Source organism: Rhodopseudomonas boonkerdii (genome assembly GCF_021184025.1).
In the GTDB taxonomy this organism is placed as follows: Bacteria; Pseudomonadota; Alphaproteobacteria; order Rhizobiales; family Xanthobacteraceae; genus Tardiphaga; species Tardiphaga boonkerdii.
Map to the genome: position 1 here is coordinate 3,598,304 of NZ_CP036537.1, position 922,746 is coordinate 4,521,049.

Annotated in this window: 838 protein-coding genes, 9 tRNA genes, 6 pseudogenes and 2 riboswitches (2 of these 855 only partly in view); of the genes and pseudogenes, 345 read left to right on the plus strand and 508 right to left on the minus strand. The window is 62.2% G+C overall.

Annotated features, from left to right (window positions below):
* The 7 genes from E0H22_RS16505 to rpmG form a co-directional block, all read left to right on the plus strand.
* Positions 1-426: the 3' portion of a winged helix-turn-helix transcriptional regulator gene (locus E0H22_RS16505; protein ID WP_233022091.1), read on the plus strand. It extends 24 nt beyond the left edge of the window; 426 of the gene's 450 nt are visible here — the last part of the coding sequence; the start codon falls outside the window, past its left edge; the stop codon is at positions 424-426.
* Between the two features lie 250 nt (positions 427-676).
* A complete protein-coding gene (topA, locus tag E0H22_RS16510; RefSeq protein ID WP_233022092.1) occupies positions 677-3,427 on the plus strand; it encodes a type I DNA topoisomerase in 2,751 nt (916 codons plus the stop codon).
* A gap of 2 nt (positions 3,428-3,429) precedes the next feature.
* A complete protein-coding gene (gene rnr / locus E0H22_RS16515; protein ID WP_233022093.1) occupies positions 3,430-5,808 on the plus strand; it encodes a ribonuclease R in 2,379 nt (792 codons plus the stop codon).
* Between the two features lie 26 nt (positions 5,809-5,834).
* Positions 5,835-6,269 carry a DUF983 domain-containing protein gene (locus tag E0H22_RS16520; protein ID WP_233022094.1) on the plus strand — a complete coding sequence of 145 codons (435 nt, stop codon included), beginning with the start codon at positions 5,835-5,837 and terminating at the stop codon, positions 6,267-6,269.
* Positions 6,270-6,318: 49 nt separating this feature from the next.
* Positions 6,319-7,050, plus strand: coding sequence for an NUDIX hydrolase (locus tag E0H22_RS16525; protein WP_233022095.1), 732 nt, complete (start codon positions 6,319-6,321; stop codon positions 7,048-7,050).
* A gap of 400 nt (positions 7,051-7,450) precedes the next feature.
* A complete protein-coding gene (locus E0H22_RS16530; RefSeq protein WP_233022096.1) occupies positions 7,451-8,779 on the plus strand; it encodes an LLM class flavin-dependent oxidoreductase in 1,329 nt (442 codons plus the stop codon).
* Between the two features lie 126 nt (positions 8,780-8,905).
* Entirely contained in the window at positions 8,906-9,073 is a 168-nt protein-coding gene (gene rpmG / locus E0H22_RS16535) for a 50S ribosomal protein L33 (RefSeq protein ID WP_233022097.1), read from the plus strand.
* 231 nt (positions 9,074-9,304) lie between these two features.
* Here the strand turns inward: rpmG and E0H22_RS16540 are convergent, their stop codons facing one another.
* On the minus strand, positions 9,305-10,678 hold the full coding sequence (locus tag E0H22_RS16540; protein WP_233022098.1) for a PleD family two-component system response regulator: 1,374 nt from the start codon (positions 10,676-10,678) through the stop codon (positions 9,305-9,307).
* A 10-nt stretch (positions 10,679-10,688) separates the two neighbouring features.
* Complete coding sequence (locus tag E0H22_RS16545) at positions 10,689-11,054, minus strand: response regulator (RefSeq protein WP_233022099.1); 366 nt, start codon at positions 11,052-11,054, stop codon at positions 10,689-10,691.
* 183 nt (positions 11,055-11,237) lie between these two features.
* On the opposite strand from E0H22_RS16545, the gene E0H22_RS16550 reads away from it, so the two are divergent.
* Both E0H22_RS16550 and E0H22_RS16555 read left to right on the plus strand, forming a co-directional pair.
* A complete protein-coding gene (locus E0H22_RS16550; RefSeq protein WP_233022100.1) occupies positions 11,238-11,537 on the plus strand; it encodes a DUF3572 domain-containing protein in 300 nt (99 codons plus the stop codon).
* Positions 11,534-12,829 (plus strand): DNA polymerase IV, encoded by a 1,296-nt coding sequence (locus E0H22_RS16555; protein ID WP_233022101.1) that lies wholly within the window; start codon positions 11,534-11,536, stop codon positions 12,827-12,829. Before E0H22_RS16550 ends, E0H22_RS16555 begins: the two co-directional genes overlap by 4 nt.
* Before the next feature lie 8 nt (positions 12,830-12,837).
* On the opposite strand, the gene E0H22_RS16560 is transcribed toward E0H22_RS16555, so the two are convergent.
* Entirely contained in the window at positions 12,838-13,545 is a 708-nt protein-coding gene (locus E0H22_RS16560) for an acyl carrier protein (RefSeq protein ID WP_233022102.1), read from the minus strand.
* Positions 13,546-13,681: 136 nt separating this feature from the next.
* Positions 13,682-14,728 (minus strand): 2,5-dihydroxypyridine 5,6-dioxygenase NicX family protein, encoded by a 1,047-nt coding sequence (locus E0H22_RS16565; protein WP_233022103.1) that lies wholly within the window; start codon positions 14,726-14,728, stop codon positions 13,682-13,684.
* Positions 14,729-14,869: 141 nt separating this feature from the next.
* Between E0H22_RS16565 and E0H22_RS16570 the strand changes: the two genes are divergently transcribed.
* Positions 14,870-15,865, plus strand: coding sequence for a flavin reductase (locus E0H22_RS16570; RefSeq protein ID WP_233022104.1), 996 nt, complete (start codon positions 14,870-14,872; stop codon positions 15,863-15,865).
* Between the two features lie 197 nt (positions 15,866-16,062).
* Here the strand turns inward: E0H22_RS16570 and E0H22_RS16575 are convergent, their stop codons facing one another.
* Positions 16,063-17,049 (minus strand): ABC transporter substrate-binding protein, encoded by a 987-nt coding sequence (locus E0H22_RS16575; RefSeq protein WP_233022105.1) that lies wholly within the window; start codon positions 17,047-17,049, stop codon positions 16,063-16,065.
* 168 nt (positions 17,050-17,217) lie between these two features.
* Here E0H22_RS16575 and E0H22_RS16580 point away from each other — a divergent pair, with 168 nt between their 5' ends.
* Positions 17,218-18,591 (plus strand): malonyl-CoA decarboxylase, encoded by a 1,374-nt coding sequence (locus E0H22_RS16580; protein WP_233022106.1) that lies wholly within the window; start codon positions 17,218-17,220, stop codon positions 18,589-18,591.
* Between the two features lie 232 nt (positions 18,592-18,823).
* On the opposite strand, the gene E0H22_RS16585 is transcribed toward E0H22_RS16580, so the two are convergent.
* A complete protein-coding gene (locus E0H22_RS16585; RefSeq protein WP_233022107.1) occupies positions 18,824-19,696 on the minus strand; it encodes a cell envelope integrity EipB family protein in 873 nt (290 codons plus the stop codon).
* A 257-nt stretch (positions 19,697-19,953) separates the two neighbouring features.
* On the opposite strand from E0H22_RS16585, the gene E0H22_RS16590 reads away from it, so the two are divergent.
* The 4 genes from E0H22_RS16590 (at position 19,954) to E0H22_RS16605 (ending at position 23,152) form a co-directional block, all read left to right on the plus strand.
* Positions 19,954-20,421 carry a RidA family protein gene (locus E0H22_RS16590; protein WP_233022108.1) on the plus strand — a complete coding sequence of 156 codons (468 nt, stop codon included), beginning with the start codon at positions 19,954-19,956 and terminating at the stop codon, positions 20,419-20,421.
* 15 nt (positions 20,422-20,436) lie between these two features.
* Entirely contained in the window at positions 20,437-21,183 is a 747-nt protein-coding gene (locus tag E0H22_RS16595) for a glycerophosphodiester phosphodiesterase (protein WP_233022109.1), read from the plus strand.
* A gap of 239 nt (positions 21,184-21,422) precedes the next feature.
* Positions 21,423-22,670 (plus strand): GNAT family N-acetyltransferase, encoded by a 1,248-nt coding sequence (locus E0H22_RS16600; RefSeq protein ID WP_233022110.1) that lies wholly within the window; start codon positions 21,423-21,425, stop codon positions 22,668-22,670.
* 50 nt (positions 22,671-22,720) lie between these two features.
* A complete protein-coding gene (locus tag E0H22_RS16605; protein WP_233022111.1) occupies positions 22,721-23,152 on the plus strand; it encodes an HIT domain-containing protein in 432 nt (143 codons plus the stop codon).
* 129 nt (positions 23,153-23,281) lie between these two features.
* Here E0H22_RS16605 and tsaA read toward each other — a convergent pair whose 3' ends face one another.
* From tsaA to E0H22_RS16630, 5 genes are all read right to left on the minus strand, one after another.
* Entirely contained in the window at positions 23,282-23,773 is a 492-nt protein-coding gene (gene tsaA / locus E0H22_RS16610; protein WP_233022112.1) for a tRNA (N6-threonylcarbamoyladenosine(37)-N6)-methyltransferase TrmO, read from the minus strand.
* Between the two features lie 14 nt (positions 23,774-23,787).
* Positions 23,788-24,774, minus strand: a complete 987-nt coding sequence (locus E0H22_RS16615) for a Bug family tripartite tricarboxylate transporter substrate binding protein (RefSeq protein WP_233022113.1) — start codon at positions 24,772-24,774, stop codon at positions 23,788-23,790.
* Positions 24,775-24,942: 168 nt separating this feature from the next.
* Positions 24,943-25,287: an AzlD domain-containing protein gene (locus E0H22_RS16620; RefSeq protein WP_233026397.1), complete on the minus strand. Its 345-nt coding sequence runs from the start codon at positions 25,285-25,287 to the stop codon at positions 24,943-24,945.
* A gap of 5 nt (positions 25,288-25,292) precedes the next feature.
* Positions 25,293-26,027, minus strand: a complete 735-nt coding sequence (locus tag E0H22_RS16625; RefSeq protein ID WP_233022114.1) for an AzlC family ABC transporter permease — start codon at positions 26,025-26,027, stop codon at positions 25,293-25,295.
* Between the two features lie 84 nt (positions 26,028-26,111).
* Positions 26,112-27,068 carry a lytic transglycosylase domain-containing protein gene (locus tag E0H22_RS16630; protein ID WP_233022115.1) on the minus strand — a complete coding sequence of 319 codons (957 nt, stop codon included), beginning with the start codon at positions 27,066-27,068 and terminating at the stop codon, positions 26,112-26,114.
* Positions 27,069-27,156: 88 nt separating this feature from the next.
* On the opposite strand from E0H22_RS16630, the gene E0H22_RS16635 reads away from it, so the two are divergent.
* Positions 27,157-28,092, plus strand: a complete 936-nt coding sequence (locus E0H22_RS16635; RefSeq protein WP_233022116.1) for a glycine/sarcosine/betaine reductase selenoprotein B family protein — start codon at positions 27,157-27,159, stop codon at positions 28,090-28,092.
* A gap of 128 nt (positions 28,093-28,220) precedes the next feature.
* Entirely contained in the window at positions 28,221-28,571 is a 351-nt protein-coding gene (locus E0H22_RS16640) for a PilZ domain-containing protein (protein WP_233022117.1), read from the plus strand.
* A 485-nt stretch (positions 28,572-29,056) separates the two neighbouring features.
* Here E0H22_RS16640 and clpA read toward each other — a convergent pair whose 3' ends face one another.
* Together clpA and clpS are read right to left on the minus strand one after the other, a co-directional pair.
* On the minus strand, positions 29,057-31,453 hold the full coding sequence (clpA, locus tag E0H22_RS16645) for an ATP-dependent Clp protease ATP-binding subunit ClpA (protein ID WP_233022118.1): 2,397 nt from the start codon (positions 31,451-31,453) through the stop codon (positions 29,057-29,059).
* A 245-nt stretch (positions 31,454-31,698) separates the two neighbouring features.
* A complete protein-coding gene (gene clpS, locus E0H22_RS16650) occupies positions 31,699-32,031 on the minus strand; it encodes an ATP-dependent Clp protease adapter ClpS (RefSeq protein WP_233026399.1) in 333 nt (110 codons plus the stop codon).
* A gap of 309 nt (positions 32,032-32,340) precedes the next feature.
* Between clpS and E0H22_RS16655 the strand changes: the two genes are divergently transcribed.
* The gene (locus E0H22_RS16655) at positions 32,341-33,960 is read left to right on the plus strand and encodes a pilus assembly protein TadG-related protein (RefSeq protein ID WP_347340796.1); all 1,620 of its coding nucleotides are present in this window, start codon (positions 32,341-32,343) and stop codon (positions 33,958-33,960) included.
* Between the two features lie 74 nt (positions 33,961-34,034).
* Here E0H22_RS16655 and E0H22_RS16660 read toward each other — a convergent pair whose 3' ends face one another.
* Entirely contained in the window at positions 34,035-34,370 is a 336-nt protein-coding gene (locus E0H22_RS16660) for a phasin family protein (RefSeq protein ID WP_233022119.1), read from the minus strand.
* 389 nt (positions 34,371-34,759) lie between these two features.
* On the opposite strand from E0H22_RS16660, the gene E0H22_RS16665 reads away from it, so the two are divergent.
* The gene (locus E0H22_RS16665; protein ID WP_233022120.1) at positions 34,760-36,586 is read left to right on the plus strand and encodes a D-alanyl-D-alanine carboxypeptidase; all 1,827 of its coding nucleotides are present in this window, start codon (positions 34,760-34,762) and stop codon (positions 36,584-36,586) included.
* 219 nt (positions 36,587-36,805) lie between these two features.
* Here the strand turns inward: E0H22_RS16665 and E0H22_RS16670 are convergent, their stop codons facing one another.
* From E0H22_RS16670 to E0H22_RS16680, 3 genes are all read right to left on the minus strand, one after another.
* The gene (locus E0H22_RS16670; RefSeq protein WP_233022121.1) at positions 36,806-37,312 is read right to left on the minus strand and encodes a DnaJ domain-containing protein; all 507 of its coding nucleotides are present in this window, start codon (positions 37,310-37,312) and stop codon (positions 36,806-36,808) included.
* A 95-nt stretch (positions 37,313-37,407) separates the two neighbouring features.
* On the minus strand, positions 37,408-38,298 hold the full coding sequence (locus tag E0H22_RS16675) for an alpha/beta fold hydrolase (protein WP_233022122.1): 891 nt from the start codon (positions 38,296-38,298) through the stop codon (positions 37,408-37,410).
* A 377-nt stretch (positions 38,299-38,675) separates the two neighbouring features.
* The gene (locus E0H22_RS16680) at positions 38,676-39,596 is read right to left on the minus strand and encodes a division plane positioning ATPase MipZ (RefSeq protein WP_233022123.1); all 921 of its coding nucleotides are present in this window, start codon (positions 39,594-39,596) and stop codon (positions 38,676-38,678) included.
* 238 nt (positions 39,597-39,834) lie between these two features.
* Here E0H22_RS16680 and panC point away from each other — a divergent pair, with 238 nt between their 5' ends.
* Positions 39,835-40,689: a pantoate--beta-alanine ligase gene (gene panC / locus E0H22_RS16685; protein ID WP_233022124.1), complete on the plus strand. Its 855-nt coding sequence runs from the start codon at positions 39,835-39,837 to the stop codon at positions 40,687-40,689.
* A 104-nt stretch (positions 40,690-40,793) separates the two neighbouring features.
* Here the strand turns inward: panC and E0H22_RS16690 are convergent, their stop codons facing one another.
* The 3 genes from E0H22_RS16690 to E0H22_RS16700 all read right to left on the minus strand — a co-directional run bounded on the left by E0H22_RS16690 (position 40,794) and on the right by E0H22_RS16700 (position 46,434).
* Entirely contained in the window at positions 40,794-44,282 is a 3,489-nt protein-coding gene (locus E0H22_RS16690; RefSeq protein WP_233022125.1) for an indolepyruvate ferredoxin oxidoreductase family protein, read from the minus strand.
* A 311-nt stretch (positions 44,283-44,593) separates the two neighbouring features.
* A complete protein-coding gene (locus tag E0H22_RS16695) occupies positions 44,594-44,953 on the minus strand; it encodes a response regulator (RefSeq protein WP_233022126.1) in 360 nt (119 codons plus the stop codon).
* Positions 44,954-44,955: 2 nt separating this feature from the next.
* Complete coding sequence (locus tag E0H22_RS16700) at positions 44,956-46,434, minus strand: RAD55 family ATPase (protein WP_233022127.1); 1,479 nt, start codon at positions 46,432-46,434, stop codon at positions 44,956-44,958.
* A 177-nt stretch (positions 46,435-46,611) separates the two neighbouring features.
* On the opposite strand from E0H22_RS16700, the gene E0H22_RS16705 reads away from it, so the two are divergent.
* Positions 46,612-46,845, plus strand: coding sequence for a hypothetical protein (locus E0H22_RS16705; protein ID WP_233022128.1), 234 nt, complete (start codon positions 46,612-46,614; stop codon positions 46,843-46,845).
* 9 nt (positions 46,846-46,854) lie between these two features.
* Here E0H22_RS16705 and E0H22_RS16710 read toward each other — a convergent pair whose 3' ends face one another.
* Positions 46,855-47,562: a formyltransferase family protein gene (locus E0H22_RS16710; RefSeq protein WP_233022129.1), complete on the minus strand. Its 708-nt coding sequence runs from the start codon at positions 47,560-47,562 to the stop codon at positions 46,855-46,857.
* Between the two features lie 176 nt (positions 47,563-47,738).
* Between E0H22_RS16710 and E0H22_RS16715 the strand changes: the two genes are divergently transcribed.
* Positions 47,739-48,203: a hypothetical protein gene (locus tag E0H22_RS16715; RefSeq protein WP_233022130.1), complete on the plus strand. Its 465-nt coding sequence runs from the start codon at positions 47,739-47,741 to the stop codon at positions 48,201-48,203.
* 157 nt (positions 48,204-48,360) lie between these two features.
* Positions 48,361-49,368 (plus strand): alpha/beta fold hydrolase, encoded by a 1,008-nt coding sequence (locus E0H22_RS16720; RefSeq protein WP_233022131.1) that lies wholly within the window; start codon positions 48,361-48,363, stop codon positions 49,366-49,368.
* A 98-nt stretch (positions 49,369-49,466) separates the two neighbouring features.
* On the opposite strand, the gene E0H22_RS16725 is transcribed toward E0H22_RS16720, so the two are convergent.
* Complete coding sequence (locus E0H22_RS16725; RefSeq protein ID WP_233022132.1) at positions 49,467-50,099, minus strand: trimeric intracellular cation channel family protein; 633 nt, start codon at positions 50,097-50,099, stop codon at positions 49,467-49,469.
* An 852-nt stretch (positions 50,100-50,951) separates the two neighbouring features.
* Positions 50,952-52,484, minus strand: a complete 1,533-nt coding sequence (locus tag E0H22_RS16730; protein WP_233022133.1) for an acyl-CoA carboxylase subunit beta — start codon at positions 52,482-52,484, stop codon at positions 50,952-50,954.
* 175 nt (positions 52,485-52,659) lie between these two features.
* Here E0H22_RS16730 and E0H22_RS16735 point away from each other — a divergent pair, with 175 nt between their 5' ends.
* Complete coding sequence (locus tag E0H22_RS16735; RefSeq protein WP_233022134.1) at positions 52,660-53,121, plus strand: DUF4260 domain-containing protein; 462 nt, start codon at positions 52,660-52,662, stop codon at positions 53,119-53,121.
* Here E0H22_RS16735 and E0H22_RS16740 read toward each other — a convergent pair.
* From E0H22_RS16740 to E0H22_RS16780, 9 genes are all read right to left on the minus strand, one after another.
* On the minus strand, positions 53,118-53,384 hold the full coding sequence (locus tag E0H22_RS16740; protein ID WP_233022135.1) for an EscU/YscU/HrcU family type III secretion system export apparatus switch protein: 267 nt from the start codon (positions 53,382-53,384) through the stop codon (positions 53,118-53,120). The two genes, E0H22_RS16735 and E0H22_RS16740, sit on opposite strands and share 4 nt — an antisense overlap.
* The gene (gene fliK, locus E0H22_RS16745; protein ID WP_233022136.1) at positions 53,381-55,036 is read right to left on the minus strand and encodes a flagellar hook-length control protein FliK; all 1,656 of its coding nucleotides are present in this window, start codon (positions 55,034-55,036) and stop codon (positions 53,381-53,383) included. Before fliK ends, E0H22_RS16740 begins: the two co-directional genes overlap by 4 nt.
* A 53-nt stretch (positions 55,037-55,089) precedes the next feature.
* Positions 55,090-55,875 carry an ATP12 family chaperone protein gene (locus E0H22_RS16750; protein ID WP_233022137.1) on the minus strand — a complete coding sequence of 262 codons (786 nt, stop codon included), beginning with the start codon at positions 55,873-55,875 and terminating at the stop codon, positions 55,090-55,092.
* Between the two features lie 63 nt (positions 55,876-55,938).
* A complete protein-coding gene (locus E0H22_RS16755) occupies positions 55,939-56,253 on the minus strand; it encodes a hypothetical protein (RefSeq protein ID WP_347340797.1) in 315 nt (104 codons plus the stop codon).
* 37 nt (positions 56,254-56,290) lie between these two features.
* Complete coding sequence (gene bluB / locus E0H22_RS16760) at positions 56,291-56,923, minus strand: 5,6-dimethylbenzimidazole synthase (protein WP_233022138.1); 633 nt, start codon at positions 56,921-56,923, stop codon at positions 56,291-56,293.
* Between the two features lie 4 nt (positions 56,924-56,927).
* The gene (locus E0H22_RS16765) at positions 56,928-58,406 is read right to left on the minus strand and encodes an RluA family pseudouridine synthase (protein ID WP_233022139.1); all 1,479 of its coding nucleotides are present in this window, start codon (positions 58,404-58,406) and stop codon (positions 56,928-56,930) included.
* A 109-nt stretch (positions 58,407-58,515) separates the two neighbouring features.
* On the minus strand, positions 58,516-59,130 hold the full coding sequence (locus E0H22_RS16770) for a hypothetical protein (RefSeq protein ID WP_233022140.1): 615 nt from the start codon (positions 59,128-59,130) through the stop codon (positions 58,516-58,518).
* A gap of 44 nt (positions 59,131-59,174) precedes the next feature.
* On the minus strand, positions 59,175-60,506 hold the full coding sequence (locus E0H22_RS16775; RefSeq protein ID WP_233022141.1) for a replication-associated recombination protein A: 1,332 nt from the start codon (positions 60,504-60,506) through the stop codon (positions 59,175-59,177).
* Positions 60,503-61,915 carry a DegQ family serine endoprotease gene (locus tag E0H22_RS16780; protein WP_233022142.1) on the minus strand — a complete coding sequence of 471 codons (1,413 nt, stop codon included), beginning with the start codon at positions 61,913-61,915 and terminating at the stop codon, positions 60,503-60,505. Before E0H22_RS16780 ends, E0H22_RS16775 begins: the two co-directional genes overlap by 4 nt.
* A gap of 189 nt (positions 61,916-62,104) precedes the next feature.
* Here E0H22_RS16780 and E0H22_RS16785 point away from each other — a divergent pair, with 189 nt between their 5' ends.
* The gene (locus tag E0H22_RS16785; protein WP_233022143.1) at positions 62,105-63,118 is read left to right on the plus strand and encodes a zinc-binding alcohol dehydrogenase family protein; all 1,014 of its coding nucleotides are present in this window, start codon (positions 62,105-62,107) and stop codon (positions 63,116-63,118) included.
* A gap of 362 nt (positions 63,119-63,480) precedes the next feature.
* Positions 63,481-64,920: an OprO/OprP family phosphate-selective porin gene (locus E0H22_RS16790; RefSeq protein ID WP_233022144.1), complete on the plus strand. Its 1,440-nt coding sequence runs from the start codon at positions 63,481-63,483 to the stop codon at positions 64,918-64,920.
* A 110-nt stretch (positions 64,921-65,030) separates the two neighbouring features.
* On the opposite strand, the gene E0H22_RS16795 is transcribed toward E0H22_RS16790, so the two are convergent.
* The 33 genes from E0H22_RS16795 to E0H22_RS16955 all read right to left on the minus strand — a co-directional run bounded on the left by E0H22_RS16795 (position 65,031) and on the right by E0H22_RS16955 (position 86,079).
* Positions 65,031-65,825 carry an SDR family NAD(P)-dependent oxidoreductase gene (locus tag E0H22_RS16795; RefSeq protein WP_233022145.1) on the minus strand — a complete coding sequence of 265 codons (795 nt, stop codon included), beginning with the start codon at positions 65,823-65,825 and terminating at the stop codon, positions 65,031-65,033.
* A 137-nt stretch (positions 65,826-65,962) separates the two neighbouring features.
* Positions 65,963-66,379 carry a 50S ribosomal protein L17 gene (gene rplQ, locus E0H22_RS16800; RefSeq protein WP_233022146.1) on the minus strand — a complete coding sequence of 139 codons (417 nt, stop codon included), beginning with the start codon at positions 66,377-66,379 and terminating at the stop codon, positions 65,963-65,965.
* 119 nt (positions 66,380-66,498) lie between these two features.
* Complete coding sequence (locus E0H22_RS16805) at positions 66,499-67,530, minus strand: DNA-directed RNA polymerase subunit alpha (RefSeq protein WP_233026404.1); 1,032 nt, start codon at positions 67,528-67,530, stop codon at positions 66,499-66,501.
* 105 nt (positions 67,531-67,635) lie between these two features.
* The gene (gene rpsK / locus E0H22_RS16810) at positions 67,636-68,025 is read right to left on the minus strand and encodes a 30S ribosomal protein S11 (protein ID WP_233022147.1); all 390 of its coding nucleotides are present in this window, start codon (positions 68,023-68,025) and stop codon (positions 67,636-67,638) included.
* 122 nt (positions 68,026-68,147) lie between these two features.
* On the minus strand, positions 68,148-68,516 hold the full coding sequence (rpsM, locus tag E0H22_RS16815) for a 30S ribosomal protein S13 (protein ID WP_211909008.1): 369 nt from the start codon (positions 68,514-68,516) through the stop codon (positions 68,148-68,150).
* A 180-nt stretch (positions 68,517-68,696) separates the two neighbouring features.
* Positions 68,697-69,665, minus strand: a complete 969-nt coding sequence (locus E0H22_RS16820) for an adenylate kinase (protein WP_233022148.1) — start codon at positions 69,663-69,665, stop codon at positions 68,697-68,699.
* On the minus strand, positions 69,662-70,993 hold the full coding sequence (secY, locus tag E0H22_RS16825) for a preprotein translocase subunit SecY (protein ID WP_233022149.1): 1,332 nt from the start codon (positions 70,991-70,993) through the stop codon (positions 69,662-69,664). The genes E0H22_RS16820 and secY overlap by 4 nt, the downstream gene beginning before the upstream one ends.
* A 147-nt stretch (positions 70,994-71,140) precedes the next feature.
* A complete protein-coding gene (rplO, locus tag E0H22_RS16830; RefSeq protein ID WP_233022150.1) occupies positions 71,141-71,629 on the minus strand; it encodes a 50S ribosomal protein L15 in 489 nt (162 codons plus the stop codon).
* 117 nt (positions 71,630-71,746) lie between these two features.
* Entirely contained in the window at positions 71,747-71,938 is a 192-nt protein-coding gene (gene rpmD, locus E0H22_RS16835; protein WP_211909012.1) for a 50S ribosomal protein L30, read from the minus strand.
* Between the two features lie 22 nt (positions 71,939-71,960).
* A complete protein-coding gene (gene rpsE / locus E0H22_RS16840; RefSeq protein ID WP_233022151.1) occupies positions 71,961-72,533 on the minus strand; it encodes a 30S ribosomal protein S5 in 573 nt (190 codons plus the stop codon).
* Between the two features lie 65 nt (positions 72,534-72,598).
* Positions 72,599-72,961: a 50S ribosomal protein L18 gene (gene rplR / locus E0H22_RS16845; protein ID WP_233022152.1), complete on the minus strand. Its 363-nt coding sequence runs from the start codon at positions 72,959-72,961 to the stop codon at positions 72,599-72,601.
* A gap of 11 nt (positions 72,962-72,972) precedes the next feature.
* A complete protein-coding gene (gene rplF, locus E0H22_RS16850; protein WP_233022153.1) occupies positions 72,973-73,506 on the minus strand; it encodes a 50S ribosomal protein L6 in 534 nt (177 codons plus the stop codon).
* A 13-nt stretch (positions 73,507-73,519) separates the two neighbouring features.
* Positions 73,520-73,918, minus strand: coding sequence for a 30S ribosomal protein S8 (gene rpsH / locus E0H22_RS16855; RefSeq protein ID WP_233022154.1), 399 nt, complete (start codon positions 73,916-73,918; stop codon positions 73,520-73,522).
* Positions 73,919-73,932: 14 nt separating this feature from the next.
* Complete coding sequence (gene rpsN / locus E0H22_RS16860; RefSeq protein WP_233022155.1) at positions 73,933-74,238, minus strand: 30S ribosomal protein S14; 306 nt, start codon at positions 74,236-74,238, stop codon at positions 73,933-73,935.
* Positions 74,239-74,281: 43 nt separating this feature from the next.
* Positions 74,282-74,842 carry a 50S ribosomal protein L5 gene (rplE, locus tag E0H22_RS16865; RefSeq protein ID WP_233022156.1) on the minus strand — a complete coding sequence of 187 codons (561 nt, stop codon included), beginning with the start codon at positions 74,840-74,842 and terminating at the stop codon, positions 74,282-74,284.
* Positions 74,842-75,150, minus strand: a complete 309-nt coding sequence (gene rplX / locus E0H22_RS16870; RefSeq protein WP_233022157.1) for a 50S ribosomal protein L24 — start codon at positions 75,148-75,150, stop codon at positions 74,842-74,844. The genes rplE and rplX overlap by 1 nt, the downstream gene beginning before the upstream one ends.
* The gene (gene rplN, locus E0H22_RS16875; RefSeq protein ID WP_211909020.1) at positions 75,150-75,518 is read right to left on the minus strand and encodes a 50S ribosomal protein L14; all 369 of its coding nucleotides are present in this window, start codon (positions 75,516-75,518) and stop codon (positions 75,150-75,152) included. Before rplN ends, rplX begins: the two co-directional genes overlap by 1 nt.
* 39 nt (positions 75,519-75,557) lie before the next feature.
* Positions 75,558-75,806 (minus strand): 30S ribosomal protein S17, encoded by a 249-nt coding sequence (rpsQ, locus tag E0H22_RS16880; RefSeq protein ID WP_211909021.1) that lies wholly within the window; start codon positions 75,804-75,806, stop codon positions 75,558-75,560.
* 10 nt (positions 75,807-75,816) lie between these two features.
* Positions 75,817-76,026, minus strand: coding sequence for a 50S ribosomal protein L29 (rpmC, locus tag E0H22_RS16885; protein WP_211909022.1), 210 nt, complete (start codon positions 76,024-76,026; stop codon positions 75,817-75,819).
* A 10-nt stretch (positions 76,027-76,036) separates the two neighbouring features.
* Positions 76,037-76,450 (minus strand): 50S ribosomal protein L16, encoded by a 414-nt coding sequence (rplP, locus tag E0H22_RS16890; protein ID WP_211909023.1) that lies wholly within the window; start codon positions 76,448-76,450, stop codon positions 76,037-76,039.
* Between the two features lie 32 nt (positions 76,451-76,482).
* Positions 76,483-77,181, minus strand: a complete 699-nt coding sequence (rpsC, locus tag E0H22_RS16895) for a 30S ribosomal protein S3 (RefSeq protein ID WP_233022158.1) — start codon at positions 77,179-77,181, stop codon at positions 76,483-76,485.
* Positions 77,182-77,196: 15 nt separating this feature from the next.
* Positions 77,197-77,580 (minus strand): 50S ribosomal protein L22, encoded by a 384-nt coding sequence (gene rplV / locus E0H22_RS16900; protein WP_233022159.1) that lies wholly within the window; start codon positions 77,578-77,580, stop codon positions 77,197-77,199.
* 11 nt (positions 77,581-77,591) lie between these two features.
* Positions 77,592-77,867 (minus strand): 30S ribosomal protein S19, encoded by a 276-nt coding sequence (rpsS, locus tag E0H22_RS16905; RefSeq protein ID WP_233022160.1) that lies wholly within the window; start codon positions 77,865-77,867, stop codon positions 77,592-77,594.
* A 12-nt stretch (positions 77,868-77,879) separates the two neighbouring features.
* Positions 77,880-78,713: a 50S ribosomal protein L2 gene (gene rplB / locus E0H22_RS16910; protein ID WP_233022161.1), complete on the minus strand. Its 834-nt coding sequence runs from the start codon at positions 78,711-78,713 to the stop codon at positions 77,880-77,882.
* Positions 78,714-78,725: 12 nt separating this feature from the next.
* On the minus strand, positions 78,726-79,028 hold the full coding sequence (locus E0H22_RS16915) for a 50S ribosomal protein L23 (RefSeq protein ID WP_233022162.1): 303 nt from the start codon (positions 79,026-79,028) through the stop codon (positions 78,726-78,728).
* Entirely contained in the window at positions 79,025-79,645 is a 621-nt protein-coding gene (rplD, locus tag E0H22_RS16920) for a 50S ribosomal protein L4 (RefSeq protein WP_233022163.1), read from the minus strand. Before rplD ends, E0H22_RS16915 begins: the two co-directional genes overlap by 4 nt.
* Position 79,646: 1 nt before the next feature.
* Complete coding sequence (gene rplC / locus E0H22_RS16925; RefSeq protein WP_233022164.1) at positions 79,647-80,369, minus strand: 50S ribosomal protein L3; 723 nt, start codon at positions 80,367-80,369, stop codon at positions 79,647-79,649.
* A gap of 52 nt (positions 80,370-80,421) precedes the next feature.
* Positions 80,422-80,730: a 30S ribosomal protein S10 gene (rpsJ, locus tag E0H22_RS16930; RefSeq protein ID WP_013166261.1), complete on the minus strand. Its 309-nt coding sequence runs from the start codon at positions 80,728-80,730 to the stop codon at positions 80,422-80,424.
* An 86-nt stretch (positions 80,731-80,816) separates the two neighbouring features.
* Complete coding sequence (tuf, locus tag E0H22_RS16935; RefSeq protein WP_233022165.1) at positions 80,817-82,007, minus strand: elongation factor Tu; 1,191 nt, start codon at positions 82,005-82,007, stop codon at positions 80,817-80,819.
* Between the two features lie 39 nt (positions 82,008-82,046).
* Positions 82,047-84,119, minus strand: a complete 2,073-nt coding sequence (gene fusA / locus E0H22_RS16940; protein ID WP_233022166.1) for an elongation factor G — start codon at positions 84,117-84,119, stop codon at positions 82,047-82,049.
* A 34-nt stretch (positions 84,120-84,153) separates the two neighbouring features.
* Positions 84,154-84,624: a 30S ribosomal protein S7 gene (gene rpsG, locus E0H22_RS16945; protein ID WP_233022167.1), complete on the minus strand. Its 471-nt coding sequence runs from the start codon at positions 84,622-84,624 to the stop codon at positions 84,154-84,156.
* A 14-nt stretch (positions 84,625-84,638) separates the two neighbouring features.
* Entirely contained in the window at positions 84,639-85,010 is a 372-nt protein-coding gene (rpsL, locus tag E0H22_RS16950) for a 30S ribosomal protein S12 (RefSeq protein ID WP_211909034.1), read from the minus strand.
* 679 nt (positions 85,011-85,689) lie between these two features.
* Complete coding sequence (locus tag E0H22_RS16955) at positions 85,690-86,079, minus strand: RidA family protein (protein ID WP_233022168.1); 390 nt, start codon at positions 86,077-86,079, stop codon at positions 85,690-85,692.
* A gap of 145 nt (positions 86,080-86,224) precedes the next feature.
* Here E0H22_RS16955 and E0H22_RS16960 point away from each other — a divergent pair, with 145 nt between their 5' ends.
* Entirely contained in the window at positions 86,225-86,797 is a 573-nt protein-coding gene (locus E0H22_RS16960; RefSeq protein ID WP_430715282.1) for a TetR/AcrR family transcriptional regulator, read from the plus strand.
* A gap of 151 nt (positions 86,798-86,948) precedes the next feature.
* Here E0H22_RS16960 and E0H22_RS16965 read toward each other — a convergent pair whose 3' ends face one another.
* From E0H22_RS16965 to E0H22_RS17010, 10 genes are all read right to left on the minus strand, one after another.
* The gene (locus E0H22_RS16965) at positions 86,949-88,982 is read right to left on the minus strand and encodes an ABC transporter ATP-binding protein (RefSeq protein WP_233022170.1); all 2,034 of its coding nucleotides are present in this window, start codon (positions 88,980-88,982) and stop codon (positions 86,949-86,951) included.
* Between the two features lie 205 nt (positions 88,983-89,187).
* Positions 89,188-91,245, minus strand: a complete 2,058-nt coding sequence (locus tag E0H22_RS16970; RefSeq protein WP_233022171.1) for an FAD-dependent oxidoreductase — start codon at positions 91,243-91,245, stop codon at positions 89,188-89,190.
* A gap of 270 nt (positions 91,246-91,515) precedes the next feature.
* The gene (gene rpoC / locus E0H22_RS16975) at positions 91,516-95,715 is read right to left on the minus strand and encodes a DNA-directed RNA polymerase subunit beta' (protein ID WP_233022172.1); all 4,200 of its coding nucleotides are present in this window, start codon (positions 95,713-95,715) and stop codon (positions 91,516-91,518) included.
* A gap of 124 nt (positions 95,716-95,839) precedes the next feature.
* Positions 95,840-99,958, minus strand: a complete 4,119-nt coding sequence (gene rpoB / locus E0H22_RS16980; protein ID WP_233022173.1) for a DNA-directed RNA polymerase subunit beta — start codon at positions 99,956-99,958, stop codon at positions 95,840-95,842.
* Positions 99,959-100,430: 472 nt separating this feature from the next.
* Positions 100,431-100,811, minus strand: a complete 381-nt coding sequence (gene rplL / locus E0H22_RS16985) for a 50S ribosomal protein L7/L12 (protein WP_233022174.1) — start codon at positions 100,809-100,811, stop codon at positions 100,431-100,433.
* Between the two features lie 52 nt (positions 100,812-100,863).
* Positions 100,864-101,382, minus strand: coding sequence for a 50S ribosomal protein L10 (gene rplJ, locus E0H22_RS16990; protein ID WP_233022175.1), 519 nt, complete (start codon positions 101,380-101,382; stop codon positions 100,864-100,866).
* A gap of 606 nt (positions 101,383-101,988) precedes the next feature.
* A complete protein-coding gene (locus E0H22_RS16995; RefSeq protein WP_430715283.1) occupies positions 101,989-102,585 on the minus strand; it encodes an Isoquinoline 1-oxidoreductase subunit in 597 nt (198 codons plus the stop codon).
* 44 nt (positions 102,586-102,629) lie between these two features.
* A complete protein-coding gene (locus E0H22_RS17000) occupies positions 102,630-104,795 on the minus strand; it encodes a xanthine dehydrogenase family protein molybdopterin-binding subunit (protein ID WP_233022177.1) in 2,166 nt (721 codons plus the stop codon).
* Between the two features lie 3 nt (positions 104,796-104,798).
* The gene (locus E0H22_RS17005) at positions 104,799-105,263 is read right to left on the minus strand and encodes a (2Fe-2S)-binding protein (protein WP_233022178.1); all 465 of its coding nucleotides are present in this window, start codon (positions 105,261-105,263) and stop codon (positions 104,799-104,801) included.
* Positions 105,264-105,450: 187 nt separating this feature from the next.
* A complete protein-coding gene (locus E0H22_RS17010; RefSeq protein WP_233022179.1) occupies positions 105,451-106,665 on the minus strand; it encodes an ABC transporter substrate-binding protein in 1,215 nt (404 codons plus the stop codon).
* A gap of 263 nt (positions 106,666-106,928) precedes the next feature.
* Here E0H22_RS17010 and E0H22_RS17015 point away from each other — a divergent pair, with 263 nt between their 5' ends.
* Positions 106,929-107,795 carry a helix-turn-helix transcriptional regulator gene (locus E0H22_RS17015; RefSeq protein WP_233022180.1) on the plus strand — a complete coding sequence of 289 codons (867 nt, stop codon included), beginning with the start codon at positions 106,929-106,931 and terminating at the stop codon, positions 107,793-107,795.
* Between the two features lie 49 nt (positions 107,796-107,844).
* Here E0H22_RS17015 and E0H22_RS17020 read toward each other — a convergent pair whose 3' ends face one another.
* The 7 genes from E0H22_RS17020 to E0H22_RS17050 all read right to left on the minus strand — a co-directional run bounded on the left by E0H22_RS17020 (position 107,845) and on the right by E0H22_RS17050 (position 115,311).
* Positions 107,845-109,437, minus strand: coding sequence for a UGSC family (seleno)protein (locus tag E0H22_RS17020; protein WP_233022181.1), 1,593 nt, complete (start codon positions 109,435-109,437; stop codon positions 107,845-107,847).
* 295 nt (positions 109,438-109,732) lie between these two features.
* Positions 109,733-110,686 carry a 2-hydroxyacid dehydrogenase gene (locus E0H22_RS17025; RefSeq protein WP_233022182.1) on the minus strand — a complete coding sequence of 318 codons (954 nt, stop codon included), beginning with the start codon at positions 110,684-110,686 and terminating at the stop codon, positions 109,733-109,735.
* A 96-nt stretch (positions 110,687-110,782) separates the two neighbouring features.
* Positions 110,783-111,475 (minus strand): 50S ribosomal protein L1, encoded by a 693-nt coding sequence (gene rplA / locus E0H22_RS17030; protein ID WP_233022183.1) that lies wholly within the window; start codon positions 111,473-111,475, stop codon positions 110,783-110,785.
* 6 nt (positions 111,476-111,481) lie between these two features.
* Entirely contained in the window at positions 111,482-111,910 is a 429-nt protein-coding gene (gene rplK, locus E0H22_RS17035; protein WP_233022184.1) for a 50S ribosomal protein L11, read from the minus strand.
* Positions 111,911-112,121: 211 nt separating this feature from the next.
* Positions 112,122-112,652 carry a transcription termination/antitermination protein NusG gene (gene nusG / locus E0H22_RS17040; RefSeq protein WP_233022185.1) on the minus strand — a complete coding sequence of 177 codons (531 nt, stop codon included), beginning with the start codon at positions 112,650-112,652 and terminating at the stop codon, positions 112,122-112,124.
* A gap of 14 nt (positions 112,653-112,666) precedes the next feature.
* Positions 112,667-112,858: a preprotein translocase subunit SecE gene (gene secE / locus E0H22_RS17045; RefSeq protein WP_233022186.1), complete on the minus strand. Its 192-nt coding sequence runs from the start codon at positions 112,856-112,858 to the stop codon at positions 112,667-112,669.
* 332 nt (positions 112,859-113,190) lie between these two features.
* Positions 113,191-115,311: a hypothetical protein gene (locus E0H22_RS17050; RefSeq protein WP_233022187.1), complete on the minus strand. Its 2,121-nt coding sequence runs from the start codon at positions 115,309-115,311 to the stop codon at positions 113,191-113,193.
* A gap of 329 nt (positions 115,312-115,640) precedes the next feature.
* Between E0H22_RS17050 and E0H22_RS17055 the strand changes: the two genes are divergently transcribed.
* The gene (locus E0H22_RS17055) at positions 115,641-116,834 is read left to right on the plus strand and encodes a GGDEF domain-containing protein (protein ID WP_233022188.1); all 1,194 of its coding nucleotides are present in this window, start codon (positions 115,641-115,643) and stop codon (positions 116,832-116,834) included.
* Between the two features lie 172 nt (positions 116,835-117,006).
* Here the strand turns inward: E0H22_RS17055 and E0H22_RS17060 are convergent.
* Together E0H22_RS17060 and tuf (E0H22_RS17065) are read right to left on the minus strand one after the other, a co-directional pair.
* Positions 117,007-117,082, minus strand: a tRNA-Trp gene (locus E0H22_RS17060).
* 168 nt (positions 117,083-117,250) lie between these two features.
* Positions 117,251-118,441 (minus strand): elongation factor Tu, encoded by a 1,191-nt coding sequence (tuf, locus tag E0H22_RS17065; RefSeq protein WP_233022165.1) that lies wholly within the window; start codon positions 118,439-118,441, stop codon positions 117,251-117,253.
* 177 nt (positions 118,442-118,618) lie between these two features.
* Between tuf (E0H22_RS17065) and E0H22_RS17070 the strand changes: the two genes are divergently transcribed.
* A complete protein-coding gene (locus E0H22_RS17070; RefSeq protein ID WP_233022189.1) occupies positions 118,619-119,842 on the plus strand; it encodes a serine hydrolase domain-containing protein in 1,224 nt (407 codons plus the stop codon).
* A gap of 155 nt (positions 119,843-119,997) precedes the next feature.
* Here E0H22_RS17070 and E0H22_RS17075 read toward each other — a convergent pair whose 3' ends face one another.
* A complete protein-coding gene (locus tag E0H22_RS17075; RefSeq protein ID WP_233022190.1) occupies positions 119,998-120,765 on the minus strand; it encodes an SDR family NAD(P)-dependent oxidoreductase in 768 nt (255 codons plus the stop codon).
* Positions 120,766-120,872: 107 nt separating this feature from the next.
* Positions 120,873-121,607, minus strand: a complete 735-nt coding sequence (locus E0H22_RS17080) for a histidine phosphatase family protein (RefSeq protein WP_233022191.1) — start codon at positions 121,605-121,607, stop codon at positions 120,873-120,875.
* Between the two features lie 184 nt (positions 121,608-121,791).
* Here E0H22_RS17080 and E0H22_RS17085 point away from each other — a divergent pair, with 184 nt between their 5' ends.
* A complete protein-coding gene (locus E0H22_RS17085; protein WP_233022192.1) occupies positions 121,792-122,577 on the plus strand; it encodes an SDR family NAD(P)-dependent oxidoreductase in 786 nt (261 codons plus the stop codon).
* Between the two features lie 114 nt (positions 122,578-122,691).
* On the opposite strand, the gene E0H22_RS17090 is transcribed toward E0H22_RS17085, so the two are convergent.
* The 5 genes from E0H22_RS17090 to E0H22_RS17110 all read right to left on the minus strand — a co-directional run bounded on the left by E0H22_RS17090 (position 122,692) and on the right by E0H22_RS17110 (position 128,427).
* A complete protein-coding gene (locus tag E0H22_RS17090) occupies positions 122,692-123,603 on the minus strand; it encodes a DMT family transporter (protein WP_233022193.1) in 912 nt (303 codons plus the stop codon).
* Positions 123,604-123,785: 182 nt separating this feature from the next.
* Positions 123,786-124,670 (minus strand): DMT family transporter, encoded by an 885-nt coding sequence (locus tag E0H22_RS17095; RefSeq protein WP_233022194.1) that lies wholly within the window; start codon positions 124,668-124,670, stop codon positions 123,786-123,788.
* Between the two features lie 178 nt (positions 124,671-124,848).
* Positions 124,849-125,859 carry a DMT family transporter gene (locus tag E0H22_RS17100; protein ID WP_233022195.1) on the minus strand — a complete coding sequence of 337 codons (1,011 nt, stop codon included), beginning with the start codon at positions 125,857-125,859 and terminating at the stop codon, positions 124,849-124,851.
* Positions 125,860-125,893: 34 nt separating this feature from the next.
* Complete coding sequence (locus tag E0H22_RS17105) at positions 125,894-126,961, minus strand: phosphotransferase family protein (RefSeq protein ID WP_233022196.1); 1,068 nt, start codon at positions 126,959-126,961, stop codon at positions 125,894-125,896.
* Between the two features lie 203 nt (positions 126,962-127,164).
* Positions 127,165-128,427 (minus strand): acyl-CoA dehydrogenase family protein, encoded by a 1,263-nt coding sequence (locus tag E0H22_RS17110; RefSeq protein ID WP_233022197.1) that lies wholly within the window; start codon positions 128,425-128,427, stop codon positions 127,165-127,167.
* 312 nt (positions 128,428-128,739) lie between these two features.
* Here E0H22_RS17110 and E0H22_RS17115 point away from each other — a divergent pair, with 312 nt between their 5' ends.
* The 3 genes from E0H22_RS17115 (at position 128,740) to E0H22_RS17125 (ending at position 130,997) form a co-directional block, all read left to right on the plus strand.
* On the plus strand, positions 128,740-129,387 hold the full coding sequence (locus tag E0H22_RS17115) for a TetR/AcrR family transcriptional regulator (RefSeq protein ID WP_233022198.1): 648 nt from the start codon (positions 128,740-128,742) through the stop codon (positions 129,385-129,387).
* A 160-nt stretch (positions 129,388-129,547) separates the two neighbouring features.
* Positions 129,548-130,237 (plus strand): YkgJ family cysteine cluster protein, encoded by a 690-nt coding sequence (locus tag E0H22_RS17120; protein ID WP_233022199.1) that lies wholly within the window; start codon positions 129,548-129,550, stop codon positions 130,235-130,237.
* Between the two features lie 235 nt (positions 130,238-130,472).
* A complete protein-coding gene (locus E0H22_RS17125) occupies positions 130,473-130,997 on the plus strand; it encodes an OsmC family protein (protein WP_233022200.1) in 525 nt (174 codons plus the stop codon).
* An 18-nt stretch (positions 130,998-131,015) separates the two neighbouring features.
* On the opposite strand, the gene E0H22_RS17130 is transcribed toward E0H22_RS17125, so the two are convergent.
* Complete coding sequence (locus tag E0H22_RS17130; RefSeq protein WP_233022201.1) at positions 131,016-131,564, minus strand: cupin domain-containing protein; 549 nt, start codon at positions 131,562-131,564, stop codon at positions 131,016-131,018.
* 160 nt (positions 131,565-131,724) lie between these two features.
* Between E0H22_RS17130 and aptA the strand changes: the two genes are divergently transcribed.
* Positions 131,725-133,056, plus strand: coding sequence for an omega-aminotransferase AptA (aptA, locus tag E0H22_RS17135; protein ID WP_430715161.1), 1,332 nt, complete (start codon positions 131,725-131,727; stop codon positions 133,054-133,056).
* 216 nt (positions 133,057-133,272) lie between these two features.
* Here the strand turns inward: aptA and E0H22_RS17140 are convergent, their stop codons facing one another.
* The 4 genes from E0H22_RS17140 to E0H22_RS17155 form a co-directional block, all read right to left on the minus strand.
* A complete protein-coding gene (locus E0H22_RS17140) occupies positions 133,273-134,403 on the minus strand; it encodes a serine hydrolase domain-containing protein (RefSeq protein WP_233022203.1) in 1,131 nt (376 codons plus the stop codon).
* Between the two features lie 272 nt (positions 134,404-134,675).
* Positions 134,676-134,834, minus strand: coding sequence for a hypothetical protein (locus tag E0H22_RS26065; protein ID WP_430715162.1), 159 nt, complete (start codon positions 134,832-134,834; stop codon positions 134,676-134,678).
* Between the two features lie 41 nt (positions 134,835-134,875).
* Positions 134,876-135,019: a hypothetical protein gene (locus tag E0H22_RS17150; RefSeq protein WP_233022204.1), complete on the minus strand. Its 144-nt coding sequence runs from the start codon at positions 135,017-135,019 to the stop codon at positions 134,876-134,878.
* 211 nt (positions 135,020-135,230) lie between these two features.
* Positions 135,231-138,734 (minus strand): autotransporter outer membrane beta-barrel domain-containing protein, encoded by a 3,504-nt coding sequence (locus E0H22_RS17155; RefSeq protein WP_233022205.1) that lies wholly within the window; start codon positions 138,732-138,734, stop codon positions 135,231-135,233.
* Between the two features lie 313 nt (positions 138,735-139,047).
* Here E0H22_RS17155 and E0H22_RS17160 point away from each other — a divergent pair, with 313 nt between their 5' ends.
* From E0H22_RS17160 to E0H22_RS17190, 7 genes are all read left to right on the plus strand, one after another.
* Positions 139,048-140,043 carry a MarR family transcriptional regulator gene (locus tag E0H22_RS17160; protein ID WP_233022206.1) on the plus strand — a complete coding sequence of 332 codons (996 nt, stop codon included), beginning with the start codon at positions 139,048-139,050 and terminating at the stop codon, positions 140,041-140,043.
* A 259-nt stretch (positions 140,044-140,302) separates the two neighbouring features.
* Positions 140,303-141,850 (plus strand): ABC transporter substrate-binding protein, encoded by a 1,548-nt coding sequence (locus tag E0H22_RS17165; protein ID WP_233022207.1) that lies wholly within the window; start codon positions 140,303-140,305, stop codon positions 141,848-141,850.
* A gap of 36 nt (positions 141,851-141,886) precedes the next feature.
* A complete protein-coding gene (locus tag E0H22_RS17170) occupies positions 141,887-142,828 on the plus strand; it encodes an ABC transporter permease (RefSeq protein WP_233022208.1) in 942 nt (313 codons plus the stop codon).
* Positions 142,825-143,712 (plus strand): ABC transporter permease, encoded by an 888-nt coding sequence (locus E0H22_RS17175; RefSeq protein ID WP_233022209.1) that lies wholly within the window; start codon positions 142,825-142,827, stop codon positions 143,710-143,712. The genes E0H22_RS17170 and E0H22_RS17175 overlap by 4 nt, the downstream gene beginning before the upstream one ends.
* Positions 143,709-144,716, plus strand: a complete 1,008-nt coding sequence (locus E0H22_RS17180; protein ID WP_430715163.1) for an ABC transporter ATP-binding protein — start codon at positions 143,709-143,711, stop codon at positions 144,714-144,716. The genes E0H22_RS17175 and E0H22_RS17180 overlap by 4 nt, the downstream gene beginning before the upstream one ends.
* Positions 144,713-145,687, plus strand: a complete 975-nt coding sequence (locus E0H22_RS17185; RefSeq protein ID WP_233022211.1) for an ABC transporter ATP-binding protein — start codon at positions 144,713-144,715, stop codon at positions 145,685-145,687. Before E0H22_RS17180 ends, E0H22_RS17185 begins: the two co-directional genes overlap by 4 nt.
* Before the next feature lie 197 nt (positions 145,688-145,884).
* On the plus strand, positions 145,885-146,160 hold the full coding sequence (locus tag E0H22_RS17190; protein WP_233022212.1) for a hypothetical protein: 276 nt from the start codon (positions 145,885-145,887) through the stop codon (positions 146,158-146,160).
* Between the two features lie 314 nt (positions 146,161-146,474).
* Here the strand turns inward: E0H22_RS17190 and E0H22_RS17195 are convergent, their stop codons facing one another.
* The 7 genes from E0H22_RS17195 to E0H22_RS17225 all read right to left on the minus strand — a co-directional run bounded on the left by E0H22_RS17195 (position 146,475) and on the right by E0H22_RS17225 (position 152,535).
* Positions 146,475-147,083, minus strand: a complete 609-nt coding sequence (locus E0H22_RS17195) for an RES family NAD+ phosphorylase (RefSeq protein ID WP_233026405.1) — start codon at positions 147,081-147,083, stop codon at positions 146,475-146,477.
* An 84-nt stretch (positions 147,084-147,167) separates the two neighbouring features.
* Positions 147,168-147,557 (minus strand): antitoxin Xre-like helix-turn-helix domain-containing protein, encoded by a 390-nt coding sequence (locus tag E0H22_RS17200; protein ID WP_233022213.1) that lies wholly within the window; start codon positions 147,555-147,557, stop codon positions 147,168-147,170.
* 224 nt (positions 147,558-147,781) lie between these two features.
* Positions 147,782-147,855: transfer RNA gene (locus tag E0H22_RS17205), tRNA-Gly, on the minus strand.
* Positions 147,856-148,758: 903 nt separating this feature from the next.
* Complete coding sequence (locus E0H22_RS17210; protein WP_233022214.1) at positions 148,759-149,553, minus strand: MetQ/NlpA family ABC transporter substrate-binding protein; 795 nt, start codon at positions 149,551-149,553, stop codon at positions 148,759-148,761.
* 39 nt (positions 149,554-149,592) lie between these two features.
* Positions 149,593-150,258: a methionine ABC transporter permease gene (locus tag E0H22_RS17215; RefSeq protein WP_233022215.1), complete on the minus strand. Its 666-nt coding sequence runs from the start codon at positions 150,256-150,258 to the stop codon at positions 149,593-149,595.
* Positions 150,248-151,369, minus strand: a complete 1,122-nt coding sequence (locus tag E0H22_RS17220; protein ID WP_430715164.1) for a methionine ABC transporter ATP-binding protein — start codon at positions 151,367-151,369, stop codon at positions 150,248-150,250. The genes E0H22_RS17215 and E0H22_RS17220 overlap by 11 nt, the downstream gene beginning before the upstream one ends.
* 206 nt (positions 151,370-151,575) lie before the next feature.
* Positions 151,576-152,535 carry an aliphatic sulfonate ABC transporter substrate-binding protein gene (locus tag E0H22_RS17225; RefSeq protein WP_233022216.1) on the minus strand — a complete coding sequence of 320 codons (960 nt, stop codon included), beginning with the start codon at positions 152,533-152,535 and terminating at the stop codon, positions 151,576-151,578.
* Between the two features lie 341 nt (positions 152,536-152,876).
* On the opposite strand from E0H22_RS17225, the gene E0H22_RS17230 reads away from it, so the two are divergent.
* From E0H22_RS17230 to E0H22_RS17240, 3 genes are all read left to right on the plus strand, one after another.
* Positions 152,877-153,869, plus strand: a complete 993-nt coding sequence (locus E0H22_RS17230; RefSeq protein WP_430715165.1) for an aliphatic sulfonate ABC transporter substrate-binding protein — start codon at positions 152,877-152,879, stop codon at positions 153,867-153,869.
* A gap of 24 nt (positions 153,870-153,893) precedes the next feature.
* The gene (locus E0H22_RS17235; RefSeq protein WP_233022217.1) at positions 153,894-154,706 is read left to right on the plus strand and encodes a MetQ/NlpA family ABC transporter substrate-binding protein; all 813 of its coding nucleotides are present in this window, start codon (positions 153,894-153,896) and stop codon (positions 154,704-154,706) included.
* Positions 154,707-154,925: 219 nt separating this feature from the next.
* Complete coding sequence (locus tag E0H22_RS17240; RefSeq protein WP_233022218.1) at positions 154,926-155,597, plus strand: peptidoglycan recognition protein family protein; 672 nt, start codon at positions 154,926-154,928, stop codon at positions 155,595-155,597.
* Positions 155,598-155,745: 148 nt separating this feature from the next.
* Here the strand turns inward: E0H22_RS17240 and E0H22_RS17245 are convergent, their stop codons facing one another.
* A complete protein-coding gene (locus tag E0H22_RS17245; protein WP_233022219.1) occupies positions 155,746-156,567 on the minus strand; it encodes an aspartate dehydrogenase in 822 nt (273 codons plus the stop codon).
* Positions 156,568-156,726: 159 nt separating this feature from the next.
* On the opposite strand from E0H22_RS17245, the gene E0H22_RS17250 reads away from it, so the two are divergent.
* Positions 156,727-158,196, plus strand: a complete 1,470-nt coding sequence (locus E0H22_RS17250) for a GH1 family beta-glucosidase (protein ID WP_233022220.1) — start codon at positions 156,727-156,729, stop codon at positions 158,194-158,196.
* Positions 158,197-158,246: 50 nt separating this feature from the next.
* On the opposite strand, the gene E0H22_RS17255 is transcribed toward E0H22_RS17250, so the two are convergent.
* The 5 genes from E0H22_RS17255 to E0H22_RS17275 form a co-directional block, all read right to left on the minus strand.
* Positions 158,247-159,086, minus strand: a complete 840-nt coding sequence (locus tag E0H22_RS17255; protein ID WP_233022221.1) for a phosphodiesterase — start codon at positions 159,084-159,086, stop codon at positions 158,247-158,249.
* Complete coding sequence (locus E0H22_RS17260) at positions 159,083-160,144, minus strand: ABC transporter ATP-binding protein (protein WP_233022222.1); 1,062 nt, start codon at positions 160,142-160,144, stop codon at positions 159,083-159,085. The genes E0H22_RS17255 and E0H22_RS17260 overlap by 4 nt, the downstream gene beginning before the upstream one ends.
* Complete coding sequence (locus tag E0H22_RS17265; protein WP_233022223.1) at positions 160,141-160,926, minus strand: ABC transporter permease; 786 nt, start codon at positions 160,924-160,926, stop codon at positions 160,141-160,143. Before E0H22_RS17265 ends, E0H22_RS17260 begins: the two co-directional genes overlap by 4 nt.
* 4 nt (positions 160,927-160,930) lie before the next feature.
* Positions 160,931-161,746: an ABC transporter permease gene (locus E0H22_RS17270; protein ID WP_233022224.1), complete on the minus strand. Its 816-nt coding sequence runs from the start codon at positions 161,744-161,746 to the stop codon at positions 160,931-160,933.
* Positions 161,747-161,910: 164 nt separating this feature from the next.
* Entirely contained in the window at positions 161,911-162,918 is a 1,008-nt protein-coding gene (locus E0H22_RS17275) for an ABC transporter substrate-binding protein (RefSeq protein ID WP_233022225.1), read from the minus strand.
* A 224-nt stretch (positions 162,919-163,142) separates the two neighbouring features.
* Here E0H22_RS17275 and E0H22_RS17280 point away from each other — a divergent pair, with 224 nt between their 5' ends.
* On the plus strand, positions 163,143-163,574 hold the full coding sequence (locus tag E0H22_RS17280) for a hypothetical protein (protein WP_233022226.1): 432 nt from the start codon (positions 163,143-163,145) through the stop codon (positions 163,572-163,574).
* A gap of 20 nt (positions 163,575-163,594) precedes the next feature.
* On the opposite strand, the gene E0H22_RS17285 is transcribed toward E0H22_RS17280, so the two are convergent.
* Positions 163,595-163,888, minus strand: coding sequence for a hypothetical protein (locus E0H22_RS17285; protein WP_233022227.1), 294 nt, complete (start codon positions 163,886-163,888; stop codon positions 163,595-163,597).
* 100 nt (positions 163,889-163,988) lie between these two features.
* Entirely contained in the window at positions 163,989-164,930 is a 942-nt protein-coding gene (locus E0H22_RS17290; protein WP_233022228.1) for a hypothetical protein, read from the minus strand.
* Between the two features lie 317 nt (positions 164,931-165,247).
* On the opposite strand from E0H22_RS17290, the gene E0H22_RS17295 reads away from it, so the two are divergent.
* Entirely contained in the window at positions 165,248-166,405 is a 1,158-nt protein-coding gene (locus E0H22_RS17295) for a GGDEF domain-containing protein (RefSeq protein ID WP_233022229.1), read from the plus strand.
* Positions 166,406-166,462: 57 nt separating this feature from the next.
* Here E0H22_RS17295 and paoC read toward each other — a convergent pair whose 3' ends face one another.
* From paoC to E0H22_RS17320, 5 genes are all read right to left on the minus strand, one after another.
* On the minus strand, positions 166,463-168,670 hold the full coding sequence (gene paoC / locus E0H22_RS17300) for an aldehyde oxidoreductase molybdenum-binding subunit PaoC (RefSeq protein WP_233022230.1): 2,208 nt from the start codon (positions 168,668-168,670) through the stop codon (positions 166,463-166,465).
* 3 nt (positions 168,671-168,673) lie between these two features.
* Complete coding sequence (locus tag E0H22_RS17305) at positions 168,674-169,624, minus strand: FAD binding domain-containing protein (RefSeq protein WP_233022231.1); 951 nt, start codon at positions 169,622-169,624, stop codon at positions 168,674-168,676.
* Positions 169,621-170,283 carry an aldehyde dehydrogenase iron-sulfur subunit PaoA gene (gene paoA, locus E0H22_RS17310; RefSeq protein WP_233022232.1) on the minus strand — a complete coding sequence of 221 codons (663 nt, stop codon included), beginning with the start codon at positions 170,281-170,283 and terminating at the stop codon, positions 169,621-169,623. Before paoA ends, E0H22_RS17305 begins: the two co-directional genes overlap by 4 nt.
* Before the next feature lie 235 nt (positions 170,284-170,518).
* Positions 170,519-170,983, minus strand: a complete 465-nt coding sequence (locus tag E0H22_RS17315; RefSeq protein WP_233022233.1) for a (R)-mandelonitrile lyase — start codon at positions 170,981-170,983, stop codon at positions 170,519-170,521.
* A 16-nt stretch (positions 170,984-170,999) separates the two neighbouring features.
* Positions 171,000-171,773, minus strand: a complete 774-nt coding sequence (locus E0H22_RS17320) for a carboxymuconolactone decarboxylase family protein (RefSeq protein WP_233022234.1) — start codon at positions 171,771-171,773, stop codon at positions 171,000-171,002.
* A gap of 104 nt (positions 171,774-171,877) precedes the next feature.
* Here E0H22_RS17320 and E0H22_RS17325 point away from each other — a divergent pair, with 104 nt between their 5' ends.
* Positions 171,878-172,789 carry a LysR family transcriptional regulator gene (locus tag E0H22_RS17325; protein WP_233022235.1) on the plus strand — a complete coding sequence of 304 codons (912 nt, stop codon included), beginning with the start codon at positions 171,878-171,880 and terminating at the stop codon, positions 172,787-172,789.
* Between the two features lie 237 nt (positions 172,790-173,026).
* Here the strand turns inward: E0H22_RS17325 and E0H22_RS17330 are convergent, their stop codons facing one another.
* The 6 genes and pseudogenes from E0H22_RS17330 to E0H22_RS26075 form a co-directional block, all read right to left on the minus strand.
* A complete protein-coding gene (locus E0H22_RS17330) occupies positions 173,027-185,086 on the minus strand; it encodes a filamentous hemagglutinin family protein (RefSeq protein WP_233022236.1) in 12,060 nt (4,019 codons plus the stop codon).
* Between the two features lie 252 nt (positions 185,087-185,338).
* On the minus strand, positions 185,339-186,331 hold the full coding sequence (locus E0H22_RS17335; protein WP_233022237.1) for a FecR family protein: 993 nt from the start codon (positions 186,329-186,331) through the stop codon (positions 185,339-185,341).
* Positions 186,332-186,421: 90 nt separating this feature from the next.
* Positions 186,422-186,931 carry an RNA polymerase sigma factor gene (locus tag E0H22_RS17340; RefSeq protein ID WP_233022238.1) on the minus strand — a complete coding sequence of 170 codons (510 nt, stop codon included), beginning with the start codon at positions 186,929-186,931 and terminating at the stop codon, positions 186,422-186,424.
* 138 nt (positions 186,932-187,069) lie between these two features.
* Positions 187,070-187,729, minus strand: a complete 660-nt coding sequence (locus E0H22_RS17345; protein ID WP_233022239.1) for a secretin and TonB N-terminal domain-containing protein — start codon at positions 187,727-187,729, stop codon at positions 187,070-187,072.
* 309 nt (positions 187,730-188,038) lie between these two features.
* A pseudogene (locus E0H22_RS26070) lies at positions 188,039-189,604 on the minus strand (autotransporter family protein); the annotation flags it as partial.
* Positions 189,605-189,931: 327 nt separating this feature from the next.
* Positions 189,932-190,969 (minus strand): annotated as a pseudogene (locus tag E0H22_RS26075) (hypothetical protein); the annotation flags it as partial.
* 1,192 nt (positions 190,970-192,161) lie between these two features.
* Between E0H22_RS26075 and E0H22_RS17355 the strand changes: the two are divergent.
* Positions 192,162-192,353, plus strand: coding sequence for a hypothetical protein (locus E0H22_RS17355; protein WP_233022241.1), 192 nt, complete (start codon positions 192,162-192,164; stop codon positions 192,351-192,353).
* Here E0H22_RS17355 and rnk read toward each other — a convergent pair.
* Positions 192,350-192,670 (minus strand): nucleoside diphosphate kinase regulator, encoded by a 321-nt coding sequence (rnk, locus tag E0H22_RS17360; RefSeq protein WP_233022242.1) that lies wholly within the window; start codon positions 192,668-192,670, stop codon positions 192,350-192,352. The two genes, E0H22_RS17355 and rnk, sit on opposite strands and share 4 nt — an antisense overlap.
* 437 nt (positions 192,671-193,107) lie before the next feature.
* On the opposite strand from rnk, the gene E0H22_RS17365 reads away from it, so the two are divergent.
* The 3 genes from E0H22_RS17365 to E0H22_RS17370 all read left to right on the plus strand — a co-directional run bounded on the left by E0H22_RS17365 (position 193,108) and on the right by E0H22_RS17370 (position 195,315).
* Positions 193,108-193,584, plus strand: coding sequence for a TspO/MBR family protein (locus E0H22_RS17365; protein ID WP_233022243.1), 477 nt, complete (start codon positions 193,108-193,110; stop codon positions 193,582-193,584).
* 557 nt (positions 193,585-194,141) lie between these two features.
* Complete coding sequence (locus E0H22_RS25950) at positions 194,142-194,273, plus strand: hypothetical protein (RefSeq protein WP_283818735.1); 132 nt, start codon at positions 194,142-194,144, stop codon at positions 194,271-194,273.
* An 826-nt stretch (positions 194,274-195,099) separates the two neighbouring features.
* Complete coding sequence (locus tag E0H22_RS17370; protein WP_233022244.1) at positions 195,100-195,315, plus strand: site-specific integrase; 216 nt, start codon at positions 195,100-195,102, stop codon at positions 195,313-195,315.
* Between the two features lie 322 nt (positions 195,316-195,637).
* On the opposite strand, the gene E0H22_RS17375 is transcribed toward E0H22_RS17370, so the two are convergent.
* A tRNA-Tyr gene (locus E0H22_RS17375) sits at positions 195,638-195,723 on the minus strand.
* 228 nt (positions 195,724-195,951) lie between these two features.
* Here E0H22_RS17375 and rlmB point away from each other — a divergent pair.
* Entirely contained in the window at positions 195,952-196,815 is an 864-nt protein-coding gene (gene rlmB / locus E0H22_RS17380; RefSeq protein ID WP_233022245.1) for a 23S rRNA (guanosine(2251)-2'-O)-methyltransferase RlmB, read from the plus strand.
* A gap of 177 nt (positions 196,816-196,992) precedes the next feature.
* On the opposite strand, the gene E0H22_RS17385 is transcribed toward rlmB, so the two are convergent.
* Complete coding sequence (locus tag E0H22_RS17385; RefSeq protein ID WP_233022246.1) at positions 196,993-197,565, minus strand: hypothetical protein; 573 nt, start codon at positions 197,563-197,565, stop codon at positions 196,993-196,995.
* Between the two features lie 46 nt (positions 197,566-197,611).
* Positions 197,612-198,034, minus strand: coding sequence for a hypothetical protein (locus E0H22_RS17390; protein ID WP_233022247.1), 423 nt, complete (start codon positions 198,032-198,034; stop codon positions 197,612-197,614).
* 289 nt (positions 198,035-198,323) lie between these two features.
* On the opposite strand from E0H22_RS17390, the gene E0H22_RS17395 reads away from it, so the two are divergent.
* On the plus strand, positions 198,324-198,599 hold the full coding sequence (locus tag E0H22_RS17395) for a hypothetical protein (RefSeq protein WP_233022248.1): 276 nt from the start codon (positions 198,324-198,326) through the stop codon (positions 198,597-198,599).
* A gap of 18 nt (positions 198,600-198,617) precedes the next feature.
* Here E0H22_RS17395 and E0H22_RS17400 read toward each other — a convergent pair whose 3' ends face one another.
* From E0H22_RS17400 to E0H22_RS17420, 5 genes are all read right to left on the minus strand, one after another.
* A complete protein-coding gene (locus E0H22_RS17400) occupies positions 198,618-199,679 on the minus strand; it encodes an acyltransferase family protein (RefSeq protein WP_233022249.1) in 1,062 nt (353 codons plus the stop codon).
* A gap of 266 nt (positions 199,680-199,945) precedes the next feature.
* Positions 199,946-200,020 (minus strand) — tRNA-Thr (locus E0H22_RS17405).
* Positions 200,021-200,499: 479 nt separating this feature from the next.
* Positions 200,500-201,219 carry an outer membrane protein gene (locus E0H22_RS17410; protein ID WP_233022250.1) on the minus strand — a complete coding sequence of 240 codons (720 nt, stop codon included), beginning with the start codon at positions 201,217-201,219 and terminating at the stop codon, positions 200,500-200,502.
* Positions 201,220-201,523: 304 nt separating this feature from the next.
* Positions 201,524-201,946, minus strand: a complete 423-nt coding sequence (locus tag E0H22_RS17415; RefSeq protein ID WP_233022251.1) for a hypothetical protein — start codon at positions 201,944-201,946, stop codon at positions 201,524-201,526.
* Positions 201,947-202,144: 198 nt separating this feature from the next.
* Positions 202,145-202,408, minus strand: coding sequence for a hypothetical protein (locus E0H22_RS17420; protein WP_233022252.1), 264 nt, complete (start codon positions 202,406-202,408; stop codon positions 202,145-202,147).
* A gap of 273 nt (positions 202,409-202,681) precedes the next feature.
* On the opposite strand from E0H22_RS17420, the gene E0H22_RS17425 reads away from it, so the two are divergent.
* The 5 genes from E0H22_RS17425 to E0H22_RS17445 all read left to right on the plus strand — a co-directional run bounded on the left by E0H22_RS17425 (position 202,682) and on the right by E0H22_RS17445 (position 206,880).
* On the plus strand, positions 202,682-203,245 hold the full coding sequence (locus E0H22_RS17425) for a tetratricopeptide repeat protein (protein WP_233022253.1): 564 nt from the start codon (positions 202,682-202,684) through the stop codon (positions 203,243-203,245).
* A gap of 112 nt (positions 203,246-203,357) precedes the next feature.
* Positions 203,358-204,746, plus strand: a complete 1,389-nt coding sequence (locus E0H22_RS17430) for a serine hydrolase domain-containing protein (RefSeq protein WP_233022254.1) — start codon at positions 203,358-203,360, stop codon at positions 204,744-204,746.
* 124 nt (positions 204,747-204,870) lie between these two features.
* On the plus strand, positions 204,871-205,650 hold the full coding sequence (locus tag E0H22_RS17435; RefSeq protein ID WP_233022255.1) for an NAD kinase: 780 nt from the start codon (positions 204,871-204,873) through the stop codon (positions 205,648-205,650).
* Positions 205,651-205,738: 88 nt separating this feature from the next.
* Positions 205,739-206,284: a response regulator gene (locus tag E0H22_RS17440; protein ID WP_233022256.1), complete on the plus strand. Its 546-nt coding sequence runs from the start codon at positions 205,739-205,741 to the stop codon at positions 206,282-206,284.
* Positions 206,285-206,301: 17 nt separating this feature from the next.
* Positions 206,302-206,880 carry an Hpt domain-containing protein gene (locus tag E0H22_RS17445; protein WP_233022257.1) on the plus strand — a complete coding sequence of 193 codons (579 nt, stop codon included), beginning with the start codon at positions 206,302-206,304 and terminating at the stop codon, positions 206,878-206,880.
* A gap of 554 nt (positions 206,881-207,434) precedes the next feature.
* Here the strand turns inward: E0H22_RS17445 and E0H22_RS17450 are convergent.
* Together E0H22_RS17450 and E0H22_RS17455 are read right to left on the minus strand one after the other, a co-directional pair.
* Positions 207,435-208,619 (minus strand): DUF2336 domain-containing protein, encoded by a 1,185-nt coding sequence (locus E0H22_RS17450; RefSeq protein ID WP_233022258.1) that lies wholly within the window; start codon positions 208,617-208,619, stop codon positions 207,435-207,437.
* A gap of 623 nt (positions 208,620-209,242) precedes the next feature.
* Positions 209,243-210,268 carry a transglycosylase SLT domain-containing protein gene (locus E0H22_RS17455; RefSeq protein WP_233026408.1) on the minus strand — a complete coding sequence of 342 codons (1,026 nt, stop codon included), beginning with the start codon at positions 210,266-210,268 and terminating at the stop codon, positions 209,243-209,245.
* 304 nt (positions 210,269-210,572) lie between these two features.
* On the opposite strand from E0H22_RS17455, the gene E0H22_RS17460 reads away from it, so the two are divergent.
* Positions 210,573-211,127, plus strand: coding sequence for a hypothetical protein (locus tag E0H22_RS17460; protein WP_233022259.1), 555 nt, complete (start codon positions 210,573-210,575; stop codon positions 211,125-211,127).
* Between the two features lie 30 nt (positions 211,128-211,157).
* Here E0H22_RS17460 and hisI read toward each other — a convergent pair whose 3' ends face one another.
* Both hisI and folE read right to left on the minus strand, forming a co-directional pair.
* Positions 211,158-211,580 carry a phosphoribosyl-AMP cyclohydrolase gene (gene hisI / locus E0H22_RS17465; RefSeq protein ID WP_233022260.1) on the minus strand — a complete coding sequence of 141 codons (423 nt, stop codon included), beginning with the start codon at positions 211,578-211,580 and terminating at the stop codon, positions 211,158-211,160.
* 181 nt (positions 211,581-211,761) lie between these two features.
* On the minus strand, positions 211,762-212,463 hold the full coding sequence (folE, locus tag E0H22_RS17470) for a GTP cyclohydrolase I FolE (RefSeq protein ID WP_233022261.1): 702 nt from the start codon (positions 212,461-212,463) through the stop codon (positions 211,762-211,764).
* Positions 212,464-212,721: 258 nt separating this feature from the next.
* On the opposite strand from folE, the gene E0H22_RS17475 reads away from it, so the two are divergent.
* Positions 212,722-213,180: an iron-sulfur cluster assembly scaffold protein gene (locus E0H22_RS17475; protein WP_233022262.1), complete on the plus strand. Its 459-nt coding sequence runs from the start codon at positions 212,722-212,724 to the stop codon at positions 213,178-213,180.
* Between the two features lie 12 nt (positions 213,181-213,192).
* On the opposite strand, the gene E0H22_RS17480 is transcribed toward E0H22_RS17475, so the two are convergent.
* Entirely contained in the window at positions 213,193-214,104 is a 912-nt protein-coding gene (locus E0H22_RS17480) for a COG3904 family protein (protein WP_233022263.1), read from the minus strand.
* Positions 214,105-214,347: 243 nt separating this feature from the next.
* On the opposite strand from E0H22_RS17480, the gene yidD reads away from it, so the two are divergent.
* On the plus strand, positions 214,348-214,686 hold the full coding sequence (gene yidD / locus E0H22_RS17485) for a membrane protein insertion efficiency factor YidD (RefSeq protein ID WP_233022264.1): 339 nt from the start codon (positions 214,348-214,350) through the stop codon (positions 214,684-214,686).
* 5 nt (positions 214,687-214,691) lie between these two features.
* Here yidD and E0H22_RS17490 read toward each other — a convergent pair whose 3' ends face one another.
* Positions 214,692-215,819 carry an MFS transporter gene (locus tag E0H22_RS17490; protein WP_233026409.1) on the minus strand — a complete coding sequence of 376 codons (1,128 nt, stop codon included), beginning with the start codon at positions 215,817-215,819 and terminating at the stop codon, positions 214,692-214,694.
* Between the two features lie 183 nt (positions 215,820-216,002).
* Between E0H22_RS17490 and thrS the strand changes: the two genes are divergently transcribed.
* From thrS to E0H22_RS17505, 3 genes are all read left to right on the plus strand, one after another.
* Complete coding sequence (thrS, locus tag E0H22_RS17495; protein ID WP_233022265.1) at positions 216,003-218,039, plus strand: threonine--tRNA ligase; 2,037 nt, start codon at positions 216,003-216,005, stop codon at positions 218,037-218,039.
* A 135-nt stretch (positions 218,040-218,174) separates the two neighbouring features.
* Complete coding sequence (locus tag E0H22_RS17500) at positions 218,175-218,384, plus strand: hypothetical protein (RefSeq protein ID WP_233022266.1); 210 nt, start codon at positions 218,175-218,177, stop codon at positions 218,382-218,384.
* 120 nt (positions 218,385-218,504) lie between these two features.
* Positions 218,505-219,071: a nitroreductase family protein gene (locus E0H22_RS17505; protein WP_233022267.1), complete on the plus strand. Its 567-nt coding sequence runs from the start codon at positions 218,505-218,507 to the stop codon at positions 219,069-219,071.
* A 106-nt stretch (positions 219,072-219,177) separates the two neighbouring features.
* On the opposite strand, the gene E0H22_RS17510 is transcribed toward E0H22_RS17505, so the two are convergent.
* Together E0H22_RS17510 and E0H22_RS17515 are read right to left on the minus strand one after the other, a co-directional pair.
* Positions 219,178-221,664, minus strand: coding sequence for a putative bifunctional diguanylate cyclase/phosphodiesterase (locus E0H22_RS17510; RefSeq protein WP_233022268.1), 2,487 nt, complete (start codon positions 221,662-221,664; stop codon positions 219,178-219,180).
* 454 nt (positions 221,665-222,118) lie between these two features.
* On the minus strand, positions 222,119-223,093 hold the full coding sequence (locus tag E0H22_RS17515; protein WP_233022269.1) for a hypothetical protein: 975 nt from the start codon (positions 223,091-223,093) through the stop codon (positions 222,119-222,121).
* Positions 223,094-223,417: 324 nt separating this feature from the next.
* On the opposite strand from E0H22_RS17515, the gene E0H22_RS17520 reads away from it, so the two are divergent.
* A complete protein-coding gene (locus E0H22_RS17520) occupies positions 223,418-224,485 on the plus strand; it encodes a patatin-like phospholipase family protein (RefSeq protein ID WP_233022270.1) in 1,068 nt (355 codons plus the stop codon).
* Between the two features lie 16 nt (positions 224,486-224,501).
* On the opposite strand, the gene E0H22_RS17525 is transcribed toward E0H22_RS17520, so the two are convergent.
* From E0H22_RS17525 to E0H22_RS17535, 3 genes are all read right to left on the minus strand, one after another.
* The gene (locus tag E0H22_RS17525; RefSeq protein ID WP_233022271.1) at positions 224,502-224,930 is read right to left on the minus strand and encodes a CBS domain-containing protein; all 429 of its coding nucleotides are present in this window, start codon (positions 224,928-224,930) and stop codon (positions 224,502-224,504) included.
* A gap of 233 nt (positions 224,931-225,163) precedes the next feature.
* Complete coding sequence (locus E0H22_RS17530; RefSeq protein ID WP_233022272.1) at positions 225,164-225,940, minus strand: rhomboid family intramembrane serine protease; 777 nt, start codon at positions 225,938-225,940, stop codon at positions 225,164-225,166.
* A gap of 114 nt (positions 225,941-226,054) precedes the next feature.
* Entirely contained in the window at positions 226,055-226,351 is a 297-nt protein-coding gene (locus tag E0H22_RS17535) for a PepSY domain-containing protein (RefSeq protein ID WP_233022273.1), read from the minus strand.
* 134 nt (positions 226,352-226,485) lie between these two features.
* On the opposite strand from E0H22_RS17535, the gene E0H22_RS17540 reads away from it, so the two are divergent.
* From E0H22_RS17540 to E0H22_RS17575, 8 genes are all read left to right on the plus strand, one after another.
* Complete coding sequence (locus tag E0H22_RS17540) at positions 226,486-226,740, plus strand: hypothetical protein (RefSeq protein WP_233022274.1); 255 nt, start codon at positions 226,486-226,488, stop codon at positions 226,738-226,740.
* Between the two features lie 25 nt (positions 226,741-226,765).
* Positions 226,766-227,116 carry a PepSY domain-containing protein gene (locus E0H22_RS17545; RefSeq protein WP_233022275.1) on the plus strand — a complete coding sequence of 117 codons (351 nt, stop codon included), beginning with the start codon at positions 226,766-226,768 and terminating at the stop codon, positions 227,114-227,116.
* A gap of 3 nt (positions 227,117-227,119) precedes the next feature.
* Positions 227,120-227,785, plus strand: coding sequence for a response regulator transcription factor (locus E0H22_RS17550; RefSeq protein ID WP_233022276.1), 666 nt, complete (start codon positions 227,120-227,122; stop codon positions 227,783-227,785).
* Entirely contained in the window at positions 227,782-229,134 is a 1,353-nt protein-coding gene (locus E0H22_RS17555) for an ATP-binding protein (RefSeq protein WP_233022277.1), read from the plus strand. The genes E0H22_RS17550 and E0H22_RS17555 overlap by 4 nt, the downstream gene beginning before the upstream one ends.
* Positions 229,135-229,542: 408 nt before the next feature.
* Positions 229,543-230,100 (plus strand): PAS domain-containing protein, encoded by a 558-nt coding sequence (locus E0H22_RS17560; protein WP_233022278.1) that lies wholly within the window; start codon positions 229,543-229,545, stop codon positions 230,098-230,100.
* Between the two features lie 130 nt (positions 230,101-230,230).
* Entirely contained in the window at positions 230,231-230,845 is a 615-nt protein-coding gene (locus E0H22_RS17565; protein WP_233022279.1) for a PilZ domain-containing protein, read from the plus strand.
* 304 nt (positions 230,846-231,149) lie between these two features.
* Positions 231,150-231,767, plus strand: a complete 618-nt coding sequence (locus E0H22_RS17570; RefSeq protein ID WP_233022280.1) for a transglutaminase-like cysteine peptidase — start codon at positions 231,150-231,152, stop codon at positions 231,765-231,767.
* A 283-nt stretch (positions 231,768-232,050) separates the two neighbouring features.
* Positions 232,051-232,416 (plus strand): hypothetical protein, encoded by a 366-nt coding sequence (locus E0H22_RS17575; protein WP_233022281.1) that lies wholly within the window; start codon positions 232,051-232,053, stop codon positions 232,414-232,416.
* A 66-nt stretch (positions 232,417-232,482) separates the two neighbouring features.
* Here E0H22_RS17575 and E0H22_RS17580 read toward each other — a convergent pair whose 3' ends face one another.
* The 3 genes from E0H22_RS17580 to E0H22_RS17590 form a co-directional block, all read right to left on the minus strand.
* Positions 232,483-232,674 carry a hypothetical protein gene (locus tag E0H22_RS17580; protein ID WP_233022282.1) on the minus strand — a complete coding sequence of 64 codons (192 nt, stop codon included), beginning with the start codon at positions 232,672-232,674 and terminating at the stop codon, positions 232,483-232,485.
* A gap of 234 nt (positions 232,675-232,908) precedes the next feature.
* Entirely contained in the window at positions 232,909-233,223 is a 315-nt protein-coding gene (locus tag E0H22_RS17585) for a hypothetical protein (protein ID WP_233022283.1), read from the minus strand.
* A gap of 109 nt (positions 233,224-233,332) precedes the next feature.
* The gene (locus E0H22_RS17590; protein WP_233022284.1) at positions 233,333-233,641 is read right to left on the minus strand and encodes a hypothetical protein; all 309 of its coding nucleotides are present in this window, start codon (positions 233,639-233,641) and stop codon (positions 233,333-233,335) included.
* Between the two features lie 183 nt (positions 233,642-233,824).
* Here E0H22_RS17590 and E0H22_RS17595 point away from each other — a divergent pair, with 183 nt between their 5' ends.
* On the plus strand, positions 233,825-233,998 hold the full coding sequence (locus E0H22_RS17595; RefSeq protein WP_233022285.1) for a hypothetical protein: 174 nt from the start codon (positions 233,825-233,827) through the stop codon (positions 233,996-233,998).
* Between the two features lie 19 nt (positions 233,999-234,017).
* On the opposite strand, the gene E0H22_RS17600 is transcribed toward E0H22_RS17595, so the two are convergent.
* Together E0H22_RS17600 and E0H22_RS17605 are read right to left on the minus strand one after the other, a co-directional pair.
* On the minus strand, positions 234,018-234,548 hold the full coding sequence (locus E0H22_RS17600; RefSeq protein WP_233022286.1) for a gamma carbonic anhydrase family protein: 531 nt from the start codon (positions 234,546-234,548) through the stop codon (positions 234,018-234,020).
* Between the two features lie 74 nt (positions 234,549-234,622).
* A complete protein-coding gene (locus E0H22_RS17605; protein WP_233022287.1) occupies positions 234,623-234,958 on the minus strand; it encodes a DUF6949 family protein in 336 nt (111 codons plus the stop codon).
* Positions 234,959-235,194: 236 nt separating this feature from the next.
* Here E0H22_RS17605 and E0H22_RS17610 point away from each other — a divergent pair, with 236 nt between their 5' ends.
* The gene (locus E0H22_RS17610) at positions 235,195-235,902 is read left to right on the plus strand and encodes a hypothetical protein (RefSeq protein WP_233022288.1); all 708 of its coding nucleotides are present in this window, start codon (positions 235,195-235,197) and stop codon (positions 235,900-235,902) included.
* Positions 235,903-235,908: 6 nt separating this feature from the next.
* Here the strand turns inward: E0H22_RS17610 and E0H22_RS17615 are convergent, their stop codons facing one another.
* From E0H22_RS17615 to E0H22_RS17630, 4 genes are all read right to left on the minus strand, one after another.
* Positions 235,909-236,127: a DUF3126 family protein gene (locus E0H22_RS17615; protein WP_233022289.1), complete on the minus strand. Its 219-nt coding sequence runs from the start codon at positions 236,125-236,127 to the stop codon at positions 235,909-235,911.
* Positions 236,128-236,304: 177 nt separating this feature from the next.
* Positions 236,305-237,132: a serine O-acetyltransferase gene (cysE, locus tag E0H22_RS17620; protein ID WP_233022290.1), complete on the minus strand. Its 828-nt coding sequence runs from the start codon at positions 237,130-237,132 to the stop codon at positions 236,305-236,307.
* Between the two features lie 235 nt (positions 237,133-237,367).
* Entirely contained in the window at positions 237,368-238,120 is a 753-nt protein-coding gene (locus tag E0H22_RS17625; RefSeq protein ID WP_233022291.1) for an alpha/beta fold hydrolase, read from the minus strand.
* A 50-nt stretch (positions 238,121-238,170) separates the two neighbouring features.
* A complete protein-coding gene (locus E0H22_RS17630) occupies positions 238,171-239,349 on the minus strand; it encodes a hypothetical protein (RefSeq protein ID WP_233022292.1) in 1,179 nt (392 codons plus the stop codon).
* Between the two features lie 226 nt (positions 239,350-239,575).
* On the opposite strand from E0H22_RS17630, the gene E0H22_RS17635 reads away from it, so the two are divergent.
* Both E0H22_RS17635 and E0H22_RS17640 read left to right on the plus strand, forming a co-directional pair.
* Positions 239,576-239,821, plus strand: coding sequence for a zinc-finger domain-containing protein (locus E0H22_RS17635; protein WP_233022293.1), 246 nt, complete (start codon positions 239,576-239,578; stop codon positions 239,819-239,821).
* Positions 239,822-239,830: 9 nt separating this feature from the next.
* On the plus strand, positions 239,831-240,994 hold the full coding sequence (locus E0H22_RS17640; RefSeq protein WP_233022294.1) for an FAD-dependent monooxygenase: 1,164 nt from the start codon (positions 239,831-239,833) through the stop codon (positions 240,992-240,994).
* A 7-nt stretch (positions 240,995-241,001) separates the two neighbouring features.
* On the opposite strand, the gene E0H22_RS17645 is transcribed toward E0H22_RS17640, so the two are convergent.
* Positions 241,002-241,358, minus strand: coding sequence for a twin-arginine translocation pathway signal (locus E0H22_RS17645; RefSeq protein WP_347340800.1), 357 nt, complete (start codon positions 241,356-241,358; stop codon positions 241,002-241,004).
* A gap of 276 nt (positions 241,359-241,634) precedes the next feature.
* Here E0H22_RS17645 and E0H22_RS17650 point away from each other — a divergent pair.
* Positions 241,635-241,720, plus strand: a tRNA-Leu gene (locus E0H22_RS17650).
* A 59-nt stretch (positions 241,721-241,779) separates the two neighbouring features.
* Positions 241,780-242,034, plus strand: coding sequence for a hypothetical protein (locus E0H22_RS17655; RefSeq protein ID WP_233022296.1), 255 nt, complete (start codon positions 241,780-241,782; stop codon positions 242,032-242,034).
* A gap of 45 nt (positions 242,035-242,079) precedes the next feature.
* Here E0H22_RS17655 and E0H22_RS17660 read toward each other — a convergent pair whose 3' ends face one another.
* From E0H22_RS17660 to E0H22_RS17675, 4 genes are all read right to left on the minus strand, one after another.
* Positions 242,080-243,303 (minus strand): ABC transporter substrate-binding protein, encoded by a 1,224-nt coding sequence (locus E0H22_RS17660; protein ID WP_233022297.1) that lies wholly within the window; start codon positions 243,301-243,303, stop codon positions 242,080-242,082.
* 153 nt (positions 243,304-243,456) lie between these two features.
* Positions 243,457-244,413 carry a PDR/VanB family oxidoreductase gene (locus tag E0H22_RS17665; RefSeq protein WP_233022298.1) on the minus strand — a complete coding sequence of 319 codons (957 nt, stop codon included), beginning with the start codon at positions 244,411-244,413 and terminating at the stop codon, positions 243,457-243,459.
* Positions 244,410-244,925, minus strand: a complete 516-nt coding sequence (locus tag E0H22_RS17670) for an MOSC domain-containing protein (RefSeq protein WP_233022299.1) — start codon at positions 244,923-244,925, stop codon at positions 244,410-244,412. Before E0H22_RS17670 ends, E0H22_RS17665 begins: the two co-directional genes overlap by 4 nt.
* 82 nt (positions 244,926-245,007) lie before the next feature.
* Entirely contained in the window at positions 245,008-246,327 is a 1,320-nt protein-coding gene (locus E0H22_RS17675; protein ID WP_233022300.1) for an MFS transporter, read from the minus strand.
* Between the two features lie 492 nt (positions 246,328-246,819).
* On the opposite strand from E0H22_RS17675, the gene E0H22_RS17680 reads away from it, so the two are divergent.
* The gene (locus E0H22_RS17680) at positions 246,820-247,383 is read left to right on the plus strand and encodes a helix-turn-helix domain-containing protein (RefSeq protein ID WP_233022301.1); all 564 of its coding nucleotides are present in this window, start codon (positions 246,820-246,822) and stop codon (positions 247,381-247,383) included.
* Between the two features lie 9 nt (positions 247,384-247,392).
* Here E0H22_RS17680 and E0H22_RS17685 read toward each other — a convergent pair whose 3' ends face one another.
* From E0H22_RS17685 to E0H22_RS17705, 5 genes are all read right to left on the minus strand, one after another.
* Positions 247,393-248,154 carry a DeoR/GlpR family DNA-binding transcription regulator gene (locus E0H22_RS17685; RefSeq protein ID WP_233022302.1) on the minus strand — a complete coding sequence of 254 codons (762 nt, stop codon included), beginning with the start codon at positions 248,152-248,154 and terminating at the stop codon, positions 247,393-247,395.
* Between the two features lie 168 nt (positions 248,155-248,322).
* Complete coding sequence (gene pdxA / locus E0H22_RS17690) at positions 248,323-249,324, minus strand: 4-hydroxythreonine-4-phosphate dehydrogenase PdxA (protein WP_233022303.1); 1,002 nt, start codon at positions 249,322-249,324, stop codon at positions 248,323-248,325.
* Positions 249,321-250,574 (minus strand): four-carbon acid sugar kinase family protein, encoded by a 1,254-nt coding sequence (locus E0H22_RS17695; RefSeq protein WP_233022304.1) that lies wholly within the window; start codon positions 250,572-250,574, stop codon positions 249,321-249,323. Before E0H22_RS17695 ends, pdxA begins: the two co-directional genes overlap by 4 nt.
* Position 250,575: 1 nt before the next feature.
* Positions 250,576-251,607 (minus strand): 2-keto-3-deoxygluconate permease, encoded by a 1,032-nt coding sequence (locus tag E0H22_RS17700; RefSeq protein WP_283818737.1) that lies wholly within the window; start codon positions 251,605-251,607, stop codon positions 250,576-250,578.
* Positions 251,608-252,003: 396 nt separating this feature from the next.
* Complete coding sequence (locus E0H22_RS17705) at positions 252,004-253,635, minus strand: ABC transporter substrate-binding protein (protein ID WP_430715284.1); 1,632 nt, start codon at positions 253,633-253,635, stop codon at positions 252,004-252,006.
* Between the two features lie 581 nt (positions 253,636-254,216).
* Here E0H22_RS17705 and E0H22_RS17710 point away from each other — a divergent pair.
* Positions 254,217-254,525 carry a GIY-YIG nuclease family protein gene (locus tag E0H22_RS17710; protein ID WP_233022305.1) on the plus strand — a complete coding sequence of 103 codons (309 nt, stop codon included), beginning with the start codon at positions 254,217-254,219 and terminating at the stop codon, positions 254,523-254,525.
* A gap of 705 nt (positions 254,526-255,230) precedes the next feature.
* On the opposite strand, the gene E0H22_RS17715 is transcribed toward E0H22_RS17710, so the two are convergent.
* Positions 255,231-256,853 (minus strand): ABC transporter substrate-binding protein, encoded by a 1,623-nt coding sequence (locus E0H22_RS17715; protein ID WP_233026412.1) that lies wholly within the window; start codon positions 256,851-256,853, stop codon positions 255,231-255,233.
* 356 nt (positions 256,854-257,209) lie between these two features.
* Between E0H22_RS17715 and E0H22_RS17720 the strand changes: the two genes are divergently transcribed.
* The 9 genes from E0H22_RS17720 to E0H22_RS17760 all read left to right on the plus strand — a co-directional run bounded on the left by E0H22_RS17720 (position 257,210) and on the right by E0H22_RS17760 (position 268,407).
* Entirely contained in the window at positions 257,210-258,343 is a 1,134-nt protein-coding gene (locus E0H22_RS17720; protein WP_233022306.1) for a M20/M25/M40 family metallo-hydrolase, read from the plus strand.
* Between the two features lie 207 nt (positions 258,344-258,550).
* The gene (locus tag E0H22_RS17725; RefSeq protein ID WP_233022307.1) at positions 258,551-259,492 is read left to right on the plus strand and encodes an ABC transporter permease; all 942 of its coding nucleotides are present in this window, start codon (positions 258,551-258,553) and stop codon (positions 259,490-259,492) included.
* A gap of 13 nt (positions 259,493-259,505) precedes the next feature.
* On the plus strand, positions 259,506-260,390 hold the full coding sequence (locus tag E0H22_RS17730) for an ABC transporter permease (protein WP_233022308.1): 885 nt from the start codon (positions 259,506-259,508) through the stop codon (positions 260,388-260,390).
* A gap of 38 nt (positions 260,391-260,428) precedes the next feature.
* Positions 260,429-262,090, plus strand: coding sequence for an ABC transporter ATP-binding protein (locus tag E0H22_RS17735; protein ID WP_233022309.1), 1,662 nt, complete (start codon positions 260,429-260,431; stop codon positions 262,088-262,090).
* Between the two features lie 280 nt (positions 262,091-262,370).
* Positions 262,371-263,894 (plus strand): M81 family metallopeptidase, encoded by a 1,524-nt coding sequence (locus E0H22_RS17740; protein WP_233022310.1) that lies wholly within the window; start codon positions 262,371-262,373, stop codon positions 263,892-263,894.
* A 172-nt stretch (positions 263,895-264,066) separates the two neighbouring features.
* Positions 264,067-265,227 carry a M20 aminoacylase family protein gene (locus E0H22_RS17745; RefSeq protein ID WP_233022311.1) on the plus strand — a complete coding sequence of 387 codons (1,161 nt, stop codon included), beginning with the start codon at positions 264,067-264,069 and terminating at the stop codon, positions 265,225-265,227.
* Between the two features lie 5 nt (positions 265,228-265,232).
* Complete coding sequence (locus tag E0H22_RS17750; protein ID WP_233022312.1) at positions 265,233-266,648, plus strand: amidase; 1,416 nt, start codon at positions 265,233-265,235, stop codon at positions 266,646-266,648.
* A 157-nt stretch (positions 266,649-266,805) separates the two neighbouring features.
* Positions 266,806-267,696, plus strand: coding sequence for a crotonase/enoyl-CoA hydratase family protein (locus tag E0H22_RS17755; RefSeq protein WP_233022313.1), 891 nt, complete (start codon positions 266,806-266,808; stop codon positions 267,694-267,696).
* A gap of 18 nt (positions 267,697-267,714) precedes the next feature.
* Positions 267,715-268,407: an alpha/beta fold hydrolase gene (locus E0H22_RS17760; protein ID WP_233022314.1), complete on the plus strand. Its 693-nt coding sequence runs from the start codon at positions 267,715-267,717 to the stop codon at positions 268,405-268,407.
* Between the two features lie 18 nt (positions 268,408-268,425).
* Here E0H22_RS17760 and E0H22_RS17765 read toward each other — a convergent pair whose 3' ends face one another.
* The 4 genes from E0H22_RS17765 to E0H22_RS17780 form a co-directional block, all read right to left on the minus strand.
* Positions 268,426-270,471 carry a methyl-accepting chemotaxis protein gene (locus E0H22_RS17765; RefSeq protein ID WP_233022315.1) on the minus strand — a complete coding sequence of 682 codons (2,046 nt, stop codon included), beginning with the start codon at positions 270,469-270,471 and terminating at the stop codon, positions 268,426-268,428.
* Between the two features lie 77 nt (positions 270,472-270,548).
* Positions 270,549-271,526 (minus strand): NADPH:quinone oxidoreductase family protein, encoded by a 978-nt coding sequence (locus tag E0H22_RS17770; RefSeq protein WP_233022316.1) that lies wholly within the window; start codon positions 271,524-271,526, stop codon positions 270,549-270,551.
* The gene (locus E0H22_RS17775; protein ID WP_233022317.1) at positions 271,526-272,146 is read right to left on the minus strand and encodes a 2-hydroxychromene-2-carboxylate isomerase; all 621 of its coding nucleotides are present in this window, start codon (positions 272,144-272,146) and stop codon (positions 271,526-271,528) included. Before E0H22_RS17775 ends, E0H22_RS17770 begins: the two co-directional genes overlap by 1 nt.
* 153 nt (positions 272,147-272,299) lie before the next feature.
* A complete protein-coding gene (locus E0H22_RS17780; protein ID WP_233022318.1) occupies positions 272,300-273,007 on the minus strand; it encodes a glutathione S-transferase N-terminal domain-containing protein in 708 nt (235 codons plus the stop codon).
* Positions 273,008-273,171: 164 nt separating this feature from the next.
* On the opposite strand from E0H22_RS17780, the gene E0H22_RS17785 reads away from it, so the two are divergent.
* Positions 273,172-274,194, plus strand: a complete 1,023-nt coding sequence (locus E0H22_RS17785; protein WP_233022319.1) for a methionine synthase — start codon at positions 273,172-273,174, stop codon at positions 274,192-274,194.
* A 98-nt stretch (positions 274,195-274,292) separates the two neighbouring features.
* Here the strand turns inward: E0H22_RS17785 and E0H22_RS17790 are convergent, their stop codons facing one another.
* From E0H22_RS17790 to E0H22_RS17800, 3 genes are all read right to left on the minus strand, one after another.
* Entirely contained in the window at positions 274,293-274,928 is a 636-nt protein-coding gene (locus E0H22_RS17790) for a hypothetical protein (RefSeq protein WP_233022320.1), read from the minus strand.
* A 150-nt stretch (positions 274,929-275,078) separates the two neighbouring features.
* Positions 275,079-275,603 carry a xanthine phosphoribosyltransferase gene (gene gpt, locus E0H22_RS17795; protein ID WP_233022321.1) on the minus strand — a complete coding sequence of 175 codons (525 nt, stop codon included), beginning with the start codon at positions 275,601-275,603 and terminating at the stop codon, positions 275,079-275,081.
* A gap of 29 nt (positions 275,604-275,632) precedes the next feature.
* Positions 275,633-276,367 carry a competence/damage-inducible protein A gene (locus E0H22_RS17800; RefSeq protein WP_233022322.1) on the minus strand — a complete coding sequence of 245 codons (735 nt, stop codon included), beginning with the start codon at positions 276,365-276,367 and terminating at the stop codon, positions 275,633-275,635.
* Between the two features lie 221 nt (positions 276,368-276,588).
* On the opposite strand from E0H22_RS17800, the gene E0H22_RS17805 reads away from it, so the two are divergent.
* From E0H22_RS17805 to E0H22_RS17865, 13 genes are all read left to right on the plus strand, one after another.
* Complete coding sequence (locus E0H22_RS17805) at positions 276,589-278,007, plus strand: circularly permuted type 2 ATP-grasp protein (protein ID WP_233022323.1); 1,419 nt, start codon at positions 276,589-276,591, stop codon at positions 278,005-278,007.
* 170 nt (positions 278,008-278,177) lie between these two features.
* Positions 278,178-279,122, plus strand: a complete 945-nt coding sequence (locus E0H22_RS17810; RefSeq protein ID WP_233022324.1) for an alpha-E domain-containing protein — start codon at positions 278,178-278,180, stop codon at positions 279,120-279,122.
* 17 nt (positions 279,123-279,139) lie between these two features.
* Complete coding sequence (locus tag E0H22_RS17815) at positions 279,140-279,976, plus strand: transglutaminase family protein (protein ID WP_233022325.1); 837 nt, start codon at positions 279,140-279,142, stop codon at positions 279,974-279,976.
* A gap of 145 nt (positions 279,977-280,121) precedes the next feature.
* Positions 280,122-280,862, plus strand: coding sequence for a proteasome-type protease (locus E0H22_RS17820; protein WP_233022326.1), 741 nt, complete (start codon positions 280,122-280,124; stop codon positions 280,860-280,862).
* Positions 280,863-280,935: 73 nt separating this feature from the next.
* Positions 280,936-281,454, plus strand: coding sequence for a GNAT family N-acetyltransferase (locus tag E0H22_RS17825; protein WP_233022327.1), 519 nt, complete (start codon positions 280,936-280,938; stop codon positions 281,452-281,454).
* 35 nt (positions 281,455-281,489) lie between these two features.
* A complete protein-coding gene (locus tag E0H22_RS17830) occupies positions 281,490-282,248 on the plus strand; it encodes an SDR family oxidoreductase (RefSeq protein ID WP_233022328.1) in 759 nt (252 codons plus the stop codon).
* 81 nt (positions 282,249-282,329) lie between these two features.
* Positions 282,330-283,580 (plus strand): NupC/NupG family nucleoside CNT transporter, encoded by a 1,251-nt coding sequence (locus tag E0H22_RS17835; RefSeq protein ID WP_233022329.1) that lies wholly within the window; start codon positions 282,330-282,332, stop codon positions 283,578-283,580.
* Positions 283,581-283,778: 198 nt separating this feature from the next.
* A complete protein-coding gene (locus E0H22_RS17840; protein ID WP_233022330.1) occupies positions 283,779-284,933 on the plus strand; it encodes an ABC transporter ATP-binding protein in 1,155 nt (384 codons plus the stop codon).
* Complete coding sequence (locus E0H22_RS17845; protein ID WP_233022331.1) at positions 284,926-285,867, plus strand: carbohydrate ABC transporter permease; 942 nt, start codon at positions 284,926-284,928, stop codon at positions 285,865-285,867. Before E0H22_RS17840 ends, E0H22_RS17845 begins: the two co-directional genes overlap by 8 nt.
* Positions 285,864-286,697 (plus strand): carbohydrate ABC transporter permease, encoded by an 834-nt coding sequence (locus E0H22_RS17850; RefSeq protein WP_233022332.1) that lies wholly within the window; start codon positions 285,864-285,866, stop codon positions 286,695-286,697. Before E0H22_RS17845 ends, E0H22_RS17850 begins: the two co-directional genes overlap by 4 nt.
* Before the next feature lie 40 nt (positions 286,698-286,737).
* Positions 286,738-288,021: an ABC transporter substrate-binding protein gene (locus E0H22_RS17855; RefSeq protein ID WP_233022333.1), complete on the plus strand. Its 1,284-nt coding sequence runs from the start codon at positions 286,738-286,740 to the stop codon at positions 288,019-288,021.
* Positions 288,022-288,090: 69 nt separating this feature from the next.
* Complete coding sequence (locus E0H22_RS17860) at positions 288,091-288,912, plus strand: phosphodiesterase (RefSeq protein WP_233022334.1); 822 nt, start codon at positions 288,091-288,093, stop codon at positions 288,910-288,912.
* Positions 288,909-289,757, plus strand: a complete 849-nt coding sequence (locus E0H22_RS17865) for a phosphodiesterase (protein WP_233022335.1) — start codon at positions 288,909-288,911, stop codon at positions 289,755-289,757. Before E0H22_RS17860 ends, E0H22_RS17865 begins: the two co-directional genes overlap by 4 nt.
* A 60-nt stretch (positions 289,758-289,817) precedes the next feature.
* Here E0H22_RS17865 and E0H22_RS17870 read toward each other — a convergent pair whose 3' ends face one another.
* Complete coding sequence (locus E0H22_RS17870; protein WP_233022336.1) at positions 289,818-290,351, minus strand: cupin domain-containing protein; 534 nt, start codon at positions 290,349-290,351, stop codon at positions 289,818-289,820.
* A gap of 102 nt (positions 290,352-290,453) precedes the next feature.
* Positions 290,454-290,753, minus strand: coding sequence for an usg protein (locus E0H22_RS17875; RefSeq protein ID WP_233022337.1), 300 nt, complete (start codon positions 290,751-290,753; stop codon positions 290,454-290,456).
* A gap of 438 nt (positions 290,754-291,191) precedes the next feature.
* Between E0H22_RS17875 and E0H22_RS17880 the strand changes: the two genes are divergently transcribed.
* Both E0H22_RS17880 and groL read left to right on the plus strand, forming a co-directional pair.
* Positions 291,192-291,503, plus strand: a complete 312-nt coding sequence (locus tag E0H22_RS17880; protein WP_233022338.1) for a co-chaperone GroES — start codon at positions 291,192-291,194, stop codon at positions 291,501-291,503.
* A gap of 42 nt (positions 291,504-291,545) precedes the next feature.
* Positions 291,546-293,186: a chaperonin GroEL gene (groL, locus tag E0H22_RS17885; protein WP_233022339.1), complete on the plus strand. Its 1,641-nt coding sequence runs from the start codon at positions 291,546-291,548 to the stop codon at positions 293,184-293,186.
* Between the two features lie 104 nt (positions 293,187-293,290).
* On the opposite strand, the gene E0H22_RS17890 is transcribed toward groL, so the two are convergent.
* Both E0H22_RS17890 and E0H22_RS17895 read right to left on the minus strand, forming a co-directional pair.
* Positions 293,291-293,872, minus strand: a complete 582-nt coding sequence (locus E0H22_RS17890) for a DUF4145 domain-containing protein (RefSeq protein WP_233022340.1) — start codon at positions 293,870-293,872, stop codon at positions 293,291-293,293.
* A 451-nt stretch (positions 293,873-294,323) separates the two neighbouring features.
* Complete coding sequence (locus E0H22_RS17895; protein ID WP_233022341.1) at positions 294,324-294,665, minus strand: ArsR/SmtB family transcription factor; 342 nt, start codon at positions 294,663-294,665, stop codon at positions 294,324-294,326.
* Between the two features lie 82 nt (positions 294,666-294,747).
* Here E0H22_RS17895 and E0H22_RS17900 point away from each other — a divergent pair, with 82 nt between their 5' ends.
* The gene (locus tag E0H22_RS17900; protein ID WP_233022342.1) at positions 294,748-295,500 is read left to right on the plus strand and encodes an SDR family NAD(P)-dependent oxidoreductase; all 753 of its coding nucleotides are present in this window, start codon (positions 294,748-294,750) and stop codon (positions 295,498-295,500) included.
* A 101-nt stretch (positions 295,501-295,601) separates the two neighbouring features.
* Here E0H22_RS17900 and E0H22_RS17905 read toward each other — a convergent pair whose 3' ends face one another.
* A complete protein-coding gene (locus tag E0H22_RS17905) occupies positions 295,602-296,198 on the minus strand; it encodes a DUF4142 domain-containing protein (RefSeq protein WP_233022343.1) in 597 nt (198 codons plus the stop codon).
* A gap of 231 nt (positions 296,199-296,429) precedes the next feature.
* On the opposite strand from E0H22_RS17905, the gene E0H22_RS17910 reads away from it, so the two are divergent.
* A complete protein-coding gene (locus tag E0H22_RS17910) occupies positions 296,430-296,705 on the plus strand; it encodes a hypothetical protein (RefSeq protein WP_233022344.1) in 276 nt (91 codons plus the stop codon).
* Positions 296,706-296,768: 63 nt separating this feature from the next.
* Here the strand turns inward: E0H22_RS17910 and E0H22_RS17915 are convergent, their stop codons facing one another.
* From E0H22_RS17915 to E0H22_RS17925, 3 genes are all read right to left on the minus strand, one after another.
* Positions 296,769-297,152, minus strand: coding sequence for a hypothetical protein (locus E0H22_RS17915; RefSeq protein ID WP_430715166.1), 384 nt, complete (start codon positions 297,150-297,152; stop codon positions 296,769-296,771).
* 133 nt (positions 297,153-297,285) lie between these two features.
* On the minus strand, positions 297,286-298,428 hold the full coding sequence (locus E0H22_RS17920; protein ID WP_233022345.1) for a DUF2778 domain-containing protein: 1,143 nt from the start codon (positions 298,426-298,428) through the stop codon (positions 297,286-297,288).
* A gap of 461 nt (positions 298,429-298,889) precedes the next feature.
* A complete protein-coding gene (locus E0H22_RS17925) occupies positions 298,890-299,588 on the minus strand; it encodes a DUF899 family protein (protein ID WP_233022346.1) in 699 nt (232 codons plus the stop codon).
* A gap of 127 nt (positions 299,589-299,715) precedes the next feature.
* On the opposite strand from E0H22_RS17925, the gene E0H22_RS17930 reads away from it, so the two are divergent.
* From E0H22_RS17930 to E0H22_RS17940, 3 genes are all read left to right on the plus strand, one after another.
* The gene (locus tag E0H22_RS17930; RefSeq protein WP_233022347.1) at positions 299,716-300,273 is read left to right on the plus strand and encodes a DUF6886 family protein; all 558 of its coding nucleotides are present in this window, start codon (positions 299,716-299,718) and stop codon (positions 300,271-300,273) included.
* An 874-nt stretch (positions 300,274-301,147) separates the two neighbouring features.
* The gene (locus E0H22_RS17935; RefSeq protein ID WP_233022348.1) at positions 301,148-301,651 is read left to right on the plus strand and encodes an RrF2 family transcriptional regulator; all 504 of its coding nucleotides are present in this window, start codon (positions 301,148-301,150) and stop codon (positions 301,649-301,651) included.
* 28 nt (positions 301,652-301,679) lie between these two features.
* Positions 301,680-302,141 (plus strand): carboxymuconolactone decarboxylase family protein, encoded by a 462-nt coding sequence (locus tag E0H22_RS17940; RefSeq protein WP_233022349.1) that lies wholly within the window; start codon positions 301,680-301,682, stop codon positions 302,139-302,141.
* A gap of 147 nt (positions 302,142-302,288) precedes the next feature.
* On the opposite strand, the gene E0H22_RS17945 is transcribed toward E0H22_RS17940, so the two are convergent.
* Both E0H22_RS17945 and E0H22_RS17950 read right to left on the minus strand, forming a co-directional pair.
* Entirely contained in the window at positions 302,289-302,567 is a 279-nt protein-coding gene (locus tag E0H22_RS17945; RefSeq protein WP_233022350.1) for a hypothetical protein, read from the minus strand.
* The gene (locus tag E0H22_RS17950; RefSeq protein ID WP_233022351.1) at positions 302,564-302,866 is read right to left on the minus strand and encodes a hypothetical protein; all 303 of its coding nucleotides are present in this window, start codon (positions 302,864-302,866) and stop codon (positions 302,564-302,566) included. Before E0H22_RS17950 ends, E0H22_RS17945 begins: the two co-directional genes overlap by 4 nt.
* A gap of 161 nt (positions 302,867-303,027) precedes the next feature.
* Between E0H22_RS17950 and E0H22_RS17955 the strand changes: the two genes are divergently transcribed.
* Together E0H22_RS17955 and E0H22_RS17960 are read left to right on the plus strand one after the other, a co-directional pair.
* The gene (locus tag E0H22_RS17955) at positions 303,028-303,426 is read left to right on the plus strand and encodes a PRC-barrel domain-containing protein (RefSeq protein ID WP_233022352.1); all 399 of its coding nucleotides are present in this window, start codon (positions 303,028-303,030) and stop codon (positions 303,424-303,426) included.
* Positions 303,427-303,599: 173 nt separating this feature from the next.
* On the plus strand, positions 303,600-303,788 hold the full coding sequence (locus tag E0H22_RS17960) for a hypothetical protein (RefSeq protein WP_233022353.1): 189 nt from the start codon (positions 303,600-303,602) through the stop codon (positions 303,786-303,788).
* A 103-nt stretch (positions 303,789-303,891) separates the two neighbouring features.
* Here the strand turns inward: E0H22_RS17960 and E0H22_RS17965 are convergent, their stop codons facing one another.
* Entirely contained in the window at positions 303,892-304,143 is a 252-nt protein-coding gene (locus E0H22_RS17965; RefSeq protein WP_233026415.1) for a GlsB/YeaQ/YmgE family stress response membrane protein, read from the minus strand.
* A 615-nt stretch (positions 304,144-304,758) separates the two neighbouring features.
* Here E0H22_RS17965 and E0H22_RS17970 point away from each other — a divergent pair.
* Complete coding sequence (locus E0H22_RS17970; protein WP_233022354.1) at positions 304,759-305,718, plus strand: DUF2336 domain-containing protein; 960 nt, start codon at positions 304,759-304,761, stop codon at positions 305,716-305,718.
* A 192-nt stretch (positions 305,719-305,910) separates the two neighbouring features.
* Here E0H22_RS17970 and E0H22_RS17975 read toward each other — a convergent pair whose 3' ends face one another.
* Genes E0H22_RS17975 through E0H22_RS17985 form a run of 3 tightly spaced genes read right to left on the minus strand, consistent with a single transcriptional unit; the run spans position 305,911 to position 308,836 of the window.
* Complete coding sequence (locus E0H22_RS17975) at positions 305,911-306,258, minus strand: DUF1491 family protein (protein ID WP_233022355.1); 348 nt, start codon at positions 306,256-306,258, stop codon at positions 305,911-305,913.
* Positions 306,259-306,291: 33 nt separating this feature from the next.
* Positions 306,292-307,008, minus strand: coding sequence for a peptidoglycan-binding domain-containing protein (locus tag E0H22_RS17980; RefSeq protein ID WP_233022356.1), 717 nt, complete (start codon positions 307,006-307,008; stop codon positions 306,292-306,294).
* Positions 307,001-308,836: a PAS domain-containing sensor histidine kinase gene (locus tag E0H22_RS17985; RefSeq protein ID WP_233022357.1), complete on the minus strand. Its 1,836-nt coding sequence runs from the start codon at positions 308,834-308,836 to the stop codon at positions 307,001-307,003. The genes E0H22_RS17980 and E0H22_RS17985 overlap by 8 nt, the downstream gene beginning before the upstream one ends.
* A gap of 527 nt (positions 308,837-309,363) precedes the next feature.
* On the opposite strand from E0H22_RS17985, the gene E0H22_RS17990 reads away from it, so the two are divergent.
* Both E0H22_RS17990 and E0H22_RS17995 read left to right on the plus strand, forming a co-directional pair.
* The gene (locus E0H22_RS17990) at positions 309,364-309,765 is read left to right on the plus strand and encodes a DUF5330 domain-containing protein (RefSeq protein WP_233022358.1); all 402 of its coding nucleotides are present in this window, start codon (positions 309,364-309,366) and stop codon (positions 309,763-309,765) included.
* Positions 309,766-309,855: 90 nt separating this feature from the next.
* On the plus strand, positions 309,856-310,290 hold the full coding sequence (locus E0H22_RS17995) for a SufE family protein (RefSeq protein WP_233022359.1): 435 nt from the start codon (positions 309,856-309,858) through the stop codon (positions 310,288-310,290).
* 25 nt (positions 310,291-310,315) lie between these two features.
* Here the strand turns inward: E0H22_RS17995 and E0H22_RS18000 are convergent, their stop codons facing one another.
* The 3 genes from E0H22_RS18000 to E0H22_RS18010 all read right to left on the minus strand — a co-directional run bounded on the left by E0H22_RS18000 (position 310,316) and on the right by E0H22_RS18010 (position 312,525).
* Positions 310,316-310,912, minus strand: a complete 597-nt coding sequence (locus E0H22_RS18000; RefSeq protein WP_233022360.1) for a DUF6456 domain-containing protein — start codon at positions 310,910-310,912, stop codon at positions 310,316-310,318.
* Positions 310,913-311,129: 217 nt separating this feature from the next.
* Positions 311,130-311,552 carry a Ros/MucR family transcriptional regulator gene (locus E0H22_RS18005; RefSeq protein ID WP_233022361.1) on the minus strand — a complete coding sequence of 141 codons (423 nt, stop codon included), beginning with the start codon at positions 311,550-311,552 and terminating at the stop codon, positions 311,130-311,132.
* A gap of 28 nt (positions 311,553-311,580) precedes the next feature.
* A complete protein-coding gene (locus tag E0H22_RS18010) occupies positions 311,581-312,525 on the minus strand; it encodes a hypothetical protein (RefSeq protein WP_233022362.1) in 945 nt (314 codons plus the stop codon).
* Positions 312,526-312,883: 358 nt separating this feature from the next.
* Here E0H22_RS18010 and E0H22_RS18015 point away from each other — a divergent pair, with 358 nt between their 5' ends.
* Together E0H22_RS18015 and bla are read left to right on the plus strand one after the other, a co-directional pair.
* Complete coding sequence (locus E0H22_RS18015) at positions 312,884-314,533, plus strand: glycosyltransferase family 39 protein (RefSeq protein WP_233022363.1); 1,650 nt, start codon at positions 312,884-312,886, stop codon at positions 314,531-314,533.
* Positions 314,534-314,593: 60 nt separating this feature from the next.
* Positions 314,594-315,451, plus strand: coding sequence for a class A beta-lactamase (gene bla, locus E0H22_RS18020; protein ID WP_233022364.1), 858 nt, complete (start codon positions 314,594-314,596; stop codon positions 315,449-315,451).
* On the opposite strand, the gene E0H22_RS18025 is transcribed toward bla, so the two are convergent.
* The gene (locus tag E0H22_RS18025) at positions 315,411-316,367 is read right to left on the minus strand and encodes a DMT family transporter (protein WP_233022365.1); all 957 of its coding nucleotides are present in this window, start codon (positions 316,365-316,367) and stop codon (positions 315,411-315,413) included. The genes bla and E0H22_RS18025 overlap by 41 nt on opposite strands.
* 108 nt (positions 316,368-316,475) lie before the next feature.
* Here E0H22_RS18025 and pdxR point away from each other — a divergent pair, with 108 nt between their 5' ends.
* Positions 316,476-317,993 (plus strand): MocR-like pyridoxine biosynthesis transcription factor PdxR, encoded by a 1,518-nt coding sequence (gene pdxR, locus E0H22_RS18030; RefSeq protein WP_233022366.1) that lies wholly within the window; start codon positions 316,476-316,478, stop codon positions 317,991-317,993.
* Between the two features lie 99 nt (positions 317,994-318,092).
* Positions 318,093-318,875, plus strand: a complete 783-nt coding sequence (locus E0H22_RS18035) for a class II aldolase/adducin family protein (RefSeq protein ID WP_233022367.1) — start codon at positions 318,093-318,095, stop codon at positions 318,873-318,875.
* A gap of 232 nt (positions 318,876-319,107) precedes the next feature.
* On the opposite strand, the gene E0H22_RS18040 is transcribed toward E0H22_RS18035, so the two are convergent.
* Both E0H22_RS18040 and E0H22_RS18045 read right to left on the minus strand, forming a co-directional pair.
* Positions 319,108-320,514: a M20/M25/M40 family metallo-hydrolase gene (locus tag E0H22_RS18040; RefSeq protein WP_233022368.1), complete on the minus strand. Its 1,407-nt coding sequence runs from the start codon at positions 320,512-320,514 to the stop codon at positions 319,108-319,110.
* A 62-nt stretch (positions 320,515-320,576) separates the two neighbouring features.
* Complete coding sequence (locus E0H22_RS18045) at positions 320,577-322,202, minus strand: helicase HerA-like domain-containing protein (RefSeq protein ID WP_233022369.1); 1,626 nt, start codon at positions 322,200-322,202, stop codon at positions 320,577-320,579.
* Between the two features lie 359 nt (positions 322,203-322,561).
* Between E0H22_RS18045 and E0H22_RS18050 the strand changes: the two genes are divergently transcribed.
* The 16 genes from E0H22_RS18050 (at position 322,562) to E0H22_RS18125 (ending at position 335,207) form a co-directional block, all read left to right on the plus strand.
* Entirely contained in the window at positions 322,562-322,921 is a 360-nt protein-coding gene (locus E0H22_RS18050; protein ID WP_233026416.1) for a DUF2267 domain-containing protein, read from the plus strand.
* Positions 322,922-322,983: 62 nt separating this feature from the next.
* A complete protein-coding gene (locus E0H22_RS18055; protein ID WP_233022370.1) occupies positions 322,984-323,391 on the plus strand; it encodes a DUF4332 domain-containing protein in 408 nt (135 codons plus the stop codon).
* 111 nt (positions 323,392-323,502) lie between these two features.
* Positions 323,503-324,336, plus strand: coding sequence for a dihydropteroate synthase (gene folP / locus E0H22_RS18060; RefSeq protein WP_233022371.1), 834 nt, complete (start codon positions 323,503-323,505; stop codon positions 324,334-324,336).
* 29 nt (positions 324,337-324,365) lie between these two features.
* Positions 324,366-324,731, plus strand: a complete 366-nt coding sequence (gene folB / locus E0H22_RS18065; RefSeq protein WP_233022372.1) for a dihydroneopterin aldolase — start codon at positions 324,366-324,368, stop codon at positions 324,729-324,731.
* Between the two features lie 18 nt (positions 324,732-324,749).
* A complete protein-coding gene (folK, locus tag E0H22_RS18070) occupies positions 324,750-325,241 on the plus strand; it encodes a 2-amino-4-hydroxy-6-hydroxymethyldihydropteridine diphosphokinase (protein WP_233022373.1) in 492 nt (163 codons plus the stop codon).
* Positions 325,242-325,402: 161 nt separating this feature from the next.
* Positions 325,403-327,268 (plus strand): methylmalonyl-CoA mutase family protein, encoded by a 1,866-nt coding sequence (locus tag E0H22_RS18075; RefSeq protein ID WP_233022374.1) that lies wholly within the window; start codon positions 325,403-325,405, stop codon positions 327,266-327,268.
* 3 nt (positions 327,269-327,271) lie between these two features.
* Positions 327,272-327,739 (plus strand): GFA family protein, encoded by a 468-nt coding sequence (locus E0H22_RS18080; RefSeq protein WP_233022375.1) that lies wholly within the window; start codon positions 327,272-327,274, stop codon positions 327,737-327,739.
* 18 nt (positions 327,740-327,757) lie between these two features.
* The gene (locus E0H22_RS18085) at positions 327,758-328,159 is read left to right on the plus strand and encodes a hypothetical protein (protein WP_233022376.1); all 402 of its coding nucleotides are present in this window, start codon (positions 327,758-327,760) and stop codon (positions 328,157-328,159) included.
* A complete protein-coding gene (gene scpA / locus E0H22_RS18090; protein ID WP_233022377.1) occupies positions 328,156-330,312 on the plus strand; it encodes a methylmalonyl-CoA mutase in 2,157 nt (718 codons plus the stop codon). Before E0H22_RS18085 ends, scpA begins: the two co-directional genes overlap by 4 nt.
* A 35-nt stretch (positions 330,313-330,347) precedes the next feature.
* The gene (locus E0H22_RS18095) at positions 330,348-330,665 is read left to right on the plus strand and encodes a nucleotidyltransferase family protein (RefSeq protein WP_233022378.1); all 318 of its coding nucleotides are present in this window, start codon (positions 330,348-330,350) and stop codon (positions 330,663-330,665) included.
* Positions 330,665-331,000, plus strand: coding sequence for a HepT-like ribonuclease domain-containing protein (locus E0H22_RS18100; protein ID WP_233022379.1), 336 nt, complete (start codon positions 330,665-330,667; stop codon positions 330,998-331,000). Before E0H22_RS18095 ends, E0H22_RS18100 begins: the two co-directional genes overlap by 1 nt.
* Positions 330,997-331,785, plus strand: coding sequence for a DUF3298 and DUF4163 domain-containing protein (locus tag E0H22_RS18105; RefSeq protein WP_233022380.1), 789 nt, complete (start codon positions 330,997-330,999; stop codon positions 331,783-331,785). The genes E0H22_RS18100 and E0H22_RS18105 overlap by 4 nt, the downstream gene beginning before the upstream one ends.
* The gene (meaB, locus tag E0H22_RS18110; RefSeq protein ID WP_233022381.1) at positions 331,782-332,771 is read left to right on the plus strand and encodes a methylmalonyl Co-A mutase-associated GTPase MeaB; all 990 of its coding nucleotides are present in this window, start codon (positions 331,782-331,784) and stop codon (positions 332,769-332,771) included. Before E0H22_RS18105 ends, meaB begins: the two co-directional genes overlap by 4 nt.
* Positions 332,772-332,781: 10 nt before the next feature.
* Positions 332,782-333,441 carry a pyroglutamyl-peptidase I gene (locus E0H22_RS18115; protein WP_233022382.1) on the plus strand — a complete coding sequence of 220 codons (660 nt, stop codon included), beginning with the start codon at positions 332,782-332,784 and terminating at the stop codon, positions 333,439-333,441.
* Between the two features lie 125 nt (positions 333,442-333,566).
* Entirely contained in the window at positions 333,567-334,817 is a 1,251-nt protein-coding gene (locus E0H22_RS18120; RefSeq protein WP_233022383.1) for a multidrug effflux MFS transporter, read from the plus strand.
* Between the two features lie 126 nt (positions 334,818-334,943).
* A complete protein-coding gene (locus E0H22_RS18125; RefSeq protein WP_233022384.1) occupies positions 334,944-335,207 on the plus strand; it encodes a hypothetical protein in 264 nt (87 codons plus the stop codon).
* An 831-nt stretch (positions 335,208-336,038) separates the two neighbouring features.
* Here the strand turns inward: E0H22_RS18125 and E0H22_RS18130 are convergent.
* The 9 genes from E0H22_RS18130 to E0H22_RS18170 form a co-directional block, all read right to left on the minus strand.
* Positions 336,039-336,407 carry a hypothetical protein gene (locus tag E0H22_RS18130; RefSeq protein WP_233022385.1) on the minus strand — a complete coding sequence of 123 codons (369 nt, stop codon included), beginning with the start codon at positions 336,405-336,407 and terminating at the stop codon, positions 336,039-336,041.
* A 90-nt stretch (positions 336,408-336,497) separates the two neighbouring features.
* Entirely contained in the window at positions 336,498-339,698 is a 3,201-nt protein-coding gene (locus E0H22_RS18135) for an efflux RND transporter permease subunit (RefSeq protein WP_233022386.1), read from the minus strand.
* Positions 339,695-339,889, minus strand: a complete 195-nt coding sequence (locus tag E0H22_RS18140; protein WP_233022387.1) for a hypothetical protein — start codon at positions 339,887-339,889, stop codon at positions 339,695-339,697. Before E0H22_RS18140 ends, E0H22_RS18135 begins: the two co-directional genes overlap by 4 nt.
* On the minus strand, positions 339,879-340,844 hold the full coding sequence (gene ihpB / locus E0H22_RS18145) for a divalent metal ion exporter adaptor subunit IhpB (RefSeq protein WP_233022388.1): 966 nt from the start codon (positions 340,842-340,844) through the stop codon (positions 339,879-339,881). The genes E0H22_RS18140 and ihpB overlap by 11 nt, the downstream gene beginning before the upstream one ends.
* Positions 340,841-342,112 (minus strand): divalent metal ion exporter subunit IhpA, encoded by a 1,272-nt coding sequence (gene ihpA, locus E0H22_RS18150; RefSeq protein ID WP_233022389.1) that lies wholly within the window; start codon positions 342,110-342,112, stop codon positions 340,841-340,843. Before ihpA ends, ihpB begins: the two co-directional genes overlap by 4 nt.
* A gap of 48 nt (positions 342,113-342,160) precedes the next feature.
* Positions 342,161-342,526 carry a hypothetical protein gene (locus E0H22_RS18155; RefSeq protein WP_233022390.1) on the minus strand — a complete coding sequence of 122 codons (366 nt, stop codon included), beginning with the start codon at positions 342,524-342,526 and terminating at the stop codon, positions 342,161-342,163.
* Between the two features lie 221 nt (positions 342,527-342,747).
* Positions 342,748-343,743: a Bug family tripartite tricarboxylate transporter substrate binding protein gene (locus tag E0H22_RS18160; protein WP_233022391.1), complete on the minus strand. Its 996-nt coding sequence runs from the start codon at positions 343,741-343,743 to the stop codon at positions 342,748-342,750.
* A gap of 278 nt (positions 343,744-344,021) precedes the next feature.
* A complete protein-coding gene (locus E0H22_RS18165; RefSeq protein WP_233022392.1) occupies positions 344,022-344,972 on the minus strand; it encodes an allantoinase PuuE in 951 nt (316 codons plus the stop codon).
* Positions 344,951-346,111 (minus strand): FAD-dependent oxidoreductase, encoded by a 1,161-nt coding sequence (locus tag E0H22_RS18170; RefSeq protein ID WP_233022393.1) that lies wholly within the window; start codon positions 346,109-346,111, stop codon positions 344,951-344,953. Before E0H22_RS18170 ends, E0H22_RS18165 begins: the two co-directional genes overlap by 22 nt.
* Before the next feature lie 290 nt (positions 346,112-346,401).
* Here E0H22_RS18170 and E0H22_RS18175 point away from each other — a divergent pair, with 290 nt between their 5' ends.
* The 5 genes from E0H22_RS18175 (at position 346,402) to E0H22_RS18195 (ending at position 350,619) form a co-directional block, all read left to right on the plus strand.
* Positions 346,402-347,370, plus strand: coding sequence for an ABC transporter substrate-binding protein (locus E0H22_RS18175; protein WP_233022394.1), 969 nt, complete (start codon positions 346,402-346,404; stop codon positions 347,368-347,370).
* Complete coding sequence (locus tag E0H22_RS18180) at positions 347,370-348,191, plus strand: ABC transporter ATP-binding protein (protein ID WP_233022395.1); 822 nt, start codon at positions 347,370-347,372, stop codon at positions 348,189-348,191. The genes E0H22_RS18175 and E0H22_RS18180 overlap by 1 nt, the downstream gene beginning before the upstream one ends.
* A 1-nt stretch (position 348,192) precedes the next feature.
* A complete protein-coding gene (locus E0H22_RS18185) occupies positions 348,193-348,942 on the plus strand; it encodes an ABC transporter permease (RefSeq protein ID WP_233022396.1) in 750 nt (249 codons plus the stop codon).
* 4 nt (positions 348,943-348,946) lie between these two features.
* On the plus strand, positions 348,947-349,546 hold the full coding sequence (locus E0H22_RS18190) for a MarR family winged helix-turn-helix transcriptional regulator (RefSeq protein WP_233022397.1): 600 nt from the start codon (positions 348,947-348,949) through the stop codon (positions 349,544-349,546).
* Positions 349,547-349,788: 242 nt separating this feature from the next.
* Positions 349,789-350,619 carry a DUF4118 domain-containing protein gene (locus E0H22_RS18195; RefSeq protein ID WP_233022398.1) on the plus strand — a complete coding sequence of 277 codons (831 nt, stop codon included), beginning with the start codon at positions 349,789-349,791 and terminating at the stop codon, positions 350,617-350,619.
* Positions 350,620-350,693: 74 nt separating this feature from the next.
* Here the strand turns inward: E0H22_RS18195 and E0H22_RS18200 are convergent, their stop codons facing one another.
* The 7 genes from E0H22_RS18200 to hpaR all read right to left on the minus strand — a co-directional run bounded on the left by E0H22_RS18200 (position 350,694) and on the right by hpaR (position 358,298).
* The gene (locus tag E0H22_RS18200) at positions 350,694-351,470 is read right to left on the minus strand and encodes an HpcH/HpaI aldolase family protein (RefSeq protein WP_233022399.1); all 777 of its coding nucleotides are present in this window, start codon (positions 351,468-351,470) and stop codon (positions 350,694-350,696) included.
* Positions 351,471-351,624: 154 nt separating this feature from the next.
* Positions 351,625-352,707: a malate/lactate/ureidoglycolate dehydrogenase gene (locus tag E0H22_RS18205; RefSeq protein ID WP_233022400.1), complete on the minus strand. Its 1,083-nt coding sequence runs from the start codon at positions 352,705-352,707 to the stop codon at positions 351,625-351,627.
* Between the two features lie 207 nt (positions 352,708-352,914).
* Positions 352,915-353,658: an ABC transporter ATP-binding protein gene (locus tag E0H22_RS18210; RefSeq protein ID WP_233022401.1), complete on the minus strand. Its 744-nt coding sequence runs from the start codon at positions 353,656-353,658 to the stop codon at positions 352,915-352,917.
* A complete protein-coding gene (locus E0H22_RS18215; protein ID WP_233022402.1) occupies positions 353,658-355,436 on the minus strand; it encodes a branched-chain amino acid ABC transporter ATP-binding protein/permease in 1,779 nt (592 codons plus the stop codon). The genes E0H22_RS18210 and E0H22_RS18215 overlap by 1 nt, the downstream gene beginning before the upstream one ends.
* Positions 355,433-356,308, minus strand: a complete 876-nt coding sequence (locus E0H22_RS18220) for a branched-chain amino acid ABC transporter permease (protein ID WP_233022403.1) — start codon at positions 356,306-356,308, stop codon at positions 355,433-355,435. Before E0H22_RS18220 ends, E0H22_RS18215 begins: the two co-directional genes overlap by 4 nt.
* 168 nt (positions 356,309-356,476) lie before the next feature.
* Positions 356,477-357,625, minus strand: coding sequence for an ABC transporter substrate-binding protein (locus tag E0H22_RS18225; RefSeq protein ID WP_233022404.1), 1,149 nt, complete (start codon positions 357,623-357,625; stop codon positions 356,477-356,479).
* Positions 357,626-357,776: 151 nt separating this feature from the next.
* Positions 357,777-358,298: a homoprotocatechuate degradation operon regulator HpaR gene (gene hpaR, locus E0H22_RS18230; RefSeq protein ID WP_233022405.1), complete on the minus strand. Its 522-nt coding sequence runs from the start codon at positions 358,296-358,298 to the stop codon at positions 357,777-357,779.
* 131 nt (positions 358,299-358,429) lie between these two features.
* Between hpaR and E0H22_RS18235 the strand changes: the two genes are divergently transcribed.
* The 5 genes from E0H22_RS18235 (at position 358,430) to E0H22_RS18255 (ending at position 364,124) form a co-directional block, all read left to right on the plus strand.
* Positions 358,430-358,828, plus strand: a complete 399-nt coding sequence (locus E0H22_RS18235; RefSeq protein ID WP_233022406.1) for a 5-carboxymethyl-2-hydroxymuconate Delta-isomerase — start codon at positions 358,430-358,432, stop codon at positions 358,826-358,828.
* The gene (gene hpaE, locus E0H22_RS18240) at positions 358,821-360,371 is read left to right on the plus strand and encodes a 5-carboxymethyl-2-hydroxymuconate semialdehyde dehydrogenase (RefSeq protein ID WP_233022407.1); all 1,551 of its coding nucleotides are present in this window, start codon (positions 358,821-358,823) and stop codon (positions 360,369-360,371) included. Before E0H22_RS18235 ends, hpaE begins: the two co-directional genes overlap by 8 nt.
* A 130-nt stretch (positions 360,372-360,501) precedes the next feature.
* Positions 360,502-361,485, plus strand: coding sequence for a 3,4-dihydroxyphenylacetate 2,3-dioxygenase (gene hpaD, locus E0H22_RS18245; protein WP_233022408.1), 984 nt, complete (start codon positions 360,502-360,504; stop codon positions 361,483-361,485).
* Between the two features lie 125 nt (positions 361,486-361,610).
* The gene (locus tag E0H22_RS18250) at positions 361,611-362,483 is read left to right on the plus strand and encodes a fumarylacetoacetate hydrolase family protein (RefSeq protein WP_233022409.1); all 873 of its coding nucleotides are present in this window, start codon (positions 361,611-361,613) and stop codon (positions 362,481-362,483) included.
* A 15-nt stretch (positions 362,484-362,498) separates the two neighbouring features.
* Positions 362,499-364,124: a thiamine pyrophosphate-dependent enzyme gene (locus tag E0H22_RS18255; RefSeq protein WP_233022410.1), complete on the plus strand. Its 1,626-nt coding sequence runs from the start codon at positions 362,499-362,501 to the stop codon at positions 364,122-364,124.
* Positions 364,125-364,165: 41 nt separating this feature from the next.
* Here E0H22_RS18255 and E0H22_RS18260 read toward each other — a convergent pair whose 3' ends face one another.
* From E0H22_RS18260 to E0H22_RS18290, 7 genes are all read right to left on the minus strand, one after another.
* Positions 364,166-365,380 carry an ABC transporter substrate-binding protein gene (locus tag E0H22_RS18260; RefSeq protein WP_233022411.1) on the minus strand — a complete coding sequence of 405 codons (1,215 nt, stop codon included), beginning with the start codon at positions 365,378-365,380 and terminating at the stop codon, positions 364,166-364,168.
* A gap of 152 nt (positions 365,381-365,532) precedes the next feature.
* On the minus strand, positions 365,533-366,183 hold the full coding sequence (gene alkB, locus E0H22_RS18265) for a DNA oxidative demethylase AlkB (protein WP_233022412.1): 651 nt from the start codon (positions 366,181-366,183) through the stop codon (positions 365,533-365,535).
* 4 nt (positions 366,184-366,187) lie between these two features.
* Positions 366,188-366,928 (minus strand): 2OG-Fe(II) oxygenase, encoded by a 741-nt coding sequence (locus E0H22_RS18270; protein WP_233022413.1) that lies wholly within the window; start codon positions 366,926-366,928, stop codon positions 366,188-366,190.
* Positions 366,929-367,067: 139 nt separating this feature from the next.
* A complete protein-coding gene (locus E0H22_RS18275) occupies positions 367,068-367,754 on the minus strand; it encodes a DUF2848 domain-containing protein (protein WP_233022414.1) in 687 nt (228 codons plus the stop codon).
* Between the two features lie 151 nt (positions 367,755-367,905).
* Positions 367,906-369,252, minus strand: a complete 1,347-nt coding sequence (locus tag E0H22_RS18280; RefSeq protein ID WP_233022415.1) for an amidase — start codon at positions 369,250-369,252, stop codon at positions 367,906-367,908.
* Between the two features lie 37 nt (positions 369,253-369,289).
* On the minus strand, positions 369,290-369,622 hold the full coding sequence (locus tag E0H22_RS18285) for an AtuA-related protein (protein WP_233022416.1): 333 nt from the start codon (positions 369,620-369,622) through the stop codon (positions 369,290-369,292).
* A gap of 1 nt (position 369,623) precedes the next feature.
* Entirely contained in the window at positions 369,624-370,961 is a 1,338-nt protein-coding gene (locus E0H22_RS18290; RefSeq protein WP_233022417.1) for an acyclic terpene utilization AtuA family protein, read from the minus strand.
* Positions 370,962-371,180: 219 nt separating this feature from the next.
* Here E0H22_RS18290 and E0H22_RS18295 point away from each other — a divergent pair, with 219 nt between their 5' ends.
* From E0H22_RS18295 to E0H22_RS18315, 5 genes are all read left to right on the plus strand, one after another.
* On the plus strand, positions 371,181-371,594 hold the full coding sequence (locus E0H22_RS18295; protein ID WP_233022418.1) for a Zn-ribbon domain-containing OB-fold protein: 414 nt from the start codon (positions 371,181-371,183) through the stop codon (positions 371,592-371,594).
* Positions 371,595-371,598: 4 nt separating this feature from the next.
* Positions 371,599-372,738: a thiolase C-terminal domain-containing protein gene (locus tag E0H22_RS18300; RefSeq protein ID WP_233022419.1), complete on the plus strand. Its 1,140-nt coding sequence runs from the start codon at positions 371,599-371,601 to the stop codon at positions 372,736-372,738.
* Between the two features lie 172 nt (positions 372,739-372,910).
* Positions 372,911-373,831: an SDR family NAD(P)-dependent oxidoreductase gene (locus E0H22_RS18305; RefSeq protein ID WP_233022420.1), complete on the plus strand. Its 921-nt coding sequence runs from the start codon at positions 372,911-372,913 to the stop codon at positions 373,829-373,831.
* Between the two features lie 350 nt (positions 373,832-374,181).
* Positions 374,182-375,483, plus strand: coding sequence for an MFS transporter (locus E0H22_RS18310; RefSeq protein ID WP_233022421.1), 1,302 nt, complete (start codon positions 374,182-374,184; stop codon positions 375,481-375,483).
* A gap of 175 nt (positions 375,484-375,658) precedes the next feature.
* On the plus strand, positions 375,659-376,768 hold the full coding sequence (locus E0H22_RS18315; RefSeq protein ID WP_233022422.1) for an SMP-30/gluconolactonase/LRE family protein: 1,110 nt from the start codon (positions 375,659-375,661) through the stop codon (positions 376,766-376,768).
* A gap of 38 nt (positions 376,769-376,806) precedes the next feature.
* On the opposite strand, the gene ppc is transcribed toward E0H22_RS18315, so the two are convergent.
* From ppc to E0H22_RS18330, 3 genes are all read right to left on the minus strand, one after another.
* Positions 376,807-379,587, minus strand: a complete 2,781-nt coding sequence (ppc, locus tag E0H22_RS18320) for a phosphoenolpyruvate carboxylase (protein WP_233026417.1) — start codon at positions 379,585-379,587, stop codon at positions 376,807-376,809.
* Between the two features lie 313 nt (positions 379,588-379,900).
* Positions 379,901-381,445: an acyl-CoA synthetase gene (locus E0H22_RS18325; RefSeq protein WP_233022423.1), complete on the minus strand. Its 1,545-nt coding sequence runs from the start codon at positions 381,443-381,445 to the stop codon at positions 379,901-379,903.
* Between the two features lie 164 nt (positions 381,446-381,609).
* A complete protein-coding gene (locus tag E0H22_RS18330; protein WP_233022424.1) occupies positions 381,610-382,419 on the minus strand; it encodes a crotonase/enoyl-CoA hydratase family protein in 810 nt (269 codons plus the stop codon).
* 132 nt (positions 382,420-382,551) lie between these two features.
* Between E0H22_RS18330 and E0H22_RS18335 the strand changes: the two genes are divergently transcribed.
* Positions 382,552-383,424 carry an SDR family oxidoreductase gene (locus E0H22_RS18335; RefSeq protein WP_233022425.1) on the plus strand — a complete coding sequence of 291 codons (873 nt, stop codon included), beginning with the start codon at positions 382,552-382,554 and terminating at the stop codon, positions 383,422-383,424.
* Positions 383,425-383,676: 252 nt separating this feature from the next.
* On the opposite strand, the gene E0H22_RS18340 is transcribed toward E0H22_RS18335, so the two are convergent.
* Positions 383,677-384,093, minus strand: coding sequence for a hypothetical protein (locus E0H22_RS18340; RefSeq protein ID WP_233022426.1), 417 nt, complete (start codon positions 384,091-384,093; stop codon positions 383,677-383,679).
* 129 nt (positions 384,094-384,222) lie between these two features.
* Here E0H22_RS18340 and E0H22_RS18345 point away from each other — a divergent pair, with 129 nt between their 5' ends.
* The 4 genes from E0H22_RS18345 to E0H22_RS18360 all read left to right on the plus strand — a co-directional run bounded on the left by E0H22_RS18345 (position 384,223) and on the right by E0H22_RS18360 (position 389,357).
* Entirely contained in the window at positions 384,223-385,029 is an 807-nt protein-coding gene (locus E0H22_RS18345) for an AraC family transcriptional regulator (protein ID WP_233022427.1), read from the plus strand.
* A 141-nt stretch (positions 385,030-385,170) separates the two neighbouring features.
* Positions 385,171-386,748 carry a fatty acid--CoA ligase gene (locus E0H22_RS18350; RefSeq protein ID WP_233022428.1) on the plus strand — a complete coding sequence of 526 codons (1,578 nt, stop codon included), beginning with the start codon at positions 385,171-385,173 and terminating at the stop codon, positions 386,746-386,748.
* Positions 386,749-386,884: 136 nt separating this feature from the next.
* Complete coding sequence (locus tag E0H22_RS18355; protein ID WP_233026418.1) at positions 386,885-387,892, plus strand: alpha/beta fold hydrolase; 1,008 nt, start codon at positions 386,885-386,887, stop codon at positions 387,890-387,892.
* 469 nt (positions 387,893-388,361) lie between these two features.
* On the plus strand, positions 388,362-389,357 hold the full coding sequence (locus E0H22_RS18360; RefSeq protein ID WP_233022429.1) for an alpha/beta fold hydrolase: 996 nt from the start codon (positions 388,362-388,364) through the stop codon (positions 389,355-389,357).
* Positions 389,358-389,362: 5 nt separating this feature from the next.
* Here the strand turns inward: E0H22_RS18360 and E0H22_RS18365 are convergent, their stop codons facing one another.
* The 3 genes from E0H22_RS18365 to E0H22_RS18375 form a co-directional block, all read right to left on the minus strand.
* Positions 389,363-389,614, minus strand: coding sequence for a DUF6489 family protein (locus E0H22_RS18365; RefSeq protein WP_233022430.1), 252 nt, complete (start codon positions 389,612-389,614; stop codon positions 389,363-389,365).
* 285 nt (positions 389,615-389,899) lie between these two features.
* Complete coding sequence (gene recA, locus E0H22_RS18370; RefSeq protein ID WP_233022431.1) at positions 389,900-390,997, minus strand: recombinase RecA; 1,098 nt, start codon at positions 390,995-390,997, stop codon at positions 389,900-389,902.
* Between the two features lie 181 nt (positions 390,998-391,178).
* Positions 391,179-391,370: a hypothetical protein gene (locus E0H22_RS18375; RefSeq protein ID WP_233022432.1), complete on the minus strand. Its 192-nt coding sequence runs from the start codon at positions 391,368-391,370 to the stop codon at positions 391,179-391,181.
* Positions 391,371-391,596: 226 nt separating this feature from the next.
* On the opposite strand from E0H22_RS18375, the gene E0H22_RS18380 reads away from it, so the two are divergent.
* Positions 391,597-392,028 (plus strand): PaaI family thioesterase, encoded by a 432-nt coding sequence (locus E0H22_RS18380; RefSeq protein WP_233022433.1) that lies wholly within the window; start codon positions 391,597-391,599, stop codon positions 392,026-392,028.
* Positions 392,029-392,045: 17 nt separating this feature from the next.
* Here the strand turns inward: E0H22_RS18380 and E0H22_RS18385 are convergent, their stop codons facing one another.
* The 3 genes from E0H22_RS18385 to E0H22_RS18395 form a co-directional block, all read right to left on the minus strand.
* Positions 392,046-392,360 (minus strand): hypothetical protein, encoded by a 315-nt coding sequence (locus E0H22_RS18385; protein ID WP_233022434.1) that lies wholly within the window; start codon positions 392,358-392,360, stop codon positions 392,046-392,048.
* Between the two features lie 75 nt (positions 392,361-392,435).
* A complete protein-coding gene (locus E0H22_RS18390; RefSeq protein ID WP_233026419.1) occupies positions 392,436-392,756 on the minus strand; it encodes a YnfA family protein in 321 nt (106 codons plus the stop codon).
* A gap of 75 nt (positions 392,757-392,831) precedes the next feature.
* Complete coding sequence (locus E0H22_RS18395; protein WP_233022435.1) at positions 392,832-393,110, minus strand: hypothetical protein; 279 nt, start codon at positions 393,108-393,110, stop codon at positions 392,832-392,834.
* A 272-nt stretch (positions 393,111-393,382) separates the two neighbouring features.
* Between E0H22_RS18395 and E0H22_RS18400 the strand changes: the two genes are divergently transcribed.
* Complete coding sequence (locus E0H22_RS18400) at positions 393,383-393,595, plus strand: DUF6894 family protein (protein WP_233022436.1); 213 nt, start codon at positions 393,383-393,385, stop codon at positions 393,593-393,595.
* Between the two features lie 58 nt (positions 393,596-393,653).
* Here the strand turns inward: E0H22_RS18400 and E0H22_RS18405 are convergent, their stop codons facing one another.
* Positions 393,654-393,923 carry a hypothetical protein gene (locus tag E0H22_RS18405; RefSeq protein ID WP_233022437.1) on the minus strand — a complete coding sequence of 90 codons (270 nt, stop codon included), beginning with the start codon at positions 393,921-393,923 and terminating at the stop codon, positions 393,654-393,656.
* Positions 393,924-394,069: 146 nt separating this feature from the next.
* Positions 394,070-394,360: an HdeA/HdeB family chaperone gene (locus E0H22_RS18410; RefSeq protein WP_233022438.1), complete on the minus strand. Its 291-nt coding sequence runs from the start codon at positions 394,358-394,360 to the stop codon at positions 394,070-394,072.
* A gap of 251 nt (positions 394,361-394,611) precedes the next feature.
* Here E0H22_RS18410 and E0H22_RS18415 point away from each other — a divergent pair, with 251 nt between their 5' ends.
* Positions 394,612-394,854: a PilZ domain-containing protein gene (locus E0H22_RS18415; protein WP_233022439.1), complete on the plus strand. Its 243-nt coding sequence runs from the start codon at positions 394,612-394,614 to the stop codon at positions 394,852-394,854.
* 59 nt (positions 394,855-394,913) lie between these two features.
* Here the strand turns inward: E0H22_RS18415 and E0H22_RS18420 are convergent, their stop codons facing one another.
* Both E0H22_RS18420 and E0H22_RS18425 read right to left on the minus strand, forming a co-directional pair.
* Positions 394,914-396,413 carry a caspase family protein gene (locus E0H22_RS18420; RefSeq protein WP_233022440.1) on the minus strand — a complete coding sequence of 500 codons (1,500 nt, stop codon included), beginning with the start codon at positions 396,411-396,413 and terminating at the stop codon, positions 394,914-394,916.
* Positions 396,414-396,575: 162 nt separating this feature from the next.
* A complete protein-coding gene (locus E0H22_RS18425) occupies positions 396,576-396,833 on the minus strand; it encodes a hypothetical protein (RefSeq protein ID WP_233022441.1) in 258 nt (85 codons plus the stop codon).
* Between the two features lie 252 nt (positions 396,834-397,085).
* On the opposite strand from E0H22_RS18425, the gene E0H22_RS18430 reads away from it, so the two are divergent.
* Entirely contained in the window at positions 397,086-398,246 is a 1,161-nt protein-coding gene (locus E0H22_RS18430; protein WP_430715285.1) for a GNAT family N-acetyltransferase, read from the plus strand.
* A 3-nt stretch (positions 398,247-398,249) separates the two neighbouring features.
* Here E0H22_RS18430 and E0H22_RS18435 read toward each other — a convergent pair whose 3' ends face one another.
* Both E0H22_RS18435 and E0H22_RS18440 read right to left on the minus strand, forming a co-directional pair.
* Positions 398,250-398,915, minus strand: coding sequence for a DsbA family oxidoreductase (locus E0H22_RS18435; RefSeq protein WP_233022443.1), 666 nt, complete (start codon positions 398,913-398,915; stop codon positions 398,250-398,252).
* A 75-nt stretch (positions 398,916-398,990) separates the two neighbouring features.
* Complete coding sequence (locus E0H22_RS18440) at positions 398,991-399,803, minus strand: helix-turn-helix domain-containing protein (RefSeq protein ID WP_233022444.1); 813 nt, start codon at positions 399,801-399,803, stop codon at positions 398,991-398,993.
* Positions 399,804-399,918: 115 nt separating this feature from the next.
* Here E0H22_RS18440 and E0H22_RS18445 point away from each other — a divergent pair, with 115 nt between their 5' ends.
* A complete protein-coding gene (locus E0H22_RS18445) occupies positions 399,919-400,317 on the plus strand; it encodes a hypothetical protein (protein WP_233022445.1) in 399 nt (132 codons plus the stop codon).
* 62 nt (positions 400,318-400,379) lie between these two features.
* Here the strand turns inward: E0H22_RS18445 and E0H22_RS18450 are convergent, their stop codons facing one another.
* The 3 genes from E0H22_RS18450 to E0H22_RS18460 all read right to left on the minus strand — a co-directional run bounded on the left by E0H22_RS18450 (position 400,380) and on the right by E0H22_RS18460 (position 402,633).
* Positions 400,380-400,958 (minus strand): hypothetical protein, encoded by a 579-nt coding sequence (locus E0H22_RS18450; protein ID WP_233022446.1) that lies wholly within the window; start codon positions 400,956-400,958, stop codon positions 400,380-400,382.
* 160 nt (positions 400,959-401,118) lie between these two features.
* Entirely contained in the window at positions 401,119-401,766 is a 648-nt protein-coding gene (locus tag E0H22_RS18455; protein WP_233022447.1) for an SET domain-containing protein, read from the minus strand.
* A gap of 144 nt (positions 401,767-401,910) precedes the next feature.
* Positions 401,911-402,633 (minus strand): TetR/AcrR family transcriptional regulator, encoded by a 723-nt coding sequence (locus E0H22_RS18460; protein WP_233022448.1) that lies wholly within the window; start codon positions 402,631-402,633, stop codon positions 401,911-401,913.
* A gap of 120 nt (positions 402,634-402,753) precedes the next feature.
* Here E0H22_RS18460 and E0H22_RS18465 point away from each other — a divergent pair, with 120 nt between their 5' ends.
* Both E0H22_RS18465 and E0H22_RS18470 read left to right on the plus strand, forming a co-directional pair.
* Complete coding sequence (locus E0H22_RS18465; RefSeq protein WP_233022449.1) at positions 402,754-403,326, plus strand: hypothetical protein; 573 nt, start codon at positions 402,754-402,756, stop codon at positions 403,324-403,326.
* The gene (locus E0H22_RS18470; RefSeq protein WP_233022450.1) at positions 403,323-403,877 is read left to right on the plus strand and encodes an inner membrane-spanning protein YciB; all 555 of its coding nucleotides are present in this window, start codon (positions 403,323-403,325) and stop codon (positions 403,875-403,877) included. Before E0H22_RS18465 ends, E0H22_RS18470 begins: the two co-directional genes overlap by 4 nt.
* A 4-nt stretch (positions 403,878-403,881) precedes the next feature.
* Here the strand turns inward: E0H22_RS18470 and E0H22_RS18475 are convergent, their stop codons facing one another.
* The 3 genes from E0H22_RS18475 to E0H22_RS18485 form a co-directional block, all read right to left on the minus strand.
* On the minus strand, positions 403,882-404,178 hold the full coding sequence (locus E0H22_RS18475) for a hypothetical protein (RefSeq protein ID WP_233022451.1): 297 nt from the start codon (positions 404,176-404,178) through the stop codon (positions 403,882-403,884).
* 43 nt (positions 404,179-404,221) lie between these two features.
* A complete protein-coding gene (locus E0H22_RS18480; protein WP_233022452.1) occupies positions 404,222-405,889 on the minus strand; it encodes a DNA recombination protein RmuC in 1,668 nt (555 codons plus the stop codon).
* 291 nt (positions 405,890-406,180) lie between these two features.
* Positions 406,181-407,836 carry a fumarate hydratase gene (locus tag E0H22_RS18485; protein WP_233022453.1) on the minus strand — a complete coding sequence of 552 codons (1,656 nt, stop codon included), beginning with the start codon at positions 407,834-407,836 and terminating at the stop codon, positions 406,181-406,183.
* A 196-nt stretch (positions 407,837-408,032) separates the two neighbouring features.
* On the opposite strand from E0H22_RS18485, the gene E0H22_RS18490 reads away from it, so the two are divergent.
* Together E0H22_RS18490 and E0H22_RS18495 are read left to right on the plus strand one after the other, a co-directional pair.
* On the plus strand, positions 408,033-408,503 hold the full coding sequence (locus E0H22_RS18490; RefSeq protein ID WP_233022454.1) for a hypothetical protein: 471 nt from the start codon (positions 408,033-408,035) through the stop codon (positions 408,501-408,503).
* A 152-nt stretch (positions 408,504-408,655) separates the two neighbouring features.
* Positions 408,656-408,826 (plus strand): hypothetical protein, encoded by a 171-nt coding sequence (locus E0H22_RS18495; RefSeq protein ID WP_233022455.1) that lies wholly within the window; start codon positions 408,656-408,658, stop codon positions 408,824-408,826.
* A gap of 42 nt (positions 408,827-408,868) precedes the next feature.
* Here E0H22_RS18495 and E0H22_RS18500 read toward each other — a convergent pair whose 3' ends face one another.
* From E0H22_RS18500 to flgB, 9 genes are all read right to left on the minus strand, one after another.
* The gene (locus tag E0H22_RS18500; protein ID WP_233022456.1) at positions 408,869-409,576 is read right to left on the minus strand and encodes a glutathione S-transferase; all 708 of its coding nucleotides are present in this window, start codon (positions 409,574-409,576) and stop codon (positions 408,869-408,871) included.
* A 132-nt stretch (positions 409,577-409,708) separates the two neighbouring features.
* Positions 409,709-410,767, minus strand: coding sequence for a Tim44 domain-containing protein (locus E0H22_RS18505; protein WP_233022457.1), 1,059 nt, complete (start codon positions 410,765-410,767; stop codon positions 409,709-409,711).
* A 193-nt stretch (positions 410,768-410,960) separates the two neighbouring features.
* Complete coding sequence (gene cckA, locus E0H22_RS18510; protein WP_233022458.1) at positions 410,961-413,525, minus strand: cell cycle histidine kinase CckA; 2,565 nt, start codon at positions 413,523-413,525, stop codon at positions 410,961-410,963.
* Positions 413,526-413,673: 148 nt separating this feature from the next.
* Positions 413,674-414,750: a flagellar biosynthesis protein FlhB gene (flhB, locus tag E0H22_RS18515; RefSeq protein WP_233022459.1), complete on the minus strand. Its 1,077-nt coding sequence runs from the start codon at positions 414,748-414,750 to the stop codon at positions 413,674-413,676.
* A 10-nt stretch (positions 414,751-414,760) separates the two neighbouring features.
* The gene (gene fliR, locus E0H22_RS18520; protein ID WP_233022460.1) at positions 414,761-415,531 is read right to left on the minus strand and encodes a flagellar biosynthetic protein FliR; all 771 of its coding nucleotides are present in this window, start codon (positions 415,529-415,531) and stop codon (positions 414,761-414,763) included.
* Positions 415,532-415,543: 12 nt separating this feature from the next.
* Positions 415,544-415,807, minus strand: coding sequence for a flagellar biosynthesis protein FliQ (gene fliQ / locus E0H22_RS18525; RefSeq protein ID WP_233022461.1), 264 nt, complete (start codon positions 415,805-415,807; stop codon positions 415,544-415,546).
* Positions 415,808-415,949: 142 nt separating this feature from the next.
* Positions 415,950-416,273, minus strand: a complete 324-nt coding sequence (fliE, locus tag E0H22_RS18530; protein ID WP_233022462.1) for a flagellar hook-basal body complex protein FliE — start codon at positions 416,271-416,273, stop codon at positions 415,950-415,952.
* Between the two features lie 14 nt (positions 416,274-416,287).
* Positions 416,288-416,713, minus strand: a complete 426-nt coding sequence (gene flgC / locus E0H22_RS18535; RefSeq protein WP_233022463.1) for a flagellar basal body rod protein FlgC — start codon at positions 416,711-416,713, stop codon at positions 416,288-416,290.
* Between the two features lie 25 nt (positions 416,714-416,738).
* Complete coding sequence (flgB, locus tag E0H22_RS18540; protein WP_233022464.1) at positions 416,739-417,149, minus strand: flagellar basal body rod protein FlgB; 411 nt, start codon at positions 417,147-417,149, stop codon at positions 416,739-416,741.
* A gap of 384 nt (positions 417,150-417,533) precedes the next feature.
* On the opposite strand from flgB, the gene E0H22_RS18545 reads away from it, so the two are divergent.
* On the plus strand, positions 417,534-418,598 hold the full coding sequence (locus tag E0H22_RS18545; RefSeq protein ID WP_233022465.1) for a flagellar biosynthetic protein FliO: 1,065 nt from the start codon (positions 417,534-417,536) through the stop codon (positions 418,596-418,598).
* Complete coding sequence (gene fliP / locus E0H22_RS18550) at positions 418,595-419,347, plus strand: flagellar type III secretion system pore protein FliP (protein ID WP_233022466.1); 753 nt, start codon at positions 418,595-418,597, stop codon at positions 419,345-419,347. Before E0H22_RS18545 ends, fliP begins: the two co-directional genes overlap by 4 nt.
* Positions 419,348-419,496: 149 nt before the next feature.
* Here fliP and E0H22_RS18555 read toward each other — a convergent pair whose 3' ends face one another.
* The 5 genes from E0H22_RS18555 to fliL form a co-directional block, all read right to left on the minus strand.
* Positions 419,497-423,078: a tetratricopeptide repeat protein gene (locus E0H22_RS18555; protein WP_233022467.1), complete on the minus strand. Its 3,582-nt coding sequence runs from the start codon at positions 423,076-423,078 to the stop codon at positions 419,497-419,499.
* A 96-nt stretch (positions 423,079-423,174) separates the two neighbouring features.
* Complete coding sequence (locus E0H22_RS18560; RefSeq protein ID WP_233022468.1) at positions 423,175-423,945, minus strand: MotE family protein; 771 nt, start codon at positions 423,943-423,945, stop codon at positions 423,175-423,177.
* Positions 423,942-424,403: a DUF6468 domain-containing protein gene (locus E0H22_RS18565; protein ID WP_233022469.1), complete on the minus strand. Its 462-nt coding sequence runs from the start codon at positions 424,401-424,403 to the stop codon at positions 423,942-423,944. The genes E0H22_RS18560 and E0H22_RS18565 overlap by 4 nt, the downstream gene beginning before the upstream one ends.
* Positions 424,400-425,599 carry a flagellar motor switch protein FliM gene (fliM, locus tag E0H22_RS18570; RefSeq protein WP_233022470.1) on the minus strand — a complete coding sequence of 400 codons (1,200 nt, stop codon included), beginning with the start codon at positions 425,597-425,599 and terminating at the stop codon, positions 424,400-424,402. The genes E0H22_RS18565 and fliM overlap by 4 nt, the downstream gene beginning before the upstream one ends.
* 18 nt (positions 425,600-425,617) lie before the next feature.
* The gene (gene fliL, locus E0H22_RS18575; protein ID WP_233022471.1) at positions 425,618-426,106 is read right to left on the minus strand and encodes a flagellar basal body-associated protein FliL; all 489 of its coding nucleotides are present in this window, start codon (positions 426,104-426,106) and stop codon (positions 425,618-425,620) included.
* A gap of 369 nt (positions 426,107-426,475) precedes the next feature.
* Here fliL and flgF point away from each other — a divergent pair, with 369 nt between their 5' ends.
* The 4 genes from flgF to flgH are packed head-to-tail and all read left to right on the plus strand — an operon-like array spanning position 426,476 to position 429,917.
* Positions 426,476-427,240, plus strand: coding sequence for a flagellar basal-body rod protein FlgF (gene flgF, locus E0H22_RS18580; RefSeq protein ID WP_233022472.1), 765 nt, complete (start codon positions 426,476-426,478; stop codon positions 427,238-427,240).
* A gap of 12 nt (positions 427,241-427,252) precedes the next feature.
* A complete protein-coding gene (gene flgG, locus E0H22_RS18585) occupies positions 427,253-428,041 on the plus strand; it encodes a flagellar basal-body rod protein FlgG (protein ID WP_233022473.1) in 789 nt (262 codons plus the stop codon).
* Positions 428,042-428,046: 5 nt separating this feature from the next.
* Positions 428,047-429,168 (plus strand): flagellar basal body P-ring formation chaperone FlgA, encoded by a 1,122-nt coding sequence (gene flgA / locus E0H22_RS18590; RefSeq protein WP_430715167.1) that lies wholly within the window; start codon positions 428,047-428,049, stop codon positions 429,166-429,168.
* Positions 429,169-429,173: 5 nt separating this feature from the next.
* A complete protein-coding gene (gene flgH, locus E0H22_RS18595; protein WP_233022475.1) occupies positions 429,174-429,917 on the plus strand; it encodes a flagellar basal body L-ring protein FlgH in 744 nt (247 codons plus the stop codon).
* Between the two features lie 161 nt (positions 429,918-430,078).
* Here the strand turns inward: flgH and E0H22_RS18600 are convergent, their stop codons facing one another.
* From E0H22_RS18600 to E0H22_RS18610, 3 genes are all read right to left on the minus strand, one after another.
* Positions 430,079-430,867 carry a 2-keto-4-pentenoate hydratase gene (locus tag E0H22_RS18600; RefSeq protein ID WP_233022476.1) on the minus strand — a complete coding sequence of 263 codons (789 nt, stop codon included), beginning with the start codon at positions 430,865-430,867 and terminating at the stop codon, positions 430,079-430,081.
* Positions 430,868-430,925: 58 nt separating this feature from the next.
* Entirely contained in the window at positions 430,926-431,291 is a 366-nt protein-coding gene (gene dksA, locus E0H22_RS18605) for an RNA polymerase-binding protein DksA (RefSeq protein WP_233022477.1), read from the minus strand.
* A gap of 193 nt (positions 431,292-431,484) precedes the next feature.
* A complete protein-coding gene (locus E0H22_RS18610) occupies positions 431,485-431,895 on the minus strand; it encodes a flagellar assembly protein FliX (RefSeq protein WP_233026420.1) in 411 nt (136 codons plus the stop codon).
* A gap of 320 nt (positions 431,896-432,215) precedes the next feature.
* On the opposite strand from E0H22_RS18610, the gene E0H22_RS18615 reads away from it, so the two are divergent.
* From E0H22_RS18615 to E0H22_RS18630, 4 genes are all read left to right on the plus strand, one after another.
* Complete coding sequence (locus E0H22_RS18615; protein WP_233022478.1) at positions 432,216-433,340, plus strand: flagellar basal body P-ring protein FlgI; 1,125 nt, start codon at positions 432,216-432,218, stop codon at positions 433,338-433,340.
* Complete coding sequence (gene flgJ / locus E0H22_RS18620; RefSeq protein WP_233022479.1) at positions 433,340-433,687, plus strand: flagellar assembly peptidoglycan hydrolase FlgJ; 348 nt, start codon at positions 433,340-433,342, stop codon at positions 433,685-433,687. Before E0H22_RS18615 ends, flgJ begins: the two co-directional genes overlap by 1 nt.
* Positions 433,688-433,732: 45 nt before the next feature.
* A complete protein-coding gene (locus E0H22_RS18625; protein WP_233022480.1) occupies positions 433,733-434,224 on the plus strand; it encodes a hypothetical protein in 492 nt (163 codons plus the stop codon).
* Positions 434,225-434,555: 331 nt separating this feature from the next.
* On the plus strand, positions 434,556-434,942 hold the full coding sequence (locus E0H22_RS18630) for a hypothetical protein (protein WP_233022481.1): 387 nt from the start codon (positions 434,556-434,558) through the stop codon (positions 434,940-434,942).
* Positions 434,943-434,945: 3 nt separating this feature from the next.
* Here E0H22_RS18630 and E0H22_RS18635 read toward each other — a convergent pair whose 3' ends face one another.
* The 10 genes from E0H22_RS18635 to E0H22_RS18680 form a co-directional block, all read right to left on the minus strand.
* Positions 434,946-435,305 carry a hypothetical protein gene (locus E0H22_RS18635; protein ID WP_233022482.1) on the minus strand — a complete coding sequence of 120 codons (360 nt, stop codon included), beginning with the start codon at positions 435,303-435,305 and terminating at the stop codon, positions 434,946-434,948.
* 70 nt (positions 435,306-435,375) lie between these two features.
* Positions 435,376-435,741 carry a flagellar biosynthesis regulator FlaF gene (gene flaF, locus E0H22_RS18640; protein ID WP_233022483.1) on the minus strand — a complete coding sequence of 122 codons (366 nt, stop codon included), beginning with the start codon at positions 435,739-435,741 and terminating at the stop codon, positions 435,376-435,378.
* Positions 435,742-435,744: 3 nt separating this feature from the next.
* On the minus strand, positions 435,745-436,122 hold the full coding sequence (gene flbT, locus E0H22_RS18645) for a flagellar biosynthesis repressor FlbT (RefSeq protein WP_233022484.1): 378 nt from the start codon (positions 436,120-436,122) through the stop codon (positions 435,745-435,747).
* Between the two features lie 174 nt (positions 436,123-436,296).
* Entirely contained in the window at positions 436,297-437,895 is a 1,599-nt protein-coding gene (locus E0H22_RS18650) for a flagellin N-terminal helical domain-containing protein (RefSeq protein WP_233022485.1), read from the minus strand.
* A 520-nt stretch (positions 437,896-438,415) separates the two neighbouring features.
* Positions 438,416-439,990, minus strand: a complete 1,575-nt coding sequence (locus E0H22_RS18655; RefSeq protein ID WP_233022486.1) for a flagellin N-terminal helical domain-containing protein — start codon at positions 439,988-439,990, stop codon at positions 438,416-438,418.
* A gap of 280 nt (positions 439,991-440,270) precedes the next feature.
* On the minus strand, positions 440,271-441,836 hold the full coding sequence (locus E0H22_RS18660) for a flagellin family protein (RefSeq protein WP_233022487.1): 1,566 nt from the start codon (positions 441,834-441,836) through the stop codon (positions 440,271-440,273).
* Between the two features lie 7 nt (positions 441,837-441,843).
* Positions 441,844-443,715 carry a flagellar hook-associated protein FlgK gene (gene flgK, locus E0H22_RS18665; RefSeq protein ID WP_233022488.1) on the minus strand — a complete coding sequence of 624 codons (1,872 nt, stop codon included), beginning with the start codon at positions 443,713-443,715 and terminating at the stop codon, positions 441,844-441,846.
* A 55-nt stretch (positions 443,716-443,770) separates the two neighbouring features.
* Positions 443,771-445,633 carry a flagellar hook-basal body complex protein gene (locus E0H22_RS18670; RefSeq protein ID WP_233022489.1) on the minus strand — a complete coding sequence of 621 codons (1,863 nt, stop codon included), beginning with the start codon at positions 445,631-445,633 and terminating at the stop codon, positions 443,771-443,773.
* Between the two features lie 303 nt (positions 445,634-445,936).
* Positions 445,937-446,443 carry a peptide-methionine (R)-S-oxide reductase MsrB gene (gene msrB, locus E0H22_RS18675; protein ID WP_233022490.1) on the minus strand — a complete coding sequence of 169 codons (507 nt, stop codon included), beginning with the start codon at positions 446,441-446,443 and terminating at the stop codon, positions 445,937-445,939.
* A 108-nt stretch (positions 446,444-446,551) separates the two neighbouring features.
* Positions 446,552-447,922 (minus strand): NAD(P)/FAD-dependent oxidoreductase, encoded by a 1,371-nt coding sequence (locus E0H22_RS18680; protein WP_233022491.1) that lies wholly within the window; start codon positions 447,920-447,922, stop codon positions 446,552-446,554.
* A 98-nt stretch (positions 447,923-448,020) separates the two neighbouring features.
* On the opposite strand from E0H22_RS18680, the gene E0H22_RS18685 reads away from it, so the two are divergent.
* Positions 448,021-448,566: a SixA phosphatase family protein gene (locus E0H22_RS18685; RefSeq protein ID WP_233022492.1), complete on the plus strand. Its 546-nt coding sequence runs from the start codon at positions 448,021-448,023 to the stop codon at positions 448,564-448,566.
* Positions 448,567-448,623: 57 nt separating this feature from the next.
* Complete coding sequence (locus E0H22_RS18690; protein WP_233022493.1) at positions 448,624-449,064, plus strand: universal stress protein; 441 nt, start codon at positions 448,624-448,626, stop codon at positions 449,062-449,064.
* A 9-nt stretch (positions 449,065-449,073) separates the two neighbouring features.
* On the opposite strand, the gene E0H22_RS18695 is transcribed toward E0H22_RS18690, so the two are convergent.
* Positions 449,074-449,676: a hypothetical protein gene (locus E0H22_RS18695; RefSeq protein WP_233022494.1), complete on the minus strand. Its 603-nt coding sequence runs from the start codon at positions 449,674-449,676 to the stop codon at positions 449,074-449,076.
* 58 nt (positions 449,677-449,734) lie between these two features.
* On the opposite strand from E0H22_RS18695, the gene E0H22_RS18700 reads away from it, so the two are divergent.
* Positions 449,735-450,169 (plus strand): hypothetical protein, encoded by a 435-nt coding sequence (locus E0H22_RS18700; protein WP_233022495.1) that lies wholly within the window; start codon positions 449,735-449,737, stop codon positions 450,167-450,169.
* 53 nt (positions 450,170-450,222) lie between these two features.
* On the opposite strand, the gene E0H22_RS18705 is transcribed toward E0H22_RS18700, so the two are convergent.
* Positions 450,223-450,729 (minus strand): YciE/YciF ferroxidase family protein, encoded by a 507-nt coding sequence (locus E0H22_RS18705; protein WP_233022496.1) that lies wholly within the window; start codon positions 450,727-450,729, stop codon positions 450,223-450,225.
* Between the two features lie 439 nt (positions 450,730-451,168).
* Here E0H22_RS18705 and E0H22_RS18710 point away from each other — a divergent pair, with 439 nt between their 5' ends.
* Together E0H22_RS18710 and E0H22_RS18715 are read left to right on the plus strand one after the other, a co-directional pair.
* A complete protein-coding gene (locus tag E0H22_RS18710; protein ID WP_233022497.1) occupies positions 451,169-452,248 on the plus strand; it encodes a lysylphosphatidylglycerol synthase transmembrane domain-containing protein in 1,080 nt (359 codons plus the stop codon).
* A gap of 181 nt (positions 452,249-452,429) precedes the next feature.
* Positions 452,430-454,367, plus strand: a complete 1,938-nt coding sequence (locus E0H22_RS18715) for an SGNH/GDSL hydrolase family protein (RefSeq protein ID WP_233022498.1) — start codon at positions 452,430-452,432, stop codon at positions 454,365-454,367.
* 126 nt (positions 454,368-454,493) lie between these two features.
* On the opposite strand, the gene E0H22_RS18720 is transcribed toward E0H22_RS18715, so the two are convergent.
* Positions 454,494-456,023 (minus strand): MFS transporter, encoded by a 1,530-nt coding sequence (locus E0H22_RS18720; RefSeq protein WP_233022499.1) that lies wholly within the window; start codon positions 456,021-456,023, stop codon positions 454,494-454,496.
* A 103-nt stretch (positions 456,024-456,126) separates the two neighbouring features.
* Here E0H22_RS18720 and E0H22_RS18725 point away from each other — a divergent pair, with 103 nt between their 5' ends.
* Positions 456,127-456,984, plus strand: coding sequence for a LysR family transcriptional regulator (locus tag E0H22_RS18725; protein WP_233022500.1), 858 nt, complete (start codon positions 456,127-456,129; stop codon positions 456,982-456,984).
* A gap of 58 nt (positions 456,985-457,042) precedes the next feature.
* On the opposite strand, the gene E0H22_RS18730 is transcribed toward E0H22_RS18725, so the two are convergent.
* Complete coding sequence (locus tag E0H22_RS18730) at positions 457,043-457,672, minus strand: DUF2147 domain-containing protein (RefSeq protein WP_233022501.1); 630 nt, start codon at positions 457,670-457,672, stop codon at positions 457,043-457,045.
* Between the two features lie 364 nt (positions 457,673-458,036).
* Between E0H22_RS18730 and E0H22_RS18735 the strand changes: the two genes are divergently transcribed.
* Positions 458,037-458,489, plus strand: a complete 453-nt coding sequence (locus E0H22_RS18735; protein ID WP_233022502.1) for an acyl-CoA thioesterase — start codon at positions 458,037-458,039, stop codon at positions 458,487-458,489.
* A 14-nt stretch (positions 458,490-458,503) separates the two neighbouring features.
* Here E0H22_RS18735 and E0H22_RS18740 read toward each other — a convergent pair whose 3' ends face one another.
* Positions 458,504-458,824, minus strand: a complete 321-nt coding sequence (locus E0H22_RS18740) for a 2Fe-2S iron-sulfur cluster-binding protein (RefSeq protein WP_233022503.1) — start codon at positions 458,822-458,824, stop codon at positions 458,504-458,506.
* A 126-nt stretch (positions 458,825-458,950) separates the two neighbouring features.
* A complete protein-coding gene (locus tag E0H22_RS18745) occupies positions 458,951-459,298 on the minus strand; it encodes an Hpt domain-containing protein (protein WP_347340801.1) in 348 nt (115 codons plus the stop codon).
* Positions 459,299-459,738: 440 nt separating this feature from the next.
* On the opposite strand from E0H22_RS18745, the gene E0H22_RS18750 reads away from it, so the two are divergent.
* Entirely contained in the window at positions 459,739-465,120 is a 5,382-nt protein-coding gene (locus E0H22_RS18750; protein WP_233022505.1) for an apolipoprotein A1/A4/E family protein, read from the plus strand.
* Positions 465,121-465,331: 211 nt separating this feature from the next.
* Here E0H22_RS18750 and E0H22_RS18755 read toward each other — a convergent pair whose 3' ends face one another.
* The 4 genes from E0H22_RS18755 to E0H22_RS18770 all read right to left on the minus strand — a co-directional run bounded on the left by E0H22_RS18755 (position 465,332) and on the right by E0H22_RS18770 (position 469,157).
* On the minus strand, positions 465,332-466,207 hold the full coding sequence (locus tag E0H22_RS18755; protein ID WP_233022506.1) for an aldose 1-epimerase family protein: 876 nt from the start codon (positions 466,205-466,207) through the stop codon (positions 465,332-465,334).
* Between the two features lie 108 nt (positions 466,208-466,315).
* On the minus strand, positions 466,316-467,224 hold the full coding sequence (locus E0H22_RS18760; protein ID WP_233022507.1) for an MlaD family protein: 909 nt from the start codon (positions 467,222-467,224) through the stop codon (positions 466,316-466,318).
* A 3-nt stretch (positions 467,225-467,227) separates the two neighbouring features.
* Positions 467,228-468,028 carry an ABC transporter ATP-binding protein gene (locus E0H22_RS18765; RefSeq protein ID WP_233022508.1) on the minus strand — a complete coding sequence of 267 codons (801 nt, stop codon included), beginning with the start codon at positions 468,026-468,028 and terminating at the stop codon, positions 467,228-467,230.
* Between the two features lies 1 nt (position 468,029).
* On the minus strand, positions 468,030-469,157 hold the full coding sequence (locus E0H22_RS18770) for an ABC transporter permease (protein ID WP_233022509.1): 1,128 nt from the start codon (positions 469,155-469,157) through the stop codon (positions 468,030-468,032).
* Between the two features lie 233 nt (positions 469,158-469,390).
* On the opposite strand from E0H22_RS18770, the gene dgcA reads away from it, so the two are divergent.
* Entirely contained in the window at positions 469,391-470,392 is a 1,002-nt protein-coding gene (gene dgcA, locus E0H22_RS18775; RefSeq protein ID WP_233022510.1) for an N-acetyl-D-Glu racemase DgcA, read from the plus strand.
* A 97-nt stretch (positions 470,393-470,489) separates the two neighbouring features.
* Here dgcA and E0H22_RS18780 read toward each other — a convergent pair whose 3' ends face one another.
* Positions 470,490-471,677: an MFS transporter gene (locus E0H22_RS18780; protein ID WP_233022511.1), complete on the minus strand. Its 1,188-nt coding sequence runs from the start codon at positions 471,675-471,677 to the stop codon at positions 470,490-470,492.
* Positions 471,678-471,753: 76 nt separating this feature from the next.
* Here E0H22_RS18780 and E0H22_RS18785 point away from each other — a divergent pair, with 76 nt between their 5' ends.
* Complete coding sequence (locus tag E0H22_RS18785; protein WP_233022512.1) at positions 471,754-472,920, plus strand: hypothetical protein; 1,167 nt, start codon at positions 471,754-471,756, stop codon at positions 472,918-472,920.
* A gap of 119 nt (positions 472,921-473,039) precedes the next feature.
* Here E0H22_RS18785 and E0H22_RS18790 read toward each other — a convergent pair whose 3' ends face one another.
* The 5 genes from E0H22_RS18790 to thiD all read right to left on the minus strand — a co-directional run bounded on the left by E0H22_RS18790 (position 473,040) and on the right by thiD (position 477,682).
* Entirely contained in the window at positions 473,040-474,026 is a 987-nt protein-coding gene (locus E0H22_RS18790) for a threonine ammonia-lyase (RefSeq protein ID WP_233022513.1), read from the minus strand.
* Positions 474,027-474,074: 48 nt separating this feature from the next.
* A complete protein-coding gene (locus tag E0H22_RS18795) occupies positions 474,075-475,124 on the minus strand; it encodes a glycosyltransferase family 4 protein (RefSeq protein ID WP_233022514.1) in 1,050 nt (349 codons plus the stop codon).
* On the minus strand, positions 475,124-475,936 hold the full coding sequence (locus E0H22_RS18800; RefSeq protein ID WP_430715168.1) for a UDP-2,3-diacylglucosamine diphosphatase: 813 nt from the start codon (positions 475,934-475,936) through the stop codon (positions 475,124-475,126). Before E0H22_RS18800 ends, E0H22_RS18795 begins: the two co-directional genes overlap by 1 nt.
* Positions 475,937-475,975: 39 nt before the next feature.
* Positions 475,976-476,635: a class I SAM-dependent methyltransferase gene (locus E0H22_RS18805; protein ID WP_233022516.1), complete on the minus strand. Its 660-nt coding sequence runs from the start codon at positions 476,633-476,635 to the stop codon at positions 475,976-475,978.
* A 246-nt stretch (positions 476,636-476,881) separates the two neighbouring features.
* Complete coding sequence (gene thiD, locus E0H22_RS18810; RefSeq protein WP_233022517.1) at positions 476,882-477,682, minus strand: bifunctional hydroxymethylpyrimidine kinase/phosphomethylpyrimidine kinase; 801 nt, start codon at positions 477,680-477,682, stop codon at positions 476,882-476,884.
* 192 nt (positions 477,683-477,874) lie between these two features.
* On the opposite strand from thiD, the gene E0H22_RS18815 reads away from it, so the two are divergent.
* A complete protein-coding gene (locus tag E0H22_RS18815; RefSeq protein ID WP_233022518.1) occupies positions 477,875-478,864 on the plus strand; it encodes a Bug family tripartite tricarboxylate transporter substrate binding protein in 990 nt (329 codons plus the stop codon).
* A 227-nt stretch (positions 478,865-479,091) separates the two neighbouring features.
* Entirely contained in the window at positions 479,092-479,328 is a 237-nt protein-coding gene (locus E0H22_RS18820; protein ID WP_233022519.1) for an Lrp/AsnC ligand binding domain-containing protein, read from the plus strand.
* Between the two features lie 39 nt (positions 479,329-479,367).
* Here the strand turns inward: E0H22_RS18820 and E0H22_RS18825 are convergent, their stop codons facing one another.
* Positions 479,368-481,731 (minus strand): transketolase, encoded by a 2,364-nt coding sequence (locus tag E0H22_RS18825; RefSeq protein WP_233022520.1) that lies wholly within the window; start codon positions 481,729-481,731, stop codon positions 479,368-479,370.
* Positions 481,732-481,881: 150 nt separating this feature from the next.
* Here E0H22_RS18825 and E0H22_RS18830 point away from each other — a divergent pair, with 150 nt between their 5' ends.
* Positions 481,882-482,343, plus strand: coding sequence for an Lrp/AsnC family transcriptional regulator (locus E0H22_RS18830; protein ID WP_233022521.1), 462 nt, complete (start codon positions 481,882-481,884; stop codon positions 482,341-482,343).
* Positions 482,344-482,400: 57 nt separating this feature from the next.
* On the opposite strand, the gene E0H22_RS18835 is transcribed toward E0H22_RS18830, so the two are convergent.
* From E0H22_RS18835 to urtA, 10 genes are all read right to left on the minus strand, one after another.
* Positions 482,401-484,818: a bifunctional diguanylate cyclase/phosphodiesterase gene (locus tag E0H22_RS18835; protein ID WP_233022522.1), complete on the minus strand. Its 2,418-nt coding sequence runs from the start codon at positions 484,816-484,818 to the stop codon at positions 482,401-482,403.
* Between the two features lie 214 nt (positions 484,819-485,032).
* Entirely contained in the window at positions 485,033-486,004 is a 972-nt protein-coding gene (locus tag E0H22_RS18840; protein ID WP_430715169.1) for a DMT family transporter, read from the minus strand.
* A gap of 171 nt (positions 486,005-486,175) precedes the next feature.
* Positions 486,176-487,015 (minus strand): aldo/keto reductase, encoded by an 840-nt coding sequence (locus E0H22_RS18845; RefSeq protein ID WP_233022523.1) that lies wholly within the window; start codon positions 487,013-487,015, stop codon positions 486,176-486,178.
* A 66-nt stretch (positions 487,016-487,081) separates the two neighbouring features.
* On the minus strand, positions 487,082-487,423 hold the full coding sequence (locus E0H22_RS18850; RefSeq protein WP_233022524.1) for an FmdB family zinc ribbon protein: 342 nt from the start codon (positions 487,421-487,423) through the stop codon (positions 487,082-487,084).
* 73 nt (positions 487,424-487,496) lie between these two features.
* A complete protein-coding gene (gene fmdA / locus E0H22_RS18855; protein WP_233022525.1) occupies positions 487,497-488,726 on the minus strand; it encodes a formamidase in 1,230 nt (409 codons plus the stop codon).
* A gap of 44 nt (positions 488,727-488,770) precedes the next feature.
* On the minus strand, positions 488,771-489,460 hold the full coding sequence (urtE, locus tag E0H22_RS18860) for an urea ABC transporter ATP-binding subunit UrtE (RefSeq protein ID WP_233022526.1): 690 nt from the start codon (positions 489,458-489,460) through the stop codon (positions 488,771-488,773).
* Between the two features lie 196 nt (positions 489,461-489,656).
* Positions 489,657-490,412, minus strand: coding sequence for an urea ABC transporter ATP-binding protein UrtD (urtD, locus tag E0H22_RS18865; protein ID WP_233022527.1), 756 nt, complete (start codon positions 490,410-490,412; stop codon positions 489,657-489,659).
* A gap of 11 nt (positions 490,413-490,423) precedes the next feature.
* Entirely contained in the window at positions 490,424-491,572 is a 1,149-nt protein-coding gene (gene urtC, locus E0H22_RS18870; protein WP_233022528.1) for an urea ABC transporter permease subunit UrtC, read from the minus strand.
* A 33-nt stretch (positions 491,573-491,605) separates the two neighbouring features.
* A complete protein-coding gene (gene urtB / locus E0H22_RS18875; RefSeq protein ID WP_233022529.1) occupies positions 491,606-492,532 on the minus strand; it encodes an urea ABC transporter permease subunit UrtB in 927 nt (308 codons plus the stop codon).
* Positions 492,533-492,774: 242 nt separating this feature from the next.
* Positions 492,775-494,034: an urea ABC transporter substrate-binding protein gene (gene urtA / locus E0H22_RS18880; RefSeq protein ID WP_233022530.1), complete on the minus strand. Its 1,260-nt coding sequence runs from the start codon at positions 494,032-494,034 to the stop codon at positions 492,775-492,777.
* Between the two features lie 177 nt (positions 494,035-494,211).
* Here urtA and E0H22_RS18885 point away from each other — a divergent pair, with 177 nt between their 5' ends.
* The 5 genes from E0H22_RS18885 (at position 494,212) to E0H22_RS18905 (ending at position 501,747) form a co-directional block, all read left to right on the plus strand.
* The gene (locus tag E0H22_RS18885) at positions 494,212-497,583 is read left to right on the plus strand and encodes a hybrid sensor histidine kinase/response regulator (protein ID WP_233022531.1); all 3,372 of its coding nucleotides are present in this window, start codon (positions 494,212-494,214) and stop codon (positions 497,581-497,583) included.
* Positions 497,573-498,493: a response regulator transcription factor gene (locus E0H22_RS18890; RefSeq protein ID WP_233022532.1), complete on the plus strand. Its 921-nt coding sequence runs from the start codon at positions 497,573-497,575 to the stop codon at positions 498,491-498,493. Before E0H22_RS18885 ends, E0H22_RS18890 begins: the two co-directional genes overlap by 11 nt.
* A gap of 169 nt (positions 498,494-498,662) precedes the next feature.
* Positions 498,663-500,000, plus strand: a complete 1,338-nt coding sequence (locus tag E0H22_RS18895; RefSeq protein WP_233022533.1) for an ABC transporter substrate-binding protein — start codon at positions 498,663-498,665, stop codon at positions 499,998-500,000.
* A 98-nt stretch (positions 500,001-500,098) separates the two neighbouring features.
* Positions 500,099-500,935: a carbohydrate ABC transporter permease gene (locus E0H22_RS18900; protein WP_233026422.1), complete on the plus strand. Its 837-nt coding sequence runs from the start codon at positions 500,099-500,101 to the stop codon at positions 500,933-500,935.
* On the plus strand, positions 500,935-501,747 hold the full coding sequence (locus tag E0H22_RS18905) for a carbohydrate ABC transporter permease (RefSeq protein ID WP_233022534.1): 813 nt from the start codon (positions 500,935-500,937) through the stop codon (positions 501,745-501,747). Before E0H22_RS18900 ends, E0H22_RS18905 begins: the two co-directional genes overlap by 1 nt.
* A gap of 7 nt (positions 501,748-501,754) precedes the next feature.
* Here E0H22_RS18905 and E0H22_RS18910 read toward each other — a convergent pair whose 3' ends face one another.
* Both E0H22_RS18910 and E0H22_RS18915 read right to left on the minus strand, forming a co-directional pair.
* Positions 501,755-502,267, minus strand: a complete 513-nt coding sequence (locus tag E0H22_RS18910; RefSeq protein WP_233022535.1) for a nuclear transport factor 2 family protein — start codon at positions 502,265-502,267, stop codon at positions 501,755-501,757.
* An 11-nt stretch (positions 502,268-502,278) separates the two neighbouring features.
* A complete protein-coding gene (locus E0H22_RS18915; RefSeq protein WP_233022536.1) occupies positions 502,279-503,352 on the minus strand; it encodes an aldo/keto reductase in 1,074 nt (357 codons plus the stop codon).
* Positions 503,353-503,451: 99 nt separating this feature from the next.
* On the opposite strand from E0H22_RS18915, the gene E0H22_RS18920 reads away from it, so the two are divergent.
* Entirely contained in the window at positions 503,452-504,348 is an 897-nt protein-coding gene (locus tag E0H22_RS18920; protein ID WP_233022537.1) for a LysR family transcriptional regulator, read from the plus strand.
* 134 nt (positions 504,349-504,482) lie between these two features.
* Here E0H22_RS18920 and E0H22_RS18925 read toward each other — a convergent pair whose 3' ends face one another.
* The 6 genes from E0H22_RS18925 to E0H22_RS18950 all read right to left on the minus strand — a co-directional run bounded on the left by E0H22_RS18925 (position 504,483) and on the right by E0H22_RS18950 (position 512,068).
* Positions 504,483-507,188: a nitrate reductase gene (locus E0H22_RS18925; protein ID WP_233022538.1), complete on the minus strand. Its 2,706-nt coding sequence runs from the start codon at positions 507,186-507,188 to the stop codon at positions 504,483-504,485.
* Entirely contained in the window at positions 507,188-508,396 is a 1,209-nt protein-coding gene (locus E0H22_RS18930; RefSeq protein WP_233022539.1) for an NAD(P)/FAD-dependent oxidoreductase, read from the minus strand. Before E0H22_RS18930 ends, E0H22_RS18925 begins: the two co-directional genes overlap by 1 nt.
* 8 nt (positions 508,397-508,404) lie before the next feature.
* Positions 508,405-508,830, minus strand: a complete 426-nt coding sequence (locus E0H22_RS18935) for a globin family protein (RefSeq protein WP_233022540.1) — start codon at positions 508,828-508,830, stop codon at positions 508,405-508,407.
* 177 nt (positions 508,831-509,007) lie between these two features.
* A complete protein-coding gene (locus E0H22_RS18940; protein ID WP_233022541.1) occupies positions 509,008-509,802 on the minus strand; it encodes an ABC transporter ATP-binding protein in 795 nt (264 codons plus the stop codon).
* Between the two features lie 27 nt (positions 509,803-509,829).
* A complete protein-coding gene (gene ntrB / locus E0H22_RS18945) occupies positions 509,830-510,723 on the minus strand; it encodes a nitrate ABC transporter permease (protein WP_233026423.1) in 894 nt (297 codons plus the stop codon).
* Between the two features lie 37 nt (positions 510,724-510,760).
* On the minus strand, positions 510,761-512,068 hold the full coding sequence (locus E0H22_RS18950) for a CmpA/NrtA family ABC transporter substrate-binding protein (RefSeq protein ID WP_233022542.1): 1,308 nt from the start codon (positions 512,066-512,068) through the stop codon (positions 510,761-510,763).
* A 458-nt stretch (positions 512,069-512,526) separates the two neighbouring features.
* Here E0H22_RS18950 and E0H22_RS18955 point away from each other — a divergent pair, with 458 nt between their 5' ends.
* The 3 genes from E0H22_RS18955 to E0H22_RS18965 all read left to right on the plus strand — a co-directional run bounded on the left by E0H22_RS18955 (position 512,527) and on the right by E0H22_RS18965 (position 516,234).
* A complete protein-coding gene (locus tag E0H22_RS18955; RefSeq protein WP_233026424.1) occupies positions 512,527-513,765 on the plus strand; it encodes a serine hydrolase domain-containing protein in 1,239 nt (412 codons plus the stop codon).
* A 605-nt stretch (positions 513,766-514,370) separates the two neighbouring features.
* Positions 514,371-514,745 carry a helix-turn-helix domain-containing protein gene (locus E0H22_RS18960; RefSeq protein WP_233022543.1) on the plus strand — a complete coding sequence of 125 codons (375 nt, stop codon included), beginning with the start codon at positions 514,371-514,373 and terminating at the stop codon, positions 514,743-514,745.
* Positions 514,746-514,914: 169 nt separating this feature from the next.
* Positions 514,915-516,234 (plus strand): dicarboxylate/amino acid:cation symporter, encoded by a 1,320-nt coding sequence (locus E0H22_RS18965; RefSeq protein ID WP_233022544.1) that lies wholly within the window; start codon positions 514,915-514,917, stop codon positions 516,232-516,234.
* 205 nt (positions 516,235-516,439) lie between these two features.
* Here the strand turns inward: E0H22_RS18965 and E0H22_RS18970 are convergent, their stop codons facing one another.
* The 11 genes from E0H22_RS18970 to E0H22_RS19020 form a co-directional block, all read right to left on the minus strand.
* Entirely contained in the window at positions 516,440-517,501 is a 1,062-nt protein-coding gene (locus E0H22_RS18970) for an alcohol dehydrogenase (RefSeq protein ID WP_233022545.1), read from the minus strand.
* A gap of 41 nt (positions 517,502-517,542) precedes the next feature.
* Positions 517,543-519,864 (minus strand): xanthine dehydrogenase family protein molybdopterin-binding subunit, encoded by a 2,322-nt coding sequence (locus E0H22_RS18975; protein ID WP_233022546.1) that lies wholly within the window; start codon positions 519,862-519,864, stop codon positions 517,543-517,545.
* Between the two features lie 147 nt (positions 519,865-520,011).
* A complete protein-coding gene (locus E0H22_RS18980) occupies positions 520,012-520,887 on the minus strand; it encodes a dihydrodipicolinate synthase family protein (RefSeq protein ID WP_233022547.1) in 876 nt (291 codons plus the stop codon).
* A 4-nt stretch (positions 520,888-520,891) separates the two neighbouring features.
* Complete coding sequence (locus E0H22_RS18985) at positions 520,892-522,145, minus strand: allantoate amidohydrolase (protein ID WP_233022548.1); 1,254 nt, start codon at positions 522,143-522,145, stop codon at positions 520,892-520,894.
* Between the two features lie 131 nt (positions 522,146-522,276).
* Positions 522,277-523,116, minus strand: coding sequence for a factor-independent urate hydroxylase (pucL, locus tag E0H22_RS18990; protein WP_233022549.1), 840 nt, complete (start codon positions 523,114-523,116; stop codon positions 522,277-522,279).
* A 149-nt stretch (positions 523,117-523,265) separates the two neighbouring features.
* The gene (locus E0H22_RS18995) at positions 523,266-524,036 is read right to left on the minus strand and encodes a substrate-binding domain-containing protein (RefSeq protein WP_233022550.1); all 771 of its coding nucleotides are present in this window, start codon (positions 524,034-524,036) and stop codon (positions 523,266-523,268) included.
* A gap of 35 nt (positions 524,037-524,071) precedes the next feature.
* Positions 524,072-524,959, minus strand: coding sequence for a 2-oxo-4-hydroxy-4-carboxy-5-ureidoimidazoline decarboxylase (uraD, locus tag E0H22_RS19000; RefSeq protein ID WP_233022551.1), 888 nt, complete (start codon positions 524,957-524,959; stop codon positions 524,072-524,074).
* 184 nt (positions 524,960-525,143) lie between these two features.
* Complete coding sequence (gene puuE / locus E0H22_RS19005) at positions 525,144-526,076, minus strand: allantoinase PuuE (RefSeq protein ID WP_233022552.1); 933 nt, start codon at positions 526,074-526,076, stop codon at positions 525,144-525,146.
* An 11-nt stretch (positions 526,077-526,087) separates the two neighbouring features.
* Entirely contained in the window at positions 526,088-526,501 is a 414-nt protein-coding gene (locus E0H22_RS19010; protein WP_233022553.1) for a DUF3830 family protein, read from the minus strand.
* A gap of 858 nt (positions 526,502-527,359) precedes the next feature.
* A complete protein-coding gene (locus E0H22_RS19015; protein WP_233022554.1) occupies positions 527,360-527,530 on the minus strand; it encodes a hypothetical protein in 171 nt (56 codons plus the stop codon).
* A gap of 218 nt (positions 527,531-527,748) precedes the next feature.
* On the minus strand, positions 527,749-527,991 hold the full coding sequence (locus tag E0H22_RS19020) for a hypothetical protein (RefSeq protein WP_233026425.1): 243 nt from the start codon (positions 527,989-527,991) through the stop codon (positions 527,749-527,751).
* Between the two features lie 136 nt (positions 527,992-528,127).
* Here E0H22_RS19020 and E0H22_RS19025 point away from each other — a divergent pair, with 136 nt between their 5' ends.
* From E0H22_RS19025 to E0H22_RS19045, 5 genes are all read left to right on the plus strand, one after another.
* Entirely contained in the window at positions 528,128-529,423 is a 1,296-nt protein-coding gene (locus E0H22_RS19025; RefSeq protein ID WP_233022555.1) for an O-acetylhomoserine aminocarboxypropyltransferase, read from the plus strand.
* Positions 529,424-529,427: 4 nt separating this feature from the next.
* Positions 529,428-530,210, plus strand: a complete 783-nt coding sequence (locus E0H22_RS19030; protein WP_233022556.1) for an alpha/beta fold hydrolase — start codon at positions 529,428-529,430, stop codon at positions 530,208-530,210.
* Between the two features lie 39 nt (positions 530,211-530,249).
* Positions 530,250-530,460, plus strand: a riboswitch (cobalamin riboswitch).
* Positions 530,461-530,540: 80 nt separating this feature from the next.
* Positions 530,541-532,445: a TonB-dependent receptor plug domain-containing protein gene (locus tag E0H22_RS19035; protein ID WP_233022557.1), complete on the plus strand. Its 1,905-nt coding sequence runs from the start codon at positions 530,541-530,543 to the stop codon at positions 532,443-532,445.
* Positions 532,439-533,464: a FecCD family ABC transporter permease gene (locus E0H22_RS19040; RefSeq protein WP_233022558.1), complete on the plus strand. Its 1,026-nt coding sequence runs from the start codon at positions 532,439-532,441 to the stop codon at positions 533,462-533,464. Before E0H22_RS19035 ends, E0H22_RS19040 begins: the two co-directional genes overlap by 7 nt.
* Positions 533,461-534,243, plus strand: coding sequence for an ABC transporter ATP-binding protein (locus tag E0H22_RS19045; RefSeq protein WP_233022559.1), 783 nt, complete (start codon positions 533,461-533,463; stop codon positions 534,241-534,243). Before E0H22_RS19040 ends, E0H22_RS19045 begins: the two co-directional genes overlap by 4 nt.
* Before the next feature lie 9 nt (positions 534,244-534,252).
* Here the strand turns inward: E0H22_RS19045 and cobD are convergent, their stop codons facing one another.
* Entirely contained in the window at positions 534,253-535,236 is a 984-nt protein-coding gene (gene cobD, locus E0H22_RS19050) for a threonine-phosphate decarboxylase CobD (RefSeq protein WP_233022560.1), read from the minus strand.
* A gap of 9 nt (positions 535,237-535,245) precedes the next feature.
* Here cobD and E0H22_RS19055 point away from each other — a divergent pair, with 9 nt between their 5' ends.
* Positions 535,246-536,103 (plus strand): ABC transporter substrate-binding protein, encoded by an 858-nt coding sequence (locus E0H22_RS19055; protein WP_233022561.1) that lies wholly within the window; start codon positions 535,246-535,248, stop codon positions 536,101-536,103.
* Complete coding sequence (gene cbiB, locus E0H22_RS19060; RefSeq protein ID WP_233022562.1) at positions 536,103-537,071, plus strand: adenosylcobinamide-phosphate synthase CbiB; 969 nt, start codon at positions 536,103-536,105, stop codon at positions 537,069-537,071. Before E0H22_RS19055 ends, cbiB begins: the two co-directional genes overlap by 1 nt.
* On the opposite strand, the gene E0H22_RS19065 is transcribed toward cbiB, so the two are convergent.
* The 6 genes from E0H22_RS19065 to E0H22_RS19090 all read right to left on the minus strand — a co-directional run bounded on the left by E0H22_RS19065 (position 537,044) and on the right by E0H22_RS19090 (position 545,039).
* Positions 537,044-538,531 (minus strand): cobyric acid synthase, encoded by a 1,488-nt coding sequence (locus tag E0H22_RS19065; RefSeq protein ID WP_233022563.1) that lies wholly within the window; start codon positions 538,529-538,531, stop codon positions 537,044-537,046. The genes cbiB and E0H22_RS19065 overlap by 28 nt on opposite strands.
* A complete protein-coding gene (cobO, locus tag E0H22_RS19070) occupies positions 538,531-539,160 on the minus strand; it encodes a cob(I)yrinic acid a,c-diamide adenosyltransferase (RefSeq protein WP_233022564.1) in 630 nt (209 codons plus the stop codon). Before cobO ends, E0H22_RS19065 begins: the two co-directional genes overlap by 1 nt.
* The gene (cobN, locus tag E0H22_RS19075; RefSeq protein WP_233022565.1) at positions 539,157-542,873 is read right to left on the minus strand and encodes a cobaltochelatase subunit CobN; all 3,717 of its coding nucleotides are present in this window, start codon (positions 542,871-542,873) and stop codon (positions 539,157-539,159) included. Before cobN ends, cobO begins: the two co-directional genes overlap by 4 nt.
* A gap of 178 nt (positions 542,874-543,051) precedes the next feature.
* A complete protein-coding gene (gene cobW, locus E0H22_RS19080; RefSeq protein ID WP_233022566.1) occupies positions 543,052-544,065 on the minus strand; it encodes a cobalamin biosynthesis protein CobW in 1,014 nt (337 codons plus the stop codon).
* Positions 544,066-544,596 carry a bifunctional adenosylcobinamide kinase/adenosylcobinamide-phosphate guanylyltransferase gene (gene cobU, locus E0H22_RS19085; protein WP_233022567.1) on the minus strand — a complete coding sequence of 177 codons (531 nt, stop codon included), beginning with the start codon at positions 544,594-544,596 and terminating at the stop codon, positions 544,066-544,068.
* A complete protein-coding gene (locus E0H22_RS19090) occupies positions 544,593-545,039 on the minus strand; it encodes a DUF1636 family protein (protein WP_233022568.1) in 447 nt (148 codons plus the stop codon). Before E0H22_RS19090 ends, cobU begins: the two co-directional genes overlap by 4 nt.
* A gap of 92 nt (positions 545,040-545,131) precedes the next feature.
* Positions 545,132-545,327, minus strand: a riboswitch (cobalamin riboswitch).
* A gap of 65 nt (positions 545,328-545,392) precedes the next feature.
* Between E0H22_RS19090 and cobT the strand changes: the two genes are divergently transcribed.
* Together cobT and E0H22_RS19100 are read left to right on the plus strand one after the other, a co-directional pair.
* Positions 545,393-546,478, plus strand: coding sequence for a nicotinate-nucleotide--dimethylbenzimidazole phosphoribosyltransferase (gene cobT / locus E0H22_RS19095; protein WP_233022569.1), 1,086 nt, complete (start codon positions 545,393-545,395; stop codon positions 546,476-546,478).
* The gene (locus tag E0H22_RS19100) at positions 546,479-547,243 is read left to right on the plus strand and encodes an adenosylcobinamide-GDP ribazoletransferase (RefSeq protein ID WP_233022570.1); all 765 of its coding nucleotides are present in this window, start codon (positions 546,479-546,481) and stop codon (positions 547,241-547,243) included. It abuts the gene before it with no gap.
* On the opposite strand, the gene E0H22_RS19105 is transcribed toward E0H22_RS19100, so the two are convergent.
* The gene (locus E0H22_RS19105) at positions 547,236-547,748 is read right to left on the minus strand and encodes a tyrosine phosphatase family protein (protein ID WP_233022571.1); all 513 of its coding nucleotides are present in this window, start codon (positions 547,746-547,748) and stop codon (positions 547,236-547,238) included. The two genes, E0H22_RS19100 and E0H22_RS19105, sit on opposite strands and share 8 nt — an antisense overlap.
* Before the next feature lie 10 nt (positions 547,749-547,758).
* On the minus strand, positions 547,759-549,027 hold the full coding sequence (ertE, locus tag E0H22_RS19110; protein ID WP_233022572.1) for an N-carbamyl-l-glutamate amidohydrolase ErtE: 1,269 nt from the start codon (positions 549,025-549,027) through the stop codon (positions 547,759-547,761).
* 146 nt (positions 549,028-549,173) lie between these two features.
* Here ertE and E0H22_RS19115 point away from each other — a divergent pair, with 146 nt between their 5' ends.
* Positions 549,174-549,911: an SDR family oxidoreductase gene (locus E0H22_RS19115; protein ID WP_233022573.1), complete on the plus strand. Its 738-nt coding sequence runs from the start codon at positions 549,174-549,176 to the stop codon at positions 549,909-549,911.
* Between the two features lie 248 nt (positions 549,912-550,159).
* Here the strand turns inward: E0H22_RS19115 and E0H22_RS19120 are convergent, their stop codons facing one another.
* The gene (locus tag E0H22_RS19120; protein ID WP_233022574.1) at positions 550,160-550,744 is read right to left on the minus strand and encodes a MarR family winged helix-turn-helix transcriptional regulator; all 585 of its coding nucleotides are present in this window, start codon (positions 550,742-550,744) and stop codon (positions 550,160-550,162) included.
* A gap of 239 nt (positions 550,745-550,983) precedes the next feature.
* Here E0H22_RS19120 and E0H22_RS19125 point away from each other — a divergent pair, with 239 nt between their 5' ends.
* From E0H22_RS19125 to E0H22_RS19150, 6 genes are all read left to right on the plus strand, one after another.
* Positions 550,984-551,661 (plus strand): MarR family winged helix-turn-helix transcriptional regulator, encoded by a 678-nt coding sequence (locus tag E0H22_RS19125; protein WP_233022575.1) that lies wholly within the window; start codon positions 550,984-550,986, stop codon positions 551,659-551,661.
* 409 nt (positions 551,662-552,070) lie between these two features.
* Positions 552,071-553,321, plus strand: a complete 1,251-nt coding sequence (locus E0H22_RS19130; protein WP_233022576.1) for an ABC transporter substrate-binding protein — start codon at positions 552,071-552,073, stop codon at positions 553,319-553,321.
* 175 nt (positions 553,322-553,496) lie between these two features.
* Entirely contained in the window at positions 553,497-554,369 is an 873-nt protein-coding gene (locus E0H22_RS19135) for a branched-chain amino acid ABC transporter permease (RefSeq protein WP_233022577.1), read from the plus strand.
* Positions 554,369-555,205: a branched-chain amino acid ABC transporter permease gene (locus E0H22_RS19140; protein WP_233022578.1), complete on the plus strand. Its 837-nt coding sequence runs from the start codon at positions 554,369-554,371 to the stop codon at positions 555,203-555,205. The genes E0H22_RS19135 and E0H22_RS19140 overlap by 1 nt, the downstream gene beginning before the upstream one ends.
* Entirely contained in the window at positions 555,202-555,954 is a 753-nt protein-coding gene (locus E0H22_RS19145; RefSeq protein ID WP_233022579.1) for an ABC transporter ATP-binding protein, read from the plus strand. Before E0H22_RS19140 ends, E0H22_RS19145 begins: the two co-directional genes overlap by 4 nt.
* Positions 555,954-556,661 (plus strand): ABC transporter ATP-binding protein, encoded by a 708-nt coding sequence (locus E0H22_RS19150; protein WP_233022580.1) that lies wholly within the window; start codon positions 555,954-555,956, stop codon positions 556,659-556,661. Before E0H22_RS19145 ends, E0H22_RS19150 begins: the two co-directional genes overlap by 1 nt.
* 132 nt (positions 556,662-556,793) lie before the next feature.
* Here the strand turns inward: E0H22_RS19150 and E0H22_RS19155 are convergent, their stop codons facing one another.
* The gene (locus E0H22_RS19155) at positions 556,794-557,909 is read right to left on the minus strand and encodes a DSD1 family PLP-dependent enzyme (RefSeq protein ID WP_233022581.1); all 1,116 of its coding nucleotides are present in this window, start codon (positions 557,907-557,909) and stop codon (positions 556,794-556,796) included.
* A 282-nt stretch (positions 557,910-558,191) separates the two neighbouring features.
* Here E0H22_RS19155 and E0H22_RS19160 point away from each other — a divergent pair, with 282 nt between their 5' ends.
* The 4 genes from E0H22_RS19160 (at position 558,192) to E0H22_RS19175 (ending at position 563,367) form a co-directional block, all read left to right on the plus strand.
* The gene (locus E0H22_RS19160) at positions 558,192-559,805 is read left to right on the plus strand and encodes an ABC transporter substrate-binding protein (protein WP_233022582.1); all 1,614 of its coding nucleotides are present in this window, start codon (positions 558,192-558,194) and stop codon (positions 559,803-559,805) included.
* 129 nt (positions 559,806-559,934) lie between these two features.
* Positions 559,935-560,912, plus strand: coding sequence for an ABC transporter permease (locus tag E0H22_RS19165; protein WP_233022583.1), 978 nt, complete (start codon positions 559,935-559,937; stop codon positions 560,910-560,912).
* A 2-nt stretch (positions 560,913-560,914) separates the two neighbouring features.
* Positions 560,915-561,745, plus strand: coding sequence for an ABC transporter permease (locus E0H22_RS19170; protein ID WP_233022584.1), 831 nt, complete (start codon positions 560,915-560,917; stop codon positions 561,743-561,745).
* On the plus strand, positions 561,742-563,367 hold the full coding sequence (locus E0H22_RS19175) for an ABC transporter ATP-binding protein (RefSeq protein ID WP_233022585.1): 1,626 nt from the start codon (positions 561,742-561,744) through the stop codon (positions 563,365-563,367). Before E0H22_RS19170 ends, E0H22_RS19175 begins: the two co-directional genes overlap by 4 nt.
* A gap of 137 nt (positions 563,368-563,504) precedes the next feature.
* On the opposite strand, the gene E0H22_RS19180 is transcribed toward E0H22_RS19175, so the two are convergent.
* Positions 563,505-564,809 carry an NAD(P)/FAD-dependent oxidoreductase gene (locus tag E0H22_RS19180; protein WP_233022586.1) on the minus strand — a complete coding sequence of 435 codons (1,305 nt, stop codon included), beginning with the start codon at positions 564,807-564,809 and terminating at the stop codon, positions 563,505-563,507.
* A gap of 136 nt (positions 564,810-564,945) precedes the next feature.
* Here E0H22_RS19180 and E0H22_RS19185 point away from each other — a divergent pair, with 136 nt between their 5' ends.
* Positions 564,946-565,803 carry a VOC family protein gene (locus tag E0H22_RS19185; RefSeq protein WP_233022587.1) on the plus strand — a complete coding sequence of 286 codons (858 nt, stop codon included), beginning with the start codon at positions 564,946-564,948 and terminating at the stop codon, positions 565,801-565,803.
* Between the two features lie 167 nt (positions 565,804-565,970).
* On the opposite strand, the gene E0H22_RS19190 is transcribed toward E0H22_RS19185, so the two are convergent.
* The 5 genes from E0H22_RS19190 to E0H22_RS19210 all read right to left on the minus strand — a co-directional run bounded on the left by E0H22_RS19190 (position 565,971) and on the right by E0H22_RS19210 (position 570,786).
* Positions 565,971-567,356 carry a M20 family metallopeptidase gene (locus E0H22_RS19190; RefSeq protein WP_233022588.1) on the minus strand — a complete coding sequence of 462 codons (1,386 nt, stop codon included), beginning with the start codon at positions 567,354-567,356 and terminating at the stop codon, positions 565,971-565,973.
* Positions 567,356-568,696: an aspartate aminotransferase family protein gene (locus E0H22_RS19195; protein WP_430715170.1), complete on the minus strand. Its 1,341-nt coding sequence runs from the start codon at positions 568,694-568,696 to the stop codon at positions 567,356-567,358. The genes E0H22_RS19190 and E0H22_RS19195 overlap by 1 nt, the downstream gene beginning before the upstream one ends.
* A gap of 26 nt (positions 568,697-568,722) precedes the next feature.
* On the minus strand, positions 568,723-569,784 hold the full coding sequence (locus E0H22_RS19200) for a phosphotransferase (RefSeq protein ID WP_233022589.1): 1,062 nt from the start codon (positions 569,782-569,784) through the stop codon (positions 568,723-568,725).
* A gap of 183 nt (positions 569,785-569,967) precedes the next feature.
* On the minus strand, positions 569,968-570,123 hold the full coding sequence (locus E0H22_RS19205) for a DUF6719 family protein (protein ID WP_233022590.1): 156 nt from the start codon (positions 570,121-570,123) through the stop codon (positions 569,968-569,970).
* Between the two features lie 402 nt (positions 570,124-570,525).
* Positions 570,526-570,786 (minus strand): hypothetical protein, encoded by a 261-nt coding sequence (locus tag E0H22_RS19210; RefSeq protein ID WP_233022591.1) that lies wholly within the window; start codon positions 570,784-570,786, stop codon positions 570,526-570,528.
* Positions 570,787-571,057: 271 nt separating this feature from the next.
* Here E0H22_RS19210 and E0H22_RS19215 point away from each other — a divergent pair, with 271 nt between their 5' ends.
* Positions 571,058-571,480 carry a hypothetical protein gene (locus tag E0H22_RS19215; protein ID WP_233022592.1) on the plus strand — a complete coding sequence of 141 codons (423 nt, stop codon included), beginning with the start codon at positions 571,058-571,060 and terminating at the stop codon, positions 571,478-571,480.
* 24 nt (positions 571,481-571,504) lie between these two features.
* Here the strand turns inward: E0H22_RS19215 and E0H22_RS19220 are convergent, their stop codons facing one another.
* The 3 genes from E0H22_RS19220 to E0H22_RS19230 all read right to left on the minus strand — a co-directional run bounded on the left by E0H22_RS19220 (position 571,505) and on the right by E0H22_RS19230 (position 574,669).
* Positions 571,505-572,824: a UDP-glucose dehydrogenase family protein gene (locus E0H22_RS19220; protein WP_233022593.1), complete on the minus strand. Its 1,320-nt coding sequence runs from the start codon at positions 572,822-572,824 to the stop codon at positions 571,505-571,507.
* 125 nt (positions 572,825-572,949) lie between these two features.
* Positions 572,950-573,741 carry an FkbM family methyltransferase gene (locus tag E0H22_RS19225; RefSeq protein WP_233022594.1) on the minus strand — a complete coding sequence of 264 codons (792 nt, stop codon included), beginning with the start codon at positions 573,739-573,741 and terminating at the stop codon, positions 572,950-572,952.
* 121 nt (positions 573,742-573,862) lie between these two features.
* The gene (locus E0H22_RS19230) at positions 573,863-574,669 is read right to left on the minus strand and encodes a sugar transferase (protein WP_233022595.1); all 807 of its coding nucleotides are present in this window, start codon (positions 574,667-574,669) and stop codon (positions 573,863-573,865) included.
* Positions 574,670-575,517: 848 nt separating this feature from the next.
* On the opposite strand from E0H22_RS19230, the gene E0H22_RS19235 reads away from it, so the two are divergent.
* From E0H22_RS19235 to E0H22_RS19275, 9 genes are all read left to right on the plus strand, one after another.
* The gene (locus E0H22_RS19235) at positions 575,518-576,249 is read left to right on the plus strand and encodes a metallophosphoesterase (protein WP_233022596.1); all 732 of its coding nucleotides are present in this window, start codon (positions 575,518-575,520) and stop codon (positions 576,247-576,249) included.
* Between the two features lie 111 nt (positions 576,250-576,360).
* Entirely contained in the window at positions 576,361-576,978 is a 618-nt protein-coding gene (locus E0H22_RS19240; protein ID WP_233022597.1) for a polysaccharide biosynthesis/export family protein, read from the plus strand.
* Between the two features lie 396 nt (positions 576,979-577,374).
* A complete protein-coding gene (locus E0H22_RS19245; RefSeq protein ID WP_233022598.1) occupies positions 577,375-578,736 on the plus strand; it encodes an outer membrane beta-barrel protein in 1,362 nt (453 codons plus the stop codon).
* On the plus strand, positions 578,717-581,023 hold the full coding sequence (locus tag E0H22_RS19250) for a polysaccharide biosynthesis tyrosine autokinase (protein WP_233022599.1): 2,307 nt from the start codon (positions 578,717-578,719) through the stop codon (positions 581,021-581,023). Before E0H22_RS19245 ends, E0H22_RS19250 begins: the two co-directional genes overlap by 20 nt.
* The gene (locus E0H22_RS19255) at positions 581,020-582,414 is read left to right on the plus strand and encodes a VpsF family polysaccharide biosynthesis protein (RefSeq protein ID WP_233022600.1); all 1,395 of its coding nucleotides are present in this window, start codon (positions 581,020-581,022) and stop codon (positions 582,412-582,414) included. The genes E0H22_RS19250 and E0H22_RS19255 overlap by 4 nt, the downstream gene beginning before the upstream one ends.
* Entirely contained in the window at positions 582,411-583,493 is a 1,083-nt protein-coding gene (locus E0H22_RS19260) for a glycosyltransferase (RefSeq protein WP_233022601.1), read from the plus strand. Before E0H22_RS19255 ends, E0H22_RS19260 begins: the two co-directional genes overlap by 4 nt.
* A gap of 41 nt (positions 583,494-583,534) precedes the next feature.
* Positions 583,535-584,641, plus strand: a complete 1,107-nt coding sequence (locus tag E0H22_RS19265; RefSeq protein WP_233022602.1) for an acyltransferase family protein — start codon at positions 583,535-583,537, stop codon at positions 584,639-584,641.
* 3 nt (positions 584,642-584,644) lie between these two features.
* The gene (locus E0H22_RS19270) at positions 584,645-585,697 is read left to right on the plus strand and encodes an acyltransferase family protein (RefSeq protein WP_233022603.1); all 1,053 of its coding nucleotides are present in this window, start codon (positions 584,645-584,647) and stop codon (positions 585,695-585,697) included.
* Positions 585,698-585,700: 3 nt separating this feature from the next.
* A complete protein-coding gene (locus E0H22_RS19275) occupies positions 585,701-587,134 on the plus strand; it encodes an oligosaccharide flippase family protein (protein ID WP_233022604.1) in 1,434 nt (477 codons plus the stop codon).
* Positions 587,135-587,136: 2 nt separating this feature from the next.
* Here E0H22_RS19275 and E0H22_RS19280 read toward each other — a convergent pair whose 3' ends face one another.
* Positions 587,137-588,246 carry an endo-1,4-beta-xylanase gene (locus E0H22_RS19280; protein WP_233026427.1) on the minus strand — a complete coding sequence of 370 codons (1,110 nt, stop codon included), beginning with the start codon at positions 588,244-588,246 and terminating at the stop codon, positions 587,137-587,139.
* Between the two features lie 252 nt (positions 588,247-588,498).
* Here E0H22_RS19280 and E0H22_RS19285 point away from each other — a divergent pair, with 252 nt between their 5' ends.
* From E0H22_RS19285 to E0H22_RS19300, 4 genes are read left to right on the plus strand one after another with little or no spacing between them, the layout of a single operon-like run.
* Positions 588,499-589,302 (plus strand): WecB/TagA/CpsF family glycosyltransferase, encoded by an 804-nt coding sequence (locus tag E0H22_RS19285; protein WP_233022605.1) that lies wholly within the window; start codon positions 588,499-588,501, stop codon positions 589,300-589,302.
* A complete protein-coding gene (locus E0H22_RS19290) occupies positions 589,299-590,585 on the plus strand; it encodes a glycosyltransferase (RefSeq protein WP_233022606.1) in 1,287 nt (428 codons plus the stop codon). The genes E0H22_RS19285 and E0H22_RS19290 overlap by 4 nt, the downstream gene beginning before the upstream one ends.
* A gap of 17 nt (positions 590,586-590,602) precedes the next feature.
* The gene (locus tag E0H22_RS19295) at positions 590,603-591,778 is read left to right on the plus strand and encodes a glycosyltransferase family 4 protein (RefSeq protein WP_233022607.1); all 1,176 of its coding nucleotides are present in this window, start codon (positions 590,603-590,605) and stop codon (positions 591,776-591,778) included.
* Positions 591,775-592,179, plus strand: coding sequence for a hypothetical protein (locus E0H22_RS19300; RefSeq protein ID WP_233022608.1), 405 nt, complete (start codon positions 591,775-591,777; stop codon positions 592,177-592,179). The genes E0H22_RS19295 and E0H22_RS19300 overlap by 4 nt, the downstream gene beginning before the upstream one ends.
* Before the next feature lie 27 nt (positions 592,180-592,206).
* Here E0H22_RS19300 and E0H22_RS19305 read toward each other — a convergent pair whose 3' ends face one another.
* The 4 genes from E0H22_RS19305 to E0H22_RS19320 form a co-directional block, all read right to left on the minus strand.
* Positions 592,207-595,344 carry a glycoside hydrolase family 113 gene (locus E0H22_RS19305; protein ID WP_233022609.1) on the minus strand — a complete coding sequence of 1,046 codons (3,138 nt, stop codon included), beginning with the start codon at positions 595,342-595,344 and terminating at the stop codon, positions 592,207-592,209.
* A 193-nt stretch (positions 595,345-595,537) separates the two neighbouring features.
* Positions 595,538-596,470 carry a 3,5-dioxohexanoate:acetyl-CoA acetone transferase gene (kce, locus tag E0H22_RS19310; RefSeq protein ID WP_233022610.1) on the minus strand — a complete coding sequence of 311 codons (933 nt, stop codon included), beginning with the start codon at positions 596,468-596,470 and terminating at the stop codon, positions 595,538-595,540.
* Positions 596,471-596,479: 9 nt separating this feature from the next.
* Positions 596,480-597,418, minus strand: coding sequence for a 3-hydroxyacyl-CoA dehydrogenase NAD-binding domain-containing protein (locus tag E0H22_RS19315; protein ID WP_233022611.1), 939 nt, complete (start codon positions 597,416-597,418; stop codon positions 596,480-596,482).
* Between the two features lie 122 nt (positions 597,419-597,540).
* The gene (locus E0H22_RS19320; RefSeq protein ID WP_233026428.1) at positions 597,541-597,789 is read right to left on the minus strand and encodes a DUF1272 domain-containing protein; all 249 of its coding nucleotides are present in this window, start codon (positions 597,787-597,789) and stop codon (positions 597,541-597,543) included.
* A gap of 271 nt (positions 597,790-598,060) precedes the next feature.
* On the opposite strand from E0H22_RS19320, the gene E0H22_RS19330 reads away from it, so the two are divergent.
* A tRNA-Glu gene (locus tag E0H22_RS19330) sits at positions 598,061-598,135 on the plus strand.
* A gap of 161 nt (positions 598,136-598,296) precedes the next feature.
* Here the strand turns inward: E0H22_RS19330 and E0H22_RS19335 are convergent.
* The 13 genes and pseudogenes from E0H22_RS19335 to E0H22_RS19390 all read right to left on the minus strand — a co-directional run bounded on the left by E0H22_RS19335 (position 598,297) and on the right by E0H22_RS19390 (position 609,085).
* Positions 598,297-599,055, minus strand: a complete 759-nt coding sequence (locus E0H22_RS19335; RefSeq protein WP_283818837.1) for an amino acid ABC transporter ATP-binding protein — start codon at positions 599,053-599,055, stop codon at positions 598,297-598,299.
* A gap of 23 nt (positions 599,056-599,078) precedes the next feature.
* Positions 599,079-599,483: an SDR family NAD(P)-dependent oxidoreductase gene (locus E0H22_RS25955; protein WP_283818838.1), complete on the minus strand. Its 405-nt coding sequence runs from the start codon at positions 599,481-599,483 to the stop codon at positions 599,079-599,081.
* 112 nt (positions 599,484-599,595) lie between these two features.
* Positions 599,596-599,856: pseudogene (locus tag E0H22_RS25960) on the minus strand (SDR family NAD(P)-dependent oxidoreductase); the annotation flags it as partial.
* Complete coding sequence (locus E0H22_RS19345) at positions 599,853-600,836, minus strand: NAD-dependent epimerase/dehydratase family protein (protein ID WP_233022612.1); 984 nt, start codon at positions 600,834-600,836, stop codon at positions 599,853-599,855. The pseudogene E0H22_RS25960 and the gene E0H22_RS19345, both read right to left, overlap by 4 nt.
* Position 600,837: 1 nt before the next feature.
* Positions 600,838-601,509: an amino acid ABC transporter permease gene (locus E0H22_RS19350; protein WP_233022613.1), complete on the minus strand. Its 672-nt coding sequence runs from the start codon at positions 601,507-601,509 to the stop codon at positions 600,838-600,840.
* A gap of 9 nt (positions 601,510-601,518) precedes the next feature.
* The gene (locus E0H22_RS19355) at positions 601,519-602,190 is read right to left on the minus strand and encodes an amino acid ABC transporter permease (protein ID WP_233022614.1); all 672 of its coding nucleotides are present in this window, start codon (positions 602,188-602,190) and stop codon (positions 601,519-601,521) included.
* 74 nt (positions 602,191-602,264) lie between these two features.
* Positions 602,265-603,131 (minus strand): substrate-binding periplasmic protein, encoded by an 867-nt coding sequence (locus tag E0H22_RS19360; protein WP_233022615.1) that lies wholly within the window; start codon positions 603,129-603,131, stop codon positions 602,265-602,267.
* 30 nt (positions 603,132-603,161) lie between these two features.
* A complete protein-coding gene (locus E0H22_RS19365) occupies positions 603,162-604,073 on the minus strand; it encodes an allantoinase PuuE (RefSeq protein WP_233022616.1) in 912 nt (303 codons plus the stop codon).
* A gap of 12 nt (positions 604,074-604,085) precedes the next feature.
* A complete protein-coding gene (locus E0H22_RS19370; RefSeq protein WP_233022617.1) occupies positions 604,086-604,595 on the minus strand; it encodes an ureidoglycolate lyase in 510 nt (169 codons plus the stop codon).
* Positions 604,596-604,776: 181 nt separating this feature from the next.
* A complete protein-coding gene (locus E0H22_RS19375; protein ID WP_233022618.1) occupies positions 604,777-605,526 on the minus strand; it encodes a GntR family transcriptional regulator in 750 nt (249 codons plus the stop codon).
* Positions 605,527-605,640: 114 nt separating this feature from the next.
* Positions 605,641-606,810 carry a muconate/chloromuconate family cycloisomerase gene (locus E0H22_RS19380; RefSeq protein WP_233022619.1) on the minus strand — a complete coding sequence of 390 codons (1,170 nt, stop codon included), beginning with the start codon at positions 606,808-606,810 and terminating at the stop codon, positions 605,641-605,643.
* Positions 606,811-606,886: 76 nt separating this feature from the next.
* Positions 606,887-608,092, minus strand: coding sequence for an ABC transporter substrate-binding protein (locus tag E0H22_RS19385; RefSeq protein WP_233022620.1), 1,206 nt, complete (start codon positions 608,090-608,092; stop codon positions 606,887-606,889).
* A gap of 78 nt (positions 608,093-608,170) precedes the next feature.
* Complete coding sequence (locus tag E0H22_RS19390; protein WP_233022621.1) at positions 608,171-609,085, minus strand: Bug family tripartite tricarboxylate transporter substrate binding protein; 915 nt, start codon at positions 609,083-609,085, stop codon at positions 608,171-608,173.
* 277 nt (positions 609,086-609,362) lie between these two features.
* Here E0H22_RS19390 and E0H22_RS19395 point away from each other — a divergent pair, with 277 nt between their 5' ends.
* Entirely contained in the window at positions 609,363-610,223 is an 861-nt protein-coding gene (locus E0H22_RS19395) for a LysR substrate-binding domain-containing protein (RefSeq protein ID WP_233022622.1), read from the plus strand.
* Between the two features lie 29 nt (positions 610,224-610,252).
* Here E0H22_RS19395 and E0H22_RS19400 read toward each other — a convergent pair whose 3' ends face one another.
* The gene (locus E0H22_RS19400; protein ID WP_233022623.1) at positions 610,253-610,603 is read right to left on the minus strand and encodes a hypothetical protein; all 351 of its coding nucleotides are present in this window, start codon (positions 610,601-610,603) and stop codon (positions 610,253-610,255) included.
* 31 nt (positions 610,604-610,634) lie between these two features.
* On the opposite strand from E0H22_RS19400, the gene E0H22_RS19405 reads away from it, so the two are divergent.
* Together E0H22_RS19405 and rpoH are read left to right on the plus strand one after the other, a co-directional pair.
* Entirely contained in the window at positions 610,635-611,645 is a 1,011-nt protein-coding gene (locus E0H22_RS19405; protein ID WP_233022624.1) for an RluA family pseudouridine synthase, read from the plus strand.
* A 213-nt stretch (positions 611,646-611,858) separates the two neighbouring features.
* Entirely contained in the window at positions 611,859-612,758 is a 900-nt protein-coding gene (gene rpoH / locus E0H22_RS19410; protein WP_233022625.1) for an RNA polymerase sigma factor RpoH, read from the plus strand.
* Between the two features lie 156 nt (positions 612,759-612,914).
* Here the strand turns inward: rpoH and E0H22_RS19415 are convergent, their stop codons facing one another.
* The gene (locus E0H22_RS19415) at positions 612,915-613,322 is read right to left on the minus strand and encodes a hypothetical protein (protein ID WP_233022626.1); all 408 of its coding nucleotides are present in this window, start codon (positions 613,320-613,322) and stop codon (positions 612,915-612,917) included.
* Positions 613,323-613,932: 610 nt separating this feature from the next.
* Here E0H22_RS19415 and E0H22_RS19420 point away from each other — a divergent pair.
* From E0H22_RS19420 to greA, 6 genes are all read left to right on the plus strand, one after another.
* On the plus strand, positions 613,933-614,460 hold the full coding sequence (locus E0H22_RS19420) for an REP-associated tyrosine transposase (protein WP_233022627.1): 528 nt from the start codon (positions 613,933-613,935) through the stop codon (positions 614,458-614,460).
* Between the two features lie 125 nt (positions 614,461-614,585).
* Positions 614,586-615,014, plus strand: a complete 429-nt coding sequence (locus E0H22_RS19425) for a lipid-binding SYLF domain-containing protein (RefSeq protein ID WP_233022628.1) — start codon at positions 614,586-614,588, stop codon at positions 615,012-615,014.
* A gap of 186 nt (positions 615,015-615,200) precedes the next feature.
* Positions 615,201-616,700, plus strand: coding sequence for a helicase HerA domain-containing protein (locus E0H22_RS19430; protein ID WP_233022629.1), 1,500 nt, complete (start codon positions 615,201-615,203; stop codon positions 616,698-616,700).
* A gap of 112 nt (positions 616,701-616,812) precedes the next feature.
* On the plus strand, positions 616,813-617,709 hold the full coding sequence (locus tag E0H22_RS19435) for a 3'-5' exonuclease (protein ID WP_233022630.1): 897 nt from the start codon (positions 616,813-616,815) through the stop codon (positions 617,707-617,709).
* A gap of 250 nt (positions 617,710-617,959) precedes the next feature.
* Complete coding sequence (locus E0H22_RS19440; protein ID WP_233022631.1) at positions 617,960-619,828, plus strand: dihydroxy-acid dehydratase domain-containing protein; 1,869 nt, start codon at positions 617,960-617,962, stop codon at positions 619,826-619,828.
* Between the two features lie 152 nt (positions 619,829-619,980).
* Entirely contained in the window at positions 619,981-620,463 is a 483-nt protein-coding gene (greA, locus tag E0H22_RS19445) for a transcription elongation factor GreA (RefSeq protein ID WP_233022632.1), read from the plus strand.
* A 146-nt stretch (positions 620,464-620,609) separates the two neighbouring features.
* Here the strand turns inward: greA and E0H22_RS19450 are convergent, their stop codons facing one another.
* The 12 genes from E0H22_RS19450 to E0H22_RS19505 all read right to left on the minus strand — a co-directional run bounded on the left by E0H22_RS19450 (position 620,610) and on the right by E0H22_RS19505 (position 633,815).
* Entirely contained in the window at positions 620,610-621,176 is a 567-nt protein-coding gene (locus tag E0H22_RS19450) for an Isoquinoline 1-oxidoreductase subunit (RefSeq protein ID WP_430715286.1), read from the minus strand.
* A gap of 47 nt (positions 621,177-621,223) precedes the next feature.
* Positions 621,224-621,754 carry a (2Fe-2S)-binding protein gene (locus tag E0H22_RS19455; RefSeq protein ID WP_233022634.1) on the minus strand — a complete coding sequence of 177 codons (531 nt, stop codon included), beginning with the start codon at positions 621,752-621,754 and terminating at the stop codon, positions 621,224-621,226.
* On the minus strand, positions 621,751-624,525 hold the full coding sequence (locus tag E0H22_RS19460; RefSeq protein WP_233022635.1) for a xanthine dehydrogenase family protein molybdopterin-binding subunit: 2,775 nt from the start codon (positions 624,523-624,525) through the stop codon (positions 621,751-621,753). Before E0H22_RS19460 ends, E0H22_RS19455 begins: the two co-directional genes overlap by 4 nt.
* Positions 624,526-624,567: 42 nt before the next feature.
* Complete coding sequence (locus E0H22_RS19465; protein WP_233022636.1) at positions 624,568-625,656, minus strand: hypothetical protein; 1,089 nt, start codon at positions 625,654-625,656, stop codon at positions 624,568-624,570.
* A gap of 121 nt (positions 625,657-625,777) precedes the next feature.
* Positions 625,778-626,986, minus strand: coding sequence for a tricarballylate utilization 4Fe-4S protein TcuB (gene tcuB / locus E0H22_RS19470; protein WP_283818741.1), 1,209 nt, complete (start codon positions 626,984-626,986; stop codon positions 625,778-625,780).
* Positions 626,970-628,400, minus strand: a complete 1,431-nt coding sequence (gene tcuA / locus E0H22_RS19475) for an FAD-dependent tricarballylate dehydrogenase TcuA (RefSeq protein ID WP_233022637.1) — start codon at positions 628,398-628,400, stop codon at positions 626,970-626,972. The genes tcuB and tcuA overlap by 17 nt, the downstream gene beginning before the upstream one ends.
* Positions 628,401-628,435: 35 nt before the next feature.
* Positions 628,436-629,185 (minus strand): IclR family transcriptional regulator, encoded by a 750-nt coding sequence (locus tag E0H22_RS19480; protein ID WP_233022638.1) that lies wholly within the window; start codon positions 629,183-629,185, stop codon positions 628,436-628,438.
* Between the two features lie 10 nt (positions 629,186-629,195).
* Positions 629,196-630,080, minus strand: a complete 885-nt coding sequence (locus E0H22_RS19485) for an NAD(P)-dependent oxidoreductase (RefSeq protein ID WP_233022639.1) — start codon at positions 630,078-630,080, stop codon at positions 629,196-629,198.
* Between the two features lie 284 nt (positions 630,081-630,364).
* The gene (locus tag E0H22_RS19490; RefSeq protein WP_233022640.1) at positions 630,365-631,570 is read right to left on the minus strand and encodes an ABC transporter substrate-binding protein; all 1,206 of its coding nucleotides are present in this window, start codon (positions 631,568-631,570) and stop codon (positions 630,365-630,367) included.
* A gap of 13 nt (positions 631,571-631,583) precedes the next feature.
* Positions 631,584-632,441, minus strand: a complete 858-nt coding sequence (locus tag E0H22_RS19495; RefSeq protein ID WP_233022641.1) for an alpha/beta fold hydrolase — start codon at positions 632,439-632,441, stop codon at positions 631,584-631,586.
* Positions 632,438-632,833: a hypothetical protein gene (locus E0H22_RS19500; RefSeq protein ID WP_233022642.1), complete on the minus strand. Its 396-nt coding sequence runs from the start codon at positions 632,831-632,833 to the stop codon at positions 632,438-632,440. Before E0H22_RS19500 ends, E0H22_RS19495 begins: the two co-directional genes overlap by 4 nt.
* Positions 632,820-633,815, minus strand: a complete 996-nt coding sequence (locus E0H22_RS19505) for a Bug family tripartite tricarboxylate transporter substrate binding protein (protein ID WP_233022643.1) — start codon at positions 633,813-633,815, stop codon at positions 632,820-632,822. The genes E0H22_RS19500 and E0H22_RS19505 overlap by 14 nt, the downstream gene beginning before the upstream one ends.
* 269 nt (positions 633,816-634,084) lie before the next feature.
* Here E0H22_RS19505 and E0H22_RS19510 point away from each other — a divergent pair, with 269 nt between their 5' ends.
* Positions 634,085-635,509, plus strand: coding sequence for an NAD-dependent succinate-semialdehyde dehydrogenase (locus E0H22_RS19510; protein WP_233022644.1), 1,425 nt, complete (start codon positions 634,085-634,087; stop codon positions 635,507-635,509).
* Positions 635,510-635,613: 104 nt separating this feature from the next.
* Here E0H22_RS19510 and E0H22_RS19515 read toward each other — a convergent pair whose 3' ends face one another.
* Entirely contained in the window at positions 635,614-635,871 is a 258-nt protein-coding gene (locus E0H22_RS19515) for a hypothetical protein (protein ID WP_233022645.1), read from the minus strand.
* 153 nt (positions 635,872-636,024) lie between these two features.
* Here E0H22_RS19515 and E0H22_RS19520 point away from each other — a divergent pair, with 153 nt between their 5' ends.
* Complete coding sequence (locus E0H22_RS19520) at positions 636,025-636,912, plus strand: LysR family transcriptional regulator (protein WP_233022646.1); 888 nt, start codon at positions 636,025-636,027, stop codon at positions 636,910-636,912.
* A gap of 60 nt (positions 636,913-636,972) precedes the next feature.
* Here the strand turns inward: E0H22_RS19520 and E0H22_RS19525 are convergent, their stop codons facing one another.
* The 9 genes from E0H22_RS19525 to E0H22_RS19565 all read right to left on the minus strand — a co-directional run bounded on the left by E0H22_RS19525 (position 636,973) and on the right by E0H22_RS19565 (position 645,811).
* Positions 636,973-637,422, minus strand: coding sequence for an SRPBCC family protein (locus E0H22_RS19525; protein ID WP_233022647.1), 450 nt, complete (start codon positions 637,420-637,422; stop codon positions 636,973-636,975).
* Positions 637,423-637,449: 27 nt separating this feature from the next.
* Positions 637,450-638,154 carry an ABC transporter ATP-binding protein gene (locus E0H22_RS19530; protein WP_233026431.1) on the minus strand — a complete coding sequence of 235 codons (705 nt, stop codon included), beginning with the start codon at positions 638,152-638,154 and terminating at the stop codon, positions 637,450-637,452.
* Positions 638,147-638,902: an ABC transporter ATP-binding protein gene (locus E0H22_RS19535; RefSeq protein WP_233022648.1), complete on the minus strand. Its 756-nt coding sequence runs from the start codon at positions 638,900-638,902 to the stop codon at positions 638,147-638,149. Before E0H22_RS19535 ends, E0H22_RS19530 begins: the two co-directional genes overlap by 8 nt.
* Positions 638,899-639,825 (minus strand): branched-chain amino acid ABC transporter permease, encoded by a 927-nt coding sequence (locus E0H22_RS19540; protein ID WP_233026432.1) that lies wholly within the window; start codon positions 639,823-639,825, stop codon positions 638,899-638,901. The genes E0H22_RS19535 and E0H22_RS19540 overlap by 4 nt, the downstream gene beginning before the upstream one ends.
* A 79-nt stretch (positions 639,826-639,904) precedes the next feature.
* Positions 639,905-640,771, minus strand: coding sequence for a branched-chain amino acid ABC transporter permease (locus E0H22_RS19545; protein ID WP_233022649.1), 867 nt, complete (start codon positions 640,769-640,771; stop codon positions 639,905-639,907).
* A 20-nt stretch (positions 640,772-640,791) separates the two neighbouring features.
* A complete protein-coding gene (locus tag E0H22_RS19550; RefSeq protein WP_233022650.1) occupies positions 640,792-642,042 on the minus strand; it encodes an ABC transporter substrate-binding protein in 1,251 nt (416 codons plus the stop codon).
* A gap of 30 nt (positions 642,043-642,072) precedes the next feature.
* Positions 642,073-644,445 carry a xanthine dehydrogenase family protein molybdopterin-binding subunit gene (locus E0H22_RS19555; RefSeq protein ID WP_233022651.1) on the minus strand — a complete coding sequence of 791 codons (2,373 nt, stop codon included), beginning with the start codon at positions 644,443-644,445 and terminating at the stop codon, positions 642,073-642,075.
* Positions 644,442-644,951, minus strand: a complete 510-nt coding sequence (locus E0H22_RS19560; RefSeq protein WP_233022652.1) for a (2Fe-2S)-binding protein — start codon at positions 644,949-644,951, stop codon at positions 644,442-644,444. The genes E0H22_RS19555 and E0H22_RS19560 overlap by 4 nt, the downstream gene beginning before the upstream one ends.
* Positions 644,948-645,811 (minus strand): FAD binding domain-containing protein, encoded by an 864-nt coding sequence (locus E0H22_RS19565; RefSeq protein WP_233022653.1) that lies wholly within the window; start codon positions 645,809-645,811, stop codon positions 644,948-644,950. The genes E0H22_RS19560 and E0H22_RS19565 overlap by 4 nt, the downstream gene beginning before the upstream one ends.
* A gap of 197 nt (positions 645,812-646,008) precedes the next feature.
* Between E0H22_RS19565 and E0H22_RS19570 the strand changes: the two genes are divergently transcribed.
* The gene (locus E0H22_RS19570; protein WP_233026434.1) at positions 646,009-646,629 is read left to right on the plus strand and encodes a TetR/AcrR family transcriptional regulator; all 621 of its coding nucleotides are present in this window, start codon (positions 646,009-646,011) and stop codon (positions 646,627-646,629) included.
* 12 nt (positions 646,630-646,641) lie between these two features.
* Here E0H22_RS19570 and E0H22_RS19575 read toward each other — a convergent pair whose 3' ends face one another.
* From E0H22_RS19575 to E0H22_RS19610, 8 genes are all read right to left on the minus strand, one after another.
* Complete coding sequence (locus E0H22_RS19575) at positions 646,642-647,604, minus strand: hypothetical protein (RefSeq protein WP_233022654.1); 963 nt, start codon at positions 647,602-647,604, stop codon at positions 646,642-646,644.
* Positions 647,605-647,618: 14 nt separating this feature from the next.
* Positions 647,619-650,927, minus strand: coding sequence for a carboxyl transferase domain-containing protein (locus tag E0H22_RS19580; protein ID WP_233022655.1), 3,309 nt, complete (start codon positions 650,925-650,927; stop codon positions 647,619-647,621).
* Positions 650,928-650,997: 70 nt separating this feature from the next.
* Entirely contained in the window at positions 650,998-652,725 is a 1,728-nt protein-coding gene (locus E0H22_RS19585) for an AMP-binding protein (protein WP_233022656.1), read from the minus strand.
* A gap of 20 nt (positions 652,726-652,745) precedes the next feature.
* On the minus strand, positions 652,746-653,621 hold the full coding sequence (locus tag E0H22_RS19590) for an ABC transporter permease (RefSeq protein WP_233022657.1): 876 nt from the start codon (positions 653,619-653,621) through the stop codon (positions 652,746-652,748).
* Positions 653,618-654,574, minus strand: a complete 957-nt coding sequence (locus E0H22_RS19595) for an ABC transporter permease (protein ID WP_233022658.1) — start codon at positions 654,572-654,574, stop codon at positions 653,618-653,620. The genes E0H22_RS19590 and E0H22_RS19595 overlap by 4 nt, the downstream gene beginning before the upstream one ends.
* Before the next feature lie 53 nt (positions 654,575-654,627).
* Positions 654,628-656,181, minus strand: a complete 1,554-nt coding sequence (locus tag E0H22_RS19600; protein WP_233022659.1) for an ABC transporter substrate-binding protein — start codon at positions 656,179-656,181, stop codon at positions 654,628-654,630.
* Between the two features lie 19 nt (positions 656,182-656,200).
* Entirely contained in the window at positions 656,201-657,223 is a 1,023-nt protein-coding gene (locus E0H22_RS19605; protein WP_233022660.1) for an ABC transporter ATP-binding protein, read from the minus strand.
* Positions 657,223-658,245, minus strand: coding sequence for an ABC transporter ATP-binding protein (locus E0H22_RS19610; RefSeq protein WP_233026436.1), 1,023 nt, complete (start codon positions 658,243-658,245; stop codon positions 657,223-657,225). Before E0H22_RS19610 ends, E0H22_RS19605 begins: the two co-directional genes overlap by 1 nt.
* A gap of 384 nt (positions 658,246-658,629) precedes the next feature.
* Here E0H22_RS19610 and E0H22_RS19615 point away from each other — a divergent pair, with 384 nt between their 5' ends.
* A complete protein-coding gene (locus tag E0H22_RS19615) occupies positions 658,630-659,445 on the plus strand; it encodes a GntR family transcriptional regulator (protein WP_233022661.1) in 816 nt (271 codons plus the stop codon).
* 11 nt (positions 659,446-659,456) lie between these two features.
* On the opposite strand, the gene E0H22_RS19620 is transcribed toward E0H22_RS19615, so the two are convergent.
* The 8 genes from E0H22_RS19620 to E0H22_RS19655 are packed head-to-tail and all read right to left on the minus strand — an operon-like array spanning position 659,457 to position 667,502.
* Positions 659,457-660,173, minus strand: a complete 717-nt coding sequence (locus E0H22_RS19620; protein ID WP_430715171.1) for a GntR family transcriptional regulator — start codon at positions 660,171-660,173, stop codon at positions 659,457-659,459.
* Positions 660,174-660,187: 14 nt separating this feature from the next.
* Positions 660,188-660,583, minus strand: a complete 396-nt coding sequence (hpxZ, locus tag E0H22_RS19625; protein WP_233022662.1) for an oxalurate catabolism protein HpxZ — start codon at positions 660,581-660,583, stop codon at positions 660,188-660,190.
* Between the two features lie 12 nt (positions 660,584-660,595).
* Positions 660,596-662,014, minus strand: a complete 1,419-nt coding sequence (locus E0H22_RS19630; RefSeq protein ID WP_233022663.1) for an AtzE family amidohydrolase — start codon at positions 662,012-662,014, stop codon at positions 660,596-660,598.
* A complete protein-coding gene (locus E0H22_RS19635) occupies positions 662,004-662,183 on the minus strand; it encodes a DUF4089 domain-containing protein (RefSeq protein ID WP_233022664.1) in 180 nt (59 codons plus the stop codon). The genes E0H22_RS19630 and E0H22_RS19635 overlap by 11 nt, the downstream gene beginning before the upstream one ends.
* 14 nt (positions 662,184-662,197) lie before the next feature.
* Positions 662,198-663,931, minus strand: a complete 1,734-nt coding sequence (locus E0H22_RS19640; protein ID WP_233022665.1) for a dipeptide ABC transporter ATP-binding protein — start codon at positions 663,929-663,931, stop codon at positions 662,198-662,200.
* A gap of 7 nt (positions 663,932-663,938) precedes the next feature.
* A complete protein-coding gene (locus E0H22_RS19645) occupies positions 663,939-664,844 on the minus strand; it encodes an ABC transporter permease (protein WP_233022666.1) in 906 nt (301 codons plus the stop codon).
* A gap of 9 nt (positions 664,845-664,853) precedes the next feature.
* Positions 664,854-665,867, minus strand: coding sequence for an ABC transporter permease (locus E0H22_RS19650; protein WP_233022667.1), 1,014 nt, complete (start codon positions 665,865-665,867; stop codon positions 664,854-664,856).
* A gap of 15 nt (positions 665,868-665,882) precedes the next feature.
* Entirely contained in the window at positions 665,883-667,502 is a 1,620-nt protein-coding gene (locus tag E0H22_RS19655; protein WP_233022668.1) for an ABC transporter substrate-binding protein, read from the minus strand.
* 240 nt (positions 667,503-667,742) lie between these two features.
* On the opposite strand from E0H22_RS19655, the gene atzF reads away from it, so the two are divergent.
* A complete protein-coding gene (gene atzF / locus E0H22_RS19660; protein WP_233022669.1) occupies positions 667,743-669,557 on the plus strand; it encodes an allophanate hydrolase in 1,815 nt (604 codons plus the stop codon).
* Between the two features lie 533 nt (positions 669,558-670,090).
* On the opposite strand, the gene E0H22_RS19665 is transcribed toward atzF, so the two are convergent.
* The 7 genes and pseudogenes from E0H22_RS19665 to E0H22_RS19695 all read right to left on the minus strand — a co-directional run bounded on the left by E0H22_RS19665 (position 670,091) and on the right by E0H22_RS19695 (position 688,188).
* Complete coding sequence (locus E0H22_RS19665) at positions 670,091-682,882, minus strand: filamentous hemagglutinin family protein (RefSeq protein ID WP_233022670.1); 12,792 nt, start codon at positions 682,880-682,882, stop codon at positions 670,091-670,093.
* Between the two features lie 231 nt (positions 682,883-683,113).
* Positions 683,114-684,079, minus strand: coding sequence for a FecR family protein (locus tag E0H22_RS19670; protein ID WP_233022671.1), 966 nt, complete (start codon positions 684,077-684,079; stop codon positions 683,114-683,116).
* A 20-nt stretch (positions 684,080-684,099) separates the two neighbouring features.
* Positions 684,100-684,654, minus strand: a complete 555-nt coding sequence (locus tag E0H22_RS19675; RefSeq protein WP_233022672.1) for an RNA polymerase sigma factor — start codon at positions 684,652-684,654, stop codon at positions 684,100-684,102.
* Complete coding sequence (locus E0H22_RS19680; protein ID WP_233022673.1) at positions 684,651-685,325, minus strand: STN domain-containing protein; 675 nt, start codon at positions 685,323-685,325, stop codon at positions 684,651-684,653. Before E0H22_RS19680 ends, E0H22_RS19675 begins: the two co-directional genes overlap by 4 nt.
* Before the next feature lie 1,370 nt (positions 685,326-686,695).
* Positions 686,696-687,238 (minus strand): flavodoxin family protein, encoded by a 543-nt coding sequence (locus tag E0H22_RS19685; protein WP_233022674.1) that lies wholly within the window; start codon positions 687,236-687,238, stop codon positions 686,696-686,698.
* 49 nt (positions 687,239-687,287) lie between these two features.
* Positions 687,288-687,524, minus strand: a complete 237-nt coding sequence (locus E0H22_RS19690) for a hypothetical protein (protein WP_233022675.1) — start codon at positions 687,522-687,524, stop codon at positions 687,288-687,290.
* 68 nt (positions 687,525-687,592) lie between these two features.
* Positions 687,593-688,188, minus strand: a pseudogene (locus E0H22_RS19695) (superoxide dismutase).
* A 511-nt stretch (positions 688,189-688,699) separates the two neighbouring features.
* Here E0H22_RS19695 and E0H22_RS19700 point away from each other — a divergent pair.
* The 5 genes from E0H22_RS19700 (at position 688,700) to E0H22_RS19720 (ending at position 691,745) form a co-directional block, all read left to right on the plus strand.
* A complete protein-coding gene (locus E0H22_RS19700) occupies positions 688,700-689,686 on the plus strand; it encodes a cation diffusion facilitator family transporter (protein ID WP_233022676.1) in 987 nt (328 codons plus the stop codon).
* A gap of 164 nt (positions 689,687-689,850) precedes the next feature.
* Positions 689,851-690,474: an HdeD family acid-resistance protein gene (locus E0H22_RS19705; protein ID WP_233022677.1), complete on the plus strand. Its 624-nt coding sequence runs from the start codon at positions 689,851-689,853 to the stop codon at positions 690,472-690,474.
* Between the two features lie 240 nt (positions 690,475-690,714).
* Complete coding sequence (gene grpE, locus E0H22_RS19710) at positions 690,715-691,170, plus strand: nucleotide exchange factor GrpE (RefSeq protein WP_233026439.1); 456 nt, start codon at positions 690,715-690,717, stop codon at positions 691,168-691,170.
* A gap of 78 nt (positions 691,171-691,248) precedes the next feature.
* Positions 691,249-691,413, plus strand: a complete 165-nt coding sequence (locus E0H22_RS19715; protein ID WP_233022678.1) for a hypothetical protein — start codon at positions 691,249-691,251, stop codon at positions 691,411-691,413.
* A gap of 59 nt (positions 691,414-691,472) precedes the next feature.
* Positions 691,473-691,745, plus strand: coding sequence for a hypothetical protein (locus tag E0H22_RS19720; RefSeq protein ID WP_233022679.1), 273 nt, complete (start codon positions 691,473-691,475; stop codon positions 691,743-691,745).
* Positions 691,746-692,696: 951 nt separating this feature from the next.
* Here the strand turns inward: E0H22_RS19720 and E0H22_RS19725 are convergent.
* On the minus strand, positions 692,697-693,974 hold the full coding sequence (locus E0H22_RS19725) for an NAD(P)/FAD-dependent oxidoreductase (RefSeq protein ID WP_233022680.1): 1,278 nt from the start codon (positions 693,972-693,974) through the stop codon (positions 692,697-692,699).
* A 124-nt stretch (positions 693,975-694,098) separates the two neighbouring features.
* Positions 694,099-694,305, minus strand: coding sequence for an encapsulin (locus E0H22_RS19730; RefSeq protein WP_347340803.1), 207 nt, complete (start codon positions 694,303-694,305; stop codon positions 694,099-694,101).
* Positions 694,306-694,325: 20 nt separating this feature from the next.
* Between E0H22_RS19730 and E0H22_RS19735 the strand changes: the two genes are divergently transcribed.
* Together E0H22_RS19735 and E0H22_RS19740 are read left to right on the plus strand one after the other, a co-directional pair.
* Positions 694,326-695,677 (plus strand): IS3 family transposase gene (locus tag E0H22_RS19735; RefSeq protein WP_151612149.1). Its coding sequence is split into 2 segments (ribosomal slippage): positions 694,326-694,662 and positions 694,662-695,677, totalling 1,353 coding nucleotides; the frame shifts between segments, so codons are not numbered across the junction.
* A 102-nt stretch (positions 695,678-695,779) separates the two neighbouring features.
* Entirely contained in the window at positions 695,780-696,409 is a 630-nt protein-coding gene (locus tag E0H22_RS19740; RefSeq protein WP_233022681.1) for a bestrophin family protein, read from the plus strand.
* A 426-nt stretch (positions 696,410-696,835) separates the two neighbouring features.
* Here E0H22_RS19740 and E0H22_RS19745 read toward each other — a convergent pair.
* Positions 696,836-698,199 (minus strand): annotated as a pseudogene (locus E0H22_RS19745) (IS1182 family transposase).
* Positions 698,200-698,646: 447 nt separating this feature from the next.
* Between E0H22_RS19745 and E0H22_RS19750 the strand changes: the two are divergent.
* Both E0H22_RS19750 and E0H22_RS19755 read left to right on the plus strand, forming a co-directional pair.
* On the plus strand, positions 698,647-699,282 hold the full coding sequence (locus E0H22_RS19750; protein ID WP_233022682.1) for a hypothetical protein: 636 nt from the start codon (positions 698,647-698,649) through the stop codon (positions 699,280-699,282).
* A 74-nt stretch (positions 699,283-699,356) separates the two neighbouring features.
* A complete protein-coding gene (locus tag E0H22_RS19755) occupies positions 699,357-701,537 on the plus strand; it encodes a DNA methyltransferase (protein WP_233022683.1) in 2,181 nt (726 codons plus the stop codon).
* Between the two features lie 587 nt (positions 701,538-702,124).
* Here E0H22_RS19755 and E0H22_RS19760 read toward each other — a convergent pair.
* Positions 702,125-702,199, minus strand: a tRNA-Gln gene (locus E0H22_RS19760).
* A gap of 241 nt (positions 702,200-702,440) precedes the next feature.
* On the opposite strand from E0H22_RS19760, the gene E0H22_RS19765 reads away from it, so the two are divergent.
* The 3 genes from E0H22_RS19765 (at position 702,441) to E0H22_RS19775 (ending at position 706,782) form a co-directional block, all read left to right on the plus strand.
* The gene (locus E0H22_RS19765) at positions 702,441-704,216 is read left to right on the plus strand and encodes an acyl-CoA dehydrogenase family protein (RefSeq protein ID WP_233022684.1); all 1,776 of its coding nucleotides are present in this window, start codon (positions 702,441-702,443) and stop codon (positions 704,214-704,216) included.
* Positions 704,217-704,331: 115 nt separating this feature from the next.
* Entirely contained in the window at positions 704,332-705,096 is a 765-nt protein-coding gene (locus E0H22_RS19770; protein ID WP_233022685.1) for a crotonase/enoyl-CoA hydratase family protein, read from the plus strand.
* A 24-nt stretch (positions 705,097-705,120) separates the two neighbouring features.
* Complete coding sequence (locus E0H22_RS19775; protein WP_233022686.1) at positions 705,121-706,782, plus strand: bifunctional metallophosphatase/5'-nucleotidase; 1,662 nt, start codon at positions 705,121-705,123, stop codon at positions 706,780-706,782.
* A gap of 113 nt (positions 706,783-706,895) precedes the next feature.
* On the opposite strand, the gene araD is transcribed toward E0H22_RS19775, so the two are convergent.
* Positions 706,896-708,635, minus strand: a complete 1,740-nt coding sequence (gene araD / locus E0H22_RS19780) for an L-arabinonate dehydratase (RefSeq protein ID WP_233022687.1) — start codon at positions 708,633-708,635, stop codon at positions 706,896-706,898.
* A 97-nt stretch (positions 708,636-708,732) separates the two neighbouring features.
* On the minus strand, positions 708,733-709,218 hold the full coding sequence (locus tag E0H22_RS19785) for a MarR family winged helix-turn-helix transcriptional regulator (protein ID WP_233022688.1): 486 nt from the start codon (positions 709,216-709,218) through the stop codon (positions 708,733-708,735).
* Between the two features lie 91 nt (positions 709,219-709,309).
* Between E0H22_RS19785 and E0H22_RS19790 the strand changes: the two genes are divergently transcribed.
* Complete coding sequence (locus tag E0H22_RS19790; RefSeq protein WP_233022689.1) at positions 709,310-710,095, plus strand: SDR family NAD(P)-dependent oxidoreductase; 786 nt, start codon at positions 709,310-709,312, stop codon at positions 710,093-710,095.
* A 19-nt stretch (positions 710,096-710,114) separates the two neighbouring features.
* Here E0H22_RS19790 and pgm read toward each other — a convergent pair whose 3' ends face one another.
* Positions 710,115-711,767 (minus strand): phosphoglucomutase (alpha-D-glucose-1,6-bisphosphate-dependent), encoded by a 1,653-nt coding sequence (pgm, locus tag E0H22_RS19795; RefSeq protein ID WP_233022690.1) that lies wholly within the window; start codon positions 711,765-711,767, stop codon positions 710,115-710,117.
* Between the two features lie 334 nt (positions 711,768-712,101).
* Here pgm and E0H22_RS19800 point away from each other — a divergent pair, with 334 nt between their 5' ends.
* On the plus strand, positions 712,102-713,160 hold the full coding sequence (locus E0H22_RS19800) for a ketopantoate reductase family protein (RefSeq protein WP_233022691.1): 1,059 nt from the start codon (positions 712,102-712,104) through the stop codon (positions 713,158-713,160).
* 6 nt (positions 713,161-713,166) lie between these two features.
* Here the strand turns inward: E0H22_RS19800 and E0H22_RS19805 are convergent, their stop codons facing one another.
* The 4 genes from E0H22_RS19805 to E0H22_RS19820 form a co-directional block, all read right to left on the minus strand.
* Positions 713,167-714,279 carry an HPP family protein gene (locus E0H22_RS19805; protein ID WP_233022692.1) on the minus strand — a complete coding sequence of 371 codons (1,113 nt, stop codon included), beginning with the start codon at positions 714,277-714,279 and terminating at the stop codon, positions 713,167-713,169.
* Positions 714,280-714,429: 150 nt separating this feature from the next.
* Positions 714,430-715,938 (minus strand): tripartite tricarboxylate transporter permease, encoded by a 1,509-nt coding sequence (locus E0H22_RS19810; RefSeq protein ID WP_233022693.1) that lies wholly within the window; start codon positions 715,936-715,938, stop codon positions 714,430-714,432.
* Positions 715,939-715,951: 13 nt separating this feature from the next.
* Positions 715,952-716,434 (minus strand): tripartite tricarboxylate transporter TctB family protein, encoded by a 483-nt coding sequence (locus E0H22_RS19815; RefSeq protein ID WP_233022694.1) that lies wholly within the window; start codon positions 716,432-716,434, stop codon positions 715,952-715,954.
* Between the two features lie 165 nt (positions 716,435-716,599).
* Positions 716,600-717,592: a tripartite tricarboxylate transporter substrate binding protein gene (locus tag E0H22_RS19820; protein ID WP_233022695.1), complete on the minus strand. Its 993-nt coding sequence runs from the start codon at positions 717,590-717,592 to the stop codon at positions 716,600-716,602.
* A 320-nt stretch (positions 717,593-717,912) separates the two neighbouring features.
* On the opposite strand from E0H22_RS19820, the gene E0H22_RS19825 reads away from it, so the two are divergent.
* The 4 genes from E0H22_RS19825 (at position 717,913) to E0H22_RS19840 (ending at position 721,136) form a co-directional block, all read left to right on the plus strand.
* Positions 717,913-718,332 (plus strand): VOC family protein, encoded by a 420-nt coding sequence (locus E0H22_RS19825; protein ID WP_233022696.1) that lies wholly within the window; start codon positions 717,913-717,915, stop codon positions 718,330-718,332.
* 15 nt (positions 718,333-718,347) lie between these two features.
* Entirely contained in the window at positions 718,348-718,827 is a 480-nt protein-coding gene (locus E0H22_RS19830; RefSeq protein ID WP_233022697.1) for a VOC family protein, read from the plus strand.
* A gap of 207 nt (positions 718,828-719,034) precedes the next feature.
* Positions 719,035-719,111 (plus strand) — tRNA-Met (locus E0H22_RS19835).
* Positions 719,112-719,594: 483 nt separating this feature from the next.
* A complete protein-coding gene (locus tag E0H22_RS19840) occupies positions 719,595-721,136 on the plus strand; it encodes a hypothetical protein (protein WP_233022698.1) in 1,542 nt (513 codons plus the stop codon).
* A gap of 214 nt (positions 721,137-721,350) precedes the next feature.
* On the opposite strand, the gene E0H22_RS19845 is transcribed toward E0H22_RS19840, so the two are convergent.
* Entirely contained in the window at positions 721,351-723,105 is a 1,755-nt protein-coding gene (locus tag E0H22_RS19845; RefSeq protein ID WP_233022699.1) for an acyl-CoA dehydrogenase family protein, read from the minus strand.
* Between the two features lie 91 nt (positions 723,106-723,196).
* Between E0H22_RS19845 and E0H22_RS19850 the strand changes: the two genes are divergently transcribed.
* The gene (locus E0H22_RS19850; RefSeq protein ID WP_233022700.1) at positions 723,197-723,898 is read left to right on the plus strand and encodes an SDR family NAD(P)-dependent oxidoreductase; all 702 of its coding nucleotides are present in this window, start codon (positions 723,197-723,199) and stop codon (positions 723,896-723,898) included.
* A 21-nt stretch (positions 723,899-723,919) separates the two neighbouring features.
* The gene (locus E0H22_RS19855) at positions 723,920-724,753 is read left to right on the plus strand and encodes an enoyl-CoA hydratase (protein ID WP_233022701.1); all 834 of its coding nucleotides are present in this window, start codon (positions 723,920-723,922) and stop codon (positions 724,751-724,753) included.
* 29 nt (positions 724,754-724,782) lie between these two features.
* Here E0H22_RS19855 and E0H22_RS19860 read toward each other — a convergent pair whose 3' ends face one another.
* Both E0H22_RS19860 and E0H22_RS19865 read right to left on the minus strand, forming a co-directional pair.
* Positions 724,783-725,394 carry a GNAT family N-acetyltransferase gene (locus E0H22_RS19860; RefSeq protein ID WP_233022702.1) on the minus strand — a complete coding sequence of 204 codons (612 nt, stop codon included), beginning with the start codon at positions 725,392-725,394 and terminating at the stop codon, positions 724,783-724,785.
* A gap of 28 nt (positions 725,395-725,422) precedes the next feature.
* Positions 725,423-725,626 (minus strand): DUF1127 domain-containing protein, encoded by a 204-nt coding sequence (locus tag E0H22_RS19865; RefSeq protein WP_233022703.1) that lies wholly within the window; start codon positions 725,624-725,626, stop codon positions 725,423-725,425.
* Between the two features lie 126 nt (positions 725,627-725,752).
* Between E0H22_RS19865 and E0H22_RS19870 the strand changes: the two genes are divergently transcribed.
* From E0H22_RS19870 to E0H22_RS19885, 4 genes are all read left to right on the plus strand, one after another.
* On the plus strand, positions 725,753-726,652 hold the full coding sequence (locus E0H22_RS19870) for a transcriptional regulator GcvA (protein WP_233022704.1): 900 nt from the start codon (positions 725,753-725,755) through the stop codon (positions 726,650-726,652).
* Positions 726,653-726,765: 113 nt separating this feature from the next.
* Complete coding sequence (gene tcuC, locus E0H22_RS19875) at positions 726,766-728,091, plus strand: MFS transporter (protein WP_233022705.1); 1,326 nt, start codon at positions 726,766-726,768, stop codon at positions 728,089-728,091.
* An 83-nt stretch (positions 728,092-728,174) separates the two neighbouring features.
* Positions 728,175-729,116, plus strand: a complete 942-nt coding sequence (locus E0H22_RS19880) for an MBL fold metallo-hydrolase (RefSeq protein ID WP_233022706.1) — start codon at positions 728,175-728,177, stop codon at positions 729,114-729,116.
* Positions 729,113-729,601 carry a CinA family protein gene (locus tag E0H22_RS19885; RefSeq protein WP_233022707.1) on the plus strand — a complete coding sequence of 163 codons (489 nt, stop codon included), beginning with the start codon at positions 729,113-729,115 and terminating at the stop codon, positions 729,599-729,601. The genes E0H22_RS19880 and E0H22_RS19885 overlap by 4 nt, the downstream gene beginning before the upstream one ends.
* 67 nt (positions 729,602-729,668) lie before the next feature.
* Here E0H22_RS19885 and E0H22_RS19890 read toward each other — a convergent pair whose 3' ends face one another.
* From E0H22_RS19890 to E0H22_RS19920, 7 genes are all read right to left on the minus strand, one after another.
* Positions 729,669-730,640 carry an ABC transporter ATP-binding protein gene (locus tag E0H22_RS19890; RefSeq protein WP_233022708.1) on the minus strand — a complete coding sequence of 324 codons (972 nt, stop codon included), beginning with the start codon at positions 730,638-730,640 and terminating at the stop codon, positions 729,669-729,671.
* Complete coding sequence (locus E0H22_RS19895) at positions 730,637-732,052, minus strand: amidase (RefSeq protein ID WP_233022709.1); 1,416 nt, start codon at positions 732,050-732,052, stop codon at positions 730,637-730,639. Before E0H22_RS19895 ends, E0H22_RS19890 begins: the two co-directional genes overlap by 4 nt.
* Positions 732,049-732,246, minus strand: coding sequence for a hypothetical protein (locus E0H22_RS19900; RefSeq protein WP_233022710.1), 198 nt, complete (start codon positions 732,244-732,246; stop codon positions 732,049-732,051). The genes E0H22_RS19895 and E0H22_RS19900 overlap by 4 nt, the downstream gene beginning before the upstream one ends.
* A 1-nt stretch (position 732,247) precedes the next feature.
* Positions 732,248-733,312, minus strand: a complete 1,065-nt coding sequence (locus E0H22_RS19905) for an ABC transporter ATP-binding protein (protein WP_233022711.1) — start codon at positions 733,310-733,312, stop codon at positions 732,248-732,250.
* A gap of 4 nt (positions 733,313-733,316) precedes the next feature.
* A complete protein-coding gene (locus E0H22_RS19910; protein ID WP_233022712.1) occupies positions 733,317-734,204 on the minus strand; it encodes an ABC transporter permease in 888 nt (295 codons plus the stop codon).
* Positions 734,205-734,208: 4 nt separating this feature from the next.
* A complete protein-coding gene (locus E0H22_RS19915) occupies positions 734,209-735,162 on the minus strand; it encodes an ABC transporter permease (RefSeq protein WP_233022713.1) in 954 nt (317 codons plus the stop codon).
* Between the two features lie 211 nt (positions 735,163-735,373).
* Positions 735,374-737,041, minus strand: coding sequence for an ABC transporter substrate-binding protein (locus tag E0H22_RS19920; RefSeq protein ID WP_233022714.1), 1,668 nt, complete (start codon positions 737,039-737,041; stop codon positions 735,374-735,376).
* A gap of 210 nt (positions 737,042-737,251) precedes the next feature.
* Between E0H22_RS19920 and E0H22_RS19925 the strand changes: the two genes are divergently transcribed.
* The gene (locus E0H22_RS19925; protein ID WP_233022715.1) at positions 737,252-738,850 is read left to right on the plus strand and encodes an ABC transporter substrate-binding protein; all 1,599 of its coding nucleotides are present in this window, start codon (positions 737,252-737,254) and stop codon (positions 738,848-738,850) included.
* A 131-nt stretch (positions 738,851-738,981) separates the two neighbouring features.
* On the opposite strand, the gene E0H22_RS19930 is transcribed toward E0H22_RS19925, so the two are convergent.
* From E0H22_RS19930 to rocF, 3 genes are all read right to left on the minus strand, one after another.
* Positions 738,982-740,583, minus strand: coding sequence for an alpha-amylase family glycosyl hydrolase (locus E0H22_RS19930; RefSeq protein ID WP_233022716.1), 1,602 nt, complete (start codon positions 740,581-740,583; stop codon positions 738,982-738,984).
* A gap of 90 nt (positions 740,584-740,673) precedes the next feature.
* The gene (locus tag E0H22_RS19935) at positions 740,674-740,955 is read right to left on the minus strand and encodes a hypothetical protein (protein ID WP_233022717.1); all 282 of its coding nucleotides are present in this window, start codon (positions 740,953-740,955) and stop codon (positions 740,674-740,676) included.
* Between the two features lie 134 nt (positions 740,956-741,089).
* The gene (rocF, locus tag E0H22_RS19940; RefSeq protein WP_233022718.1) at positions 741,090-742,052 is read right to left on the minus strand and encodes an arginase; all 963 of its coding nucleotides are present in this window, start codon (positions 742,050-742,052) and stop codon (positions 741,090-741,092) included.
* A 150-nt stretch (positions 742,053-742,202) separates the two neighbouring features.
* Here rocF and glgX point away from each other — a divergent pair, with 150 nt between their 5' ends.
* Positions 742,203-744,308 carry a glycogen debranching protein GlgX gene (gene glgX / locus E0H22_RS19945; RefSeq protein ID WP_430715287.1) on the plus strand — a complete coding sequence of 702 codons (2,106 nt, stop codon included), beginning with the start codon at positions 742,203-742,205 and terminating at the stop codon, positions 744,306-744,308.
* Here glgX and E0H22_RS19950 read toward each other — a convergent pair whose 3' ends face one another.
* Positions 744,309-745,832, minus strand: a complete 1,524-nt coding sequence (locus E0H22_RS19950) for a permease (protein WP_233022720.1) — start codon at positions 745,830-745,832, stop codon at positions 744,309-744,311.
* On the minus strand, positions 745,829-746,581 hold the full coding sequence (locus E0H22_RS19955) for an ABC transporter ATP-binding protein (protein ID WP_233022721.1): 753 nt from the start codon (positions 746,579-746,581) through the stop codon (positions 745,829-745,831). The genes E0H22_RS19950 and E0H22_RS19955 overlap by 4 nt, the downstream gene beginning before the upstream one ends.
* A 249-nt stretch (positions 746,582-746,830) precedes the next feature.
* Between E0H22_RS19955 and E0H22_RS19960 the strand changes: the two genes are divergently transcribed.
* Entirely contained in the window at positions 746,831-747,523 is a 693-nt protein-coding gene (locus tag E0H22_RS19960; RefSeq protein WP_430715172.1) for a Crp/Fnr family transcriptional regulator, read from the plus strand.
* Here E0H22_RS19960 and E0H22_RS19965 read toward each other — a convergent pair.
* On the minus strand, positions 747,520-748,428 hold the full coding sequence (locus tag E0H22_RS19965; protein WP_233022722.1) for a LysR family transcriptional regulator: 909 nt from the start codon (positions 748,426-748,428) through the stop codon (positions 747,520-747,522). The two genes, E0H22_RS19960 and E0H22_RS19965, sit on opposite strands and share 4 nt — an antisense overlap.
* A 129-nt stretch (positions 748,429-748,557) precedes the next feature.
* Between E0H22_RS19965 and E0H22_RS19970 the strand changes: the two genes are divergently transcribed.
* Together E0H22_RS19970 and E0H22_RS19975 are read left to right on the plus strand one after the other, a co-directional pair.
* Positions 748,558-749,499 carry a ring-cleaving dioxygenase gene (locus E0H22_RS19970; protein WP_233022723.1) on the plus strand — a complete coding sequence of 314 codons (942 nt, stop codon included), beginning with the start codon at positions 748,558-748,560 and terminating at the stop codon, positions 749,497-749,499.
* A complete protein-coding gene (locus E0H22_RS19975; RefSeq protein ID WP_233022724.1) occupies positions 749,496-750,131 on the plus strand; it encodes an alpha/beta hydrolase in 636 nt (211 codons plus the stop codon). The genes E0H22_RS19970 and E0H22_RS19975 overlap by 4 nt, the downstream gene beginning before the upstream one ends.
* 33 nt (positions 750,132-750,164) lie before the next feature.
* Here E0H22_RS19975 and E0H22_RS19980 read toward each other — a convergent pair whose 3' ends face one another.
* From E0H22_RS19980 to E0H22_RS19990, 3 genes are all read right to left on the minus strand, one after another.
* Positions 750,165-751,877, minus strand: coding sequence for a thiamine pyrophosphate-binding protein (locus tag E0H22_RS19980; protein ID WP_233022725.1), 1,713 nt, complete (start codon positions 751,875-751,877; stop codon positions 750,165-750,167).
* A gap of 189 nt (positions 751,878-752,066) precedes the next feature.
* Positions 752,067-752,390, minus strand: coding sequence for a hypothetical protein (locus E0H22_RS19985; RefSeq protein WP_233022726.1), 324 nt, complete (start codon positions 752,388-752,390; stop codon positions 752,067-752,069).
* Between the two features lie 217 nt (positions 752,391-752,607).
* The gene (locus tag E0H22_RS19990) at positions 752,608-753,612 is read right to left on the minus strand and encodes a class 1 fructose-bisphosphatase (protein WP_233022727.1); all 1,005 of its coding nucleotides are present in this window, start codon (positions 753,610-753,612) and stop codon (positions 752,608-752,610) included.
* 154 nt (positions 753,613-753,766) lie between these two features.
* On the opposite strand from E0H22_RS19990, the gene E0H22_RS19995 reads away from it, so the two are divergent.
* Positions 753,767-754,435, plus strand: coding sequence for a biliverdin-producing heme oxygenase (locus E0H22_RS19995; protein WP_233022728.1), 669 nt, complete (start codon positions 753,767-753,769; stop codon positions 754,433-754,435).
* A gap of 277 nt (positions 754,436-754,712) precedes the next feature.
* On the opposite strand, the gene hemF is transcribed toward E0H22_RS19995, so the two are convergent.
* On the minus strand, positions 754,713-755,594 hold the full coding sequence (gene hemF / locus E0H22_RS20000; protein WP_233022729.1) for an oxygen-dependent coproporphyrinogen oxidase: 882 nt from the start codon (positions 755,592-755,594) through the stop codon (positions 754,713-754,715).
* 263 nt (positions 755,595-755,857) lie between these two features.
* On the opposite strand from hemF, the gene hemE reads away from it, so the two are divergent.
* From hemE to E0H22_RS20025, 5 genes are all read left to right on the plus strand, one after another.
* Positions 755,858-756,829, plus strand: coding sequence for a uroporphyrinogen decarboxylase (hemE, locus tag E0H22_RS20005; RefSeq protein ID WP_233026443.1), 972 nt, complete (start codon positions 755,858-755,860; stop codon positions 756,827-756,829).
* Between the two features lie 299 nt (positions 756,830-757,128).
* On the plus strand, positions 757,129-758,082 hold the full coding sequence (locus tag E0H22_RS20010; RefSeq protein ID WP_233022730.1) for an alpha/beta hydrolase: 954 nt from the start codon (positions 757,129-757,131) through the stop codon (positions 758,080-758,082).
* Positions 758,083-758,841: 759 nt separating this feature from the next.
* Positions 758,842-759,078 (plus strand): hypothetical protein, encoded by a 237-nt coding sequence (locus E0H22_RS20015; protein ID WP_233022731.1) that lies wholly within the window; start codon positions 758,842-758,844, stop codon positions 759,076-759,078.
* Positions 759,079-759,182: 104 nt separating this feature from the next.
* Entirely contained in the window at positions 759,183-760,169 is a 987-nt protein-coding gene (locus E0H22_RS20020) for a HamA C-terminal domain-containing protein (RefSeq protein WP_233022732.1), read from the plus strand.
* Complete coding sequence (locus E0H22_RS20025; protein ID WP_233022733.1) at positions 760,150-762,684, plus strand: DEAD/DEAH box helicase; 2,535 nt, start codon at positions 760,150-760,152, stop codon at positions 762,682-762,684. Before E0H22_RS20020 ends, E0H22_RS20025 begins: the two co-directional genes overlap by 20 nt.
* Before the next feature lie 55 nt (positions 762,685-762,739).
* Here E0H22_RS20025 and E0H22_RS20030 read toward each other — a convergent pair.
* The 8 genes and pseudogenes from E0H22_RS20030 to dnaG form a co-directional block, all read right to left on the minus strand.
* Positions 762,740-762,950, minus strand: a pseudogene (locus E0H22_RS20030) (DJ-1/PfpI family protein); the annotation flags it as partial.
* Between the two features lie 80 nt (positions 762,951-763,030).
* Positions 763,031-764,143, minus strand: a complete 1,113-nt coding sequence (locus E0H22_RS20035; RefSeq protein WP_233022734.1) for a hypothetical protein — start codon at positions 764,141-764,143, stop codon at positions 763,031-763,033.
* Positions 764,144-764,155: 12 nt separating this feature from the next.
* Positions 764,156-764,677, minus strand: coding sequence for a hypothetical protein (locus tag E0H22_RS20040; RefSeq protein ID WP_233022735.1), 522 nt, complete (start codon positions 764,675-764,677; stop codon positions 764,156-764,158).
* Between the two features lie 155 nt (positions 764,678-764,832).
* Entirely contained in the window at positions 764,833-765,393 is a 561-nt protein-coding gene (locus E0H22_RS20045) for a type 1 glutamine amidotransferase domain-containing protein (RefSeq protein ID WP_233022736.1), read from the minus strand.
* Between the two features lie 151 nt (positions 765,394-765,544).
* Complete coding sequence (locus E0H22_RS20050; protein ID WP_233022737.1) at positions 765,545-765,766, minus strand: hypothetical protein; 222 nt, start codon at positions 765,764-765,766, stop codon at positions 765,545-765,547.
* A 180-nt stretch (positions 765,767-765,946) separates the two neighbouring features.
* A complete protein-coding gene (locus tag E0H22_RS20055; protein WP_233022738.1) occupies positions 765,947-766,183 on the minus strand; it encodes a hypothetical protein in 237 nt (78 codons plus the stop codon).
* Positions 766,184-766,615: 432 nt separating this feature from the next.
* A complete protein-coding gene (gene rpoD, locus E0H22_RS20060; RefSeq protein WP_233022739.1) occupies positions 766,616-768,733 on the minus strand; it encodes an RNA polymerase sigma factor RpoD in 2,118 nt (705 codons plus the stop codon).
* A gap of 303 nt (positions 768,734-769,036) precedes the next feature.
* Positions 769,037-771,016: a DNA primase gene (gene dnaG / locus E0H22_RS20065; RefSeq protein WP_233022740.1), complete on the minus strand. Its 1,980-nt coding sequence runs from the start codon at positions 771,014-771,016 to the stop codon at positions 769,037-769,039.
* 302 nt (positions 771,017-771,318) lie between these two features.
* Between dnaG and E0H22_RS20070 the strand changes: the two genes are divergently transcribed.
* The 4 genes from E0H22_RS20070 to E0H22_RS20080 all read left to right on the plus strand — a co-directional run bounded on the left by E0H22_RS20070 (position 771,319) and on the right by E0H22_RS20080 (position 773,897).
* A complete protein-coding gene (locus tag E0H22_RS20070) occupies positions 771,319-771,873 on the plus strand; it encodes a chlorite dismutase family protein (protein ID WP_233022741.1) in 555 nt (184 codons plus the stop codon).
* A gap of 103 nt (positions 771,874-771,976) precedes the next feature.
* The gene (locus E0H22_RS26080; RefSeq protein ID WP_430715173.1) at positions 771,977-772,276 is read left to right on the plus strand and encodes a BrnT family toxin; all 300 of its coding nucleotides are present in this window, start codon (positions 771,977-771,979) and stop codon (positions 772,274-772,276) included.
* Positions 772,164-772,559 carry a BrnA antitoxin family protein gene (locus tag E0H22_RS20075; protein ID WP_430715174.1) on the plus strand — a complete coding sequence of 132 codons (396 nt, stop codon included), beginning with the start codon at positions 772,164-772,166 and terminating at the stop codon, positions 772,557-772,559. Before E0H22_RS26080 ends, E0H22_RS20075 begins: the two co-directional genes overlap by 113 nt.
* Positions 772,560-772,676: 117 nt before the next feature.
* Complete coding sequence (locus E0H22_RS20080; protein WP_233022743.1) at positions 772,677-773,897, plus strand: MFS transporter; 1,221 nt, start codon at positions 772,677-772,679, stop codon at positions 773,895-773,897.
* Between the two features lie 68 nt (positions 773,898-773,965).
* On the opposite strand, the gene E0H22_RS20085 is transcribed toward E0H22_RS20080, so the two are convergent.
* Positions 773,966-774,355: a gamma-glutamylcyclotransferase family protein gene (locus E0H22_RS20085; RefSeq protein ID WP_233022744.1), complete on the minus strand. Its 390-nt coding sequence runs from the start codon at positions 774,353-774,355 to the stop codon at positions 773,966-773,968.
* Positions 774,356-774,512: 157 nt separating this feature from the next.
* On the opposite strand from E0H22_RS20085, the gene E0H22_RS20090 reads away from it, so the two are divergent.
* Positions 774,513-775,316, plus strand: a complete 804-nt coding sequence (locus E0H22_RS20090; protein WP_233022745.1) for an N-formylglutamate amidohydrolase — start codon at positions 774,513-774,515, stop codon at positions 775,314-775,316.
* A 16-nt stretch (positions 775,317-775,332) separates the two neighbouring features.
* Here the strand turns inward: E0H22_RS20090 and E0H22_RS20095 are convergent, their stop codons facing one another.
* Positions 775,333-775,950, minus strand: a complete 618-nt coding sequence (locus E0H22_RS20095; protein ID WP_233022746.1) for a LysE family translocator — start codon at positions 775,948-775,950, stop codon at positions 775,333-775,335.
* An 11-nt stretch (positions 775,951-775,961) separates the two neighbouring features.
* Entirely contained in the window at positions 775,962-777,593 is a 1,632-nt protein-coding gene (locus E0H22_RS20100) for an acyl-CoA synthetase (protein ID WP_233022747.1), read from the minus strand.
* 265 nt (positions 777,594-777,858) lie between these two features.
* On the opposite strand from E0H22_RS20100, the gene E0H22_RS20105 reads away from it, so the two are divergent.
* Positions 777,859-778,698 carry a DUF1499 domain-containing protein gene (locus E0H22_RS20105; RefSeq protein ID WP_233022748.1) on the plus strand — a complete coding sequence of 280 codons (840 nt, stop codon included), beginning with the start codon at positions 777,859-777,861 and terminating at the stop codon, positions 778,696-778,698.
* A gap of 496 nt (positions 778,699-779,194) precedes the next feature.
* Here the strand turns inward: E0H22_RS20105 and E0H22_RS20110 are convergent, their stop codons facing one another.
* From E0H22_RS20110 to E0H22_RS20135, 6 genes are all read right to left on the minus strand, one after another.
* Positions 779,195-780,112, minus strand: coding sequence for an MBL fold metallo-hydrolase (locus tag E0H22_RS20110; protein WP_233022749.1), 918 nt, complete (start codon positions 780,110-780,112; stop codon positions 779,195-779,197).
* Positions 780,113-780,467: 355 nt separating this feature from the next.
* Positions 780,468-781,679: an acyl-CoA dehydrogenase gene (locus E0H22_RS20115; protein WP_233022750.1), complete on the minus strand. Its 1,212-nt coding sequence runs from the start codon at positions 781,677-781,679 to the stop codon at positions 780,468-780,470.
* Between the two features lie 138 nt (positions 781,680-781,817).
* Positions 781,818-782,894, minus strand: a complete 1,077-nt coding sequence (gene ribB / locus E0H22_RS20120) for a 3,4-dihydroxy-2-butanone-4-phosphate synthase (RefSeq protein WP_233022751.1) — start codon at positions 782,892-782,894, stop codon at positions 781,818-781,820.
* A gap of 158 nt (positions 782,895-783,052) precedes the next feature.
* A complete protein-coding gene (locus E0H22_RS20125) occupies positions 783,053-784,780 on the minus strand; it encodes a cation:proton antiporter (RefSeq protein WP_233022752.1) in 1,728 nt (575 codons plus the stop codon).
* 277 nt (positions 784,781-785,057) lie between these two features.
* On the minus strand, positions 785,058-786,116 hold the full coding sequence (locus tag E0H22_RS20130) for a lactonase family protein (RefSeq protein ID WP_233022753.1): 1,059 nt from the start codon (positions 786,114-786,116) through the stop codon (positions 785,058-785,060).
* 124 nt (positions 786,117-786,240) lie between these two features.
* Complete coding sequence (locus E0H22_RS20135; protein WP_233022754.1) at positions 786,241-788,535, minus strand: TonB-dependent receptor; 2,295 nt, start codon at positions 788,533-788,535, stop codon at positions 786,241-786,243.
* Between the two features lie 148 nt (positions 788,536-788,683).
* Between E0H22_RS20135 and nikR the strand changes: the two genes are divergently transcribed.
* Entirely contained in the window at positions 788,684-789,124 is a 441-nt protein-coding gene (gene nikR / locus E0H22_RS20140; RefSeq protein ID WP_233022755.1) for a nickel-responsive transcriptional regulator NikR, read from the plus strand.
* A gap of 49 nt (positions 789,125-789,173) precedes the next feature.
* On the opposite strand, the gene E0H22_RS20145 is transcribed toward nikR, so the two are convergent.
* From E0H22_RS20145 to E0H22_RS20170, 6 genes are all read right to left on the minus strand, one after another.
* Positions 789,174-790,154 (minus strand): phosphoglycerate dehydrogenase, encoded by a 981-nt coding sequence (locus E0H22_RS20145; protein WP_233022756.1) that lies wholly within the window; start codon positions 790,152-790,154, stop codon positions 789,174-789,176.
* A gap of 41 nt (positions 790,155-790,195) precedes the next feature.
* Positions 790,196-791,506: an MFS transporter gene (locus tag E0H22_RS20150; protein WP_233022757.1), complete on the minus strand. Its 1,311-nt coding sequence runs from the start codon at positions 791,504-791,506 to the stop codon at positions 790,196-790,198.
* A gap of 154 nt (positions 791,507-791,660) precedes the next feature.
* Positions 791,661-792,284 carry an RraA family protein gene (locus E0H22_RS20155; RefSeq protein ID WP_233022758.1) on the minus strand — a complete coding sequence of 208 codons (624 nt, stop codon included), beginning with the start codon at positions 792,282-792,284 and terminating at the stop codon, positions 791,661-791,663.
* Positions 792,285-792,405: 121 nt separating this feature from the next.
* Positions 792,406-793,383, minus strand: coding sequence for a tripartite tricarboxylate transporter substrate binding protein (locus E0H22_RS20160; protein ID WP_233022759.1), 978 nt, complete (start codon positions 793,381-793,383; stop codon positions 792,406-792,408).
* A gap of 112 nt (positions 793,384-793,495) precedes the next feature.
* Positions 793,496-794,422 (minus strand): LysR family transcriptional regulator, encoded by a 927-nt coding sequence (locus E0H22_RS20165; RefSeq protein WP_233022760.1) that lies wholly within the window; start codon positions 794,420-794,422, stop codon positions 793,496-793,498.
* A gap of 230 nt (positions 794,423-794,652) precedes the next feature.
* Positions 794,653-795,471 (minus strand): aldo/keto reductase, encoded by an 819-nt coding sequence (locus tag E0H22_RS20170; protein WP_233026444.1) that lies wholly within the window; start codon positions 795,469-795,471, stop codon positions 794,653-794,655.
* A gap of 176 nt (positions 795,472-795,647) precedes the next feature.
* Here E0H22_RS20170 and E0H22_RS25965 point away from each other — a divergent pair, with 176 nt between their 5' ends.
* Positions 795,648-795,773: a hypothetical protein gene (locus E0H22_RS25965; RefSeq protein WP_283818743.1), complete on the plus strand. Its 126-nt coding sequence runs from the start codon at positions 795,648-795,650 to the stop codon at positions 795,771-795,773.
* 89 nt (positions 795,774-795,862) lie between these two features.
* Here E0H22_RS25965 and E0H22_RS20175 read toward each other — a convergent pair whose 3' ends face one another.
* The 6 genes from E0H22_RS20175 to E0H22_RS20200 all read right to left on the minus strand — a co-directional run bounded on the left by E0H22_RS20175 (position 795,863) and on the right by E0H22_RS20200 (position 802,713).
* Positions 795,863-796,813 carry a 2-hydroxyacid dehydrogenase gene (locus tag E0H22_RS20175; RefSeq protein ID WP_233022761.1) on the minus strand — a complete coding sequence of 317 codons (951 nt, stop codon included), beginning with the start codon at positions 796,811-796,813 and terminating at the stop codon, positions 795,863-795,865.
* A gap of 6 nt (positions 796,814-796,819) precedes the next feature.
* The gene (locus E0H22_RS20180; RefSeq protein WP_233022762.1) at positions 796,820-798,439 is read right to left on the minus strand and encodes an ABC transporter ATP-binding protein; all 1,620 of its coding nucleotides are present in this window, start codon (positions 798,437-798,439) and stop codon (positions 796,820-796,822) included.
* Positions 798,439-799,278 (minus strand): ABC transporter permease, encoded by an 840-nt coding sequence (locus E0H22_RS20185; protein ID WP_233022763.1) that lies wholly within the window; start codon positions 799,276-799,278, stop codon positions 798,439-798,441. The genes E0H22_RS20180 and E0H22_RS20185 overlap by 1 nt, the downstream gene beginning before the upstream one ends.
* The gene (locus tag E0H22_RS20190; protein ID WP_233022764.1) at positions 799,275-800,246 is read right to left on the minus strand and encodes an ABC transporter permease; all 972 of its coding nucleotides are present in this window, start codon (positions 800,244-800,246) and stop codon (positions 799,275-799,277) included. Before E0H22_RS20190 ends, E0H22_RS20185 begins: the two co-directional genes overlap by 4 nt.
* An 84-nt stretch (positions 800,247-800,330) precedes the next feature.
* Complete coding sequence (locus tag E0H22_RS20195; RefSeq protein WP_233022765.1) at positions 800,331-801,878, minus strand: ABC transporter substrate-binding protein; 1,548 nt, start codon at positions 801,876-801,878, stop codon at positions 800,331-800,333.
* A 67-nt stretch (positions 801,879-801,945) separates the two neighbouring features.
* Positions 801,946-802,713: a class II aldolase/adducin family protein gene (locus E0H22_RS20200; protein WP_430715288.1), complete on the minus strand. Its 768-nt coding sequence runs from the start codon at positions 802,711-802,713 to the stop codon at positions 801,946-801,948.
* Between the two features lie 126 nt (positions 802,714-802,839).
* On the opposite strand from E0H22_RS20200, the gene E0H22_RS20205 reads away from it, so the two are divergent.
* The 4 genes from E0H22_RS20205 to E0H22_RS20220 all read left to right on the plus strand — a co-directional run bounded on the left by E0H22_RS20205 (position 802,840) and on the right by E0H22_RS20220 (position 807,415).
* Complete coding sequence (locus tag E0H22_RS20205; RefSeq protein ID WP_233022767.1) at positions 802,840-803,547, plus strand: GntR family transcriptional regulator; 708 nt, start codon at positions 802,840-802,842, stop codon at positions 803,545-803,547.
* Positions 803,544-804,569: a histone deacetylase family protein gene (locus E0H22_RS20210; RefSeq protein ID WP_233022768.1), complete on the plus strand. Its 1,026-nt coding sequence runs from the start codon at positions 803,544-803,546 to the stop codon at positions 804,567-804,569. Before E0H22_RS20205 ends, E0H22_RS20210 begins: the two co-directional genes overlap by 4 nt.
* Before the next feature lie 161 nt (positions 804,570-804,730).
* Complete coding sequence (gene gabT / locus E0H22_RS20215; protein WP_233022769.1) at positions 804,731-806,008, plus strand: 4-aminobutyrate--2-oxoglutarate transaminase; 1,278 nt, start codon at positions 804,731-804,733, stop codon at positions 806,006-806,008.
* A 117-nt stretch (positions 806,009-806,125) separates the two neighbouring features.
* Positions 806,126-807,415 (plus strand): ArgE/DapE family deacylase, encoded by a 1,290-nt coding sequence (locus E0H22_RS20220; RefSeq protein ID WP_233022770.1) that lies wholly within the window; start codon positions 806,126-806,128, stop codon positions 807,413-807,415.
* 75 nt (positions 807,416-807,490) lie between these two features.
* On the opposite strand, the gene E0H22_RS20225 is transcribed toward E0H22_RS20220, so the two are convergent.
* Positions 807,491-807,904 carry a hypothetical protein gene (locus tag E0H22_RS20225; RefSeq protein WP_233022771.1) on the minus strand — a complete coding sequence of 138 codons (414 nt, stop codon included), beginning with the start codon at positions 807,902-807,904 and terminating at the stop codon, positions 807,491-807,493.
* 784 nt (positions 807,905-808,688) lie between these two features.
* Here E0H22_RS20225 and E0H22_RS20230 point away from each other — a divergent pair.
* The 5 genes from E0H22_RS20230 to E0H22_RS20250 all read left to right on the plus strand — a co-directional run bounded on the left by E0H22_RS20230 (position 808,689) and on the right by E0H22_RS20250 (position 813,298).
* Positions 808,689-809,909: an ABC transporter substrate-binding protein gene (locus E0H22_RS20230; protein WP_233022772.1), complete on the plus strand. Its 1,221-nt coding sequence runs from the start codon at positions 808,689-808,691 to the stop codon at positions 809,907-809,909.
* Between the two features lie 169 nt (positions 809,910-810,078).
* On the plus strand, positions 810,079-810,933 hold the full coding sequence (locus tag E0H22_RS20235) for a branched-chain amino acid ABC transporter permease (RefSeq protein WP_233022773.1): 855 nt from the start codon (positions 810,079-810,081) through the stop codon (positions 810,931-810,933).
* Between the two features lies 1 nt (position 810,934).
* Positions 810,935-811,864, plus strand: coding sequence for a branched-chain amino acid ABC transporter permease (locus E0H22_RS20240; RefSeq protein WP_233022774.1), 930 nt, complete (start codon positions 810,935-810,937; stop codon positions 811,862-811,864).
* Positions 811,861-812,604 carry an ABC transporter ATP-binding protein gene (locus tag E0H22_RS20245; RefSeq protein WP_233022775.1) on the plus strand — a complete coding sequence of 248 codons (744 nt, stop codon included), beginning with the start codon at positions 811,861-811,863 and terminating at the stop codon, positions 812,602-812,604. The genes E0H22_RS20240 and E0H22_RS20245 overlap by 4 nt, the downstream gene beginning before the upstream one ends.
* Positions 812,591-813,298: an ABC transporter ATP-binding protein gene (locus E0H22_RS20250; RefSeq protein ID WP_233022776.1), complete on the plus strand. Its 708-nt coding sequence runs from the start codon at positions 812,591-812,593 to the stop codon at positions 813,296-813,298. Before E0H22_RS20245 ends, E0H22_RS20250 begins: the two co-directional genes overlap by 14 nt.
* 38 nt (positions 813,299-813,336) lie before the next feature.
* Here the strand turns inward: E0H22_RS20250 and E0H22_RS20255 are convergent, their stop codons facing one another.
* A complete protein-coding gene (locus tag E0H22_RS20255; protein ID WP_233022777.1) occupies positions 813,337-814,551 on the minus strand; it encodes a BtaA family protein in 1,215 nt (404 codons plus the stop codon).
* 253 nt (positions 814,552-814,804) lie between these two features.
* Between E0H22_RS20255 and E0H22_RS20260 the strand changes: the two genes are divergently transcribed.
* The gene (locus E0H22_RS20260; protein WP_233026445.1) at positions 814,805-815,428 is read left to right on the plus strand and encodes a class I SAM-dependent methyltransferase; all 624 of its coding nucleotides are present in this window, start codon (positions 814,805-814,807) and stop codon (positions 815,426-815,428) included.
* Positions 815,429-815,536: 108 nt separating this feature from the next.
* Here E0H22_RS20260 and E0H22_RS20265 read toward each other — a convergent pair whose 3' ends face one another.
* On the minus strand, positions 815,537-816,511 hold the full coding sequence (locus E0H22_RS20265) for a putative bifunctional lysylphosphatidylglycerol flippase/synthetase (protein WP_233022778.1): 975 nt from the start codon (positions 816,509-816,511) through the stop codon (positions 815,537-815,539).
* Positions 816,512-816,759: 248 nt separating this feature from the next.
* Here E0H22_RS20265 and E0H22_RS20270 point away from each other — a divergent pair, with 248 nt between their 5' ends.
* Complete coding sequence (locus E0H22_RS20270) at positions 816,760-816,981, plus strand: hypothetical protein (RefSeq protein WP_233022779.1); 222 nt, start codon at positions 816,760-816,762, stop codon at positions 816,979-816,981.
* A 30-nt stretch (positions 816,982-817,011) separates the two neighbouring features.
* Here E0H22_RS20270 and E0H22_RS20275 read toward each other — a convergent pair whose 3' ends face one another.
* The 8 genes from E0H22_RS20275 to E0H22_RS20310 form a co-directional block, all read right to left on the minus strand.
* Complete coding sequence (locus E0H22_RS20275; protein ID WP_233022780.1) at positions 817,012-817,725, minus strand: ABC transporter ATP-binding protein; 714 nt, start codon at positions 817,723-817,725, stop codon at positions 817,012-817,014.
* Entirely contained in the window at positions 817,706-818,470 is a 765-nt protein-coding gene (locus E0H22_RS20280) for an ABC transporter ATP-binding protein (RefSeq protein WP_233022781.1), read from the minus strand. The genes E0H22_RS20275 and E0H22_RS20280 overlap by 20 nt, the downstream gene beginning before the upstream one ends.
* Positions 818,467-819,459, minus strand: coding sequence for a branched-chain amino acid ABC transporter permease (locus tag E0H22_RS20285; RefSeq protein WP_233026446.1), 993 nt, complete (start codon positions 819,457-819,459; stop codon positions 818,467-818,469). Before E0H22_RS20285 ends, E0H22_RS20280 begins: the two co-directional genes overlap by 4 nt.
* Before the next feature lie 5 nt (positions 819,460-819,464).
* Positions 819,465-820,334, minus strand: coding sequence for a branched-chain amino acid ABC transporter permease (locus E0H22_RS20290; RefSeq protein WP_233022782.1), 870 nt, complete (start codon positions 820,332-820,334; stop codon positions 819,465-819,467).
* Positions 820,335-820,342: 8 nt separating this feature from the next.
* Positions 820,343-821,962 (minus strand): amidohydrolase, encoded by a 1,620-nt coding sequence (locus E0H22_RS20295; protein ID WP_233022783.1) that lies wholly within the window; start codon positions 821,960-821,962, stop codon positions 820,343-820,345.
* Between the two features lie 84 nt (positions 821,963-822,046).
* Entirely contained in the window at positions 822,047-823,213 is a 1,167-nt protein-coding gene (locus E0H22_RS20300) for an ABC transporter substrate-binding protein (protein WP_233022784.1), read from the minus strand.
* A gap of 115 nt (positions 823,214-823,328) precedes the next feature.
* A complete protein-coding gene (locus E0H22_RS20305; protein WP_233022785.1) occupies positions 823,329-824,765 on the minus strand; it encodes a glutamine synthetase family protein in 1,437 nt (478 codons plus the stop codon).
* 65 nt (positions 824,766-824,830) lie between these two features.
* Positions 824,831-826,198, minus strand: a complete 1,368-nt coding sequence (locus tag E0H22_RS20310; RefSeq protein ID WP_233022786.1) for an aromatic ring-hydroxylating dioxygenase subunit alpha — start codon at positions 826,196-826,198, stop codon at positions 824,831-824,833.
* Between the two features lie 304 nt (positions 826,199-826,502).
* Between E0H22_RS20310 and E0H22_RS20315 the strand changes: the two genes are divergently transcribed.
* The 3 genes from E0H22_RS20315 to E0H22_RS20325 all read left to right on the plus strand — a co-directional run bounded on the left by E0H22_RS20315 (position 826,503) and on the right by E0H22_RS20325 (position 829,020).
* Positions 826,503-827,726 carry an NAD(P)/FAD-dependent oxidoreductase gene (locus tag E0H22_RS20315; RefSeq protein WP_233022787.1) on the plus strand — a complete coding sequence of 408 codons (1,224 nt, stop codon included), beginning with the start codon at positions 826,503-826,505 and terminating at the stop codon, positions 827,724-827,726.
* Between the two features lie 11 nt (positions 827,727-827,737).
* Positions 827,738-828,523 (plus strand): IclR family transcriptional regulator domain-containing protein, encoded by a 786-nt coding sequence (locus E0H22_RS20320; protein ID WP_233022788.1) that lies wholly within the window; start codon positions 827,738-827,740, stop codon positions 828,521-828,523.
* 122 nt (positions 828,524-828,645) lie between these two features.
* Positions 828,646-829,020, plus strand: coding sequence for a 5-carboxymethyl-2-hydroxymuconate Delta-isomerase (locus E0H22_RS20325; RefSeq protein ID WP_347340804.1), 375 nt, complete (start codon positions 828,646-828,648; stop codon positions 829,018-829,020).
* 672 nt (positions 829,021-829,692) lie between these two features.
* On the opposite strand, the gene E0H22_RS20330 is transcribed toward E0H22_RS20325, so the two are convergent.
* A tRNA-Pro gene (locus tag E0H22_RS20330) sits at positions 829,693-829,769 on the minus strand.
* An 85-nt stretch (positions 829,770-829,854) separates the two neighbouring features.
* On the opposite strand from E0H22_RS20330, the gene E0H22_RS20335 reads away from it, so the two are divergent.
* Genes E0H22_RS20335 through E0H22_RS20345 form a run of 3 tightly spaced genes read left to right on the plus strand, consistent with a single transcriptional unit; the run spans position 829,855 to position 832,762 of the window.
* Positions 829,855-830,844, plus strand: coding sequence for an L-threonylcarbamoyladenylate synthase (locus E0H22_RS20335; protein WP_233022789.1), 990 nt, complete (start codon positions 829,855-829,857; stop codon positions 830,842-830,844).
* A 35-nt stretch (positions 830,845-830,879) separates the two neighbouring features.
* Positions 830,880-832,337 carry an FAD-binding oxidoreductase gene (locus E0H22_RS20340; RefSeq protein WP_233022790.1) on the plus strand — a complete coding sequence of 486 codons (1,458 nt, stop codon included), beginning with the start codon at positions 830,880-830,882 and terminating at the stop codon, positions 832,335-832,337.
* Positions 832,334-832,762 (plus strand): GNAT family acetyltransferase, encoded by a 429-nt coding sequence (locus E0H22_RS20345; protein ID WP_233022791.1) that lies wholly within the window; start codon positions 832,334-832,336, stop codon positions 832,760-832,762. Before E0H22_RS20340 ends, E0H22_RS20345 begins: the two co-directional genes overlap by 4 nt.
* Before the next feature lie 159 nt (positions 832,763-832,921).
* On the opposite strand, the gene E0H22_RS20350 is transcribed toward E0H22_RS20345, so the two are convergent.
* Complete coding sequence (locus E0H22_RS20350; RefSeq protein WP_233026448.1) at positions 832,922-833,680, minus strand: SOS response-associated peptidase; 759 nt, start codon at positions 833,678-833,680, stop codon at positions 832,922-832,924.
* 61 nt (positions 833,681-833,741) lie between these two features.
* Here E0H22_RS20350 and E0H22_RS20355 point away from each other — a divergent pair, with 61 nt between their 5' ends.
* The 4 genes from E0H22_RS20355 to E0H22_RS20370 all read left to right on the plus strand — a co-directional run bounded on the left by E0H22_RS20355 (position 833,742) and on the right by E0H22_RS20370 (position 835,781).
* A complete protein-coding gene (locus E0H22_RS20355) occupies positions 833,742-834,257 on the plus strand; it encodes a hypothetical protein (protein ID WP_233022792.1) in 516 nt (171 codons plus the stop codon).
* A 10-nt stretch (positions 834,258-834,267) separates the two neighbouring features.
* Positions 834,268-834,681: an NUDIX hydrolase gene (locus E0H22_RS20360; protein WP_233022793.1), complete on the plus strand. Its 414-nt coding sequence runs from the start codon at positions 834,268-834,270 to the stop codon at positions 834,679-834,681.
* A 78-nt stretch (positions 834,682-834,759) separates the two neighbouring features.
* The gene (locus E0H22_RS20365; protein WP_233022794.1) at positions 834,760-835,137 is read left to right on the plus strand and encodes a TIGR02301 family protein; all 378 of its coding nucleotides are present in this window, start codon (positions 834,760-834,762) and stop codon (positions 835,135-835,137) included.
* An 8-nt stretch (positions 835,138-835,145) separates the two neighbouring features.
* Positions 835,146-835,781, plus strand: coding sequence for an HAD family hydrolase (locus E0H22_RS20370; protein ID WP_233026449.1), 636 nt, complete (start codon positions 835,146-835,148; stop codon positions 835,779-835,781).
* Positions 835,782-835,922: 141 nt separating this feature from the next.
* Here the strand turns inward: E0H22_RS20370 and E0H22_RS20375 are convergent, their stop codons facing one another.
* Positions 835,923-837,197 carry an acyl-CoA dehydrogenase family protein gene (locus E0H22_RS20375; RefSeq protein ID WP_233022795.1) on the minus strand — a complete coding sequence of 425 codons (1,275 nt, stop codon included), beginning with the start codon at positions 837,195-837,197 and terminating at the stop codon, positions 835,923-835,925.
* Between the two features lie 137 nt (positions 837,198-837,334).
* Between E0H22_RS20375 and E0H22_RS20380 the strand changes: the two genes are divergently transcribed.
* Positions 837,335-838,114, plus strand: coding sequence for an enoyl-CoA hydratase-related protein (locus tag E0H22_RS20380; RefSeq protein WP_233022796.1), 780 nt, complete (start codon positions 837,335-837,337; stop codon positions 838,112-838,114).
* Between the two features lie 6 nt (positions 838,115-838,120).
* Here E0H22_RS20380 and E0H22_RS20385 read toward each other — a convergent pair whose 3' ends face one another.
* The 3 genes from E0H22_RS20385 to E0H22_RS20395 are packed head-to-tail and all read right to left on the minus strand — an operon-like array spanning position 838,121 to position 840,285.
* A complete protein-coding gene (locus tag E0H22_RS20385) occupies positions 838,121-838,483 on the minus strand; it encodes a DUF6285 domain-containing protein (protein WP_233022797.1) in 363 nt (120 codons plus the stop codon).
* Between the two features lies 1 nt (position 838,484).
* Positions 838,485-839,486 carry a phosphotransferase family protein gene (locus E0H22_RS20390; RefSeq protein ID WP_233022798.1) on the minus strand — a complete coding sequence of 334 codons (1,002 nt, stop codon included), beginning with the start codon at positions 839,484-839,486 and terminating at the stop codon, positions 838,485-838,487.
* Positions 839,487-839,490: 4 nt separating this feature from the next.
* Entirely contained in the window at positions 839,491-840,285 is a 795-nt protein-coding gene (locus E0H22_RS20395; protein ID WP_233022799.1) for an enoyl-CoA hydratase/isomerase, read from the minus strand.
* Between the two features lie 214 nt (positions 840,286-840,499).
* Here E0H22_RS20395 and E0H22_RS20400 point away from each other — a divergent pair, with 214 nt between their 5' ends.
* Entirely contained in the window at positions 840,500-841,282 is a 783-nt protein-coding gene (locus E0H22_RS20400; protein ID WP_233022800.1) for an SDR family NAD(P)-dependent oxidoreductase, read from the plus strand.
* Positions 841,283-841,402: 120 nt separating this feature from the next.
* Here E0H22_RS20400 and E0H22_RS20405 read toward each other — a convergent pair whose 3' ends face one another.
* Positions 841,403-843,073, minus strand: coding sequence for a flavin-containing monooxygenase (locus E0H22_RS20405; protein ID WP_233022801.1), 1,671 nt, complete (start codon positions 843,071-843,073; stop codon positions 841,403-841,405).
* Between the two features lie 414 nt (positions 843,074-843,487).
* Between E0H22_RS20405 and E0H22_RS20410 the strand changes: the two genes are divergently transcribed.
* Positions 843,488-844,621, plus strand: coding sequence for a nitronate monooxygenase (locus E0H22_RS20410; RefSeq protein WP_233022802.1), 1,134 nt, complete (start codon positions 843,488-843,490; stop codon positions 844,619-844,621).
* 119 nt (positions 844,622-844,740) lie between these two features.
* On the plus strand, positions 844,741-846,252 hold the full coding sequence (locus E0H22_RS20415; protein ID WP_233022803.1) for an acetyl-CoA acetyltransferase: 1,512 nt from the start codon (positions 844,741-844,743) through the stop codon (positions 846,250-846,252).
* Between the two features lie 90 nt (positions 846,253-846,342).
* Here E0H22_RS20415 and E0H22_RS20420 read toward each other — a convergent pair whose 3' ends face one another.
* The 5 genes from E0H22_RS20420 to ltnD form a co-directional block, all read right to left on the minus strand.
* Positions 846,343-847,563, minus strand: a complete 1,221-nt coding sequence (locus tag E0H22_RS20420; protein WP_233022804.1) for an efflux RND transporter periplasmic adaptor subunit — start codon at positions 847,561-847,563, stop codon at positions 846,343-846,345.
* Positions 847,553-850,747: an efflux RND transporter permease subunit gene (locus E0H22_RS20425; protein ID WP_233022805.1), complete on the minus strand. Its 3,195-nt coding sequence runs from the start codon at positions 850,745-850,747 to the stop codon at positions 847,553-847,555. The genes E0H22_RS20420 and E0H22_RS20425 overlap by 11 nt, the downstream gene beginning before the upstream one ends.
* A 425-nt stretch (positions 850,748-851,172) precedes the next feature.
* Entirely contained in the window at positions 851,173-852,450 is a 1,278-nt protein-coding gene (gene otnK / locus E0H22_RS20430) for a 3-oxo-tetronate kinase (RefSeq protein WP_233022806.1), read from the minus strand.
* Positions 852,447-853,229, minus strand: a complete 783-nt coding sequence (gene otnI / locus E0H22_RS20435; protein ID WP_233022807.1) for a 2-oxo-tetronate isomerase — start codon at positions 853,227-853,229, stop codon at positions 852,447-852,449. The genes otnK and otnI overlap by 4 nt, the downstream gene beginning before the upstream one ends.
* Before the next feature lie 14 nt (positions 853,230-853,243).
* Positions 853,244-854,161, minus strand: coding sequence for an L-threonate dehydrogenase (gene ltnD / locus E0H22_RS20440; RefSeq protein ID WP_233022808.1), 918 nt, complete (start codon positions 854,159-854,161; stop codon positions 853,244-853,246).
* 111 nt (positions 854,162-854,272) lie between these two features.
* Between ltnD and otnC the strand changes: the two genes are divergently transcribed.
* Positions 854,273-854,935 carry a 3-oxo-tetronate 4-phosphate decarboxylase gene (gene otnC / locus E0H22_RS20445; protein WP_233022809.1) on the plus strand — a complete coding sequence of 221 codons (663 nt, stop codon included), beginning with the start codon at positions 854,273-854,275 and terminating at the stop codon, positions 854,933-854,935.
* A gap of 13 nt (positions 854,936-854,948) precedes the next feature.
* On the opposite strand, the gene E0H22_RS20450 is transcribed toward otnC, so the two are convergent.
* The 6 genes from E0H22_RS20450 to E0H22_RS20475 form a co-directional block, all read right to left on the minus strand.
* Entirely contained in the window at positions 854,949-855,653 is a 705-nt protein-coding gene (locus E0H22_RS20450) for an ABC transporter ATP-binding protein (RefSeq protein ID WP_233026450.1), read from the minus strand.
* Positions 855,637-856,371 (minus strand): ABC transporter ATP-binding protein, encoded by a 735-nt coding sequence (locus E0H22_RS20455; protein ID WP_233022810.1) that lies wholly within the window; start codon positions 856,369-856,371, stop codon positions 855,637-855,639. The genes E0H22_RS20450 and E0H22_RS20455 overlap by 17 nt, the downstream gene beginning before the upstream one ends.
* A complete protein-coding gene (locus E0H22_RS20460; RefSeq protein WP_233022811.1) occupies positions 856,368-857,351 on the minus strand; it encodes a branched-chain amino acid ABC transporter permease in 984 nt (327 codons plus the stop codon). The genes E0H22_RS20455 and E0H22_RS20460 overlap by 4 nt, the downstream gene beginning before the upstream one ends.
* Positions 857,351-858,184 (minus strand): branched-chain amino acid ABC transporter permease, encoded by an 834-nt coding sequence (locus tag E0H22_RS20465; RefSeq protein WP_233026452.1) that lies wholly within the window; start codon positions 858,182-858,184, stop codon positions 857,351-857,353. Before E0H22_RS20465 ends, E0H22_RS20460 begins: the two co-directional genes overlap by 1 nt.
* 262 nt (positions 858,185-858,446) lie before the next feature.
* The gene (locus tag E0H22_RS20470) at positions 858,447-859,697 is read right to left on the minus strand and encodes an ABC transporter substrate-binding protein (protein ID WP_233022812.1); all 1,251 of its coding nucleotides are present in this window, start codon (positions 859,695-859,697) and stop codon (positions 858,447-858,449) included.
* 82 nt (positions 859,698-859,779) lie between these two features.
* The gene (locus tag E0H22_RS20475) at positions 859,780-860,598 is read right to left on the minus strand and encodes a putative hydro-lyase (RefSeq protein WP_233022813.1); all 819 of its coding nucleotides are present in this window, start codon (positions 860,596-860,598) and stop codon (positions 859,780-859,782) included.
* Between the two features lie 135 nt (positions 860,599-860,733).
* Here E0H22_RS20475 and E0H22_RS20480 point away from each other — a divergent pair, with 135 nt between their 5' ends.
* The 3 genes from E0H22_RS20480 to E0H22_RS20490 are packed head-to-tail and all read left to right on the plus strand — an operon-like array spanning position 860,734 to position 863,895.
* Complete coding sequence (locus E0H22_RS20480) at positions 860,734-861,681, plus strand: LysR family transcriptional regulator (RefSeq protein ID WP_233022814.1); 948 nt, start codon at positions 860,734-860,736, stop codon at positions 861,679-861,681.
* A 43-nt stretch (positions 861,682-861,724) separates the two neighbouring features.
* Positions 861,725-862,972 (plus strand): Zn-dependent hydrolase, encoded by a 1,248-nt coding sequence (locus tag E0H22_RS20485; RefSeq protein ID WP_233022815.1) that lies wholly within the window; start codon positions 861,725-861,727, stop codon positions 862,970-862,972.
* A 14-nt stretch (positions 862,973-862,986) separates the two neighbouring features.
* Positions 862,987-863,895, plus strand: a complete 909-nt coding sequence (locus E0H22_RS20490; RefSeq protein WP_233022816.1) for an NAD(P)-dependent oxidoreductase — start codon at positions 862,987-862,989, stop codon at positions 863,893-863,895.
* A 128-nt stretch (positions 863,896-864,023) separates the two neighbouring features.
* On the opposite strand, the gene E0H22_RS20495 is transcribed toward E0H22_RS20490, so the two are convergent.
* Entirely contained in the window at positions 864,024-865,037 is a 1,014-nt protein-coding gene (locus tag E0H22_RS20495; protein WP_430715289.1) for a tartrate dehydrogenase, read from the minus strand.
* Positions 865,038-865,228: 191 nt separating this feature from the next.
* On the opposite strand from E0H22_RS20495, the gene E0H22_RS20500 reads away from it, so the two are divergent.
* Positions 865,229-866,002 carry an SDR family oxidoreductase gene (locus tag E0H22_RS20500; RefSeq protein WP_233022818.1) on the plus strand — a complete coding sequence of 258 codons (774 nt, stop codon included), beginning with the start codon at positions 865,229-865,231 and terminating at the stop codon, positions 866,000-866,002.
* Positions 866,003-866,043: 41 nt separating this feature from the next.
* On the opposite strand, the gene E0H22_RS20505 is transcribed toward E0H22_RS20500, so the two are convergent.
* From E0H22_RS20505 to E0H22_RS20515, 3 genes are all read right to left on the minus strand, one after another.
* Positions 866,044-866,973 carry a 4-(cytidine 5'-diphospho)-2-C-methyl-D-erythritol kinase gene (locus tag E0H22_RS20505; RefSeq protein WP_233022819.1) on the minus strand — a complete coding sequence of 310 codons (930 nt, stop codon included), beginning with the start codon at positions 866,971-866,973 and terminating at the stop codon, positions 866,044-866,046.
* A gap of 4 nt (positions 866,974-866,977) precedes the next feature.
* Positions 866,978-868,804 (minus strand): tetratricopeptide repeat protein, encoded by a 1,827-nt coding sequence (locus tag E0H22_RS20510; protein ID WP_233022820.1) that lies wholly within the window; start codon positions 868,802-868,804, stop codon positions 866,978-866,980.
* Positions 868,805-869,125: 321 nt separating this feature from the next.
* On the minus strand, positions 869,126-870,784 hold the full coding sequence (locus E0H22_RS20515) for an electron transfer flavoprotein-ubiquinone oxidoreductase (protein WP_233022821.1): 1,659 nt from the start codon (positions 870,782-870,784) through the stop codon (positions 869,126-869,128).
* Between the two features lie 153 nt (positions 870,785-870,937).
* On the opposite strand from E0H22_RS20515, the gene E0H22_RS20520 reads away from it, so the two are divergent.
* The gene (locus E0H22_RS20520) at positions 870,938-871,759 is read left to right on the plus strand and encodes a uracil-DNA glycosylase (protein ID WP_233022822.1); all 822 of its coding nucleotides are present in this window, start codon (positions 870,938-870,940) and stop codon (positions 871,757-871,759) included.
* A 124-nt stretch (positions 871,760-871,883) separates the two neighbouring features.
* Here E0H22_RS20520 and E0H22_RS20525 read toward each other — a convergent pair whose 3' ends face one another.
* From E0H22_RS20525 to E0H22_RS20540, 4 genes are all read right to left on the minus strand, one after another.
* On the minus strand, positions 871,884-873,386 hold the full coding sequence (locus E0H22_RS20525; protein WP_233022823.1) for a glycosyltransferase family 39 protein: 1,503 nt from the start codon (positions 873,384-873,386) through the stop codon (positions 871,884-871,886).
* 78 nt (positions 873,387-873,464) lie between these two features.
* Positions 873,465-874,238, minus strand: a complete 774-nt coding sequence (rnhB, locus tag E0H22_RS20530; RefSeq protein WP_233022824.1) for a ribonuclease HII — start codon at positions 874,236-874,238, stop codon at positions 873,465-873,467.
* Between the two features lie 71 nt (positions 874,239-874,309).
* Positions 874,310-874,768 carry a VOC family protein gene (locus E0H22_RS20535; RefSeq protein WP_233022825.1) on the minus strand — a complete coding sequence of 153 codons (459 nt, stop codon included), beginning with the start codon at positions 874,766-874,768 and terminating at the stop codon, positions 874,310-874,312.
* Between the two features lie 256 nt (positions 874,769-875,024).
* Positions 875,025-876,185, minus strand: coding sequence for a PA0069 family radical SAM protein (locus E0H22_RS20540; RefSeq protein WP_233022826.1), 1,161 nt, complete (start codon positions 876,183-876,185; stop codon positions 875,025-875,027).
* 161 nt (positions 876,186-876,346) lie between these two features.
* On the opposite strand from E0H22_RS20540, the gene E0H22_RS20545 reads away from it, so the two are divergent.
* Both E0H22_RS20545 and E0H22_RS20550 read left to right on the plus strand, forming a co-directional pair.
* The gene (locus E0H22_RS20545; RefSeq protein WP_233022827.1) at positions 876,347-876,913 is read left to right on the plus strand and encodes a glycosyltransferase family protein; all 567 of its coding nucleotides are present in this window, start codon (positions 876,347-876,349) and stop codon (positions 876,911-876,913) included.
* Positions 876,914-877,095: 182 nt separating this feature from the next.
* Complete coding sequence (locus E0H22_RS20550; protein WP_233022828.1) at positions 877,096-878,022, plus strand: bifunctional helix-turn-helix transcriptional regulator/GNAT family N-acetyltransferase; 927 nt, start codon at positions 877,096-877,098, stop codon at positions 878,020-878,022.
* Positions 878,023-878,071: 49 nt separating this feature from the next.
* Here E0H22_RS20550 and moaB read toward each other — a convergent pair whose 3' ends face one another.
* A complete protein-coding gene (gene moaB, locus E0H22_RS20555; protein WP_233022829.1) occupies positions 878,072-878,632 on the minus strand; it encodes a molybdenum cofactor biosynthesis protein B in 561 nt (186 codons plus the stop codon).
* A 147-nt stretch (positions 878,633-878,779) separates the two neighbouring features.
* On the minus strand, positions 878,780-879,715 hold the full coding sequence (gene ypfJ, locus E0H22_RS20560) for a KPN_02809 family neutral zinc metallopeptidase (protein ID WP_233022830.1): 936 nt from the start codon (positions 879,713-879,715) through the stop codon (positions 878,780-878,782).
* A 263-nt stretch (positions 879,716-879,978) separates the two neighbouring features.
* Here ypfJ and E0H22_RS20565 point away from each other — a divergent pair, with 263 nt between their 5' ends.
* Complete coding sequence (locus E0H22_RS20565; RefSeq protein WP_233022831.1) at positions 879,979-881,112, plus strand: site-specific DNA-methyltransferase; 1,134 nt, start codon at positions 879,979-879,981, stop codon at positions 881,110-881,112.
* A gap of 66 nt (positions 881,113-881,178) precedes the next feature.
* On the opposite strand, the gene E0H22_RS20570 is transcribed toward E0H22_RS20565, so the two are convergent.
* Positions 881,179-881,607: a nuclear transport factor 2 family protein gene (locus E0H22_RS20570; RefSeq protein WP_233022832.1), complete on the minus strand. Its 429-nt coding sequence runs from the start codon at positions 881,605-881,607 to the stop codon at positions 881,179-881,181.
* A gap of 92 nt (positions 881,608-881,699) precedes the next feature.
* Here E0H22_RS20570 and E0H22_RS20575 point away from each other — a divergent pair, with 92 nt between their 5' ends.
* Positions 881,700-882,617 (plus strand): LysR family transcriptional regulator, encoded by a 918-nt coding sequence (locus E0H22_RS20575; RefSeq protein WP_233022833.1) that lies wholly within the window; start codon positions 881,700-881,702, stop codon positions 882,615-882,617.
* A gap of 151 nt (positions 882,618-882,768) precedes the next feature.
* Positions 882,769-883,101 (plus strand): hypothetical protein, encoded by a 333-nt coding sequence (locus E0H22_RS20580; protein WP_233022834.1) that lies wholly within the window; start codon positions 882,769-882,771, stop codon positions 883,099-883,101.
* Between the two features lie 69 nt (positions 883,102-883,170).
* Here E0H22_RS20580 and E0H22_RS20585 read toward each other — a convergent pair whose 3' ends face one another.
* Both E0H22_RS20585 and E0H22_RS20590 read right to left on the minus strand, forming a co-directional pair.
* Positions 883,171-884,496 carry a methyl-accepting chemotaxis protein gene (locus E0H22_RS20585; protein WP_233022835.1) on the minus strand — a complete coding sequence of 442 codons (1,326 nt, stop codon included), beginning with the start codon at positions 884,494-884,496 and terminating at the stop codon, positions 883,171-883,173.
* Positions 884,459-884,995 carry a PAS domain-containing protein gene (locus E0H22_RS20590; RefSeq protein ID WP_233022836.1) on the minus strand — a complete coding sequence of 179 codons (537 nt, stop codon included), beginning with the start codon at positions 884,993-884,995 and terminating at the stop codon, positions 884,459-884,461. Before E0H22_RS20590 ends, E0H22_RS20585 begins: the two co-directional genes overlap by 38 nt.
* A 209-nt stretch (positions 884,996-885,204) precedes the next feature.
* Between E0H22_RS20590 and E0H22_RS20595 the strand changes: the two genes are divergently transcribed.
* A complete protein-coding gene (locus tag E0H22_RS20595; RefSeq protein ID WP_233022837.1) occupies positions 885,205-886,494 on the plus strand; it encodes a flavin-dependent oxidoreductase in 1,290 nt (429 codons plus the stop codon).
* Between the two features lie 55 nt (positions 886,495-886,549).
* On the opposite strand, the gene mutY is transcribed toward E0H22_RS20595, so the two are convergent.
* Entirely contained in the window at positions 886,550-887,674 is a 1,125-nt protein-coding gene (gene mutY / locus E0H22_RS20600) for an A/G-specific adenine glycosylase (RefSeq protein WP_233022838.1), read from the minus strand.
* A gap of 28 nt (positions 887,675-887,702) precedes the next feature.
* Between mutY and E0H22_RS20605 the strand changes: the two genes are divergently transcribed.
* The 3 genes from E0H22_RS20605 to E0H22_RS20615 all read left to right on the plus strand — a co-directional run bounded on the left by E0H22_RS20605 (position 887,703) and on the right by E0H22_RS20615 (position 889,496).
* The gene (locus tag E0H22_RS20605) at positions 887,703-888,182 is read left to right on the plus strand and encodes a DUF721 domain-containing protein (RefSeq protein WP_233026454.1); all 480 of its coding nucleotides are present in this window, start codon (positions 887,703-887,705) and stop codon (positions 888,180-888,182) included.
* Positions 888,183-888,275: 93 nt separating this feature from the next.
* Complete coding sequence (locus tag E0H22_RS20610) at positions 888,276-888,932, plus strand: DsbA family protein (RefSeq protein WP_233022839.1); 657 nt, start codon at positions 888,276-888,278, stop codon at positions 888,930-888,932.
* 312 nt (positions 888,933-889,244) lie between these two features.
* Positions 889,245-889,496 (plus strand): hypothetical protein, encoded by a 252-nt coding sequence (locus tag E0H22_RS20615; protein ID WP_233022840.1) that lies wholly within the window; start codon positions 889,245-889,247, stop codon positions 889,494-889,496.
* A gap of 225 nt (positions 889,497-889,721) precedes the next feature.
* Here the strand turns inward: E0H22_RS20615 and E0H22_RS20620 are convergent, their stop codons facing one another.
* Positions 889,722-890,432: a TetR/AcrR family transcriptional regulator gene (locus tag E0H22_RS20620; protein WP_233022841.1), complete on the minus strand. Its 711-nt coding sequence runs from the start codon at positions 890,430-890,432 to the stop codon at positions 889,722-889,724.
* 103 nt (positions 890,433-890,535) lie between these two features.
* Here E0H22_RS20620 and E0H22_RS20625 point away from each other — a divergent pair, with 103 nt between their 5' ends.
* The gene (locus tag E0H22_RS20625) at positions 890,536-891,669 is read left to right on the plus strand and encodes an FAD-dependent oxidoreductase (RefSeq protein ID WP_233022842.1); all 1,134 of its coding nucleotides are present in this window, start codon (positions 890,536-890,538) and stop codon (positions 891,667-891,669) included.
* Between the two features lie 144 nt (positions 891,670-891,813).
* Positions 891,814-892,221, plus strand: coding sequence for a GFA family protein (locus tag E0H22_RS20630; RefSeq protein WP_233022843.1), 408 nt, complete (start codon positions 891,814-891,816; stop codon positions 892,219-892,221).
* Between the two features lie 145 nt (positions 892,222-892,366).
* On the opposite strand, the gene map is transcribed toward E0H22_RS20630, so the two are convergent.
* The gene (gene map / locus E0H22_RS20635) at positions 892,367-893,128 is read right to left on the minus strand and encodes a type I methionyl aminopeptidase (protein WP_233022844.1); all 762 of its coding nucleotides are present in this window, start codon (positions 893,126-893,128) and stop codon (positions 892,367-892,369) included.
* On the minus strand, positions 893,125-893,337 hold the full coding sequence (locus tag E0H22_RS20640) for a ParD-like family protein (RefSeq protein ID WP_233022845.1): 213 nt from the start codon (positions 893,335-893,337) through the stop codon (positions 893,125-893,127). The genes map and E0H22_RS20640 overlap by 4 nt, the downstream gene beginning before the upstream one ends.
* Positions 893,338-893,543: 206 nt before the next feature.
* Here E0H22_RS20640 and E0H22_RS20645 point away from each other — a divergent pair, with 206 nt between their 5' ends.
* From E0H22_RS20645 to E0H22_RS20660, 4 genes are all read left to right on the plus strand, one after another.
* Complete coding sequence (locus E0H22_RS20645; RefSeq protein WP_233022846.1) at positions 893,544-894,671, plus strand: hypothetical protein; 1,128 nt, start codon at positions 893,544-893,546, stop codon at positions 894,669-894,671.
* A 673-nt stretch (positions 894,672-895,344) separates the two neighbouring features.
* A complete protein-coding gene (gene smc, locus E0H22_RS20650; protein ID WP_233022847.1) occupies positions 895,345-898,809 on the plus strand; it encodes a chromosome segregation protein SMC in 3,465 nt (1,154 codons plus the stop codon).
* A gap of 213 nt (positions 898,810-899,022) precedes the next feature.
* A complete protein-coding gene (locus E0H22_RS20655; protein WP_233022848.1) occupies positions 899,023-900,003 on the plus strand; it encodes a small ribosomal subunit Rsm22 family protein in 981 nt (326 codons plus the stop codon).
* A 67-nt stretch (positions 900,004-900,070) separates the two neighbouring features.
* Complete coding sequence (locus tag E0H22_RS20660) at positions 900,071-900,451, plus strand: COG4315 family predicted lipoprotein (protein ID WP_233022849.1); 381 nt, start codon at positions 900,071-900,073, stop codon at positions 900,449-900,451.
* Between the two features lie 150 nt (positions 900,452-900,601).
* Here E0H22_RS20660 and E0H22_RS20665 read toward each other — a convergent pair whose 3' ends face one another.
* Positions 900,602-903,880: an autotransporter family protein gene (locus E0H22_RS20665; protein ID WP_233022850.1), complete on the minus strand. Its 3,279-nt coding sequence runs from the start codon at positions 903,878-903,880 to the stop codon at positions 900,602-900,604.
* Between the two features lie 338 nt (positions 903,881-904,218).
* Here E0H22_RS20665 and E0H22_RS20670 point away from each other — a divergent pair, with 338 nt between their 5' ends.
* The 4 genes from E0H22_RS20670 (at position 904,219) to E0H22_RS20685 (ending at position 907,755) form a co-directional block, all read left to right on the plus strand.
* A complete protein-coding gene (locus E0H22_RS20670; RefSeq protein ID WP_233022851.1) occupies positions 904,219-904,779 on the plus strand; it encodes a LemA family protein in 561 nt (186 codons plus the stop codon).
* 25 nt (positions 904,780-904,804) lie between these two features.
* On the plus strand, positions 904,805-905,953 hold the full coding sequence (locus E0H22_RS20675) for a M48 family metallopeptidase (protein WP_233022852.1): 1,149 nt from the start codon (positions 904,805-904,807) through the stop codon (positions 905,951-905,953).
* A 173-nt stretch (positions 905,954-906,126) separates the two neighbouring features.
* Positions 906,127-906,882, plus strand: a complete 756-nt coding sequence (locus tag E0H22_RS20680) for a P-loop NTPase family protein (protein WP_233022853.1) — start codon at positions 906,127-906,129, stop codon at positions 906,880-906,882.
* A 210-nt stretch (positions 906,883-907,092) separates the two neighbouring features.
* Complete coding sequence (locus E0H22_RS20685; protein ID WP_233022854.1) at positions 907,093-907,755, plus strand: hypothetical protein; 663 nt, start codon at positions 907,093-907,095, stop codon at positions 907,753-907,755.
* A gap of 127 nt (positions 907,756-907,882) precedes the next feature.
* On the opposite strand, the gene E0H22_RS20690 is transcribed toward E0H22_RS20685, so the two are convergent.
* The 7 genes from E0H22_RS20690 to petA form a co-directional block, all read right to left on the minus strand.
* Positions 907,883-908,428 carry an adenine phosphoribosyltransferase gene (locus E0H22_RS20690; protein WP_233022855.1) on the minus strand — a complete coding sequence of 182 codons (546 nt, stop codon included), beginning with the start codon at positions 908,426-908,428 and terminating at the stop codon, positions 907,883-907,885.
* A gap of 123 nt (positions 908,429-908,551) precedes the next feature.
* Positions 908,552-910,714 (minus strand): anthranilate synthase component I, encoded by a 2,163-nt coding sequence (locus tag E0H22_RS20695; protein ID WP_233022856.1) that lies wholly within the window; start codon positions 910,712-910,714, stop codon positions 908,552-908,554.
* A gap of 205 nt (positions 910,715-910,919) precedes the next feature.
* Positions 910,920-911,399: a GNAT family N-acetyltransferase gene (locus E0H22_RS20700; protein WP_233022857.1), complete on the minus strand. Its 480-nt coding sequence runs from the start codon at positions 911,397-911,399 to the stop codon at positions 910,920-910,922.
* Positions 911,400-911,454: 55 nt separating this feature from the next.
* Positions 911,455-911,940, minus strand: coding sequence for a GNAT family N-acetyltransferase (locus tag E0H22_RS20705; protein ID WP_233022858.1), 486 nt, complete (start codon positions 911,938-911,940; stop codon positions 911,455-911,457).
* 14 nt (positions 911,941-911,954) lie between these two features.
* Complete coding sequence (locus E0H22_RS20710; protein WP_233022859.1) at positions 911,955-912,644, minus strand: dienelactone hydrolase family protein; 690 nt, start codon at positions 912,642-912,644, stop codon at positions 911,955-911,957.
* 175 nt (positions 912,645-912,819) lie between these two features.
* Positions 912,820-914,889 (minus strand): cytochrome c1, encoded by a 2,070-nt coding sequence (locus E0H22_RS20715; protein WP_233022860.1) that lies wholly within the window; start codon positions 914,887-914,889, stop codon positions 912,820-912,822.
* A 64-nt stretch (positions 914,890-914,953) separates the two neighbouring features.
* Positions 914,954-915,481, minus strand: a complete 528-nt coding sequence (petA, locus tag E0H22_RS20720; protein ID WP_233022861.1) for a ubiquinol-cytochrome c reductase iron-sulfur subunit — start codon at positions 915,479-915,481, stop codon at positions 914,954-914,956.
* A 572-nt stretch (positions 915,482-916,053) separates the two neighbouring features.
* On the opposite strand from petA, the gene E0H22_RS20725 reads away from it, so the two are divergent.
* From E0H22_RS20725 to E0H22_RS20735, 3 genes are all read left to right on the plus strand, one after another.
* The gene (locus E0H22_RS20725) at positions 916,054-918,333 is read left to right on the plus strand and encodes a TonB-dependent siderophore receptor (RefSeq protein WP_430715175.1); all 2,280 of its coding nucleotides are present in this window, start codon (positions 916,054-916,056) and stop codon (positions 918,331-918,333) included.
* A 107-nt stretch (positions 918,334-918,440) separates the two neighbouring features.
* On the plus strand, positions 918,441-919,730 hold the full coding sequence (gene fsrB / locus E0H22_RS20730; RefSeq protein WP_233022862.1) for a siderophore utilization protein FsrB: 1,290 nt from the start codon (positions 918,441-918,443) through the stop codon (positions 919,728-919,730).
* Between the two features lie 100 nt (positions 919,731-919,830).
* The gene (locus tag E0H22_RS20735; RefSeq protein ID WP_233022863.1) at positions 919,831-920,289 is read left to right on the plus strand and encodes a tRNA (cytidine(34)-2'-O)-methyltransferase; all 459 of its coding nucleotides are present in this window, start codon (positions 919,831-919,833) and stop codon (positions 920,287-920,289) included.
* Positions 920,290-920,447: 158 nt separating this feature from the next.
* Here the strand turns inward: E0H22_RS20735 and pimD are convergent, their stop codons facing one another.
* Positions 920,448-921,590 (minus strand): pimeloyl-CoA dehydrogenase small subunit, encoded by a 1,143-nt coding sequence (gene pimD / locus E0H22_RS20740; RefSeq protein WP_233022864.1) that lies wholly within the window; start codon positions 921,588-921,590, stop codon positions 920,448-920,450.
* A gap of 182 nt (positions 921,591-921,772) precedes the next feature.
* Positions 921,773-922,746, minus strand: partial view of a pimeloyl-CoA dehydrogenase large subunit gene (gene pimC, locus E0H22_RS20745; RefSeq protein WP_233022865.1) — the 3' portion only. Its footprint extends 214 nt past the window's final position; 974 of the gene's 1,188 nt are visible here — the last part of the coding sequence; its start codon lies beyond the right edge, outside the window; it ends in the stop codon at positions 921,773-921,775.

Sequence of the window (922,746 nt, forward strand, 5' to 3'; positions counted from 1 at the left end):
GAAAATGCCTGCCCGGTGGCCCGCTCGATGGAAGCGATCGGCGACTGCTGGTCGATGCTGATCATTCGCGACGCCATGCTGGGCAAAAAGCGGTTCGGCGAGTTTCAGAAGAGCCTCGGCGTCGCCAAGAACATCCTGACCATGCGGCTGCGTGCGCTGGTCGATGACGGCCTCCTCAGACTAGAGCCTGCTGCGGATGGCAGCGCCTATCAGGACTACGTACTGACCGAGAAAGGGCGCGACGTCTTTCCGATCATGGTGGCGCTGCGGCAATGGGCGGAGGAGTACGCCTTCACGCCCGGCGAAGAGACCAACATCATGGTGGACCGTGAAACCGGCCAGCGCATCCGCAAACTCGAATTGCACGCTGCGAACGGCCGCCTGCTCGGCCTCGGCGATGTCACGCTCAAGCCCGCAGTGGCGTGAAAACACCCGTCCCCCCTTCGATGCGGCAGGCTCCGCCCATGGGCCTGGATTCAACCATAATGAGAGATTGCAAACGACACTCATAGGTTGAAAAACACAACCAAAAGTCATTATCGGCATGCATTCCCGGGTAGCTTGTCACAATCCCCGATTTGACACGGGCCCCCTTCGCACCCATGTTCGCCGCGAAACGGCGGGCGCGACTCTGGCGCGGAACTGCCGGTTCCCCCCGCTAAACTATTGGAAAGTCATGAATCTCGTCATCGTGGAGTCGCCTTCCAAGGCCAAGACGATCAACAAGTATCTGGGCAAGGACTATGAGGTCCTGGCGTCCTTCGGCCATGTCCGCGACCTCCCGGCGAAGAATGGCTCGGTAGATCCCGATGCCAATTTCCAGATGATCTGGGAAGTGGACCCCAAGGCGAACAGCCGGCTCAACGACATCGCCAAGGCGGTCAAGGGCGCCGACAAGCTCATTCTGGCGACCGACCCTGATCGCGAGGGCGAAGCGATCTCCTGGCACGTGCTCGAAGTCTTGAAGCAGAAGCGCGCGCTGAAGGATCAGAAGATCGAGCGCGTGGTGTTCAATGCGATCACCAAGCAGGCCGTCTCCGACGCGATGAAGAACCCGCGCGAGATCGATGGCGCGCTGGTGGACGCCTATATGGCTCGCCGCGCCCTCGATTATCTCGTCGGCTTCACCCTCTCCCCCGTTCTATGGCGCAAGCTGCCCGGTGCCCGCTCGGCCGGCCGCGTGCAATCGGTGGCGCTGCGCCTCGTCTGTGACCGCGAGCAGGAAATAGAAAAATTCGTGCCGCGCGAATACTGGTCGCTGGTGACCACGCTGGCGACGCCGCGCGGCGACAGTTTTGAAGCGCGCCTGGTCGGCGCCGATGGCAAGAAGATCCAGCGTCTCGACATCGGCACCGGCGCCGAAGCCGAAGATTTCAAGAAGGCGCTCGACGCGGCGGCGTTTTCGGTCGCGACCGTCGATGCAAAACCGGCACGCCGCAATCCGCAAGCGCCGTTCACCACCTCGACGCTGCAGCAGGAGGCCAGCCGCAAGCTCGGCTTCGCGCCGGCCCATACGATGCGCATCGCGCAGCGGCTGTATGAAGGCATCGATATCGGCGGCGAGACCACCGGCCTCATCACCTATATGCGAACCGACGGCGTGACCATCGATCCATCGGCGATCGCGCAGGCGCGTACGGTGATCGGCGAGGATTACGGCAAGCAATACGTGCCGGACACCGCGCGCCAATATACGAGCAAGGCGAAGAACGCGCAGGAAGCGCACGAAGCCATCCGCCCAACTGACATGTCGCGCCGCCCGGCCAGCCTGAAGGCGCGGCTCGATAGCGACCAGTATCGTCTTTATGAGCTGATCTGGATCCGCACCGTCGCCAGCCAGATGGAGTCGGCCGAACTCGAACGCACCACCGTGGACATCACCGCGAAGGCTGGGTCGCGCGTGCTCGAACTGCGCGCCACCGGCCAGGTGGTGAAATTCGACGGCTTCCTTGCCGTCTATCAGGAAGGCCGTGACGACGACAGCGACGACGAAGACTCCCGCCGCCTGCCCGCCATGAGCGTGGGCGAAGCGCTGAAGAAAGAGAATCTCGCGGTCACCCAGCACTTCACCGAGCCGCCGCCGCGCTTCTCGGAAGCGTCGCTGGTGAAGCGCATGGAAGAACTCGGAATCGGCCGGCCCTCGACCTATGCGTCCATTCTGGACGTGCTGAAGGCGCGCGGCTATGTGCGCCTCGAGAAGAAGCGTCTCTATGGCGAGGACAAGGGCCGCGTCGTGGTCGCCTTCCTCGAAAACTTCTTCGCGCGCTATGTGGAATACGATTTCACGGCATCGCTGGAAGAAGACCTCGACAAGATTTCCAACAACGAGGTCGCGTGGAAGGATGTCCTGAAGGAATTCTGGACCGGCTTCATCGGCGCCGTCGATGACATCAAGGAGCTGCGCGTCGCGCAGGTGCTGGATGTACTCGACGACATGCTCAGCCCGCACATCTATCCCGCACGCGAGGATGGCGGCGATCCGCGCCAGTGCCCGACCTGCGGCACCGGCCGGCTCAACCTGAAAGCCGGCAAATTCGGCGCTTTCGTCGGTTGCTCCAACTATCCGGAATGCCGCTATACGCGCCCCCTCGCCGCCGACAGCGCGGCGACTGCGGATCGTGTGCTCGGCGAAGATCCGGATACAGGCCTCGAAGTCGCTGTCAAAGCCGGCCGCTTCGGCCCTTATATCCAGCTCGGCGATGTCAAGGATTATGGCGAAGGCGAGAAACCGAAGCGCGCGGGGATTCCGCGCAATACGTCGCCGTCCGATGTCGATCTCGATCTGGCGCTCAAACTGCTCTCGCTGCCGCGTGAAATCGGCAAGCATCCGGAAACGGGTGAGCCGATCACGGCGGGCCTCGGCCGCTTCGGCCCGTTCGTGAAGCATGAAAAGACCTATGCCAGCCTGGAGGCAGGCGACGAGGTGTTCGATATCGGCCTCAACCGTGCTGTGACGCTGATTGCCGAGAAGATCGCCAAGGGCCCGTCGGGCCGCCGCTTCGGCGCCGATCCCGGCAAGTCGCTTGGCGAACATCCCGCCCTCGGCGGCATCGCCGTGAAGAACGGCCGCTATGGCGCCTATGTCACCGCCGGCGGCGTCAACGCGACGATCCCGAACGACAAGACGCCGGACACCATCACCGTGGCCGAAGCCATCGCGCTGCTCGACGAGCGCGCGGCCAAGGGAGGCGGCAAGGTGAAGAAGGTCGCCAAGAAGGCGGCGCCAAAGAAGGCTGCGAAGACAACCGACACGGCGGATGGCGATGACAAGCCTGCGAAGAAGGCACCACCCAAGAAGGCCGCCAAGCCTAAGGCCGAAACTGCCGCAGCCAGCAAGGCGCGCGCGCCGGTGACCAAGAAGACCGTGGCAAAGAAAACCACGGCCAAGAAGGCGGTCGCCAAGAAGAGCGCGAGCAAGAACGGGTAGTCGTGGCAAAAAAACGCGACACTGCATTTCCGACCCGGGATGAGATCGTCGCGTTCATTCGCGCCTATCCCGGCAAGATCGGCACCCGCGAGATCGCGCGGGAATTCGGCCTGAAAAACGCGGCACGCGTCGAGCTGAAGCGCGTGCTGCGCGAACTCGTCGCCGACGGCTCCATCGCCAGGAAGGGCAAGGAAGTCCGCGAGCCCAAGGGCCTGCCACCCACGGTGCTGGTCGATATCGCCACCCGCGATGCCGACGGCGAACTGATCGCCACGCCGGTGGAATGGGACGATGCCGACGGCAATCCGCCGCGCATCCGTATCCATATCCCGCGCCGCCCCCTCCCCGGCACCGCGGCCGGCGTCGGCGACCGCGTCCTGCTGCGCCTCGAGAAGATCGAGGACGACGGCGAAGCGTTCGGCTATCGCGGCCGCATCATCAAGGTGCTCGACAGCGCGCGCACGCGCCTGCTCGGCATCTATCGCGCGCTGCCGAATGGCGGCGGCCGCATGATCCCGGTCGACAAGAAGCAGGCCGGGCGCGAACTCAACATCGCCGCATCCGATGCCAACGGCGCCGAGGATGGCGATTTGATCAGCGTCGACCTGATCCGCACCCGTGGTTACGGCCTCGCCTCGGGCAAGGTGAAGGAACGCCTCGGTTCACTGTCGTCGGAAAAGGCGATCAGCCTGATCGCGATCCATTCGCACGACATTCCGCAGGCGTTTTCACGTGGCGCGCTGAAAGAGGCTGAGGCCGCGAAGCCGGCCGCCCTGAAGGGCCGCGAGGACTGGCGCGAGGTGCCGCTCGTCACCATTGACCCGCCGGATGCGAAGGATCACGACGACGCCGTCTATGCGGAAGTCGATCCCGACAATGACGGCGGCATGATCGTTACCGTCGCCATCGCCGATGTCGCCTTCTATGTGCGGCCCGGATCCGCACTCGATCACGACGCGCTCCAGCGCGGCAATTCCGTCTACTTCCCCGATCGCGTCGTGCCGATGCTCCCCGAGCGCATCTCCAACGATCTGTGCTCGCTGGTGCCGGGCGAACCACGCGGCGCGCTCGCGGTGCGCATGGTGATCGACGAGGACGGGCGGAAGGTCTCGCATTCGTTTCATCGCGTGCTGATGCGCTCGGCGGCGAAGCTTTCCTACGCGCAGGCGCAGGCGGCGATCGACGGCAGGCCGGATGACGTCACCGGCCCCATTCTCGACCCGATCCTGAAACCGCTGTGGGCTGCATACAGGCTCGTGAAGCGTGCCCGCGACGAACGCGATCCGCTCGAGCTCGAACTGCCCGAGCGAAAAATCCTGCTCAAGAAGGACGGCACCGTCGATCGCGTCATCGTGCCGGAACGGCTCGATGCCCATAAGCTGATCGAAGAGTTCATGATCCTCGCCAATGTCGCGGCGGCGGAAATGCTTGAAAAGAAGGGCCTGCCGCTTATCTATCGTGTGCATGACGAGCCCACCGTCGAGAAGGTTCACAATCTCGCGGAATTTCTCAAGACCCTCGATATGCCCTTCGCAAAGGCGGGTGCGCTGCGGCCGGCGGTATTCAACCGCGTGCTGTCCCAGGTGAAGGGTCACGATTCCGAACCGCTGGTGAATGAAGTGGTCCTGCGCTCGCAGGCCCAGGCGGAATATGCCGCCGAGAATTACGGGCACTTCGGCCTGAACCTGCGGCGCTACGCACATTTCACCTCGCCGATCAGGCGATACGCAGATCTGATCGTGCACCGCGCGCTGATCCGCGCGCTCGGCCTCGGCGAAGGCGCCCTGCCCGAAACCGAGACGCCGGAGACGCTGGCGGAAGTCTCCGCGCAGATCTCCGCCACCGAGCGCCGCGCCATGAAGGCGGAGCGCGAGACGTCCGACCGGCTGATCGCGCACTTTCTGGCCGACAAGATCGGTGCGAGTTTCCAGGGCCGGATTTCCGGGGTCACCAAGGTTGGACTCTTTGTCAAATTGACCGAGACCGGGGCAGATGGCTTGGTTCCGATCAGGACGTTGGGCTCGGAATATTTCAATTATGACGAAGCCCGGCATGCCCTGATCGGCACGCGCTCGGGAGCGATGTACCGTTTGGGCGATGTCGTCGACGTCCGTCTGGTCGAGGCTGCGCCGGTCGCCGGCGCGTTGCGATTTGAAATGCTGTCCGAGGGCAATGAAGCGCCTCGGAGCCGACGGCGTGAGCACGGCAGCAGCAAGGGTGCTGACGACCGCGATGCGCATCCCAACACGACGAAGTACAAATCGTCGAAGAAATCGAAACCGGGCCGCAATGTCCGGGTGAAGAGCAAGGCAAAGAAGATCATTGCCAAGGCGCGCGCGTCCCGCAGCAAGGGCGGCAAGCCGAAGCGAGGCAAATCGTAACAACGCTGTTCCGAGCGAGACAGGCCATGATGACGCTGACCACGCCGAAGACCTTGACCAAGACCTGGACAAACGCGGCCGATCCCGCCGCGAGGCGCGATCTGTGGACCGCGATGAGGCGCGGCTTCTTCTGCCGCTGCCCGAACTGCGGTGAAGGCAAGATATTTCGCGCCTTCCTGAAGACCGCCGATCACTGCGATCGCTGCGGCCAGGAATTATCCGGCCATCGCGCCGACGATCTGCCAGCCTATCTCGTGATCGTCATCGTCGGCCATATCGTGGTGCCGATCGCTTTGTGGATCGAGACCAACTATTCGCCTTCGGTCGCGCTGCAGCTCGCGATCTATTTGCCGATCACGCTGATCGCCTCGCTCTTGCTGCTGCAACCGATCAAGGGAGCTGTCGTCGGATTGCAGTGGGCTCTGCGCATGCACGGGTTTGGCGACGGCCACGAGCACTGATACATTCTCCGTCTCTTTAATATCGAAGAAGAAAATTTTAGGAGACGGAATGAGCGAGACGGTTGAAGTCGGCAAGGAAGCCGATCACCACCCCTACAAGCGCCCGCGCGATGCAGCGACGCTGATGCTGGTCGATCGCTCCGGCCCGGTGCCGAAAGTGCTGGTCGGCAAGCGCCACGACAAGGTGGTGTTCATGCCGGGCAAGTTCGTCTTCCCGGGCGGCAGTGTCGACAAGACCGATAATCGCGTGCCGGTGGCCGCGCCAATGCCGGCCGCGCTCGAAGCCAATCTGATGAAGGGCAGCCCGAAGACGCTGCCCTCGCGCGCCCGCTCGCTCGCCATCGCCGCCATCCGCGAAGCCTGCGAAGAGACCGGCCTCTGTCTCGGCCGCAAGGTCGACGGCACGACGAAAAAGCTCAACGGGCCGTGGCAGGCCTTCAGCGATGCCGGCCTGCTGCCGGACCCTTCGGGCCTGTTCCTGATCGCCCGCGCCATCACCCCGCCCGGCCGCATCAAGCGTTTCGACACCCGCTTCTTCACCGCCGATGCCTCGTCGATCGCCCACCGCGTGGAAGGTGTGGTTCATGCGGATGCCGAACTGGTGGAGCTGGTGTGGGTCGAACTCGGTTCGCCGCATCTCGCCGACGCGCATGCGATGACCAAGAATGTGCTCAACCAGCTGCAGAAACGCCTGGCACTCGGGCCTCTCCACCACAACGCGCCGCTGCCGTTCTTTCATTGGTACGACGGTAAGATGCAGATGGATCTGATACCCGCCTGACGCGCAAGCGCCGCTACTGCGGCGTTTCGCGATTTCAACGCGCGATAGCGCTCGCGAAGAAAGCGGGTGTATCGAGCGGCTTCGCGGAAGTCGCGATCTGCCGATCTCGCCAAATCGTGGCTGCCGCTTGCAGATGAAGAGCCGAGGGCAAGCGAAGCGCGCAGCATGTCTGCGCGCTTTTGACTCTGCCTCATATGACGACGAAGCCAGTCCGGCCCTCCGGCTTTTGGCTTTCCGGATCGCTTCGCTCAAACGAATTGCAACGCAGTTCGCCAAGGCTCGCAATGACGGTGTTCTACGGGCGCATCCCAATTCGCAATAATCTTCTTGCGGACACCTCCTGTTCCATCGCCCACCGCATGACTATGTGCTCCCGACCAACATCACGGGGATCATTTGGATGGCAAAGCGTCAGTTGAAGCTCGGGGCCTTCATGCGACCGGTCTCAATCCACACCGGCGCCTGGCGCTATCCTGGCGCGGTGCCGGATGCCAATTTCAATTTTCCGCTGATGAAGCAGATGATCCGCAAGCTGGAGGCCGGCAAGTTCGACGCCTTCTTCATGGCCGATCATCTCGCGGTGCTGAACATGCCGGTGGAAGCGCTGAAGCGCAGCCACACGGTGACGTCGTTCGAACCCTTCACGCTGCTGTCCGCGCTCGCGGCCGTGACCGAGAATATCGGCCTCGTCGCCACCGGCTCGACGACTTTCGACGCCCCCTATCACGTGGCCCGCCGCTTCGCTTCGCTGGATCACATTTCGGGCGGTCGTGCCGGCTGGAACATCGTCACCACCTCCAATCCCGATGCGGCGCTCAATTTCGGCCTCGACGACCACATGGAGCATGCAGAGCGCTACAAGCGTGCGCGCGAGTTCTACGATGTGGTGACCGGCCTGTGGGATTCATTCGCGGACGACGCCTTTCCGCGCGACGCCGAAAGCGGGATCTATATGGACCCCGAAAAGATGCATGTGCTCGATCACAAGGGCGCCTATCTCAAGGTCCGCGGCCCTCTGAACATCGCTCGCCCCGTGCAGGGGTGGCCGGTGATCGTGCAGGCCGGCGCGTCCGAAGACGGCAAACAGCTCGCTGCAGAGACGGCGGAGGCCGTGTTCACCGGCGGCGGCCCGATCGGCGATGCGCAAAAGCTCTATGCCGACATCAAGGGCCAGATGGCGAAGCTCGGCCGCGATCCCGATCACCTCAAGATCCTGCCCGGCGCCTTCGTGGTGGTCGGCGACAGTATCGAGGAAGCGAGGGAGAAGCGCGCGCTGCTCGACAGCAAGGTGCATTACGCCAACGCCATCGCCTCGCTGTCGATCAACCTCGGCACCGATGCCTCCGGCTTCGATCCCGACGCCCCGCTGCCCGACGACATCCCCGAGAGCAATGCCAGCAAGAGCGGGCGCGAACGCGTCATCGCCCTCGCCCGGCGGGAAAATCTCACCGTGCGCCAGCTCGCCCAGCGGCTCGGGGGCTATGCCGGCTCCGCATTTGTGGGGACACCCCAGACCATCGCCGACGAGATGCAGGAATGGCTGGAAACCGAGGCCTCCGACGGTTTCAACGTCATGTTCCCTTATCTGCCAGAGGGCCTGAACGAGTTCGTGGACCGTGTCGTCCCGGAACTGCAGCGGCGCGGTATCTTCCGGACCGCCTATGAAGGCCGCACGCTGCGCGAGAATCTGGGGCTTCCGCGCCCCGAAAACCGCTTCTTTCGGCGGTAATGGCAGGAAATCCCCGGATTTACCGCTGCGGAAAACCTTGACTTTGGGGCGTTCGCGGCTAGTTTGCGCGCCAACGCGGCCAGTGCTCTGGCTGTCACCCGATTCCCGACATTCAGAGGTTTCACCATGGCCAAGGCGGTCACCATCAAGGTCAAGCTCGTTTCCACCGCGGATACCGGCTTCTACTACGTCGCCAAGAAGAACTCGCGCACCATGACCGACAAGATGGTCAAGAAGAAGTACGACCCGGTCGCGCGCAAGCATGTCGAGTTCAAGGAAGCCAAGATCAAGTAAGCGCGCTCGCCGCTGCTGACGATCTGGACGGGGCCGAAAGGCCCCGTTTTTTGTTGAGCAAGTGCACGAGCCGCACCCCTCTCTGCCCTCATCCTGAGGAGCATGCCAACGGCATGCGTCTCGAAGGATGACTGCACGCTCGGAGCCAGACCAACTCATGGTTCGAGACGGCGCTGTCAGCGGCGCAATTGCGCCGCTAGGCCTCCTCACCATGAGGGAACGGATTCGATCTTACGCCGCTGCGGCGACCACGCGGTTGCGCCCGTCATGTTTGGCGCGATACAGCGCGACATCCGCGCGCTTGAGCACGTCGGCGATCGACTCGCTCTTCTTCTCCAGCGTCGCGAGACCAATGGAGATGGTAACTTCGATCCGCTTGTTGCCGCGGTCGATCGAGAACGACTCGCCGGCGATCGAGCGGCGCAGACGCTCCGCCACCATGCCGGCAACATGCATGTCGGTCTCCGGCATCACGATGACAAATTCCTCGCCGCCATAGCGACAAGCCAGATCGATGCCGCGGATCGACTTGCGAATGCGCACCGCGAATTCACGCAGCACGTCGTCGCCGCAGTCGTGGCCATGCGTATCGTTGATCGACTTGAAGTAGTCGATATCGAGGATCATCAGCGCCAGCGGCTTGCTGCGCGTCACCGCCTGCTCGGCCAGCGTCTGGAGATGGCTTTCCATGTAACGGCGATTGTGCAGGCCGGTGAGACCGTCGGTAATTGCAGCCTCGATGGAATGCTGGACGTTGTCGCGCAGATGATCGGTGTAGCGGCGGCGGCGCACCTGGGTGCGCGCACGCGCCAGCAGCTCGTTCTTGTCGACCGGCCGCGTGAGATAGTCGTTCACGCCGATCTCGAGCCCGCGCAGCAGGCGCGTGTTATTGTCGATGTCTGCGATGGCAAGGATCGGAATCTGCCGCGTACGCTCCAGCGAGCGCGCCTGGCTGCACAGTCGCAGGCCGTCGAAATTCGTGAGGCTGAGGGAAACAATCAGGAGATCGTAATTACCCTCGGCCGCATGAAACAGGGCTTCGGTGGGGTTGGGCTCGACATCCACGGTATGCTCGGCTGCGAGCAACGGTGCGAGACGCTCATATGACGCCGGGCGGTCATCGACGAGAAGGATACGGCCGCCAACACCCTCGTCGGCCACGGCGCTGCGCTCCGGCGCCTGGATGCCGATCTCCAGCGAGGTGAGCGCGCGCATGCGCAGCTCGTCGGTCATCATCTTCAGGCGCGTCAGCGAGCGGACGCGCGCCACCAGCACGGCATCCGCAACGGGCTTGGTGAGGAAATCGTCGGCGCCGGCCTCCAGGCCGCGCACGCGATCGGATGGCGAATCCAGGGCGGTGACCATCACGACCGGAATGAAGTGCGTCTTCGGATCAGCCTTGAGGCGACGGCAGACCTCGAAGCCGTCCATGTCCGGCATCATGACATCGAGCAGGATCAGGTCGCATTCCGAGCGCGCGCAGATTTCCAGCGCCTGAGTGCCGCTCGACGCGGTAATCACGTCGAAATATTCGGCGGACAGGCGGGCTTCCAGCAACTTCACATTGGCGGGTATGTCATCGACGACGAGAATACGCGCTGACATGAAAAACTCCCTAACCGATAAATCGTCGGACCGTCTCGATGAACTTCCCGACGGAAATAGGCTTTGACAAATATGCTTCGCAGCCGCCTTCGCGGATGCGTTCCTCGTCGCCCTTCATGGCAAAGGCTGTGACGGCGACGACGGGGATCATGCTGATGGCAGGATCCTTCTTGATCCAACCGGTGACATCGAGGCCGGAAACCTGCGGCAACTGGATGTCCATGAGGATCAGATCGGGGCGCAGCGAGCGGACAAGATCGAGCGCTTCGTAGCCGTTGCTCGTGCCCACCGTCTGGTAGCCATGGGCTTCCAGAAGGTCACGGAACAGCTTCATATTGAGCTCGTTGTCCTCCACGATCAGGACGGTTTTGGCCATCCCGTCCTCCAATCCCGACATAAACGGTTTCCCTGCGCAACGCCCTCGGCGCGGCGCCGGCGGATCAATGCCGCCGAACCTCCCGGCTTGAACCAAAAATCCCAATTACTGGAATCACTTGGATGACTCGGGCATGATAATTCAAACTAGAGACGATAGGTTACGGAAAGGCAAACACGCGTGATGAAAAAGCAAGCCCGGCACCCCGGCGAAGTGGCTGAAATCGTTGCGATTCAGGCGCTCTCCTTCGTGGCGGGAGAGCCCGAGCGGCTGGGTCTCTTCCTGTCCGAAAGCGGGATCGGCCCGGAAACGCTGCGTTCGGCTGCGAAGGATCCGCAATTTCTCGTCAGCGTGCTGGATTTCGTGCTGCGTGACGACGAAACCGTGCAGGCGTTCGCCAGCGCCTCGCAACTGCCGCCTACCACCATCGCCGCCGCCCGCCAGGCCCTGGGAGGCCCCCAGACGGGCAGCGATTTCTCGTGACCCAAATCCCGTCAGATGTGAGCGGACCGCGCTGCTTCTGCCGGGATTGCCTTGCCGACCTCGACCTGCGTCTGAAGCGTTGCACCGCCTGCGGCTCGCCGCGGCTGGTGCGCCATCGCGCCCTGCCCGCGCTCACCCTCGCCCATATCGATTGTGACGCCTTCTACGCAACGGTGGAGAAGCGCGACAATCCCGCGCTCAACGACTATCCGGTCATCATCGGCGGCGGCAAGCGCGGCGTGGTGTCCGCCGCCTGCTATATCGCGCGCACCTATGGCGTGCGCTCGGCCATGCCCATGTTCAAGGCGCTGGACCTTTGCCCCGAGGCGAAGGTCATCAAGCCGGACATGGCAAAGTATGTCCGCGTCGGCCGCGAGGTCCGGCACGCCATGCAAGCGCTGACGCCGCTCGTGGAGCCGCTCTCCATCGACGAGGCGTTTCTCGATCTCGCGGGCACCCAGCGCGTGCACGGGATGATCCCGGCCAAGGTGCTGGCAAAATTCGCGGCAGATGTGGAGCGGGAGATCGGCATCACCGTGTCGGTGGGCCTCTCGGTCAACAAGTTTCTCGCCAAGATCGCCAGCGATCTCGACAAGCCGCGCGGCTTTGCGACGCTCGATCAGGAAGATGCGATGGCCCTCCTCTCCGAAAAGCCTGTCGGCTTCATCTATGGCGTCGGACCGGCGACGCAGGAGCGGCTGTCACAACGCGGTTTCCGCAAGGTCGGCGATCTGCAGCGCGCCGAAGAAACGGAGCTGATGAAACAGTTCGGCGGCGAAGGGCGCCGGCTGTGGCGTCTTGCGCGGGGGATCGACGACCGTCTCGTCGTTGCCGATCGCGGCGCCAAGACGATTTCCAACGAAACGACATTCAACGAGGACATCCGCGACCTCGCCACGCTGGAGAAGATCCTGTGGCGCCTGTCGGAAAAGGTGTCCGGGCGCCTAAAGAGCAGCGAACTCTCAGGGACCACCATCACGCTGAAACTGAAGACCGCAGACTTCCGCCAGCGCACGCGCTCGCAATCGATCCAGTCGCCGACGCAGCTCGCAAAACGCATCTTCGACATCAGTCGCGAAATGCTGGCGAAGGAGATCGACGGCACGGCGTTTCGCCTGATCGGCACCGGCGTCAGCGCATTGCGGCCTGGCTCCGAAGCCGGGGACGAGAATATGCTCGATCGCCGCTCCGCCCACGCCGAGCGCGCGATGGATGCGCTGAAGAAGAAATTCGGCAATGCCGCCGTGATCAAGGGCATTGCGTATGATGGGCCGGAAAAGCCGCGGTCTTGATTTCTGAACTAGCTCGCCGTTTTCCGCTCTGGGAAGAAGCGGGTATCTCGTTGCATGATACCGGTAAAGTCAGTGCCAGAGCTCTCGCGGACAACCGTCGTAAGCGTGTTCCAAAAATCACGGAGCCTGACACCGGATTGTTTGGATAGCATTCCGTAGTTCCATATCCCGCAATGGACAGCATAGTTCCCCAGCATCGCAACATCTCGAGGGATTATCTTGGGCAGCAGGCGGCAGGCCCCCATCATCAACGCCACGCCCGGCAATAGAGACAGCCAAGATCCCGTCAGAAAGGCAAAGACGACAGCAGCGAGCAAGATGAACGCCAAAATCGCGATGCTTGCCGCACTGAATTGCAAAGCGGGAAGAGCAAAGCCCACCTCTCGCGAGAGAATGAAATGAAAATGCCGGGCTCCTTCTGCGTGAAATATTGGACGCAAGTCGGTCAACGGCGTCATGCGCTGCGTATATCCAAGACGTCGGAGCGCGGCGCGCAATCGAAAAAATGCTAATGCTGTCGGGCACCCCGCAAGCTGAGAGTGTGAGGGCGGCAGCTTGGTCGCCACAAGATCGAAGAGATCGCCAACTGTCTCACAGTTCTTTGCCTCGTCATCAGAAATCTTGACCGCAAAGGCACGCTCGACGGAAACGAGGACATCGACATCGTCCCCGTCACCCACCAGATTCAAGCAGTTTGCAGCCTTTTTCTGGAACATAAGTACTCCACCGCAGCTCGATTGGGGCAGTAGGATACAGCTACGCGACGATAGCAACAAGGCGTCGAGCCAAACTCCCATGGTTCGAGACGCGCGCAAGAGCGCGCTCCTCACCATGAGGGCGGAGCTTGTGATCCTACCCAAACACGTCCTGCACCACGCCGTCCTTGATCACGTCGACACCGTCCAGCGTGATCGTCGTGTTGAAGATCGGCAGATCGAAATGTCCGGCCGTATAGCGGCCGGCGAATTCATTGGCGCCCGTCGAGAACAGGAAATTGCCCGCCACGGCGCGAATCTCCGTGCCATTGGTGTCGCGCTGGTCGTACATCTGCAGCGCTTCATAGCGCGCATTCGGATTCATGCCCCAGCCGACATGCGACACCGCATAAGCCTCGCGGTCTCCCCAGGCGGCGAGATAGCGCTTCATCATCTCGGCATCGGCTCCCTCGCCGGTCAGTTCGGTGAGATAGTCATCCTTGAACAGCATCTTCACCGGCGACGTCAGGTAGCGCTTGAAGGTGAGATTGATATCGCCGGCATCCATCACCACCGTGCCATTGATGGTCTTGCTCTTCGGGAACGAGACAACGATACCGCCGGGCCAATGGGCGAGCGTGCCGGGCTTGTCGGTCCAGCCCCAGACGCCGACTGTCGCCGCGCCTTCCATGTTCACGTCGAGATCGGTGCCGGCCTTCGACGTCACCTTCATGTGCTTCGTGCCGCGCAGCATCTTCGCCGCCGCACGCACACGCTTCTCCAGCGCGCTGTCCGGCACCATGCGCTCCAGCGCTTCCGGATGTTCGTTGGAGATCACGAGAATACGCGCGCCGGCCTTCAGGATGTCCGGCGTCTCCTTCGCATGCATCAGGCCCTCGATGGTGCAATCCACCACGAAACCTGTCTGCTGCAGCGCCGAGACCACCGGGCCAAGCTGCTGGATCGCTTCCGATGCGCCGGTGGAACGGACCGGCACCACCTGCCTGTTGCGCGCGGTCGGGATCACGACATGGAACGGCTTCGCCCCCATGCGGAGCAATGCCAATTCGGCAAGATGGACATTCAGCGCACGCGATTGCGTCTCGGAGAGGATTGCAGCAGTGTCGCCGGGCTTGACCGCGCAGCGTTCGAAAATCTCGCAGAATGCGTCGATCCATTTCGCCTCGATGCGATCCGCCAGCATGTTGCCTCTCCATGTTTTATAGCGATTATCGTTGGATGATAGGCGCGGCCATGTTATATGAAAAGGAATATTTTTAGGATTAAAGGACAGCGCAACGCTGCTTTTCAAGGCATCGGGACGCGCTCCGGAGCGGCGAACTTCATGGCGACAGACAAGCCGGCTCAGAACATCCCGACAAACAGCCACTCTGCTGACGCTGCGCAGCCGATCAATCCCGCGACCTTCCGGCAAGCCCTCGGCCAGTTTCCGACCGGTGTCACCGTCGTCACCGCACATGCCGGCGATCATCCGGTCGGCATGACCGCGAATTCGTTTTCCTCGGTCTCACTCGATCCGCCGCTGGTGCTGTGGAGCGTGGCCAAGTCGTCGCCCAGCCACGACCCCTTCGTCGCAGCCGACGCCTTCGCCATCCACTTTCTCGGCGCCGATCATGGTGAGCTGGCGATGCGCTTCGGCCGCCGTGGCTCCGACAAATTCGTCGATATCGAGCACCGACCCGGCATCACCGGTGCGCCACTGATCGATGGTCTCGCGCCGATTTTCGAATGCAAGACCTGGGCGCGCTATCCCGGTGGCGACCATACGATCCTGGTCGGCGAAGTCGTGCGCTTCGTCGAGCACAACCACGATCCGCTGGTGTTTCACTCCGGCCAGCTCCGCCGCATCGACAAGGGACAGCGACAAGCGCCCGCACTCGCCAGCGACAGTTTTGTCCGCAACTACCTGCCCTATCTGCTGGCGCGCGCGAGCTTCAACGTCTCCAGCGAATTTCATGCACGACTGAAGCAGTGGGATCTGACGGTGCCGGAATGGCGTGTGCTCGCCTGCCTCATCGATGTCGAGGGCCTTTCGGTGGGTGAACTCGCCGCGATGGCGCTGATGAAGCAGCCGGGGTTGACCAAGACGCTCGATCGCATGGAGCGCGACGAGCTGCTCAAGCGGAAGAGCGTGCCGGACGATCGACGTCGCGTCACGCTTTACCTCACGGCGAAAGGCCGCGCGCGCGTCAAGCCGGCGTTGAGGGCGGCACTGGAACACGAAGAGGCCGTGCTCAACCGCTTCAGCGACGATGAGCGCGCGACCATCAAATATGCACTGGATCTGCTGATCGATAACGACACAAGCGAAGAAGCGTAGGATGGGTAGAGCGCGGGCGCGTAGCGCTGGAGCGAAACCCATCACCATACACACCAAGCTTGTTGTGATGGGTTTCGCTAGGCTCAACCCATCCTACGCTCCTGCGAAAATGGCCGGGACAAAACCCGGCCATCCGTCTTCATCGCACGTGAAGTAAAGATGGATCCCCGGGTCAAGCCCGGGAATGACAAGTAGTGTTACTTGATCGGCGCCACCACGCCCGGATTCTTCCACGCCGACACGTCCACCTTCTTAGACAACATCCCCGTCTCGACATAGACATCGAGCATCTTCTGGATCGCATCGAAGTTCGGCGCAGCGCCCGGGTCGCGGGCAAAATCGTTTTCCTTCAGCAGATACGTCTCCAGCACCGGGATCGGCGCCTTCATCACCTCATTGACGACCTTCAGCGTTTCCTCGCGATTGGCGAGTGCCTTCTGCATACCCAGCGTCAGGTCACGCACATAGGCCTTGGCGAGATCCGGATTCTTGTCGACGAAATCGGCACGGCAGGCTTCGAGGATATGCACGATGCCTTCCTGCTGTTGCGACAGCGAGAACAGTTTTCGCGTGCCGCCCTTGGCTTCCATGCGCGCGGCGAAAGGCTGGTTCATCACGGCCGAGTCGACGCGGCCCGAACGCAGCGCTTCTTCCGAGAGCGCGAAGCCGACCTCAACCAGCTTGATATCCTTCGACGCGTCGAGGCCGGCCTGTTTCAGCAGGATCGCCATCGGGCCGTAGATGCCCGAACCGAGCGTGTTGATGGAGAGCGTCTTGCCCTTGAGGTCCGCGATCGTCTTGATCGGCGAGTCATCCTTGACCGCCCAGTAGACAGAGAAGCTGCCGGGCTTCTCGAACACATGCTGGGCGACCACATAGGCCTTCAGATTGCCGCCCACCACGCCCTGCGCCAGCGCCAGCGGCGACTGCGTTGCGCAATCCAGCGCGCCGGCCGCAAGCGCTTGGGTCATCGGCGCGGTGCCCTGAAACTGCACCCATTCGATGTTGTACTTTTTGCCAAGATCCGCGAATTCCTGCGGGCGCTTCATCATCCAGTATTTGGATTCCTCGGCGGGGATGGTCCAGCCCACCTTGATCGTTTGCTGGGCAAATGCCGCTCCGCTGCTCAGCAACGCACCCAACGTCAAAGCCGCAACAACGCCACGCTTAAAAGTCCGCTTCATCGTGTATCCCCTTGTGATGCCGATCGAGCTTTTCCATCAAATGCAAAACTCTTGCCGGAACTCTGCCCTTCACGATTGTTTCATGCTTCAAATGACCGCGCAATACGCCTCGCAAAGGGCTATATTGTCGCGTGAGTGGTGAGGCTTCCAGCCGGGAACTGATTCAGCATGAGCAACGACTTCTTCTCCGACCTCCTCGCCTCGATCTCCGAGCGTGGCCGCAACCTGTTGCGGCTTGGCCCCGCCTCGGTCGATCCCAAACAGAATGCGATCGACCTGATCGACCTGTGCGGCGAGTTGCTCTCCGGCCGCGGCGAAGCCTCGGGCACCGCCATCGCGCGCGGCGTGCTCGATCGCTATCAATCGCTCGACGAAGCCGGCCGCACGATGTTCTTCGAGACGCTGGCGCATAAATACGGCCCCGATCGCGACAAGCTTGAAAAGGCCATCGAAGCCTGGCGCGCGAAACCCACCGGCGAAGGCGCCGGCGCGCTGCATGTCGCCTCCGAGCCGCAACGGCAGGAACTGTTCCGCCGGCTCAACCGTGCGCCCGGCGGCACCAGCGAACTCGTCAAGATGCGCGAGGATCTGCTCGATCTGAAGAACGGCAACAAGGAGCTCAACGCGGTCGACAACGACATCGTTCATCTGTTCGCATCGTGGTTCAACAGGGGTTTTCTCGTGCTGCGCAGGATCGACTGGTCGACGCCCGCAAACATCCTCGAAAAGGTCATCAAATACGAGGCGGTGCACGAAATTCACGACTGGGACGATCTGCGCCGCCGCATCGATCCGGTCGATCGCCGTTGCTATGCCTTCTTCCATCCCGCCTTGGTCGACGAGCCGCTGATCTTCGTCGAAGTCGCGCTGACGGAAACCATTCCCGGCGCCATCGCACCGCTGCTCGCCAAGGATCGCCAGCCCGTGCCGATCGAGCGCGCGCGCACCGCCGTGTTCTATTCGATCTCGAACTGCCAGCGCGGCCTCGGCGGCATTTCGTTCGGCAATTTCCTGATCAAGCAGGTGGTCGAGGAGCTGCGCCGCGAGCTGCCGAAGCTCGACACCTTTGTCACCCTGTCGCCGGTCCCCGGTTTCATGAAGTGGCTGAAGAAGGCGGACGATCTCAACCTGTCGGACGAAGACCGCGCCCTGGTCGCGATGCTGGACGATCCGCTCTGGGTAAACGATGTCGCGCTGCGCGAGCAACTCAAGCCTGTCATGGAAGGCCTTGCCGCGCATTACTTCCTGAAGGCGAAGAACGCGCGCGGCGGTCCGGTGGATTCCGTCGCCCGCTTCCATCTCGGCAATGGTGCACGGCTGGAGCGCATCGACTGGCTCGGCGACACCTCGGCAAAGGGGCTGCGCGAGTCCGCCAGCCTGATGGTGAACTATCTGTATCGTCTCGACGATATCGAGAAGAACCACGAAGCCTATGCCGACCACTACGAGATCGCGGCATCCGGCGCGGTGAAGAAACTGCTGAAAACCGAAGGCGGCGGATTGAAGCTGCTGGATAGCATGCGGTTTTCAAGGGCGGAGTGATCGCCCTTGACCTCTCCCCGTTTGCGGCAGAGCTATCGCATACGGAGGAGGATAGTGTTCGGTCTGCATGGTTCGAGACGCCCGCTTCGCGGGCTCCTCACCATGAGGGTCTTCTATGGCGCCATACTCCTTCCTCATCCTGAGGAGCGGCCGCTTTCGGCCGCGTCTCGAAGGATGGCCACGAGCTGCTTCGGCGACCAAGTGGAACCGCCGGCCGCAACCGGAGAAGGAATTACTTACAAGCCTTGGTCTCTTTCACCATCAGCTTGCTCATCGCGCCCGCGATGACGAAATCGTTGTAGTCCAGCGCCAGCGCGCGGGACACGCCGTTCTCGTAGAGTTCGAACGACATGGCATAGACCGGTGTCTGCTCGCCGCCATCGCTCGCCTTTGCAGATTTGTCATAGTAGCTCACCGTCACCGGCCAGCGCACCAGCGCCTTCATCTTGTCGTCGCTTGTCGACGGATCGGGTTGCGCGACCTTGCGATCGCCCGGGATCGCCTGCCCGATCACCGTCAGGGTGCTGTAGACCTTCTCGCCAGTGTCGGAGCCGTCGAACACGTTAAGTTCGAGAACCGACTTGCCCTCTTTCGCAGCGGCGATAATGCGATGGATCTGTTCGGTCGGAAATACGATGTCACCATCGAGCTTGATGGTTTTCTTCGCCGGCAGCGTCAGCTTGACATTGATATGATCGCCTTCGCGCTCGGCGATGCCGTCGATCTTGTTGGGATCGCCGTCGTTCATCTGGGTGTCGATCTTGAAGCGATAGCTCTTGCCGTCGCCGGACTCCCAGCTGGTGGAGCGCAGATCGCTCAGCGTCGTCTTGTCCTCGCCGCTGTTGAGCTCCGAGACCTGACGGAAATCGGAGGAATAGCCCTCGCAGCTGCTGCCGGTGAAGCTGTACAGGATGCGGCCGGTGGCGGCGTTCACATTGGCATTGCCGCGCGATTTGCTGAGCTTCAGTTCATACAGCGCCTGATGCGCAAGGAACGGCACCGTCGATCCCGGCGCCGCTGCATGGCTTGCGGGCGCCAGCAATGCAGCGGCGCTGAGCGCCAAAGCGGCAGCCGAGGAACGCAAGAGCGGGGCGGAGCGGCGCATGGATTCGTCCCTTGTGTTGAAACCATCACAATAGAGAGCGCCCTATTGCGCCGCAACTGGGGCCGTCTGCGGCACGTCCGGCCACGACCCGCGGAATGCCATATTTCGCAAGGATTGTGGCGGAAGCCGGATCAGGGGATGCGCGTTAGCCGTCGTCCGAACGTCACTTGCATGGGCGGACACGATGGGGGAAACAGACTTGCCTGTCCGCCGGCAACGCCGTTCAGGCTCAACATCGAACTTTGGGGATTTTTTGCATGCCAGGTGCAGTCGAGCAGAAACTCGCGGAATTGGGTGTCACCCTTCATGAACCGGTCAGCCCGGTAGCCAATTACGTGGGCTTCGTGCGCACCGGCAATCTGCTGTTCGTCTCCGGCCAGATCTGCCTCGGCGCCGATGGCAAGCTGATCGCCAAGGGTAAGCTCGGCGCCAATGTCAGCCTCGAGGATGGCGTCGCCGCCGCCCGCGGCTGCGCCATCAACATTCTCGCCCAGGTCAAGGCCGCCCTCGGCGATCTCGACAAGGTCGCCCGTGTGGTGCGTCTCGGCGGCTTCGTGAATTCGACGCCCGACTTCGTCGATGCACCGAAGATCATCAACGGCGCCTCGGACCTGATGGTCGCCGCGTTCGGCGACAAGGGTCGTCACTCCCGCGCCGCTGTCGGCGTCGCCTCGCTGCCGGCCGATTGCGCCGTCGAGGTCGATGCGGTGTTCGAAGTCGCCTGATTCAGGACACTCGCGATGCGCGCACCCGACTGGCTGATCGCCCGCCCGGTCGCGCATCGCGGCCTGCACGACCGCGCCCGCGGCATCGTCGAGAACATGCCCGGCGCCATGAACGCGGCCATCGCGGGCAATTTTTCCATCGAAGTGGACATCCAGCTCACCGCCGATGGCGAGGCGATGGTCCATCACGATGACGAGCTCGGCCGCCTGACCGAAGGCTCTGGCCCCCTCCTCGCCAAGACCGCCGCCGAACTGAAGGCCGTCGCCTTCAAGGATACGCCCGAGCGCATGATGTCGCTCGGCGATCTCCTCGCGCTGGTGGATGGCCGTGTCGGCCTCGTCATTGAGGTCAAGAGCCACTTTGACCGCGACCGTCGACTGGTCCGCCGCGCCACCGAATTGCTCCGCGCCTATCGCGGCCCGGCGGCCATGATGTCGTTCGATCCCGATCAGGTGCTCGCCATGCGCGAGATCGCGCCGCAGGTCCCGCGCGGCATCACCGCCCAGCGCACTTATAACGACGGCGAATGGCTGACGCTGACACAGGCCCAGCGTGACGGCATGCTGCATCTCCGCCACGCGTTCCGCACCCGACCGCATTTCGTCTCCTACTGGGTCAAGCAGCTCCCCGCCCCGGCTCCCTGGATCGCTCGCAACATTTTTGGCTGCGCACTTATCACCTGGACCGTGCGCACGCCGGAGCAGCGCGCGATCACGGAGCGATGGGCCGACCAGATGACGTTCGAGGGTTTTGTCCCTTAACCCAAAAGGACAACCATCCCCACACGCTCCCCTCATGGTGAGGAGCGCGCCCTTGCGCGCGTCTCGAACCATGACTGGCTTGGCTCCGGAGTCTCGCAGCCATCCTTCGAGACGGCGCTTCGCGCCTCCTCAGGATGAGGGCGGAGTAGCTCGGCTTCGGGTCTTGAAGTGCGACACGAAGTGCCCACTTGAAACGCGAGGTCGCCGCGCTGATCGCACATGACCGGTTCAAGTGATTGATGACGTCATCGGATATTACCCTCGAAGCAGTCGGATCGATCAGCCAGGTGCCGCAAGCGGAATGGGACGCCTGCGCGACCGGGCGCGCCGTTGCGGGGCAGACTCTGGCGGGCGATCTGGCTGACCTCGACACGCTCTCAAGCACTGTCAACTCAAGTTCAACGTCGCCTTATAACCCATTCGTTTCCCACGCTTTTCTAAGCGCCGTTGAGAAATCGAATTCAGCCTGCGCGCGCACCGGCTGGGGGCCGCGGCACCTGCTCGCCAGGCAGGACGGTGCCATTGTCGGCATCGTACCGTGCTATCTGAAATCGCATTCCCAAGGCGAATATGTCTTCGACCGCGGCTGGGCCGACGCCTATGAGCGCGCCGGCGGCGACTATTATCCGAAGTTGCAGGTCTCGGTGCCCTTCACCCCGGCCACCGGCCCCCGCCTCCTGATCCGCGACGGCGTGGACGCCGGACGCGTCAGCGAGGCACTGGCCGGCGGCCTCGTCGGGCTTTGCGAGGCCACCGATGCCTCATCGGTGCATGTGACCTTCGCCCGCGAGGACGAATGGAAGTTTCTCGCCGAGCGCGGCTTTCTCCAGCGCACCGACCAGCAGTTTCACTTCCACAATCCCGGCTACGGGAGTTTCGACGACTTCCTCGCCACGCTGAACTCCCGCCACCGCAAGGCCATCAAACGCGAGCGCCGCGATGCCGTCGCCGCCGGGATCACCATCGAAACACTGACAGGGGCCGACATCACCGAGGAGGCCTGGGACGCCTTCTTCGATTTCTACATGGAGACGGGCTCGCGTAAATGGGGCCGCCCCTATCTCACCCGCGAATTCTACGCCCTGATCGGCGAGACCATGGCGGATGACGTGGCGCTGATCATGGCGAAGCGCAACGGCCGCTTCATCGCCGGCGCCATCAATTTCATCGGATCAAGCACGCTGTTCGGCCGCCACTGGGGCGCCATCGAACACCATCCGTTCCTGCATTTCGAGGTCTGCTATTATCAGGCCATCGACTTTGCGATCCGCCGCAGGCTCAGGACGGTGGAGGCCGGCGCCCAGGGCGAGCACAAGATCGCCCGCGGTTATCTCCCCCAGACCACCTATTCCGCCCATTACATCAGGGATCGCGGGTTTCGCGCCGCGGTGGCGGATTATCTCAAGCGCGAACGCGCTTATGTCGCCGAGGCCGGCCGCGAACTGGCCGAGCTCGGCCCGTTCCGCAGGGGCGATCCGGCCGCTTGACCGCAGCGGCGGCTGCGGCGACATTCCCGGCGCAATGTCGGGAGGATTCCATGGTCGCGTATGACAACAACAATATCTTCGCCAAGATTCTGCGCGGCGAGCTGCCCTGTGTGAAAGTCTACGAGAACGATCACGTTCTCGCCTTCCTCGACATCATGCCGCGCTCGCCCGGCCATACGCTGGTGATCCCCAAGGCTGCTGCGCGAAACATCTTCGACATCCTGCCGGAGGACTACGCCCATGTGGTCCGCGCCGCGCAGAAGATCGCCATCGCGGCGAAGCAGGCTTTCAATGCCGACGGCATGACCGTCGCGCAATATTCGGAGACAGCCGGCGGCCAGGTGGTGTTTCACCTGCACATGCACGTGATGCCGCGCTTCGAGGGCACGGCCCTGCTGCCGGCAGCAAGCGTCAAGGAAGACCCGAAGGTGCTGGAAGAGAATGCCGCGAAGCTCATCGCCGCGTTGAAGGCGCTGGGATAACACGCCGCCCCTCATGGTGAGGAGCGCGCTTTGCGCGCGTCTCGAACCATGAGCCGACTTGGCTCGGAGCCCGTCGCCATCCTTCGAGACGCGGCCTACGGCCGCTCCTCAGGATGAGGGCGGAGGTTGTTACTCCGTCTGAAAATCCCCGGGCTGCGGCGGCGCCAGCGGCGTGAACTCGCAGCGGTCGGGCTTGATGTCCAGCAGCGGCGTCTCGTCGAGACAATCGAGCCCGCGCACCAGCACCGTCGCCCCCTCGATCGCCACCAGCTTCACCATGGACGTGCCGATCGGGTTCGGCCGCACCGGCGTACGCAGCGAAAAGATGCCGCGCGCGGCGCCGTCATTCTTCGGGCTTTGCAGCACGAGGTCGCGGCGCGACAGATGCAGCCAGTAAAGCACCTCGAGCGTCTTGTAGAGTTCGAGATCTTTCAGCCCCGCCACCCATGGCTCGAAGACTTCGAGGCGGCACACCGGCCCGTCATGTCGGCCCTGCCGCGGCGTTTCCAGCCGCGACGTCCAGGGCGTGCGGATTCGGCCGATATAGACGAGCCCCGCATGGTTCGGTTTCGGTGCATCGACGACGACCTCGCCGGCACGGATTTCACTTTCACGAACCATGCTGCATCCCTTGATCAATCCAGCGAGATGTTCATCGCCTTGATGACTTTCGACCACCGCGCGCGGTCCTCGTCAACGAATTGATTGATTTCGGCGACCGTCTTCGGCTTCAGCACGGGAAAGCCGATCTTCTCCAGCGAGGCACGGAAGGCAGCATCGTTCAGCGCCCGATCCATGCTGGCCATGACTTTCGTCACCACCGCGTCCGGCAGCCTGGACGATCCGGCGAGACCGAACCAGACGCCGACCTGATAATCGGGATAGCCGCTCTCGATGACGGTCGGCACGTCGGGCAGATCGGGGCTGCGCTCCTTCGAGGATACGCCGAGCGGACGCAGCAGACCTGACTTCACCGGCGGCAGCGCCGTGGACAGCGTATCGAACATCACCTGGATATTGCCCGAGAGCAGATCGGTCAGCGCCGGACCCGCGCCCTTATAGGGCACATGGGTCATCTCAACGCCGGCGATCTGCTTGAACATCTCGCCCGCCAGATGAATCGTGCCGCCTGTCCCCGCCGAGCCGAAATTGAGCTTGCCGGGATTGGCCTTCGCATAGGCGACGAATTCCTTGACCGTCTTCGCCGGCACAGACGGATGCACCTCCATCACGACCGGCAGATCGGTGACCACCGTCAGCATGCGCAGATCCTTCTGCGGATCGTAGGGCAGCTTCTTGTAGAGCAGCGGATTGAGCACCATGATGGATGCCGCGGTTACAAACAGCGTGTAGCCGTCAGGATCTGCACGCGACACCATTTCGGCGGCGATGGCACCCTGCGCGCCCGGCTTGTTCTCGACCACTGTGGTTTGCTTGAGGTCGCGACCGAGATAATCGGCGACGAGCCGCGCCAGCACATCGGTCGGTCCCCCCGCGGCATAAGGTACGACGAGTTTGATGGCACGCACCGGATATTCCGCTGCGCGGGCCAGCGGCGCAACGATGGCTGTTGCCGCGATGATGACTGTCGATAGCAGAGCGGAGCGCAGGCGCGAGGTCATTGTCTCTCCCGGGGCATTGTTGTTTTGCTTGCGGGAGACACTATCGCGTTTATGTAGTGAGACAAGTGCGACAGCCGTAGGTCGGATGAGCGCAGCGTAATCCGACGGCCGACTGTGTGTGGCGAAGAACGGCGGATTACGCTGCACTCATCCGCTCTACGGAAAACATCATCCCAACCAATATTTGCCGCCGACCATCATCAGCTCGCCGCACAACACACCCGCGAAGATCGAGCGTTTCACACCGAGAAAGACCAGCAACCCGAACAACACCGAACCATAGCGCAGCGGCGCCGGCACGGTCGCGAGCGCACCGGGCGGAAACACCAGGATCTGCGCGATCACGCCGGCGAGAATCGCGGTCGCCACCGCTCTCACCCACACGAGGACGTCCGCCTCCTCGTCAATGCCACCTCCGAGCCAGAGGCCGAGCATGCGCCAGACCTCGTTGGGCAGGAAGCCGGCGAGCACGAGGATGACGAGCGCATGCCAGTTGCCGATGAAGGTCTGCAGCTCGCTCATCGCCGCCTCCAGCGATGCACGCCATAGGCAATGGTGCCGGCGGAAATACCGGAGATCAGGATGTCGACGCCGGTGTTGAACCACGACACGACGGGAAACAGCGCGAGGCCGAGCGCCAACGCGATCACATCCGGCAACTTCTTGCAGTTGCGTGCCGTCGACAGAAGGAATGCCAGCGGCGTCAGCAGCAGGATCGCAGCACCAAACAACGGCGGCAGATTGGCGGCGAGATGATAACCGATCCATGTGGCGATCAGGCATGTCGCGACGAGGCCGCAGCCGAGCCCGTTGACGAAAGCGATGCGCCGCTCGCGCGGCACCAGCGGCATCAGGCGAAAGCACTCGACCCAAAGCGTCACTGCGATGAAATGCGAGGGCAGGATGAGCTGCCGCTTCCTGGTATCCGGCATCCGCAGCATCGGCAGCACCGAAACCACCATTGGAAACAGGCGAATGCCGCTGACGCCAACGGCGATCGCCGCCTGAATGACGGTCGCGCCGGAGCCGAGCGCCGCCAGCAGGATGATCTGCGCGGGGCCGGCCCAGATCAGCGCCGTGCTCAACAGCGCCCAGAACAGGCTGAAATGCGTATCATGCGCCAGCGCGCCGATACCGAGATAAGTCGCAAACAACACTGCGGTGAGGATCGTGGCGGCCACTGACCGCAGGCCATAAAGAAACGCCGATGCCGTCCCCTGCCATCGCCGTGAGTCCAGAGCAGGTAGCGCCACGACAGTCCGCTTCCATTCGAATGATCCGCTGCTCATTGGCTACCGAATGCAGCGGCGGTCAAGTGCGCGCCACGCATGGCCGCTTTACGCGCCCCTGTTGCGCAGCACGAGACAGGCCTCCCCGGCTTTGTGGATCTGGCTGCACAGGCCGTTCGCCTGCTCACGTGTGTCGGCGCCGATCCGGACCTGATAGAACGGCCGCGTGCCGCGGCTGCGGAAGATCGAACGCAAGAGGTTCGGATCGTGATCGCCGACCACCGAGCGCAGGCGGACCATGGCGCGAGCATATTGCATCAGCGCGCGGTCGCGGTTGAAGCCGGCCGACAGCTGGACGCCCCAGGGCTTGGATTCGCCGAGTTTTACGCGAGCCTCAAGCTGCGCCACGAACGGATTGGGCGCCCGCTGCAGCAGCGCCATCAGGTCGCGACAGCTCGAGGTCTGCGGGCGTGGCAGCGCCTTGCCGTTCCGGCCGGCAGCCTGCCAGTCCTCCACCGTCGCGCCGGTGATCGCCGAGACATAGTTGCGGGTCTCGCCGGGCATATAACCTTTGCCGTCGAGCCATTCCTGCACGCGGCGCGGACCGGCATTGTAGGCCGCCGCCGCGAGGCCGAGATTGCCGAACTGGTCGCGGAGTTCGCGCAAAAACTCCGCCGACTTCGGCAACGCCTGCACCGGATCGAACGGATCCAGCAATCGCCGTTCGGCAGCCGTGCCCGGCATGAATTGCGCAATACCTTGCGCGCGCTGGCCGCTGCGCGTCATCGGTCCCACGGCGTCGGGCTGAAAGCGGCTCTCCTGCCAGATCACGCGGGCGAAGAACTCCAGCGGCAGGTCGTTGGCGCGCGCGGCCGACTCGATCATCAGACACATCGCCTCGCGCGCGCTGCTGTCGCGGCCGGTGTCCGGCACGGCCGGGCGCATGGGCATCATGCGATCAGCACCCGGCTTGGCCCGTTCGCTGAGCGGCAGATCGTCGGCGCACGCCTGCCCGGCCAGGAGCATCGCGATGCCCGTCATCGCTGCGGTGGTCCATCGCGTCATGCAAGGCCCTGCGCGAGTTCCGCGCCTTGATCGGTGATTTGCAACGGGCTAGCTATGAAACAAATAAGGCGGATACGGGAAGGAAATCATGAGCGACCTCCAGCACGAGACCCCGGACCGCGCCGCGCAGGACGATGTGCCGATCCAGTACATGGCCCGTACCCGCGCCTATTACCGCGCCCTCGGCTACGATGCTCCCTATCGCTGGGCGCACAATGTGGATGCGCCCTTCCAATCGCTGAAGAAGCCGCTGGCACATTCGCGCGTCGCCATTATCACGACAGCGGCGCCCTACGATCCCGACAAGGGCGACCAGGGGCCAGGTGCGCTCTACAATGGCGGCGCCAAATTCTATCAGGTCTATGATGGCGACACGTCGCAGACCCACGACCTGCGCATCTCCCACATCGCCTATGACCGCGTCCACACCACAGCCGATGACAGCGGCACCTGGTTTCCGCTCGCAACGCTGAAACAGGCCGCGGCGCAAGGCCGCATCGGCGAAGTCGCGCCACGCTTCTTCGGCGCACCGACCAATCGCAGCCACCGCGTCACCATCGAGATCGACGCGCCGGACATCCTCGCCCGCGCGCAGGCTGACGGCATCGATGCCGCCGTGCTGGTGCCGAACTGTCCGGTCTGCCACCAGACCGTCAGCATCGTCGCGCGGCATCTGGAAACAAATGGCATCCCCACCGTGGTGATGGGCTGCGCCAAGGACATCGTCGAACATGTGGGCGTGCCGCGCTTTCTGTTCAGCGACTTCCCGCTCGGCAATTCCGCAGGCAAGCCCCACGACAAGGCTTCGCAGGCGCTGACGCTAGAACTGGCGCTGCGGCTGCTGGAGTCCGCAGCCGGACCACAGACGACCATGCAGTCCCCACTGCGCTGGGCGCAGGATCCGGCATGGAAGAACGACTACAACAATGTCGCTTTGCTCAGCGAGGAGGAGCTGGCCCGCCGCCGCGCCGAATTCGACAAGCAGAAGGAAATCGCCAGGGGGCTGCGGGATACCGCTGCGTGAATTGTGGCCGGTTTTCGGCGACCGGTCTTAAGTTTGATTTACGTTAACTTCGTTCAGACATCGCCGGAGCCTTCCCCGTGAGAGGGAACCGCGTAGAGTCCGCCCGTTTCAAACGGGGATTTCGGGACATGGACGATCGTCGCAAACATCCGCGCGACAAGGTGATCATCAGCGCCGTCGCATCGAAGGATCAGAAGGCCAAGGAATGCGTCGTCCGTGACATTTCCGAGGATGGCGCCCGCGTCCAGTTCCCGCTCGGCCACCGCCCGATCAAGGATCAGATGTCCCTGACCATCGAACGCGACGGTCGCCCGGTGTCGGCCGACATCATCTGGTCGCGCGGCAACGTCGTCGGCGTGTCCTTCAACGAAGCGCGGGCCGATGAAGCCCCCGCTTCGGATCTCGACGCGCGCGTCCGCAAGAGCGAGGCGAAGAAGCGCGAACTGCAGATGGAAATCCAGCGGCTGTTGGGGAAGTAACACTCTCGACCCACTGCGCTCCGTCCCTCATCCTGAGAGTCTGACTGGAAATGCAGTCCGTAGTTTGGCGCTGCTGGTCGCCCAGACCGAGCGCAACAGACGCTATCCCTCATGGTGAGGAGGCGCGAAGCGCCGTCTCGAACCATGAGATGGCTGGTCTCCGAGCTTGTCGCCATCCTTCGAGACGCGGCCAAATGGCCGCTCCTCAGGATGAGGGACGGAGAAGTGAGATACTGAGTTGAACGCGGCATTGTCCCGAGCAAAAGCAGTCAAAAGCGCCCCAGACCGCTTTTGAGTCAGACTCTGAGGAGTGCGCAAAGCGGGCGTCTCGAAGGATGGCCGCGAGCGCGGAGCCAAGCCAGCTCACGGTTCGAGACGGCGCTGTCAGCGGCGCAATTGCGCCGCTAGGCCTCCTCACCATGAGGGACAAACAAAAAGGCCGGTGATCGCTCACCGGCCTTTTTCGTTTCAACCCAGCAAAAGCCTTACGCCTTCACCAGTCCCTTCGCCGAACCCGAGCCCTTGCCGGGCTTCGGCTTCTTCGCGGCGCCGCGCTTGGCCGGCAGCTTTTCCGGCTTCGGCGTCACCGGGCCATCGACGAATTCGAAACCGATGGTCTCCTGCTCGACGCCGAGCACCGCCTCGCCCTTCTTGAGGACCACGCGGACATGGCCGCCATTCTTGAGTTCGCCGAATAGCAGCTCTTCGGCGAGCGGCTTCTTGATGTATTCCTGGATCACGCGGCCCATCGGGCGCGCACCCATCTGCTCGTCGTAACCGTGCTGGATCAGCCAGTTCTTCGCCGGCTCGGACAGTTCGATGGTGACGTCGCGGTCCGCCAGCTGGGCTTCCAGCTGCAGCACGAACTTCTCCACCACCATGCCGATGACGTCGGAATTCAGATGGCCGAACGACACGATGGCGTCGAGACGGTTGCGGAATTCCGGTGCGAACTGACGGTTGATCGCCTCGTGGTCGTCGCCTTCCCGCTTGCTGCGGGTGAAGCCGAAGGCCTGACGCGCGAGATCGGCCGCGCCCGCATTGGTCGTCATGATCAGGATGACGTTGCGGAAATTCACCTGCTTGCCGTTGTTGTCGGTCAGCCGGCCGTGATCCATCACCTGCAGCAGCACGTTGTAGAGATCCGGATGCGCCTTCTCGATTTCGTCGAGCAGCACCACGCAATGCGGATGCTGATCCACGCCATCGGTGAGCAGGCCGCCCTGGTCGAAGCCGACATAGCCGGGAGGTGCACCGATCAGGCGCGACACCGTGTGCCGCTCCATATATTCGGACATGTCGAAGCGCAGCAGTTCGACGCCGAGCGTCGCCGCCAGCTGCTTCGCCACCTCGGTCTTGCCGACGCCCGTCGGGCCCGAGAACAGGTAGGAGCCGATCGGCTTCTCCGGTTCGCGCAGGCCGGCGCGCGCCAGCTTGATCGATGCGGACAGCGCCTCGATGGCCTTGTCCTGGCCGAACACCACGCGCTTGAGGGTGGCTTCGAGATGCTTCAGCGTCTCGGCGTCGTCCTTCGACACGCTCTTCGGCGGGATGCGCGCCATCGTCGCGATGGTGGTCTCGATCTCCTTGATGCCGATGGTCTTCTTGCGCTTGCTCTCGGTCACCAGCATCTGCGCCGCGCCGGATTCGTCGATCACATCGATCGCCTTGTCCGGCAGCTTGCGGTCGTGGATGTAGCGCGACGACAGCTGCACCGCGGCCTCGATGGCCTCGTTGGTATATTTCAGCTTGTGGTAATCCTCGAAGTAAGGCTTCAGCCCCTTCAGGATCAGGATCGCGTCATCGACCGTCGGCTCGTTGACGTCGATCTTCTGGAAGCGCCGCACCAGTGCGCGGTCCTTCTCGAAGTGCTGGCGATATTCTTTGTAGGTAGTCGAGCCCATGCAGCGTATCGCCCCCGAAGCCAGCGCTGGCTTGAGCAGATTCGATGCATCCATGGCGCCGCCCGAGGTGGCGCCGGCGCCGATCACCGTATGGATTTCGTCGATGAACAGGATCGCATTCGGATGCGCTTCCAGTTCCTTCAACACCTGCTTGAGGCGTTCCTCGAAATCGCCGCGATAGCGCGTGCCGGCGAGCAGCGTGCCCATGTCGAGCGAGAACACGGTGGCGGCCGACAGCACTTCCGGCACATCGCTGTCGACGATGCGCTTGGCGAGGCCTTCGGCGATCGCCGTCTTGCCGACGCCAGCTTCGCCGACAAACAGCGGGTTGTTCTTCTGGCGGCGGCACAGCACCTGGATCGCGCGGTTGATTTCGGAATTGCGTCCGATTACCGGGTCGATCTTACCGTCCTTGGCCTTCTTGTTGAGGTTGACGCAATAGGTCTCGAGCGCCTCGCCCTTCTTCTTGGCTTCGTCGCCGCCCTTGTTCTCGGTCTCCTCGTCGACGCCGCGCACCGGCCGCGCCTCGGAGACGCCCGGCCGCTTGGCGATGCCATGGCTGATGTAATTCACCGCGTCATAGCGCGTCATGTCCTGCTCCTGCAGGAAATAGGCGGCATGGCTTTCGCGCTCGGCGAAGATCGCGATCAGCACGTTGGCGCCGGTCACTTCCTCGCGACCGGACGACTGCACGTGAATGACGGCGCGCTGAATCACGCGCTGGAAACCCGCGGTCGGCTTGGCGTCGTCGCTGCCGTCCGTCACCAGGTTTTCGAATTCGGTTTCGAGATAATTGACGAGACTGCCGCGCAGCTTGTCGAGATCGACGCTGCAGGCCCGCATCACCGCCGCCGCATCGCTGTCGTCCACCAGCGACAAAAGGAGATGTTCCAGCGTTGCATACTGGTGATGGCGCTCATTGGCGATCGAGAGCGCCCGGTGCAGCGATTGTTCTAGGCTTTGAGAAAAAGTTGGCATTCCGCGTCCTCTTTGGCCCCCACCATCATGGCCATCGTTACCCTCGCAGGCAACAAGAACCTTTCTGCATATAGTGCTGAACGATCGTGGCGAAAGGCCGGTTCCGATACCGATCGCCCGGTGCCGTCATGCGTGGTCCCCGCACGATCTATGACATGCGGCGGCTCACACCTGTGCAGCTTGCCGCACCACGCGGCCTGGAATCGATGCAAAACCCATTCCCGTTTCCGGGGCGCTGCGCGGCGTTATTTCTTTTCCATGACGCATTGGAGGGGATGCTGGTGCTTGCGCGCAAAATCCATCACCTGCGTCACTTTGGTTTCGGCGATCTCATAGGTGTAGACACCGCACTCGCCGATGCCGTGATGATGGACATGCAGCATGATCTGCGTCGCCGCTTCCACATCCTTCTGGAAAAATTTCTCCAGCACGTGAACGACGAATTCCATCGGCGTGTAATCGTCGTTGAGGATCAGCACGCGATAAAGGTTCGGCCGCTTCGTCTTCGGCTTGGTCTTGGTGATGACCGAGGTGGATGGCCCGCCGGGTCCGCCGGACTGATTGTCGTCCTCCGCCATGGCGCGCGGCGCATGGATGTCGGACGGCTGCGTCCGCAGACTGCCTTCGGGCTCGGATATCAAAACTGCCTGGACCATGGTCTCTGTATAAAAGTCCCCGCCGGGAATTGACCAGCCCTGCACGGGCTGCGTCCCCCGGAATTACTCCCTGCCCGCCGCGCAAGACGACCACCGAAGCGACCGCCGGCCGGCCACGCTGTCGCCGCAAGAATGCGGTCGCAAACGGCCCCGCGGGCATCCGCCGAAACAGGACCGGGCACCGCCAATATGGGTCCCACAACAGCCCCTCGCAAGCGCATCGAGGATGGTGTGGCGAGCGGTGACCGTTCCGCGCGCCGGGCAAAGGTTAACGAAACCTGCGCAATTACGCCCGATCCCCGGCTTTTCGGTTTAGCCGCTGTTGAGGATGATACCCGGCAGTCGCGCCCCTGGCTACCGATACGCAGCCTTTTACCGATTTTCTGCGGACACTTTTACCGCCCGTTTAGCCACGTTCCGCGAAATGGCCGCCATCAAACCATTGTGGCAGTCACCATGTTCATCCGTCCGATTTCAGCCCAGACGCTTCGTGCCGCCCGGCGCTTCATCCGCGGCGAGCGTGGCAATGTCGCGACGATCTTTGCCGTCTCGCTGGTGCCCCTGCTCGGCTTCGTCGGCGCCGCCGTCGACTATTCGCGAACCACAGCGGCGCGTTCCTCCATGAAGGTCGCACTGGATTCGGCTGCGCTCATGGTCTCGAAGGATCTCGGTTCCAACCCATCGATGTCCACAGCCGAAATCTCGGCCAAGGCCACCAACTACTTCAACGCGCTCTACACCAACAATTCATCGAGCCCCATCACGGTGACCGCGAGCTACACGTCCAACACCAAGGATGGCTCGACCGTCACCTTGACCGGCTCCGGCACCGTCACCACGGACTTCATGAAGATGGTCGGCTTCCCGCAGATGAGCATCAACGGCTCATCGACGACGACCTGGGGCTCGACGCGCATGCGTGTCGCCATGGCGCTCGACGTGACTGGATCGATGAACGACGATGGCAAACTGGCGGCCATGAAGACCGCAGCACAGAACCTCATCGATACATTAAGCTCAGCATCGCGGATGACGGAGGACGTTTATATTTCGATCATTCCGTTCGCGCAGATGGTGAATGTCGGCGTCTCGAACAAGAATGCAAGCTGGCTCCGTTGGGACCAACTCGGCACCTGCAACAACAACAACTTTTCAATGTCGCCGGAGACCTGCCAAGCCTACGCTAAGAAATATCCTTATCTTGGTACCAAGTGGACATACGCAACCAACAAGAATTCCTGGAAAGGTTGCGTTGAAGATCGTGACGAGCCCTATGACACGACGAAGGATGCGCCCACCGGCACTGCAACGAGTTACCCGGCTATGTTTTACGTGCAGCAGGGCAACGATAGCTGCCCGCCAGCGCTGCTGCCGATGACGTCCGCTTATGGCAGCAGCAACGTCCAGACCATCAAAACTATGATCGATGGGCTGAAGGCATCCGGTGGCACCAACCAGATGATCGGTATGGCCTGGGCCTGGACGACGCTACAGGTGGGCACGGATCCCTTCCCTGCTCCTGCAAAAGATGCCGACTACAAGTACACTGACGCAATCATTCTGCTGTCCGACGGGCTGAACACCGGCAGTCGCAAGTATGGTGATGGCACTTCTGCCAGTGCTCCGGAACCAAATATTGACGCGCGCCAGCAGATCCTTTGCGATAACATCAAAAGCTCAGGCGCAATGATCTACACGATCCAGGTCAATACCGACGGTGATCCAGACTCCGCAGTCCTGAAATATTGCGCCAGCACGGGCAACTTCTTCGCCACGACCACAGCATCCGGCATTGCGACCGCCTTCACGGCGATCGGTAACTCGCTCAACAAGCTGCGCGTCTCTCGCTAACACATGAAGCTCGCACCAAACAAAAACGCCCGGCCGTTCGGCCGGGCGTTTTTGTTTGGTCATGATGCGCGCGCTCAGGCAGCCGAGGTCATCTTCGCGATAAAGCCTTCGAACGGCTTGCAGGCCTGCTTGGCGAGGTCGGCATAGAGGCCGCCGATCTTCTGCCCTTCGGTGACGAAATTCTCATAGGCCATCCGGGCATAGTCGCCCTGGATCTCGAACGCCTTCTCCATCGACTTGACGGTCGCCAGTTCGGTCACCATCGCATTGCCGTCTTCCATCGACTTCTTCGCATAGTCACCGACCGCCGTCGCGATTGCCTGCGCATTGCTGCCCATCTCCGCCGCCGAAGCCACGGCGCTGGCAAACTGCTCCTGGCCATATTGCTGCAGATCTTCAAACTTGATCATGGACATCCTTTCCCGGATTGCATGGGCGGGCGGAACCGGGTTCCAGCCCGTGAAAGTCAGCCCGCATCTATCCCGCAATGCACAATCCGGTCAAGAAAGGCGTGCAACGCACAATTACCGGCATTTGCCTCGAATTCCGGTATGCGGCGCAAGATTTGCTTAACTGTTTGGCAACCCGGGCGACCTACCTTGATTCCCTGCATTGTTGCGTAATGGCCGCGAGGCCAAAAAACTGCGTGAGCACATGCTCTTAGCCAGAATGGCGAGATCAAATTGCCTTCCGTCGAGAGCGCGCTCAGGCCGACCACAAACTGAGACGAACCTCCGGGGTGCCGGGCATAATTTAGCCTCACCGGCGGGGGAATGAGACCGATCTGACGGGGAAGTCCATGCTTCGCACAACGTTTGCTTCGTCGCGCACCCTTCGTGTGTGCGTACTGGGGCTTGTCACCATCGGCATTGCCGTCGCCTTCACGGTCGATACGGCGGATGCCCGCCGGCGGCACAAGGGCAAGGCGAAGAGCCACGTCACCCGCGTCTCCAGCTACAACCCCGCTTTCGCTTCCATCATCGTCGATGGCAATTCCGGCGCCGTCCTGCAATCGACCAATCCGGACGCGCTGCGCCATCCGGCCTCGCTCACCAAGATCATGACGCTGTACATGCTGTTCGAGAAGCTCGAACAGGGCAAGATTTCGCTCGATAGCCAGATGCCGGTCTCGCAGCACGCTTCGGAGCAATCGCCAACCAAGCTTGGCCTGCGGCCCGGCCAGACGCTTCGCGTCGAGGACGCCATCAAGGGTCTCGTCACCCGTTCGGCCAATGACGCCGCCGTCGTGATCGCCGAAGCGATCGCCGGCGATGAAGACGATTTCGCCAAGCTGATGACCCGCAAGGCCCGCGCGCTCGGCATGAGCCGCACCGTCTATCGCAACGCCTCAGGCCTGCCCGACGATGCGCAGGTCACCACCGCCCGCGACCAGTCGGTGCTCGGCCGCGCCATTCAGGATCGCTTCCCGCGCTACTATCGCTACTTCGCCACGGCCTCGTTCAATTTCCGTGGCCGCAACATCCGCAACCACAATCGCCTGATCGGCTCGGTAGAAGGCGTGGACGGTATCAAGACCGGCTATACCCGCGCCTCCGGCTTCAACCTCGTCTCCTCGATGAAGCGCGGCAACCGCCACCTTGTCGGCGTGGTGCTCGGCGGCCGCAGCGGCGGCTCGCGCGACGCCGCCATGCGCACGTTGCTCGCCGACAATCTCGAAAAGGGCGCCACCCGCCGTACCGTCGCGGCCATCACCGAGCGCAGTCCGGCGGAAGCTGCCACCGAGGTCGCCGAAGTCGAGGCAAAATCGCGCCCCACCGAAACGAAGCAGGTCAATGGTGCTATCCAGGTCGCCACCGCCACTCCACCTTCAGCGGAGCCTGTTGCCACGCCTGAACCCGCCCCTCGCCCTGCTGCCGCCGCAGCCGTCCCCAGCCGCTCTTTCCTGACCGCCGCAACCGCCGCCGTTCCGCCCGCCGCCGCGCCGATACCGCAGGCCCGCAGGCCCGATACCGGCTCGCTCAATAGCGGCGTGATCCAGTCCGAACCGATTGCGACCATTCCGGGATCCGCCGAGCCGATGAAGCCGGTCCGCGTCCGCACCGTTCAGGTGAAGTCGGGTCAGTACCGTGTCGCCTCGGCGAGCACCGAAACGTCGGCTCCGGCAGCGACCAACACCGTCGCAACCTCGAACGAGCCTCCGGCCCGCTCTCCCGAGACCACCAATTCGCTCTATGCCCGCTCGGAGATGCCGCGCCAGCCGGCCGGCCACGGCACCGGCAACGGTATCCTCGGCGTGCTGCCGGCCTCCAGCGTCCAGCATGGCGGCATGGCCATGGCCTATGCCGCTCCGCCGGCAGCAGCTCCGGCCCCTGCCCCACAGGCCGTGCAGCAGGCCGGCTCGATCAAGCCCGCCACGGCGCATTCCGGCTGGATCATTCAGGTCGGCGCGCTCAGCAGCGAGAGCGAAGCCCAGACCCGGCTCGACGCCGCCCGCGACAGTGCGCGCGGCGCGCTCGGCAAGGCCGATCCTTTCACCGAGACCGTCGGTAACGGCTCGCGCAAGCTCTACCGCGCCCGCTTCGCCGGCCTGGACCGCGATCAGGCGGAGGCCGCGTGCAAGACGCTGAAGCGCTCGGACATTCCCTGCATCACCATCAGGAACTGATCGCCGCCAACGTCTGCGCGACACACAAACGGCCGGGACGATGTCCCGGCCGTTTTTCGTTTCACGGTAAATAAATCCTGCCGCGGGCAACCTCTCGTCAAGAAATCCGCACTACAAAAACAGACGGGAAATGATCGATCACGCCGAACAACGGCGGACGACGGGGCGTCCCACAGAGAACGGAAGCACTCGCAGTCAGTGGCGTAAAGCGTTCTGGAGTTAGCTGCGATGCGTGCGAAGCAGAGTATCCTTGGCCTCGTTGACCCGAGCCGCCAGATACGTCGAGCCCCCTTGGTCGGGATGCAATTTCTTCATCAGGGATCGATGCGCCCGGCTGATCTCATCGCGCCCCGCCCCCGGCTTCACGCCAAGGATCTGATAGGCCTCCTCGTCCGACATTTTGCCCGGCGCCGCGCGCCCGCCATTCCGCCCTGCCGCATTGCCCTGCGCGTGCTGACGCCAGCCGGGAAACCGGCGGTCAAGCTCAGCTTCGGCCAGCCCGCCGCCGAACGGCGCCCAGCCCAGCAGGCCAGCGCCAAATAATCCGATCGGAATGGCGACCCACAACTCGCCTCGCAACCCGGTGAAGGCTGCCGCCGCCAGGCACAGCACGCCGCCTGCAACTTTCACAGCCCGAGCCAACAGCGCCGGGTTTGCCGTCCGCAGCAGCTGCAGCAGCATGTAAAGAACGAAAACGGCGACGGCGCCGGCAATCAGTGTGGCCATGCCGCGATCATTAGTCGGTTGTGGACGGGCTTGGAAGCGCGTGTAGGACCAGCTGACGTCGCATGCCGCCGCAGCGGATTACGCGGCAGCGCCGCTCAGTTCACGCTGGGCGTGTACTGGGCGAGCTTGCCGGGATCGGTCACCATGCTCTGCTGGGCGGGAGCCGGCCTGCCGGGCTTGTCCAGGATCTGAGGCTTCCCTTTCACAGGCGACAGCTTGCTGTCATCGTCGAGGAACTTCGACAGCAGCCCCTGGATCTTCTCCTTCAGCGCTTCCGGACCGCGATCGCTCATATCCGTATGCTGCGCGCCTGTGTTGACGACGGTGATGCCGGCCTTCTCGCACACATCGTCATCGGGCACGACACCGGGATCGGGCTTGAACACCGCGTCGTGCGACCGGAACGACAGGATCTTGAACTTGCCGTCGGTCATGAACGGCACACGCAGGTTATCCAGCGTCACGACCTTCTTGACCTCGTCCGGATACTCCCGGGCGAAGAACATGGAAATGTCGCCGCCGTTGGAATGACCGACAAGGGTCAGGTGGTCGTAGTCGGAATTGGGCTGAATCTTCTTCAGCTCCTTGACCGCGAATTTGATGTTCTCGACACCGCGCTCATAGACCGGCAGACGGCCCACATACAATTCGCCCACATTGGTGACGAGCGGCGCATCGGTCGCCAGATCGTGCTGAATGCTCACGGCCATGTAGCCGCGTGCAGCAAACACGTTTGCGAGGAACGAGTACTCCGTGAACTTGACGGTGTTGCCGTGATTGAGGATCGCGACCGGCAACGTGATCATGCCGGCATTCGCCTGCATTTCCTTGTCGCGGCGAACGGCGATATCCACCTGCACGGGACGATTACGTTCCTTGTCCATGAACGTCAGCGTCTCATGACGGATCGCCCACTTGCTCGCGGTGAAATACGCGACAGTGGTCAGTACGCAAACCGAAAGCAGGATCAGTAATCCGCGTTTCATGTTCGGTCCCTCGGCGGGCTTCGCCGGTCCAGGCTGCGATGATTGTGATCGGTGGATGACAATGACCGCTGCTTGAACAGCATATATGTCACAGCGCTGTGACAGGAAGGCTAAATGTTGTGACTCACGCGCCGTAACATTGTGCGCCGCATCCTTTTCTTGTGCAGTTGCGAATAAATCCACGGCTGAATTCAGCGAACTTGAGCCGTTTCCGCAAGGGAACGAGGTTTCAAATGCGCCGGGAATACGACGACAAATCAACTGTCGAAGGCACCGCGCGTTCCGCGCTTCCTCCTTATGTTACCGGTGAAATCGGCGTAACAAGTCGCTTCGCTCGAAGGCGAACAATAATTTCAATGACTTGCGGTACGGGCCGATCAATTGTCGACGATGTCGTGAAGCTCCAGGGCCTTGTCGGCCTGCGCGGCCCATTCAGCCCGATTGGCGGCACGGCGGCGCCCCCGCTCGTCGAGCGGCAGTTTGAGCTTGCGGAGCAACTCCACCACCTCTTCGCGCGCGGTAACATGACCCATGCTCGGACGACGACCGAGAGTCGCCTCATTGAGATCATCGAGGGCGGTCAGGCCACGCGGGAAGAACTCGCGATACATCACGCGCTCGGCCAGCCCGTCCACCGGGCGAAAGCCGAGTCGAAAGGCGAGCTCATCGAGCACACCCGCGACCAGCATCTTGTTGTGCGAACCGATCATGGAGAGGCGATTGCGTACCACGATCCAGTCGGTGGTGGAGCCGTCATGCTGGCGGCGCTTGCGCCTGGAATCGCGCGCCATCTCGGCGTAATGGCTTTCGCCGGTGACTGTGTAGTTCGTGGGATCGATCGTACCGAGCACATCGAAATCGAGAAAACTGTCATTGATCGGCGTGACCAGCGTGTCCGCCATCGAATGCGCCAGCCGCATCAGGAAAGTGTCGCTGCCCGGCGTATCGATGACAATGAAGTCATGACTGCGTTCCACTGCGGCCATCGCCTGCGCAAACTGTTCGAGCTCGAAGGACTCGTTGTCCGCAATCTGCATGCTCTCGCCGAGTTGCAGGCAATGATGCTCCGGCACTTCGAGCGCCAGGTTCGCACGCTCTGCCCAGGCGCAGCGGTTGGTGATGTAGCGGGTAAAACTCTGCTGGCGACAATCGAGATCGATGGTGGCGACGCGTTGGCCCGCCTTGAGCAGGGCCACGGCGATATGCAGCGCGGTCGTGGACTTGCCCGACCCGCCCTTCTCGTTGCCGAGCACGATGACATGCGCCGTACCGGACTGCTGTGCGCTCCGCATCAACATCGTTCGCGATCCCTCGGGACCGTTTCCGATCCCTGCGATCATCTTCAAAGGCACGGTCGGACAACGGTCAAGAAAAATACGAACCTTGCGCGAGCCAGGTCCCTCGCCAACGCTTTTAATGATGAATCCGCCGCGGGATCGTAGCATCGGAGCACCACAGCGAAGGCTTGGCGCACCTATGCGCGCTTTGCTAAGCAGGCGCGCACGCATTCCACGCCGCCAACGACAACGAGCCAACATGCCCCGCCGCGCCCCCCAAATCGCCCGCACCCTCCCTGCCCTTCGCCGCGCCACGGACGGCCTGCGCGCACGCAAGGCGACCATCGGCATGGTGCCCACCATGGGCGCATTGCATGACGGTCATATCTCGCTGGTGCGCCTCGCCCAGCGCCGCTGCGACAAGGTTGTGGTGTCGATCTTCGTGAACCCGACCCAGTTCGCCCCCACCGAGGACTTCGGCGCCTATCCGCGTACCTGGAAGAGCGACCTTGCGAAACTGACCGAGGCCGGCGCCGATCTGGTTTGGAATCCCGACGCCAAGGTCATGTATCCCGAGGGTTTTGCGACCAGGATCGTCACCGAGGGACCGGCCACCGCAGGTCTCGAAGATCGCTTCCGCCCGCATTTCTTCGGCGGCGTCGCCACCGTGGTCGGCAAGCTGTTCACCCAGGTGCGGCCCGACATGGCGTTCTTCGGCGAGAAGGATTTCCAGCAATTGAAGGTGGTGACGCGGATGGCGCGGGATCTCGATCTCGGCGTCAAGGTGATCGGTGCCACCACCGTGCGCGAACGCGACGGTCTCGCGATGTCGTCGCGCAATGTCTACCTGTCCCCCGACGATCGCGCGACCGCGCCGGTGCTGTACAAGGCCATGAAGGAAACCGCGAAGCGGTTGAAGGCCGGCGATGACGTCGCGAGCGCGCTTGCCGGTGGCGCCGCAATGATCGCCGATGCCGGCTTCGTGCTGGACTATTTCGAAGCGCGGCATGCGGAAACGCTGGCACCGGTCGCGTCCATGAAAGACGGCCCGGTACGGCTGCTTGTCGCCGCGAAACTCGGCAAGACGCGGCTGATCGATAATATCGGAGTGTAGCACGAGAACGTAGGGCGGATGAGCGAAGCGTAATCCGCCGCGGAGTTTCAGCTATGCACTCGGCCGGCGGATTACGGCTTCGCCTCATCCGCCCTACGGCAAAGTTACTCCGCCGCGATCTGCCGGGGCACCGGCGGCGGGTTGACCAGATCCTTTGCTAGCGCTGCATAACGCGTCTGCGCGGCCTCCACTGCAGCTTCCTTCACCGGGCCATAGCCGCGGATCGTATCGGGGAGCGACAGCAGCTCCACCGCGATCTCGACATTCGCCGGCGACAGCAGACCCAGCACCGTCGCGATATCCTTCTCGTAGCCGGCGATCAGATCGCGCTCCATCTTGCGGTCGGCGCTGTAGCCGAACACATCGAGCGCCGTGCCGCGAAGGCCGCGTGCGCTTGCCAGCAGCTTGAACAACGGCATCATCCATGCGCCGAAGGCACGCTTCTTCGGTCGACCCGAGGCATCGACGCCGGGCAGGATCGGCGGCGCGAGATTGAAGTTGATCTTGAAATCGCCCTCGAACTGCTCGCGGAGCTGCTTCTCGAAGCGGCCGTCGGTATAGAGCCGCGCCACTTCGTATTCGTCCTTGTATGCGAGCAGTTTTGCGTAGTTGATCGCCACCGCGCGCGGTAGCGCGTCGTCATAGCCACCATGCGAGGCCGCGTTGCGGACACGGTCCACCGTGGCGCGATAACGCTCGGCGAGCTTCACGTTCTGATAGTCGGTCAGCATGGCGGTGCGATGGGCGATGATCTCGTCCAGCGTCATCTCGTCCTGCGTCTTCGGCGCAGTGACCCCATCGCTGCCCTTGAGCATCGATGCCAGGCGCTCCGGATCGGCGGCGGCCAGACGCCCGAGCTGGAAGGCCAGCATGTTCATCTTGATCGAGACGCCATTGAGTTCGATCGCCTGTTCGATGGAGGCGCGCTGCACCGGCAGCAGGCCTTGCTGATAAGCATAGCCCATCATCATCATATTGGTGGCGATGCTGTCGCCGAGCAGACCTTCCGCGGCCTTGGTGAAATCGAGGAACGTCGATGTCTTGCGCAGCGCCATCGACAGCACGTCATTGACGCGGCCGCGCTGGAAATTGAAATCGCGATTGCGAACGAAATCGGCGATCGGAATGAGATGCGTGTTGACGATGCCGGTGGTGCGCTCGCCCTCGCAGAGCGAGATGGTTTCCTTGGCGATGGCCACCACCTCATCGGCCGCGATCAGGAGGTCCGCCGTCCCGGTGACGATGCGCGAGCATGTCACCTCCGCGGTGTCATTCGACAGCCGCACATGGCTGAGCACCGCGCCACCCTTCTGCGCGAGGCCGGACATGTCGAGGATCATCGAGGCCTTGCCCTCGATATGCGCGGCCATGCCGAGCAGCGCGCCGATCGTCAGCACGCCGGTGCCGCCGACGCCGCCCACCGCGATGTTGTAGGGACGGTCCAGCGTCGGCCGTGAGGCCGGTTCAGGGATTTCGCCGATATTGCCGAGCTCCACCGGCGCCTTGCGCTTCAGCTTGCCGCCATCGACCGTGACGAAGGACGGGCAAAAGCCCTTGAGGCAGGAATAATCCTTGTTGCAGCTCGACTGATTGATGGTGCGCTTGCGGCCGAGTTCGGTTTCCAGCGGCTCCACCGAGATGCAGTTCGACTGCACCGAACAGTCGCCGCAGCCTTCGCAGACCGCGGGATTGATGATCACGCGGCGCTGCGGGTCTTCCAGAATACCCTTCTTGCGGCGGCGACGCTTCTCGGCGGCGCAGGTCTGCACGAAGACGATGGCCGAGCAGCCCGCGATCTCGCGGCATTCCTTCATCACGCGATCGAGCTCGTCGCGATGCGCGAGCCTGGTGCCGGGCGCGATGCTGCTCGCCGGATAGGCGTCCGGATTCTCCGACACGAGATAGATCGCGCGGATGCCTTCGGAGTGCAGCTGGAAGGTGATCTGCTGCGGCGAGAGTTCGCCGTCATGCTTCTGGCCTCCAGTCATGGCGACGGCGTCGTTATAGAGGATCTTGTAGGTGATGTTCGCCTTCGAGGCGATCGACTGCCGGATCGCCAGCGAACCGGAGTGGAAGTAAGTGCCGTCGCCGAGATTGGCGAAGATATGCTTTTCCTTGGTGAAGGGCGCGATACCGGTCCACGGCACGCCCTCGCCGCCCATATGGGTGAAGGTCTCGGTCGAGCGGTCCATCCACAACGACATGAAGTGACAGCCGATGCCGGCCATGGCGCGCGAGCCTTCCGGCACCTTGGTCGACGTATTGTGCGGGCAGCCCGAGCAGAAGTACGGCGTGCGCGTGATCGGCACGACGTTCTGCACCTGCGAGGCTTCGCGGCCGTGAAACCAGTCCGCCTTGGCGCGCAGCAATGCGGCGATCTCGGGATCGATCTCCATCGCCAACAGCCGATCGACCATCGAGGTCGCCAGCTTGGCGACACTCAGCTCCTCCGCGAAAGGCAGGAAGCGCTGGTCATGGGAGTCCATCTTGCCGACGATGCGCGGACGCACGTCGTCACGCCAGTTGAACAGCTCCTGCTTGACCTGGTTCTCGACGATCTCGCGGCGTTCCTCGACGATGAAAATCTCCTCGAGACCCACCGCGAATTTGCGCACGCCTTCCGGCTCCAGCGGCCACGGCATGCCGATCTTGTACAGCCGCAGCCCGATCTTCGCGGCGACCTGTTCGGTGATCCCCAGCTCGCGTAGCGCCTGCCGCACGTCCTCGTAGCTCTTGCCCGAGGCCATGATGCCGAAGCGCGCATTCGGGCTATCGATGGTGACGCGGTTGATATTGTTGGCGCGCGCAAAGGCGATCGCAGCAAAGCCCTTGTAGTCCTGCAGGCGGCGGTCCTGCGCATAACGGTCGTCGGGCCAGCGCAGATTGAGACCACCGGGCGGCATCTCGAAATCCGTCGGAATCTTGAAAGGCGTCATCTCATCGTTGAGGTTAATCTCCGCGGTGGTCTCCACCGTCTCGGTGATCACCTTCATGCCGACCCAGCAGCCGGAATAGCGCGACATGGCGATGCCCAAGAGGCCCATGTCGATGATCTCGTGGATCGACGACGGATAGAGATAGGGCATCAGCGCCGAGATGAAGGCGTGGTCGGACTGATGCGGCACCGTCGATGATTTCGCGCCGTGATCGTCGCCGGCAAGACAGAGAACGCCGCCATGTTTGGCGGAGCCCGCCGCATTGCCATGGCGGAACACGTCGCCGCAGCGATCGACACCGGGGCCCTTGCCGTACCAGATGCCGGTGATGCCGTCATAACTGGCGCCGGGCGAGAGATTGAGCTGCTGCGTGCCCCAGATCGCGGTGGCGGCGAGATCCTCGTTCACGCCGGGCTGAAACTTGATGCCGTACTGGTCGAGATGTTTTCGCGCAGCCATCAGTTGCTGGTCGTAGCCGCCGAGCGGCGAGCCACGATAGCCGGTGACGAAAGCCGAGGTATTGAGCCCCGCCGCACGGTCCCTGCGGACCTGCGCCATGGGCAGCCGGACCAGCGCCTGGATGCCGGTGAGGAAGATATGACCGGAGCCTTGGGTGTATTTCTGATCGAGACTGATCGGGCCTTGATTGATTCCCATTCCACCCTCATTCGTCGCCCGCATCGTTCCGGCAGGCGTGCTCGCGCAGTTTTATGTGGGGTCGTTCGACTCCCTTAGAAATAGTCTACGTTGAATTGAAAACCGGGCGCACCACAAATGTGCGGAGCGCACGACCGCCATCCAAAAACGCAACTTCATGATGTGAAGGAGCTATTTACCCGTCACGTTATGTCGCGCAGGATGGCTGCGGCGAAACGAGATGGCGCGGACTGTGCACTGCAGCAAGAGCATCCGCGTAGGATGGGAAGAGCAGAGCCGCCATCGCGCCGGAGCGAAACCCATCGGCAATTCTATTCCGGAAAAATCTCGCCGATGACCTTGATGAGATCGGCCTCGCGGAACGGCTTGCGCAAATAGGCCCGGAAACGCCCGGCGCGATCGCGGACGACGTTCTCGAGCAGCGAGGTCATCACCACGACCGGGATCTGCCTCAGCCGCTCATCCTGGCGCATGGCCGCGATCAGCCCCGCCCCGTCGATGAACGGCATCATGAAATCCGTGAGTACGAGGTCAGGTGTCTCGCGATGCAGGATGTCGAGTGCCTCGCGGCCGTTGCCTGCGACCAGCACATTGAAAGCGCTCTCGCTCAACAGAACTTCGAGCCAGTCGGCGATCGCCCATTCGTCCTCGACAATCAGGACCGTACGCACCTCTAGTCTCCGGTCAATTTGAGGTCTGCCGCCGGCGTCGGCTGCGGCCCCTGACTGGAGATATCGCGAAGGATGCGTTCGGCTCTTTCATAGTTGTCGTCCAGCACGATGCCGCTCTCGTGGATTTCAAAACGGCGCATCCGCATGTCTGTCCGGCGGTCGCGCGACTTGAGGATCGTCATCAGACGATGATTTTCCGAACGCAGCGCTGCAAGATGCAGCGCGATGATGTTCTCGGCCACCGCGGAGAGACCGGTCTGATTGACGCCCTTGAGCGGTTGCCCGGGAGTCATGCCCGCGTGATCGGTCTCGGCCGTTGCCAGTGTGGTAACACCGAGGGCGCGCAACTCGTTGCACAGCGCTGACAAAAAAGAGCCCATGCGGTGCTTTTCGTCGGTCAGTTTCGAGAACCCCTCGATGCCGTCGATCACTAGACGGCGCACGCCGTTCTCACGGATGTTCCCGAGCAGTTCGGTGGCGACCTCGTCGAGCACGGCTTCCGTCTGCGGACGCCACATCAGGCTGATATGATCTGAAAGCGCGACCTTGAGGCTCTTCGCCTTCACCCGCAGCGCCATGGGATTTTCATGGAAGCCGAAAAACAGCGCCGGCTCGCCTGCGGGGCCGCCAGTGAGGAACTGCAAGCCCGCCGTGGTCTTACCGGAGCCGGACGGCCCCAGCACCACCGTCACCGAATGCGTATCGATCCCGCCACCGAACATCTTGTCGAGGCCGGGAATTCCGATCGGAACGATCGGCCCGTCAGCGCTGTCCCAGACACTCGGCGTCTCCAGCAGCGCCTCGATGCGAGGATAGATCGCATGGCCGGCATCGGTGATCCGATAGGCGTGCTTGCCGCCCATGAACCAGCCACCGCGCAGCTTGTGGACCTGGATCGAACGCTCGGCCCGCCGGCCATGCAGCGAGGACTGCAGTTCGATCAGCCCGTCCACCATCGTGTGCTCAGGCGGATGCGCATCGGCGTCGAAGGCGCTGGTGAGCAGGAACATGGTGCAATTGCTGAATCCCGCCTGCGTCTGCAACTCATGGATGAACTTCTTCAGCTCGAGTTCAGTCCGCGCCTTCTCATGCACCGTGATCAGGCCGTCGAGCACGAGGAAGCTGGCATTTCGCGTCCGGACCTCGCGGCGGACGACGTCGAGCAGTCCACGCAGCCCGCCATCCTCCAGCGTCTTGAAGGCCCCGACATAGGACATCCGGTCCGGAATCGCATTTTCGTCGAAGAACTTCATGCGCCGCATATGCCCGATCATGCGGGCATGGCTTTCTGCAAGCAGCGTAATGTACAGCGCGCTACGGCCCTGAGCCGCCTGCGCGAAGCAGATCTGGTTGCCGAGAATCGTCTTTCCGGCGCCGGGTGCGCCCTGAATGATGTAGATTCCGCCGTCGAAAACACCCCCACCCAGAATCGTATCCAGACCGGCAATGCCGGTCGCGACCCGGCCGTTATCAGCACTCATCCCGTCACTGCCCCTGAGTTCTCACCGAAAACGGTGAGATGCTAAAACGCGGACGGATGCAATCGGTTCCAACGCTTTTGCAGAAATGTTTGAGGAGAGAGCAACTCACTCCCCCTGCAACCGGAACATCCGGCGGGATCGGCCATTGGAATTACGGCACCCGGAGAGGAGGATGGAATGACCCAGCTTTCCAATGTCCAGATGGAGCCTGCCGGCTTTGCGAACCGCACAGCGGCGCCGCATCCGGAGAAATATCATCCGCGCTGCGGGGAAGAGCATCGGCACAAGCCAGGCAAGGCCATCATCGGGATTGCCCTGCTGATCGTGCTGAGTGTCTTGCTCTACGCATTCACAGGCCACGCGACCGAACTGCCGGCGAACAACGGCCTGCAGACCATCTCTGACAAGTGATAAAAGCCGTCAGGCCTCGACAGTGGCGGGATCGGACACGTCGGCCGCGAGGTCGGATGAGACGAGCCGAAGCTGCCGCCCGTGCGGGACCATCGACGGCACGATTCCGAAATGATCCGTCAGCGGCCTGTCGATCCGCCGAACCGCGGAACCACGCGACATCACCGGAGCGCTTCTGCGGACTTCCCGATTCTCGGAACGAGAACCACGCACGTCGTTCCAGCGCACGGCACGTTCGATCAGCGGCGCAGGATGGCTCGCCAAAGGACGCGCCAGGCGCCAGAACATTTGCACCAGCGCTGCATAGGTCATCTCTTCCAGTTGACCGACGCTGGCGCCCGACGGAACAGCGAACACATCGACCTCGACGATCGGTCCAGTCTCGGCGCGCTCGGTCACGCGATGCAGCGTGCATCCGAAATCGGGCGCCCCGTCATCGATCGCGTCTTGCACCGGCGCGTCGCCGGGATAGTGCGGCGAGCCCGGATGAAAATTGTAGGCGCCATAACCCAGCTGAGCCACGACTGCAGCCGGCACTTTCACGCTCCCCGCGAAAGAAACCAGTCGCGCGCCGGGTAGCCATTCTGCTTCGATCGCAGCGAGATCTGCAGCGGTGAACACCGGCAGCACGTTCAGCGATGGATTGTAGCTACGAAGGAGTGTGGCAAAGACTGAATGTTCGGCAGGGCCTGAGAGAAGAATGAGAGTATCGAACATGTCAGGCGCCAGTCTGCGAATCGGAGTTCCCGAAGATTCGCAGTCAGGTCTTAACAACTGATGATCGTACCGCGCCGCTGCGAAGGAGTGCGACGCAACAGCGCTGACATCGTGGCCGACCGCCGGAACATGCGCCGTTCCGAGCGGTTGTCCTCGCTGCAAAAGGAGGAATCGACATGGCAAATTTGCATGATCCGACCGATCCCCGGCACACCGGACAAATCCATGAAGATCCACGTGACAACGCCCGCCTCGACAGCGAGTTGCAGGCTGATCCGGAATTGCAGGAAGGCCGTGCCTCCGGCGGACGGGTGCTCGCTTACGGCGCTGCCGTGCTGGTGTTGCTGGGCATCGTCTTCTACGGCTTGAACAACAATTCGATGAATCCGAACGAGGCAGCGAAAACGGCCTCGCAATCGACGCCGGCCACGCAGGATAACGCAGCGAAGGCGCCCGCTCCGACTAACAATATCGCCGACTCCAACACCAGGCCGCCGGTGGCGCCGGGTGTTCGCGACGTGACGCCGACCAAAGAGAACCAGGGTGTGACGACCGGCTCCGCGCCGGCTCGCTCGCAGGGACCGCAATCCGGCCCGACCGGGACCGAGGTCGATAGCTCCAAGGGCGGCGCAGCGAAATAACGCTGCGCATGGGCAGGCAAGGCAGCGGCCACCGTTCGCGTCCGCCGCTTTGCCGCGCCTGTATTCCGCAGATCGGCAAATCGTGATGTCGATGTGATTTTACTTCGAACGCCACTTCGCCGAGACCGGGACCCTCGTCGCCAAACAGGACCCGTTCATGAAACCCCTGCTGCTTCTCGCATCGCTCGCCGTTTTATCCCTTGCACCGAACGATGCGAGCTATGCGGCGGAGCGCGAACCTTATGGCATCGGCCTCGAAGGCTTCCAGTATCCCTACCCCGTCCAGATGCTGCCGCTGACAAACGACGGCGAGCAGCTGCGCATGGCCTATATGGATGTGCCGTCGCAAAAACCTAACGGCCGTACGGTGGTCCTGCTGCACGGCCGCAATTTTCCATCGAGCTATTGGGCGCCGGTGATCCGTACGCTGACCGATGCCGGCTACCGCGTCGTGGTGCCGGATCAGATCGGCTTCGGCAAATCCTCGAAACCGTCCGGCGAATTGCACTTCGACACCCTCGCCCGCAACACCATCACCCTGATGGATCATCTCGGCATCGCCAAATTCGATGTCGTCGCCCATTCGCTCGGCGGCATGTTGAGCGTCCGCATCGCCCGTGCCTATCCCGACCGCATCGATCATCTGGTGCTGGCCGCGCCCATCGGCCTCGAGGACTATCGCCTCTATGTGCCGCCGACGCCGACCGAAAAGATCGTCGAGACCGAGGACAAGCTCACGGCCGAAGGTTATCGCAAGCAGCTCGAGACGAATTATGCGCTCAAGCTTCCGCCCGAGCAGGTGACGCCGTTCATCGACGCCCGCTTCAACATCAAGGGCTCATCCGATTATCCGCGCTGGCTGCGCGCCTTCGTCAGCTCGGCGCAGATGATCTATCGGGAGCCGGTGGCGCATGAGATTCCGCTGATCGGTCTGCCGACGCTGTTCATCATGGGCGCCGACGATCACAACGCGCCAGGCAAACCCAATGCACCGGAAGCATTGCGGCCGAAAATGGGACAGAACGCCGATCTGGCGAAGGCACTGGCCGCGAAGATGCCGAATGCGAAGGCGGAAGTGCTGCCCAATGCCGGGCATCTGGTTTTCCTGGACGCTCCCGCCAAATTCGACGAGCTGATGCTGGGCTTCCTCGCCACGAAGCCGTGACACCCTCGCGGCTTCACGTTGATTTCGACACAGCATCCGTTCCGGCCGTTACCGGATGATACACGAACCCCGCCTCCCCGGCGGGTTCGGTTTGTGCATCAATGATCGTCGCGCTCGAACACGAATTTCGGCATTTCCCATTTCAACCGGATCGCAAGCAGGCGGAACACGAAGCCGACCACAACGGCCGCGGCGATCACCACGTCGGGGCTGAGACCGTATTTGATGCCGCCGATATAGAGCAGCCCGGTGACGATGGAGACACTGGCATAGAGCTCGGCGCGAAACAGCAGCGGCACGTCGTTGCAAAGCACGTCGCGGATCACGCCGCCGACGCAGCCGGTGATCATTCCCGCCACGACCACAATGAGGAACGGCTGATCCATGCTCATGGCGACATTGCAGCCCATGATGGTGAACACCACGAGGCCGATGGCGTCGAGCACCAGGAAGATGCCGTGGAAGCGATGCACGAACTGCGCAAGCCCGATGGTCGCGAGCGCCGCGCCACCGGTGAGCAGCAACAGATACGGGCTCTTCACCCACCACAGCGGATAGTGCCCGAGCAGCACGTCGCGCACCGAACCGCCGCCGAGAGCGGTGACACAGCCGAGCATGGCGACGCCGAGCCAGTCCATCTTGCGGCGGCCGGCCGCGAGCGCCGCCGTCATCGCTTCGGCAACCAGCGCAATCATTGCAAGGGGAAACAGCAGGGCTTCGGTATGGGGCATGAATCAGCAGCGTTCGAGGACACTGCTGTCTAAAGCATTTCATGCTTTGATTGAAATGTGTCCCGGACGCGGTGCAGCGCGCTTTGCGCTGCTCCGCAGAGCCGGGACCGTTCCAAACGCCGGAGTTCGCAACGGTCCCGGCTCTGCGAAGCGGCACTTGCGGCGAAGCTTCGCTCACCCTCTTGACATAATTCCTAAAGGATAATATACCTCTCCCCGTCCTGTTCACGAGGGGCGCTTCTCGAGGGCGTCTTGAGCGGTGGAGCAGGATACGGTGCCCGCGGCCTTGCCTCGCAAGCAGGACTCGGGAGGCCGGGGGTCACCGTCCCTCCCCAATACGAGGGGGAGCCGATAGGTCGGCTGCGACGGCACAGGCGAACGGCGGAGAAATCCGTCGGGATAAGCGGCTCGGAAACTTGCTGCGGCAAGGAGTAAGGGACGTGCCGGTGTGCGACAGAGCGGTCCTCCAGCCAAAAATCCCGTGATGACGCGCCGAGAGGCGTTGCGCGGTGGGTCGAGGCTGACGTTTCAGCCAAGGCACATCGCGAGGACTACCCGACTTGCGTCTTTCGGCGCGTCATCCCCCTCACCTCTCGAGGGGGAAACCAGGCAAGCCCACCTCGCGCCGCGAACGCGACAAGGACGGCGCGTGCGCGCAAGAATTTTCCGGACGTGGCTGTTTGACATGGTGGACAAGACGCCGATCCATCGGCGCGTGATCAACCGTAGGGCGGATGAGGCGAAGCCGTCATCCGCCGGCCGAGTTCATGGTGGAGACTCCACGGCGGATGACGCGGAGTTTATTATTGGACGCGCTTCGCGCGACCCGTTGGCTCATCCGCCCTCCGTTCCTTACAACGGCATATTGTCGTGCTTCTTCATCGGCACTTCGACATGCTTGTCCTTCAGCATCGCCAGCGCGCGGGCGATGCGCTTGCGGGTGGAGTGCGGCATGATCACGTCGTCGATATAGCCACGCTCGGCTGCGACGAACGGCGACAGGAAGCGGTCTTCGTATTCCTTGGTGCGCGCGGCGATCTTCTCGGCATCGCCGATGTCCTGGCGGAAGATGATTTCCACTGCGCCCTTGGCGCCCATCACGGCGATCTGGGCGGTCGGCCAGGCATAGTTCAGATCGGCGCCGATTTCCTTCGACGCCATCACGTCGAACGCACCGCCATAGGCCTTGCGGGTGATGATCGTAACCAGCGGCACGGTGCACTGGCTGTAGGCGAACAGCAGTTTTGCGCCGTGCTTGATGAGACCGCCGTATTCCTGCGCGGTGCCCGGCAGGAAGCCCGGCACGTCGACGAAGGTGACGATCGGGATATTGAAGGCATCGCAGAAGCGCACGAAGCGCGCCGCCTTGCGGGAGGCATCGCTGTCGAGCACGCCGGCCAGCACCATCGGCTGGTTGGCAACGAAGCCTACGGTTTTGCCGGCGATGCGGCCGAAGCCGGTGACGATGTTCTTCGCAAACGTATCAGCGAGTTCGAAGAAGTCGCCCTCGTCCACGACTTTCAGGATCAGTTCCTTGATGTCGTAGGGCTTGTTCGGATTATCGGGGATCAGCGTATCGAGCGAGTCGTCGGTGCGTTCGATATCGTCGAAGCTCGGCCATTCCGGCACGCCTGCGGTGTTGTTCGACGGCAGGAAGTCGATCAGCCGCCGCATCTGCAGCAGCGTCTCGACATCGTTCTCGAAGGCTCCGTCGGCGATCGAGGATTTCGTCGCATGCACGCTGGCGCCGCCGAGTTCTTCGGCGGTGACCACCTCGTTGGTGACGGTCTTCACCACGTCGGGACCGGTGACGAACATGTAGCTGGTGTTCTTCACCATGAAGATGAAGTCGGTCATGGCGGGCGAATAGACGTCGCCACCGGCGCAAGGCCCCATGATGACGGAAATCTGCGGGATCACGCCCGAGGCCTGCACATTGCGGCGGAAGACGTAGGAATAGCCCGCGAGCGCCGCGACGCCTTCCTGGATGCGCGCGCCACCGGCGTCGTAGAGGCCAATGATCGGCGCCCGCGCCTTCATCGCCATGTCCTGAATCTTGGTGATCTTCAGCGCATGGGTTTCGGACAGCGAGCCGCCGAACACCGTAAAATCCTTGGCGAAGACGAAGATCTTGCGGCCATTGACGGTGCCCCAGCCGGTGACGACGCCGTCGCCGGGCACCTTGGTCTTCTCCATGCCAAATTCCACGGAGCGGTGTTCGACGAACATGTCGAATTCCTCGAAGGATCCCTTGTCCAGCAGAAGCTCGATGCGCTCGCGGGCGGTCAGCTTGCCGCGCTTGTGCTGCGCCTCGATACGCTTTTCGCCGCCACCGAGCTTGGCACCGGCACGGCGCGCTTCGAGGGTATCCAGGATCTCTTTCATGTGCTCCAGCCCGTCAATTCACGTGTTTTCGCCCGCCCTTGCGGCGGGGTTTGGGGGTCGTTCTAGCATGCGGTTTTCGGCCGTGGAAACGCCCATCCGCATGACTGGAAACCTTTGAAAATGCATGGCAACGCCGCCAAACCTGCCTATATCGGGATCAGTCAGGGAGGCCGGCATGGCGAATGTCACGATCGATGAAAACAGCGGTGCTGCCACAGGCGGCGTGCGGGACTTGCTGCGCTGGGAGGGCGTCACTCTCTTTGTCGGCATGACGCTGTTCTACTGGATTTCCGGTGCGCCCTGGCTGCACTATGCGCTGGCCTTCTTCGTGCCGGATCTTGCGTTTCTGGCCTATCTGGCCGGTCCGCGTATCGGTGCCGGGGTTTACAACGCAACCCACGCCACCATCGGACCGTTGCTGCTGGTATTGTTCGGTCTCCTGACGGCCGAGCCTCTGCCGGGGTCGCTCGCCATGATCTGGCTCGCCCATATCGGCTTCGACCGGATGCTCGGCTATGGCCTGAAATACGAAGCCGGCTTCCGCTTCACCCATCTCGGCCGCATCGGCAAGGATGCGGCGGCTGCAACGCCCTCCCCAACCGATCCGGCAACCGGCGATCCGATCAAGACGGCCTAGCGACCGCGCCCCGACAGCCGGAGCACGAAGACCAACACCTCGGCCACCGCTTTATAAAGTTCTTCCGGGATCTCGTCGCCCAGCTCGATATTGGAGAGCGCACCGGCCAGCACCTCGTTCTCCTCGATCGGAATGTCGTGCGCCTTGGCGACTTCGATGATCTTCTCGCCGATGGCGCCGCGCCCCTTGGCAGTGACGCGCGGTGCACCGGTCTTGTCGTAGTGGAGCGCGACGGCGAGCGCGCGTTTGGGCTGCACGGTCATAGCGCCATGTCCAGGAAATGACCGGCCGAAGCAGGCGCGGCCGGCTGCGGAGCGCCCTCGCGCACGACGATATCGCCGGGCTGAAGCTTGGCGCGGATCAACGCCTGGCTCAGTTGCCCGGCCTCCGCCTGCAATTGTTTCGCCGTCGATGGCCGCTCCGCCCACATGCGGACGGAGGTCTTCTCGCCCGTCAGCGACACCACCGCATGAATGGGACCTGTGGGCTCGACATCGAGCGAGAAGCGCGCGCACCAGACTTTTTTGGCAGCCTCCGCCTCGCTGCCCTGGCCGCCGTCGCGCGAAATCTCGAACTGCGCAACAGCCGTGCCGTGCGGCGTGGCGAAAGGGATTTCAAAACTCCAGCGCGGCGTGCCCTGATCCATGCGCTGCGCCACCGCCGCATCGGCACGTTCGGGCAGTGACGCGACCTGATGCAGGGTCTGCCGGGCAATGGCAGCCTCGGTGTCGGCGAGCAAATGATGGACCGTCTCGCCCAGCGGCGCATTCGGTGCGAGCGTCGGCTGCATCACCGGTTGAGGCGTCGGCAATCCGCCGCGCAATGGCGGTGGCGGCACTTGCGAACGCGGCGGCTGCGCATCGACGTAAGGCGCACCCGGTTGCCCTTTCGCAGCCGATGCCTGTAGCAACGCGCTCTCGTCAGGCAGGAGCTTTGCGATGATATCCGAGATTTTGACTCCGGATTGCTGCATGCCACCGCTCGCCATCGCACTTGCCGGCTTTGCGGTGGCCGCCACGACTTGCGGACGGATATCGACCTCGACAGCTTCGTCGGGCGGCGGCGATGTCGGCGACTGCGCGGTATCGCCCTTCACGGCAGCCTTCGGCAGCATCGCCGGCACCAGCGTGGCTGCGGCGGCCTGCGCTTGCGCAGCGGCCGTCATCGGCACCGCCGCGGTCTGCGGTTGCGCCGGGGCAGTCTGTGGCGTGGTCTGCGTCAATGTAGCGGACTTGACACCTGTATCGGGGCTTAGCGCCATCGTCAGCGCCTGTTTGAGTACAACCAATGCCGCCTTCATGTCCGGCATTGCACCCGAGGCCGGAGCGCCCTTCGCAAGCGATGCTTCGAGAAACAGTCCGGAATTCTGAAACGCCGTCTTCAACCCGCCACCTGCGAGTTGCGTATCGAGGGAGGGTCGCTGTGCCAACACCTGCGCAATCGCCTGCTGCAATTTGGGCGGCAGATTCTCCAGTGATGCCGCTGCGCCGAGATTGGCGAACAGCGTCGAGAGACTCGCCTGTTTGGTGACGGCCCCCAATGCGGCCTGCGAGACGGCCACGGCCTCAGGCGCAGTCAATTGCGCCTTGGACGCCGCCAGCGTCGTCATCAGCGTAGCAGAAAGATCGGCTGTCGATGCCAATCCGGCGCCATTCGCAGCCACCTGCTGCGGCAGCACCGCGAGGCGCAGTCCATCGGCGGTCTGCGACACCGCAAGCTGCAATGTCTGTCCAGCCTGTAGGGGCACCTGGGTCTGCACATCGATGGCCTGACCGGCGATGGAGATGCGCGCCTGGTTGCCGGACGAGACTTCGAGCACCCGCGCGGCAACCACGCTGCCAGGCTGAAATGCGATATCGCGCGCCACGCCTTGCGCGGCGACGAGGGACGGAATCGCATTGACGGTAACCGACATGGCTGCACCCGAGTCTGGTGCAGCAACCTAGGTTAAGCGGCGTTAACTTCCGATTAAGCGGTGCCCAGCGCCCGCAGAACGGCGACAGCGCCCTCGAAATCGACCTTACGGGCGGCTCGACGTGCCGCGGCTTCCTCGTCGAGGCCCCATTTCTCCGCGTTCCAGTCTTCGTCCACGAAGGCCGCGGCCCAGACTTCATCGGCGGTGAGCCGGCCGCGCAGAAGGGCCAGCGCAAGCAGGGCCGAGCCGGTGATCGTGGTCACCATATGCAGCGCGGCGACCCGCCATGGATCGCTCGGGAGCGCAGCACGCGCGGCAGCGAGCGCCTGCTCCGGCTGGCTGACATGCATCACACCTTCGGCGAGAATGAAGTGCGCACCAAGCTCTTGGGCTGCCCAGAACAACACCGGGTCCCACGCAGCCGCCTCACGCGCGATCAGCCCATCCGGATGCGACGCGCGGTAGAACAGCAGATCCGAGCCGAAATATTTTGCGATGTCGTCGCGCACCGATGCGACCTGCTCTTCGGTCGAGATCGCATCGAGCACGCTGTTGGCCAGCCGTGTCACCGGCATGCTCAAGGGATCGATGAAGTCCTGCTGCGCATTCCATTCCGCAGCCATCGCGTCAGCGATTGCGCGCGACGGCACAGCGAGCGCATTGCGCGACGGCGTGCGCACTGTCTTGTCGTCGAGCGTGATGGCATGACCGTCATCGCCCGCGCTGACACCGACCTTGGTATAGAAACGCTTGCGACGCGCCGCGCCCGCGGTCTTCTCCCGCGATTCCTGCACGGTGAAGCCGGGCTTGCCATAGACGTCGTCGAACAATTCACGCATCGGTCATCTCGATCCAGTTACCGGGCCGTAGTTTACGCGATGCCGACGCGATGCGCGAGACCGTCAGCGATTGGCGCAGGCCCGTGAATACGCCGCCCGATCATTCGGACCGAGCCCTGCGGCTGCACCATCCTGCAGGCAGGTTGTGATGCGGTCGCTGAAGGATGGCCGCGACTGCGGCACGTAATTTTGCCGCGGCAGATCGTCCATCTTCGGCACGACGGGCACCTCGATCTTCGGCGGCGGCGGCGCGGGTGGCGGCGGCACCGTCAGCGCGCTGCTGCCGGGCGGGAGCAGCTGCGCGAACACAGGCGCAGCGCCCAGCGTCAGGAGCGCAATCAGGGCCAAACATGTATGTAGTCGAAACATGCGGTTCATATCGTCACGGTCTCCAGCGCGCTCAAGGGGGTCTGAATCAACGCCGCAGGATGTGATCCGTTGCAACGCGCCGGTGCTCCCAGCCCTCGCGCTCTAGCTCGGGGCGGTCGTCCTCGGTCTCGGGATAGCCGATGCAGAAATAGCCGATCAGCCGCCAGTCGCGGGGAACGTCGAGCGCTTCGGCAACGGCAGCGGGATCGAGGATCGACACCCAGCCCATGCCGATGCCTTCCGCCCGCGCTGCCAGCCACATGGTGGTCACCGCGGTCACCACCGAATACTCGGCCATCTCCGGCATGGTGCGTCGCCCGACCCCGTGCCCGACCTCGGTACCGCGATCCGCGAACACCGCGAGATGTCCCGGCGCTTCACGCAGACCCGCAAGCTTCAGCCGCGCATAGAGCTGCGCGCGTTCGCCGTGATAGGCACCCAGTGCTTCGGCATTGCAGGTCGAAAAGTTTTTCTGCACGGCCTGGCGCCGCACGGGATCATCGACGATGACAAAGCGCCATGGTTGGCTGAGCCCCACCGATGGTGCCAGACATGCCGTTTCGATCAGCCGCTCCAACGCGCCCTCGGGCAACGGCTCGCTGCGAAACCGCCGGACGTCGCGGCGCCACGCAAAAAGGTCGTGCAAGTGGGCGCGAAACTGATCGTCGAAGGCCGGCAATGCCCTAGTCTTCCGGCGCGTTTTCGATCGGGTCGAACCGATCGTGATCGAGCGCGAGGAGATTCCATGATTGCAGCATATGCGGCGGCAGCGGCGCGGTCGCATCGATCACCCCGCCACGCGGATGCGGGATGACGATACGACGTGCGAGCAGATGCAGGCGGTTCTGCAGACCGCCGGGCAACTGCCAGTTCTCGATATTGAAATATTTGGGATCGCCGACGATAGCGTGGCCAATATGCGCCATGTGCGCACGGAGTTGATGGGTCCGTCCGGTCACTGGCTTCAGCGACACCCAGGAAAGCTTCTGGCCGGACGTTTCGACCACCGCATAATACGTGACCGCGTGGCTCGCGCCCTCGTCGCCATGTTTGGCGACGCGCATGATCGTATCTTCCTCATTCTCTTCCTTGGCGAGATAGGTCGAGATACGTCCCTGCTTCGGTTTCGGCACTCCCGCCACCAGTGCCCAATACATCTTTCGCGCCGAACGCTCACGAAAAGCGCCGGTGAGGAAGGACGCGGCGAAGCGCGTCTTGGCAATCAGCAAACAGCCCGACGTTTCCCTGTCGAGACGGTGAACGAGGCGCGGCTTCTGTCCCTTGGAGTCGCGCATCACCTCCAGCATCATGTCCACGTGGCGCGTCATGCCCGAACCGCCCTGCACGGCAAGGCCGGCCGGCTTGTTCAGCACCAGCACGTCGGGATCTTCGTAGATCGTCATCTCCTTGAGCGCGTCGAGCGTTTTTTGCGCGGCTTCTGAGAGAACCCCGCCGACCTTCGGCGCATCGAGCTTGAGCGGCGGAATGCGGACAGTCTGGCCGGTCTTGAGACGATCCTTGCTGTCGGCGCGCTTGCCGTTCACACGCAGCTCCCCCTTACGGACGATGCGCTGGATATGAGAGAATGACAGGCCGGGAAACCGCGCTTCGAGGAAGCGATCGACACGCATGTCGTTCTCGTCGGGCGTGACAGTCACGGTCTGCACGCCGGTCGGCATCGAGGCAGGCTCGGCCTTTGCCTTGGCAGGCTTCTCGACCACGGGTTCGGGCTTTCGTGAACGCGACGGACCGCCTGCGAAGCGCGTCGGCGCCTTGCTTCCGGTGCGTGCAGCGGATGACCGCTCGCTCCGTTCCGGGCGTTCGGATCGCTCAAAGCGTTGCGGGCGCTCAGATCGTTCGAAACGTTCCGGGCGCTCAGAACGCTCAAACCGCTCCGGTCGCTCAGACCGTTCAAAGCGCTCGCCCCGCTCAGCCACACGTGCGCGCGGCGGGCGTGCACTGGTGGGTCGTTCCGTATCGCCGCGCTCGGTCCGGAAGCGTTCGCCCTTCGCCATGGCGCCCTTCGGAGGCGTTCTGGCAGGCCCCTTGGCCGCCTTCTTCGCCGCCGCCTTGGCCATCGTGGCGCCCGGTTTGGCGCGTCCCGAACGGCCACCGCCTCCGGTGCCGCGTTTGGCGGGGGATTTCGTATCGCGACGGCTCATCTGTAACTCCAGGGGGAAAGTCCGTCCGTAGCGCATCTACCGACCGGGGTCACGGTCAAATCGCCCGTTCGTACAAACCTTCAGGTTCCGCCCGCCGGATTTGCCGGCGTCAGCGGCGAAAACCACCATACGGGGACTGGCCGGACAGCAGGCGCTGCGTCGGAGAGCCATCGTCCAATTGATGTTGGGTGAAGCTGCCCTCGAGCGACAAAGTGAGATTCGGAATCGGCTGAAACGCGATGCCTGCGCGCGCCCTGTATCCGGCCGCGATGCTGGTATCGGAACTGAATGGCGCCAGCGCGGTGCCGATGCCCGGGCGGTAGTTCAGGGTGTCGAAGCCGGCAAAGACGGTGACCGGCAGATCTCCGGCGCCCTTGAACGCGTAGCCTGCCAGCGTGCTCTGAGCGGTGAGCCCGCCGAAATCGCTGGAGGCGCCAGCCCAGCCGAGGCCCATGCGATCAAAACTCGCGGCCTCGCTGCGCACATATGCACCGGTCCGAAAATTGGACTTCCAGTCGCCGTCATACGCAGCCCCGGCATCGAAACCAGGGAAATTGCGGTAGCTCGTGATGCCGGCATCGGACCAGCCGCCGAGACCAAACGGCCCGTTAGGTACCCAGTACTGCACCGGCGCCGCCTGCTGAGCCGAAGCCACCTGGGCGATCAGGCAACACGTTGCACCGATAACGGCGGCGCGCAGCGATTGAGATGTAACAATCGACATCAGACCTTGTCCAACTGACGGGCGCATTTGCGCCGTAACATACTCTACGCTTCTGTCCTTTTGGCGGCGCGCAGCTTCGCCCAGTAATCCAGCCGCTTGCGAATCTCGCGTTCGAAACCGCGCTCGGGCGGATCATAGAAGGTCTGGCGCCCCAAGGCTTCCGGGAAATAGTCCTGACCGGAAAAGGCCTCAGGCGTGTCATGGTCGTATTGATATCCTTCGCCGTAGCCTTCGGACTTCATCAGCTTGGTCGGCGAATTCAGGATGTGTTTTGGCGGCAGCAGGGAGCCGGCCTCCTTCGCCGTTCGCATCGCGGCCTTGTAGGCCATGTAGGCAGCATTCGATTTCGGCGCGGTCGCTATGTAGATCACCGCCTGCGCGATGGCGAGCTCGCCTTCGGGGTGACCAAGGAAATCATAGGCGTCCTTGGCGGCATTGCAGATGACCAGCGCCTGCGGATCGGCGAGTCCGATATCTTCGACGGCCATGCGCACGACACGACGCGCAAGGAACAGCGGGTCTTCACCCGCGTCGAGCATGCGTGCGAGATAGTACAGCGCCGCATCCGGATCGCTGCCGCGCACGGATTTGTGCAATGCCGAAATCAGATTGTAATGCCCGTCCGCCGACTTGTCGTAGATCGGCGCGCGGCGCTGCAGGATGTCCTGAAGCTGCGCGGCATTGAAAACTTCGTCGGCTCGCGCCGCGCGCCAGACCTCTTCGGCCAGCGTCAACGCGGCGCGTCCATCGCCATCGGCCATGCGTATCAGCACGGCGCGCGCTTCCGCATCGAGCGGCAGCTTGCGGCCTTCGATCTTCTCAGCGTTGGCGAACAGCTTTTCGATCGCCTCGGCATCATGCGATTGAAACACGAGGACGCGCGCACGCGAGAGAAGCGCCGCATTAAGCTCGAAAGACGGGTTCTCAGTGGTAGCGCCGACGAGCACGACAGTGCCATCTTCCATGACGGGCAGAAACGAGTCCTGCTGCGCCTTGTTGAAACGATGCACCTCGTCGACGAACAGCAGCGTGCCCTTGCCGATCTGGCGGCGGGCACGCGCGGCATCGAACACCTTTTTCAAATCCGCGACGCCGGAGAACACGGCGGAAATCTGCTCGAACTGCAGTTCCGTTGCATCCGCAAGCAGCCGCGCCACCGTGGTCTTGCCTGTGCCGGGCGGCCCCCAGAAGATAAGCGAGCCGAGTGTGCGCGTTTCCAGCATACGCGTCAGCGCGCCGTCCGGACCGAGAATGTGATCCTGCCCGACGACATCGGCGAGCACGCGCGGCCGCAACCGTTCCGGCAGCGGACGCGGCGCATCCCGCTCGAGACCGGCTGCGGCGAACAGATTGGCCGATGGTTGCTTGGGACTCATCCGCCGAGCGTGACGTTGATCTGCTGGCCACCGCGCACGACGACGATGCGCCACAGCCGTGCGCCATCGCGCGTGACCTTTTCGAGGTCGCTGGTCTTGACGATCTTGACACCGTTGACCGCGAGAATGAGGTCGCCTTTCTGAAAGCCGACATTCGCTGCCGTCGCCGTATCGGTGAGATCGGTGATCACAACGCCCTCGACACCGGCATCCAGCCGCAGCTCGTCTGCCAGCGCGGGCGAGATGTTGGCGACCTTTGCGCCCTGGAAAGGCGAGCGCCCCTTCAGAACGATTTCATCGCGGCCGGTGTCGGGCGCCGCCTCGAGCGCGACGGTGAGCTTCACCGGCTTGCCGCCACGCTGCACATCGAGCTGCGTGGTGCCGCCGAGCGGGCGCGTCGCGAAACGATATTCGAACGCGTTGGGGTCGTCGATCGGCTGGGCGTCGATGGCGGTGACGAGATCGGAAACCTTCAGGCCCGCCTTCGCCGCGGGACTGTTCGACGTCACATTGACGACCAATGCGCCCGACGGGGTCTTGAGGCCCAGCGTCTCGGCGATATCCGGGGTCACATTCTGCAAGCGCGCGCCGAGCCATGGACGCTTCACGGCCGTGCCGCCGCTCTTTGCCGAGGCGACGACGACGCGAACCATATTGGCCGGAATGGCAAAGCCGATGCCCTGCGATCCGCCCGAGCGCGAGAAGATCGCCGTGTTCACACCGACCAGCTTGCCGGCCATGTCCACCAACGCGCCGCCGGAATTGCCGGGATTGATCGCCGCGTCGGTCTGGATGAAGAACTGATAGTCGGTGATGCCGACCTGGGTACGCGCCAGTGCCGAAATGATGCCGTGGGTCACGGTCTGGCCGACGCCGAACGGATTGCCGATGGCAAGCACGACGTCGCCGACGAGCAAATCATCGGAGTTCGCGAAATCGAGCGTCGCGAATTTCTCCTTGCTGTCCTTGATACGGAGTACCGCCAGATCGGTGCGACTGTCCTTCAGCACGATCTCGGCTTCGAACTCACGTTTGTCGGCGAGCGAGACCTTGACCTGATCGGCCCCTTCGATGACGTGATTGTTGGTGACCACGAGACCGGATGCATCGACCATCACACCCGAGCCGAGCGAGCGCTGCATCTGCTCCGGTTGCATGCCCTGACCACCAAAGAAGCGCCGGAACAGAGGATCGTCGAGCAGCGGATTGCGGTTCTGCACCGTCTTGGCCGCATAGACATTGACGACCGCCGGCTGCACCCGTTGCACGATCGGCGCATAGGACAGCTTCAGTTCGGCAGCCGAAGACGGCACCTGCCGGGTTTGCGCCGAGACCGGGCTCAGACCGGCAGAAAGGACAATGGCGCAAAAAACCGAAACGGTCGCAGCACGGCGAAAGAATGGAATCATCGGGGCCTCTTTGGCAGAAATCGTCGGGAATATAGGCCCGCCAGCGGGGCAATAGAAGGGCAGGAGCCGACCGGCGATGCACGCCAGAGGGTCCGGCCTCGCCGATATCTGTGGGAACCGGCAGCCTTGCAATTCGTCCCTGTCCACGACAGCTAGAACTGGCGTCATGCCCATCCCAAGGAGTGCCCTATGAAGGCCGTCGGCTACACCAAGTCCCTTTCCATCGACGATGCACAGGCCCTGTTCGACTTCGAGGTCGACAAGCCGGAGCCGACCGGCCGCGACATCCGCGTGGCGGTGAGGGCGATCTCCGCCAACCCGGTCGATTTCAAGGTCCGCAAGCGTGCCCAGCCGCCCGCAGGCGAGACCAAAATCCTTGGCTATGACGCCGCCGGCGTGGTCGATGCGATCGGCCCCGAAGTCACCATGTTCAAGCCCGGCGATGCCGTGTTCTACGCCGGCTCGATCCAGCGTCAGGGCACCAATGCGGAGTTCCATCTCGTCGATGAGCGCATCGTCGGGCGCAAGCCGTCTTCCCTCTCCTTTGCGGAATCTGCAGCCTTGCCGCTCACAGCCATCACCGCCTGGGAACTGTTGTTCGATCGTCTCGGCGTCGCACCCGGCAAAAGCCTCGATCCGCGTACGCTGCTGATCATGGGCGGCGCCGGCGGCGTCGGTTCGATCCTGATCCAGCTCGCGCGCCGCCTCACCGGGCTCACCGTTGTCGCAACCGCGTCACGGCCGGAGACGGTCAAATGGTGTGAAGACCTCGGCGCTCATGCGGTGATCGATCACGGCAAGGCGCTCAAGCCACAGATCGACGCGCTGAAACTGCCGCCCGTCGCGCTTGTGGCGAGCCTCACCGGCACCGAGCAGCACTACAAGGCCCTCGCCGACATCATCGCGCCGCAAGGCAAGTTCGGCCTGATCGACGATCCCACAGAGTTCAACATGGCCGCCTTCAAGGGCAAGGCGATCTCGGTACACTGGGAGTCGATGTTCACGCGTTCGTCCTTCCAGACGCCCGACATGATCGCGCAACATCATCTTCTCGACGATGTCGCCGACCTCATCGACAAGGGCGTCCTGCGCACGACACTCGACAAGACCTTCGGCACCATCAATGCGGCGAATCTCAAACGTGCGCATGCACTGCTCGAATCCGGAAAGTCGCATGGCAAGATCGTGCTCGAAGGCTGGTGAGCGCGGAAAGCGCAACGACGACCACGCACAGGATCACGTCCAAAACGGCAGTACACCTGCAGGTGCACTGCCATTTTCATTTAGCTAACTTAAATAGCCATTTCGATCAACAAACTGTGGTCACGGTGCGACACATGCGCGCTCCTCCCGCTGCGGGTTAGCAATTTTGCAGAACCGTCACAGACCGCGCCTAGTTATGCGGCGAGTTCTCCAGGACTCGCTTGCACGGAACGGGATTCTCGCTGGCACGCCCGGCGGACATGCTCGTTCCGCAAGTTCATAAAACACAGCCTGAACGCATCACCACCTGCGCAGCAATTCGCGGGGCGTGACGGGTTTTGCCTTCTATAATGGGGATATCTATGTCTTTCACGACAAACAAATTCTTGGGCACCGTCGCCGTGCTCGGCGCGCTTGCCATGTCGGGCCAAGCGCACGCACAAACCACCAACGATGACGTCGCCGCGCTGAAGGCGCAGCTCCGCGCACTCGAGAAGAAGCTCGACAGCGTCCAAAGGCAGGCCAATGCCACGCAGAAGCAGCAGGCGAGCTTCGCCAATGCCAACGCCGCCATGCACAAGAAGGCCGTGCCGTTCGTCGATGCCACACTGACCATGCCGGGCAACCGTCCGACCTTCTGCACCGGCGATGGCATGAACTGCGTCGCGATCACGGGCCGTCTCCACTTCGACGCCGGCGCATACTCGTTCTCGCCGAAGTCCGGAGCGACTTCGCCGCAGAGCGTGAATGACGGTATCAATGCGCGCCGCGCCCGCCTCGGCCTGATCGGCACATACAACAAGGACTGGGAATACGGCCTCATCATCGACGCCGGCGGCACCACCGACGGCCAGGCCGTGCTGAACAATGCCTGGGTCGCCTATAAGGGCATCAAGGGCATGGTCATCCAGGGCGGCTATATCGACGTACCGTATACGCTGGATGAATCTATCAGCTCGAATAACTCCATGTTCATGGAGCGCGCGGCTTCGCAGGTGCTGGCCGTCAACCTCGCCGCCGGCGACTTCCGCTCGGCCTTCGGTGGTCAGGTGTTCGACAAGCACTACTGGGTCGGCGCCTACGTCACCGGTCCGACGACCGGTGCTGGCGTGAACCACTCGATCCCGCAGCCGCTCGGCGCCACCTTCCGCGCGGTCGGCGTGCCGGTGAACACTGACAGCACCACTGTCCTGCTCGGTTTCGACGCCCTTTATCTCGCCCAGACCGGCGGTGCGACCAACAACACGCTGCGCATGAACGACCGCATCGAAGTGCGTATCGATCCCGCCACCAACGCGCTGCTCGACACCGGCACCATGAACTTCGTCAACAGCGCTCATGTGCTGAGCGGTGAAGGCGCCATCCGTTACGGCGGCTTCCTGGCGACCGGCGAATACTTCAACTACAGCGTCCAGCGCACCAACGGCCTCGGCGACCTCAACTTCGAGGGCGGCTACGGTCAGGCCAGCTATGTGCTGACCGGCGAGTCCCGCAAGTACTCGTCGTCGGCCGGCGCGTTCGGCGGCGTCTCCCCTGCCCGTCCGGTCAATTTCGCGACCGGCGATCTCGGCGCGTGGGAACTGGCCGTGCGCTACAGCTATGCCAGCCTCAATGACTATGCTGGCGGCGTACGCGGCGGTGAACTGAAAAACACCACGGTCGGCCTGAATTGGTACGTCAACAACAACACCCGTTTCATGTTCAACTGGATCCACGGCACCGTCGACAAGTTCAACACGGCTGGCGTGAATACCGGCGCGGACTACGACGTGTTCGCGATGCGCACACAGGTCGCCTGGTAAATATCAGCTCCGGCGATCTTCAGGCTGCGAGGCTGAATGCCCTCGGCCGCTCCATGAATAAAGGCGGCGCTCCGGCGCCGCCTTTTGCCTTGGCAATTCTTCTCTCAAGATCACGCGATCGTCTGGACGATGCCGCCTTCGGCGCGCAGCGCCGCGCCATTGGTCACCGACGCCTGCTTCGAGCTCACGAACACCACCATATTGGCAATCTCCTCGACGCTGGCAAAGCGCTGGATCAGCGACGTCGAGCGGTGCTGCTTGACGAAGTTCGAGGCGGCTTCATCGAGCGACTGACCGTTCTGCCTGGCGAGATCTTTGACGAAGGTCTCGACACCTTCGGACATGGTCGGCCCCGGCAGCACGGAGTTCACCGTCACCGCCGTTCCCTTGGTGAGTTCGGCGAGGCCACGCGAGATGGCGAGCTGTGCCGTTTTCGACATGCCGTAATGGATCATCTCACTCGGGATATTGAGGCCGGATTCCGAGGAGATGAAAACAATGCGGCCCCAGTTTCGCTTCAGCATGCCCTGCATGTAAGCGCGCGACAGACGCACACCCGACATGACATTGACGTCGAAGAAGCGCTCCCAGTCTTCATCCGGAATGTCGAAGAAGTCCTTGGGTTCAAAAATGCCGGCATTGTTGATCAGGATGTCGACGTCAGGCAGCGCAGAGACGAGAGCCTTGCAGCCGTCGGCGGTCGAGACATCGGCTGCGACGCCCTTCACTTTGGCACCCGGGACGGCCTTGCCGATAGCGGCGATCGCCGCGTCCACCTTGGTTTGGCTGCGGCCGTTGACCACGACCTCGGCGCCGGTGCCGGCGAGGCCTTTGGCGATCGCAAGGCCGATACCTGCGGTGGAGCCCGTGACGAGTGCTGTCTTACCGGTGAGATCGATCTGCATTGGATGCTCCATCAGTGAGGATGGAACTGATATCGGAACTGCCCCATCGCGCCGCAATGATGCTCACGCGGCGGTGAGCGCCTAAATAAAAAGCGGCGCCCGCTGGCGCCGCTTTCCGAACTCAATACTTCTACAGCTTACGCTGCGTCGGCCTCGCCGCCCTGCACCGGACCGGAATCCTTGCCCTTGGCGTCTTCGTCGCGATCGACGAACTCGATCACCGCCATCGGGGCGTTGTCGCCATAGCGGAAGCCGGCCTTGATGATGCGGGTGTAGCCGCCCTGACGATCAGCGTAGCGCTTGGCCAGCACGTCGAACAGTTTACGGACCTGATCCTGGTCCTTCATTTCGCTGATGGCCTGACGACGCTTGTCGAGACCACCCTTCTTGCCGAGGGTGACGAGCTTCTCGACGATCGGGCGGAGCTCCTTGGCCTTCGGAAGCGTGGTGACGATCTGCTCGTGCTTGATCAGCGACGCGCACATGTTGGCGAACATCGCCTTGCGGTGTTCAGCGGTGCGGTTGAGTTTGCGATGAACCTTGCCGTGACGCATTGAAGTAGTCCTCTATTCAGTTTGCCGCGACGGTTCGTCGGGACATCATGTTGCAGGTGGGCCGCCTGCGTTCGCCCAGAACGATGACCGGGCAAACCCGGCCACGTTCAATCGTTTGCTCAGTAGTGGTCTTCGAAGCGCTTCGCCAGCTCGTCGATATTCTCCGGCGGCCAACCGGGCACTTCCATGCCGAGATGCAGGCCCATCTGGGCCAGCACTTCCTTGATTTCGTTCAGCGACTTGCGGCCGAAGTTCGGGGTACGGAGCATTTCCGCTTCCGACTTCTGCACGAGGTCGCCGATGTAAACGATGTTGTCGTTCTTCAGGCAGTTCGCCGAACGCACCGAAAGCTCGAGCTCGTCCACCTTCTTGAGGAAGGCGGGGTTGAAGGCGAGATCCGGGATAACTTCCTGAGCGACTTCCTTGCGGGGCTCTTCGAAGTTCACGAACACGTTGAGCTGGTCCTGCAGGATGCGCGCGGCGTAAGCCACAGCGTCCTCGGGCGTCAGCGCGCCGTTGGTCTCGATGGTCATGGTGAGCTTGTCGTAGTCGAGGATCTGGCCCTCACGGGTGTTCTCGACCTTGTAGCTGACCTTGCGAACCGGCGAATACAGGCTGTCGACCGGGATCAGGCCGATCGGCGCATCTTCCGGACGGTTGTGTTCGGCTGCGACATAGCCCTTGCCACCCGACACGGTGAACTCCATGCGGATCTCGGCGCCATCGTCGAGAGTGCAGAGCTGCAGTTCAGGGTTGAGAACGGTGATGTCGCCAACGGTCTGGATATCGCCGGCGGTGACAACGCCCGGCCCCTGCTTCTTCACGACCATGCGCTTCGGGCCTTCGCCGAGCATCTTGATCGAGATGTCCTTGACGTTCAGCACGATGTCGGTGACGTCTTCACGCACGCCGGCGATCGAGGAGAACTCGTGCAGCACGCCATCGATGTGCACCGACTGCACGGCAGCGCCCTGCAACGACGACAGCAGGATGCGGCGCAGCGCGTTGCCGAGGGTTTGACCGAAACCACGCTCGAGCGGCTCGGCGACGAGAGTCGCGAAACGCGAGGGATCGCTGCCCGGAGTCACCTGCAGCTTGTTGGGGCGGATAAGCTCTTGCCAATTTTTCTGGATCGTCACTGGGTCACCCATGGCCATCGAATTCTCTGGCTTGGAGATCGCGGAGAAAGTCCGCGTAAAACTACGTCGAACGCGATTGCGGGCGGCCACGCCCCCCGCAATCCAGATAGATAATGATTAAACGCGGCGGCGCTTGCGCGGCCGGCAGCCGTTATGCGGGATCGAAGTCACGTCGCGGATCGAGGTGACGGTGAAGCCTGCGGCCTGCAGCGCGCGGAGAGCCGATTCGCGACCCGAACCCGGACCGCCGACTTCGACTTCCAGGGTCCGCATGCCGTGTTCCTGCGCCTTCTTGGACGCGTCTTCAGCAGCGACTTGCGCGGCATACGGGGTCGACTTGCGCGAGCCCTTGAAGCCCATCGTGCCGGCCGAAGACCAGGCAATCGTGTTGCCCTGGGCATCGGTGATGGTGATGGTGGTGTTGTTGAAGGACGAGTTCACATGCGCGATGCCCGAAGCGATGTTCTTACGTTCGCGACGACGGACGCGGGCGGCTTCCTTTGCCATTGTAGACCTTTCTAGAGATATCAACGCCGCCGTAGTGCCAGCGGCTACACCGGGAAAATGCAAACGACGAACAGGGAGTAGCGAAAATGCTTCGCCACTCCCTGCCCGCCCTGAGCGCTAAATTACTTCTTCTTGCCTGCGATGGCCTTGGCCGGACCCTTGCGGGTGCGCGCATTGGTATGCGTGCGCTGGCCACGAACCGGCAGACCGCGACGATGACGCAGGCCGCGATAGCAGCCGAGGTCCATCAGACGCTTGATGTTCATGCCCGTCTCACGACGGAGGTCGCCCTCGACCAGATAATCGCGGTCGATGACTTCACGGATCTGGAGCACCTCGGCGTCGCTCAGCTGATTGACGCGGCGCTCCGGGGTGATCTTCACCTTCTCGATGATATCGGCAGCATTCTTCTGGCCGATGCCATGGATATACTGCAGCGCGATCAGAACGCGCTTGTTGGTCGGGATGTTTACACCGGCGATACGGGCCACAACTTCTCTCCTGTCACCAGCCGATCATGAACTGGCATTATCTTCAATCTGTCGGGCGGGCATTCACAAAACGCGAATACGACGCCCGTCCCTCAACTCAGTGGGGCCCGGCATCGTCTGGAATCTTCCGACTGGATGAGGGCCGTATTTAGAGACTCGACTCTGGTACGTCAACCGCCCCTAGCGCTTGGCCCGCTTTTTCGCGAGCTTTCGCACGGACTTGCCTGACTTCTTGGCGGTTGTTTTGGCGGCCTTCTTGACCGCCTTTTTCACCGTTTTGGCCGCCTTTTTGACGGATTTCTTGGTGGATTTCGTGCTTTTCGCCTTGGAGGCGACCTTGGAACCCGACTTGGCGGCCTTTTTCGGCGCCTTCACCGCCTTCTTGGCCGCAGCCTTTTTCGCGACTTTGGCCTTCTTGGCCGGAGCCTTTGCAGCCTTCTTCGCTGCCTTTTCGGCCGGAGCCTTCTTGGCGGGCTTGGCCTTCCCAGCCGTCTTCGGCGTGGCGGTTTTCTTGGCCGATGCCTTCTTGGCGGCCTTACGGGGCGACTTTGCTGCAGCGTCATCGAGAATCGCCGCGAGCACGCGGTCGATCTCGAGCGTCACTTCATCAATGGTCATCATGCCATTGACGGTCACGAGCTTGCGCTTCTCGGAATAGTAGTCGATCAGCGGCTCGGTGGACGCACGGTAGGCAGCCAGACGCTTGGACAGCACTTCCGGCGTATCGTCCGCACGTACGGCCTCGCCGCGCGCCGTCATCTCGGCGACGCGGGTTTCCACGCGTTCGAGCAGCGCGCCCTCATTGACGCGCAGTTCGACGGCGGCGTCGAGATTGAGGCCCTTGGACTTCAACAGCACGTCCAGCGCCTGAGCCTGCGGCACGGTGCGCGGGAAGCCGTCGAGGATAAAGCCGTTGGCGGCATCCGGCTGCTCGATGCGATCGGAAATGATCCCGATGACCACCTCGTCAGGCACCAGACCGCCGGCGGCCATGATGTCCTTGGCCTTGAGACCGATCTCGGTCTCGGCAGCCACGGCGGCACGGAGCATGTCTCCCGTGGAAAGTTGCACGATCCCGTGACGCGCCACGAGACGCTGTGCCTGTGTTCCCTTGCCCGCCCCCGGCGGCCCGAGAAGAATAAGTCTCATTTACGCCGGCCCCTCAGCTTCGACTTGCGGATCAAACCTTCATACTGGTGCGCCAGCAAATAGCCCTGCACCTGAGCAACCGTATCCATGGTCACGCTGACCACGATCAGCAGCGAGGTGCCGCCGAAATAGAACGGCACGGCCGCATAGGAGATCATGATCTCGGGGATCAAGCAGACGACGGCGAGATAGGCGGCGCCGACCACGGTAATGCGCGACAGCACATAGTCGATATACTCGGCAGTCCGCTCGCCCGGACGGATGCCCGGAATGAAGCCGCCATGCTTCTTCAGATTGTCAGCGGTCTCGGTCGGATTGAACACGATCGCCGTATAGAAGAACGCGAAGAACACGATCAACGAGACATACATCACCAGAAACAGCGGGCGGCCGTGGCTGAGCTGGGTCGTCAGCATCTGGAACCACTCGGGGCCCTTGCCGGCATTGAAGCTGGCAATAGTCGCCGGCAGCAGCAACAGGGACGACGCGAAGATCGGCGGAATAACGCCCGACGTGTTCAGCTTCAGCGGCAGATGCGAGGACTGGCCCTCGAACATCTTGTTGCCGACCTGACGCTTCGGATACTGGATCAGGAGGCGACGTTGGGCGCGCTCCATGAACACGATGAAGGCGATCACGACGACGGCCATCACGATCACGACCAGGATCAGACCGGTGGACAGCGCGCCCTGCCGGCCAAGTTCGAGCATATTGGCGATCGCCGCCGGGAGCTCGGCCACGATACCGGCCAGAATGATCAGCGAGATGCCGTTGCCGATGCCGCGCGAGGTAATCTGCTCGCCGAGCCACATCAGGAACATGGTGCCGCCGGTAAGCGTCACTGACGCCGAGATCAGGAAGAACAGGCCGGGTTCGCTGACCACATTGCCGGCGCTCTGCAGACCTGCCGCGATGGCGTAGGACTGGAAGGCAGCCAGGATGACGGTCAGATAACGGGTGTACTGATTCAGCGTCTTGCGGCCCGCTTCGCCCTCTTTCTTGAGCGCTTCGAGCTGCGGCGACACCGTGGTCAAAAGCTGGATGATGATCGATGCCGAAATATACGGCATGATGTTCAGCGCAAAAATCGCCATGCGATTGATGCCGCCGCCCGCGAACATGTTGAACATGCCGAGGATGCCGCCGGCCTGCTGGCGGAACACCTGCTCCCATGCCGACGGATCGATACCGGGCAGCGGGATATAGGTGCCGAGCCGATAAACAAGCAGCGCACCCAGTGTGAACCAGATGCGCTTCTTCAGTTCATCGGCTTTGCCGAGCGCGGCGAAATTGAGATTGGAGGCGAGTTGCTCTGCTGCAGAGACCATGTCGGACTTTCTCCCGCACCTCTCGAACCTGGGTGTCTGCGCAATCGAGACACCCGGCGAGGCCGGACGTTATTTGGTGCTCGGCATTACTAAAATCTACCCGAGTGCCGTGCAAGGCCGCCCGCGGACGCAGGCGGCGCGCAGGTCTCAGGCCGCCTCGCCGTCTTCGGCCTTGGCGGGCGCAAGGATGGTCACCTTGCCGCCAGCTTTCTCGATCGCCTCAACGGCCGACTTCGACGCACCGGCGACTTCGAGATTCAGCTTGGCCTTGATCTCGCCACGACCGAGCACGCGGATGCCGTCCTTGGCGCGGCGGATCACGCCGGCTTCGACCAGCGAGGCCGCGGTGATGGTGGCCGACGCATCGAGCTTCTTGCTGTCGATCGCGTCCTGGAGGCGATCCAGGTTGATCTCGGCGAAGTCGAGACGGAAGATATTGTTGAAGCCACGCTTCGGCAGACGGCGATGCAGAGGCATCTGACCGCCTTCGAAGCCCTTGATGCGCACGCCCGAACGTGCGGTCTGGCCCTTGCCGCCGCGGCCGCCGGTCTTGCCCTTGCCAGAGCCAATGCCGCGGCCGATGCGCATACGCTTCTTACGGGAGCCGGCGTTATCGGCGATATCGCTGAGCTTCATCGTTCTGTTTCCTGTTTCGTCCTGCCCGTTCGGAGCGGCAAATGGCCGTTTGAACCCGAAAGAGCAGTGTCATCCTTGCGGCAACCGTGTGGCCGACTTGAGACGACGTGAAAGTCCTTAGTCCTCGACCACGCGGACGAGGTGCTGCACCTTGGCGATCATGCCGCGAACTTCAGGGGTGTCCTGAAGCTCGGTCACGCGGCCGATCTTGTTGAGCTTCAGGCCGACCAGGGTCGAGCGCTGCGAGTGGTGACGGCGGATCGCACTGGCGATCTGCTCCACCTTGAGGGTCTTTGCGGCCTTGGCCATCGTGATTACTCCGAAGTCAGGCTTACTCGGCGACCACTTCCGCATCGGCGCCAACGCGGCGCGACTGCAGAGTGGAAACCTTGAGGTTACGACGAGCGGCGACCGAGCGCGGCGAATCCTGATGCTTCAGCGCGTCGAATGTCGCACGGACCATGTTGTACGGATTCGACGAGCCCACCGACTTGGCGACCACGTCCTGGATACCCAGCGTTTCAAACACCGCGCGCATCGGACCGCCGGCGATGATTCCGGTACCCGCCGGAGCTGCACGCAGATAGACGCGGCCCGCACCATGGCGGCCAGCGATATCGTGATGCAGCGTACGGCCTTCGCGCAGAGCGACGCGCGTCAGGTTGCGCTTGGCGCTGTCGGTTGCCTTGCGGATCGCTTCCGGCACTTCACGGGCCTTACCGTGACCGAAACCGACCCTGCCCTTCTGATCGCCGATGACGACCAGCGCGGCGAAGCCGAAACGCTTACCGCCCTTAACGACCTTCGCCACACGGTTGATGTGGACGAGCTTGTCGACGAATTCGCTATCACGCTCTTCCCGGGGGCCCCGGTCGCGTCCGCCGCGTTCGCGTTCACCTGCCATGGTGTTTTCCAATCTTTGCGAAGCTTGCGCTTCTGTGTCCGTTCAAATCGATGAATGCCAAACGCTTAGAAGCTCAGCCCGCCTTCGCGAGCGGCATCTGCCAGCGCTTTGACGCGGCCGTGGTATAGATACTGACCACGGTCGAAGATCACTTCCTTGACGCCATTCTTGACGGCGCGCTCCGCGAGGAGCTTGCCGACGACCTGCGCCGCATCGATGTCCGCACCGGTCTTGCCGCCGTCGCGGAGACCCTTCTCCAGCGACGAGGCAGAAGCGAGCGTCTCGCCCTTCAGGTCGTCGATGACCTGCGCGTAGATGTGCTTCGACGAACGGAACACCGACAGACGCGGACGACCGTTGGCGTTGCGGCGAATGGCCAGACGAACGCGCTGCTTGCGCCGGGCATTCGTAATCTTGAGTTTCGACATGACCCGCTCCGTTACTTCTTCTTGCCTTCCTTGCGGAAGATAAATTCGTCGGAATAACGAACGCCCTTGCCCTTATAGGGCTCCGGCGGGCGATAGCTGCGGATCTCAGCCGCAACCTGACCGACGCGCTGCGAGTCGATACCGGCGACGTTGATCTCGGTCGGCTTCGGCACGGTGATCGTGATGCCTTCCGGGATCGTGTAGATCACGTCGTGGCTGTAACCGAGCGCGAGCTGCAGGTTCTTGCCCTGCAGCGCGGCGCGGTAACCGACGCCGGTGATCTCGAGCTTCTTCTCGAAGCCCTTGGTGACGCCTTCGACCAGATTGTTGATCTGGGCGCGAGCGGTACCGTACAGCGAACGCGCGCGCTTGGTTTCCGAGCGCGGAGCGACGGTGATCTTGCCGTCCTTCATCTCGACCGAGACATCGTCGTGAACAACGAACTGAAGAGCGCCCTTGGGGCCCTTCATCTTGACGGTCTGCCCTTCGACATTCGCGGTAACGCCAGCGGCGATCGCGACGGGCTTCTTGCCTACACGGGACATGTTCTATCCTTCCTCAGAACACCGTGAAGAGGACTTCGCCGCCCACATTCGCGTCACGCGCGGCGTGGTCGGCCATGATCCCCTTCGGCGTCGACAGAACCGAGATACCGAGGCCATTGCGGACGCGCGGCAGGTTCTTCACCGAGACATAAACGCGACGACCAGGCTTGGACACGCGCTCGATTTCGCGAATGACCGGCTCGCCGTCGAAATACTTCAGCTCGATCTCGAGCTCGGAGCGGCCATTTGCATGCTCGATCGAGGCGAAGTCACGGATGTAACCTTCGCTCTTGAGAACTTCGAGCACGTTGGCGCGCATCTTCGAGCCCGGGGTCGAAACCTTGGACTTGGTGCGCATCTGCGCGTTGCGGATGCGGGTGATGAGATCGCTGATCGGATCGTGCGTGGACATCTGCGACCCTCCCCTTACCAGCTCGACTTCACGAGCCCGGGAACCAGGCCCTTCGAGCCGAGTTCACGCAGCGCGATACGGCTGAGCTTGTTGAGACGATAAACCGAGTGCGGACGGCCAGTCACTTCGCAGCGATTCTGGACACGAACAGCCGACGAATTGCGCGGCATCTCGGCGAGCTTCAGGGTGGCGGCGAACCGCTCTTCCATCGGCTTGTCCTTGTCGGCGATGATGGCCTTGAGGCGCGCGCGCTTCGGCGCGGCGTTGGCGGCCATCTTCTTCCGACGGTTGTTCTTTTCGATTGAACTCTTCTTTGCCATGCTTGGCTCCTGGGTTACCGCGTTTGAGAAGCTCGAAAGCTGCTCACTGCCGGAACGGGAAATTGAAAGCGGTCAACAAAGCGCGGGCTTCGTCATCCGTGCGTGCGGTCGTGCACACCGTGATGTCCATGCCCAGCGGCGAATCCCCGGCCTTATCGAAATCGATTTCCGGGAAAATGATGTGCTCCTTGAGGCCGAGCGAGTAGTTGCCGCGGCCGTCGAAGCTCTTGCCGTTGAGACCGCGGAAGTCGCGGACGCGCGGCAATGCGACGTTCACCAGACGATCGATGAACTCGTACATCTTGGTCTTGCGCAAGGTCACCTTGGCGCCGATCGGCTGGTTTTCACGCAGCTTGAAGGTCGCGATGGCCATGCGGGAATAAGTCACCATCGCCTTCTGACCGGCAATCAGCGACAGATCAGCTGCGGCAGTCTCGGCCTTCTTGCGGTCGTTGACTGCTTCGCCAACGCCCATGTTGAGGACGACCTTGTCCAGGCGCGGCACCTGCATGACGTTCCCGTAGCCGAACTGTTCGATCAGCTTGGCACGAATGCTTTCATCATACTGCGCACGCAGACGCGGAATGTAAGCGGTCTCAGACATCAGATCTCTGCTCCCGAACGCTTGGCGACACGCACCTTGGTGCCGTCTGCCTGAATCTTGAAACCAACGCGGGTCGCCTTGCCGTCCTTATCGACGATGGCAATGTTGGACAGCTGGATCGGCGCCTCTTTCGAGATGATCCCACCTTCCTGGTTCTGCGTCTGCTTCTGGTGACGCTTGACCAGGTTGACGCCGCGAACCAGCGCCTTGCCCTCGGTCGGGCGCACTTCGAACACTTCGCCGGTGCGACCCTTGTCGCGGCCGGTCAGCACGATGACCTTGTCACCCTTGCGGATCTTGGCAGCCATTACAGCACCTCCGGCGCGAGCGAAATGATCTTCATGTGGTTCTTGGCACGCAGTTCACGCGGCACGGGCCCGAAGATACGGGTACCGACCGGCTCCGACTGGTTGTTGATCAGCACGGCGGCGTTGCGATCGAAGCGGATGACGGATCCGTCCGGACGGCGGATGTCCTTGCGGACACGCACCACGACGGCCTTCATGACGTCGCCCTTCTTCACCTTCCCGCGCGGGATGGCTTCCTTGATCGAAACGACAATAACGTCGCCAACGGAGGCATAACGGCGCTTGGATCCACCAATCACCTTGATGCACATGACACGGCGTGCGCCTGAATTATCGGCCACGTCGAGGTTGGTCTGCATCTGAATCATTGATGCACCTCGTCCTCTTTCTGATGCGCTGAGCGCGTTTTAAGCGGTAGTCTTCTGTTCGCCCCGGACCACGGTCCAGCGCTTCAACTTCGAGATCGGCTTGCTCTCTTCGATCCACACGGTGTCGCCCGGCTTGAACTGGTTGTTCTCGTCGTGCGCGTGATAGTTCTTCGAGCGGCGAATGGTCTTCTTGTAGATCGGGTGGGTAAAGCGACGGTCAACGCGGACCACGATGGTCTTCGCCTGCTTGTCGCTGACGACCACGCCCTGCAGAGTACGTTTCGGCATGTGCGGCCCCTTACTTCGACTTGCCGTCGCGCTTCTGCGCGGCGATGGTCTTGATACGTGCGATATCGCGGCGAGCTTCACGCAGGCGCGAGGTGTTCTCCAGCTGCCCGGTGGCACGCTGGAAACGCAGGTTGAAGCGCTCTTTCTTCAGGTTGAGGACGGCGTCGTCCATCTGATCCTGGCTCATCGCGCGGATATCGCTGGTCTTCATTTCAGCCATGGCTCAATCCTTACTCGGCAATACGCGACACGAAGCGCGTCTTGATCGGCAGCTTGGCGGCGGCGAGCGTCATCGCTTCCTTCGCGATCTGCGGCGTCACGCCGTCGATCTCGAAAATCAGCTTGCCCGGCTTCACGCGAGCCACCCACAATTCCGGCGAACCCTTGCCCGAGCCCATGCGGACTTCGGCAGGCTTCTTCGACACCGGAAGATCCGGGAAAATACGGATCCACACGCGGCCGGCGCGCTTCATGTGACGGGTCAGTGCACGGCGGGCAGCTTCGATCTGACGGGCAGTGATCCGCTCAGGGGCCATCGCCTTCAGGCCGAACTGGCCGTAAGCCAGTGTCGCGCCAGACGACGCAACGCCGTGGATACGGCCCTTGTGCGCCTTGCGGAACTTGGTCTTCTTTGGTTGCATCATGGCTTAACGCCTCAATCCCTATAATTTAACGCTCAGGCAGCGTCGCGGCGCGGACGACCGGAGTCGCCTTCAGCCATACGCTTGTCCTGGGCCATCGGATCGTGCTCGAGGATCTCACCCTTGAAGATCCAGACCTTGACGCCGCAGGTGCCGAAGGTCGTGAACGCGGTACCCACACCGTAATCGATGTCGGCGCGCAGCGTGTGCAATGGCACGCGACCTTCGCGGTACCATTCCATACGTGCGATTTCAGCACCGCCCAGACGACCCGAGCAGTTGATACGAATGCCCTCGGCGCCGAGACGCATCGCGGACTGAACGGCGCGCTTCATGGCGCGGCGGAACGCAACGCGGCGCTCGAGCTGCTGCGCGATCGATTCGGCGACCAGGGTCGCGTCGAGCTCCGGCTTGCGGATTTCGACGATGTTGATCACGACGTCCGACGAGGTGATGTCGGCAACCTTCTTGCGAAGCTTGTCGATGTCAGCGCCCTTCTTGCCGATCACGACACCCGGACGCGCCGACTGGATCGTCACGCGGCACTTCTTGTGCGGACGCTCGATGATGATCTTGGCGACGGCCGCCTGCTTGAGCTCCTTGTGCAGGATCTCGCGGATCTTGATGTCTTCGTGCAGCAGCTTGCCGTACTCGTTCTTGCCCGCATACCAGCGAGAATCCCAGGTACGGTTGATGCCGAGGCGCAGACCGATTGGATTGATCTTCTGACCCATCTTACTCTCCTGCCCTTACGCGGCTTCAGCTTCGACCTGACGAACAACGATCGTCAGCTGCGCGAACGGCTTAAAGATACGCCCCGAACGGCCACGACCGCGCGGCGAAAAACGCTTCATGACAATGCCCTTGCCAACATGAGCCTCGGAGACGATCAGCGCGTCAACGTCGAGGTCGTGATTGTTCTCGGCGTTTGCGATCGCCGATTCGAGGCACTTCTTTACATCAACTGCGATCCGCTTGCGCGAAAATTGCAGGTCAGCGAGGGCTGCCGAGGCCTTTCGACCACGGATCATCTGCGCCACCAAGTTCAACTTTTGCGGGCTGACGCGCAGCATGCGGGCGATTGCCTTGGCTTCGTTATCCGGGAGAACCCGTTCGCGCTTTGGTTTGCTCATAGCTGTGCGCCTTACTTCTTGGACTTCTTGTCGCCGGCGTGGCCATGGAAGGTACGGGTCGGCGAGAACTCGCCGAACTTGTGACCCACCATTTCCTCGCTGACAGCGACAGGAACGTGCTTCTGACCATTGTAGACGCCGAAGGTCAGTCCGACGAACTGCGGCAGGATCGTCGAGCGACGGCTCCAGATCTTGATCACTTCATGACGGCCAGACGAACGCGCGGCATCTGCCTTCTTGAGCAGAGAACCCTCAACGAACGGGCCTTTCCAGACTGAACGAACCATGTCCGGCGATCCTTACTTCTTCCGCTTGTGGCGGCTGATGAGAATGAACTTGTCAGTCGACTTGTTCGAACGTGTCTTCTTGCCCTTGGTCGGCTTGCCCCACGGGGTCACCGGATGGCGACCACCCGAGGTACGACCTTCACCACCACCATGCGGATGGTCGATCGGGTTCATGACGACGCCGCGGTTATGCGGACGCCAGCCAAGCCAACGGGTACGACCGGCCTTGCCGATCGAGGTGTTCATGTGATCCGGATTCGACACAGCGCCGATGGTGGCGGTGCAACGACCGTGAACCAGGCGCTGTTCGCCCGAGTTCAGACGGATGATCACGTAGTCATGGTCACGGCCGACCAGCTGGGCGTAGGTGCCAGCCGAACGGGCGATCTGACCGCCCTTGCCGATCTTCATCTCGACGTTATGCACGATCGTGCCGATCGGCATGTTGCCCAGCGGCATGACATTGCCCGGCTTCACGTCGACATAGTTGCCGGCCACCACGGTGTCGCCGACCGCCAGACGCTGCGGCGCCAGGATGTAGGACAGCTCGCCGTCCTCATACTTGATCAGCGCGATGAACGCGGTGCGGTTCGGATCGTATTCCAGACGCTCGACCTTCGCCGGAACGTCCAGCTTGGTGCGCTTGAAATCGACCAGACGATACGACTTCTTGTGGCCGCCGCCACGAAAGCGCACGGTGATCCGGCCGGTGTTGTTACGACCGCCGTTCGAGTTCTTGCCTTCGGTCAGGGTCTTGACCGGCTTGCCCTTGTAGAGGGCCGAACGATCGACCATGACCAGCTGGCGCTGGCCCGGCGTCGTGGGATTGAATGTCTTAAGTGCCATCTTCGTTTGCCCTTACAGACCGGTCGTGACGTCGATGCGGTGGCCCTCTTCGAGGGTGACGACCGCACGCTTGACATCAGACTGCGAACCGAAGGTGCCGCGGAAGGCCTTGACCTTGCCCTTGCGCACCAGCGTGTTCACGCTCTTCACCTTGACGTCGAACAGCTTTTCGACGGCTTCCTTGATCTGCGGCTTGGTGGCCTTGCCGTCGACCTTGAACACGACCTTGTTGAACTCGGACGCGGTGGTCGCCTTTTCGGTAATCACCGGGGCCACGATCACGTCATAATGGCGCGGATCGATATTCTTCGTCATTTGAAGCGCGCCTCCAACGCATCGAGCGCTGCCTTGGTCAGAACAAGCTTCTGACGACGCAGGATGTCATAGACGTTGATACCCTGGATCGGCAGCACGTCGATGTTCGGGATGTTGCGCGCAGCGATCGCAAACCCGTTGTTCAGCTCGGCGCCGTCGATGATCAGCGCATTGGTCAGGCCGAGGCCTGAGAAGTGACCGAGCAGTGCCTTGGTCTTGGCGGCTTCCAGCACGGCCTGATCGAGAACGATCAGCGAGCCGTCCTTGGCCTTGGCCGACAGGGCATGCTTGAGCGCGAGGGCGCGAACCTTCTTCGGCAGATCGAACGCATGCGAGCGCACGACCGGACCGAAGGCGCGGCCACCGCCACGGAACTGCGGCACGCGGGCCGAGCCGTGACGAGCACCGCCGGTGCCCTTCTGCTTGTACATTTTCTTGCCGGTGCGCGCGATTTCGGCGCGGCCCTTGGCCTTGTGCGTACCGGCCTGGCGCTTGGCCAGCTGCCAGTTGACGCAGCGCTGGATCAGATCGGCGCGGACGTCGAGGCCGAAAATGGCTTCCGACAGCTCGACAGAACCGGCGTCCTTGCCCTCAAGCGTGGTGACGTTCAGCTTCATCTCACGCTCCTTCCTGCTCGGCGGCAGGTGCTTCAGCAGCGCCCTCACCGGCCAGCTTGAACTTGCCGGGCTTCGGCGCGTCCTTCGGCAGTTCCTTCTTGACGGCGTCGCGCACCGAGATCCAGCCGCCCTTGGCGCCGGGAACGGCACCCTCGACGAGGATCAGGCCACGCTCCACGTCGGTCGAAACGACGCGCAGGTTCAGCGTGGTGATACGATCGACACCCATGTGGCCGGGCATCTTCTTGTTCTTGAAGGTCTTGCCCGGGTCCTGACGGCCACCGGTCGAACCGATCGAACGGTGCGACACCGACACGCCGTGCGTGGCGCGCAAACCGCCGAAGTTCCAGCGCTTCATACCGCCGGCGAACCCCTTACCGACCGAGGTGCCGGTGACGTCGACGAACTGGCCGGCGACGAAGTGGTCGGCCTGGATCTCGGCGCCGACCGGGAGCAGCGCGTCCTCGGACACGCGGAACTCGGCGACCTTGCGCTTCGGTTCGACCTTGGCAGCGGCGAACTGGCCGCGCTCGGCCTTGGGCATATAGACGGTCTTACGCGAGCCCGAACCGAGCTGCAGAGCGACATAGCCGTTCTTCTCGGTGGTGCGATGACCCAGCACCTGGCAATTGCCAAGCTTCAGAACGGTCACGGGGATATGCTCGCCGGCCTCTGTAAAGACCCGCGTCATTCCGACCTTCTGTGCGATCACTCCGGAGCGCATCGGCGTGCTTCCTGTTCTTTCTGTCCGTTTGACCGGACGGGACTAAAAAATCTTAGAGCTTGATTTCGACGTCGACACCGGCGGCCAGGTCGAGCTTCATCAAAGCATCGACGGTCTGCGGGGTCGGATCGACGATATCGAGAAGGCGCTTGTGGGTGCGCATCTCGAACTGTTCGCGGCTCTTCTTGTCGACGTGCGGCGAACGGTTGACCGTGAACTTCTCGATGCGCGTGGGCAGCGGGATCGGTCCGCGGACCTGCGCACCCGTGCGCTTCGCAGTGCTCACGATCTCGCGGGTCGACGCATCGAGGATGCGATGGTCGAACGCCTTGAGTCGAATGCGGATATTCTGGCCGTTCATTGCCGTGTGTCTTTCTCTGAAAGCGAATGGTCGGTAGCGAGCAGCGAGTAGCGATCGCCGCTACTCACCACGTCCTGTTCGCGTCCTTACTCGATGATGCTAGCGACGACGCCTGCACCGACGGTGCGGCCGCCTTCGCGGATGGCGAAGCGCAGCTTCTCTTCCATCGCGATCGGCACGATCAGGTGCACTTCCATGGCGATGTTGTCGCCCGGCATCACCATCTCGGTGCCTTCCGGCAGATGCACCACACCGGTCACGTCGGTGGTGCGGAAGTAGAACTGCGGACGATAGTTGGTGAAGAACGGCGTGTGACGGCCACCCTCTTCCTTCGTCAGAATGTAGGCCTCGGCCTTGAACTTGGTGTGCGGCTTCACCGAACCCGGCTTGCACAGCACCTGGCCGCGCTCCACGTCTTCACGCTTGGTGCCGCGCAGCAGCGCGCCGATGTTGTCGCCCGCCTGGCCCTGATCGAGCAGCTTGCGGAACATTTCCACGCCCGTGACCGTGGTCTTCTGCGTCGCCTTCAGGCCGACGATCTCGATTTCCTCGCCCACCTTGACGATGCCGCGTTCGACACGGCCGGTCACCACGGTGCCGCGGCCCGAGATCGAGAACACGTCTTCCACCGGCATCAGGAACGGCTGGTCCACCGGACGCTCCGGCTGCGGGATGTAGGCGTCGACGTTCTTCATCAGCTCGAGGATCGCGTCGTGGCCGAGCGCCTTGTTCGAGTCTTCGAGCGCGGCCAGCGCCGAACCCTTGACGATCGGAATGTCGTCGCCCGGGAAGTCGTACTTCGACAGCAGTTCGCGGACTTCCATTTCCACGAGCTCGAGCAGTTCCGGATCGTCGACCATGTCGCACTTGTTCAGGAACACCACCAGCGCCGGCACGCCGACCTGGCGGGCCAGCAGGATGTGCTCGCGGGTCTGCGGCATCGGGCCGTCGGCCGCCGACACCACCAGGATCGCGCCGTCCATCTGCGCCGCGCCCGTGATCATGTTCTTCACATAGTCCGCGTGGCCGGGGCAGTCGACGTGGGCGTAGTGGCGGTTCGCGGTCTCGTATTCCACATGCGCCGTCGAAATGGTGATGCCGCGCGCCTTCTCTTCCGGCGCCTTGTCGATCTGGTCGTAAGCGGTGAACGACGCACCGCCCGTCTCCGCGAGCACCTTCGTGATCGCTGCCGTCAACGACGTCTTGCCGTGGTCAACGTGACCGATCGTCCCGATGTTGCAGTGCGGTTTCGTACGTTCAAATTTTGCTTTGGCCATGATTCTCTCCTTTGGGTCGTCAGCTTGCGCCTACGACGATCAGGCAAACTTCTTCTGGACTTCGGCCGACACGTTTGCCGGCGCTTCAGCGTAGTGATCGAATGACATCGAGAACGTTGCACGACCCTGGCTCATGGAGCGCAGCGTGTTCACGTAACCGAACATGTTCATGAGCGGCACCATCGCGTTGATGACGTTGGCGTTGCCGCGCATGTCCTGGCCCTGGATCTGGCCACGGCGGGAATTCAGATCGCCGATGACCGAACCGGTGTAGTCTTCCGGCGTCACGCATTCGACCTTCATGATCGGCTCGAGCAGAACGGACTTGCCCTTCTGCAGAGCGTCACGGAGAGCCGCACGCGATGCGATTTCGAACGCCAGCGCCGACGAGTCGACGTCGTGGTAAGCGCCGTCCACCAGCTGGACGTGAACGTCGACCACGGGGAAGCCCGCGACCACGCCCGACGACATCACGCTGTTGAGGCCCTTTTCGACGCCCGGGATGTATTCCTTCGGAACCGCACCACCGACGATCTTCGACTCGAATACGAAACCCGAACCCGGCTCGCCCGGCTCGACCACGAACTTGACGCGGGCGAACTGGCCGGTACCACCGGTCTGCTTCTTGTGGGTGTAGTCGACTTCGGCGCGCTTCGTGATCTTCTCACGGAACGCCACCTGCGGAGCGCCGATGTTGGCATCGACCTTGTAGGTACGCTTCAGGATGTCGACCTTGATGTCGAGATGGAGTTCGCCCATGCCCTTCAGGATGGTCTGGCCGGACTCGTGGTCGGTCGACACGCGGAACGACGGATCTTCCGCAGCGAGCTTGGCGAGAGCCACGCCCAGCTTTTCCTGGTCGGCCTTCGACTTCGGCTCGATGGCGATTTCGATCACCGGCTCCGGAAATTCCATGCGCTCGAGGATGACCGGGTTTTCCGGATCGCACAGCGTGTCACCGGTACGGGCTTCCTTGAGGCCGGCCAGCGCGACGATGTCGCCGGCATAGGCTTCCTTGATGTCTTCACGGTTGTTCGCATGCATCAGCAGCATGCGGCCGATACGCTCTTTCTTCTCACGGGTCGAGTTCACGACGCCGGTGCCCGACTGCAGAACACCCGAATAGATGCGGCAGAAGGTGATGGTGCCGACGAACGGGTCGTCCATGATCTTGAACGCGAGCAGAGCCAGCGGCTCCTTGTCGTCAGCCTTGCGGACGACCTCGTTGCCATCTTCGTCCTGGCCCTTGATGGCCGGAACGTCGAGCGGCGACGGCAGATAATCGACGACGGCGTCGAGCAGCGGCTGTACGCCCTTGTTCTTGAAGGCCGAGCCGCAGAGCACGGGATAGAAAGCGCCGGTCAGCACGGCCTTGCGGAGCAGACGCTTGAGCGTCGCTTCATCCGGCTCGTTGCCGTCGAGGTAAGCTGCCATGGCGTCGTCATCGAGCTCGACGGCGGCTTCCAGCATCTTCTCGCGATATTCCTTGGCCTTCTCGACCATGTCTTCCGGAATATCGACATAGTCGAACTTCGCACCGAGGGATTCATCGTTCCAGACGATGCCCTTCATGGTGACGAGATCGACGAGGCCCTTGAAGTTGTTCTCGGCGCCGATCGGCAGCTGGATCGCAACCGGCTTCGCACCGAGACGATCAATGATGTCCTGCAGGCACTTGTAGAAGTCAGCGCCGGTCTTATCCATCTTGTTGGCGAAGACGATCCGCGGAACCTTGTACTTGTCGCCCTGGCGCCAGACGGTTTCGGTCTGCGGCTCGACGCCCTGGTTGGAGTCGAGAACGCACACGGCGCCGTCGAGCACGCGCAGCGAACGCTCGACTTCGATGGTGAAGTCGACGTGGCCGGGGGTGTCGATGATATTCAGGCGCTTGCCGTTCCAATAGGCGGTGGTCGCAGCCGAGGTGATCGTGATGCCACGCTCCTGCTCCTGCTCCATCCAGTCCATCGTCGCGGCACCTTCGTGCACTTCGCCGATCTTGTGGCTCTTGCCGGTGTAATAGAGGATGCGCTCGGTCGTCGTGGTCTTGCCAGCGTCGATGTGCGCCATGATACCGAAATTACGGTAGTCCTCGATGGCATTTTGGCGGGGCATGTGCGTGTCCTTCAGCTGTCCGTTCGAGACGCCGTTACCAGCGATAGTGCGAGAACGCGCGGTTGGCTTCCGCCATCTTGTGCACGTCTTCACGCTTCTTCACGGCGTTGCCGCGGTTGTTGGAGGCGTCGAGCAGCTCTGCAGAGAGACGCTCGGTCATGGTCTTTTCGTTGCGGGCGCGCGCGGCGGTGATCAGCCAGCGAATGCCGAGCGCCTGACGACGCACGCTACGCACTTCGACCGGCACCTGATAGGTCGCACCACCCACGCGGCGCGAACGCACTTCGATGGTCGGCATGACGTTTTCGAGCGCCTGCTCGAACACGGTGAGCGGCCCCTGCTTGGTCTTGGCCTCGATGATATCGAAGGCACCGTAGACGATCTGTTCGGCGGCAGACTTCTTGCCGTCATACATGATCGAATTCATGAACTTGGTCACGATGATGTTCCCGAACTTCGGATCCGGGTTCACAACGCGCTTTTCAGCGGAATGGCGACGAGACATCGATAAACCCCGACTTACTTCGGACGCTTCGCGCCGTACTTCGAACGACGCTGCTTACGGTTCTTGACGCCCTGGGTATCCAGCACGCCGCGGAGAATGTGGTAGCGAACGCCCGGCAAGTCCTTGACGCGGCCGCCGCGGATCATGACCACCGAGTGCTCCTGGAGGTTATGACCTTCACCCGGGATGTAACCGATGACTTCGAAGCCATTGGTCAGACGCACCTTTGCGACCTTACGAAGCGCCGAGTTCGGCTTCTTCGGGGTCGTGGTGTAGACGCGCGTGCAAACGCCGCGCTTCTGCGGCGACTGCTGCAGCGCCGGCACCTTCTTGCGCGCCTTCTGAATGACCCGCGGATTTGCGATCAGCTGGTTGATCGTCGGCATGTCAGCCTTCACCCTCTATTCGCGCGAAGCCTCATGGCTTCGCAAAAATTGTTCGGAGCTTCCCGCTCCATCGGTCTCGCATCACGCGAAAGAACTTCACGCAAAACGAAATAACGCCAACCATTCATCGCTGAATGGAAAGCGCTAACGCCGCAGAGGACCACGATGGTGACGTCAGGCTGTCGCCCTCGGTCGATATCGAGATCATGCACTGAATTCGATCTCTCGAGATGATCTCAAGAGACCAAACGTCGTATCGGCATTGCCTAGATTTTAGCGACAGCGTCTGAGCGTCTGGGTCGAGGTTGGTGCCCGAAGCGACCGAGAAGGCTCTCCGGGTGATCCGTACCGACACTGGCGAAGCTCACCGCCTGTCGTTAAGTGGCCGGGTTGTATCCGCAGGGGATAGGCAAGTCAACACCTATCCGCGTGCAAAATACGCTTGTGGCGCAGGGTTTTTAGCATGCGAAGCCCCTAGAAAACACGAGGAATCCGCAAGAATTCAACGCCATCCACCACGCAGTTCGCGATGTCGGAAACTGCAGTTTGATGACGCCTGGATGGAAGTCTGATGAGAATCCGGGACCGTCACACGGGCGATTCCGGCCCACTGCTCCCGATTCTAGGGTATCAGGCGGCCAGAATCGGGAGAATCGCCGTTCAGGGTATTGCCGAGTCGTTAAGGCATGCGGGCAATGACCTTGATCTCGAAATCGAAACCCGCGAGCCAGTTCACGCCCACCGCCGTCCAGTTCGGATAAGGGTGGTCCGGGAAGATCTCCGCACGGATGGCGTTCACCGTCCCGAACTGGGCCTCCGGATCGGTATGGAAGGTCGTGACGTCGACGATGTCGTCCAAACCGGCTCCAGCCGCCTTCAGAACGTTCCCGAGGTTATCGAAGGCCAACTGGACCTGCTTGGCGAAATCCGGTTCCGGGGAGCCGTCCGCCCTGCTCCCGACCTGGCCGGAGACGAAAAGAAGATCCCCGGAGCGGATCGCTGCGGAATAGCGGTTGATCTCGTAAAGGGCCTGCCGGCCGGCGGGGAAAATTGCATCGCGTTTGGTCATGATGTCTCTCCGGTTCCCAATCGGCGCTTGAGTTGATATACGCGCCGTATGAGAATATCTGAAAGCATACGGCCCGTATGTCAATATGACATACGCGACGTATGTAATTTGGAGAACATCCGTGTCGACGGGCAAGCGCGCGCAAATGGTGGAGGAAACCCGGGGCAAGCTGATCCAGGCCGCCCGCAAGGCCTTCGCGATCAAAGGCTATGCGGCAGCCTCGATGGACGACCTCACCAGGGACGCCGGCCTGACGCGCGGCGCGCTCTATCACAACTTTGGTGACAAAAAGGGACTTCTGCAGGCGGTCATCGACCAGATCGATGCCGAGATGCTGGCGCGGATGCGGGAGACGTCAAGTCAGGCGGCAACGCCCTGGCTCGCATTCCTCACCGAAGGGATCGCCTATATCGAGATGGCGCTCGAGCCGGAAATCCAGCGCATCATGCTGCTGGACGGCCCCGCAGTGCTCGGCGATCCCTCGCAATGGCCTAACCAGACGGCGTGCCTGCGCACGACGACGCAGGCGATCGAGCAGCTGATCGCGGATGGTGTCGTGAAGGACGTGGATGCGGAGGCCGCGGCTCGGCTGATCAATGGCGCCGCGCTGAACGCCGCGCTGTGGGTAGCGGCGGCGAAAGAGCCCGCCGCGGTGCTGCCGAAGGCGGTAACGGCGTTCCGGGAATTGGCGTCGGGATTGTTGCGGACGGAGAGCTGATACAGCCCCGTCTGTCATCCCCGCCCAGCACGCCGAAGGCGCACGCGGAGCGGGGATCCAGTCAACGCAATCGGCACAGCTTGATTACTAAAGCCAGTATTTACTGGATCGCCCGGTCAAGCCGGGCGACGACAAAACGAGAAGACGCCGACTATTCCTCGTCGTCTTCATCCTCCTCGTCGTCGTCTTCATCCTCATGCTCGTCGGCGGTGTGACGCCCCTGATTGTCCCACAGCTCGCGATAGGTGCCGCCGAGCGCCAGCAGCTGGGCATGCGAGCCGCGCTCGATCACCCTGCCCCCGCTGATGACGATGATCTCGTCCATATCGACGACCGAGGTCAGCCGGTGGGTCGAGGAGATCATGGTGCGGCCTTCGGCGAGCTTGAACAGAGTGGCGTTCAATGCCGCTTCCGTCGTCTGGTCGAGCGCCGATGTCGCCTCGTCGAGCAGCAGCACCGACGGATTGCGCACGATGGCTCGCGCGATAGCGATGCGCTGGCGCTGGCCACCGGACAGCGTGTCGCCGCGCTCGCCGACCTGGGTGTCGTACTTGTCCGGCAGCGTCATGATGTAGCGATGGATTTCGGCCTTCTTGGCCGCCTCTACCACCTCCTCGTCCGTAGCGCCCTCCTTGCCGAGCCGGATGTTCTCGCGGATCGACATGTTGAACAGCATGTTCTCCTGGAACACGACGGCCATGTGGCTGCGCAGGGACTCGCGCGTCACCTTGCGGATGTCGACGCCGTCGATGGTCACCTTGCCCTCGTCGGGCATATAGAGCCGCAGAATCAGATTCAGCAGCGTGCTCTTGCCCGAGCCGGACGGGCCGACGATGGCGATCTTCTTGCCGACATCAAGCTTCAGGCTGAGATTGTCGAGCACCGGCGCGCGGCTGTTCTCGTACTGGAAGGTGACGCGGTCGAAAGCGATGTCGTGCACGACACGGGGCAGCTCCGGCGCATTCGGCTTGTCCGCGCCTCGGGTCGGCTCGTCCAGCATCTCGTTCATATGACGCACCGCAGCCGCGGTCTGGATCGAGACCGGGATGAAGTGCATCACATGGGCGATGTTGTAGGACACCTCCCAGAACGCGCTCTCGAATGTGACGAAGGTGCCGACGGTGATCTGCCCCTTGGTGGCGAGATAGGCGCCGATCGCCAGCACCACGAGATGCAACAGCAGCACGGAGACGGTGACCGAGCGCTCCACCATGGTGGAGAGAAAGGTCGCCGCTGCGATCTTCTTGCTGGTATCGTCGTTGCGCAGCCGGAACCAGCCCATGGTGCGGCGCTGCAGGCTGAAGGCCTTGATCACCGCCTGCGCGGCGATGTTTTCCTGGATGGTGCCCAGGATCGACGCTTCGCTCTGCTTCTGCTCGTAATTGGCCTGCACCGCCTTTGGCGTGAGAATGCGGGGGCCGATCAGCGTGATCGGAAAGATCAGCAGCGCGACCATTGCGAGCTGCCAGTTCAGATAGATCATCAGCAGGATGCCGGCGATCAGTTCCAGGAACGGCAACAACGCGCTGTTGGCAAATGTCTTGATGCAGGTCTCATAGGACGCCATGTCGACGGAGAAGCGCGACAGCGTTTCGCCGCGCTTGGTCCGCGCAAAATAAGCCGATGGCAGTTCCTGCACATGGCCAAACAGACGCTCGCGCGCGCTCGCGATGATCGAGGCCGCGAGCCGCGCATCCCAGCGCTCGTACCAGATCGCCACGATCGACGTGACGACGCCGGCCACGGCCAGGACCGAGAGGATTTTGATCAGCGCCTCGAAATCTTCCTCGCCGAGCGCATCGTCGATGAGGAATTTGAGGCTGAGCGGCATGATGACGTTGAACAACGTCTCGACGAGAACGCCGAAGCCAACGAAGGCCAGCATCTTGCGCCGGTTGGCGAGAAACGGCCGTGTAAACGCGTAGACCGTGCCGAAGGCGCCCGCGGCCTCGCGCGCGGTGAAGACGACGAGCTCCTCGTCGTCATCATCATCGTCCTCGTCTTCATCCTCGTCGTCATCGACGGGCCTGGCCTTGGCGCCCTTGTCAGTAACGAGCTTTTCCGGCGCCGGCGGCTTCGTGCTCGGCACCGCTGCAGCGGCTGCGCCGACTGGCAGCGCAAACTTCTCGTCGAGCGGATCGGTGGCGTCGTCGGATGGGGGCTTCTGAGGAGGCTTCGACGCCATGAACCGGACCAATGCTGGGGCCCGACAAGGGCCGAAAGAATCATGCCGTGGCGTCTTACAGCCACCGCATGAAGTCTATGCGATCAGGATTGGTTCCGCAAAAGACGATCAATCGTAGGGCGGATTAGCCGAAAGCGTAATCCGCCGGCCTATTGCGTGGGGCGAAGAATGGCGGATTACGGCTACGCCTCATCCGCCCTACGCCTCAGTCCTCCTCCGCCTCGACCTTGTCGAAGAAGGAATAACGCAGGCTGTCCGCGTCGGCGTACCAGTGGCCGGGCCCCTTCCCCGCCGCCAGCGTCGCTTCCCACACGGCTTCGGTGCAGTCGCGACGATGCATGGAGAGATCGAAGCCGTTGCCGAAGAACAGCTCCGACCACTCCCACCAGGTGCCGAGCTTCTTGACGCCGCGCAGGAGGTCGTAGCGGTCGATCACCGCCGGCGCCATGTCTGACGTCACCGAACCGAAAATCAGACCGGTCTTGATGACGCGGTTGAGCTCCCCGATCGCAGTCACGATCTGCTTGTCCGCGACGTGGCAGAGGCTGGTCTCGAATACGAAATCGAACTGCTCGTCCTTGAACGGCAGGTCGGTGATGGAGCCGAGCTTGTTGAATTTCAACAGTGCCTTCGGCGTCTTGGCGTGGATCGCTTTGTTGTTCTCGACGCCCCAGGCATCGATCCCCCTGGCGCGCAGCGCGCCGACCAGCTCGCCCGACGCCGAGCCCGCGACCAGCAACTTGTAGCCCTTGGCGCGGCCCCAGACGATCTTGATGAGGTTCATCAGATAGGCGGGGTCGGTGAACTGGCTCCAAACCTCGCTGTAGGGCCCGACGCCGCGATAGTTCTTGAAATAATCGTTATCGATCTTGTCGGGGGCAACGATGCCGTTCACGCCACGCGCACGCCGCAGCTTCATCATCTCGGTGACGATGATGTCGGTGGCGGCATCCGAGGAGTCCAAGAGACCGTTCAGCGTGGAGTCGAACAGATAGTCACCGACCACCACGATCCCCGGATGGTCTTTCGGCTCCGGCCGGTGATTGGTCATGACGTCGCGCACCGGCATGCCGCCGGGGATGGCATTGACGGACGACAGCCAGCGGTGAATCTTGCCTTCGACGAGATGCGAACGCGCGTCGCCGAACGAAGCCGGCAGCGACTTGATCGCCGCGTCGATCAGTTCCTCGTCCGAGAGATTGGCAAAGGCCAGCGCATCCGAACCCGCGATCAGCCAGTTCAGCACGCCGTGCTTGCCGACATCGTGGCGTGCGCCTTCGTTATAGACGCAGCAGCCGCCGAATGCTTCCGACATGAACCAGGCGCCGGGAATCTGCTCGCCCCAGAACGGAGTGTCGAACAGCAGCGAAATCCGAAGGTAGTGCGCTGGACGGTCGAAGTAAGCGACATGCTTGACCATCGACTTGCGCAGCTCTTCCCCGTCCCAGCGCATGGTGGCCAGCCAGGAATGCGGCAGGCACATCACCACCAGATCGAAGTCGCGCGTCTCCGGTCCCTTGCCGTTCATCATATCGAGGCGATAGCGCCCCTCCCCGGTCTTGCCGACCCTGAGGACGCGGTGATTGAGCAGGATGTCAGCCGCGACCTCCGAGCGCAGGCAGGAGATCAGCTGCTCATTGCCGTTCTGGATCGAATACAGGCCGATATAGCCGTCGATATCCATCACGAAGTTCTTCAGCGCATTGAGGCCGTTGGTGTTGTGCGCTTCGGTTGCGATATCCGAGCGCGCCATCGCCTTGAAGAAGCGTTTGGCGGTGGGATCGCTCACTTCCTTGTCGAGCAATTCCTCCGCAGTCATCCACGCCCACGGATTCTCGTTGTCGTGCGCGCCGACGCCTTCGTAATATTCCAGCGGCGTGATCATCTTCGCGCACTTCTTGCGGAACGCCTCGATGGCGGCCGCAGTCTTGGCGCCGTATTTCCTGCGCATGCCCGGAACATCGTCGAGCAGCTCGCCATCGAGCATCACCTGCTCGGCATCCATCGGGATTGTCTGCAGCCCGAAATGCTGGATCAGCTCGCGCAGCGGATCGGGGCCGATCATCGAGTAATCGTAGATTTCGGCGACGCCAGCTTCATACATGGCGGGCGAGCTGTCGAACTTGCGGGTGACGATCTTGCCGCCGAGACGATCGGATGCCTCATAGATGGTGACACGGCAGAGGTCGCCGAGCTTCTTCTTCAGATACCAGGCGCTCATCAAGCCGCCCGGGCCGCCACCAACAATCGCAAGATCCAGCATCTAAATTCTTTCACGCCTCGAATGCCTGCCGGCCGCCCCCGGCGAAAATCGATTTAGCGCATTCACCGCCACGGCGGAATCCAAGCCGCTGCAGGCCTGCCGCCTTCCCGCGTCGGATCACACTAAACCATTCCAACTAAGACCATTTTCGGTCTGAAGGAAAGATGAACGAAGGCCGCAAGCGCCTTGCGTCGCGGCAAAATACGTTAACCCGAAATAAAAAGGGCCGGCTGAGAGCCGGCCCTTTGATTCCTGTCAGTCGCGATCGGCTTATTCGGCCGGCGGCAGCGCCAGCGGCTCTGCCTCCGGAGCCGACGGCACAACGGCCGCCTGCTTCTCGCGCTCGTCCTGGATCATCGCGTCGCGCTTCATGGCGACCTCGCGGATCTTGGCCATGGAGGCGCCCGTACCGGCCGGGATCAGGCGGCCGACAATGACGTTCTCCTTGAGACCTTCGAGGGGATCGATCTTGCCGTTGACCGCCGCCTCCGTGAGGACGCGGGTGGTCTCCTGGAACGACGCCGCCGAGAAGAACGAGCGAGTCTGCAGCGAGGCCTTGGTGATGCCGAGCAGCACCGGATTGCCCGTCGCAGGCTTCTTGCCCTCTTCTTCCGCCTTGGCGTTGAGCGCGTTGAACTCGATCTTGTCGACCTGTTCGCCCGCGATCATGTCGGTGTCGCCCTGATCGGTGACCTCGATCTTCTGCAGCATCTGACGGACAATCACTTCGATGTGCTTGTCGTTGATGAGCACGCCCTGCAACCGGTAGACTTCCTGGATCTCGTTGACCAGATAGGCAGCGAGTTCCTCGATGCCCTTGATCGCCAGAATGTCGTGCGGCGCCGGATTGCCTTCGACGATGAAATCGCCCTTTTCAACGATATCGCCGTCCTGCAGATGGATGTGCTTGCCCTTCGGAATGAGGTACTCGCGAGTCTCCTCGGTCTTGTCGAGCGGCTCGATCGAGATGCGACGCTTGTTCTTGTAGTCGCGTCCGAAGCGGATGGTGCCGCCGATCTCCGCGATGATCGCCGCGTCCTTCGGCTTGCGGGCCTCGAACAGTTCGGCAACGCGCGGCAGACCGCCGGTGATGTCACGCGTCTTCGCGCTTTCGGTCGAGACACGGGCGAGAATGTCGCCGGCCTGAACCTTGGCGCCGACGTCCACCGAGAGGATCGCATCAGGCGAGAGCATGTAGCGGGCGTCGCCACCGCGCGCCAGCTTCAGCACCTTGCCGTCAGCGCCCTTCACGACGACGGCCGGGCGCAGGTCTGCACCTGCACGCGACGTGCGCCAGTCGATGACGACGCGCTTCGCGATACCGGTCGATTCGTCGAGGGTTTCGGTGACGGACTGGCCGTCCACGAGATCCTCGAAGCCGATAGTGCCGTCGACTTCCGTCAACAACGGGCGGGAATACGGATCCCACTCGGTGATGCGCTGGCCACGCTTAACGGTATCGCCGTTGGCCACGTGCACGCGCGCGCCGTACTGAATACGGTAGGTCGCACGTTCGGTGCCGTCGGCATCGCTGATCGCGATCACCATGTTGCGCACCATCGCCACGGTGTGGCCTTCGCCGTTCTTGGCGAGACCTTCGTTGCGGATGGTGACCTTACCGTCGAAGTTCGACTCGATCACCGACTGCTCGTTGAGCTGCGCCGCGCCGCCGATGTGGAACGTGCGCATCGTCAGCTGCGTGCCGGGCTCACCGATCGACTGCGCGGCGATGACGCCGACAGCTTCACCGTGGTTGACCGGCGTACCGCGTGCAAGGTCGCGGCCATAGCAGGTGCCGCAGATGCCGTTGACCAGTTCGCAGGTCAGCGCCGAGCGGATCTTCACTTCCTGGATGCCGGCCTTCTGCAGACGATCGACGTCCTTCTCCTCCATCAGCGTGTTGCGCTTGATCAGCACTTCACCGCTGTTGGGATCGACGATGTCTTCGCAAGCCGAGCGGCCGAGGATACGCGACGCCAACGACGCGACCACCGAGCCCGCATCGACGATGGCACGCATCTTGATGCCGAGATTGGTGCCGCAGTCGGTCTGCGTGATGATGCAGTCCTGCGCTACGTCGACGAGACGACGGGTCAGGTAACCGGAGTTCGCGGTCTTCAACGCGGTGTCCGCGAGGCCCTTACGGGCGCCGTGGGTCGAGTTGAAGTATTCGAGAACCGACAGGCCTTCCTTGAAGTTCGAGATGATCGGCGTTTCGATGATCTCACCCGACGGCTTGGCCATCAGGCCGCGCATGCCACCGAGCTGACGCATCTGAGCCGGCGAACCACGAGCACCCGAGTGCGCCATCATGTAGATCGAGTTGATCTGCGCCTCTTCGCCCTTGTCGTTCTTCTTCACCGAGGAGATTTCCTTCATCATCTCCTTGGCGACTTCTTCGGATGCCTTCGACCAGGCGTCGACGACCTTGTTGTACTTCTCGCCGTGGGTGATCAGGCCGTCATTGTACTGCTGCTCGAAGTCCTTCGCGTAGGCGCGGGTCGAGTCGACGATCTTCCACTTCGAACCCGGCACCACCATGTCGTCCTTGCCGAACGAGATGCCCGCCTTGAACGCATTGTAGAAGCCGAGCGCCATGATGCGATCGCAGAAGATCACCGTCTCCTTCTGGCCGCAGTGGCGGTAGACCTGATCGATGACGCCTGAGATTTCCTTCTTCGTCATCAGCTTGTTGATGGTCTCGAACGGCACCTTCGGATGCTTCGGCAGCACCTGGCCGAGCATGGCGCGGCCCGGGGTCGTTTCGATCAGACGCGTGACGGTCTTGCCGTCGGCGTCGAGACCGGTCCAGCTGTACTTGATCTTGGTATGGAGGTGGATGACCTTCGCATGCAGCGCATGCTCGATCTCCGACATCTCGCGATACACCTTGCCCTCGCCCGGCAGGCCGGCGCGCATGGTGGACAGGTAGTACAGACCAAGCACGATGTCCTGCGACGGCACGATGATCGGCTGGCCGTTCGCCGGGTGCAGGATGTTGTTGGTCGACATCATGAGCACGCGCGCTTCCAGCTGCGCTTCGAGCGACAGCGGAACGTGCACGGCCATCTGGTCACCGTCGAAGTCGGCATTGAAGGCCGAGCAGACCAGCGGATGCAGCTGGATCGCCTTGCCTTCGATCAGCACCGGCTCGAACGCCTGAATGCCGAGACGATGCAGCGTCGGCGCGCGGTTCAGCAGCACGGGATGCTCGCGAATGACCTCGTCGAGGATATCCCAGACCTCGGGACGCTCCTTCTCCACGAGCTTCTTAGCCTGCTTCACCGTGGTGGACAGGCCCTTGGCGTCGAGGCGCGAATAGATGAACGGCTTGAACAGTTCGAGCGCCATCTTCTTCGGCAGGCCGCACTGATGCAGGCGCAGTTCGGGACCGACCACGATGACCGAACGGCCGGAGTAGTCGACGCGCTTGCCGAGCAGGTTCTGACGGAAGCGGCCCTGCTTGCCCTTCAGCATGTCGGCGAGCGACTTCAGCGGACGCTTGTTGGCGCCGGTGATGACGCGGCCGCGGCGGCCGTTGTCGAACAGCGCGTCAACGGCTTCCTGCAACATACGCTTTTCGTTGCGGATGATGATGTCCGGCGCGCGGAGCTCCATCAGACGCTTCAAGCGGTTGTTACGGTTGATGACGCGGCGATACAGGTCGTTGAGGTCCGACGTCGCGAAGCGGCCGCCATCGAGCGGCACCAGCGGACGCAGATCCGGCGGGATCACCGGCACGACGGTGAGAATCATCCATTCCGGCTTGTTGCCGGAGAAGCGGAACGCTTCGACGATCTTCAGGCGCTTGGCGAGCTTCTTGTGCTTGATGTCGGAGTCGGTCTCCTTCATCTCGGCGCGCAGCTCGACATCGAGCTTTTCGAGGTCGAGGCCGCGCAGCAGCTCGCGGATCGCTTCCGCACCGATCATGGCGGTGAACGAATCCTGGCCGTATTCGTCCTGAGCCTTCAGATACTCGTCTTCAGACAGCAGCTGACGGTCCTTGAGCGCGGTGAGACCCGGCTCAAGAACGACGTAGTATTCGAAGTACAGGATGCGCTCGAGATCCTTGAGCGTCATGTCCAGCAGCTGGCCGATGCGCGAGGGCAGCGACTTCAGGAACCAGATGTGAGCGACCGGCGCAGCCAGCTCGATGTGGCCCATGCGCTCGCGACGGACGCGCGACAGGGTCACTTCGACCGAGCACTTCTCGCAGATGATGCCCTTGTACTTCATGCGCTTGTACTTGCCGCACAAGCACTCGTAATCCTTGATGGGCCCGAAGATGCGGGCGCAGAACAGGCCGTCGCGCTCGGGCTTGAAGGTACGATAGTTGATGGTTTCCGGCTTCTTGATCTCGCCGTAGGACCAGGACAGAATCTTCTCCGGAGACGCAATCGAGATCCGGATCTGGTCGAAGACCTGAGCCGGCGTCGTCGGATTGAAGAGATTCATAATTTCTTGGTTCATGGTCTTCTCCTCGCGTGCCGATCGCCATCAGCAGCAAATTCGAAATTCTGTAGTCACGCGCGCTGCCATACGTCCGGGCTGCGGCGCAGACGCCCGGCCACGAGGCCGGGCGTGACGCATTGAATTACTCGGCGGCCTCGGAGGTCGGCCCCGGCAGCTTGGAATTGTGCAGGTCGACGTTGAGGCCGAGCGAGCGCATTTCCTTCACGAGCACGTTGAACGATTCCGGGATACCGGCCTCGAACGTGTCGTCGCCGCGCACGATCGCCTCGTAGACCTTGGTACGGCCCGCGACGTCGTCCGACTTCACCGTCAGCATTTCCTGCAGCGTATAAGCCGCGCCGTATGCTTCCAGTGCCCACACTTCCATTTCGCCGAAGCGCTGGCCGCCGAACTGCGCCTTGCCACCCAGCGGCTGCTGCGTGACGAGCGAGTACGGACCGATCGAACGCGCGTGGATCTTGTCGTCCACGAGATGGTGAAGCTTGAGCATGTAGATGTAGCCCACGGTCACCTTGCGGTCGAACTGGTCGCCGGTGCGGCCGTCATAGACGGTCGACTGACCCGATGCGTCGAAGCCTGCCATCTTAAGCATGTCTTCGATATCGGCTTCCTTCGCACCGTCGAACACCGGCGTTGCGATCGGCACGCCAGGCTTGAGGTTGCGCGCAAGCTCGATCAGTTCGTCATCGTTCAGCGACTTGATGACTTCATCTTCGCCATAGACCTTCTTCAGGGTCTCGCGCAGCGGCTTGAGATCCTGCCTCTGGTAGAACGCGTCGATGGTCTCGCCGATCTTCTTGCCCATGCCGGCGCAGGCCCAGCCGAGATGCGTCTCGAGGATCTGACCGACATTCATGCGCGACGGCACGCCCAGCGGGTTGAGCACGATGTCCGCATGGGTACCGTCCTCGAGGAACGGCATGTCTTCGATCGGAACGATCTTCGACACCACGCCCTTGTTGCCGTGACGGCCGGCCATCTTGTCGCCTGGCTGGATCTTGCGCTTCACCGCGACGAAGACCTTGACCATCTTCATCACGCCCGGAGGCAGCTCGTCGCCGCGCTGCAACTTCTCGACCTTGTCGAGGAAGCGCTGTTCAAGGCCTTTCTTCGACTCGTCGTACTGCTTCCGCATCGCTTCGATTTCGGTCATCAGCTTGTCGTTCGCGGTGGCAAACATCCACCACTGCGACCGCGGATTCTCGTCGAGAACGGCGCGCGTGATCTTGCTGTCCTTCTTGAAGCCCTTCGGACCGGCGATGCCGACCTTGTTCTCCAGGAGGTCTGCCAGACGGCCATACACGTTACGATCCAGGATGGCCTGTTCGTCGTCACGGTCCTTGGCGAGACGTTCGATCTCTTCGCGCTCGATCGCCAGCGCACGCTCGTCCTTGTCGACGCCGTGACGGTTGAACACGCGGACTTCCACGATGGTGCCCTGCACGCCCGGAGGCACGCGGAGCGAGGTGTCGCGAACGTCTGACGCCTTTTCACCGAAAATGGCGCGCAGCAGCTTTTCTTCCGGCGTCATCGGGCTTTCGCCCTTCGGCGTGATCTTGCCGACCAGGATGTCGCCGGCGCGAACTTCGGCGCCGATGTAGACGATACCGGCTTCGTCGAGGTTCTTCAGCGCTTCTTCCGACACGTTCGGAATGTCACGGGTGATTTCCTCAGGACCGAGCTTGGTGTCGCGGGCCATCACTTCGAATTCCTCGATATGAATCGAGGTGAAGACGTCTTCCTTCACGATCCGCTCGGAGAGCAGGATCGAGTCTTCGAAGTTGTAGCCGTTCCACGGCATAAACGCGACGAGCACGTTGCGGCCGAGCGCGAGCTCACCGAGATCGGTCGACGGACCGTCGGCAATGATGTCGCCCTTGCGCACGACGTCACCGACCTTCACCAGCGGACGCTGGTTGATGCAGGTCGACTGGTTCGAGCGCTGATACTTCATCAAACGATAGATATCGACGCCCGACTTGGTCGGATCGAGATCTTCGGTCGCGCGGATAACCACGCGGGTCGCGTCGATCTGGTCGATCACGCCGGCACGGCGAGCCGCGATCGCGGCGCCGGAGTCGCGCGCCACGACGGCCTCCATGCCGGTGCCGACGAACGGCGCTTCGGCACGCACCAGCGGCACGGCCTGACGCTGCATGTTCGAGCCCATCAGCGCGCGGTTGGCGTCGTCATTCTCAAGGAACGGGATCAGCGCCGCGGCGACCGAAACGAGCTGCTTCGGCGACACGTCCATATAGTCGACCTTGTCGGCCGGCAGCGGCATCACGTCGCCGGCGTGACGGCAGATCACCATTTCGTCGGCGAACTTGCCCTTGGCGTCGAGCTGCACGTTGGCCTGCGCCACCGAGTAACGGCCTTCTTCCATCGCCGAGAGATACACAACCTCATCGGTGACGCGGCCGTCCTTCACCTTGCGATACGGCGTCTCGACGAAGCCGTACTTGTTCACACGCGCGAACGTAGCGAGCGAGTTGATCAGACCGATGTTCGGACCTTCCGGCGTTTCGATCGGGCAGATACGGCCATAGTGGGTCGGATGCACGTCGCGGACTTCGAAGCCGGCGCGCTCGCGGGTCAGACCGCCCGGTCCAAGCGCCGAGAGACGACGCTTGTGGGTGATTTCCGACAGCGGGTTGGTCTGGTCCATGAACTGCGACAGCTGCGACGAGCCGAAGAACTCGCGCACCGCTGCGGCGGCAGGCTTCGCGTTGATCAGGTCCTGCGGCATCACGGTGTCGATATCCACCGACGACATGCGCTCCTTGATGGCGCGCTCCATGCGCAGCAGGCCGACGCGATACTGATTTTCCATCAGCTCGCCGACCGAACGCACACGGCGGTTGCCGAGATGATCGATGTCGTCGATCTCGCCCTTGCCGTCGCGCAGATCCACCAGGGTCTTGATGACCGAGAGGATGTCTTCCTTGCGCAACGTGCGATGGGTGTCCGGCGCATCGAGTTCGAGGCGCATGTTCATCTTCACGCGACCCACGGCCGAGAGGTCGTAGCGCTCGGCGTCGAAGAACAGCGACTGGAACATGTTCTGTGCGGACTCGAGCGTCGGGGGCTCGCCCGGACGCATCACGCGGTAGATGTCGAACAGCGCATCTTCACGCGTCATGTTCTTGTCGGCCGCGAGCGTGTTGCGGATATAGGCGCCGATATTGACGTGGTCGATGTCGAGCAGCGGCAGCTCCTTGTAGCCCTCCTCGTCCAGCGCCTTGAGCGACTTCTCGGTGATCTCTTCGCCAGCTTCGGCATAGATTTCGCCGGTCTTCGCGTTCACCAGGTCGTCGGCGAGATAGCTGCCGATCAAATCCTCATCGGTGAGCTGCAGTGCCTTGAGGCCCTTCTCGGCGAGCTGGCGGGCGCCGCGCACGGTGAGCTTCTTGCCGGCTTCAAGCACCACCTTGCCGGTGTCGGCATCAATGAGGTCGTTGACAGTCGAATAGCCGCGGAAGCGCGACGGATCGAACGGCACGCGCCAGCCGCCGTCCTTGATCTTCTTGTAGATGATCTTCTGGTAGAAGGTCGACAGAATCTCTTCGCCGTCGAGACCCAGGGCATACATCAGCGACGTCACCGGAATCTTGCGGCGACGGTCGATACGCGCATAGACGATGTCCTTGGCGTCGAATTCGATATCGAGCCAGGAGCCGCGATACGGGATCACGCGGGCCGCGAACAGCAGCTTGCCCGACGAGTGGGTCTTGCCCTTGTCGTGATCGAAGAACACGCCCGGCGAACGGTGCATCTGCGAGACGATGACGCGCTCGGTACCGTTGACGACGAAGGTGCCGTTCATGGTCATGAGCGGGATGTCGCCCATGTAGACGTCCTGCTCCTTGATGTCCTTGACGGACTTGGCGCCGGTTTCCTCGTCGATATCGAACACGATCAGGCGCAGCGTCACCTTCAGCGGCGCCGCATAGGTCATGCCGCGCTGGCGGCACTCGTCCACGTCATATTTGGGCGGCTCGAATTCGTAGCGGACGAATTCGAGCATCGAGGTGCCGGCGAAATCCGAGATCGGAAACACCGAACGGAAAACAGCCTGGAGGCCTTCGTCGAGCCGACCGCCCGCAGGCTCGTCGACCATCAGGAACTGGTCGTAGGACGCCTTCTGAACCTCGATGAGGTTCGGCATCTCGGCGACTTCCTTGATGTGACCGAAGAACTTGCGAACGCGCTTGCGACCGGTGAACGTCTGCTGACCCATCGTGGCCTCTCATTGCGTCGCCCGGGACGGGCGAACCTTCCAGAGCACGGCTGCCGCCGCCTCCGGGTTGAATTCTGTGTCGAACGCGCTCTGGAAATCCGGCACTCGATCAGGAACAAATTCCCCAAATCGAACATTCAGACCACCGAACGCAAAACAACGCGCGTGATGCCCTGCTGCATCTCGCCCGTCTGAAACCCGTCTATGATACGGACCAAAAGCCCGAAATTGCCCTGTCTCCCAACGGCTTAGGATAGAACGTCGCCGTTCTCGCCGTCAAACCGCGCTTTCGTGCTGCCGTCCCGATATGGGGCGACGATCATGGAGATTCGAGGGTCGTACCACCGCATCCCCACACTTTCTTGTGTACGGCCTGGTGGCCGCACCCGGTTCCCGGTCCAGAGGACGGCCGCGTGGTCGCCCTCCGTCCGAAGAACGGCCTTCGGCCGCTCTTCGGGGGAACCCTAAGGTCTTACTTGAGTTCGACCTTGGCGCCAGCCTTCTCGAGCTGAGCCTTGATCTTCTCGGCTTCGTCCTTGGCAACGCCTTCCTTGAGGGGCTTCGGCGCGCCTTCGACCAGGTCCTTGGCTTCCTTGAGGCCGAGACCGGTGATCGCACGGACTTCCTTGATGACTTCGATCTTCTTGTCGCCGGCCGAAGCCAGGACGATCGTGAAGTCGGTCTTTTCTTCAGCTGCGGCAGCACCGCCACCACCAGCGCCCGGAGCAGCGGCAACAGCCACGGCAGCGGCAGCCGACACGCCCCACTTCTCTTCGAGCAGCTTGGCGAGTTCGGCGGCTTCGAGCACGGTGAGGCTCGAGAGGTCGTCAACGATCTTATTGAGGTCAGCCATTGTCTATATCCTTAAGCGTATTTGGTTCGAACCAGTTTGATTGCGAAGGGCGTCAGGCCGCTTCGCTCTTTGAGGCATAAGCCTGAACGACGCGCGCGACCTTGGCCGCGGGCGCAGTCGACAGCTGAGCGATCTTGGTCGCCGGCGCCACGAGGAGGCCAACGAGTTTGCCGCGCAGTTCGTCGAGGGACGGCAGCGAGGCGAGAGCCTTGACGCTGTCGACATTCAGGACGGTCTTACCCATCGAGCCGCCAAGAATGACGAACTTATCGTTCGCCTTGGCAAATTCGACGGCAACCTTCGGTGCAGCTACCGGATCGTCCGAAGTGGCGATCACGGTCGGGCCCTTCAGCAGGGAACCGATGGCAACAACATCCGTGCCTTCAAGAGCAATTTTGGCGAGACGGTTTTTCGAGACCTTCACCGAGGCACCCGCCTGCTTCATCTGCTTACGCAGGGTCTGCATCTGGGCAACGGTGAGGCCGGAATAATGGGCAACGATCGCAACGCCGGTGGTCTTGAAGACCCCATTCAGCGATTCGACCGCGTCCTTCTTTGCCGCTCTTTCCACAGCAAGCTCTCTCCGGTTGGCGGCCTCTAGCTTGATGAAGCCGCCGGTTGATATCCAACCGCCCCACCTGAGATGACCTTGAGACTTGAGTCTCCAGACACGCCGGGCGAGACGATCATGATAGCCTGCCCTCCCGAACCTGAGCTGCGAGCAGCCAAAGCGCGGGGTGTCGAGGTTCGAACCAAATACGCTGTCAGCCGCATGGCGGCGTTAAGCGGAGTCAGTCTTCACCCATCTATGCTGGCTTGAGGATTAAGCCGTTGATCAAACGAATGTTTGTCGCTGGCGCCAGCAGTCTCGGACAGGATTCGAGATCATTGATCGGCCACGATCAGCCGGTCATTGACCCCTGTCCGCTTTCGTCAAAACCGGGCCGCGGCTCCCGTGCCCTTCGAGCGATCCGTGCGGATGGCCTGAAAGGAATGGTCTCCTAGATACCGGTTTGTCGGAATGCGAACACGGACGCGCCAGCGCAAGCCAGCCCATCCGGAAGCGGCTGTTTAACGAGTCTTTCCCGGCTTGCCAAGGGGGAAGTGCCGGACTGGCATCATTTTTGCCGGGGAACCTGCGGCAGCGCAGCCAGGCGCTGCCGCAGTCGCTTCCGCCCTACCCCTTCGGGCAAGCCGCGCCCGCGTCCACCCACGCCTTGATCAATTCGCCGAACTGCTTCTGCGTACCCGGCGCCGGGGTGCGGTTGCCACCGGGTTTCCAGCCCCAGCCGACCAGCTCGTCCTCCGCCATGTGATGAACCAACGCCGCAAGGTCCTTGCCGCCGTTGCGCTCCTTGTCCTTGATCTGCACGCAGATCTGACCGAGCGTCTTACCCTGCCAGGCCATCTCGGCCGGCGCCAGCGACCACTTCGCGTTGCCGGGGACATTGGCGGCGTCGAAGTTGTTTTCATGGTGGCAGGTCGTGCAAGCGAGACCGCTGGCCGCGCCCATGCCGCCCTCGCCGCGCACCACCAGCGGAATGTGCGGACGCATGCGGTCGGTCTGCGTCGGACGATCGCCGGCCGGGTGGCAATTGAGGCAGCGCGGCGACTGGATCACCTTGCCGGCCTCGTTGAAGAGCGCCACGGCGCGCTCGTTCTTGTTCTTGATCCTGGCGAAGGCCGAGACTGGCTGCAGCGTTTTCGGATTGCTGACCGCTGCATCGGCCTCGTTCGTGCCAAACTGCGCGACGGAAAGAATCCCAGCAGACATTCCGCCGGCGACCAGCGCCAGCAGTGCGTATTTCACGATCTGCTTCATGCCGCGGCTCCCGGCACGATTGGCAGTTGCCGTGGACGTCCCACACCGAGCTTCGCCATCGCATTGGCGACAGCGGGCCCGAGCGGCGGCACACCGGGCTCACCGACGCCCGTCGGCTTCTCGGTGGACTTCACGATCACCACCTCGACCTCCGGCATCTCGTTGATGCGCAGTGAGCGATAGGTGTCGAAATTGCCGGCTACCGGCGCACCGGCATCGAGTGTCTGCTCGGCATAGAGGATGTGGCCGAGCGCAAAGCCGATGCCACCTTCCATCTGCGCGCGGATGATGTCGGGATTGACGGCCACGCCGCAGTCCACCGCACACCAGACCTTGTGCACCTTCGGCCCTTCTTCGGTCATCGACAGTTCGACCACCTGCGCGACGAAGCTGTTGAAGCTCTCGACCACGGCGACGCCGCGGGCGCGGCCTGCCGGGACCTTGTAATTCTTCCAGTCGGCGAGTTCGGCCACAGCCTTCAGCACGCCGGCATGACGCGGCTTCTTGCCGAGCAGTTCGAGCCGGCCTTCGACAGGGTCCTTGCCTGCGGCTTCAAGCAGTTCATCGACAAACGCTTCGACCGCATAGCCGGTGTGAGTGTGCCCCACCGAGCGCCACCACAGCACGGGGACGCCGACATCGACCTGATGCATGTCGCAGCGGAAGTTGGCGACCTCATAGGGAATGTCGTTGGAGCCTTCGTAGGATGTCGGATCGAGCCCGTCCTTGAACATCACGGCCTCAAAAAACGAGCCCTTCATGATCGACTGCGAAACGATCGTATCGCTCCACGCCTCGATCTTGCCGTCGCGCACGGCGCCGCGCATGCGATGGACACTGTAAGGCCGATAGTAACCACCGCGCATATCGTCCTCGCGGGTCCAGACCAGCTTGATCGGCTTGCCCGGCCCGATCGCCTTGGCGACTTCGGCCATCTCGATCGCCTGATGCGTGGATTGCTGCGCGCGGCGCCCAAAACTGCCGCCAGCCAGAACCACGTCGATCTTGATCTTGTCCACCGGCAAGCCGAACGCCTTCGAGAAAGCCATGTGGTCGGGCGTCGGGAACTGGCAGCCATAGCGCGCATAGACGCTTTGACCGTCCCACTTCAGATAGCCGTTGAGCGGCTCCATGGCGGCATGGGCGAGATAGGGAAAGACATATTCGGTTTCGATCACGCGGCCGCCTTTGGCAATCGCCTCCTCGAACTTGCCTTCGGCACGCACCAGCTTGCCCGGCGTTTTCGACAACGTGCGAAACTGCTGCAGCAATTCGGCGCTGCCGCGCTTCTCGGCCTTGCTGTCGTCCCACACGATCTTCAGCGCCTCGCGCCCCATCTTCGCCGGCCAGAAACCTTTGGCATAGACGGCAACGCCGGTCGGCACCTGCTTCACATCGACCACGCCCGGCACGGCTTTCGCCGCCGTCGCATCGAACGATTTCACCGTGCCGCCGAATTTCGGCGAGCGCGCCACGACAACCGTCAGCATGTCGGGTTCGTTGATATCGAGCGTATAGAACGCCTTGCCGTCACTCTTGTCAGCGCTGTCGAGGCGCTTCACTACGCCTTCCTTACCGATGAACTTGAAGTTCGCGGGATCTTTCAGCTTGGGATCCGCCGGCACCGGCATGGTCATCGCCTTGTCGGCGAATTCACCGAACCGGCCTTCCTTGCCGGACGCATGCTTGAGCACGCCGTTCTCGACAGTGATTTCACCGGCCGGCACCTGCCAGATATCAGCCGCCGCCGCGATCAGCATCTGCCGCGCAGCAGCGCCGACCTGCCGCATCTGCAGGTAGGCATTGGCGATGGCGGTGGAGCCGCCGGTCCCCTGCAAACCGAATGCAAGGTTCTTGTAGAGCTCCGGATTGGACGGCGCATGATCGGCGCGCATCTGCGACCAGTCGGCATCGAGCTCTTCGGCAACGAGTGTCGCAAAGCCGGTAAACGGCCCCTGCCCGAACTCGATCTGTTTGCACAACACGGTCACCGTGCTGTCCGGCTTGATGATCAGAAACGTATTCGGCGCGATATTGACCTTCGGCTGCGCCGCAGCCTGGGCGAACAACTTGTCGGCGCGTGCTACATAGGCGCCAATGACGAGGCCGGCACCAGCCTTCAGCAGCGTGCGGCGCGACAGTTTGGTGTCGTGAACGGTCATGGCTCAGCCCTCCAGCGATTTCGCGGCACTATGGATCGCAGCGCGGATGCGGACATAGGTGGCGCAACGGCAGATGTTGCCGTTCATCGCCAGATCGATGTCTTCATCGGATGGCTTCGGATTGAGACTGAGCAGGGCAGCCGCACTCATGACCTGACCGGACTGACAATAGCCGCACTGCGGCACGTCATGGGCGCCCCATGCCGCCTGCACTGCCTTGCCCTCCTTGCTGTTCAGGCCTTCGATGGTGGTGACTTCACCCGAGCCCACGGCCGAGACGGGCATCGAGCAGGAACGGATCGGCTGGCCGTCGAGATAGACGGTACAGGCACCGCATTGCGCAACGCCGCAGCCATATTTGGTCCCGGTCAGCCCGGCGCCGTCACGAATTGCCCATAGGAGTGGGGTGTCGGGGGCGACGTCGATCTGACGCGACTCCCCGTTGATCTTGAGGGTGAACGCAGCCATCGCTGTTGTCCTGTGTCGTCGAATGTACGCCTACATTCGAGTGGTTCTAATTCGAACCCGACACATACAACCGCATTACGGAAGCCAGAACTCAATTATTTTTGTACCGCCCGGGAACGAAAGTCTCTTGCGCGCGTTCCCGCGGCCCTTTTGGCGCAACGGGGAAGCGCCGCCCGTTGCGTTGCGCTTACTTCAGCAGAGGACATTCGCTTTGAGCCGCCGGCCTGAAAGCGTCCTCACCGGGGACAGATGACAGATATTTGTAATAGTCCCACGGCGCTCGGGACTCCGATGGCGATTTAACCTGAAACAAGTGCATGTCGCGCAACACGCGGCCGTCCTTCCGGATTTTGACGTCCTTGCTCATGAAGTCATTGACCGGCATCGAACGCATGGCGTCGGCCACGGCCGGTCCGGCGATTGATCCGGCCGCCTTCACCGACTTCAGATAGTGCGTCACCGCGCTGTAGACGCCGGCCTGATTCATGTTCGGCTTTTTCTTCGCCGCAGCCTCGAATCGCCGCGAAAAATCGCGGGTCGCATCATCCATGTCCCAATAAAATGCCTCGGCGATGATAATCCCCTGAGATGCCTTGAGGCCCAGGCCATGAACGGTATTGATGAGAAGAAGCAGACCTCCGATACGCTGCCCCCCCTCGACGATCCCGAATTCGCCCGCCTGCTTGATCGTGTTCAAGGCGTCGTCGCCGGAATTGGCGAGCCCGATGATCTTCGCTCCGGATCCCTGCGCCTGCAGAAGGAACGAGGAGAAGTCCGCTGTCCCGAGCGGATGCCTCACGCGGCCCAGCACCTTTCCGCCCAATGCCTCAATCGCCGTCGATGCGTCCCGCTCGAGCGCATGGCCGAACGCATAATTGCTGGTGATGAAGAACCAGGTATCCGCTCCCGATTTCGCCATCGCCCGCGGCAGCGTATTGGCAAGCGCATAAGTGTCGTAGGTCCAGTGAAAGCCGAACGGTGAACAGGCTTTCCCCGTCAGATCCGACGTCGCCGGGCCGGAAAACATCGCGATCTTCTGCTTGTCCTTCACAATGTCCTGAATGACCAATGCAGCGGCGGATGTCCCGCCATCGACGATTGCGCTGACGTCGTCCACGTCGATCCATCGGCGCGTCACAGCTGCTGCGATGTCGGTCTTGTTCTGGTGATCGGCGGAGAGAAGCTCGATACGGCGCCCGAGAACGCTGCCGCCGAAGTCCTCGATCGCAAGGCGCGCAGCGATCACAGATCCCAACCCGGTTACGTCCGCCGTACTTCCCGACTGATCGTTCAGGACAGCGATGCGAAGGGGCGCCTCTTCGGCATGAATGCCACCCGACATCTCGAGCAGCAACAGAAGCGGAAGCGCAAATCGCAGCAACGGAGACCTTGACCTCAGCATTCCATCATTCCCTCGATGAACATCGTTGTTCTGCCCTCGCCTGTCGATCGCCGGGCGATGCGCGTGGCGCATCGATCGAGCGGCTTCCACCTGCGAGGACGTGAGACGGGTGACCGCACGACGAGCGGCCGGATGCATAGGTGACAAAACAGATGTCCAGAAGCTTGAACGTTATTGGATAATTCTGCACAGTTGGACGCCATGCCATTCAAAGCGGCACGCTGCGCTTGCATCCGCTGCGACCGAGGTCTTAAGCTCCGCGCATGCCAATCCAGGACTCCATCCCTCGCGGTTTGAAGCTGAACGATCTCGGTGGCATTGAAGTGGTCGCCGGACGCTATCGCGACCATGTTCTGCCCCGCCACAGCCACGACGGGCTGATGCTATCGCTCTTGGGAGACGGCGTGCAGAGACTGCACTATCGCGGCGTAACGCATGCGGCCGATGCGGGAAAGATCGTTGCCGTCCCGCCGAACGAAGTGCACGCGGCAGAGCCCGGGATCGAAGATGGGTGGTACTACCACACAATCACCATTCCGTCGATCTTGCTCGAACAACACCACCCCGGCGGATCGCGCTTTCTCTGCGATACGATCATCTCGGACGAGCGCACGAGGCAAACGCTTCAGCTTCTGTTTCGCAGCTTCAACGGGCCATCCGCGCTGCGACAGGAGGAAGCCCTGCTGGCCGTGCTGGACGACTTTCTGACACGCCACGCGCGTCTTCCGCAGCAATCGTCGTATAAGCCGACCGAACTGCGCGCAGTCGAGATATGCAAGGCCTATCTCGCTGCGCATCTCGACCGCAATGTGACACTGAACGATCTTGTGGAAGCCGCGCGCATCGACCGTTTTCTGCTTGTTCGCTGCTTCACGCATATCGTCGGCATCCCTCCGCATGCGTGGCATATGCAAAGACGCCTTCATAAGAGCCTCGAGCTGCTCTCCAAGGGGCAATGCGTCGCGGATGTCGCCTCCGCCACCGGTTTCGCCGATCAAGCGCATCTGACACGCGCATTCAAGCGCGTGACCGGGATCACTCCCGGTCGATACCGGAAGGATCACATCGGCCTTCAGTCACAGCGGGCGACCAACCAGTCGCACTTTGCTTGGCCGCTCTACGGACTGTGAGACATCGGCTATGGCAGAAGCGCCGTATCGATGACGCCGAACGGCCCCGTCATGCAATCCGGATCGCGCGGCTGGTCGGAAATCCGTGGAGACCATTGCTTCCAAATGCCATCGCATTCGACCGATAGGGATCGCCCGATACGACGATGAGGATGTCCTCGGCCCGCGCGACGATCGGCACCAGACGGTTGGGATCGTCGCTTTCGGCAAAATGAGCAGCCGCGAGACCGTCCTCATGGAGCTGCACAAGGCTCCTGCGTCCCGGAACAGTGTTGGACCACTTGCCGATATAGGTTTCGAACTTCCACGCCGGAATCCGGGCGTGTCGATAGAGCCGTTCCCGAAGATCCTCGATGGAGCTGCCGGCCTTCGCCAGGGTTTTTGCGACCATGGGGCTTATTGCCAGCAGCGGACGAGAGGTGCCGGGCGCAAGACCGGCGGTAAAGCAGAGCTCCCAACAACTCTGGCGGATCAGACCGTCAGCGAGATAGAGCGAAATGTCCTCGGGATCACGGCCATAGATCGATCCCACCACCGTATCTCCGGTAAACCGGCCGACGGTCACCGCATTGGTGCCTTTCACAAAACCCTGGCGTTCGGCGAATGTCGTCCACCCCAGTTTTTCGACTTCGGCCTCGTGCTCGGCCAGCACCACGCGCGCGGAATGTCCGAATGTGCACTTGTCGCCTTCGCCCGGACGTAGGCCGACCACGTTACGAAGAAACAGCCGCAAGAAACGCCCGACGGTAGTGTTGGCCCGCGTCCCCTCGCGCATGGCGCCGTTCGCACAGTTGAAGCCGAGGGAGCCGATGAGCAGTCCGCTGAGCACGATCAAGGGATCGCCCCCCGTGGTGTCGCCACTATGTTCGACGCCATATGCGGGGCTGGCCATGACTTCGGCGATCGCCACCAGGACCGGCATGTAAGCCGGGGCGCATCCGGCCATGACCCCATTCACCGCCACGTTCCGGACGGTGACGGCGGCCCCCGATGGCTGCACGCAACCGATGATGCGATCCGGCGGATCCGCCGCACAAGCCAGGAACTGGTCCACCGCTTCCCTGGTCGGCGGGACGATCGGCAAACCGTCGGACCATCCCCTGTCGTGATAGATCTCGTTGATCTCGAAGAAGTCGCCGGTCGCCACGATGGCCGATGGCGCGTACACTTTGGCTGCGCGCCCTTGCGGCGCTGGCGGCCTTGTCAGGCACGCAGTCACCGCCTGCGCGGTGTGTGTCATCACCATGTCGTGCAGCTCGTCGTCGCTCAGACTGTCGACATATCCCGGCATTTCCACCACCGGGAGCCAGGCACAGCCGAGCCCCGGCGACACCGCGCGCGCCTGCCCCGCAAATCCCTCGCATACGAGCGATGCCGTCGGGATACCTGCCCTTTCGATCGCCGCGCTGGCTCTGATGACTGCGGGCGTGCAGGCGCCGCAGCAGCCGATCCCCGAGATGACGACATCCACACCATGTTCAGCAAGCCTGGCCGGCAATTCGGCAAGCACCTGGTGATCGTGAGCACCAAGTGTGTTGCCGAACTTCTCGAAGCCGACGAACGTCGCGTCGGGAAAAGTCTTGCCGAGAGATTCCTGAAGCAGCGCAAAGATCTCATCGCCGCGAAACAGATAGTCCCACACGAATCCGATACGACATCCTGCAAGACTTGCGGGTCGCTCGGCCGGCGAGAACGTCGGGACACACGGTTCGCCGCCTGGCCATACGGTGTGATAAAGCACAGTTGTCGCCATCCGATGTTTTTCCTTGCTCGACAGAACTTGCAAGGATCATGGGGGCGAACGTCGCCTGCGTATTGAACGATCTTGGATAATCCGGCCCGGAATCGGACCTTGGGGTGGCAGGAGCGAGGCCGACCGACGCATACGAATGGGAACGAGATGACGGGACCGCGCGACGCGTAATCCGGATGACGCGTCAGACGCCGACCTTGTACGGCAGCCCCTTCCCTGCATAAAAAGCATCGAGATTCGCGATCACGCAGTCCTGCATCGCCGCGTGTGAATCCTGTGTGTGGCCGCCGATATGCGGCGTCAGCACGACATTCGGGAATGCGGTGAGTGCGTCGGGCGCATGCGGCTCCTTCTCGAACACGTCGAGGCCGGCACCGGCGATGGTCTTGTCGGTCAGCGCCTGCACCAGCGCCGCCTGATCGATCACCGAACCGCGCGAGATATTTACCACATAGCCATTCGGACCGAGCTTCTTCAGCATATCGGCATCGATGATATGCTGCGTCTCCTTGCCGGCGCGCACCGCGATCATCAGCACGTCGCACCATTCGACCAGCGCGGCGAGGTCCGGCTCGTAGCGATACGGCAGCTCGTCATACTTCGTGCGGTTGGTATAGGCGACGTCGCATTCGAACGCCGCGACGCGCGAAGCGATCTTGCGGCCGATCTCGCCCATGCCATAGACGCCGACCTTGCGGCCGGGATTGCCCGGCTGCGGCGCCATCAGCGGCGACGGCTTGCGATCCGACCAGCCGCCCGCGCGCACATACTGATCCGCTGGGATGACGCGCCGCGTCACCGCCAGCATCAGCGTCAGCGCGAGATCGGCGACGGACGCCGCATTGGCGCCGGGGCTGTTGCCGACCACGATCTTGCGCGCGGCAGCCGCATTGAAGTCCACGCCGTCATAGCCGGTGCCGTAACAGATGATGGCGCCCAGCGCCGGCATCATGTCCATCACTTCGCCCGGCAAAAGCTGTCCGCCGGCGGTGATCATCGCGCGCACATCTTTCAGCTCATCTGCCGAGAATACGTCCAGCGGTGGCTTGCCGCCGGCATCGAGAAGATCGAAACGCTGGCCGATGCGCACCATCTGGGCCTTGGGAAAACGCGAATAGATCAGGACCTTCTCGACCATTTGCTTATTCCTGTGCAGACAAAACACGAAAGACAAAAGAAAGGGCGGGATCGGTTGCCCGATCCCGCCCTGGTTCCATGCAAGCCTCGTTCCGGCTTAGCTGAGCACGGTGTTCGGCTCAACCTTGATGCCGACGCCCATGGTCGAGGACACGGCCACGCGCTGCACATAGGTGCCCTTGGCGCCAGCCGGCTTCGCCTTCACGACAGCGTCGGCGAGAGCCTTGATGTTCTCGACCAGCTTCTCGGCACCGAACGAGGCCTTGCCGACGCCCGCCTGGATGATGCCAGCCTTTTCGACGCGGAACTCGACCGAACCGCCCTTGGCGCCCTTGACGGCGCCGGTGACGTCCATGGTCACGGTGCCGATCTTCGGGTTCGGCATCATGCCGCGCGGACCGAGCACCTTACCGAGACGGCCGACCAGCGGCATCATGTCGGGGGTGGCGATACAACGGTCGAAATTGATTTCGCCGTTCTGCACCTTCTCGGCCAGGTCTTCCGCACCGACCACGTCGGCGCCGGCAGCCTTGGCTTCCTCGGCCTTGGGACCGCGAGCGAACACGCCGACGCGGAGCGTACGGCCGGTGCCGTTCGGCAGGGTGACGACGCCGCGGACCATCTGGTCGGCGTGGCGCGGATCGACGCCGAGATTCATCGAGACCTCGATGGTCTCGTCGAACTTCGCCTTGGCGCGTTCCTTCACCATCTTGATCGCTTCGTCGATCGTGTAGAGCTTCTCGCGATCAACGCCTTCGCGAATAGCCTTCAAACGCTTTCCGATTGCCATGACCGCTTACCCCTGAACCTGCAGACCCATCGAACGGGCAGAGCCCTCGACCATGCGCATGGCCGATTCGACGGAATCACAATTGAGATCCTTCATCTTCTTCTCGGCGATCTCGCGCACCTGGGCGGAGGTCACCTTGCCGGCAACGTCACGGCCCGGCGCCTTCGAGCCGGACTGGATCTTCGCTGCCTGCTTGAGGAAGTAGGACATCGGAGGGGTCTTCATCTCGAAGGTGAACGAACGATCCGCATAGATCGTGATCACCACCGGAATCGGGGTGTTCTTTTCTTCCTTCTGCGTCTGCGCGTTGAACGCCTTGCAGAATTCCATGATGTTGAGGCCGCGCTGACCAAGCGCGGGACCGATCGGTGGCGACGGGTTGGCCGCACCGGCCGGCACCTGAAGCTTCAGGTATCCGGTCACTTTCTTTGCCATTGTACACTCCTGTTGTGCCGGCGGATGCCGGCGGTTTCAGGTTTCGTGGTGCGGTTCAAGTGCGGTTGGCGACCGCCCTCTCCTCCCACGACCTATTCTGTTCTTGTCCCGGGCGCGATGCAGCGCAGAACCGGGACCGTCCCAGTCTCTTAAGGTCCCGGCTCAGCGAAGCAGCACTCCGTGCTGCATCGCATCCGGGACACCTAAACGATCAGACCTTCTCGACCTGACCGAATTCCAGTTCGACCGGCGTTGCGCGGCCGAAGATCGACACCGCGACCTTCACACGCGAACGCGCATCGTCGACTTCTTCCACCACGCCGGAGAACGACGCGAACGGACCGTCGGCGACCTTGACGTTCTCGCCGACTTCGAACGACACCGAGGTTTTCGGACGCTCCACGCCTTCCTGCACCTGATGCAGGATGCGCATCGCTTCCGCCTCCGAGATAGGCATCGGCTTGTTTTCTGCGCCGAGGAAACCCGTCACCTTCGGCGTATTCTTGATGAGGTGGAAGGCCTCGTCGGTGAGCTGCATCTTCACCAGGACATAGCCGGGGAAGAATTTGCGCTCGGCTTCCATCTTGCGGCCGCGGCGCACTTCCGTGACCTTCTCGGTCGGGACCAGCACCTGCTCAAACAGGTCTTCCACGCCACGCTGCTTCGCCTGCTCCTTGATGGATTCGGCGACCTTCTTCTCGAAGTTCGAATAGGCGTGAACGATGTACCAGCGCATGCTCATAATTCAGGTCCGATTTAGCGAATGCCGAGCAAGAAAGTCACAAGCAGGCGAATGATCTGATCTGCCGCGAAGAAGAACACCGACGCGAGCGCCACCATGATGAACACCATGATGGTGGTGATGGTCGTCTCGCGACGCGAAGGCCACGTGACCTTGTTGGTCTCGGTGCGCACTTCCTGCAGGAATTTGAACGGGCTCATCGCCATCGTTATGTGATCCGCATCCGTCGTCAGACGATTGAATAGGTTTCAGGAATCCGAACAGCCCTCTTGCGCCCGATCCATTGTCAAAGCGAACTTTGCCAAGGATGAGCCGCCAAGCGAGCTCGTTTGTCTGGAGATCGAAGCCGCGTCGGAAGTCCGTCAACCGGGCCGACAGCGAGTGGCGCTTTGTAGGGCGGCGGCAGGAAAAGGTCAAGAACTCCAATGGGCCCGAAGGAAACCGGGCGGCCCTCGTCCACCGTCATGGCCGGGTTTGTCCCGACCATACAAGTCTTTGATTTAATTTGGAAAAGACATGGACACGTGGGACATGTGCGCTAGCGGCGATTGGTCACCAGTGCCCGGACATGACGGACCACGTGATCGGCTACGATGGCATGCCCTTCCGCGGTTGGGTGCACCGCCCCGCTATACATGGCCGCATAGACCGGCTGCAGGATGTCGAACTGGGTGAAGCCGGTCGCATGGACGTTGGCGGTCAGGAACGCGTCATTGGGGGTCCGGAACAGGCGCCAGCGCGACGCATAGGGCAGATAGGCTGCCGGCGAGTAGGGCGTGAATTCTTCCTTGCCGAACCAGCGCCGCGGCATCGCCATGGCCTCGCCATCCGCCTGCGGCCGTTTCGGATCCCGGGCGCAAAGGCCGCGCCGGGTGAATTCCGGCTGGTGGTCGGTGATCAGCCGGAAGCCGGTCCCTGCCCCCGTTGCCAGCACCGGACAACTGCCCGACCGTGCATTGGTGATGCAAGCGGTGCGCGCGAAGAAATCGTTCAGGAAACTCACCGTCTCGGCCAGCCGCTCGCGTGACAGCGCCAGCTTCTTGTGGACGTCGAGGCCGAGCGTCGGCAGCGCGCCGCACATGGCGCCGGTCTCGTCGAACTGGATCGGCTCATAGGCGGTCTGCAGCACGTTCGCAGGCTGCACGCCGAACCCGTCGCGCAACGCATCGCGCAGCGCCACCATGCGCTCGTCAAGCTGCTCCATATAGGCGCGCGACACCTGCGGCGAAAACCGGATCTGCTTGCCGAGCAGACTTGCGATCGGCGCGAGGTCGCCCGCGGTTTCGGTCATCGCATAGACCATCAGCGGCGAGAAGCCGACATCGTTGCCGCCGATTGACAGCAGCAGCGTATCGATCGGCCGCTTGCGCTCCGAAGGCGCGCACCAGGCCTTGGAAACCGGCGTATTCGCCACCTGCACGCTGCCGCTCGCATAGGTCGGCAGGTTATAGGTTGCGCGCTGGGTGCGGCCTTGCGGACTCCTGCAGATCAGGTCGGCGAGCTGATCGAGCTGCGAGCGCACCATGGGGTTGCCCGCGCCCTCGCGCGACTTCTTCTCGAGAAAGAGTCCTTCGGTGATTTCGGCGCCCGTGCAGGCCAGGCTGACCAGCGTCACCGAGCGATGCGGATTTTCCATCGCCATCTGCAGGCCGACGCGGAACGGATAGCCGTATTGCGAGCGATGGCAGTCGGGGCTGAGCCAGCGTGGATTGGCGGCATTGAACGCCTTTTCGAATTGCGCCGAAGCCAGCGGGAAATACAGCTCCTGCTCTTCGTCGGACAGTTTCCGCCGCGGCAGGTTCTTGTAGTCGAAGCTTCCGGCCGGAGCAGCGGGCGTCAGTTTCTGCTGGGATTTGGCCGTGCTGCGCGTCGCCATTTCCTCGCGCAGCAGGGTCGGATCGTAGACCATCTCGCGCACGGCGCTGAATGTCACCGGAACGTCCGGATTGCTCTCGCCCGAAGCGAAGGAATCGCCGAGCGCGACGATGAACAGATCCTCCACGGCGACGAGTTCGTTCAGCATCCGCCCGCCGGGCAATGCCACCTGCACCGTCGCGCCGGAGAGATTGCGATCGACCGAGAACGGCAGACGATTGATCTTCAGCGGCGAGGCGCAGGATTGCGTGCGGGTTTCGGCCTTGCTGCCGGGGCGGCGCGGCGTCCAGCTCCAGGCGCAATCGCCCGCGCCGGCTTCGGCGATCCGGTCGGGGGTCAAACGGATCACCACCGTATGCGCATCCGGCAACACATAGTCTTCCTTCGCGGTGCCCCACGAATAGCGGCGATCGCAGGACGAAAGATAACGTCCCTGCCGGCTGTCATAACAGACGGCATCGATGGTCTGTGCCGCCCAGCCGAGACGCGAACGATGATAGCCCGCGCGCGCAGTGTCGGCGCAACTGGTCGGACTGGTCTTGTCGGTGCAATCGGGATCGTTCAGCCGTCGTTCGGTGCGCCACACCACATCGGCAGGCGGCAGCACCGCTCCGTTGCGGGCGGCGGGATAGCCGCGCTCATACATGGCGAAGGAGGCAGCGTTCTTGAAAAAGCGGAACGGGCTCTCGACCTGCCACAGCAGATCGGAGGCGCGCGCATGATGGCCGAAGGACGACACCAGCAACGTCGTGGCCCCCACGACGAACGTTACAAGCAATTTCATTTTCAATTTCCGGATTGGCAGCATCGGGTTTGTCGTGCTGACGGCCAATCGGGTTCACCGCCGCGGCGGCCCGCCGCAGGCAACGATCGCGCAGTCCTTCCGCGGCACAGCGGCATGCGTAATCCATCTTCCTTCGCCAGATCAGCCCGCGCGTTTCGGCTGCCAGAGCACGGTCGATCCCGGAAACCGGCCCCTTTTCGGGATCATGCTCTATTGAAACGAATTGCGGACCGCGCAACGCACGAACGTTAACCAGCCAGCAAATCATGCGCCATTCAGCGCAGCATCACACCACCTGTCATCGACGAAAACATCGCCTTGAGCGGTTTATGTGGGAGAGTAGTCGCAAGATCAGCACGGTGGTGACCATGCAGCCTGCCGCTACTATCGGAACGGTTTCGAACCAGACGGCGATCCGCGGCAACACGCCGCTTCAGCCGGCGCGGCGCGTCTCCCAGCGTCGGCCGGCCTACATCGCCCAAGCCGTCAGCCACGTCCTCGATGGCGCCATCCTGTTCGCCTATGCCGGCCTCGGCGTCACGACGGTCACCACCGGCCTCGTCTATCTCACGCTGCGGCTCGCCGTGATCGGCGTCACCTTCTTCCTGTCCGAAGCGCGCGTCAGCGATCGGCTGAGGGATCACTATCTGTTCGTGCCGCTCAGTCTGGTCAGCATCACCATCCAGATCGGCGCGATCTATCTCGTGCCGCAGATCGGCTTCTACTTTATCGCCATGATCTTCGTCGTGCTCGGTTTCGGCGCGCTGCGCTTGAACGTCCGGCAGATCGGCATCGTCTGGGCTTACGCCACGTTCGGCCTCGCCGTGCTTTTCCTCATGACCGACAAGCCCATCGGCCTTCCCATGGAGGATGCCGCAGACCGCGCGCTCGCGCTGGCCTGTTTCGTCAGCACGCTTGCCCGTTGCGTCGGCGCCAGCCTCTACGGCTCGTCGATGCGCGAAACCCTCTATCGCCGCAGCAACGACCTCGCCGCTGCCAATGCGCGGATCGAGGAACTGGCGCAGCTCGACGAACTCACCGGCGCCTATAACCGCCGATACGTCATGAAGTGCCTCGTCGATGAGATCGCCAAGGTCCAGCGCGGCGCGCGCGGTTGCGTGGCGCTGATCGATCTCGATCACTTCAAGCGCATCAATGACCGTTTCGGCCACCCCGCCGGCGACGACGTGCTGCGCCGCTTCGCGAGCTCGCTTCTCGCCAATATCCGCATGGTCGACAAGCTCGGCCGTTATGGCGGTGAGGAATTCCTGCTGGTCCTGCCGGATACGAATCTCGATCAGGCCGTGCAGATCGTCGAGCGGCAGCGTGGCATCATTGCCGCGATCGACTGGCCGTCGCTCTCTTCCGATCTCGCCCTCACTCTGTCCGCCGGCGTCAGCGAGATCGGCCCCTACGACACGCCGGAAGAACTGCTCGCCCGTGCCGACCGCGCGCTTTATCGCGCCAAGGATGCCGGCCGCAATCGCGTGCTCGCCGCCGCGCAGCGGCGCCGGTTTGGCTGAGGTCATAGGCGAACAGAAGCACCCGCCCCCGCAAGGCAGGCGCGACGGCCCCGAGACGACCGGACCGCGAATTCGGCGTGATCCGGAACAGGCCGCGGATGTCGCCAGCCGAACGCCCGCGTAACGGCAGCGCGGGCGGGCCAAAAGTCGATTATTTTCAGACGGTTGAAAATGGCAGGGGCGGTAGGGCTCGAACCTACGACAACCGGTTTTGGAGACCGGTACTCTACCAACTGAGCTACACCCCTACAGGAACGACGCAGCGGTCATTTCGCGCCGTTTGAAGCACATCGCCCGCCTGATTTGCAAGAGCCGAAGTGCACAGTTCAGGAACAAAACGTCACAAGAACAAAAACGTCTCAGGAATCGAAACGGCGGGCAAGGGGAACTCCCCTGCCCGCCGTCTCTAATCGATATTACTCGATGATGCTAGCGACGACGCCTGCACCGACGGTGCGGCCGCCTTCGCGGATGGCGAAGCGCAGCTTCTCTTCCATCGCGATCGGCACGATCAGGTGCACTTCCATGGCGATGTTGTCGCCCGGCATCACCATCTCGGTGCCTTCCGGCAGATGCACCACACCGGTCACGTCGGTGGTGCGGAAGTAGAACTGCGGACGGTAGTTGGTGAAGAACGGCGTGTGACGGCCACCCTCTTCCTTCGTCAGAATGTAGGCCTCGGCCTTGAACTTGGTGTGCGGCTTCACCGAACCCGGCTTGCACAGCACCTGGCCGCGCTCCACGTCTTCACGCTTGGTGCCGCGCAGCAGCGCGCCGATGTTGTCGCCCGCCTGGCCCTGATCGAGCAGCTTGCGGAACATTTCCACGCCCGTGACCGTGGTCTTCTGCGTCGCCTTCAGGCCGACGATCTCGATTTCCTCGCCCACCTTGACGATGCCGCGTTCGACACGGCCGGTCACCACGGTGCCGCGGCCCGAGATCGAGAACACGTCTTCCACCGGCATCAGGAACGGCTGGTCCACCGGACGCTCCGGCTGCGGGATGTAGGCGTCGACGTTCTTCATCAGCTCGAGGATCGCGTCGTGGCCGAGCGCCTTGTTCGAGTCTTCGAGCGCGGCCAGCGCCGAACCCTTCACGATCGGAATGTCGTCACCCGGGAAGTCGTACTTCGACAGCAGTTCGCGGACTTCCATTTCCACGAGCTCGAGCAGTTCCGGATCGTCGACCATGTCGCACTTGTTCAGGAACACCACCAGCGCCGGCACGCCGACCTGGCGGGCCAGCAGGATGTGCTCGCGGGTCTGCGGCATCGGGCCGTCGGCCGCCGACACCACCAGGATCGCGCCGTCCATCTGCGCCGCGCCCGTGATCATGTTCTTCACATAGTCCGCGTGGCCGGGGCAGTCGACGTGGGCGTAGTGGCGGTTCGCGGTCTCGTATTCCACATGTGCCGTCGAAATGGTGATGCCGCGCGCCTTCTCTTCCGGCGCCTTGTCGATCTGGTCGTAAGCGGTGAACGACGCACCGCCCGTCTCCGCGAGCACCTTCGTGATCGCTGCCGTCAACGACGTCTTGCCGTGGTCAACGTGACCGATCGTCCCGATGTTGCAGTGCGGTTTCGTACGTTCAAATTTTGCTTTGGCCATTGATCCACCTGTTCTGCCGGCGCCCTCGCGCGGCACACCAAACCGGCGGCTGGTTACAGCGGAAAACGGCCCTGTTCAAGCCTGAACTTCTGGGTCACTCTCCCCAGCCCATGCCGGATAAGCCCCTTATGTGGGTTGGCAAAAGACAAGATCAATCGGAGCCCCCAAGGAGCCTCTATGAACGCCCAGCCCGCCGCAAAACCCGCCACTTTACCCCAGACACCCGCCCTGCCCGAGGCCCGGCCGGAATCGCTGGGATTGTCATCAAGCCGTCTTCAAAAGATTTCCGACGCCTTCCGCCGCGAGATCGACAAGGGCACCACCCCCGGCGTCACCACCCTGATCGCCCGCCGGGGCCAGATCGGCTATTTCGAGGCCTTCGGCCGCCAGGCGCCGGACAGTCCGGCCCCGATGGCGAGGGACAGCCTGTTCCGCATCTTCTCCATGACCAAGCCGATCGTCTCGCTCGGGATCATGCAGCTGGTCGAGGACGGGCACATCCTGCTACTGGACCCGCTCTCCAAATTCATCCCGGAATTTGCCGACACGAAGGTCGGCGTCGAGCGCAACGGCCAGCTGGAACTCGCGCTACCCCTCCGTCCCATCACGATCCAGGACCTGCTTCGCCACACCTCGGGCATCTCCTACGAGATCACTGGCAACGGCATGGTGCAGCGGATGTACCAGAAATCGAACTTGCGCAGCCGCGACCTCACCAACGAAGAACATGCGAAGATCGTCGCAAAACTGCCGCTGATCTGCCAGCCGGGCAGCGAATGGAATTACAGCCGCTCGACGGACATCCTCGGCCGGGTCATCGAGGTAGTGTCCGGCAAGTCGCTCGGCAGCTACCTCACCGAGAACATCCTCGCTCCGCTGCAGATGGCCGAGACCGGCTTTCACACCTCGGCAGAGAACAAGGGTCGTATCGCAAACCCCTTCCCCACCGATCCCTGGACCGGCGACAAGGTGTCACTCTTCGATCCGCTGGAGATTCCAAAGATGGAATCCGGCGGAGGGGGCCTGGTCTCCACGACCATGGACTATGCGCGCTTCTGCCAGATGCTGCTCAACGGCGGCACGCTGGATGGGGTGCGCGTGATCGGCAGCCGCACGCTGCATCTCATGGCGTCGAACCACCTGTCCCCGGACGTGAAACTGGAAACGCATCTCGTCCCGCCCGGTCACGGCTTTGGCCTCGGCTTCGCCGTGCGTACCGATGACGGGCTTGCGCCCTATGCGGGATCGACTGGCCAGTTCTTCTGGAGCGGCGTCGCCGGCACGTTCTTCTGGATCGATCCGAAGGAAGAGCTGTTCACGGTGTTCATGTCGCAGGGCCCCGGCCAGCGCGAATATTTCAGGACGCTGATCAGGAGTCTCGTGTATGCGGCGCTGGAGTAACGCCCCATCGCGGCTCCCCTCTGTTTGTCATGCCTCGCGAAAGCGGGGCATCCAGTAACCGACGTCGTCCATGCGTCTCGCGAAGCCTGCGTGTACTGGATCACCCGCTTTCGCGGGTGACGACAGGAAGAGTGCAGCGGCAGTCGATCGTCTCCTCAGCTAATCGTCGCGCCACCGTCGATCACGACCGTCTGTCCGGTCATGAAATTTCCGGCCGCCGAGCCCATGAACACCGCTGCCCCGGCGATCTCGTCGGGGATGCCGATGCGCAGCAGCGGCGAGCGCGCCGTGGATTTCTTCAGCGTATCCGGATCGTCCCACAGCGCCTTGGCGAAATCGGTCTTGATCAGGCCCGGCGCGATGCAGTTCACGCGGATATTGTGCGGGCCGTATTCGCAGGCGAGATTGCGCGCGAGCTGCATGTCCGCCGCCTTCGACACGCAATAGGCGCCGATCGTGGTCGAGCCCTTGAGGCCGCCGATGGAGGACACGATGATGATCGAGCCGTCCTTGCGCGCGATCATCTCCGGCACCACCATCGAGATCAGCCAGTTATTGGCGACGATGTTGTTGCTGAGGATCTTGTTGAACTGATCGTCGGAGATACCGGCCAGTGGCCCGTAATACGGATTCGACGCGGCGTTGCAGACCAGCACGTCGATCCTGCCGAACGCCTTGCGGCTTTCATCGACGAGATTCTGCAGGTTTTCCTTGCTGGAGATGTTCGCTGCGATGGCGACGGCGGTGCCCTTGCCGAACTTCTCGTTCACCTCCTTGGCGACTTCGTCGCACACATCCTGCTTGCGCGAGGAGATCACCACCTTGGCGCCATGTTCCGCCATCCGCTCCGCAATGGCGCGGCCGATACCGCGCGTCGATCCGGTGATGACGGCGACTTTGCCTTTCATGTCGAAAAGGGTCATGTGGTTTCTCCCTGATGGTTGTTTGTGAGTGTTGTCGTTTCAATAAGATCGTTGCAGCACCGCTGCCGTCGTCCCCTCGCCCCGCTTTTGCGGGGAGAGGGGACACATCATGCGAGCTTGGTCGCCACCTCCGGCCCCGCCGGCTGATGCATCGCTGCATGCGACGGATCGGCGATCCAGGGCTGCTGGTTGACCATCGGAATGCGCCAGCCGCTATGGCCGTCGCTGCCGAGATGATCGAGCCGCGTGATCGAGCAGTTATCGATGGTGAAAGCCAGTCCCCGCTCCGGCTGGTCGTTCAGGGCGACGCCGATGGCCGACTTGATGGTGCCGCCATGGGCGACCACCACCACGTCCCTGCCCGCATGGTCGCGATTGATGCGCTCAATGCCGCGGCGGGTGCGATTGTAGAGATCCATAAAACTCTCGCCGTTCGGCGAGCGCTCGTCGATCGGCGCGAACCAGTAGCTGCCGACAGCGATGGGACGGCTGGCGAAAAACGCCGCGCGATTCATGCCCTGCCAGTCGCCGAGATGCTGCTCGTTGAAATCCGCATCCTGTGTCATCTCGGCCGGCTTCGGAAACCCGGCAGCCCAGATCGCATCCGCGGTCTGATGCGTACGTTTCAGCTTGCTGGCAAACCACACCGCGTTGCGCGGCAGAACCTTGCCGACCGCGGCGAACACCACGCGATCGCTGCAATCGCAATCCATGTCCTTCTGGCCATAGATGTTGCCGCCGTCGCCGCGCACCGGCGCGTGTCGCACCCACCACCACCGCGTCGCCGTCACACCTTGCGGAACACTGTGCTGCGCCACGAACGGCTTTTCGGTGTTGGACATCGGACCCACCCTTCAATATCGTTTCATGTGTCGTACGTCACAGCGCACAATGCCTCAAGCATCTTCGCGTCGATGAAACCGTGACGCACGATGATGAACTCTAATTTTGAACTCCATATCTTGAATTCCATGTGGCGGCAGTCCGCTCAAGAAATAGTCATCCAACAACACAAGGGAGAGAAACATGGGCCGCCTCGCAGGCAAATCCATCGTCATCACCGGCGCAGGCAGCGGCATCGGCCGCGCCGCAGCGCAACTGTTTGCCAAAGAAGGCGGCAATCTGATCATCGTCGATCGCAGCGACAGCATTCATGAGACGGCGAAGCTCGTCAGCGACGCCGGCGGCACGGTGCAGGCCGTCACCGCCGATGCGGGGTCGGAGGACGACGTGAAGGCCTTCATCGACAAGGCCGTCGCCGCCTATGGCAAGCTCGATGCGATCTGGGCCAATGCCGGCATCTCCGGCGGCCTCGTGCCGCTGCTGGAGCAGACCGTCGATCAATGGCAGGAAATCCTGCGCATCAACCTGATCGGCCCCTTCCTCGCCATCAAGCATTCCATGCCGCATATGATCAAACAGGGCCATGGCTCGATCATCTGCACGGCATCCGTCGCAGGTCTGAAGTCCGGCGCGTCCGGCCACCCCTATGCGTCGAGCAAAGCCGGCGTCATCAGCCTCGTGCAGACGACGGCTTATTCCCTCTCAGGCACCGGCGTGCGCATCAATGCGGTGTGTCCCGGCCTGATCGAAACCGGCATGACCAAACCGATCTTCGACAACGCCAAGGAGCGCGGCACCGCGGGCAAGATCGGCCAGCTCAATCCGCTGAAGCGCGCCGGCCAGCCGCACGAACTCGCCGCCATGGGCCTGTTCCTGGCGAGCGACGAAGCGTCCTATGTGAACGGCCAGGCAATCCCCGTGGACGGCGGTCTCACGGCATCGATGCCCTATGCGGGGAAGCCGATCTAAACTCTCGATGTCATTGCCCGCGAAAGCGGGCAATCCAGTCAACGCCGCAAGTATTTGGAAGCGCGGAAATCGGTGCAAGTCGCCCGGTCAGGCCGGGCGACGACCATCCGCGGCCTACACTCCATCCGGCGGCGATAGAGACGCATTGGCCGCCAACGGACGGTTGCGCACGCGCTCGCGATGGAACGTATAGATGCCCGACACCACGATCACGCTGGCGCCGACGATCATCGCGATATCGGGCATGTCACCGAAGATCGCATAACCCAGCAGCATCGCATACAGCATCTGCGAATAACGCACCGGCGCCACGGCGGAGACATCGCCGACCCGCAGCGCCAGAATCCCGCACTGGAATCCGATCAGCGTCATCACCGCTGCCAATGCGACGAGACCGAGCACGGACGGCGACGGCACGATCCAGTCGCCATGCAGCAAGGTCAGAGTCGCGCCTGCCAGCGCCACTGCGATGGCGGTGAGAAAGGTGACGAACAGCGTCGGAATCTGCGCCGGGATCTGCTTGGTGACGAGATCGCGCATGGCGTAGAAACCGACCGACAGCAGCGCCACCAGCGTGAACTGGCTGAAGCCGTCCGCCCCCGGCCGCACGATGATCAGCACGCCGATGAAGCCGGCCGCGATCGCCAGCCAGCGCCGCCAGCCGACCGGCTCGCCGAGGATCAGCACGGCGCCGCAGGTCATCACCAGCGGCAACGACTGCACGATGGCGGTGACATTGGCGAGCGGCAGCGACGAGACCGCCACCAGAAACAGCGCGGAACCGCCGATCTCGCCGCAGATACGCAGCGACACCGGCGCCGCCAGCAGCACGCGCAGCGACCGCAAGGCGCCCTGATGCAACACCAGCATTCCGATCAGAACGCTGGCAAAAGCCCCGCGCAACATCATCACCTGGCTGAAATGCATCTGCGTTGTCAGGAATTTGGCGAGCGCGTCATTGACGCTGAAACTGGCCATGGACACAGCCATGAACAGGCTGCCGCGCAGATTGGGAGAGAGAGGCAAGATGGGGTCCGGGCATAGCGATATTCCGCAACAAGGAACGCTGCGGCGCAGCGTGCTGTGTGCGGCAGGCCGCAAGCAAGGTCAAGCCGGTGGCTTGCGCATGCCACGCCCATCGTCCGGGCATAGGTCGCGCATGACGATAATAGCCAGACACCCGAACGGGCGGATGCGGGACATGCCCGTTACACGCCCTCGGTCGGCGGCGCGGACGCCTTGGCTTCCACCAGCACGTCGCGGTTGCGGACTCGCTCGCGATGGAAGGCATACAGCCCGGAGCCGACGATGACGGTGGCGCCGAGGATCATCCAGCCATCGGGCACATCGCCGAAGATGAGAAAACCGAGCCCCATCGCCCACAGCAGCTGCGTGTAGCGGAAGGGCGCGACGGCCGAGATGTCCCCTGCCCGCAGCGCGATGATCACACATTGATAGCCGATCAAAACCAGCACCCCGGCGAGCAACAGGAAACTCATCGAGCGGCCGGACATCGGCGCCCAGCCGCCGAGCGGCACGATGAGAAAGCCGCCGACGATCGTGACGACGAAAGTCGTAAGCAGCGTCACGAACACCGAAGGAACGTCCTTCGGAATGCGGCTGGTGGCGAGATCGCGGACCACACAGAACGCCACCGAGATCAAGGCCAGCACGGTGAACTGATTGAACCCCTCCGCGCCAGGTCGCACCACGATCAGCACGCCGATGAAGCCCGCGACGATCGCCAGCCAGCGCCGCCACCCCACCGGCTCGCCAAAGATGAGCGCCGCGCCAAGCGTAATCGCCAGCGACAGCGACTGGAAAATCGCCGAAACATTGGCGAGCGGCAGATGGGTGATCGCAGCGAGGAATGTCGCGGTGCCGCCGATCTCGCCGCACACGCGCAGGGCCACCGGCAGTTTGAACAGCACGCTGACCGGCCGCAGCGCCTGCTGATACCAGGCGAGTGCAAACACCAGCACGATGGAAATGGAGCCGCGCACGAGCATCACCTGGCCGAAATTCATCTCGGCGGTGAGATATTTCGTGGTGGCGTCGTTCATGCTGAAGGCAGCCATCGCCACGGCCATCATCAGGCTTCCGCGCATATTGGGAGAAAGAGGCAAGACAACCGCCGGGATATTCTGGGAAGGGCTGCCGGAGGAGATCCGGAGCAGCATGCGTGATGCAATTTCATCTGCACCAAAACGGCGATGCGAACCAGACGGAGCTTGCGCCGGTGACCTCAGCATATCTGCATGACGCGTGCGGCTACGGCCCGTCCGCGGGCACGCTGCCTGCCTTGGCCGTCATCAGCATCTCGCGATTGCGAAGATGCTCGCGATGGAACGTGTAGAGGCCGGAGGCGACGATGATGGTTGCGCCGACGATCATGGCGCCATCGGGCACATCGCCAAAAATGAGGTAACCCAGCAGCATCGCCCACAGCAGCTGCGTATAGCGAAATGGCGCGACGGCGGAAATATCGCCGACACGCAGCGCCATGATCACGCATTGATAGCCTGCCAGCACCAGCACCGCGGCCACCGTCAACAGCGCAAGCGCGGGGACTGATGGCGTGGTCCAGCCACCGAGCGGCATCACCATCAGGCCGCCGACAGCCGTCATGGATATCGTTGTCAGCAGCGTCACGAACAGCGCCGGAATATCCGCCGGGACCTGCTTGGTGGCGAGATCGCGCAGCGCGTAGAACGCGACCGAACCCAGCGCCAGCAAGGTGAACTGGTTAAAGCCGGCAGCGCCGGGCCTGACGATGATCAATACGCCGACGAACCCCGCCGCGATCGCCAGCCAGCGCCGCCAGCCGACGCGTTCGCCGAACATCAGTACCGCGCCGAGCGTAATCGCCAGCGGCAGAGACAGGATGATCGCCGCCACATTGGCGAGCGGCAGATGGGTGATCGCCAGCAGAAACAGGATCGTCCCGCCGACCTCGCCGACGATGCGCATCGCGACCTGCGGCACGAACAGAATGCGCAGCGGCCGCAACGCGCCGCGATGGGCGGCCAGCGTCGTGATCAGCACGATTGCCACGACGCCACGCAGCAGCACGAGCTGCCCGAAATTCATCTGCGGCAGCAGGAATTTCGAGATCGCATCGGTCACGCTGAAGCTCGCCATGGCCCCGACCATGAACAGGCTTCCGGTAAAATTGGGAGACAGCGCCAAGATGTCCGCCGGGAAAAATGGAGGCGGGCAAAGGCGCTTCTGCGCCGGGCCCACCGCGACCGTCACGACACGGGTGGTTGAAATGATGGGCACGGCGCTGCGCGCCTTTGCCCACCCTGCAGGCCGCCTATTTCGCGCCGGCGAGCTGCGCGTATTTCCACGACGCCTGCGCCAGCGGCACCGTGCGCTTGATGGATTCCTTCGCCTTCGCCGACGACGCGGTGCCGTCGCGGACGCGGCCGGCGATGCCCTGCAGAATGCCGGTCAGCCGGAACAGGTTGTAGCAATAGTACCAGTTGAGATCGGGCACGTCCTTGCGGCCGGCATAGTCGCAATAGATCCGCGCCGCCTCGTCCATGGTCGGGATATCGAGCGCCTTGAAATCGAGCCCGTCGAGACCGGGCATGATCCACTGCATCAGAAGATAGGTGAAGTCGGCCATGGGATCGCCGAGGGTCGAGAGCTCCCAGTCGAGCACCGCCTGCACCTTCGGCTGTGTGGCGTGGAACACCATGTTGTCGATGCGATAGTCGCCATGCACCACCGACACGCGCTCCTGCTCGGGCACCGAGGTCGGCAGCCATTCGATCAGCCGCTCCATCTCGGGAATGAGCTGGGTCTCCGAGGCGCGATACTGCTTGGTCCAGCGATCGACCTGGCGCGCAAAGTAATTGCCGGGGCGACCGAAGTCGCCGAGCCCGATCTTTTCGGGATCGTAGCTGTGCAGCTGCGCCAGTGTCTCGATCTTCGATGTGAAGATCGCGCGGCGCTCGCTCTTGTCGACCGCCGGCAGCGCGGGGTCCCAGAAGATCCGCCCCTCCTCCATCGACATCACATAGAAGGCCGAGCCGATCACCGCATCGTCGGTGCAGAGCGCATAGGCGCGCGCCACCGGAAAGCCCTGCTTGCCGAGCGCGGCGATCACCTTGAATTCACGATCGACGGCATGCGCCGATGGCAGCAGCTTGCCGAACGGCTTGCGCCGCATCACGTAGGAACGCTTCGGGGTGTTCAGCCGGTAGGTGGGGTTCGACTGCCCGCCCTTGAACTGCAGGACCGTCAGCGGCCCCTCGAAGTCTTCGACATGCTGGCGCATCCAGGCTTCGAGCGACGCCTCGTCGAAGCGGTGCCGGTCTTCCACCGGTCGTGTGCCGTTATATTCGTCGTCGCGCTTCACACCATCGGTATCGGTCACGTCGTATCCTCACGTTTCTTTTCTTGTCGGCCGCCTCTCGGTTGTCATCGCACGGCCGTGCGCGCAATTGCGCGCTAGGACCGGGCGAACCAGTAAACACCGCCGTCTCAATTTACCACTGACGTCGGCGTGTACTGGATCCCCGCTCTACGCACGCCTTCGGCGTGCTGGGCGGGGATGACAAGTGAGCGCGGTTACGTTTTCTAGTGCCTTCCCGCCAATGCCTCCACCGACGTATCCGGCGCATTGGCGTATTTCTTCAACTCGAGCCGCGCGATGGCGCGATTATGCACTTCATCGGGGCCGTCGGCCAGACGCATCGTGCGCATGGACGCATAGTCGCGGGCGAGACCCGCATCGTCCGACACGCCGGCGGCGCCGAAGGCCTGGATCGCGTTGTCGATGATCTTCAGCGCCATGTTCGGGCCGGAGACCTTGATCATCGCGATTTCGAGCTGGGCGGTCTTGTTGCCGACCTTGTCCATCATGTCGGCCGCCTTGAGGCAGAGCAGACGGTTCATCTCGATATCGGTGCGAGCCTCGGCGATCCGCTGCTCCCAGATCGAATATTCAATGATCTTCTTGCCGAAAGCCGTGCGCGACTGCAGGCGGCGCACCATCTTCTTCAGCGCTTCCTCGGCCTTGCCGATGGTGCGCATGCAGTGATGGATGCGGCCCGGACCGAGACGGCCCTGGGCGATCTCGAAGCCGCGGCCCTCGCCGAGCAGGATGTTCTCCTTCGGCACGCGCACGTTTTCGAGCAGCACCTGGGCATGACCGTGCGGTGCGTCGTCGAAGCCGAACACCGGCAGCAGCTTCTCGACGGTGATGCCCGGAGTGTCGAGCGGCACCAGGATCTGCGACTGCTGCTGATGCTTGGCGGCGGACGGATCGGTCTTGCCCATCAGGATGGCGATCTTGCAGCGGGGATCGCCGACGCCCGACGACCACCACTTGCGGCCGTTGATCACATAGTGATCGCCGTCACGCTCGATCCGCGTTTCGATATTGGTCGCGTCCGACGACGCCACTGCCGGCTCGGTCATCAGGAAGGCCGAACGAATCTCGCCGTTCATCAGCGGCTTCAGCCACTTCTGCTTCTGCTCCTTCGAGCCGTAGCGCATGAACACTTCCATATTGCCGGTGTCCGGCGCGGAGCAGTTGAACACTTCAGACGCCCAGCCGATATGGCCCATCTGCTCGGCCAGCAGCGCATATTCGAGATTGCTCAGTCCCGCGCCGTGGAATTCGTCATCCTCATGCGACGACGGCGGCATGAACATGTTCCACAGGCCTTCGGCCTTGGCCTTCTTCTTCAGTTCCTCGACGATGGGGATGACCTTCCAGCGTTCGCCCGTCTCGTCCTGCTGGCGATAGATCGGCACGGCGGGGCGGACATGCTTGGTCATGAAGGAGGACACGCGCTCGAGCCATTCGCGCTGGCGGTCCGACATCGTGAAATCCATGGGACGTTCCTCTTTGTTCTTCGCAATCTTTGGCGGCACTGTTGTCCCGCGAACAGCTGTCCGCAAGCGAAAAATGCGCGCGAAACGTCGCTCGCCTTTCAGGCCTGCGCACATCGCGGGGGCGATGGCATGAGACGGAATGTCCCGGCGCTGCGATTACCCGTCGATAGGGGCGCGCATTGACATTCCGCTCACTCAAACGATAGTTTCATACAAGTGTTTGAAAAGCAATCGCCGGGATCGGCGCCTGTCGCATGGCGCCATGTTCCGCCGGATCGGTTGCACGAAAAGGAATTTGGCGGGGATCAAGGCATGGCAGCAGACCGCACCCGCACCGCCATCATCACCGCAGCCGAGCGGCTCTATGCCGAGCGCGGCTTTGCGGATGTGACGATGCGCGACATCGTGGCCGCGGCCGACGTCAATCTCGCAGCGGTGAATTATCACTTCGGCTCGAAGGACGAGCTGATCGCCGAATTGTTCGTGACGCGAAGTATCGCCACCAATCGCGAACGCCTGCACGAATTGAAGAGGCTTGAAGAAGCCGGCGGCGGCCGCGCCACGCCGAAGGACATCTTCACCGCCCTCGTCGGCCCGACCATGCGCGGCTGCCTCGGGCCCGAAAAACAGCGCTCCGATGCCGCGCGCTTCATGATCCGCGCCTCGATTGAGAGTGTCCCGCCGATCCGCAAGATCAAGAACCGCGAGGTCGATCACCTCAAGCGTTTCGCTGCCGCATTGCGCCGTGCCCTCCCCGATCACGATCCAGCCGACATCTTCTGGACATTGCATTTCGCGCTCGCCATGGCCCACCAGACCATCCGCGACACCGAACGCCTGACCCGCATGTCGGACGGCCTGTGCGATCTCGACGATGTGCAGGCGATCATCGACCGCGTGGTGAATGTCGCGGTCACGGCGCTGACGGGGAAACCGGCACGGGTCAAGGCAAGGGCCTAGTCCCGCTCTTCTGTCGTTACCCGCGAAAGCGGGTAACCCAGTAGACATCAGCGGTCATGCTTGAGCATCGCCGCCAGTGTCTACTGGGTTGCCCGGTCAAGCCGGGCAACGACAGAACTCCCCTCTACCGCTGCCGCGATTCGCAGCGTATGCCGCTGACATGAGCGCGCAGGACGCCATCGATTTCGTATCGGACGACATCGCCGAGGTCGGCGCGTTGATGCGTTCGCTGTCCGGCCGCTATGAAGCCATTTTCGGCAATTTCCGTTCGGCCTGCGGCGTCGTCTGCGAGCGCGCTGCGAGCCTGCAAGACGCAGCGCGCGACGTCGTCGATCTCGCCGGCGCCGCCAGCGCCAGCGTCTATGCGCACATCCCCAATCAACCGCCGCTCGCCTGCGCCAGCGGCTGCGCTGCCTGCTGTCATCTCTATGTCCAGATTCCGCCCGGCATCGCCCGCTTGATGGCCGATCACGTCGAGACCCACTTCTCGCCTGCCGAGCGCGATGCGCTGTATGGCCGGCTGCAGATCGCAGCCGCGGCCGTCCGCAACGCCGCGGACCCGACAAAACTCCGTCACCGCTGTCCCCTGCTCGGCGAGGACAATTGCTGCACGGTCTACGATGTCCGCCCGCTGTCCTGCCGCGCCTTCACCTCGCGTTCGGTGGCACGCTGCAACGATGTCGTGTTCGGCGACATCGCAGACGGCACGGGCGTCGAACAGAACGCCGCGCATTACCGCATCCACATGGAAGCGACCTTCGCGCTCGAACAGGCGGCCCGGGATCGCGGACTGCCCGCAGACCAGCAGGGTCTCGCGGAGGCGTTGCTGGCCGAAATGGGCGCCCGCTAAAACCCCGTCAGAACGACGGCGGCGGACAAGCACTCGCCACCGTATTCACTGCTCGCGTGAGCCGCGAGCTACGCAAACTCATTCAGCTCCCGCAGCCTGCATCGTTGAAAGAACTTGCTGCCAAATCACCGTTCGAGACGATGCCCGTCGTTTTCGCGTTGGCCCGATTGTTAAAGACTTTCGGTTTCGTCAACATCCCTCCTCCGCCCATGCCAACACATAGCCGGAGCAGACGATGAGCTACAAATTCAAGGACGTGTTTACAGGAACACAAACCGCGTTGAGCACCGATCCCGCGCAGGCGCAAGCGGTGTTTCATGCACAGTCCCGTCTTGGCGACGGCGTCAACAGCGCAGTCGCGATCCGGCAGTTCAACATCGGCGTCGATGAGCCGCCGGGACTCGGCGGGCAAGACACCGCGCCCAATCCGGTGGAGTACATTCTGGCGGCGCTCGGATCTTGTCAGGAAATCACCTATCGGCTGCACGCCGACGCACTTGGTATTCCCTTGAACGGCGTTTCAGTTCGACTCACCGGCGCCATCGATCTGCGGGGCTTCTTCAACGTCGCGCAAGACGTGCGGCCTGGCTTTCAAACGATCGAAGCCGACGTGACCTTGGACAGTCCGGCGTCGCAGGAAGACCTTGCGCGCCTGAAGGATATCGTCGATCGCCACTGTCCCGTGCTGGATATCCTGCGCAACTCCACGCCGGTGACGCTGTCTCTCCGCACCGAGCCGCTGAACGCCGCGGCCGGGTGACGCGCGGCGCGGAGCCCTTCAAAACGTCGGCGGGGTGCAGGCGCTGATCACTTCGCACGGCTTCGCGCCGACACAGCGAAAGCGATGCGGACGCCGGCTTTCGAAATAATAGGCGTCGCCGGGGTCGAGGATGCGGCGCTCGTCGTCGACGATGACCTCGAGCCGTCCCGAAATCACGATGCCGCCCTCCTCGCCGTCATGCACCAGCGGCACCCGCCCGGTGTCGCTGCCCGGCTCGTAACGTTCCTTCAGGATCTGCAGGGCACGGCCGAACAGGTTGTCGCCGACCTGGCGATAGGAGATCGGCGACTTGCCGATCTCGGTCAGCTCGTCGGCGCGATAGAACGCCTTGCGCGGCCGGTCCGGCTCGATGGCGAAGAATTCGGCGAGCCCCATCGGGATGCCGTCCAGAATCCGTTTCAGCGCGCCGACCGACGGGTTCATCTGGCCGGATTCGATCAGCGAGATCGTCGAATTGGTGACGCCCGCGCGCTTGGCCAGCTCACGCTGCGACAGCTTGTGACGGCCGCGCACGAAGCGCAGCCGTTCGCCGAGATCGATGCTCACGCCATCATCCTGTTGCGAGTGTTTCGGATCGAACAAATATCGTCTAGACAGCCAAGCAAAATCAATAGCTTGATCAGTCCAAGAAAAGGACTTGTTGCAATGTCACGAACATGATCCAGATGCGAAAATCAGCCCGATGATCAGCCCTGGGAGGCGTGCCGTGACCGTCCATCAGATTCCGAACAGCTTGCAACTCGACACCTTCTGGATGCCGTTTACGGCCAACCGTCAGTTCAAGGCGGCGCCGCGCATGTTCGCGTCGGCCAAGGGTATGTATTACACCACCGAAGACGGCCGCCAGGTGATCGACGGCTCCGCCGGCCTATGGTGCACCAATGCCGGCCACGGCCGTCGCGAGATTGCCAGCGCCGTGGAGAAACAGCTCTCCACTCTCGATTTCGCCCCGGCCTTCCAGATGGGCCATCCGCTGGCCTTCGAATTCGCCAACCGCCTCGCCGAGATCGCCCCCGCCGGCCTCGACCGCATCTTCTTCACCAATTCCGGTTCTGAATCCGGCGACACCGCGCTGAAGATCGCCATCGCCTATCAGCGCGCCATCGGTCAGGCCACGCGCACACGCCTGATCGGCCGCGAGCGCGGCTATCACGGCGTCGGCTTCGGCGGCACCTCGGTGGGCGGCATGGTCAACAACCGCCGCGCCTTTGTATCGGCGCAGCTGCCGGGTATCGACCACATCCGCCACACGCACGATCTCGCGCGCAATGCCTTCTCGAAGGACCTGCCGGAATACGGCGCCGAATTCGCCGACGATGTCGAGCGTCTGGTCGCGCTGCATGGCGCCGACACTATCGCCGCCGTGATCATCGAGCCGGTGCCGGGCTCGACCGGCGTGCTGCCGCCGCCGAAGGGCTATCTCGAGCGCCTGCGCGAACTCTGCACCAAACACGGCATCCTTTTGATCTTCGACGAAGTCATCACCGGCTTCGGCCGCCTCGGCGCTCCGTTCGCCGCGCAGTATTTCGGCGTCACGCCGGATATCATGACCACCGCCAAGGGCATCACCAACGGCACCGTGCCCTGCGGCGCTGTGTTCGCCAGCCGCAAGATCTATGATGGTCTGATGACCGGCCCGGAAAGTCAGATCGAGCTGTTCCACGGCTACACCTATTCGGCGCATCCGGTCGCCTGCGCCGCCGGCATCGCAACCCTCGACATCTACAAGAACGAAGGCCTGCTCACCCGCGGCGCGTCGATGGCCGAATACTGGCGCGACAGCCTGCATGCGCTGAAGGGCCTGCCGAACGTCATCGACATCCGCAATTGCGGCCTGATGGGCGCCGTCGAACTCGCGCCGCGCAAGGACGCGCCGGGCGCGCGCGGCTATGAGGTGATGGTGGATTGCTTCAACACCGGTCTCTATCTGCGCCAGAGCAGCGACGCCTTTGCGATGTCGCCCCCGCTCACCGTAGAGAAGAACCATATCGACGACATGATGACGATCCTCAGCGCCGCCATCAAACGCGTCGCGTAACGACAGACGCCTTCGCGTCAGAAGCTAAAACCCCGACGGTGCGAAGGCGCCGTCGGGGTTTTCTTTTGGCCCTTACCCCGTGTCCCGGACGCGATGCGGCATTCTTCATGCCGCTTCGCAGAGCCGGGACCGTATCAAACGCCGGAATTCGTGACGGTTCCGGCTCAGCAATACAACACGCGAAGGCGCGTGCTGCATCGCGTCCGGGACACGAGTCTATATTCCCCGCGCTGCGATCAGTTGCCGGATGAATTCCGGCGCTTTCGCGCTCGGCAGCCAGCGCGTCACGGCGATCATGTCGGCGTCGCGATCGATCCAGATCATGTTGCCGCCGGCCCCGAGCGCATAGACCGCCGTCTCCGGCGCGCTTTTGTTGGCATGTGGTCCGCGATTCAGCCACCACAGGAAACCGTAATTCGGCTGCAGCGCCGACGGTGCCCACATCGCATCGATCCAGCTCTGCGACAGCAGCTGCTTGCCATTCCATGCGCCGCCCCGCGCCATCAAGAGGCCGAAGCGCGCATGGTCGTCGGCACCGATGAACATGCCGCCGCCCCAATGGCCGCCGCCCGGCACCGACTGCACCCGCTGGCCGCCGATCTCCACCCATGAATTGTCGTAGCCGAGCCAGCTCCAGTCGTTCGACGCGCCGATGGGGGCCATGATGCGCTCGCGCAGCACATCCGGCAGCGGCCGCTTGAACAGATTGAGCAGGCTCAGCGACAGCAGGTTCACGCGCACATCGTTGTATTCGTAAAACGCGCCCGGCGCGTGCAGCGCGCGCAGTTCGCCCTTGCGGCTGTTGTCGGCATTCGGCGCGACCAGGCGGTTGTGATCGATCTGATCCGGCTTGCCGAACAGCTCGCCGCGCCATTCGCTGGTCTGTTGCAGCAGATGCCGCCAGGTGACCCTGCCGTTATGGGCATCAGCGAACAGCGGCCCCGGCACGCGCCGGCCCACGGGCTCGTCGAGATCGCCGATCAGCCCGTCATCCACGGCGAGCCCCGTCAACACCGCGAGATAGCTCTTGGCGATGGAGAAGGTCATGTCGGGCCGCGCGACATCGCCCCACGACGCCAGCACGCGCCCGCTCTGCAGCACCATGCCCGCCGATCCGCCGCGTTCGCGCACCGGCCCCAGCACCGCGCTCCATGGTCCGGTTTCATTCCAGTCCACATTCGGCGCATAGCGGCCGTCATCGTAATAGAAACCGCGCGGCCACGGCGTCTCATTCGCCTCTGCAAAGGCCACGGCGGATGCGAGCCTGTCCGGCGCATAGCCGGCGGCATGTGGATCGATCTTGTCCCAGGCGTTTCCGCTGGCCGGGAAATAAGGTTGGTCGGTCATGGGCGGATCAAGCTCGCTTTGGACAACACATCCCGCTTATCGACCGGATCGGAACCGGCGACAACCGACAGCAGCGCGAGCGCTCTCGCGCGATTTGCATGGATCGCTGCAGCCTGCTCTCACCTCCAAAGGCAGGAGCGACATGCATGCAGTTCTCGATGGCATGGCAGCGTCGCAATCAACGCGGCAAGTTCGAGAAGTTCTAATACCCACCTATTGCTGAGCTAACTGAAGCTGATGCAGATACGGCCTCGTACCTCGGACTCAGGCGATCAATTCCGGCGTGTGCAGGCATGACACGCGGGGTGCGAAAGACGTGCGCCCTTCACTGTATCCGCTGCAGGACGACCTGCATCGCCAGCCTTGTCCGGCAGCAGCGGCGAAATCCTCACCCACTGCGCCTCGTTCAATTCGTAGCGCTTCGTCGCCATCACATGCTCCGTGCAAATCACGGAACCCTATGAATCAGCGATTAAGCCTCTAGGGAATCCTGAATATCGATCCGTCCCAGCCCTTGCTCCGCAGCCTGTCCGGTGCCGGCCTTTCGCGGAATGATCTCACCCGTCGTCTCGTCGATCACGACCTCCACATAGGAGGCCGGTTGACCTGTCCGCACGAATTGCGATCATTCGACGATAGCGCGATCGCCATCACCCACCGCCGGCGTTGCCAACCAGTAATTGCCGGCATTGCAGTGGATCGCTCGTTCCGGCGCGTTACGCAATCGATCATATGGGGCGCGTCATGACCGTCGATCCGGCCGTGACAACACGAAAGCCCCAGAAGCAAAGCTGGCAGCGCGCTGCTTTAGTATACCAAACAGACGTTCAGAAGCTGACCCTGATCTGCGCTGATCCGCCGATGCGGTTGGCGTTGGCGGAAAGCTCTCCGTCAAGGTTGAGGCCGAGTGTGACGCATTCGCTGAGGCGGGCGCTGATGCCGGAGGCGATAAGCACGCTGTTGCGATCGGTTGCGGCACCCGTGGCCCTGAAGGCGGCGGCGGACAGCCCCACCAGGCTCGCTGTGAGGTCGTTCTCGCGCTGGAATTGATGCGCCCAGGCCGCACGGATATAGCCGATTACGGAAACGCCGCCGAAGAGGCCGTCAGCGCCGAGTTGCAGGCCGAACTCGCTGCGCGAGGTGATCTCGCTACGCTTGTTTAAGGCGAGCGCCCCTGCGCTGACACCGGCCCCGTTGGTCTCGACCACCGCTGGATTGCGAACGTGCGTCGCCTGCAGTGCAGCCAGGGGCGAGAGGCTGAGTCCGTTCCCGGTGAAGGCGGCCACGCTCGCCTGCAAGCGCCCGCTCCAGGCTGTGGTCTCGTAGGACGAGGACAGGCTCGAGCCCAGCGCCGGAATGCCGCGGCTGACGTCGTTATTGAGCTTCGCGTATCCCGCCGCGGCGCCGAGCTCGAGCGGGCCGAGCTGGGTCATGCCGTAAATGCCGGCCTGGAAGACATCGGCATCGACCTTGCCGATGAGCCCCGGCAGCGAGACGCGCGCCCTGCCGCCAGCGACGGCGAGGCCCGCGACGGTGCCCTGCGTCAGTCGCATATCGATGCCCGTAGCCAAATGAGTATCGGCGGTGGTGCGTGGGGCGGAACCAATCGCCGCGGCACCGTCGGTGCGGCCATGAGAACCGAACACCGAGCCCCACACCGAATAACCGGACGGATCGCGCCGCGACGCGGCGCTCGTTTTCTCGGCGCTTACCAGCCCCGGGGAGGCCGCAGATCCCCTGCCCGTGGCGCCGGCATCCAGTCGCCCGGCAGCCATCGGATCAAGCATCGCGCGGAGGAACTGGTCGGCTGCCACATTGGCCATCGCGGGAACGGCGATGTGAATCTCGCCGGAAAGCTGGTTGATCGCTGCCGGGATTGCCGCAGCCGGCAGGTTGTAGATCGCGAACAGCGGCGAAGGATCGCCGCCAGCCGCGACGGCCCTGTCAATCGCCGTCGCCACCGAATAGACATTGGCTAGCGCGACGCCTGCGGGATTGAGCGCACCTACGGTTGGCGCCAGCTGCTGGGGCGTCAGTGTCAGTTGAACGTCGGTCGGGGTATAGGCCATCGCCATCGCGACGCCGCCGCCGAAGGTGCCGGTCAGATCGACGGGGCTGAAAGTGCCGGTGCGGCCGCCAGCCGCCGAAAGTAGCGTATAGGGCGTGTTGAAAACGTAGGGGCCGCCGAGCGGAATGATCTTGAGCGTACCGGCGAGCGCGGCCGCGCCGGTGACGTTGATCCGATCCGAAACCGCGCCCTGTATCTCCGCCTCGTAGACGGAGCCTGCACCGAGCGTCAGATTGCCGTTCACGGTCAACGTTCCCGGCGAATTGCCTGGAGCCAAGATGCCGCCATTGACGACTGTCGTAGGGAGCACACCGGAGCCGCCAAGCCGAGCCCCTGCTGCCACCATCACGCCTGACGACGACGCGATCGACCCGTTCACGACCAGCTTCCCTTCATTGACGAGGGTCGAGCCGGTATAGGCGCTATTGCCTTCCAATGTCAGGGTGCCCGAAGTCTCCTTGACCAGAGACAGACGGCCAACCCCATCCTCCAGATATCCCTTGAAAGAGCCGGACCCCACACTGAGCGCTGCGGAACTAGCGACATTGTTGCTGATACGGCCTGCGCTCCCTTGGAGATAATGCAACCGTAAATCGAACCCGCCGACATTCAGTGTTCCGCCGGCCATGGACAGGCCGCCCGTGCCGAGCGCATCTGCGGCCGCTAGCGTGACCGAACCGTCTGCGATAGTCGTGCCGCCAGAATAGGAGTTCGTCGCGCTCAACAGCAGCGATCCCGGGCCCGCCTTGGTGAGCGCGCCAGTCCCGCTTATCACGCCGGACTGGAGCAATGTGTGTGCCGAATCCGCGACATCGATCGTACCACCTCCCGGACCCAATGTGATTGTGCGCGCGAGGACCGGAAGTCCCGTTCCAGTCACGCGGAGGGCTCCGCCATCGAAGCTCAGGCCCACAGCACCAGCACCCAGACTGCCATTCGATGCAACCGACAAGGTACCGCCGTTGATGAACCACGGCGTAGCGTTCGAGTTGGTGCCAATCAGGGTCCAGGTTGCGCCCCCCAGCTTTTCGAACGACGTGAAGCCGCGATATTGCCCAGATGCGCTGACCTGGGAGATGTCGAATGAAGCGTCATTCGTCCCGCCGAGGGCGAGCGTTCCGCTGGCGCCCGCGCTGGTATCCACCACAACATTGCCGGTGATTGCGGAATAGGTCCCGCCAGCATTCGCGGCTTGCAGTTCAAGCCGGTTCACACCGCCGCTGAACAATATCGCATTGGCTCGCGGACCAGTGCCCCCATCCGCCAAACCGCCACTGATCGACCCGGCATTGGTGACCGACAGATCCGAACCTGAAATGCCGACCCCGCCCAAGCCAGCGGCGCCCGTCGTCGTAGTGTTATAAACGGATCCGCCTGCACCGCCGTTGCCGCCCGAGATAGTCCCGCTGTTGAAGATGATGTTGCCCGATCCGCGGATGGCATCTCCGCCCGCCCCTCCGGAACTGGCGGGCGCGTCGTATGAGCTGCCACCCCTTCCGCCCGCACCGCCAATAATGGTGCCCGCCGAATTGATGACCTGGCCGGCCCCCAGCACCCCGGCTCCCCCTGCTCCTCCATCCCCTCCTGCGATCGTGGATCCCTGTCGAGCTCCTCCCCAACCACCGCCGAACCCTCCCGCTCCACCCGCGAGGGTGCCAGACAACAGATCGAGACGAGAGCCCGCGGCGGTGAAGCCGATGCCTGCGCCTCCGCCGCCTCCAAACCCGCCACCGATATTCGTAACCGCGTTGAGAGAGCCAGGACCATGCCCGTTTCCGCCGACCCCACCGCTGATCCGACCCGATGTTCCGACATCGACCACGATCGCGCCTGCTCCGGTAGAGAGAATGCCGTAACCGCCGGCACCGCCACCGCCGCCACCGCCCTCCAATGCCAATCCGCCGTTGCCACCGGCACCTCCACCGAAGGAGTTGTTGACATTCACAGACCCGCCGGAAGCGACTAGGCCGCTTCCGCCGCCGCCACCGCCGCTGCCGCTCTGGCCCGGGCCCGCCGAACTGTTGCCGTCTCCCCCTTTGCCACCGTCGCTGAAATGCCCGTCTACGCCAGCCGCACCGCCGGCCGAGCCGGAGGATGAGACGCCACCTGCTTGACCGGCCCCGCCTCCGCCGCCGCCGCCGCCTCCGGTACCGCCTGTGCCTGGACTTCCAGCGATAAAGGGCGCACCGCCTGCGCCGCCCGGTTCGGCGCCGCTGCCAAATCCTCCATCGCCCCCGGACTGAGCGGCAGCGAGGCGAGGCATAATTAGAGCGAGGATGGCGACGGCCCGGGCAATTCCGCGCAGATGCGAACGTCGCACGTTCCTTGTAATGAAGCCGGAGCTCTGCACGAGCGGAGATTTGTCAGCGATCCTCATCGGGCACCATTCTGACCCGGCGCCAGCCGAAGAGGCGGTCATGTTGATTAGGTCAACGTTCATGGGGCCTGGTGAAGTCGGGAGCATGGAAAGCCTGAGGAGTTCGACTCGCGTAAACTCGAGAGAAGCCGCGTTGGATTAACCGGTTCTCGTACAGACGCCGGAAACGGCGAAGTCCAAACTTTGCAGGTATCGCACGATGAACCACGGTTTCGAGCCAGCTTGTAACGCCGGGCGCCTTCATCCCGCAGTGGCTGCCTATGCGGAATGGCCGGTCTGGCGCCGCGCGGGAGATCTGCTCCGCTTGGCATCGTTCCGCCCCGCTTTGCATGCCTACTGCAAGGCGATGATGCAGCCGCCGAAGATGGCTTGGCCGGCGGATAAGTTCTTCGGGCAGAAGCTGCGCTATCTCGTTTCCTATGCCTTGATCGGTCAAGATGCGCGTTGGCGAAGGAGCGGTGGAGAGCTGCCGACGCTCTCCTCACTTCAACGGGCGGCGCATGCGAGCGCCCGGCAGGTATCTAATCTGGTCGCATCGCTGAAGCTGGGCGGGTATGTCGTCTCAGTCCGCTCTTCTGACGATCGGCGCGTTGTGCGGCTGCAGCCTACGATGACGCTCAGCCTGGAAATTGCTCGCTCCCCACTGACGTTTCTGGAAGCCTCCGAGCTCATTGATCCCCCGCCACGACCGCTCGCCAAACAGTTGCGCGCCGAAGGCGACATGTTGGGCGACTGGCTGGGCTGCTCCTACGATCTGTTCCTCCAGCAAGATCTCTACTTTACGCCTTTCGTGAATATTGTTCGGCTGACTGAACAAGATTGCGGCTATCCGGTTCTCTCGGCCGTGCTGAGCGCGCATTATGGCGGCGGCATAGATAAGGCTGAACCGGTGCTGCTTTCCTACGGAGCGCTAGCAGAGCGCTTCCGTCTCTCCCGCCAGCACATCGGCAATATCTTCAATGAGGCTGAAAGACGTGGCTGCTTTGCGGTTGATCCCGGCGGCCGCACAGTGACGGTCTTGCCCGACTTTCTGTGGGAGTTCGAAACCTGGGCTGCAGGTCAAATCGCCTTGTATCGCTTAATCGCAGAGCAAGTCACCCGAGATCGATGCGATCAGGTGATTGATGTTGTATACCATAGTGCGCCACAAGCTGACCTTGGTGCTGGGCCACGAGGATGTGGTAGTAAGACATAGTGATCGCTGGATGAAGGTCAAACCGGAGGAAACGCACGACGTCGCAATCATCGGATTTGGCGAAGACCGTGACAAACACGTCGGACGGATTGGCTTCTCCAAGAACGCTTTACGTGAGATGCGGCAAGCGTCGGTATCAGGTCGAGCTTTCCGACTTTGGTAGCACGCGATTGTCGGCCGAAGCCGTGCTTTCGCCTTGCCTACCACGAAATCGGCAGTAGGCTTGTCACCCATAAGATCAAAAGAACAGGGAGCCGAAATGCCCCGCTCGCACCAAGTCTCTGGTCTGATCGTCGGAGCGTTTGTGTTCGCGTTGACCGGATTGGAACCGGGCGGCGCGGCTGAACCCACACCGAAAAATGGTGGCTTGGTCACTATGGCGACAGGCGCGCAGGTTCAGGGCTTTGACCCTCTCACCATACGTGCGGCCAATCGCGAGACGATTATGGCCGGTGCGCTCGTGTTCTCGAACTTCTTCACGCTCAACGAAAAAGGCGAACGCGTCCCGGACCTCGCCACCTCGCTTGAGGGCTCGCCTGACGGTTTGACGTGGCTGTTGAAGCTGCGGCCGGGACTTAAGTTTTCCAACGGGTCCCCTTACACCGCGCACGACGTGATACGTCACTTTCAACGCATCCTTGATCCCTCAAAAAATCAAGCGTTCGCGGCGGCTATCGGCGAATTGAAGGAGGCCATTGCGATCGACGATACCACCGTAGAATTCCGCTTGACGTATCCCCGGACCGCATTCTCGAGCATCTTCTCCACCGATAACCATCTTATCTGGGCCATGCCCGCTGAATATCAAAACAGCGCTGGTCTCGACCTCAACCGCCGTCCGATCGGAGCCGGCCCCTACGTGATGACAGACTGGAAACAGGACGACAGCATCACCTTTGAGAAGAACCCCAACTACTGGAATCCGGGAGCCCAGCACCTCGACAAAATTGTGATCCGCTTTCTGCCCGAACCGGCCGCACGTTTTACGGCGGTAAAGACCGGTGACATTGACATCTTCTACGAGCCACTCGGCAAGCAGGTGAACGAAGCACGTAACAGCAAGAGCTTGAAGGTCGTAGAGTACATCGGCACCGGCGCCTCCACCCTTAATATCAATACATCATCGCCCCCACTCGACGACGTCAGGGTACGGCAAGCGCTGGCCTATGCGCTGGATCGCAATGTCGAGCTCAAGGTCGCCTACGACGGTGTCGGTCAGCTCGCCACCAGTTTCTGGGGACCTAGTTCGCTGTGGCATTGCCCAGACGTTGGCTATCCTGAATACAATCCAGAGAAAGCCCGGGCCCTGCTCAAGGACTACGGTAAACCGGTCAAGGTCGTGCTCCAGTCGGAGCCCACATCGACAAGAGCGATCTCTGCGCAGCTCTACCAGAGCTTCTGGCAGAAGGTCGGCATCGAAGTAGAGATCAACAACATTCAGGGGGGACCATCTTATATCAACGCGGTACTGCGCGGCGACTACCAGATCGCATTCTGGGAGGTAGTCGATGTGCCTGACCCCGACTTTCAAGTCTACCAAGCGTTCTTTTCGAAGAGCGGAGGCAACATCACCAGGATCAGTGATCCAAAGCTCGACGAGGCCATCGACGCCGGGCGCCGCAGTCCCGATATCGGCGTCCGGAAGAGAGCGTATTGCGATTTCAGCAAGCAGATGGCGAAACTGATGCCTATCATGTTACGCACCCAGTCGAACTATTCCGCCATCACGCAGCCGCGGGTTCATAATATTCCACCGCTGCGCCGCGGCCTGCTTCGCCTTAACGAAGTCTGGGTGGATCCGAAATAATTTCGATCTTTGAGATAGCGATGCAAAGTGTAGGCGATGATGCAGTACTTCATGTACAAGCTAATGCGCCTGATCCTGGTATTGCTTTTGGTCACCACGGCCACTTTCTTGCTCTTGGATATGCTGCCGGGTGACGTCGCGCTCACCCTGCTTGGCAACGAGGCGACGCCAGAGGCAATAGCGCAGGTGCGGGCTGAACTCGGCCTCGATCGGCCGGTGGTCATGCGCTATTTGCATTGGCTGGTCAGTTTCATGCTCGGTGACCTCGGCCGCTCGTACATTACTCAAGTGCCGGTCATGGAAGCGATCATCGATCGGCTTCCAGTGACGATTGAGCTGATACTACTGAGTCAGGGATTTGCGCTGCTCCTCGCCGTGCCATCTGGCGTGTTGTGCGCCTACAAGGCAGGCAGCCGGATCGACCGGCTAATCAACTCCGCAGCGCTTTTATTGCTTGCCGCGCCGGTGTTCGTCACTGCCATCCTGTTGATGTTCCTGTTTGCGCTCAAGCTGCGCTGGCTGCCGTCCACCGGCTACGTACCGTTCATGACCGATCCGATAGGCAATCTTGCGCGTCTTACCTTGCCTGCGCTCGCGATCGGATTGTCGGAATGGCCGCCGCTGTTCGCCGTGCTGCGCGCCGACATGATCAAGACATTACAGCAGGACTATATCGCGCTCGCCAAAGCCAAGGGACTTACACCCGCTTCCATCCTGCTGCGGCACGCGCTGCGGCCGTCATCGTTCACACTGGTAACGATCACAGGCCTGCAAATCGCCACGGCGATCACGGGCGCCTTGGTGGTGGAGACAATTTTCGGTCTGCCGGGAGTCGGCCGCATGCTGACAGGTGCCGTATATAACCGTGACATGATGCTGGTCCAGGGCTGCGTCGCGTTGATCTCCGTCGGCTATGTCTTGATCAATTTTGGTGTCGACCTGATCTACGCGCTGCTCGATCCGAGGATCCGCCAATGACTGCGGCCATTGACGATCAAGCCCAGACAACGGTGCCGGCGAGTGAGGGGTTGAACCACCCGCTCACACGCCACCGGCCGGGCCTCCTCTTCTGGATTCCGATGTCCTGGATCACGTTGGTCGTCGTCCTGGCAGCGACCGCGCCCCTGCTGCCACTGCGCAGCCCGACTGAAACTGATTTCACCGTCATCTCTAATTGGCCAGATGCAACCTACTGGTTCGGCACCGACCAGCTCGGTCGCGACATCTTCTCGCGCTCTGTGTTCGGCGCGAGAATTTCCCTTGTCGTCGGACTGCTTGCGCCTGCTATCGGCCTTGGATTTGGCATGGTCCTTGGCATCGCCGCTGGCTATTTCCGGGGCCGCACCGAATCCGCCATCACCACCTCCATGGACGCCATCATGGCGTTTCCCGGTATCCTTATCGTTCTTGCGGTGACCGCCTATGTCGGCGCCAACACCGCTGTTCTCATCTTCCTGCTCGGCTTTCTTACGATCCCGGCGTTCATGCGGGTAGCGCGCGCCAACACGCTGGTGTTCGCCAAGCGTGAATTCGTGCTGGCAGCGCGTGCTATGGGTGCGTCCCATGGGCGGGTGCTGACGCTCGAAATCTTGCCGAACGTCGGCATCCCGATGCTGATTTACGCGTGTCTCGTGGTCTCGCGCATCATCGTGATCGAAGGCGTGCTGTCCTTCCTGGGCTTGAGCGTGCCCCCACCGCAGCCGACGTGGGGCAACATGATCGCGGACGGGCAGACCGATCTGGCGACATCGCCCTACATTGCCTTCATCCCCTCTGCGCTGATGTTCCTCACGGTGCTGTCCATCAACCTGATCGGCGAGCGTCTGCGTGCCCAGACAGATTTCCGCGGCACTGCCCTATGACAGGAAGATGTACGGCCCTCCTGGAGGTCACCGATCTTGTGACACACCTCCATACGCCTCGTGGCATTGTGCGGGCGGTGGATGGCATGTCGTTTTCAGTTCAGCGGGGTGAGACGGTCGGTATCGTCGGCGAGTCCGGTTCCGGCAAGAGCGTGCTTGCGCGAACTATTATGAGAATTCTGGCGAACGACGGTTCGGCCACCACGAACGGCCGCATTGCATTCGAGGGCCGCGACCTCCTCACGCTCTCGGAACGAGAGATGCGCGATGTTCGCGGCAAGGACATCGCCATGGTCTTTCAGGATCCGACGTCGTCGCTCAATCCGGTCAAACGCATCGGATCTCAGATCGAGGAGGTGATCACACGCCATCTCGGTTTACGCGGCCGTGCTGCCAAAACCCGCGCGGTCGAGCTGCTCACCTCCGTCGGAATTCCCCTGCCGGCCGAGCGGCTGCACCAGTATCCGCACCAGCTATCCGGCGGCATGCGCCAGCGGATTGCCATTGCCATCGCGCTCGCGTGTGAGCCGAAGCTGTTGATCGCCGACGAGCCGACCACTGCGCTCGATGTTACTATCCAGGCGCAAATCCTCGATCTTCTGCAGCGTCAACAGCGCGCTCACAACATGGCAATGATTCTGATCTCGCACGACCTCGGCGTGGTGGCGCAGTACACCGACAAAGTTGCGGTGATGTACGCCGGGCAGATGGTTGAGCGCGCATCGACGCGGTCGCTGTTCCACGATTATCGCATGCGCTACACTCAAGCGCTGATCCGCTCCGCACCAAACCTTTCCGATCCGCCGCACACCCGGCAGCGCGCGATTTCGGGACGGCCGCCGGACATGCTGACGCCCCCGACCGGATGCCGCTTCAACCCACGCTGCGATTACGCGAGCGATCTGTGTAGGATCGATCATCCAGAGTTATCGATGACCGATGCGGACCCCATGCATCTCTACGCCTGCTGGCATCCTGTCCGCGCGCGCGGAGTATTGCCATGAAGTCAGACGAACTCCTGATCCTCGACAACCTGTCGGCGACATACAAGCTGCCGCGCGGCCTGCAGCTTACAGCCGTCGCAAACGTCAGTTTCGTTGTCTATAAGGGCGAAACTCTCGGGCTTGTCGGCGAGTCGGGCTGTGGCAAGTCGACGGTCGGACGCTCGATCATGCAGCTCCCACCGCCGACTGGCGGGACGGTGATTTTCCAGGGACACGACCTTGCTAGCCTGAATGCCGGAACGCTGCGCCGTATCCAGACGCGGCTGCACATGATCTTCCAGTATCCGAATTCCTCACTCAATCCCCGCCGCAAGGTGCGCGATATTGTGGCCGAGCCGATGGCGATCGCTGGCGTGGGCACCGCTCAGGAACGCGTGCGCCGTGTGCGCATTGCGCTCGAAGCGGTAGGTCTTGATCCGGATCTGGTTATGAACCGCCGCCCACACGAATTTTCCGGAGGCCAATGCCAGCGTATCGCAATCGCCCGTGCGCTCATCATGGAGCCCTGTCTCATCATCTGCGACGAACCTGTCTCGGCGCTCGACGTCTCGGTGCGCGCGCAAATCCTTAACCTGCTGGAGGATATGAAAGCGCGCTATGGCCTGACGTTGCTGTTTATCAGTCATGACCTTGCCGTCGTGAAGAACATCAGCGACCGGGTCGCGGTCATGTATCTTGGTCGCCTTTGCGAACTAGCCTCGTCAGAGCGGCTCTACGAAGCGCCCCTCCATCCCTACACCGCGGCGCTGATGGCTGCCATTCCTGTCATGGACCCCGACAGAGGCAGCGCCCCCTTGCGGTTGCTCGTCGGTGAACTGCCCTCGCCCATCAATCCGCCGAGCGGCTGCCGCTTTCGGACACGATGTCCGCGCGCGGCGACGCGTTGTGCGGAGCTCGAGCCGAAATGGCGGGAAGCAGAACCAGACCACTTCGTCGCTTGTCACTTTCCTCTCGACCACCCTAGTGAATAAGGCGATGTTCCGAGGTCTGCGCTTCGCCGGATGAAGCATGGTTCCTTCGGTTCGATCCGCAAGTCAGCCGCCAGGATTCGTCTCCTCCATTTGACGATGATCTGCTGGTTGACGTCGTAGCTTCTGACAAGCGCCACAGCTCGCTTGACCTAGCCCGCGGTGCCTCGGGTCTTACGGAGCACGATCGAATCTGGTGAATGCCAGAGCAGATCCGGCCATCAGAGATGATGATGTCTGAGGAACTCGTCCCGATCGACCATCCCGAAATACCCGGCGATTGCGAAATCTTTGAAATCCTCATCGATGGCAAATCTGCTGGCTTCGTGCTGATCGGACCGGATGGCACGAACACCCTGCAGCGTCCTGAACAAGCGCTCGGGATTGCTACCAGGATCACTCAGCAGGGACCAAAGCCTGGTATTTGGCTCCATTGCGATATCGACGAGCGTTTTCGAGTTCTTCGGTGCCTTTAATTGCGATTGCGGCGTGTTGTAAAATGAGCGGGTGATCCAGGTCGCGTCGGCTGACTGGCCGCTCCTCGGCCTCAAGCTTTATCCAAGCCTCTCTGATCGAGCTCAATCGACCGAGCTCCGCTTGGACCGTTAAATCAGTTGAGCGTGCCACGCGTTGATAATGCTGCAGACACCGATCCAGCCCTCGCGTGTCTCCCATGGCTTCCGCCAGCTGCATGGCGCCCAAGAAGTGCCCGCCCTCGATCGCCCGATGTCCTTCCTGACGGAGGACCTCATTGATCAGCGACTAAATCACCGGCGAAAAGAGACCGCTTTCATTCCGCGACCAAACTGATTGTTGGTTCTGGCTGGCCGCTCCATGTCATCCGGTAGACGTTGCCTTGCGCGACCGACTGGACCGCGTGCGGAAAAAGCGCGACCAGACAGGTCCCGCCGGGCTTCCGGACGGATGGATAGATGATCCCGTTCAGGCCGCGTGCCCTGGCGGCGTCCGCCAGCGCATTGCCAACCGGATACCCGATAGTCTTTTCCGGGTTCAAGGATTGGTGGTTCGGATGGGCCCGGAGGTCTACGAACTCGCCAGCGAAGCTCGCGAACATCTCGGCGTATTCGACCGTAGCGTTGAAATCGCCAGCCGCCGCCAGAAACTCAGTCAGGTGGAATTTGACCTCCGCCAGGCTGGTCGCGACATCAAACCCGGCATACCAGGCACCACGGCCGGCCCCATTGAAGCGGTTCGGTTCGCGCGGTTTGGCATAGGCGAAGGAGGCGTTGATGAAGTGCGCATGCGGGACGCCGTAAACGAGTTCGTGCGATTGCACCTCACCTGCCCCGCGGGCCTGCGCAATTCGTCTGTTACTCGTGGTGCCTTCGATCTCGCTCAACGCGTCCAGTTCGGATTCATCGACGAGATCGAGCAACACGGACTCGCGAAGCCGAGCGGTCGCTACAAGGCGAACGGTCCGCTCGATCGCTTCGCGACCGATCTTCAACCCATCAAGCATTGATCAGAGGCCGCCGCGAATCGCATCCACGTAGCGGCGTGTCTCGAGCATGAGCGGAATGCCGCCTTCGATCATGGCATCGACCGGGGACCGACGCTGGAAGATCGGACCGCTGTTTACGAGCTTCGGCCAGCGGACGGACATGTCGTCGGCAAAAAGAAGCCGGAGACCTTTGTGAATACCAATTGCGGCCGACGCTCGTGTGAGCTGATCCTGCGAGAGCGGTTGGTCCCAAGAGCCACGCTTGATGCGGTCCCAGGTGCTTTCGGACACGCCGAGGAGCATGGCGGCCTCGGCATTAGTCAGCTTCCAATGCTCGACGATCTTCCGGAATGCCTTGATGGCGATTGGGGAGAGTCGCTCGCGATCAGGCGCCGTCGTGAACGTCTGCACATCGACAGGCGTTGCCGCGCCTGGTGCTCCGAATGTTGCAGCTTGAGCCATGATCACCTTCCTCGATACCAGACAGAAGTATCGTCAAATGGTGCGACGTCAAGCGTCATTTGACGACTAAAGAGTCGTTGGTACCCAGGTCGGACATTTCCGCGCTCGCGGGCCTGCAGGCTGCGGAGCAGGATAATCGATTTATTTCATTTAAAACAATGTCTTAGGGGAGCTGGAGCGGGTAGAGGGAATCGAACCCTCGTATTCAGCTTGGAAGGCTGCTGCTCTACCATTGAGCTATACCCGCATGCCGCGTCAGGTAACACGTTGTGCCGGGGGTCTCAACCTCTCCGCGGGGGACAATCCCCAAGCCTTACCGCCTTGTCGTTGCCCGGCTTGACCGGGCAATCCAGTAAACTCTGGCCGCGCGGATGAAAACGCTGCGCTGGTGCTTACTCCCGCTTTCGCGGGGATGAAAAATGGTGTGCGCGGCGAAAAAATTCCTATTTTGTTCTTGACGAATTTCCGCAAAGGATTATTGTCTCTGTCGTCCGGCCTCGATGAGAGGGGCGAGCGCGATCGTCACGTTCGCGGGGCTGGATGCGGTGGACGCCAAGGTTTGGGCGTTGCGCGGTGCTCTGAAGACGTTCGCCTGCGGGCGGGACGGACCCTTGCCGACATGTTGTTGGCGCGGAGACGTCTCACTTTTGGACGAACCGATGAGGAGCTCCCGTGACGAGACGACCCTTGCGGCGGCGTCCGGCGAGGTTGTTTTGCGGCCCGGCCCCCATGGGGCCATGCCAACACCGCATGCGGAACGTCGGACACTTTGCTCGATCATTCCGAAAGTCCTGATGCATTCCCCTTGCGGACGACCGCATCGGCATCAGGCACCAAGGGTGCATCGGGCACCCGGCGTTCCGCACGCCCTCTTTCCAGAGGGGGCGAAGGGAATGCTCACAACTCGGGCGCGTCAGCGCCGCGAGAACGCGATCGCATGATTGAAGATATGACGGGGCTGTTTGACATGTGGATCAGGCAACGACGCGCTGGGGCGTGTGATCTCCCTCCCCCAAGCGGCGCAGCCGCGCAGTGGGGAAAGCACCCCACCCGTCTCGAAGCTCGCTGAACGCTCGCTTCTCACCACCCTCCCCGTCGCTGCGCTCCGAGGAGGGAAACCAGGAACGCCGCTCCCGAGGGGAAAAGAAAATCACCAGGTCGCGAGAACCGAGCCCTTGAACTTCTCGTCGATGAAGGCCTTCACCTCGGGCGACTGATAGCTCTCCACCAGCGTCTTCACCCACGGCTTGTCCTTGTCGGCCGCGCGCACCGCGATAACGTTCGCGTATGGGCCCTTCGGATCCTCGCGCAGGATCGCATCCTTCACCGGATCGAGGCCGGCCTGCGAAGCATAATTGGTGTTGATCCCTGCGACATCCACATCCGGCAGCGTTCGCGGCAGCTGCGCGGCGTCGACTTCGACGATCTTCAGCTTCTTCGGATTGTCGGTGATGTCGAGCAAGGTCGGCTTGAAGCCGACGCCGTCCTTCAGCTTGATAACGCCCTTGTCGCGCAGCAGGATCAGCACGCGGCCGCCATTGGTCGGATCGTTCGGGATCGCCAGGGTGGCGCCGGACTTCACCTCGTCCCAGCTCTTCACCTTCTTCGAATAGATGCCCATCGGGAAGTTGATGGTGTTGGCCACCGAGACGATCTTGAACTTGCGATCGGCCACCTGGTTGTCGAGATAGGGCTGATGCTGGAACGAATTGGCCTGCAGGTCGCCGGCTTCCAGCGCCGCGTTCGGCACCACGTAATCGGAGAATTCGACGATCTGGATGTCGAGGCCCTTCTTGGCGGCGACGGCCTTGGCGGCTTCCAGCACCTGCGCATGCGGGCCCGGCGTGACGCCGACCTTGATGGTCTCGGCCGACGCGGCGGAGGTGAAGGCAGCAAGAGCGACGGCCGAGAGAAGGAGACGACGGAGTGACATACTGTTTTCCATTGTGAAGAAACGAATGAGCAGGCGCGTATCCGCAGCTGCTCAGGATTTTCGCGTACGCTTGTCGAGGCGGCGCGAGATGAAATCGCCCAGGCTCTGCACGCCCTGCACGAGGCAGATCAGCACGGCGACCACCGTCGCCATCACCTCCGGCATGAAGCGCTGATAGCCGTAGCGGATGCCGAGATCGCCGAGCCCGCCGCCGCCGACGGCGCCGACCATGGCGGAGTAGCCGATCAGGCTGACGGTCGCGAGCGTCAGCGCCAGCGTCACTGCCGGCATGGCTTCGGGCAACAGCACCTTCCACACGATCTGCAGCGGCGAGGCGCCGAAGGCACGCGCGGCCTCGACCAGCCCCTGGTCGACTTCGCGGATCGCGCCTTCGATGACGCGGGCGATGAACGGCGTCGCTGCAATGGTCAGCGGCACCACGGCGGCGCTGGTGCCGATGGAAGTGCCGGCGATCAGCCGCGTCAGCGGCACGATGGCAACGACGAGAATGATGAAGGGCGTCGAACGCGTGGCATTGACGACGAGGCCGATGAGACGATTGACGTTCGGCGCCGGGAACAGCTCACCGGTACGGCTGGTCGCCAGGAAGATGCCGAGCGGCAGGCCGGCCAGCGTGCCGAAAATGCCGGCCAGCGCCACCATCACCAGCGTGTCGAGCGTCGACGACGCGATCATGTTGATGAGTTCAGGCGACATAGCCGAGATGCTCCACAGTGTTGCGGGTCGACGTGAGATCGGCGATCAGCTTCGCCTGCAGCTCCGGCTCGGCGGCGACGGACGCGATCAGCGTGCCGAACGGATGATCGGCGACATATTCGATCTGGCCGTGCATGATGTTGAAGTCGACGCCGTAAGCACGCGTGAGCCGCGACAGCACGGGCTCGTCGGCATCGGCGCCGGTGAAGGCGATGCGGATGACGGCCTGACGGCCGGGCGCATAATCGGCGAGCAGCTTAGCCTGCAGCCATTCCGGCACATTGCCGCCGGTGACTTCGCCGACGAAGCGTTTTGTCGTGGCATGCTGCGGCTTGGAGAAGATCTCGTAGGTCGTCCCCTGCTCGATGATCCGGCCGCCCTCCATTACGGCGACACGCTGGGCCAGTTTCTTCACCACGGACATTTCATGGGTGATGAAGAGAATGGTGAGATTGAGCTCCGCATTGATCTGCTTGAGCAGCGCGATGATCTGCGCGGTGGTCTCCGGATCGAGCGCCGAGGTCGCCTCGTCCGACAGCAGCACTTTCGGCTTGGTGGCGAGCGCACGCGCGATGCCGACGCGCTGCTTCTGGCCGCCGGAGAGTTCGGCTGGATAGCGGTCGCGCTTGTCGGCAAGGCCGACCATGTCCAGCAGCGGCGTGACGATGCCGGGAATGTCCTTGCGCGGCGTGCCTGCAATTTCGAGCGGGAGCGCGATGTTGTCGAAGGCGGTGCGCGACGACAGCAGGTTGAAATGCTGGAAGATCATGCCGATGGAGCGACGTGCCTGACGCAGCGCCTTCTCATCCAGCGCGCCGATATCGAGACCGTCGACCGTGACCTTGCCCTTGGTCGGCTGTTCGAGCCCGTTGATGAGACGGATGAGCGTCGACTTGCCGGCGCCGCTCTTGCCGATGACGCCGACAATGGCGCCTTCAGGCACCACGAGATCGATGTCGTCGACCGCCTTCACCTCGGCGGAGTCTTTTCTGGGCGGGAAAATCTTGCTGACGCCATCGAAGGAAATGATGGCACGCCCCTTTTGCTCAAGATCTGGCTGATCGAGAACTGGCACGGGCACTCCAGTCGGCTTGGACACGGGAGCGTTCATTAGAATGACGTTTCTGTGCAGATGTGAAGATCGGGGCCGGCCTGAAAGGCACTGGCGCCGTGGCGGCAACCTACTGATTTTCGAGCGCAATTCAACCGCACCGCACAAAAAGTGAATTTTTCACCCGAATTTCGGCGGTATGGAGAATAAAATTCCCAAACTGGCGCACTTTCCAGTGCGCCAGCCTTTTGGAGGACAGTTGCGGGTCAGGACCCCTGCTTCCATTCCCACACGATGTCCTTCACCTGCACCGGCTTGGGGATGAGGCCGAGCTTGAAGAACCGGTCCGCGGTTTGCTGCTGGGTGGCGATGATCTTCTCGTTGATCGGGACCACATTGTATTCGGAGCGCTCCACCGCCTTCGTCGTCGCCGCTTTGTCGACACCGGTCGCCTCCTGCAAGCGCACCGCGATTTCAGCACGATTGGCGCCGCCCCACTTGCCTTCCTCGGCAAATGTCTTGTTGAGCAGCGCGACGATGTCGCCGTGCTTGCCGGCAAAATCCTTGTTGGCCAGGAAGAAGGAATTGGATTCCTGCACATCCTTCGAGAAGGCGACGACCCGGGCTCCCTTGATTTCCGCGAGCGACAGATAGGGATCCCAGATCGACCACGCATCGATATTGCCACCGGCAAAGGCGGCGACCGCATCGGCCGGGCCGAGATAGACCGGCGTGATGTCGGCATAGATCAGGCCCGCCTTCTCCAGCGCGGCGATGATCGTGTTATGCGCGCTCGATCCCTTGCCGAAACCGACTTTCTTGCCCTTCAGATCGGCCAGCGTCTTGATCGGTGAACTGTCGGGAACGACGATACCCTGATTGAATCCGACCGACGGCACGGCCGCCACATAAAGCAGGTTCGCGCGGGCCGCCTGCGCGAAGATCGGCGGTGCATCACCGGTATAGCCGAAATCCACATTGCCGGTGTTGATGGCCTCCAGGATCGGCGGCCCGAACTGGAACTCAACCCATCTGACGTCGATCCCCCTCGCCTTGAACACCTTCTCCAGCGTGCCGCGCTGCTTCACCGCGGGGAAGATGCCAGCCTTCTGGAAGCCGATGCGGATTTCCTTCGGCTGCTCCGCCGCCGGCGCCTTGCTGGTGAATTGCGATAGCAGCAGCGTGACGGCGATGGTGGCCAGCACGACACGTCTCGACTTCGACATGGACATTTTGCTCCGTTGGCGTCCGCACCCAATGCGCTGACGTGATAGCGAAACGCTACGCGCGATCGCGAAGATTGTGCTTTCAAAGGTGAGCGGCGCTCGGCAAGATTTGCGATCCGGTGCCCCGCATGGAGAGCAGCTTTCATCTCCGCGTGCAGAAAATTATTCCGTTGCAAAGGACGGCTGCGCGCCGCTCAGAGAAGGTTCGGCTCCGCGCCCGGCCCTCCGCAGAATACCTGTATCGCCGCGCCGATAACTACAGTTTGCCATTTCATTGACTGGAACCGGCCGCTCTCCCACCTTTGCACATCGCAATTTGATACTTGCAAAGCGGCATCACCATGCTCCCGATCCTTCTCTCACATTTCCTCAATCGCTATCTGCGCCGCCGTACCCGCGCACTGCAGATGGCCGCGCTCGCGACCATGCTGTCGACCTCCTTCGCTTGCGCGCAGACCTCGGACACGGTGCGTATCGGCTATCAGAAATCTTCGACGCTGATCGCCGTGCTGAAAACGAATGGCGAGCTGGAGAAAGCGCTGGCGCCGCTCGACGTGAAAATCGCCTGGCACGAATTCACCAGCGGCTTGCCGCTGCTCGAGGCCATCAACACCGGCAATGTCGATTTCGGCGCCGATGTCGCCGACACCGTTCCGCTGTTCGCGCAGGCCGCCGGGGCCAAGCTCGCTTATGTCGCCGAGGAAGCCGCCTCGCCCGCGGCACAGGCGATCGTGGTTCCGGCGGAATCGCCGCTCAAGACGCTCGCCGATCTCAAGGGCAAGAAGGTCGCAGTCACCAAGGGCGCCGGCAGTCATTTCCTGCTGCTCGCTGCGCTCAGCAAGGCCGGGCTGAATTTCAAGGACATCACGCCGGCCTATCTGCCCCCCGCCGATGGCCGCATCGCTTTCGTCGGCGGCAATGTCGATGCCTGGGTGGCGTGGGACCCGTTCCTCACCAGCGTGCAGCGCCAGAGCAATGCGCGCGTGCTCGCCGACGGCTCGGGCGGGCTCGCCAGCTACAAGCGCTATTATCTCTCATCGGCTGCCTATGCGGATAAGCGCGGCGACGTGCTGAACGCCATCTACAAGAAGCTCGAAGAGACCGGAAAATGGGTGAAGGCCGAGCCGAAGGAAGCCGCAAAGCTGCTCTCCGGTCTGTGGGGCATCGACACCGCCACCGTCGAGGAAGCCAACAGCCATCGCTCCTACAAGGTCGGTACGGTCACCAAAGCCGGCCTGTCCGAACAGCAGACCATCGCCGACGCCTTCTTCAACGAAAAGCTGATCCCCGTGAAGGTCGATGCAGCCGACGTGAAGATCTGGTCGCCGAAATAATCCTCCCTACCGAAAGCTGACACGATGAAGTCCCTCCTCTCGGCGATCGCCGCCGCTGCCATCACGCTTGCTCCTTTCTCCGGCGCGCTCGCTCAATCGCCTGCCAAGACCGAGATCAAGGTCGGATTCGTCCCCGGGCCCTATATCGACGGCTTCAAGGCCGGCGTGGAACCGGAACTGAAGAAGAAGGGCTACACGGTCAAATACTACGAATTCTCCACCGGCCTCGAAGCCAACACGGCGGTGTTCAAGAACGACATCGACGCCAATGTGATGCAGCACACGGTGTTCCTGAATTCCTACAACGACCGCCAGAAAACCGACCTGACCGGCATCATCACCGTGCCGACCCCGCCGATGGGCCTGTACTCGACCAAGCACAAGAAGGCCGAAGACGTGAAGGCCGGCGCCACCGTCGTGGTGCCGAACGACCCGGTGAACCTGCAGCGCGCGCTGTGGATCCTGCGCGATCTTGGCTGGATCGAGATCAAGGACAATAACCCGGTCGATGTCACCGAGCTCGACGTGGTGAAGAACAACAAGGGCATCAAGATCGTGCCGCTGGAAAACGCCCAGGCCCCGCGCGCGCTCGGCGACGCCGACTTCGCCGCCGTGCAGGGCAACTTTGCCATCTATAGCGGGCTGAAGCTGACCGAGGCCTTTGCGCTCGAAAAGATGACCAAGCCCTATACCAACGTGGTCGCCGTCCGCCGCGGCAATGCGGAGGCGCCGTGGGCCAAGGACATCGTCGCAGCCTATCAGTCCGACACGTTCAAGAACGCGATCCGCAACGACAAGTTCTATGCGGGATTCACGCTACCGGAATACTTTAACTAGCGCTCTCCCGCAGGGCGGATGAGCCAACGGGTCGCGCGAAGCGCGCCCGATGATAAACTCAGCGTAGTCCGCTGCGGAGTTCGTTGGACACTCGGCGGCGGATTACGGCTTCGCCTCATTCGCCCTGCGGTCGATGTTCGCCCTGGCCTGATTTGACTCTCGGCGCCGCTCGGCTACGCTTTCCCGCGGACATCACGAGATGTTCGTGGAAGCGAGGATATGAGCACGCGGATCGCAATCGCATTGCTGGGTTTGTGCGCGTTAACCACATCGGCGACCGCCCAGACTGCCTCAACATCTGCGTCGTCAGGCTTCGAGATCGCTGCCCGCTCCCGTGGTACACCGGACATTCCCGGCCTCAACATGATCTGGTTACGGCCATGGACGGATCTCCGGCTCGCCCGCGACTGGCGCTACATCGTGGTACATCAGTCGGAAGGTGCGGTCGGCTCGGCCTGGCGGAACGCCGTCGCGCAAATGCAGAAGCCCGATCGCCGCGGCGTCGCCATCTGGGTCGAAACCGACGGCACGGTCTATTGGTCGACGCCGGAATGGGCGGTGCCGAACCATCTCAACCGTGGCAACCGCAACGACAACAAGTATATCGACAATTCATCGACCTATCAGCAGATCGACAACGAAAGCACGATCGGCGTCGAATTCGTCGGCAACTATCCCAATGTCCGCAAGCCGCCGACCGAGGCACAGATCGCTGCATGGCGCGTGCTCGTCCGCGTGCTGCAGGCGCGCTACGACATTCCGAGCGAACGCGTCTTCGCGCATAACTGGATCGACTACAAGGACCGCCGTTATTGCGAAGGTTGCGAGCTCGCGCGGATTGCAAGAACGCAGGGCGTCGAAACCGCGCAGCAGGTGGAGAAGAGACAGTAGCTAACAGCCCTCACCACCCCTCATCCTGAGGAGCCGCGCAAAGCGCGGCGTCTCGAAGGATGGCCGCGCACGCAAAAGCCAGGCCCTTCATGGTTCGAGACGCGCGCCGCGTGGCGCGCTCCTCGCCATGAAGGTGGAGCGGGGACGATTAAGTCCCTACCCTCAGCGCCGCACCCTGCTTGCGCAGCAGCGCGATCACCGACAGCGCGGTAATACGGCCCGTCTTCGGATTCTCCGACGGAATGTTCTCGATCTGCATCGAGAAGCGCGCGGAATCGGAATCCACCTCGACACGGTGAACGTTGCGGGTCAGGGCCGGATCGGCCCAGATCTGCAACGTGGTCGCATCCGGCCCGACGCCCGCCAGCGACAATGCCACGGCGACATTGAGATTGGCCGGAAAGCCCTTCGCAGCCTCGCGTGCAGTACCTTCGAAAATCTTCAGCGGCTCACTGATGCTGTCGATGTCGATCTTGTTCTCGACGATATAGGGCGCACCTGCGAGCCCCTTCACCGGCTTGCGCGTCACCATCTTTACCGAATTGATCTTGCCCTCGGCTGCGGCGGTGACGGCATCGAGGCCGATCAAAGCGCCGGTCGGCACGACGATCTGCCCGCCATGGGCCTTGGCGAGTCCGATGAGATCGTCATTGAACAGCAGCGCCCCGGCGCTCAGCACGATGGCGGTCTTGCCCTTGGTCACGAACGGGCGAACGATGTCAGGCAGCAAGCTGGCCGGCGCGCATTCGATCACGATATCGGCCACCGCCTCGAGGTCCGCGATGGGCAATACCGGCGGTACCTTGCTGAGCTTCGACAAAAAGGCCGCGTGTTTGTCCGGATTCTGCACGGCGATGGCCGCAAGCGACAGGCCAGCAATGCCCTGGTCGAGCGCTTCGACCACCTTCTGCCCGATCCCGCCCAGACCAACCACGGCGACGCGCGCCCTTGATGCCGTTTCCATGCCCATCACTGCCATCCCGCTTCACGCTGACGTTATCGCCTCTCACGTTCCTTTTGTCGCAGCTGCAGCCGAATGTCCAATGCAGCCATGCTGAGGCCTCATGTCCCCTGTCATTGCGGCGAGCCCGCCGCTATCTCTCGGCCAGCCGCTACCACAGGAGTTGCAGTGTCCCATCGTTTCACGCGCCGTCATCTCGTCGGAGGCGCCGGCGCCCTCGCCGCAGGCCTCGCCATCCCAACAGCCGAGGCGCAAGAGGCGGCAAATGCACAACCGGGCGGCAATCTGCGTTCCTTCCCGCAAGGCTTCGTCTGGGGCACCGCGACTTCCGCCTATCAGATCGAAGGCGCCATCGATGCCGAAGGCCGCGGCCGTTCGATCTGGGACACCTATACGCGCCTGCCGAACAAGATCCGCGATCGCAGCAATGGCGACCGTGCCGTTGAGCATTTCCAGCGCTACAAGGAAGACGTCGCACTGATGAAGGAGCTGGGCACCACGGCCTATCGCTTCTCCATCGCCTGGCCGCGCGTGTTTCCCGATGGCACCGGCTCCCCCAATCCGAAAGGCCTCGATTTCTACAATCGCCTGATAGACGAACTGCTCGGTAGCGGCATCACGCCCTATGCGACGCTTTATCACTGGGACATGCCTCAGGCGCTGCAGGATCGCCGCGGAGGCTGGGCCTCGCGCGAGACATCGAAGGCATTCGGCGACTATGCGGGCTATGTCGCCCAACGCATCACCGATCGCGTGAAGCACATCTTCACCATCAATGAATGCGCGACCTTCGTGGATTTCGGCTACGGCATCGGCCCGATCGAACTCGCGCCAGGCATCAAGTCGACACAGAAGGAGCTCAACCAGATCCGCCATCACGTCGCGCTCGGCCACGGTCTTGCCGTGCAGGCGATCCGCGCACAGGGCCGCGCCGGCACCGAAGTGGGACCAGCCGAAAATCTCGCTTCCTGCATCCCGGTCGTCGAGACGCCCGAACATATCCGCGCCTCGGAAATCGCCACGCGCGAGATGAATGGCGGCTATCTCACGCCCATCATGGAAGGCCGCTACACCGATGCCTTCCTCACTTATGCCGGCGCCAACGCGCCTACCTTTACCGACGAAGACCTGAAGATCATCGGCTCTCCCGTCGATTTTCTCGGCCTCAACATCTACATGCCGCAGCACTACGTCGCGGCGCCCGCGGATGCCTCCGGTTTTGCGCTGGTGCCGACGTCGGCCTCGTTCCCGCGGATGGACTCCGACTGGCTGCGAGTCGGGCCGGAGGCGATGTATTGGGCGCCGCGGAATGTGGCCAAGCTCTGGAACGTGAAGAAGATCTTCATCACGGAAAACGGTGCGTCATGCGCCGACAAGCCGGCGCCCGATGGTCGCATCTTCGATCTCGACCGCATCATGTATCTGCGCGCCTATCTCACGCAGCTGCAGCGCGCGACCTCCGAAGGTGTGCCCGTGCAGGGCTACTTTCACTGGAGCCTGATGGACAACTTCGAATGGATCGACGGATATGAAAAGCGGTTTGGCCTGTATCACGTCGACTTCAACACGCAGAAGCGCACACCGAAGCTGAGTGCGGAGTTCTATCGCAAGCTGATCGCGGGGAATGCGCTGGTCTGACTCGTCGTTCCGGGGCGCGCGAAGCGCGAACCCGGAATGACAGGTTGGGGCTACAGCAGCTTTCCATCCGCCCCGAAGAACGGATGCGGGCCGGCGAACTCGCCGATCGGCACCTGATGGGTAACGAGGTGGCCGCCCTCGCCGTCCGGAAACCAGACATGCAGATGAAACGCCGGCGGCTCGACGCGGAACGACGGCGGACGGAGTTCAGCGAGATCGAGATCCACTGCATGGTTCGGCGCCGGACAGATCGTCGCCGCGGTTCCGGCGAAGATCGTCAGCGTCGCGCGGTGGACATGGCCGGCGGCGACGATGCGCACGCGCGGATGCTTGCGGACGATATCGGCGAGATCGTCCGCGTTATGCAGGTCCTGCACATCCATGTGCGCGATGCCGGTACGGAACGGCGGGTGATGCAGGAACAGCAGCGCGGGCCGATCCCTCGACGAGCCCAGCGTGGCATCGAGCCAGTCGAGCGTCGCCGGCTCCAGCGTGCCATAGGGCTTGCCGGGTACATGAGAATCCAGCAGCAGCACATCCAGCGGCCCGACGGTGCGCGCCTGATCGAGCGGACCCGATGCGTGCGCGTACGCGAAGTCGGGAAACGCCGCGCGCATCATGTCGCGCGCGTCATGATTACCGGGCACGCCGATGAACGGAATTTTCAGCGGCGCCAAGAGCCGCCACAGATGTTCGTATTCGCCCGGCGTCGGCGTGTCGACGAGATCGCCGGAGATGACGACCAGATCAGGCCGCGGATCGAGCGCGTTGAGTTCGGCGACGCAGCGCTCCAGCGCCTTGGCGGTATCGACCTTGTTATAGGCGAGCTCGCCCGGCGCCTTGATGTGAAGGTCGGACATCTGGGCAATGAGGATCGGCTTCGACATCAATCTTCTTTCGGCAACACGCGCACGGCATCCGGCGCGATCTGCAGGCCGACGCGGTCCCCTGCCCGCACATTGATCCTGTTCGGCGCGTCCACCGTCAATGGCCGGTTCGCCGCACCGGTCACGATGACACGCTGGCGGTCGCCGATGAAGCTGACGCTCTCGACATTGCCGCGCAGAAACGCGTCGCCTTCGGAGACGATACCGATGGTTTCCGGGCGGATCACCGCCACCGCTGCGGCCGTGTCGACCACATCGTTGAGCGCGAGCCAGCCGCCGGGCAACGCCAGCCGCCCGCCCGCGACCGGCCCCTCGATAATGTTGGCAGCGCCGACGAATTCGGCGACGAAGCGATTCTGCGGCTCGAAATAGACTTCGCGCGGCGTGCCTATCTGGGCGATGGCGCCCTTGCGCATCACCACGATGCGGTCGCCAAGCTCCATGGCCTCGGCCTGATCGTGGGTCACATAGATCGCGGTGATGCCAAGCTCACGCAGCAATCGGTTGAGCTCGCTGCGCAGGCGGTCGCGCAGCGAGGCATCGAGCGCAGTCAGCGGCTCGTCGAGCAGCAGCACGCGCGGACGGACCGCGACCGCACGTGCGAGCGCCACGCGCTGACGCTGGCCGCCGGACAACTGGTCGATGCGGCGGTTTTCAAGCCCGCCGATATTGGTGAGCGCCACCATCTCGGCGACGCGCGCTTCGCGCTCCGCCTTGCCGACGCCGCGGATCTTGAGGCCATAGCCGATATTGTCGGCCACGGTCATGTTAGGAAACAGCGCATAGGACTGGAACACCATGCCTACATGACGCTGCTCGATGGGCGTCGTCGTCACGTCGTTCTTGTCGAACAGGATGCGACCGCCCGCGTCGGGCGTCTCGAGGCCGGCGATGATGCGCAGCATCGTGGTCTTGCCGCAGCCGGAGGGGCCGAGCAGCACCAGCGTCTCGCCGGCGACGATATCGAGCGAGGCCGGCGACAGCGCTTGCGTGCCGTCCGGAAAAGTCTTGCCGCAATTGACGACATGCACGGCGGCGCCGTGCGAGATGGTGCTATTCATCGGCTCTGGCTCTTGTCGGCAAACATCTGCATCGCCACCAGCAAGGGCACGATCATGATCAAGAAGATCAGTGTGTAGGCGGAGGCGACTTCCAGCCGCATGGACGCATAGCTGTCGGCGAGACCGACGGGCAGCGTCTTGGTCAGCGGCGTGTGCAGCATCCAGGTCAGGTTGAACTCGCCGAGCGACAGCGTGATCACCATCAGCGATCCCGCGAGAATGCCGGGCATCGCGTTGAGTACGATCACATTGCGGAAGCGCGTCCACGGCGATGCACCGAGCGAGGCCGCGCCCTCGTCCAGCGTCTTTATGTCCACCGAGGCGAACACGGCCATCACCGAGCGCACCATGAAGGGCATGGTGAAGACCACATGGCCGGCGAGGATGAACAGCCACGATTGCCGGAAGGCGCCGAAGCTTCCATAGGTTAGCAGCAGCGCCAGCGCGATGGCCAGGCCGGGGATCGCCAGCGGGAGCGTGATGATCTCCTCGATCACCCGCGACAGCCGCCCGCCCCGCACATGAAGCGCATAAGCGGCGGGCACCCCGACGACCAGCGTCACGATCAGCGTCGCGAAGGCGATCAGGAATGACAGGCCGATTTCGCCCTTGTAGAGACCCCAGACCTGCGCCACCCATTGCAGCGTAACACCGGACTGGATGCCGCGGAAGTAATTGACCGTGACGCCGGCCGAGATCGACAGGATCACAGGTACGACGAGGAAGGCCGCGACCAGCAATGTGAAGCCGAGTTGTCCCGCAAAGATCAGGCGATCGCGCATGTCCTCACCCCGCCGCGGCGACGGCGCCGCCGGTCATGCTGCGCGCCAGCGCGAGGATCGCCCAGGCGACGACGCCAAGGCCGATGGAGAGCGCCGCCGAGATCGCGAAATTCGCAGCCAGCGTGAACTCGGTATAGATCAGCATCGGAAGTACATCGATATTCGTGGCAAGCGTGAAAGCCGTTCCGAACGCACCCATTGCGGTCGCAAAGGCGATCGCACCGGACGCGACGAAGGCCGGGACCAGCGCCGGCAGCACCACATCGCGCTGCACCTCCCACGGACTGGCGCCCAGCGAGCGCGCGGCCTCCTCCAAGCCCATATCGAGCTTCTGCACCGCCGCCATGATGGTGAGGATCACCCGCGGGATCGAAAAATAGAGATAGCCGAGAAACAGGCCGAAAATCGAATAGGCGAACACCACCTTCTCGCCGGACAGCACCAGTGTGATCGCGCCGACAATCCCCTGGCGACCGGCGAGCAGAATAATGAGGAAGCCGACAACGACACCCGGAAAAGCGAGCGGAAAGGTCAGCATCGCGATCAGCACGGTACGGCCGGGGAAGCGATGGCGCTGCAGGAACAGGCCGGCGATGGTGGCAATGACGAGCGTGGCAATCGTCGTCGCCGCGGCGAGCACCACCGTATTGATCAGCGTGGCGCGATAGCGTGGCTCGGTCAGGATCGCGAGATAGGCACCGACGCCGCGCGGTCCATCGGCGCCGACGGCGACCAGTTGCGCCATCGGCAGAACGAAGAAGGCTGCCGTCACCACCACGAGCGGCAGCAGGCAGAGGGAGATGAAATTACGGTGTGACATCGAGAGGAAACCTGCGGCCATCCTTCGAGATGCCCGCTACGCGGGCTCCTCAGGATGAGGGCGGAGTATAGCGCTATGGAAGACCCTCATGGTGAGGAGCCCGCGCAGCGGGCGTCTCGAACCATGCAGGCCGAGCGCTATCCTCATCCATGCGCTTCCCTGCATCAACGGACTTCGGCGAGATAGCGGTCGCTGAACGCCTTCTGGGCCAGCTCCATCTTGCCCCAGTCCACGCTCCTTGCGCGGGCATATTCGCTGTCGGGCAGGAATTTGGCTTTCACCGCGTCCGGCAGATCGATCTTGCGGGCCGGACGAAGGTAAGCATTGGTCCAGATCGCCTGGCCCTTGTCGGACAGCAGGTAGTCCATCACCTTCTTGGCCTTGTCCTTGTGCGGCGCGTTCTTCACGAGACCGACCACATAGGGAAAGACGACGGTGCCCTCGCAGGGAATCACGAATTCGAAATTGCCCTTCTCGGAATACTTGGCGCGATAGGCGTTGAAGTCATAATCGAGCAGGACCGGCATCTCGCCGGAAACGACACGGGCGTAAGACGTCTGCTTCGGCACCATGGCGTCGTTCTTCTTCAGCTCCTTGAAAAAGGCGATGGCCGGATCGAAGTTGGTGTCCGAACCACCGAGCGCCAGATTGGCAGCGACGGCACCGACATAGCCGACCGCAGCCGAAGTCGGATCGAGATATCCGACCATGCCCCGGTAGTCGGGCTTGGCGAGATCCTTCCAGCACTTCGGCACCGGCTTGCCGCCGAGTGCGTCCTTGTTGACGAAGAAGCCGAGCGTACCCGAATGGATCGTGGTCCAGTAGCCTTCGGCATCCTTCAGGCCGGCATCGACCTGATCCCAGCCGACAGGCTTGTAGGGCTCAAGCGCATCCTGGGTCTTGGCCTTCATGCCGAAGGTCACGCCGAAATAGCCGATATCGCCGACCGGATTGGCCTTTTCCGCCAGGATCTGCGCGAGCGCCTGCCCGGAATTCTTGTTGTCATGCGGCATGTCGATATCGAGGTCGGCCTTGACAGCCTTGATCATCGACGCCCAGTCCGCCCATTCCGGCGGGCAGTTGTAGCAGATCACATCGGCCGCGCGGGCCGGCTGCGTCACGGCAACGACTGCCAGCGCGGAAAGGGCAAACAATAGGCGGGCGGGTTTCACGGCGATCGTCTCCATCCTGGCGCGGGCATCGTGCCGGCGCGGCTAAGGCGTGAGGGGAATGCGTGCCGCCCCACTATAGGCCGCTCATGAAACTTTTGCGACAAAGCTAACCCGCAGCGCGTTTGTGCACGGCCATGTTCACTCGGCCGTTCAGCGATACCTTCGCTATCGACATCGCCGGTTGCGGATGATCAGATTGTCTATCTGAATCAGGGTGCTTCAGCTTGACCGAGACGACCGAACGCGACCGCGGGCTGCTGAGCCTGATCGATCGGCTGGTGAAACGGCCAAACACCGGCTCGGCAACGAAGCCGTTGGACGCCGCCACCGACGACGGAGCGCGCGAAGGGCTCGATCCTGTCGTTCCCGAAGCGAAGGCACCGGTTTCGCTCGAACCGCAAATCGCCGTCGAAAGCACGCGCGATGTGACCCGCATCGAACTCGCCGATCTCATCGTCAAGGCACTGAAGGCCAGCGAAGGATATCCGGACAGCGGCTTCGAGATCACCGTCTATGGCGCGCATCCCTGGAATGCCATGCTACGCATCACCCCTGCCGCCGGCGCCGTGAATGCCGAGACGTGGCGCGACCGCCTGCAGGCGGTCGTGTTGCTGTTCCGCGACCGGTACGAAATCAAGGAAGACACCGACGCCTGAGGCGTCTGTCCCACCCGAGGCTATTTGCCGCCGCCGATATTGCCGCCTTCGATATGGCCGAGCGAGTTATTGCCGAAGGCCGAATTGCCGTTGTTGCCCTGCATGGAAGCGCCATAGCCGGGATAATACCGCGTCCCGCGCATCATACCGTAAGAGCCATAGGCGGGCCCGCGCTGATAACCGTAACCACCGCCGTAGTGGTGGCCGTAGTGATACGAATGGTAGCCCCGCTTGATTTTTTTCGCGGACGCCGCCGTTGTGACGAAACTGGCGGCCAACAGGACAGCCGTTGTGATTGCCAATACTCTCTTCATGGTGCTTCACCTTCCCTGATTGAGGGAAAACGCCGCACACGCCTTCCCGTTCCGGAACGGCCGGTGCGGCAACGAGGATCACCACCCCTGTCCGGCCGCGTCAGACCGTCGCCTCACGCTCGACCGCGCGCAGCCGAACAAAGGCGGCCCAAGCCGCGCGGAAATCCGGCCCTGCGGCATCGATGGTCAACAAGGCCCGCTCGGCGTTGCGGATGTCGTCCACCGAGGGACGCGTCTTCGCGGCATCGGCCTTGTGCAGCGCCCAGCGTTGCTCGACATCCCTTGCCAACGCCAGGGCATCGGCATTGCTGAGCTTCGGTCCCGGCCTGGACAGTTCGTGGTCCGGCGGGAACGCCGGCCATGCTGCCGGCGGCTTGTCCTGCCGCCTTTCGGTCTCGTCGGGGATCGTCGGTTTGGCCGCAGCCGTTTTGAATGGTCCCCCCGCCTGACCGACCGCGGGCGCAGTCTGCTGCCCCGAAAAATGCTGTAGTTGCTGCTGCATGGTGCCGCCGACGCCGCCCGTACTCGCATGGGACGAACCACCCGCGAGACTCGACAGCACCGTCGTATCGGCGCCCGGCAAAGCTTTCTGGATGGTCTTTACGGCCGCGATCGCACCCGGCGAAACGGTGCCCCGCTTCTGAGCGATCTTCTCTTCCTCGTCCGTCACCGGACAGACGCGATAGGCATCGTGCCGCTGCGCGATGGAGCCGTCGTCATCGATCCGGGCGAAGTCGATCGCCACGGTGTAGACGAAGGCCCGGGGGTCGGCATAAGCGCCGGTGCGGTCCTTGGCCCGCACGCTGCCGCAGACATATTTCTTGCCGTCGGCCTCGACCGAGCGCAACCCGTCGAATTCCGCCGACGATGGATTGAGCAGCAGCCGCGACACGGCGGTGCGGGCCTTGGACTGATTGGTGGTCAGCACCGCGTCGATCACCTTTTCCGGCTTGATGAAAGACGGTTGATAATAAAATACCGACGCGGTGGCGAAAAAGATGGTGCCTATGCCGCCTGCGATCGTGGCTGCTGCCAAATTCATCTGCGCCCCGCCCTGTCCCTCGGAGCGTCATGCCCCGACCACGGCCTTTTGTCCGGGGTCATCGAGAAATCCCCGCCACGGTCATAGCTGACGGGTCTCTAGAGTTGGTTACCGCGATGACGACAATTGCGGGTTGGCCTTCGGTAAGACGCCACGCGAGCGTAAGGTCCGAAGGGATCTCAACGACATGCGGCGCCTCATCGCGCCGGACCGGCGATCCCGGTAACAATTTCCTCACCATAGAATTCGAATGGCAGCGCGGTTGTCCAGTGCTAAGAGGTGTTGGGCGTATTACGGGTCAACTCCAGATCATTTCATTGCCTCGTGTCATGTTTCTCGATCAGCACTCCCTTTTCATTGCCATCGGCGTATCCTGCACCGCGCTCGCATTTACCTTGCTTGCGACCTGGATAGTTGCACGCTCGGAGACCTATCTGCTGACCTGGTCCACGGGGCTGACGCTGACCGTTCTGGCACTGTTGTTCTATCTCGGCATCGAACGCTACGACCCGATCTACCAACTCGTGTCCTTCCTTCTGCTGATCCTCGGCTTCAGCCTGATCTATCGGGGCACCATCCAGTTCTGCACAAATCGATCGAGCTGGACGTTGACGATCGCCGCGACGATGCTTGGGCTGGTGCCGACGACCCTGGCTTTCACAACGGGCTACACCGGCGTCGGCACCGCCTCCGCCAACTTCGCGATCGCCCTGCTGACAACGCTTGCGGCACATCAATACTGGAGCGCGCGTGCGGAAGCGCCGCTGCTGATGATCACCAATGCGCTGCTTTACCTGGTCACAGCCCTATCCTTTGCCGCATGCGGTTATGTGTTGCTTGACCAGGGTCAGTATGTGCTCACCGCGCGCCCCTCGAACTGGGCAGAGGAATTCAACTCGCTCATGGTGATTGTCGGCCTCACCGGCATCGGCGCCCTGTCGCTCACCATCAATCAGATTCGCACAGCCAACCGACACAAGTCGGATGCCATGACCGATCCGCTGACCGGTCTGCTCAATCGCCGCGCCTTGTTCGACGACCGCACGCATGAAGTGCCGCCGAACACGGCCATCCTGTTGATGGATCTCGATCACTTCAAGGCGATCAACGACAAGTTCGGCCATGCCGCCGGCGACCGCGTCCTGCGCGTTTTCGCCGAAGTGATTTTCTCCAATATCCGCGCGCACGACGTCGCGGCCCGCCTCGGCGGCGAGGAGTTCTGCATCCTTCTGCAGTCCTCAAGCCCGAAATCAGCATCGTCGGTCGCCGAACGCATTCGCGCCACGTTCGAAGGACTCGCATTCCAGACCCCGGACGGCACCATCAACGCGACGGTGAGCGTAGGAGTCGCGATCCTCTCATCCGAACCGGAAACATTGCAAAGTTTGCTCGATCGCGCCGACGCCGCGCTCTACCGCGCCAAGGCCGATGGCCGCAACCGCGTCCATATTTCGGATTTTCACCTGGCGGCGTAATGGGCGTCGAGGATCGGCGGCAGCACGCCGGTCTGTGCGGCATTTTGCCGGCGCCTGTCAGCCGACAGCTGGCAGGCGATCGATCAACTTGTCGAGCGTGATCGGATAGTCGCGAACACGAATGCCCGTCGCATTGTATATGGCATTCGCAACCGCCGCGCCGACGCCGCAGATGCCAAGTTCTGCAATGCCCTTGGCTTTCATCGGCGACGACATCGGATCGGTTTCGTCGAGAAAAATAACATCCTGATGCGGGATGTCAGCATGCACCGGAACTTCGTAACCGGCAAGGTCGTGATTGATGAACAGGCCGAAGCGCTTGTCCACGGCGAGCTCTTCCATCAAGGCGGCGCCAACACCCATGGTCATTGCACCGATGACCTGACTGCGCGCAGATTTGGGATTGAGAATACGACCGGCTGCGCAGACAGCCAGCATGCGGCGCACGCGGATCTCCGCCGTCGCGATATCGACGCCCAGTTCGACAAAATGAGCACCGAAGGTGGATTGCTGGTGCGTCTTGGCAAGATCGCCGTACTCGATCGCGTCTTCCGCCACGATCTCCCGGTCCTCTGCCGCCTGCGCGAGCGGCGCTCTACGATTGCCCGACGTGACCTGCCCATCGGCAAACGAGATGTCGGCCGAATTGAAGCCGAGCTTCTGCGCTACGGCGTCACGCAGTTTAACGCAGGCAGCATAGACGCCGGCCGTGGAATTGTTGGCTCCCCACTGTCCGCCCGATCCCGCCGATACCGGAAATGACGAGTCCCCCAGCTTGACGTCGATCCTGTCCAACGGAAGGCCCATCATCTCCGCTGCAGTCTGCGCGATGATGGTGTAGCTTCCCGTTCCGATGTCGGTCATGTCGGTTTCGACCGTCACCCGCCCGTCCTGGCCCAGACGTACTCGCGCAGCGGATTTCATGAGCAGATTGTTGCGGAATGCAGCGGCGACGCCCATGCCGACCAGCCAACGTCCTTCCCTACGCGATGCAGGCACGGCCTTCCGCCGATCCCAGCCAAATTTCTCAGCACCCAAACGCATGCATTCGATCAACTGGCGCTGCGAGTAGGGTCGCTGCGGGTTTTCCGGATCGACCTGCGTATCGTTCAGATTGCGGAAAGCGACGGGATCAAGATTAAGGCGCTCCGCCATTTCGTCGATGGCGACCTCAAGCGCCATCATGCCTGGCGCCTCGCCGGGCGCGCGCATGGCGTTGCCTTCCGGAAGATCGAGACTGGAGAGGCGAAGGGCCGTCATGCGGTTCTCGCCCGCGTAGAGAAGCCGCGTCTGCTGCACGGCCGTCTCCGGTCCGCCGCCAGCCAGGTTTCCCGACAGGCTCTCATGGGCGATGGCGGTGATCTTGCCCTCGCGCGTCGCACCGATGCGGATGCGCTGGATCGTCGCCGGACGATGGGTGGTGTTGTTGAAGACGAGCGGCCGCGTCAGCGCCACCTTGACGGCGCGATTTGCGGCCCTGGCGCCCAGCGCGGCGAGCACGGCATCCGAGCGCAAGAACAGCTTGCCGCCGAAACCTCCGCCAATATATGGCGAGATCAGCCGAACGTTCTTGCGGTCGATCCCGAGCGTGGTCGCCACGTCAGCGGCGCCCCATGCGATCATCTGGCTGGAGGTCCAGAGCGTCAGTTGATCGCCATCCCACGCCGCGATCGTGGCATGCGGCTCCATCATCGCATGCGCCTGATCCGGTGTCGTATATGTCGCATCGAGTTGCACCTGGGCCTGCGCGAATGCGCCGGCAAAGTCACCGACCTTTGTCTCCGGTTCGCCCCCGACGTCGCTCGCTTTCGGTTTGACCGCCTTGTCCCGACTCGCGGCCAGATCGAAATTTCCTTGCTCTTGCACATAGTCGATACGCACGAGCTGCCCGGCCGCGCGTGCCTGCTCGAACGTCTCGGCAATCACGACAGCGACGGCTTGATGATAGTGCTCGATCTCCGGACCTCCGAGCAGCTTGGCAGCATTGCGCCCGCCCTTGCCGAGCTTTCCGGCAGTCTCGGAAGTGACGATTGCCAGGACTCCCGGAGCGGTTTTGGCCTGCACAAGATCGATCGAGGCGATCCGTCCTTTCGCGATCGCGGAGCCGACGATGTAGCCATAGGCCGTGTTGGCGATGTCATGGTGCTCATAGGCATAGACGGCTGTGCCGGTCGTCTTGCGCGGTCCGTCGATGCGATCTGTTGCGCGACCGATTACCTTGAGCTGATCGATCGGATTGGTGGTGGCGGGGGTGTCGAATTTCATCGTTCAACCTTTCGCCTCGTTGAGGACGGCAGCCAGTGTGCGCTCCGCAAGAGCCAGCTTGAATCTGTTATCGGAGGTCGGTCTGGCGCCATCAAGCAACCGATCCATCGTCGGCTTGGCGCCACGCGCCAGTTCCCGTTCCGCGGCCTCGATCCGCCATGGTTTGTGTGCAACGCCGCCGAGCGCCACGCTACCGCTGCCATCGCGCTGGATGACTGCCGCGACGGACACCAGCGCAAACGCGTATGACGCGCGATCGCGAACCTTGCGATAGACATGCACGCCCCCTGCCGGCTTGGGCAATGTCACCGCAGTGATCAACTCGCCACGCTCGAGCGCCGTCTCGCGCTCGGGCGCGCTGCCCGGCAGGCGATGGAAATCGGCGACGGGGATACTCCGCGTCTTGCCATCCGGCTTCACCGTCTCGACCTTCGCATCAAGCACGCGCATGGCCACCGCCATGTCGCTCGGATGCGTGGCAATACACGCTTCGCTGGCCCCGATCACGGCAAGCGATCGGGTGACGCCGCCGATCGCGGAGCAACCGGAGCCGGGCTTGCGTTTGTTGCACGCCATATTTGTGTCGTAGAAATACGGACACCGTGTCCGCTGCAACAGGTTGCCTGCCGTCGTAGCCTTGTTTCGCAGCTGCCCCGAAGCGCCGGCGAGTAGAGCCCGCGACAGCACGCCGTAGTCGCGGCGAACACGTGCATCAGCTGCCAGCTCCGTATTGCGAACCATCGCGCCGATACGGAGCCCTCCGTCTGCGGTCGGCTCGATCTTGTCGAAAGCCAACCCGTTCACATCGATCAGATGTGTCGGTGTTTCGATCTCAAGCTTCATGAGATCGAGCAGGTTCGTTCCGCCCGCGATGAACTTCACGTCCTCACTTTTCGCCGCTGCAGCAGCGGCGGCTGCCGGAGATGCGGCGCGTTCATATGTAAAAGGTTTCATGCGCGACTCCCGGCAACTTCGGTCATGGCGTCGGCGATGTTGGAATAGGCTCCGCAGCGACAGATATTGCCGCTCATGCGTTCGCGCATTTCCAGGACCGTCGCCTGCGGTTCGGCATTGAGATCGCCAGTGACATGGCTCGGAATGCCGGACTTGATCTCCTCAAGCACGGCCACGGCCGAACAAATCTGGCCCGGCGTGCAATATCCGCACTGATAGCCGTCGTGCTTGACGAAGGCCGCCTGCATCGGGTGCAGGTTTTCGGGCGTCCCCAAGCCCTCGATCGTCGTGACCTTGGCCCCCTCATGCATCACCGCAAGGGTCAGACAGGAATTGATCCGCTGACCATCGACCATCACCGTGCAGGCACCGCATTGGCCGTGATCGCAGCCCTTCTTCGTGCCCGTCAGATGAAGGTGCTCACGCAATGCATCGAGCAGCGTGGTCCGGGTATCCAGCGTCAGATCGCGCGCCGAGCCGTTGATTTGCAGGGAAACTTTCGCCGTATGAACCGGAGATGGCGTGGAAGGAACGACCGGTGTTGCGACTGGCGCCGCAACCGCCTCGTCGCGAAAAGCGGAAGTCCCGATGGCTGCAGAGGCTCCCGCGACGATCAGGAGATGGCGCCGCGAAATGTCGGTTATGTCTGTTCTTGTCATCCGTCATCACTCCATATGCAGTATCGATAGACAGGTGCCGAAAGACCTCCGGCCGGGTGCTTACGGCAGCCCGCACACCTGGTGTGCTCCTGCGATTTCGAGACGGGTTGATATCGGTACGGGCTGTGCCGCCCCATTAGATCGGTTCAACGGCATTCTGTCGGATCGGTTTCACCGACTGTTGCCGTTCCGAGAGCCCTCTTGGAGGATCACGGACAAGTGAATCTCCGCCACGTCACGGTTCCCCGTATTGCTTGTCGGCAACCTGCTCCATCCAGTCGACATTCTTGTCTCCGGCAAAGTAGGTCGTGGCATAGTGCCTCATCGGACTCGTCGCTGTCGCTCCGTGCCAGTGTTTCACCCCGGCCGGAATCCACACGACGTCGCCGGCATTGATGGTGCGCCGCGCCTGTCCTTCCTGCTGGAACCATCCCTGCCCGGTCGATACGATCAGCAGTTGCCCCGCCGGATGCGTGTGCCAGGCGGTTCTCGCTCCTGGCGAAAAGGTCACCAGGCCCAGACTCGCTTTGGTCGTCTCGTTCGGTGACAGCAATGGCGTGACGACGGCATGGCCGCCAAAATACTGCGACGGTCCCGACGCCGACTTCGGCGATCCATTGGCGACAATCTCGATCGTCTGCGCGCCGGCGGGAGTGGCGCTGAGAACACCCAGCGTTGCGGACACAATCTTCTTGTTCATCAGGTCCTCATCGGTGTCATTTGTCAGCGCGCTTCGTCAGCACATCCTTCACGACCGGCAGCGCGGAGAATGCCTTCGGCCACCCGGCATAGAACGCGAGATGAGTGAGCAATTCGCCGGCCTCAGCGTGCGTCAGCCCGTTATCCATCGCACGGTTGAGATGATAGGCGATCTGCGCGACCTGGCCCGAAGAGACCAGCGCGCTGACCGTGACCAGGCTCCGATCTCGCGGAGCCAATCCGGGTCTCAGCCACAGATCCCGGAACAGAAGGTCGGTCGTGTATTTCAAAAGTCCGGGAGCGATCGTGCCGAACATATCCTCGTTGCGTTTCGCACGTTCTGCTTCCGCATCGTCGTTCAGCAGCAATGGATTGGCGTTCGACCGCAACGCGGCTGCGGCGACTCCTCGCGTCTTGAACACCTCGGCTGCGACTGCGGCGGCGCCCATCGCATTGCCGGATCCTGAATAGAACGCGAGCTGGGTGATGATTTCGGAGATTTCCGATGGCTTCACGCCGTTGTCGAGCGCCATCTCCATGTAGCGCCGCAACTCGATTATCTGGTCGCGGGCGATCAGTGCCGACACCGTAACGATGCTGCGATCACGCGGCGATAGATGCGGACGTTTCCACAAATCGCCGAAAACGATGTCGTCGCGGTGTCGCGCCAGATCCGGAGCGACTGCTTGCAAATCCATCGGCCTTGATCCTTCGTCATGCGCCAAAGCACCGGTCCCGACGGCGGCCGCGGTCAGGCAGAGAGACACCAATGCTCTTGCAGTGGCTCGCATGGTGGGCTCCTCCGGCACCGTCATCGATGCTCGAAAGACTAGTCACTCCCCGTCTTTGCCATTAGATGGAATAAACGGGATAGATTATTGCGGGACATTCACGAATGGAAAGACAGGACGCCGGCGATCTCGTTGCATTCCTAGCCGTCGCGCGTGCAGCTAGTTTCACTGCCGCCTCGGTCAAGCTCGGCATTTCGTCTTCCGCTCTCAGCCACCTCATCCGATCGTTGGAAGAGCGGCTCGGCGTGCGCCTGTTGAATCGGACGACACGCAGCGTTTCGCCAACGGAGGCCGGGCAAAAGCTTCTCGCAACCATCGGAAGCAGGTTCGACGAAATCGATCTCGCGATGGAGGCGCTCGGGGAATTGCGCGACAAGCCTGCAGGCAATCTCCGGATCACCGCGACCGAATACGCGTCGCAAGCCATTCTGCTGCCGGCTCTCAAGAAATTCCTGCCGAAATATCCCGATATCAAGGTCGAGGTCATCGTGGACTACGGCCTGTCCAACATCGTGGCGGAGCAGTACGACGCAGGCATCCGTCCCGGCGAACTCGTGGACAAGGACATGGTCGCCGTCAGGATCAGTCCGGATCTGCGCATGGCGATCGTGGGATCGCCGGAATACTTCGCCGACAGGAAGAAGCCAAAGACGCCGCGAGACCTGACCCAGCACAACTGCCTCAATCTCCGCCTGCCGACGCATGGAGGTATCTATGCGTGGGAATTCGAGAAGGCCGGCCGCCCTCTGAACGTCAGGGTGGACGGCCAATTGACCTTCAACAGTGGAAGCGCGCTGCTCACTGGAGCGCTTCAGGGCTTCGGCCTCGCCTATCTGCAGGAAGGTCAGGTCCGCCCGTATCTGGCCGACGGCCGTCTCATCCGGGTGCTCGCCGACTGGTGCGAGCCATATGCCGGCTATCACCTTTATTATCCCAGCAGGCGTCAGCTATCCCCGGCATTCGGATTGCTCGTCGATGCGCTACGGTATCGATCGAGGTCTGCTCCGGCAGCGTAAAACGCATCGGTGCTGGGCGACACAGCACGGCCTCGACGAAGTATCGCTGGATGAAATCCGCCAAACACCGGCGTTCGCTGGCGGTCTTGATGTATGAGAGGCAGGTGTCTCGTATCGAAGCTTTGCGCGCTATTGCGCGGTTGCACCCGCAACGCTTCAACCTGTTGATCGATCAAACAGGTTGAAGCGTACGTTCATTTTACGCGTCGCCCAAATTGCGGTTACGATTGGGTATGGTTACAGCGCGCCGTGCTCGATCAAACGGCGCCGCTGTTCGTCGCTCATGGTGCCGGCGCCAACGATCTGCACGGCACTGTCTGTGTTGTAGGTCTGCTGACCCGAAGGGCCACGCCGACGGTTATTTTCGTCTTTTTCAACATCGCCTCCGCCATATCCGAGCACTTCGACGATGATCACCGACGGCTGGGCGTTGCCGCTGCCCTGACTTGGCAGCGCCTGTTGGGTCGCCGCTGTCGCATTCGACGTCGAGAGCGCGGCACTGATACTCGGGGCCTGCACGGTCGGAACACCGGTCGTATTGCCTTGCGCCTGGATGTTGGCCGCGTTGATGATCTGCAGCGCCGCAAGGTTGACGTTGCCGGAAGAGCGCACGCCCGCCTCGCCTGCGTCGATCGTGCCGAGCGGCGCGATCAGATCGACATTGCTGGGCGGGGTACCGGGGACCGGGCTGAGCGCAGCAATACCGGCGCCGGCCGACGGCACGTTCGGCGACAGCTCTACATTGCCGTACAGATCGTACTGCCGTTTCGGCGGCGTATAGACGACCGTTGTCTTGGAGCCGCGGCCCGCATTGATGTCGCCTTCCGCCGACCACGCCAGGATATTGCCGCCGAATGTCGTCATGATGCGGCTCTGTCCAAGCAGAATGCTGCCGAGCGCATAGATGTCGATATCGCTGTCGCGGCCGAGTGTGATCAAGCCGGCATCGGCACCCGGCGAGAGTCCTTCGCTGCCGATGAGAACCTTGCCCGCCGGCGCCAGCATTTGAATGGCGCCGCCGGAATTGGTGTGCACGTAACCGCTGTTCACCCGGTAATTGACCCCCGCACCGGCGCCTGCGGTAAACAACGTGATGTCGCCGCCGAAGGATCGCCCATCCGGGAACAGTGCGGCGATCGCCTCGCGACCGCGCAGATAGCTGTTGTGGCGGCTGCTGTCCGGGTCGTTGTATTCGCGACCGCTGGCCGTCAACTCAGGGTAATAGACTTTGTCACGCAGGAAGATCCGCTGCTGTTCGCCGGGCAACGTACGGAAGAAGCCGAGTGCGGCATCTCTCGGTCCGGTGTAGCCGAAGCGCTGTTGCAGCCAGTCGTATAGCTCCTGTTCGTAGGTATTGGCGACCTTGCCCGGCTGGTCGGCCAGAGGCCCTTTCCCAGCCAGATTGCGCGGATCGAGATAGAGGTTCGCGAACCCGGTCCAGTCCACCTGGCCGATGCCAGGCGCACCGGTCCCGACGCCCGCCTGCAATACGACGCTCGCCCCCGGTCTGTTGTCGCCTTGAACAAGCGGGCCAATACTGTCGATGCCAGCGCTCGATCCTTGATAGATCGACTTGCCGGCTGTGATCTCCAGCGTGCCGGGTCCTGCGATCTGCAGGCCGGTATAGACGATCTGACCTGGGATATAGTTCAGGCCCGCATAGACGATGTTGCCCGATGCCGCGATGACCGAGACGTCGGTAGGATCATTGTGGAGAATGACGCCCTTCAGGCTGACGATGTCGCCGCCGGCAAGAACTCTGACCGGCTTTGCCGCGCGATAATAAGTGGACTGGACCCCGGCGTTGTCCGTGCCAACGAAAGCTTCACCGTAACGAAGAGCCATCACGTCGCCGTTGACGGCATACACGCGGGAGGCGACGTCGCCCAATGCGCTGCTGTCAGTCACCGTGTTCGGCCCGAAAACGAAGAGCGTTCCGCCTTGCCCTTCGTGCGCTGTGCCATTGTAGCCGCTCTCGTCGAAGCTGTAGGCCTTTGTACCGTTGGTGCCGGGAAGACTCGTAGGATCGGCCCAAGCATTCGACGCGATGATCGACCACGAGAAGCCTGTAAACTGACGCAGTTCCCAGCCGGGATTGAACGGTGTCGCTAGGCTCGCGAGCGACGTCGAGAGCGGACCGAAGGCGGCGCCGGCATCGTATTGCTGGACGATCATGTCTTTCGCGAGCAGTTCGAGTGCGCCGTTCGGCGACGGCATCATGAAGCTCGCCCCGCTCTGCCCCGGGGTCAGGAAAATGCTGCCGCCGGCAGCGACCGCGCGCAAAACGGACGGAAGATATTGCGTGACCTGCCCCGATGAATCCGATCCCTGGTCAGGCGATAGAGGCGAGAGGTCACCACCCGCGGCGAATAGATTGAGCGAAGTCCTTCCCGTCCACAGTGTGAACCAGCTCACGCCTTGTTCGCCGCCCGCGGCGGTCAACTGATTACCGCCGACGCGGCCCGGATCGATGATCGTGCCCATGGCGAGATCGCCGCGCGCCTGAACATTAATCGCACCGTCGCCGATCGCAAACGAGCCTCCCGCAACGCGCGTTCTGCCGTACGGCGTCAACGGATCAAGCGCTCGCGGATCGTCGCCGTTATAGCCGAAATTCAGCGAGCTCAAGCTACCAAAGGCGCCGGCGCCGACATTGATTTCACCGCGCACATTGACGAACTGGTTGCCACCGCCGCCGATGTTGCCGCCCGCTGTCACCGACAGCGTGCCGCCGCCGGTCTGCACGAGTTGACCGCCGGCCTGAACCCAGCCACTGCCCGCAACCGCCGCGACGATGCCGCGACCGGCATCGCCGATGTTACGCCCTGCGTTGAGCGTCACATCGCCGCCGCCGAGGGCACCGATGCCGGAGAAGGCGCTCAAGCCGATGTAAGGGCTGCCAAACCAGAGATCGGCGGTATAGGTGCCGAAATTGATGCCCCAGGCGGCCATTTGCCCAAGGTCCGCACCGCCCTGACGCCACAACCAGCCGCCGACCAACGCCGAGTTGGACGTGAGCGTGCCTTTGATGTCGCCTTGCGCCATCAGCAGAACGTCACCGCCATTCTGTGTGTAGTACATACGTTGCGGATTGAGTGTTGCTTCGTAGGCTCCATTGGCAGCACCGAGCACAGTGCCGTCCGACGTCGTACCGCGGCCCAGGTTGAACGGCGCGCTGTCGGTTCCAGCCGCAGCTGTCCCCGCTGTGTAGATGCCGTAGGGGGACGCCTGGTCGAAGTCGCCACCGGCGAGGATCTCAAGGTCTCCCGTGCCCGTGCGCACCACGCTGACACCCGTGCCCGGCTTGCCGGTGCCACGCAAATTGATCTGGAACGGATCGTTCAGCGTGACATTGCCGCCACTGGCCAATGCAGCGGCCGACTGCAGCGCACGGCTGTCCGCGCTGTTAAGATCCGCACCCGCGACGAAGCGCATCGACCATGATTGGCTCCCGGGCGTCAGCATGGGCGATATGGCCCAGATTTGACGATTGGACGGCGCCGTCAGGCTGACCGACCCCATACCTTGAGGCAGCACGGTGCCAAGCTGCAGGATCGTATCTTGCGCAAAAGTATATCCCTCGAACACCTCCAAACTCGTGTTCGGCCTCAGTGTCACCGCCTCGATGACCCATGGGAAACTATTGTTGATCAATAGACGACTGAAGTAGGTACCTTGAGCGATCCTGGTACCGGCTGGCCAAGTGACCGCCGTCGAAATCACGGCGCCCGTCGCGTAAAGAACAGAGCCATCCGGATTGTAGATCGTTCCGGTCACCACCACGTTTCTTGCCCCTGCTGCAGGCTTGAACGGGCTTGACAGAACAACGTCCACCGGGAGACCGCCGTTCGCTGCGGTTGGCGTCGTTGTAATTTCGGTATCGGCGGGGAGCGTCAGCTCCATGTTTATCGTAGCGTCGCTCGGGATGACCGCCCCAGCCGCGAGCATCGCGTTGGAAACCGTAACCGTGTAAGACGAGGACAACCACCCCGACGCCAGAACCTCGAGCGCATCGGGCGTTGCCACCAGCGGCGCAAAGCCGTCGTTGATGCTGCCTTTGATGTTCAGGTTGTTGCCGGCGCGCAGAACGAACGACCCCGGCTCACCCGATCCGCGCACCGTTGAATCGGCGTTCGGCCCGTACCGGTAGCTCGAGAGATCGACGTCGCCGGAAACCGTGAGATTTCCGTCGGCCGTCGCGCTCTTGATCTCGACGCCGGGCCGCAGATGGAAAGCATTGCCATAAGCGGTCAGGCCGGCGAGCTTGCCTGCGAGCCCAGAGGCGAGCGCACCGCCGGCAACGTTGCCGCCGTAAGCCGCATTGATGAAGGCCTTGCTGTCCTGATTGACGAGATCGAGCCAGGCCTGATCGATGATCTGCCCCTTCGGATCATCGGGATCGGCCGGTGCATTGGTGTAGCTGGCAAAGGCATAGACCGCGATGCTCGCCGCGCCCTGAATGTTGAGTGGACCGGACGCCGAAACCGCAACGTCGCCTCCTGTGGCGTTGGCCGGTGCACCGGCGCCCGTGGCGCTATCGCCGGTCGATCCCAGGCGCGGGGCATTGATCGCCAACCGTCCACGCGCGACGCCATCAGGCGAACGCATGTCGATGGTGGCGCCGGACGCCAGCGTGACGGTGCCGTGCGTCGAGGTCAGTTCGACATGCGCGGTGTTGTCGGCATCGATCGCCTGGCCGTAGCTATCGGCCTGCAACCGCGTGCCGTGCGCATCGAGCACACTGCTGCCACCAAGCGTGAGATTGTCGCGTGCCGACAAACGGATGGTGCCCGGCTTCGCACCCGAGGCAGCGATCGTACCGAGAACAGTGAGCGAGCCCGCGTCGATGGCAATGGTGACGTTGTTCGCCTTGACTTCATGATCGACGACCAGATCGCCCTGCTTGATGTTGAACGAGCGCGATCCGAACACGCTGCCCGCATTCAGCATGGCATTGACCTCCGCGAAATCGCCGAGTGTCTGCGCCGACACCGCGAACGATCCGTCTCGATGATCTCCCGTGCTGCCGCCAACCACGCGTCCGTTGAAGAGCGCGGCGCCGTTGGTCGCGCTGGCGCTCACCCCGCCCGCATTATTATTGACAGCGGAAACATCGACGACGGAGCCAGCGGCCTGAAGGACATGACCGTTCGCGCTGGTCATGACCAACGTGCCGCCCCAGCTAAATTGAGTCGCATCGAAGAAGGAGATCGTCCGACCGGCCAGATCGACCGTGGCATGACCACCGAGGTCGATGTCGTTGGTGGCCGTCAGCGTGAGTTTTCCGCTCGGCAGCGCGACCGCGGTGTCGAGCAGGATGCTGTCGCCGTTGAACGATACGGTGCCGCCGAGGCCGGTCACGGTGGCCGTAGCTGCGGGCGTGTCCGCCGGCGCCGTCACACGGATGGCACCGCCGGACTTGTAGCTGAGCGATGCACCCTTGCTGGCGGTCATCAACGGCGTGGTGAGATTAAGGTCGCCGCCGACAAGCGTTCCCGACGCATCACGGCTTTGGCCGATCGACAACGTACCGTCACTGTTCGCCGTGATCAGACGGCTGGCGTTGAGATTGACTGCCGAGAAACCGAGCGTGAGACGATCAAGCGTCGCTCCGTCCGTCGGACGTACATGTGCGTCGTAGCCGAAGAGGATCTCACCGGCCTCAATATTGAGCTGACCCAATCCAGTACCCGCCCCGGCCGGCAGGACGGGCGCCGGTGCCTTGCTGCCATACGGGACCGTGGATCCGTTGCCGGTACGGATACCGTTCCAGACCAACTTATCGGTGATAATGGTCGCTTTATCGCCGGTACCGCCGAGGCCGTAGATCGCAGGCGTATTGATCACGAGTTGCAGGCCCTGTCCGCTCGACGCGCCCGTGGTATCGAGCGAGACGGTGCCGAAGAAATTCATGCCGCCCGCGGTGAACGTCAATTGCTCGAGCCGCGGCACGCCAGCCGCGACCGACGGACGCAGCAGCTTGTCGAGTGCGGCCTGCGTCAATGTCCAACCCGACGGCAGCACGCCGGCCGCCTGCGCGGCGGCAAGCGCGGCCGCGTCGCCGACATTGATCTGATCCTGCGTCACCGTCAGATACCGGGCACCGAAGTTCACGGCGCCGATGGTAAGGTTGCCAGGCGCCGCAAGCACGACGCTTCCGTCGGTGAGCAACGATGCATTGTCGCCGATCGAGATGCTGCCGTTGCCGACAACCGGCAGGAAGTTCAGCCAACCATTGGCGACGGCGAGCACAGCCGGCCCAGCGATTGCCGAGGTCTCGTTGCGGACGTTGCCGAACAGATAGCCGAGAGAGGAGTCGGGCACCCTGCCGCCGATGCCGCGCGTGTCGATCACGGCGTTGGTGGCGATGTCGATGCTGCTGCCCACAACATAAACTTGCCCAGCCCGTAACATTGCACCATCGAGAACATTGACGGTTGAGATGCCTGAGAATGCAACACGAGGACCCGCGCCAGTGTCATTGTAGTAAGTCGGTGCGCCGCCAATGAACAACCCACCCGCGTTGAACGCATTGAGATCGGCGCTCGAGATCGAGGTATGACCGGCAACCGGCGTTGCGCCGGGAGCCGTGACGTCGATGACGTTCGTCAGCGCCGACGACGTGACGACCAAGCTGCCCGTGTAGCCATCCCCTGTGGCGTTGAACAACGCCGTACCTGCGAAACGCAATGTCGGATCGTCCCCGGTCGCAGCCCCGAGATTCAGCCACAGCACCTTGCCATCTTCAGGCAAACGCGGACGCACGTTGCCGAACACCGCCGCCCGGTTCACTAGGAAATCGCTGTAACTCGTCTCATTGTACTGCGCGTAGCTGCGGATCACGCGACCGGGCGTGACGATCAGTTGTGAGTTGAGCGCGTTGCGGATCGTTGTATTGGCGATCCCGAGCATGCCGCCGGTCACGTAGGAGCCGTTGGCGAGACTGGCCATGCCGGTGAGTGCCGGGTTCGTGCCTCCGACTTCGACACGATATGCGCCGGGAAGCAGTGCATAACTGGAGGGCAGCAAAGTATAGGTGCCTGCCGGCAAGCCGGGCACGCCACCGCTGATCGTCACTTGCTGGCCAACACCGGGATCGCCTGCGCCATTGCTGGCAATCACCGGCGCGTAAGCCGAAGCATAGCCCGGCAGGATGGCATAAGTTTTGTTGCCGGAGGACGAATAGTCGTAAGCGGGATTGGCGTTGATCAGCGCTGTCTTCAGAACGTCGACCGAGCCGCCACGACCCGAGATAAAGCCGGCGCCAGCAAGATGACCTCCACCGGAGAGGTCGAGCACAGCGCCGGGTTCGCCGACCAGCGACGTGGCGGTAATCGCAACGCCGACCGGAAGCTCATAGGATCCTCTGCCGCGATCGGCCAGGACCGAGGCAAGATCGAGTAACGTGCCGTCGGCCCCCTGGTAGGTGATGCCGTCCGTGGTGCCGCCGAACGGAATCGCAAGACCATTCGCGCTGGCCGACGTGACGCTGCCGCTTCGCAGAATGACTTTCCAGTCGGTCCAGCGCGGATCGGCGCTTCCCTCAACCATGTTGAAGGAGATGATGCCAAGCGGCGCCCGAACAACGCCGCCCTGATCGATGGTCGGCGCGACCAGCGAAAGCTGACCAAACACCGACGCCGGCACCTGTGGCAGCGCGCCGTCGTTGCCGCGGATCGTCAGAACCGCATCGGGGTCATATGTCGGACTGTCAATTCCGCCGAATACACTGAGCGGCAGAACGACACCGGCCGAGACCACCGCGTTGGCGCCGCTGAACGGATAGACCTGCGCCGCCTTGATCGTCAGACTGCCGCGTGTGGTCAGCGTGCCGGTACCAAAGCGGACATCGCCGCGGCTCTGGAGAGTCACCTGGCCGAACCCGGCCGCGTCAACGATGTCCGGTGCACTGATATGATCGAAGTCGCTGGTTGACGGTGCCGCGGGACCCGTACCACCGTCATAGAACAAAAAGCCGGCGCCCTTGTGCCCATGAACGCCGAAACGGAGCCCGCCGCTGACGTCGACCAGGTCCGCCGTAACAACCAGGCTGCTATCGCTGCTGTAGATGCTCGGCCCCTTGATGTTGTTGAGCCCGGCATAATACCCACCGTTCGACATTTCACGCTCGACCCAGCCGTCGAGACGGACATAGGGGGCCGCCAACGTCACCGTGCTCGTTCGCGCAGCATCGGAGGAGCTGAACATACCGCCTGAGAACAAGAGGCTCCGGCCCAGAGACAAATTGACGTCGCCCTGAAACACGAACAGGTCCGATGTGCGCAGCGACAGCGTATCGAAACCGCCCGCCTTCACCTGATCGGCGCTGATCACTGCCGTACCGAACTGCAAAGCCGCATCCGCTCCGCGCGGCGTGAGATCGGCCGCAAGACCGCTCCCCTGCCGATGCTGGACGATGGTGATGTTACGCAGTCTTTGAATCTCGTCGGGAACGAGGCCGATGCCATCGGGCGCATTGGGGCCGGGCGTATTCGGGCTATAGGCCGGACTAACGAGATTGAGACTGAGTGTGCCGCCCGACGCTCCCGCGCCGCCGGCGGCTGCGCGCACCTCGCCATCGATATAGATGCCGTTGTTAGAGAACAGGCCAATCGTCCCGCCATTGCCGGCGATGAAAGTAGGACGCGATGGCGCTGACGATGACAGGCCCGCGGAGAGATCGAATGTTGCCGCCGCGCCGGAGGCATCAAGCAACGCGCCAGGTCGGATGACGATGAAGGCATGGCTCGCCTGATCGTTGACGCCGCTGCCGCCGATCAAAATCGAGCCGCCATCCATGACCTTGCCGTAATTGCGGCCGAACAGGTCCTGCATCACCACTGCGCGGCCGGCGACGTCGAGCAGCGCATTTTCGCCGATCCACACCGATCGCGTCAGCGAGAATGTACCGCTGCCGCCCGCGACCTGTGCTTGTCCCGGCAGGTCAATGATGCTGTTGACGCTGATCGTGCCGCCAGGCGCCGTGATGCGGCCGTCGATCGTCGTCTGGCCGTTGGCGAGAATGGTGACCGTACGGCCGGGGTCGACGCTGATCGAGGCGCCCTGTTGGAGCCCAAAGTCCTTGAGGCTCGCCAATGTCAGATCGGCGCCGGCGCGCTGCGTGAGCTTGGCGTGCACCGGATCGGCAATGAACTCTGGTGGCGTCCACAACGTGGCTGCCCCAGCCAGTTCGCTGCCCTCGAACATCGCGTAACCACTGGCCGCAAACTGATAGACCGGCACCACCGGAGCAATGGTGGCTCTCTCGGCAACGGTCATCCCTGTGACGCTGGTGATGCTGTAGTTGCTGAAACCCGAAGAGAACAGGTCCGGAGCAATCCTCAGCGTATCAGCTTGCACGGCATCGCCACCGATGACGACAGCTTGACCGGCATTGAGCGTCAGCGAACCACCGCCGTTGAAGCCGTAACCGCGGATCACGCCATCGAGAATGAGCGGGGCAGACCGATCGATGGCGAAATAGTCGGTGCCGCCAAGATGCGAGTAGTCGTTGGTTACCAGGCTGACATCGCCACCCTTGCCGCCCTTGAGCTTGCCGCTCGGCAGGATCGCAACCCCGGACGATACGTCGATGACGGCCTTCTCCGTCAGGACGATGCTGCCCGTGGTCGAGACCGTCAGCTTGCCGCCGTCGACAACAGCCTGCGCGGAAACATCGTTCGGATTGGCGAGGCCGTTGGACCATAGCCCGGTCAGATCGACCGTCGATGCGAGCGTGACGCGGGGATCGCTGCCGCTCAGTGAGACCCATTGCTCATTTTGCCCCGGCAACGGAGCGATGCGCATGATATTGCCAAGCGTGACATTGCCGCCATGCGCTGTGATCGGCGCATTGACATCGATGGTTGACGCTACAAACGTCAACTTGGCTCCGTTGGCCAAGACGAGCGGCGCATCGACCGAGATATTCCCGCGCGTCGCCACATCGACGCCGCCGAGACCAACCTTGTTGAGCGAGGACGCATCGAACCACGCAGTATTGGTGCGCTCCGCCGGCAGCGTCGCCGCACCGTCGAGGCCCACCGTCATCGCTGCTACGTTACCAAACTTGACGTCGGTCACGTAGGCATCGGTCAGACCCAGCGCGTTGTATTGTCCGAGCGCAAGCGTACCGGCTCGCGCGACAGTGTTTTGTCCAAGCTTGTATCCATCGGAAACGCCGTCGGCGCGTTTGTTGGTCTGCCGCTTGTCGGTGATGGTATCGGCCACGATATCGGCCTCGAAGATACTGGTCGGCGTCGACAGAACGAGCCGGCCCGCATCGCGGCCAACGGTATAGCCGTCTTCCCAGCGTAGACCGGTTCGGCCCCGGTCGAATATGCTGGTCCACGTCTCGGTCAACCGCTCGTCGACCCTGCCCTGGATGTTATGGGTGCGAGAGAAACCGCCAGCGAATCCTGTGAAGGTCATGTCGGCGGGCGCATTGTCGACACTGTATCGACGCCCGTCGCTGCCGATCAGGTTGGTCGAGCGGATCCAGCCACCGGCATAGTCCAGCGAACCGCCGGAGATATCGAAGACGGCGCCGCGCTGCGCGACGACTTCCGGCGCCGAGAGTGTGATGCTGCCGCCCAGCGCCGCCCATTCACCGATCGTGTGCGCCGAGGTGCCGAGATAACCACCGACCTCGAGCAGTCCGCCCGCGGTATAGTAGCGGTCGCTGGCATAACCTCCGGTACCCGCCGGCACAAAAATGAGATCGCGGGCATCGATCCAGACATCATTGTTCTTCAGCACACCGGAATCGCGGTTCTGCGGGCTATCGCGCAGCTCGTTGCCCTGCACGTTGACCTTGATGTTGTTCGACGCCATCGCCAGCGCGACGTTGCGTACGCCGGATACATCGAGTGCGGCACCGTCTTCCGCGAAGATCCGCTTGCCGGAGGACACCGCGATCTGACCGCCCTGCGCCGCGGTGCTTGACCCATTCTTGAAGGTGACAAAGCCGCCACTGACGATTTCGATGCGCGACTGGTCCCGCCGATCCGAGAGTGTCGAAAGGTTGTCGAACTGCCCGAACACCGCCAGCGAACGCGCCGCGTCCTGCGTCACCGAGGCCGCGATCAGCCCGTCGCGCTGTCCGTTCAGCGCGGTCTCGCTGCTGCCGAGTTCCGGCAGCACGACGGTCAAGCTGCCAGCGGCAAGAGTGACGCCGCCTGCACTGTCACTCGCGGAATTGAGCAGATGAATGGTGCCCCGCGTGTTCACCGAAGTGGTCGAGATGAGCGTGCCGCTCTGCATCAGCGTCCGTCCGGCGAGCGTGACGTCGCCCTGCTGGGCGAAGATCAGGCCACTGTTGGTAACAGCTCCGTTCGGACTGCCTGCTGCAATCACAGGCGCGACCTCGGTACCGCGCGTCGTCGAGTACGTGTTGACGTCGGTGCCGTAACCGGGCCTTAAGATGAAGTCGTCGCCAGCCGCCAGCAGTGCCTGGCCCCTCGGCGTCTGGATCGTGCCCTCATTCGTCACCGACGAGCCGAGCAACGCGATGAAGCCGCCGCCGGAGGTTACTTGTGCCGGCGCACGGGCCGCGATCAGCGCGCCGGCCTCGACCGTGATCTTGCCGCCCGCGCCGGTAAAGCTCGCCGCATAGCCCGAACCACTCTGGGTCGAATAGATGCCATTGGTGAGAAACTGACTCTCTGTGATGTTAGCACTCGACGCAATCAATGACCCAACATTGATCTGGCTGTTGCCGCCGAAGATGATGCCACTCTGGTTGATGACATACACCTGACCGTCGGCCTTGATCTGGCCGAGGATCTGGCTCGGACCGGCATTGCGGTCCACGCGATTGAGCGCGACCCAATTGCTGTTGCCCTGCTGATCGAAGGTCAGTGTGGTGCGCGCGCCGACGTTGAAGCTCTGCCAGTTGAGGATCGCCTGCGGTGTGGTCTGGCGGACATTGACCTGGCTCTGCCCCGTCCCGTCGACACTCTGGGTCGGCTCATAGGCGCCGGTCCAGCCCGCCGGCATGTTCGGCAGCAGGCCGCCGGCGCCGAGGCCATTCGGCACCACGACCGGCACCGTCACCGATGTCTGTTGCGCGGCTGCCGCGGCACGCGCGGCGGCCTGGACCGCCTGGATATTCTGCACGGCCCGCGCCGCCCGCGCCAACGAATCCTGTGTCTGTCGTGCAGCCGCCGCGGCCTGTTGCGCCGCCTGCGTCGCTGCATCCGAAGCGAGGTTCGGCGCCGAGACCGCGCCTCCTGCACTGCCGCCGTTGATCGAACGTGCCTGCGTATCGTTCCCGGCAATAAGCGTGAGAGCGATCACGCTCGCCCCAGTCAAAAAAGCTGCGTGGCGATGGATACCGGACTTTGAAGAACGAGAATTGCGCATTGCAGGCTTTCTGATCGGACATACCGGCGCGGCAACCGCCCGCCGGTCCGTCACGGGTGCTTTGGACCGGCCATACGACGTTTCAGAACCGTGAGGTGTGCAACGATTTCGAAAGATTCTTTTTGCAGATCGATTTGTCGGGAACATGAACACGATCGCACCGCGTTCAAACCGATGTCACATAGCTCAGCTAATAATGAGAATTGCGCCTGGAAGTTTGGTCACGCGCGCGCCGAACGCCGCCTCCAGCTGCGTAACGACGCTTTCCAGCCGATCGAGCTTGAAACGCGCGGTGTAGCGACGGCGACCAAGGCTTTCATTCATCAGGAAGATATGTCCGACGCGATACCGGTTGACCTCGTCGATCACACGCGACAGCGGCTCGTCCTTGAAATATAGCTCGCCTTCCCGCCATCCGGTCACCATGGCAGCTTCAACCGAAACCAGCGGTCCCAATCTGCCGGCTGCATAGGCGACCTGCTGGTTTTTTCGCAAAGTCATCGCCGCCCCCTGCAGGGTCACCGAAACGTCGCCTTCCACGCATGTAACCGTGACGTTCGGCGCCTCACATCGCACGGTGAAATTGGCCGCATCCGCGGTCGTGCGGCCATGTCCCGCCGTGACAGCAACGCCCTTGGCGCGCGTCGCGAACGCCGCCTCTCCTGTAATCAGATCGATCCGATCGATTCCCGCGGGATCGGCACTGAGGTTCAAGCTCGTCCGTGTATTCATCTCGACGGCGCCGGTATCGGCCAGTGCGATACGACGTTGCTCACCGGTGGCCGTCCGATAGTCTGCGGCCATGTCGGTGACGGAGGGCCATAATCCAAGCGGTGGACGTGCGACCACGAATGCCGCTCCAGCCACCGATGTCGCCAACGCGCCGCCGAGAAACGCGCGCCGCCGCATCGAAGGGACTGCGGGCTTGATCGCCGTCAGCACAGCCAAGCTTTGCCCGACCGGCTGCCGTGCCATGTTCTCGAGTGCAGGACCGAACGACTGCCATCGATCGTTAGCCTCGACAAAGGCGCCGGAATGCAACGGGCTACGCGCGCACCAGCGCTCGAGATCAACCAATTCGGCCTTGCTTGCGTCACCGGAGGTGAGGCGTAAAACCCAATCCCAAGCCTCCTGCCGCACCATATCGACGTCGTCCTGTCTGCTCTCAGATCGTGCCATCGTCAAAGACTTCCCGTCGTCGCGATGCAAGCCGGCCAAGATCCAGCCTGACAAGCGGTCAGAAGCCACACGACAATTCTATGACGTTTCTCAGTCGCCATCAGTGCAATCCAAATCCGAATTATTTTCGAGCCGGGCGTCGAGAAAAACGACCGCCTGTTTCAATTCATACAGAACCGTGCGTTTGGAGATCCCGAGCTTGTCTGCAATGGCTTGATGGGTCATGCCATTCAGCCGCGACGCCATCAGGATGGCCTGCGTGCGCTTTGGCAATTGCGCGATCGCCGCCTCGACCTTTTGGAGATCGAGCCTGGCTTCGACCGTTCTCTCCGGATCCGGTGCGGGGTCGGCAACATCCGGAACCTCGTCCAGTTCATGCCGCTTCGTCCTGCGACGCTCCGCGCGCTGCTGATCCTTCGCGATATTGGCGGCCACCCGCATCAGGAATGCCGGCGGACTACGCACTTGGCCGGCATCGCCGGGACGATCCAGGCGCAACCACGTCTCATGCAGCGTTTCGCTCGCAATGTCCTCAGATCCGAACTGTCGGATCAGACGCTTCCGAAAATCGTCATAACGAAGGGTCAGCAAATCCCGCAATGCCGTCCATGTCGTTCCCGTCATAGACCGACAGATCCTCAAGCCATCCGGCAAAATACACGGGCAGCCGGCGCCGCCCGCAACAAGAAGCCGCGCTCGACTATCACTCTTTTATGACAGATCGACTAAACTGCTGACCTAGCCGCTGCAGTCACCGGTGCGATCCGGCGACCGCGCACCGATGCTCAGGATGAATGGCTGGGGGCTGTCGGACGGCGGCGCCATCCGTAGAGAGACGCCACTTAGTGCTGCGACCACGGCGCGATCCCTTTCCGCGTCTCCGGTCGAACCGACCAGGGATGTTCGCTGAAACACGCCCGATGGCGCGATCCAGATCTCGACGGCTACCTTGTACGATCCGGGTCGCGTCAGCTCACCGCGGCACAGCGCATCGACGACCCCTCTTTGAAGCGCCGTCATGAACGGGAGCCCGCGCGCTGCGGCCGGACCGGTCAACGCCGCTTTCTGTTGCGGCGCCGGCACGATGATGAAGGCGTCGGAATCGGTGCGGCGGGCGATCAATCCGGTTGCGGTCAGGAGTTGAGCCAATGCGGAAGCGGGCGTGAAACGACCGGTGACAGACTTCGCAGTCAAGCCCGCCGTCAGCGCAGTCTCATAGAAGACCTGTGTCCCGCTGGTCCTGATGTAAACGTCGAGAGCCGCATCAAGTGGCTGCGCCGCGATATCATAGACGCGAGACGGCGCTGTCTCCTCAGCGCCGGAGTGACCCGCTGCGGAAACCAGCGCGAGAACCAGCATCACAACGAAACACGCGGCTCGCCGGTCAATCCAGGTCAACTCAGGCCTCACATCCCGACTTGTTTAAAACTGCCAGAAGTCAGTTCATATAGAAGCCGACATCGCGAGGTCAAACACGGTCTACGGTTGCCCATATGGGACGCATATCGAAATTTGTGTCCAGGGCCGCCCCTATCCTTCTACTGGAGATGCGAAGAGAGTCGGGGTTTCGCCACCGTTTTCTGACAATAGAATCCAGCCTGTCGGCGAGATATGTCACGATACGAAGCAAGCGCGCATGCGAAACATGTCGAACGACACCGACATCTCGAAAATTCTCTTATAGAGTGACGGCTGTTACCCTTGCGATCAAAATTGCAGGCGGAGACCGGCGCTGGCCTTGAGGATGTAGCTGTTGCCGAAGTCACGGAACGGTGTGTTGCCGGAGAGCTCGCCATAGAACGTGAGATTCTTGCGCCAGGTCACGCTCGCACCCAGGCCGAGTTCACCCCACAAACGTTCGTCGGCATTGATGATGGGTGTTCCCACGACCAGAGTGCGCATGCCGTCGAGCCATTCATAGCTGACATTGGCGATTCCATAGATGCGGCTGCGGCCGCCGTCCCATGCCCCCTGATGATCGAACGCAATGCCCCAGCGTGTTTTCAGGCTGTCGTTCTTATCGGTCGCCACGTCGGCACCCGACGGATCAATGAAGCGGTCGAACCGGACATTGGAATAGACCATCTGGAATTGCGGCGTGATGCCAAACCTCTCGCCGAACGAGATCCGCTTGCCTGCTTCAATGCTGAGCGCCTCGCCGTTGCCGCCATTGTCGTGGGTGAGCGAGCCGAGAAGTCCGGAAGTGAGGTTGCTGCTATACCGGTTGACCTGCGCCTGACCGTCGACATAGAAGCCCGTGACACCGTACCAGGTCAATGTTGCGCCAAGGCCGTAGCCGTTAGTCTTCAGCGCGCCGTTGCCGAACACCGAGTTGATCCGGCTGTTGGCCTCGCCATAGGAGACGTTGACGCCTGCCACCAGGCGCCCACTTGTGTCGCTATCGACAAGCACCCGATCAGCCCCCGCCTGCATCTTCCAGGTATCGATGTTCTGGTCCAAACCGGCCGTCGACATCGCGGAATTATTGAAGCGCCCCTGAGTGCCTTCCGTTCGGCCCCAAATTCCGTTGCCGTCGCCATTGGCGCCGGGCCCCCAGATGCGGTTACCAACGCGTTGCTGCAGCGTCGGCAGAGTGTTGAGCGACTGCAGATTGGAGCCGTAGGCCTCATAGACAGGCACACCGGGCTGATAGAGCGGCATCGCGGCGGAGCCGCCCGGTTCGCTCGGCCTGCCCGGATCTGTCAGGGCGGAACGTAGATACCAGTCGCCATCCGTGGGAGTGGAGACGCCGCCTTGATAGAGACGATAGGCATAAGCACCGGCAATCACCGCCGGAGCGCCCTGGAAGACATAGTTACCGTTGAGCACAAAAGTGCCGTTGGATGCACCTACGACATCGATGATCCTGATGCCGTTCACGGTTTGCGCACCAAGGCCGCCACGGTTGATGATGCTGACCTGCGTAGCGCCTGAGGTCGTGCCGTTCACCACAAGGCGGCTGGTCTGCGAATTGTCGTCGCCCAGAACAGTCGCTATTTCAAGGCGTCCGCCATTGCTGGCATAGTTGCCCTGGACAGTGAGCGTGCCCATGGCATTGCCATAGCCCGGCGCGATGACGCCGGTATTGACGACGCTCCCGACGCTGCCCGTGCCCACGAGCCGTCCGGAGGTATCCACCAGCATGTTGCCGCCCAGCACGCCGTTCACCGCCAGCGTGCCGGCCGAGACGGTTGATGCGCCGGTAAAGCCAGAGCTGTCCCCGGTCAGCGTCAGCTGACCGAGGCCGAGCTTATTGAAGTTCGATGAGCCAGAAAAATTTGTACCGATGGCAATATCATGCGCGTTGGTATCGAACCACGCGCCTCCGGCTCCCACCGTCAGTGCCCCGAACCCGTTCAGGAAGTTGGCTTCATCTCGCGTCGCCCGCAGAATACCGCCGTTGAGGTCGAGGATAGCAATGGCACCAGCTCCTCTGATCACCGAGCCGGTTTCGACAATGCCGCGTCCGGTAGCGTCGCCGTTGAGATGAAGCGTTCCACTGCTCGTGAAGCCATTGGCGATATGAACATCTTGGCCCACGCTCACGAAGCCTCCCTTACCAACGGTCATCGCGCCGATGCCATCGCGACCAACATCAATGCGGTCGGTCGCAGTTAAGCTTGAGACGTCCCCTGTGCTGCTTGAGACGTTGACCGTGCCCGTGCCGCCGTTCATGTAGCCGATATAGATAGAAGCAGCGCCGCCTCCGGCTGTACTCGTAGCCACCGCGGCGCCGTCCACGACGTTGAGTGTGCCGGTGCCCGAGAAACCCACGTAAATATTGTTGGCAGCGTTCCAGGTCGAGACGTTGCCGTTGGTGTCGCGGCCTGAGACGGTGGCCGTGCCTTCGCTACCGCCTCCGTAGCCGATAAGAGCCTGCCCACTGTTCACTAGCCCGCCATTCAGGATGTCGAGCGTGTTGTTTCTGCCGTCTATGCCAACATAAATCTGGTTGGTAACGTTCAAGATCGAAGCATGTTGGTTGATGTCGCGGCCCGTGACCGTAACTGCACCAGTACCACTGCTATTGTTGCCGATAATGACCAGTGTACTGTTGACCATCCCACCGTCTTGGATGGCGAGCGAGCCTTGGCCGCTGTCACCAACATAAAGCGTGCCAGTATTGGTCCAGGTCGAGGCACGACCGCTACCGTCATGGCCCGAGACAGTGACATTGCTTTGGCTGCTGGCCCCGGCGCCGATATAGCCGTCGGCATTGCTCACCTGGCCACCATTTTGGATGATAAGCGTGCCGTTGCCGTCCTGCCCCACAACGAGGTCACCGTTATTGGTCCAGGTCGAGGCATTACCGCTACCGTCGGTGCCCGAGACGGTGACCGTTCCCTGGCCGAGAGCGCCGTTGCCGATCAAGCCGGCGCCATTGGTCACGGTGCCGCCGTCTGTGATATTCAGCGTGCCCGTTGCCGTATTGCCGACAAGGAGATCGGTGCCGACCATCCAATTCGGCGTTTGAATGGTGCTTACGTCTGGCGATAAATTGCCGGTGCCTGACACCGATTGCGCAGCTGCCGGTCGCATGCCGGCAATGGCAGCGACGAGCGTAACAATCGCTGTGGTGAGAAACAGGGATCGGCGGAAGCTGACGACACCGGTGCCGCCCTTTGTCGTGCGTCTCATCGCTTTTGCGACGCTCCCCCGCCAAGCGTTCGCCGATTGGCGGAGAGCAGCTGCCTGCCTAACTAACTCCACCACCGAGACGCGACGCGCATCTGGTAAAGCCCGAGTGAATGACAACTCGAATCATTGCCATAGGCCCCATTCGAGTTGGTCAAGATTAATCCCGGGTTACTGGTTGGAGCATACGGTTAGGCTCTGGCTATGCCGCGATAAGACTCCGTCGGGGCTGTTGAAGCGCTAGCGTGATCATGGGCCTCTGCGAGCGGGATTTCAGTCATCAGATCGTTGTGGACGCGTCGTTTCTCCTGCAAGAATAAAACGAGCATGGAAGGACAATTTACTGACGAGCTTGTGTCCTGTCAGGGTCGGGACGGGATCGGGCTCGGACGCGTCCGCCCCCTCCGGACGCTCGACTGGCACCGGAACGGCTGGCCCCTCCCGCATGACGCCACCGGGAAAACGCAAGCGCGTGTACTCGCACGCGCTCGGGTCCTTACACTCGTCGATAATTACAATTAGCTGGGCGATGGAGTCGACCGAATAGATCCCGACCAGATCACGGGGCTCGATCAAACGAACAACGTGGGCGGGCGTGCATCTCACCGGCCCCGACAGGTCTCCCGCTTGGACTATATCAGAAACCGTCGGGAAATCACCAATGCAAATTGGGACTTACGCGCTTCTGAAAGGACAGCGAATGATGGATAAACGCCAAAGTGCCGCTGTGCGCCCATCAGCAAAAGCCAAGCCCGACTCTAAGCGCCGAAATTCCGCTAAAGGCTGGTTGCCCTTCCCGTCTAGTTGCGGTTGGATAACGACGGGCTCGGGGATTGCGCGTATGGGTCACCTACAGACCGCGAGGAACCTATGAAACCGTTACTCTGCATTCTGTCAGCGTCCGTCCTCCTAAGCCTAAGCGCTTCGGCCCAAGCCGCCGGCACACCTCAACAGCGGCGCGCATGCCGAGAGGATGCGATGCGGTACTGTCGCGAGTTCGTTCCCCGCGTTTCAGCCATCACTCGCTGCATGGAGAAGAATATCGGCCGCCTCAGTCCTGCCTGTCGAGCGCAGTTCAAGTAGGCGCTGGACATCTCAGTCTCAGTTCTGCTTTATGCAAAGGGCTGAGGCTTACCGCGAATTGGTAGTTGGCTTCTTTTTGACAGAAGCCGTGAGGCCATCGTGGAGAACTGCCATGCGCGATATCAAGCAGAGACTGGAAAAGCTTCGCACCGACGCCGAAGAATGCATCCTGATCAGTAGACTCGCCACCAATCCGACAAAACGACAGACATTTGAAGCCTTGGCCGCCGAATATCAAACGATGGCCCGTCATCTGGAAACGATCTTCGCTTCCGGCGAAATTCCAGGTGACCTGGGCGTCTAAGAGACGCGCTCCACCGTAAGCTCGTGCGAGCTGCCATCGCGCGCGGCCCACTGGATCGACTGACCGACTTTCAGGCCGATCAGAGCGACGCCAACAGGCGTGAGAATCGAAATCCTGTTCGCAGCAATGTCAGCGTCGCCAGGGAACACCAGCGTGAGCGTGCGCCGCTCGCCCGTCTCCGACCGAAACTCGACGGTTGATCCCATCTGGACAACATCCATCGGCACCGAATTGGCAGCGACTATTTCTGCTCGTTCCATCTCGGCATGCAGCGTCTCGCCTACGTCGGCGAACGGTCCGGTTGCCGCATCGGCCATTTCTGTAAGACGTCGGTGATCGACATCGCTAACGACAATATGCGGTTTGTTGAAGTGAGCAGAGGATTCCATCATGACGCGAGCCTTTAACGGCATCAGCGCACGATGCGCTGGCCGAATGTCAAATCGAGAAGAAGGGATGCGCCTGGAAGTAGAAGTTGCCAGTTACAGCTGGTCGTCCCCGTCAGCTTGGGGCGCTCCAAGCTTTAGGGCAAAAATTCCGCGATGGGAAAGATCCGGAATACGAATGAATTTCGCTCGTTCATCCCACCACCCTGAGCACTCTGAAAAATTTGTCAAGAGATCGCGATGTCGCGCCGCCACCGATTAGCGTCGCTGACGTTTAAAAGATATCAGACGTAGCGATCAACGGACCGACAGGGATCGAATCCCTTGCCGGCAAGTTTCAGGTCTATTCGGCTATTCCGGAGGACCAGGTGCCAATCAGCAAATCTCTCATCGCGCTCGCCGTCGCTCTTGCCGTTTGTTTTGTCGTCGCGACGCTAGGTGCGAAGGTCACAGCGCCTCAAATACCGACATGGTACGCAGGCCTTCAGAAGCCATCTTGGACGCCACCACGCATCGCGTTTCCGATCGTTTGGCCGATCCTATATTTTATGATGGCAATCGCCGCCTGGCGGTTTTGGGAGGCACCTGCCTCGAGCCTACGTACGACGGCACTCGTGCTATTCGCCGTTCAGCTTGCACTCAATGCCGCGTGGTCGCCGATTTTCTTTGGCTGGCATGGAATTCTCAGCGGACTGATAGTCATCATTCTGCTGGATGTGGTCTTGGCCGCGACAATCATCGCGGGCTTTCAGGTGGACAGGATCGCAGCCATCCTTCTCCTGCCCTACATCGCTTGGACTCTGTTCGCGACGGCCCTCAATGGCCGAATATGGACATTGAACTGAAAGGTGCCGGCCTGTTTCCGGCAACAGTGGCCTAGTTTGAAAAAAGTGATGGCCTCATTTGAAAAAAGTACTCCCAACACTACATCGTCAGCACTCGGCATCAGAGCCGAGCGAAAGGCGGTGCCATGCTTAAGATGGTTCTCCAAATGCCGGGAACAACACTGTAAGTGTCCCAGTTAAGGGTCCTCCGGCTTAAGTGCAGCGGCCAAATGAGCCTGACCGGACGGTCAGCGTGCTGTTAAACCTTGCGCAGGTTTCTCATTAGGGGCGCGAGGAACGTGCTGGAATTGGCTACTCCAGCGCGGCAAATGATAAATCTACAAAACATATAAGCCAGAGGCCGCCTCAGTGGGCGGCCTCTTTCATAGTTGGGTGAACCTGACCAAGGAGCGTTGATCTCGTCATCGGAAGCTCGTTCGTTAAAAACTTTCGTAATTCGCCAAGGCCCAAATTTTAAACTCGTCCATCTTAGGTGTCCAAACATCGAGTTTAGTCACCGACCTTATAATCATGCATGCGGCGGCACCACGAGTGACAGTCATTTCCGGCGCGCCTCCATGCTTGATCCAATCGCGCTCAAGATTCAGGATGCTTATCCAATCTTTCCTATCAAACTTCGCCAGGGCGCGCGGCTCGTCTCGCAGCCATTGAAACAAATGGGCGATGCGGCGCTGGCGGCATTAGTCTGACGCGTCGCGGCCTGAACGAGCGTTACATGTAATACACGATCCGGAATTTCCATCAGGCCGCCCCGCCCGGCTCAGGTCATCCTGAGAAGTAAGCAGAAGCAAGAGAGGCCGCTCGGCATCCAAGCGACCTCCTCTTTTTATTCTAGGGGCCGATCGTCGTCTGTCGACGGATCGGACTTCGGCGTGCAGATGTCGCCATCATCGTCCGGCTCTTGCTCCTTCGCACTGTCTTTTGTTTCTGGCTCGGGCTTGAGGTCATCGACAATCAGTGACTGAGTTTTGCGTAAGATCACCTTTGAGCCTCCAACTGCGTTCTTAGAAGTCGAACGCCGGGGCATAGCGAGCGTTCCGACTTACGAAGTCCCGCGGCACATCGCCGCGACAGTCATCCCATCTGCCTGGCTCCCTTTGGCCCGACAAGGAACTCAGAAACAACATTGCACGTCTCGCAGATGAACTGCCGAATGTCGGCCTTTCGATCCTCGGGGTGTGGGCGGATTGAAACCAACCTCCGGCGCCCACCACACGTTGGGCAAATGACTAGATCCTGCCGCGTCCATTCCTCCTCCAAACCAGACTCCCCCGCTTACTTACGGGGATACCTCTAATGCGCGAATGTTCATTTTTTCCTAATGGCCACAAGCGGTCGCCGGCGACCGAATGCCCGCCTCGCTCGAAGTCCCGCGGCACGTCGCCGAACCGACCCAGGATGACGGGTTCGTCGAACTCGCCCCAGCTAAGATCTCCAGTGCGACTGAAGGCAATGGCGCCTCCCCTCGACGAACGGTAGCTGCGGTCCGAACAGCGGGATGTTGACCCGGCTATCGTGCTCAGCGAGCTTGCGGTTTGCTACACCGGACTGCGCCGCGACGATGCAGCCGTACTCAGCACGCAGCACATCAAGAATGGCGTTATCTCGATCGACGCAAAGAAGACCGGAACGCGCGTGGCGATCCTCGTGCTCGATCTGCTGCAGAAAACACTGGACGCTGGTCCGACCGGTGACCTGACCTTCATCGCGACGAAGGACGGAATGGCATGACCAACGAAAGCGTCGGTAACACGTTGCGTGACGCCTGCCGCGCCGCCGGCATCAAGAAGTCGGCGCACGGACTTCGCAAAGCGGCGGGGACCAGGGCAGCCAATAACGGTGCTGCCGAAGCGCAGCTCGAGGCGATCTTCGGATGGGGAGGGCGGCAAAATGGCAGCGCTGTATACACGCACAGCCAATCGCCAGAAGTTGGCAACGGGAGCGACGACCGCGCTAGACAGAACCGAACAGGAAGCTTCTATTCCCTCACCTCATGGGAAGGTACGGGCGTCACGCGAAAAATAATAACGATTTCAATTCCGTTTTCTGGAAATGGTGGGGGAGGCAGGACTCGAACCTGCGAAGCCATAAGGCGGCTGATTTACAGTCAGCTCCCTTTGCCACTCGGGACACTCCCCCGCTCGACGCCATCGCACCATCCGCCCAAAAGGGCATGCACCCGAACGGGTGCTGGACGGCCTTGGATGACGTGGAAACGCGCACCCGCTCAGCGGGCTCCCGGCGGCGCTGGTTATCGGGAAGCCGACGCCCAAAGTCAACCGATCATGACGGATTTATCCGCCCCTCCCCGCTTCATTGTTCCCAAACGCAAATTGCCATTCCCTGGCCCCCATGAGACAAGCCCCCATGAGCGATCGAGACCGCAAGCAACGATTCCAGCAGGGCCCGCAGAAGGGCCGCGATTCCGGCCGGAATCAGGACCGATGGCAGGACAAGGGGCAAGGCCGCGCCGACCGTGGCCGACGCCCGCCCCGCCACGGCCGCGATGGCGGCGACGGGCCTGCGATCCTCTACGGCTGGCATCCCGTGACCCTCGCACTGGCCAATCCGAACCGGACGATTCGCAAATTGTGGCTGACCGAGAACGCTGCCCGCCGTCTCGCCGAGGAGCACATCGCCACCAGGGTCACGCCGGAACTGGTGCGCCCGGAGATCATCGACCGCCGTCTCGGCCCGGATGCCGTGCATCAGGGCATGCTGGCCGAAGTCGATCCACTGGAGGCCCCGGATCTCGACGACCTGCCCCACGACGGCATGGTGCTGGTGCTCGACCAGATCACCGATCCGCACAATGTGGGCGCCATCCTGCGCTCGGCTGCCGCCTTCAAGGTGAATGCCGTGATCACCACCAACAGGCACAGTCCGGAAGCCACCGGCGTGCTGGCGAAATCGGCATCCGGTGCGCTGGAGCTGGTGCCGATCATCGCCGTGCCCAACCTCGCCCGTGCGCTGAACCAGCTCAATGATCAGGGCTTCATGACCGTCGGTCTCGACAGCGAGGGCAGCGAGAATATCAGCGCGGTGCCGCTGAGCGCGCCCCTCGCCCTCGTGCTCGGTGCCGAAGGCAAGGGCTTGCGCCAGCTGACGCGCGACACCTGCAGCGCGGTGGCGCGGCTCGACATGCCCGGTGAGATCAAGAGCCTCAACGTGTCCAATGCCGCCGTGCTCGCACTCTATATCGGCGCCAGCAAGCTCGGCCTGATGAGCTAGGCTCACGCTGTCATGCATAATGGATCGGAAAGCCGATCCACACCTTGCGGACTCATGCGGAAAACAGAATGCCCGCCTGCATCGCTGCAAGCGGGCATCGATCCATTCCTTATTGGCGCATGATTTCGTCCGGCAATCGGTCTCTGATTGTCGGGTTACGCTCTTGCCACGACCGGATCAGTAAGCGCGGCGCAGCGGGCGCTGATACTGATGGTGATAGCCGTGACGCGATCCGTAAATCACGCGCGGCTTGGCGTATCGCTGCGCATAATAGCTGCGATGGCCGTAGCCGTAACGCGCGCGCGGACGCATGTTGTAACCATAGCGATAGCTCGAACGGCCATAATATGGCAGGCGCGGCGTGAACACGACCGGACCGCGCACGGCTGGCGCGTAACCATAGCCGTAGCTGTAGTGATCGTACGGATTGGCATAGGGGCCGCCATCATAGCGTGGATAGCCGCGCCAGCCGATGGCGGTTTCCTGATAGGTCGGGACCGGTGCGAACTGGCCGGGACCGCCATAGGTCGGCCCCTGATTGGCGTAGTAGTACTGCCGCGTCACCGGCACCGGATCCGGCAGCGGCACATAGCCGGCATAACCATAGCCCGTGCCGTAATAATTATAGGTGCCGCCGCAGGGCGAGCAGCCGCCCGCATAGTAGCCACCGCCGGCCATTGCAGGCGATGCTGCCGCACTGACGGCAGCGACGGCAAACGCCGCAGCCCATTTTGAAATCGTGATACGCATGACGCACTCCTGTCGGTGTTTTCTTGTTTGGTGATGGAAATTCGCCTCAGCGCTGCTCCAGCGGCGGCGCCACGATGACCGGTGGCGGCGTCATCGGAACATCGTTGTGCCCCATCGGGGCCGATTGCGCCGACCAATGTTCGGAGAAGCTCGGCGCCGGCTCTGGCAGCTTGCGATTGGCCGGTGGCTCGATTTCGAGCCGCCCATAGCCGGGCGTGCGGCCGAGGCTCGGATAATAGTGACCGACATTCGGCACCGGATCGACCGGCCGGCCGCCATAGATGGTCGGCTGCACATGGACACGGCGCTGCAGCCCCCAGTCTCCCTCGATCACGCGATAGGACGCATCGACGCCGTTGATGATCACAGGCACGCCCGGCCGTCCGGGAATGACGATATTGAATCCATCGGCCGCCGCAGCCGGCAGCGTGGTGGCGATGGTGAGCAGCAGTGCCGGAATGACCCGCATGATGGTGTCCTGCATTGATGGCGGTAGGATAATCGAAGCCCCGGCAGGATGGGTTAAAGGCGGGCTCTAAACTGCCGGTAAGCCTAACGCGCTAGCGTGCAATCGAGTTCAAATGCCTGGAATCGTAAGGCGTTTCCGTTAACGCATGCGCCGTGGCGATGGCCTTTGCCAAGCGGGGACCGCACTGGGCCGGAACGATGTCGCATCTTGCGGATTGCAGCCCCCGCATGGTCTGATCCACGCGCACCGAAAGTCCGTTCCGCCATCCCATCACTTCCGGAGAGCTCCCATGAAGATTCTCAGCGCCGCCATCATCCTCTCGACGCTGGTCGTCACACCCGCTTTCGCCGGGCACGGGAAGCATCATCGGCATCACCACCACCACGCCGAAACCTTCGTCTTCGCAATGCCCGGCCAGCCCTACCGGATCAGCTATCTGCACAATTACGGTCCCGGCCTGACGCCCGGCACCTTCGCCTATTACGATGGTCCGCTGTCGCGCCGCTGCAAACAGTCCGCCGCCGCCTATCGCGGCCAGGATGGCCGCGCGCATCCCTGCTTCTGAGGCACGGAACGAAAGCGCCTAGGAAGCCCGCCTCTGGCCTGCGTTCGAGTTGGAGTTCGCACCCTTGGCCTCCAACGTGGCCGCCGCCTGCTTGACCGGCCGCGCCTTGGCCTGCGGTTTGAAACTGATTTTCTCGAACAGGATCGCCAGCAGCAGCGTCGCAAGGCCAAACACAATCAGGTTGGCCGGGAACGACATCGCTTTCATCGCTTCCTGTCGAAGCACGAAGTCATGCAGGAGATAGATCTGCAGCGCCGTCGCGGCGAGCAATGTGACGAGGCCGCTCAGATGATTGGCGATGAACTGCTCTAGCGGCTGGTAGCGCGCGAAGCGAAATGCGAAGACGAGGAAAGCCAGTGCCGGGATGCGATCGATGATCTGCACCTCGAATGGCATGATCCGTCCGAGCGAGCCGACGAACAGATAGAAGCCGGCGATCGAGACCATGAGCCATAGCAGGTCGGACAGCTTGCCCTTGATATCGGCATGGAACTTTGCGGCATAGACACCCATCACCATGGTGCCGAAATAGAAGATCATGCGCAGTGGCAGGGTGACTTCGGTCTGCACGCTGTAGTCCTCGGTCAGCCAGACCGTCTTCTGCGCGAAGATCGCAAACAGCAGGATGTAAGCGAGCGCCAGCCCGCCGAACAGATACGCATAGGCCCGCTTCGTCTCCATCTTCGCCATGATGACATAGATCGGAACGTAGCAAGCGACGATGGCCGGCAGAAACCAGAACTGCAGCGGGATGATGTAGAGGAAGAAGAAATCCGAGAAGGTGCGGATATGCGCATCGCCGACCAGCACGAGGAAGGTCGCGACGATGACAAGCGGCTCGTAGACGCGTGTCAGCCGCCGCTTCAACCAGCTCCCCATCGCCTCGCGGCTCGCCTGATAACCCAGATAGAGACCGTAACCGGAGATGAAGAAGAACAGCTCGTTGCCGAACACCCCGCCGGTGCCGAGCTGCGGGATCGGATAGAGGCTGTCGAGATGCGAATTGACCACAAGCACGATGGCGACGGCGCGCAGCAGATCCAGATAGGCGGTCGGATGGACGGGCTTGTTTGCGGTCATGCTCTGCCGGATTTCTGATTGGACGCTCTGGCGGTCTGGGTCCCGGTATTCTGGGACGCGCGGCTTACCAATTATTTGTCCAATATGAAGCGTATCGCGGCCTCGACGTTCACCGATCATTAGGCATCAGGCCGCGCCCTGCCGGGAACCTACGGTACGTCGATGCACTGACCAAGCCGAAGCTGGCCGCATGATTAATCGCGGGATGACGCGCTCTGTTGTCTGCAAAGACAACAGAGCCTGAAGACGACTGGAAGGGTTGGAAATGGTGCCGGCGGAGAGGATTGAACTCCCGACCTTCGGTTTACAAAACCGCTGCACTACCGCTGTGCTACGCCGGCTGCAGAATCAATGGGTTACAGCCAGTTCAATCCCTTTGCGGGAGCATCGCCGGCAGGCCGATCCTGTGTTGCGCCGTCCAATACCAGAGTTGCCAGCGCAGGGCTACAGGCCAACGACACGTTCTCGATTTTCCACGACGGCTTCGGAACCGCCGCGCACGCTTACAACCGCCCGCAGAGGAGCAGCACATTGACCGCGCAAGCGGCCAGCAGGGCGACGGCGAGCGCCGTCTGAACCCCGTTACACCAGATATGGTCGATCATTCTCATCGCCCGAAGACCATCGGGCGATTCTAGGCAAGGAGTCTCGCGGCTTATTTTTTCAAGGATTCAGAACTCGTTTACCTTCGATTCCACCCTGCCCTGGTCTGCGCGAGGCGAGCAATCCGCCCGAACAATCCGTCCAAGGCAAACAAAAAGGCCGGCGTGGCGCCGGCCTTTCGCTGAATCGGGAGCCCCGATTCGCATTCACTTTTCGCTCAGTACTTGGCGACCACCGGACCACCCCAGCCGAAGCGATAATTCAGACCGGCCTTGATGGTGTGCTCGTCATTGTTGAAGCTGGTCGACCCGGCCGGGAATGCAGTCGAGGTCAGCGTGGTGTTGCCGAAGTTGTAGTACTGATACTCGATCTTGCCCGACCAGTTCGGCGTGAACATGTATTCGAGACCGCCGCCGACGGTGTAGCCGCTCTTGCTGTTGCCATCGACGCCGACCGGGGTCGACGGTACGAGGCTGGTCACCGTCAGATCGTTGTTGCCGCGCCAGGCGTAACCGCCCTTGGCGTAAAGCAGCGCCGGCCCCCAGGTGTAGCCGAGACGGCCGGTGACCGAGCCCAGCTCATTGCTGTTGCCGGTGACGGTGGTCCCGTTCGGATACAAGAAGCCGGTATTGTTGCTGCCCATCCAGCTGTAATTGGCCTCGATGCCGAGCACCCAGTTGGTGGCGAACTGATAGTCGAAACCGCCCTGCACGCCGCCCATGAATCGGCCGCTGTCGCCGACCAGGCTGTTGCTGTCGCCGAAGGCGCCACCGACGTGACCGCCGATATAGAAGCCGGTCCAGTTATAGACCACTGCCGGCGCGGTATAGGCCGGTGCCTTGGTATAGGTCCGCGCCGGAAGATCAGCAGCGAAAGCCGTGGTGGAAGCGGCGGCGACAGCGACGATCGCCGACGCGCTCAGCAGAAACTTTTTCATGTGAAGTCCCCTGTGTTGCGTTGTGACGGTCTGAAAACAACGTGGCGGGAGTTTGGTTGCTTCACGGCGTTCCCTGCCACAGTGATCTTTCTTGAGTGCGACATAATAGCAACATCCGGCCTGTTCATTTTTAGACTGGAGACAAGCCGATCCGGTTCAAGCTTCACGCGAAATTGAGGCAGGGACCGCCGCGATATCACCGCAAGAAAGCCGCAGGGCTCTCCGGCTGGACCGTTGGAAAACGATGTAATCGGGGAAAGAATCCTGCGGCAAACTTGCGGCAAAACGGACCGCTTTGGAGCGGTTACCGCGTCATCTTTTCCATTTCCGGAAACGGCTGATAGTTCGCGCCGGCGCAGAATTCGGCGCTGTTCTCGACCACGCGATCGAGCCGGCCGTCGACGAAGGCGACGCCACGTTCCTGCACCGGGGTGTAGCGGTTATTGAAATCCTTCGCCGAGTAACGGACGCAAGCGATGTAACGCATATTGCCGCCGACAGTGCGCTGCACCGGCTCGGCGACGGCCGCGCCGCGCACGCCGACGGGATCGTTGAGATAGGTGCGCATGAAGGCGAGCAGATCGGTGCGATAATTGGTTGGAAACGGCTGCGGTCCGCTGGCGCTTTCAGTAAAGGCAATGCTGCCGCTCGGGCCGGCGCAGGCGCTCAAACCGAAAGACAACAGCACCCCGGCTACGCGCATCGCCTTCTGCAGATTCAATGTCATTCCCGCCTGCTTCCGAACTCTGCCTTGTCCTAGACGGTTCGCGCGCCGAAGGGAATTCGCAACTCGGTGACGATGACGCCGGAGTGATCGACGGACACGGGTCCACCCCGCCATTCCCGGGGACGCGGGAATGACGGGGCGACCTTCAAACTCCCCGGCCGCAGCAGGGCAATGAGAATGCTGCGACCACGGAGCCCCTTAACCGTGTTTATGCACGGTTTTAGCTGTGATGCCGGAATGCCTGAAGGTCTTGTGGTGACCCAACTTCTTGTGAAGATTGAAGTGCGGATGCCCATGCAGACGCATGTGGCGGTGATGCGTCATGTGACCGCGATGCATCTGCGCTTTCGCATCGAGCGCATTGGAACGATGTGCGCGATTGGCATGGTCCAGGCTGCCGGCAAATGCCGGTGCGGCGAGCATGGAGACGGCGATCAGCGCGGCAGAAACAGTCTTCAACATGGTCTTCTCCTGTCGGTTCTCGATCAAGAAGGTGACCGGTCGGGATGGCCGGGCTTATCGATCATGCAGCGATCCTAGTTCGCCCGCTCTGAACCCATGCTGACGCGCCCGTGCAGACGGCGTTCATCTCGATGACATCCTCGTCATGCGGATAGAACATCGGAACGGCTGCACATCGCTGCGGGAATGAACAGCCATCGGCGGTGTTCATTCCGTGTTCCCAACCGCTGGCTTCCGTGCCAGACTGATCCGGCTGCAAACAGGAGCGCCGCCATGACAAAGTCTTCGAGGACTTCTTCTCTGACCCGGCTGACGACATTTGCACTGCTTTCGGCAGTCATCGCCGTCACGCCGTCCGTCACCGCATTCGCTGCCGGCAGCGACACACCGTCCCCGCCGCCGTCCTCCGACCAGAAGAAGGGCGCCAAGGACAAGAAGCACCACGCCGACAAACCCGACGAACGCGCTTTCCTCGATGGCTATCGCGCCGCTTATGCCACGATCTATGACAAACACGACTATGCCGCCGCCATCGGACAGCTGAAGGCCCTGAAGCAGGATGATCGCGCCGACGTCGCCAACCTGATCGGCTATTCCTACCGCAAGCTCGGCGACTACAAGGTCTCGCAGGCTTATTACGAGCGCGCGCTGAAAGCCGATCCGAACCATGCGCGCACCTGGCAATATTACGGCCTGTGGCAGGTCGAACAGGGCAACCGCGATCAGGCCCAGTATCACCTGAACAAACTCGCCGCGCTCACCGGCAAGAATTCGATCGAATACAAATCGCTGTCGGACGCGCTCGCTCAGGCGCCGGGCACCGGCCTCACCTACTGATCCCGTTCGCGGATCGGTTCAAGCCGGCGTGGCCCAGCGGGCTGCGCCGGCTTTGTGTTGCCTGCCACGTTGCTGACTGCCTTTCCGATATCGCTCGCACGGAGAGCCTGAGATGGACGCCTGGCTGAATCCCGCACTCGACTACATCCACGACTGGCTGGAATTCCAAATGCGTGCTTCGCAGCAGCCAGGCTGCCTCGTCGCCGTCGCCTATCGCGGCAAGATCGTTACCGAATATGCATTCGGCCATGCCGATCTCGCCACCGGGGAAAAACTAACGCCCCGGCACAGGTTTCGGATCGCATCGCATTCAAAGAGTTTCACCGCCGCCGGCGTCATGAAACTGCGTGAACAGCGCAAGCTGCGCCTCGACGATCCCGTGGGGCAATATGTGAAGAGCCTCCATCCGCAAGTCGCGGACACCACCATCGCGCAGATTCTCTCCCATAGCGCCGGCCTCACCCGCGACGGCACTGCAAGCGAACAGTACTCCGATAACCGGCCTTTCCTCAGCGCCGAAGAATTGATGGCTGATCTCCGGTCGCCGCTCACCATCGAGCCAAACTCCCGCTTCAAATACTCCAATCACGGCTTCGGCTTGCTCGGCCTTGTGATCGAAGCCATCACCAATGAAAGTTATGGCGTCTGGATCGAGCGCGAGATCGTCGAGGCCGTCGGCTTGCGCGAGACACAATCCGACATGCCTCTTGCCAAAGGTACACCATTCGCGCGCGGTCACACTCCCCGGCTTCCTGTCGGCCATCGCCTCGTAGTCCCTGGAGACTATCGCGAAAACGCGATCAGACCTGCCGGCGGCTTCATCAGCACGGCGGCAGACGTCGCCCGCTACTTCGCTCAACTGGCACCGAACGCAAAGCGCAGCGTGCTCTCCATAGGCAGCCGGCGAGAGATGACCCGGAAGCACTGGCGCAATCCGCATTCGAGCCTGGAGCAATACTACGGCTTCGGAATCATGAGCGGCAATGTGGGCGGCTGGGATTGGTTCGGGCACAGCGGAGGGCTGCAGGGCTATATCTCACGGACCTGCGTCATCCCAGCCTGCGAGATAACCATTAGCATCTTGACCAATGCCACCGATGGCTGGGCCGGTTTCTGGGTCGATGGCGCCATGCATATCCTGCGGGCCTTTGCCAATCGCGGCGTACCGAAGCGGAAAGTCCGCAACTGGACCGGCCGCTGGTGGACATCATGGGGCGCGTTCGATCTCGTTCCCATGGGGAACGTCGTTCTGGTCGGCAACCCGCACAGCTTCAATCCATTTCTGGATACGACGGAAATCGAGATCACCGGTCGCGACAAGGGCCGGATTTCACTCGCCGCCGGCTATGCCAGCCATGGTGAAGCCGTGCGCCGCATCCGCAACAAGGCCGGCAAAGTGAGCGAAGTCTGGTTCGCGGGCGGCAAAGGGAGATCGGAGAAGGCGGTTGCCGCGGAGATGGGACGGAAATACAGAGCCGCGAGGCGCCAGTTCTCGCGTTAACGATACGGCGTACCGCAACGCCAGCCGACTTCAAAAAACCTGCTAAGCTTACGCTCGACAACCCCGGCCCAGGTCGGTTAGACGACCCCGCGCAATCACGCAGCACGAGCCCGCGATCTCCGCCATGACCACGTCCAAGCGCCTCGACCGGATCGCCTTCGTTGCAAGCAACAGCGCCGAAGCGCAGGTTGCCTATGAGCAGCTGGTGCAGATCTACGGGAATGACGATCCTCACAAGGCCGACGTCATTGTCGCGCTCGGCGGCGATGGCCTGATGCTGAAGACGCTGCACGACCATATGCGCACCGGCAAGCCGATCTACGGCATGCATCGCGGCACCGTCGGCTTCCTGATGAACGAGTTCTCGACGCACGACCTGCACGCACGCCTTGCCGCGGCGCGCGAAACCCTGATCAATCCCCTGCTGATGCGTGCGACCGACGTGCATGGCAAAGTGCACATCCATCACGCCATCAACGAGGTCTCGCTGTTCCGCCAGACTCATCAGGCGGCGCGGCTGCGCATCCTGATCGACGAGCAGGAACGCATGGCTGAGCTGATCGCCGACGGCATCCTCGTCGCCACGCCTGCGGGCTCGACCGCCTATAATCTGTCGGCGCAGGGCCCGATCCTGCCCATCAACGCCGCCCTGCTCGCGCTGACGCCGATCAGTGCGTTTCGCCCGCGCCGCTGGCGTGGCGCGCTGCTGCCGAACAAGGCGTTCGTCGTCATCGAAGTGCTGGAAGGCGACAAGCGCCCGGTGGCGGCCGTTGCCGATCACGACGAGGCCCGCGATGTCCGCCGGGTCGAGGTGATCGCCGACCGGACGATCTCGATGCGCATGCTGTTCGATCCCGGCCACAGCCTGGAAGAACGCATCATCAGCGAGCAGTTCAGTTACTAGGATCAGCCGTACGGCTCGGCCCTCAACCCTTCGTTAACCGCCGCCCCGCTATGGTTAACACGAGGTAACCGCCCGGCCGAGCGCGTCCATGTACCGTATCGACTTCAACAAGCTTCGCTTCCTGATCTGCGACGACAATCCGCACATGCGGCGCATTCTGCGTACGCTGCTGCATTCGTTCGGCGCACGCGAAGTCTATGAGGCCGAGGACGGCGCCACCGCACTGGAAATGTACAGCCACTATGTGCCGGACATCGTGATCGCCGACTGGGCGATGCCGATCTTCGACGGTCTCGAATTGACGCAGATGATCCGGCAACCGGATTCCAAGGGCAATCCCTACGCACCGATCATCATGCTGACGGCGCATTCCGAAAAGCGCCGCGTCACCATGGCGCGCGATGCCGGGGTGACCGAATTTCTCGCCAAACCGATCTCGGCGAAGGCCCTGTATCAGCGCATCATGAGCGTGGTGGCCCATCCCCGCCCCTTCATCAAGACGCGCAACTATTTCGGCCCCGATCGCCGCCGCAACACCACCGTCGCCTATATCGGACCGGAGCGTCGCAATGGCGGTGAAGCGGAGATCCTGCAGCAGCCGTCGCTGCTCGATAAAGCCCGCGTCAGCAGCTAGTCGTTGGAGAATTCTCGATGGTCAGGGACAAGCAGCAAGCGGCGATGATCCAGACCTTCGCCGATCATGCGGTGATCACGCCGCAGAACACGCTGAAGCATGCGATCCGCACGCCGCGGGAGCGCGAGTTTGACGATCCCGTGGCGCGTGCCGAAGCGGCGCTGGCCAATCTCTCCGGCGAGTTCAAGAGCTGGATGCGCACCGAATGCGATCGTCTCGCAGCGGCCCATGCGGCGGTGATCGCCAAGGGCTTTACCGACGCCACGCGGGGCGAATTGTTTCGTGCGGCGCATGACATCAAGGGCGATGCGCCGACCTTCGGTTTCCCCGCTGCCGGCGCGGCAGCCGAGAGCCTGTGCCGCATCATCGAACATGCGCCCGATCTCGACGCGCTGCCGTCAGACCTGATTCAGCATCATATCGATGCGGTTCATGCCATCGTGCGTGAGCACAACACCATCGAGAAGGCCGGTGTCGCCGATGAGCTGTCCCGCCGCCTGCGCGCGGTGGCCGATGATTATCTGAAAGCGGCGAACAAGGACCGGCCGGAGCACCTCGATGCACTGGTGGTGCCAAGCATCGCGCCGACGATCTAGCTGCTGGCGCGCTGAAGACTCCTACCCTCATCCTGAGAGCCTGACTCATAAAGCGGTCTGGGGCGCTTTTCGACTGCTTTTGCTCGGGACAATGCCGCGTGCAACTCAGTATCTCGCTTCTCAGTCCCTCATCCGGAGGAGCCGCGCAGCGGCGTCTTGAAGGATGGCAGCACACTCCGAGCCAGGCCATCTCATGGTTCGAGACGCGACCAAGTGGCCGCTCCTCACCATGAGGGTTCTTCTTCTATAACTCGGCCCTCATCCTGAGGAGCCGCGCAGCGGCGTCTCGAAGGATGGCAGCACACTCCGAGCCAGGCCATCTCATGGTTCGAGACGCGGCCAAGTGGCCGCTCCTCACCATGAGGGTTCTTCTTCTATAACTCGGCCCTCATCCTGAGGAGCCGCGCAGCGGCGTCTCGAAGGATGGCGAAAAAGCTCCGAGCCGAGCCATCTCATGGTTCGAGACGGCGCTGTCAGCGGCGCAATTGCGCCGCGAGGCCTCCTCACCTCAGCCTGAACGCAATTGCGTTCAGGCTGGAGGGACAAGGCGGAGGTTAAGCCGCGATCGCTTCGTATGTGTAGTCATCCTCGTCGGCATACATGCCCTGTTCCGCGAGCTCGTCGCAGAACAGGCGCGCTTCCTCGCGGGCAGACTCGGTCGCGAAGCGGCGCAGCAGGATCAACAGCGGCTCCGACGCAGCAGGGTCGGTCTCGCAGGTGGTGAGCACGCGCTCGACCATGCGGCGGCGCAGACGCACCGCGCCTCCCACGGAGCCCACGAAGCCGATCTCGCCCCGCGCCGCAAGGGCTGCGCGGAAGGCAGGGAATGTCGATTGCGGCAGGCCTGCACGACTCAGCAGCGCGTTGACGCCGTTCTCCGCGCCATCGTCGACCAGCGCCGCCACACGACTTTCCGGCAGACCGGAGAGAACCACGAGCGCCTGCTCGAAAAGTTCGTGATTGCCCGACAGCAACGCGCGCAGAATGAGACCGGCCGTAAGCAGGCCTGCTTCGCGCAGGTGACGGATGAGATCGCGCATCTCCTCGCCGCGCGATCGCGAAGCGATGTTCACGGTGGAGCGCACCATGGCTTCGTCGGCCATGCGTTCGGCGCGATCCTGCGACAGCCAGTTGCGGGCGACGACAAAACGCGCCAGCGTGTCGGAGAGTTTGACGACCAGCGCGTGGCGGGTTTTCGCCGGCAGGTCATCGAGGGCGAGCATCGCCTCGCGGATCGCGGCGAGATGACCATGCCGCGCGACAATGCGGTCCCACGAGAATGACGCGAGTTCGGCATAGGGATTCTCGATCAGCTCGAGCGCGGCCGCCGCGGAGCCGACTTCGGCGATGGCCGCGCAGACGGAAGTCGGCAGCGTGACGCGGCGGGCCACCGCGCATTGTCGTTCGCTGTCGCCGGTGGCGACGATGTCGACGAGGTCCGCATCGACCAGCAGCGGCGAATATTCGAGCACCGGCAGCGCGACGCAAGCCTGATCGACTGCCAGCGCCTGCACGATGGCGGGCGGCGCCATCGGTGCCCGCGCGAAGACCTGCGCCATTGCCTGCCGCACAAGAGGCGAGACGTCGTCGAGCAGCATCAGCAGCGCGCCTTCGGCCGCGGCACGATCGTCGTCGGACAAATCGGAGAAGATGAAGGCCCGCGCCAGCGCGCGCGTCGCCTCTGCACGTTCGCTCGCTGGAGCGGTACGAACCCAACTGATGAACTGCCGAACGATCATGTTACTGCCGGCCTACGCAACACGACACCGGAACGCGATGCCACAGTCAGGAAAAATAAACCATGGCACTTAACAAAGGGTTCACCATAACTGGCTGGTGTTGTTGAGGTTTTGTTAAGAGAACAGAGATGGCAGCTGGAGCTTGCGTCCGCCTGCTCCCCCTCATCCTGAGAGTCTGATTGGAAATGCAGTCCGTAGTTTGGCGCTGCTGGTTGCCCGGACGGAGCGCAACAGACTCTGTCCCTCATGGTGAGGAGGCCTAGCGGCGCAATTGCGCCGCTGAGAGCGCCGTCTCGAACCATGAGATGTAGAGCTCCGCGGCCATCCTTCGAGACGCCGCTGCGCGGCTCCTCAGGATGAGGGACGGAGAATCGAGATCCTGAGCTGAACCGGCATTATTCCGAGCAAAAGCTGTCGAAAACCACCTCGACCGCTTTATGAGTCAGACTCTGAGGAGCGCGCCCCACGGCGCGCGTCTCCCAGCGAATGACACAGCCATTCGCAAGGGATGGCGGCACACTCCGAGCCGGCAAACTCATGGTTTCAGACGGCGCTACGCGCCTTCTCACCTCCGCCTGAACGCAACTGCGTTCAGGCGGGAGGAACAGAGTGCGTGCGCGCGCCTAACTGCTGAAGGTTCCGAACCGGTCGCTGAACAGATCAAGCGGCCTCGGCGTGCCGACCTCCGGCGTCTTCGGCAAAGCATTCGACGTCAGCGACGACCTGTTGCCCCACAGTTCCTGGACTGCCGGGGAAATCGGCTGGCTGCGTTCGCCGCCCTGAAAGAGCGAACGGAACATCGGCGGCTCAGGCATCGTTGATGCCGACATCGTCGACGAGCTGCCATCGGCGAAGCTTGCCACCTGCGCGGTGGCGAGATCGGGGAAGCGCGACAGGAACGTGGCATTGGATGACGTCGATGCAGTCACAGGCGCAACGGCCTGGGCCATGGTGACACCGGACACCGCGAGCGGGCCGCCCGCAGCGACGATGGCGTTGCGCGTGGCGCTCGAGCCGGCCGCGGCGTCATAGCGCGACGACAGCACCGAATAGACTTGCGACACGCTGCGCGCAGCGCCGTTCTGATCGTAAAAGATCGAGCGATTGGCAGCGGCGGCATTGGGAAAGAGCGCCGCGCCCGAAACGTTCGGATTGTTGGTGGCGTTGTTGATCAGCTTCGATGCGCCGGCGACGCCCATGAAATGCGCCATGTACAGCTCGGCATCGTTCGGACGCCGGCCGATCTCGCCGGTGAGCTTGAAGCCGTTGGATTGCGTGAGCACGCCGGCCATGGCCGAACTCGCGACAGGGTCGTCGCGCAACTTCAGGATCGCCGCCCTGGCCTGCGGATCACTCACGGAGTAAGTGCCTGACGGGGATTTGGTGATCGCATCGGCATAGGCGCCGTAGCCGAGCTTGCTGCCGGCTTCCTTCACCGTTCCGAGCCAGGTCTGCTCGATGAACTGGAACAGGCCCTTGGCGGAGGACGTCGTCGCGGTCGCCTTGGGATCGAAATTCGATTCCATCTTGGCGGTGGCGAGCAGATATTCGAAGCTGGTACCGGTGATGCCGGCAGCATTCCGGATCGCGCCCGCCACCTGACTGCGCGTCGAATTCACTGCGAAGAGATTGGTCGCCTCGACCGCCATGCCCTGCCCCGCTTCCGCGCAGGCGGCTCCCGACATCCGGACGCCGTCAGCCACACCGAAGCTACGGACACAGTGCAGCAATCATGGTTAATTGAATGTTAAACCTAGAAGGCTGCATTAACTCCCGAATGTTTCTATCTGTGTCGACACCCACCGATTCGGAGACAGCCATGGTCGCGATCAGCAATGGGATGAGCGGCGCCCTTGCGCGTGATGCCGGTGGCAAGGATAAGGACGGCGCTGCAACCAGAGGCATGCCGAACCCGCCACCCCCTTCCTCATCGGCCGGCCCACGTCGGCAACGGTGATCGAACTCTCCGATCGTGCGAAATCGATCATCGCCAAGGCGCAGGCAGACCAGGACGCGACTCGCAACCTGACGAAGTCGTTCGACGAAATCCTGACCGAGCGCACCGACGCGCTGGGCAAGCGACTGTCCGAGATATTGTCCCGCCTCAATGTGCCGCCGGAATTTGCCACACACCTCAAGGTCGACACATTCGGCAACGTGACCGCCGAGGGACCGTGGAAGGCGAAGATCGAAAAGATGTTCAGCGAGAATCCCGATCTCGCCAAGGAGCTCAAGGAGGTCTCCGGCCTTAGCGCGCTGAAGGCCGCGCAGGCGTCGCTGGATCTCTATAACGAGCAGAAGAAATCAACGAACGACGAGAAGAAGCAGGCCGAGGCGTGGAAGAACTACAATATCCGCGGGCTCAACATTCAAACGCTGTCCGGCGTGATGACCGTGAAGGACGGCAAACTCCGGTCCGCGGCAATCGACTATGTGGACATGATTGCCGACCCGACCGGGATCAATTCCGGCAAGTCGCGGCAGGACGTGGCGGACCGGCTGGTTTAGCGCCCGGAACGCCACCAGCCGGGCTACGGACTATTTATAGACCGCAGCCGGATCGAACACTTTCTCCGCATCCACGAACGACACCTTGGCCGCGCCGTCCTCGCCCTTGGTGATGGCGCGGTAAAAGCACGAGCGGCGGCCGGTGTGGCAGGCGGCGCCGCCGATCTGCTCGACCTTGATCCAGACGGCGTCCTGATCGCAGTCCATCCGCATCTCGGCGACGCGCTGGGTCTTGCCGGAGCTCTCCCCTTTGCGCCACAGCGCCTTGCGCGAGCGGCTGTAATACCAGGCGTCGCCGGTCTCGATGGTCTTGCGCAGCGCCTCGTCGTTCATGTGCGCGACCATCAGCACGTCGCCATTGGCGACGTCGGTCACGACGGCGGTGACGAGGCCGTTGGCGTCGAATGTCGGAGTGAGCGCGAGGGATTCTTCGAGGGCGTGATCGTGGGACACGGGAGTCTCTCGGGGTCGGAGCGGCGCTTCTGCCTTCTTCCCGCAAGCGGGGAGAAGGTGACCGCGCGTAGCGCGGGCGGATGAGGGGGACTCTCCGCGAGCGGCGGAGCCAATGGAGAGCCCCCTCACCCGCCGCGAAGGCGCGGCGACCTCTCCCCGCAAGCGGGGAGAGGTTAGAACATCAGCGCGACATCGCCTGGATCATCGACATGAACCGCGCCTGTTCGGCGGGATTGTCGCGGAAATTGCCGGTGAAGCGCGTGGTGAAGGTGCGCGAGCCTTCCTTGCGGATGCCGCGGGCGGACATGCAGGTATGCTCGGCTTCCACCATCACGGCGACGCCGCGCGGCTTCAGCACCTCGTCCACCGCAGCAGCGAGCTGTGCGGTGAGATGTTCCTGGGTCTGCAGACGATGGCCGAAGATATCGACCAGACGCGCCAGCTTGGACAGACCGACGACGCGCTCGACCGGCGTGTAGGCGATATGCGCCTTGCCGTAGAACGGCATCATGTGATGTTCGCAATGGGAGACGAAGCCCATGTCGCGGATCAGCACGAAATCGTCATAGCCCGCAGTCTCGCCAAAAGTCTTGTTCAGCACCTCGGCGGGCGACTGGTGATAGCCCTGAAACACTTCGTCATAAGCCTCGACGACCCGGCGTGGCGTGTCGAGCAGACCTTCGCGCTGCGGATTCTCCCCGATATAGGCCAGCAGCGTCTGCACGGCCTTTTCGGCTTCGGCGCGCGAGGGGCGGTTCTGTTCGGGATCGACTGCGGCGGCGAGAAATTCGGCGGGGTCGAGCTGGGCTGGCCGGAATTCCTTTTTGCCGTCAGCTTTGGCGCCGTCAGCAGCGTTGCGAATGGGTTTGATCACAGCGTCCATCTTCTCTCCGTTCGACCGGCCAAAATTGTGAGGCCGGAGGTGTCACCGGGCAGACGGGGCGGTAACCCGCCGGACGCCTGAAACCGTCAAAACATAACGTCGCCGGCGCCGGATGGAATTCTCAAATTCCGGCGATCCAGCGACCTGCCAGCGTTCTTTCGCCGGGCCGCATCCCTATATAAGGTTCCTCGCCATCCCCGCCAAGGGCAGCGCCCGGCAGCGACATTTGGAAACGGTGGCAGAGTTAAGGTCCATGAGATGCTGAACGACATCTATAACAAGCGCATCATCGAGCTGGCCGGTAATATTCCGCGCCTCGGCCGCCTGCCCTCGCCCGACGCCAGCGCCACTGCGCATTCCAAATTGTGCGGTTCCACGGTGAAGATCGACCTCGCCATGGATGGCGATGTGGTCACCGATTTCGCCCATGACGTGAAGGCCTGCGCGCTCGGCCAGGCGTCCTCCTCGATCATGGCGCGACACGTGGTCGGCTCCACGGCCGGCGAGCTCCGCGCGCTGCGTGAGACCGTCCGGAAAATGCTGAAGGAAAACGGAGCGCCGCCGACCGATGGGAAATGGGCCGATATCGCCGCCCTGGAACCCGTGCGCGACTACAAGGCGCGGCACGCCTCGACACTGCTGACCTTCGACGCGGTGGTCGATGCCATCGGGCAGATCGAGGCAAAATCCGGCAAGACGGAAAACGCGCCGGCCTGATCTACACCGATATTATCTGGACGGCGCCGTAACCGCGCCTCCGGTAGGGGTCTGGATTTCCGCGGTCTTGGTCGTCGAGACCGTCGATGCCACCGGCTGCTTCTGGTGCTCCTCGCCGCTGATGAAGCGATCCTGGATCATCTTCGGCGCCAGCGAGGCCACAGGGGTCGCTTCCGGCGCGCGCTCCTGCGGCAGCACGTCATCGACCTGATAGGTCGTGACAAGGTTGGAAAGCTTCAGCTCATCCGTCGTCAGGCGGTGCAGATCTTCCCACGGCGGAACACTGAGCGAGAGCGAGAGCAGGTCTCCGGAGCCCCCCATTTCCACCGTATATTTGGCGAGACGGCCAACATCGCGCTGCACGATCATCAGGTCCTGCGCCGTATAGTTCGCCGCCTTCGGATCGTCGGCGCGGTCGCCCATCCAGATCTGGTGCACGCGGACATGCGCCTCGTCGGGCACATAGCGTGTCTTGCCTGACAGCAGCAGGAAGACGCACATGGATTCGCAATAGGCCTGCGGCAGCACCGCCGGCTTCATCACGCCCGACGACGACTGCAACTCGATCGAGGACCCCACCGTGGTGCGCAGACCCAGCTTGCGCCAGCGGCGGCCGATCGCGATGGCGTCATTGACGGAGCCACCGGAGGAATCCAGCACGACGGTGGCGCCACCGAGATCGTGGCTGCTGGCGAATTCGTCGAAATCCTTCGGTGTATCGCCGGTCACGATGCCGACGGCGGTGAACCAGCCACGGCAATTCGGCTCGCAGGCCACCCACGTGAAGCGCATCGGCAGTTTGCGTTCTTCGAGGACGGCGGCGGAAGCGACGGTAGCCGAGAATGCGCCCGCGAAGCCCGGCAGTGCGATGCAAACGGCAATCGCGCGCAGCAGCGCCGACCCATTCGAACGAAACGACCGCATCGAGCTCAACCCGGTTCCTTTCCCGCGCTCACATGGGAGCTGGCAACTGAGCAATGGCTACATCGAACGCTCATGATTCCGTCACATGCGCGTTGTCAAAACCTATCCTGCGCGCGCCCCACGTCCAGTTACTTTTGCTGCACCGCATGCGATAAACTGGCAGGTGTGACCCCAGTGCATAAGCGCTACGGTTCCCTGCACTGAAACCCGGCAAACCCTGACCGATCCGATAGCAAGCAGATCATGGACCACCCATCCGCGTGCCCGCAGTGCATCGGTATCATCCGACGGAGCCCACGGAACCTTGGCCGCGGTGCAATCTGGCTCTACCGCCACACCTTTTCGCCTCTGGTCGGCTTCAACTGCCGTCACATTCCGTCATGTTCGGTCTATGGCGACGAGGCGATCGAGCGCTATGGCCTCTGGGCCGGCGGCTGGATGACATTGGCCCGTCTGCTGCGCTGCCAGCCCTGGGGAACCTCGGGGATCGACAATGTGACGGCAACGGCGCCTCCCCACGCGCGCTGGTATCTGCCCTGGCGGTATGCGCGCTGGCGCGGCGTCAATGACGCAAGCGGCTGAGGCCGTCAGACCGCTGCGGATTTGGCAAAACGCCGGCTCCACAAAATTGCCGACAGGGCGGCGGCGAGAAACGCCATCGCGGCAAAGCCCGACGCATGGAAGAAACCGCCGGCGAACAGCAGTCCGCCGATGCCCGATCCGACGGCCTGACCGACATAGAGCATCGAGGTGTTGAGCGACACGGCCGCGGCTCCCGCAGCCGGCGCAGCCATGATCAGACGCACCTGCTGCATCGACGTGATGGCGCCGAAGCCGAGACCCCAGATCGCGACGCCAAACGCCATCACGGCGAGATGGCCGGCACCGAAGGTCCACACCGACATCCCCGCCAGCACGAGTGAGGTCGAGAGGATGGAGGTTCGCAGCGGCCCCCAATGATCGACGATGCGCGTCGCCGTCATGATGCCGAGGAAGCCGCACACGCCGTAGATCGCGAACACGGAAGCCGCCGCGTCATGCCCCGCTCCGGCGAGACGTTCGAGCAGCGGCGCCATGAAGGTGAAGATCGAGAACTGCCCGGCTATCTGCAGGGTGGTGATCGAGAGCAGCAGCAACACGAGCCGGTTGCGCGCCAGCGCCGACCATGTGGACAGATCGACCGGCGCGCCGAACAAGCCGCGTGGAATCCGCCACACCAGCAGCGCAAGGCTGATACAGCTCATCACGCCGACGACCCCATACACTTCGCGCCAGCCAAACCGGCTCGCGATGAAGGTCACGAGCGGCAGACCGACGGCCGCGGCGAGCGTCCAGCCGAGAAAAACGTAAGCGACGCTGCTCGCGCGCTTTTCGGGTGGCATCAGCATGCCGACAACCCCGGCCGCCTGCGGCGTATAAGGCGCGGCAGCGATGCACATCACGAGGCGTATCGCCAGCAGGACGGCGTAATTCGGCGCAAAGGCCGAGGCGAGATTGCACGCCGCGACCACCACGATCACGCCGATCAGCATGTGCCGGCGCTCGACGCGGCTGGTCAGCCAGGACATCAGCGGCGAGCAGATGCACAGCATCACCGCGCCGAACGTGATGAGAAGTCCCGCTTCCCGGATCGTGACGCCAAGCCCGGCCGACAACTCGCCAAGCATCGCCGTCGGCCCCAGCAATCCGATGCCGGTGACGAAATTGCCGATCATGAGTGCGGTGGGGGCGAAGGGGCGAGGTTGGGACAAGGTGCGGTATTTTAGTGATGCAACGGTGACCGCGTCAAACCATGCCAGCCCCCTGCCGTCGCGGTGTTGCATCACCCGAATCGCCTGCTATACCGCTGTTCCCGCTTACCTGCGCCCGTGTGCAGGAGTGAGCCACAGGAGAACGATATGTCCGAGAAAGATACGCCTGCGTCCGGATTCAAATTCGGCCTCGCCAACCTTACCCCCGCCGACCAGAACAATGTGAACCTCACCTTCCCGGACGGCGCCGTGCGCCAGTATCCGAAGGGCACAACCGGCTTCGACATCGCCAAGGGCATCTCGCCCTCGCTCGCCAAGCGCACCGTCGCCATGGCGCTGGACGGCGTGGTAAGCGACCTCAACGATCCCATCACCGCCGATGCCAAGCTCGAGCTGATCAACCGCGAGGATCCCCGCGCGCTGGAGCTGATCCGGCACGATTGCGCGCATGTGCTCGCCGAAGCCGTGCAGACGCTGTGGCCCTCGACCCAGGTGACCATCGGTCCCGTGATCGAGAACGGTTTCTACTACGACTTCTACCGCGAGGAGCCGTTCACGCCGGAGGACTTCGCCGCCATCGAGAAGAAGATGCGCGAGCTGATCCAGCGCGACAAACCCTTCACCAAGGAAGTATGGGACCGCGAAAAGACCAAGCAGGTGTTCCGCGACAAGGGCGAGGCCTTCAAGGTCGAGCTGGTCGATGCCATTCCCGGCAACGAGCCGATCAAGATCTATTACCAGGGCGACTGGTTCGACTTGTGCCGCGGTCCGCACATGACCTCGACGGGCAAGATCGGCAACGCCTTCAAGCTGATGAAGGTTGCCGGTGCCTATTGGCGCGGCGACAGCAACAATCCGATGCTGACGCGCATCTACGGCACCGCCTTCGCCAAGCAGGAAGGCCTCGACGCCTATCTCAAACAGATCGAGGAAGCGGAGAAGCGCGACCACCGCAAGCTCGGCCGCGAGCTCGACCTCTTCCACTTCCAGGAGGAAGGCCCGGGCGTCGTGTTCTGGCATCCGAAGGGCTGGACCATCTTCCAGGCGCTGATCGCCTATATGCGCCGCCGCCTCGCCGGCGACTATGACGAGGTGAACGCGCCGCAGATCCTCGACAAGGGACTGTGGGAGACCTCGGGCCATTGGGGCTGGTATCGCGAAAACATGTTCGCGGCACAGTCCGCCGGCGACGAGGCCGAGGACAAGCGCTGGTTCGCGCTGAAGCCGATGAACTGTCCCGGCCATGTGCAGATCTTCAAGCACGGGCTGAAGAGCTATCGCGACCTGCCGCTGCGTCTCGCCGAATTCGGTGTGGTGCATCGCTATGAAGCGTCGGGCGCCATGCACGGTCTGATGCGCGTGCGCGGCTTCACCCAGGACGACGCCCATGTGTTCTGCACCGAGCAACAGCTCGCCGAGGAATGCCTGAAGATCAACGACCTGATCCTGTCGACCTATACCGACTTCGACTTCGGCGACATCGTGGTGAAGCTCTCCACCCGTCCGGAGAAGCGCGTCGGCACCGACGAGATGTGGGATCACGCCGAGCGCGTGATGGCCACGGTGCTCTCGACCATCGAGGCGCAGTCGGGCGGTCGCATCAAGACCGAGATATCGCCGGGCGAAGGCGCGTTCTACGGGCCGAAGTTCGAATATGTGCTGCGCGACGCCATCGGCCGCGACTGGCAATGCGGCACCACGCAGGTGGACTTCAACCTGCCGGAACGCTTTGGCGCGTTCTATATCGATGCCGACGGATCGAAGAAGGCGCCTGTCATGGTGCATCGTGCGATCTGCGGCTCGATGGAGCGCTTCATCGGCATCCTGATCGAGCACTATGCCGGCAACTTCCCGCTCTGGCTGGCGCCGACGCAGGTGATGGTCACCACCATCACCTCGGAAGGCGACGAATACGCCAAGGTGGTCGCCGCCGCGGCCCGCAAGGCCGGCCTCCGCGTCGAGATCGACCTCCGCAACGAGAAGATCAACTACAAGGTCCGTGAGCACTCGCTGGCCAAGATCCCCGCGCTTCTCGTGGTCGGCAAGAAGGAAGCCGAGACCCACTCGGTCTCGGTCCGCCGCCTCGGCAGCGAGGGCCAGAAGGTGATGTCCACCGAGGAAGCCATCGCTGCATTGGTGGATGAAGCCACCCCGCCGGACGTGAAGCGCGCAAGAGCGAGCTAATAACGACCTCGTCATGGCGAGCCCCGACGAATTACGTAGCAGTTCGTTCGGGCGAAGCAGTCCAGTTCTTCCTTGTAAGTTGCTGGATTGCTTCGTCGCTATGTTCCTCGCAGGGACGACTGATGGAGCCGAGCCATGAGTGACGATGATGAGATCGAGATCGAAGCCTATCCGCTGCGGTCTTATCAGCTGATTCCGGACCCCAATCGTCCGGACGTGGTGGCGCTGGCTTTGGAGACCGAGCAAGGCCACAGCCTGTATCTCGCGTCGCGCGAGGTGCTGGAGGATCTCGGGCGCGATCTGCTGGATCGCGCCGCGAAGATGCCCGAACGAAAGAGGACCTGATTTGCGGGCGCCAGATCACGCAATTGCGCGCTCACAATCGGTCTAAAAGCCGACCGCACGCCTCGTGAGATGCGGTTGCGTGTGCTAAGCGGCCCTGATCGCTTCATGTGAGACTTTGCCGTGGCCGACACCATCGAATTTCTGAAGACCCGCCGTTCCGTCAAGCCGCGCGAGATGCAGGGCAAGGGCCCCTCTCCCTCCGAGCTCGACACCATCCTGACCATCGGCGCACGGGTGCCGGATCATGGCAAACTGGCGCCCTGGCGCTTCATCGTGTTCGAGGGCGATGCCCGCAAACGCGCAGGAAATGTGATCGCCGCCGTGTTCGCCCGCAAGAATCCGGATGCGCCACATGAGACGGTTGAAGCGGAGAAACAGCGTCTCACCGAGGCGCCGCTGGTGATTGCGGTGGTGTCCTCGCTCAAGCAGCACCCGAAAGTGCCTGCCTGGGAGCAGGAACTGTCTGCCGGCGCGAGCTGCATGAACATCGTCGCCGCCGCAACCGCGCTCGGCTATGGCGCCAACTGGCTCACGGGCTGGTACGCTTTCGATCGCGATGTGCTGGCGGGCCTCGGTCTCGCCGCCGAGGAGAAACTGGCCGGCTTCATCCATATCGGCGGCAAGCCGGATCGCGTGATCGAGGACCGGCCGCGGCCGGAGCTGAAGGATCTGGTGACGCGGTTTTGATGCGCAGCCGTAGGGCGGATGAGCGCAGCGTAATCCGCCGCGGAGTTTCAGCAATGACCTCGGCGGGCGGATTACGCTTCGCTCATCCGCCCTACAGATACGACTCTCACGCTGCCTGTGTCGCGCAGGAGCCGAACTTCTCGAGCAGTGCGCCAAGTTCGGCCGCCGGCTTCGCGGCGCTGAACAGATAGCCCTGCACTTCGTTGCAGCCCTCGGCGCGCAGCCGTTCGAGCTGCTCCATCGTCTCGACGCCTTCGGCCGTCGTGGTGATGTTCAGGCTGCGGCCAAGACCCGAGATCGCGCGCACGATCGCCATGCAGTCCGGCCGCTCGACCAGATCCTTCACGAAAGAACGGTCGATCTTGATCTTGTCGAACGGGAAGCTACGGAGATAGCTCAGCGACGAATAGCCGGTGCCGAAATCGTCCATCGAGATGCGAACGCCGAGCGCACGAAGCTGATGCAGCGTGGCAATATTGGTTTCGGTCTCGGCAAGGAACACCGACTCTGTGATTTCCAGTTCCAGCCGATGCGGCGAGAGACCCGAATAGGCCAGCGCCGCAACGACGACCTGGACGAGATTGCGGCTGCGGAACTGCACCGGCGAGAGATTGACGGCAATCTTCACATCGTCTGGCCATTTGGCAGCTTCGGCGCAGGCACTGCGCAGCACCCATTCGCCGAGCGTCACGATCAGGCCGATATCCTCGGCGACGGGAATGAAGTCGGCTGGCGAGATCATGCCCTTATCGGGATGCTTCCAGCGCAGCAGGGCTTCGAAGCCGACAATGCGATCGGCGTCGATGTCCACCAATGGCTGATAGTGTAGTTCGAAGTCGCCGTCCGCGTAAGCGCTGCGCAGGTCGAGTTCCATGTCGCGGCGCTTCTGCGCCTGACGATCCATCTCGCGCTCGAAGAAATGATGCACATTGCCGCCTTCGGCCTTGGCGCGATACAGCGCCATATCGGCATTGCGCATCAGCTCCTCGCTCGTCGTGCCGTCGCCCGGCGACAGCGCGATGCCGATGCTGGCGCCGATGACAACTTCGAGATCGTCGCCCATATCGTACGGAGCGCTAACCGCCTGAATCAACCGAGCTGCAAATTCATTGACCTCGTTCAAGGTCACATCGGACGTCAGCACGACGGCAAATTCGTCGCCGCCAAGGCGGGCAACGAGATTGTTGCCACGGACTTCGCCGCGCATGCGTTCGGCGACCTGCTTGAGGAGGCGATCGCCGGTCGGATGACCGAAGGAGTCATTGACGTTCTTGAACAGGTCGAGATCGATACACAGCACCGCGACATGGCGATCGGGATCGTGATGATCCAACGCCTGCGCGAGACGTTCCTGATAGAAGACACGGTTGGGAAGATCGGTGAGCGCATCGTGATGCGCCATATGTGCGACTCGCGCTTCGGCCTTGCGTCGCTCGGTGATGTCCACGATCGCGACGAGAAAGCCCTCGCGATCGTCGAACACGACACGGCGGCCATAGGTCAGAACCTGAATCTCGGTTCCGTCGGCCTTGATGTGGCGCCAGTTCCGATCGGATTGATAGCTGTCGCCATGCTGCGTCAGCGCACGCGTATGTGCCTCCCATTCGTCGCGGGGCCAGATCTCCCTCAACCCCATGCGCAGGAAAGCTTCCCGTTCATAGCCGTAATGCGCGATAGCAGCATCGTTGACGCTGAGAAAGCGCATGGTCTCGGCCTCGAACACCCACATGGGCATCGGATTTCCGTCGAACAGCAATCTGAACGAAGCATCGCGCCGCTTGATTTCCGTGATGTCGGAAACGGTCAGCGACACCAGATCGCCGAAGGCGGTGGCGGTGAGACGCAGATTGCGTTCGTCGCTATCGATCTCGAGACGGCCGCTGGCTTCCGAGCCGTTCGTCTTCTCGGCGATCATCGACAGCAACCAGCGCGTGACATCGGGCAGACACAGCGCGTGGCCGCCCTCGCTCAGCCTGCGCCATTGCAGATCGGGTGCCGCGACTTTCAGGAGACGGGCTGCGCCTTGATTATGATGCACAATCTGGAAATCGAAGGCGCGGTTGGCCGAATTCCGGATTGCCGCGAGCGAGACGATGCCCTCGTCGGTGGAAGAGAAGATCGCATCCACCAGATTGTAGCGCGGCCCCTGTTCGTTGATATAGGCGCCCACAAGCCTGATGCCCCAACGCGACGCGGTCGGCAGCGCCAGAATGTCGTAGGTCTGGACGAGGCCATCGCGCACGCAATGCGTCGAAGCGAGATGCGGCCGTCCCGTCTGCAGCGCGCAATTGGCCGCCTCGGTCAATGCCCTTGCGCAATCCGGCGGCACGACATCGAGCGGAATGTCCCAACGCTCGTCGCCCAGCCATTGCTGGACATAGCGCCCGCTGCGGGAGATTTCGTAGCCGTCGCCCCGGGATTTCAGCAGCACGATGTGATCCGCCATACGGCCGAGGCTGCCGAGCATCACCTCTTCGTAGCCGGGAAGCATCTGGCCCGGCCGCACGGCCGCCTGCCACTTGCGTTGCAACGCTGGGATATCGTCGAAAACTTTGACGTCCGTACTGGCAGACAACTTCTCGGCCGCGATCACGACACATCCTTGCGAAACTTGTAGCGGTATCCGCTATTCAAGGGCTGCTGCTTAATGCCGTGTAAATGTTTCGCGGTTGGAGGCTGCGACGCAGTCATGCCACGACGGAAACTCGCGCGATGGTTAGTCCGCGATTCACAACAATGACAGTGGAATGACAGTTCACTCGCATTCGATGCGAATGCGCGGATATCGCAGCAACCAGGACATAGACTCACCGGAGGAGCCGCGCAGCGGCGTCTCGAAGGATGGCCGCGCACTCTGAGCCAAGCTAGCTCATGGTTCGAGATGGCGCTGTCAGCGGCGTAATTGCGCCGCTAGGCCTCCTCAGACTGAACGCAACTGCGTTCAGGCTGAAGGGCCTCACGCCTTACGAATACACCTGCAAATGCAGGACGTCCCGGCTATAACGATTCAGGCTCAATCCGCTCCAGCAAATGCCGGGACTAAACAGCTAGCGCGCGATCACTTCGATTTCACCATCGACGCCGTTGACGACGTTGAACGGCTTCTCGAATACCTTGCCCTCGTTCTTGGCGATGGCACGATACTCGCCTTCAGCCAGCGTCACCTTTGGAAAGGCGCCGATGGATTCCTTGATGACATCGCCGGCCGGTGTGATCACGGACCATGCGGTATTGGCGAGCGCCTCGCCTCCCTTGTCGCTCACCAGCTTCATGGTGATGACAGCGGCGCGGTGCGTGACGGTGACATCGGTAAGCTTGCTCGCCTGCACGCGGATGTCCGAACGCACCACCGAATTGGCATCGCCGTAATTGGAGACGATATAGTAGGTCCCTTCCGGCATCATCACGACGTCGCCGGCAGCGACATTCGGCAGCAGCGGTGAGCGCTCGCCACCGTCGAACTGGCTGCCTTTGTAGATCGCAAAAGAGATCTGGTTAGATGGGATCTTGCTGGAGCCGACGCGTCCTTCGATACGCAGTCCGCCGGCCGGAAGCAGAAAGGCCTCGCGATCGACATCGGACTTGATGGTGACGGGCCTGACAGCACTGACGAGGCCAAGCGCCACATGCACCACGTAGCTGCCGGGCGGCAACGGGATGTTCGGGGTTGCGGTGCGGTCTTCCCGCAGCAGTTTGAAGGACCCCGTCTCGTCCGGGCGATCCGAGTAAACACGCCAGACCAGTCCGCCATTGATGGACGGCAGATCCTTGCCGTAGCGCGCGCTGAGGGCCAGCGTGCCTTGAGGAGGCGCGACCGGCGTCTGCACGGGCGACGGCGCCGGGGGCGCGACATTGGCGACGGGGGGCTGCAGCAGAGGAGCGGGCAGCGCAGGCGCCGCCGCGGGCCCGGAAGGCGGGGCCAGACTGATGGCCGGGCCCGAAGGTATGTCCGGAATATTCGCGGGTGGAATCGGGGCCGGACGGTCGCTGAAAAACTGCGCGGCGGCGGGACTGAAAAACATGACTCCATGCGTCAGCACGAGCGCTAGCGCCAAAGCCAGCCGCCCGCCCCGGCCGGATATGTGCAAATCAGGACCCCACGTCGTCATTGACATGCTTTTCAACGAAAACACGGCAAATTCAAGCCTTGACGAAGATACCGCGACGTTCGGGCCAAACCGCCCACGGCCCGCGGCAGCCTCCATGCGAATAGTCCTCCGGGCGTCGATATGCAGTCATATTCGGGGCCTAAGTGTCGGATACATCGCGTAAATGATGAACGGTCGATCGTCTGGCATGATGGCGTCGTTACGCCTAGAATGGCTGGGAACGTTGGGAGTTTTCGTGTGCTGGAGTTACTGATGGGGCGCAGCCAGAACGGCGCGAGCGGCCGCGACAAACCGGGTCTCGGCAGCGTTCGCCGACCGGTGGTCGGGCTGGCGCTCGGCGGCGGCGCTGCCCGCGGATTCGCCCATATCGGCGTGCTGCGCACGCTTCTCGCGCATGGCATCGTTCCCAACGTCGTGGTCGGCACGTCTATCGGCGCCGTGGTCGGCGGCTGCTATGCCACCGGCCACCTCGATACGCTCGAAGAATGGGCGCGCGGACTGCAGCCACGTAACATTTTCGGCTATCTCGATATCCGTCTGAACGGATCCGGCCTGATCGGCGGCAACAAGCTGGCCGCCCAGCTCGAAGCCTCCATCGGCGCGCAGCTGATCGAGGATCTGCCGGTGAAATTCGCCACCGTAGCCACGGAAGTGCGCACGGGGCATGAAATCTGGCTTACACACGGTCGTGTGGTGGACGCCATGCGCGCCTCATACGCCCTGCCCGGTATTTTCTCCCCCATCCTGGTCGGCGATCGCTGGCTGGTGGACGGTGCCCTGGTCAATCCGGTTCCCGTCTCCGCGGCCCGTGCGCTCGGCGCCGAAATCGTCATCGCCGTCAATCTCAGCAACGACGTGTTCGGCCATTCGATCACGATCTTCGACCATGGCAGCAGCGCCGAGCCGGCTGAGCCAGCGGTCGAACCGGAAGTGCCGGTGAAGCCGAAGCGCAGCTTCACCAGCTTCTTCTCGGCCGAACGCACCGTGAAACGTGAATTCTTCGGCAGCAGCGAGCGCCCTGGCATCTCCACCGTGATGATCGATGCCTTCAACATCATGCAGGATCGGATCACCCGCGCCCGGCTTGCGGGCGATCCGCCCGACATGCATATCGCGCCGCGCGTCGGCCAGTTCGGCCTGTTCGATTTTCATCGCGCCGACGACATGATCAAACATGGCTCCCGCGCGACCGAGCGGGCCATCGAAGGCATCCAGGAAGCCATCGAGATGCTGGTCCCCGAAGCAGCCAGATCGCCTGCGCCGCCCGTGGCGCAGAAAAAACCGGCTGCTTCGCAGGAGCAGTGATCCCGAACGCGACGGCTCAAGCCGTCCCGATATATTCGCGCAGCGCCTCCTGCTCGTGCTCGTATTCGCTGACGCGCGACTTGACGACGTCGCCGATCGAGATCAGCCCGACCACACGGCCACCATCGAGCACCGGCAGATGGCGGAACTTGCCGTTGGTCATCCGCTCCATGATCCAACCTACCGTATCGGACGGCGAACAGGTCACGACCTTGCGTGTCATCACGGTCCCGACGTCCTCCTCCAGCGCACCGGCACCGCGCTCTGCGATGACGCGCACGATGTCGCGCTCGGAAAAGATGCCTTCGATCTGTTGCTTCGTCATCACCAGAACGACGCCAATCTTCCGCTCGGCGAGCAGCTTGACCACCGAGGATACTTTTTCGCTCGGCGCGACGCTGACGATGTGATGACCTTTACCGTCGAGAATTGCACTAACCAGCATTTGTTTGCCTCCTCACTGACCAGGCGCTTCAAATGAGCACGGTCTTTCGTTCTTGTTCCCAACAAGCGGGTACGGAGGTGGAGCTCGATGGTCGTGCAGATAGGTGATCGAGCCGAACCACCGCTCACGCAGAACGGATTCGGCCTCGGGAGCCGAACCAGCCGGCATGAGTCACCTGTCTAATTTGTAATGATGGGGGAAGTGCACCGCACCCGCAAGATGCGAGGGCGCGTCTAGCGCAAATCCGGCATGTCCGTCGGGGATGGCTCGCGATCGGCGCGTTGCACCCGCGCGATGGGATCGAACAGCGAGAACAGCAGCAGACCGGCGAAAAAGCCGCCGATATGCGCCTGCCATGCAACGGTCGCGCCCTCGCTGCCGACCGCAATCGAACCCATCCCGAAAATAATGTTAACGCCGAACCATACGGCGAGAAAGCCGATCACGCGTGGATCGCGCAGAGCTTGGAAGAGCGGCAGCGCCGGTACGCGCGCCGCCTGGTCGGCATCACCGCGGTTGAACGACAGGAAGCTGCCGCGCACGAACGCAAAGCGGATCGCCGCCGCCATCGCACCGGAGACCGAGGCCGAGGCGCCGATCATGGGCGCAAGTTCGTGCTCGTGGGTGACCAGATGCGCAGCCGCGCCGGCTATCGCCGTCATCGCCATGAACAGGAAGAACCGCACCGCGCCGAAGCGTCGTGCCAGTGCGCTGCCGAACGGCAGCAGCCACAAAATGTTGAAGCCGATATGGCTGAGATTGGCGTGCAGCAGCGAATAGGTGACGAACGTCCAGATCTCCGCCCCGGTCCCGCCCGGGAACGGCATCGACAGCAATGTCTGGTCGTAACGCTTGGGGATGAAGCCGAACAGCTCGATGGTCCAGTATTCCAGATCCACCGGCAGCAGGGCGCGAACGATATGGATGGCCGCGAGCAACCCGATATAGGCCGTCAGCGCGCCCGGCAGGGTCAGGATCGGTTCGCGCGGGGGATTGTCCGATGGGTCCAAGGCGGCAACGGTGGGTAACGGCTCTCGCGAGCGACGCTCCAGATAGGCGGGTTTTGTGCCGCGATGCAAGATGGGGGCATCAACATCCGCCGCCCCATCCGGGCCGCGTCGCGATCAGTTCGAGAACCTGTCATTTCGCCATTTCGACGATTTGACAATTTCGCCAGACCCCGGATCCACCCGCACCTCAACTTCGGCGCCGTTGCGGTCGAAGCCCTCGATCTCCCAGCAGCCCTTGCTGCGCTTGGCCTTCTTGACCGAATAACCCAAGGCTTCGGCCTTTTCGATCGCCCTCTCGATCGAAAAGCCTTGTCCAGCTGCAGCCGACTTGCAGGCGACGTCATCGGCGTGGGCGATGTCTACAGCGAGGCCAAGCGAGGCGGCGATCAAAGCGACGGCAGCGTATTTCATGACAATTCCCTTGTGATGTGTTGTGGCACCGTGATGCCACATGGCGGCCGACGGCTTCCTGACACGACCTGTCAGGGAGCCGTCAGCGAGCCATCGGTAGGATCGGGCCACGTTCAACCCATCGGAGGTGTCCCATGTTGCCTGCCATGTTCCTGATTGCCATCACCCTGCCATTGATGGCTGCGGTGGAATTGCGTCTCGACACTTTCGTGATCCTGATGATTCTGGTCTGCGCGGCAGCCGGCTTGACGGCACCGGCCGGCAGAGGTCACGTTGCAGCCAACGCACGCCGGCCAATGGATGCGTCAAACGATCTTGCCAGCGAGACCGATGACACACCACTCAAGAAAACGGCAACGCACATCCGCGAGTCCGCGCTGGCTAGATGAACCACGAGCTTCCCCGGAGCACGCGATGACGATGCGCGCCAGCGTAATCACCCGCAACGGCATATTGATCGGCACCGTACTCGGCGCTCTGATCGCCGGCAGCGTCACGATGCCAAGTGCAATTGCCAAAGATGACAAGTCCGATTGCAAGCGCGCGCAGGACTGTGCCTTGCAGGCACTGAGGAGCGGTGAGATTCGCCCGTTGAACGACGTGCTGGCAATAGCCCGCGACAAACTGCCGGGCGAGATCATCAAGATCGAACTCGATCGCGACGATGGAATCTGGGTCTATGAGATCAAGGTGCTCACCGAATCCGGCAAACGCCGCGAGATCGAAATCAATGCGCAGACCCTCGCGGTCATCAAGATCGACTGAACCATGCGCATTCTGGTGGTAGAGGACGAGCCACGCATCGCAGCAGACATTCGCGGCGGACTGGAAGCTGCGAATTATGTAGTGGAAACGGTCGCCGACGGCAACGAAGCCTGGTTCAAGGGCGAGACGGAAGATTACGATGCCATCGTACTCGATCTCGGCTTGCCCAAACTCGATGGGCTCACCGTACTGCGCCGGCTGCGCGAGGCTGGGATCGCGACACCGGTGCTGGTGCTCACCGCACGCGACGGCTGGCGCGACAAGGTGGAAGGCATCGATGCCGGCGCCGACGACTATCTGGCAAAGCCGTTCCAGATGGAAGAACTGCTGGCAAGGTTGCGCGCGATCACCCGTCGTGCGGCCGGACAAGCTTCGTCCTTGATCAAGGCCGGCCTGCTCGAACTCGACACACGCTCACAAACCGCGACCATCGATGGCCGTTCGCTCGCACTCACGGCGATGGAATATCGCCTGCTCGCTTATCTGCTTCTGCATCGCGGACGCACGATGTCGCAAGGCGAATTGCTCGAACACATTCATGCCGGAGATACCGATCGGGACATCAACGCCGTCGAAGCCATCGTCGCGCGGCTGCGCAAAAAGCTGGGCATTCCCCTGATCGAAACCCATCGCGGTCGCGGCTATTGTATTCCGGCGGAGCCATCGTGAACCCGCGCTCGCTTCTGTTCCGGCTGAGCTGCGCGGCTGCGCTTGCGATCGCCATCGCACTCAGCCTCGCCGCATTCGGGCTTCGAACCATCTTCAATCAGGAGATCGAACGCCGCGCCGCGGCGGAACTCGGTCAGATCGTCGTGGCGCTTGCAGCACAGGTGAAGGTCGACGCGAGCGGGGTGCCCTCGCTGGAAGCGCCGATGTCCGATCCACGTTTCGAGAAGCCCTATGGCGGCCTCTATTGGCAGATCAGTCATGGTGAAAACCGCGCGCGCTCACGCTCGCTCTGGGACTACTCGCTCACCGTCCCGGAAGCGCAGCACGTGGATGCGCGCTGGACCACCGATCTCGCCGGCCCCGATCATGCCAGGCTGCTGGCCGTCGTGCAGACCATCACGGTGACATCCCCATCCGGACCGGATGCCCGCCTGCAGATCGTCGCCGCATTGGACAGAACTGATCTCGCTGCCTCCCAGCAATATCTGTTCAGACTGCTGGCATTGTCTCTGAGCGCGCTTGGCTTCATCCTCATCGTCGCGATGTCGATCTTCATCCGCCTCGCTTTGCGTCCGTTCGACGAACTGCGGAGCGGACTACGGCGCATTCATGCCGGCAGCAGCCGCACGCTCGGTGGCCGTTTCCCGGAAGAAGTGCAGCCGGTGGTCAACGATCTCAACCGGCTGATCGACTTTCAGGATGCCGCATTGGAGCGCGCAAGAACGCACGCAGCCGATCTTGCCCATGGATTGAAAACGCCGTTGGCGGTTCTTGGCGCTGTTGCCAGGCAGGCGCGACACGACGATCGCAGCGAGCTTGCAGATCCCATCGACGAGCAGATCTTGCTGATGGGCAAGCAAGTCGATCGCGTGCTGGCACGGGCGCGAGCCGGTGTCTCGGCCGCATTGAGTCGCGGCGCCATCCCGGTCGGGCCCGTCGCCGACAAGATCGTTCGTGCGTTGCGGCGCCTGCCCGACGATCGCGGTCTGCAATGGGATTGCGCCATCGCTGGCGAAGCCCACTTTCCCGGCGACGAAGGCGACCTCACCGAAATTCTGGCTAATCTGCTCGACAACGCCCGCAAATGGGCAGCGACACGCGTACAGCTCACCGTGACGCAGAACAGCAATCATACCGTACTGCGAGTGGACGACGATGGCCCCGGTCTGCGTGCCGAACAAATGAAACAGATCGGGCGCGGACTGCGTTGGGACGAGAGCCTCCCCGGCACCGGCTTCGGTCTCGCCATCACGCGCGATCTTGCCGAGGCCTATGGCGGACGGATGGAACTGGAACGATCGCCGCTCGGCGGGCTGAGTGTCGCCGTGATCGTGCCTCAGCCGGCCTGACAGCGATCATGTGAAACAAAAAGGGAGAGCCTCTGAGAAAGGCCCTCCCTGGTCTGATCGATCTTCCCGCGCCGGGCGACGTACCATCAGCCAAAAGGCCGACACCCCCACCCCTCCCCGCGCGGTGACCGTCTTGTTTGACGACAACCCTGTGCAAGCGCACGGATCGGACTGCTGGAGACAACCCGCTCCGCTCTGGAGTGAGAGCAGGATACCCGTTGTCCCCCGGCGCGCAAGAATATGGTGAAGATAACGTTAACACCGCAAAGCCGAACCGACTCAGTGGAAAACGCGGTTTCGGCATGGACGCTGCAATGACCTGTCTGCACAACATATAGCGGTCAGCAATGGATGGATTCGGGACAGATTTGTCCCTGATCGCCAGCTTACCGGTCAGGATCAGCGCGCATGAAACATCCTTCGAACCGGAAGTTTTTCGCCTATTGGGACGAAAAGCGCGGTTATGCGCGTGCACCCGATCGCAGCGAGATCGAGCCCGGCCCGATGCGCGAGCTGCTCGGTGACATTTTCGTGCTCGGCTACGACAAGGCCGCCGATTTTCCGTTCCGGGTCGCCGGTACCAGAGTTTGTGCCCTGCTCGGCCGCGATCTGAAGAACAAGCCGTTTCCGGAGCTCTTCACCCTTGCCGGCCGCGGCGAGATCGAGGAGATCATCACCGTCGTCTCCGAGGAATTGCTGGTTGCCGTAGCGGGCATCGCGGCCCATACTGAATTCGGCGACAAGGCTCATCTGGAATTGCTGTTACTGCCCTTTGCGGCACGCGCTCATACGCCCATCAGCCTCACCGGCCTCCTGGCGCCCATGACGCCGTTCAACGGACGCCTCGGGCCGATGCAAGTCACGTCCTATCGTTATCTCGCGCATCAGCCGCAGCGCTTTGTACCGCGCGTGATGCGCAAGCTGCAGGCTGCCCGCGGCCTGATGGTGTATGAAGGCGTCAGCTGACGATATCCGCGCGCGACTTCAGTCCGGCTCTGTCCCAAACGGTCGCGCAAAAGGGGTATATGTAACGCCGCGTTAACCTTGAACGCCTTACGGTCGGTACGAACTTCTCCGCAGGACCGGCCTGACACTGATGGCGCTCGCCCAGACCAAATCGATTCTTCCTTCCGCAGAAGAACGGCGACGTTTCCAGCGCGTAAAGGTCCATTTGCTCGGCCGCTACATGCTGCCGGATCGCCGCGAATTCCCATGCCAGGTTATCAATATGTCCCCCGGCGGCCTGGCCCTGCTCGGCCCAGGCATCGGTCAGGTCGGCGACCGTGTCATTGCCTATCTCGACCATATCGGTCGCGTCGAAGGTAAAATCACACGCATTATCGACAATGGTTTTGCGATGACCGTGGGTGCTACGCCGCGCAAGCGCGACAAGCTGGCCGCGCAGCTCACCTGGCTCGCCAACCGCGACATCCTCAATCTACCAGAAGACCGTCGCCACGATCGTATCGTACCGCGCAATCCGATTGCAGTTCTCACTCTCGAGGATGGCATCCAGATGAATGGCCGCATCATCGACCTGTCGCTGTCAGGCGCGGCCATCGCGGCGGAGAAGCGTCCGCCGGTCAATGCGCAGGTGATGCTCGGTCGCATCCCCTCGCGCGTGGTTCGTCACCTTGACGACGGCTTTGCGCTGGAATTCGCGCATGAGCAGTCGCCGGAGACGTTGGAAGACAGCGTCAACGCACGGTAAACGCGACCGTGTGCAAGTCGCGATTTTGAAGCGTTGCGAGTGCGCTATTTGCAGCAACAGATACCACGTGAGCTGCGACAGGTTAATCCGTGCGGTTAACGCGCAAGATGCTGTACGCAAGCAGCTCCTGATCTTTCAGGACTTCGACGATTAACGCACAAAATTCGATTCAAACCGGATTGCATCGAATTTGAATCAATCTCGCCGCGCATTTGAATTTTAGTCGTCTCAATTGCACTTCGCCGACTTAGCGGCGACGAAAATCCTTCCTGCCAAGGTGGTCCCAACAAAAACGGGGGCCATAATGGCTGGTAACAAGGGGCGTATCACGGGCTTTGTCGTTGCGACAATCCTGTGCGGACTGACTGCATCGGCGTATGCCGCCGGCGAAAGACTCTATGCAAGCATCGGCGACACCACGCGTGCGCCGATTGGTTGGGTTGAATTCTGCTCGGAGAATCCGGGCGAGTGCCGCGGCGGCGCCACGCAGCCCCGCGACATCGTCATCACGCAGACAGCGTGGAAGGATCTTGTGCGCGTCAATCGTTGGGTCAACGAGACGATCAAGCCGATGACCGACATGGATCATTGGGGCGTGATCGAGAAGTGGTCGCTGCCCGATGACGGCTACGGCGATTGCGAAGACTACGTGCTGCTGAAGCGCAAGATGCTGATCGAGGCCGGCTGGCCACGTGAAGCGCTGCTGATCACCGTGGTGCGCGACAAGAAGGGCGACGGCCACGCCGTGCTCACCGTGAAGACCGACAAGGGTGAATACATTCTCGATAATCAGAACGAGAACGTACTGGCCTGGACCGAGACCGGCTACCGTTTCGTCAAGCGTCAGTCGCAAAGCGATCCGAATGTGTGGGTCTCGCTCGGCGACAATCGCCCGGCCGTTGCGACCGCCAGCGCTCGCTGATCACAAGAGAACTTGGAGATACGCGACCCGGTCACATCCCCACCCCTCCCCGTCCCAGACCGGATCGCGCGCGGCCGAACCTCCCCCAAGGTTCGGCCGCAACTTTTATGCGGCCAGTAGATGCCGGTTTTGTGGGTCGCTATCGCGCGGCAATCATTGGCCGGACAGCGGCCGATCCCGCCACCGTGACCCTTCCAAAAAAATGTCGAAGACGCCTTGACGAAAACCGCGCTCGATCTAAATCGATATCCGCCTTTAAACGAAAGGAGTTAGGAGGCCCAACATGACAAATCCTGCCATGTCGATTGATCAGATCCACGCAAATTCCCTCCTCGCCAGCACCTTTAACCATCCGCGGGAGGTCCTCGCGAGCCCCTTCCTGGACGTCGTCCAAAAGCGCTGCGTTTTGGCCACTTGGGCATCCGATGCATTCGCTGTCGAGGGCAAGCCTTGGCTGCGGCGGATTCCCGGATCGAGTCGCGAAATCAGCATCGGTGACATCCTGACCGCACTCCGAGCGCTAGATGGGGACGACGAACCGCCGACAAAGTCTCGGCGAATGCCGCGCCCAGCAAGTACGATGCGCACGCGCGCTATCGGTCAAACAACCTACGAAATAAAACGATTGCGCAGCGATATCCACGTCTAAGCGGTGGCGTGCGGAGCCTGTCTCAACGGCGGGCTTCGCGTTGCCCGAGGGTCAAAGCCCTATGCGCTAGTCTTTGAAATGATGTCGGCTCTGGCTGGCGCTGTCCTGATGCTGCATGCCGACGAGGGTATGCGCCATCGCAACAACGCGCTTCCCGAAGCGTCGCTCCAGCTCGCAGAACATCCAGACGAAAGCCACGGCCAAAGCGCAGACGGTGGCCATGAAGAAGAGCGTAAGATGGGAGATGTCGAGGGTCATGAACACATGCTCGGGCTTGCAAATCGAAACTCGCAACTGACAAACCAGCCGCCCTGACGTCCCCCTCGCGCTTGTCGGCTGCGCTGGCCCCGAACGATGCACAGCTTGGATTGCCGCCACACTGCCCGATTACGACTTTAGTAGCATATTGTTTCCCGATACGTAAGCCCTTGCGCGAAGCGCTCCTCTACCTAGAACACATGGATACCGCCGCGCATGTGCGGTGCCGGAGAATTATTCGCAGACTTCAACCCGACGAACGCGCCAACCTTTCGCGGTACGCACGCGCTGATTGGCCAAGCGGCAGCCACCCAGATCTTCATACCGGTAGATCGAGGGGTAGCCATACCCGTATCCATAATAGGGGCCGTAGTAGCCGGGATACCCCAAACCAAAACCGAAACCGACGCCGCGATAAAAGCCGCCGTGTCGGAAGCCACCGCCGTAAAATCCGCCATGAAAGCCACTGCCATGGGCTGGGGCTGCGGTTGGGGCTGCAAGCGCGAGAAGCGCGATCGCCATGATCCCGAACATCGTCTTGCGTAACATTGCCGTTCTCCGTCCGACGGCCATGCACCGTCACGGAGACCTATGTAGCTATCGCGCGCGGATTGCGGAATTCGCCAAGCCTCAATTGTTCGCGACCGTTTCCCCGAAATCAGCAGCCCTTGCAGATATTCTTCACCCTGCGATCGACTTCGCGATCCTGCTTGTCGACCTGATCGTTCCCGGTGGTCGGCTTGCCCTCATAGGACTGCTGGCCCGTGCTGGCACCGGTCGTGATAGCGGCCGGCGGACGGCCCCCGGTCGCATTGGCAGTGCCTGCGCTGTTCGTGCCGGCAGTGCCGCCTGTCGCACCACCACCCGCGCCGCTGGTCTGCGCCAATGTTGCGGACGGTGACAGCAGCCAAACGGCTGCGGCACTTGCGATGAATGTCCTCACCAGGGATTTCGAGATGTGAGCCATGAGCGTTTCCCTTTCCGAAAGGCAACGACAGTTGGCCGCACCGGTTCCTGGATCCGGAACGAAAGCCTGTCGGACCGCTTGTCCCGGCGTCAGCTGGATGCAGCTTGGCAGATCGCTGGACGAAATTCCACGCACGTGCCGATCCAGCGAATAAGCCTGCATCGGCAACAAGGAGGCGCCCTGATGCCAAACGAGTCCCACAGAGATCCGTTCGTCGAGGGCGAACGTGCCGCGCGGAAGAACATCCCCGCCGAAGGCAATCCGTATCAGGACGGAACGGAGGATTTCGCACTCTGGAGCGCAGGCCACGAGCGCGTGGCGAGTGCGATGGAAGCTCGGGAGTCGGAAGGCACCTGACCTGCCGGCTCCGTCTGCCTCAGCCGATCTTCTTCATGCCCTGCTTGAAGCGCGGACCGTTTGCCGCATAGAAGCGCGCTGCACTGCCCATGGCCGTCACCTGCTCGGGCGACAGAGTGCGAATGACGCGCGCAGGCGAACCGATGATCAGCGAATTCTCCGGATATTCCTTACCCTCGGTGATCACGGAGCCGGCGCCGACAATGCTGTTTTTGCCGATGCGCGCGCCGTTCATCACGATCGAGCCCATGCCGATCAGTGCGCCATCCTCGATGATGCAGCCGTGCAGGATCACATTATGACCGATGGTGCAGTTCTTGCCGATGGTAAGCGGAAAGCCCTTGTCGGTGTGGCACGTGCAGTTGTCCTGAACGTTCGAGCCCTCGCCGATCTCAATCCATTCATTATCGCCGCGCAGCACGGCGCCGAACCAGACGCTGGCTTGCGATTTGAGACGAATCTTGCCGATCACGTCGGCGGTATCGGCGATGAAGTAATTTCCGTCCGCCGGAAGATCCGGGCCCTGTCCGTCAAGTTCGTAGATTGCCATGAGTGCGTTGTCTCCCTGTGCGGATCACACTGCACGAAGCGGTAGACGGAGACCAGTGCGCGCGCAAGCGAGCCTCATGCGCCGGCGATAATACCGAGTGCCTGCAGCGTCAGCACGATAAAGGTGCCGGACATCAAGCTCCAGAAACCGGCAATGACGGTGGCGATCATCACGAACTGGAAGCGATGCGGCTCCGGGACGCCGGAACGCAACGTGTTCCGCATGATGATGAAGGGCGCCGTGAAGACCAGCAACGGGACGGCGGCAAAGCTTTCCGGCGTCGGCCCCTGTTGCAGCAGGGCAAAGCTCGGCGGCCTGCTGGCCAATGTCTGATAGGCGCTGGCGACCGCGCCGGCGATGGCAAAGCCAATGGCGATCTGAATGAAACAGTTCAGGGCGATCGGAGACATAAGCGGGTCTTTTTGGGGCAACTGGATCTAGTTGCCTCTACTGTACCCGTATTGCGCCCTAACGTCCCAGTAACCTTAAGACATCGTTAACACGAGGCCTGTCCTCGCGCGCGTACACGGCAGGTGGAGGCTTCATCCAGGGGCAGCGAGCCGTTAACCATTCAAGGGCATGGTCGACCAGTTGATTCGCCTGCGGAGAACCGTGGGCTTGTTGAGTGGTAGTTGCTTACGCGCGCATGTCCCTGCTGTTCCCGACCCACCCGACGACGCGGCCACGCCGCCGCCAGCGCCGTCACAATCATCTTATGCCGTTTCTGTTTGGTCTTGGCCTCGCTGCCCCTGCTGTCGCGGTGGTTGCCTATCTCCTGTGGCCGACATGGCAAAGCGAAAAACCTGACGATCCCGACCGCATCCCGGTGAGTGTCGGCTCCACGTTGTTCAACGTTCCGACCCATGCCTTCCGTCGCAAAGTACAAAAGCATTCCGGCCCACAGGAGCGCGTCGATCTCAGCTATGTCTATCCGTCGCTGGAGGCCAGCGAGACGCCCCGTCATGTCACGAGGGAAAATTTCGACGAGCACGTGCAACCGGTCGATCGCATCTTCCTGTCGATCTCGGCGCATCACAATGCGACATCACCGGATGCACGCCTGCGCACGATCTATCCGCTCTATGCGGCTCAGGCATCGCGCAATGCAGACGGGCTGACCATTCAGCCCTTCCACGACTATACGCCCTATGCGAGCGAGGACCTTTTTCTCGGCAGCGCGCCCGCATTGGTCGCGCGCTGCACGCGGGATGCCGCGACGCCCGGCATGTGCATGAGCGAACGCCGCATCGGCGGCGCCGATCTCATTTTTCGCTTTCCGCGCGCTTGGCTCGACGACTGGCGCACGGTCGCTGACGCAATGGACCGCCTGTCGGCCCAGCTTGGCGGAACGTAATCCGACTTACTCGCTGTCAGCGAGATCTTCTTCCAGAATCGCCATTTGAAACTGGAAGGAGCGATCGTCATCCTCGTCGTCGACGAACAGCACACCGACGAATTCCTCGCCGATATAGACTTCCGCAGAGTCGTCCTTCTTCGGGCGCGGCACGACGCGAATCTTCGGATTGCCGAATACGCGCTTGAGATAGGCGTCGAGCTTTCTGACTTCCTGAACGTCCACAGGCGTCTCCAATGCAGGTGATGTGGGATGAGCTGATGGAGAACGTTTAATCCCAGATGACGCGCGCGGCTAGGCCATCGTACGAAAATTCACGTCATCCACTGCGCACAATCAATTCAGGCGCAACAAGCTAAAATATCATAACCCGCGAAAGCGGGTGCTCCGATGGCACGCTGCTTACAAACCAAGCGCGTTCAGCATCTGGTTCATCGTACGCGAGGGCTCCGAACAGCCGGCCTCCCCGACGATTTTCGCCGGCACACCTGCCACGGTGACGTTATGCGGCACTGGCTTCACGACGACCGAGCCCGCGGCGATACGCGCGCAATGGCCAACCTCGATATTGCCCAGAATCTTGGCGCCGGCGCCGATGAGAACGCCGCGGCGAATCTTCGGATGACGATCCTCATTTTCCTTCCCGGTGCCGCCGAGCGTCACCCCATGCAGGATCGAGACATCGTCCTCGATGACAGCGGTTTCACCCACGACAAAGCCGGTGGCGTGATCGAGGAAAATACCGCGGCCGATTTTCGCGGCCGGATTAATATCGGTCTGGAAAGCGCCGGAAGCGCGACTCTGCAGATACCACGCAAAATCTTTTCGGCCCTTGTTGTAGAGCCAATGCGCGAGGCGATGCGCCTGGATCGCGTGAAAGCCCTTGAAATAGAGCAACGGGTCGATGAAGCGCGACGTTGCGGGATCGCGGTCGAACACGGCGACCAGATCCGCGCGGAAAGCGTTGCCGATATCGGGATCGTCGCGCAGCGCTTCGTTATAGGTCTGACGGATCAGATCGCCGGACAGCGCCGCGTGATCGAGACGCTCGGCGACACGATGCACCACCGAATCTTCGAGACGGTTGTGATGCAGCACCGTCGAATATATGAAAGACGCAAGCTCGGGCTCGCGATGGACGATGTCCTCGGCCTCGTTGCGAATGCGGTCCCAGATTGGATCCAGGGTTGCGAGTTTCGCGGTGGTAGGATTGGTGCTCTGCACGGCCATGGCGGACTCGCAAATTCATCAACTGGGCGACGATTATAGCACAGCCCCCGCCGCTGCGGCGGAGAGCTTCATGCCATCGTGAATCCCGACTCCCTTAGCATCTGCGCGTTAACTTCTTGAATCAATGCACATTCTGCCAACGAAGCCGGTCCGCCCAATAACCGGGCGTGCGGAAGAAGTGGGCGATCCTGCGGTGAAAACAAGGCCCCTTCCATAACTACCCGCGATGACGTGATCAGCTCTGCCGCGACAGGAAATCGAGCACGCCTTCCTTGTAGACGCGATCGCCGACCGCGCGCATATGGTCGCGATTGGGGATATCGAGCACTTCCGAGCCCGGAATCACCTTTTCGAGATCATGCGCGGAGCCAGCGACATCGTCGGTGGTGCCGACGGCGATCAGCACCGGTATCTTGATGGCGCCAGCTTCTTCATAGGTCATCAACCGGCGCGAGCCGCGCAGGCACGCCGCAAGCGCACGACGATCCGAGCGCGTCTGGTCGGCGAAGGCACGGAAGGTCTTGCCCATGGGATCGGTCACGTCGTCTATCGATGCAGCTTCGAGGGCCGTGGCGACATTCTCGCCGGGACCGCCGCCCTTGATAAGGCCGATGCCGATGCCGCCGAGGATCGCGCAGCGCAGCACTTCCGGATGGCTGTAGGCGATATAGGCAGTGATGCGCCCGCCCATGGAATAACCCATCATGTCGGTACGCTCGATGTTCAAGTGCTTCAGCAGCGCGCGTACATCCGCAGCCATCGTGCCGATGCCGTATTGTTCGGAATCGTAGAGCTTGGTGGAATCGCCATGACCGCGATTGTCGAGAGCGATGACGCGACGGCCATGCTTCTTCAGCTCGGACACCCAGGTCGGATACACCCAGTTGACGTTCTTGCTCGATGCGAAGCCATGCACGAGCACGATGGGCTCGCCCTCGCCTTCATCGAGATAAGAGATTTCGACTGCGCCGTTGTGAAAGCTCGGCATCCAGGATTCCGTCTGATTGTGAGATGCGATGTGGGTGGGGAAAGGCCAATTTAGCCCTGTGCGAAGGCCGGCGCCAGTGCGGGAGGTGACCCGCTTGAGCGTGCGGCCATGTTCTGAAGTAATATGTCCTGGCGCTCCGCGAGTTCGCGCGTGATCCGGCGCGCCTTCGATCGCTGCAAGAGAGACCAGGTGAGGCGCTCAGTGGTCGCCTTGATGGAGATGACGAGGCCGATCAGCATCCACAGCCCCCAGAACAGCCACATGCCGAGCTGGAAGGCTCCGGTAGCGAGAACCACCGCGCCGCGGCCGAACAATTTGATGATTGCCCGTGTCTGCCCGCCTTTCGCAGCGGCCAGTTTCGACACACGCGCCACATCCTTCGGCCCCTGCGCGATGCGCAGCGTATCGAGCGCGCCGCGGGTGCCGGCCTTCTCGCCGACGCGACCGACATCTTTCGCAAGGCGAACAATATCGCCGGCTTTCTCGGTACGGAATGCGGTCTTGATGGCCGCCACGGTCTGGCCCGGCCGGAACACCGAGGCGTTCGCCATCGCCTCCTTCAGCACCGGCCCATCCACCATGCCGCGCGCCGAACGCGCTGTCCAAGCGGTCAGTCCCTCGCCGATCCGCCCGGCCTTGCGCGCATCCTTCACAAGCGTCAGCCCGGCGCGCACGGGAGCCGCGCCGCCTGCGCTGACATAGGTGGCTGCCGTCACCGCTAGGCCTGCTGCCGCAAGGCCTAGAATCAGATGATCGGTTTCTTCGCCGGATACGAGATGCTTGCCTTCGCGCACGGCATCCCGGATATCCCCGAACACGAACAGATCGCCAGCCACCGTGCCCGACAGCGTGGCGAGATCGTCGGCATTGCCGGTAACAAAACCGGTCGCGAAACGTTTGGCAACATTGGACGCCGAGGCGTCGGCAGCAACGGCATCGTTCACACGCTGTGCGAGATCGTCTGGCAGTTTCACGCCCCTCGCCTCCGCGAGGTCGACAAAGCTCCTTGCGAGATCGGCATCCTGATCCGTCAACGCCGCCTCGGTCTGTTTCGCCAGCATATCCGGATCATGACGCAGCGCGGCGCTCACCCGCGCGTCCGCCAGCGCCACCGGATCGTCCTGCGCCAGCAACATCGCGCCCGCGTCACGCGCCTGCGGCCACAGCAGCAAACCGACGGTTGCGCAAACCGCCATTCCCGTCAGGGCCGTATCGAGCCGAAACCGCATGCCAATCCTTATCCTTGCACCTCTTACCAAAGTGGTACGTCACGTTTCGGACACAACCGCCCCGACGAAAGAAGGGCTATCCCGAAACGCCCAAACTGTGTCGAATTTGCAGGACTGAATGCCAGTTCCGCAGTCTAGGAATCAGCGTCCGGGGTCAGTATGGTGCAGCGCACTGAACGGCCGCGATACGCAAAGCGCGCGACTGTTGCAAGCAAAGGTAGATACGATGTCCGACCACGTGGTTCCGCACTTTCACAATGACGCCGGCGTTCCGATCATCGAGATCGGCTCGAAGGAGTTCATGTGCGTGGGCGCGAACCCGCCGTTCGACCATCCGCATGTCTTCCTCGATCTCGGCGACGACAACGAAATCATTTGCCCCTATTGCTCGACCCTGTATCGCTATGCCGCCGATCTCGGCGCAGGTCAGGCCCGGCCGCCTGAATGCGTGGTGAAGGACAAGGCCGCATGATCGACTGACATGAGGTCGTCGCGCACCATCGTCATTGCTGGTGCGGGTATCGGCGGGCTGACATGTGCTCTGGCGCTGGCCGCCAGAGGCTTTCATGTTACTCTTCTCGAAAAGGCGGAGCTGCTTGAAGAAGTCGGCGCCGGCCTGCAGCTATCGCCCAACGCCAGCCGCGTCCTGATCGATCTCGGTCTCGCGCCGATGCTCGCGACCAAGGCGGTCACGCCTGAAACAGTGAGCATCATGACCGCCCGCAGCGGCGGCGAGGTGATGCGCCTGCCGCTGGCGTCGCGCGCCCATCCCGACGCCCCTTACTGGCTGGTACACCGCGCCGACCTGCAGGGTGCCCTTTTGGCAGCCGTACAAAGCCATCCGGACATCGATCTCCGCCTCGCCGCGCCCGTGCAGGACATCGTGGCAACCGACATTGTCCGTGTGGGCGATCTCGAAGCCTCCGCCCTGGTCGGCGCAGACGGCGCCTGGTCCGCGGTACGTGCAAAAACCTTCCCATCCATCCAGCCGCAATTTTCCGGTCTGATGGCATGGCGTGGCACCTGTGATGCCGCCAACCTGCCCGCCGACCTGCGCCCGACCGGCATTCAACTATGGATGGGCCCACGCGCTCATCTCGTCGTCTATCCAATGTCGGCGGGCACACGCATCAATATGGTCGCCATCATCCCCGGCGAGCCGCTCGCCCCCGGCTGGAATGCGCCCGGCGCGCGCGATGACATCGATCTGCATTTCAGCAGGGCGCGCTGGCCCGCCAATGCGCGCGCCATGATCGCCGCCATCGACAATTGGGGCCGTTGGCCGCTGTATACGATGCCCGATGGCGGCGCCTGGCACAGCGGCCGCATCGCGCTAATCGGCGACGCCGCCCATGCTATGCTGCCCTTTGCCGCGCAAGGCGCCGGCATGGCGATCGAAGATGCCACCACACTGGCGCAGTGTCTCGGCGAGACAGAGAGCAACGACGAACTTCCGGCGGCGCTGGCGCGCTATACCGCGCTCAGACGACCGCGCGTCACCCGCGTCCAGCGCACGGCCAGGCAGCAAGGGCAAATCTATCATCTGCAGGGGCCGATGGCCTTCGCCCGAGATACGGTCATGCGCCTGCTCGGCCCGCGGCGGCTGCAGGCACGGCAGGACTGGATCTATCACTGGCGGCTGTAGAACGCGATCAATGCCCGCGAGACCGCTTGGCAGGTGCCGCGGGCGCTGGTGCTGGCGGCGCCGGGGAGGCTACGCATTTGTTCTTCTGCCATTGCTCATCGGCGAGCTTGGCCTGGGCGCGGGTCGAGATGTAATCGTTGCGATAGGCGAGTTCGCCGACCACGCTCCCGGCAGCGCCAGTCTGCGCCTTGTCGATCAGTCCTTGCAACTCGGCGGTCCGCGTCTGCAGCCGCTTGCGTTCGGCTTCCAGCTGCGGGCAGTCTGTCAGATCGTAGATCGACGGATCGACGAACGCCCCGGACAACGCGCCGTCCCCCATGCTAGCGCAGCCGCCAAGCTGGACGGCGAGCAACAGCGAAGCCACTGCAACGATGCGGGATGGCACAAGAGAGCAAGAGGGGCGAGTCAGCATCGGAACTTTCTAAAGCATGATCCCGAAAAGTGGATACTGGTTTTCGGACAAGATCATGCTCTAACACCAGGAAAACGAGAGGTCTGCTTCGCCGAGGATAAATCGGCCCCCGGGCGGGCAATGTTGAGGTTGCGTAAAGCAGCGCCGGGTGGCCGGATTGAGGCCGAAGCGCTTTGGCAAATATCCGATTTGGCGCGGCGGCCATTTGCGGCTATGGAGACGCGGCCTGCCCCCTTGATGGAATTGGTAGACATACAAGACTTAAAATCTTGAGTCCTCTGGGCGTGCCGGTTCGAGTCCGGCAGGGGGCACCATCTCGCCAGCGCCGTAATCCGCCATGGACGAAACGCCTCTCATTGCCTAAATCATGCTTATGAAGAACCAGGCACCCTGGGCCCAAAAGGTTTTCGACGAGCCGCGCGTCGGTTTCGTCGCCGAATATGGCTCACAACTGCATCCGCTGGTGAAGCCACCGGAGCCACTGCTCACGCCTGGGCCATCGCCGCTCGACAAGATCATCGACGAAGACCGCCTCGGCTTTGCCGAAGCGCAGCGCGCCGACAGCGCGCGGCGTGCTGCCCTTGTCGCAAAACTGCGCAGGCGGGGCCGCAAACCGCAGACCGCCTAGGACGGTCGGGCTCGGGCGAGCCCAACCGCTTCCGTTGACGCTTTCCTACTTCTTCGCCGTCACCATCGGGCATACGCTTGCCGACAACGGCGGGAAGGCTTCCTCGCTCTTCACGGTCGCGAGGATCTTCAGCACGTCATAGGGATCGCTGACCTCGTTCTGCTTCCTCACCTCGGCCAGATACATGTCATGGACCATCAGATTGTCCGGACGCAGCTTGCCGTTGCGCAGGAATGCATCGTCAAAGGTGCGGCCCTGCAGGTCCTTCACCACCGCCGCGGGATCCTTGGTGTTGGCCGCTTCCACCGACTTGATGTAGTTCAGCGTCGATGAATAGACGCCGGCCTGCATCATGCTCGGCGGCTTGCCCATCTTGGCCGCATAGCGCTTGGAGAATTCGCGCGTCCGATCGTCCATGTTCCAGTAGAAGCCCGACGTCACCAGCAGTCCCTGCGCGCTCTTCAGGCCGACGCTGCGGATGTCGTTCACATCAAGCAGCAGCGCGATCATCTTCTGATCGCCGCCCATCAGGCCGAACTCCTCGGCCTGTTTGATGACGTTCTGGGTATCGCTGCCGGCATTGGCAACGGCGATTACCTTGGCGCCCGATGATTTCGCCGTCAGAATCTGCGAGGAGAAATCCGCCGTATTGATCGGATGCGGCGCGCGGCCGAGCGACTTGCCGCCACCCCTCACGGCGACTTCGGTGACGTCGCGTTCCAGCGCCTGGCCGAACGCATAGTCGGCGACGATAAAGAACCAGCTGTCGCCGCCGCGCTGAAGCATCGCCTTCCCCGCGACATTGGCGAGCGCATAGGTCGTGTAGGTCCACTGGATGAAATTCGGCGAACAGAATTTTCCGCTCAGATCCGCGGAGCCGCCGGCAGATGTGATAAACATCTTGTTGCGTTCCTTGGCGAAAGTCTGCACCGCAATACAGACCGACGACACCGGCACATCGAGAATGACGTCGACGCCCTCCTGATCGTACCACTGGCGCGCGATATTGCCGCCGACATCGGGTTTGTTGAGATGATCCGCGGAGATCAGCTGGATCGGCTTGCCGAGCGCCTTGCCGCCGCATTCGTCGATGGCAAGCTGAGCTGCAGCAACGGAGCCTGCGCCGCCATTGTCGGCGAACAGACCCGTCATGTCGGTGAGCACGCCGAATTTCAGCGGGGTATCGCTCGCTGCGCGGACCATGGCCGGCGATGCGATGCCCGCGAGGCTGGTAGCCCCGAGACCAGCCAAGAACGTACGACGCTTCATGTTTGTTTTCTCCCTGTTTTGATTTTTATTGGCGGGAGATTGCGTGGTGACGCGCGGTGACGCAAGCCATCGTCGTATGTTTTAGATCAAAGAGTCGCGAATTCACATATATGAATGGATGGATAGATGAGGCGCGCGACTCATCCGCACACTTTAGAGATCGAGCACCAATCGCTCGCTGGCTGAGCCTGCGACACAAACCAGCAAACTGCGCGTGCGTTCTGCTGGAGATAACGCCCGATCGCGATGAACCGGCTCGCCTTCGAGCCAACCGACCCTGCAAGCGCCGCAGATGCCGCCACAGCAGGAGGTCGGCACGTCAACACCGAGCGTCGTCAGCGCCTGCAACATGCTCTCGCCGGCACCGACGGCAATGTCACGCCCCGAACGCGCAAGCACCAGCGTGTAGGGACGCGCCTGCGGATCGACCGGCAGCGGCGGGGCGACGAAGCGCTCGACATGAACATGCTCCGCAGACCAGCCGCATGCCGCCTGTTCGAAATCGCTGATCATGGTTTCCGGGCCACAGCAACCGATGCCTGTATCCGTTGCCGCAAGGCCGACCAATGCGGCGATGTCGGGCCGCCCGGTGACCGCCGTATCGTGGACAACTGCATGGCCGCTGTCGATCATCAACGCGAGCAGATCGGCCAGCGGCGGCGGACCACGGGTGATCATATGCAGCGTAAAGGCATCGCGCCCGGTTCGGCGGAGTTGCGCCGCGGCCGATAGAAACGGCGTGACGCCGATGCCTCCGGCCACGAAGACGAAGCGCGACAGATGCGGCGCGAGTTGCAATCCACCACGCGGCAGGGACACGCCGATGGCGTCGCCCTCCCTCACCTCATCATGCAAATGGACCGAGCCTCCGCGTCCATTCGCCTCGCGCTTCACGGCAAAGATATAGCGCGCGTTGTCGGCAGGATCATTGCACAGCGAATAAGTACGGATCATCCCGTTTGCCAGATGCAGATCGATATGCGCACCGGGCTTGAACGGCGGCAGCTCCCAGCGATCCGGATCCACCAGCGTGAACAGCTTGATGCCCGCACCGCCATCCGCGATGCGGTCCACCACCGTCTTGACCGTGATGACCGGCACTGCCGTCATTGCAGGCTCCGCACGAGATCGCCGACACGCACCGTGCCGCCCTGCAGGATCTTGCAGTTCAGACCCGAGCGGTTGATCAACGGATCGAAGATCGCCTTGCCGGTGATTTCCTCGATATGCCGGCACGGAATCGACAGCCGCGTCGCCTCGAGCAGCGTTTCGCCGAGCCAGAACTGCTTTCCGACTAGATGCGTGAGCGGCACGCCGACGGTCGTCACATTGCGGCGATGCTCCTCCACACCGAGCTCGATATTATGATCGCGCTTCAGCGCGATCAGCGTTTCATACTCGAACAGCGTGACCTGCCGTCCCTCCTCCGGCTTCTGCGAGTAAAACCCCTCTTCCCGGCCGATCATATAACGATCGCCTTCGATGCCCTTGCCGGCGATCAAGGTCAGTTCGGGCATTTCACGCATCGGCAGGAAGGCCCGTGGCGTGATGTGGAGATGACGCACGACGCCGGTCCACGAGAAAGCTGCAGCGTCAGTTTTTGGGCTCACGATATCAAGCATGCTTATGTTCCTTTCGCGCTCATACAGCGCGGCAAGTGGCAAGGATGCGGAGCGGCATTACGTGTCGCTCCGCATGGGATGATCAGGTCAGCTCCTTGTTCGCCATCTCCGGCGCGAACCAGGTGGCCGTTGCGGTGACGCACGCACAGAAGATCAGGAACAGTGACACCGGCCAGGTGGCACCAGCCCAGGCCATCAGCGATGCCGCGATCAACGGGCTGAAGCCACCGCTGATGGCTGCTCCCACCTGGAAGCCGAGCGAGGCCCCACTATAGCGCAGCTTTGCGGTGAACAGTTCCGAATACCAGGGCGCACCGATGCCGAACATCACCATCTGGCCGAACGAGATCGCCACCACGATGGTGAGGATCACGATCGCGGGATCGCGGGTGTCGAGCAACCAGAACATCGGGAACGCGAAAGCGGCCGAGAACAGGCAGCTCGCATAGAACATTGTCTTGCGGCCGACCTTGTCCGACAGCCAGCCGAAGAACGGAATCGAAAACAGCGCAACGAAGGAAGCAATGAAGACGCCATTCAGGACCAGCGTACGCGACAAGCCGAGTTTGGTGGTCGCATAGGACATGATGAACACGCCGGCGATGGAGGCATAGGCGATTTCCGAGATCTTCAGGCCGACCGCGGTGAAAAACGGCTTGCGGTGATATTTGAAGATGTCGACGATCGGCATCTTCGCGACTTCATTCTTGGCCTTGAGCGCGCGGAAGGCCGGGGTCTCCTCCATGCTCATGCGGATCCACAGGCCGACACCGACCAGCAGGATCGAGAGCAGGAACGGAATGCGCCAGCCATAGCTCATGAACTGTTCCTCCGGCAGCTGCGAGACCAGCGCGAACATGCCGATGGCCGCGAGATTGCCGACGGGATTGCCCACCTGAACCATGCTGCCGAGAAAACCGCGTTTATGGGTCGGGCAATTCTCCACCACCATCAGCACCGCACCGCCCCATTCGCCGCCAAGACCGATGCCCTGCATGAAACGCAAAACGATCAAAAGGATCGGCGCCGCGATGCCGATCTGCGCATAGGTCGGCAGCAGGCCGATGGCGAATGTGCCGATACCCATCACCATGATCGTGATAGCAAGCATCGCCTTGCGGCCGACACGGTCGCCGTAGTGACCGAAAATCGCCGCACCAAGCGGACGCGCGAGAAAGCCGACCGCATAGGTGCCGAAGGCTGCGATGACAGCCGACGCTGCATCGCCCGTCGCGAAGAAGATTTTGTTGAAGACCAGCGCGGTTGCCGCGCCATAGATCAGGAAGTCATACCACTCGACGGCGGTGCCGATGACGCTCGACCAGACGATCTTGCGCATGGCCGCGGCATCGTCGGGCCCCTTAATTGTTGTGGCTGCGTGAAAATCTTCAGCGACGGTCATGTTCACTCCTTCAAAAGACATGTTCAGTTTCAGGCGCGCACTCTTTCGTTCCGCATCGCGACATCTCGCGGTGCAGTCCGGTCGTCTCGTAAACTCTCGTGTTGGTGGTCGTGCAGATTGGTGCGACGACCGCTCTTCAGCCTCTCAGCAATGGTGGGGAAACGTCCCGCTTGACGGATGGCAATGTCCCGTCATTCCCTCATGCTCTTCGATCCCCTGTCACAAAGCGAGCATGTTTACTGTGAGAAATCAACGGCACTAAAATCGGCAGATGCCACCGAATGCAGCAGAGCGTGTGTTTTGCCTTTGCTAGACGCAAGATTCGACGGATTCCGGTCCGCTCTGCCTAAATTATCCTTGCCCTTGCCGGAAATATCTGCAGCTATGTTTTCCATTGGAAACACCTCGACACTGCGACGGCCGTGTCGTCACGGGCATGCGCGGCGGCGCCTGTTGGCAGATCCTGAATGGTCGCTCAAAGGGAGATCGAGGTTGCTTGACGTCAGTAAGAATGCGGTCGGTTTCAATCTGAAGCAGTTGCGCACGGCCAAGGGCCTGACCCTCGATCAGCTCGCGAGCCAGAGCGAGTTGACGCGCGGTTATATTTCGCTGGTCGAACGCGGACTGAAAACGCCGTCGGTGAACGCCCTGCTCCGCCTTGCCGCCGCGCTCGAGGTCAACGTCACCTATCTGTTCGATCCCAATCCCACACCGGCGCCGCGCTACACGTTATTCCGCCAGAGCGAACAGCACTCGCCGGTTCAGGACGACGGTTTCGATCTGGTCGCGCTCGCCGCCAGTCGAACACGGAAGATGATGGAGCCCTTTCTCATCCGTCCGCCACTCAAATTGGCGCCCCGCGCCTCTCACGCCGGCGAGGAATTCCTGTTCGTCATCTCAGGCAAGATGGCAATCAGATTCGAAGACGAAGAGATCATTCTGGCCAAAGGCGACTGCCTGTATTTCGCAGGCGAAACACCACACTGGATCCGCAGCATCGGCAAGACGAAGGCCGATGTGCTGCTCATCGTGTCGGCCACATCGCCGCCGCGCTGACGCCGAGCTTTATCCTGCCACCACGACTCTTGCGCCACTGGCAGCGAACATCGCCCGTTGATTGTTCGGCGCGTCGCCATCGGTCACCAGCGTCCAGTGCGGCGGCAGCGGTGCCCAGGCGTCCTGCTCGGCGCGGCCGAGCTTACCGGCATCGGCCAGCACGATCACATCCTTCGCCTGCTGCATCATCAGTGATTTCAGCGCGACCTGTTCGAGATCGGCCTCGCACAGGCCGCGTCCGTTGACGACACCGTCGGCGCTCATGATGGCGCGATCCGCCGTCATGCGGCGCAGCGCTTCGGCCGCAAGCGGCCCCATGGTGCTCATGCTGGTGGCACGGATCGCGCCGCCGAGCACGATCAGTTCGATGCCCGGCGCTTTGGCGAGGAAAGGCAGCAGCGCGAGATTGTTGGTGATGATACGCAGCTTGCGCTGCAGCAGCAGCCGGCCGAAGGCGGCCACCGTGGAGCCGGCATCGAGGATCAGCGTCTCTCCGTCCTTGACGAGATCGGCTGCTGCCTGAGCGATCGCCTGCTTGGCCTTGCCCTGCACGGCAATCCGCTGATCGAGCGTCGCCTCGGCGACATGCCCGGCCAAGATGGCGCCGCCATAGGTGCGACGCACATGATTGTTCCTGGAAAGAAACTGCAGGTCGCGGCGAACGGTAGAGGCAGAGACGTCGAAGCGACGGGCGAGATCATCGACGTCGATCTCGCCCGCATTCAACGCATCGAGCAGGCGCGCTCGCCGTTCTTTGCTCCGCATCGACATGCCTAGCCGCCCCACTCCCTGTGCCCCGGACGCAATGCGATACGCAGTATCGCTTCGCAGAGCCGGGGCCGTCACGAATACCGGCGCCTTGTGCGGTCCCGGTTCTGCTAGGCAGCGTTGCACGCCGCATCGCGCCCGGGACACGGATGGGTCATTGCACGGATCGCGTCAAGCCGGCTTGGCGCCCGGCGCCAGATCCACCGCCTGACGCAGCGCCTCGATCAGGCTGCGCTCGTCGGCAATGCCCTTGCCGGCGATATCGAAAGCAGTGCCGTGATCCACCGAGGTGCGGATCACCGGCAAACCAACCGTGATGTTCACGCCGGATTCGAGGCCGAGCACCTTGATCGGCCCGTGACCCTGATCGTGATACATGGCGACCACCATGTCGTAGTCGCCGCGGCCGGCGAGGAAGAACAGCGTATCGGCTGGCAGCGGGCCGCGCACGTCCCACCCCTTTTTCTGGCAGGCCTCCACGGCGGGCGTGATCTTCTCCGCCTCCTCACCATAGCCGAACAGGCCGTTCTCACCGGCATGCGGATTGATGGCGCAGACGCCGATCTTCGGGGTCTTGATCCCTGCCTTCACCAGTACATCGTGGCCGCGCGTGATCACGCGCTCGACCAGCCCCGGCTCGATCTTCCGGATGGCGTCGATCAGCCCGATATGCGTGGTCACGTGAATGACGCGCAATTTCGGCGAGACCAGCATCATGGACACTTCCGGCGTGCCGGTGAGGTGCGCGAGCAGCTCGGTGTGACCGGGATATTTGTGGCCGGCCGCATGCAGCGCTTCCTTCGACAGCGGCGCGGTGCAGATGCCCTGGGCAAGCCCGGCCTGCACCACCTGCACGGCCCTTTCGATGTAGCGATAGGCGGCTTCACCAGCCACCGGCGACATCTGACCGAACGGCAGGTCTTCGGGCACGATCTTCAGATCGACGCACTGCACGTTCTTCGACGTGAAATTCGCATCCTTCGCGTCGACCAGAGAATCGACGTCGAGCGACGTGCCGACGATCTTGCCAGCCTGACGCAGGCGGCCGGCATCGCCGATCACCAGCATGTTGCACAGCGCCTGCGCTTCCGGCTGCGCCAACGCCTTCATGATCACTTCGGGGCCGATGCCGGCCGGATCGCCCATGGTGATCGCAATGGTCGGACGGGTCATGAGAAGCTTCCTTTGGTTCGGACGGCGCGAAGGCGTTCGCTAATACGGATAAGACTCATCTCGTCACCAAAGGCACCGGCCTTGGTGGCGATCGGCACAGAGAGTTGCCCGAGGGTTTGACCGAGCGAAACGCCCGGCTCGATCTCATCGGCAAGGCGTATGCCATTGACGCCAAAGCGCGACAGCAGCGCGGCGGCGGTCTCGCCGCCTGTGGCAGCGAAGGCGCCGATGGCAGGCGCGATGCTTTCCAGTGTCACGGCAAGGCCATCGGCGAGCTTGGGACCGAGCGCCATGTTCGGACGATCGTCCATCATGATCTCGACCAGCGCATCGCCGCCGGACGTCAGATGCTTGGACACATCAGCGGCAAGCCTTGCGCGCTCGGGCGCGGAAGCATCGAGCAGGGTTTCGGGCGCCACCGGAAAATGTTTGACGGTACCGGTTTCATCAAGTTTTTTCGCAGCCGAGCGCGATGCGCCGGCGAGTGAGCCGACGACGATCAACGTGCCCTTCTCGCTGACAGGAATGCGCAGCGGTGCGACCGCCGTGCCGGCGCCGAGACCGGCAAGCGCATGCGCAAGGCCTGCGCTGCCGATGAAGAACGTCGCCTTCGAGGCATGGGGGCTTGCTTCAGCGATCAAATGCAGATCGTTATCGGTCTCAGCATCGCAGCACGCGACGACATCGCCTTCAGCCGCGAGCTTCGTGAGAACAGCTTTCAGATTGCCGCCGCGAATGGTGGCGAGCGTCACTTTCGCGCCGCGGATGCCGGCAGTGGCCAGCACATCGACAAGATCGGCATTCGGATAGGTATGGTCGCGCTGCCAGACTTCGGCCTCCTCGAGCGGGCTTCCCTTGACAAGAATGCGTCCGTCGACGGTGGTGCGGCCGGTGGCCGGAAAGGCCGGCGCAAACACGCCGAAGCCAGCCCCAAGATTGGCCTTGAGAAAGTCGAGCGCGGCCTTGGTCTCGGCGGCGGGCTGTCCCCGCAACGTCGAATCGATTTTCTTGAACAGCTTGCGGCCGGGTTCGCACAGGCGTGTGAGGATATCCGCATGCCGCTGCGCAGCGTCCACGGCACTCATGCCGCGGCTCGCTGCATCATAGGCCAGCACCGGAAGCTGGTGATCCGACGCATCGGATACTTCGCCCCATGTCACCGCGGCAATGCTTCCCCGCCGCCCGAAGGCGATGGCGCAGTCCGCAGCACCGGTGAGATCGTCCGCGAGGATCAGCCAGCGATCCGTCATGTCAGTGTCCGGTTGCCGGAGCCGAGGATGCCGGCGCCTGCGCGGGCGTGGTCGTTTCTTCTTCCACCGGCTCCACGTCGCGGCCGACGATCTTTGCAGTCCATGCGGTGGCGATCGGCACCAGGATGGCGGTGACGACGACACAGGCCGCAACGAGGATGGTCGCAGGCGCAGCGGCTTCTGCATAGGCCGGATTGGCGGCAGCGACGATGGCAGGCACGGCGGCGGCGTTACCGGCCGTCGAAGCCGCGGCAACACCGGCGACGCCGTTACCGCCGATCAGACGATCAGCGAAGAACAGTGGAATGCCCGTGAACACGACGACGGCGACACCCATGCCGAGACCGAGCAGACCGGCTTGCCAGACCTTGCTGAGATCGAGGCCAGCACCGAGCGCGAAGGCAAAGAACGGGATCATCACCGGAATCGCCGCGCTGAGAAAAGCGCGCATGTCGCGATCGAGATTGCCGATCAGCATGCCAACGGCCAGCGGCAGGATGGCGCCGACCAGCGTCTGCACCGGGAAAGCCGAGAGGCCGGCCACGCCGAGCGTGATCATGGTGAGAAACGGACCGCTTTCCAGCGACATGATTGTGTAAGCGCCAACGTCGCGCGGACGGCCGTACTGGCCCATCAGCGCCATGTAGAGACCGCCATTGGTGTCATTCATGGACGCGACGATGGCGAGGGTCGAGAGACCGGCGAACATGCCGGCGGAAACCGGAGCTTCAGCGAAGCCGAGGACGCGGCCGAAGATCAGGCCGAGCACCATGGCGGTGCCGACCTTCACCAGCAGCAGCGTGCCGCCCTTCTTGACGATATAGGGGGTCGCCTTGAAGTCGATGCTGGCGCCCATGCAAACGTAGAAAACGGCCAAAATGGTCAAAGCACCGGAAAACAGCGCGCCGGTGAACGAGCCGAAATATTTCGGGGTGCCGGGAAAAAAGGTCGCGATCAGGGCGCCGGCCAGAAGCGGGACCACCATCATACCGCCGGGGACCTTTTCAATCGCCCGCTTGATTGGAATCTGCATGTTGAACTCCCGGTCTGCGCGTTTTGCGCATCAATCCATTATTCATTCCGCGCAATTCGCCCGTATGGCCTCAGCGCGGGCGGCGGTTTATGCGCGTGACGCGCAAATGACAACCCCGATTTGCGCAATTCGCGCATCTCTTAAAAGCGTCTTAATCCGGCAGTGTTCCGGGGGCATTGCCGCAAGGATGCCGCAAGACGGCGGGACGCCGCGTCGAAAGGGCCTCAAATAGCGGTATAAAGAGACCGTTTGCTGCAAGGAAGCCGCAGCCCTGCCCCTGCTTTGCCGCAGCCGCCGCCGGTTTGCCGCAAGAAAAAGCGCCGGCCTGAGGGGTCCAGGCCGGCGCTTCGGTCTTTTGGTGTGTCAGCAGCGAGGCAGCAAATGCCCCGGCGCCGATCAGTCCTTCTTGTCGATGTTCCAGAACACCGGGGTCGCGGCGCCCGGCAGCACGCCGGTCAGGGAGGTGCGCCACACGCTCGGAATCTGGTATTCGCCGAGCGGCAGATAGGCGACCTGCTCGAGCGCACGCGCCTGGACTTCCGCAGCGATCTTCTTCTGCTCATCCGGCGACGAGGCACGCGCATATTTGTCACGCAGCTCTTCGATCTTCGCGTCCTCGAACCAGCCGAACCAGCCGCCCTTCGTGCCGCGGCCCGAGACCGAGACGTTGGAGACCGGGTTGAGGATGTCCGCACCGACCCAGTTGGTGAAGAACATGTTCCAGCCGCCTTCCTTCACCGGCTTCTGGCTGGCGCGACGGGTCACGACGGTCTGCCAGTCGGTGGCCTGCACTTCGACCTTGAAGCCGGCATCGCGCAGCAGCTGCGCCGCCACGATCGGCTGCGCCTTCAGCGACGACACATCGGTCGGCGCCATGATCACCACGGGCGTGCCGTCATAACCGGATTCCGCGAGTGCCTTCTTGGCTTCCGCCATGCCGCTGCCCTTGACCAGGGTCTCGGAGCCGACATCGGCGGCATTCGGCGTATCGCAGCCGAACATGGCGCCGCAGATCTTCATGTACTTCGCATCGCCGACCAGTGCGTCGAGCACCGGCTTCTGGTTCATCGCCAGGAAAGCCGCGCGGCGAACCTTGACGTTATCGAACGGCGGCAACAGGAAGTTCATGCGGCCGAGCGTCTGGTAGCCGAGCTTGTTCAGGATCTCGATCTTGAGCTCCTTGTCCTTGGCAAGAATCGGCAGCAGATCGTAGGGACCGTTCTCCATGAAATCGATGTCGCCGGACTGCAGCGCGTTCACCGCAGTCTGCGCATCGGGCATGGTGATCCATTCAACGCGATCGACCTTCACCACCTTGCCGCCCGAGGCCCAATCCGGCGGCTCCGAACGCGGCACGTAGTCCTTGTTCTTCTCGTAGACGGCCTTCACGCCCGGCTGGAATTCAGCCTGCACGAACTTGAACGGACCCGAACCGATCTGCTCGGGGATCGCCTTGCCCGCCGGCGTTTCAGCGAGTCGCTTCGGCATCATGAACGGCACCAGCGACGACGGCTTGGCGATGGAGTCGAGCACGAGGCCGTAGGGCTCCTTCAGCGTCAGCACGATGGTCTTGGCGTCGGGCGCCTCGATGCTCTTGGTGAAGTCCATGAGCTTCTGGCCCATGCCGTCATTGCGGCCCCAGCGCTGCAGCGATGCGACGCAGTCTTCCGCCGTCACCGGCTTGCCGTCATGCCACTTCAGGCCATCGCGCAACGTGAAAGTGTAGACGAGCTTGTCGTCCGACACCTTGAACTCCGCCATCTGCGGCTTGATCTCGAATTTCGAATTGATCGCCAGCAGCGTGTCGTAAACCATGTAGCCGTGATCGCGCACGATATAGGCGGTGGTGATGCCGGGATCGAGCACGCGCAGATCGGAATGCATCACTGCGGTGATGGTCTTGCCGGCCGCCTCGGCGGGCGAGGACATCATCGGCAGCGCAACTATCGGAAGTGCAAGTGCCATCGCAAGCGCGATGCCCGGCAGCGTCGTTTTCGTAAAGGCTGCAGAGTGCCGCCAACGTGACATGATAGACATTCGATCTCTCCTGACTGGATTCTGATCACAGGCCGATGATTGCTTATGCAACGCGATCTATTTTTGAGCGCTTCGCAAACTGTCTTTATCATTTAGACTTCAAAGACTTGCATCAAGCTCGTTGCGCGTCAATCGCGATTTCGATGTCGTGCAGAGATGCGATGCGGCCTGCGACGAAATGCGGAGTGTGAACCGCGAAAGAAGTTTGAGAGCAGCTTCCCGTTCACTCCGTCCTCATCCTGAGGAGCGCGTTCCTGCGCGCGTCTCGAAGGATGGCCGTACGTTCGAGCCAAGCCAGCTCATGGTTCGAGACGGCGCGCTGCGCCTCCTCACCATAAGGGCAGCGAGTGAGACTGACATGGACAAAGCGGGCGCGCATTCACTCAGCCCCTCATCCTGAGGAGCGGCCGCAGGCCGCGTCTCGAAGGATGGCCGCACGCTCCGAGCCAAGCCAGCTCATGGTTCGAGACGGCGCGCCGCGCCTCCTCACCATGAGGGCACGGTGGCGAGGCGCTTGACTCTATAACGGCAAGCGCGATCCTCGCATCGGCTGACAGCGGGGCGAGACGCGCATGCTGGACGGGGCTTATGTCTACATCCTGCGATGCGCGGACCGCAGTTACTATGTCGGCGTCACCCGCCGCGATCCCGAACTGCGACTGGCACAGCACAATGCCGGGAGCTTTCCCGGCTATACGCTTACCCGCCGTCCCGTTGAAATGGTCTTCGTCGAATGGTTCGAGCAGATCACCGATGCCATTGAAAGCGAGCGCCAAATCAAACGCTGGAGCCGCGCCAAGAAGGAAGCTCTGATCCGCGGCGATTTTGCCGCGCTGCGGGTGCTGGCGTCGCGGAAGGGACGGAACAAGCCGACGGAGTGACTGACGGCGGAGTTTTGCTGCACATGGTTCGAGACGGGCGCTCCGCGCCTCCTCATCATGAGGGTGGTGTGTGGGGCTGATATGGACAAAGCGGCGGCGCACTCTGCTCCTCATCACACTCCGTCCCTCATCCTGAGGAGCGCGCAAAGCGCGCGTCTCGAAGGATGGCGGCACGCTCGGAGGGCCTGCAGCTCATGGTTCGAGACGCGCGCGTTGCGCGCTCCTCACCATGAGGGGAGCGTGCGGGGCTGATATGGACAAAGCAGCGGCGCACCCTGCTCCTCATCACACTCCGTCCCTCATCCTGAGGAGCGCGCAAAGCGCGCGTCTCGAAGGATGGCGGCACGCTCGGAGGGCCTGCAGCTCATGGTTCGAGACGGCGCTCCGCGCCTCCTCACCATGAGGGACGGTGTGTGGGGCTGATATGGACAAAGCGGCGGTGCACTCTGCTCCTCATCACACTCCGTCCCTCATCCTGAGGAGCGCGCAAAGCGCGCGTCTCGAAGGATGGCGGCACGCTCGGGGCCTGCAGCTCATGGTTCGAGACGGCGCTCCGCGCCTCCTCACCATGAGGGACGGTGGGTGTGCGCTGAAAACAAAAAACGCCGGCCTGATCGCTCAGGCCGGCGTTGATGAGTCCAAACGGATCACAATTCAGAACCGTAAAGCGAATGAGCGCAGCCTCATCCGCCTTGCGGATTTCGATCAGTCTTCCTTCTTGTCGATGTTCCAGAACATCGGAATGGCGGCACCCTTGGTGACACCGGTCAGCGACTTGCGCCAGATGCTCGGAACCTTGTATTCGCCGAGGGGGATGTAGATCACCTTGTCGTAGATCTCCTTCTGCACTTCTGCAGCGAGCTTCTTCTGCTCTTCCGGCGTGGTCGCACGCGCATATTTGTCGCGCAGCACTTCCAGCTCGGCATCTTCGCTCCAGCCGAACCAGCCGCCATTGCTCTTGCCACGGCCGGAGGTCGCGACATTGCTGATCGGATTGAGAATGTCCGCGCCAACCCAGTTCGAGAAGAACATGTTCCAGCCGCCTTCCTTCACGGGCTTCTGGCTCGGACGACGGCTGAGCACCGTCTGCCAGTCGGTCGCCTGCACCTCGACCTTGAAGCCGGCATTGCGGAGCAACTGCGCGGCAACGATCGGCTGAGCCTTGAGCGTGGTCACATCGGTCGGCGCCATGATCACGACGGGCGTGCCGTCATAACCCGCCTCGGCGAGCAGCTTCTTGGCTTCCTCGACGCCATTGCCCTTCACAAGGGTTTCCGAACCGACATCCGTCGCATTCGGCGTATCGCAGCCGAACACCGCGCCGCAGACCTTGTAATATTGGGGATCGCCGACCAGCGCATCCAGCACCGGCTTCTGGCTCATCGCCAGAAAGGCGGCACGGCGAATCTTCGGATTGTCGAAGGGCGGGTTGAGGAAGTTCATGCGGCCGAAGGTCTGGAAGCCCAGCGGGTTCAGCACTTCGATCTGAAGCTCCGGATCCTTCGACAGAACCGGCAGCAGATCGTAGGGACCGTTTTCCATGAAGTCGATGTCACCCGATTGCAGCGCATTCACCGCGGTCTGCGCATCGGGCATGGTGATCCACTCGACGCGATCGACCTTCACCACCTTGCCGCCAGCCTGCCAGTCGGTCGGCTCGGAGCGCGGCTTGTACTCCTTGAACTTCTCGTAGACGGCCTTCACGCCCGGCTGAAATTCGGACTGCACGAATTTGAAGGGACCCGAGCCGATCTGCTCGGAAATCGCCTTGCCTGCCGGTGTTTCGGCGAGACGCTTCGGCATCATGAACGGCACCAGCGACGACGGCTTGGCGATCGAATCCAGAACGAGACCGTAGGGCTCCTTCAGCGTCAGCACGATGGTCTTGGCGTCGGGCGCCTCGATGCTCTTGGTGAAATCCATGAGCTTCTGGCCCATGCCGTCATTGCGGCCCCAGCGCTGCAGCGAGGCGACGCAGTCTTCCGCCGTCACCGGCTTGCCGTCATGCCACAACAGGCCGTCGCGCAGCGTGAATGTATAGACAAGCTTGTCGTCGGAGACCTTCCAGTCGGCCATCTGCGGCTTGATCTCGTATTTCGAGTTCATGCCGAGCAGCGTGTCGTAAACCATATAGCCGTGATCGCGGACGATATAGCCGGTCGTGATACCGGGATCGAGCACGCGCAGGTCGGAATGCATCACGGCGGTGATGGTCTTGCCGGCCGCATGCACAGGCGACGACAGCACCGGCAACGCGAGGGCAGCCGCAACCGCCAAACCCGGCAGCGCAAATTTCGTGATGGCCGCGGAACGCAGCCAACGTGACATATCAAACACTCAATCTCTCCTGACTGGAATCTCATCATCGATCGATGATCGATTGTGCAATGCGATGGAATTTTGAGCCCCTTCGCATATTGCCTTTATCAATTAGGCATCAAAGCCTTGCATCAAGCGCGATGCGGGTCAATCGTGTTTTCAACGCGGTGCATCGACTCGTTCCAAAGTCTGCTCGACAGAACATCTCCGCAACGATCTGTGGCGATGTGCATCGTTAATTTGCAAAGGCAATCACGCTGCTGCAATGTCGCGCATGAGCGCTCAAGACATGATCACCCGGTGGTCACCTCATGTCGCGAGCGTTCATTGACGACCAAAAGTTCTCACCCAAGAGGAATGACTTGATGAATCCCGCCGAACTCCCCTTCGATCTCGAAGACATGTTGAAAGGCCTGCGCGTCTGGGTCGAATGCGAAAGCCCCACCTGGGACGCGAACGCCGTCAACAGCATGCTCGACCTCGCCGCCCGCGACATGCAGATCATGGGTGCGACCATCGAGCGCATCGCGGGACGTCAGGGTTTCGGCGGCTGCATCCGCGCGCGTTTTCCACATCCGAAATTCGGCGAGCCCGGCATTCTGATCGCCGGCCACATGGATACCGTGCATCCGATCGGGACCATCGAGAAGCTGAAATGGCGACGTGACGGCGAACGCTGCTACGGTCCCGCGATCTGCGACATGAAGGGCGGCAACTATCTGTCGCTCGAAGCGATCCGCCAGCTCATGCGCATCTCCTACACCACGCCGCTGCCGATTACCGTGCTGTTCACGCCGGATGAGGAAGTCGGCACGCCCTCCACCCGCGACATCATCGAAGCCGAAGCCGCGCGCAACAAATATGTGCTGGTGCCCGAGCCGGGCAGCGCCAATAACGGCGTGACATCGGGGCGCTATGCCATTGCCCGCTTCAATCTCGAAACCATCGGCCGCCCCAGCCATTCCGGCGCCACGCTGTCGAACGGCCGCTCGGCGATCCGCGAAATGGCCAAGAAGATCGTGCAGATCGACGAGATGACCGGCCCGGATTGCACCTTCAGCGTCGGCATCGTGCATGGCGGACAATGGGTCAATTGCGTCGCCTCCTCCTGCACCGGCGAAGCGCTCAGCATGGCCAAACGCCAGGAAGATCTCGACAAGGGTGTCGAGCGCATGCTCGCTCTCTCGGGTACCGAGAATGACGTGCAGTTCAAGGTCACCCGCGGCGTGACGCGACCGGTGTGGGAACCCTCCGCGGCCACCATGGCGCTGTTCGAGAAGGCCAAGGCCATCAATGCCGGCCTGGGCCTGCCCGAACTGACCCATGGCAGCAAGGGTGGCGGTTCCGACGGCAATTTTACCGGCGCCATGGGTATCCCGACACTTGACGGCCTCGGCGTGCATGGCGCCGACATGCACACGCTCAACGAATATATCATCGCGCAAAGCCTGGTGGATCGCGGCCGCCTGATGGCGGGATTGCTGGCGACACTGGATTAATGCAGCCTCGCCCGGTTCGCGCCGTGCATACCGCGACGCGAACCGAAGCTGGCACGGGTCTTGCTCTTTTGAATGCTAATGAATTTCGGGTTGAGGTGCACCGCGACTGTCGGACTGATGAAGATCAATTACTGTGCGCCCGTGACGTTTCCGGTTGACCGATATGGTCCAGTTACGTTCGATCAACACGACCAATAGGACAACGTTATGCTCGGATATCTCATTCGCCGTATTCTGGCGGCCATTCCCGTCATGGGCGTGGTGGCGCTGTTTGTATTCCTGCTGTTGCGCCTGACGCCGGGCGATCCCGCCGCGATCATCGCCGGCGACAATGCGACACCGGAACAGCTCGAGCGCATCCGCACCTCGCTCGGTCTCAACGAGCCGCTCTATACGCAGTTCTTCAGCTGGGTCTGGCGCCTGCTGCATGGCGACTTCGGCACCTCGCTGATCTCCAACGTGCCGGTGCTGCAGATGGTCAATCAGCGCATCGAGCCGTCCTTGAGCGTCGCGCTCAGCGTGATGCTGGTTTCGATCTGCGTGGCGATCCCGCTCGGGGTCATCGCCGCATGGAAGCATGGCACCTGGATCGATCGTCTCGTCATGGCGCTGTCGGTGATCGGCTTCTCCGTTCCTGTTTTCGTCATCGGCTATGTGCTGGTGCAGATCTTTGCGATCGAGCTGCGCTGGGTGCCGGTGCAGGGCTTCCGCAGCATCACCCGTGGTTTCGGTCCGTTCTTCGAACGCATGGTGCTCCCCACCGTCGCGCTCTCATTCGTCTATGTGGCGCTGATCGCGCGCATGACGCGCGCGGCGATGCTCAACGTGCTTGGCGAGGACTTCGTCCGCACCGCGCGTGCCAAGGGCATCAATGAAGGCTCGGTGCTGTTCCGCCACGCGCTGCGCAATGCGGCCGTCCCCGTCATCACCGTGATCGGCACCGGCTTCGCGCTGCTGATCTCCGGCGTCGTCGTCACCGAGAGCGTGTTCAACCTGCCCGGCATCGGACGCCTCACCGTCGACGCCGTGCTGGCGCGCGACTTCCCGGTGATCCAGGCCATGATCCTGCTCACCTCAGGCGTCTATGTCTGTGTCAATTTGCTGATCGACCTTGCCTACGCATTGCTCGATCCCAGAATTCGTTACTAGGAAGTCGTATCCGATGGCGATCGAGTCTCTCCCCAATCCCGCCCTTCCCTCGCGCCGCGGTCCGTCGCTCGGCTTTCTCACGGCAACACCGATCATCGCGATCGCGACGATCTGTCTGACGCTGGTGATCCTGTCCGCGATCTTCGCTCCGTGGCTGACCTCGCACGACCCGCAATTGCTGGCGCCCGCGATGCGCCTGAAGCCGGCCAGCGCGGAATATCTGCTCGGCACCGACGCCTATGGGCGCGACGTGCTGGCGCGTATTCTCTATGGCGGCCGCATCTCGCTGCTGATCGGTCTCGGCGCTGCCGTCACCAGCATCGTGATCGGCCTGTGCATCGGCCTGTTCTCCGGCTTCTTCAAGTGGATGGACGCCATCCTGATGCGCGTCATGGACGGCCTGATGGCGATGCCAGGCGTGCTGCTGGCGATCGCGGTCGTGTCGCTCTCCGGCGCCACGCTGACCACCGTGCTGATCGCGATCACCATTCCGGAGATTCCGCGCGTGGCGCGTCTGGTCCGCTCGGTGGTGCTGTCGGCACGTGAAGAGCCCTATGTGGAAGCGGCGATCTCGCTCGGCACCAGCATGCCGAAGATCATGTGGAAGCATCTGGTGCCGAACACCGTGGCGCCGCTGATCGTGCAAGGCACCTTCATCGCGGCTTCCGCCATTCTCACCGAGGCGATCCTGAGCTTCCTCGGCGCCGGCATCTCGCCGGAAACGCCGACCTGGGGCAACATCATGGCCGAGGGCCGCGCCTTCTTCCAGGTCAAGCCCTCGCTGATCTTCTGGCCCGGACTTCTCCTGTCCGTCGCCATTCTGTCGGTCAACCTGATCGGCGACGCCGCGCGCGACGCCCTCGATCCCCGCATGCAGCAGCGGGAGGCCGGCAAGTGAACGACATCGTGAAACCTGTACTCAACGAGAGCACCCCCTTGAACGAACGTCCCATCGCTCTCGATATCGAGAACCTCGTCGTCGCCGTCGGCAAGGACGGTAAAGGCAAGCGCATCCTCGACGGCGTATCGCTGCAGGTGCGCCAGGGCGAAACGCTTTGCGTGGTCGGCGAAAGCGGCTCCGGCAAGTCGGTGACCTCGCTGGCCACCATGGGCCTGTTGCCAAAGGACTCGCTGAAGGCGACCTCCGGCAGCATCAAGCTGGTCGGCGAGGACGTGCTGAAGGCGAATGATCGCCGCCTGCGCGACCTCCGCGCCACCACCATGGCGATGATCTTCCAGGAGCCGATGACGGCACTCAATCCGGTCGTCACCGTGGGCAAGCAGATCGACGAGGTGCTGCGCACCCACACGAACCTCTCGGCCTCCGCGCGTCGTGCCAAAATTCTCGACATGATGGAGCAGGTGCGCCTGCCCGACGTGAAGCGCATTTTCGCGTCCTATCCGCACCGCCTCTCCGGCGGTCAGCGCCAGCGCATCATGATCGCCATGGCGCTGGTGCTGGAGCCGAAACTGCTGATCGCCGACGAGCCGACCACCGCGCTCGACGTCACCACCCAGGCGCAAATCCTGAAACTGATCCGCGACCTGCAGAAGGATCACGGCACCGCCGTGCTGTTCATCACCCATGACATGGGCGTGGTGGCCGACATCGCCGACCGCGTCGCGGTGATGCGTCAGGGCCGGCTGGTGGAAACCGGACCGCTGAAGCAGATCCTCAGCGCGCCGACCATGGACTATACGCGCAACCTGCTCTCCGCCGTGCCGAGCCTCGTGCCGCGCCCGCCGCGTGTCGAGGAAGGCTTCAATCCGGTGGTGCTGGAAGCCAATGAGCTCGGCAAGGTCTATCGCGAACGTTCGATGTTCGGAAAGCCGCGCGAAGTGCATGCAGCCAAGGATGTGACGCTGACGCTGCGCAAGGGCCGCACCCTCGGCATCGTCGGCGAAAGCGGTTCGGGCAAGTCCACCGTCGCCCGCTGCATCGTCCGCCTGATCGATCCGACCTCGGGCGGCGTTCGCCTCGCCGGCCGCGAGATCTCGGACCTGTCGCGCCATGCGCTGCAGCCGCATCGCAAGAAGATCCAGATCGTGTTCCAGGACCCGTATCGCTCGCTCAATCCGCGCATCACCGTCGGTGAATCCATCATCGAAGGGCCGATCAATTTCGGCGTGAAGCGCCCGGCAGCGATGGCGCGCGCGCGCGAGCTGCTCGAACTCGTCGGTCTGCCGCCGGATGCGGTGTCGCGCTATCCGCATCAGTTCTCCGGCGGCCAGCGCCAGCGCATCGCCATTGCGCGCGCGCTTGCGCTGGAGCCGGAAGTCCTGGTGGCGGACGAAGCCGTCTCCGCACTCGACGTTTCGGTGCAGGCGCAGGTGCTGAAGCTGCTGGACGACATCCAGACCCGCCTCGGCATCGCCATCCTGTTCATCACCCACGACCTTCGCGTCGCCGCGCAGATTTGCGATGACGTGGCCGTGATGCAGCACGGCAAAGTGGTGGAACAGGGTCCGGCGGCGGATGTCCTTGCAAATCCGCAGCAGGCCTATACGCGCCAGCTGCTTGACGCCGCGCCCGGACGAGGATGGGATTTCGCGAACTTCCGTCCGGTCGATGGCGCTGTGGTGGCGTCGGCCGTTTAACCCATTCCGTCGTTCCGCAGGGTTATCGCATATGAAACTTACGGCATCCCGTTGCCATCCTTCGAGACGCGGCCAAGCGGCCGCTCCTCAGGATGAGGGTTGAGCATATCGCTGTAGAAGACCCTCATGGTGAGGAGCCCGCAAAGCGGGCGTCTCGAACCATGCAGGCCAAGAACTATCGCCATCGCTTGAACTCTATGTGCGATCCCTCTGCGCCATTACGGGTCTGCGCCTTCGGCCCAGCCCGGAATGACGATAACTTTGCGAACCGAGTGCCATCATGACCCGTATCGCCGTCGGCGGCTTCCTGCACGAGACCAACACCTTCGCGCCCACCAAGGCCACCTATGAGGCCTTCGTGCATGGCGGCGGATGGCCGTCGATGACACACGGCGCCGATGTGCTCAAGGTAATGCGCGGCATCAATGTCGGCCTTGCCGGCTTCAATGAGGAAGCGACCGCGCGCGGCTGGGAACTGGTCCCGACGATCGCCGCGGCAGCCAGCCCCTCGGCGCATGTGACGAAGGACGCGTTCGAGCGCATCGTCGGCGAAATGATCGACGGCATCAGGAAAGCGCTGCCGGTGGACGCCGTCTATCTCGACCTGCACGGCGCGATGGTGGCCGAACATTTCGACGATGGCGAGCGCGAGATCACGCGCCGCGTGCGCGAGGTGATCGGACCGGACATTCCGTTCGTGGTCAGCCTCGACCTGCACGGCAACATCTCGCCTGAGACGGTCGAATACACCGACGCGCTCATTGCCTATCGCACCTATCCGCATGTGGACATGGCCGACACCGGCCGCGCCTGCGCCCGCCATCTGGCACTGCTGCTGGCCGGCAATCGCTTTGCCAAGGCGTTCCGGCAATTGCCGTTCCTGATCCCGATCAGCTGGCAATGCACCAACGACGAGCCCACGAAAAGCATCTATCAGAAGCTCGCGGCGCTGGAAGACGATCAGGTGCCGACGCTGTCGTTCTGCCCGGGCTTTCCGGCGGCGGATTTCAAGGATTGCTGCCCGAGCGTGTTTGCCTATGGCGTGACGCAGGCCGATGCCGAAGCGGCGGCGGAGACGGTTGTGAAGCTGGTGATGGGCCACGAGAACGATTTCGACGGCAAGATCTATCAGCCGGATGAAGGCGTGCTGCATGCGATGGAGCTGGCAAAGACGCTGACCAAACCTGTCGTAATTGCGGATACGCAGGACAATCCCGGTGCCGGCGGCGACAGCGACACCACCGGCATGCTCCGCGCGCTGGTGAGGAACAAAGCTGTCAAGGCCGCCCATGGCGTGATCTACGATCCCGCCGCCGCCGCTGCGGCCCATGCGGCCGGCGAAGGCGCCACGATGAAACTCGCCATCGGCGGCAAGTCGGGCATTCCCGGCGATGCGCCTTATGAGAACACATTCGTTGTCGAGAAGCTTTCAGACGGCAAGTTCGTCGCGCCCGGCCCCTATTACGGCGGCCGCGATATGGATATGGGCCCCTCGGCCTGCCTGCGCATCGACGATGTCCGCGTGGTGATCTCCTCATACAAGGCGCAGCTCGCCGATCAGTCGATGTATCGCTATGTCGGCATCGAGCCGACCGAACAGAACATCCTCGTCAACAAGAGCTCCGTGCATTTCCGCGCCGACTTCGAGCCGATCGCCGGCGCGCTTCTGATCTGCGCCGCACCCGGCGCGATGCCGGCGGATACGTCGGTGCTCCCCTGGAAGCACCTGCGGCCAGGCCTCAAGCTGAAGCCGAACGGCGTGCCGTTCACGCCTGACACGACGTCGCCAGGTCTCGCGCCGTAACTCTTCGTGCCCCGACGCGATACGATACGCAGTATCGCTTCGCAGAGCCGGGACCTTACCAAACGCCGGAGCCTGCTACGGTCCCGGCTCTGCGAAGCGGCATGAAGACATGCCGCATCGCGTCCGGGACAAGTAAGAAAGTCGTTTCATCTACTCATCCGAGGAACCCATCATGCCCACACTCGAACGCATCGACGCCTTCGCTGACGAACTCACCGCCATCCGCCGCGATCTTCACGCACATCCGGAAATCGGCTTCGAGGAAGTCCGCACCTCCGGCATCGTCGCCGACAAGCTCGCCAGCTGGGGCGTCGAGGTGCATCGCGGTCTCGGCGGCACCGGCGTGGTCGGCACGCTGAAGGGCAAGGGCAACGGTACCAAGCGCATCGGCCTGCGCGCCGACATGGACGCGCTGCCGATGGAGGAGAACACCAATCTCGCCTGGCGCTCGACCATTCCCGGCCGCTTCCACGGCTGCGGCCATGACGGCCACACCACCATGCTGCTCGGCACCGCGCGCTATCTCGCCGAGACCCGTAATTTCGACGGCACCGTGCATTTCATCTTCCAGCCCGCCGAAGAAGGCCTCGGCGGCGCCCGCGCGATGATCAAGGACGGGCTGTTCAAGCAGTTTCCCTGCGACGAAATCTACGGCCTGCACAATGCGCCCGACATGAATCACGGCGAGGTCGGCATCTTCCCCGGCCCCGCGATGGCGGCGGCGGATTTCTTCGATATCCACATCAAGGGCTATGGCGCCCATGGCGCGATGCCGGAACGCTCGAAGGACCCCGTGGTGATCGCCATGACGCTCGGCCAGGCGATGCAGTCTATCGTTAGCCGTAATATCGACCCATTCCAGTCGGCGGTGTTGTCGATCACCCAGATCCATTCGGGTTCGGCCTATAACGTCATTCCCGACGACGCGAAACTGTGCGGCACCGTGCGCTGCTTCTCGGAAACCGTGCGCCAGCAGATCCGTGATCGCATGCATGCTCTCGCCAAAGGTATCGCGACGGCCTTCGGCGTCGAGATCACCGTCGACATCCGCGACGGCTTCAGCGTGCTGGTCAATCAGGAAGAGCACAGCAAGGCCGTGGAAGAAGTCGCGCGTACCATCGTGGGCGACGCCAATGTGATCACGCGTTCGAAGCCGAAGATGGGCTCGGAAGATTTCGCCGACATGCTGCATGCGGTGCCCGGCGCTTACTTCTGGGTCGGCCATGACGGCTCGGTGCCGGTGCACAATCCCGGCTACTATCTGGATGACAAGATCCTCCCCATCGGAGCCAGCATGTTCGCCCGCATCGTCGAAACCCGGCTGCCGGTGTAAGCGCCATGAGTGACGGGATCAGCAAGGCCACCGCGCTCCACGAAATGTCGGCGACCGAGCTGATCGCCGGCTACAAGGCGAAAACATTCTCGCCGAGCGAAGCGTTTGAGGATGTGCTCTCCCATATCGCAACGTGGGAGCCGCATCTTCACGCGCTCTATGCTTTCGACCCCGATACCGGCCGCGCCGTCGCGAAGGAATCGACGGCACGCTGGGCGAAGGGGGCACCGGTCGGCCCGCTCGACGGCGTGCCGACCACGGTGAAGGAGAACATCGCCACCAAGGGGCACGCGATTCCGCTCGGCACGGCAGCGATGCCGCTGGTGCCCTCGCCGGTCGATGCGCCGCCGGCGGCGCGGCTGCGCGAAGCCGGTGCCGTGATCTTCTCCAAGACCACCATGCCCGATTACGGCATGCTGTCGTCGGGCGTCTCCAGCTTCCACGCCTTGACGCGCAATCCGTGGGACCTTTCGCAAAATCCCGGCGGCTCCTCGGCCGGCGCCGGTGCGGCTGCCGCAGCAGGCTATGGCCCGCTGCATCTCGGCACGGATATCGGCGGCTCCGTGCGCCTGCCCGCCGGCTGGTGTGGCCTCGCCACGTTGAAGCCGAGCCTCGGCCGCGTACCGATCGATCCGCCCTTTGTCGGCCGCTGCGCCGGCCCGATGACGCGCAGCATCGACGACACCGCCTTGATGATGAGCGTGCTGTCGCTGCCAGACGCGCGCGATGGCATGAGCCTGCCGCCGGCAGACATTGCATGGACCTCACTGGACGGATTCGCGCCGAAAGGCGTTCGCATCGGTCTTACGCTCGATGTGGATTTCGGCCTGCCGCTCGACAACGAGGTGCGCGAGACCGTGCGCGCCGCGGCGAAAGCATTTGAAGCAGCCGGCGCGACCGTCGTCGAGGTGCCCTGGGTGATGAATGGCGATCATCTCAGGGGCCTCGACGCGTTCTGGCGTGCCCGCGCATGGGATGACATCTCGAAACTATCGCCGGAAGCACAGGCAAAGATCCTGCCCTTCATCTTCGAGTGGGCGAAAGGCGGTTCGCAGCTCTCCGGCGGCGATGTGGTGCGCGGTTTCAACTGCACGATGGCGATCCGCGCCAATGCAGCGAAGGCCTTTGCCGATCTCGACTACATGCTGTCACCGGTGGCGCCGATCGTGAGCTACGCGGCGGAGCTCCCCGCGCCGACCAATGACAGCAAGCATCCGCTCGACCATATCGGCTATACCGTGCCATGGAACATGGCGGAAAATCCGGCCGCGTCGATCAATGCCGGTTACAGCGCCAAAGGCTTTCCCATCGGTCTGCAGATCGCAGGACGCCGCTTCGACGATCACGGCGTGCTGAAGATGGCGAAATTCTTCGAGAGCATCCGCGGGCCGCAGAAGCCGTGGCCGAAAGTGCCGACGTAATTTCGGCCGTTGTAATTCCGTAGGATGGGTAGAGCGAAGCGAAACCCATCACCGCACACGCCTGCGGTGAAGGGTTTCGCTTCGCTCTACCCATCCTACACGCTACAATCGACGGCGAACCACCGCCCAACAAAACAAAAACGGGAGAGAAACCGACATGGCCTATGAGACCATCCTTTACAGCGTCGAGGACCAGATCCTCACCATCACGCTGAACCGCCCCGACAAGCTCAACGCCTATAACGCCACCATGCAGGCGGAGCTGATCGACGCTTTCGACAAGGCCGACGCCGACGACAATGTGCGCGCCATCATCATCACCGGCGCCGGCCGCGGTTTTTGCGCAGGTGCAGACCTTTCCTCCGGCGCCGACACCTTCGACCGCGATGCGCGACGCGGCCCGGTGAAGCGCAACGCCGACGGCAAGGTCGATTACAGCGATCCGATGGTGCGCGACGGCGGCGGCCAGGTGACGCTGCGCATGTTCAAATGCCTCAAGCCTGTCATCGGCGCCATCAATGGCCCGGCAGTCGGCATCGGCGCCACCATGCAGCTCGCCATGGACATCCGCATCGCCTCGGAAAACGCGCGCTTCGGCTTCGTGTTCTCCCAGCGCGGCATCGTGCCGGAGGCGGCATCGAGCTGGTTCCTGCCGCGCATCGTCGGCATCTCGCAGGCGCTGGAATGGTGCTATTCCGGCCGCGTGTTCCCGGCGCAGGAAGCACTGGCCGGACGGCTCGTCAGCAAGGTCGTGGCGCATGACGACTTGCTGCCCACCGCCCGCGCGCTGGCGAAAACCTTCATGGAGAAGACCGCACCGGTCTCGGTCGCGCTGATCCGCCAGATGATGTGGCGCCTTTCCGCTATGGACGATCCGATGGAAGCCCACAAGATCGACAGCCGCGGCATCTATGCGCGCGGGCGCTCGGAAGATGTCAAGGAAGGCGTCGTCGCCTTCCTTGAAAAACGCCCCGCCGAGTTTAAGAACAAGGTCAGCGCCGACATGCCCGATTACTTCCCATGGTGGGACGAGCGCGAATACAAATAGGACCTTGCAAGCGAGATCATGACTTATTCGACGCCCTCCGATCGTCCATCCGAGGGCGTCGTTTTCCTGCACGGCATCAGCCGTTCGTTCCGCTCCCTGATCAAGCTGCAGCAGGCGGTGGACAAAGCCGGCTTCGCCACAAGGAACATCGGCTATCCCAGCCGGCACAAGGCACTGTCCGACCTGGCGGATGATATCCATCCCGCCATAGCTCCCTTCACCGCAGCGAATGAAGGCTGCACGCATTTCGTCTGCCATTCGATGGGCGGCCTGCTGGCGCGCGTTTATATCGCGCGGCACCGCCCCGCGCGCCTCGGCCGCGTGGTGATGCTGGGCACGCCGAACGGAGGCAGCGAGATCGCCGATGCTCTCAGAACGCGGCTACTGTACCGGCTGTATTTCGGCCCGGCCGGCCAGCAACTGGTGACGGCACGCGACGCCACCACCGAATCCCTGCTGCCTGCGGTGGACTATCCGGTCGGCGTCATCGCCGGCAATCGCTCGCTCGATCCCATCGCTTCACGTTTCATGCTGCCGGGTGCCAATGATGGCCGCGTCACCGTCGCGCGCACGCGGCTGGAAGGCATGGCCGATCACATCGTGATCCCCGCCTCGCACGCGTTCATGATGAAGAACAAGGAGGCGATCGCGCAGACCATCGCGTTTTTGACAGATGGGCGCTTCCGTCGGGCGGATGAGCCGAAAGCATAATCCGGCCGACGGCGACGCTTACGCGGCCTTGATCGCAGCGAGAAAACGCTCGACCTGATCGCGCATCTGGCCCGACTGCCGGGCGAGATCGTCGGAGGCCGACAGCACTTCGCCCGCCGATGAGCCGGTATCGCCGGCCATGTCGGTGACGCCGCTGATGGTGCGTGAAATCTCGTTGGCGCCCTGGGCGGCATGCTGGACATTCCGCGCGATTTCCTGCGTCGCCGCGCTCTGCTCTTCCACCGCGCTGGCGATGGAGGATGCGATCTCGTTGATGCTGCCGATGGTGCCCGTGATGGCGCGGATGGCATCGACGGCATCGCCGGACGACGACTGGATCGCCGCGATCTGGGCACGGATTTCCTCGGTGGCCTTCGCCGTCTGGCCGGCAAGGCTCTTCACCTCTGACGCCACCACCGAGAAGCCGCGGCCGGCATCGCCGGCACGCGCGGCCTCGATGGTCGCGTTGAGCGCGAGCAGGTTGGTCTGGCTGGCGATCTCGGTGATGAGATTGACGACATCGCCGATGCGCTCGGCCGCGGACGACAGCGCCATGACGGTGTCATTGGTGCGGCCGGCTTCCTCCACTGCCTTCTGGGCGATGGCGGCGGAATGCGAGACCTGACGGCCGATCTCGACCACGGAGCTCGACAGCTCCTCCGCAGCCGCGGCGACGGTCTGCACATTGGTCGAGGTCTCCGTCGACGCGGCGGTCACGACGGTCGCCTGACGGATGGTTTCGCCCGCCGTGGAGCTCAGCGACTCCGCCGTACCCTGAAGCTGCGACGATGCCGTCGTCAACGACGACAGCAAGGCACCGATCTCCTCGTCGAAGCGACCGGTCAGTTCCGTCACGCGCGCCGTGCGCGCGCTGCGGCGATTGATCTCCTCGGCCTCGCGTGCGCTCAGCTCGTTGGTCTTGATCATGTTGTCCTTGAAGACGGCGACTGCGCGCGCCATGCCGCCGATCTCATCGCGACGATCGGTGCCGACGATGTCGGTGGTCACATCGCCATTGGCGAGATCGGTCATCGAAGCCGACAGCACGCCGATCGGACGCGTGATGCTGCGCGCCATGGCGAGCACCGCGGCGCCGCTGATCAGCAATGCCAACAGCATCAGCACGGAGGCCATGGTCAGCGTGCGGGCCGCATCTGCCTTCTTGCTCGCGACCGTTTTAGCGAGCTGATCGGCGAGACCGTCTTCGACGGCCTTCAAGAGATCGATGCGGGCGGTGCTGGCGTCGAACCATGTCTTGCTGTCCAGCGACTTGAAATCCCCGGTGAGGCCACCCTGCTCGATGGTCTTGCGCATGGCATCGACGCGCTCAATCACCGGGCCCGACATGGTGCGCGTGAACAGCTCCAGCGCCTGCGGCGTCGCCGAGGCGCGGAAGGCGGCGAAGAAACCTTCCTGACCGGCAGCCAGACCAATGCCGCGCGAAAAGGCGGGCAGTTCGAACTTGCCGGCGGCGATGCCGCCGGCATTGAGGGCGCGCTCCTGCCCTGCCCGCTCCTTGCCCTCGATCAGATTGGCATAGGCGGAGATCGCCTTGGAGATATCGTCATCGGTGCTGAGCTTGGCGATGCCGGTAATGACGGCGATCTGCCTTGCGATGGTCTCGGTCATGCGACCAACCGCGGCGGACGGCGCGATGGCAAGGCTGTCCACCTCGCTGCGCAGCCCGTCGAGCTTGCCGATGATATCGGCGGCACGATCGGCGGCCGACGCGAGGTCGGTCGCTGTCGCGCGCTTCAGTTCGCCAAGCGCGGAGACGGCAACCGCGCGCTCCGCATCGGTGCGTTTGCGCTGCTCCGGCAGCTCGCCGCGCATCTGCGCGCCCTTGCTGCTGACGAAAGCGGAGGTCATGCCGCGCTCCTTCTGCAATTCATGCACGAGGCGGCTGAGCTTGGTGACACCTGCGGCGACCGGCTCGAGCCGGTCCATCTCGGCGTAAACGTTCGCCTTGCTGGCGATTTCATACGCCGCCATGGCGGCAACGATGATCAAAGGAAGAATAGCGGACAGAGCAATACGATAGAGAATTTTTGTGTGCTTCAACATGGTCATCCTCACCTGTGACACACGTTGTACGGGCATAATCGTAAAGGAACATCGTGTTCGAAATGACCAAACTTTGATCACTCCATCAGCAGCGCCACGCGCCCAATTGCCTTTCGATCGGTCAGCAAGCGCATTGCTTGTGCAACATTGGCGAGTGGCAGACGATGCGAGACATTGGGGCGAATCTTGCCGGCTTCGGCCCATGCGAGCAGCGCCGCGATGCGCGCCTCGCCGATCGCGGGATCGCGTCGCGCGGCCTCACCGGCGCGGACGCCGAGCACGCTGGCGCCCTTGATCAGCACGAGATTCGTCTTCGCGACTCCGATGCCGCCGGTGAAACCGATCACCAACAGTCGCGCGCCCCAGGCGATGCAGCGCAAGCTCTGTTCGAAGATATCGCCGCCGACCGGATCGAACACCACATCGGCGCCCTTCCCCTCGGTGATGCGCTTCACCGCGTCCCTGAACGGCTCGGCACCGTAGACAATGCAGTGCTCGGCGCCGCGCGCTTTGGCCACCGCCAGCTTCTCTTCCGACGACGCCGCAGCGATGACGGTGGCGCCGAGCAGCTTGCCGATCTCGACGGCCGCGAGGCCGACGCCGCCGCCGCCGCCATGCACCAGCAGCACCTCGCCGGACTTCAGTTGTCCGCGATCCACCAGCGCGTGATGCGCGGTGCCGTGGGCGGCGAGGAAGGTGGCGCCTTCCGCATAGTCGAAGGTCGAGGGCAGTGGCGTGAGCTGCGATGGAGACACCACGACCTCCTCCGCATAACCGCCGAAGCGCAGCTTGACGATGACGCGGTCGCCAAGCTTGAAACCTTTCAAGTCATCGGCGATCTCGCTGATGTCGCCGGCGGCTTCCATGCCGGGCGTGAACGGCAGTTCGGGCTTGAGCTGATATTCGCCGGCGGCCATCAGGATATCCGGGAAATTGATGCCGGCGGCACGGATGCGGATACGGATCTGTCCGGGCTTCAAGGGCTGTGCTGCAAATTCCTCGAGGCGCAGCGTTTCGGGCGGACCGAGTTCACGGCAGACAATGGCTCTGGGCATCAGACGGCGCTCGCTTTGCGACGCTGCAGCGCCTCGCGAATCAGCGGCAAGCGGTCATTGCCGAAATACATGTCGGTTTTGTCGAGATAGATGGTGGGCGAGCCGAAGCCGCCGCGCGCCATCACCTCATCGGTGTTGATCTTGAGCTGATCCTTGATGGCCTGCTCATTGATGCCGGCGAACAAGCGCGCGGGATCGACGCCGCTGCGCGTGCAGACCTCGGTCAGCACCTCGTCCTTCGAGATGTCCCGGTCCTCCCCCCAATAGATTTCGAACACCGCGCGAGCGAACGGCACCATCCTGCCCGGCTGCTCGCGCTGCAGCCAGATGCAGCCGCGCATGGCCTTGACGCTGTTCACGGGAAACACGCTGGGCGGCATCTTGATGGTGAGGCCGGCGGAGCGCGCCCAATCCCCGAGATCTTTCTTCATGTAGCGCGCTTTGGCCGGCACCGGCGTTTCGCGCGAGGCATAGACCGAGGGATTGATCGTGTTGAAAATGCCGCCGACCAGGATCGGCCGCCAGGCGATTTCGGCGTCAAACTCCTTCGCCAGCGGCTGGATGTTATGAAAGGCGAGATAAGTCCAGGGACTGGAGCAATCGAAGAAGAATTCGATCATGGGTGTTTCCTCATTTTGTTGTTACGTAGCCGTCATCCTGAGGTGCCGGAGCGTAGCGGAGGCCTCGAAGGACGACGGCGAGCACGCCGGAGTTCGCTGCTATCCTTCGACGCTCGCAAGGGCTCGCACCTCAGGATGAGGGCAGAGTTTGTTTCATTGCTGCTGCGCCTGCGCATGCGACGGCTGATCCACGCCGAACATGATCTTCCGCGCCTGCTCGTCCATCGGTTTGCGCTCGGCCTTGCCGACCGCGAGGCCGGCCTGTACCTGCGGACGGGCGCGAAGCAGCGCGTACCAGCGTTTCACATTCGGGAAATCATCGAGCGTCAAGCCTTGCGCCTTGTGGGTCATGATCCACGGAAAGCAGGCGATGTCGGCGATAGAGTAGTCGCCCGCGATATAATCGCGGCCATCCGCGAGATGCGCGTCAAGCACGCCATAGAGGCGCTTGGCCTCGCGCGTGTAGCGGTCGATGGCATAAGGAATCTTCTCGGGCGCATAGAGCAGGAAATGGCCGTTCTGGCCGAGCATGGGCCCGAGCCCGCCCATCTGCCACATCACCCATTGCACCACATCGAAACGGCCGCGCTGCTCGGACGGCATGAAGCGGCCGGATTTCTCGGCGAGATAGATCAGGATCGCGCCACTCTCGAACATCGTGATGGGGGCACCGCCATCAGCAGGCGCGTGATCGACGATGGCGGGCATACGGCCGTTCGGCGACAGCTTCAGGAATTCCGGCCTATGCTGATCGCCGCGTCCGAGCTGCATCGGCACCACCCGATAAGGCAGGCCGCATTCCTCCAGCATGATGGTGATCTTCCAGCCGTTCGGTGTCGGCGCGTAATGCAGGTCGATCATGGGGGGTTCTCCCTCTCTTCGTCATTGCGAGCGTAGCGAAGCAATCCAGAAAGCCAAGAAGAAAGAGCTGGATTGCTTCGCTACGCTCGCAATGACGGAGCATGTACACAGCCCCTGGAACATGGCAGACAGGCGCCAGAACGGACAATTCCGGGGAGCGAACAATGCTGTTTCCAACCACCATCGCCGGCTCGCTGCCGAAGCCCGAATGGCTCGCCGAGCCCAACAAGCTCTGGCCGACCTGGCGCTCACAGGGCGAGGAGCTGCAGCGCGCCAAGCGCGACGCCACGCTACTGGCGGTGAAGGTACAGGAAGACGCCGGCGTCGACATCGTCACCGACGGCGAGCTGGCGCGACAGCATTTCGTCCACGGCTTCCTGGAAAAGGTCGAGGGCATCGATTTCAGAAACAAGGTCGAGATGGGCATACGCAACGATCGCTACAAGGCGATGGTTCCGCAAGTGATCGCGCCCCTGAAACTGTCTGGCCGCGTGCATGATTTCGAAGCGCAGATCGTGCGGGCGCATACGACGCGCAAATTCAAGTTCACCCTGCCCGGCCCGATGACCATCATCGACACGCTCTCGAACAGTCATTACAGCGATCGCATCGAGATGGCATTCGCCTTCGCCGAACTGCTCAATCAGGAAGCGCGCGCCTTGCAGGCCGACGGCGTCGACATGATCCAGTTCGACGAGCCGGCTTTCAACGTGTTCATGAAGGACGCGGCTGACTGGGGCGTGAAAGCGCTCGCGCGGGCGGCACAAGGGCTGACATGTGCCACCGCCGTTCACATCTGTTACGGATATGGCATCAAGGCCAATACGGACTGGAAGGAAACGCTCGGCGGCGAATGGCGGCAATATGAGGAGATCTTCCCGGCCATCGATGCTTCTGACATCCAGCAGGTCGCCATCGAATGCCGCAACTCCCGCGTACCGCTGGAATTGCTCGGGCTGCTGAAGAACAAGGTGGTGCAGGCCGGTGTGATCGATGTCGCGAGCGACGTCGTGGAGACGCCGGAGGATGTGGTCGCCACCATCGAGGCCGTGATGAAGCATGTGCCGAAAGAACGCATCGTGCCGACCACCAATTGCGGCATGGCGCCGACGCAGCGGGATATCTCGGAAGCGAAACTGCGGGCGCTCGGTGCGGGGGCGAAGCAGGCGCGGGAGAGGCTGGGGTAGCCACTCCGCTCCTCATGGTGAGGAGGCGCGAAGTGCCGTCTCGAACCATGAGCTAGCTGAGCCTCACGGCCATCCTTCGAGACGCGGCCTGCCGCTCCTCAGGATGAGGGTGGGGTGTGTGGGGACGCGCTTGGATGCAGCACCGGCCTGTATCCGGCGCGTAACGCCCGCATCGTTGATGGTGGCGTCAGCAATTGCGCATCGTGCAGAGCACCGTCGTGCTCCGCGTAGCCCGCAAATGACCATCGCCACACACCCCCATGTGCGATCAGATAGCTCTCGCCATCCGCCTCGACCATCGCACCTTCCGGCAGCGCCTCGATCGCCCCGTCGATCGAATGCAATCGCTTTCCTCGCCCATCCAGCCGCTCCGCATGCAGCACGCGATCGATCTCGGTCGCCTTCACGCCGGTGACGCCGTTGCCCAGCTCCCATGCAGTGCGAAACCGGTTGGCGTCGTCGCGGCGACAATAGAAGCAGGGGCGATGGCCGGCGGCGAAGGATGTGGCCTCATCCAGGAAAAACAGTTCGGTCCAGCTTTGCCGCGCCATCACATCGCGGCGGCGGCCACGGAATTCACAGACGCAGGTGATCCAGGCCGGGTTGGACCAGCGGCGATTCAGCAGAGTCTTTGTGTTAGGGTCATGGATAATGCCGCGATTGCCGGTGAACATGCCGCGGGCGGGCACGGCGACGATGTCGCCGAACGGGGTGACGCGGTTTTGAAGGGGCATATGGCGCGTCTCCCTTGCTCTATCTGTCATCGCCCGGCTCGACCGGGCGATCCAGTAAACGCCGGCCTATCGATCAAGCCGCTCCGCCTGTGTTTACTGGATCACCCGCTTTCGCGGGTGATGACATTGGGCGCGTATGACAGTTGGAGCTTACGCCGCCCCATCCCGCATCGGCGGCTGGAACGACAGGCCGAGATCCCACGGGAAGAAGATCCACGTATCCTGTGAGACTTCGGTGATGAACGTATCCACCAGCGGACGCCCCATCGGCTTCGCATAGACCGTCGCGAAATGCGCGTCGGGCAGCATCTCGCGCACCATGCGCGCGGTCTTGCCGGTGTCGACGAGATCGTCGACGATCAAGATCCCCTTGCCGGTGCCATTGCCGAGTTTCGCCGTGGCATCGGAAATGCCCTTCAGTATCTGCAACTCACCCTGCTTGTTATGTGCGTAGCTGGCGATACAAACCGTATCGATCACGCGCACGCCGAGTTCGCGCGCCACGATCGCCGCCGGCACGAGACCGCCGCGGGTGATCGCGACGATGGCTTCAAATGGCCCCACGCTGTTGAGCCGCCAGGTCAGTGCGCGGCAGTCGCGATGGAACTGATCCCACGACACTGGAAAGGCCTTGCCGGCACGCTCCTGCGCGCTCAGCTCCGGATGCTCAGCCATATCTTACTCCTTGAAAAACGGCTCGCCTGTTACTTCGCGGCGGCGAGCCCCGCAAGCATCTCCTTCACCGCATTCATGGCGGCGTCGAGCTTGGCTTGGTCGCGCGAACGCACCACGAGATTGGTGTTCGGCTTGCCCTGCTCGTCCATGAACGGATAGCTGCCGATAATCGTATCAGGATGTGCTGCGGCGATTTCGCGCAGCGGGCCGCCGACATCGCCTTCCCTGGCATTGGCCTTCACGGTGTCCGACAGCATGCGCAGGCCCGACCGCAGCTTCGGTGCCACGATGTCCATCATCGCCTGCATGATGCTGGGCACACCGGCCATCACGATCACGTTCTCGATCTTGAAACCCGGCGCCAGAATCGTCGCGCTCTGGATCAGATCCGCGCCGTCCGGAATGCGCGCCATGCGCAAGCGGGCTTCGTTGAGGTCCGCGCCAAAACGCTCCTGGAAACGTGCCACGACGTCCGGGTGGTGATCGATGCTGACACCAAAGGCTTTGGCGACGGAATCCGCCGTGATGTCGTCATGGGTCGGCCCGATGCCGCCCGTGGTAAAAACGTAGTCATAGCGTTGGCGCAGCGCGTTGAGCGCCGCAACGATGTCGGCCTCGTCGTCGGAGACGACGCGGACTTCCTTGAGGTCGATGCCGATATTGGTGAGGTATTCGGCGATATAGCCGATGTTCTTGTCCTTGGTCCGGCCGGACAGAATTTCGTCGCCGATCACCAGAATGGACGCTGTCACGATCTCGGTCATGTCTCACTTCCTCGCCTGATCAGGCACCATGCGCAGGCACAGCCCCGATGTCATCCGGTTATGCCGCCTAAACGTGCAGCGTCCAGCCGTTTTTTAGGGCAGCTTTTCCGCGCCCCCTACGAATTGCTCGTCCAGAATGCATATCGCGCTGGCCCGCCCCTTGCTACCGTCTCCTTTAGTCGTGCAATCTTGGACACGGCCTCGAACACAGTCAGGGGTATATGGCAGTCGCGTTCGACGAAATGAATGGGCTCGATGGCGCGCTCCGACCCGCCTATGAGGAGCTCTCACGCTGGCTCGAAGAGACGCCGCCGGACGCACTCGAACATCGCCGGCAAGAAGCCGAGTTGCTGTTTCGCCGCATCGGCATCACCTTCGCCGTCTATGGCGAGGCGGAATCCACCGAACGACTGATCCCCTTCGATGTCATCCCGCGCATCATCTCCGGCCGGGAATGGACGCGGCTGGAAACGGGATTGAAGCAGCGCACCCGCGCCATCAACATGTTCCTTAAGGATATCTATCACGGCCGCGACATTCTTCGCGCGGGCGTGGTGCCGGACGATCTGATCTTTCAGAATCCGGTGTTCCGGCCGGAGATGAACGGCCAGGACGTGCCGCACGATGTCTATGTGCATATTGCGGGGATCGACATCGTCCGCACCGACCCCAACGAATTTTACGTGCTCGAGGACAATGCGCGCACGCCCTCCGGGGTCTCCTACATGCTGGAGAACCGCGAGATCATGATGCGGCTGTTTCCCGACCTGTTCGCGCGACATCGCGTTGCGCCGGTGGAGAAATATCCGGACGAGTTGCTGTCCTGCCTGCGTTCGGTGGCGCCGCGCTCGGCCTCCACCGAACCGACTGTCGCGCTGCTGACGCCGGGCGTCTACAACTCGGCCTTCTACGAGCATTCGTTTCTGGCCGACAAGCTCGGTGTCGAACTGGTCGAAGGCCGCGACCTCATCGTGAAGAGCGACGAGGTGTTCATGCGCACCACCGAAGGGCTGAAGCGTGTGGACGTGCTGTATCGCCGGCTCGACGACGACTTCATCGATCCCCTCACCTTCCGTCCGGATTCCGCGCTCGGTGTCCCCGGTCTGATGTCGGCCTATATGGCGGGCAATATCACACTGGCCAACGCTGTCGGCACCGGGATCGCCGATGACAAGGCGATGTATAGCTACATGCCGGACATCGTGAAATTCTATCTCGGCGAAGAACCGATCCTGAAGAACGTGCCGACCTGGCGCTGCCGCGAGGCTGGCGATCTCGCTTACGTGCTCGACAATCTCGGCGACCTCGTCGTCAAGGAAGTGCATGGCTCCGGCGGCTACGGCATGCTGATCGGCCCCGCCGCGACGAAGGCGACCATCGAAGCTTTCCGCGACAAGCTGAAGCGCGAACCGGAAGGCTTTATCGCCCAGCCGACGCTGGCGCTCTCCACCTGCCCAACCTGCACCGCGACCGGCCTTGCGCCGCGCCATGTGGATCTGCGCCCCTTCGTGCTCACCGGCGCCAGGGAAAGCCGGATCGTGCCCGGCGGCCTCACCCGCGTGGCGTTGCAGGAGGGTTCGCTGGTGGTGAACTCGAGCCAGGGCGGCGGAACGAAGGATACGTGGATTCTGGATGAGTGAGATGATGGCCGCTCCCCGTGTCCCGGGCGCAATGCAGCGCAAGCGAAGCGCGGCGATGCTTTGCAAAACCGGGACCGCCACAAACACCTTACATTCGTGCGGTTCCGGTTCTGCGCAGCGGCATAAACATGCCGCTGCGCGCCCAGGACACGAGGCCATCGAGTAACACCATGCTGTCGCGCACCGCTGAAAATCTCTACTGGCTGGCCCGCTATATCGAGCGCGCCGAATATCTCGCACGCACCATAGAGGCGACGCTGCGCGTCACCGCGCTGCCGAGCGCGTATGTCGGCCAGACCAACGAATGGGACTCGGCGCTGCAGACCGCAGGCATCAGCGCCGGATTCTACAATTGTCACGCGGTCGCCGATGAAGAGAGCGTGGTCGAATATATCGCTTTCGCGCCGGGCAATCCGTCATCGATCCGCAACTGCATCGAGGCCGCGCGCCTCAATGCGCGCTCGGTGCGCACCGCATTGACCGGCGAGATGTGGGACACCATCAACGGCGCCTGGCTGGAATTGCAGTCGGTGTGGAACAACGGCACCAAATCGCGCGAGCAGCTCGCGCGCTTCCTGCGCTTCGTGCAGGAGACGTCGCTGCGCTTCGACGGTTCGGCCTATCGCACCATGCTGCGCAACGACGCCTATTGGTTCTCGCGGCTCGGCCTGCATCTGGAACGCGCCGACAACACCGCGCGCATTCTCGATGTGAAATATCACTTGCTGCTGCCGCAGGACGAGCATGTCGGCGGCCCCCTCGATTACTATCAGTGGACCTCGATCCTGCGCTCGGTCTCGGCGCTGACGGCCTATCACTGGGTCTATCGCGAGACGCTGAAGCCATGGCTCATCGCGGACCTCCTGATCCTCAACGACACGCTGCCGCGGTCGCTGGCGAGCTGCTACGGTAATCTCGTCCGCAACCTCGACCAGATCGGCGTCGCCTATGGCCGCCAAGGTGCGGCCCAGCGCCATGCGCGCGGCATCCGCAACCGGCTTGAACATAGCCATATCGACGATATCTTCCAGCGCGGCCTGCATGAATTCATTCAGGAATTCATTGCCGACAACAATCGGCTGGGCGAAATCATCGGCAAGCAATATCTGATCTGACACAACTCGATTTAAACATGCGCCTCCGCATCGCCCATTCCACCACCTATCGCTACGAGCCGCCGGCTTCCGGCGTCATCCAGATTCTGCGCATGACTCCCGGCAGCCATGACAGTCAGTATGTGGCGGACTGGCAGATCGACGTCTCCACCGACTCGCGCCTCGACAGGCATGAGGATGCGTTTGGCAACGTCACCCATGTGCTGACCCATGGGCCGCTGTCGGACCTTACCATCACCGTGGAGGGCCTCATCGAGACCCAGGACACCGGCGGCGTGCTGCGCGGCACTGACGAGCGCTTTCCGCCCAGCCTGTTCCTGCGCCCCACAAATCTCACCGACGTCACGCCGGCGATGGAGACGTTCGCGCGTGAACTGACGCCTTCGCCCGAGCATGACCCGCTTGGCTATCTGCATGCGCTGATGCTCGGCATCAACGCGCATATGATCTTCGACACCGATCCCACCAGCAGCGGCACCACCGCCAGCGAGGCCTTTTCGCTGAAGCGCGGCGTGTGCCAGGACTACGCGCATATCTTCATTGCCTGCGCCCGGGTCGGCGGCATCCCCGCCCGCTTCGTCTCCGGCCATTTCTGGCGGGCCGATGGGGCGAATCAGCAGGAGGCCGGCCATGCCTGGGCAGAAGCCCATGTGCCTGGGCTCGGCTGGATCGGCTTCGATCCGGCCAATGCCATCTGCACCACTGACGCCCACGCCCGCATCGCCATTGGCCTTGATTACCTCGGCGCTGCGCCGGTGCGCGGCACCCGCTATGGTGGCGGCATGGAAACGCTGACCGTGGCAGTGCGCGTTGACAAAGTCTCGGATCGCGGCCAGTCGCAGTTCCAGAGTTGATCTGTAGGGTGGGCAAAGCGCAGCGTGCGTGCCCACCACTTTGGGCCGGGTGGACAAGGGGGCACCGCTTTGCCCACCCTACAGGACGAGGTTGCCCGCCCCGCCGCCTGAGCGTAAGACGCTTTTCAGGTTCGAGAGGCTGGCGATGACTTACTGCTGCGGAATTCTGGTGAAGGACGGCCTGGTGATGATCGCGGACACGCGCACCAATGCCGGGCTCGACAACGTTTCCACCTTCCGCAAGCTGCACATCTTCAACCAACCAGGCGAACGTATCATGGCGATCGCCTCCGCCGGCAATCTCGCCATCAGCCAGTCGGTGCTCTCAACCCTGAGCGAGGGGCTGGAGAATCCCGACACTGGCGAGATCGAGACGCTGATGAACGCGCCGACCATGTTCCAGGCAGCGAAGCGCATCGGTCGCGCGATCCGGCATGTCAGTTCCACCGAAGGCAAGGCGCTACAGGCGGAAGACATCAGCTTCGACGTCTCCTTCCTGTTCGGCGGCCAGATCGCCGGCGCGAAGATGCGGATGTTCATGATCTATCCGGCGGGCAACTTCATCGAATGTACCGTGGACACGCCCTATCTGCAGATCGGCGAGCACAAATACGGCAAGCCGGTGCTCGACCGTGCCATGCATTACGATGTCGAACTTTATGACGCGCTGAAAACCGGCCTGATCTCGATGGATTCGACCATGCGCTCGAATATCGGCGTCGGCCTGCCCATCGATGTGCTGGTGGTGCGCACCGATGTCTGTGACGCCGATCTCAACCACCGCATCGAGGCTGGCGAACCCTATTTCCACGATCTGCGCTCGCGCTGGTCGGCCGCCCTACGCGCGGCGCATCAGAGCATCCCGCGCCCGCCGTATAAGAGCTGAGACCGTAGGATGGGTAGAGCGCGGACGCGTGGCGTCGGAGCGAACCCATCATCGCATGCTCCGGAGGATGTGAGTGTTGGGCTTCGCTTCGCTTTCCCCATCCTACGCATGGCGTCCGATGACGGCCGCGGATATCATCGCCGTCAAATCACTTGCCGACGTCATTCATCCCGCCTTCCCCGAAAGCGATTCGGTCTTCGCCAATCGCCTCACGCTGCATCCGGTTGGCTGCGAAGTGCTGGATGGCGATGACGGACTCAAGGGCTATGTGCTCAGCCATCCCTGGCTCGACCGTTCGCCGCCGCCACTCGATACGGTGCTCGCACCGATTACGATGGCCACGACCTATTACATTCACGATCTCGCATTGCTGCCCGAGACCCGCGGCAGCGGCGCCGGCACCGCCATTGTCAGCCTCCTCGCGACCCGCGCACGCGCGCTGCAGTTGCCCAACATGACCCTTGTTGCCGTCAACAATTCGGTTCATTTTTGGCAGCGTCAGGGCTTTACCGTCACCGACGATCCCGTGCTGGAGTCCAAACTTGCGAGCTACGGCGATCAGGCGCGTTTCATGACGCGAGACCTCACCTAAAACACTTTGTTCAAGAACCCAGGGAAGAAACCAAAATGACCGCCAAGATCGCCATCGTCACCGGGGCCGGCACCGGCGTCGGCCGCGCCGCCTCGCTCGCGCTGATGGGCGCCGGCTTCACCGTCGTGCTCGCCGGCCGCCGGCTGGAGCTGCTGCAGGAAACGCAGAAGCTCGGCGCCGAAAAGGGCGGCAAGAGCCTGCCCGTGACCGCCGACATGCAGGACCCCGCCTCGATCGCGGCGCTGTTTGCCAAGACCGTGCAGGAATTCGGCCGGCTCGACGTGCTGTTCAACAATGCCGGCATGGGCGCTCCGGCGATCCCGTTCGAGGATCTCGGTTATGAGCAGTGGAAAGCGGTAGTGGATACCAATCTCACCGCGCCGTTCCTGTGCACCCAGCACGCCTTCCGCATCATGAAGGACCAGACCCCGCGCGGGGGGCGCATCATCAACAACGGCTCGATCTCCGCGCATGCGCCGCGTCCGTTCTCGGCGGCCTATACCTCGACCAAGCACGCCATCACCGGCCTCACCAAGGCGAGCAATCTCGACGGCCGCGCCTACGACATCGCCGTCGGCCAGATCGATATCGGCAATGCCGCAACCCCGATGACCGACCGCATGGTCAACGGCCCCGGCGTGCTGCAACCCGATGGCACCTCGAAGCAGGAGCCGCGCATGGACGCCAAGGCCGTGGGTGATGCTGTCGTCTATATGGCCAGCCTGCCGCTGGATGCGAATGTGCTGACCATGACTGTCATGGCGACCAAGATGCCGTTTGTCGGACGGGGCTGACCTCTCTCACGACGACCTCGCGGCACCGACATTGCATGACATCCGCCGCCGCGGCATCATTGCCGCGGCTTCGGGGGGGTCATGCTTCAGCTTCAGTCGGCGTTCGGCGTCATCGCACTGCTCGGCCTTGCGTGGCTGTGCGGCGAGCATCGCAACAAGGTGTCGTTGCGCAAGGCCGCAATCGGACTGACCGTGACGGTTGCAACCGCTGTCATCCTCCTGAAGCTACCGATCGTGACGCGCGCCTTCGGAGCGATCAACGATGCGGTCTCCACGATCTCGGCTGCGTCACGCGCCGGAACATCCTTCGTGTTCGGCTATCTCGGTGGCGGCGCACTCCCCTTCGATCTCAACTCGCCCGGCGCCGATTTCGTGCTCGCGCTGCAGGCGCTGCCGGTGGTCCTCGTCATCAGCGTGCTGACGACGCTGCTGTTCTACTGGCGCATCCTGCCGCCGATCATACGCGGCATGGCGTGGCTGCTGGAGCGCAGCCTGGGCATCGGCGGCGCCGTGGGCCTCTCCACCGCCGCCAATATCTTTCTCGGCATGGTCGAGGCTCCGCTGTTCATCCGCCCCTATATCGCGCAGCTCACGCGCAGCGAATTGTTCCTGGTGATGACGGGAGGCATGGCGGGCATCGCCGGCACCGTGCTGGTGCTTTATGCCACCTTCATGGCGCCCCTGATTCCGGATGCCTCCGCGCATTTCGTCATCGCCTCGGTTCTGTCAGCTCCCGCCGCGATACTCGTCAGCCTGATCATGGTGCCGGAGACAGAAGAGCGCCGCACCGGCGGCTTGCCGGTCAATCCGGGCTCACCCGCCAACAGCACCATGGACGCCATCGTCAAGGGCACCACCGCCGGCATTGAACTGCTCGTCAATATCGTGGCGCTGCTGCTGGTATTCGTCGCCTTGATGTATCTGATGAACGCTATCCTGATGCTGCTCCCTTCCGCGGGCGGCACACCGCTCACCGGGCAGCGGATCGTCGGCTATGCGATGGCGCCTGTCTGCTGGCTGATGGGCCTGCCATGGGATAAGGCGCTCACGGCAGGATCGCTGATGGGCGTGAAGACGATCCTCAACGAACTGATTGCCTATGTGCAGCTGTCGAAGCTCGGTCCCGATGCACTCGACCAGCGCTCCCGTCTCATCATGCTTTACGCGCTGTGCGGCTTCGCCAATTTCGCCAGCCTCGGCATCATGATCGGCGGGCTCGGCACCATGGCGCCGGAACGACGCGACGAAATCAATGCGCTGGGCCTGAAGTCCATCCTGTCGGGCACGCTGACGACCTGCCTGATGGGTGCGATCGTTGGTGTGCTCAACTAACAGGTATCGCGCCCGTCGGCTGGATACGCCAAAAAACCCACTGCATCCGAGTTGTCGGTTTCATGCGACAACTTTTCGCTGCAGAAAACGGCGATTTCCGCCGGTTTTTTGCATCCTCCATCAAACTGTAATCTCACTGTCAAATCTCTCGCCTATCGGTGCCGCCATCGACGCACGCGATGTTGATGGAGGTGCACGATGGCGAAGATCGAACTCAATGGCATTCGCAAGACGTTTGAAGGCAACGAAATCCTCAAGGGGATCGACCTCGCCATCGACGATGGCGAGTTCATCGCGCTGATCGGGCCAAGTGGCTGCGGCAAGTCCACTCTGCTGCGCATCATCGCCGGCCTCGAAACGCAGAATGCCGGCAATGTTCGCATCGATGGCGCCGTCGTCGATGGCATCAGGCCGAACGCGCGCAATCTCGCGATGGTGTTTCAATCCTACGCGCTCTATCCGCATCTCACCGTCTACGACAATATCGCCGTGCCGCTGCGCATGCGCCGGCTGACATCACTGCAACGTTTTCCGTTGCTCGGCCAGCTGTTTCCCGAGCGTCACCGGATCGAGCGCAGCATTCGCGACGACGTCGAACGCGTTGCCGCACAGCTGGAAATCACGACACTGTTGAAGCGCAAGCCGGGGCAGCTCTCCGGCGGCCAGCGCCAGCGTGTCGCCGTCGGTCGCTCCATTGTCCGTGATCCCGTCGGCTTTCTTTTCGACGAACCACTGTCCAATCTCGACGCCAAGCTGCGCGTGCATATGCGTGCGGAGATCGCGCAGCTGCATCGGCAGATGCAGAGCACATTCATCTACGTGACACATGATCAGGCCGAGGCCATGACCATGTCGAACCGCATCGCGGTCATGATCGCCGGTCATATCGTGCAGATCGGTGCGCCCGCCGATGTTTACGAGAATCCGCGCGACCTGCGCGTCGCTGAATTCGTCGGCAGCCCGAAGATCAATGTGCTGCCCGGCTCGGTGGGCAGCGACGGCGCGCTCGATGCGCTTGGCCAACGGCTCGGCCTCACCACATCCGCGCCAACCGGCCGTTGCAGCATCGGCGTGCGCCCCGAGCGCATCCGCCTCGGCGATGGCAGCTTTGTCGGCGATGTCGTGCATATCGAAAATCTCGGCGCCGAGGCTTTCGTCCACATCAAGCACGAGGCGATCGATCTGCCCGTGGTCGCGCGCATCGATCACAATCGCCTGCTGCCGGCCATCGGCAGCAAGATTGCCTTCTCCTTCACTCCCGACGCCGTACTTGCCTTCGACGCGCAGGGCCGCCGCATTGACACGCGCCAGCAGGCACAGCGGGAAAAGATGCTAGAGGTGGCCCTTGGTTGATCTCACCGCATCCTCCGCGACGATCCCCGACGCCCGCTCCGAGGTAGCGCCAAAGGCGCGGCGCGTGAACCGCTCGGGTGCGGCGCTCGCGATGTCCATGCCGGCCATCGTGCTGATGTTCCTGATGCTGATCGGCCCGCTTGGCGCCGTCATCGCATTGTCCTTCACCGACTATCAGTTAGGTGCCCCCTCGCTTAGCTGGATCGGCCTCGCCAACTATCAGGAGATGTTGGACGACCGCGTGTTCTGGATCGCGCTCACCAACACCGTCGTCTATGTCGCCATCGTCGTACCGCTCGCCGTCGCGCTCGGCCTCGGCGTGGCGCTCCTGATCGAGAGCGGCAGCAGCCTGCGCAGCTGGTATCGCACCATCTACTTCCTGCCGGTCATGGCCACGCTGATCGCCATGTCGATCGTGTGGGAGTTCATGCTCCATCCCCAGTTCGGCTTGATCAACGCCCTGCTCGCGAGCGTCGGCCTCGAAGGGTATAGCTGGCTGCAGGATCGCCGCACCGCGCTCTATGCGCTGTGTGCCATCGGTATCTGGCAGGCCCTCGGCTTCAACATGGTGCTGTTCCTTGCCGGCCTGATGTCGATCCCGCGGCACCTTTATGATGCCGCAGAGATCGATGGTATGCGATCCGGCTGGGACAAATTCCGCCTCGTCACCTGGCCGATGCTCGGGCCGACCACGCTGTTCGTGGTCATCATCACCAGCATCCGCGGCTTCCAGGTATTCGACACCGTGCACGTGCTCACCAAGGGCGGTCCGTCCAAGTCCACCGAGGTACTGATCCATCGCATGTATGTCGAGGGCTTCGAGTTCTTCCGCTCTGGCTATGGCGCGGCGCTGACCATCGTGTTCCTCGCTTTCGTGCTGCTGCTTACCCTGATCAAGGCGCAGCTTGCCAGCCGCCGGGTGCATTACTCATGACGAAGCCCCGCTCGCTCGCCTGGCCCATCATCCGCCACAGCCTGCTGCTGCTCGGCGCCGTGGTGATGCTGCTGCCCTTCATCTGGATGATCTCGACGGCGTCGAAGCCGCAGACTGAGATCTACACCACCGACATCCACCTGATCCCCCACACTTTCGCGCTGTGGGACAATCTGCAGACCGCTTTCGCCAAGGCCGATCTCGTCCGCTTCCTCATCAATGGCGTGATCGTCACCGTCGCGATCTTAGTGTTGCAGGTTTTGGTGGCGCTGCCAGCCGCCTATGCACTGGCCAAGCTGCGCTTTGTCGGCCGCGACGTGCTGTTCGCGCTGGTGCTGTTCTGCATCCTGATCCCACCACAGGCCACCGCGATCCCGGTGTTCCTTCTGCTGCATCATCTCGGCATCCTCGACACCTATGCGGCGCTGGTGGTGCCGTTCACCATCTCTGCATTCGGCATCTTCCTGATGCGGCAGTTCTTCAAGACCGTGCCCGACGATCTCATCGACGCCGCGCGTATGGATGGTATCAGCGAATTCGGCATCGTCTGGCGCGTGATGCTGCCGACCGCCGTTCCGGCCCTCACCGCCTTCGGCATCTTCTCGGTGGTGGCGCACTGGAACGATTATTTCTGGCCGCTGATCGTGCTCACCAGCGAACATCTGCGCACCCCGCCGCTCGGCGTCGCCGCCTTCCGCAACGAGGAAGCCGGCACCAATTACGGGCCGCTCATGGCGGCGGCCATCGTCATCATCGCGCCGCTCGTCGTCGCGTTCCTGCTTGCCCAGCGCCGCTTCATCGAAGGCATCACGATGACCGGCATCAAGTAGTTTGCCTCGCCTCACTGCCCAGCCCTGACAGGAGACTTCCATGCTGATGAGATCGACCCTCGCGGCCCTCGCACTGCTGACCGGCGTTGCCGGCGCTCAGGCGCAGACCAAGACCGAAGTCGTGATCCAATATCCTTTCCCCGAACTGTTCACGGAAACGCACAAGCAGATCGCCGAGGAATTCGCCAAGGTGCGCCCGGACATCAAGGTGACCATGCGCGCGCCTTATGAATCCTATGAAGACGCCACCCAGCGCGTGCTGCGCGAGGCCGTCACCAATCAGGTGCCGGACGTCACCTTCCAGGGCCTGAACCGCATCCGCGTGCTGGTTGACAAGAACATCCCTGCGCCGCTCGACGAATACATCGCTGCGGAAAAGGATTTCGACAAGCAGGGCTTCCATCAGGCGATGTATGACATCGGCACCACGAGCGGCAAGGTCTATGCCCTGCCTTTCGCGATCTCGTTGCCGGTTGTCTACGTCAACACCGATCTCGCCAAGAAGGCCGGCGCCGATATCGACAACCTGCCGACCACCTGGGACGGCCTGTTCGACCTCGCCAAGAAGATCCGCGCCACGACGCCGGGCGCCAACGGCATGACCTATGCCTGGGACATCACCGGCAACTGGCTGTGGCAGGCGCCGGTGTTCGCCCGCGGCGGCACCATGCTGAATGCGGACGAGACAAAGGTCGCTTTCAATGGCCCCGAAGGCCAGGCCGCGATCCGCACCATCGCCCGCGTCGTCACCGATGGCGGCATGCCGAATTTCGACCAACCCGCCAGCCGCGCCGCCTTCGCCGCCGGCAAGACCGGCATCCACATCACCTCGACGTCCGACCTGAACAAGATCACCCAGATGATCGGCGACAAGTTTGTGCTGAAGACGCACACTTTCCCCGACGTGATCGCGCCGAATGGCCGCCTGCCTGCCGGCGGCAATGTGGTGATGATCACCGCGAAGGACAAAGCCAAGCGCGACGCGTCCTGGGAAGTCGTCAAGTTCTGGACCGGTCCGAAGGGCGCGGCGATCATGGCCGAGACCACCGGTTACATGCCGCCGAACAAGGTCGCCAACGACACCTATCTCAAGGATTTCTACGTCAAGAACCCGAACAACTACACCGCCGTGAAGCAGCTGCCGCTGCTCACCAAGTGGTACGCCTTCCCCGGCGACAACGGCCTGAAGATCACCGACGTGCTGAAAGATCACCTCAACAGCATCATTTCCGGCGCCCGCACCAAGGAGCCTGAAGCCGTGCTCGCCGACATGACGTCGGACGTGCAGAAGCTGCTGCCGAAGTCGATCGGCGCTGCGAAGTAAGCCTCGTCACGATCCCGGCTGCGGAGCGATACGCGCTCCGCAGCCGCCTTTTCCTCCACGGGCGCCGTCATGAAACTGATCCATCTGAGCGACATCCACCTCACCACGCCGGGCAACACCATCGGCGGCCGCGATCCCCGTGCCAATTTCGAGCGCGCGCTGTCGCACGTCCTTCGCGATCACGCCGATGCCGAACTGATGGTGATCACCGGCGATCTCTCGGACTGGGCCGACCGCGCCGACTATGAATGGTTGAAAGCACGCCTGCAGACCTATCCGATCCCGGTGCGCCTGTGCATCGGCAATCACGACGACCGCGCGGCATTTCTGAGCGTTTTCCCCGAATGCAACGAGGACGGTTTTGCGCAAGGCATGAAGGACATCGCAGCTGGCCGCTGCCTGTTCCTCGACACCTGGGGACCGGAAAGCCACGCCGGTTTCTATTGCGAGGCGCGGCAGGAATGGCTGGAGCAGAAGTTGTCGGAGAGCGACGGCCCGTTCTTCCTGTTCATGCACCACAATCCGATCCCGACCTATCTGCCGCCAATGGACAAGATCGGCCTGACCGATGATGACGCCTTCCGCCGCATCGTCGCGCGTCACCGCTACAAGATCCGTCACATCTTCTTCGGCCACCGCCACATCCCCATGGCCGGTTCGACCGCTGGCGTGCCGACCACCTCGCTGCGCGGCACCAACCATGCGAGCTATGTGAACTTTGCCGAGACCCAAATACTGCTCGGCTCGGACCTGCCGGAATCCTACGGCGTGGCCTTCATCGGCCCCGACTATGTCACCGTCCACATGGTCGAGTTCGGCTATCAGGGTACGGTCCGCTCCGGTGGCTCGCCGGACTACAAGGCCTGGGACCGGGAGACGATGCAGCGATGAAATTCGTCATTCTCACCGACACGCATTTCGTCCCCGCCGGCCGCAAACTGTATGGGCTCGATCCGGCCGCGCGCCTTGCGATCGCCGTGGACACCATCAATGCAACGCACCGAGACATCGCTTTCGTCATCGTCACCGGCGATCTCGCCCATTGGGGTGAGCAAGGCGCTTATGAAAGCCTCGCGGCGCAGCTCGGCCGTCTCGATGCGCCTGTCATCCTGATGCTGGGCAACCACGACAAGCGCGATGCTTTTCGCGCTGTCTTCCCGCAAGCAGATCGCGACGACCACGGCTTCGTGCAGAAGATGCGCGTCACCGATGCTGCCACGATCGTCACAATGGACACGCTGAACGAGGACACACCGGATCATGCCGGTATCCTCTGCGGCGCGCGGCTGAAGTTCCTGGAAAACGCCCTCACCTCGGCGCCGACCGACCGGCCGCTGCTGCTATTCCAGCATCATCCGCCCTTCGACAGCGGCCTACGCTACATGGATACGATCAAGCTCGCCAATGGCGAGGACGAATGGAAGGTCATCGCGCGCACGCGCAAGCCGGATTATCTGTTCATGGGGCATCTGCATCGCCCCATTGCTGGCACCTGGCGCGGCATCCCGTTTCATATCCAGCGCGCGCTGACTCATCAGGTGGCGTTTGACTTCGAGGCGCAAGGCCACATCCCCGGCACCCATGAGGCGCCGGACTATAGCTTCGTTTCGGTGGCTGACGGCAATGTTGTCATCCACCATTGTTCTTTCCTTTACGACGGGCCAAACTTCTCGCTGCATGATGCAGAGGCGCAGGCGGCGCAATCATTGGAAGAACTCAGCCGTAGAACAGATTAGCGAAGCGTAATCCGCCAACCAAATACAAACGCTGAAACGCTGCGGTGGATTAAGGCCGTGTCAGCCCTTAACTTCCACGGTCTTGAACTGCGCCGGCAGGATCACTTCGAGCAATTCGCAATTGTCGGAATAGTCGCGGATCAGGTGCTTGATACGCGGCGGCTGGGTCCAGCACGACCCCTGTCGCATGGTCTGCTCGCCGACGCCGTCCATATACGTCTTCACCCAGCCATTCAGCACATAGACGAGCTGAAATTCGGCATCGTGATAATGCAGTTTTGATACTTCTTTCGGATCGCACGGTCCGATCAGCCGAATCACATGGGCCTGCGCGAGCCCGTCGGTCGCCGCGGCAACGCCAAGATCGCGATACTTCGCATAAGCGCGCAGGCCCGACTCGAAATCTTCCTCACGATAGTGGCTGACCGCAGCGCGCTGCTTGCGCCGCTTGGCGGGTACCGGCTCGGCCGTCGTCTTTTTCCCCGTTACCTTGGTAGCCCTTGCGGCACCGACCTTCCGGATCGTTTTCTTGACCAGTGTCCGGTTCGCGACTTTCCTCGCGGTGCCATTTGACGCTCGCTTTTGCTTCGCCATGACGTGCTTCCCAGGCGCCAACCGAACAGCGGTTAGCGCGCGCCGCGCAAACTATCTGTAGTTCACCGGAGCGGCAATTTATCAGGACTGTTGAGTCATCAACTAGTGCAACCGGAAGACGCCGTCGACTGCGCGAATTTCAGCAGGCTTGATCAACTTTGAATGTGCGACGGTAACCGAGAATAGCGGTCCGTCGAGCGAGCGCTGCCAGAAATCGAGAAAATCGTTCAGCGCCGGAAATTTCGGGAAAACATCGTAGCTCTGCCAGAGATAACTCTGCAGCAGCGCCGGATGATCGGGCATCCGATACAGGATCTGCGCCGTCGTCAGTCCGTAACCCAGCACCTGCTTCCGGAAGTCCTCGGAAGCCTTACTCCCCGCAACCAGATCGATCGCTGCCATGATGGTCTCCATGGACAGAGCGCAGTCGGCCAAGTGGTTTTCCGGTCGTGCTGTCGAACCTCGCTCTGCTCTCTCCAAAAGAACCGCACCATCCCGCCCACTATCGGGCCGCGAACCGGATCCCACTTCACTTGAGACGGCGCGATGCATGAATCGTGACGCAAGCACTGTGCCGATCCCATGCCTAAAAGTTTAACGATCTGTAAAAATCCAATTTCGGCAGTGGGTTAGCCACAGCGGTTCACAGGTTGCAGCCGTGCCTTTGATACCGTTTAACCAAATTGGCACCCGTCACATTTGAGTGCCAAAAAATTTGATAGACACCCTTGCCCGTCGGGAACGATCGGCCTATCTCCGCACAAGTCGCGCTGGCACTTGAGGCCCGCGATTGCCAATCTCTGGAATTGGTAAGTAATCGCAGAAACTTAGGAGGACTGCATGAAATTCCGTCCGCTTCACGACCGCGTCGTGGTCAAGCGCATCGACGCCGAAGAGAAGTCTGCTGGCGGCATCATCATCCCGGACAGCGCCAAGGAGAAGCCCTCTCAGGGCGAGATCGTCTCCGTCGGTCCCGGCGGCCGCGATGAGGCCGGCAAGCTGGTCCCGCTCGACGTCAAGGTCGGCGAGCGCGTGCTGTTCGGCAAGTGGTCTGGCACGGAAGTGAAGATCGATGGTCAGGATCTCCTGATCATGAAGGAAAGCGACATCATGGGCGTCCTCGAAGGCGCCGCCGCCAAGAAGAAGGCCTGAGCCCTCTTCCCCCTCTCCTGATCATCTGAAGGAAAACCCAACATGGCATCGAAAGAAGTCAAATTCGGCGTAGACGCCCGCGACAAGATGCTGCGCGGCGTGGATATCCTCGCCAACGCAGTGAAGGTTACCCTCGGTCCGAAGGGCCGCAACGTCGTCATCGAGAAGTCGTTCGGCGCGCCGCGCATCACCAAGGACGGCGTCACCGTCGCCAAGGAAATCGAGCTCGACGACAAGTTCGAGAACATGGGCGCCCAGATGGTGCGCGAAGTGGCTTCGAAGTCGGCCGACGCGGCCGGCGACGGCACCACCACCGCCACCGTGCTGGCCCAGGCCATCGTGAAGGAAGGCGCCAAGTCGGTCGCCGCCGGCATGAACCCGATGGACCTGAAGCGCGGCATCGACCTGGCTGTGGAAGCCGTGGTCGCCGATCTGCAGAAGAACTCCAAGAAGGTCACTTCGAACGACGAAATCGCCCAGGTCGGTACGATCTCGGCCAATGGCGACAACGAAATCGGCAAGTTCCTCGCCGACGCCATGAAGAAGGTCGGTAACGAAGGCGTCATCACGGTTGAAGAAGCCAAGTCGCTCGAGACCGAACTCGACGTCGTCGAGGGCATGCAGTTCGATCGCGGCTATATCTCTCCCTACTTCGTCACCAATGCCGACAAGATGCGCGTCGAATTCGACGATGCCTACATCCTGATCAACGAGAAGAAGCTCTCCTCGCTGAACGAGATGCTGCCGCTGCTCGAAGCCGTCGTGCAGACCGGCAAGCCGCTCGTCATCGTCGCTGAAGACGTCGAAGGCGAAGCTCTCGCCACCCTCGTGGTCAACCGTCTGCGTGGCGGCCTCAAGGTTGCTGCCGTCAAGGCTCCGGGCTTCGGCGATCGCCGCAAGGCCATGCTGCAGGACATCGCGATCCTGACCGGCGGCCAGGCGATCTCGGAAGATCTCGGCATCAAGCTCGAAAACGTGACCCTGAACATGCTGGGCCGCGCCAAGAAGGTGATGATCGACAAGGAAAACTCCACCATCGTCAACGGCGCCGGCAAGAAGGCCGACATCGATGCCCGCGTGGCGCAGATCAAGGCGCAGATCGAAGAGACCACTTCGGACTACGACCGTGAGAAGCTGCAGGAGCGTCTCGCCAAGCTGGCTGGCGGCGTTGCCGTCATCCGCGTCGGCGGCGCGACCGAAGTCGAAGTGAAGGAGCGCAAGGACCGCGTTGATGACGCGATGCATGCGACCCGCGCTGCGGTTGAAGAAGGCATCGTCCCCGGCGGCGGCGTCGCTCTGCTCCGCGCTTCCGAACAGCTGAAGAACATCAAGACCAAGAACGACGACCAGAAGACCGGCGTCGAGATCGTCCGCAAGGCCCTGTCGGCTCCGGCCCGCCAGATCGCCGTCAACGCAGGCGAAGATGGTTCTGTGATCGTCGGCAAGGTGCTCGAAAACGCAGCTTACGCCCACGGCTTCGACTCGCAGACCGGCACTTATGGCGACATGCTCAAGAAGGGCATTATCGACCCGACCAAGGTGGTCCGTACCGCGATCCAGAACGCCGCGTCGGTGGCTTCGCTCCTCATCACCACCGAGGCGATGGTTGCCGAACTGCCGAAGAAGAACGCAGCCGGCCCCGCAATGCCTCCGGGCGGCGGCATGGGCGGCATGGACTTCTAAGTCCACGGTACTCAAGCGAACTACGAATGCGAAAACCCCGGCAGCGATGCCGGGGTTTTTGTTTTAATGAGATCAAGGCGGGCGGCGCCTATCCTGAGGGCAAGTTATATCCTTTGGCTTTTCCGCGGCAATTTCTCCAAAACGGCTTCCAACAATTCCTGAAGGTTCGTGATTTGGTTTATCAGTTCGATGGCCTCGCCAGGAGTTAGCTTTCCACTTTCCTCTCCGTGAGCTGCTGTATTTCTAGCTTGGCGCAATCTTTGGAAGAGCGTGATCGCGCTTTGCGAGATCTGATTGTCATCCGCCAATGCCTTGAGCACTTCATTCAGATTTCGATGAGGTTTATCGTCGGGAAGTCTTTGTCTAATTCGAAGAATTACAGCTTCGAGTGATTTAAAGGATTGAAGCACTGCGGCCTCGGGAAAGTTTTTAGCTAGATTGATTAGGCCAGGATCAAGCGCAACCTCGGGAACATCCTCACGCTGATCGAGCTTCACGGCCTCACCTGCCTGCCGAACTTGTTCTACTTGATCAGATATTTCTACACTGACGCTTCCAGCTCCAACCTTCTTGATAAGAAGCAAAAGCCTCTTTAGCTCTGATTTAAAGTTCAAGACAATTGCTGTAGCCGCTATCGGCCAAGCAACGCTTGCAACAATCGATGATATAAATTGCAACCAGTCCAAATCGTATCCCCCACTACTCAATCTCGTTAAACGAGCATTTTTTATTTGCAATGTCCACAGATTGCATTTCGATTGCGGTGTAGATTGGCGATTACTAATTTCCGAAGGCCCGCTTGAAGAAATTTGCTTTTGGATTTGCCGTAGCCGCTGTCATTGGCATGGCTTCGCTCACTGGCCCGCCCTCGGCTTCCCCCACCGCGAAAACCACCACGACGGCCGCGCCCATCACCGATTTTTCGTCGCAGCGTTAGTTCTCCCGCCGCACCGTGATCCGCCGCGGAGCGGTCTGTACGATGCGCACTGTCGTGCGCTGCGGCCCTATGGGCCGACGCGTCATCAGCAAGACTCGCGTCTGTCGTTGAGATCCAACCGACGTCCGCGGCCTGAGAAATTCGGATTGCTCGTCGCATGCAGAAGCCCGGCCATCATGGCGGGCTTCTTCTGGCCTATTTCAGGCAACCGCCACCGGGGAAGCGTCGTCACTCATCGAATGCGCCAGAATCGCCATCAACAGCCCAGGAAACCGCTCCTCGATATCGGCTGCCCGCACCGTGTTCTGATGCTCGACGCCCTTTTTGCTGGTCTGGATCAGGCCGGCCTCGCGCAGCACGCGGAAATGGTTGGACAGGGTCGATTTGGCGATGGTCGGACATGGCGATGCCGCCGTGCAGGACAGGCAGCCGCTTTCCTGCAGCAGGCCGCGGACGATCTGCAGCCGGATGGGATCAGCCAGCGCCGAAAGCACGCCGGACAGCGTGATGTCCCTGGTCGCGGGGTGAACAAACTGAACCATAAAAAAGATATAAGTCCCCCCTTGCGATGGTTCAATAGTTCCATATTTCCGAACTACTGAAACATCCTATGGAATCGCAACCATGACCAAGACATTCGAAGGCAAAGTGGCGCTGGTAACCGGCGCCTCGAAGGGCATCGGCGCCGAGATCGCCATTCAGCTTGCCGCTGCCGGAGCCGCAGTAGGCGTCAACTATGCGTCGAGCAAAGCGGGCGCCGACAAAGTCGTCGGCACCATCACCGCCAACGGCGGCAAGGCGATCGCAGTCCACGGGGATCTCGCGTCTCCCGGCGCGGCCACAGCGGTGGTGGCCGAAACGGTCAAGGCATTTGGGCCGATCGACATCCTCGTGAACAATGCCGGCGTCTACGAATTCGCTCCGCTCGATGGCATCACGGCGGAGCACTTTCACCGCCAATTCGATCTCAACGTTCTTGGGCTTCTACTGACGTCGCAGGAGGCTGCTCGGCATTTCAATCCGAATGGCGGCAGCATCATCAATATCTCGTCCGGGGTCTCGACCATCGCGCCACCGAACTGCGCCGTCTACACCGCCACTAAAGCCTCGGTGGACGCCATCACATCCGTTCTGTCGAAAGAGCTCGCGCCAAGGAAGATCCGCGTCAACGCCGTCAATCCCGGCATGATCGTCACCGAAGGCGTGGTGTCGGCGGGCTTCCACGAGGGCGACATGCGGAACTGGGTCGAGAGCGTGACACCGCTGGGCCGCGTCGGCAAGGTCGAGGAGATCGCCTCCGTGGTCGCCTTCCTCGCATCCGACGGAGCCTCCTATGTCACCGGCGAAACCCTCCATGTCACAGGCGGAGCACGATAGACAGAGCACGACGCCACGATACGTAGCGCGCATCGATACGCGATCAACGACAAAGCCCCGGAGCGGTACCGGGGCTTTGTTTGCAAACTCGAGCCGTCGCTTTACTTCGCGCCATAGGGCGCGGGGGTTGCACGGTTCGGCACAGCGCCAACCGTCGCGCCGCGCCGCTTGTTTTCAAGCTGCTGGGCCATTTCGAGATGATGGCGGAGAGCCGGAAGCGTCTTGCCGGCCCAGTCCTTCAGCTTGGCATTGTCCCCGCCTTTCGAATATCGCTCAAATAGCGACACGGCATCTTCGTGAGCTGCCACTTGCATCGGATCATAGGTCGCGGCGAACTCGTCCGGCTTGGCGTTGTTCAGCTTGTCGAGCTTCGATTGCGACGATGAATTGAGCGCTGTGGGCAATTCAGCCTTCACTGCGCCGCTATCGATCAACTGCTTGATCTCGGCAGACGTCTTCGTGTGGTCCGTAATCATCTGCGTGGCAAAATTTTTCTCGTCAGCATTGCCCTTTTGCCGAGCGATCTTGGCGGCTGCGATTTCCAGCATGTCGCTGTTCGCGGCTTCGGTAACGAAGTCCTGCGTCTTCGGTGCAATGCCGAGCGTGGAATTCACGCCGGTTTTTTCACCGACGGATTGTGCGATCACGGGTCCGGAAAGGATCGTGGTCGCAGCGAGAATGATGACGAGTTTCTTCATGGCCGTTGTCCTTGGCGTGTGTCCCGCGAAGCGCTTCGCGATATGGGCTTTGCTCGGACACAACTTGAAGACTCCTGCGACGTTCCATCGCACCGCGCCGCCTCTCATCAAGCGGCCCACTGCCGGCCGCCCCCTTGCCGCCGCATTTTCTTCAGTTTCGGTTCACCCTCGGCACGTAATTCTCTCATGTTGGTCGATGACACACATTGGCCTCGAGCTAGGAGAACGCCCGTGAACAAATTTGCTTTTGCCATTGCCGCTGCTGCCACGATTGGTCTGGCTGCGCTGGCCTCGCCCGCTTCGGCGACGACGATCGCCATCGACAAGGCCAATGTAGCTGCGCCGATCACGGACTTCTCTTCGCAGCATCGTCACTATCACGGCCGCCCTCATCACGCTGGCCGCCCGACCGTCATTCGTCGCGGTCCGGTCTGTACCGTGCGCACCGTGGTGAAGCGTGGCCATCACGGCCGCCGCATCGTCGAGAAGGTTCGCATCTGCCGCTAAGCGCCGGATAGCGACAGACACCAAGGGCGGCGCAATCATGCGTCGCCTTTTTCAATCAGTCGCTCACTCGTCGTTCTGCTCCGGCCCAGGCGTCATGTGCGGCATCGAGTGACTTTGCAGGCGCTCCGGCTCCGATGGCTGCATGCGGTCACGTGTCAGTGCCTGGCCGCGGGTGACCTGGTTCGGAGCTATGGCTTCGGGCGGAAAGAACACATTGTAGCAGGCCCGGCTCAGCTGCGGCCCAGCGTCCCGCAGACAATTTTCGACACGCTTTTCGTCAGGCATCGCCATCGCGCAGAGGCGGAACGCATCTGGCGTACAGGCTTCGCGCTGCGCCTCGGTGCCGGCGGCGAAAACAACTGACGGTATCCAAATCATCGAGGCCAGTGACGCAATCGTGCCGACTGTGTGCGGAAAGATCCGGCGAGGTATGGGCGAGAGAGCCATCTTGCGATCCCATGTTGCGACAACATGACAGATCAAGCAGCGGACCGCCCTGCGGTTCCGCACAGCAACAAAACGGGTTGAGGAAAGTTCAGGCAACCATCATCTGCATCGCAGACGATCGGATGCAATGCACTCAGTCGAGCTTGGCGACGACGACAATGCGCTTCACTTCACCGCGGCGATAGGCCTGGATGAACTTGTCGTATTCCTTGAACGAAATGCAGCCGTTGGAGTCGCCGTTCGGACCGAGCAGATAGCTGTGGGTCAAAAGACCGTTGCGGCCGTAAATCGCGCTCTCGCCGCCAAGCGGCGTCATGCGCAGGGCGGGAACGCCGTGAAACAGGGCTTCGCGCGGCTTGAGATCGTAGATGTGCGGAGGGGTGACGCCGCGCATGCGCTCATGGGCATAGGCTGGATTGTCCATGCGCGAGCCCAGGCCGGAATGCGCCTCGAGCTTGGTGCCATCCGGCATGTAAACGCGCTTGGCAGTGATATCATAGACCGCGGTCAGACGGTCCATCTCGCCCGGTTGATCGGCTGCCGGCTCGGCATCCTGGCCGTTCGGCAGTACGCCCCCATCATGACCGGCATAAGCAAGCATGGGGCCGCTCTTCGGCTTATCGCCGCCGAACAGCTTTTCGAAAATGTTGAGATTGGCGTTCTTCGGCTGTGAGGCCAGCGCCATGCGGGCGCGCTGCACCAGCGCATCATGGCTGTAGGGCCCGCCCTTCGGCGTCGGGGCCTGCGCCACACGCGAGGACTGGCCCTGCTCGTTCTGTGCCGTTGCCGGCGCATCCTGCGGACGCACGGCCGGCATCGGGATGCTGGCAATCAGCTGCTTCACCGTCGGCGACGGCTGCATCAGGGCGACTTCCTGCGGCTTCACCGCAGGCGCCGGCACGGTCGGCTCGTCGGCCACGCGGCGGGCGAAGCGATCAGGCGCAGCGCCCATCGAATTCGGCGCGAACCAGGCGACCTCACGATCCTGCTTGGGCGCAGCCATCGGCGCGGAGCCGGCGAGCGGAGCGCGGCGTGCGGGCTCGAAGCGGTCGGAGAAATTAGCGTTGGGCTCGGCGCGAGCGATACGCTGGTTGAAGCGTTCGGCGAAGGTCGAGGAGGACACGCCGGCATCAGGCGTCAGGCTTGCGGTGACCATCGACGGCTCGATGTCGCTGCCGTGGAAGAGTTTACCGGCGAGCGTCCATCCGCCGGTGAGTGCGACGGCAGCCAATGCGGCGCCGGCCCAGAAGAACGTACGAGAATTCGAGTGCGACATCGTGTTCGACACTGCTCGGCCTTGGCGAGAGGGCGCTTGAGAATTCAACGCACGTCTACGGTTACTCATACGCCTGGCGTCCACACAAAATGACTGCGCGTCCTGCGAGCGATGCGCCGGCGGATTACAAAATCCACGGCAGCAATCCCGCAGGAATGCGGAGCGCCATTAAGGCGAGTTTTAGTTAAATGCGGATTAATCGGATCGTCCCCACCAAGTCCCCATTGCGCTCTAAGAGCCTGCCAATCATGGCCTTTTTGCGTGCCCGTTGGCAAGATTTCACCTCTTGATGACAGCTTTTTTTGCCGTCCCTTTTCGGGACGATAGGCGGCGGCCCGAGCGGTCCACCGACCGTTCTTGGGGGAAGATTAGGACCGCCAGCTTGCCGGGGACTGGTCTGCCGCGGCGCCCGCGCGGGCGCCATCGCGGCGCCCGCCGGCCGTCTTAAACTTCGGTAATCATTAATATTTCAGCTTCGGATACCAGTCGGTTCCACGGCCTTCCGGGGTGCAATCGAGGACGGTCCAGATCGGCATCAGATCGGGGGCGCCGCGCGGATCCTGACCGGGATCGGCGGTCGCGCCGCTCATTTCACCGGCCCAGAAATGCCGGATCCGACCATCCCGGCGGGTGAAAATATTGAAGGCGGCATCGTCCCCGCCGTCCTTGGTCAGCCCGAAATAGTCGCGACTGAAGTTGCCGGAGATGTCCGAGAACAACGGCAGGTGGTGCCAGCCGCGCTCGCGCTTGAAGGCCGTGAGTCGTTCGATGGGCGAACGCGCGATCACGGCCAGCGCGACCCGCTGGAGAATGTCGGGCACCTCGCCGTCCCAGGCAGACAGCAGTGACGTGCACATCGGACAGGGCCGCTCTCGCTGCGGACCGAACATGTAGGAGTAAGTGACAAGAGTCTGCTTGTCGCCGAACAAGCCTTCGAACGACACCGGCCCGCTCTCGCCGATGAACTGATAGTTCGCAGTCACCTCGCCGCCATCAGGCAAAGCGCGACGAAGCGCGGCGACCCGCTCGATATGACGGCGCAGCTCGATCTCCTCGATCAGCAATGCGTTGCGGGCGGAGCGGTAATCCGCGCTCTCGTTGGGGAAACGGTAGGTGTTCGATTTCACGAGTTCGGCAGCGGGGATCAGGGAACCGGTCATGACGTATCCTCCGTGAGTTTGATGAAGCGCGCGTGAGTACAAGACGCTCCGGAACCGGCGATGCCGACAGGGTCCCAGAAGATTCAAGAGATTGACGGCTCCGCGCACGCTCCTGCATGAATGACGCATGCGCCTGTTTCACTTCAGCGACCGCAACGACATCGAAGTCTTCATGCCGCTCCCGGTCGAAACGCCGGTGCAGCGGCCGCATGAGCAAGAATGGCTCAACGGACCGCTGGTCTGGGCGATCGATGACTGGCATCAAGCAATGTATCTGTTTCCGCGCGACTGCCCGCGCGTGCTCGTCTGGCCCGTGGAAACGACAACGCCAGAATATCTGGCGGCCTACAAGAAGATGACCTCCTGCCGGATGGTCGCGCATATCGAACTTGGATGGCTGGACCGCCTGTCTCACGCCACCATCTATCGCTACGAGTTCGCGGCCGATGGATTTAAATCGTTGGACGATGCGGGCATGTGGGTGTCGCCATCGCCAATGATGCCTGTGAATGTCGAGCGCATCGACAATATGGAAAAAGCCTTGAGCGACGCCGGCGTGGAGCTCCGCGTATTGCCGTCGCTGACGACTCTGGAGCCGCTGTGGGAAACATCGCTCCATGTCAGCGGCATCGGTCTCAGCCGTGCGAAGGACCGACCAATCACACTGCCGCGCCCTGTAAATTAGCGCTGCGCTTTCTTCTCCCTCCCCCAAGCGTGGCGCAGCCACGCGCCGTGGGGAGGGTGGCGCGAGCCTGACGAAGCGAAGCTTCGTTGGGGCGAGTGACGGGTGGGGTCTCTCACCAAGATAGGACGTCACATGGGCGCCCCACCCCGGCCCTCCCCACTGCGCGGCTTCGCCGCTTGAGAGGGAGAACTACTCTCGGCGCGTCGCTGCTATGCGAATGTCAAACAGCCCCGTGATGTCCTGAACCCATGCGATCCCGTTCTCGCGGCGCTTGCGCGCCCGAGGTGTGAGCATTCCTTTCACCCTCTCCTTAAAAGAGGGCGCACGGAACGCCGGGTGCCCAAAGCACCCATGGCCTGTGCGCTTGATGCGGTCGTCCGCATGGAATGCGCCCAGGACTTCCGGAGACCCCAGGCAAGTGCCCAGCGTTCCGCGCGCGATGGTGCTTCCGGTTGCTTCGTGCTCTCCCGGGTGCTGACTGGTCACCCTCGGTTGAGTGTGTTTCTCAAGGCCGGTTGACCTGAGAACCCTCCACCTTCGTGCCTCTGAGGCACGGGACGGCACGACTTGGCCGGCGCTCGCGGCGTCGTCATCAGCGCTTCCGGATCGCAACTCACAGCACCTCTCGGCACCGCCCTGTCACGCCCTTCCCCGCCTGACGCCTAAGAGCGTCACCGCATCCCACCTCGCAGATCGTGACGATCGCGAACCACCCCTCTCAGTGAGGCGGGACGGGATGGATAATAATCCTTTACGGAAAATCGTCAAGCACAAATCGTGAACATTTTCCCATGGCTGCTTGCGGCATCACCCGCGTTGACTCCCGAACTAATCATGGATACTAGATATCCATGATTAGTTCGGAGCTGCCTCGGTGAAGATGAGCGATGGTGTCGAGCAGGCCATTCACAGCGTGGCCATGATGGCCGGGCTGACGGCTGACGGCGTGCTCTCCGCAGCGGCGCTCGCGGAATATCACGGCGTCTCCACCAGCTATCTGCTGAAGCATCTGCAGGCCTTGTCGGGCGCCGGCATCGTGGTCACCAAGCCGGGTCCGACCGGCGGCTATCGTCTCGCCCGTGCGCCCAGGGAGATCACGCTGCTCGATGTGGTGCTGGCGATCGAGGGACCCGCTCCAGCCTTCCGGTGCGCCGAGATCCGCCAGCGCGGCCCCAATCCGCTGCCGGGCAAGCCGAAGATGCCGTGCTCGATCAATGCCGCGATGCTGCGCGCCGAGCGCATCTATCGCAGCGAACTCGCGAAGGTCACCCTCGCCGACGTGCTCGGCGACCTCCGCATCAAGGACGAGGACGGCGCCATCGCCGCACGTGGCTGCGCCTTTCTCGAACTCAACGAACGGCGCCGCAGCGCCAACTGATTTCCCCGCCAACTTGAGAGAGACCGTCATGCAACCGCGCATCAACTTCGCCAAGGCTTCCCCCGACTCTTACAAGGCTGTCGCAGCACTCGATCGCTATGTGGTGAAAGAGAGCGGCCTCGACGCTGCAATCATTCACCTCATCAAGCTGCGCGCATCGATCATCAATGGCTGCGCCTATTGCGTCGACATGCATGTGAAAGAGTCGCGTCACGACGGACTCAGCGAGCAATGGATCAATCTGATGTCGGTATGGCGGGAATCGACCGTCTATACGCCGCGCGAACGCGCGCTGCTCGGCTGGGTCGATGCGGTGACACTGATCGCCCAGACCCAGGCGCCGGACGACGCCTATGACGAACTCCGCAAACACTTCTCGGAAGACGAAAGCGTGAAGATCACCACCGCCATCGGCGCCATCAATGTGTGGAACAGAATCGCCGTTGCCTTCCGCATCCCGCATCCAGTCGATGCGAAAGCCGCAGCTTGATCACATCTTTGTAGGGTGGGCAAAGGCGCAAAGCGCCGTGCCCACCATCAAGTGATGTGCATGCGATGGTAGATCCGTTATTTCTCACGCGCCCTTGGCGCCGGCGACAGTCTCGCGGCTGGCGACGCTGCCGTTCTTCTGGCTGCGTTATTTCGATCGCCTGGCCGTCTCGCCGATGATCTCGGTGATCTGTTCGGCCGTCCAATGACCGTAGTTGCGCACCATGTTTCCGGTCGCGGCGCCGTTTTTGTGCAGAGGATCGAAGACCACCAGGTCGAAATCCTCGCCGATGTTCGCCGGCAGCGCGCGGCTATCGGCCACGATGTCGGGTTGGACTTCCGGCCGGATGTCGATGTAGGTGGCGCACGGATGCGCCTTGTTGAACCAGACAGCCCGGTTGCCGGCGGACAGGTCGAGCACCTTCATGCCGCGCCTCCCGTGCCGTCCTTGGAGCGAAGTGCGGGAGCCCAATCCTGCAACGCCTGTCGGCCGGATGGGGTCAGGTACCATCGCTTCTCCCGACGCGAGTAATTAGGGCTGTAGCCTGTCAGGCCAGCGATAAGACCGAGCTTGCGCAACCGATCTCGCGTTGAAGTGCCCGGCAACGAGACGCCGATATGCTCGCGTTCAAGCTTTGTGAGGATATCGATATCGGCTGGCCGCAGCCTGTAATCGGTATCGGGCTGGGCAGCGCCGCGGTCCTGGGAAGAAGCCGCCGCACTCATCGCGATCCTCCCGAGGACTAGGGCACCGTCGCGTCGAGCCCTCTGCCTCGGCCGGGTAGACAGCGTTTAAGGCCTTTCGGATTTTCGGTCGGCGCTCCGAAAGCTTTGGAACCAAGCTTGTGTTGGTACGTTGCTCGGTCCCTACCAACAAGGAGACTATCGTGAAAAAGCTTGCTCTTGTGACTGTCGCTCTCGCTGCACTCGCCACCCCGGCCCTCGCTCAGACCGCAGCGACCACTACAGGCAGTGCGCCGGCGGAAGCGAAGTTCTCCACGGTCGGCAAGGACGAAATGTTTTCGTCCAAGCTGAAGGGTTTGAACATCACCAATCAGGCGAACGAGACTGTCGGCGAGATCACTGACATCGCCATCAAGAACGAGAAGATCGATGCACTGATCCTGTCCGTCGGCGGCTTCCTGGGGGTGGGCGAGCGCTATGTCGCGGTGTCGCCGGCATCGGTTGCGATCACCCACGATGTGAAGAACGACAAATGGGTCGCAAAGATGAACACCACGAAGGATGCGCTGAAGGCGGCGCCGGAATTCAAGTATCCTAAGTAAGAGCGGAGCGCGCAGCTCGCAGCAGCCTTTCTGCGAGGTGTGAGTAACTAACAAAGCGCTTGCTTTGGGGTCGTTCCCTTGACATAGTGGGGACAATCCAAATTCGTCTGAAAGTGTTGACCCGCCCGGCGCCCGCCGCGGCGGGTTTTCGCTTCCATGGGCACAGCTATGTAATGTCGCTGCACACCAATTATCCGACCCGAGCTATCGGTCGTTCCGTCGATCATCACGCCATCAAGGTTCATGCATTCAACGATCAAGGGATCGTTGTGGCGAGCGTCGATGATCCGCGTCTCGATGCGTTTGAGCGTCAGTTCCTGAAGAACGTTGGTTCAAAGCTCTATGGTCCGAAGGCAAGTTGATCCGCTACAACATGCGATGCGCTTCGGCTCAAGGTCATTAGCGCCAGGCCCTGCGAACGAAGCGCAAACGAGTGAGGCGCCGTGGTGAAACGGCGCCTTCTGATTAAGCTCGGATAGCCCGAGCGCCCCAAATCAAAATGCAGGCTCCAATAAATCCTGCAATGAGGTAGCCAATCCAGCCGCCGAACCCAATGCCGACCAAGCCCAATAGAAAGCTGGCGACCGCTGCGCCGACGATGCCGAGAAGAATATTTGTGAAGATGCCGGTATCGCTCTTCATGAAGTTTGACGCGATCCAGCCCGCTAGCCCACCGATGATAATAGCTGCAATCCAGCCAACGCCGGCATCGCTCATGGTGCAGTCTCCTTGTGAGGTTTTGATTCCGTGTATTGGTTCCAGCGCGGGAACTAACGAAAGCGCCGCACTTCGGTTCCCACGGTAAAGCGTACGCTCATCGCGCAGATCGTTGTAGAGGTCGCCCATGTCACCCATGGTCAGCCTCGTCCGTCCTGCGGGTTCATGGAAAGAGCCGGGTGCCGCGCTCTCAGGCGGATTGAAGCAATCAACCCGGCGCAGCATCACCCACGACGTGCCTTTCTGCTGGTGCGACACACCGTGACCGAACAGTGGCTCCCAATAGGGCGCGAGCAGCGCAAGGACGGTGCCCAGCCGGCGCGTATGCTCGTTCCACTTGAAGGCCATCAGGCCATTGTCTTTGACGATCCGGTGAGCTTCCTTGGGCAAATCCCGCGCGGGCCGATGCCGCAGGTGGCGTCTATTTCTTGGGACGCCGCACCGAACGGGCGATCCGCGCCGGGCAGCATGCCCCTACGAAGGCCAGCACTGACGGTATTTGGCGGCCGGATGACATAACCTGCCATGGAACCGTCCCGGCACCTCCATGGTTAAGAGGCTCTTAATCGGTCGGTCGTAATTTGAGGCAAAGCAGCCTCAGTCAGCGTTCCGACCATGACCACTCCGCCCATGATTCCAGGCTTCGACGGCCTGATGACGCTATCGCGCCGCGAAGGTGTCGATATTCGTCCGACCTTGCTGCGGGTGCTGACCGATCTTTATGTCCAGGCGCCGAGCCACACCGCGGACGAAGAGAAGCAGTTCGTCGAACTGGCCTCACGGCTGCTCGACCAGGTGGATGATGCCACGCGCGCTGCGGTGCGCGCCCGGTTGTCGATCTATCCAAACAGCCCGCGCGTGATCCTCGATCAGCTCGCGCTGCAACCGGTGCCTGCCTCACCGTCCCCTGCGCCAGACGTATCTGTGCCGACCTTGTCGCAGCCCGCTCCGCCGCCATCACGCATCGTCAACCGGACGATGCAGCCGAACGATGCCGCCGAAATCAGCAATCTGTTCTTCGCCGCCAATGCCTCCGAGCGCGCAAAGATGCTGCATAATCTCGCGGATACGCCACTGCAGCCGTCCGCACGCATTCCACTAGCGCGCGCCGAGCGCGCGATGCATATTCTGGAAATGGCAGCTTTCGCCGAGGACCGCGAAAACTTCGCGCGCGAAATCGGCGAAGCGCTCATATTGCCGATGGCGATCGCCGATCAGGTGGTCAACGATCCCGGCGGCGAGCCGCTCGCCTGCTGCGCCAAGGCACTCGGCATGCATGGCGCGATCTTCCAGCGCGTGCTGCTGTTCCTCAATCCGGAATTCGGCGCCTCGGTGAACAATGTGTACCGGCTATCGCGGATGTACGACGTGCTGACCGAGCGTGCGGCGCTGATCATGGTCGCCGCCTGGCGCGGCGCGCATCTCGCAGCTACCCGCGCGAAATTCCGCCCGACCCTGTATGACGACGAACGTCAGCGCGTCCGTGCGGCGACACCGACGGCGCGTCCGAGCATCCAGCCCAGCGCGCAGCCGGGTGCGGACATCACGCGGACGCGGAACAATTCGGGCAACTAGAGTATTTCTGACCATGATAAAATCGTGTCCCGGGCGCGCTGCGGCGTCAGGCGATGCGCCGCATCGCCAACGCTGCTGCGCAGAACCGGGACCGTGCAAAGCTCGGCGTTTGTTGCGGTCCCGGCTCTGCGAAGCGGCATAAAGAATGCCGCATCGCGTCCGGGACACGATTCCATCAAAGCAGGAACTGCTCTAGCCTTTGGCCAGATCGAGGAAATGCCGCCCGGCCTTGTCCTCGATCTCGACGATCCAGAGATCCGGATCGAAGCCGATCTCCTTCTGCAGCCGTTCTTCGATTTTCAGCTCCTCCACCGGCTGCGGCGGCGATGGCGCGAAAACCCGATCGATCGGACGGCTGTCGTCATATGCGGTCTGTGGCGCAGGCGTATAGAGGATGGCGCTGCCATCGAGCAGCGCGAGCTTGACGAAAATCGCTCCCGCTTCCTCTGCTCCGCGCCGGCGCACGGCACCGAACACGCCTTCGGTCTGGCAGCGGCGCAGATAGGCAGCCACCCATATTGCTGATTTCAAACGGCTCATGTTGATGACGATACGCCAGCCGTCGCGCAATCGCTAGTTAATCACCCGGCCGGTCACGGTGCCGAGCTCCTGGACCAGACGGTCGGACATCTGGCCAGTCACCGGCAGCTTGCGTTCGCGCTCGAAGCGCTGGATGGCGGCAGATGTATCCGAACCGACATTGCCTGTCGGCTTCAGCTGGCCATAGCCGTATTCGGTGAGCGCGCGCTGGACGGCGGCGATGCGACGGGTGTTGGTGATGAGATCGCCGAGCGGATCGGACTTGCCGGCATTTGGAATGGCAACCGGCGGACGCTGAACCGATTGGGTCGTCGCCGGTGCAGCGGTCGCCTTGACCAAATTGCCCATGGCATCGCCGCCACGCGGCTCGGCAGGCCTGGCGACCACCGACGGCTTCGCATCACTCACCGGATTGACCGGCCTGGCGTCGATCATGCGGGAATCGAGTTTCGCATCCGACGAGGTCAATGTCGCATCGCTCGGCCGCGGCTTCGGCAACGGGTTTGCAGCCGGTGCGGGCAACGCGACCACAGTGCTGGAGCCGAACATCGGCGACGGATGATGACCTTTCTGCAGAAAGATCGCGTTCGCGATAATCGCACTGACGGCGGAGAAGGCGATCAGGCCGGCGATCATGTCCTTCGGGCTGTGCAGCACCATGCGCATCAGCAGCCCGCGCTCGGCCGGCTCTTCGATGGCAACGGCACGCGCACGCTTCGACTTGGCGGATTTCGGACTCGCTTTAGGCACTCTTCTTCACCTGATGGATCGTCTCGGAAGATGCACTGCGCGAGGCAGCGCTGACAATATTGAGGGACGTGATGTTGCTTGGCGCAGCTTGCGGCGCCGCATAATCCAGCGGCAGCGCGACAGTGACGCTGGTCCCCTCTCCGACGCGGCTCTGCACCTGCATGTCACCGCCATGCATGCCGACAAGGCTCTTGACGATCGACAGGCCGAGGCCGGTGCCCTCATGGCGGCGCTGGTGATAGGTCTCGCCAGCCTGGAAGAACGGATCGCCAATGCGTGCGAGATCGTCTGCGGCGATGCCGACACCGGTGTCGCGCACGCGTACGACCAGACGTGCCCCCTCGACCCCTGCGGTGACGGTAACGCTGCCGCCGCGCTCGGTGAACTTGATGGCGTTAGAGACGAGATTGAGCAGGATCTGACGGAAGGCACGCGGATCGCCGTTGATCTCCGGAAGATCCTTCGGCGCATCGGTGATCAGATCGACGCCGTTATCGCTCGCCTTCAGCGCCAGCAGATTGCAGCAATTGATCAGCGCGGAACGCGGGGCGAACGGCTCGGGCGCCAGCTCGAAGCTGCCGGATTCAAGCTTCGACATATCGAGAATGCCGTTGACGACCGACAGCAGATGCTGGCCGGAATCGTTAATCAACCGTGCATATTCCTGACGCTTGGCTGCATCCAGCATCAGGATATCTTCCTGCGCGATCATTTCGGAGAAACCGATAATGGCGTTCAGCGGCGTACGCAGTTCGTGGCTCATGGTAGCCAGGAAGCGTGTCTTCGACGCATCGGCGCGCTCGGCCGCGATCCTTGCCTCTTCCAGCGCCTGCTGCTGTAGCTTGCGGTCGGTGACGTCGCGCAGCACAGCGACGACTTCGGTCTCGGCGTTGGCCGGCGCCGGACGATCGCTTGTGCCCTCCAGCGGCCGGCAGCGCATCTCAACCCAGATAAAGGCGCCGGCTTCGCCGCGCGCACCATCACGGCGCAGGCGGAATTCGACGCTGCGCGCCTCGCCGCCGCGCGCCGCATCGGACAATGCGGTGAGATAGGCCGGCCGATCGACGACATGAACGCGGTCGAACAGGCCGTGGCCGAGCAATCGCTGCGGCTGCACACCCACCAGCGTTTCTGCAGCAGGCGAAATGAACTGCACTGTGCCATTGGGACGATGGCGCGAGATCACATCGCTCATATGGGTGGCCAGCAGACGATAGCGGCCTTCCTCGACATTGAGGAGCGACACGCTGGTGCGTGCCAGCGACTCCGCACCGAAAGCGAGGCCGGCGGCGTAAAGCGTCGCCGAAGCAATGCCGAAAGTCATAAAGACGGCGTGGCTGGTGCCCGCTTCCGCGGCCGGCAGCCAATCGAGCGCGGTCAGGATCACCAGCGCCGCGACGCAAGAGATGGCGATGCCCGATGCAACGGCGACAATCCGGCGCGATGCCGACAGCGCCGCCTCGATCGGCAGGACGACGAGCCAGATCGCGGCGAAACTCGCGATACCGCCGGTAAAGATCGCCACCATCATCACGAGACCGGCGACGGCGATCGAAGACATGATCTGCGCGCTCTCGTAACGGCCGGTTCGCGACAGGAAATAGGACAGCAGGATCGGTGCGATCAGCCACGCGAAGACAATGACTTCAAGCGCCGCAGGCGCACCGCGCATGGCGAGATAGACAGGGAATGCCGCGAGGGCGACGAGGCTGCCAAGCAGCCGCGGTGCCATGAAGGCGCGATGACGCGCGCTCGTCAGTGCATCGTAGCGCACGGACGGGTGCAGCATCGCATCAAGACAGTCTCTGATGATGTTCAACACTGTCACTCGTTTCGCTTCGACATACTCGTCTGCATCGACGCGTCGAAACGCCTCCTTCAACACCGGGCCAACCTGTCAGAGCGACATTAAACGAACGCTAAGACGATCGAGGACCTGACGATGCCTAACGCGCAAGTCTCGATTTGAAGGGAGTTTTCGCGTTTTCGTTCGCGCATTGTGGTGAACGGAAACTTTCACCGCAGCAGGTATGGTTTCGAAAGTGTGGACGCGCGCTCCCGTCATTTCGCGTGGTGATATCTCAGCCGTCATCCCGGCGAACGCCGGGATCCATAGACACTGGAAAATAACAAGAGCGCGAGGCCGATGAAGTGCTTCAACGCAGCTTTCGAGGTTATGGGTCCCGGCTTTCGCTGGGACGACACACGCCATCAATCAAAAATTTACGCCATCTCCAATCGCATCGATTTTCGTCGAATTAATCGCTTTGCAAATACTCGAAGTTTATCGACAGCGCCTAGCTTCGATATCGACGGTAATCACTCGCAACGACTGGACGAGACGACGGGGTTTTCATGTTCTTCCTGCTGCGCATGGCATTCTGGATCGGGCTCGTGCTCGTGCTGCTGCCGCGGGACCACACGCCGGAGGCCGACAAGGCGATGCCACAGGTCGGCGCCTCCGACGCGATCTCGGCGGCAACGGCAGCCGCGTCCGATATGAGTCAGTTCTGCAAGCGCCAACCGGCCGCGTGCGAAGTCGGCGGCAATGCTGCGGCCTATATCGGGGAACGCGCGAAAGAAGGCGCGCGAAAGGTCTATCAGATCATCACCGAGAAGAAGCCAGATCATACCGGCTCGATCGGCGAAGGCGGGAATCAAGACCACAACATGGCGGTGACCGCGAAGCCGGATACGCTGACGCAGGACGATCTCGTCGTGGACTGGCAGTCGCCAGACGCGCCGCCGGCGCCGTAAGCGCCGGTTCCCATCGACAAATGCCGGAACCCCGGTCGCATTCGATGCAAATCGCCCCTATATAGGGCTGACATTCGCATCAAGGCTGCCATGACCACGACCATCGACGACATCCGCGCCAATTTTGAACTGCTTGACGACTGGGACGATCGTTATCGCTATGTGATCGAGCTCGGCCGGACGCTGGCGCCGATGCCCGAGAACGAGCACTCCGCCGCCAACAAGGTCAATGGCTGCGCCAGCCAGGTCTGGCTGGCACGCAAGGTGGCAACCAACGACAAGGGCACGCCGGTACTGAGCTATCTCGGCGACAGCGACGCGCATATCGTCCGCGGTCTCATCGCGATCCTGCTCGCGCTGTATTCCGATCGCACACCGAACGACATTCTCGAAACCGATGCGATCGGGGTGTTCGACGAACTCGGCTTTCGCGAGCATTTGACCCCGCAGCGCTCCAACGGCCTGCGCTCGATGGTCGAGCGCATCCGGAACGACGCGCGCGAGGCGCTGGAAACGGCGGGCTGAGACGATCTCGTAGCAGAATGCCGCCTCACACTTCGAACGCCACTCCTTCTGCCAGCCACGTCCGCAGCTTCGCCGGGCCGCCCTTCGCCTCGCCTGCAAAACCATAGTGCCGCGCCAGCCGATCAAGGCCGAGTTGCAGCACCACCTTGGCCGATCGCGCCGGCCAGTTCCGTTCGCGCTCGACATCCTCGAGGCCGCGCAGGAAGCAGCAGACATCGATCAAGATCCCGGCGAATTCCGGACCGCAGGCATCGAGCGCATGCCCGACACGCTGTCGTGAGGCCAACATCACATCCGTCGTCTCGCCGGGGCTCAGACCTGAGCCGCGCGGACGGCCGCCGGTCGGTGCGGTCCAGCTGGCGGTGACGCGCGGGGCCATATTGGCGCGGGTGAAATCGGCGCGCAGCTTCTCCCCGGCGATGAACTGATGCGGGGCAATCAGGCTGCGCCCGTCCCGCCCCTTGCGGCGGGCGAGCCAGGCCAAGGGGCTCTCGCTGTCATTCACCAGCACGCTGGCAATGCCGTCCTCAGTGAGAATCTGCCGCGTCTCCAGCGACATATGGCGGGCCCGGTGCGGGTCGATCTGTTCGGGACGCTCGCGGCGATCTTTTGATGTTCTCATTTTGTTCTCCATACGAAAACATAAACTCATGAGTCATCGTGTTTCGCAAGCGAAATATTGGATCAACTTCCTATTTGTGGATTAAGTCCGCAGTCCGGCACTGCCGGTACGGGCCCAAGCCGGAGCGTTGCATACCGCGCTGCCGGCTCGGGATTGCTCGGTCAAGTTTTCGTCCCGATTTGTTCGCCAAAAATTCTCACGAGATGGAACCCTGTACCTACTTGCGGCGCTTGCGCTGCTGGCCGAGGCCCATCTGCTTGGCGAGCTGCGAGCGCGCCACCGCGTAGTTCGGTGCCACCATCGGATAATCGGCCGGCAGTCCCCATTTTTCGCGGTACTGCTCGGGGGTCATCCCGTATTGGGTGCGCAGGTGGCGCTTCAGTGATTTGAAGCGTTTGCCGTCCTCAAGACAGACGAGATATTCGGCCGTCACCGACTTTTTCACCGGCACGGCCGGCTTGGCCGGCGCCTGTTCAGCCAGCACGGGGGCCGCGCCATTGCCGGACACCCGTGTCAGGGCGCCGTGGACCTGATTGATCAGCGCCGGCAGTTCCGCCGCAGGCACGGGATTGTTGCCGACATAGGCGGAGACGATGGTCGCCGTCAGCTCGATGAAGCTCTTCGCAGGAGTATCGCTCATGGCGCCATCTTTCGAGGGGAAGGTCGCGTCAGCTGCGATTTTCGAGATGTTCGCGCAATTCGTCGATGGAGGCGAAGCGCATCAAGCCTTCCGGCATTTGTGCCTCGATGGAACCGTCGGAATAGAGCGAATAGGCCATACCGTCGACCACGCCGGATTTCAGCACGGTAACGCCGGGAGCGCGGGCTGGAGCAGCGGGTAGCGGTTCGTCACGATCCGGGATCTCGCTTGGATCGGGCACCCGGTCGCCGAACCGATCCGCATGAGTGGCAGAAGCGCGCGCGGCCTGGCGGATCGCATCGGAAAAACGGGGACGGTCGGGCTGCGGCGAAGGACGCCCCCCTCGCGGCCACGCATCCTCGAAGCTCGATGCCTCATCCACCTGCTGAGAATCGTCGGGGCGGCGCGTTTCCTCGCGTGGCGGCGAAGGTGGCGGTGCCGACAGATCGAGCTCCAGCGCTTGCGCGACGGCGTCGGTGCGATCCTTCTCGCGGTCACGGCGGGTCGAGGTGAACAACAGATTGCGCCGCTTCGGCTCTTCGGCCGGACTGTTCGTAGCAACAAGACGCTCGCGATCGCGCAACACCTCGTCCTGCCACGGCGGCACGCCCGGTTCCGGGCCCGCCGGCACCGGCGGTGCGGATGGCGGAAGCGTTTCGCGGCTGAAAAACGGCGGAACGGGTGCCTCCTCGCTTTCGTCGTCGGTTTCTCGAGGAGTCGGTGGCAGCTTCAGTTCCCGGCGGGGCAACGGCGCTGCGGCGGACGGAGCGGTTTCTGCGAGCGACGCGGCCAGCCTGCGCATCTCGCGCACCACCAAGCCGAGGCTGATCATGATCAGGCCAGTACAGACCCCGACCGAACCGGTGAGGATCAGTGTGTTGCCGAACCCGAATTCCTTGACCGGAATACCAAATCCGATCGCGGCAAGGCCCGCCAGGATCACCCCTATCCCGGCTATCAGCAGCACTATCATGGTCTTCAAACTCCTGGACGGACACCCCGCGAGTCTCGTCACATGCACACGATAGCGTCATATGACACAGTTCGCCAAACGCCAATTTTGCGTTCAGTGTTTGCGGTAAATTACAACGGCTGAACAACTTTCAGGCGCCGCTTCCCATCCCAGCCACCGCACCCACCCGTCGTTCCATTCGCGGAACGGCTAAAAAACAAAGCTTTTGTTGTTGCGCTGCACGTAATTTAAGAGAATTTCAGCCACAATTCTCAATTACTCCAAAGTACAAACGCGCTATACCGATGCCGGGGAATGAGGCTCAAAAAGCGCAATGCCGAGCCATTGTTTGGGTTGGGACACCGGATCGTCTATAGCCATGTCATCGATTACGACTGCGGCCATCGAAACGCCCGCGCGGCGCTCGGTGGAGAAGACGTGTGACGACCTCGCCATCCTGGCGCTGGTCGTGATCAGCATCATCGCGAGCTTCACATTCCGGGATTACGGTCTCGGCTGGGACGATTATACCCATGCCGAATATGCCGATCTCCTGCTGAAGATGTATGGCAGCGGTTTCCGCGACACCGGCGCCCTTTCCTTCGCCAATCTGTATATGTATGGCGGCGGCTTCGATATGGCGGCCGCGCTGCTGCACAAGGTGATCCCGCTCGAACTGTTCGAGACGCGCCGCCTGCTCGGCGCCATCGTCGGCATCATCGGCATCGCCGTGACGTGGCGCGTCAGCCGGCGGATCGCAGGTCCCATTGCCGGCCTTGTCACGCTGCTGCTGCTCGCGCTGTGCCCGACTTTCTATGGCCACATGTTCATGAACCCGAAGGACGCTCCCTTCGCAGTAGCCATGATCGTCCTGATGCTCGGCCTCGTGCGTCTCGTCCAGGAATATCCGGCCCCGTCCACACGCACGGTGTTGATCCTCGGCATCGGCGCCGGCTGCGCGATCGGCTGCCGCATCCTCGCCGGCCTGACGCTGATCTATGCGCTGATCGGCTTCGCACCGCTGTTCCTTGAGGAATGGCGCACCCAAGGCGGGCGCGAAGCGATCCGCCGGCTGCTCCATGTTGTCTATCTGCTGCTGCCGGGCCTCGCCTTCGGCTACCTGATCATGGGCCTGATCTGGCCGTGGTCAATCCTGGAGCCGGCCAATCCGCTGCGCGCCCTCACCTATTTCTCGCACTTCTTCGAGAAGCCGTGGAAGGAAATGTTCGACGGCGCCATGATCTCGGTGCCGGACATGCCGTGGTCCTATCTCCCCACGCTGTTCGCGCTGCAGCTGCCGGAAGTGCTGATCACGCTGCTGGCCGGCGGCATCGCGCTGACGATCGTTGCGACCTCGCGCAAGAATGTGCCGGCGCGCCGCAAGACGATCCTGCTGATGCTCACCGCCGCAGCGATGCTGCCGCTGATCATCGCCATGGTGAAACGTCCGGCGCTCTACAACGGCATCCGCCATTTCGTCTTCGTCATTCCGCCGATGACCGTGCTCGCCGGCATCGCTTTCGCCTCACTGATGGATTGGCTGCGCGTCAATCATCGTGGCGCACAGGCGGCCGCAGTCGCTGCACTGTCTTTCGGTCTGATGCTGCCGATGGCGGAGATGATCCGCCTGCATCCGTATCAATACACGCACTTCAACTATGTTGCCGGCACCGTACGACACGCCGACGCGCTATACATGCTCGATTACTGGGGTCTCGCGCTGAAGCAGGCATCGGACGCGTTAAAGGAGCAGATCGACGAGCGGCAGGAACATCCACCGGCCGGTCGCAAATGGAAGGTCGCGGTATGCGGGCCGCAGCGTCCGGCCCAGGTCGCACTCGGTCCCGATTTCACCATCGGCTGGGACAGCCACGCTGCCGACTTCGCCATGACGCTCGGCGAGTTCTACTGCAAGGGCCTCACCGCGCCCGTGGTCGCCGAGATCAAGCGCGACGACGTCGTCTTTGCCCGCGTATACGACATTCGCGGCAGCAGCATTTCCAGCCTGCTGGCGATCCCGGCGCCATAAGCGCCGGGCATCGGCATCCGTCGCCATCATTTCTCCGTCTTCGGCTGCGAGCGAGACGAGATGATGATCGATCGCCGCACGTTCCTGCTCACCGCATCCGCATTCGCCGCCACGCCTGCCTTTGCGAAAGACGTCCATCCAGCGCTGCTCGCCTATGAACGGGACAGCGGCGGACGGATCGGGCTCTATGCCAGAAATCTGGTGAGCGGTGCCGAACTCGCCTGGCGCGACGTCGAACGCTTCGTCATGTGCAGCACCTTCAAGGCGTCGCTCGCTGCCTGCGTGCTTGCGCGCGTGGACCATGGCAAAGATCGCCTCGATGCGATGATCGCCTATACGGAGAAAGATCTGCTCGCCTATGCGCCGGTCGCCAAGGAAAATCTCGCAAAGGGCGCGCTGTCGGTCGGCGACATGGCTAAGGCGATCGTCGAACTGAGCGACAACACCTGCGCCAATCTGCTGCTCGCACGGATCGGCGGACCCAAGGCCCTCACCCGGTTCTGGCGCGACAATGGCGACGTCACCTCGCGCCTCGACCACAACGAGCCCGCGCTCAATCGCACGCCGCCCGGCCGCGTCGAAGACACCACAACACCGCGCGCGATGGCCCTGACTCTCGAGCATCTCGCCCTCGGCGATGCACTGCAGCCGCGATCGCGGGCGCAATTCGTCGACTGGATGGTGAACTGCAAAACCGGCGCCAATCGCCTGCGCGCCGGCCTCCCCTCATCCTGGAAAATCGGCGACAAGACCGGCAATAACGGCAAGGACGCCGCCGGCGATATCGCTGTGGTCTGGCCTGCGCCGGATCGCCCCGTGATCATCGCCGCCTATACGCGCGGCGGCGCACCGACCGCTTCGCAACTGGAGACCGTGTTCAAGGCGATTGGCGAGATGGTCGGGCGGGAGCTGGGATAGGCGCCTCAACCGGCTCACCATCCGGTTTCCTGCGTGACATCGTCCCGATCACAATTCCCCCGAGGATCGTGGCCATCGCAACGATCAGCGACAGCTCGATCGCCTCGCCTAGCACCAGCGCGGAAATCGCAACGCCCATCACCGGCGTTGCCAGCAGGCCGAGGGATGTGATGGTGGCCGGCAGGCTGCGATTGATGATCACCATCGCCCAATGCGCCAGCGCCGTGCCAAAGATCCCGCCGAACAGCAATGCGCCGACAAGTTCGCGTGTCCATGCGATATCGGGGACACCTTCGCGGATCAGCGCCAGCGTCGTCAGCAACACACTCGCGAGCAACGCCTGCCAGACCACCAGCTGAAACGGCTCGGAGACCCAGCGGTGGCCACGCACATAAACGATGTTCGCCGCCCAGCACACGGCCGCAAGCAATAGCAGACCGCTGCCGATCAGCGCATTGCCGTTGCTCCAGTCGAAGGCCGACGGGTTGAACATCACGGCGATGCCGGCCAGCCCGAGCACGATGCCCGCCAGACGCTCCCTCGGAACAGGCTCACGCAATAGCAACCACGCGGCGGGCGCGACCCATAGCGGCGTGGTGTAGCCGAGCACGATGGAGCGCCCCACCGGCACGAATTGCAGGCCGAAAGCGACCAGCGCCGAGAACGCGCCCATATGCAGCAATGCGACGCTGGCAATCACCGGCAGATCGCCGCGCCGCGGCACGACGAATTGCCGGCGCACGAGCACAATGGCCGCCAGAGCGAGCGCCGCAACGATCGCCCGGAGCGCCACCGACCACAGCGGCGGAATGTGCTGCACCAGAAATTTCGTCAGCGTCCAGTTCAGCCCCCACATGGTGACGACGACGGCAAACAGCAGCAATGCCACGCGGCGTGACAGGGGATGGTCGGTCATGTCTTCATCTCGCAACTTCGGTGCGTGACGCACTCGACAGAGGGAGGACACTAGGTTTTACTGGCCCTAAATAAAGATCCATTTTTCTAAAAATAATTGAGCCAGTTGATGGATGACATTCTCGCGGGGCTGATCGATATCGAGCGCGGAGCCGCGAGCAACGAGACGTTGACGCGGCAGCTCTACGATCAGCTCCGCGCGGCAGTCCTGAGCGGCGCACTGCCGCCAGGTCAGCGCCTTCCATCAAGCCGCGAATGCGCACGGCAACTCGGCATCGCACGCAACACCGTCTCTGTAGTCGTCGATCAACTCGCGATGGAGGGCTATCTCACCGTGGCGCGGGGACGGCGCCCGATAGTGGCCGCCGCCGGTGACAAGCCGCTGCAGACCGGACGAAAAATTGCGCGCACCAAGCCCAAACCGGTGGCGGTGTCGCACTGGGCCGAGCGCGTGCGAAAATCGGCCTGGCCGTTCATTCATAACGGTCCGCCGCGGCCGCTGGCCACGGTGCTGGCCGATAGCCGGCTGTTTCCCCATGACATCTGGGCGCGGTGTCTGCGACGCGCGGCACGACGCGCGCCAACCGGCGATCCCGCGATCAATCGTGCATCGCTGCGCGCAGCCCTGCTCCGCCATCTCACCGAGCATCGCGGCGTCCGGGCCGAGGCGCGGCAGATCATTCTCATGCCATCGGCGCAGGCTGCACTCGAGCTGATCGCTCGCGTGCTGCTCGATGCCGGCGATCTCGCCTGGGTTGAAAGCCCCGGTTATGGCGGTGCACGCGCCGCACTCGATGCCGCCGGCGCCACGGTGCGCGGCATTTCGCTGGACCGCAATGGCCTGGCCTTCAGGGGCCGTAAAGACCGCCCGCGCCTGATTTTCGTGACGCCGTCGCATCAGCATCCCACCGGGCGGCTGATGCCGGTCAGCCGTCGGCAACAGCTGCTCGGCTTCGCGAACGAGGTCGGCGCAGCGATCATCGAGGACGATTATGACAGCGAATTCCACTATGACGGCCGGCCCGTCGCTGCGTTGCAAGGCCTCGATGACAGCGGCCGCGTGTTCTATGTCGGCACCTTCTCGAAATCGATGTTCTCGGAGGTCCGCAGCGGCTACGCCATCGTGCCGCCAGACCTAGCCAATCTGTTCGAAAAGGCGCAGCGTCACGGCAGCCACATCGTGCCTGCCCCAGTGCAGGACGCGTTGGCCGAATTCATCGACGACGGCCACTTCGCCGCGCATATCCGCAAGATGACGCGCGTCTATCGCAGCCGTCGCGATCACCTCCTGCAAGCGCTGGGTGCTGCTGCGGGCGAGCACCTGACGATCGAGCCGCCGGCCGGCGGAATGCAACTGCTGGCACATCTCGCGCCGCATTGGGACGATGGCGATGTCGTTGCATACCTGGCACAGGAAGGCGTCACCGGGCGTGCCCTGTCGCAACATTTCACCGGACCGGTGACCGGCAAAGGGTTGTTCCTCGGTTTCGCTGCCTGGAACGAGACGGAGATCGACAACGCCGCCGCCGTCATCGGCGACGTGCTGCGTCGCATGAGCGTATCCCGGCGTCCGCGCGCTTCGGTCAATCGCAGGCCGCCGCAATCGCTCTCGCACCCGAAAGCATGACTGGCCCGCGGACCGCCCGGCTTGCTGCCTCGTCGGGGCAGGACTAGGCTCACGCTAGCAAACGCCTGGATACTGCCAGGCAATCCGGGAGCACCCATCATGTCACCAGCCGAAGCCGCCCATCTCAAAGCCGTGCCATCGAACATGACCGAGGCCGAATGGGCGCAGCGCGTCAACCTCGCCGCGGCCTATCGCCTCGTCGCACTCTATGGCTGGGACGATCTCATCGACACCCACATCTCCGCGCGCGTGCCGGGTCCCGAGCACCACTTCCTGATCAATCCCTATGGCCTGATCTTCGAGGAGATCACCGCATCGAGCCTGGTGAAGGTCGATCTCGACGGCAACCTGCTCAGCGAAACCGACTACCACATCAATCCGGCCGGCTTCACCATCCACTCCGCGATCCATGAAGTGCGCGAGGATGCCGGCTGCGTGATGCATCTGCACACGCCGGACGGAACCGCGGTCGCTTCCTGCATGGACGGCCTGCTGCCGCTGAACCAGACAGCCCAGCTCGTGATCCCGGACCTCGCTTATCACGACTATGAAGGCGTCGCCCTCGATCACGACGAACGCCCGCGCCTGCAGAAGGATCTCGGCACCAAGAACGCCATGCTGCTGCGCAATCACGGCACGCTCACTGTCGGGCGCTCGGTCGCCTCGGCGTTCGAGCGCATGTATTATCTGGAACGCGCCTGCACCATGCAGGTCCGCACCCGCATTCTCGGTGATACTGCCTATCCGGTCGATCAAGCCGTGATCGACAAGAATGCCGAGCTGGTGTCGAACCCCGACCGCGCCGAACTGCGCTCGACCCAGCTCGTCTGGCCGCCGATGCTGCGCAAGCTCGACCGCCGCGATCCGTCTTACCGGACGTGAGATTCGTGCTATAAGGAGGTTACAGACCTCTACACCGACGACAAAACGCTGCCCAATCCCGGGCGGCGTTTTTTACGTTGGCGGGATCGCGCGCGGACGCCCCGTCCAGCTCAGCCCTCATCCTGAGGAGCGCGCCGCTTGGCGTGCATCTCGAAGGATGGCCGCAAGCGCGAGCCCCGCCAGTTCATGGTTCGAGACGGCGCGTTGCGCCTCCTCACCATGAGGGACAGCGCTATTTCTTCACTTCCGCCAGCGCCGCGATGATGCGGACCCAGGAGCGGATACCTTTCTGGAAGCTCCTCACATCGTATTTTTCATTCGGCGAATGGATGTTGTCGTCATCCAGCCCGAAGCCGATCATCAGGGAGTCTAGCCCGAGCGTGCGTTTGAAATCCGCCACGATGGGAATGGACGCTCCGGAGCCGATCAGGACGGCCTGTTTGCCCCATTCCTCGCTCAGGGCATCGCGTGCGGCGGCCAGCGGCTTCATGTTCCAGTCGAGTGCAATGGCCGGCGCGTTCGAGTGATCGAGGAATTCAGCCGTGCAGTCTCCCGGAAGCCGGTCGGTCACGAACTTCCGGAACGCATCGCGGATCTTGCCGGGGTCCTGACCTTCGACGATGCGGAACGAGACCTTCGCCGAGGCATGCGAGGCGATGACGGTCTTCGACCCTTCGCCGGTATAGCCGCCGACAATGCCATTGATGTCGCAGGTCGGACGGGAGGTGATCTGCTCGATCAGTTCGCGATCCTTCTCGCCAGCCGGAATCGAAAGGCCGATCGGCTTCAGGAAGGTTTCCGGCGTCAGGCCGAGCCCCTTCCACTGCTTCAGGATGTCCGGCGGCAGGTCCTTTACGCCGTCATAGAAGCCGGGAATGGTGATACGGCCATCATCGTCATGCAGCTTGCCGAGAATATTGGTCAGGACGCGGATCGGATTACGCGCGCCGCCGCCATAGATGCCGGAATGCAGATCGCGGTCGGCGGCGGTAATCTTCACCTCTTCATAGACGAGACCGCGCAGCGCCGTGGTGATTGCGGGCGTCGAGGGGTCCCACATGCCGGTGTCGCAGACCACAGCGAAATCCGCCGCGAGTTCCTTTTTGTGCGCTTCGAGGAACGGTACGAAATTCTTCGAGCCGACTTCCTCCTCGCCTTCGATGCAGATGGTGAGATCGATCGGCAGCGCACCCGTCACCTTGACCCAGGCGCGGCAGGCCTCGACGAAAGTGGAGAGCTGACCTTTGTCGTCTTGTGCGCCGCGGGCGACGATGATGTCGCGACCATCGGCATGCTTGGTCACCACCGGTTCGAAGGGCGGGCGGTGCCAGAGCTCGAGCGGATCGACGGGCTGCACATCGTAATGTCCGTAAAACAGCACATGCGGGCGGTTGCCGGTATTGCCCTTGGCCGTGGCGACGATGGCCGGATGGCCCGCGGTCGGCCGCACCTCGGCCTTGAAACCAAGCGCCTCGATCTCACCGGCGAGATGCTGCGCAGCCTTTTTGCAATCGTCCGCAAAGGCGGGATCGGCGGAGATCGATTTAATCCGCAACAGAGCAAACAAACGTTCCAGTGCTTTGTCGAAATCGCCATCGACATGCGCGAGGACGGAGTTCAGTTGCGACGATACCGACATGGCGAATTCCTTCAAACCTGTTCCATCGAGAACCGGTCGCACAAGCGCAACCGGCAAAACTGTCAGCGCTTCATGATCCCGCCCAGCGCGCCGCGTACGATCTCGCGGCCGATGGAGCTGCCGAGCGAACCGCCGACCTGCTTGCCCACATTGGCAACGATACCGCCGACCACCTTGTTGGTAACGGAGCGCGTGACGCTGCGTGCGATCACCTGTCCGGTGGTGAGCCGGCCGCGCGACGTATTGGTACCGAAGATGCTGCCGACGATGCCGCCGAGCGTGCCAAGGAAACCGCCGCCGTCGGGCCCTGCCGTTCCGGCCTCGGCCGGCGTCGCCGCATTGCCCGCGACACGCCGTTGCAGCATCTCGTAGGCAGAATCCGAATCCACCGCGGTGTCGTATTTGCCCTTCACCGGGCTGGCATTGAGGATCGCCTTACGCTCCTCCGGCGTAATCGGCCCGATGCGCGCCGTGGGCGGCCGGACCATCACGCGCTGGACCATCGCCGGCGTACCATTCCCTTCAAGGAAAGATACCAGCGCTTCGCCCTTGCCGAGTTCGGTGATGGCCGTTGCCGTATCCAGCTTCGGATTGGCACGGAAGGTGTCCGCAGCAGCAGCCACCGCTTTCTGGTCGCGCGGCGTGAAGGCGCGTAAGGCATGCTGTACGCGGTTGCCGAGCTGCGCGAGTACGCGATCGGGCACATCGATCGGATTCTGGGTGACAAAATACACACCGACGCCCTTCGAACGGATGAGACGAACCACCTGCTCGATCTTGTCCATGAGGGCTTTCGGCGCATCGTTGAACAGCAGGTGCGCCTCGTCGAAGAAGAACACCAGCTTCGGCTTCGGCAGGTCGCCGACTTCCGGCAACTCCTCGAACAGTTCCGACAGCAGCCACAACAGGAAGGTCGCGTAGAGGCGGGGGCTGGCCATCAGCTTGTCGGCGACAAGGATGTTGACCATGCCGCGGCCGTCGCGATCGGTCCTGAGAAAATCTTTCAGCTCCAGCGCGGGCTCGCCGAAGAATTTATCGCCCCCCTGGTTCTCCAGCACAAGCAATTGCCGCTGGATGGTGCCGACTGTCGCCTTGGAGACATTGCCGAAGCTGGATGCGGAGGCGCGGATCTCGGCGAGCGGATCGACCTCATCCTTCTTGACGGGCTTCGGCACGATCGCATCGAGCAGCGAACGCAGGTCCTTCATGTCGAGCAGCGTCAGGCCATTCTCGTCGGCGACGCGAAACGCGACATTGAGCACGCCTTCCTGCACATCGTTGAGATCGAGCAGCCGCGCCAAAAGCAGTGGCCCCATCTCCGAAACCGTAGCGCGAACCGGATGGCCCTGCTCGCCAAACACGTCCCAGAAAATCGTCGAGAACTGATCGGGCTGAAAAGTCAGCCCCATCTCCTTCGCACGCTGCAAGATGAAGTCCTTGCCCTCGCCCACTTCGGCGATGCCGGACAGATCGCCTTTGATATCCGCTGCGAAAACCGGAACACCTGCGCGGGCAAAGCCTTCGGCCATCACCTGAAGCGATACTGTCTTACCGGTTCCCGTCGCGCCGGTGACCAGGCCGTGGCGATTTCCGAGCGCCAGTGTCAGCCAGGCTTCGTGGTCACCCTTGCCGATGAAAATCTGCTTGTCGGTATCGCCCGCTGTCGAACTTGCCGTGCTCGGTGCCATCTGATCGCCTCCGGATCGCCTATCGCGCATCAAAAAGATTCAAAGAATATTCGCGGCGCTTCATCATCTTACCGCATGTTGCAGAGCGAAGGCCAGCGACGCATGTCGCGATATCCTGTCGCCTAGAAGCGCTTGCACGCACCAGACGGCATACGAATTTTTCCAAACCAGCGCGCTCTTGTGAACGCACACCATTGACCGAAATTTCACACTTGCGATTGCATTGCTGCAACACCCGGCGCGCGATCACATTGAATCGACCGCCGAACCAACGCGTGTGCTTGAAATTCGAATCACACCGGCTCAAGATGATTTTTCAAACGAAGGACACCGGTTCAACCGGTGTGAGGCGGGGCATCATGGATGAATTGATCAAAGCGCTGACCGCAAAGGTCGGTATCGATGAGGCTGTGGCCGAGAAAGCCGTCGGCAGCATTCTCGAGTTCCTCAAACGGGAAGCCCCTTCCGAACCGTTCAACGCACTGGTGGCACAGATTCCCGGTGCGGAAGCTGCGATTGCAGCCAATGAAGGCGGCGGCTTCAGCATGCTGGGCGGCGGCCTGATGGCGCTTGGCAGCAAGCTGATGGGTATGGGCCTCGGCATGGGCGAGATCCAGAGCGTCGCCCGGGAACTGTTCAAATTTGGACGTGAGAAGATCGGCTCTGATGCGATTGACCAGATCATTGCGGGCACCCCCGGCCTCAGTCAGTTCGCCTGACGACGCAGCCGCCGCGATCATCTTCCGAGCGCCAGGCGCCTTTCTTCGAACATTCGAGTATCATGGCTTATTCTATTTCCGAGATTGACGGTCTGACGGCTTTCGCCGCGACCCGGCTGAAAAAAGCAGGCATCCGCACCATGGAAGGCCTGCTGGAAGCCGCTCATTCCGCCAAGTGCCGGAAAGATCTTTCCGCCCGGACAGGCTTCACCGAGCAACAATTGCTGGAATGGGCCAATCTCGCCGACTATCTCCGCATCCCCGGCATGGGCAAAGCCAAGGCCGAACTGCTGCGCGCGTCCGGCGTTTCCACGGTGCGTGAACTGAAGTATCGCAACCCCGCCCGCCTCGCCCAGGCGATGCGCGAGGCCAATGAGAAGCGCAAGCTGGTGCGCGTGCTGCCATCGGAAAAATCCGTCGGCGAGCTGATCGAAAAAGCCCGCCAGTTGCCACTGAAGATCTCGTATTGAGGCGCCGAAGGGCGGATTGGGCGAAGCCTTAATCCGCCCTTACTTCGCCACGCCCGCCCAACGATCCAGCTTCACCTTGACTCCCTCGCCGCCCGCGCGCAAACGGGCCGCATGATCGCAACGTCCGTCCAGGCACCGCCCGACCTCGCCGCCCTGCTGGCGCGACCAGCGCCGGCCGTGATGGGAATCCTCAATCTCACGCCGGATTCCTTCTCCGACGGCGGGCGCTTCAATGTGCCGGGGCGCGCGCTCGCCCACGCCCGTGCGATGATCGCCGCCGGCGCCGACATCATCGATGTCGGTGCGGAGTCCACCCGCCCTTACGGATCGCAGCCGGTTTCTGCGGACGACGAATGGCAGCGGCTCGCACCGATCCTTCCCGATATCGTGGCGCTCGGCGTTCCGCTATCCATCGACAGCATGAAGGCCTCGGTCACCGCGCGCGCGCTCGAGGCCGGCGTCGCCATCGCCAACGACGTCTGGGGTCTGCAGCGCGATCCCGACATGGCGCGTGTGGTCGCCGAACATGGCGTACCGGTTGTCGTGATGCACAACCGCGATGATGTCGATCCATCGCTCGACATCATGGCCGACATCGCAGCCTTCTTCGCACGCACGCTGGATATCGCCGCCAAGGCCGGCATCGCCGAGCGCCACATCATTCTTGATCCCGGCATCGGCTTCGGCAAGACGCCTGAGCAAAGCATGACCGCGCTCGCGCGGGGAGACGAGCTGGCTCGCTTCGGCCTGCCGGTTCTGGTCGGCGCCAGCAGAAAGAAATTTATCTCCACCATCGTGCCGTCCGAGCCGCAACAGCGATTGGGCGGATCGCTCGCCGCCCACTTGCTCGCAGCGCAACGCGGCGCGAAGATCATCCGCGCCCATGACGTCGCCGAGACGGTACAGGCGCTGCGCGTTGCAGCTGCCATCGAGGACAAGCGCTGAGCCTCCGCGAAGCCACCAGGAAACATGCGATGACCGACATGATCTTCATCAAGGGTGTCTCGGTGCATGCCCATCACGGCGTGCTCGACTATGAGGGCGTCGTCGGCCAGCGCTTCATCATCGACCTCGAACTCGACACCGATATCGACCTCGCCTCGCGTAGCGATCGCCTCGCCGATACCGTGTCCTATGCGAATGTGGTCGCCACCGCCGTCGCCGCGTTCAAGGATACCAATTACAAACTGCTGGAACGCGCCGCCGGCGCCGTCGCCGACGCCATCCTCGCCGAGTTCTCGAAGATCAGCGCCGTCAAGATCACGGTGCACAAGCCGCATGCACCTATCGCCGCCATCTTCGACGATGTCGGCGTCGTGCTGCGCCGGGCGCGGACCTGATCCATGAGGTCTTAAGCAATGGCAAGCGTTCTGATCGCGCTCGGCGGCAATGTCGGCGATGTCCGCGCCACGTTTCGCAAGGCCATCGGCAACATTTGCGGCATGGCCCAGGCTGGCCTCGTCGCGCGTTCTTCAGATTACCAGACGCCGCCGGTCGGCGACATCCCGCAGGCCAATTTCATCAATGCGGTGATCGAGATCGATACCGATCTCGATCCGCACGCTTTGCTGTTCACCCTGCACAAGATCGAGCACAAATTCGGCCGCAACCGCGCCAGCGAAGTCCGCTGGGGTCCGCGCCCGCTCGATCTCGACATGATCGCCTATGACGACGTGGTGATGATCAAGCCCGAACTGGTGCTTCCCCACCCCGCCGCCACCCAGCGTGCCTTCGTGCTGGTCCCGCTGGCCGAGATCGCACCGGCGCGGAAGATCGCGGGGAAGACAGTCGCCGAGCATCTGGCGAAACTCTCGATCCAAGGCATTGTGAAGTTGCCGGCGCTGGACTGATCCGAAGTTCCGGCATGTGCCGGGACGCGCGGTCGGCCCAATCTGGTCGCGGGCCTGCGCCCAAATCCGCGCATCCCCATGCCTGAACAGGCATTGGCAACCCCTTCGTCCCATGGCATTTTCCGGCCAAATACGAATTGTCCGGGAGTAAACTGTTCCACATGTCGACTGCGACTGATGACATCAGGCTGGCCGCCGATTTCGCGCCCGCAAATTATGAAAACTGGCGCAAGCTGGTCGATGGCGTGCTGAAAGGCGCGCCGTTCGAGAAGCTGATCAGCAAAACCTATGACGGCATCGCCATCCAGCCGATCTATGCCCGCACGCCGGATGCCATGCCGATCAGCGGCCGTGCTGCTGCGGCACCATGGCAGGTCATGCAGCGCATCGATCATCCCGACGCTGCGAAGTCGAACCGTCAGGCACTGCACGATCTCGAAAACGGCGCCACCGGCCTGACGCTGGTGTTCGAAGGCGCCAATGGGGCGCGCGGTTTCGGCCTCGCCGCCTCGCAAGAAGCCGTCGCAACGCTCCTCGATGGTATCTATCTCGACGCCGGCATCGGCATCGAACTGCAGGCCGGTCCGCAATCGCGCATGGCCGTCACCTGGCTCGCCGACGTCATCAAGACGCAGGGCATCGATCCTGCCAAATGCGATATCCGCTTCGGTCTCGACCCAATCGGCGCCTGCGCGGTCTGGGGCACCAGCGCCCATGGCTGGGACGAGATCGCTCCCGTCGTCACCGATACGGTCAAGAAGCTCGACGATGACGGCTTCAAAGGTCCGTTCATGGTTGCCGACGGCCGCATCATTCACGATGCCGGCGGCTCCGAAGTGCAGGAGCTGGCCTATACACTCTCGGTGCTGCTCTCTTATCTGCGCGCGCTCGACGATGCAGGCTTCTCGCTGGAGAGTGCGCGCAGCATGCTCTATGCACGCCTCACTTCCGATGCCGACCAGTTCCTCACCATGGCGAAGTTTCGCGCGCTGCGCCTGCTCTGGGCGCGCATCGAGGAGAGCTGTGGGCTGAAACCGAAGCCGCTGTTCATCGCCGCCGAAACCGCGTGGCGCATGATGACCCAACGCGATTCCGCGGTGAACATGCTGCGCGCCACCATGGCGACGTTCTCCGCCGGCCTTGCCGGCGCCAATTCCATCTGCGTGCTGCCGCATACGCTGGCGCTCGGCATGCCCGACTCCGGCGCGCGCCGCATCGCACGCAATACCCAGCTTATCCTGCTTGAAGAGTCCAATCTCGCCAGGGTCACCGATCCTGCCGCCGGCGCCGGCGGCATCGAGACGCTGACCCGCGAACTTTGCGATGCCGCGTGGGCTATGTTCCAGGACATCGAAAAGGCCGGCGGCGCATTTGCTGCATTGGTGTCGAACACGATCCAGCCGAAGGTCGCCGCTACCCGCGCCGCGCGGCAGGCCGCCGTTGCCAAACGCCGTGACGTGCTGACCGGCGCCAGCGAGTTTCCCAATCTGCAGGAGACCCGCGCTTCGGTGCTGAAGGTGAAGCCGATCCCCGCCAAGCCCTATGGCAAGGACAAGATCAAATTCCCCGCACTGGAGCCGCTTCGCCTCGCCGAGCCGTTCGAGGCGTTGCGCGACAAGTCCGACCACATGCTCGCCCGCAAAGGCGCGCGGCCGAAGGTGTTTTTGGCCAATCTGGGCACGCCTGCCGATTTCACGGCGCGCGCGACCTTCGCCAAGAGCTTCTTCGAGACCGGCGGCATCGAGGCCATCGACGCCGACGGCTTCACCGATCCGGCCACGCTCGCTGACGCCTTCAAGGCGTCAGGTGCCACGCTCGCCTGCCTGTGTTCCTCGGACAAGCAGTATCCGGCGCACGCGGCAGCCGCAGCCAGGGCCCTGCAATCGGCCGGTGCCAGGCATATCTATCTGGCAGGGCGTCCCGGCGACCTCGAAGCCGATCTGCGGGCGGCCGGCGTGCAGGATTTCGTGTTTGCCGGCGGCGATGCACTGGCGATGCTGGTGCAAGCCTACGCCCTGGTGGAGTGAGCGATGACGGATGCGGCGCGCAAACCCATGCTGACCGGCGGCTGCCAATGCGGCGCGATCCGCTTTGCCGTGACCGCCGCGCCGACGCGGGTGAGCATCTGCCATTGCCGCATGTGCCAGAAGGCCACCGGCGCGCCTTTCGCCTCGCTCGCCGATATTCCGAACGAGCAGTTCGCATGGACACGCGGCACGCCATCGGCCTTCAAGTCATCGTCGATCGCCGAACGTGACTTCTGTGCGAAGTGCGGCACGCCGCTGAGCTATCGCCGCATCGGCGGCCCGAATATCGAGATCATGACCGGCGCCTTCGACCGGCCGGACCGCGTGGTGCCGACCAAGCAATTCGGCAGCGAGTCACGCCTCGGCTGGGTCGGCAATGTGTCGAACCTGCCGAGCAAGACGACGGCACAGAATTACGGACCGGAGCAGATGGCCAGCGTGTTCAGCTATCAGCATCCGGATCATGATTGAGATGGTGGGAATTGACACATGTCTCAACAAAGCGAACTGAACCAACTCGAGGAAGAGCGAATTCGCTTGCAGTCGATGATCGACTATCACAATCCACCGAGATTTGTTCCGCTATGGGTATGGGCCTGCGCACTGTTGGCGGGCTTCGCGATACTTCTCGGCCGTGTTCTCATATCCGGACTGATGGCGGGCGAATACACATTGTCGAGTGTCGCAGCGTGGTCCGCAATCTTGGGACTGCTGGTCTACCTTATGACGCGCCCTATTACTTTTTTGGGCGTTGAAACGACGTTTTTTGAAGTCGTTCTTGGTCTTTTAAGCGGCTTCCCAAGCGGCCGGCCGGCCGGCGAGCCGCAGATACGTCAGCGGCTCGCTGATTGCGAAACAAGAATCAAGAAATTGAAGGAACGCCACTCGTGAGCAAGATTCCCAACTTCGCCGACATCGCCTTCGCGCCAATCTCTCCGGCCGCGCCCAAAGGCAGCGCCGAGCCGTGGCTGACGCCGGAAGGCATTCTGGTCAACCCGGCCTATAGCGAAGCTGATGTCAAAGGCATCGATTTTCTGAACACCTGGCCGGGCGCGGCGCCCTTCCTGCGCGGGCCCTACCCGACCATGTATGTCAACCAGCCCTGGACGATCCGGCAATATGCCGGCTTCTCCACCGCGGAAGATTCAAACGCCTTCTATCGCCGCAATCTCGCCGCCGGACAGAAGGGCCTCTCGGTGGCTTTCGATCTCGCCACCCATCGCGGCTATGACAGCGATCATCCGCGCGTGGCCGGCGACGTCGGCATGGCCGGCGTCGCCATCGACAGCATCTACGACATGCGCACGCTTTTCGCCGGCATCCCGCTCGACCAGATGAGCGTGTCGATGACCATGAACGGCGCGGTGCTGCCGATCCTCGCGCTTTATGTGGCCGCGGCGGAAGAGCAAGGCGTGCCACCGGAGAAACTCACCGGAACTATTCAGAATGACATTCTGAAAGAGTTCATGGTGCGCAACACCTATATCTATCCGCCGGCCCCCTCGATGCGGATCATCTCCGACATCTTCGCCTACACCTCGCAGCGGATGCCAAAATACAATTCGATCTCCATCTCCGGCTATCACATGCAGGAAGCCGGAGCGACGCAGGACCTAGAACTCGCTTATACGCTGGCAGACGGTGTCGAATATCTACGCGCCGGCATGGCCGCGGGCATCGATGTCGACAAATTCGCACCGCGCCTGTCGTTCTTCTGGGCGATCGGCATGAACTTCTTCATGGAAGTCGCCAAGATGCGCGCCGCGCGGCTGCTGTGGGCCAAGCTCCTGACGCAGTTCAATCCGAAGGATCCGAAGTCGCTGAGCCTGCGCACCCACAGCCAGACCTCTGGCTGGTCGTTGACGGCGCAAGACGTTTTCAACAATGTCATGCGCACCACCGTCGAGGCGATGGCTGCAACGCAGGGACACACCCAGTCGCTGCACACCAATGCGCTCGATGAAGCACTGGCACTGCCCACCGATTTCTCGGCCCGCATCGCACGTAACACCCAGCTGTTCATCCAGCAGGAGACCGGCACCACCCGCATCATCGATCCGTGGGGCGGCTCCTATTATGTCGAGCGCCTGACGCACGATCTCGCCGTGAAGGCATGGGGGCACATTCAGGAAGTCGAAGCGCTCGGCGGGATGGCGAAGGCCATCGAGGCCGGCGTGCCCAAGCTGCGCATCGAGGAAGCCTCGGCGAAGACCCAGGCGCGCATCGACGCCGGCCGTCAGGCGGTGATCGGCGTCAACAAGTACAAGCCCGAGAGCGAGACGCCCATCGACGTGCTCAAGGTCGACAACTCCAATGTCCGCCGGCTGCAGATCGACAAGCTGAAGCGCCTGCGCGGCGAACGCAATCAGGCCGATGTCGACGCCGCCATCCATGCGCTGACGCGCAGCGCGCAGGACGGCACCGGCAATCTCCTCGCCCTCGCAATCGACGCGGCGCGAGCCAAGGCCACCGTCGGCGAAATCTCCGACGCGATGGAAAAGGTGTTCGGCCGTCACCGCGCCGAGATCAAGTCCATCACCGGCGTCTACAAGCGGGAAGCATCGAGCATGAGCAACAAGGTCGCCGAAGTGCAGGCATTGATCGACGCCTTCGAGGACGCCGAAGGCCGCCGTCCGCGCATCCTCGTCGCCAAGATCGGTCAGGACGGCCACGACCGCGGGCAGAAGGTGATCGCGTCGGCCTTCGCCGATATCGGCTTCGATGTCGACATCGGGCCACTCTTCGCCACCGCCGATGAGGCCGCGCGTCAGGCCGTCGAGAACGACGTGCATATCCTCGGCCTCTCCTCCCTCGCCGCCGCGCATCTCACTGCGGTGCCCGAACTCAAGGCCGCGCTGAAGAAGCAGGGCCGCGAGGACATCATGATCATCATCGGCGGCGTCGTGCCGCCACAGGATTACGACGAACTGTACAAAGCCGGCGCAGAGGCGATCTATCCGCCGGGGACGGTGATCTCGGAAGCGGCCGAGGAACTGATCCACAAGCTGAATGCGCGACTGGGGCACAGCGAGGCTGCGGAGTAGCTGCGGCGTCACGACCAATGTGATAGGATCACGGAATGACGGACGTGATCGACATCCCCTTGGAGACCATCCTCGCAAAACTGCGAGCGATTGCGCCTGCCATCGAGGCAGAGGGTGTGACACGGCTCGCGGTGTTCGGTTCGCGTGCTCGAGGCGATGCACGACCGGATAGCGATCTGGATATTCTGATCGAGACGAAGCCGTACGTTTCCGGTCAGCGCGCTTTCGACTATTTCAAGGTTCTACATTTGATCGAAGATACCGTGGGGCTGAAGCCGCACATGTCGTCTCCCGAAGAACTCACGCCGCGTATCATGGAACGTATGGCCGACGATCTGATCGAGGTTCTGTGATGCCGCCTTCCACGGAAGATCGACTAGCAGACATTCTGGATTTCGCGGCCGAGATCGAAGATATCCTCAAGGACGTCGACTACGAGACATTCAGAGCCAAGCGCCGCGTTCGTCATCTCGTCGAGCGATACCTGGAAATGACATGTGAAGCAGCTCTCAAATTGCCAGATCGGATGAAAACTGAAGCGACAGCCATAGATTGGCGCAAGATGAACAATTTCGCCAATGTGCTGCGCCACGCTTATCACACCACGCGAATCGATCTTCTCTGGGACATCGTTCACGACCAACTGCCATCTCTCAAAGCGTTCGCTGAAAGCCGCATCCGCGAATGATCCGCTTCTCCCCCTCCCGCTTGCTTGCGCCCGCACTACTGCTCGCTGTCTCCTGCGCAGCCGCCGCCGAGCAGAAGCCTGATATCCTGCTCAAGGCCAAATACACCGAGGTCGCCGTCTCCTTCGACAATGAGATCAAGACCGATGCGCCGCTGCTGAAACATCTCACAGCGGCCGGCAAGACTTGGGCCTCCAAGACGCTCAAAGAGTTGGTCGAACAGCGCAAGGACATGAACGACTTGCCCGCCGATATCCGCAATCGGCCCTGGTCGTCCGAGCGCGGCTATGTGCAGAGCGCACTGATCGCAAATCGCTATGCCAGCATCGTCCGTAGCGAGTTCAGCTACACCGGTGGCGCACACCCCAACCACGGCAGCGACACGCTGCTGTGGGACAAGCAGGCCGGCAAGATGATCAGCATCCGCCCGTTCTTCACCGAGCTTGCCGACGGCGGCCCGGCGATGGCGGCGATCCGCAATGCCGTGGTTGCTGATCTCAAGGTCGAGAAGAAAAAGCGCGACAGCGACAATCCCGATATGAGCCTCGTCGATGCGCTGGAGCCCAAACTGCTGAAGATCGGCCCGGTATCGCTGACGCCATCGACCTCGGCAGGCAAGAGTTCCGGCCTCACCTTCCATTACAATCCCTACGCGGTCGGCGCCTATGCCGAGGGCGACTATACGGCTTTCGTGCCGTGGCAGACGCTGAAGCCATATCTTTCGGCGGAGGGCACTGCCATCTTCGGCGGTGCCAGACCACCTGACGAGAGCGACAAGCCGAAGTGACACCCGCAAAGCCCATCGACATCGACACGCTCGCCCGCGACCTCCGCGCCGGCAGCCGCGCGGCACTGGCGCGGGCCATCACGCTGGTTGAAAGCCGCCGTGCCGATCATCAGTCGGCCGCACGCGATCTCGTCCAGAAACTGCTGCCGCATACCGGCAGCGCCTTCCGCATCGGCATTACAGGTGCCCCCGGCGTCGGCAAGTCGACGACCATCGACGTCCTCGGCATGTATCTGATCCAGCAAGGCCACAAGGTGGCCGTGCTCGCCGTCGATCCCTCCTCGGCCCGCACCGGCGGGTCGATCCTCGGCGACAAGACACGAATGAGCGACCTGTCGGCGCATCCCGATGCCTTCATCCGGCCCTCGCCGTCTTCAGGCACCCTCGGCGGCGTCGCCGCCAAAACACGCGAGGCAATGCTGCTGGGTGAAGCAGCCGGCTTCGATGTCGTGCTGGTGGAGACGGTCGGCATCGGCCAGTCAGAGACAGCGGTCTGCGACATGACCGATTTCTTCCTTGCCCTGATGCTGCCCGGCGGCGGCGACGAGTTGCAGGGGATCAAGAAGGGCCTGATCGAACTCGCGGACATGATCGCCATCAACAAGGCCGATGGCGACAATCTCAAGCGCGCCAACATCACCGCTGCGGATTATCGCGGCGCATTGCACATCCTCGCGCCGCGCTCCGAACACTGGCATCCGCCCGTCGTGACCTATTCGGCGCTCGCCAAGACCGGCATCGCTGAATTGTGGGAGAAGGTCGTCGCGCATCGCACCGCGATGAATGCGTCCGGCGATTTCGCCGCGCGCCGGCGCGACCAGCAGGTGAAGTGGATGTGGACCATGCTGGAGGATCGCCTGAAGGCGCGGCTGCGCGGCGATCCGCTCATTCGCGGCAAGCTCAAGCAGGCCGAACGCGATGTCGCCGACGGCAAGATGACGCCCGCCGTCGCGGCCGAGGCCATCGCGGATCTGCTGAAGGATTGAGGACCCGTCGATGAGCGAGGCACCGCGCATCCTCATCACCGGCTTCGGCCCCTTTCCCGGCGCTCCCGTCAATCCGACCATGCCGCTGGTGCGGAAGCTCGCGACACTGCGCCGCCCTGCTCTCGCCGACGTCACTCGCATCGCTCACATCTTCGACGTCACCTATGCCGCCGTCGATCGCGATTTGCCGGAGCTGATTGCGCATCATCGTCCCGATGCGCTCGTCATGTTCGGGCTCGCCGCGCGCACGCCGGACATCCGCATCGAGACGCGGGCCCGCAATGCCGTCTCCATGCTGTGGCCCGATGCGGACGGCACGCCGGTGCGCCGCGGCTTCATCGTGCGCGGCGCCCGTGCGCAGATGTTCGGCCAGCATACTGCGCTTCTCTTGCAGGCTGCCCGTCGCGCCGGCGCCCGTGTCCGCATCTCACGCGATGCCGGGCGCTATCTCTGCAATTACCTGTCCTGGCGAGCCATCGAGGCAACCCGGGCGCCAGGCGGCCCCGCCCTCGCAGCCTTCGTCCATGTGCCGCTCACCGCCACCGATACGGCTTCGCGGCGAATGACCGTGAACGAACTCACCGACGCCGGCGAGGCGCTTCTGCGGGAAATGGTCCGCCTTGTCCGCGCCGGCCGAACTGCGCCCGGGATCGCAGCGGATATCGCCTGAACTTCGGCCATCCGCAGGAAAATACCGCCTGCCATGCGGCCGGACGCGATGCAGCCATGCTGAAACCTGTCTTGTGCAGCGCAGCATCCACGATCAAATGGCGACCATTTTCCAAGGACCGTTTCGTGACCGATATCAACGCCGACGCCCCGGTGGCCTCGCCGGCCCACCGTCCCATGACATTCGCCGAATTCGTCGCTGTGATCGCCTCCATCATGGCGCTGAATCCCATGGCGATGGACATCATGCTGCCGGCGCTGCCGCATCTGGGCGCAGCCTTCAAGATTGCCGATGCCAATCACCTGCAGACGGTGCTGTCGGTGTTCCTCCTCGGCTTCGGCGTCGCGCAATTCGCCATCGGCCCGCTGTCGGATCGCTATGGCCGTCGTCCGGTCCTGCTCGGCGGTATCGCCGTTTATTGCGTCGCCAGCGTATTGGCGCTGCTCGCGCCGTCATTCGAAATGCTGCTGCTCGCCCGCCTGTTGCAGGGGCTCGGGACTGCGGCGACCCGCGTGATCGCGGTCTCCATCGTGCGCGACTGTTACTCCGGCGGCCGCATGGCCGGGGTGATGTCGCTGACCATGATGGTGTTCATCTCCGTGCCCGTGGTCGCGCCCTCGTTCGGACAGGCCCTGATGCTGCTCACCGAATGGCGCGGCATCTTCGTCGTGCTGATGGTCTACGGCCTGCTGGCGCTGGCCTGGACCGCCCTGCGCCTGCCGGAGACGCTGCCGGTGTCGAAGCGCCGTTCGCTGGCGATCCGCGACGTGCTGTTTGCCTATCGGCAAACCGTCAGCCACCGGCAGACCATCGGCTACGGCATCGCCGCCGGCACCCTGCAGGGCGCGCTGTTCGCCTTCGTCTTCACCTCTCAGCAGGTGTTCACCGAGATCTTCCATCTCGGAGCATATTTCCCGCTCGCCTTCGCTTCCATTGCTTTCGGCATCGCCATCGCCGGATTTTTCAACGCCCGCGTCGTCCATCGTTTCGGCATGCGAGCGCTCTCGCATGCCGCGCTGGTGGGCTTCGTCGCGGTTGGCGCCCTGATGCTGCTTGCGGCAGCGACCGGCTTCCTGCCGCTCTGGCTGTTCATCGCGCTGTCGATGCTGATGATGTTCGCCTTCGGCCTGATGTTCTCGAATTTCACGGCATTGGCGATGGAGCCGCAAGGCCATATCGCCGGTACCGCCTCTTCGCTCTACGGCACGCTGACCACGCTGCTTGGCATCGCCATCGGCGCGTTCATCGGCCAGCACTATGACGGCACTCTGTTGCCGTTCGCGACCGGCCTGTTCGCCTGCACGCTCGCCGCTCTGGCGGTCGTCGTGCTGATCGAAAAGGGCCGCCTGTTCAGACCCCACCAAGCGATGGGCTGAACGCCCGCGCGTGCTGCCTCGGGCGGCCGCGCGACATTGCAATGCCCGTTGAAATGCCAGCGGCGCGCGGGGAGAACCCGGCGCCGCGATGAACGTTATTCAACCGCCATGTTACGGAGCAATCCGATGCCCTATGCACTGTTCTGCGACGACGCCAAATTGAGCAAGGCCTATCCGACCGAAGCCGACGTCTGGAAACTCGCGGCCGAGAGCGGCCTCGTCACCGATGTGGCAAGCAAAGACGGCCAGCCGACGCCGCGCCGCGTGCTCGACAACGATTACGAAATCCGGCCATGTCAGGCGGAAGCCGGCGAGTGCCCCGAGAAGAACGAGCGCGATGCGCAACAGCAGAAGGATTTTCATCTGCAGCTGACGGGACGGAGTGTGTGAGGCTTCGCGCTGCTCGCAGTGTCCTCGCAGAGTGGATGAGCAAAGCGTCATCCGCCGCGGTCTTCGCCACACGCAATCGGCGGATTACGGCTTCGCCTCATCCGCCCTACGGATGATGCGGTCGTTTCCCGATCGACCTGTCAAACAGCCCCGTCCATTCCATCACCCGCGCGATCGCGTTCTCGCGGCGCGTTTGCGCCCGAGTTTTGCGCATTCCCACCTCACCCCCTCGAAAGAGGGCGTGCGGAACGCCGGGTGCCCGATGCACCCTTGGTGCCTGATGCCGATGCGGTACTCCGCAAGGGTATGCATCAGGACTTTCGGAATGATCGAGCAAGCTCGACGTTCCGCACGCGGTGTTCGGCTTGCTCGTGTCGCCGGGGTCGTCGACCCGTCTTGACCCGTTCCGCCCAAGGCGATGGGCCGGGACAGAGCACTTTGGCCGGACGCCGCCGCGAGGGTCGTCCGTCGTGCGTGACCCCAAATCGGTCCATCCGAAGGTGAGACATCTCCACGCCAGTGGCAGGTCTGGCACGGGTCCGTCCCGCCCGCAGGCGAACGTCTTCAAGGCACCGCGCGACGCCCAAGCCTTGGCGTCCACCGCATCCAGCCCCGCGAACGTGACGATCGCGCTCGCCCCTCTCACCGGGGCCGGACAACGCGGAACATAGTCCTTTACGGAATTCAGTCAAGAACAAAATAGGAATATTTTACACGAGCGGCAGGGCGCATGAGCGGAGCGTCATACGCCGTTCTTCGCCGCATGCCTTCGGCCGGCGGACTAAGCCTACGGCTCATCCGCCCTACGGCCTATGCCGAGCTTTCTCATCCTCAATGCCTGAACTTGGCCTGCCCCGATTTTCCGTCCGCCGTCTTCAGCGTGATGCTCACCGACGCGCCCTTGGCGATGTCGGCTTTGGCTTCACCCTTGAGCGCATTGCCGGAGGCTGTGAGCTGCAGGGTTTCGCGTTTGCTGCCGGCGCTCAGCAAGGCCGAACCGGAATAGCCCGCGGTTGGCAGCGGCTTGTTGGCTTCGTCGAGAATGTTGAAGGTCAGCGTCTTGCCGGATGCAACCATCTCCACATGGACGCCGGCGACATCCTCCATCGGTCCGCCATTCGGCCCCTTCTGATGGACGTGTTGCGCCATCGTCGGCGTCGCGAACAGCAATGCGGACGCAACGAGCAGAAACTTCTTCATCAGTGGTCTCCTTATGAGTGAGGTGATCGTAGGGCGGATGAGTGAAACGTAATCCGCCGGCCGAGGTCATTGTTGAAACTCCGCGGCGGATTACGCCTTCGGCTCATCCGCCCTACGAACATGCGTCCCTTCGCGGCGGAAGATGATGTAGAGCGCCGGCAAAACCAGCAGCGTGAGGATGGTGGACGAGACGATGCCGCCGATGACGACGGTGGCCAGAGGCCGCTGCACTTCGGCGCCGGGGCCGGTGGCGATCGCCATCGGCACGAAGCCGAGCGAAGCCACCAGGGCCGTCATCATCACCGGACGCAGACGCGTGAGCGCGCCCTCGCGGACGGCCTCGACGATCTTCATGCCTTCGGCGCGCAGCCGCTCGATGAAAGTGATGATCACGAGACCGTTCAGCACGGCGACGCCGGATAGCGCGATGAAGCCGATGCCGGCGCTGATCGACAATGGAATGTCGCGCAGCAGCAGCGCGGCGACGCCGCCGGTGAGCGCCAGCGGCACGCCGCTGAACACCAGCGCCGCATCCGCCGCAGACCCCAGCGAGATGAACAGCAGCAGGAAGATCAACGCCAGAGCAACCGGGACCACGATGCTGAGACGCTTTGTGGCGGAGACCAGTTGCTCGAACTGGCCGCCCCAGCCGATCCAGTACCCCACCGGCAACTTCACCTTCTCGGCGACCTGAGCCTGTGCGTCGCTGACGAAAGAGCCGAGATCGCGGCCGCGCACATTGGCGGACACCACGATGCGGCGCTTGCCGTTCTCGCGGCTGATCTGGTTCGGTCCCGGCGCCACCTCGATGGACGCCACAGCCGAGAGCGGCGTGTAGCGCATCTGCGACAGCGGCGAGTTGCTGTTCAGGGACGCACGGGTTGCCGTGACAGTTGGCGTCTCGACGGCCGGCAACGGGATCGGCAGGTTCTTCATCGCCTCCACATCCGAGCGCATATGCTCGGGCAGACGCACCAGCAGATCGAAGCGACGATCGCCCTCGAAGACGAGGCCTGCCTTCTTGCCGCCGACGGCGGTCTCGACGATGCTCTGGACATCCTGCACGCTGAGGCCGAGCCGCGACAATGCCGGACGGTCGAGCTTCACGGTCAATACCGGCAGACCGCTGACCTGCTCGGTCTTCACGTCGGCTGCACCGGGCACCGCGCGGAGCACGGTTTCGACCTTGCCTGCCGTTTCCATCAGCTTGTCGAGATCGTCGCCAAAAATCTTGACGCCGACATCGCTCCGCACGCCGGAGATGAGCTCGTTGAAACGCATCTGGATCGGCTGGGTGAGCTCATAGACGTTCCCCGGCAGCAATTCGCCCTGCTTCTCGATGGCGGCGACGAGATCGGCCTTGCTGCGCTTCGGATCCGGCCACTGGTCGCGCGGCTTCAGCATCAGGATGGTGTCGGCCACGTTGGGGGGCATGGGATCAGTGGCGACCTCCGACGTGCCGAGCTTGGAGAACACCTCCTTCACTTCCGGCATTTGCAGCAGCGCCTTTTCGAGACGCAGCTGCATGTCGACGCCTTGGGTCAGGCTGGTGCCAGGGATACGCATCGCATGCATGGCGACATCGCCTTCATCAAGGCTCGGGATGAATTCGCCGCCCATACGCGACGCCGCGAAGCCGGTGGCGACGAGCAGCACGACGGCCGCAACGGCGACTGCGCCGCGGAAACGGATCGCGAGCGCGAGCAGCGGCAGGTAAACGCGGCGCGCGCCGCGCATGAAGACATTTTCCTTCTCGGTCACCTTGCCCGTCACCAGCAGCGCCACGGCGGCCGGCACGAACGTCATCGACAGGATCGATGCACCGGCGAGCGCCATCAGCACCGTGAGCGCCATCGGCGTGAACATCTTGCCTTCGACGCCGGTGAGCGTGAGCACGGGGAGATAAACCACGGCGATGATCAGTGTGCCAAGCAGGCTCGGCTTGATGACCTCTTTCGAGCCGGCAAGGATCGTGGCGAAACGCTCATCGCGTGTGAGCAGTCGCCCCTGCTTCTGCTGCTCGTGCGCGAGCAGACGCAGACAATTCTCCACGATAATGACGGCGCCGTCGATGATGATACCGAAATCGATGGCCCCCAAGCTCATGAGATTGGCGCTGACCTTGCTCTCCACCATGCCGCTGATGGTGATCAGCATGGACAGCGGAATGACCAGCGCCGTTGCCACCGCGGCTTTGAAATTGCCGAGGATGAGAAACAGGATGACGATGACCAGCAACGCGCCTTCGAGCAGGTTCTTCTCGACGGTGGCAATGGTGGCTTCAACCAACCTGGTGCGGTCGTAGAGCACGCGGGCGACGATCCCTTCGGGCAGCGACTTCGCGATCTCGTCGAGTTTGGCCGATACGCGTTGCGACACCGTGCGGCTGTTTTCGCCCATCAGCAGCATGGCCGTGCCGAGCACGGTCTCCCTGCCATCGAGCGTTGCGGCGCCGGTGCGCAGGTCGGTGCCGATCTGCACGTCGGCGACGTCGCCGATGCGCACCGGCACGCCGCTCCGCGAACCGATCACCACATTGCGGATGTCCTCGATATTGGCGACCTGTCCCGGCGTGCGGACCAGATATTGCTCGCCATTGCGCTCGATATAACCGGCGCCGACATTGGCGTTATTGGCGGCGAGCGCCGTCATCACGTCGCGAAAACTGAGGCGATAGGCCATCAGCTTGCTGGGATCGGGCAGGACGTGGAACTGCTTCTCGTAGCCGCCGATGGTGTTGACCTCGACGACCCCCGGCACCATCCTGAGCTGTGGCTTGACGATCCAATCCTGCACGGTGCGCAGATCGATGGGCGTGACCGGCGACCCGTCGGCGTTCCTCGCACCGGGCCTGGCATCGAGGGCGAAAGTATAGATTTCGCCGAGGCCGGTGGAGATCGGCCCCATGGCGATATCGATGCCGGTGGGGAGCTGTTCCTTCACCTGCTGCAGGCGTTCGCTGACCTGCTGGCGGGCGAAATAGATGTTGGTGCCCTCATTGAAGACGATGGTGGCCTGGCTGAGCCCATAACGCGACAACGACCGCGTATAGTGCAGGTTCGGAATGCCGCTCATATTGGTTTCGACGGGGAAGGTGATGCGCTGTTCCACCTCGAGCGGCGAATAGCCGGGCGCCTCGACATTCACCTGCACCTGCACATTGGTGATGTCGGGCACGGCGTCGATCGGCAGGCGCGTGAAATTCCAGGCGCCGAGAGCGACGACGGCGAGCACGCCGATCATCACGAACCAGCGCTGGCGGATCGAGAATGCGAGGATCGCGTCGATCATTGCGTCACCTCGCCCCTCATGGTGAGGAGCGCGCCCTTGCGCGCGTCTCGAACCATGAGATGGTAGGCTCTGGAGTGCGCGGCCATCCTTCGGGACGCCGCTTCCGCCTTCGCTTTTCGAGCTTCGGCGGACATGTCGCGGCTCCTCAGGATGAAGGGCGGAGAATGTTCGGGAACGCGCTCAATGGTCATGCGAGGCCTCCGACTTGCCGAGCTCGGCCTTGACCACGAAGCTGTTTTTGGCGGCATAGCGATCGCCATCCATCAGGCCGAACACGATCTCCACATTCTCGAAATCGCGGTCGCCGATCTCGACCTCGCGGGCCTCGAACTTCTCGCCGTTGCGGACGAACACCACGTTGCGATTCTCGACTGTCTGCAGCGCCGTGCCCTTCACCGCCACGGAGACCTGCTTGGCGGAGAGGACCAGCCGCGCCGACACGAACAGGCCGGTGCGCAGACGCATGCCTTCGTTGGCGACCACGGCGCGGACCAGCGCGCTTTGCGTGTCGCTGCTGCCGACTGGCGAGACATAGGACAGCTGCGCCTCGATGGGCGCACCGCCGTCGCCGACATCGATCTGCACGGTGTCGCCGATCCGCACGCGCGGCAAATCGCGGCGATAAACGGAGAGATCCACCCACACCGTCGAGATATCGGCGACAATGAAGGCCGGCTTCTGCTCCGACGCATATTCGCCGAGCGATATCTGGCGATCGATCACCGTGCCGGAGATCGGCGCGCGCATCTCGTAGACCGTGAGGCTCTGATTGCTCTCGATCCTCGCGAGCAGGTCGCCCTTCTCCACGGTATCGCCGATGCGCTTCCTGATTTCGCGCACGACGCCGGGGAACCGCGGCGTGACCTGCACCAGCGCCTCCTGGTTCGGCTGCAGGATTCCGTTGAGGATGATCGAGTTGCGCAGCGTGCCCGCAGCGGCGGTCAGTATCTCGATGCCGGCGGCGGCGACCTTGGAATCGGACATCTGGACGACGCCCTCCTCCGCATGCGCATGGTCTTTCTCGCCATGGCCCTTGTCGGCCGTCTTGTCGGTCGGCGCAGCGTTGCTGACCGGCGCGCTGACATAGACACCGGCGCCGACGGCGATCGCCGCGGCGGCCAGCAGCATCATGAGTGGCTTGTTCATCGTGCGCTCCCCCGCGCCAGTGCAAACGGATTGCCGACCAGCCCCTCGATGGTGGCGACGGCGACGTGGAAATTCTGCTGGGCCTCCTGCTCGCGCAGACGCGCCTGGGCGAGGCTGGCTTGCGCATCGAGAACTTCGAGCAGCGAATAGCGGCCCTGCCCGTAACCTTCGGAAATCGCCGCGGCCGCATCGCGCGCTTTCGGAATGCCGGACTCGCGCAGGATCGCGAGTTCGCGCAGCGAGCCCTGCAGCGTGTCATAGGCGCGGCCCGCGACGACGATCAGCGTGTTGCGATTGGCCTGTCGTTCGGCCGCGGTCTTGGCGAGACTCTCCTGCGCAGAAAGGATGTTGCCCTGGTTCTGGTCGAAGATCGGGATCGGCACGGACACCGCGAGGCGCACCGCATTGTCGCCGCTGTCGTTGAAGCGGCGATAGCCCGCGGACACGGTGACGTCGGGATAGGGCTTCAGCCGCGCCAGCAGCAACTGCGCATTGCGCTGCGCGAAGATCGCCTTCCAGCGCACGAGCTGCGGATTGGCGTCGATGGCCGTGACCACGGCCTGAAAAGCCGGCGGGCGGCCGGTGACATCGAGGCGCCCGGACACGGCCGGGAACTTTGGCGCGGTGTCGCCCATCAGGATCGCCAGTTCGCGGCGCGCGGACGCGAGTGTCGCCTTGGTGCGCTCGCGGTCGGCCTTCACCAGCGCGGACGCGACATCGGCACGCCCGGTCTCGGCGACCGAGGAGGCCCCGGCCTCGACCCGGCGCTGCAGCAGCGGCGAGATCCGATCGATGGCCTCGACCTGTTCGTTGAGGATCTCGATCCGGCGCTGCAGGCCGAGCACGTTGAGAAACGCGATCGCCGTTTCCGACAGCACCTCGAGTCTGACGGCCTGCCGTTCGATGCCCGCCGCGTCCAGGCCCGCCTGCCCGGCCGCGATTCGCGCGTCGCGCTTGCCCCAGAGTTCGAACATCTGGCTGATCTGCAGCGTGGAGTCCGCCGAGCGCGTGCCACGATAGGCACCGGAGCCGAGGGCGCCGTCGATCTCATAGGAAATTTCCGGATTGATCAGCGCACCGGACTGGATGCGCTGGCCGCGCGCGATGCCGATGTCACGCTCGGCGGCGGTGAGACGCGGACTTGCGGCGAGCGCGCGCTGCAGCGCGGTCCCCATGGTGAGGGTTTGCGAATGGGCTACCCCTGCAGGCAATGATACCGCGAGCAGCGCAACCGCGCACGCGAGGCGCGTGGCGTATGTCGAGAACATGATGGAGACCTGACGAACGACGGAGTCTGGGCGTGAAACGCCCGGCGATTACGTTCTGGTCAGGATTTTGGGCGGACGCGGATCGATCGCACGCGGCAGCCCGCGATGCTCGGTGTCATAAGACGCCACCGTGCGAACCGCGACGACGACCGGCCTGGCGGTCATGACCATCGGCTCGGCCATCGTGAAGAAACAACCGTGACAGTGATGGTCAGCCACCGTTCCCGTGTCGGCATGACCGATGCCGTTGTCAGCGACCGACGCGATCGTCGCGAGCGACGGATTGGTGACATCGAGACCGCACAGGCCATGCATCGCGCCGGTGATCAGATAAGTCGCCAGCACGAACGCAACCAGCACCCTGCGCGGAAGGCGCAGAATGCGAGAGCGGAACATGCGAGCGAACAGCGTCACGAAAGCCTCATGGACTGATGCAAGCGAGGTATCATGGCCGGCGAAGACTGTCGATCTGCAATAGAGTTACATTCCGAAGGCCAGAATGTCGCATGAACGGGAACCGTGGATCTCCGCAGCTGTAGGGCGGATGAGCCGAAGGCGTCATCCGCCGACCAAAGTGATGGTTGTAACTTCGCGGCGGATGACGCTTCGCTCATCCGCCCTACGCTTCTTGATCATTACGGCTGCGGCCCCAGTGCAGCGGCGAGTTCCGCCCAGACGGGCGCCTCGTCTTTGTACAGTGCGTTGCTGGCCTCCAGCGTCATCGCGCCTTCATCGACACCCTGGCTCCTGAGCACTTCGCGCACCCGATCGCTCTTGCTGGCGGCAACGAACAGCGCGTTGAGCTTCGCCACGATCTCCGGCGGCGTCTTGGCGGGCGCCATGCATCCCTGAAAGGTGAGCAGCGAATGCGCGCGCGAAGTTGCCCCCTGTTCCTTGAAGGTCGCCACATCGGGCAGCACATCGAGGCGGCGGCGAGACACGGCGACTGCGCGACCCTTGCCGGTCTGCAACACCGGCAGCGCCGCAGTATAGCTGCCGATACCGGCTTCGATCGAGCCACCGGCGAGGTCGCTCCACATCGGCGCCTCGCCGCGGTAATGCACGGCCTCCATCTTCAACCCGTATTGCTTGTTAAGTTCGACGATGACCATGTGCGCGAACGAGCCCGCGGCATAGGTGCCGACATTCACCTTGTCGGTCTTTTTCGCATAGGCGATGAAGTCGTTCAGCGTCTTCGCGCCGACCTTCTCGCTCACCACCAACGGCAGGCTGCCGCCCGGCATCACCGCCACCCAGGTGAAATCCTGCGCAACATTGTACTTGATGTCCTTGATGAGCACGGGATTAAGCATATAGGCGGTGGTGTTGCAGATCATCAGCGTATGACCGTCGGGATCGGAGCGCTTCAGCTCCATGGCCGCAACGGCACCGCCGGCGCCGGCCTTGTTCTCGACGACAATGGTCTGCCCGAGCTCGCGCTGCAGATATTCGCCATAAAGGCGTGCGAACTGATCGGTCTGGCCGCCGGGGGCGGAGCCTGCGAGAATCTTGATGGGTTTTGTGGGCCATGTATTGGCACGGCCGAGCGACGGCGCGCTCAACAATGCGGTAGCACCCGCTCCTGCAGCGACGAACTGGCGACGGCTCAGCAGACGCGACTTGTTTTGCACGATCATCCTCCCGATGTGATCCTGTCGCTTGCGGACAGGTGCATCGAGTATGAACTGCTTCGGCGCGAGAAAGCAAAGAGCGCAGGAGTTGAATGACGATGCGCGATGATGCCGCGCGGTAGTGTTATTCCGCGTGGTGAACCTCGAATGTAGGGCGGATGAGTCGAAGGCGTCATCCGCCGTTCTTCGTCACATAACTTCGGCCGGCGGATTACGCGGAGTTTATCGTCGGGCGCGCTTCGCGCGACCCGTTGGCTAATCCACCCTACGGTAGAGCATCACGGCTGCGGCGGAAAATGCGTGCGCCAATGCTGCGCCACATCGATGCCACGGCAGAACCACACGCCATCATGCGCACACATATGTTCGAGCATCCGGATCAACCCGCCAGCACGACCGGGGCGACCGATCAGGCGATCATGCAGACCGATGGACAGCAGCTTCGGCGCACCGGCGACACCCTCTGCATAGAGGATATCGAAAGCATCGCGTATATAGGTGAAGAACTGCTCCCCGGTCGAGAAACCTGAGTTTTCGTTGAAGCGATTGTCGTTGGCCTCGTAGGAGTAAGGCACGACGAGGAACGGGCCGGGTTCGGTCTGCACCCAATAGGGAAGCTCGTCCGCCAGCGAGTCGCGGTCGTAGAGGAAACCGCCCTCTTCCGCGAGCAGACGCCGTGTGTTGGGGCCGGGACGCCCCGTCATCCAGCCACGCGGGCGTTCGCCGGTGATGCCTTGCAGGATCTCGATTGCCTTGCGGATATGCGCGCGCTCGGTCGCTTCATCGACATCGCAATAATCGATCCAGCGGTAGCCGTGGCTGACCATCTCATGGCCGCGCGCCACGCACGCTCTCGCCAGTTCGGGATTCTGCTCCATCGCCCGCGCAACCCCGAGAATACTGACCGGCACCTTGAAGCGATCGAGGATATCGAGAATGCGCCAGGCGCCGCGGCGACTGCCATATTCGAACACGGATTCCACCAGCGGCACGCGCACGCCTTGTTTGGTCGGCACGCCGATGTCGTTGAGCATGCCCTCGGAGACCGCATCGCCATTGGCAAGTGTCGCTTCGCCGCCGCCCTCAATGTTGAGGCTGATGCTGACGGCAATCTTCGCGCCATCAGGCCATTTGGGATCGGGCGAGGTCGCGCCATAGCCGACGAGATCGCGCGCGGTCATCGCATCGGGGCGAATGTCGCCAAGCTTCATCGCTGCAAATTCGGACATAGGGCCTCCGGAATGGCGCGGTCGAGGGGAACGGTGCAGGCATCGTAGCCGAAGAACCAATCGGTTGCGGTCGGGCCATGCATCCACGAATTGGCGATGGAAATCTGCTGGATATCGGCGACACGCGGGATGCGGATCATGGTGTAATGCGCGAAGGCCGTGGCGGGATCGCCGAACTCGGCAATGCAGCGGCTGAGGATGGCGGCATCCTCGATCGCCGCCGAGCCGCCGGCGGCCATGAACGGACGCACCGCGTGGCAGGCATCGCCCATCAGCACCACGCGGCCCTTGTACCAGGTGTCGTTGCGGGGCCGGTCATAGATCGGCCAGACGGTGACGTCGGCGGCGGCTTCCGCCGCGCGCTTCAGATCGGGATGTGCATCATCGAAGGCGGCGACGAATTCGTCGCGGTCGCCCTTCACGGGCGATCCGTCGCCGTCCCAGCGCTCCTTCGGCAGCGCCGCCATGACATAGACTTCCTGACGGTCCGGCGTCATGTAGTAGGCCAGCGTATGGCGATCGGGCGCCCACCACTTGGTGCAGTCGTCGATGGGATCACCCTTGATGCGGCTGGCCGGGAACACCGCGCGCGGTGCAGAACGCCCGATGAAGCGCGGCTCTTCCGCGCCAAGGATGAATTCGCGGGTGATGGAACGGATACCGTCGGCGCCGATGGCGATATCGGCCTCAACGCTCACGCCATTCTCGAAGCACAGCGTCAGCGTATCGCCGCGTTCCTCGATGCCGGCGAGCTTATGCGAGAAGCGGATCGTGCCCGGCTGGAGCGGCCGCTGCAGCAATTGATGCAGATCGGCGCGGTGAATGTTGACGAAGGGGCCGCCGAAACGCGCTTCGCACTCGGCATCGAAATCGAGCTTGTAGAGCTGCTCACCCGTCTCCCAGGCGCGGCTGAGGAACGCATCCGGCCGGATGCCGGTGGAGGCGAAGGCCTCTTCGAGATCGAGGCGGCGCAGCACTTTCGAGACATTGGCGCCGAGAATGATGCCGGCGCCGATGCGCGAAAAGCTCGGCGACTGCTCATAGACTGCCACCGCAAACCCCGCACGCTGCAGCAGCCCCGCTGCCGTCAATCCGGCGAGACCCGCGCCAAGAACGGCGATCCGTGTTCCGCGATCCATCTGTCACCTCGTCGCAAGCGGCGGCGCCGTCGTGGGCGTCACATTGTTCGCTATCTAATGATTTCGCATAGGACGAGCGATTGACAACTGTCAAGTTTGCCCGCTCTGCGCCTGCGGAAAGAGCTGAATGCGTTTAATTTACGCGATAAACGGCAGTTTTTGGCGTGACTTTAGGCAACAATCTCGTTGATCTGGATCGAGGCAGAATCTAACTTTCATTCGATTGTGAATAATTGGAGCATGAACCCGCTCCGAAATCGGCCTCCTCTCCACCCATCGAAGGTCAGACCATGAAATTCCGCGCTCGCCTCACCGCCGCCCTGCTCGCGACCCTGGCCACGGCCGGCGTCTCCACCGCCCAGGCGGCCGAGATCAATTTCATCACCGATTTCGGCTTCAACGGCCGCCACGCCTATTTTTACGTCGCCCGCGAGAAGGGCTACTACAAGGCCGAAGGCTTTGAAGTGAACTTCGTGCGCGGCCAGGGCTCGGCCGACGCCATCAAGAAGGTCGCCGCAGGCGTCGCGAGTTTCGGTTTCGCCGATGCCGGCTCGCTGGTGCTGGCGCGTGGCAATGACGGCGTGCCGGTTAAGCTGGTCTCGGTGGTCTATGCCAAGCCGCCGCAGGCGATCTTCGCCATAAAGGGCAGCGGCATCACCTCGCCGAAGGATCTCGAAGGCAAAACCATCGCCGATACCGCATCGAGTTCGGTGCGCCTGCTCTTCCCCGCTTTCGCCAAGGCGGCCGGCATCGATGCCAGCAAGGTGAAATGGGTGGTGGCCGAAGGCTCCGCGCTGCCGTCGCTGCTCGCCAATGGCCGCGCCGATGCGATCTGCCAGTTCTCGGTGGGAGAGCCGCTGATCGCCGCCGCCGTAGCGCCGAAAGAGGTGGTGCGCATCAACTACGCCGACAGCAAACTCGACTATTACGGCAACGGCCTGATCGCCTCGGAAGAGATGATCGCCAAGAACCCGGACCAGGTGAAGGCTTTTGTGCGCGCGACGATCAAAGGCATGAAGGACGCTTTCGCCGATCCGGCGGAAGCGGCGACCATCATGGCGAAATACGAGAAGTCACTTTCGCCCGCAGTCATCGAAGGCGAGACCAAGCTCGTCAAGGAACTCGCCGAAGTGAAAGGCTCCCTCGGCCATATCGAGCCGAAGAGCATCGCCAACACGGTGGATGTGATGTCGACCAACTTCTCGCTGAAGACTCCCGTGAAAACGGAAGATCTGTTCGCACCTGGCTTCGTCGACTGATGACCGCGAGCATCGAGCTCAAGCCTGTATCGTCGCGGCCTGCCGCGGCGATGGTCCCGGCCATCGACCTCAAGAACGTGACCAAGACCTATCCCGGCCGGAACGGCAACGCGACCCATGCGCTGGGGCCGGTGGACCTGCGCATCGATCCCGGCAGCTTCGTGTCGGTGGTGGGGCCGTCAGGCTGCGGCAAGTCAACGCTGCTGCGCCTCGTCGCGGGGCTGGAAATGCCGGACAGCGGCACCATGCAGCGCTATGGCACTGACCTCGCCGGTCCTTCTCATGAAGTGGGCATCGTGTTTCAGGAACACGTGCTGTTTCCATGGGCCACCATTCTCGACAACGTGCTGCTCCCCGCCGACGTACTGGCGTTGCCGAAGGCCGCCGCGCGCGAGCGTGCGCTCAAACTGCTTGAGCTCACCGGCCTCAAGGATTTCGCCCATCAGCGCCCGCAGGCTCTCTCCGGCGGCATGAAACAGCGCGCCGCCTTCTGCCGCGCGATGATTTCCGATCCGCGCCTGCTGTTGCTCGACGAGCCTTTCGGTGCGCTCGATGCGCTGACGCGGGAAGAACTGTCGCTCGAATTGTCGCGCCTGTGGCAGGAGCTCGGGCGTGCGGCGCTGCTGATCACCCATGACATCGAGGAAGCGATCCTGTTGGGCGACCGCGTGCTGATCATGTCGGAACGCCCCGGCACCATTCGCGCCGACATCACCATCGACCTGCCGCGCCCGCGCAATGCCGACACGGTGAAGCTGCCGCGCTTCCAGGAGATCAAGAACCAGATCCGCGACATCATCTTCAACCGGACTGAGACCTGATATGACCTCGCGCTTCATCGACCGTGCGGCCACGCCGCTGATCTATCTCGGATTGCTGGTCGGCTGGGAGCTGATCTGCGACACCATGAAGATCCCGACATGGATTTTGCCGGCGCCATCCGAGATCTATGCGTCCGCCGTGAAATGGGCGCCGGAGCTGGCTTCTAACACGATCGTGACCCTGCGCGAGACCGTGCTCGGCTTCGTCTTCGCCATCCTGCTCTCGCTGCCGCTGGCGATCATCATCAGCCTCAATCCGCTGGCGCGCAAGATCATCTATCCGATCCTGCTCGGCCTGCAGTCGGTGCCGAAGGTCGCCGTGGCGCCGCTGATCATCCTGTGGTTCGGCCTCGCCGAATGGCCGAAGATCATCGTGGTGGTGCTGGTGTGCTTCTTCCCGATCCTGGTCAACATGGTGGCCGGCTTCGAAGCTGCACCGAAGACGATGCTCGACCTGATGCGCTCCCTCGGCGCCGGGCCGCATGTGGTGTTCCGGCGGCTGCGGCTGCCGGTGGCGCTGCCGCATTTCTTCACGGGCTGCAAGGTGGCGGTGACCTTTGCCGTCATCGGCGCGGTCATCAGCGAATTCGTCGCGGCGCAGGACGGGCTCGGCTATCTCATCCTCACCTCCACCGCGCAGTCACAGACGCCACTCGCATTCGCGGCCATCGCATTGCTCACCGTGCTGAGTATTGCGCTCTTTCACGGCATCGAGTTTATCGAACGCCGTGTGATCGACTGGACGCCGTAACGCCATGACTGACGCAACATCAGGATCGAAACCGCCCTCGCGCCGCCCGACGCGCGCGCGGGCCGCCATGCGCGAGCAGGTCGACGCGATCTTTGCGCAGTGGCAGGCGGAACGACCGGATATCGATCCCAGTCCGGTACACATCTTCGGCCTGATCGGCCGGATCCAGATGCAATGTACCGCCCTGATCGACGAAGCGCTGGCGCCGTTCGCCCTGACCCGCGGCACCTATGACGTGCTCACCGCGCTGCGCCGCGCCGGCGTGCCCTACAGCCTGTCGCCGAAGCAGATCGCACAATCGCTGCTGCTCTCGGGCGCCGGGCTGACCAGCCGCCTCAACAAACTCGAAGCACAGAACTACCTGGCCCGGTTGCCGGAGCCGAACGATCGTCGCACGCTGCGTGTTCAGCTCACGTCCGCCGGCGAAGCCGTCATCAACGAAGCAATCCCGCGCGTGTTCGACGTGCAGCGCGAACTGCTGCGGCCGCTCGGGCCGGATGGCGAACAGCGGCTTGTCCGCGAGCTGGCCCGATTTGCCGATGAGATCGACGGCCGGCAGGGCACGAAGACCGGCGCCATCGATCCGGCCGGAAGCGATCTTTAGATTTTTCCTATTTCTTTCCGCTCGGCAACACCTCGCATTCCTATGCCGGCAGCGCCAAATAATCGGCCGGATGCAGCGGAGCCTTGCGCGGCCGCGCGGCGGCCATAGGTCGATGACGGCAGCCGCCAAAGTATAAAAATCTCATAAGGATACGCAGCATCGACGATTCACTCATAGGCGAACGGAACGAGACGCAAAGGGTTGTCAGCCGGAGTTTCGCCGCAGCGACGTGGAGAACGAAGATGGCCCATGCAGAACTTATCGGGACCCGCAAGATCGAACCGGCATTCGGATCGGCGACATCCGCGATCATGCAATATGGCGCCGCTTTCATCCTGATCGTGTTCGCCTCCTCCATCGCGGTCGGCGTCGACAGCCGGATTGCCATTCCGAACGTGTCGCTGGTGTATGTGGTCCCCGTCGTCATCGCCGGCGCCGCCTTCGGCGTCGGGCCGTCGCTCTTTGCGGCCGTGCTCGGCGCGCTGTCCTACAACTTCTTTCTCACCGAACCGCGCTACACGCTGTCCGTGGACGACCCCGCCAACATCTGGGCCATCGTCCTGCTCTTTCTCGTCGGGCTGATCGTCAGCGGCGTGGCCTTTGTTTCCAGCCGCAAGGCGAGCGAAGCCGCCGAATTGCAGCGGCATGCGGAAATCCTGCAAGGCTTGAGCAGCGACATCGCCGCGGCCGACAGTCTCAAAGCAATGACGTCACGTGCGGCCGGCGCGCTCGCCGCTTTGTTCGGAGCGCCGGTCGCCATCATGATGGTGCGGGACGGAGGTCTCGATCTCGTCGAACAAACCGGCGCGCTCGACATCGGGAGAGCCGAATACGACGCGGCGACTGCCGCGCTCGCGGCGCACGGCGCGGTTCGCGGCGGCGTCTACCCCGATGACCAGTCGCGCCTCGACTTCTGGCCGGTCCGCGTGGCCGACCGATCGGTTGCCGTCATCGGCATCGCCTTGCCGAGCGACGAGCGCCCGCCATTGCCGGATCAGTCGGTGGATGTCGTGCGAAATCTGCTGGCGCTGGCGATCGACAGGATTGGCATGAGGACGGATCAACAAAGCTGATCCGCACTCACGCTGTGTGTCACACGAGTTCGGCCGGCGGGTACGGCTTCGCCTAACCCGCCTTACGTTCGGACTTACGCCTTGCCGCCGGAGTTCTTGCGGGTCTCGGCGACCCAATTCTTGGCGCCCGTCGCCAGGATGCCGCTGTCGTTGAGCAGCGTCACCAGCTTGAAGCCCATGGCGATGTTCTTCGCCGCACCAACCGGGCCCGAGCAATGAATGCCGGGATAGATGCCGCGCTTGTCGCATTCCTTGAGCAGCTTGTCGTAGATCTTCAGGATCTCTGGCTCCTCGCGGTCGAGCTTCGGCACGAGGCCGTAGGAATAGCCGAGGTCGCTCGGTCCGACATAAACGCCGGCAATGCCTTCGACATCAAGAATGGCTTCCATGTTATCGATGGCGGTGCGCGTTTCCAGCATCGGAATGCACAGCGTCTCGTCATTGGCGGTTTCCTGATAGGTGCCGCCTGCGCCATACATGCCGGCGCGGATCGGGCCGTTCGAGCGCGTGCCGCGCGGCGGATACTTGCAGTACTGGACGAAGTTCTCGGCTTCTTCCTTGGTGTTGACCATCGGGCAGATCACGCCATAGGCGCCGCCGTCGAGCACCTTGCCGATGATGCCGGGCTCGTTCCACGGCACGCGAACCATCGGCGTGACCGGGTGGCCGTTCATGGCCTGGAAGCAGGTGACCATGGACTGATAGTCCTGCACGCCGTGCTGGATATCGACGGTGACGCTGTCGAAGCCGCATTGCGCCATCACCTCGGCGGAAAACCCCGACGGGATCGCCAGCCAGGCATTGACGACAGCCTTGCCCGACTTCCAAATTTCCTTGACTCGATTTGCCATTGTTCGTTTCCTTCTATCTTCGCTCGAAATGATGCGTCACTGCGAGGTCATACAAAGTTGGCTTGCCAACTTTGTACTGTGCGTAGCGACGAAGCAATCCAGTCCATGTTTCTGGCCTGCTGGATTGCTTCGCTGCGCTCGCAATGACGGAGTGTTAGCTGGTCGCGTGCTTCACCGCTTCTTCGCTGACGCCGACGTCGCGTGCGGTCTGCACGATGGCCGCCCAGGTCTCGTCGGGCAGCGGCACGCCGTTGGCGGTGCGCTCGGCCCGCGTCCTGGCTTCGTTATCACCAGGGATCATCACAGCATCGACACCTGCGGCCGGCTTCGCGCTCTTGAAGAAGTCCACATAGCGGGCGACCTCGCCGTCGAAGAAATTGGCGGGGTCGATCTTCTTCGGATCGATATAGATCGAGAACATACCGTTGGCGAACGGACGGTCGTATTTGGTGGCGCCGTTGCCGGTCAGCGCGCCGCCAAGCAATTCGCAGATCAACGCCAGTCCCGATCCCTTGTGATCGCCGAAAGCGCGGATAGCGCCCTGCCCCTTGGAGTGATCGCGGGTGCCGTCGACATTCGGCCCGTAAAGCAGGAACGGATCCTCACTGAGATCGCCATTCGGCGCGATCAACGCGCCCTTGGGCAGCTTCTTGCCGCCGCGCGACGCAACCAGCACCTTGCCTTCGGCCACCACCGAGGTCGCGAAATCCAGCACCACCGGCTGCTGGCCGGGACGCGGAATGCCAACGCAATAAGGCGCCGTGGAGAGACGACGTTCGACGCCGCCATAGGGCGCGACCAGCACCGAGCCTGCAGCCGTGACAAAATGGATAGAGACGAGACCTTCTGCCGCAGCCATTTCGGCCCAGTCGCCGATACGGCCGATGTGACCGGAATTCTTGGTGGCGATGGCCGAAAGGCCCGCGGCCTTGCACTTGTCGATGCCGAGCTTCACCGCCTGCGGACCGACGGTCTGGCCATAGCCGAAGCGGCCATCGACGACGGCGAGCGAGGGCGTATCGACCGGAATCTCGATGGTCTGGTTGGGGACAATCATCCCGTTATTGCGCCAGCGGATATAGACGGGCACGCGGATGACGCCGTGGCTGTCATGGCCGGTGAGATTCGCCGTCGTGAGATAGGTGGCGATGCGCCGGGCTTCCTCCTTGGAGGACGAGGCACGCTCGAAAACTTCGGCGACGAAGGCGATCAGTTTATCGACTTGAACTGTAACCATGGCGGGACATTCGTCCTTGTTGTTGCGATCGATGTCACTCTAGCCGTGTCCCGGGCGCGATGCAGCACAAAGTGCTGTTTCGCAGAACCGGGACCGTATCAAGCGACGGCGTCTGTGGCGGTCCCGGCTCTGCGAAGCAGCATGCCTGCGAAGCTCCGCTTCGCCGGGATGCCGCATCGCGTCCGGGACAAGTATCAAGCATTGTCCTCAATGCGCAGGCAAGCCCGCAGCGGGTCTGCCGTGGCCACCGAGATAGGCGGCTGCAATGGCCTCGTTGGCCCAGAGATCCTCCGGTTTGCCGTCGAGCACGATACGGCCGGTTTCCAGCACGTAGCCATGATCGGCGACAGAAAGTCCCATGCGCGCATTTTGCTCCACAAGCAAGACCGTCGTGGACTGGCGGATCTCGGTGATGATGCGGAACACCGCCTGCACGATGACCGGCGCAAGGCCGAGCGACGGCTCATCGAGCAGCAACAGCCGCGGCCGAGCCATCAATCCGCGCGCAACCGCCACCATCTGCAACTGGCCGCCAGACAGCGTCCAGCCGAGCGCGTCGGAGAATTTGCGAATGTCCGGAAAGAGATCGAACATCGCATCCGCCTCGCGCGACAGCTCGGCCTTGCCGACCTTCCGGTTGGAGGCGCCGAGCATGATGTTCTCTTTCACCGTGAGGCCGGGGAAGACACGCCTGCCCTCCGGCACATGGGAGATGCCCATGCGCACGATGGCTTCCGGGCCGAGGCCGGCGATCGACTTGCCATCGAAAAGGATGTCACCGGAGGCCGGCTTGGCGAGGCCGGAAATGGCGCGCAGCGTGGTGGACTTGCCGGCACCGTTGGCACCCAGCAGCGTCACCACCTGCCCTTCCTCGACCTTGAAGCTGATGCCCTGCAGCGCGACGATTTCGCCGTAGCGGACGTGGAGGTCCTTGATTTCGAGCAGCGCCATTACGCAGTTCCCAGATAGGCGGAGACAACGTCGGGGTGGCGCAGCACGGCCATGGACTCGCCATCCGCGATGCGACGTCCGAAATTGAGCACAGTAATGTGCTGGGCGGCTTCCGACACCAGCGTCATGTCGTGATCGATGATCAGAATCGTGAGCCCTTGCGCGGCGATGCGCTTGAGCAGTTCGTGCAGTTCAAGCTTCTCCGACGAATTCAGACCGGCAGCGGGTTCGTCGAGCAACAGCAGAGTCGGATTGCCGGCGAGCGCACGGGCGATCTCGATCAGACGCTGATGGCCGTAGGAGAAACTGGAAATCAACTCATTGGCGCGGCTGCCGAGGCCGACGAAGGTCAGCGCCGCGAGCGCGCGTTCGGCAAGAGCCGCATGATCGCCCTTGCCGACCAACGTGTTGCCCGGCCTCTCGGCACCGATGATGACGTTCTCCAACGCCGTCATGGAACGGAACAGACGAATGTTCTGGAAAGTGCGGCCGAGGCCGGCAGCGGCACGGACATGCGGCGGCATGGCCGTGACATCGGTGCCGTCGAGCACGACCTTGCCCGCGGTCGCCTCGTAGAGACCCGAGAGCACATTGAGGGTCGTCGTCTTGCCCGAGCCGTTAGGCCCGATCAACGCATGGACGCCGCCGCGATGCACGGCGATATCCACTTCGTCGACGGCCTTGAGGCCACCGAAATGCTTGGACAAGCCGGTGACCCGCAGCACCATGTCGTCGCCGATGGCCGCAGGCTTGAGAACCAGCGGCGCGGTGGACGGCGCCACCGTCTTCGGCGGACGCAGGCGATCATAGGCCGCAGCGACAAAACCCCAGATGCCATCGGGCATGAAACGGATGATCAGGATCACCGACAGGCCGTAGATGGCGAGGTAGAGGCCCGGCACGCTCTTCAGGAAGCGCAGCCATTCCGGGATCAAGATGAGGAGACCCGTGCCGATGGCCGAACCGATCGGCGACGCCACGCCGCCGAGCAGCGACATCGTGAGGAACACAATGGATTCCGCGAAGGAAAACTGATCCGGCGAAATGTAGGCGAAACCGCCCGCGAACAGGCCGCCGCCGAGACCACCGAGCAACGCACAGATGGCGAAGGCGTAGATCTTGGTACGGAAGACATCGATGCCGTTGACGCCTGCTGCCAGCTCATTGTCACGCACGGCCCGCATGGCGCGGCCGAGCCGCGTATCGGGCAGATGCCAGACGAGATAACCGACGATGGCGAGCACCGCGACGCAGAAAGCGAGATAGGCCTGCGACGACAGAAAGATCGATGGGCGCCCGATCTTCGATACGCCGTCGGGCCCCTTGGTGAGCCAGATGGCGTTGATCATGATCAGCGTGACGATCTGCTGGAACGAGATGGTCACCATGGCAAGGTAATGCCCGCCGAGCCGCAGCGTGGACAGACCAAGGAGAGCGCCGGCGGCCAGCGCCATGGCGCAGCCACCGAGCAGACAGATCCAGTAATTGAGCTGAAAATCGGTTGTGCCGAGACCGACGGCATAGGCGCCAAAGCCGAAGAAGGCCGCCTGCGCCAGATTGATCTGCCCGCACAGCCCGAGCACGACCGACAGGCCGAACACGGCGATGGCGAAAGTGGTGGCCTGCATCAGGATATTGAGGATGTAGCCATCGAACCGCATCGATGCCGCGAGGAAGACGACGATCGCCGCACCGATGAAATAGGGCGCGTGGCGGATCAGCACCGGTTTCGGGCGCGCGATGTCGGCGACCGACTGGATGTTTTCGGTGGTGCTCATGCTTTCTCCGCGACACGCTCGCCGAAGATGCCCTGCGGACGAAAGATCAGGAACAGCACCAGCACCAGGAAGGCGAAGCCATCCTTGTAGGGAACGGAGATATAGGCGGCGCCGAAGGTCTCGATGATCCCCAGCGCAATGCCGCCGATGATGGCGCCGGCGACGTCACCGAAGCCACCGATGATGGTGGCGGCAAAGGCCTTCAGCGCGATGGTGGCGCCCATCTGGATCGAGACGAACAGAATCGGCGCCACCAGAATGCCGGCAAGGCCGCCGAGCACCGCCGAATAGATGAAGGTGATCATGATCATGGTGGACACGGAGATACCGAGCAACGAGGCCATCTCCTTGTCCTGCGAGGTCGCCTGCAGCTTCTTGCCGATCATAGTGTGTTCGAAGAACCACCAGTTGAATACGACCAGCGCCAGCGTGACGGCGATGATGAGCAGATACTGGTTGTCGAGGTAGACCGGACCGAGCTGGATACCCGGCGTGTCGAACCATCCCTGCAGCACCTGCGGCTGCGGGCCATACAGCGCGAGCACGCCGTTGGCCATCAGAATGGAGGCGCCGATGGTGGCGATGATGACCGGCAAATAGGTGCGATGACGCAGCGGATAATAGACGCCGAGATTGAAGACGACGCCGAGGATCGCCATGCCGGCCAGCGCGATGATGAAGGACAGCCAGTAAGGCAGCGACAGATCGACTGCGCAGACCACCATCAGATAGGCGGCGACCATGGAGAATTCGCCCTGCGCGAAATTCACGACATTGGTGGCACGAAAGATCAGCACGAAGCCGAGCGCAACCAGCGCGTAGACGGCGCCAATGCCGATGCCGGTGAAGAGAAGTTGAAGGACGAGATCCATTCGCGGGTGCTCGGTTGTTTTCCTGTCATTCCGGGGCACGCGCGTTCGCGCGTGAACCCGGAATCTCGACATGGCGTGTGTGGCAACAGGCGCTGAACATTGCGAGTCCCCGGTTCACGCGCGAACGCGCGTGCCCCGGGATCGACGATTAAGGCCGCTTGCGCGGCCTCAATCGTCGAACTCGATATGCTTGTCGAAGACAATGTTGCCCTTGTCGTTCTTCACGATGTTGTATCCGTGCAGGCCGTCGCCGTTCTTGTCGAAGTTATATTCACCTTCAGCGCCCGGATATTTCTTGATGGCGACGATCGCCTCCCGGATCTTCTGCGGATCGGTGGAGCCGGCATTCTTGATCGCCAGTGCCAGCACATTGATGGCGTCATACGGCCACGAACTCTGATTGTCCGGCGCCACCTTGTAGGCATCGCGGTAGGCCTTGCCGAAGGCCTTGGCCGCCTCCGACGACTCCTCGGCGTAATCGGCCACCCCATAGGTGCCGTATAGTGCCGGGCCGGCGAGCTTCAGCGCAGTGACATTGACGATCGAGGGCGAGCCGACCCACGGGATATTGACGCCAAGCTGGCGCAGCTGGCGGGCGAAGATGCCGAGATCGTTCTCGAAGGTGAAATAGGAGCCGAGAATGTCGGCGCCGGACTGCTTGATGGCGAGCACGACCGGCGTGAAATCCTGACTCTGATTGGCATAGCCCTGGTCGATCGCCACGGTGGCGTCCAGCTTGCCGAGCGCTTCGGTGAGCGCCTTGCCGCCAGCGGTGCCGAAGGCGTCGGTGGAGTGCAGCACCGCCCATTTCTTCTTGCCCAGCGTCTTCACGCCATATTCGGCGATGACACGGCCGGAATAGCTGTCATTGGGCCGGAAGCGGAACAGCCAGGGATTGCCGAGCTTGGTGAGGTTCGGATCGGTGCCGCCGAACATCACGGGCTTGCCGAGCTTGAGCACATCCGGCGCCATCGCATGCACCTGGGTGGAGCGGATCGAGCCGAGGAAACCCACGATCTCGGGATTGGCGGCGAGCTTGGAGAAGGCCAGCACGATGCCGGGATTCGTGGTCTGGTCGTCCTCGATGATCAGCTCGATCTGCTTGCCGAGAATGCCGCCGGCCTTGTTGATGGCCTCAACCGCGAGCTTGGCGCCGCCGGTCGCATATTTGCCGGCTTCGGCCGCCGGACCTGTAATCGGCGCGCACATGCCGATCTTGATGGTCCCGCCACCTTGGGCGCGCGCGCTTCCGATGATGTAGGGGGCAGCAAAACCGGCGGCCATGCCGGCCGTGAATCCACGTCGGGTCAGCGTCATCAAATCCTCCCACAGAGGCCGGACTTGAGCGCCAGCCTTCTTCGATTTTGACAACACGAGTTGAGCGAAAAATTCTTCGCCTGTCTACAGGTCCGGACAAATTCGTACGACGAATTAATGAAGCGCTGGACGCGACGGCCTTGCCGCATAATTATGCAGGCGCGTTATCCATCTCGTCGTCGCTCGCATCGCCATTTTCCGCCGGCATCGCCCGCAGGCATGTTTCCAGTTCGTGCAGCATCGCCTGCAAATCGGCGAGTTTGCGCGCGCCGAAACGCTTCGTCATTTCGCCATAGATCGCCTCCGACACGGGCGCCACCGTCTCGATCAATTTCAATCCCTTTGGTGTGATCGAGACGATGCTGCGGCGCAAATCGGATTTCAGCAAGCGGCGCGCGATCACCTTCCGCTGTTCGAGATCGCGCAGGATTCGCGACAGGCTCGGCCCGAGCAGGAACGCGACGCGCGCCAGTTCCGTCACCTCGATTTCGCCGTGCGCCGCCAGCGCGCGCAGGATACGCCATTGCTGCTCGGTGAGATCGTGGGCCCGCAGCGACGGACGGAAATGCCGCATCACCCCTTCCCGCGCCCGCAGCAGCGACATCGGCAGCGATTGGGAAAAGTCACGCATCGGGATTTTGGCGGGAGCGCGCGATTTGCCGGCTGAAGTCATGGCGATCTCATCATTCGGTGCGTGCAATGCACAATCGAAATTCGGGCAACACGGTTTGCCCGCAACCATTTAACATGTTAATCGTCCGGTCGGAAAGCTGCTTGCAAGGCGGCACCGATCAGGGATGGGACATGCCTCATTTCAGCATCGAATATTCGGCCGATCTCGACGGCACCATCGATATCTCCGCACTGTGCGAAGTCGTACGCAACGCTGCGGTGCAGACCGGCATCTTCCCGCTCGGCGGCATCCGCGTGCGCGCGATCCGCTGCGAGCATTATGCCATTGCCGACGGTCGCGCCGGGCTCAGCTTTCTCGATATCCTCCTGCGCATCGGCGACGGCCGCTCACTCGACGCGCGACAAAAAGCCGGCGCGCAGATTTTCGACGCGGTGTCCGCCTATCTCGAACCTGCTTTCGCCACCGGCCGCTTCGCGCTGTCCTTCGACATGCAGATCAACGACCCCGCGACGAGCTGGAAGCGCAACACCATTCACGACCTGCTGAAAGCCGAGGGCTACCATGGCTAAGCCTCCCGCCGATCCCGCTGCCGTGTTCGCCGCCAATCAGGAACGCGCCGCGCCGCTGCTGACGGCTCTGCGCGCAAATGGCATCAAGCATCGCATCGATGGCGACGTCATCGCGTCCTCATCGGGAGAGACCTTCGAGACGACCTCGCCCATCGACGGCACCGTGCTTGCCGGCGTCGCGCGCGGCACCAAGGACGATATCGACAAGGCGGCGAAGGCTGCGCAACGCGCCTTCAAGGCGTGGCGCGACATGGCGTCGGCTGCGCGGCGCAAGCTGCTGCACCGGATCGCCGATGCCATCGAGGACCACGCCGACGACATCGCGACACTGGAATGTATCGACACCGGCCAGGCCTGGCGCTTCATGTCCAAGGCGGCGGTGCGCGGCGCGGAGAATTTCCGTTTCTATGCCGACCGCTGTGTCGAAGCGCGTGACGGGCTGAACACGCCAGCGGAAGAGCACTGGAACATCTCGACCCGTGTGCCGATCGGCCCTGTCGGCGTCATCACGCCCTGGAACACCCCCTTCATGCTCTCCACCTGGAAGATCGCACCGGCCCTCGCCGCCGGCTGCACGGTGGTGCACAAACCGGCGGAATGGTCGCCGGTGACGGCGGATCTGCTGGCGAAGCTTGCCAAGGAGGCGGGCCTGCCCGATGGCGTGCTCAACACCGTACACGGTATCGGCGAGGAAGCCGGCAAGGCGCTGACCGAGCACCCCATCATCAAGGCGATCGCCTTTGTCGGCGAAAGCGCGACGGGCTCGGCGATCATGGCGCAGGGCGCTCCGACGCTGAAGCGTGTGCATTTCGAACTCGGCGGCAAGAATCCGGTGATCGTATTCGACGACGCCGATCTCGACCGTGCACTCGACGCCGTCGTTTTCATGATCTATTCGCTGAATGGCGAGCGCTGCACCTCATCGAGCCGGTTGCTGATCCAGAGCAGTGTTGCGGATAAGTTCATCGAGAAGCTCGCAGCACGCGTGATGGCGCTGAAGATCGGGCATCCGCTCGATCCAGCCACCGAAATCGGACCGCTGATCCACGAACGGCATCATGCCAAGGTGTGCAGCTATTTCGACATCGCCCGCAAGGACGGCGCCACCATCGCCGTCGGCGGCAAGGCGCATGACGGTCCAGGCGGCGGGCACTATGTGCAGCCGACGCTGGTGATCGATGCCAAGCCCGGCATGCGGGTGGCGCAGGAAGAGGTGTTTGGCCCATTCCTCACGGTGATCCCGTTCAAAGACGAAGCTGACGCCATCGCCATCGCCAATGACGTGCAATATGGCCTCACCGGTTATGTCTGGACCAGTGACATGGGCCGCGCCCTGCGCGTCGCCGATGCGCTGGAGGCCGGGATGATCTGGCTGAACTCGGAAAATGTCCGGCACCTGCCGACGCCCTTCGGCGGCATGAAGGCGTCAGGCATCGGCCGCGATGGCGGCGACTATTCGTTTGACTTCTACATGGAAACCAAACACGTCTCGCTGGCGAAGGGGACGCACAAGATTCAGAGGATGGGTTTGCCCTCATCCTGAGGAGCGCGCAAAGCGCGCGTCTCGAAGGACGGCGGCAAGCTCCGAGCCCGGCCATCTCATGGTTAGAGACAGCGCTTCGCGCCTCCTCACCATGAGGGATCGAGAAAACAACGCATCGTAGGAAACGCCCATGCCAGCTCCGGTCCATGTCTTCGATCCCCCCTTCAACATCCTGCGCGCCAGCCATGTGGTGCTGGATGTCACCGATCTCGCAGCGAGCCGTAAATTCTATGAGGATATCGTCGGCCTGCACGTGGAGGACGCCGACAGCGACACCGTCTATCTGCGTGCCGTCGAGGAGCATCAGCATCACTCGCTGGTGCTGCGCAAGGCCGCCGATGCCACCTGCCACCGCCTCGGCTTTCGCGTCGCCGGCGAGAACGATCTCGACAAGGCCGGCGCCTTTTTCGCGGCCAATGGCCTCGACTATTCATTCGTCGAGCGCCCGTTCCAGGGGCGCACGCTGCAGGCTACCGATCCGTTCGGCTTTCGGCTCGAACTCTATGCGTCCATGGAAAAGCGCCCGCATCTGCTTCGCCGCTTCGATCTCTACAAAGGCTGCCATCCGCAGCGGCTCGATCACTTCAATGTCTTCGCCGCCGAGCTGCAGGACACGATCGACTTCTATGCCCGGCTCGGCTTCCGCCTGACCGAGTATGCCGAGGAGGACGGCGACGACGGCCGCATCGCAGCCGCCTGGATGCATCGCAAGGGCAATGTCCACGACCTCGCTTTCACCAATGGCAAGGGACCGCGGCTGCATCACTTCGCCTATTGGGTTCCGACGGCAATGAACATCGTGCACCTGTGCGATGTGATGGCGTCCTCGGGCTATCTCAAGAATCTCGAACGCGGACCGGGGCGGCACGGCATCTCCAACGCGTTCTTCCTCTATGTGCGCGATCCCGACGGGCATCGCCTCGAACTCTACACCTGCGACTATCAGACCATGGACAGCGATCACGAGCCGCTGCGCTGGTCGCTGAAGGACCCGCGCCGACAGACCTTGTGGGGCGCACCTGCCCCGCGCTCATGGTTCGAACAGGGCTCGCCATTCAACGGACAGGCCGTGCGCGATCCGCTGTTCGTGGCGGATGTGACGATTGCGGATTGATGCCGGTTGTCGTCGCCCGACTTGATCGGGCGACCCAAGTATGCGGAGACGATCATGTATAAACACGAGCGACGCCGTTTACTGGATCACCCGCTTTTGCGGGTGATGACAGGAAAGCGTGAGGTATGCTTATGACCGCCCGGCTCGCTACTTTTACCATCAACGGCGCGCTGAAATACGGCGCCGTAACCGATGACGGCGTCGTCGATCTCTCCGCGCGTTACGGCGGTGATTATCCGACGCTGCGCGAGGCTATCGCCCATCACGCCTTGCAGCGCCTGATCGATGCCGCCGCCAACCAGCCTGCGGATTTTGCACTGGATGACGTCACCTTGCAGCCACCGATCCCGGCGCCCGAAAAGATCATATGCATCGGTGTGAACTATCCTGATCGCAACGCCGAGTACAAGGACGGCCAGGACGCGCCGAAATTCCCGTCCATGTTCATGCGCACGCCGCGCTCCTTTGTCGGCCATGGCACGCCGCTGGTGCGCCCCCGCGCCTCGAAACAGCTCGATTACGAAGGCGAAGTGGTGCTGGTGATCGGCAAGGCCGGCCGCCACATCGCCGAGCGCGATGCGCTGGATCACATTGCCGCACTGACGCTGTGCAACGAAGGCACCATTCGCGACTGGGTACGGCATGCCAAGTTCAACGTCACGCAAGGCAAGAATTTCGACTCCACCGGCAGTTTCGGGCCGTGGATCGTGCCTTACACCGACGAAAGCCAGATCGCCGACATCCGTCTCACCACCACCGTGAATGGCGAGTTGCGGCAGGACGACCGCACATCGCGGTTGATCTTCGGCTTCCGCTATCTCATCAACTACATCTCGACCTTCACCACGCTGGTGCCGGGCGATGTAATCGTGACGGGTACCCCGACTGGCGCCGGCGCGCGCTTCGATCCGCCGCGCTATCTCGTGCCGGGCGATATGATCGAGATCAAAGCGGACGGCATCGGCACGCTCAGCAATGGCGTGATCGACGAAGACTAGGATTTGGGAGTGTGCATGACTGTTCTCACCGGCGGCGAAGCGATTGTCAGCGGGCTGAAGGCCCACGGGATCGATACCGTGTTCGGCCTGCCCGGAGCGCAGGTCTACGGATTGTTCGACGCCTTCCATCAGGCCAAGCTGAAGGTCATCGGCGCGCGGCATGAACAGGCCAGCGGCTATATGGCGTTCGGCTACGCTCGCGCCTCCGGCAAGCCCGGCGTGTTCAGCGTGGTACCTGGCCCCGGCGTTCTTAACGCGAGCGCGGCGATGTTGACAGCATTCGGCTGCAACGAGCCTGTGATGTGTCTCACCGGCCAGGTGCCATCAGACTACCTTGGCAAAGGCCGCGGTCACCTGCACGAGATGCCCGACCAGCTTGCGACCTTGCGCAGCTTCGTGAAATGGGCGGAACGGATCGAATATCCAGCGGATGCGCCGACCAAGGTGGCACGCGGATTCCAGGAGATGATGTCCGGCCGGCGCGGCCCCGTCGCGCTGGAAATGCCATGGGATGTGTTCACGCAGAAGGCCGAGACTGCGAATGCGGCACCACTCGCGCCATTTGGGCCGCCCCCGCCCGATCCCGATCGCATCAAGGCCGCGGCAGCACTGATCAAGGCCAGCAAGGCGCCGATGATCTTTGTCGGCGCCGGCGCAATGGACGCGGGCGCCGAAATCATCGAACTCGCCGAGATGATCGACGCCCCCGTGGTCGCGTTCCGCTCCGGCCGCGGCGTTGTCAGCAATGCGCATGAGCTCGGGCTCACCATGGCTGCCGCCTATAATCTGTGGCCGCAGACGGATCTCATGATCGGGATCGGCTCGCGAATGGAATTGCCGGCGACGTTTCGCTGGCCGTTCAGACCGGAAGGACTGAAATCGATCCGCATCGACATCGATCCAGCGGAGATGCGGCGTCTCATCGTCGACGCTCCCGTTATTGCCGATGCAGCGGAAGGCACACGTGCGCTCGCGGCAGCGGTGAGCAAGGCCGGATACACCAGAACATCGGGTCGCCGCGCGACGATCCAGGCAGCATCGGCAAAGGCTACGAAAGACATTCAGGTTGTCCAACCGCAGATGGATTATCTCAACATTCTGCGCGACGTCCTGCCCGACAATGCCATCGTCACCGACGAACTGTCGCAGGTCGGCTTTACCTCATGGTACGGCTTCCCGGTCTATCAGCCGCGCACCTTTATCACGTCAGGTTATCAGGGCACGCTCGGCTCCGGCTTTCCGACGGCGCTCGGTGCCAAGGTGGCGCATCCGGATCGGCCGGTGGTCGCCATCACCGGCGACGGCGGCTTCATGTTCGCGGTGCAGGAACTTGCCACCGCCGTGCAGTTCAAGATCGGTGTGATCGTGCTGGTGTTCGACAACAACGCTTACGGCAATGTGCGGCGTGACCAGCTCAATGTGTTCGATGGCCGCGTCGTGGCGGCGGATCTGGTTAATCCGGATTTCGTCAAACTGGCGGAATCGTTCGGCGTTGGCGCAGCGCGGGTGAAGTCGCCGGCGGAATTCAAGCCCGCACTGGAAAAGGCTCTGGCGGACGGCGGGCCGTATCTGATCGCGGTGGATGTGCCCAGGGATTCCGAAGTAAGTCCGTGGGCATTCATCCATCCGAAGAAGCCGTGACGCTTAACCTCTCCCCGCAAAGGGCGGGGAGAGGCTAGAAGCTACTGCTTCACCGGCGGGTCCAGCTGCGTGCAGCCGCCCTCGCCGATGGGGCGCATGATGTCCGCTGCCTTCACCTTGCCCTTGATCCTCAAGAGATCCCAGTCACTCTTGACTTCCGAAGGCTTCTTCACCTCCGCCAATAGCATGTCGTTCATCAGACGGCCGTCCTCGCGCAGCTTCGCGCCGGGTGCGAAGAAATCATCCACCGGCATCGCCTTCATCTGCCGCATCACCTTGAGACCGTCATTGTCCCCCGCAGCTTCGGCGGCACGCAGATAGTGCTTCACGGCGCTGTAAACGCCTGCCTGCGCATGGGTCGGCATCTTGCCATGCCTGGCCATGAAGCGCTTGCCGAAATCGCGGCTGGCGTCGTCATTGTCCCAGTAATAGCCCTCGAGATATTGCACGCCCTGCGTGGATTCGGCACCCAGCGCCTTCACCGAGGTGAGATAGAAGATCAGCACCGCCAGCTTCTGCTTGCCTTCGCCGATCTGAAATTCGCGCGCCTGTTTGATATTGGTGACAGTATCGCCGGACGCATTGGCGAGCGCGATCACCTTCGCGCCCGATGACTGCGCCTGCAGCAGGAAGGACGAGAAATCCATCGTGCCGACCGGATGCTTCACCGCACCGAGCACCTTACCGCCGGCCGCTTCAACGACCTTCGAGACTTCAGCCTGCATGGCGATGCCGAAAGCATAATCCGCGGTGATGAAGAACCAGGTGTCGCCGCCATCCTTCACCACGGCTTTCGCGATGCCTTGTGCGAGCGAATAAGTGTCGTAAAGCCACATGGCGGCGGTCGGTGCGCATTGTTTGCCGAACACATCGGCGGTGGCGGAGCCGACATGCACCAGCACCTTGCCCCGCTCGCGCGCGAGATTCTGCACGCCGAGCGAGATGGCGGAGTTGCCGATATCGAAAATCGCATCGACGCCCTGCTGATCGTAGAGATCGCGCGCCAGCGAGATACCGATATCAGTCTTGTTTTGATGATCCGGGCCGAGCAGCTTTACAGGCTGGCCGCGCACCTTGCCGCCGATATCGTCGATGGCGAGCTGTGCCGCCACCACGCTGCCGACACCGCCGGCGTCGGAGAAGACGGAACTCTTGTCGTTCAGCACGGCGATGGCGAGAGGCTTCGTAATCGGCTCGGCGGAGGCCATCGTGTTCAGACATGCGACAGCAATCGCCAGCAGGCCCATACGGGTCATGGTCGTTCCCTCGTTTTGTTTTTTATGGAGGAAGCGTAATCAGACGTCGTACGCTTTGCCAGCAAATTTTAATCGAGCGATTAAACTCGCATCACGCTGTCATTCCGGGGCGCGCAATTGCGCGAATCCGGAATGACGAATGTAGCTGCCATTCATCTCGTCTTACGGAATGTGAGATTGATGCGCTGGGCGCCCATCACGGGATGCTCGCCCTCCGGCAGCGGCGCGACGCCGTGATAGGCCAGGCGCGACGCACCGCCCCAGACGACAACATCGCCATGGGTCAGACGATAGCGTTTCTGCGGCGCGTGACGCGTGAAGCCACCGAACAGGAATGTCGCCGGCAAGCCGAGCGAGACCGACACGATGGGCGCACCGAGATCGAGCTCGTCCTTGTCTTGATGCAGGGACATTTTTGCGCCGGGCTTATAGCGATTGATAAGGCACGCATCGGGCGCAAAATTCTCATAACCGCCTTCCGCTGCCGCCCGCGCGGCGACACTACGCAACGATGGCGGCATCTCCGGCCAGTTCCGGCCGCTGTCGGGATCGACGGGATCATAGCGATAACCTCGCGCGTCCGACACCCAGCCGACGCGGCCGCAATTGGTCATTGCCACCGACATCGTATGGCCGCCCGGCGTGACCAGATGGCGGAACGGTGCCGCCTTGATGATGGTGCGGAGGTCGACGAGCAGCGCCTGCTCGTCATCGCCGACGCAACCACGCAACAACACAGCACCTTCGCCGAGTTGCTCGCGCGCGGGCTGGGCATCGGTCGTTGTCGCGAACAGGTCGGTCATTCACTCACTTTGCATCGTGGAAGATCACGCCCAGCGTATGGCGCCGGCCCGTCTTAACACGGCTGACGCCGTGGCGCAGGTTAACACGGTAGCTGCCGCGCGTGCCCTGGACCGGGCGGTGATGCACGGCAAACACGACGGCATCTCCCTGTTTGAGCGAAACCACCTCCGCGCGCGATTGCATGCGCGGGCGCTGTTCGGTGAGCACGAATTCTCCGCCCGTAAAATCTTCGCCGGGCTGCGACAGCAGGATCGCCACCTGCAGCGGGAAGACGTGCTCGCCATAGAGATCCTGATGCAGGCAATTGTAGTCGCCGGGGTCATATTGCAGCAATAGCGGCGTCGGCCGGGTCTGGCCGGCCTCGTGGCAACGCCTGAGAAAGGCAAATTGATCGTCAGGGAAACGCACATCGATGCCCATGGCCGCGTTCCAGCGATTGGCGATGGCGCTGAGCGGGCCATAGAGCGCGGGACGCAGCGCCGCGATGGGATCGGGCAGCGGATAGTTGAAGTATTTATACTCGCCGCGGCCGAAACCATGGCGGGCCATCACGATGCGGCTGCGGAAGCGTGCGTCATCGCGATAGAGCGCTGACAGCGCGCAGCATTCCTCCGATGTGAGGAGCTTGTCGAAGACAGCGCAGCCCTGGGCATCGAGATCGTCGCCGATGCGCTGCCAGTCGATCGTATCGAGGCGCGTGTCTTCCGAGGGCGAAGAGCGTTTAGCGAGAGTCGCAGGTGGCATGATGCAGCCGCTCCGTTAGGCGTGCCGATCATCGGCAGCATATCCGGCTGCATTGTGAAGCGGATGGCGAGGACTGAACCACCCGATTTCCGGCCCCCTTAACCTCTCCCCGCCCTTTTGCGGGAAGAGGTTAAGAACCTCAGCCCACCACCGGCAGGGTCTTGATGTCATACCCATGGCTGATCTTGCGCTTCAGCACGGGGTCTTCGATCTCGTAGTCGAAGCGATCGGCGGGACGGATGCCGCCCTTGGCTGCAAAGGTGCCGCCAAACATGGCGGTGCCGTCCGGCAGCTTGTCGGCATCAAAACCCTTCTTGATGAGTTCGGCAACCGGCAGCATGCCGCTGAGCTTGCCCTCCTGATACAGCACCTTCTCGCCCTTGATGGTGGCCCAGGAGCGCAGGATAATCTCGTCCCAGTGCGGCAATACCTCCTCGAGCGCCCACACCACCGGCGCGATCGGCTTGTCGCACATCTGCTTCGACACGGTGATGTTGTAGGTCTCGACCTGCCGGTCGGTATGATCGGAGCCAACGCCGACATAGGTCTTGCCGCCGGAAGCGATCAGGCAGAACTCTACCTCGCCCGACGAATTCACATCGGTGCATTCGATCATGCCGTCAGTGGTGAAGCGACGTGCCGAACAACGATAATAGATCGGCGTCGTCGCCGGCGGGGCAATGCCGAGTTCCTGCAGTTCCTTGATGTGATGATCGCGCGCGACCGGATCTCGGCCGGTCCAGCCGGCGATGACGCCCTGGGTCAGCGTGACGTTGAGCGGGGTGCTCTTGCCGGCGGCGTCGAGCGTGAGGGAGAGAGTGGTCATGTGTCGTCCTTCGTTAAAGTCTGAATTCTCTCCGTCCCTCATGGTGAGGAGGCGCCACTTCGGCGCCGTCTCGAACCATGAGTTGACGGCGCTCCGCTGCCATCCTTCGAGACGCCGCGCTTTGCGCGGCTCCTCAGGATGAGAGACGGAGTTAGCCGCGCACGGCCTTTTCCACTCCGGCGGCGAGTTCGAAGATGCGGCGGTCGCTGCCACCGGCAGCGGCCAGCATCAGGCCGACAGGGGCTTCGTCCTTGCGCGAGATCGGCAGCGAGATGGCGCAGCCGTCGATCATGTTGATCAGCGTGCAGTTGCGCAGCGCCATCAGGTTCTTCTTGGCGAACACCTTGTCGTCGTCCATCTCGGCGATGGTCGGCGGCGCGATCGGACAGGTCGGCATCACCAGCGCGTCGTAAGGCGCGATGGTCGCCTCGGTGCGCGCGATCAGCGAACGGCGCATCGGCAGGAGGTCGATGTAATCGGCCGCGTTCTGTGTCTCACCGCGCGCGATGCGCACGGAGACGCGGGGATCGTAGACATCGCCCTTGGCGGCCAGTAGCTCGCGATGCCAGGCATAGCTCTCCGCTGCGGTGAAGCCGCCCTTGCTGCTCATCAGAGGGATGTCGTTGAAGGACGACACCTCGATGCGCTCGATCAGCGCGCCCTTCTCGGTGAGCAGCTTGATCGTGCGCTCGAAGATTTCCGAAACGACGGAATCAAGTTCGTCCATCGCGATCGTGGTCGGCACCGCAAGGCGCATGCCCTTGATGGCGCGGGGCGTGAGTTCAAACTCCGGCTCGCCGGCGAGCACGGCATCCATTGCCGCGCAGCAGGCAACGCTGCGGGCCAGCGGGCCGATGCTGTCGAGAGTGAAGGACAGCGGCACGGCACCATCGAGCGGCACGCGGCGCTGGGTCGGCTTGTAGCCGACGATGCCGTTGAAGGCCGCCGGGATGCGGCAAGAGCCGCCGGTATCGGTGCCGAGCGCCGCATGGGCCATGCCGTCGAGAACCGAAACGCCGGCGCCCGAGGACGAACCGCCCGGCACATGGCCGACCTCACGCTTCCAGGCGCCTTTCGGCGTGCCGTAATGCGGATTGGTGCCGATGCCCGAATAGGCGAATTCGACCATATTGGTACGGCCGATCAGGATGAAACCGGCAGCGCGCAAGCGGGCGACGGCGGGCGCATCGGCCACGGCCGGCGCGCTGTCATCGAGCGCACGCGAACCGGCGCGAGTGACCTGCCCCTTGATGTCGAACAGATCCTTGATGGAAACCGGAATGCCGGCGAAGCGCGAAGGCGCGGCACCCACCTTACGCAACGCATCCATGGCGTCAGCGGCAGCCAGCGCGGCATCCTTGTCCACATGCAGATAGACCCGCTGCCCCTCGCCGTTCGGATCGGCGATTTTGGCGAGGCAGTCCTCGACCAGTTTGCGGGAGGTGGTACGGCCGGCGGCGAGATCGGCGGCGAGGCTGGCGAGAGTCGGTGCAGACATGGTCACAGGTTCCTTGTCGGGCCGTGACCGGATGCGTTCACGGCGCCTCGTCGGTATCGCCGATACAGCCCGTAATTTCCAGATCGAGCAGCGCGGAGCTGAGCGACTTGCCATGCGCGTCGAGCGCCAGGGATCGCGTAACGCCGCCGCCAAGTGCCTGATCCATCACGAAATTCAGTGCGGAAATATTGGGCAGTTCATAGCGGACCACCTCGCCCCGAACGATGTCCTTGAACAGGCCACGCACGCGCTCGGCGGTCACCTGCGATAATAGCAACGGAAAAAGCTTTGCGTCAAAGGCAATTACCGAGATGTTGGAAATGTTGCCTTTGTCCCCCGTGCGGGAATGGGCGATGTCGCGCAGCTTCATCTCAGGCCTCCACGAAACGGACAGACGGCTTTGCCTGCGCGCGTGGCAACAGAACCGAAGCGACGGCGACCACTTCACGCGCCGACTTGGTGGCGCCGCCACCGCCGGCTGGGCCGTTGGTATAAAGCGTCTCGACCTCGTTGCCGATGCGAACGGCTTCGCGCAGCGAGTCGGTGCGCCCCGTGACACGGACGCGAACCTCATAGGGTTCGGAGCGCGCACCAAGGGATTCGCCATGGAGGGAATCGACACCGATCAGATCGAAGCGCATCTCGGATGTCGCCACACCAGTGAGTTTCAGGCGCTCGCGCACGATATCGAGCGCCAGACGGCCACGCGCGACGGCGTTCGGGCCAGCATAGGAGATCTGGCCTTCGCCGATATAACTGTCAAGGTAACCGACCGAGACCTTGAGCGTATCCGGACGCGGCGTGCCCTGCCCGCCGGTGACGCGGACGCGATCCTTGCCGATCTCCTCGATACGGACCTGGGAGAAATCTGCGATGACATCGGGCTGCAGATAACGTTTGGGATCGTGCACCTCATAGAGCAATTGCTCCTTGCAGGTGCGCGCAGAGACTTCACCGCCGGAGCCATCGACCTTGGTGACCACCAGCGTGCCATCCTCGCTGACCTCGCCGATGGGGAAGCCGAGCCGCGCCAGACCTTCCACATCCTTGAAGCCGGGGTCGGCGAAGTACCCGCCAGTGATCTGGCCCGCACATTCGAGCAGATGGCCGACAACGATGCCCTGGCCGAGCAGATTCCAGTCGGACATCGACCAGCCGAAGGCATGGATCATAGGGGCAAGAAACAGTGCGGGATCAGAGGCGCGGCCGGTGATCACGACGTCGGCACCGCCCGTGAGCGCCGCAGCCATCGGCTCGGCACCGAGATAGGCGTTGGCGGAGAGAACCTTGTTGCCGAGGCCGCGCATGGTGCTGTCGAATTCAAGCACCGGCAGATCGCTGTCCTTGCAGGCATCGAGGACGTCGTCACCCACGATGGCGGCAATCTTCAGTTTCGGCAGACTCATCGCCTTGGCGATCTCCGCCGTCTTGCGCGCCGCAGCTTCGGGATTGGCCGCGCCCATATTGGTCACGATCTTGATGCCTTTCGCCGCACAGATCGGCAGCACCGCGCGCAAGCGTTCTTCAAGCAACGGATCGAAACCGCTGTCAGGATTCTTCATCCGCGCCTGCTGCGCCAACGCCACCGTACGCTCGCCCAGGCATTCGAACACGAGATACTGGATGTCGCCCTTCTCGGCGAGCTCGACCGCGGGCTCGATGCGATCGCCGGAATAGCCGGCGCCGGAGCCGATCCTGATGCTGCGCAATGGAGCCTCGCCTGTTCGTTTCCCGGTATTCCGCCACAACATTCCCGACGGGGTTGCGGCCTTCGACTGCAGTCAGACCATCCCACCAGATTGGTGTCAAATGTGGTCCGCGATGACAGGATATGGCTATGCAACGCGCGCGCTGGACCTCTCCCTGCCAAATGTGGAATGTCCTGCGCGACAACGAACCGGGACCATCCCGGCACTGGGAGAAAACAGATGGCCGAACCCGCACGGGCCCGCCCGAAACCTACACCCGAAACCCAGCATTACTGGGACGGCGCCAAGGCGGGCGAACTGCGCCTGCAACGCTGCGATGACTGTTCGCATGTGTATTTCCCGCCGCGCCCGTTCTGCTCGAAATGCGCCTCGCGGAATGTTTCGGTGTTCAAGGCATCCGGCAAGGGCTTCCTCTACAGCTATGTCATTAATCATCGCCCGGCCGCTCCAGGCTTCACGCCACCTTACGCCATTGCGGTTGTCGAACTTGATGAGGGCCCGCGGATGATGAGCAACATCATTGATTGTCCGCAGACCCCCGAAGCACTCGAGTTGGACATGAAGCTCGAGGTCGCGTTCCAAAAGGTGGACGACAATCTCACCCTCCCCGTGTTCCGACCAGCGAAGGGCTGAGATCATGCGCAGAAACGCAGTCGCCGTTGTCGGCGCGGCCGAGACCACTGAACTCGGCGTCATTCCCAATATGTCGCAGATCCAGCTCCACGCGGATGCGGCACTCAACGCCATCAAGGATGCCGGACTGAAACTGTCCGACATCGACGGCATCGCGACCGCCGTGGAGACTCCGCAGCAACTCGCGCATTATCTCGGCATCACGCCAACCTGGGCCGACGGCACCTCGGTGGGCGGCTGCTCCTTCATGCTGCATGTCCGTCACGCTGCCGCCGCCATCGAAGCCGGACTGTGCAAGACCGTGCTGATCACCCATGCGGAAAGCGGCAAGTCGATGATCGGCAAATTGCCGCGCTCGATCCCGGCGGACTCGCTGCAAGGCCAGTTCGAGGCGCCCTATGGCGTCTATGGTCCGCCGAGTATGTTCCCGATCCCCGTGCTGCGCTTCATGAAGACCTACGGCATCACGCATGAACAGCTCGCCTCGGTGGCTGTGGTGCAGCGCGAATGGGCGGCGAAGAATCCGCGTGCGATGATGAAGGATCCGATCACCGTCGAGGACGTGCTGAACTCGCGCATGATCGCCTATCCGTTCCGCCTGCTGCAATGCTGCCTCGTCACCGATGGTGGCGGCGCGCTGATCCTGACCTCGGCCGATCGCGCCAAGGATTTCCCGCAGAAGCCGGTCTATATCCTCGGCACTGGCGAAAGCGTGGAAACGCCGATGGTCAGCCAGATGGAAACCTTCAACTCCTCGCGCGCCTTCAAGGTGGCGGGCCCGACCGCCTTCCGCGAGGCCGGGATCACCCATAATGATGTCGACCACCTGATGATCTACGACGCCTTCGCGCATCTGCCGCTTTATGGCCTCGGCGATCTCGGCTTCATGCCGCATGAAGAAACCGGCAAGTTCATCGCCGACGGCAACACGCGCCCCGGCGGCAAGCTGCCGCTGAATACGAATGGCGGCGGACTGAGCTACATGCATTCCGGCATGTACGGCATGTATGCGCTACAGGAGAGCGTCCGCCAGATGCGCGGCATCGCTCCGGCGCAGGTGCCGGGCGCAAAGATTTCCGTCTGCCATGGCGTCGGCGGCATGTTCGCAGCATCAGGGACGGTGATTTTTACGAATGAGAAGTAGCGACACGCGCCGAAGCGTCCCCTCCCCCCTCCGGGGGGAGGGTTAGGGAGAGGGGGCGCCCCGCGTGGCGTCGGAGTGTGGGGCTCCCCTCTCCCGGCGCTACGCGCCGACCTCTCCCCGGCGGGGAGAGGTGACCACAAACACCTGAGTTTCAACCAAGAGGAACCACCACATGGCACAATCCAAAATGCTCGACGGCAAGGTCATCGTCGTCACCGGCGCCGGGCGCGGCATCGGCCGCGGCATCGCACTGCTCTGCGCAGCTGAAGGCGCGAGCGTCGTCGTCAACGATCCCGGCGGCGCCACCGACGGCGCCGGTTCGAGCGCCGCACCCGCCGAAGAAGTCGTCGAGGAAATCAAGAAGGCCGGCGGCAAGGCCGTCGCCAATTTCGAGTCGGTCGCCGAAGCCATTCCCGCCAGCAAGATCATCAAGCAGGCCGTCGACACCTATGGCCGTCTCGACGGCGTGGTGAACAATGCCGGCATTCTGCGCGACGCCATCTTCCACAAGATGTCGATCGATGCGTTCGAGGCCGTGATCAAGGTCCATCTGATGGGCTCGTTCTACACCTCGCATGCCGCCGCCCGTATCTATCGCGAGCAGAACTCGGGCTCCTTCGTGCACTTCACCTCGACATCCGGTCTCGTCGGGAATTTCGGCCAGGCTAACTATGCCGCCGCCAAGCTCGGCATTGTCGGCTTATCGAAGTCGATCGCCCTCGACATGCAGCGCTACGGTGTCAATTCGAATTGCGTCTCGCCCTTCGCCTGGAGCCGCATGATCGGCTCGATCCCCACCGAGACCGAAGCCGAGAAGGCCCGCGTCGAGCGCATGCAGCGCATGGGCCCGGAGAAGATCGCACCGCTGGTCGCCTTCCTGCTGTCGGATGCGGGCAAGGACGTCACCGGGCAGATCTTTGCCGCGCGCATGAACGAGATCTTCCTGATGGGCCAGTCCCGCCCGATCCGCTCGATCCACCGCGACGAAGGCTGGACCCCGCAGACCCTGGCCGAGCACGGCATGCCGGCACTGAAGTCGTCGTTCTACAAGCTCGACCGTTCGGCCGATATTTTCAGCTGGGATCCGGTGTAAGCGACACACGCTTCCGCACGCTCTGCCCTCATCCTGAGGAGCAGCGCCCTTGCGCTGCGTCGCGAAGGATGGCGGCAGGCGTGGAGCCCGGCGAGCTCATGGTTCGAGACGGCGCCTAAGGGCGCCTCCTCACCATGAGGGCCTGTGCTTGTACAGACAATTGCAACCCCAGATCGAAAACGAAACTATATTGCTCAAATAGCTATGCATAACGACCTTGTCTGACCCGTGCCCGCCCAAATTTCGCAATAAAGAATTCCCGTTCCCGCCAAGGTCGGCTATGTGACCGGCAAATAACAAGGCTCGACGTCGCGCGCTTGCGGACGCTGCCGCATTTGCTGGACATCACAATGAGCGATCACGCGGGCACCATGCCCTCCGCGGCCCTGCCGCAATCGAAGACCCTGAACTCGCCAGCGCGCGTTCTCACCGCGAGCCTGATCGGCACCACCATCGAGTTCTTCGATTTCTACGTTTATGCCACCGCCGCAGTGCTGGTGTTCCCGAAGCTGTTCTTCCCGGCCGGCAATGACACGGCGGCGCTGCTGGCGTCGTTCGCGGTGTTCTCCATCGCCTTCTTCGCGCGCCCGATCGGCGCCATCGTGTTCGGCCATTTCGGTGATCGTGTCGGCCGCAAGACCACGCTGGTCGCGGCCTTGCTCACCATGGGCATCTCGACGGTGGTGATCGGCCTGCTGCCGACCCATGCGCAGATCGGCATCGCGGCGCCGCTGCTGCTGGTGCTGTGCCGCTTCGGGCAAGGACTCGGCCTCGGCGGTGAATGGGGCGGCGCCGTGCTGCTCGCCACCGAGAACGCCCCCGAAGGCAAGCGCAACTGGTACGCCATGTTTCCGCAGCTCGGTGCGCCGCTCGGCCTGTTCCTCGCCTCCGGCACGTTCTGGATCCTGCTGCACTTCGTTTCACCGGACGCGTTCCTCGGCTGGGCCTGGCGCGTGCCGTTCCTCGCCTCCATCGTGCTGATCGTCATCGGCCTGTGGGTGCGCCTTTCCATCACCGAAACGCCGGAATTCCAGAAGGCCATCGACAAGGCCGAACGCGTCGCCGTCCCCGGCATCGAGCTCCTGAAGCGGCACAAGCGTAGCCTGCTGCTCGGCACGCTCGTTGGTCTCATGACCTTCGTGTTCTTCTATGTCTGCACCGCCTACCTCTTGTCCTACAATGTCGGCGTCGTGAAGATGTCGCTGCTCGATGCGCTGAAGGTGCAGATTGCCGGCGCCGTCGCTTTCGGCACCACCAACATTCTCGCGGGTCTTCTCGCCGACAAGATCGGTCGCCGCACACTGTTGATCGCGAACTGCCTGATGGTGATCGTGTTCTCGTTCTTCGTCGCGCCTTTGCTCGGCAGCGGTGTCGCGGGCATCTATGCTTTCGCGCTGATCGGCCTCGCCATCTTCGGCATCAATTACGGCCTGATCGGTGCAGCCCTCGCCGCGCCGTTTCCCACTGCGGTGCGCTACACCGGCTCGTCCATGACGTTCAATCTGGCGAGCATCTTCGGTGCGTCGCTGGCGCCCTATATCGCCACCTGGCTGCAGGCGAATTACGGCCTCACCTATATCGGCTACTATGTGCTGGCTGCGGCGGTGATCACGCTGCTTGCGATCTTTGCCTCGGGCAAGCAGGAAGTCTGATTCTTCGCAGATTGATATAATTGCGAAGCCCGGATGACGCGCGGCGTTATCCGGGCTTTTTTGTTTTGTGCAACGCCGCCACCGCGCGGCAGCAACGAAATCGCTGGCATCGGCCTCGCAACGCGCTAGCCTCTCTGCAACCGGCAGTGAAGCCGGAACAACAGGGAGGACGACGATGCCAACTCCGTTTGCCACGCGCGACGACGACCCCACCGTCATCTCACTCAACCGCCGACGTATCCTTCAAACCGCCGGTGCCCTCGCCGCCTCGACCATCGTTGCACCGAAAGCTTTCGCGCGCGACTTCGGGCCGAATGCCGAACCGCAGCGCTATCCCGACCCCGACATCGTCGTCATCGACGCCAAGCGCTTCAAGGCCAAGGTCGGCAACACCGCGATCAAGCGACTTTATACAGGCTGTCTGTGGGCCGAAGGGCCGGCCTGGAATGCGCAGGGCCAGTTCCTGATCTGGAGCGATATCCCCGCCAATCGCCAGCTGCGCTATCTCGACGACGATGGCCATATTTCCGAACGCTTCCGTTATCCCTCGGAAGAGAGCAACGGCAATTCCTTCGACACCGAGGGGCGGCAGCTCACCGCGCAGCGCACCCGCCTCGTCCGCTTCGAGCACAATGGCAGTGTCACCACACTGGCCGAACAGGCCAATGGCAAGCCGCTCAACGGACCGAACGACATGGTGGTCAGCCCCGTCGACAAGTCGATCTGGTTCACCGATCCCGGCTATGGCGGCGTCAGCATCTATGAAGGCCAGCTCGCCAATACCGGCTCCGTATCGCCGCAGCAGAAGGAAGCGGTGTATCGCATCGACCCCGCGAGCGGACAGGTGAGCAAGGTCGCCGACGAACCGTTCAAGCCGAACGGGCTCGCCTTCAGCCCGGACTACAAGAAGCTCTATGTCTGCGATACCGGCATCACGCATTACCCCAATGCGAAGAATGTCGTGTGGCAGTATGACGTCAACGGTGACAAGCTGAGCAATGGCAAGCCGTTGATCGACATGACGCTGGATGGCAAGTCCGGTTTCCCCGATGGGCTACGCGTCGATACCGAAGGCAATATCTGGGTCGGTGCCGGCTGGGTTGGCGAGGGCTATGACGGCGTGCAGATTTTTGCGCCGGATGGGCAGCGCATCGGGCAAATCAAGCTGCCGGAAACCTGTGCCAATGTGTGTTTCGGCGGCAAGAAGCGGAACCGGCTGTTCATGACGGCGAGCCAGTCGCTCTATGCCGTTTATGTTGAAACGCAGGGCGCCCATTTCTGTTGAGACTTTCTTATCCCTCCCCGCAAGGGGGAGGGATCCCCCTACCCGCTATTCCTCAACCCCGCCGAAATCCCATTAATCGTCAGTTGAATCCCGCGCAGCACCTGTTCATCAGGATTGTTCGCACGATGCTCTTTCAACAGCTCCACCTGCACATGATTGAGCGGATCGAGATACGGAAAACGGTTGCGGATCGAGCGTTCCAAAAGCGGATTGCCTTGCAACAGCCCTTCTTGCTCCATCACATTGAGCAGCGTCTCGATTGTCAGATGCCATTCGCGGCGAATGCGGCCGAAAATCTTCTCACGGAGAATCTCGTCAGCGACGAGCTCCGCATAGCGTGAAGCAATCGCGATCGAGCTCTTCGCCAGCACCATGTCCATATTCGACAACAGCATGCGGAAAAACGGCCATTCGCGATGCATCTCCTGCAGGAAGGCCATGCCCTTTTCGGGATGTTTGACCAGCCACGCCTCAATCGCGCTGCCGAAACCGAACCAGCCGGGCAGCATCAGCCGGCATTGCGCCCATGAGAACACCCACGGAATCGCGCGCAGATCCTCAATCGCCCGCGTCTTCTTGCGCGAAGCCGGACGGCTGCCGATGTTAAGCGTCGAGATTTCGTTGATAACCGTGGATTCCCAGAAGTAATCGACGAAGCCCTCGGTCTCGTAGACCAGGCCGCGATAGGCCTTGAAGGCGAGTGCGGAGATTTCCTCCATCGCTTCCAAATACGCGCTGCGCGGCGCGCTCTGTCTGGGCGCGAGCAAGCTCGCTTCCAACGTCGCCGCGGCAAGGATTTCGAGGTTGTTGCGCCCGACCTCGGCATTCGAATATTTGCTGAAGATGATTTCACCCTGTTCGGTGATGCGGATCTGGCCGTCCACCGCGCCACCGGGCTGCGCGAGAATAGCGTCGTGGCTCGGCCCGCCACCACGCCCCACCGAGCCGCCGCGGCCATGGAACAGGCGCAGACGAATGTGATGGCGCTCGAACACATCGACGAGGCCGATCTCCGCCTTGTACAGCTCCCAACCCGAGGTAACGAAGCCGCCATCCTTGTTACTGTCGGAATAGCCGAGCATGACCTCCTGCACACCGCCCCGGCTATCCACAAGACGACGATAGTCATGCAGCGCGAACAGCCGATCCATGATCTTGGCGGAGGCCTGCAGATCCTCGATGGTCTCGAACAACGGCACGATGTTGATACCGCTGCGGCCGGAGGAATCGACGAGCCCGACTTCCTTCAGCAACACCGCGACCTCCAGCATATCGGAGACGCCCTTGCACATGGAGATAATGCATTGAGGGATTGCCGCATCGCCGAACTTGGCATGCACCTCGGCCGCCATCCGGAACAGCGCGAGTTCGCCGATGGTCTCCTCGCTATATTTCACGAACAGCGACGACAATGGCCGCGCGTTCTTCAACTCGGCAGACAGCAGCGCAATGCGCGCATCCTCGTCCAACGCCAGATAGGACTTTCCAGGCATCGCCGCGTCGATCAGCTCCGCGACCGTCCGCTCGTGCACGGCCGAATTCTGCCGGATGTCGAGACTGGCGAGATGGAAGCCGAAGCACTCCACGGCGCGGCGCAGCGTGCGCAGCCGGCCGCGCGCGATCACGCGGGAATTATCCGCATGAAGCGAGCGATCCAGTACGTCGAGATCGGCCTTAAACTCGGCCGCCGATGCATAAGGCGGCGCTTCACCGACAGCGGCGCGTCGGTTAGGTAGTTTGAGCGCATGCGCTGTCGCCGCCATCCGCGCGTAAATCCCGGAAATCGCCAGGCGATATGGCTCGCCGGCGCGATGCGGCGACGGGTCGGGAGAGCGCTCCGCCAGAGCGCGCAATTCGTCGGAGACCTCGGACAGATGCGCTGCCATCGACAGTTCCGCGCCGAGCGCGTGGAGCTCGTCGAGATAGAAGCTGAAGGCACGCCGGCTCTGCAGCATCACGGTGCCCTGCATCACATCAGCGGTAACAAACGGATTGCCATCGCGGTCGCCGCCGATCCAGCTGCCCATACGCAGGAATGATGGCAGCGCCTCCGGGCCGCCGTGCTCGCGCAGACTATCCTCCAACCGGCAATGCAGCCGCGGCACCTCGCGCAGAAACGTATAGTCGTAGAAGGCGAGACCATTGGCGACCTCATCGAGGACCGTCAGCTTGCTGCGACGGAGCAGATTGGTTTGCCACAGCGTAACCACCGCACGGCGCAGCGCCTCATCCAGCGTCTCGGTTTCCTCCGGCGTGAGCTGCATGCGCTCGCGGCGATCGAGCAAAGCAGCGATCTCCATTTCGCGGTCGATGGTGCTCTTGCGACGGACTTCGGTCGGATGCGCCGTCAGCACCGGCGACACCAGCGCCTGGCTGAAGAATTTTCCGAGCATCTTGGCATCGATGCCCGCCTCCTGCGCGCGCGCGACGGCATGCGCCAGCGTGCCATTGGCGGAGGCGGCATCGGCGCGCTGGGCACGCATGCGGCGGATATTGTTCTGATCCTCGGCGATATTGGCGAGATGCGAGAAATAGCTGAAGGCACGAACGATGCGCACGGTGTCTGCGGTCGTCATGCCGTCGAGGATGGCTTCCAGTTCGCGCCTGGCGTCCTTGTCCTCATTGCGATGAAAGCGCACCGAGGTCTGGCGGATATTCTCCACAAGATCAAAGACCGCAGCGCCTTCCTGATCGCGCACGGTGTCGCCGAGAATGCGGCCAAGCAGCCTAATATCCTCGCGCAGCTGCGCATCGGCCGCGGCATCGGCGATGAGCGTGCCATGCAGCGGGGCGGCTTCCTGGTCGTTGGGCAAGGTCATGGACATGAGCAGCTCCGGAAAATGGCCGGGAGTGCATTTGGGAGCAGTTTTTGTTGCGATGCAAGATGAAGTTGAGGGATCGGCCCGCGCACAGACCCTCAACCTGAGAGTCTGACTCATAAAGCGGTCGAGGTGGTTTTCGGCTGTTTTTGCTCGGAATAATGCCCGTTCAGCTCAGGATCTCGATTCTCCGTCCCTCATCCTGAGGAGCCGCGTAGCGGCGTCTCGAAGGATGGCCGAAGAGCGCCGAGCCAAGCCATCTCATGGTTCGAGACGAGCGCTATAGCGCGCTCCTCACCATGAGGGGGCGGAGTTAAATCGCCCGCCCTGCTTGCGCCCAATACGGGTCGCGCAGGCGGCGCTTGAAGATCTTGCCGGAATCTTCACGTGGCAGATTGCTCTGGATTTCCATCTGCTTCGGCACCTTGTAGTCGGCCAGCGCCTTCTTCAGCTCGGTGCGAATCGCTGCGAGATCCAGCACCACGCCCGGCTGCGGCTCGATCACGGCCATCAGGCTCTCGCCAAATTCCGCGTCGGGGATACCGAAAACCGCGCAATCGTGCACGCCGGGGAGCGCGTGCAGCGCCGATTCGATCTCTGCCGGATAGATGTTGACACCGCCGGAGATCACCATGTCGCGCTTGCGGTCGCAGATAAAGACGTAACCGTCGGCATCGATGTAACCGACATCGCCTGAGGTGATGAAACCGTCGCGGTCGATCTCGGCGCGCTTTTCCGGCTTGTTGTGATAGGTGAAATCCGGATTACCCGCGATGCGTGAATAGATCTCGCCGACCTCGCCCTGCGGCAAAATCTCCCCGTTGTCGCCGAGAAAGCGCAGCTCGGCACCGGGCGCGATCTTGCCGACGGTGCCGGGCTTCCTCAGCGCGTCCTCGGAATTGGCAAAAGTGACGGCGCCGGATTCCGTGGAGCCATAGAATTCGTAGATCACCGGGCCCCACCAGTCGATCATGGCTGTCTTGACATCGGCCGGGCATGGCGCGGCCGCGTGGATGATATGGCGCAGCGAGGACATGTCGTATTTCTTGCGGACGTCCTCGGGCAGCTTCATCAGGCGGATGAACATGGTCGGGACCATGAAGATCGTGTCGATCTTCTCATCCTGCACGATGCGGAGAAATTCCTCGGCATCGAAGCGCGGCATCATCACAAGCAAACCGTTGAGGCGGCCGGCGCGCAAAGCAAAGGCGTTTGGAGCGGAATGATAGAGCGGACCGGGCAACAGCGCGCGCGAGCCTTCCTTGAGACCATAGACGCGGGCACGCATGGCATCTGCGGATTTCTGCTGATCCGGCGTCGGTGCGAAACGACGGACGCCTTTCGGATGGCCGGTGGTGCCCGAGGTATAGATCATGTTGTGCGGTGCCGGCACCACTGGACCATCGTAAGGCGGTAGCTCGCTGATCCAGCTTTCCATATCGACGGCACCATCGGGCGCGTGAAGCGTCGCAGGATTGACTTTATAGTTCTTCACGATCTCCGGCGGTGTCGCGACCGAGATTGTCGTGATCCCGGCCGGAATCGCATCGCGCAGTTGATGCAGCATATCAGCATGGCTGATCAGGACATTGCTGCCGGAGTCCTTGATCACATAGGTGATTTCCTCCGGCTTGAAGTGCCAGTTCACCGGCACGGCATAGGCGCCCAGCCGCGCCACCGCATAGGCGGCTTCCAGAAACGCGATGTCGTTGCGCATCAAAATGCTGACGCTGTCGCCCTGCTTGACCCCGAGTTTTGCGAGACCCGAGGCAATACGGCTGGCGCGGGCATTGATATCGTCGAACGAGCGCAAACGGTCGCCTGAGATGACACCGTGGCGGAGAGAAGTAGAGGACATGGACGTTTCCGCGTTGTTGTTATTCTTCTTGAAATCTCAGTCCACATGGTGAGGAGGCGCCACTTTGGCGCCGTCTCGAACCATGAGCTGGTAGAGCTCCATCGTCATCCTTCAAGACGAAGCCTGCGGCCGCTCCTCAGGATGGGGGCGGAGTGTGATAGTGGCTAATCCACGAAATTCGGCACTCGCTTCTCGATATTCGCGCGGACCGCTTCGGTCTGGTTCGGCGCCCCCATCAACTTCATCTGCTCGACGGACTCGGCCAGCAGCGCCGGGCCGGGATCGCCCGACAGATTGTTGAGCATGCGTTTGGCCGCGCGGATCGCATCCGGGCTCTTGCCGGCGATCTCGCGCGCCGCCTCCAAAGCTGCCGTGCGCGGATCATCGACGATACGCGTGGCAAGGCCGTAGCTGAGCGCTTCCTGCGCCGAGAAGATGCGACCGGTGTAGGTGAGATCGCGCAGGACATCGTCGCGCACCAGCGAAGCCAGGATCGGCGTGCCGGCCATATCCGGCACCAAGCCCCATTTGATTTCCATGATCGACATGCGTGTGTCCGGCGCAAGGAAGCGCATGTCGGCGCCGAGCGCGACCTGAAAGCCGCCGCCGAAGGCGACCCCATGCACGGCCGCAATCACCGGGACCGGCAGCTGGCGCCACCCCCAGACGGCCTGTTGCGAGTGATTGCAGAGCCCATGGGTGCGGATCGACAAATCGCGCTTCTGGGCACCGCCGATACCGTCACCGCCGCTTTCCTTCATGGCGGCGAATCGTCCCATGTCGAGGCCGGCGCAGAAGGCCCGCCCCTCGCCGGACAACACCACCGCGCGCACTTCCTTTTCACGGCTGAGTCTGTCGGCGGTGTCCACTAAAGCCGCAAACATCGCGGCATCCAGCGCGTTCATCTTGTCCGCGCGGACCATCCGGACATCGGCGACGCCGCCCGTGATGGACACCTGGACGCGATCTTCCATGGGAGGTTTCCTTCCTAGACTTCTTCACGAACACGATGGAACGTGTTCTTGCGCTTTACAGCACCGCTTTTGTGGGGCTTTAGTCAATCAACTAATTAACCCGTCCGCACCCTCTTAAAGCAGGACCCTCCCATGTTCAATCAGCAGCTCCTCGCCGGCCGAAATATCCTCGTGACGGGAGGCGGCACCGGCCTCGGCAAATCCATGGCGGCAAAGTTTCTGCAACTGGGCGCTGAGGTTCATATCTGCGGTCGCCGCAAGAGCGTCTGCGACGAGACCGCCACCGAGCTGATGGCCGAGTTCGGCGGCAAGGTGACCAGCCACGGCGTCGATATTCGCGACAGCGCGGCGGTGGATGCGATGATCGAGGGCATCTGGGCCGACGGCCCCCTCACCGACCTCATCAACAATGCCGCCGGAAATTTCATCTCGAGAACGCAGGACCTCTCGCCGCGCGGTTTCGATGCGGTCGCCAACATCGTCATGCACGGCACGTTCTACGTGACCCACGCCGTGGGCCGCCGCTGGATCGCCGGCAAGACGCGCGGCAATGTGGTGTCGATCACCGTGACCTGGGTGCGCAATGGCAGCCCCTATGTGGTGCCCTCCGCCATGAGCAAGTCGGCGATCCATGCCATGACCATGTCGCTGGCCACCGAATGGGGTCGTTACGGCATCCGCCTCAATACTATTGCGCCGGGAGAAATCCCGACCGAGGGCATGAGCAAGCGCATCAAGCCGGGCGATGAAGCCGGCGCGCGCACCAAGGCGTGGAATCCCATGGGTCGTACCGGCACCATGGAGGAACTGCAGAACCTCGCGGTGTTCCTCATCTCCGGAGGCTGCGACTGGATCAACGGCGAGACCATCGCCATGGACGGCGCGCAGGCGCTCGCCATGGGCGGCAATTTCTATCAGCTGCGCGAATGGTCGGACGCCGACTGGGATGCAGCCAAGGCCAGCATCATGGCGCAGAACGAGAAAGACAAGGCGAAGCGCGGGTAAGCGCGCGCCGTTCTTCAACCAACGCTCCCTCATCCTGAGAGTCTGACTGGAAATGCGGTCTGGGGCGCTTTTCGACTGCTTTTGCTCGGGACAATGCCGCGTTCAACTCAGTATTTCGCTTCTCCGTCCCTCATCCTGAGGAGCCGCGCACCGCGCGGCGTCTCGAAGGATGGATGCGATCACCAACTCATGGTTCGAGACGCGCGCCAAACGGCGCGCTTCTCACCATGAGGGAGCCAGTGTCCATGGCGGTCAACGGGAACGCGCAGCGTCCCGCAACCGCTCCTCGGCGACACGTATCGCTTCCTCCTCTGATGAAACCACGGCCGACTTGATGCCGAAGGCCTTGGTCGCCAAGGCGGACTGCGCCTCGACGAGGACGCGGGTCACCGCATTCGGCTCCACCGCGATGATGGCACGGCAAAGCAGCGCAAGCGTCGCCTTGTTGCGCTTGAGCCAAAGTCCCCTTGCCCTGCGATCTTCATGCGCTTCCTCATGGTGCTGATGACTTGCCATGATCATCACGAAAGGCTGATTGCGGCCGATCAGATCGTCCATCTCGACTTCCCACTGCGACGCGCTTCCCGGCTGGATCTCATCGTGCCGGACCCACACGATCGGGAACGCAGCAACGTCGTGAATGAGAAAGGCACCGTTATCGAGGCTCATCGTCGTCTCCTGACTGTTCGTTGACCTGCATGCGGAGATAGACCCGGCGCTCCAAACCCGTTAACGACATCCGGACGTAAAATAATGAGAACCGGCCATGCTGGAGCGGTTCTGAAAAGGCATGGTGCCATGACCTCGTTCACGGAGCGCATCGACGGGCCATCGGCGATCGCCGTTTGGGGCAGCGACGAGCCCGGCGACGCATTTCGGCTCGGCACCCGCGAGCTGGATTGGCATCACCATCGCCGCGGCCAGCTGTTTTGCATCGAAAGCGGATTGATCCGCCTGCATACGAAACAGGGCTCATGGCTATTGCCGCCGCAACGCATCGGCTGGCTGCCGCCCGGGCTATCTCACAAGGTGACGCTGAGCGGCGTGCTCAGCGGATGGGGCGTGCTGCTGACCCCGGCCGCGAGCAGGACATTGCCGCCGCAGCCTTGCGTCATGGGGGTCAGCGACCTGCTGCGTGCGCTGGTGCGGCGCGCGGCAGGCTGGGCGGGCGTCGACCGGCTGACGCCGGCGCAGACCCGATTGGTCGCGGTGCTGCTCGACGAAATCCGTAGCGCGCCGCAGGAGCCGCTGCATCTGCCGATGCCCACCGAAGCCCGGACGCTGCGCATCGCCAACGCGCTGATCAGGCGACCGAACGACAACCGTACGCTACAGGAATTCGCCGCATGGGCCGGCCTGTCGGAGCGAACCGCACGCCGCATCTTCATGGCCGACACCGGCATGAGTTTTGCCCAATGGCGGCAGCAGGCGCGATTGACGCTGGCGCTGGAGCGCCTCGCCCGCAACGAGCCGGTGGCCGACGTCGCCGAACGGCTCGGCTATGCAACACCGAGCAATTTTATCGCGATGTTCCGTCGCGTCTTTGGCGCACCACCGGCGCGGTATTTTTCGAGACAGCGGGCGACGAGCCGTCGCGTGGGCTAGGTGACGGAGTTTGAGGCACGACGAGCGCCTTGTTACACAAGGTCGCGTCTGCTCATCGCACCGCAGCACCTTTCTTGTCTTGTCAGTTTTCATCGACGCCCTCACACTCCCGGCAATTAAAAAGTCGGAGGGAGGGAGACCATGTCCGTTGCGGAAGCGGCTACGCTGGCCGATGTCATTCGCATTCAGGCCAAGACACGCGGAGACTCGACCGCGCTGGTATTCGAAGGGCGCGAGACCAGTTACGCCGAACTCGATCGCCGCGCCAACCAGGTCGCCAACGGCCTGGCTGCACTGGGCGTCAAGCCGGACGAGCGCATCGCCTATCTCGGCAAGAACAGCGATCTCTTTATCGAACTGCTGCTCGGCGCCGTGAAAGCCAAAGTCGTCACGGCCCCTGTCAACTGGCGCCTGGCCGGCCCGGAGATCGCTTTCATCGTCGATGACGCCAGGGCAGCGGTGCTGTTCGTTGGACCGGAATTTATCGACCTTGTGCGCGGCCTCAAGGATCGGCTTCCGCATGTCCGCACGATCATGACCATGGAAAGCGGCGCACCGGAATGGAGAGATTTCACGGCCTGGCGCGACGCGCAAAGCGACAGCGATCCAAATATCCCGACCACCAAGAACGACGTCTCGATCCAGCTCTACACATCCGGCACCACGGGAAACCCTAAAGGCGCGATGCTGTCGCATCAGAATTTCCTGTCGCTGCTGCGTATCGGCGGCACCGACCAGAATCCGGACTGGAACGTCTGGACGGACACCGACGTCTCGCTGGTGGCGATGCCGATATTCCATATCGGCGGTGTGGGCTGGGCGGTGTTCGGGCTCTACAACGGGGCAAAGAGCGTGATCGCGCGTGAGTTCGATCCGAACAAGGTGCTCGACTTCTTCCGCGACTACGGCATCAGCAAATTGTTCCTGGTGCCGGCGGCAATGCAGTTCATCGTGCGGCAGCCACGGGCGCGCGAGATGAATTTCTCGCAGCTCAAATACATCATGTATGGCGCCTCGCCGATCCCTGCTGCACTTCTAAGGGAATGTATCGCGGTGTTCGGCTGCGGCTTCGTGCAAATGTATGGCATGACCGAAACCACCGGCACCATTGTCGTGCTGGCGCCGGAGGATCACGTCGAGGGGCGCGACTGCATGCGCTCCGCCGGCAAGGCACTGCCGGGTATCGAGATCGCCATTCTCGATCCCGACGGCAAGGAGCTGCCCGTGGGAGAAGTCGGCGAAATCGCGACGCGTTCGGCATCGAACATGATCGGTTACTGGAATCTACCCGACGCCACCGCGCGCACGCTCGACCGCAACAACTGGCTGCGCACCGGCGATGCCGGCTATCTCGACCAGGATGGCTTCCTCTACATTCACGACCGCATCAAGGACATGATCATTTCCGGCGGCGAAAACATCTATCCCGCCGAAGTCGAGAGCGCGATCTGCGATCATCCGGATGTCGCCGAAGTCGCCGTGGTCGGCGTACCCGACGATACATGGGGTGAAGCGGTGAAAGCCGTGGTGGCGCTGAAGCCGGGCAAGGAGATCAACGCAGTCGATATCATTGCCTTCGCCCGTCAACGCATCGCTGCCTTCAAGACGCCAAAGACGGTGGATTTCATCCAGGCGCTGCCACGCAATGCATCGGGAAAAATCCTGCGGCGGCAATTACGGGAGCCGTATTGGGCCGGCAAGGATCGGCAGGTGAATTAACGGCCGGCATCCGCCGGTCGTCATCCCGGGGCGCGCCTAGCGCGAACCCGGGATCCCATCATGAGACTTACCGCACGAGATTCCGGGGGCGCGCTAGGCGCGCCCCGGAATGACGAATTTGATCGCAGGACCAACCATGCTCACCATGCCACCGCTTCAATATGCCGACCTTCCCGGCCTCCGCATGGGTTATTACGACGCCGGGCCGACGTCCGACACGCCGCCGATGATCCTCTGCCACGGCTGGCCTGAACTCGCCTTCTCCTGGCGTCACCAGATCAAGGCCCTCAGCGAAGCCGGCATCCGCGTCATCGCACCGGACCAGCGCGGCTATGGTGCGACCGACAAGCCGGCGGCCGTCGAGGACTACAGTATCGAGCATCTCACGGGCGATCTCGTCGCCCTGCTCGATCATCTGAAGATCGACAACGCAATCTTCGTCGGTCATGACTGGGGTGGTTTCGTCGTCTGGCAGATGCCGCTGCGGCATCCCGAGCGTGTCGCCGGCGTCGTCGGCATCAACACGCCGCATACGGACCGCGCGCCGATCGATCCGATCTCGATCTATCGCAAGCGGTTCGGCGACAGCATGTATATCGTCCAGTTTCAGGACCCCGCGCGCAGGCCTGACGGCATCTTCGCCAATGATGTCCGCCGCACCTTCGACTTCTTCATGCGAAAGCCGCCGCAACGCGCCTCCGGCTTCGATGCATTTTCGGGGAATGAAGAGCCGACCGCCGGTATCGGCGCCGCGCCGAAAACCAATCTCGCGCTGCCCGACATGGTCGCAGCCTATGATCCGGCGCGCGACCATCGCGAACATATCCTCTCCAAAGACGAGATGAAGGTGTTCGTGGATGCCTTCACGGCGTCAGGCTTCACCGGCGGCATCAACTGGTATCGCAATATCAGCGCCAATTGGCGGCGGGCCGACGGCCTCGATCACACCGTACGCGTGCCTTCGCTGATGATCATGGCCGAGAACGACGCGGTGCTACCGCCTTCCGCTGCCGACAGCATGGACAAGATCGTTCCCGATCTCGAAAAGTATCTCGTGAAGGGCAGCGGACACTGGACGCAACAGGAAAAGCCAGACGAGGTCAGCGCCAAACTGATCGAGTGGCAACGCCGACGGTTCGGGTGATCGATCGCAACTTATCCACGCACTCCCTCTCATCCTGAGAGTCTGACTTATAAAGCGGTCTGGGGCGCTTTTCGACTGCTTCTGCTAGGGACGATACCGCGTTCAACTCAGTATCTATCTCACTTCTCCGTCCCTCATCCTGAGGAGCCGCGTAGCGGCGTCTCGAAGGATGGGCCGAAGAGCGCCGAGCCAAGCCATCTCATGGTTCGAGACGCGCGCAAGGGCGCGCTCCTCACCATGAGGGCTTCGTACAGGCGCGCGGCGTCGGGACGACAACCATCTGCACGACGTCACGCCAATTGGGACAATGGAACACTGGCCTTTGTTCGTCACAATCACTGTCACAATCGCCGAAAACACTGTCACAAAAGGCTCTGCGACAACATATCATTAAGTCCCGCGACGATTTGATCGCTCAAGCGGGTGCTTGTAACTTTTTCATTGAGGCTATCCATGTCATACAGATGACATGAACCAGCACGTCCGTCTCCTCCGCGAACAGATCGAAGTCCCGTACCAGCCGCCGCGCATCGCGCGGGCGAACGGGATCGATATTTGTTACGACATCTTCGGCTACAGCGACGCGGAACCCATGGTGATGATCATGGGTCTCGGCGCGCAGCTGATCCATTGGGACGACGATTTCTGCCGCGAACTCGCCGGTCGCGGTTTTCGCGTGATCCGTTTTGACAACCGCGACATCGGCTTGTCATCGAAAATGACGGGCGGCAAGAAGTTCTCCCTCTATGAACTGGCGAAGCTGCGCTTCCTCAACATTCCCCTCGCCGCACCGTACAAGCTGTCCGACATGGCGGCCGATACCGTGGCACTTCTTGACGTCTTACATATCCGCAAAGCGCATGTGGTCGGCGCGTCCATGGGCGGCATGATCGCGCAGGAGATGGCGATCAGCTATCCTGAGCGTCTGCGCTCGCTGACCTCGATCATGTCCACCACCGGCGATCCGCGCCTGCCGCAACCGAGCCGTCAGGTGACGCTGAAACTGCTGCAGCGGCAGCCGGACGGCTATGAGGCCTTCATCGAGCGTTTCAAGCAGACCTGGCTGTTCCTGCGCGTCGGCAGCTTCCCGGATGACGAGGCACGCGACCTCGACCGGGCCGAACGCACTTATGCCCGCGGCCTCAACCCGGAAGGCGTCGGTCGCCAGCTACGCGCCATTCTCGCTTCGGGCAGCCGCAGGGAGCGCCTCGCCCAGGTGACGGCACCGACGCTGGTCATCCATGGCAAAGTCGATCCCCTGGTACACCCGGCCGCCGGCCGCGACACCGCCGCGTCGATCCCGGGCGCCAAACTGATGTTGATCGACCGCATGGGCCATGCACTGCCGATCTCCATGTGGGGCACGGTGATCGATGCCATCTCGCGCCATGCACATGATGCGAGCCTGCAGATGCGTACACCGCCGCTGCGGCAGCATGCGGCCGAGATGCGGCGGACGGGCTGAACCGTCTATTTCTTGTCCTTCGCTGCGCCGCCGAGCCCGGCCATGTTCGCGAACATGTCCTGAAAACGCTCGCCAACCTTCGGGTCAAACGAGAACCAGCTCTGCATGATCGCCTCCGGAGAATACTTGTCCATATTCTCCGTCATCTTTCTCTGCATCTGATCCATCATCGCCGCCTGCATCGGCTGCACATCGGGCAACCCGAGAAATTCGCGTGCCTCAAGCGGCGTGCAGTCCACGGTGACGGTTACCTTCATTGCCAATCCCCCTCATCCGGTCTGCAAATCAATGCGAGCGGACAGTATCGCCGCGGTCGCCGCCGCGATGCAAGCGATGCGCGGTGCAGGGACCCGGCCTCGCAATATCCGGCCGGCGCGGATCCGACCCAAGCTGCAGCTCCAAACGAACAGGGCCCCGCGAACGGGGCCCTCGACGTATGCGACAGGCATTGCGAGGCATCGGCAACAGACCCCCGCAACACACCGCCGCGAACCGATTTTCGCAGCTGATCCGACCCTGCTCGGCAAGGCCGAACGCGCCGATCAATCCTCAGCAGGCTCCGCGTCGTCGCCGTCATCGCTTTCCGGCTTGCCTGCGAGAATCTGCTCGGCGATCAGGCCGGAATTCTGCCGGATCGCCGCTTCGATCTTGGCGGTCATGTCCGGATTGGCGCGCAGAAACGCTTTCGAATTCTCGCGCCCCTGACCGAGACGCTGGCTGTCATAGGAGAACCAGGCGCCTGACTTCTCGACGATGCCGGCCTTGACGCCGAGATCGAGAATCTCGCCCATCTTGGAGACGCCTTCGCCATACATGATGTCGAATTCGACCTGCTTGAACGGCGGAGCCAGCTTGTTCTTGACCACCTTCACGCGGGTCGAGTTGCCGACCACCTCATCGCGCTCCTTGATCGCACCGATACGGCGGATGTCGAGGCGGACCGAGGCGTAGAACTTCAGCGCATTGCCGCCGGTGGTGGTTTCCGGCGAGCCGTACATCACACCGATCTTCATGCGGATCTGGTTGATGAAGATCACCATCGTGTTGGACTTGTTGATCGAGGCGGTCAGCTTGCGCAGCGCCTGGCTCATCAACCGCGCCTGCAGGCCCGGCAGCGCATCGCCCATTTCGCCTTCGAGTTCTGCCCGCGGCACCAGCGCAGCCACCGAGTCGATGATCAGCACGTCCACTGCGCCCGAGCGCACCAGCGTGTCGGCGATTTCCAGCGCCTGCTCGCCATGGTCGGGCTGCGAGATCAGGAGCTCGTCGACATTGACGCCGAGTTTGCGGGCATAGACCGGATCGAGCGCATGTTCGGCGTCCACGAAAGCGCAGATGCCGCCCTTCTTCTGCGCCTCGGCGACGCAATGCAGCGCCAGCGTGGTCTTGCCCGAAGATTCCGGCCCGTAGATCTCGATGATACGTCCCCGCGGCAGGCCGCCGACACCAAGCGCAATGTCCAGGCCGAGGGAGCCCGAGGACACCACCTCGATATCCATCGAGCGGTCGTTCTTGCCGAGCTTCATCACCGAGCCTTTGCCAAACTGGCGCTCGATCTGGGAGAGCGCAGCCGACAGGGCTTTGGACTTGTCCATGGAGGATCCTTCAACGATACGCAAGGCAGTCGGATTGGCGGCCATTGATCTAGCTCCTTATGAAGGGATTCGCGACAGGGACAAACGGAACGGCAGTGCCGCTCGATTGATTCAATGTACCCTATCTGTTCTATGTTCGCAATATGTTCTTGATGAAATCTGGGTACTGGCCGCCCATAATTTGCGGACTTGTCCGGATTGGGCTCGCAGCCCCAGGATCAGGATTTCAGACTTCGGCGGCCGCAGCGGGCAGCGGCAGCTTCGCCAGCTCCGGCGAAATCCCGATCGCATAGACTTCGGCGACCCCAGCCTTGCGCAGACGCTTCAGCTCGGCCACTGCGTGGTCAAGGGTTTCGACGGTACCGTAAAACACCTTCTCCGTCGGCTTATACGGCGTTCCGTAGATGCTGTAGGCCATGGGCGGAAAGCGTCCGGTCGATCTGCTGCTATCAGCCAGTCGTATAGCGGCCCGCAGCGATTTGTCTATCAAAATAGACAACTCCACAAGGAGTTGGGCTGCGGCGCATTCACGCGATCCGATGACCAGCGCAGCGGTTCCGGGCGAAGCCTTTCATTTCCAATGACGCCGGATACGATCTGACGGCATCGTCCCCATTCACCGCTCATCGCCTCAGGACACCCGCATGGACGCCACCACCCGCATCCGCGACAGTTTTGCCAAGCAAGGCCTGATGACCACGCTCGGCGCATCGCTCGGCAACATTGCGCCGGGCGCAGTGGAGATCGTGATGATCCCCTCGCCCGCCATTTCGCAGCAACATGGCTTCGTCCATGCGGGTGCTGTCAGCGCAATCGCCGACAGCGCCGCGGGCTATTCGGCCCTCAGCCTGATGCCCGAAGGCACGGGCGTGCTGACAACCGAATTCAAGATCAATCTGGTCGCGCCGGCCGTGGGCGAGCGTATTGTCGCGCGCGGGCGCGTGGTGAAGCCCGGGCGCACGCTGACGCTCACGCAGTCCGAGGTCTTCGCCATCGGCAATGGTCAGGAGAAGCTGATCGCCCTCCTCACCGCCACGATGATGACCCTCAGGGATCGCGACGGCATCAGCGATTGACACCTGCGCGAGGCGGCTCAGCGCGCGAGTTGGCTCACCAGATCGCAGCTTGCGATGCGATTGACGTCGGCAAGACGTCGCTCGACAGGCGCGGCGAGATCGATGGTCTTGAGCAGTTCGGTCAGTTGCCGGTGCGCGCGTTCAGCGTCCGCAGCCGGCAGCGGCGCTTCGTCATAGGCATCGATATAGGGCGCGACGAGATGGTGCAGCAGCTGACAGAGCGCGCTGTGCTCGGGCGCACGGCTGCTGAGATCGGCGAGCTTTTGCTGGAAGGAACGGAAGCTGTGCAGGCCGTGGTGCTGCTGTTCGAACCATGTGCTGAGATCGTTCATCATAGCCTCTTCAGATTTGTGAAGAAGCTGCGAGCTTTTACACGATCCCGCGCGGAAAGGCCAGCATGTGCCCGGCTAACGCGGTCCGGCGATGATCACCGCAGCGCCGATCAAGCAGATCGCCGCCCCCACAATATCCCAGCGATCCGGACGAAAGCCCTCGGCGAGCCAGAGCCACAACACCGACATCGCAATATAGATACCGCCATAGGTGGCATAGGCTCGGCCCGCAGCTTCGCTTTCGACCAACGTCAGAAGCCACGCGAACACGAGCAACGACGCAACGCCTGGCACCAGTATCCACGCGGACTTGCCGAGCCGCAGCCAGGCCCAAAAGGCGAAGCAGCCAACGATTTCGGCTAGAGCAGCGCCGATGAAAACCGAAGCCGTTCGCATAGGTCCTGCTTGTTGCCTGTCGTTTGTTTCAATGCGCATGACATAGCGGCCGATGGCCGGCAAAGGCAACCGACCTTATCCGCTCTTCGTTGCACGCCGCAGCACAAACAGATGCGATACAAGAAGCGTTACCGACACGACCGCTACGCCGATGTCAGCACCGTGCACGCGATGGGGCATCCAGGTCGTCGCGGCCCAGATTATCGCGCGGATCCCGAGCGCGAGGGCAATCAGCGCCCACAGGCCTATTGGTTTCGGCGCGAACCATGTTGGCTTGCCGTCGAAGCCCCACTGCATCGCGATACGGTGCCGCGCGATCCGCGGCGCAGAATAGAGACTGCTCGCGATCATCATGATGGACGCCAACCAGAATATATAGTCCGCCATCATCGTTCCCCCGCCAGACCGGCCTCAGCCTCAGGGCCAAGCTGATGATCGCCACATGCGATCGGCGTGTTCCACAACAGGCACCACACGGGACATCGCTCAAAAAAACCGTATATTCGCCGCAAATTTTGCACGATTTTTGTCGACGCGCGGAACGACTTGGGTTAGCGGTACCATTGTCCTACGGCAACCCAGATGCTGGCGAACAACGCGACGCGTCGCAGACGTGGTGATCTCCATTGCCGCTCTTCTATTTTCACATCATCTCCGAGGATACCTTTCTCGACGAGGAGGGCACCAGCTTCGAGTCCGAGCAGGATGCGATGAAGCATGCGCGCGAACTCGCCGCGGAACTGGTCCGAAGCACGGGCGTCGTGAAGGGCGCGATCGTCGTGGAGAACGACGACGCTGGCGGCATGTTCGAAGTGCCACTCTCCTCGTGGAACAATTGATCACCGGCGCCCGCGTCACGCGGTAGCACAGGCCCGGTACACCCCTTCCCGAGAGGATCTATTGCGCAGCGCTGCCTGTCTTGGTGCGCGACTGCTTGGCCGGGGCAGCAGCCTTCGGCGCATCGCTGCGGACATTGCCCCAAGGATCGACCGAGCCCTTGTTATCGGGAATCTGCTTCAGGGAGTCGCGATAGGCCTTTTGCCGGATCGCGTCCTGCTCCTTCTCCTCCGGAGTCATGGTTTTCACCTCCGGCATCAGATTCATCATCTGCGCCGAGGCGGGTCCGGTCAGTAGCGCGAGCATCAGGGCGACGCTGAGCAGTCTCATGATTAAAGGCTCCCTCCAATACGGAGCTCTTATACCATCGGTCTCTCATGCGCGCCAACCGCTCGCCGGCAACACAGCCCCACCCGCCCTGCACGGGCGGACATGTCCGGACATCGAGACGCGGAGACATCCGACCTGTCACGCGACTACTTGCCCAGAATCTTCTCGGCCGCGGTGACGATGCTGACGCCCGGATTGGTGGCGCAATAGGCGCCGAACTTCTTGGCGTTTTCTACGAACACATCTGTATCGATCAGCGCATCGTCGGAGTCGCCCTTGTACCAGCCATCGATCCAGGTCAGCACCATCTGGATCTCGTCGGGCTTGGATTCGACGAACTGCTTGCACGACATGGTGGCGAGATCGATGGTCACGGCCCTGGCAGGCATGCTGACAAATACGATCATGGACGCAAGCAATACGCGGGCAGTCTTCATCGCGATCCCCTCCCCGGGAAAACGAACGCCAGCGGCCTGCGATTGCGGGCACTGCACACGGCATTCGCTGCCGACGCTAGCATCGCCCGGCCCGGCACGATCTGAAGTTTCCCTGAAACTTTGCCGGTAATTGTCTGCCAGACCTTCAGGAAGTGTAAACGGAGGGGTCCGGATCTCTGCGATCGGCTTCAACGACTGGCAAGGCGATGTAGCTATATGTCTCGTATGGAGACGACACGGGGCAACGGGCCATGATCGAGCGACGGCGACATCCGCGCCAGCGGGTTCTGAAACGGGGTGTACTGACGTTCAACGGCGGCGGCGGCATCGATTGCACCGTCCGCAACATGTCGGCCTCCGGTGCACGTGTCGAGGTGGCGAGCCCGATCGGCGTTCCCCAACACTTTCATCTCGTGATTGAGGCGGATCAGTTCATCCGCCGTGGCCGGCCGGTCTGGAGCAGCGAACGCCAGATCGGAATCGCCTTCGACTAGCGTATGATCCCGAAAAGCGGCAACCGGTTTCGGACGGAGATCATGCTCCGATAAAAACGCTAGTAGCGCCTACCGCTGTTATAGCCACCGCCGTAGCCGCCACCGCGGCTGTAACCACCGCCATATCCGCCGCCATAGAAGCGCGGAGGCGGTGCATAATAGACGGTCGGCGGACGCCGCACCACGATCTCCTCTTCCTCGATGACCTCCCCGCGGCGGCGTGGCGGGGAGCGGTCGGCACGCTTCTTCGTTCTATCGGCCTGGGCGGGCTTCTCGGCCTTCTTGGAGGCGGCAGCGGGCGGGGCATTGCATGGACAGGTCGGCGCGGAGACCGGCGTCGCCAGTGCCGCGACATTAGTCAGCGCGGCGGCAGCCGGCGTCGGGACCGGCTTGTTACGCACACGCGCCATCAGGTTTCGCGCCGTCTCCGCCTGTTCGCTATCGGGAAACTTGACGAGGAAGGCTTCATAAGAAGCCACCGTGTTGGTGATCACAGCGATATTCCAGGCGACCATCCGATAGTGGCGGTCGAGCCAGTCCCGCGCCTCCGGTCCGAAAGGCGGCGCAGCATAGAGGCTGACGAAGGCTTCATAGGCTTCCACCGAACCGTCGAACACGATCATGTCGTGCGCTTCCCGGATCGGCTTGCCTGTCAATTCCTTCTTCCACTCCTCCGCCGAGCGCTTCCTGACAGCAGCCCGGGCATCGTCGGCAGCGGTGCCACTGCGGGCCGCGACCTCGACGCCCGCCTTCGTTTCCGGCCCAGCATCGCTGGCTGGCGGCTTGATGTCCGCGCCGGCGCCGAAGAAGCGGAAATCATTCACCAGCGACGAACTCTCCCATGGGGTCTGCCGCCCTTCGGTCGCCAGATTCACCGCGAGCCGTACCTTCTTGAACGCTTCCTCGATGGGAATGCCTGGCTCACGGCCCGCTTTCAGCAACGCCGTCGTATAGGGGCTGTTGGCGCCGGTTCCATCCTCGGCTTCGGCGCCGGGCGCGGTGGAGAACGACAGCAGCGTGCCGGGAGCCCCGAATTTCACGTCCACATGAGCCAAACCGCGCGGCGCCTTGCTGATGGCAGGGAACGGATTGTTGCGGCAGGCATCGAGCAGGATGATGCGGCTCTTGCTCGGCAATGCGTTCAGCGTATTGAGGATGTCGTTGAGGCGCACGCCCTGCAGCGTGACATCGATCTCGCGTTTGGGATCGATATCCACCGGCATCAGAAAATTCTCGCCATCGACCTGAACGCCATGGCCGGCATAGAACACCAGCGACGTGGTGTCCGCCCCCTTGGCGGCGACGGTGGCAGCGAATTCGCTGATCTTCGCGCGCAGATCGTTCTGCGACAGGTCGGAGGCCGACTGCACTTCGAAGCCGGCATCGGTCAGCATCGCCGCCATCGCCCTGGCGTCGTTGGCGGGGTTCGGCAACGGCGTCACCGCCTTGTAGGCGGATTGCCCGATCACAAGCGCCACCCGGCTTTCCGCGAAAGCCGCAGAACCGCCGAACAGCACGGCAGCGGCGATGAGCGCGTGGCGAACGACAAGACCCATCATCGAACGACCTCCCGGCCGGGCTGCGTGACGGATCAGCCCCGCCCGACTGCAAGTGACATCAGGCAGCGTCTTCGCCAGCAATGCGACAGGCTGCCACGACTTGCATTTGGTCGCGATTGGGATCGGGACGGTTCATGGCGAACCGCCCACGGCCAGGACGGGTTATTTCTTCTTGGCGGCTGCGGCCGGCGCCGGTGTCTGAGCCGGCGCAACGCCGCCCCACGGATCGTATTTCTGTTTGGCGTCGGGGATCCGCTCCAGCGCAGCCTTGTAGGCCTTTTCGTCGGGCTTAGGCTTTTCGGGCGGGTTGGCATGCGGGCTTTTTTCTTCGCCGCCACCGCGCCGTTGTGCCGATGCCGGCGTCGCAACCGAGGTCGCAATCAGGGCCAGGGCAGTTGCTGCCAGAACGAGTGCTTTCATGAGAGATCCTCCATGTCCTTGATAGCGCGGCGCCCACGTCATTTTCCAGCCCCCCCGGTCAGCCGCGTTGCGCCCCTCGCGCCTTTGCATGGCTTGCTACCCTTGAAATCACGACATTTTTCGGGACGGATTGGTGAACAAGGGGTTTGTGAAACAGCTTGCATTGCGTGCCGGCGAAAACCAGATCTTGGCATGTTTGGTCTATCGTCCCTCTCTCGAGGGGAAACGGACGTGGTCGATCTCACCGATTTCATGGCTGGTCGCAGCGAGGGAGCGGAGGTGCAGGCGCACTCGCCCACGGCCCCGTTGGCTGCGCCGGCGAAACTGACAGCGATCCCGGTCGATGCCTGGCGCGCGCTGCAGGCACGCGCCATCGAGCCCAATGGCTATTACCTCGCCGATTGGGAACTGGCGGTGAGCGGCTCGGCGGAAGGCCTGACCGATGTCTCGGCGCTGACGGCCTGGAGCGACGGCAACCTGATCGGCCTGCTCCCCGTGGTCTCTCTCCGCCGCGCCCATCGGTTGCCGCTGCCGGTGCTGGTCAATGCCGATGCCTATGGCACGCTCTCGACGCCGCTGTTCGACCGTCATGCAGCGCATGAAGCAGCAACCACCCTGTTCGCCCAGGCCCGCCAGAGCGGCGCCCGCGCGATCGTTCTTCACAATATCTCGCTGGAAGGCCCGGCGATGGCGGCAATGCGCGATGTGCTGGCCGAAGAAGGCATATCGCTGCGCATCATCGCCTCCCATGTCCGCGCCGGTCTCGATGCGACCCAGGATGCCGAACAGGCGCTACGCGACGGGCTGGGGGCCAAAAAGCTGAAGGAGCTGCGCCGCCAGCGTAATCGCCTCGCCGAACATGGCGCGGTCACGTTCCATGTCGCCCATACGCCGGCCGAAATCGCCGCTGCGCTGGATATGTTTCTCGTCCTGGAAGCCAGCGGCTGGAAGGGCAAACGTGGCACCGCGCTGCAGCAGCGGGCCGGAGACAAAGCCTTCATCCGCCGGGCTACCGATGCCCTCGCCGCCCGCGGCCAGTGCGAGATCGTAACACTGAAGGTCGGCAACGCCCCGGTGGCGTCGGGCGTCATGATCCGTCACCTCGATCGCGCCTACTATTTCAAAATCGGGATCGACGAGCGTTTTGCAAAATTCTCGCCGGGCGTTCAGCTCACACTCGACGTGACTCGACATCTATGTGCCGACCCCGCCATTGCTTCCGCGGATTCCACGGCCGCGCCGGGGCATCCGATGATCGATCCGATCTGGCGCGAACGTCTCGCGATCGGTGATGTGGTGCTGCCCTTGCACAGGAACGATCCAGTGGCGGCGCTAACCTACACAGCGCTGTTGTTGCGGCATCGCGCGCGCGAACAGGCGAAACAGATCGTGCGTCGCCTGCGCGGACGCTAGCTGCTATTCCGCCGCCTCCGCATTGATCTCTGCGGAAATCTGCCGGATCGCCCGTGCGAGCTTGTCCGGATCCTGCGCGCCCGACACCGCATACTTCTGAGCAAACACATAAGTCGGCACGCCGGAAATGCCTTTGTCGGACGCTTCCTTCGCCTGTGCGGAGATGCGCTCGACATCCTCGTCCGTCGCCAGACGGCGGCGGACATCGTCGGCATCGAGCCCGATATCGGCTGCGGCCTGAACCAGCGTCTCGGTCTGGGTGAGATCTCCGCCATCGCGGAAATACAATTCCATCAGCTTCTGCTTCATCTCGGCCGATTTGCCGATCGCATCCGCCCACAGGATCAGACGATGGCAATCCGTGGTGTTGGGCTGGCGTTTCACCGAATCCGGCTTGTAGCTCAGCCCCTCCTCGTCCGCCGCGGCGACGACGCGTTGGGCAATGCCCTTATAGGCGTCCACCGAACCGAACTTGGTCTCGAGATAGGTGGAGCGGTCGATGCCCTCGGGCGGGATCCAGGGATTGAGGAAGAACGGACGCCAGTTCACATGAACGGGAATATCGGACGCCAGCGCCATCGCATTCTCGATGCGGCGCTTGCCGATATAGCACCACGGGCAGACCACGTCGGAGACGATATCGATCTGAAGCGGCTTGATGGCGCTCATAGCGTCCTCCCTGCGGTCTTGGTTGACCACAAATAGGCTGCATAGGTCCATGCGGCAAGGCCGGGAGCCCCGCTCCTACACCGCGCCGGCCAACTCCCGCAATTTTTGCGTGGTCGCGGCATCGGCTGGGAAAAACGTTTCGATGGCGATCTCGGCGAGCGTGATATCCAGTGGCGTACCGAACGTCATGGTGGTGGACATGAAGCTCAGCACATCGTCGCCATGCTTCATTCGAAATGGCACCACGACACTGTCCGCGGCGATCGGCGCCGAGCGCGATGGCACCGGATAGGCCTTCAGCTCCTGATAGAGCTTGATCAGTTCGGGATCGGCCGTCGTCTCGCATTGCCTGTGCAACCGCTCGAGCAGATGCGCGCACCACTCGCCGAGATTGATCGTGCGTGCCGCGAGCCCCTGCGGATGGAAACTCAGCCGCAGCACATTGAGCGGCGGGGCCAGTAGTTCAGCGGGGATGCCGGTGAGCAGCGGCATCACCATGGCATTGGCTGAAACCAGATTCCAGTGCCGGTCCACAGCCAGCGCCGGGTGCGGCTCATGGGCTTTGAGTACCATATCGATAGCCTGCCGTGCGGATGCGAGCGCCGGATCGTCCAGCTTGCGTTGCGGGAAGGCAGGTGCAAAGCCGGCAGCGACCAGCAGCACATTGCGCTCCCGCAGCGGTACATCCAATCGTTCGGCAAGGCGCAGCACCATGTCACGCGACGGCGCTGCACGGCCGGTTTCGACGAAACTGAGATGGCGCGTGGAAATCTCCGCATCGCCGGCAAGATCGAGCTGGCTGAGACGGCGGCGCTGACGCCATTCGCGCAAGTGGTCGCCGATGGCCATGGGACGGCTGGGAGCCGGAGTTGCAAGCTGTGTGGTCATGGCAAAAAGCTAACATGCAGCTTTTCGTGCTTCCATGACCTGCGAGGTAATCGATTTGCCTCCACGGGGCGGACATCTTCGGGACGTCGCAACCGATCACCTGAGGAGAACGACCATGATCAACCCGTCCCTGCTGCTCCGCCGCGCCATCCAGATCGACGCCGTCGTCAGCGGCGCCATGGCCCTGCTGCTGACTTTCGCCGCCGGCATGCTGGCGCCGCTGCTGCAACTGCCCGAGGCTTTGCTGCTGGAATCCGGCCTGTTCCTGATCGCCTATGTGGCACTGATCGGCTGGCTCGGACTGCGGGCCACCATGCCGAGGCTGCTGGTGCTGGCCGTCATCATCGGCAATGCCGCCTGGACGCTCGGCAGCATCGGACTGCTGTTCTCCGGTGCGGTGAGTCCGAACCTGCTCGGCCAGCTGTTCATCGCGGCGCAGGCGATTGCGGTGGGAGTCTTCGCGGAACTGCAGTTCGTGGGATTGCGCAAGAGCAGCACCGCGCAGGTGGCGTGAGCGGGAAGCGATAGACACAGGACGATCTCTTGCTCTCTTCCCGTGCAAACCGCGGGAAGAGATTAAGATCGCCTCGCTGCGAACGGATCTACAGCCCATGCCTCGCCGTCCCTGAGCCACGGGCGACTGAGTTCGATCCACGCCGCAAGGGGCAGCAATCTAAGACCATATGGTTCGGCCCAGCCTTGCGATTCCGAAACGAATGCCGCGCCATCATCCGGACGGCGCGTCACCTGCACCACATGAGTGATGCCGCGCGGGCGGGGATGGTTTGCCGCCCACGCCCCGCCACCCTGGCGCAACCCGATCAACGCGAATCTCGGAAGGCTTTGCACGGTGATCTCGTCGCCACCGAGGATCAAACCAGATCGCGTCTGAATGACATCGATCATACGGTCAGACCATGTGCGGATGCTGGCACGCTCATCAGCGTTAAAAATCTCACGCTGCGTCACCTCGTTCACCGCGTCCATTGCCGATGTGATCAGGAGGGCAGCCCAGCCGGAACAATCAATGACGGGGTTCGCGAATGACAGCCCCTCAGCTTTGATGGCGCCTTGGTAGCCGACACGTCCGGTGTATTTCTCAACCAGAGTCCACATCGCGGAAGCGATGATCGTTTCGTCGGCGAATTGTCTCACGCAGCCATCTCCCGCTAGGGCGCTCTCCTTCACCTTTCTGAGCTAAGGAGAGGTCGAGCAGCATAGCAAGGCGAGCCGATTGGATAGGAGGACCCGACCGGTCTCATAATTCTCCGCATCCGCGCGCAACTTCTCCCCGGTGGGCGCGATACAAAGAGCCTTACGCCTTCTTTGCCTTAGCTTTCTTCGCTTTGGCCTTCTTGCCAACGGTCCTTTTTCCGGCCTTGGCCGTCTTAGTCACCTGCGCCGTCTTCTTCAGCGCCTTCTTGGCGTCAGCCTTCTTCGCCTTCGCCTTGTCCTTCTTGCGCTTGGCTTTCTCGGCCTGCTTGGCTTCCTTGCGCTCGGCCTTTTCCTTGGCCTTCGCCTTCTCGGCACGGAGCTTGGCGCGTTTCTTCTTGCGCTTCGCCTCGCAGCCGTCGCATTTGCAGCCGATCGGCTTCAGATATTCTTTGAAATACTCGGTGCCGTAGTCGTAGCTGATCTCCTCGCCCGGCTCGATCTTCTTGATCGAGCGGATGATGATCTTCTTCTTCGCCGGGTTGACGTCCGACTCGGCGTTAGGCTTGCAGGAATGATTGATGTAGCGCGCGACGTTCTTTCGGATCGAGCCATCCACGGTCCAGCGCTTGCTGATCTGGAACAGATATTTGTTCTCGATCGCATCGTGCTTCTCGTTCTTCGAATCCAGCAGCGGACCGAAATAGCGGATGATCTTCACGCCCTTCTTGATCGGCTGGGTGGCGAACAGGCCGAGACCTGTTTTCGAGCGACCGATGCGATAGGGCTTGTTGACGAGGGAAGCTGGCATGAGGCAGGAACTGGCACGACTGAAGGACTGATCTCATCTTCTAGATCGATTCCGCTCCCCGTGCCAGCGGCGCACCGGCCACAGGCTGCGCATATTCGCAGCGTCATGCGCGATCCACGCATCGGCTTGCAGAGGTTCCGAACGCTATTGTGGCGGCCGCAAACCGGTTTTCAGCGCCTCGACGAACAGCACTTCCGCATCAGGCCTGCCCGGCAGGCGATCGAGCATGTAATCAAGCCGCCCAGCCAGCACGAGCATGGCGAAGCCATGGGCCAACGACCAGGTGCGCGCGATCTGTGCCGCCTGCTCCATTGACAGGGCATCGGTTGCAATATCGCCGGAATGCGCGATGCCCACGACCTGGGCAAGGCCTGCAAAGGAGATATTGCTCGCTTCCTTGAGTGCCGGGCGGTTCATGTCGAGCCGTTCGGTGCGAAACATCAGCTGATACATGCCGGGCTGTGCACGCGCATAGGCAAGATAGGCCCGCGCCCGGGCCAGCGCTCTTTCAACCGGCGTAGCGCCGGTGGCGCTGGCCGCCGTGAGCGCCGCGTTGAAATTTCGAAAACCGACCGCGGCGAGTTCGCTGAGCAGGCCCGTCAGATCGCCGAAGTGATGGGTCGGCGCTGCATGTGAAACACCGGCTTCGCGGGCGACCGCGCGGAGCGTCAGCCCAGGCAGCGAATCCCGCTCCAACACGGTTTGCGCGGCTTTCAGCAGCGCGTCGTGTAAGTCGCCGTGATGATAGGGAGATTCCGCTCCGGACGACTTTTGGGGCGATTTTCCAGCTTGCGGCTTCCCAGTGGCAGGCTTGCGGCGGACCTGTGGCGGCCGCCGCACGGCCCTGATGCGAGATGTCTTTGCCATGACCGTTTATAGGCGGTCATTTTGACAGTGTAAAGATTTTGCTTGACGCTTCGGGATTGCGGGCCTAAACGCATCTTTACGTCGTAAAGATATCGCCGGCAAAGCCGATCGGAAAATCCGATGACCGCCTTTCTCATCCTTGCTCCGTTCGGCACCTTCGCCCTGCTCTTGCTGGTCGCGTCAGCGACCGTGAGCCTGTTCACGGCCGCGGCGCTGGCGCTCGGCGTCGTCATCTGGGACGTCGCCCGCGGCGGTTCGGTCAAGATGCTGGCGGCCGGATCGGTGCTGCTGTTCACCGCCATCGGCTGCTACGTCACGCTGATCGACGGCAACTGGAGTCGAACGGCCCTGCATCTCGCGGTCGATCTCGGCGTGCTGGCGATCGCATTATTGTCGCTCGCGATCCGCGCGCCCTTCACGTTGCAGTATGCCCGCGAGCAGGTGGATATCGAAACCACGAAACTGCCGGGCTTTCTTGCGACGAATTACGTCATCACCTGGGCCTGGACCTTCGCCTTCGTGGCGATGCTGCTGGCGGACATGCTGGTGATCTTCGTGCCGGGTATCCCGCTCTGGATCGGCTTCGCCATTGCCTTCGCAGCCCGCAACGCGGCGCTGTATTTCACAAAATGGTACCCGCAGTATCGGCGCGGGAAAGACGTTGCCGTGAAACTCTCTGGAGACCTGCGATGAAGGACGTGTTCGCCAAGCTCGGTCAGGACTTCTTTTCCACCATTCTTTTCCTGGTGCTCTATCTGATCACCGGCGATGTCGTGCTGGCGACCTGCGTCGCGATCGCCGGCGCCATCGCGCAATTCGTCCGCGCACGCATCAAGGGCGAGAGGCTGGATGCGATGACCTATGCCAGCTTCGGGCTGGTGGTCGTGCTCGGCGGCGCGACATTGCTCACCAACGACCCGCGCTTCGTGCTTGCCAAGCCGAGCATCGGCCATTTCGCCATCGGCGCCATCATGCTGCGCAAAGGCTGGGCATTGCGCTATGTGCCGCCGATCGTGAAGGATACCATTCCGGACGGTGTGGTGATCGCCGGCTATGCCTGGGCCGCGCTGATGTTCGCGCTGGGCGCCGGTACTATCGGAGTCGCGTTGAGCGGCGATATGAAGCTTTGGGCGTTTTACGTGACTGTGGTGCTCACCGGCGCCAAAGTGGCGGCTTTTGTGATCCAATACGTGGTCTTCCGCGTGCTGGTCACGCGTCGCCTGCGCGCCGCAGCGGCGGCGTGAGGCGTTAGAGGTACTGATAGAACATCACACCATTGATCGCGCTTGCTGCAGCGAGCAGCGCCACCACGGTCATGTTCATCCTCAGAGCATCGATCATGGCCCGCCTCGAATCTCGGATCGTTTCAAGGACCAATTGAAACAGGGCGAGCCGAGTCGTCACCGCTTTTCTTTTTTCCGCACAGGCTTGCGGGTTCGGGCAGAATCGAGTCCCGCAGATCATGGTTAACTGGACGCATGCGACTGCGTCGCTGAGTCGGATCTTGTCGAGCCGGATTCGTCGGCCAGCCAGCACGATATTCATCGAATCCCAAAGCAGCCGAACGCGTTCTGCGCGGCAGCGTCGATCAATCCGGCGATGGCGCGTCTTCCTCCAGCACGGCGTCGCGCGCTGTGCCGCCCATGGCCTTGATCAAATCGTCGTCGCCATCATCCGGCGGCGTTTCGTTGAGGCCCAGCATCCGCGCCGCGCTGCCGTCGTCCGGCATCACGGCGACATCGCGGAGCGCGCGATCCATCAGGCGGCTCCGCTTGTCGAGTTCGGCAACCGAGCCCGCCGCAGTGTTGAGCTGGCGCGCGACCTTGCCCACGGTGTCGTTGTAGCGCTTGAATTCGGTGCGCACGGCGCTGAGGATCTTCCAGACATCCCCGGAGCGCTCCGCGATCACCATGGAGCGATGGTTGACCTGGAACGCGTGCAGGATGGCGGCGAAGGTCGTCGGACCGGCCAGCATCACATTGCATTCGCGCTGCACGTGGTCGAACAGGCCGGGAATGCGCAGCACCTCGGCGAACAGGCTTTCGGTCGGCAGGAACAGGATGGCGCGCTCGGTGGTGCGCGGCGGGTTGATGTATTTCTTCGCGATGTCCTTGGCGAAAGCCTTGATGCGGTTTTCGAGCTGCTTGCGGAAGTGCCCGGCCAGCTCGATGTCGTTAGCCTCCAGCGCTTCGAGCATGTGCTCGTGGTCCTCGCGCGGAAACTTCGCGTCCACCGGCAGCAGCATCTCGTCGCCATCGATCATCGGCAGGCGGATGGCATATTCAACGCGCTCCGCCGAGTTCGGCTTGATCTGCGCATCCTTCACATATTGCGTCGGCGACAGAAAATCCTGCAGTAGCATCGCGAGCTGCACTTCGCCGAATGTGCCGCGCAGTTTTGGATTGGTGAGGACGTTCTTGAGATCGCCCACATGGGTGGAGATGCTGCGCATCTCGCCGAACACCTCATAGGCCTTGTTGAGCTGTTCGACCACGCGGCCGAAATTCTCGTTGAGCCGCGCTTCCAGTGTGGTCTGCAGCTTCTCGTCGACGGTGGTGCGGACCTTCTCCAGCTCCGCGGCATTCTCGGTGCGAAGCTGGTCGAGCCGGCCTTCGACGGTCTGGCGGAGCTGCTCGCTGCTTGCGCCCTGGGTGCGGATCAGTTCGTCGATGGCAAGCTTTGTCGCGTCGAGACGCTCTTTCTGATGGTTGCTGATCTCGCCAAGTGTTTCAGAGACGCCCTGGCGCATGCGCTGGAAACTGCCGCTGAGTTCTTCACGCAGATTTCGCGCAGAGTCCGCATGCGCGGCACCGGACTGATCGAGCTTGCGTTCGACCATGGTGCGCAGCGCTTCGCTATGGGCCGCCGCGCCCTGCTCCATGCGGCCGATATCCGTATTCAGCTTGGTGCCGATCTCGTTGATGCGCCCTTCGGTAGTCTTGTTCGAGGTTTCGAGACGCAGGCCGAAGCTGTCCACCTGCCGGAGCAGTTGTTCGGAGAGTTTCAGCATCATGGTGGCGGCAGCGCCTTGCTGCTGGTTGATGGTCTGCACCAGCTCCTGCCGCACGGCGCGGATCTCCGCATCCGACGCAGCACGAATGGCATCGCCCTCGAAGCGCAGAAGCTCGCTCACCTCGGCACGCTCCAGCGCCAGCGGACGACGCACAACCACGATGACGGCCACGATCGCGAACAGCGCGGCGATGAAAGCCAGCGCCAGCGTGGCGATCGGGAAATAGGGAGCGAATTCGGTCACGGCATCTCTCGCGTACTCTTTTTGTTCTAGCGAGAGCAGAAGATTCCCGCAACCCTCCGTGGGGTGGGCGGGGACGGAAACCGGGGATTAGTCAGATAAGCCGCCCCACTTTCCGGCCCTCATGGTGAGGAGGCCTAGCGGCGCAATTGCGCCGCTGGTAGCGCCGTCTCGAACCATGAAATGGCAAGGCTCCGGAGTTTTGCGGCCATCCTTCGAGACGCACGCCTACGGCGTGCTCCTCAGGATGAGGGCGGAGGCTGAGGGGCGGAGTTGGTGGCCCGCCCCGAACGATCAGCCCAGGTTCAGTTCCTTGAAGAAGTCGTTGCCCTTGTCGTCGATGATGATGAAGGCTGGGAAATCCTCGACCTCGATCTTCCAGATCGCTTCCATGCCGAGCTCGGGATACTCGACCACCTCAACCTTCTTGATACAGTGCTCGGCGAGGTTCGCGGCGGAGCCGCCGATGGAGCCGAGATAGAAGCCGCCATGCTTCTTGCACGCCTCGCGGACAGCGACCGCGCGATTACCCTTGGCGACCATCACCATGGAGCCGCCTGCGGCCTGGAACTGGTCGACGAACGAGTCCATGCGGCCGGCCGTGGTCGGGCCGAAGGCGCCCGAAGCATAGCCTTCCGGCGTCTTGGCCGGGCCGGCGTAATAGACCGGGTGGTTCTTGAAGTAATCCGGCAGCGGCTCGCCCTTCTCCAGGCGGTCGCGCAGCTTCGCATGCGCCGCGTCACGCGCGACGATCATGGTGCCGGTGAGCGACAGGCGCGTCTTGGTGGGATATTGCGACAGCGTCGCGAGAATGTCCTTCATCGGCTTGTTGAGGTCGATCTTGACGACATCGCCGCCGAGCGACTCTTCCACCTTCGGCAGATACTGCGCCGGATTGTGCTCGAGCTCCTCGAGATAGATGCCGTCCCTGGTGATCTTGCCGAGCACCTGACGATCCGCCGAACAGGACACGCCGAGGCCGATCGGCAGCGAGGCGCCGTGGCGCGGCATGCGGATGACGCGCACGTCGTGGCAGAAATACTTGCCGCCGAACTGCGCGCCGACGCCGGACGACTGCGTCATCTTGAGGATTTCCTGCTCCATCTCCAGATCGCGGAAGGCATTGCCGTCCGCCGAACCCTGGGTCGGCAGCGCATCGAGATAGCGCGCGGAAGCGAGCTTCACCGTCTTCATGCACAGCTCGGCGGAGGTGCCGCCGATGACGATGGCGAGATGATAGGGCGGGCACGCGGCGGTGCCCAGCGTCATGATCTTCTCTTTCAGGAAAGCGAGCAGGCGATCCTTCGTCAACACAGACGGAGTGGCCTGGAACAGAAAGCTCTTGTTGGCGGAGCCGCCACCCTTCGCCATGAACATGAACTTGTAGGCGTCATCGCCCTCGGCATAGATCTCGCACTGTGCCGGCATGTTGTTGGCGGTGTTCTTTTCTTCATACATGGTCAGCGGCGCGACCTGCGAGTAACGCAGGTTGCGCCGGAGATAAGCGTCGCGCGCGCCTTCGCTGAGCGCCGCCTCGTCGTCGCCATCGGTGATGACGTTGCAGCCCTTCTTGCCCATGATGATGGCGGTGCCGGTGTCCTGGCACATCGGCAGCACGCCGCCGGCAGCGATATTCGCGTTCTTCAGGAAATCGAAGGCGACGAACTTGTCGTTCGACGAGGCTTCGCTGTCCTCCAGGATGTTGCGCAGCTGCTGCAGATGGCCGGGGCGCAGATAGTGATTGATCTCGCCGAAGGCCGCTTCCGACAGCGCCTTCAGGGCATCGCGCGACACCACCAGCATGTCCTTGCCCAGCACGGTCTCGACGCTTACGCCCTCGGAGGTGATCTTTTTGTAAGGCGTGGTGTCCTTACCCAGCGGGAACAGCGGGGTGTGCTTGTAGGGCGGAACCGGCTTCTGCTGGTCGGGAAAAGCGGTGGGAGCGTTCATGGGACGGGCCTCGAGGGACTGGAATTTGGAGCCCTTTTAAGAGGTTTCCGTCACATTTTGAAGGGTTCAAAAGAACATGGCGGTGCCGCTGCTCAGCCGACACACGCTCCGGCCTACCCGTTTTCCGCGCCTCTAACACCTTGCGCCGTCGCGTTTTCTCGCGCTTCACTGCGATCGGGACCGAGGAGACATACGCATGCCGATCGACCACCGCCGCGCCTACCCTCTCGCTGCCGCCCTGGTCCTCCTCTCCGCCCTCGCCTCGCCGGCTTGTGCCGATCGGTGCGACGATCTCGCCAGGCAACTCAAGAGTCAGATCGACGGAATCAACATCGGGCGCACGGCGGCCAATGTGATCTATCTTTCGCATCCGGCGACAAAACAGTTGCGGCTCGGCTGCACCAACCGCTCGGTGACCAACGAGCTGTTTGCGCAATCGTCGACACGCAAGCCAACGCCGGCTTTCACCGATCTCGTCGCCAGCGCCGGGGCTGTCGTTTTCACGATCCCGAAACAGGACACGCTGACAGGCGCGACGCGCTGCCTCGGCCGCATGGGCCTGTTCCGCGGCAACGACATCAAGATGCGGTTTCGCCGTCTCGATTTCCGCTGCACGCGCGACAAGAGCACGGCGGCAATTTCGGTCTCGCGCAGCCGCAACGAGTGACCCGATCGCGACAATCCGAACGACTGCGGAAGGACATCCTTCACCATCGACGGTCTCTGCCGGCAATCGGCTCAAATTGAAGGACACGATTCATCACTCGTTGGGCAAGCGCGCGCATGTTTCCGGGACGCATTTCGAAACAGGACATTGCCATGAGCATTTCGAGCGTGACCGGCACGCCGCCGGCCACACCAATCCAGCCGATCGAGGCGCGGACGGTTGAGCCGAAAAAGCCGGAGACGGCTGAGGAGCGCAATCCGCCACCGCCGCCGCGCCCGCCGCTGCCGCCGGGTCAGGGCACACGGATCGATCAGTACGTCTGATTTCAACCCACGCGTCATTGCGAGAAGCACTTGCAATGACGTTTACTTGTCCAACGCCTTGTAACGCCGGAAGATGCCGTCCTCGTTGAACGGAATGCGTCGATCACTGGCGAGATAGGCCGCGATGCTCGGCCGCTCGGCAACGCGGTCGCGCAGACCGACGAGCGTCGGTATCTCGCGCTCAAATGCCGTCATGCGCTTCGGAAACGCGTAGCGCAGGCCCTCGACGATCTGAAACAGCGAGAGATCGACATAGGTCAATTTGCGCCCGGTGATATAGGCGCCCCCGCTGGCTTTCAGCAGCCGTTCGAAATAGCCGAGAAATTTCGGCACGCGCTCCTTCCAGAACGCCGCCGCGCGCAGTTTCGCCGGTCCCTTCTGATCCTCGTAATAGAGCGACACCCCGATCGGATGATGGGTGTCGTGCACCTCCACCACAAAATCGGCGATGGTCAGTTGCAGCGCGTTGAGCTTCAGCCGCCCGGCCTCGGTCTTTGGCGCAAGACCATGGCGCGCACCGAGATAGAACAGGATGTTCGCCGTCTGACCGATCACCAGCGTCCCGGCCTTGAGGAATGGCGGTGCGAAGGGCGGCAATCCCTTCTTCGCCTCCAGCATCTTCATCATCGCGCCCATACCGGCCTTGCCGCGGGCGACGTCGATATAGTCTGCCCCCGCGTCTTCGAGCGCGAGACGGACATATTCGCCGCGGCCCTGGATCATCGGCCAATAATAGAGCTCGTAGCGCATTCCCGTCCCCCATCGCACGTCAGGATCGGAAGGTAACGGATCGCACACCGATTGGTTCGCGCAGCGCTCACAAAGCAAAAGCGCCGCGGGCTGCCCCGCGGCGCTTGCATCGTTTCGATCCACCGGACGGCGTTACGCCTGCTGGATCGCCGACAGTTCCCAGTTGCCGCCGTTGGAGCGCAGGAAGGTCCAGACTTCCGTCGCTTCGGTCGGCGTCTCGCTGCCGGCGACGAGGCGGTTCGTGCCACGTTCCAGCGTCTTGTCGACCAGCGAGAAGCGCATCGCCACGCTGGCATATTCGACATTGCCTTCGCGCCAGGCTTCGGCCAGGTCGCCCTGCAGCAGCTTGACGTCCGACACCTTGTTGATGTCGTTCTGCGCCTTGTTCTCGGCGAGATCCTTGGCGAAGTACGACGTCATTTCCGGCGTCGCCAGCTTGCCCAGCGTATCGACGTCTTCGTTCGACCAGGCAGCCTGAACCTCGGTGAGCAGGCGCTCGAAGTCCTCGTAGTCCTTCGGCAGAACCTCGACCGGACGCTCGTCCTGACGGGAACCGAAGCCGAAGCCACCGAGACCGCCCAGCGCGCTGCGCGGCGCGGCCTGCGGGGCCTCCTGCTGGGCGCCGTAAGCGTGGTTGGTCTGCGCGGCCTGATTCGCTTCCGGAGCGTTGTAGGGCTGCGCGCCAGCCGGGCCGGCATAGGCCGACGCCGTCTGGTTCTGGTTACGGCGCTGCCACCACTTCATGGCCAGACGGACGACGATGACGATCAAGGCAACCTGCACCAACAGGCCGATGATCGACATCATGCTGCCGAGACCGCTGAGGAAGCCGCCGCCGAACAACATGCCGAGCAGACCAGCGCCGAGGAAGCCGGCAGCGAGGCCGCCAAGCATGCCCATGCCCGGACGGTTGAAGAAGCCGCCCTTGCTGGCGGCGCCCGCAGCAGCGGGACCGGCCATACCGGGCGAGCCCGGTTGCTGCATGGTACGGTTCATCGGCTGCGCCGCATTGGGCGCAGTCGCCGTCGAAGGCGGCGCCTGGAAAGTCCTGGAGCCGCGCGAGCCCATGCTGCTCTTGCCGCCCGGACGCGCATCGACAGCCGTGGAGACAGCAATCGTGAGCGGCATCGCCAGCGACAGGACAACGGCGAGCGTCTTGATCGCGCCGCGCATGCTGAACGTGAAAGTCATGGTCTTTTCCCTCAATCCCCGGCAGGGGGAAATCGCCCCTAAGATGGCGACGCCGCAGCAAAAGGGAAGCGCGCTTCACGCCGCACCACTGCGGCGCTCGGTCGCGGGTTTAGGGACATTCTAAAGCGGGAGAAAGCTGCAATTTCAACTGTTTGCGTTGCATTGCGAAAGAACGATGACGCGCCGACCGGTATCAGTTCGGCGCCATCGTCTCCTTGACCTTCTCAATCAACGCGCTGAGCGCGAACGGCTTCGGCAGGAACGCGAACTGCTGATTCTCCGGCAGGCTCTTCTCGAATGCCTCTTCGGCGTATCCGGAGACGAAGATGATCTTCAGCTCCGGATTGAGGGCGCGCATTTCTTTCAACAAGGTCGGACCGTCCATCTCCGGCATGACAACGTCGGAAACGACGAGATCGATGGCGCGGTTCTGTTCCTCGAACATCTCCAGCGCCTCGATGCCGTTGGAGGCTTCCACCACCGTGTAGCCGCGCGAGCGCAGGCCGCGGGCGTTCAGACCGCGCAGGCCTTCCTCGTCTTCCACCAGCAGGATCGTGCCCTGCCCGGTCAGATCCGCCTTCGGCTTGGCTGCTTCCTTCGCGGCGATGGCGGCCGCGATGGCCGGATCGGGCGCTGTTTCCTTGTCCTGATGATGGCGCGGCAGGAAGATGCGGAACGTGGTGCCCTGCCCTTCCCTGGAGTCCACATAGACGAAGCCGCCGGTCTGCTTGACGATGCCATAGACCGTGGAGAGGCCGAGGCCGGTGCCCTTGCCGACGTCCTTGGTAGAGAAGAACGGCTCGAAGATCTTTTCGACGATCTCGGCGGGAATGCCGGTGCCGGTGTCGGTCACCGCGATCTCCACATAATCGGCGGAAGGCATGCCCTTATAGGCGAGCTTCTCGGCCTGCTCGGTGGGGATATTGCCGGTGCGAACCGTAAGCGAACCGCCATCGGGCATCGCATCGCGCGCATTGACCGTGAGATTCACGATCACCTGTTCGAATTGCGAGATGTCCACCTTCACCGGCCACAGGTCGCGGCCGTGAACGACTTCCAGCTTCACCTTCTCGCCGATCAGGCGTTTGAGCAGCAGATCGATATCGGACAGCGCATCGCCGAGATTGAGCACGGTGGGACGCAGCGTCTGGCGACGCGAGAAGGCGAGCAACTGGCGTACCAAAGTCGCCGCACGCGTCGCGTTCTGCTTGATCTGCATAATGTCCTGGAACGACGGATCGGTCGGCTTATGCGCGTTCAGCAGGAAATCGTTGGCCATCATGATGGCCGAGAGCACGTTGTTGAAGTCATGCGCGATACCACCGGCGAGCTGGCCGATGGTGTCCATCTTCTGCGCCTGGTTGACCTGGTTCTCCAGCGCGCGGCGCTCGGTCGTCTCCAGCATGTAGACGATGGCCGCTTCGGTCTCGCGCTCTTCTTCCTGCACGGCGGTGACGAAGAACTGCCCCCAGCGCTCCTTGGCGCCGGTAAGCTGCAATTCCACGGGAGCGATATCGCCCTGCCCCTGCGCGGCCTGCCCGATAGCGGCGAGCAGTTGCGGGCGGTCGCGCTCGTTCAACGCCGCAAGGATCGACTTGTTGACGCTGCCATTGTCGTTGAGGGTCTGCGCCAGCTTGGCGAAGCGGGCATTGCCACGGACCACGGCGCCGCCGAGATCGACGGTGGCAATCGCCATGGGCGTATGGTCGAAAAAGCGCATGAAACGCACTTCGGCCGCGCGCTGCGGATCGGAGCGCTCGTCGCGTGCGCGGCTGATCACCAGCGTGCGCGATGCGCCGGGCACGCCGTCCGCGCCAAAAGCCAGCTTGTGATAGAGGCGCACGGGCACGGCCTTGCCGCCGCGCTGCTTGAGATCAATGTCGAAAACTTCGGTCTTCACCTCGCCGGGGATCGGCACGATGGAGGTGAGCAGCGAGGCGCCGTCGCCGGACACGATATCCGAGAGCTTCAGTCCACCGGAGCCGATCTCGGCGAGATCGTGATCGAGAAGGTTGGCGAGCGTCGCATTGACATAGACGAGCTCCCCCTTCTGATTGACCGAGAAGAAACCGCAAGGCGCGTGGTCGAGATATTCGATCGCATGTTGCAGTTCCTGGAACACGTCTTCCTGACGCTGGCGGTCGCGCGTGATGTCGGCCACCGACCACACGGTGGATTTCGATTCGCGCTTACCGGCGCCGAGCGGACGGACCCGCATCCGCAGCCAGCGGCCATGCGAACCGTCGGCGACAGTGACGCGCACTTCCTCCTGCTGGCGCTTGCCCTCGCGCGCGGCCTTGAGCAGGCGGAAGACAGCCTCGGAAACATCGGGATTGCCGATAAAGACGCGCTCGACCGGCCGTGCTTCCTGCACCGAAGCCGCCCCCGTCAGAGTGAGGTAGGCGGCGTTGGCATAGACCACGTGGCCGTGCGCATCTGTCACTGCGATACCATCGAAGGCACCGTTGGTGACAGCACGCATGATCGGGTCTTCGGCAGCGCGATCAGCGAAGCGAATGATACCTGCTGCGATGGCAAACAGCATGAACAGGCCGACCATGGCCAGCAACGCCAGCAGGCCGAGAATATAGGGCTGCGCCTGGGCGCGGCCGAGGGTCATGAAGGCCACAGCGCTGGCGACGATCGCCGCTGCGATGAGCAGGACGAGAACAATGCTGCCGCTGCGGCGCACGGGTTCCCGGGCTGCGTTGGACTCCGCCAGCGAGATCTGGCCATCGTGGTCGGTCTCGACGCTCATCGGACGGGGTATCGCCTATCTATGGTGGTTGCGGCGCGCACAGACGCGCCTCCTGAGTGCCCCAACCGACCGGCAGCGCGCAAGCGGTTCCACCGCTCTTTTGCGTCCAATCGGCCGATTTGCACCGTGTTCCAATACTGCTCGCGCATCACGCCGGACGTCCGGACAGGCCGCGCTTGAGGCCCATGACATAGCCAATCACCTCGGCCACCGCCTGGTAGTGCTCGGCCGGAATCTCCTCGTCGATCTCAACGGTAGCGTAGAGCGCGCGGGCGAGCGGGACGTTTTCGACGATCGGGATGTCATGCTTGCCGGCAACTTCCCTGATCTTGAGCGCAATCGCATCCATGCCTTTGGCGACGCAGATCGGCGCGGTCATGCCGCGCTCGTATTTCAGCGCCACCGAATAGTGGGTCGGGTTGGTGATGATCACCGAAGCCTGGGGCACGGCGGACATCATACGCTTCTTCATGCTCTGCTGGCGCAGCTGTTTGATCTTGCCCTTGATGTGAGGATCGCCTTCGGACTGCTTGAATTCCTCCTTCACCTCCTGCAGCGACATCTTCAGCTTTTCGAACCAGGTCCGATACTGGAAGAAGAAGTCGGCGATGGCGACGAAGGCCAGCATTGCGAGCACCGCGCCCAGCAGCTTCAGCGTCAAGCTCGTGGAGATGCCGAGAATCGCACTCGGGTCGATACGCACCATGGCGTCGAGACGGAAACGTTCGGGCCACAGCACCGTGGCCATCACCGTGCCGACCACGATCAGCTTGAACAGGCCCTTCAGAAAATTGGCCAAAGCCTGTTTGCCGAACAGCCGCTTGGCGCCTTCCATCGGCGACAGCTTGCTGAATTTCGGCGTCAGGCCCTCGGTCGAGAACACCAGGCGATGCTGCATCAGATTGCCGGCCAGCACGGCGAGAATGAGAAACAGAAACGGCATCGCAAGCGTGGACAGCAGCGAGAGGCAGAGCTCCTTCGCCAGCTCTATGAGACCCGGCCCGTCGGTACGGATCATCCACGAATTCTGCAGCAAATTCTTCATAGGCGTCAGCAGACCGGTGCCGATCGATGCATGGAACGACGACAATACCAGCGTGCCGCCGGCCAGCAGAAACCAGGTATTGACCTCCTGGCTTTTCGCGACGTCGCCGCGCTGATGAGCGTCGTCGAGCTTCTTTTGCGTGGGGTCGTGTGTTTTTTCGTTCTCGCTGTCCTCGGCCACAGGCGTCCTCCTATGTCCTCGGCATCATTTGGTGCATCACACCAGCGAAGTAATCCATGTAAGTGCCCATCATCGCTGAGAGCACCAGCGCGAAGATCAGGAAGCCGATCATGATCGAGAGCGGCACGCCGACGAAATAGACCTGCATCTGCGGCATCAGGCGAGCTAGCACGCCGAGTCCCATATTGAAGACGAGGCCGAAGACGAGGAACGGCGCCGCGAGCTGAACGCCGATCTTGAACGCTGCGGTGAAGGCATTGGTCGCAAGCTTGGCGACATCGCCGGTCGGCAACACCTCGCCTGGCGAGAAAATCTTGTAGCTGTCGCTCAACGCGGCGATCACGAGGTGATGCGTATCGGTGGCAAAGATCAGCGTCATGCCCAGCAAATTGAGGAAGTTGCCGATCAGTACGCCCTGCTGCCCCTGCGTGGGGTCCACCGAAGTGACGAAACCGAGACCGAGCTGCTGGGCGATCACCGAACCTGCCACCTGCAGGGCCGAGATGGTGACGCGCGCGGTGGCGCCGAGCACGATACCGATGACGATCTCGCGCAGCATCAGCACAAGCATCGGAGTCATCGATGTCATATCGACATTATAGCCGGCGCGATGAGCCGGCAGCATGATCAGCGTCAGCGCCAGGGCGATCGACAGCTTGACACGCATCGGAATGTTGCTTTCGCCGAAGCCGGGCAACAGCATCACCATGGCGCCGATGCGGGCAAACACCAACATGAAGGCGGCAGCGAGAGCCGGCAGGAGCGAAATGTCGATACGCATGAAGGATGTGTATCACCCCCCGATGATTCGCGACGATATCCGCATCATGTAGCTTGATAGCGTATCGCCCATGAAAGGCAGCGCCAGCATCATGGTGGCAAAGACAGCAAGAATCTTCGGCACGAAGACCAACGACTGTTCCTGCACCTGGGTCAGCGCCTGAACCAGCGAGATCACGACACCGACGATCAGGCCGACAACCATCAGCGGTCCGGAGACCAGCACGATGGTCCAGATCGCATCGCGGGCGACATCGAGAGTTTCGGGGCCGGTCATGAGATAATTCCTTTTTACTCAGTCCCTCATGGTGAGGAGGCGGGTAGCGCCGTCTCGAACCATGAGCTGGGGAGCGCTGTCGCCATCCTTCGAGATGCCGCTTCGCGGCTCCTCAGGACGAGGGCGGCGCGTGGAGGCGGAGTTAGATCTGCATCTTCAAAATATCTTCGTAGGACTGGATGACGCGGTCGCGCACCGACACCAGTGTCGAGACGGCCACGTCGGTCTCGGCGACCGCGGTGACCACATCCATGACATTCGCCTTCCCATTGGCCATGGCGATGGTCTGCGCATCCGACTTGCGGCCGGCATCGAGCACGCTGCCGAGTGCTTCCTTGAGCACGGCACCGAAGGACGGGCCGACGCCGCCTTCGGCAACCTTGTTGAGACCGCCGACGCCGCCCGCGCCATCCATGATGCGGGCGAGACTGGCATAGGCATTCGCGGCGACATTCGGGGCTGCCATGATGGATGTCCTGTTCAGGCCTTGAGGATATCGAGGGTGCGCTGGATCATGCGACGCGTGGCGCTGATGATGTTGAGATTGGCCTCATAGGAGCGCTGGGCTTCCTTCATGTCGGTCATCTCGACCAGCGAATTGACGTTGGGCACCTTGACGTTGCCGGCTGCATCCGCTGCCGGATTGCCCGGCTCGTAACGCGTCGGAAAAGCCGACATGTCCGGCCGCACGCGGCCGAGGCCGACCGTGCGCGCATCAAGGGTGCGATCGAGTTCGGAGGTGAAGGTCGGCACCTTGCGGCGATACGGGTCGCCGCCCGGCGTCTGCGCCGTGGACTGCGCGTTGGCGATATTTTCCGAGATGACGCGCATGCGACCGGCCTGGGCACGCAGGCCCGAGGTCGCAATTCCCATCGATCTGGCGAAGTCGCTGCTGTTGTCGCCCATATGCCCCTCTCCTCAGCTTCGCCGTTCAGCGCTTGCCAATCGCAGTCTTCAGGAGACCGAGACTGCGGCTGTAGAGCGAACTCGCTGCAGCAAAATCCATCTGGTTGGCGGAGACCTTCAGCATCTCGTCTTCGAGATTGACGGCATTGCCGGCAGGGCGCGTCTCGTAGCCGGTCCGGCCGTTAACATCGAACTTCGCAGAGGCTCCCGATGGGGTGATGTTGACGCCCTGGGCGCGCATCATCGGAAGTTGCCCCGTCACACCGCCCGCCGCAGAAGCGCCGGACCTGTCGAACTTCGGCTCCACCAGATCGCGCGGCCTGAATCCGGGCGTATCGGAATTGGCGACGTTCTCGGCCAGCACGCGCTGACGCTCCTGATGCCATTGCATCTTGGTGCGCAGCACCGACAACATCGGCAGGTCGCTGATCGCCATCGGACTTCTCCGCTCCGCCCGGACGCCCTGTCCGCAGCCAGGCAGAATTTGCCGACTGTATGGTTAACAACCGGTTAAGCCCCGGCGCAGATGATTACCGAAACGTAAAGCAATCCCGTAAAATGCAGGATTATTACGCCTCGGGATCGCTTTTTCGCCCGAATTGCCCGATTAACCACAAAGCTCAGCCACACGGCGGGGCGACTAGAAGTCGTTTTGGCTGCAGCGATTCATAGTTTATTGTTAACCATCGGCAGTTTCTGCCGAGCGGCGTTAACAGTCGGGGCGCGATTCCCGCGTTGTCCGGCCTGGATCGATCGGAGAATCGACCGGCAGTAGGACGCGAGAGCGGAGCCAGCCGCCGTCTGTCTGGGGATTTCTTTCATGAACGGAACATCGGCAGTCACTTTCATCCTTGCCTTCGTCTTCGTGCTGGCGCTGATCGGCCTCGCCGCCTGGCTGGTCCGCCGATTCGGCGGCAACCGGCTCGGCGCCAATTCCGCACGCGGGCGGATGCCCCGCCTCGCCGTCATCGACGCCGCCGCCGTCGATGGCCGCCGCCGCCTCGTTCTCGTCCGCCGCGACAATGTCGAACACCTGATCATGATCGGCGGTCCGTCCGATATCGTGGTCGAGCCCAACATCGTCCGCGCCGCGCCCGGCCGCGAACGTGAGCCGGTCAACCAGCGCGACGCGTCGCGCGCTCCGTCTTTCGCCGACACGCCGAGCTGGGCGCCCCCGGAGCCTGCCGAGCTCGGCACCGAGCCGGAAGCCGCTCCTGAGCCGCCGGCCCCGACGCGCCCGGCCCGCCCCGCTTTCGTCGAGGAGCCCCGCCGCCCGGCGGCTGCGGCGCTGCCCGAGCGTCGCCCGGAACCGACCGTTGCAGCCGTGACGCCCGAACCGACGCCGGCTCCCGTTCCGCCGCGTGAGCCCCTGCTCCGCGCGTCCCGCACCGAAACGCCGCGTTCGGAGATGCCGCGTAGCGAACCGATGATGCCGCGCCCGATGCGCGCCGATCCGCCGATCCGCACCATGCCGCCCACCCGACCGCTGGAGCGCGCCAATATCCCAGCTGCGCCGGCTGGTGCCGCGAAGCCGGAAGCGCCCGCCATCGTGGCACCGTCGATCACGTCGACAACGCCATCGACGCCAGCCGCGATTTCCGCCGCCGACCAGAACCTCGCCGATATGGCTCAGCGCCTCGAAGCGGCGCTGCGTCGCCCGTCCGGCGAACCGGCCCGCTCCGATGCGCCAGAGCCGCGCATTGGCGCACCGTCGGTTGCCCCCGATACTCCGGCTGCCGCGTCGCGCCCGCGCGCACCGGAAGTATCGATCGCGAGCGCAAGCCGCGGCGAGGCACCGGCAGTCACGCCTCCTGCGAAATCAGGTTTCGAGAATCTCGAAGACGAGATGGCGTCCCTGCTGGGACGGCCGAAGTCCTCTTCGTGAGACCCGCCAACCTTCCGCGTAGAGTATTTTTCACCTCAGTTCTGATCGCCGCCGGGCTCCTTGCCAGCCCGGCGATGGCGCAGGATATCAGCATCAATCTCGGCGGCGGTGGCGCCGGTGTCACCGAGCGCGCAGTGCAGATGATCGCGCTGCTGACGGTGCTGTCGATCGCACCGTCGATCCTGATCATGATGACGTCGTTCACGCGCATCGTGGTCGTGCTGTCGCTGCTACGCACGGCGCTCGGCACCGCGACCGCGCCACCGAATACGGTGATCGTGGCGCTCGCCATGTTCCTCACCGCCTTCGTGATGGGTCCGGTGCTGCAGCGCTCTTACGACGATGGCATCAAGCCGCTGATCGCCAACGACATCACCGTCGAGCAGGCCCTGGTCCGCGCCGCCGGCCCACTCCGCACCTTCATGCAGAAGAACGTGCGCGAGAAGGACGTCAAGCTGTTCATGGATCTGTCCGGCGAACCGCCGCCGGCAACACCTGATGAGATGTCGCTGCGCATTCTGGTGCCGGCCTTCATGATCTCGGAGCTGAAACGCGCCTTCGAGATCGGCTTCCTGCTGTTCCTGCCCTTCCTGATCATCGATCTCGTGGTCGCCTCGGTGCTGATGGCGATGGGCATGATGATGCTGCCGCCAGCGGTGGTGTCACTGCCGTTCAAGCTGATCTTCTTCGTGCTGGTGGACGGCTGGTCGCTGGTGGCGGGCAGTCTGGTGCAGAGTTACGGGCAGTAGCGAGCGCCAACGAAATTTGTCCCGGACGCGATGCGGCACAACGTGCCGCTTCGCAGAGCCGGGACCGTCAGCAATTCCGGGGTTTGAAACGGGCCCGGCTCTGCGGAGCAGCGCAAGAGAGCGCTGCACCGCGTCCGGGACACCAAAGATCAGCGCGTCGTCATCTCGATTTTACGCACCACCGGGATCGCCGGCAGCGAACCGGTCGGCGCCATGTCGGCAATACCGGGGACGGTCGCCTTGGCGCTGCTTTCGGGGAAGCGCTGCTTCATCTCGCGCAGGAAACCATCAAGAGTATCGACCGAGGCCGCCATCTTGGCGATGGCCGCGAATTCCGAACTGTTGCCGGTCGCCGGCTTGCTCGCCGTGTCGAAGGCAATCTTGTCGGCGCCGGAATTCATCAGCGGTGCAAATTTTTCGCGGAAACGTGCAAGGCCGAGCGCATCTTCTGCCAGCGCATAGCCGACCACGGCGCGGATGACGTCGCTCTTCTCGCCCGTCGTGAGCGGCGTGAAATCGCGCCAGCGATCGCCATAGTAGAGCTCGATCTGCTCGGCCGCCTCACGCCAGCGCCGCGACGACCAATAAATGTCCGAACGCAGCCGGACCGCCTCCCGACCAGCGACGTTGGCGATGATGTCGAGCGCGAGATCGCGGCGGCCGATATCGCTCTGCGCGCGCGCCTCGAGCAGCAGGCGCTGCTGACGAAGTTCGCCGGACAGATCATTGATGCGCGTGGTGCGCATCGCCGCGATGGCGCGGTCGGGTTTACGTGCCATCAGATAGACGGTCGCAAGACGCGCTGCGACCTGCGAACGTGCAGCGCCTTCGAGGCGGTGATCGACCTGATACTGCAGAAGCTCGGCGGCCTGATCGAGCAGATCCACAGCCACGAGCCGATCCGCAAGCCGGCGGATCATCTCGTCGCCGCGGCGGCCGATCGGCGTCAGCTCGCGGAACTCATAGAACATGGCCAGCGCATCCACCGGCGGCAGCTTGTCGCCCTTCGGCGAAAGATACACATCGGAGAACAGCGCCTGCGCTTCGTCCTGCACCTGCCGTGCGGCTTCGCTATTCGCCTGCCGCTCCGTGGCGGTCCGTGCGGCCGTCAGCGAGTCCTTGTAGCGACCAGCCTTGGCATACATCTGCGACAGCAACTGGAGTGCACGGACCTCAACACCGTCGCCGCGCCAAGTCACTGCGAGCGTTTCGAGTTCCGTCAGCGAATCCTCGTCACTGATCTCACCGCGCTTCTGACGCAGTACGATTTCGCGCAGCTTGGCTTCGGCGGCTGACGGACGATCAACCGATCCCGTAACCTCGGCATATTTCGACAGCGCATCCTTCTCGCGGCCGAGCGCTTCATCGAGCCAGGCGCTGAGCAGCGTCGCCGCCGGCTTCATCTCCGCGGGAATACCGACGACTTCCAACTCGCTGCCGCGCGCCGATGCACCGGCATAATCCTTCACTTCGAGCGAAGCCCGGAGCGCCATCATCAGACCGATGCGCTGCAAGTCGGGCGGCAGGGCCGCGAGGGTGAATTCCGAGTTCTTGAAGCGCTCGCGCGCTTCCACCCATTTGCCTTGCTTGGCGAACGCGAACGCCTTCCACAACTCGGCGTCATAGCCCGGGCCGAGCACCGGCTGAGCAATGTCCTTCAGCGTCTGTTCCGGGCGATTGATCAGAGCGCTCGCGACGGCATGGATGACAAGCGCCGCGGCGTTCTCCTCACCCGCTTTCATGTCGGAGATGGCGAGATCGGCCACGCCCTTGGCCTCGTGATACATGCCGCGCGCCATATAGAACTTGGCAAGGTCCATGCGTGCATTGGCGACCGAGCCGGTGTCTGCCACGGCAGCCGCATCGATCAGCTTATCATGGCGCTGATTGAACGGACCTTCCTGATCGATCCGCCACTGCCCGACATCGAAGATCGGCCGCGCCACGGTCGACGCGCGCTGCGGTGCTGCATCCGCGGGCGACAGTGTGAGGCCACCGGGGCGGGTGAGCGTCACCTTGTCGATGGCGGCATCGACCGCGACCTCGTCGGAATTCGTTTGCACGACCACGCCATGAATCGATTCGAGCAGCGAGAACTCGACGAAGTCCTGACGGCGGACAAAGCCACGCGCTGGCGGCAGCGCGGTGATGACGGTGAGCACATCGCCGGCATCGGGATCGATGATGCGATGCTTCGCACCGGGTCTTGCAAGTGGCACCTGCACGCTGGCTCTCGAAGAATCGGTAACGTTGCGCACGGCCGAGAGCGGCTGCGATTGCACCTGACGTGTATCGGCCAGCGTCAATGTCCACGCTTGACCATTGCCATTGGCATCATCTGCCGCGAGCGAGGCGAGTTGCGGGCGGTTCAGACGGATGCGCACCGCCTGCCCCTTGTCGAGCTTGATCGCCTCGGCATCGGCGACCACCGCACCGCTGTCCCGGCGGATAGCGGCGACGTCGATCGGCTTCGCCGATTCCGTCACCAGCCACAGCATGTCGCCGCGACGAAACAGCGCCACCGCTGTCGGTGCCGGGAACGCAAAATTCATGCGCAAGCCGTCGCTGCTGCGTTTGATCTCGACAGGAACGCCCACGGACTCCGATGGATTCGCAGCCAATGACGGTGCAGCCGGAGGCGACGCCTCGATTTTTGCCGTCTCTGACTTCGGCGCCTCGGGTTTCGATACCTCGCTCTTGGGCGCTTCCACCGTCGCGACGGGCGCTACGGCTGGCGCCTCGTCCTTCTTTTCCTGCGCAACTTCGCGCGCGATCGACTCGGACGTCGGTGGCTTGATCTCGCTGGATTTCTGCGCAGGCGCAGCTTCGATCGGCTTCGCTTCCGCAGGCTTGTTCTCCGCCGGCAGCTGCACAAGCGGTGACGGCTTATCCGGTTGCTGGAAGCCGATATCGACGAAGTAGTTCTTGTCATCGCGGAACGACTTCACGTCCACGTCGCCGATCAGCGCGATTTCGACAGCCGTGCGATTGCCGTCCATCGCCTGACCGATAGAGGCGACGTTGGGCGGCGCAGACAGTTTGGCGTCGGCGAGGTCGAAGACCAGCCCGGCATTGAAAGTCAGCGTCAGGCGCTTGTCTTCCAGCAGCGAAGACACACCGACATTGGGCTGCGTCTCGAAGGCAAAGCGCACGAAGGTCGGCTGCACCGAAGCACGCACGCGGATCGGCGGCTTCTTCTGGCTGTCTGCTGCAGCGCGCTGCTGGCGCAGCGCGCGTTCGGCCGCGCGGGCGCGGTCGGACAATTCCTTGACCACATCCTGCGGCAATCCCGGCGGGGCGCCCTTCCAGCCATCAGGCAAGAGATCGATGAAGATGCGCTCGCCGGCAGTCATCGAATTGACCGTCACACGGCGCGACAGCGCGAGGCGGATCGCCGTGCCGTCGGGATCACGACGCACGGAGCCGACATAATCGGGCGCGGCGTCGGCGAGAACTTCGACAGGGACGTCGATCGGACGCTTGAAGCGCACGATGAGGACGGAGCCAGCCTGGCTCACCTCGGATTCAACATCCTCGGCAAGCTTGAGCACGATGCGCGCGTAACCGCCCGAAGTGGAGAGAGCTGCCGTCCCCTTCACGCTCTGGGCGAAGGCAGGCAACGAAAATCCCGTCGACAAGGTGAAGACGACGGCGACACCGGCGCAGCGCGACAGGACCCACGACCATGCGTGGGGGCGCGTCCAGGATGCAGCGGCCATTCTGCGCGGCATGTCGAAGAGTCTCTCAGCCCGGGTACGAGGAACGGCTTTCATCCGTCTCGCGCCAAATCTAGAAGCCGGCCTCTAAGGAGTTGTTAATGATTTTCTTTAATTCCGCACCGGCTGCACCGAACGTCCCTCGATCTTCGGCAGTTCCGCGGTCGAGGTCGCACGCTCGCCGCCCTGCGCACGCCGCGCCAGCTCTACGGTCAGACGCTCCGCCGCCTCCGGCTGCATCAGGCCGAGAATATCCGACATCTTCCGCGGGGCAATCTGCGAGGCGATCTCGAACAGAACCGGCATTTCCAGTCGGTCGAAAATCTTCGCAGCATCCTTCGGCTTCATGCTTTCATACATGGTGACAATGCCCTTGAAGCGCGCGGCATCGGCCTCGCTCTTCTGCTCCGTCGCCGATTTGATGCCGGCCTCGACACCCTTCATCTCGTCGACCTTGGTCTCGATGCGCTTCTCAGCCGCTTTCAAGAGACTTTCGCGGATTTCGAGCTCGCGCGCGCGCGCATCGAGTTCCTGACGGCGTGCCTGCAGCCGTTCGAGGATGGCACGTTCGGAGTCCGAAATCTTCGGGGCCTGCTCTACCGGCGGCGTATTGGTGACAGCGATCGCATCCGGTGCGGCGACGGTCGGCTTCGTCGGCTCATCCTTCTTCGCGGCAACCGAACCGGTAATGTCGGAATCGACCGGCTTGGCGCTGCCGGGGAAATTGAGCATCTCCTGTGCCCAGGATTGCTTGGCTAGCTGCGGTTGATATTCGAACACATAGCCGCCGTCGATCACGAGGCCTGCGATCTTGAGGATCGCCAGGCCGAGCACCGCAATCAGGACGACGGGCAGGATACGAATGTCGCGGAACGCTTTCATGCAGCGATGCCGTCAGGCCTCCGTCGCTCGGCAAACGCCTGAGCCGCCGCGGCGTTGGCTCGTGCTGCAGAGACGCGGCCGGCCGGCGCAGCGGCCGCCGCTTCCACAGGCTCGGCCTGCGCCGCAAGCGGGCGAGCCGCGATGGCGATCTTGGAGAGCCGACGCACCACATGGTCGCCTTCGGCGAGCTGTGCCTTGAGCTGTTCGGCGAGAGCGGTTGCGGCATTGATCTGCGCGCCGAGATTCTCGTTGACGTCGCGCACCGTATGCTTGAGCCCGCCAATGGCGCGCTCGGCGATTTCGGTGACCGTGATCAGCTCGCCGATGGTCGCCTTCAACGATTGTTCGTCCGCCTTCAGCTTCTTGAGGCGCTTATTGAGCAGCATGCAGTAGCAAATGGTCAGAACGAGCAATACGGCGACCAGGCCTTCTATCACGATTCCCAGCGAATGGCTCATTGTGCCTCCATCATCTTGGTTTGTTCGTCTGCCTTCTCAAACATCGCGAGCGTGGTGTGTGGCTTGCGCAGATGCTTCGTGACCCGGATCGCCACACGGTCGCCGACACGGCCCATGCGCCCTTCCGTCAGGGTCACAGCGCCGCAACGAACCGCGACCAGTGCGTCGGCGCGCATCTCCAGCGGCAGCGTGTCACCGACCTTGAGCGTCATCAGCTGCTTGAGCGGCAAGTTGGCCTCGTAGAGTACGGCATCGACGGCGATCTCGGCCTGAGCGAGTTCGGTAGCCAGATGGCTTTCCCAGATCGGATCGCGGCCGAACTTTTCGCCCATGAACATCTGCATGAGCGTGGCGCGGATCGGTTCGATGGTCGCATAGGGCAGCAGCAGCTCGATGTTGCCGCCGCGATCTTCCATATCGACATGCAATCGCACCAGGATGGCAGCGTTGGCAGGCCGCGTGATGGTCGCGAAGCGCGGATTGGTCTCGAGCCGGTCGATATTGAACGACACCGGCGACAACGGCCGGAAAGCCTGTTCGGCATCGGCCAGCACGACTTCGATCAGGCGTTTGACGAGATTCGTCTCGATGGTCGTATAGGGGCGCCCCTCGATGCGCAGCGAGGCCTGGCCGCGACGGCCGCCGAGCAACACGTCGATCATCGAATAGATGAGGCTGGAATCGACGGTGGCGAGACCGAAATTTTCCCATTCCTCCGCCTTGAATACGCAAAGCACTGCGGGAAGCGGGATCGAATTCATGTAATCGCCGAAACGCACCGAGGTGATGCGGTCGAGCGAGACTTCGACGTTGTCGGAAGTAAAGTTGCGCAGGCTCGTGGTCATCAGCCGCACCAGACGGTCGAACACGATTTCGAGCATCGGCAGACGCTCGTAGGATACCATCGAGGAATCGATGATGGCCCGGATACCGGAATTGTCGTCGATATTGATTTCACCGACGCTGAAGCCCAGCAGATTGTCGATTTCCTCCTGCGACAGAACGCGTTCGCCGCCGTTCTTGCTGCCGCCGAGATCGCGACCGCCGTCTTCCACCATGGCGGCCCATTGCTCGGCCATGGTGCCGGTGAGTTCATTCTCGGCAGCAGCTTTCGCGGCCTCGACGGGATCCTCTGAGTCCAGAGACGCTTCCCATTCGGCGGCAATTGCGTCCTGATCGACCTGCTCGGTAGACATCGCTCTAGACCCACATCCTCATTGAATGAGGATTTCCTTGAACAGCACTGCGTTGACGTGATTTGGCGCGATCGCCGCGTTGACGCGGCGCGTCAGCTCTTCCTTCAAACGAAACATGCCGATCGACCCGTTGAGGTCGGATGAACGAAGCTCACGCAGATAGACCTGCGCCATATCGGTGATGCGCGGCATCGAAGGGGTAATCAGCGCCACCTGGGGCGCATCCTTCACTTCCAGCACCAGCTTGGCCTTCAGATATTGCACGCGCTCGCCGGGCTGGCCGGCGAGATTGACCATGATCTCCGGGACCTCGACGAAGGACAGCGGCTTGGCAGCGGCTGGTGTTTCAGCGTGCTCTTCCTTCTTCTTGCCCTTGGCCAGGAAGAAGTAACCGCCGCCACCGCCGGCCAGTGCCAGCGCCACCACACCGATGATGATCAGCTTGAGCTTGCTCTTCTTGGGCGTTTCGTCTCCGGCGCCACTCTCTGTATTATCTGTATCCGCCATCGCCTCGCCCGCCAGGGAATTGGGATGGGCTCGATGCCGCGAGGCAGGCCCTGAAGACGCGATACAAAATGCCGCCAGCGCCCAAGGCCCTGTCTGATCCCGACGCTAGGTGGCAATGGTTAACGGAATCTTTATTTTGCGGGATCACTAGGAAAATTCTGCCGGCAATTGTGGTCAACAAGACCTTTCTGCCGCCCTCTCCGCCCCACCGAAAACAATATAACTATATGAAATCGTTTCGCTTTCTTAGTTGGCACGACTTTCGCTGATCCACTGGGGTGAACCACGGCTTGGGAGAGCTTGAGTGGTTTACGAGATCCGCGAACCGGCTTGGGAGAGCCGCTCGTTGGAACCAGGGGAGATCAGCCGATGGAGAACATGCTTCTCGTCGGATTGTCGCGGCAGATGACGCTTCGTCGGCAGATGGACGTCGTCGCGAACAACATCGCGAATATCAACACGTCGGGCTTCAAGGCCGAACGGACGCTGTTTCAGGAATATCTGAGCCCCACGGCCCGTGAAGACAATTTCACCGGCCGGGACCGCCGGGTGTCCTTTGTGCAGGACCGCGCGACCATGCACGACTTCGCCGGCGGTCCGGTCGAGCCGACCAAGAATCCGCTCGACGTCGCCATCGACGGCAATGCCTTTCTCGTGGTGCAGACCCCGGCCGGCGAGCGCTACACCCGCGACGGCAGCCTGCAGATCAACAATCAGGGCCAGCTCGTGACGTCGAGCGGCTTCCCCGTGCTCGGCAATAACGGCCCGATCGTGTTCCAGCAGACGGACCACGACATTAACATCTCCCAGGACGGCACAGTCACCGTGCTCGAAGGCACCAACCGTATCGACAGCGTGCGCAGCCGCATCCGGATGGTGCAGTTCGCCTCGCCGCAACAGCTCGTGAAGGAAGGTTCGAATCTCTACTCGGCCGGCCCGGGCGCCAATCCGCAGCCTTCGCTGACCGCGAAGCTCAATCAGGGCTTCATCGAGCGCTCCAACGTCTCCTCGGTCACCGAAATGACGCGAATGATCGAAGTGACCCGCGCCTACACCGAACTGTCGAACATGCTGCAGTCGCAGGGCGACTCGCGGCGCACCGCCATCGAGAAACTCGCCGACGTTCCGGCTTAAGGACACAGACCCATGCGCGCACTCTATACCGCAGCGACCGGGATGGCGGCCCAGGAACTCAACGTCCAGGTCATCTCGAACAACATCGCGAATATGCGCACGACCGGCTACAAGAAGCAGCGGGCGGCGTTCCAGGATCTCATCTACGACCATGTACGCCGCGTCGGCGCGCAGGCTTCCGATCAGGGCACCATGATCCCGGTCGGTGTCGATATCGGCGGCGGTGTGAAGACCGTCGGCACCCCGCGTCTGATGGGTCAGGGCACGTTGTCCGCCACCGGCAACGATCTCGACGTCGCGATCCGCGGCGAAGGCTTTTTCAAGATCCAGATGACCGACGGCACCTTCACCTATACGCGTGACGGTTCGTTCTCGACCGACAGCCAGGGCCGCATCGTCAATGCACAGGGCAACCTGCTGCAGCCGACCATCACGATTCCGACCGCCGCCTCGCAGCTGACGATCAACGCCGCCGGCCAGGTCTCGGTGATCGTGCCGGGCACCACGACGCCGACCATCCTCGGCACCATCGGCCTGACCCGCTTCATCAACAAGGCCGGCCTCAATCCGATCGGCGACAACCTGTTCACCGAAACCCCCGCCTCCGGTCCGCCGCAGGACGGCACTGCCAATCTCGACGGTTTCGGCGACATGCAGCAGCGCAACCTCGAACAGGCGAATGTCGAAGTCGTCACCGAAATCTCCGACCTGATCGCCGCGCAGCGTGCCTACGAGATGAACGCCAAGGTCATCAGCGCCGCTGACCAGATGCTGCAGTCCACGTCCGGCATGTTCCGCTGAGGAGGATGATCATGACATCAGCCACGCGCTCGCTGTTCCTAGCCACCGTCCTCATCGCCAGTGCAGCCACCGCGGCGCTCGGTCAGGTCAGGCGCGACGACACCATCGCCGTGCCGACGCTGCGCGCGAATGTGTCGATCTCGAGCGACGTGGTGCGAATCGGCGACGTCATCGACAATGCCGGCCCGGCTGCGGACATTGCGATCTATCGCGCGCCCGACCTCGGCACCGTCGGTTCGCTGACGACGGCTCAGATCCTCGCGACGTTGCGCGCTCATCAGGTGATCGGCGTCGACACCGGTGGCTTGCAATCGATTTCGGTGACGCGCCTGTCGCGCAGCATCGAAAGCAGGGAAATCGAGACGCAGGTCGCACGGGCGCTGCAGCATCGTCACGGCCTCGGCGATGCCGCCAATCTGACACTGACCTTCGATCGTGACGTGCAGGACACCCAGCTCGATCCCGCCTACACAGGTACGCTCGATCCCGTCTCCGCGCGCTTCGATGCGCGCAACGGCCGCTTCGATGTCACTTTCGCCGTCGGCAGCGACGGCAGTGCGCCCGCCGCCAAGCTGCGCTTCACCGGAACGGCGGTGGAGACCGTCGAGGTTGCGGTGCTGGCCCGCGGTGTCGAACGCAACGAAGTGCTGAAGTCATCCGACGTCATCGTCGAGCGTCGGCCGAAGGCCGAAGTCGGCAATGACGGTGCCGGCCGCGATCGGGCCGTCGGCATGCAGAGCCGCCGCCAGCTTCGCGCCGGCCAGGCGATCCGTAATGCGGATCTGGCCAAGCCCGATCTCGTGGTCCGCGACCAGGCCGTCACGCTCGTCTACCGCGCGTCCGGCATCTATCTCACGATCCGGGGCAAGGCGATGGAAGCCGGCACCGAGGGCGACGTCGTCAACGTCATGAACCTGCAATCCAAGCGCAGCGTGGCCGGTGTCGTCACCGGCCGCGGCGAAGTCACCGTCTCCGCTCCGTCCGCATCGCCGCTCCCGGGCGAACGCGCGCCAGCTCCCGCCCCGGCAACCGCCGACCCAGCACCTTCCGAAAAGATTTCCCGCGCATCTTCTCCCGTCGCCCTCGCCGCCAACGACCGGGTGCCCGTCTCTCGCAAAGCTGAGTAAAGTACATGTATCAGTCTCGCCGCCCCCTCATCCTTGCAGCGCTCCTCGCCACCGGCCTTGGCGGCTGCTCCTCCATCGACCGCCTCGCCTCCCTCGGCGAGAAGCCGGCGTTGACCGCGATCGAAAACCCGACGACCCAGCCGGGTTACAAACCGGTACAGATGCCGATGCCGAAACCGGAGGTCGCGTCCTACAACGCGAATTCGTTGTGGCGAAACGGCTCGCGCGCTTTCTTCAAGGATCAGCGTGCCCGCCAGGTCGGCGATATTCTGACCATCACGGTGAACTTCACCGACAAGGCCAACATCGCCAACGAGACCCAGCGCAGCCGCACCAGCAAGGAAGATTCGGGGATCACCGATTTCGCCGGCAGCAAGTTGCTGTCGGGTTCGGCCGCCTCCGTGCTGCCCGGCAAGCTGTTGACCACCGACAGCTCGTCATCGAGCGACGGCAAGGGCTCGGTGGTGCGCCAGGAAGCCTTGCAGACCAATGTCGCCGCTGTCGTTACGCAGTTGCTGCCCAACGGCAACCTCGTCGTCGAAGGCAAGCAGGAAATCCGGGTCAATTACGAGATTCGCGAACTGATCGTCGCTGGCATCGTGCGTCCAGAAGACATCCAGAGCGACAACACCATCGACAGCTCGAAGATCGCCCAGGCCCGCATCGCCTATGGCGGCCGCGGCCAGATCACCGATGTCCAGCAGCCGCGTTATGGCCAGCAAGTGATGGATGTGCTGCTGCCCTTCTGAGGCATGATCCCGAAAAGTGGACGCCGGTTTTAGGATCAGATCATGCTTCACTAAAAGTCTTTCGAGCTCCCACATCGCAGCGTGCTCCCACGCGCTGCGATGTTCACACGCGGCCTTCCGTCAGCTCCCCTGCCGGAAGGCCGTCGTTGTTTGAGAATCGGTTACGCCTCGAAACGTACCGTCACACTGCCGAGCCCGGACAGCTCCATCAGCACCTCATCGCCGGCATTCAGCCACTCGGTCCTGATCAAACTGCCGGTGAGCACGATATCGCCGGCGCGAAGGGTCTTGCCGGTCTCTGCCAGATGATTGGCGAGCCAGGCGAGCGCATGATGGGGATGACCGAGTACATCGGCACCAGTGCCGCGGCCGACTTCGCGGCCATTGATGATGGCGCGGCCATCCACCGACAGCAGATCCGGCGCATCGGTACGCGCGACCGGAGCACCAAGGACGCAACCGGCTGCAAAGAAGTCATCGGCAATCAAGACTCGGGGATCGACGCTGCGCCAATCGGCATAACGGTCATCGACGATCTCGATCGCCGGATAATAGGCGTCGACAAATGACGCGATTGAGTCCGCCGTGAATGGCACATCGCCGGTGACGACGTCGCTGCCGAGCCGCACCGCGATCTCGCATTCGACGCCGACGTGAACATAATTCTTGTACGGCAGCGAAATGCCGCTCTGATGCACGCCGCTTTGATACAGACCGCCGGCACAGGGATGATCTATGCCGAGATAGACCTGCATCACCGTCGAGGTGCAGCCGATCTTGTAGCCGACCTGGGCGCCGAAATCGGGCGAGAGCAAATTGTGCAGCACATCCTGCACCCGATAGGCATCTGCCTCATCGTGCGGAACGGCCTCTGCGGGTGGAGCGGATAGCGGCGTTCGGTTCACGCGCACGGCCGTAAGAATCTCGGCGATCGCGAGTTGCTTCTCCATCGACAACCTCCCGAAAACAAAACGGCCGCCTCTTTGAGCGGGCGGCCGCGCAGTCCAGCTATTCGTCGCGATAAACCTTCTCGCGCTTCTCGTGGCGCTCCTGGGCTTCCACCGAGAGCGTCGCGATCGGACGGGCTTCGAGGCGCTTCAAGGAAATCGGCTCGCCGGTCTCCTCGCAATAGCCGTAGGTGTTGTCCTCAATCCGAAGCAACGCAGCATCGATCTTGGAGATCAGCTTGCGCTGACGATCCCGTGCGCGCAGCTCGATGGCACGGTCGGTTTCCGACGAGGCGCGATCCGCGAGGTCGGGGTGGTTGACGTTCTCCTCCTGCAGGGTCTGCAGGGTGAGCTTCGATTCGCGGAGGATCTCTTCCTTCCAGGCCAGCAGCTTCGCGCGGAAGTATTCGCGCTGGCGATCGTTCATGAAAGGCTCTTTATCGGAGGGGCGATAGCTCTTTGTCTTGTCCAAGGCCAATCCATCAATGCTTGCATGGCGCCGGAAATACCCGGACGCGCGGCGCTTATATAGCCACGCGCTGTGACAGACAATAACGTCCAGGACTTGCCCCCCGCGGGGTTCTCCACTGGAACTTTGGCGGTCCGAAGGGGCTCGCTGATCAGCCCCGCGCCGCCTTGGCGAGTTCAACCTCGACACGCAGTTCAATTTCGGACAGCACGGCATCGAGGCCTGGGTCGCCCGAACCGGCCTTCAGATCGGCCGCTGCCGAGCGGAGCCGAGCCACCGTGGCCGGGGTGATCGATCCGGCGAGCATGCTGATTTTGAGCTCATCCAGCACATCGAGAGCGCCGCGCCCGCGCTGCACCGACTTCTTACGTCGCTCGGTGGCATCGTCGACGCTCTGCATCGCCAGCAGCGCATCGATGCTGTTGGCAGCGCGCGGAGCCGCGGCCGGGCGCGTATCGGCGGCCGGGGCGGCATCGGGCAGCGAAAAGGTACTCGACCCCGTCTTCTTCGTGCCCGAGGAAGAAGTTCCAAGCGTGGTGCCGTTGGGTCCGTAAATGCGCATCGGCAGGTCCAGCGAAATGGCGGCCATCGGTCCGCCGGTGGCCACTCCCCGTCCCTGCGACATCTTCGCCGGAGCTGGCGGCCCTGTCTGCAACCTCGCGCCTTATGGTTAATCAAACGTAAACAACCCGGCAAAAAGTGCCGCGGGCGGCAGTTTCGACTCGCCCTGTCGCGAAACGGAACTCGTTGAAAATAAAAATATGAAGTAATATCAAACAGATAAATAAATCTCCATGCTGGCACGGTCCTCGCAACGTGATAGCCGGACATCGTCATGGGAGTGGCTGATGGTCCGAGCCTAGACCTCGCGGGGAGCAGCGGATGTCGAGCCTGACTTCGATCCGATTCTATCAGACGGCCTGCGCGGCCCTGTGTGCGCTGGTGCTGTCGATGGTCTCGGCGCATGCCACGTCGCGGATCAAGGATCTCGCCAATATCGAGGGCGTGCGGCAGAACCAGCTGATCGGCTACGGCCTCGTGGTCGGCCTCAACGGTACCGGCGACACCCTCAACAACATCCCCTTCACCCGGCAGTCCCTGCAGGCGATGCTGGAACGCATGGGCGTCAATATCCGCGGCCAGACGCTGCGGACGGGCAACGTCGCCGCGGTGATGGTCACTGGCAACCTGCCCGCTTTCGGCACCCAGGGAACGCGGATGGACGTCACCGTCTCCGCCCTCGGCGACGCCAAGAATCTCACCGGCGGCACCCTGCTCGTCACCCCCCTGCTCGGCGCTGACGGCAATGTCTACGCGGTCGCCCAGGGCTCGCTCGCCATCAACGGCTTCGCCGCGGAAGGCGCCGCCGCCAGCATCACCCGCGGCGTGCCCACGGTCGGCCGCATCGCCAATGGCGCCATCATCGAGCGCGAGATCGAATTCGCGCTGAACCGGCTGCCCAATGTCCGCCTGGCGCTGCGCAATCCCGATTTCACCACCGCCAAGCGCATCGCCGCCGCGGTGAACGACTTCCTCGGCAGCAAGACCGCCGAGCCGCTCGATCCCTCCACCGTACAGATGTCGATACCGGCGGAGTTCAAGGGCAATGTCGTCGCGCTGCTCACCGAGATCGAACAGCTTCAGGTCGAGCCGGATCTGGCCGCCAAGATCATCATCGACGAACGTTCCGGCATCATCGTGATGGGCCGTGACGTTCGGGTCGCCACCGTCGCCGTTGCGCAAGGCAACCTGACGGTGACGATCTCCGAAAGCCTCAATGTCAGCCAGCCCGCACCGTTCTCCAATGGCCGCACGGTAACGGCGCCGTCGACCAGGGTCGGCGTCACCGAGGACGGCAAGAAATTCGCCATCGTCAAAGATGGCGTATCGCTGCAGCAGCTCGTTGACGGTCTCAACGGTCTCGGCATCGGTCCGCGCGACCTGATCGGCATCCTGCAGGCAATCAAGGCCGCCGGCGCGATCCAGGCCGATATCGAGGTGATGTGATGTACGGCATCAACGCAGCCGCGGCGTATCAGGCCAAACATCCCACCATCAATGGTCGCCCCGATCAGACGCTGATCGACGCGATGCAGAAGGTTTCGCCGCAGGCGCAGGCGAAGACGCACAAGCAGGCGGAAGATTTCGAGGCGATGTTCCTCAATACGATGTTTGCGCAGATGACCGCGGGCATCAAGGGCGACGGTCCGTTCGGCGAAACCACCGGCACCGGCGTCTGGCGCTCGATGCTGACCGACGAATATTCGAAATCCTTCGCCAAGGCCGGCGGCGTCGGCATCTCCAACGAAGTGTTTCGCTCCCTTATCATCCAGCAGGCCAAGGCATCCAACTAGTTGGCCGCCAGCTAACTCCTCCAACGCACCGCAGAGGATACCCCCATGAACCACGCATTGCGCCAGCAAGCCGCTCCCGTCGCTCCCCGCGCCGTCGCAACGCCGGGCGAAGCACGCCAGCTCGCAGACAGCTTGATGAAGGTGATGAACGATCTCCTCGCCATCATCGAGCAGGAGACCGCGCTGGTTCGCGCCGGCCACATCCGCGAGGCGATCGCGCTCGAGCCGTCGAAGGCGGATATCTCAAAACGCTACATCACCATGATCTCGCTGCTCAAGATCAGCCAGGCCTATCTCGCCAGCACGACGCCGGATCTGCTGCAGGCACTGCGCAAGCATCACGACGTTTTCCGTGCGATGTTGCAGGTCAATCTCACCGTGCTCGCAACGGCACATGCGGTGTCCGAGGGCATCGTGCGCGGTGTCAATGCTGAGATGCAGCGCCGCAACATTCCCCAGACTTACACCGCCGCCGGCCGACAGGCCCAACCTGGCCGCGCCAACATGACCCCTCTCGTGATGAGCCGTTCGCTCTAGAATACTCTCGACCTTGATAGAACCGTGTCCCAGGCGCGCTGCAGCGTCGAGCGATGTGGAGCATCGCCGACAACGCTGCTGCGCAGAACCGGGACCGTACTAAGCTCGGAGTTTGTTACGGTCCCGGCTCTGCGAGGCGGCATAAAGAGTGCCGCATCGCGTCCGGGACACGTTTCCATCAAGGTAGATATGACTCTAGGTCATGTCCGAGCATCGCTCGTCTTTGAATCAAATCATCGGTTGGACGTAAGCACCGAATTCACGCGTTCGGTGCATTATCATCTGTTGGGAAAGGGGTCGGGAAAGCATCGGTGGAGCCAGGAGGGCTACCATGAGTACCGACTACATGATCAAACCGGTGGGGGCACTGGTTGTGGCGCCGATTGCACGACCCGCACCAGAAGCGGTGCGCGAAGCCGTGCCGACCCAATTGCCGCCGGACAAGACCGTCACCGCGGCCCCCGGCGTCTCGCAGGTCAATATCTCCCCGGCCAACTACCAGCAGGTGGACAGCGATCGCATTTCCAAAGGGGTGATTATCGACCGGGATGCCAAGGAGATCGTCTTCGTCTCGGTGGACAAGAAGACCAATCAGATCATCAATCAATATCCGGAAGCGAGCCGGCTGCGAACGCACGCCTATCTGCGCGCGATGGACGCTGCTAAGCAGGATGCGAAGCTCTACGAGCGCAGGATCGAGACCGACCGCAACGCCTGAGCGTCAGACATCGCGCTTCGCGTAAGCCGTATCGAGATAAGTGCTGCCGGTGGCCGCATCGGTGACGACATTCTTGATCGTCGCCTTGTTGTTCGCCGTCATCTGGAACTTGGTATCGCCGACACGGAAGGCATTGTCCTTGATCAGCACCTGCTGATACTTCACCGTTCCTTCGCTCTGATACTTCACCTGAGCACGGAAACCGTTGACCTGCGAGACGGCGATCTCGAACTTCTTGCCGTTGGCGTAAGTGCCTTTCCAGCTCCCCTCATAGAGGGTCGGATCCACCGCGACATATTTGCCTGCCGTGATCGGCGTGGTCGTCTTCGCTGCGGTGGAGAGGATGCTCAGAACGTCGGCCATATCTGCCTCATCTGCCCGACGTCGAATCGCCGCGCTTCCGCATTACGCAACGCCGCACGTTAATTGATCGTTACGGGCGCCCGGACAGGCCGGCGGCGATGTTGCGATTGATATCGATCAGCGCCTGAAGATGCTCGACCTGACGAATCTGCTGCAACGCCGCACACTGCGTCATCACGAAGATACCGATATTGGCGATGTTCTGTCGGATCTCGATCTTTTCCGGGTTCTGGTCATTCATGGCATCGCCAACAAAGATCGACCAGAGCTTGCGATTGAACAAGAGCGCCTCGTCGAGGCCGGCGTCGGTGGTAGACCAATTGGCGACCACGTCCTGCAGCTTGCGTGCAGCCTTCAGAAGAGCCTGGGCTTCGATATCTCGCGGTGATGCCGTGGTTTGAGCCGTACGCGCGTAAGCCTGGGCACCGGTCGACATGCACTACCTCAACAGCTCTTCTTCCCGCTTGATCAGCGGACGCAATTCCCTGAGTGCTTTGTAGAGTTGGCCACTTAAGATTAGCTTACTAATCTCGCCGATCGGATCGCGGTAGCTCGGCACTGCTTCGATCAGATCCTTGATGAAACCGAGATAGAGTTCCTGATAGGCGGGTATGTCGTTCTCCAGATACATCATCTGAACGCAGAGATAGATGCGCTTCACCGGCGTATTTGCGGTCTCAGCGGTCAGGATATCCTTCTCGCGCAGGATCGGCGCATCGCCATCGATCAGGAATGCCGTACGCGTCTCGGAATTCGTGATGACGCTTTGCCCGATGATGATTCGCTCGCCGGGTTTCAACTCGACTCGCAATGGCATTAGTGCCTCCTCTGGTGGCCCCACGCGGGAGCTGGAAAATACGACGGCTTGGCCTTTAATACCACCCAGCCATGAATGCGCGTCCGGCCGCTCGGCGCTCAGGATCGATCCCCCAGGCTACGAAAAACGGCGGGGTCCCCCCCGCCGTTAAAATATTCGCCCGCTGCATCAGACTTACTGGAGCAGCTTGAGCACACTCTGCTGCGACTGGTTGGCGAGTGCCAGTGCCGATACCGCGATCGACTGGCGGGTCGACAGCGCCTGGCTGTTGGCCGCCTCCTCATTGGTGTCGGCGAGCGTCAGGTTGGACGAACCGGTCTGCAGCACGTTGATCAGGTTCTTGGCGAATTCCTGACGGATCTGCACGATCGAGAGATTCGAACCCAGGGCCGACGCCTGTGAGCGCAGGATCGAGCTCGCAACATTGAGTGACGAGAGCGTGGTGTTCGCCGAGGTGTTGTCCAGGAAGTCCGAACCTGAGCTGAGCTTGCCGAGGCCGAGGCCAGCCGGCGTCAGCGTGGTGCCCTGGATGTTGAGCGTCGACTTCCCGGTCTCATTGAACACCAGCTTGAGCTGATCGCCACCAAGCAGGTTGATGCCGTTGAACGAGGCGTCCTGCGACGTCGTGGTGATCTGATCGATGATGTTGTTGTATTGCGCAATCAGATTGGCACGCGAGGTCTGCGAGGCAAAATTCTGTACCGGATCGGTCGCCGTAAGACCGCTGAAGAGTTCACCCGGCGCAGCGGCGGTGCCGCCGATGGCGCCGATCTTCGAGGATGCAGCGTCGTTGGACGTGGTGATCGTAATGAAGCCTTTCGGATCGATCACGGCCTGGAGGTTGTTCGGCGCCAATGCAGCATTGAGCTGCGCCAGCGTGGAGACCTGACCGGCCGCCTTGCCGAAAGTGATGTTAGTCGGGATGCTCGACGAATTGGTCGCGGCGATCGTCAGCGTGAGCGACGGCGGGCCACCGAGTGCGGTCGGGCCTTCGGCGCGCTTCTGCTTGACGGACGTGCCAAGCCCCAATGAAGCCAGGGCAGAAGTATTCGAGCTCTGGATGTCCAGATCCTCCGTCACGCCAGTGTTCAGCGTGATAGCACCCGTCGCACCAATCGAGGATGCCGGCGTGCCACCCGACAACGCGTCGATCTTCGCCAGCAACGTGGAGACATCGTCGGTGATGTTGATTTCATTCGGGCCCGCCGCGCCGGAAGCGCGGAACGTCAGGCTCTTGCCGTTGACCGTAATGGTATCGTTTACGGCAAAGCTGGTCCCGATCGAATCGGTATTGGCCCCGCCCGAAAGTATGGTGGCCCCGGTGATCGGGGTCGCGACCGTCAGCTTGCTGTTTGCAGGGGTTCCCAAGAATGTCGCGTTGGCCGGATCTGGTGTTCCGAGCAGATTATCCGCGGTCGCACCGGGGTTGATCGGCGTCGTTATTGTGGACTTGCTGTCATAGCCGACCGGAATCTGAAGCGCCTGATTGGCGATGGACTTGGCGGTATCCACCAGCTTCTGCAGCGAGGTGATGCCGGTATTGGCCGCCTGCAGCACCTGTACGCCGTTGCCGATGCCGTCGAGAAGATTGTTGATGTCGCCGGCGCGGCTATCGAGGCCTGCTGCCGTGAAGAAATTGGTGGGATTGTCGAGGGCCGTATTGACCTTCTTGCCGGTCGCGAGACGGTTCTGCGTGGTCGACAGGAGATCCGCCGTCGATTGCAGCGACAGCAGGTTCTGGCGAACCGAGGCCGATAGAACGATGCCTGACATGTGGAAACCTTTTCCTGTTCCCTGCGCAGACGACCTTCGGGTCGCACAAGCGCTTGGTGCATCTGACGAGGCCTTCCTCGCCGCGACGCTGCCGGTTGAATTTGACGCCCTTCTGGAAGAGGAATCTCGGTTCGCCTAACGACGATGTCCGGATTAACGCGGCCGATTCTCGACCTACCTGCTTCCTAAACAGGACCGATTATGCGGCCGTACACCTTAAATTAAGGTTAACATCGTCTTAAGAGCTTGCCGGAGGCTTGCAGCGACGCGCAAAAAGGCCCGGAAACGGAGGTTTCCGGGCCAGAGGCGTTGTCGGCTGTGTCGCAATCGTGTCCCGGATGCGATGCGGCATTCTTATGCCGCTTCGCAGAGCCGGGACCGCCAAAAGCCAAGCCGGATACGGTCGCGTTCTGCGATGCAGCGCAAAGAGCGCTGCAGCGCGCCCGGGACAAGATCGACAAACGCAAAAACGGCGGGGTTTCCCCCGCCGTTTCCTAGGATGGTCGTCAGTCTGTTCCGATTAACGGAGCAGCTGGAGCACGCCCTGCTGCGACTGGTTGGCCAGCGACAGCGCGGAGACGGCGATCGACTGACGGGTCGACAGCGCCTGGCTGTTGGCGGCCTCCTCGTTGGTGTCGGCGAGGGTCAGGTTCGAGGCGCCGGTCTGCAGCACGTTGATCATCTGCTTCGAGAAGTCCTGACGCATCTGAACGACCGAGAGGTTCGAACCGAAGGCCGAAGCCTGCGAACGCAGCGTGGAGCTGGCGTTGTTCAGCGAGGTCAGGATCTTGTTGGTCGCAGCGTTGTCCAGGAAGTCGGTGCCCTTGGTCAGCGACTGCAGACCCAGGCCGGCCGGATCGAAGGTCACGCCCGTGATGCTCAGCTTCGACTTGCCCGTTTCGTTGAAGGTCAGGGCCAGCGTGTCGCCGTTGAGCAGGTTGACGCCGTTGAAGGATGCGTCAGCCGCGGTCGTCTTGATCTGGTCGATCACCGTGTTGTACTGCGCCACCAGGCTCGAACGGGTGTTCTGAGCGTTGACGTCAGCCACCGGACCCGAAGTGTTCAGCGCACCAAACAGCTTGCCTGCGCCTGTCGCCGTGCCGCTGATGATGCCGCTCGCCGAGAGATCGAACGAAGCTTCATCATTCGTAGTCTGGATCGTCAGCTTGCCAGCGGTGTCGATCGAGGCCTGCAAGTTGCTGGTTGCCAGCTTCTTGTTCAGGTCGTCGAGCGTGTTGACTTGGCCGGCGCCCTTACCGAAGGTGATGGTCTGCGGAGCGCTGCCATCGATTGCACCGATCGTCAGCGCCTGACCAGCCTTCGAGCTGGTCGCAGCAGTGGTGCCGGCCGTGAGGCCCACCTTGGCAAGTGCAGTACCGCCGAGGGTGATGCTGCCCGTAGCGTTGCTGTTTGTCAGCGTGAGCTGGTTACCCGTGATCGTCGCAGCGGCGGTGCCACCACCAAGAGCTGTCTTGATCGCAGCGGTCAGATCATCGGTGGTCGCAGCGGTGGTCGCGGTCGTGTTCAGGTTGATGGTGCCATCCGGATCAGTCGTGGACGCAGCGGTACCAGCACCAGCAGCCGTGATCTTGATCGTCGTACCGTTGACGACGAGCGTATCGCCAGAAGCGAAGGAACCACCGGCTGCCGTCGTAAGGCTCGACGCAGCAGCAAGCGTACCGGTAGCGGTGCCGGTCAGCGTGGCAGCCGTATCCGGGGTGCCGAGCAGGTTGTCAGCAGTGGCGCCAGCGATCGTCGCGGAGAACTGCGACTTGGTCGAGTAGCCCGAGGTCGCCTGCAGCGCCTGGTTGGCGATCGACTTGGCCGAGTCAACCAGCTTCTGCAGCGAGGTGATGCCGGTGTTCGCGGCCTGGAGGATCTGCACGCCGTTGCCAATACCATCAAGCAGGTTGTTGATGTCGCTGGCGCGGTTGTTCAGGCCTTGGGCCGTGAAGAAGTTGGTGGGATTGTCGAGCGCCGAGTTGACCTTGTTACCGGTCGCAAGGCGGTTCTGGGTGGTGGAGAGAAGATCAGCGGTCGACTGCAGCGAGAGCAGGTTCTGGCGAACGGACGCGCTAAGGGTAATGCCGGACATGTTTGATACCTTCCTGGTAAACACAACTAGACGACCTTCTTGGTCGGTTCCGGGAAGATGCTCCCACAGGCTCTAACAATCCGTAAAACAACCCACGCAATCCTGCGGAATCCGTTGTTTTGATACGGTTTCTTGCTGCATCTGCGCACAGCAGCTGACGCAGCGCATGCGATGCGTGATGTCGCTGATATCAAACGATTTTGTTGAGGCGCTCCGCCGTCACGACTTCAGACTGGCGGTAACCTGGAACGTTGCGAGGCCGAAACGGCCTCGCACGTCTTTAAAGAAACTTAACCAAACTCATCTGGTACAGCGTCGATGTCGTTTGATACGACGCCTGCAGCGCGGTCTGCAGTGCCAGGATCTTGGTCGCGACTTCGTCGTTATTGATGCCCTCGATACTGGAGAGCATGGTCTGCGCCATCGCCTTGGTCTGGGTCTGACGATCGGTGGTCGACTTGATCGCCGCCTGCGCACCGGCAAAATCGGCCTGGATGTTCTCGACGCTCTGCTGGCCGGGCACGTCGGCCAGATTGTTCGCCACGCGCTGGTTCAACGCCGCAATCTGCGCGTTCGCATCCTTGGCATAGTTCGCATCGGTCAGTTTGTTCGGATCGACGGCAAAGGCCGCAAATACCGCAACCGTCTGCAGCTGATTGCGCAGCGCCTGCTCGTCAGCGCGCGCGCCGTACTGCACATTGATCGAGGTATCGATCTGCGACACGGCCGATCCACGGGCCGGACCATTGGCCGCCGTGTCCGGCTCGCCGCGATACCAGATCACTGTATTGGTCGCATCGCCCGCGACCAGCGTGGTGGCGGAGCCGATCGGCGTCGAGCCGACGCGCAGCGGCGGTTGATCGAAGAAATTCTCGCCGGCCTCGATCGCCGAGGCGGCGACCATCGGACCATTGGCGAGATCCTTCATCGCGCCGCCGAGCGCGGTGTTGAGATTGGCCGCGGTCGCGGTGCTGTCGGCGCCGATCGCAAAACTGCCCGCCGGCAGCGGCGTCTTGTCCGACGCCGTCAGCACGATGTCTTCCGTGGTTCCGTCTGGCATCGTGAAAGTAAACTTCACCTGATCGCCGACCGCGGGATTGGTGGCTCCGAGATCGACCGACATGGACTTCTGCGCCGGTGCGCCGGACGGATCGACCGGCTGCGTCACCGTCGCGCCGGCAATCGTCGTCGAGACGCCGGTCACCTTCATGCCGAACGGCTGCGCCGCCGCGGGCGGCAACGGCGTCGTATCCTCTTCGGTGATGACCACCGAGGTTGCCGGCACGCCGATGGCGCTGCCGACGCGGCCATTCCCGTTGACACCGAGATCCGCGGTCTTGCGTTCCGCGATCACCTGCTTGAGGCCGGCGATGTTCGCACCGTTGCCGTTCATGATCTGGTCGGCCGGCGCGACAGGCGCCGTATCGGTGGCACGGCCGGAGAACAGATAGCGGTCACCCGAGCGCGCATTGAGCATGTCGACGCTATCGAAGAAGTCGAGTGAAGCCGTCTTCTGCCCCGGTGTCTGACCGGTATTGTCGAAACTGCCGCCCGCGCTGACAGCAGCGCCCTTCACTTCCGTGCCGATGGCGACGAGCCGCTGCAACGACAGATTGGCGACGCCGATCCGGGTGTTGAGATTGGTTGCCGTATCCGCATAGGACGCGACGGCGCTGATCTGCGCGCGCAAGGCGATCGACAGGCTGCGCCCGCTGCCGAGCCCGGCATAGGTGTTGGCGACCTTGCCGCTCGACAGTTGCTGCGTCAGCGTATCGAGCTGATTGCGCAGATCGAGAATACCGGAGCCGATATAGGAGGTACGTCCGCCAACGCCACTGATCGTCATGACTGCCTCAGAATGCCTGCATCAGGGTTTTGTACAATTCGTTCACGGTCGACATCACGCGTGCGTTGGCCGAATAGGCGTTTTGCAGTGCCAACAGATGCGCCATCTCGTCGTCCATATTGACGCCCGACGCATCCGACATCTTCTTGTCGAGCGTGTTCAGCACGACGTTCTGGCCGTCCGACAACTGCTTCGCCGCGTCCGCGGCCGCGCCCTGCTGGCTGACGAATTGCCGCATGTAGCTGAGCAGATTTCCGGTGAACGGCGCGGCGGCACTGCCAACGCCTGTCTGTGCACCGTAGGTGAAGCTCGCATTGGTCAGCTGGTTCAGCATGAAGGACGAGCGCGTGGTGTCGCCGGCTGCCGTCGTCGAATTATAGGCGACGAGCTTCGAAGGATCGGCGATCAGCGCGTTGTTCACCGTAATGCGGCCGGCAAGACCGGTTATCTGCGATCCGCTTGTCGTGATGCCACCGGTATAGGCGGAGCCGTTGTCGGTGAACAGCGCGAATTCCGTGCTGCCATCGGCCAGCGTGCCTGGCGGCTGCGTCACCGTGGTAGACAGCGTGTTGATGGTGGCAAAGGCGGGATTGCTGGCAACCGACAGAGACGACAGCGATGAACCGCTGAAAGTGACATTGCCACCCAGCGCGCTGTTGATCTGGTTCAGGATCCCGGTGATGCCCTGCGAGAAGTCGACGCCGATCACCTTGTCATTGGGATTGGTGGTGGCCGTGTTGGACAGCGGCAGCACGTCCGGCGTATCCACACGCATCAGAGTGATCTGCTGCTGCTTGCCGGTCGCGGCATCCGTGTAAGTGAGATTGATGGTATTGCCCGAAAGCAGCTTGGACGCATCGAGCGAATAGTCGGTCGCCGGCGCGACCGGGGCCGGCGAGACCGTCGTCTTGTCGGAAAGTGCGCTCGAGATCGACGCAGCGAACTGATCGAGCTGGTTCTGCGCTTCGACCAGCGTCTTGTCGCGCAGTTCCGTATAGGCAGCGATCATGCCGGACTTGATGGCGCCGGTCGCCGTCAGATCGATCGAACCGCCATTGGGCAGGTCGATCATGACAGATCCCAGCGCGCTCTTCGACGGATCAGAACTCCATGTCGTGCCAGCCGACACGGTGCCTTGCGCATTGAAGCGCAACGTTGCCGCCTCGTTGCCGACCAGCTGCACGCCAGAGCCGGTGAACACCGTCACCTGGTTGGCGCCATTGGTGCTGACGCGAATATCCATCAGCTGCGAAAGCTGGTTGATATACTGATCGCGCTGATCCAGCAGCGCCGCCGTATTGGCATCGGTGGAGGTGCCGCCGAGCGGATTGGCCGTCAACTGGTTGTTGATGTTGGCAATCTGCTTCATCAGATTGTTGGCGGTCGTCACCGAATCCTTGATGCCATTTTCCGCCGCGCTGCGCAGGTTCTGGATGCCCTGCGTCATCGAATTCAGCTGCTGCGCAAGCGTCTGTGCAGCATTGAGCACGCCGATCCGGGCCGACGAACTGTCAGCGCTGGTCGATAGCGCCTGCACCGCAGCGGTCAGCGCATTGAACGAATATTCCAGCGAGCCGACAGAACCGGGATCGCCATAGAGACTCTGCATCTGCTGGAGATAGCTCGACTTCAGCGACGCGTAACCCGCGCCAGACATTTCGGTGCGAAGTTGCGCCAGAATATACTGATCGAGCTCGCGATTGACCCCGACGGTGCGAACGCTGCTGCCGTCGCCGGCGTTGAGCGCGACCTGATCCGTCGTCTTGCGGATGTAACCGGGCGTTTCCGCATTGGCGACATTCGAGGAGACGAGCGACAGCGCAGCCTGATTGGCACGCAGGCCGGCCATGGCGATCGAGAGTGCGGTATTCAGACTCATGACTAACTGTCGCTCTCAGGGTTCGAAGAACGGCCGCAAAAGGCGGCCTGTGGCGTTAGCGCATGACGTTCAGCAGATCCTGCACCATGGTGTTCGTCGTCGTGATGACCTTGGTGTTGGCCGAATAGGCCTGCTGCGTGATGATGAGCTTGGTGAATTCGTCGGCGATGTCGGTGTTCGACGATTCCAGCGACGAGCCCGAGATACTGCCGCCCTTGCCGTACAGCGCTTCGCCGGACTCGTTGGTCACCTCGAATGCACCGCCGTCGATCCGCTTGAGAAAGTTGGCGCCGTTGAAGGTGGCGATGCTGACTTCCGCGAGATCGATGTTGCGGCCGTTGGAGTAGCTGCCGACCACGCGGCCTTCGTTGCTCACCGAGACGCTCTTGAGCTGACCTGCGGCGTAGCCGTCCTGCTGCAACTGATTGACCTGCACATTGCCGTTGGTATCGGCGAATTGCGTCAGACCGCCGGTGCCGAACGCCATTGTGACATTGCCAAGCGACTTGCCCGACACGGTCAGACCCGTCAGCGTGAGCTGACCGATCACCGGCTGCATCTGGCCGTCGGGACCGAACTTGAAGTCGGTGCCGACATTCACCCATGCTGCCTGCCCGCCCGTCGCGGATGCATTGGTCTGGTAGAACAGGTTCCAGGTATCGGTGCCGCCCAGCGTAGCGGATTCCACCTTCGCCCAACGGAACTGCAAGCTGACCGGCGCGCCGTTGCCGTCATAGGCGGTGGTCGCGCCGCCGGCGATCGACTGATCGAGGAAGGTCTGATTGTCGCTGCCAATCACGATGCCGGTCCCCGCCGTCCCGCCGCCGGTGCGGTTGCCCAGCAGCGTGCCACTGAAGCCCATGGCCTGGAACGCCGCCACCGCGGTCGTCGAAGAACCCGCCGCAAGCGTGAAGTCGTTGGCGACGCCTGAATTAATGGTTACGACGCCGTTCGCATCGACGCTGGATGCCGGATTGGTGTTGCCGGTCAGCGTATCGATCTGGGCGAGCAGATCGCCGACCGTCGGCGGCGGCACCGAGTCCAGCTGGACAAAGGTGGTGCCCGCCACCGGCGCGGGCGCGGCGCCAGTGTAGAATTGAATGGTGTGGGTTGTCGTGGTACCCGCATTCGACGTTTTCAGGATCAGCGTATCATTGTTCGCAAAGCCGGAAGTCAGCGAGTCCGTGCCGGCAACCGTCACGAGCGAAGTGTTGGCCGAGATCGGCACCGGAGTGGTCGCAGCATTGTTGCGGGCATTGCCGGCCACGGCCTTGTTGCCGAACGGCGTCGCCGCGGTGCCGAGCACACGCGGATTCGAAATGTAGTCAGCCGGACGCAGCAACTCGGAGCCGGGAACGGCCGTCTGGTGATCGGCCGTCAGCGGATAGCTGGCAAGGTTGGCGCGGTAATCGATTTTGGTGGTCGCCTGCGACGGCAGGAAGTCGTTCTGGAAACGCAGTACTTCCGGTGTCGAACCCGCGGGGTTGCCCGTGGTCGGATCGATCTTCACGCCCTGCAGATAGTAGCCGGCGCCGTTGACGAGATAACCGTTCTTATCGAGCGAGAAGTCGCCGCGGCGGGTGTATTTGTTGACACCGTCGAAGATCGGCGTGGAGTCGGACACGTTGCCCGGCTTCTGCACGGCGAAGAAGCCATCGCCATTGATCGCCATATAGGTGGCGACCGAAGCCGACTGCACCGATCCAGCGATGGTGTTCGTGCTGCGCGATCCCGCATTCACGCTGCCCGCGAGCTGCGCGTTGGTGCCGGTGTCCGGAATGAGATCGGTGAAGCTGGTATCGATCCGCTTGAAAGCGGTGGTCTGCGAGTTGGCGATGTTGCCGGAGATGTTCTCCAGTGCATAGGAGTTCGCCCGCAGGCCCGCAACGGACGTGGTGAGAGCGCCGAAGATACCCATTACATCGTCTCCAACTTCCGGGCGGCCCACCGGGTGTTGCCAAAGTCGCGGCCGCAGTCGGAGACAATGTCGCAAGGCCCGTGCCAAACGGGATATTCGAGGCGAATCAGTGCACTAGTGAAAATGCTCCGGCTCCAGGACCGGGGCACAATTGCCTAGCAGGGAAATATTTGCCGGCCAGGTTGTCATTGCGGACCCTGACGAATTGCGGAGCAATTCATTTGGCCGAAGCAATCCAGGAAGCCACGTGAAGGAAGATTGGATCGCTTCTCGCAAGGGCTTCACGCAATGACGGAGCAGCTCTTACGTCGCCGAGGGCGTCGCCGGTTTGAACACCATGGCGAAGCCATCCATGCAATAGCGCAGGCCGGTAGGCTTCGGGCCATCGTCAAACACGTGGCCGAGATGGCCGCCGCAGCGACGGCAGTGAATCTCGGTGCGGACCATGCCGTAGCTGGTATCCTTGCGTTCGCCCACGGCATTGTCGAGCGGCTTCCAGAAGCTCGGCCAACCCGTGCCACTCTCAAATTTGGTATCGGACGAAAACAGCGGATTGTCGCAGCCGGCACAGGCGAAGATACCCTTGCGCTTCTCCTTCAACAGCGGGCTGGAGAACGGCCGTTCGGTACCCTCCTTGCGAAGGATCTCGTATTGCTGCGGCGTCAGTTGCTTGCGCCACTCCTCGTCGGTCTTCATGACCTCGAATTTTTCGTCGGAGGCAGCGCGAGCGGACGACCCCGTCAGCCATTTCAGCGACAGGAAACCGGCAATGCCAGCGGCTGTGGACAGGAGCAGACGGCGGTCGATCATAGTGGGTCTCCCTCGGTCGGGATGCGGGTCCCGTTCGTGTGAGTTACGAACCGATCGGCGAGAGGTTACGGCCGGTGCAGCAAAAATCACTCACGAAATCGCGAGCAGCTAGGCGATCGGACCGCCGGTCCCGGCACGGGCATTGGCCTCCGCCAGCCGTGCTTCGCGGATCCGTTCCCGTTCCCCTGCCCGCTCACGATAACGGGCCAGCGTGCCCTGCAGCGTCGCGACCTGACGCTGCCAGACTCCCACCCCGTGACCGACGATGCGACCCAGCCTGCCGCCCGCCCAGACCAGCTCGAACGGAGCAAACAGTCTGGTGCGATCATCGCGGGCGATCATGCCATACGCAATCAGCTGCCCGGCCATGGCCGTGGTGTTGAGCCCCTGATGGCCGAAACCGCTGGCGACCCACAGGCCCGGCCGTATCTGTCCGATCTGCGGCATGCCATGCACGGTCTGTCCCATGGCACCGCCGAAGCTCTCGGTGATGGCCACCTTGCCGAGCTGCGGAAACACCGTCGCGATCCGCCGCGCGATCTTGCGTGCAAAGCGTTCCGGCCTCGCCGCCCAGGTCGTCTCCGGACTCGACCACATCAGGCGATCGCCACCCACAACGCGGAAATGGTCCATGCCGTCGCTGTCGCTCACCGAGCCCTGAAACGCAATCGCCTCCGCCAGCCGCTCGCCGAGCGGCTCCGTGATGCCGGCATAGCGCCAGATCGGCAGCAGCGTGTCGGACAGCCGCTGCGCCGGCGAGCCGAGATGCACATTGCCGGCCAGCACCACATACTGCGCCCGCAGCTGCGCCGAGGGCGTGACGATGCGCTTCATCACGCCGGCAGCATCGAGGCTGATTGCAGGCGTATCCTCGAAGATGCGTACGCCCGCCTGCTTTGCCAGCGTCGCCAGACCCATCAGATATTTGCGGCCGTCGATCTGGAACGCTTTCGGATAATAGACGCCATGGAAGTAGCGCTGTGTCTTCAGCGCTTCGCGCACGCGTTCGATCTGCCAGCCTTCGGCCACCGTGTCGAAATCCTCGTTCAACATCTGCAGCCGCGCAATCAACTTCTCGCCGGCATCGACATTGGAGACTTCGAGCGCACCCTCGCTGAATGCAAGATCCGGAATGACATCTCCCGTCGCGCGTGCGCGGACAGCTTCAGCGCCCTGTTGTGACAGCGCCCACATCTCACGGGCGTCCTCGAGCCCGACCCGTGCAATCAAATCGGCAAGCGGCAGGCCGAAGCCCGGCGTCACCGTACCCAGCTGATGGCCGGACGCGTTCCAGCCGACATGACGGCCTTCCAGCACCGCCACGCTGGCGCCGAGCTTCGCAGCCTCCAGTGCGATCGACAGCCCGGCGAGCCCGGCGCCGATCACGCAGACATCCGTATCCAGCGGATGGGCCAGCCGCACGCGGTCCTCTTCAGCCACGTCGGGTCCAAATGTCACGCTTGCGGAAGCTACAGTCATGCCGTTTCCTACGGGCAAGTGCGGCGCTTGTCACCTTGTCCTCACGGTCCGCGTCCATTAATCCGCAATTCACCGTTAGCCAACGAATCGAGGCCCGAATGCGCCGATTGATGCTGCTCCGTCACGCCAAAACCGAAACGGATGCGCCGAGCGGCAAGGATTTCGACCGTCGCCTCGACGAACGCGGCCGTCATGACGCTCCCCTGATCGGCGCTTGGCTCAGCAGTCACCCGCCGCCCCCCGATATGGTCTGCGTCTCCACCGCAATGCGTACGCGCCAGACCTGGGATCTCGTATCGGCCGCGATGCCGTCCAACAAGCCGACGGTCGAATATGTGGATGAACTCTATGGTGCCGGCCTCGAGGAACTGCTCGCGGTAATCCGCGATGCCGCAGTGCAGGATCCGCGCCGGCTGATGTTGATCGGCCACAATCCCGGACTGCACGAAATGGCACTCGGCCTGATGATGAGCGGCAAGCAGGGCGGCGACGCCGCAGGCCGCAAGGCGCTGGCCGACAATCTGCCCACCGGCAGCCTCGCCCTCATCGACTTCGACATCGATGACTGGAACGACATCGCCTTCCGATCCGGCACGCTGGTGCAGTTCGTCAGCCCGAAACTGCTGAAGGACGACGGTCAATAAGTCGCCTGCCGCCGCGCCTCGATCGTGCTACACTCCGTCCGTCGGTGGAGGTGCAGCATGTACAAATCCATTCTGGTCCCGATTGATCTCGCCGAGATTGACATCGCAAAGCCTGCAATTGCCCAGGCCGGCCTGTTCTCCAAAACCTTTGGCGCCCGGGTACGGCTGCTCAATGTCATGCCGCTGATGCCGGTGATGCTGGCGGAATATGTGCCGGCGGATTTCGACACCCAGCAGCGCGACAGTTCGGAGCAGGCGCTCGCCGCTGTCGCCCGCGACTGCGGCATCGACGACACCCATGTGTCGAGCGTGGTGCGCCAGGGCGGCATCTATCACGAGATCCTCGAAGAGGCAGCAGCCATCAGAGCCGACCTCATCGTGATGACCTCGCACCGCCCGGCCATGCGCACTTATTTTCTCGGTTCCAATGCCGGGCACGTGGTGCGCTATGCGAAGTGCTCGGTGCTGGTGGTGCGGCAGGCTCCGGCTCTCCCGTAAGGGCGGCAGCTACGTCACCAGCAAATCGTCCGGCATGCGATCGAATGTATAGCCGCGCGGCCTGTTGCGGCGAAGGAATGCCCCGATCTGCCAGCCGACCAGAGCGCTGAAACCGAGGATAAAGGCCGCCCCGGCAAATTCGCCGATGAACAGCGCGCGCAGCAGCAACGCCGCCATGGCCAGGCCGAAAAGGACCAGTGCGGCCACGATTGCTTTGTAAGTGACGGGCCGCACGCCGGCGCAGAGCACCGCGGTGCTGCCCGCTGCAGCCAGGCGGCGATGCAGATTGACGATGAATGGCACGTAGCCCGGCTGCGGCTTCATCAGCGCCACCGTCTGTTTGGACGCCGAGAAGAACCGCAGGCGCTGCCCGTTGCTGTGCCGGAGCTCCGCCAGATAGCGGTTGTGCTGCATGCCCATCGGCCGGTACGACAGACGTACCGACGCGATGTCGGCATAGGCCCACACGCCGGAGCGCCGGCCAATCTGCCAGGCGAGGCCATCGTCGGTCAGTTCGAACCGATGCGCGGGGCCGATCAGCGAGGCGCGGTAGACATAGACAAGTCCCGAGCCGGCATCGTTATTCGGCAACTTGAACAGGGATGTCAGCACATCGGCTCTCCGGGACCGCCGCTTGCTTGCGCGGGCATCTGTCCCTTACAAGCTCCTCATGGCCGAGACGACCATTTTTCCGCGCCGCCTGGTTCTGGCGGGCGCGACGATTTCCGGGGTGATGCTGGCGCTCGCCGTGCATATGCTCGGCCAGCGTTTCGGCCTTGATCTCGGAGGCCTGTGGTACAACGACCCCGCCAATTTCATGCCGGCCGGCTCGGCGATCGCCTGGTGGCTGATCGCCGCGATGGGTTTTGTCAGCGGCTATGTCACCGCCAATCTGATGGACAGCGCCGCCTCCGGCCGCATGCCGCGCCGCATGCGTCACGTCCTGATCGGCATCGGCGTGCTGGTGCTGGCGGGCGCCGGTCAGGCAGCGTCAGCGCCCAATGCGATTCCGACCGCATCGGGCGTCGTCGCGGGCCTCATCGCCCTCGTCCTGGGCGGCATCATGGCCTTTTGCGGCGCGCATTTCGCGCTGAAGCGCACTTAAAAAAGTCGCGCGGGCGCTCACCCGCGCAAGTTCGTTAGGTAACCGCCCGCAAACTAGCTCGCCGCGCGCAGATTGACCTTGCCTTCCGCCAGCGATGTCAGCTTCGCATCGGTCTGCTTCTCCTCATCCAGCGTCTTCTGCAGAACCGCCGCGCAGTCATCGCGGCCAAGCTGGCGGGCCCAGGCGATCAAGCTGCCATAGCGCACGATCTCATAATGCTCGGCCGCCTGTGCCGCATTGATCAGCGCAGCATCCAGGACACGCTTGTCGGCGACTTCGCCGGCGGTCTCGTCGGCTTCCTGGACGATACCGTCAATGGCCGGACAGGTGACCGCCTTGACTTCGGCACCATGCATCTTGAACACCTGTTCGAGGCGCTGCACATGCACCTCGGTCTGTTTCAGATGGTCTTCGAAGCCCTGCTTCAACGCCGGCTCGGTGGCCTTGCCGGCCATCTTCGGCAGCGCTTTCAGAAGTTGCTTCTCGGCATAGTAGATGTCCTGCAGCTGGTGCACGAACAGGTCATCCATCGTCTTGATGTCACGGGTGAACAATCCCATGGTCATATCCCTCAGTCAGGAACGAAACCGCCCCGGCGCACGAACGGCACCACCCCGGAATGGGGCGGTAACTGCCGCTCATTGTGTCGTTTAGCCGCGTCTCATTCGGTTGCAGATACCACCGCCAACCGGCCACTTCGGGACATGTTCCGCGCGTCGAACGTCATTGCTATGGAACGTGAGGCTTTCAGGCCTATATCAGGATGGAAGCAATAACCCGATTTACAGTGCAGATTCAGACCGATTGCAGCCGCGGCGCGAATGTGACGAGATCGCGGCTCCGGTATTAACGCTGGCGTTGTCAAGGGCTGCACAATCAGGCGTTTTTGCCGTAAGGGTTTGATCGAGATACATGAACGTCGCGTATGAGTGAATCGGCCAGCGTCTGCCCCATGCAAGGAACGGCTTTCCCTTTGTTCGCGCTCCGCCGGGAGGACGAATGTTTCGATTGCTGACCGCGCTCGGGCGCGGCTTCAAGCAGCATGTCGGCTGGAAACGGCTGGGTGTTGTAGCGAGCCTGATCGTCATCGGCCTTGCCATCTGGCATTTGGTCACGACGCTGAAAGGCCTTAACGCCGCCGATATCCTGGCGGCCATGGCGGCCAAGTCCACGATGCAGATCGCCCTGGCGACGCTGTGCGTGATCGGAGCCTTCTGCACGCTCACCTTCTACGACTATTTTGCGCTGAGAACGATCGGCAAGAAGCATGTTCCCTATCGTATCGCCGCCCTGTCGAGCTTCACCAGCTACACGATCGGCCATAATCTTGGCGCGACGGTCTTCACCGGCGGCGCGATTCGTTTTCGCATCTATTCGGACTATGGCCTCACCGCCATTGATGTCGCCAAGATCTGCTTCATTTCCGGACTGACCTTCTGGCTCGGCAACTGCTTCGTGCTGGGCATCGGCATGGTGTGGCATCCGCAGGCGGCATCGGCCATCGACCAGTTGCCCGACGCCTTCAATCGCCTGATCGGCCTCGCCTGCCTCGCCGGCATTGCCGGTTATCTGGTCTGGATTTCGACCGGCAAGGAGCGCCGCCAACTCGGCCAGAACGGCTGGAAGGTCGTGCTGCCGTCGGCACCACTGACGCTGCTGCAGATCGCCATCGGCGTGATCGATCTCGGCTTCTGCGCGCTGGCCTTTTATCTGCTGATGCCCGACGCCCCACATGTGGATTTTGTGTCGGTCGCGGTGGTGTTCATTCTCGCCACCCTGCTTGGCTTTGCCAGCCATGCGCCGGGTAGCCTCGGCGTGTTCGACGCCGCCATGCTGGTGGCCCTGCCGCAATTCAAGCAGGAAGAACTCATCGCCACCGTGGTGATGTTCCGCATCCTGTATTTCATGATCCCCTTCGCGATCTCGATCTGCATCATGGGCACCCGCGAGCTATGGCTCAGCGTGATCAAGCCGTGGCATCACCGCAAGCTGAACGGCTCGGCCGACGAGCGCCGGAGCGGCGAACCGGCCGCAGTGATCGTGCATCGGCAGCCACTGAAGCGTCAGTCGCAGGGGTGAAGACCCCGTAGGGCGGATGAGCCGAAGGCGTAATCCGCCGTTCTTTGCCCCATAGATTCGGCCGGCGGATTACGCCTTCGGCTCATCCGCCCTACATATTTCTGCGTTTCAACTCCGCGGAACGCGTCCGGCATGCTAGGCGTTTCTTACTTCCGCCCCATACGTGACGTTCAACCCCGCCATGGCCATCGCTTTTTTCAGACGTTCATTGCTCGTCGCCGCCACGCTTGCCGGCACGCTGGCGGCTTGGCCGGTGCACCGGGCCGCGGCTCAGACGGGCGCCGCCAACATCCAGATCTCCTGGGAAGTCCGCAACCGCTTTCGTCTGTTTCGCGAGGAGCGCGACTTTCAGCTTCACGTCGATTCCATGCGCAATCGCAGCGTGTTGGCCTCCGAGCAGGCGTTGGGCATCCAGAGCGACGGTCGCGGCTGGGCGCGCAATACGGTCAACCGGCTGTGCATCGATCTTGCCGGCAAGGTCAGCGAGCCCTGCATGCGCGAAGGCACCCGAGAAAGCTATCTGACGCCGTCCGATCACCCAGTCACCGTCCGTCTCACAGGCGAAGTGCCGGTCGGCGCTGTCTGCGCCTGGACTTTTGACGACGGCGAGGGTCCGCGCCAGTCCACACTCGACTGCGCAGAGCCAATCAACTTTCGCGCCCTCTATGGCCGCCGCACCGTCGCGACGGTGGACGTCTCCAGCGGTGACGGCCCGATGCGTACCTCCACGGATATCGTGGTGCGCGATATCCTGATCGCCGGCCTCGGCGACTCCATCGCCTCCGGTGAAGGCAATCCGGATCGTCCCGTCGCGTTGTCGGACGACGGCTTCTGCTTCCGCTCTTACTCGGGCGGGCCGACAGCGCAGTATTACCGACCGAGCCGCGCCGCTTTCAAAGGTGGCCGCTCCTGCGATTCCTATGAATCCCTGCAAGCCTGGCAGCGCGCCGGTGCCCAGTGGCTCAACGCCGCCTGCCATCGCTCGCTCTACAGCTACCAGACCCGCGCGGCTCTCGCGCTCGCCGTTCAGTACCCCCATATCGCCGTCACCTATCTGCCGCTTGCCTGCTCCGGCGCAACCATTCCCGATGGCCTGCTCGGCAGTCAGCGCGCCCGCGAATGCCTGACCACGAAGAATGCCTCGACCTGCGCCGGCAGCGTCAACGGGCAGGTCGCCGAACTGCGCGAGGCGATGGGCGCCGCCAAGCGTCGCCAGCCCAATCGCCGGCTCGATCTGGTCTTCCTGTCCATCGGCGCTAATGACATCGACTTCTCCGGCCTCGTCGCCGACGTGATCGTCGAAAACGGGACCGAGCGCACGCTGTTCAAGCGCGCCGGTCTGCTCGGCTCCGTGGAAGATTCCCGCAACGCTCTGGTGCGCGATCTGCCTGCGGCCTTCGGCAAGCTGCGCGAACAGCTCAAGCCGCTGGTCGGCGGCGACATGGGCCGCGTGGTGTTCGCCGCCTATGCCAATCCCGCGCTCGTCAATGGCGGCGCCTGCCCCGGCGGCCCCGGCGGCTTCGACGTGCATCCGTCGTTCTCCGCCGATCCGCGCCGCCTCGCCAACGTCACCAGCTTCGTGGATCGGGAATTTCTGCCGAGGCTGCGCTCCATCGCGCTGTGCGAGGGCGGCGTGCTGTGCCGTAATCCAGAGGCCGATCGCATGACCTTCGTCGATGCGCATCAGCAAACCTTCGCCAATCACGGCTTCTGCGCCCGCGGATCGAACGACCCCGAATTCGACCGCGCCTGCTTCTCGCCCAAGGGCGACAGTTTCGTAAGCAGCTTGGTGGAAGCCGCGCAGCAACCGATGGTGTGCGGCCGCGGCGCCAGCGAATTCCGCGCCTATCTGCCACGGGCCCGCTGGATTCGTGACGCCAATGACAGTTACTTCGCCGCGATGACCTATCCGCAGGGATACTCCGCCGCAGTGCAGCCGGCGGATATCCACGACGCCACCTGGGGCGTCCTCTCCGCGGTCTATGGCGGCGCGATCCATCCGACCGGCGAAGGCCATGCGGCAATGGCCGACGCAGTGGTGCCGGCGGCAGCAAACGTGTTGCGGCTCGGTGCGGAGGCGGAAGTCTCGCAAGAGCCGTTGGCGCCGGTTCAGCAGTGAGGCTCAGCCGTAGGGCGGATGAGCCGAAGGCGTAATCCGCCGGCCGCGTTCGTTGTTAAACTTCCGCGCCGGATTACGCGGCGTTTATCATCGGGCACGCTTCGCGCGCCCGATGGCTAATCCGCCTTACGGCTGCGGGCTACACTGCGGCTGGCCCGCACGCGCCGGCAATCTTATCCCGAAGATCACAAAGCTGATCACCGCCAGTATCCACACGCTCACGCCGCCATAGAGCAGCACCCAGCCAAAACCATCCGTCAAAGCCCGATGGATGACGGCATCCGGCACGTTGCGCTCGGACGCAATCGCCGTGCCCGCAGCGACACTTTCCGCGATCGATCGCAACACGCCGGCATCGATCATCCCCGGCATAGCCACCTTCAAAGACGCGCGAACGCCCTCGACAAGGATGAGTCCCATCAGCGCGATATTGATCGCCAGCGAAATCATGCGCGCGCTCATATCGATACCCGATGCCATTCCTGCGCGCTCGGGCGCCACCGCCCCCGTTGTCGTATTGGTCACCGGCGTATTGGTCATGCCCAGACCGACGCCGGCGAGAATGCAACCGGGCAACATGGTCAGCCAGCTTGCATTCTCAACCGAACTGCCGAGCTTCATCAGCATGAAGCCAAGCCCGATTGCGAACAGGCCCAGCGGAATGATCAGGCCCGCGTGATAACGAAGCGCTAGGCGCTCGGCCACCGGCGGCACCACCAGCGTCGGCAAAGTGTAAGCCAGCAACGACAATCCCGCGCCAACGCTGTCATAACCGAGCCCCGCCTGGAAGTAGATCGGCAGATAAATCATGAACGGCCAGAAGCTGAAATTCATCGCCATCGACCCGATCAGCGCGCCGGAGAAATTCCGGATCCGGAACACACTGAAATCGAACATAGGCCGCGGGCTGACCCGCTCCGCGACGATGAAGCCAATGAAGCTTGCGATGAACACAGCCATCACGGCGAAGGCTGCCCCACTGTCGAAACCGAGGTCGGGCCCCTGTGTGATGAAGAATGCGAGACAGAACACCGCCAGCGACAACGTGACGATGCCCCCAAGATCGAGACTGCTGGCGCCCGGATCGCGCGACTCTCGAACACCGCTCGCTGCGAGGAACAGCGAGACGACGCCCAGCGGGACGTGAACCAGAAACACCCACTCCCAGCTGAGCAGAGCGACAATCGCACCGCCGATGATCGGGCCGAAACCGAGACCGATGCCGAAGATGATCCCCCACCATCCGAACGCGATGGCACGCGCACGGCCGGCCTGAAACTGATGCGACAGTACGGCGATCTGGCAGATCAGCATCGCGCCACCGCTCATGCCCTGCAGAAACCGGGCGACGATCAGCACCGACGCATCGCGCGCCAGGCCACAGACCAGCGACGAGGCCGCAAATGCGACGATCGCACCGATATAGACCCGCTTGCGTCCGTAGCGGTCGGCCAGCGCGCCGGTGGCCATCAGCACGGTCGTGACCGCGATCGTATAGGCGTTCATGACCCATTGCAGTTGCTTGAAGTCGGCGCGCAGCACCGTTTCCAACGTCGGCAGGATCGCGGGAATGCTGGAGATCTCCAAGCCGAACATCAGGGAGGTTAGACAGACGGCCGCCAAAGCCAGCGTGCCCTGTCGGGAATCGGAATGCATGTTGTCGCCTTTCGCTTCAGTTCGGGCGCAACATAGGCAGCGATTGACCATCCGATAACAGCATGATTGAATATTTCAGAGACAACAAATCCGGATAAATGATATGAGCGCTCTGGACGTCGAGGCCGTACAGGCCTTCGTCACCATCGCCAATCTCCAGAGTTTTACCCGCGCAGCGGATGCGCTGGGCACGACTCAGGGGGCGATCAGTGTGAAGCTGAAGCGGCTGGAAGAACGTCTCGGCCACAAGCTGATCGAGCGCACGCCGCGACTGGTCCGGCTGTCGGCGCAAGGCGCGGTGTTCGTCGAAGCCGCCCGCGAGTTTCTGGCCGCGCATGACCGCGCCCTCTCTGCACTGACCTCAACGCGTCGCCGCTTTACCCTGGGCATCGCCGCACATGTGGTGGGGCCGGAGGTGCCGACCCTGCTGGCGCGGCTCAATGCGCACGACCCCTCGCTGACCATCGAGGTGCGGCTCGACAATTCACCCAAACTGCTGGAGTCCTTCGATCGCGGCGAGATCGATGCGGCGATCATTCGCCGGGAAGAAGATCGCCGCGACGCCGAGGTGCTCGCGCCGGAAGACTTTGGCTGGTTCGCCGCACCGGATTTCGAACACCGTCCGGGCGAACCGCTTCGCCTCGCTGCCCTGTCGCCGCTCTGCGGCGTGCGCGACATCGCCATCCACGCGCTGGACGCAGCCGGCATCCCGTGGACGGAGGTCTTTCTCGGCGGCGGATCGTCGGTGGTTGCGGACGCCGTATCGGCAGGTCTGGCGACAGCGGTGTTCTCATGCCGCGTCGCACCGCCCGGCACCCTCGAAGTCAGCAGGAAGTTCGGCCTTCCGACATTGCCCTCGTCGGAAATCGTGCTGCTCTCGACATTGTCGGATCAGCAGTCGCGCAAGGCGCTGCGCACCATCGCAGCAGCGTTCCGCGAACATCGCAGCACGGCTGCATGAATAACAAAGGGTGGGCAAAACGCCATCGCGTTCGGCCCACCCCAAATGCTGAAACCGATCAGCGCTGCGGCTGCTGCACTTGCGCCGCGCTGGCCTTCCGCATCGGCTGCGGCTTCGCCGTGACGCTTCCCACCGTCGGCGTCTGCTTCGCCGCCACCGTCTGGTTCGGGAAATACTTCGCCGTCACGCTCGGATCGAGCGACGCCATCTGCGCATCGGGCAGACGATACCAGGTCTCGTCCTTCCCGAGCAGCGCAATGCCCCAATAGCCGCGCACCGTGAGCGTGCGACCATCCGGGCTGACGCTCATCTTGGCCTTGTAGACCTTGCCGTCGCGCGGATCGAGAATGTTGCCGTTCTCGTATTTCAGGCCCTGCTGCTGCATGTTGCGAATGAAAGAAATGCCCAGCACCGGCTGGTTCTTGCGGTCATCGACGCATTTGCTGCAAATCTCGTCGCCGGGCTTGTCATCGGCGCTCGGAAACGTCTTGGCGATGGCGCCCTCATAGACGCCGCCATGATCGACCATCAACACCCAGACGACGGGTTTGCCATCCTCGATTTTCTGCCAGAGACCGGCTGCCGTGGGACCTCCTGCTGCAACCTGCTCGGCGGCAAAACCGGGCGTTGCGAGCAACGTGGCAGCAGTTGCCATGACGGCAAGCTGGCGGGATCGAAACTGGATCATCAATATCCCCTTCGCAGTTCGTCGTCCGGCAACCAAGCAGTTGGACGGACTATCAATCTTGCGCGACGAAAGAGTGACCCTGGTTGATGGCTTTTGCAAGATTGCCGATCGCGCCTCGCATTTCCGTTCATTGCCGGTGCCGCAATGCTGCCACAAGAAAAGGGGGCCGGAGGTCACTGGAAGACCTCCAGCGCTTGCGGCAATCTTGAGGCGGCTGCGGCACCCGTGAGGCAGGAACCCGCTCCGTCGTCGTTAAGGAACCGTAGCGGAGGTTGGTTAACAGCAGGCTTCTATCCCAAGCCGCGCTCTTGCCTGTCGCGATCAACTACGCTGTAACCGCCGCAAGCACCTGGAGATTTTTGACGTGAATGCCCCGACCCGCGCGCCTGCGCCGATCCTTGAAGACTATCCGTTTCGCCTCACGGACAATGTGCGCTTCATGGATCTCGATCCGAACAATCACGTCAACAACGCGATCTATTCCAGCTATTTCGAGACCAGCCGGGTGATGCTCACCAAGGACCCATCTTACGGAATGACGCCGGACGGATTGAGCTGGGTGCTGGCGCGGCTCGATATTCATTTTCGTGCCGAACTGCACTGGCCGAATGTCATCGAACTCGGTACCGGCATCGAAAAAATCGGCCGTACCTCGCTGACATTCTCACAGGTGGTATTCTGCGGCGGTAAGTGCATCGCGTCGGCCAGCGCCACAACCGTGATGGTCGGACTCGCCAGCCGGCAACCGACGGCGATCCCGCCGGACGTGATCGGGAAGATGCAGCCGTGGATGATGCGGAATAGCAGCGCCGCTTGAGCGCGGCGCTCCGGTTACGCCTGGCGTTCCGGCGTGATCACCACAAGGCCGTCGAGGGCATCGGTGATCTTGATCTGGCATGAGAGACGCGAGTTCGGCTTGATGTCATAACCGAAGTCCAGCATGTCCTCTTCCATCGGGGTCGGCGCTCCGACCTTTTCCGTCCAGGCTTCGTCCACATAGACATGGCAGGTGGCGCAGGCGCAGGCGCCGCCGCATTCGGCTTCGATGCCGGGAATCGAGTTACGGATCGCGGCTTCCATCACGGTAGAGCCGGTGTCCGCATCGATGGTGCGGGTTTCGCCGGAATGATCGACAAAGTTGATTTTGGCCATGATGCTCGCACTGCCGGAAAGAAGATACGGCTGTCCTATAACGGGTCGCCCCCGACAGCGCCAGCGCTCCGCAGCAAAACCGTCATCTGCAAATGTGGGGTAACGGGGCCTCCGGCCCAGAAGCGATCAGGACCGCTTGAGAATGCCGTCGATTTCGGCGCGGGCCTCGAGCACCGCATCCGTGAGCGTCATCAACGCCTCGGCGCTATCCGTCTTGTCCCGCAGCATGTTTTCCAGCCATTCGGCCGCATCGGTGATCCGGAAGGCACCAATGGCTTCGGCCGAACCGCGCAGCTTGTGGGTCAGCTCGCCGATATTGTCCGGCATTTTCACGATCTTCTCGATCAGCTCGCTCGCCTGGGCCGCAAACATGGCCAGCACCTCGCGCTCCAGCGAGGCATCGCCCATGGTCATGCGCTTGAGGTGGTCGAAATCAAAAGGCCCGTCATCGGGGACCAGCGGCGGTGACGGCATCCATTGAACCCGTTCGAGATGAAGCGACATTGATATTGGCCCGGAATTTCCGCCGCCGGAGGTTTTGGCGACAATTTTCAGGAGCCAAACACGGAATTGGTTAACGGAACGTTCTGTGCACGATCCGGCATTCCGCCCGCATTTTGACGAAAACTCGCCACGATTCCACGGCCAATCGCGATATTCGTGGCTTAACAGATAGTTACCGGGAGAAGCCGTTAACTATCATTAAGAATGTCTTAACCGGAAGCATTTCATTCGCGCGACCAAGCCAATAGGATGTTTGCGGGAAGTAGTGGACAAGCCGAGCGACCGGCAGTCCGCGATCGTGGGACGGGGTGTATTCCGCGTCATGGCAAACGGGCCGTGACGGGGGCAGCGAACACGACTTGTGCGGAAACTTCCGTAGTGTTGCGTAACAGGGGGCGCGTGGAACGAGCATGGCAAACAATTCAAAGAAGGCCAAGGATCCGACCGAAGTCGCTCTCTCCGCTATTCAGGAGGCCCTGAACGTCGACGGGTCGCGCGACCCCAATCTGCGCGCCGATAATGCAGCCGCCACCGGCCCCGCCGACCTCGACGAACCGCGCTTCGATTCCCGCGTCACCGGCGAACGGCCGGCCTTCGAATCTGTTGAGGAACCCCGCTTCGGCCGGCGCGCCGCCAATGACGATCGCGAGACCATCGGCCAGATCCTGCAGGCGCTGCAGAAGAACCGCCCTGCCCGCAACGTCTACACGCTCGCGACGCTGTTTGCCGGTGTCTGGGTGATCGCCGCCGCGTTCCTTGCATACGCCTTCCTGCCGTCGCTGCAGACCATGGCTGGTCAGGGTTCCGGCGGCACACTGGCGCTCGTCGGCCTCGCCGCAGCGCTGGTCGCCCCGATCCTCCTGTTCTATTTCCTCGCGGCGCTCGCATGGCGCGGTCAGGAAATGCGCATGATCGCCCAGTCGATGGCGCAGGTTGCGATCCGCTTCTCGGAGCCGGAAGGCAGCTCCAGCGATGCCATGGTCACGGTCGGCCAGGCGATCCGCCGAGAGGTCGCCGCCATGGGCGACGGCATCGAGCGCGCCATCGCACGCGCCGGCGAACTCGAAACGCTCGTCGCCAACGAAGTCTCGGCGCTGGAACGCGCCTATTCGGACAATGAAGTGCGCATCCGCGCGCTGCTGCAAGACATCGCGCATCAGCGCGACAACCTCGTCGGTCAGGCCGAGCAGGTCCGCTCGGCGATTTCCGGCGTTCAGATCGACCTCCGCCACGACATCGCACTGATCTCCGATGCGATCGCCTCGCGGGTCGACGATGTTGCCAAGAGCATCACCAGCGCGCTTGAAGAACGCGGCGAACACATCACGACCGCGCTCGGCCGCGCCGGCGACAACATGATCCTCGCCCTCGGCGAACGTGGCGGCGATCTGCTCGACCGCCTCGAGGAAGCCAGCGGCGAAACCACCCGCGCCGTGCTGGAAGCATCCGAACGCCTGACCACCAGCCTCAACTTCAAGACCGGCCACGTCCACGACGAGTTCGTCGATCTCGCCGATCGCGTCCACGAGATGCTGAACGAGCGCATCGACCGCATCACCAATGACTTCGAACAGCGCTCCGCCTCGATTGTCGACCGCGTGTCCGATCGCACCGAACAGGTCCATGACACGCTGAAGAACTCCAGCGACAGCCTGTTGCTCGAACTCGAACTGCGCAGCAATGATCTCTCCAGCCGCATCGACGATGCCGGCAACCGCCTCGCCACACAGGTTCTCACCTCCGGCGACAAGGCAAGCGAGTCGCTCGAAGCAACCGTCACCGCCCTCGTTGCCAAGGTGGCAAGCCAGACCGAGAGCGCGCATGACACGCTGAGCCTGCAGATGAGTGCCTTCGAGCAGCTCGTGAAGGATCAGGGCCTCGAGCTCGCCGAACGCTTCTCGCGCGACAGCGGCAATCTGGGCGCCATCATTACCAAGCACATTTCCGAATTCGACCGCACTGTGAAGACCTTCGGCGGCGAGGTGGTCGAACGTCTCGGCCAGCGCACGCAGGACATCAACGATACGCTGAAGACCTATGTCGACGGTTTCGACGCCCGCGTGACCTCAAATATCGGCGGCATCACCGACACGCTCGACGGCCGTCTCGCTCATTTCGAAACGACCTTCGAGAACCGCGTCAACAGCCTCGACGCATCGCTCGACAGCCGCATGCAGTCGTTCGACCAGACCGTGGACAACCGCCTCAAGGGCCTCGAAGAAACCTTTGATCAGCGCGCGCAGTCGGTCACTGCGATCGTCGAATCCCGCCTGCAATCGCTGCAGTCCACGCTCACCGACGGCGCCGAGCGCGCGGTCGATACGGTGGACGCTCGCTTGACCCATCTCACCACCTCGCTGACCGAAGGCACTACGCGCGCCGTGGCGACCATCGACACCCGCCTGACCCACCTCACCAATTCGCTCACCGAAGGTGCGGTGCAGGCGATCCATTCCATCGACGACCGCCTTTCGTTCCTCACGACCTCCCTCACCGAGGGGACGGTGCAGGCGATCGGTGCCATCGATCACCGCATCGCAGGAGTCACCGCGGCGATCGACGATCGCAGCAACAGCCTCGCCGACACCGTCACCGCGCGCTTCCAGAGCATTCATCAGGGTGTCGAGACTCGCGCAGGCGCCATTGCGACCGAAATCGAAAACCGCGTCGAACAGTTCGAAGAACTGCTCGGGTCGCGCATCGAGGCCGTCGCCGGCCGCATCGAAACCTCGGGCCGCATCGCGAGCGACCAGCTCATGGCGCGCGCCGAAGAGCTCTCGATCGGTATCAAGGGCCATGTGGACGATGCCGAGCGTGCACTGACCCATCTCATGGTCAACACCAGCGAGACGATCCAGGCCGGCGCCCGCGCCGCACAGGAATCGCTCGTCTCGGTCTCGACCGATGTCGGCGCGCAGCTGCGCCTGACCGCAAGCGATATCGAAAGCTCGCTCACCGCCATCGGTACCAACGCCGCCGGCACGATCGTATCGAGCGCCCGCGAGGCGCAGACGACGCTCATCACCGCGTCGAGCGAAGCCGCCGAGCAGGTCAAGACGCTGTCGGCCGATGTGGAGCGTACGCTCACCACTGCCGGCACGACCACGGCCGCGTCGATCCTGGCCGGCGCACGCGACGCACAGACCACTCTTGTCTCGACCTCGACCGAAGTCGCCACCCATATCCAGACGCTGTCGGCCGATATCGAGCGCACGCTCACCACCGCCGGCACTGCAACGGCCGACGCCGTGCTGTCGGGCGCCCGCGCCGCACAGTCCACGCTGGTCGCCGCCTCGACCGACGCAACGCAGCAGGTCCGCTCGCTGGCTGCCGATGTGGAGCGCACGCTGGTCGCCGCAGGCAATGCAAGCGCGGAATCCATCCTCGCCTCGACCCGCAACGTACAGTCCTCGCTCATCGAGGCTTCGTCCGAAGCCGCCAATCAGGTGCGCACGCTCGCCGCCGACATGGAGCGCAGCATCACTGCCGCCAGCAGCGCGACTGCCGACGCGATCGTCAGCCATGCCCGCGAGGCACAGTCGGCACTGATCACCGCTTCGACGGAAACCACCTCGACAGTCCGCAATCTCGCGACCGACGTGGAGCGCACGCTCACCGCCGTCGGTGCCGATGCGGCCGCTTCGATCCTGTCGAGCGCTCGCGAGGTGCAGACCTCGCTCACCACCTCGTCGGCCGATGCGGCATCGCAGATCAAGTCGATCTCGGCAGACATGGAGCGGTCGCTGGCGGCCGTCACCGCCAACACCACTGACAACATCAAGTCCACCGCCGTCGGCGCACAGCAGACCCTGATTGCGGCCTCGACCGAAGTGGTCACCCGCATCAAGGCCACCTCGTCAGAAATCGAGCGTTCGGTGTTCACGGCTTCAGGCTCGTTCGGCACCACCATGAGCGCGAAGACCGACGAGATCGTCGGCTATGTGCAGCAGCAGACAGAACGCCTCTCGCAGATGGTGGACGCGAAGCGCGGCTCGCTCGTCGATGCGCTCGGCTCGAAGGCCAACCAGCTCACGGTCGATATGGACCGCGTGACGGTGGATGCGCTGAAGGCCATCGAAAGCCGCAGTCAGACCTTCTCGCAAACGCTGGCCACCAGCGGTATCGACGTCGCCCGCGCCATCACCACCGCTGGCGAACTCGCGGCCGGCGCGGTCAACAAATCGCTCAAGGATCTCGAGACTTCGTCGCGCTCGGCCATCGAGCAGTCGCGCCAGGTGTCGATCACCGCGGTCACGGAGATGCAGGAAACCAGCAAGATCCTGCGCACCGACACCGTCGCGCTGTTCGAGCGTTTGCGTGAGGGCAACATCCTGCTGCAGGAAGTGCTCACCGGCGCCCACGACAACCTCAACTCGCTGGAGCGCGCGCTGGTCACCCGTGTGGCCGATTTCGTCGCCACCATGAATGACGTGACCTCGCGCAACGGCGTCGCCACTCAGACGCTGGAAGAGCAGCTCACCGTGTTCACCGCCAAATCAGAGAAGGCGCTGGAGGATCTCAATCAGCTCTCGACCCAGTTCGAGGCCCATGGTCATGCGCTGGTGGATGCCGCGGCCCTCGTCGAACAGAGCAACCGTTCGACGCTCACCTCGGTCGGTGACAGGAAGGCTGCACTGGAATCGCTGGTCACCACCATCGACAGCCGCACCAACGACCTCGACGCCCGCCTCAGCCGCTTCACGGGCTTGCTCGATGAGTCGCTGGCCGCTGCGGAAGAACGCGCGCGCGACATCGCCCGCGTCGTCGCCGAAACAGCCGGCGCCGGATCGTCCGCGATCAGCAAGCAGTTCGAGGCCGTACGCAGCGCGGCGGAGGACGAGCGCCGCGCCACCACCGAAGCCATGGCCGAGATCTATCAGCAAGGCACTCGCGAGGCGGAAGCCATGTTCAAGGCCTCGGCGGACAAGTTCGCATCGATGGTCGTGAGCATGAAGGCGATGGCCGCCGAAATGCAGAACGAGCTCGAAAGCACCCGCACGGAACTCCGTCGCGGCGTGTTCGAGATGCCGCAGGAGGCTGCCGAGAGCACCGCGCAGATGCGCAAGGTAATCGTCGATCAGATCGAGGCATTGGCGGAACTCAACCGCATCGTCGCCCGCCACGGCCGCGGCATGGACGTCGTCTCAGCCGCCGCCCGCAGCGCGCCACAGCGCGAACCGGAGCCTGTCATGGCGACCGTCGGTTCGAGCCGTGCCGAAGCGCGGGCCGAGGCTCCACGTGCGGAAGCATCGCGCCGCTCATCGCCGATCGGTACCGCATCCAGCCTGCCCTCGGCAGACTTCGGCGGCTCGTCGCGCCGTACCGAGGCGCCATCGGTTGCTCCCGCCAACCAGGGCAGCGGCGATGGCTGGTTGACTGACCTGCTCGGTCGTGCCGATGACGAGGAAGAAGCAGCGCCGCGTGCCCGCGCGCCGCAGCAGCCGGCTGCGTCCAGTAATCCGCTGGAATCGCTGTCGCTCGACATCAGCCGCCTGATGGACCGCAACCTCGCAGCCGAAATGTGGGATCGCTATCAGCGCGGCGAGCGCAAGGCCTTCAGCAAGCGCCTCTACACCCCGGCCGGCCAGAAGGCGTTCGATGAAGTCGCTCGCAAGTATCGTGCCGACCGCGTCTTCAAGGGCACGGTTGAACGCTACATCACCGAGTTCGAGCGCCTGCTCGACGAGGTGGCTCGCGACGAACGTGGTCCGGCAGCACTGCGCGCGCACCTGACCTCGGAAACCGGTCTGGTCTACACGCTGCTGGCGCATGCGGCGGGACGGTTGGGGTAAAGAGCCCAGCGGAAGTTGAAAAACGAAAGCGGAGGCAGCGATGCCTCCGCTTTTTTATTGCATTGAATGATGCGCCTAACTGCTCCGCGGTGGTCGCCCGGCTTGATCGGGCGATCCAGTCGACACCGGCATCTGTGATGAGGCGCTTCGCCCGCGTGTACTGGATCACCCGCTTTTGCGGGTGATGACAGACGTAACCGTGATGGCGACGTTACTGAACGAACCCGATCCGCTGCGTGAAATTGCGCGTCTCACCCGCAACGATATGCATCACGCCCGGCTTGTCGCCGAACTCGCCGTCGAAACCCGCCGGGCTCGCATAGCCATGCCATGGCTCGATGCAGAGAAATGCGGCGCCGGACGGCTTGGACCAGAGGCCGAGCTGCGGGAAGCCATCCCAGGCGAAAGTAATCGTCGGCGCCCCCGGCGCCCGATAGCGCAAAGACCGACTCGCGATCCGGTCGAAGATCATCGCATCCTTCGCGAACAAGGCTTCTGACAGCGCAAGCGTATCGCCTTGCACCGCCGTCGCCTCGGCCTCCGGCAGCAGCAACCCGCCATCGAGCCGACGGATCGGTGCCGGCTCGGGGTTTGCGAACGCAACGCTGTGCGCGTTCTTCGCGACACCGTCCGCGAGCGGCCAATGAAACGCCGGATGCGCACCAATCGAGGTCGGCAGCGTTTCGTCGCCCGTATTGGTGATGGCATAGCCGATCACCAATTCATCGCCCTCGACGACATAGGAGACGTCCAGCCGGAACGCGAATGGATATTTCGCCCGGCTTTCGGCATTGTCTGATAGCGACAACACACACAACGTCTTCTCACGCGCGATCCAGGCAAAGCGCTGGTCACGTGCGAAGCCATGCTGCGTCATCGGATAGGCTTGGCCGCGATGCCTGAGCACATCGCCTTTCAGCCGCCCGACGATCGGAAACAGGATCGGCGCATGACGGGGCCATTCCGGGCCGGCCTGCCATAGCACTTCCCGCCCGTCCGCATTTTTCAGCGAACACAACTCAGCGCCATCCGCCTTGATGGTCGCCATCACCCGGCCGTTGCTGATGGTGAAATGATCGTCGGACATCGGCACCTCTCAAGAGCATCACCCGGCGAAGCGCAGCGAAATCCGGGAACCGGCGTTTCAACGATCTCGACATTCCCGCATGATGCTGCGCTTCATGCGGGCTGCGAACTAGCGGCGACGCTGCTGCAGCGGTGGTTGCTGCTGCGGAGGCGGTGCCTGCTGGGTGCTCGAGCTCGGACCGAATAGCAGGCGCGTCGGGTTGCGGTCCAGATTGTTCACCGCACGGCTGATATCGCCCAGCGTCCGGCTGGCATCGCCGAGGGTGCGGCGACCATCGATGATGAGCTGCCCGGAACGTTTGTCCAGATTCTCCGTCAGCTCATGGAACGACTTGACGGCCGCCGTCAGCGCGCCACCGTCCTTGCCACCGGCCAGCGTGTCGAGACCGAGCATGATGTTGTCGGTCTTGGCAACGACGCCGTCGGCCTTGCCCATGATGCTGTCGATCTTCTTCATGATGCCGTCGATGGATTCGGCATTGCGGGCGAGCACACCGGTGAAGGCCTCGACATTGCTGATGGCGCCCTTGAGCGCCTCCTGATTGTCATTGACCAGTCGGTTGACGTTCTGCAGCGTGGCGCGCACGGCCTCGCCGATATCCCTGGTGGCATCGGGATCGGCGGTGAGCACCGGCACGCCATCTGTATCGATCGGCACGTCCGGCGCATCGGGGGCGCCGCCCTTCAACGAAATCGCGGCCACCCCGGTCAGACCCTGGAATTCGAGGCCGGCCAGCGTATCCTTGCGGATCGGCGCCACGGTGTCGATCATCGCCAGCGCCACCACACGACGCGGATTGTCGAGCTTCACCGAGACCACTTCACCGACGCGGATGCCGTTGAAGTTGACATTGCCGCCATTGCGCAGGCCCGAGGCCGAGCCCTCGAACACGATGCGCAACGGCGTGCGCTGCTTGCCCGAGTTCAGATTCTGCGACCACATCACAAAACCGATGACAGCGGCGATCACCGCCAGCGTGAAAGTTCCGATCAGGACGTAATTCGCCCGCGTTTCCATCGTTCAGACTCCACTCACCCCGGTCACGGCGCGTGCGCGCTTGCCGTGGAAATATTCACGTAGCCAGGGATGCGTCGCGGCCTGCATGTCGGCCATCGTTCCCTGGGCGATGATCTTGCCGCCACCCAGCACGGCAATGCGGTCACAGGCGGTGTGCAGGCTGTCGAGATCGTGAGTGACCATGAAGACCGTCAGCCCGAGCGTCCGCTGCAGCGTGCGAACCAGCTCGTCGAAATCGCCGGCACCGATCGGATCGAGGCCCGAGGTCGGCTCGTCGAGAAATACGATCTCCGGATCGAGTGCGAGCGCACGCGCCAGTGCCACACGCTTGATCATGCCGCCGGAGAGCTCCGACGGATAGCGCTCGACCACCTCCGGCTTCAGGCCGACCATGGCGATCTTCGCCATCGTGATCTCGTCGAGCAGGCGCTGCGAGACTTTCAGATATTCGCGCACCGGAAACTGGATGTTCTGCCGCACATTCAGCGACGAGAACAGCGCACCATGCTGAAACAGGATGCCCCAGCGGCGCTCGATGTTGCGGCGCTCCTTTTCGCTGCTGTCGAGATCGGTGCCGAATACCTTGATCTTGCCGGACACTTTTGGCACGAGACCGATGATCGTGCGCATCAGCACCGACTTGCCGGCGCCGGATGCACCGACGAAGCCCAGGATTTCCCCGCGTGCAACGTCGAGATTGAGGCCATCCAGCACCTTGCGACTGCCGAAGGCGACGGTGAGGTCGCGGACGCGGATGATGGCGTCGCTCATGGCCGGTGCGATGTAAGCGTCTTCCGAAGTCATGTCAGATCCCGAGCGCGGCAAAGAAGATGGCGAACACACCGTCCATCACGATCACAAAGAAGATTCCCTTCACCACGGACGCCGTGGTGTGCTGGCCGAGCGATTCCGCACTCCCCTTCACAGCCAGACCTTCGACGCAGGCGACGATGCCGATCATCAGCGCCATGACAGGTGCCTTCACCATGCCGACGATGAAATGGTTGATGGAGATCTCGCGCAGGCGTGACAGGAACGAGGTCGGATCGACACCGCCATAGAGCCAGGCGACCAGCCCGCCGCCATAAAGGGCAGCCATGGCGCCGATGAATGCGAGGATCGGCATCGCCAGCGCGAGGGCCATCATGCGCGGCAGGATCAGCACTTCGACAGGATCGAAGCCCATGGTGCGCAAGGCATCGATTTCCTCGCGCATCTTCATGGAGCCAAGCTCGGCCGTATAGGCGCTGCCGGAACGGCCGGCGACCATGATCGCGACCAGCAACACGCCAAGTTCGCGCAGCACCAGGATTCCCAACATATCGACGACGATGACATCGGCGCCGAAGCGGCGGAAATGGAAGATGCCCTGCTGGGCGACGATGCAACCGATCAGGAAGGTGATCAGGACGATAATCGGCACCGCATTCCAGCACACCTGCTGCATATGATGCACCATCGAGGTCAGCCGGAACCGCGACGGATGCAGCCAGACCCTGAACCAGGCCGCGATCACCGCGCCGATCATGTCCACCAGTGAGAGCAGCGTCTCGCCGATGCCGTAGACATTCCGGCCGATACCGTCGAGTGCGACGATAATGCCGTTTGACCCGCGTCCGGTCGCCGGCTGCGGCTTTACCTTGCGAACTTCGTCCACGAGGCTCGCATAGTTATCGGAAAGACCCGCGATCTTGATGTCCTGGCCGCCCGCCGCTAGCGCGCGTCGCAGCCGCTCGATCAGCCAAGCTCCGAACGTATCGAGTTTGGAGACGTCGGACACATCGATGGAAATATTCGCCCGGGTACGGGCCAGCTTTTCGGCATCGGCAACGAGTTTTTCCAGCGCGGATGCGGATGTGGCCGTCCACGCGCCGGCCGCGCAAAGCGCAAGCTGATCGCCCTTGTCGATCTTTTCGAGTGTAGGGCCGCTCACAGCGGGCCTTCAGGAGGGTTCAACCGAGACATGAACAAAGTATTAACACGCCATCATAGGGATTTGAGAAACTCAATCGAACCAACACGATGCTATGGTTAACAAGATGTTAGCGGTGCCCCGAGACCTCTTCTCAAGCACCGCAATACGTCGCAAACAAGTTCACTCCGGTCACTTAAACTTATAGAGACCTGATCGAATTCACGCCTTGATTCAACCCGAAGGATGCCTGCTTGCCCGCTGCAGCCCCTGCCCCAGCGACATTGACCGCCCGCATCGAGACCTGGCCGATTGCGGGCAGCTTCACCATCAGCCGTGGCGCCAAGACCGAGGCGGTCGTGGTGGTGGCCGAGATCGTGCGCGGCGGCCATACGGGCCGCGGCGAATGCGTACCCTATGCACGATATGGCGAGACGCCGCAGGCGACGCTGGCGGCGATTCAGGCCATGGCCGGCGCATTTGCCGCAGGGCTCGACCGTGACGCTTTGCAGGCCGCCATGCCGCACGGAGCCGCACGCAACGCAGTGGATTGCGCGCTGCTCGATCTCGAGGCCAAGGAGAGCGGGCAGCGCATCTGGAAACTGCTGCAACGGCCGGCGCCCCTGCCCTGCATCACGGCCTATACGATCTCGCTGGGCACGCCAGAGGCCATGGCCGCGGCGACTGCGAAGGCTGCACATCGGCCGTTGCTGAAGATCAAACTCGGCAGCGACGACGACATCACACGCATCAACGCCGTGCGCAGCGCAGCGCCGAAAGCCAGGCTCATCGTCGATGCCAACGAGGGGTGGACGACGAACAACCTTCTCGCCAACCTCGATGCATGCTACCGCGCCGGCGTAGCACTGATCGAGCAGCCCCTTCCCGCCGACAATGACGAGGCGCTGCTGCATGTGCGGCGGTCTGTCCCGGTCTGCGCGGACGAAAGCGTGCACGATCTCGCCTCTCTGCCAGCGCTTGCCGGCCGCTACGACGCGCTGAACATCAAGCTCGACAAGGCCGGCGGCGTCACCGAGGCGCTGAAGATGGCAGACGCCGCACACACCATGGACCTCGACATCATGGTCGGCTGCATGGTCGCGACCTCGCTGGCCATGGCTCCGGCGATGTTGATTGCACGAGAGGCGGCGTTTGTGGACCTGGATGGTCCGCTGCTGCTGGCGAAAGACCGCGACGGCGGGCTGCGCTACGAGGACAGCACGGTGTATCCGCCGGATACCGATTTATGGGGCTGATCGCAGGCGGATGAACGAAGCGTATCCGCCGCGGAGTTTCCATTTTGAACTCGGCCGGCGGATTACGCCTTCGGCTCATCCGCCCTACGGCTCGGGACTAAACCTCCTCGTTCAATCGCTGCTCCACACGTTTGCGCCCCAGCCAGATCACGCAAGCGCCAGCCAGACCCAGCCCCGCCATCACGTAATACACCCCCTCGCCATAGCGGGCGTAGATCGCGCCGGACAACAACGCCATGGCGCTGGTCACGAGGCCCGTGCAGGCAGTGACATAACCTTGCGCCCGCGCCATCACCTGCTGGGGGACGTGATGCAGCAGCAGCCCCATCATGCCAAGCTGCGTGAAGCCGAAGGTCGCTCCATGCAGGAACTGCACGACGACGAGAACGGGCAGCGGCAGCGTCTGCGCCGTTAGCGTCCAGCGCAGCAGCGCGGCAAGGCCGCCGAGGATCACCATCGTCGCCGGCGTGAGCGTCAACCGCGGCGACAAAGCGAACAGCACGATCTCGGCCAGCACGCCGAGCGTCCATAAGCCGGCGATGGTGAGACCGTCGAGACCCATCCCCTGCCAGGTGATCGACGCGAATGTGTAGTAGCCGGCATGACTGCCCTGGATCAGCCCTGCAGAGGCCGCGATAACGAGAAAACCGGGATCGCGCAGCAGCCTGCCCGCACCGGAATGTGAGTTACCCTCGCCGACCGGGGCGCCAAGCGGTTGCAGGCCGACACTGGCCAGCGCCGATAACGCCGTCGCCGCGACGATCACCCAGATGAGATGCACTTCGCTGATCCAACCAACCACCAGCCCACAGATCAGGGCGCCGGCCACATAGGCGGCGGAGCCCCACAGTCGCAGCGGCCCGTAGTCGAAACCGAAGCGCACCACGCCTTTCAGCGCATAGCCATCGGTGAGCGCGGTGAGCGGTGTCCACACCACCGCCGTCACCGCGAAGGCCATCAGCAACGCCAACGGCGCATGCAGGGTGGCCACGACGACAAAGCCGGCCATGGTCAGGAAGGAACATACGATCATGGCCCGACGCAGCGCATGGCGGCGCTCGGCAACAGCTGCAATGAGCGGCAACGTGGTGAACCGCGTCAACGCCGGAGCGGCGATGATGGCGCCGATCCAGGCTGGATCGATCCCGATCGCCTTGAGCCAGACCGGGAAAAACGGCTGATAAAAGCCGCTCAAGCCAAACACCGTACCGTAGAACAAGGCCAGCCGCCGCGCGAACTTGCGGGCCACGTGCGGGGCGATACAGAGGCCGGTTTCAGGTATCATTGGACGGGTTGCGATTCGTGCGGGATCGTTGCCATGCTGACATAGCGCGCCTTCCCGCGCGCCGCGAGTTGACCTGATGGCCGAAGAAGCATTTGCCCTGTCGCCGATCAACGCCCGTCCGAACGTTCCGGGCGAGGCCGATTACGAGGCGATCCGCGAGGCTTTCATGGAGACCGCACGCGGCCGGTGGTTTCTCGCCGAATACACCAAGCGCAACCGCAATGCCGATACCAATTTGCTGCTCGAAGCCGTATCACGGCTGGAAACCGGTCTCGCCGCCCAAAAGCAGCAGCCGCAGGGGCTGAGCCTCATCGCGGCGCTCGGTGCGATCCGCTCCGCGATACGCCAGGCCAAGGCCACCGCCATCGAGGTGCTGCCGCGCAGCGACGATGGAGACGTGCAGACGACCGCGCGCAATGGCGCCCGTATCATTCGCGAGATCGCCATGACGATGCGTGAATGCGGAGCCGATGTCCGCATCTGCGATCTGCTGGATACCCAGGTCAGAGCCATCGAGGCCGGCCACGACGCGCTGCAAGCGAACGGTCGCCACGCCGTGCTGGCAAGCTATGACGTCCTGATGGAGCGCATCGAGGCGCTTGCCGACGGCCCCCTCATGCCGGCTGCAAAGACCGCCGAGGCTCCGGTTGCAGAGCAGCCCCCCGAGCCGCGCGAAGCCTCGGTGACACCGCTGTTCAAGGCGCCCGCAGGCGAGCCATTCGCCGAAACATCGGTTGAGAAGCCTGCATGCGCATCGCCCCCGGTCGAAGAACCGCGCGTCGAGACAGCGGAAGCGCAGATCCGTGGCCCGACGGAAGGAGCTGACGAAGCAACGGTTATGGCGGATATGGGCTTCGAGGCCGGGGAAGCCGAAGACCTTGCCGTACTCGATGCAGTCGCCATGGAAATGGGAGCCATCGATCTCGACGACAGCGACGAGCTGTTCGCGCCGATGTCAGGAACGACGCCGATCGAGACGGTTGATGGCACACCGGGCGAGCCGGTTTATCAGGCTTCAGAACAGCCGCCCGTCACGGGCGAGCAGACACTGGCTGAGATCACTGCCGCCGCCTTGGTGCCAGAGCCGGCGCCGGCCACCCCGATTGCGCAGACTCCCGCGCCCTCACTCGGTGCGGCGCTAATCGCCAATGGCGTCATTGCCCGGCCGGCGAACCCCGCTTCCGATCCGCTGGCACCATTTCGCCGGATGACCCAGGCCGAGAAAATCGCGTTCTTCTCGTAAGGCGTGATCATCTTTAGCCGTAGGGCGGATTAGGCGAAGCCGTAATCCGCCGGCCGGCTCTGTGTTGCGAAGAACGGCGGATTACGCTTCGCCAATCCGCCCTACGGCAACGGCGTCTCTCAAGCACCAATTGCCTTGGCATACAGCTCGGCATCGACATTGCCGCCGGAGAGCACGATCACCACCGTCTTCCCGCGCGCGTCGATCTTGCCTTTCAGCAGCGCCGCCAGCGCTACGGCGCCACCGGGCTCAACCACCAGCTTCAATTCGTTGAACGCGAAGGCCATTGCTTCCATCACTTCCTGATCGGTGGCGCTGACGGCGCCGGCGAGCAGGTGCCTGTTGACGGCAAAGGTGATGTCGCCGGGCTGCTGCGCCATCAGGGCGTCGCAGATGGTGCGGCCACTATTGCCATGGGCAACGGGCTTGCCCGCTTTGAGCGAGAGTTCGTGGTCGTGATATCCAGCGGGCTCGGCGACAAGGATCGCTGCGCCGGCAAACCGCGCCTTCACGGCGACCGCGATGCCGCCGATCAAGCCGCCGCCGGAGGCCTGCGCCGAAACAATATCCGGCATCACAGCAAGCGCCGCCAGATCCTCGGCGATCTCGCGGCCCACAGTGCCCTGCCCGGCCATCACAAATACATCGTCATAGGGCGGCACCACGGTGGCACCGCTGTCGCCGGAGATTTTTCGCGCAATGGCTTCGCGATCCTCCTTGTCGCGATCATAGAGGACGACCTCTGCACCGTAGCCGCGTGTGCGCGCCACCTTCATCACCGGGGCGTCGGACGGCATCACAATGGTCGCCTTCATGCCGAGAATCTGCGCCGCGGCGGCCACCCCCTGGGCATGATTGCCGGACGAGAAGGCGACGACGCCCTTGCCGCGCTCGTCCTGCGGGATTGACGACAGCTTGTTGAACGCACCGCGGAATTTGAACGAGCCGGTCCGCTGCAGCACTTCCGGTTTGACGAAGATGCGCCCGCCCGTCAGCGCATCGAGCGCGGGTGACGGCAGCAACGGCGTGCGCACTGCATAGGGCGCAATGACCCGGGCGGCGGCATCGATATCGGCGGCGGAGATTGGGAGAGCTGTGTTTGTCATACCCGCATGCTAGGCGCGCGAGGCATTGCCGACAAGGGCAAGCGACGCTCAGGCGACGACGGGCGGACTTCCCGTTACGGGCTTGACCTTAAGATGCAGCTCGGCACGCGCCTGGGTGATATTGCCGACAAAAGCGCGCGCCGAGGCTTCCCAAGTATGGTCAGCAGCGAAATCGAGACATGCCTGCCGCTCAATCCGCAGCGCCTGCACACAGGCTGCCTGCAAGTCGTCCGAAAGCACGCCCACGGGCGCCGAGCCGATCACATCCTTGGGTCCCGTCACCGGCAGGGCCGCCACCGGCACGCCGCTGGCAAGCGCTTCCAGCAACACAAGACCGTAAGTATCGGTCTTGCTCGGGAATACGAACACATCGGCACCGGAATAGACCCGCGCCAGTTGTTCCCCTTGCAGGGCACCGAGAAACACCGCGTTCGGATATTTCGTCTGCAGTTCCCCGCGCGCCGGACCGTCGCCGACGACGACCTTGGTGCCCGGTAGATCGAGCGACAGGAAAGCGTCGAGGTTCTTTTCGACGGCGACGCGCCCGACCGAGAGGAATACCGGCTTCTCATAACCGAGATCGGCATCGCGCGGACGGAACAGATGACCATCGACGCCACGCGGCCACAGCACGACATTCTTGAAACCGCGCTCGCGCAGTTCATCGGCCAGTGCCGGTGTTGCCGCCATCACCGCAGAACTGGCGCCATGAAACCAGCGCAGGCCGGCCCAGACCCACGCCTCGGGAATCGGGAAGCGCGCGGAGACATATTCCGGAAAACGCGTGTGGAAGCTCGTGGTGAAAGGAATGCTGCGACGGCGGCAATAAGAACGCGCAGCAAAGCCGATCGGCCCTTCCGTGGCAATATGGATATTGTCCGGTTTTGCTGCTTCGATCATCTGCGCAATGCGACGGCGACGCGGAATGGCGACACGAAGATCGCGATAGCTGGGCAGACCGAAGGTGCGAAACGTCTCTGGCGTGAGAAAGCTTACCTCAACGCCGAATGTCTTGGCGGCCTCGGCCATCATGGTCAGCGTGCGCACGACTCCGTTGACTTGCGGATGCCAGGCGTCGGTCGCGACCAGGATGCGCATCAAGCGGCCTTTGCAGGAGCGAGCGTTCGCACCGGTTCGTCTTTCTTGGCGACATCGGTCCAGGTGAGGATCTCGAAACGTCCGTCCTCATGCTCGACCAACGCCGTGCAGCTCTCGACCCAGTCGCCGCAGTTCATATAGCGGATGCCATGCTCGTCGCGAATGGTGGCGTAGTGGATGTGACCGCAGATCACGCCGTCGGCACCGTGGCGGCGCGCTTCGCCGGCCAGCGTCTCCTCGAAGGCGCCGATATAGTTCACCGCGTTCTTCACCTTCATCTTGGCCCATTTCGACAGCGACCAGTAGGGGAAGCCGAACAGGCGGCGGAACATATTGACCAGGCGGTTCATTTGGATCGCGAAGTCGTAGGCCTTGTCGCCGAGATGAGCGAGCCACCGAGCGTTCTGCACCACGAGATCGAAGATGTCGCCATGGATGACAAGATATTTCTTGCCGTCCACGCCCTCATGCATCGCCGTCTCGACGACTTCGATGCCGCCAAAATGCGTGCCGTAATAGTTACGCAGGAACTCGTCATGATTGCCGGGAATGTAGACGACCTTGGCGCCCTTGCGGACCTTGCGCAGCATCTTCTGAACGAAGTCGTTATGCGACTGGGGCCAGTGCCAGCCCGATTTCAGCGCCCAGCCATCCACGATGTCGCCGACCAGATAGATCGTATCGGCATCGTGAACGCGGAGGAAATCCAGCAGCTTTTCAGCCTGCGAGCCCCGCGCGCCGAGATGAACGTCGGAGATGAACAAGGTGCGAAAGCGGTGTTCGTTGCCTTCACTCATCGCGTATCTTTCCATGTCAGGCGGCTAGCAAAGTTGCATGACCGAACGATGACGTCAGGCCGCCAGCGCCGGAGCGGTTCTCTCAAATGTCACAAGCGTATAGATGCCGAACGGCCGCAGCTTGCGGCGCTCGACGAGAATGCTGTCGGCATTCGCCTGCGACCACGCCTGCAGCCGCGCAAACGGGAACTCCGGGCGCAGGCCGAGCGAGCGGGTCTTCTCCGCCGCCCAGCGCTCCAGCGCCGCGGCCCAGCCGGTTTCTGAATACAGATGATTGACGAGGATGATGCGCCCGCCCGGCTTCACCACGCGGTGGCATTCGGATAGCACCTGTTCGGGATTCTCCACGAGCGTGATAACAAATTGCGCCACAACGCAGTCGAACGTGGCGTCCGCGAAATCCATCGCATGGGCGTCCATCTGGCGCACGTCCTTGACCCACGGAAACCGCCCGGAGGCCATCTTGGCGCGAGCTTTAGCGAGCATCGGCTCGGACAGATCGATCCCGGTAACTTCAGTGCTCCGGTCGTAATCCTCGAACGAGAGTCCGGTACCAACGCCGACTTCAAGCACCTTGCCGCCGACGGCGCGCGCGGCTTCTGCGGCGGCGCGTCTCCCCTTGAGCATCACCGGCCCGCAGACGGCATCGTAGATCGGGGCCCAGCGGGCATAGGCCGTTTCAACAATGGATTTTTCCAGATCCAGCGTCGTCATCGATGGTTCCGTCCAGCGTGTCCAATGGAATCGGACAACTCATGTGCTGTTCGGCTGATATCAAGGCGGGATGACAGATCGACGACAGAGTGTCGCAGCAGCTGTGGGAACTATACTCCGTCCTCATCCTCAGGAGTCGCGTAGCGGCGTCTCGAAGGATGGCGGCAAAGCCGGAGCCTAACCAACTCATGGTTCGAGACGTGCGCAAGTGCGCGCTCCTCACCATAAGGGCGGTGGAGTAGCGTTTCAGTAGTACTTGTGGAAATGGTGCACCGGTCCATGTCCGTGGCCGACAGTGAATTTGTCGGCCGCGGCGATCGCGGCGGTGACATAGGCCTTGGCGGATCGTACCGCGGTTTCCATGTCCTCGCCCTTGGCCAGGCTCGCCGCGATGGCCGATGACAGCGTACAGCCCGTGCCGTGCGTGTTCTTGGTGACGACGCGACGCGCCGGCAGTGCCGCCGTCCCCTTGCCGGTGACGAAGAAATCCGTGCTTTCCGGTCCGTCACCGTGCCCGCCCTTGATCAGCACGGCCTTGCAGCCAAGCTCAAGCAACCGCTTGCCCTGCGCCTCTATCTCGGCCTCGCTCTTCGCCGTCGGCTCATCGAGCAATGCGGCAGCTTCGGGCAGATTTGGCGTGATGATATCGGCGCAGGGGATCAACACCTTGCGCAGCGCATCGATGGCATCGGGCACCAGCAGGCGATCGCCTGAGGTCGCCACCATCACCGGATCCAGCACCACATGTTTTGGCTTCCATTTCACGAGGCTAGCGGCGATCGCCTTGATGACGTCGCGCTGTGCCACCATGCCGATCTTCACCGCGCCCACCGCCAGATCGACGAACACCGCGTCGATCTGGTCGCTGACAAATGCCGCCGGCACCTGATGGATGCCGGTCACGCCTTTTGTGTTCTGCGAGGTCAGCGCCGAGATGGCCGAGGCGCCATAAACGCCGAGCGCGGCGAACGTCTTCAAATCTGCCTGGATTCCCGCTCCGCCCGAGGAATCGGAGCCGGCAATGGTCAGGGCAACGGGCGTTGGCATCGAAAAACTCACGTCAAATCAAGCGGGAAGCAGCTTCACAGTGGTACTCCACCGCCGCCGGGCCGGCAACCGCATGGCCTGGGCCGCTTTGGCCCCCTACGAAATGCTCGATGCGCCAAACTGTCCTGCGCCCGTGCATGGCGAAGCGGCGTGCAATGCGATACGGTCGCCAAAAATCAGGAGGAGACAAAAATGACCAATCATTTCAACCGCCGCCATTTCCTGGCCGCCGGCTCAGCCGCCGTCGCGATGCCGTTTCTGGCGCGAAACGCCTCCGCCCAGGCAGCCTGGCCCTCGAAGCAGATTCGCATGGTCTGCAGCTATCCTGCGGGCGGGCAGACTGACCTGCTGGCACGCTCGTTCGGCGAGTTTATCGGCAAACAGATCGGCCAGACCGTGGTGGTCGAAAACAAGGCCGGCGCCTCCGGCGCCATTGGCACCGCGGAAGTTGCTCGCGCCGAGCCCGATGGCCACACCATCCTGTGCTCGATCTCCACGACCTATGTGATGAACCGGGTGATGCTGAAGACTCCCGGCTATGACATGGACAAGGACTTGTCACTGGTCAGCGTCGTTCCTGGCGCTGGACTTTTGCTGGTCGCTAATCCTGCGTCGGGCGTGAAGTCTTTGGAAGATTTCGTCGCTTTCTCAAAGAAGAAAGACAAGGTCAATTTCGGTACCTATAGCGTCGGCTCGGCTCCGCATTTCACGATCAATGAGCTCAACAAGCAATACGGTCTCAAGATCGAACCGATCCATTATCGCGGCGAGGCGCCGATGTGGACGGGTCTTGCAGATGGCTCGCTGGACTTCGCCATGGGCAGCTACACCGCTGCGCAATCCGTCCTGCAAAGCAATCGCGGCGTGGTGTTTGCCGTGCATTCGAAGAAGGTCGATGCGATTCCCGAGGTGAAGACGCTGCCCGAGCAGGGCGCGACGTCCAAATTCTTCACGGTGAGCGGCTTCTCCGGCTGGGCTGTGCCCAAGGCGACACCGCAGCCGATCGTCGACAAGCTGGCTGCGCTGTTCGTGCAGGCCAACAGCGATTCGAAGATCAAGGAGGTCCTCAAGACCGTCGCTCTGGAGCCGGCGCTCGGTTTCAAGGAAACCAATGCGCTGTATCAGAAGGAACTGCCGGTCTGGCTCGAGGCGGCGCAGGCGCTGGGCTTGCAGCCCGCCTGAGCCCACCTTGGCTCGCCACCCTCATGGTGAGGGACGGCCGCAGGCCGCGCTTCGAACCATGAGATGGTGCGGCGTAGAACCACTGTCGAGACGCGGCCCGATGGCCGCTCTCAGGATGAGGGCAGAATTCATCGACTGCCCTCTGGTGGCGCCGGGTCCCGATGGCCTTGCCACGCTGGCTGTTTTGGGCTTGATGATCGCCAAACGCCCGTATTCGGAGAATCCCGATGATCCCCTTCTTTGTCCAGATCAAGTGCAAGCTTGGCCAGTCCTATATCGTGGCCAATGCGCTGGCGGAGGCCGAGATCGCCTCGGAGATCTATTCCACCGCCGGCCATTACGACCTGCTGGTGAAGTTCTATGTCGATAAGGACACCGATATCGGCCACTTCGTGAACGAGAAGGTTCAGGTGCTGCCGGGCATCCAGGACACCCACACGATCATTACGTTCAAGGCGTTTTGATCTCCCCTCTCCCCGCGTCTTGCCCAGGGAGGTTGGGAGCTAAACCGCCATCTTGCGATGCCGCACGGGAGCTGCCGGGCTCAGGCTTTCCGCCGCATCGATGATCGAATTCACATCGATGCCGTGATGGCGATAGAGATCGCCGATCGTACCGGTCTGGCCGAAATGCTCGACGCCGAGCGTCTCCAGCCGATGACCGTACACCGCGCCGATCCACCCCAGCGTTGCCGGATGACCGTCGAGCACCGTGACGATGCCGCAATCGCGCGGCAGCGGCGCCAGCAGCTTCTCGATATGGCTCTGCTGCGGCGTGCGCTGCTCGCGACGGATACGGCGAGCCACAGTCCAGCCCGCATGGAGACGATCCGCTGAAGTGATCGCAAGCAGCCCGACATCGCGATGGCTTTCGCCAAGCAGGCCCGTCGCCTCGATCGCTTCAGGCGCCAGCACACCCGTATAGGCGATTACTAGATCGCAATTATCTCCGGGCTTACGCAGCCAATAGGCGCCGTCTGCGATATGCTGCTGCAGTTCCGGCGTCATGATGCGCTTCGGCTGCGCGACGGTTCGCGTCGAGAGCCGCAGATAAACCGAACCGCCCTCGCCCGCCTCGCGCTGCATGTGGGCGAAGCCCCAGCGCATGATCACTGCGAGTTCATCGACAAAGGCCGGTTCATACGATGCAAGCCCATCCTGCGCCATGCCGATCAGCGGCGTTGCGATTGACTGATGCGCCCCGCCTTCCGGCGCCAGCGTGATTCCCGACGGCGTTGCCGCCACCATGAAACGCGCATCCTGATAGCAGGCATAGTTCAGCGCATCGAGCCCACGCTCGATGAACGGATCGTAGAGCGTCGCAATCGGCAGCAAACGCGCGCCATTGATCGCATGCGACAGGCCGAGCGCCGACATCATAATGAAGAGATTCATCTCGGCGATCCCCAGCTCCATATGCTGGCCCTTCGGCGAATAGTCCCACGCAAATGTCGACGGGATCTTCTCCTGCCTGAACAGATCGGCGTTCTCTGCCTTGGCGAACAGGCCCCGACGATTGACCCAGGCGCCAAGATTGGTCGAGACGGTGACATCAGGCGAAGCCGTGACGATGCGTGACGCCAGCTCGGTCTCGCTGCGCGCGAGTTCGTTGAGGATCAAGCCAAAGCCCTGCTGCGTGGACATCTCCGCGGCAGGCTTGAATTGCAACGTATCAGGCACGTCGATAGTCGGCGCGTCGAGCCGGCGGCGGCCCTGCTGCACGAACGGCACCTGCTTCAGGAACGCTTCCAGCGTCGCGGCATCCTGCGTCAGGCCTTCGAACTTGTCCCACTCGTGTCCGGGCCGGATGTTCTGGCTCGCGCGCCATTTCTCCATCTGCGCCGGCGTCATCAGGCCGGCGTGATTGTCCTTGTGCCCCTGGAATGGCAGGCCGACGCCCTTGATTGTATAGGCGATGAAACAGACCGGACGATCGTGATCAATCTTCTCGAAGGCGTCGAGCATGCTGCCCATGTCGTGGCCGCCGAGATTGGACATCAGCGCCAGCAATTCATCGTCACTGCGCCGGTCGATCAACGCGGTGACATCGCCCTGATCGCCGATTTCGTCATGCAGGCGCTTGCGGAACGCAGCGCCGCCCTGGAAGCAGAGCGCCGCATAGCGCTGGTTCGGGCAGTTGTCGATCCAGGTCTTCAGTGCAGCGCCACCGGGCTCGGCAAACGCGGCATCCATCAGCCGGCCGTATTTGACGATGACCACGTCCCAACCGAAATTGCGGAACATGGCTTCGAACTTCTCCCAGAGCCCCTCGCGCACGACGGCATCGAGGCTCTGGCGATTGTAGTCGATGATCCACCAGCAATTGCGCAGACCATGCTTCCAGCCTTCGACCAGCGCCTCGAAGATGTTGCCCTCGTCCATCTCGGCATCGCCGACCAGCGCGATCATGCGGCCCTCACGGCGGTCCTTCATCAGACCGTGGGCGGAAACGTAATCCTGCACCAGCGACGAGAACAGCGTCTGCGCGACACCGAGACCGACCGAACCGGTGGAGAAATCGACGTCATCGACATCCTTGGTGCGCGACGGGTAGCTTTGCGCGCCTTTGAAGCCTCGAAAATTCTCCAGTTTCTCCCGCGTCTGATGACCGAGCAGATATTGAATGGCATGGAAGATCGGCGACGCATGCGGCTTCACCGCAACGCGATCTTCCGGCTTCAGCACCGCAAAATACAGCGCCGACATGATGGTCGCGAGTGACGCGCTTGAAGCTTGATGGCCGCCGACCTTGAGGCCATCGGCATTGGCACGGATGTGATTGGCGTTGTGGATCGTCCATGAGGAGAGCCAGAGCGCCTTCTTTGCCAGCGCCGTCAGCGTCTGCAGGCGGCCGTCATCGATCGACATGGTACCTCCCGAATAGCCAGCTGAATCCAGCTGTGAATTGAGCAGCATTCTAGCAGCGGCGATTTTGGGATTTTCTCAATTTATGGCGACAGAAGACCTCGCATTGGGATAGATGGATTGTTTGAGTATCCATTTTATGGATTTTTCCCAATGCAAGAACTGGACGCGATCGACCGCAGAATACTCGCCGCCCTGCAGGCGGACAGCCGCTGCACCATGCAGGAACTCGCGGAAAAAGTCGGCCTCTCGATCTCGCCGTGTCACCGCCGGGTCAAGCTGCTCGAACAGCGCGGCGTGATTTCCGGCTACATGGCTCTGGTGGATCAGAAAGCTGTCGGCCTGCCCGTCAGCGTGTTTATCTCGATCAAGCTGGTCAGACAGAAGGAAGAGGACCTCAACCGTTTCGCCAAGGCGATAGCGAAATGGGACGAGGTACTGGAATGCTATCTGATGACCGGCAACCGTGATTACCTGCTTCGCGTGGTCGCGGCCGATCTCGCTTCCTATGAAGCATTCCTGAAGAACAAGCTGACGAGACTCGACGGCATCGCGTCGATCGAGTCGAGCTTTGCGCTCAGCCAGGTGAAATATTCGATCGCATTGCCCGTATAGATCGCCGCGCGGAATCTGCTGGCAACGAGGTAATCCGGGGTCACGAGAAGACGGCGGCTAACTCGCCCGTTTCACCTCGATCGCCCGACCTTTTCCAGTGGCCACGACCTTACGGTAGTGATCGATGGGATATGGCCGGCCGATAAGATACCCCTGTATCTCCGCACACCCTTCGGCGGCGAGGAATGCCTGTTGCGCCGGCGTCTCGACGCCTTCGGCGATCACAGGCAATTTCAGCGAACGGCCGAGGCCAATGATCGCATGCACGATCGCAGCCGATTGCGGGTTGGTCTCCAGCTGCATCACAAAGGTCTGGTCGATTTTGATCTTATCGAACGGGAAGGCCTGCAGATAACTGAGACTCGAATAGCCGGTGCCGAAGTCGTCCATGGCGACACGGACGCCGAGCGCCTTGATGTCACGCAGGATCGCAATGGCGCCGGCGAAATCGTCGATCAGAACGCCCTCGGTGATCTCGATCTCGACGCGCTGTGGCGCAAGTCCCGTCTCCTTCAGAACCGCAGCGAGCATGTCCGGCACATCGATTGTGCGGAAATCGACCGGCGACAGATTGATGGCAATGGAAAGCGGGTTGCGCCAGGTCGCCGCCTCGCGGCACGCTGCGCGCAGCACCCAGGCATCGATGGCGCCGATCAAGCCGGTTTCTTCCGCGAGCGGAATGAAGACGGCAGGCGAGACGATGCCGCGGTCCGGATGTCGCCAGCGCAACAACACCTCGAAGGCGACGATGGTGCCGTCAGCAGAAGCCTGCGGCTGGAAATAAAGCTCAAACTGCTCGTTCTCGATGGCCACCACGAGGTCGCGTTGTAGCAAACGTTTCTCACGGATCTGCTGATCCATCTCCGCTTCGAAGAAACGGATAGTGCCGCGCTCCTCGGCCTTCGCACGATCAAGCGCGAGATCGGCATGGGCGATCAGGCTCTCGGTATCGTTGCCATCCTGCGGATAGACGGAGATGCCGACACTGCAGCGGACGCGAACACTTTGCCGGTCAATCTGCAAGATGTTGTCGAGCACCGCCGACAGGCGCGCACAGAGATCGTCCACCGCCTGCGGTTCGGCGCCGAGATGCGCGACAATGGAAAAGATATCGCCGCTTGGCCGTGCGAGGAACGCGCCATTGCTCGCCACGGTCAGGCGCTTGGCGACCTCGGACAGCACAGCGTCGCCCGTGGCCTGGCCGAACACTTCGTTGATCTCGCGAAAGCGGTCGATGTCGATGCGCGCCACTGCGAACGAACCATGCCCTGCAGATGCCTCGCTGAATACCCGCTCGAGATATTCGTTGAAGGCGACGCGGTTAGGCAGATCCGTAATCGGATCGTGGCGCGCGAGATGCACCATGCGCGCTTCGCTCAGCTTGCGGTCGGTGATGTCGGCGTGGATCACAACCCAGCCGCCGCTGTCCATCGGACGATAGCGCACATGGATGGTACGTCCATCAGGCAGTTCGGCGGTCTGGCTCAGAGGTTTACGATCGGCGATCGCCGCTTCGATCTGTGCATCGTAACACTCCTGGTCGACGAACAACATGCCAACCTCGCCGCGCAATGCCATGACCTGCGCCATGGTGGCTCCCAGCACCATCTTTTCGGGCGGAATACGATACATGCGGATATAGCTGTCGTTCCACAACTCGATTCCGCCCTGCGCATCATACATGCACAAGCCCTGCCCCATATTGTTGAGCGCGGCGTCAAGCTGCATGTTGCGCTGGCGCATGCTGCGCCGGCTGCGCTGGTCGGACACGGCGACAACGAGCCCCGCGATGACCACAGTCACCGTGAATGCGGCGATCGCGAGCGACAAATCGATAGGTGACAACAGGCTCTCACTGCCGTTGATGACCCCTTTGTAAGTGAGCTTGATCGCCCCCATGGCGACGAAGTGATGTACGCAGATCGCCAGCGTCAGCAGCAATGCCGCACCAAGCAGCTTGACCGGCCTGTCGGCCTCCCGCGCCACCAGCATCGCAGAAGCGCCGAGAACCATGCCACCAACAATGGAGGCAGTGATGAGGTCCGGCATCCATTCGATGATGGCGGGAATACGCAGCGACGCCATCCCCATATAATGCATGCAGGCGATGCCGAGTCCGATCACCGCGCCGCCCATCAATGCGTTCTGCCTGTTGCGGTGAAACAGCGCGATCGCGAAACCCGCGGTCGTCATCACTGCGGCAGCAACGAGCGAACAAGCTGTGATGGTCGGGTCGTAGTGGAGTTCGAAGCCAGGCGTGTAAGCGAGCATTGCAATGAAATGCGTCGCCCACGTGCCGAAGCCGGTGACCACGCCGGCCGTGATCAGCCAGGCCAATCGTGCGTCAGGCGGCGCCGTGCGTGCACGCGTGAAAAGATTGACGGCCGCAAGGCTGGTGAGAAAGCACACTGCCGCCGCCAGCAAAATCTGCCGCCAGTCATGCTGCGTCTCGATGCAGTTCCAAACTCTCAGCATAAGGATACCAACGATTTTGAAGGCTATTTGATCTTAGCTCCTTTCGCGTTCGTGTTGCTTAAAACACGCGGTAAACGTGCGCGGAACGCGCTTTATTCTTAAGCTGCAATGAACGGAATGGAATCTTGGTATCGCACTGCGCGAGACGTGGACGACGATACCACGCATGGTTATTATTATACCAACAACATAGCTTGTATGAGTTATGAGGCCATCACGAAGCTGGATAGGGCTCCGCGGGCACAGCGATCCCAGCACGCCGCACACGTTCACGATGCGCGGTGTAAACGCCCGATGCGATGATGATTGCCGCGCCGAGAAACGTCCACGCATCCGGAATCTCGCCGAACACGAAGAAGCCAAGCAACGTCACCCACATCAGTTGAACGTAGGAGAATGGCGCAAGCACCGAGGCATCGGCATAGCGAAAAGCCAGTACCACGATCCAGTGCCCCACTGTGGATGATACACCGATCGCGACGCCGAGCCCGAGTTGCGTCCATGTCGGTTGCGACCAGTAGAACGGTGCGAACAGGCTGAGCACGAGAAAACCGACGATGGCGGAATAGGCCATGGTGGTGATGGGATGATCCGCACCGCTCATCTTTCGCGTCAGCACGAGTGCGCTGGCCCAGCCCAATGCGGAGATGATCGGAAACAGCGCAGCCGGATGAAAGGCCGAGGTGCCCGGCCGCACGATGATGAGCACACCGATCAGGCCGATAACGGTCGCGGTCCAGCGGCGCAGACCGACCTTCTCGCCAAGGAAGATGATCGACAGGCCGGTGACGAACAAAGGCGAGATGAAGCCTGTCGCGGTGGCTTCTGCGATCGGCAGAAAGCTGAGGCCGACGATGAAAAAAATCGACGAGCAGAGCAGGCCAAGTCCGCGAAACACCTGGAGCAGCGGCCGGCTGGAACGCAGCATCTTGCCTCCGGACGGGATCGTCACGATCGGCAGCATGATCAGCAGGAAAACCGAAAACCGGATCCATGCGATCTCCACCGGCGGCATGCCGCCGCGGGCAAGGTACTTGGCCATGGCATCCGAGGATCCCAGAAAGCCGGTCGACGAGATGATCAGCAGGATGCCGAGAAATGGCTTGTCGAGATGGCGCGAGGCCAGCACGCGTGCAGACGACTGCGCGGGTACGCTGATCTTCGGCGGCGGAACGTGAGTGGTCACGGATGGAAACCGGCTGGCTGGGCCCGGTGAAATATGCGGCCCGAATCTGATCCTCACCAAACGCCGTTCGCACGTCCGGGACAACCTCCGATAACAGGACTTGGATATGCAACAGGCGCCGCCGGTTGGTCCCGCGCAATCATGCACTGCAGCATAGATGGGCGATGGCCGTCACAGCATTGGCAGACTGGAGGGCTCGCGCCCGCGCGGAAACACCTTGTCGAGCGCAGCGATCTCCGTCTCGCTCAGGACGAGATCGCCGGCTGCGGCATTGTCGGCGGCATGGGCCGCAGACGACGCTTTCGGGATCGCGAATACCGCGGCCTGCCGGGTCAGGAAGGCGAGCGCCACCTGTCGCGGACTCGCACCGCGAGCGGCCGCGATCTCCTCCAGCAGCATACCGCCCGGCGAGTGGGAAGACGGAAAATCGTTATGGCCGAATGGCGAATAGGCGACCACCGCGACACCATGCCGCTCGCACCAAGGGATGACGCGATGCTCGATGGCGCGCTCCTGCAGATGATAGAGCACCTGATTACAGGCGATGGCGTCCTTGGCGGCCACACGCGACAGGTCGTTGAGATCGTCGGCGTCGAAATTACTGACGCCCCAGGACGCAATCTTGCCGTCGGATTTCAGCTCCTCGAAGGCAGCGACCGTTTCAGCCAACGGAACCTGACCACGCCAATGCAGCAGGTAGCAATCGAGCCGGTCCGTGTTCAGCCGTTTCAGCGAGCGTTCGCAGGCGGCGATAGTGCCTTTACGCGATGCATTGCTTGGCAACACCTTCGAGACGAGAAACACCTCGTCGCGCCGTCCGACGATCGCCTCGGCAACCACCGGCTCTGCGTCGCCATACATTTCAGCCGTATCGATATGGCTCATGCCGGCATCGAGCCCGGCGCGCAGCGCCTTGATGGCCGCGGCACGGTCGCCACGGTCGATATACCAGGTGCCCTGCCCGATCACGGACACGTCGCGCCCAGTGGCTCCGAATGACTTGTGTCGCATGAACGCGCCTCCGCCTGCTCCCGCGACAGGCGCGGGAGTGGACGATAGCGCATCATAGCCGAGGTGTCAGTGGCTGATCATCCATGGCCGTGCGGTCGGGAAGCTCTTGGCGCCGGTCGCCGTTTTCTTCATCAGCCGCGAAGGCTTCTTGCCGGAGCAACAGCCGCAGCCAGGGGCGTGCTTGGCCTTGTATTCCGCCACCGTCTGCGGCGCATGCGTGCTGCGCTCGTTGGTGGCATGCGCCTTGCGCTTATCGGAAGGCATGCAGAAGAAGGCTGGCGGGGTGAGGATGACACGGGGGGACGATATTGTGCAAATTGGACAAAACTGCGGATCGTCGCATTCGGCCATGGGCCTCATGTCGGTGAAAGGCCCGCAATCGTCGCAAAGATATTCATAGACCGGCATGGCCGTCCTCGTCGCAAGGGGAAAAAGGCGACCGCAGCACCGATGACATGGCGCCGCGGCCGAGTTGGCCGTGTTACTTGTCCGGCGACAGCGGCATCTGGATCGAACCGTCGATATGTTTGATCGGCCCGGCCGCGCCCGGCATGATGTCGAAGTCGAAGATCTCCGTCGGCAGCCACAAGGTGGCGCAGGCATTCGGCACATCGACCACGCCGGAGATGTGGCCCTGGCACGGCGCGGTACCGAGAATCGAATAGGCCTGCGCGCCGGAGTAGCCGAACTTCTTGAGATATTCGATCGCGTTCAGGCAGGCCTGACGGTAGGCGATGTGCACATCGAGATAGTGCTGCTTGCCGGCCTCATCCACCGAGATGCCTTCGAAGATCAGGAAGTCCTTGTAGTTCGGCGTCATCGGCGACGGCTTGAACACGGGATTCTTGATGCCGTATTTCGCCACGCCATCCTTGATGACATCGACCTTGATATGCAGCCAGCCGGCCATTTCGATGGCGCCGCAGAACGTGATCTCGCCATCGCCCTGGCTGAAATGCAGGTCGCCCATGGAAAGGCCGCCGCCGGGCACATAGACCGGGAAATACACCTTCGAACCGCGCGACAGATCCTTGATGTCGCAATTGCCGCCATGCTCGCGGGGCGGCACGGTGCGCGCACCTTCGGCCGCAGCCTTGTCGCGGGCTTCGCCCTTCATCCGGCCCATATGTGCGGTTGGACCGAACGGCGGATTGGCGAGGCCGGGCACGCGCTCGGGATTGGTCGCGATCAGTGCGGTCTCGCGCTCGTTCCAGGTGGCGAGCAGTTTGGGATCGGGCAGGCAGCCGATCAGGCCGGGATGGATCAGGCCGGCGAAATTGACACCCGGGACATGGCGCGACGAGGTGTACATGCCCTTGAAGTCCCAGATCGACTTCTGCGCCAGCGGAAAGTGATCGGTCAGGAAGCCGCCGCCATTCTGCTTGGAGAAGAAGCCGTTGAAGCCCCACTGGCTGTCCTTCATCGGGCCGACATCGAGCAAATCCACCACGAGCAGATCGCCGGGTTCCGCGCCTTTGACACCGATCGGGCCGGACAGGAAGTGCACGATCGACAGATCGATGTCGCGCACGTCGTCGGCACTGTCATTGTTCTTGATGAAGCCGCCGGTCCAGTCATAGGTCTCGACGATGAAGTCGTCGCCCGGATTGACCCACGCCACCATGGGAATGTCCGAATGCCAGCGATTGTGAATCATGTCGTTGTCGTAGGCCGACTGCGTGAGGTCGACCTTGATCAGTGTATCAGGCATTCAATGCTCCCCTTCGGTTACAGACTTGCAGTTTCTCGAATGAACTAGACGGACAGATATCTTGCGACCTGCGCGGCATCGATGCCCTCGCGCGGCTCGTCGCGAACGATCTCGCCGTTCTCGATCACCAGCACGCGGTCTGCGACATCGAGCGCAAAGCTCAGCACCTGTTCGGAGACGATGATCGACAGCCCCCTGTCGTCGCGGATCTTCTTCAGCGTGCGCGCCATGTCCTTGATGATCGACGGCTGGATGCCTTCGGTGGGTTCGTCCAGCAACAGCACCTTCGGCTTGGTGGCGAGTGCACGGGCGATGGCCAGCTGCTGCTGCTGACCGCCGGACAGATTGCCGCCGCGGCGGTCTTTCATCTCCAGCAGCACCGGGAACAGTTCGTAGAGATCGCCGGGGACGTCCTTCTCGCCGGATGCGACGAGGCCGGTCTCGATATTTTCCTTCACCGTCATATGCGAAAAGATCATGCGTCCCTGCGGTACGTAGGCGAGCCCGCGGGCGACGCGCTCATAGCTTTTCAGCGCGCCGAGCTCCTTGCCATTCATGGTTACCGATCCCGACTTGGTCGGCACGATGCCCATCAGCGATTTCATCAGCGTGGTCTTGCCCATGCCGTTGCGCCCCATGATCGCGACGATCTCATTGGGCTGCACCTTCACATTGAGACCATGCAGCACCTCGGCGTGGCCGTAGGCGACGTGGAGATCGTTAATGGCGAGCATGGGAGGCTCCATCGTAGCCCGAAGAACTGCAGACTCCCTCGCCCCGCTTGCGGGGAGAGGGCGGGGTGAGGGGAAGCCTCCGCGATCTCAGAGTGGGTGGAGAGTCCCCCTCACCCGCCGCTGCGCGGCGACCTCTCCCCGCAAGCGGAGAGAGGTTAGAAAGATCGCTGCTCGCTGTGAAATCGACCTGCATCGTTCAATGCCCCAGATAGACTTCGATGACCTTGGGATCGTTCTGCACCTTCTCCATGGTCCCTTCGGACAGGATCTGGCCCTGATGCAGAACGGTGACCTTGTGGGCGATATCCTCGACGAATTTCATGTCGTGCTCGATCACCAGCACCGATCGATCCTTGATGATGGTGTTGAGGAGCTCGGCAGTCTTGACGCGTTCGCTGACGCTCATCCCTGCGACGGGCTCGTCGAGCATCAGAAGATCCGGATCCTGGATCAGCAGCATGCCGATCTCGAGCCACTGCTTCTGGCCGTGCGAGAGAACGTCGGCATACATGTTGAGGCGATCCTTCAGGAAGATCATCTCGGCGACTTCCTCGACGCGCGCCTTCACGGCCGCATCGCGTTGAAACATCAGCGACCCGAACACCGAACGGCCGCGCGGATAACAGATCTCCAGATTCTCGAACACCGTGAGATCCTCGTAGACCGACGGCGTCTGGAACTTGCGACCGACGCCGGCGGTGACGATCTCGTTTTCCTTGAGCCTGGTCAGCTCGGTACCGCGGAACTGGATCGAACCCGATGTCGCTTTGGTCTTGCCGCAGATCAGGTCGAGTACCGTGGTCTTGCCGGCGCCATTCGGACCGATGATGACGCGAATCTCGTTCTCCTCCACATAGAAGGAGAGATCGTTGACCGCCTTGAAGCCGTCGAAGGAGACGGTGAGTCCCTCCACCGCGAGCAGAAAATCCTTGGGCTGATGACCGACAAGCATGATGCGTTCCCCTATTCTGCCGGCGCGCCATCGGCGGCGGATTTGACGGGCCACTCCTTCTTCTTCGCCTTCGAGAAGGCCGCGATCAGCCGATCCACATGGCGTTGCACGTGATCCTTCCAGATCCCGGACAAACCGTTCGGGAAGAACAGCACCACCGCGATGAACAGGCCGCCGAGGCCGAACAACCACATCTGCGGGAAGGATTCCGAGAGGCCGGTCTTGGCGAAATTCACGAGCAGCGCGCCATAGACGGCGCCGAAGATCGACGACCGGCCGCCGACCGCGGTGTAGATCACCATCTCGATGGACGGCACGATGCCGACGAAAGATGGCGACATAAAACCGATCTGCAGCGTGAACATCGCGCCGCCGATCGCAGCAAAGACGGCAGCCATGCAGAAGGCGAAAATCTTGAAATTGGCGACACTGTAGCCCGAGAATCGAACACGATCCTCCTGCTCGCGCATCGCCACCAGGATGCGCCCGAGCTTGGTGAGACGGATGAACTGCGCGAGGATGATGCAACCAAACAGCACGAAGACTTCGAAGAAATAGAGGATGAACTTGGCGCTGTCGGTGCGGATATCCCAACCGAGCAACGTGCGCAGGTCCGTCATGCCGTTGATGCCGCCGGTGTAGCCCTGCTGTCCTATGATGAGGATGGTCGCGATGGCGGCGATCGCCTGGGTGATGATGGCGAAGTAGACGCCACCGACGCGACGCTTGAACATCGCGGCGCCGATGATGAAGGCGAACACGGCGGGCACCACGAAGATCGCTATGATGGTCAGTGTCAGCGAGTGGAACGGTTTCCAGAACATCGGCAGCGCCGTGATCTGGTTCCAGTCCATGAAATCCGGGATGCCGGGCGTGGTCTGGATCTTGGTGTTTTCGACGCTGGAGGCTTCCAGCTTCAGGAACATCGCCATGCAGTAGCCGCCAAGGCCGAAGAACACGCCCTGGCCGAGGCTGAGAATGCCGCCATAGCCCCAGCACATCACGAGGCCGATGGCGACGAAGGCATAGGTCAGGTACTTGGCGACGAGATTGAGCCGGAAAATATCCAGGCAGGCCGGCAGGATGACCACGAGCAACAAGGCAAGCGACAGAAAGCCGATCAGCTCCGAACGATTGAAGAAGCGGGAATTGATGATCATGTGATGGTGTCCTGCTCTTTCTGTGCTGCGCGCTTACTTGCGGACTTTGAGGGCGAACAACCCTTGCGGCCGGATCATCAGGATCGCGACGATAGTCAGCAGCGTCAGCACCTTGGCCATCGAGCCGGACATGAAGAACTCCATGGTCGATTGCGCCTGCGAGATGGTGAAGGCCGAGGCGATGGTACCGAACAGGCTCGCTGCCCCGCCGAACACCACGACGAGGAACGTATCGACGATGTAGAGCTGGCCCGAGGTCGGCCCGGTCGAGCCGATCATGGTGAAGGCCGAGCCGGCGATTCCGGCGATGCCGCAGCCGAGGGCGAACGTGTAGCGGTCGACCTTCTCGGTATTGATGCCGACGGCGCCGGCCATTACGCGGTTCTGCACCACGGCGCGCACCTGCTTGCCCCAGCGCGACTTGAACATGATCCAGGCAACGACGATCGTGATGATCACGGTCAGACACATCACGAAGATGCCGTTGATCGGCACTTCGATCGTGTCGGTGACCTGCTTGCTGCCCATCATCCATTGCGGCAGTTCGACACCGACCTCGCGGGCACCGAAGATCGAACGATAGGCCTGCTGCAAGATCAGGCTGAGCCCCCAGGTCGCGAGCAGCGTGTCGAGCGGACGCTTGTAAAGGAAGCGTATCAATCCCCATTCCACCAGCATCCCCAGACTGCCTGAAGCGATGAAGGCGAGGATCATGGCGACGAAGAAGTAGCCGGAGAACAAGGATGGCAGATAGGCCTGGAAGAAACTCGACGTCATCCATGTGACATAGGCGCCGAGGATCATGAACTCGCCATGGGCCATGTTGATGACGCCCATCTGGCCGAAGATGATGGCAAGGCCGAGCGCCATCAGCACATAGACCGAAAACAGGATCAGGCCGGCAAAGCCCTGCATCGCGAAGATGGCGCCGAGGTCGCCAAGGGAGTAGTCGCCGAACATCGATCCGTCCTCCGTCAGGGAAAGAGTCCCGCGCCGCGCGTGAACACGCGACGCGGGGTTGTCGTGCACGGATAGGTCGTCCGCGCCAGGGAGAGATTTGCGTCTGCACCAACGGCCGATGCGATCGTTCCCTCTCCCGCTTTCGGGTGAGGGTCAGGGTGGGGGTGTCTCCGCAAGCGCCGGAGCCCGTGGCAGCCCCACCCCGGCCCTCCCCCGCAAGAGCGGGAGAGGGAGAAGTGGAGTTACTGATAGCCCTTGGGGAATGGATCCGGCTCGATCAGCTCAGGCGTCTCGTAGACCACCTTGAACTGACCATCGAGCTGTGCCTGGCCGACACGCGCCTTCGACCACAGATGGTGGTTCGGGTGGATCTTGACGTAACCTTCCGGCGCCTTGGTGAATTCGATGCCCGCGGACGCCGCCGCGATCTTGTCGATATCGAACGAGCCGGCCTTCTCCACCGTCATCTTCCACAGCCACGGGCCGAGATAGGCCGCCTGGGTGACGTCGCCGATCACGGTCTTCTCGCCCCACATCTTCTTGAAGGCGGCGACGAATTCCTTGTTGTTCGGATTATCGAGCGACTGGAAGTACTTCATGCAGGCATAGGCGCCCGCGATGTTCTCGCCACCGATGCCGTCGATCTCGTCCTCGGTGACCGAGATGGTCAGCATGGTCTGCTTCGACAGGTCGATGCCGGCCGCCTTGAGCTGCTTGTAGAAGGCGACGTTGGAGCCGCCGACCACCGCCGCGTAGATCACGTCCGGCTTGGTCAGCTTGATCTTGTTGATCACCGAGTTGAACTGGGTGTGGCCGAGCGGGAAGTATTCTTCGCCCGACACCTTGCCGCCGAGCTTACCCTCAATGTGCTTGCGGGCGATCTTCATCGACGTGCGCGGCCAGATGTAATCCGAGCCGATCAGATAGAAGCTCTTGCCGTTCTTCGTCTTCGACACCCAGTCGAGGCCCGCGAGGATCTGCTGGGTTGCTTCCTGACCGGTATAGATGACGTTCTTTGACTGTTCGAGGCCTTCATAGAAGGTCGGATAGTAGAGCATGCCGTTATACTGCTCCATGACCGGCAGCACGGCCTTGCGCGAGGCCGAGGTCCAGCAGCCCATGATGGCGGCGACCTTGTCGTTGACGAGCAGCTTCTTCGCCTTCTCGGCGAAGGTCGGCCAATCCGATGCGCCGTCTTCCTGAATGAACTTGATCTTGCGCCCCAGCACGCCACCCATGGCATTGATCTGTTCGATCGCCAGTTTCTCGGCCTGCACCGAGCCCGTTTCCGAGATCGCCATGGTGCCGGTGACCGAGTGCAGGATGCCGACCGTGACCTCGGTATCGGTCACGGCGAGGCCGGTGGTATTGACGGCGGCCGTTGCAGGCGCCTGCGCAAAAGATGTGCGCGGGAGCATGGACATCGCCGGCAGCGCCGCCATGCCCATCAGCAGTTTTCGCCGCAACGGTGAGTGCAGGCCCGTTTTTTGCTCGTCTGACATCACTTCCCCACTGGTTTGGAACGCTTATTGGTGAGGCAAGTGTTGCTGAACTTAAGCGCTCCTCGGATACGTGGGATTGCGTATACTGCACCGCAAAATGCCGACGTAGGTTTTGCCATCACGCAAATAAGCGTAGTCGCGAAATCCGCTGGATTTCGCTGGGGTCAGGAGTGAGGAGTGGCGGGGCGGCAGCGGATCGACAGGGTTCGACGCCAGTACAATCAATGGGTCGCCAACCAGACCCTTGAGGACTATGCCCTCCGCTTCACCGCGAAGAGCGCGCGGCGCTGGTCCGCCGCCCGCGTCGCCAACACCGCGCTCGGCGCCATCTCGTTTCTGGCGCTGGAAGCCATCGGCGGCACCATCACCATCAATTACGGCGTCACCAACGCGACGGCCGCGATCCTCGTGGTCAGCGTCATCATCTTCTGCTGTGGCTTGCCGATCGCCTACCACGCCGCGCGCAGCGGCATCGATATCGATCTCCTCACCCGCGGCGCCGGCTTCGGCTATATCGGCTCGACCATCACGTCGCTGATCTACGCCTCGTTCACCTTCATCTTCTTCGCCATCGAGGCGGTCATCCTCGCCGCGGCGCTGGAGATGTGTTTCGATATTCCACGCCCGATCGGCTATCTCATATCGGCCGTGGTCATCATTCCGCTGGTGACCCACGGCATCACGCTGATCAGCCGTTTCCAGCTTTGGACGCAGCCGGTCTGGCTGATCCTCAATCTGCTGCCGTTCATCGCCATCGCCTGGGCGAGCCGGCAGTCCTTCACCGAATGGACCGCCTATCCCGGCCTGCACGGCGATCCAAAAGGCGGGCTCGACCTTCTGTTGTTCGGCACCGCGGCTGCAGTGATCTTCTCGCTGGTCGCGCAGATCGGCGAGCAGGTCGATTTTCTTCGCTTCCTGCCGCGCGATCGCCGACAGTCGAAAGTGAACTGGTGGATCGCCCTGCTCTGCGCCGGTCCGGGCTGGATCGTCGTTGGCGCCATCAAGCTGCTGGCCGGCTCGTTCCTCGCTTATTTCGCGCTGACGCACGGCGCCACGCCGGAACAGGCTGCCGAACCGGCGCATATGTATCTCGAAGCGTTCCGCTACGTGTTGTCGAATCCCGATCTTGCGTTGGCGCTCACCGGGACTTTCGTCGTCCTGTCCCAGCTCAAGATCAACGTGACCAATGCCTATGCGGGCTCCATCGCCTGGTCGAACTTCTTCTCGCGCCTCACCCACAGCCATCCCGGCCGCGTCGTGTGGCTGGTGTTCAACGTGCTGGTGGCCCTGCTGCTGATGGAGATCGGCGTCTACAAGGCGCTGGAGCAGACGCTGGCGCTCTATTCCAACGTCGCCATCGCCTGGGTCGGCGCGCTGGTCGCCGATCTCATCATCAACAGGCCACTCGGCCTGCGCCCGCAGCAAATGGAGTTCAAGCGGGCGCATCTCTATGACATCAATCCGGTCGGCGTCGGCGCCATGCTGACCGCCACCGTGATGTCGGTCAGCGCCTTTTATGGGCTGTTCGGCCCGACAGCCAAGGCGCTGTCGCCATTCGTGGCCCTGATCACCGCGTTGGTCACCGCTCCCGTCATCGCCTTTGCCACAGGCGGCAAATACTACATTGCCCGCAAGCCGAAGCGCGCCTGGCAAAACGTGCCGACGATCCAGTGCTGTATCTGCGAACATACATTCGAGCACGAGGACATGGCACATTGTCCTGCCTATTCGGGCCCGATCTGCTCGCTCTGCTGCTCGCTGGATGCGCGGTGCCACGATCTCTGCAAACCGCATGCGCGCGTCGACGCGCAGATATCCGCAGCACTCGGCAAGCTATTGCCGGCACCGATCCTGGCCCGTCTCAACTCGCAGCTCGGTCACTATCTCAGCGTGTTCGTCATGGCCGCCAGTCTCGTCGGACTGACCCTGGCGCTGATCTATCTGCAGACCTCTGCCGCCTCGCCGGCGGACAGCTCGGCGGTGTCCGAAGTGCTGTGGAAAGTGTTTTTTGCACTGGCCATCATCATCGGCGTCATCGCCTGGCTGTTCGTGCTCGCCAAGCAGAGCCGTCGCGCGGCCGAAGCTGAAACGAAGCGGCAGACAACGCTGCTGATGCAGGAAATCGATGCCCACAAGCGCACCGATGCCGAATTGCAGCGCGCCAAGGAAGTGGCGGAATCCGCCAACCTCGCCAAGAGCCGCTATGTGGTCGGCCTCAGCCACGAATTGCGCTCACCGCTCAACGCCATATCCGGCTATGCACAATTGCTCGAACAGGACGACAGCCTGCAAACCCGTCCGCGCGAACAGGTGCGGGTGGTCAAGCGCAGCGCCGATCACCTCTCCGGCCTGATCGACGGCATTCTCGACATTTCCAAGATCGAAGCCGGTCGCCTCTATCTGTCGCGCGACGAAGTCCGCCTCACCGATTTCCTCGATCAGCTCGTCGGCATGTTCCGGCTGCAGGCGGCTGCCAAGGGGATCGAGTTCATCTTCCGCCGTCCGCCCGTATTGCCTGCCGTCGTCTATGCCGACGAGAAGCGCCTGCGCCAGATCCTCATCAACCTGCTCTCGAATGCCATCAAGTTCACTCAGGAAGGCAGCGTCCAGTTCGTCATCCACTATCGCAGCCCGGTCGCCGAATTCGAGATCATCGACACCGGCCCCGGCATCCGCGCCGACGATCTCGAGCGCATCTTCGCTCCCTTCGAACGCGGCGCGCTCGGCGCCGCCCAGCCGCATAGCGGTACCGGCCTCGGCCTCACCATCTCGAAACTGCTGGCCGGCGTCATGGGCGGCGATATCCGCGTCTCCAGCGAGGTTGGCAACGGCAGCACCTTTCGCGTGAAAATGCTGCTGTCTGAAGTCAACAACCCCACCCGCACCGCGCCCATCGAGGCCCCCATCCTCGGCTATCACGGCCCGCGCAAGACCATTCTCGTCACCGACGACGATCCGAGCCAGCGCGACCTGCTGCGCCAGGTGCTCACCCCGCTCGGCTTCATCCTGCTCAGCGCGCCCGACGGTCCGGCCTGTCTCAGCCTCGCCCAGCACTGCCGTCCGGACATGTTCCTGCTCGACATCTCGATGCCCGGCATGGATGGATGGACCATCGCCGAGACGCTGCGCGCCACCGGCCATCATCAGGCGCGCATCCTGATGATTTCGGCCAGCGCGCTGGAGGCTCATGGTGCACCGCTCGCGCAGCCCTTCCACGATGGCTATCTGATGAAACCGATCGAACTCCCGCGCCTTCTCGAAACGATCGGTCAGCTCCTGAAGATCGACTGGCGCTACGACCGCGATGAAACCGCCATCGACCAGCACTGGACGCCCGACGACATGCGTCCGCCCGCGCATCACGTCGACCAGCTCATCAGCCTTGGCGAGATGGGGCACATCCGCGCCATTCAAATGAAGCTCGACGAGATCGGTGCGGAACATCCCGAACACATGGCTTTCGTGGCGCAGATGCGCATGCTGATCGACCGTTTCGATCTCGACCAGTACATGTCCCTCCTCAAGGCACTGCTGACGCATGACTCCTGAATCGAAAAAGCGCGACGTCGCCCTCGTGGTGGATGACAGTCCCGACACGCTCCGGCTCCTGACCGACGCCCTGGACGGCGCCGGCATGACCGTCATGGTGGCGCTCGACGGCGCCGGCGCCATGCGCATCGTCGAACAAATCACGCCGGACATCGTATTGCTCGATGCCGTCATGCCGGGGATCGACGGCTTCGAGACCTGCCGCCGCCTCAAGCGCGATGCCGGTCTCACCGATGTGCCGGTGATCTTCATGACCGGTCTCAGCGAAACCGCCCATATCGTCCGCGGCCTTGAGGCCGGCGGCGTCGACTACGTCACCAAGCCGATCGTCATCGAAGAGATGCTGGCGCGCATCCGCGTCCACCTGGCCAATGCCCGCCTCACGCAGAGCGCCCGCGCCGCCCTCGACGTCTCCGGCCGCTTCCTGCTCGCCGTCAACAAGGGAGGCCAAATCCTGTGGGCGACGCCGCAGGCGCAAAAACTGTTGAGCGACCATCTTATCGCGGGCATCGACGACACGCTGCTGCTGCCTCCGACGATGCTGCAATGGCTCGATCAGATGCAGAAGCCCGCCGCCAAGCCGGCCCCCTCCGCACCTTTCTCCAGCACCGAACCGCTGCGCCTGAACTACATGGGTAAGGCCGGCCCCGACGAGTTCCTGCTTCGCCTTGCCAAGGACAATGCAGCCACAGCGTCCGCCGAATTCAGCAAGGAGCTCGGCCTGACCACCCGCGAGGGCGAGGTGCTCTCCTGGCTCAGCAAAGGCAAGAGCAATCGCGACATCGCGCAGATCCTCGGCCTCTCGCCGCGTACGGTCGACAAGCATCTCGAGCAGATCTACGCCAAACTCGGCGTCGAGAACCGCACCGCAGCCGCTGCCGTCGCAGCGAACGCGACACAAAGGCGGTAGGCCGGCGACGCTGCTCGCCGTCATCGTCGCGCGGCAAGTTGTCCGACAACCGGCACACGCACCTTGCCACCTCCCGTGAGCGTGTTACGATTTCCCTAGGCGCATCTCCGGTCTACGGAGAGCGACCACAAAATCGCCGCCGGTCAAGGCGGCTTGAGGGAGGATCATCATGGCCAGCCAAGGCCCGTCTCGTCGTGCCCTGCTCAAGGGTGCGCTTGCCACCAGCGCATTGCCTGCACTCGGATCGCTCGGCATCTCCGCGACCCCCGCTTTCGCCGAGCCGAACTGGAAGAAATATGCGGGCACCACCATCGAAGCCAATCTGATCAAGGGCCCGCGCGGCGAGCTGCTGCAGAAATACGCCTCGGAATTCACCGACCTCACCGGCATCAAGGTCGAATCCGAACTGATCCCCGAACAGCAGCAACGCCAGAAGGCGGTCATCGAACTCACCTCCGGCAAGCCGAATTTCGACGTCATCCATCTCAGCTATCACGTCCAGAAGCGGCAGTTCGACAAGGCCGGCTGGCTCGCCGACATCAGCGGCTTCATGAAGGACCCCACCCTTACCACCCCCGACCTGACGGTGGACGACTTCTCCCCAGGCGGCCGCACATTCGCCGAGAACGACAAGGGCGTGATGCATTCGCTGCCGTGGTCGGTGGATTACTTCATCCTCTATTACAACAAAGAGCTGTTCGCGAAGAAAAACGTCGCTGTGCCCAAGACCTTCGACGAGATGGTCGTGGCAGCCGAGAAGCTCAACGATCCCTCGGCGGGCATCTACGGTTTCACCGGGCGCGGGCTGCGCAACGCCAATATGGCGCTGTGGACCAATTTCTTCCTGAATTACGGTGGCGAATTCCTCGACGACAAGGGCAACATCCTGACCGACGGCCCCGAAGCCATCGAGGCCACCAAAGTCTATCAGCGCCTGATGAAATCGGCGCCGCCTGGTGTTGCCGGTTTCAACTGGATGGAATCCATGGCCTCGCTGACCCAGGGCCGCGCGGCCATGTGGATCGACGCCGATGGCTGGGCCCCGCCGATCGAGGACCCCAACGCGTCGCGGGTGGTCGGCAAGATCGGCTACACGCTGGTGCCGGCGGGCCCCAAGGGCCAGTACTCCTCCACCTATGGCGACGGCATCGGCATCGCCAAGACCAGCACCAAGAAGGAAGCCGCGTATCTGTACTGCCAGTGGGCGGTGTCGAAGCAGATGGGCGCACGGCTGCTGCAGAGCGGCGGCGGCGTGCCGTTCCGCAACTCGATCCTCAATGACGAGACCGTGCGTAAAGGCGTCAAGACCCAGGAATGGCTCGACGCGGTCATTGCATCCGCCAAGATCAGCAAACTCGGCCTTCCGGTCATCGTGCCGGTCGCCGAATTCCGCGATCTCGTGGGCTCCGCCCTCACCGCGACGCTGTCCGGTGCGGATCCGGCCACCGAGTTGAAGAAAGCACACGAACAGTTCCGTCCCATCCTGGAGCGTAGCGAGAAGACGTGAGTTCACTGGCCGCAGAACAACGAACGGCGGTCGAACCAACGACCGTGAAAAAGGACGAGTGGCGGCCGATCTCCTATTGGCCGTTCGTGCTCCCCGCGATGATCGTCGTCATGGCGGTCATCGTCTTCCCGTGGGCCTATACGATCTGGATGAGTCTGCATGAATGGAAGGTCGGCCAGGCGCCGACCTTTGTCGGCTTCGCCAACTATATGCGCCTGCCCGGCGATGCCCGCTTCGTGGAATCGGTCTGGCACACGCTGGTCTATACGGTGCTGTCGGTAGTACTGCCGCTGATCCTGGGCACGCTCGCCGCAGTCGTATTCAACAACCGCTTCCCGCTGCGCGGCTTCATCCGCGGCCTGTTCATCCTGCCGATGATGGCGACGCCGGTCGCGATCGCGCTGGTCTGGACCATGATGTTCCACCCGCAGCTCGGTGTTCTCAATTATATGCTGTCGCTGGTCGGCTTGCCGCCGTCGCTATGGGTGTTTCATCCCGGCACCGTGATCCCCTCGCTGGTGCTGGTGGAGACATGGCAGTGGACGCCGCTGGTGATGCTGATCGTGCTCGGCGGCCTCAGCGCATTGCCGAGCGAGCCCTATGAAAGCGCGCAGATCGATGGCGCGACGCCGTGGCAGACCTTTCGCCACATCTCGCTGCCGATGATCATGCCGTTCCTGTTCATCGCCGCCATGATCCGCATGATCGACGCGGTGAAAAGCTTCGACATCATCTTCGCCATCACCCAGGGCGGGCCCGGCAACGCATCCGAGACCATCAATCTCTACCTCTACAGCGTCGCCTTCGTTTACTATGACGTCGGCTATGGGTCGGCGATCGTGGTCGTATTCTTCGCGCTGATCGTGGCGCTGGCCGGCGCGCTGCTGCATCTGCGCCAGCGGACCCACTGGAACGAGAGCGGAGGAAGCGCCTGATGCGGACCCTGCTCGGCAAGATCGGCCTCGCTTTCGCGGTTCTCGTGATCGTGTCGCCGGCGATCCTGTTCTTCCTCTGGATGCTGTCGCTGTCGCTCAAATTCGAGATCGACAACGCCTCCTATCCGCCGGTCTTCATCCCCGAGCGGATCAACTGGGGCAACTATGCCGCGGTCATCGAATCCAAGCGGTTCATGACCTATTTCTTCAACACGCTGATCGTCACCGGGACGGCCACGTTGTTCGCCCTCGTGGTCGGCGTCCCCGCCGGCTATGGCCTCGCGCGAATGCGGGCGCGAAAAGCGGCGATCCTGATCCTGATCGCGCGCATCACGCCCGGCCTGTCCTATCTGATCCCGCTGTTCCTGCTGTTCCAGTGGCTCGGCCTGCTCGGCACGCTGTGGCCGCAGATCATCATTCATCTCGTCGTCACCGTGCCCATCGTGATCTGGATCATGATCGGCTATTTCGAGACCACGCCGATGGAGCTGGAGGAGTCCGCCGTGATCGACGGCGCCAATCGCTGGCAGGTGTTCCGGCATGTGGCGCTGCCCATCGCCAAGCCCGGCATCGCCGTCGCCTTCATCCTCGCGGTGATCTTCTCCTGGAACAATTTTGTATTCGGCATCGTGCTGGCCGGCCGCGAGACGCGCACCCTGCCGGTCGCGGTCTACAACATGATCTCGTTCGACCAGCTGAGCTGGGGACCGCTCGCCGCTGCCGCGCTGATCGTGACGGCGCCGGTGCTGCTGCTCACGGTGTTCGCGCAAAGGCAGATCATCGCCGGGTTGACGGCAGGTGCGGTGAAGTAACGACGCGCTACCGCGCCGGTGCCGGCACCCGCCGCAGCACATCGTCGAAGCGCGCGAGGTCGAGAAAAGCGTTCACCTCGGTGGCCTTGCCGTCCTGCATGCGCATGATCCAGACATAGCGATTGGTATAGGCCTGGCCGTCACGCACCGGCGCGGTGCCTTCCCACTGCACGATCACATGGTCGCCATCGGCCCAGATGCGCTTGCTGACCGGTTTCAACGGCGCCGCCAGCCGCGCCGCGAGCGGCTGCACCGCACCGTCCATCAACGCGTTGCGGCCGCGATGCGTGACGGCATTCGGGCCGGAGCCCTCGATGGTCCAGACCACGTCGAGCGCAAGCAGATCGTTGAAGAAGGTCGTCCCGCCCGCGGCCCAGCGATCGAAGGCATCCGTCACCACGCGCTTGTTACGCGCCGCGATATCGGCATTTGCGGACGCCATCTGCGGCCAGAGCGCCGTCATCGCGATGACCGTCCATCCAACCAGCGCTGCTTGAAAACGACTGGATATCGACATCATGACCTCCTCCTTCATTGGCAGTGGGACGGACGACGCGCGACCGACGCGCCGCCGAAGATGAGCTGCTGAACCATCGGCCGGCCGACGAACCGCGCCGGAAACACCGGCTCCGGAGCGCTTGCCGCATCGAGCCGCGCAAGCTGCTCGCGCGACAGCGCCACATCCAGCGCACCGAGATTGTCCTCGGCCTGCGCCAGCGTGCGTGCCCCCAGGATGGGCGACACCACGACCGGATTGGCCAATGTCCACGCAATCGCGACCTGCGACGGCGTTGCGCCGATCTCCTCTGCGACAGCGCGCACGACTTCGGCGATCCCGATCGCGCGTTCGTTGAGATGTCCCGATGACGCGATGACGCCCTTGCGGGTCGGCGATACGCTTGCTTCGCCCGACAGATCGATATCCGCCTTGGTATATTTGCCGGCGAGCACCCCGCCGCCGAGCGGCGACCACGGCAATACGCCAAGCCCGAGCGCTGCGGCCATCGGCATCAGTTCGTGCTCCACCGTGCGTTCGATCAGGCTGTATTCGATCTGCAAGGCGATCAGCGGCGACCAGCCGCGCAGCTCCGCAATCGCCTGCATCTGCGAAATCCGCCAGGCTGGCGTGTTGCAGATGCCGAGATACTGCACCTTGCCGGCACGCACGAGATCGTCGAGTCCGCGCAGCACTTCATCGGGCCGCGTGGTCATGTCCCAGGCGTGAAGGTAAAGCAGATCGATGCGATCCGTATCGAGCTGCCGCAGGCTCTGCTCCACCGAACGCACCATGTTCAGCCGGTGATTGCCGCCTGAATTCGGATTGCTGGGATCGCGCGCCATGGTGAATTTGGTGGCGAGCACGATCCGCTCGCGCTTCTCCTTGATGAACTCGCCGACCAGACCCTCGGATGCGCCGTTCGTGTAGTTCACCGCCGTGTCAACGAGGTTGCCGCCGCGATCGACATAGAGATCGAAAATCCGGCGCGCTTCGCTTTCCCCGGCGCCCCAGCCCCAGTCTTCGCCGAAGGTCATCGTCCCCAGCGAGAGCGGGGACACCCGCAATCCGGATCGTCCAAGCAGGCGGTAAGTATCGAGGGAGGTCATCGGTCGCGGCTCCGTTTGCTGTTGCCGCCAAAGCTAGAGAGGAGCCAAATTCAGAACAATTTGCTGATTTCTGATCAAACTGGTAAGTTAAACTAACCAATGAGCCTCGATCTCAATCAGGTTTCGGTCTTCCTCGCGGTCGCCGAAGCGAGGAGCTTTCGCCTCGCGGCCGAACGGCTTGGCGTGACCCGATCCGCCGTCAGCCAGGCGATCCGCAGGATGGAGGACCGCATGGGCGTCGCGCTGCTGCAACGGACGACGCGCAGCGTCAGCCTGACCGAGGCCGGGCAGAGGCTGCATGAGCGTATCGCGCCTGCCATGGCCGAAGTCCAGAACGCGCTGGATACAGCGCGCGATCTCCCCGCGCAGCCGACGGGACAGTTGCGGCTGGCGGTTTCGTCGATCGCGGAGCGCTTCATCTCCGGCCCGCTGCTGGCGAGTTTCACGCTCGCTTATCCCGGCATCCAGCTTGACATCACCGTCACCGACGACGAGTTCGATATTGTCGCCGAAGGTTTCGATGCGGGGGTCAGACTCGGCGAGGTGATCGAGCAGGACATGATCGCCATACCGGTCTCGGCCGAACAGCGTCAGGTGGTGGTCGCCGCGCCGTCCTATCTCCAGCGCTTCGGCGCGCCCGCGCATCCCTCGGAACTCACACAACATTGCTGCATCGGCTGGCGCCCTGCGCCCGATGTCGCGCCCTATCGCTGGGAGTTCGCGGAGAACGGCCGCGAATTCGACGTTGCGGTCGATCCGCGCGTGACGACCAACGATATGTGGGTCATGGTCCGCACCGCCTGCGCCGGTGGCGGACTCACTTTCGGCATGGAGGAATTATTCGAGCCTTACATTGCACGCGGCGAGCTGGTGACGCTTCTCGACGCCTGGCTGCCGCCGTTTCCCGGCTTCTTCCTGTATTTCCCCGAGCGTCGCAACATACCGCCCAAGCTGCGTGCTTTGATCGATCATGCGCGGTATCGGGCAGAGAGATGAGGCCTCAATTCCGCCCCTCATGGTGACGAGCGCGCCTCTTGGCGCGCGTCTCGTACCAGGAGATGGCATGGCTCGGTGCTCTTCGGCCATCCTTCGAGACACCGCTACGCGGCTCCTCAGGACGAGAGAAGAGTTTAGTTGATGGCAACCTTGCGCTGCTGATCGGACTCCGTTTCACTCATGGCAATCAGCCGCTTCAGTTCGGGAATGCAAGACCCGCAATTCGTCCCGGCCTTGAGCTTGGCGCCAATCTCGGCCGCCGTGGCGCAGCCTGCCGCGATCGCCTCGTTGATCGTGTTGCGCCCGACACCGAAACAGGCACACACGATCGGACCCGCGCTTGCGGCGCCGTCGGCCGATCTGCCCGACAGCAACATGCGGCGCTGGTCGTCGGTCAGCACATCGGCAGTGAATGCCGCTTTCACCGCATCCCATGACAGCACGTCGTCGACCGGACCGACGAACAGGCCTATCTCGATGCGCTCGTTTGCAAATGACACCGCGCGATAGACGCCACGTCCGGCATCCTCGAAGCTCGCGACATCGTCGCCGAGCAGCGGCGCGAGCCAGTCGCGCCAGAGTGCAAGCTCCGCATTGTCGGCGAGCAGATACCCGACGCCCCCGGTCACCGCGACACGCGCATGAATGACGCCGGCAGGCAACGCCAGCGCCTTGCGCGACAGCACAAAGCCGCGCCGGGTGACGGCCACCGGCGCAATCGACACCGGCGTCGCCTTGTTCTCCGGCTGTCCCGAAAACGGATCGGTGAACGGCGCCACCAGCGCACCGACGCGCGCATAGCTGGCGGTCTCGTCATTCCAGTGGATCGGCGCAAACAACATCCCGCGCTGCTGTCGCTCGCTGACCACGATCTTCAGCGTGCAGGAGCCATAGTCCGTCGTAAGCTGCGCATAACCGCCGTCAATGATGGCGAAGCGACCAGCATCATCCGGATGAATCTCGACATAGGGCTCGGGAATATGCTGGCCCAGCCGCGGGCTCAGGCCGGTTCGCGTCATCGTATGCCACTGGTCGCGCACACGGCCGGTGTTCAGCCGCAGCGGGCGCCCTTGGGTCACATGGGTACGCAGCTCCGGTGCCTCCGGTGCGATGAACTGGCCGCGGCGATCCCTCGTATAGAAACGTCCCTCGGCGAAGAACCGCGCCTGCTGCGTCGTGGTGCCCTTGCGCAACGGCCACTGCACCGGGGCCATGGTGTCGAAGGCATCGTCCGACACATGCATCAGACCGCCGATATCGAAATCGCGGCTGCCGTCATTCTCGAAATCCGACAGCGCCGCATGTTCGCGGAAGATCTCGGCGGCGGACCTGTACGCGAAGCCGGCACCGAAGCCGAGCCGCTTCGCCACTTCGCTGAGCGCCCACCAATCCGGCCTCGCCTCGCCCGGCGCGCGCAGGAACGAACGCTGACGCGACACGCGGCGTTCCGAATTCGTCACGGTGCCCGACTTCTCGCCCCAGGCCAGCGCCGGCAACAGCACATGCGCGCCAGCATTCGCGGTGTCGTTGGAACGGACATTCTCCGACATCACGAACAGATCGAGCTTGCCGAGGGCGGCACGCACCGCATCCGCGTCCGGCAACGAGACCGCCGGATTGGTGCCCATCACCCACAGCGCCTTGATCTCGCCGCGGCCGATGGCCTCGAACATCTGCACGGCCTTGAGGCCTTCATGGGTGGCGATGTCAGGCGCCTTCCAGAACCGCCGCACGCGATCGATCTCGACCGGCGTAAAGCCCATATGCGCGGCGAGCTGGTTGGCAAGGCCGCCAACCTCGCGGCCGCCCATCGCATTGGGCTGGCCGGTGAGCGAGAATGGCGAGGCGCCCGGCTTGCCGATGCGGCCGGTGGCGAGATGGCAGTTCAGGATCGCATTGACCTTGTCCGTCCCCTGTGCCGATTGATTGACGCCCTGCGAATACAGCGTGACCACGCGCGATGTCTGCCGGAACATCTGGAAGAAGGTGGCGACATCCACTTCATTGAGGCCCGTCGCCCTCGCGGTCGCGGCGACGCTGCCGGCGATGGTCCGCGCACGTGCCAATGCCCCCTCGAAGCCTGATGTATGCTGTCCGATATAGGCGCGGTCCAGCGCGCGGTTGTCGGCGAGATAGACCAGCAGACCGGAAAACAGCGCCGTATCGGTGCCGGGCTTGAGACCGAGAAAGAGATCGTCGTCGCCCAACGTGTCGGTGCGGCGCGGATCGATCACCACAAAGCGCGCGCCGCGCGTCTGCTTGTTGGCGAGCATGCGCTGATACAGCACCGGATGGCACCAGGCGGCGTTGGAGCCGACAAAGACCAGGAGATCGGCCTGATCGAGATCTTCGTAGCACCCCGGCACCGTATCGGCGCCGAAGGCTCGCTTGTGGCCGACCACGGAGGACGCCATGCAGAGTCGCGAATTGGTGTCCACATTGGCGCTGCCGATGAATCCCTTCATCAGCTTGTTGGCGACGTAGTAGTCTTCCGTCAGCAACTGGCCGGACAGATAGAAAGCCACCGCATCGGGTCCATGCTCGGTAACGATTTTGCGAAAGCCATGGGCGACACGATCGAGCGCGTCGCTCCACCCAACGCGGATCATGGCGCCATCGGCATCGCGCATCATCGGATGCAACAACCGCTCGTCGAGGCCGAGGGTTTCCCCGAGCGCCGAGCCCTTGGAACAGAGACGGCCGAGATTGGCGGGATGATCGGGGTCCCCGGCGATGATTGCACCGCCTTGCCCGTCCGGCGTTGCCAGCACCCCGCAGCCGACGCCGCAATAGGCGCAGGTGGTGCGAACGGTCTTGAGGCTGGGGTCGATGGCGTTCATCAGGCCGCCTTCGCGATCGGACGCCCGAACATCATGTCCGCGCGCAAGCCGGACACATCGGCGCCACTGCGGATCAGTTCGAGATACCACAGCGCGTCGCTGGTATCGCCGACCAGCACGGCACCGGTCAGCCTGTCGCCTGCGATCACCAGTTTCCTGTAGGTGCCGCGCCTGGCATCGCTCAATCGCAGCATTTCGCTGCCCTCGGACGCCATGAAGTCGCCGGCGGAGAATACGCTGACCCCGGAAACCTTGAGATTGGTGGAGAGAATGCTTCCGGTATAGGCCGCAGTCCCGCCGGCGAGATGCCGCGCCAAGACTTTCGCCTGTTCGTACGCGGGTTCGACGAGGCCGTAGCAAGTGCCGCGATGCTCGGCGCATTCGCCGAGGGCATAGATTCCCTCGCTCTCCGTTGCCATCGCGTCATCGACGACGATGCCACGATTGACCGGGATGCCCGCTTCCTTTGCCAGCGCCGCATTGGGACGAATGCCGGCGGCGAAGATAACCGCATCGGCGTCGAGCATCCGGCCATCGGCCAACTCGATACCCTTCACGGCATCCGCGCCATGAATCCGCGCCGTATTCGCATTGAGCAGAATTTTGACGCCCTTGCGTTCGACCAGCGTCTTCAGCAACTCCGCCGCCGATTCATCGAGCTGCCGCTCCATCAGGCGATCCATCAGATGGATCAGCGTGACATCGGCGCCGGCTTTGGCGAGGCCATAGGCAGCTTCCAGCCCCAGCAGCCCGCCGCCGACAACGACCACGCGTTTCTTCTGTTCGGCCAGTTCGATCAGGCGATCGGCATCGTGGCTGTCGCGGAACACGTGAACGCCCGCGAGATCGCCGCCCGGCACCGGCAGACGCAGCGCGGACGATCCGGTGGCAAACACCAGTTTCGAAAAGCCAACGCGTTTGCCAGTGGATGTCGTCACCTCGCGCGTGGCGAGGTCGACCGACGTCGCTCGCGCGCCGTATTTCAGCGTGACACCGCGATCCCGCCACCATGCAGCGGGCTTGAGCTCGATCTCCTCCGAGGTCGCCTCTCCCGCCAGCACCGAGGACAGCAGCACGCGATTGTAGGCCAGCCGCGGCTCATCGCCGATGACGGCGATGGCGTAACGGCCGAGCGAGGTTTTCGCGAGTTCGTCCACAAGGCGTGCCGCCGCCATGCCGTTTCCGATGATGACCAGCGGCTCGCCCACGTTCGTCTTTACTCCGCAGCCTGCGCCTGGCCATAGGCCTCGGCGATCATGAAATCCGACAGCGTGCTATAGGCGGTGCCCCAGGCATCCGCGAGTTCGGGCTTCCAGGCCTCGCCAAGGCCCTTCTCCAGCGTCCACAGCAGCGCCGCGCCCACCGGCGTGTAGTGCTCCGCCTTCACGCCGTAGTCGACATGCTTCTTGGCGAGCGCGCTCGCCGCCGGTAATACGGTCTCGAGCTTCGTCAATCCGGTGACGACGACACCCAGCGTCGCCATCAGCTTGCGGCCCTGCTCCTTCATGTCACCGCGAAACATCGGCTTCACCTCCGGCGCGATCTCGAACAGGCGGCCATAGAAGAGTTCGGCGGCCACGTCGGCGATCGGCACGACTTTGCTGAAACTGTCCTGCACGAGAGCGACTTGATCCGGTGTCATGACATTCCCCCTTGGCTGGCACATGGCTGACTGAGGTAGCTCTTGGCCTCGTGATCTCGGAACGTCATTGCGAGGAGCCCCAGCGATGCAGCAATCCAGTCCTTTGCTTGGCATCTGGATTGCTTCGCCCAAACGAATTGCTTTGCAATTCGTCAGGGCTCGCAATGACGGAGATCGTTACGCCGCCTCCACGAATTTGTGGCGCTCGTACAGAAACTCCAGCACGCGCTTGCGGCACTTGAGGTAGACGGGATCGCTTGCCAGCTCGATGCGCTTGCGCGGGCGGCTGAGCGGCACCTCCAGCACTTCGCCGATGGTCGCGCTCGGACCATTGGTCATCATCACGATGCGATCCGACAGCAGCACCGCCTCGTCCACGTCATGGGTGATCATGACGATGGTGTTGCCGAGCTTCTGATGCAGCGCCATCACGGAATCCTGCAGATGCGCACGGGTCAGTGCATCCAGCGCGCCGAAGGGCTCGTCGAGCAACAGCACCTTCGGCTCCATGGCGAGCGCGCGGGCGATGCCGACGCGCTGCTTCATGCCGCCCGAGATTTCCGACGGACGCTTGTCCTTGGCGTGGGTCATCTGCACGAGGTTGAGATTGTGCATGGTCCATTCGTCGCGCTCAGCGCGGCTCTTGGTCCTCGCAAACACCTTGTCCACGCCAAGACGGACATTCTGATAGACGGTCAGCCATGGCAGCAGGCTGTGGTTCTGGAACACGACCGCGCGATCCGGCCCCGGCGAATTCACCTCGCGCCCCTCCAGCAGCACGCCGCCGATGGTGGCGCGCGTGAGGCCAGCGATGATGTTCAACATCGTTGATTTGCCGCAACCGGAATGGCCGATAATGGAGACGTATTCGCCCTTACCCAGAGTCAGGTTGATGTCCTTCAGCACCTGCGTCGTCGCCTTGCCGCGGCTGAAGGTCTTGTCGATATGGTCGAGCTTCACATAGGGGGTCATGATATCTGTCCTTAAGCAGCCCAAATCTTAACTTGCAGAAGTGCCGTGGGTGACGAGCCTGCCGAGACCCGCGATCAGGCGGTCGAGCACGAAGCCGACAATGCCGACATAGAACAGCGCGAGGATGATCTCGCTGATATGCGATGAGTTCCAGGCGTCCCAGATGAAGAAGCCGATGCCGACGCCGCCGATCAGCATTTCAGCGGCGATGATGGCGAGCCAGGACAGGCCGATGCCGATGCGCAGACCCGTGAAGATGTAGGGCGCGGCCGAGGGCAGCATCACCTTCCAGAAGAACTCCAGCGGATTGAGCTGCACCACGGCTGCGACGTTCCGGTAGTCCTGCGGAATATTGCGAATGCCCACGGCGGTATTGATGATGATCGGCCAGATCGAGGTGATGAAAATCACGAAGATCGCCGATGGCTGGCCATCGCGGAATGCGGCGAGCGCCAGCGGCAGCCAGGCCAGCGGCGGAATCGTGCGCAGCACCTGGAAGATCGGATCGAGACCGCGCATGGCCCAGACCGACTGGCCGACCAGCGTACCGAGACCGATGCCGACGACGGCGGCCAGCGCATAGCCGTAAGCCACGCGCAGAAGGCTCGCCGACAGGTGCCAGAACAGGCCCTTGTCGAGGCCGCCATTGTCGAAGAACGGATCGAAGATCAGCTCCTTCGTATCCTTGTAGACCTTGGATGGCGGCGGCAGCGTGGAGCCTGTGCGCCGGCACAAGAGTTCCCACATCACCCCGAGCAGGATGACGACAATGAGCGGCGGGATCACCTGTGCCGCGACGTCCTTCGCCATCTTCGTATATTTCTCAGCTTTGGGCTGAGCCTTCGGAGCCAGTGCGACGACGTCAGCCGGCGCTTTCGCGAGCGGCGTCGCGGGCTCAGTCTTGAGGGCCTGTACGTTCATCGCACTGATCTCCGTCATGTTGCTGGCTTCGCCGCGATCAGGCTTCGACGCGCTTGATGGCGAGCGACTTCAGATAGGCCGCAGGGTCTGCCGGATCGAACACCTTGCCGTCGAAGAACGTCTCCTTGCCGCGCGAGGTCGAGGCCGGGGCGGCGACGCCGAGTTCCTTCGCAGCCTCCTTCCACACATCCTCGCGATTGACCTTGGCGATCAGCGCCTTGGCGTCGGTGCCGGCTTCGTATTTGCCCCAGCGGATATCCTCGGTGATGAACCAGAGGTCATGGCTCTGATAGGGATAGGAGGCGAAGTCTTCCCAGAAGCGCATGATGTGCGGCGAGTTCTCGACCACTTTGCCGGTGCCGTAATCGAACTTGCCCTTGACGCGATCGGTGACGTCTTCGACCGGGCAGTTGATCCACTGGCGTTTGGCATTGATGGTCGCGACCTCGTCGCGATTTTCCGGTTTCTCGCACCACTGCTGTGCTTCCATGACGGCCATCAGCAGCGCCTTGGCGGCTTTCGGGTTCTTGTCCACCCAGGCGGCGCGCAGGCCGAGCGACTTCTCCGGATGCTTGTTCCAGAGTTCACCGGTGGTGATCGCGGTGTAGCCGATGTTCTGGTGGATGAGCTGCAGATTCCACGGCTCACACACGCAGAAGCAGTCCATGGTGCCGACCTTCATGTTGGCAACCATCTGCGGCGGCGGAACGACGATGGTCTCGATGTCTTTATCGGGATCGATGCCACCAGCCGCCAGCCAGTAGCGGATCCACAGATCGTGCGTGCCGCCCGGGAAGGTCATCGCCGCCTTCACCGATTTGCCGCCCGCCTTCTTCTTCTCGAAGGCGACCTTGAGCGGCGCGGTGTCGAGACCGACCTTCAAATCCTTGTATTCGTTACCGACCGAGATGCACTGACCGTTCAGATTGAGACGCGCCATGATGTACATCGGCGTCGGCACGTTGTTCTGCGTCACCTTGCCCGCGGAGATCAGATACGGCATCGGCGTCAGGATATGCGCGCCATCGATGCCGTTGCCTTCGGAGCCAAGCACGAGATTGTCGCGCGTGGTGCCCCACGATGCCTGCTTCAACACTTCGGTCTCGGGCAGACCGTATTTGGCGAAGATTCCCTTTTCCTTGGCGACGAACAGCGGCGCAGCATCGGTGAGCGCGATGAAGCCGAGCTTCGCGCCTTTCACCTCCGGTCCGGCCCCCTGTGCGAAGGCACCGGCCGGGAAATTGAGCTTGGCAGCCGCCAGCAGGGCGGCGGTTCCCGCACTGGCCTTGATGAGCTGGCGACGGCTGATCTTGCGGCCCGGCTTGCTGGTCTCATGCTTCGTCATTGGTCGATGTCGTCCTTTCGCGCCTCGTTACGGCCGGCCCTCTCACCTTCCGCCAGGTCGCGCCCGGTCGGACGCGCACACGACGGCGCGGCTGGAGGAAGCCCCCAGGGTGGCAGTGCTGGCTGGTGATGGAATGTGACGGCTACAATGGCGTCGCCAAGAACTATTCAAGCTTCATGCCAAGCCCGGCCGAAGCAAGATTCGACGTCTTTTCATGGAGTTGGATATCGAAGCGGGCGGTCATCCGTGCTCGCCCCGCTGCGAAATCTGGCGCTTCGCTTAATTATTGTGCGGCGCACTTGAAATAGGCAGGCCGGACGGAGACACCATTCCTCCCGCGACAGCCGCGCATTTGATACGGGGATCATGCTCCATCGGTCATGGACAGCGGCGGCGCGTGCCAGCTTAATTCCGACATCCCGTCCGCTATTCGAGTGTTCCCGATGTCATCCAGCAGCCTGATCGCCCCGACCGTTTCGCCCGAACAGGCGGGCATGTCCGCCGCAGCGCTGGCGCGGATCGAACGCCATCTGCAAACCCGCTATCTCGACAGCGGCCGCTTCCCCGGCGCGCAGCTCCTCGTCTATCGCCGCGGCGGCATCGTACATCACAGCGTTCGCGGCTTTGCCGATATGGAGCGCAAGGCCCCGGTGAAGCCCGACACCATCTTTCGCATCTATTCGATGACCAAGCCGATCACCTCGGTAGCGCTCATGATGCTCGTGGAAGAAGGCAAGGTCGCGCTCGACGAGCCCGTGCACAAATACATCTCCGCATGGAGCAATCTCGGCGTCTATCAGGCGGGCCTCGCGCCGCTGTTCCTGACGCGCCCCGCTGCACGTCCGATGCAGATCGTCGATCTGCTCCGTCACACCTCCGGCCTCACTTACGGTTTCCAGAACCGCACCAATGTGGATGCCGCCTATCGCGCGCAGAAGATCGGCGAGATCGAGAAGGCCGGCACCATGTCCACCATGGTCGCCGATCTCGCAAAAATCCCGCTCGAATTCTCGCCGGGCGATGCTTGGAATTATTCGGTTGCAACCGATGTGGTCGGCTATCTCGTCGAGACGATCAGCGGCCAGCCCTTCGAGCAATTCCTGCAGCAGCGCATCTTCGATCCGCTCGGCATGGCCGATACCGGCTTCCATGTCCCTGCGGAGAAAGCGCATCGCTTCGCCGCCTGTTACGCCGCCGACGGAAAAGGCGGCATGACGCTGCAGGACGATCCGACAACGAGTTCCTTCCTCTCGCCTCCCTCCTTCATCTCCGGCGGCGGCGGACTGTGTTCGACGGCAACGGACTATCTCGCTTTCTGCCGCGCGCTGCTGAATGGCGGAGCGCTCGGCGATACGCGTTTGCTGTCTCCAAAAACGATTGCGTTGATGACGGCCAATCATCTGCCGGGCGGACGCGATCTCACCGAAATGTCGAAATCGCTGTTCAGCGAAGCCAGCTATGCCGGCGTCGGCTTCGGACTTGGCTTTTCGGTGACCATGGATCCCGCGAAAACTCTCATTCCCGGCAGCGCCGGCGAATATGCCTGGGGCGGTGCGGCGAGCACCGCATTCTGGATCGATCCGCGCGAAGAGCTGATCACGATCTTCATGACCCAACTTCTGCCGTCGAGCGCTTATCCCGTTCGTCGCGAACTGCGCACGATGGTCTATTCAGCATTGACCGAAAGCAACAATTAATGGCGGCCGGCACGATCGATATTGATCAGGCTGGAACCCGTCGAAAAATCACGCTCGAATCAGGCCCATTCTCTGTCAGTGAGAATTCCCGCAAAACTTACGGTAGCCATCTTCTTCAATAACAACTATGCACGGAATTGTGATACAGTGACGCGCAGAGCGCTTTTAAGGAAAATGCGGAATTTCAGCGGAAAAATTCGATGGAACTCCGCGCATCCGGCCGCTCATACGAACCGAGTTCCGTTATCGCGCGTGCGCGCAGCGGCTTGCGTGTGTATAGCATCGGGTCCAACCTCTACTTTCGCTTCGGGGGTTGGCGAAACCAGGGGATGTTGTCGCGGTTCGCTCGGCTGCCGCGGCCACTGCGTGACGAAAACAGCAATTGGATACCGCGATAGAACATGAGCGACCGGCCGGAATGACCGTTACGAGAATAGTTTGATCAATTCGCGTATCGCGACGATTTCAACCATTCCGGTTGTCATGCCGACGTGTATAAGGAAGATGCCTTTGGATGATAGCTTTTATGGCTCTCAAGCTGAAAGGCCGTAATCAAAAAAATCAGAACCAATAATCCCTGTCAAAACGAAACTGAATGGTGACGAATGAAGCAACGTAGCGCCGGCAAGTCCGACATCGAGTTGGGCAAGCGAATCCGTCTTCGTCGTGTCGAGCAGAAAATCTCGCAGGCGGATTTGGGCGAGAAACTGGGTGTCAGTTTCCAGCAGGTTCAGAAATACGAGAAGGGCGTGAACCGCGTGGGCGCAGCGCGCCTGCAGCAGATCGCCACCGCGCTCGACGTGCCCGTCACCTTCTTCTACGACGGCGACACCAAGAACCGCGAAGTCGAGAGCCTTCTCTTCCTCGACAGCGCTTTCAGCCTTCGCCTGCTGCGCGCCTATAGCCGCATCAAGAGCCAGACCGTCCAGCGCCAGATGGTCGTGCTGATGGAAGCCATCGCGGACGAGGAAGAGAAGTAAGTGCCGCTCGCGCCGCCGGGCGTCCGGCGGCCGCGCGTTCTTTCTCTTTCAATCAAGGACGACATCATCTCGCCGCCCTCATCGGGTCGGCGGGATTTTTTGTACACGTACGGGTATTCGATGGCATGGTTGTTGCTGAGGTTGTTCTGAACCTCACGGAGAACGATCGATGTCGACGACCGTCATCACCGCCCCGGCGATCCGCAAACCGCTCTACCACTCGCTGTTCGTTCAGGTGCTGGCGGCACTGTTGCTCGGCATCGTGCTGGGTATCGTCGCACCGGACTTCGCCATCGGCCTGAGATTCTTCAGCGACGCCTTCCTCAAGCTGATCTCGATGATCGTCGCGCCGATCGTGTTCTGCGTGGTGGTCCACGGCATCGCCGGAGCCGGCGACCTCAAAAAGGTCGGCCGCATCGGCGTCAAGGCGCTGATCTATTTCGAGGTGATGACCACCCTCGCATTGGTGATCGGCCTCGTCTTCGCTTATCTGTTCGGCCCCGGCCACGGCATGAACATCAATCCGGCCGCGTTGGACGGCAAGGCGCTCACGACGGTCGTCGACAACGCTCACAAGCTCCAGGGCGGCGGCATCGGCGCCTTCCTGCTCAACATCATCCCGAGCACCTCATTCGACGCGCTGGCACGCAACGACGTGCTGCAAGTGCTGTTCTTCGCCATCGTCTTCGGTACGGCGCTGGCGCTGGTCGGCGGCGAGAAGGGCGAGCGCGTCACCACGCTGATCGATGCGGTCGCCACCGTCCTGTTCCGCGCCATGGGCCTGATCGTGCGCGCCGCGCCGATCGGCGTGCTCGGCGCCGTCGCCTATACGGTCGGCCGCTACGGTGTCGGCTCGCTGAAGCAGCTCGTCTCGCTGGTCGTGCTGTTCTATGCGTCGGTGTTCATCTTCGTCTTCGCCGTACTCGGCGGCGTCATGGCGCTGGCCGGGCTGAACATCGTCAAGTTTCTCGGCTATCTGCGCGAGGAGCTGATGATCGTGCTGGCCACCGCATCGTCCGATGCCGTGCTGCCGCAGATCATGCGCAAGCTGGAACGGCTCGGCGTGAAGGACAATGTGGTGGGGCTGGTGATCCCCACCGGCTATTCCTTCAATCTCGATGCCTTCTCGATCTATCTCACGCTGGCCGTGGTCTTCATTGCCCAGGCCACCAACACGCCGCTCTCGTTCAGCGATCTCCTGCTGGTGCTCGGCGTTTCGTTGATCACATCGAAGGGCGCCCATGGCGTGCCGGGCTCGGCGATCGTCATCCTTGCCGCCACGCTCCATGCGGTGCCAAGCATTCCCGCCATCGGCCTCGTGCTGGTGCTGTCGGTGGACTGGTTCATCGGCATGGCCCGCGCCGTCGGCAACCTGATCGGCAATTGTGTGGCGACCGTGGTGATCGGCGCATGGGAAGGCGATCTCGACCGGGCACGCGCCAAGCGCGTGCTCGATGGCGAGGAAGCAGTGGATGTCACCGCGGGGTGATTGTTGTTGAGGCGCGAGGCCGATGGCCTCCCTCCCCCAAGCTGCAAAGCGGCGCAGTGGGGAGGGTGGCGCGGAGCGCGGGGTGGGGTGCCCCACGTGACGTCCTTCGTGGGGAAAGACCCCACCCGTCTCGATGCTCGCTGAACGCTCGCATCGATCCACCCTCCCCAGTCGCTTCGCTCCGGGGAGGGATAAGCACAGCGTGTTACGCCGGCGTCAGGATCGCACGTCCCACCAGCTTGCCGTCCTTCAGCTCGTTGAGCGCGGCGTTGGCGCGCGCGAGCGGCATCGGAGTGGTCGGGATCGGCGCGACCTTGCCGGTGCGCACCAGCTCCAGCAGCTCCCTGGTTTCCTTCAGATTGCCGACATAGCTGCCCTGGATGGTCAGCGCCTTCATGGCGATCAGCGGCAGCGCCCAGGTGGCGCCGCCGCCGAACAGGCCGACCATGATCAGGCTGCCGCCCTTGGACAGCGCGTCGAAACCGAGCTGGGTCGTCTGCGCGTTGCCGACGAGATCGATCACCGACAGGATCGGCTGACCCGCGGCCTTCTGGAGCTGCGCCAGCGCATCGGGCGCATTGCCGTCCACCGCCGCGAGCGCACCGGCTTTCAGCGCGGCCTCGCGCTTGTTGGCATCGATATCGACCACGATGGCGCCCTTGCCGCCCATCGCCTTGAGCAGGCTCAGCGCCATCAGGCCGAGACCGCCCGCGCCGAAGATCACGATCGGATTGCCGAGATCCTTCTCGACCTTCTTCAGCGCGCTGTAGGTGGTGACGCCGGAGCATGCGTAAGGCGCTGCCAGCACCGGGTCCATGCCCTTCAGATCGATGAGATACTTCGGATGCGGCACCAGCATGTAGTCGGCATAGCCGCCATCGCAATGCACGCCGAGACAGCGCGGCTGCAGGCAGAGATTTTCCTCATCGGCGAGACAGACCGCGCATTTGCCGCAGCCGATCCACGGATAGGCCAGCGCGACATCGCCGATCTTGACGCCATCCTTCGGCGCATCCGGGCCAAAGGCGACGACCTCACCGACCGTCTCATGGCCCATCGTGTGCGGCAGGTTGATGCCGCGCTCCTTCAATGACAGCCGCTTGCGGCCGTGACCGAGCTCGTAGCCCCCCTCCCAGATATGCAGGTCGCTGTGGCAGACGCCCGCAGCCTTGACGCGGATCAGCACCTGCGTGCCGGTCGGCTGCGGCGTATCCTGGTCGACCTCGCCGAGCGGCTCGTTGAATTCGAGGACCTTGAAGCTTTTCATTTTGTTTTCTCCCGGGTGAAGTTTTATGAAATTCGTCGCGGCTACGCCGCCTTCGCGTTCCTGATCGCCTCCCACACCTTGACCGGCGACAGCGGCGTGTTGAGCTGCGTGATGCCATAGGGCGCCAGCGCATCGAGCACGCCATTGACGACGCAAGGCGGCCCGCCGATGGCCCCGGATTCGCCGCAGCCCTTGGCGCCGATCGGGTTGGTGACACACGGCGCCGAACCGTCGAGCGTGACATTCAACGGCGGCATGTCGGTGGCACGCGGAATGCAGTAGTCCTGATAGGTCGCGGTGATGAGCTGGCCGTCCTCGTCGTAATGGACGTTCTCGAACAGTGCCTGGCCGATGCCCTGCGCGACGCCGCCATGGATCTGACCTGTGACCAGCATCGGATTCACGGCGACACCCACATCGTCCACCGTAGTGTAGCGCACCACGTTGGTGATGCCGGTTTCCGGATCGATCTCGACCTCGCAGATATGGGTGCCGTTGGGCCAGCTCGGCGCATCCACCTCGCCGGTGGAATCGACGCTCAAGCCTGCGCCGCCTTCGGCCTTGGCGATCTCGAACAGGCTGACACGCTTGTCGGTGCCGACCACGGTGAGGAAACCATCGACATATTCGATGTCCTCTACCGCGGCTTCCATCATGTTGGATGCCTTTTCGCGCGCCTTCTTGATCAGGTCCTGCGTGGAGACGACGGCAGCCGTACCGCCGACGAACAGCGAGCGCGAACCGACGCTGCCGAAGCCCAGCGCCACATCCGTATCGCCCTGCACCACATCGATACTGTTGATGTCGATGCCAAGCGACGCCGCCACCATCTGCGAGTAAGCGGTCTGCAGGCCCTGCCCCATGGCCATGGTGCCGGAATAGAGAATGACGCGGCCATGCGGCGTCGCGGTCAGCGTCACCTTCTCGGTGTGGTTACGGCCGCCCGTCCATTCGATGTAGCTGGTGAGCCCGCGGCCATAGAGCATGCCGCGCTTCTTCGCTTCCTTCTTGCGCGCAGCGAAGCCGTCCCAATCGGAGAGTTCGGAGGCGCGTTGGAGCATGTGCGCGAAGGCACCGCTGTCGTACACTTGCCCGACAGCGTTGGTGTAGGGAAACTGCGCCGGCTTGATGTAGTTCACCTTGCGGATCGCACGCGGGTCCATACCGATCTGCCGCGCGGCGGCATCGAGCAGGCGCTCCATGATGAATACCGCTTCGGGGCGCCCCGCGCCGCGATAGGCGCCGACCGGCGCCGTGTTGGTCATCACGGCCTTGACCTCGTAATGCACGTTCGGCACGTCATAGACGCTGGTCTGCACGAACGGCCCGAGCACCAGCGGAATGATCACGCCCGTGCCGGAGAGATACGCTCCGGTGCCGCCGAGCGAGGTCACGCGGTAGGCCTGGATGCGGCCCTTGGCATCGAGCGCGAGCTCCGCCGTCGAGGTGAGGTCGCGGCCATGGGTGCCACCGACGAAATCGTCGGTGCGGTCGCCGCGCCAGCGGATCGTCTTGCCGAGCTTCACGGCGGCATAGGCGACGATGCCGTCTTCCGGATACAGGCTCGTCTTCTGTCCGAAGCCGCCGCCGATATCGCCGACCACGAGACGGATCGACTCCTTCGGCCGCTTCAGGATCGCGTCCGCGATGATGTCGCGCGTCGCCATCGGGGTCTGCGACTGCACATAGACCGTGAGCCGGCCGGTCTTCTTGTCCACCTCCGCAATCGTGCTGCGCGGTTCCATCGCTGACGGCACGAGACGCTGGCTGACGATGTCGAGCGACACCGTGTGCTTGGCACTGGCGAAGATCGCGGCGATCTTGCCCGCATCGCCATAGCTCATCGATGCCGCGATATTGTCCGGCGCCTGCTCCCACACCGCCGGTGCGCCTTCCGCGATGGCGGCCCTGGGATCGACCACCGCCGGCAGCACCTCGTAATCCACCGCGATCGCCTCGGCGGCGAGCTGGGCCTGAATGCGCGACGTCGCGATCACGGCCGCAACGCCCTCGCCGGCGAAGCGCACGATCTCATGCGCCAGCAGGCGGCGCGGCGGAAACTGCATGGCCGATCCGTCCGGCCGCTTGAAGATGTTCAGCGTCGGCAGCGTGCCCACATCGTCGGCGACGAGATCGGCGCCGGTGAGGATCGCCTGCACCCCGGGCATCGCGCTGGCGGCCTCGATATTCACCCCGGTGATTTTGGCATGGGCATGCGGCGAACGCAGCACATGCAGCCACAGTGCGCCGTCTTCCGGCTTGTCGTCGATGAAATGGCCCTGCCCGGTGAGAAGTCGTTGGTCTTCGAGGCGCTTGGGAGACAATCCCGCGCCGAAACGCAGGTTCGCAGGCAGAATATTCATCGGGCGTCCTTGGATGGCGGGCCTTGCAGGCGGGCTGCCGAACCTTGCCCGAAAAACCCATGCGCGCCAACCGCGTTGCGGCGGGCCAGAACGGGCGGAATTGCATATCGAATATTGTTACAATGCGAGGGCCGTAGGGCCACAGCATCATCCGACGTCCGCCAGCACCTTTTCGATCACCTTGCGCTCATCCGCCGTCAGGGCCGCCTGCGGCGCCACGGGATCGCCGACATCGTAGCCCTGGATCGCGAGGCCCGCCTTGATGCAGGCGGCGAGATTGTAGCGTGCGAAAGCTTCGTTGAGCCCCCACAGCCGCCGCTGCAGCGCCATCGCCTCGTCCCAGCGCTGCGCCTTGCAGAGATCGTAGAGGCGCACGCTCTGTTGCGGCACCACGCAGGCCGGCCCGGCCATCCAGCCGACGCCACCGATCAGCATCACCGCCGCCGGGATATGCGCCGAGGCGGCAAACACGCTGAGCTTGTCGCCACAGCGATTGATCATCGACAGCAGCCGCCCCGTATTGGTGGAGGCGTCCTTGATGTAATTGATGCGCGGATGCTCGGCGAGCCGCGCCACCACGTCCAGCGTCAGATCGGAGCGCTGGAATTGCGGATTGGTGTAGATCACGACCGGGACATCGACGGCATCGGCGATGGCGCGGAAATAGGATTCGATCTGCGCATCCTTGAGTGGAAAATACGCTTCGAGAATGGCGAGAATGCCGTCGGCGCCGAGTTTCTGATACGACTTCGCCTGCGCCACCGCATCCACCGTGGAGGTCGAGGCGACGCCCGCCACCACGGGCACGCGCCCCTGCGCGGCCTCGATGGTGGTCTGCACCACCGCGCGGCGCTGCTCGCCATTGAGATAGGCGAATTCGCCGGTGGAGCCGAGCGGCGTCAGCCCGTGCACACCGGCCTTGATGAGATCGTCGCATAGCCGCCCGAGCACGTCGGTGCGCATGCGGCCGTCGGGATCGGCGGGCGACACCAGATAGGGAAACACGCCGTGGAAACGCGCCATTCGACTATGCCTTCATTCTGAAATTCTCGATCACCCGCAGCAATACGCGCGCACCGGCCTCGACATCCGCCGGCTCCACATGCTCGGCCGGATTGTGGCTGATGCCGCCGCGGCAGCGCACGAACAGCATGGCCACATCGGCGATATCGATCATCGCCATGCCGTCATGCCCGGCTCCGCTCGGCAGCTCGAACACGCGATGGCCCTCCGCCGCGATCGCATCGGCGATCTGCTGCTGCAGCCAGGGCGCACAGGGCGCCGTACGGTTCTCATGGGTCACATTGATCTGCAGGTCGAGCTGACGCTGCTTCGCGATGGTCTCGATCTCGCGCACGATGTCGGTCACCGCCATCTTGCGATAACTGTCTTTTGACGCGCGAATGTCGAGCGTGAAGGAGACGAGGCCCGGGATCACATTCGTCGCGCCCGGCATGGCATTGATATAGCCGACCGTGCCCACCAGCCCGCCGCGGTCAGAGCGGCAGAACTCCTCCACCGCGAGGATGCATTCCGCCGCGCCCGTCAGCGCATCGCGCCGCATCGGCATCGGCACAGTGCCCGCATGGCCGGCTGTGCCGTGCAGTTCGACCGCAAGCCGCGTCGCGCCGGCAATGGCGGTGACGACGCCCACCGGCAGCTTCTGCGCCTCCAGCACCGGCCCTTGCTCGATGTGCAGCTCGAGATAGGCCAGCACCTCCGCCGGCGCGCGCGCGGCCGCACCGATATGATCGGGATCGAGGCCGAACGCGATCATCGCCTCGCGCATGCTGGTGCCGTCGCGATCGCGGCTCGCCAATGCACTCTCGGTAAAGGTACCGGCCACCGCACGGCTACCCAGCAGGGTGGAAGCAAAGCGCGTCCCCTCCTCGTCGGCAAAGGCGACGATCTCGATGGCGAAGGGCAAACGTACGCCGCGACGATGGAGATCGCCGACACAGGCGATCGCGGTGATGACGCCCAGCGGGCCGTCCCACTTGCCGGCATCGCGCACGGTGTCGTAATGCGAGCCCAGCATCAGGCAGGGCGCCCCCAGCTTGCTGCCCTCGTAGCGCCCGCACACATTGCCGATCGCATCGACCCGCGCCAGCATCCCCGCCTGATGCATCCAGCCCACCAGCAGCTCCGCCGCCGCGCGGTGCTCCCTGGACAGGAACACACGCGTGAGATGGTCAGGCGTTTCCGAGATCGCAGCGAGTTCGTCAATGCGCCCGACGATTTGTGCACCGAGCAAGTCGTTGCTTGTAGAATTATCTGTCATCGCTTTCCCGGTCGCGTATCTCGATCACCGCGGTCATCGTAGCAGATTTTGCGACCTCGCTGGCAAGCAATGGCGGCGCCCCTTCACCTCTCCCGCATCCTGCGCGGGGAGAGGTGAAGGGATGCGTGGCACTAGCCGCGTCCCACCGTGCATTCGATCTGGCCGTGCGGCTCCTCCGTGGGCAGGAACACGTCATTGTTGTTATCGAGACCGAACGGCGCCAGATTCATCAGGATGAAATGCAGGTTCGGGCAGGCCATGCTGATCTCGGAAATCTCCGGCACCGCCGCGAGCGCCTTCTCGCCCATGCGATACAGGCTGTTCTGGACGCTCGGACTATAAGTCGTCGCAAATTCGCGCAACAGCGTCTCCAGGATCGTTGCATTGGTCGCCGCATAGTCCGCCGGCGTGCCCGACCACTTCCATGACGCCACCATCGACGTCGCGCAGATGCGGTCGTCGGTCGGCTGGATGGTGGAGTATTTGTCCGTGTAGTAGCCCGCCCACCCTGACTGGGTGGATTTCATGAACACGAAATTGTCCATTCCCGAACTCATCGTCATGCCGTCGCGGGTTGCGACCAGCTCCACGAACGGCTTGCCGTTGTCGTCACGCACGAAACTATGCGGATGCGGCACACCGTCGATGGACAGCCGGCTCCATTTGGTCTCATGCGCCGTGATGGCCACCGACCCCGCCTGCGGATAGAGATCGAGATAGCGTTGCGCCAGCACCTGGCAGAACGGCTCGGTCTGCAGCGCCGTATTCTCGCGCGCCGTCACGTTGACGATGTTCTTGATCGTATCGGTGGAGGTCGAAGTCGAGTTATCGGCATTCGTATAGGCGCGGCCGAAATCGCCCTCCAGCATCACCTTGAGGCTGAGCTGGCTGACGTCCTGCCTGTCACCGTCCCGATGCACCCGCATGATGCGGACCCGGCCTTTGCCGTAGCGGTTCCTGATGAGCGGCACGAACGACCTCCGATGCTGACGGCGATCCGGAATGTCCGGCCGCCACATATTCCCGCGGGTTATTTCGAGCAACTTGGCGGCGCCGGTCAAGCGCAGCCTGGTGTGGCAGGCGCGGGATCAGGCCCGGCATAACAGGTATGGCTCCTGTCTCACTGCCCCTTCGGCTCGAGTCCACTCGCCTTCACCGTCGACGCGGCCTGCTTCGAGGAGAGAAACGCGATCAGCTCCTTGCCGGCCGCCGGCTGCTGCGCATTGATCGGTACCCCCGCGGAAAACACCGTGAGCTTCTGCAGCGCCGCTGGCAGCGGGCCGACGATATCGATCCCCGCCACCGGTTTGAGCTCGCTGATCTGCTGAAAGCCGAGCTCCGCCTCGCCATGCGCGACGATCTCGCCGACCGGTGTCGCCGGTATCTTGCGGGCCTTGTCCTTCATCACGTCTGCGATGCCGAGCTTGGCGAACATCTCCGTCCCCACATAAACGCCACTCGCGCTGTCCGAATAGGCCACTGACGTCGCATGCAGCAGCGCCTGCTTCAACGTCTCCGGGGTCGAGAGATCCGGTTTCGGCGCCCCCGCTTTGACCGCCACACCTATCGGGGAATCAGCGAGATCGACACGGCTGTCTTTCGCCACCTTGCCTTTGTCGATGAGATCTCCGAGCGCATAGCCGACCATGATCAGCACATCGGCCGGCTCGCCGCGCTGTAGCCGCATCGGGATCGCCTGCGGCGTCTCGCCCATCGACGGCCCATAGGCCGTCACCACGTGATGACCGGTGGCCTTCTCATATTGCGGCACCAGTTCCTTGTACGCTGCAGTGAAGCCGCCGGAAATCATGACATGGACATCAGCGGCGGAAACGACGCTGCCGATAGCGATACTGCCGACCAAGACGACCAGACGGATAAAATGGCGCATGACGTTTTCTCCGTAATACTCTTCCAGAAGCGCGACTAACTTCCCCGATACGTTCCATAGCTCCATGGCGTCACCAGCAGCGGCACATGGAGATGTCCCTCCGGCTCGTAAACCGCAAACCGCAACGGAATCTCGTCGAGAAACGGCGGGTCCGACATCGCCACCTTGCGTGCCGCGAAATAGGCGCCGACCTTGAAGGTCAATTCATAGCGCCCGATCGGCACCGGCCGCCCGCCGATCAGCGGCATGTCGGTGCGGCCGTCGTGATTGGTGACGGTGCGCGCAACCACCCGGCTCGCGCCGAGCCGCGACAATTCCATCAACTCGACCTCGATCCCTGCCGCCGGCTTGCCGCCATGCGTATCAAGCACATGGGTGGAAAGCCGCCCATGCACCTTGAGCGGATCGTCGCCCTTCACGAGTTGATCGAGCCGCAGCGCCGCGATCCTGCAGATTTCGCCGATCGACGCCGCCACCTCGGCCTTCGCGTCGTTCGGCAGCCGCTTCTCGAAATCGGCGAGGATGGAATCTTTCGTGTGACGGCGGACGCAGACGATGTAGGGAAAATCGAACTTCTTGCGATAGGCGGTATTCGCCTGTTCGAACGCCTGGTATTCCGCGTCCGACAGCCGGTCGAGACCGGCGCTGTTCTGCTCGGCATGGGATTCCGCGGTCAATCCCGCCGCGCGCTGGGTCTTGTCGGCGAGATCGGGATGCGCCCTGATCAGAGCCAGCCGCTGTTTGTCGCTGCCGCCTTCGACGGTCGCCGTCATCGCCGTGAACAGCGCGCTCACGCCTGCAAACGGCCGCCGATCTGCGGCGGCCTCCGCAATCCATGGCGAATATTCGAAAATATTGGCCAGCGCCGCGACGAAATCCGCCTTGCTGCATGAATTGAGATGAGCGAGCGTCGTCTCGGTCATGCGTGGCCTCTCCAGTAAGCTTGCATCGGTTAAGGTCGCGTTCCGGACGCGATGCGGCATGCTTATGCCGCTTCGCAGAGCCGGGACGGTAACGAACTCCGGCATCCGGGACGCTCCCGGCTCTGCGGCGCAACGCTGCGCATTGCACCGCGTCCGGGACAAGTATCAATCACACCCCGAATACCTATCCAATCGCGCGAGCATCCGCCGCGAGATGCTTCAGATGGACATGCCAATGATCCGCAATCTGCAGCCGCGTCGGCACCCACACCTTGTCGTGGCCCATGATGTAATCGAGGAAGCGCATCAACGAAGCCGCGCGGCCGGGCCTTCCGACGAGACGACAATGCAGGCCCACCGTCATCAACTTCGGCGATGTCGCGCCCTCCGCATAGAGCACGTCGAAGGAATCCTTCAAATAGGAGAAGAACTGCTCGCCATTGCTGAACCCCTGCGCATTGGTGAAGCGCATGTCATTGGCGTCGAGCGTATAGGGAATGATGAGCTGCGGCTCGCCCGGGCCCTTCACCCAGTAAGGCAGATCGTCGGCATAGCTGTCGCTGAGATACTTGAAGCCGCCGGCCTCCATCAGCAGGCGCAGCGTATTGATCGAGCTGCGGCCGGTGTACCAGCCGGTCGGCCGCGATCCCGTCGCCTCCGTATGCACGCGGATCGCCTCGGCGATCTCATGGCGCTCCTCGGACTCGGACATGTCCTTGTGCTCGATCCACTTCAGGCTGTGGCTGGCGATATCCCATGTCGCCTCCTGCATGGCGGCGACGATCTCGGGATTGCGCGCGAGCGCTGTGGCGACGCCGAATACCGTGGTCGGCAACCCGCGCTCGGTGAATATCCGGAACAGCCGCCAGAAACCGGCTCGCGAGCCATATTCGAACATGCTCTCGATATTGGCGTGGCGCTGGCCCGGCCATGGCTGCGCGCCCAGCACATCGGATAGGAACGCTTCCGAGGCGCGGTCGCCATGCAGGATGTTGTTTTCGCCGCCTTCCTCGAAATTGACGACGAACTGCACCGCCACGCGTGCGCCGCCCGGCCATTTCGGATCGGGCGGATGGCGGCCATAGCCGCGGAGATCGCGGGGATAATCGCAAGACATATCCCGGCTCATCACACGAGCTCGATGCGGACTTTCTGCGCGCCCTTCCACAGCACCGTCTTGCCCATCTCCTTCAGCTTGTCGAGATTGGAGGTGATGGTGATGAAGTGATTGCCGGCGAGCTGGCCCATCTTGCTGGCGAAATGCACGCCGCTATAGGCGAGCAGGATCTCGGTCTCGCTGATACCGCCGGGATACAGAATCATGTGTCCCGGCGCCGGGAACGAGGTGTGGTTCTCGTAGCCGACCCCAAAGTCGAGATCGCCCAGCGGCATCCACACGCCCTCGCCGCTCCAGCGCACATGGATGGCCTGGCTGTCGAACGGCATCGCCTTCTTGAAGGCGGCGACAGTGGCGGGCGCATCCTCCTCCTCGAATTTCGCATCGAAGGTGAAATCGCCGATATGGACTTTGAGCTGGCTCATGCGGGCAGGTCTCGTGGATTGAGTGTGGATAGATCTATGCCAGTGTGCAGGTGCGCTGCGAAGAAGCAAGGGTGGAGCATATCTCCTTCGTAGGATGGGTAGAGCGCAGGCGCGACGCGCCGGAGCGAAACCCATCGGCGGAGCGTGAGGCATCGACGGGATTGATGGGTTTCGCTCCGCTCTACCCATCCTACGGTCGCGATAAAATGTTCTCATTTCGTTCTTGACAAAATTCCCATCCCGTCCATTATCCCAGCCGTCTTGTTCGCGGGGGGCGCTCTCATGAGGCGTTCTTTGAGCGGGACAGGATGCGGAGCCCGCGGCCTGCCTCGCAAGCAGGACTCGGGAGGCCGGGGGTCACCGTCCCTCCCCATTACGAGGGGGAGCCGATAGGTCGGCTGCGACGGCACAGGCGAACGGCGGAGAAATCCGTCGGGATCAGCGGCTCGGAAACTTGCTGCGGCAAGGAGTAAGGGACGTGCCGGTGTGCGACAGAGCGGTCCTCCAGCCAAAAGTCCCGCGGTGGCACGCCGTCAGGCGTTGCGCGGCCGGCCAGCACTGGCGATCCAGTGCGAACCGATCGCGTCAGTCCCACCCCCACGCGCCTTGCGGCGTGCCGCCTCCCCTCATGTTTCGAGGGGAGACCTGCTCACACCTCGGACGCGCAAGCGCCGCGAGAATGCGAGCGCATGATTTCAGACATGACGGGGCTGTTTGACATGTTGATCAGCAACGACGCGCTGGGCGTAGGGCGGATGAGCGCAGCGTCATCCGCCGGCCGAGGGCGTAACCGAAACTCCGCGGCGGATTACGCCTTCGGCTCATCCGCCCTACGGCACTCTGAGGAGGGAAAAGAAACTACCTTTCATCACTCAACGGCGGCCGAAACGACAGCGGCTGTTCCGTCGCGCGCTGTCTCGCCCGTTCCACCGCCTCGGCGAAATCCTGCGCGTCGAACCACGGCAGATCGCGCATCGGCGCGTCAAGATCATCGCCCCAGATCTGCGAGACATCGATATCAAATTTCATGTTGTGCTTCTTGCTGACGGCCTGAACGCCGTAACCGGTGACGGCCCATTGCCGACCGAGCCAGAACACATCGCGATGTAGTACCACGCCCCTTACGCCCGCTTCCCCAAAACGTCGCCCGAAGACGACGGCAGCCTCATCTCCACCGGAGTGAGGCCTTTCGAATCCCACTGTTCGTCAACAACACGACGCCGCACGCATGAAACGACACGGCGACGTTAGATGCGACCGTCCTCATGCGGCGACGGCTGCTGCTGCGCCTTGTGCGCACGCTCGGCATCGGCCTTGTTTGCCTCGTGACGACCGATCAAGCAACCCGCAACGGCGCCGACCTTGCCATGTCCTGCGTAATGACCGGCGATGCCGCCGATGATCGCGCCTTTGATACATCCCTTTGCCTCAGCGGCTGCGGAGGAAAAGACCAGGCCCATTACGGCAGCGCATAGCAGCAATTTTTTCATCGGAAGTTCTCCACAGGCACGGCTACGGACAAGTAACAACCGCTCGCTTTGTTCCATCTGTCGAAATGCGCACTGCTCGCACTTGCGATGGGATTCGTGCCATAGATACCGGAAATCAAAAGGGACGAGACGCCAGATGCCAGCACCCAAGCCGCCTGCTTTCGAAACGCTGAGCCTGCATGCCGGCCAGCATCCCGATCCGGTCACCGGATCGCGCGCAGTGCCGATTCATCAAACCACGTCCTTCGTGTTTCAGGACACCGATCACGCGGCGGCCCTGTTCAACCTCGAACGCGCCGGCCATATCTATACCCGCATCTCCAATCCGACCATTGCGGTGCTGGAGGAACGCCTCGCTGCCTTGGAGAACGGTGTCGGCGCCGTATGCACCGCATCGGGCATGGCGGCGCTTCATCTCGCCATTGCGACGATCCTCGATGCCGGCGACCATATCGTGGCGTCGTCATCGCTCTATGGCGGCACCATCAACCTGCTGGCGCATACGCTGCCGCGCTTCGGCATCACCACGACATTCGTGAAGCCGCGCGATCTCGATGCGTTCAAGGCCGCGATCAAGCCGAACACCAAACTCGTGATCGGCGAGACCATCGGCAATCCCGGCCTCGAAGTGCTCGACATTCCCGCCGTCGCCGAGATCGCGCATGCCGCAAAGATCCCGCTGCTGATCGACAACACCTTTGCAACGCCGTTCCTGTCGCGCCCGATCGATCTCGGCGCCGATATCGTGATGAACTCCACGACGAAGTGGATCGGTGGTCATGGCGTTGCCATCGGCGGCGTCCTCGTCGATGGCGGCCGCTTCGACTGGCGCGCTTCCGGCAAATTCCCGCAACTCACCGAACCCTATGCCGGCTATCACGGCATCGTCTTCGACGAACAGTTCGGCACGGCCGCCTTCATCATGCGCGCGCGCACCGAAGGTTTGCGCGATTTCGGCGCCTGCCTCTCGCCGATCAATGCCTTCCAGCTGCTGCAGGGCGTCGAGACGCTCGGCATCCGCATGGAGCGCCACGTCGCCAATACGCGTGCCGTGCTCGCTGCGCTCACCGCGAACAAGGCCGTCGACTGGGTGCTGCATCCCTCGCTGGAGAACCACCCCGATCACGCGCTGGCAAAGAAGCTGCTGCCCCGCGGCGCCGGCTCGATCATCTCTTTCGGCATCAAGGGCGGACGTCCTGCGGGGCGCAAATTCATCGAGGCACTGAAGCTCACCAGCCATCTCGCCAATGTCGGCGACGCCAAGACGCTGGTGATCCATCCGGCTTCCACCACCCATCAGCAGATGGATGCCGAGCAACTGAAAGCCGCCGGCATCGGCGAAGAACTGATCCGGCTATCGGTCGGCATCGAGGCGGCGGAAGATATTTTGGACGATCTCGCGCAGGCGCTGCGCTTCTCGCAGAAGGGTTGAGCCGATGCAGATCACAGTCAACGGTCACGACATCTTCGTCGCCAATGGCGGACGCATGTTCGACCCGTCATTGCCGGTTGTGGTGCTGCTTCACGGCGCCGGCTTCGACAGTTCCACCTGGGCGCTGCATACGCGCTGGTTCGCCCATCATGGCTATGCCGTGCTCGCGCCCGATTTGCCCGGCCATGGCCGCAGCGGCGGCGAAGCGCTCACCAGCATCGGCGATCTCGCTGACTGGACTGCGGCGCTGATCGCTGCGGCCGGCGCTAAACAGGCGCGGCTGATCGGCCATTCCATGGGCTCGCTGATCGCGCTGGAAACCGCGGCACGTCATCCGGACAAAGTCACGCGCCTCGACCTGCTCGGCACCGCGGCGACGATGACCGTCGGCCCCGACCTGCTCAAGGACGCCGAAGCCAACCAGCATTCGGCCATCGACATGGTGTCGATCTGGGGCCTCGGCATGCGCGCCGAACTCGGCGGCAGCCTCGCGCCCGGCCTGTGGATGCATACCGGCGCTCAGCGCGTGCTGGAGGCGACCAAGCCCGGCGTGCTCTATGCCGATCTGAATGCCTGCAACACTTACCAGAATGCCCTCGCCGCCGCGGCCCAGGTCAAGGTTCCGGTGACGCTGATCCTCGGCGAGCGGGACATGATGACCCCGGCCAAGGCCGGCAAGGCGCTCGCTGCCGCGCTCTCCGATGCCCGCACGGTCATTCTGCCGGCGACCGGTCACATGATGATGGTCGAGCGTCCCGACGAGGTGCTCGCGGCATTGAAGAGCTAGAACCGATCAAAGCCGGTTGCGCAGCGTGGCGCGCTGTGCCAATCAGGTTCCGTCATCGGTGCCTCCGCGAGGAGGTGAAACGGGAATGCGGTGTGGGGAATCCGCCTTAGGGCGAACTTCCCCCGATGCCGCAGCTGCCCCCGCAACTGTAAGCAGTTCGTCCAGCTCCCTGACGCCACTGAGCATGCTCGGGAAGGCGGAGTTGGAAACCACTGCGAGCCAGGAGACCGGCCGAGGACATGTGTCAGCTCGTTCGACGGTGGGTCGGCGGTAAGGAATCTCATGTCTATCCGAATCAAGATCGCTGCAGGTAGTGCAGCGGTACTCGCTATGTCTGCACACCAGGCGCAGGCGCAATCCAGCACACAGCAACTGTCCGAGGTCGTCGTCACCGCTAGTCGCACGGCGGAGCCGCTGAACGCGACCGGCAGCGCCATCAACGTGATCTCGGGCGAAACCGTCGCGACCTCGAATCCCGGTTCGCTGGTCGACGCCCTGCGCAGCGTGCCTGGACTCGATATCTCCGAAAACGGCGGCCCCGGCGGCACCGCCAGTGTCCGCCTGCGCGGCGCCAATCCCGGCCAGACCCTGGTGATGATCGACGGCATCCGCGTCAACGATCCCACCGCGGCGAGCGGCGACTTCGAGTTCGCCATGTTCGCGCCCTCGTCCATCGATCGCATCGAGGTGCTGCGCGGCCCGCAAAGCGCACTCTACGGCTCCGACGCCATGGGCGGCGTGGTCAATATCATCACCAAGAAGGGTTCAGGCCCCGCACAATTCAACGTCCGCACCGAAGCCGGCAGCTATGGCACCGTGGTGACGCAGGGATCGGTCACGGGCACCAACGGTCCATGGTCCTATGCCTTTACCGGCGGCGGCCAGCACTCCAACGGATTCTCGCGCTACGGCTATCGCATTCCGTCCATCGAGGCGAAGTTTCCGAATCTCGAGAGCGATGGTTTGGACCGCATCGGCGGCTCCGCGCGGATCGGTTACGATGCCGGCGAAGGCATCAGGCTCGAAGCCGGCACCGTGCAATCCTTCACGCGCGCGGCCTATGATGCGGCGACGGGCGCATTCCCCGACACGCCGTCCTCGGCCGATCGTCTGCTGCAAACGATCTATGGTCGCGCCAGCATCGACTCGTTCGGGGGCGTGCTCACGCATAATGTGACGGTGTCGAATACCCATACCGAGCGCTCGTTCTATGATGTCAGCTACAGAACCAACATGCTGCCCCAGAACACCACGGCCAAAATATCCGATTACTGGGGCAACAGTCTCGGCGCCGAGTATCAGGCCAATCTGAAGCTCGGCAGCTTCGGCACGCTCATCTACGGTGCCAAGACCCAGAGCGAAACCGCGCAGACCTTCTCGACAAACGTCCTTCCGATCGCAGGCCTGATGACACCGCTGCTGGCGAAACAGCAGGACACCAACTCGGCCTTCGCATTGTGGTCGGTACCTGTCGGCGAGCGGCTGAACGTCACGCTCGGCGGACGGGTCGATGACGTGGTCAACGTCGCGCGCTTCGAAACATGGCGCGCGACCGCAGCCTACAACATCTCCGAAACCGGAACGAAACTTCGCGCCAGCGCCGGCACCGGCGCCAAGGCGCCGACGCTGTTCCAGCTCTATGACAGCACCTATGGCAACTTGAACCTGACGCCGGAAACGAGCTTCGGCTACGACGCCGGCATCAACCAGAGTCTGTTCAACGGCCGCCTCGTTCTGTCGGTGACCGGCTTTGCGAACGACTTCAACAATCTCATCAACTTTGTCAGCAATGCTTCGCGCCCGCTCGGCTATTACACCAATGTCGCTCGCGCCGAGACCAGCGGCCTCGAAGTCGGCGCCAATATCGATGTGCTGCCTGGCCTTGTGAAGATCAACGCGGCCTATACGTACCTGCACGCCGTCGATCTCACGACCGGCCTGACGCTGGCGCGCCGTCCGCAAAACCTCGCGCGCGTCGCCGTCACCATCACGCCGAACGATCGCTGGCTCATCGAGCCGCGCATCACCACCGTGTCGAAGCGCTACAGCAGCGCCAACGAAGTCGGCGTCGTCGATGCCTATACCCGGGTCGACCTCTATAGTGAGTACAAGCTCGACGCCAACTGGAAGGTGTTCGCCCGCGGCGAAAACATCCTCAATGAGCGCTACCAGGAAGTACTGAACTTCGGTACCACTGGCCCCGCGCTCTATGCGGGATTCAACGCCACATGGTAACCGGACAGTCAGCAGCAAGACGAACGGCGATCGCCACCACGGCGCTCGTCGGGCTCGTGGTTCTCCTGCTGCTGGCGTCGCTCGGCACCGGCCCCGTTCACCTGCCGCCGCTGACGGTGCTCGATGCCCTGTTCGGCGGCGCCAGCGATGTGCAGCAGATCATCGTCCGCGAGATCCGACTGCCGCGCGCCGTCCTCGCGCTCGCCATTGGCGCCATTCTCGGCCTGTCAGGCGCGGCGTTGCAGGGCTTGCTGCGCAATCCCCTCGCCTCGCCGTCATTGTTCGGCGCACCGCAATCGGCGGCGTTCGGCGCGGTGCTGATGATTTCCCTCGGCCTCGCCGACGTCCGCTCATGGGCGCTGCCGGTCGCCGGCATCACCATGGCCTTTGCCTCGGTCTTCGTGCTGCTCACCATTGCCGGCCGCAATGCCGGATTGCTGTTGCTGATCCTCGCTGGCCTCGCGATCTCGAGTCTCGCCGGCGCCGCAACGGCACTGGTGATGAATCTCTCGCCCAATCCCTTCGCCGCACTCGAGATCGCGTTCTGGCTGCTCGGCTCGCTGGAAGACCGCAGCTTCCGCCATGTCACACTGGCATTGCCCTTCATCATCGCCGGCGCTGCAATCCTGATGAGCCAGCGCTCCGCCTTTCGGGCGCTCAGCCTTGGCGAGGAAACGGCGCAAAGCCTCGGCGTGAACGTGTCGCGCCTGCGCCTGCTGGTAATCGTCGGCGTCGCCCTCGGCGTCGGAGGCGCTGTCGCCGTTGCCGGCACCATCGGCTTCATTGGCCTCGTCGCACCGCATCTGATGCGCCCCATCGTCGGCCATGATCCCGCCCGCCTGCTGATCCCGAGCGCGCTCACCGGCGCCGCGCTGCTGCTCGCCGCCGATATCGCGGTGCGCGTCATTCCGGCCACCACCGATATCAAGGTCGGCGTGCTCACCTCCATCATCGGCGTGCCGTTCTTCCTCTATCTCATCATGCGTGAGCGCCGGGCGCTGGGCGGAGGCATCGCATGAGCGCATTTCCGCTGCTCACCGCGAGCCATCTGAGCGTCACGCTGGCCGGCCGCCGCGTGCTGCAGGATGTCTCGCTGTCGCTGAGCAAGGCGCATCTCGTCGCCCTTGTCGGCCCGAACGGCGCCGGCAAGACGACATTGTTGCGCGCCCTCGCCGGCCTGCAGACCTCGAGCGGCCACATCGCCGTGGAAGGCACCGCCCTCGCCGATCTCTCGCTGCGCGAGCGCGCGAAGCGTTTCGGCTATCTGCCGCAAGGCCATGCCGTGCATTGGCCGCTGGTCGCCAGGGACGTCGTCGCGCTCGGCCGCTATCCGCATGGCGGCACCGATCCCGCGCGGCTCGCCCCTGCAGATGAAGCTGCCGTCCAGCGCGCCATGGAAGCGACCGACACCGTCGGATTCGCCGATCGCCCGGTCACCGAACTCTCCGGCGGCGAACGCAGCCGGGTTGCGCTGGCTCGCGTGCTCGCGGTCGAGGCACCCATCGTGTTCGCCGACGAGCCCACGGCATCACTCGATCCCCGTTACCAGCTCGATGTGATGATGAATCTGCGCCGCACCGCGGATGGTGGCGTGCTGGTGATCGTCGTCACCCACGATCTCGGCCTCTCGGCCCGCTTCGCCGATACGGTGTTGGTGATGTCGAGTGGTCGTCTCGTTGCCCAGGGAGCTCCGGCCGAGGCATTGTCGGAGGCGACCCTTGCCGATGTCTTCCGCGTCAGCACGTTCCGCGCGACGCATGGCGATCAGGCCGTGATCATTCCCTGGACGGGAGTATGAATGATGCCGCTATGGCGCCAGCGCTGCAGCAAGGCGATCGAGCGCCTCGGCATCATGCGGCAGGCCGAAGCGGAGCATGTCGCGCGACCAGTCGAAACTGCGGCACCAGATCCGTTTCTGTGCAAGCCGGCGATGCAGGGCCAATGCCGCGGGGTGCCGAGCGAAACGATAAAGCGACGTGCCGCCGACCACGTCGAAGCCTGCCTTGAGCAGGACACCGTCGAGCTTGATGGCCTGCGCTGCGAGCCGAACACGCGTCTGCATCGCCCAGGGCGCATCATTCAAAGCTTTGGTGCCCACATACAGGGCCGGCCCGGATACAGCCCACGGGCCGAGCAATGCGTGGATACGATGAGCGAGATCCGGCGTCGTGATCGCAAAGCCAAGCCGGATACCGGCAAGACCATAGAATTTACCGAACGAACGCAGAATCACGACGGGCAGCTTGCCGCAGGAAGCCACAGCGCTGATACCGGATTCGACATCGGCAAAAGCCTCGTCGATCACCAGCCAGCCTCCGCGCCGCTGCAGCACGACAGCGATTTCGACAAGACGATCTGGCTCGACGATGCGACCGTCGGGATTGTTAGGGTTGACAATCACGGCATGCGTCACATGCGCCGGCAATTCGGCGAGGTTGCCAATCGCCGCAATGGGATGCCCGGCGTCGCTCCAGGCGGCAGAATGCTCGCTATAGGTCGGGCCGACAATGGCAACGGCACCATCCGTTGCGAGCCGCGGCAGCAACTGGATCAACGCCTGCGTGCCGTTGGCAGCGACGATGCCGGCGCCGTCGGGCACGCGATACGCAGAGCGCGCCGCAGCCAGCAACGCCTGCTCATCGGCCCGCGAGGGCAACCGCTGCCAGGCGCTATCGGGCAGCTTGCGCATCGGCCACGGCCACGGATTGATACCGGTCGAAAGATCCAGCCATTCGTCGGCCGCGCCGCCGAACTCGGCCATCGCCTGAGTAAGATCGCCACCATGTTTCATGCGTCTGTCATGCCATCATATGACGCCAAGCGCGAGAGACTTCGTGCCGCCATCGCTGCGACCTTCGTGCTGCTTGTTGCCCATCCGCTGCAAGCCGCGGAGCCACCGCGGATCGCCTCGATCAATCTTTGCACGGATCAACTGCTTGTCACCCTCGCCGATCCCGAACAAATTCTCGGCCTCAGCCCGTTTGCGCGCGATCCCTTCCGCTCGTGGGACAACAACAAGGCTGCGCAATTCCGCCTGCTGTCCGGCGAGGCGGAGGACGTGCTGGCGCTGAAGCCAGATCTCGTCGTCGCTGGCCGCTTCACCAAACGCGCAACGCGCGAGTTGCTGAAGGAGAAAGGTCTCAAGGTCGCCGAATTCGCGCCGGCGCGCTCGCTCGACGAGGTGAAGAAGCAGCTGCGCGAAATGGGCGCGCTGGTGAAACACCCCGAGCGTGCCGAAGCCGAGATCATCAAGCTCGACACTGCCATCGCGCATGCACGCGCCGCCGCACAGCGGAAGCCGCTGCGTGTACTCGCAGTATCGCGTCGCGGCTGGGTGTCAGGTGGTGACAACCTCGCCACCTCACTGCTGTCGGCGGTCGGCCTGAAAAATGCCGGCGGTGAACTCGATCTGAGAGCTGGCGGTTTCGCCTCGCTGGAAGCTATCGTCACGCTGAAACCGGATCTGCTGCTGGTAACAGACAATGCCGATTTCGCCGAAGACGAAGGGCGTGCCTTCCTGCTGCATCCCGCACTGGAAAAGACCTATCCGCCGTCGAAGCGCCTCGTGTTGCCGGAACGATTGACAGCCTGCGGCGGCCCGACCATGGTCGAGGCGCTGGATCGCCTGAGCGCCGAAATCAACCGCGTGGCGCCTTGATGCTGGTGCATGGTGACGCACTCTTGCTGGTGATAGCGGCGCTGCTGCTCGATGCCGTCATCGGCGATCCCGACCGGCTGTGGCGCCGCGTGCCGCATCCTGTCGTATGGATCGGCCGTAGCATCGGTTGGCTGGAGCGACGTCTCAATCGTGAGAACTGGTCGAAACAAGGCCGCAAACTTGCGGGTGTACTGACAGTCATTCTCCTCGTCGGCAGCGCGCTGCTGCTCGGCGCATTATTGACCGACCTTTTGCACGGCCAATGGCTCGGCTTCCTCATCGAAGCCCTCATGGCCTCGACGCTGATCGCCCAGCGCAGCCTGTATCAACATGTCGCCCGCGTGCATCGCGCCTTCATCGATGGCGGCCTACCGGCGGCACGAAAGGCCGTCGCCATGATCGTCGGCCGCGATCCGCAGCGTCTCGACGACGCAGGCGTCGCGCGCGCGGCGATCGAGTCAACGGCCGAGAACTTCTCCGACGGCATCGTCGCGCCGGTGTTCTGGCTAGCACTGCTCGGCCTGCCCGGCCTGATCGCTTACAAGGCGATCAATACGGCGGACTCGATGATCGGCCATCGTACTGATCGCTATGTCGATTTCGGTTGGGCTGCCGCCCGGCTCGACGATCTCGTCAATCTCGTGCCGGCGCGATTGTCCGGTGTGCTGATCGCTCTCGCGACGCCGATGGCGCACGGCTCCATCGCAACCTCGTTCAAGATCATGCTGAGAGATGCACGACATCATCGCTCGCCGAATGCCGGCTGGCCCGAAAGCGCCATGGCGGGCGCGCTCGGCATCGTCCTCAGCGGCCCACGCGTCTATGCCGAGAGCATCGCGAACGAGCCCTATCTCAACGCAGACGGCCGGATTGCCGAGCCTGACGATATTCGACGCGCGCTTCGCATCTACGCCGCGGCTTGCGCACTGGAAATCTTGATCTACGCCGCGCTGGCGCTGTTGCTCTGACGCTTGCGTGCGATATCGAGCAACGTATCGATATCGAGATGCGCCTCGCAATGATCCGCGAGCGCATCGAGTGCTGCTTCCACCTGGGCCTCATAGGCAACGGACGACGCGATCCCGAGCTGCGCCAGCCACGCCTTGCGAAACGCATCGCCGGTGAACAGCCCGTGCACATAAGTGCCTTGCACGCGCCCGCCATGCGAGATCGCGCCATCGAGACGATCGCCAACGGTCAACAGCGGTCGCGCGCAATCGGCGCCGCTGGTTCGGCCCATATGGATTTCGTAGCCTTCAATGGCCGCGCCGCTGGCGATGTGCCTGCCCGACACGATCGTGGTCGACTTACTGCCGCTCATGATGGTTTCGATATCGAGCAAGCCAAGACCATCGACCTGGCCCGGCGCACCGTCGACGCCATCGGGATCGGCGATGTGCCGGCCGAGCATCTGATATCCACCGCACAGGCCGAGCACATGACCCCCGCGGCGCACGTGGGCAGCGATATCGACGTCCCAGCCTTGTGCGCGCAGGAAAGCGAGATCGCCGATGGTCGATTTGCTGCCGGGAATGATGACCACATCGGCATTGCCGGGAATGGCTTCGCCCGGCTTCACGAAGACGAGCTTGACGCCCGGCTCCATGCCGAGCGGATCGAGATCGTCGAAATTGGCGATACGCGCCAGCACCGGCACGGCGATGACGCGGGTAGCGTTCGACGTCTGCGCACGGTCGAGATCGACGGCATCCTCGGCCGGCAGAAATGCCGCCTGCGGCAGCCACGGCAAAACGCCGATCGAGCGCCAGCCGGTCAGATCGGTCACAGCCGAGAGGCCATCGTCGAACAGCGAGGGATCGCCGCGGAACTTGTTGACGATGAAACCATGGATGCGTGCGCGCTCCTCCGGCTGCAGCACCAGATGCGTGCCGGCGAGCGACGCGATGACGCCGCCGCGATCGATGTCGCCGGCGAGCACGACGGGAATATCGGCCGCCGCCGCGAAGCCCATATTGGCGATGTCGCCCTTGCGCAGGTTGATCTCCGCCGGACTGCCGGCGCCTTCGACCAGAACGATATCGGCCTTGTCCGCGAGCAGCGAAAAGCTCTCCAGCACCGCAGGCAGCAGCCCGGCCTTCTTTTCTAGATAGTTCTTCGCGCGCAACGTGCCCCAGCGTTGCCCCTGCACGATCACCTGCGATCCGGTATCGGTCTCCGGCTTCAGCAGCACCGGATTCATGTGAACGCTTGGCTGCATACGCGCTGCGCGTGCCTGCACCGCCTGAGCTCGGCCGATCTCACCGCCATCGACCGCAACGGCCGCATTGTTCGACATGTTCTGCGGCTTGAACGGCGCGACTTTCAGGCCACGCCGCACAAGCGCACGCGCCAACCCGGCGACGATCGTCGACTTGCCGGCATTGGAGCCGGTCGCCTGGATCATCAACGCAGGCGTGCTCTTGTTCATCAGAACTCCACGCCCTTCTGGCCCTTGATGCCTGCGCGGAACGGATGCTTTACGAGCGTCATCTCGGTCACGAGGTCGGCCATCTCGATCAGCTCCGGCTTGGCATTGCGGCCGGTGATGACGACATGCTTGTCTGCAGGCTTTTCGTCGCGCAGAAAAGCGATCACCTCGTTGATGTCGAGATAGTCATAACGCAGCACGATATTGAGTTCGTCGAGCAGCACCATGCGATGGCGCTCATCGCGGATCAGTTCCTTGGCGCGCTCCCAGCCGGCGGTTGCAGCGGCGATGTCGCGCTCGCGATCCTGGGTTTCCCAGGTGAAGCCTTCGCCCATGATGTGCAGCGTCACGAGCTCCGGAAATTTCGCCAGCACGCGCGCTTCACCCGTATCCCAGCTCGGTGACTTCGTAAACTGCACGACAGCCACCGGCATTTCGTGTCCTATATGGCGGAACACCATGCCGAGCGCAGCCGAGGTCTTGCCCTTGCCGGTGCCGGTATGGACGATCAAGAGGCCCTTCTCGCCCGTCTTGGTCGCCATGATCTTGTCCTTGGCCGCCTTGTGCTTGGCGGCTTTCTCCTTGTGCCGGAGATTTTCGGCGGCGTTATCAGCTGCGGAGTCGCTCATGCGGTTTCCCTCGCGATTGTCTTGGTATCCATCAATTCGGAAATCAGATGCTGGGCGCTGTTGGAGCGCGGTGTCCACAGTCCGCGACGGATTGCTTCGGCGAAGCGGGCCGCTGTTTCCTGCAAGGCCGCAGGATTGACCGACGCCATGAAATCGCGAACAGTGTCATTCTCCAGATAAGCCGAGAACAACTGATCGAAATGGTGATTGCCGACCGCATCCGTCGAGGCGGCAAAGCCGAACAGATAGTCAACCGTGGCGGCGATCTCGAAGGCGCCCTTGTAGCCATGCCGCATCACGCCACTGATCCATTTTGGATTGGCGCCGCGACCGCGCACCACGCGCGAGATCTCATGGGCCAGGGAACGCGCGATCGGCGCTTCCGGACGGGACGTATCGACATGCGCCACTCGCGGCGCAGAACCTTTGAGCGTCTGCACCGTGGCCGCAAGCCCGCCGATGAATTGATAGTAATCGTCGGAGTCGAGAACATCGTGTTCGCGATTGTCCTGCGCTTGCGCCACGAGATCGACGGCCTTCAAACGCTCGGCGAACTCACCACGCGCGTCATCGCCCTCCTGGCCGCTGCCATAAGCATAGCCACCCCAATCGAGATAGACGTTGGCGATGTCAGCGCGATTATTCCAGCCGCCTTCATCCATCAGCGCCTGCAAGCCCGCACCGTAAGCGCCGGGCCTGGAGCCGAAAACGCGCCGCATCGCCTGTCGCCGCGCCGTCTCGCAATTTACGCCACCGGCTTCGAGCGTTCGCGCGCGTGCCCGGACATTCGCAGCGATGGGATTGGCATCATCGGGCTCGTCGAGTTCGGCCACCGCGCTGACGGCGGAACCGATAATGTCCATCTGCGCCGGAAAAGCATCGCGAAACAGGCCGGAAACGCGGAACGTCACATCCACGCGCGGCCGCTTCAGTTCGGATAACGGTGTAATCGCAAAGCCGGTGACGCGGCCCGACGTCTCTTCCCAGACAGGACGCGCGCCGATCAATGCCAACGCCTGCGCGACATCGTCGCCGCCGGTGCGCATATTCGCCGTTCCCCATGCCGAGAGAGCAATGCTGCGCGGCCACTCGCCGACATCCTGCCAATAGGCTTCGACCAGCCGCTCGGCCGCGAGCTGGCCGATGCGCCAGGCCGATGGCGTCGGCACGGCGCGGACATCGACAGCAAAGAAATTGCGGCCGGTCGGCAGTACATCGGGTCGCCCGCGCGTCGGCGCTCCGGATGGACCTGGGCGCACGAAGCAGCCATCGAGGCCTCTGAGAAACGCGGCCATCTCGGCATCGCCGCAGGCATCGATGGCCGGGCGGAGGGATTGTTCGATCCAGCCGAGCACTTGCGCCGCACGCGTCCAGCTCGCGTCGCTGACGATTTCGCCGGCGACCAGTTTCAATGCCAGCGCCTCGATGCGCTCGATCGTATCCCCTGTGGTCCGCCACGGTGCAACAGACATCTCATCCAGCACCTTCGGTCGCGGACCGCGATAGTCATTGGCCATTTCGCGCGTGAGCGGATCGAAGCTGCCCAGCCCGAGATCGAGCGCCAGCGCACGATGCAGCGAAGCATCTTGCGCACGAATATCCGAACGCGGCAAGCGCGCGATGGAGACGAGAAGATCGTTGCGCTGCGCCTCCTCCGGCCTGCGGCCGAAGATATGCAGGCCGTCACGGATCTGCATTTCCTTGAGATCGCAGAGATGCGCATCGAGCGCACGCAGGGCTTCATGGGTCGGCGTGTCGCGACCAATATCGACGTCGCTATCGAGCTGCTGGGCGCGGGCGAAGGACAAGATGTCCTCGGCAATGACCGTTGCGCGCTTGGGATCGAGATCGCTGGCGACAGCATATTCATCGACCAGGCTTTCGAGACGCGCGAGATCGTCATGCAGTTCGGCACGCGTCATCGGCGGCGTCAAGTGATCGACGATGACGGCGGAGGCACGGCGCTTGGCCTGGATGCCTTCGCCGGGATCGTTGACGATGAAGGGATAGAGATGCGGCAACGGGCCGAGGATCGCATCGGGTAGGCATTCGGTCGAAAGGCCGGTGCTCTTGCCGGGCAACCATTCGAGATTGCCGTGCTTGCCCACATGCGCGACCGCATGCACCTCGAATTCCTGCCGGAGCCAGAGATAGAAAGCCAGATAGTGATGCGGCGGAACCAGATCGGGATCGTGATAGGTGCTCTTGGGATCAATGTTGTAGCCACGCGCCGGCTGCACGCCGACGACGATATTGCCGAAGCGATGCAAGCCCAGACGAAAGGCGCCACCGCTCACATGCGGATCGCTGGCAGCATCGCCCCAACGCGCATGAACAGCGATGCGTACATTCGCCGGTAACCCAGCAAAGGCATCGCAATAATCAGCGAGCGGCCATGTGACGCCGCCGCTGCGCGCCGCGCGGTCCTGCAGCGCGTTGGTCGGCCCCTGCTGAAGCAGATTCATCATTGCTGCCGATGTCGCCGGCGCATTCGCTGCGTCATAGCCTGCACCTTGCATCGCAGCGATGATGTCGACGAGACTCTCCGGTGTGTCGAGACCAACGCCGTTGGCAAGCCGGCCGTCGCGGTTTGGATAATTGGCGAGGATCAGCGCAATGCGACGTCCAGCGATCTCCGTGCGGCGCAGTCGGACCCAGGCGCACGCCAGATCAGCGGCAGCGTCGATGCGATCCGGTACCGGCTTCAGCAGCGTGGGCGTAAAACCGCCATCGCTTTTGTCGCGCTCCTTGAACGCGATGACCTTCGCAAAGATACGGCCATCGACCTCGGGCAGCACCACATGCATCGCGAGATCGCGGGGATTGAGCCCGCGCGACGAAGCTTGCCAGCTCGCATGCGAGATGCCGGCCTGCGCCACCTGCAGCACCGGACAGCCGGATGCAGAGAGCACACCGGCATCATCATGGGCCGTCGCCGTGGCGAAGGCGGTGGCATTAACGATCACTTCGGGCGGAAACGCCGCCAGAGCCCCGCGCAAGAAGGCAACGGAGCGTTCGTCCTTGAGACTGGTGACATAGAGACAGACCGGATTGAGGCCGCGCGCATCCAGCGCATCGCGCAACGCCGCGATCGCAGCCGTGTCGCCACCCGCAACCAAAGCGCGATAAAAAATCACCACCGCATTCGGTCGCTCGTCGTTCACTGGTGCCTGCGGCCAGAATCCGGCAGACGGCATGGGCCGCGCTGCAGGCGGCTTGTCGCCCTGCCCGATCAGATGCGCAGCATAGCGCAGCGCCAGGGTAGCATTCTCGACACCGCCCTCGCTGCAATAGCGCCATAGCGCATGGGTCGCATCGGCATCGAGCGTGCCGCGGGCGGCAAGCTCGGTGTTCCAATCCATCTCGCCGGGAATGCAGGCAAACAGCGCCCCGCGGGCGATGGCATCGCTGCGGAGGCTCTCGACCCCATGGGGCCAGTAGCTGATCCCGCCAAGCATGCGCACCAGCACGATCTTCGCCCGCGCGAGGGTACGTTCGACATAGAGATCGACCGAGGCGGGATGGCCAAGCGCAAGGAGATTGGTCAGCCTGACGCTCGGAAAGTCATCGGGCAGGCTCGCATGCGCCGCGCCGAAAGCGGCGAGATCGCTGTCCGCCGCCGACAGCATGACGATATCGGCACTGTCCTGCCCGAGATCGCGGGCGACGTCACCGTCATCGATGCTGCCGGAGGTGTCGAGCTTGAGATGCATGCGATGTTGTGCGCCTTCCTGTTACACACGGACAGTAGTTCTCCCTCCCCCTTGTGGGGAGGGTCGGGGTGGGGGTCCACACGTGACGTCGGCGTGTGTGGAGAAACCCCACCCGTCCAGCCTTCGGCCGGCCACCCTCCCCACCGCGCGGCTACGCCGCTTGGGGGAGGGAAAAGAATTAGCCCGCCAGCGCTTTTCGCGCGGCGTCGGCGTCAAAGCCCTTCAAGCCGATCACCACGAGATGTTCGGGATGGCTCACATCGGGGCGGGCGAAAGCGAGATCGACGCGGGCGCCGACCGCCTGCACCACGACCGGTGCCGGCTTGTCGGCGATGCGGGCATGGCCCTTCACGCGCAGCACGCCGTCGAGGCCGAGCGCATCGTTGACGCGGGCGCGCATGCTGTCGAGATCAATCGCCGCGGTCGGCTTGATGACGATGCTGTCGAAATCGTCGTGATCGTGTTCCTCTTCCTCGCCGTGATGACCAACGCGCGCGGCCATGTCGTCCTCGGCGGCGGCGTTGAGGCCGATCAGCACTTTTGGTGCGAGGTCCCCCTTGGAGCGGACAATACCGACACCGGCGCGCAGCTCGGCCTTCAGCTTGGTCTCGATCTCGGCGAGCTGCTCGGCGCTGACGAGATCGCTCTTGGACAGCACCACGAGATCAGCACAAGCGAGCTGGTCCTCAAACACTTCCTCGATCGGATCGTCATGCTCGATGCCTTCATCGGCAGCGCGCTGTTCGGCGAGCGCATGTTCATCCAGCGTGATACGGCCTTCGGACAGCGCTAGCGCATCGACCACGGTGACGACACCGTCAACAGTCGCGCGGGTCTTCACCGCGGGCCAGGCAAACGCCTTCAGCAGCGGCTGCGGCAGCGCGAGGCCGGAGGTCTCGATCACGATGGCGTCGAGGGGACGCTCGCGCAACAGCAGCGTTTCCATGGTCGGCACGAAATCATCGGCCACGGTACAGCAGATACAGCCATTGGTGAGTTCGACGATATCGCCGGGTGCACAGGCTTTGGCCGCGCATTCCTCGACGAGGCCGCCGTCAAAGCCTGCATCGCCGAATTCATTGACGATGACGGCGATACGGCGGCCATCGGCCTGCGTCAGCAGCGAGCGAAGCAGCGTGGTCTTGCCCGCGCCGAGAAAACCGGTGAGGACAGTGACGGGAACGCGGGACATTCAGATCTCCTGAAAACGCTTGAGCCAAAGAGGAAGGCCGGCAGCGACGAAAACGACATTGTTCACGGCGGCAGCGATGGTCTGATTGAGGCGGCCCTGGGCATCGCGGAAGGCGCGGCCGACCGGTGTCTCCGGCACGAGGCAGAGACCGACTTCATTGGAGACGAACACGATGGGATAACGCGAGACATCGAGGAAGCGCACCAGGCGCTTCGCCTCGACCTCGGGATCGCGCTCGGCCATCATCACATTGGAGAGCCAGAGTGTGAGGCAATCGACGAGGATGACGCGGCCGATGGTCGATTCCCGCGTGAGCGTATCCACCAGCGCCAGCGGTTCCTCGATGGTGATCCAGTTTTCGCCGCGCTGCTTGCGATGCTGGGCAATGCGAGCCTGCATCTCGTCATCGCCGGCAGAGGCGGTGGCGAGATAGACTTTCGTGAGATTCATCTCACCGATCAGCCGCTCGGCAAATGCCGATTTGCCGGAGCGCGCGCCGCCGAGAACGAGCGTGGTACCGAGCGAGGTCATTTCGGCGCCCTTCCATCCCCAGGCGACCAGCGCAGCGGGGGCACGCGCGCCACCATGCCCTTGCGCAGCACATCGGCGCGCTCGCGCCAAGGCACGAGGCCATAGTCGGATTTCTGGTAGGACTGCACGAAGGACGCGACGGCGTCGGGACCGGTCTCAGGCACGAGATCGCCGAACAGAAACGTGTAACCGTCCTGGCTGGTCACAGCGACCGTCGTCGGCCGCTTGCACACGCTGAGACACTGAACGGGGCGCACCATCACGGCGACATCGCGTTCATCCAGTACAGCCGTCACGGCCTCCAACATCGCTGGCCCGACCACGACACCGTCAGCTGCCTTGCAATTCACGCAGATACTGACGACGACCGGCGCTGAAGGCAGCGGACGCGGCAGTTCGGTCACCATAGAGTCGTCAGGCAAGGTCGATGCGTTGCGATCCATCACGGGCTCAAATCAGGCGAGCTTTGTTGGGTCGCGCGGATGCTGCCATCCACTCGCTCCCGTCCGGTGCACCCCGCCCCGACGACACCTCCAAAGCACAATGCGTGACGGCAGGTCTCCTGGCTCGCGAGTCGGCGCCCGCTGCCGCCTTCCCAGAAACTCCCCTATCGGGAACTCCCAGTGGCACCGGCGCGGGCTCATCGCTTACAGTTGCGGGGGCAGCGCCGGTATCGCACCGGCTTCCCTTTTCACCTTCCTCTCGGAAGGACCATCGCGGCGGACGCTATCTGCAGCCACCGCCCGGGTCAACCATAGCCGGAACCGCCTGCCCGCGGTTGACCGGAAGGCGGCGAATGCGCCAGACAGACGGCCAAAGGAACCTGCATTTGACCTCTCTCAGCCCCATCTGGCGCCCCCCGGCCGTCGCGCCCCTCGATCCCGCCACCGAGGTCATCCTGCGCGCGGTCATCGATGGCAAGGCCAAGCCGCCGGGTTCGCTCGGACGAATCGAAGAACTGGCGATCCAGCTTGGCATGATCCGCCATCCCGGCGAGCCACGCGGGGAGAAAGCCGTGCTGCTGGTCTTCGCCGGCGATCACGGGCTCGTGGCCGAGGGCGTGTCACAATATCCGTCAGACGTCACCGTCGCGATGGTGATGACCTATCTGGCCGGCCGCGCCAGCGCCAATGCGTTTGCCAAGGCCAATGGCATTGATGTGCGCGTCATCGATATCGGCGTGGCTTCAGAACTGCCGGTGCGTCCCGGCTTGATCGACGCCAAGGTGCGCATGGGGACCGCGAATGCGGCGCGCGAACCGGCGATGACGCCGGAGCAAGCAGCCGATGCGCTGAACCGCGGGATGCGCATCGCCATCGGCGAGATCAAGGCTGGCGCCGACATCCTCGCGCTCGGCGAAATGGGCATCGGTAACACGGCGTCCTCTGCATTGCTGGCACATCGCCTCGCACCGGCATCGCTCGGTGATTGCATCGGCATCGGCGCCGGACAGGACGATGCCGGCATGAACCGTAAGCGTGCAGCCATCGAGATGGCAGCGGGGCGCAGCGATGCCAGCGCACCGCTCGATGTGCTGGCCGAATTCGGCGGCCTCGAAATCGCAGGCATGGCCGGCGCTGTGCTGGGGGCGGCATTACAGCGACGGCCGGTGATTGTCGACGGCTTCATTTCCAGTGTCGCCGCCCTGCTCGCCACCCGGCTCTGCCCGGAGGCACGCGGCTATTGCGTGTTCGCACATCGCTCCGCAGAACGCGGACATGACCTCGTATTGAAAGCGCTCGATGCGAAGCCGCTGCTCGATCTCGGCCTCAGGCTTGGCGAAGGCACCGGCGCATTGCTCGCCGTTCCACTCGTGCGCGCCGCTGCACGGCTGCTGACTGACGTCGCCAGCCTCGACGATGTACTGGCCGGGCGCATCTAGATGACGCCGGATCCGCATCTGCTCAATGCGATCCGCTTTCTGACGGTGCTGCCAACGCCGCGTTCCGACGGCACGCCCGCACCCGACTGGCTGGCCCGCGCGATGAAATATTTTCCGCTTGTCGGCGCGGGCATCGGACTTGCGTCAGCAAGTGTCTTCGTCGTCGGATGTCAAATCTGGTCGCCGCTGATCGGTGCCATTCTCGCCATTGCGGCGAGCATGGTCCTGACCAGCGCCCTGCATGAAGACGGCCTTGCCGACACCATCGATGCCTTCGGCGGCGGCTGGACCGTGGAAAAGCGCCTCGCCATCATGAAGGACAGCCGCATCGGCACTTATGGTGCGTTGGCGCTGGGAATCGGATGCGCGCTGCGTATTACTGCGCTCACGATGCTGCCGATATGGACCGGCGCGACCGCGCTGATCGCGATGCATGCGGCAGCACGCGCGATGCCGGCCTTCGTGATGAATCGCCTCGCTTATTCCGGCGACACGGCGGCCATGAAAGTGAGTTACATCGAAACGCCGGTGCGCAGCGAGGAGATGGCGTTTCTGCTCGTCACCGCTGCGCTGGCTGCCATTCCGCTGGCACTCATCTCGTTCAAGTCGGTTGTGATCGGCCTGCTGCTCGGCGGCCTGCTCGGCGCCATGCTCGCAGGCTGGGCGAAGCGCGCGATCGGCGGCTACACCGGCGATGTGCTCGGCGCCATCGAGCAACTGTTCGAAATCGGCTTCCTGCTCGGCATTGCCGCCGTGTTCAGATAGGCCAGCGCAACGGCAACTGATACGGCTTGCCCTCAGCCGTCTCCGCACCGCGGCCGATGCGCGCGATGGCCTCGTTCATGCGGCCATCGCGGCCCAGCATCTCGTCGGCCAGTTTCACCATCAATCTGTTCGGCGTCACATAGGGCGAACGACGCCGCAGTTCATCGGCGATCTCGGCCTCGTAACCTGGATTACGGTCGCAAGCGATCGCATAGGCTGCAGCGCTCGAACGGCTGACGCCCGCCCAGCAATGAACCAGCAATGCGCGATCCCCCGCGGCCCCTCTGCCGAAGTCGAGAATGGCCTGCATGACATCGGCATCAGGTGCAATCAGGCCCGGAGACAGCTCTACGATGTCGTGAAACGATAACTGCACGTGCCGCTCGCGCGCAAACCCGCTCCAGTCTTGCGTTGCCGCGCTCGGAGACAGCAGCGTTAGCAGATCGAAACGCTGGAGCGATGCTGTGAGCTCCGGGAGGCCACTCAGCGAGCAGACATGGATCATTGCGAGACGCCTAGCCGTTCTGGCCGTCGAGCAGGCGCACCGCTTCGTAGAGAACCGCAGCACCGGCGGCGAGCTGCGCGGGCGACGTGTATTCCTCCGGGCAATGGCTCTTGCCATCCTTCGACGGCACGAACAACATTGCGCTCTTGCCGATATGCGACATAAAGGCGGCATCGTGACCGGCGCCCGATGCGAGCATGGTCCTGGAATAACCGAGTTTGTCGGCCGCGCGACCGAGAATGTCGCGGAGATGATCGTCGCAGGGCGACGGCCGATTTTGCGAGATGATGCCGAATTTAGTACGCTCAACCTTCGCCCGTTCCGCGATCACCAACGTTTCGCTATCCAGCATCGCGACGAAATCGGCGACAATCTCGCTCTTTTCCGCGCGAATATCGAGGATCATGCGGGCACCGCCGGGGACGACGTTCGAAGCGTTGGGGCTGATCTCGATAATACCTGCCGTCGCGACGAAATGACCCTGCTTTCGCGCGGCATATTCATTGGCCTTGCGTGCGACCAGCAACACGATCTCGGCGGCAGCGAGACTGGCATCGCGGCGATACTTCATCAGCGTCGAGCCGGCATGATCGGCGGCGCCGGTGAGCACGATCTCGACGCGGGTAATGCCGGCGATGCCAGTCACGACTGCGACGTCGAGCTTATTCTTCTCCAGCACAACGCCCTGCTCGATATGCAGTTCGAGATAGCCGGCGAATTTGGGCTTCTCCATCGTCGCAATCTTGTCGGGATCACCACCAACGCGCCTGATGGCGTCGGCTAACGTCTCGCCTGTGCTATTCGTATAAGTCAACATCCTTGCATCGAGCTCACCGGCCATAGCGCGGCTGCCGACACAGGACAGGCCATATTCGCTCGGCTCTTCAGCGAGGAAATCCACAATCTCGATGGGATGGCGTGATTTGTAGCCGGAGGCCTGCAGCGCACGAACAGCTGCGAGCGCCGTAAGGATGCCGGAGATGCCGTCGAACCGACCGCCGGACGGCACGGTGTCGGAATGCGAGCCCAGCATGATCGGCGGCAGCCCCTCGACCGAGCCTTCGAGCCGCGCGATCACATTGGCACCGGCATCCATGCGCACGGTCATGCCTGCAGCCTCATATCGCTGCTTCAGCCAGGCCCGGCCATCGAGAAAGCGCTGCGAGAACGAACGCCGCGTCCACGGCCTGTCGGGATCGGTGATTTCGGCGAGCGCCATATGATCGTCCCAGAGACGATCCTGATCGATGGGCGGCTTGGTGTCGGCGGGCTTGTTCAACGAATTTCTCGTGCGCGATGTGGGCTGGTGTTACCAGCATAATTGGTGAACACTCCGCGCGCCATCAAAAGCATGATCCCGAAAGGCGGGTACCGGTTTTCGGAGAGGATCATGCGCAAACAGAAGAAACGATCAGGGAGAATACTGTGGCTAAGAAAATCGCATGGGTCACCGGCGGCGGTACAGGAATCGGCAAGGCCGGCGCGCAGTCGCTGCTGGCCGATGGATGGACGGTGATCATTTCCGGTCGCCGCACCGAGGTGCTGAACGACGTGGTCAAGGAACTCGGCGCCGGCGGCAAGCCCATCGAAGCGATGACGCTGGATGTCAGCAACGCGGCCGATGCGAAGAAGGTGGCCGATGCCATTCTCGCCAAACACGGCCGCATCGATCTCCTCGTCAACAGCGCCGGCATCAATCTGCCGAAGCGCAGCTGGCAGGACGTCACCGAAGAGGGTTTCGACCAGATCGTCGACATCAATCTCAAGGGCCTGATGTATTGCATCCGCGCCGTGCTGCCGGCGATGCGCGCGCAGAAGGATGGCTGCATCATCAATGTGGCGTCCTGGGCTGGCCGCATCGTCTCCAAAATGACGGGACCTGCCTATACCTCGACCAAACATGCGGTGCTGGCGCTGACGCATTCGTTCAACATGGACGAATGTGTAAACGGGCTGCGCGCCTGCTGTCTGTCGCCAGGCGAGGTCGCCACCGACATCATGAAGAACCGGCCGGTGCCGCCAAGCGAAGAAGTCATGGCGCGGATGCTACAGCCGGAGGATCTCGGCAAGACGATCGCATTCATTGCCGGAATGCCACCGCATGTCTGCATGAACGAGGTGCTGATCAGCCCAACCTGGAATCGAAGCCTGATCGGATATTGAGGCGGTTCTACTCCCTCCCCGGAACACAGCGACTGGGGAGGGAGAATCGACCCAGCAGCAATCAAGACGGGTAAAGTATCTTCTTATGCTGGACGCCACGTGAGACGTCCCTCACTGCGGCTTGCGGCAGGAGCATGGCGCTAGGCGCGTCGCTCCTGGTTCAACTGTCAGACATCTTCTGAATTGCCCACAATCCAAAAGAGCCCGCTCCCGCGGTGCGATTGTTGAATCGCCTGCGCCCGCCCCACTTACGACTTCCGGGGCTGCAGATACTTCTGCAAAGCGATGGCTTTGTCGCTCGATTCCACCAGCTTTTCGACACTAGCGAGCAGACGTGCGAAATCGCCGGCCCCGAGACAGTCGAACTGAACGTCGTTGACCTGCCGCTGGATCGGCGCGAGACGCGCGAGCAGCGCCTCGCCCTGCTCCGTCACGACAAGACGCAGCCGCCGCCGATCTTCGGGATCGGTGAGCTTCTCGAGAAGACCCATCTCCTGCAACTTGTTGGAGACGGTGGTGACGAAGGCACCGCTCAGATGGAGGTGCGCAGCCAATTCACGCACGCTCACTTGCCCTTCGGCACCGAGCAGATTCAGTGAAGTGAGTACCGTGTATTCGACTGCAGAGAGCCCCACCGCCGCAGCGTGCCCTTCAAGCACCGTGTCGTGCCGCGCAACGAAGGCAAGCAGTGTGTGCACCAACTGGCGGAATGCGTGATCCGATCCATCCACCAGCAACGCATCGCATGATGTCGTCAGTGGAGGCACGGGGAGCTTCGATTTCGATCGACGCGGAACCGCGGAGGCCGGCGGCACCGCTCTGGAACGTGGCATGTGCTTCCCGAATGGCTTGACGAACAGGATCGTGCGCCGACGCCGAACGAACGTCAAGCATCTATCTTTCTCAACAAGCTATTTCACAACAGGCATTCGCGACAGACGCATAGCATCCCGTGCCAGCCGCATCGCAATCATGGAAGCCGCAGATGCGACAGTCCTGTATCCTTTGTCGCAATTGCAATTGTAGTGCGGAGACGCCAAGCTCGACATTCATTCAGGCATGGAATCGAAACGTGGCAAAGTCCGCCGACCGACGCAGCTCGTCCACGACCAAGACGTCTTCTCCCAGGAGTGAAGCGAACAGGAAGGCAGCGAGCAAGCCAACGCAACGCGCAGCGCTGACGACGTCGCGCCCCGAACTGTTGGTCGATGGATCGGACGCGCAGTTCCGCCGGCTGGTGCACAGCCTGTTCGGCTTTCTGGTCCGGCACCAGACATTGCGCGAGGGCCACGCAGCAGTGATCGGCCTCGCCGGCATCGAATACACGACGCTGATCTCGATCCGACACCTGTCTGCACAGGGCGACGTGCATGTGCGCGCCGTTGCCGATCATCTCCATCTTAGCGGCGCCTTCGTTACAACGGTGACCAACAAGCTGGAGATAAAGGGACTGATCACCAAGACGTCGCACCCGGAAGATCGTCGCCGCATCAGTCTGGCGGTGACGCCGCATGGCGCAGAACTGCTGGAACGGCTGGCGCCGACCCAATTGCAGATCAACGATATGCAATTCGGCGTGCTCAGCGCCAAGGAATTCCACCAGTTGCTCGACATGGTTCAGCGCCTGGTGGAATCGAGCGACCGGGCCATCGCGTTGCAGCGCTATATCTCCGAGGCCAAAGTGAAGACGCTATCGCCGGAAGCTCGGCAGATGGTCGCAGCCAGGCCGGCAAAGACGCGCCGGGGCTGACACGACGCTGCGGGCCGTTGCCGCATTGCACACCGGCGCAACTGCGACATTTTTGCTCAACGCCGCGGAACGTGCCGACATCGGCTACCCCGACCATTCGCCTCAAGTCCTTGTTCCGTCAGCCCGGCGACGAGCGACGACCCGTCCCCGATGACCGCAGCATGCCGCATTCCTGGGCCCGATATGCCGCATAAATTAGCTTCCTAAGAGAACTATTTTATAAAGATACTCGAGTTGCGGATTGTCAAAGCCGCAAAATTATCGGACCATCGGTCCCACGGATGTCACACCGCCGACACATCCGGCAGTGGCACACGGAACGCACAGTTATGAGATAGATGGACTAACCATCGGGAAACGGCCGCAACCCGTTTGCGACCAAGCATCACAGCAACAGAGGACCATTTCGATGTCGCGGATTAAATCGACTTTGCCAAACCTGCTCTGCGCATCGCGCGTGCTCGGCACCGTCGCAGCGGTGACGCTCTCGGCCCTGTTGGCCGGCCAGGCCCAAGCGCAGACCCGCGAAATCAATCTGGGCGCGATCGTACCAAGCTCCGGCCCATTCGCCGAATGGGGGCGCAGCAACTCCGTCACCTTGAAGATGCTGGAAAAGCAAACCAACGATGCCGGCGGTATCAATGGCGCCAAGCTGAAGATCACCATCCTCGACGACGCCGCCAAGCCGGCGCAGGCTGCGACCTCGCTGCGCAAGCTCGCCAGCGACGACAAGGTGCTGGCGGTCGCAGGCCCCCTCACCTCCAGCGCGGCTGAAGTCACCTTCCCTGTCGCCAATGAGCTGAAGCTGGTCTCGACCTCGCAGGCCTCGTCGAAGCCCGGCACCGCCAAGCAGAATCGTCCGTGGGCATTCCGCAACACTATCGACGAAGGCGTGCTCGCCAAGACCGCGGTGCCGTATTTCAAGAAGGCCTTCAATGTGAAGACCGTCGCTGTCATCTTCGACGCCAAGGACGCGACCGCCGCGACCGTGGGCAAGGTGATCATGCCGTCGGTGCTGAAGGCCAACGAGATCGCCATCGCCAACGAGAACGACCTGCTGTCGTTCAACACCGGCGACCTCGACGTTTCGGCCCAGGTGACCAAGCTAAAGTCGCTCAATCCTGACGGCGTCGTGATTAGCGCCGACTACAGCCAGGCCATCACCGTGCTGCGTGAAATGAAGCGTCAGGGCCTGATCAAGCCCGTGGTCGGCGCCAGCCAGCTGATCTCCTCGGCGATCCTCAAGGCCGCTCCGGAAATTCCGGTGATCGCGCCGGCGACCTTCTATTCCACCATGAAGGGCGAGGCGCCGGAGAAGTTCACCGCCGCGCTGACCCCGCTGCTGCGCAAGGAATCGGGCCTACCGAAGGACATCGAGCCGAACATGTTCGATGCCAACATCTATGAGGTGGTCTCGATGTATATCGATGCGATCAAGACCGCAGGCGTCACCGGCAAGCCGGAAGATCTCGAAGCCGACCGCACCAAGATCCGCGACTACATGACCAAGCTCGAAGGCTTCAAGGGGCTCGGCGGTCCGATCGGCTTCAATGACGACGGCGATGCCATCAAGGCCTTCTATGTGCTGCAGGGCCAGAACGGCACCTGGGACACCAAGGTCCGCGGCTGCAGCTCGGCACCGAACCACCCGGCCTGCTGATCACCGAACCGTACGGCGGATGAGGCGAAGCCATAATCCGCCAGCCGGAGAAAGCTGAAACTCCGCGGCGGATGACGCTTCGCTAATCCGCCCTACGGCAACGGCCGGGACAGTTTCCCGGCCGTTGTCGTAACGACAATCACCGACGATCTCACTACTAACGAATGCGATTCCCATGCTGATACAGCAACTCGTCAACGGACTTACGCTGGGAGCGGTCTATACGCTTCTCGCGTTGTCCTACTCGCTCGTGATGGGCATTCTCGGCATTCTCAATCTCGCGATTGCTGAACTGTTCATGATCGGTGGCTTCATCGGCTTCACGCTGATCGATGCCGGTTATCCGCTGCCCGTCGCCGTGCTCGGCGGCATGACCGGCGCAGCCCTTATCGCCATCATCGTCGAAAAGATCGGTTACCAGCCGCTGCGCGATGCGCCGCTGGTGACACCGATGCTGTCCACCCTGGGCTTCTCCATCATACTGCAGAACATCGCAACCAATATCTGGGGCTCCGATCCGCTGCAGCTTTCGATCTTCGGCGACCAGTATCAGATCGGCCCGATCAGCATCGGCTCAATGCAGCTGCTCGTCCTCGGCGCCACCGTGGTACTGGTCGCGCTCACGGCCTACATCGTGCAGAAGACGCCGATGGGCCGCGCGCTCCGCGCCGTCGCTGAAAACCGTGACGTCGCCCGCATACTTGGCGTTTCCGCCGACCGACTGATGATGATGGCCTTCATTCTCTCCGGCGCCCTCGCCGGCGTCGCCGGCGTGCTGATCGCGCTGCATTACGGCGCCATCACCCCCTATCTCGGCGTCGAGATCGGCCTCAAGGCCATCGCCGTTATGGTGATCGGCGGCACCACACGGATCTGGGGTGCGCTCGTTGCCGGCCCGCTGATCGGCATCGCCGAAGTGCTCACGGTGGCCTATGGCGGCTCGCAGGTGCGCGACTTCGTGGTCTACGGTTTCATGATTCTCATTCTTCTGCTGCGTCCGCAGGGCCTGCTTGGCGGTGCGCGGTCCGATCAGGGGCAGCGCGTCTGATGTCGACTTATTACGCAAGCCTGCTCGCGGAATCGGGCGTTCTCCTGCTCGGTGCGCTGAGCGTCTATATTATTTTAGCTACCGGCCAGCTCTCGCTCGGCAACGGCGCCTTCATGGGCATTGGCGCGTATCTGTCATCGTGGCTGACAGTCACGATGAATGTGCCGCTGACTTTGGCGCTGGTGATCTCGGCGATTGCCGCAGGCATCATGGGCGCCATCGTGGCCTTCCCGGCGCTGCGGCTGAAAGGCATTTATCTCGCCATGGCCACCGTCGGCTTCGGCGAAATGGTGCGCAGCTTCTTCCTAAATTTCGACACCATGGGCGGATCGGGCGGCTTCCGCGGCATGCAGCATGTCGGCGTCGGTTATATCTGGCTGTGGGCTGGCGGCATCCTGATCGCCGTAATGCTACTGGAGCGTTCGCGCGTCTGGTTGGAAATGCAGGCGGTGCATGATGACGAGACCGCTGCCGGCCTGATCGGCCTCAACACTGTCGTCACCAAGATCGGCGCCTTCGCCGCCGGTGCGGCGGTGGCGGCGATTTCAGGCGGCCTGTTCGCGCATCACAATGTCTATATCGAGCCGGCCAATTTCGGCTTCGAACGGTCGGTGGAATTCGTGCTCGCCGTCATTCTCGGCGGCTCGACCGTCGCTCCGGGCTCTCTGGTTGGTTCGCTGCTGCTGATCTTCCTGCCGGAATTCCTGCGGCCGATCGCCGACTGGCGGCTCGCCGCCTTCGGCTCGCTGCTGGTGCTGGTGCTGCTGGTGCGGCGCCAGGGCATTCTCGACCGTTCGCTGATCCGAATGCTTACTTTCCGGAGGGCTTCAGCATGAGCGCCGCGCTGCTTCAACTCACCGGCGTCACCAAGACGTTCGGCGGCATTCATGCCTTGTCCAACATGGTCTGCGAGGTGCCGGAAGGAAAGATCGTCGGCGTGATCGGCCCCAATGGCGCCGGCAAGACGACGCTGTTCAACACCATCACCGGCGCCTATCGCGCCGATGCCGGCGAGGTGAAACTCAAGGGCGTCGATGTCACCCAGTGGCCATCCTACCAGATCGTCCGCGAGGGCGTGGCACGCACGTTCCAGAACATCCGCCTGTTCAGCTCGATGTCCGTGTGGGAGCATCTGCTCGTCGCCCAGCCGCACAGTGAGGCTGCATGGCGCCGACTGCTGCCGATCTCTTGGGCCAATCCGGCCGCACTCGCGCGTGCGGAAGAAGTGCTGGAGTTTTTCGGCCTCACCGAATATCGCGACCGGTCGGCAAAGTCCCTGCCCTACGGCATCCAGCGCAAGGTGGAGATGGCGCGTGCTGTCACCGCCAAGCCAAAACTGCTGCTGCTCGACGAACCCGTCGCTGGCATGAACCATGACGAGGCCGAAGAGATCCGCACTCTGATGCTGCGGCTGCGTGACACCGGCCTCTCCATTCTCCTGATCGAACACGACATGAATTTCGTGATGCGCCTGTGCGACTATCTCTATGTGCTGGATTTCGGCGTGCCCATCGCCGAAGGAACGCCGGAGGACGTGCGCGCCAATCCGGTCGTCCTCGACGCCTATCTCGGAAAGGACAACTGATGCTCACGATCAAGGGCTTGGAGGTCCGCTACGGCGCCATCACCGCCGTCCGTGGCGTCGATCTGGAGATCAAGGCAGGAGAGATCGTCGCACTGCTGGGCGCCAATGGCGCCGGCAAGAGCACGATCGCCCGCTCTATCGCTGGACTGCTGCCGTTCCAGGGCGAGATTTCATTCGAGGGCGAGAAGCTCACACCGAACGCTGCCGAGAAGAATCTGCGTCGCGGCATTGCCCTGGTGCCGGAAGGCCGCGGCATTCTGGCGCGCATGACCGTGTATGAGAATCTGCTGATGGGCATCTACACCCGCAGCGACAAATCGGCGGCGATGGCTGATATGGAGAAGATGCTGGAGCGCTTCCCCATCCTCGGCAAACGCCGCGACGGGCTCGCCAGCCTGCTCTCGGGCGGCGAGCAGCAGATGCTGGCCATCGGCCGCGCGCTGCTATCGAGACCGAAGCTGCTGCTGCTGGACGAGCCGTCGCTGGGTCTGGCGCCGCTGATGACGGCGAGCCTGTTCGGCATGATCGCCCAATTCCGCGATGAAGGCCTGACAGTGCTGCTGGTGGAGCAGAAAGCAAGGCAGACCCTGAAGATCGTGGACCGGGCGTATCTGCTGGAGACCGGGCGCGTGGTGACGTCGGGCTCAGCGGAGGCGCTGATCAACGATCCGACGCTGTCGGAGGCGTTTTTGGGCGGGGGACATTAACTCTGTCGTTCCGGGGCGCGCGCCGCGCGAATCCGAAACCTCGGAGTGTTTGGCTTCCCGGAATCTCAACTATTTCGAGCTTCCGGGTTCGCGCTGCAGGCGCCCGGAACGACAGTGTGGGGCAGCTTGGGACTACGCCCCGTATCTCGCCATCACCGGCCACGTCTTGACGCTGCCATTGTGCCCCACGACATGATAGCTCGCATGCAGGTTCACGGTGGGGTCGCAATGCGTCGCGATGAGCAGCACGCGGCTGCCCAGTTTTGGCTTCTCGGCGCCTTCGGGAAGCGTGATCATGCCGTGCTCGTCGCCGCCGAAGCGATAGGTCGAGCCCTCCGGCACACCGAGCATCACTGACGGCACCGGACCGTTGAAGGCCATCGCCTTCACGCCGGCATCGACGGTGAATTCACCGGCACGGTTCACCGAGGTGACCGTCGCCAGCACGAACAGACTCGGCTCGAACGGCAGCGTTCCGCCGCCCTCAACCCGCAGGCGGCCGTAATCGGCATCCATGAACAAGTAAGAACCTACCTGCAGCTCCGTAAACGTGCCGGCGATGTCGAAGGCATAGGCGCCGGTACCACTGCCGGTGACGATGGGAGCCTTGATGCCCGCATCATTCAGCACACGCAGGTGACCATCGAGAATACCGCGAACCTGCGCCGCCCCCGCCTTGCGCTCGTGGTCATCGATCATGTGTTGGACATGGCCGGCAAAGCCCTGGATGCCACCGAATGTCATGCCGGGTGTCGCTTCGATCAGTTGCGCCAGAGCCAGTGTCGCTGCCGGCTCGACAACGCCGGTGCGGCGCTGGCCGACATCGATATCGATCAGCACCTGAACCGGCCGGCTGCCGGTGTCGAGCAACGTGTGAAGCACATGGATCTGGTCGGGGTGATCGACGACGAGTGATATGTCGGTGCCATCAGCGAGCGCAGCGATGCGTGCGAGCTTGACCCGATCCGCCACCGGCGTCGTCAGCAGCAAGCCCGGCATGCCGGCCTCCGCCATCGCCTCCATCTCAGCCACCGTGGCGCAGGAAATCCCGACCGCACCGGCCTCGATCTGTAACTGCGCGAGGCGCGGCGATTTGTGCGTCTTGGCATGCGGGCGGAGTGCAATGCCGTTCGCTTTTGCGAAATCCGCCATGGCCGCGATGTTGTTCTGAAGGACCATGCCATCGACCACCAGCGCCGGCGTCGCAATGTCCTGCAGGGCCGGCATGGTCGGATCGAGAACGGTCATGGCGCTGGCGAACTCCGGAATGACGACTTGAAAAGATGTCTAGCAACGGGCGACAGCGAGTTGAAGACACACGAAAGTCGCGGCCGTCCGGCGGAAAATGGCTTGGCGATCAAGCTAACCGGCAAACCGACGCGGAGAAATTATTGCCAAGGAACGTGGCCATGACGCAAGAATTGTCCCTTCGCCCGGGATTTACGCATGACTCCATCCAAGTTTCTGCCGTAGCTTGCGTGGAACCGAACCCTTCCGCTATGCGCAGGCAGACGCAGGAGAATTTGACAGATGAACCGCCTTGAAATGACACGCCGCGCCGCGCTGCTGACCTCAGCCGCCATTGCAGCCAACGTGGCCAACCCCTTTCGCGCCTTCGCCCAGGAGGCGCCCCGCAAGGGCGGCGTGTTCAATGTGCATTATGGTGCAGAACAGCGCCAGCTCAACCCCAGCCTGCAGGCCTCCACCGGAGTCTACATTATTGGCGGCAAAATTCAGGAAGCCCTCGTCGATCTCGACGAGAAAGGCCAGCCGGTTGGCGTACTGGCCGAGAGCTGGGAGTCTTCACCGGACGGCAAGACCATCACCTTCAAGCTGCGCAAGGGTGTGACCTGGCACGACGGCAAGCCTTTCACCTCCGCCGACGTCGCATTCACCGCCATGAACATGTGGAAGAAGATCCTCAATTACGGATCGACGCTACAGCTCTTCCTCACGGCAGTGGAAACGCCCGACGCCCAGACCGCCGTGTTCAAATATGAGCGCCCAATGCCTCTCGGCCTGCTGCTGCGCGCCCTTCCCGATCTCGGCTATGTCTCGGCCAAGCACATCTATGAAGGCTCGAGCGACATCCGGCAGAACCCGGCCAATCTCGCGCCGGTTGGCACCGGTCCGTTCAAGTTCAACAAATATGAGCGCGGCCAATACATCATTGCCGAGCGCAACGAGAATTACTGGCGCCCGAATGCGCCCTATCTCGATCGCATCGTCTGGAAGGTCGTCACCGACCGCGCCGCCGCCGCGGCGCAGATGGAAGCCGGCGATATCCAGTATTCGCCGTTCTCCGGCCTGACGATTTCCGACATGGCGCGGCTCGGCAAGGACAAGCGTTTCATCGTTTCCACCAAGGGCAATGAGGGCAACGCACGCACCAACACGATCGAATTCAATTTCCGTCGCAAGGAGCTGGCAGATATCCGCGTCCGCCGCGCCATCGCCCATGCGATCAACGTGCCGTTCTTCATCGAGAATTTTCTTGGCGATTTTGCCAAGCCCGGCACCGGCCCGATCCCCTCGGTCTCCACCGACTTCTATCCCGGCCCCGACACGCCGCAATATCCCTATGACAAGGCCAGAGCGATCAAGCTGCTGGATGAGGCCGGCTTCAAGCCCGGCGCCGGTGGCACCCGCTTCTCGCTGCGCCTTCTGCCCGCACCATGGGGCGAGGACATTTCATTGTGGGCGACCTTCATCCAGCAGTCACTGAAGGAAGTCGGTATCCCCGTCGAGATCGTGCGCAACGATGGTGGCGGCTTCCTGAAGCAGGTCTATGCCGACCACGCCTTCGATCTCTCCACCGGCTGGCACCAGTATCGCAACGATCCAGCCGTCTCGACCACCGTCTGGTATCGCTCCGGCCAGCCTGTCGGAGCGCCCTGGACCAATCAGTGGGACTGGAAGAACGACCAGATCGACAAAGTGATCGACGACGCCGCCACCGAGATCGATCCGGTGAAGCGCAAGGCGCTCTATGCGGAGTTCGTCAAGGAAGCCAACACCGAACTGCCGGTTTGGATGCCGATCGAACAGATCTTCGTCACTGTCATCACCGCCAAGGCGCGTAACCATTCCAACAATCCGCGTTGGGGTTCGTCGAGCTGGCACGATCTTTGGCTTTCCGCGTAACTTCTGTCATTGCGAGCGCAGCGAAGCAATCCAGTCTTCTTCGGGTAGCTCTGGATTGCGTCGTCGCTACGTTCCTCGCAATGACGGAGAGAGCTTGGCGTCATTGCAAATGAAAACTACACTAGCCACATGCGCATCTTAACTCTCGCGGGTCGGCGGCTCGCCGCATCGCTTCCGACGCTCTTCCTGATCCTGATCGGCGTGTTCCTGCTGCTGCAACTGGCACCGGGCGACACGGTCGACGCCATGATGGCGCAGATGGGCGGAGGCGATGCCGCGACCGCGCGCGAGCTACGCAAGTTTTACGGGCTCGATCTCTCGGTGCCGATGCAGCTCGCCAACTATCTGTGGCGGCTGGTGCAGTTCGATCTCGGCTTCTCCTCGATCTATGGCAAGCCCGTCGCCACCGTGATCTTCGAACGCCTGCCGGCGACGCTGCTGCTGATGACCGCGTCGCTCTCCTTCGCCTTCTTCTTTGGCCTGGTGCTCGGCGTTGTCGCCGCGCGCGGTGTCAATCGCTGGCCGGACACGCTGATCTCGACGCTCGGCCTGATCTTCTACGCCACGCCGTCCTTCTGGTTCGGCCTCATGGCCATCGTGGTGTTCTCGATCTATCTGCAATGGCTGCCCGCCGGCGGCTTCGAGGATATCGGGGCGGTACAGACCGGCTTCGAACGCACGCTCGACATCGCCGCGCATCTGGTGCTGCCGACACTAACGCTGGCACTGATCTTCCTCGCCATTTATCTCCGCATCATGCGCGCCTCGATGCTGGAAGTGCTCAATCTGGACTATGTGCGCACCGCACGTGCGAAGGGGCTCGATGAAACGCGCATCATCGCCAAGCATGTGCTCCGCAACGCATTGCTGCCGATGGTGACTTTGATCGGTCTGCAGGCTGGGACCATGCTCGGCGGCTCGGTCGTCGTCGAGAGCGTGTTCTCGCTGCCCGGCCTCGGTCGCCTCGCTTATGAATCGGTCATCCAGCGCGATCTCAACACGTTGCTCGGCATCGTATTCGTCTCGGCTCTCCTTGTGATCCTGGTGAACTTCCTCGTCGATCTTCTCTACGCGCGGCTCGATCCGCGCATCCAAGCAGAGGGCTGAGGATGGACGCCGTGAAACGCTATTTCCGCAGCCCCGCCGCTGTGGTCGGCCTGTTGTTGCTGCTCATCGTCATCGCCATGGCCGTGAGCGCGGGCTGGATTTATCCGAACGATCCGCTGTCGCTGGCCGGACGCCCGCTGGTGTGGCCTTTCGCCAATCCGCGCTTTCCGCTCGGCACCGACAATTCCGGCCGCGACATCGCCGCGCAGATTTTTTACGGCGCCCGTATTTCGCTCCTGATCGGCGGCGTCGCGACATTGATTGCCGTGATCATCGGCGTGCTGATCGGCGCCTTTGCCGGCTTCTACGGCGGCAAAATCGATACGATCCTGATGCGCATCACCGAGGCATTCCAGACACTGCCGAATTTCGTGTTGCTGCTGGTGCTGGTCGCCGTGTTCGGCTCGACGCTCACCACCGTGACCGTCGCTGTCGGCATCGTATCATGGCCGGCACCGGCGCGGTTGACGCGTGCGGAGTTCATGTCGCTGCGCAACCGCGAATTCGTGCAGGCCGGGCGCACGCTCGGCATGAGGGACCTGCAGCTCATCCTCGGCGAAATTCTCCCGAACGCGCTGCCACCGGTCATCGTCTATGCAAGCGTGGTGATGGCCGTCTCGATCCTGCTTGAAAGCGCCCTCGCCTTCCTGCGCCTGTCCGATCCCAATGTCGCGTCCTGGGGGAACCTGATCGGCCTCGGCCGCGACGTGCTGCGCGTGCAGTGGTATGTCTCCGCGATTCCCGGAATCGCCATCCTGCTGACCGTGCTCGCTGTATCCCTGGTCGGCCAGGGACTCAATGATGCGCTCAATCCGAGACTGAAGAGCCGATGAGCGAGACCATCCTCACCATCGAAAATCTCAGCGTGCGGCTGCCGAAAGGCGCGGATCGCACCCACGCGCTCGGCGGCGTGTCGCTGTCGATCGCCGCCGACGAGATCGTCTGCGTGGTTGGCGAAAGCGGGTCCGGCAAATCGGTGATGGCCAATGCCGTGATGCGGCTGCTGCCGCCGGAAGTCGCCATCGATGGCGGTCGCGTGCTGTTCGAAGGCAAGGACCTCGCCAGCGCATCTTATGCCGAGATGCGCACGGTACGCGGTGCCGGCATCGCCATGATCTTCCAGGAGCCGATGACCGCGCTGAACCCGCTGCGCACCATCGGTGACCAGATTGGCGAGATGTTCGAGATTCATACGGACCTCTCGAAGAAGGACATCAAGGCGCGCGTGCTGGCGCTCCTGCAGGACGTCCGCATTCCCGATCCCGCACAGGCAGCACGCACCTATCCGCACGAGCTCTCCGGTGGCCAGCGCCAGCGCGCCATGATCGCCATGGCGCTCGCGCTCGATCCGCGACTGCTGATTGCGGACGAACCGACGACGGCGCTCGATGTCACGACGCAGGCCCAGATCCTGAAGCTGATCCGCGAGCTGCAGAGCCGCCGTAAGACGGCGGTGCTGTTCATCACCCATGATTTCGGCGTGGTCGCCGAGGTCGCGGATCGCGTCGCGGTGATGCAACATGGCAAGGTGGTGGAGCACGGTCCCGTCAATGATGTGCTGCGCAATCCGCAACATCCTTATACGCAGCAACTCATCGCTGCCGTGCCCCCGCTGACAGCGCCGCCAGCACGCAAACTGAATGAAGAGAACATCCTCACGCTGGAGAATGTCTCAAAAACCTATCGCAATGGTGGCTTCCTCGGTCGCGGCGCGCGCGTCACGCATGCTGTGAAGTCGGTATCCTTGAGCTTGCCGCGCGGCGCGACGCTGGGCATTGTCGGCGAATCCGGCTCGGGCAAATCGACGCTCGCACGCTGCATCATCCGCCTGATCGATCCCGATGGCGGCGCCATCGTGCTGGAAGGCAAGGACTGGGCAAAACTGTCGCGCGACGAGGTCCGGCGCGAGACGAAGCACATTCAGATGGTGTTTCAGGATCCGTTCGCCTCGCTCAATCCGCGCCGCAAAGCCGGCGATCTCGTGGCGCAGGGACCGATCGTGCATGGCGTGCGGCGTGCGCAGGCGCTTGCGGAGGCGAAGGAATTGTTTCGGCTCGTCGGCCTCGATCCCTCGGCCATGGACCGCCTACCGCATGAATTCTCCGGCGGTCAGCGCCAGCGCATCGGCCTCGCCCGCGCGCTCGCGCTGAAGCCGGATGTGCTGGTGGCGGACGAAGCGGTGTCGGCCCTCGATGTCTCCGTGCAGGCGCAGGTGCTGAAGATGCTGCACGACCTGCGGGCGCGGCTGGGCTTGTCGATCGTGTTCATTACGCATGACCTGCGTGTCGCCGCACAGATCTGCGATCTCGTGGCCGTGATGAAGGACGGTGAAGTGGTCGAGCACGGGCTTGCCGGCGAGGTGTTCGGCAAGCCGCAGCATCCCTATACACGGGCGCTGCTGGCGTCGATTCCCGGCGGGGATTTTACAAGGAAGAAGGAGCCGATCACGGCTTAACTCGGCCCCTCATGGTGAGGAGGCGCGTAGCGCCGTCTCGAACCATGAGCTGACCGGGCTCCGGAGTGCGTGGCCATCCTTCGAGACGCGGCGCGATGCGCCGCTCCTCAGGATGAGGGCGGAGTTTATGGCGCGTGTTACGCCATCTCCTTCTTATCCCTGCACCGATAGACCAGCAGCATAAACGGCGCGAGCAATCGCATCAGCCCGTGCGCCGCAATCGGCACCGGCTCCGAGAAGGGCAGCGCCAGCTCATCATCCGGCACGCCGCTCACCGCCTTTGCAAACTCATTGCCGAGCGCAATGGACAGCGCCACGGCACGGCCGTTGCACCCTGTCCAGCCGAAGGCATTCGGGCCGAGCTTGTGCATGCGCGGCAGGAAATCGGTGGTCATGCCGACATAGCCGTTCCAGACATAATCAAACTTGACCTCGCCGATCTCCGGCCACAGCCGCTGCAGGCGGGCGCCGACCATCTCTTTCAGGCGCCCCGTCTTGTCACCGAAGCCGATGACGTTGCCGCCGGTGACCAGGCGATTGCGCGCGTCATAGCGCATGAAATAAAGTTCGCCATGGGTATCCGACACCGCCTGACGGCCTGGAATGATCGTCTTGCGGACCTGTTCGGACAGCGGCTGCGTCGCCATCTGCCAGGACAGCACGGGCATCACTTCGCTGGCGATACCGGGCGAAAGCTGTTTCGAGAATTCGCCGGTATAGGCATTGCTCGCGACCACCAGTGCGCGCGCGTTGACGTGTCCTTGCGCCGTCTTGACGGTCCAGCGATCGCCGTTCCGCGCAAAGCTCTCCACCGGCGAGCGCGCATAGATACGCCCGCCCTGTTCCAGCACCACACGGGCGAGGCCGCGGGCCAGCGCCAGCGGATTGATGTGGCCACCGGTCTTGTTCCAGAAACCGCCAAACCATGCGGAAGAGCCAAGCATCTTCCGCATGTCGTCATTCGACAACAGCTCCACCGGCGCGCCGTACTTCGACCACTGCCGCACGCGACGCTCGGCGATCTTGATACGGCCTGGTGAGTGCACCGGCTGGATCCAACCATCCTGCTCGCCTTCGGCCTGGATCTGATAGCGACGGACTAGATCGAACAAGATGGAGGCACTGTCGCGGATGAGGCCGACAAGACGCTCGCCAGCGGCGCCATAGCGCTTGACGATATCCTCGGGATCGGGGCGCGACAGCGTCGGGATCACCTGCCCGTTGTTGCGGCCGGAAGCGCCCCAGCCGGGCTCGACGGCTTCCACCACGGCGACATCGATCCCCTGCTCGCGCAAATGCAGCGCCGTAGAAAGGCCCGTGAAGCCGGCACCGATGACAACGACATCGGCCTCGACCGCGCCCTTGAGTTCGGGCAATTCCGGTCCCGGAGGCGTGACGGCGGCCCAAAGCGACTTCGGCCAGGGCGCATTCGCTGTTTCCATCGTCAGCCTCTTCCAGTCCCAATCTTCATGGCACAATCATAGCGAAACGCAGGGCCGATCACATGATCCCTTCCCTTGCGGCACATCTGCATTCTGCATAGTTTACGCACCCAATCCAATGCAAGGCGGTGCTCGCATGACCCTCAAGAACATCATCGGAATTGACCATGCCGTGGTCGCCGTCAAAGACCTCGATAGCGCAGCGACAATCTGGAGAAAGCTCGGCTTCACGCTATCACCGCGCGGCACCCACAGCGCCAAGATGGGCTCGGGCAACTACACGATCATGCTTGATCCCGACTATGTCGAGCTGCTCGGCGTGATCGCCGAGACCGAGCACAATGCGCCGCTCCGCGCCTTCATCGCCAAGCGCGGCGAAGGTGTGGAGCGGATTGCCTTTACCGCCGTTGACTCCGCGGCCGGCGCCGAGGAGATCACCGCGCGCGGCTACAAGGCACTCGGCCCCACCGATTTCGAGCGACCGGTGACGCTGCCCGATGGCAGCGTGAGCGCCGCGAAATTCCGCGTCTTCCAGTGGCCGATCGAGGAAGCGCCGGGCGGGCTGCGCATCTTCGCCTGCCAGCACAAGACGCGCGAGACGGTGTGGATTCCCGAGCTGATGGTGCACGCGAACAGCGCGAAGCGGCTGAAGCAGGTGCTGATCGTGACCACGGAGCCGGCGAAGGACGCTGCTCATCTCGCCAAAATGATCGACGGCGCAACGCGCAACGAAAGCGACGGCGCCATTACCGTGCCATCGGGCGGTGATCGTGCGGACTTCGTGTTCGTGACGAAGGATGTACTGGCGAAGCGTTTCCCAGACACCTCGCTCGCCGGCGCACCGGAACGTGGCGGCGTGGCGCTGGTATTCACCGCCGGCGATCTGGTCGCGGCGGAGAAGGCGGTGGGGTCGGCTGGCGCGAAGACGGAAGTCGGTGTCGTCGTGCCGCCAGCCAATGCGAATGGCGTGCTGCTGGCCTTTGTGAAGGGGTAAGTTATTAACCTCTCCCCGCCTGCGGGGAGAGGTCGACTGTAACGCGCCACAGCGCGTGGAAGTCGGGTGAGGGGGAGCCTCCACAGGCTCCGAACGCGCTGATAGCCCCTCATCCGTCCCGGCTTCGCTATGCCGGGCCATCTTCTCCCAGCAAACGGGAGAAGGCACTACGGCACTCTGCTTTTAACTTCCCCCAAATCCCAGAAAAGGCCCGCCATGATGCGCAGTGCTTCGGCCGTCACCGGCTTGAGGATGTGCTCGTCGGGCGCGTGCTGCGAGCAGCCGGGATAGGAATGCGGCACCCACACGGTGGGCAGCCCGAGAATATCCGTGAACACATCGTTCGGCAGCGAGCCGCCGAAATTCGGCAAGAGCGCTGGCGGCTTGCCCGTCGTCTTGCGCACCGACTCCACGGCCCAGCCGACCCATGGATTGTCGACATCGGTGCGCGAGGCGTTGAAATACTGCGACTGGCTCACTTTGACGTCGCCATAGCCCATCGCAGAGAGATGCTTCTCGATGGCCGGCACGACATTCTCGATGTCGGTGCCAACGACGAAGCGGAGCTGCAACACTGCATGCGCTTCACCGGGAATGGCGTTCGCAGGGTTCGCGACATTGCCGGCATTGATCGCCAGCACTTCCAGCGTATTCCACGCATAGAGGCGCTCGGCGGGCGACAACCCCTCCTCGCCCCAGCCATGCGAGAGCGATGGCTCATCCGGCGTCGGCGACACCACCACATCGGCAAGCGCCGCGCGGATCTGGTTGGTGATGCGCGGCGGCTTCAAGGCGTCGAGCAAAATGCGGCCGTCACGATCGACCAGCGTCGATATAGCAGATGCGAGGATGGTGGCAGCGTTGGCGAGCAAGCCACCCCAATTGCCGGAATGATGCGCTCCGTCGCGCAGCTTGAGATCGAGATGGATGCGGCGACCGCCACGGCAGCCAAGAAAAATGGTCGGGCGTTCGGCGGAGAGCCGCGGACCGTCCGAGGCGAGGAATAGATCGGCCTTCAATTCATCGCGCAGGCTTTCGCAAACCTTGGGCAGATCGGGTGAGCCGATCTCCTCGCCCATCTCGACGATGAACTTCACATTGAAGCCGAGCCTGCCGCCGCGCACCACATGCACGGCGCGGAGCGCAGCGATATTGATGGCGTGCTGGCCCTTGTTGTCGGCGGTGCCGCGGCCATAGACGCGTTCGCCCACCGTCGTGCAGCGCCAGGGATCGAGGCCGTCGCGCCACTCGCCCTCCATGCCGGGCACGACATCGCCGTGACCGTACATCAGCACGGTCGGCAGCTCGGCGCTTTCGTAATAGGTCGCGAGCAGGCTTGGCCCCCGACCCGAAGGCGACGGAACGATCTTCGTCGCAAAGCCGAGTGCGTTGAATTGCGGCACCAGCTCCTTGTCGAGATAGGCCCGCAGCTCCTCGCCATGCTTGTCGCTCTGGCTCTCGGTCCTGTAGCCGACCATACGGTCGAGCACGGCGAGAAACTCGCCGGACTCGAAGTGCGCATCGATGTGCGCGATCACTCGTTCGCGCGACATCAGAGCGTCGCGAACACGGCGTCGGCCTCGGTGAGGAGGCGATCGGCATGCGCGGCCGTAAAGACCAGCGGCGGGCGAATCTTCAGCGTGTTGGCGGCGGCGCCGGTGGCCGAGATCAGCACACGGCGAGCGCGCAGGCCGTTGACGATTGCGGCAGCAGCAGCCGCATCGGGCTCCTTGGTGCTGCGGTCCTTGACCATTTCGACGCCAATATAAAGGCCGGAGCCGCGGACATCGCCGATGCCCTGATACTTCTTCGCCAGCGCTTCGAAACCTTCGCGCAGGATCTTGCCGACCTTCAGGGAGTTCTCCACCAGCTTCTCGTCATGGATGACGTTGAGCACGGCCTGCGCAGCAGCCATGGCCACCGTATTGCCGCCGAATGTATTGAAGTAGCGATTGTCACGACCGAACCTCTCGACGATTTCCGGCAGCATCACCGCGGCGGCGACGGGATAGCCGTTCCCCATCGGCTTGCCCATGGTGATGATGTCGGGCGTGATGCCGTGGCGCTGATAGCCCCACAGCTTCTCACCGCTGCGGCCGAAGCCCGACTGCACTTCGTCCGCGATGAACACGCCACCAGCCTTGTGGATGACATCGACCACCGGCTGCAAGAGATCGGTCGGATGCGAGAAGATGCCATCCGACGAGAACATGGAGTCGGCGATGAAGCAGGCAACGCCGGCGCCTCGGCGCTGCAGATCGACGATCTGTTCGGAGACCTTGTCGGCCATCCAGCGGCCCATATTTTCCGGCGCGATGCGATAGCTGTCTGGCGCCGGCACGCGGCGCACGAAAGTACCGAGCGGCGAGTACGGGCCGAGCGACGGCGAGAAGCCAGCGGTTAGCTCGGAATTACCGTGATAGGCCTCATCGGTGATGATGATACCCTGATTGCCGGTGTGATGCCTGGCCATACGCACGGCCAGATCATTGGCTTCCGAACCGGTGCAGGTGAACATTGCGTGGCGTGCCGGACCATCGAAGGTCGCGAGCAATTGCTCGGCGTAATCGAGGATGCCCTTCTGAATATAGCGCGTATGAGTACAGACGGTCTGCGCCTGCCTGGTGATCGCCTCGACCACGCGCGGATGACAATGGCCGATGGAAGCGACGTTGTTATAGGCGTCGAGATATTCATTACCTTGCGAGTCGTAGAGCAACACGCCGTTGGCGCGCGCAACCTCGACAGGATCCTTGTAGAACAGGCGATAGGCCGGGCCGAGCAGCGCGATGCGGCGTTCGACGAGCTCGCGGCTTTCAGGCGTGAGGCTGGAGGCCGTGGCGGGATCGAAACCGTTGACCATCTTGCCGCGCGGCGCTGACGTGACTGACATGGAATGCTCCTGTGATGCGTTCTTGGCTAACACGCGAGATCGATCAGCTGGTTGCCGAGATCGTCCATCGAGCGAGTGAGGAACCAGTCGATCTGGCCCCAGGTCATGTGGTTGTTGCGCAAGACGTAGTCCGCCACCGACGGCACGCGGTTCGCCATTGCGGTGGACAGCAAAATGCGCGTGGTGAGGCGCGACATGATCAGCGGCGGGATCAGCGCAAGCTCCTCCTCGGTGAGATCGGCGATGGCGAGATAACCACGCAGGAGATCGCGGCCATGGGCGAAAATCTCGCCTTCCATCTTCTCCGGCAGCTGGTTGAGCATCGCCGTCGAGACATCGATGGCGATGGCGGTACGTACGGTGTCGCCAAAATCGATGATACCGCTGATGAAAGTCGGAAGCGTGGGATCGACAACGACGTTCGAGAGCGTGAAGTCGTTATGCAGCACCTGGGTGCGGCAGCGCGAAAGCCGCGATTCGATGGTCGCAAAACGCGCAAACACGGTCTCCAGCCTTCCGCGCCAGCCGGTATCGGTAATTTCGGACAGCAGCGGCGCTAGGGTCGGCAGGTTCTTGACGTCCCACGGCACCACCCGCCCATCGGCAGGATGGCTGAAATCCGCGAGCGCGAGGCGCAGCGTCGCCAGCAGCCGACCGATTTCTTCCCGGCCACGTACATCGATGGACACTTCGCCGAGCGGCTGGCCCTCGACGAAAGACATCATCCGGACCTGGCGACGCTGACCGGCGCGGTCGGTGTAGAGAAAGTGCCCCTCGCCCGCTGCATTGGGGATCACACGCGGGATCGGCAATTCGGGCGCACGGACCGCGACATGTTCGAGCACGCGGATCTGCAGATCGATTTCGGCGACATCCTCGGCCGGATTGGCAACCTTGAGCACATAACGTCGGCCGCTGGCCGGCGCGATCCGGAAGGTATCGTCCTTTTCGGTGGCAAAACGGGTCGGCTTGCCGTCAATGCCAAAATGGGCGCGGGCCAGATCCACGGCCTCCGCCTCGCTCATGTTTATATACGATGCCGCGAGGCCGCTCTGCATTGCAATCGGAGCGGAAGTCTCGCGTTTCACTTGGGCATCCACTTGGTTGATCCAATCTCGATTCGGAACCGGCGCTGGCATGCAAGCCGGTCTGATCGACATTGGCAACGCCGATGTCCATTCTAGCAATCTCGATGCCAGTTGTCAGGATATCCGCGGCACCCGGCCGCCAATCGCCGGATGGATACCCCCCAGCAAGCTCATATCGAGCACTTACCTGGTGCGGACGGTCCCGGTGGGTCCGCGCAGATCGGACAGCGGCACGCAGCTCTTCTTGCGGCGCTGGTTGTTCGGCGCCCCCTGCACCTTCAGCACCTTGCCCGCGGAGCAAGAGCCGTTATCGACATAGACGGTGGAATAAGGATCCATCGCGAGAGGTTCGAAAGACAGAACTCTCTGCGCTGCCGACGGGTGAACCATGGACAATGTGAGGGCTGCAGCGACAAGCCCAAGCCAAACTGAACGCATCAATCCTATCTCGCGTAAATAACCAGACCCGCGATGACGACCATGGCCGCCACCGCAAACAAGTGGGCACAAGCGACCGATACAGCTTCGACCGCGGGCCCTGCTTTTTGCTTCAGCCCGGATACGGGCATGCGCGACGCGGGCTGCGCCTTGGAGCGAGATATCGTCAATTGAACAGTCCCCGATGCCGGCGCGACAACGTCCCTATGCGCCAACGGCCACAAACTCCGCATCAAATGAGGCGAGAGTGAGTCATGAACATGACATGAGACGATTGACCGCCGGCGCCTCCGGGATCATGCTCTAGTTATCCTGCGTCGCCCATGCCCTGCCGGCTTGTGCGACACCCGGTGCGACATCGCGCCCGCAATTCTCTGCAGCGCGTTCGAATTGCTCCTGAATTTCAGGCGTCACCGCTCCACCTGCACTGTCGATCTCGCGCAGAGAAATTGTCGAGGTGAATTCGGCCGCGAAGCATCTGCAAAACTTTCTTGAATCGTTCGAAGGACGGTTCGGGCGCTTGCGGAAATGATTTGAACAGCTCTTTTCCAGGTTGGATGCCATCTGGTCGATTTCATTGGCCGACGCAAGGGATGCGCAGGCGAGCGCCAACGCGATTGCTACGCCTCTAGACCGCATCCTACCGTTTCGCGCCAAGGTTCCGATCCCAAATTCACATGCAACTGTCATACTATACCTTGGTTTCGCGCATTTATGACGCTTTGTATTCATCCCCGTTCGGGCCGCGCCTTAAACTGGGATGAATTGTCGCAAATGCGACGGTTGAATCCGTCATCCCCAGCGGAGATGGTCGCGCATGGGACGAATCCTGGAATTGATCGCGATCATCGTGATCGGCGGCGGGAGCGCGGCGCTGTTTGCCTATTCGATGGGCTCGCTCGCGATGGACGAATTCGGCCTTGGCAGCCGGCAGCTCGTCTCAATTTCGCTATTGTCCGCAGGTTTTATCGCCTTGTTACTTGTTGTCGAGTTCCTCGGCACGTTCAGGACCGCCGCCGCGTCACAAGACGACGGCCCTCAACGGGAAAGCTTGATGCATCAGATCACCAAGGCCGATATCGTCATTTCCGTGGGCCGCGGCCTCATCATGGCCGCCGCGATTGTTGGAGCGACGTATTATTTCGGCAGCTGGTATCTTGGCGGCGAAGGCCTGGAAGCACTGTTCCACGGCGCGGATGACCACATCGCAGCTTCAGTCGAAAGCTCGATGACACCGAAAACCGAAGCCACGCAGTAACGCAGCTTCGGTCTCATCGCAAATTCAATACGCGACGGATTGCGGACGGCCGACACCGCTGTAAAGGAAGCCGTTGCGGATCACTTCGTCAGGCGAATAGATGTTGCGGAGATCGACGATCACCGGACAAGCCATGATCGACGCCATTTCCTTCAGATCAAGTGCGCGGAACTGCTCCCACTCGGTGACGATGGTCACCGCATGGCTGCCGCGTGCGCAATCATAGGCGCTGTCGCAGAAGATGACGTTCTCGAACACCTTCTTCGCCTGCTCCATCCCGACGGGATCGTAGATGCGAATCTCGGCACCCATGTCCTGCAATGCGGTGATCAACGGGATCGACGGCGCATCGCGCATGTCGTCGGTGTTCGGCTTGAAGGTAACGCCCAGGATCGCGATGGTCTTGCCGCGCAGATTGCCGCCGAACGCATGCGCCACCTTGCGGGCCATCGCGCGCTTACGCTGGTCGTTCACCGCGACAACCGTCTCGACGATGCGCAGCGGCGCTTCATGATCCTGACCGGTCTTGATCAGCGCCAATGTATCCTTCGGAAAGCATGAACCCCCATAGCCGGGACCGGCATGCAGGAATTTGCTTCCGATGCGGTTGTCAAGGCCTATGCCGCGCGCCACTTCCTGCACATTGGCGCCGACCTTTTCAGCCAGATCCGCAATCTCGTTGATAAAGGCCACCTTGGTAGCAAGAAAGGAATTGGCCGCGTATTTGGTGAGTTCCGCCGTGCGACGGTCGGTGTAGAGGATAGGCGACGCATTCAGGTGCAGCGGGCGATAAACTTCGGCCATGACCTGCTTGGCGCGCGTATCGCTCGAGCCGATGACGATGCGATCCGGATGCTTGAAGTCGCGAATTGCCGCGCCCTCACGCAAAAATTCCGGATTGGAGACAACCGCGAATTCGGCATCGGGATTCTCCTCGCGAATGATGCGCTCAACCTCGTCGCCGGTACCAACCGGCACGGTAGACTTGTTCACGATCACCGTGAATTTGGTGATCGATTTGGCGATCTCGCGGGCTGCTGCATAGACATAGGTCAGATCGGCATGGCCGTCGCCACGCCGCGACGGCGTGCCCACCGCAATGAAAACGACCTCGGAATCGCTCACCGCCTTGGTGACGTCGGTGGCGAAGCTGAGATGCTTCTGTTTGACATTGCTGGCGACCAGCGCGTCGAGACCCGGCTCGTGGATCGGGATCTCGCCGCGATTGAGCGCGTCGATCTTGCCCTCGTCGGTATCGACGCAGGTGACGTGGTGACCGAAGTCCGAAAAGCACGCACCCGACACCAGCCCGACATAGCCGGCGCCAATCATGGCAATTCGCATTGCATGTCCTGTCTTTTTATAAGTCCGCAGTCAGAACGACCCGGACGCCCCCAGTTTGTAGGGGCATGATCTGATCCGAAAACCGGCAGCCACTTTTCGGGATCATGCCTTGATGCCGTCACCCCTCAGCTGCTGAGCAGCAACTCGCCGTCGAGGTGTCGCGGAAAGAAGAAGAAGTTGTTCACGTAGGATTGCCCGGGTTTGCGGCCACCGTTGGGCAGCAGCGCATCGGAATCCTGCATCGTCCCGATATCGAAGAATTCAACGGGGACGATATCGTCATCGGCAAGGAAATAGCCGCGATAGTCCTTGCTCTCGAAGAATTCGAAGATCGATTTCGTGGCATCCGTGCGATGTCGGTCCTCCGCCTCGACAAGAAAGATCGGCTGGCAGCGGTCGATCAGGCCGGTCGCTCCCTTCAGAACGTTGAGTTCGTGCCCTTCCACATCGACCTTTACGAAAGCCACCTCGTCCTTCATGACGCCATCGAGCCGCGCCAGCGGCACATGAGCGGCGACGACATTGGTGACATTTGGCGCGTGCGACTGTTCGAGCGAGGCGAGACCATGGACGAGCCCGTCATCGCTCTGCGGAATGTAAAGGTCGGCATCGCCCTCATGGTCCGATAGCGCGATCTCGTGAATGCTGACATTCGATGCCGAAGTCCGGCGCAGCAGTGTCGCCATGTCGTGAGACGGCTCAAAAGCATGTACCTTGCCCGACAGCCTGGCCAGCTTTTGCGTGTAGAGCCCGACATTGGCGCCGACATCGACGGTGACGGCGCCGGCCGGCACGATCTTGTCGAGATAATTCAGTTCGCGCTCCGCCGATTTCGGCCGCTTCATAAAGCGCCAGCGCAGCCACATGGAAGGGAACGCGTCCTTCAAAATCTGCTTGGTCCGTTGTATGGCGGTCATCGCAGTCCTCTTTGTTCGAGGCAGTTTCGATCTGAAGAACGTCTGGATGCGCGGCATCTCGCATCAGGCAGCCGGATACGTCCCTGCCGCTCGCATCCTTCCGGACGAGCAGTCACTGAAGTCAGAATGCGTTGCCGGAAATGAATTCCTTGCGTACCGTCCGAACGATGATCCGGATATCCTGGGCCATGGACCAGCTCTCGATATAATCGAGATCATAATCAATGCGGGCGATCGCCAGCTTAGGGTCAACGGTGCTTCCCCGGCAGCCGCTGATCTGAGCAAGACCCGTAATCCCGGGACGCGCGCTATGGCGCTGGAAGTAGTAGGGTACGAGATCTTCATAGAGCATGTTGGCAGCCAGCATTCCCGGCACATGAGGACGCGGCCCGACCAGCGACATGTCACCCTTCAGCACATTAATAAGCTGGGGCAGTTCATCGAAACTCGTCTTGCGCAGAATCCTGCCAATCCAGGTTACGCGCGCATCTCCCTGCACCGTCTGTCGAACGCCAAACTTGTCCCCGAGATCGTTCCGCATTGAGCGGAACTTGTAGATCTTGAAGACGCGGTTGCGATAGCCGTAGCGATACTGCGTGAAGAACACCGGCCCGGGTGATGTCAACTTGATGATCGCGGCAACAATCAGGAAAAAGGGCAGGAAAAACACCAGCGCCGCCCCCGACGCTGTGACATCGAACAATCGTTTGGTGAGGGACGCTGAGGGTTCCCGCCTGATAAGCGCCTTGTTGCGACGACCGCGATAAGCGCCTTTTCCATAGATTCCGTAACCACCGGCAAGCTCCACCGGCCGCGTCGAGATAAACTGTTGCCCTTTCCAGAGTGGAGTCACCTTGCTTCGTTCAAGACCGACTGAAACAGTAGAGACCATTTGATTGACGCTCCCTGCTGGAACCGTGGTGGACATCCCTCTCCTCAGCGCGGGCGACGTGGTACGCCACTTGGTCGTCAGCGTCGTGGCATTCGCAGATGCGAATACTCACGAACCCTTTTGCCCCACACTTCGAATAGCTTTCGTCGATGAAGTTTCTTTAACTCTTTGCGCGAATTGGGGCCGCAAAGCGGTATTGACGTGGACGAGTTTGCAGCACGAGCCGTAACGATGATTGTGCAACGCGAAAAATTCTGTGTGGGAAAAAGCGCTTAGCTGCTTTATGACTGCCTTGCGCTGCGCTCAGCTTGGGTCAGCCATGCAAAAAACCGCAAGTACAACACGCCCCGAGATTATCATCGCGCAGCCGGGGAAAGCGGTGCATGATTTCGTTCATCACGTTCAAAGCCAAAACGTGATGGTTGCGATTCGAGTTGGATTTTTCATCGAATACTAAACGGCCTGGCATTACGTGCCACGCAGAAACAGTTTTTCATTCAGACATCGTCGCTAAGACCATGGCGCCAAGGCGGACCACACAGACCCACACGACGGAAGCACGGATTCTCGTGCTGCCTGATTGCACCGACACGCTGCGTTCCGACTCCATGCCGGGCCCCGCTGCACAAACGGACGAAGCGGTCATGGGCCATTCACCTTCCGATCGCACACAGGCGACCGGCCGCACGCTACGCTACCTTATTATCGTCGCGAATATAATTGCGTGGCTCGCCACGATTGCCGCTATCCGGTTCTTTTTCTTCTAGACTACCGGACTGCAAGCTCTCGCTGTCCCTCTGCGACGACATCGCCGACGCGCTACAAGATGATGTGTGGGCGATTAGGTTTGACCGCAACAAGTTCCCCGTCATAGTTTGACGACCATGCCACGCCACCCTTCTCATCAGCGCCGGAACAAGGCGACGCTGCCGCCTGACACGCGCATCTATGCCATCGGTGACATCCATGGCCGAGCGGACCTTCTTCAAGACGTCATTGCCCGGATCGATGAAGACATTCACCGTCGGCCAATTGCTTTCGCCGGCGAAGTCTATGTCGGCGATTACATCGATCGTGGCGCAGATTCGAAGGGCGTGATCGATCTGTTGGCAGCGCGCCTGGTGCAAAACCATGCAATCTGCCTGCGTGGGAATCATGAAGCGCTGATGGAAGAGTTCCTTTACGACAATCCTGCTGCACTCGATGGCTGGCGTCAGCTCGGCGGTCTTGCCACATTGATGTCGTATGGTGTCGCACCGACACGCGGGGAGACTGCCGAACAGGTGCAGCACGCTTTCTGCGCTGCTTTTCCCACCGCCCACCAGCTTTTTTTGCGATGCCTGCGGAACAATGTTCGCTGTGGCGACTTTCTGTTCGTTCACGCCGGTGTACGCCCGGGCGTGAGCCTCAATGCCCAGAATCCAAACGACTTGATGTGGATTCGGGACGAATTTCTGAACTCTGCGGCCGATCATGGACTTTATGTCGTGCATGGTCACACACCGGTTCCGCACGCGGATATTCGCGACAACCGAATCAATATCGACACCGGCGCGTGGCGCAGTGGCGTGCTCACATGTATCGCGATCGAAGGCACCGACATCATAATTCTGTAGCAGAACCTAGCGATGAGATCGTGAGGCACACGATTGCAGGTGCTGTAGGGACGCCCAACTTTCTTTCGCCGCTTTTAACCGGACAGTTCGCGATCAAATGTCATCGCACTCATGCAGATGACCGAGTTCATATCTTGTTGGGGATCTGTCATGCCATCGCTTCGCCGGCTTTCCGGTCTGCCCGTCCTGTCCTTGCTTATCCTCGGCGCGATCGTCGCCAATACGCCGAGCGGTTCCGCACAGCAACGCCTCTCCGCCGCTTCGCCTTCGGGCTCCTACATCCTCGGTCCGACCGATCGCATTCGCCTCAAGGTCTATGGCGAACCTGATATCACCGGCGAATATGAAGTCGACGCCAACGGAAATGTCTCGATACCATTGGCAGGCCAGGTGAAGGCCGCAGGCCTGACCACCAAGCAACTCGAACGCAGCATCACATCAGCTCTAGCCAAGGGCATCGTGAGAGATCCACGTGTGAACGTGGAAATGGTCGCTTATCGACCATTCTATATTCTTGGCGAGGTCAAGAAGAGCGGAGAATATCCGTATCGGGTCGGCCTCACCGTTCTTGACGCAGTTGCCACCGCAGGCGGATACACCTATCGGGCCAACGAGAACAAAGTATATCTGCGACGTGCCGGCTCGACGGTAGAAGAGATCTATCCCATGGACGCGCCAATTCTCCTTTATCCCGGAGACAATGTGCGTGTTCCCGAGCGATACTTTTAAATCTCTTCTCATTCTCAACACTCTGATTCAGTCCGACGAGCAGCGATACTGCTTCCGCGTTGCGCTGCCTTAGTCTCGTCTCTTTGCGCTGTGTAATGTTGTGCAGTGCGACGAACTTTAGTTTCGTACGCCACGTTGTCGCGAGCTTGGGGGGACGTTTCATCAAACGTGAGTTGAGCGTGTGTGCTAGCGGGGGCGCTTCATTCATCGGAATCTTGCCGGTTTTGCGGGCTTCGCGGTGAATTTCTAAGCGGCAATCGAGACTCGACAACGACTATTCGATCGCGAAGGACGAAAAATGCCTTTCGCAAGGGATGCATGATGAAATGTTCGCCGGCATCATTGGCAGCTGATGCGGTCGTCGCGCGCAAGAGCGCGCTCCGATCGGTGGCCGCCATGCGTCATGCACGGCGTTTCGCGCCATGGTCCGCAACCGCGCTGATGCTCGGCTTCGCCTCCTCCGCCAATGCACAGGCTATCCAGAACACCATGGACCCCTTGGGGGCGCCATGGAATGCACAGCGCATCTTCGAACCGTCCGCCTTGCCGGAGCTCGAGCATCGCGATACCCGCGACAATGACAACGAGCCGGTGGCTCCCGAAGACACCCCTGTTAAGGGCCGGCAGCATCCGGGTTATGAGCCGGTCGGCATTCGTTCGGGCTCGTGGATGTTCAATCCGTCGCTGATGACTGGCGCACTCTATGACAGCAATGTCTTTGCGTCGAACACACAGAAGAATGCGGACGTTGCTGCCACGATCGAACCGAGCTTGCGGGCGTATACGCTGTGGGAGCGCCACGGCATCGATCTGAAGCTGAATTCGCAGACCACGATCTATAATCAATATTCGAGCCTCGATCAGACCAATGTGAGTCTCAAGGGCTCGGGCTGGTTCGATGTTGCCCATGACATGGTGGTGCTCGGCAGTTTCCAGATCGCGCATCTAAACGAAGGCGTAGGATCATTGAGTTCGCCGACCAATGCGATTACGCCAACACCTTATAATCTGTTCTCGGGTGATCTCACTGTCCGCAAGGAATGGGGCCGATTAACTGCTTCGGTAGGCGCCCGTGTCGATTCCTATGAATTTGGCACCGCGCGCGCCCAGGACGGCAGCATCATCGACCAGAGCGGCCGAGACGGACAGATCTATGCGGTGCACGGCCGTATCGATTACGCTTTCTCGCCATCGCTCGGCTGGTTCGCCGGCGCGGAGGGGAATGAGCGCGATCTGCGGGGCACTCCGGGCTCTTCCATCGACTCCACCGGCTATCGCGTCCTGTCCGGTTTCACCGTCGGTCTCGGCCGTCTGGTAAAAGGCGAATTCGGCGGCGGATATGTGGAGCAGCGTTTCGACAACCCACTGATCGGTACCGTATCCGGTCCATCCTATCGGGCCAAGCTGACCTGGAGCCCGACGCGGATGCTCGACATCCACGTGAAGGCCGAGCAGCTCGTGACACAGACTTCCGACACCAGCTCCACGGGCGTGCTCGCCAATGCAGTGCAGGTCGGAGCCGACTACGAATTGCTGCGCAATGTCGTCCTATCCGCCTCTGCCGGTTACGAGGTCGACAACTTCTTCGGCCAAGACCGCCGCGACACGGTCACTTCGACCAACGCCAGCGTCAAATACCTGATGAACCGGTTCAGCGCGATTTCCGCCTATCACCGCTACACATCGCGCCAGAGCAACACGCCGCTATTCAGCTACGACAAGCACCAGGTGGGGATCAATGTTACAGCGCAATTTTGATCAAGCCTATCCTGCGACGGATCCCGTTCCGACATCTGTCGAGGGATGGAAGACGCCGACCGTCGACTTGCGCGAAATGGCCCGCATCCTTCGTCGACGCTGGCGCGCGGTCGTAGCGCCAGCAGCGGTGCTGGGTGCCATTGCCATAGCCTATATCCTGTCGGCAACGACACTCTATACGGCGACCTCGACGGTACTGGTCGATCCCCGCCGCGCCACCATGATCGAGACCAATCAGACGACGCCGACCAATATCGGCACCGACGATGCCACGATCGAGAGCCAAGCCCTGCTGATCCAGTCCGTGGCGACGGTACAGCGCGTGGTGGACAGGCTGAAGCTAACGCAGGACGACGAGTTCATCCCGAAACCCGGCCTGCTCGATCCCATCAAGAGCCTGTTCAGGAGCTCTAGTGGATCCGGTGGTCTCAGCCCGGAAGAAATCGCCCGCGCCAATGCCGTGGATATGCTGCAGCAGCGCATGAAAGTGACACGCCAGGGCACGACATTCCTGGTCGATATCGCCGTGAGTTCGGAATCGCCGGGCAAGGCAGCGACCATAGCCAATGCCGTCGCGTCCGCCTATTTCGATGAGCAGGTTCGCGCCAAAACCGACGCCAACAAGATCGCCGCCAAATGGCTCGGCGGCCAGATCGATGACCTCAAGAATCGCGTGGTGGTCTCGGAGAAAGCCGTCGCCGATTATCGTGCCGTCAACAATCTGTCGGTGGCCCAAGGCGTCACTGTCAACGACCAGCAGATCACCGATCTCAATAACAAGCTGATCGCCGCCCGCGTGCAGACCGCCGAAGCACGCGCCAAATATGACCAGGTGCAGCAACTCGCCAAATCCGGTGCCGATGCGGGCGGGCTGAATGCTGCTGTCTCCTCGGATATGGTCAGCAAGCTGCGTGCACAATATGCCGATATCGCCAAGAACGACGCCGATCTGACCAGCAAATACGGCCCGCGCCACCCTCTGGTCGCCAATGTGCGCGCGCAGCTGAAGGATACCCAGAAGCTCATCGATGAAGAGCTTCGGCGCATCGTCGAAAGCACAAAGCACGACTACGACGTCGCGCAATCGCGCGAGGCCTCGCTGCAGGACAGTTTCGACAAGCTGCAGGGCGTTTCGACGACATCTGGCCAGGCCCTGGTGCGCCTACACGAGCTGCAGCGCGAGGCCGAGGCCAATCGCACTCTTTACGAGTCTTATCTCGCGCGCTCCAAGGAGACGACGGCGCAGGAAAGCTTGGAACTGCCGGATTCCCGCATCGTCTCCATGGCGAATGTGCCACTATTCCCGTCGGCGCCGAAATCCAAGCTCATTCTGGGTCTCGCCGTTCTGCTCGGCCTCGGCGCCGGCACCGTGCTGGCGTTCCTGATCGATTATCTCGACGGCAAGATCAAGACGCTGGAGCAGGCCGAGACGATCACCGGGGTTCCGGCTTTGGCCGCACTGCCGACGATCGGCGCGCGCGAACTCGCCACCCGCGCCAGGCGGGGTCGCGCCGAACTCGCCAATTACGATCCACGCACCATGCGCCTGTTGCCGCCATCGCTGCAGCCGCCACTGATGCGATATGCTGTCGAGGAGCCCGGAACTTTCTTCGCCGAAGCGATCCGCGCCGTGCGCCTGTCGATCCAGCGCGCACGCAAGGTCGCCCCGGTCAAGGTAGTGCTGGTGACGTCCGGTCTCGAGAGCGAAGGCAAGACGACTTTTGCCGGCAATCTCGCGCTTTCGATCGCCACGCTCGGTATCAAGACTCTTCTGGTCGACGCCGACCTGCGCAATCCCGGCATGACCCGCGCGCTATGCCCCAATGCCGATGCAGGCCTGTTCCAGGTCGCCACGGGTGAAGTGCCGCTCGAACATGCGCTGCTGTTCGATCGCTCCAGCGGCCTGTCGATCCTGCCTTCGCCTGCAGTGAGAGACGTCGATGTCATCACCGAATTGATGTTTTCGGAACAGATGATCGAAACTCTCGAGCGCCTAAAGTCGCATTACGAGCTGATCATTATCGACTCGCCACCGCTTATTCCGCTGGTCGATGGCCGTGCGCTGGCCGAACTCGCCGACAGGATCCTGCTCGCTACCGCCTGGGACCGCACCCCGCGCGAAGTGGTCCAGCATACGATGGAACTTCTGGTACCCGTGCATGATCGCATCCTCGGCACGGTGCTGACCCAGGTCGATCTCTCCAAGATCCGCTTCTACGACTATTATCGCAGCTCCGCCTACCTCAAACCTTATGGTGTCCCCGTAAACACGGGAGCAGCCCGGTGACGGCGATCCAGACCGCATCACCGCAGCAGCTGCAACGTCACGGTGCCTTCGCTGCGGCTCGCGGCGTGCGTGTGCCGCAGCGCCGTCCGCTTCCGGACATTGGGCAGCTCGTCACGGCCGTCGTGGTCGGTCTTCTCACCATTGCCACGATTGCAATCTTCACACTGTCGGGCAGCGTTCTGACCAATCTGAAGATCCACTATCTCACCGCCGGCGGAAATTTCCTCGAGAAGCTGCATCCGACGACTTATCTGACCTTCGTGGCGACACTGTTACTGCTGATGAGACGCGGCGATCCGATCGAGGAGATCAACCGCACGTTCTCCGAAGCCAAGCTTCTGCTGATCCATCTGTTCTGCTGGTTTTGCCTGCTGATCCAGATGTTCGTGCTCGACCGCCCTTTCACGGTGATCATCGATACATTCCTGCTGCCAGTTTTGCTGTGCCTGCTGATCTGGCGCCTGACGCCGCAGCAGCGCCGCCCGCTGATCTGGGCGCTGCACGCCACGATGCTGCTCAATATTCTGATCGGCTACTATGAATTCGTATCGGGCCATCGCATCGTGCCACTCACCCTCGGCAGCGTCGTCGTGATGGGTGAATGGCGCTCAGCGGCATTGCTCGGTCATCCGCTTACAGCCTCGGGCATCGTCGCCGCCTATATCATGGCGCTGGTGCTGCGGCCGGCCGTATGTCCGCCGCTGCTCATCCGCATTCCATTGATCGCCTTTGCGCTCGGCTCGCTGATGGCCTTTGGTGGCCGCACGGCGCTAATGACAGTGCTCGCCGTGCTTGCGCTGACGGGGTTGATCGAGGCGTTCAACCTCATTCGCGGCAAACGAATTCCGCTGCTGGTGGCGGCCGGTGCCATCTGCCTCATTTTCGCTGCCGTCGGCCTCATCTTCGCCGCCTATTCGCTTGGCATCTTCGACAAGATGCTGCTCCGCTTCTCGTCTGACAAAGGTAGCGCTCTGGCGCGTGTCGCAACCTTCGACATGCTGTCGCATTTCCAATGGAGCGAACTGGTGCTTGGCCCCAATCCGGTTCGTGTGAATGCGCTGCAATCGCAACTCGGCCTCAACTATGGCATCGAGAACTTCTGGGTGTCCTGCATCGTTCAGTTCGGCCTTGTCCACACAATTCTGATCACCCTGGGGCTAACCTGCTTCACGATAGAGCTGATGCGGCGCTCCAGCCCAGCAGCTTGGGCGGTTCTCCTCCTGATTTTGATGATCGCAGCAAGCTCGGTCAGCTTTTCCTCGAAGAATATTCAACTGGCACAATTGGTGCTGTTGACCGCACTGCTGCTGCCACATGACCCGCGGCCGGCTGCGCCATCGCCACAGCTCAGAGCCCGGCGTCCGCAAGTTCGGCATCAGGAGATCGCATGACCATCTATGTCGACCATACCCATCTCGGCCGTCACGTCACCGGTCTCGAGCGCATCACCCAGGAACTATTCTCCGAAGCGGCGCTAAAACCGCTCGATATCGTTCCCATCACATCGAGCGGCACGCGCCAGATGATCACGACGCAGACATTCGGACTGCCTGCACGCCTCGCAACCTCCAATGCGCTGCTGCTCTGCCCGGGCTTTCCGCCGAGCCCGCTGCTACGCCCTTTTGCGCAACGCGTACTACCCTATATCCACGACGACTTCCTGATCACGCGCAGCGACGATCTGAACATCCGCGCCAAGCTCTATATGGCTGCTCCTTTCAGGATCGCGCTCAAGCATTATCCGCGCTTTCTGACCAATTCACGCGATACACTTCGCAAGATCAGCGCCTACACGCGCGCCGATGCGAACATCACACTGTACCGCCCCCCGGTGCGCAACGTCTTCAATCTGCAATCGACGGGACGCGATGCACGCGGTGTCAACGCGGCCCCGCTGCGCGCGGTGGCGCTCGGCACCGTCGAGCCGCGCAAAAATTTCGTCGCTGCCGGCCACATCGTCGGCGCGCTGCGCCAGCATGGCTTTCCCGGCGCAACGCTGGATATCGTCGGACGCAGGGGCTGGGGCGACGACTGGACCACGCTGGAGCGCATGCCCGGCGTCACGCTGCATGGCTATCAATCCGCGGAGAATGTCACGCGCCTGCTCGATCAGGCCGATATCTTTCTATGCACGTCACATGACGAGGGCCTCGGCCTGCCGCTGCTGGAGGCGCAATATGCCGGCTTGCCCGTCGTCGCCCCCAATGCCCCGGTGTTCCATGAAGTGCTTGGCAATTCCGGTATCTTCATCGACACATCCGACCACGGTAACGCCGCCGCGCAGATCGGTGCCGCCATCGCTACGCCAAAGTGGCGTCCGCAATACGCGTCAGCGGCGACTCAGAATCTGGCCCGCTGGAATGCGCTCGCCGCCAGCGACCACAACACCGTCATCGATCTGATCGCCGAACTTGCTATCGACGCAGTCAATCGGCGCACCGCACCGAAAGACAACATGATCGCCCGCTGATCACGTCATCGACGATCATGCATCGAACCGGGGACGCACGCTTGCAGGACATCAAAACGGAGACACGGCATCTGGACGGGCTGCGGATCGTTGCGGCCAGCGCCGTCGTGATCCTGCATTATTCGGACTATGTGAAAGATCAGCCAGTCGGTCATTTCCTGGTCGATCACACCTGGCATTTCAATCTGTTCGTCGATCTGTTCTTCGTCATCTCCGGTTATGTAATTGCAAGCCAGTACCTCACCAAGGTGGCATCTCCTGCCGCTGTCGGCCGCTTCCTGTGGCGGCGTTTCGCCCGTATCTATCCACTGCACCTCGCCACGCTCGCCTTCTATGTCGCGATCGCACTAGCACTGCATTTCGGCATCGCGCGCGGCGAGAATCCTGCGCGCTATCCCTTTTCGGACATCCCGGCGCAACTTCTTCTCTTACATGCCATCGATGGCGCAAGGCTGACATTCAACTTTCCGAGCTGGTCGCTCTCGGCTGAGTTCTTCTGCTACGTGCTATTCCCGCTGATGGCGATCCTGGTAAGCCGGCGGAAGCCTTTTGTTCTGTTGCTGATTGCAGTGCCTTTCATTTCTAATACGCTGTTCACTGTCATAGCCGGCACGGAGCCGTGGCCGGACTGGATCAACAAAGGCGGCGCCCTCCGCGCTCTGCCGGCCTTCAATCTCGGCATCGCCTGCTATCTCTATCGCGATCGCATCACCGCGCTGCCTGCGCTTCCCGGCTTGCTCAGCGGATCGCTCGTCCTCTTCATCGCAATCGGTGCCTACCTGAACATCTTCGTAGCGCTGCTCATAGTCTATGCAATAGCATTGCTCGCCATCCATCACGACTGCATCCGTCAGACCACTCTGTTTTCGAAGCTCGGGTTCGAACGCTGGTCTGATCTCACTTACTCGTCTTACATGCTACATATTCCGGTCGCGACCCTCGTGCTGACCTTGGCCGCACGCTATCTTACTCCGGTCCTGCCTGGCGGTAAGCTCATCCTGCTGCCTGTGGCCGTCGTGGTCCTGGCCGCGCTTAGCGTGTTGTCACTGCGCCACTTCGAGACGCCGTTGCGGCGTGCGCTCAACGAGTTCTACGACCGGCAGTTCCGCACGCGTGGGGCTGCGGCGCCGCTTTCAGGGCAGACCTGACCGATGACCAGTATTGCACATGCAAACTCGGGAGCCGTGACCCAGCCGGCCTACACATCGGCCGTCACCCGCGACGGCGCGATCGACAGCATGCGCGGCATCGCGATTCTGATGGTGATCGGTATTCATGCCTTGCAACAGCCGCTCGACGCGTCCTGGAAGATCGCGCTTGATGCCTTGATGCGGCCCTGCGTGCCGATCTTCTTGTTCGCTTCAGGTTATCTCACCGGCCTATCCGGCCGCGTGCCCGTGATGAAACGGCTCGTTTCCACGGTAATCCCCTATACGATCGCCTTTGTCGCCGCCTATCTCTATATGGCTCTGATGAATCCGGCGATGGATCACCGCATCACCACGACGGTCGCCCGCTTCTCGCTGGCTTACGTCTTCGTCTACTATTACGTGTTCGTTTATATCGGTTGCACGCTGATGCTGTGGCTGGTGCTATGGGTCGCCACCCGCGTGCCCGAACAAGCGGAACAGCGGCTACAAGTCCTGCTGCTGATGACCATCATCCTCGGTCTCGTCATCGGCAGCTATCTCGATCCCGTTCTGGCGCGCTTCGGCTTCGGCGACGGCGTGATCGAGGAATTCCGTATGCGCGACATCCCCTTCTGGTTCGCTTTTGCGGCGCTCGGCATGTTGATTGCGCGAGCGTCAATCCGGGCGGCTCTGCTCGACATGATGCCGACCCTCGGCGTGGTCACGATCCTCGCTTATGCGATCTATACGGCGGTGCGCATGGCCGTGATCGGTGACGCAGCCGCCTATGATTCAACGGCTTTCTTCGGTTATGCCGCGGCCCTCAGCACGCTTATGCTCGCCTCACGCATCGACGTTCCTCTTCTCGCCACACTGGGCGCAAGCAGCTACTTCGTTTATCTTTGGCATATCTTCGTGATCATGGCGCTACGCGATCTGGGCGGGTTCCGCGCACTCGGGAGCGTCGCCGCGACATTGCTCATGTATATCATCGCCCTCGTTGTCACCGGAGCTGCGCTGCTGGCCTTGCGCCAGTGGGCACCGCCGCGCCTGCTGCGCTATCTCGGGGCGTAACACATGCTGCTGAAACGCACTATTCTCTATCTTCCTGCTCAGATCGTCGGCCCGCTATTCCAGCTGGTCGCAATGATCGTGTGGACCCATGTGGTCAACGAGCACACGTTGGGTGTGATCACGCTGATCACCGCAACGCATGAGCTATTGCAGATCGGCTTTCTGGCCTGGTGGTCGCAATATGCATTGCGATTCTTCGGACGTTATCAGGATAATGACGGGGCCGAACGATTCTATCGCACCGAGAATGTCGTCATCCTGCTCTCGTTGGTGCTGCAGAGCATCGCCGTGATCGTCGTGCTCTACATGGTGATCGCCGCCGACACCAGTCCGATGCTGCTTTGCGCTACCGTGGCCTATGTGATCAGCCGCTCACTCAACCTCTATATCGCCGAGCGTGCGCGCGTGCGCCATCAGATCGGCGTCTATTCGATCCAGCAGATCGTCGGCCCGGCCGCTGGTTTCCTGCTCGGCCTGCTGCTGATCAAACTGATCAGCCCGGCGCCCGAATGGCCCCTGCTCGGTTATGCCGCCGCTCAATTGTTCGCCGCGCTGATCGTTTTGCCCAGGATAGGCTACAGCCGCCGCTTTTGGCCGATCGACCGTGAGATCATCCGCCATGCCCTGAACTATGGCATTCCCCTGATTTTCGGCGGCGCGCTTGGCTGGGTCGGTCTGAACGCGTCACGTTTCGTCATCAATGACATGCTTGGTGTCGCTGCCGCCGGCCTGTTCGCGGTTGGCTATGGTCTTGGCCAGCGCGCCGCCGCCGTCGCCGCCATGCTGGTGACCGCCGCCGCTTTCCCGCTCGCCGTCAGAAGCATGGAGCAGAACGGCAGCCGCGCCGCGATGCGTCAGCTTTCGGACAATGGCGCCTTGCTGCTCGGCATTCTCGCTCCCAGCATCGCCGGCATCTTCCTGCTGCGCGCCGAGATCGTGCATCTTCTCATTGCCGCACCGTTTCAGGCCGTGACGCTGGCGGTGCTTCCGCTCTCGGCGCTGGCGGGGTCGATCCGCAATATCCGCGCCCATTTCGGCGATCAGGTCTTCCTACTTCACAGCAAGACACGCCTGATGGTCGTGGTCTCCGCCATTGATGCGACCGTGACCATCGTCGCCAGCCTGATCTGCATTCATCTGTGGGGACTGGTGGGCGCAGCCGCCGCGACGGTGATCTCGGCAGTCGCCGCCGCATTGGTCAGCTTCGCACTCGGCTTCACGCGCTTCGGCCTCACGCTCCCCTGGACTCATCTTGCCCGCATCGCCACCGCAACCTTTGCCATGGCGACGCTGCTCACGCGGCTACCCGAGGCGACATCATATGCAGCGCTCGCCGCCCATATTGCCACCGGTGCTGCACTCTATGTCGCTGTTCTCGCGATCCTGTATGGGCCGACGCTGCTGCGGATGGTCAAGCGTCAGCCCCGCTTTTCCTGAACTCAGCCGCGCTTGGAGTTCTCGAAGGCGCGGGCCATAGCAAACCATAACGGCTTTCTCTGCATGTTCTCGTCATAGGGCAGAGGCCGCGGCAGACGCTGGGTCAGCGGATCCTTCTGCAGCGCGATCCCCTTGTAGAACGAGTAATGATCCGACAGTTGCCACGTGATGACTGCCTTCACCGCGGGAACCTGCAAGACGGTATTGAGGAATTTCTCGCCGGTCTCGGCGATTGCCTTGTCCCGCGCAGCGACATCGTCGGGAAACGTGTCATCGCGCACATCGAACTCGGTGATGTAGATATCCACCTTCCGCTCCGCGAGCGCGTGCACGAATTCGAGGAAACGTTGTGGGTCGTGCGGATAGCGCGGCTGGAGATGGCCCTGGAGGCCGATCGCGTGCAACCGGACGCCTGCATGCTGCAACTCATCAACGAGACGGAGCATACCTGCGCGCGACGTGTGGCCGACATCGTCGTCTCGCTCGGTCTGCGCCTCATTGAGCACGAATTTCGTGGTCTTGTCGACCTGCCCGGCGCGCTCAAAGGCGCGGCGAATATAATCGGTCCCGAACGCATCGTACCACGGCCCGAGCCGGTAGCCCCCCGGCGCCTTGTGACCCGGCCAGAACGGCTCATTGACGATATCCCAGGAATGCAGCTTGCCTGCGTAACGCCCAACCACCTGGTCGATATAACTATCGAAGAATTTTCTACGTTCGTCGACGCTCATGGCCTTTATCCACTGCGGCACCCAGTCGTTCCAGATCAGACAGTGGCCCCTCATGGGAATTTTGTTGGCTGTACAAAACTGTAGCAAACGATCGCCGGCTTCGAAGCGCAACGCGCCCGCCTGTGGCGCAACAGTGCCCATCTTCAGTGCAACATCGGTCGTGATGATTCTGGTCTGACTCATGTAAAGTTCGCGATAGCCGACGTCTTTATCAATGACCGGCCCCGCAGCAGCACCGAACGTCAATCCATTTTTCGCCGCAATCGCCCCGAGGCTTCCGACCTGGCTCTGCGTTTGAGGAGCAGCGATCGCATCGCGATGCATAGCGACCGTCGCGCCGGCAAGAATCGCGAGCGACTTTCTCCTTGAGCATTCAAACATATTCACTCTCCATCGATTCCAAACGATGTCGCGCGCGTTCCGATATCACACGACCACATCGCCATCGTTGCGTCGCAATAGTTCGTTTTGATGTCCGTCACGTCGAGGAGAGTGTCTTTCGACTCTGTGTGCAGGCGCTGCTTCATCGATGAGCAGGTAGTGTGTGCATGCAAGCGTAACTCGACTACATCGTCATCAGGGGACACTGACATGGTCGACACACAGCCTACGCTAAAGGCCGATACTGCTAGAATGCAGACCTCCGAAAATCTCACCGTCGATGGTGTGACCGTCAATGTGTCGTCGCTGTCGGAGGCGATCACATCGATCGTCGATGCCGCCGAACAGGGTGAGAACTTCAGCGTCTGCACATTGAACCTCGATCATGTCGTTCAACTGCAGAAGAAACCCGATTTCCGCGCCGCTTATCGCCGCGCGCGTTTTGTGACCGCCGATGGCTTTCCGATCGTCGTTCTGAGCCGTCTGCTCGGAGTTCCCATCTCTCGCACGACCGGCGCCGATCTCGTGGAGCCGCTATGCGCCGCCGCGAGCCAGAAGGGTTTGCCGATCTTCCTGTTCGGTTCCGATACGCCCACACTGGAGAAATCCGCAACGGAGTTGAAGCGTCGCTATCCCGGGCTCGAAGTCGCGGGCTTTTTTGCCCCGGGCCGCAACTTCAGCGCTTATTCTGCCGAAGCCGACGAAGCGATCGAACGTATTCGCATGTCCGGCGCGAAGCTTTGCTTCCTCGCGCTCGGCGCTCCCAAACAGGAAGTTTTTGCCTCCCGTTGCCTCGACGAATTGAATGGCACCGGCTTCCTGTGCATCGGCGCATCGCTCGATTTCATCGCCGGCACCCAAGTCCGCGCACCGATGTTCGCCCAGAGGACCGGGCTTGAATGGGCTTGGCGGATGATCAACGATCCCGGTCGGCTGGCTCCGCGCTATGCGCGCTGCGCCGCTGCAGTACCGCGCCTGCTGGCGGGCACACTGCCTCAAATCCTCTCAGCCCGTACCCGCTTCCTCACTACGTCTCGCACAAGGAAAGCCGCATGACGTCCACGCTGACCCTAGGCCTGCGCGCCCGCAATGCTGCTCCCACCAGGCGTCGTTATCAGATTTGCCTGATCCACCCGTTCGATCCACGCGGGGAGAAGGTCGGCGGCCTCGAGACCTATATCCGCGACTTCATCACATTTCATCCGGCGGATACCGACCTCCTTTTCGTCGGTGTAGATTCCATCGGGGATCTCAAGCTCGGTGAGATACGTCGCCTCACCTTCCGCGGCCGCGATTTCGATTTTCTGCCGATTCTGCGCTACACCGACCAGCAGGCGCGCGAAGCCGCGAAGACGATTCGCTCCTCGTTGACGGGACAATTTTTTACTGCCCTGCTGCGCTATTTCATTCCGGTGTCACGGTTGATCCGCCAGCGTGGCTGCACGGTCGATCTGCGTCGCGTCGAATTCTCCTGGTTGCCGACACTGCTGCGGCGCCCCTATGTGCAGATGCTGCACGGCGAGGGTGCACCCAAATTGCAGATGGATTCGTTGCTGAAGAAGTATTCCTTCGTGCACAATCTCGGCGAACGCTTCGCCGTCTCCACCAGCGCGCATTTTCTTTGCGTCAATCCGTTCATTACCGAACGGCTGAAAAACTCGTACCCGACGCAGAAGGACAAGATCGATACACTTTGGACCTGGGTGAACACCGATATCTTCAAGCCACAGCCCTTCCCCGCCAGCACCGATCCGTTCCGCGTGATCTTTGCCGGGCGTCTCGATGAATTCAAGGATCCGCCGCTCATGTTCCGCACCATCGCGCGCCTGCGCGAGAAATTGCAGGAAAAACACAACGGCAAGCTCGAATTCCACTATATCGGCACGAGCGATCCACATCGCTTCCCGGAGTTCGCCGCCATCGAGGACATCACTGTGCGTCACGGTTTCAAGGATGCACTCGGCATGGCTTCAACATTGGCCAGCGCGCATGCGGGCATCCTGACATCCGAGTTCGAAGGCATGCCGCGTTGCGTGCTCGAAACGCTTGCTGTCGGGCGCCCCACCGTCGCCGTTCATCTGCCGCAACTGGAATCCGTAATTCATGACGGAAAAAGCGGCTATCTGATCCCCCGCGGTCGCTCCCGCGACGAGATGGTGGAAGCGCTGACCAATCGTTTCGTCGATATTCGCGACGCCATCGATGCCGGCTCGCTCGATCCGCTGGATGTGGCCGGTGCCATCGCGAACTTCACGCCAGCAACACAGCTGGCACGTGTCTACACGTATCATCAGAGAATCCAGGATGCCCGTGGGCTGACACCATCGCCAGCGCACTGAAGTTCGGGACGGTAAGCGTGAACATCCTGTTGCTCTCCAGCGAATACGCCCCGATGCGTGGCGGCATCGGCACCTATGCACGGGAGATCGCTGTCGCGGCAACTCAACTCGGCGCCAGGGTCACAATGGTTGCGCCGAACTATGGCAAGGATACATCGGAGGCCGATCGCGCATCGCCCTTCCCCGTCCACCGCTTCAACGGCGGGCTCCATTCGGCGCGCGATCTGCCTGCCAAGGTCCTTCTGACGCGCAGCCACGTCGGCGCTGCGCCTTTCGATGTGGTGCATGCCGCCGACTGGCCGTTCTTCATTCCCGTCGCGCTCGCTCGTAGCCGGACGCCGGCACGCTTGCTGATGACCGTACACGGCACCGAGATCAACGAAACACAGACAGCCTCCAAGCGCCTTGCGATTCGCTTCAGCGGCGCATTCGGTCCACGGACCGAGATCGCCGCCAACAGCCGCTTTACCCGCGATCTGTTTCGCACGAAATTCGATATCGATGAGCGCCGTATTCACGCGATCCGTCTCGGCGTGTCGGCTTTCTGGTCCGGCGGCGCTCGCAACGATCGAGCTGCCGTACGCGCCCGCCACGAGATCGGGCCAGATCGCATCGTGATGGTCACGGTCGCGCGAATCACGCGCCGCAAGGGCCACCATCTCACCTTGGAGGCATTGGCGCGACTTCCCGCCGAACTGCGTCAGCGCATCACCTGGTTGATCGTTGGACCCGAGGGCGAGGCTCAGTATGTGAACGAGCTACGAAGCCTGATCAACACCTCTCAATGCGACGTGCGTCTGCTCGGCGCAATATCCGACGAGGAAATCCGGGATCTCTATGGCGCAGCGGATTTCTTCTGCCTGACCGGATTGCCTGAATCCTCCGGCCGTGTCGAAGGCTTCGGTCTGGTCTATCTCGAAGCCGGAGCCAGTGGCTTGCCCAGCATTGCCAGCGATATCGGCGGCGTACCTGATGCGGTTCTTGCCGGCGAGTCCGGCCTGCTGGCGCAACCACAAGCCGAGATGGTCGCCAGTCTGATTCAGCAGATTGCCGAAAACAGCGATCTGCGTGTCCGCCTCGCCGCTGGCGCCCGCGCACATGCACGCGATCTGTCATGGGAGCGTTGCGCCGCCGAAACCTATCGCCTGCCCCGCCCGCAAGCCGCATCCCCCCTCGAGGCGCTGTCGGCATGAGGACACTCGGTGTTACTCTCCTTCTGTTGACCATCTCGACAATCGCGCAGGCGAGCAGCTGCAACAAAAGTCGCGAATATCTGCTTGGCGGCCTCGCCGGCGATTTGCAGATGACTCCGCAGACCTACGACTCGTTGTTCAAGGTGTGCGAGATCACGGCGCTGATGCCTAATGTGCAGGACGCTTTCATCCTGAAGGATGGCGGCATCGGCGTTATTCCGAAGCAGGACACCATCCCAGCCACTGCCGCCACGCTGTCGCGCTTTTGCGACGCCAATCCCCGCGCCACGCTTCGCTTCATCTCTAAGAAGGATCTGACACTGGCGAAATCGACGTCTCAGATCGTCGGCCTGTCATCGACCGGCATAACGTCCTGCAAGAAGATCAAGGGTCTGATGTAAAAGTCTGCAGGTCCCGACAACCTGCTATCAGACGATCAGTACATCATGCGAAGTCAGCGGGGCTGTCATATCTTTCAGCGTGATCGACACATCATGGCCGAGATCGATCACCGTATCATTGCCGACTACATGGGTGACCGGTTGCGATAACTCCTTGGCGATCGAGAACGCGATCTGGATGACGTCGTGATCGACACTCTGCCCGGCATGGAAGTTGTTGATCACATCGTGGCCGGCAGCCTCCTTGAACACAAATGTATCGCCACCGGCGCTGGTCATGATGTCATTGCCGCCGGTTGAGGCCAGTGTGACACCGGCTTTGTAGGCTGTTACCGTGTACGAGCCGTCCTCGTTGTCGAACACCGTGGCAAGATGCTGGCCTGTAGCGTCGAACATGTCATGCCTGGCAACGTGGGCCTGATTGGCGATATCGGATGGATCGACGCTTTTACTGCCGTCCACATTGCGGGCGATGACGCTAGCGAGATGCCCACCCGCCGCCAAGCTCGATTGCACGTAAGAACCATCAGCCTGGATCACAGTCTGATTCTTCAGTTGGCCGGCATCGTTGTATTGCGCCAGCGTCTTGACGCCGGCATCATCGATCTGTTTCAGCGCCATCGATCCGTCATCGCGAAACTGCTCGATGAGCACGCTCTTGCCGGCAGCATCCCGCACCACATGCTCGGTCGTATAGGTCTTGCCGGCAATATCATAGGTCATGGTATCGCGCCTGCCGTCGGCACTCCGGATGGTTTGACTGGAAATGCCGCCGTCAAGCTTGTATGCGGTCTGCACGAAAGAGCCGTCGCTCCTGCCCACCGTCTGCTGCGACAAATGACCTGCTCCATCATACTGATTGAAAGTCCTGGTTCCAGCTGCATCCACCGTTTGTCTGAAGGCAAGCGTGCCATCGTCATGAAGACCTTCGATCATGACACTTCTGCCGGAGTCGTCCGTGACCGTGTGGCGTGACGTGTAATCTTGCCCGGTGATACCGTAGTCGCGGATGTCGCGGGTACCATCGGCATCGCGAAGTGTGGTGCTGGCCTGGAATCCAGCGGCATCGAAGACGAAGTGTTGGAACGATCTATCGACAAAACTGTTCAGCAGGCTCGTCAGGTGGCTATCATCATACTCGCTGCGCGACACTGATCCGTCACCATTCACGACTTGACGGAAGACAAGGTCGTTGTCGCCATGAAAGCGATCGACGAGCGTCGTCTTGCCGCCGGCGCCGATCACGCTATGTTCCGACGTATAGCTTTGTCCGACGATGTCACGGATATAGACATCGCGAGTTCCGTCTGCGTTGCGGATGGTTTCGCTGGTAACAGCTGCACCATTGGCGATCGACGCCTGATACGCGCTCCCCTTTGCGAGGACCGAGAGGCCAGTCATGAGTCCGGGCGTACTTATGGTTGCATCCGCGAATTTCAGGTGCTCCACATTTGTAATGCGGTCGGTGCCATCGCGCGCCGCGACTCCATCCGTGACCACGAGCCGGCCGTCGACGAAAGAGATCGTATAGTCCGCCACCTTTCCGGAAAATACCGCCGTATCGATGCCCTCACCGCCATCGATCACATCGTTGCCGATGCCGCCGGTGATGATGTCGTTTCCGTCGCCGCCATAGATGACATCGTTGTCGCTATTGGCCCCAAAAAACCAGTCCTGATGTGCGGTCGCATCCAGATGGATGCTGCGGACATAGAGATCGAACGATCCCGGTGCGCTGGCATTGATCACCTCGCTCGGCGTCACCGAGACGCCGTTGATGACGATGTCCTTGAAATGCAAAGCGCGGCCCGGCGCCGAATTGACCAGCTCGATGCCTAGACTGGCAAGCTGATCGGGATTGGCAAAGGTCAACGTATAGGTCGTGTATCCGGCCGGATCGGTCGCCGGCTTGAATTCGAGCGGCGCCGAAACCGGCTGACCGTTGACCAGCACCTGCGCCTGTGCGTTGCCCCCCGCAGCGGCGGTACCATAACCGGTCAACGTGACTGTGGTCGTCGTCAGCTTGCCCTGGGCCGATGGGCCACCTACGATTACGTCGTCACCATCGCCGCCACGGATCACATCATTGCCGAGTCCGGCATTGATTGTGTGATTGCCGCGACCGAGATCGATCACATCATCGATGGCCGATCCGGTAACGGTGAGATCGAGCGATGCACCGTTGCCGTGAAAGTATTGTGAGACGATCGCCTCGGCCGGCTTACCCATGGGCGAATAGCCGATGTCGTTGTATTTGCCGCTCAGATCCCACTGCCAAAGTTCGACACCCTTCATCCAGCTGCCGCCATGAGCACTCCAGACCTGGAAGAAGGCGTTATAGGCATCGGCCTGTTCCGCAACATCGGCCGGCGCATCTGCGGTCCAGGAACCCGGCTGCATCGCCGTGCCATCCATGCTACGAAAGCCGGCTTCGGTCATCAGCACCTGTTTGCCATAGGTCTTCGACAGCGAAGCCAGAAAATCCACCGGCGACTTGTAGTCGAACGCCGCCACATAATACGGATTGTACGGCACCTCGGTCCAGGCATGGACCATCTCCTGCACGGTTGGCGTCGTGCTCGAGGTCAAGGGCGGATAGGTGTTGACACCGATGATGTCGAGCTGATCCCAGAAGCTGACATGCACTGCTTCATCGGTTGCAGCCGAGTAGGTCAGTTCTCCGTGATAGACCTGACGCACCGACGAGATGATGTCCGTCCAGTATGCGCGATAACTGTTCCCCGTCAGACTGCTCATCTCATTGCCGATGACGAATGTATCGACTCCCCCCTGTTGCGCGATTTCCGCGAGATGCACGATCTCCGCCTTGTAGGAAGCAAAGAACGCGCTGATATCGGTCGGCGAAAGGTTCATGGAACCGGCCCCGTCGAGTGGCGAAATCGCAGCCTTGAACATGACCGACAGACCCGCGGCATCCGCAGCCTTGAATCCTGCAAGCAGGCTCTCGTCGCTCTCGGTCTTGCCGGGATGCGCGAATACGTCACTGGTGGACTTGTTCGTCGTCCAGATGCGTGTCGTGAGGCTCACCGAATTGGAACCGAGCGCTGCAATCTGTTGAAACGACTGCGTTGCCGACGCGCTGGCGAATTGTCCGTTCCACTCCGATAATGCGCCGAAGCCCTGTACTTCAAAAAGAGCTGCCACTGAATGACCTCCGCTGTTGGCGGAGGCTTAGCGCAATCCCTTAACAGCGATCTTAAGAGACCCATCCAAACTTTTACGAAAGCAAAAGCTCAAATGGCGACCATCAAGCCGCGTCGTTGTATGTTCTCGACAATAACGGATCGCATCATTTCCGCGAGGAACAGCGCGCCATACGATCGCGCAGATCCCCCATTCAGAATCCGACGGCGCGCTTTCCCTTTGTCTGAAGCATCTGCCGCGCTTCATCAGGCGTTGCGATTTCCAGCGACAGGTGCTCGAGGATCCCGCGAATCTTTGCGACCTGAGCGGCGTTCGACATCGCAAGTTCCCCGCGACCGAGATAGAGATTGTCTTCCAGGCCAACGCGTACGTTGCCGCCGAGAATTGCCGACATGGTGACCAGCGGGAACTGATGGCGCCCTGCGCCAAGCACCGAGAGATAATAATCGTTACCGAACAGCCGGTCGGCGGTTGCCTTCATATGCATAAGGTTTTCCGGATCGGCTCCGATGCCGCCAAGAATGCCGAAAATGCACTGGACGAAGAAAGGCGGCTTTACCAATCCGCGACCGACGAAATGCGCGAGATTGTAGAGATGGCCGACGTCATAGCATTCGAATTCGAACCGTGTGCCGTGATCGCCGAGTTCCCGCATGCCCCGCTCGATCTGAGCGAAGGTGTTCGACAGGATGAAATCGGTCGTGCCCTCGAGATATGGACGCTCCCAGTCGTGCTGGAATTCCTTGAAACGGCTCGCCGCTCCCGAAATGTTGAAATTGAACGAGCCCATATTCATGGAGGCTATTTCCGGCTTGGCCCAATTCGCCGCGGCAAGGCGCTCGTCCATGGTCATGCCGAGACCGGCGCCAGTCGTGATGTTGACGATACCGTCGCAACGATCGCGGATCTCCGGCAGGAATTTTGCGTAGATATTCCTGTCCTGCGTCGGTCGTCCCGTTTCCGGTACGCGCGCATGCAAATGCACGATCGCGGCCCCCGCCTCCACCGCCCCGACCGCCTGATCTGCGATCTGCTGCGGCGTCACCGGCAGATGCGGCGACATCGAAGGCGTGTGGATCGAACCGGTGATGGCGCAGCTGATAATGACCTTGTTGTTTCGCCGCATGACGTGTCCTCATCCATTCTTCTGCTTGATGAGCGCTATCAGCGCGGCATCGCGCTGCTTGACGAGATCGGTCCGCGAGCGGCCGGCCGCCTCCTGCTTCACGCCGTCAATCAACGCCGCGTTGACTTCAGGCCCGAGCTGCGGCGTACCGAGATCGCGCCACCAGTCTTCCATCGCCGGGCCAATGTGATCGAGAAAATGTTTCATGCCACCCTCGCCGCCGGCGAGATTGAAGATCATATGTGGTCCCATGATCGCCCAGCGTAGCCCCGGTCCTTGCACGATCGCCGTATCGACATCCTCGACACTTGCAATGCCGCTCGCTACCGCGTGCACGGCTTCGCGCCACAGCGCGGCCTGAAGGCGATTGGCGAGATGACCGGGCACCTCCTTGTTAAGCCGGATCGGCGCCTTGCCGGCGCAACGATAGAAAGCCTCGAGCCAGACCAGCACGTCCGACGACGTCTTCCTGCCACCGACGACCTCCACCAGCGGCACGAGATGCGGCGGATTGAAGGGATGACCGACGGCAAAGCGCTCGGGCGACCTGAGCCCTTCCTGCAATTCACTCATGACGAGGCCGGACGTACTCGACGCCACGATGACATCCGGGTTCAGCCTCGCTTCGAGGTCAGCATAAAGCTGCCGCTTGATCTCGGCGCGCTCGGGCCCGCTCTCCTGCACGAAGTCCGCATCGCGCACGGCCTCTGCCAGATCGGTGGAGAAGCGCCATGGCTTCGGGGCCGTGTCGCCGATAACGCCGAGCGCGGCCAGGCCTCGCCAGGCATCGGCGATCAGATCGCGCGTCGCCGCTTCGGCGGACGGCTGCGGATCGTAGATCGTGACATCGTAGCCATGAGCCAGGAACAGCGCGGCCCAGCTGGCGCCAATGGTGCCCGACCCAACCACTGCAATGCGACGAACGGCATCCGGTGCAATCAACGGCATGTGTGCTTGATCTCTGCGTGAGCGTTTCCCTGCTCCGCAGTTTGGCAACTCATTGCGCGACGGGCAATTGCATTCAGCGCCGCCTTGGCCATACCATACGGGTCAGCGCTACCGGCACTGGATTAGTTGTCGACGCAGGCCGCATGCAGCTTGGTTATACGTTCTGTCGAGACCGGAAAGCGTGCCAGCTTCCCGGCTGGTCGCGTCGGCCGCAGCACGAGATCGCCGCCACAATTCGGGCAGCAACCGCCAAGCCGCATATCCGCACAATCGGCGCAAAATGTACACTCGAAGGTGCAGATTCGCGCCTGCGGATCGCCATTGGGAAGATCGCGATCGCAGCATTCGCAATTCGGTCTAATCGCAAGCACCATGACTTCCTCCGTAATGGCAGACAAAACGCGTTACGAACCCTGCCCGTTTCCTTGAGCACTTCGTTCGCGGCCTTGAACACATCAAGGCGGGCGGGAATGCCGCAATAGGCCATGGCGTTCAGCAAGCCCTTCCTCGATTTCCTCGATGCTCACGCCTACCACCATGCCTGTCGCGCGCATACAGAGGACATATAGCTCAGAGATGCACTCAAACACACGCGAGACCACTTGCAGCCGGGATCATTCCCGGCTAATTGCACAGGTCTACGCTCCCTTCGTCTAGCGGTTAGGACGCGGCCCTCTCAAGGCTGAAACAGGGGTTCGATTCCCCTAGGGAGCGCCAGCAAAATCAAAAACTTAGCTGAATTCGATCAAAGCCGCCGGATAAGCGTTCCGCGGGCGGCGGTGAGCGCTTCAAACATGTTCCCGCTTAGACACAGGCGCCCTTGATCCTGGCGCTTCTTACAATCTTTGATTGCATTTCACGCACTCCCTAATACCCCATCAACGATGCATGATCTGTTTGAGAAATGCGCGCGTGCGATCCCGCTTCGGATTCGAGAAAAACGCATCTGGTGTTCCTTCTTCGAGGATCTGCCCGACATCAATGAAAACGACACGGTCGGCGACCGAACGAGCGAAGCCCATCTCGTGGGTGACGCAGACCATGGTCATTCCTTCGCGGGCCAAATCAACCATGACGTCGAGGACTTCCTGGATCATTTCAGGATCGAGTGCCGAGGTGGGCTCATCGAACAGCATGACCTGCGGCTTCATGCATAGTGCCCGCGCGATGGCGACGCGCTGCTGCTGACCACCGGAAAGCTGGTTCGGATATTTGTCGGCGTGTTCCGAGATGCGCACACGTTGCAGGAAATAGCGTGCCGTCTCCTCGGCCTCCTGTTTTGCGATACCGCGGATTTTTCGGGGCGCGATGGTGAGATTCTGCAAGACCGTCAGGTGCGGAAACAGATTGAACTGCTGGAACACCATACCGACATCGCGGCGCACCGTATCGACATTGCGGGTCGAGTGATCGAGTTCGACGCCGTTGACGATGATGCGGCCGTTGCGATGTTCTTCCAGCCGGTTGATGCAGCGGATCATGGTGGATTTTCCGGAGCCCGAAGGACCGCAGATAACCACGCGTTCGCCGCGCGCCACCGTGAAGTTGATTTCCTTGAGCACCTGGACGTCACCATACCATTTGGTGACACCAGACATCTGGATGATCGGTGCAGCGGAATCCGTGGGTGACTGCATTGTGCTGTTCTCCAATCCACCGGTCATGACGCCATCCACCCGCCATCGACGAGAATGTTCTCGCCGGTGATGAACGTTGCCTCGTCTGAAGCGAGGAATAGCGCGGCGTTGGCGACATCGTCCGGACGCCCTAGCCGCGGCATCGGCGTGCGGGCTGTCGAATAGTCCATCCAACGCGGCTCCGCGGCGCGGCCGGGCTTGCCGGTGATGATCTTGCCGGGCGCAACTGCGTTGCAGATGATATGATCCGCAGCATAATCCGCTGCGATCTGCCGGGTCATGTAGACCACGCCGGACTTCGAAGTGCCGTAGGCAACGTCCTCCGGGCAGGCGATCATTCCGTGCTGGGAGGAAATATTCACGATGCGCCCGCGCGCTTCGTTGCGGATGTCCTGGGTTAGCATCTGCCGCACGGCGGCGCGGGACATCAGGAATACGCCGGTGAGATTGACCGCGAGCGTCCGGTCCCATTCGGCAAGGCTGGGTATCGGTCAGCCGTTTGCCAGTACCGATAGCGGCGTCGTTGACGAGCACATCGAGCCGGCCGAACCGACTGACGGCCTGTGCCACGGCATGTGCTGCATCCGCCTCGGAGGCGACATCAATCTGGATGAAATCGACCTCATGGCCTTCGCCGCGCAATAGCTCGATGGTCGGAATGCCACCCTCGCGCACATCAATGGTTTGATCGGCGAGCAGCAGTTTTGCCCCCTCGACGGCGAAGCGCCGGGCGATGGCGCGGCCGATACCCGACGATGCGCCCGTAATCAGGATCGATTTTCCAGCGAGACGTCCGCTCATGCCGCAGCCCCGTCGTTATGCATCCAGGCAAGATAGTCGTGCGCCGCTTGATCTAGGCCAAAGCGCGGCTGCCAGGCTGTGTCTGCTGCGAGACGGGCGACGTTCAGGGCCGCCCGATCCTTTGAAAGTCCGTACACGATGTTGCCCCCGGCCTCCGATGCGGCCAACCGCCAGCGGAGATCGGGAAAGTGCTGCGCCATGACGGCGCACCACTGCGGCAGATCGGTAATGCCCCCGCCGCTCACGTGATAGATGCGATGGGCGAGATCACCGGACTGGCTGACGGCGACGATCCCGCAGGCGGCGTCGCGCGAGTAGATCCAGTCGCTGGCCATGGTGCGAGGCAGCACGATCTCGCGGCCTACGCGGGCGAGCGCCACGATCTGGTGATGCGGGCTAAGCGCATCGCGCACGCCGGTGCGAAGCTCCCACGGACCGAAGACCGGGCCGAGGCGGATCACGCGAACATCGAGCTTGTGCAGATCGGCAACACGCAACGCCGCCTGTTCCGATGCGAGTTTAGTGATTCCGTAAAGCGCAGCCGGCGCAGGCGGCGACAGATCTTCCTCGAACAGGCCCGAAGGCGCCGGCTGAGAGAATCCATAGACGGCCACCGAGCTGAGCACGGTGACCCGTGTAACCGTGCGTTGCCGGATGATGCGCTCGAGTAGATTGACAGTACCTCCGATATTCACATCGACGATCTGCCGCGCGGCGTCGTGTTCGCGCTGGGCATTGGGCGTCATGGCTGCGGTATGAATCACACGGTCGATGCGGGCGCTGGCGAGGGCGCGATCAATATCGTCAGCATTGCGGACGTCGCCGGTGATCAACATGGCGCCGGCGAGTTCTGGACGCGCCAGCATATCCTGGCTCGGAGCCGTGAGATCGAAAAGGATAACCTGCTCCCCCTCGGCAATCAGCCGCTCGGCGATGGCGAGGCCGATGAAGCCGCTCCCGCCGGTGATCAAGGTGGTCATGTCAGCGGGCCTTCAATGCTTGCCGTTCCAGCCGCGCAACCCAGCGTGCGAACGGATACAGGATGACGAAGAAGATGATGGCCGCCGCCATCAGAGGAGTGGGATTATAGGTTTGCTCCTGTGCCACGCGCGCGGAGCGCAGCAATTCCGGCAGTGCGACGAGAGCGGCGATCGGCGTCGCCTTGACGAGTTCGAGCGAGTTGCTGGCCAGCGGCGCCAGCACGTTGCGGATCGCCTGCGGCAGCACGATGTAGAACACCACGTGCATCGGCTTGAAGCCGAGCGCACGGGCAGCTTCGGTCTGCCCTGAAGGGACGGACAGGATGCCGGCGCGGAAAATCTCGCCGAAATACCCGGAATTGTTGAGCACGATGGCGAGCACGGCGGCGGTGAAGCCGCCCAGCGTCAGGCCGAGAAACGGCATGCCGTAGAAGATCAGGATCAGCAGTACGACCACCGGGAATGACCTGAACAGGTCGATATAGATCAGCAGCCCGATATTGATCCATCTGTTCCGGAAGCTGTAGAGCACAGCAATAGCAAGACCGGCGAGAATGCCGAGCGGGAGCGCCACCACCGCCAGCCAGATCGTATAGATCAAGCCCTGCAGCAACAGCGGATAGACCCGCAGCAGCGATTCCCAATTGGCAAAATTGTCGAGAAAATCCTGCATACGATCAGCTCACCGTCCCGTGCTGGTGCGATATTCGATCCACCGGCTGGCAATCACCAGCGGCAGGAAGAAGGTGAGATAGAAGGCGGCAGCCAGCGTCAGCGGCGAAGGATTGGCCACGACAGCCATGACACTCTGCGCCTGTCCCAGCGTTTCCGGTAGCGAGACGGCAGTGCCCAGCGCGGTGCCCTTGCTGATTGAGATGGCGCGGTTGGTCAGCAGCGGCACGGCGAGACGGACGGCCTGCGGCAGGACAATAGTAATCAATGTCCGCAGCCGGCTGAAACCGAGGGCAGCGGCCGCGTCCCATTGCCCGCGCGGTAGCGCCATGATCGCGGACCAGAAAATTTCCGTGCTGAAGGCCGACAGCACCATGCCGAGCGCCAGCACCGTCGTCGCGAAGGGCGACAGCGCCGGACCGAGATAAGGCAGGCCGAAATAAATGAAGACGATCACAACGAGCTGCGGCAGCGTGCGCAGCACGTCCACATAAGCAGTGATCACGAGATTGATCGGACGCAGATTCGCACAACGCAAGAGCGCCAGCGACAGGCCGAATAGGACGCCGAACGCGATGATCAGCAGCGAGACGATGACCGTCGTGCGGAAGCCTGCCAGCACCTGGGGGAATGCGGCGGCCATGACCTGGGCATTGAAGTAGTATTCGACGATCCGGTCCATCGGGTCTCCGAAGGAGAACCGGATCGGCGCGGTGCCGATCCAGTTCTGGCAATTATTTCATCAAAGCGAGCGGATTACTTGCACTTCGGAACATGCGACGTCGGCTCGAAGCCCTTGAAGCCGGGAGGGCCATAGCCGAAATACACGGTGTCGATAGCCGAGCCGGCGTCGGGCGCGGCGCCGTACCACTTCTCGTGCAGCTTGCGCAGGCGTCCATCGAGCTTCATGCATTCGATCACCTCTTCGACCTTGTTGCGATATTCGCTGTCTTCGAGGCGGAACGCATAGGCGAAGTTGCGGCCGTTGAAATCCTTGAAGCCGACCTTGATCGCCTTATTCTGGCTGGCGGCATAGACCGTCGTGGGGATTTCGTTGAGCGCGGTGAAGGCGCGGCGTGTCAGCACGGCCTGCACGGTGTCCGGAAAGACGTCATAGCGTTGTACTTCGAAACCGTATTTCTCCGCATTGGCGGTAGCCCAGGTGTCGGAAATGGTGCCACGATTGACGGCCACGGCCTTGCCCTTGAGGTCGTCAAACCCCTTCATCTCGTCAGCGGCGCGGATGATGAAGCCGTTGCCGGTAGAGAACAGCGGTTCAGTAAAAAGCATGCGTTCCGAACGCTCGGCCGTAAGGTTCAGCGGGTTGACGAGAAATTCCGCGCGCTTGGCGAAAAGCGCCGCGAACAGGCCGGAAAAGTTGATATCGACGATCTCGACTTTCGGACGGCCAAGGTCGTTGCCGATCTCGTTGATCAGGTCCGCGCCAAAACCTTCAGGCCCGTTGGGACCGCGCACCATCCACGGCGCCACGCCGAAGTCCGATGCGACCACCATGGGTTTGTCGGAGGGATGATCGGCCTCCTGCGCGTCGGCAATGCCGCCAGCGATCGCGGTCGTCGAGAGCATCAGCGCGAACAGCCAATGGGTGAGTCTGATGGTCATGGATGCGTCCTTGTGCGGATGTTGCGGAGGTCAGAGCTTGGGCGGATGGGCGGCCTGCCAGTGACGGGCGATATCACCGCGCCGGCAGACCCAGACGTCGGCATGCTTGGCGACATGATCGAGGAAGCGCTGCAGGCCTGCAGCGCGGCCGGGATGACCGATGATCCGCGTATGCAAGCCAACCGACATCATCTTTGGCGCAGTGGCGCCTTCGGCGTAAAGCAGATCGAAGGCGTCGCGCAGATAGACGAAGAAGTCGTCGGCCGTTGCCATGGCGCCGCGGCTGAACTTGGCATCGTTGTTGGCGAGGCCGTAAGGCACAACCAGATGCGGCTTACCGAGCACCGTGGTCCAGTAAGGCAGCTCGTCGTTATAGGCGTCGGAATCGTAGAGGAAGCCGCCTTCCTCCACCACTAGCCGGCGCGTATTGACGCTCGGCCCGTAGCGGCAATACCAACCGAGCGGACGCGCGCCGATGGTGCGCGTGAGACTCTCGACGGCCTTGCGTATACGCTCGCGTTCCTCCCCCTCCGTCAGCAGCGGGTGCCGCTCCCAGCGCCAGCCGTGGGCGCAGACGTCATAGCCATGCTCGCGAATGGCGGCACAGGCCTCGTCATTGCGCTCCAGCGCCAGCGCGCAGCCCATGACGGTGGCGATCATGTTGCGCTCAGACAGCATGCGCAGCACGCGCCAAAAGCCGATGCGGCTGCCATATTCGAACATGGATTCTGCGGCAAGGTCGCGCCCCTCGAAGCCGCCGCCCCCGCCTTCGGTGAGCGCAGCTTCGGTGAATCCGTCGCCATCGGCGAAGGATGGTTCGGAACCTTCCTCGTAATTGATGCAGAAATTCAGCGCGATCCGAGCTCCGCCTGGCCATTGCGGATGCGGCGGGGTGCGGCCGTAGCCGACGAAGTCGCGGGCGAGATGATCATCGTGCGGCACGATCGCGTCTCCCTATGCACTCTGTGGCATTATGGCATGAATGCCGGCTGCGATATCGACGAACACGTCATCGTCGTTCCTGCCGGTCATCCCCATGGCGACGGCGAATTCCATTTTCTCGCCGAGTACGGTCGAAGGGTGATGCCAGACATTGCGTGCGAATGTGACGCTCTGATGCGGTCCGGCGATGAAACAGCGCAGGGTGGCAAGATCAGGCTGCCCGTCGGGAGCGGTACCGCATACGATCGCCAGATAGTCGCTGCTTCCGAGCGGCACGAAGGTCTGGGCGGAATAGGGATGTCGCTCCAGCGTGACGATCGGCAGCGGCAGGCTGCCGATCTTGGCCGCGCCGCTGATCCAGAATGAAAAGGTCGCGGCGTCCGCCGCGCGGTCGTCCGATGTCGGCAGGTAGCGCCGACGCATGTCGATCGGCCGCTCGGCGACATCACCAAAAGCGGCGAAGGCGGCCGGGCTGAGCGGCTCGGCTTCGATAGCTCTGGAGGCATTCTGGGCGGGCGACATTCAGGCGGCACATCTGCTCTGTAGGCCGCTGGGACAGCGACGATATTCCAATGGTATACCAATCAAGCGTGATCGCCTCGCGTCGTCAAGGCGCGATGCGGCGGCGGCTGCGTGAATTTTGGACGCTATCCGGTAGAATTGCAGGCAGTTGCAGAAAATTCAGACAGGCCGGTCATGCGGCCTAGGCGTGCGGCTCGGGCAGAAAGATGCCGAACCGTTCCAACAGCCCCTGCCGCACGTTGGTCAAATGCACGATCATCGCCTGACGGGCAGCTGCGGCGTCGCGATCGATGATGGCGTCGATGATCGCCAGATGCTCGCGGGTGGCAGGAAGCAGCCGGCCGGGGTGGCGCTCCACATTACACATGCGGATCTTCTGTCGAACCTCGCCGATTAGTTTTTCCAGCGAGCGATTGCCGCAATGCCGGGCGATCTGGTCGTGAATTTCATCGTCAAGGGACCAGTGCATATCCTTCGAAGTCGTCGAGGCGGCGATGATGTCTTCGAGCCTGGCTCTGATGGGCGCAAGGATATCGAGCGCAATACGCGTCGATGAAATGAACGTCGCCTCGCCCTCCAGCACCATGCGAAGATGAACGAGTTCGAGCAGTTCGCCCATTTCGATAGTACGGACCACCACGGCACCATTGGACAGTTGCTCCAACTTGCCCTCGCCGAGTAATCGGCTAATTCCGGCTCGTAACGGCGTGCGCGAGACCTTCAACCGAAGCGCAAGCCGGCGTTCCTCGATCACTTCGCCCGGCTTGAGCTGCCGCGACTCGATCAGGTCGTGCAGCCGCGCGTAGGTGGCGTCCGTTACATTGCCATTCGGGCGTGCCGCCCGCTTGCGGGTAGGTGTTTTTGCTCTTTTGGCACCGGGCACGGGATTGCTTTCGGCGATCGAGGAGAGGTTAGTGACGAACGGGTACACTTCCCTCAACGCACGGCGAAGTCAAACCAGCAATCTCGAAACGTCATGGTCGATGGTTGCTGTCGAAGACGATGATCGACGTGCAGTTCCGCTGGCCCGGCGAGCGGACGTATATCACGCTCCCGACGCTACTGCCCTGCTGCGCGGAGCGAAGCCATCGCGCTGAAAGAAGGCGACGCGGTCCATATCGAGCTCGACACCGATGCCTGGGGCTGTCGGAACTTCGAGCGTGAAGTCGCTATAGCGTAGCGGTGTGGCCAGGATTTCCTCCGTCAGGAGAAGCGGTCCGAACAATTCGGTCCCCCACGCCAGTTTGGGAAGCGCCGAGAAAACCTGTGCCGATGCGGCCGTCCCAACGCCCCCTTCGAGCATCGTTCCGCCGTAGAGGCCGATACCGGCAGCTTCGCCGATGGCCGCCATCTTGACCGCGTCATAGAGGCCACCAGCCTGGTTGATCTTCAGCGCAAACACGTCCGCTGCGCCTCGGGCGGCAAGGTCGAACGCGTCCCTGACACCATGCAGGGCTTCGTCAGCCATGATGGCCACGGCAAAGCGTCCGCTGAGGCGTGCTTGAGCGCCGCGGTCATCGCGCGAAAGCGGCTGCTCGATCAGATCCACACCGGCGGCTTCCAGTGCCGGAATCCCATGCCGGGCATCGACTTCGCTCCACGCCTGGTTCACGTCAACCCGCACGCTGGCGCGATCGCCAAGCGATCGCTTGATCGCCGCGACATGCGCCACATCGTCCTTCACCGAACGCAGGCCGATTTTGAGCTTGAAAATATTATGCCGACGCGCATCGAGCATACGTTCGGCCTCTTCGATGTCGCGCGTCGTATCCCCGCTCGCCAGCGTCCAGGCAACAGCCAGTTTCCGGTGCTGTCGCCCACCCAGCAGTTCGGAGACAGGCAAGCCGAGACGTTTGCCGAGGGCATCGAGCAACGCCGTTTCCACGGCGCAGGTGGCAAACCGATTACCCTTCACACGTTGCTTCACTTGCCCCATCAGCGCTGCGACACGCGACGCATCGGCCCCGACGATCGCCGGCGCGATATATGTATCAATGGCAAGTTTGATACCTTCGGGGCTCTCTTCGCCATAGCTGAGGCCACCGATCGTCGTCCCTTCGCCGATCCCGATCGTGCCGTCCGAGCAACGGATCATGACCAGAACCAGGGTCTGGCTGTTCATCGTGTGCATCGACAGCTTATGCGGACGGATCGTCGGGACATCGACCAAGATCGTTTCGACGGTATCGACCCGGACTTCGATTGGCGCGTCCATGAGCACATCCTATTGTTGTCCGGTCGCCGGACCGCAGGAAGATTCCTGCGATCCGCCTTGCCGCGACGTATACGGCTTACTTCTTGATGAGCGGGCAGCGCGAAGCCGACAACGGCTGGAATGCGTCGTCACCGCTGACAGTCGCCAGCAGCTTGTAATCATCCCAGCGCGCCTTTGACTCCGACGGCTTCTTCACTTCGAAGAGATACATGTCGTGGATCATGCGACCGTCTTCGCGGATACGCCCGTTCTTCGCGAACATGTCGTTGATCGGAGTTTCCTTCATCACCTTCATGACGGCGGCAGACTCAGTCGTGCCGGCCTTCTTGACCGCATTCAGATAGGTCAGCACCGAGGAATAGACGCCGGCTTGCGCCGATGTCGGCGCGCGTTTGGTGCGCTCCATGAACCGCTTGGAGAAGGCGCGCGTTTCGTCGTTCAGATCCCAGTAGAACGCCTCGGCGAGAAGCAGACCCTGTGCCGTCTCCAGGCCAACGCTGTCGATATCGGAGATGAAGGCCAGCAACGGCGACAGCCTCTGCCCGGACTGGGTCAGCCCGAATTCCGACGCCTGCTTGATCGCGTTGATCGTGTCGCCGCCGGCATTGGCGAGGCCGATCACCTTGGCTTTGGAGCTCTGCGCCTGAAGCAGGAAGGACGAGAAATCCGACGTGTTGATCGGATGCCGAACATTGCCGACCACCTTGCCGCCAGCCTTGGTGACGATGCCCGACGTATCGCGCTCCAGTTCCTGTCCGAAGGCGTAATCGGCCGTAAGGAAGAACCAAGTGTCGAGGCCACGCTTGACCGTTGCAAGACCGGTCACGCTGGCGAGCGCGTAGGTGTCGTAGGTATAGTGAACGATGTAGGGACCACATGCTTCGTTTGTCAGGCGAACGGCGCCTGGACCATTGAACATGATGATCTTGTTGCGTGCCTTGGCCATCTCCGCGGCGGCAAGCGCCGTGGCCGAGCCGGCCACATCGACGATGGCTTCGACACCCTGATTATCGATCAGTTCGCGCGTCAGATTCGCGGCAAGATCCGCTTTGTTGAGATGATCCGTGACGACGATCTGGACCTTGCGGCCAAGCACCTCACCGCCGAAATCCTCGATCGCCATCTTTGCGGCGGCTTCACTCCCCGGCCCTGTGATGTCCGCAAACAGCCCGGACATGTCGAGAACTGCGCCGATCTTCAGAGGCCCGCTGCTCTCGGCCGAAGCGGCAGAGGCAGCAATGGCCAGCGTGGCGGCGACAAGACCGGAAACGACTTTCTTCACATTCTTCTCCTTGAGCCCAGTTGTCGGGCTGAATCAATCAACGTTTCCCCCGAATGACGGCATCATGCCGCCATCGCATTATTGGCTGCCACGAACGCCGGCAGCGTCGACGATCTGCTTCCATTTGGCGTTTTCCTTCGCCAGATGATCCGCCATTTCCTGACGCGACGACGCGATCGTGCGGCCACTCACTTCTGCAAAGCGGCGCTGGACATCCGGATCGGCCAGGACCTTGCGGAGATCCGCACTTATGCGATCCGCCAGCGCGGGGGGCATTCCACCTGGACCGAAAACGGCCCACCAGTTGCCGAGCTCGTAGCCGGGCACACCGGACTCGTCGATGGTCGGCACGTCCGGCAAGGCCGCGATGCGCTGCTTCGTCGTCACCGCGATCGCACGGAGGCTGCCGCCTTGCACCTGAGGCAGAGCCGTCGAGGCATTGTCGAACATCAGATCGATACGACCGGACATCAGATCGGTCAGCGCGGGCGACGAACCGCGATACGGCACATGGGTGAGCTCTACGCCCGCCTGCTGCCGGAACAATTCCGCCGCCAGATGCAGGGACGAACCGATGCCGGCCGATCCATAAGTCGCCCCGCCCGACTTGGCCTTCTCCTTGGCGAAGGCAATGAGATCACGGATGTTCTTGATCGGCGATTGCGGCGCGACCAGCACGACGTTCGGCGTCTCCAGCGCGAGCGTCAGCGGCGTCAGATCCTTCATCGGATCGTATGGCATGGATTTGAAGAGCCACGGATTCACGGCGACGGCGATCGAGCCGAGGACCAGTGTGTAACCGTCCGGCGCGCTCTTTGCCGCCGCGGCGACGCCGATGTTCGAGCCTGCTCCTCCGCGGTTATCGACCACCACCTGCTGACCGTAGAGCTGGCCGAGCTTCTCGGCGATGGTCCGGCCAATGATGTCGGCAGCGCCGCCTGCGGCAAAGGGCACGATCAGCTGGATCGGCTTGTTGGGGAAGTCCTGCGCCATCCCCGCTGTCGCGCCGGCGAAAACACACGAGCCGGCAAGTGCCGCCGAGGCTGCGCCAGATACAAAAAAGCGTCGAGAAATCATGGGTTAGGCCTTCCCCCCTGCGGTTATTCAAGCAGCGACCATCGCCGCCGCTCCCGATCGATCGGGCCGGACGTTGCCATGAACGGCCTGATAGGCCAACACACTTGAAACTATCGATCCTATCGTAAATTATAATCGCGCGATGGACCCCCGACGCCTCAATTACTTTCTGGCCGTAGCCGCGCATGGCCGCATGGCGAAGGCTGCGGACACCCTCGGCGTGGCCCAGCCCACGCTGTCGCAACAAATCCGGGCTTTGGAGCAGGACCTGGGAACGGTTCTCTTCAACCGAACGCCCCAGGGCATGCAGCTGACCGAAACCGGGCACGCTCTGCGTGAGCATGCGCAACGCCTTATGGTGCAGGCGGAAGCGGCCCGGACCGCGATCGCCGAACTCGAAGGCGGCATGTCGGGAACCCTCCGCGTCGGGATCATCCACACATACAGCACCGCCTTTCTGCCAAAGATGATCGCCGCCTTCGGCCAGAAATATCCCGGCGTCAGGCTCAACGTGGAAGTCGGCAATGCATTCGATGTCGAACGACGGATCTTGTCGGGACACCTCGATCTGGCGATCGCGTTTGATCCGCCACAACATCCCGAACTGGGAGTCGGCCGCCTGTTCGAAGAGCGTCTCGTCCTTGTGCGCGCAAGAACGCGCGACCGGTGCGCCCAGCAGTCTATCCCGCTCGCATCCTTGCGCGGACAACCGCTGGCTCTTTTGAAGACGACTTTCGCCACCCGTCGCATCCTCGATGCATCGCTGCCCGTGGGGATGACGCTGGACATCCGGGTCGAGATGGATGCGGTCGAGGCTCTGATCGAACTGGCCAGATCCGGCGGACTGCCGACGATCCTGGCCGACCGCAGCCTGACAGGCAGGCGCGATCTCGAAATGCTGCCGATCGGACCGCCCTGGATCCGACGTTCGGGAGCAATTCTGTGGGATGCGCATCGCTATCAGACAGCGGCTGCGCGCGCCTTCATGCAGATCGCCAGCGAAACGACCCGGTCCATGCGAAATCCTGCACCCGAACCAGACGAATCCATTTAAGCCATTGATAATACTTAAATTTATTTCGCTTACGGCTCGCTGGCAAAGCTTAGCACGCCCGCCGGCTTCAAGGTCTTGGCGTCGAAAGTGCGGATTTCCGTGCGACCACCGATGTCCAGGGTGACCATGATGCGATCTCCGGCGGCGCCGGTCGCAACGATCCTCGCCCCCTTGGGCAGGGTCGCTGTCGCAGCCGTGGTCACGACGCTTCCCTCGCTGCGGAAAAGGCGGTAGCCGATCACGACCAGCAAGGCGCCGACGCCGAGCGCCGTGGTGAGCCCGGCGATCAGCATCATGCGGCGAACGCGGGCGATCATCGCGGCCTGTTCGGCTGTGGGTTCGGGCAACGCGTCTGTATTTGTCGCGGCAGGCTGGGTCATTGAAGGCTCGTCGAAGAGTAAGGTTTTCGGAATGAACGATCAGCGCGTAGACGTCACCGTCCAGGGCGACGAAGGCTCCAACCGGCTCGATCGCGTGCTGGCGGTGCGGACCCCTGCGCTGTCGCGCTCGCGGCTGAAAGCCTTGATCCTGGCCGGGCAAGTCACGATCGCCCGCGCCAACCAGAATGCCGCCGCCGTGCGCGACCCCGCTTATCACGTCAATGCCGGCGATACGATCACAATCGACGTCCCTCCTGCCGCACCTGCCGAGCCGGAAGGCGAGGATATCGCCCTCGACATCGTGTTCGAGGACGAGGACATCATCGTCATCAACAAGCCCAAGGGCCTGGTCGTGCATCCCGCCGCCGGCCACGAGACCGGCACGCTGGTGAATGCCCTGATCGCCCATTGCGGGGCGTCGCTGTCGGGCATCGGCGGCGTGCGGCGGCCGGGCATCGTGCACCGGCTGGACAAGGACACCACGGGGCTCATGGTCGTCGCCAAGAACGACGCCGCGCATGCCTCGCTGACCGCTCAATTCGCCGATCACGGCCGCACCAACGAGATGCGGCGCGGCTACAAGGCCTTCGCCTGGGGCGTGCCGAACCGGCCGCGCGGCACCATCGAGGCGCCGATCGACCGCCATCCCCATGCGCGCGAGAAAATGGCGGTGCGCGAGAGCGGCCGCGAGGCGGTGACGCACTGGACCGTGCTGGAGGAGTTCGCCGATCGCATGGGCCGGCCCGTTGCTTCCCTGCTCGAATGCCAACTCGAGACCGGACGCACCCATCAGATCCGCGTCCATCTCGCCCATATCCAGCATCCGCTGATGGGCGATGCCGTCTATGGCCCGCATTTCAAGACCAAGGCCTCGTCGCTGGGACCGCTCAGCAAGACCGCGCTGGAGGCCCTCGACCGGCAGGCGCTCCATGCTTACTTGCTGGCGCTGGAGCACCCCCGCAGCGGCGAGATTCTGGAATGGACGGCCGAGCTTCCGGGCGATCTGGCCGTCCTTCGCAACCACCTGGCATTGACAGAATGACGCAGATGCATACAAAAATGGTATGTTTTTCAATTTCTTATTCTGCCAACACGGCAACGTGACAGAAAATTCACTTCCATACCGATTGGTAAAGGGTGTATGTTGCACCTGCGTCAAGTGAGACGCGGAACATCGCAGCCAGGACGGCTTTAACAGAGCGTCCGCTGCCTGGCCCGCCGCTATCGGGGGCCTGAACACCTGGAGGGCATCGCAATGGCCCGCACAGCTACACTGCCGGTTCTCAACGGAGAATCGGGTCTGTCTCGTTACCTCGCCGAGATCCGCAAGTTCCCGATGCTGGAACCGCAAGAGGAATACATGTACGCCAAGCGTTGGCGTGAACATGAGGATCGCGACGCGGCACATCATCTCGTGACCAGCCATCTTCGGCTCGTTGCCAAGATCGCCATGGGCTATCGCGGCTACGGCCTGCCGATTTCCGAGGTTGTCTCCGAAGGCAACGTCGGCCTGATGCAGGCGGTGAAACGCTTCGAGCCCGAAAAGGGCTTCCGTCTGGCCACCTACGCCATGTGGTGGATCAAGGCGTCGATTCAAGAGTACATCCTGCGCTCGTGGTCGCTCGTGAAAATGGGCACGACCGCGAACCAGAAGAAGCTGTTCTTCAACCTGCGTAAGGCGAAGAGCAAGATTTCCGCCCTGGACGAAGGCGATCTCCGCCCAGACCAGGTCAAGGTTATCGCCACGCGTCTCGGCGTGACGGAACAGGACGTCATCGACATGAACCGCCGCCTTGGCGGCGACGCGTCGCTCAACGCTCCGATCCGTGACGACGGCGAAGCCGGCGAATGGCAGGACTGGCTGGTCGACAACTCGCCCAACCAGGAAGCCATCATGGCGGAGCACGAGGAGCTCGATCATCGCCGTCAGGCGCTGACCGGCGCGATCCAGGTGCTCAACCCGCGCGAACGGCGCATCTTCGAGGCGCGTCGCCTCGCGGACGAGCCGATGACGCTGGAAGATCTTGCTTCGGAGTTCGGCGTCTCGCGCGAGCGTGTTCGTCAGATCGAGGTCCGCGCCTTCGAGAAGGTGCAGAGCGCGGTCAAGGGCACGATCGCCAAGCAGGAAGCGGCCGCCCTGGAAGCCGCGCACTGACAAGCGCGGTCGCGGACACCACGAATACGAAAGCCGGCGGAAACGCCGGCTTTTTTGTTGGGAGACGCCTAGCCGTTTGCTCCGCCGCCCCGACCTTCCATGCCGAAGACGTGGGCGAGCGAGAACGGCAGACTGAGACCGATGCCCGCCCATCGCTCAATTGCTCCGGGCCGCGGCACGCAATTCCTGCAAGCGCCGTTGCGCGGCCTGCTCGATCAACTGCCCGAGCGCGTCCGTTTCGCCGCGCGCGCGACGTTTGGCCCGCTCATGGTCGAGCGACCGCTTCAGCTTCGCCGCCGCCCGCGCGCGTTCGTGCGGCGTCAACTCGGGCAGCGGACACCGCTCGCGCTTCGCCGCGAGACACACTTCGGGATCGTCGCTGCAGCCACGCGCCCGCTGGCAGATCGGCAATCGGCAATACCGCCATTCCTGCGTGACGTTGCTGAGTTTTTGCAGAATGCCGCGCCAGCACTGGCCCGCCACCTGCGCCTGCGCTTCGTGCCAGGCCTGCCGGCGCAACTCGATATCGTCGGCGTTCTTGTCCAGAAATTCGGCACGTCCCATCCTTCACTCTCCGTCGCTGTCAAGGTGAATTGAACCGGTCACGCCTCTGCTGTGCCCGCGCCGGTGACGCGTGCGTGGCGGGCCGGGAAACCTCCCTCCATGAGGGAGGCGGAGCGCCGGAAGGCGCGCCTTGGTAACAGGGCCGCAGCTTGCAGGCAGAAACGTCTGCCCGTAGCGGCCGCGGAAACGCCTTCCGACGCTCCACCGTGGCGATTTCTGTCCTCGGGACCGTACTTCCGGGTACTGGAAGCTGGTGGTTTCCCACCATCGGACCGGCTTTCGCCGATCGTCATCCGCACCCGTCCAGCCGGCAAGCGGCAGACCCCCGTAGTGGGGCCGGACGGTGACCCAAGGCCTCCCGAGTGCGTGAGGGAACGTCTCCCTCCCGCCCGCAGGCGCCACATCCCCAACCGCGTCGCCGGCGTCCCGACAACGCCCCTCACAGAGGGAGGGGACGGATGGGAATATTGTCTAGGTCGGAGATTTCGTCAAGGATTATTTTCAGCTGTAGGGCGGATGAGGCGAAGCCGCCATCCGCCGCCGGCGCTTGCTTTGCAAAGAACGGCGGATGACGCTGCGCTCATCCGCCCTACGGCCGCAAGGATCGATCATGCCGAATTACCGTCGCCTGCGCGTCGATGGTGGGAGCTGGTTCTTCACGGTCAATCTGCACGACCGGCGGCAGACATTGCTCGTCGATCATGTTGAAGCACTACGCGATGCAGTGACGAATACATGGCGAACAAGACCGTTCGTCATCGATGCGTTCATCGTTCTTCCCGATCATCTTCACGCGATCTGGACCCTGCCTGACGATGACAGTGATTTTTCAGGCCGCTGGCGATCAATCAAAACCCATTTCACGAAGTCTATGCCAACGCTGACAACCCGAAACGGCACGACCGCTCGCGGTGAGCGACGCATCTGGCAGCCACGTTTCTGGGAGCACATGATCCGCGACGAGCGCGACTACGAGAACCATGTGAACTACTGCTATATCAATCCGGTGAAGCACGGGCTGGTAACGCGCGTGGTGGATTGGCCGTATTCGTCGTTTCACCGCGACGTGCGTGCGGGGATATTTCCGATGGATTGGGCGGGCGATGCTTCAATCACCGGATCGTTTGGAGAGCGCTGATCCGTAGGGCGGATGAGCGCAGCGTAATCCGCCGTTCTTCGCCACATGAAGTCGGCCGGCGGATTACGGCTCCGCCTCATCCGCCCTACAATGCCGGCATCACGAATCATCCCTCGAGGAAACCCATGCGCGCACGTCTCCGCACTGCCCTTATCGCACTCGCTGCCCTCGCCGCCACGGCCACGATGGCCCATGCCGACAGCGGCACCATCCGCTTCAAGGTGCTCAAGGGCGGCTGGTTCATCGGCGCATCCGGCGGCTCGGGCGTGCTGACCTTTCGCGGGCGGCAATATCCGCTATCGATCGGCGGCGTGAGCGCAGGCCTCGTGTTCGGCGCATCGGAGACACGGCTGGCCGGGCGCGTCAGCAACATCAACCGGCCGTCGGACGTGGCGGGTGTCTATGGCGCCGGCGGCGCCGGAGCAGCGCTCGGCCGCGGCGTCAGCGCGATCGTACTCACCAATGAAAAAGGCGCGGTGCTGGAGCTGTCGGGCCGGCAGACCGGATTGATGGTGAATGCGGATTTCTCGGGACTGGCGATTTCACTGCAGTGAGAGGCCGTAGGGCGGATGAGCCGAAGGCGTCATCCGCCGTTCTTCGCCACAAAAGCTCGGCCGGCGGATGACGCTTCGCTCATCCGCCCTACAGCTGTGGCACACTTGCCTGTGTGGAACGTCTTCGCTTCCCTCGACGCCCCGCTCCCGCATTGATAAGCCTCCGCGCAGGAGCGTTGAACCGGAATGACTATCGCAATCGAGATGGGAAACACGACGGCGGGTGCGCCGGCGTCTCTCGACCTCGAGGAACTGCTGGCGACCCGCCTGCTCGTCCAAGGCAATTCCGGTTCCGGAAAATCGCATCTCCTGCGCCGTCTGCTCGAACAGAGCGCGCCGTGGGTGCAGCAGACCATCGTCGATCCCGAGGGCGATTTCGTCTCGCTGGCGGAGCGCTTCGGCCACCTTGTCATCGACGCCGAGGATCATACGGAACGCGGACTGCAGGCGGCCGGCGAACGCGCGCGCGAGCATCGCGTCTCCACGGTGCTCAATCTCGAAGGACTGGACGCCGAGAACCAGATGCGCCGCGCCGCGGCCTTCCTCAACGGCCTGTTCGACGCGCCCAGGGACCACTGGTATCCGATGCTCGTGGTCGTCGACGAGGCGCAACTGTTCGCGCCGGCGGTGGCCGGCGAAGTCTCCGACGACGCACGAAAACTGTCGCTCGGCGCGATGACCAATCTGATGTGCCGCGGCCGCAAACGCGGCCTCGCCGGCATCATCGCCACGCAGCGGCTGGCGAAACTCGCCAAGAACGTCGCGGCGGAAGCGTCGAACTTCCTGATGGGCCGCACCTTTCTCGATATCGACATGGCGCGCGCCGCCGATCTGCTCGGCATGGAGCGCAAGCAGGCGGAAGCGTTTCGCGATCTCGAACGCGGGCAGTTCATGGCGCTGGGGCCGGCACTGTCCCGCCGGCCGCTCGGCCTGCGCATCGGGCCCACCGAAACCTCGCCGCGCAATGCGACGCCAAAACTGATGCCACTGCCGGAGGCGGCTTCCGAAGAGATGCGCGCGGTGATCTTGGCCGCGCCGCCGCCGGAGACGACCCTGCGCCCGGCACGGCGCGCACCAAGCTCGCCGGATCTGCTCGGGCAATTGATGGCCGCGCGCGCGGCCGGGCCGGATCTGCGCGCCGAGCCGGAGGCGCCGCCGATGAGCGCCGAGGAAATCGCCGAGCGGCGCGCGCGCGTCGATCGCGTGCTGCAGGCGCTGCTCTCGGAGCCCGATGCGGGCTTTCGCGCGATCGGCGTGCTGTATCAGGAATTCGTGGTCCGCTGCCGCATCGAAGGGCTGGGGACCGCGGTGCCCGACATGAACGAGTTCCGCCGCATGCTGACGCATGCGCGCGCCGGCCTCGGCTCCGATCTCGGCGACGACAGCGGCTGGCAGGATGTGGCGCTGCGCGCGAGCGTGCTGCCTGACGACATGCAGGGCGTGTTCATGATGATCGCGCGTGCGGCCCGGGAAGGCTGGCCCTGCCCCGGCGACGCGGCCATCGCCCGCGCCTATGGCTCGCATTCGCTGCGCCGGGCGCGGCGGCTGCTCAGCTATATCGAGGAACAGGGGCTGATCGTGTGCCAGGTGGACGGCACCGGCAAGCGCATCGTGACGCTGGTGGAACTCGCCTGGGCGACCGCGCCGGGCGATCCGAATGCGGATGAAGCCGCCGCGGCGGAGTGACCTTGTCCCGGCTCTGCGGAGCAACGCTGCGCATTGCACCGCGTCCGGGACACGACCTCTAACCGTGATAGCTTTCATCCAACGCTTCTGATTCGGACTGCGCCTCCTTCGCATGCTGCACGACCCTCACAGCCTTGCCGCCATGGCGGAGACGCTCGCTTCCTCGGGCGAGTATCGCATTCTTCGCCGGCTCGTGCCGCGCAGCGAATTCGCCGACAGCCAGGGCGCCGCCGTGAAGACCGGCATCCTGCTCGATGTGGAGACCACCGGCCTCGACCACACGCGCGACGAGATCATCGAACTTGCGATGGTGAAGTTCGACTATCTGCCCGACGGCACCGTCGTCCGCGCCGGCGCAACCTTCAACGCCTTCAACGAGCCGTCGCGGCCGATCCCGCCCGAGATCGTCGAACTCACGGGGATCACCGACGACATCGTGGCCGGGCACCGCATCGATGCCGATGCGGTGGCGGCTTTCGCCGAAGGCGCTGTCATCGTCATCGCGCACAATGCCGGCTTCGACCGCAAATTCGCCGAGCGCTACTGGCCGCTGTTCGCAAAAAAGGCCTGGGGCTGCTCGCAGAGCGAGATCGACTGGCGCAAACACGGCTTCGACGGCACGCGGCTCGGCTATCTCCTCGCCGGCGCGGGCTTCTTTCATCAGGCGCACCGGGCCATCGACGATTGCCACGCGCTGCTGGAAGTCCTCGCTTTCGAACTGCCGGAGACCGGCAAATCCGCCCTCGCCGCCCTGCTCGACCGCGCGCGACGCAAAACCATGCGGGTATGGGCCGAGCAATCGCCTTTCGATCTCAAGGACGAACTGAAGCGCCGCGGCTATCGCTGGAGCGACGGCACCGACGGGCGGCCGAAATCCTGGTACATCGATGTCGACGAGGGCCAGGAGACCGCAGAAATCGAATTTTTGCGCAGCACCATCTATCTCCGCGAGGTCGATCCGCGCGTGCAGGCGTTCGGGGCCATGAACCGGTTTTCGACAAGAGCATAAGCGCTATCCCGTAGGGCGGATGAGGCGTAGCCGTCATCCGCCGCGGAGCTTCAACTTTAAACTCGGCCAGCGGATTACGCTTCGCTCATCCGCCCTACGGCAGGGCTGCAAAAGCGGGCAGATTGCAAGCGTTCTAAGCAATTGTCTTTGCGCGCCCTGGGGTTTATTCACAAACCCGGCGGACCGGAACGGGCTCGAGCCTGCCGGTCGTCTTTTCCCAAGAATACCCGCCGCTAGGAAGGAATTCGTCGTGTCCAAGTCCCCCGTCGTCACCATCGACAACCACCCCGGCCGTACCGCGCAGACCATCGGGATCGCGCGCGTGCTCGGTACGGATGAGACGCTCATTCATGAGCCGTCGGTGGGCGTGGTGGGCACCAAGGGCGACAGCCAGTGCTATATGGGCGTGATGTCCAAGGTGGACGCGATCCACGACAGCCTGAAGAAGCGGATCGGCCGCGGCGCGGGCCAGCTGCCCTATCGCCTCGTGCAGCCGGAATACACCATCGCCACCTCGGACGGCATCCGCAACGGCACGCGCGAAATGCGCTACTCGCTGATCGGCCGCGAGGTCACCAACGATGCGCTGTCGGAGCATCTGAGCGCCACCGGCCTGCTCGGCACCATCGCCGTGGTCGCCTGCGACAAGCCGCCGGTCGGCACGCTGGCCGCATTGCTCGAACATAACGAGCCGGCGATCATCATGTCGGACGGATCGATCCATCCCGGCGAAGATCCGAAGACCGGTGAGAAGCTCGACATCGTCAGCGCCTATCAGGTCGCCGGCAATCCGGACGCCGAATATCGCCACCACATCGCCTGCCACGCCTGTCCGGGCATCGGCTCGTGCGGCGGCATCTTCACCTACAACACCATGCAGACCTTCATCGGCGTGGTCGGCATGCAGCCGCTGCACATGGTGGCGCCGCCGTCCGACGATCCGCGCCGCCTGAAGGAATTCCCGGAGCAGCTGGTCGGCTATCTCTCGAACATGATCGCCAAGGGCATCAAGCCGCGCGACATCGTGAGCCGCGACTCGATCCGCAACGCGGTCATCGTGTCGCTGGCGATCGGCGGCTCGACCAATGTGACGCTGCATGCGCCGGAGATCGCGCGTGCCGCCGGCTTCAGCGACTTCTGGAAGGACGTCATGACGCCGCAGGAGTTCAACTATCTCTCGCAATATGTCGTGCCTGTGCTTACCGACGCGCGGCCTTACGGCAAATATTCGATGGTGGACATCGACAATGTCGGCGGCGTGCAGGTGATCGTGCGCGAGCTGATGGAAGCAGGCCTGATCAATGGCGACGTGCTGACCTGCACCGGCGAGACTCTGGCCGAGCAGATCAAGCGCCTCGAGACCAAGCCGGCGGACGGCAAGGTCATCTACACGGTGGCAAAACCCTACAAGCCGACCGGCGGCCTGCGCGTGCTCGGCGGCAACCTGTCGCCGGAATTCTCCGCGATCCTCAAGCTCGCCGGCGTCGAAGGCGGCCTGGAAAACAACCGCTTCCGCGGCACCGCGCGCGTGTTCGAGGGCGAACGCGGCCTGATCGCGGCGCTCGACCAGCATCCGGAGAAATTCCAGAACCACGACATGGTCATCGTGCGTTACGATGGTCCGGTGGGCGCACCCGGCATGCCGGAAATGCTCGACCCGACCTCGCGCATCACCACGCTGTGCCGCGAGCGCAACATCGTCGTCGGCCTGATGACCGATGCACGCTTCTCCGGCGGCTCGGTGGGTCTCGTCATCGGCCATGTCGGCCCGGAAGCCGCGCTCGGCGGTGCCATCGCGCTGGTGGAAGACGGCGACGAGATCATCGCCGATCTCAACGCCAACGAACTGAACTGCACGCAGCTTCAGGACGCTGCCACCTACAGCAAGCGCAAGGCAGCCTGGGACAAGGTGGTCGCCGACAATGGCGGCATCCATCCGAGCTGCGGCGACGCCGATACGCGCCTGCTGCATCGCGCGCGCCAGACCGCGGTGCCCGCCACCCGCGGCGCCGGCCTGCACCCGAACCGCGAGGTCTGGGTGCGCAATGCCCGCGAGGCCAAGCGTTCCGGTTTCACGCCGAAGAACAAGCACCGCCCCGAGGCCGACAAGGCCTTCTGATCTTTGACCGTGTCCCGGACGCGGTGCGGCGCCCTTGCGCTGCTCCGCAGAGCCGGGACCGTCACAAACGCCGTCGCTTTGCACGGTCCCGGCTCAGCAGTGCACCACTTCGTGATGCACTGCGTCCGGGGCACAGTTTAGAAGGAGCACGCATGAGCGTCGCCTTCACCAAGGAAGAGAGCGCCGAAACCGCATCGGAGACCCAGCTACCCGATCGCCCGATTTCGGAACATCCGAATCTCGTCACGGCAGACGGGCTGAAGGCGCTCGAACGACAGCTCGCGGAGGCGCAGGCCGCGCTCGAAGCTGCGGCGGGGATCGACGACGTGAATGAGAAACGGCGACAGTCGGCGCTGCCACTGCGCGACGCGCGCTATCTTACAGAGCGTGTGCGCACCGCGCAGGTAATCGATCCACCGACATCGCATGACGTGGTTGCCTTCGGCAGCACGGTGACGTTCGAGCGCGACGACGGACGCGTGCAGACCTATCGCATCGTCGGCGAAGACGAAGCCGATCCCAAGGCGGGAACGATTTCGTTCGTTGCGCCGGTGGCGCAGTTGCTGATGGGCAAGGCCGTCGGCGATGTCGCCGTCATGTCAGGGCGCGAGCTCGAAATCATCAAGATCGCCTGACTCGATGATCGCCGGATGCAGCTCGGTTTCCGTCGCTCGGGATTCTACTTCAAGCGGCTAAAATCTTGTCCCGGACGCGATGCCGCGCGAAGTGCCGCTTCGCAGAACCGAGACAAGATCAAGTATTCAACTCCGGTAGATCGACTCTATCTGACGGGACAAGCCGCTCCGCTCCTCGCCCAGGCTTCGACGAGAGCACCAGCCATCGCTTGAGTCCCCGGCGCAGGCGCGCGGCCATAGCCAGGCGCCCAGGCCCAGCCGACCAGCGTATCCTTGCCGATATGATCGATGAGATCCTCGACCTTGCGGCCGCCGTTGCGCGCGGGATCTTTCATCTGCGCGCAGATCTCGGCGATCGTCTTGCCTTCCCACGCCATCTCGATCGGCGCGAGATGCCACTCGTGATGGCCCGGAATGCGGCCAGGCTCGAAATTCGCATTGCCATGACAGGAATTGCAGCGCATCGCGGCGGTGCCGTGGCCGTCCGCGCCACGCGTTACGGGTGGCTGATGCAGGCGACGCATATCGCCCTGCCGCGGCATGTCGCCGGCGGGATGACAATTCGTGCAGCGCGGATGCGTCAGCACCTTGCCGAGCTCGGTGAAGATCGCGGCGGAGCGCGCATTAACATCGGCAATGCCGTCGAAGCTCTCGGGCGACGCCAGTCCCTTTGCTCCGCCTTGCCCCGCCGCATAGGCGGTGAGCATGCTCATGCCGAGCGTTGCAATGACGACCAGGGCCTTGACGCGCATCTCCGTCATCATCCGCGCGCCTCCTGACGGATGTAGCGCTTCGGCTCCGCAAGGATCACATCGCGGACGGCTTCGTGATATTTGACATAGCCGGTGCAACGACACAGATGCCCGTCCAGCGCTTCGGCGATCAGCGCCTCGAGTCCGGCGCGCGGCACCGGCGTCTTCTCAAGGCGCTCCAGAAACACCTGACCTTCATTGAGGAAGCCGGCGGTGCAATAGCCGCACTGGAATGCGAAATGCGCGATGAAGGCCTTCTGCAGCGGCGACAACTCGCCGTTCTTCGCGTGGCCTTCCACCGTGCGAATGGTCTTGCCGTGAAAGCTGGCAGCCGGCACAACGCAGGTCGGGCTGGTGTGGCTGCTGCCATCGGGCTCATCGACGATGACGGCGCAGCTCAGGCACTGCGCAGCGCCGCAGCCGAATTTGGTGCCGGTCATCCCGAGATATTCGCGCAGGAAGTCGTTCATGGAGAGGTCGTCGCGCACTTCGGTGGGCGCTTGAACCTGTCCGTTGATGGTGATGCCCAGTGTCGTCACGCGAGCGCTCCCTTGAGCATGGCCTGTGTCACCGGCAGCGCATCGAAGCGTTTGCCCGTGGCGTCATGAATGGCGTTGAGCAAAGCCGGCACGATGGGGATCATCACCACTTCGGCCATGCCCTTCGGCGGTTCGTCCGGCGTGAGCGGCGGCAGCATCTCGATCTCCATATCGCGCAGCGGCAGATCCGATCCGCGTGCCACCAGATAGTCGCCGAGATTCCACTGGCCGTTGCCGGGACCGCCTTCGAATGGCGGCAGCGTCTCCAGCAGTGCGTAACCGACTCCCATGGCGAAGCCACCCTGCGCCTGACCGAGCACGACCTCCGGGACCAGCGCCTCCCCGCATTCGAACACGCTATAGGCCTTCGCGATACGCAGCGCGCCGCTCGCCTTCTCGATCTCGACGCGCACGGCCGTGCCGCACATCGATGTGTAGGCCGTGCCCATACGGTTGTTGTTGGTCGGCGGAAACAGCACGCTTGACCGGGCGATGCGCGTGAACTTGCCGGCGCCGCGCCGAATCGCGAGCGCATCGATCTCGGCACGATATTGTTCGCCATCGATCGGGAAGCGCGCACGTGACCATGCCCAGCGCGAGAAGCCGTGCGCAACGGCGCCGGTCACGAGATTGCGTGCATGCGCCGTCGCCGCGAGGATCGCCAGCGGCAGCGACGGTTGGCCGGCCAATGTCAGCAGGCCATCCTTCCACACCGCCTTGTTCCAATCCTTCGCGCGCGGATCGCGGCGATCGATCTTCCACAGCGCCAGCGCCGCCGGCCAGAGACCAAAGCGAAAGATCACGCGCGCCGCTTCCGCTGACGCATGGGTGCCGACATGCGCGCCGATCGATGCCGAGGTGGCCGAGCTGATCGCCGGCACCCAGCGCGGATCCTTCTCGGCCTTGTCCTGGGTCTTCTGATCCATCGTGTAGGAGTCGCCGGAAGTCACCAGATCCAGCGCATCGAACACACCGACCTGCGACACCGCTACTTCATCGGCCATGCCGCCGAGATGGCGCGCAACGCGATTGGCGAGTGCGGTGCCGATGCCGTTGCCCATCTCGACGTGATCGCAATAGATCGCAATCCGGCCGTCAGGGCTCAGCTCGACGCGGCCGTTCGAACAGTCGCCGCCGGTGCCGTAATCCTTGGTTACGCAGGCGACGCCAGTGCCGACCAGCACGCCGTTCGCCGCGCGCGCCTTCTCGGCATTGCGCTGCTGCCAGATCGGATGCTGCTCGAGCTTGTCCAGCACCTCCGTGGTGCGCACCGAAACGATATAGGGATTGCCCGTCATCGTGCGGCCGTCGGGCTTCAGCGCATTGCGGCGCCGGAAATCGATGGGATCGAGCGGCAGCGCCGCAGCGGCCTCGTCGATCAGCACTTCCAATGCGGTCATGGTCTGCAGCGATCCATAACCGCGCATCGAGCCTGCGGTGACGCCGCGGGTATGCTGCGCCACCGTGGTGACGTCCACTTTCGGCACGTCGTAGATTCCGATCGCCGCGGTCGCCGCGCAGGTCGCAACGTTCGGCGAGAAGTTCACGAGACCGCCGCCATCGAGGATATGATCGGCGGCGAACGCCGTGATCTTGCCGCTGGCGCGATCCACCGACATGCGCGAGCGCATCTTGATAGCGTGGCGCTTGATGCCGCCCTGAAACTGCTGATAGCGATCATGCGCCAGCCGCACCGGGCGATCCGGGAAGAACATCGCCGCCAGCGCCACATACAGCACGAAGGGCGTATGGTCGCGGCCACCGAAGCCACCGCCGACATAGGCGAATTGCGCATTGATCTTGCCGGGCTTGAACGGCGCCTTTGCTTCGCCGAGCAGAAATGCGATCGAATCCGCAGCCTCATAGGGCGATTGCACCCCGAGAACCAGTTCGAGCGTCTTGTCCCTGGCACTGAACCAGCCGAGGCCGCATTCCGGCTCCAGAAACATCGGATCGACGGACTGCGTATCGAAGGTGCGGTCCAGCACCAGTGCCGATGTTTCGCTCGCCGCGATCTCGGCGCGGATCTGATCGCCGTGGATGGCCGCCTTCTCGTAAACCGCCTCGTTCTTGTGCGCGAGCGACGACCACACCGGCAGGCTGGATGACTGCACGCGGCCGGGACTGACCCAGCCGGCGAGCACCGGCGAATACACATCCGGCGCATCGGGCGTGGCGCCGGCGACGCGCGTGAAGCGATAGGCCGCGTAGTTCGGCATCTCGATCGGACCGGTCTCCTCGCCGAACCGGACGAAGCTGCCGTCGCGCAGCGCCATCCGCGCGCGATCATAGGCGTCGAACTGCTCGAAGATCAGCAGCGCGACGGGCTGGCCGAGATAAAGCGGCGTCTTGCCAACGGGGCAGAACAGATCGCCCTCATAGAAAGCCGGGACGCGGGTATTGATCGCGACGAGATCCTCCGCGGTGACGACCACCGTGGGCTTCAGCGCGCCGCCGAGCCGCGCGAGATCCATCCCGAGATAGACGTGGGTCGCATCGGGGGCGCGCACGAGAATGGCATGCGACGTCTTCGACGGCCAGCCCGGTAGATCGTTGGCGCGAAAATCCGACGCATAGAGTTTCGAACCGGTGACTTTGGCGATGCCATCGACACGGCCGGCACCGCCAATGGCGGGATTGGGCTTGCCCCGCCCCGGCAATGTCTCCCTCGCCGGAAACGCCATCTGCTCCGCCGCCGCAAGGCGCGACAGGCTGAGCGTGATGCCGCCCGCCGACACCCACTTCATGAATTCGCGCCGTGAGGTCGTCATGCCTTCACCCGTGATCGACTGCTGCCTGCCGCAAGGCGAAAGCTATTTGAGATCGGCGATGGTGGCCGGTCCGGGACCGGGTGTAACGAGCGTCGGCCACTGATTGGAGCCGAACGGTACCAGCGGCGGCAGGAACGGCGCTATACCGCGCTTGGCGCTTTCCGCGATGATCGCCGCACGGGCATCGCCCCCCATCAATTCGTAGTCCATCAGATGGTAGTTGCCGAAGAACAACGAACCCACCGAACGATCCGCGATGATGCGTGTCAGCGACTCCAGCATGTCGGCCTGCGTGGTCGTGAACGATACGGTCTCGATCAGCAGCAACCGGTCATTGATCGCCTCCGGCGGGAAGAACTGCGCGAGCACGCTGAACAGCACATTATTCTGACGGGCCACATAGATCGTGTTGCTGGCCGCATAGGTCTTGTCCCAATCGGCCCCGAGCGTCTTCTTCCAGTCGGCCAGCACCGTCATCCAGTGATTGACCTGAGTCTGCGCCGCCCATGCGACGTTCCTGGCGAGATACGGCGCCTGTTTCTTGCCGAACGCCTCCATCGTCTCAAACGGAATCACGCCCTTGGCGATGCACTCGTCCATGAAGGCGATATTGTTCTGCAGGATGGTGCGGTTGTTGTCGCGCCAGTCGGCCTGCATGGGCGTGAGGTCGAGGCCATCGAGCGCCGACTGCATGCGGCTGCGATAGGCCTTCATCGCGCCGAGCCAGGATTTGTTGTCTGGATTGTTGACATAGGGGCCTGCGACCTGCGCCAGCGCCATGGTGCTGTGGCCGACCGATTTCAGCAATTGATAGACGATCGGCACCGAAGGAGCGTCCACCGGCGGCTTGCCGGGCTGGTACAGCGTGAACTTGCCGCCGGCGCCCGAGAACAGGCCGAGGATCACCGGGTGTTTTGCGAGTATATTCGCACGGAAAACCTTGGCGGCATCGCCATAGAGTTCGAACATGCCGGTGTTGAGCGCCAACATGTCCTTGGTCGCGGTGTCGGTAGGTGACGACGTGACTTGCCCGGAAATCGGCGCCATATAGGATGGCAGCGCCTGGGAGTGCGCAGCTTCGACTCCACCCAACAACAAACCCACAACGGCTAGAGCGATGTGGCGGTTCATGTCCGAGCTCCCGGTCAATAACAGCGATGGCTGCTACTACCAATACCGAGACACCGGTTAACAATCTGCACTACAAAGACCCCATCCCGGTGGTCCCCGTCGAACGCTGTAAGGTGCTAACTTACTCCCCACCCAATCCGAGCCTGTTCGGCATCCGCTTCTCGATATTGAACTTGACCAGCGCGGCGGAGCGGAAGATGCCGTGAGCGAATTTGCCATAGGGCAGCGTGACGAACAGCGCCATCACGGTGCCGAGATGGATCGCGAGCCACAGCGCCATGAAGCGGGTGTCGCGCAGCACCAGCAGCAGCAGGCCGGTGACGGACACCAAGAGCAGCAGCATGATGAAGCCGCGATCCATGGCATTCTGTTTTACGTCAGCACGCAACGCGTCGCGCTTGAAGTTGAGCCAGAGCAGGCCGACGGGCCCGACGATCAGGCCGATGCCCCCGAGCGTGCCGAGAATCACCGGCGCGCTGGTGAGCGCATAGGGCGCGTGCAGGTTCCACAGATAGTGATACAGCGTCGCCACGCAGGTCGAGGCGAAGCACAGCAGGAAGCCGTAGAGCGTGAACTGGTGGAAGCGCCGGCGCCACAGCGTGAAGGCGTCGTCGCCCTCGTTGCAGCCGTCGCCATGCCCGCCGCCGAGATACTTGAGACGCGCGACATCGTGGACGGCTTCGGCGACAGCGGGCATGCGCGCCTGCGCGACGGCCTTGATGTCAGCGGGATTGCCATCCTTCGTGGGTGACACCTCGCGCCAGAATTTCACGACGCCGATGGCGAGCGCCAGCATCGCGAAGCCGAAGACCGAGCCGAACAGCAGCGCCAAAAAATTATGCGGGAAGATCGCGTAGAAATTCCCCGCCAGCGGCTCGTGGATCAGCCGGCCGTTCATGGCAATAGCGAGGATCATGAACAGCGCAAGACCGCCGGACAGCGCGAAGGCCACGGTGAGCCCGGCCTTCTCATAGAGCTTGCCGAAGGCACGCGGCCACGCATAGTCCTGATAGGTGCGCACGCGCACTTTGGCCATGGCCTGCGGAATATTGACCGCGAATTCATGCGGCGGCGCGTATTGGCAGGCGTAGAGGCACGAACCGCAATTGTGGCACAGGTTGGCGAGGTAATGCGTATCGGCGGCGTTGAATTCGAGCCGGCGCGTCATCGCCGGGAACACGGCGCAAAAACCTTCGCAATACCGGCAGGCGTTGCAGATCTGCATCACGCGGGCGATCTCGGCCTCGCCCGCGGTCATCGCCGCGGCGAGACTGACGCCGCCCTTGCAGGCGCCGTCTTGCGGCGGGGCCAAGTCAGCGACCGGCTGCATAGGCGAATTCCTCTCTGAATGTCGGGTGGTGATGGCCGGTCGAAGCCGCGGCATTGACGCCGGCGATGCGGCCGAACGCCGTGCCGATGCTCATGCCGACGCCGGCGGTGTAGCCCTTGCCGAGCACATTGCCGGCCACCATCTCACCGGCGGCGAACAGATTGCTGCTGACCACATTGCCGAACCGCACCGCGGCGGTCTCGTCGGTCTTCATGCCGAGGTAGGTGAAGGTGATGCCGGGCGCGAGCGGATAGGCGGTGAAGGGAGGCGTGTCGATCACGCGCGCCCAATGGGTCTTCGCCGGCGTGAGGCCTTCGGTGCGGCAATCGTCGAGCGCCGTGTGATCGAAAGTGCCGGGCTGGCACGCCGCGTTATAGGCGTTCAGCGTGTCCATGAAGGTCGCGGGATCGACGCCGATCTTCACGGCGAGTTCTTCCAGCGTATCGGCTTTGGTGCCATCGAACACCGGCGGCATGAAGCGGCCGATGGCTTTCTGGTCGATAATCGACCATGCCGTCTGGCCCGGCTGCTGAGCGACGAGACGGCCCCAGATGGCATAGCGCTTCGGCCAGAAGTCTTCGCCTTCATCATAGAAACGCTTGGCTTCGCGATTGACGACAACGCCGAGCGAGACGCAATCGATGCGCGTGCAGATGCCGCCGTCATAGAGCGGCGCGCGGGCGTCGATGGCGACGCAATGCGCCTGCGTGGGATCGCCGATCGTATCGGCGCCGGCATCGATCATGAATTTGAGCAGGACGCCCTGATTGAAGCGGGTGCCGCGGATCAGGAAGTTCTCTGCGGTCCATTCACCGCGCTCGTTCTGGCCCCAGGCTTCGCGCTGCCATTCGAGATTGGATTCGAAACCGCCGCAGCCGAGCACGCAGCTCTTGGCGGTGATACGTTCCCCGCTCTCGGTGATGGCAGCGACGAACCGGCCGTCCTCGAGCTCGAGGCTTTTCACCGGCGTGCTATACCGAATTTTGACGCCGAGCGCTTCAGCACTGCGGTAATACGCGTTCACCAGCGCCTTACCGCCCCCCATGAAGAAAGCGTTGGTGCGCGCCACATGCAGCGCACCAGAGAGCGGCGGCTGGAAATGCACGCCATGTTTCCGCATCCATGGCCGGCAGCGCGAGGAATGCCGGATCACCATCCGCGCCAGCGGCTCGTCGGTGAGGCCGCCGGTAACCTTGAGCAAGTCCTGCCAGAATTCTTCTTCCGGATAGGCCTCGACCAGCACGTCCTGCGGGGCATCGTGCATGCAGCGGAGGTTGCGCACATGCATGCTGTTGCCGCCGCGCCATTCCCTCGGCGCCGCTTCCAGCATCAGCACAGAAGCCCCCGCCTCGCGCGCCATCAGCGCCGAGCAAAGGGCCGCATTGCCGCCGCCGATGACGAGAACGTCAGGCATGGATGAGGACGTGGCCATCGATCAGACCGTCTTTCTCAAGATTGGAATGCCGGCCACTCGCCGCCGAGATTGATGGTGAGCTTTTCCGCGATGGGTCCGAGCGTGCTCTTCATCTGCGCGATCTCCGCTGCGCCAAAACGTTCGCGCGGGCCGGACAGCGAAATGACGCCGACCAGCATGCCGCGCGGGCCGAACACCGGCGCCGCCACCGCAGCGCAGCTCGGATCGCGCTCGCCGAGCGAGACGTCGTTGCCATAGGCGCGGATGGCATCGTAGCGCTCGCCCTTGGCGCCATCATAAGCGAGGATGATGTGGCCGGCGGCGCCGCGCAGCAATGCGTAGCTGTGGCCGGCCTCGACGCGATCCAGGGTCGCGTGACGCGAATTGACGCGATAGAGGCAGACGCGGTTGTCATTGTCCTGCCGCACGTGGAAGGACGCGCTTTCGGTGCCGCGATCCACCAGCTCCTGCAACGCCGGCAGCACGTGATGGCCGAGCGCATTCTTGCGGGTGAAGGCGACGCCGAGACGGAAGGCGGTGGGACCGAGATCATAGGTCCCGTCCGGCAGGCGGGTGACATAACCGGTCGGGATCAGCGACGAGAGCAGACGCAGGATCGTGCTCTTATAGAAGCCGGTGCGCACGGCGATTTCGGCCAGCGTCATCGGCTTGTCGGCATGTTCCAGCGCTGACACAATGGACAATGCCCGCTCGACGGCGGCAACGCCCTCGCCGGCTTCACGCACCGGCGCATCGGTCTTGGCTTTGGTGGCGGGCTTGTTCATCGGGGTCCGATCAGATGCGCGATTTCTCGAGGACGCGGGCAATTACCGGCCAGTAGAGATCGCCGTCACCGGCGTCAATCGCCTGGCCGAGGATCTTATCGGCAAGTTCCGCGCCCTGCAGCTGGACGTTGACCGACCTGGCGAGATCGAGCGCGTAGGAGATATCCTTGCGGGCATATTCGGTGGAGAAGGCACGCTCCGGGAAGGTGCCGGGCAACATCGCCTTCATGCCGTGATTACGCAAAGCAAAACTATCCGCCGAGCCTTTGGCCAGCGTCTCGAACACGACCTTCGGATCGAGGCCGGCGCGCTTTGCCGTCTCCAAGGCTTCGCTGAGCGCGACCACCGTCTCCATCAGCACCATATTGTTGAGGATCTTGACGACCTGCCCGGCGCCGATATCGCCGCAATGGGTGATGTCGGTGGCGAAAGTGGCGATCAGCGGCTGCAGCTTGGCGAAATTGGCGGCAGAAGCGCCGACCATGACGCTGAGCGTACCTTCTTCCGCAGCCTGACGCGTGCGCGCGATCGGAGCATCGGCAAACTGTGCGCCCCTGGCGGCGAATTTCTTGGCGAGTTCACGGCTCGCTTCCACCGGCGAAGTGCCGAGATCGACGATGGTGTGGCGTGCATCGGCGTGAGCCAGCAGGCCGTCATCGCCCTCGCTCACGGCCTGAACATGCTTGCCGCTCGGCAGCGCCATGAAAATCACGTCGCAGAGTTTTGCGAGTTCGGCCAGCGTCCCGGCGCGCTTGACGCCGACCTCGGCGAGGCGTTCGAGCGGCGCATCTGCTCGGTCGAAACCATAGACGGGCACGCCCGACTTCCTCGCAAGATTGCGGCACATCGGCTCGCCCATCACACCAAGACCGATGAATCCTATGGCAGTCGTCATGCCGCTTTCCTTTTCATTCCAAGATCGAGATCGTTGAGCGAACGCGTGATACCGCGTCCACATGGTTGATACGTCGGAAATGTTTTTTAGAACGTGTCCCGGGCGCGCTGCAGCGCAGGCGATGCGGAGCATCGCCTACAACGCTGCCGCGCAGAACCGGGACCGTACCAAGCTCGGAGTTTGCTACGGTCCCGGCTCTGCGAAGCGGCATACCTGCGAAGCTTCGCTTCGCCTGGAATGCCGCATCGCGTCCGGGACACAGTTCCATCAAAACAACGATAGCTCTAGCCCTTGACCAGCGGGCAGCCGCCTTCGCTCATCGGACGGAAGGCCTGTTCGCCGGGCGAGGTGGTGATGACCTTGTAATAGTCATACTTGTACTTCGATTCTTCCGGCTTCTTCACCTGCACCAGATACATGGTGTGCAGCACGCGGCCGTCCGGACGCACGGTGACATCCTTGTTATAGGCGTCGTTGACCTTGAGCTCGTGCATCTTCTTGGCGACGGTCTCCGGGTCCTTGGTGCCGGCGGCCTTCACCGCGGCAAGATAATGATGCACGCCGCTATAGACGCCGGCCTGCACCATGCTTGGGACCTTGTTATTGGTCAGCGCGAAATAGCGCTTGGCCCAGGCGCGGGTCTGCTCGTTGAGATCCCAGTAGAAAGACGTCGTCACCTGCAGTCCCTGCGTGGCCTTGAGGCCGAGCGCATTGACGTCGGTGATGAAGACGAGAAGACCGGCGAGCTGCTGGCCGCTCTCGACAATGCCGAATTCGCCGGCCTGCTTGATGGCGGTCTGCACGTCGGCGCCCGAGGTGGCGAGACCGACGACCTTCGCCTTGGAGCCCTGCGCCTGCAGCAGGAACGACGCCATGTCGGCGGTCCCCAGCGGATGCGCGGACGAGCCGATCACCTTGCCGCCGGCGCCTTCGATGAATTTGGTGGCGTCACGCTGCAGCGCATGGCCGAAGGCATAGTCGGCCGAGATGAAATACCAGGTATTGCCGCCGGCCTTGGTGATGGCTTCGGAGGTCAGCTTCGACAGCGCATAGGTGTCGTAGTTGAAGTGGAACGAGATCGGCGAGCAGGCCTTGCCGGTGAAATCCGACGAGCCGGGGCCGCTGACGACGAAAATCCTGTTCTTCTGCTTCGCGACTTCGAGGATCGCGAAGCCGGCCGACGAGGCCGCGCCGTCGGCGATCATGTCGACCTTCTCATTGTCGAACCAGCGGCGCGCGGTAGCTGCCGCGACGTCCGGTTTGTTCTGGTGATCGGCGGTGATGATCTCGATCTTCTGGCCGTTGATCTCGCCGCCGAACTCTTCAGCCGCGAGCTTGGCCGCAGCGACGGAGCCGGTGCCGCCATTGTCGGCGAACACGCCGGACTGGTCGTTCAGCACACCAATCTTGATCGTTTCGTTGGCACTCGCGGCATGGGCCGAGAGCATGAGCGCCGCGGATAGATAAAATGCGTGTTTCAAGAATGTCATCGGATGCCCCTCCTCAGGAACTGTGTTTTTGTTTGATCGTCTCAAGCACCGGCGCGATGTAACGCCGGAACTGCGCAGGATTCTCGCTCATCGGAAAATGACCGAGCGCTTCCATGACCGTGACTTCTGCTCCTGTGATGCCAGACGCCGTGCGCACGGTGTCCTCGGGCGAGCACGAGAAATCGTATTCGCCGGTGAGCAGATAGAGCGGACAGGTCGTGGTATCGATCGCAGCTGTGCGACCACGCAGGTCACCATCGACGCGATAGAAATAGAGATCGCCCTTGAACACGCCGGGGCCGCCCTGCTTGTAGGCCCATAGCGTTTCCATCCGCGCTTCCGGCGGTGACTGCGGCGCCACGAGGCCGGAGACCAGCGCGGCGCAGACTTCGCCGCCATGCACGTCGGGGCGATTGAGCCAGGCGGTGTCGTACCACGGCGCCTGGAAGTCGGCGGCCTCGAGGCCGATCAGCGCGCGGAATTCGCTGGCGTGATCGATGGCGAGATTGAGCACGATGCGACCGCCGATGGAACAGCCCATCACCACCGGCTTGTCGAGATCGAGCGCCGCACAAAAGGCGCGGATCGTCTGCGTATAGCGCTTGGTGGTGAGCTGATATTCCGACCCGTCCCAGTTGGCAGGTGGATTCGACTTGCCGTGCCAGGGCAGATCGAAAGCGATGATGCGGTAGTGCCTGGTGAACTCTTCGTCCGCCAGCAGATAGCGCCACTGGCGATTGTCGGAGCCGGCGGTGTGCAGGCAGACCAGCGGAATGCCCTGCCCCGCTTCCTCGAAATAGATCCGGTGGGTGGTGCCGTCGATATCGACATGCGCGTAGCGGCCGATCATCGGCTCGATGTAAGCGGTCATGCGATGCCTCCTGCGTTGCGCGGCAGGGCCAGCAGATCCTTGAAATACTGCAGATGGGTCATGAACGGCTTGATGTCGCCTTCGAGCGTGGCGGCGCCGCGCTTGGTGAGTGAGAGCAGATCATGCCAGCCGGCCTTCGGCATCGGCTGCCAGAACGCAGTCCATGCCTCCGGCGTGGCGCGATAGCCGAAAGTCCATGAGCGCATCAGCACCGGCGCCGGCACCATGCCTGTGATGCGGCCGGCACGGATGGCGACGTGCCAGCCCTGCTCGGTGGAGCCGAGCAGGCAGTCGACATCGAGGAAGCGGCCGCGCTGGATCAACGCGGCGTCGCGCTCCAGCAGCGCGGGCAGTTGCTCGAACGTGGCGCTGACGGGATCAGATTTTTTCAAGGCCCGACTCCTTGATGATCTTGCCCCACAGCTCCGTCTGCCTGGCGACGTGCTCGGCGAGGCCGGCCGGCGACGAGACATCCGGCTCGAGGCCGATATCGGCGAAGAACTTTTTCGCCTCGTCCGTCGCCATCACCTGCAGGAACGCCTTGTTGAGCTTCTCCACCACATCGGCCGGCACATTCTTGGGACCGAACAGACCGCTCCAGGCGGCGAAGTCGTAGCCGGGCAGACCGACCTCGGCCATCGGCGGCACATCAGGCAGCGACGACACCCGCTGCGCCGTGGTGACGCCGAGGGCGTGCAGGCTGCCATTGTTGATGAATTCGCGTGTCACCGCGACGTCGGTGATGACGAATTCGATGCGGCCGCCGAGCAGATCGGTGATGGCCTGCGGCGTGCCGGGATAGGAGATGCGCACGGCATCGATGCTGGCGAGCGAGCGCACCAGCTGCGCGGCGGCCATGCTGCCGGTGTTGCCCGAGCCGTAGCTGAGCTTGCCGGGATTAGCCTTGCCGTAAGCGATGAACTCTTTCAGGTTCTTCGCCGGAAAATCCTTGTTGACCACCATGACAAGCGGATTGCGCGTGAGGCGGGCGATCGGCGTGAAGTCGGCGACGGGATCGAACGGCATCTTGTTGTAGAGATGCACATTGGCCGAATGGGTGGAGTTGGTGGCGAGATAGAGCGTATAGCCATCGCCCGCGCTGCGCGCGACTTCGGCGGCGCCGATATTGGCATTGGCGCCCGGCTTGTTGTCGACAAGGATCTTCTGACCGAGCACGGCGCCGACCTTCTCAGCGAGGAAGCGCGCTTCCACATCGGTGGCGCTGCCGGCGGGGAACGGCACCAGCAAGCGGATCATCTTGCTCGGATAGGCGTCCTGCGCCTGCGCCGGCATCAGCATCAGTACGCCAACCGCAAATGCACCTGCGATCGCTGCCCGGCGTGTGAACGACCACGCGGCCTTGTGCCCTCTCATGTCTCTACTCCCAACCCTTGTTCCTGAAGCTTTTTTGTTCAGCGCATCCGATGCGCGATCACCGGCACGCAAACGGCGCGCGTCGCAGCATCGATCGCTGCGGTCATCGCCATGTCGTCTCGCCCGATCATCGGCATCTTCGGTCTGATCCAATTCCAGATTGTTCTGTTGGACAGAACTCTTGTTCTATTATGTGAACATATGATTGATTGCCGCGCAAGCGAGGCGGAGTCAACCGTCTCCTGCGACCGAGAAAGTGGACTTGCGACATGGCCTATCCAGAGATCGAGCTTTACGTAGACGGACAGTGGCGCCGGGCCTCCGGCGCACCGATCGTCAATCCCGCGGATGAGAGCGTGATCGGCACCGTGCCACATGCAACCCGCGCCGATCTCGACGATGCGCTGGATGCAGCGCAGCGCGGCTTCCATGTCTGGCGCAAGACGGCCCCGAACGCGCGCGCGCAGATCATCCTCAAGGCCGCCGCGCTGATCCGTTCGCGAGTGGACGAGATGGCGACAGCGATGACACTCGAACAGGGCAAGCCGCTGGAGCAGGCACGGCTCGAAATCCTGCGCGGCGCCGAGATCATCGAGTGGGATGCCACCGAGGGCATGCGCATGTATGGCCGCGTGATCCCGGCCGGCCCCGGCCTGCAGCACACGGTGTATCGCCAGCCGATCGGACCTGTGGCGGCCTTCTCGCCCTGGAATTTTCCGATGAGTTCACCGGGCCGCAAAGTGGCCGGCGCGCTGTCGTCGGGCTGCTCGATCATCCTGAAAGCGTCGGAAGAAACCCCGGCCGGCGCATTGCAGCTGGTGCGGGCGTTCCATGATGCCGGTTTGCCGAAGGGCGTGCTCAATCTGGTGTTCGGCGATCCCGCCGAAATCTCCAGCTATCTCGTGCCGCACGATGCGATCCGGCTGATCACCTTCACCGGCTCGGTTCCGGTCGGCAAGCATCTCGCTGCGATGGCGGGCCAGGCGATGAAGCCGGCCATCATGGAGCTCGGCGGCCATGGCCCGGTGATCGTATGCGACGATGTCGATCCGGTCGCGACCGCCAAGGCCTCTGTCGTGACCAAGTCGCGCAATGCCGGCCAGGTTTGCGTCGCGCCGACGCGCTTCTTCGTGCAGGAGAAGAATTTTGAAATCTTCGCAAAAACCTTTGCCGAAGGCGCTGCGGCACTGAAGATCGGCAACGGCATGGATCCGGCGACGCAGCTCGGCCCATTGGCCAATCCGCGCCGTGTGGATGCGATGGAGCGTCTCGTCGGCGATGCCAAACAGCGCGGCGCACGCGTATTGGCCGGCGGCGAACGTGTCGGCAATCGCGGTTATTTCTATCCGCTCACGGTGCTAGCGAATGTGCCCGACGATGCGCTGGCGATGAATGAGGAGCCGTTCGGGCCGCTGGCGCTGGTCAATCCGGTACGTGACCTGGACGAGGCGATCGCCAAGGCAAACGCCCTCCCCTTCGGCCTCGCCGCCTATGCCTTCACGAATTCCGCCGACAATGTGCAGCGAATCTCGAACGACGTGGAGACAGGCAATCTCACCATCAATCACTTCGTGGCATCGACGGCGGAGACACCATTCGGCGGCGTGAAGGATAGCGGTTATGGCCGCGAAGGCGGCATCGAAGGTCTCGGCTGCTACACCGTGACGAAAAACGTCTCGCACAAATTCGGCTGAGGTGATGAACGTAGGGCGGATGAGCGAAGCGTCATCCGCCGCGGAGTTTCTATCGCGAACTCGGCCGGCGGATTACGGCTATGCCTCATCCGCCCTACGCCCTCTCACCCAAACACTTTGGACAGTTCGCTGTGCAGGCGCCTCATTCCGGCCGGACCGGTGAAGATGTCCTTCACTTCCGCCAGCGCCTCGTTGGTCAACGCTTCTTCGGACCGCATTCCCTGCGCGGCCGTCGCAAGAATACGACTTGCGATCGCTGCCTGATTGGCCGAGGTACGATGCTGCTCAGGAACCTTTGCAACGACCTTGCTGAGGACGTCGCGCATCAGGGCAACAGTGACGGGATCATAAGATGCCGACATAGGAGCCTCCCGCATATTTGTTCTTTATCTGGACAGGCTACGCCGGCTTTCAAGTTTGCCCAGTGACATTCGCGTGTTCGAGAGCCGGCGAAAGGTCGCGGCGCTGCCCGCCGGTATGTTGCGGTGCCGATACGGAACCAATAAAGTCCGGAAATGGATTGGGACAAGGTTCGGATTTTTCTCGAGGTCGCCCGCACGGGCCAGATTCTCGGCGCGGCGAAGCGACTTAAGCTCAACCATGCCACCGTCGCCCGCCAGCTCACCGCCCTGGAAAAAGACCTCAAGACGAAACTGCTGAACCGCCAGACGACGGGATCGTCGCTAACCCCCGCCGGCGTCGCCCTTCTGGCCGCGGCCGAGCGGGCCGAGTCCGAGTTGTTACGGGTCGGCTCGCAACTCTCCACGGCCGCGGACAAAATCGCCGGCACCGTGCGCATCGGCGCACCGGACGGACTGGGCAACTACTTTCTGGCGGACAAGCTCGGCGCCTTCGCCGCCGACAATCCCGATCTGATCATCCAGCTCGTCGCGATGCCGCGCACCTTCTCGCTCGCCAAGCGTGAGGCCGACATCGTGGTCACCGTCGAGCGGCCCGACGAAGGCAAGCTGATCTGCACCAAGCTGACCGACTACACGCTCAGCTTCTACGCATCGGATGACTATCTCGCGCGATCACCGGCAATCCAGAAGATCGCCGATCTCGCCGATCATCTGCTCATCACCTATATCCACGACATCATCTTCAGCCGCGCGCTGGATTATGCATCAACGCTGAGCGAACTCATCACCCGACGCTTCGAATGCGGCAGCGTGATCGGCCAGCTGGAAGCGGTACGCGCCGGCCATGGCGTCGGCATTCTGCACGACTATGCCGCGCAGCGTTATCCGGAGCTGCGGCGCATCCTCCCGGCCAACAGCTTTACCCGCACCTATTGGCTGGTCTCGCATCCCGACACCCATGATACGCGCCGGGTGCGGGAGATTCGGCGTTACGTGGTCAGCAAGGTGAAGGAAGCGCGGAAGCAATTCATCGCGGGGTGAAACTCTTCCTCCACTTCTCCCCACCGAGGAGAGGTGAAGTGGAGCTTCACGGCTGCTCCATCAATTGGAGCTCGAGACCACCGCGCCAAACTTCGTGAAAAACTCGCCGGCCAGCTTCTTGGCTGTGGCATCGATCAGGCGGCCGCCGAGCTGGGCCAGCTTGCCGCCGATCTGCGAGTCGACCTGATAGTGCAGGATCGTCTCGTTATCCCCGGCCGCTTCCAGCTGGATCGCTGCGCCGCCCTTGGCGAAACCGGCCACACCGCCAGAACCTTCGCCGGTGATCTTGTAACCGTTCGGCGGATCGAGATCGCTCAACGTGACCTTGCCACCGAAGCTCGCCTTCACCGGGCCGACCTTGATGACGACTTTCGCCGTCATTTCCGTCGGCGATGTCATCTCGAGCTCCTGGCAGCCAGGAATGCACTGCTTCAGCACGTCGGGATTGTTGAGCGCAGCCCACACCGTCTCGCGCGAGGCCGGGATGGTCTGGCTGTCATTCATCTGCATGGGATCGTATCCTCACCTGCCAGCGCCTCATACGGCGCAATAGCGTTCCTGGATTTCCTTGTCGGCGAGCAGCGTTTCCGAACTGCTCTCATAGACCACCTCGCCCTGATCGAGGATGACCGCGCGATCGGCGAGGCGCAGCGCCCATTCGACATTCTGTTCGACGAGCAATAGCGTCACACCCTGATCGCGCAGCTTGCGGAACAGCACGCCCATCTCCTCCACCAGCACCGGCATGATGCCTTCAGAGGGCTCATCCAGCAGGATCATCTTCGGCTTGGCGATGGTGGCGCGGGCGATGGCCAGCATCTGCTGCTCGCCGCCGGACATGGTCACGCCTTCCTGATCGAGACGCTCCTTCAAGCGCGGAAAGCTCTCGGCGATTTCGTCGATAGCCTCGCGCTCGTCGATCTGGCCGCGGTAGGCAACGAGACCGAGCTGCAGGTTCTCCCGCACGGTGAGACCGGGCACGATGCGGCGCTCTTCCGGTACGTAAGCAAGGCCGAGGCGATAGCGGTCATGAGCCTTTAGCGCGACGAGATCCTTGCCGTCGAACTGCATGCTGCCGGCGATTTTCGGCATCAGGCCCATGATGGAGCGGATGGTGGTGGTCTTGCCGGCGCCGTTACGACCGACCAAGGCAACGACTTCGCCCTGCCTCACGTTGAGCGAGACGCCGTGCAGCGTGTGGCTAGAGCCGTACCAGGCGTTCAGGTCCTTGATCTCAAGCATAGCCATGGTTCTGTCCCAGATAGACGCGACGAACTTCGGGGTCCGTCTGGATCTCGTGCGGCGTGCCATCGGCGATCAGCTGGCCGTGATGCAGCACAAGGATGCGGTCGCTGAGGCCGAGGATCATCTTCATCTTGTGCTCGACCAGAAGGATGGTGCGCTCCGCCGCGAGCTTCTCCAGCAGCGCAACCATCTCCTTGGTTTCCTCCGGGCCCATGCCGGCAGTCGGCTCGTCGAGCAGTAGCACTTCCGGGCCGGAGATGAGCGCAATCGCGATCTCCAGCGCACGCTGCTGACCATGGGCGAGGAATTTTGCGGTTTCACCACGCTTGGCGATGAGGCCGACGGATTCCAGCGCCTTGTCGGCGCGGGCATCGAGCTCCGGAAACTTGTTGCGGTTGGTCCAGATATTGTAGCGCGCGCGGCCGGCCTGGGCGGCGACGCGGACATTTTCGTGGACACTCAGATCGGGAAAGATGTTCGTGATCTGATACGAGCGCGCGATGCCGCGATGGACGAATTCATGCTGGCGCGTGCCCTTGAGATCGTCGCCTTTGAAGCGAACCGTTCCGGTGGACGGCGTCAGCACCCCGGACAGCACGTTGAAGAACGTGCTCTTGCCGGCGCCGTTCGGCCCGATGATGGATGTGACGCGGCCAGGACGGAATTCGGTGGTCACGCCCTGCAGCGCGGTGAAGCCGCCGAATTTCATGCCGACATTCTCGACAGCGAGCAGCGGCGCGGTCATCGGACGACCCTCGACAGGAATGTGCCCCAGATGCCCTTGGGCAGGAACAGGACGAACAGCACGAAGATGGAGCCAACGATGATCTGCCAGTGCGACGTCCACAGCGAGAATACGTCTTCCATCAGCAGGAACACCAGCGCACCGACGAACGGACCAAAGAAGCTCGAGGCGCCGCCGAGCAGCGTCATCATCACGATCATGCCAGATGTCAGATAATGCAGCGATTCCAGTGGCACGAAAGCGAGATGCAGGGCCGACATGGTGCCGCCGAGCGCACAGATGGTACCGGATAGCGTGAAAGAGAGGAGCTTGGTGCGCTCGACATCGTAGCCGCAGGTGCGCGCGCGGCGCTCGTTCTCGCGGATCGCCTCGATGGCGGCGCCGAAGGGCGAATTGAGAATGCGCGAAACCAGCCAGAGTGCCGCGGCGGCGAACACCATCAGCACGTAATACTTGTTCACGGGGTCGAGAAAGTTGATGTCGAAGCCGAACAGGTTGATCTTGTTCACGGTGAAGCCCCGCAGACCGTTTTCGCCGCCGGTCCAGCCGGAAGCCTGCAGCGCGACGTAATAGACGAGCTGCGCCAGCGCGAGCGTGACCATCGAGAAATAGATGCCGCGCGTGCGCGTCGACATGCCACCGATGATGAAAGCGAGCACGGCGCCGCCGGCAACGCCCATCAGCACCGCGAGATACCAGGGCACCCCGAACTGGCCGATGGCGATGCCGGTGATATAGGCGCCGGCGCCGAAGAACGCAGCGTGCCCGAAGGACAAAAGCCCCGTGTAGCCGAACAAAAGGTTATAGCCGACGCAGACGACGCCATAGATCAGCACGTTCACTGCGAGCGCCTTGGACGGCAGCAGCCATGGCAGGATGCAGAGCGCGAGGATGGACAGCGGAACGCGATAGGTCGTCATCATGGCCTTGAGACGCGCGGGCTTCGACGCATCGACGGGCAGTGGCGCGGCAACGGATGGGGCATTCATGATCGTCTCTCCGTTACGCGAGTTTGCCGAACAGGCCTTGCGGCCGGATCAGAAGCACGATGGCCATCAGCGCGAACATCACGATGGTCGCCATCTCCGGTGCGAACAGCGCGGTCATGCTGATGACGACGCCGACCAGAAGACCGGCGATGATGGCGCCGACCAGCGAGCCGAGGCCGCCGATAACCGTCACCACGAAGGCTTCGGCGAGCACCAGCGCGCCCATCTCCGGATTGACCGACCGCATCGGCCCGGCGAGCACGCCGCCCAGTGCGGCGAGACCGACGCCGAGGCCGAACACCGCAAGCCAGACCTTACTGATATCGACCCCGAGCACGCGCATCATCATGGGATCGCGCGAGCCGGCGCGGACGATGAGCCCGAACTTGGTCTTTTCCAACCCGAGCCAGAGCAGCACGACGATGGCGAAAACCAACGCCACGACAAAGATGCGATAGATCGGGAAGAAGCCGACGCCGAGATCGACGACGCCGGTGAGCAGTGACGGCGTCGGGAACGGGATGCCGTCGCTGCCGAACACGATGCGCACGCCTTCGACCAGCACATAGCTGAGGCCGAAGGTGAGCAGCAGGGGATCGTCGATGGAGCGGCCATAGAGTCGCCGGATCAAGACGAATTCGATCAGCATCCCGAACACGCCGATCATGACGGGGGCAACCAGCAGCCCCCACCAGAAACTGCCGGTCAATGAGGCCACCCACAGCCCGGCATAGGCGCCGACCATGAACAGGGCGCCATGCGCGAAATTCACGACGCCCATCATGCCGAAGATGATCGACAGACCGAGCGCGGTGATCACGAGGATGGCACCGAGGGCAACTCCGGAGAAGAGCTGCATCAGAATGAGTTCTGTATCCATGGGACGGCGCGGGCCTTCGCTTAGGTGGGGAAGCCGAGTTCGGCGCAGGTGCGCAGCACCTGTTCCGACGGCGCTTCATTGGCGACGATACTGAACAGATCGCTGTCGCCCTTCATGTCCGCCTTCTTCTTGGACTCCAAGACGAGCACCGACTGCACCGACTGATGGTCGCACTTGCGATAGTATTGCGGACCCTTGGCGACGTCGTATTTCAGCGCTTCGAGCGCTGCGATCACCTTGTCGGTGTCGGTGCCGCCCGCGGCCTGCATCGCCTGCAGCAGCGACATCACGCCGGTATAGCCATAGGCGCCGTAATCGGTGGGGATCGCACCGCCATTGGCCGCACGATAGGCATCGTTGAACGCCTTGGCCGACGGCACCGTGCTTTCCAGACCCCAATAGAAATTCGAGCCGCCGACGACGCCCTCGAACACTTCGGGACTGACAGCGAGGCGCTGGTTGTGCAGCAGCACCGGCACCACGATCTTCGCGCTCTGCTTCAAGCCGAAATCCACAGCCTGCTTGATCGAGTTCGCCTGGTCGCGGCCGAAATTGCTGATGCACAGAATGTCCGGACGCATCGAGCGCAGGCGCGGCATGAAGGTGGAGTAATCGGCGGCGCCGAACGGGTGCATGATCTCGCCCACCGTCTCTGCGCCGATCGCCGCCTGCGCGCGCTTGAATCCGCGCAGCATTTCGTGGCCGTAGGCATAGTCGGCAACGAGATGGGCGACCTTGGTGCCCTTCTTGAAACTGTGACGCGCCACGGCGGCCGTCGTCATGGTCGGGTTCAGCGCTTCATGGAAGGTGTATTTGCTGAAGTCCTTGATCTCGTTGATGGTGTCGGACTGGCTGATCGACACATAGAGCACGCCGCGGGCGCGGGTGACTTCGTTCACCGCGAGCTGCACGGCACTGGACAGCGATCCGACGATCGCGTGCACCTTATCCTTCTCGATCAGCTCGAGCGTGCGCGTCGCGGCTTCGCCGCCGTTCAGCTTGTCGTCACGCACCAGCAGCTCGACCTTGCGGCCATCGACGCCGCCCTTGTCGTTGACCTGCTTGACGGCGAGTTCGGCGCTCTTGACCTGATCCTTCGCTTCGGCTGCGAACGGCCCAGTCAGCGGTGTCGGGAAGCCGATGCGGATGTTGTCGTCGGCCGCGCGGGCGATCCACGGCATGGCCATCACGCCGGCGCCGGTGCCGATCGCGGCCAGCATATGGCGACGGGAAATATGGAAACGGTTCGAGTTTCGGTTGTCTTTGGTCATGTGCTCCCTCCCTGTTGTCAGTCTTGTCGATCAGATGTGTCCAAGTGCCTTGAGTATGCGCGCGGGCGTCATCGGCACCTGCGCGATCGTGCCGCCGAACGGCGACATCGCATCGTTGATGGCATTCATCGCAGCAGCCGATGCCGCGGCCGTCCCGGCTTCACCGACTCCCTTGGCGCCGAGCTGGGTATCCAGCGTCGGCGTCTCCACATGGGCGACGACGATGTCGGGCATCTCCACCGCCATGGGGACGAGATAATCGGCCAACGATCCGTTGGTGAGCTGACCATTCTCCCCATAGACGCACTCCTCGAAGAAGGCCGCACCCAACCCCTGCACCACACCACCGCGGATCTGTTCATCCACCAGCAACGGATTGATGACGCGGCCGCAATCCTCGACCACCCACATCTTCAGGATCTTGACGAAGCCGGTTTCGACATCCAGCTCGAGATGGCAGGCCTGCACGCCGTTGGTGAAAGCGAAGGGATAGCCCTCCGGCGCATAGTGATGCGCGACCGAGAGCTGCGCCTGCGTGCCGGGTGGCAGGGTATCCGAACGGAAATAGGCGATCCGCGCGATCTCGGCGAGCTCGATGCGCTGCTGGCCGGAGGCCTTGTCGATGATCCAGCCGGCCCGCATGTCGAGCTTGCCGGCGTCTTCCTGCAGGATGGCCGCAGCAACGGAGAGCACATTGGCCTTGAGCTTCTGCGCCGCCTGCAACGCCGTCTCGCCGCCGATGCCAGCGCCGCGACAGGCATAGGTGGCGCCGCCATGAGGCGTCGTCTCGGTATCGCCGGTGACGACCTTGATCCGCTCGCGATCGACGCCGAGATGTTCGGCAACGATCTGACCGACGATCGTCTCAGTCCCCTGCCCGAGTTCGGTGATCGAGATCAGGCAGCGCACGTCGCCGGACGGCGTGATCTTGAGAATGGCACCGTCCTGCGACGAGATACGCACGCCGCCGACGCCATAGAAGGCCGGGCTCGGATTGGTGATTTCGACGAAGGTGGCGATGCCGATGCCGCGGTAAACGCCCTGCTTGCGCAGCTCGGCCTGCTCGGCGCGCAGACGGTCGTAATCCATCATCTCGCGGATCTTCGCGAGACAAGCGTGATGCGACAGCGACTCGAACTTGTAGCCTGTGGGCGACGTGCAGGGATAGGCGTCATCCGGAATGAGATTGCCGCCGCGGATATCGAACACGTCACGTGAGGTCTTCGCCGCGATCATGTCCACCAGCCGCTCGGTCACCGTGCAAGCCACGGGATGGCCGACGGCGCGATACTGGCTCATCTGCACCTTGTTCTGGAACACGACCTGCAGATCGGCGCGATAATTCCTGAACGTGTACGGCGCCCCCATCAGGCGATAAACCTGATTGCCCTCGACCACGCTGGTGCGCGGATAAGCCGAGAAGGCGCCAATGCCGGTGACGTCCTCGACATCCATCGCCAAGATGTTGCCATCGGCATCCGACGCCATCCGCGCACGGACGCGATGATCGCGGGCGTGGATGTCGGACACGAAGGACTCCATGCGGTCGGCGACATATTTCACCGGACGTCCCAGCATGATGCTGAGGCCGACCACCGCCATGTCCTCATGATACATATGCAGCTTCATGCCGAAGGAGCCGCCGATATCCGGCGCGATGACGCGCACGCAGGCTTCGGGAATACCGTAGTGACGCGCATAGATATCCTGGAACTGATATGGCGTCTGCGTGGCATGATGCACCGTCAGCTTCGGCTCGCTGGCATCGTAGTCGGCGATGATCGCCCGCGGCTCCATGGTGACGGCGGTGTGCCGGCCGAACAGGAATTCCTCCTCCACCACATGGGCGGCGCTGGCGAAAATATCCTCGATGCCACCGGTATCGAGCTTACCCTGGAAGCACAGATTACTGCCGAGCTCGGGCGAAATCACCGGAGCGTCGGGATCGCGCGCCGTGTCGATATCGACGACGGCAGGCAGTTCATCGAACTCGATGGACACCAGTTCGGCCGCGTCCTCCGCCAATGCGCGTGTATCGGCGACCACGGCAACCACCGCCTGCCCTGCCCAGACCACCTTGTCGATCGGCAGCGGCAACTGCGGCGGCGACTTCATGCCCTTGAAATGATCCATGGTGCCGACCCATGGCATGCAGAGCTTTGCCAGATCCTCACCGGTGGCGACCAGCCGCACACCTGGCGCCTCACGCGCCGCCTGCGCATCGATCGACACGATTCTCGCATGCGCATAGGGGCTGCGGACGTAAGCGACATGCAGCATGCGCGGCAGCGTGATGTCCGTGACGTAACGACCACGCCCGGCGAGCAAACGCTTGGCATTCGGACGCGGGACCGAGCGGCCGATATAGGAATTCGGACGATCGAGCGAAGTCATCGCGCTCATGCGTCGACCTCTCGTTCGGACGCGCTGCCACCCTCGGCGCGAGCACGCGCCGCGGTCTCGATGGCGTCGACAATGGCCTCGTAGCCGGTGCAGCGGCAATAGTTGCCCGAGAGCGCATCGCGAATTTCTTCGCGTGTCGGCACGCCCGGCTGCGACAGCAGACCATGGGCCGTCATCAGCATGCCCGGCGTGCAGAAACCGCATTGCAACGCGTTGCGCTGATGGAAAGCTTCCTGAAGATCGGCAATGACAGCGCGTTCGGTCAGCCCCTCCACCGTCTCGACGGACGAGCCGCTCGCCTGCACGGCAAAAGTCAGGCACGAATGCACGACGCGGTCATCGAGCAGCACGAGGCAGGCACCGCAGACACCCATCTCGCAGCCTGTATGGGTACCGGTGAGCTCCAGCGTCTGCCGTAGAAAGTCGGCGAGCGTCATACGCGCCGGAACGCGATGCGCTACCTGGCTGCCGTTCACGATCATAGCCACATCGACGAGATCACTCATGGCGCCTGCCTCGCAATCTCGCCGAGCATGCGGCCAAGCAGCACGCGCGCCAGATGACGCCGCATGGCAGGCGGCACATTTTCATCCTCGGGCGGATCGATGTCGAATATGACGGCGGCCTGCGCAGCAGCGATCGCTCCCGGGTTCAGAATGCGCCCCAGCAGGGCGTCTTCCGCCTTCCAAGCACGCAACGGTGTGTTGCCGACCGAAAAGAAGACGATCCGGATTTGTGCGATCGCGCCATCGACGAATTCCGCCAGAATGCCGCAACCGACCAACGCGAAATCGCCGCGACGGCGCGCAAACTCCTGGAAGGCCCAGCGATGGCCGGGCCGCATCACCGGCACATGAATGGCGACCAGCAATTCCCCCGGCGCGATGGCGGTCTGGAACAGATCGACGAAGAACTCGTCGGCGGGCACGCGGCGCGTGCCGTCGCGATTGGCAATCTCGAGCTCAGCGCCGAGCGCCAGCGTCATTGCAGGAAATTCCGACGCAGGATCTGCGTGGGAGACACTCCCGCCGAGCGTCCCCTTGTTACGTATGGCCGGATGAGCGACATGCGGCGCCGCTTCGCTGTAGAGCGGCGCATACTTGCGGATCAGCGGATCGGCAAGCAGCTCGGCGTGGCGCGTGAGGGCACCGATGCGAAGCCAACTGCCTCTTCGTTCGATGCCGCAGAGATCGGGAATATGCGCGATGTCGATGACCACTTCAGGCGCCTGCAAACGCAGGGCAAGCGCCGGCACGAGACTCTGGCCGCCTGCGATATAGCTCGCATCGCCGCCAGCCCCCTCGAACGCTTCCAGCGCCTCCACGATCGTGGCGGCCCTCACATAGTTGAATGCCCTCGCCTTCAACTCGTCCCCCAGGGCGTCTCGCGGACGCCGAGCTTTGTGACCATTTGGTCTGAAATCTAGAACACGCCAAACTTTGGCGGTCAAGCAAAATGACCATTTGGTCTCTTTTTCGGATTGCGATATTCAGTCACAAGCAAATCGAAGAGAATATGGTCAAAAAGCCTGCCAAAACCGCGGAAAAACCGCCGCGTCGCAACATGCGCGCCGCCGAGCGCGAGCGTTTCATCCTCGACGAAGCAATCAAGTTCTTTGCGGAACAAGGATTTAGCGGGCAGACGCGCGAGCTGGCCAAGCGCATGGGAATGACCCATTCGGCCATCTATCGCCACTTCCCGAGCAAGGAAGCGTTGATCGAGCGTGTCTATGAAGAAATCTATCTCAGCCGCTGGTCACCTGCCTGGGCCGGACTGATCCGGGATCGGTCGATACCACTCCAGACACGGCTGTCGCAGTTCTATCTCGAATATGTCGGCCAGGTTTTCGAGTATAACTGGGTTCGCATCTTCGTGTTCTCGGGGTTGAAATCGTTCGACATTACCAAGCGCTATCTTCAAATCGTGCGCGAACAGATCATCGAGCCGGCCTGTTGCGAGTTGCGGCACGACCTGAAGCTTCCATCCAGAGACGCAATGCCTTTGTCAGAGCGCGAAATCGAGATGTTCTGGGGACTTCACGGCCGCATCTTCTATATGGCGATCCGGCGCTTCGTCTATGAAACGCCGACACCCGAGCAACTGGACGACATCGTGCGCGATGCCGTCCGCGTGTTTCTCGATGGATCGAAGCCGTTGATGCGGGAGATCGCCGCCGCACGCTAGCGCGAGGCAGCCTCAATCCTGTTTGTGGAAAAGGCCGGTATATTCCGCCTGATACGGAGCATACGACTCCTTGAGCGTTGCCAGGTTGAGCAACATGGTTGCCACAAGGACCTGATTGCGGTCACGAACTTCGGTTCGCACCCACAAACTCTCGGTGCGCTTGCTGCCCGACATCGCAACGACTTCGCGCCGGATCCGGTAATCCTCACCGACGAACAGCGGTCCCTTGATGACGCGGATTTCCTGATCGGCAAACAGGCCCACGGCCGGTCCCTTCACCGGCAGACCATCCTTCTTGCTGCCGTGCTGGAACAGGACGCTCAGCATTTCCATCGGAATGATCGGACGTGCCCAGGGCGATCCCTTGCCCGCTTCCGCCGTGTAGTAGGACGACGGCTCGGTGATGACCTTCAGCTTCTGCGCGAGGGAGAAAGGATAGAGATCGCCCATATGCTGGTCGAAATCCATCCGCACGTCCTGCGGCGCGGTCGTCATGCCGATCCGGATGTCACGCAGGATCACCGCATCGGTCAGCGGCTTCAGTTCGGTGAGCCTGACATCGAGTGCCGATGGCGGCACATCCGGCCCCACCGATGCCGTGCCGCGCAACACTTCCGTGCCGTCACGCTTGACCATGCGGATCGCCGCATGGCGCGCGTCATTGGCAGGCTCCTCGAGAATGGCCTGCACCTCCTCGCCCTCGAAGACGGCGTTGCGATAATGCGCGGACAGGCAACCGGCTTCAAACCACGTTTGCCCCCACAGCTTCGCGCAGAGCGGCGCAAACTGACTGAAATGCGTGGGCCCTTCGATGGTGCCGCCCTTGAAGCCGAGCTTCTGCGCGGTCGCATCGTCGTGGATGGATGCATGGGAGTCGTAGGTCTGCGCATGCAGCATCTGGCGCGGCTGGCGCCACGGGCCGATCAGCGTGGCGCCCGTGTCTTCGATGGCGGTCTCGAACGCAGCAATCGTCATCTGAAATCTCCGACTTACCAGGTATCGACGCAAGGTCGCTTGCGCGTGATACGCTCGGGCGGCACCGGAACCGAACGCAGACCGGCCATGATCCATCGCCGCGTTTCCGCGGGATCGATCACATTGTCGATCTCGAAGACCGAGGCGATCGAGGTCGCCTTGCCATTGGCATAGAGCTCGGCCACCTTGTTCTTGTAATAGGTCTCGCGCTCGACGGGATCGGCGATGGCCTCCATTTCCTTGCGGAAACCGAGACGGACATACCCCTCCAGCCCCATGCCGCCGAACTCGCCCGTCGGCCACGCCGCCGTGAAGAACGAGGCATGGAAACCGCCGCCGATCATCGACTGTGCGCCGAGCCCGTAGCCCTTACGCAAGACGATGCCGAAGAGCGGCACCGTGATGCTGGCGCCGGTGACGAACATGCGGGCCACATGGCGGACGATGGCGGTCTTCTCCGCCTCGGGGCCAACCATGAAGCCCGGCGTGTCGCAGAGCGAGACGATGGGAATATCAAAGGCGTCGCAGAGCTGGATGAAACGCGCCGCCTTGTCGCCGGCTTCTGCATCGATCGCACCGCCGAGATGTTTTGGATTGTTGGCGATGAGGCCGAACGGCTTGCCCTCGATACGGATGAAGGCAGTGATCATGCCGACGCCGAAATCGCGCCGGATCTCGAGCACCGAGTCTTCATCCGCCATCAGATCGATCACATTGCGGATGTCGTAGACGCGCAGCCGATTCTCCGGGATCGCGCGGCGCAACAGACGCTGGTCCAGTGCACGCCATTCCGGAACAGCTCCCTGGAAATAGGACAGATATTTCTGCGCAACGCGCGTTGCTTCTTCCTCGTCCTCGACGAGGATGTCCACGACGCCGTTCGGCGACTGGAAGGAGACGGGACCGACTTCGCCCGGATGATAGACGCCGAGCCCGCCGCCTTCGATCATCGCAGGGCCGCCCATGCCAATCGACGCATTCTTCGTGGCAATGATGACATCGCAGCAACCGAGCATCGCGGCATTGCCGGCGAAGCAGTAACCGGACACGACGCCGATTACCGGCACGAGGCCCGAGAGCTTGGCAAACTGGACGAAGGACGGCCCGTCGAGACCGGTGAGACCGAGCCGATCCGTATCACCGGGACGGCCGCCGCCGCCTTCGGCATAGAACACCAGCGGCATCCGCCACTGCTCGACCAGCGACAGCATGCGGTCGATCTTCTTGTGGTTCATATGCCCCTGCGTGCCGGCAAGAACCGTATAGTCGTAGGAGATGACCATGCAGCGCGCCGCATGCTCCCCGAACGTTTTCGCATTGACCGTGGCGACACCCGAAATCAATCCGTCCGCGGGCGTGTTCTGGATAAGATCGGCAACGGAACGGCGGCGGCGCTGGCCGGCGATGGCCAGGCTGCCATATTCCATGAAGGAGCCGTCATCGACGAGCTGCGCGATGTTTTCGCGCGCCGTGCGCTGATTGGTCTTGCGTCGGCGCTCGACCGAAGACGGGCGATTTTCGTCGAATGTGATCGCCTGCCGCGCGAGCAATTCCGCAAGATCGGGCCGGATGTGATCGAGATCGACCTCCGCCTGTTCAACGACGAGACCGCCCTCGACGTCCTGCGGCTCGAGATAGAGGATGGCCTCGTTCTGCATCAGCGTGGCGCCGTCGGCCGCGACGACGCGCATCACGCGGCCCCCCTGTGACGCGGTGACGAGATGCTCCATCTTCATGGATTCGATGATGGCGAGCTGCTGTCCGGGCAGAACCATGTCGCCTTCGGCGACCGGGATCGACACGATCGTTCCCTGCAGCGGCGCGGTCACGGCAACAGCACCTTCTGGCGCTGCTTCGGCCCTGGCGGGCGATGCCGGGCCATGCCCAGCCGTTCCACTCGTAGCGAACAGAGGCGGTGCGACGGCTTGTGCGGCCTTCACGAGATCCGCAACATTCCGATCGATGAAGCTGGTGCTGACACGATTGGCCTGGAAATCCCCGTGGGCGAGGATGGCCTGGATAAACGGAATATTCGTCGCGACTCCCTCGATGCGAAACTCGCGCAGGGCCCGCGCACTTTTAGCGACGACATCGGCCCATTGCATCGGCGTATGGACGATGACCTTGGCGAGCAGCGAGTCGAAAGCCGCGCTGGTCCTGTAGCCGGCATAACCGAACGTATCGACACGCACACCCGGACCCGACGGCGGTTCGAAGACGGCAAGCGTGCCGCCGGTCGGCTGCGTGCCGCCGGTGGCATCCATCGTCTCCATATTGATGCGCAACTGCATCGCAAAACCGCGCGGCTTCGGCACCGACGCCTGGTCGAGCCCGAGCGAGGCGAGCGTGGCGCCAGCGGCCACGGCAAGCTGCGCGCCGACGAGATCGACGGACAGCACCTCTTCCGTTACCGTATGCTCCACCTGTAGCCGGGGATTGGCCTCGATGAAGGCAAAAGCGCCATCACTCTCACCGGCCTCGCCGTCGACCAGAAACTCGAAGGTGCCAAGGCTGTCATACCTGGCTTCCGACGCGAGCTGCCGCGCGGCTTCGACGATCCGCTGACGCAGCCCCTCCGTGAGCGACGGGCTCGGCGCGATCTCGACCAGTTTCTGATTGCGGCGTTGAATGGTGCATTCGCGCTCCCACAGATGACTGACATTGCCGTGGCGGTCACCGATGATCTGCACCTCGATATGCCGGGCATTACGGATCAAACGCTCCGCATAGACGCCATCATAGCCGAAGCCGGCCTTGGCCTCGGACTGGCAGCGTGCATAGGCGTCGTCGATATCGGCTGCACGCTCGACCACGCGCATGCCGCGACCGCCGCCGCCGGCCATGGCCTTGATCATGATCGCCGCATTGTCGCCGAGCGAGGTGAAGAACGCCTTGATCTCTTCCAGAGTCGACGGTCCCGTGGTGCCGGCGATAATCGGGACGCCGCAGCGCTTGGCGAGCTGTTTTGCCGCGACCTTGTCGCCGAACAGCTTGAGCGCTGCGGGGGATGGACCGACAAAGACGATGCTCTCGTCGGCACAACGCTGTGCAAGCTCCGCGTTCTCGCTGAGAAAACCATAACCGGGATGCAGAGCATCGCAGCCGCTGGCCTTGGCCGCACCGATCACGCCCTCGATATCCAGATAGGCGCGCGCACCACGGCCGGGAATTTCTCGCGCCTCATCGGCAATGCGCACATGCAGCGAATTCGCATCGTCGGCCGGGTAAATCGCGACCGTGGCGAGGCCGGCGTCGGCGGCGGAACGCGCGATGCGAATGGCGATCTCGCCGCGATTGGCGATCAGCAATTTACGAAAGGACATCAAACTCTCCGTAGACAACAGACACGATCCGGCGCGACCTTCGCGAGGCGCGGACTGCGGCGCACACCGATCAGAGCGGCGCGTTGGCGTTCAGTTCCTGCTTCTTCACCTTGCCGGTGGCGGTCATCGGCAGCGCATCGATGATGCGCACTTCCGGCACCTTGTAGACGGCCATCCGCTCGGCGCACCACGCCTGGATCTCGGCCGGCGTCACGCTGCCATAGGCCTCCGGCTTGAGCTGGATGAAGGCAACGGGCACCTGCCCCTTGTCGGCATCGTCGCGGCCGACCACGCCTGATCCCAGCACTTTCGGGTGCTGACCGAGCAGCGCCTCGATTTCCGGCGGAAACACGCTCATGCCCTTCACTTTCAGCATCTCCTTGCGGCGGCCGAGGAAGTGCAGGAATCCCTGCGTATCGATGGTGCCGATATCGCCGGTGCGCAGCCAGCCATCGACGAGCGACTGAGCGGTGGCCTCGGGCTTGTTCCAGTAGCTCTTGAGCAACGATGGCGTACGGACGCGGATCTCGCCCTCGCCACCGAGCGGCACCAGTTCGCCGGTCTCGAAATCGGTGATCTTGAATTCGGCTCCCGGCACGGGGAGGCCGACGAAGATCGGCTGCGACAGCAGATCGAAATCGTTCTCCTGGAAGCCGGATACGAACGTGTTCGACGTGTGCGTTTCCGTCATGCCCCACGAGGCTTCCGTGAGGACGATGCCGGTGAGCTGCTTCCAGCGTTTGCGATAGTCGGGATTGAGTTTCTTCACGAAGGAAACGACGCGGACCTGGCTGAGCGAAGACAGGTCAAACTCCTTGAAGCGCGGATGATCCATCAGCTCGACGGCACCATCCACGGGCATCGCAGTGATGTTGACCTTGTAGCGGTCAATGGCCGCCAGCGCGCCCACCGCGTCCCAGCGCGCCAGCAGCACCAGCGTCGCACCGGCGAACAGCGGAAAGATCAGGCCGAAATTCTCGCCCGCAATCCAGAATTCCGGGAAGAACGACAGATAGATGCTGTTCTGGTTGGAAACGACCGAAATGCCGTGATTGGCCGCGGCCGTATAGACCATATCGCGCTGGGTATGGACGCAGCCTTTAGGCATGCCCGTGGTGCCCCCGGTGTAATTCAGCGCCGCGATATCATCGAGCGCGGCGGGCGGCAGCGGCTTCGGCGCAGGCAAGGCCGCAAGCGCAGGCAGCAGATCTGTCGTTCCTGGAACCGCGATGCGCGGGCCGCGAATGGAGTCCGGAACCGGAATGGTTGGCTCGGACGGAATGACATCGGCGAAGGAAGTGACAATCACTTCCCGTAGCTTGGTCTCGCCGCGGACCTGATCAACCACCTGAGCCAACTGGTCGAGCGCGACAATGACTTCAGCGTCGGTGTCGTTGAGCTCATAGGCGAGCTCGAACGCGCGCGACAACGGGCTTACCGGAACGTGGATGGCACCAAGCTTGAGGATGCCGAAGAACGCGATATGGAATTGCGGGCAGTTCGGCATGAAGACGGCGACGCGGTCGCCCTTGCGAACACCCTTCGCCATCAACAAGGCAGCAAAGCGATCGCTCTGCCGGTCAAGATCGGCATAGCTGGTGACGTGGCCATAGAAGATTACTGCCGGCTTCTGCGGCTGCAGCCGTGCCCAGATGCGAAGATATTCGGTCAACGCCACTTCGCCGTGGGGATATTGCGGCGTGTTCGGTGTCCCTTTCGGCCAGGCCTTGGCCCAGAGCTCGTGCAGTCGGGCCAGATAGTCGGTTTCCTTTTGGGCTTCCTTGGTATCTGCGGTCATCACCGTCTTCCTTGTTCTGGTCAGTTGCGTTTCATTGTGGGATCGAGGGCGACGCGCAGCGACTCACCCAACGTGTTGAAGGCCAGCGCGGTGAACAGAATCGCGAGGCCGGGCGGATACATCTGCTCGGGCGCGATCTCCATGTTCTGATAGGCGCGCGCGAGCATCGCGCCCCAGCTCGGTTCCGGCGGCTGAATGCCAAGGCCGAGAAAGCTGAGGCTGGCTTCGGCAAGCAATGCTGCGGCGAGCAGCAGCGTGACCTGGACGATCACTGGCTGGATCGCATTCGGCAGCACATGCCGCCAGAGAATGCGGACAGTCGAGCCTCCGAAGCAGCGCGCGGCATCCACATAGAGTTCGCTGCGCACCACAAGCGTACGGGCACGAACAAGACGTGCCAGCTGCGGCGAGAACACGATGCCCACCGAGATCATGCCATTGGTGAGACCGATGCCGAGGGCGCCCGTGACCGCGATCGCCAGCACGATGGCCGGAAAGGACAGAAAACTGTCGATGATGCGGCTGATCACCGTATCAACCCAGCCACCGAGATAGCCGGCAAGCACACCGACGGGTACCCCGATCAGCACCGCAATCGCAACGGCGAGGAAACTGGCGTAGAGCGACGCGACACCGCCATAGATCAACCGGCTCAGCGTGTCGCGGCCAAGATCGTCGGCGCCGAGCCAGTGTTGCGCCGACATCGTCGCCAGTGACGCATCGATGTTTTGCGCCACGGGGTTGTAGGGCGAGATCCACGGCGCGAGAACCGAGATCAGCAGCAGCGCCAGCAAAAAGCCGAGGCTGATCGCGCCGCGAATATCGGTGACCAGCCAGCGACCGAAACCCGAGAGTCGGCTGGGCTGGCGCGGTGCTGTCATCATGGCATCGGTCATGATGAGATCCTCGGATCGAGAACGCTGTAGAGAATGTCCGTCAGAAGATTGATGCAGACGACGATCAGCACCATGGCGAAGACGACGCCCTGCACCACAGGAAAGTCGCGGTTCATGGCCGCATTGACGATCAATCCGCCCATGCCGGGAATGGCGAACACCGCTTCGACGACCACCGTCGCCGCCAGCATGCGATTGGCGAGCAGGCTCACCACCGTAAGCAGGTTCACGCTGACATTCTTGAGGCCATGCCGCCACAGGATCGATGACGGCGGCAGGCCCTTTGCATGCAGCGTTCGCACCTGCTGCGACGACAGGATTTCCACCAGGGACGAGCGCAATTGCCGCGCGACTTCGGCGATACCGCCGGATGCAAGGGCAACTGCCGGAAGGATGGCGTGACTGAGGGCGACCCATGGATCCTTCATCAACGACGCCGCACCGGTCGCAGGCAGCCAGTTGAGCTGCAGCGAGAAGAAGGCAACGAGCAACATGCCGAGCCAGAAATTCGGCACGGCAACGCCGAGCGAGGCGATCGCCATCACGAAGCCGTCGATCCACGAGCCGGGCTTCGTCGCCGCAGCGATGCCCAGCGGAATGCCGATGACGAGCGCCGTCAACAATGCCAGAACCACGATCAAGATCGTGTGCGGCAGGCAACGCTGGATCGCCGTCAGCACTGCCTCGTTCGAGATCAGCGATTTCGACAGATCACCGTGCAACGCCTTGAAGAGCCAGGAGCCATACTGAACGAGCAACGGTTGATTGAGGCCGTAGATCTCGCGAATCTCGGCGATGCGCTGTTCGGAGGCATTGTCGCCCGCAAGTGTCACGGCGACATCGCCCGGCACCAGCTTGAGCAGGCCGAACACGATAAAGGTGGACAAGATCACGACCGGAAGCGCCTGGAGCAAGCGGCGGCCGACGATGCGGAGACGAGCAGATTTTCTCATGTGCCATTTCACCTGAAAGGCGGCGCCGCGCATCGCGCACGGCGCCGTTGGCATTATCCGAGGGAGATATTCTCGAATTTCGGCTTGCCGAGCAGGTTCGGCTTGAAGCCCTTCACCTTGGCCGACAAGGCGTCGAGCTCGAACTGGAACGCGAGTGGCGCCGACAGTGCGGTTTCGACGGTGATCTTCTGAATCTTGGCAAAGATTTCGGCCCGCTTGCTGAGATCCTCGCTGGCCCGGCTCTCCTTGATCAACCTGGACAGCTCCGGATCGGCCGTGCGGCCGGCGTTGTAGTAGGCGTCTTTGTCGAAGCCGAGCCCATAGGTCATGCTCGGATCGGGACGCCCGGTCCAGGCCGACACCAGAAGATCGAACTTCTTCTCGGTCGCAAAGAACTGTGCGCTGATTTCGGCGATGGTGCCGCGGGTGAACTTCAAACGGATGCCGGCCTTGCCGAGCTGATCCTGAATCACCTCGCCACGGCGCACCGAGTCCTGGTCGGTATAACCGCCGATGGTGAGTTCGAGACCGTCTTTGTACCCGGCCTCGGCAAGCAGTTTCTTCGCACGCTCCGGATCGTGCGGATAGGTATTGGCGACATCCTTGTTATAGGCCCAGTGCGAACTCGGCAGCGTCATCCGGGCGGGCTCGCCAAGGCCGCTGAGCGCCGCCTTGACGAACACGTCGCGGTCGAGAGCAAAGTTGATTGCCTGGCGGACCTTCACGTTGTCCAAAGGCGCGCGGGCATAATTGAAGTAGAGCTGGATGCAGTACAGTGTTGGCGAGGTCACCGTCGTCAGATTCTTGGCGCGCTCGATCACCGGCTTCAGGCGGGCGGGCAACTGGAATGCCATGTCGTTCTGACCCGCCACCACCGAGCGCAGCGCCGTCGCATTTTCCGTGATGATGTTGAATTCGATGCCGTCGAGATAGGGGCGGCCCTTACGCCAATAATCCTCGTGACGGGTGACGACGATAATCTCGTTGTCATTCCAGCGCACGAACTTCCACGGTCCGGCGCCGATGGGCTTGCGATCCGTGTCGTTGCCGAGCGCCTTGATATTGGTGGGGGAAACCATCATGCCGGCGCGATCGGAGAGAATTGCCGGCAGCGCGGAGTCGGGATTCTTGAGCTTCAGCGTGACTTGCAGCGGGCCGGTGACCTCGATGCTCTCGACGCTGGACAGATCGGGCTTGACGTTGGAGCGCTGATCCGAGCGGTTCCGTTCGAGATTGAACTTCACGGCCTCGGCATCGAGCGTGGTGCCATCGTGGAACTTGATGCCACCCGTGATGTCCAGCACCATTGTCTTCGGATCGGGGAACGTCCACTTCGCCATGCCCGGCTTGGGCTTCAACGTCTCGTAGTCCCATTCGACCAGCGTGTCATACATGGTCCAGAGAATGCTGTGATCGGAGCCGGCGCCACCGGTCGCGGGATCGAGCGACGACGGATTGGCTGGCGCAGCAACTTTCAGCACACCGCCCTTCTTCGCTTCCTCGGCAAATGCCGGCAGCCCCAATGTGCCTGCCGCCGCAGCGCCGCCCATCAGCGCCAGGATATCGCGGCGGCGCAATTGCCGCTGTCCGAGATCGATCACACGCATCTTGTTCTCCTCCCGATGATTATGACGCCTTTGGCGCCTTCTGATTATCTGCTGGCGAGCCATCGGCCGTCGCGAAATGACAGGCAACGCGATGACCCGGCTTGACCTCGCGCCACGCCGGAACTTCCTCTGCGCAGCGCGGCTGTGCCGACGGGCAGCGCGTGCGGAAGCGGCAGCCCGATGGCGGCGAAACGGGGCTCGGTATCTCACCTTCAAGAATGATGCGGCGATCGACCCGCAGATGCGACGGCAGCGGGACCGGCTCCGCCGACAGCAGCGCCCGCGTATAGGGATGCAGTGGCCGTTCCACGACATCCTCGGCGCAGCCGAGCTCCATCAGTTTGCCCAGATAGGTGACCGCGATCCGATCGGAAATATGCGACACCACGGAAATATCGTGGGTGATAAACACATAGGTCAGACCAAACTCGCGCTGCAGATCGGCGAACAGATTGAGCACATCGCCGCGAATAGAGACGTCGAGCGCCGCGACGACCTCATCGCAGACGATCACTTTCGGGCGTAGCGTCAGCACGCGCGCGATATTGACGCGCTGCTTCTGCCCGCCCGACAATTGATGCGGATAACGATCGGCGGCTTCCGCCGACAGTCCGACGCGATCCAGCATCGCGATCCCGCGCCGGCGGCGCGACGCCGCATCGCCTTCGCCCATGATCTCCATGGGTTCGACGATGCTGTCGATGATGGTCATGCGCGGATTCAGCGCGGCATTCGGGTCCTGAAAGATGATCTGGTAATCGCGGCGATGCGCGCGAAATCGCTCGGTAGTGAGGGTCGCCGGATCGGTCCCGTCATGCAGGATCTTGCCGTCGGTCGGCGGCAACAGGGATACCAGCGCGCGGCCAAGCGTGGTCTTCCCAGAGCCGGACTCGCCTATGACGCCGAACGTCTCGCCCCGACGGACATCGAAGTCCATGCCGTCGATCGCCTTGACCGTGTCGCGACCGTCGCGTGTCGGAAACAGGATGCGCAAGTCGCGCACAGCGAGGACGCCGCTGTCATTGTCTTCGATAGCCGACATCAGTTGACCGCTCCCGGCAATTCGAGCGCCGGCGCACGCCAGCAGCGCGCTGCGCGGCCGGCATCAGTCGCGACCATCGGCTGTTCGCGCTCGCAACCCGGCGCCGCGTATTTGCAACGCGAGCGGAAGCGGCAACCGGCAGGCATGGCATTCGGCGACGGCACGCGGCCGGGAATCGAAGGAAGCGCGCCGCGCCGCTCGCTCAAGCCAGGCAAGGATCGCAGCAGACCGGACGTATAGGGATGGCGCGGCCGCATCAGCGCGTCGTCCACCGGCGCATCCTCAACCACCTCGCCCGCATACATGGTGATCATGCGCGTGCAGGTTTCGGCGACGACGCCGAGATCATGGGTGATGAAGACCAGCGCAGTGCCGGTGCGCTCGCTCAGGGAGCGCAGGAGATCGGTGATCTGAGCCTGCACGGTGACATCGAGCGCTGTCGTCGGCTCATCTGCAATCAACAGCTTCGGTTCACAGATCAGCGCCATCGCGATCATGACGCGCTGCCGCATACCACCAGACAATTGATGCGGATACTCATCGCAGCGACGCTCGGGCGCGGGGATGCCGACGTCTCGCAATGCCTTGATGGCGCGCTCGCGCCCCTCCGCGCGACTGACCGGAAAGTGAATACGGTAAGCCTCGCTGATCTGGTCGCCGACGGTGAAGACCGGATCGAGCGCGCTCATCGGTTCCTGGAAAATCATCGCGATGTCGCGCCCGCGCACTGCGCGCATTCGCCGCGCCGAGAGCGTTGCGAGATTGGTGCCGTTGAACAGGATTTCACCGTCGATCCGAGCCGATTGCGGCGGCAGCAGGCGAAGCAGTGACAGGCCGGTCACGGTCTTGCCACAGCCGCTTTCGCCAACGAGGCCGACGCGCTCGCCGGGCGCGATGGAGAAACTGACGTTCCGCGTGATCGACAACGCGCCGCGTCCGGTCGTGAAGGACAGCGACAGATCGCGCACCTCCAGCAATGGCTGAACCGGCGCTGTCACGCCCGAGTGTCCATATCCGCGCATACCGGAATCGATGGGTGTCTGCTCTACACGCTGCATCGAAGCGCTCACGACATGCGCGCGCAAAAAGATGTGACAACAGGCGTCGCAGATACTGCAAGCCTTCTCGGGATCGGCACCGCCCGAAATGCAGTGGCCCCTTGGATCACGGTCAGCCGGCCAGCCATCGGCGCGGATGTTTTCGCCATGTGCACCTCCCTGCGTCCCGGTCTGACGCCGGGACTTTGCAACGCACGTCCGGCTTGATGCCGGTATCGACCGCGCGATGGTCCACCCATGAAAGGTGACTGATTGTCGATTGTCAACAATTGACTTTCGCAGTAGCAAGGCTGCGGGCATGCGCACCGCGTGCAGATCGAGACCGCTACAGCTTCGAGGGAGACCGTCATGGCAGCGCCGCTTCGCAAGCCATCGACCGACGACAGAGGAAGAGACAAGGAGAGCGAACGCAGATTCGCGCCGCGCACCCTGCCCGATCAAGTCGCCGAGGAACTCGGCGCCGAGATCGTATCCGGTCGGCGCAAAGCCGGGGAACGCCTTGTCGAACTGGATCTCGCTCGGGACTTCGGCGTCAGCCGCGGCCCCATTCGCGAAGCCATTCGCATCCTCGAGCGGCGGCGCCTCGTCGAACTGCGCCCACGCCGCGGCGCGTATATCAAGCCGCTATCGCTGAAATCAGTGGCAGATCTTTTCAATGTGCGTACGGCTCTATCGACGCTCGCCGCACGCACCATGGCAACGGCGCCGATCGAGAGCTATATCGACACTTTGGCGCGGCGCTGCGATGAAATGAATGCCCTGATCGAGATCGACGATCCCATCTCATTCGCGCGCACGATGACGCGTGCCGTCAAGACGATCGCGCGCGGCTCCGGCAACGAATTGCTCGTCGAGCTGCTGACTGATCTAGCCAATCACACCGTCTGGACCACGATCTGGAAGACGCCCCTAGACTACCAGACGCGCGATCTCCGTCACATGAGCGCCGGCCTGATCACATCAACCCTCAAGGCGATCCGGCAGCGAAAGCCCAACGCTGCCGCAGTGCACCTCGCCCAGCTGCTGGAAGGCGATCGCGACCGCGCCCTGACGACACTCTCCCGCCTCCGCGGCGAGACGCTGGATCTGCACGCGCTGTCCTATGACGACGAGCCGAACTCGTCCACCACAAACAAGATTGTCCTGCCACCACTTCGCGCTTGATCCCACAGTATCTAGAGCGACACCGCATAGTGTTCATATTCATCGCGCACCAGCACGATATGATCACGCATGGCGGTCGCAGCGCCGGTCCGGTCACCACGCATGATGGCGACGACGACACGGTCGTGCTCGGCCTGTGACTTCGCAAGACGTCCGAGATTGCGGAACTGAGCACGCCGGAACGGCTGCACGCGAACCCGCGTCGCCAAAGTAATCTCGGCGATGTAGTCGTTCTGCGATCCCTTGTAGATCGCGTTGTGAAAACGCTCGTTGACTTCGTGAAAGCGCTCGGGATTTCCGTCATAGCTGAGGACCCGCAGCTCCTCGTGGATCGCCTCAAGCGCATGGCGCTGCATGGCCGACATCCGCTCGGCCGCAAGCCCTGCACATAGCGCCTCCAGCTCAGCCATCGCCTCGAACATGCCGGTCAGGCGTTCGATGGACGGCTGCGCCACCACAGCCCCGCGATGCGGGCGCGATTCGATCAGACCGCTGGCGGTGAGCTGACGTAGCGCTTCACGCACCGGGGTCCGCGAAACTCTGAAGCGCTGCGCAAGCTCAGTCTCATCCAGTGGAGAGCCCGGCGCGAGTGCACCGCGCACGATCTCGTCCGACAGTTGCTGACGCAGTTCCTCGGCCCGCGTCAGCTTGCCTTTTGTCGTATCAGCAGATCCGCGCGCGGCACCGCGCGGTTTGCCCTGCTGGATCAGCATGTCGTCGACGCTCATTGCGGCTTACGTCTTTACTTGGACGCCTGCGGCTCGTCGATCAGGCTGACAGAGGCTGCCACGATTCGCCAGCCTTCGGGAAAGCGGACCCATGTCTGCATCTGCCGTCCGACCTTGCCGGGCGCATTGTCGCGATAGAACAAGGTTGACGCGACCGCCGTATCGCGACCATACGCCGTGATCACCGTCCGCTCGATCCGGCGCATAAGGCCGACCGGCGAACGTGCACCACGAAAGGCCTGGATCTCGTCGTAACCATAGAGATTTTCGCCCATGCCATAGCGGATGGTGCGAGGATCGTTGCGAAACAGTTCGCCGAGCACGGCGGTGTCGTTGGTGGTCAGCGCGTTCTCATAACGCGCAAAGGCTTCGCTCACTTCCGCGATCACGTCCGGCAGATCGATATCCATGTCCATACCTGTTTATTGAAACGCTTTTGCATGTGGCGCAACGGTCACACCGGCTTGCTGCAGATGATAAGCGACACGCAACGCCACGTCTTCTCGCCACGGCGCCGCGATGATCTGGACGCCGATCGGCATCGGATCGAGCGGTACAGGGACAGCGACCACGGGTAAGCCGATGAAGGAGATCGGCTGGGTGTGAATGCCGATATTGGCACGCACCGGCAATTCGACGCCGTCGAGCTCAAAGGTCGCCTGCCCGATTTTTGGCGCGATGCACGGCGTCGCCGGCGCGACGATGACATCCACCGCTTCGAAGATCTCCAGCACCTTGGCCCGGTACCAGCGGCGCAGTTTCTGCGCGCGATCGACCAGCGCCGACGGCACCATGGCGCCCGCGATCAGCCGGTCGCGTACTGCCGGATCGAAGTCGGCAGCGCGCCTGCGCAGGCGATCGAGATGTAGCGATGCGCCCTCGGTGGTGGAAATCAGATAGGCCGCCGCGCGCGCCTTTCCGACTTCGGGCAACTCCACGGTGGCCGTGATGCCGAGCGCTTTCGCGACGGTCGCGACCGCCTCGAGGGCCTCGGGCATCAGATTCTTCTGGAAATAACCGCCCGCGACGGCGATGCGGAGGTTCCCAACGCCCTGCCCGATCAGCTCCGACACTGGCTCGGCCTGCCGCGTCGTACAGGCGGCATCGTCGGAATCCGGTCCCTGCATGATGTCGTAGGACAGCGCGAGATCGGCGACATTGCGGGCGAAGGGACCGAGATGATCGAGACTCGTCACGAACGGGAACGAACGCGCCCGTGAGAGCCGTCCATAGGTCGGCTTCAATCCGAAAATGCCGCAGAAGGATGATGGCACACGGATCGAACCGTTGGTGTCGGAGCCAAGCGCGATCGGCACGAGGCTACCCCCCACCGCGCCGCCCGAGCCCCCCGATGAGCCGCCGGTCATCCGCGTAACGTCGTGCGGATTGCGCGAGGGTCCGTCATGAACGTTCTCGCCAGTAAAGTCGTAGGCGTATTCGCCCATGTTCAATCCGCCGACCAATATGGCGCCGGCAGCTTCCATGCGCTCGATCAGCGTGGCATCGCGTGGCGCTGGCGGCCGGTCGCGATTGATCTTCGAGCCGGCGCGCGTCGGCAGCCCCTTGATATCGAACAGATTCTTGGCTGCGAATGGCACGCCGGCCATCGGACCGACAGCCTCGCCCCGGGCGATTGCTGCATCGAGCGCGCGCGCACGAGTAAGAGCACGATCCGCCGTGACGTCGGTAAATGCGTTGAGCGTCGGATTGTGCCGCTCGATCCGCGCCAGCGCGACCTCGATGACATCGAGCGCATAGGTCTTCTTGGCCGCGACCGCTTTGGCGATATCGGCAGCCGGGCGCCAGTCGCCATCCGGCGTGAGAACGGGATCAAGCGACATAGATCGGGGCCGGTTCGGATTCGTCGGGAAGCGAAAATTCGTCCACGAGCCGCGCCATGCGCAGCGACACTTCGAGATTCATTTTCACTGCCGGTTGCCATGCCGGATCGATCGGCAACGATAAAGCGGCAGATAAGGCATGGATATAATCGTCCAGCTTGTCGCTCATGGCCATCCTTCTCGTCAATGAACCGGCAGCGGCGGGTGCGGAATCGCCGTCAGCAGCTGCTTCGTATAGTCGTCCTGCGGATCGTCCATCACCGCGTCCGTCACGCCTTGCTCCACGATACACCCGGCGCGCATCACGATGACACGATCGCACAGCAAGCGCACCACGTTCAGATCGTGCGAGACGAACAGATAGCTCATGCCCATGGACTGCTTGAGGTCCTGCAGCAGGTTGAGCACCACCGCCTGCACGGAGACGTCGAGCGCCGCAGTCGGCTCATCCAGAATAATCAGCTTCGGCCGCAGCGCGATGGCGCGGGCGATGCCGACGCGCGCCTTCTGACCGCCGGACATCTGGTGCGGAAAGCGGTCCAGTAATTCGACGGGCAACCCGACCTGCCGCGCCAGCTCCTCGCATCTCGCGCGCAGCGCGTCCCTGCCCTTGACATCGCCGAGCTGCATGATCGGATCGGCGATGGCCCGCGCGGCAGTGAAGCGCGGATTGAGGCTGTCCGTCGGGTCCTGAAACACCATCTGGATGCTTTTGCGCAGCGGCAAGCGCGCAAAGGCATTCGGTGCGATCTCGCCGATCTCATCGCCATCGAAGGCGATGCGGCCGGAGGTCTTGTCGATCAGCCGCATCACCATCATCGAGGTGGTGGATTTGCCGCAGCCGGACTCGCCGACAAGGCCGACGCTTTCTCCGCAACCGACACTGAAGCTGATGCCATCCACAGCTCGGAAGACGTCAGGCTCCAAAGCAGGCTTGCGGCCGAAGAGCTTTGATAACGTCGCGGTCGCGCCCTGACGGGGATATTCCTTGACCAGGTTTTCGATCGTAAGGAGCGGTGACTTCTTCTCCTTCTCCCCGCTTGCGGGAAGAAGGTCGGGATGAGGGGTAACGGTCACAGGCGTCGCCGCCCGTTCTTCCGCCGGCAGCAGGTCCCGCAGCGAGATGCCAAGCCGCGGTGTCGCCTGCATCAGCTTTCTCGTATAGGGATGCTGTGGATTGGCGAAGATATCGGCTGATAGTGCCGTCTCGACGACCCTCCCCTTCTCCATCACCACCACGCGGTCACAATAGGCAGCCGCGAGGCCCAAATCATGCGTGATCAGGATTGTCGACATGCCGCGGCTCTTGGTGAGCTCCGTCACAAGATCCATCACCGCCTTTTGCGTGGTGACGTCGAGACCGGTGGTCGGCTCATCCGCGATCAGGAGCTGTGGATTGCAGGCAAGCGCGAGCGCGATCACCACACGCTGACACATGCCGCCCGAGAGTTCGAACGGATAGGCATGGTAACGTTCGCGGGCGCGCGCGATCTTGACCTGCTCCAGCGCCTCGATGGCCTTTTCTGCGCGGTCATTGCTGCCGGCCTGCGCATGCTGGCGCAGCACATCCTCGATCTGGTGCCCCACCTTGCGGATCGGATTGAGCGCCGCACGCGGGTTCTGGAAGATCATCGAGACTTCGCGACCACGCAGGTCGCGCATCTGCGTCTCGGTCGCGGCCTTCACATCCACGCCGGAAAACATCACCGAGCCCTCGGCGATCTTGCCGGCGCGATCGAGGATGCGCATCACAGCATAGGACGTCACCGATTTGCCCGAGCCGCTTTCACCGACGATGCCAAGCGTCTCGCCCTTGGCGACGGAGATATCGACCTGCTGCACCGCCTTGACGATGCCGCGGCGGGTGGCGAATTCGACGGTGAGGTTCCGGACGTCGAGAAGGGGCTGAGCCGTCATAACTTCCTCACGTGCGCCGCTGCGGATCGACGATGTCGCGCAGACCATCGCCGAGCAGGTTGAAACAGAACACCGCAATCATCAGCGCAAGGCCGGGAAACAGCGCGATCCACCATTCGCCCGACACCATGAAAGCCGCACCTTCGGCGACCATGATACCCCATTCAGGCGTCGGCGGCCGCACGCCGAGACCGATGAACGACAGACCTGCGGCGTTGAGGATCGCATAACCCATGGTGAGCGACATCTGCACGATCATGATCGGCATGATGTTGGGCAAGATATGCACCAACAGAATCCGCATCTCGCTGTTGCCGGACAGCCGCGCGGCCTGCACGAAACCGGCCTCGCGGCGCACATTCGCTTCGGCGCGGGCGACCCGGGCATAGAGCGGGAAATTCACGATAGCAGTGGCGATGATGATATTCTGTACGGAGTTGCCGAGTGCAGCGACGATACCCATTGCCAGCACAAACAGCGGAAAGGCCATGATGGTATCGGCGATGCGACCGACGATGCGGTCGGTCCAGCCGCCGAAATAACCGGAAGCGATGCCCGCGAGTCCCCCCATGGCGAACACCAGCGCGACCGATGCCACCGCAATGAACAAATCGAGCCGCGTCGCCACCACCACGCGGCTGAAGATATCGCGGCCGAGTTGATCGGTGCCGAACCAGTTGGCGGCCGATGGTGGCTTCAGTGCTTGCATGGTGTTGCTGGCGAGCGGATCGTGCGGCACCACATAGGGGCCGAACACCGCCGCAAACACGATCACGACTAGCAGACCGAAGGCGAATGCCGTGACGCGGTTCTCGCTGAGAATATAGCGGGTGTGCTGGAGAGTAGCGACAAAGCTCGACGTCCTGCGCGATGCTGCCGGTGTATCGGCTGCAATGGGCGTGATTGCATTCATGGTCTCACCTCAGCCTTCCAGCCGCATGCGCGGGTCGATCACCCCGTAAAGAATGTCGATCAGGAGATTGATCAACACATACATGATCGCCATGGTCAGCACGAAGCCCTGCACCGGCGCGAAGTCCGACGCGATCAGAGCTTCCACCGCATAGGAGCCGATGCCCGGCCAGGCGAAGACCTTCTCCACCAGCACATTGGCACCGAGCAGGAAGGAAAAGGTCATCGACAACGTGGTTATGACCGGCAGCATGGCATTCCGGAACGCGTAAGTGACGATGACCGCGCGCGGAGACAAACCGCTGGCCCGCGCAGTGCGCACGAAATCCGAGGCGAGGATTGCCAGCATCGACGCACGCGTCATGCGTGCGATCGGCGCCAGCGAGAAAATTGCGAGCGTGGCCGCCGGCAGGATCAACTGACTCAGCGCCGACCGAAACGCCTCCCAATCGCGGGCAACGATGCTGTCGATAACATAGAACCCAGTCACTGTCGGCGGCGCGCTCGCGAAGACATCGAGTCGTCCCAGCGGCGCCGGCGACCAGCCGAGCTTGAAATAGAAGACATAGACCAACACAAGCCCGGTGAAGAAGACGGGCAACGACACACCGGCTGTCGTGGTCACCCGGCATAGATGATCGATCCACGATCCTGGCTTTGTCGCCGCAAGAATACCGAGCGGGATGGCGATGACGACGGAAACGAAAAGCCCGAACAAAGTCAGTTCCGCCGAAGCCGGCAGACGGTTGCGAAGTTCGGTCGCAACCGGCTGTCCGGTGGTTAGCGAGTTTCCGAAATCCCCCTGTGCGAGATCCGACGTATAGCGCAGGAACTGTTCGACCAGCGGTTTGTCGAGACCGAGTTTCCTTCGGATGTCCTCGATGACCTGTTTGTCCGCCGCAGGTCCGGCGAAGTAGGCCGCGGGATCGCCGGGCAGTGCGCGCGTCAGCAGGAACGTGACGATCACCACGCCGATCAAACTCGGAATAGCTAACAGCAGGCGCTTGCCGATCAATGCGAGCATGACGATCCCCGACGTCTACGCCTTGACCATCGCGCGATAGTCGAGCCGGCGGTGGAACCAGTACTGGAAGCCCGACACGTTCTTCTGCATCGCGACATTCAGATAAGGCTGATACAGCGGGATACGCGGGATATCGCTGAAAGCGAGATCGACAAACCCCTTCACGTCCTTGTCGTAGGCCGCGATATCACCCGTGGCTGCCGCGGTGCGGGCGCCCGCGATCAGCTTGTCCATCTCGGGCGATGAGTAATTCATCGTGTTGAAGATCGAATTGCCAGAGCGGTAGCACCAATAGAAGAAGTATTCGGGATAATCGAGCCAGCCAGAGAAGATGTTGACGTAAAGCGGCAGCACCTTCTTGTTCAGTTCGGTGCGCCAGTTAGCGCCCGGAATCTTGTTGATCGTGGTCTTGATGCCGATCTGCGCGAGCGCCTCCTGGATCAGGATGCATTGCGGCTCGTTGACACCGGCGAAGCCGAGATCGAAGGACAGCGTGGTCTCGAAACCATTGGGATAGCCGGCCTCCACCATCAGCGCCTTCGCCTTGGCCATGTCGGTGTTGTACTTCGTCGCTTGCGGCCACTTCACTTCGGTCGGCGTGTTGGCAGCGGCGCCGAACATCGGATTGGCGAGACCGAACATCACCGCGTCGATGATCTTCTGATACGGGACCGCCAAGGCGATGGCCTCACGTACCTTCGGATTGTTGAAGGGCGGCTGCGTGACATTCATGCCGAGATACTGGATGCCATTGCTGATCGGCACCGAGGTGACGTTGAGTTTGCCCGCCTTCTTCAGCTCGGCGAAATCCTGGTTCGGCAGTTCATACGAAATGTCGGCATCGCCGCGCTCCAGCAGCGCACGCCGGTTGCCCGCCTGCGGCACCATGCGCCAGATCACGCGCTTGATCTTGGGCAGGGGACCGCCGACCCAGGAGTCGTTGCGTTCCATGATCACTTCGGTGCCGGCGGTCCACTTGGTCACCTTGTAGGCGCCGGAGCCGACCGTGTTCATCTTGGTGTATTCGAGCCCCCACGGATCCTTCTCCGTGGCGTTCTTCTTCACCAGCTCCGAATTGATGATGCTCGGCACGATGACAGCAAGATCGGGAATAGTCAGCTTGTCCTTGGTCAGAAAATCGACGCGCACGGTGTTGTCGTCGACGACGACGAACTGTTCGGGCTTGGTGAGCGAACCTGCACTCATCTGGAAGGTCGGGAAGCCACCGACGCTCACGGAGCGATCCAGCGACCACTTCACGTCCTTCGCCGTCACCGGCGTGCCGTCCTGGAATTTGGCGTTCTTCTTCAGCTTGAACGTCACCGACATGTCGCCGATCTTCATGTCTTCGGCGAGCTCGCCCTTGAACTTGTCCTTGTCGTAATAGGTGACGCCGCCCGGCCCCTCTTTCATCTCGTGCGTGATCAGGCGGTCGTAGCAATTCCACGCGACCTCATAGCTGGGCACATTGGTGCCGACGCCCATGATGTCGAGATTGTTGGGTCCGCTTTCGGATACCACCAGCAAGGTCTCCGACCGGGCATCCGCCTTGGCGGACGACCAGATCGCCGGGCCCGACACCATGGTCCCTGCAGCGGCGCCGGTGGCGGCCTTCAGAAAATCACGACGCTTCATTCTCTACGCTCCGAGGCACGAATTTTGATTTGCGAGAACTCGCAAGGTTTGTGCCAAGCAACGGACCAGCGTCAGGCGGCCCAAGTGATTGTTTTCATTGAAATCGATGACATGCGGCCTAAAAGGGCGTCGACACATTGCATACAAATAGGCGCTATTAGCCTATTTTATTGGCAGATAAATCTCGCGCTCAGAGACTAATCGGAGACGGACTCCGATCAGAAGATGCAAGGAATGAAGATGTCGGATCCCTTCCCCACAATCGCGCAGCTGCACGCGGCCTATGCCGGCGGGCTCCCCCCCGAACAAACCGTCGCCGACGTGTATCGCCGCATCGCTGATGTCGACGACCCCGGCATTTTCATTGCCCTGGTGCCGGAGGATGCCGCACGCGCCGCTGCGCAGACCCTGCCGGCATTCGATCCGGCGACCTACCCGCTCTGGGGCATTCCTTTCGCGGTCAAGGACAACATCGACGTCGCCGGCATTCCGACCACCGCGGCCTGCCCCGCATTCGCCTATACGCCGTCGGAAACGGCCTTCGCGGTTCGCAAACTGCTCGACGCCGGCGCGATCCTGATTGGCAAGACCAATCTCGATCAATTTGCCACCGGCCTTGTCGGCGTGCGAAGCCCCTATCCGATCCCCCGCAATCCCATCGATGCGCGCTATGTGCCGGGCGGTTCGAGTTCGGGATCCGCCGTCGCTGTCGGGCACGGCCTCGTCACCTTTGCGCTCGGCACCGACACCGCCGGCTCCGGCCGGGTGCCGGCGGGCCTCAACAACATCGTCGGACTCAAGCCTTCGCTCGGCAGTGTCTCAACCTCCGGCGTCGCACCGGCGTGCCGCACGCTCGACACGATCTCCGTCTTTGCCGGCACGGTGGCCGATGCGGACTGCGCTTTCCGCGTCATGGCTGGCCATGATGCGAAGGACGCCTATTCGCGATCGCTTCCCGTCACGGCCCAGCCCTCGGCGCTGCCGACCGGCCTGCGCATCGGCGTGCCCGATGATGCCAGCCGACGCTTCGGCGGTGACGCGCTCTGCGAAAATGCATTCGATGCGACGCTTGGGATACTCGCATCGGTCACGAAAGGCAGCACGCCTGCGACCATCGACATGACGCCGATGTTCGATGTGGCGACCCTGCTCTATACCGGCCCGTGGGTGGCCGAGCGCTATCAGGCGATCCGTTCGTTTATCGAAACAACGCCCGAGCAGATGCATCCGACCACGCGAACGATCATCAGCGGCGCCACCCGAATGAGCGCGGCCGATGCCTTTGCAGGAATCTACAAGCTCGCCGAACTCCGCCGCGCGGCCGATGCCATCTGGTCGCAGATCGATGTGCTGGTCGTACCGACATATCCGCGCCCGCGTACGGTAGCCGATCTCGAGGCCGATCCCATCGCGCCGAACAGCGAACTCGGCACTTATACCAACTTCGTCAACCTGCTCGACCTCTGCGCCCTCGCCGTGCCCGGCACGTCGCGCGCCGACGGCTTTCCCTCCGGCGTGACACTGATTGCGCCGCGCGGCGCCGACGGCCTCCTTGCAGCGATCGGCGCAAGACTGCACCCGTTGACCCAGGACAGGCTTGGGGCAAGCCGAACACCGGTCCCCACAGCCGGTGATGGCCAGCCGGCCGCTCTGCCCGGCGAAATCGAGCTTGCCGTGGTCGGGGCCCATTTGTCGGGCATGCCCCTCAATCACGAATTGACCGGCCGCGGCGCACGTTTTCTGCGCGCCAGCGACACAGGACCGGACTACAAGCTCTATGCGCTGGCCGGAGGACCACCCGCCCGGCCCGGCCTGCTGCGCGTCCCCGCAGGCACGGGCTCCCGGATCGCAACGGAAGTCTGGGCCATTTCGGCTGAAGGACTAGGCGCACTCATGGTCGGCGTCCCCGCACCACTGGGCATCGGAACGACCAGGCTTGCGGACGGCACATCGCCGAAGGGCTTCATTGTCGAAGCCGAAGGCCTGGCAGGCGCCAAGGACGTGTCCGAATTCGGCGGGTGGCGAAACTACATCGCCAGTCTCTCCGGCAGGTGAAGACGACTCCACCCTGCGTGATCGGGCCTTCGATGAAACGATGCTGCTTCCTTTTTGCTTCTTCCGGCGATGACGAACCGGAGGTGCCGCATGAAAGAGGATTTGCATGACGCCAACGAATGAGCCCGATCCTTATTCGGAAAGGGCGGAAATTCTGCTCCCTTGCGAGAAAATTCTACTCCCTTGCGAAAGGACACTGCAGCGCACGAAAGGTTCAAGCTCGCTCGCTGAGTCCTGGCTGGGGCGGGAGTGCCATTCGCACCAAGCTCCAGTGATTTTCCCTGCAAACGGGGAATTTTACAGGGAACACGCGACATTCCATTCTAAACAGCGAGCGAGATGCGGCTATTCCCGCTGTTTTCAAGCCCAGTTCACACATTTCCCGCACACTTGAACAGGGAGTTCATGTTGTTTTGCAGGAACTCAGAAAAGTAAGATCAACGATCTCCGTCAATATAAATGACCGCGTTGCACAAAGTGCGTACATTCATATTGGCGTCGCCTCACCCCGCACGTACCGCTTCGCGCTTCAGTCACTGAACCAAGCGCTGCCGCTCCTCCGCGGTGAATTGATCCATCGCTGCTTGATCGAGCTTTCCCGCACCGAGAATCTGAACCGGGCTGTTCGGATTCTGCGTGCGACGCTCGTCACGCGGTTCAGTGCGTAATTGCTCGCGCTTCCGGTCATCCTCCTCGCCCGATCCGCCGCCATACCCCAGCACTTCGACGATAATCACCGATGGCTGCGCGTTGCCGCTGCCCTGGGTCGGCGTCGCAGTCTGCTGTGATGCTGCGGCGGCGTTCGAGGTCGATAATGCAGCGCTGATGCTCGGTGCCTGCACGGTTGGAATGCCCGCTGACGTGCCCTGCACCTGAATGTTTGCGGCGTTGATGATCTGAAGCGCCGCCAGATTGACGTTGCCGGAGACGCGGATGCCGGCTTCGCCGGCGTCGATGGTGCCGAGCGGTGCGATCAGATCGACGTCGCCAGCGGCGACTTCCGCGATCGGGTTCAAGGTCGCGATGCCGGCGCCGGACGACGGCACCTGCGAGGACAGAATCACGCCGCCATAGTTGTCGTAGACACGTTTCGGTGGCGTATAGATCACCGTCGTCTTGGAGCCGCGCCCGGCATTGATGTCGCCTTCCGCGGACCAAGCGATGATATTGCCGCCAAAGGTCGTCATGATGCGGGACAGGCCGAGCAGGATGCTGCCCTTGGAGTACAGTTGAATGTCGCCGCTGCCTTGCGTGACCAGACCCGCGGAGGCCGGCGGCACCTGCCCTTCCACGCCGATGACGGTGCGACCGCCCGGCGTGAACATCTGGATGTCGCCGCCCGACTGGGTGCGAACGCCGGAGCCACCGAACATGGTGATATCACCGCCATAGGCCGCGTCATTCGGGAACAGCGCCGCGATCGCATTGCGGCCGCGCAGATAGCTGCCGTGACGTGAACTGTTCTGATCATTATATTCGCGTCCACCGGCAGTGAGCTCCGCGAAATAAACTTCGCGTAAGAAGATGTTTCGCTGCTCTGGTGTCAACGAATCGAAATAAGCACGCGCCGCCACTTCGGAGCCGGAGAAGCCGTAACGTTCCTTGAGCCAGGACATAAGGTCCTTCTCATAGGTCTTGGCGACCTTGCCGGACTGCTCGGCCAGCGGCGTGCCGCTGACCGCGAGATTGGCCGGATCGAGATAGCGCGCCGCAAACGCGTCGTAATCCGGTCCTGCGGTCCCGACGCCCGCGAGCATTACGACATCGGCACCGCGGCGTTTATCATCGTTGGCAACTGGACCGACGCTCGTAATCGCCCCCTTGTCGGCCTGATACAAGTTGCGGCCGGCGGAAACTTCCAGCACACCCGGACCGGCAACATCGAAATTGGCGTAGACGATGTCGCGGCCCGCGGAGATGATCGAGACATCGTCCGGATTGCTATGCACGATCAGATTGCCGCGCGAACGCCATCCCAGGATGGCACTTGTTGTCGTTACTCCGGGCGCAAGGCCTGCGCCCACGATGTCGCGGCCCGCGCGCACGACGACAGGAGCCGCAGCATTGTACCAGGTGGAGATGTTGTTTCCGAATGTCAGCGTCTCACCCGTGCGCAGCCCGACAACATCGCCTTCTCGGGCGTAGAATCTGATCGGGGCGGCGTCCAGCGCACGAGCTAGATTGAACGCGGCGCTGTTCGGACCGAAGAAAAACAGCGATAGCGCGGCGTTGTTGTCGCTAAGGTCAATAACACCACTGGGTGAACCGTTAGTGACCTTGACGCGCCCCAAGCCGTCCACATTTTCTCCCATGAAGGCGGGATTGAAGGGCGTCGGCAGAGCGATGCCGGAACCGGACAGGCTGAACGAATACTGCCCGCCATAGATCGAATCCCGAGCCAGCATCTCCAGAGAACCGTGAGCGGATGGCGCAAGGGTGACGAAGAATAGCGGATCGGGAGGATTGCTCCGCATATACGACAGGGCGTTCACGCCATAGTAGATGCTGCCACCAAACGTTGCCGCCCGCAAAATGGATGGATAAGTGAACGATCCGTCCGCCGCATTCTGATCGCTGTTTCGGAACGGATCTTCAGATGACGACGTCGTCGGCGTGAGGTTACCGCCGGCCGAGATCAGATTGATCGCGGTGTGATCGGTCCAGAGCGTGAACCAGCTCTGCCCGCGATCATTCGCTCCACCGGACGAGAACGCAGATCGGTTTGGCGATTGCGAGCGACCGGGGTCGCCGGCACCGCCGAGCACGAGATCGCCCAGCGTTTCGAGATAAACTGCGGAGTCTCCGGGCACCAGCGTGACGCCGGACCGAGCATCCGAAGATGAGGCGGTAAACGGATCGATGCCGCGCGGATCGAACGCATCGTTCAGACCGCCCCCCGACCGATAGATGAGTTTGATGCCGCCGATCGACTCCGCGGCCACATGCAAGCCACCGCGAAGATTCACGAGAGCGCCGGGAAGTGCATGGATTTCGGTGCTGTTGGTGAGCGCCAGATTCGGGTTGAGCGCGCCGGCGATCCGCATATCGATGTCGCCGCCGCCGGTCAGTGTCAGCGATCCGTCGGCGCCTACGCGGCCGCTGCTTCCGACAGCGACCACCAGTCCCTGACTTCTGTGCGCACCCAACAATCCTTGTCCACCACGAAGGTTGATCGTACCGGCTTCGCCGCCGACGCGGATCGCGACATTGCCGCCACCCAGCGCACCGATGCCGGTGAAGCCGAGCAGATCGGGGCGGTCAGCGGCTGTATTGGCCGTATAGGTACCGAAATTGATCCACCAGGAGGTCGGGATCGTTGCGTCAACCGCGGTCGTACCCGTGCCCTGCCGCCATAGCCAGTTGCCGGTGATGACACTCGTTGGGCCGACGCCTTGAGTGATATCGCCAACGAGATCACCGCCAGCCGCGATCAGCACGTTGCCGCCCCGGTCCGGGTACCATGCTTGATAGGTCGAAAGCGCCGCGGCATATTGGGCGATCTTGAAGCCGAGCGGTGTGTCGTCTGCGAGAAGTCCGCGCGCGCGGTTATACGCCGGATCGACCGGCGTCGCCGTGCCCGCAGTGTAGATACCGTAGAGTGACCCCATCCGGATATCACCGGCGGCGACCAGATCAAGGTCACCGGTGCCTGTGCGGACCACGCTGAAGGCGGAAGCGGCAGGCTGGTTCCCGGTGATAGCCATCTGACCACCACCGACGGTGCATAACGAGGGATCGATATCGCACCAAAACAGATCGTCGGGAGACACCGTTTCGCCCCCTGGATAACCCATGTAGTTGCCATCCACCCAAATGATGGAACCTCCAATAATCCCGGTGGTAAAATCGATCGTGTGATGCGTATCAGCGAGCTTGATCGCACCGCTGGACGCGGGATTGAGCGCACGCCGGTCCGCGGAACCAAGATCGGCGCCAGCGACGAGCCGCATCGACCATGACGTCGCACCAGCGCCCAGCATCGGCGCCACCGCCCAGTTCTGTCCCTGCCTGCCGCCTGTCCGGCTGCGCAGATCGATCGATTGACCGCCGGGCAACTTCACGTCCGTCATCGACGGAATCATCGACCCGGCCGCCAGCGCCAACGCTGCAGTCGATGTCATGTCCGACGGCAGTGGAACACCCTTCGGCCAGATCAGCGCCGCGATATTGGCGGCGCTACGTAGCACCGTGCCAGCGCCAAGTTGCATGCCGGCGGTGAGCGTCACCGCATTCGGCAGGATCGTGCCGGCGGCATAGGCTACGCTGCCATCGGCATAATAGATGGTCGCGCCAACGACGCTGCCGGCGGACAGGCCGAGAGGGCCTGCCAGGGTCGCCCTCACCGGCAGCACCGTGCCGGCCGAGACGTTGTTGTTGAATGGATCTGCCACAAGCGGGACGAACGCCGCCGGCAGATCATAATTGAGTGTCACACCTTTCTTGAACACCGTCCCGGCGTCGAGCGTGACGGCGATCGGAAGCACGAGATCGCCGCCGTAAAGCACCACGCCGTTGGTAAGCACCCAGCCATTGTCGTCTGGCGTGGCCGGCGGCGGCGCAAAGCCGTCATTGATGGAGCCGCGGATATTGAGATCGCCGGCCGCGCGGATGCTCAGCACGCCGGGTTCGCCATAGCCGCGCAATGCCGGATCGTTCCGGTTCGAGCCGAGGCCATAACGATAGTTGGACAAATCGAGATCGCCGGCGACGGTGAGATCGCCGTTCGGGTTGTCGGCGCTGATCTTGCTGACGACCTCGACGCCCGGCCGCAGGCGATAGCTGCCGAGACCGGCAAGCCTGTTGCTCAGGGACGTATTGGCAAGCGCCGCACCGATAAAGGCGCTGCTGTCGCCGTCGATACCATCGAGATAGGCCTGCGTGATTTCCTGCGGCTTATGCCCTGTCACATCCGGCGCGCCGGCCAGCGGTGCATCGTCATAGATGCGGAAAGCATTGACTGCGATCGTCTTCGCACCAGCAACGCGTGGTGAACCGATCACGTTGACGGCGACATCGTTGGCGCCGTTGCCTGCGCTGTCGACACCGCCCTGGCCGCCGCTGCCGCCGAGACGCCGTGCGTTGAGATCGAGCGTGCCGCGGGCAACGCCATCGTTCTGGCCGGGACCGCTTCCCATGGCGACACCTGTGCCTGAGCGCAGGTCGAACGCCGCATTGCTGCCGAGCGTCAGCGTGCCCTGACGCGTCGTCAGGTCGATGATGGCCCGATTCGGTGCATCGATGATCTTGCCGTAGCTGTCGAAGCGCATGCCGGTGCCGTGCGCATCGAGCGTGCCATTGACGGTGAGATCACCCATCGCCGCAAGGCGGATGCTGCCGACCTGGAAGCCGCTGGCGTCAATCATGCCGTTGACGATCAGATTGCCACCATCCAGCGTGATCTCGACATTGCGAGCCTTGACCTCATCGCCGACGACCAGATCGCCCTGCTTGATCTGGAATTTGCGTGCGCCGAACACACCGCCGGCGGTGAGACGCGCGTTCAATCCCGCAAAGTCGGCGAGCGTCTGCCCGCGCACCGTCAGCTCGGCCGCATCGTAAGGCACCATCGTCCCGCCGGCGTCGTAGAGGCCCGTTGCGCTGCCCAGGATTACGCCGCCAAGCGCGACATGACCGGCACCGGCACCAAGCGCCGTCGCAACCATCGTACCACCGCGATTGTACTGTGCGCTGAGGTCGATGACCGATCCCGCCGCCTGTGTGATACTGCCCGCGCTGCTGGTGAGTACCAGATCGCCGCCCCAGCTATATTTGGTGACATCAAACATCTGCACCGCACGACCCGACAGATCGATGTTCGAACTATTGCCGAGCGCGATGTCGCCGGTTGCAGTCAGAACGAGCTTGCCCGACGGCAGCACCACATGGGTATCGACCGTGACATTGGCGCCCGTCAATTTGAGCTGGGCGCCGAGCGCATCGATCCTCGGCGCTGCCGCGCCATTCCCTCCGGCAACGACGACATCGCCGCCGGCCGTGATCGTGTTGATCGATCCGGACTCGCCGGTGAACAGCGGCGTCGTGAAGGTCAGATTGCCGCCGGTGTATTGATAGCCGGTCGCTGGCGTATAGGCGCCCTGCGCGTGATAAACACCGAGCGTGCTCTTGCCGGTTGCGGTGATGCGTTCGCCGGCGGCGATGCTGACTTCCGTGAAGCCAAGCGCGAGACGGTTGTCGGTGACGGTGCTGCTCGGCCGGGAATTCGGCGCGGAACCGAACACAAGGCGCTGCGCCGCGATGTCGAGCTTGCCATCTCCAAGAATGTTCGCCATCGCCGCGCCGGGCGCGGCCTCCGAACCGGTCCAGATGAATTCGCCAGCCCGGATCCTCGCCACGTCGCCCGATGCGCCATAGCCGTAAATCGCGGGCGTGCCGAGCACCAGACGTCCGACCTTCGACGCGTCGAGGGTTACCGAGCCAAAGATGTTCACCGCATCGCGCGCATTGAGCACCAGCGTTTCCAGTGCCGGCGCGCCGGTCGCGGTATTGCCCGCGAGCAGTTGCGCCAGCAGGCCCTGATTGAGCGCGAGGCCCGTGGGCAGATGACCCGCGGCCGCGGCGGCTGAGAGACTCGCCTCCTCGCCGAGATTGACCGCCGACATCGCGAGCACGAGGTTCCGCGTGCCGTAGGACACGTTGCTGGCGATGGTGAGCGCGCCGGATGTCGAAGCGGCGATGGTGCCTTCCGACACCAGCGTCGTGGTGCGATTGCAGTCCACGGTGATGCAGGCGCCGACCGTGATATTGGCATTATTGGTGGTCGTCGATGTTTGCAGCAGGTTGATCCAGCCGTTGGAAAGCGCAAGAACGCCGTTCTCGGCAACGAAGACAAACCCGTCGCTGGAATCATAGCTGGCGCGGCCGCGGCCAATCGTGCTGATCGACGCCCCCTCCTCGATCGTGACACTGCCGGCCAGGACCACCTCCGCCGCTGCCAGGTGAGCGCCACTACGCAGGATGAGGCTCCTGTTGTAGCCGCCCTGAATCATGGCAAAGCGGCCCGCTACACCGTAGTTCGTGGAGATTAAGCCGTTCAGCACCAAACGCGGCGCATTGAGCTTGCTGAGTTCGTCGGCATAGACGGATGCGTAAAATCGTATGGCAGGATCGGCACTCTGGCCGGGAGCAAGGATTTCGCCGACATCGCGCACATTGACGGTCCCGTTGAAGCCATCGCTGCCGGAAACAGGATCCATGCGCAGATCACCGTTGAAGCGCAATTGCGAGCGGCCGTCGGCAACGGCCGGTTTCGCCATCAGAATATCCAATGTTTGCGCATCGATTGTCAGCATGGCGCGCGGCACGCCGACGCGGGCGGCGTCCGCAAGCACGAAGGCATTGTAGTCCATCTCGTTGTAGGACGAATGCGCGCGCACGGTATCGGCCGGCGTGATCGTCACCCGATTGGGCAGCGACGCACGAACGGATGTGTTGGCGATGCCGAGGGTGCCTATCGTCACATAGGAGCCGTTGCCGATCGCCATCGCGCTCGTCAGGGACGTAGCGCTCGCAAGGCTCGTCTGGCTCCCTGCACCGATCTCCACACGGAATGCACCGGGCAATAGCGCGTAGCTCGACGGCATCAGCATATAGGTGCCGGCCGGCAGACCCGGCACACCATCGGGAACAGTGATTTGCTGACCGATCGGCGGCGCACCAAAGCCCGTGTCCTGCACTACCGGCGCATAGGCCCCCGCGCGGCTCGGCACGATCGCATAGACCGCATTGCCCTTGCTGCTGTAGCCGTAACCGGGATTGGCGTTGACCAAAGGTGTGGCCAGGATATCGACTGAACCGCCGCGGCCCGACACGAAGCCCGCACCGGCGAGTTCGCCGCCACCAGACAGATCGAGAACCGCGCCGGCCTCAACGTTCAGATGGGTGGTCGAAAGCCGAATCCCGCGCCTGACTTGATCGCCGGCCATACCGCCGACGCCGTTGAGCACGATGGCGGCCCCATTGTAGCGATAAACAAGACCATCGACTGTGCCGCCATAGGGCATCACAAGTCCGGCACCGCTCACAGAGGTGATGCTGCCCGGCAGGAGATTGACCGCATCGGCCTGCGCCTGACCGCCACGATCTATCGTGCCGAGTTGCAGCGCGCCAAACGGCGCGCGCACGACGCCGCCCTGATTGACCGTTTCCGCGCCGAGATAAAGCAATCCAAAGGCCGAATACGGCATGTCGGGGATCGCGTCGCCATATCTTCGGATGGTGAGCACACTGCCGGACAGGAAATTGCCGCCATCGGTGTGTCCGGCGACGATCTGCGCGCTAACCCCGGTTGCCGGATAGATTTGTGCGGCGGTCAACCTAATATCCCGGAGCGTAGCGAGTTCGGTGGTGACAGCGCCTGACAAGCCGCGCCCCGGCGTGCCGGACAGCAGACGGACATCACCGTGGCTGGTGAGATCGAGCAGCGCGAAGCCGCGGCGATCCACAGTGTAGAATGACGTCTTGGTGTCGATGTCCTTGCGCGCACCAAAGCCAACGCGATCGCGGAGGTCGATCAGATCGGCGGTGATGGAGAAGACGCCGTCGCTTTCCTGCTGCGACGGACCGTCCCTCCAAGTCACCGCGGGAAAGATGACCCCAGCTTCGCCGAGGCGAATGGTGCCAGCTAGCCGCACATAGGGTGCGGCTAGCGACACTTGCGAGTTCACCGCTGCGCTCTCACTGAGAGCAAATGTGCCGGCATAAAGACGCAGACTCTGGTTCAGAGCAAGCATGACGTTGCCATCGAAGGATAGCGGCCCATCAGCCAGCAGCGAGAGATTACCGAAACCGCCCCGCTGGACGCGATCGGTGCCGAGCCGTGCGGTACCGACTACAAGACCGGCCTTGGCCTCCGCCATCGATGCCGCACCTGCGATTGGGCTATCACCCTGGACATTAGCGATAACGAACTCACGATGCCGCAACACATCCCCGGATGTTGTCAGCGTTGGATACGCCGCCGTTTCCAGCGCCAGCCCCAGCGTTCCGCCGGCCGCGTTTGCGCCGCCGGCCGCTGCCCGCAGCGTGCCGTCGAGATAAAGCCCGACGCTGGACTTGATCACGATGGTGCCGCCATCGCTGGTGACGTTGAGCGGCGCGCTGTTTTTCGCAAGGTCGGATAGTGGAATATCGAGCACGGCACTCGTGCCCGACGCATCGAGCACCGCACCGGGGCGGATCACGACAAAGGCGTGCGGCGCGTCGGCTTCGCCCTTTTCTTCCCAATCCATCGCGCCACCGATCAGGATCGAGCCGCCCTTGCCGACAACGCCATAGATCTGGCCGCGTGTATTGGTCGCCGTCACGGCAAGCGCCGCGACATCGAGCACGGCGCGTTCGCCAATCCAGATCAGACCGGCTGTGTTTGTCGCACCACTTCTCCCCGTCAGGGTAATGGTGCCGCCTGGGGCGGTCAGCGTGCCATCGATGGTGAAATCCGTTCCTTGCAGACTGATCGATTGACCGGCATCGACTTTGATCGCAGCGCTCGCACGAATATCGATCGGCCCGTTTGCCGACATCAACGCGGCTTCACCGACCGCAGAGCGCAAGATCAGGCTCGCGCCACCGCGCTGGATCAGACGGTTATTAGCCGCATCTTCCATCCACTGCGGCGGCGTCCATACGCTCAAGCCGCGCGCGGGATCCGCACCAGTGACTGTCGTGAAGGCTGTCTCCGTGAACCGATAGACAGGCATCGTCACGTCGAGCCCGGCGCCTTCTATCACCACTAGACCATGACGGCCGTTGACGTCGTAATTGGAGAAGCCGGATTGGAAAAGCGATGTATCAACTTTCAGCGTCGGCGCGACAGCCACCGACGAATTGAAGGTCGTTCCGGCTGCCAGCCGCGTCCCGGATGAAACCATGAAGTCGACCGGCGATGCGTTACCTGCCGCCACCGTAACGGTTTTGTTATAGATCGGGATGCCGCTCGGGAATGCGTCGCCAGGCACGATATAGGATGACGCAAACGCGCCCTGTGAAATAGAAACTACAGTTCCCGCCGGAATCACCGGAAGGCCATTCCCTCTGATGATGTTGGGATCACCAGTCCTGTGAATGCTATAGTCATTCTGGTTGATCCTATAATAGCCGCCCGGCACAAAAATGGTGTAATCGATTTTCCCTGTTGCCGGACGCGACGGAATCCAATCGGCAGCGAGCGTTTCGTCGCGGAGGGCTACGTTGCTCGTGCCGATCGTCTCGCCGGGCTTCGCAACAGTGGTGACGTAGCTGTAATCGACCGGCAGGACATCGCCAGCCTTGACCTGATAATCCTGCAACAGCACCAGATCGGTCGGTGCCTTCTCACCCGCGCCGAGAACACCGTCATTGGCGAGTAGTTTGCCGCCGATCCCGATCGCCGTTCCGGATTCGATCCGGAGCGTGCCTCCACCGGTCACGCCGTAGCCGCGGATGTTGCCATCGAGGGTCAGGAGGCCGTTGACCTGGACCTGGGAGATCTCCTGGTCCGCGATCAGGGTGACATCACCACCCTTACCGCCCCTGGTCTTGCCGTTGGCGAGGATCGCGCCGCCCGACGAGACATCGATCACACTGCCGGTCTTCAGCGTCACGTCATGGGTCGATTTCAGGGTGACCGTGCCGCCGTTCAGATAAGCCAGCTTGTTGCTGTCATCCCTGTTCAGCAGTGCGTTGACCCACAATCCGCGCAGATCGAGCGTCACACCGTCATGCAGGGCGATCGACGACGCGCCGTTCTTGAGCAATGTCTGCGAAGCGCCACGATCGCCACCGCCCTTGAAGTAGTTGTCCACGGTGAGCGAGCCGCCGCGCGCGGTCACATCGGCCTTGATATCGACCACCGCCGCGTTGAGATTGATCCGGCCGCCCTCGGCCACGGTCAGCGCACGTTCGATGGTGATCGTCTCGGTCGTGCCGATATCGAGCCCGCCCAGATGCAGCTTATTGATGTGGGGGACGTCGAACCAGGCGGTGTCCTTACGGGCCAACGGCAGCGCATCTGTGGCGGACATCCCGGCGGTGATATCGGCAATATCGCCGAATCGGACATCCGATGCGTGCAGGCCGGCGCCGCCGACCACAGCGCCATAACGGCCGAGGCCGAGCGTGCCTTCCAGCGGCGCGGCATTCTGCACCTGCTTGTAGCCATCGGCGACATTGGCGGCGCGCACCGAGGTCTGGCGCGCGCCCTTGACGACATCGGCGATGATGTCGGCTTCCATGAGCGCGGTCGGCGTCGACAGGTTGAGGCGGCCGGCATCGCGGCCGACCGTGTAGCCGTCCTCCCAGCGCCGCGACGTGGTGCGGTCGAAGATCGAGGTCCACACTTCGGTGAGCTGGTCGGAGACCTTGCCCTGGATGTTGTGCGTGCGCACGAAGCCGCCGGCTGCGGCAATAAGCTTCATGTCGGCCGGGGCGGTATCGAAGCTGTAGATGCGACCGTCGGTGCCGATCAGCTTGCTGGAATAGATCCAGCCGCCATCGTAGTTCACCGAGCCGCCGGCGATGTTGAATTTCGCACCTTGCTGCGCGACGACCTCCGGCCCCGCCAGCGTGATGGTGCCGCCGACCGCGGCCCATTCGCCGATGGTGTGCGCGGCATTGGCGAGATAGCCGCCGACTTCCAGAAGCCCGCCTTTGGTGTAGTAGCGGTCACCGGGATAGCCGCCGGTGCCGGCGGCGACGAAGACGAGATCGCGGATGTCGATCCACACATTCTTGCTGATCAGCGCGCCGCTGTCGCGATTGACCGGACTGTCGCGCAGCTCGTTGCCCTGGACATTGACCTGCACCTGATTGGCCGACATCGGCCGCACCGCGCCCTGCACGCCGGAGACATCGATGACGGAGCCGGCCCCGGCGAACACGCGCGTGCCGGCGCTGACCGCGATCTGGCCGCCTTGCGCCGCGGTGTAGGAACCGCTCCTGAAGTCGACCAGACCGCCGGTGACGATCTCGATGCGTGACTGGTCGCGGCGATCCGTCAGCACCGACAGATTGTCGAACTGCGCAAGGGCCAGCAGGTTCAGCCCCGACGCGGCGATCAGCACATCGCGCTGCGCGTTGAGCGCAGTATCCTTGGAATCCAGTTCCGGCGTGATCGCACTGACGCTCCTGCCCGTCATGGTGACGCCACCACTGCTGTCGCTCGCTGCGTTCAGCAAATGGATCGTGCCGCGCTGATGGACCGAGGTGGTGGCGAGCAGAATGCCGTCCTGCATCACGCTGCGGCCGGCCAGCGTGATATCGCCGCGCTGCGCCAGCACGATGCCCATATTGGTCACTTTGCCCGCAGAACTACCGGCACGGATCACCGGCGCGATCTCGCTGCCATTGGTGGTCGAGAGCTGGTTGGCATCGGTGCTATAACCGCTGCGCAGGATGAAGTCGTCGCCCCCCGCCAGGATCGTCTGCCCCTTCGGCGTCGCGATGGCGCCGGCATTGACCACCTCGCTGCCAATCATCAGCACGGCGCCGCCGCCCACCGTCACAGAGGACGGCGCATGCGTTGATATCGACGCACCGGCCTCGACGACGACCTTGCCGCCCGACGCAGTGAAGCTCGGCAGATAGGTCGCGCCGGTCTGGGTCGAATAGATGCCGTTAGTCCGGAATTGCTGATCGGTGATGCCGGCGGTCGATGCGATCAAGGCGCCGACATTCACCTGGCTGTTGCCGCCGAAAATGATGCCGCTCTGGTTGATCACATAGACCTGACCGTCGGCCTTGATATTGCCAAGGATCTGGCTCGGCCCGGTTACCGCAGTGACGCGGTTGAGCGCAGTCCAGTTGCTATTGCCTTGCTGGTCGAAGGTCAGCGTCGTGCGCGCCCCGACATTGAAGCTCTGCCAGTTCAGGATCGCCTGCTGGGTGGTCTGGCGAATATTGACCTGGGTCTGCCCGGAGCCATCGACGTTCTGCGTCGGCGCATTGGCGCCGCTCCAGCCCGCCGGCATGTTCGGCAGCAGACCGCCGGCACCGAGACCGTTCGGCACCAAGACTGGTGCCGTGGCCGAGACCTGCGCAGCTGCGGCCGCCGCACGCGCTGCGGCTTGCACCGCCTGGATGTCCTGGACGGCACGTGCCGCGCGCGCCAACGAATCCTGCGACTGCCGCGCCGCCGCAGCGGCCTGCTGCGCCGCCTGCGCAGCGGCTTCCGACGCAATGTTCGGCGCTGAGACGGAGCCGGCGCTGCCGCCGCCATTCAATGCGCGGGCATAAACCAGTGGCGACGACATCAGGAGCGCAACGGTGCTGACCGTCGTCAGCAGAGCGCCGGAACGCGAGAACACCTGAAGCTTGTTGAAGTTCGACGCCATGATTGCCCCTCAAACGGTGCGACAGAAACGCACCGAGACCGTTCCAGCGAAGGGACCGAGGCAGAACACATCGAACATCCACGACTGCCGCCGGCAATTCCTATTGCCGAACCGTCACTCGCGGATGACACACACGCCCCTGCTTTCCGTCTCTTCTCGTGATTGCCCGTAAGACGGTTGGAGGCAGGGCGGGACTGAACCGTGTCACAAATATTTCGTACGAAATTTGGCTCAGGACAGCACAACGATGCCGGGCAATGCCGTGACTTTAGCGCCATAGGCTTCCCGGACCAGCGCGATCAGATCGTCCACGCGATCGATCGGAATCCGTGCATCGACCGGACGCCGGCCCAGCGCCTCATTCATCAGCACGATGCGTCCGGTCCGATAGCGGTTGACCTCATCCACGACCTCGGCAAGCGGCATCTGCCGGAATACCAGTTGTCCGTCTCGCCACGCCATCACGACGGCCGGATCGACCGTCACGGGCGCGCCAACCGCACCATCGGCATAGGCAAGCTGCCGGCCAGCATCCAGTTCGATCGATAGTCCCGCATAGTCGATCGCAAGGGTTCCGCAATGACAGGTCACCACCGAACGGCCGGCATCGCATCGCAGATTGAACTGCGCGTCGGCGGCATGAACGAGGCCACCCGCCGCCCGCACCGTCAGCGCTCCCGTGTGCCGTGGCCACACCGATATGGCTGCCTCCCCCGCGATGAGTTCGACTTGGCGCTCGCCTGTCGTCTGGCTCACATTGAGGCTGCTGCGTGTGTTCAGCTCGATGCTGACGCCCTCGCCCACTGCGATTTCGCGGCGTTCGGCCGTACGGGTTCGATAGTCGGCCGCGAATTCGCGCGGCGACGGCCAGAGCTCCATGGGCGGGCGCGCCACCAGATAGCCGGCACCGGCGACCGAGGCGGCGATCGCTCCGCCGAGGAACCAACGCCGCGATGGCCGGCTTTGTGGCGACGCACCGCTTGGCAAAGCCGGCGCCGCAGTCGGTCGCCGGGCTACGTCATCGAGACGGTCCCACAGCAAATTCGCCTCGGCAAAAGCCCTGGCATGGGCGGGGCTGCGCTCGCACCACGCCCTTAGCGCCCGCGCATCCCCGGCGGTCGCGTCGCCTGAGGTCAGGCGCATGAGCCAGGCCCGCGCCTCGCCGTCCAGCGTGTCCGCCGCGCTTGCGTCCGTCATTGGGGTATCTTTCTCAGCCACTATCCCCCCCATGACTCTTTTGCGATGCCGGGACCGAACCGGCGAACGACTTTTCTTCCGAGCCGCTGCGCGCAATGCTGCAAGGCCTGCACAAGCTCCTTCTCGACCATGCGGGGGGAGATGCCGAAACGCGCGGCGATATCGGCATGTTTCATTTCGTCGATCCGCGCGAGCAGGAAGATCGCCTTGCGCCGCGGCGTCAGTTCGTTCAGCGCCGCGGCGAGCGCGTCCATCTCACGCCGTGCCTCGGCGATCCGTTCCGGATCGAGCGTATGGTCCATCATGTGGCGCAGGACTTCGACCTCGGCCGCGGACAGTTTGCGATTGTCGGCTTCCTTGCGGTCAGCAGCCTCGTTGAGCGCCATCCGGAACAAATAGGATTCCGGTTTCTGGATGGCGCTGGCGTCGCCAATCCGCTCCAGCCGCAGCCAAGTCTCGTGCAGCACCTCGATCGCCAGCGCGTCGGAACCCAACCGGCGGCGCAGGCGCTCGCGAAAGCGTTGATACTTGTCCTCGAAAATCGCCCGCATGCGGGCGGTCGAGTTCTCCGTCATGGCGCCGCCGATCGTCCATTGGCGCAACGCCGCGCGGCTCGGTCGCCGCTCAGGATCATGGTCACCGGCTGCGGCAACCCGACCGGCGGTGGCGCCAACCGGGTCCGCAGCAACCGCTCGGTCAGGGCGGCAGCTTGTTCATCGATATGAACACTGACGGCGTGGACCGCATCGACCTCACCAGCCGCGCTAATCCAAACCTGAACCACCGCTCGCTTTGGGCCGAGGTCAATTCGCGGGTCACTGCAAAATGATCGTTCAGACGAATTCTGAATGCGCGCGAAATAAGTCTCGTACTCACCACGGCGGCGATGATCGGAAGAACTTCCGATCGCTTGACCCGATGTGTTCGGGCCGACCGCGAAGGCGGAATCGTTGACGCGGCGGAACGAAAGGCCCGTGCCGGCCAAAAGAATGCGCAAGGCGTCATGCGGCGCGAGCCGTCCCTTCACCATTGAGGACGTCTTGCCGCTTGCGACCTCGGCGTCGATGAGCGCGGACATACCGGTCTGGTGAGCGAAAACGGCGAGCGCCACCGCAAGGGGCTGCACCGGAATATCGAAACGCCGCATATCGTTCGAAGCCGACACAGCCCCGCCAAACATCAGAACTAAAAGCATTGCCGCAAGACGACTAACAATGCCCTGACGCGCAAGATACGGCGCGGGCATAGATCTCTCACCCTTGCGTTAGGCGACACCGCAACTGGAACTACGTAGCTATGGCACAATTGTAACAATTGGATGTCAGAGATTTGGTCCGTCCGTAGACAGCGCAACGTCCGCTTTGCGCCAAGAGGAACTCTCTGATGGCAGCTCCTGAAAGCGAGTAGCTTTCAGTCTACCAATGATAATTCCGCAGCATCCGGTCTTTGGTGGAGGATGTGCCGCGTACCTTTGTCACTTTTCGTCGAGGCCATCTTTGCCGCAAGCACATGGCCGTCGGCGTTCAGTATGAACGTTTCCGATAGCAAAGAGAACGATAAGACAATGCCTACCCACAGCTTCGGCAGAAGCTTTCCGCATCGGGTCATATTCCCCTTCCCCCCCTCAAACTGAAACGTACCCGGCTGTTTCACAACAGCAAGCTTCAGCTCCGGAGCGGGCGTAAGTTGGAATCGATCTTTCCGAACATTTCCAAGACAATCAAAGTTAGTACCGATGATACCAAAGCATCGCACCCAGGTTACGCGACTTCTGATCTATCTCGGCCGATCACATTGTCATTAACGACGGCAGATCGACAATCTGAATGAGACCGCCATCCGGGCCATTTCTTATCGCGATATCGCCGGCCGCCTCGCGAATGATTTCCGCGAAATTGTGAGACCAAGCCCAGCTCAGGGAACGTTCTGCGCACGAGCAGGATCGGCTCGGACAAACGGTTCCAATACCTGATCCAACAAGTCGGGCGCTACGCGAGGACCTTCGTCACTGATCGTGATCTTTGCAGTTTTGCCTCCGGTTACGCGGACCGTACCGAATCCCCCTGCGCGTCGCTGCGTCGATGAGCAAATTTCGAAGTGCCCGTTTTAGCGCAACACGACTTCCCATTACGACCGCATCGACGGTACCGGAAATCTGGATCTGAATTTCGGGGAACTCTCGGCTTTCGACACCCGATCTTCGGCCAAAGACTTTCCGGAATCTACGAAAGGCCGCCAAATCGGGGGCCCTTCTCGGCTGGCAGGGCGGCCTCGACTAATGCCCCGACTGCCTGGCTGGGGCGACAGTAGTACTCGTACCCGTCTCTCATACCTTTCCCTGCAAACAGGGAATTTTACAGGGAAAATAGCTTTTCAGCTCCCGAAAAGGTCTAGATGCGGCTTCTTTTCCGCTTGGATTTGCCCCATGTGCGCTTTATTCCCTGTGAACTGAGCAGGGAATTATTTCTGCCTTGCAGGGATTTTTGACGCCCGATCAGCGATCAGTTCGAAGGCTCTGGCATCGCCACCCTGGGCCAGCAAAGCGCCTACTTCTGGTGACGCGGCTACTGCATGAGCTGGAGCTTCAGGTTTCACGACACGGCTTCCTCGCTGGTTTCAACCCGCAAGCTTCAAGACGATATTCGCGACCCGCTTGCCAAGTGAAGCCGCCGCATCCAGATCAGTGGCATTGAAGGCCTCATCCGGTAAACAGATTGCCGACACTCCAACGCCTCCAGCAGCCCATCCTCCACCAAACGCGCTCTCGCCCACGGTACCTATCCAGATGTAGGCGTGTTGCTGCGATAGCAGGAATAGGTAGGTAAGGGTCGCCAGACCATCGCCCTTGGCAGAGGTTGACGTCGTGAAGCCGGCGGAAACCGTTCGGACCTTCTTTCGATCGGCACGGTGCGTCGCAAAAGCGTCAGAAAATTTCTTGAACTGCCACGCAGGCCCTCCCGCGTGGGTCGGTGATCCGAAGACAATCCCGTCCGCACTCGCAAAAACTTTGAGGGCGTCCTCGTCTAATTCGCCGTTGGCATCTATTCGACACATCACCGCTTCCACCCCTGCAACAGACGCGATACCGCGCTGCACCGAGTCCGCCAGTTTGGCTGTGTGGCCGTATCCGCTGAAGTAGACGATTGCGATCTTCGTCACGACGCTCCTCCCGCATCTCGATCTTGACGATCATGCGACTCGCCCGACACTAATCGGCTTGCCCACTACGCAACGACTGGATAGCTGCCAACCAATCGTCCCACATGATCGGATCGTTGGGAGCGCCATCCGCCCACATCATTCCTCCCAGAATGAACTCGACTTCGCCATCTTGTTTCCCGTGGCGCTTCAGTACCGATCTTAGAAAGAGCCTCGCCGCATCGAAGCCTTCCATGACCGAGATATTGTCGTCCTGGCCTAGCGTGCGGGTGTCAGAAACCATCATCCGCTCTCCTTACGATTTCGATCAGGCATCGCCGAAGATTGTAGTCGTCCAAACGCGCACTTCGCCGATCAGACCGCCGCCTCGTATAAGTCCGCCACATAATCCCAGTTCACGAGATGGTCCAGGAAGGCTTTGATGTAGTCGGAGCGGCGATTCCGATAGTCGATATAGTAGGAGTGCTCCCAGACATCGCAACCGAGGATCGGGACGCTCCCCCTTACCAGCGGATTTTCCCCGTTTGGTGTCTTCATCACCTCTATCTTCCGGTCTCGCACCGCAAGCCAACACCACCCAGAGCCGAACTGCCCGATACCCGCGTTCGTAAAACTCTCTTTCATCCGTTCTACAGACCCAAGTCCTCCACAATCCTCTCCTCTAGTCTCGTCGGCATGAGACCTCCGCCGCCGGGCTTCATCCATTCCCAGAAGAGAGTGTGGTTGTAGTCCTGAGCGGCATTGTTGAACACTGACGCATCCTTGCCGAAAGATGCTGTCACGATGTCTTCTAGGCTCTTACCTTCCCATTCCGTTCCAGCGATGAGCTTGTTCAGCGTCGCAACGTAACCCGCATGATGCTTGTCGTGGTGATATTCGAGCGTCTTCGCCGACATGAGCGGAGCAAGTGCGTCATAGGCGTATGGGAGATCGGGCAGCGAAAATGTCATCTTTCCCTCCATTCCTCGGGGCGGTCGCGACGGTTCCTCTCGTCATGCCAGCGGTCTCTCCTTGGCCCTGGCGAACTGATAACATCTGGATCGTCCCACGAGCAGCAACCTACGTGCCAGAAGTCCGATCCATTAGATTCAACAGATTATGGCTCGCAACCGACTACCATCGGACAAAATGTCGGAATGACGCTGGACAATTTGTCCCGAATGAACCCTCCTTGCTGGATCGCGTGCCTCGGCAACATCAGCCTCTTTCTTTACCAATCATTGAACTACATCCAGTAGGCACCAACCGATTATCTATTCGACTTCAATGACCTCTTGCGTCGCGACCTCGTGCGGAGAATTGAAAGATGCCATTCTGTCGCGAGAATTGTCCGTTACAGAGGTGACTGTCGATGCATCCGTCAACGGCGCCTGAGCGGATAAGCCATCGCGATACCGGGAAGGCAAACCCTAACCGGAAGGGTGTCGTTTCCGCCGTGATCATGAACCGGAAGGCGTCGTCTTGGTAGCTGCGATAACCACCCCAGACGCGCGACATAGCCCCTCGCAGCGCCGCCTCGTCGTCTATGTGGCTCTGGCCGGCAATATCGCCGTCGCCATCGTGAAACTGATCGCCGCCGTCGTCACCGGAAGTGCGGCCATGTTCAGCGAGGCCGTCCATTCGGCCGTCGATTGCGGCAACGAAGGCCTTCTGCTGTACGGATATCATCGGGCGGCACGTCGGCCGGATCTCGTCCATCCATTCGGTTACGGAAGGGAGCTCTACTTCTGGAGCTTCATCGTCGCGCTTCTTCTTTTTGGTTTGGGCGCTGGGGTTTCTATCTATCAGGGCATCGCTCACGTTATCGCGCCGCAACCTATCGAAAACCCGTTAGTGAGCTACGTCGTTCTCGGTTTCTCCTTCGTGTTCGAAGGTTCCTCCTGGATCGTCGCGTGGCGAGCGGTGAAACGGGCACGAGGCGAGCTAAGTTTCTGGACCGCGTTTCGCCGCAGCAAGGACCCGCCAACTTTCGTGGTGCTGTTCGAAGATAGCGCGGCGCTTATCGGAATTCTCATCGCCATTCTGGGAATCTTCGTGGCAATTGAGCTGGAGATGCCCGTACTCGATGGCGTCGCATCAATACTAATTGGCCTTGTCCTCGCCGTCATCGCCGTCCTTCTCGCCATCGAAAGCAAGAGCCTGCTTATCGGAGAACGGGCGTCCCCGGCGCTTGTCGAGACCATCTGCGCCATCGCCGAGAGGGAAGCCGGGGTTGTTCACGCAAATAGCGCCCTCACCGCACAGCTGTCGCCCGACCAGGCCGTCGTCGCGCTCAGCATCGAGTTCGAGCGTGACCTGCGGACCGACGACATAGAGCGATGCGTCGCATCTATCGAGAGGGCCGTCCGCGCTTCACATCCCGAAGTCATCGCCCTATTCGTTAAGCCGGAGAAAATCGTTGATTCTCGCGCTGCGAGCGAACGACGTTTCACGATCCTCTCCAAATAGCGCGCCAGACCGCGAGACAAACTGTCGGCTTCGGATCGACAGATTGTCTCGTGAGGAGATACTTCGTCTCGCAACTACTTGAATTTGCTCGCCCCGCAATTTGGCATGACGATTGCGTAGCCGGTTCCTCGACAAATCGTCGTCACCGAACGCGGGAGTTTTTCATGACTGACGCCGGTAAGGCCCATTCTGCCGATGCCAATTCAAACGGATCCCGCTCCGTAGGCGACGTCACAAAGAATGCTCGCGAGAAGTGGGCGTGGTTCGTAGCACTAGGAGCGCTAATGGTTCTACTAGGTGCCGTAGCAATGATAAATTTAGCCGTGACCACAATCGCGACCGTAATCTATATCGGTGTCCTCATGCTGATTGGCGGCGCATTCCAGTGCGCACAGGCTTTCAAGATCAAGACATGGTCCGGTTTCGGATGGTGGCTCTTAAGCGGTGCCCTATATGGAACTGCCGGCATTACCACAGTCGCTAATCCATTGCTTGCCTCCTACATCCTCACCCTCATTCTTGCAGCCTTCACTCTCGCCGCCGGCATCTCTCGAATAATCGTCGGTCTGCGAACGAAGCCAAACGACGGGTGGACAATTCACGCGGCGTCGGGACTGATCACCACCGTGGTCGGTTTCATCTTCCTGCTCGGCTGGCCGGTAAATAGTCTGTGGCTATTGGGTCTGCTTTTGTCGGTAGACCTCTTGTTCCAGGGCTGCATGTGCCTCGCCTTCGGCATGCGCCTTAAATTGCCGCCGCATTCCGCTTTTCCCCCAGGAGCGACGTAAGCACCCCAACCCGAATGGTTTGCCAACCGGTCGCGCGCGCGTCATAATTGACGCGCGGGCTCCGGTCGATCTTTGGAAGAGGACCTTCGCACAATGAACAATAGACATGGCTATCCGAGCGACCGTCGGTTCCCGTCGCAGCAGCAGCCCTCCGATTCCGGACGAGTCGTACCAAGCGAGCCCGCTGCGGAAATTACAGAAACTGAGGCTGCAGCGCTCCCTTCAACGGAGCAATTGCAGATGGACAACGCTGACTTGAAAGACAGACTGCTGCGGGCTTTGGCCGAGGTCGAGAACATGCGACGCCGCAGCGAGCGTGACGTTGCGGATGCGAGCAAATACGCGATCAGCAAGTTTGCGAAAGACATGATCGCAGTCGCGGACAACATGGAACGCGCCGTGGCCAGCGTTCCGCAGGCCGAACGAGAACGGGACGCAAATGCGACGGCTGTCCTGCATGGCATCGAATTGACCGCCAAGGCGATGCGAGACGCTCTTGCGCGCAACGGGATCGAGAAACTCGAACCTGTGGGACATCGCTTCGATCCGAACTTTCACGAGGCGATGTTCGAGGTGGTCGATCCGTCGAAGCCGAATGGCACGGTCGCCGACGTGCTGGAACCCGGTTACTCGATCGGCTCCCGGCCTCTTCGACCCGCAAAAGTCGCAGTCACCCGAGACAAACCCCTTCAGTGATACGCATGAAACTGATTGTGCTGGTCGGGATATTGCCACTTCACAGTTCTTCCATCCACAATTCGCGAGAATATGATCATGACGAAGAAGTTCGATCCCGCTCCGAGAGACAAGCTTGCCGTCGATCCGAAGAAGGCCATGGAATTGGACGAAAAATTTAGCCAGCTTGAAAAAGGTCTGGAAGAGACTTTTCCGGCTTCAGACCCCGTCAGCGAGACGCAGCCCAAGCCCTCAAGATATTGAAGTCGACGTCCGCTGCTGCGCATCGCAACCCGTGCGTATATCGGCAGCATTGAATAGCCATGCGGTACTATCTGGATGCGGAGTTCAACGGATTCGGGGGTGAACTTCTCGCGCTTGCGCTGGCACCCGAGGATCAGTCGTTGCCGGCCTTCTATCAGGCGATCACTTGCGCAAGTCCGACGCCGTGGGTACGCGAGCACGTCATCCCGGCTCTCGCTACCGTGCCGATTGCGCGGGAGCGAGTCGCCGAACTCTTCTTTCTCTACCTTCACAATGACGAGAACCCGACGTTGATCTCAGATTGGCCCGAGGATATCGCCAATGTCGCGTGACTTCTCATCACTGGCCCGGGAAAGATGCTGCCGATACGGCGCCTCAGGTTCGAATTGGTCGATTCGGCGATCATCACGCCCTACGTTGCATCGGACATGCAGCATAATGCGCTTCGCGATGCGGAAGCCCTGCGCGCGACCGTCCTTGCTTACGAGGAACGATCGCAGTGGGAAGCATTCGACCGCGCCCCGTACCACAGCTCACCTTGAACATCGTGTTCGACGGGTTAGGCTGAGCCGCCTCACTTCGGCGGTAGCTGGGGCGGTCCACGCCAAATGGGTAAGCATAACTGATCGTCTTGATCGGGTTTACCGCCACGACTGATCGCCAAGACGAGACGCGTAATCGCGCATTCGAGAGCTTCGACAGCGTCAGAAAAGCCGAATCGAAGTGCTTTGGCCCGTGCCATGACCAAATCTCGACGAAGTAGATCTAGACTAGTTTCTTTAAGATTCATATTTGCGACCTGCCCGCAGCTCTAACGAGCAACGAATTCTCGGGGGTGATGTTCGCCTATGTCATCAAGACAGATTGCGCAGTACCCGAGCGGCTACTGCGTTTATCCTATCCGCAATGCAGACGACGATTAGGCGATGCCCGTTAGCTGCGGACATGAAGACCTTCAAGTCCGATATCGAGCGCCCCAGCAGAGCTATTACTTCACTCTGCGGCCCCTGTAAAAGCCTTCATTGGTGGTGTTCTGCTTAATGTTAGCTGTCTCACCTTGCTCTGCCGCATTGTCGACTCTTTCCTGTCGAGAAGCATTTCTCGCTTCCTCGTTCGCGGATCCTCCCGGTCCCTTCGTGCTGCGACTGGCAGGTGGAATCGGAGGCATTTCGTTATGACGCGACATTCTCGATCTCCCTTCGCTCAATTAATTCCGATAGCACTGACTAATTTGATGATCGGATTGTTCGATCAACACCAAAGGCTCGTCACAATGTGATCAATTACCGCAAGATCGTACCGTCTTTCGCCTCACCTTGCGTGATCAGGCGAGCACTGCGTTGACCGGTGCTGTGGATCCACAGCCAGCTTAGCGCGACCGCGAGGCGATGCTTCAGTCCGATCAAAAAGTAAATGTGAGCGACGCCCCAGATCCACCATGCCAAGCGCCCCTTAAGTCGGGTCCATCCGAAATCGATCACAGCCGCCCGCTTGCCGATGGTCGCCAAACTACCGACATTACTATAGCTAAATGCTCCTATCGTGCCGCCAGCGAGCCTAGCCGACACGAGCTTAGCAACGTAGCACCCCTCTTGCTTCGCCACAGGTGCGATGCCGGGGAGTAACTTTCCGTCGCGTGTTTCGACATGAGCGGTATCTCCGATTACGAAAACTTCCGGATGACCCGGCACAGATAAATCGGGTTCGACCATTACGCGCCCAGCACGATCGGAAGTCACTCCTAACCATTCCGCGGCAGGCGACGCCGCAACTCCCGCCGCCCAGATGATCGTCCCCGCAGGAAGTAGCTCGCCGTCAGTCTCTACACCGCCGTTCCTACAGTCGGTCACCGCATGTCCAAGCCGGATCTCAACACCGAGAGCTTCCAGCGCTCGTTGAGCATAGGCTGAGAGCTCTTCGACAAAACCCGGCAAGATGCGTGCACCAGCTTCGATCAAAATCACAACGGCCTTCTGCGTATCGTAGTTGCGAAAATCGTCCTTTAACGTCTCCTTCGCGAGCTCGGCGATCGTCCCGGCAAGTTCGACACCCGTCGGTCCCGCACCTATGACGACAAATGTGAGCCACTTCGCCCGCTCCTTCTCGTCGCGTGCCCGCTCAGCGGCCTCGAATGCCGTCAGGATCTTCCTGCGGATGTAAGTCGCATCCTCCAAGGTCTTCAGGCCAGGAGCGAACTTTTCCCATTCGTCATGCCCGAAATACGAATGACGCGCTCCAGTGGCAAGAATGAGCACGTCGTAGTCAATGCTTCCCCCGTCTTCGAGCCGGACCTTCCTCTCGACGAGATCGACGCCAGTCACGTGTCCGAGTAGCGTCGTCACGTTTTTATATCGGCTCAGCAGCGACCGGATCGGCCAAGCTATTTCCGAAGTCCCGAGCGACGCCGTGGCAACCTGGTAGAGAAGCGGTTGAAACAAGTGATGGTTGCGCTGATCTATCACTACGATCGGTATCATCGTCTCCGCCAGATTTCGGACGGCCTCAAGCCCTCCGAAACCTGCTCCGACCACCACAATCCGCTTAATTGCCGAGGCAGTCATGATCGACCACCGACGTATCCATGGACTGCGAGTCTCGCCGCATCGACGGCATCGCATCGGTATCGGCAAACCTCCAGACCACAGCTTAAAGAGCGACCGTGAGCCCGAGACATCGCCACCGTATCTACTCGCCTGATCGCAATGCGACCGAAGCTTCCGCGGTCAACATTCGGAAAGTGAACGTCTCCTGGAAGTAGAGATCGATATCAGTGGCCGAATGGGCAGTGTAACCGATCGAGAGATCCTGCCCCAGGTGCAATTCGTAATTGTTCGGCGTCATCGCCTCTGAGACCAAATGAGGGACTTCACGAAAGGAGGATTTCTGGTTCATCGTAGCCGTCAGGAGCGAAGATGAAGCAGAAATCCGAACTGGGCAAAGCGCCCGCAGAACAAGTGCTAAAAGATATCCGGCGGCAGACGCGTCGGCAGTATTCGGCGGAAGAGAAGATCCGTATCGTGCTGGAAGGACTGCGCGGCGAGGAGAACATCTCCGAGCTGTGCCGCCGCGAAGGCATTGCCGCCTCGATGTATTACGGTTGGTCGAAGGAGTTTCTGGAGGCCGGCAAACGCCGCCTGGCGGGTGACACGGCCCGTTCCGCCACGTCCGGTGAGGTGAAAGACCTTCGCCGCGAAGCCTCCGAATTGAAGGAGGTGGTGGCCGACCTGACCCTGGAGAACCGCCTGCTCAAAAAAAGCATGAACGGGGCTGGGGAAAACGAGGCATGAGGTATCCAGCATCCGAGAAATCCGAAATAATCGCGCTGGTCGAGCAATCGCATCTGCCTGCCAGGCGCACGTTGGAAAAGCTCGGCATCCCGCGAGCCACCTTTTATAGATGGTACGATCGCTATCGCGAGGGTGGCATCGAGGCGCTGGCCGATCACCGCTCCAAGCCGGACCGGGTCTGGAATCGCATCCCGGACGATGTCCGCGGTCAGATCGTCGATCTGGCACTGGAACACCCCGAGCTGTCGCCGCGAGAGCTGGCGGTGCGCTTCACCGACGAGAGAAAATACTTTGTCTCCGAGGCTTCGGTCTATCGGCTGCTGAAGGCGCACGACCTGATCACCAGCCCCGCCTATGTGGTGATCAAGGCGGCTAATGAGTTCAAGGACAAGACCACGGCGATCAACCAGCTTTGGCAGACCGACTTCACCTACCTCAAGATCACTGGCTGGGGCTGGTACTATCTATCGACGGTGCTCGACGACTTCTCTCGTTACATTGTGGCCTGGAGGCTTGGTCCCACCATGTGCGCCTCCGACGTCACGGCCACGCTCGATCAGGCGCTTGCCGCCTCAGGCCTGGACCACGTCAATATAAAGCAGCGGCCACGGCTTCTGAGCGACAACGGATCAAGTTACGTCGCGGAAGATCTGGCCACCTGGCTCAAGGGCAAGGATATGCAGCATGTGCGCGGTGCGCCGTATCATCCCCAGACCCAAGGCAAGATCGAGCGCTGGCATCAGACCTTGAAGAACCGCATCCTGCTCGAGAATTACCATTTACCGAGGGACCTCGAACGTCAGGTCAGCGGCTTCGTCGAACACTACAACCATCACCGCTATCATGAGAGCATCGACAACCTCACGCCTGCGGATGTTTACTTCGGCCGAGCCGAAACCATCCTGACTGAGCGTGCGCGCATCAAACGTGAAACCATTGCAAACCGCCGCTTGCAGCATCGATTGCAAGCCGCTTAAACTTTAACCCTAGATGAGCCAGATCCTCCCTTCTCGAAATGCCTGAGCGGTCTCAAATTATCTGACGACGAACAGTGGGAGGGGCGGAAGCTCTGGGGCCATATGATCGTCGCGTGCAGATCGATTGGCCGCCAGATTTCGCTTCTAGATCAAGTCGACAGAGATTTCATAATACGCTGTCTCTGTGCATTTTCCGGAGGGCTCGTCGCCCGCTTGCGCAACAGGGACGAACGGGCTGCGATCAAACACTGGCTTGACGAAGACAACTTGACCAACTGCGATGACTGCAACGAAGTATTGAATCAGATCGGATTACGATGTCTCGCACTGATGCAGCAGGGCACTATCACTCCGATCCACTATTCTGTCATCGAAGGGCAGCTCACTTCGCTCTCCCGCGTCCAAGCGGGCTGCGAACGGATTGTAAAGACGCCAGTCCCCTTCGCCTATTCGCTTCTCTTGCACAGAACTGCGCTCATCTTCTGTCTTACTCTTCCGTTCTCCCTAGCGGGCTCCCTGGATTGGTGGACTTTTCTTCCAGTACTGCTCGTCGCCTACACGTTCTTCGGGCTGGATGCCTTGGGTCACGAACTCGAAGATCCATTCAGTTTGGAGCCCAACGGCCTTCCGCTCGGCGCGATCCAGCGCACCATCGAGCGCGAGTTGCTTTCGCTACTCGGCAAGAACGAGCTCCCGGAACATATCGAACCGCACGATAGCGTCCTCCTGTAGAGGCGCTCAAGCTTGCCTACAGACCATCTACACTCACGGAGCCATCAAGGATAATCTCGACCGAGTAACCGCGTTCGGCTCGCGACATCGCTCGACAAAGAGGTCGAATTGGTCATTCGCTCGTCCGGAATGGAGGAGCATCGTGCGGCCGTCAGGGCATAACGACGTTACCCCCGATGTTGCAACGATTTGGTGCTTGCGCAGTTCAGCGCGCATCAGGGCGGCGCGGGTTTTCGTTTGCTCCTCCCGCGCGCGTATTTGGAAGTTGAAACGACAAAGATCGGAAGAAATTTTGATCAACAGCTGGTCAACCGCTCGGCTTAAATGCGTCACGGAGGTCCGCTTTGCGCCGATTGTGTTGACGAAGTCGGCGAGTTGGCTTTTGGCCCGCGGAAAGGGATCGAGGGCGCAAGTGTCTATCCCGTTTCAGATGGGCATTGGAGCCGGTGCCGAGATCAGTTTTGCCAGCTTCCGAAGGTTCTGAGCAGTGGCGGCGAGCAAGAACTCGTCGCGAGCGCCGCATGGACCTCTCAGACGAAGCCGATCGAGGCGCAGAATGCGCTTCAGATGCGCGAACAACATCTCGATCTTCTTGCGTTCGCGCCGCTAGGTTACATACGCCTCTGTCTTGGCAATCCCACGCGCTACGTCCCTGGCGCTCTCGTAGATCGAGCGCGGCACCTTGCGGGCTGGCATCTTCGGGCAACACCGCTGTTTGAGGTCGCAGATGTCTCGCAGTCGCGTTTGCTGGCGCGGTAGAGAAGCGTCGCTCCGTCATTCACCAGTGTCCCGGTTGAAGTCAGCACCTTGCCTGCCGGACAGCGATAGATGTCCGTCCTCGGATCGTAGGCAAAGTCGTCGCGGGCGAATGTCTCATCCTCGCGAGCCGACTTGTCGAACACAGGTATATGCGGCTCGATTCCACGCTGGTTGACCAACCAACCCAGCATGTCGGCTGATCCATACGCGCTGTCGGCAGCGAGGCGCTCGGGATGAATGCCAAAGCGCTCCTCCGTTCGCGCGATCATCGTCCGGGCCGCACCGACTTCAACTTGCCTGATGGCGCGCGTCGCCTCGACATCGACGATCACCGCAGCCTTCAGATCGATCAGGTAGTTATCGGCGTAGGCAAAAAAGGCGTGGCCTTTGTGAGCTCCGGTCCATTGCGCAGCCGGATCGGATCGGGAGACGAACTTCGGTACCGTCTCGCTTGCCGCGCCCCAGGCCGCTTCGTCCAGCGTCTCAAGGTATTCGCGGACAGACCGCTGCGTCCGGGCAAGCACTTCCCAGTCATGGCTGTCGGTGCCCGCAGCAGAACGCTGCTTATTGGCGTCGGCAGCGATCAGGCTGGCATCGACAGCGAAGGCCGTTCCATCGACCAGCCCCTCCGCCATGCAACGCCGCACAACCGTCTCGAACAACTTGCGCAGAAGATCGCAGTCGCGGAAGCGGCCGTGTCTGTTTTTTGAGAAAGTCGAGTGATCCGGCACCTCGCCATCCAGCCCCAGACGGCAAAACCAGCGATAAGCGAGGTTCAAGTGAACCTCCTCGCACAACCGGCGCTCCGACCGGATGCCGTAACAGTAGCCGACCAGCAGCATCCGGACGAGCAGCTCAGGATCAATCCATGGCCGTCCAGTCGAACTGTAGAAGGGCGCCAAATCACGCCGAATGACTGACAGATCGACGAACCGGTCGATGTTCCGCAGCATGTGAGCCGCTGGTACGTGTCGCTCCAGCGAGAATTCGTAGAACAGAGCCGCCTGATCAGTCTGCTGTGGACCCATCATCGATTCAGCCTCCGCCGATATCGAGATTGAATCAGCGATGGCGCGCCGCTTCAACAGGGGACTTTTTCAACACAATCCGCCATGAGCGGCCATTCCATATCGCCCATTACGCGAATAAGGCGCGCTGCAGTGCTAACGGTGACTTCATTGTGGCCAACGGCTGTCATGCATTGACGTAAACTCGTTCGTGCCTATTCTCAGTCTGTGGTTGACGCCTGCCGGACTTTGAGCGGAAACTATTTTCGTTCGCACCCCCGGCCCGCCTCTTTGGGCAAGATTCCCATGGAATCGCAAATGAGCCCCGAAGACTAATCTCTCAAGGCCAATCACAGCGTCTGGCGGCAAGCGATAGCGGTTCTCGCTCAGCACAACGCACCCTTTTCACCTTGATCGGGTGGGATTCGTGCGTCCTGCACAACCTTCCCGACTTCGGAAGGAGTCGTACATATGAAGCGCCGAAACCAATCACCTTCCAAGCAATTCACGGATTCCATCGAGGAATACTACGCAACAAAAATCCTGAAAGCGCTGGGTATGACAGACGACCAGCTTTCACAGTGCCGCTTTCTGCCCAAGCATATGGATACGCGATTTGACCGCTGGGCATTTACTTGGGCCGCCAACCTGCCTAGCGCTATAGAGCAAAATGCTATTCCTTTTCTAAAGCCTTATTTGACTTATCGGTGGGTCACGCAAGATGCTCCGCCAGAGCATCATAGCATTGCCGATGCATGGGAAGAACTCTCGCAGCTTGCGGCGGAGTCCACCATTCAAATGGGCCTCCGATGGAGATCAGCTCAGCAGAAAAACAGCAGAAGATCGCGCAAACGCCATTATATCTCATCTCTTAAGATGACGATGGCCCAATTTGTGGATCGGTTCTCGCGAGAAATCGAAGTTCCTCAGCTGTCATACGCAGACGCTTGGGTCCGCTTTTATGCGTATCTCGAAACGAAAGATCTGGACCCCAAAGAAGTAGATGGACATTATGAATACTTTGCAAGTTTAGATGATCGCGCAGTGCTTAAGTTTGCGACTTTCAAACGCTACTTGCTTATCGCTCGCAAGGCGGCGCGCAGATAGCCCGGCAATTTGAATGGCTGCTTTTACGCTCCGAACTCTTGGCTGCCCCACGGCAGTCGTTCAATGGAGTTCACATGCAAACAGAGCGGCTAAATCACATTGTCACCGACATAGAGGCAATCGAGCGACTGCCCATCGGCAGCATTAAAACGAGTCGATCGTTTCGGATTTTTAGGAAGGAAACCGTACGCAAAGCAGCCCGATTCCTTGAGGAGTTCGGTCTTCGCCTGCCCATTGTTTTGGATGCCAAGGATGAGATCGTGGAGGGTGAGATCTGGTTTCACGCAGCCAAACACCTGGAATTGACCGACGTCCCGATTGTTCGGGTTGGCGGCCTCACGCCTCATCAATTAAATGCCTATCGCATCGGCATTCAGCGTATCCCGCAATCCGCCCAGTGGGACGACGCGGCTCTTGCCGACGTCTTCAAGCACTGGACCGTCGAAGATATTACCTTTGATATCGAGTTGACCGGCTTTTCGGCCGCTGAGATTGACATACTGATCGAAACCAGCGACGCCAAGGTCAAAGCTCCGACAACGACAGACATCACGACAGCCGATGCCGGCGCCCGCATCTCACGATTGGGTGACCTCTGGCTTGCGGGTGACCACCGTATCCTCTGCGGCAACTCCTTAGAGAGCGACTCGTTTAAGATACTTCTCGGCAGCGAGACGGCATCCGTCGTCAGAACCGATCCTCCTTACAACGTCGCAGTTCAAGGCCACGTTGGAGGAAAAGGAAAGCTAAAGCACCGCGAATTCGCGATGGCATCCGGGGAGATGAAAGGAGCTCAATTTACTGAGTTCTTACTCGGTGCATTTAGGCAGTTGGCAGCTGCTAGTGCTGACGGGTCGATCCATTACATCTTCATGGACTGGCGTCACGCGCAGGAACTTCTCGCGGCCGGTAGCTCCATCTATAGTGAGCTCAAGAATGTCGTGGTCTGGGTAAAGGCCAACGGAGGCATGGGCTCATTCTACAGGTCACGGCACGAGTTCGTATTCGTCTACAAGAAGGGCAAGAGCAAGCAACGCAATAATGTCGAGCTCGGTAAACACGGGCGTAACCGCACCAACGTGTGGGAGTATGCAGGAGCCAACGGATTTGATGGTCGTCATACCCTCTCGGGGCTAGATGTCGGCAGCAAGCGCCTTTTTGAGATTCACAATGGGGATCTTCTGTTCAACATAGTTTTTGCTTGGGAAGGTGCGATTGCCGTTCCGGGTGAGAAGGATCATCTGCGCGTCGGATCACACCGCTTTTTGACATTTGTTCCAGAAGTGGAGCAAGCAACTGCGAAATTCCTTCGCTTTTATCTTTTAAGTGCTGAGGGGTTAGAGAAGGTCGGCAATGCCTCTCCGGGCGGCGCGGGCCGAAACCGAACTTTGGGCATCGCGAAGGCAGAGGCAATCACAGTTCCAGTCCCAAAGATTCACGAACAGAGGAAGTTTGACCAACTTTGTGAGTATATTCGTGAGATTCGCGAAATCCGCGCTGCAACGGCAAAAGATGCGGAAGCGCTGATCCCGGCGATGCTTCACGACATATTCGAGCGCAATGCCAAAACCGTTCGTGCAGACAACGGTATCAACGTCACTCTACTTCGAGAAAAACAGTCCGCCGCTATCGGTGTCCCCCACGAAGAGGCTGTGCTCGTGGCGGCCGTGATTCAAGCTTTCCATGAAGATGGTGGTCAGCCCTTGGGAAATTTCCGACTCCAAAAGGCTGTGTACTTCGCACGCCGCTTTTTGGGTGATCGCGAACTTGACAGGCAGTACCTACGGAAAGCTGCCGGACCTTACAATCCGTCGCTGCGTTACTCTGGTGGAATGAAGGTCGCTTTGGAGAGAAATTGGATCAAGACTGCTACTGGCAAGTTCGGTCCCGGGCATTCGCCCGGTACAGCTCGCGATGATGCAAACGCATGGATTAAGAAGCTCGATTTTTGTAGAGCTGCTTCATGGGTGCGCGACAGATTTAAGTTCAAGCACAACGATATTTGGGAGCTTTTGGCGACAGTTGATTACGCAATGCTTGCGCTTGTGCGTAGCGGAAAAGCCGCAACAGCCACGAACGTCTTGTCTTTCATCAGCAACGACAACGAGTGGCGTCCGAAAGTGGAAAAGCTAAAGCTCTCGGAAGCATCTATCCAAAACGCGATAGTCGAGCTCCAGAGTTTGTTTGTCGATCCGGTGAATTCGAAAACATCGAAGGCGGCATCAAAGAAGGCTGGACTACGCTTGTCGAAATAACGGCTCGTTGCCAATCAAAGGCGGTGCCACGGCGAAGCGAACAACCAACAAATAACCAACGATATAGGCAAACCAACGCTTCGCAAACGTTTCCAAAATTAACCCGGATCGTTGATTTTATACGCTTTTACCCGAATTCGAGGCGTCCTTTCCCCGCTCATAACGGCCTGCTCGCGGGTCGCATCTATAGAGAGAGCCAAGCGCTTCGGGTGCTTCTCGATTGTGACCGTGGATACGCGAATTGCTCCCAATTGGTGCCGTCGCGCCTCCTCCCTGGAGTGCGCCAAAGCCAAGCACCTTGATCGGGCGGCAGTCCGGGAAGCGAGATTCCCAACCCCTCGCATTCAGACCCAGAAAATAGTCGGCGACCGAGTGCCAGGATTAGGCCGCATTGGTGATCGAACCGGGTCTCCAACCGCAAACTCCCAAAAATGGTAATTTCCAAACTGTCGGCCAGAGACTTTCGGGATTTTGGCGGTGTACGGGGTCGGTTGCGCCAGCCGGAGACTTTCCAGAGTGCGCGAAAGCCCGCCGAATGCGGGCCTTTCTCGGCAAATCGGGCAGCTTGGTCGAATGCCCGTACTGCGTGGCTGGGGCGGGAGGGGTCGAACCTCCGCATGGGGGAATCAAAATCCCCTGCCTTACCACTTGGCTACGCCCCAACAGCAGCGGCGCGAGACGATCGGAACCTGCAGCGCGCGCCGGCTCCGCCGGTCTATAGAGAGACGTTCACGATTTCAACCACCTGAGGCCAATGTTCCACGGCTCCTCCGGTCTTTCGGGGAGCCGCAGAGCACGTCCGGCCGAAATGCGCCCTTTGGCGTGTTGAGAGCCATCTCAAATCATGGGAAGACGGCAGAAAGCTGAAGAGTGTACCCAAAGAAGACCCGGGAGCGAGATGCCATGACCTACCGTGCGCCAATCAACGACATTCTGCTCGCCCTGAACCACGGTGCCGGGCTCCAGGCCGCGCTCAAAGCCGGCCATTATGGCGATTTCGACGCCGAGATGACCGCCCAGGTGCTGGAAGAGGCCGGCCGCTTCGCCACCGACGTGCTCGCCCCCCTGAACCGCATCGGCGACCAGAACGGAATCAAGCTCAAGGACAACAAGGTCACCACCGCGCCGGGCTGGCCGGAGGCCTATAAGCGCTGGACCGAAGCGGGCTGGAACGCGGTCTCCGGCCCCGAAGCCTTTGGCGGCCAGGGCCTGCCGCTGGCCGTGAACGCCGCCTGCACCGAGATCTGGAGCGCCTCGAACATGGCATTCGGGCTCTGCCCGCTGCTCACCCTCTCCGCCATCGAGGCGCTCGACGCCCATGGCAGCGAGGAGCTCAAGAAGATCTATCTCGAAAAGCTTGTGACCGGCGAATGGACCGGCACCATGCAACTCACCGAGCCGCAAGCGGGCTCTGACGTAGGCGCCCTGCGCTCCCGCACGGAACGGCATGCGGACGGCACCTATCGCGTGTTCGGCACCAAGATCTTCATCACCTATGGCGATCACGACATGACCGACAACATCGTGCATTTCGTGCTCGCGCGACTGCCCGATGCGCCCGCCGGCACCAAGGGCCTCTCCCTGTTCCTGATCCCCAAATTCCTCGTCAATGCCGACGGCTCGCTGGGCGCGCGCAACGACATCTATCCGTCCGGCGTCGAACACAAGCTCGGCATGCATGCCTCGCCGACCTGCACCATGACCATGGGCGATGCCGGCGGCGCTATCGGCTATTTGATCGGCGAGGAAAATCGCGGCATGCTCTGCATGTTCACGATGATGAATCAGGCCCGCCTCGGCGTCGGCCTCGAGGGCGTCGGCATCGCCGATCGTGCCTATCAGCAGGCCCTCGCTTTTGCGCAGGAGCGCAAGCAGGGCCGCGGCATCGGCAGCAAAACGCAGGGCATGGACCCGATCATGGTGCATCCCGACGTCAAGCGCATGCTGATGCAGATGCGCTCGCTCACGGCTGCCGCGCGCACCATCTGCTATGCCACCGCGGTCGCGCTGGATATCGCCGCACGCGCGCCCGATGCAGAGACACGCACCAAGGCCGCCGCCCGCGGCGCGTTGCTGACACCGATCGCCAAGGCCTTCTCCACCGATATCGGTAACGAGGTGACATCGCTCGGCGTGCAGATCCATGGCGGCATGGGCTTTATCGAGGAAACTGGCGCTGCGCAGCATTATCGCGATGCGCGCATCGCCTCGATCTACGAAGGCACCAACGGCATCCAGTCCATCGACCTCGTGACGCGCAAACTGGCCGCCGGCGGCGGTGCGGCTGTCTGGGTCCTGCTCGACGAACTGAACGGCATCGTCGCAAGGATCGAAGCATCGAACGACCCTGCATTCGGCACCACCGGCGCCAAACTGCGCGACGCGCTGGGCAGCCTGGAACGTTCGAGCAAATGGCTGCTGGAGAAAATGGCTTCGGCGCCGAACGACGCATTGGCTGGCGCCACGCCTTATCTGCGCCTGTTCGGCTCGGCGCTGGGCGGCTGCATGCTGGCCCAAGAAGCTCTGGCGGCCCGTGAGAGCGAAGGCAATTCCACACGCTATGTCTCCGTTGCCCGCTTCTTCGCCGAGAATGTCGCTGTCCAGGCCGGTGCACTGGAACGCACGGTGATGGATTCCGCCGAAGCCGTGATGGCCGCCGACGCTGCTCTGCTCGATTGATCGGTATTCATTTCCAGCTATCCGCCGGTTCGGATTGATGTAACATCCGACCGTAAGACGTTGATGCACGCAGTGCCGCGCGCATCGTGACAACGCGAGGAGCCAAGGGGGCCGCATGACCGAACACCTCATCGTGACCGATGAAGAGGCGACGCGCGTGATTACGCTGCGACGGCCGGAAAAGAAGAATGCGCTCACGCAGGACATGTATCGCGCCATGTCGGACGCCATCGACACGGCGCAGAACAATCCGGACATCCGCTGCTTCATCATCACCGGCGGCTCCGGCGTCTTCACGGCAGGCAACGACCTGCAGGACTTTCTGAAGGACGGCACCGACACGCGCTCGGCGGAATTCCGCTCGTCGAACGCGATCAAGTTCCTTTATTCGCTGGCCCACAACACCAAACCGATCATCGCCGCCGTGGACGGCATCGCCATCGGCATCGGCACGACCATGTTGTTCCACTGCGATTACGTGCTGGCCTCTACCACCGCTACCTTCACAACGCCCTTCATCCATCTCGGTCTGGTGCCGGAGGGCGCCTCAAGCCTGTTGTTCCCGCGCACCATGGGCCACCAGCGTGCTTTCGCCACGCTGGTGATGGGCCGCACCATGCATGCGGAAGACGCCCGTACGGCCGGCTTCGTCAATGAGGTCGTCGCGCCCGGCCATACGGAAGTCGAGGCGCGCAAGGTCGCGCGCGACATCTGCGCCCTGCCGCCGGAGGCCGTTGCCATTTCGCGCAAGCTGTTGAAGCTGCCGCCGGAGGATCTCACCCGCCGCATCGATCAGGAAAGCCACCTGTTCGGCGAACGCATGAAATCGCAGGAGGCAATCGCCGCGTTCCAGGCATTTTTCGCGCGCAAGAAGGCGTAACATTCCTGCGTTAAACGAGACGGCATGCCCCGACTTCACGCCATCCTCGCTGCTGCCTCTCTGCTCTGCGCCCCGCTCGCCCATGCCCAGACATCGGCCGAACCGGTCGATGTCACGCTACTCGCGATCAACGACTTTCATGGCTATCTGCGTCCTGCCCCCGGTGGCATCACCATAGACGATCCCGCCGACCGGACGAAAAAGATCACCGTGCCTGCGGGCGGCGCCGAGCATCTGGCAACGCTGGTGAAGCAGCTGCGTGCTGGAAAAAAGAACACCGCCTTCGTCGCTGCCGGCGATCTGATCGGCGCGAGCCCGTTTCTCTCCGCGCTGTTTCACGACGAACCGACCATCGAGGCACTGTCCATGATGGGGCTGGACATCGCATCCGTTGGCAACCACGAATTCGACGAAGGCCGCGACGAACTTCTGCGCATGCAGAACGGCGGCTGTCATCCCATCGATGGTTGCAAGGGACCACATCCGTTCAAGGGCGCAACATTCCGGTATCTCGCCGCCAGCACCATCGATACGCAGACCGGCAAGCCACTGCTGCCGCCATACGAGATTCGGGATTTCGAAGGCGTCCCGATTGCTTTCATCGGCCTGACGCTGAAAGGCACGCCCGGCCTCGTCGCGCCTCCCGGCATTGTCGGCCTCGAATTCCGCGACGAAGCGGATACGGTGAACGCGCTGGTGCCAGAACTCAGGAGCAAGGGCGTCGAGGCCATCGTGGCTTTGATCCACGAAGGTGGTTTCCCCGCCGGCGACTACAACGAATGTCCGGGCATTTCTGGCCCCATCGTCGATATCGTCAAGAAGTTCGACAAGGCGGTGGATGTCGTCGTGAGCGGCCATACACACCGCGCCTATACATGCGAGATCGACGGCCGCCTCGTCACTTCCGGCGACAAGTACGGCACTCTCATCACCAACATCGATCTCAAGCTCGACCGCAGCACGCGCGACATCGTCAGCGCCAAGGCAAACAACGTCATCGTACACACGTCCCTGCCCGCGGATCCCGCGCAGACGGCGCTGCTCACCGCCTATGACAAGGTCGCGGGCCCGATCGCCGCACAGCCCGCGGGTGGCATCACTGCGACGCTGTCGCGGATGCCGAATACGGAGACCGGCGAAAGCCCGCTCGGCGATGTCATTGCCGATTCCCATCTAGCCGCCACCTCTGCGAGGGATCGTGGAGGAGCCGTCATCGCCTTCACCAATCCCGGTGGCATTCGCAGCGACATCATCAAGAAACCGGACGCCGACGTCTCCTACGGGGATGTTTTCGCGGCGCAGCCTTTCCGCAACCAGCTCGTGACATTGACGCTGACAGGAGCGCAGATCAGAACCATGCTGGAGCAGCAATGGCGCGATCCGAAGCGCCCGCGCATCCTGCAGGTCTCCAGGGGCTTCAGCTATACATGGGACAATGCCGCCGGCGATGGAAACCGGGTCGTCGCCGACAGTATGAAGCTCGGCAGCGTGCCGATCGATCTTGCCAGCCCCTATCGCATCACGGTCAACAACTTCCTCGCCGTCGGCGGCGATGGCTTCACCGTGCTGAAGGATGGCAAGGACCCGGTGATCGGTGTCTATGACGTCGATGCGCTCAGCGGCTATCTGCGTAGCAACAGCCCAGTATCACCCGGACCTGTGGATCGGATTTCACGGGTGAACTGAAGCGTCCGACTATTCGCACGACCTTGCCGTAAGGTGGATTAGCGTAGCGTAATCCGCCGGCCGAAGCTGCGTTCCGAAGAACGGCGGATTACGCCTTCGGCTAATCCGCCTTACTAATAGATCGACGGCTCCTTCACCGGCCCGCCAAAATCGCTGCGCAGGAAATCGAAATCGCAGCCTTCATTGGCTTGCTGGATATGTTTTGAGAACATCCAGCCATAGCCGCGCTCGTAATTTTTCTCCGGCGCTTTCCAGGCGGCACGGCGCTTCGCCATCTCCTCGTCGGAAATATCGAGATTGATGGTACGCGCGTTCACATCGAGCGTAATCATGTCGCCGTTCTGCACCAGCGCCAACGGCCCGCCGATGAAGGATTCCGGCGCCACATGCAGAATGCAGGCACCATAGCTGGTGCCGCTCATGCGTGCATCGGAAATTCGCACCATGTCGCGCACACCCTGCTTCACCAGCTTCTTCGGGATCGGCAGCATCCCCCATTCCGGCATGCCCGGACCGCCCTGCGGGCCGGCATTGCGCAGGATCAGCACATGATCGGCCGACACATCGAGGCTTTCGTCGTCGATCGCTTTCTTCATGCTGGGATAGTCGTCGAACACCAGCGCCGGACCGGTATGTTTGAGAAAACGCGGATCGCAGGCGGATGGTTTGATCACACAGCCATCGGGCGCGAGATTCCCCTTCAGCACGGCCAGCGCGCCTTCGGCATAGATCGCTTTCTCCACGGTACGGATGACGTCGTCGTTATGCACTTCAGCACCCGCGATATTTTCGCCAAGCGTCTTTCCCGTCACGGTGATCTGGTCGAGATGCAGATGATCCTTGATGCGGTTCATCAGAGCCGGGAGGCCGCCGGCATAGAAGAAATCCTCCATCAGATAGGTGTCGCCGGATGGTCGTACATTGGCAATGACGGGCACCTTGCGGCTGGCGCGCTCGAAATCGTCGAGGCTGATATCCTGCCCGGCGCGACGCGCCTGCGCGATCAGGTGAATGATCGCATTGGTGGAGCAGCCCATCGCCATTGCCACGGTGATGGCGTTTTCGAACGCCTTTCGCGTTTGGATCTTGGCGGGCGTGAGATCCTCCCACACCATCTCGACGATACGGCGCCCGCAGGCGGATGCCATGCGGATATGGCCTGCATCAGCCGCGGGGATCGACGATGCGCCGGGCAGCGACATGCCGATACTTTCCGCGATTGCGGTCATCGTTGAGGCCGTCCCCATGGTCATGCACGTGCCATAGCTGCGGGCGATGCCACCTTCGACTTCCAGCCATTCCTTTTCGGAGATGTTGCCGGCGCGGCGCTCATCCCAGTATTTCCAGCCGTCGGAGCCGGAACCGAGCGTCTTGCCCTTCCAGTTGCCACGCAACATCGGCCCGGCGGGCAAATAGATCGCGGGATAGCCGGCGGACGTGGCACCCAGCAACAGGCCCGGCGTAGTCTTGTCGCATCCGCCCATCAGCACGACACCGTCGACGGGATGACCACGCAGCAGCTCCTCCGCGTCCATCGCCAGCATGTTGCGATAGAGCATGGTCGTCGGCTTGAGGAAACTCTCCGACAGCGACAGCGCCGGCAGCTCCATCGGAAAACCACCGGCCATCAGGATGCCGCGCTTCACATCGTCCACGCGCGTCTTGAAATGCATGTGGCACGGCTGGGCTTCCGACCAGGTGTTCAGGATCGCGATGACCGGCCGTCCCTTCCACTCCTCGGGCGCATAGCCCTGCTGCATCGCGCGCGAGCGATGACCGAAGGAGCGCAGATCGTCCGGCGCAAACCAACGGGCGCTGCGGAGTTGGTCGGGGGTCTTCTTGTGGTCCGGCATCATTCCATCCCTGTTTCTTTTTGCTTTGGCACGACTTGTTTTTGCTCAGTGCGAACCGGACAAGCTTGTTACATATGCAGCATTCGACTGTAGCGGTTCAAGACCGCCTGGCCAATGTTCGATCCAGCGTCTGCGTGTCCGCCAACCGATGCGCTTCCAGTGCCTTGGCATAGAGCCCGAGACCTTCGGCCACCTTCTGACGCTGGGCCGGCGTAAGTTGTTGCAGGGCGTTGACGACCTGCCGCTGCCCGTAGGCCGCGATCGCGTCGCGCGTGCGCCGCCCCTTGGCCGTGAGCAGCAGTCGCTTGACGCGGCCGTCGCCGGCGCTGGCGGCTTCCTTCAGCTCGCCGGCGTCGATCAGCTTGCGGATCATCCGGCTGACACTGGATTTTTCCAGACCGAGAAATGCCGACAGCTCGACCGCAGTCATCGCCTCGCGGGCACCAATTTCCAGCAGCGCATGCACCGCCGATGGCGGATAGTCGGTCGCTGCAACCGTTGCCTGCATGAAGCCGAGTTCGCGCACCATCAGACGCGACGCGGCGCGGATGTGATCGATCAAATCGGCGTCAATATCGGACAATCGCGGGCTCCTTGACGATAGTTGCACGATACAACTATATTGCTGGCAACGAACAAAGACCGTGTTAGCACGATCCATGCAAGGAATGACCATGACAACCAGCGCAGCCCAGTTCCGCGCGCGCGACCGCATGGCCGGACGCATCTGCCTCGTGACCGGCGGCGGCACCGGTATCGGCCGGGCGGCTGCGTTGCTGATGGCGCAGGAAGGCGCGGCGGCGGTGGTGATCGCAGGCCGTCGCGAAGCCGAGGGACAGGCCGCCGCCGAAGACTGCGGCCGGCTCGGCGCCAAGGCGCTGTTCGTGCGCACCGATGTGACCGAAGAAGCCGAGGTCGCCAGTCTGGTTCAGGCCGTGATGTCCCGTTTCGGGCGGCTCGACGTGGCCTTCAACAATGCCGGCTATCAGGAACGGCGCGCGCCGATCGAGCAGCAGACCAGCACGGTCTACGACACCGTGTTCGACGCCAATGTCCGCTCGGTGTTTCTTGGCCTGAAGCATCAGATCCAGGCCATGGAGCAGAACGGAGGCGGGCGCATCGTCGTCAACGCCTCGGTCAGCGGCATGCGCAATCCGAATCCTGGCCTTTCGCTCTATTCGGCCTCGAAAGCCGCGGTGATTTCGCTGATGCGCTCGGCGGCGATGGAATGTGGACCGCGCGGCATTCGCATCAATGCGGTGGCGCCGGGCCGCGTCGTCACCGACATGATGCTGGCCTCGGGCATCGCGGACATGTCGGCGGTGGCCGCCGGCCTGCCGATCCGCCGGATGGGCCAGCCGGAGGAAGTCGCCGAGGCGGTGGTATGGCTCGCCTCGGACGACGCCGGCTATATCGTCGGCCACGTGCTGGCCGCCGATGGCGGCTTCAGCGCATCGTGAGCGAGCCGCCGTTTCAGCCTTATCTGGCTCCGAACACCTTGCCGATGGCCGCCTGCGCTTCGCTCTGGATCTGCTTCAGATGCGCCTCGCTGCGGAAGCTTTCCGCATAGATCTTGTAGACATCCTCGGTGCCCGACGGTCGCGCCGCGAACCAGCCATTGGCGGTGCTGACCTTGATGCCGCCGAAACTCTGGCCGTTCCCGGCTGCCTTGCTCTCGGTCACCGTGACGGGATCACCGGCCAGTTCGGTCATGCCGATCTGCTCCGGCGTCACCTTCTTGAGCACATTCTTCTGCTCCGGCGTCGCCGCGGCATCGATGCGCTCGTAATAGGGCGTGCCGAATTCGGCCGTCAGCCGCTCGAAGCGCTGGCTCGGATCCTCCTTGGTCACCGCGGTGATTTCCGCTGCGAGCAAACCGAGGATGAGGCCGTCCTTGTCGGTGGTCCACACCGTGCCGTCCTTGCGCAGGAACGAGGCGCCGGCACTCTCCTCGCCACCGAAGCCGAAGGAGCCATCGACGAGGCCGTTCACGAACCACTTGAAGCCCACCGGCGTCTCGACCAGCTTGCGGCCGAGCTTCTTCACCACGCGGTCGATGATGGCGCTGGAGACGATAGTCTTGCCGACCGCAGCATCCTTGCGCCAGTTCGAACGATGCGCGAACAGATAGTCGATCGATGTCGCCAGATAGTGGTTCGGATTCATCAGCCCGCCGGTACGGGTGACGATGCCATGGCGGTCGGCGTCGGTGTCATTGGCGAAGGCGACGTCGAACCTGTCGCGCATATGGATCAGCGGCGCCATCGCATAGGGCGATGAGCAGTCCATGCGGATCTTGCCGTCCCAATCCAGCGTCATGAAGCGGAAGGTCGGATCGATCGCCGTGTTCACGATGGTCGCATCCAACTTGTAGCGCTCGATCACCGGCTCCCAGTAATGCACGCCGGCGCCGCCGAGCGGATCAATGCCGATCTTCACGCCCGAGTTGCGGATCGCATCCATGTCCACGACATTGGCGAGGTCGCTCACATAGGGGGTGATGTAGTCGTAGGGCTTGACGAATTCGGACGCGCGGGCACGCGCGAGCGGGATGCGCTTCACGCCGGCCATACCGGTTTCGAGATAGCCGTTGGCCGCCTTCTCCATCAGGCCGGTGATGTCGGTATCGGCCGGGCCGCCATTCGGCGGATTGTATTTGAAGCCGCCGTCTTCCGGAGGATTGTGCGAGGGCGTGACCACCACGCCGTCCGCAAGGCCCGAACTGCGGCCCTTGTTATAGGTGAGGATGGCGTGGGAGATCACCGGCGTCGGCGTATAGCCGCCGTCCTTGTCGACCATCACATGAACGCCATTGGCGGCGAACACTTCGAGCGCCGACACCATCGCCGGCTCGGCCAGCGCATGGGTATCGATGCCGATAAACAGCGGCCCGTCGATGCCGGTGCTCTTGCGGTAATCGCAGATCGCCTGACTCACGGCCAGAATGTGGTTCTCGTTGAACGAATTATGCAGCGCCGAACCACGATGGCCGGAAGTTCCGAAGGCGACGCGCTGGGCAGCGATGGAGGGATCGGGCTTGCCGGCGAAATAGGCGGAGACGAGCCGAGGCACGTTCACGAGCTGGGAGGGATCGATCAGTTTACCGGCCAGCGGATGGACGTGAGCAGCCATGAATTCTCCTTCGATACAACGGACGAGAGTCATGGCACGTTTCGGGAGACAAAGCAGCCCGGTCCCGTTTTCTTCCCCTTGCGGGAAGACGTTCCGAACACGTCGCAAGCAATTCGATTGCGCGCCTCCCCACACAATCGAACAGCGGCTCGAACTGCGCCGAACGCGCCGCTAGCGAAGGAGCCCACCACCGCTTGAGAGAGCTCGCCCGCCCCATTGCCGGCCTAACGTGGCTGGACAGCAGGCTCCGATACGATAGTGTGGTATACAGTATCCACAAGGGCGCCGGACCGCTTGGAACCGACGCACCGCAATTCCATGGGACGGAAACATCGTGGCGCGTAATATCCTCATTCTCGGAGCTTCCTACGGCTCGCTGCTGGCAACCAAGCTGCTGATGGCCGGTCACAACGTGACTCTGGTCTGCCGCAAGAAGACCGCCGAACTGATCAACCGCGACGGCACCGAAGTCCGCATCAAGCTGCGCGATGAAAAGGACCATCGTTCGATTCTTTCCCGCGATCTTCCGGGCAGGCTGGACGCGACGTCGCCCGATCAGGTGGACCTCAAGCGCTACGACCTCGTCGGCCTGGCGATGCAGGAGCCGCAATACACCAATCACACCATCCGCGTGCTGATGATCAAGATCGCCACGGCCAGGCTGCCGTGCCTGTCGATCATGAACATGCCGCCGCTGCCCTATCTGAAGCGCATCCCGGCGCTGCAGGGCATGGATCTCGAAGAGGCCTATACGAACGCCTCCGTATGGGAGCGCTTCGAGCCCGGCCTGGTGACGCTTTGCTCGCCCGACCCGCAAGCGTTCCGTCCGCCGGAGGAAGCGGCCAATGTGCTGCATGTCGGCCTGCCCACCAATTTCAAGGCTGCTGCGTTCGCGGACGCAGCCCACAACAAGATTCTGCGCGAGCTGGAAGCGGATATCGACGCCGTAAGGCTCGACGGCCAGGACGTGCCGGTGAAACTCAAGGTGTTCGACTCGCTGTTCGTGCCGCTGGCGAAATGGTCGATGCTGCTCACCGGCAACTATCGCTGCATCACGCCGGAAGAACCGCAATCGATCCGCGAGGCCGTGCATGGCGATATCGCGGTGTCGCAATCGATTTACGATCACGTCGATGCCATCGCGCGAAAACTGGGTGCCGATCCCGGAGATCAGGTGCCGTTCGCGAAATATGCCAAGGCGGCGGAAAGCCTGCTGAAGCCGTCATCTGCGGCGCGCGCCGTCGCCGCGGGTGCCCCGTTCATCGAACGCGTCGATTTGCTGGTGAAGCTGATCTCGCATCAGCTCGGCATGACCAATCCCAATATCGACCGCACGGTCGATGTGGTGGATCAGAAGCTCAACGAGCGGCTGGAATCAAGCACCGGGATCTGACGGCGCTCACGCCGCGGTTGGCACCAGTTTCGCGATTGCATTGAGAAGATCGGTCTGCGTGATCAGGCCAGCAATGGTCCGGTCGTGATCGACGACGATGACCGCATGGGTTCGCCCATCGGTCAATGTCGGCAGCAGGGCCACGGCTTGGGTATGCTTCGACACGGCAGAAGCCGGCGACATCCGGATACTGATGTCGCCCGTCTTGCTCAGAATCTCGCGCAGGCCGATCGTGCCGACGAGATGTCCCTGCCGGTCGATCACCGGCAACGCACGCACATTGTGCTTCAACAGCCGCATGCGCGCGAGCTCGACATCGTCCCATGCACCTACAGTCACCACGTCGCGCGACATGATGTCTTCGCAGAGAATGTCGCCATGGGTTCGCAGCATCGCCTGCAATTCGACCTGCCTGACCAAGCTTTCGATATCCGAAGGGCTGATGTCGAACGTCTCTTTCAGACTCTCCAGCGCCCTGTCGATATCTCCCGGTGTGAAGCCGCCGCGCAGCGCGGAACTGATATCGGAGGTCTGATGCGTATTCGGCGCAGGCGTGGCCGCCCGATACGGATAGGTGTGCCGTGACACCTTGTGAAACAACAGACCGAGCGCCACCAGCAACAGCGAGTTCAGACCGACAGGCACGAAGGGAAACAGAAAGCCGGCCGACGTCACAGCTGGACCGCCGATGATGGCCGTGAGCGCCGTCGCGCCACCGGGAGGATGCAGGCAACGCGTAAAAGACATGGCAGCGATGGCGGTGGAAACGCCAAAGCCGATCGCCAGGATCTGGTCGCTCACGAGATGCGCAACGATGACACCGATCAAGGCCGAGATCGTATTGCCGCCGATGATCGACCATGGCTGCGCCAGCGGGCTTGCCGGCACGGCGAATAGCAGCACCGCAGAGGCCCCCAGCGGCGCAACGATCAGTGGCAGGCTGGTGTGACCGCCGAGCACGAAGCGGCAGATCACCCCTGTCAGCGCAATGCCGACCAGCGCGCCGACACAGGCGACCATACGCTCACGCAGACTGGCGCCGGCGAGGATCGGAGCAAACAGCCGGAAGCCACGGCGCGGCTGCGCCAAGGCCCGACGGGGACTTTCGGATTTCGACATCGATGTGGACCGGAAATGCGCGGGGGAGAATGAAAGCGCGATCACCGTTGACCACGATGGACCCGCCTGCGACATCGCGGGCGGCGCAGCTCGTGGAAGAGCGAGCTTGGGCTGTTCTAACTGGTTCCGTGCCCAAGGCAAGCCGGTCGGCTATGCCCCCTCGTCCAGCGCCACCATCTCACGCTTTCGCCGCAATACCGGCAACAACGGTGCAATCAGGAGGACCACAGCGAGTGCGAGGCAGGCTGCCGAGATCGGGCGCTCGATGAACGTCGTCAGGCTCCCCTGCGACAGGATCAGCGACTTGCGCAGGTTGTTCTCCAGCAGCGGACCCAGCACGAAAGCCAACACAAGCGGCGCCGGCTCGTAGCCGAACTTGCGCATGAAATAGCCGATGATGCCGAAGGCGATCATCACATGCACGTCGAACACATTGTTGCTGCTGCAATAGACGCCGATGATGGTGAACAGCACGATCAACGGAAACAGCACGTTGTAAGGCAGCTTGAGCAGCCGCACCCACATGCCGATCAACGGCAGGTTCAGCACCAGCAGCATCGCATTGCCGATATACATGCTGGCCACGATGCCCCAGAACAGACCCGCATTCTGGGTGATCAGGAGCGGCCCCGGCTGCAAACCGTGAATCACAAAGGCACCGAGCAACAGCGCCATCACGACATTCGGCGGAATGCCGAGCGTCATCAGCGGAATGAAGGCGCCGCCGGCCGCTGAGTTGTTCGCGGCTTCCGGCCCTGCCACGCCCTCGATGGCGCCATGGCCGAATTCCTGCGGCCTCTTCGACAATCGTTTTTCCAGCGCATAGGACGCGAATGACGCCACCACCGCACCGCCGCCTGGCAGGATACCGAGGAAGAAACCGAGAATGGTTCCGCGGCCGATCGGTCCGGCACTCCGCTTCCAGTCCTCCTTGTTCGGCAACAGCTGCGTGATTTTCGCATTGATGATGTCGCGCTTGATGGCCTGCTCGGTGTTGAGCAGCACTTCGGCAAGGCCGAACAGCCCCATCACCACGGGTACGAGACCGATGCCGTCGATCAGTTCGATGCGGCCGAAAGTAAGTCGCGGCTGCGCGGTGATGCTGTCGAGACCGACAAGGCCGAGCACGATGCCGATACAGGCCATCAACAGCGCCTTGGCCATCGAACCTTGCGTCAGGAAGGTGAGCACGACGAGGCCGAGCACCATCAGACTGGCATATTCAGCCGGCCCGAAGGCGATGGCGACCGCTGCCAGCGACGGCGCGACGAGCATCAGCGCAACGAGCGCGAAGGTGCCGGCGATGAAGGAACCGAGTGCGGAAATGCCGAGCGCCGGACCGGCGCGGCCTTTCTTCGCCATCTGGTGACCATCGATACAGGTGACGACCGACGCCGCTTCGCCGGGAATGTTGACGAGAATCGAAGTGGTCGAACCACCATACATGGAGCCGTAGTAAATGCCGGCCATCATGATGATGCCGCTCTCCGGCGTGCCGGACAACGTCACCGGCAGCAGCAGCGACATCGCCGAGATCGGGCCGATACCGGGCAGCACACCGACCAGCGTGCCGATGAATACACCGATAAAGCAGTAGATCAGATTGACCGGCTGCAGCGCGACGCCGAAGCCATGAAACACGTTGGCGAGAACGTCCATGATGTCGTCCCCCTCAACCGATCTCGAATACGCCGGACGGCAGCATGATCGCGAGGCCGTGCTTCAAGACCCACCACACCCCGAATGGCGCGGCGATGGCGAGCGGAATCGCCAGCGTCCAGCGCACGGGATCGACGATGCGCAGCAGCAGCAACATCAGGGGTATCGTTGCGATCAGGAAGCCGAGCGGCTCGAGCGCGAAGGCATAGGCGATCAGGCAGGCGATGATCAGCACCGGCTTGCTCCAGCGCGCGTCTTCCCAGCGCGAGCCGAAAGTCGGTCCCCCCTCGGTGACGGAGGCCAGCACGATGGTGACGGCGAAGGCGCACATCAGGATGCCGATATAGAACAGCATGAAGCCTGAGCCGGGATCGTTGATGGTACCGAGCTTCAGCTTGAGCCCGGCATTGATCACGAAGGCCCCGAGCGCGAGTCCAATCACGCCGGTCCAGAATTCAGAATTGTTGAGACGAAAAGGAGGACGGGTGGCGGACATCGAAAGCTTTCGGTCGCATCAGGAAGTCGTGTCCCGGATGCAGCGCGTCGCACTTGCGACGTGATGCGCTGCTGATCCGGAACCGTAGCGGACTGCAGAGTTCGTGACGGTCCTGGCTCTGCGGAGCAGCGCAAGAACGCGGCACCGCATCCGGGACAAGGAGGACTATTTCTTCCCGAGCCCGATGCTCTCGATCACCTTGCGCTCCGAATTGGTCACCTCCACCACAAACTTCTTGTAGTCTTCGGTGTTCTTGTAGTTCGGCACCATGTCATATTTCGCCAGCGTCGCGACCACTGCCGGATCCTCGATGGCCTTCTTGAAGGCGTCGTGCAGCTTGGCGACGATCTTCGGATCCATCCCCTTCGGGCCGGCGATACCGAATGGTGAGTCATACACCATCGGGTAGCCGCTCTCCTTCAGTGTCGGCGCATCCGGGAAATTCGGCGAGCGCTTGTCGGTCCACACCATCAGGAGCCGCAGCTTGCCGGCATCGACCAGCGGCCGCCAGCCAGTGGAATCGGCCTGCAGCATGGTGTGATTGCCGAGCACGGCGGCGTTCGTCTCGGCACCGCCCTTGAACGGCACCTGCGTCAGCTTGATGCCGGCCATGGCCGCGATCTGCTCCATACCCACATGCAGCGAAGTGCCGGTGCCAGGCGTCGCATAGGTCACCTTGCCGGGATTGGCCTTGGCGAAATCCACCACGTCCTTCCAGGTTTTGAACTGCGATTCCGCATTGGTGGTGATGCCGAAAGTATAGCCGGTGAGGTGAATGATATAGGAGAAATCCTTGTCCGGATTCCACGACACCTCCTGCATCAGGGGCAGACGGAATACCGTGATCGGAATCTGCGAGATCGTATAGCCGTCCGGCTTCGCGGCCGCCGCCATGGTCGCAGGGCCGACCGTACCGCCGCCCCCGGCCTTGTTGTCGATGGCGATGGGCTGGCCAAGATGCTTCGAGGCCGCATCGGCAATCGCGCGCATCGAGATATCGGTGGAGCCGCCCGCCGGCCAGGGCACGATCAAGGTGATCGGCTTTGTCGGATATTCCTGCGCGCGGACAATGGTCGTCGTGCCAAGCGTGGCAATCGCGGCAGCCCCCAAGGCGCATGAAAAGGCGAATGAAAACGCGAAACAATTGCGCTGCAGCATCTGGATTCTCCCCCAATTTCATTCTTTGGGCCGCGGCGCTTGTCCGGACCTTTTTGTTATGGGCAGTGTAACGCGGAAATCGTCGCCGCAAAGTGCGTCTTCCGTCGTAACGCTGCCAGCTTGACAATGAACGATGATTTGCGCGCCGTCGCAATTCCGATGGACAACCGCGCATGCGACAAACCGTCCGCACGCCACGGCATCATGGCGGGCATCGCGACAACGACAGGTGGATGAAATTTTCCAGGAGACGCGTGTCGGATCGCCGGCACCGGCATCGTCCTTGGTGCAGAACCACTGCCAATCGAGAGGGAATATCCATGAGCAAGATGATTTTCGTAAACCTGCCGGTCCGCGACCTGCCACGCGCCGTCGCATTCTATGAAGCGGTCGGCGCAAGCAAGAACCCGCAGTTCTCCGACGACACCGCCGCCTGCATGGTGTTTTCCGACACCATCCACGCGATGCTGCTGACGCATGACAAGTACAAGCAGTTCACCTCGAAAACGATCGTCGATGCGAAGACATCCAGCGAAGTGCTGATCTGCCTCTCGGCCGACAGCCGCGATGAGGTCGATAACCTCGTGAAAAAGGCCGTCGGCGCCGGCGGCAATGCCGATCCGACACCCACGCAGGACTTCGGTTTCATGTATGGCCGCAGCTACGAGGATCCCGACGGTCACATCTGGGAAGTGATGTGGATGGACATGGCCGCCGCCCAGGCCGCGATGGCATCCTGAGCCGGAGATCGCGCGATGTCGAAGATTTCCCCCTGCATCTGGTACGAGACCGAGGCCGAAGACGCCGCCCGGTTCTACTGCTCGCTGGTGCCCAACTCCTCCATCGACCGCGTGCAGCGCGCGCCGATCGATTATCCCGGCGGCAAAGCCGGCAACGTACTGGTGGTCGGCTTCACGCTGGCCGGGCAGAGCTTCATCGGCCTCAACGGCGGCAGCCCCGCCACATTCAGCACCGCCGTATCCTTCACCATCCATTGCGAGGACCAGGCCGAGGTCGATCGCGTGTGGGACGCCATTCTGGCGAATGGCGGCAAGGCGAACGCCTGCGGCTGGATCAACGATCGCTGGGGCGTGCCCTGGCAGATCGTCCCGAACGGATTCACGGAAATGCTCGCCAGTGAGAATGGCGAAGGCGCCAAGCGGGCCATGACCGCGATGATGGGCATGGTGAAGCTCGACCTGGCCGCGCTGAAGAAGGCCTTCGACGGCGGCTAGCGCCCGTTTCTGGGCTGCCAAGTCCTTGGCTCCTGAGTCCTTGCCTCCAAGCCCTTGGCGGAGCGCCGCAATCGGCGCTCTGCCGGAGCTCCACTAACCGAATGGCGGAAAAGCGGATTTCCGGCAACGGCTTGCTTGACAGGGAGTCCTCTGCGTCCTTATAAGCGGCCCGTTCGCGATGCGGCATCTTGGCCGCCGCGGCCCTGTGGCGGGGTAGCTCAGCTGGTTAGAGCACGGGAATCATAATCCTGGGGTCGGGGGTTCGAGTCCCTCTCCCGCTACCACCTATCCCCCGACAGATTGCACCCTTTAGTTTGGATTGCTCTGCTCTAGGTAGCCGCAGCTGAGTCGGGGCACGAGCTCTCATCAAATTTTCCGATCCAGCCGCCTCTCCCGCCCCTATTGCATCTCCAAGCCCGGTCCAGTTACGGCCCAGGGATGAAGAAGCGGCGCAATATCCTGACCTCCCAGATGCGCGACCGCCGCCGCGGCTACCGCCGAGGAAACTCGCGATGACGTCCCATCAAGGCGGCCGTGAGGGGCTTGTGACCGAGCACGGCTGAACCTGCGTGCCCTGTCGACGGCGAGCAATTCGACGGCCGGCACAGTGGCGCTGATCTCGACTCCCGCCAACTTCAGATAAAGCTCGATGAAACTCTGACAGCCGAGCCGGGTATCCGTGTCCAGACACCAAACAATGAGGTCTTGAGTGTGACGGGTTAGGATGCCTGGGGACCTTAGAGCTTGGAGCCCACGTTCTTCAAGAATTGACGCTCGAACGCATCAAGGCGCGGATCATCAACGCTTGCCACAACGATCCTCTGATCCTTGAAAGCATGAGCTTTGATGGCGTGATGATCGACAGAACGACCGATTGCTCAGGTTGGATAGTGGGTGTGCAGCGACATGACATAGCTGTGCCCATAGATGGGAAAACCCGCCGTGGCGCGCCGGACGGGTTACTCATTCGTCGAATTTTGGATGGTCCGCACCATTTCAATGATCTGCCCCAAGGTAGCGATATTGGCAGTCCACAGGTAAAAATTGTACCAGAGCGTCTTGCCACCCATCATACGCGCGCTAAAGTTGCATTTTTCTTTGGAACTTTATCGATGAACCCGCGCCTTATAGTCGCCCGTGTCGGCCGTTCAATGATGGCCGTAGGGTTCGGATTTTTTCTTTTCGATTTGATTGCATTCCGAGTTGGAAAGGTCTGGTCCCCACTCCCGTTGGGTGGCGTGCTAGCGGCGTTACATCTCGTACCACCGCAGCCTCCGTGGCTCTGGCTACAAGCCGTTTACGCCTATGTAGGCTCATCTTCCGTCGCCGCAGTGATCGGGCTTTCTGGTCTCGCCATCTACACCGCTTTTGGCAAGCCTCCAACATTGACGTGGCGCGCCTTTATTACTTCGATTGCACTGTTTCCCTATCGGATTGCCACCTCCATCTTCACCGACACGCTGAAAACTGTCCGATACATCGTCTCTTCGATCTTAATATTCGTCTTCGCCGTTACGGCTCTGGTGGGAACTTGGTTTGGCGTAGAGTACGCGCTCCGCTCACACCTATTTTCTCGATCGCAGAGCTGTGATCTTCGAAACGAAATCTTCTCGGCTGTTCAGTTCGACTTCTTCTATCAGTGCATAGACGCTTCAGGCACTCAAGCTGATGAACCCGAGCGTTTCTTTGCCTTTTTCATTGCAAGCGAGAGATATCCAGACGCAGCGGCGCGAAGGACGGGGCATGCGTGGTTTGGTCGCCTAGCACTGCGAAAAGTGGAATCAAGCTACTTGCTAACCGAGTACAAAATAACAGGATATGGATATCGAATTATCGGCGGTGCAAGCTGCCAGCGATGGATTGAAGGACCTTACTCAATCATTCAGCCTTTCGTGCCGACGTCTGTCCACCAGCTACTTAGCGCCTGGTATTGCAACGCCCCGGTTATCGGAGCAGAGGGCCCTCAAATTGAAGTTCCGGCAGGACAGCCTCTTCCAAAGGTCTCTACGCCTGCGGAAGTTAACAAGATGCTTGGCGTGAACAAACCAGAAGTTCTGCTGGCCGTTGCTATCAATAAAGAACAGTTCAACAACATCCAGTTCCTGGTCGACAAACAGATAAAAGACCCTCGTCCCTATCAGCTATTGTATCACGATTGCACAACCTTCGTCCGAGAGCTCGCTGCTTCAATCGGCCTATACGTCAGACCTCGCATCCTGGCGGCATTCCCCTCCGAAACTGTCTATGCACTCATGCTGGACAATCTTCGAAGTGATGAGATCCCTAGTGGGCTCGATGCCAAACAGTGATGTGTTTTAGAGCGATCATTTCCTTTGGAGATCACGGCAGGCGCATGTACTGGACGGCACGATCGACCTGAGGGATTCCGCGCCTGGAGCGCCTATTTGCTCCTGTCGCTCCTGAGTCTCACCATGCTCAGTGCGTCCACACCGATTAGCGCCGCCTGGCTCGCCCTGAAGCTCATATAGCTGCGCGACCACGCCGGCTCCGCCCGGCAACGGCTTACGCCGTCACCAGCCTCCCCGCTTCCGCCATGCTCACATCGCGCTCGCCGAGCAGATGCGTGACGATGGCCTTCTGTGTGTCGCTCTCCACCACTGCAAAAGGATCCGGCGCCAGCAGCCGATGCTCGATGACGAGGCGTGACATCAGCAGGCGGCGCGCATCGCCGCGCTGGAAGTGGATGCGATGCGCTTCCCACGCCATCGCGACGGCACTGGCCACATGATACAGCGCGCTGGTGGCACGCCGCGCATCGCCTTCACGATCCGTGCTCGCGGCAACCTCGCGTGCAAATGAAATTGCCCGATCGGACAACGCATGCAGCCGATCGCGCCACGCTTGCGGCACGCTCTGCGATTCGTTGAGCCGGTTGTGCAGATCGGCAGCGAGTGCCGCTTCCGCGCCATGCCGCCCGACCGCGCGCATCAGCGCGTCGAGGGCGACGATGTTGCCGGTGCCTTCCCAGATCGAACCGAGATGCGCATCGCGTAACAACCGCGCCGTGGCGAATTCCTCGATATAGCCGACGCCGCCGCGCATCTCCATCGCATCGCCGCAGACCTTGCGAGCATCGCGCGTGGCGCGGAACTTCAATGTCGGCGTCAGAATACGCAGCAACGCCGCCGCGTCCTGGCTGCCCGCTTCCGCACGGTCAAGCGCATCGGCGGTGAGGAAGCTCATGGAAAGCCCCTGCTCCGTCGCCAGCAGGATCTTCATCAGCTGCCGCCGCGCCAGCGGCATGTCGATGATGCGTTGGCCGAACACCACGCGATTGCGCGCCACCGTGATCGCATCGTGCCACGCCCGGCGCATCAGCGCGGTGGACTTCACGCCGTTGGAGAGGCGCGACGAATTCACCATCTCCGCCATCTGCACGAAGCCGCGGTCGAGCTTGCCGACGGAGTAAGCGATGGCACCTTCCAGCTTGATCTCGCCCGATGCCATCGAGCGCGTGCCGAGCTTGTCCTTCAGGCGCACGATCCGGTAGCGGTTCTGCGTGCCATCGTCGAGGAAGCGCGGCATCAGGAACAGGCCGACGCCCTTGGTGCCGCCCACCGCGCCTTCCGGCCGCGCCAGCAGCATTACGACTTTCGCATCCGCATTGGAGCAGAACCACTTCTCGCCATAGAGGCGCCAGTGATCGCCCTCCCGCACCGCGCGCGCGGTCAATTTACCCACGTCCGAGCCGCCTTCCTTCTCGGTCATGAACTGCCCCCCCTGGGTCAGTTTGCTCATGTCGGTCTGCGTCAGCCCGTCCAGATATTTCGCCTGCAGCGCGTCGTCACCGAATTTCGACAGCAGCTTCGCCGCGCCATCGGTGACATTGATCGGGCAGCCCATGCCGAATTCGGACTGATTGAACAGAAACGTGAACGCGTGCTTCGCAGCTACCGGATAGGTTGACGGCCAGCCCATGATGCCCTTGCGATGCGACAGCGCGTGGATGCCGAACTGGCCGAAAGCCGCATTCTCGAGCTCGCGATAGGCGGGATGGTATTCCACCCACTGCACGTCCTGACCGAACTTGTCGCGTTGATGGAGCACCGGCCCATGCCGATCGGCCATGCGCCCGGCTTCATCGAGCGGACCACCAACGAGTTCGCCCAGCTTTTCGAGATGCGGCTCGATATGCTTGAACAGATCGGCTGGCAGGTGAATGCGGAGCAAATCACGCAGCGCCGGATCGGCGTGGTAGAAATTCATCCCGGACGTATCCGGCGCGATCAGATTTTCTATTTGCGCATGGGCGTTCATGGCGGCCTCTTGTGATGGGCTGACGGCGTTTCCATCTGCATCATGCACCCGTAACCCATGCGGATAAAGTGCCGAGCCGGAGGTTCTTTCCATGGATATCCCGCACTACGAAACGGCCCTGATCGTCGGCGCCGGTGAAGGCATCAGCGCATCGCTCGCGCGCCTGTTGTCCCAGCAAGGCATTCGTATCGCCCTCGCCGCGCGCAATACCGGCAAGCTCGATGCGCTCTGCCGCGAGACCGGCGCAAAAGCCTTCACAAGCGACGCCACGCAAGCGCACGACGTGGCCAAGCTGTTCAAGGATGTCGAAGCGCAGATCGGCGCACCCGATATCGTCGTCTACAACGCCAGCCAGCGTGCCCGCGGTCCTTTCATTGAACTTGCACCGAATGACGTCGCGCAATCCATCGCGGTCAGCGCCTTTGGCGGTTTCCTTGTTGCGCAGCAGGCGTTGCAACGCATGTTGCCGCACAAGCGCGGCGCCATCCTGTTCACCGGCGCCTCCGCCAGCATCAAGGGTTTTGCACAGTCGGCGCCCTTCGCCATGGGAAAATTCGCGCTGCGCGGCCTCGCGCAATCGCTGGCTCGCGAATTCGCGCCGCAAGGAATCCATGTCGCGCATTTCGTGATCGACGGCGGCATCCGCAGCTCGATCCGCACCGAGCCCGCGGACAAGCCGGATTCGTTGCTCGATCCCGATGCCATCGCGGCAAATTACTGGCATGTCCTGCAGCAACCGCGTACGGCTTGGAGCTCGGAACTCGAAATCCGGCCATGGGTCGAGAAATTCTGAGCCGACAACAGGAGACGAAAGATGAGCGATAGCGGCGTGACCGTCGACACCGGCACCAACGAACTGCTTTGCGAGATCCGCGAGCGCGTCGCCGTCATTACGCTCAACCGGCCGGAAGCCCGCAACGCGCTGTCGGATCATCTAACCCCCGCGCTGCGCACCATGATCCGCGTGTGCGGCGAGAATCCGGAGGTCGGCGCCCTGCTGATCACCGGCGCCGGCACCGCCTTCTGTTCCGGCGGCGACGTCAAGGGCATGGGTGCCCATCGCAAGCAGTCCACCCTCGACATGTCATTCGACGAGCGTGTGGCCGATCTGCAGGAGCGCCAGCGCCTGCTCACCGGCGCGCTGGTGGCCGTGCGCAAGCCGACCATTGCAGCGCTGCCCGGCCCTGCCGCTGGTGCTGGCCTTGCGATCGCCATGGCTTGCGACATCCGCATCGCCGCGCAATCCGCTTTCATTTCCACCGGCTATCTGCGCGTCGGCCTCAGCGGCGACTATGGCATTGCGTGGTTGCTGACTCGCCTGGTCGGAACCGCACGCGCCCGCGAACTGATGTTTACCGCGGAGAAGGTCGATGCGGAACGTGCCGAACGCATCGGCCTGTTCAATCGCGTGGTGCCGGACGCCGAACTGCGCGGCGCCGCTTTCGCTCTTGCCCGCGACATGGCGCAAGGCCCGACGCTGGCGCTGCGCTACATGAAGGACAATCTCGACGAAGCCCTCGCTTTCGATTTCGCCACCGCGCGCGATCACGAAGCCGAGCGCCTGATCCGCGGCACCATGACCGCCGATCATCGCGAAGCCGTGCAGGCATTCATCGAGAAGCGCAAGCCGAATTTCACGGGGAGCTAGCAAGCCGCAGAATGGGTCAAGCGCGACGGCTACGCAGCATGTACATTGGCGGCGATCGCCGCCAATCGCCAGCTCGCACACGGAATATCCACGGGCGCGAACGCAACCCTCTTTTCGAAACGGATCTGCTTCCAGTCGTCCGGCGTGGGCGAGAGGGCAAAGCCCGCCTTCCGTGCCAGCGCCAGCATCGCATCATTGGATCGCAGCGTGTCGCCGAACAGACGACCTGCACCGAGCGCCGTAGCCAGACATGCGAGATTACCCAATAGCGCCGCGCCGATGCCCTGCCCCTGCATCTTATCATCCACCGACAGACCAATCTCGAGGCTGTTGGTCTCATCGTCAATCGCGTAACGCGCCTCGCCGATGATCACTTCGGCGCCGTTGCGCTTTGTCGTGGCGACCAGCGAAAAGCCGTTGTCCTCGCCGATATGGGTGAAGCGATCGAGTTGGCTCTCCGGCAGCTCACTCGCCGCACCCATCAGCCGGTTGTAGCGGGAGCCCGGCGACAGTCCGCGAAAATAGCATTGCAGCGCGCCGGCGTCGGCGACTTCGGCGAAGCGGAGGGCGACCACCTCACCGGAGCGCGACAGCAGGACATCGGAATATCGCTCGAGATCGTGCAGATCGATGTGTTTCATGACAACCTCCCGCGCTGGCTGACGGGCCTCAGGCCCGCCAGAACGGCTTGTCGACTTCCGCCTGCATCTCCGACCAGCTGAGGCCGAGATCGTGCAGATCGCGTTCGGTCCATTGCGCCAATTCGCGGCGCTGCTGATGGCGCTGCCACCACATCCTGAGCGTATCGGCCGTGCTGGACGGGCGGGTGGAAACATGATGATTTGTCATCGATTCCTGAGTGCAAATGGACATTTCGCTCTCCTGCGACCAGATTTGGGGATACAGATATCGACCCGAACGGCGGCGGCGACAAACGACATTGTGCATCGCAATATATGAGATAAACTCATGCGTTGAGCTGGCTGACGGAGAGCAGCGATGAGTCCCAGACTGCCGTCCCTGAACGGCCTGCGCGCCTTCGAGGCCGCAGCGCGGCATCTCAGCTTCACCCTTGCGGCGGACGAGCTCAACGTCACGCAAACCGCCATCAGTCATCAGATCAAGCGGCTGGAGGAAGAACTCGGCGTCAAACTCTTCGTTCGCCAGAACCGCACTCTGACACTCACCGAACAGGGCCGCGATTACCTGCCGGGTATACGCGCGGCATTTAACGACCTGCGATTGGCAACGGATCGTCTACTGCATCGCGACCGTGATCATGTCCTGACGGTCAGCACGCTCGCATCCTTCGCCTCGAAATGGCTGCTGCCGCGGCTTTCCACATTCCAGCAGGCACATCCGCATATCGACGTACGCATCACGACGTCGTCGACATTGGTGGACTTCAAGAGCGGCGACGTGGATGCCGCGATCCGCTACGGCCGCGGCCAGTGGGCCGGCCTGCGCGCCGACTGGCTGACGGCGGATCAACTGTTTCCGGTGTGCAGCCCCAAACTGCTGATGGGCGATCGTCCCCTTCGCAAACCCGAAGATCTCGCGCGCTACACATTGCTCCACACCAATGCCAGCCACGACGACGATTGGCGTCTCTGGCTGACCGCCGCAGGATTGCCCCTCACGATTTCGAGGCAGCCCGCACTCGGCTTCGATCTGATCTTCATGACCCTGCAAGCCGCCATTGACGGCCTCGGCGTTGCGGTCGGCCGTACGACCTATGTGGAAGGCGACCTCGCCTCCGGCCGCCTTGTGATGCCGTTCGACATCACGTTGCCGGCCGATGCCGGCTTCTATCTCGTCTCGCCTGAAGCGAGTGCGGATACCCCCAATCTCCGCGCCTTCCGAATGTGGCTGCTGACGCAAGTTCCGTCTAAAGCCTGATCCGTTTCGGCTTGGCCCACCCCGACCAACTGTGGCAGATTGCCGCATATTGGTAGCCTCGAGCTGCCCGGCCGCGCATCTCGCCGGTCGCAAGGATGCCGGGAGAACGCCACATGGATGCCACACGAAATGCCGCGCCGGACGCGGTTTCGACACCCCAGATCAAGTCTCGCCTTGCGGCAATTCTGCGGGCAACCAGCGGCAATTTTCTGGAGCAATTCGACTTCTTCCTGTTCGGATTCTACGCCAGCGCCATCGCAAAGGCCTTTTTTCCATCCGACAACGAGACCGCCTCGCTGCTCAACACCTTCGGCGTTTTCTGGCTCGGCGCCCTGATGCGCCCGGTCGGGGCCATCGTGCTCGGCGCGTATATCGATCAGATCGGCCGCCGGAAGGGACTGATCGTCACCCTCGCAATCATGGCGGTGGGTACCGTGACTATCGCGGTCTGCCCGACCTATGCGAGCATCGGCGTTGCGGCGCCGATCATCGTGCTGATCGGGCGGCTGCTGCAGGGCTTCTCCGCCGGCGTCGAGCTTGGCGGCGTATCGGTTTATCTGTCGGAGATTTCGACCCCCGGCAATCGCGGCTTCTATACGTCGTTCCAGTCATCGAGCCAGCAGGTTGCGATCCTGGTCGCGGCGATCATCGGCTTCGTGCTCAGCGAGATGATGCCGAAGGATGTCGTCGACGCATGGGGCTGGCGTATTCCGTTCTTTATCGGCTGCATCATCATTCCATTCCTGTTCTTCCTGCGCCGTACGCTGGAAGAGACGCCGGAATTCCTGAAGATGAAAAAGCATCCGACGGCCGGTGAAGTGTTTGCTTCCGCGGCCGCCAACTGGCGCATCGTGCTGCTCGGCATGATGCTCGCCACGATGACCACCGTGACCTTCTATTTCGTCACAGTCTACACGCCGACCTTTGGCAAGAACGTGTTGAAACTGACGACGCAGGACAGCCTGATCGTGACCTGTCTCATCGCGATAACGAACTTCTTCTGGAACCCGGTGGGCGGCGCCCTATCGGATCGTATCGGCCGCAAGCCCGTGCTGCTCACGATCACCTGTCTCGCTTTCCTCACCGCCTATCCCGCGCTGAGCTGGCTGGTGAGCGCGCCGACATTCGGCAAAATGCTCGCGGTCGAGATGCTGTTCTCGTTCTACTTCGGCATCTACAGCGGCACGATGCTGGGCGCGCTGGTCGAGGTGGTTCCGCCTCATGTGCGAACGACCTGCTTCTCGCTCGCATTCGCGCTCGCTGCCGGCCTGCTCGGCACTTTCACGCCATTCGCTTCAACCTGGCTGATCGAAAACACGGGCAACCGCGCCTCACCCGGCTTCTGGCTGATGGCGGCCGCCGCCAGCGGCGCAATTGCTGCACTTGCGATCTATCGCAACCGCGGTGAGGTCACCGCGCAAAAACCTGTGGCCGCATGAGGCACGCTGAAGTGAACATATCGAAGGATTGACGGGAACGCCGATGTGCTAAGACATCGGCGTTCGACTTCCTGGAGTGCCTCATGCGTCGTCTCGCGATCCTTCTTGCCGGCTCACTTCTGGCCTTTACCACGCATGCGTTCGCACAACAGACGCCCCAAACGCCAGCGCCGCCGGATTTCTCCAAAGTGGAGATCAAGACCACCGATCTCGGCGACGGCGTCTACATGCTGGAAGGCATGGGCGGCAACATGACCCTCGCAACCGCCAAATCCGGAGCCATCCTTGTCGACAGCCAATTCGCGCCGCTGCACGACAAGATCAAAGCCGCGATCGCCAAGCTGACCCCGCAGCCGGTGAAATACGTCGTCAACACGCATTTCCATGGCGACCATACCGGCGGCAACGAAGCATTTGCCAATGAAGGCGCGACCATCGTTGCGAATATCAAGGTGCGGACGCGCCTCGCCAAGGGAACGGCGAACTTCCTGACTGGCGGACAGAACCCGCCCGCGCCGAAGGCGGCACTGCCGACACGCACTTATCCGAACCGTCTATCGCTCAGCCTGCGGGGCCGCATCGCCGAACTGCACCACATCAAGAATGCGCATACCGACGGCGACACCTATGTCTATTTCAAGAGCGCCAATGTGCTCGCAACCGGCGATACCTTCACCAACGGCCGCTATCCGAATATCGACGTCCTCAACGGCGGGAACATCAAAGGCATGATCGCCGCGGCAGACACCTATCTGAAGATGACCAACGACAGGACCAAAATCGTCCCCGGCCACGGCCCACTCGGCGACAGGACTGCACTCACCGCCTATCGCGACATGCTGGTCACCGCACGCGACCGAATGGCGAAACTGGTCAAGGAAGGCAAGACCGAGGACGAGGTGATGGCGGCGAAGCCGTTCGCCGATTTCGATGCAAAATGGGCACCGAACGAGACGGCGAGCAAGAACTTCATCCGCGCCGTCTATGGTTCATTGGTGCCGAAGAAGGTGGGAGTCAAGTCGTGAAGGACCTGCTTCCCCTGGCCGAGAAAGTCGCGGTCGAGCTCATCGCACGCAAGCAGACGATCGGTGTCGCGGAATCCTCGACAGGCGGGCTGCTCTCTGCGGCTCTGCTCGCAGTGCCCGGCGCATCCGCCTATTTCATCGGTGGCGGCGTGATCTATACGCGCGATGCGCGACGTGCGCTGATGGAGATTCCCGACGACGCGTTTCGGGTGCCGGGCATGCGTTCGTCATCCGAGCCCTATGCGCAACTGCTTGCATCGCAGATCCGCGAGCGGCTGGGCTGCGACTGGGGATTGTCGGAAACGGGCGCTGCCGGGCCCTCAGGCAATCGCTATGGCGATGCCGCCGGGCATAGCTGTATCGCTGTAGCGGGGCCGGCCAATGACGTCATGACGCTGGAAACCGGCAGCAGCGACCGACAAGAGAACATGCAGGTGTTCGCGCAGACGGCACTGACGTTCTTGCTGAAGAATTTGAAAAATTAACAGCGCCACTCTTTTCACCTCTCCCCACCGGGGAGAGGTGAAGGAAGCGCGACTGCGCATGCCGGGACTATGCCATCACCGCTTCCGCCCTGATACAGCGCACCACGCGATCACCCGCGAGCTCCACATTCGGCGGCGGACCTTCGACGCAGCGTGGCTCGGCGAACTTGCAACGCGGAGCGAAGGAACAGCTCGTTGGCGGCTTGTCGAGCGAGGGCGGCGTACCAGGGATGGTCTCCAGCCGCTTACCGCGCCTGGCACCGTGGACGGTCGAGGACAGCAACCCCTTCGGATAAGGATGCACGGCCGAACGGACGATCTGACTCAGCGTGCCCTGCTCCACGATCTGGCCGGCATACATGACCGCGACACGGTCGCAAATTTCGATGGCAACGCCGATATCGTGGGTGACGAAAATGATCGACATACCGAACTCGCGCTGCAGCTCACGCAGCAGCAGGAGAACCTGGATCTGCACGGTGGCGTCCAGTGCGGTGGTCGGCTCATCCGCCAGCAGGATTTTTGGCTTGCAGGCGAGCGCAAGCGCAATCATGGCGCGCTGGCGCATGCCGCCCGACATCTCGTGCGGATAGGCGTCGAGACGGCGCTTGGCCGAGGGAATGCGCACGACTTCGAGCATGTCGAGTGCGCGCTTCATCCCTTCCGCATAGGTCTTGCCCTCATGTCGCACCACACTCTCGGCTATCTGCTGACCGATGGTGTAGACGGGATCGAGCGCCAGCGCCGGTTCCTGAAAGATCATGGACACGCTCTGGCCGCGAAACTTCGACAGCTCCTCGTCATCCAGCGCGAGCACGTCCTTACCGAGCACGTTGATGGTGCCGGTGATCTGCGTGCGCTTCTTCGGCAACAGACGCATCAGCGCACGCAAGGTGACACTCTTGCCGGAGCCGGACTCGCCGAGCAGGCCGAGCACCTCTCCCTCTTTCACGGACAGACTGAGATCGTTGACCGCATAAACGGTGCGCTCGCCGCCGAAGCGGACATTGAGATTGCGAACGTCGATCAGATTGGTCATGGCAGGTCCGGGCATTTCGTATGGTGATCGGTCGCGCGCTGGAACGCCGCACCGATCGTCAGGATCGTCGTCTCTTCGAACGGGCGGCCGACGAGCTGCATGCCGACCGGCAGGTTCGCTTTGGTGAAACCGGCCGGAATCGAAAGCGCGGGCAGACCGAGATAATTGATCGGACGCGTAAAGCGCGTGACACGCTGGATCAGCGCCTCGGCACCCGGACCGTTGCCGATGTCGGTCTCATCGATGCGCGGCGCTGCCATCGGCGAGACCGGCGCCAGAATGGCGTCGACACCCGTAACAGCGGCCAAATGTGCGGCAAGCGCCGGACCGCGCCATCGCAGAGCTTCGAGATAGGCAACGCCGGTAACAGCGAGGCCGTTCTCGAGGCGCATCAGGACCTGCGGGCCGTAATCCTGCGGGCGCTCGATCATCCAGCGCTTGTGCAGGGCCGCGGCTTCCGTGGCGAGCACGAGCTGCGACGCACCGCTCAGCTGAAGCTGGTTCGGAAGATCGACTTCGACGATCGCAATCCCCTCGTCCCTCAACGCCGCGATGGTGTTCTGCAGGATCGCGGCGACCTCGGGATCGAGATCGTCCACGTAGAAGGCCTTCGGGACGCCGACGGTCATGCCCCTGGCGGACGCCCTGGTGGCCGCCATGTAGTCCGGCACCTCGCGAGAGCTGGCGGTCGGATCGAGCGGATCGGCACCCGCCATCAGGCCGGTGACCAGTGCACAGTCCTCGACCGTGCGCGCCAGCGGGCCGACCGTGTCGAGCGACTGCGACAATGGCATCGCACCCGCACGGCTGATAAGGCCAACGGTCGTCTTCAGGCCGGAGACGCCGCAGAAATGCGCGGGCATACGGATCGAGCCGCCGGTGTCGGAACCAAGCGCAGCGAAGGTCAAGCGCGCGGCCACCGCCGAGCCGGAGCCCGAAGACGAACCGCCGGTCGCATGAGCGACGTTCCAGGGATTGCGGACCGGCCCGTAGTGCGTGTTGTGACCGAGGGGGCCGAAGGCAAATTCGACCATCTGCAGCGAACCCAGTCTGACCGTGCCGGCGTCCTTCAGGCGTTGTAGCGAGGTGGCAGTGCTCTTGGCGACCCAGTCCTTGCGGATTTTGGAGCCACAGGTCACTACGTGACCTTCGTCGTAATACATATCCTTATGCGCCATCGGCACGCCATGCAGTGGACCGCAGCTCTCGCCCTTGGCAAGAGCCGCATCGGCTGCTTCAGCCGCCGCAAGCGCGGTCTCGGCCTCGATGGACATGTAGGCGTTGAGATGCGGCTGCCATTTGGCAACACGGTCGAGGCAGGATTGCGTCGCCTCGCGCGAGGACAGCTTCCTCGCCGCGATTGCGCCCGCAACCTCGGTCACCGAGAGCAATGCAGGTTCGGTACCGCTCATTTGCCGACCTTTCCGTTCTGGACCGCGACATAGGTCGCAGGCTCGAGATCGAGCGGCAACGTACCGGCAATGGCGGCGAAGTTGTCGAAGGCCGGGCCCATGGAGACGGCGATACGCTCGGCCACTTCATCGGAGGCTGGCAATCCCGTCACTTCGGACAGAACCTTGATCTGCTTCGCATTGGGTTTCGCCATCTTACTGTACTCCTGCGGCTGGCGCCTTGCTGTGACCGGAGCCGGGAATCGCCATGAAACATGCCGCCTGATGACCACCGGCAGTGATCTCCGTCAGCGCCGGCTTGCTCTCGCCGCACATGGCTTCCGCAAAGGCGCAGCGGGTATGGAAGCGGCAGCCGGACGGCGGATCGATCGGATTCGGCGGATCGCCGGTGATCGGCGGGGTCTGGGTACGGTTGTCAGGATCGGTGGACGGCATGGCTGCGAGCAGCGCACGCGTGTAGGGATGCGCCGGCGCATCCCAGACCTCATCGACGGGACCGAGTTCGACCACCTCGCCAAGATACATGACCAGCACGCGGTCGGAGATGTAGCGGACAACATTGAGATCGTGGCTGATGAAGAGATAGGTCAAGCCGAATTCGCGCTTGAGATCGACGAGCAGATTGAGCACCTGCGCCTCGACCGACTTGTCGAGCGCCGACACGGCCTCGTCGAGAATGACGAGGCGCGGCGACAAGGCGAGCGCGCGCGCGATGTTGACGCGCTGACGCTGGCCACCGGAGACTTCGTGGGGATAGCGATTGGCGAATATTTCCGGTCGCAGCCCGACTTTGCCGAGCAGATCGCGGGCCAGCGCGCGGGCGGCCTTGTCGGCCATGCCATGAACCTTCGGGCCAAAGGCGATGGATTCCTCGACGGTGAGGCGCGGATTCAGCGAGGCGTAACTGTCCTGAAACACCATCTGCATGCCGCGGCGCAACTCGCGCAGCGTCAGCTCACGACCAACCATGCGGCCGTCGAAAATGATGTCGCCGGAATTGCGCGGCATCAGATGCATCAGAAGACGCGCCGTGGTGGACTTGCCGCAACCGGACTCGCCGACGATGCCGACCGTCTCGCCCTTGCCGATGGCGAAGGTGACGTCGTCGACCGCGCGGACGGTCTTGCCGGGAGAGAACAGGCCGCCGCGCACCGGGAAGTGCTTTGTCAGGCCCCTCACATGCAGCAGCGGCTGCATTTCGCCACCGAGGTCCTCGATGGGATCGAGCATCTTGTCGGTGATTTCGAGCGTATCTGTCATGGCGTCAGTTCCGGATATCCATGGCGCTGCGCATGCCGTCGCTCAGCAGGTTGAAGCAGATCGACACGGCGAAGATCATCACGCCGGGCAGCGCGGCCACCCACGGATTGACATAGATCGCGGTGCGCAACGTGTTGAGCATCAGACCCCATTCCGGCTCCGGCGGCTTGGTGCCGAGGCCGAGAAAGGAGAGACCGGCGGCGAGGATCATCGACACCGAGATCAGGCCCGTCGCATAGACGAAGATGGAACCCAGCACATTGCCGAGCATGTGAACGCGCATGATGGTGAAGGCATCGGCGCCCGAAGCACGGGCCGCTTCCACATAATCCATATTGCGTACGCCGGTGGTGACGCTCTCCGCCACGCGGGTGATCTGTGGAACGAAGACGATCGTGAGTGAGACGATGGAGTTAACGATGCCCGCACCGAGCGCGCCGGAGATCGCGATCGCCAGCAACACCGAAGGAAAGGCATAGAACACGTCCACCGTCCGCATGATGGCGGTGTTGAGCTTGCCGCCGACATAGCCTGCCACGAGACCAAGTCCGGTGCCGATGATGAAAGCGAAGATCACCGGCAGGATGCCGATGAGCAGCGACAGCCGGCCGCCATAGATCAGGCGTGCCAGCATGTCGCGACCGAGCTCGTCGGTACCGAGCGGATAGTTGGGCGTACCGACGGCCCGCAGGCGGCGGATCATCGAGCCCTGATAGGGATCGGCAAGACCGAGATAGGGTGCGAAGATCGCAGCGAGCAGGATCAGCAGCAGGATCGCGGCGCAGGCCATGGAGACCTTGTCACGGACGATGCGGCGGCCGACCGTCGCCCAATAGCCGCGGGCTTTGGTGGCGGGTGCTGCCTGGAGGGCAGTATCTGTGATCACAGTCATGGCGTCAGGCCCGCTTGATGCGCGGATCGATGGACGCCTGCGCGATATCGACCAGAAGATTGAGGAAAACGAAGAACAACGCCAGCACCAGAATCGTGCCCTGCAACAGCGGCAGGTCGCGCTGGAAAATTGCCGAGTTCAGCAACAGGCCCGAACCGGGCCAGGAAAATACGGTCTCGATCAGGATCGAACCGCCGAGCATGTAGCCGAGTTGCAGGCCCATCACCGCGAGGGCCGTGGGTGCGGCGTTCTTGATGACATGCTTGAACACCTTGAATTCCTGCAAACCCTTTGCGCGCAGCGCCTCGACAAAGTCCTGCGAGAGAATGTCGCCGGTGAGCGCACGCACGGTGCGGGTGACGATACCCATGGGGATAACCGACGTCGTGACCGCAGGCAGGATCAGATACTTGATGTGCTCCCAGTCCCACGCCCAGGCACCGGAACCGCCGGGGCCGGCACCGACTGCGGGCAGCCAGTTGAGCTGGACCGAAAAGATGATGACCAGCACCATGCCAAGCCAGTAATGCGGCACGGAGACGCCGGCGATGGCGATAGAGGTTGCGACCTTGTCGACCCAGGTATCGCGGAAATAACCGGCGACCAGACCGAAGAACAGGCCGAGCGTGAAGCCGATGGCTGCGGCGAAGATCGCGAGCATCACGGTGTTGCGGACGGCATTCATGACTTCGGCGAGCACCGGACGGCCCGTCGCGATGGAGGCGCCGAGATCACCATGCAGCGCACGCCAAACCCAGAGGCCGAACTGCACCGGCAGCGGCTTGTCGAATCCATAGGCCACGCGCAGCTGTTGCGCCAACTCCTGAGAAGCATCGGCGGGGAGAACGGCCACCAGCGGATCGCCCGGCGTGATGTGCACGAGCAGGAAGCACACCAGCGCGACGCTGAGAATGATGGGGATCGCATAGACGATGCGACGGGCAACATAAGCGAACAAGGGGCACCTTTACTTTCTTCCCCGCGCCCTTGGCCGGAGCGGAGCTCCGGACGGGGAGAGGGTGGATCGATCGAGCAGAGCGAGATCGAGACAGGAGGGGATGGTTCGGCTGGTCGCCTGCTAACAGGCCCTCTCCCGCCTTCGCTTCGCTCAGGTCCCCTCTCCCGCTCTAGCGAAGCTTCGCCTGACGGGAGAGGGGTAGAGAAGCGCCTTACGGCGTCATGGTCATGGTCGAGAAATCGACGAACCAGCTCTTCGGCTGCACGAAGTTCTTGATCTTCGGGCTGAGCGCGCGAGGACCCACGTCATGCGCCACATAGAGGAACGCCGCATCATCCACCGACGCTGCGTGCAACTCGGCAAGGGCCTTGTCGCGCTCGGCCGCGTCGAACGTGGTGCGTGCCTTCTTCACCAGTTCGTCGAACTTGGGATTGTTGATGAAGCCCCAATTGTTCGATAGCGGCGGCGCCATACCCGATTGCAGGAAGCGGACCAGAGCGAAGAACGGATCCATTGCCGCATAAGTGACGTTGGTGGCATGCGAACCGTTGGCGGTCGGATCCTTGGCGCCGCGGCGCCAGTTGGTGAACAACGTGTTCCACTCGATGACGTCGAGCTTGACGTCAAAATAGCATTCCGCCAGCGCCTGCTGCAGGTATTCGTTCATTGGCAGCGGCTGCATCTGGCCGGAGCCAGAAGCAGAGGTCTGCGTCTTCACGGTGAGCTTCTTGTTGGGGCCGTAGCCGGCTTCCGCCATCAGCTTCTGCGCTTCCTTCAGATCGTATTTGATCTTGAAGGACGGATTGCCATACCAGGGATGGCCGGGCTCGAAGGTGCCGGTGGCAGGAACCATCAGACCGGCAAGCAGACCGTCGCGCAGACCTTCGCGATCGATGCAGAGATTGGCGGCCTTACGAACACGAATGTCGTTCCATGGCGAGCCCTCGATACGCGAAAACTGCCAAGGCCATACATGCGGCTGCTCGTTCTTCTCGATCTTGAAACCCCGCGCGGTGATCTCCTTCACCGCATCCGGCGCCGGCGCTTCGGCCCAGTCGATCTGGCCGGACAGCAGCGCCGCGGTGCGTGCATTGGCTTCCGGCATGGGTAGCAACACCAGACGATCGACCTTCGGCACACGCGCCTTGTCCCAGTAGGCTTCGTTCTTCACCAGTTCGAGACGCTCGCGCGGCGTGAATTTGGACATCTTCCATGCACCGGTGCCCGATGCGTCCTTGGAAAACGCATCCCACGCGGCAGCCGACTTTGCCTTGGCGTCGGCGCCTTGCGCCTTGTCATAGAAAGACTGCCACTTGGTCGGACTTGCCATGAAGAGGTTAGTCAGATTGATCGGCAGGAAGGAATCCGGCTCTTTCGTCGTCAGCTCGACGGTCATGTCGTCGATCTTCTTTGCCGAGACCAGCGTTGGCATGCGCGAGGCGGTGACACCGACCTGGCTTGCATCGAATTGCGGCGCATCCTGCTTCAGCACCTTCTCGACGTTCCATACCACGGCGTCGGCATTGAAATCGCTACCGTCGTGAAATTTGACGCCAGGACGCAGCTTGAAGATCCACTTGGTCTTGTCGCTGTCGTTAACTGCCCATTCCGTAGCCAATCCAGGGATCACAACGCTCGGCTTGGTGGCAGAGGAAAGATCCCACAGGGTGAGACCCTCATACATTGTATTGCCGGTGAAGCGATTGCCTTCAAAGCCCTGATCGGGTTGACCGAGCGTGCGCGGAATATCCGCGGCAGTCATGCCGATCTTCACCACGATTTCGGCTTGCGCGAATTGCGGCAGCGTCAGCGTCGTCGCGACGGTGAGCATGGCAAGAGCCGTCTTCAGACGGCCGGCGGCCGGTTTGTTGATACGCATTCTAACTAGTCCCCTTCTTCCTAAACGAATTCAGTTGGCTAATTCTGATGCAGAGCAATGCAACGCCTGTGCCACAAATCAGAGCAACGTGCGCTTGTGGTGTACACCCCTTTCACCCGCGACCGACTGGCACATGCCACGCAAGCGGTATGAGTGTGGCATTAAGCTTGCTTGCATGCCAGCGACTGTTGTTCACGTCAGGAGCTGGGGATGAGTTTGAAGTTTTCTTTCGTTGGTGCGGCACTTGCGGCCGTTGTCGGCCTCGCTGCACCCGCGAAAGCCGAGAGCGTTGTGCGTTACGGCATTTCAATGGCGGACATTCCGCTAACGACCGGCCAACCCGATCGCGGCGCCGGCGGCTATCAATTTACCGGTTACACCATCTACGACCCGCTGGTCGCATGGGAAATGGACGTGGCCGATCGTCCCGGCAAACTGATCCCCGGCCTTGCCACAGAATGGAAGGTCGACGACACGGACAAGACCAAATGGCGTTTCACCCTGCGCAAGGGCGTCAAGTTTCACGACGGCAGCGACTTCAATGCCGATGCGGTGATCTGGAATCTGGACAAGGTGCTGAATGAAAAGGCACCGCAGTTCGACAAGCGCCAGAGTGCGCAGGTGAAGACCCGCCTGCCGTCGGTCGCGAGTTACGCCAAGATCGACGACGGCACGGTGGAGATCACCACCAAGACAGTCGATTCATTTTTCCCCTATCAGATGCTCTGGTTCCTCGTCTCCAGCCCGGCGCAATATGAAAAAGTCGGCAAGGACTGGGACAAATTCGCGTCGCAACCTTCGGGCACCGGCCCGTTCAAGCTGACCAGGCTGGTGCCGCGCGAACTCGCCGAGCTCAGCAAGAACGCTGATTACTGGGACAAGAAGCGTTTGCCGAAAACCGACAAGCTGGTGCTGATCCCGATGCCGGAAGCGCTCACCCGCACCAACGCGCTGCTCGCCGGCCAGGTGGATCTGATCGAAACCCCTGCTCCCGATGCCGTGCCACAACTCAAGGGCGCCGGCATGAAGATCGTGGACAACGTTACGCCGCATGTCTGGAACTATCATCTCAGCGTGCTTCCGGGTTCGCCCTGGACTGACGTCCGCCTGCGCAAGGCACTTAACCTCGCCATCGACCGCGATGGCGTCGTTGCACTCATGAACGGTCTCGCCAAGCCGGCGATCGGTCAGGTCGATCCGTCGAGCCCGTGGTTCGGCAAGCCGAGCTTCAAGATCAAATACGATCTCGCCGAAGCCAAGAAGCTGGTGAAAGAGGCGGGCTATGGCCCGGACAAGCCGCTGAAGGCGACTTTCATCATCGCCAATGGCGGCACCGGCCAGATGCTCTCGCTGCCGATCAATGAATTCTTGCAGCAGAGCTTCAAGGAAATTGGCATCGAGATCGAGTTCAAGGTGGTCGAGCTCGAAGTGCTCTACACCGCGTGGCGCAAGGGCGCCGCCGACGACAGCATGAAGGGCATCACGTCGAACAATATTGCCTACGTCACCTCGGACCCACTCTACGCCATCGTTCGCTTCTTCCATTCCGGCCAGATCGCGCCAGTCGGTGTGAACTGGGGCGGCTACAAGAATCCGAAGGTCGATGCCCTGATCGACGAGGCCAAGAACAATTTCGATCAGAAGAAGCAGGACGAACTCCTGGCCGAAGCTCATGCGCAGATTGTCGACGATGCCGTTCTGGTCTGGGTGGTGCACGACACCAACCCGCATGCGTTGTCGCCGAAGGTCAAGAAGTTCGTGCAGGCGCAGCACTGGTTCCAGGATCTGACGACGATCGGCCTGGACTGATCCGATACTCACAACTGTCGCCACCCGGCTTGACCGGGTGGCCCAATATACGCGCTGCCGGTGGTTGTTCGCCGACGTCGGTGTCTGCTGGATTCCCCGCTTTTGCGGGGGACGACAAATGCGCCGTCAAACTACCGCAACCGCACGATCACGCCTTCGTTGCCACTCAACTCCAGCGGTCCGGCGACATTCTCTCCTTGGCGATCGAGCTTCGTCGAGATCAGCACCTCCCCGGCCCTGACATGAAGTGATGCGGGCTCGCCCGTGAAATTCAGCGCGACCAGAATCGACTGCTCGTCATAGGTCCGCCGATAAGCGAGAATCGCATCCTGCGTCTCCACCTGATCGTAGGTGCCGAATACCAATTCCGGTGTGCGCTTCCGCAAGGCAATCAGCTTCACATAGAGGCTGAGGATGGAATACGGATCAGCGGCCAGCGCAGCCGCATTTTTCTCATGGTAATCGTCATCGAGCGGCAGCCACGGCATGCCCGTGGTGAAGCCGGCATTCTCGCCTGCCGACCACTGCATCGGCGTGCGGCAGCCGTCGCGGCCAACACCGATCCCCGGCACATTCTTCTCGAACGGATCCTGCACCTGATCCGGCGCAATCGGCACCTGCTTCATGCCGATTTCGTCACCGTAGTAGAGCGTCGGCGTGCCCCGCAGCGTCAGCAGCAGCACCGCCGCGACACGCGCCTGCGCTTCGCCTAAGCGCGTCGCGACCCGCGGCCGGTCGTGGTTGCCGAGCACCCAATTCGGCCAAGCGCCGAGCGGCAACGCGGCCTCATAGCGCGCAATCAGATCGGCGATGTCAGGCGCATGCCACGGCGCCGACAGCAGCGCGAAATTGAACGGCAGATGGGCGCCGGAAAGGTCCTTGCCGTAATAGGCCACGAGCCGGTCGATCGGCAGATAGATCTCGCCGATCAGCACGCGATCCTCGAATTGATCGACGACCTGGCGCATCTCCGCGACGATCTCCTGCGTCTCCGGGCGATCGGCGGAGTAGAGGGAGACCAGCTTCTCATGCGGCGGGCGGCCTGCAATATAGTTGGGATTAACCGGGTTATCGCGATACTGGTCATCCTTGATCAGGTGCCAGATCACGTCGACGCGAAAGCCATCAACCCCGCGGCGCATCCAGAAGCGCATCGCCTCATAGATGGCATCGCGTACATCGGGATTGCGCCAGTTGAGATCGGGCTGCCGGTCGAGGAAGGCGTGATAGTAGCACTGCCCCGTGGCCTCGTCATACTGCCACGAACTGCCGCCGAATTCGGATAGCCAGTTGGTCGGCGCACTGCCGTCCGACTTAGGATCGCGCCAGATGTACCAGTCGCGTTTCGGATTGTCGCGCGACGACCGGCTCTCGACGAACCAAGGATGCTCGTCGGAGGTATGGTTCGGCACAAGATCGAGGATGACCCGCAATCCGTTGGCATGCGCCGCTTCCACCAGCCTGTCGAAATCCGTGAGCGAGCCGAACAGCGGATGGATGTCCACGTAATTCGAGATGTCGTAACCGAAATCAGCCATCGGCGATGGGAAGATCGGCGAAATCCAGACGGCATCGATGCCGAGCTGACGCAGATAGGGCAGACGCTGAACGATACCGGCAAGATCGCCAACACCATCTCCGTTTGAATCCTGAAATGAGCGGGGATAGATCTGATAGATCGTCCCAGCCTGCCACCAGATCGATGCTGCAGGCGCGTTGCTTGAAAAGGTCATGAGGCGGATTGAACCCGACGGAATGAGCTAAAATCGGCACGAAAAAGCGGCCCTTCCAAGGAAGAGCCGCCGAATCGCACGCTCCGGATTCTAGTAGCGTTCGATGACAGTTCGACGCTCGACGCCGCCGTCATAGTACCCGCGATCGCGGTCACGGTTGCGCTTGATGATGACCGTCTCGTCGCGGTCGCGGCGATCGCGATAGTAATCGCGGTCATAGTCGCGATAGTAACGATCGCGACCCACCGCGCCTACGGTGACACCGCCCGGCCCCACGCCCACGCCGATTTCCTGCGCACTTGCGGAGGTAACCGGAAGTGCCGTACCGATAGCCGCCGCCGCAACGGCGATAATGGCAACATGTTTGATCATGACCTGCTCCTCAGTTGCGTAACGATGAAGAAGCAATCCGGCGTCCCGGTGTTCGTTCCGGCACTTTGTGGCTAAATCACGCGATAAACCGCGATCGCAAAGGAACCAAATGCGTGCTCGTTGCGCGGAGACAACTATTCGGCAGGCGTGATGGCATTGGTCGGCGTCGGCCGATCGGTGATCTGTTGGCCGAACAGGCTGCCGACCAGCTCCACCATCACCCGCGCGGTGCGGCCGCGCTCGTCGAGGAAGGGATTGAGTTCGACCACATCGAGCGAGCACAGCAGACCGGAATCGTGGAGCAGCTCCATGATGAGATGAGCTTCGCGATAGGTCGCACCGCCCTGCACCGTAGTACCGACACCGGGTGCGGTAATCGGATCGAGGAAATCCACATCCAGCGAGACATGCAGTACGCCGTTACGAGCCTTGACGCGATCAATAACCCGGCGGATCAGCACACCGACGCCGAATTCATCGATCTGGCGCATATCGATCAGCGAGACCTTGCGTTGTCTCACCAGCTCCTTTTCAAGCTTATCGATCGAGCGGATACCGAACAGGTCGAGATGATCGGGCGTGATCGCCGCGCGCGGCTCGCTGTCGAGCAGTCCGTCGAGGCCCGGCTCGCCGCACAGGAAGGCGGCGGACATGCCGTGCATGTTGCCGGTAATGGTGGTGTGCGGCGTGTTGTAGTCGGCATGGGCATCGAGCCACAGCACGAACAGCTCACGCCCTTGCGCGTGCCAGTGGCGGGCGACACCGTTCACGGACCCCATCGACAGACTATGGTCGCCGCCGATGAAGATCGGAAGCGCGCCGGACGCGGACAGCCCATAGGCGCGTGCACTGAGCGCCTGAACATAGGCCTGGATGTCACGATAATGTTTCGCATTGTCCGGCGGCGGATCCTCGCTCACCGGCTTCGGCGGGGCGAGATTGCCGTGGTCCTCGACGACGAAGCCCAACTCTTCCAGAAGCGGTTTGAGCCCGGCCGTCCGCATCGCATCCGGCCCCATCAGCGTGCCGAGTTGCGATGCGCCAATCTCCACCGGCGCCCCGAGCAAGGCAATACGATTCGAACGAAAACGGCTCATGCATCAGCTCCTGAAACGCCACGCGCCCGTCATCGCGGCGCGGCAGGATCGTGAAAATAATCTCCGAAATGCGCGTGCCGCAGCGCAACGCAATCGAACGCCCGCCGTTATAATGCGCGTTTCATTTCATCATTTTAACCGAATGGGGCAATCGTGAGCAAAGCTGTCGAGGAAGGCCTCCCCTATCCGCTGGGCGCGCATTGGGATGGCAACGGGACCAATTTTGCACTGTTCTCGGCCAACGCTACCAGGGTCGAAGTCTGCCTGTTCGACGGCGACAAGGAAACCCGAATCGAACTGCCGGAATATACCGACGAAATCTTCCACGGCTATCTGCCCGAAGTCGGCCCGGGTCAATTCTACGGTTACCGCGTTCACGGTCCCTACGAGCCGGAGAAAGGCCACCGCTTCAATCCGAACAAGCTGCTGCTCGATCCCTACGCGCGTGCCCATGCGGGCACGCTGACATGGGACCCCGCCGTGTTCGGATACAAGATGGAGACCGGTAACGATCTCACTTTCGACGAGCGTGACTCCGCGCCCTTCATGCCGAAATGCGTGGTGGTCGATCGCGATTTCGACTGGACCGGTGAAGCTGGCCGCCAGCCTGTGCCATGGGATCGCACCATCGTCTACGAGACGCATGTGAAGGGCTTCACCAAACTTAACCCGAACGTGCCGGAGACGCTGCGTGGAACCTATGCCGGATTCGGCAGCAAGGCCGTCGTCGATTATCTCTGCGATCTCGGCATCACCTCGGTCGAGCTTCTGCCGGTCCACACCTTCATCAACGACGACTATCTGCTGAAAAAGAAGCTGGTCAACTACTGGGGTTACAACACCATCGGCTTCTTCGCGCCAGATCCGCGTTACGCCGCGGATGTGCCGAATTCGTTGCGCGAATTCAAGGAAATGGTGGCGGCGCTGCATGCCGGCGGCCTCGAGGTGATCCTCGACGTGGTCTATAACCACACTGCCGAAGGCAATGAGCTCGGCCCGACACTCTCCTTCAAGGGGATCGACAATGCCAGCTATTACCGGCTGATGCCGGACAAACCGCGCTACTACATCAACGACACCGGCACGGGTAACACCGTCAATCTCTCCCATGCGAATGTCATTCGCATGGTGACGGACAGCCTGCGATACTGGGTCCGCGAGATGCATATCGACGGTTTCCGCTTCGATCTCGGCACCATTCTCGCTCGTGAAGTCTATGGCTTCACCGAACAGAGCGGTTTCTTGAAAGCGGTCAATCAGGATCCGCTGCTCACCACCGTCAAGCTGATCGCGGAGCCGTGGGATATCGGCCCCGGCGGCTATCAGGTCGGCGGCTTCCCGCCCGGCTGGGCGGAATGGAATGACAAGTTTCGCGACACGATCCGGGATTTCTGGCGCGGAGAGGCGCCGGTTTCAGCGCTCGCACCACGGCTCTCGGCATCGGCCGACCTGTTCAACCATCAGGGCCGCCGCGCCTGGGCCAGCGTCAATTTCGTCACCGCCCATGACGGCTTCACGCTGAACGACTGCGTCAGCTACAACGAGAAGCACAACGAAGCCAATGGCGAGAACAACAAGGACGGTCAGTCGGATAACCGCTCGTGGAATTGCGGAGCGGAAGGGCCGACCGACAACAAGGACATCGTCGCGCTGCGTGAGCGCCAGAAGCGCAACATGCTCGCAACACTGCTCTTCGCGCAGGGCACGCCGATGCTGCTTGGCGGCGACGAATTCGGCCGCACGCAGAAGGGCAATAACAACGCCTATTGCCAGGACAACGAGATTTCCTGGTTCGACTGGACATGGACCGAGGACGGCAAAGACCTGCACGCTTTCACCAAGCGCCTGATCGGCCTACTCGGCGATTGCTCGGTGCTGCGCCGTTCGCGTTTCCTGACCGGCGAGCACGATCCGCATCTCGACGTTTGCGACGTCACCTGGATCAATGCCAATGGCGGGCCGATGCAGCAAGAGCATTGGGAAGACGGCAATGTGAAATGCTTCGGCATGCTGCTCGACGGCCGCGCACAGAAGACCGGCATCCGCAAGCAGGCGGACGACCAGACCATGCTGCTCATTCTCAACGGCTTCGAGGGGCTGGTGGATTTCACCATGCCGGAAGCTTTTGGCGGCAAGGGCTGGGAACTTCTGGTCGACACCAACATCCCTGATGCGCCGGGCGGCCAGACTTTCCCGTTCGGCAACATGTATCAGGTCACGGGACGCTCGTTACTGCTGATGTCGCTGCAGAAGTGATTACGCGCGCGATGGACTGAGCTTCCACGCCAGCGCGACAATGCCGACCGTGAGCAAGCCGGAGATGGCCCCCGCAATCGGCACAAGCAGCGTGAGCACCGCCGTGGCCGCCCAGCCGATCGACGAGAATGCCTCGGCGAAGGTGGCAATGCGCGACGATGTCTGCCTTCGCCGGAACTGGCTTCGCTTCGCCTGCACACGAAACCATAGCTGGATCGACGTCGCCGATGCCGCAGCGACGACTGTCGCAAGAGCGGCAACGAGCGCCATATGCCAAGAGACCAGCGCAAGCGCCGCAATCAGCGGCGTGAAGATCGCGGCAATGCAGATCAGCACAACCTCGATCTTGGCGCCCAGCAGTTTCGCCGCCGGCAGCGGCGCGGTGGCGACCAGATCGGCAGCGTCCTCGCCGGAAATCGTCAGCCAGGCAAGGCCGCCGGCAAGCTGTCCGGCCGCCATGACGATCACCGGCACCAGAACGACGAAAGCGCCGGCGCCCTCTCCGAAGCTCCGCCACAACATCAGGGCCGGAGGCAACAGATAGAGCAGCTGCATCAGGGTTTGCGACATCAGCCAGGGATCCCGCCACAGCAGCTTGAATTCCTTGCGGCGTAACGCATGTCGGCGCGACATCGTACGGAACGGACGCAAAGCTCCCCTGTTTCGCGACGCCAGCTGCGGCGACGCGCTCGCGACGTAGCGGCTGAAGTGCGGCGAGAACAACGCCATGGTTACCCCGAGCAGAAGCAGCCCCGAGGCCAGCAACGGCAGCAGGAGGGCGACATCCCCGAGCATCGCTCGCGCCGGCCACCAGACCACACTTCCCGCATCCGGCGCGATGGCTGCCGCCGCGTCCGATGTCAGCACGGCGAAACGTGACAACGTGCCATAGGACAGGATCGCCGCCACTTGCAGCGCGATGACGAAACCGGCGCCGGTGACGGCCGAGATGATTTGCGCGACCATGCGCGTGCGCGACGGACCGCAGAGTTCGAACAGCCCCACGGCAACAGCAATCGCGACAGCCGAGGCCGACAGGCCCATGGTGACGACGACGCCATATGCAGCAAACCATCGCGCGCCGCCGCCGATCACCAGGACGTTGATGAACGGCGTCGCCAGCATTATCGCCATGACGGTGACTGACAGCGCAATGGCCGCGATCCGCACGGAAAATACATTGGTGAGCGGCGCCGGAGACGACACGATAAGATCGAGATCTGCGCGCGCATAGAACACACGGGTCACCGACTCGATGGCCTGTGACAGGATCAACGCCCAGGCCAGAAAGACGCTCGCCGTGATGACGATGGCACTTTGCTGATCCAGCGGTGTCTGCACATCGGCGAAGCGGCCTACCACCCCATAGGCTGGCAGGTGCAGGAAGATCGCGAGAACGATCAGCCAGAACGCCATACTGCGTGTCCGACGCCGGCGGCCGCCTGTCAGCATGCTCACCGTCTCGCGCCAGCCGAGCCGAAGCTCATGCCGTGCGAACCATAGGGCGCTGACCGCCGCGCTCATGCAGCAGCCGGAGCGTTTTCAACCAGCGCGACGAACATCTCTTCGAGACTGGTGTCGCTTTGTCCCACCTGCTGGCGTAATTCGGTGAGCGTGCCTTCTGCGATCAACCGCCCCGCCGCAATCACACCGATACGATCCGCCATACGCTCGGCGACCTCAAGAATGTGCGTCGTCATGATGACGGTGCAACCGCTACGCACGCGTGCTTGAAGCAGGCCCTTGACATGTCGTGCGGAGACCGCATCGAGGCCAGTGAGCGGTTCGTCGAGGATGATGAGTCTGGGATCGTGCACCAGCGCCCCGGCCAGCGCCACCTTCTGGCGCATACCCTTGGAAAATCCTTCGCAGCGCTCGTGCATATGCGCGGCGAGACCGAGCGAGGTTAGTAGCTCATGTGCCGCAGCGTCCGCCGAGGCGGCATCGCAGCCCCACAGGCCGGCGATGAATTCGAGGTATTCAAGTGGTGTCAGTTTGTCATAGATCATCGGCTCGTCAGAGACCCATGCCGTGATCTGCTTGGCGGCGACGGGATTCTTCAGCGCGTCGATCGTGGAGATCCGGATCGCGCCGGCATCGGGCGGCAACAATCCAGCGACCATGCGCAATGTCGTCGTCTTCCCGGCGCCATTGGCACCGAGCAACGCATAGAGCTCGCCAGCATAGACCGTGAGATCGAGCGCATCGACCGCGAGCCGATCGAAACGTTTCGTTAACCCTCGCAGTTCGAGAGCTGTCGTCCGCGCGATCATCGTCTGGCTCCAAGCGTTGACGTAACCAGCATGCAACGCAGACGTTTCGCCGCGGTGAATGCGATCGCCAGAACTGCGACCCGAGCGAACTTGTTTGCGTAGTTATGTACCGATCAAAACAAATCGATTCATCATGCCAAACGGTTGTTCATCGGTGTCTCTTCACAATCGAAATACAATTACCTAAAACACAATCTAAACAACGCAACCTCGAATAGATTCAATCCTGATTGGATCCGGAGCGTGATGATGACACGGCACGCCGTCCTGAAAATGCCGACCATTTCCGATTTCGACGCGTCTAGCTTCCTCTCGACGCCGGGCGCCGGCAAGACCATCGTCGATCATCGCAAGAATCAGACCATCTTCGGACAAGGCGATAATGCCAATACCGTGTTCTTCATCCTGCAGGGGCGGATCAAACTCACGGTCATTTCCGAACAGGGCAAGGAAGCTGTGGTCGGCCTGCTCGAGCCCGGTCAGTTCTTCGGCGAGTGCTGCCTGAACGGCATTCCGATGCGGACGTCGACGGCGACCGCGATGGAAGACAGCACCATCACAGTGATCAACAAGGCAACGATGCTGGCAACCTTGCGCGACGAACCGGCCATGGCCGAATTCTTCATGGCTTACCTTTTGGCGCGCAACAGCCGCATCGAGGAAGACCTCGTCGATCAACTTTTCAACTCGAGCGAAAAGCGTCTTGCGCGATTGTTGTTGATTCTCGCTCGCTTTGGCGAGCACGGAAGTCGGCCCATCGACATCGATATCAGTCAAGAAACGCTCGCCGAAATGATCGGCACCACGCGTTCGCGCGTCAGCTACTTCATGAACAAGTTCCGGCGCCTTGGCTTCATCAGCTATGATGCCAAAATTCAGGTGCATGAATCGCTGCTCGATGCGATGTCCAGCGACAATGTTTTGGCCCAGCAGGCTACCTAGAGACCCGCATCCCAGCTCGGGGTGCCGCTGAAGCGTGCGACGAGAAAATCGATAAACAACCGCACTTTCACCGCAAGGTGACGCGTCGGCGGATAGATCGCATAAAGCGTCAGTGGCGGCGCCTTGTATCCTTTGAGAATCCGCTTCAACGAACCTTCACGCAGGGCATCGCCCGCGATGAACGTCGGCAACAGCGCAATGCCCCTGCTTCTCACTGCGGCATCGCGCAACACCTCGGCATTGTTGACGCATAGCGACCAGCTCGGCTGAATCCAGTGATCACCATCCTTGCCGGTGAATTTCCACTGGTTGCCGGTGAGCAGAAAGCCGTAGGTGAGCAAGACGTGCCGGCGCAGCTCCTCGGGAACCTTGGGCGTGCCGTGCTTCTGTAGATAGTCCGGCGAAGCGCAGACCGCGCGATCGATGGCGACGATTTTCCGTGCAATCAGGCTCGACGATTCCAGATCGGCGATGCGCAGGGTAACGTCGAAGCCACCCTGCATCGGATCGACCTGATCGTCCGACAGCACAAGCTGAATTTGTAGCTCCGGGCACGCCCCCATGAAGTCCGCAACCGCGGGTCCGAGCTGGAGCGTGCCGAACGACATCGGCGCGTTGACTCGCAGCAGCCCGCGCGGCGACGACTGCGCCTGCGCCACCGCCTGATCTGCAGCATCGAGATCGGCGAGAATGGTCAGCGTGCGCTCGAAATAGGCCTGGCCGCTCTCGGTCGGACTGGCGTGGCGCGTGGTGCGGTTCAGCAACTGAACGCCAAGGCTCTCCTCAAGCTCGCCGACATATTTCGAGATGGCCGACCGCGACAAACGCAACTGCCGCCCCGCTTCCGAGAAGCTTCCGAGTTCGACCACCTTCACGAAGGCGCGCAGGCTGTCGAGTTTATCCATGTGTTATTTCCCAATTGTCCTCAAATCATAGACAGTTATGTCACAAGAAGCCAGATTGTCTTTGAAATGGAACGCCCCAATTATCCCCGCAACGGAGGACGAACGCCCTCCCACACCGGAGACAAAACCATGTCAGGAATCCATCACGTCACCGCCATCGCCGGGCCCGCACTGCGCAATTTCGACTTCTATACGCGCGCCCTAGGCCTGCGCTTCGTCAAGAAGACCGTTAATTTCGACGATCCCGGCACCTATCACTTCTATTACGGCGACGAGACCGGCCGGCCGGGCACGATCCTGACGTTCTTCCCGTGGGAGCATGCCGCGCCCGGTCGCGGCGGTGTCGGCCAGACCCAACAGACCGCGTTCCGCGTGCCGGCCAGTTCACTTGGTTACTGGACGCATCGCTTCATCGAACAGGGCATCGCCCATGAGGCGCTCGAAAAGCGTTTTGGTGAGAGCGTGCTGCCTTTCGCCGATCCGGACGGCATGAGCCTCGCGCTCGTCGGCGTAGCCGATGCGGCGAGCGAAGCCGGCTGGAGCAATGGCGACATCCCGGCAGAACATGCGATCCGCGGCTTCCATGGCGTGACGCTACTGCTGGAGAAAGCCGAGAAGACGAGCGCAATCCTCACCGACGTGTTCGGCTTCAAGGAAGTCGCCCGCGAAGGCTCGATCATCCGCCTCGCCGGCGATGCGCGCGAAGGCGCTGTGGTCGATATCTATGAGGCTGGCGGTTTCCTGCCGGGGCGGCAGGGCCGCGGTTCGGTGCATCATGTCGCCTTCCGCGCAAAGGATGACGCCGAGCAAGCCGAGATGAGCCGCAAGCTCGTCGAAGTCCACGGCCAGCACGTGACGGAGCAAAAGGACCGCAACTACTTCCGCTCGGTCTATTTCCGCGAGCCCGGCGGCGTGCTGTTCGAGATCGCCACCGATGTTCCCGGCTTTGCCGTGGACGAGCCCGTCGAGTCCCTCGGCGAACACCTGAAGCTGCCGGCTTTTCTGGAAAAGCATCGCGGCGACATCGAGCGCGTGTTGCCGCCGCTCACAACGAACGAGGTGACGGCATGACCGATCTGTCTCACATCCATCGCTTTGTGCCGGGCAACCGGCACGAAGCCACACCGCTCCTGCTGCTGCATGGGACGGGCGGCGACGAGAACGATCTCCTTCCGCTAGGTCAGGCTGTCGCACCGGGCGCGTCGCTGCTATCACCGCGCGGCCAGGTTTTGGAGCACGGCATGCCACGCTTCTTCCGCCGGTTGGCGGAAGGTGTGTTCGACGAGGACGACGTGCGTGGCCGCGCCGATGAACTGGCAGATTTCGTCAACGATGCTCGCAAGCGTTACGGCCTGCCTGCGCCCATTGCGCTCGGCTATTCCAATGGCGCGAACATCGCTGCGGCCATGTTGCTGCTGCGACCGGAGATTCTGGCTGGTGCGATCCTGCTTCGTGCGATGGTGCCGCTGAGCAGTCCGCCTGCGGTCAACCTTGCAGGCAAGCAGGTGCTGATCGTCTCGGGGAAATTCGATCCGATCATTCCCGCCAGCAACGCGCAGCGACTGGCAGCCACGTTAGCAGACGCCGGTGCTGATGTGCTGCATCGTATTCTGCCAATCGGACACCAGTTGTCGCAGGCGGATCTGACTGTGGCGCAGGAGTGGTTGCGGAGCACGAACCGTGCAAGAGACACAGCTGCCTAACCTCTCCACGATGCGGGGAGAGGTTAAATAAGACTACAAGTTCGCCGAGCCGAAAATCTCCCGATACCAGTCAGCGATCAGCTTCGGATTGATACGGCCATCCACGATGAAGACGCCCTGCGCCCCCTGCGCGACCCAGCTTTTCACCGCATCGAGGTCAGCCAGCGTCTTCACCACACACCCGTCAGCCCCATAGCCTCGTGCGATTGCTGCGAAATCGGTGACGGGGAACTGCGCCATCGCCGCCGAATAACCTTCCGGCACGAAGTGATGCACCTCGGCGCTATAGGCACTGTCGTTGTAAACGAAGATACAGAGGCGTCTCTTCAGTCGCACCGCCGTTTCCAGCTCCGCAATCGACATCAGGAAGCCACCATCACCGACTGCAAGCACTGTCAGCCGCTCCGGCTGCGTCACCGCGGCGCCGATGGCGCCGGCGAGACCGAGACCAATGGATTGAAACGCGATGGGGATGCACCAGCCGCGATGATCCGGCACCGACAGATAGCGCGCCACCCAGCCGACGAAATGGCCACCGTCGACGACGACCGTGCGATCGTTCGGCAGCACATCATCCATCGCCTTGCTCAGCGTGCGCGGATCGATGTGCTCTTGCGTACTGGTGTCGTCGTAAGGTGCATTGCGATTGCTCTTGCCGTCGATGATCGCGGAAATCTCCGGCGTGCGCCAGCCAATACCTGAAACATCTTCCGCGGCCAGTGCCTCGAGCAGCGCCGTCGCCACCTGCGATGCATCGCCTTCGAGCTCGAGATCGACCGGACGATGCTTGCCGATGCGCCCTTTCTCCACATCGATCTGCACCAGTTGAGCGTGATCGTCGATCAATCGCCCCTTCTTGGTCGTCCACATATTCAGCGACATGCCGAAAGCGAGGATCACATCACTCTGTGCGATCAGTTCAGCCGCAGCAGGAGACGAGAAGCCGCCTGCGATGCCGAGATTCCATGGATGACCGGAGAACATGCCATGCGCCTGAACCGATGTCGCGAGTAGCGCACCGAGCTTGTCGCCCAGCTCGACCAACAACGGCTGCGCATCAGCCACCACCGCACCATGACCGGCGAGGATCAAAGGCCGGCGCGATGAGCGGATGGTGGCAACAAGTTCCGCAAGTTTATCCGAATTCAGCGAACGGCGCGGCATCAGCGGCGGATGCCGCTTTCCCATGGTCGCCATCACCGGCATCTCCTGCACATCGATGGGCAGGCTGAGCACCACCGGTTTGCGCTCCCTAATCGCGCGTGCGGCGGCGTTCCAGGTTTCGAGATAGGCGGTTTGCGGATCGGCAATCTGCCGCCATTCGCCTCCGACAGCACGCACAAGTTCGGACTGATTGAAGGCAAAAGCCGATTGTCTGTCTCCGGTAACGACATCGCCGGCGAGCACAAGCAGCGGCGTGTCGCTCTTGGCGGCTTCGCCGATTCCCGTAATTGCGTTGGTGAGACCAGGGCCAGCCGTGAAGCTCACCACGACGAGCTCGCGCGTCAGCCGTGCCGCGACATCGGCCATGCTCATCGCGCCGCCTTCATGGCGTGCGGCGATGAATTCGACGCCCAGATCGGTAAGCGCCAGCGTCACTTTGAAATTGGCACCGCCCACGAGACCGAAACAGCGTTTGGCACCGATATCGGCGATCGCGCGCGCGACAATGCGCCAGACTGGACTTGAATCAGGAGCGTTTGCAATCCGAACCGGGACAGATTTCGCGACGGATGAAGATGTCATGCGGTCACTCTGCTGGAGGCAACGATGGTCGCAGCATTCATTCAAGGATCGGGCCAAAAGTTTAGGCCTAAAGGAATTTAGCAAACTCCGCGCGATCGTGTCATCAGACGATCGTGAGACGACAAAAAACCGCCCTCGCCTGTCACGGCGATGACGGTTTGCGATGCAACAGCCGAGGATAAGGGCAGATCAGGCGCGGCCAAGTGCCGTCATGCTGAGCAGATCATCGATGCGGCGCGGTACGGCTGCATCTTCGAGCGAGGCGCGCAGGGCCTCGATATCCATTCCTGGCTGCGGCCGCCAGCCGCAGGGGCAGCCGCCATCACGATGGGCCGCGGCGACCTCGCGATAGGTCTGCCCGAGCGCGGAGGCCAGCAGCTTCATCACCACGTCGGGTGGCAGGCGCGAACTGTCCAGCACACGGCAGAACGTCGTCATGATCGTCTGGTTGAGATAGGCCTGAGCCGAATTTTCGTCGGTGATATCGGAGGCTTTGACCGGCTGTGGCAGCATGAGCTTTTCCTTTGCACCCCGTGCCTATCTAAGCTGCGAGGTAGCGTCGCTCAACTGCTTTCCAGACCGATGCGCTTAGAAGCCCTGTAGCTTTGAATGGCTCGAAATACGTAGGGCGCATGAGCGAAGCGCACTTCGCCGTCCTTCGCCACATACGTCGGCCGGAGGACTAAGCCTTCGAGTCATCCGCCATCCGATATCCCCAAGTGTAGTTGCGTTATTCAGCGGCCTGCACGGCAACACCATCGGCCTCACGGTGTAGCGCTTCGATACATGCGACTTCATTCTTCGAGCCCATGATCAACGGAATGCGCTGATGGATTGCCGTGGGCGCCACATCAAGAATGCGCTGACGACCAGTCGTGGCTGCACCACCGGCCTGCTCCACGATGAAGGCCATCGGGTGCGCTTCATAGACGAGACGCAGCCGACCGTCGCCATACCCCTTGCGCGCATCACCCGGATACAGAAACACGCCGCCGCGCACGAGGATGCGGTAGACCTCAGCGACCAGAGCCGCGATCCAGCGCATGTTGTAGTTCTTGTCCTTCACGCCTTCCTTGCCGGCAAGGCACTGATCGACGAAAGCGCGCACCGGCGCTTCCCAGTGACGATGGTTCGAGGCGTTAATGGCATATTCTGCGCAATCGGCTGCGATCTGAACATTCGCGCGGATGCGCTTGTAGCTGCGTGTATCGCGATCGAGCGTGAAGATATGAACGCCGTCGCCAAGCGTCAGCACAAGCGATGTCTGCGGGCCGTAAACCACGAAGCCGGCAGCGATCTGCGCACTCCCCGGTTGAGTGAACGGTGTCACGCCGGCAACGCGCGGCATGATCGAGAAGATCGTGCCGACCGTCATATTGGTCTCGATATTCGAGGAACCATCGAGCGGATCATAGGCGATGTCGATGAGGCCGCCGTCGCGCACATCCGCCGTCTCCGCTTCCTCGGAAGCCAGCGCGCCCCATGCAACGTCCTTCAGCGCAGCGCGGATCATATCGTCGGCCCGGACGTCGAGATCCTTCTGCACGTCGCCATCGGCGTTCTCGCTGCCCTGCGCGGCGCCGGTGATGCCCGCCAGCGCGCCGCGACCGATCAGATCCGAAATCGCGATGGACGCCCCCGCGATAGCATCGACCGCAGCCGCGACTGCGTGGCGGAGAGGGTCGGTGCCGGCGAAATTGGCAGAATGGCGAAATAGGTCGATCGGCGCGGTCATTGCGTCTCCGGAAGGCAGGTTACGCCGGCGGTTCTGACACGCCCGGCGACCGCCCGACAAGGCTGGAACCGTTCTAACCCACGGAAACTTGTGACATTTCCCGCGGCTGGTATGGTGCGACCACCTTCTGCCCATGCCCATCCCGGAGACTTCGATGACGACGCCCCCGCCCACTTCGCCAGCCAGCGTCGTGACCGACCTCTACCGCGCGACCAAGACCCTGCACACCGAGGCCGAGCGCTCGGGCATTATCCGCGACATGCTGCGCGGCGAGGCCAGCCGCGACGGCTACATCCTGCTGCAGCGCAATCTGCTGCCGGCCTATCAGGCGCTCGAAGCCGGGCTCGCGTCGCATCGCGACACGCCGCTGCTGGGGGCGCTGGCGGCCTATCGGCTCGACCGCGCCGCCGCGCTGGAGGCCGATCTCGACGCGCTGTGCGGCGGCGACGTCTCGCAGGTGCCGGTGCTGCCCGAAGGCAATGCCTATGCGCAGCGGATCGCGGAGGCCGCGACAGGCGATGGCGAACGGCTGATCGCCCATGCCTATACGCGCTATCTCGGCGACCTCTCCGGCGGCCAGATCCTCAAGAAGCTGCTCGCCAAGAAACCGGGCCTCGCGCCGAACGAGCTCACCTTCTACGATTTCCCGGCCTATGCCGACCTCGCCGCGCTGAAGAGCGACTATCGCAACGCGCTCGATGACGCCGGCAAGCGCGCGGCGCAGCCGCAGGCGATCGTCGATGAGGGCTCGGTGGCGTTCCAGCTCAACACCGATATTTCCTGGGCGGTGCAGGCGGCGATGGAAGGTGTGAAGGTCGGGTGAGCTTCTTCCTGAACCTCGCCCCGCAAGCGGCGGGGCTATCGCGTATAGCGAAGCACGGATGGGGACAGTGCTTGGCCTGCATGGTTCGAGACGCCCGCTTCGCGGGCTCCTCACCATGAGGGTCTTCTACAGAGCCATCCTCAGCCCTCATCCCAGCCTGAACGCAATTGCGTTCAGGCGAGAGCAGCGGCCTTCTTAGGCAGCGTCTCGAAGGATGGCCGCAGGCTGCTTCGGCAATCATATGCGATAGCCCTCCCCGCAAGCGGGGAGAAGGAAATCACGTCCAGCTCACCAGCGGCGGCATCGAGCTTAAAATCGTCTCGGTGTTGCCGCCGGTCTGCAGGCCGAACATCGTGCCTTTGTCGTAGAGCAGATTGAACTCGACATAGAGACCGCGCGTTTCGAGCTGTTGCGCGCGCTCCTCCTCGGTCCAGGCCTCCTGCATGCGGGTCCGCACGATGCGCGGATAGACGCCGAGGAAGGCTTCGCCGACATCGCGCGTGAAGGCAAAATCCTTTTCGAAGTCATGGCTGAGCTGATCGTAGAAAATGCCGCCGACGCCGCGCGCGACGCCGCGATGCGGCAGGAAGAAGTAATCGTCGGCCCAGGCCTTGAACTTTGCGTAGTAGCCGGGATCGTGCGCATCGCAGGCGGCGCGCATGGCGGCGTGAAAGGTGATCGTGTCCGGCGCGTCGTCACGGCGCTGCGCGGGCAGCATCGGCGTGAGATCGGCACCGCCGCCGAACCAGCCCACCGATGTGGCGAGGAAGCGCGTGTTCATATGCACCGTGGGCACGCGCGGCGAGCGCGGATGCATGATCAGGCTGATGCTGGTGGAAACGTAATCGAGCTGGCTGCCCCCGCCCGGCATCGCGCGCGCCATCTCCGGCGACAGTTTTCCATTCGCCGATGAGGTGTGGATGCCGATCTTCTCGAACAGCCGGCCGCCGGAGAGAAAGCCGCCGACCCCGCCGCCGCTGCCGGTCTTGCGCGTCCAGGGCCGGTAATCGAACCGTGCCGGGCTGCCCGGAAACAACGCCGCCGGCGCCTCGCGCTCCAGCGTCTCGATCTCGGCGCAGATGCGGTCGCGCAGGGATTCGAACCAGACCTTCGCGCGGGCGCGCTGCTGTTCGATGGCGGGTGAAATCTCTGATGTCATTGGCGTCCTGAGACGAGGGATCGTGTTGCTCATGGGCGTTATATGCGGCTTTCCAGGCGATGACACCTTGCGATGGATCAAGAATGCGCGCGGCCCGGTGGTCCGCGCCTCGCCAAGCCGGATGCGAGCGTGTATCAGGGGCCGCAGATCCCTCACCCGGCCAGTTGCGGAACACGATTTTGACCTCGTCTGACAAGGCACTGCCAGCAAAGCCCTTTCTCGATGTCCTGCGCGGCCAGCGCCAGAGCTCACCGCCGCTGTGGATGATGCGGCAGGCCGGGCGCTATCTGCCGGAATACCGCAAGGTGCGCGAACAGGCCGGCGGCTTCCTCGATCTCTGCTTCAATCCGGACTTCGCGACCGAGGTGACGCTGCAGCCGATCCGCCGCTTCGGCTTCGACGCCGCGATCATCTTTTCGGACATTCTGGTGATCCCCTATGCGCTCGGCCGCAGCGTGCGCTTCGAGGCCGGCGAAGGGCCGCGGCTCGATCCGCTCGACACGCCCGATCAGGTGGCGACACTGGCGCGCGCGGCGGATTTCACAAAGCTCGAACCGGTGTTCGAGGCGCTGCGCCGCGTGCGCGCCGCCCTCGATCCCCAGGTGACACTGATCGGCTTCTGCGGCGCCCCGTGGACGGTGGCGACCTATATGGTCGCCGGGCGCGGCACGCCCGATCAGGGCCCGGCGCGGATGATGGCCTATCGGCATCCCGACGCCTTCGCCGCGATCATCGACGTGATCGTGGAGAATTCGATCCAGTATCTCTTGCGCCAGCTGGAGGCCGGCGCCGAGGTGCTGCAGATTTTCGATACCTGGGCCGGCGTGCTGCCTGCGGCGGAATTCCAGCGCTGGTCGGTGGAGCCGACCAGGCGCATCGTCGCCGGTATCAGAGCAAAGGTGCCAGATGCAAAAATCATCGGCTTTCCGCGCGGCGCCGGCGCGCTGCTGCCGTCCTATGTGGAGGCCACGTCCGTCGATGCCGTGAGCATCGACTGGGCCGCCGAGCCCGGCTTCGTGCGCGAGCGCGTGCAGAGCCGCGTCGCCGTGCAGGGCAATCTCGATCCGCTGGTGCTGATCGCCGGCGGCGCCGCGCTCGACCGCGCGGTGGACGACGTGCTGGCGAACTACGCCGGCGGACGTTTCATCTTCAATCTCGGCCATGGCATCCAGCCGGAAACGCCGGTGGCCCATGTGGAGCAGATGGTGAAGCGCGTGCGGGATTGGCGAGGGTAAGCACCCGCCACAGTGTCCCCTCCTCTGACGAGCGCAGTGAAGACGGGAGAGGGAGCATATCTGGCGGCGCGTCGCTTCCCATGCGCATGGCAAACAGCCCCTGCCCTTCACCCCTGCCCCTGGCTTAAGTGTGGACTTTTAACTGCATTTTTAACGGCATCCCATAAGGCACCAAGGCGCCGACATCGCCGGAGATTGTTTCGAGAGCCACCAAAAGGGTTAGTCTTCCTGCCGGCAAGTGCGGACATCTCGGCACACGTCGGTTCCCGATCCGGCACAGGCGAACAGAGGAGTAACCGATGATCACGCAGGCTTCCCTCATCGGTTCTGTTGTCGGCGCGATCGTCGTGAGCGAGATCTTGGCTCCCGGTCCACTTGGCGCACTGCGCGGCACACTCACGCGTGTCGCTGAAGCATCTGCTCCCGTCGTGCTGATCCTTCCTGGTTCCGGCCCGACCGATCGCGACGGCAACAACCCTTTCGGCATCCAGGCTGCCACATATCGCCACCTGTCCGACGATCTCGCTGCCGAAGGCGTGACATCGATCAGGATCGACAAGCGCGGCATGTTTGGCAGCGCAAGCGCTGTCAAGGATGCCAACGCCGTCACGATCGAAGACTACGTCGACGACGTACGCTCATGGGTCGATGTCGCGCAGCGTGAAACGGGCGCTAAATGTGTCTGGCTTCTCGGTCACAGCGAGGGCGGCCTCGTCGCTTTGGCAGCTTCAGACCGGGTCCCTGACATCTGTGGACTGGTGTTGGTGGCTACAGCGGGACGTAACATGGGAGAGGTGCTGAAAGATCAATTGAGATCCAACCCGGCAAATGCCGAGTTGCTGCCGCGAGCAATGACGGCGATCGACGAGTTGAGCGCAGGACGTCGGGTTGCGGCCGAACATATGCCGCCGGCTCTTGCCGCGCTGCTTCCAGAACAAGTTCAGGGGTTCCTGATCAGCGCTTTTCGACTGGACCCTCGGCAACTCGTCGCAGCCGTGAAGAAGCCCGTCCTCATTCTGCAAGGGCGTCGGGACATACAGGTTGGCGTCAAAGATGCACAGGCACTCCATGATGCAAATGCTTCCTCGCATCTGGTTCTGCTGTCCGATACGAACCACGTTCTGAAGCAGGTAGATACAGACGACGTGAGCGCGAACCTCATGACCTATGCCAACGCCACACTGCCTCTTGCCCCCTACGTCGCGCGGGCTATCGCATCGTTTGTGAAGACGTCGCCGAACCAAGCGCAGTAAGGCGCGCACGACTTGCCGTACATATCTCCATTTCGTCGCGACTTGCGCTGAAGGGAAGACGCCCGCGATATGTGCGTATGGGCGATCGCCAGCCATGCTCGGACGAACGACAGACCAAAAGATCTGGAACCGCAGGTCTTGCGATTCCACATTCAAGCTGAGGGCTGGGCCCTTCACCCATGCGATCCCGTTCTCGCGGCGCTTGCGCGTCCGAGGTGTGAGCAGGTCTCCCCTCGAAGACATGAGGGGCGGCGGCACGCCGCCAGGCGCGAGGGGTGGGACTGACGCTGCTCCTGCCTGCCGGATCGCCGGCAAACCTGAGCCGCGCAACGCCTGACGGCGTGCCACCGCGACGATTTTTGGCCGAGGGACCGTGCTTCCGGGTACTGGGCACGGGACACATCGCCCGTCATCCGGCCGGCTTTCGCCTGCCTTCACCCGCACCCGTCCAGCCGCAAGCGGCAGAGCCCCGTAGTGGGCCCGGACGGTGACCCCGGGCCTCCCGAGTGCGAAGGGTACGTCTCCCTTCGCCCGCAGGCGCCGCATCCTGTCCCGCTCAAAGACGCCTCATGAGAGCGCCCCTCGCGAACAAGACAAAAGGGGATATGGCGCAGGATGGGAATTTTGTCAAGAACAAAACAGGAACTATGTACACGCGGACGGCGTGCAAGGGAGCGTCGGGCACGGCGCTGTTGATGACATGGATGCCCTGCACGCAATGTCTTTGACTCCCTGCGCGGCTGCGTCCACAAGCCGCGCATGGCCAAGAAACCCGGTACCAATCCCAAAGGCGAATTCGCCTTTTTCAACGTCACTTATGTGGACGGCTCGCAGCGCTCCAACCGCCGCGTCCCCGCCGACCTCCTCGGCGGCCTCGACGGCGACGCCCCGGCCAAGGAAGCCATCGCCGAGCAGGACCGCGAGATCGCCGAAAAGAGCGGCAAACCGCCGCTGGAGATTGCTAGCGTGGAGCGGGTTGGGGCGAAGAAGAAATAGAAGCTTAAGCTAATCTGATGAGAATGCCCATTGATAGGGCAATTCGCCGCGTGCGATTTTACAACTTTCAGATACAATAGTTCGTTCTTGCGAGTCGAACGAGAATGGACGCGATTACTCCAAATGACATCGAAGGTTTCGTCGCAGCCTTACGACGAGACTACGATAAGCTCTCGATACGTATTAGAGAGCTAATGCATTCAGTCACGTGCGATTGCGAAGAGATAACGCTACACCTGCATTTTCCAGCGATTGCACAAGGGAGAGCAACAATTTGGGAGGCGGTGAACGTTCTCCTAGACTACCTCACACCTTTCGCTCTCCATAGAAGCCAGATTCAAGAGGTTTTGGACCAGTATGGCAAAATCTCAGCCGAACAGTACCGCATAGAATGCGAAAGATTACAGCGGGAAGCATGCAGCACCTTTATACAAGCTCAGAGAGCGGCGAATAAAAACGGCGAAGCTGGCGAGCTTTTACTATTCATACTGACCGAGTGGATACTGAAGGCACCTCAACTACTCGCCAAGCTACCGCTAAAAACCAACAGAAACGTCCCTATTTTTGGAAGCGATGGAATCCACGTCGGCTTTTGGCGAGAGAAGAACGTGCTTTGCACTTACTGGGGCGAAGCAAAACTTCATGCGGATCTTGGAAAAGCAATCAACTCCGCCATAGATTCCATCAAGAACTCTCTAAGGCCACAGAGTTCCGAATTCGAGCTAGCACTCGTTCGTCGCAACCTTGATACAACCGGACTAGACAAACAGGCAAAGGCCGCTCTGCTAAGCTTTCTTAATCCCCTGAATAACGAAAACTACAATTCGCGAATTGATATAACGACGTGCCTTATCTCTTTTGATTTCGATGCTTACAGCAAGTTAAATAGCGAGAACGGCGAAAATCACTTCAGATCACTAGCCTTGCAACATTTGCAGAAGCTCGCCCCGAAATTGTCTACCGCACTAAGCGCAGCAGGCATCAAAAATCGCCATATCGAGCTTTTTCTCTTTCCCGTTCCATCCGTGCAAGACTTCAGAGATCAGTTTCAAATGAAGATCGGCTGGAACGATGATACAAGATCTAGCTGATACGATTTGGGCAGACTCTCGGTTTCATAGACTAGCGAAAGCCATTGAAAGAAATTGGCTGTCTCAGGAATTAAAGATCGCTTCTAAAAGCTCGGTTTCAGAAGATTCAGCCGCCCGAGCAATGTCAGCATCCGCCATTTTGGCCTGCTCAGAAACCCTGGAGCATCGAATAGGAGCGCTGCGCCTCTCAACATACGTCTACGAGACCTTTGGAAGGAGTAAGCTTCCTTTCGATTCAGCTTTGAGAGTTGTATTGTCGAGACTCAAAAATTTTCCTGCTCTTGAAACCAGAGATCCAATCGCAAAAGCGCTCCCCACACTTCCTCTATCGTTGGCGCTGGAAGAGATCTCCGAAGCAAACGCTCATACAATCTTGCTTGGAAAGCAGAAACGCCTGCTCACAGGTTTCCAACGCAACCTTTGGACGAATCTGAATTCAGGGAGATCAATTGCGCTTTCGGCTCCAACCTCAGTTGGAAAATCATTCGTTCTAGAACTGTATCTAACTTCGCTTTTCGAGAATGAAATTAGAACAGTTGTTTATCTTGTGCCCAGCAGAGCTCTTATCGCGCAAGTGTCGCGAGAGCTTACAAATCTTTTCAAAGACACAGCGCATCCTCCCCCTCGCATCATCACCGTTCCGCCACGTTCCGCAGAAGAAAGCGAAAACGTAATTTATGTGATGACGCAAGAGCGGCTTCACATAACTCTACATGCCCTTAAAAAACTGCACGTCGACCTGCTCGTTATTGATGAAGCCCACTCGATCTCGGAAGGAGCACGCGGAATTCTTTTACAGACCGTGATCGATGATGTCGTACGACAAAATCAAAAAGCACAGCTATTGTTCGCCAGCCCGACCACGAGAAATTTAGACGCGTTTGGCCGAATCTTCAGCCGACCAGACATCACGCCACAATCAACTAAAGAACCAACTGTATCCCAGAATTTTGTGATTGTTGAACGCTCTGGCAAAAATCAAATTTCATTGAGGCTCATTCGCGAGACCGGCAGATCGACTACATTAGGAGAACGCGAGATAAAGCTCCCTCTCCGAAATCGTCATGAGAAGTTGGCAAACATCTCTTACTCGCTCTGCAATGGTCAAGCGAACCTCATCTACGCGAATGGCGCCGACGAAGCAGAAGACATAGCTCTGACTCTTACTAAACGCACCAGAGCACAGGAGCCGACACCAAGAAGAATTGAGCTGGCAAGAATTGCGCGAGAAACCGTTCACCCCGAATATATACTTGCGGAATGCGCCTTAAAGGGCATCGGCTTTCATTACGCCAATATCCCAACGAACCTAAGACAGGCTATCGAAGCGGCTTTTGCCGACGGCGAATTAAAGTATCTAGTTTGTACAAGCACGCTATTGCAGGGCATAAATTTGCCTGCCAAAAACATCTTTATGTTCAAGCCGACACGGGGGCAGAATGCCCCGTTAAAGTCTCCCGATTTTTGGAATTTGGCCGGTCGAGCAGGCAGACTTCGTCGAGAATTCCAAGGAAATATATTCCTCGTTGACTACGAAGACTGGGTGCAGAAGCCCATTGGAGCTTCGAAAGAGATCGACATACTATCCGCGATAGAAACGAGCATAAAACTCTCCGCTTCGTCGCTGAATGAAATTATTCGAGGAACACCAACACGCACTCGGAAGGCAAAGAAAATAGAGCTTGAAAGCGCATCTATTCGCCTTTTCGCAGACTACAAATACGGCAGGATCAACGAGACGCTATCTCGGCTCAATCTGACGCAAAGCGAGAAAAGCGAGATACTTAATAGTGTTCGTGAAGCAGAAACGCGAATTACGATTCCTATCGACATACTCAAGCGCAACCATAACATTTCGGCACACAAGCAACAAAAATTGCTTGCGCGCATCAGAGAAGATTTGGCGAAAGGCGAGATTTTAGCTCCGCTCCCGCCCAGCGACTCACAGTCTTATCGCTCCTACGCTGCAATTTTAGAAATGTGTCACAGTATCGTCTTGGACATAGACACATCCAAGGGACTACATCGCTTCCACGCAGTCCTAGCGAGGAAATGGATGCTTGGCTACTCACTACCCCGGATAATCAATGAAGGCCTGAGAAAGCAGAAGGAACAAGGTCGGAATCCCGACAAGCGCAGTTATATACGCAATATGCTTGACGTGATTGAGGATGCAATCCGCTTTCAAACCATTCGGTTGTTTGGATGTTATCGCACCTTATTGGAGCACGCCTTGTCTGAGAGTGCCATTGCTCCAAGGCCGAACATTCCCGATGTTGAGCTTTTCCTGGAGCTAGGGGCATCAACTGAAACCATGGTCAGCTTGATGTCATTGGGACTGTCTCGAGCGGTCGCCATAAAGCTCAATGGGGCACGCGCGAAAGAGGATCCAGATCTGAACGTGCAAGATGCGCTAGCTTGGCTACACTCGATCGCTTCTCAACTACATTCTTTGAAGCTCTCAGATATTCAAATAGACGAAGTGAGAATGCTACTTCGGACAGACGGCAACTAATTCCATTGTTCTCTGCATTGATCAACATTCTCGCTTATCGAAGAAGCTCTGAACATTAACCTGTTGCGCTCTCTGCGGATTCTCTGACTTCCGTAAATATTTGCTTCGCAAATGCTTCGAGATCGCCGGAATTGCGCGAGGTTACGACGCCGCCGTCGCTGACGACATCCTGATCCCTGCCACTTCGCGCCGGCATTGATCACGTCCCGCTTGATGCAATGCCAGGACGTCGTCCTGCGGCCCGCGGCGATGCCGGTTTCCATCAACCGTCCCTGCAGGAGCCGGCACCGCGTTCGATCGATGCGCTCGGCCCCTCGCCTACCCGGCAGGAGCAAAACGCCTGCGCCTATCGTTTCGTGCAAACCCGCTGAGCGTCCTGCAGCTGCCTGGCGACGATCGGAACGGCTTTCCCGGGCAGCGATCCATCCGTACCCGCTCGCCGCACCAGCTTTTCGAGATGCGTAAAACTGGCGGTCGTCTTGGCGGCCTTCGTCGTTGCGAGCATGTCCCCCATTTCGCTGGCGAGGAAGACCTTGTCGCGATCCGACAACGGCAATGCCTGAATGTCGACTTCCGCCAGAACACGATCAAGCCGGCGAACAGCGTCGAAGCGCCGGGTGCCTTCGGGTATATAGCCATAGCACGTGGCCGTCAGAACGTAGCGGACGACATCGGTGACGCCGAGCTTGTCCTTGACCGTGAAGCGCGGGACCAGACCGCCCTTGCACGGCCCGTTGCACGGCTCCGGACCGGTGCCGGCAAGATAGGCCCGGAAGTTCTCGACACCGCCCAACACATTCTCCAGATCCAAGGCATAGAGCCGGAAGAAATCCGTCGCGGGCGCGAGGCCGGCATTGCGGGCCAGCGACGTCGACACCAGCGCATTCGCCTTCGGGAGAAACGATTTCAGCTCCTGCTCATAGGCGGTCGCGAGAAGATCGCGCCCGCATGCCGTGCCCAGCGCCAGCTCAATTGGATTTCGCAAAGCGGCAAAACGGTCCCAAACCGCCGGATTTGACCTGAGCTGGGCGGTGGGTTGCTTGCCATAGGTCTTCAGAAAATCCAGATCGTCCGCGGTGAGCACCGGCTTTCCCAACTCGGCCTCGGCGCAGGACATCACCTGAAGCAACGCTTTCATGCTTGGACCGGGTCGCGTGGCGAGATCGAACTGCGAGAGGCCGAAGCTGAAACCATTTTCGTTGCTGGCCATCCTCGCATCGGTGAACTGCAAGGCGCCGCAACCGGCACTGAGCTCGTTGTCCATCAAGATGCGGTGGAAGACTTTGAGGACCGGATCCTGCAACCGGCTGCCGACTTCGTCGGCATAGGCTTTTTCCTTGGCGCAGCCGCCGGGCCTGATCTCGAATGGCGACGTGACGGCTTGAGCGGCCACCGCCGCGATCGACACAACAAGCACCACACAGAACAGCCGCGCCACCGCATGGATGACCATCGACATGCCCCCCGCCCCTTACAGTTCGCAAAGCCGCGTCGGACCGACGAAGCTCCAGAATTTGACATCGTGTTCGCCGCGCACATACAGCTCGATATTCGCGGTCTTCGTGCGTATCGCGGTGTTGATCGCTCGCGATACATTTTGGCCCAGCTTGAAATCGAGCGGTTTGGAGGTTTTGGCGTCCACCGCGCCATTCACTCTGACCGTGAAACCGGTGCCATTGCCGGTTCTGATCAGCGTTTCAAACCGGTACGTCTTGTTCGGCTTGGCCTGCAAGGGAATGTAAAACGGATTGCCCTCCAGCTTGCTGCCGCCGTCGCTATCCGGCGTGTATTCGAACAGAAAGACCCCATCCGTCCTGTTGACGTAGACCCGCTCCTTTTCCGCATCGGCGCGCGTCCGCCACTCCGTCGCCGTGACGCAGGATTTGGCTGCAACTCCCGCTGTCGGTTCAAGCAGGACAGCGCCCGCGCACACCACAGCCGTCAGATGACCTGACAAACGCCCTGACAAACGCATGGAGCCCCCGCCCATCAAATACTACTTATAATAGAATTACATGGATCATCCTGTATAGCCCCAGTATAACCCCACGACATGCTTTTTGGCCCGCCCTGGCAACAAGGCGAGCCGTACGTGGTTCTTCAGCGTCGGTCGGCTCAAAGCCCTCAGGCAGCCATCGAACGACGTCGCTACACCGCCGCGCTCTCCCCGGCTTCCCTGATCTCCTCGATGATCTGCTTCGAAAACGCTTCGAGATCACCGGGATTGCGCGAGGTGACGATGCCGCCGTCGCTGACCACCTCCTGGTCCTGCCACTTGGCGCCGGCATTGATCACGTCCTGCCTGATGGAATGATAGGACGTCATCTTGCGGCCGGCGGCGATGCCGGTTTCGATCAGCAGCCACGGCGCGTGGCAGACCGCGGCGATCGGCTTGCCGGCGGCATAGAAGGCCTTGATCAGCGCCAGCGCATCATCGTTGACGCGCAGCAGATCCGGATTGATCTGGCCGCCCGGCAGGACCAGCGCGTCGTAGTCGTTGTCATTGGCGCCGGCGAGCGCCACGTCGACCTTCACCGACCGGCCCCAGTCGTCGCCGTCCCAGCCGCGGATGACGCCGGCCTCGGGCGAAACCACATGCACCTCGGCGCCGGCTTCGGCGAGCCGATCGCGCGGCACCTCCAGTTCCGACTGCTCAAAACCATTGGTGGCGAGAATGCAGACGCGCTTGCCATTGAGTTTCGCCGCCATCGGGGCCTCCATTGTCTGGCGTGATGCGGGGGCAATGATGAGGGGTGAGAAGCGTTCCCGGCTTCGCGCTACGCGCTACGCCGGGCGCGGCCCCGGGTGGGGGCCCGCGTGGGAGGATGTCGCGGGCGACGGTGGGCGCAGATGCGACGGATCAGTCGTGCAGGCGCATGTCGCGCAGCGCGAGGGCGACAGCGGGATCGGCGCGGGCGGACTGCGGCATGGCGGACTGCGGCATGGAGACCCGGCGCTGCAGCGACATGGGCGGCACGGAAGACGGCGCGCTGGGCTGCTCCGGCAGCGCGCGCAGCACGAGGCTTGCGAGCACGAGCGCGGCAAGCCTGATGGCGACGATCTGGAGAAGGAGATCCGACATCACCGCGATGCCTTCCGTCACGAGACGGCAGCAGCCTCGCGCCGCAGCGGCGACGGCACAATGCGGAAGTGACGGAGTCAGCCTTCGTGGCGGACGAAGGCATGCGGCGATGTCCGGAGCGCCATGAAAAACGGCGGATCTTGCGATCCGCCGTTTTTGGAACGGGACGTTGTCTCGGGTTTAAGCCCGCGCGCCAGCCGTGCGCCTGGCTGCGCGGCGTGCAGGCGACGCTGCGCTATCACCGGCCGCCTCGCGGGCGAGACGTTCGGCGCGGAGGCGCTCCATGTTCGAATACATGTGCTCCTGCGCACGCGCGTGCTCGGCCATGGCCTGTTCGGCGTCCTTCTGACGCATCAGGTTACGTTCGGCCCGCTCTTCGGGAGTGAGCCTGTGCGGTTCGGTTTGCTGATCTGTCATGGGGAGATAACGCGTGGGACGCCAATGGGTTCCATCAACGGAAACGGCGGACCATGAGGCCGCCGTTGTGGTTCCAGAGCGTGCCGCCATCCTTCGAGACGCCGCGCGTTGCGCGGCTCCTCAGAGTCTGACTCATAAAGCGGTCGAGGTGGTTTTCGACTGCTTCTGCCCGGAATAATGCCCGTTCAGCTCAGGATCTCGATTCTCCGCCCTCATCCTGAGGAGCCGCGCAGCGGCGTCTCGAAGGATGGCTGCACACTCTGAGCCAGGCCATCTCATGGTTCGAGACGACGCTGCCCGCCTCCTCACCTCAGCCTGAACGCAACTGCGTTCAGGCGGGAGGGACAGAGTGCGTTGCGTTCCGCCTGGGCGGCCAGCAGCGCCAAACTACGGACTGCATTTCCAGTCAGACACTCAGCATGAGGCGCGGCGTTAATTATCCAGGAACGAGCGCAGCTTCCTTGACCGGCTCGGGTGCTTCAGCTTGCGCAGCGCCTTGGCTTCGATCTGGCGGATGCGTTCGCGCGTCACCGAGAACTGCTGGCCGACTTCTTCCAGCGTGTGGTCGGTGTTCATGCCGATGCCGAAGCGCATGCGCAGCACGCGCTCTTCGCGCGGCGTCAGCGACGCCAGCACGCGCGTCGTGGTCTCGCGCAGGTTCGACTGGATCGCCGCGTCGATCGGCAACACCGCGTTCTTGTCCTCGATGAAATCGCCGAGATGCGAGTCTTCCTCGTCACCCACCGGGGTTTCGAGCGACAGCGGCTCCTTGGCGATCTTCAGAACCTTGCGCACTTTCTCCAGCGGCATGCCGAGCTTTTCGGCAAGCTCTTCCGGGGTCGGCTCGCGGCCGATCTCGTTCAGCATCTGGCGCGAGGTACGGACGATCTTGTTGATCGTCTCGATCATGTGCACCGGAATACGAATGGTGCGCGCCTGGTCGGCGATCGAGCGGGTGATCGCCTGCCGGATCCACCAGGTGGCGTAGGTCGAGAACTTGTAGCCGCGGCGATATTCGAACTTATCGACGGCCTTCATGAGGCCGATATTGCCTTCCTGGATCAGATCGAGGAACTGCAGGCCGCGATTGGTGTACTTCTTGGCGATGGAGATCACGAGGCGGAGATTGGCCTCGACCATTTCCTTCTTGGCCTGGCGCGCTTCGCGCTCGCCCTTCTGCACGCCATGCACGATCTTGCGGAATTCGCCGATCTCGAGGCCGGTGAGCGCCGCGAGCTGCTGGATCTCGCCGCGCAGCTCCTTGATGCGGTCCTTCTCGATGGCGACGAAATTCTTCCAGCCCTTGGCCGACAATTTCGACACGCGATTGAGCCAGCGCGGATCGAGCTCCGAGCCCTGATAGTTGCGCAGAAAATCCTCGCGGCCGACGCCGTGGCTGTCGCCGAGGCGCATCAGGCGACCTTCGAACGAGACGAGGCGCTTGTTGATGTCGTAGAGCTGCTCGACGAGCGAGTCGATACGCGCCTGGTTGAGGCGCAGCGACTTCACCTCGACGACGATTTCGTCCTTGAGCTTCTTGTACTTGCGCTCCTGCGACGGCGACAGCGACGGACCCTGCGACGAGCTTTCCAGCTGGTTCGCGATGTCCTGTTCCTGCAGCTTGCGCAGCTTCTTGTACTCGGACGCGATCTTGTCGAAGGTCTCCACCACCTTCGGCTTCAGTTCGGCCTCGATGGCGGCAAGCGACATCTGGTTCTCGAACTCGTCGTCGTCCATCTCGCCTTCGGCGGCGCCCTCGCTCACGGCTTCGCCGCCGGGCGCGGCTGCGGGCTGCGCACGGCCGGGCGCCGGACGGAACGGCGTCGCCTGCGCGGGCGCCGACGGCGGCGCGGCCACGGCGCTCTCACCGCCCTCGCCTTCACCCTCGGCGGGGCCGGCGATCAGAGCGGGATTGACGCCACCCTTGCCTTCGGGGCCGGCATAGGTCGCTTCGAGATCGATGATGTCGCGGAGGAAGATCTTGCCTTCGTTGAGTTCGTCGCGCCAGATGATGATGGCCTGGAAGGTCAGCGGGCTTTCGCAGAGACCGGCGATCATCGCCTCGCGGCCGGCCTCGATGCGCTTGGCGATGGCGATTTCGCCTTCGCGCGACAGCAGCTCGACGGTGCCCATCTCGCGCAGATACATGCGCACGGGGTCGTCGGTGCGCTCGCCCGGTTCGGACTTCTTGACTTCGGTGACGGCCTTCGACGTCACCTCGACGAGTTCGTTGTCGGTCTCGTCGTCGTCCTCCTGCTTCTCTTCCTCGTCGGTGTCCTCGTTCTCGGAGACGTTGATGCCCATGTCCGACAACATCGACATGATGTCTTCGATCTGTTCGGGCGAGGTCTGGTCGGAGGGCAGCACTTCATTGAGCTGATCGAAGGTCACGAAGCCGCGCTTCTTGGCCTGCTTGATCATCTTCTTGACGGCCGCATCGGACAGATCGAGCAAAGGCGACGGCGCTTCGGCGGCATCCTTTTCGGGCGTATCCGCTGCCGCGTCTTTTTCCTTGTCCTTGGTCTGCAGCGTCTTTGCCTTGGTGGCCATTCAATGCTCCTGAAACGCGCTCACGCCGAGAGCGTGTCCTGTATATCGGCCGCGCCCCGCCATCTCATCTCGTACCGATCGACTTGCTCGTCACTTGCGTGACGGGGTGACGCGCAAAGGGCGGCGCTTGCCTTTCGCCACCCTGTCGTCATACCCGATCCGTCGGTCTCGGCTATTCAATCTCTGCTCAAGGCTTTACCCGTGAAGGGCTTAAGCCCGGATTAACCCTGTTTGTGCCGCCAAACCATGGTTTTGGCGAGTCTTTTTGCCCATGGCAACGGTTCCGTCCGCAGCAAAGTTTGATCACTGGCTGCGCTGGAACCGCCCCGACAACTCGCCAAACCCTTCGATCAGCGCCTCGGTCCCGTCCACCTCGGCAAGCCGGGCCTTGACGTCGCGGAGCCAACCGTAATTGGTTTCACTGGCCTCCGCGCCCAATGCGAGCTCGGCATCCTTCAATTCCCTAAGTAATGAGTGGTACTGGCGATGCAAGGCGACCAGCTGCATCCAGGTCGCCAAAACGTCCTCCTGCGCCGCTCCGGGCTGCGCCGCCCACACCGCCTGAACCGAATTCGCCCGCTCAACCATCTGTAATTGCTCGGATAATCCGGCCTTTACCAGGTCTTCACGCATTTCCGCGCTTTGCTCGGCCTCGTCGCCATGATGATGCTCGTGGGCGAAGGCGGCGATGATGCCGGCGCGCAGCCGGTGCATCTCCGGATGTGCCAGCTCGAGCGCTGCAACCTCCTCGAGCCGATCATGCAGCAGCCAGGGATGGTTGATCAGGCTCTGCAGGATCAGCGCCTCGCGCCGCGAGACGGCGCTGCGCTGGCCGCGCATGATGGACGATGTCGCAAGCTGTGGACTGATGGCCTGATAGGGCCCGCGACCGAGCATCTGGCTCGCCGTGGGCGGCACGCCGCGATTGCCACCGCTGATTCGCGGCGTGAACGGGCGCTGCGGCGCGCGCTGAAACTGGCCCGGCCCGCCACGATAGCCGCCGCTTTTGGCGCCGCCGCCGAACTGGCGGTACAGCCGGTCGGCCAGATCCTGGCGATAATATTTCTTCACCACATCGTCGCGGATGACGGTGGAGATCTCATTGATCCGCGCCTCCAGCGCGGCGCGGCGCTCGGGGGTGGAGAAATCGCCGGCGGCGATCTCGCGCGCCCAGATCAGGTCCGACAGCGTGCCCGCGGCCGCAATGACATCCTCGACGGCGCCGCGCCCGCCCGAGCGCGCGAGATCGTCGGGGTCCTGCCCTTCGGGCAGCAGCGCGAAGCGCAGGCTCTTGCCGGGCTTGAGATGCGGCAGCGCCAGCTCCGCCGCGCGCCATGCCGCCTTCTGGCCGGCACGATCGCCGTCGAAGCAGAGGATGGGCTCGTCCACCATCTTCCACAGCAGCTGCAGCTGGTTCTCGGTGAGCGCGGTGCCGAGCGGCGCGACGGCGCCGGGGAAACCGACGCCGACCATGGCGATGACATCCACATAGCCCTCGACCACCACGATGGGCGCACCGTCATGGGCGGCTTTGCGGGCCATGGGGAAATTGTAGAGGTTGTCGCCCTTGTGGAAGAGCGGCGTTTCCGGCGAGTTCAGATATTTCGCCGGCACATCCTTCTTCAGCGCACGGCCGCCGAACGCGATGATGCGGCCGCGGGCGTCGGCGATGGGAAACATCACGCGGTCGCGGAAGCGATCATAGGGCACCGGGATATCGTCGCCGCCGATCAGCATGCCGGTCTCGACCATGTCGGAAACGGGGATGCCGGCCGCGCCGAGATGCTCCTTCAGCGCGAACCGATCCTCCGGCGCGTAGCCCATGCGGAACTGCAGCTGGGTCTGCGGGCCGATGCCGCGATCGGCGAGATAGCCGCGCGCCTGCGCGCCGTGCCGCGAGGTCAGCGTGTCCTGAAAGAATTTTGCGGCGATCTCCATGACGTCGTGCAGCGTCCTGCGGCGCTGCTCCTGCCGCGCGGCATCCGGGGTCGCGGCGGGCACGGCGAGACCCGCCATGGATGCCAGACGCTCGACGGCCTCGACGAAGCCGACGCCCTCGGTTTCCATCACGAAGTCGAAAATGTTGCCGTGCTTGCCGGTGGAGAAGTCGTGGTAAAACTGCTTCTGGTCGTTCACCGTGAAGGACGGCGTCTTCTCCTGCTGGAACGGCGACAGCCCCTTCCACTCACGCCCCGCCTTCTTCAGCTTGACGCGCTTGCCCACGACTTCCGAAACCGGAAGCCGGGCGCGCAGCTCTTCGAGGAATTGGGGCGTGAAACGCATGGTCGCCTAGGCATATAGGGGATAGTTGCCAAATTGGCATCTATTGCCGAATGGCAACCATTATTCACAGGGGAACCGGCCTCAGCCCCCTACTCCGCCCTCATCCTGAGGAGCGGCCGAAGGCCGCGTCTCGAAGGATGGTCGCGTGCTCAGGAGCCAAGCCAGCTCATGGTTCGAGACGGCGCTTCCGCCTTCGCTCTTCGAGCTACGGCGGACAAGTCGCGCCTCCTCACCATGAGGGGCGGTGTTTGTCGTTGAACATCGCCCTTGAATTCTTCCAAGTTCCGTTTTTAACAAGAGCGATGTTCACGACTTTTCGAGGTGGCCAGACCGGCACGTGGCGGGTGCTCTCCATCGCGCCCGCACGCGGCGACACGCTGCCGATCATGCCCGCTTTGTCCGTCACCCATGCCGATTCCATTGCGCTGCCGCCGGCTCCGTCGGCCCATTCCTGGCGGCTGATCGGCGTCGCCAGCCATCTGCGCTACACCGAGCGGCTGGAGAAGATCGCGCTGACCAAGGCGCAGGCCGGGCTCGGGCGCGCGGAGGCGACCCGCGCCGCGCTGATCCCGATCCGCAAGAACAACGCGTGGTGGCTGATGACCCAGAACGAACGCCGCCGCATCTTCGAGGACAAGTCCCGCCACATCGCCGACAGCCTGAAATACCTGCCGGCGATCGCACGCCAGCTCTACCATTCGCGCGATCTCGGCGGCCCGTTCGATTTCCTCACCTGGTTCGAATATGCGCCCGAGCATGCGGAGGTGTTCGAGGAATTGGTGGCGATGCTGCGCGAGAGCGAGGAATGGCAGTTCGTGGAGCGGGAGGTGGATGTGCGGCTGGCGAAGGAGGATTGACGGAATGTAGATACAAGTGTATATACAGCCATCTGTCTCCTCTTATGTAGCAAAGATTCTCGATTTCACCTTATAGTTGCGCGGGGTGGATTGGGGCTTTGCGATGACGGAGAGCCTGACGCGTTTGTTTGCGGATATTCGCGATTTCGATTGGGATCCGAACAAGCGCGAAACAAACCTACGCGATCACAAGATCGACTTTGATGACGTGTGGCAGATTTTCGACGGTTACACATTCACCCGGAGGTCGGATCGTCATGGCGAAGTCAGGTACCAAGTCTTCGGTTATCTTGAAAAGCGCGAAGTCGCAGTCGCCTGCGCAATCCGCGGATCGCTCTGCTGGATCATTTCGGCCCGACGCGCGCGACGAGACGAAAGACAGAAATACTACACGCGTCTCTAGGTACTCACCGAGAAAAGGGAAAACCGACTGGGCAGCCCTCGATGCCTTGACCGACGAGCAGATCGAAGAAGCCGTTCGCAACGATCCCGACGCCGTGCCACTCGACATCGATTGGTCCGACGGCGTTGTCGTCGTGCCGATGAAGAAGATCCCCATCTCCATCCGCATCGACGAAGACGTGCTCGACTTCTTCAAGCGCGAGGGCGATGGCTATCAACGTCGCATGAATGCGGTATTGCGCTCTTATATGAACCAGATGACCAAGCCCAAGAAACGCGCCTGACGGCCTCGTCGCGACCCCACCGTCCAACTGCATGGCTCCCATCCGAGACGGCGCCTTACGGGCGGGCCAGGCATGGGCCATATCGGCTCAAGCCCTCCCGCCCGCCCGAAAGCCCCCATGTCCACTTCTGTCGAACACCCCGCCCATGACCGCGGTCCCGGCGGCTGGCTGATCCTCGCATTCGCCATCGCCTGCGGCGTCACCGTCGCCAATCTGTATTACGCGCAGCCGCTGGTCGGATCGATTGCCGAGAGTTTCGGCCTCGATCTGTCGAACGCCGGCGTGATGATGACCATGGTGATGTTCGGCTATGTGCTCGGCCTGCTGTTTCTCGCGCCGCTCGGCGATCTCGTCGAAAACAAATCCCTGATCCTGATCACGCTGGGCGCACTGATCGCGAGCCTGCTAATCGCCGCCGTATCCCCCACGGCGACCGTGTTCGTCATCGCCTCGCTGCTGGTCGGCATCAGCGCCGTCGCCACGCAGATGATCCTGCCGGTGGTCGCCCATCTCGCGCCTGAACGCCGACGCGGGCAGATTGTCGGCACCGTCATGAGCGGGCTGCTGTTCGGCATTCTGCTGTCGCGACCGGTGGCGACCATGGTGGCCGGCACATTCGGATGGCGCGCGGTGTTCGCCATTTCGGCGGTCTTGATGGGCGGCGTGCTGGTGCTGATGGCGATCGCGCTGCCGCGGCGCAAGCCCGAGCACAGCCTCAACTACGTCAAGCTGATCCACTCGCTCGGCCATCTCGCGCTGACCACCAAGGTGCTGCACCGGCGCGGCGCCTACCAGTTTCTGATGTTCGGGACGTTCAGCATGTTCTGGACGTCGATGCCGCTGGTGCTGGAAGAACCGCCCTTCTCGCTCGGCTATGTGGCGATGTCCGCCTTCCTGCTGTCGGGTGCGAGCGGCGCCTTCGTGGCGCCCCTGGCCGGACGCATGGCCGATCACGGCCGCGGCAACACCACGACCATGATCGCCATGGCGCTGGTTCTGTTCAGCTTCGCGCTGACCTGGCTTGGCGGACATATGAGCGGCGCGACGGCGATCGCGATCTTCGTGATCGCGGGCATCCTGATCGATGCCGGCACCCAGGCGAATTTCGTCACCGGACAGCGCTCGATCTATGCACTGCCCGCGCAGACCCGTAGCCGGCTCAATGCGCTGTATCTGGCATCCGCCTTCTTCGGCGGCACCATCGGCGCAGCCGTCAGCGGCTTTGCCGTCGCGCATGGCGGCACCACCGCGATCGGGCTGATCGGCATGGGCGCGGCAGCTCTGGCGCTGGTGCTGCTCGGGCTGGAAGTGTCCGAACGTCGCCGCAAGACGGATTAAGCGACGCCGTCATCCGCCGTACTTCACCATATGCGCTCCGCCGGCGGATTACGCTTCGCTCATCCGCCCTACAGGAAGCGGCCCGACTTGATGCGCGCCGTTTCGTTCACCGGACGGTTGTAGATATAGGTCCAGGCCTGAACGTTGCTGCCGTCTGTGAGCGTCACCGGCAGCATCTCGCGCAGATAGAGCGTCGGCTGCTCATGCTCCGGCCCGATGCTCTCATAGTCGTCGAGCACGGCGAGCAGTCTGGCGGGATCGCGCATCCGGAACAGCTCGCCATGGACGATGTCGTCCCCGACCGTCGAATGCAGCAGGCCCGGATAGTGCGCGATCATATAGAGCCGGCCCTGGCACGACGCCTCGCCGAGAAAATCCGCGCCCGACGCCAGCAGCTTCGACATCGGATGATCGAAGCCACGCATCAGCGTTCCGTAGACGAAAATACGATCCGACATATGACCCTTCATTGCGTTTGCTTGACCGGCGGGCCGACGCATCACGGCAGCCTCGCGGCGACTTGCCCCGTTCCGGCATTCAATTGCCTTGCTTCGCGCTATATTATCCCGGGAATCAGGGCCGGCGCATCCATGCCGGCGATACAGAGATACGCCGTTGGACCATCTGCCCCAATCCGACCTGCGCCTCGCGCCCGATGAGATCGATCCCGTTCTCGAACTGAACGTCGATGGCGCATCGCCGTTTCTTTTCACCAGCGACCATTATGGCCGTGCGATCCCGCGCATGCTCGGCGATCTTGGCCTGCCCGAGAGTGAACTGGCCCGCCACATCGCCTGGGACATCGGCATTGCCGGCGTCGCCGATCGCGTGGCCCATGCGCTGGACGGGCACCTGATCGCGCAGCGCTATTCGCGTCTGGTCATCGACTGCAACCGGCCGCCGGAAGCCGTCAGCTCGATTCCGCTGATCAGCGAGGCGACGACGATCCCCGGCAATGACGGCCTGACGCAGGAGGCCAAGGCACGCCGGCGCGAATTGCTGTTCGACCCCTATCACCGCCGCATTGATGCGGTGATCGATCACAGGCTCAAGGCGGGGCAGCCGACGGTGCTGGTGTCGCTGCACAGTTTCACCCCCGTCTATGCGGGCATCAAACGGCCCTGGCATATCGGAACCCTGTATCAGCACGATCACACGCTGCCGCCGCTGCTGTTGCGGCACCTGCGAGCCGAAGGCGATCTGGTGGTGGGCGACAACGAGCCCTATGCGGTGTCGGATGCCACCGACTACACGATCCCTGTCCATGGCGAGAAGCGCGGGCTCATGAATACCGGGATCGAGATCCGGCAGGACCTGATCGCGGAAGAAAGCGGCCAGATCGCATGGGCCGAACGGCTGGCGCGCATCTTCACCGAGATCGAGGCGACGCTGCTGACGCCGCGCGCGTCGCATCTTTGATCGCCGCGCCTTGTTCTCAACGAGATCTGGTCAGCGCCAGCCACAAGCCGCCGCCGATCATGAAACCACCTGAGATCCGCGACAGCAGCCGCGTGCGCCGCGCCGAGAAGAATTTTCGCGCACGGCGGGCGGCGACCGCATAAATGATATCGGTAACTCCTGCGGCGACCATGAACGTGGCGCCGAGAATGCCGACCTGTAAAAAGTTGTTGCGTTCGAGATCGACGAATTGCGGAATGAAGGCGCCGAAGAACACCAGCACCTTCGGATTGCTGAGCAGCACGGCGAGACCTTGCAGAAAGAAACCGCCGCGCGGCGGCGCCGGCGCCGTATCGGTATCGATCCCCTCGATGGGCGCGCGCACCAGCTTGATGCCGAGCCAGACCAGATAGGCGGCGCCGATGAAGCGCACCCAGTCGAACCAGTAGCCCATGGTGGCCATCATGGTGGTGAGGCCGAAGGCGACAATGGCGATGACGACCGCCAGCCCCGCCTGCGTGCCAGCAATCGTCACCAGTGCCGATCGCGTGCCGTAACGCAAGCCGTTGGCGATCACCAGCGTGACATTGGGGCCGGGCAACAGCGCCAACGCGATGCAGGCGGCAACGAAAGTGAGATAGATCTGCAGGGACATCGGCGCTTCCTTTATCCGCGCGCACGCAATTCGCGCCGCAGCACTTTACCCGTGGCGGTCATCGGCAGCGACTCCGCAAATGCCACATGCCGTGGATATTCGTGGGCGGCGAGCTGCGACTTGACGAAATCCTGCAACTCGCGGGCGAGCGCGTCGCTCGGCGCGAAGCCCGGCCGCAGCACGATCCAGGCTTTCACCGCTTCGGTGCGGATGGGATCGGGGATGCCGATCACAGCGGACAAAGCGACAGCGGGATGCTTGAGCAGCGTATGCTCGATCTCCGACGGGCCGATGCGATAGCCGGCGGAAGTGATGACATCGTCCTCGCGCGCGACATACCAGAAATAGCCGTCGTCATCCTGGATGCCGAGATCGCCGGTGAGCAGGAAGTCTCCGGCATACTTCTTCGCGGTCCCCTCCTCGTTCTGCCAGTAGCCCAGCATGGTGCAGGGATTGGGCTGGCGCACGCCGACGATGCCCCGCTGCCCGCGCGGCAGTTCCTCGCCCTGCTCATTGACGATGCGCACATCGAAACCCGGCGTCGGCTTGCCCATGGAGCCGGGCCTGATCGGGAACAGCGCGGCATTGTTGCCGACCACGAGATTGCATTCGGTCTGGCCGTAAATCTCATGGGCATCGATGCCGAATGTCTTGCGCACCCAGTCCAGCAATTCGGCGCCGAGCGACTCACCGCCGGTAAGGATGCTGCGCAGCTTCACACCGGGATGCTTCACATTGGCCTGCCGCATCAATTTCAGTGCGGTGGGAGGCAGGAACACGTTGCGCACGCCGTGATCGGCCATCAGTTGCATCGCGGCCTCGGGTTCGAACTTCTTCGCGCGATAGCCGACCACGGGCACGCCGTGATACCAGGCTGGAAACAGCGCATCGAACAAGCCGCCGATCCACGCCCAGTCCGCCGGTGTCCAGTAGACATCGCCGGGCTTGGGAAAAAAGCCGTGCACCATCTCCACATTGGGCAGATGACCGAGCAGCACGCGATGCGCATGCAGCGCGCCCTTCGGATTGCCGGTTGTGCCCGATGTGTAGATGATGATGGCGGGATCGTCGCAGGATGTATCGACGATGGCGAAATCGTCAGAGGCCCTTTCGAGCGCTGCCCAGAACGATGTCGTTCCGACGGGCGCGGTGGCGGCGATCACATAGATCACTTCGAGCGCCGGCAGCCTGTCGCGAATTTTCTTCAGCTTCTCCCAGCCGCCGAGATCGGTGACGATGGCGCGCGCGCCGGAATTGTTCAGGCGGAATTCCAGCGCGTCTTCGCCGAACAGCGTGAACAGCGGCACCGACACCATACCGGAGCGAAAAGCCGCCAGATGCGCGACGGGAAGTTCGATCGACTGCGACAGAAAGACGGCCACGCGGTCGCCGCGCCGCAGACCATCCGCCTTGAGCGCATTGGCGAAGCGACGTGAGTACGCGGCGACCTCATCGAAGGAGAGTTTTCGCGTGCCGCGATCCTCATCCACATAAATCAGCGCCAGCAGTTCGGCGCCATCCGCATAGCGGTCGCAGGCCACCGTCGCGATATTGAACCGTTCCGGGACATCCCAGTGGAAGTCGCGATAAAGCGCGTCGTAATCGGTGGTTTCCTTGAGCACGGTTTCACTCCCAGCCCTCATGGCGTCTCGAACCATGAGCTTGTTGCCCACCCTTCGAGACGCGGTCTAAGGCGACCGCTCCTCTCGCCTGGACGCAATTGCGTCCAGGCTGGGGTGAGGGATCGTTTGTTGCGGCGATTGTAGGATTCAATCGATCAACACTGCAAACGACCTGGCCTGACGCCAAAGTGCCTTGAATTTCGCGTCCCGGCATGGTCTTCAGGCAGCCAATCCGGAACCGGCGCGCCCCCCGCGCCTTGCCTCCTTCCTCTGGCAGAAGAAATCCATGGCCCGCAGGTTTTCGTCCGCCTACCAGCCGGAGCCGATGTCCAGCCTGGCACTCTGGGCCCGGCGGCTGGCGGTGTTCTCGGCGATCGCCGCGGTGGTCTCGATCGTCGTCGTCAGGTTCGGCTTCCTCGAAGTGAAACCGGCGCTGATGACCTTTTTCGGCGCGCTCGGGCTCGCCGGCCTGTCGATTCTGGTCGCACTCGCCGGCTTTGCGGCGATCTGGCAAAACGGCTCCCGCGGCATGAGCGTGATCCTGATCGCGCTGCTGCTGGACGCGTCGATCCTCGCTTATCCCGGCTACCTCGCCTATCAATATCGCAAGCTGCCGAAGATTCACGACATCACCACCGACCCGATCGATCCGCCGCGGTTCGAAGCGTTGGCGCGGCTGCGCACCGGCGAGGACACCAATTCCGCCGTCTATGCCGGCCTTTATTCCGCCGAGCAGCAACGCGCGGCCTATCCGGATATCGAGCCGGTCGAACTGGACGTACCGGTCCAGCGCGCCTATGAGCTGACGCTGGCGCTGGTGAACAAGCGCAAATGGCTCGTCATCGACGAACGTCCGCCACAGCCGCCGCGCCGTATCGGCCGTATCGAGGCGGTGGCGCGTACACCGATCATGGGATTTCGCGAGGACGTTTCGATCCGCTTCATACCGGACGGCGAAGGCTCGCGGGTCGATATCCGCTCGTCGTCGCGCTACTTCGAGGGCGATCTCGGCAGCAACGCCGCGCGGGTGACCAAGCTGATCGAGGACATCAATACGGCCGCGGACAACGCCCCGGCGGCGAAGGCCACACCGGCCGCGAAGGCGGCGGTGAAGGGGAAGAAGTAGCTCCGACCTCATCCTGAGAGTCTGACTCATAAAGCGGTCGAGGTGGTTTTCGACTGCTTTTGCTCGGAATAATGCCCGTTCAGCTCAGGATCTCGATTCTCCGTCCCTCATCCTGAGAGCCTGACTGGAAATGTGGTCCGTAGTTTGGCCCTGTTGGTCGCCCAGGCGGAACGCAACAAGCTCTGTCCCTCATGGTGAGGAGGCGCGTAGCGCCGTCTCGAACCATGAGATAGCTTGACTCGGCGCTCTTCGGCCATCCTTCGAGACGCCGCTACGCGGCTCCTCAGGATGAGGGGCGGAGAAGCGAGATACTGAGCTGAACGGGCATTATTCCGAGCAAAAGCAGTCGAAAACCACCTCGACCGCTTTATGAGTCAGACTCTCAGGAGCCGCGCAGCGGCGTCTCGAAGGATGGCCGCACACTCTGAGCCAGGCGAACTCATGGTTCGAGACGGCGCCGCGCGCTTCCTCACCATGAGGGGCGGTGTAAGGTGCCTCACGCCACCCGATAACTTCCGCCGATCACCGGATCGCCATCCGTCGCCACCACTCCGCGCGCGACGAGGTCTTCCAGGTGGGCCAGCACCGAATAGCCTGCCGCGCCCGAGAGTCGTGGGTCGAGGCCGATATAGATCGCACGCACGATGGTCGGAATATCCGCCTCGCCTTTGCCGAGCCGATGCAGGATGGAGGCTTCGCGAGCCTTTCGGTGGCGGATCAGGAAGCGGACGAAGCGCTGGGCGTCGGGAATGTCAGGCCCATGGCCGGAGAAATACAGATCCTCCGGACGGGCGGCGAGCTTTTCCAATGAAGCCATATAATCGATCATCGAACCGTCCGGCGGCGCGACGATCGAGGTCGACCACCCCATCACGTGGTCGGCGACGAACAGCCAGTTCTTCTCGCGCCAGGAAAACGCCATGTGATTGGCGGTGTGGCCCGGCGTTGCCACGCCTTCCAGCGCCCAGCCATCCCCCTCGATGACGTCGCCGTCACGCACGACAACATCGGGCTTGAAATCGCGATCGGCCCCGGATTCCGGCGAGTGCTTCTCGCTCTCGAAACGCGGGCGCGAGGCGCGGTGCGGGCCTTCGGCATAAACGGTGGCGCCGGTCGCGGCCTTGATGCGGCCCGTGTTCGGAGAATGATCGCTGTGGGTGTGGGTGACGATGATATGCGTCACCGTTTCGCCCTTCACGGCCTCAAGCAGGGCGTCGGCATGAGCTTCGTTATCCGGGCCGGGATCGATAATCGCGACCTTGCCCTCGCCGACGATGTAGCTGTTGGTGCCCGTGAAGGTGAAAGGCGACGGGTTATTGCAGAGAACGCGGCGCACGCCGGGACGAACGTGATCGACCACGCCCGGCTTGAGCGGGTAATCGCGATTGAACGGAATATCGTCGTTGTCGCTCATGGTCGGTCCTTCCCGGCGTGTTGTTGTTTGATGACTAGCAAGACAATGCGCGAAAGCAAACGGCGCAGAAACGCGCCTGCCATGCGCAACGCATCGCCGCGGCGCTCGCCCTTCCCTCCCCCTTGCGGGGTCTGGCGGACGCATTTGTCCGCCGTAGGTGGCCGGCCCTTTTGGACCGGTCGGGTGGGGGCGCCCCATGTGAGGTCCTACCGTGGGGCACCCCCACCCGGCGCTACGCGCCACCCTCCCCGCAAGGGGGAGGGAATCCACTGGCACCTGCGCAAAGTTACGGGCACGCAAAACAAAAATGCCCGGCACAGGGCCGGGCACTTCGCAACACTGACAGCGTAACCGCTTAGCCGAACGCCTGGATGCCCGTAATCGCACGGCCGAGGATCAGCGCGTGGACGTCGTGCGTCCCTTCATAGGTGTTCACGGTTTCCAGATTCTGCGCATGGCGCATCACCTGGTACTCGATCTGGATGCCATTGCCGCCGTGCATGTCGCGGGCCATGCGGGCGATATCGAGGGCCTTGCCGCAATTGTTGCGCTTCACCACCGAAATCATGTCCGGATGGAAATTGCCCTCGTCCATCAGGCGGCCGACGCGCAGCGAGCCCTGCAAGCCCAGGCTGATCTCGGTCAGCATGTCGGCGAGCTTCTTCTGCACCAGCTGGGTCGCAGCGAGCGGGCGATTGAACTGCTTGCGGTCCAGCGTGTACTGGCGGGCGCGGGCCATGCAGTCCTCGGCAGCGCCAAGCACGCCCCAGGAAATGCCATAGCGGGCGCGATTGAGACAGCCGAACGGTCCCTTGAGGCCGGACACGTTGGGCAGCAGGTTCTCTTCCGGCACGATCACGCCATCCATGACGACTTCGCCGGTGATCGAAGCGCGCAGCGACAGCTTGCCGCCAACCTTCGGCGCGGTGAGGCCCTTCATGCCCTTCTCGAGGATGAAGCCGCGGATCTGGTTGTCATGCGCGGCGGACTTGGCCCACACCACGAACACGTCGGCGATCGGTGCGTTCGAGATCCACATCTTCGAGCCGGTCAGCTTATAACCGTCCGACACCTTCTCGGCGCGGGTCTTCATGCCGCCGGGATCGGAACCGGCATCGGGCTCGGTCAGGCCGAAGCAGCCGACCCACTCGCCGGTGGCGAGCTTGGGCAGATACTTCTTGCGCTGATCCTCGCTGCCATAGGCATAGATCGGATACATCACCAGGGAGGACTGCACCGAGTTCATCGAGCGGTAGCCCGAGTCGACGCGCTCGATCTCGCGATTGACGAGGCCGTAAGCGACATAGCTGGCATTGGCGCAGCCATAATCCTCCGGCAGCGTCACGCCGATCAGACCAAGCTCGCCCATCTCGTTGAAGATCTCGCGATCGGTATGCTCGTTGAGATAGGCGTCGGTCACGCGCGGCAGCAGCTTGTCCTGAGCGTAGGCGCGCGCGGTGTCGCGGATCATGCGCTCGTCTTCGGTGAGCTGGCTATCGAGCAGGAACGCATCGTCCCACTGAAAATTCGCAGCGGGCTTGTCCTTACCCTTGGCGGCAACGCTCATCGAAGTCCCTTTCATATCGTGGCTGAGTGGCGCGCAGGCTTTTTGGTTTCCTTGCCTGCGCGTGTCTGCTCGCATCATCGCGGGCCGCGCGAGGCGACCTTGACGATTGCAGAATGCGGTATTTTAGGTCTTGGACCTTTAGCCTTCAAGCTGTTCGTTGCAGGCGATCTCGATACCGAAACCCGACAGGCCCTTATAATCATGGGTCGAGGAGGTGAGATGGCGGATCGAGGTGACGCCGAGATCGCGCAAGATTTGCGCACCGACACCGATTTCGCGCCACTGACGGTTGCGATCTGCCTCGGCCGACTTCGGCGTGTCGAGCGGCTCGACGGGAACACCTGCGGCACCGTCGCGCAGATATACCAGCACACCGCTACCGTTCGCCTTGAAGCGCTCCAGGATGACATGCATCTTGGCCGGACCGGCGAACATGTCGCGGACGATGTTCGGCTTGTGGAAGCGGGTCAGCACATTCTTGCCGTCACCAACGCTGCCATAGACGAAGGCGACGTGGTGAATCGGATCGAAGGGCGAGCGGTAGGAATAGCCCTGCAGGGTGCCGATCGGGCTTTCGGTCGTGAAGGTCGACACACGTTCGATCAACTTCTCGCGCGCCTGACGATAGGCGATCATGTCGGCAATGGTGACATGCTTGAGCTTGTGCTTGGCCGCGAAGTCGACGACCTGCTGGCCCTTCATCACGGAGCCATCGTCATTCATCAATTCGCTGATGACGCCGACCGGCGGGAGATTGGACATCTTGCAGAGATCGACGGCCGCTTCCGTATGGCCCGAGCGCATCAGCACGCCGCCATCCTTGGCGATCAGCGGGAAGATGTGGCCGGGGCGGGCAAAATCATTGGCGCCGGCATTGGGATTGGTCAGCGCACGACAGCAGGAAGCACGCTCTTCGGCCGAAATGCCGGTGCCGTTATCGGGCTTGTAGTCGATGGACACCGTGAAGGCGGTGGTGTGGTTGCTGTCGTTGTTGACGACCATCGGATCGAGCCGCAGGCGGCGAGCATCCTCAGTGGTAATGGGGGCGCAGACGATGCCGGAGGTATGGCGAATGATGAAGGCCATCTTCTCCGGCGTGCAGAACGACGCCGCGACGATCAGATCGCCTTCGCCCTCGCGATCGTCGTCATCGGTGACCACGACCATCTCGCCAGCGGCGAATGCCTTCAGAACGTCGGAAATCGGATCGGCCATCGGAATGCTCTCATTCGTTGTGGTCAGTGATATGGCGCAGAGCGGGGAGCGGTGCAAGGCGCGGAAACGGGGGGCGCCATGCGGGTTCGCTGTGCGGAATGGGGGGCTTGGCGCAGGCCTATCGCTCCCTCGCCCCGCTCTTGCGGGGAGAGGTTAAGCTAAGGCAGCACTTCCCGGCGCTCCGCCAGCCGCATGTCCATTTCCGCCCGTTTCGCCTCCAGCAGGCCCTGATCCACCGCCTCGATAACCTCGTAAAGCGCATGCGCGTCGCTGATGCGGGTGACGGTGACATAGTCCGCGCCGGCGGCGTAGATATCCTCGACGTCGCGGAGCAGATCCGCCGTGGAGATGATCTTGGCGGTCGGGTTGATCGAGCGGACGTGGCGCACCAGTTTCTCGTTGTTGGCGCCCTTCAGCAGGGAATCCGGCACACTCAGGATGATGATCTCGGCATTGCCGACGCCGGCATGGACCAGCGTGTCGACATTGCTGATATCGCCATAGACCACATGCTGGCCGCGCGCGGCGAGCGTGCGGTAGACGTTCGGATTGAAATCGACCACGCTGATCTGATCGAGCAGTTCCTTGTTCTGTTGCTCGATCTGGCTGAGCAACGCCGAGGCGGTGCGGAAGAAGCCGAGAATGACGATGCGGCGGGCGGCGCCGTGACCGGCGTCATGCCCGGCCTCGCCGCCCTGCCCGTGATCGAGATCGCGCAGGCCGAAGCGCTTGAGCAGCGGAATGGCCCAGCGGGTGAGCCAGTCGCTCTGGACCATGGCGAAGGTGGAGAGCACCGCGAGGATGACGAACGCGAATGACGCGGCACTCGACGTTTCCTTGGTGATGTGATTGGCGGCGATGCCTGTCTGCAGCACCACCAGCGAGAATTCGCTGATCTGCGCCAGATTGAGCGCCGGCAACAGGCTGGCGCGCAGGCCCTGCCTCATCATGTAAAGCGGCGTGAAGGTGGTGACGAGCCGGCTGACCACGGCAAAGATGGCAATCACCAGCGCGAGCTTGACCGTGGCGAGATCGGGCACCGGGATCGTCATGCCGACGCCGACGAAGAACAGCGTGATGAAGAAGTCCCGCAGCGTCGTCACCTTGGCGGTGACATCGAGCGCGTAGGGAAAGGTCGAGAGCGCAACGCCGGCGACCAGCGACCCCATCTCGCGCGACAGATGCAGGCGCTCGGCGATCTCGCCGATCAGGAAGCACCAGGCGAGCGCGCCGAGCATCACCAGCTCCGGCTGCCGTGCGATCTGGTGGAACAGCGGCGGCAGCACATAGCGGCTCAGCACCAGCGCGGTCGCCACCAGCGCTCCGACCCGCAGGAACGAGAGCAGCACGACCCCGATCTGCAGATCGTCGAGGCTCGGCTGTACCGCCAGGAACAGGATGGCGAAGATGTCCTGCAGCACCAGAATGCCGAGAGTAATGCGGCCGGGCAGCGTATCGAGCTCGCGCTTCTCATAGAGAACCTTGACGATGACCACCGTCGAGGACAACGCGCAGGCGACCGCGAGGTACAGCGCATCGAAACCGCCGCCGCCGAGCTTCAAACCTATCGCCATGAAGAAGGCGGCACCGAGCACACAACCACCGACGAGCTGCACCCCGGCCGCGATCAGAATGACCCTGCCGGCCCGGATGATTTTCTTCAGATCGATCTCGAGGCCGATCATGAACAGCATGAAGATCAGGCCGAGTTCCGAGATGGTCGAGACCGACTCGTCCGACTTGACCCATCCGCTGCCGTAGGGCCCGATCACGAAGCCCGCGACCAGGTAAGCAAGTATCAGCGGTTGCCGGAAGAAGTGCGCAGCCAGCCCGATGGCCCATGCAAACAGGATACATAGGGTGATATCGCGGATAAGGTCGTGCATGCCCCTGCCAAAACGTAGCTTTCGCGGCCGCACTCTAATGGTGCAGCGCGTAGGGGCAAAGGGGTAAATCCCGTTGTCTGAAATGGCATCACCGGTAAATCCAAGCCGATATGTGCCAGAAGGAATTTGACGTATCCGAGCGGACCGCGAAACGCGGGAAAACGTGCTTAACGCGCAGCGTTGTTTACTCCACCCTCATGGTGAGGAAGCGCCTCTTCGGCGCCGTCTCGAACCATGAAATGGCTGGGCCCCCGCGTCTGCAGCGCGACCGCAAATGCTATGGCAGCGTGACGATCTCCACCCAGTTCGGATTCTTCCCTACCGGCGTTTCCGCCAGCACGGTCAGCGTGCCGGTCTTCTTGTCGATGGCGTGGCTGGTCATGCTGTTGGACAGTTGTCCGACCGCAAGCAGATAGCGGCCCGACGGATCGATGGCGAAGCCGCGCGGCTGCTTTGCCGTCACATATGAGCCGATCGCGCTCAGCGTGCCGGCCTTCCGATCAACGACGAACGCAGCCAGTGTGCTGCTGGTGCGCTCCGAGGCATAGAGATATTTGCCGTCCGGCGTCAGATGAATATCCGCCGCCCAGGGCTTGCCGCCGAAGCCCTTCGGCAATGCGCTCGCGATCTGGACCTCTCTCATCAGCGTTCCGGTCTTCGCATCCCACGGGAACACATAGATCGCGGCATCGAGCTCGTTGAGCAGATAGACGAACTTCCTGTCCGGCGAGAATACGAGGTGGCGCGGGCCGCCATTGGCTTTCACGCTCACGCTCGGTGGATCGTTAGGCGTGAGCTTGCCGGTTATGGCATCGAATTTCTGCTGATAGATGACATCGCCGCCGAGGCTGGTATGCAGTACATAGCGATTGGTGGGATCGACAATGATCGCATGCGCACTGGGCAAGGTATTCACCACCTGCTCCGCCGGAGCGATCACACCATTGGGGCCGATCGCGCTCACCGTCACCTTGTTGCCGCCATAGCTGGCAGCGAGCAGAAAACGGCCCGTGCGGTCGATGGCGATATAGGCCATCGAATCCGCCAGCGGTCCCGGGCCGACCAGTTTGAGCTTCCCGGTCTTGGCATCGATATCGAAGGTGACGGCCGTATATGGCTCGTTGCGCAGGGCGGCATAGAGCCGGTGCTTCTCGGGACTGATCGCCAGCGGCAGCGAGCCGCCCGGTTTCGCCGGCCCCGGCACCTTGACGGTGTCGACGGCGGACAGATCGCCGTTCGGTTTCAGTTCGAGGATCGTGATATCCTGACTGTCGGCATTCCCCACATAGACGAAGGTGGCGGCCATCGCCTGGCTCATTGCGGCACCCGCAAACATGGCAACGGCCATCCCGATCCGATGAAGTGCCCTGCGCGCATGCATCTCATCCTCCCGCCGATTTTATGGTTGGGAGCGATGATGATACGCGGCACGCATGACCGCAAGCTGCGCTGCGGCAAAGTCAGAACGTCCCGGCCAGGGTCACGCGCAGGGCCAGCGGTTCGACCGGGTGAAGAATGCGATCCATGATGCCGGTCTGGCAGACGGCGGCAGGCGCTGTCGGCGCACCGCCTCCTGCGGGGAAGCAGGCGGCGAACAGCGCGTCCGTCTTCAGCAGCGAACCATAGGCATAGGTGATCTGGTCGGACTTGCTATCGAGGATGTTGAAGGCGTCGAGCTGAATGCGCCAGCCATTGTCGAAGCGATAGCCGATCTGGCCGTTGAGCACCCCCGTGGCCGGCGAAACGAAGGCGGCGTCCTCGGTGAGCGGGCGCGGGCCGAAATAGCGGTAGCGCAGCGCGCCGAACCAGCCTCTGGCCTCGCCGAGCCGAATACCCGCCGAGGCGATCATGTTGGGCGCACCGGGAATGTAATTGCCGGGCGCGTTGCCGATCTGCGACGTCGGATAGCCGTCGAGTTCGGCATGGGCAGCCGCCTGATCGGCATTGCTGCCACGGAAGCGCGCGCGTGTCATGGCGAGATCGGCTTCGAGGCTGAGCCACGAGACGGGGCGATAGTCGTTGGTCCATTCGAAGCCCACACGGCGGCTCGGGCGGCTCGCCTCGGTGTCGCCGGCATCACCGACGAACAGGATTTCCGAAGCAGACTCCAGCGTGAACAACGCAATGGAGCTGGTGAGGCCCGGGATGAGTTTTGTACGCAGTCCAACCTCGGCGCCACGCGTCTTCACGAGAAACGGCGATGAATCCACCGATGAGCCATCCGAGGGCGATTCCCTGATGGTCACGCCACGCGCGTCATTGCTATGGAAGCCTTCACCCGCGTTGAGGAAAAGCTCGGTCTTGGCAAAAGGTCCAAACACGAGGCCGGCCTTGGGGCTGCCGATAGTCGCATTCGCCGTGCCGGAATTGGCGGCATTGAACAGCGAATTGACTGATGCATTGTAGTAATCGCCGCGCCAGCCGACATTGCTGCGCAGCCAGTCGGTCCACCAGGTCGTATTCTGCACGAAGATGCCGGCGCTGGCCTCCTTCACGAGATCGCTGCGCGTGGTGGAGAGATATTGCCGGCGAACGGTGTTGCCGAGGCTGACATTGATATTGTCGTAACGACTTTGCACACCGATCTCGGTCTCGGTACGGAAGCTGCCGAGATATCCCTTGAATGTCCGCGAGGCGTTGATGCCGCCGAGCATGCGGTCATCTTTCTGGTGAAACTGATCGCCGTTCTCGGGGTCGCTCAGGAAGAACGTAAAATTGTTCCAGAGGTTGAGCTTGCTCTTGATGGCATAGAAATCGACCTTGGTCGCGCTTGCGCTGTCATTGTCGCGATAGCGGCCCGAAATGGAAAAGCGCTCGGCATTGCCGCCATCGGTCGGATCGAGTGCGCCATAGAGGCCGATCTGGCCGGAGGTGATGGCACGCAGCGGCACCTGATCGGTGGAATTCCAGCGATTGGCATAGGCCATGCCGGTGAGCGAGAACCCATTCTCCGACGTGCCCTGGCTGTAGCGGACCACGGCGTTGATCTTCTTGAGCTTGTCGGGATCGTCCCACGGGCCGTTGTAGATATTGGCTTCCGCGGCCACGAGCAGGTTACCTTCGCCCGCCTTGCCCGAGGTGACACCGAAGGCGCGGTTGTAGCCAAAGCTGCCCGTGGTGATCGACGCCATGGTCTTTTCCACGCTGTCGATCAGGCTGACATGGATCGCGCCGACCGACGAGAAGTCGCCCTCATCGGCGAAATACGGACCCTTGCGGACATTGACGACACCGATCAGTTCCGGGATCAGGAAATTCATGTCGGCATAGCCCTGGCCGTGACCATGGGTGCGCATGTTCACGGGCATGCCGTCGATGGTGATCGCGAGATCGGTGCCGTGATCGAGATTGACGCCGCGCAGAAAATACTGATTGGCTTTGCCGTCGCCCGAATGCTGGGTGACGATCAAGCCCGGAGCGACCTCCAAGGCCTCTGCAGGACGCGACAACGGACGCGCATTGACCTCGGTGCCACCGATATTCTTTTCGCTGGCTGCGCCGACCGGAAGCTGCGCCACCTCGGCACCGGGATTGGTCGTGCCGGCACCGCTTGCCACAGCGACAGATGGCGCGGGACGACGCCCCGTATAGTGGCCTTTCGCAGCCGATCCGGAGCGCTTGGCAGGCGCCCCCACGCGCGGCTGCGGCGCATCGACTTCAACCGGCGCCAGTGTCGTAACGCCCTGTGCCATGACGTCTCCCGACACCAGCATGACGGCCGCAACCAGCGACAGACCACCCGACATACACTTCATCGCAAACCGCCCCCAGCGGATATCCAGCAGATGCGAAACAACAATCCCGGCGCGGCCGCTGACGGGTTATGTTGCACCGAACATGGTTTGAGAACTGGCAGGCGAGTATGATGAAGTCAATCAATCATCATACTTTCGGAGACGAAAGATGCAGCGCATTACGATCACGCTCGATGATGAATTGATGGAAGATCTCGACACGCTGATCGCCGAACGCGGTTATCAGAACCGCTCCGAAGCGATCCGTGACCTGACCCGGGCAGGAATGCAGCAAACTGCACAAGAGCAAGGCAAATCCGGCGACTGCGTCGCCGCCCTCGTCTATGTCTACGATCACGCTCAGCGCGACCTGTCACGCCGGCTGGTGGACACCTACCACCATCACCACGACCTCGCGCTGGCGACGCTGCATGTGCATCTCGACGATGACAATTGCATGGAGGTGACGGCGCTGCGCGGTCCGGGCAAGGAGGTGCAGCATTTTGCGGATCACATCATCGCCGAGCGCGGGGTGAAGCATGGACGCGTGGTGATGATGCCGACGGGGAAGAAAACGGTCGGAAAGAAGAAGGAGCACGCGCACCGGTGAGCTCCCGTAGCTCGGGCTACGCTGCGCTCCATCCGGGCTATCAATCAGCCTAGACGACCACGCATTGAGGCGACGGCTCCCGTCCGTTGAGAACATCAAGCACTGACTTCGCCGCCAGCCTGTTGGTCCGCATAAGTCCTTCGCGGCTGGAGCCTGCCGAATGTGCCGAAGCAATCACGTTCGGCAAGGCAATCAGTTCCTTGATGTGCTCCCGCTTCGATGGGTCGGCCTCGCCCTCGAACACATCGAGGCCTGCGCCCATGAGGTGGTTCGACCTCAGAAGCTCGACCAGCGCGGCCTCGTCGATCAAACCGCCTCGTGCCGTATTCACGAGGATCGCGCCGCGTTTCAATTGGAGCATCCTGTTGCGATCGAAGAGATGGCGCGTCTGCTCGGTGAGCGGAAGATGCAGGCTTATGTAGTCAGACTTGCCGAGCAATTCGGGCATCTCGACAAAGCGCGCCCCGATGGCGTTCGCGGCCTCATTGTTCGGATGGGGATCGTAAGCGAGAACATTGGCATCGAACCCACGCACGCGCCGTCCCACAGCCTGCGCAATCCTACCAAATCCAACAAGTCCTACCGTCTTCTCGCAAAGTTCGGTCCCCACCAATGGCGACCAGCGGTCCGCCTGCATCGCTAGATGCCCTTCTCGCAGCCGCTTTGCCAGAGCAAGCATCATTCCGACAGCATGATCGGCCACGGCAGGCTCGTTGCCGCCCGGGGAGATTATCACCCGGCGGCCGAGTTCACGCGCCGCTGTTACATCGACTGTGTCATAGCCTACCCCGCGGCGCGCGATGACCTTGAGTTGGGGGTGTTTAGTCAACAAATCCCGCGTGACGAGAGCGGTGCCGACAATCCAGCCATCGATCCCGGTGAGAAGCCGATCCAATTCACCTGGAGCGATCGTATCGTCCTGCACGTCCTGCGAGAGTCCAGTCCGGCGCACCTCGCAGCCATGATCGACAAGAAGCTGCTCAGCTTCTGCATCGAAGAAGCGCGTCGATGCCAGAATTTGGAAAGCCATCGTTGAACCCAGTTGGAGTGATAATCGACACGGCGACGTGGTCAGGCGTACAAATGAGCGCCCTGTGAATTCCGTCGAACCGTCGTGCTTATGACGGCAAGACCAACGGCACCTGAAACCATCAGGATGTAGGCCGGCATGTAGTTGTTGCCGGTGATCGCGATGAGCCAAGTGGCGAGGTAGGGCCCCGCGCCTCCACCGATCACTGCGCCAACGCTGTGACCGAATGCCACGCCAGTGTGGCGTACCTCCGTTGGAAACAGCTCCGGCATCGTCGAGTAAGTGCCCGCCTGGCACAGCGCATAGGGAATGATACCGACGAATAGACCAAGCAACGCCAAGCCGAATGACTGCTGGTTCATGAGCAAGAATTCAGGAAGGGTCAGAACGATGTAGGCGGCGTATGACCAGAGAAGGAGCGGCTTCCCGCCGATCCGGGTGCCAATCATTCCCGCGACGGGGATCAAGACGGAAGCGAACAGGACGGCCAGGAGGACGATCGTTGAAGCCTGCCCCTTGGTGAAGCCCAGCACCTCGCTGAAATAAACGGCAACGAAGACCGTACCAATATAGGTGCCGATGTTCTGGACGGCCGAGATGAGAGTGACTTTCGCCAGAGCCGACCTATGGACCGCGAACACTTCCGCCAGCGGCGCGCGCTTCGGCTTCTGCTTCGCAGCAAGAGCCTGAAACTCCGGGCTATCCTCGACCTGTAGACGCATCCAGATCGTCAAGAGTGCAAGAGGCGCAGCGAGAAGGAACGGAATGCGCCATCCCCATTCCATCATACTCTCCTTCGAGATCATGACCGCTATCAAACCTGCCAGACCGGCAGCCAGCCCCTTGCCGAGTTGGGCGATCGAAGGGATGAAGGAAATATAGAGCGCTCTGCGATGGGCGGGGGCCCATTCCCGAATATAGGATGCTGCGCCGCCGATTTCGCCTCCGGTCGAAAAGCCTTGCAGCATTCGCATGATGATCAGGAGGATCGGCGCGGCGATTCCGATGGTCTCATAGCTCGGCAGCAGACCGGTCAGGGTCGCGGCGACGCCCATCAGCGTAATACTGGCGATCAGGCTTTTTCGCCGCCCGCTGAGATCACCCAGCCGACCGAAATACCACGCGCCGATCGGACGCACCACGAAGGCGAGACCGAAGATCGCGAGCGTGTTCAGCAGATTGGCCACACCGTCGCCGGCCGGAAAGAACACGATCGCGATCGTTGCGGCAACGTAGCCGTAGATGCTGAAGTCGTAATATTCGATAAAGGTACCGAATACCGCGACAGCAGTCGCTCGCTTGTATTTCGCTTTGTGCGCAGTATTCGCGCTCGAAGGCGATATGGTCGTCATGGATGGCCCTTCATTGGGAGAACGGACGTAAACGCGGAAATCTGTTCGCGCAGCCAAAGGCTGCCCGAAAGATGCGAATGACCGCGATCTCGACCGTCGAATCTGAGGGAGCAGTCAGCGAAGTCGCGCGTTGGCGAGCCTCGCTGACACAGCTTCACTTCTTGGCATATGCACCCGTATAGGTGCCCGCATGAATTGACTTGATGATACTTTCTTCCCGGCTGATGTGGGCCCGCACCGCCGCGCTGAGCTCCTCGGCGACCGATATCGGGAACGTCACCACGCCGTCTTCATCACCGACGACGATATCACCCGGCGACACGACTGTGCCGGCGATCGGAACGGGAACATCGAGTTCCCCCGGACCGTCCTTGTAAGGTCCGCGATGGGTCACGCCGCGCGCGAAGCACGGAAAGTCCGAGGCGGCGAAAGCGGCGCTGTCACGGATCGCACCATCGATGACGAAACCTGCGACGCCGCGCACTTCGGCGATTGTCTTCATGATATCGCCAACCAATGCGCGCGACAGATCGCCCTCGCCCGCGACGACAATTACTTCGCCGGGGCGAACCAGATCGAGCATTTTGTGGATCGTGAGATTATCGCCAGCCCGCGTACGCACAGTTCGTGCGCGTCCCAGCAACTGACCTGACCGGTGATAGCGGTTCAAGCCCACGAGACCCGGCAGCCTCTGCAAGTTGTCGCTGATGACGGCGGTCGGCGCGTTCCGAAATGCCTCTACGAGTGCGCGCTCGTCTACGCCGTTAGTGTCCCGCATTGTTACCTCCCAATGACAATTTGGTGCACTCTGAACGGCATCCTTTCGGAAGAAAAACGATTAATTTTCATCACAACCGTGTCGTTTTTCGACTTGATCCGAAAGCCGGCGGCAGCGAATTTCACTTTCGTTCTGACTTTTTGACTTCCTCAGCCAACGGCCGCAAATCTTCCGTCATCCGGTCCAGATGCGCCTGCCACTCTGCGCCGGGCATGAATGCGAGCACGGGCGCATCGCCCGGAGAACTCTTGATATATTCTGGATCTTTCAGGCTTTCCCGGATGGCCGTCTCGAGCTTCTTGACGATGATGTCGGGAAGAGCCTTCGGTACGGCAAAACCACGTTCGGCCGACATGATGACCGGCACACCGACTTCCTCCGCGGTCGGAACATCGGGGAGCACTGAGGACCGCGTTTTCGCAAGCAATGCGATCACCTTCAGCTCACCTTTGACACCACCGTGCAGTTCCGGGACTTCGCTCACGCTCAGCAAACCCACGTCAAGGTGACCACCGAGGAGATCGGTGCGCTGTGCGGCCGTCCCCTTGTAGGAGATATCGTTGGTGTGGACACCGGCCGTCTTGGCCAGCATGCGAACTGCCAAATGACCGTTGGTGCCTGCGCCATTGTGACCAAAGGTGATCGAGCCCGGTCTGCTCCTCAGGGCATCGATAATGTCCTTGAGACCATTGAACTTGCTATCCTTGCTCACGACGATGACCGATGGATCATCGACCACACGTGCGATCAGACGCAGGCTGTCGGTGCTGTACTGGGCGGCGCGGGTCATCGGAATGAAATTGTAGCCCGGCACATTCACGAGACCGATCGTAAACCCGTCAGGCGCCGCACGCGCGACCGAGGTCACAGCAATCTCGCCGGCGGCACCGGGTCGGTTCACCACGATGAATTTGGCGGAATCGCCAAACTTTTTCTCCACGTATGGAAGAAGTTTGCGCGCCATCACGTCGGTTCCGCCGCCGGCGGAAAAGCCGACGATCACCTCGGTCGGTTTATCGTCTGGCCAGCCCGCCATGGCAGGCGGGACGATTGTAAAACCGATCGCAGTGGCGAACGCGCACAGTGCCACGATCTTCATGTCGGCCCTCTATGTTTCCTCGGTTCATTTGTGAGGGGGACCGATTTTGCATCAGCGAACGCGATCCTCCCGGCAGGGACCGTCCGCGATCATGGCAATACCAACAAGCGAATTATTTGCGTAATCGCCTAGTCGTTTTTCGACTGTATTCAGTCATCGTCGCATATTCGGCGACGTCGAGAACGCACTGCAGAAGGATCGGCAGCAGGGAGCGGCGGTCGTCTTCGCGATGGATGAAGCAATAGGCAAGGCCAGGCAAAGGCGGATTGCTGCGGAACGTCGTGAGTGCTCCACCGTCCACCCACGGGCGCATGAACGCTTGCGGAAGAAAGCTCACCCCGACATCTGCGATCGTCAGTCCGATAATAGCCATCAGGCTGTTGCTTGCGACAATTCGCTGCATACGGAGACCTTGGCTGGCCGCCCAATTATCGAACGCCTGCGTCAGGCCGGACCCCTCGGTCATCGTGATGACAGGGTGCTTGGCCAGATCCGCCGGCTTGAGGATACGCCCCGGCCGGAGACGTCCCGGTGCCGCGGTCCAAACGAATTTCACATCGCCGATCCGTTGCTGGGAAATACTGGGATCCTCGGCAGGACCTGGTACAATCGCGAAGTCGAGTTCTCCGCGAACCACCTGCCGCTCCAGCCGTCGCCCGAGATCGACATGCGGTCGCAGGATCAGTTGGGGATGCTTCTCCCGCACCTTGGCGACGAAACGGGGAAGCCATGTCAGGGCGCCGAGTTCACTAATTCCGAAGCTGCAGGTTCCGCTCAGTTCGACCGGTCCATCCAGAGCGTCGCGCACATACTCCTTGAGCTCGAGCATTTGGCCTGCGACTTTCAGAACCCGGTGCCCCGCTTCCGTCAGATGAGCACGCTTTCCAGTCCGCACGAAAAGCTCAACACCTACCCATTCCTCAAGCTCTGCAATCCGTTTCGACAGCGAGGATTGCGTCACATGAACGCGCTGCGCCGCCAGAACGAAACTACCGAGGGTCGCCGCGAAATAGAATGCTTCGAGCTGCTTAAGGGTCATGGACCGATATATCTCACCATGAAGCAGCCACGCCAAGCTGCTTCTGACCGGATCGATCGCCAAGACGCCCCGTCAAACGCAATTCTTGATGGCCTCGTCGGAGGGTGCATGCTGCGTGGCATGATCGCGCATCCAGCGTCTGCACAGTCACATGAGGCGGACTTGCTTGCGGCATTCGCCCATTGCGCATGATGCCTCGAAGAAGCGATTCATTCAGATCGAAATCTTCCTCAGTCCCAGTCCGGCGCGAAGGCTGGCTTCACGAAACGCTCGTCCTTCGGTAGGCTGGCGATCGTCTTACGGTCCTCGTCGTCGAGGGTGACCTTCAGCGCGTCGAGATTGGCCTGCTGACTTTCCTTGCGCGATGCCTTCGGGATTGCAGCAACGCCATCCTGATCGAGCAGCCACTTCAAAGCAACCTGCGCTGCCGACACGCCATGCTTGGCGCCAATCTTCTTCATCGCGTCATTGTCGGCGAGACGGCCCTGTCCCAGCGGGCAGTAGGCGACGAGCGGAATCGATTTCGCGCGCAGATAGGTCAGCAGCCTGGTCTGGTCCAGCAGCGCATGATATTCGACCTGGTTGCAGGCGACGGGCGCACCGATCTCCTCCACCGCCTGTTTCATCAGCGCCACCGGAAAATTGGCGACGCCAAGCGCGCGAATGCGACCCTCGTCCTTGAATTTCAACAGCGTCTCGAAGATGGCCGGCAGGTTCATGCCCTTCGACGGCCAGTGCACCAGATAAAGATCGATGACGTCGAGACCGAGTTTGGTCTGGCTGGCGTCGAAGGCGCGCTTGATGGCGTCGGGCGCGAGGTTCTCATGCCAGACCTTGGTCGTGACATGCAGATCCTTGCGCGGCAGCCCGGCGGCCTTGATGCCGGCACCGACTTCCGCCTCGTTGCCATACATCTCGGCGGTGTCGATGTGGCGATAGCCAAGCCGGAGCGCGCTTTCGACACCGGCGATACAGGCATCGCCCGTCAGTTTGAAGGTGCCAAGGCCGAGCTTCGGCACGGCGATGCCCTGGGTTTCGATAGACTGCATACCGATGGACTGCATGAGACCTCCTGATTCCATTTCCAGAGCGTGATGCGATCCGAAAACCGGTGTTCGCTTTTCGGGATCATGCTCTGAGGCAGCCCGCCACAAGACGCCGCCCGCGCGATCTGATACGCTGCCCGCACCAAAACAGGAACTCACATCACGGGGAGATGTTCAAGGTGGAGAAAGCGCTTCGTGCATGGCTGGATTCCCACGGACTCTGGGCCATCATTTTTGCCGTGCTCGGTGTGATCGTCACGCTCGCCGTTGTGCTTGTTGTCGGCGGCTTCTGGCTGGCACGCTAGGCACCTCTCGTAGGGTGGGTGGAGCGCCGCGAAACCCATCACCGTTCGGCCGATGAGTTTCGCGGCGCTCCACCCATCCTACGGGGCCTTCAATATCCCCGTCCCCGGTCCACCGTGTCCTTCGGCTTCACGCCGGCCTGCACCGCTTCCGCTGTCGCGCGAATGGTCTTGCCGATGGCGGCCAAGCTGGCATCGCACGCGTCATGCGGCGTGAGCACGATGTTCGGATGAGTCCAGAACGGGCTGTCGACCGGTAGCGGCTCGACGTGAAACACGTCGATGGCCGCGCCGGACAGTTGGCCATTGCCAAGAGCCGCGAACAGATCCGCATCGACCAGATGCGGGCCGCGGCCGACATGGATGAGATAGGCGCCGCGACGCAGCTTCGCGAACAGCGATGCATTCAGGATACCCCGCGTCTCCGATGTCAGCGGCAGCAGATTGACCAGTATTTCGCTATCGTCGAGCATCCGGTCGAGACCGTCGTTACCGCTGAAGCCGAGCACGCCGGCCGTCGTTGGCTTCGCCGTTCGGCTCCAGACCTTGACCGGAAAGCCGAGCATCGCGAGATCCGACGCCACGCGGGCACCGATGGCGCCGTAGCCGAGAATACCGACCGGCACATCCGCTGCGCGGCGCTGCGGCTGCCGTTGCCAGATCTTGTCGCGCTGCTGCTGCCGATAGACGCCCATCTGACGCTGGTGAGAGATCGCATGCCAGGCGACGAAGCCCGACATCATCTCGGCCTGCGCCGGCTCGACCACACGCACGATATCGATCCCGTCGCGCATGCTCGGGCAATGCAGCAGACTATCGGCGCCGGCTGCGATCGAGCACACAGCCTTGAGGTTCGGATAATGGTCGAACGCATCCGGGGGCGGATGCCAGCCGATGGCCATCTGCACATCGGCGGGATCAATGCCATCCGGATGATCGACGAATGTCACCTTGCCATCGAGCTTGGCGAGTTCCTGCGCGAGATATCCGCGCAGGCCGAGGGTGGTGCTGAGAAGAACGCAGCGAAGAGGTGTCGACGACATAAAAGATCAGGCTGCCTGCGATGGCGAGCTCTGGCCGGGGACGGCACCGAGCAGTTCGCGGGTATAGGGATGTTCTGGCGCGGCAAACAGCTGCGCCGTCGGCTTCAGTTCGACGATCTCGCCCCGCTGCATGACCGCGATCCGGTCGCAGATCTGGGCGGCGACGCGGAGATCGTGGGTGATGAACAGCATGGACAGGCCGAGACGTGCCTTGAGGTCCTCGAGCAGCTTCAGCACCTGCGCTTGCACCGACACGTCGAGCGCGGACACCGCCTCGTCGGCAACGATGATCTCCGGGTCCATGGCGAGCGCGCGGGCAATGCCGATGCGCTGACGCTGGCCGCCGGAGAATTCGTGCGGATAGCGTTCGAGCGCGCCGGCATCGAGGCCGACCATGCCGAGAATGTCACGCGCACGGTCCATCGCGACCTTCGGACTGGTGCCGCGGGCAATCGGGCCGTCGCTGATGATCTGGCCGACCTTGCGGCGCGGATTGAGCGAGGCGAACGGATCCTGGAAGATCATCTGGATACGATGCCTCTGGTCGCGCAGCGCACGGCCTTCCAGCGCGGTGAGATCGATATCGCCGATGCGGACTGTGCCGCGATCGGCCTCGATCAGGCGCATCACCAGACGAGCGACCGAGGACTTGCCGGAACCGGACTCACCGACAAGACCGACAGTCTCACCCTTGAGGACCGAGAACGTCACCTCATTCGCGGCCTGCACGCGACGATCCGGCTTGAACCAGCCCTGCGGGGTCACATAGGTCTTGTCGAGGCCGATGACATCGACAGCCTTGTTGGTCTCGTCGAGCGGTGCGCGCGCAGGAGGGTCCATCGACGGCACGGCGGCGAGCAGCGCCTTGGTGTAATCGTGCTGCGGATTCCTGAACACGGCATCGATCGAGCCTTCCTCCACGATTTTGCCATGACGGAGCACGACGACGCGGTCGGCGATATCGGCGACGACACCGAAATCGTGGGTGATGAACATCACCGCCATGTTACGGCTGCGCTGCAGGTTGCGGATCAGTTTGAGAATTTGCGCCTGCGTGGTGACGTCCAGAGCAGTGGTGGGCTCGTCCGCCACCAGCACCGAGGGCTCCAGGGCAAGCGCCATGGCGATCATGGCGCGCTGGCGCTGGCCACCGGAGAGCTGGTGCGGATAGGCGCGGATGATGCGCTCGGGATCGGGCAGACCGACCTCCTTCGCCAGATTGAGTGCCTTGGCGCGGCGCTCCTTCGGCGTCAGCAGGCCATGGGCCTCGAACATCTCCATCATCTGGTCGCCGATCCGCATCAGTGGATTGAGCGCCGTCATCGGCTCCTGAAACACCATGGCGATGCCGCGGCCTCGCACGTCACGCCACTGGTCCTCACCGAACTTCAGAAGATCCTTGCCCTCGAAGGAAATCTCGCCGGCCTCGGTCTTCACGGTGTCCGGCAACAGGCCCATCAGCGCATGCGCGCACATGGACTTGCCGGAGCCGGACTCGCCGACGACGCAAACGATTTCGCCCGGAATAAGATCGATGGACACACCATCGACGGCGTAAGGACGTTCCGCGCTCTTCGGCAGCGCGATCTTCAGATTTTTAATGGCAACAGCGGGCGCTTTGGTCATCAGCGGCTATCCTTTGCCAGGCGCGGATTGAGCGCATCGTTGAGCCCTTCGCCGATCAGGTTCATGGCGAGTACCGAAAGAAGAATGGCGATGCCGGGGAACACCGTGATCCACCAGGCCTGACGAATGACGGTGCGGCCGGCGCCGACCATGTAGCCCCAGGACATCAGATTGGGATCGCCGAGACCGAGGAACGACAGCGAGGATTCCAGCAGGATCGCATTGGCGACCATCAGCGAGGCCAGCACGATCACCGGCGATAGTGCATTCGGCAAGATCTCGCGCCAGATGATCCAGCTGTTGCTCTGCCCCGTGACCACGGCGGCCTGGACATATTCGCGCGTGCGCAGCGACAGCACCTCACCACGGACCAGACGCGCCACTGGCGGCCAGGACACGATGGCGATGGCGCCGACAATGGAATAGATCGAGGGCTGCAGGATCGCCACCAGCACGATGGCCAGCGCGAAGCTCGGAATGGTCTGGAAGAACTCGGTGCCACGCATCATCAGGTCGTCGACCTTGCCGCCGAAATAGCCGGCGATGGCGCCGACCGGCACACCGATGGTCAGCGCCACCGTGGTGGAGACGAGACCGACCAGCAGCGACACCCGCGCGCCGTAGATCAGGCCGGCGAACACATCGCGGCCGAGCGCGTCGGTGCCCAGCGTCACCATCGGGTTGGTGAAGGGCGGCAGAAACGGCCGCTGCACCATACGCCACGGCGAGGTCGGGAAGATCATCGGCCCGAAAATGGCGATGAAGACGGCGACGGTCAAAAGCACGAGACCGATGACGCCGCCGGGATTGCGCAGCATCAATTTCCAGAACTTCTTCATTTGGCAAACTCGATGCGCGGGTCGACCAGACGGTAAACGAGGTCGGTGACGAGGTTGAAGATCAGCACCATGGCCGAGCAGACCACGAAGACGCCGAGCAGGAGGTTGTAGTCGCGCTGCAGCAGCGCCTCATAGAGCAGACGTCCGATGCCCGGCCACGCGAACACCGTCTCGGTGAGCACGGCGCCGCCGACCAGCGTGCCCGAATGCACGCCCGCCAGCGTCACCACCGGCAACAGCGCATTGCGCAACACGTGGCGACGCTGGATGATGTTGTTGCGCAGCCCCTTGGCGCGCGCGGTCTTGACGAAATCGAGCCGCTTCACCTCGAGCATCGACGCGCGGGTCATGCGCGTATAGGTCGCCATGAAGAACAGGCCGATGGTCATCGCCGGCATGACCAGATGCAGCGCGACATCCTTGACATGGGCCCATCCGGTGTAATTGGCGCCGACGGTCTCATAGCCGAAACTGGGCAGCCAGCCGAGATAGACGGAGAACAGCAGGATCGACATCAGCGCGACCCAGAAGATCGGCGTCGCGTAGAACAGCAGCGCCGAGACCGTGATGGCGGTATCCGCCCATGTCCCCGCAAATCTCGCCGCCAGCGTACCGAAGGTGATGCCCAATATCAGTGATATCGCGAAAGCCGTGAGCGTCAGCAGCAACGTTGCCGGCAGGCGCTCGGCGATCAGTGCCGATACCGGCATCTGCTGACGGAAGGAGTAGCCGAGATCCAGCGTCACGACACCCTTCACATAGGTGAAGAGCTGCTCGGGAACCGGCCTGTCGAGCGAGAACTTTTCGCGGAGCTGCTGCACGAATTGCGCGTCGCTGGCTCCGGCCTCGCCGGCCATCACCGAGGCGGGATCGCCCGGCGCGAGGCGGATCAGAAAGAAGTTCATCACGATGATCGCTAGCAGCACGAAAATGCCCTTCACGATCCTCTGGGCAACGAATGACAGCATCAGAGATCCACCGCGGTCAGGTGAGAAAGCAAAAGAAAACCCGTGACGATCATGATGATCGTCACGGGCACTGGGCAGCGTTACTTATTTGTCGATCCAGGCATCGCGGAAACCGTCATTCACGCCGATACCCGTGGTGATGAGGTTCTTGACCTTGCAGTTCATGATGGTCGGGAACTGCAATTCGAGCAGCCAGGCCACCGGAACGTCTTCAACAAGGATCTTCTGCACTTTGTCGTAGATCTCCTTGCGCTTCGAATCCGGTGTCGCCACCGCGCCTTCTTCGAACAGCTTGTCGACCTCGGGATTCGAATAGCCTTCGAGATTGTTGAAGAGCTGCCCCTTCACGATCTGGCTCGTAATATAGTTACGCGCCACACCGAGAGCCGGATCGCCGTACTGATAGAGATAGGTGAAGGAGATATCGAAATCCCACTCCATGTTGCGCTGGTTCGAGCCCGGCACGTCCGTCGCGATGGTTTCGATATTGAATCCGACATCGACGAGGTTCTGCTTCACGGCTTCACCCCAGCGCTGCCAGGTCTCGCCATAGGGCAGCGGCATGATGCGGATCTTCTCGCCTTTGTAGCCGGCCTCCTTCAGCAGAGCCTTGGCCTTGGCCGGATCGTAGGGATATTTCGGCACGTCATCGGTGTAGAACTTGATGGTCGATGCCGACGGGCCGGTCGCTACCTTGCCGAGCCCGTTCCAGATCACATCCTTGGCGAATTCGCGGTCCACCGCATACATGATGGCCTGACGGACCTTCTTGTTGGCGAGGATCGGATTGCGATTGTTCAGCCACATCCAGGCGAGCGGCGAGAAGAATTCCCAACCTTCACCGGTGACGCAGGTGTTCGGCAGCTTGCTGACGCGCGGCACGTCGAAATTTTCGATCGAACCGCCCGGCAGCACGTCCACCTTGCCGGTTTCGTAAGCCACCGAGCGCGCGGCGGCATCCGGAATGATCTGCCAGTAGATGCCGTCGATATAGGGCTTGCCCTTGACGTGATAGTTCGGGTTCTTCACCAGCTGGATGAACGAGCCCTTCTTCCATTCCTTGAACATGAAGGGGCCGGTGCCGATCGGCGTGTTGTTCGCCGGATTGGTCTTGATGTCGGTGCCTTCATAGATGTGCTTCGGGATCATCGGCATCGAGCCGACTTCGAAAATGCCGATGAACGGACCGAAGGGCTGCTTCAGCGTGAACACCACCGTGTAGTCGTCCGGCGCCTCGACCTTCTCGAGCTGCACCAGATTGCCGCGGGCACGGGCATGGGTAACCTTCAGCGTCTCAATGGAGAACAGCACGTCAGCCGAGGTGAAGGGCTTACCGTCGTGCCAGGTCACGCCCTGCTTGAGCTTGAACGTGTAGGTCTTGGCATCGGGGCTGATGGTCCAGCTTTCAGCGAGGCCCGGCTCCGGCTCCAGCTTCTTGTTATAGCGCAGCAGGCCTTCATAGATGTTGCCCGACACCATTTGGGTCGGACCGTTCTGCACCAGCGCCAGCATCAGGCCCGGCGGTTCGGGCTGAATCACGGCATTGATGGTGCCGCCGAGTTTCGGCTCCTGCGCCAGGGCGAATGTGCTCACGCTGCCGAGCGCCAGAGCCAGTACCAGTTTCTTCAACATCTCTTTCCCCCTTAGTGCCTCACGGCACGTCACCCGGATTCGTTGACGATGATTGGTGCAAACAGAATCAATTTTTATAGTCGGCGTCCGTCCGATCGAGCATGCGCTTGAACGCTTCCCACTCGCTGTCCGGCTTGCCCTCTGCGTGCACCTTCTCGTAGCCACGGTCATACTGGCCGGCGGTGTGTGCGGCAATGGCATGCGAAGGGCGAATGACTTCGGCACCGGTTGCAAGGATCGCGAGCTGCGCGCGGCAGGAACGCTCCATGTTGAACATCAGCTTGAACGCCTCGCCGACCGAACGACCGCAGGTGAGCAAGCCATGGTTGCGCAGGATGAGCACCATCTTGTCGCCTAGGTCGGCCACGAGGCGCTCACGTTCGGAGAGGTCGAGCGCGATGCCTTCGAAATCATGATAGGCGATGCGGTCGGTGAACTGCATCGACCACTGGTTCAGCGGCATCAAACCTTCCTTCAGGCACGACACCGCGACGCCGGCGACAGTGTGCGTATGCAAAACGCACTGCGCATCGTGGCGTGCCATATGCACCGCGCTGTGGATGGTGAAGCCGGCCGGATTGATGCCGAGGCCGAGCGGATCATCCACGACCTTGCCGTCGACATCGACGGTGACGAGGTTCGACGCCGTCACTTCCTCGAAGCGCATGCCGTAAGGATTGATAAGGAAGCGGTCCTGCGTGCCGGGAACGCGCACGGAGATATGCGTGTAAATGCTGTCATCGAGGCCGTGGCGATGGATCAAGCGATAGGCAGCGGCGAGATCGACACGAACTTGCTTGGCAGCATCGAGGGTCGGCGTCAAATTGGCGTGCATATTCACAGGCATACTTCCCGGCTTTTAAGGTGGAGTGAGCAAACACAATCGCATGGCAGGCCGCAAGATTAAACTGTCGACAATCGACGCTTAATTCTTGTACACGGCATGAAACGGGCTTTTCCCATGCGCTTGATGTCTCCTCCTGTTGGTCTGGCCGCCCTCACCGATATCGATCTCGTCGGTCAGGTGGCGCGTGTGCTGACCCAAGCGGTGGTGAGCGGGCAGCTCGCCCCCGGCGCAAAGGTGGTCGAGGCAGGCATCGCGCGCGAACTCGGCATCAGCCGTGCGCCCGTCCGCGAAGCCGCCCGTTTGCTGGAGCAACAGGGCCTGCTCGTCTCGCATCCCCGCCGCGGTTTCTTCGTACGCAAACTGGAAACAGCCGATATCGATGAAATCTACGATCTTCGGATTTGCGTGGAATGCCACGCTGCCGTGCTTGCGTCGAAAAACCTCACCCCGGCCAATCGCGACGCGCTGCGCCGGCAGATCGACGTCCTGCACGAGACGGCCGACCTGGAAGACCATGCGAGGCAGGTCGAGGAAGACTACAAATTCCACCGCATGATCGTCGAGATCGCCGGTAGCAAGCGCTTGCTGAAAGTGTTCGACGACCTGTCGTCGGAAATGCGCATGGTGATCGGCCTGATCGGGCGGCTCTATGACGATCCGCATCGTATCGCTCAAACGCATGACGTACTGCTCGAGGTGCTGGACCAAGGGCACGCCGACATCATTACCGCACGCTTCGACTATCACATCGCGTCGGCCTGGCGCGAAGTCGGCAAACTCGTTCGCGAAATTCCCGCATCAACCAATGGAGCCGCCACGTGAAGGCAGTCTATTCGGACAAACACAAGAGTCATGACCCGCAATTCTTCCTGGTGCGCGGCCAGGTGCGCAAGACCACCGAACAGCCGGAGCGTGCCGAGCGCCTGCTCAAGGGACTCGCCGACGGCAAGCACACGCTGGTCGCGCCCACTGAATTCGGCCAGGGTCCGCGTGCCCGCGTGCATTCGCCGGAATATCTGCGCTTCCTCGAAAGCGCCTGGGAGGAATGGATCAAGCTGCCGGACTACGGCACGGAAATGATCGCCAACATCCACCCCAATCGCGTGCCGGGCAGCTATCCGACCCACATTATCGGCAAGCTGGGCTGGCACACCGCCGATACCGCAGCGCCGATCGGCCCTGGCACCTGGGCCGGCGCCTGCGCCTCGACCGACGTCGCCGTCACCGCCACGCATATGGTGATGGATGGCGAAGACGCCGTCTACGCCCTGTGCCGCCCGCCCGGCCATCATGCCTATAGGGACATGGCCGGCGGCTTCTGTTTCATGAACAACTCGGCGATCGCCGCCGAGCATCTGCGCACCAAGCACGAGCGCGTCGCCATCCTCGACGTCGACGTGCATCACGGCAACGGCACCCAGGGCATCTTCTATGCACGCCCGGACGTGCTGACCGTCTCCATCCATGCCGATCCCACCGGCTACTATCCGTTCGTCTGGGGCTACGCCGACGAGAAGGGCGAAGGCAACGGCCTTGGCACCAATCTCAACATCCCGCTCGCGCTCGGCACCAGCGACGACGGTTTCATCGATGCGCTCGCTGTCGCCGAGAAAACGATCAAGTCGTTCGCACCGGGCGCGCTTGTCGTTGCTCTCGGTCTCGACGCATCGGAGCACGATCCGCTCGCGGCGCTGAAGGTCACCACGCCGGGCTTCAACCGTATCGGCGCCGCCATCGCGCGCATGGGCCTGCCCACCGTCATCGTTCAGGAAGGCGGATATCTCTCCGACATCCTGGGCGCCAACCTCACCTCCACGCTCGCCGGATTTGAATCAGCGCGCTGACATCGACGCTGCTCGTAGGATGGGTTGAGCGTTTTCGCGAAACCCATCATACGCAACCACCGAAGTGATGGGTTTCGCTCCGCTCTACCCATCCTACGGACAACCCACCTGCACCAACACCAACAACACGAAACTCCATTAAACTCGAAGGACTCCTTTCCATGGCCACCAATGCAGAAATCTTCGCGCGCCGCGAAGCCGCGGTTCCCCGCGGCATCGGCCACTCCACCCCGATCTCGGCGCAGCGCGCGCTGAACGCCGAGGTTTGGGATGTCGAAGGCAAGCGCTACGTGGATTTCGCCGGCGGCATCGCCGTGCTGAACACCGGCCATTGCCATCCGCACGTCATGGCCGCCGTCAAGGCTCAGATGGAGAACTTCACGCACACCTGCTTCCAGGTGCTGCTGTATGAATCCTATGTCGCTCTTGCCGAGCGCCTCAACAAGCTTGTTCCGATCGACGGGCCCGTGAAGACTGCCTTCTTCACCACCGGCGCGGAAGCCACCGAAAACGCCATCAAAATGGCACGTGCCGCCACCGGCCGCGCCGGCGTGATCGCCTTCACCGGCGGCTTCCATGGCCGCACCCACATGACCATGACCATGACCGGCAAGGTGTTCCCCTACAAGAAGGGCTTCGGCGCCTCCATGCCGGAAGTCTGGCACGTGCCCTTCCCGGCGCCGCAGCTCGATGTCACGGTCGAGGAATCGCTGAAGTATCTGAACTTCCTGTTCAAGGCCGACATCGATCCGGCCCGCGTCGCTGCCATCATCATCGAGCCCGTGCAGGGCGAAGGAGGCTTCCATCAGGCGCCGCCGGAGCTAATGCGGGCGCTGCGCAAGATTTGCGACGAGAACGGCATCGTCTTCATCGCCGACGAAGTGCAGACCGGCTACGGTCGCACCGGCAAGATGTTCGCGATGGAACATTACGACGTGAAGCCCGACCTCATCACCGTGGCAAAGAGCCTCGCCGGCGGTTTCCCGCTGTCGGGCGTGATCGGCAAGGCGAAGATCATGGACGCTGCCGATCCGGGCGGCCTGGGCGGCACCTATGCCGGCAACCCGCTGGCGATCGCCGCCGCCATGGCCGTGCTCGACGTGTTCGAGAAGGAAAAGCTGGTCGAGCGCGCCAACCATATCGGCGAGCGCATCACCACGCGTCTCAAGAAAATGCAGCAGCGCAACGACCTCGTGCCGATCGCCTCGATTCGCAATGTCGGCGCCATGATCGCCTTCGATATCGTCAAAGAGCGCGGCAGCGACATGCCGGATGCCGAAGTGACCAAGAAGGTGACGCAAAAGGCGGTCGAGGAAGGTCTCGTGCTGCTGTCCTGCGGCGTCAATTTCAACACCATTCGCGTGCTGGTGCCGCTGACGGCCCAGGACGAGGTCCTGGATGAAGGCATGGAAAAGCTCGAACGCGCATTGACGGCTTGATCTTGTTTTACCTCTCCCCCGCGAAGCGAAGCTTCGTTAGGGGGGGGGGGAGAGGTGATCCCGCGCCACCGTTACTTTCGACGACCAAAGCAAATCAATAAAAAGGAAAACACTCGAATGCCTCTCGATCCCGCCCTCCGCGACAAGATCATCGCCGCCGTCGACAAGGGTTTCGATGCCCAGGTCAAGTTCACCCAGGACATGGTTCGCCACGAGTCCACCCGTGGCAACGAACACACCATGCAGGACTTCATGTTCCGCGCCATGAAGGAGCGCGGCTACAGCATGGAGCGCTTCAACATGGACACCGAAGCGCTGAAGCGCCATCCCGGCGCGGGCGCATGGGATGCGCTGCATTCGCAGGCTCCGATCGTTGTGGGCACGCATCGCCCGCGCAATGAGACAGGCCGCTCGCTGATCCTGCAGGGCCATGTGGACGTGGTGCCGGAAGGCCCGCACGACATGTGGAGCACCCCGCCCTACGATCCCGTGATCCAGGGCGAGTGGATGCAGGGCCGCGGAGCCGGCGACATGAAGGCGGGCTGTGCCTCCAACATCTTCGCGCTCGATGCGCTCAAGAGCATCGGCCTGCAGCCAGCAGCCACTGTCTACATCCAGTCGGTGGTCGAGGAAGAGTCGACAGGCGACGGCGCGTTGATGACGCATCTGCGCGGCTACAAGGCCGATGCCGTGGTGATCTCGGAGCCATCGCATGAGACCATCACCCGCGCCAATGTCGGCGTGGTCTGGTTCCAGGTGGAAGTGCGCGGCGTCCCTGTGCATGTGCAGCGCATGGGCACCGGCGCCAACGCCATCGACGGCGCCTATCGCGTCGTCGGCGAACTGCGCAAGCTCGAGACCGAGTGGAACGCGACCAAGGACCAGCACGAGCACTTCAAGCACATCGAGAAGCCGGTCAACCTCAACATCGGCAAGATCGCCGGCGGCGACTGGGCCTCGTCGGTCCCGGCCTGGTGCAAGATCGACTTCCGCATCTCGCTGCTGCCCGGCAAGACCGCCGACGCCGCGAAGAAGGAGATCGTCGACCGCGTCTCCGCCTTCGCGCGTCAGGATCCGTTCCTGTCGAACATCCCGCCGACCGTGACCTTCAACGGCTTCCAGGCCGAAGGCTATGAGCTGAAGCCCGGCTCGGATGCCGAGAACACGCTGGCGGCCGCGCATGAAGCGGTGTTCGGCCAGAAGCCCAAGCCGGAAACGTCGCTGGCCTATCTCGACAGCCGCGTCTATGCGCTGTTCGACAAGGTGCCGACGCTGAACTATGGCTGTATCTCGCGCGGCGTCCACGGCTTCGACGAGGGCGTCAACCTGCCTTCGCTGAAGAAGACGACGACGGCGCTGGCGCTGTTCATCGCCGAATGGTGCGGTGTGGAAGAGGTCAAGGGCTAAACCCTTGCGTCTCTTCTGAACGAACAACGGCGACGCATTGCGTCGCCGTTTACATTTGCAAAGGAGAAAGCCAGCTCACCGCCAGTTACAGATCCCGCCCGACCGGCACGGCCAGGTTTGAACCCGTGTATCCGCCGCGTTGGCGTCCATGGGGTTGCCGCGCGGACGGGCAACGCGGGTGCGTGCGGTTGGCTGCGGGCGCGTGGCAACATTGCGCGGCCGCTTGGCCGCCTGCACGGCCTTCTGCGCTACCGGCTTGTCCGCCGCCGCATCGATTGCATTCTTGGCATCGGCGCGGGCTTCGATCGGATAGGGCTCGAACTGCGCGCGGGGCCCTAGCAACTTCGGCGACAGCAATGCCGTCGACAGATCAAGCGTCAGGAATTCACCGGCCTTGTAAGTCGTTGCAGCCGGCTCCGCCCGCGCAACCGACACTCCCGTCAGCAATGCGATCACGACGGCGACTGAACTCGAAAATCTGAACGTCATCTAGGCCTCCCGAGGCCACGTTCCGGCTTTCTGGATATTACAATGGCTTCAATTTATGGACGAACAACCGGGAATCCATCCGGCTGTTCCCCGAAAACAGCACCCGGACAGGGATTTCCGCTGATAAGCCTAACAGCTCGGCCGCAACTGCCGCCTGATCCAGGCGATATGGCGACGGCGCCATCGGATCTCCTGTGGGCACGACATGCTCAGCGGCGGCAGGAAAACCGCACCGACGGCAACGAGACCCCGCCGATGCCTACAAAGCGGGATCGCGTAGCAAATTATTCTCCGACCTTGGCGGAGTTGTTCGAAAAGTGGGTCGGGTAAGCCTAATCAGTTAGGTTAAAATTTGAAGCAAGTTGCGGCAAACGCGGCTTAATATACCGTCGATCCCGTGCCGTGCAGCGCGGATGCGGAAGTCGCTTTCCCTTCCCGAATTTCAATGCGCGGCACGGGACCGCCGTTTTCACCTGCGTCGGCGGTCCCACCCCTTCGCACAGTGATGCCGCCGTTTCAAACATCAATTCAAACTATGTTTGCATGCGACCTTTCCGGCCGCACACGACGCAATCGCTCGCAGTTTTTGCGAACGCCATGACATCGATCGACAACGCCAGGCTCGCATTGCAACAGAACTTGCCTGACAAACGAGCACCTGACACGCCACGACGACGTGCCTTCGTGCGCAATCGTCCTTGACTTGCGCTCCGCGCGCTTGGCAGTCTGCTTGACATAAAAAACATCGGGCAATGACCCAGATGTAAGTCTAGGGAGAGATACCATGAGCTCATTTCTGAGGCCGCTTGCGGCTGCCAGTGTGATTGTTGCTGGCGCCCTTGCTTCAACTATGCCAGCGACCGCGCAGCAGCCGATCAAGATCGGCCTTCCCACATCCATCCAATTGCAGGTCGGCCGCGATACGCAAAACGCAGCCAAGATGGCGATCGAGGAGATCAACGCCAAGGGCGGATTGCTCGGCCGAAAGCTGGAAATCGTCGTTGCCGACGAGACCGAGAATCCCGAACAGGGTATAGCCGCCATCAAGAAGCTGACCGCTGACGAGAAGGTGGATGTGCTGATCGGCGGCTACACGTCAGGCGTCACGCTCGCGCAGCTGCCGCATATTTCCAACGCCAAGACGATCTATCTCGGCGTCGGCGCTGCGTCTCCCGCCATCACCGCCAAGGTGAAAACGGACTATGAGAACTACAAATACATCTTCCGCGTCTCGCCGATCCATGCCGGCCATCAGGCTCGCGCGCTGGTGGACTTCATCAACGGCAAGCTCAAGGGCGAGATGGGTCTGAAGAAGGTCGCCATCGTCGGCGAGAACGCCAAATGGGTGCAAGACCTCGTACCGATCCTGAAGAAGGGAGCCGTGGATGGCGGCACCGAAGTGCCGATGTCGGAATTCTTCGACACCTCGACCTCGGACTTCTCTCCGCTGTTCGCCAAGGTGAAGAATTCCGGTGCGCAATACCTCATCGTGATCCTGTCGCACGCCTCCTCCGACATCTTCGTCAAGCAATGGCATGACGCCCAGGTGCCGATCCCGATCGGCGGCATCGACGTGAAGAGCCAGGATGCCGACTTCTTCACCCGCGTCAGCGGCAAGGCGCTCGCCGAAACCGTCGGATTGTTTGCAACCCGCGCCGAATTGACGCCGAAAACCATTCCGTTCTGGGATGAATTCGTGAAGCGTTTCGGTACGGCTCCCGTCTATACCGGTGTCGGCACCTACGATGCCGTTCATGTCTATGCCGAAGCGGTGAAGCGCGCCAATTCGGTTGAGCCTGCTGCCGTCATCAAGGAGCTGGAGAAGACCGACTATGTCGGCATTGCGGGCAAGATCCAGTTCGACGAAGTGCACGACGTGAAGCAGGGACCGGGCCTTCAGAACCTCCTGTTCGCGCAGTGGCAGAAGGACGGCGCCCGCGTCGTCGTCTGGCCGAAGGAAGCGGCCAAGGGCCCGATGATCCCGCCGCCGTGGATGAGCAACTGAGGCAAACGCCTCGCCCACTCCGCCTGTCATCCCGCGAAAGCGGGGGATCCAGTAAGCGCCGACGTCTCAGATTGAACCTTGGCACTTCGGTTTACTGGATCACACGCTTTCGCGGGTGATGACAAGCGGGGGCAGCTTCGACCGTCCTGCCCTCCACTTCCGGAATGTCATGCTCCAGATTCTCATCTACGGCGCCGTCTCGAGCGCCATCTACGCCATGCTGGCTGTCGGCTTCACGCTGATCTTCGGCGTCGCCCGCATCCTCAATCTCGCCCATGGCTCGTTTTATGCGCTCGGCGCCTATTCGGCCTATGTCTTCACCTCGCTGCTGGGCTTTCCGCTGCTGATCGCAGCGCCGCTTGCGGTGCTGCTGGTCGCCGGTTTTGGCGTGCTGATGGAACGTTTCCTGGTACGCCCGCTACGCTCCTCACAGCTCGCGGTTCTGATGATCACACTTGCCGTCTCGCTGGCCGTGGAACAGGCGCTGTTCATCACCTTCGGGTCGGAATACCGCAATGTTCCCTCCTTCGTGGCAGACAAGCTGTCGATTGGCGGCGTCGATATCGGCGGCCAGCGCCTGTTGGCACTCGTGATGGGCGTACTCGTGCTGCTGCTGCTCTGGCTGTTCATCCAGCGCACCCGGCTCGGCGCTGCGATCCTCGCGGTGTCACAGGATCCGGAAGCCGCGCAATATATGGGCATCCCGACCAACCGCATCTTCTCCATCGTGATGGCGATCTCGGCCGGCACTGCGGCGCTGGCCGGCATCCTGGTGTCGCCTTTCCTTACCGTGCAACCGACCATGGGCCTGCTACCGATGGTCAAGGCCTTCGCCATTGTCATCGTCGGCGGGCTCGGCTCGATCCCGGGCAGCATTATCGCCTCGCTGATCCTCGGTTATTCCGAGACGATCGTCGCCTATCTCATCTCCACGTCATGGACGGAGCTGGTGTCACTGGTCGCCGTCGTCATCACACTGATGATCCGGCCGGCAGGCATCCTCGGACGACGGGCGGCATTCTGACATGAAGCGCATCGCCCCCATCGACATTCTCGGCGGCATCCTCGTCGTCGCCATCCTCGCCGCTATTCCGGCCATCACCGGCAGCAACTACCTCACTGGAGTGCTCACGGTGTGCGTGATTTACGGCATCTGGGCCTCGAGCTGGGACTTCATGTCCGGCCTCACCGGCCGCGAGAATTTCGGACACTCGCTGTTCATCGGCACCGGCGCCTATACCGCCGGCTTCCTGTCGTCGATCTGGGCGGCCAATCCCTGGTACAGCCTGCCGCTCGGCGTCATCGTTGCCGTTGTCTTCGCCATTCTGGTCGGCTTCCCGACGCTCCGCTTGCGCGGCCCCTATTTCGCGCTCGCCATGCTCTCCACATCGGCGATCCTGCAACGCCTCTGTCTGATCTTTTGGGAATATACGGGTGGCGAAGAAGGCATCTACGGCCTCGATCCGCTGATGAAGACGCCGCTGCATTACTACTGGTTCGCCCTCGGCATTCTGGTTGTCACCGTCATCGTATTGACGCTGCTCGCGCAGTCGCATTGGGGCCTGTTGTTGCGCGCGATCCGTGGCGACGAGGCGACATGTCAGGCGGCCGGCATCAACGTCACCTTCTATAAAATTGTATCGCTGATGATCTCCGCCGCCTTTGCCGGGCTCGGCGGCGCGCTCTATGCGCATTACCAATTGCAGGTCTCACCGCCGCTATTCTCCGTTGTCGTCTCTATCACCGTGATCATCATGGTCTATGTGGGCGGCATCGGTTCGATCTACGGTGCCGCGATCGCCGCGATCCTGCTGACCCTGCTGACCGAGATGTTGCGCGGCTTCGGTGAATACCGCCTGTGGATCTATACGCTGACGCTGATGCTGATCCTGTTCTTCCTGCCCAACGGCTTGATCGCGCCGCTCTGGCGCCGGATGACGGAGCGCCTGCGATGAGCGACCTTCTCGAAGTCAAGGACGTCACCAAGCGCTTCGGCGGCCTGACCGCTGTGAAGAATGTCAGCTTCAACCTCAAGAAGGGCGACTTTACTGGGATTCTCGGTCCCAACGGCGCCGGCAAGACGACGCTGTTCAACATCCTGACCGGCTTCATGCAGCCGACCTCGGGCACCATTCACTTTAACGGCGAACTGGTCCGCGAGCTGGCTCCCTACAAAGTGGTGAATCGCGGCATGGCCCGCACCTTCCAGCTGACGCGCCCCTTTATCGGCATGAATCTGCTTGAGAACGTGCTGGTGGCCTGCATGTCGCCACGCGCAAGTCTGGACAAGGACAAGGAGGAGCGTGCGCGTCACCTGCTCGTCCAGGTGGGCCTCGGCGGTCGCGACAAGGAACCGGTGGAGACCTTGCCTTATGGCGACCTCCGCCGCCTTGAAATCGCCCGCGCGCTGGCCACGCGACCGGACCTGTTGCTGCTCGACGAACCTTTCGCCGGCCTCGGCAGCAGCGAGATCGAACAGCTGGCCCAACTGATCCGTCGGCTGCACCGCGAGGAGAATCTCACGATTCTGCTGATCGAGCACAAACTGCGCGAATTCATGGCGCTGGTATCGCGCGTGATTGCGATGAATTTCGGCGAGATCATCGCCATAGGATCACCCGAGGACATTGTGAAGAACGAGAAGGTCATCGAGGCCTATATCGGCAAGACGGAGGAAGCACATGCCTCTGCTTGAAGTAAAGAATCTCACGGTCAGCTACGGCAAGGCGCTGGCGATTGAATCCGTTTCGATCACTGTCGAAAAAGGCGAATTGATCGGCGTGCTTGGCCCTAATGGTGCCGGCAAGACCACGCTGCTCAAGGCGATCTCGCGCTCCATCGCCGCGCAGGGCACGCTGAACTTCAAGGATGCTTCACTGCATCCCGTCGAACCCTACAACGTGGTGGCCAAGGGCATCTGCCATTGCCCGGAAGGGCGAAAGCTGTTTTCCGAGCTGTCGGTTTTAAAGAATCTACAGCTCGGCGCCTATCTGCGCAAGAACAAGTCGGAGATCGATTCCGATCTCGAGCGCGTCTTCACCCTCTTCCCGGTGCTACGCGAGCGGCAGTGGCAGCAATCGAGCACACTCTCCGGCGGCGAGCAGCAGATGGTCGCCATCGGCCGCGCGCTGATGGGGCGTCCGGAGCTCCTGTTGCTCGACGAACCCTCGGTGGGCATCGCGCCGCGCCTGAAAGGTCTGATCTTCGATTCGATCACGCAGATCAGGCGTGACGGCACGGCGATCCTGATCGTCGAACAGGATGCGACCTCGACCTTGCGCATCGCGGACCGGATCTATGTGCTGGAGCACGGCCGCACAGTGCGTGAAGGCACGGCGCAGAACATCGCTGGAGACAAATATATCCAGCAGATTTATCTGGGCGTGTAGTTTTACCTTCTCCCCGCTTCCGGGGAGAGGTTGGAAAGTTACGACTTCCGCGTATAGAGGTGGAAACCGCCATAGATACCCGAGCGATCCTGCGCATGCCCCAGCGCGCTGCGCTCGGCATCGCGCTGCCAGGTGTGACGCAGCGGAGCGTGCACCTCTTCCTCCAGCGGCGATTCGGAGCCGGCAGTGCGGAAAATCACGCGGACGCCGTCATTGCCAGCGCGGTCGATCGCATCCCACAGCGCGCGAATTTCGTCCGGCGCCATCCAGTCCTGCGAATCGAGCAACACCACGGCGTCGATCTCGCGCGCCGGCAGGCTTTCGATGAATACGCGCAGATTGGCATGCACCGGCGTCACCAGCGCAGCGCGACTCGACGTATCGGCATAACGGCTCCGCTGCAGATAGGGCGGCAGGCAGATGTCCCCAGGGCCGACATAGCTGCGGCTCAGCGCCTGCCAGGCGAAGTAGTTGCTGGCATTCGGATGCACGTCGATCAGCGCCATGGTGCGCTGATAAAGCACCTCGTTGAGCGGCTGATTCCCGGCGAGCAGCGTGCGCTGCTGCGGCGGGATGCCGAGGCTGAAGACCAGCGCCGGCGTGCGCGTCAGCATACGTGCGAACCAGGAATGGAATACGCTATGCAGTTTCGCCAGCGCCTGCTCGCGCTCGAGCGATCCGACCTCTCCTTTCAGCAACGCATTCAGATCGACGCCGGCGACTTTCGCGATCATGTGGCCGAAGCCGATGAAGCGGCCGAGTGCGCCATGACGATAGAAACCGTCGGTAAAGTAACAGTAGCGAGGACGGCCGATGCCGAAGAAGGTGCGTTCATCCCAGTAGCCACGCGCCTCCTCATCCAGTAGCGGGCGCAGGCGATCACGATAGATCGCGGCATTGGCTTTGGAATTTCCCTCGCCAAAGAAGGTCCAGAAATCCTGATAGTTCGGCAGCGCACGCAATCCGGCGAGCTTGAGCTTGAGCAACGACAGATGCGCTTCGTTGAGATCCACCGCATAGACGTGCGCCGGCTTCGCCGCGAGATAGGACAGCGCGTTGCAGCCGCCGCTGGAGATGGTCACGATCGATGACCCCGGCTTCAACTGAAGCGCCGCCATATCGGCCTCCGGATCTTCCCAGATCTGGGTATAGACGAGCCGGCGGAACCAGAAGGCAAACAGGGAATCCCACACCGTCGCTTCATCGCTGGAACGGCTGTTGCGGACGGCATCGGCGATCAGTTGGGTATTCATATCGGTCCTTTTGACGGCCCAAATCGACAATCTGAAATTTTTATCAACCGCAGACTGCAGTTTTGCGACAGATCTTCTCCTTAACGCCGGATCGGCATGACAATCCCACTGTCACAGTGCCGTCGTGTTCGCCTGACATGGGTGCGATTCATTCCGACATCCGACGAGGTGCATCGTGACGATCGTATCCGAAGCCGAAACCACCGCCGGCGCGACTTCGCAAGCCTCCCGGTCGAACGACGCCACCCATCGCATGAACCGGATGTATCGCTGGCAGCGCTTCATCTATGACGCCACCCGCCGCTACTATCTGCTCGGCCGCGATCAGCTCATTGCCGAACTGAAGCCGGCGGCAGGCGCACAGGTTCTGGAAATCGGCTGCGGCACCGGCCGTAACCTTATACAGGCTGCGTGGCGTTATCCCGAAGCGCAGTTCACCGGCATCGATGTCTCGACGGAAATGTTGACCACCGCCCTCGGTTCGATTAGGCGCCACGGTCTCGACGGCCGCATCCGCGTCGCCCATGGCGATGCCACCGATTTCGATCCGATGAAGATTTTTGGCATCGCACCGGATCACATCGTGGCCTCCTATGCGCTCTCGATGATCCCCGACTGGCAAGGCGTCCTCGACGAGGCGGTAACGCGGCTGAAGCCAGGCGGCAAGCTCCATATCGTCGATTTCGGCGATCAGGAGCGCCTGCCCGCCAGCGTACGCCGCGTGCTGCAACACTGGCTGTCGCTGTTCGATGTAACGCCGCGGCGTGAACTACAGAATGCGCTCGCCTCTCTCGCCGAGCGCCATCAAGCCCAGCTCGATTTCAAGCGGCCGTTTCGTGGGTACGCGCAATCGGCCGTGCTGACATTGAAGAAGTAGCTCAGAGCCGTAGCGCGGATGAGCCGAAGGCGTAATCCGCCGCCGAGTTCCAATTTTGGATTCGACCGGCGGATTACGCTTCGCCCATCCGCCCTACGAATGCGAGCGTCAGGCCAGCTCCTTCCGTTTCACCACATTCCGATACGCCTCCACCCCGCCGAACAGCGCGATAGAGAGGATGAACGGAATCAGGTGATAGAACAGGCGGAACAGCAGCAGCACCGCAAGCAGCTGCTCGGTATGCTCGCCGCCTAGCCCGATCAAAATCGTCGCGTCGAACACGCCGATGCCGGCCGGTGCGTGGCTGGCAAAGCCGAGCAGCGTTGCAGCGATGAACACCACGATCACCTGAGCGACGCCGACATTCATCGTTTCCGGGATCAGCACATACATAGAGAGCGCGGCCGCTGCGAGGTCGACGAGTCCGATGCCGATCTGCAGGAACACATTGCGGCCGCTCGGCACAGGAACCGACCACTGGCCGCCGCCGATTGCGCGGGTGCCATTCCATGTCCAGAACACATAGCCGACGATGCCGAGCAAGATAGCGGCGGCAATGCCGCGATTCACTTGTGGAGCGAGCTGGTCGATCTTGCTGATTGCTTCCGGCGCATAGATTGTGCTCAGCGCGAGCGCCGTGAGATTGCCGAGCCAGAACGTCAATCCGGTGAGAAAGCAGATGCGAGCGACACCACCGGGGCCGATGCCGTGCGGGGCATAGATCCGATAGCGCACGGCCGACGAAACCAACAGCACGGCTCCGGTCCCGTGCGCGATCGGATAGCTGGTGAAATTCGCCAGCGCGGCGATGCGGTATGGCAGATCCCCACGCCCGATCATCTTGAGCGCCAGCCAATCGTAAAGCGTGAGGCTGCCATACGAGATCGCGACAAAAGCCAGCGACAATGCGATCGCCATGGGGTCCACCATGCGCATCGCGACCAGGACCTTGTCCAGATCGACGCCCTTCAACGCCTTGCTCAGCGCCAGAAAGGCAATAATGGCAATCGTGAGGCTGACCGCGATACCGAACAGCCGCAAAGTGAGACGATGGCGCATCACCTCGATGATATTTCGTAACACAGGTGGCACGCCGCTCCACTTTTCTCTAGAAGTGAACGCGACGTGATTCGCGCCCGCAGTAAGCGCGCTTATGTGACACGTCGATATGACAGCCGCGCAAAACGAGCGCGAGAGCGTCACCCGATAAATAAACCGGTGCACTCCAAATTCAGCCGCAAGGCTGTCGCAAGAGATTCATGCGAACTCCGTAAGTGGCGTTCGCATACACGCCAACGCGATGCGCGAACTACGACCAAAAGCAGGGCCTCATGTCGACCGAGACGGATTTTCAGCTCACCACCAACCAATGGGATATGCTGCGGGCACTCCGCCCCACCGACGCCCCCATCGGCAAGCTGAACCGCTATGTGCTCGACCAACTGGCCGAGCTGGGCCTGGTTGCGCTGGTGGATGACGTCCCGGCTTTGACCGCCACCGGCCGCGCCGTCGTGCTGCGTGGTTGCCCTCGATTGTGGGATCTCGCGGCCTGAGCCACATCGCCGGCCGTTATGCGGCCTCGCTCAGTGGATACCGACGCCGACCAGGCGATCGATCAGTCCGTGATCGCTCTTCAAGGTCTCCGGCGTTCCGCTCCAACTCGTACGTCCGCGCTCCATCACCATGACGCTGTTGGCGAAATCGAGCGCGCGTTCGATCTGCTGTTCCACCAGAATGATGGTCATCTCGCCGGTGGCGGCGAGCTGCACCAGCATGGCCATCAATTCGTCGCAGATCACAGGTGCAAGGCCCTCGAGCGGTTCGTCAAGCAACAGGATTGACGGTTTGCCGAGCAGTGTGCGGGCCATGGACAGCATCTGCTGCTCCCCGCCGGAGAGCTGCTTGCCGAAATTTCCGCGGCGCTCACGCAGACGCGGGAACATTGCATAGGCTTCGTCCAAGGCCGACAGCGGGCGGCCCTTGAGGCCGGCGCGCAAATTCTCCTCGACCGTCAGCGAGGCGAAGATATCGCGCGTTTGCGGCACATAGCCGATGCCGAGTTCGGCCCGCGTCGATGTGCGGCGGCCGGCGATGTTGTCTGCGCCGAGCCTGATCTCACCGCCATGGCGCGTGGTCAGCCCCATCAGCGTTGCCAGCAGTGTCGTCTTGCCCATGCCGTTACGGCCGAGCACGGCCAGGCGATCGCCGGGATGCACGTCGAAAGAGACACCCTCGATGATGCGGGTCTGCCCATAGCCGGCGCAGAGGTCACGGATCTCAAGCGCTGCGGCGGGCATCGGCATAACTCCCGAGATAGGCGCGGCGCACTTCGTGATCGGCTGTGACGTCCTGAGGCGATCCTTCGAAGATCAGCCGCCCGGCCGCGAGCACCAGTACGCGCTTCGCGAATTTGAAGACCAGATCCATGTCGTGCTCAATCATCAGCACCGCAATGTCGGGCGGCAGGCGATTGATGGCCTCGAGAATCTTTGGCGCCTCGTCATGTGGCACACCGGCGGCGGGCTCGTCGAGCAACAGCACCTTCGGATGCAGCGCGAGACCGATGGCGAGCTCGATCAGGCGCTGCTGGCCATAGGCGAGTTCGATCACCTTGCGATAAGCGAGATGGTCGAGGCCGAGATGCGCGAGGATCTCGCTCCATTCGGCTTTCACTTCGGGCATTTCCGTCGAGCTGGAGAAGAAGCGGCGGCTGGTGCGCTTTCGCTGCATGATCGCCAACGCAACATTGTCGGCGACCGTGAGATTCATAAACAACCGTGTCACCTGGAACGTGCGCACGAGACCGCGCCGCACGCGATCGGGAATGCTGAGGCGGGTGATATCGTCGCCACCCATGAAGAACTGGCCTTCACTGGGCGCGATGTCGCCGGTGATCAGATTCACCAGCGTTGTCTTACCCGCGCCATTCGGACCAATCAGAGCCACGCGGTCGCCGGAAGTGAGCTTGAAATTGACGTCCCGCGTCACGTGCAGGCCACCAAAAGAGCGGGAGACGGCGCGGGCCTCGAGGAGATCGGTCATGCCGCCTCTCCCTTGCGCCTGAATTTCGTCCAGAACGACAGCACCGGCTCGATCAGACCGCGCGGCGCGAACACCACGATGAGAATGAGCAGAAGGCCGACAAGGGTCATCCAGTGGAACGGGTTGGCGGCCGCCACAATATGCTCGAAGATCATGAAGATCACCGTGCCGGCCAGCGCGCCCCAAAGATGACCGGCGCCACCGAGCACCAGCATCACCAGCACTTCGGCCGAGCGTTCGAAGCTGACGCTGTCGAGGCCCACAACACCGGTCGAGATCGCGGTCAGCGCGCCCCCGATGCCGGCGACGGCACCCGCAACGCCATACATCGCCACGAGACGCGGATAGATGGAGACGCCAATCATCCTGGCTCGCAGATCGTCATCCTTGATACCTCGGCACATCAGACCGAAGGGCGAACGAACGAAACGCTTCAGCACGATGAAAGTGATGACCAGCACGCCGAGCGAGAACAGAAAAGCCGTGCGGCTGTACATGTCGAAGCCATAGATGCCAAACACCTTGCTGGGTTCGATGCCCGAGAGGCCGTCGCTGCCGCCAGTGAGCCAGGACAGTTTGTTGGCAAGGCCGGCAACGAGCTGGCCGATGGCAATCGACAGGACGAGCTGGGGCAAGCCGCGGAAACGCGTGATCAGGGCGCCGGAGATGAGACCCATCACAGTGCCCGCGAACAGGCCGACCACGAGCAATGCAACCGGATCCGTGACGCCACGGACGCAGGCGATTCCGGCGGCATAGGCGCCCACGCCGAACTGCGCAGCATGGCCGAGCGTCGCGACGCCGCAATAGCCGGTGACGAGATCGAGCGACAGCACCAGGAAGGCGATGCCGATCAGCCGGGTCAGAAAGGCGAGATCATCCGGATAGAGGAAATAGCCGACGGCACCGAGCGCCAGGATGGCCAGCGCACCGGCCGCATCCTGAACGAACGGCAGATTGCGCTTGTGGGGAACGTGGGTCACGGCCATGTCGCTCATGTGTGTGCCTTACCGAACAGGCCGTGCGGAAACAGAAATACGATGACGATCACCGATAGATAGAAGAAGAAATCGCCAAACTCTGGCGCGAGATATTTCCCGGTCGTATCGGCGAGGCCAAGCAGCAGCGATGCTGACAGGGCCCCGAGGATCGAGCCTGCACCGCCCACGGAGACCACCACGAGGAAGGTCACCATGTAGCGGAGGGCATAGAAGGGCTCGATCGGCAGGATTTCCGCACCGACCACGCCGCCGAAAGCGCCAAGACCGATGGCGAGTGCAAAGGTCGCGGCATAGATGATCTCGGTACGGATGCCCAGCGCATCGGCCATCCCGCTGTGATCGACGGAGGCACGGAGCTTGATGCCGAACTCGGTCTTTTCGATGAGCAGCCAGAGCGCCAATGCCACGACGAGGCCGCAGACGATGACGAAGACGCGGTGCGTCGGCAGCATGCGGAAACCGATATCGAGCGGGCCACTCAACGTTTGCGGCAACGGAATCGGCTTCAACGACGGACCGAAAATAAAATTGACGATGCCAATGATGAAGAATGTGATGCCGATGGTCATCAGCACCTGAATCAAGGGATCGGCCTTGCGATAGATGCGGCGATACAGCAGCAGCTCGAACGGGATCGAGGCGACGATGGCGCCCACCACCGCAATCAGAATGGCGACGCCGTAATGCACGCCGAGATCGCGAAGGGCATAGGAGGCGAGATAGCCGCCGATCATCGCGAAGGCGCCATGAGCGAGATTCACCACGCGCATGAGGCCCATCATGATCGACAGGCCGATGGAAATGATGAACAGCACCATCCCGTAGGCGACGGCGTCGGTCATGATGCTGAAAATAGTGCGCATGATTGATCCTATGCCGAATGCGCAGCCAGGCGCCATTCGCCGCGATGCGACATGGCGTCATGGACAACGACACCGCCCACCATGGTGAGTAGCACCTGTATCGATTTCAACGAAGCGGCATCTGAATTGAACGGGTCGCGATCGAGCGCAATCAGGTCAGCGGCCATGCCGGGCATCAGCGTGCCGCGCCAATGTTCCTGTTTCATCGCGATGGCACTGCCCACGGTATAGCTATGGATCGCCTCACGCACGGTTATCGCTTCCTTTGGTCCGATCGCCGGACCACCATCGGATGCACGGCCGACGGCATCGCCGATGCCGTCCCAAGGCGACCACGATCCTGTCGGCGCATCCGAACTGGCGATATAGGTCACGCCGGCATCGATAACCGAGCGGCCGGGATAACAGCGATCGGCCCGCGCGCCAAAAGCACCGGCTATGGAGCGGCGCATGCGGGTGAGAAAACTCGGCTGGGTCACGACCAGTGCGCCCAGCGCCTTCATCCGGGCCAGGCCACCCTTAGGCGGCACGAAATAATGCTCGATGCGGTGGCGCATATTTTCGCGCGGATGCGCGGCCTGCGCCTTTTCATAGGCTGCGATGATGCAGTCCGTCGCGCGATCACCACAGCAATGCACGGCCACCTGCCAGCCGGCGGCGTGAGCTTCTCCGATCACGCGCTGCAGCTCCGCCGCGTCGCGCATGAAGAAACCGCGCCCCGGCGTATCCGCATAATCCTCGCTGACGGCGGCGGTGCGCGCGCCGACAATGCCGTCGGCGAAATATTTCAGGCTGATGGACTGCCAGTCGGCATCCTGCACGGGCTTCAGCCCGCGCTCGGCTGCTTCATCGGGATCAAGCTGGTTCATGAATCCAAGGCGCATCGGCACGGGCCCGCGGCCACGCAATTCATTCCAGATCGTGAACTCATCGTCGAATCCGACCGTGAAGCCCACTGCGGCTTCCACGGCCGCCACGAGACCCATGCGCGTGCTGTCTGCAATGGTCGCACGCAAGGCGGCAATCAGTTCATCACGATCCATCGGCGGCGCTGCGCGAAAGATCAGTTCGGCCGCGCTCTCCTTGGCACAGCCATCGAGGACGCCCTCGGCGGTACGGCCGAAAGTGCCGCCTTCAGGATCGGCGATCCCCTCATCAACACCGAGCAACTTCAACGCCATGCTGTTGACGACGGCGACATGGCCGCAAAAGCGACGGATCAGCACGGGATGATCGGGAATGACGACGTCGATCTCGGCGCGGGTCGGCAACCGGCGCTCGGCGAGGCCGTTCTCGTCGAGGCCCGCACCGAGCACCCATTTGTCGGTTGAGATATCGCCTGCACGCTTTGCAAGCAGCGCCAGCACAGCATCGACAGTCGAGGCGTCACGCGGCGTCACCGGCACCTGCAGACGGGCATGGGCGATGGCGAACAGATGGATATGCGCGTCGGTCAGCCCCGGAATGACCGTCGCGCCATGGAGATCGATGGTCTCGTCGGCGGCCGGAGCGGCGTCCGCGGCACCCGTCCAGATCACCTTGCCATCGCTGACGGCGATGCTGTCCGCGGGGGCTTCGTCCCAGGCGGAACGATAGATGCGGCCATTGGTGAGCAAGATGGAAGACACGACGCGCTTCATATTGGAATTTAACATCTCGAGATTCCGGAGCGCGTGCCGTCGATGCGACACGCGCCCCGGACGTGCTGGCCCTTACTGCTTGCTGAGTGCCCAATCGGGCTGGTCGGCAAAAGTCTGGCTTTCCTTGTTGATCAGCTTGCCATCCACCTTCTCAACGCTGCGCAGATAGACGTTCTGACGGATGTGGCGGGTCGTCGGATCGATCGACACCGGACCGCGCGGGCTCACCCATTTCATGTCCTTCACAGCATCGACGGCCTTGACCGGATCACGCTTGCCATCGGTGGCCTCGATCATCTTGTAGATCAGGCGCGCACCGTCATAGGCAGCGACGGCGGTCATGGTCACCTCGTCCATGCTGGCGCCGCCCTTTTTGAGCTGGGCAAGGAACGCAGCATTTTCCTTGGAGTCATGCGAGACCGCATAGTGATAGGTCGAAAGGATGCCGATGCCGGAATCGCCGATGTTCGGCAGGTCCGGCTCGGTAACCACGTCGCCGGTCGACATCAGTTTGACGCCGCTCGCCTTGAGGCCGTTGTCGATATAGGCCCTCACGAATCCCAGGGTAGGCGGCCCCGCAGGCAAAAAGGTAAAGATCATGTCAGCGCCAGCGTCCTTGATACGCTGCATAATCGGGCTGAAATCGGTGGTGGCGAGTGGAATGCGAATCGCTTCGACCACAGTGCCGCCCTCGCCTTCAAAGGTCTTCTTGAATGCCGCCTCGGCATCGATGCCCGGACCGTAATCGCTGACCGCGATTGCGACTTTCTTCGCACCATTCTTGAACGCGACCTTCGCCGCCGGCACCGTGTTCTGCCACATGGTGAAAGAGGTGCGCACGATATAGGGGCTCTTTTCGACGATAGCCGAGGTCGCTGCGTTCATCACGATCAGCGGAGTCTTGGACTCCTCCAGCAGCGGCGCGATAGCCATCGCATTCGGCGTAAAATAGACGCCCGCGAGATATTGCACCTTGTCCTTGACCAGCAGCTCCTGGGCGAGCGCCTTGGATTTCGCAGGATTCGGCGCTTCCTCGTCGCGGTAGACGAATTCGACGGTATGATTGCCGACCTTGTTGCCATTCTCGGCGACCCAGGCATCGATGCCCATCTTGAAGTTCTTGCCGAACAGCGAATGCGGCCCCGACATGGTGCCGATGATGCCGACCTTGATGACGTCGGCGGATGCCGGGCCGGTCATCGCGCCCATGATTGCCAGTGCAAGTATCGAACGGCTCATTCTTGTCATTCTAGTTGTCCCCCTGTGTGACCGAAACTGTGATGCTACGGTTTCGCATTCAATAAACGTGCCGGATATCGCTGCAACGACGGCGGGTGCGTGCCATCGTCGCGGCTCAGAACATTTCGAAGTATTCGCGCTGCTCCCAGTCGGAAACCTCTGCTTGGAAGCGATCGATTTCAGCATTCTTGATATGCGTATAATAGTCGACCATCGTCGCCCCCATCTTCTCGCGGAAGAACGGGTCTTCCTTCAGCGCGAAGGTCGCCTCGCGCAGCGACTTCGGCAGAAGATCGGCATTGGTCTCGTAAGGTGTGTCGGCAGACGGGCCGGGATCGAGCTTGCGATCGACGCCATCGAGACCCGAGAGAATCTGAGACGACATATAGAGATAGGGATTCGCCGCGGGCTCGCCGACCCGGTTCTCGATACGTGTCGCGGGATCATTGGGCCCGCCAAGCACCCGCAGCATCGCGCCACGATTGTCACGGCCCCAGATGGCGCGATCCGGCGCCAGCGAATAGGAACGGTAGCGTTTGTAGCCGTTGATCGTCGGCGTGGTGAACACGGTCGCTGCACGCGCATGCGCGAGCAAGCCCGCGAGATAGCCGCGACCGAACGGGGACAAAGGCTCCGTCCCCTCGCTCGCCATGAATGCATTCGTACCCGTCGATCGTGAGACCAACGATTGGTGCAGATGCCAGCCTGACGACACCACATTCGGGATCTTCGGCCGGCACATGAAAGTCGCGTGATAACCGTGGCGATGCGCGATCTGCTTCACAGCACTACGGAACAGGATCATGCTATCCGCCGGCGTCAGACCGACTGTCGGCTGGAACGTGAATTCGCACTGACTCGGGCCATATTCGACCTCCACCGAGCGCAGCGGCAGGTTAAGTGCGAGCACATCGCGCCGGATGATCTCCAGCACCGGCTCCATCTGATCGTAGCGCTGCTCGGTGAGATAATTATAGCCGTGCGAGAGCAGGCTCACTTCCGGCGGATTGCCGGGCTGCCCGGCATCCTCTGGCTTCATGTGCTCGTTCTCGACGCGGAAAATATGAAACTCGACTTCGAGGCCGGCGATGAAATCGTAGCCGCGCGTCTCGAGATCGCCGAGCACCTTCTTGAACAGGTTTCGTGTCGCGAACGGGACCGGGCGGCCGTCGGTGAAATGCACATCGCAGAGAATCCAACCCGTTTCAGGCGCCCATGGCAGCACGCGGAACGTACTGGGGTCGGGGATCATCAGCACGTCGGCAGCGCCCTGCATCTCCGGGATGCCGAAACCGCCACCGGCGGTGAACACCGGAAACACCGTCTTGTGCGAGGTGTCCTTGGCAAACATCGTCGTGGTGATGGAGCAGCCACTTTCGAGGCAACGCAATGCCTCGCCCGCGATCAGCGTCTTGCCACGCAGAATGCCGTGCTGATCTGGAAACGACAACCGGATCACTTCCAGCTGCTTTTCCTCGACGATGGCGCGCAGCCGCAGCGCTGCTTCCTTCTGCTCCGCGGACCACAAACCGTGACGTTCAACGAAACTCAACGCACTCTCCTCAGCTCAACCGCGGCGCTAATAACCTCTCCCCGCTTGCGGGGAGAGGTTAGAACTCACTCTGCCGCCGGCAAATGCACAACGTTGGAGCCTGGCTCGGTCTGATCCGCCGGTACCGGCGCCATCCACGGCGCGCCGCGGCGACGGGCGACGTCGACCTCCATCCAGTAGGTTTCCCAGCCCTTGCTTGGCCCGATACCGTCCATCGTCCCCGGCCCCTGGATGCTGCGCGCGTTGTCCGCATCGAGGAACAGCATCGGCTTCTGGCCACCGGCGACCTTCTCGATCTCCGCACGTAACAACTTGCGATAGGCAATGATCGCCTTGTCGCTGGAGCCAAGATGCTCGCGGGTGCGATCCTGAATCTTGCCCATGGATTCCACTGCCCACTGGTCGTGGACATTGATGTCGGCGCCCATGCCTGTATAGGTCTCGTGCTTCTGCTCGTGCGGATCGAAGCCATAGTCGTTCCGCTTGTTCTTGCGCGAGGTATAGTTCGGTAGCTCATAGAGCTCGAGCCGCTGATCGGTCATCTTCTTCTTGTCCACCGGCTTGGTGTAGCTGGTGAAGATCGCATACCAGTAGCAATTCTCATCATCCACCGGCACATGCCACTGGGTGATGGTCATTTCCGAGCTCATGGGAATGACGAAGCCATGCGGGAACAGCTGGTTGGTGACGCGCACGTGGGTTCGCTCTTCATCGAGCTCGCGCAGCGCAATGAGACGCAGGCCGTATTCAGTCGATTCCACATTGATGATCGGGCGATCATATTCGCGCAGGATCTTGGTCATCGGCACTTCCGTGCCGGCCGACGCGCCGCGGAATTGCTTGCCATAGGATGCCTTGACGTCTTCATCCTCGAAAAAACGATGCAGGAAGGACGCGTGCGCCGGATCGATGCCGACCTCCAGCGCCTGCAGCCAATTGCATTCGAACAGGCCCTTGAAGGCGAAAGTGTACTGCTCAGGCGCCGCAAAGCAGTCGATTTCCGGGAAAGCCGGCGGCTCGCCTTCGCCAAGATAGGCCCACAGGATGCCCCCCTTTTCGACGACGGGATAAGCGCGCTGCTTGATGCCCTGGCACAGGCGCGAATTCTTCGGCTCGGCCGGTGTCTCCAGGCACTTGCCCTCGACATCGAATAGCCAGCCATGGAACGCGCAACGCACGCCGCCGCCTTCGAGGCGACCGAAAGCGAGATCGGCGCCGCGATGCGGGCAATCGCGATCCAGCAGCCCATAGCGACCCTGCTCATCGCGGAAAACGACAAAATCCTCGCCGAGGAGACGTACCGGGCGGATCGGCCGTTCGCCTTCGAGCTCCGCCGTGAGCGCAGCGGGCTGCCAATACATGCGCATCAGCTTGCCGGCTGGCGCTTTGGGCCCGATGCGGGTGATCAGGTCGTTCTGCTCTTGGCTCATCATGGCGCTGGACCTTTCCTCGTTTTGCTCGACTTGACCGAAGCGCTTCGACCTTGTGAGCGAAGTCAGCTTTGAACAGCTTTTGTTCGTCTATTGAACTTATGTACGAATTTTATCGTTTGACTAATTCTAAGCAAGCAGAATTTTGCAGCAGGAGTTGCTGCGTTGCTGAGCAAGTGCAGCAATACTCGCTCATTACATCGACTTGCGAGGAGCGAACAGTTGTTCAATATACGGACGAAGACCAGGAGCAAGTAATGACAAAGACTTTGAAAAAGCGAGCCAATCGGACGGCGGGAGTACGTCCATGAGCAACGGTCTCGTCATCGTCGGCGCCTCTTATGCCGGCGTCCAGGCTGGCATCAGCGCGCGCGAGAAAGGCTATCAGGAACCGATCCGCATTGTCGCCGATGAAATCCACCTGCCCTATCAGCGACCACCGCTGTCCAAGGCCTTCCTGTCCGGCGACCTCGCCCACAACAGCTTGTTCCTGCGTGGCGAGGACTACTTCAAGGGTCAGGGTATCGAGATGGTGCTCGGCCATCGTGCCATCGAACTCGATCGCGCAGCGAGCCGCGTCACGCTCGAAGGCGGCGACAACCTGCCATTCGACTCGCTCGTCATCGCCACCGGCTCGCGCGCACGACGCCTCACCGTGCCCGGCCATGAGCGGGATGGCATCGTCTATCTACGCACACTCGATGACGCGCTGACGCTGAAGCCACGCCTCGAAGCCGCGAAAGATGTCGTCATCGTCGGAGGCGGCTTTATCGGTCTCGAAGTCGCGTCAACCGCGGCAAAAACCGGCAAGAAGGTGACGCTGATCGAGGCGCAATCGCGCCTGTTGGAGCGTGCGGTGTCACCGCTGATCTCGCAATTTCTGCTGGATATCCATCGTGCGCACGGCGTCGATATCCGCTTCAACGAATCCGTCGTGGCCATCGAAGGCAACGGCGCCGCACATGAGGTCGTCACCTCGAGCGGCTTGCGCGTGCGTGCCGATCTCATCGTGGCCGGCATCGGCGGCATCGCCAATGACGAGCTTGCTGTACAGGCCGGTATCATCAGTGCCAACGGCATCGATGTGGATGAGCACGGCCGCACCTCAGCTGACAACATCTACGCGGCCGGCGACGTCAGCAATCATCACAACAGCTTTGCGGGTCGCCGCGTGCGCCTCGAAGCCGTGCAGAACGCGACCGATCAGGGCAAAGCCGTGGGTTCGATGATCGCCGGCAAGCCGGAAGCCTATAACGCGGTTCCGCGCTTCTGGTCCGATCAATACGACGCCAAGCTGCAGATCGTCGGCCTCTCCGCACCGACCGATATGGCCGTGGTGCGCGGCGACATGCAGGACGGCAAGTTCTCGGTCTTCTACTATCGCGACGGCAAACTCACCGCGGTGGACAGCATCAACAAGCCCGGCGATCAGATGATCGCGCGTCGCCTGATCACCACGTCGCTGTCGCCAACGCCGGAGCAAGCCGCCGATCTCGCCTTCGACCTGAAGAAATTCGAAGCGGGCAAATAGGCCGACACCGCATGCCCAAGATCAAGCGCCCCGACGACGAGCGCGGCAACACCGACTTCATCGAAAGCCTCGATCGCGGGCTGCGCGTGTTCGAGCTGTTCGGCCGCCATGCGCGGCCGATGACGCTGAGCGACGTCGCCAAGGCCGCGGATCTGCCGCGCGCGACCGCCCGGCGCATCCTGTTCACGCTCGAGCATCGCGGTTATGTGGTCAGCGATGGAAAACTGTTCGCGCTGACACCGCAGGTGCTGACGCTGGCCGGCTCCTATATGACATCGAACCAGATCGTCACGATCCTGCAGCCGGTGCTCGACCGTATCTCCAGCGCGGCGCAGGAAATCTCTTCGCTCGCCGTGCTGCAAGGCAACGACGTGATCTTCGTCGCACGCGCGAGTCCGGCGCGGGTGTTCTCCGCCGGCATCGATCTTGGTTACCGGTTGCCCGCCTATTGTTCGTCGGTCGGTCGCGCGATGCTCGGAAAATATTCGAATGAAGACCTGACAGAGGTTCTCGATGCGATGACGCTGACAGCGATGACGCCATTCACGGTAACCGACAAGGAATTGCTCAAGGCCGCCATCATCACCGATCGCGAGAAAGGATACTCGCTGGTGGACCGTGAGGCCGAGCCGGGTTTCCGCTCGATCTCGGTGCCAGTGCGGCGCTATGATGACGCCATCGTTGCAGCAATCAATATGGGAGCCCATGTGGACCGGGTGTCCACCGGCGAAATGATCGATCGTTTCCTGCCGCTGCTGCGCGACGCCGCGACAACGGTGAAGCCATTATTGCTCTAGACTCAACCTTCATCCCAGTCCGAACGCAGTTGCGTTGGGACGGGAGGAATGGCCGAAGGCCACGTCTCGAAAGATATGCTCAACAACTCATGGTTCGCGACGGCGCTACGCGCCTCCTCACCATGAAGGACATCGAAGGACAGCCGACCATGCCGCATCTCGTGATCGAACATTCGAATGACGGCCATGGCGGCCTGCTCGATGTCACTAAACTGATGAAGGCCCTGCACGACACCGCCGCCGACACCGGCGTTATGAAGGCTGCTGACATCAAGGTCCGCGCGACCGCATTTGAAAACTATCTGGTCGCGGGACGGGAGGATGGCTTCTGCCACCTCTCGGTCTACCTGCTGGAGGGCCGAACGCCGGCGCAGAAGATCGCCTTAAGCGAGTCGTTACGCGAGACCCTGACAGTGTTGCTGCCGCAAACCAAAAGTTTAAGCGTCGACATCCGCGACATGGACCCGATCGCCTATCGCAAGCGACTGAACAATTGAAAGGGACGCCACGTTGCACCGCAACATCATTACTATCTAGACACGCGATCTTCCATCGTTACGATTTGCTTAAGCACCGTCTCCAGATGCGGCTGCAACGAACGATTGGGAGAGATGATTGACCGTACAAGGAAAAAGCGCGCGTAAGGGCCCGGACGAAGCGACGATTATCGGCTGGGGCCTGTTCTGTTTCACGTTGATATCGGCCGTTACCATGGTCGGCTTGTATCTTGGATTTCGGCATTAGCGCGACGCGCATCACCTGAAGATTGCCTGGCAAAAGCCCGCTCGAAGCATCTGGCGGGCTTTTATCTTGCCTGGGCCAGCCTCAAAATTGGCAAGAGGCCGCCCGGTTTCCACAAGCGACCTCTCTGTCGGATACCGGCCGGGAAGGCTCCGGTGCCACCGCATGAGATCGAAGCTCGGCCGACGTGGTTAACAGGAGGTTAATGGCTCTGCGACAACGCGGAAGCTGCCCCCAGCTTGAAGTCTAAATTCAAGCTCTGCATCGGTGATCGACCAAATCGCTGTCAGCGAGTTACTGCAATCCGGTCTGAAACTGATCGATATGAGGGGTACCGGCGGAAGCCGAGGATTGATGTAGGGCGGGCGTTAATCCGTCGCAAACTCGTTGTCCGGTCATCCAACGAATTCGTTAAGTCCTTGATTTCATGGTCGGAGTGGCAGGATTCGAACCTGCGACCCCTGCGTCCCGAACGCAGTGCTCTACCGGGCTGAGCCACACTCCGACAAGAGCCGGCTGTATAGCGACGGGTTTCGCAGACCGCAAGAACCCCTGTATGAAGCAGACGACATTTTTATTATGAACCTGCCATGCAAACGGCCCTCACCACCCGGATCGTCGACCCCACCGCCATCGAAGAGGCGGCCGAACGCCTGCGCGCGGGAGGATTGGTGGCCTTTCCGACCGAGACCGTCTACGGGCTCGGCGCGGATGCGGCCAATCCGCGGGCCGTGGCAGGCATTTACGAGGCCAAGGGCCGGCCGTCCTTTAATCCGCTGATCGCTCATGTGGCGGACCTCGCGGCCGCCAGACGGATCGCGCGGTTCGATTCCCGCGCCCTGACGCTGGCCGAAGCGTTCTGGCCAGGCCCGCTGACGCTGGTGTTGCCCAAAGAGACCAACTGCCCGGTGTCTGACCTCGCCACCGCCGGGCTCGATACGGTGGCGATCCGGGTGCCGGATCATCCGGTTGCGCATGCCCTGCTCGCAGCCTTCGGCGGTGCCGTGGTGGCGCCCTCCGCCAATATCTCCGGCCATGTGTCCCCGACCACCGCCGCCCATGTGAAGGCCGACCTCGACGGCCGCATCGACATGATCCTCGATGGTGGGCCTGTGGAGGTCGGGGTCGAATCCACCATCGTCGGCTGCTTCGAGCACCCCATGCTGCTGCGGCCGGGCGGCCTGCCACGTGAAGCGATCGAGCAGGTGCTCGGCATGGCGCTGACGAGGCCGCCGGAGGAACCGGAGAGCGACGCCAGCCAGCCGCTGGCACCCGGCATGCTGGCCTCGCATTATGCTCCGCGTACGCGGGTACGGCTGATGGTCGAGGACGTGAAGCCCGGCGAGACCCTGCTCGCCTTCGGTCCGGCTGCGCTGCCGGGAATCGCTCATGCCAGGGCTGTGATGAACCTCTCCGAAAGCAGCGATCTCGGGGAAGCCGCCGCCAATCTTTTCGGCTATCTTCGTGCGCTCGATGCCATCGCTGTGGACTCAGGCGCCATCGGCATTGCCGTGATGCCGGTGCCTGGGCACGGCCTCGGCGAAGCCATCAATGACCGGCTGCGCCGCGCCGCCGTGTAACCGGATTCAAGACCAAGAAACGTTAGGGACTTTCCATGAATTTCGTATTCCCGAAGCCGGCGCCGCTCTCGTCCGACACCATCGCCCGCTTCGCTGCCATCGTCGGTGACAAGCAGGCGCTGACCGATCCCACCGATGTGCATGCCTATGTCACCGAGGAACGTAACCTGTTCACCGGCACTTCGCCGCTGGTGCTGCGGCCGGGCTCGACCGCGGAAGTCGCCGCCATCTGCAAGCTCGCCACCGAGACCCGCACCGCCATCGTGCCGCAAGGTGGCAATACCGGCCTCGTCGGCGGCCAGACGCCCTATGGCGGCGAAGTCGTGCTGTCGCTGAAGCGCATGGACAAGATCCGCGATCTCGACACCTCTTCGAACACCATGACCGCCGAAGCCGGCCTCGTGCTGCAGATCGCGCAGCAGCGCGCGGCCGATGTCGATCGCCTGTTCCCTCTCTCGCTCGGCTCCGAAGGCAGCTGCACCATCGGTGGCAATCTCTCCAGCAATGCCGGCGGGACGACCGCACTGGCTTATGGCGTTGCGCGCGAAATGGCGCTCGGCCTCGAAGTCGTGCTCGCCGACGGCCGCATCCTCAACGGCCTGTCGAAGCTGAAAAAGGACAATACCGGCTATGACCTGCGCAACATCTTCATCGGCGCCGAAGGCACACTCGGCATCATCACGGCAGCGACGCTGAAGCTCCTTCCCAAGCCGCGGGCGGTCGAGACCGCCTTTGTCGGCCTGAAATCGCCCGACGACGCCCTGAAGCTTCTCGACATCTCGCGCGGCGCCGCCGGCGGCAATCTCACCAGCTTCGAACTGATCGCGCATATCGCCGTGGATTTCAGCGTCCGCCACGGCATCGGCATTCGCGATCCGCTCACCAGCAAGCATGACTGGTACGTGCTGATGGAATTGTCGTCCGGCCGCGACGACGCGCGCGCCACGCTGGAATCGATCCTCGAAAGCGGCTTCGAAGACGGTATCGTCGATGACGCCGTCATCGCCGAGAACATGAGCCAGCGTCAGGCGTTCTGGAAACTGCGCGAGGAAATTTCGCCGGCGCAGAAGCCGGAAGGCGGCTCGATCAAGCACGATATCTCGGTCCCTGTCGCCGCCGTGCCCGCCTTCATCGCTGAGGCCAATGCTGCCGTGGCGAAGGTGATGCCGGGTGCTCGCCCCGTGCCGTTCGGACATCTCGGCGACGGCAACATCCACTACAATGTCAGCCAGCCCAGCGAGACGCTCGGCGACAAGGCCGGCCGCGAAGCCTTCCTGTCGCGCTGGCACGACGTCAGCGATGTCGTGTTCGAAGTGGTGCTGCGCATGGGCGGTTCGATCTCGGCCGAGCATGGCATCGGTCAGCTCAAGGCCGCCGATCTGCCGGGCGTGAAGGATCCCGTTGCCATGGAGCTGATGCGCAGCTTCAAGGCCATGCTCGATCCGCTGAACATTCTCAATCCCGGCAAGGTACTGCTGCCGGTACAGCCATGAAGATCACCCCCATCGCCGACGCCGACATCCCTGTCGTCATCGATCTCTGGCAGCGCTGCAATCTCGCACGGCCGTGGAACGACAGCGCCGCCGACATCGCCCTCGCGCGCCGTGACGAGAACTCCGACATCCTGATCGGGCGCGATGACGACAGCATCGTCGCGTCGGTGCTGGTCGGCCATGACGGCCATCGCGGCTGGGTCTATTATGTCGCCGTCGATCCCGATCATCAGGGCAAGGACTTCGGCCGCGCCATCATGGCGGCAGCCGAAGACTGGCTGCGTACGCGCGGCATCGAAAAACTGATGCTGCTGGTGCGCTCCGACAATACCAAAGTGCAGAAGTTCTATGAGAAGCTCGATTACGTCGAGCAGGACCGGGTGCTCTACGCGAAGTGGCTCGATGGCCGGCCGATGACGCCGTAGGTCACTCGCTCCCTCATGGTGAGGAGGCCTGGCGGCGCAATTGCGCCGCTGAGAGCGCGTCTCGAACCATGAGATCACCCGGCTCCGAGTGCATGGCCATCCTCCGAGACGCGGCCGTCGGCCGCTCCTCAGGATGAGGCGCAGTGCAAGGATCGCTCTTCAAAACAACGATCCCTGCCCGTCGTCCTCAGGCGCCGTGGCCACCTTACGCTGAACTTTCCGCACGGGCCGCGCTGCCGCTGCCATCTCCTCCTCCGAGATCGGCAGGATCAGTTGCGGCTCATCGATCGCGACTCTGCCCACCGCAGGCGAGACCGGATGCCACGCAAAGGCGCCATCCGCCGGCGCCGCCAACAGCTCGATCACGTCAGCAGCACTGTCAGTGCTGCAATCCAGCCAGTGACCGAACTGGCCCGCCGCAATCGTCACGGGTACCCGGTGATGCAGCACCGACATGCCCGTGGTCGCTTCAGCCGTGATGATGGCCACACTGTCCATCTCCTCGCCGTTCGGCCCCATCCAGGTCTCAGCAAGCCCGGCGAAACCGATCGGACCGCCGGCCCGGGGATAGATAAAATACGGCTGTTTGCGGCCACCGTTACTTTGCCATTCGTAATAGCCATCCGCCGGGATCAGGCAGCGACGCCGGCGGATTGCGTTCTTGAAAGCGGGCTTTTCTTGCACGGTTTCGGCGCGTGCATTAATCAACAGCGTGAACTTGCGTGGGTCCTTTACCCAGGACGGGACAAAGCCCCAGCGCATCAGCCGGAAATGACGATTGCCATTCTCATTGATGACGACAGGCACAGGCTGGGTTGGAGCAATATTATAGCGCGATGGGAGATTTGGCTGTTCGTTGTAGCCAAATACCTGTCGCATCGCCTCCGGCGTGGATGTAATGACGAACCGTCCGCACATTCCGATGGTCAAACCTTGAGTCTTCAGGTCGTTTTAACCCGAAACGCCAACAGTGGCGAATATGAGCATGACGGCCCTGCAACCGGTGCAAGACAATCTCCTCGATTGGAAGAGCGCGAGCACGGGCTTTCCTGCATCAGCCGATACGCTGGCTGCCGCCAATATCAATCCGCGCACGGGCCTCGCCACCGACTACCTGAATCACTTCAACGAAGCGATCATGCTGCTCGAACTGATTCCGGACATGCCAGACTGTTACGAACTGTTCTTGGAATGGCAGCCGCTCAGCTATGCCGAGCATTTCATTCGGTCGAATTTCAAGGGCCGCGATCTCGCCGTCGCAGCCTACGAAGCAGCGCCATCTGCCGTGCGTACCGAATTCGATGCGATCGTCGCCAAGATGATGCAGATTCTCTCAACCGTCGGCGATGCCATGCGCACGGTGCAACATGACGCGACACGCGCCAGGCTGGCCGAACAGGCCGCCCGCTGGGTCAAGCCGATGATCGGCACCGCTGGCGGCATCATCAACGGCCGTGACGAACAATCCGACATCGACAGCATCATGGCGCAGTAAGGCCGTTTCATTGTCCCAGCCCACGCACCCGCAGCTAGCCACCAGCGCCGCCATTTTTCGCGACGGCAAGGTGCTGCTCGTCCGCCGCGCCCGGTCACCCGGCAAGGGATTCTATTCGCTGCCCGGTGGCCGGGTGGAATTCGGCGAGTCGCTGGCTGAAGCGCTGGCGCGCGAGGTGATGGAAGAGACCGGCCTTGTCATCGACATCGTCGGCCTGTCCGGCTTCCGCGAGGTGCTGCCGAAGGACGGTGTAGGAGGCCACTATCTTATCATGTCCTTCGCCGCCCGCTGGGTGGAAGGCTCCCCCGAGCTCAATGACGAGCTGGACGACTTCCAGTGGGTCGCCCCTGCCGATCTCGGCCAGTACAAGACCACCGAGGGACTGGCCGCGATCCTGGCCATGGCACAGGATCTCGCCGGCTGAGCCGCTTTCCCATCTCCGGCGCTTCGCCTTGCTTCAGCCGCTTCAAACAGGCATATCTGCCGGGTTCCCGGACCCATCATGCGCAAGCCGTTCCTCGCTATCCTGATTACCGCAGCATCCCTTGGTTTTGCGCAGGCCCGCGCGCAGGACGGTGCTGCGCCATTCGACGGCGACCTGCAGCGCATGTCGGAAATCCTCGGCGCCTTGCACTATCTACGCGGTATCTGCGGCAACAATGAAGGCAACAAATGGCGTAGCGAGATGCAGGCGCTGGTTGATGCGGAAACACCGTCGGGCGAGCGTCGCTCCCGCATGATTGCAGCCTTCAATCGTGGCTATAACGGCTTCCAGCAAACCTATCGCACCTGCACGCCGGCAGCCAATACGGCGATCCGTCGCCATGTCGAGGAAGGCGCGCGGATTTCTCGCGATCTTACTGCGAGATACGCCAACTGATGCGCAACATCGACACCATCTTCTTCGACCTCGACGGGACGCTGACCGATCCAAAGATCGGCATCACCAGCTCAATTCAATATGCGCTCGAGAAACTGAATATTCCCGTTCCGACACAGGACGAATTGACCTGGTGCATCGGCCCGCCGCTGCGCGCAAGTTTCGTGTCGCTGCTGGGCGGCGAGGAACATGCCGATCGCGGCGTCGAACTCTATCGCGAGCGCTTCGGCACCATCGGCCTGTTCGAGAACACGCTGTATGACGGCATCGTCCCCGTTCTGGCTGCGTTGCAATCCTCCGGGCGGACGCTCTATGTCGCCACCAGCAAACCGCATGTGTTTGCCGACCGCATCATCGATCATTTCGATCTGCGCAAGTATTTCGCGCGCGTATTCGGCTCGGAGCTGGACGGCACCCGCGTCGACAAGAGCGACCTGCTCCGCTACGCGCTGAATGAAACGGCCGCCGATCCTACCCGCACGATCATGATCGGCGATCGCAAGCACGATGTGATCGGCGCCGCGAACAACGGCATGGCGGCGATCGGCGCCGTGTATGGTTATGGTGGGCGGACGGAGCTGACCGAAGCTGGCGCGAAGCATCTGGTGACAGCGCCGGCGGAGATTACGGGGCTGATCGATTAAGCGCCCCTACCGTACTCCGCCCTCATCCTGAGGAGCGCGCATCGCGCGCGTCTCGAAGGATGGCCGCCGGCTTGGGGCCCGGCCAACTCATGGTTCGAGACGGCGCTACGCGCCTCCTCACCATGAGGGCAGGAGACAGCTTCAGTGCTTGTTGACGCCCATATAGCCGAACAGGAATCCCGCCACCTTGCGCTTCTGGATCTCCTCGCTGCCTTCAGTGATGCGATAACGGCGATGGTGACGATAGATGTGCTCGAATGGTTTGTGGCGTGAATAGCCCATGCCGCCATGCACCTGCATGGCCCGGTCGGCGGCCTCGCAGCACAGCCGGTTGGCCCAGTAGTTACACATAGAGACCTTGTCGGACAGCGTGTGCTCGACCTGCGCCTGGGTGAGCTGGTCCATCTCCCAGGCCGTCTTGCGGATCAGGAGACGCAGCATCTCCGCCTGCGTCGCCAGTTCCACCAGCGGAAACTGGATGCCTTGATTCCGCGCCAGCTCCTCGCCAAAGGGTTTTCGCTCGCGTGCATATTTCACGCTTTCATTGATGCAATAGACCGCTGCGCCGAGCGAGCTTGCGGCCTGCCGAATGCGATTTTCATGAACGAAACATTGTGCCAATGAGAGGCCGCGGCCGATCTCGCCGAACAGCGCATCATCCGGCACGAACACGTCAGTAAACGACACGCGCGGATGATCGGTCGGCATGTTGAACGTCCACATATACTCTTCGACCTTCACGCCATCGGTCTTAGCCGGCACAAGGAAGCATGTGATTCCGTGCGCATCGCCGTCCTTGCCGGATGTGCGCGCAAACAGCGCGCAATGCGTGGCCACATGCATGCCCGTCGTCCACATCTTCTCGCCATTGATGAGCCAACCCTTGACGCCATCGCGGGTCGTTTCGACCGCCGTGGTCTCCATATGCGTGGCATCGGAGCCGTGATCAGGCTCTGTGAGACCGAAGGTGATGCGATATTTGCCAGTGATCGAGCCCTCGATCATCTCCTTCTGATCGTCACGCCCGTAGCGATCCAGCATCGTCACCAGCGGCAGATTGCCAACGATGGAATGCTCGTTCTGCAGATCGTTGTGAAGGCCGAGGCCCTTGGTTGCAAAGTGCTCGCGAATGACGGCCATCCAGAGATTGTTGCCGTCCTTCCCGCCATAGCGCTTGGGAATCGCAAAGCGCAGATGGCCGGCGGCGTCGGCGCGATTCTTCGCCTCGCGCAGCAGTTTCTCCCATTCATGGCGTGGCAGGCCGCCATTATCGAAATCGGTGCGCGCCCATTCTCGTCGGTGATCGAAGAAGCGGATATTGTCATCCTGCTCTTCGAGCGGCTTGATCTCGCGGAGAATGAAGGCGTCGAGCTCGGCGAGGTAGACAACCAGATCGGCCGGCAAGGAAAAATCCACGGCGCTGCTCCCGATGTTTTGTGTGAGCTTTGTTGCTCTTGTTAATCGCACGATTAAGATGGCATCGTCCGATCAAGTCAAGCACGGCACCGCTTATTCTGCCCGACGAAAAACACCGCCATTAATGGGAGGCCACCATGGCCCTGCAATTCTCTACCGTGACCCGCAACGGCCCGATCACCATCGTCACGCTGTCGCGTCCGGAAGTTTACAACGCGCTGCACACCGACGCGCATAACGAGCTGCACGAGGTGTTCAACGACTTTGCGAATGATCCCGAACAGTGGGTGGCGGTCGTCACCGGTGCCGGGGACAAGGCGTTCTGCGCGGGTAATGATCTGAAATGGCAGGCCGCCGGCGGCAAGCGCGGCTGGAACACGTCGGGATTCGCCGGCCTCACCGCGCGCTTCGATTGCGACAAGCCGATCATCGCTGCGGTGAACGGTGTCGCCATGGGTGGTGGTTTCGAAATCGCGCTCGCCTGCGACCTCATCATCGCTGCGGAGAACGCGACCTTCGCGCTGCCCGAACCGCGCGTCGGCCTTGCCGCTCTCGCCGGCGGCCTGCAGCGCCTGCCGCGCCAGATCGGCATGAAGCGCGCGATGGGCATGATTTTGACGGCACGTCATGTCAAAGCGCAGGAAGGTTATGAACTGGGCTTCGTCAACGAAGTCGTGCCACAGGGCGAGGCGCTGAATGCAGCTTTGCGTTGGGCCGAGACGATCTGCCAGAATTCGCCGATGTCAATCCGTGCATCGAAGCAGGCGATCCAAAAAGGCATGCAGGTGTCGCTCGAACAGGCGATTACCGAACAGCGCGATTATCCCGCAGTGAAGGCAATGGCGGCTTCGGAGGATTATGTCGAAGGTCCGAAGGCATTCTCCGAGAAGCGCAAGCCGAACTGGAAAGGAAAGTAGCTCCCGCTACTTTTGTGTCTCACGTTTGTACGCGGCATAATTCGGCTGATCGACCTTGAGCTTCGCCAGGGTCGTCTGCCAGAGATGCTCTTTGACACTAGGCGTGGCGAGATCGATCTCGCCGCTCCGGATGCGAGCGGCAAGGAGCTGATTGAGTGCCTTCAATTCGCCCTCACCGAGCAGCGCCGTCAGGCGCTGATGCTCCTCATTCTCGCTTCCGTCCTGCAACTGCCGCGTCACCAGATCGAGTGCATTGATCGCCACGCGCAGCTTGAAGCCTGCGTGTCCTGATATATCGGGCGCGATATCGTTACGGAGAAAATCCGCGACCGCCTTCACCAGTTCGTCCGGCCTCGGTTCATCCTGCATGTCATGACCTCCGCGGCGCCAGCAGCCTGAGCAGATCGATCTCGGTCTCCGATGCACGCCGTCCGATCATCGCGCGCTCCATCGAATGATCCGGCCCAATCCGAAATCGCTGCATCATGCCCACACACATCACACCCCAGCGCAATGTGCCCATGACTTCCCAAAACTTCACACGTGCAGCATCGACTTTAATGCCGCTTGCGGCTTCATAGCCTGCAAACAGATCCTCATATGCACCGAAGCCACCAACCGGTTTGTCGATGCCGCCGAAACGCCAGGAGTTGACGCAGATCCAGCCGAGATCTTCCATGGGATCGCCGAGATGCGCGAGCTCCCAGTCAAGCACGGCGCGCACGCCATCGGCGCCGATCATCAGATTGCCGTGTCGAAAATCGCCATGCACCAACGTGACACGTTCGGACGGGCCGGGATCGTGATCACGCAGCCAGCGTAAAGCCAGCTCGAAAACCGGCCGCGGCCAGCCGAAATTATCGAGCTCTCGTTGCAATTCGGCGACTTCCGCTGCGGCGTCCATGCGGCGAAGTTGCGGCAACACAGAGGCAGGCAATCCATGAATGCCCGCGAGAATTTCTCCGCACTGCCGCGCCAGTTTCGGTCTGATCGCGGCGAATTCATCGTCGCGGAGAATCTTGCGCGGGATCGTCTCACCAGCGACTCGCTGCATGATGAAACCCGTGCCAAGCTCATCGGCTGCCCGCAAAACATGCAGCACCTTCGGCGACGGGACGCCTGCGTCATAAGCGAGTTGCATCAGCACCGCTTCGGCATCCAGTCCCGCCGCGCGGCCGGGTGCGGCGCCATAGCCCGGCGGCGCCCGGCGCAAAATGGCACCGATGACGCCATCGGGATGCGCGATATCAAACGACCACGTCTCCTGGCTGGCGCCGCCGGACAAACGCTTCGCATCCACAACGCCCGTGGCGCCGGGGCACCACGATGGAACGCTGCGCGACAGCAGCTCAGCAATGGGCGCTGAGCTCAAGGCTTTACTTGCCCGTGAATTTTGCGGGACGCTTTTCGAGGAAGGCCGACACGCCTTCCCTGAAATCCGGCGAAGCGCCGGCGATGCGCTGCGACTGCACTTCGAGATTGATCTGGTCCTCGAAGGAATTTTCCGGGCTGTCCCAATAGAGCTTGCGGATCAGCGACAGCGCCACCGTCGGCCCGTTGGCGAGATCGTGGGCAAGCTTCATCGCTTCGTCCATCAGCGCCGCATCCTCATAGACGCGATTGACGAGCCCCCATTCCAGCGCCTTCTCGGCAGGAAGTTTTTCGCCGAGCAGCGAGAGCTCGACCGAGCGTGCCTTGCCGATCAGGCGCGGCAGAATCCAGGTGGAGCCGCAATCCGGTACGAGACCGATGCGGCGGAAGGCCTGCAGGAAGTAGGATGACTTCGCACAAAGAATAAGGTCACCCATCAGCGCGAAGCTCATGCCGGCGCCGGCAGCGGGGCCGTTCACGGCAGTGACGATCGGGCAATGCAGGTTCTGCAAACGGCGGAGGAACGGATGGAAGGCCGTCTCCAGCGTTGCGCCGGCATTGCTGCGCTTGCCGGTGATCTGATTGTTGCGGCCCTGCAGATTGGCGCCGGTGCAGAACGCGCGGCCCGCGCCGGTGATAACGAGACAGCGCACATCGTCGCGGCGATCCGCGATCTCGTCGAGCGCTTCGGCGAGGCCGCCGAGCATATCGACCGACACCGCATTCATCACTTCCTGATGATCGAGCTTCAGGATGGCGACCTGGCCGTCGAAATCGAGCGTGACGTGTTTGAACTGCATGGTTTCCTCGCGATGGACCCGCGTCTTATTCCGCGGTGTGGGACTCATGTTTGTGCATGATCTGATCCGAAAACCGGCATCCCCTTTTCGGGATCATGCACCTGGATTTCGACCAGCATATTTGATTTTTCGCACGCGCTTGTCCATGCTTCCGATGGAACAGCTGATCATCAAGGGACGCAGGCTTAACCTGCGCCAGGACGAGGAAACACCGATGAGCAATATTTTCGATCTCACCGGCCGCGTGGCCGTGGTTACCGGCGGCAATGGCGGCATCGGCCTCGGCATCGCGCAGGCACTGGCTGCCGCCGGCTGCAATGTTTCGATCTGGAGCCGCAATGCAGAGAAGAACAAGGCCGCGGCGGCGAGCATGGCAAGCCTGAACGGCAAGGTGGACACGCAGATCTGCGACGTCACCGATACCGCTTCGGTGAAAGCCGCGATGGCCGCGACGCTGAAGACCTTCGGCCGCGTCGATGGCTGTTTCGCCAATGCCGGCATCGGCGGCGGCGGCCGGCACAATTTCATCGATCGCACCGAGGAACAGTGGCGGACGATGTTCGCGACCAATCTGGATGGCGTCTTCCATGCTTTCCAGGTGGCAGCGCGGCACATGACCGAGCGCGCCGAAGGCGGCGACAGGTTCGGCCGGCTGGTGGCAACCTCCAGCCTCGCCTCGATCTTCGGCACCGCGCGCAACGAGCACTATGCGGCGACGAAAGCGGCCATCAATGCGCTGGTGCGCGCGCTGGCGGTGGAACTGGCGCGGCATGGCGTGACGGCCAATGCGATCCTGCCGGGCTGGATCAAGAGCGACATGACGGCGGGCATCATGGGCAACGACAAGTTCGTCGCCAATGTGATGCCGCGCATCCCGGTGCGGCGCTTCGGCGAGCCTGAGGACTTCGGCGGCATCGCGGTTTATCTGATGAGCAAGGCGTCGTCCTATCACACCGCGGATACGTTCGTGATCGATGGTGGATATACGGCGTTTTAGCAACCGTCATTGCGAGCCTTGACGAATTGGCCGCGCCAATTCGTTTGGGCGAAGCAATACAGTTTCTTCTTGGTTGGCTTGCTGGATTGCTTCGCGCTTCGCTCCTCGCAATGACGATCGTCAGGCCGTCGCCGCTTCCCGTCGATCCGCCGCCATCCCCATCTCAAAGCCCTCATATCCTTTCGCCGCGACCTCGTCGCAAATCTTGCGATACACGCCGACGCCGCCGATATAGGGCATGAAGATGCGGGGCTTGCCGGGAATGTTGGCGCCCATGTACCAGGAATTGGCCTGCGGGTAGAGCGTCGCCGCCGCCACTTCGTTGACGTGATCGACCCATTTATCCTCGGCTGCGCGCGTGGCCTCGATGGTTTCGGCGCCGCGCTTGCGCATGGCGCTGAGGCAATCGGTGATCCAGTCCACGTGCTGCTCGATGGAAACCAGCATGTTGGACAGCACCGATGGCGAGCCGGGGCCGGTGATGATGAACAGGTTCGGAAAGCCCGCGCTCATCAGGCCGAGATAAGTGCGCGGACCTTCCGCCCATTTGTCGTTCAGCGTCCGGCCATGGCGGCCGCGGATCTCGATCTTGGCGACGGAGCCCGTCATCGCATCGAAGCCGGTGGCGAGCACGAGGGCATCGACCTCATAATCGCTGCCGCCGGTACGCACCGCATGGGGCAGGATTTCCTCGATCGGATTCGTCTTGATATCGACCAGCTTCACATTCGGCCGGTTGAACGTCTTGTAGTAGTCGGTATCGACACAGATGCGCTTGGTGCCGACGGGATGGCTGTTGGGCTGCAGCAACCTTGCCGTTTCCGGATCTTTCACGATATCCGCGATTTTGTTGCGGATGAAGTTCGCAGCCGTGTCGTTGGCCGCGAGATCGAGACCGAGATTGTTGTAGACGCCCATGAAAGTGAGGCCACCGGAAGTCCAGCGCGCTTCGTATTTCTCCTGGCGCGTCTCCTCGGGATCGTCCAGCGCGCCGCGATCCGGCACCGGCTGATAGATGCCGTTCTTCATCTCCTCGCGCGCGATGCGGCGGATCTCCGCATAGTTGTCACGAAACGTCTTGCGCTCCGCATCGGTGAGCTTTGCGTTGCGCGCGGGCACGCTGAAATTCGCGGTACGCTGAAACACATAAAGCTGGCTGGCCTGCTCGGCGATGATCGGGATCGACTGGATCGCCGACGAGCCTGTGCCGATCACACCGACGCGCAGTCCGGTGAAATCCACATTGTCATGCGGCCAACTGCCGGTGTGATAGACCTTGCCCTTGAAATCCTTCAGCCCCTTGAAATCCGGCGAGCGCGCGTTGGAGAGGCAGCCGGTGGCGAGCACGACATATTGCGCGCTCGTGCTGACGCCGCCCGACGTTGTCACCGTCCAGCGGTTTCCGATTTCATCGAATACAGCGGATTCGACCCGGGTATTGAATGCGATATCGCGGCGCAGATCGTAGCGGTCGGCGACATGGCTGGCATAACGCAGGATTTCCGGCTGCGGTGCGTAACGTTCGCTCCAGTCCCAGGTCTGCTGCAACTCGTTATCGAAGGAGAACGAATACTGCATGCTCTCGACATCGCAGCGGGCGCCGGGATAGCGGTTCCAGTACCAGGTGCCGCCGACATCGCCGCCTTGCTCGAAGACTTTTACCGACAGGCCGAGGCCCCGGAGCTTGTGCAGGAGATAGAGGCCGGAGAAACCGGCGCCGACGATCACGACGTCGGTCTGCACCGTGCTGGCTCTTCGGGTTTGGACGGATTGCGGCTGCGCTGCGGCCATCATTTCACTCCCGGATTTTTTTGCCTTGTTGGGCACAGCATTTCCCGTAGAGCGCGAAAGCGCAAGCACGAAATCGGGAAGGCCGGCGCGCGGAATTTTGCGGGGCGGAATGAACTCTCTAACCTCTCCCCGCATCTTGCGCGGGGAGAGGTCGCCGCGTCTTCGCGGCGGGTGAGGGGCATGGCACTGACATCGCCGAAAAATGAGAACTAACGGATCGCCTCGACGACAATGTGATCCGTTAGATTTCTGATGTTGGCAGGCATCGTGCCCCGCCCCTCATCCACCTCCGCTGCGCGGAGGCACCTTCTCCCCGCGCAGAGCGGGGAGAAGGAAGAACGCTTGCGTCTCCCTCACCTTCCGCTAGCCTCCCAACCAATGCCGCCACATGAAGCGGCCAATCGGGAGACGCGCATGAAATCTCCGATCTGCGACATGCTGGGAATCGATTTTCCCCTGCTCGCTTTCAGCCATTGCCGCGATGTTGTCGCTGCCGTCAGCCGCGCCGGCGGCTTCGGCGTACTTGGCGCGACAGCGCATTCGCCGGAAACGCTGGAGCAGGAATTGAAATGGATCGACGATCATGTCGACGGCAAGCCCTACGGCATCGATGTGCTGATCCCGGAAAATATTTCCACAGCCGGTGAGAAACACGTCACCTGGAAATCGCTGGAGAGCCGCATCACGCCGGAGCATCGCGATTTCACCAAGAGTCTGCTGAATAAATATGGCGTCGATCTCCGGGTCACTGAAGTCTCCGCAGATCAACCGCAGCCTTTCGATGGCGAGACGGCGCTGCGGCTGCTCGATATATCCTTCCGGCACCCGATCCGCCTGATCGCCAATGCGCTCGGCGTACCGCCGAAGGCGATGATCGAGATGGGCAAGGCGCACGGCGTGCCGGTGGCTGCGCTGGTGGGCGCCAAGGAACATGCGATCCGGCAGGTGGCAGCTGGCGTCGATATCCTCGTGGCGCAGGGCACCGAAGCCGGCGGCCATTGCGGTGAGGTCTCGACCATGGTGCTGGTGCCGGAGGTGATCAAGGCCATCAAGCCGATCCGCGACGTACCGGTGCTCGCCGCCGGTGGCATCATGACGGGTAAGCAGATGGCAGCCTGCATGGCGATGGGCGCGGCCGGTGTATGGACCGGCTCGGTGTGGCTGGCGACGACGGAGTCGGAAACATCCGAGATTTTCCGTGAAAAGATGATCGCTGCATCGTCGCGCGATGCGATCCGCTCGAAGGGCCGCACCGGCAAGCCGGCGCGGCAGCTGCGCTCGGTATGGACCGATGCATGGGACCGCGGGCCGGACAGCCCTGGCGCGCTGCCGATGCCGCTGCAGAGCCTGATCAGTCGCGATGCCTTTGCGTCGATCGATCGTTCCGCTGCCGCCGGCAATGCGCAGGCGCGGGATCTGGTCAGCTATTTCGTCGGGCAAGGCGTCGGGCTGATTGACAGCGTGAAGTCCGCGGGGGCAGTTGTGCAGGAATTCAAGGAGGACTTTGCCGAAGCGGCGGAGTGTCTGAACATGCTGGTGAGCGAATAGCTCCGCCCTCATGGTGAGGAGCGCGCACCTCGCGCGCGTCTCGAACCATGATTGGCTTGGTACCGCGTTCGCGGCTCCTCAGAATGAGGGACCGAGTTGGAATGAGAGAGAACAAGAAAATGACAAGGCAACCTGAAGATCGCATCCCCGTCATCGTTGGTGTCGGTGAATTCTCCGACCATCCGAAGGAACTCACGCAAGGGCTTGAGCCGCTTGCACTGATGGAGGAAGCGCTGAGGCGTGCCGAGCAAGACTCCGGCGGCAAGCTGCTCAAGGATATCGACTCGCTCGACATCGTGAATTTCCTGAGCTGGCGTTACACCGCGCCGGAAAAACAGCTCAGCAAGAAGCTCGGGATCGCACCGAAGCATGCTTACTACGGCCCCGTGGGCGGTGAGAGCCCGATCCGCTACATCCACGAAGCAGCGCAGCGCATCGCGCGCGGCGAAGCGCAGGTCGCGGCGATCACCGGCGCGGAATCGCAAGGCACCGCGACGAAGGCGGAGCGAGCCAAGGTCGAGCTGCCATGGACCCCGTTCGCCCACGATGCCCCGGAGCCGCTGCGCGGCGCCGCCTATCAGAAGCCAATGGCGGTGCAGCTCGGCGTCAACAAGCCGGTCACGGTCTATCCGTTCTATGAAGCTGCTTCCGCCGCGCATTGGGGACAGACGCCGCGCGAGGCGCATCGCGAATCCGGCGAATTATGGTCGCGCTATGCAAGCGTGGCGGCGACCAATCCGGAAGCATGGAACAAGAAGGCCTTCACGCCGGACGAGATCACCACACCGACGGCGGACAACCGGCTGATCGCCTGGCCCTATACGAAACTGATGGTCGCCAATCCGATGGTGAACCAATCGGCAGCGATCCTTGTCACCAGCCTTGCCAAGGCGCGCGCCGCGGGCGTGCCGGAGGATCGCATGGTGCATATCGTCGGCGGTGCCTCGGCGGAGGAACCGCGCGACTATCTCGACCGCGACCAGTATGTGGAGAGCCACGCGCAGAATGCCGTGCTGAAATCCGTGATGGCGCTGGTGGGCGGCTCAGGCACGGCATTCGACGCGATCGAGCTCTATAGCTGTTTCCCCTGCGTGCCGAAGATGGCACGGCGCACACTTGGGCTCGGCGCCGACGTGATGCCGACGGTGACTGGCGGACTGACATTTTTCGGCGCACCGCTGAACGACTACATGGCCCATGCGGCTTGCGCCATGGTGCGCAAGATTCGCGCGGGCACGAGGACAGGACTGCTCTATGCGCAGGGCGGCTTCGTGACCAAGCATCATGCGCTGGTGGTGTCGAAGGATGCGCCGGCCGAACCGATCGCGCAGAACATCAGCGTGCAGGCGGAAGCCGATCGCCAGCGGGGGCCGGTGCCGACCTATGTCACCGAGGCCTCGGGTGATGGCACGGTGGAGAGCTTCACGGTGATCTATGGCCGCGGCGGCGAGATCGAGCACGGCGTGGTGATCCTGCGCACGGCTGCGAATGAGCGGGCGCTGGCGCGGGTGCCGGCGGGGGATGGCGCGACACTCAAGATGCTGATGGATCAGGACCGGACGCCAGTGGGCGCGAAAGGGAGAATCAGCACCGCAGGTGACGGGGTGCTGGAGTGGAAGGCGGCGGGATGAGGCTTGTGGCTCCCCCACCCCGGCCCTCTCCCGCTTGCGGGGAGGGTCGGGGTGGGGGCCGCCACACACGCAGACAGCGCAGCGATACGCCTACCCCTTCACTTCCTTCTTGTCCGTCTCCGCCGTCGGCTTGCCGCCCTTCGCGGCGGGGCCGCCAGTGACGCGAACCTTGTCGCCTTCGCTCAGACCATCCGGCGGGGCCGTAACGATCCGGTCATCCGACGCAAGACCGCTGCCGATTTCGATCTCGCGGCCCAGATCGCGGGCGATCGTCACCGTCTTGAAGGCGATCTTGTCGTCCGGCGTGACGGTGGCAACGCGCAGCCCCTGCGCGCCAAAGATCAGCGCACTGGCTGGAATGTGCAGCGGTGCCGCGTTGCCGGTGAGCTCGAGCTTCACATTCGCGAAACCGCCAGGCATCAGCTTGCCTTCGGAATTGTCGAGACGGAGTTGCATGCGCGTGGTGCCCGAACCGACGTCGACGGCGCGCGAAGCGGCCTCCACCGTGGCCTGGAACGTCTCGTTCGGGTGATCCGGCACGGTGATGGTGGCCCTGGTGCCAATCTGGACCGAAGGCGCAAAGTTCTGCGGCACGTCCACATAGACGCGTAGCTTGCTGACGTCGGAGATCACGAACATCGCGGCACCGGTGCCGGTGCCGCCGGAGATCAGCGCGCCGACATCGGTGTTGCGCTGGGTGACGATGCCGTCGAACGGCGCCGTGATCTTCTTGTAGTCGGCGAGCGCTTCAAGGCGCTGCACATTGGCCTCGCCGGATTTCACCGCCGCCAGCCGGTTGTTGAGATCGGCGGTGCGCTCGTCGATCTCCTGAGCGGAAACGAAGTTGGACGCCACCAGCGTCTTGCGGCGGTTCAGCGTGGCTTCGGAGAGTCTGGCGCTCGACTGCTGGCTGACGAGATCGGCGCGGGCCTGCAACAGCTGCTGGTCGAGATCGGGCGCATCGATTTCAGCGATCACCTGCCCCGCCTTGACCTGGGCGCCCATATCCGCATGCCAGCTCTTCAGATAGCCGGAGACGCGGGCGAAGATCGGCGCGCGGTAATAGGCCTCCAGGCGGCCCGGAAGGTCCAGGGTCGGCTTCAGCGGCCGGCTGCCGGGCAAGGCGACGGCAACCGAGGGGACCGCCTGTTCTGCCGTCCAGGTCCTGAGTTCCGTATCCGTCTTGGCACGCGCCATGATCCCGGTGACGACGACGCTGCCGGCGACCACGACGCCGACGACGCCGGCAATGCCGAGCTTGCGGCGGGAAACCTGCTGGGGCTGCCCAGCGGGCGTCTTCTCAGTGGACATGGGAAGGCTCCGAAGCGGCCGGATGGGCCGAAGTCTGGTGGTCCGATTGCTGCTTCTTGTGCACGAGGCTGAACACGACCGGCACGAACATCAATGTGGCCACGGTTGCAAAAATCAAGCCGCCAATAACCGCGCGACCAAGCGGCGCATTCTGCTCGCCGCCTTCGCCGAGGCCGAAGGCCATCGGCGCCATGCCGATGATCATGGCCAGCGCCGTCATTAGCACCGGACGGAACCGGGTGAAACCGGCTTCCAGCGCCGCTTGGACGGGATCGCCATGCATGCCATAGCGCTCGCGGGCAAAGGAGATCACGAGCACGGAGTTCGCGGTGGCGACGCCCATACACATGATGGCGCCGGTCAGCGCGGGAACCGAGAGCGTGGTCTGGGTGGTGAACAGCATCCAGACGATACCGGCCAGCGCGGCCGGCAGCGCCGTGATGATCACGAACGGATCGGACCATGACTGGAAGTTCACGACGATCAGCAGATAGATCAGCACCACCGCACCGAGCAGGCCGAACAGCAGGCCGGCGAAGGACGAGTTCATGGTCTCGACCTGACCGAGCAACGCGACGGTCGAACCGCGCGGCAGTTCGGCCTTGGTTTCCTCGATCGCCTTGTAGATGTCATTCGAGACCGAGCCGAGATCGCGGCCCTGGGTGGTGGCATAGATCTGCACCATGGTCTGGATGTCATATTGCGACACTACGGCGTTGGTGGCGGTGCGTTTGATATCGGCGATGCCGCCGAGGATCGGCGAACCCTGGGCACTGGCCGATGTAATCGGCAGCGTCTGCAGCGCGTTCAGCGAATCCATCTTGTACTGCGGCGTCTGCATCACGATGGAATAAGAGATGCCATTGTCGGGATTGAGGTAGTAGGTCGGCGCCACCTGCGAGGAGCCGGCAAGATTCACGACGAGACTGTTGGTGACGTCGCGTTCGGTGAGCCCGACATACTGCGCACGGGTGCGATCGACATCGATATTGAAGCCGGGATTGTTGGGCGACTGCTGGATACGCGCATCGGCAATGCCCGGAATCTGTTTCACCTTTGCGAGCAGCTTGTTGGCATAGACGAAGTTCTCCGCCGTGCGGTTGCCGCGGATTTGCAGATCGATCGGCGCCGGCGCACCGAAATTCAGGATCTGGCTGACGATGTCGGCCGGCAGGAAGGCGAAGCTGACGCCGGGGAATTCGCGCGGCAGCCTTTCACGCAACTGCTTGACGTATTCCTCGGTCGGCCTGTGGCCGTCGCGCAGCTTGATCTGGATGTCGCCATCCGCACTGCCGAGCACGCCGGTGTTGTTATAGGTGAGATTGATGCCCGAGACCGGCAAGCCGATATTATCGGTCATTGTTTCGATCTCATGCGGCGGGATGATGCCCCGCACCGCCTTCTGAATGTCGGCGAACTGATTGGCGGTTTCCTCGACGCGGGTGCCGACCTGCACGCGCACATGCATCAGGATGCTGCCGGCATCCACCTGCGGGAAGAAGTTGCGGCCCAGGAACGGCACCAGCAGAAAGGATGCGCCGACAAACAGCAGGAATCCGGTCACGAAAACGGGACGATGCGCCAAGGCGAGGTCAAGCAGCCCGCGATAGCCAGCGCGGAACTTCTCGAACCGGCCCTCGAAGCCGCGCTGGAATTTGACCAGCGGATTGCGCGTCGGAGGTTTTCCGTCTTCGTGGTGCACATGCGGTTTGAGCAGATATTTCGCCATGGTCGGCACCAGCGTGCGCGACAGGATGAACGACCACACCATGGCGAACATTACCGCCAGCGCCATCGGCACGAACAGGAACTTGGCGATGCCGTTCAGGAAGAACATCGGCACGAAGACGATGCAGATACAGAGCAGCGAGACGAAAGCCGGCGTCACGATTTGCGCCGCGCCGTCCATGATGGAGGTTTCTACGTCCTTGCCCTGTTCGAGATGATAATTGATGTTCTCGATGGTCACGGTGGCGTCGTCGACCAGGATACCCACCGCGAGCGCGAGGCCACCCAATGTCATGATGTTCAGCGTCTCGCCCATCGCCGACAGCATGATGATCGCGCCGAGCACCGCGAGCGGGATCGACACCGCAATGATCACGGTAGAGCGCCAGCTGCCGAGAAACAGCAGGATCATGATCGAGGTCAACGCCGCGGCGATGACGCCTTCATGGGCCACACCGGAAATGGCCCCGGCGACGAACATCGACTGGTCGCCGATATAATTGATCCTCAGCGCATCCGGCAGCGCTCCGCGCACCTCCTCCACCTTCTTCTTCAGGCCGGAGATGATATCGAGCGTGGACACCGAGCCTGCTTTCAGCACCTGCATCAGCACCGAGCGATTGCCGTCGACATGGACGATGTTGGTCTGCGGTGAGTTGCCGTCGCGCACGGTGGCGACGTCACCGACATAGACCATGGCACCGTTGACCTGCCGGATCGGCAGCAAGGCCAGCTCCTCGATCTTCAACGGCGCATTGTTGAGATTGATGGTGTATTCGAACTGGCCGATCTTCTGTGTGCCGACTGGCGTGATCAGGTTCTGTGCGGCCAGCGCATTGGCGACATCCTGCCCCGACAGACCGCGCGCCTGCAGGGCGCCGGGGTTGAGATCGATGGTCACCTGCCGCTGCTTGCCACCGAACGGAAACGGAATCGCTGCGCCGGGCACGGTGACGAGCGATGTGCGAAGCTGGTTAAAGCCGAGGTCCTGCAGTTGCTGCTCATTGAGGCCGTCACCGGACAGCGCCACATTGATGATCGGCACCGTGGAGGCCGAATAGTTCATGATCAGCGGCGGCGTCGCGCCGGGCGGCAGCTGTCGCAGCAGCGTCTGCGAGATCGCGGTGACCTGCGCATTGGCCGTGCGGATATCGACATTCGGCTGGAAGAAGATTTTGACGATGCCGAAGCCGTTATAGGAATTGGCGACGATGTGCTCGATGTCGTTCACCGTCGTCGTCAGCGCACGCTGGAACGGCGTGGTGATGCGACCGGCCATCTGGTCCGGCGGCAGGCCGGTATAGCTCCAGACCACACCGATGACGGGGATGCGAATTTCCGGGAAAATGTCCGTGGGCGTCCGAAGTGCGGCGAGCGGCCCAACGATCAGAAGCAGCAAGGCCAACACGACGAAGGTGTAGGGCCTAGTCAGGGCGATGCGTACCAACGAAATCATGAAGTAACGGTCCCCGACAATCTCTCAGCGATCATTCTCACAGGCGAGCCTCTGCTGTTCCGCTCGAAACGCCCCGTCTAACCTGACGAGCCTTGTCCGATTAGCCCGTCGCATCGGGATGGACTTATGACAAAGGCTCATCAATCGCGGGGCACCGGCGCAGCCGTGGAGTACTGGCTGAAGAAGCCTGATTTACCTCAACGGTATGAAATTGGCTATGTAACCAAGGCTCGCGGCAGTTCACTTCACCGATAGTGTTAACAATTCAGCGCTGCCGTGGCAGCCCGACAACAGTTTGAGGCTTCAACAAACATATTTCAGGCGGTGAGCGGCACGCCCGAAGATGAAAAATCTGTAATGCGCATGATAGCGGCAATGACTTGCCTATCTGGGCACCTTGCCGCCCGCCGATCAGGCTGAAAGCATTACGGCATCAGCCTGAGCGCATCGGCAAAGAAGTCCGGCCCTCCGAAATTTCCGGACTTCAGTGCGAGCCACATGTCGCCCTGTCCCGCGCCTACAGCGCGGAGCACGGGAACGCCAGCCGCGATTTCGGCCCCCACAAGGAAGCCCGGAATACCCAGCCGATCGACCACCGCGCCCGACGTCTCACCGCCGGCCACGACCAGCCGCCGAACGCCGGCACCGACCAGCGCCTCTGCAAGATCGGCCATGGCCTGCTCGATGGCGTGGCCGGCAGCCTCATGACCATGGCGCTTCTGCAATTGCGCGACCTGATCGGGCGACGAGCTGCTTGCGATCAAGACGGGCCCCTCGCTCAGACGCTCCTTCGCCCAGGCGATCGCGCGCCGGACCTCATCCTCGCCGACGACGACCTTGTCCGGATCGAGATGCAGCACCGGCATCGCCTGCCCGGCCCGGGCAATCTGTTGCAATGTCGCTTGCGAACAGCTGCCGGCGAGACACGCGGCGGCACCGCCGACGGGCTTTTCCGCTGTGGACGCTGCGCTCGCGACCTTCACGCGACCCAACGTGACGAGCCCACGCGCGAGACCAAGGCCAAGGCCGGAGGCGCCGACCGATAAGCGGTGATCGAGCGCGACCGCACCGATGGTTTCGAGATCCTTCGCAAACACCGCATCGACGATGGCGGCGCCAAATCCGTTCTCAGACAATCCATCGAGATGCGAGCGCATCACATCGGCACCGCTTGCAACGATGCCAAGATCGACCAGACCAATATTGGTCCCGCTCTGCCGCGCCAGCACGCGGACGAGATTTGAATCATGCATCGGATTGAGCGGGTGATCCTTCAGCGGGCTCTCGTTCAACGGCACCGGACCGACAAACAGATTGCCCTGATACACGGTGCGCCCGGTATCCGGAAAAGCCGGTGTCACGAGCACGATATTGTCGCCGGCATCGATCCGCAGCGCATCCATCACCGGGCCGATATTGCCCTTGTCGGTGGAATCGAAGGTCGAGCAGATCTTGAACAGCACATGCGACGCGCCGCGGCTGCGCAGCCACCTGTCGGCCACACGCGATTTCTGCACAGCGGCGCTCGCCTCGATCGAACGACTCTTCAGCGACACGACGACGGCATCGACCTCGGGCAGCTTCAGGTCATCGGCAGGGATGCCAATGGTCTGTACAGTGCGCAGCCCGTTGCGTGTGAGCGTATTGGCGAGATCGGAGGCGCCGGTATAGTCATCGGCAATGCAACCCAGCGCGAGACTCATACCTTCACTCCCGCATAGGGCTTGAACCAGCCGAGACCTGCGACCGTCTCTCCCGCGGGGCGATACTCGCAGCCGACATAATTGTCATAGCCGAGACGGTCGAGTTCCGCGAACAGGAATGGATAGTTCAGCTCCTCACCCGCCGGCTCATTGCGCGAAGGCACGCTTGCGATCTGGATATGGCCGATCAGCGGCATCATCTCGCGCAGGCGCATGGTAACATCACCATGCAGGATCTGGCAGTGATAGATATCGAATTGCAGCCCGACATTGGGAATGCCGAGCTCGACGATGATATCGCGCGCGAACATGAAGTCGTTGAGGAAATAGCCGGGCACATCGCGGCCGTTGATCGGCTCGATGACGACATCGATGCCGTGATCGCCGAGGAAATCCGCGGTCCACTCGAGCGATTTCTTGAATGCATCGACCGCCTTGGGATCGTGGCGATCCGCGAGGCCAGCCATCATGTGCAGACGGCGCACGCCGGTGGCCTCGGCATAAGGCAATGCCGTATGCAGGCTCTGGCGCAGCTCGTCGAACTTGTCCGGGCGCGCAGCAAAGCCCTTCTCCCCGGCATTCCAGTCCCCGGGCGGAAGATTGAAGAGCACCTGCTTCAGACCATTGCGCTTCAGGCGCAGGGCGACGTCTTCAGGTTTGTATTCGTACGGGAAGAGAAATTCGACGGCCGTGAAGCCTGCCTTGGCGGCGGCATCGAAGCGATCGAGGAACGGATGCTCGTTGAACATCATGCTGAGATTGGCAGCGAAACGGGGCATCGGCGGTCTCCGAACTATTTTGTCTCGCCCGGAAGCGCTGTCCCGGTCACCTGCGCATACATGCGCGCCACCGATGCATCGTCGTCGCGGCCCATGCCGGCGGCGGATGTCATCAGGAACATCTGCAAAGCCGCCGCCGATACCGGCACCGGGAATTTCGCGGTCCGCGCCATGTCCTGGATGATGCCGAGATCCTTGACGAAGATATCGACCGCGCTGCGCGGCGTATAATCGCCGTCGAGCACATGCGGCACGCGATTCTCGAACATCCACGAATTGCCGGCGGAGGCGGTGATCACCTCGTAGACCTTGCGGATGTCGAGGCCCTGCCTGGCGGCAAATGCGATCGCCTCGGAAGCTGCGGCGATATGCACGCCGGCCAGAAGCTGATTGATCATCTTGAAGGCCGCCCCCTGCCCGGCCGCATCGCCGAGCTCATAGAGCTTTGCTGACATCGCATCGAGCGCGGGACGGGCTCTGGCGAAGGCGGCAGCGCTACCGGAGGCGAGGATGGTCAATTCGCCCTGCGCCGCACGCTGGGCTCCACCGGAGATGGGCGCATCAAGATAATGGCGACCGGTGGCTTCGAGCTGCTTGGCAAGGCGACGAGCCACCTCGGGATCCATGGTCGCGGAAGAGATGAAGACGGCATCCCGGGCAAGGGTTTCAGCCGCACCGCCCGTGCCGAACAGGATCGCCTCGGTCTGCGCCGCATTGACCACCACGCTGACAACGATATCGGCCGCCTTGGCAGCCTCCGCCGGGGTGGCCGCGCCTTGCCCGCCCTCTCCCACGAAGCGCTTCACGGCCGCAGCGGACACATCACATCCCGTAACGGTAAAGCCCGCACGCAGGAGCGACAGCGCCATGCCATAACCCATGGAGCCCAGACCGATGACGGCCACGCGCGGTTTGTCGGATGCAGATGACATGCAGCAGTTCCTCGGACTTTCCAGCCGGCCGCTGATCGGGCCTTGGCTCCTCGGTAACACGGCTTGGCCTTCCTGCCAAAGCATGGGACAACGCCGGCACGAGGAAATGCCATGACTGACACACAGCTGCGTGACGACATCTGCCGGTTCGGCCGTTCCCTGTTCGAGCGCGGCCTGACGCCGGGCTCGTCCGGCAATATCAGCGTACGCTGCGAGGACGGCGGCTGGCTGGTGACCCCGACCAATGCCTCGCTCGGCAGGCTCGATCCCGCCAGGCTGTCGCGGCTGGATAAGGACGGTCGGCTGGTGTCCGGCGACAAGCCGACCAAGGAAGTGCCGCTGCATACGGCGCTGTATGACACCCGCAGCAGCGCGCAGGCCATCGTGCATCTGCATTCGACTCACTCGGTGGCAGTATCGATGCTGCCTGAGGTAAACCCGCGCGCGGTGCTGCCGCCGATGACGCCCTATTACATGATGAAGTGCGGCGCCACGGCGCTGGTGCCGTACTATCGGCCGGGCGATCCGGCGGTGGCGGATGCGATCAAAGGGCTGGCCGGGAAGTATTCATCGGTGCTGCTCGCCAATCACGGCCCGGTGGTTGCCGGCGACAGCCTCGAGGCAGCGGTCTATGCGATGGAGGAGTTGGAGGAGACGGCCAAACTGTATCTCCTGCTGCGCGGGCTGAACCCGCGGCATCTGTCCCCGGAGCAGGTGAATGATCTGGTGAAGGTGTTCGGGCTGACGGTGCCGGAGCACGGGCACGATCACTGATCGTGCCCCTAACTCACAACCCCAAATACGCCTTCCTGACATCTGGATTGGTAGCGATTTCCGAGGCCTTGCCCTGCATCAGCACGCGGCCGGTCTGCAGGATATAGGCGCGGTCGGCGATCTCCAGGACTTCGGCCATCCGCTGCTCGACGATCAGCACGGTCATGCCGGTGTCGCGGATCTTCTTCACAGCCTGGAATATCTCGTCCACCAGTTTCGGCATGATGCCCTGCGACGGCTCGTCCAGCATCAGCAACCGCGGACGCGTCATCAGCGCGCGGCCGATGGCCAGCATCTGCTGTTCGCCGCCGGACAGGGTTTCGGCGCGCTGTTCAAGGCGTTCGGACAGGCGCGGAAACAATTCGAACACGAGTTTCAGCGGCTCCTCGCGGTCGGTCTGGTTGCGATACATATAGCTGCCGAGCTTGAGATTGTCGTGCACCGACAGCCGCGGAAACAGCCGGCGGTTCTCTGGCACATAGGCGATGCCGCGCGCGGTGATCAAATGCTGCGCCATGCCGTTGATCTGCTGGCCGTCGAAGGTAACCGTGCCGGAGCGCGGGCGCTCGGCGCCGGCGATGGATTTGATCAGCGTCGACTTGCCGGCGCCATTGGCGCCGCAGACGGCGACGACCTCGCCCTTGGCGACGTCGATGGTGACGTCCGAAATGGCGACCAGCCCCTGATAGGCGGTGGTGACGTCACGCACCGACAGCATGGCGATCCCCGAGATATGCACTGATGACTTCTGGATGCCGGACGACATCCGCGGGTTTGCCCTCGACGAGCTTCTTGCCGAGATTGAGCACGATGGCGCGATCGACCAGCGGCATCACGATTTCCATCACATGCTCGACCATCAGCACCGTAACGCCGGTCTCACGCACCTTGCGCACCAGTGCGACGCCGGACTGCGCTTCCAGCGGCGTGAGGCCGGTGAGGCATTCGTCGAGCATCAGGAGTTTTGGCTCAGTGGCGAGCGCACGGGCAACTTCAAGACGGCGCTTCTCGGATGGAATCAGCTCGCGCGCAAGCTTGTCCGCGCGAGGGCCGAGGCCGCAGAATTCCAGAACTTCATGCGCCTTGCGACGGGCGTCCTTCATCTTGTCGTTGCGGATCAGCGCGCCGACGATGACATTGTCGATGACGGTCATCGTCTCAAAACTCTTCACCACCTGGAAGGTGCGCGCGATACCGAGGGCACAGCGCTCGGCGGCAGGCATGCGGGTGACGTCCTTGCCGTCAAACCAGATCGATCCCTGGGTCGGCGGCAGCACGCCGGCGATCAGGTTGAACAGCGTCGACTTGCCGGCGCCGTTCGGGCCGATCAGACCGACGATTTCGCCGGCATCGACCGAGATCGAGACATCACTATTGGCAATCAGGCCGCCGAAGCGCTGCCAGACGCCGCGTGTTTCAAGCAGAGGCGCGCTCATTGCGGCACTCCTTTCGAAGCCGGTCGTCGTGCGAACAGACCGAGCAGGCCATCCGGCCGCGCCAGCGAGATCAGCACGATGACGGCGCCATAGAGAATGAGATCGACGCCGCGGCCGGAGCCGCCGATGAAGGAGCGCGTGAGTTCGGTCATGGGGATCAGGATGACGGCACCCAACACCGGCCCCCACAGCGTGCCGATGCCGCCGAGCACGGCAGGCAGCGCCATCAGCAGCGAGAACTGGAAGGTCATCACGCTTTCAGGATCGATATAGGAGACGAACTGGGCATAGAAGCTGCCGCCGATGGCAGTGAGGAAAGCGGAGACGGCCGCCGCGCCCATCTTGGAATTGAAGACCACGACGCCAAGGCTCTCGGCCGCATCGGGATTGTCCTTCACCGCGCGCCACCAGAAGCCCCATTTGGAATCTTCCAGCCACCAGGTAATCAGCCAGGCGACACAGCAGAACACCAGCGCGAAGTAGTAGAAGGGAAGCTTGCTGCGGGTGAACTGGAATTTCGCCCAGCTATCACCGCGCACGGGAATATCGATGCCGAGCGCGGCTCCGGCCCATTCCCAATTGTGGAACAGCAGGAAGCCGATTTCGGCGATGACGATGGTGGCGATCACGAAGTAATGGCCGCGCAGGCGGAAGGTGGGATAGCCGAGGCCGAGCGCGATCAGCGCCGACAGAATGCCGCCGCCGAGCATGCCGAACCAGGGCAGCACACCGAACTTGGTGAACAACAGCGCCGTCGTATAGGCGCCTAGGCCGAAATACAGCGCATGGCCGAGCGAAATCTGGCCGCAATAACCGCTGAGGATGTTCCAGGCCTGCGAGAGCGCCGCATACATCAAGGTCAGCACCATGATGTTTTGCACATAGACGTCCTTGACGAAGAACGGCACGCAGGCGGCGATGGCGGCAAGCACGGCGGCGAGGATGAGGTCGCGACGGCGACGCTGGGTGAAGCTGTCCATCAGATCGATCCGAACAGGCCGCGCGGCCGAATGAAGACGACGAGAAGATAGACGGCATAGATGCCGACCGATTTCAGCGAGGGCGGCAGGATCATCGCCGTGGTCGCCTCGACAAGGCCGACGATGATGCCGCCGGCAAAGGCGCCGAACACGCTGCCGAACCCACCGAGCGCGACGGTGACGTAGGCGATCAACGCGAATGACGCGCCGACATCGGGATAGATGTAGAAGAAGATCGCCATCACGCCGCCGGCGAGGCCGATCAGCGCGGAGCCGAGGCCCCAGCCGAGCGCGAACACCTTGTTCTTGTCGATGCCGACCAGCGCCACCGCGCCAGCATCCTCACGCGTCGCCTCCAGCGCGCGGCCGAAATCCGTTTTCTTCATGAAGAAGTAGAGCGCGCCGAAGGCGGCGATGGAGATCAGCGCACCGACGAGCTGCGGCACCGGCAGGAACACGCCGAACACCGAGATCGTCTTGCCACCCAACATCGAGGCCGGGATGCTGCGATAATCCGGGGTGAAGAAGAACTGCGCGAGACCGCGCATCAGGATCGCGAGGCCGAAGGTCGCAAAAATCTGCACCATGCCGATGTTGGCCTTGGCCCGCATCGCGAAGCGTATGATGATCAGATAGATCACCGCGCCGAATACGAACATGCCAGCGGCGACGATGGGAATCGACAGCAAGGGGTCGACCGCCCAGAACATGAAGAGGAAGAAAGTGAGATACATCGCCAACATCAGAAATTCGCCATGGGCAAAGTTGGTGACGTCCATCAGGCCGAAAATCAGCGCAAGGCCGACGGCCAGCAGGCCATAGAGCAGCCCCATCAGCAATCCGCTGGCAAGACTCTGGATGATGGTCGCGGCGGTCAAAGGGAATCCTCTCGGTCGTCTTGAAGCGATGATAGGAGTGGCCTCCCTTCCCCAAGCGGCGAAGCCGCGCAGCGGGGAGGGGCGGCCGATAGGCCGGGGTGGGATGCCTCCACGAGTGACGGAGCTTGTGGCACCCCCACCCGGCCGGCCTTCGGCCGTCCACCCTCCCCACCTAGCGAAGCTTCGCTTCGCGCGAGGGGAGGGTTAGAAAGCGCCCTTACGGCATCGGCCAGACCGCATCTGCCACCGCAGCCTGCGGCGGAAATACGGTAACGAACTTGCCGCCGTTGTACTGCAGCAGCACAGGGTCGGCGTCGTTGTTCTGACCCATCTCGTCGAACTTCACCCGCTTCCACGGCATGATCGTCTGCTCTCCCGGCATGTCGGTGGCGACCAATGCTTCGCGAATCTTCTCGCCATCGGTGGACTTGGCGCGGTTGATGGCATCGGCCATCACGATCAGGCCCATGAACTGGCGCGACGAATAGTCGTTGAAGTCCTTGCCGGACTTCTCCTTGAACATGTCGTTGATCTTGCCGACCATAGGGCGCTTGGCGGCGAGATCGAGCGAGAACGAACCGCGCGAGATGACGCCCGGAATCTTGTCGCCGACCGCATCATATAGCGCCTTCTCGGAGAAACCGGCGTCCTGCGCGACGATGTTCTTGGCCTTGTAGCCGAGCTCGCCCATGGTCTTGATCAGCAGGATGCCATCGGTGGTGTAGCTGGACGGCATCAGTACATCGGCATTGGCCGCCTTGAGCTGCTGCACTTCGGCAGTGAGCGACGGCGAGTTGGCGCGGTACTTGATGTCAGCGACGATCTTGTAGCCGCGATCCGCCGCGAGCTTCAGCTGTGCGTTCGCCGAGTCGGTGCCGAAGATCGTATCTTCGTGGAACAGCGCCAGCGTCTCGATCTTCTGGCCCTTCTTCTTCATCGCGTCGAAGAAGTCGAACATCGCGGTCGAGAACATCTCGTCATGCGGCGCGGCGCGGAAGTAATACTTCAGACCACGGCGATGCAGGCTGGGCGACGAGTTATCGGCCGATAGGAACGGAATTTGGTAGCGCTCGCAGATCTGGCTGACGGTGACCGCGACCGCGCTCTGGTAGGTACCGACAATGGCCGAAACCTTTTCCTGCGTGATGAGGCGTTCGGCCTCGGCGCGGCCCTTCTGCGGATCGGCCTGATGGTCGGCAAAGACGAGGCGCAGCTTGGCACCGCCGAGACCGGAGAAGCCCTCTCCCTTCGCCATCGGCAGATCGAAATCGTAGTTCTTGTTGACGATGTCCGCGGCAGTCTCGAAAGCGCGTTGTGCGTCGACGCCAATCTGCGCGCTAGCGCCGGAGAGCGGATAGATCACGCCGATCACGACTTCCTTGACTTGTGCGCGGACTGGCGTGGCAAGCGGAAGCAGCGCGGCAGAGGCAGCGCCTCCAAGCAGAACATCTCGGCGAGAAATCGTCATATGGGTGTCCTTTGTGATCGGCAGCTATCGATAGGAACTAATCGAGGTTACGGTAAAGCTCGAAAGATCGGCAAGCTGCTTCTTATAAAACAGCCAATTGCTTATTCTTGAGGTCGGTGATGAGCATGACACCCGGCGCATGCGTAATGGCGAACGGCACTTTCGCAGCTGCGATGACGGCTTGCGGTGTGACACCACAGGCCCAGAACACCGGGATCTCGTCATCATTGATGTGCACTGCATCACCGTAATCGGGCTTGCTGATATCCTTGATACCGATCGACTGCGGCAGGCCGAGATGCACCGGCGCGCCGTGCACGGAGGGAAAGCGTGAAGTGATCTGCACCGCGCGGATCGCATCAGCCGGCTTCAGCGGACGCATAGACACGACCATCGGGCCGGCGAAAGGGCCCGCAGACTTGCAGGCGATGTTGGTGCGATACATCGGCACCAATGTATCCTGTTGGATGTGACGGATCGGCAAATCTTCCGCCATCATCGGCTCCTCGAACGAGTAGGAACAGCCGATCACGAATGACACGAGGTCGTCGCGCCAGTATTTCGTCACCTCGGCGGGACGATCGATCGCCTCACCATCCTTCCAAACGACGTATTGCGGAATGTCCGTGCGGATATCGAGATCGAGGCCGAGCGCGGGAATGCGGGGATCGCCGGGATCGGACATACCAATGATCGGACACGGTTTTGGATTAAGCTGGCAGAAGCGGTGGAAGGCCGCAGCCTGCGCCTCCGGCAAGATCACGAGATTGCCCTGGACGTAGCCGGGGGCGACGCCGGCGGTGCTGCCATATTTGCCGGCACGATATTCCCGGCGGGCAACCGCACTCGGCAGATCGCCGGTGCCGACTCCATCATGATCAAGCGTCGCCAGATTGCCCATAGCTACCTGCCTCAATTATCGCCGTGCCTGAGTTTTGACCTCGACTTAGTGGGGCATAGGGATAATATAATGTCTAATCGTGTTTTTTGATCGTATCCGATAAATCGAAATTATCTAAAGAGAAGATCCTACCCTATGGCGGACTTCAAGGCCCTGGAGACGTTCCTGTGGGTGGTCAATCTCGGCAGCTTTCGTGGCGCCGCGCAGAAGCTGAATACGACCCAGCCGGCAATATCCCAGCGCATCGCGCAGCTTGAACACGAGGTCGGCGTCCGCCTGCTGCAACGTGATCGCCGCATTGCCTCCCCGACCCCTGCCGGCCGGCAGATGCTGGTTTATGCCGAAAAGCTGATCGGGCTTCGTTCGGAGATGATGGCCGCGGTCGGCGACCGCTCCGCCATGCGCGGCGTGCTTCGGCTCGGCGTTGCCGAGACCATCGTGCACACCTGGCTCTCGAAGCTGATCAAGCAGGTCAACGAGGCCTATCCGAATCTGTCGCTGGAGATCGAGGTCGACATCACGCCAAATCTGCGTGCGAGGTTGCTGGCGCAGGAGATCGAGCTTGCATTCGTTGTCGGCCCGCTCGCGGCATCGGACGTCCAGAGCAAAGTCCTTTGCGACTATCAGATCGGATTTCTGGCCAGTCGATCGCTCGGGCTCGGCAATGAAACGCTCTCCGTCGAAGACCTGGCCAAGCATCCGATCATTACCTTCCCGCGCAAGACGCGCCCCTATGAGATCGTGCGTTCGATCTTCAACCGGCCCTCATTGCCGCCAATCAGGCTGCATGCCAGTGCATCCCTCGCCACCGTGATCCACATGGCGATCGAAGGGCTCGGCATTGCCGTGATCCCGGCCGCGATCGTGCAGAACGAGCTTGCCGACGGCCGACTGCAATTGCTCAATACCAATGTGCCGATCCAGCCGCTGACCTTCGCAGCGAGCTGGCTCGCATCTCCCGACACCGTCGCCATCGAGCTTGTCGCCAGCCTCGCCGCTCAGCTCGCTCAGGAGAGCGCGGCATCATGTACGTCGCCGCATATCAGCCCCTTGGTTGACGCGCTGACGCCGGCGCGTCATTGAAACACACCACATTCCACCACGCGAAACTCCCAGGACAGACCGCATGACCAAGCTCGGCGACAATCTCAAGATCAATTCCGCACGGCTATGGGACGCGATCAATGAGACGGCGAAATTCGGCGGTACTTCGAAAGGCGGCGTTCGTCGCCTGACGCTCGGGCCCGAGGACAAGCAGGTGCGCGACTGGTTTCGCAAGGCTTGCGAAGACGCCGGCCTCGACGTGAAGATCGATGCCCTCGGCTCGATGTTCGCGCTGCGCAAAGGCCGCGACATGTCGAAGGCTCCGATCGGCATCGGTTCGCATCTCGACACCCAACCAACCGGCGGTAAGTTCGATGGCATTCTCGGTGTGCTCGGCGCGCTCGAAGTGGTGCGCACGCTGAACGACGCCGGCATCGAGACCGACGCGCCGATCTGCATCGCCAACTGGACCAACGAGGAAGGTTCGCGGTTTGCTCCGGCCATGATGGCGTCGGCTGCCTATGTCGGCGACTTCACCACCGACGACATCCTGTCCCGCAAGGATCATGACGGCGTCACCGTCGGCGAGGCGCTCGATTCCATCGGTTACCGCGGCGATGTCGCCGTCGGCACGCAGAAATTCTCTGGCTTCGTCGAGCTACATATCGAACAAGGTCCGATCCTCGAAGCCGAAGGCAAGACCATCGGCGTGGTCGAAGCCGGCCAGGGCGTGCTGTGGTTCGACGGCAAGATCACCGGCTTCGAGAGCCATGCCGGCTCGACCCCGATGCCGCTGCGCAAGGATGCGCTGGGCACGCTGTCTGAGATCGTGCTGGCCACCGAACGCGTGGTGACCGAGATCGGCGCGCTGGGCACCATCGGCGAAGCCGTGATCGCCAATCCGTCACGCAACGTCATCCCGGGCGAGATCGCTTTCACCATGGACCTGCGCAGTGCCGATGAAGGCAAGCTGGAGGCCATCGAGAAAGGCGTGCGCGAGGCGATCGCGGCCATCGCTGCGAAGCGCAAGGTCGAGGTCGTCTTCGACAAGGTCTGGCATAAGCCGCCGACGCACTTCAACAAGGAGCTCGTCGACGCTGTCGAGAGCGCGGCGGAATCCCTCGGCTATTCGCATCGCCGCATCACGTCGGGCGCCGGGCACGATGCCTGCAATCTCAACAATGTCATACCGACAGCGATGGTCTTCATTCCGAGCAAGGATGGCATCAGCCATAACGAGCTGGAAAGCTCGACCCAGGACGATTGCGCCGCCGGCGCCAATGTCCTGATGCACACGGTGCTGGCGCTGGCCGGCGTTTCTTCCAAGTGATCGGGGGGCTATCAATGCGCGGCGTATTTGTCGATGCCAGCGAAGAACTGGCAGCTATTCTGGAACGGCTGACGCAGCCAGGCGACATCGCGGTCAGAATCAATCGCGACGAGGACATCAAGTCCACCGATCTGCCGAAAGTGCTGGATGGCGCCGAGATCGCCATCGTCGACCACACCTATGTGCCGACCGATGTCGCAGAGCAGTGCACCGGCCTGAAGCATATCGTGTTTCTCGGCACCGGCGCGCGCAGCTACATGAACATCGAGGAGCTCGCTGCGCTCGGTATCGAGGTGCATCTGATCCGCGGCTATGGTGACACGGCCGTCGCCGAATGCGCCATCGCGCATATGTGGGCGGCCGCACGCGGCCTTGCCGAGCAGGATCGCGAAATGCGGGCGGGCAACTGGTTGCGCGATGAAGGCATGGAACTGACCGGCAAAACCATCGGCCTGATCGGTTTCGGCGGGATCGCCGCTGAAGTCGCGCGCATTGCGCTCGGCTCGGGCATGAAGGTGCTGGCCTGGAACCGGTCGCCGAAGAGCCATTCCGGTGTCGAATTCACGGACATGGAGACGGTGCTGGCCAGGAGCGACGTGGTGTCGATCCATCTGCTGCTCAATGACGAGACCCGTGGCATGATCACCCGCGAGCGCATCGGCCAGATGAAGAAGGGCGCGATCCTGGTCAACACCGCACGCGGCGCGATCGTGGATCAAGCCGCGATGATCGACGCCCTGCGGTCTGGCCATCTGCGCCATGCCGGCCTCGACGTCTTCGAGATCGAGCCGCTCCCGGCCGGCCACGTGCTGACAACGATCCCGAACGTGACGCTATCGTCGCACTCGGCCTTCCGAACGCCGGAAGCGAGCATCAATCTGATCGATGCAGCGTGGAAGCACTGCCGGCGAATTGCTGGGTAGACCGCAACCTCCGACCTCACCCTGAGGAGCCACGCACTTGCGCGGCGTCTCGAAGGATGGCCGCGCGCCCCCGTGGTTCGAGACGGCGCAAGAGCGCCTCCTCACCATGAGGGCTCTACGGAGTGCTGTTACTCCACCATCTCTGCAACGGCCTTGCCGCACGCGGTCGTATCGGCCTGCCCCCCGAGGTCACGCGTGCGCAGCGTGCGTTCGGCGAGTGTGCGCTCGATCGCCTTGACGATGGAATCGGCAGCTTCCTTCTCGCCGAGATGCTCCAGCATCATCGCACCGGACCAGATCATGCCGATCGGGTTGGCGATGCCCTGCCCTGCGATATCCGGCGCCGATCCGTGCACGGGCTCGAACACCGACGGGAAATCACCGGCCGGATTGATATTGCCCGACGGCGCGATGCCGATGGTGCCGGTGCAGGCCGGACCGAGATCCGACAGGATGTCGCCGAACAGGTTCGAGGCCACCACCACGTCGAACCGGTCGGGGTTCATGACGAAATGCGCGGTGAGAATGTCGATGTGATACTGGTCCCACTTCACGTCGGGGTAGTTCTCTCCCATCGCCTTCACGCGCTCGTCCCAATACGGCATGGTGATCGCAATGCCGTTCGACTTGGTCGCCGAGGTCAGGTGCTTCTTCGGCCGCGACTGGGCGAGATCGAACGCGAATTTCAGGATGCGATCGACGCCGGTGCGGGTCATCACCGTCTGCTGGGTGACGAATTCGCGATCCGTGTCGGGGAAGCTGCGGCCGCCGACCGCCGAATATTCACCTTCGGTGTTTTCACGAACCACCCAGAAGTCGATGTCACCGGGCTTGCGGCCGACCAGCGGGCACGGCACGCCCGGCATCAGGCGCACGGGGCGCAGGTTGACGTATTGATCGAATTCGCGGCGGAACTTGATCAGCGAGCCCCATAGCGAAATGTGATCGGGAATCTTCGCCGGCAACCCGACAGCGCCGAAATAGATCGCATCGTGCTTGCCGATCTGGGCTTTCCAGTCGTCCGGCATCATCTGGCCGTGCTTCTCGTAATAGTCGTAGGACGAGAAGTCGTAATGGTCGAATTTCACCTTCACGCGGTGCTTCTTGGCGACGGCCTCGAGCACGCGCAGACCTTCCGGCATCACTTCCTTGCCGATGCCGTCGCCGGGGATGACTGCAATCCGATATTCCTTGCTCACGTGAGGTTTCCTTCGCCAGTTGGATTGCCGGCAGGTTTGGACCAAAGCCGGCGCGCGATCAACGGTGCAGTGCAATGTTGACGTCATTTGGCGCGGCGGCATAACTCGGCTGTCATTACGAGCGGAGGCATTCGATGGATCTTCATCTGCGCGGCAAGCGCGTCCTGATCACCGGCGCCTCCAAGGGCATCGGCGCGGCGGCGGCCGAAGCCTTTGCCGAGGAAGGCGCCCATGTCAGCCTCGCCGCCCGTAATGTCGGGAAAATGCAGGCGCTGGCCGAAAGCCTGAGGTCACGCCATCAAATCGACGTCACCGTCCACGGCGCCGATCTGCGAAATGCCGAGGATCTGGCCGCGCTGGCGACCGCTTCCGCTGACATCGACATCCTCGTCAACAATGCCGGCGACATTCCTGGCGGCACGCTGGACAAGGTGGACGATCCGACCTGGCGGTATGCCTGGGAGCTGAAAGTGTTCGGCTTCATCAATCTGACACGGCTGATCTATGCGCAGATGAAAGCGCGTGGCGGCGGCGTGATCGTCAATGATATCGGTGCGGCCGGCGAGAAATTCGACGCAAATTACATCTGCGGCAGCGCCGGCAACGCGGCGCTGATGGCCTTCACTCGCGCGCTCGGCGGCAAGAGCCTGCAGGACAATATCCGCGTCGTCGGCATCAACCCTGGCCCGGTGGCGACCGACCGCTACATCACGCGCATGCAGGCGCAGGCGAAGGCACAACTGGGCGATGAAAGCCGGTACCCTGAACTGGAGCAGAATCTTCCGCTCGGCCGCGCCGCCAAGCCGCGCGAGATCGCCGACCTGATGGCGTTTCTGGCCTCGGACCGGGCGGGATACACCTCGGGGGTCATCTATACGGTGGATGGCGGATGGAGCGCCGGGTGGTAAGCGCTCTCGCTAACCTCTTCCCGCGAGCGGGAGAAGGAAGATCAGCTCAGCGCGCCCGCATGCACCCACCACAGCGGATGCGTGAGCTGGATCGCATGCGCGGCGCGCTGTGCATCCGTGTCGTTGTCGAACAGCGCAAAACATGTCGCCCCGGAACCCGACATGCGAGCCAGGCGCACGCCTTCGGCGGCGCCAAGCGCGGCCAGCACGTCGCCGATGATCGGCTCCACCTTCAGCGCAGGCGCTTCGAGATCGTTGGTGCCGGCGCTGACGGCAGCGATCCAGTCATCGACCGATGCACCTTCGCTCGGCCATGACGGAGCGCGCAACACATCGCCGGGGCCGACACGGAGCTGACCATTCTTCAGGCCGAGTTCCTGAAACACATCCTTGGTCGCCACCGGCACGCGCGGATTGACCATCACACAAGGCAAACGCGGCATGTTGAGCTGGAGAAGGTTTTCACCGACCCCCGTCATCACGCAGGCATGCGACTGCACGCAGACCGGCACATCGGCGCCAGTCAGACGGGCGACATCCATCACGCGGGGATCGTCAAACTCGAGATTATTGGCCCGCACAAGAAGGCGCAGAGCCGCGGCGGCATCCGCCGAACCGCCGCCGATGCCGGCGGCTACCGGCAGGTGCTTGTCGAGCGCGAAGGTGCCGAAGGTCAGACCCTCGATATGCTCGCCGAGCAGCCGCGCCGCCTTGATCACGAGATTATCGGCGTTGTCACCGCATTCGGCGGCGCGCGGGCCCGCGGCCATCAGTGCAAGATCGCCACCCGGCGACAGCGTCAGCCGGTCGGCGCAATCAGCGAAGACCACGACGCTTTCGAGGTCATGATAGCCGTCTGCACGCCGTCCGATGACACGCAGGGTCAGATTGACCTTGGCCCGCGCCTGCTCCTCCAGAGAAGCCCCGCCTTCCCGAGCAGGCAGCCCAGTGCCCGCCGATGCCCCCGTCATACGATCAGCCGCCTTTGTCGTTGTCTTTCTTCGCCTCCGGCTTGTCGGCCGAAGCCGCCGCCGGAGCCGTTTCATTCAAACTGCAGCCTTCCGGCTTTTCGCCACCGTCCGGCACGCATTTCTGCATCTTGGCCTCGATCTTCGGCAGCTCTTCCGCTTCCGGCTTCAGATCCTTGGCATGCTGCCACTGGAAGCGGGCTTCCAGCTTGCGGCCGACGCGCCAATAAGCATCGCCCAGGTGATCGTTGATCGTCGGATCTTCCGGCTTGAGATCGATGGCGCGTTCGAGATTTTTGACCGCATCCTCGTAATTGCCGATGCGGTAATAAGCCCAACCGAGCGAGTCGACGATGTAACCATCGTCCGGACGTTGTTCGACCGCGCGCTTGATCATCTTCATGGCATCATCGAGATTGATGCCCTGGTCGATCCAGGAATAGCCGAGATAGTTCAGTACATGCGGCTGCTCCGGCTGCAGTTCGAGCGCCTTTTTCATATCGACTTCAGCCTTGGCCCACTGCTTGGAACGCTCGAGGCAAATGCCGCGGAAATAGTAATAGACCCAGTTCGGCTTGTCCTGGTTGGCGGCGACAACGTCGATGCCCTTGGTGTAGGTCTCGGCGCAATCGGTGAACTTCTTCCTGCCGCGCTCGATATTACCGAGCGCCATGATAGCTTCGAGATCCTTCGGATCGCTGGCGGTGACGTCCTTCAGGAGTTTGATGCCCTCGTCGCTGCGATCGGCAGCGTCGAGATTCGTCGCCTCCTGAATCATCGCGTTGCGCTTGAGCGCCGAATTCGCCGGCATGCGCTCATAGACCTTGATGGCCATCGCCGGCTTCTTCACGGACTCATAAAGATCGGCGAGCGAAAGCAGCGCCAGCGCGTGATCCGGCTTCAGATAGAGCGCGAGCTGCAGATAGACGAGCGCAAGGTCTTCACCGCCGCGGCGGGTCAGCGATGCGCCGATGCCGTAGAGTGCTTCGGCGGCACCGGCCTGCGGGCTGTCGACCAGCGTCGGCAATTTCTTGCCCGCCTTGGTCTCGCGGATACCTTCCAGCACCAGCGGATGGCGAGCGAGCTTTTTGTTGAAGTTCTCATAGATGGCGAGCGCCGCGGCGTCGTCCTTGTTGCGCGATGTCCAGCGGCCATAGGCGTCGACCACGCGCAGCGCGGAGTCATCGAGCCTGAAGGCACGCTCATAGCGCGCGCCGGCGTCCTTCTGCCTGTTGGCGAGATCGTAGATCAGGCCGGCATGCAGGTCCTTGAAGATCGGATACCATTCCGGCCCAGCCAGCTTGTCGATATTGGCAATGGCGGCCTTGGTATCGCCGGCGCCGTAGCTAGCCCATGCGCCAAGCAGCGTGGCGACCAGATCGGTGATCGGACCGCGCACCGACTGGTTGATGTTGGTCTGCGCGGCCACATATTTCTTCGCCTTGAGATCGCGCACGCCGACCACGAGGCGGGCCACGCGATTCGACTTGTCGATGACGAGGATGCGTTCGGCGAGCTTTACGGCCTCGTCGATATCGCCATCAGCAAGCGACGAGATGAAGGCGCGGTCGAGCAATTCGTTGTTCTTGGGATCGGTGCGCAAAGCAGAGCGGTAAAACGCCGCAGCCGAAGTTGCATCGCGTTCGACGCTGGCGTGACGCGCGGCCAGATAGCTGCCCGCGGTCGTCATCTGCTTCAGGTCCTTCGCCGTCGGGAACGTCGCCGAATTATCGGCGAGATGATCCGGGGTCTGAGCGAAGGGCTGCGCGGGCATCGCCAGAACGGCGAGCGTGGCGGCAGCGAGCGTCAAGCGGTTGAAACGGGAGGACAACATCAAGTTCGCCTAGCTCCGAGAATCATTTGGGCAGTCATGGGCGGAAGTTCGAGCACAAACGCGATCTGGATTGCGCGACAAGCCCGAATGCGCTGCCGACCCGGCAACATAGCGCAGCGCGACAATGCCGCTTTTGGCCAGCGTTCGCAAGGATCGGGGGCGCAGATGCACCAAGAGAGCCTGTCAGGTTCGGGCGACCGGATTGCGCCGTATATGCCTGCAAACGCGCTTAGTGTGGCGGGATCGTGACATCCAACGCAATACGGGGCACCGTTGGCCGGTGCCCCGCTCACGACTTTGTGCCCTGAAGCGAATCTGACTTTACATCGCCTCGTAATTCGGGCCGCCGCCGCCCTCCGGCGGCACCCAGGTGATGTTGCCGTTCGGGTCCTTGATGTCGCAGGTTTTGCAGTGGACGCAGTTCTGCGCGTTGATCTGGAATCGCGGCTCCTGACCCTCGCCTACCCACTCATACACACCCGCCGGGCAATACCGGTTTGACGGGCCCGCGAAGACGTCGTGTTCCGACGACTTCTGCAGCGCCATGTCGGCGACCTTCAGATGGATCGGCTGGTCTTCCTCGTGATTGGTGTTGGACAGGAACACCGAGGACAAACGGTCGAAGGTGATCTTGCCATCCGGCTTCGGATACGGAATCGGCTTGTACTGCTTCGCCGGCTTCAGAGTCTTGCGATCCGGCTTCTCGTGCTTCTGCGTGCCGAACAGCGAGAAGCCGAAGGTGTTGCACCACATGTCGAAACCACCGAGCGCATTGCCGACAATGGTTCCGAATTTAGACCACAACGGCTTGGCGTTACGGACCGGGTAGAGATCCTTGCCGATCGAGGACGAACGCCAGGCATTTTCGTATTCGATCAATTCGTCATTGGCACGGCCGGCTTCGAGCGCGGCAGCCAGATGTTCGGCAGCGAGCATGCCAGAGCCCATGGCGTTATGGACGCCCTTGATGCGAGGCACGTTGACGAAGCCTGCCGCGCAGCCGATCAGCACACCACCGGGGAAGGACAGCTTCGGCACCGACTGATAGCCGCCCTCGGTGATCGCGCGCGAACCGTAGGCGAGTCGCTTACCACCTTCGAACGTGTCCCGGATCAGCGGATGCGTCTTGAAACGCTGGAATTCCTCAAACGGATAGAGATAGGGATTCTCGTAGTTCAGATGCAGCACGAAACCGACGGCCACAAGGTTGTCGTCGTAGTGATACAGGAAGGTGCCGCCGCCGACATCGTTGTCCAGCGGCCAGCCGAACGAGTGCTTGACGGTGCCCTTTTTGTGCTTGGCCGGATCGATCTGCCAGACTTCCTTGAGGCCGATACCGAATTTCGGCGGCTCGCAATCCCTGTCGAGCGCGAATTTGGCGATCAACTGCTTGGTCAGCGAACCGCGCGCGCCTTCGGCGAACAGCGTGTATTTGCCGAGCAGTTCCATGCCGCGCGTGAATGAATCCTTCGGCTTGCCATCGCGACCGATGCCCATGTCGCCAGTGGCAATGCCGCGCACCGCACCATTCTCGTCGTAAAGCGTCTCGGCGGCCGCGAAGCCCGGATAGATTTCGACGCCGAGTGCTTCGGCTTTGGCACCGAGCCAGCGCGTCACCATGCCAAGCGAGGTGATGTAGCAGTGATGATTGTTCATCAGCGGCGGCATCAGGAAGTTCGGCAGCTTGAAACCGCCGGTCTTGGTCATGAAGTAAAACTGGTCGTCCTTGACCTGGGTCTTGAGCGGGCAATCCGCATCCTCGCGCCAATCGGGGATCAGCTTGTCGAGATTGACGGGGTCGATCACGGCGCCCGACAGGATGTGGGCGCCGACTTCGGAACCCTTTTCCACGACGACGATGGACAGGTCCGCATTGAGCTGCTTCAGCCGGATCGCGGCCGACAGGCCGGATGGGCCGGCGCCGACGATCACGACGTCGAATTCCATACTCTCGCGCGGCGGAAGTTCTTCAGTGCTCATAATCTTGATCTCAGACCCGTTTCCAACCCGTTCAGAACGCTTCTAAGGGTTCTTGTTTCCGATTTTTGGCGGAAGAACAACCACCGAAATGCACAGGGGCCACTTCCACGGGTGGCGATCCCAGCCGGATGCTGGCATATCTGTCAGGTGGCCATGATGCTCGAACCCGCCCCTACCGTCGCTCAGCTGCTCGCCTTCTATCTGGAGGCCGGGGTCGATTGCGCGCTCATGGACGAGCCTGCCAACCGACTGCTGGACGAGGAAATCGGCCTGCACGTACCGGCCCAGGAGGCGCCAAAGCGCGCGCCGCTGACTGGCATGCCAACGACGGCACCGCGGCCAGCGCCTACCAAGACCGAGGTGCCTCCCGACGTCGCTGTCGCCGCCGCCCGGGAAGCCGCTCGCACCGCGCCGACCCTCGAGGCGCTGCGCGGCATGCTGGAGAGCTTTGATGGCTGCGCGCTGAAGAACACCGCGACCCGGCTGGTGTTCGCCGACGGCAATCCGCAGGCGCGCATCATGTTTGTCGGCGAAGCTCCCGGCCGCGACGAGGACATCGAGGGCCTGCCGTTCGTCGGCCGCTCCGGCAAGCTGCTCAACCTGATGCTGAAGGCGATCGGGCTCGATCGGACGACCGCTTATATCGCCAATGTCATTCCGTGGCGCCCGCCGGGCAATCGCACGCCGACGCCGCAGGAGACGCAGATCTGCCTCCCCTTCATCCAGCGCCAGATCGAGCTGGTGAACCCGGATATTCTCGTTACGCTGGGCAATCCGTCGACCCAGACGCTGCTGCAGACCCGCGACGGCATCATGAAATCGCGCGGACGCTGGGTCGACTACGACACCGGCACCCGCAAGATCAAAGCGCTGGCGACCTTCCACCCAGCCTATCTGCTGCGCTCGCCGTCCTACAAGCGGCTGACCTGGATAGACCTGCGCGCGATCGCCAAGGCGCTGGAAGCAGTGAAGTAAATCTCCGCCCTCATCCTGAGGAGCGGCCACTTGGCCGCGTCTCGAAGGATGGCTGCGATCTCGGAGCCCGGCAATCTCATGATTCGAGACGGCGCAAGAGCGCCTCCTCACCATGAGGGCCGAGCTATTTCGGTCGCACAATCGCCCAGCCCACCCGCAACAATGGCCGGCTGCCATTGATCAGCCGGTCGAATGCCCGTGGCACTTCCGGGACGAGGCCCGGAAAGCGCTGGGCGAGATCGGCAGGCGGCGTGCCGATCGTATCGGTGGCACGCCAGATCACGACGCCGCCGGTCTCCATAAACTTCGCCGGCGTTATCCATGGAGTGCGCTGCGGTTGCGCATCGTTCAGCACATGCGGACGCGAGGCGCTCATGCCGATGAGCGCCGCAAGCTGCGGATCGCCGGCGACAGCGGCGAGTTTCTGTCCGGTGCGACGCTCGAAACTCTCGCCGAAGAATTTGCCGATCTCGCGCGACGGCAACGCCGTGCGATCCTCCGGCCCATCGATCCACGGAAAAACCACGACATTGACCAGCACGGCGAGAGCCGGCAGGGCGATCGCCGTAGCCCACACCTTGCGAAGCACCCGCTGGCGTCGGAGCGCAATGAGGTTGCCGGCAGCGATCACCACCGCGAGGCCGGACATCACCAGCGCAATCCCGCTCCCGCCGACGACAGTGTTACGGTCGTAGAGCGCGGCAAACAGGCTGCCGAGCAACGCCGGCACGAGCGCGAAAAAATAAACATAGGCGCGTGCTGTGGCATCGACCGGGGGACGGAAGATCACAGGAGCATCCTCGCCGTCAGGCACGAGGCGGCGCCAGTTCATCGCGGTCAGCACAAATACGCCGGCCGTGGCTGCGATGAGCCAGGCCTGTAGGATGCCCCATTGCCCCGCCTTGCCAGCGAGCTCGGTCATCACCGGCGGCGGCGGCAGAACGCTCACGCCGGACCGGATCACCCAGACCGCATAGGGCAATGCCAGCACGGCGATGACGATCAGCGCGAAGAACGGATCAAGCGAGGCGAGATAGCGTCGCCCGCGCGCGGTGGCGAGGCCGAACAATAGAGGCAACGGCAAAAGCCACATCGCCTGCGGCGTGGTCAGCAGCAGCAGACCGGCCTCGATGGACAGCGCGAACCAGGCGCTGCGGCGCCCCTGTTCGATCGCCAGCCAGGCATGGAGCAGGAACATCGCCCACAGCGGACGCGCCAGCACCAACGGGCCGAATTCGATGCCGGGCGAGCTGAAAGCTGTCACCGTCATGGTCAGCAACACCGCGATCACTGCCTGTGGTCCACCGACGATGTGGCGGCCAAGCTGGTAGACCGCACGAAACATCAGTACGGCGCAAATCTGCGCCAGCAAATAGACACCGAAGATGTGATTGCCGGCAGCGCGGAAGGCGATGTCAGCAAGCCAATAAGCCAGCGGCGGGCCGAATTCGGTCCCGACCTGATACTCCCGACCATAAGCCAGCACGGTGGCGAGATCGCCGGGCGGACCGCGATAGAGCAGCAGCGGCACCATGAGCCAGAGCAGCGCCTGGGATAACACCGCGATCCAGAATACCAGTCGCGGCCGGGCGCGGATCAGTTCGACGATCAGGGAAGTGAAGCGCATGAACGTCCGGACCGGCCCGCGAATGACAGAAGCCCACAGGTGATACGGCGGGCAGCCGCTCGAGGCAACTGCAGCCGGTCAGGCGGACAGGTCGAGAGTGGCCTGCACGTCAACGATCTCGGTCTTGATCACAATGGCCTCGCGCCGGACGCGCGCGGCAACCACCGGTGCGAACAGGCTACGATGATGGACGCTGGGGCCAAGTTCGTTCAGTGCCGCGAGATGCTGCGGCACGCCATAACCCTTGTGGACCTCGAAACCGTAGCCAGGACATTCCTCCGCGAGTCTGCACATCAGCCGGTCACGCGAGACTTTGGCGATAATGGACGCGGCTGCGATGGACAGCACCAGTGCATCGCCGCCGATCACGGCCTCACAGGTCGCATCGGTTTCGATCCTGTCGCGGCCGTCGACAAAGACATGCTGCGGCGCTTCCGGCAGCGAGGCGACGGCACGCGCCAGCGCCCAAAGGGAGGCACGCAAAATGTTGTCGCGGTCGATCCGCGCCGGCGAAGCATAGGCGACGGCGAAGGACGATGTCGCGCAGATCTCCTCGAATAGCGCCTCCCGCCTGGCTTCGGTCAGCTTCTTGGAGTCGTCGAGGCCCTTGGGAATGCGCTTGGGATTCAGGATCACAGCGGCAGCCACCACCGGCCCGGCGAGCGGCCCGCGGCCGGCTTCGTCGCAGCCCGCAACCGGCCAGATCCCCTGCTTCAGCAGCGCCCGCTCGCGCCTGAAGCTCGGATGCCCGGCGCCGACGATCGGCTTGCGCGGCGTTGTAGCCGCAGCTTTGGGCTCCGCCCTCTTGAGCTCCGCTGTCTTGGCCGGTTTGTTTCTGGTTTCCCGAATCATGGGCGGATGGTGCGCATCCTGCCCTAGGGGCGCAACCTGGAACCCGAAATCATGCCCACTATCCCAGCCACCTAATCGGCCAGATGCACCCGCCGGTCGTCGCCAACCTCGATGCCTGGCGCCGTTACCACGTCCCAGGCATGACCGTCGGGATCGGCGAAATAGCCGGAATAGCCGCCGTAAAAGGTTTCATGCGCCGGCTTGATCAGCGTTGCGCCGCAAGCGACGGCAAGCGTCAGCACAGCATCGACCTCCTCGCGCGAGTGGCAGTTCCAGCCCATCGTGGTCCCGCGAAAGGCCTGAGGCCGCGGCTGGTCGGGCAGCTGGGCATCGTCGGCCAGTCGATCCCATGGGAAAAGTGCCAGCAGGCTGGCGCCGGTGTCGAAGAAGGCGATGGCTTCCCCGGTCTCCTTGGCTTTTCGCTGGAAACCGAGCGCCTCGTAAAAGGCGATGCTGCGGCGGATATCGTGGGTGCCAAGGGTTACCGCGGTCAGGCGCGGCACCGGTTTGGGTCGATCGCTGCTCGTCACTTTACAGTCCTTCATTCTACGCGAAATAAAAAGCGGAGAAGGGGTCGCCGGCCGGCTCTGGTTTCCGGCCGACGCCCCTTCCCCGAGTTGCTCCCAAGATTGCGAGACCTTCAGGAGTAAACTCTTATGTTGTCCCGGACGCGGTGCAGCGCTTGCGCTAGTCCGCAGAGCCGGGACCGCATCAAGCCCGGAGTTCGTGGCGGTCCCGGCTCTGCGGAGCGGCACTTCGCGCCGCATCGCGTCCGGGACAAAGCACCTAAAACAAACTCAGTTGCTGCCCCGCGCCGGCGGGCTTCTCGAAATGATCGAGCGTCAGCTTCGATCGCTTCTTGTTGAGGCCGAGCTTGGCGCAGGCGACCTCGAAACGGCGGCCGATCATCCAGGCCATCGGCCCGGTGCCCTTCATGCGCGTGCCCCACTGCGAATCGTAATCGCGGCCATCGCGCATCTCGCGGATCAGCGTGAAGACATGGCGATAGCGATCCGGGTAATTCGCCATCAGCCATTCCCGGAAGAGATCGCGCACCTCCAGCGGCAGACGCAGCAGCACATAGCTCGCTTCCTTCACCCCGGCATGCGCGGCGGCATCGAGAATGCGTTCGATCTCGCTGTCGTTCAGCGCTGGAATCACCGGCGCGACCATCACCGTGGTCGGAACACCGGCTTCGGACAGCAGCCTTAGCGCTTCCAGCCGCTTCGGCGGCGTCGAAGCGCGAGGCTCCATGGCGCGCGCCAGCTTCGGATCGAGCGAGGTGACCGACAATGCCACCTTGACGAGATTACGCTTCGCCATGCGGGCGAGAATATCGATGTCGCGCACCACCAGCGCCGATTTCGTCACGATCCCCACGGGATGGCCGGTCTTCTCCAGCACTTCGAGAATGCCGCGCATCACTTTGCGCTCGCGCTCGATCGGCTGATACGGATCGGTATTGGTGCCGATCGCAATCATCTTCGGCTCGTATTCCGCGGCCGACAGCTCCTTTTCGAGGAGAGCCGGCGCATCCGGCTTCACGAACAGTTTGGATTCGAAGTCGAGCCCCGGCGAGAGACCGAGATAGGCATGGGTCGGCCGTGCGAAGCAATAGACGCAGCCATGCTCGCAGCCGCGATAAGGATTGATCGAACGGTCGAAACCGATATCCGGTGACTCGTTGCGCGTAATGACCTTTCGCGCCGTATCCGTCGCGACAGTCGTCTTGAATGGCGGCAGATCGTCCAGGCTCTGCCAGCCATCGTCGAAGGCGACCCGCGCCTCCTTCTCGTAACGGCCGCTGTCATTGGATTGGGCGCCGCGACCGCGCCGCCGCTGGCGGTCGATCGCGACCTCGATCGCCGGGAATGGCGATGATAGTCCCGCGATATCGGACGGCGCGGGAGCGGTCGGCATCTGGAGGGCTGCGGCGTTCTGATTCATGAAGCCACGCTATCAGCTTCATAGAACATATCAAGAACAAAAGAAAAGCCGACGCCACCGCGCCCACAGCCGTGCATTAAGCAAGGACAGCTTCTGTCGCTGCTTTCACTATGACGAAATGATAACGCAAGCACGCGGCCCTTGAGGTATTATCCACACCCATGCTGAGCGTGATCATCCCCACCGACGGAGTAGAACAGCCCGCAGTCGCCACGTTGGCGGCGCTGGTGCCTGGCGCAGCTGCGGGCGTGATCCGCGAGGTGCTGCTGGTCGATCGTGCCGGAACCAATGTGATCGAGCACGTCGCCGATGTCGCCGGCTGCGATTTTCTGACCTCCACCGGCTCACGGGCTGCGGCAATGGCTGCGGGTGCAAAAGCCGCGCGCTCGCCCTGGCTGATGTTTCTTCATGCCGGCGCGGTGCTGGACCATGGCTGGATCGAAGAAACACAGCAATTCATTCAGCGCGTCAGCGCCAGCGACCGCCCGCGCGCCGGCATCTTTCGCTATGCCCGTTCGCCCTATGCTGAAACGGGTTTTGGCGACGGAGTGAAGCATCTGCTCCGGTCCATCAGCGGCCCCAAGGCCGATCAAGGTCTTCTGATCGCACGCGATCACTATGAGCGCCTCGGCGGCCATGCCGACGCGCCCCGCTCCGAGGCCCGGCTGCTGCGCCAGCTCGGTTCCTCGCGCACCATGCTGCGCAGCCGGATCATTATGGTGGCCTGACCTGTAGGATGGGTAGAGCGCAGGCGCACAGCGCCGGAGCGAAACCCATCGGCGGAGCCTGCCGCATCGAAGGAATGATGGGTTTCGCTCCGCTCTACCCATCCTACGGCCGATCCGAGACAATTAAATGATTGCCAAAAGCAACAAATTGATTGACATTAGCAATCATTGAGGTTGCCACAATGTCCTGCTCGCCCGCCACCGATCCCGTTGCCGCCGTTCGTGCTTTCAATCGCTTCTACACGCGCAAACTTGGCGTGCTGGACCAGCAATTGCTGGCGAGCCCGTATTCTCTCACGGAGGCGCGCGTGTTGTACGAACTCGCGCATGAAGACAGCCTGTCGGCACGCACGATCGGCGATGCTCTCGGCCTTGACGCCGGTTATCTTAGCCGCATTCTGAAAGGCTTCACGGAAAAAGGCCTGATCTCGCGCAAGCCCTCGGCCAAGGATCGGCGTCTTCACCAATTGAGCCTCACGGCCAAGGGCCGTCTCGCCTTTGGCCGTCTCAACCGCGGATCACACGATCATGTCGAAGCCATGCTGAACAAGCTCGGCACCGACGCTCCGCGCGTCGTGCAGGCGATGACCATTATCGAGAAGCTGCTCGGCACGGATGAAGGCCACAGGCCTCTCGCGATGCTACGCGACCCGCGGCCTGGCGATATGGGTTGGGTGGTACAGAGCCACGGTGCACTCTATGCATCCGAATACGGTTTCGATGCCTCCTTCGAAGGACTCGTTGCCGACATCGTCGCCAAATATCTCGCCGCCTTCGATCCTTCGCGCGAGCGCTGCTGGATCGCGGATATGGATGGCCGGCAGGTCGGCTCGATCTTTCTCGTCAAGGGATCGGACGACATCGCGAAAATCCGCCTGCTGATCATCGATCCCGCCGGCCGCGGCCAGGGGCTCGGGCATCGGCTGGTCGCTGAAGCCATCGGTTTCGCGCGGCAATGCGGCTATCGGAAAATCACGCTGTGGACGCAGAGCAACCTGTTCGCGGCGCGCAAGATTTACGAACGCGCCGGCTTCAAGCTCGTCGCCAGCGAGCCGCATCGCAGCTTCGGGCAGAACCTCGTGGGCGAGACCTGGGAACTCGTCCTGTAGGATCGGTTGAGCGGAGGCACAAAGCGCCGCAGCGATACCCGCTACGAAATCAGGCCGACCCACCTTTCGCCTTCGGCCGCAGCAGATGCTCATCCAGCCGCGGCATGATCTCAACGAAATTGCACGGGCGTGTGCGGTAATCGAGCTGGGCTTTCAGGATACCGTCCCAGCCATCGCGGCATGCCCCCGGTGACCCCGGCAGGCAGAAGATGAAGGTCGCACCTGCCGTGCCCGCCGTGGCGCGGCTCTGAATGGTCGAGGCACCGATTTTGGCATGGCTCAGCATATGAAACGCGATGGAGAAACCATCCATCCGCTTTTCGAACAGAGGCTCGATCGCCTCCGGCGTCACATCGCGGCCAGTGAAGCCGGTCCCACCCGTCGTGATAATCGCATCGATACCGGGATCGGCGATCCATGATTTCACTACTGCGCGGATCGCCTCGACATCGTCGGTGACGATCTCACGCTTCGCCAGGACATGACCTGCAGAGGTCAGCCGATCCGCCAGCGTCGCGCCGGATTTGTCATCATCGAGCGAGCGCGTGTCGGAAATCGTCAGCACCGCGATGTTGAGCGGCACGAAGGTTTTGGATTCGTCGATGGACATGAACTCGGTCCTTTCACGTCCCGGGCGCGATGCGGCGTCCTTTGCGCCGCTTCGCAGAACCGGGACCGTAGCAAAAATCGGAATTCGTGACGGCCCCGGCTCTGCGGAGCGGCACTTCGCGCCGCGCCGCGTCCGGGGCACAGCGCGTCAAAGTCGATCCGTACCGAACGTATTGCAGGCCTGGATGGTCCCCTGTTGGTAACCTACCATAAACCAGCGCTTGCGCTGCGCGGCCGAGCCGTGGGTGAAGGAGTCCGGCACGACGCGGCCCTGCGCCTGGCGCTGCAGCGTATCGTCGCCGATCGCCGCCGCGGTCTGCAGCGCCGCATCGATATCGCCCTGCTCAAGGAAGCCGGGACGCTTCTTCTCCTCGCGATTGACCCAGACGCCGGACAGGCAGTCCGCCTGCAGCTCCACGCGCACCTGCAGGTTATTCGCTTCCGCCTTACTGGATGCTTGCTGTTGCGCGCGCGTCACGCGCGGGATGATGCCGAGCAGGTTCTGGACGTGATGGCCGGCTTCATGCGCGATGATATAGGCGGCGGTGAACTTGCACGCATTTCCCGAGCAGCCGCGAAACTTGGTCTCGACCTGCCGGAAGAAGCTGGTGTCGAGATAGATCTTCTGGTCCGGAGGGCAATAGAACGGCCCCATCGCCGACTGCGCCATGCCGCAGCGGCCGCCATTGGTGGCATTGCGAAACAGTACGATCTGCGGACCCTTGTAGGTTTGCCCGCTCTCGCGGAAAATCTCGCTCCAGCGATCGTCGATCTCGCCGAGCACGCCGGAAATCATGCTGCCCATTTCGTCCGTCGGTGCACCCGACTTGCTCGGCGCCGAACGGCGATCGGTCTGGTAGGTCGGCGCCTGCTGGCCGCCGGTGAAAATCTCCGCGCCGCTGATGAGCAAACGCGGATCGATGCCGAGCGCCCAGCCGACAAGTCCGAGCACGATCACTGTGCCGATGCCGAGACCGCCGCCTCCGCCGGGAATGCCAAAACCGCCTCCGCCGCCGTAACCACCGCCATCGTCGTCGCGACGGTCATCGATATTATCGCTGCGACGGAAATCATCGTAACGCATCGGGCAATTCCTTCATTTCAACGCGCGGCTGTCGGACCAGTTGCGAGACGACCAACCAGAGGCATCGGCCGAACATAACGCGCAAACAACGCAAAATTTCCGCATCGCGTTAAGCATAAGCATTAGCCTGCCCGGCAAAACTTGCCTAGCGCGATTCCATTACCAATTAAGTCGATTTTTACTTTGCCCGTTCACATTACCGGTCAGTCGGTTGTTTAGTCCCGCGTCGCCGACAGCGTCGCCTGAGTCAGAGTAATTGAGTCATGGTTGGTTCGCGTAGCGGGGCGTCCTTGAGGGCGTCCCGCACACAACTCGAGTCACGTCTTACCCACGATATCATCGTCGGCGATTGCGTCGCCGAGATGTCGAAACTCCCGGCAGGTTCGGTCGATCTGGTCTTTGCAGATCCGCCCTATAACCTGCAGCTGAAGGGCGACCTGAAACGCCCCGACGATTCCCATGTGGATGCCGTCACCGATGACTGGGACAAGTTCTCGTCATTCGCGGCATATGACGACTTCACGCGCGCATGGCTGCTGGCCGCGCGGCGCGCCATGAAGCCGTCGGCGACCCTGTGGGTGATCGGCTCCTATCACAACATTTTCCGCGTCGGCGCGATCATGCAGGACCTCGGTTTCTGGGTTCTCAACGACATCGTCTGGCGCAAGTCGAATCCGATGCCGAATTTCCGCGGCCGACGGTTCACCAATGCGCATGAAACCATGATCTGGGCCGCCCGCGACGAAAAGGCGAAGGGTTACACCTTCAATTACGAAGCGCTAAAGGCCGCCAACGACGACGTGCAGGCCCGCTCCGACTGGCTGATCCCGCTCTGCACCGGCGACGAGCGCCTGAAGGGCGACGACGGCAAGAAAGTGCATCCGACGCAGAAGCCCGAAGGCCTGCTCGCCCGCGTGCTCCTGTCCTCGTCGAAGCCCGGCGATCTCGTGATCGATCCGTTCAACGGCACCGGCACCACGGGCGCCGTCGCCAAGCGGCTTGGCCGCTCCTATATCGGCTTCGAGCGCGATAGGGAGTATGCGAAAGCCGCCAGGGCCCGCATCGCCGCCATCGAGCCCTTGCCGGAAGCCACGCTCGCCCCGTTCATGACCGCCCGCAGCGCCCCGCGCGTGGCCTTCGCCGAACTGGTCGAACGCGGTCTCATTTCGCCCGGCACCAAGCTGGTCGACGCCAAGAAGCGTCACGGCGCTCTGGTGCGCGCCGACGGTGCCATCATGTTCGGCGACAAGGTCGGCTCGATCCACCGCATGGGCGCCATGGCCCAGGGCGCGGCCGCCTGCAACGGCTGGACGTTCTGGCATGTCGAGACGAAGAAGGGCCTGCGCCTGATCGACGAATTGCGTGCAGAAATCCGCAGCGAGATGGGCGCGGGCTGAGATTGCGCACGATCGACCGCATAAACATTCATGACGAGCCGGGCAGCTGCCCGGCTCTTCTGCGTTTCAGGCGACAGCGGTGACCCGATCCTGCGGAAACGGTCCCAGCGCGCGTTCGGTCAAGGCAGAATCACAATATTCGCGCACGGCCGTAACCTTGCCGTCGCGCACCGTCCAGACAATGCAGTACTCATTGTCATAACGTGCACCGGTCTTGGTAAGGTTGTCGCCTCTGGCTTCGACCACCACGAGATCGCCCTCGGCGACAAACGTGTGCGGCACAGTCCGCGTGCGATCGGTCAGCAGGCTCCGCACATGGCCCATCAGACCATTGAGAATTGCATCCCGACCGCGAAAGGTGCGCGACCATGAGTATTGGCCGGTGACCGTCCAGGTCGCGTCCTCGGCCAGCACGTCCATGAAGGTCGTGCCGCTGCGATTGGTTGAATCGCTATAGATCTGCTGGATCAGCTTCTTGTTGTCGTTCGTGCTCATCGCCATCACTCCATCGGTTGGCAGGCACGATGAGCATCGACCAGATAACGTCATTCTTCCAATCGATGCTTGATATAACATATATTCACCTGATGAATTTGGCCGCCCTCGATCTCAACCTCCTGGTCGCGCTCGACGCCCTGCTTCGTGAGGCCGGCGTCAGTCGTGCCGCCATGCGGATCGGCCTGTCGCAGCCGGCGACCAGCCATGCTTTGCGGCGCCTGCGCGAATTGCTCGGCGATCCCCTGCTCGTCCGTGTCGGACCACGTATGGAGCTGACACCGCGGGCGCAGGCGATGCGGGCCCCACTGGCTCAGACGCTCGAACAGGTGCGTGGCCTGTTCGTGCCTGACGTGTTCGATGCCGGCGCGAGTGATCGTCATTTCCGCCTGATGATGCCAGATCTCGCGGTGGAGCTCCTGATGCCGCCGCTGATGAAGAAGCTCGACGGCGCGGCGCCGGGCATCCGCATCAATGTGGTGCCCTGGCGCGGTCCGGCCATCCTGACAGCGGAATTCGCCCGCAGCCTCGATATGGTGATCAGCATTGGCAATGCCTTCAAGGGCTTTCATCGCCAGCTGCTCTACACCGACTCCGACGCACTCGCGGTCCGGCACGATCATCCCCAGCGGACGCGCCTCAGGTCGATCGACGGCTTTCGCAATGCACGCCATGTCGCCGTCATCCTGCGCGGCCAGAGCGACGACCTGATCGACGACTGGTTGCGCAGCAAAGACGTGGATCGGCAGATCGCGTTGATCGTTCCCAGCTATATCGAGGCGCTGCATGTGGCCGCGCGCACCGATCTCGTTGCCTTCGTACCTAGCCGCCTGATCGCGGCGCTGGCCAAACCGCTGTCCCTTGCTGCGGTGGCGCCGCCGCTCGATCCCGGCCTCGACGAGCAATTCATGTTCACGCCGACACGGGCGCAATTCGATTCAGGATCGATCTGGCTGCGCAAGATCATGCTGGAAACCGCACGCGAGCTCGGCCCGTTGAAGCGTCGCTGAGATCTTGCACGGCCAGATCTGCCGGCAAAGCTTGCCCACCGGCAGTGGCGCGCGAATGCATTGCGGGCTTAAGCTGCTCATACATCTGAATATTTCCAATGGCGCGGATCTTGCGTTGTGATCATCAAAAGTCACGCGCAGGGAAATTTAAATGTCCAGCTCGATCCTCGCCGGCATGCAGTCCTTCGGTTTGCCGAACAAGCTGCAGGCGAACAAGACATCGACCGCGCTTGCTGCAACTCAACAGACCGAAAAGACGGTCGAACAAAAGTTTCTCGACTACGCCAAGAAATCTCCGGCGGAGAAAATTCGCGACGCGCTGCTCAAAAGTGTGGGGGTAACCGAGGAGCAGCTGAAGAACATGACGCCGGAGCAGCGCAGGGAGGTCGAGCAGAAGATCGCCGACAAGATCAAGGAAGCGCTGCAGAAGCAGACCGACAAAGGCGAGAGCACCAGCGGCTTCTTCACCGATGTCAGAGCCTGAAAGCACTCTTTCAGCAAAAAGCCGGCGCCCATAGACGTCGGCTTGTGATTGCTCCGTTAGCTGCTGCCGCTAGGCAACGGCTGCCTGACGCACCAGACTCTCGCGGGCTTCACCGAGATAGCTGCGGATTTTCCGCGTCAACAACCCCGACTGCGAAGACAAGTCGTCCGAAGCCTCCATGGTCGATGTCGCAAGTTGCTCGGTATCCCTGGCGGTCTCTGCCAGCGACTGGATGTTCGTGGAAATTTCACGCACCACGACAAAGGCTTCATCGATATTGCGAGCGATATCCGCCGTCGCTGAGGATTGCGCCTCCGAAGCTCCGGCAACCTTGCCGGTGATCTCGTTGACCTCGGCGATCACGGTGCCGATCTCGCTGATCGACGCACTGACCTTGTCGGTCGCCGATTGCACCTGACCGATTTCCTTTTCGATCTCGGCGGTGAAATTCGCGGTCTGCGTCGCCAGCGCCTTGACTTCATGCGCCACCACGGCAAAGCCGCGACCGGCATCGCCAGCACGCGCCGCCTCGATGGTCGCGTTGAGCGCGAGCAGATTGGTCTGGCTGGCAATCGCGTTGATCGAGGTGACGACCTCGCTGATGCGCGTCGCGACATGGCGCAGTGTGTCGACATTGCCCGCCGCGTCCGCCACGCGTTCCACCGCGCGGCCGGCAATCGCAGCCGAGCGATTGACATCGGCGCCGACTTCGCTGGCGCTCGACGACAGGCGCGCTGTCGCGGACGCCACCGATTGCATGTTTGCCGCCGCCTGTTCCGAAGCCGCCGCCACCGAGGTTACGCGCGACAGCGTCGAAGACGCACCGGTGCGCAGATTGCCGGCGGTGCCGCTCATCTCCGCCGCGCCGCTGTCGAGCGCGGAGACGATACCGCCTACGGCAGCTTCCAGCTCACTGGTCTGTTTCTCGAAATGCACGATGCGTTCGGCGATCTTGCCCGTCGCCGCATTGATCGCCTTGGCACCATGCAACAGGCTACCATGCAAACCGCCAAGCATGATACGACGGTAGTATTTGTTGTCGTGCACTGCGCTCATCGCCGCTGTCGACTCCCGCACGAATGCGTCGCAGCCGTCGATCATGTCGTTGATGCTGTGCAGCAGCCCACCCGTGCTGCCTTGCGCCGGGATGTTGAGGATACGTGCCTCGAAGTCGCCCTTCGCGATGCGCTGGCAGACGCTCCGCGCATGCTCGATCAGCTTCGCGACCTTGCTCATCAACACCAGCGCGAGCACTGACGCTGCAAGCGCCACGCCCTGCGCGATCATGGCAGCGGTGGATAAGCTCGCGAACTGCAGCACCAGCCCGAGCGCCAGACCGGCAATGACGACCAGCGCGCTAAGCCGCGCGCGGGAGAGAAAACATGAGTTCGTCATAGCTGACCTTCCGGGATGCAACGAAATCGGTGAGAGCCTTGTAGCCGGCAGCGACGGCTTCCTTGCCGTTGGCATGCCGTTTCTCGATGGCCAGCACTTCCGCATAAAGCGGAGCGATGGTGTCCTTGATCAGATCCGGCGGCGGCATGCGGCGGTTGGAATGATAGCCGGCAACCTTGCCATCGGTGCCGTAGGACGGCGTGACATGAGCGAAGACCCAGTAGTGATCGCCATTGCTCGCCATGTTTTTGATGTAGGCGAAGATCTCGCGACGCTCCTCGATGGTGTCCCACAACAGGCGAAACACGCTGCGTGGCATATCGGGATGGCGGATCATGCTGTGCTGCTGGCCGAGCAACTGGGCTTCGGTGTAACCGGCCATGGCGCAAAACAGTCGATTCACATAGATCATACGACCTTTGAGATCCGTCTTGGATACGATGAGTTCGGATTCGGGAAAAAACGTCTCGCGGCCGCTCGGTTTAATCTGGTGGGACATCATTGACCTGTCGGTGACCGATTCACCCAAAATGCAGTGATGACGGTATTAGGGAACGCACCCTGAATTTTGCGTTAAGGCTTCGTCCACCAAGAATCCGCCGTCCATATGCGGGGCCGATTGAGGTTTCCGCGGCGATCGTTCCGGTTGCCGCCATTGCCCGTCCCGTGCCATGACCTCGATCCAATTCAAGGGGGGAAGCAAATATCATGACCGTTCTCATCGCCGGCGGCGGCATCGGAGGCCTGACGCTCGCGCTCAGCCTGCATCAGATCGGCATTCCTTGCCGCGTGTTTGAAAGCGTCTTCGCGCTGAAGCCGCTCGGCGTCGGCATCAATGTGCTGCCTCATGCCGTGCGTGAGCTGGTCGAACTCGGTCTGCATGACCAGCTCGATGCCATCGGCGTACGCACCTGCGAACTCGCCTTCTTCTCCAAGCACGGCAAACCGATCTGGAGCGAACCGCGCGGCATCGAGGCCGGATACAAGTGGCCACAATTCTCGATCCACCGCGGCAAGCTGCAACAGATCCTGCTCGATGCCGTTAAGGAACGCCTCGGCGCCGAAAACATCCTCACCAGCCATCATCTCACCGGCTGGTCGGAGACGCCGGACGGCATTCGCGCCGACTTCATCGACAAGGCCACCGGCAAATCCGCTGGCAGCTACGATGGCACGCTCTTGATCGCCGCCGACGGCATCCATTCGGCTATTCGCGAGAAGCTCTATCCGCAGGAAGGCGCACCACTCTGGAACGGCCGCATCCTGTGGCGCGGCATCACCGCGAGCGATGCTTTCCTCACCGGCCGCACCATGATCATGGCCGGCCACGAGATCCTGAAATTCGTCTGCTACCCGATCTCGCAGGCGCCCGATGCCAACGGCAAGTACCAGATCAACTGGGTTGCCGAACGGCATATGCCGCCGACCTATCAATGGCGCCGCGAGGACTACAACCGCACGGCACGGCTCGAAGAATTCCTGCCCTGGTTCGAGGACTGGCGCTTCGACTGGCTCGACGTGCCCGGCCTGATCCGCCATTGCCCGCACGCCTATGAATATCCGCTGGTGGATCGCGATCCCGTCGACCGCTGGACCTTCGGCCGCGTCACGCTGATGGGTGACGCGGCGCATCCGATGTATCCGATCGGCTCCAACGGCGCGTCACAAGCGATCCTCGATGCCCGCGTGCTGACTCGTGAAATTCTTGCCCATGGCGAAGCAACGGAAGCACTGCAAGCCTATGAGGCGGAACGACGGCCCGCAACTACCGAGCTCGTGATGCTGAACCGCCGCAACGGACCGGAACAGGTCATGCAGATCGTCGAGGAACGTGCGCCGGACGGATTCAACGTGGTCACCGACGTGTTGTCGCAGCAGGAGCTGGAAGACATCGCCGCCAACTACAAGCGCGTCGCCGGCTTTCAGGTCGACGGCCTCAATGCGAAGCCGCCGATCGTGCCAGTGCCACCGGTGTCGCAATTATCCCGCGGTGGATAGAACGGTCTGCAAGCGGCGAACTCGACATCCACGCAGCGTGCTCAGCCCGGCCCGATCAGCCCAACCCATGCGCAATGACCTTGCGCATGACATTCGGCAGGGCCTCGCCGTCAAGCGTTGCGATCGGTACCCAGCGCATACCCGCCGGCGCTTTGGCGCGGGCTGGAACCTGCGCCGTGTAAACGGCGAGCTCCAGCGGAAAATGCGTGAAGACGTGACTGACGACACCGACCCGGCGATGCCAGGGCGTTGCGTCTTTCAACACCGGCGCCTGAGCCAGTGCATCCGCATCGTCATGATCCGTGAGCCAGACCGACGTCGGCACCTCCGTCATGCCACCGAGAAGACCTTTCTCGGCACGGGTACGCACCAGCAGTTCGGCGTTGCGCGTAACCACGAAGGCAGCGCCACGCCGCAGCATTCCGCTCTTTTTCGGCGCCTTGCGCGGAAACGTCTCCTGATCGCCGCGCGCCTTTGCTGCGCAATTGTCGTTGACCGGGCAAAGCGAACAGGCGGGTTTCTTCGGCGTGCAGATGGTAGCGCCGAGATCCATCAGCGCCTGCGCGCTGTCCCCGGCACGCGCCGCCCCCAGCAGTGTCGCGGCCAATGTGACGATCGTCGGCTTCGATTTCGGCAGCGGCTCCTCGACGGCATAGAGGCGCGACGTGACGCGCTCGATATTGCCGTCCACCGGCATGCAGTGTCGGTCGAAAGCGATCGCTGCAATCGCCGACGCGGTATAGGGCCCGATGCCCGGCAGAGCGCGCAGCCCCTCCTCCGTATCCGGAAACACGCCGCCATGGTCGCGCAGAACGGCGACGGCGCAGGCATGCAGATTGCGAGCGCGCGAGTAGTAGCCGAGCCCGGCCCACATCCGCAGCACGTCATCCTGCGATGCACGGCCGAGATCGCTCACCGTCGGCCAGCGATCCAGGAACTTCATGAAATACGGCCCCACCGCCTGCACGGTGGTCTGCTGCAGCATGATTTCAGACAGCCAGACCCGATAGGGATCGACGCTCTCCCCGGGCAGGGCCCGCCACGGCAGCCGGCGACGATGACGGTCATACCAGGCGAGAATCTGTCCCGGCCGTTCAGGCACGGCTTCCCCGCTATTCAATATCGCTGGAGCAGGGCTCGCGGCTTTCTTCCGTCTGCTGGCGGGGGCTGATAGACTCATGGAAGACATGTACCCAAATCGCTCGTTCATGAACAAGCCCGGCCCCACTTCCGCAAAACCGCTCTCCGCTTTGCTCGGCGGCGTGTTTGCGGATGCCTATGCCAAACAAGGCTTTGCCTCGCGCGAACTGGTGACGCGCTGGGCCGAGATCGCCGGGACCCAGGTGGCGCATTTCTCCGAACCACTGAAGATCCAGTGGCCGCGGCCGGTCGAGGGGCAGCTGCAGGAACCGGCAACGCTGATCCTGCGCGTGGAAGGACCGATGGCGCTGGAGATCCAGCACATGTCGGACATCATCCTGGAAAAGGTGAACCGCTTTTTCGGCTGGAATGCCGTCGGCAAACTCGCTCTCCGCCAGGCCCCGCTGTCGCGGCCAACGGCCAAGCGGAAAATCAAGCCAGTCGACCCGAATGCCGTGTCGAGGGTCGCTGCGACCCTGCCGGATGTCGAAGACGAGGCCCTGAAGGACGCTCTGGCCCGGCTCGGGGCGGCAATCAAGCGAAGTTGAGCGGCTTCTGGTTCCGGCATCCGCTTGCCACATTTGCCGTTTCAAGTTAGCGAAGCGAACTTTCACGGCAAATCGCCACTTCGGAGCAAACCCTTGATCATTACGCGCCGCGAATTCACCGCCGCCCTCGCTTTGACCGGCGCCGCCGTAGCCATCGGCCTGTCGCCGCTGCGGCTGATCTCGGAGGCCTCCGCACAGACCGCGGCCGACGTCGCCAAGCCGGTGTCGCTGCCGGACATGGCGCTCGGTCCGAAAGATGCAGCCGTCACCGTGGTCGAATTTGCCTCGATGACCTGCGGCCACTGCGCCAATTTCAACGAGACCGTATTCCCGAAGATCAAGACCGAATTCATCGACACCGGCAAGATCCGCTACGTGTTCCGGGAATTTCCGCTCGACATCAAGGCCGCCGCGGGCTCCATGCTGTCGCGCTGCATCGCCAAGGACGATGCCGGCAAGTATTTTGCCGTGGTCGACATGCTGTTCAAGCAGCAGAACGAATGGGTGATGAAAAACACCGCCGAAACCCTCACCCGGATCGGCAAGCAAGCCGGCCTCAGCCAGCAGCAGGTCGAGGAATGCCTGAAGGATCAGGCGCTTCTGGACAAGATCGCGGCCGACCAGAAATTCGCCAACGAAGTCCTCAAGGTCAATTCGACCCCGACCTTCTTCATCAATGGCGAGATGCTGCGCGGCGAGCAGACCTTTGAGGAATTTTCCAAGAAGATCACGCCGCTGCTGAAGGGCTGAGCCAGCCTGCCATCATCGATCGGACCATGGCCGGTGTCGTCCCGGCCATTTTCGTTTGCCACAGCAGCCGCCGGGATGCCGCAAGCTGGCCGCAGCCGCCGCAGGTTTGCCGCAAGGAAATGGTGCTCCAAACACACCCGAAACGACGTCCGCGGCGAAATTCTTGTGGCAACCCTGGGGCAACGCTGCGAGGGCACTTTTCCGGGGAACGGACCGGACTCGGTTGCGTTGACCTCGATTGAAACTGCCGGCGCTGCGCCCCCGTAGCTGCGCTTTGCGGCCATCGTTCCCCTCGCACTGCATCACCCCGACATGCCCTCACGCGCTCCCCACCTCCCGCACTATGTCGAGCGTACCGCGTTGCAGAAATTGCGCGCCGCCCCCGATCTGCCGGCAACGCATCTTCTCCCGGCCGGTCAGAAGACGCTGGCCAACATGCTGCAGAAAGGCTGGATCGAGTCTTCCGCCGGCAGCATGCCGCGCTATCGCATCACGCCCGAGGGCGAGACCGCACTGAAAGCAGAAATCCCGATGCCGCGCAGCACCCAGACACGCACGCGCTGACGCGCGCCGCGAGGGCCGGCAGAATTAACCATGTTAACGGCCCGGTAACGCGCATTAAGAAGTGCTTAAGCGCGACCTTCGCATTCTCCCGAAATATTTTGGGGGTGCGTCATGTTTGGAAACATCGTCGTCGATTTCATCGGGCTGGCCTTTTTGGCCCTCTGCATCGCCGTGCTCGGCATGCCGCAGCAGCGGCGGCCGGATGAGCTGGCGCGCGACATCTGATCAGTTCGGCAATGCGCTCTTGATGCCGCTGAGGATGAGATCGAGCCCGGCGAGGAAATCCTCTCGGTCGTCATGCCTCCGCAGCTTGTCCGCAAGGCTGCGCGTGAACGGATAGTCGCCGGCGTCGAGTTCTGACCAGGCCGTCGCAACGCTGTCGAGAAAATCCGATCGATCGATCTGTTGCGCGCGGGCCAGCTGGCCATTGGCGGCGTTCTGGCCGCCGACGCCGAGAATGTAGTTCAGCAACGTGCCGACTGCGGCCCATTGCGCGTCCTCGTGCACACCGAGCCCGCGAACCTGCTGGCCGATGCGCTCGATGATGCGGACCATCGGCAGTTGACCGGGACTTCGCATCAGCGCCGAACCAACCCATGGATGCGCGTCGATCGCATCGAACAACGCCAGCCCCACATCCCGCAACGTCGCTTCCGGCGCGGCGGCCGCCGCCACGGCCTTCATCGTGCGTGAGACGACGGCGTCGCATGCCGCCGTCAGCAATTCACCCTTGCTGGGCACGTGCCAGTAGATCGCGCCCGCACCCGTCGCGAGCCGTTCCGAGAGCGCACGGAATGTCAGACCGTCCTCACCCCCATCATCGAGCAGTGCAATCGAGGCTTCGACGATGCGATCGCGCGAGAGCGACTCTTCCCGCCTTGGACTTCTGACTGGTTTCCCGGTCGCGGATTTCCTGGTCGCAGATTTCTTGGCCATGGCCCATCCTGACATAATTGGAACAACATTCCAATAGATTGGAACGTCGTTCCATTTCATTCATCGGCCTTATAGACACCGCCGATCCACGAAGGAATTCAGCATGAGCCTCCATGTCACCATCGTCGGCGCCGGGCTTGGCGGCCTGGTGCTGGCCGGCGTGCTGCATGTCCACGGCATCGCGGCGACGATCTATGAAGCCGAGGCCTCGGCGGATGCGCGCGCGCAGGGCGGCCTGCTCGACATCCACGATTATAATGGACAGCTTGCGCTTGCGGCTGCCGGACTCACCGAGCAGTTCCATGCCATCATCATTCCCGGCGCCGATGCCAAGCGCATTCGCGACAAGCACGGCCGACTGCTGTTCGATCGGCAACAGGGCCTCGGCATCCGTCCCGAAGTCGATCGCGGCGAGCTACGCCGCATCCTGCTGGAGTCATTGCCCGCAGATGCGATCCGCTGGGGGCACAAGCTCGCATCGGTATCGTCGCACGGCGACGGGCGGCATGAACTCGCTTTCACCAATGGCGCGCAGGTGACGGCCGATCTGCTTGTCGGCGCGGATGGCGCGTGGTCGCGCGTGCGCCCGCTGCTGACCGATCACCGGCCGGCCTATGTCGGCACCTGTTTCATCGAGACGTTCCTGTTCGACACCGCGACGCGCCACCCTGCCAGCGCACAGGCCATCGGCGACGGCACGCTGATGGCGCTGGCGCCAGGCCAGGGCATCATGGCGCATCGCCATGGCGACGGGACGCTGCAGGGCTACATATCGCTGAACCGGCCCGAAGACTGGATCGCGCGCATTAATCCCTCCGATCGAGCCGCTGCCCTTGCCTCAATCGCCGCAGAATTCGAAGGCTGGGCGCCGGAACTGACGGCATTGATCACCGAATGCGATGTGGCGCCTGTCCTTCGTCCGATCTACGCATTGCCAATCACTCACCAGTGGACACGCGTGCCGGGCGTCACACTGGTCGGCGACGCCGCGCATCTGATGTCACCTTTCGCTGGCGAAGGCGCCAATCTTGCGATGTTTGATGGTGCCGAACTTGCCAGGGCTCTCGCAGCTCATCCCGACAATACCGAAGCTGCACTTGCAGCCTACGAGAGAGACCTGTTTCCGCGCAGCGCAGCCGTCGCCGAAGAGGCTGACAGGAACCTCAAATTGTTCTTCAACGACACCTCACCGCAGGGCGTGGTGGACATGTTCAGCAGCTTTGTGCCGGACGCATAACCAAAGAAGGTTTTCTGTTTCGACCAGATCTTGCGGCGACAGGTTCACACGCGGCATAGCTCTCGCTAAGACATTTGTGCGGCCCATGACGATCGGGCTCGGTGATCCCCACAGGAGAAGCGCGCATATGGCGAGTGGTCGACGATGCATGCCGGCCAGCGCCATTGCGGCGCCGTGCGTTTCGAGGCAGTGCTGAGCGACGGTTTCTCCACCGTCCGCCGCTGCACCCGCTCCATGTGCCGCATGCGCGGCGCCGTGATGGTGATGACGGCCGCTGGCGGCGTGAAGGTGCTGCAGGGCGCGGATGCGCTGACCAGCTATCGCTTCAACACCAGGGGCGCCGAGCATTTCTTCTGCGCGCGCTGCGGCGTCTACACGCATCATCAGCGGCGCTCGGACCAGACCTCGTTCGCGGTGAATGTCGCCTGTCTCGATGGCGTGAGCCTGTTCGATTTTGCCGAGGTGCCGGTGAATGACAGCGTCCATCATCCGAACGATACGGGGAAGCCGCAGCGCATGGCGGGGGTGCTGAGGTTTGTTGCGGAAGACTAACTCCGTCCCTCATGGTGAGGAGGCGCGCAGCGCCGTCTCGAACCATGAGCTGGCCGGGCTCGGAGTTCTTGGCCACCCTTCGAGACGCGCGCGTTGCGCGCTCCTCAGGATGAGGAACGGAGTTGGGATGAGGGACGGAGTTCAATCACCGCTTCTCATCCGCCCGCAATGTCAGCACCTTCACGCCCTTCGCCGTCACCGCCACCGTGTGCTCGAACTGCGCCGACAGCGAGCCGTCCTCGGTCACGACAGTCCAGCCGTCATCCTCGGTGCGCACATGGCGCTTGCCGCGATTGAGCATCGGCTCGATGGTGAACACCATGCCCTCACGCAGCACGAGGCCGGTATTCGGCTTGCCGAAATGCATCACCTGCGGCGCTTCATGCATCTCGCGGCCGATGCCGTGGCCGCAATAATCGCGCACCACCGCATAGCCGCAGCGTTTGGCGTGGCGCTCGATGGCAAAGCCGATATCGCCGAGCCGCGCGCCCGGCCTGACAGCGCGGATGCCCTGCCACATCGCGTCATAAGTGGCCTCGACCAGCCGCTTCGCCGCCGTGTTCACCGCGCCCACGCAATAGGTCTTGCTGCTGTCGACGAGATAGCCGTTCTTCTCCAGCGTGATGTCGAAATTGACGATGTCACCCTCCTTCAGCACGTCACGCGCGGAGGGAATGCCGTGGCAGACCACCTCGTTGATCGATGAATTCAGCACGAAGGCAAAGCCATATTGCCCCTTGCTCGCCGGTCGCGCGGCGAGGTCATCCGTGATGAAGCGCTCGACCATGTCGTTGATGGCGAGCGTCGAGCGGCCGACCAGTGTTGTGCGATCCAGCAGCGCGAAGACGGCGGCCAAGAGCCGGCCGGATTCCGCCATCAGCGCGAGTTCCTGCGACGTCTTTGTCATGCCGCGCTCGCGGCGAGCGACGGCGTCTCCACCCCCGCCGCACTCATCTCACGCGCCAGAATTTCAATAAAGCTTAGAGAGGGGTCGGCCTCGCAGAGCATACCGATCTTGATCCAGTAAGCGGCCTGCGCATTGATCGACCGACATGACACCTTGGTAGCTCTACGGAGCTGCTCATGCAGCTCATCGTCAATGCTTACAATTCCCACAATCGGCTCCTTATATGATTCATATATAAACCATATCATTCGAGATTTTGTAAAGCCAACGACGTCATCACAGCAACTACAGGCCGTGGCTATTGGGGATAAAATCTAAGAACCATGTCCGCACTCTTGAATAATGAGGGCTACTATGCCATAGCTCTCGTATGTCAGAATCGCCAAACAAAGCCTTAGGGGACATGAAGGCCCTCATGGCCGCCAAGATGGCGGAGCTTGAGCGCGAGATCGCCGCTGTCGCGGAACTGGAGCGCTGGATTGAGCAGAACCAGGACATCGCCGCGAAGTACAATATCTCGCTCAACATGCCGGGCCGCGGGGCAGACCCCACAACCAACCAGGACAACAATCCCCCGGTTAAGGCGCCTCGAGCGAAAAGTATTGACGAACCAAGAACGCTGCTGCTGCCTATTTCACCTGAAAATCCGGCGACCTCCACACCCATCGTTACTATCGATGATCTTATTCAGGTCTACCGCAGCCACGCCAAGTCCCCCTTCCATTTTCTGACATTCAAAGTTCGCGCGAGTTACGACGGCCTCCTTAGGCGCATCGCCAAAGATATTGGTGACTGGAAACTCCGCGAATTCACGAAAGACCGCTTTCAGCGGACCTATGATAGCTGGACCGCTACCGGGAAGCTGTACATGGCGCACGCCCTCGTTGGGATGGTCCGGCAGCTCAATAACTTCGGCATGGCCGAATTGGACAATGCCGACTGCGCTTTGATTAGCGGCACGCTCAAGACGATGAGATTCAGAGCACCTACAAAGCAGAGCACCGAACATCTAACAGACGACCATGTGAGAGCAATTCGAGAAGAAGCTCACAATGCTGGCTGGCATTCGATGGCACTAGCTCAGGTCTTGCAGTTTGAGTTGAAGTTACGGCAGTTCGACGTCATCGGCGAATGGCTTCCGATTGCCGAGGCAGGCGCTTCCGATATTATTTTTGGCGAAGATAGCTGGTGGCGTGGTCTTCGTTGGGAGCAACTGGACAAGGACATGATCCTTCACCACTCCACAAGTAACCGCCTGCAGAAGCAGCAGGAATTCCTGTTCGACTTGAAAAAGTTTCCGGCAATCATGGAAGAACTGGAGTGGGTCGGAAAGATTCCGACTCACGGCCCTATGATTGTTTGCGAGCCAACCGGCGTGCCCTATGTGACTTCCGAATTCCGTCGCAAGTGGCGGATAGTCGCGACGAAAGCCGGCGTGCCCAAGCACGTTCGCAACACCGATAGCTTGCACAGCGAAGCTACCGTAGAAGCTCCGAATGAGCCTCGCCTGATCGTCGAGAGACGAACGGGAGCCTTAAACTAATTGGCGGGCCAAAGGCCCGCCATGAAATACCGACTGCTTGAGGCCGTGGCACTGAAGCAGTGGGCAGCGAAAGGGTGAGGACCCGAGTAGCAATCTTGAGGCGCTAAACAAGGCGGTCACGGTAAGCCCTGCCAAGGAGAAGTAACATGCAACAAAGTAATTGATGCATGAAACGTGGCGTGTCGTCGGTTGCCTCCGACGGCACGCCATACGTGTTACATAGCTAAATCCTTGGAAAAACGCAAGGATTCGGAAAACGAGACTCCATTCAAGGGGTTACGAATTGATGGGTCCTGTGCGACTCGATGATCTAGAGCATCAAAACCAGATACAACGTCTTTTCTAGACGAGCCCTTAACCGACGTAGATGCGTCAGCGGGTTGCCATCGAAGTGGCTGGCTGAATTTGCCTGTTATCGGCAGGGCCCCACCCTACAAAACAAGCCCTTTTCCCAATCTCCCCGCCCCTTATCCCCCGCAAAACCCTTGGGACAACCCAGGTTCCGCGGTTGCCCCCCCGCCCTCGTCTCGCCATTGTCGGGCCCAATTGAGAGCCGTGCCCGTGAGTCCCGGGGCGGCGCGGGGATGGCTTCCATGCTATTGTTTGCGCTGAGGGATTCGCGGTTTGTGGCCGAAGACTAGCCAGATTGGGCTAATTTCAGAGTACCGCTTACATGAAACTCACGCGCCTGCGCCTGAACGGATTCAAGTCGTTCGTCGAACCGACCGATTTCATGATCGAACCCGGCCTGACCGGCGTCGTCGGCCCCAATGGCTGCGGCAAGTCCAATCTCGTGGAAGCGCTGCGCTGGGCGATGGGCGAAACCTCGCACAAATCGCTGCGCGCCACCGACATGGAAGCGGTGATCTTTGCCGGCTCCGGCAACCGCGCCTCGCGCAACCATGCCGAAGTCACCATGACCATCGACAATGCCGACCGCACCGCGCCGGCCATGGTCAATGACGCCGAAATCCTCGAAATCACCCGCCGCATCGAGCGCGACAATGGCTCGAACTACCGCATCAACGGCCGCGACGTGCGCGCCCGCGACGTGCAGATCCTGTTTGCAGACGCCGCGACCGGCGCGCGCTCGCCGGCCCTCGTACACCAGGGCAAGATCGGCGAAATCATCCAGGCCAAGCCTGAACAGCGCCGCCGCGTGCTGGAAGACGCCGCCGGCGTCGCCGGCCTGCATGCCCGCCGCCACGAGGCCGAGCTGCGCCTCAAGGCCGCCGAGACCAACCTTACCCGCGTCGAGGACGTGATCGGGCAGCTCTCGGGCCAGATGGAAGGCCTGAAGAAGCAGGCCCGCCAGGCCACGCGTTTCCGCGAAGTGGCCGCCAAGGTGCGCAAGGCCGAGGCCATGCTGTATCACCTGCGCTGGGTGCAGGCGCATGCGGACAATGCCGATGCCGCATCGACCCATGACCGCAACACGCTGGAGCTCGCCGAAGCGACACGGATTCAGGGCGAATCGGCGCGCATCCAGGCGATCCGCGCCTCCGAGCTGCCGGCGCTGCGCGAGGCTGAAGCCGCCGCGGCCGCCGGCCTGCAACGCCTGACCAACGCCCGTGACCTGCTTGACCGCGAGGAAGAGCGCGCCAAGGAGCGCGCCGCCGAGCTCGATCGTCGCCTCAACCAGTTCGAGGCCGACGTCGCCCGCGAAATGAAGCAGGCGGAAGACGCCGACTTCGCGTTGCTGCGGCTCGAAGAAGAAGACGCCATGATCAAGGAAGAGATCATGCAGCGAGTCGAGCTGCGTGGCGGCGTCGACGAGCGCGTCTCCGAGGCCGAGGCCGTGCTGGCCGCGGCCGAGCGCACCTTCACCGAACTGACCACTGCCCATGCCGACATGACGGCGAAGCGCAACCAGCTGCAGTCGAATGTGCGCAGCCAGGCCGACCGGCTGACGCGGCTGTCCGAGGAAATTGCTCGCGTCGAAAGCGAGATCGACGCGCTGACAGCGCAGACCTCGGGCTTCGGCGATCTCGACGAACTCGCCATGCTGATGGAGACCGCGCAGGAGATCCTGCTGCAGGCGGAAACCTCCGTGGCCGAGAACGAGGCTGCGCATGTGGCCGCCCGGCAGACGCTGGAAGCCTCGCGTGCGCCGCTGGTGGAAGCCGACAAGAAGGTGCAGCGCCTCGAGACCGAAGCGCGCACGATTTCGAAAATCCTCAACGGCGAGACCAAGAATCTGTGGCCGCCGATCATCGACGGCGTCAGCGTCACCAAGGGCTATGAAAAAGCCATCGGCGCCGTGCTCGGCGACGATCTCGATGCGCCCGTCGATCCCTCCGCGCCGATGCGCTGGACCGACGCCGGCATGCCGGCTGACGATCCCGTCCTCCCCGAAGGTGTGGAGTCGCTGGCACAGCATGTCACCGCGCCACCGGAACTGCAGCGCCGTCTGAAGCAGATCGGCATCGTCACCAAGGATCAGGGCGCCGCGCTCGTCGCGCAGCTCAAGACCGGCCAGCGCCTCGTGACGCTGGAAGGCGACGTCTGGCGCTGGGACGGCTTTGTCGCCGGCGCGCACGCGCCGACCGGCGCAGCCCGCCGCCTTGCCGAGCGTGCGCGCCTGACGGATATCGAAGCCGATCTTGAAAACGCCAAGCTGGATGCCATCGCCAAGCGCGAGGCGCTGGAAGCGGCCGAACAGGCGCTGAAGTCTGCGGCCGCGGCTGAGGGCGCATCGCGCGAGGCGCTGCGCAATGCCCGCCGCGAGGTCGATCAGGCCCGTGAACGCCATGCCAATGCCGAGCGCGAGATCAACCGACATGCGGCGCGGCGCGCAACGCTGACCGAAGCGCAGTCTCGCTTGTCGAACGACAGGATGGAGGCCGAAGCTGGGCTGGAAAGCGCGCATATGGCGCTGGAAGAGCTGCCGGAGACGGCGGATGCCGAAGCCAGGCTCACCGACGTCCGCAACGAGATCGAGGGCCATCGCCGCGCGGCGGCGCAGGTGCGCGCCGAGGCGCAGGCGCTGGCCCGCGAGGCCGAACTGGCCGATCGCCGCGTGCAGGCGATCATCGCCGAGCGCAATGACTGGCAGAACCGCAAGACCTCGGCTGCGTCGCAGATCGAGACCGTGGCGGCGCGCCAGGCCGAACTGGTACGCGAGCGCGCCGAGCTGGAAGACGCTCCCGCCCTGTTCCTGCAGAAACGCCGCGCGCTGATCTCGGAAGTCGAGAATGCCGAGCAGGCCCGCCAGCTCGCGGCCAACGCACTGCAGTCCGCCGAGAACATGATGCGCGAGACCGACCGCGAGGCCCGCACCTCCATCGAGTTCCTGTCGCAGGCGCGCGAGGCCTGTGCGCGTTCGGAAGAGCGCATGGAAAGCGGCAAGCGCCGCCTCGAGGACATCGAACGCGAAATCCGCGACATGCTGGAAGTGGAGCCGGAAGGCGTCGCGGCGCTCGCCGAAGTGCGCGCCGAGGACAAGCTGCCGGATCTGCACGAGGTCGAGACCGAGCTCGAAAAGATGCGCCGCGACCGCGAACGTCTCGGCGCCGTCAACCTGCGCGCCGAGGAAGAGCTCAACGAGATCGAGGGCACACACGGCACGCTGACCACCGAGCGCGACGATCTCGTCGAAGCCATCAAGAAGCTGCGCACCGGCATCCAGAGCCTGAACAAGGAAGCGCGCGAGCGCCTGATGACCTCGTTCGACAGCGTCAACACCCACTTCAAGCGCATGTTCGTCGAACTGTTCGGCGGCGGCGAAGCGGAATTGAAGTTGATCGAGAGCGACGATCCGCTCGAAGCCGGCCTCGACATCATCGCCAAACCGCCGGGCAAGAAGCCTCAGTCGCTGTCGCTGCTGTCGGGCGGCGAGCAGGCACTGACCGCGCTGGCGCTGATCTTCGCGGTGTTCCTCACCAACCCGTCGCCGATCTGCGTGCTGGACGAAGTCGACGCGCCGCTGGACGATCACAACGTCGAGCGATTCTGCAGCCTGCTGCACGAGATGATCAACACCACGGATACGCGCTTCATCACCATCACGCATAACCCGATCACCATGGCCCGCATGCATCGCCTCTACGGCGTGACCATGGCGGAACGCGGCGTGTCGCAACTGGTGTCGGTGGATCTGGAGAACGCGGTGAAGATCCTCGATCAGGAAGTGGCGTAATTAATACGCGATGCTGATGGTCTCCCTCCCCCCAGCCGCGCAGCGGCGCAGCCGGGAGGGTGGCGCGTAGCGCCGGGTGGGGAGCCCCACGGTACGGCATTTGTGGAAGCACCCCACCCGTCTCGAAGCTCGCTGAACGCTCGCTTCGATCCACCCTCCCCACGGCGCGGCTTCGCCGCTTGAGGGAGGGATCAGAGGAGCGTCGCGGCTTAGATGACCTCACCCGATGTTCCCGCCTATCTCACGGCAACGCTCGCCGCCCGCCTGCAAGGCGTCTCGCGTGCGGACGCGGCGCAACGCTCCGACACCATCTCCAAAACCTATCGCGCCGGCGGCGGCTCCGCGACGATCCGTAACGAGAGCGATGCGCTGGCCTACGCGCTGGCACGCATGCCGGCGACCTATGCGGCTGTAATCGCGAGCCTCAATGCTCTGCAGTGGATCAGGCCTGACTTCGCACCGACCTCATTGCTTGATTGCGGCGCTGGCCCGGGGACGGCGACATGGGCCTGCGCTGAAGCGTTCGAGTCTCTGGCATCATTCGTTCTGCTCGATGCCAATCCGGCGCTGCGCGCGCTCGCAATGGAGCTGGCACGCGAGAACGACCGCAGCATCGACTACACACTCGGCGATGCCACTGTGAAGATCGCAGAAGCGCTCCCTGCAGATCTCGTCATCGCCAGCTATGTCATCAATGAACTCACCGACGCCGCGCGCGAACGGCTTGTTAAAGCGATGTGGGCAAAGGCGAATGACACGCTGCTCATCGTCGAGCCGGGCACGCCATCCGGATATCAACGCGTCCTCGAAGCGCGCGTGCAGCTCATCCGAGCGGGCGCACATGTGATCGCGCCGTGTCCGCATGACGAGCCATGTCCGCTGGTGAAGCCGGACTGGTGCCATTTCAGCCAGCGGCTGCAGCGCTCCCGCGTGCATAAACAACTTAAATCCGCAGAACTTCCCTATGAGGACGAGAAATTTATCTATCTCGCAGTCTCACGCGCGCCAGTCACCCTGCGCCCCTCGCGCGTACTGGCACAACCGGTGACGACAAAGATCGCAATCACGGCAAAGCTCTGCACAGAGAGCGGGGTCATCGCCGCCGTTGCGCCGAAGCGTGACAAGCCACTCTACGGTAAGTTCCGCAAACTCGACTGGGGCGATGCGGTTTTCGAACAACCGTTATCGGAATAATCCTCTCTTGCGAGCGTTCCTACTCCTGACGCGACTGCGTTGCATCGTTCATCAGGGAGTACCGCTCATGATCAAACCATTCACAGCGCTTGCTGCGCTCGCCGTGCTGTTCACTGCCTCTGCCGCATCGGCGCAGATGCTGAAGACCGCCGATACGCCGAAGGGAAAGACCTTCGTCGACGACAAGGGCATGACGCTCTACACCTTCGACAAGGATGCCGGCGGCAAGTCCATGTGCAACGGCCCCTGCGCCGAAAACTGGCCGCCGCTATTCGCCGCCGACAGCGCCAAACCCACCGCCGACATGACCATCGTGGTGCGCGACGACGGCAAGAAGATGTGGGCCTATAAAGGCAAGCCGCTCTACACCTTCAAGAAGGACACGGCACCGGGCCAGATCAATGGCGACGGCTTCCTGAACGGCGCCTGGCATCTAGCGACGCCGTAGGGCTCACGAGCACGTGCCCCGGACGCGGTGCAGCGCTCTTGCGCTGCTCTGCCGAGCCGGGGCCGTTGCAAATGCCGGAGCTTGATACGGTCCCGGCTCTGCGGAGCGCCATAAGAATGCCGCACCGCGTCCGGGACACGATCGATACTTTTAAAACGCGTGCTTGATGCGGCCCATCACCTGATGCGTCACCGCATCGCTGCCGCCGATGATGGCGTCATAGTTCACCGACAGCACTGTGAGCGGCGCCAGCTTGCCGGAGAGACCTGCGCCGAGCACGCCGCGATCGCGGATGCCTGACGCCGTCGCCGTGACGAACGAGCCCGGCAACGTCGTATCCGCGAAGCTCGCATTGATGCCACGGACGCCGTCGCTGAATTCGTGCAGCCAGGCCAAGCGCAGCTCCGGCGTCAGCACGCCGCCGTTATACGCATAATCATAAGCAAAACGCGCGCCGACGCTGGAGCGCAGCGATTCCGCGCTGTCGCTGCCGACAATCAACGCAGCCGCGCCGCCGCGTTCGGTGAAGCCGTCGGTCATCACCCGCATATATTGCAGGCCGATCTCCGGCGTCACCACCCAGCCCGAGACGCGGATGTCGGTGCCGACAGTGCCGCGGATCGCATAGTGATCGCCACTGAACTTCGCATCGTTGAAGGAGCCGAGCGCAACACGCGAGGTAGTGTAGTCGCTGAAGCCGTACAGACCCATCAGGGTCGCGAACCAGGTCGGCGCCTGATAGGTGCCGTAGCCGCCGATGGTGCCGGTGGAGATGCGGGCATTGCTGCCATTGCCGTCGGTGTTGCCGCGGGTGAAGGCATAGCCGCCGAACACGCCGGCGACGATGCTGTCGCTGAGGCGCTGGTCGTAGCCGGCCAGCACATTCACGGTATTCGCCTTGAAGCCCGGCGCATCCGCGCGAGCGCCTTCCCGAGCAAAGCTGGCCCCCGACGTGACGAAGAAGCCGTGATCCGCAGTGACCGCAATCGGGCGCAGCGCCGGAGCCTTGTTGATGGGCGCATAGGCCATGGCGTCAGCCACGCCGGCGCCCCAGCCGGCTTCAGCGAGCGAGGAGCCCGCGCTGCCAGGGAACGCCATCACGGCCGCCAGTGCACGATCGCCGCCAAAGCTGCGATCGAACATGCCGCCGTCGAACATCGCCAGCGCGTTGCCGAGGCCGGACACATCGGTGCCGAGACCGTTGATGCGGTTCTGCGTCAAGTGCTGACCGACCAGCGAGGTGGTCTGCTGCACATTGTTCATGCCGATACGGCCGAGGCTCTGATAGCTCGACGGTGTCAGCTGGCTCAGCGCCGCGCTGACATCGCCCGAGCTGGCGACCTTGTCGAGCATGTCGACCACACCCAGACCGGTCGCGTTAAGCGGCAGATTGTCGAACAGATTGGCGATTCCCGCCGCGCTGGCGCCGGCGAGCGCAGAGAATGACGGCGCATTGGCGTTGACGATCTGGAACGACGTATAGAGCGTGCCGCCGATATTGACGGTCTGTCCTGCCATCAGCGCGGCACGGTTGGCTTCACCGAGACCGACCTTGTTGTAGTTCAGCGTATTGGTGCCGGCACCGCCATCGACCAGGCCGACGATGCGCGAGCCCTTCATGATGTTGACGGTGTCGTTACCACCTTCCATGTTCACGGCACGGCCGGTATTGCCGATGATGGTGCCGTAATTGGTGAGGACGTCGTTGCCCTCACCCATCTGGATCGCCGAGCCGTCGCCGCGGATGAAACGGGCCGAGCCGGCCCCATAGGTCACGCCGTTGAGCGTGCCATTGGCCGGATCGACCGTTCCGTCGCCGAGCAGTACAACGCCATTCGGATTGGGAATCACGCCGTTTCCGATGATGGTGCCGTAATTGACGATGGTGTCGTTGTCGGCTGACGTGCCGGTCTTGTTCTCGAACCGAATCGCATAGCTGGACTGGCCAACGATGGTGCCCGACGCGTAGTTGGTGATGGTCGTGGCGGCGACACCGCTGCGCGTATTGTCCGTGTTGGAATCGTTGTTGGCGACGATGCCGGCCCCTGCGCCGCTGATCATTCCGTAATTCTGAACCGTGCCACCGCCGAAAGCGATGCCTTCGCTGTTGTTGAGGCGATTGCCCGAATCGTAGCCGCGCGCGCCGGTGCCCTGAATCAGGCCGTAATTGACAATATCCGCCCGGAAATCGACATCGATGCCATCGCCGTCGCTGCGGGTCGAAACACCGTCGATGGCGCCGGTGATGGTCCCGTAATTGAAGATCGTTGCATTGCCGCCAGACCCGACACCTGCGCCGTTCCGACCGATGATGGTCGCGCCGGCATAGTTGTAGACCGTGATGTCGCCGCCGAGATCGGATGCTGTGCCGTTCTTGGCACCCGAGATCAGACCGCCGGCATAGTTGTAGACGGTGCCGCTACGCGCCCCGAAGTCAATCGCGTCTGCCGATGGCCGTACGCCGCCGACGCTGGTGCTGTATGTCACCCCATACGCGATGATCTGTCCGTAGTTCTCGATGACCGTATTGAGGCCGGGCCGGATCGCATCATTGTCCGCGGCACTGATGATGCCCGTGGCCCTGTTGATGATCCTGACCGTCGCATTGGCTGAGTTGAGATCGCGCCAGTCGATCGCTTGCCCCGATCCTGTACCAAGCGTCTGGATCGTGCCGGCATTGTCGATCACGAAAGTTCCGCTCGTTGTCGTCGTGCCCGCGGTACCGGTGATGCGGATCGCATCGTCGAGAGATTGAATGATGCCGCCGGATTTGTTGATCACCTGAAACGACGCGACCGTCGCCAGATCGGCCACGTTCATATTGATGGCGCGATTGGCCGATGCTGTGGAATCGATCAACCCGCTATTGGTGATCACCGTCGTGCCGGAACCCGGCCGGATCACATCGCCGACAAGCGCACGCAGGATGCCAGTCGAATCGTTGTTGATCAGGACCGTTCCGGTGGGCGAGGTATTGTTGGCAAAGCTGAACACCCGGCCCGTACTCGACACGATCGTACCGGAATTGTTGATGGCGACGGTACCGTTGCCAATCGACGTGTTAAGGCGGAACGCATCATCGACAGTCGAAATCAGCGCGCCGGTGAAATTGTTCAGGGTGATATTGCGCGGTGTCGCAGCGCCCGTCAGATCGATACCGCGGCCCGTCGCCGTGATCGTACCGGCATTGTTGATCGTGGTACCGGGGGCACTCGACACGCCCGACGTGGTGATCGCAACGCCCGTCACCGCAAGGGTGGCGCCGCTCTGCACGGTGCCGGTGTCGGTCGTCGTCAGCGTTTTTGCCGCCGTATCCGTGGTGCCGATCGTCACCGTGAAGGATGCAGCCTCCACCGTCATCGGCGCGAACAGCGCCGCTACAACCACACCCATCGCAAGCCGGCTCGCGCCGTTACGCCATTCCCACATCAGTCCCAACCTCAGCCCAAAGGAAAGTTAAGGCTCATTAGGTTTCGGGGATGACAGTCAGGTGACAAATCCCGCACCAGCGCCAACCCGCAAGCCATTTGCTGCGGACACATGGCGGCTGATGCATAGATGCAACGGTGCGCGGAATCGCACATTTATCGTCGCGTGCATACAGGGGTGGATGCGCGCCGTCGCTGGCTATCTCTCACCCCGGAATGACTGCCCAGGGCATTCGCTCCATTGAACGTATTTGCCCCTTCCGGCGACCAATGGCTGCCGCAGGGCAGCGCAATCGGCTACGCTGCGGCACCTGTGATTTCTCTGGGGAGCTTCACTCAATGTCGACCGGCTGGATCGTTCTCGGCGTGATCGTGGTCATCGCCGTCTTTCTGTTCATGACCTACAACCAGCTCGTCGCCCTGCGGCAACGGGTCGATCAGGCCTTCGCCGACATCGACGTGCAGCTGAAGATGCGCCACGACCTGATCCCGAACCTCGTCGAGACCGTGAAGGGCTATGCCTCGCATGAGCGCGGCACGCTCGACGACGTCATCAAGGCGCGCAATTCGGCGATGCAGGCACAGGGGCCAGGCCAAGTCTCCGCTGCCGAGCAGCAACTCTCCGGCGCACTGGGCCGGCTTATCGCCCTGTCGGAGGCCTATCCGGACCTCAAGGCCAATACGAATTTCCAGCAGCTGCAGAGCGAGCTCTCGGACATTGAGAACAAGATCGCAGCGTCGCGCCGCTTCTTCAACAATGCCGTGTCCGAATACAACACCGGAATCCAGCAATTGCCCGCCGCCCTGTTCGCCGGCGCGCTGGGCTTCCACGCAAAACAGTTCTTCGATCTCGGCGAGGCGCGCACTCAGGTCGAGGCGGTGCCGTCGGTCAAGTTCTGACCGCGGTCTTAACCGGCAGCGCATCATGGCCGCTTATGGTCTCTATACGCATATCGCATCGAACAAGACGCGTTCGATGCTGCTGCTCGCGGGCCTGTTCGTCCTGGTCTATGTGGTCGTGTTCGCCGCCGCGCTGGTGCTGGAAGTGTGGAGCAACAGCCGCGGCACGCTGGCTTATTATTTGAGCCATGCGTGGCGGGATCTGTTGTGGGCGATGCCTTTCGCTACCGCGGGTGCCATCGGCTGGATCGTCATCTCCTACTTCGGTCATCAGAAGATGATCGACGTCATTACCGGCAGCGAAAGTGTGACACGGCAAGAGCAGCCGCGGCTGTACAACCTGCTGGAGAATCTGTGCATCTCACGCGGCATCCCGACGCCGAAGCTGAAGATCATACCGGACGATGCGCTGAACGCCTTCGCCACCGGCCTCAACGCCCGGCAATATTCGGTGACGGTCACCACCGGGCTGCTGCGCAATCTCGACGACGACGAGATCGAGGCCGTGCTCGGCCATGAGCTGACCCATATCCGCAATGGCGACGTGCAACTGATGGTGATCGCCGGCATCATCGCTGGCGTGGTCGGCCTGTTCGCCGAACTGTTGTTCCGGTCGTTTTCAAATGGCAACTTCCGGTTCTCGTCCAACCGCTCATCGTCGCAATCGTCGTCATCGTCGGGCGACAGCAAAGGCGGCGGTGGAGCTTTCTTCGCCATCATCATCGCGGTGGTGCTGCTGGCGGTCGCCTGGCTGCTGTCGCAGGTGATCAAGACGGCACTGTCGCGCTCGCGCGAGTTCATGGCCGACGCCGGCGCGGTCGAGCTGACCAAGAACCCTGATGCCATGATCTCGGCCCTGCGCAAGATCGAGAATCGCGGCGAGCTGCCGGGCGCGACCTCCGCCGTGATGGAGATGTGCGTGGACAATCCGCGCTCGGGTTTTGCGGATATTTTCGCGACACATCCGTCGGTGGATGCGCGGGTCGCCGCCCTGATCAAATATGCCGGCGGGCATGATCCCGGCCCGCTCGCGCTGCCCGGCGAGGCGGCAGAGGAAGAGGCGCCGGTCCTGCCGGAAAGCGAGGCATCCCCTCGGGGGCCTTGGACCGACGCTGGTCAGGCCGGAGGCACGCCGCCGGCCCCGACGCAGGGCCCGTGGGGCAAACACGCCTGAAGCGCCTGAGCCCCCCGACGAATTCCCCAATGATTTCCGGCATCCGCCGCCAACCGCCGATTGAATTCCCCCATCTTTCTGCCATGTTCGCGCCCAAAGCAGGCATGGGGTACACTGCGCATCGCGCGAGTCTCGCTCGTGTCTTTGGGATCCAGAGCAGTTAAGGGAATTTCATGGCGAAGCCAGCAGTCATCGTCGTCGGCGCGGACAAGGGCGGGGTCGGCAAGACCACGGTATCGCGGACCGTTCTGGACTATTTCAGCGCCAACAATGTCGCAACGCGCGCCTTCGATACCGAATCGCCGCGCGGCACGTTGAAGCGCTTCCACCCGGACATCACCGAGATCGTCGACATGACGACCACCTCGGACCAGATGAAGATTTTCGATACGCTCAACACCGTGGCTCCATCGGTCACCGTGATCGACGTCCGCGCAGGCCTGCTCTCGCCCGCCCTCGCCTCGCTGCGCGATATCGGCTTTCTTGACGCCGCGAAATCCGGCCAGATCACCTTCGCGGTGTTCCATATACTGGGCCCCTCGATCGCCTCGCTGGACGAAATCGCCGAGACCGCCGGCTTCATGGACGGCGCAAAGTATTTTTTGGTGAAGAACTTCATCAACAACACCAGCTTCTTCGAGTGGGACCAGGCGACCTACAACTCCTATTTCCACAAGATCAAGGGTGCGACCGAGATCACCATCCCGAAGCTGAACGAGATGGCCTATGAGCAGGTGGAAGTCTCCAGCGTGCCATTCCTGAAATTCGTCGCCAACAAGGGCCCGCAGGACGAGAGCGCGAATTACTCCTTCGTGCTGCGCGGCTATGTCCGCCATTGGCTCGCCAATGTCTGGAGCGAGTTCGATCGCATCAAGCTGACGGATATCGTGCACGACAAGCCGGGTGCGCGCACGCCGGGCGAGCAGTAAGAACTTCACAAGCCCCTCTCTCTCCACACCTCTCCCTACCGGGGAGAGGTCGAAACCATGGCGAAGCGAAGGTTTCGGGTGAGAGGGTGCCACAAACTCTGCCCGTGCCCCCTCACCCGCTCCGGCTTCGCCGGATCGACCTCTCCCCGGCGGGGAGAGGTGAAGACAGAGGCTTGAGCCTCGCGCGCATTCCCCCGATATACTCGCCCCATGCCGCGCACACCCGTCTACATCATCTGTTCGACACGCCCACAGGTCGGCAAGACCCTGATGGCGCGTTTGCTGACGGAGTTTCTCAAGCTGCAGCGTGGCGGCGTCACCGCCTTTGATGTCAGCTTGAAGGAACCGTCGCTACTCGACTTCCTGCCCCGGCTGACCGAAACGGCCGATATCGACGACACCTTCGGCAAGATGGCGCTGATGGATCGGCTGATCGTCCATGACGACATGGCGAAGGTGATCGACCTCGGCTACCACGCCTTCGACGAATTCTTCAGAATGACGGCGGAAATCGGCTTTGCGAAGGAAGCCGCCCGCCGCGGCGTGGCGCCGATCGTGCTGTTCATGGGCGACAGCGACCGCGCATCGCTGCGCGCCTATACGATGCTGCAACAGCAATATCCGCAGCGCGCGCTCTATGTGATCGACAATGAGCAAGTCCTGCGCGGGGAGATTCCGCCAGTGCTCGCGCAAGGAAAGATGCTGCACGTCGCTGCACTGCCGCCATTTCTGAAGACCTATATCGACCGGCTGAATTTTTCCTTCACCGGCTATCTGCGGTCGGAGCACGATTCGTCCACGGAGCTGCATCAGTGGATCCGGCGCAATTACTTTGCGTTTCGGGAGATCGAGCTGGGGCTGCTGCTGATGTGAGGATGGGCAGACCATCCGCTATCATTGCCCGCTAAAGCGGGCAATCCAGTATGCGGTGGCACTAATGTGCCTCTCACAGCCCGTGTCTACTGGCCACCCGGTCAAGCCGGGTGACGACAGTTGGAGCCTAGTGCCCCTCGAACGTCATCAGAGTCCGCACCGGCACATCCATGGCGCGGAGCTTCGCGGCGCCGCCGAGGTCCGGCAGATCGATGATGAAGCAGGCCGCCACCACATCGGCGCCGATCTGGCGCATCAGCCTCACCGCGCCTTCGGCCGTGCCGCCGGTGGCGATGAGGTCGTCAACCAGGATCACGCGTTCGCCGGGCTTGATGGCATCCGCATGCACTTCCATCTCGTCGATGCCATATTCGAGGGAGTAAGCGATGCGCACGGTGGTGTGCGGCAGCTTGCCCTTCTTGCGGATCGGCACAAAGCCGGCCGATACCTGATGCGCCACGGCGCCGCCGATAATGAAGCCACGGGCCTCCATGCCGGCGACCTTGTCGATCTTCGAACCGGCCCAGGGATGTACCAGCTCATCCACCGCGCGGCGGAAGGAGCGGGCATCGCCGAGCAGTGTGGTGATGTCACGAAACAGGATGCCCGGCTTCGGATAATCCCGAATCGTGCGGACGGAAGCCTTGAGGTCGTGAGCGAGTTCAGGGGTCATCATGATCTCTGTTTCGGTCAAATTCGGGCGGCGGTGAGCGTCCCGCCCAGCTGGCATAGCCAATTTGGCCGGGGCGAAGCAATCCGGATGCCACAAACACTCCGGATTACCTCGCCCACCGGTTCAGGCCGCCTTTTGGCCTAGCCGAAACGCATTTTCAACAATGCGCAGACCCACCTCCCCGCCCAGCGACATCAGCGATTCCGGGTGGAACTGGACGCCGCCGATCGGGAGGGTCTTGTGCTCGATCGCCATCGCGACGCCATCCTCGGTGGTGGCGGTCACCGTCAGCACCTCGGGCATGTCGTGCATCTCGATGAACAGCGAGTGATAGCGGCCGATGGTGACCTCGTTGGGCAGACCCTGCATCAGTTGCCCGCCTTTGACCTGCACTCGCGACGGCCGGCCATGGGCGGGCTGCGTGAGCTGGCCGAGCTGACCACCGAAATATTCCCCGATGGCCTGGACGCCGAGGCAGACACCGAACACCGGGAGTTTTTTGGCAAGTGCCGTATCGAGCGTCTTCGAGATGCCGAAATCGGCGGGACGGCCGGGACCGGGTGACAGCACCAGCAGATCGAACTCGTCGCGTTTCAGCACGGTCTGCGCATGGACATGCCTGACCACGCTGACATCAGCACCCACCTGGCGGAAATAATCCGCCAGCATATGGACAAAACTGTCCTCGTGATCGATCAGCAGCACCTTCTTGCCGGAGCCGCTGGCATCGGGCGCAAAGGCGGACAGCTTCTTTGGTGGATCGCCGCGCAGCGCCTGGAACAGCGCCGCGGCCTTGGTCTGGCATTCCTTCTCTTCCGCCACCGGATCACTGTCGAACAGCAGCGTGGCGCCAACGCGGACTTCAGCGAGACCGTCCTTCATGCGGATGGTGCGGATAGTGATGCCGGTATTGATCGTGCCGTCGAAGCCGACCACGCCGATGGCGCCAGCGTACCAGCGCCGCGACGAACGCTCGTTGTCCTCGACGAACTGCATTGCCCACAGTTTTGGCGCACCGGTGACTGTGACGGCCCATGCATGGGTGAGGAACGCGTCCAGCGCATCGAAGCCCGGGCGCAACATGCCCTCAACGTGATCGACAGTATGGAAGAGCTTTGAGTAGGTTTCGATCTGCCGGCGCGCAAGCACTTTGATCGTCCCGGGCACGCAAACGCGCGCCTTGTCGTTGCGATCGACATCGGTGCACATATTGAGCTCGAACTCATCTTTCTCCGAATTCAGGAGCTGACGAATCTGCTCGGCGTCGCCGATAGCGTCGCTGCCGCGGGCGATGGTGCCGGAGATCGGACAGGTCTCGACGCGACGGCCATCGGAGCGCACGAACATTTCCGGCGAGGCGGACACCAGGAATTCGCCATCACCGAGATTCATCAGCGCCCCATAAGGCGATGGATTGATGATGCAGAGGCGCTGAAATACTTCAGCGGGGGAGCGATCGCAGGGCTCGGCGAAGAGCTGGCCCGGCACCGCCTCGAACAGGTCGCCACGCGCGAAGGCGGCACGCGCTTTCTCGACGGTCTCTTGATATTGGCCGGGCGCATGATCGGCAAAGCCTTCGCGCGGCGCCTTGTTATAGCCGCTCTCGGGCGTCTCGCGCGGCAGGCCCTCGGTGGAGCGCTCCTTGAAGGCAAAGTCATAAGTCAGCACGACGCCGCGGCCGGTGGCGCGGTCATAGGCGAGCAGGCGATCGGGGATGTAGAGCACGATGTCGCGTTGATCCGCCTCGCGCGCACGCTTCTGCTTGAGATCCTCGACCTGGAAGACGAGATCATAGGCAAAGGCACCATAGAGGCCGAGCATAGGATCGGCGGACGAGAACAACTGCGCGACGAGATCGCGGATCAGCGACATCACGCTGGCGCGGCGGGTGCGTTGATCTTCCTCCACCGGCGCCTCGCCGCGGACGATGTGCCCCTTCAGCTTTGCCATGGTGCGGCCATCGAGTACCACGCAGGGATCGTTCAGCTTTTCAGCGAGGAAGGCGATCAGCACCTGCCCGCGCTTGTTCAACGCGGTGATGGTGAATTCGGAACCCGTCGTTTCCAGCAGCAGCGGCGGATCGGAGAAGCCGAGATCGAAACTCTCATAGCGGCCCGGCACCGTGGTGCCCGAGGACAGCACCACGCCACGATAATGGTCGAGCCGGGTGATGAGATCGTCCAACGCCGTGCCGCCGGTGAAGAACTCGGCGTGGCGCGTGACGGTCAGACCGCCCGAAGTCTTGTATGCGCTCTCAGTGGGGAGAGAAAAAATCGTCCTGTTCATCGTGTCCTCTTAGGGGAGCAGGCCGGAGGCGCCACACAGGACAAACGAGAAAGGCCGTCGCACTGCGATGGCGGCCTTCGACGATTGGAAAAAGAGCAAATCGCACCGACCACCTCTGTTAGGAGGTGCGCCACCAACGACGGGAGTTGCGGACAGGGGTGCTCATAGCGGTAATGAGCCATGGCTGGACGGGAACGTCAAGGGGTCAAGAGATTTGCGGCCATTCCCGCATGAATACCGTCAGTTTCAGCGGCCCGACCTCATCCTCAACAGGAGTCCAGCCGAGATACTCGTAATAGGCCCGGCGTGGTGGGGCGGCACAGAGGTAGACGCGCGAATGCCCTCGCTCAAGCGCCTCCCGGCAAGCCCGCTCGATCAGCCCGGGAGCTACACCCTGCCGGCGGGCTTCCGGCTCGGTCCAGACCGCAGCCACCCAGGGCGTATATTCGGGGCGTTCGTCGAGATCGGAGACCAGCAGTGAAGCAGTGCCGAGAAAGTCACCCTCACGATGCGCCACCAGTGCGACCGGCAACCCCGCTCCGACCATGTTTTCACGCAGCCGCTCGACGATATAGGCCTCCGGCACGCCATGGCGCTTCCACCACGCCCGCCAGATGCGATCGGCCACGATGTCGAAAAAATCGGGCCGCCGGCGCAGATCGGAGATGGTGAAATCGGTTGTCATGGGATCCGACCTAAAGCGCGATCCACGCAGCAGCAAGCCGACACGGGACCACACATCATGGTTTGGAGGACTCGGCGGCAAGCTGTTTCAGCATGGGGAAGGATGACGTCGTGCCGAATTTGCCCTGCGGTACGCCGCAATCTTCATAACCCGCAGACAGATAAAGGCGATGGGCTGTCTCGGTGCTGATCAGATGGCAGACATCATTACCATGGCTCCGCGCGGCAGTCTCGAGCAGTGCCAGCATCGCCTTGCTGACGCCCCGGAACCGAGCATCCGGCGAGACATAGTTGCACGTAATCTCGCCATCGTTTCTGACAATGCCGATGCCGAGCACTGTTTCTCCCTCGACTGCGACGAGAACGACATTGTCCGGATGGGCAATCCAGCTCCCGACCACCGCCGGCGTCTTGTTGGCTAGCCAGCGCCTGATGATCGCCGGATTGTCATGGTGATCGGCACCGCAAAGCTCAAGGATGGAACGGCGCAAGACATCGCATGCCTTGGCCGCCTCATCGATATGCGCTTTGCGGATCAGCATCCGATCAAAGAGCCTTACCCCAGATGCTTCTTGAAGAACGCCGTCGCTCGGCTCCAGGCCAGCTTGGCGGCTTCGAGATCGTGTACCTCGGCCCGCTGCTCGTTGACGAAGGCGTGGTCGGCGTCATAGCGGAAAAACTCTGCGCTCTTGCCGGCCGCCTTCAGGCCCTGCGCGAAGGCATCGACGACTGCCGGCGTACACCAGTCGTCACGATTGGCGAAATGGCCCTGCAACGGCACCTGCACATCGGCGGGCTTTGCGGCCTGCTCCGGCGGGATGCCATAGAACGCCACCGCAGCGCTGAGCTCTGGAATCTTGGTGGCGCCGATGACAGTTACTGCGCCACCGAGACAGAAGCCGGTCAGGCCCACCTTGGCACCGTCTTTAGACAGATATTGTACGGCGCCGCGCACGGTCTGGGTGGTCGCATCCATGAAATCGAGCGAGTTCATCTCTTTGTTGGCAGCGTCCGTGTCGTGATAGGGCACGACCACGCCGTTATAGAGGTCAGGCGCCAGCACATCGAAGCCCTCTTGGGCAAGACGATCGGCAAGGCCCTTGATCTGGTCGGACAGACCCCACCATTCCTGGATCATGACCACGCCCGGTGCATGGGCGCTGCCGGCCTTTGCATCAGACGCCTTGGCGAGATAGCCCTTGGCTTCCTTGCCGTCGGGGCGCTTGAAAGTGATGGATGAGCCCATGATGTCCTCCGGGGAGTTTGTGATCCAGCTGGTTGAACGCATTTTGGCGTCGAGACGATGACAACGCAAATGCGCGCATCGCGTGCCATCTGGAATGCCGTTAAATGTCGCGTGCGACAACAGGCAACAAAAAAGCCCCCGAAGGGGCTTTTTCCTTTCCCAGGCCAGAACGCGCTCAGTGCGCGTTGGCCCAGACCTTCTTCTTGGTAAAATACATCAGGAAGGCAAAGATGATCAGAAAAATCATCACCTGCAGACCGAGCTTCTTGCGGGCCTCGAGATGCGGCTCAGCCGTCCACATCAGGAAGGTCGCCACGTCCTTGGCGTAGTTTTCGACCTTCTGCGGGGTGCCATCATCATAGGTCACCTGATCGTCCGAGATCGGCTTCGGCATCTTGATGGCGTGGCCTGGGAAGTACTTGTTATAGTAGGCTCCCTGCGGCAACTGGAAGTCCTTCGGCGGGTCGGTATACCCCTGCAGTAGGGCATCGATATAGTTCGGCCCCTTTTCCTGGAACTGCCAGAAGAAGTCGAAGATGAACTGCGGGAAGCCGCGATCATAGTTGCGAGCCTTGGCCATCAGCGACAAGTCCGGCGGATAGGCGCCACCATTGGCTGCGCGAGCCGCGTTCTCGTTCGGGAACGGCGCCGGAAACTTGTCGGCGAGCCGGCCCGGACGCTCGAACATGTCGCCGGCATCGTTAGGGCCGTCCTGCACTTTGATGTCGGACGCCACCGCCAGCGCCTGTGCCGCCGAGAAGCCGGGACCGCCGGGGTCCGCGAGATTGCGGAAGTGGACGAGATTCATCGAATGGCAGGTCGCGCAGACTTCCTTGTAGACCTTGTAACCGCGCTGCAGAGCACCACGATCAAATGTGCCGAAAGGACCGGCAAAGCTCCACGACAGCGACGGCGGGGTGGGGCCGCCTTCGGCAGCCCTGGCGTTCTGGGCACCGCCCATCACGAGGCCACCAGCCAGCACCAGCGCGAGGATCACTGGCGCCATCGGTCCGGCCTTCTTGCCGTATTTCGCCAGCACGTCATCGGCGATCGAGTTGGGCACCGCGCGTGGTGTCTCGATGCGGCTCAGGATGGGCAGCACGATAAGGAAGTAGGCGAAGTAGCAGAAAGTCAGCACGCGGCCGGCGATGATATAGACACCTTCCGCAGGCTTGCCGCCGAGCCAACCGAGCAGCACGCAAACCGCGACGAAGATCCAGAAGAACTGCTTGGCCAGCGGACGATACTTCGAGGACCGCGTCTTGGCACTATCCAGCCAGGGCAGGAATGCCAGCACGATGATCGCCGAGAACATGGCGATAACGCCGCCGAGCTTGGACGGAATCGAGCGCAGGATGGCGTAGAACGGCAGGTAGTACCATTCCGGCACGATATGCGCCGGGGTCACACCCGGATTGGCCTGGATGTAGTTGTCGGGGTCGCCGAGATAGTTCGGGATGTAGAACACGAACCAGGCGTAAAAGATCATGAAGCAGACGATGCCGAAACCGTCCTTGATGGTCGCATAGGGCGTGAACGGCACCATGTCCTTTTCGGTCTTCGGCTCGACGCCGGCCGGATTGTTCTGACCGACCACGTGCAACGCCCAGACGTGCAGGACGACGACGCCTGCGATCACGAAGGGCAACAGATAGTGCAGTGAGAAGAAGCGGTTCAGCGTCGGATTGCCGACGGCATAACCACCCCAGAGCAAAGTCACGATGCTCTCGCCGACATAGGGAATGGCCGAGAACAGGTTGGTGATGACGGTGGCACCCCAGAAGCTCATCTGGCCCCAAGGCAGCACATAGCCCATGAAGCCGGTGGCCATCATCAAGAGATAGATGATAACGCCGAGGATCCAGAGTACTTCGCGCGGGGCCTTGTAGGAACCGTAATAGAGGCCGCGGAGCATGTGGATATAGACGGCGATAAAGAACATCGAAGCGCCGTTGGAATGCAGGTAGCGCAGCAGCCAGCCGTAGTTCACGTCACGGACGATCGCCTCGACCGAGTTGAAAGCGTGATCGACATGCGGCGTGTAGTGCATCGCCAGGATCACGCCGGTGACGATCTGCACACCAAGCATGAAGGAGAGGATACCGCCGAACGTCCACCAGTAATTCAGGTTACGCGGCGTTGGATAGGCGATGAAAGACGAATGAATCAGCCCGATCAGCGGCAGGCGCTTCTCAAACCATTGCAAGGCAGGATGGGAGGGCTGGTAGGTGGATGGTCCGCTCATGATGCGATCCTGAAGAAAGAAACGACACTATCGGCGCAAGGTCTTGGATGGCGAGCCGGGAAGCTCAGCCGATCTTGATCTTGCTGTCGGAGACGAAGGCGTAAGGGGGAATCGGCAGATTGGCGGGAGCCGGTCCCTGACGAATACGGCCGGAGGTGTCGTAGACCGAACCATGGCAGGGGCAGAAGAAGCCGTCATAGGCGCCTTCATGCGCAATCGGGATACAGCCGAGATGGGTGCAGATGCCGATCACGACCAACCACTGGTCGTGGCCTTCCTTGACGCGGGCTTGATCGGTCTGCGGATCGGGCAGGCTGGAAACGGGAACTGCACGCGCGTCGTCGATCTGCTTCTTGGTGCGGTGGCTGATATAGATCGGCTTGCCCCGCCAGAACACCTTGATGTCCTGCCCCTCGGCAATCGGGGTGAGATCGACTTCGATCGGCGCACCCGCCGCGATGGTCGAAGCATCTGGATTCATTTGAGAAATCAGCGGCCAGGCGGCAGCCGCAGCACCAACGGCAGCCACGGCCCCAGTGGCTACGTACAGGAAATCACGGCGCGTATGCTGCGCCGAAGACGTTGTCGTCACGATCCCAACCCTTTCTTATCTGCTCCCCGTCATTGCCCTCCCCGCAACGCATACGCGTTGGCCTAGAGCAATCACCGGTGCCCGCGGTTCCTCCCCACGGCGGCGTGGCTGCCCGTCCTTGCCTCGCAGCAAAACTTGCAATCCAGAATCGTTCTATTGGCATCCCGAACGCAGCAGCGCAAGCCTACGAACGGGGTAACAGGATGCGATGCACGCAAGATTCGCAGCCGTTCCGCCGGGCGGAGAATTTGGCCTCGGTCGCGGGTCACAATGCCTGCCTGATGATTGGACAAATCTCCTCTGGCCTCTGCGTCAATGGCCGATTCACCAGCCTTGCCTGCGTCCGCCCGATGATCACTCCGTGCAGCAAGCTCAGGCTGCAACCATGGCGCTGAAAACGTTTCCGGATGTGACGATTTGTGCGCGGTCTCGACAACACCCGAAGCTGGAAGCCCACCCCTGTAGCTATTCTAACGGCCAAGGTCTGTACTCGGGCGCTGCCTCCGATAGAGCCAGATGACACACCAAATCATACCGGCAGAAGCCGGCTCCAATTCCGGGCACATCTTGGCATGACGACAGCACATTACCCGCAACGTATCGCACTCCTTCCAGCCATCCGCAGCCTCGGCCTGTGCGCCGTAAGCGGGTTCGCTCTGTGCCTCCCCACGGAGAGCGCCCAGGCGCAATCGACACTCCCCGCCGTAACCGTGGACGCGCCGCAGCAGCGCGCACGCTCCGCTGTATCGCGGCCAGCACAGCGCGTCTCTAGCAGCCGTACCGCGCGCAGCAACCGCGCCCTCCGCGCACCGCAGACAGCGCCGGTCGCCGCCGTCCGTCCAAACGCCGGCGAGCGTGCCGGTGGTCCTGTGGTCGGCTTCGTCGCTACCCGCAGCGGCACCGGTACCAAGACCGACACGCCGCTGATCGAAACACCGCAGTCGATCTCCGTGGTAACCACCGACCAAGTCCGCAACCAGGGCGCGGAGTCGATGGGCGCCGCCCTGCACTACACCGCGGGCGTCAGCGGCGACGTCAATGGCGGCTCCGACACACGTTTCGGCGGCCTGCAGATTCGCGGCTTCGACATGACCATGCCCGGCCTCTATCTCGACGGCCTGCGGTTGCCGAGCAGCCAATATGTGCACTTCCTCGGACTCGACCCATATGGCGCCGAACGTCTCGAAGTTTTGAAAGGCCCTTCCTCCGCCATGTATGGCGGCAGCGGCACCGGCGGCCTGCTCAACTATGTCAGCAAGCTGCCGACCGCACAGCAGTTCGGAGAAATCTCGGTCTCCGGTGGCAGCTTCAACCGCTATCAGGGAGAATTCGACATCGGCGGCCCCGCCAACAAGGAGGGTACGGTGTTGTATCGCCTGACCGGAGTGGTGCGCGATGGCAATACGCAGGTGGACTTCTCCAAGGACAACCGCGTCTTCGTCGCGCCTGCCGTGACCTTCAAACCGAACGAAGACACGTCGATCACCTTCCTCTCCAACTATCAGAAGGACGAAGCCGGCTGGGGCCTGCAATTCCTACCGCCCTCGGGCACGGTGTTTCCGAACAACGGCCGCACCATTCCGGTCAACCGCTTCATCGGCGAGCCCGGCATGAACGTGTTCAACACCGAGCAGGCATCGGTCGGCTACCTGTTCTCGCACAACATCAATGACAGCCTGACCTTCCGGCAGAACCTGCGCTATTCGTGGATGCACAACGTGCAGAAGAGTTTCTACGGCACGGGTTATGTGGATGAAGCCGCCGGCCTGGTCGGCCGCGGCGGCAGCGCCGGCGAGTCGACCATCAACAACTTCGCCGTCGACAACCAGCTGCAGGCCAAGTTCGACACAGGCATCCTGCGCCACACGGTGCTGTTCGGCATCGACTATCGCAACACCACGTTCCGCGACTATGCCGACTACTACACGACGACGACGCTGAATATCTTCGCACCGGTCTATGCGAACAACTGGACCAATTGGGGCCGATATGACGACAACACCATCAAACAGTCGCAGGTCGGAATCTATCTGCAGGACCAGATCAAGCTCGGACGGCTGTCGTTCCAGCTCGGCGGGCGTCAGGACTTCGTGACCACCGATCTCGACAACCATCTCGCGGGGAGCGCGACCACCACCGACGCATCGGCCTTCACTGGCCGCGCAGCGGTGATGTACAATTTCGATAACGGTGTGGCGCCCTATTTCAGCTATTCGGAATCCTTCCTCCCGGTGCTCAATATCGATGCCGCCGGCAACCTGCTGAAGCCGGAAACCGGCAAGCAGTATGAAGTCGGCATTAAGTATCAGCCGGTCGGCATCAATGCGCTGATCACCCTCGCGGCCTTCGATCTGACGCGCTCCAACGTCGTGGTCTGGGCGCCGGGTGCGACCTTCCCGACCCAGACCGGCGAAGTGAATTCGCGCGGCATCGAACTCGAAGGCACAGCAACGCTGACCGAAGGCTTCAATGTTCGCGGTGGCTATGCGTATATCGATGCTATCGTCACCTCCGACCCGGTGAATGCCGGCAAAGCCCCCACCACCGTGCCGCTCAACCGATTCTCGGTGTGGAGCGACTACACGTTCCAGGGCGGCCCGCTCGCCGGCGTGCAGGTCGGCGGCGGCGTCCGCTATGTCGGCTCGACTGCTGGCGACGCGGCAAACACATTTGCGGTTCCTGCCTCGACCGCCATCGACACTCTCGTCGCCTATACCAAAAACAACTGGCGGCTGGCGTTCAACGTCACCAACGTCGCGGACACCCGCTTTGTCGCTGCATGCTACGGCGTCACGAGCTGCTTCTATGCAGAAGGCCGCAAGGCGATCGCCAAGCTGACATATCGCTGGTGACAGTTTAGAAGCCCCCTAAATAGCGACATTCTGCCACCGCCGGTCTCTCGACCGGTGGTGTGCGTTTTTGCTAGTCACATTCCGTCATTAGAGAGGGGCGGAACGCCATGAGATCGATCTTCGGGCGCCTGCATCGCTGGGCTGGGCTGTTGACTGCTGCCTTCCTGTTCTTCTCCGGTGTCACTGGCGCGGTCATCTCGTGGGATCACGAGCTCGACGACTTGCTCAACAGCAAGCTGAAGGACGTCACCACTCAAGGACCAGCGAAGTCATCGATCGAGCTCGCCAATCTGATCGAGCAGCGTGATCCGCGCGCGCGTGTCATTCACATGAACATGACGCCGGAGAAGAACGAATCGCTGTCCTTCTTCGTGCTGCCACGCATCGATCCGGAGACGAAGAAGCGCTACACGCTCGACTACAACCAGATATTCCTCGACCCCAATACCGGAGAGGAACTGGGGCGACGTTATTGGGGCGCAGTGTGGCCGATCACCCGTGAGAACTTCGTCTCGTTTCTCTACAAACTGCATTACACGATGCACATCCCCGAATTCTGGGGCAGCGATCGCTGGGGCATGCGCATCCTCGGCGTCATCGCCATCATCTGGACCATCGACTGCTTCGTCGGTTTCTATCTGACACTGCCTTCGCGCAAGCGTGCCAAACCCGATCGCGATCCCTCGGTCGCACGTGAACTCGGGAAGGGATTCTGGGCCCGCTGGAAACCCGCCTGGATGATCAAAACTTCAGGCAGCGCCTATCGCATTAATTTCGACATTCACCGAGCCTTCAGCCTCTGGACCTGGGGGCTCCTGTTCATCGTCGCTTTCACAGCGTTCTCGCTGAATCTCTATTTTGAAGTGTTCTCGCCGCTGATGAAGACGGTCTCGAACTACACGCCCACGCCTTACGAGCAACGCGAGTACCGCCACCTCGACCATCCGATCGAACCGAAGATGACCTGGGCACAGATCTACGAGCGCGCGCAGGCCGACGGCAAGGCACGCGGCTGGGATACCCCGGTCGGCTCGCTGTTCTACGGCCCGGCACACGGGATCTATCAGGCCGGTTTCTTCCATCCCGGCGACGACCACGGTGCTGCCGGCGTCGGCCCTGCTCAGCTCTACTACGATAGCGAGGATGGCCGGCCGCTCGGTGAGAAGCTGCCCTGGGTCGGCACCGCCGCCGACATCTTCGTGCAGATGCAGTTTCCCTTGCATTCGGGAAGAATTCTGGGTCTGCCCGGCCGCATCCTGATCTCGCTGATGGGTCTCGTGGTGGCGGCCCTGTCGGTGACCGGCGTGGTAATCTGGTGGAAGAAGCGACGGGCTCGACTGCGGGTGCGCAGAGACACGGCGACGCGGGCGAGCACGCAACTCGCGCCGGCAGAGTGAGTGCGACCGCCACCAATTGCACAGTAAGCATCCAACTCGGCGGACGGACATAGATGTCCGCCGGCTTGCTGCCTGGTTACAAGCGCGCTATCGGCATTATATGCGCATCGCCCTTTATCAACCCGACATCCCGCAGAATACCGGCACTATCCTGCGTCTATGTGCCTGCCTCGATATCGAGGCGCATATCATCGAGCCGGCGGGTTTTCCGATCTCCGATCGTCACTTCCGCCGTGCAGGGATGGACTATCTCGACCAGGTCTCAATCGTCCGGCACATCTCGTGGCGGCATTTTGACGGGTGGCGGCGAGAGGCCGGCTACAGGCTCGCGCTGTTCACAACCAAGGGTGCGGAGCCCTATCTGGCGCACAGCTACTCGGACAATGAGGTCCTGCTGTTCGGTCGCGAGAGCGCCGGCGTACCGGAGGAGGTCGCCGCCGCTGCCGACAGCCGCGTCGTCATCCCGATGCGCGCGAGTCTGCGTTCGATCAATCTGGCGATGACAGTGGCGATGGCGCTCGGCGAAGCGCTGCGACAGACACGCGGGCTGGGCCCTTAGCCGTAGGCGGATGAGAGAAGCGTCATCCGCCACGGCGCTTCCATCATGAATACGGCCGACGGATTAAGCTTTTGACTCATCCGCCCTACGGCACCTCAAACGCTCCTCCGTAACGAAAAATGCCCGGCTGAAGACCGGGCATTTTAAGTGTGTCACGCTTACTCGGTGATGCCACCGGCCGCAGCAACGCGGCGGAGATGGAAATCGGCGTCGCCGAACTGCTGCTCGATCATGGTGAGCCGCTTGAAGTAGTGACCGATCTTGTACTCCATGGTCACGCCGACACCGCCATGGAGCTGCACGCCCCCCTGTCCAACGAAACGCGCGGAACGGCCGATCTGCACCTTGGCAGCGGCAACGGTCTTTGCGCGTTCGTCGAGGTCAGTGAAGGCGGAGGCCATCGAAGCGAGATAGGACATGCTGCGCGCGGTCTCCAGCGCGGTGAACATGTCGGCCGCGCGGTGCTGCAGCGCCTGGAACGAGCCGATGGCGACACCGAACTGCTTGCGCTCCTTGATATACTCCACGGAGATCTTCAGCGCTTCTTCCATCGCACCCACGGCTTCGGCGCAGAGCGCGATGCGAGCATCGTCGACGACCTGATCGACAATCGACAGCCCATTCTCGGCATCGCCGATCACGGCTTCGGCTCCGACTTCGACATTGCTCAGCTTGATGTCCGCAGCACGGTTGCCGTCCTGGGTCTCGTAACCGCGGATATCGACACCCTTGGCATTGGCCGGGACGAGGAACACGCCGACGCCCTTGGCATCGCGCTGACCGCCGGCGGTGCGCGCGGTGACAACGAGCGTATCCGCCGTGTCGCCATGGCCAACGACGAATTTCTCTCCGTTCAGCACATAGCCGGTGCCGCCCTTCTTCGCAGAGGTCGTGACATTGCCGAGCTCATAGCGGGAGTCGCGCTCGACCTGGGCGAAGGCGAAAGTCTTGGAGCCGTCGATGATGCCCGGCAGATACGCGGCGCGCTGCTCTGCCGAGCCGTGGCGCAAGAAGCCGCCGCCGAGTACGACCGTGTCAAGGTAGGGCTCGACCACGAGATTGCGACCGAGCGCCTCCATCACGATCATGGTTTCGATCGGCCCGGCGCCGAAGCCGCCATCGTCTTCGCTGAACGGCAGGCCGAGCAGGCCCTGCTCGGCGAACTTGCCCCAGATCGCCTTGCTGTAACCGCCCTGTTCGGCGCGATACTTCTTGCGGTTCTCGAAATCGTAGGACGCCTTCAGCAGGCCGTCCACGCTGTCTTTGAGAAGCCGCTGCTCCTCGGAAAGATCAAAATCCATTTTCTTTTCTCTCGGATCGCGCGCGACGCGCGTGGTGAATATCTGCATTCCCGTCGTTGCGACGCGCTTGCTGCGCCCAAGCAATCCAGTTCTTCGCTTTTGGCTTCTGAATTGCTTCTGTGCTGCGCAAGGGGAAAAGCCAATTGGCCTTTCCTGACCTCGCAATGACGTGTTTGTCTCGATCAAAGCCCCAACACCGCCTTGGCGATGATGTTGCGCTGGATCTCGTTGGAGCCGCCATAGATCGACACCTTGCGGTAGTTGAAATAAGTCGGCGCGATCGGCGAAGCCCAATCGGTCTCCTCGTTCTGGCCTTCACCTTCCGGCATGAAAGGCAGCGCGAACGGGCCGGTGACTTCGAGCAACAGTTCGGTGAGCGTCTGCTGGATCTCAGAGCCCTTGATCTTGAGGATCGATGAGGCCGGGTCCGGTTTGCCCTTGCCATGCTTGCCTTCGGCCGCGACGACGCGCATCTGCGTCAGCTCGAGCGCCTTCAACTCGATCTCGGTGGCCGCCAGCTTCTGACGGAACTGCGGGTCCTCGATCAACGGCTTGTCGCCGGACTTCACGCTGGAAGCCAGCTCCTTGATGCGGCGAATGCGCTCCTTCGACATGCCGACGCGGGCGATGTTGACGCGCTCATTGCCGAGCAGGAACTTGGCGTAATCCCACCCCTTGTTCTCCTCACCGACAAGGTTCTCGGCCGGTACCACGACGTCATCGAAGAACACTTCATTGACTTCGACCCCGCCATCGATGGTTTGGATCGGACGGCGCGTGATCCCCTTCGACTTCATGTCGATGAGGATGAAAGAAATACCCGACTGCTTCTTCGCATCGGGATCGGTGCGGCAGAGGCAGAAGATCCAGTCGGCATGTTGCGCGAGCGTAGTCCAGGTCTTCTGGCCGTTGACGATATAGGTGTCGCCCTTCCTCTTCGCCGTGGTCTTCAGCGAGGCAAGGTCCGACCCAGAGCCTGGCTCCGAAAAGCCCTGGCACCACCAGTCGTCCATGTTGGCGATGCGCGGCAGGAAGTGCTTCTTCTGCTGTTCATTGCCGAAGGTATAGATGACCGGGCCGACCATGTTGACGCCGAACGGCAGTGGTGGCGGCGCCGGGCACTTCTGCAACTCTTCGAGGAAGATGTATTGCTTTG

Excerpts from the sequence above, each read along its gene's own strand:
- E0H22_RS19250 (WP_233022599.1), top strand. The coding sequence starts at position 578,717 with ATGTTACAGCGCAATTTTGATCAAGCCTATCCTGCGACGGATCCCGTT.
- E0H22_RS18170 (WP_233022393.1), bottom strand. The coding sequence starts at position 346,111 with ATGGATCGCGGAACACGGATCGCCGTTCTTGGCGCGGGTCTCGCCGGA.
- ppc (WP_233026417.1), bottom strand. The coding sequence starts at position 379,587 with ATGACCTTGCCCAACGACCAGGAAGCCGCCCCGCTGCATGGCACGCTC.
- E0H22_RS26065 (WP_430715162.1), bottom strand. The coding sequence starts at position 134,834 with ATGGCGACGAAGCGCTACGAATTGAACGAGGCGCAGTGGGTGAGGATT.
- E0H22_RS18340 (WP_233022426.1), bottom strand. The coding sequence starts at position 384,093 with ATGAGCCTCGATAACGGTGCCTTTCTCATTCACGACGTTGCTGCGTTC.
- E0H22_RS17215 (WP_233022215.1), bottom strand. The coding sequence starts at position 150,258 with ATGTCGCCTGAACTCATCAACATGATCGCGTCGTCGACGCTCGACACG.
- E0H22_RS20540 (WP_233022826.1), bottom strand. The coding sequence starts at position 876,185 with ATGAATCAGAACGCCGCAGCCCTCCAGATGCCGACCGCTCCCGCGCCG.
- E0H22_RS17705 (WP_430715284.1), bottom strand. The coding sequence starts at position 253,635 with ATGTCACGTTGGCGGCACTCTGCAGCCTTTACGAAAACGACGCTGCCG.
- E0H22_RS18325 (WP_233022423.1), bottom strand. The coding sequence starts at position 381,445 with ATGTCCTCTACTTCTCTCCGCCACGGTGTCATCTCAGGCGACCGTTTG.
- pdxA (WP_233022303.1), bottom strand. The coding sequence starts at position 249,324 with ATGACCCGTCCGACCATTGCGATCACCATGGGCGATCCGGCCGGCATC.
- E0H22_RS17140 (WP_233022203.1), bottom strand. The coding sequence starts at position 134,403 with ATGACCGACCAACCTTATTTCCCGGCCAGCGGAAACGCCTGGGACAAG.
- E0H22_RS18750 (WP_233022505.1), top strand. The coding sequence starts at position 459,739 with ATGGCAAACAATTCAAAGAAGGCCAAGGATCCGACCGAAGTCGCTCTC.
- E0H22_RS19720 (WP_233022679.1), top strand. The coding sequence starts at position 691,473 with ATGCGGTACTATCTGGATGCGGAGTTCAACGGATTCGGGGGTGAACTT.
- E0H22_RS19345 (WP_233022612.1), bottom strand. The coding sequence starts at position 600,836 with ATGACCACCTTGATCACCGGCGGGAGCGGCTTCATCGGCCTCGCCATC.
- E0H22_RS17515 (WP_233022269.1), bottom strand. The coding sequence starts at position 223,093 with ATGTTTTTCAGTCCCGCCGCCGCGCAGTTTTTCAGCGACCGTCCGGCC.
- urtB (WP_233022529.1), bottom strand. The coding sequence starts at position 492,532 with ATGTTCGGCGACTACTCCCTTGGCGACCTCGGCGCCATCTTCGCGATG.
- E0H22_RS17480 (WP_233022263.1), bottom strand. The coding sequence starts at position 214,104 with ATGCGGTCGTTTCGTTCGAATGGGTCGGCGCTGCTGCGCGCGATTGCC.
- E0H22_RS19705 (WP_233022677.1), top strand. The coding sequence starts at position 689,851 with ATGACTGACGCCGGTAAGGCCCATTCTGCCGATGCCAATTCAAACGGA.
- E0H22_RS18765 (WP_233022508.1), bottom strand. The coding sequence starts at position 468,028 with ATGACTTCGGAAGACGCTTACATCGCACCGGCCATGAGCGACGCCATC.
- clpS (WP_233026399.1), bottom strand. The coding sequence starts at position 32,031 with ATGGCGGAGGACGACAATCAGTCCGGCGGACCCGGCGGGCCATCCACC.
- E0H22_RS16995 (WP_430715283.1), bottom strand. The coding sequence starts at position 102,585 with ATGTCTGCTGGGATTCTTTCCGTCGCGCAGTTTGGCACGAACGAGGCC.
- E0H22_RS17640 (WP_233022294.1), top strand. The coding sequence starts at position 239,831 with ATGAGGTCGTCGCGCACCATCGTCATTGCTGGTGCGGGTATCGGCGGG.
- E0H22_RS20225 (WP_233022771.1), bottom strand. The coding sequence starts at position 807,904 with ATGACGTTCAGATTTTCGAGTTCAGTCGCCGTCGTGATCGCATTGCTG.
- E0H22_RS18685 (WP_233022492.1), top strand. The coding sequence starts at position 448,021 with ATGCGCCGATTGATGCTGCTCCGTCACGCCAAAACCGAAACGGATGCG.
- flbT (WP_233022484.1), bottom strand. The coding sequence starts at position 436,122 with ATGCCATTGCGAGTCGAGTTGAAACCCGGCGAGCGAATCATCATCGGG.
- flaF (WP_233022483.1), bottom strand. The coding sequence starts at position 435,741 with ATGTCGACCGGTGCCCAGGCTTACGCGCGTACGGCTCAAACCACGGCA.
- E0H22_RS20135 (WP_233022754.1), bottom strand. The coding sequence starts at position 788,535 with ATGAAGTGTATGTCGGGTGGTCTGTCGCTGGTTGCGGCCGTCATGCTG.
- E0H22_RS17655 (WP_233022296.1), top strand. The coding sequence starts at position 241,780 with ATGAAGAACCAGGCACCCTGGGCCCAAAAGGTTTTCGACGAGCCGCGC.
- E0H22_RS16915 (WP_233022162.1), bottom strand. The coding sequence starts at position 79,028 with ATGACGAAGAATATCGATCCGCGCCATTATGACGTGATCGTGGCCCCG.
- E0H22_RS16705 (WP_233022128.1), top strand. The coding sequence starts at position 46,612 with ATGACCCAGCTTTCCAATGTCCAGATGGAGCCTGCCGGCTTTGCGAAC.
- flgK (WP_233022488.1), bottom strand. The coding sequence starts at position 443,715 with ATGAGTCTGAATACCGCACTCTCGATCGCCATGGCCGGCCTGCGTGCC.
- E0H22_RS18565 (WP_233022469.1), bottom strand. The coding sequence starts at position 424,403 with ATGAGCCATTCGCTGGGAATCGTGATAGAAGGCCTGGTCGCCGTATTG.
- E0H22_RS20500 (WP_233022818.1), top strand. The coding sequence starts at position 865,229 with ATGGATCTTCATCTGCGCGGCAAGCGCGTCCTGATCACCGGCGCCTCC.
- E0H22_RS17260 (WP_233022222.1), bottom strand. The coding sequence starts at position 160,144 with ATGAATAGCACCATCTCGCACGGCGCCGCCGTGCATGTCGTCAATTGC.
- E0H22_RS20365 (WP_233022794.1), top strand. The coding sequence starts at position 834,760 with ATGCGCAAGCCGTTCCTCGCTATCCTGATTACCGCAGCATCCCTTGGT.
- E0H22_RS17220 (WP_430715164.1), bottom strand. The coding sequence starts at position 151,369 with ATGAACGCTCCCGTGTCCAAGCCGACTGGAGTGCCCGTGCCAGTTCTC.
- E0H22_RS20470 (WP_233022812.1), bottom strand. The coding sequence starts at position 859,697 with ATGACGATTTCTCGCCGAGATGTTCTGCTTGGAGGCGCTGCCTCTGCC.
- urtA (WP_233022530.1), bottom strand. The coding sequence starts at position 494,034 with ATGTCAGACGAGCAAAAAACGGGCCTGCACTCACCGTTGCGGCGAAAA.
- E0H22_RS19505 (WP_233022643.1), bottom strand. The coding sequence starts at position 633,815 with ATGAGAGGGCACAAGGCCGCGTGGTCGTTCACACGCCGGGCAGCGATC.
- paoC (WP_233022230.1), bottom strand. The coding sequence starts at position 168,670 with ATGAAATTCGACACCCCCGCCACCACCAATCCGATCGATCAGCTCAAG.
- E0H22_RS18465 (WP_233022449.1), top strand. The coding sequence starts at position 402,754 with ATGACCGCCTTTCTCATCCTTGCTCCGTTCGGCACCTTCGCCCTGCTC.
- E0H22_RS18915 (WP_233022536.1), bottom strand. The coding sequence starts at position 503,352 with ATGACCTCCCTCGATACTTACCGCCTGCTTGGACGATCCGGATTGCGG.
- E0H22_RS18140 (WP_233022387.1), bottom strand. The coding sequence starts at position 339,889 with ATGACCATTGAGCGCGTTCCCGAACATTCTCCGCCCTTCATCCTGAGG.
- E0H22_RS19135 (WP_233022577.1), top strand. The coding sequence starts at position 553,497 with ATGCTGATACAGCAACTCGTCAACGGACTTACGCTGGGAGCGGTCTAT.
- E0H22_RS18825 (WP_233022520.1), bottom strand. The coding sequence starts at position 481,731 with ATGTCGATCGATGACGGCCGCCTGCAGACGCTGACGGCGCTGGCAAAG.
- E0H22_RS19975 (WP_233022724.1), top strand. The coding sequence starts at position 749,496 with ATGACCGATCTGTCTCACATCCATCGCTTTGTGCCGGGCAACCGGCAC.
- E0H22_RS19205 (WP_233022590.1), bottom strand. The coding sequence starts at position 570,123 with ATGGATCCTTATTCCACCGTCTATGTCGATAACGGCTCTTGCTCCGCG.
- E0H22_RS19620 (WP_430715171.1), bottom strand. The coding sequence starts at position 660,173 with ATGAGCGTCGACGACATGCTGATCCAGCAGGGCAAACCGCGCGGTGCC.
- fliE (WP_233022462.1), bottom strand. The coding sequence starts at position 416,273 with ATGGCAGCCCCGAATGTCGCCGCGAATGCCTATGCCAGTCTCGCCCGC.
- E0H22_RS18630 (WP_233022481.1), top strand. The coding sequence starts at position 434,556 with ATGAGTACCGACTACATGATCAAACCGGTGGGGGCACTGGTTGTGGCG.
- E0H22_RS19550 (WP_233022650.1), bottom strand. The coding sequence starts at position 642,042 with ATGACCAAAGACAACCGAAACTCGAACCGTTTCCATATTTCCCGTCGC.
- E0H22_RS17560 (WP_233022278.1), top strand. The coding sequence starts at position 229,543 with ATGAAACATCCTTCGAACCGGAAGTTTTTCGCCTATTGGGACGAAAAG.
- fsrB (WP_233022862.1), top strand. The coding sequence starts at position 918,441 with ATGAGATCGATCTTCGGGCGCCTGCATCGCTGGGCTGGGCTGTTGACT.
- E0H22_RS19680 (WP_233022673.1), bottom strand. The coding sequence starts at position 685,325 with ATGCCCGCGCCGTATCTTGCGCGTCAGGGCATTGTTAGTCGTCTTGCG.
- E0H22_RS20105 (WP_233022748.1), top strand. The coding sequence starts at position 777,859 with ATGGCCCGCAGGTTTTCGTCCGCCTACCAGCCGGAGCCGATGTCCAGC.
- E0H22_RS20185 (WP_233022763.1), bottom strand. The coding sequence starts at position 799,278 with ATGAAGAAGTTCTGGAAATTGATGCTGCGCAATCCCGGCGGCGTCATC.
- E0H22_RS19360 (WP_233022615.1), bottom strand. The coding sequence starts at position 603,131 with ATGACCATCAGACTCACCCATTGGCTGTTCGCGCTGATGCTCTCGACG.
- E0H22_RS17665 (WP_233022298.1), bottom strand. The coding sequence starts at position 244,413 with ATGACGGCAGTGCCGGTCATCACGGTCAAGACGGTGGTGGACCGCATC.
- E0H22_RS18720 (WP_233022499.1), bottom strand. The coding sequence starts at position 456,023 with ATGCATTCCGATTCCCGACAGGGCACGCTGGCTTTGGCGGCCGTCTGT.
- rplP (WP_211909023.1), bottom strand. The coding sequence starts at position 76,450 with ATGATGCAACCAAAGAAGACCAAGTTCCGCAAGGCGCACAAGGGCCGT.
- E0H22_RS19985 (WP_233022726.1), bottom strand. The coding sequence starts at position 752,390 with ATGCTGCCACAGCCGGTCAAAGCCTCCGATATCACCGACGAAAATTCG.
- E0H22_RS18080 (WP_233022375.1), top strand. The coding sequence starts at position 327,272 with ATGACGGATGCGGCGCGCAAACCCATGCTGACCGGCGGCTGCCAATGC.
- E0H22_RS20565 (WP_233022831.1), top strand. The coding sequence starts at position 879,979 with ATGGTTGGTTCGCGTAGCGGGGCGTCCTTGAGGGCGTCCCGCACACAA.
- E0H22_RS18920 (WP_233022537.1), top strand. The coding sequence starts at position 503,452 with ATGAGCCTCGATCTCAATCAGGTTTCGGTCTTCCTCGCGGTCGCCGAA.
- E0H22_RS18425 (WP_233022441.1), bottom strand. The coding sequence starts at position 396,833 with ATGAAAGCACTCGTTCTGGCAGCAACTGCCCTGGCCCTGATTGCGACC.
- E0H22_RS18015 (WP_233022363.1), top strand. The coding sequence starts at position 312,884 with ATGTCATCGATTACGACTGCGGCCATCGAAACGCCCGCGCGGCGCTCG.
- E0H22_RS20705 (WP_233022858.1), bottom strand. The coding sequence starts at position 911,940 with ATGCTGATCCGCAAAGCGCATATCGATGAGGCGGCCAAGGCATGCGAT.
- E0H22_RS17740 (WP_233022310.1), top strand. The coding sequence starts at position 262,371 with ATGACCCGTATCGCCGTCGGCGGCTTCCTGCACGAGACCAACACCTTC.
- E0H22_RS16580 (WP_233022106.1), top strand. The coding sequence starts at position 17,218 with ATGAGCAACGACTTCTTCTCCGACCTCCTCGCCTCGATCTCCGAGCGT.
- E0H22_RS20315 (WP_233022787.1), top strand. The coding sequence starts at position 826,503 with ATGAGCAACGGTCTCGTCATCGTCGGCGCCTCTTATGCCGGCGTCCAG.
- E0H22_RS18435 (WP_233022443.1), bottom strand. The coding sequence starts at position 398,915 with ATGAGCGCCATCAAGCCGCTTCAGATCGATATCGTCTCCGACGTGGTC.
- rplR (WP_233022152.1), bottom strand. The coding sequence starts at position 72,961 with ATGTCGAAACTCAAGATTACGAATGCCCGGCGCAAGCAGCGCGTTCGT.
- E0H22_RS17325 (WP_233022235.1), top strand. The coding sequence starts at position 171,878 with ATGGAAAGACAGGACGCCGGCGATCTCGTTGCATTCCTAGCCGTCGCG.
- E0H22_RS19775 (WP_233022686.1), top strand. The coding sequence starts at position 705,121 with ATGCCCCGACTTCACGCCATCCTCGCTGCTGCCTCTCTGCTCTGCGCC.
- E0H22_RS20645 (WP_233022846.1), top strand. The coding sequence starts at position 893,544 with ATGGCCGCCAAGATGGCGGAGCTTGAGCGCGAGATCGCCGCTGTCGCG.
- E0H22_RS18545 (WP_233022465.1), top strand. The coding sequence starts at position 417,534 with ATGAACGGAACATCGGCAGTCACTTTCATCCTTGCCTTCGTCTTCGTG.
- E0H22_RS19335 (WP_283818837.1), bottom strand. The coding sequence starts at position 599,055 with ATGCAGTCACCCACGGATTCCGCTGCACCGATCATCCAGATGTCTGGT.
- E0H22_RS19955 (WP_233022721.1), bottom strand. The coding sequence starts at position 746,581 with ATGATCGCGCGGACGACAGCTCTCGAACTGCGAGGGTTAACGAAACGT.
- E0H22_RS17055 (WP_233022188.1), top strand. The coding sequence starts at position 115,641 with ATGTGGGAGAGTAGTCGCAAGATCAGCACGGTGGTGACCATGCAGCCT.
- flgJ (WP_233022479.1), top strand. The coding sequence starts at position 433,340 with ATGTACGGCATCAACGCAGCCGCGGCGTATCAGGCCAAACATCCCACC.
- E0H22_RS19730 (WP_347340803.1), bottom strand. The coding sequence starts at position 694,305 with ATGAACCAGAAATCCTCCTTTCGTGAAGTCCCTCATTTGGTCTCAGAG.
- rpmG (WP_233022097.1), top strand. The coding sequence starts at position 8,906 with ATGGCCAAGGCGGTCACCATCAAGGTCAAGCTCGTTTCCACCGCGGAT.
- E0H22_RS17875 (WP_233022337.1), bottom strand. The coding sequence starts at position 290,753 with ATGGCAGCGATCGATCTGGTTGCGGGGAGTAAGGCTTCCGAGGACTTC.
- recA (WP_233022431.1), bottom strand. The coding sequence starts at position 390,997 with ATGGCCGCCAATCCGACTGCCTTGCGTATCGTTGAAGGATCCTCCATG.
- E0H22_RS19825 (WP_233022696.1), top strand. The coding sequence starts at position 717,913 with ATGAGCAAGATGATTTTCGTAAACCTGCCGGTCCGCGACCTGCCACGC.
- E0H22_RS17835 (WP_233022329.1), top strand. The coding sequence starts at position 282,330 with ATGCTTCAGCTTCAGTCGGCGTTCGGCGTCATCGCACTGCTCGGCCTT.
- E0H22_RS20290 (WP_233022782.1), bottom strand. The coding sequence starts at position 820,334 with ATGCGCACTATTTTCAGCATCATGACCGACGCCGTCGCCTACGGGATG.
- E0H22_RS16670 (WP_233022121.1), bottom strand. The coding sequence starts at position 37,312 with ATGGCCACACTGATTGCCGGCGCCGTCGCCGTTTTCGTTCTTTACATG.
- E0H22_RS17790 (WP_233022320.1), bottom strand. The coding sequence starts at position 274,928 with ATGCCCCTTCAAAACCGCGTCACCCCGTTCGGCGACATCGTCGCCGTG.
- ribB (WP_233022751.1), bottom strand. The coding sequence starts at position 782,894 with ATGGCCGATCCGATTTCCGACGTTCTGAAGGCATTCGCCGCTGGCGAG.
- E0H22_RS18815 (WP_233022518.1), top strand. The coding sequence starts at position 477,875 with ATGACCAATCATTTCAACCGCCGCCATTTCCTGGCCGCCGGCTCAGCC.
- E0H22_RS18680 (WP_233022491.1), bottom strand. The coding sequence starts at position 447,922 with ATGACTGTAGCTTCCGCAAGCGTGACATTTGGACCCGACGTGGCTGAA.
- E0H22_RS17815 (WP_233022325.1), top strand. The coding sequence starts at position 279,140 with ATGCGCCTCCGCATCGCCCATTCCACCACCTATCGCTACGAGCCGCCG.
- E0H22_RS19490 (WP_233022640.1), bottom strand. The coding sequence starts at position 631,570 with ATGACATTCTTGAAACACGCATTTTATCTATCCGCGGCGCTCATGCTC.
- rpsL (WP_211909034.1), bottom strand. The coding sequence starts at position 85,010 with ATGCCGACGATCAACCAGCTGATCGCAAATCCGCGGGTCATTCAGAAG.
- E0H22_RS17635 (WP_233022293.1), top strand. The coding sequence starts at position 239,576 with ATGTCCGACCACGTGGTTCCGCACTTTCACAATGACGCCGGCGTTCCG.
- rnhB (WP_233022824.1), bottom strand. The coding sequence starts at position 874,238 with ATGATTCGGGAAACCAGAAACAAACCGGCCAAGACAGCGGAGCTCAAG.
- hpxZ (WP_233022662.1), bottom strand. The coding sequence starts at position 660,583 with ATGGATATCGATCTGCCGGACGTGATCGCGGAAGTGAGCGAAGCCTTT.
- E0H22_RS17900 (WP_233022342.1), top strand. The coding sequence starts at position 294,748 with ATGACCAAGACATTCGAAGGCAAAGTGGCGCTGGTAACCGGCGCCTCG.
- E0H22_RS16785 (WP_233022143.1), top strand. The coding sequence starts at position 62,105 with ATGAAGGCCGTCGGCTACACCAAGTCCCTTTCCATCGACGATGCACAG.
- E0H22_RS20335 (WP_233022789.1), top strand. The coding sequence starts at position 829,855 with ATGCAAACGGCCCTCACCACCCGGATCGTCGACCCCACCGCCATCGAA.
- otnC (WP_233022809.1), top strand. The coding sequence starts at position 854,273 with ATGACTGACACACAGCTGCGTGACGACATCTGCCGGTTCGGCCGTTCC.
- E0H22_RS18830 (WP_233022521.1), top strand. The coding sequence starts at position 481,882 with ATGCAAGAACTGGACGCGATCGACCGCAGAATACTCGCCGCCCTGCAG.
- E0H22_RS20310 (WP_233022786.1), bottom strand. The coding sequence starts at position 826,198 with ATGATGAGCCAAGAGCAGAACGACCTGATCACCCGCATCGGGCCCAAA.
- E0H22_RS18215 (WP_233022402.1), bottom strand. The coding sequence starts at position 355,436 with ATGAGCACCACCGAAAACATCCAGTCGGTCGCCGACATCGCGCGCCCG.
- E0H22_RS19465 (WP_233022636.1), bottom strand. The coding sequence starts at position 625,656 with ATGAACCGCCACATCGCTCTAGCCGTTGTGGGTTTGTTGTTGGGTGGA.
- E0H22_RS19765 (WP_233022684.1), top strand. The coding sequence starts at position 702,441 with ATGACCTACCGTGCGCCAATCAACGACATTCTGCTCGCCCTGAACCAC.
- E0H22_RS19890 (WP_233022708.1), bottom strand. The coding sequence starts at position 730,640 with ATGACCAATCTGATCGACGTTCGCAATCTCAATGTCCGCTTCGGCGGC.
- rplB (WP_233022161.1), bottom strand. The coding sequence starts at position 78,713 with ATGGCACTTAAGACATTCAATCCCACGACGCCGGGCCAGCGCCAGCTG.
- E0H22_RS17315 (WP_233022233.1), bottom strand. The coding sequence starts at position 170,983 with ATGAACAAGAAGATTGTGTCCGCAACGCTGGGTGTTCTCAGCGCCACT.
- dksA (WP_233022477.1), bottom strand. The coding sequence starts at position 431,291 with ATGAACGATCGCCAGCGCGAATACTTCCGCGCGAAGCTGCTGGCCTGG.
- rpsQ (WP_211909021.1), bottom strand. The coding sequence starts at position 75,806 with ATGCCGAAACGTACTCTGCAGGGCGTGGTCGTCAGCGACAAGCAGGCG.
- E0H22_RS20115 (WP_233022750.1), bottom strand. The coding sequence starts at position 781,679 with ATGAGCGTTGCCGCCAAGGGTAAGGACAAGCCCGCTGCGAATTTTCAG.
- E0H22_RS19830 (WP_233022697.1), top strand. The coding sequence starts at position 718,348 with ATGTCGAAGATTTCCCCCTGCATCTGGTACGAGACCGAGGCCGAAGAC.
- E0H22_RS20545 (WP_233022827.1), top strand. The coding sequence starts at position 876,347 with ATGCTGAGCGTGATCATCCCCACCGACGGAGTAGAACAGCCCGCAGTC.
- E0H22_RS19850 (WP_233022700.1), top strand. The coding sequence starts at position 723,197 with ATGGATATCCCGCACTACGAAACGGCCCTGATCGTCGGCGCCGGTGAA.
- E0H22_RS17965 (WP_233026415.1), bottom strand. The coding sequence starts at position 304,143 with ATGAGCGATGCCGGCGTTGGCTGGATTGCAGCTATTATCATCGGTGGG.
- E0H22_RS19300 (WP_233022608.1), top strand. The coding sequence starts at position 591,775 with ATGAGGACACTCGGTGTTACTCTCCTTCTGTTGACCATCTCGACAATC.
- rpsN (WP_233022155.1), bottom strand. The coding sequence starts at position 74,238 with ATGGCAAAGAAGAGTTCAATCGAAAAGAACAACCGTCGGAAGAAGATG.
- E0H22_RS20300 (WP_233022784.1), bottom strand. The coding sequence starts at position 823,213 with ATGAGCCGTTCGATACTTGCACTGGCAATCATGGGCGCGATGACCGGC.
- E0H22_RS16540 (WP_233022098.1), bottom strand. The coding sequence starts at position 10,678 with ATGTCAGCGCGTATTCTCGTCGTCGATGACATACCCGCCAATGTGAAG.
- flgH (WP_233022475.1), top strand. The coding sequence starts at position 429,174 with ATGTATCAGTCTCGCCGCCCCCTCATCCTTGCAGCGCTCCTCGCCACC.
- E0H22_RS18350 (WP_233022428.1), top strand. The coding sequence starts at position 385,171 with ATGTCCGTTGCGGAAGCGGCTACGCTGGCCGATGTCATTCGCATTCAG.
- E0H22_RS19905 (WP_233022711.1), bottom strand. The coding sequence starts at position 733,312 with ATGACAGATACGCTCGAAATCACCGACAAGATGCTCGATCCCATCGAG.
- ltnD (WP_233022808.1), bottom strand. The coding sequence starts at position 854,161 with ATGTCATCTGCATCCGACAAACCGCGCGTGGCCGTCATCGGTCTGGGC.
- E0H22_RS20455 (WP_233022810.1), bottom strand. The coding sequence starts at position 856,371 with ATGAGCGCGCCTCTGCTTGAAACACGCGGCGTCTGGCAGCGCTTCGGC.
- secY (WP_233022149.1), bottom strand. The coding sequence starts at position 70,993 with ATGGTCTCTGCAGCAGAGCAACTCGCCTCCAATCTCAATTTCGCCGCG.
- E0H22_RS18415 (WP_233022439.1), top strand. The coding sequence starts at position 394,612 with ATGATCGAGCGACGGCGACATCCGCGCCAGCGGGTTCTGAAACGGGGT.
- E0H22_RS17675 (WP_233022300.1), bottom strand. The coding sequence starts at position 246,327 with ATGACCGTCGCTGAAGATTTTCACGCAGCCACAACAATTAAGGGGCCC.
- E0H22_RS18255 (WP_233022410.1), top strand. The coding sequence starts at position 362,499 with ATGACTGTTCTCACCGGCGGCGAAGCGATTGTCAGCGGGCTGAAGGCC.
- E0H22_RS16965 (WP_233022170.1), bottom strand. The coding sequence starts at position 88,982 with ATGGCGTCGAAGCCTCCTCAGAAGCCCCCATCCGACGACGCCACCGAT.
- E0H22_RS19610 (WP_233026436.1), bottom strand. The coding sequence starts at position 658,245 with ATGCGCGGATATGGACACTCGGGCGTGACAGCGCCGGTTCAGCCATTG.
- E0H22_RS18260 (WP_233022411.1), bottom strand. The coding sequence starts at position 365,380 with ATGACCCGTATGGGCCTGCTGGCGATTGCTGTCGCATGTCTGAACACG.
- E0H22_RS18690 (WP_233022493.1), top strand. The coding sequence starts at position 448,624 with ATGTACAAATCCATTCTGGTCCCGATTGATCTCGCCGAGATTGACATC.
- E0H22_RS17990 (WP_233022358.1), top strand. The coding sequence starts at position 309,364 with ATGTTCTTCCTGCTGCGCATGGCATTCTGGATCGGGCTCGTGCTCGTG.
- E0H22_RS17915 (WP_430715166.1), bottom strand. The coding sequence starts at position 297,152 with ATGGCTCTCTCGCCCATACCTCGCCGGATCTTTCCGCACACAGTCGGC.
- E0H22_RS17995 (WP_233022359.1), top strand. The coding sequence starts at position 309,856 with ATGACCACGACCATCGACGACATCCGCGCCAATTTTGAACTGCTTGAC.
- E0H22_RS20410 (WP_233022802.1), top strand. The coding sequence starts at position 843,488 with ATGAAATCTCCGATCTGCGACATGCTGGGAATCGATTTTCCCCTGCTC.
- E0H22_RS20150 (WP_233022757.1), bottom strand. The coding sequence starts at position 791,506 with ATGACGACCATATCGCCTTCGAGCGCGAATACTGCGCACAAAGCGAAA.
- E0H22_RS18460 (WP_233022448.1), bottom strand. The coding sequence starts at position 402,633 with ATGGCAAAGACATCTCGCATCAGGGCCGTGCGGCGGCCGCCACAGGTC.
- E0H22_RS20700 (WP_233022857.1), bottom strand. The coding sequence starts at position 911,399 with ATGACAACCGATTTCACCATCTCCGATCTGCGCCGGCGGCCCGATTTT.
- E0H22_RS19065 (WP_233022563.1), bottom strand. The coding sequence starts at position 538,531 with ATGAACAAGAGCACGCCTGCGTTGATGATCCAGGCGACCGGCTCCAAT.
- E0H22_RS19225 (WP_233022594.1), bottom strand. The coding sequence starts at position 573,741 with ATGACCGCCATACAACGGACCAAGCAGATTTTGAAGGACGCGTTCCCT.
- E0H22_RS17725 (WP_233022307.1), top strand. The coding sequence starts at position 258,551 with ATGCTCGGATATCTCATTCGCCGTATTCTGGCGGCCATTCCCGTCATG.
- E0H22_RS18935 (WP_233022540.1), bottom strand. The coding sequence starts at position 508,830 with ATGACACCGGATCAAGTCGCTCTCGTGCAGGACAGTTTCAGCAAAGTC.
- E0H22_RS20200 (WP_430715288.1), bottom strand. The coding sequence starts at position 802,713 with ATGCACGCCAATTTGACGCCGACCCTCGATGCTGCCAAGCAAGTTCGT.
- E0H22_RS20050 (WP_233022737.1), bottom strand. The coding sequence starts at position 765,766 with ATGTCGGATCTCCTTCTCCAGATCGTCGCCATCAGGCTTGCCGCGCTC.
- E0H22_RS16700 (WP_233022127.1), bottom strand. The coding sequence starts at position 46,434 with ATGAGTGCTGATAACGGCCGGGTCGCGACCGGCATTGCCGGTCTGGAT.
- E0H22_RS17120 (WP_233022199.1), top strand. The coding sequence starts at position 129,548 with ATGAGCGCGCAGGACGCCATCGATTTCGTATCGGACGACATCGCCGAG.
- fusA (WP_233022166.1), bottom strand. The coding sequence starts at position 84,119 with ATGCCCCGCCAAAATGCCATCGAGGACTACCGTAATTTCGGTATCATG.
- E0H22_RS20175 (WP_233022761.1), bottom strand. The coding sequence starts at position 796,813 with ATGTCGTCGACACCTCTTCGCTGCGTTCTTCTCAGCACCACCCTCGGC.
- E0H22_RS20205 (WP_233022767.1), top strand. The coding sequence starts at position 802,840 with ATGCGCTTGATGTCTCCTCCTGTTGGTCTGGCCGCCCTCACCGATATC.
- E0H22_RS17840 (WP_233022330.1), top strand. The coding sequence starts at position 283,779 with ATGGCGAAGATCGAACTCAATGGCATTCGCAAGACGTTTGAAGGCAAC.
- ihpB (WP_233022388.1), bottom strand. The coding sequence starts at position 340,844 with ATGAACAAGCCACTCATGATGCTGCTGGCCGCCGCGGCGATCGCCGTC.
- rpsC (WP_233022158.1), bottom strand. The coding sequence starts at position 77,181 with ATGGGTCAGAAGATCAATCCAATCGGTCTGCGCCTCGGCATCAACCGT.
- E0H22_RS18910 (WP_233022535.1), bottom strand. The coding sequence starts at position 502,267 with ATGATGTCGATATCCAGTCGTTTTCAAGCAGCGCTGGTTGGATGGACG.
- E0H22_RS16715 (WP_233022130.1), top strand. The coding sequence starts at position 47,739 with ATGGCAAATTTGCATGATCCGACCGATCCCCGGCACACCGGACAAATC.
- E0H22_RS19435 (WP_233022630.1), top strand. The coding sequence starts at position 616,813 with ATGCTGCACGACCCTCACAGCCTTGCCGCCATGGCGGAGACGCTCGCT.
- E0H22_RS17475 (WP_233022262.1), top strand. The coding sequence starts at position 212,722 with ATGCTGAACGACATCTATAACAAGCGCATCATCGAGCTGGCCGGTAAT.
- E0H22_RS20415 (WP_233022803.1), top strand. The coding sequence starts at position 844,741 with ATGACAAGGCAACCTGAAGATCGCATCCCCGTCATCGTTGGTGTCGGT.
- E0H22_RS17070 (WP_233022189.1), top strand. The coding sequence starts at position 118,619 with ATGAACGCCCAGCCCGCCGCAAAACCCGCCACTTTACCCCAGACACCC.
- E0H22_RS17745 (WP_233022311.1), top strand. The coding sequence starts at position 264,067 with ATGCCCACACTCGAACGCATCGACGCCTTCGCTGACGAACTCACCGCC.
- rplQ (WP_233022146.1), bottom strand. The coding sequence starts at position 66,379 with ATGCGTCACGGCAAGGTTCATCGCAAACTCAACCGCACCGCTGAACAC.
- E0H22_RS18025 (WP_233022365.1), bottom strand. The coding sequence starts at position 316,367 with ATGACCGACCATCCCCTGTCACGCCGCGTGGCATTGCTGCTGTTTGCC.
- E0H22_RS17005 (WP_233022178.1), bottom strand. The coding sequence starts at position 105,263 with ATGGCTGCGTTCACCCTCAAGATCAACGGGGAGTCGCGTCAGATCGAC.
- E0H22_RS19925 (WP_233022715.1), top strand. The coding sequence starts at position 737,252 with ATGAGTTTGAAGTTTTCTTTCGTTGGTGCGGCACTTGCGGCCGTTGTC.
- E0H22_RS19430 (WP_233022629.1), top strand. The coding sequence starts at position 615,201 with ATGACTATCGCAATCGAGATGGGAAACACGACGGCGGGTGCGCCGGCG.
- E0H22_RS19400 (WP_233022623.1), bottom strand. The coding sequence starts at position 610,603 with ATGACCCAGCCTGCCGCGACAAATACAGACGCGTTGCCCGAACCCACA.
- E0H22_RS18740 (WP_233022503.1), bottom strand. The coding sequence starts at position 458,824 with ATGGCCAAAATCAACTTTGTCGATCATTCCGGCGAAACCCGCACCATC.
- E0H22_RS19555 (WP_233022651.1), bottom strand. The coding sequence starts at position 644,445 with ATGAGCGCGATGACTTCGCTCGATCGTCCGAATTCCTATATCGGCCGC.
- E0H22_RS19910 (WP_233022712.1), bottom strand. The coding sequence starts at position 734,204 with ATGACTGTGATCACAGATACTGCCCTCCAGGCAGCACCCGCCACCAAA.
- E0H22_RS20275 (WP_233022780.1), bottom strand. The coding sequence starts at position 817,725 with ATGCCCGCCGCAGCGCTTGAGATCCGTGACCTCTGCGCCGGCTATGGG.
- E0H22_RS18655 (WP_233022486.1), bottom strand. The coding sequence starts at position 439,990 with ATGTCCGGCATTACCCTTAGCGCGTCCGTTCGCCAGAACCTGCTCTCG.
- E0H22_RS19270 (WP_233022603.1), top strand. The coding sequence starts at position 584,645 with ATGACCAGTATTGCACATGCAAACTCGGGAGCCGTGACCCAGCCGGCC.
- E0H22_RS19145 (WP_233022579.1), top strand. The coding sequence starts at position 555,202 with ATGAGCGCCGCGCTGCTTCAACTCACCGGCGTCACCAAGACGTTCGGC.
- E0H22_RS20490 (WP_233022816.1), top strand. The coding sequence starts at position 862,987 with ATGCGCGGCGTATTTGTCGATGCCAGCGAAGAACTGGCAGCTATTCTG.
- E0H22_RS19100 (WP_233022570.1), top strand. The coding sequence starts at position 546,479 with ATGACGCCGGATCCGCATCTGCTCAATGCGATCCGCTTTCTGACGGTG.
- E0H22_RS20285 (WP_233026446.1), bottom strand. The coding sequence starts at position 819,459 with ATGGCCGTGACCCACGTTCCCCACAAGCGCAATCTGCCGTTCGTTCAG.
- urtD (WP_233022527.1), bottom strand. The coding sequence starts at position 490,412 with ATGCTTGTCGGTCATCAGCCCAAGGATTTTCTGCTCGCGGTGGAGGGA.
- E0H22_RS16560 (WP_233022102.1), bottom strand. The coding sequence starts at position 13,545 with ATGTTCCAGAAAAAGGCTGCAAACTGCTTGAATCTGGTGGGTGACGGG.
- rplE (WP_233022156.1), bottom strand. The coding sequence starts at position 74,842 with ATGTCTGAGACCGCTTACATTCCGCGTCTGCGTGCGCAGTATGATGAA.
- E0H22_RS20715 (WP_233022860.1), bottom strand. The coding sequence starts at position 914,889 with ATGAGCGGACCATCCACCTACCAGCCCTCCCATCCTGCCTTGCAATGG.
- E0H22_RS18625 (WP_233022480.1), top strand. The coding sequence starts at position 433,733 with ATGAACCACGCATTGCGCCAGCAAGCCGCTCCCGTCGCTCCCCGCGCC.
- kce (WP_233022610.1), bottom strand. The coding sequence starts at position 596,470 with ATGCGGCGAAACAACAAGGTCATTATCAGCTGCGCCATCACCGGTTCG.
- E0H22_RS18175 (WP_233022394.1), top strand. The coding sequence starts at position 346,402 with ATGAAATTCCGCGCTCGCCTCACCGCCGCCCTGCTCGCGACCCTGGCC.
- E0H22_RS17245 (WP_233022219.1), bottom strand. The coding sequence starts at position 156,567 with ATGGGCATGGAAACGGCATCAAGGGCGCGCGTCGCCGTGGTTGGTCTG.
- E0H22_RS18555 (WP_233022467.1), bottom strand. The coding sequence starts at position 423,078 with ATGCCGCGCAGAATGGCCGCTGCATCCTGGACGCGCCCCCACGCATGG.
- E0H22_RS17175 (WP_233022209.1), top strand. The coding sequence starts at position 142,825 with ATGACTGCGGCCATTGACGATCAAGCCCAGACAACGGTGCCGGCGAGT.
- E0H22_RS19950 (WP_233022720.1), bottom strand. The coding sequence starts at position 745,832 with ATGAGCGCGGCGGTCAGCGCCCTATGGTTCGCACGGCATGAGCTTCGG.
- tuf (WP_233022165.1), bottom strand. The coding sequence starts at position 118,441 with ATGGCCAAAGCAAAATTTGAACGTACGAAACCGCACTGCAACATCGGG.
- E0H22_RS17180 (WP_430715163.1), top strand. The coding sequence starts at position 143,709 with ATGACAGGAAGATGTACGGCCCTCCTGGAGGTCACCGATCTTGTGACA.
- E0H22_RS19165 (WP_233022583.1), top strand. The coding sequence starts at position 559,935 with ATGCGCATCTTAACTCTCGCGGGTCGGCGGCTCGCCGCATCGCTTCCG.
- E0H22_RS18010 (WP_233022362.1), bottom strand. The coding sequence starts at position 312,525 with ATGATAGTGCTGCTGATAGCCGGGATAGGGGTGATCCTGGCGGGCCTT.
- flgF (WP_233022472.1), top strand. The coding sequence starts at position 426,476 with ATGGAGAACATGCTTCTCGTCGGATTGTCGCGGCAGATGACGCTTCGT.
- E0H22_RS18760 (WP_233022507.1), bottom strand. The coding sequence starts at position 467,224 with ATGGAAACGCGGGCGAATTACGTCCTGATCGGAACTTTCACGCTGGCG.
- E0H22_RS17670 (WP_233022299.1), bottom strand. The coding sequence starts at position 244,925 with ATGCTTGATATCGTGAGCCCAAAAACTGACGCTGCAGCTTTCTCGTGG.
- E0H22_RS20420 (WP_233022804.1), bottom strand. The coding sequence starts at position 847,563 with ATGTCCACTGAGAAGACGCCCGCTGGGCAGCCCCAGCAGGTTTCCCGC.
- E0H22_RS20660 (WP_233022849.1), top strand. The coding sequence starts at position 900,071 with ATGATCAAACCATTCACAGCGCTTGCTGCGCTCGCCGTGCTGTTCACT.
- E0H22_RS18005 (WP_233022361.1), bottom strand. The coding sequence starts at position 311,552 with ATGAGCGATACTCCTGCGAAGAGCTTCATCGAGCTGACGGCGACCATC.
- E0H22_RS18050 (WP_233026416.1), top strand. The coding sequence starts at position 322,562 with ATGGATGAATTGATCAAAGCGCTGACCGCAAAGGTCGGTATCGATGAG.
- E0H22_RS17400 (WP_233022249.1), bottom strand. The coding sequence starts at position 199,679 with ATGACCGCAAACAAGCCCGTCCATCCGACCGCCTATCTGGATCTGCTG.
- E0H22_RS20505 (WP_233022819.1), bottom strand. The coding sequence starts at position 866,973 with ATGACGGGGGCATCGGCGGGCACTGGGCTGCCTGCTCGGGAAGGCGGG.
- E0H22_RS18180 (WP_233022395.1), top strand. The coding sequence starts at position 347,370 with ATGACCGCGAGCATCGAGCTCAAGCCTGTATCGTCGCGGCCTGCCGCG.
- E0H22_RS19315 (WP_233022611.1), bottom strand. The coding sequence starts at position 597,418 with ATGCCGTTGATTGCACCGGATGCCGTTCGTCGCATTGCAGTGGTTGGG.
- E0H22_RS20240 (WP_233022774.1), top strand. The coding sequence starts at position 810,935 with ATGAAGCGCATCGCCCCCATCGACATTCTCGGCGGCATCCTCGTCGTC.
- E0H22_RS17430 (WP_233022254.1), top strand. The coding sequence starts at position 203,358 with ATGGACGCCTGGCTGAATCCCGCACTCGACTACATCCACGACTGGCTG.
- E0H22_RS17155 (WP_233022205.1), bottom strand. The coding sequence starts at position 138,734 with ATGCCTCGCCTCGCTGCCGCTCAGTCCGGGGGCGATGGAGGATTTGGC.
- E0H22_RS20195 (WP_233022765.1), bottom strand. The coding sequence starts at position 801,878 with ATGTTGAAGAAACTGGTACTGGCTCTGGCGCTCGGCAGCGTGAGCACA.
- E0H22_RS20590 (WP_233022836.1), bottom strand. The coding sequence starts at position 884,995 with ATGTCCCACCAGATTAAACCGAGCGGCCGCGAGACGTTTTTTCCCGAA.
- E0H22_RS18495 (WP_233022455.1), top strand. The coding sequence starts at position 408,656 with ATGAGCATTTCGAGCGTGACCGGCACGCCGCCGGCCACACCAATCCAG.
- E0H22_RS19580 (WP_233022655.1), bottom strand. The coding sequence starts at position 650,927 with ATGTCCTTTCGTAAATTGCTGATCGCCAATCGCGGCGAGATCGCCATT.
- E0H22_RS20145 (WP_233022756.1), bottom strand. The coding sequence starts at position 790,154 with ATGGCTTTCCAAATTCTGGCATCGACGCGCTTCTTCGATGCAGAAGCT.
- E0H22_RS18835 (WP_233022522.1), bottom strand. The coding sequence starts at position 484,818 with ATGCTGAGAGTTTGGAACTGCATCGAGACGCAGCATGACTGGCGGCAG.
- E0H22_RS17335 (WP_233022237.1), bottom strand. The coding sequence starts at position 186,331 with ATGGCACGATCTGAGAGCAGACAGGACGACGTCGATATGGTGCGGCAG.
- E0H22_RS19520 (WP_233022646.1), top strand. The coding sequence starts at position 636,025 with ATGGATTGGGACAAGGTTCGGATTTTTCTCGAGGTCGCCCGCACGGGC.
- E0H22_RS19635 (WP_233022664.1), bottom strand. The coding sequence starts at position 662,183 with ATGAGCGACAAGCTGGACGATTATATCCATGCCTTATCTGCCGCTTTA.
- E0H22_RS18135 (WP_233022386.1), bottom strand. The coding sequence starts at position 339,698 with ATGATCGACGCGATCCTCGCATTCTCGATCCGCCAGCGCTGGTTCGTG.
- cbiB (WP_233022562.1), top strand. The coding sequence starts at position 536,103 with ATGCTGGTGCATGGTGACGCACTCTTGCTGGTGATAGCGGCGCTGCTG.
- flgC (WP_233022463.1), bottom strand. The coding sequence starts at position 416,713 with ATGGGCGACAACAGCAGCGACTTCGCCAGATCGATGGGAATTGCGACC.
- E0H22_RS17710 (WP_233022305.1), top strand. The coding sequence starts at position 254,217 with ATGCTGGACGGGGCTTATGTCTACATCCTGCGATGCGCGGACCGCAGT.
- E0H22_RS16660 (WP_233022119.1), bottom strand. The coding sequence starts at position 34,370 with ATGATCAAGTTTGAAGATCTGCAGCAATATGGCCAGGAGCAGTTTGCC.
- ntrB (WP_233026423.1), bottom strand. The coding sequence starts at position 510,723 with ATGAACGTACAGGCCCTCAAGACTGAGCCCGCGACGCCGCTCGCGAAA.
- E0H22_RS19570 (WP_233026434.1), top strand. The coding sequence starts at position 646,009 with ATGCGCGCCGCCGAGCGCGAGCGTTTCATCCTCGACGAAGCAATCAAG.
- E0H22_RS18335 (WP_233022425.1), top strand. The coding sequence starts at position 382,552 with ATGTTCAATCAGCAGCTCCTCGCCGGCCGAAATATCCTCGTGACGGGA.
- E0H22_RS18130 (WP_233022385.1), bottom strand. The coding sequence starts at position 336,407 with ATGAAGAAGTTTCTGCTCGTTGCGTCCGCATTGCTGTTCGCGACGCCG.
- grpE (WP_233026439.1), top strand. The coding sequence starts at position 690,715 with ATGGACAACGCTGACTTGAAAGACAGACTGCTGCGGGCTTTGGCCGAG.
- thiD (WP_233022517.1), bottom strand. The coding sequence starts at position 477,682 with ATGCCAACGCCCGTTGCCCTGACCATTGCCGGCTCCGATTCCTCGGGC.
- E0H22_RS19405 (WP_233022624.1), top strand. The coding sequence starts at position 610,635 with ATGAACGATCAGCGCGTAGACGTCACCGTCCAGGGCGACGAAGGCTCC.
- fliL (WP_233022471.1), bottom strand. The coding sequence starts at position 426,106 with ATGGCGGATACAGATAATACAGAGAGTGGCGCCGGAGACGAAACGCCC.
- E0H22_RS17780 (WP_233022318.1), bottom strand. The coding sequence starts at position 273,007 with ATGATCGACCTGCATTACGCGCCGACACCGAACGGCTGGAAGATCACC.
- E0H22_RS16565 (WP_233022103.1), bottom strand. The coding sequence starts at position 14,728 with ATGCTGGCGGATCGCATCGAGGCGAAATGGATCGACGCATTCTGCGAG.
- E0H22_RS16600 (WP_233022110.1), top strand. The coding sequence starts at position 21,423 with ATGACGTCATCGGATATTACCCTCGAAGCAGTCGGATCGATCAGCCAG.
- E0H22_RS17610 (WP_233022288.1), top strand. The coding sequence starts at position 235,195 with ATGTCCCTGCTGTTCCCGACCCACCCGACGACGCGGCCACGCCGCCGC.
- E0H22_RS17435 (WP_233022255.1), top strand. The coding sequence starts at position 204,871 with ATGACCACGTCCAAGCGCCTCGACCGGATCGCCTTCGTTGCAAGCAAC.
- E0H22_RS19180 (WP_233022586.1), bottom strand. The coding sequence starts at position 564,809 with ATGGAAACAGCGAATGCGCCCTGGCCGAAGTCGCTTTGGGCCGCCGTC.
- E0H22_RS18730 (WP_233022501.1), bottom strand. The coding sequence starts at position 457,672 with ATGATCCAGTTTCGATCCCGCCAGCTTGCCGTCATGGCAACTGCTGCC.
- E0H22_RS19030 (WP_233022556.1), top strand. The coding sequence starts at position 529,428 with ATGCAGATCACAGTCAACGGTCACGACATCTTCGTCGCCAATGGCGGA.
- E0H22_RS18210 (WP_233022401.1), bottom strand. The coding sequence starts at position 353,658 with ATGGCGCTGCTCGAAATCAAGGACCTCCACGTCCGCTACGGCGAAATC.
- E0H22_RS17595 (WP_233022285.1), top strand. The coding sequence starts at position 233,825 with ATGCCAAACGAGTCCCACAGAGATCCGTTCGTCGAGGGCGAACGTGCC.
- E0H22_RS19540 (WP_233026432.1), bottom strand. The coding sequence starts at position 639,825 with ATGATGACGACCTATCGCGTTCCGCTGTCCATCCTCGCGCTCTGCATC.
- E0H22_RS16960 (WP_430715282.1), top strand. The coding sequence starts at position 86,225 with ATGGTGGAGGAAACCCGGGGCAAGCTGATCCAGGCCGCCCGCAAGGCC.
- rpsG (WP_233022167.1), bottom strand. The coding sequence starts at position 84,624 with ATGTCTCGTCGCCATTCCGCTGAAAAGCGCGTTGTGAACCCGGATCCG.
- E0H22_RS17550 (WP_233022276.1), top strand. The coding sequence starts at position 227,120 with ATGCGCATTCTGGTGGTAGAGGACGAGCCACGCATCGCAGCAGACATT.
- E0H22_RS20620 (WP_233022841.1), bottom strand. The coding sequence starts at position 890,432 with ATGGCCAAGAAATCTGCGACCAGGAAATCCGCGACCGGGAAACCAGTC.
- rpmC (WP_211909022.1), bottom strand. The coding sequence starts at position 76,026 with ATGGCTGAAATGAAGACCAGCGATATCCGCGCGATGAGCCAGGATCAG.
- E0H22_RS17905 (WP_233022343.1), bottom strand. The coding sequence starts at position 296,198 with ATGAAGAAACTCGTCATCATTCTCGCTGCGACCACGATCCTTTCCGGA.
- E0H22_RS19105 (WP_233022571.1), bottom strand. The coding sequence starts at position 547,748 with ATGATCCATGTCTGCTCGCTGAGTGGCCTCCCGGAGCTCACAGCATCG.
- E0H22_RS20465 (WP_233026452.1), bottom strand. The coding sequence starts at position 858,184 with ATGGGGCTGCTCTATGGCCTGCTGGCCGTCGGCCTTGCGCTGATTTTC.
- uraD (WP_233022551.1), bottom strand. The coding sequence starts at position 524,959 with ATGACCGAGACGACGCTCGCTCATCTCAATTCATGCAGCAAGGCGGAT.
- E0H22_RS19045 (WP_233022559.1), top strand. The coding sequence starts at position 533,461 with ATGAGCGCATTTCCGCTGCTCACCGCGAGCCATCTGAGCGTCACGCTG.
- fliR (WP_233022460.1), bottom strand. The coding sequence starts at position 415,531 with ATGCGTATCGACATTTCGCTCCTGCCGGCTCTCGCTGCCGCCTTCATG.
- E0H22_RS17820 (WP_233022326.1), top strand. The coding sequence starts at position 280,122 with ATGACTTACTGCTGCGGAATTCTGGTGAAGGACGGCCTGGTGATGATC.
- E0H22_RS18195 (WP_233022398.1), top strand. The coding sequence starts at position 349,789 with ATGGCCCATGCAGAACTTATCGGGACCCGCAAGATCGAACCGGCATTC.
- rplX (WP_233022157.1), bottom strand. The coding sequence starts at position 75,150 with ATGGCTGCCAAGATCCGCAAGGGTGACAAGGTCATCGTGCTGACCGGC.
- E0H22_RS18220 (WP_233022403.1), bottom strand. The coding sequence starts at position 356,308 with ATGGATCTCGTCCTTCAACTTCTCTTCACCGGCATCGGCATTGGCGCC.
- E0H22_RS16635 (WP_233022116.1), top strand. The coding sequence starts at position 27,157 with ATGAGCGACCTCCAGCACGAGACCCCGGACCGCGCCGCGCAGGACGAT.
- E0H22_RS17290 (WP_233022228.1), bottom strand. The coding sequence starts at position 164,930 with ATGAATTTGGCAGCAGCCACGATCGCAGGCGGCATAGGCACCATCTTT.
- E0H22_RS18165 (WP_233022392.1), bottom strand. The coding sequence starts at position 344,972 with ATGTCCGAATTTGCAGCGATGAAGCTTGGCGACATTCGCCCCGATGCG.
- E0H22_RS17600 (WP_233022286.1), bottom strand. The coding sequence starts at position 234,548 with ATGGCAATCTACGAACTTGACGGACAGGGCCCGGATCTTCCGGCGGAC.
- E0H22_RS19040 (WP_233022558.1), top strand. The coding sequence starts at position 532,439 with ATGGTAACCGGACAGTCAGCAGCAAGACGAACGGCGATCGCCACCACG.
- E0H22_RS17540 (WP_233022274.1), top strand. The coding sequence starts at position 226,486 with ATGTTGCCTGCCATGTTCCTGATTGCCATCACCCTGCCATTGATGGCT.
- E0H22_RS18845 (WP_233022523.1), bottom strand. The coding sequence starts at position 487,015 with ATGCGACACAAGTCATTCGGAGCCACTGGGCGCGACGTGTCCGTGATC.
- E0H22_RS20585 (WP_233022835.1), bottom strand. The coding sequence starts at position 884,496 with ATGACGAACTCATGTTTTCTCTCCCGCGCGCGGCTTAGCGCGCTGGTC.
- E0H22_RS20085 (WP_233022744.1), bottom strand. The coding sequence starts at position 774,355 with ATGTCGGATCGTATTTTCGTCTACGGAACGCTGATGCGTGGCTTCGAT.
- E0H22_RS16605 (WP_233022111.1), top strand. The coding sequence starts at position 22,721 with ATGGTCGCGTATGACAACAACAATATCTTCGCCAAGATTCTGCGCGGC.
- E0H22_RS17395 (WP_233022248.1), top strand. The coding sequence starts at position 198,324 with ATGAAGATTCTCAGCGCCGCCATCATCCTCTCGACGCTGGTCGTCACA.
- E0H22_RS19415 (WP_233022626.1), bottom strand. The coding sequence starts at position 613,322 with ATGGGACGTGCCGAATTTCTGGACAAGAACGCCGACGATATCGAGTTG.
- E0H22_RS20155 (WP_233022758.1), bottom strand. The coding sequence starts at position 792,284 with ATGCGGGACACTAACGGCGTAGACGAGCGCGCACTCGTAGAGGCATTT.
- E0H22_RS16970 (WP_233022171.1), bottom strand. The coding sequence starts at position 91,245 with ATGCTGGATCTTGCGATTGTTGGTGGCGGCCCGGGCGGCTTGATGAGC.
- E0H22_RS19035 (WP_233022557.1), top strand. The coding sequence starts at position 530,541 with ATGTCTGCACACCAGGCGCAGGCGCAATCCAGCACACAGCAACTGTCC.
- E0H22_RS18285 (WP_233022416.1), bottom strand. The coding sequence starts at position 369,622 with ATGAAGCTGCGCGACATCGCCCATTCCCGCACGGGGGACAAAGGCAAC.
- E0H22_RS19770 (WP_233022685.1), top strand. The coding sequence starts at position 704,332 with ATGACCGAACACCTCATCGTGACCGATGAAGAGGCGACGCGCGTGATT.
- E0H22_RS18725 (WP_233022500.1), top strand. The coding sequence starts at position 456,127 with ATGAGCGCTCTGGACGTCGAGGCCGTACAGGCCTTCGTCACCATCGCC.
- cobW (WP_233022566.1), bottom strand. The coding sequence starts at position 544,065 with ATGTCCCGCGTTCCCGTCACTGTCCTCACCGGTTTTCTCGGCGCGGGC.
- E0H22_RS17535 (WP_233022273.1), bottom strand. The coding sequence starts at position 226,351 with ATGAAATACGCTGCCGTCGCTTTGATCGCCGCCTCGCTTGGCCTCGCT.
- E0H22_RS16730 (WP_233022133.1), bottom strand. The coding sequence starts at position 52,484 with ATGAAAGAGATCCTGGATACCCTCGAAGCGCGCCGTGCCGGTGCCAAG.
- E0H22_RS16710 (WP_233022129.1), bottom strand. The coding sequence starts at position 47,562 with ATGTTCGATACTCTCATTCTTCTCTCAGGCCCTGCCGAACATTCAGTC.
- ihpA (WP_233022389.1), bottom strand. The coding sequence starts at position 342,112 with ATGTTCTCGACATACGCCACGCGCCTCGCGTGCGCGGTTGCGCTGCTC.
- E0H22_RS18205 (WP_233022400.1), bottom strand. The coding sequence starts at position 352,707 with ATGGTTACAGTTCAAGTCGATAAACTGATCGCCTTCGTCGCCGAAGTT.
- E0H22_RS17075 (WP_233022190.1), bottom strand. The coding sequence starts at position 120,765 with ATGACCCTTTTCGACATGAAAGGCAAAGTCGCCGTCATCACCGGATCG.
- E0H22_RS17230 (WP_430715165.1), top strand. The coding sequence starts at position 152,877 with ATGCTCCCGATCCTTCTCTCACATTTCCTCAATCGCTATCTGCGCCGC.
- pdxR (WP_233022366.1), top strand. The coding sequence starts at position 316,476 with ATGGATGACATTCTCGCGGGGCTGATCGATATCGAGCGCGGAGCCGCG.
- E0H22_RS20450 (WP_233026450.1), bottom strand. The coding sequence starts at position 855,653 with ATGCTGTCGGTGCGTGACGTCACCACCGCCTATCAGGGGCTGGTCGCC.
- E0H22_RS19370 (WP_233022617.1), bottom strand. The coding sequence starts at position 604,595 with ATGTCGCCCGCCCAGAATGCCTCCAGAGCTATCGAAGCCGAGCCGCTC.
- E0H22_RS18200 (WP_233022399.1), bottom strand. The coding sequence starts at position 351,470 with ATGGCAAATCGAGTCAAGGAAATTTGGAAGTCGGGCAAGGCTGTCGTC.
- E0H22_RS20405 (WP_233022801.1), bottom strand. The coding sequence starts at position 843,073 with ATGGCCGCAGCGCAGCCGCAATCCGTCCAAACCCGAAGAGCCAGCACG.
- E0H22_RS20080 (WP_233022743.1), top strand. The coding sequence starts at position 772,677 with ATGTCCACTTCTGTCGAACACCCCGCCCATGACCGCGGTCCCGGCGGC.
- clpA (WP_233022118.1), bottom strand. The coding sequence starts at position 31,453 with ATGCCAACTTTTTCTCAAAGCCTAGAACAATCGCTGCACCGGGCGCTC.
- E0H22_RS18430 (WP_430715285.1), top strand. The coding sequence starts at position 397,086 with ATGGCTGGTCGCAGCGAGGGAGCGGAGGTGCAGGCGCACTCGCCCACG.
- E0H22_RS18635 (WP_233022482.1), bottom strand. The coding sequence starts at position 435,305 with ATGGCCGACGTTCTGAGCATCCTCTCCACCGCAGCGAAGACGACCACG.
- E0H22_RS20220 (WP_233022770.1), top strand. The coding sequence starts at position 806,126 with ATGCCTCTCGATCCCGCCCTCCGCGACAAGATCATCGCCGCCGTCGAC.
- E0H22_RS20575 (WP_233022833.1), top strand. The coding sequence starts at position 881,700 with ATGAATTTGGCCGCCCTCGATCTCAACCTCCTGGTCGCGCTCGACGCC.
- hemF (WP_233022729.1), bottom strand. The coding sequence starts at position 755,594 with ATGACATCAGAGATTTCACCCGCCATCGAACAGCAGCGCGCCCGCGCG.
- E0H22_RS20280 (WP_233022781.1), bottom strand. The coding sequence starts at position 818,470 with ATGACCGATCTCCTCGAGGCCCGCGCCGTCTCCCGCTCTTTTGGTGGC.
- cobT (WP_233022569.1), top strand. The coding sequence starts at position 545,393 with ATGCGCCAGACAGACGGCCAAAGGAACCTGCATTTGACCTCTCTCAGC.
- rpoD (WP_233022739.1), bottom strand. The coding sequence starts at position 768,733 with ATGGCCACCAAGGCAAAGACGCTGCAGACCAAGGACAAGGAAAAAGAC.
- E0H22_RS19900 (WP_233022710.1), bottom strand. The coding sequence starts at position 732,246 with ATGGCGAAACCCAATGCGAAGCAGATCAAGGTTCTGTCCGAAGTGACG.
- E0H22_RS17355 (WP_233022241.1), top strand. The coding sequence starts at position 192,162 with ATGCGCGATATCAAGCAGAGACTGGAAAAGCTTCGCACCGACGCCGAA.
- E0H22_RS17500 (WP_233022266.1), top strand. The coding sequence starts at position 218,175 with ATGAGTGACGATGATGAGATCGAGATCGAAGCCTATCCGCTGCGGTCT.
- E0H22_RS17880 (WP_233022338.1), top strand. The coding sequence starts at position 291,192 with ATGAAATTCCGTCCGCTTCACGACCGCGTCGTGGTCAAGCGCATCGAC.
- E0H22_RS19725 (WP_233022680.1), bottom strand. The coding sequence starts at position 693,974 with ATGACTGCCTCGGCAATTAAGCGGATTGTGGTGGTCGGAGCAGGTTTC.
- E0H22_RS18000 (WP_233022360.1), bottom strand. The coding sequence starts at position 310,912 with ATGAGAACATCAAAAGATCGCCGCGAGCGTCCCGAACAGATCGACCCG.
- E0H22_RS20655 (WP_233022848.1), top strand. The coding sequence starts at position 899,023 with ATGACCTCACCCGATGTTCCCGCCTATCTCACGGCAACGCTCGCCGCC.
- E0H22_RS16545 (WP_233022099.1), bottom strand. The coding sequence starts at position 11,054 with ATGGCCAAAACCGTCCTGATCGTGGAGGACAACGAGCTCAATATGAAG.
- E0H22_RS20250 (WP_233022776.1), top strand. The coding sequence starts at position 812,591 with ATGCCTCTGCTTGAAGTAAAGAATCTCACGGTCAGCTACGGCAAGGCG.
- rpoB (WP_233022173.1), bottom strand. The coding sequence starts at position 99,958 with ATGGGTCAGCAGACGTTCACCGGTCGCAAGCGCGTTCGCAAGTTCTTC.
- E0H22_RS19880 (WP_233022706.1), top strand. The coding sequence starts at position 728,175 with ATGCGTCGTCTCGCGATCCTTCTTGCCGGCTCACTTCTGGCCTTTACC.
- cobU (WP_233022567.1), bottom strand. The coding sequence starts at position 544,596 with ATGACCTCGCTCGGTACCACGCTCGTTCTCGGCGGCGCGCGCTCCGGC.
- moaB (WP_233022829.1), bottom strand. The coding sequence starts at position 878,632 with ATGTCCATCGACGAATCCAAAACCTTCGTGCCGCTCAACATCGCGGTG.
- E0H22_RS20045 (WP_233022736.1), bottom strand. The coding sequence starts at position 765,393 with ATGGCGGCGAAACTCAATGGCAAGCGCGTCTGCATTCTCGCCACCAAT.
- E0H22_RS20425 (WP_233022805.1), bottom strand. The coding sequence starts at position 850,747 with ATGATTTCGTTGGTACGCATCGCCCTGACTAGGCCCTACACCTTCGTC.
- E0H22_RS19630 (WP_233022663.1), bottom strand. The coding sequence starts at position 662,014 with ATGTCGCTTGATCCCGTTCTCACGCCGGATGGCGACTGGCGCCCGGCT.
- E0H22_RS20270 (WP_233022779.1), top strand. The coding sequence starts at position 816,760 with ATGTCGACCGAGACGGATTTTCAGCTCACCACCAACCAATGGGATATG.
- E0H22_RS17445 (WP_233022257.1), top strand. The coding sequence starts at position 206,302 with ATGGTCAGGGACAAGCAGCAAGCGGCGATGATCCAGACCTTCGCCGAT.
- E0H22_RS19820 (WP_233022695.1), bottom strand. The coding sequence starts at position 717,592 with ATGCTGCAGCGCAATTGTTTCGCGTTTTCATTCGCCTTTTCATGCGCC.
- E0H22_RS17185 (WP_233022211.1), top strand. The coding sequence starts at position 144,713 with ATGAAGTCAGACGAACTCCTGATCCTCGACAACCTGTCGGCGACATAC.
- E0H22_RS20245 (WP_233022775.1), top strand. The coding sequence starts at position 811,861 with ATGAGCGACCTTCTCGAAGTCAAGGACGTCACCAAGCGCTTCGGCGGC.
- E0H22_RS17410 (WP_233022250.1), bottom strand. The coding sequence starts at position 201,219 with ATGAAAAAGTTTCTGCTGAGCGCGTCGGCGATCGTCGCTGTCGCCGCC.
- E0H22_RS17000 (WP_233022177.1), bottom strand. The coding sequence starts at position 104,795 with ATGACCGTTCACGACACCAAACTGTCGCGCCGCACGCTGCTGAAGGCT.
- E0H22_RS19980 (WP_233022725.1), bottom strand. The coding sequence starts at position 751,877 with ATGACATCTTCATCCGTCGCGAAATCTGTCCCGGTTCGGATTGCAAAC.
- E0H22_RS17425 (WP_233022253.1), top strand. The coding sequence starts at position 202,682 with ATGACAAAGTCTTCGAGGACTTCTTCTCTGACCCGGCTGACGACATTT.
- E0H22_RS18385 (WP_233022434.1), bottom strand. The coding sequence starts at position 392,360 with ATGAACGATCTCAGCACATGGTTCGAACAGCAGCACCACGGCCTGCAC.
- araD (WP_233022687.1), bottom strand. The coding sequence starts at position 708,635 with ATGCCGGACCACAAGAAGACCCCCGACCAACTCCGCAGCGCCCGTTGG.
- E0H22_RS20010 (WP_233022730.1), top strand. The coding sequence starts at position 757,129 with ATGATCACGCAGGCTTCCCTCATCGGTTCTGTTGTCGGCGCGATCGTC.
- hpaD (WP_233022408.1), top strand. The coding sequence starts at position 360,502 with ATGCCAGCTCCGGTCCATGTCTTCGATCCCCCCTTCAACATCCTGCGC.
- hemE (WP_233026443.1), top strand. The coding sequence starts at position 755,858 with ATGATGCGGCAGGCCGGGCGCTATCTGCCGGAATACCGCAAGGTGCGC.
- E0H22_RS17775 (WP_233022317.1), bottom strand. The coding sequence starts at position 272,146 with ATGATCGAATTCTTCTTCGATTGCTCCAGTCCCTGGACTTATCTCGCC.
- E0H22_RS19930 (WP_233022716.1), bottom strand. The coding sequence starts at position 740,583 with ATGACCTTTTCAAGCAACGCGCCTGCAGCATCGATCTGGTGGCAGGCT.
- E0H22_RS20550 (WP_233022828.1), top strand. The coding sequence starts at position 877,096 with ATGTCCTGCTCGCCCGCCACCGATCCCGTTGCCGCCGTTCGTGCTTTC.
- E0H22_RS19150 (WP_233022580.1), top strand. The coding sequence starts at position 555,954 with ATGCTCACGATCAAGGGCTTGGAGGTCCGCTACGGCGCCATCACCGCC.
- E0H22_RS20340 (WP_233022790.1), top strand. The coding sequence starts at position 830,880 with ATGAATTTCGTATTCCCGAAGCCGGCGCCGCTCTCGTCCGACACCATC.
- E0H22_RS18505 (WP_233022457.1), bottom strand. The coding sequence starts at position 410,767 with ATGACTTTCACGTTCAGCATGCGCGGCGCGATCAAGACGCTCGCCGTT.
- E0H22_RS16690 (WP_233022125.1), bottom strand. The coding sequence starts at position 44,282 with ATGGGAATCAATCAAGGCCCGATCAGTCTCGATCAGAAATACACCCAA.
- folP (WP_233022371.1), top strand. The coding sequence starts at position 323,503 with ATGATCGCAACGTCCGTCCAGGCACCGCCCGACCTCGCCGCCCTGCTG.
- E0H22_RS18275 (WP_233022414.1), bottom strand. The coding sequence starts at position 367,754 with ATGACCACTCTCTCCCTCACGCTCGACGCCGCCGGCAAGAGCACCCCG.
- E0H22_RS19015 (WP_233022554.1), bottom strand. The coding sequence starts at position 527,530 with ATGAAATTTGATATCGATGTCTCGCAGATCTGGGGCGATGATCTTGAC.
- E0H22_RS19755 (WP_233022683.1), top strand. The coding sequence starts at position 699,357 with ATGCAAACAGAGCGGCTAAATCACATTGTCACCGACATAGAGGCAATC.
- E0H22_RS18455 (WP_233022447.1), bottom strand. The coding sequence starts at position 401,766 with ATGCCAGCTTCCCTCGTCAACAAGCCCTATCGCATCGGTCGCTCGAAA.
- E0H22_RS18190 (WP_233022397.1), top strand. The coding sequence starts at position 348,947 with ATGACTGACGCAACATCAGGATCGAAACCGCCCTCGCGCCGCCCGACG.
- E0H22_RS17015 (WP_233022180.1), top strand. The coding sequence starts at position 106,929 with ATGCCAATCCAGGACTCCATCCCTCGCGGTTTGAAGCTGAACGATCTC.
- E0H22_RS17110 (WP_233022197.1), bottom strand. The coding sequence starts at position 128,427 with ATGGATTTCACGATGTCGGACCGCCAGCGCGAATGGCTCGAGCGCGTG.
- E0H22_RS17925 (WP_233022346.1), bottom strand. The coding sequence starts at position 299,588 with ATGACCGGTTCCCTGATCCCCGCTGCCGAACTCGTGAAATCGAACACC.
- E0H22_RS19460 (WP_233022635.1), bottom strand. The coding sequence starts at position 624,525 with ATGACGACCTCACGGCGCGAATTCATGAAGTGGGTGTCGGCGGGCGGC.
- E0H22_RS17080 (WP_233022191.1), bottom strand. The coding sequence starts at position 121,607 with ATGTCCAACACCGAAAAGCCGTTCGTGGCGCAGCACAGTGTTCCGCAA.
- E0H22_RS19420 (WP_233022627.1), top strand. The coding sequence starts at position 613,933 with ATGCCGAATTACCGTCGCCTGCGCGTCGATGGTGGGAGCTGGTTCTTC.
- E0H22_RS19935 (WP_233022717.1), bottom strand. The coding sequence starts at position 740,955 with ATGATCAAACATGTTGCCATTATCGCCGTTGCGGCGGCGGCTATCGGT.
- E0H22_RS17695 (WP_233022304.1), bottom strand. The coding sequence starts at position 250,574 with ATGACGGATCGCTGGCTGATCCTCGCGGACGATCTCACCGGTGCTGCG.
- E0H22_RS18905 (WP_233022534.1), top strand. The coding sequence starts at position 500,935 with ATGCGGACCCTGCTCGGCAAGATCGGCCTCGCTTTCGCGGTTCTCGTG.
- E0H22_RS17720 (WP_233022306.1), top strand. The coding sequence starts at position 257,210 with ATGAATCCCGCCGAACTCCCCTTCGATCTCGAAGACATGTTGAAAGGC.
- E0H22_RS19245 (WP_233022598.1), top strand. The coding sequence starts at position 577,375 with ATGCGTCATGCACGGCGTTTCGCGCCATGGTCCGCAACCGCGCTGATG.
- E0H22_RS18490 (WP_233022454.1), top strand. The coding sequence starts at position 408,033 with ATGCCGATCGACCACCGCCGCGCCTACCCTCTCGCTGCCGCCCTGGTC.
- E0H22_RS18305 (WP_233022420.1), top strand. The coding sequence starts at position 372,911 with ATGGCACAATCCAAAATGCTCGACGGCAAGGTCATCGTCGTCACCGGC.
- E0H22_RS17240 (WP_233022218.1), top strand. The coding sequence starts at position 154,926 with ATGAGCACGCGGATCGCAATCGCATTGCTGGGTTTGTGCGCGTTAACC.
- E0H22_RS20400 (WP_233022800.1), top strand. The coding sequence starts at position 840,500 with ATGAGCAATATTTTCGATCTCACCGGCCGCGTGGCCGTGGTTACCGGC.
- E0H22_RS19665 (WP_233022670.1), bottom strand. The coding sequence starts at position 682,882 with ATGGCGTCGAACTTCAACAAGCTTCAGGTGTTCTCGCGTTCCGGCGCT.
- rpoC (WP_233022172.1), bottom strand. The coding sequence starts at position 95,715 with ATGAACCAAGAAATTATGAATCTCTTCAATCCGACGACGCCGGCTCAG.
- rpmD (WP_211909012.1), bottom strand. The coding sequence starts at position 71,938 with ATGGCCAAGGCCGCAAAGACCCTCAAGGTGGAGCAGATCGCCAGTGCG.
- E0H22_RS17320 (WP_233022234.1), bottom strand. The coding sequence starts at position 171,773 with ATGCGAGCCACTGCAAGAGCATTGGTGTCTCTCTGCCTGACCGCGGCC.
- rpoH (WP_233022625.1), top strand. The coding sequence starts at position 611,859 with ATGGCCCGCACAGCTACACTGCCGGTTCTCAACGGAGAATCGGGTCTG.
- E0H22_RS17630 (WP_233022292.1), bottom strand. The coding sequence starts at position 239,349 with ATGCGGTTTCGGCTCGATACGGCCCTGACGGGAATGGCGGTTTGCGCA.
- E0H22_RS17585 (WP_233022283.1), bottom strand. The coding sequence starts at position 233,223 with ATGTTACGCAAGACGATGTTCGGGATCATGGCGATCGCGCTTCTCGCG.
- nusG (WP_233022185.1), bottom strand. The coding sequence starts at position 112,652 with ATGAGCATGCGCTGGTACATCGTTCACGCCTATTCGAACTTCGAGAAG.
- E0H22_RS16570 (WP_233022104.1), top strand. The coding sequence starts at position 14,870 with ATGGCGACAGACAAGCCGGCTCAGAACATCCCGACAAACAGCCACTCT.
- E0H22_RS18500 (WP_233022456.1), bottom strand. The coding sequence starts at position 409,576 with ATGCGCTACGAGCTCTATTATTGGCCGATGATCCAGGGCCGCGGCGAA.
- E0H22_RS18780 (WP_233022511.1), bottom strand. The coding sequence starts at position 471,677 with ATGATACCTGAAACCGGCCTCTGTATCGCCCCGCACGTGGCCCGCAAG.
- E0H22_RS20725 (WP_430715175.1), top strand. The coding sequence starts at position 916,054 with ATGACGACAGCACATTACCCGCAACGTATCGCACTCCTTCCAGCCATC.
- E0H22_RS18365 (WP_233022430.1), bottom strand. The coding sequence starts at position 389,614 with ATGAAGGTAACCGTCACCGTGGACTGCACGCCGCTTGAGGCACGCGAA.
- E0H22_RS19740 (WP_233022681.1), top strand. The coding sequence starts at position 695,780 with ATGATCGTCGCGTGCAGATCGATTGGCCGCCAGATTTCGCTTCTAGAT.
- E0H22_RS19670 (WP_233022671.1), bottom strand. The coding sequence starts at position 684,079 with ATGACGGACGCAAGCGCGGCGGACACGCTGGACGGCGAGGCGCGGGCC.
- E0H22_RS18470 (WP_233022450.1), top strand. The coding sequence starts at position 403,323 with ATGAAGGACGTGTTCGCCAAGCTCGGTCAGGACTTCTTTTCCACCATT.
- rplK (WP_233022184.1), bottom strand. The coding sequence starts at position 111,910 with ATGGCAAAGAAAGTGACCGGATACCTGAAGCTTCAGGTGCCGGCCGGT.
- folE (WP_233022261.1), bottom strand. The coding sequence starts at position 212,463 with ATGGACGCTGTGATCAAACCCATTCGCAACGCTGCTGACGGCGCCAAA.
- E0H22_RS18755 (WP_233022506.1), bottom strand. The coding sequence starts at position 466,207 with ATGTCCGACGATCATTTCACCATCAGCAACGGCCGGGTGATGGCGACC.
- E0H22_RS17920 (WP_233022345.1), bottom strand. The coding sequence starts at position 298,428 with ATGTCGCACTCGAATTCTCGTACGTTCTTCTGGGCCGGCGCCGCATTG.
- otnK (WP_233022806.1), bottom strand. The coding sequence starts at position 852,450 with ATGAGTCTCGCGCTGGGTTGCATTGCCGATGACTATACCGGCGCCTCC.
- E0H22_RS18185 (WP_233022396.1), top strand. The coding sequence starts at position 348,193 with ATGACCTCGCGCTTCATCGACCGTGCGGCCACGCCGCTGATCTATCTC.
- E0H22_RS19485 (WP_233022639.1), bottom strand. The coding sequence starts at position 630,080 with ATGACGACTGCCATAGGATTCATCGGTCTTGGTGTGATGGGCGAGCCG.
- fmdA (WP_233022525.1), bottom strand. The coding sequence starts at position 488,726 with ATGCCTGATACACTGATCAAGGTCGACCTCACGCAGTCGGCCTACGAC.
- E0H22_RS18440 (WP_233022444.1), bottom strand. The coding sequence starts at position 399,803 with ATGACCACACAGCTTGCAACTCCGGCTCCCAGCCGTCCCATGGCCATC.
- rplL (WP_233022174.1), bottom strand. The coding sequence starts at position 100,811 with ATGGCTGACCTCAATAAGATCGTTGACGACCTCTCGAGCCTCACCGTG.
- E0H22_RS20260 (WP_233026445.1), top strand. The coding sequence starts at position 814,805 with ATGAACCGGATGTATCGCTGGCAGCGCTTCATCTATGACGCCACCCGC.
- E0H22_RS17950 (WP_233022351.1), bottom strand. The coding sequence starts at position 302,866 with ATGAGTGCGGCGGCTTCTTCCCAGGACCGCGGCGCTGCCCAGCCCGAT.
- E0H22_RS18390 (WP_233026419.1), bottom strand. The coding sequence starts at position 392,756 with ATGCGAACGGCTTCGGTTTTCATCGGCGCTGCTCTAGCCGAAATCGTT.
- E0H22_RS19195 (WP_430715170.1), bottom strand. The coding sequence starts at position 568,696 with ATGTCAGTCACGTCAGCGCCGCGCGGCAAGATGGTCAACGGTTTCGAT.
- cobO (WP_233022564.1), bottom strand. The coding sequence starts at position 539,160 with ATGAGCGACTCCGCAGCTGATAACGCCGCCGAAAATCTCCGGCACAAG.
- E0H22_RS18960 (WP_233022543.1), top strand. The coding sequence starts at position 514,371 with ATGAAGCAACGTAGCGCCGGCAAGTCCGACATCGAGTTGGGCAAGCGA.
- E0H22_RS17940 (WP_233022349.1), top strand. The coding sequence starts at position 301,680 with ATGCAACCGCGCATCAACTTCGCCAAGGCTTCCCCCGACTCTTACAAG.
- E0H22_RS18095 (WP_233022378.1), top strand. The coding sequence starts at position 330,348 with ATGACGGACGTGATCGACATCCCCTTGGAGACCATCCTCGCAAAACTG.
- cobD (WP_233022560.1), bottom strand. The coding sequence starts at position 535,236 with ATGAAACATGGTGGCGATCTTACTCAGGCGATGGCCGAGTTCGGCGGC.
- E0H22_RS17970 (WP_233022354.1), top strand. The coding sequence starts at position 304,759 with ATGACCACTCCGCCCATGATTCCAGGCTTCGACGGCCTGATGACGCTA.
- E0H22_RS18940 (WP_233022541.1), bottom strand. The coding sequence starts at position 509,802 with ATGACCCCCTATGTGAAGCTCGACCATATCGACAAGACCTTCAGCCGC.
- E0H22_RS19130 (WP_233022576.1), top strand. The coding sequence starts at position 552,071 with ATGTCGCGGATTAAATCGACTTTGCCAAACCTGCTCTGCGCATCGCGC.
- E0H22_RS19285 (WP_233022605.1), top strand. The coding sequence starts at position 588,499 with ATGCAGACCTCCGAAAATCTCACCGTCGATGGTGTGACCGTCAATGTG.
- E0H22_RS20165 (WP_233022760.1), bottom strand. The coding sequence starts at position 794,422 with ATGACCCTTAAGCAGCTCGAAGCATTCTATTTCGCGGCGACCCTCGGT.
- E0H22_RS20595 (WP_233022837.1), top strand. The coding sequence starts at position 885,205 with ATGACCGTTCTCATCGCCGGCGGCGGCATCGGAGGCCTGACGCTCGCG.
- E0H22_RS18355 (WP_233026418.1), top strand. The coding sequence starts at position 386,885 with ATGCTCACCATGCCACCGCTTCAATATGCCGACCTTCCCGGCCTCCGC.
- ypfJ (WP_233022830.1), bottom strand. The coding sequence starts at position 879,715 with ATGCGTTACGATGATTTCCGTCGCAGCGATAATATCGATGACCGTCGC.
- nikR (WP_233022755.1), top strand. The coding sequence starts at position 788,684 with ATGCAGCGCATTACGATCACGCTCGATGATGAATTGATGGAAGATCTC.
- rplC (WP_233022164.1), bottom strand. The coding sequence starts at position 80,369 with ATGCGCTCCGGAGTGATCGCACAGAAGGTCGGAATGACGCGGGTCTTT.
- thrS (WP_233022265.1), top strand. The coding sequence starts at position 216,003 with ATGTCCGAGAAAGATACGCCTGCGTCCGGATTCAAATTCGGCCTCGCC.
- E0H22_RS17385 (WP_233022246.1), bottom strand. The coding sequence starts at position 197,565 with ATGCGTATCACGATTTCAAAATGGGCTGCGGCGTTTGCCGTCGCTGCC.
- E0H22_RS19645 (WP_233022666.1), bottom strand. The coding sequence starts at position 664,844 with ATGAATGCAATCACGCCCATTGCAGCCGATACACCGGCAGCATCGCGC.
- E0H22_RS19585 (WP_233022656.1), bottom strand. The coding sequence starts at position 652,725 with ATGACCGCAGATACCAAGGAAGCCCAAAAGGAAACCGACTATCTGGCC.
- flgA (WP_430715167.1), top strand. The coding sequence starts at position 428,047 with ATGATCATGACATCAGCCACGCGCTCGCTGTTCCTAGCCACCGTCCTC.
- groL (WP_233022339.1), top strand. The coding sequence starts at position 291,546 with ATGGCATCGAAAGAAGTCAAATTCGGCGTAGACGCCCGCGACAAGATG.
- E0H22_RS17265 (WP_233022223.1), bottom strand. The coding sequence starts at position 160,926 with ATGCGCGATCGCCTGATCTTTGCGGGACAACTCGGCTTCACATTGCTG.
- E0H22_RS19220 (WP_233022593.1), bottom strand. The coding sequence starts at position 572,824 with ATGCGAATTGCCATGATTGGCGCCGGCTATGTCGGGCTGGTGTCGGGT.
- E0H22_RS17285 (WP_233022227.1), bottom strand. The coding sequence starts at position 163,888 with ATGAAGAGAGTATTGGCAATCACAACGGCTGTCCTGTTGGCCGCCAGT.
- E0H22_RS16780 (WP_233022142.1), bottom strand. The coding sequence starts at position 61,915 with ATGATTCCATTCTTTCGCCGTGCTGCGACCGTTTCGGTTTTTTGCGCC.
- E0H22_RS18965 (WP_233022544.1), top strand. The coding sequence starts at position 514,915 with ATGTCGACGACCGTCATCACCGCCCCGGCGATCCGCAAACCGCTCTAC.
- yidD (WP_233022264.1), top strand. The coding sequence starts at position 214,348 with ATGGACCACCCATCCGCGTGCCCGCAGTGCATCGGTATCATCCGACGG.
- E0H22_RS17305 (WP_233022231.1), bottom strand. The coding sequence starts at position 169,624 with ATGAAACCTTTTACATATGAACGCGCCGCATCTCCGGCAGCCGCCGCT.
- gpt (WP_233022321.1), bottom strand. The coding sequence starts at position 275,603 with ATGGCTGAGCATCCGGAGCTGAGCGCGCAGGAGCGTGCCGGCAAGGCC.
- E0H22_RS17870 (WP_233022336.1), bottom strand. The coding sequence starts at position 290,351 with ATGGCGAAGCAAAAGCGAGCGTCAAATGGCACCGCGAGGAAAGTCGCG.
- E0H22_RS20055 (WP_233022738.1), bottom strand. The coding sequence starts at position 766,183 with ATGACAGATCAGCAAACCGAACCGCACAGGCTCACTCCCGAAGAGCGG.
- panC (WP_233022124.1), top strand. The coding sequence starts at position 39,835 with ATGCCCCGCCGCGCCCCCCAAATCGCCCGCACCCTCCCTGCCCTTCGC.
- rlmB (WP_233022245.1), top strand. The coding sequence starts at position 195,952 with ATGAGCGATCGAGACCGCAAGCAACGATTCCAGCAGGGCCCGCAGAAG.
- E0H22_RS19230 (WP_233022595.1), bottom strand. The coding sequence starts at position 574,669 with ATGTCCACCACGGTTCCAGCAGGGAGCGTCAATCAAATGGTCTCTACT.
- E0H22_RS19525 (WP_233022647.1), bottom strand. The coding sequence starts at position 637,422 with ATGCAGATGAATGACAGCCAGACCATCCCGGCCTCGCGCGAGACGGTG.
- rplA (WP_233022183.1), bottom strand. The coding sequence starts at position 111,475 with ATGGCAATCGGAAAGCGTTTGAAGGCTATTCGCGAAGGCGTTGATCGC.
- E0H22_RS17975 (WP_233022355.1), bottom strand. The coding sequence starts at position 306,258 with ATGAGCCGTTTGAAATCAGCAATATGGGTGGCTGCCTATCTGCGCCGC.
- E0H22_RS17160 (WP_233022206.1), top strand. The coding sequence starts at position 139,048 with ATGAACCACGGTTTCGAGCCAGCTTGTAACGCCGGGCGCCTTCATCCC.
- E0H22_RS19240 (WP_233022597.1), top strand. The coding sequence starts at position 576,361 with ATGCAGATGACCGAGTTCATATCTTGTTGGGGATCTGTCATGCCATCG.
- smc (WP_233022847.1), top strand. The coding sequence starts at position 895,345 with ATGAAACTCACGCGCCTGCGCCTGAACGGATTCAAGTCGTTCGTCGAA.
- E0H22_RS20255 (WP_233022777.1), bottom strand. The coding sequence starts at position 814,551 with ATGAATACCCAACTGATCGCCGATGCCGTCCGCAACAGCCGTTCCAGC.
- E0H22_RS16520 (WP_233022094.1), top strand. The coding sequence starts at position 5,835 with ATGATGACGCTGACCACGCCGAAGACCTTGACCAAGACCTGGACAAAC.
- E0H22_RS20325 (WP_347340804.1), top strand. The coding sequence starts at position 828,646 with ATGAAGGACATCGAAGGACAGCCGACCATGCCGCATCTCGTGATCGAA.
- E0H22_RS18085 (WP_233022376.1), top strand. The coding sequence starts at position 327,758 with ATGTCTCAACAAAGCGAACTGAACCAACTCGAGGAAGAGCGAATTCGC.
- E0H22_RS19390 (WP_233022621.1), bottom strand. The coding sequence starts at position 609,085 with ATGGCGCAGGACTTCCCCAACAAGCCGATCCAGCTGATCGTGCCCTTT.
- E0H22_RS16740 (WP_233022135.1), bottom strand. The coding sequence starts at position 53,384 with ATGACCGTGCAGCCCAAACGCGCGCTCGCCGTCGCGCTCCACTACGAC.
- E0H22_RS20665 (WP_233022850.1), bottom strand. The coding sequence starts at position 903,880 with ATGTGGGAATGGCGTAACGGCGCGAGCCGGCTTGCGATGGGTGTGGTT.
- E0H22_RS17170 (WP_233022208.1), top strand. The coding sequence starts at position 141,887 with ATGATGCAGTACTTCATGTACAAGCTAATGCGCCTGATCCTGGTATTG.
- E0H22_RS18950 (WP_233022542.1), bottom strand. The coding sequence starts at position 512,068 with ATGACGAAGCATGAGACCAGCAAGCCGGGCCGCAAGATCAGCCGTCGC.
- E0H22_RS16550 (WP_233022100.1), top strand. The coding sequence starts at position 11,238 with ATGAAAAAGCAAGCCCGGCACCCCGGCGAAGTGGCTGAAATCGTTGCG.
- E0H22_RS17565 (WP_233022279.1), top strand. The coding sequence starts at position 230,231 with ATGGCGCTCGCCCAGACCAAATCGATTCTTCCTTCCGCAGAAGAACGG.
- E0H22_RS19715 (WP_233022678.1), top strand. The coding sequence starts at position 691,249 with ATGACGAAGAAGTTCGATCCCGCTCCGAGAGACAAGCTTGCCGTCGAT.
- E0H22_RS20570 (WP_233022832.1), bottom strand. The coding sequence starts at position 881,607 with ATGAGCACGAACGACAACAAGAAGCTGATCCAGCAGATCTATAGCGAT.
- E0H22_RS18395 (WP_233022435.1), bottom strand. The coding sequence starts at position 393,110 with ATGATGATCGCGAGCAGTCTCTATTCTGCGCCGCGGATCGCGCGGCAC.
- E0H22_RS20680 (WP_233022853.1), top strand. The coding sequence starts at position 906,127 with ATGGCGAAGCCAGCAGTCATCGTCGTCGGCGCGGACAAGGGCGGGGTC.
- E0H22_RS16955 (WP_233022168.1), bottom strand. The coding sequence starts at position 86,079 with ATGACCAAACGCGATGCAATTTTCCCCGCCGGCCGGCAGGCCCTTTAC.
- rplO (WP_233022150.1), bottom strand. The coding sequence starts at position 71,629 with ATGAAGCTCAGCGATATCGCCGATAACGCCGGCTCCCGTAAGAAGCGT.
- E0H22_RS20515 (WP_233022821.1), bottom strand. The coding sequence starts at position 870,784 with ATGAGCACTGAAGAACTTCCGCCGCGCGAGAGTATGGAATTCGACGTC.
- E0H22_RS17010 (WP_233022179.1), bottom strand. The coding sequence starts at position 106,665 with ATGCTGAGGTCAAGGTCTCCGTTGCTGCGATTTGCGCTTCCGCTTCTG.
- tsaA (WP_233022112.1), bottom strand. The coding sequence starts at position 23,773 with ATGGTTCGTGAAAGTGAAATCCGTGCCGGCGAGGTCGTCGTCGATGCA.
- rplF (WP_233022153.1), bottom strand. The coding sequence starts at position 73,506 with ATGTCCCGTGTAGGCAAGAAGCCCGTCGCGATCGCCGCTGGCGTTACC.
- E0H22_RS17860 (WP_233022334.1), top strand. The coding sequence starts at position 288,091 with ATGAAACTGATCCATCTGAGCGACATCCACCTCACCACGCCGGGCAAC.
- E0H22_RS17490 (WP_233026409.1), bottom strand. The coding sequence starts at position 215,819 with ATGATCGGCAATTTCGTCACCGGCATCGGATTGCTGGGGCCGACGGCG.
- E0H22_RS18045 (WP_233022369.1), bottom strand. The coding sequence starts at position 322,202 with ATGGCACCGAGCACGGCAAGTTCGACAGCGGGCGATACCGACAAGCAG.
- E0H22_RS20395 (WP_233022799.1), bottom strand. The coding sequence starts at position 840,285 with ATGCAGTTCAAACACGTCACGCTCGATTTCGACGGCCAGGTCGCCATC.
- E0H22_RS18475 (WP_233022451.1), bottom strand. The coding sequence starts at position 404,178 with ATGAATATCGTGCTGGCTGGCCGACGAATCCGGCTCGACAAGATCCGA.
- E0H22_RS18055 (WP_233022370.1), top strand. The coding sequence starts at position 322,984 with ATGGCTTATTCTATTTCCGAGATTGACGGTCTGACGGCTTTCGCCGCG.
- E0H22_RS17945 (WP_233022350.1), bottom strand. The coding sequence starts at position 302,567 with ATGAAGGTGCTCGACCTGTCCGCCGGCAACCGGGCTGTCTGGTTCAAC.
- rocF (WP_233022718.1), bottom strand. The coding sequence starts at position 742,052 with ATGAGCCGTTTTCGTTCGAATCGTATTGCCTTGCTCGGGGCGCCGGTG.
- msrB (WP_233022490.1), bottom strand. The coding sequence starts at position 446,443 with ATGATCGACCGCCGTCTGCTCCTGTCCACAGCCGCTGGCATTGCCGGT.
- E0H22_RS20025 (WP_233022733.1), top strand. The coding sequence starts at position 760,150 with ATGATACAAGATCTAGCTGATACGATTTGGGCAGACTCTCGGTTTCAT.
- E0H22_RS19510 (WP_233022644.1), top strand. The coding sequence starts at position 634,085 with ATGGCCTATCCAGAGATCGAGCTTTACGTAGACGGACAGTGGCGCCGG.
- E0H22_RS18560 (WP_233022468.1), bottom strand. The coding sequence starts at position 423,945 with ATGAAAGCGTTCCGCGACATTCGTATCCTGCCCGTCGTCCTGATTGCG.
- E0H22_RS18805 (WP_233022516.1), bottom strand. The coding sequence starts at position 476,635 with ATGACGACGCTGGATCTGGAAAAATCCATTGTTGAAACGGCCTATGCC.
- E0H22_RS17755 (WP_233022313.1), top strand. The coding sequence starts at position 266,806 with ATGGCCTATGAGACCATCCTTTACAGCGTCGAGGACCAGATCCTCACC.
- E0H22_RS16770 (WP_233022140.1), bottom strand. The coding sequence starts at position 59,130 with ATGTCGATTGTTACATCTCAATCGCTGCGCGCCGCCGTTATCGGTGCA.
- E0H22_RS19055 (WP_233022561.1), top strand. The coding sequence starts at position 535,246 with ATGCCATCATATGACGCCAAGCGCGAGAGACTTCGTGCCGCCATCGCT.
- cobN (WP_233022565.1), bottom strand. The coding sequence starts at position 542,873 with ATGCATCTCAAGCTCGACACCTCCGGCAGCATCGATGACGGTGACGTC.
- E0H22_RS19750 (WP_233022682.1), top strand. The coding sequence starts at position 698,647 with ATGAAGCGCCGAAACCAATCACCTTCCAAGCAATTCACGGATTCCATC.
- E0H22_RS20190 (WP_233022764.1), bottom strand. The coding sequence starts at position 800,246 with ATGCTGTCATTCGTTGCCCAGAGGATCGTGAAGGGCATTTTCGTGCTG.
- folB (WP_233022372.1), top strand. The coding sequence starts at position 324,366 with ATGACCGACATGATCTTCATCAAGGGTGTCTCGGTGCATGCCCATCAC.
- E0H22_RS17390 (WP_233022247.1), bottom strand. The coding sequence starts at position 198,034 with ATGCGGGTCATTCCGGCACTGCTGCTCACCATCGCCACCACGCTGCCG.
- E0H22_RS17855 (WP_233022333.1), top strand. The coding sequence starts at position 286,738 with ATGCTGATGAGATCGACCCTCGCGGCCCTCGCACTGCTGACCGGCGTT.
- E0H22_RS18745 (WP_347340801.1), bottom strand. The coding sequence starts at position 459,298 with ATGCCGTCACCGCCGCTGGTCCCCGATGACGGGCCTTTTGATTTCGAC.
- E0H22_RS18895 (WP_233022533.1), top strand. The coding sequence starts at position 498,663 with ATGGCCAGCCAAGGCCCGTCTCGTCGTGCCCTGCTCAAGGGTGCGCTT.
- tuf (WP_233022165.1), bottom strand. The coding sequence starts at position 82,007 with ATGGCCAAAGCAAAATTTGAACGTACGAAACCGCACTGCAACATCGGG.
- E0H22_RS17590 (WP_233022284.1), bottom strand. The coding sequence starts at position 233,641 with ATGGCTCACATCTCGAAATCCCTGGTGAGGACATTCATCGCAAGTGCC.
- E0H22_RS20320 (WP_233022788.1), top strand. The coding sequence starts at position 827,738 with ATGCCCAAGATCAAGCGCCCCGACGACGAGCGCGGCAACACCGACTTC.
- E0H22_RS20130 (WP_233022753.1), bottom strand. The coding sequence starts at position 786,116 with ATGTTTGCGGGTGCCGCAATGAGCCAGGCGATGGCCGCCACCTTCGTC.
- E0H22_RS17210 (WP_233022214.1), bottom strand. The coding sequence starts at position 149,553 with ATGGAAAACAGTATGTCACTCCGTCGTCTCCTTCTCTCGGCCGTCGCT.
- E0H22_RS17930 (WP_233022347.1), top strand. The coding sequence starts at position 299,716 with ATGCGCCTGTTTCACTTCAGCGACCGCAACGACATCGAAGTCTTCATG.
- E0H22_RS17685 (WP_233022302.1), bottom strand. The coding sequence starts at position 248,154 with ATGTCGATGCGGAGCAAAGAACGGCGAGCGCGCCTGCTCGATGCGTTG.
- E0H22_RS18300 (WP_233022419.1), top strand. The coding sequence starts at position 371,599 with ATGCGCAGAAACGCAGTCGCCGTTGTCGGCGCGGCCGAGACCACTGAA.
- E0H22_RS19155 (WP_233022581.1), bottom strand. The coding sequence starts at position 557,909 with ATGACCGTTCTCGATCCGACCATGCCGGCCCTGCAGGACATTGCGACG.
- E0H22_RS20345 (WP_233022791.1), top strand. The coding sequence starts at position 832,334 with ATGAAGATCACCCCCATCGCCGACGCCGACATCCCTGTCGTCATCGAT.
- E0H22_RS17165 (WP_233022207.1), top strand. The coding sequence starts at position 140,303 with ATGCCCCGCTCGCACCAAGTCTCTGGTCTGATCGTCGGAGCGTTTGTG.
- E0H22_RS18375 (WP_233022432.1), bottom strand. The coding sequence starts at position 391,370 with ATGGCCTACAGCATCTACGGAACGCCGTATAAGCCGACGGAGAAGGTG.
- E0H22_RS20020 (WP_233022732.1), top strand. The coding sequence starts at position 759,183 with ATGGACGCGATTACTCCAAATGACATCGAAGGTTTCGTCGCAGCCTTA.
- E0H22_RS18315 (WP_233022422.1), top strand. The coding sequence starts at position 375,659 with ATGCCAACTCCGTTTGCCACGCGCGACGACGACCCCACCGTCATCTCA.
- E0H22_RS19495 (WP_233022641.1), bottom strand. The coding sequence starts at position 632,441 with ATGACCGCTTACATCGAGCCGATGATCGGCCGCTACGCGCATGTCGAT.
- E0H22_RS16665 (WP_233022120.1), top strand. The coding sequence starts at position 34,760 with ATGCTTCGCACAACGTTTGCTTCGTCGCGCACCCTTCGTGTGTGCGTA.
- E0H22_RS19535 (WP_233022648.1), bottom strand. The coding sequence starts at position 638,902 with ATGACCGCGCCGCTGCTCGCTGTCGAGAATGTCGGCATGAAATTCGGC.
- E0H22_RS19290 (WP_233022606.1), top strand. The coding sequence starts at position 589,299 with ATGACGTCCACGCTGACCCTAGGCCTGCGCGCCCGCAATGCTGCTCCC.
- E0H22_RS16805 (WP_233026404.1), bottom strand. The coding sequence starts at position 67,530 with ATGGGTGACCCAGTGACGATCCAGAAAAATTGGCAAGAGCTTATCCGC.
- E0H22_RS17570 (WP_233022280.1), top strand. The coding sequence starts at position 231,150 with ATGGCTGGTAACAAGGGGCGTATCACGGGCTTTGTCGTTGCGACAATC.
- E0H22_RS20380 (WP_233022796.1), top strand. The coding sequence starts at position 837,335 with ATGGCCCTGCAATTCTCTACCGTGACCCGCAACGGCCCGATCACCATC.
- E0H22_RS19120 (WP_233022574.1), bottom strand. The coding sequence starts at position 550,744 with ATGCCACGTTCCAGAGCGGTGCCGCCGGCCTCCGCGGTTCCGCGTCGA.
- E0H22_RS18785 (WP_233022512.1), top strand. The coding sequence starts at position 471,754 with ATGGCCGAAGAAGCATTTGCCCTGTCGCCGATCAACGCCCGTCCGAAC.
- E0H22_RS20510 (WP_233022820.1), bottom strand. The coding sequence starts at position 868,804 with ATGTTGTCCTCCCGTTTCAACCGCTTGACGCTCGCTGCCGCCACGCTC.
- E0H22_RS16615 (WP_233022113.1), bottom strand. The coding sequence starts at position 24,774 with ATGACCTCGCGCCTGCGCTCCGCTCTGCTATCGACAGTCATCATCGCG.
- E0H22_RS20580 (WP_233022834.1), top strand. The coding sequence starts at position 882,769 with ATGTCCAGCTCGATCCTCGCCGGCATGCAGTCCTTCGGTTTGCCGAAC.
- E0H22_RS16595 (WP_233022109.1), top strand. The coding sequence starts at position 20,437 with ATGCGCGCACCCGACTGGCTGATCGCCCGCCCGGTCGCGCATCGCGGC.
- E0H22_RS16530 (WP_233022096.1), top strand. The coding sequence starts at position 7,451 with ATGGCAAAGCGTCAGTTGAAGCTCGGGGCCTTCATGCGACCGGTCTCA.
- E0H22_RS19090 (WP_233022568.1), bottom strand. The coding sequence starts at position 545,039 with ATGGATCGCAACGCATCGACCTTGCCTGACGACTCTATGGTGACCGAA.
- atzF (WP_233022669.1), top strand. The coding sequence starts at position 667,743 with ATGTCGGATCCCTTCCCCACAATCGCGCAGCTGCACGCGGCCTATGCC.
- E0H22_RS19140 (WP_233022578.1), top strand. The coding sequence starts at position 554,369 with ATGTCGACTTATTACGCAAGCCTGCTCGCGGAATCGGGCGTTCTCCTG.
- rnk (WP_233022242.1), bottom strand. The coding sequence starts at position 192,670 with ATGGCCGATGCGGCAACCGGACCGTTCGCCGACGTAGGCGAGACGCTG.
- greA (WP_233022632.1), top strand. The coding sequence starts at position 619,981 with ATGAGCGTCGCCTTCACCAAGGAAGAGAGCGCCGAAACCGCATCGGAG.
- E0H22_RS17960 (WP_233022353.1), top strand. The coding sequence starts at position 303,600 with ATGTCGCTGCACACCAATTATCCGACCCGAGCTATCGGTCGTTCCGTC.
- E0H22_RS19865 (WP_233022703.1), bottom strand. The coding sequence starts at position 725,626 with ATGTCCATTTGCACTCAGGAATCGATGACAAATCATCATGTTTCCACC.
- E0H22_RS18705 (WP_233022496.1), bottom strand. The coding sequence starts at position 450,729 with ATGGGATTGTTCACCCGTGACATCAAGACGATGGATGACCTGTTCGTG.
- E0H22_RS17440 (WP_233022256.1), top strand. The coding sequence starts at position 205,739 with ATGTACCGTATCGACTTCAACAAGCTTCGCTTCCTGATCTGCGACGAC.
- tcuC (WP_233022705.1), top strand. The coding sequence starts at position 726,766 with ATGGATGCCACACGAAATGCCGCGCCGGACGCGGTTTCGACACCCCAG.
- E0H22_RS17415 (WP_233022251.1), bottom strand. The coding sequence starts at position 201,946 with ATGACATTGAATCTGCAGAAGGCGATGCGCGTAGCCGGGGTGCTGTTG.
- E0H22_RS19655 (WP_233022668.1), bottom strand. The coding sequence starts at position 667,502 with ATGAAGCGTCGTGATTTTCTGAAGGCCGCCACCGGCGCCGCTGCAGGG.
- E0H22_RS17865 (WP_233022335.1), top strand. The coding sequence starts at position 288,909 with ATGAAATTCGTCATTCTCACCGACACGCATTTCGTCCCCGCCGGCCGC.
- E0H22_RS20235 (WP_233022773.1), top strand. The coding sequence starts at position 810,079 with ATGCTCCAGATTCTCATCTACGGCGCCGTCTCGAGCGCCATCTACGCC.
- E0H22_RS19810 (WP_233022693.1), bottom strand. The coding sequence starts at position 715,938 with ATGGACGTTCTCGCCAACGTGTTTCATGGCTTCGGCGTCGCGCTGCAG.
- E0H22_RS19545 (WP_233022649.1), bottom strand. The coding sequence starts at position 640,771 with ATGGATACAGAACTCATTCTGATGCAGCTCTTCTCCGGAGTTGCCCTC.
- E0H22_RS17545 (WP_233022275.1), top strand. The coding sequence starts at position 226,766 with ATGACGATGCGCGCCAGCGTAATCACCCGCAACGGCATATTGATCGGC.
- E0H22_RS20460 (WP_233022811.1), bottom strand. The coding sequence starts at position 857,351 with ATGGACAGCTTCACCCAGCGTCGCCGTCGCGACCTCATCCTCGCCGCC.
- E0H22_RS20605 (WP_233026454.1), top strand. The coding sequence starts at position 887,703 with ATGAACAAGCCCGGCCCCACTTCCGCAAAACCGCTCTCCGCTTTGCTC.
- E0H22_RS17715 (WP_233026412.1), bottom strand. The coding sequence starts at position 256,853 with ATGTCACGTTGGCTGCGTTCCGCGGCCATCACGAAATTTGCGCTGCCG.
- hpaE (WP_233022407.1), top strand. The coding sequence starts at position 358,821 with ATGGCTAAGCCTCCCGCCGATCCCGCTGCCGTGTTCGCCGCCAATCAG.
- E0H22_RS18700 (WP_233022495.1), top strand. The coding sequence starts at position 449,735 with ATGGCCGAGACGACCATTTTTCCGCGCCGCCTGGTTCTGGCGGGCGCG.
- E0H22_RS20525 (WP_233022823.1), bottom strand. The coding sequence starts at position 873,386 with ATGCGCTTCACTTCCCTGATCGTCGAACTGATCCGCGCCCGGCCGCGA.
- E0H22_RS20670 (WP_233022851.1), top strand. The coding sequence starts at position 904,219 with ATGTCGACCGGCTGGATCGTTCTCGGCGTGATCGTGGTCATCGCCGTC.
- topA (WP_233022092.1), top strand. The coding sequence starts at position 677 with ATGAATCTCGTCATCGTGGAGTCGCCTTCCAAGGCCAAGACGATCAAC.
- E0H22_RS20675 (WP_233022852.1), top strand. The coding sequence starts at position 904,805 with ATGGCCGCTTATGGTCTCTATACGCATATCGCATCGAACAAGACGCGT.
- E0H22_RS16755 (WP_347340797.1), bottom strand. The coding sequence starts at position 56,253 with ATGAACCGCATGTTTCGACTACATACATGTTTGGCCCTGATTGCGCTC.
- E0H22_RS18820 (WP_233022519.1), top strand. The coding sequence starts at position 479,092 with ATGATCCCCTTCTTTGTCCAGATCAAGTGCAAGCTTGGCCAGTCCTAT.
- puuE (WP_233022552.1), bottom strand. The coding sequence starts at position 526,076 with ATGTCTTGCGATTATCCCCGCGATCTCCGCGGCTATGGCCGCCATCCG.
- E0H22_RS19235 (WP_233022596.1), top strand. The coding sequence starts at position 575,518 with ATGCCACGCCACCCTTCTCATCAGCGCCGGAACAAGGCGACGCTGCCG.
- E0H22_RS16630 (WP_233022115.1), bottom strand. The coding sequence starts at position 27,068 with ATGACGCGATGGACCACCGCAGCGATGACGGGCATCGCGATGCTCCTG.
- E0H22_RS20690 (WP_233022855.1), bottom strand. The coding sequence starts at position 908,428 with ATGACCCCTGAACTCGCTCACGACCTCAAGGCTTCCGTCCGCACGATT.
- E0H22_RS19530 (WP_233026431.1), bottom strand. The coding sequence starts at position 638,154 with ATGCTTGAGATCAAGGACCTGAACGCCTGGTACGGCTCTAGCCACACG.
- E0H22_RS17750 (WP_233022312.1), top strand. The coding sequence starts at position 265,233 with ATGAGTGACGGGATCAGCAAGGCCACCGCGCTCCACGAAATGTCGGCG.
- rplN (WP_211909020.1), bottom strand. The coding sequence starts at position 75,518 with ATGATTCAGATGCAGACCAACCTCGACGTGGCCGATAATTCAGGCGCA.
- E0H22_RS19175 (WP_233022585.1), top strand. The coding sequence starts at position 561,742 with ATGAGCGAGACCATCCTCACCATCGAAAATCTCAGCGTGCGGCTGCCG.
- E0H22_RS20125 (WP_233022752.1), bottom strand. The coding sequence starts at position 784,780 with ATGCACGACCTTATCCGCGATATCACCCTATGTATCCTGTTTGCATGG.
- E0H22_RS18310 (WP_233022421.1), top strand. The coding sequence starts at position 374,182 with ATGAGCGATCACGCGGGCACCATGCCCTCCGCGGCCCTGCCGCAATCG.
- E0H22_RS18235 (WP_233022406.1), top strand. The coding sequence starts at position 358,430 with ATGCCTCATTTCAGCATCGAATATTCGGCCGATCTCGACGGCACCATC.
- E0H22_RS18850 (WP_233022524.1), bottom strand. The coding sequence starts at position 487,423 with ATGCCGGTCTATGAATATCTTTGCGACGATTGCGGGCCTTTCACCGAC.
- rpsH (WP_233022154.1), bottom strand. The coding sequence starts at position 73,918 with ATGTCCACGCACGATCCGATCAGCGATCTCATCACCCGCATCCGCAAC.
- E0H22_RS19170 (WP_233022584.1), top strand. The coding sequence starts at position 560,915 with ATGGACGCCGTGAAACGCTATTTCCGCAGCCCCGCCGCTGTGGTCGGC.
- paoA (WP_233022232.1), bottom strand. The coding sequence starts at position 170,283 with ATGACAAGAACAGACATAACCGACATTTCGCGGCGCCATCTCCTGATC.
- E0H22_RS16590 (WP_233022108.1), top strand. The coding sequence starts at position 19,954 with ATGCCAGGTGCAGTCGAGCAGAAACTCGCGGAATTGGGTGTCACCCTT.
- pgm (WP_233022690.1), bottom strand. The coding sequence starts at position 711,767 with ATGGCTGCTCACGTCCATCCGCTGGCCGGTAAACTGATCGATCCCTCC.
- E0H22_RS20110 (WP_233022749.1), bottom strand. The coding sequence starts at position 780,112 with ATGAGCGACAACGACGATATTCCGTTCAATCGCGATTACCCGCTCAAG.
- E0H22_RS17225 (WP_233022216.1), bottom strand. The coding sequence starts at position 152,535 with ATGTCGAAGTCGAGACGTGTCGTGCTGGCCACCATCGCCGTCACGCTG.
- alkB (WP_233022412.1), bottom strand. The coding sequence starts at position 366,183 with ATGACCGACCTGTTCGCGACAACGACCGATGCCCAGCCCGCGCGCGAG.
- E0H22_RS17625 (WP_233022291.1), bottom strand. The coding sequence starts at position 238,120 with ATGCCGAGCTTTCACAACGGCGCAGTCGAAATCTCTTATCTCGATGAA.
- E0H22_RS19575 (WP_233022654.1), bottom strand. The coding sequence starts at position 647,604 with ATGACGATTGCTGCGTTCGAGACCGCCATCGAAGACACGGGCGCCACG.
- E0H22_RS18075 (WP_233022374.1), top strand. The coding sequence starts at position 325,403 with ATGTCGACTGCGACTGATGACATCAGGCTGGCCGCCGATTTCGCGCCC.
- E0H22_RS18975 (WP_233022546.1), bottom strand. The coding sequence starts at position 519,864 with ATGAATATTCTGCCTGCGAACCTGCGTTTCGGCGCGGGATTGTCTCCC.
- E0H22_RS20710 (WP_233022859.1), bottom strand. The coding sequence starts at position 912,644 with ATGGGCTCATCCATCACTTTCAAGCGCCCCGACGGCAAGGAAGCCAAG.
- E0H22_RS19675 (WP_233022672.1), bottom strand. The coding sequence starts at position 684,654 with ATGACGGAGAACTCGACCGCCCGCATGCGGGCGATTTTCGAGGACAAG.
- E0H22_RS17085 (WP_233022192.1), top strand. The coding sequence starts at position 121,792 with ATGGGCCGCCTCGCAGGCAAATCCATCGTCATCACCGGCGCAGGCAGC.
- urtC (WP_233022528.1), bottom strand. The coding sequence starts at position 491,572 with ATGATCATCAATTCCCGCTTCTTCAATCGTTCGGAGCTGATCGGCTTT.
- flgB (WP_233022464.1), bottom strand. The coding sequence starts at position 417,149 with ATGGCGATCAGCGACCTGCCGATGTTGTCGGTGCTGCGCACCAAGATG.
- E0H22_RS17760 (WP_233022314.1), top strand. The coding sequence starts at position 267,715 with ATGACTTATTCGACGCCCTCCGATCGTCCATCCGAGGGCGTCGTTTTC.
- E0H22_RS16585 (WP_233022107.1), bottom strand. The coding sequence starts at position 19,696 with ATGCGCCGCTCCGCCCCGCTCTTGCGTTCCTCGGCTGCCGCTTTGGCG.
- E0H22_RS17730 (WP_233022308.1), top strand. The coding sequence starts at position 259,506 with ATGGCGATCGAGTCTCTCCCCAATCCCGCCCTTCCCTCGCGCCGCGGT.
- E0H22_RS17115 (WP_233022198.1), top strand. The coding sequence starts at position 128,740 with ATGGCAGCAGACCGCACCCGCACCGCCATCATCACCGCAGCCGAGCGG.
- folK (WP_233022373.1), top strand. The coding sequence starts at position 324,750 with ATGGCAAGCGTTCTGATCGCGCTCGGCGGCAATGTCGGCGATGTCCGC.
- E0H22_RS19560 (WP_233022652.1), bottom strand. The coding sequence starts at position 644,951 with ATGAGTGATCTCGTCGATGTGGCTATGATCGTGAACGGCAGCCAGGTA.
- E0H22_RS25950 (WP_283818735.1), top strand. The coding sequence starts at position 194,142 with ATGCTTGATCCAATCGCGCTCAAGATTCAGGATGCTTATCCAATCTTT.
- E0H22_RS20520 (WP_233022822.1), top strand. The coding sequence starts at position 870,938 with ATGATGCTCGAACCCGCCCCTACCGTCGCTCAGCTGCTCGCCTTCTAT.
- E0H22_RS19860 (WP_233022702.1), bottom strand. The coding sequence starts at position 725,394 with ATGAAACACATCGATCTGCACGATCTCGAGCGATATTCCGATGTCCTG.
- E0H22_RS18125 (WP_233022384.1), top strand. The coding sequence starts at position 334,944 with ATGCCCTATGCACTGTTCTGCGACGACGCCAAATTGAGCAAGGCCTAT.
- E0H22_RS19355 (WP_233022614.1), bottom strand. The coding sequence starts at position 602,190 with ATGGACCGGATCGTCGAATACTACTTCAATGCCCAGGTCATGGCCGCC.
- E0H22_RS19870 (WP_233022704.1), top strand. The coding sequence starts at position 725,753 with ATGAGTCCCAGACTGCCGTCCCTGAACGGCCTGCGCGCCTTCGAGGCC.
- secE (WP_233022186.1), bottom strand. The coding sequence starts at position 112,858 with ATGGCGATGAGCCCGTTCAAATTCCTGCAGGAAGTGCGCACCGAGACC.
- E0H22_RS19790 (WP_233022689.1), top strand. The coding sequence starts at position 709,310 with ATGACAACCAGCGCAGCCCAGTTCCGCGCGCGCGACCGCATGGCCGGA.
- E0H22_RS18250 (WP_233022409.1), top strand. The coding sequence starts at position 361,611 with ATGCTTATGACCGCCCGGCTCGCTACTTTTACCATCAACGGCGCGCTG.
- E0H22_RS19640 (WP_233022665.1), bottom strand. The coding sequence starts at position 663,931 with ATGACGGCTCAGCCCCTTCTCGACGTCCGGAACCTCACCGTCGAATTC.
- E0H22_RS18925 (WP_233022538.1), bottom strand. The coding sequence starts at position 507,188 with ATGAACGCCATCGACCCCAGCCTCAAGACCGTTCGCACCACCTGCGCC.
- E0H22_RS17700 (WP_283818737.1), bottom strand. The coding sequence starts at position 251,607 with ATGCAGATTCCAATCAAGCGGGCGATTGAAAAGGTCCCCGGCGGTATG.
- E0H22_RS19595 (WP_233022658.1), bottom strand. The coding sequence starts at position 654,574 with ATGAGAAAATCTGCTCGTCTCCGCATCGTCGGCCGCCGCTTGCTCCAG.
- E0H22_RS18790 (WP_233022513.1), bottom strand. The coding sequence starts at position 474,026 with ATGACAAACACAGCTCTCCCAATCTCCGCCGCCGATATCGATGCCGCC.
- E0H22_RS18670 (WP_233022489.1), bottom strand. The coding sequence starts at position 445,633 with ATGGGTATCTTCGGCGCTCTCACCACGTCCGTTGCGGGCCTGCGGGCG.
- E0H22_RS20495 (WP_430715289.1), bottom strand. The coding sequence starts at position 865,037 with ATGCCGGAAGGTCTGCGCGTGCTCGAGGCCGTCGCCAAGAAGCACCGC.
- tcuA (WP_233022637.1), bottom strand. The coding sequence starts at position 628,400 with ATGCCTGACGTTCTCGTCATCGGCGGCGGCAATGCGGCCCTTTGCTCG.
- E0H22_RS19395 (WP_233022622.1), top strand. The coding sequence starts at position 609,363 with ATGGCGAAGGCTGCGGACACCCTCGGCGTGGCCCAGCCCACGCTGTCG.
- E0H22_RS20485 (WP_233022815.1), top strand. The coding sequence starts at position 861,725 with ATGACCAAGCTCGGCGACAATCTCAAGATCAATTCCGCACGGCTATGG.
- E0H22_RS17895 (WP_233022341.1), bottom strand. The coding sequence starts at position 294,665 with ATGGTTCAGTTTGTTCACCCCGCGACCAGGGACATCACGCTGTCCGGC.
- E0H22_RS17235 (WP_233022217.1), top strand. The coding sequence starts at position 153,894 with ATGAAGTCCCTCCTCTCGGCGATCGCCGCCGCTGCCATCACGCTTGCT.
- E0H22_RS20685 (WP_233022854.1), top strand. The coding sequence starts at position 907,093 with ATGCCGCGCACACCCGTCTACATCATCTGTTCGACACGCCCACAGGTC.
- E0H22_RS17420 (WP_233022252.1), bottom strand. The coding sequence starts at position 202,408 with ATGTTGAAGACTGTTTCTGCCGCGCTGATCGCCGTCTCCATGCTCGCC.
- urtE (WP_233022526.1), bottom strand. The coding sequence starts at position 489,460 with ATGCTCGCCATTAACGATCTCCACGTCGCCTACGGCCACGCCGAGGTG.
- E0H22_RS18100 (WP_233022379.1), top strand. The coding sequence starts at position 330,665 with ATGCCGCCTTCCACGGAAGATCGACTAGCAGACATTCTGGATTTCGCG.
- E0H22_RS17455 (WP_233026408.1), bottom strand. The coding sequence starts at position 210,268 with ATGGCGGTCGAGGCGACCAATCTCTTCGCAGTGAATTCGACGCGCAGT.
- E0H22_RS18380 (WP_233022433.1), top strand. The coding sequence starts at position 391,597 with ATGGACGCCACCACCCGCATCCGCGACAGTTTTGCCAAGCAAGGCCTG.
- E0H22_RS18280 (WP_233022415.1), bottom strand. The coding sequence starts at position 369,252 with ATGTCTGCACCGACTCTCGCCAGCCTCGCCGCCGATCTCGCCGCCGGC.
- E0H22_RS18615 (WP_233022478.1), top strand. The coding sequence starts at position 432,216 with ATGTCGAGCCTGACTTCGATCCGATTCTATCAGACGGCCTGCGCGGCC.
- E0H22_RS26080 (WP_430715173.1), top strand. The coding sequence starts at position 771,977 with ATGACGGAGAGCCTGACGCGTTTGTTTGCGGATATTCGCGATTTCGAT.
- E0H22_RS19275 (WP_233022604.1), top strand. The coding sequence starts at position 585,701 with ATGCTGCTGAAACGCACTATTCTCTATCTTCCTGCTCAGATCGTCGGC.
- rplD (WP_233022163.1), bottom strand. The coding sequence starts at position 79,645 with ATGAAGCTGAACGTCACCACGCTTGAGGGCAAGGACGCCGGTTCTGTC.
- E0H22_RS17450 (WP_233022258.1), bottom strand. The coding sequence starts at position 208,619 with ATGATCGTTCGGCAGTTCATCAGTTGGGTTCGTACCGCTCCAGCGAGC.
- E0H22_RS17270 (WP_233022224.1), bottom strand. The coding sequence starts at position 161,746 with ATGTCACACCGTAATTTCATCTCCCTCTGCCTGCTGCCGCTCGTGGTG.
- E0H22_RS18445 (WP_233022445.1), top strand. The coding sequence starts at position 399,919 with ATGATCAACCCGTCCCTGCTGCTCCGCCGCGCCATCCAGATCGACGCC.
- fliK (WP_233022136.1), bottom strand. The coding sequence starts at position 55,036 with ATGTCGGTTACCGTCAATGCGATTCCGTCCCTCGTCGCCGCGCAAGGC.
- E0H22_RS17785 (WP_233022319.1), top strand. The coding sequence starts at position 273,172 with ATGCTGTTTCCAACCACCATCGCCGGCTCGCTGCCGAAGCCCGAATGG.
- E0H22_RS18970 (WP_233022545.1), bottom strand. The coding sequence starts at position 517,501 with ATGAAAAGCTTCAAGGTCCTCGAATTCAACGAGCCGCTCGGCGAGGTC.
- E0H22_RS20015 (WP_233022731.1), top strand. The coding sequence starts at position 758,842 with ATGGCCAAGAAACCCGGTACCAATCCCAAAGGCGAATTCGCCTTTTTC.
- E0H22_RS19190 (WP_233022588.1), bottom strand. The coding sequence starts at position 567,356 with ATGTCGCGCGAACGAGTGATCGCGCACATCGATGCGCACTTCGAGTCC.
- gabT (WP_233022769.1), top strand. The coding sequence starts at position 804,731 with ATGGCCACCAATGCAGAAATCTTCGCGCGCCGCGAAGCCGCGGTTCCC.
- E0H22_RS18410 (WP_233022438.1), bottom strand. The coding sequence starts at position 394,360 with ATGAAGACTGCCCGCGTATTGCTTGCGTCCATGATCGTATTTGTCAGC.
- otnI (WP_233022807.1), bottom strand. The coding sequence starts at position 853,229 with ATGCCCCGTTTCGCTGCCAATCTCAGCATGATGTTCAACGAGCATCCG.
- E0H22_RS18295 (WP_233022418.1), top strand. The coding sequence starts at position 371,181 with ATGGCCGAACCCGCACGGGCCCGCCCGAAACCTACACCCGAAACCCAG.
- E0H22_RS18270 (WP_233022413.1), bottom strand. The coding sequence starts at position 366,928 with ATGCCACCTGCGACTCTCGCTAAACGCTCTTCGCCCTCGGAAGACACG.
- E0H22_RS20035 (WP_233022734.1), bottom strand. The coding sequence starts at position 764,143 with ATGTCGATGGTCATCCATGCGGTGGCGCGGCTGTTCTGTGTGGTGCTT.
- E0H22_RS18330 (WP_233022424.1), bottom strand. The coding sequence starts at position 382,419 with ATGGAAGATCGCGTCCAGGTGTCCATCACGGGCGGCGTCGCCGATGTC.
- E0H22_RS20695 (WP_233022856.1), bottom strand. The coding sequence starts at position 910,714 with ATGAACAGGACGATTTTTTCTCTCCCCACTGAGAGCGCATACAAGACT.
- E0H22_RS18115 (WP_233022382.1), top strand. The coding sequence starts at position 332,782 with ATGAGCGAGGCACCGCGCATCCTCATCACCGGCTTCGGCCCCTTTCCC.
- E0H22_RS18600 (WP_233022476.1), bottom strand. The coding sequence starts at position 430,867 with ATGGAGAAGCAACTCGCGATCGCCGAGATTCTTACGGCCGTGCGCGTG.
- bla (WP_233022364.1), top strand. The coding sequence starts at position 314,594 with ATGATGATCGATCGCCGCACGTTCCTGCTCACCGCATCCGCATTCGCC.
- dnaG (WP_233022740.1), bottom strand. The coding sequence starts at position 771,016 with ATGCGTTTCACGCCCCAATTCCTCGAAGAGCTGCGCGCCCGGCTTCCG.
- E0H22_RS18035 (WP_233022367.1), top strand. The coding sequence starts at position 318,093 with ATGTCACCAGCCGAAGCCGCCCATCTCAAAGCCGTGCCATCGAACATG.
- E0H22_RS17605 (WP_233022287.1), bottom strand. The coding sequence starts at position 234,958 with ATGTCTCCGATCGCCCTGAACTGTTTCATTCAGATCGCCATTGGCTTT.
- E0H22_RS16575 (WP_233022105.1), bottom strand. The coding sequence starts at position 17,049 with ATGAAGCGGACTTTTAAGCGTGGCGTTGTTGCGGCTTTGACGTTGGGT.
- E0H22_RS20615 (WP_233022840.1), top strand. The coding sequence starts at position 889,245 with ATGCCCTCACGCGCTCCCCACCTCCCGCACTATGTCGAGCGTACCGCG.
- E0H22_RS18710 (WP_233022497.1), top strand. The coding sequence starts at position 451,169 with ATGTTTCGATTGCTGACCGCGCTCGGGCGCGGCTTCAAGCAGCATGTC.
- E0H22_RS20735 (WP_233022863.1), top strand. The coding sequence starts at position 919,831 with ATGCGCATCGCCCTTTATCAACCCGACATCCCGCAGAATACCGGCACT.
- E0H22_RS18985 (WP_233022548.1), bottom strand. The coding sequence starts at position 522,145 with ATGACAGATAATTCTACAAGCAACGACTTGCTCGGTGCACAAATCGTC.
- E0H22_RS19380 (WP_233022619.1), bottom strand. The coding sequence starts at position 606,810 with ATGGACGCGCCAATCGAAGTCCGGGTCGATACCGTCGAAACGATCTTG.
- E0H22_RS19350 (WP_233022613.1), bottom strand. The coding sequence starts at position 601,509 with ATGCAGGATTTTCTCGACAATTTTGCCAATTGGGAATCGCTGCTGCGG.
- E0H22_RS19990 (WP_233022727.1), bottom strand. The coding sequence starts at position 753,612 with ATGACCGCGCCGATCGACCTATTTCGCCATTCTGCCAATTTCGCCGGC.
- E0H22_RS18405 (WP_233022437.1), bottom strand. The coding sequence starts at position 393,923 with ATGAGACTGCTCAGCGTCGCCCTGATGCTCGCGCTACTGACCGGACCC.
- E0H22_RS16795 (WP_233022145.1), bottom strand. The coding sequence starts at position 65,825 with ATGCAGATCGATCTCACCGGTAAGACAGCACTCGTCACGGGCTCCACC.
- E0H22_RS20625 (WP_233022842.1), top strand. The coding sequence starts at position 890,536 with ATGAGCCTCCATGTCACCATCGTCGGCGCCGGGCTTGGCGGCCTGGTG.
- rpsK (WP_233022147.1), bottom strand. The coding sequence starts at position 68,025 with ATGGCAAAGGAAGCCGCCCGCGTCCGTCGTCGCGAACGTAAGAACATC.
- E0H22_RS16790 (WP_233022144.1), top strand. The coding sequence starts at position 63,481 with ATGTCTTTCACGACAAACAAATTCTTGGGCACCGTCGCCGTGCTCGGC.
- map (WP_233022844.1), bottom strand. The coding sequence starts at position 893,128 with ATGACAAAGACGTCGCAGGAACTCGCGCTGATGGCGGAATCCGGCCGG.
- E0H22_RS17660 (WP_233022297.1), bottom strand. The coding sequence starts at position 243,303 with ATGAAGCGTCGTACGTTCTTGGCTGGTCTCGGGGCTACCAGCCTCGCG.
- E0H22_RS16720 (WP_233022131.1), top strand. The coding sequence starts at position 48,361 with ATGAAACCCCTGCTGCTTCTCGCATCGCTCGCCGTTTTATCCCTTGCA.
- E0H22_RS17770 (WP_233022316.1), bottom strand. The coding sequence starts at position 271,526 with ATGCCCAGAGCCATTGTCTGCCGTGAACTCGGTCCGCCCGAAACGCTG.
- E0H22_RS20160 (WP_233022759.1), bottom strand. The coding sequence starts at position 793,383 with ATGAAGATCGTGGCACTGTGCGCGTTCGCCACTGCGATCGGTTTTACA.
- E0H22_RS19805 (WP_233022692.1), bottom strand. The coding sequence starts at position 714,279 with ATGTCGAAATCCGAAAGTCCCCGTCGGGCCTTGGCGCAGCCGCGCCGT.
- E0H22_RS17765 (WP_233022315.1), bottom strand. The coding sequence starts at position 270,471 with ATGTTGAAGCACACAAAAATTCTCTATCGTATTGCTCTGTCCGCTATT.
- E0H22_RS17580 (WP_233022282.1), bottom strand. The coding sequence starts at position 232,674 with ATGACCCTCGACATCTCCCATCTTACGCTCTTCTTCATGGCCACCGTC.
- E0H22_RS20100 (WP_233022747.1), bottom strand. The coding sequence starts at position 777,593 with ATGAGGGCTGGGAGTGAAACCGTGCTCAAGGAAACCACCGATTACGAC.
- rpsE (WP_233022151.1), bottom strand. The coding sequence starts at position 72,533 with ATGGCAGGTGAACGCGAACGCGGCGGACGCGACCGGGGCCCCCGGGAA.
- fliM (WP_233022470.1), bottom strand. The coding sequence starts at position 425,599 with ATGTCTACCGAGCAGGTCGATCAGGACGCAATTGCCGCCGAATGGGAA.
- E0H22_RS19260 (WP_233022601.1), top strand. The coding sequence starts at position 582,411 with ATGACCATCTATGTCGACCATACCCATCTCGGCCGTCACGTCACCGGT.
- E0H22_RS19605 (WP_233022660.1), bottom strand. The coding sequence starts at position 657,223 with ATGTCGGCTATCGAAGACAATGACAGCGGCGTCCTCGCTGTGCGCGAC.
- E0H22_RS17850 (WP_233022332.1), top strand. The coding sequence starts at position 285,864 with ATGACGAAGCCCCGCTCGCTCGCCTGGCCCATCATCCGCCACAGCCTG.
- E0H22_RS18890 (WP_233022532.1), top strand. The coding sequence starts at position 497,573 with ATGACTCCTGAATCGAAAAAGCGCGACGTCGCCCTCGTGGTGGATGAC.
- E0H22_RS19920 (WP_233022714.1), bottom strand. The coding sequence starts at position 737,041 with ATGCGTATCAACAAACCGGCCGCCGGCCGTCTGAAGACGGCTCTTGCC.
- mutY (WP_233022838.1), bottom strand. The coding sequence starts at position 887,674 with ATGAGTCTATCAGCCCCCGCCAGCAGACGGAAGAAAGCCGCGAGCCCT.
- E0H22_RS19650 (WP_233022667.1), bottom strand. The coding sequence starts at position 665,867 with ATGCTCGCATTGATCGGCAAGCGCCTGCTGTTAGCTATTCCGAGTTTG.
- E0H22_RS19515 (WP_233022645.1), bottom strand. The coding sequence starts at position 635,871 with ATGTCGGCATCTTATGATCCCGTCACTGTTGCCCTGATGCGCGACGTC.
- E0H22_RS20350 (WP_233026448.1), bottom strand. The coding sequence starts at position 833,680 with ATGTGCGGACGGTTCGTCATTACATCCACGCCGGAGGCGATGCGACAG.
- E0H22_RS17800 (WP_233022322.1), bottom strand. The coding sequence starts at position 276,367 with ATGACCGAGATCGTGACAGCGTCCATTCTGGTGATCGGCGACGAAATT.
- cysE (WP_233022290.1), bottom strand. The coding sequence starts at position 237,132 with ATGGCCGTGCAGAGCACCAATCCTACCACCGCGAAACTCGCAACCCTG.
- E0H22_RS19970 (WP_233022723.1), top strand. The coding sequence starts at position 748,558 with ATGTCAGGAATCCATCACGTCACCGCCATCGCCGGGCCCGCACTGCGC.
- E0H22_RS18650 (WP_233022485.1), bottom strand. The coding sequence starts at position 437,895 with ATGTCAGGCATCGTTCTATCGGCCTCGGTTCGCCAGAACCTGCTGTCG.
- E0H22_RS17525 (WP_233022271.1), bottom strand. The coding sequence starts at position 224,930 with ATGCTGGTTAGTGCAATTCTCGACGGTAAAGGTCATCACATCGTCAGC.
- pimD (WP_233022864.1), bottom strand. The coding sequence starts at position 921,590 with ATGGATTTTGATCTTTCCGAGGAGCAGCGGCTTCTCAAAGACAGCGTG.
- E0H22_RS19010 (WP_233022553.1), bottom strand. The coding sequence starts at position 526,501 with ATGAGCCAGCTCAAAGTCCATATCGGCGATTTCACCTTCGATGCGAAA.
- E0H22_RS17575 (WP_233022281.1), top strand. The coding sequence starts at position 232,051 with ATGACAAATCCTGCCATGTCGATTGATCAGATCCACGCAAATTCCCTC.
- E0H22_RS17805 (WP_233022323.1), top strand. The coding sequence starts at position 276,589 with ATGGCAGTCGCGTTCGACGAAATGAATGGGCTCGATGGCGCGCTCCGA.
- E0H22_RS16820 (WP_233022148.1), bottom strand. The coding sequence starts at position 69,665 with ATGAGACTTATTCTTCTCGGGCCGCCGGGGGCGGGCAAGGGAACACAG.
- E0H22_RS17125 (WP_233022200.1), top strand. The coding sequence starts at position 130,473 with ATGAGCTACAAATTCAAGGACGTGTTTACAGGAACACAAACCGCGTTG.
- rpsS (WP_233022160.1), bottom strand. The coding sequence starts at position 77,867 with ATGGTTCGTTCAGTCTGGAAAGGCCCGTTCGTTGAGGGTTCTCTGCTC.
- E0H22_RS19965 (WP_233022722.1), bottom strand. The coding sequence starts at position 748,428 with ATGGATAAACTCGACAGCCTGCGCGCCTTCGTGAAGGTGGTCGAACTC.
- E0H22_RS18795 (WP_233022514.1), bottom strand. The coding sequence starts at position 475,124 with ATGCGCATCCTGGTCGCGACCGACGCCTGGCATCCGCAAGTCAACGGA.
- E0H22_RS20170 (WP_233026444.1), bottom strand. The coding sequence starts at position 795,471 with ATGCAGTCTATCGAAACCCAGGGCATCGCCGTGCCGAAGCTCGGCCTT.
- flgG (WP_233022473.1), top strand. The coding sequence starts at position 427,253 with ATGCGCGCACTCTATACCGCAGCGACCGGGATGGCGGCCCAGGAACTC.
- E0H22_RS19425 (WP_233022628.1), top strand. The coding sequence starts at position 614,586 with ATGCGCGCACGTCTCCGCACTGCCCTTATCGCACTCGCTGCCCTCGCC.
- E0H22_RS16640 (WP_233022117.1), top strand. The coding sequence starts at position 28,221 with ATGGACGATCGTCGCAAACATCCGCGCGACAAGGTGATCATCAGCGCC.
- E0H22_RS25955 (WP_283818838.1), bottom strand. The coding sequence starts at position 599,483 with ATGTCCCGCGCCGCCGTGCGGCAGATGCTAACCCAGGACATCCGCAAC.
- E0H22_RS19185 (WP_233022587.1), top strand. The coding sequence starts at position 564,946 with ATGACCCTCAAGAACATCATCGGAATTGACCATGCCGTGGTCGCCGTC.
- fliQ (WP_233022461.1), bottom strand. The coding sequence starts at position 415,807 with ATGACCGGCCCCGAAACTCTCGATGTCGCCCGCGATGCGATCTGGACC.
- E0H22_RS17810 (WP_233022324.1), top strand. The coding sequence starts at position 278,178 with ATGCTGTCGCGCACCGCTGAAAATCTCTACTGGCTGGCCCGCTATATC.
- E0H22_RS16775 (WP_233022141.1), bottom strand. The coding sequence starts at position 60,506 with ATGAGTCCCAAGCAACCATCGGCCAATCTGTTCGCCGCAGCCGGTCTC.
- E0H22_RS16725 (WP_233022132.1), bottom strand. The coding sequence starts at position 50,099 with ATGCCCCATACCGAAGCCCTGCTGTTTCCCCTTGCAATGATTGCGCTG.
- E0H22_RS18345 (WP_233022427.1), top strand. The coding sequence starts at position 384,223 with ATGACCTCGTTCACGGAGCGCATCGACGGGCCATCGGCGATCGCCGTT.
- E0H22_RS20475 (WP_233022813.1), bottom strand. The coding sequence starts at position 860,598 with ATGGGCAATCTGGCGACGCTTGATCATGATGGAGTCGGCACCGGCGAT.
- E0H22_RS18105 (WP_233022380.1), top strand. The coding sequence starts at position 330,997 with ATGATCCGCTTCTCCCCCTCCCGCTTGCTTGCGCCCGCACTACTGCTC.
- E0H22_RS16765 (WP_233022139.1), bottom strand. The coding sequence starts at position 58,406 with ATGAGCCGTCGCGATACGAAATCCCCCGCCAAACGCGGCACCGGAGGC.
- E0H22_RS20070 (WP_233022741.1), top strand. The coding sequence starts at position 771,319 with ATGTTCACGACTTTTCGAGGTGGCCAGACCGGCACGTGGCGGGTGCTC.
- E0H22_RS20385 (WP_233022797.1), bottom strand. The coding sequence starts at position 838,483 with ATGCAGGATGAACCGAGGCCGGACGAACTGGTGAAGGCGGTCGCGGAT.
- rplV (WP_233022159.1), bottom strand. The coding sequence starts at position 77,580 with ATGAGCAAACCAAAGCGCGAACGGGTTCTCCCGGATAACGAAGCCAAG.
- E0H22_RS19450 (WP_430715286.1), bottom strand. The coding sequence starts at position 621,176 with ATGAGCATGCTCACCGCCTATGCGGCGGGGCAAGGCGGAGCAAAGGGA.
- E0H22_RS19845 (WP_233022699.1), bottom strand. The coding sequence starts at position 723,105 with ATGAACGCCCATGCGCAAATAGAAAATCTGATCGCGCCGGATACGTCC.
- E0H22_RS17025 (WP_233022182.1), bottom strand. The coding sequence starts at position 110,686 with ATGGTCGAGAAGGTCCTGATCTATTCGCGTTTTCCCAAGGCCCAGATG.
- E0H22_RS17830 (WP_233022328.1), top strand. The coding sequence starts at position 281,490 with ATGACCGCCAAGATCGCCATCGTCACCGGGGCCGGCACCGGCGTCGGC.
- E0H22_RS18225 (WP_233022404.1), bottom strand. The coding sequence starts at position 357,625 with ATGACGCTGACCCGACGTGGATTCACGGCCGGCATGGCCGCCGGTTTT.
- E0H22_RS17095 (WP_233022194.1), bottom strand. The coding sequence starts at position 124,670 with ATGATGGCCGTGGCGATGGCTGCCTTCAGCATGAACGACGCCACCACG.
- rpsJ (WP_013166261.1), bottom strand. The coding sequence starts at position 80,730 with ATGAACGGCCAGAATATCCGCATTCGACTCAAGGCGTTCGACCATCGC.
- E0H22_RS18040 (WP_233022368.1), bottom strand. The coding sequence starts at position 320,514 with ATGTCGGTATCGTCGCAACTGAACTCCGTCCTCGCGCATGTCGATGGC.
- E0H22_RS20095 (WP_233022746.1), bottom strand. The coding sequence starts at position 775,950 with ATGTCCCTGCAGATCTATCTCACTTTCGTTGCCGCCTGCATCGCGTTG.
- E0H22_RS20480 (WP_233022814.1), top strand. The coding sequence starts at position 860,734 with ATGGCGGACTTCAAGGCCCTGGAGACGTTCCTGTGGGTGGTCAATCTC.
- E0H22_RS18900 (WP_233026422.1), top strand. The coding sequence starts at position 500,099 with ATGATCGTCGTCATGGCGGTCATCGTCTTCCCGTGGGCCTATACGATC.
- E0H22_RS20230 (WP_233022772.1), top strand. The coding sequence starts at position 808,689 with ATGAGCTCATTTCTGAGGCCGCTTGCGGCTGCCAGTGTGATTGTTGCT.
- E0H22_RS19480 (WP_233022638.1), bottom strand. The coding sequence starts at position 629,185 with ATGAACAAGCCCGCCACCAAAGCCAAGACCGATGCGCCGGTGCGTGAA.
- E0H22_RS19020 (WP_233026425.1), bottom strand. The coding sequence starts at position 527,991 with ATGAAAAAATTGCTGCTATGCGCTGCCGTAATGGGCCTGGTCTTTTCC.
- E0H22_RS16735 (WP_233022134.1), top strand. The coding sequence starts at position 52,660 with ATGGCGAATGTCACGATCGATGAAAACAGCGGTGCTGCCACAGGCGGC.
- E0H22_RS19690 (WP_233022675.1), bottom strand. The coding sequence starts at position 687,524 with ATGATGGTTTCTGACACCCGCACGCTAGGCCAGGACGACAATATCTCG.
- E0H22_RS20180 (WP_233022762.1), bottom strand. The coding sequence starts at position 798,439 with ATGACCAAAGCGCCCGCTGTTGCCATTAAAAATCTGAAGATCGCGCTG.
- tcuB (WP_283818741.1), bottom strand. The coding sequence starts at position 626,986 with ATGCAGCCGGTCGCTGACTTGGCCCCGCCGCAAGACGGCGCCTGCAAG.
- E0H22_RS16525 (WP_233022095.1), top strand. The coding sequence starts at position 6,319 with ATGAGCGAGACGGTTGAAGTCGGCAAGGAAGCCGATCACCACCCCTAC.
- hpaR (WP_233022405.1), bottom strand. The coding sequence starts at position 358,298 with ATGACTTCAGCCGGCAAATCGCGCGCTCCCGCCAAAATCCCGATGCGT.
- E0H22_RS18715 (WP_233022498.1), top strand. The coding sequence starts at position 452,430 with ATGGCCATCGCTTTTTTCAGACGTTCATTGCTCGTCGCCGCCACGCTT.
- E0H22_RS19855 (WP_233022701.1), top strand. The coding sequence starts at position 723,920 with ATGAGCGATAGCGGCGTGACCGTCGACACCGGCACCAACGAACTGCTT.
- E0H22_RS18485 (WP_233022453.1), bottom strand. The coding sequence starts at position 407,836 with ATGAACGCTCCCACCGCTTTTCCCGACCAGCAGAAGCCGGTTCCGCCC.
- E0H22_RS19600 (WP_233022659.1), bottom strand. The coding sequence starts at position 656,181 with ATGCGTGTGATCGATCTCGGACAGCGGCAATTGCGCCGCCGCGATATC.
- E0H22_RS19960 (WP_430715172.1), top strand. The coding sequence starts at position 746,831 with ATGACACGGCACGCCGTCCTGAAAATGCCGACCATTTCCGATTTCGAC.
- E0H22_RS17050 (WP_233022187.1), bottom strand. The coding sequence starts at position 115,311 with ATGAAATTGCTTGTAACGTTCGTCGTGGGGGCCACGACGTTGCTGGTG.
- E0H22_RS16680 (WP_233022123.1), bottom strand. The coding sequence starts at position 39,596 with ATGTTGATGCGGAGCGCACAGCAGTCCGGTACGGCGCATGTCATCGTG.
- E0H22_RS20630 (WP_233022843.1), top strand. The coding sequence starts at position 891,814 with ATGCATGCCGGCCAGCGCCATTGCGGCGCCGTGCGTTTCGAGGCAGTG.
- E0H22_RS18660 (WP_233022487.1), bottom strand. The coding sequence starts at position 441,836 with ATGACGATCAGTGGCGTTGGCGGACGTACCTCCTATATCGGCTCCGGT.
- E0H22_RS19615 (WP_233022661.1), top strand. The coding sequence starts at position 658,630 with ATGGCAGCGCCGCTTCGCAAGCCATCGACCGACGACAGAGGAAGAGAC.
- E0H22_RS18995 (WP_233022550.1), bottom strand. The coding sequence starts at position 524,036 with ATGCGCCATTTTATCCGTCTGGTCGTCTTGGTCGGCAGTATCGCTATC.
- E0H22_RS19815 (WP_233022694.1), bottom strand. The coding sequence starts at position 716,434 with ATGTCCGCCACCCGTCCTCCTTTTCGTCTCAACAATTCTGAATTCTGG.
- E0H22_RS17190 (WP_233022212.1), top strand. The coding sequence starts at position 145,885 with ATGCCAGAGCAGATCCGGCCATCAGAGATGATGATGTCTGAGGAACTC.
- E0H22_RS19025 (WP_233022555.1), top strand. The coding sequence starts at position 528,128 with ATGCCAGCACCCAAGCCGCCTGCTTTCGAAACGCTGAGCCTGCATGCC.
- E0H22_RS20355 (WP_233022792.1), top strand. The coding sequence starts at position 833,742 with ATGAGCATGACGGCCCTGCAACCGGTGCAAGACAATCTCCTCGATTGG.
- cckA (WP_233022458.1), bottom strand. The coding sequence starts at position 413,525 with ATGAGCGTCGAGACCGACCACGATGGCCAGATCTCGCTGGCGGAGTCC.
- E0H22_RS18360 (WP_233022429.1), top strand. The coding sequence starts at position 388,362 with ATGAACCAGCACGTCCGTCTCCTCCGCGAACAGATCGAAGTCCCGTAC.
- E0H22_RS16750 (WP_233022137.1), bottom strand. The coding sequence starts at position 55,875 with ATGCGTGAATTGTTCGACGACGTCTATGGCAAGCCCGGCTTCACCGTG.
- E0H22_RS18420 (WP_233022440.1), bottom strand. The coding sequence starts at position 396,413 with ATGATGGGTCTTGTCGTTCGCCACGCGCTCATCGCCGCTGCCGTGCTG.
- E0H22_RS18980 (WP_233022547.1), bottom strand. The coding sequence starts at position 520,887 with ATGGCGCGTTTCCACGGCGTGTTTCCCTATCTGGTGTCGCCCGCCGAT.
- E0H22_RS18610 (WP_233026420.1), bottom strand. The coding sequence starts at position 431,895 with ATGCGCATTTACGGACCCAACGGCACCACGCTTGGAACTTCTTCCTCG.
- E0H22_RS19280 (WP_233026427.1), bottom strand. The coding sequence starts at position 588,246 with ATGTTTGAATGCTCAAGGAGAAAGTCGCTCGCGATTCTTGCCGGCGCG.
- E0H22_RS19160 (WP_233022582.1), top strand. The coding sequence starts at position 558,192 with ATGAACCGCCTTGAAATGACACGCCGCGCCGCGCTGCTGACCTCAGCC.
- E0H22_RS19210 (WP_233022591.1), bottom strand. The coding sequence starts at position 570,786 with ATGGCATCCAACCTGGAAAAGAGCTGTTCAAATCATTTCCGCAAGCGC.
- E0H22_RS19590 (WP_233022657.1), bottom strand. The coding sequence starts at position 653,621 with ATGACCGATGCCATGATGACAGCACCGCGCCAGCCCAGCCGACTCTCG.
- E0H22_RS16675 (WP_233022122.1), bottom strand. The coding sequence starts at position 38,298 with ATGAAACGCGGATTACTGATCCTGCTTTCGGTTTGCGTACTGACCACT.
- E0H22_RS18800 (WP_430715168.1), bottom strand. The coding sequence starts at position 475,936 with ATGGAAAGATACGCGATGAGTGAAGGCAACGAACACCGCTTTCGCACC.
- E0H22_RS19995 (WP_233022728.1), top strand. The coding sequence starts at position 753,767 with ATGACGACGCCCCCGCCCACTTCGCCAGCCAGCGTCGTGACCGACCTC.
- E0H22_RS19895 (WP_233022709.1), bottom strand. The coding sequence starts at position 732,052 with ATGAGCGGTACCGAACCTGCATTGCTCTCGGTGACCGAGGTTGCGGGC.